The organism is Streptomyces kryoterrae, assembly GCF_054072135.1.
Genome location: NZ_CM133358.1, coordinates 5,310,294 through 6,214,610, shown reverse-complemented (window position 1 = coordinate 6,214,610; position 904,317 = coordinate 5,310,294). Strand labels below are relative to the sequence as shown.

Below are 904,317 nucleotides of genomic sequence, written 5' to 3'. Positions count from 1 at the left end.
GGCCGCGGCGATCGAGGGGATCGCGTACTTCACGGTGTCGGAGCTGCTGCAGAACATCAGCAAGCATGCGCGGGCGACGGGGGCGTCGGTGGATGTGTGGCGGGTGGAGAACCGGTTGATGCTGCAGGTGGTGGATGACGGGGTGGGGGGTGCGGATGCCTCCGGCGGGTCCGGGTTGGCGGGGCTGGCGGGGCGGCTCGGTGCGGTGGACGGGATTCTGGTGGTGGATTCGCCGGTGGGTGGGCCCACTCGGGTGACTGCGGAGTTGCCTTGGCGGGGGTGAGGTTGGTGGGAGGGGTGGGGCTGGTGGGGGGCGGGTTTGATTCGCCCCCGCCGCCCCTACCCGTCCCATCCTGTTCCTGGGGGCTGCGCCCCCAGACCCCCCTTCGCGCTGAAGGCGCTCGTCCTCAAACGCCGGACGGGCTGAAGGTGCCGGATGTGCCCGGGTGTGGGAAAACCCGTCGACAACAACCCCTTCCTCGTCCGAATACTGGGATGCTGGAGCCTGGTGTTCGGACAGGGTGGGGAGCCGGGAATCGTGGGAGACAGGGTGCGGGTGGTCATCGCCGAGGATTCAGTGCTGCTGAGAGAGGGCCTGACCCGGTTGTTGACCGACCGTGGGCACGATGTCGTCGCCGGTGTGGGTGACGGGGTCGCGCTGATCAAGACCATTACCGAGCTGGCCGCGCAGGACGAGCTCCCGGACGTGGTCGTCGCGGATGTGCGGATGCCGCCCACCCATACCGACGAAGGGGTCCGGGCCGCCGTACAGCTGCGGAAATCGCATCCGGGACTGGGTGTGCTCGTCCTGTCACAGTACGTCGAGGAGCGGTACGCGACCGAGCTGCTCGCCGGGTCCAGCCGGGGCGTCGGGTATCTGCTGAAGGACCGGGTCGCCGAGGTGCGGGAGTTCGTGGACGCGGTGGTGCGGGTGGCCCAGGGGGGTACCGCGCTCGATCCGGAGGTCGTGGCCCAGTTGCTGGGCCGCAGCCGTAAGCAGGACGTGCTCGCCGGGCTCACTCCCCGGGAGCGCGAGGTGCTGGGACTCATGGCCGAGGGCCGGACGAATTCGGCCATCGCTCGTCAGCTCGTCGTGAGTGACGGTGCCGTCGAAAAACACGTCAGCAACATATTCCTGAAACTGGGACTTTCCCCCAGCGACGGCGATCACCGGCGTGTACTGGCCGTTCTGACCTACCTCAACACCTGAGCACTTGACACCTGACACCCTGCCAGTGCCGCGGGGCGGGAAAACATGACAAGTCCGGGCGCCGCCGCGTCTCAAAATGGCGTCCGTCATGCGATCCGTCCCGGGAAGGCCACCCTTACCGACGTACTGTTGATCCTGGGAGGGTCCGCGGGAGGACCGGTCCCAGGCCGCCGCCTCGAAGGAGGTCCAGTTCAGTGACCAGCCAGGTCAGCAGTCCAGCGGAGAGTTCAGCGGAGAAGGCCGGCTCGGACGTCGGAGCCGTCGTAGGAGAGCAGCGCAATCCGGCAGGCGTGAAAGACGTACGCCGCCTCGATCGGGTGATTATTCGGTTCGCCGGGGACTCCGGGGACGGTATGCAGCTCACGGGGGACCGCTTCACCTCCGAGACCGCGTCCTTCGGGAACGACCTGTCGACTCTGCCGAACTTCCCCGCCGAGATCCGAGCGCCCGCAGGCACCCTGCCGGGCGTTTCCTCGTTCCAGCTGCATTTCGCCGACCACGACATCCTCACGCCCGGGGACGCGCCCAACGTGCTGGTCGCGATGAATCCGGCCGCGCTGAAGGCGAACATCGCCGATGTGCCGCGCGGCGCGGAGATCATCGTCAACACGGACGAGTTCACCAAGCGAGCGATGCAGAAAGTGGGGTACGCGGCCTCGCCGTTGGAGGACGGCTCGCTCGACGGGTACAGCCTGCACCCGGTGCCGCTGACCACACTCACGGTCGAGGCGCTCAAGGAGTTCGCGCTCTCGCGCAAGGAGGCGGAGCGCAGCAAGAACATGTTCGCGCTGGGCCTGTTGAGCTGGATGTACCACCGGCCGACCGAGGGCACCGAGAAGTTCCTGGCCACGAAGTTCGCCAAGAAGCCCGACATCGCTGCCGCCAACCTGGCCGCGTTCAGGGCCGGTTGGAACTTCGGGGAGACCACCGAGGACTTCGCGGTCAGTTACGAGGTCGCGCCGGCCTCCACCGCGTTCCCCACCGGCACCTATCGCAACATCTCCGGGAACCTGGCCCTGTCGTACGGGCTCATCGCAGCCGGTCAACAGGCCGATCTTCCGGTCTACTTGGGCTCGTACCCGATCACGCCGGCCTCGGACATCCTGCACGAGCTGAGCCGGCACAAGAACTTCGGGGTGCGGACCTTCCAGGCCGAGGACGAGATCGCGGGAATCGGGGCCGCGTTGGGCGCCGCCTTCGGCGGGTCGCTGGCCGTCACCACCACCTCGGGTCCGGGTGTGGCCCTGAAGTCCGAGACCATCGGGCTCGCCGTCTCGATGGAACTGCCGCTGCTGGTCATCGACATCCAGCGCGGCGGGCCCTCCACCGGGCTGCCCACCAAGACCGAGCAGGCCGACCTGCTGCAGGCCATGTTCGGCCGCAACGGCGAGGCCCCGGTCCCGATCGTGGCCCCGCGCACGCCCGCCGACTGTTTCGACGCCGCCCTTGAGGCCGCCCGGATCGCCCTGACCTACCGCACCCCGGTCTTCCTGCTGTCCGACGGATACCTCGCCAACGGCTCCGAACCCTGGCGCATCCCCGACGTCGACGAACTCCCCGATCTTCGGGTCCGGTTCGCCCAGGGACCCAACCACACCCTCGACGACGGCACCGAGGTCTTCTGGCCCTACAAACGGGACCCGCAGACCCTGGCCCGCCCCTGGGCCGTCCCCGGCACCCCCGGGCTCGAACACCGCATCGGCGGCATCGAGAAGCAGGACGGCACCGGCAACATCTCCTACGACCCCGCCAACCACGACCTGATGGTCCGCACCCGCCAGGCCAAGATCGACGGCATCGACGTACCGGATCTGGCGGTCGACGAGCCGTCCGGCGCGGCCGACACCCTGGTGCTGGGCTGGGGTTCCACCTACGGGCCGATCACCGCGGCCGTGCGCCGGCTGCGGGCGGCGGGCGAGTCCATCGCGCAGGCCCATCTGCGCCACCTCAACCCCTTCCCGAGGAATCTCGGCGAGGTGCTGCGGCGCTACGACAAGGTCGTGATCCCCGAGATGAACCTCGGGCAGCTCGCCACTTTGATCCGGGCGAAGTACCTGGTGGACGCCCACTCGTACAACCAGGTCAACGGTATGCCGTTCAAGGCCGAACAGCTCGCCACGGCTCTCAAGGAGGCCATCGATGGCTGAGACGTCCACGGAAGGCGCCGGTACCGGCTCGATCGAGGCACTGACTCTGGTGCCCAAGGCCGAGGCCAGGCAGTCCATGAAGGACTTCAAGTCGGACCAGGAGGTGCGCTGGTGCCCCGGCTGCGGGGACTACGCGGTCCTCGCCGCCGTACAGGGCTTCATGCCCGAACTCGGGCTGGCGAGGGAGAACATCGTCTTCGTGTCCGGGATCGGGTGCTCCTCCCGCTTCCCCTACTACATGAACACCTACGGGATGCACTCCATCCACGGCCGCGCCCCCGCCATCGCCACCGGCCTCGCCTCGTCCCGGCGCGACCTGTCCGTCTGGGTGGTCACCGGCGACGGCGACGCACTCTCCATCGGCGGCAACCACCTCATCCACGCCCTGCGCCGCAACGTCAACCTCAAGATCCTGCTGTTCAACAACCGGATCTACGGGCTGACCAAAGGCCAGTACTCGCCGACGAGCGAGGTCGGCAAAATCACCAAGTCGACACCCATGGGATCACTGGACGCGCCCTTCAACCCCGTCTCCCTGGCGATCGGCGCCGAGGCCTCCTTCGTCGCCCGGACTGTCGACTCCGACCGCAAACACCTCACCAGCGTGCTCCGCGAAGCCGCCGCCCACCCCGGCACCGCACTCGTCGAGATCTACCAGAACTGCAACATCTTCAACGACGGCGCCTTCGAGGTCCTCAAGGACCGCCAACAGGCCGAGGAAGCCGTGATCCGCCTGGAACACGGACAGCCGATCCGGTTCGGGACCGACGGCACCAAAGGTGTCGTACGGGACCGGGCCACCGGCGATCTGAAGGTCGTCGCCGTCACCGCCGACAACGAGAGCGACGTGCTCGTCCACGACGCCCACTCCACGTCCCCGACCACCGCGTTCGCACTCTCCCGGCTCGCCGACCCCGACACCCTCCACCACACCCCCATCGGCGTCTTCCGCTCCGTCGACCGGCCCGTCTACGACACCCAGATGGCCGAACAACTCGACACCGCGATCGTCCAGAACGGCAAGGGCGACCTCGGCGCACTCCTCGCCGGCGGCGACACCTGGACCGTCGTCGGATAAACGGGGCAGAAAACCGGTACGAGTGACTACTGGGCCCGGGTCGTTCTTTCGGCCCGGGCCTTGTCGTACGTCCGGCGGGCCTGGTCCACGTCCGGCATGCGCTCCGCCGTCCAGGAGGCCAGGGCCTTGACCTGGGTGGCGGCCTCGCGGCCGAGGTCGGTGAGCGAGTAGTCGACGCGGGGCGGGATGACCGGCTTCGCGTCCCGGTGGACCAGGCCGTCGCGCTCCAGCGTCTGAAGGGTCTGCGTCAGCATCTTCTCGCTGACCCTGCCGATGGCCCGGCGCAGCTCGCTGAAGCGGTACGGGCGCTCCAGCAGCTCCATGAGGACGAGCACCCCCCAGCGACTGGTGACGTGCTCCAGGACCAGGCGGTGCGGACACATGCCCTCGGCGTCGACCGTCTCGTACCTGCCCGCACCCCGCTTGCCCATGACTTCGGTCCCGCTGCTCGCCGCCGTACTCACTGCCGTACTCACTGCCTCACTTACTTCCATGTTCGTACCTTACCTGAAAGTGGGTACTTTCCTGAAGTTAGCGCTTCCCCTAGAGTTAGTGCCAGCCCGCACCCCACAAGGAGATACGCAATGAGCATCATCGTCACCGGCGCCACCGGCCACCTCGGTCGTCACGTAATCGAGCAGCTGCTGGAGAAGGTTCCGGCCGACCAGATCACCGCCGTCGTGCGCGACGCGGAGAAGGCGTCCGGCTTCGCGGCCCGCGGTGTCAAGATCGCGGTCGCCAACTACAACGAGCCCGAGACCTTCGACGGTGTCATAGCCGCCGGTGACAAGGTGCTGCTCATCTCCGGCAACGAGTTCGACAAGGGCCGCATCGGCCAGCACAAGGTCGTCCTCGACGCCGCCAAGGCCGCGGGCGCCGCGCTGCTCGCGTACACCAGCGCCCCGGGTACCCTGACGGCCGCGCTCGCCGACGACCACAAGGGCACCGAGGCGGCGATCCTCGAGTCCGGTGTCCCGTACTCGCTGCTGCGCAACGGCTGGTACAACGAGAACTACACCGAGCAGCTCGCCGTCGCCCTTGAGCACGGCGTCACCCAGGCCGCCGGCGAGGGCCGGGTCGCCTCCGCGGCGCGCGCCGACTACGCCGCCGCCGCTGTCGCGGTGCTGACCGGCGAGGGCCACGAGAACACGACGTACGAGCTGAGCGGCGACACCAACTGGAGCTTCGCCGAGTACGCCGCCGAGGTGTCCAAGCAGTCCGGCAAGGACGTCGCCTACAACGCCGTCTCCGCCGAGGTCCTGACCGGCATTCTGGTCGGCGTCGGCCTGCCCGAGGCCTTCGCCGCGATCCTCGCGGGCGTGGACGTGTCCATCGAGCAGGGCCAGCTGGCCGGCACCCCGGGCGACCTGTCCCGCCTGACCGGCCGACCGACCACGCCGATCGCCGAGTCGATCGCCGCCGCGCTCAAGGCCTGACCCTCATACCCCTCAGGGGCGCGCACTCCCCCGTCACGCCCCTGAGGACGCCCGCCCCCGGCTGTCATGACCGTATGCCGATACGAACATGACAGCCGGGGGCGCTCGGCGTTACCGTCGTGAACGCACGTCCATATGGTCATGTGCTGGTACGAGGGGAGACGCCGGTGGCCGGCAAGCCGACGAGCGAGCAGCGCACAGGCCTGCTGAACGGCTTCGCGGCGTACGGGATGTGGGGCCTCGTCCCGCTCTTCTGGCCGCTGCTGAAGCCGTCCGGGGCGGTCGAGATCCTGGCCCACCGGATGGTGTGGTCCCTCGCCGTCGTCGGCATCGCCCTGCTGGCGCTGCGCCGCTGGGCCTGGGTGGGCGAGTTGCTGCGGCAACCGCGCCGGCTGGCGCTGATCACGGTCGCCGCGGCGTTCATCACGGTCAACTGGGGCGTCTACATCTGGGCCGTGAACACCGGGCACGTGGTCGAGGCCTCGCTCGGCTACTTCATCAACCCGCTCGTCACCATCGCCATGGGCGTGCTCCTGCTGAAGGAACGGCTGCGGCCGGTGCAGTGGACGGCGGTCGGAGTCTGCCTGGCCGCCGTACTCGTCCTGACGATCGGGTACGGCCGGCCGCCCTGGATCTCCCTCTGTCTGGCCTTCTCCTTCGCCACGTACGGCCTGGTGAAGAAGAAGGTCAACCTGGGCGGGGTGGAGTCACTGGCCGCCGAGACCGCGGTCCTGTTCCTGCCCGCGCTGGCGTATCTGCTGTGGCTGGGCGGCCGGGGCGAGGCGACCTTCGGCGCGCACGGCGCCGGGCACGCGGCCCTGCTCGCGGCGACCGGCGCCGTGACCGCGCTCCCGCTGGTCTGCTTCGGCGCGGCGGCGATACGGGTGCCGTTGTCGACGCTGGGCCTGCTCCAGTACCTGGCCCCCGTCTTCCAGTTCCTCCTGGGCATCTTCTACTTCCACGAGGCCATGCCGCCGGAGCGCTGGGCCGGGTTCGCGCTGGTCTGGCTGGCCCTGGTCCTGCTGACGTGGGACGCGCTGCGGGCGGCCCGGCGGGGAGCGCGGGCGCTGAGGACAACGGTGGCCGACCCGGTCCTCGTTACGCCGACGGTGGATGCCGTGCAGGACGTACGTCACTGACAGCCGGCGTGCAGCGGGGCAGTGTCAGTGCGACGCGTTATAAGTGGTCCTCATGACACAGACCCCCGCCCAAGACACTCCGGCTCCCGCCCCCACCCCCGTGCACTGGAAGCTGGTCGTCGACTGCGCGGACCCGCACGCGCAGGCCGGCTTCTGGGCCGCCGCGCTCGCGTACACGGTCGAGGACCACAGCGCGCTGGTCGAACGCCTGCTGGGCCTCGGTGCCGTACCGGCCGAGCTGACCGTCGAGGCGCTCGGGCGCCGCGCCTGGCGGGACCTGGCCGCCGTACGGCATCCCGGTGACCCGTACCAGGAGGAGAGCGGGACCGGGCTCGGGCGGCGGCTGCTCTTCCAGCGCGTACCGGAGCCGAAGACGGGCAAGAACCGGCTCCACCTCGATCTGCACCCGGGCCCGGACCGGCGGGCGGCCGAGGTCGAGCGGCTGACGGGGCTGGGGGCGAGCGTGCTGCGGGAGGTACGGGAGGCGGGCGGTGAGTGGGTGGTGATGACCGATCCGGAGGGGAACGAATATTGCGTGCACTAGTCACCAATCACCAGCCATCAGTCACCGGCCACTGGTCACCAGCCATCAGTCATCAGTCATCAGTCACTGGTCATGTCCATGTTCATCCGGTATGCGAACTCCTTGTCCATATAGCGCTCTTGACGAACCGTTAGCCAGAGCTTCACCATCCAGGCACCTATCCACTGTGGAATCCCTGTGATTCCCAAAGGAATTCGGAGCCCCCCACATGAAGCTCTCGGTTCCCGGACGCGCCGCGGCCACCGCTGTGGCCGTCACCGTGCTCGCCTCCACCGCGCTCCTCACCACGGGCACGGCGGCCGGCGCGACCTCCGCGTCGTCCGTCAAGCTCGCCGCCGCACCCGACCTGCCCCTGGCCAACGTCAAGGCGCATCTGACCCAGTTGCAGTCCATAGCCACCGCCAACGGCGGCAACCGGGCGCACGGCAGAACCGGCTACCGTGCCTCGCTCGACTACGTGAAGGCCAAGCTGGACGCGGCCGGGTTCACCACGACCATCCAGCAGTTCACCGCGTCCAGCCGCACCGGCTACAACCTGATAGCCGACTGGCCAGGCGGCGACACCAACCAGGTGATCATGGCGGGCTCACACCTCGACAGCGTGACCGCCGGCGCCGGCATCAACGACAACGGCAGTGGCTCGGCCGCCGTCCTGGAGATCGCGCTCGCCGTCTCCCGCGCCCAGTACCAGCCCACCAAGCACCTGAGATTCGGCTGGTGGGGAGCGGAGGAACTGGGCATGGTCGGGTCGAAGTACTACGTCAACAACCTCTCCACCGCGAACCGTTCGCGCATCAAGGGCTATCTGAACTTCGACATGATCGGCTCGCCGAACCCGGGCTACTTCGTCTACGACGACGACCCGACCATCGAGCAGACCTTCAAGGACTACTACGCGGGCATCGGCGTACCGACCGAGATCGAGACCGAGGGCGACGGCCGCTCCGACCACGCGCCCTTCAAGAACGTGGGCGTCCCCGTCGGCGGTCTGTTCAGCGGCGCCGACTACATCAAGACGGCGGCGCAGGCGACCAAGTGGGGCGGTACGTCGGGCCAGGCGTTCGACCGCTGCTACCACTCGTCCTGCGACACCTCGGCCAACATCAACGACACCGCCCTCGACCGCAACAGTGACGCGGCCGCGTACGCCGTGTGGAAGCTGTCGGAGTAACCGCGCGCACACCTGACACCAGGGGCGGTCAACCGGTCTGCATGCGGGCCGAGTTGGCCGTCCCCGCCAGCTGCCGCGGTGGGCACGGGAGAATGCGGCATGACGGATCTCCTGGTTTCGGAAATCGCCGCCGCCGTTCGGGCGCGGGAAGTGACCGCCGTCGACGTGGTCACGGCCGCGCTCGCGCGGATCGCCGCCGTGGAGCCGGAGTTGTGCGCGTTCGCGGAGGTGTGGGGCGAGACGGCGGTACGGCGGGCGCGCGAGGTCGACGTACGGGTCGCCGCGGGTGAGCGGTTGCCGCTGGCGGGCGTTCCGGTCGCGGTGAAGGGGCGGTCAGGGGGTCGGGCGGCGGACGCGGTACGGCTGACCGCCGCCGGGTGTGTGCCGCTGGGCGCCACGTCCGTACCCGCGCCGGGGGCCGGAACCCCCTGGCAGACATGGGGACTTGGGGCCGGTGGACGGACGGTCAACCCGTGGCGGGCGGACCGGGTGCCGGGCGGTTCGTCGGCCGGGGCCGCAGCGGCGGTGGCGGCGGGCCTGGTGCCGCTCGCGACCGGCGCGGACGGGGCCGGGTCCATCCGTATCCCGGCCGCCTGGTGCGGGGTGTTCGGCCTCAAGTCGACGAACGGGCGCCTGCCGCATCCCGACCGGACGGGGCTGAGCGCGGCCGGTGCCGTCGCCCGGCGGGCCGCTGACCTGCGGGCGTACTGGCGGTGCGTGGCCGGAACCGACGGGCGCGCGGTGGGCGTGGCGGGCGGCATGACCGACGTCGGCGACCAGGGGTTCGCGCGGCGCCCCCTCACCGCCGTCTGGTCCGATTCCCTCGGTTTCGCCCGCGCCGATCCCGGGCCCGCCCTCGTCGCGCACCGCGCCGCGCTGCGGCTCGACGGTGCCGGGGTCGTACGGCTGCTGCCGCCCGGTGATGCCCCCGTGCACCTCGACGACCCGGGGCCGGCCTGGCTGGCGCTGCGGGCGCCGGACGCGGATCCGGGTGACCGCACAACCGGCGACACGACGGCGGCGTACCGGCCGCGCGCGGTCAACGACCGGCGGCTGGCGGAGTTGTTCAGCCGGGCCGACCTGCTGCTGACCCCCACCACGCCGAACCCGCCGCACGGCCACGAGGGCCCCGGGGACCGGCACTCGACCGCGCTCACCTGGGCGTTCAACCTCAGCGGGCACCCGGCGGCGAGCATCCCCGCGGGGTTCGGCCCGGACGGCTGCCCGGTCGGGCTCCAGGTGGTGACCCGGCACGGCGAGGAGGAGGTGCTGCTCCGGGTCATGGCGGAGGCGGAGGAACGGGCGGGGCTGTGGGCCCCCCGGGCCCGGTAGGGGGCAGCGGGGCTGGTAGCGGGCAGTGGGGCTGGGCAAATATTATTGCATGCGCATATACTGCGTACGCATGCAATCATTGTGCGCGTTCGTTCCCTGCGCGCGCACCCGCCGTACGCCGACCGCACAGGGGGCCGATCATGAGCCGCAGTTTCCTCTTCCTGCTGGGCAGCAGCCGCAGCGACGGCAACACCGAGGCGCTCGCCCGCAGGGCCGCCGAACAACTGCCCGCCGATGTCGAGCAGCGCTGGCTGAGTCTCGCCGAGCACCCGCTGCCCGACTTCGAGGACCTGCGCCACGACGCGGACCACGTCCGGCCCACCGGGGGCAACGCGGCTCTCCTCCTCGACGCCACGCTCGCGGCCACTGACATCGTGATCGCCTCGCCGCTGTACTGGTACTCGGTGTCCGCCTCCGTGAAGCGCTACCTCGACCACTGGTCGGGCTGGCTGCGCACACCCGGCCTGGACTTCAAGGCCACCCTCGCCGGGCGCACCCTGTGGGGTGTCACCGTCCTCGCGGCCCCGGAGCAGACGTTCGCCGACCCGCTGGTCGGCGCACTCAGCAACTCGGCCGCCTACATGGAGATGCGGTTCGGCGGGGTGCTGCTCGGCAACGGGAGCAAGCCCGGTGACGTACTGAACGACACCGACGCGCTCACCCGCGCGAAGACCTTCTTCGACGCGGGTCCCGGACTCAGGCCGTGATGTCCTTCGTCGTGAAGCGCGCCCAGGCCGCCGAGCCGAACACCACCGCGTACAGGGCCTGGATGCCGAGGTTCTTCACCAGGTCGTCCCAGTAGACCGGTTCGCGCATCAGGTCGGCGAAGGACAGCCAGTAGTGGGAGAAGAAGTACGGCTGGAGCGCGTGCAGTTGGGGGATCTGGTCGAGGATCTGGACGGTGATGAGCAGCCCGACCGTCGTGGCCATCGCCGCGATGCCGCTGCTCGTCAGGGTGGAGATGAACAGGCCGAGCGCCGCCACGCCGATCAGTGACGCGGCGACGACCAGCGCGATCAACAGCGCCCGGCCGAGGCCCTCCGTGAAGCTGATGCTCGTACCGGAGATCGTCATCAGGTCGCCGAGCGGGAAGAGGAACGCGCCGACCGTGAGCGCCGATATCGCCACCACCAGCGTCGCCACCAGGCAGAACGTCAGCGTGGTCGCGTACTTGGTGAGGAGCAGGCGGGTGCGGCCGGCCGGGGCGACGAGCAGATAGCGGAGCGTGCCCGCGCTCGACTCGCCGGCGATCGCGTCGCCCGCGATGACGCCGATGGCCATCGGGAGGAAGAAGGGGAGGGTCGCGGCCAGTGCCGTGAACACCAGGAAGAGACCGTTGTTGCTGATCTGCGAGATGAACGCCGGTCCTCCGCCGCCGCCCCCGGGACCTCCCCCGGCAGCCGACGAACCGTCGCTCGTCTCGATCTTCACGGCGATACCGACGACGATCGGAACGGCGGCGAGCACGGCGAGCAGCGCGAGGGTCCGCCAGCGCCGGAAGGTGATGACGAGCTCGCTGCGGAAAAGGCTCAGGCTCCAGAGGGGGTTGGGCCTGGATGGCGCCTTCCGCATCTGGGGAGGCGCCGATTCGGTCTCAGCCTGCGACATCGAAGCCCTCCCCCGTCAGCGCCACGAACGCGTCCTCCAGGGACGCCCGTTCGACGCCGAAGCCCCGGACACGGACGCCCGCGCCGACCAACGCGGCGTTCAGATCGGCCAGTTCACGGTCGCCGTCCGGTACCTCGCCGGTCACCCGGTCCCGGTCCTCGGTCACGACCACGTCGCCGACGCCCTGTTCCTTGAGCACGCGGGCCGCGTCCGCCGCGTCGGGCGTCGTCACGACCAGCCGGCCGCGGGCCCCGGCGGCCAACTCGGCGACCGGGCCCTGGGTGATCAGCCTTCCCTGCGCCATCACGGCGGCGTGCGTACAGACCTGCTCGATCTCGTCGAGGAGGTGGGAGGAGAGGAAGACGGTGGTGCCGTCCAATGCCAACTCCCTTACCAGGGAACGGATTTCGCGCATCCCCTGTGGATCGAGCCCGTTGGTCGGCTCGTCCAGGACGAGCAGCCGGCGTGGCTGGAGCAGCGCCGCCGCGAGGCCGAGCCGCTGTTTCATCCCCAGCGAGTACGCCTTCGCCTTCTTGCCGGCGGCGGCCGTCAGGCCCACCCGGTCCAGCGCCGTCGCGACGCGTGTACGCCGGGTGCGTGGATCGGCGGTCGGGTCGGCGGCGTCGTACCGTGCGAGGTTGTCACGGCCCGAGAGGAAGCCGTACAGCGCGGGGCCCTCGATGAGCGCGCCGACGTGGGGCAGGACGGCGCGGGTGGCGCGGGGCATCGGTCGCCCCAGCACCCGCGCCGTGCCCGACGTCGGCTCGATCAGGCCCATCAGCATGCGGATGGTCGTCGTCTTGCCGGAGCCGTTGGGCCCGAGGAAACCGAAGACGCTGCCCGCCGGGACGGTGAGGTCGAGAGCGTCGACGGCGAGTTGTCCGCCGCGGTAGCGCTTGGTGAGGGCGCGGGTGACGATGACCGCGTCGTCGTCATCCCGGTTCACCTGCAGCGGCTCCGTGGCGGACGGTTCCTCCATGGGCTCCCTCAATCGTCGTACCCGTACGGGGTTTCCCGTACGACGGTTCCCGTACGGGAGTTACCGGGCTGCGTTGGCCGCCTTGACCAGGGCGTCCTTGGTGACGGCGCCGACGTAGAGCTTGCCGTCGTCCGTCATCAGGGCGTTGATCAGACGGGTCTTGAAGACCGTGCCGGAGCCGAAGTCACCGGAGACCTTGTCGCCGAAGGAGTCCAGGAACCCGCCGAACGCACCGGCGTCGGACGGGCTGTCGGACGACGGGACACCGCCCTCGGTCCCCGAGTCGAACGTGGCGATGGAGTTCCAGCCCTCGCCGATGACCTTGACGCCGTCGTCGGCGCTGTCGCCTTCGGCGCCGTTCGCCCACCCGTGACCCTCGGGTCCCTTGAGGTCGCCCTCGAACTCCTTGCCGAAGTCCTCGCCCGGCACCTTGCCGGGCTCCTCCCCGGCCTGGCCCGCGCCCTCCTCGGTGACCTTCGTGCCCTTGGGCGGGGTGAAGTCGAAGGTCGAGGCGGCGGGCTTGCCGAAGTCGACGTCGACGAAGCCGGCGTCCACGACAGCGGCACCGCCGCTCGCCGGGGTGAGTGTGAACTTCAGCGGCGTCCCGGTCTTCGAGTCGACCGCGATACTGATCGCCCCGACCGTGGATCCGGCCGCCTTCGGCTTGATGACCAGCTTGTACGCGTCCCGGCCGGCGACCTGGGCGGTGCCGTCGACGGTCACGGAGGTCGTGTCGTCGACAGCCTTCAGGGCTTCCTCGGCCAGCTGGCCGGGCGTGGCGGCCGTGTCGTCGCCGGGCAGGATCCGGTCCTCGCCCTTGTCCTTGCCGCTCTCGGACGCGGGGGCCGTCGCGTGGTACGCCTCGTTCGAAGCGCTGTCGTACGCCCACACCTCGTCGCCGTTGTGGATCACGCTGTACTCGGCGGCCTTCTCCAGCAACGACAGCTTCTGCTTGTCGGGGCCGTCGGCGGCGACCCGCACCGTGTGCGTGCCGGTGGCCAGCTCCAGGAGCTTGGCGCTCGGATCGGCGGCCGACCCCGAGCCGTCGGAGCCACCGCCGAGTCCGCCGGACAGGAGTCCGCTCTCCAGGCCGCCGAGGTCGGGCAGCCCCAGATCCGTACTGATCTTCACCGTGCCGGACAGTTGCTGTACGTCCGAGGCGGCGATCTTCTCGATGAGTTCCTGTGCGCTGATCTTCGGCAGATCGGGGTCTCCGGAACCGGCGAACGCCGGTACCAGCCCGATCGTCGCGGCCGTCAGACCTATCACCATGGCCGGGGCGGCGTACCGCGCGGCCTTGCGGCGCCGGGACGGTACGTCCTCGGCCTCGATCCGGTCCCCGGCCTTGGCCTCTTCGTACGGTGCCATGTGTGCCTTACCTCCGTCGTCGGCGGCGGCTGTCCGTCCCACACTTGTCCACCCTGAGCCGCCATTCTCACCCGAACCGGTGAGGAGTGGTTGTTTCCATCTCACCAAATCGGCGAGGGGGAATCGTCAGACCTTGGGCTCAACTCCGTGTACTGCTACGGGATGACACGAGGACCCGAAACCTCCCCCGACCCGTAGGGGGTCGGGTCCCTTCAGCCCGTCTGGGGGTCCCCCCTCTGGGGGAGTTTGAGGACGAGGCCCCTTCAGGGCCGAAAGCGGGGGTCCGGGGGCACAGCCCCCAGGGACGGGGCGGGTAAGGGCGGCGGGGGCGAACCCCTCACCCCGCCCGATGCACCACCGCATCGCACATCTCCCGCAACGCGGCCTTCGCATCGCACTCCGCCAACGGCACCAGCGCGGCCCGCGCCTCCTCCGCATACCGCACCGTGTCCCGCCGAGCCTGCTCCAGCGCGGGATGCGCCCTCAGCCGGGCCAACGCCTCCGCGTGCCGGGCGTCGTCGCTCAGGTCGGAGTCCAGCAGCTCGCACAACGCGACATCCTCGGCCAGCCCCAGCCGGGCCACCCGCTCCCGCAGCCGCAGCACGGGCATCGTGGGAATGCCCTCCCGCAGATCCGTCCCCGGCGTCTTCCCCGACTCGTGGGAGTCGGACGCGATGTCCAGCACATCGTCCGCGAGCTGGAAGGCGACCCCGAGCCGCTCCCCGTACTGGGTGAGCACATCCACGACACTGTCGTCGGCCCCGGACATCATCGCCCCGAACCGGCAGGCCACGGCCACCAGCGACCCGGTCTTCCCGCCCAGCACGTCCAGATAGTGCTCGACGGGATCCCGCCCGTCCGACGGCCCCGCCGTCTCCAGGATCTGCCCGGTCACCAGCCGCTCGAACGCCTCCGCCTGCACCCGGACCGCCTCGGGCCCGAGGTCGGCGAGGATGTGCGAGGCGCGCGCGAACAGAAAGTCCCCGGTGAGGACCGCGACGGAGTTCCCCCAGCGCGTGTTGGCGCTGGGCACCCCGCGCCGCACCTCGGCCTCGTCCATGACGTCGTCGTGATACAGCGTCGCGAGGTGGGTCAGCTCCACCACCACCGCGGACGGCACGATCCCCGGCGCGTGCCGGTCCCCGAACTGCGCGGCGAGCATCACGAGCAGTGGCCGGAACCGCTTCCCGCCGGCCCGTACGAGATGCTGCGCGGCCTCCGTGATGAAGGGGACCTCGCTCTTGGTGGCTTCGAGCAACCCTTCCTCGACAGCCGCCAATCCGGCCTGGACATCGGCTTCGAGAGCCTGGTCCCGCACGCTCAGCCCGAACGGCCCGACGACGGTCACGAGGGATCTCCTGTCTGCTGGTGTCTACTGGCGGTCACACGGTGTGTCTATAGATCACTGCCATCACTCAAGTCAGCGTATCCGGTCACGTTTCGATCACCGCTAGCGCCCGCCCGTCCAGGCCAGGCGGTATCGGATCACGACCGGAATGTTTTTGATCAGTCCAAAGCATGGACATTTATAAACATCCCGTACCCGGCCAGTGAGCTCGCACGCACACAGGCCGCCTCGCCCCCGCCCTTCGCCGCGACTCTCACCCGGACAACGTCAAGACAACGTCGCGCAGCACGCGAGAGGTTCCACTCCCGCAACGGACATGTTCACCCAGCGCGCACCAAACGCCCCAAAACCCCCTACTCGCCCCACCTGCACCGCCGCCATCCCCACTCCGTGATTCGGGTCACGCCCGCAAACAACCCCGACCACGCAAACTCCCCATTCACAAAAGGCAAGTTGCCCTCCACTCACTCTTTACCACTTGCCCGTTTTATCCCCAATGGGCATCCCAAATGGGCAAGTCCTGCATTTCTGCCCCTTGTTCCATCCGTGTGCTCTCGCATACGTTTCGCGCCACACCGGGCGGACCGCCGAATCCTGCCACCGCCCGCAGAGCAGACAACCCACCCACCCACACATGACTCACGCAGGCAGGAGCGGGGGACCCAGGTAAGCCGCCGGTCCGGGCATTCACGCCGGAGCGGCTAGGGGTGAAGCCGTGCGCCGACAGCGCGCCCGGCCGGGCATCTCCCGCCCGAACCCGACAGCTCACCTCGCAGGCGCCGGAGAGGACCCACCATGCCCGTACGAGGTCGGCACCCCCGCGCGAAAACCCCGCGCCGCCCGCTCGCACTCATGCGCACGCTCGCCATCACCACGACGGCCGCCGCAGCCCTGGCCATCCCCGTCCTGACCGCGACGACGGCATCGGCCGCACCGTCGGCGACGGCATCGACGACGACGTACTACGCGAACAACCTGGACGGCTGGATCCGCGAATCGCTCGACATCATGGCGCAGAACGGAATCCCCGGAACGTACGACGGCATCTACCGCAACGTCATCCGCGAGTCCTCGGGCAACCCGTACGCCATCAACAACTGGGACTCGAACGCGGCGGCCGGCACCCCCTCCAAGGGCCTCCTCCAGGTCATCGACCCGACCTTCACCGCGTACCACGTCGCCGGCACCTCGTACGACCCCTACGACCCGATCGCGAACATCACCGCGGCCTGCAACTACGCGGCGGCTCGCTACGGATCGATAGACAACGTGTACGGGGCCTACTAGGCGGGCCAGGATCGGCAGGCACCCCGGGCTGCGGTCCGGCCCCGGGTTGCCTACCGTTCTGGCCGGCCCGGGTCTCCTACCGGCCCGGCCAGGCCCCGAACAGCCGTTCCAGCACCACCGCGATCCCGTCGTCCTCGTTCGAGAGGGTGACCTCGTCCGCCACCGCCTTGAGTTCGGGATGGGCGTTGGCCATGGCGACCCCGTGGGCCGCCCAGTCGAACATCGGGATGTCGTTGGGCATGTCGCCGAAGGCGATGGTGGCGGACGCGGTCAGCCCGAGATACTCGGCGGCCAGCGCGAGCCCCGTCGCCTTGGTGATGCCGCATGGCTGGAGTTCGACGGTGCCAGGCCCCGACATGGTGACCGTCGCGAGGGAGCCGACCGCTCCACGCGCCGCCGACGCCAACTCGTCGTCGGTCAGGGACGGGTGGCGCAGCAGCACCTTGCTGATGGGCTCGGTCCACAGATCGTCCCGGTGCGGCACCCGTACGGCGGGCAGCGTCGGGTGCGGCATCAGGTACCCGGGTTCGATGAGCGTGAGCCCGTCGACACCGTCCTGGTCGACAGCGGCGTACACCTGCCCGACCTCGGCCTCGATCTTGCCGAGCGCGGTCTCGGCCAGCTCCTGGTCCAGGGTCACCGACCACAGCAGACGGTCCGCGCCGGCGTCGTACACCTGCGCCCCCTGCCCGCACACCGCGAGCCCCCCGGCGCCGAGGTCATCGAGCAGCGGCCGGACTCTCGGAGCCGGCCGTCCCGTCACGACCAGATGCCGGACGCCCGCGGCGGTGGCACGCGCCAGCGCGGCCCGCGACCGGTCGGAGAGCGTGTCGTCGGCACGCAGGAGCGTTCCGTCCAGGTCCGTGGCGATCAGTGCGTATGCGGTGGGAGCGGCCATGATCCAGAGAATACGGATCGTTCGACCCATCGGTCTCCGTCCGAACCGGACGACGTTCGGTCTCCCGACAGCAACAACCCCCGCGCCTGCGCCCGTTCCTGCCGGCGGCACCGGCACGGGACGACACGAGCAGCCCGACGACGCGGTACGGCGAGCCCCTGGTTCACAAGATCGAGCGCGGCACGCGTTGACCCGCCAGGCGGACCAGCACCCTTCCCCGCCTCTGTCCTGTCCCGCCCGCGCCCTACCCGTGTGCCGCCGCCAGATGCTTCGCCAGCCGCGGTGACGCGAACTCCGTACCGCACACGAACCGCATCACCGGCCCGTACGAAGCGGCCGCCGGCAACCCCGTGAAGTACAACCCGGGTACGGAGGACACATACCCGGAACCGAGCCTCGGCGTCCCCCGGCTCACCGCCAGTTCCGTACGCAGCTCATGCCCGAGGAAGTCCATCGCGGCGATGTCGACCCGGTAGCCGGTCGCGGCTATGACATGGTCGGCCGACAACTCCCGCGTACGGCCGCCGAGTTCCCGCACGGTCAACACCGGCCGCCCGCCGACGAAGCCCACCCCGCTCCCCGAACCGTGCGCCGCCGTCGAGCCGTTGGAGCCCTTCGCCCCCAGCATCCCCTGCGCCTCGGCCGCCTTCGGAGCCGCCATGCCCCCGGTAACGCCCGCAGCCCCCGTAGCCCTCGCCCGGACGATCCGCTCGACCTCACTCAGCTGCACCTTCCCCTCGAACCGGTCGCGCAGCCACCACGCCCCGAGCGGTCCGAGGACCCGGCGGACCAGGTGGTGGCGGGCCTGGGCCGGCAGGTAGCGGTAGGGGTGCGGGTAGTAGGTGAGGGCCCAGAGCGACCACGCGTTGCCGAACGGCGACTCGGGCCGCAGCCTGGGCTGCTGCCACGGGGGCGCACCGAAGGCGACGCGACCGCTCCCCCGCGACATCACCCTTACCCGTGCCCCCGCCTCCGCCGCCAGCGCCGCCGTCTCCAGCGCGGACTGGCCGGCACCTACGACGATCAGCTCTCTGCCCGCGAACCGGCTCAGGTCGTGGTGCTGAGAGCTGTGGGACACCGGTCCCGTCGGCGAGGGCCCGTCCGGTACGGCGTCGGCCAGCTCCGGGGGCAGATGCGCGAGCCCGGACAGCCCCGTCGCCACCACGACCGCCCGCGCGGTGAACAACTCACCCGATTCCAGCTTGAGTTCGAAGCCACCACCGCTGCCGCGTCCACTCGCGCCATGGCTGCCGGTGCCCCTGTGCCGCCGGTCCACGGAGACCACCCGCACCTGCTCCAGCTCGGGCACCAGCCGCTGCTGGAACCACTCGCCGTACGCGATGAAGGTCTCCACCGGGATGATGTCCTCGTCCGTGACCAGCCGGGGCGCCCCCACCGTGTCGCAGTAGTCCGCCAGGGTGTGGCCCGGCTGCGGGGCATCGATGCTGGAGGCCGCCGGCGTCGACTTCAGGAGCATCCCGGCGGGCATGTGGTCCCGCCAGCTCACCATAGGCTCGCCGAACACCCGCACCGGAATTCCCCGGGCCCGCAGATGCGCGGCGGTGGACAGACCGAACGGTCCCGCGCCGATAACCGCTACCGGATGATTCACGAAGTCCCTCCCCAGGACGCTGCTTCGCCACTTCGTGCCGCTCTGTTGTTTCCCTGTCGTCAGCCACCGCCACGACGGCTGGTCCGCCACAGCTGATACAGATGCTTCGCGCCCGGCCGCACCAAGCGGGCGAGCATCGTGAGGAACGGCAGCGGGTCGTCACCCGCGAGCCAGGCCAGTTCCGTCCCGCTCGCCCGGGCCGGCGCGTGCGGCGTCGTACAGCCACTGCGCCGATAGGCGAGGAGGGCGGGCAGGTCGATGTTCTCCACGATGTACCGGTGCCCGGCGCGCTGTTCCCCCTCCGGAACGGTGCGCCCGGTCAGATCGAGATGCATGGCCCGGACGACGTCCACCCCCGACTCGCTCTCGAAGAGCCGGAACTGGGCGCCCATCCGTGGGTTGAAATCGAGGAGCTTGTACTGGCCGTCGCGCCGGTCGAAGCGCAGGTCGAGGTCGATGATTCCGGTGAAGCCGATCTGCTTGATGAAACGCTCGGCGATGTCCGCGAGTTCCGGATTGTCGACGACGTATGCATTTGCCGTCATTCCTGCGTGCGGCGGCCAGGAACGGACCTTCACGCCCGTGAACAACGCGCGCGGGTTCGAGTCCGCGTCGAAGTAGGCGTGCACGATCCAGTCCTCGGCCTCCTCCCGGGGCAGGTACTCCTGAAGGATCACGCCGGGACGCTCACCCCAGCCGCGCGCCAGGGACAGCAGCGCGTCCCGGCTCCCGATGCGGGTAGTGCCGTTGACGGCGGGCCGGGCGCGCCGCACGAACGCCTCCCGGTTCTTGGCCACCACCGGGAACCGTGCCGTCCGCGTGAACCGCTCGATGTCGTCGTACGACTGCGGAAAGGCGGTGGCCGGGGTCGGTATCCCGTGCTCCACGCACAGCTCGTGCAGCCCCTCCTTGCTGGCGAGCCGGCGCGGCAGCCCCGCTTCCACGCGCGGGAAGAGAAACGCGTCGCCGAGTTCCTTCTGCCGCTCTGCGATCAGTACGGCCGCCTCCTCGTCCGTCGGAACGAGGACAGCGGGGCACCCGATCCGTTTCCCGATCCGCAGCAGCCCCTCGACGAGCCGCTCCGGTTCCTCGGTCCCGGTGGTCGGCCAGACGAACGCGCGCAGCAGATAGCGTGACGAGGCCGCGGGCGTGTAAGGGTCCTCGGTGATCGCGTACATCGGAACGCCCAGCCGTCCCAGGCTGCGAATCGCCCCGACGCCTCCGTGGTGCAGCGGATAGTCACCGAACTTCACGATCAGCGCCGGCACGGCATGGTCGGCCGAAAACGGCACACTGCTGTTCCTGGCCACGGGTCCCCCCACGTGTCCCCCCTACGGACCGGCCCCACCCCGTCCATGTCCCCCAAAGGACGCTAAGCCGGAATTAAGACCTCCGGACAAGGCTTATCCGGACATTACGAACTCTTTAGACACAGGGAACACTGCCCTGAGTCCGCGGCTCACCCGTAACCTGTGGCGCGACCACATGGCCACACGAGAGCGAGGCAGCACCCCATGCCCCCCTTCGATGTCCCCGAGGGCGACCCCTTCGGCCCGCACAACCTCCCCTACGGTGTGTTCTCCCCGGCCGGCTCCACGGACCGCCGGGTCGGTGTCCGTCTCGGCGACCACGTCCTGGACGCGGGGGCCGCGGCAGCCGCACTCGGCTCGCCCTACGTCTCCGTACTGGCCCGCCCGACCCTCAACCCCCTTCTCGCCGCGGGCCGCACCACCTGGTCCGACATCCGCCGCGCCCTCACGGCCTGGGTCACCGTCCCGTCCCACCAGGACACCGTCGCCCCGCTCCTGCACCCCCTCTCCTCGGTGACGCTGCACCTTCCCTTCGAGGTCGCGGACTACGTCGACTTCTACGCCTCCGAGAACCACGCCCGGAACGTCGGCCAGATCTTCCGCCCCGACGCGGCGGACTCCCTGACCCCCAACTGGAAGCATCTGCCGATCGGGTACCACGGCCGCTCGGGCACGGTCGTGGTCTCCGGCACGGAGGTCGTACGCCCGTCGGGCCAGCGCAAGGCCCCCACCGACCCGGCCCCGCTCTTCGGCCCGTCGGTCCGGCTGGACATCGAGGCGGAGGTCGGCTTCGTGGTGGGCACGCCGTCGGCCATGGGCAGCCCCGTGGCCCTGTCCTCGTTCCGGGACCACGTCTTCGGCCTCTGCCTCCTGAACGACTGGTCCGCCCGCGACATCCAGGCCTGGGAGTACGTCCCGCTGGGTCCGTTCCTCGGCAAGTCCTTCGCCACGTCCGTCTCGGCGTGGATCACACCGCTGGACGCCCTGGAGGATGCCCGCATCGCCCCGCCGGCCCGCACCCACCCCCTGCTTCCCTACCTCGACGACGCCGAGGAGGAGCCCGGCGGCTACGACCTGCGTATCTCCGTCGCCGTGAACGGCCACACCATCTCCGAGCCCCCCTTCTCCACCATGTACTGGACGGCCGCACAGCAACTCGCCCACATGACCGTCAACGGTGCCTCCCTGCGCACCGGCGACCTCTACGGCTCGGGCACGGTCAGCGGCCCCACCGAGCGAGAACGCGGCTCCCTCCTCGAACTCACCTGGAACGGCACGGCCCCCCTCGACCTCCCCACCGGCAAGCGAACCTTCCTGGAGGACGGCGACGAGGTCACCCTCACCGCCTGGGCCCCGGGTCCGAACGGCACCCGCGTAGGCCTGGGCGAGGTGACGGGCCACATCACTCCGTCGAGCTGAGCGAGGCGCCGCCGGGGATCCGCGGGGAGCAGCGGGCGGGTCAGGTGATCCGGTGCCGGGAGAGGGAAACGGGCGCGCCCTCGGTCCCGCCCCGCGCACTCCCCCGATATCCAGCCCTCCACCCTCTACATCCAGTCCTCCGGCTCGGGCTCCATGTCCATCTCGGGCCAGTCGTCCGGCTCCGTCCGATCCGGCTCCGGCCCGGATTTCGCGCCCGCGCCGTCACTGCCCGTGGAGCCGGGCACGGTCCCCGCCCCGGACACCGGCGTCCCGCCCAGCGCCGCGAGCGCCTTCAGCACGCCCTCCCCGTACGTGGCGAGCTTCTTCTCGCCCACCCCGCTGATTCCGCCCAGCTCAGCGACCGACTCGGGCCAGACGCTGACGATCTCCCTGAGCGTGGCGTCGTGGAAGATGACGTACGCCGGAACCCCCTGCTCACGGGCCTGTTCACCACGCCAGGTCCGCAGTGCCTCGAACGCCGGCTGCAGCTCGGTGGGCAACTCGGCCACCGCTGCCGCCGCCTTCGCTTTCCGCTCGCCCCGGCCGCCGCCACCGGCCGACCGCGCGGTCGCCGCCTTCTTCGGTTCCTTCCGCATCGGCACGTCCCGCTCGCGCCGTAGCACCGACCCGCTCTCCTCGGTCAGCACCAGCGTCCCGTACTCCCCCTCCACCGCAAGGAGCCCCTGCGCCAGCATCTGCCGTACGACCCCGCGCCATTCGCCCTCGGCCAGCTCCTCGCCGATGCCGAACACGGAGAGCTGGTCGTGGTCGAACTGGATCACCTTGGCGGTCCGGCGGCCCAGCAGAATGTCCACGATCTGCACCGCGCCGAACTTCTGCCGCCGCTCACGCTCCAGCCGCCACACCGTCGACAGCACCTTCTGCGCGGCGACCGTGCCGTCCCAGGTGTCCGGCGGCACCAGGCACGTGTCGCAGTTGCCGCAACCGCCCGGCTCCGGGTCCTGGCCGAAGTAGGCGAGCAGCTGACCGCGGCGGCACTGCACCGTCTCGCACAGTGCCAGCATCGCGTCCAGGTGCGCGGCGGACCGGCGCCGGTGCGCCTCGTCGCCGTCCCCGCCCTGGATCAGTTTCCGTTGCTGTATGACGTCGTTCAGTCCGTAGGCCATCCAGGCCGTGGACGGCAGTCCGTCACGGCCCGCGCGGCCCGTCTCCTGGTAGTAGCCCTCGACGGACTTGGGCAGGTCGTAGTGGGCGACGAACCGGACGTCGGGTTTGTCGATGCCCATCCCGAAGGCGATGGTCGCCACGACGACGAGACCGTCCTCCCGCAGGAAGCGCGACTGGTGTGCCGCACGGGTGCGCGCGTCCAGTCCCGCGTGGTACGGCACCGCCCGCACGCCGTTGGCGGACAGGAACTCCGCCGTGCGCTCCACGGAGTTGCGCGAGAGGCAGTAGACGATGCCGGCGTCGCCCGCGTGCTCCTCCTTCAGGAAGGACAGCAGCTGCTTCTTGGGGTCGGCCTTGGGGACGATCCGGTACTGGATGTTGGGCCGGTCGAAGCTCGCCACGAAGTGGCGGGCGTCCGGCATGCCCAGCCGCTGGGTGATCTCCTGGTGCGTCGCGTGCGTGGCCGTCGCCGTGAGCGCGATCCGCGGGACGTCCGGCCAGCGCTCGCCCAGCAGCGACAACGCCAGGTAGTCGGGCCGGAAGTCGTGCCCCCACTGCGAGACACAGTGCGCCTCGTCGATGGCGAAAACAGCGATCTTCCCGCGCGAGAGCAGGTCCAGTGACGACTCCAGCCGCAGCCGCTCCGGAGCCAGGTAGAGGAGGTCGAGCTCACCGGCCAGGAACTCGGCCTCCACCACCCGCCGCTCCTCGAAGTCCTGCGTGGAGTTCATGAACCCGGCCCGCACACCGAGCGCCCGCAGTGCGTCCACCTGGTCCTGCATCAGCGCGATGAGCGGCGAGACGACGATCCCCGTACCCGGTCTGACCAGGGACGGAATCTGGTAGCAGAGCGACTTGCCGCCACCGGTCGGCATGAGGACGACGGCGTCACCGCCCGCCACCACATGCTCGATGACGGCTGCCTGCTCGCCGCGGAAGGAGTCGTACCCGAAGACCCGGTGCAGTGTGGCCAGCGCCTCGCCGCCCTCCGCCCCGACCGCTCCCGGACCCTCGCCGGCTTCCGTCATCACACCCGACCCGCCCATCACGCTCATCGCGCTCATCGTCGTGTCCCCCGTACGTCGCGCCTCGACCACTGCGTCCACCATAGGGGCCCGCACCGACAGCCCCGGAGTTATCCACAGGCTGCCCCGCCACACCTCTGTCCCGTGGCACCGGGTTTCTCTCCGGCCCAGGGTGTTCAGCCCATTGGGCCCCTTCGCGTGGCGCCCCCGAAGACCTCCGGCACATGCTGCTCGGGCGGGACGAGGGAAGGCCCGCCCAACGGACCTGCGCCCCGCGTGCGCCTCTCGGACCGGCGCTCCCCCGCGCGCCTCTCCCGCTCAAGGAGTCCCCACATGCCCCGCCGCCAGCTCAAGGTCACCGCCGCCCTCGCCACGGCCGCCGTCGCGTCCCTCTCCCTGGCCATCGCCCCCGCGTACTCCGCGGCGAGTGATCCCATCGACCCCACGACGGTCTGGCCCGAGCTGGCAAAGACGCTCGAAGCCACCGCGAAGTACCAGTACGCCCCGTTCGCAGTCACCGCCGGCTACGAGCCCACCTTCTGCGGAGTCCACCCGACGGACGGCGGGATGGGCTTCCACTACATCAACAAGAACCTCTACGGCTCACTCGATCCAGCGAAGCCGGCCGCTCTCCTGTACGAGGACCGGACCAACGAGGACTGGATGGACAAGGTGTCCGACGCGAGCTGGGTCGACAACCTCGACGCCCTGGACGGCGACGCCCCCGCTGTCACCGCCCCGAGCGCCACCAGCGAGTCGCGCAGGCTCGTCGCCGCGGAGTGGATCGTGGTCGACAAGGACCAGGACGTGAAGACCGACGACGACCGCCCGAGCCTGTTCGGTATGCCCTTCGACGGTCCGATGCCAGGCCACGTGGAAGGCATGCCGATCCACTACGACCTGCACGTCTGGCTCTGGAAGAAGAACCCCAACGGCATGTTCGCCCGCTGGAACCCCACGGTGACCTGCCCGACGCCGTGAACACACGCCGGGCCCCGGTCCCAAAAGGGGACCGGGGCCCGGCGCAGTGCGTGAAACCCGCTGCTCAGCGCACGAAGACGCCCGCCTGGTTCGCCAGGTCGAGGAAGTACTGCGGCGCCACACCCAGCACCACGGTGACCGCCACCCCCACCCCGATCGCCGTCATGGTCAACGGCGAGGGCACGGCGACGGTGGGTCCGTCGGGCCGGGGCTCGCTGAAGAACATCAGCACGATCACCCGGATGTAGAAGAACGCGGCGATCGCGGACGAGATCACACCGACCACGACCAGCGCCCCCGCGCCACCCTCGGCCGCCGCCTTGAACACGGCGAACTTCCCGGCGAAACCGGAGGTCAGCGGAATGCCGGCGAAGGCCAGAAGGAACACCGCGAACACGGCGGCCACCAGCGGCGAACGGCGTCCCAGCCCCGCCCACTTGGACAAGTGGGTCGCCTCGCCCCCGGCGTCCCGCACCAGGGTGACCACCGCGAACGCCCCGATCGTCACGAACGAGTACGCGCCCAGATAGAACAGGACGGACGAGACCCCGTCGGGTGTCATCGCGATGACACCCGCGAGGATGAACCCGGCGTGCGCGATGGACGAGTACGCCAGCAGTCGCTTGATGTCGGTCTGGGTGATCGCGACGACCGCGCCGCCCAGCATGGTGACGACCGCGACGCCCATCATGACCGGCCGCCAGTCCCAGCGCAGGCCCGGCAGCACGACGTACAGCAGTCGCAGCAGCGCGCCGAACGCCGCCACTTTCGTCGCCGCCGCCATGAAGCCCGTCACCGGGGTGGGCGCGCCCTGGTACACGTCCGGCGTCCACATGTGGAACGGCACGGCGCCGACCTTGAAGAGCAGGCCCATGACGATCATCGCGGCGCCGATGAGCAGCAGCACGTCGTTGCCCATGGTGTCGGCGAGCGCCGGGTCGACGTTCTTGATGGTGCCGTCGACGACCTGGGCGATCGTCCCGTACGACACCGAGCCCGCGTAGCCGTACAGCAGGGCGATGCCGAACAGGGTGAACGCGGAGGCGAAGGCGCCGAGCAGGAAGTACTTGACCGCGGCCTCCTGTGACATGAGCCGCTTGCGGCGGGCCAGGGCGCACAGCAGGTACAGCGGGAGCGAGAAGACTTCCAGGGCCACGAACAGGGTCAGCAGGTCGTTGGCCGAGGGGAAGACCAGCATGCCGCCGATCGCGAACAGCAGCAGCGGGAACACCTCGGTGGTGGTGAACCCGGCCTTCACCGCGGCCTGTTCGCTGTCACTGCCCGGCACGGACGCGGCCTGTGCGGCGAACGAGTCGACGCGGTTGCCGTGGGCCTCGGGGTCGAGGCGCCGTTCGGCGAAGGTGAACAGTCCGACGAGTCCCGCGAGCAGGATCGTGCCCTGCAGGAACAGTGCGGGCCCGTCGACGGCGATCGCGCCCATGGCCGCGATGCCGGCTTTGGTGGTGCCGTACCCGCTTGTCGCGAGCCCCACGACCGCGGCGAACGCGGCGGCGAGGGCGACAACGGACACGAACAGCTGTACGTAGTAGCGGGATTTGCGGGGCACGAACGCCTCGACCAGGATCCCGACGATCGCCGCACCGATGACGATCAGGGTGGGCGACAACTGCCCGTATTCGATCTTCGGCGCGTCGATCTTGGAAATCGGATCGGCCGCCGTTGTCCACAGGCTGTGGACGGCTGCTGCGCTCACTTGGCCGCCTCCACCTCGGGCTGGGGGTCCTTCTTCTGGACGTCGGACATGGTCTGCTTGACCGCCGGGTTGACGATGTCCGTCAAGGGCTTCGGATAGACGCCCAGGAAGATCAGCAGCACGATCAGGGGTGTCACCACCACGAGTTCACGCAGCCTGAGGTCCGGCATCTCGGCGACCTCCGCCTTCACCGGGCCCGTCATCGTCCGCTGGTAGAGGACGAGGGTGTAGAGCGCGGCGAGGACGATGCCGAAGGTGGCGATGATGCCGACCACCGGGTAGCGCGCGAACGTGCCCACCAGGACCAGGAACTCGCTCACGAAGGGCGCGAGGCCCGGGAGCGACAGGGTCGCGAGCCCACCGATCAGGAACGTGCCGGCGAGCACCGGGGCGACCTTCTGGACGCCTCCGTAGTCGGCGATGAGCCGCGAGCCGCGCCGCGAGATCAGGAACCCGGCCACCAGCATCAACGCGGCTGTGGAGATCCCGTGGTTGACCATGTACAGCGTCGCGCCCGACTGGCCCTGGCTGGTCATCGCGAAGATGCCCAGGATGATGAACCCGAAGTGCGAGATCGACGCGTACGCGACCAGCCGCTTGATGTCCCGCTGCCCGACCGCGAGCAGCGCCCCGTAGATGATGCTGATCAGCGCCAGTACGAGGATGACGGGCGTCGCCCACTTCGACGCCTCCGGGAACAGCTGGAGGCAGAAGCGGAGCATCGCGAAGGTGCCCACCTTGTCGACGACCGCCGTGATCAGCACGGCGACCGGCGTGGTGGCCTCCCCCATGGCGTTGGGCAGCCAGGTGTGCAGCGGCCACAGGGGCGCCTTCACCGCGAAGGCGAAGAAGAAGCCCAGGAACAGCCAGCGTTCGGTGTTCGTCGCCATGTGCAGCGAGCCGTTGGCCCGCGCGGCGGCGATCTCCGTGAGCGAGAAGTTCCCGGCCACCACGTAGAGGCCGATCACGGCCGCCAGCATGATCAGGCCGCCGACGAGGTTGTAGAGGAGGAACTTCACTGCCGCGTACGAGCGTTGGGTGGACGCCGTCTCCTCGCCGTGCTCGTGGGCACGGTCCCCGAAGCCGCCGATGAGGAAGTACATCGGGATGAGCATGGCTTCGAAGAAGATGTAGAAGAGGAAGACGTCGGTGGCCTCGAAGGAGATGATCACCATCGCCTCGACGGCCAGGATCAGCGCGAAGAAGCCCTGGGTGGGCCGCCACCGAGTGTTCCCGGTCTCCAGGGGGTCGGCGTCGTGCCAGCCGGCCAGGATCACGAACGGGATCAGCAGTGCGGTCAGCGCGATGAGCGCCACGGCGATGCCGTCCACGCCCAGCTCGTACCGCACCCCGAAGTCCTTGATCCAGGCGCGGGACTCGGTGAGCTGGTAGCGGTCGCCGCCCGGGTCGAAGCGCACCAGGACGACCGCCGCGAGCGCCAGCGTGGCGAGCGAGACGACCAGCGCCAGCCACTTGGCGGCGGTGCGCCGTGCGGCCGGTACGGCCGCCGTGGCGATCGCCCCGAGGGCCGGGAGCGCCGCCGTCGCTGTCAGGAGGGGAAAGGACATCGGTATCAGACCGCCCTCATCAGCAGGGTCGCGGCGATGAGGATCGCCGCACCCCCGAACATCGAGACCGCGTACGAGCGCGCGTAGCCGTTCTGCAGCTTGCGGAGCCGTCCGGAGAGGCCGCCCATGGAGGCCGCCGTACCGTTGACGACCCCGTCGACCAGGGTGTGGTCGACGTACACCAGGGAGCGGGTGAGGTGCTCTCCGCCGCGTACGAGGACGACGTGGTTGAAGTCGTCCTGGAGGAGGTCGCGCCGGGCGGCCCGGGTGAGCAGCGACCCGCGCGGGGCGACCACCGGGACCGGACGGCGCCCGTACTGGGCGTACGCGGTGCCGACGCCGATGACGAGCACGACCATCGTGGACAGCGTGACCGTGAGGGCGCTGACCGGCGGGTTCCCGTGCGCGTGCTCGGTGACGGGCTCCAGCCAGTGCAGGAAGCGGTCACCGATGCCGAAGATCCCGCCCGCGAAGACCGAGCCGAAGGCGAGCACGATCATGGGGATCGTCATGGACTTCGGGGACTCGTGCGGGTGCGGTTCGTTGCCGTTCTCGTCGGGCTGCCAGCGCTTCTCACCGAAGAACGTCAGCAGCATCACGCGCGTCATGTAGTACGCGGTGATGGCCGCGCCGAGCAGGGCCACGCCGCCGAGGATCCAGCCCTCGGTGCCGCCCTTGGCGAACGCGGCCTCGATGATCTTGTCCTTGGAGAAGAAGCCGGACAGACCCGGGAAGCCGATGATGGCGAGGTAGCCGAGGCCGAAGGTCACGAAGGTGACGGGCATGTGCTTGCGGAGGCCGCCGTACTTCCTCATGTCGACCTCGTCGTTCATGCCGTGCATGACCGAGCCGGCGCCGAGGAACAGTCCGGCCTTGAAGAAGCCGTGGGTCACCAGGTGCATGATCGCGAAGACGTAGCCGATGGGGCCGAGGCCGGACGCGAGGATCATGTAGCCGATCTGCGACATGGTCGAGCCGGCCAGCGCCTTCTTGATGTCGTCCTTCGCGCAACCGACGATCGCACCGAAGAGGAGCGTGACGGCGCCGACCACGGTGACCACCAACTGGGCGTCGGGCGCCGCGTTGAAGATCTCTCCGGACCGGACGATCAGGTAGACACCCGCGGTCACCATCGTCGCCGCGTGGATGAGGGCCGAGACCGGGGTCGGGCCCTCCATCGCGTCCCCGAGCCAGGACTGCAGCGGCACCTGGGCGGACTTGCCGCAGGCCGCGAGCAGGAGCATCAGGGCGATGGCGGTGAGTTTGCCCTCACCCGTCTCACCGGTTGCTTCGAGGACCGGCCCGAAGGCGAAGGTCCCGAAGGTGGTGAACATCAGCATGATGGCGATCGACAGGCCCATGTCGCCGACGCGGTTGACCAGGAAGGCCTTCTTCGCGGCGGTCGCGGCACTGGGCTTGTGCTGCCAGAAGCCGATCAGGAGGAACGAGGCGAGGCCGACGCCCTCCCAGCCGACGTACAGCAGCAGGTAGTTGTCGGCGAGGACGAGCAGCAGCATCGCCGCGAGGAACAGGTTCAGGTAGCCGAAGAAGCGGCGGCGGCGCTCGTCGTGCTCCATGTACCCGATCGAGTACACGTGGATCAGCGAGCCGACGCCGGTGATCAGCAGGACGAACGTCATCGACAGCTGGTCGAGCTGGAAGGCGACGTCGGCCTGGAAGCCCTCGACGGGGACCCAGCTGAACAGGTGCTGCATCAGAGCGCGGTGCTCGGCGTCCTTGCCCAGCATGTCGACGAAGAGGACCACGCCGATCACGAAGGAGCAGGCGGCGAGGACCGTGCCGATCCAGTGGCCGACGGCGTCCAGCCGCCGGCCACCGCACAGCAGTACGGCCGCTCCGAGCAGAGGCGCCGCCACCAGCAGCGCAATCAGATTCTCCACGATTCAGCGACCCCTTACAGCTTCATCAGGCTGGCGTCGTCGACCGAGGCCGAGTGGCGGGAACGGAACAGGGACACGATGATCGCGAGCCCGACGACGACCTCCGCGGCGGCGACGACCATCGTGAAGAAGGCGATGACCTGGCCGTCGAGATTGCCGTGCATCCGGGAGAACGTGACGAACGCGAGGTTGCAGGCGTTCAGCATCAGCTCGACGCACATGAAGACGACGATCGCGTTGCGCCTGATCAGGACGCCGGTGGCGCCGATCGTGAACAGGAGGACGGCGAGATAGAGGTAGTTGACCGGGTTCACTTCGACGCCTCCCCACTGTCCGAGCGACCGTTCGAGCCGATGTTGGTGCGCTCCAGACGGTCCTCGGCGCGCTGTTCCAGGGCCCTGAGGTCGTTGATGGCCTCGGCGGACACATCACGGATCTGGCCGCGCTGACGCAGCGTCTGCATGACCGACAACTCCGCCGGGGTGCCGTCGGGCAGCAGGCCCGCGACGTCCACCGCGTTGTGCCTGGCGTACACACCGGGAGCGGGCAGCGGTGGCAGGTGCTTGCCCCGCACGCGCTCTTCCGACATCTCGCGCTGGGTCTTGGCGCGTTCGGTGCGCTCGCGGTGCGTGAGCACCATGGCGCCGACAGCGGCCGTGATCAGCAGGGCGCCGGTGATCTCGAAGGCGAACACGTACTTCGTGAAGATGAGGGCGGCCAGGCCCTCCACGTTGCCGTTCGCGTTGGCCTGGCCGAGGCCGGCGAACTCCTTGAGCGAGGCGTTTCCGATGCCCGCGACCAGGAGGACGCCGAAGCCGAGCCCGCACAGCAGGGCCAGCCAGCGCTGGCCCTTGATGGTCTCCTTGAGGGAGTCCGCGGCGGTGACACCGACGAGCATGACCACGAAGAGGAACAGCATCATGATCGCGCCGGTGTAGACGACGATCTGGACGACGCCCAGGAAGTAGGCGCCGTTGGCCAGGTAGAACACCGCCAGGATGATCATGGTTCCGGCGAGGCAGAGCGCGCTGTGCACGGCCCGCCTCATGAAGACGGTGCACAGGGCGCCGGCCACGGCGACGCTGCCGAGCACCCAGAACTGGAACGCCTCACCCGTGGAGGTGCCGGCGGAAAGAGTGGCTGCGGCGGCGAGCTGCGCGCTCATGCCCCCACCCCCTCTTCCTCGGGCTTCTCGCCCCTGGAGACCGCGACCTGACGCACCGTGCCGGGTGCGGCCTCGGTGACCAGCCCCCGGTAGTAGTCCTGTTCGTCGGTGCCCGGGAAGATCGAGTGGGGCGATTCGACCATGCCCTCGTCGAGTCCGGCGAGGAGTTGTTCCTTGGTGTAGATGAGGTTGGCGCGGCTGGTGTCGGCCAGCTCGAACTCGTTCGTCATCGTCAACGCGCGCGTGGGACACGCCTCGATGCACAGCCCGCACAGAATGCAGCGGGCGTAGTTGATCTGGTAGACCGCGCCGTACCGCTCACCCGGCGAGTAGCGCTCCTCGTCGGTGTTGTCGGCGCCCTCCACATAGATGGCGTCCGCGGGGCAGGCCCAGGCGCACAGTTCGCAGCCGACGCACTTCTCCAGGCCGTCCGGATGGCGGTTGAGCTGGTGCCGTCCGTGGAACCGGGGAGCGGTGGTCTTCTCCTGCTCGGGGTACTGCTCGGTCAGCCGCTTCTTGAACATGGCCTTGAAGGTCACACCGAAGCCGGCCACGGGGTTCTGGAAACCGGGCTTGGTCTGCCCTGTCTCCTTTGGCTCCTCAGCCATCGGACGCCTCCTTTCCATCCAGAGATCCGTCACTGCGAGTATCCGACCCGCCACTGACAATCAACTCGCGCTCCCGGCGCGGGCGCCTGCGTGGCACCGCCGGCGCCTCCTGTCCCGGCAGTGGCGGTACGGGGAATCCGCCCGCCATCGGATCGAAGGCGACGGGCTCGGCGACGGCCGTCTGCTCCGCCCTGCCCCGGTCGCGGAAGATGTCGACGAGGAAGGAGAGCAGCAGCAGGGCGAGGACACCGCCGCCGACGTAGAGGGCGATGTCGGCGAAGTCGTAGTTCTCGTTGCGCAGGGTCCGTACGGTCGCGACGAGCATCAGCCAGACCAGCGAGACCGGGATGAGGACCTTCCAGCCGAGCTTCATCAACTGGTCGTAGCGAACACGCGGGAGCGTGCCGCGCAGCCAGATGAAGAAGAACAGCAGCAGCTGCACCTTGATGACGAACCAGAGCATCGGCCACCAGCCGTGGTTGGCGCCCTCCCAGAAGGTGCTGACGGGGTAGGGGGCCCGCCAGCCGCCCAGGAAGAGCGTCACCGACACGGCCGAGACGGTCACCATGTTGACGTACTCGGCGAGCATGAACAGCGCGAACTTGATCGACGAGTACTCGGTGTTGAAGCCGCCGACCAGGTCGCCCTCGGACTCCGGCATGTCGAAGGGGGCTCGGTTGGTCTCGCCGATCATCGTCACGATGTAGATGAGGAAGGAGACCGGCAGCAGGACGATGTACCAGCGGTCGTGCTGCTGTTCGACGATGGTCGAGGTCGACATCGAGCCGGAGTAGAGGAACACCGAGGCGAAGGCGGCGCCCATGGCGATCTCGTACGAGATCATCTGCGCGCAGGACCGCAGACCGCCCAGCAGGGGGTAGGTGGATCCGGAACTCCAGCCCGCGAGCACGATGCCGTAGATGCCGACCGAGGCGACCGCGAGGACGTAGAGCATCGCGATCGGCAGGTCGGTGAGCTGCATCGTCGTACGGGTGCCGAAGATCGAGACCTCGTTGCCGGCCGGTCCGAACGGGATGACCGCGATCGCCATGAAGGCCGGGATGGCCGCGATGACCGGCGCGAGGATGTAGACCACCTTGTCCGCGCGCTTGACGATCAGGTCTTCCTTGAGCATCAGTTTCACGCCGTCGGCAAGGGACTGGAGCATGCCCCAGGGGCCGTGCCGGTTGGGGCCGATGCGCAGCTGCATCCAGGCGACGACCTTGCGTTCCCACACGATGGAGAACAGCACGGTGATCATCAGGAAGGCGAAGCAGAAGACCGCCTTGACGACGACCAGCCACCACGGGTCGGTGCCGAACATGGAGAGGTCTTCAGCGGCGAGGTACGGGCTCATGCCTCCACCTCCTTGGGAGCGTCGGAGGCGAGGGTCGCCGGACCGATGCGGACGAGTGCGCCGGGCAGCGCCCCGGTGTCGGAGGCGACGCCGCCTCCGGTGGAGTTCAGCGGCAGCCAGACCACGCGGTCGGGCATCTCGGTGACCTTGAGGGGGAGTTCGACCGTCCCGGTGGCACCGGTCACGGCGAGCAGGTCGCCTTCCTTGACGCCGGCTTCGGCGGCCGTGGCGGCCGACACGCGCGCGTGTGCGGCATGCCGCGTCCCGGCGAGTGCGTCGTCGCCCTCCTGGAGACGCCCCTGGTCGAGCAGCAGCCGGTGCCCGGCGAGGACCGCTTCCCCGGCGGCCGGACGCGGCAACTGGGCGCCGATCTCCAGGGGGTTGCTGGCCCGCGTCCCGTCCCAGGACCCGAGTCGGTCCAGTTCCAGCCGGGCGGTCCGCAGATCCGGCAGCCCCAGGTGTACGTCCATGGCGTCGGCCAGCATCTGGAGCACGCGGGCGTCGGACGGCGCGACACGCCGGGTCATCTGGTCGGGCTTGAGCGCGGCCTCGAAGAGGCGGGCCCGGCCCTCCCAGTTGAGGAAGGTGCCCGCCTTCTCGGCGACCGCGGCGACCGGGAGTACGACGTCGGCGTGCTCGGTGACCTCGCTGGGCCGCAGTTCAAGCGACACCAGGAAGCCCACCTCACGAAGGGCTTCACGCGCGCGTGCGGGATCGGGCAGGTCGGCGACCTCGACGCCGGCGACCACCAGGGCCTGCAACTCGCCTCCGGCGGCGGCCTCGACGATCTGGCCGGTGTCACGGCCGAAGCGGTGCGGAAGCTCGGCCACGCCCCAGGCGACGGCGACCTCGTCCCGCGCGCGCGGGTCGGTCGCCGGACGCCCGCCCGGCAGTAGCGACGGCAGCGCGCCGGCCTCGACGGCCCCGCGCTCCCCCGCCCGGCGCGGAATCCACACCAGCTGTGCGCCGGTGGTGGAAGCCGCCCGTACGGCGGCGGTGAGCCCGCCCGCCACGGCGGCCAGCCGCTCTCCCACGACGATCACCGCACCCTCGGTGCGCAGCGCCTCGGCGGCGGTCACCCCGCTCTCCTCCAGCCCGAACCCGCTCCCGAGCGCGTCAAGCCACTCGGTCTCGGTGCCGGGGGCGGCGGGCAGCAGCGTGCCGCCGGCCTTCTCCAGGCCGCGCGTCGCGTGCGTGGCGAGCGAGAAGACCTGTTGCCCGTGTCCCCGCCAGGCCTTGCGCAGCCGCAGGAAGACGCCGGGCGCCTCCTCCTCGGACTCGAACCCGACCAGCAGGACCGCGGGCGCCTTCTCCAGGGAGGTGTACGTGACACCCGTACCGTCGAGGTCACGTCCGCGTCCGCCGACCCGGGCGGCCAGGAAGTCGGCCTCCTCGGCGCTGTGCACGCGCGCGCGGAAGTCGATGTCGTTGGTGTCGAGGGCCACGCGCGCGAACTTGCTGTAGGCGTAGGCGTCCTCGACGGTGAGCCGGCCGCCGGTGAGAACACCTGTACGACTGCGGGCCGCGAGGAGTCCCTGTGCCGCCGCTTCCAGTGCCTCGGGCCAGGAGGCGGGCTCCAGGACGCCGTCGGCGTTGCGGACGAGGGGTGTCTGGAGCCGGTCGGGCTTCTGCGCGTACCGGAAGCCGAAGCGCCCCTTGTCGCAGATCCAGTCCTCGTTGACCTCGGCGTCGGGTGCGGCCAGGCGCCGCATGACCTTGCCGCGCCGGTGGTCGGTGCGGGTGGCGCAGCCACCGGAGCAGTGCTCGCACACCGAGGGCGAGGAGACGAGGTCGAAGGGGCGGGAGCGGAAGCGATACGCCGCCGAGGTCAGCGCGCCGACCGGGCAGATCTGGATCGTGTTCCCGGAGAAGTACGACTCGAAGGGGTCGCCCTCACCCGTGCCGACCTGCTGGAGCGCGCCGCGCTCGATCAGCTCGATCATCGGGTCGCCCGCGATCTGGTTGGAGAAGCGGGTGCAGCGCGCGCACAGCACGCACCGCTCGCGGTCGAGCAGCACCTGCGTGGAGATCGGCACGGGCTTCTCGTAGGTACGCTTCTTGCCCTCGAAGCGGGATTCCGCCTGGCCGTGCGACATGGCCTGGTTCTGCAGGGGGCACTCGCCGCCCTTGTCACAGACCGGGCAGTCGAGCGGGTGGTTGATGAGCAGCAGCTCCATCACACCGTGCTGGGCCTTTTCGGCCACCGGCGAGGTGAGATGAGTCCTGACGACCATCCCGTCCGTACAGGTGATCGTGCAGGACGCCATGGGCTTGCGCTGGCCCTCGACCTCGACGATGCACTGGCGACAGGCGCCGGCCGGGTCGAGGAGGGGGTGGTCGCAGAAGCGCGGGATCTCGATGCCGAGCTGTTCGGCGGCGCGGATCACCAGGGTGCCCTTGGGCACGCTGATGTCGATGCCGTCGATCTTCAGCGAGACGAGATCTTCCGGCGGGACCGCCGCGTCGCCCCCTCCGGAGGGAGCGCTCGTGGTCACCGTCATGCGTTCACCTCCGTGCGGTCGGCCCAGGCCGTGGACTTGGCCGGGTCGAAGGGGCAGCCCCGGCCCGTGATGTGGTCCTCGTACTCCTCGCGGAAGTACTTGAGGGAGGAGAAGATCGGCGAGGCGGCGCCGTCCCCGAGGGCGCAGAAGGACTTGCCGTTGATGTTGTCGGCGATGTCGTTCAGCTTGTCGAGGTCGGACATGACGCCCTTGCCGGCCTCGATGTCGCGCAGCAACTGCACGAGCCAGTAGGTCCCTTCACGGCAGGGCGTGCACTTGCCGCAGGACTCGTGGGCGTAGAACTCGGTCCAGCGGGTGACCGCACGGACGACGCAGGTGGTCTCGTCGAAGCACTGGAGTGCTTTTGTGCCGAGCATGGAACCCGCGGCGCCCACTCCTTCGTAGTCAAGAGGGACGTCGAGGTGTTCGTCGGTGAACATCGGTGTCGAGGAGCCGCCCGGTGTCCAGAACTTCAGCCGGTGGCCGGAGCGCATCCCGCCGCTCATGTCGAGGAGTTGGCGGAGCGTGATGCCGAGCGGGGCCTCGTACTGGCCCGGACTGGTGACATGGCCACTGAGCGAGTAGAGCGTGAAGCCCGGGGACTTCTCGCTTCCCATCGACCGGAACCATTCTTTTCCCTTTTGCAGAATCGCGGGAACCGACGCGATCGACTCGACGTTATTCACAACAGTTGGGCACGCATAGAGCCCTGCGACAGCAGGAAAGGGGGGACGGAGCCGCGGTTGACCCCGGCGGCCTTCGAGCGAGTCGAGCAGTGCGGTCTCTTCACCACAGATGTACGCGCCCGCGCCCGCGTGCACGGTGAGTTCGAGGTCGAGTCCGCTGCCCAGCGCGTCCTTGCCGAGGTAGCCCGCCGCGTAGGCCTCACGTACGGCCTCGTGCAACCGCCGCAGCACTGGCACGACTTCACCGCGCAGATAGATGAACGCATGCGAAGACCTGATGGCATAACACGCGATCACAATGCCCTCGATGAGGCTGTGCGGGTTCGCGAAGAGGAGCGGGATGTCCTTACAGGTTCCCGGCTCCGACTCGTCGGCGTTGACAACTAGATAGTGTGGTTTTCCATCGCCCTGAGGAATGAACTGCCATTTCATTCCCGTGGGGAATCCCGCACCGCCGCGGCCTCGCAGACCGGACTCCTTGACGTACGCGATGAGGTCGTCCGGCGTCATCGCGAGGGCCTTGCGAAGTCCCTCGTACCCTTCGTGTCTCCGGTAGACGTCGAGGGTCCAGGACCGGTCCTCGTCCCAGAAGGCCGACAGCACGGGTGCGAGCAGCTTCTCGGGGCTGGTCTCGTTGATTTCGGGTGCCAATGTCATCACTCCCCCTCCTCGGTGACGGGCCCCGCCGGGTGGGAGGGGTCGGAAGCCGCCGTGTCCTGCGGCGCGTCGTGCGAACTGAGGTGTTCGGCGGGCGACGGGTCGTGCGGCGGCGTGGCCTTGGAGGAGCCGCCCCTGGGGTGCACCACGCGTGCGGGGTTCTCGCCCTTGGCCAGCCGGAGCCCGATCAGTGAGGCGGGTCCGGAGCTGCCGCTCGCCTCGACGGCCCCGTCCCGGGTGTCGGGGAAGCCCGCCAGGATGCGGGCGGTGTCCTTGAACGTGCACAGGGGGGCACCGCGCGTGGGTTCGACCTGCACGCCCGCGCGCAGGTCGTCGACGAGGCGCTTGGCGCTGGCCGGGGTCTGGTTGTCGAAGAACTCCCAGTTGACCATCACGACGGGTGCGAAGTCGCAGGCCGCGTTGCACTCGATGTGCTCCAGGGTGACCTTGCCGTCCTCGGTGGTACCGCCGTTGGCGACGCCGAGGTGCTCCTGGAGGGTCTCGAAGATGGCGTCGCCGCCCAGGACCGCGCACAGGGTGTTGGTACAGACGCCCACCTGGTAGTCGCCGGAGGGGCCCCGGCGGTACATGGAGTAGAAGGTGGCGACCGCGGTGACCTCGGCCGTTGTCAGGCCGAGCACGTCCGCGCAGAACCGCATCCCGGTGCGCGTGACATGGCCCTCCTCCGACTGCACGAGATGCAGCAACGGCAGGAGGGCGGACCGGGAGTCCGGGTAGCGGGCGATGACCTCGCGGGAGTCCGCTTCGAGCCGGGCTCGAACGTCGTCCGGGTAAGCGGGCGCGGGCAGTTGGGGCATGCCCAGGCTGACGCCCTCGGGGGTGGTGGTCACCGGTCGACGCCTCCCATCACGGGGTCGATGGACGCGACCGCGACGATGACGTCGGCGACCTGGCCGCCCTCGCACATCGCCGCCATCGCCTGCAGGTTGGTGAAGGACGGGTCCCGGAAGTGGACCCGGAAGGGGCGGGTGCCTCCGTCGGAAACGGCGTGCACCCCGAGTTCGCCCTTGGGTGACTCGACGGCCGTGTACGCCTGTCCCGGCGGGACGCGGAAACCCTCGGTCACCAGCTTGAAGTGGTGGATCAGGGCCTCCATGGAGGTGCCCATGATCTTCTTGATGTGGTCCAGGGAGTTCCCCAGGCCGTCCGGTCCCAGGGCGAGCTGGGCGGGCCAGGCGATCTTCTTGTCGGTGACCATGACCGGGCCGGGCTGCAGCCGGTCCAGGCACTGCTCGACGATCCTGAGCGACTGGCGCATCTCCTCCAGGCGGATCAGGAAGCGGCCGTAGGAGTCGCACGAGTCGGCGGTGGGGATGTCGAAGTCGAACGTCTCGTAGCCGCAGTACGGCTGGGACTTGCGCAGGTCGTGCGGGAGGCCGGTGGAGCGCAGGACCGGGCCGGTGGCGCCGAGGGCCATGCAGCCGGCCAGGTCGAGGTAACCGACGTCCTGCATACGGGCCTTGAAGATGGGGTTCCCGGTGGCGAGCTTGTCGTACTCGGGAAGGTTCTTCCTCATCTTCTTCACGAACTCGCGGATGTGGTCCACCGCGCCGGGCGGCAGGTCCTGGGCGAGTCCGCCGGGGCGGATGTACGCGTGGTTCATCCGCAGGCCCGTGATGAGCTCGTAGATGTCGAGAATCATTTCACGATCACGGAATCCGTAGATCATGATCGTGGTGGCGCCGAGTTCCATACCGCCGGTGGCGATGCACACGAGGTGCGAGGACAGCCGGTTGAGCTCCATGAGGAGCACGCGGATGAGGGTGGCGCGGTCGGGAATCTGGTCCTCGATGCCGAGGAGCTTCTCGACGGCGAGACAGTAGGCGGTCTCGTTGAAGAAGGACGTCAGGTAGTCCATGCGCGTCACGAAGGTCGTGCCCTGCGTCCACGTGCGGAACTCGAGGTTCTTCTCGATGCCGGTGTGCAGGTAGCCGATGCCGCAGCGGGCCTCGGTGACCGTCTCGCCGTCGATCTCCAGGATGAGGCGGAGCACACCGTGGGTGGACGGATGCTGCGGGCCCATGTTGACGATGATGCGCTCGTCGTCGGCACGGGCCGCGGACTGGACGACCTCGTCCCAGTCGCCGCCGGTGACCGTGTAGACGGTGCCCTCGGTGGTCTCGCGCGGAGTTGCGTGCTGTGTGCTCATGAGTACGACCTCCGCTGGTCCGGAGCCGGGATCTGGGCGCCCTTGTACTCGACGGGGATGCCGCCGAGGGGATAGTCCTTGCGCTGCGGGTGGCCCGGCCAGTCGTCCGGCATCATGATCCGCGTGAGGGCCGGGTGGCCGTCGAAGACGATCCCGAAGAAGTCGTACGTCTCACGTTCGTGCCAGTCGTTCGTCGGATAGACGGAGACCAGGGACGGGACGTGCGGGTCGTTGTCCGGGGCGCTGACTTCGAGGCGGATCAGCCTGTTGTGGGTGATCGAGCGCAGGTGGTAGACGGCGTGCAGCTCGCGGCCCTTGTCGTGCGGGTAGTGGACTCCGCTCACGCCCGTGCAGAGTTCGAAGCGCAGGGCGGGGTCGTCGCGCAGGGTCTGGGCGACGCCGAGCAGGTACGCGCGTTCGACGTGGAACGTCAGCTCGTCGCGGTCGACGACCGTCTTCTCGATCACGTTCTCGGGGACCAGCCCCTGTTCCTCCAGGGCGCCTTCGAGTTCGTCGGCGACCTCGTCGAACCAGCCGCCGTACGGCCGCGCCGAGGCGCCCGGGAGCCGGACGGAGCGGACCAGGCCGCCGTAACCGGAGGTGTCGCCGCCGTTGTCGGCGCCGAACATGCCGCGCTGGACGCGGATCTCCTCGCCGCCGTCGCCGCGCTGGCCGGGGAGGTTGGAGGCGGCGAGGTCCTTCTCGGGGTTGACCCCCTCGGCCGGCCTGTCCGCTCCGGTGCCGTTCGCGTCGCTCATCGCAGCAGCCCCTTCATCTCGATCGTGGGGAGTGCCTTGAGCGCGGCCTCCTCCGCCTCGCGGGCCGCCTCCTCGGCGTTCACGCCGAGCTTGGAGCTCTGGATCTTCTGGTGGAGCTTGAGGATCGCGTCGATCAGCATCTCGGGCCGCGGCGGGCAGCCGGGCAGATAGATGTCGACCGGGACGATGTGGTCGACGCCCTGCACGATGGCGTAGTTGTTGAACATGCCGCCCGAGGAGGCGCAGACCCCCATGGAGATCACCCACTTGGGGTTGGGCATCTGGTCGTAGACCTGCCGCAGCACCGGCGCCATCTTCTGGCTGACCCGGCCCGCCACGATCATCAGGTCCGCCTGGCGGGGTGAGCCGCGGAAGACCTCCATGCCGAAGCGCGCCAGGTCGTAGCGGCCGGCGCCGGTGGTCATCATCTCGATGGCACAGCAGGCGAGTCCGAACGTGGCGGGGAAGACGGACGCCTTGCGCACCCAGCCCGCGGCCTGCTCGACGGTGGTCAGCAGGAATCCGCTCGGCAGTTTTTCTTCGAGTCCCATGTCTTAGAGGCCCCTCAGTCCCATTCCAGGCCGCCGCGCCGCCATACGTACGCGTACGCCACGAAGACGGTGAGCACGAAGAGCAGCATCTCCACGAGCCCGAAAACACCCAGGGCGTCGAAGGTGACGGCCCAGGGGTAGAGGAAGACGATCTCGATGTCGAAGACGATGAAGAGCATCGCCGTCAGGTAGTACTTGATGGGGAATCGCCCACCGCCGGCCGGCGTGGGTGTCGGCTCGATCCCGCATTCATAGGCTTCCAGTTTGGCCCGGTTGTACCGCTTCGGGCCGATGAGCGAAGCCATGATCACGGAGAAGATCGCAAAGCCTGCCCCGAGGGCTCCCAGTACGAGGATGGGCGCATACGCGTTCACCGCTCCTCGCTCCTCTCAGTCGGCACTGACTGCTGGCGATTGCATGGGCCCGCCCCACCCCGTCCGCCCGCCAACCCCGCCCGTCCAGACGAAGATCGCGAACATGTGAAGCAGGTCACAAGCCCAACTGCCCCGCATCCTATGCCCGGCGGTCTGTGATCTGCGACACGGGGTATTGCCGAACCTTTGTGATCTCCACCACCCGACGAAGGATCATGAAGTCGGATGAGCGGTGATCTTCACACTCGAAGCGTCCACGTGATCACCAGAGGTGACATTCTCTCCGGTCGCCGCTGGTCACGGGCGGCCTCTCAATATCAAGAGACTTCCCTTGCATGCAAATTGGAGATGGACAGGGCCGCTTGATAGTGGAGTGCGTTCACACATCAGAGGGAGCCGTGGGCCGGATGTGGACGCCCGCACATACGTGCACCCGTTCACGAGCGGCGGCGATCGACGATTCCCTCGCGGGACGCACCCCGACCGGTGACCGTTCCGTGACCTGCGCCACACCTGTGAAGGCCTATGAAGATCGGGGGTTGGCCACGGACCGCAACCGATGGTAGGCAGCGGGCAATTAGGACGTACCGATGAAAGTGCATGATCACAGGCATGATCACCCGTGTCCGCAATGCCCGTTACGGCGTCAATAAAGAGTGACAGTCCGGGAATTTGGGGGGTCCATTGAACAACTGTGGCGCACCACACGTTTCTTGAAGGTATGGAGGAGTCGCTGGTACCGCTAGTACCCATGTCCCACACCGCTACCGCTCACATACGAAGCCACCGGAAGCCCCGGCGTGCCGGCACCTCGTCGCTGGCGATGCGCGCCGGAGTCGCCGGTGGCGTTCTCAGCACCCTGGCAGTGGCGGGTGCGTCCGGTGCGGCGTACGCCGCCGAGTCCGGGCCGCAGACCATCGAACTGCCCACCCTCACGGCCGACCTGGCCACTCAGATCGCCGAGTCCGCGGACGCCACGCAGCTGGCCGCCGCGAACTACGAGCTCGAGGCCGAGCGTGACGCCGCAGCCGCCAAGGCGGCTCAGGAGGCCAGGAAGGACCTCGCGGAGGCGAAGCAGAAGGCTGCGGCCAAGGAGAAGGCCGAGGCCGCTCGCAAGGCCGCCGCGGAGGCCGCTGTCTCCCGCTCCGCCGAGCGCGCCACGCTCGCCGCCTCCACGTCCACCTCTGCCTCCAGCTCGGAGACGACGCAGGTGGCCGCCCCCGCGAGTGGCAGCGTCGCGACCGTCATCGCCTTCCTCAACGCGCAGTTGGGCGACGCCTACGTCATGGGCGCCACGGGCCCCAACGCGTGGGACTGCTCCTCCCTGGTCCAGGCCGCGTTCAAGCAGGTCGGCGTGGATCTCCCCCGGGTCTCGCAGGACCAGTCGATGCAGGGCACCGAGGTCTCCCTGTCGAACATCCAGGTCGGCGACATCCTGTACTGGGGTGCGAAGGGTTCGGCGTACCACGTGGCGGTGTACGTGGGGAACGGCCAGTACCTGGACGCGGCCAACCCGTCCAAGGGCGTAGTCGTCCAGGACCTCTCCGGGTACCCGGCGTCGGGCGCGGTGCGCGTTCTCTGAGCGAGCTGTAGGGATTCACGTGTGAGGGTCGTTGCCGCTGGTGGGCAGCGACCCTCGGCCCTTCTGCGCCCTTCTCCCCCTGCCCCACCTTTCCGCGCTCTCCGGCCCCTGCGGGGGACGGCTGTGTGAGGCTGAGCCTCGGTGCTTCCTCAGCACTTCTCACGCCCGAGGCGCGGCGCGGGTCCGTGCGGCGGATCACCGAAGTGGGCGAAGAGGTCCGGCACAAGCCGTGCCGGGACGTGACCGGGTTCGGGCCCGAACTGGCCGCACTCATCGACGACATGTTCCTGACGATGTAGGCGGCCGACGGGGCCGGGCTCGCGGCCAACCAGGTCGGTGTCGGTCTGCGGCTGTTCGTGTACGACTGCCCGGACGACGACGGTGTCCGGCATGTCGGGCACATTGTCAACCCGGTGCTGGACCCGCTCGACGCCGGCGACCGGCGCCTCCTCGACGAGGGCGAGGGCTGTCTGTCCGTGCCGGGGGCCGTGAGGGTCGTACCGCGTCCGGATCGTGCCGTGGTGCGCGGGCTCGATCAGGAGGGGAAGCCTCTTGTCATCGGGGGAACGGGGCATTTCGCCCGGTGCCTGGAGCACGGGACAGACCATTCGAACGGGCGCGTGTATCTGGACCGGCTCTCCAGGCGGGAGCGGAAAGGCGCGCTGCGGCAGGTGGCGGACCGTCGCGAGGAAGTGTGCGCGCGACGGGCCGCCAAGCAGGAGGAACTCACCTCCCCAGAGGCCCTCGCCTCCTGGCAGGGCCTCCGCCGATCATGCCTTCGGCGCCACTTTGCTCAGGCCGTTGATGATCCGGTCCATCGCGTCGCCGCCCGTCGGGTCGGTCAGGTTGGCCAGCATCTTCAGGGTGAACTTCATCAACAAGGGGTGGGTCAGACCGCGTTCGGCCGCGATCTTCATGACCTTCGGGTTGCCGATGAGCTTCACGAAGGCGCGGCCCAGCGTGTAGTAGCCGCCGTAGGTGTCCTTGAGCACGCGCGGGTAGCGCTGGAGTGCGATCTCCCGCTGGGCCGGTGTGGCCCGCGCGTGGGCCTGGACGATGACGTCGGCGGCGATCTGGCCGGATTCCATGGCGTAGGCGATGCCCTCGCCGTTGAAGGGGTTCACCATGCCGCCGGCGTCGCCGACGAGCAGCAGGCCCTTCGTGTAGTGGGGCTGCCGGTTGAAGGCCATGGGGAGGGCGGCGCCGCGGATCGGGCCGGTCATGTTGTCGGGGGTGTAGCCCCAGTCCTCCGGCATCGACGCGCACCAGGCCTTGAGCACCTCGCGCCAGTCCAGTTCCTTGAAGGAGTCCGAGGTGTTGAGCACGCCGAGGCCGACGTTGGACGTGCCGTCGCCCATGCCGAAGATCCAGCCGTAGCCGGGGAGCAGGCGGTCCTCGGCCCCTCGCCGGTCCCAGAGTTCCAGCCAGGACTCCAGGTAGTCGTCCTCGTGGCGCGGAGAGGTGAAGTACGTACGGACCGCGACGCCCATCGGGCGGTCCTCGCGGCGGTGCAGGCCCATCGCCAGGGACAGGCGGGTGGAGTTGCCGTCGGCCGCGACCACCAGCGGGGCGTGGAAGGTGACCTCGCGCTTGTCCTCACCGAGTTTCGCGTGCACGCCGGTGATGCGGCCGGTGCGGTCGTCGGTGATCGGGGCGCCGACGTTGCAGCGTTCGTACAGCCGCGCGCCCGCCTTCTGGGCCTGGCGGGCGAGCTGTTCGTCGAAGTCGTCGCGCTTGCGGACGAGGCCGTAGTCGGGGAAGGAGGCGAGTTCCGGCCAGTCGAGCTGGAGGCGGACGCCGCCGCCGATGATGCGGAGGCCCTTGTTCCGCAGCCAGCCGGCCTCCTCGGAGATGTCGATGCCCATCGCGACGAGCTGCTTGGTCGCCCGGGGCGTGAGGCCGTCGCCGCAGACCTTTTCGCGCGGGAAGCTGGTCTTCTCCAGCAGCAGTACGTCGAGTCCGGCCTTCGCCAGGTAGTAGGCGGTGGTGGAACCGGCTGGCCCGGCCCCGACGACGATCACATCGGCGGTGTTTTCGGAGAGGGGCTCGGTCACGACGGGTTCTCCCCAAGACTCTCAAATCTGCGTGCCGACCGGCACTGGACATGGGCAGTCTATTCAGCAGTACTGATCACCCGGCTGAAGGGCTGCCCCGTGAACCGAGCGCTCCCCGCAGTACGCCTCCGTGTTCCCACCGACGAGGACGCCTTCGCCTGGCACCGCGTCTTCGACGACCCCGATGTCATGGAGTTCCACGGGGGCAGGTCGGCGGAACTGTCCGTCTACGAGGAACTCACCGCCCGCCAGCGCCGGCACGATGCCGAGTACGGGTTCTGCCTGTGGACCATGCTCGACGAGTCGGACCAGGTCATCGGCTTCACGGGCGCCCAACCGTGGCCGCAGGACTGGGGTCCCAAGGGGGAGATCGAGATCGGCTGGCGGCTCGGAAGGGCCCACTGGGGACAGGGATACGTCACCGCGGCGGCCGGGCAGACGCTGGGGAGAGTGCGTGCGGCGGGCGTGTCCGGCGTGGTGGCGATGGTCCTCTCCCGCAACGAGCGGTCCATCGCGGTCACCCGGCGGCTGGGCATGCGCCTCACCGACGTCTTCACGACGCCGACGCTGGAGCAGGAGGGGCACTGCTATCGGCTTGATCTGTAGCCGGCTTGGTCTGTAAGCAGGTTGATCCGCGACCACAGTCAGTTACAGACGGTAGCGATTTGGCGCCGAAAAACACTTAGCGCTTCCGGGCGGTACGTGGCCGGGGTTACCCTGCCCGTACCGCTGGGGGTGACGTCTGTGCACAGAACACCCAACACACCCGATGTGCGCGTACCGAAACTCGTCGGCCTGATGGCCATGGACGCGCGCGAGAGGGCCAGAGCGCACGGGGTGCTCCTCGCCGCGCCCGACCGGCCCGAATTCCAGCTCACCGTCGTCGACCACGTCGTACGGCAGTATCCGCCGCCCGGTGTCGCGATACCGCGCGGTGCCGTCGTCACCGTGTGGTTCGACTTCGGGGAGGGAGAAGGCGGCGGGGGCGCGGGGGTGCGCGAGCCGCGGGTGCCGAAGCCACCCATGGGCGGGCTGGAGCGCGAACTGGACCGGCCCGGAGACGCGTTCGAGGTGATCAGGTGACCGGCAGGGAACAGGGGACCAGACGAACAGGCAGAGGACCGGCGACGGCTACGGCTACGGCTGCTTGAAGCCTCGGTGCAGGGCCACGACGCCGCCCGTGAGGTTGCGCCAGGCCGTTTTCGACCAGCCCGCCTCGCGCAGCAGTTCGGCCAGGGCCGGCTGGTCGGGCCAGGCGCGGATGGACTCGGCGAGGTAGACGTACGCGTCGGGGTTCGAGGACACCGCACGGGCGACCGGGGGCAGGGCCCGCATCAGGTACTCCGTGTACACCGTGCGGAAGGGCGCCCAGGTCGGGTGCGAGAACTCGCAGATCACGACCCGTCCGCCGGGGCGCGTGACCCGGTACAGCTCGCGCAGCGCCGCGCCCGTGTCCTGGACGTTGCGCAGCCCGAAGGAGATCGTCACCGCGTCGAAGGTGTCGTCCTTGAAGGGCAGCCTGGTGGCGTCGCCCGCTGTGAAGGGCAGCCAGGGGTGGTTCCGCTTGCCGACCCTGAGCATGCCGAGGGAGAAGTCGCAGGGGACGACGTACGCGCCCGTACGAGCGAAGGGGAGGGAGGACGTGGCCGTACCCGCGGCCAGGTCGAGGATCTTCTGCGCCGGGCGGGCGTCGACCGCTCTCGCGACCTCCTTGCGCCACACGCGGTCCTGGCCGAGCGACAGCACGTCGTTCGTGAGGTCGTACCGTTCCGCCACGTCGTCGAACATCGAGGCGACTTCGTGCGGCTGCTTGTTCAGGGATGCCCGGGTCACGGGCCCATTGTGGCAGTACGTACGTCACGGCCTCCCGGCGGCACGGGCGCGGGCCGGGGCGTACCTGAAGCGCCCGGCCCCTCGCCACACCACTCGGTCGGCCGCCTACGGCAGCAGTTTCGGTTTCTTCTTGGCGGCGACGTCCTCCACCCAGCCGCACAACAGGATGAACACGGCGATCAGGATCCAGCCGACGCCGAACATGAACCACTGGCTCTCCAGCGGCAGGTACTTCTCGAAGGCGGGGACGTTCCAGAACTGGTCGATCAGCGGGACGGCCAGGATCAGCGCGATCTCGTGCCAGAGGTAGAGCGTGACGGCGCGCGCGTTGAAGATCGTCACGATCCGGTCGAGCCGCTTGTAGCGGGTCAGCCCAGCGAAGTCGATCTCGAAGTGCGCCTTCGCGTACATCAGGAGCGTCACGAAGCCCGCCGACCAGAACGCCTGCGCGAGCGGGATGTCGTCGAGGTCGTAGGAGCCCGTCTCGGCCTGGTGGGTGAAGGCGTACCAGCCGCCGAAGCCGATGGCAGCCAGGGAGAGGAGGACCACCGGCGCAGGCTTGAGGCGTTGCAGGACGCCCTCGCGGTGCGCGAAGCCGAGCACCCAGCAGAAGAGGAAGGTGGCCAGGTCGGTGAGGCCGTTGCCGAAGCGGTTGTCCGGGGGCTCCCAGAGGTAGTGGAACGCCACGATCGGGGCCAGGGAGAGGAGCAGTACGGCCACCGGGGCCAGGCGGAACGTCCTCAGGAGGAGCGGGGACAGCAGGACGAACCAGAGGTACGTGCGCAGGTACCAGAGGATCTCCCAGGCCTGCTGGCCCCAGGCGTTGCCCGGCGGGTCGCCGAGCGGCACCACCCAGAAGACGATCTGCCAGCCCGGCATCCAGTCGTGGACCATCATCGCGACGATCACGAAGAAGCCCCAGAACCAGAACGGGGGCAGGAGCCTTCGGACCCGGCTTCTGATCACCTTGAGCGCGGGGCGTTCCAGGGACTTCGCCATCAGCGTGCCGGCCAGGGCGAACATGATCCCCATGGAGGGGAACACCATGCCGGCCCAGGCCCAGCCGAAGGTGTGGTAGGTGACGACTCGGACGAGGGCGACGGCACGGAGGGTGTCGAAGTAGCGGTCGCGGCCCGCCGGTTTCCTCGCCTTCGGCGGGAGCTCGGTCTCCTTGGTGTCGTTGAGGTTGGCGTCGTTCAGATTGGTGTCGGTGGAGGCGGCGTCCGGCTCCACCACGTGCTCGTGCACGTGCTCCACCACGTGCTCCGGTGCGTACTCCTGCTGCTCGTAGGCGACTTGGCCGTACTCGACCTGGCCGTAGCCGGCGTACTGCTGGGGGTACGGCTCCTGCGGGTACGGCTGTTGGGCGGGATACGGCTGTTGCCCGTGCTCGTATCCGTAGCCTTGGTTGTTGCCATAGTTGTTGCCGTAGGCATGGTTCTGGCCGTAGCCCTGCTGATCCGTCCCCCAGCTCATCAGTTCACCCCCGCCGGGGTGCCGACCTCGCCCGTGCGCTTCAGTTTCTGCCAGCGCAGGCGACCGCCGGTGAGGGCGGTGATGCAGGAGTGGATGAGGACGAGGTACATCATCTGGCGGTACGCCAGTTGCTGCAGCGGCATCATCAGCAGGTAGCGGTACTTCTCGCGGTCCAGGCGGAACGCGTAGGCGGCGCAGACGAGTTGGATGCCCAGGACCGCGAGCCAGGCCAGCAGGGCCGCCTGGAAATCGATGAAGATCATCGAGTAGGCGGTGAAGACGTCGATCAGCGGGGCGAAGACCGGCGTGATGATCTGGAAGATGACCACCAGCGGCATGCCCACGCGGCCGAAGCGGCCCGACGGGCCCTTGTCCGTCAGGGACTTGCGGTGCTTCCAGAGGGCCTGCATGGTGCCGTACGACCAGCGGTAGCGCTGCGACCACAGCTGCTTGAGCGAGGCGGGCGCCTCCGTCCAGGCCCTGGCGTGCTCCTGGTAGACGACCCGCCAGCCCGCGCGGTGCATCGCGATGGTGATGTCGGTGTCCTCGGCGAGCGTGTCCTCGCTCATGCCGCCGACCTCGATGACCGCGTCGCGGCGGAACGCGCCGATCGCGCCGGGGATGGTGGGCATGCAGCGCAGCAGGTCGTACATGCGGCGGTCGAGGTTGAAGCCCATCACGTACTCGATGTGCTGCCAGGCGCCGATGATCGTGTTGCGGTTGCCGACCTTGGCGTTGCCCGCGACCGCGCCGACCTCGGGGTCGGCGAAGGGCTGCACGAGTTGGTGCACGGCGTCCGGTTCGAAGACGGTGTCGCCGTCCATCATCACGACGATGTCGTAACTGGCGCTGCGCACACCGTTGTTGAGGGCGGCCGGCTTGCCCGCGTTCTCCTGGCGGATGACCCGGACGTTCGTCATGCCGAAGGAGAGTGCCGCGTCGCGCGCGATCTGGGACGTGTTGTCGTCCGAGCCGTCGTCGACGACGATGATCTCGATCGGGTGGGTGCTCTTCGCCAGCGACTCAAGGGTGTTGGCGATGCACTCCTTCTCGTTGTACGCGGGCACGATCACGGTCACCGGGCGGGTGACCGTCGGTCCCCAGCTGAACTTCCCGCCCTTGCCGCGTTTCCGGTTGCGTTGCCGGTAGTGGCGGCGGGCGAGGATCAGCATCATCCCGAACCGGCCCATGACGGCGAAGCCGACGACCGCGAGTCCGGTCGCCAACCCCGGTACGGCCCATTCGGCGACGGCGACGGCCGCGATGAGGGCCTTGCCCTCGTAGAGGGTCGCGCCGGTGGCGGTGCGGTGGGCGGCCTGGAGGCTCGACGTCCCCGTGCCTCCAGGGCCGTTGCCCGTCTGCCCGTTGCCGAGCTGTCCGTTGCCCGTCTGTCCGTTGCCCTGCTGTCCGTTGCCCTGCTGGCCGGTCGGCGCGCCGCCGGGCTGCTGGCCCTCGGCGGTGCCTGGAGCACCCGTGGCCGCGCCTGTGCCCGCACCCGAGCCCGCGGCGGCCCCCGTACCCGAACCTGCCGCCGTACCCGTACCCGTGGCCGTCTGCTGCGCGCTCGACGCCTGCCGCTGGATCGCGCCGCTGATGGTGGTGAAGGTGTAGCCCGCCGCCTTCATCTTCTTGATGTACGTCGGCAGCGCCTTGATCGTCTGCGAGCGCTCACCGCCGGCGTCGTGGAAGAGCACCGAGGCGCCCTTGCCGTCCTCCGGCGTGGCCCACTTGACGATCTTCGAGACGCCGGGCCGCTTCCAGTCGTCGCTGTCGGTGTCGACGAAGACGCTGGTGTAGCCCTCCTCGCCGAGCTCCTTGTAGACGGGCCAGCTGTAGTTGTCGATGGCGTCCGCCTCCGACGAGTACGGCGCCCTGAACAGCGTCGTCGTGATGCCGGCCGCGCCCGCCAGCGCGAGCTGCGTCTGCTGCATCTCGCGGTTGACGCGGGCGTCGCTCTGGTAGGAGAGGTCGACGTGCGTGAAGGTGTGGATGCCGATCTCGTTGCCCTGTTCGACCGCCGTCTCCACGATGTCCGGGTAGCGCGACACCATCGAGCCGACCACGAAGAACGTGCCGGGGACGTCGTACTCCTCAAGGATCTTGAGGACCTGGGGCGTCCAGGTGGGGTTCGGACCGTCGTCGAAGGTGAGCGCGATGGTCTTCTCCGGCACGGACTGGGTCACCGCCTGTCCGTTGCGGAAGCTGAGGATCGGCCCGCCGTCGATGACCTTGTCGGGTACGTCGTTCGAGCTGGCCCCGGTGCGTACGCGCTGGTCGCCGCCGACCTCCGCGCGCAGATAGCCGTCGAGCAGCATCACGCTGGTCAGCGCGAGCAGGAGCAGCATGGCGAGGATGACTCGCGGTTTCTGCAGCGCCGCGGCCTTGCCGACGGTCCGCTGCACCTTCGAGGGAGCGCGCCTGCGGCCGCGCGAGGTGGTCGTCGTAGTCATGTGGTGGCTGCGTTCCGGTCAGTTGGCGTCTGCGGAGGCGGACGCGGTGGCGGTCGCGGTCGGTGCCGAAGCGGGCGGCCGGCCCGTGGCAACGCCCGTCGGCGGGGTGCCGGTGGGAGCGCCCGACGGGGCCGCTCCGAAGCCGCCCTGCGGCTGCTGGTTGCTGCCCGGCCCCTGGTTGCCGCCGGGGCCGCCGCCTCCGAAGGGCAGCAGCGAGGACGGAGTGAGTGACGTGCCCCAGCCCATGAAGGCCATGCCGAGCACGACGGCATACCCAAGACAAACGACACCGAGGAAGGTGCCGAACCGGCGCAGCAGTCTCGCCCGGCGGCCGGAGTTGTCGACGAACACGGGACCGTCTGCGGACCCGTCGGACCCCTTGCCGCTCTTACGGCGCCGGCCGCGGCCGGCGGCACGGTTTTCGATGTCAGTCTCGGAATGCATTCCCCGGACATTAGGAGGGCTTTATGTGACCGAAACTCTGGTTCTCATGTGAGACGCCCATGAGAAACTCCTTAACCTGTGCATCCTCTGAGAGTTTCCTCGGAAGCCTGCGCAACCCGCCCTCAATGGAAAGGAGCCGATTGTCCTGCTTGCTTGCCCCATTCACACCCTTCACGGTGCGCTGTCCGTGGGCTCGCTGTGTGTTCGCTGTCCTCATGAAGGACAGACTCGTATGAGACCTTTCCACTTCGGATCCACTTCGGAAACACGCTTTGTTTCCATCCTGAGACAGATATCACTCAGACCTGACTGAGACACAGATCACGAGAGCGGGTGCGTGCGCGATGAGGCGTTTCCTTGGGTCGGCCGCCGGATTCACATGTCTGGTGGCACTGACCTGCGCCGGGTGCTCGTCCGGCTCGGACAGCGACACGGGCAGCGGCTCCGACGCCGTGTCCGCGACCCCTTCCGAACAGACCCGGGCGAGCGCCTCGCCCTCGGCGAGCACCGCCTCGACGACCGAGTTCGCCCCGTACGTCAGCGCCACCGACGCGAACGACAACGACAGCGCGGGCTCACCGACGGCGTACAACCTGGCGTTCGTGATCTCGGACGGTACGACCTGTACGCCGAAGTGGAACGGTACGACGGCCATCGGCGACTCGGCCGTCAAGTCCCGCCTCGCGAAGCTCACGGCGACCGGCGGCTCGGTCCGGGTCTCCTTCGGCGGCGCCTCCGGCAAGGAGCTGGCCGAGGTCTGCGACAGTGCGTCCGCGCTGGCCAAGGCCTATGGCGCGGCTCTGGACGCCGCCGGTTCGACCCAGGCCGACTTCGACGTCGAGGGCAGCACGCTGACCGACTCCGCCTCCGTCGAGCTGCGTTCGAAGGCGATCGCCCTGCTGCAGAAGGAGCGCACCGACCTGAGCGTCTCCTTCACCCTGCCCGTCATGCCCACCGGCCTCGACGACGACAGCGTGGCCCTGCTCGACTCGGCCAACAACAACTCCGTTCAGGTGTCCACCGTCAACATCATGACCATGAACTACGGCAGCGACTACAAGGACGACATGGGCCAGTACGCGCTCACGTCGGCCGCGGCGACGCATGACCAGCTCGCCGACATCTTCGGACTGTCGGACAAGGGGGCGTGGCAGGGGATGGCGTTGACGTCGATGATCGGTGTGAACGACGTCGCCAACGAGACGTTCTCCTTGGCGGACGCGGCGGAGGTGCGGGCGTTCGCGGAGGAGAAGGGGGTCGCGTGGGTTTCCATGTGGTCGACGTTCCGGGACCAGGAATGCGAGGAGGGGGTTGCGGCGTCTGATGACGCGGCGACCAATTGCAGTGGGGTTTCTCAGGATGCGGGGGCTTTTGGGGTGGCGTTTTCAGGGTGAGAAAACAAGAAAAGGGGACTACCGGTGGTTTTGTCGCCCCTGAAAGCGACACAACACCTCACCGGCGCCTATGGACCAGGCGTCCTGCGCAAACCGTCGCCAGGCACGCCCCGCCCCCGTCGAATACCGCCAGGTCCGCCCGCTCGCCCTCGACGATCGCCGGAATCCGTGTCCGCGTCAGTACGACGACGTCGTTACGGGCAGCCGCTGATCGGAGGTCTGGCGAGGTGACGTACTCCTCCAGTACCGCCACCGCACCCCCCTTCAGCACGGCGTGCACGCGTTCGCGCGGGGTCGGGGCATCCGGGAGCGGGCCCTCGTGGACGAGTCCGGGGCCCAGGACACCGGGCCAGCGCCGCACCCGCGCCCCCGGGAACCGCTCCGCCACTTCCCCGAGCGGGCCCACGGCGGCGACCCGGTTGCCGTCGACCGCGACGGCGCCGTCCGTCAGGGGTTGCGCGTCCCAGCCGACCCGGAGTTCGTCGGCGGCGTGAATCGTCAGCACAGGAAGGTCGGTTGGCTGTGCGGTCAGTTGCTGGCCAGGAGTTTCAGCTCGGGGTGGGCCGTGCCGCCCTCGATCGCGGTGGACGAAATGTGGGACATGACGCGCTCGTCGACCGGGTCGTTCGCCGGGTCTTCGTGGACGACGATGTGCTCGTACGTCGTCGTCCGCTGGGCGGGGACACGGCCCGCCCTGCGGATCAGGTCGATGATCTCCATACGGTTGGAGCGGTGCTTGGCGCCGGCGGCGGAGACGACGTTCTCCTCCAGCATGATCGAGCCCAGGTCGTCCGCGCCGTAGTGCAGGGACAGTTGCCCGGCTTCCTTGCCCGTGGTGAGCCACGAGCCCTGGATGTGGGCGATGTTGTCCATGAAGAGACGCGCGATGGCGATCATGCGCAGGTACTCGAAGATCGTGGCCTGCGTACGGCCCTTGAGGTGGTTGTTCTCGGGCTGGTAGGTGTACGGGATGAAGGCGCGGAAGCCGCCCGTCCGGTCCTGTACGTCACGGATCATCCGCAGGTGCTCGATGCGCTCGGCGTTGGTCTCGCCGGTGCCCATGAGCATGGTGGACGTCGATTCGACGCCCAGCCCGTGCGCGGTCTCCATGATCTCCAGCCAGCGTTCGCCGGACTCCTTGAGGGGCGCGATGGCCTTGCGGGGGCGCTCGGGAAGCAGTTCCGCGCCGGCGCCGGCGAAGGAGTCGAGGCCGGCCTCGTGGATACGGGTGATCGCCTCCTCGACGGACACCTTCGAGATCCGGGCCATGTGCTCGACCTCGCTCGCCCCCAGGCTGTGGATGACGAGCTGCGGGAACTCGGCCTTGATCGCGGCGAAGTGCTTCTCGTAGTACTCGACGCCGTAGTCCGGGTGGTGGCCGCCCTGGAACATGATCTGCGTGCCGCCGAGTTCGACGGTCTCCGCGCAGCGGCGCAGGATGTCGTCGAGGTCGCGGGTCCAGCCCTTGGCCGTGTCCTTGGGGGCGGCGTAGAAGGCGCAGAACTTGCACGCCGTGACGCACACGTTCGTGTAGTTGATGTTGCGCTCGATGATGTACGTCGCGATGTGCTCCGTACCCGCATAACGGCGGCGGCGTACGGCGTCGGCGGCCGAGCCGAGGGCGTGCAGCGGGGCGTCGCGGTAGAGGTGGAGCGCCTCTTCGGGGGTGATCCGCCCGCCCGCCGCGGCACGTTCGAGGACGGCTGTGACATCAAACGACATATGGTCGGCGTTCTCGGTCACCGGGCGTCCCTTCGGAAGGCGTGGGGCGGACCGTTCCAGCCTACGTCAGCGCCCCGCCACGCCTCACGTCAGGCCGCGTACGCCCCGATCAGCAGCCCGACGAACGCGCCCGCGATCAGGAACGGCCCGAACGGGATCGACGTACGGCGACCGGCGCGCCGCGCGATGACGAGCGCGAGCCCGTACAGCCCGCCGAACAGGAATCCGGCGAAGGTGCCGAGCACGACGGTCCCCCAGCCGTACCAGCCCAGGACGGCCCCCAGCCCGAGGGCCAGTTTCACATCGCCGAAGCCCATGCCGTTGGGGCTGATGAGGAAGAGCACGAAGTACGCGCCCCCGAGCAGCAGGGTGCCCAGCAGAGAGGTGAGCCAGTCTCCCGCGTGCTCCGGCAGCAGTGCGGCCACGCCCAGCAGGACGAGGGCGGCGGCGGCCAGCGGCAGGGTCAGCGGGTCGGGCAGCCGCTGCACCCGGAAGTCCACGACCGCGAGCAGCACCCAGACGGGCGCGAGCAGCAGCCAGGCCCCGAGCTCTGGCCTGATACCGGTCGCGGCGGCGAGCGCGGCGCAGACGAGCGCGGTGGCGAGGGCGAGGAGGGGGGTGCTGGGGCCGTACGACGACTTCGCACTTCCCTTGTACGAGGGGACTGCCGCGCTCGTGGCGAGGTGCCCGGCGTCCCCGGCCGGCGTGCCTGCCGTACCGGCACAGGTCGCGCAGCGCGCCCGGCCCAGCCAGCCGCCCAGGGGGTGGCCCTGGGGGCAGCTGTCCCGCCAGGTCTCCTCGGGCGTGACGGAGAAGCGGTAGGCGGCGCGCGGCACGAGCGTCCCGGCCGCCGCGCCCCAGAGGGCGGAGACGGCCACGATCAACTGGTCGATGCTCATCCCACAGCACTCATCCCACGGCCGCTGTGCCGTCGCGCCACGTCGGCAGCAGTTCGTCGAGGAGCGCCTCGGTGCGGGGTGGCAGGCCGCGTGCGCCGCTGCGGTGGATCAGGTCTGCGGCGACCTGCTTGAGCTTCTCCATGTCGCCGGTGGAGTGCGTGGCGCGCAGGAGTTCGTGCCACAGCCGCTCGTCACCGGGTGCGGAGTTGAGGGCGGCGGTGAGCGCCTCGATGGCTCGCTCGGCGCGGTTCTTCACGAGGTGGAACTCGGCGAGCGCGAGACCGATGTCCGCGACCAGCAGCGGGAGTTGGGCGTCGATGATCTCGTGTGTGAGCCAGCCGTAGCGGCCCTCGGGACGGTCGGCGAGCAGGGGCCCGCGCACCAGCACGAGCGCGTCGGTGAGGAGCCGGCCGCGTACGACCCGGCTGTCGACACCCTTGCCCTGTGTGGCCTCGTGGTAGAGGGAACGCAGCACATCGAGGTCGGACACGACCGACTTGGCGAGCGTGAGCCGCCCGCCCGCGTCGGTGGCGAGACGGGGGGTGCCGTCGGGGTCGGTGCCGAGCCAGACGCGCAGCCGTTCGAGGAGCGCCTCGCGTACGTCTTCGGTGACACCGCGCGGCCAGAGCGCGGAGGCCAGTACCCGCGGGTGCACACCTTCGCGGTGCAGCAACAGCAGTGCGAGCGCCTCGTGTTGGAGCGGGCTGCGTTCCCCGTCGGGGGTGTCGAGGCCGATGATCTCGTACGGGCCCACGAGCCGGGCGTACACCGCCGGCCGCCCCTGCTCGCTGATGTCGACGAGGAAGGGGGGCGTGGTCGCCGGTCCGTCCGGATCGTGCTCGGGGTCGGCGCCGACGAACAGCTCGACGATCGCCCGCTGTTGGGCAACGGGCAGCAGCTGGGCGTCGAGTTCGAGCCCGAGAAGGGGCGCGAGGAGCTTGCCCTCGCCGGTGATCTCCAACTCCCAGGCGGCGCCGGGCAGATCACCGCTGTCGGTGCCGACGAGGTATCCGATGCCCAACCGGCCTGCGTCGGCCGCGAGTTCGGCGAGCTTGACGGCGTCGTCGGCGGAGGGTTCGGCGGCGAGGAGGACGAGGTGCGGTGCCCAACGGGTGTGCTGGGCGGGCCCGGTACGACCGGTGAGGACCGAGTCGTGCCCGGCCGCGCCGAGCGCACCGCGCCGCTGCCTGGTCTCGGCCTCCATCGTCTCGACGAGGGCCTCGATGTCGTCGAGGTGGCGCAGCCGGTTGGGGGCGAGAGCGGTGAGGTCCTGGCCGAATCCGACGAGGGTGATGGTCATGCGGTCCGACCACCCGTTGGTGGCCAACTCGGCGGCGACGGACGCGAATACGGCGGCCCGGTCGGACTCGCTCCCGCTCAGCGAGACGATGCCCGGCACGGACTCCAGGTTGAGCAGCAGGCGTGAGTCGTCCATGGTCCCGAGGCTGACGAGGCCCGGGTAGGGAGCTGCGGTGTCGACATCCTCGTACCGCTCGGCGTCGGTCCGGGACAGCAGCCAGAAGGTCTGGTCCTGCCCGAGCTGCCACGGGGCCGGGGGCTTCCCGGCGGGCTGGGCGAGCTGGAGGTGCAGGTCACCGTTGCTGAGCCAGGCGGCGTAGACGGTGGGGAGCGGGCGGGACTCTCCGGCGAGGGCGGCGGCGAGCCCGCGCAGCGAGCGGTCGAGCAGGCGTACGCCTTCGGGGTCGGCGCCGATGAGGAGCGCGTCCTGGGCGTCGGCGGCGGCACCGGTCGGCGTGGGCGGCTCCATACCGCGCCGCCCGCCGACCGCACCGAGCGCCGACTGCCACAGGGCCTGCCGGCGCCGACGGCCGAGGGCGCCGAGGAGACCGGCGGCCAGGAGGGGAGCGCCGACGAGGGCCTCGGGGAGACCGAAAGAAACGCCGGCACCGGATTCGGCGGAGGTCGCGGTCTCGGTGGCTGCGGGCTGCTCCTGCTGTACGGCGGGGGTGGACCGGGCGCCGGTCGCGGCGCGCCGGTCGGTGAGGCTGATGCGGGTGGTGTTGGTGTCGAGGGAGGCGGTGCCGCCCTGCTGGCCGCCGCCTGCTCGTTCAGCGTGGTCGCCGGTCTGCGCGTACTGGTTAATCTGCTGCGCGACCTGCGGAGTGACGGTGGAACCGGCGGCGGGGGCACTGGTGTCGGTGCCGGGAGCGGCGGTACTGGTGCCGGTGCTGGGCATCTCGACGAGGTCGCCGCCGCGGGCGTCGCCGGGCATCTCCATGATCCAGCCGGGGCGGATCAGGCTGGCCTCGGAGAGCCGCGAACCGTCCGGCTGCACACGGTCCTTGTTGAGCTGGTAGATCTCGCCGTACCGGCGTCCGTCGCCGAGATGGCGCTGCGCTATCTCCCACAGGGAGTCGTGATGACGCCCCTCGGGAGGCTGGATCCGGTAGTACTTCGTGTCACCGGCCTTGACCGACGGTCCCCCGACCTCCGCATGACTCGCGGCATCCGCGGCCTGCCGGCCGAGCGCGGCGGCGGTACTGGCCGCCTGTTCCTGCTGCTGCGCGAACATCCCGGTCAGCGAACCGCCGGGCGTCGCCTGGGCGGAGGCGACGATGCCCTGCTGGTTCCCCTCCATGCTGTGCCCGAGCTGCGAGAGCCCCGGCGTGAGGGAGGCGGCCGTGGCACCCACGAGCAGCAACGCGGCGACCAGCTGCCGCGCGAGCAGCTGACTCGGCCCGGCCCCGGGCACCCGCCCCGGCATCCCGACCCCGGACAGCGCGGCCTTCACCTCGACGAGCACGCACGCGGTGAACTGGGCCCAGGCGATCCACACGATGACGCCGAGGACACCGGTGAACGTGTTGACCGTGATCTCTTCCTGCAGCCAGTCCAGGGACGGCGACCCGTCCGGGAACGGCCAGCCGACGAACACGGCGAGCGCGTAGGGCACCCCGACGAGCAGGCCGGCGAGGGCGACGAACGCGAGAAACGCCTTGACGAAGTCCCCAAAACTGCGCCGCCGCCTCGGCAGGGGCTGCGGTGTCCGGTTCCTGGGCCCCGACGGGTCTCCCGACGAGCTTCCCGTCCGGCTTGAAGTGCTGCGTCGCGGCATGGCGGGTGTCCTGGGTTCGTGTCGTGTGGGGTGGGAGCGAGATATGGGGGTGCACTTGAGCCTATCGGGAACTTATTTCGGGCGTAGGGGGCGGTGGAGGGCCGAGGCGCGGAGGAGATGTCCGGGCGTACTGAACTCGCCCGATACTGCCCACCAGGTCCTCGACGAGATGGACAAAGAGGGCCAATGCCGCTCCACATACGGACCGTTCACAACCGCCACGGCACACTCTTCACGGTCCCCGCACAGTCGCCCGGCGGCAGATCAGTCCGAGACGGCGCAGGACATCACCGTCCAGGAGATCCGGTGGGTCGGCCGCCGGCGCAGGCTGGGTCCCGGCGGCCGGATCGGACCAGTCAGTGCGTGCCGTCGGCGAACAGGTCCTCCGCGTTCGTCGCGTTGACCGCCCGCTGGGCCCAGATCTCGAGCTGGCCCAGGTCGGAACAGGCCTCGACTCGGTCCCGTACGGAGGCCGGAACCGTGATGCCGCGCCACTCGACGATCCGGAGGATCATCGAAGCGCGTTCCTTCTCGATGCCCTCTTCTCGGCCTTCTTCTCGGCCTTCTTCTCGGCCTTCTTCTCGGACCTTCTCGGCGACCTCGTGCCGGAAGAAGTAGTTGACCGGCATCATCAGTTCCTTCCAGATCTGCTTGGCCTGGGCGTCCCCCAGGCATGACTCGACGAACTGCGCGAGCATCCCCGCGCCTTCGGTGTCGGCGGTCTCCAGCGCTGCCGCCAGCGGTTTCAGTATGGCAGCGGCACCCGGGCCCCTACCATGCGTCATCGCGGAGAAGGCCGCGAGGAACACATCCCGTTTCGCCTCGGCCTCGTCCGCGATGAGCGGCACGTTCTCCGGGCTCAGCACGAGCGGCCGTACGGTGAGCGAGTGCCAGCCGGGCAGGCCCAGGCGGATCGGCTGTGCCGCCCAGCGGGCCGTGGCCCTGCTCTGGGTCAGGACGATCAGTACCGGCTCCCAGCGGTACTTCGCGTACAGGTAGCTGAGGTAATAGGCCCAGCTGCCCCGCTTCTCCTCGTCCCGCTTGCCCTGTGACTCGACGACCAAGAGGTACGTACCCTCGTCCGTCTCCGCCCGCAGCAACGTGTCCACGCGTCGCTCGATCGGTTCGATCTCGGTCAGATCCGCGTTCAGCACCGCGAATTCACGCGGCTCGGGGATGGGAATGTGCAGCACACGCTGAAGCGTGCGCGTGAAACCCGCCGGGTCCTTCTGGCAGATCCGGTGCAGGCCCTCATGCGACGAGCCGACCATCCGCTCTCCTTTCCATCTTCTGTTCGGTTCGATCAACGAACTAGGCCGCGACGAGGTCACCCCGTGCGTACTTGCCCTTGATGCCGCTTCTGCTCAGCGGCTGCCAGCCCCACAGGTCGGCGCAGGAACTGACCAGGGCCAGGCCTCGCCCTTCCTCCAGGTGCGTGAGCTGTGTCAACGCCTCTGCTGAGAGTGGTGGTTGGGGTGGCTCGGGGTCGGCGTCCCATGCTCCGACGCGTAGTACGCCGGCCCGCATCCGTAGGCGCAGGGCGACGGGGCCCTTGGTGTGGCGTACGGCGTTGCTGACCAGCTCGGTGGCGAGGAGTTCGGCGATGTCGGTGAGGCGGATCAGGCCGTGCATCGTGAGGACGAGGCGGACGGTGCGGCGGCAGACGGTGACGGCTCGGAGGTCGTGGGGGATGTGGAGGACGTACTCCCAGGGTTCGGTCGCGGTGGGGGCGTGTCCTTCGTTTTCGGGCATGCGTGAACTCCGTTGGCGGGGAGGGGAGTTGATTGGTCGCTGGGAGTACAGGCGGTGGCTGTGCCGCAGCCGTCGTGGCAGGACGGGGCGGTGCGCTTCCGGGGGTCCGGTGATTCCGCAGCGTGTGCGTCGCAACACTGAAGGTAGGGCATTATTTTCTGCCTACGCAACCTTTTGCCGTAGCCTGACACCCGAACGTGGCATTTCTTCACGGCTGTTGAGAATGGGAGAGTGTGTGGCACCAAGGAGCCACCCCACCGCGCGACAGGTGCGTCTGGGGACAGAACTACGCAGGCTGCGTGAGTCCGCGGGATTGAAAGCCCGGGAAGTGGCAGCGTTCCTGAACTCGACTTCGACCCAAATGAGCCAGATGGAGGCGGGCATCGCAGGCGTAAGCGAGGACCGCGTCCGCCGACTGGCGGCTCACTACGGCTGCACAGATACAGCGTTGATCGACGCTTTGGCGGCAATGACCGGCGACCGGACGCGTGGCTGGTGGGACGAGTACCGAGGTGTTCTGCCCCAGGTGAATCTGGACGTCGCCGAGGCCGAGCACAACGCGACCTTCCTGCGCGAAGTCGTCATCACCCACGTTCCCGGGCTCCTCCAGACCCCGGACTACGCCCGCGCCGTCTTCGGATACATGCGCCCTGAGCTGCCCGAGAGTGAATTGGCACCCAGAGTGGAGCACCGCACGAGACGGCGCGCGGTCATCGAGGGCGACGCCCCCACCCCGTACGAGACGATCGTCCACGAGTTCGCCCTACGCATCCGCGTGGCCGACCGCCAGGTCTCCCGTGCTCAACTCCGGCAGATCCTGGACCAGATCGAGCAGGGGCACGTCACCGTACGCGTAATCCCCACCGACCAGGACGGCTTCGGCGGTGCAGGCGCCTCGATGATGTACATGGGCGGTCCGGTGCCCCAACTCGACACCGGGTTCCGGGACGGTGCGGCCGACACCGCATTCATCGACGTGGAACCTCAACTGAGCACGCTTCGAACGCTTTTCCGTAAGCTGGAGGGAGGGACGCTGGACTCCACGGCGTCCCGGGACTTCATCCACCACTTGTCGAAGGATCTGTGAGGCGACCCCATGACCCAGTCCCTGATCTGGCAGAAGTCCAGCTTCTCCGGCGGCGCCGAGGGCAACACCTGCGTGGAGATAGCGGACCTGCACACCCGCATCGGCGTCCGCGACTCCAAGGACCCGGCCCACGGCTCACTCACCTTCCCGCCCCGAGCCTTCACCGCCTTCGTCGAGACGCTCAAGGCGGACACTTCACGCACGGCCACCTGACGCCCGTTCGCTCAGGAGCGGCGTCCGCGCAGAGCCCGCCAGGCGTCCTCGGCCGCGTACGTGGACTCCAGCCGCCAGGTCTCCAGCTTGTCCAGCACCCTTGAGGCGACCTTCCACCACTTGAGCCACAGCGGCAGTTGCCGGAACGGCACGTAGTCGAGGGTGTCGTCGATGGCGTTCACGGCGATGCTCTTGCGGCCGGGGCCCTCCGCACGCAGCGCGGCGTACAGCTCAGGTGTCAACTCGCCGTTGAGTCGCGCCGCGACGCCCGCCGCGGTGAACGCGAACCCTCGCTGGTGACGGTCCGGCAGCCGCATCGCCCTGATGATGCGTGGCGAGGCCTCGGCCAGAGAGCAGTTGAAGGCCAGCCCGATCACTGCGGAGCCCAGTGAGTCCTCACCGCGTTCGCATGCCGCGTCCCACTCTGCGGGGTCGTCGAAACGCAGCATGCTTTCGTCGCCGCCCCAGTCCCACCCGGACACCCTGTTCACCCCCGATGTCAACTACGTCGCCGCAGGACCCGCCAGGCGTCTTCAATCGTTTCTCCGGACCGGATCCACCAGCTCTCCAGCTTGTTGCGCACCCCTGACACGACCTTCCACCACTTGAACCGCGGAGGCAGCTGCCGGAACGGCACGAAGGCCAGGGTGTCCTTGATGGCGTACTCGGCAATGCTCTTGCTGCCTGGGCCCTCCGCCTGCAGCGCGACGTACAGCTCAGAGGTGAGACGACCGTTGATCCGCGCCGCGGCACCGGCTGCCGTGAAAGCGAACCCTCGCTGAGCGAGGTCCGGCAACTGCATCGCCCGGACGATCCGAGGCGACGCCTCCTCCAGCGAGCAATTGAAGGCCAACCCGATCACCGCCGAACCCAGTGGCCACTCACCCCGCTCGAAAGCGGCGTCAACTTCGGCGGGGTCGTCGACATGCGACACGCCCTCGCCGGTTTCCCAGTCCCACTTGGACGCCATAGCCAACGTTCCTTCCATCTGTGATCAGTCGCATGGTGGCGGGAGCACCTTCTGCTTCTTGACGTTATTGATCATGCCCTGCTTCTTCAGCTTGGTCAGGTCCCCTTCTGTGATGCCATCCCCCGGGTACGAGGAACGGACGTGTCCGTGGTAGATCTCCTTGACGATGTTGCCGTTTTTGTCGGTGACGTACTCATGTCGGTCCAGGACCACGATCTCGTTGTTGACGTGGTCCACGCCAAGGCGCCGGAATTTGTTCGGATTGTTCGGGTCACCCAAGGGGATTGACCGGTCCAGCGCGGCCTGACCATTGGAGGGCGCCCGGCTGACCTCGCCCTTGGCCGACGAACCGCTGCCCGAGCCGTGCTTGTCGTACGTCGAGTCGTCGTAGATACGCGTCGGCTCGTCCCCCTCGAGACCGAGCGGGTCGCTCCAGCGCAACGGATTGTCCACGTACCCGTGGTGGTTCGGGGACGGGGCCAGGCCGAGGGGGTCGGGCGAGAGATAGCTCGCCGTGTCCGGGTCGTAGTAGCGGGCCAGGTTGTAGTGCAGGCCCGTCTCCGGGTCGCGGTACTGGCCCGGGAAGGCCAGCGGGCACAGGCCGCCGTCGTCGCCGGCCAGAGGCCTTCCCCACAGGCTGGTGGCGGACCGCCAGGCGATCGCGCCGTCCTCCCCGACGAGTTCGCTGGGGGTGCCGACCAGGTCGGTGACGATCGCGTAGAACTGATGGTCAACCGCGGCTGGGTCGGCGGTGCGCCACCGGCTGCGCATCTGGGCCGCCGCGCGGTGGGTGCCGGGGGCCCAGTCCCAGGTGTCGGCCTCCGCCATACCGTCCCGGAGCGACTGCTGCTCCGCGAGATTGGCGCCGTCCCAGGTGAAGAGGATCTCCTCGGCGACCGAACCATCCTCGTTCAGGCGCGACTTGGCGGTGCGCCGACCGAGCACGTCATAGCGGTAGCGCCACACGCCGTTGTCCGGCGTCTCGGCCTCGGTGAGCCGGTCCTCCGCGTCCCAGGCGTACGTCCAGATCCGGCGAAGTCCGGACAGGGTTCGCCGGATCACACGGACCACGCGCCCCTGCGCGTCGTGCTCGTACGAGCTGCGGCCGACTGAACCGACCTTCGTCCCGGAGTGCCGTGCCGGGCCCTGCGCGTCCTGTCCGCCGGAGGCCGGGTGGCTGGCAGCGGTGAGGTTGCCGAGGCCGTCGTAGGCGTAGGTCTCGGTCCAGGTCCGGGCCGAGACGCGGGTGACGCGGCCCGCGGGGTCGAGGTCGAACGTGCGGGTGCCGGCCAGGCGGTCCGTTATCCCCGTCAGGAATCCGTCCGCGCGGTAGGTGTAGGAGCGGGACTGCCGCACGGCCGTGCTGTCGGCGCCGGTGCCCGCCCGGACGACCTGCTCGACGAGGCGGTGCCCCGCGTCCCAGGACTGCGTCAATGTGGCCGCGGCGCCCAGGCCGCGAGCGGTTTCCCGGCCGGCCGCGTCATACGCGAAGGTCAGCTCGCCGCCCGCGGTGACCAGCGAGGCGGGCAGGCCGGCGGAGTTGTACGACCAGTGTGAGGTGGCGCCGGAGGGCGTGGTCCGCCGTACTCGCCTGCCCAGCGGGTCGTATGCGCTGGTGACGGTCCGGCCGTCGACGGTCTCGGCGACGGTCCGGCCGACCACGTCGTAGGCATAGGCCACGCTGCCGACAGGGCTCGCGGCCTCGAGAAGGCGTCCGGCCAGGTCGTAACGCAGCGAGGTGACCTTGCCGTCGTTGGTGTGCGAGGTCACCACCCGGCCCGCGGCGTCACGGGTCACCCGCACGGTCTGGCCGGTGCCGTTCGTACGCTCGACCTGGCGTCCTGTCTGGTCGCAGAGATAGGTGACCGTGCGGCCGTTGAAGTCCGTCTCGCCGACCAGATTGCCCGCCGCGTCGTAGCGGTAACTCCACTCGTCGCCGCGCGGGTTGGTCACCGCGGTGAGCCGCAGCTCGGCGTCGTGAGTGAAGAGATAGCGGGTGCCGTCCGGGTCGGTCCGGGCACTGGGCAGGTCGAAGGCCCCGTACTCGAACGCGGTGGTGAACCCGCCCGCGTCGCGGTGCTCAGTGAGGTTGCCCTCCGCGTCGTAGGACCAGGAATCCCGCCCGCCGTCGGCGCGCTCCCGCCACAGGAGCATGCCCTCGGGATTCCAGCCCTGGCGGACGGTCCCGCCGACCGGGTCGTCGATCCGCACGACACGGCCGTACGCGTCCCTGTGTACGGTGGCGACACTTCCGCGCGGATCCACGACCCGTACCGGAAGGCCGCTTCCGTCGGTCTCGAAGCGGATGGTGTTGCCGAGCGCGTCGGTCTGCGCGATCCGGTGCCCGTGTTCGTCGTACGTGTACGAACTCACCGCGCCCAGCGGATCGGTGCTGCTGAGCAGGTTGCCCCGGTCGTCGTACGCGCACTCCCAACGCACCCCGTCGGGCTCCGTGATGGCGATGGGCTGGACGTCGGCGTCGTACTCCACGTGGATGGTGGTGCCGTCGGGGCGGTCCATGCGCACCGCGTCTCCGTGCTCGCCGAGCGTGAAGCGGGTCGTATGGCCCAGTTCGTCGGTGCGGGAGAGCATCCGCCCGTAGCGGTCCCACTCGGAGTAGGTGGTGTGGCCGAGCGGGTCGGTCACGGCCGCCAGTTGGTGGAGGTCGTTGTAGCGGTACATCGTCGTGTCGCCGAGTGCGTCGGTGTAGCGCGTCTCGCGGTTCTCGCTGTCGTACTCGACCGCACAGGTGAGGCTGCCGTCGTCGCCCTCGCCGCCGGTGCAGCGGTCCAGGGCGTCGTAGGTGAAGCGGTAGGAGTAGCCGTTGCGGTCGGTCCATGACGTGATGCGCGCGCGGGCGTCGTACGTCAGTTTCCGGGGCAGACCGCTGGAGTTGTGGATCTCGGTGAGGTTGCCTTCGGAGTCGTAGCCGAAGTGCCTGGCGACCGTGCCGTCGGGACCGGCCTCCGGGTTGTGGACCCGGAGCCGGGTGACGCGGCCGTTGTCGGTGTCGACGTACACACAGCGGCCCGCCGAATCCCGTACGGCGACCGGAGTGCCGTCGTCATCACGGTCGAAGTCGATACGGAGGCCGTTACGGTCGGTCATCGCGGTGATGGGGAGGGTGAACGTCTCGTCGACCGCCGTCGGGGTCCGGCAAGCGGCGAAGTGGCGCGTGATGCCGGTATCCGGGTCGGTGATCCTGACGGGGGCACCTGGGCCGCCGTCCCAGTCCAGCGGCCGGCGCGGGCCCTCCAGCGGCAGGACCGAAGTGCCCGGTGTGGGCACCGGGTAGAAGAGGAGCATGCCGTCCTCGGTGGCGTATACGGCGCCCTCGTCGTCCAGTTCCAGGCGTTCGTCCAGGGTGGAGGCCCAGGACGGGCCGAAGAAGCGGCCGTGCGAGTAGGAGGAGAGGTGCGTGCGGCGCAGCACCACCGGGAGCAGTCCCGGCAGGTCGACGTCGGTCTCCTCCATCAGCATGTCGCCTGAGATCATGTCGATGGGGTCGCCGTTCTTGCAGCGGCCCTTGGTGGGCTTGGCGTGCGCCACTGCGTCGTCGGCTTCCTTGCGCAGGCCCTTCTTCCCCAGGCCCTTGGCCATGGCCTTGAGGCCGCCCTTGCCCAGAACCTTCATGCCCTTGGCGAGACCACCGAGGGTGGTCAGCCCCTTCATCCCCGGAATGCAGTCGAGTGCGGCAAATCCCACATCCCATAGAGACGCCTGTCCCTTGGAATACTTGTAGAGCGTGTCCGCGAGCACGATCAGGGCCGCGATCAGCACGATCGCACCGAGAATCGGCCCCCCGATAATCATCGCCACAACCCCGACAACAGCTACGACGATCTTGCAGACCGCGACGATCGTGTCCCAGTTGTCGACGACCCAGTCCCCGACGTCCTCCCACCAACTCCGGTTCTGAATACCGGCGTCCGACGCCTCGTCGATCCTCCGCTTCGCCTCACCCGCCGCGTCCTCACGCATCTTCCGCGCGTCCTCGGCCATCTTCTTCGCCGCGTCCAGGGCGGATTGCGCACCGTCCACGTCCGACTGGGCGCTGCTCTGGGCCGACTTGGCGTGCTGCGCATCCCGGGTGGCCGCCCGCACCTTCGCCTCGTCCGGCTTCTCGGTGGACTTGCTGCCCGTTGGATCGTCCTTGTACTTGTCCGACTCCTTCGTGGCCCGCGTCATCCACGAATCGGCAGAGGACAGACGGGACTTGGCCGACGACAGGTCCGCCTGCGCCGCCCTCCCCTTCACCAGCGCCTTGTCCGCCAGCGCCTGCGCCCGCTCCAACTTCGGCCAGTAATCCACCAGCGCATCGCCGCACAGGTCGTACGACGTCTTCAGCTTCTTCAGGTTCTTCGGCACATCCGAGAACTCGTCCTGGAACACCTCAGCGGTCTTACCCGCCCACTCCAGCGTCTCGTTCTCCGACGCCATCCCCTTGACCAACCGCAACCCGTCCGCGACATCATCCGCGAAGTCATGCAACGTACGAGCCAGTTGACGCACACGATCCGGATCACCAGGCGTCGGGTCCTCGTCCAGGTCCAGCACATGCCAGTCCGCCGGCCGGTACCCCACCATCCCGCAACCCCCGTCACAGACACGCCATCAACAACCGTGTGCACACGTGAACCTACAAGGAACGGTCGTTCGATGTGAAGCAGTTGCTATTCGGTGAACCGGAACGTCGAGGTAACCGCGTCGAAGATGTCGAAGAACGACTCCGCGAGGTCCAGCACCTGGCTGCTGCCCGCCACCAGCGCCACTTTGCCCTCCTGGCCCGGCACCGGGATGAACGTCTGCATCAGCACAGCCCGGATGGTGCGGCCGAGTTCGTCGCCCGGTACGGCGATGTCCTCGACGCCGTACGTACGCGCGGCCGGACCGACACCGGGGATGTCGACGGTGGTGACCTTGCGCCAGGAGTCGCCCTCCTTCGTCGCCTCCTTGACCGCCAACTGGGCCGCGATGACGGCCGGGTCGGTGGAGAGCGGCTCGCCGTCCGTCTTACGGCCGCCGACCATCGAGACCGTTACGGAGCCGGTGATCGGGGTGTCGCCGCCGAAGCTCTCCGCCATGCAACCGCAGTACAACGCGCCCGACTTCCACGCGTCCGCCGCCGCCTTCCGCAGGAACGCGGTGTACGTGTCGCGGTACGGGACCAACTCCGTTCGCTGTCGCACCCGTTCGTCGACCATGCGGCGGATGGAGTCGTCGCGTGACTCGGGGCGTACGTCGAACTCCCACCACGACTCGGGCACCTTGATCCGGAACCCACCTCGCTCGACCGTCTGCGCTTCGCTGTAGCGGGCCATGTCCTGACTCCACCCCGTTCACTCGATCTCCCGTGCCGGCATCGTTCCGTTGTACGGTGCCGGTCAGACGTCGGTCAGACTACGAGGCGCTCCTGGGGGACTCACACATGGGCAAGGGCAAGTCCGACCTCACGCTCCCGCTGAGCGAACTGGAGGACTACGGCAGCCGGCTGCGCTCCATCAAGACCCGGCTGAACCACACCAAGAAGCTCTTCGCGTCCTACAAGGACGACATCGGCGACGGCAGTGTGAACGACGCGCTGGAGGACTTCGAGTCCAACTGGGAGGATGGCCGCGAGGACATCACCCAGCAGCTCGACGCCCTCGCCGACATGTCCGACGCCGTCGTACGCGAGTTCAAGAAGCTGGACGACGAACTCGCCAAGCAGGTCAACGAGAAGATGACGACCAAGGACACCAGGAACGGCGGCAAGGGCGGTAGCGGCGGCGACAGGTGAGCTGGACAAAGAGCTGGACAAGTGAGCTGGGGGACACGCCCTCTCACTCCCCTCACCCCACCTCGTTCTCCGCCACCGCCTCGCCCCGTACCGTCACATCGCCGCCGTAGAACAGCCCTGTGAACACCGGCGAGTACGTCAACTGCACCTCGACCTGCACCTCGTTGGCGTTCGCCGCGACGCAGTGGGACGCGCCAGTGTCCGCGGCGGACATGCCCATCTCCTGGGCGAAGGCCTTCACGCGCGCGTCGCAGTTCTGGAAGTTGATCGGGGCGCCGCCCGCCGCGTTGCCGTAGAGGGCGTCGAGGTCTATGTCCTGGGCGGCGTAACGCGCCGCCTGTTCCGCGATGTCCGCCGCCCGTTCCCGCTTCGAGATGGACATGCCGCCGTCGATCACGAAAGCGGAGAGGGAGAGGAAGAGGAGGGCGAAGATGATCACCGCACCTGCGCCGGAGCCCCGGTCGTCGAGGCGGTCCCGTCGGCGCTCCGACCAGTCGCGTACGGACCAGTCCCACACGGCAGAAGGCACTCTCGGTCTCAGCGTCACACTGTCCTCCGGAACGGGTCCAGCGGTGAACTGAAGGTCGCTGTCAGCGTCGTCGGGATGTCCAGGCCGAGCATCGCCAGGCCCCGCACCTCGCAGCTCACCTCGACCGAGAAGATGGTGTCGGGCTCGAAACCGGCGCTGGTCTGGGTCACCGTGACCGGGCCCGAGCAGACGTCCGTCAGGTCGGCCTCGGCCGCCTTCCTGGCCTCCGCCATCGCCGTCACGTGATCCTTCTGGATCGACCCGGCCCGGGCCGCGTCCCGCGCCGCCCCGTCAAGTGCCCCGCGCCCGTCGACCAGTTGCCCGAAGGCCACCAGCACCAGGATGAACATGATCATCACGGGGGCGAGGATCACCACCTCGATGGTGGACAGGCCACGGTCGCCGTCATCCCGCGCAACGGAAGGCACCCAGGAAGGCGGGTTCATCAGTTCTCCCCCTCCCGCACGAACCGCTCCACCGGCCCCACCGACTGCGCGTGCACGGTCAGATCGAACCCGGGGAACACCGTGGGCACCCGTGCCGTGATCTCCACGCCCACCGTGTTCTGCTCCGGCTGGAGCATCGTCACGTTCGGCGACAGGACCAGGGTCGGGCCCAACTGCTGGATGTAGCTGTCCACCACGTCCTGCGCCTCGCCCCGCCACGCACCTGGCTGGTCGTGCGCCATCGCGCGGGCCTTGCGGGCGCCGGCCTGGGCAGCCGCCTGGGCCACGTGGTCCGCGAAGAAGTACAGCGCGAACTGCACCGTCGCGAAGATCATGAAGAAGAGTACGGGCGTCAGCAGCACGAACTCGATCGCGGTCATACCGGACTCGGACGTGCGGGATCCGGACGGGCGGGAGCCGGGCGTCCCGGAACCCAGCGTCCCGGAGCCGGACGTCCCGGAGTCGCCGCGGGCGGACGCCGGCTTCCGTGCGGCCTCCACCCTGCGGCGTACCCATCTGTCTGCGCCACCCACGAGCAACCCCGTCAACTCGACCCCGTACACCCCGTTTTCGTATGTGCGATCAACAGGTGCCGCTCGCCTTGGCGCCCTTGATGCAGTCGCCGACCTTGTTGGCGCCGTCGCTCAGCGCGGTGTTGATGATCGCGGCGACCACGCCGACGATCGCCACGACGACCGCGGAGATGATGACCCACTCGACCGCGGACGCGCCGCGGTCCAGTTCGCCGGAGCGGGCGCGTTGCACCCGGCCCTGCAGGAAGGTGACCAGGAAGTCCATTGCCGGGATCCCGGTGCTGAAGTTCCGTCCGTTCAGTCCGTTCATGGTGAGTTGTCCTCTCGCGAATCTCAGGAGTTGAAGAAAGTAGTTGTTGACGTGGAACGCCGGACTCAGACCTGGAACACGCGCATCGCCGCCGGATAGATCAGGAACACCAGGAACCCGGCGCACAGCAGCAGTTGCGCCACGAGCATCGACTGCGACTTCTCGCCCGCGCTGCCCTCGATCTCCGCCAGTTCGCGGTGCCGCATGGTCTCCGCGCGGGAGGCGAGCGACTCGCGCACCTTCGCACCGTCGTCCGCGACCAGGGCGAGGGAGGCGGAGAGGTCCTTCAGTTCCTCGACCCCCAGCTCCTCACCCAGTGCACCGAGCGCCTGCCACTGGCTGGTGCCGGTGATACGGGCGTCCGCGAGGGCGTTGCGGATGCGCTGGGTTGCCCAGCCGTCCGACACCTCCGCCGCCGCCATCAGCGCCTCGGGCAGACCCCGGCCGCCGGCCAGGCTCATCGACACCAGGTCGAGATACGCCCCGATCACGCGCCGCAGGTCGCGCCGCTTGTCGGCGGCGTCCCGCCGTACCTCCAGGTCGGGCAGGAAGAAGAAGACGAGCGCGAAGAGCAGCGCCATCCAGACCGGGATGGCCGGACTCCTGCCGAGGCCCAGCGTCAGGACGATGACGAAGAGGAACGGGCCGAAGAACAGACCGGCCGCACCCAGCAGCACCTTCGTCGCGAGGAAGTTCTCCCAACTCCGGTCCAGGACAGCCAGGTCGGCCCGCAGCGAGCGTTGCTCCCAGCCCTGCTGGAAGTAGAAGTCCGAGACACGGACGCCCACTTGGGCCCTGAACGAGCCGATCCGGCCGGCGTCCTGGGTGCGATGGGCCGACTCGTACGCCGTTCCCCGCGCCCGCATCGCGTCGACGCGCGCGACCTGCGAGACCGCGCTCCGCTTCGACGGCATCAACGCCCGTACGAGGACGTAGATGCCGAGGCCCAGGACGGCGCCGACCAGTACGGGCATGGTCAGATCGTTCATCGGCGTACCCCCTCTTCAGCACCAGGACCAGAACCAGGGCCAGGGCCCGCCCCGTAGGGCGGCTGTCCTTGCGCGCCGTGCGCGCCTTGAGCCGACGTGCCGGGTGGCCGCACGAACCGCACGGACATGTCGTCCCGTACCAGGAAGCGTTCGGGTGTCTCGATGGTCGACAGCTTGCGCAGCCACCAGAAGCCGAGCGCGAACAGGCCGCAGACGCACGCGAGTACGAGCTGTCCGATCGGCGTGCCGTACGGCTCGACGAACTCGCGGTTGAAGATGGCGAGTCCGAGGACGAAGCCGACCGACACCACGACAACGATCTGTACAGACCGACGAGTTGACGACCGCTGCGCCATCACGCGCTGCCGCATGTCGACCTCCTCGCGCGCCGACTTCGCGAGCGCGCCCAGGACTTGGCGCAGACCCGGGCCGCGCAGCCGCGAGTTGAGGATGAGCGCGGCGACGATGATGTCGGCGGACGCGTCGTTGATCTCGTCCGCGAGCTGCTGGAGCGCGTCGGGGAGCGGGGTGCGGGAGCGGAGCCGGTCGACCATCGCGTCCAGGTGCGGACGCAGTACCGGTGCCGCCGCGCGCGCCGACGCCGGGATCGCCTGCTCCAGACCGACCGCGCCCGCGATGGTGTCGCGCAGCGACTCCGTCCAGGAGGCGAGGGCCTCCACGCGCCGCATGCCGGCCCGTTCCTCCGCCGCGCCGCCGAAGAGACGGTCCCAGAAGAAGACCAGAACACCGGCCGCGATACCGGCCACCGCCCACCGGGTGAGCACCAGCACGGCGAGTCCGACGAGGGCGGCGAGGGAACCGCGCTGCCCCGCGAACCGGATGAGTTCGTTGGCCCGCTCGCTGGCCTTCTGCTTCTCGTGCTCCGGCTTGACCGGCAGCCCGCGGATCGCGACCGCGAGCAGCGCGAGCCCGCCGCCGACGGCCACACCGGCGCCGAGCGAGTACAGGACCTCGATGGAGAACAGTCCGCCCATGGAACCGAGCGAGCCGACGGCCGCCGAGTAGGTGTCCCCGTACGCCGATGAATTGCCGCTATTTGTCGTCATGATCATGGTCACTCACCCCCAGTTCCCGCCGGGCAACCGGTACCCGTGCGCGACCAGATCGTCGAGGCAGGAGAGGGGCGCGTGCGGCACGACGCGGCCGTCCGGGGTCTCGGCGAAGACCTCGCTGGACAGCACGCGCCCGTCCACGCCGTTGACCTCGCGGACCGACGTCACCATGCGCTGGAGCCGCCCGCCCGTCTGGTAGTTGTTGCGCCGCTGGATGAAGACGACGAAGTTCACCGCGCCCGCGACCAGCATCTGGCTGGCCTCGATGGGCAGCCGCTCCTTCGCCTGGAGCGCGTACGTGGAAATACGGTTGAAGACCTCGTGCGAGCTGTTCGCGTGGATCGTGGAGAGCGAGCCGTCGTTGCCCTGCGACATCGCGTTGAGCATCGTCACGATCTCGTCGCCGAGCACCTCACCGACGATGACGCGCGAGGGGTTCATACGCAGTGACCGTCGTACCAGCTCGGCCATCGAAATCATGCCCTGGCCCTCGGAGTTGGGCAGCCGCTCCTCGAACGCCACGACGTTGGGGTGGAGTTCGGGAAACTGGTCGAGTCCCAGCTCCAGCGCACGTTCGACGGTGATGAGCCGCTCGTGCGGCGGGATCTCGTTGGCGAGGGCCCGAAGCAGCGTCGTCTTACCGGCGTTGGTGGCGCCCGCGATCATGATGTTCTTCCGGGCGCGCACCGCACAGGCCATGAAGTGTGCGACCTCCGGAGCCACGGTCCCGTTCCCGACCAGGTCGGAGATGAAGACCTTGCCCATGCGCGCACGACGGATGGAGAGCGCGGGACGCCGGGTCACATCCATCACGGCGGACAGACGCGACCCGTCCGGCAGCCGCAGGTCGAGCTGCGGATTGGCGGAGTCGAAGGGCCGGGAGGAGAGCCCGGAGTAGGCGCCGAGCACCTGGATCAGCTCGATGAGCTCCTCGTCGGACTCGGCCACCGGGTCGCCGGCGATCTCGCGCCCGTCCGAGTACCCGACGAAGACCTGGTCGTACCCGTTGATGTCGATGTTCTCGACATCGGGGTTGTCGAGCAGCGGCTGTAGCCGCCCGACGCCGAACAGCGCGGCGTGCACAGCAGCCGCGTACTGCTCCTCGGTTTCGGCATCCAGCGGCGTACGCCCGGCGTTGATCTCCGTACGGGCGTGGTCCTCGAGGATCTGGGCGATGACGGCCCGCGCGTACTGCCGCTCGTCCTCACCGGACATCGGCGTGACGTTGGAGGCCTGGTCGAGCCGACGCTGCTCGGAGATCCGGTCACCGGCTTCCTGCCGGAACCGCTTGACCAACGAGTGGTCGACAGCGGTCATCGGCCGGCTCCGGCATGGCCGGGATGACCACCGGCGTGACCGGGCTGCTGACCGGGCATCGGCGCCTGGTAACTCTGGCCCTGCACCTGGCTGGGTACGGTCCATGCGGCGCCGTACTGCTGATACAGGTCCGAAGTCACCTTGCGGGCCGACCGGATGAGCATCGACTTGTCGAGCCGCCCGCGCTTGCGCCCGGCCAACTGCTCGGCCCCGGCCGGGTCTTCGGCGAGCGTGCCGACGACCCGTGCACCCGTCTGCGCGTGTACGAGCATGTCGTTGACCTGGTTGACCAGCTTGCCCGAGTTGTTCGGATCGGCGATGAGGACGACCCCGATGAGGGGCGTGGCGAGACTGGCGGCGCCGCGCGGACCACCGTGCAGCTTGGCGGAGAGAGCGGCGGCACGGTCGCGCACGCGGGCGATGGCCTCGGGCTCGGTACGCGAGATGAGCAGCACCAGGGCGGCATGCGGGAACAGCTCGACGACAGGCGTGTCCCCACTGATGCGTCCGCAGTCGGCGATGACGTCGGCGGGCGCGTTCGGGGAGTCACCGAGCTGCGCGAAGGCGCTGCCGAGGGTGGGCCAGAGCCCGGCGAGCCCGGCGGCCTGCTCGGCGATACCGAGCCCGACGAGCACTTCGAGCCCGCCGCTCAACGGCTGTACGTGATCCCAGAGTTGGTCGGGAACAAGGCCGCGCCGGGCGGTCGCCGCAATCGACAGCATGCCGGTGTTGGGGTTGAGCATCCCGCCGTGCGCGGCGGCACTGCGGTAGACGAGGTCACCGCCGGCCGGGTCGGTCTCGGCGAGCAGCGCCCGCCGAGGCCAGACCGCCGCGAGCGCGACGGCCGCGGTGGTCACGCCGGGGGAACCCTTGTCGGCGGCGAGAACGATGAGCGCCATGGTTCTTGGAGCCGCCTTCAGCTACTGGGGATGAGCACGAGAGCAACCTGGCCGGCGGCGGCTGCCTGAGCGAGATCGGCGGCCTTGGTGGCGTCGACGGTGAGGGTGACGGGCAGGTTGGTGCTGCTTATGACGTCACCACCGCTTGCCTGCGGCTTTACGTAACTGACCTTCGCCTTGTCCACGATCAGACTGGTACTGGCGCCGGACGAGGAGGAGTCGCTGGAACCGGTACTGGAGCCGGTACCTGTGGTGCTACCGACACGGTAGGCAGCAACGAAGTCCCCCTGCTTGAGGCTGTTCGGGTACTGCCCCTCCTTGAGGGAGAGCCCGACGGTGGCCTGCCCGGCGCCGAGGCCGGTCTCACCGGTGAACATCTGCCCAACGGGGACGACTCCCGCAGGGATCGCGCTGACGGCCTTCAGCTTCATCAGACCGTTCAACTGCTCCCACGGGATGTAGTCGATGCTGTCGTCGGCAGCGACCAGGACGGACGCGGTGTTCGCCTTGGTGACGGACCCCCCGGCCGGAATATCGTCGATCACCTTGACGACCTCGATCCGGTCCCCCGCCCGCAGCACGAGCATCGTCGCGCCCAGCGCCCCGACCAGAATCAGCAGCACCGCAAGAGCGGCAAGAGCCGGTTTGCGCTCGCGGGGCGGCGTCGGGAGCCGCTCACCGGACATCGGCTGAGCGGGCACCGAGGAACGGCCGCCGCCCGCACCCGTACGCTCTTGGATCTTCACGCAACAGCTCCCCGTACACCCAAGAAAAATTCTGCCAATTTACGTGCCACATTGGACACTTCACCCGCGACATACGCGATCCATGCGATACGCCCTTGCTGGACGAACCGCCCGATCCGGCCAATCAGCCAGCGCTGGGGTGAGTGTCAAGCCATGGCACCGTATCAGCCGCACATAAGCCTCTCAAGGCGCGTTCTGGATCGTGAACAGCCCGGGGCACAACGTTATTCACGTGCAACTTCGGCCGTACGGTTCCCCGTTGGACGAAGCGATGCGGATACGACATCTGCTGTGCACGCGCGAATCCGTTGCCGACCCGACACCCGCAGGCCAGACAACCCGCGCCACCGCCCCACCCCTCACCACGGGTCTGCCATGAGGCCTGCACGATTCGCTCACGCGATGAGGGACGGACGGGGACGGATCGATTACGTCGTACGAGGGACGTCCGTCACTGACGTGCTCCCTCCCACAGCGCTCCCTCGAAGAGCTCCAGGACCTCGTCCAGGCTCATCTCACGCCGCCCCTGCACTGCCGGCCGCACACTCGACCGTTCTCCCGACACGAACCAGCTGCCGTCCCACTCCACTCGCCAGACCTTGCCCAAGCGGTTCTCGAACTCCACGAATCCGCCCGAGGAGTCGGCCAGCTCGGGAATCTCCTGACGGACGATCCGCGGGTACGTCAATGCGCGCCCGGGGTTGTTGCTTCCGCCACCGGTACGGGGATTGTCGAAGCTCATCCTCACGAACGGCACCGACTCGCGCCCGGTTTCGGCGGGATGGAGCATTTTCGTGTACCTGGCCTCCGCTTCGGCGAGGGTCTCGCCCCCGGAGAACTCGCAGGCATACGCGGGAAAGACGATGTACGTCACCGCCGTGAGGTCGGGGTTCTGCGCCTTGTGGCATCCGTGGACCTCAGGGACGGCTGCCGCGACGGCATCGAACTCGAATCCGGGCACCCGCAGGCCCTCCACGAAGCAGAGGAAACGCCCCACCTCCGTCAGTTCCCGCTCGTGGGCGCGGGCGAAAGACAGCACTTCACGGGCGAGGCCGTCATCGTGCTTGCCGCGCTGGTTGGTCTGGAGGAGCCGCTTTCCGTCGGCGGTGAGAGCTCCCGCGAAGTGCATTACCGGGTTGAGACTCCACCGCCATGCCCCGTCCAGGCCATCGAGGGGGGCGACATTGCGGAAACCGGCGATGGCGGCCTGTAGATCCATGGTTCCTTCCAGGTGTGCTTCGAGACTCCGGGATCAAGGGCGAACCGAAGTGAAGCAGTCGGGTACCGGTCCATGTACGGTTCCCTCGCTCGCCCCTCCTCCGAGCCGGAAACCGGAGCACACCGCGCATGGACTGGTACCCCGACCGCGACGAGGATCTCCTGCTGCGCACCGCGGCCACGTTCGCGACGGGCATGGCGTCCCCGGTCTCGGGGCTGCGCTGGTTCCGGGACCCGGAACGGAACGACATCCAGGGCGAGTTGCCAGGCTGGCCCCCGGCCCCGGTTCACGTCCCGCGCCCGAAAGGTGACCGCGCGGCCAGGGGCGTCGGCCGCGCCTTCCTGGTCGGGATCCCCTTGATCGGCAACATCGTCGCGAACCTCGGCGGCGCCTCCGGCTCACCCTTCGGCGACGTTCCCGTACGCGGCGGGGCGAAGAACCCGGAGGAACCGCAGAACGAGGTCCACGACTTCCCTGTCATGTGGGCCGCCGCGGACACACTCGCCCGTACCGTCCCCTGGCAACTGGACCGGACCCGCCGCCCGAAGGGTTACGTCACCGACCTCGCCCTCACCGACCGCCGACTGCTCTTCCTGAGCACCCGGCACGGCACGGGCTCGCTGGAAAAGGCGGACGTACTGGCCGAGTTCGCACGGAAGACCATTGCCCGAGCCCGCCGTATGCCGTACTGCGAGACCGGCGCGGACGTACGCCTGACCTTCACCGACGAGTCCTGGGTACGCCTTTCCATCGGCCACCAGAACAACGCCGAACGCTTCTGCGCCCTCCTGCCCCTCCCCTCCGAGAACAACAACTCCTGACGCTGCAGGGCCGGTTGACAGTCGATCCACCCCGCGCGACCGTGAGACCTTCGCCGTGCCCGGAGTACCCGAAGTGCCAGGAGCACCCGGAGGTTCGCCCATGGCTCAGCCCGCAACCTCGCACCCTGCCGACGCAGCCAAAACTGCCGCCGGCCTCGTAGACCGCGTACGGGCCTTACAACCACTCATCCGCGAGCACGCGCCGCGCACCGAGCAGGAGCGGCGGGTGACGCCCGAGGTGGTCGCGGCCCTGACGGACGCAGGCCTCTACCGCATGAACGTCCCTCGCCGGTACGGCGGTTACCAATCCCCCCTGCACACCCAGGTCGACGCCCTGTCCCAGATCGCCGCCGCCTGCGGCTCGACCGGCTTCATGGCCCTGATCCAGGCCGGCTGCGCCTACATCGCGGCGCTCTTCCCGGACGAGGCCCAGGACGAGATCTTCGCCTCCCCCGACGTACGGGCCGGCGGCACCCTCATCCCCGACGCGACGGCCGTCGCGCGACCCGACGGCAGCTACGTCGTCAACGGCACCTCGGCCTTCGCCACCGGCTGCCGGAACGCCGACTGGCACCTGCTGACGGTCCGCGTCGAGCCCGATTCCGACACATCCGACAACCCGCCCGGACCTCCCGGACCTCCCGAACTCCTCTGGGCCGCCGTCCCGTTGACCGACCTGGAGATCCTCGACGACTGGTACGTGTCGGGGCTGGCCGGCAGCGGCAGCAACAGCGTGGTCGCCCGGGACGTCGTGGTCCCCGCCCACCGCGTCCTACCGGTGGGCCCCCTGCTCGACGGCACGATCGCGTCGAAGACCAACGCCGCCGACCCCTTCTACGGCATGCCGGTCCTGCTCCTCTTCTGCGCCTGGACGTCCCCGAACGCCCTCGGCCTGGCCCGCTCGGCGCTGACGGAGTTCAGGGAGCGCATCCATCACCGGGGCATCACGTACACCTTCCACGAACGCCAGAACGAGGCGACGGTCACCCACCTCCAGGCGGCCGAGGCAGCGATGAAGATCACCTGCGCCGAGCTGCTGACCAGCGACTTCGTCACGACGATCGAGTCAAGGGCGGCGACCGGCACCCCGTACACCCCGGAGGAGCGAGCCAGGATCAGGGCCCAGAGCGGCTACACGACCCGCCTCTGCAAGGAGGCCATAGACCTGCTCGCCTCCGCCTCCGGCGCATCCTCCCTGCACCGCGAGGTCCCGATCCAGCGAACGGTCCGAGACATCCACGCCCTGAGCCTCCACTCGTTCGTCAACCCGACGACCAACCTGGAGCTGTACGGACGGGTGCTGTCGGGGCTGGAGGCGGGGACGCCGTTCCTTTAGCGAATACCAAGTCCTACCAGCCTTACCGAGGACGGTCGCTCCGACCGACGCTGAGGACATCGATGGTCACCGTCTTGTCCCGCACTTCGTACATGACCCGGTAGAAACCGAGCAGCAGCCGGTGGATGTCGCTGGTGCCGAGGCGGGAGGAGTTGGTGGGGTGTGGGTTGTCCGCCAGGTCATACACCGCAGCCGTGATGAGCATCGCCGCGTCCTGATGCCTCTCATTGAGAGCGGAAAGTTGGTCGATGGCAGCATCCGACCAGACGATCTCGTAGGTCACCGCTTGCGCGTCCCGTCAGCGTTCAGGCCGAAGCGCGCGGCCACATCCGCGTGGGACACCCAGCGTGTGGCGCCGGCCTTGCTCTCCTCCGCGGCAGCAAGATCACGCTGGTCTTCGAGCTGCTGGAAGTAGTCGAGCAGCTCTATCGGGATCACCGCCGCCACGGGCGTGCCGTGATCCGTGATCTCCACAGTCCTACCGCCGTGCCGTACTTCATTGACGACCTTGCCCAGGTTGTTCCGTGCGTCCGTGAGCGTGTAAGAGGCGTCCATGGAGCAAATCCTACACTTTGTAGATTACCTGGAAGGCAAACAGAGCCATGAGTGTCATGAGCGATCTCATCGAGCGAGGCGGTATCCCCGAGGGGTACAAGGCCGAGGTCTTCGACGGGCGGGTGATCATGACGCCGCGGAGCCCGGAGCAGGACTGGACCGCTTCTGACGTCAAGGACGCGGTCAAAGCCGCGGGCATCGCACGCAACCACGCACCTCGGTGACGCCATTCACCCCGGCGACCGCTTCGAATCGGCGGTCGCCTCCTGATGAGGACGGACAACCCTGTGGACTGGCACCCCGAATCCGGTGAGACGGAACTGGCGCGCTACCCGGTCTCGTTCGCGACCGGCACCGCCGCGTCCGTGGAGGGCAGACGCTCCTTCCGCGACCGCCGGCGCAACGACATCGAGGCCGAGCTGCCGGGCTGGCCGGCCGGGCCCGCCTTCTCGGTCCGCGGGCTCCCTGGGAAGGCCGGAGTGCACGTGGGCACCGGCGTCTCAGGCGTCTTCGCCGTGGTCGGGGGCATCCTCTCCGACCTGTTGGGCGGCAGCACGGTCGATCCCGAGCCGGGACGCGGGAAGCTGGAGGAACGGGAGAACGAGGTCGACGACTTCCCGGTCATGTGGGCGGACGCCGACGACACCGCCCGTACGCTGCCCTGGCAGCTCGACCCCTCCCGGCGTCCTTCGGGGTACGTCACGGAGATCGTGTTGACCACGCGACGCCTCATCGTCACGGGCTCGGGCACTGCGTTGTGGGAGACACCTCGAGAGAACGTCGCCGAAGCGACACCCCGCCGATTCAGCATCGGCCAGTCGGACTTCCGGCTCCTCTTCAAGGACGGGTCCTGGGTACGGCTGACCACACGCGTCTCCGACCACACGACGGAGTTGCTCGGCCTGCTCACCGGAAGCCATCGCAGACTGTCCGAATCCGAGCTCTCGGCGGAGCAGCAGGCGCGGATCTCCCGCTTCACGGCGACCCTGCCCGCAGGGGCAGCACCGCCCGTCCTCACTCAGCTGCCCAGCGGACTCGTCAGGGTCCAATCAACGGTGACGGGCAACAAACCGGGGGTGGTCTCCGAGTCACGGGGGTTCGTGATGGACGAGGCCGGTCGGGACGCGTCGCCGCACTCCGGAGACATAGGACAGGGCAAGGCCTGAACGTGAGCACCAGCAACGCAGGTTCATCCGGCACACCGACAGTCATCGGCGATCCGGCTGTCCCACCCATGTCGTTCGTAGCACCGGACGGCTTCCACGCCCTGCCCGTCGACGCGGACCCGGACGACAGGGCAGCTGCCGCCAACGAGTTCGCACGCGAGCTGTTCCCCGAAGGCGACGCCAACCTCTGGGAGTCCGCGGCGCCCTTCTATACCGGCCTCACCGAAGTCTTCGCGGACGTGGGCATCGCGTACTCAGCCATGTGTGTGTTCAGCGACGACAACGGCGGTGTCGTGCACTGCTCGTTCACCGTGGGGGCCGTCGAGTCCTCGCACACCAGGCCCGAGGACGCCGCCGATGTGATCGCGCAGGGCTTCGCCCGCGATCCGCTCACCGACAGCCGCCGCATGACCCTGCCCTGCGGCCCGGCCGTATCGAACATCACGCTCCGCGAAGTCGTCATCGGCCCGGAGCTCACCTCCACAGGCGAGGAGGGCAGACTCCTCACCGGCCAGATCCAGGTCTTCGTCCCCTTCCCGGAAGCCCCCTTCGTGGCGGTCTTCACGCTGGACACCGCAGCCATGGACCACTGGGGAGAGCTCTGCGACATGACTGCGGCCATCCTCCAGACGGTGTCGTTCGTAGACCCTGTTGAGGAGTCGTCCCGAACCGCATTGCACTGAGTCAGTAGGGAGAACGGTGAAATCCGGCGCAATGAACTGGCCGAGGTTCTCGTGGAGTGGTTCGACGCCGTGATGGCGAACTTCCGCTGGAGGCAGGGATGAGCGAGTTCTGGCCGATCATCGACATCGAATACGTCGACGAGTGCAAGTGGGTCGTCGTTCCGCCCCGCGCGGGCCCCTCCGCCCCGTTCGAGGAGTGGGACGACATCCAGGCATGGGGTCGTGACTACGCGAAGGACCTTTGGGAGGACCGTGGATTCGATCCGGGTCCGAACGGCGTGGACTTCGTCGCTGCCACCCTCAGTCGCTGCGCCGAAGCCTTCTGCCCAACCGGCTCACAGCACTGGCTCTTCCTCCACCTCGATCACCCCACCGACCTTCCGATCCCCGTCTGCGTTGCCATCGGGCCGGCGCAGCGACCCCGCGAGGAGACTCTTCGGGCCCTAACCCTGGCGGACGACCCGGACGCCGTCGAGCCGCCGGTCGTCAAGACCTTCAAGGCAGAACGGCTGGGGGAAGGCCTGACAACCTTCCGATACGTCCCCCAGGACGACTCACCGCACCTGCTCGCCTGCGTGCGTTACGCCTGGCAGGTCGAGGAGCATGGAGCCGACGTGGTGATGTGGACCGCTATCGATGACCTTCCGCGTCTCATCAGCGCCTCCGAGGACCTGGAGAACCTCGCGCACTCGCTGGCGATCTGGATTCCCTGAGCTGAGGGGGCGCGGAAGCGGAGGTCAACCAGTCTTGCCTCCGCTGGCCCTGAGTACCTCGATGAACGCCGTGAAGGCTCCGCGCCGGAAGGTAAGTGTGGTGTCGGCCGGGGCTTTTGAGTCGCGTATGGCCACCTGGGTGAGCAAGGGGGCTATCTCCACGCAGTTGTTACCATCAGCGCCGCCGGAGTAGGACGACTTCTGCCAGTTGTCGGGGGTGGTCACTCCACGCCTCACAGTTCCTTCGCCAGCCTGTGGATGAAGTCACGCGAACGGGTGGGTTCGAGTGACACCGCTTCCACCTTACGGAAGAGCGTTCGAAAGGCGCCGAGTTGGGCTTCGGAGTCGATGAATGCCGTGCCGTGGGCTGTGTCGCGGAGTGCCGTATCCAATTTCGGCACGACGCCACCCGCGTAGGTCATGGTGCTCCAGGCTCCGCCGAAGTCGTCGAGGTCAAAGGGCACGACGCGCACGGTGACCTGGTCCGCTTCCGAAAGTTCCAGGATGCTGGTGAGTTGGGCTCGCGAGGCGGAGCGGTCGCTGACCCTGATGCGTAGAGCAGCCTCATGGATCACCGCTTCGTACGGGATGGGAGTGGCACCCGTGATGATCGCCTTGCGCTCCATGCGGTGGCTGACGCGCAACGCCAGGTCGTTGTCGGGGAGTTCGGGGACGCGGTACGAGAAGACGCCGCGAGCGTAGTCCTCCGTCTGGAAGAGGCCTGGGACGTGCAGGAACTCGATGTCGAAACGGTACGTGGCGTGGTGTTCCAGCTCAGCGATGTCCAGGAAGGAAACCGGCAGCAGGCCGTGGTACTTCTCCCACCAACCGCGTGTCCGGTCGGTCGCCATCGCCACCAGCGCCTCCGTCAACTCCTTGTCCGTGCAGACATAGTTGGCGGCAAGGCGGCGAACAGTGTCCTCGCTCATGCCCACGACCCCGGACTCGATCTGGCTCAAGCGCGCCGAGTCCGTCCCCAGGGCTGCGGCGGCCTCTCGCCCCTTGAGCCCTGCGGCCTCACGCAGTTTCTGCAGCTCAGCGCCGAGACGCATCTGACGCGCGGTGGGTTGCCGCCTCCTTGCCATGGAGTCTCTCCTCGTTTCAACGGCCCTGGACGGTGACCTCGTTCGAGGGCAGATTACGACAACGAGTTGCGTGAGACCAATTTTGGTCTCTACTGTCAGTGACGCGACGCACACACCGCGGAACCCGGGACCTCCGGAAGCGCACCGCTCCGTCCTGCCACGACGGCTGCGGCATGCCACCACCCGACAACCGCCACCTTCTCCCCAACTCCCCTCCCCACCAACGGAGTTCACGCATGCCCGAAAACGAAGGAAAAGCCCCCACCAAGCCCGAACCCTGGGAGTACGTCCTCCACATCCCCCACGACCTCCGCGCCGTCACCGTCTGCCGCCGCACCGTCCGACTCATCCTCACGATGCACGGCCTGATCCGCCTCACCGACACCGCCGAACTCCTCGCCACCGAGCTGGTCAGCAACGCCGTACGCCACACCAAGGGCCCCGTCGCCCTACGCCTGCGTATGCGGGCCGGCATCCTGCGCGTCGGAGCATGGGACGCCGACCCCGAACCACCCCAACCACCGCCCTCAGCTGAAGCGTTGACCCAGCTCACGCACACGGAGGAGGGGCGAGGCCTGGCCCTGGTCAGCTCCTGCGCCGACCTCTGGGGCTGGCAGCCGCTGACCAGGCATGGCAGGCGAGGCAAATACGTATGGGGTGACCTCGTCGCCGCCTAGCTCGTTGATCGCGGACGCGTCAGCCCCGCTCCCCGATGGCCTCGTACTCCCGGTCCCATCGGCTCTGCCGAACGCCGCCCCACGTACCCATCGCCACGGCCGCCACCATGAGATACGCGAGCAGCTCTCCGTACGGAGTCGGGTCCACGACGTCAACGGGTCGGGCTATGCCTTCGGGGTCGTACCGGACGCGCAGGGTGTCCCCTTCCGACACCCACTCCCTGCAGCCGTCCTCCTCCGAGAGCGAAGGCCAGATCTCACGGCCGCCGGATGTCCGCACCAGGCACTTGGCGGTCTTGCCCACTTCCTTGTGCACGACCACTGCCTCGGTCCACCGGCCGCGATCCGCGAGACCGACCTGGTCGCCCGCCTGTTTGCCGAGTACGCCCAGTGCCACCCCCGCGACCACGGGCACGATGAACTGCCACGCGACCTTTCGCTGCTTGAGCGGAACCCGGCGCAGCCACAGCAGGGGTACCAGTACGGTCGCGAACGGCAGCACGATCCAGGCCAGCAGCAGGGCCGCGCCGCCGAAAGGGTTCCGCAGAGGTGCCGCGGGGACAAGCCAGCCCAGTCCTGCGGAGCCGCCGGCGCACGCGAGGGCGCAGAGCGACCAGCGGATCATCGCGGTCCGCCGCCAGGAACCCTCATCCGCAGGGCCTGGCTGTATCTCGGTCCGGGACATGTTCGCCGCCATGTTCTCCTCTGCAGTTGGAGCAGACTTGTCGACGGTTGTTCAGAACGCCACGGTCAGCGTCTTCACGATGTCGGCCGCGGCCTGCTCCATCTCGTCGGCGATTCCCGGCACGGTCCAGGACATGAGGAAGACCAGCGCGCTCTCGGCACCGGTCGGCAGCACCCCGTACATGAGCGTCTCCAGCAGAACGCCTGGGCCGCCGGACGAGGCGGCGGCCGTGGCGAAGTTCTGGCGGATGCGTACGGCGGGCCCGATGGGGACTTCGGTACGCGTGATCAGTGGCGGGCCGAAGTCGTGGGCGCTGAAGGTCTCGGCGAGCCAGTCCAGAGTGATCCGGGGTACGGCCGCGTCGGGATGGATGAGGTCGATTTCCAGGGTGGCCAACGCGTTGTCGAAGCCGTCGGGGTAGAGAGCGAAGGCGTAGAAGGGGTCGCGTCGTCGGCTGTCGTCGGCCTGCCTTCGGAGATCCTTCTCCAGCACCTTCGCGTCGATGTCGTAGCCCGCCGCCCGGCTCCGTTCCCGAAGGTCGGCAGCCGTGCTCCTGGCCCAGCGCTTGACGTTGTCGGTCGGCTCGATCGCGAGCTCCACCCAGTCCGTCGGGCAGACGATCCCGCATTCCCGAAGGTCAGTCATGCCGCGTCCGTCCAACTGAGAGATCCGGCGACCGCGTCGAAGAGGTCGACCATGGCATCGGCGATCTGGACCAGTGGAGTGGAAAAGGTGAGGAGCAGGATCGCCTCGGCCCTCGGTACCTGCACCTGGTAGTCCAGCGTTACGGAGGGCAGCGCCAACTCCGCTTCCTTCTCCGTCGGTACGGGCGGGTGGTCGCGAGCCGGATCGTATTCGTCGCGGACCCGCAGGGCCGGCCCTGCGGCAAGTTCGACGACCGACACCTCTCGGCTGGCCTTCCCCTCGGCAGCCAGTCGGCCGGCGATGTCGTCCAGGGCTGGGAGACGCCCTCCCTGGGGAGGAAAACCCAGGGCGACCAGCAGCGATGCCGGGACGGTGAGCGGGCCCGCCTGCTGGAGGCTCAGATAGAGCTCGATGCCCCCTTCCTCGAAGGCTTTCGCCGCCTGCGCCAGCATTTCCTGTCTGGCCTGCGCCTTGATCTGGGGCGCGTTGTCGATGCCCTTGAACTGTCTCTCCACGAGGGCGTCCACGGACTGCTCGCGTCGCTCCGGGGTGATGTTCACCCGGAACCAGCCTTCTGGCAACAGTAGTTGATAGTCCGCGGGCGGCATGGGATCACTCTGGGGCGTCAAGGTCATGACGTCTCCGAGACCTGGGACGAGACATGGGGACGGTCCTGGGTGAAGCGGCTAGCAAGCTGGTGCGCGATGGCCGGGCCCCACACGGCGATCACCGTCAGGGCGGAAAGGGCTCCCGCAGCCTGGGCAGGCGCTCTGTCGGAGAAAAGGCCGGCCATGAAGAGCGAGCTGAAGATCGGGATCAAGATGACCTCGCCTCCACCGATCACCGATTCGTTCCAACTGGTCGCCCTGCGCGCGGCCTTGCCTTCCATCGGCGACATCTTCCTAGCGTCGCCCGCGAGTTCATGTGCTTTAGCCCAGAGGTCCGGACCGTCCGCGCCCCGCATCTTTGAGGCAGGCTTGAACTTCTCTTCGGTCACGGGGAGTTCGAGAGCCGCCACAAGCTCCGACCAGCGTCGTTCACCGTCCGGACCCGCGAACCACCACCGCCACGGCAACAGCACGCGGGCCTGACCGTCGCCATCCCGCAGTTCGACACCCAAGCGGGCACCAGTTTTCGGGTTCGTCAGCCGCACCAGCCTCGCGATGCCATGGGCCCCACGCCGCGCGTACCACCGCTCCTCTCCCACGGTGTTAGTCAGGACGACATCGCTGGGCAGCACCCGCACAGCCGCCGTTTCGAGGAACCGGCGAGTGGCATCGGCGTCCGCTTCCGGAGAGGGCTTGATGACAACGGCATCGACGAGCCGCGTATCACCGCGCTTTCGCCACCAGGCGAGAGCACGCACGACGACATCGCTGCCGGGCACCAGGAAGAGTGAGCCCGCCGCGACGATGAATCCCCAACTGCCCGTGCCCAGCGAGATGGAGAGGACCAGAGCGATGAACCAGCCGGCCATTCCAATACCTCGGGCCCAGCCGTGCCAGACCGGCAGATCGGATTCGCCCGCCGAGTCGCAGTCACCGCCTCCCGGGCTTTCCATCACTTCTCGATCCCAGGGCTTCGAGCTCTCCGACAGGGGAATACCGAGACGATCGGACAGTTGTTGAAGTCCGGTACGGCTCAGGCAGTTTCGGGGACTCAGATCGGCCGTCCCCGTGGCAGTCGCCTCGGGAAGCCACTGGGCGAGCGGAACCCGGAGCACGTAGCGTCCTTCGACATCCTGGAAGACAACGACACCCCACCGTGCCGTGGGACGTTTCATGGTGGTTTCCCAGACGTCGGCTGGCGGGAAGAAGGTGGCTTGCCGGACTCCACCGTTCCCTACGAGATACCGGCGCTCACGTCCACGCCGATTCCGTACGACCAGACTGTTTCCGTCGGCGAAGATACGCGCGTTGCGTACGACGTCGAGGCCGGGGCCCCGCATGCTCTTCGGCCGCACCGCCGGCTCTCGGGGGGCCGTAGCGTTCTTCGACTTCTCAGCCATCACTTGTGGTCCACGCATCCTTGATCCCAGTCGCCGACCAAAGACCGTCATCCAGTCCGTCGACGCCGATACGGTCACCGATCCATCCAGTAATTGCACCCTTGTCCATGGCATCCGTAAACGAGGCTATACCAGTCGAACCCTTCCAAATACGCGTCTGCGCCTTAAAGACGTCGGATAGATTCGAAACCGCTTCACCGGACCGCACGGCCTCGCCGATACCGTCAACCCCTCTACTCAGGGAGTTAAGTCCTGCATCGCCGAACCTGGGACGCATGCCATTCCTCCAGGCATCGGACCAGGTATTCCCCTTGAAGAGATCTCCAGCATCCTTGAACGCCTTGAGATCCTTGAAGCTGTCGATCATTTCTTTACCGATGGCCTTGGGGCTGAACGCTTCGGCCAGACGCCCCGCGCCCGGGAACCATCCCTTGGGGGCATTGGCGATCGCTTCCGCACCCGCTTTGCCGCGCAATGCGCCACCGCTGAGCCGGTTCGCTTCTTTCCATGCTGCTGCAACCGCCTTGTTATACGCGGCAGTCCCCTTCTTCGCGGTCACTCGCGCCATGGCGTTGCGGAAAGCGGCCGAGCGAGCGACACCCTTCGCCCCGGCTGCGGCTCCTCGCGCCCCGGCGATGGCGCCCCGGCCGATACCGAAGGTGGCCAGACCCACGACATCCAGCGCGACGTCGAACCAGCTCCCCTCCCCCGCGAGGGCCAGCACAATGTGGCCGACGAGGGAGATAACCGTGGCGATCAGCGCGATCGTGCCGAGAACTGCAGCAAGCGCCTGCCCGACAATAGGAATCCACCCGACCAACAGGGACAGAGTCCCGCAGATAGTCGCAACCCAGCCGAGAATGTCCACCAACTGCTTTATCCAGCCGGCATTGTCGTGCACCCAGTCCTTGAACTTGTCCCAGGTGCCGTCCTTCAGGCCATCGTTGTCGATCGCGGTCCGGATGGCCGCACGCGCACGCTTGACCGCGGCGTCGCGGACGTCCTTGGCCGCTTCGAGGTCCCTCTTCGCCCGCTCCATCGCCGAAGTCGCCGCCTCCTGGCGCTTCTCCAGCTTCTTGCGGTCTGGATCGTCGTCCGCCGTGTCCTTGGGCAGCCCGTCGATCGCGCCGGTACTCGTCTTCTGGTCCGCGTCCGCATCCTGGGCGTCGCGAAGCGCCTTGTCAGCCATGGTCTGGGCGCGGTGCAGCTCCGAGGCGTACTCCTTCGAGGAGCCGCCTTCGAATACCTTTTCACCGAGGGCGCCCGCCGCGGCGTCGTAGCGCTTGAAAGCCTTTCGCAGCTTCCCTTCGGCCCCTTCGGCCTGCGTGCGGAACTCTTCGGCCGTCTTGCTCTTCCAGGCCTCGACGGACGAGAGCGCCTTGATCTCGTCGGCCTGCTTTTTGATGGATTCCGCGGTCTTACGGAAATCGCGACCGAGCCCCGCAACCTGCTCCGGATCGCCGGGGATCGGGTCCGACGATTCCCCGATCACCGCCCACTCGTCAGCCCGAGGGCGCGTCACTTCGCACCCCCTTTACCGCTCGTACCCTGTTTGTCCGTACCACGGAGGGCCTCGGCGAGCTGGTGATCGATGTCCTCATAGGCCTGGGCCGCAGCGGAGAGAATCTTCGAGAGCTTCTCGATCTCGTCCGTGAGCCGCTCTCGATGGATCTTCCAGTTGTCGCCGAAGTCATCGAAGGTGTCGACCAGACTCCGGTCGCCGAGCACCTCGACACCGAGGCCGTCGGCCGGATTCGCGTTCCGGGTAAACTCCCGGTGGATCTTGGAGAGTGATCGTGCGCTCTCTTTGATGCGCGTGACATCGGCAGTCTGGTCCGACATGGTCCCCCCTGTTGAAAAGCCTCATTGAGAAGCCTCGCGGAGCGCGACCGGAGTCGGCTTCCCGCGTCCTCCATGGTTGCGCTGTGCGCGTCTCTCAGCCATCCACATGAGCAAGGATCTTACGGGTGGGGCTGTTGGTTCCCAGGCCCACGCGGCAACAGGATCGTGGCGGCGCGCGATCCCGCCCGCATCGGCAAGGAGAGTCCCGACGTGACATCCCGAGGCAAGCAGCGCCTGATAACGGACCGCCTCGGCATCCACGCCGAAGCCGCCGAGTGGTGCTGGATCGGCAAGATCCCGCAGCCCCCGGCGGACGTGCTCCAAGCCGCCGGCAACCCGCGGCTCCGTCCTGCCAGGGTGCCCCCGCTGGGCATGGTCGGCGCGGTGCTCGGGGCGCCGTTCATGCCGCTCGTCATGCTGTTGAGCCTTATGTCCGATGCCGAGGAAGCCGTCGAGCGCTCCCTGGGTTCGAAGGAAGAAAAGGAGCGCTGGCAAGCCAAGAAGGAAGATGGCAAGCGCCGGGACGCCACCATCGCCGAACAAGGCCTCGACAAGGTCTTCGACGGGAACTGGGGCGCCAACGCCGGGCAGTTCCTGTTGCGTTGGTACGGCCACTCCACCCACCACCAGCGACCGCTGCTCGCCACCGAGGACGGGATCGTCCTGGCGGCTCCGCCGAAGCGGGTCAGCGTGGGGCGGGAGAAGCACATGCGGATCGTCGCCCGCATCCCCGCCACCGAGGCGACCCTCGTCGACCCGTTCTCCGGGGAGTTCGAGACGAGGGTGCTGCTGATCCGGTTCCGTGACGGATCCTGGCTGCGAGTCGAGACGGAAGAGCTCCGCAGCGAGCTCCACATGTACGCGCTCCGGCATCCCCTCCCTGGCGGATCCCTCCCCGACAGCTGACGGGGCCGGGACCGGGACCGGGACGAAGACCTGGCGCCGCCCGGTGCGTTCACGGCATGCGCTGTCGCACCGGGCGGGCGGCTCGCAGAGCCTGACCTGCCGACTGCCTCTCGGCTACTTCTTCGCCGACTTGGCCAGTTCCTCGTCGATCTGCTCGAACTTGTCCGCGGCCATGGTCAGGTAGTCACCCATGCCGTCCAGACCGTCCAGCGTGTCCTTCGCGCCGCGGGTGAACTCCTCGAAGTTCTCGTCGAAGGCCTTCGACGAGCTCTTCGTGACGTAGCCGGACTCGACCAGGTTCGCGATGTACTTGCGCAGGCCGTCCAGCTTCTCCTGGAGCTTCTCCTTCTCCTTCACGACATGCTTGGCAGCATCCCGCATGTCCTGGTATGTGACATCAAGGTCCTTGGCCATGAAGCTGCTCCCTCGTCAAAGTGCCGCAGGGCCAACCCCCGTGGCTTCCCTGTTCCGACTCGCTGTTCCAACTCGCTGTTCCAACTCGCTGAGGCAGCAGCTTACGGGTGTGGCGCGAGTGGAGACATCTCGGTTCTGGAACAAGACTGTTCAACACCGTTCCGTCACCAATTCACCATAGGGAAGAGTCCGTCGTACAGGCGATCCCACCCGTTGCCCTTCTGTCAGAGGGAGCGGATATCGTCGCTCTGTACGGTGGCCGGCGTTGTGGAAGCGGCCACGGGGGCCGTTGGGGAGGACAACCGTGCGCCTGACTCTGACCGTGGTCGATCCGTTCGGCGGGAGCAGCGCCGACGTCGTGCTCGACGCGGATCCCGAGTCCACCGTCGGGGACATCGCCCAGGAACTGGCGAAACAGGTCGGTCACAGCGGTGCCCAGATCATCCCGCTCGGGCATCACGGGCAGGTGCCCCCCAACAACTCCCCCCTTGTCTATGTGGACGGTTACGCCGTCGACCCGAGCGCGAACGTCAGCGGATCGCCCTTGCGCGAAGGGGCCGTTGTCAGCCTTCAGGATCCGGCCGGATGTCTGCCCGGGGAGCCGACCGGGCTCGTCGAGCTGCGGGTCGTGGGCGGGCCCGTCGCCGGGTTCGTGCACCGGCTCGGGGTCGGGCGGTACGACATCGGCAGCGGGCCCGCCTCGTACATCCGGATCGACGATCCCGAAGTCGACGCCCGCGCCCTCACGTTGTCAGTTGCAACCGATGGCACCTGCCAGTTCGCCGTACACGGGAAGAAGGGCGACGAGAAGGGCGACGAGAAAGACAGGGACAAGGACGGGGACACGGACGGAGACACCGGAAGCGTCACTCTCGACGGCAAGGACATCGCCGACGTCGAGGGAAACGAGTGGCCCCTCGGCGGCCAGATCGCCATCGGCAACTCCCTTGTAGAGCTCGCCCGTTACACCCTGCCCAACGCCGCCCTCAAGTGGTCCGAGGACGGTGTCGGCCTCGACTACAACCGGCCGCCCCGGCTGCGCGCCCCCGACCGGCAGACCAAGTTCCGGCTGCCGTCGCCGCCCCGGGACTTCGAGGCCCGGCCGCTGCCCTGGCTGATGGCACTGACGCCCCTGGTGGGCGCGATCGTGGCCGTGGCGATCTTCGGGCGCTGGTACTACCTGATCATGGCCGGCCTCAGTCCGATCATGCTGTTCGCCAACTACTCCATGGACAAGAAGCACGGGCGCAAGTCCCATGCCAAGCAGGTCAAGGAGTACAAGGAGCAGAAGGCGCGCATCGAGAAGGACGCGCAGGACGCCCTGCTCGCCGAGCGGCAGGACCGGCGGCACGCCATTCCCGACCCCGCCACCGTCCTCTCCCTCGGCACCGGGCCTCGTACGCGGCTGTGGGAGCGGCGGCGTACCGACCGTGATCATCTGCTGCTGCGGGTCGGCACCGGGCAGTTGCCGTCCGAGGTCGTGCTCGACGACCCGGAGCAGGACGAGCACCGGCGTCAGGTGACCTGGAAGATCGAGGACGCGCCCGTCGCGCTGTCGCTGCGGTCGCTCGGTGTCATCGGTATGGCCGGTCCCGGGGATTCGGCTCGGGCGCTCGGGCGGTGGGCCGTCGCCCAGACCGCCGCGCTGCAGAGCCCCATGGACGTCCAGTTCTACGTGCTCAGCGAGAGCACCGCGCAGGAGAGCTGGGACTGGGTCCGCTGGCTGCCGCACACCAGGCCGTCCGGCGGGCAGGACGTCAACGTCCTCATCGGCACCGACGCGGAGACCGTCGGCGCGCGGATCGGCGAGCTGACGCAGATCCTCGACGCGCGCAAGAAGGCGGCCGAGCAGAACAAGGGGCAGCGGGCGTCGTTCAGCGACCCGGACATTGTCGTCGTGTGGGACGGGTCTCGGCGGCTGCGGTCGCTGCCGGGCGTCGTCAAGCTGCTGCGCGAGGGTCCGGCCGTGGCGATGTACGCCCTCTGCCTCGACGCCGAGGAGCGGTTCCTGCCGGGTGAGTGCCAGGCCTTCGTCGTCGCCGAACCCAAGGCCGAGGAGCACGCCGACCCGGCCTACGCAGCCAACCAGGGTCAGCCTCAACCGCAGGTCGCGGGCGGGTTCCCGTCCTTCCCCTCCTTCCACGCCTGGCATGCCGCCGACAGCGAACCCGACCGGCGCGCCCAGGCCGACAAGCTGCGGCTGCGCGTCGAGGAGGAGAGCGCGGAGCGCGTGCGTGACGTACGGCCCGACTTCGTGTCCGCCGCCTGGTGTCTGCGCCTGGCCCGGTCCCTCTCCCCCCTCCGTGACATCAGCGGCGAGACCGAGGACTCGGCGCTGCCCGGCTCGAGCCGGCTGCTCGACGTGCTTCAGCTGGAGCCCCCGACGCCCGCCGCGATCACCGCGCGCTGGCGCATGGGCGGGCAGTCGACGATGGCCGTCATCGGTGAGTCCTACGACGGCGCGTTCGGCATCGACATCCGCAAGGACGGGCCGCACGGGCTCATCGCCGGTACGACAGGTTCGGGTAAGTCGGAGCTGCTGCAGACCATCGTGGCCGCGCTCGCCGTCGCCAACACCCCCGAGAACATGACGTTCGTGCTCGTCGACTACAAGGGTGGCGCCGCCTTCAAGGACTGTGTGCATCTCCCGCACACCGTGGGCATGGTGACCGACCTCGACGCCCACCTCGTCGAGCGCGCCCTGGAGTCGCTCGGCGCGGAGCTGCATCGCCGGGAACACATCCTGGCCGCCGCCGACGCCAAGGACATCGAGGACTACCAGGACCTCGTGCGCAGGGATCCCTCGCATCCTCCCGTCCCCCGACTCCTCATCGTCATCGACGAGTTCGCCTCGATGGTGCGCGACCTGCCCGACTTCGTCACCGGGCTCGTCAACATCGCCCAGCGAGGCCGTTCCCTCGGTATCCATCTGCTGCTGGCCACGCAGCGGCCGTCGGGTGTCGTGTCCCCGGAGATCCGCGCCAACACCAACCTCCGTATCGCGCTGCGCGTGACGGACGGCGGTGAGTCGTCCGACGTCATCGACTCGCCGGAGGCCGGGCACATCTCCAAGAACACCCCGGGTCGCGCGTATGTACGGCTCGGCCACGCCTCCCTCGTCCCCTTCCAGTCCGGACGTGTCGGTGGACGTCGGCCCGGGGCGGCGGACCCCGCGGTCCTCATGCCCTGGTCGGGGCCGCTGGCCTGGGAGGACCTGGGCCGGGCCGCGCTGAAGAAGCCCAGGGTCGAGGCGCGGGAGGACGAGGAGATCACCGACCTCAAGGTGCTCGTCGACGCCGTGCGCGACGCCAACCGGTCGCTCGGTATCCCGCCCCAGCACAGCCCCTGGCTGCCCGCCCTCTCCGAGACGCTGCTGCTCGACGAGATCGAGGTCCCGGCCTTCGCCGACCACGGCACGGGCAAGCTGGCGCCCGTCCCGTACGGCGTCGAGGACCTGCCGGCCGCCCAGGCGCGTCGCCCGGTCGTCGTCGACTTCGCCACCTTCGGGCATCTGATGATCGGCGGCGCCCCGCGCAGCGGCCGTTCACAGATCCTGCGTACGATCGCCGCCTCGCTGGCCCGCACCCACTCCACCGCCGACGTCCACCTGTACGGCATCGACTGCGGCAACGGCGCGCTCAACGCGCTGAGCCGGCTGCCGCACTGCGGGGCTGTCGTCAGCCGTAACCAGACCGAGCGGGTCATTCGGCTGGTCAACCGGCTGAAGGGTGAGATGTCGCGCCGCCAGGACCTGTTGGCGGAGAAGGGGTTCGCGGACATCGGTGAGCAGCGGGCCGCGTCCGAGGCGGACGAGCGGCTGCCCCACATCGTCGTACTGCTGGACCGCTGGGAGGGCTGGGTGCCCACCCTCGGCGAGATCGACCACGGCTCGCTGACCGACGAGTTGACCACGATGATGCGTGAGGGCGCGAGCGTCGGCATCCACCTCGTCCTGACCGGTGACCGCACCCTGCTGGTCGGCCGGATCGCGGCGCTCACCGAGGAGAAGTACGGGCTGCGGCTCGCCGACCGCGGCGACTTCTCGATGCTCGGTATCCCGCACCGCAAGGTTCCGGAGGAGATCCCGCCGGGGCGTGGCTACAAGAACGAGTCCGGTATCGAGACCCAGTTCGCGCTGCTGTCACAGGACACGACCGGTCAGGGTCAGGCTGCCGCGATCACCGCGATCGGGGAGGCCGCTGCGGCCCGGGACGCCCAAGTGCCGCGCTCTCGGCGGCCGTTCAGGGTCGACAGCCTGCCGTCGCGGATCTCGTTCGCGGACGCGTGGGGCATGCGCGACCCGGAGACCTCCGGCTCGCGGCTGTGGGGGCTCGTGGGCATCGGCGGTGACGACATCACGGGGTTCGGCCCCGATCTCGCCACCGGGGTGCCGACGTTCGTCATCGCCGGGCCGGCCAAGTCGGGCCGTTCGACGGTGCTGATGAACTTCGCGCAGTCGTATCTGTCGCAGGGTGTACGTCTGGTCATCGCGGCGCCGCGTCAGTCGCCGCTGCGGCAACTGGACGGTGCGGACGGGGTGTTGAAGGTGTACACCGGGGACGACATCGACGAGGACGACTTCGAGGAGATCATCGACCAGGCGTCGGTCGAGGAGCCGATCGTGGTCCTCGTCGACGACGGGGAGATCCTGGAGGACTGCGACGCCGCGAGCCAGATGAAGAAGATCGTCTCGCGGGGTGCGGAGCGGGGGCTCGGGCTGGTCATCGCCGGCGACGAGGAGGATGTCTGCAGTGGGTTCAGTGGGTGGCAGGTCGATGCGAAGAAGGGGCGGCGGGGGATTCTGCTGTCTCCGCAGGAGTCCTCGAGTGGGGATCTGATCGGGGTGCGCATCAACCGGAGCATGGTGGGTGGGCAGGTGGTGCCGGGCAAGGGGATGTTGCACTTGGGGGATGGGGAGTTGCGTACGGTCGTCATCCCGGGGTGAGTTGGGGTGGTACGGCGGGTTGTTTCGCCCCCGCCGCCCCTACCCGTCCCATCCCGTTCCTGGGGGCTGCGCCCCCAGACGGGCTGGAGGTGCGGGCCGGCATCAAGAGGTTCGAGGGCGCCTGGCAAACGGGCTGGAAACGGGCAGGTGGGTGGGAAGACACCCCCAATTCCCCTACCCCACCCGCGACATCCGAGCCACCGGATCCCCCGCCTCCGGGTTGTCCGTCTCGTACGTCAGCTCGTCACCCACGGGAGTGAGCAGCACCCTGTGCGACCCCGTGGTGCACACGTTCCTGTTCGACTTGTCGGCGATCGACGTGACGACGAGCCGGGTCTTCGTGACCTCCTTCAGGAACAGATCGTCGTCGCAGATTCCGCCGATCTGGTCGGTCTGCCGGAAGGTGCCCAACTTCTCGCCCACGGCGGCCTGTTGGACCGTCACCCGGAACGTCCCCATCGGCAACGCACCGTCGAGAGCGACGGCCGGCCCCTCCCAGGTGCCGACGTAGGACGCGGGGACCGTCCCCGCGCCGCCCACCGTCCCCGCCGCCGTGCTCGGTGCGGGGCTCTCGGCAGCCCGGCTGGTGTCACTGCCGGCCGCCGAGTCGTTGTCCCCGCCCCCTCCCCCGCCCGGCAGCAGGTCGAACACGTACACCGAACCCACCGTCACCGCGGCCATCGCACCCGCGACCGCGAGGGCCACCGTGCAGCTCAGCTTCCGGCCGCGCCCGCCGGCGACGGGTGCCGAGGTCGCCGCCAGGCTCACGGAGACCTTCCCGGGCGTACGGTCGGACGGCTCAGGCTCCGGCTCCGCGTCCCGAGGTCCCGGTAGTCCCGGCATCACCGGCGGCGGCCCGAACTCCCCCACCGGCCCGGACAGCGCACCCTCCTGAGCCCCCGCCTCCGCCCCCGCGACCTCCAGGTTCAGCAACGCCACCGCCCCTCTGCTGACCCGCTCCACCACCGCCCCCGGCAGCCACCCGCCCGCCACCAGCCGCGCCGCCCCCTCCGGAGCGAGCCGTCGGGCCACCGCGCCGGGGGCCGGTCGCGCTGCCGGGTCCTTCGCCAGGCACCCCTCGACCACCTCCCGCAACTCACCGGCCAGCCCGTCGAGTTCGGGCTCCTCGTGGACGACCTTGTAGAGCAGGGCCGCCGAGGAGTCACCGGGGAAAGGGGACCGACCCGTCGCCGCGTACGCCAGTACCGCGCCCAGGGAGAAGACGTCCGCCGCTCCCGTGACCGGTTTGCCGAGGATCTGTTCCGGTGACATGTAGCCGGGCGAGCCGACCGAGACGCCCGTCGACGTCAGGGACGCCGTGCCGTCCGTGGCCCGTGCGATGCCGAAGTCGATGAGGAGGGGGCCGTCGAGGGTGAGGAGGACGTTCGAGGGCTTCACGTCCCGGTGGACGAGGTTCAGGGCGTGGACGGCGGTCAGCGCCTCGGCGAGGCCGGCCCCCAGTGCCCGTACGGAATCCAGGGGCAGGGGACCGTCGTCCGTGATCGCCGCCGTCAGGGAGGGTCCGGCCGCGTACGCCGTGGCCACCCATGGCACCGGGGCGTCGGGGTCCGCGTCCAGGACGGGGGCCGTCCAGGCGCCGCCGACCCGCCGGGCGGCCTCGACCTCGCGCCGGAACCGGGCCCGGAACTCCTCGTCGAGCGCGAAGTGCGGGTGCACGATCTTGACCGCGACGGTACGGCCGCCGGCGCTGCGCCCCAGGTAGACCCGGCCCATCCCGCCCGCGCCGAGCCGCCCGAGCAGCCGGTAGGGCCCCACGACGGCCGACTCACCGACGTCCAGCGGCTGCATGACCCCCACCTCTCCCCCGTACACACACCTCATACGCCCGCATGCGCCCGTATCGCGCGCGCCGGTGCCGTGCGCGAGCAGCAGCCTACGGCTCCAGGAGGTCGACCTCCACGTCCGCGGGGAAGCCCGTCGTGGGGCCCACCCGGCGGGCGAACTCCCGCACGGCCGCCAGCTGCGGTCCGCCGAAGCGGAAGTCGAGGGTCGTGAAGTAGCGCTCCAGGACCTTCGCGTCGAACTCCTCCCAGCGGGCCGCCTGTTCGGCCACCTTGGCGACTTCCTCCAGGGAGACGTCTCGGGAGGCGAGGAACGCCTCGTGGACCTTCCGGGTCAGGACCGGCTCGCGGGCCAGGTAGTCCTTCCGGGCCGCCCACACCGCGAAGACGAACGGCAGACCCGTCCATTCCTTCCACAGCGTGCCCAGGTCGTGCACCTCAAGGCCGTAGCGCGGACCGTCCAGAAGGTTGGCGCGCAGGGCGGCGTCCCCGATCAGCACCGCCGCGTCCGCCTCCCGCATCATCAGGCTGAGATCGGGCGGGCACGTGTAGTAGTCGGGCTGTACGCCGTAACGCTCGGCCAGGAGCAGTTGCGCCAGTCGTACGGAGGTACGGGAGGTCGAGCCGAGCGCCACCCGTGCGCCGTCGAGGCGGTCCAACGGGACCTGGGAGACGAGCACGCACGACATCACCGGGCCGTCGCAGCCGACGGCGATGTCCGGGAAGGCGACCAGGTCTTCGGCGTTGCGGAGGAACTCGACGAGCGTGATGGGCCCGATGTCGAGGTCGCCGCGCACCAGCTTCTCACTGAGCTTCTCAGGGGTGTCCTTGGTCAGCTCGAAGTCGAGGAGCGTACCTGTTCTCGCGAGCCCCCAGTACAGGGGCAGGCAGTTCAGGAACTGGATGTGGCCGACGCGCGGCCGGGTGCGAGAATTGTCCACATCGCGAGGCTAACGGGCGTTCGGTACGGTGCGCCCTCCCGGGGGCTGTCAAGGCCGCGTGCCGCCTCTCAAACGTCCGAGTGACGTGATCTTGACCTCTATTGCTTTCAGGTACCTGCATGCTAGGCTCGCCGCAAGTTGCAGTTTGGTTTCCCTTGCAGTACAGAGCCTGCGGAGCATCTGACCGCGGGCTCTCGTCGTATTCAGAAGAATGCAGTTGTTTACAAGTTTTTGTTTACACCTTGCAGGTTCTGGAGCAGGGCAACCCTTTGGGCCCAGGGAGGGCTTATGGCTACCGGAACCGTGAAGTGGTTCAACGCCGAAAAGGGCTTTGGTTTCATCGCCCAAGAAGGCGGCGGCCCGGACGTCTTCGTCCACTACTCCGCGATCAACGCGAGCGGATTCCGCTCTCTCGAGGAGAACCAGGCGGTTTCCTTCGACGTCACGCAGGGTCCGAAGGGCCCGCAGGCGGAGAACGTCAGCCCGATCTAAGTCTTCGGCTCAGCTGAGCCGAACGCTCTGATCCGGAACGTGTGCAGTACCCCAAGGAGCTCCGAGCCGTCACGACGGCATCGGAGCTCCTGCCTTTTGCTCCTGCCCTCTCCGGACGCGTCGCGTTGTCAGTGGGCCCGGCTAGGGTCCCCGCCATGACCGACACCGACTTCGTCGCCGCCACCCGCGTCTTCTACGACGCCATCGCCGAGGACTACTTCGACCGCTTCCGCTCCGGGCTCGCCGCCCAGCCGCTGGAGCGGGCCGTGCTCACCGCGTACGCCGAGTTCGTACGGGGTTCAGGGGGCGGCAGCGGCCAGGTCGCCGATCTCGGGTGCGGGCCGGGGTGGGTCACCGCGTTCCTCGACTCGCTCGGGCTGTCGGTGTTCGGGCTGGACGTGTCGGCGTCGATGCTCGCGGTGGCCCGGCGGGAGCATCCGGGGCTGCGCTTCGAGCGGGGCTCGATGCTGGAGCTGGACCTCGCCGACGGCACCCTTGCCGGTGTCGTGTCCTGGTACTCGACCATCCACACCCCGGCCGACCAACTACCCGCCCTCTTCGCCGAGTTCTGTCGTGTACTGGCGCCGGGCGGGCATCTTCTGCTCGGCTTCCAGGCGGGCGAGGTGCACAAGCACCACGACCAGCCCTTCGGACGCCCCGTGTCCATGACCTTCCAGCGGCGCCGGCCCGAGCGGATCGCCGAACTGCTGACGGCGGCCGGGTTCACGCTCGCGTCACAGACCGTACGGGCGGCGGACGAGGAGGCCGGGGAGTCGTCCGAGCAGGCGTTCCTGATGGCCCGCAAGCCGTGAGGGCTTGCGGGTTTCCGGGGCCGGCTCAGTATCCGTAGTCCTCGGGGTCAGGAAGTGGCTTGTAGTCCTTGTACTGCTGCCACTCTCCCGGGTTGTCCTGGATCAGCTGCAACAGCTTCCCGAAGGCGGTCGGGTCGTACAACGCCCCGCTTATCTCGTCAGGGACACGGACGTCGTCGATCACGGCGGTCGGTGTTCCCGGGCCCTTTCCGGGCTCCGTGCCGACAGCCTCGTAGGCGTGCTCGGCGGCGGTCACGAAGGAGCGGTACTTCATCGTCCTCACCGCCGATTCGAACGCGGGGGTGCGCAACCCGTCGATCTTCCCGGCCAGTTCGAGGAGGCGGGCGTCGGTGAAGCCGTCGACCTCCTCCTCGGGCTGGTTGGCGTAGAGCACCTCGTGGTACTCGGCGAACCGGTCGGCGTCCAGCGCGGCCCTGAGCGCGTTGGCCGCCTTCTTCGAGCCGCTGCCGCCGAGCCTGTCGTCAAGGAAGGAGGCCAGGGTGTACTCGGCCTTCACCTCGCGCCGCAGCACGGCGTTCTGGAGTTCCGGGCCGCCGCCGGACGTCTCGAACTCCTCGCAGACCGGGCAGCGCATGTCCTCGTACAGGTGCACGGTCACCTCGGCGGTCGGGTCGCCGACCGTGACGGTCGTGCCGTTCACCGCGATTTTCTCCGGCACCTGCGCCAGAGTGTCGTACGGCTCCGGATCCCCGTACCGCTGCCCGCATCCCGCGACGAGCGACATGCCCAGTACGGCCATGCCGACCACCGCGACCGCCGTCCTTCTTGACGCGGCGAACCGCCCCCCCGTGTCCCACACGCACTTGTTGCCTCCCCAGCAATCAGCGTGACACTAGGGCATGTTCATGCGGAACGCACAGGCATATCCCAGCTGAGGGCCCCCAATGGTCTCCCGGCGGTCAGAGCACCCCCGCCGCCGCCAGTGCCGCCACGTATCCGAACGTCATCGCCGGGCCGATCGTCGAGCCCGCGCCCGCGTAGCTGTGGCCCATGACGGCGGCGCTGGCGTTGCCGGCGGCATACAGGCCGGGGATCGCCGTGCCGTCGGCCCGTAGTACCCGCGCCTTGGCGTCGGTCCGTAGGCCACCCTTGGTGCCGAGGTCGCCGGGGACGATCCGGAAGGCGTAGTACGGGGGCAGCCACAGCGGGGCCAGGCAGGAGTTCGGGAGGACGGCCGGGTCGGTGTAGTAGTGGTCGTACGCGCTGTCGCCGCGCCCGAAGTCGGTGTCGTCGCCGTTCAGGGCAAGGGAGTTGAAGCGGCTGACCGTGGTGCGGAGGGCGGCGGGCGGGACGCCGATCGCGGTCGCCAGGGCATCGATCGTCCACGCCTTGTACGCGGCACCGGAGTTGTACCAGTCGGCCGGGAGCACGAAGGTCGGCGTGACGTCCTTGAAGAGGTAGCGGTTGCGGTAGTTCTGGTCGACGATCAGCCAGGCCGGGATGTCCGGGTCGGTGGCGTCGCGCTCGTACATGGTGTGGACGACGTCGCTGTAGGGACCGGCCTCGTTGACGAAGCGGGAGCCTGCCGCGTTGACCAACAGGCCGCCGGGGAGGGTGCGTTCGGCGAGGCAGAAGTACGGCTCGCCGGGCAGCGGGATCGCCGGGCCCCACCAGGCGTCCTCCATCAGGGCCAGGGAACCGCCGGCGCGCTCGCCCGCGCGGATTCCGTCCCCGGTGTTCTCCTTCGCGCCGACCGTCCACTCCGTACCGATGGGCTGCTGCTGGTACTGGGCGCGCATCGCCGCGTTGTGCTCGAAGCCGCCCGAGCCGACGATCACGCCGCGTCGGGCGCGCAGGAGACCGGCGGCTCCGTTGCGGGTGACGACGGCGCCGGTGACCGCTCCGGACTCCGAGTAGAGGTCGGTGAGAGGGGTGTTGAGCCAGACCGGCACTCCCGCCGACGCCAGGCCCGCGCGCAGTCCGCCCGCGAGCGCCTGGCCCATGGTGAGCGGGGTCTGCCCCTTGAGGGCGGCCTTCGTGCCGCGCGCCAGGCACTCGACGGCGACAGCGGCGCCCTTCGCGTTCACGGCGGCGAGGGCCAGCCACTTGTAGTCGGCGCTGAAGACGACCATGCCGGACGGGACGGCGAGGTAGGGCGGGTTGAGGTGGGCGAGTTCGGCGCCCAGGACGTTCCCGTCGAGCTGATCGGGCTCTATGGAACGGCCATTGGGGAGACCGCCGGGCAACTCCGGGTAGTAGTCGCTGTATCCCTCCATCCAGCGGAAGCGGAGGGGGCTGTTCGCCATGACGAAGGAGAGCATGGCGGGTCCGTGGGCGAGGAAGGCCTGTTGACGGGCGGCGGGGACGTCCGGGCCGACGACCGCCGCGAGGTAGCCGGCGGCCTTGGCCGGGGTGTCCGGCACCCCGGCCGCCAGGATCACGGGGTTGTTCGGGATCCAGATCCCGGCGCCGGAACGGGCGGCGGAGCCACCAAAGGTGGGCGCCTTCTCGACGACGACGCAGGTCAGCCCCTGCTTGGCGGCGGTCAGTGCGGCGGTCATCCCGGCCGCGCCCGCTCCGACCACGACGACGTCGTACGTCCCGAGGAGGGGCGGGGCCGCGGCATGGGCCGTCCCCTGCCCCGCCGCGACACCCACCCCGACCGCGACACCCGCCGCGGCGGCGCCGGCCAACACGCCTCGTCTGGAAGGGAGTTCGGCGCGTCCGGAAGGTTCGGTACGGTCGGTACGTCTCGCGGGGTCCACTTCTGGGTTCATGGGGCGGGAATGTCGTACTTGGGTCTTGCGAAGTCAAGCACTATGCCCAAGCGAAACTTGGTACGCCTTCGGCCATGGAGTTCCTCTGCTACCACCGCGACCGGCCCGACTCCCTGGCCCTGCGCCTCGAACTACTGGAAGAGCACTGGTCGTACATGGACCGGTATGCCAAGGAGATGATCGCCCGCGGCCCGACCCTCGCCGCCGACGGCGACACCCCCACCGGCAGCCTGCACATCCTCGACCTGCCCGACCCGGGAGCCGCCCGCGCGTTCGCCTTCGACGAACCGGGCTACCAGGCCGGCGTCTACCGCGACGTACTGCTGCGCCGCTGGCGCAACACCCTGCGCCGCACCATGTGGGCCTTCCCCGGCGGTCCGACCGACGGCACCCGGTACCTGGTCCTCGGCCTCGGCACGGGCGAGCCCGCCGACCTCGCCCTACCGCCCGACCGGGGCGCCGACCTGATCGCCTACGGCCCACTGCTGTCCGACGACGGCACCACCTGGCTGGGTACAGCGGCCCTGCTCCGGGCACCGGACCCGGCCACGGCCCGCACCGTCCTCCTCACCCCGGACCGGTACGCCGACATCGAGGTGCACGACTGGCGGTTCGGCGGACGGCAGTAGGGCGTCCGGGCGGTGGCGTCTCCTGTTGCCCGTGCGCGGGAAAACGGCGGCCAGGACCACGCTGGCGCTGTGACCGCATCGGCGCCGGGCCGGTGGTCGTGGCGGTCGGATGTGCGGTGACGTCCGATCCGACCGCTGGAGGCTCGGTGGCCGAGCCTGTCCGTGTGCGCGGTCGACTGCCTGGGGGCGGCCGTATCGACGGTTCTCCGATCGGCGGGATGGAATCGACGGCACTGACACCCCAGGGCCGGCGCCGCCCTGGGCGGGCCGGGTGTCAGACCGGCTCGCCGAGGTCCTGCACGATCCAGCCCGGTGCGTCGAGGCGCACCGGCTGAGCGCCAACCAGGTCCGCCAGGTGCGTCTCCAGGCTCGCGAGCTCGCTGGAACCGATCCGCTGTTCCCATTGATCGCGCAACTCGTCGAAGATCGATTCGCCCTGTCGCAGCACTTCGCAGCCGAGTGGGGTGACGTGCAGGCGCTTGCGGCGGGCGTCGAGGGGGTCCGTGTCTCGTGCCACGTATCCACGTTCCTGCAGCACCGTGATGGTTTTCGCTGCCGCCTGCTTGGAGACCGACAGGCGCCGTCCGAGCTCTGAGGCGTTGTCCGCGCCGGCGGCGATGGCTCGCATGGCGAAGTCATGGACCGGACGCACGTCCTCGTAGCCGCGGCGGGCCAGCTCGGCGGTCGCGGCGTCCACCAGCGAGCGAAAACCTCCGAGCAGGAGCAGTGCGAGATCAGCGCCAGATCGTGACATGGAAGAAGACTACGGCGACCGCGGACTGGACATCGACAACCCTGTTGTCTATTGTTTTGGACAACAAGGTTGTCGAATTGAGGAGACTGATGGACGCCACACTTCCCACACTTCCGGGTCCTGCGCTTGCGGGTCCTGCGCTTGCGGGTATCTCCCACCATTTCGCAGAGGTCAACGGAACCCGGTTGCACTACGCAGCGGCGGGAGCCGGTGGATCACCGGTCCTTCTGGTCCACGGCTTTCCCGAGAGCTGGTGGACTTTTCACAAGATCATCCCGCTCCTCGCGGAGAGCCACCGGGTCTTCGCCGTCGACCTGCGCGGCTTCGGGGACTCCGACAACGGGCCGGGCGAGTACGACAGCAGGACCTCGGCAGAGGACCTGCACCTTCTCATCGAACAGCTCGACGTCGGCCCGGTCCACCTGACCGGGCAGGACATCAGCGGAGCGACCGTCTTCCGCCTGGCGGCCACCCACCCGCAGGACGTACGCAGTCTCACCGCGATCGAGATGGGCCTGCCCGGATTCGGCCTCGAAAGCCTGGCCGACATCACCCACGGCGGTGCCTGGCACATCGGTGTCCTCGCCGCACCCGGCATCCCCGAGATGCTCCTCGCCGGCCGCGAGCGGGAATTCCTGGGACAGTTCGCGTTCCCCGCCCTGACCGCGACTCCAGGAGCCATTACCGACACCGACATCGAGGAGTTCGCCCGCACCTATTCCCGACCCGACGGCTGGCGCGGAGCGATCGGCCTCTACCAGTCGATGCTCAGGGAGGGGCCCGAGATCAGAGCTCTTGCCGACACGCACGGCCTGACCGTGCCTGTACTCGCGGTCGGCGCGGGCGGAGGCCCCTTCACGGTCGGCACCATGTCCCAGGCCGCAGCGACCGAAGTGAGCTCGGTATCACTCGACGGTGTGGGTCACTATGCCGCGATGGAGGCCCCCGCGGAGTTGGCGAAGGCCATTCTCGAATTCATCGGGAACATCGACGCCCTCTAACGTTCTGACCGACGAACAGGCCGCCGCTGTACGGGCTCTGGCCCACCTCGGGCGCACACCGCTCACCGACGGACGCGGACCCGCCTCTACGCTCCGGCCGCCGGCTCCGCCTTCCGGTGGTCCATGTCAGCGCCCCGGGCACCGGTCATCGCGGAATCACGGTCACATCAAACCGAAGCGGGCAACTCACGTTTCCTTGAGCGGGAGTTCCACCCACACCGTCTTGCCGATGTCCCACTCCGCCACGCCCCAGGTCCGGGCGAGGACCGACACGATGATCAGGCCCCGGCCCGCCTCGTCGATCTCCCATCGGGGCACCATACGCAGCCGCCGGTCGCCCCGCGTATCGCTCACCTCGATACGCAGGGCGTCCGGCGCGAGCAGCAGGAGGCGGAGTTCGAAGTCGCGTCCCGGTACGCGGCCGTGCGTGACGGCGTTCGCGGCGAGTTCGGCGACGACGTGCTGCGCGGTGTCGTCAACCCGGCGACCAGGCAACGGACTTGAACCCGCGCGACAGGCCCCCCGAGGGCCTCCAGGCAGGGCGCGTGAGGCGCGGGAGCAGCTACAGGAGATGACTGGAGGGACGAACACGGCACCTTCGTGGATCTTGAAGCGTAGAGAACTCCATGATCCCCAGGTGCCGTGTTCACCTGCTTCCGGGGCCCACTGCTGCGATCAACCACTCCACGCCAGGGCGAGCCGGGCACACGCCGGGGCCCTGGAGGCTGGCCCCGGTGATCGCGGGGATCGGGGCGCGGTACGGGGTCAGGTGATCAGACGACTTCCACTCCGTACCAGGCCAGCGCCTCGTTCACCGGCTGATAGTAGCTGTAGCACGCGCTGTTGTTCGCACCCGAAAGAATGCCGAGCGCGGCGTCGAGAGCAAAGAGGGGTCCACCGCTGTCGCCGGAGGCGCGGCAGATGTTCACCATGTCCATGCCGGTGACCTGGTGACCGCTGGTGTAGGTGATGGTCTGATTCTTGAGTCCCACGATGCCGCAGCCGTACTTGCTGTTGTATCCGGAGGCGCAAACGGTTTCATAGATCGCGCTGTCGCGCGAGTAGGTGATGTCCTGGGCTTCCCCGTTCTGCGCCTCGACGTTCCCGTAGTAGGTCACGTCGCTGGTGTTGTAGGCGCGGATCAGGCCGAAATCGTTCCCGTCCGAGTAGTAGTGTCCCGTCGTGTAGCCAATGTAGGTACCATCCGACTTGAACCAGTCATTTCCTCCGTCAATGGTGCAATGTCCTGCGGTGAGAATCGATTTGTACTCGGGGTTGGTCTTGCTGCGCACGGTGAACCCGTACGAGCACGATACGGTGTCGTTTCTGATGTAATCACCCCCATTGATAGGGGATGACGTCTCCGTGGTTTCTCCCGCGATGCGCACAATGCGCGCGGCGTCGCCGTACGGTGCGATGAATTCACCCAGTTTGGTGAAGTCCGCGTCGCTGACGGTGCTGTCTGCGTGGATGGTCACCTGGTTGGCCGGGACGTCTACACCCCACATCGTTCCGGGTGTCTTGAAGGTGTCGTCGAGCTTCCGCTTGATCGAGTCCAGGTATGCGGTGTCGTACGTGACCTGCTCCGGGATTGCGCCGGCGTCCTTGACCGCTTCCGCGGCCTTGCTGTCGGTGACATTGACGACGAATCTTTGTCTGTCGCGGTCGAGATATATTCCAGCCGTGCGGGAGTCTCCCAGGCTGTTGGCGATTTTCTGCGTCGCCCCACCGCTCGGTCCCGCTGCCACTGGAACGTCATGGGAAGGGTGATCGGCCTGCGTTTGGGCGTTCACGTTCGGTGTGAATGCCATGAGGCCGGCGACGAGTGAGGTGAGCGCCAGAGTCCTCACCGCGAAAGCAAGAGTTTTTCCGGACATGTCTTTTGTCCTCCGGTTGCTGTCAAATCATCTGCCGAGCGAGACCGCAGTTGATCAGCCGGAGGTTAATCTCCAATAACGGAATGATGAATGCCGTTACCCGTTGATTTCCCTTACTGGAGGGCTTGGATTCGGATTCGCCACAAAGAAGCGATTTTCAGGTAATGCATGTAATTCGCCTTCTTTGCACACATTGCGACTTGTCTGGCAGGGCCCCGGCGTGTGCCCGGCTCGCCCTGGCGTGGAGTGACTGATCGCAGCAGTGAGCCCCGGAAGCAGGTGAACACGGCACCTGGGGATCATGGAGTCCTACCTTTCTAGATGTGGGGCGGGTATCCCCACTCGGCGAGTTGCTGGGCGGTGAGGCGTCTGGCCAGGCGGGCGCCGCGTGGGGTGCAGCTGACGCGCTGGGTCAGTTCGTCGGGGTGGGTGGAGATTTGTGAGTTCACGTCACCGAGCGTGGCCGCCCCGACCTGACCTGACCAGGGGCGACGGGTGGACTCCGGGTATCCGTACGGGTGCGGTGGGTTACGGGTACGGGTTGTCGGCCGTGACCATGGTGTCCACGATGAGGTGAGGGTGGTGGCGTACGTGACCGAGGACGCGGAGCGGAAGCCGGAGACTCCGGCGGAGGAAGACGGTACGACGGGCCTGTTTACCGCGCTGGGCAAGATGCTCAAGCGGTTGCGGGAACGGGCGGGGCTGACTCAGAAGCAGTTCGGGGAGTTGGTGGGGTACGGGCCTGATGCCATCTCCGCCATGGAGCGCGGGGTACGGATCACGAGGCCCGAGCTGCTGGAGAAGGCGGACGACATCCTCAACGCCGGTGGGCTGTTGAAGGACGCGATCCCCGAGGTCGAGGAGGCGATGAAGAGGGCGCGGACTCGGCACCCCGAGTGGTATCGGGGCTATGCCGCTCTGGAGGCCACAGCGGTCGAGCTGCATTTCTACGCCAACCAGGGTGTGCCCGGGATACTGCAGATCGAGGACTATGCACGAGCCGTGTTCTCCCGTCGACGACCCCTGCTCGACGAGAAGACCATCGAGAAACGTGTGGCCGACCGCCTGGCACGTCAGCAGGTACTTGACCGGTGGCCGCCTCCGATGTGCGGCTTCGTACTCGAAGAGGCGGTGTTGCAACGGCCGATCGGCGGACCCGACGTCCATAGGGACCAGTTGCAGCAGACGCTCCGGATCAGCCGCATGCGCAATGTCGAGATTCAGGTGATGCCGACCAGCCAGACGCAACACCCAAACATGGACGGCGCGTTCAACTTGCTGACACCCAAGAGGCATCCACCAGTTGCGTACACCGAGGTCCAGGGTCACCCTCGGCTGATCACCGATGGCGACGAGGTAAGGAAGATCACCGACCGCTATGGGATCACGCGCGCGATGGCACTCACTCCCATGGAGTCCCAGGCCCTGATCGAGAAGATGTTGGGGGAGCAATGAACACCGACGCATTCACCTGGTTCAAGTCCAGCCACAGTGGCGGCGAAGGCGGCGAGTGCCTCGAAGCCGCCTACTCCTGGCGCAAATCCAGCCACAGCAGTGGCGAAGGCGGCGACTGCGTAGAGGTCGCCACCTGCACCCACGCCGTCCACCTCCGGGACTCCAAGAACCCCACCGGCCCCCACCTCACCCTCTCCCCCACCACCTGGTCCCTCTTCCTCCGCCAGGCGTCTGTGTAACAGCTGTGCTGCGTACGCGGCCGAGGTGGACTTACCGGCACCCGGCGCGGTGATGATCAGGGCATGACCATGACCACCCGCGCCGCCACAGCGGCAGCGATCTGCGCGGCGGTGCTGCTGACCGGCACCGCCTGTACCAGCGGCGACGACGGTCCGAAAACCTCGGCCAAGAAGTCGGCCCCGGCCACACCCACCGCCTCCGCCGAGCCCGCCGCCGCCGTTCAGCACGTCGACGGCGAGTCCGTCACCAAGGCTCCGGGGATCGGGAGCAAGACCATCGCCTCGTTCGCCAACGGGCGGTTCGGTCGTGTCATCCCCTTCAAGGGCGGGCTCCACAAGGGGAGACTCGGGATCGCCCTGAACTGCGAGGGCAAGGGCACCGTGAAGGTCGAGGTCCCCGCGCTCGGCATGACCTCCGTCGAGGAATGTGCGGACGGCAAGGTCGCCACCACCTACAACGAGACCGAGGTCAGCACCGCGGCCCCGGACGCGTACGTCCACGTCACCGGCACCTCCGAGGTGCGTTGGTCGATCTCTGCCGGGCAGTGACGTACCCGCACAAGGGGGTTCCGCGTACGTGTGTCCGGCTGCGGGCCCGGCCGTAATTCGCTTGTCCTGGCTACGGGTTGACGCTGCAATGTGGCCGGACATGATGAGTCGTGGTGCCGGTATCCCGAGGAGGCAGCGGTAACTATGGAGATCCGTTCCACGACCGATGAGGATCTCGACGTCTTCGTCGACACAGTCCATGCCGCGTTCGGGCTCTTCCCCGAACCCCCGGTCGAGGGCGGCGGGCTCTGGTGGTCGGCACTCGAAATGGACCGCTGCCTACTCGCCCTGACGGCGGACGGGCGGCCCATCGGCACCGCCGCCACGTACCCCTTCGAGCTCACCCTGCCCGGTGAGACCCTCGTCCCGGCCCCCGGGGTGACCGCCGTCGGCGTCCTGCCCTCGCACCGGCGCCAGGGCGTGCTCAGCGCGATGATGCGGCATCAGCTCACCGAGCTGCGGGCGCGCGGGGACTTCCTTTCCGTGCTGCTGGCCTCCGAGGCCCTGATCTACGGCAGGTTCGGCTACGGACCGGCGGCCTACACGGCGCGGCTGACGGTGCCGCGCCACCGGGCCGCCCTCGCCGTTCCCCGAGCGCGGGGAGTGGCCGACGCGCCGGCGACCGGCTCGGACAACGGATCGGTCGAGGTACTGCGTCGGGCCGAATGCGGTGAGATCCTCGAAGAGGTCTACGACCGGTACCGCCGCGCCCAGCCCGGCGCACTGTCCCGGCCGCACCGCTGGTGGGTCTTGCGCGCGGGGCAGCCCCCGATATCGCCCGCGCCGCGTTACGTCGCCGTCCACCGGGACTCCGACGGCGTCCCGGACGGGTACGCCAGCTACTCGGTCGAGTCCGGCACCCTGACAGTCGACGAGATCATCGTCACCGACGACGCCGTCTTCACGGCGCTGGCCCGGTTCGTACTCGAACACGACCTGGTCTCCAAGGTCGTGTTCAAGCACGTTCCGCCCGAGCACCCGCTGCGCTGGCAGTTCGCGGACTTCCGCGCCGGCGAGGTGAGCGGCGACATGGACTGGCTCTGGGTGCGACTGCTGGACGTCCCGCGTGCACTGACCGCGCGCGGCTGGTTCACGGACGGCGAGCTCGTCCTTGATGTCGACGACCCGTTCCTCGGCGAACACGGCCGCTACCTGCTGACCGTCCGGGACGGCAAGGCCGACTGCGTCCCCACGGACCGGAAGCCCGACCTGTCCCTCGACGTGCGCGACCTGGGCTCCGTATACCTCGGTGGCACCGCCCCGAGCACGCTCGTGCGTGCCGGACACATCCAAGCCCACCGCCCGGGCGCGGCCACCCTCGCTGACGCGCTCTTCCGCGCCGACCGCCCCCCGCACTGCCTGCACTGGTTCTGACCGCGGCTCGCCGACCCCGCACAAGTCTCGTCAGCCCACTGAGCTCAGCGAAGGCGCATGAGGGTAGTCGGCCGACCGCTGCTGGAAGCTGAGGATCTTCGGGTTCTGGACGACGCCGTCGCGGATCTCGATGGCCTTGCTCACCGTGACGTCGGCGTCCCATGCCACCGGGCCGGTCATGACCTTGCGCAGGTAGGGCAGCAGCGCCTCGCTGATTTCCCAGGTGGCGGAGTTCCACAGGTGCGACGGGCTGTGATCGACCGCGTAGTAGTGGCAGCCCGGTCCCACCGTGTGCATGGGCTCGCCGAAGGTGGTCGGGCGGGCCCACTCGAAGCCCATGCCCTCGTCGCAGGAGACGTCGACGAAGAAGGTCCCCGGCCGGAACAGGGCGAGTTCCTCGTCGTTGACGAACGTGAGCGGGGCGTCGGTGTCCTGCAGGATGCAGTTGACGATGATGTCGAACCCGGCCAGGTACTCCGCCAGCGGTACGGGGCCGGTCGGGGTGGCTGCCTGCAGCCGCGACGGATCGTCCTCCCGCTCCTCGAAGTGGGCCATCACGACCGAGGGCATCGGCGAGGCCACCGCCGCGGCGGCGCGCTGGGTGAGCACCGTGACGTCGGTGACCCCCATGGCGCCCAGGCCCGTGACCGCGCCGCGCGCCGTGGCGCCGAAGCTGATGACCACCGCGCGCAGGCGGCGGCCGTAGTGGCCGGTCAGCCCGCCGAGCTGGAGGGCGTGCAGCACCGAGCAGTAGCCGGCCAGCTCGTTGTTCTTGTGGAACACATGGACGCTGAAGGCGCCCGCGGCGGTCCAGTGGTTCATGGCTTCCCAGGCGATCAGGGTCAGCCGTCGGTCGATGGCGAGCTGGGTCATCTTCTCGTCCTGCACACAGTGCGGCCACCCCCACAGGACCTGGCCCTCGCGCAGCTCGGCGACGTCGTCGTGCGTCGGCTTGGGCAGCAGCATGACGTCGCACTCGGCGAGGAGCTCCTCGCGGGAGCGCAGGCCCGCCACGAGTGGGCGCAGCGCGTCGTCGGCGACGCCGAAGCGCCGGCCGTAGCCCTGTTCAAGGAAGATCTTGTCGCGCAGGTCAGGTGCGATTCGGTCGAGGTGACGGGGGTGCAGCGGCAGGCGGAACTCGTTCTCCTTGTGCGAGGAGGCGAGTACTCCGAGAGTCAACAGGCTCATGTGGGGCGGCTCATTTCCGACCGGACGCGATGCGTCCCGGCATTGCCGTTCCCCGAGGGCGACGCCGAAATGGATGACGGCGTGCGAAGTGCGCTCGGTACCGCCACCGTACTCCGGTCCAGGTCCACGGACCGCCCACCGCTCGTTTGAGCTCGAACGGCCGGCGTCGGCGATTCAGCGACGTCAGCGGCCCAGCGTCGCTCCCACGTCCTCCCACGCCCGTGCGCTCAGCAGCGGCCGGAAGCCGGTGAAGAGGGCGAGCAGGTCCGGGCCCCACTGTTCGCGGAACACCGGGTTCACTCGGGCGAGGTCCAGCTCGTTCGCGGCCGTCAGCTCGGCGAGGTCCTCGCACCGGCTCCGGTTCGTCGTTCGCGCGGCGCCGGTGAAGCGGTCGTGGAACGGCGCGTCCGGGGTGGCCAGGCCCGGGTGGGTGGCCTTGCGGTCCATGGCGGCGTAGGCGTGGACGATCTCCTCCGCCTCCGGGCCGATCACCCTCGCCAGCTCGGCGCGACGATCGAGGGAGAGCAGGGCGGTGGGGAAGCCGTCGGCGCCGTAGGCGGCGTGGCAGAGGCCCGCCAGGCGGAGGGCCGGCCGGGCCTCCCAGGCGGCGAGCAGACGGTAGACCCGGCAGAGGTGGGCGAGCAGGGTGCCGCCGGGGTGCCCTATCTGTTCGGCGCCCAACTGCCTCAGGAATCCCACGGCCTGGGCGGCAGCGGAGGTGGCGAGGGCGGGGGTGGAGGGAGAGAGCGGGGGAGGAAAGGGGGGAGACGGAGAGGGTGGGGAAGCGGACATGGGGTGGCGTCCTCTCGGTGCGCGAAAGGTCGGCACCCGTCCACTCCCCGCCCTGTGGTCCGGACCCCGGCGGGGGCGCGGGACGGGTTGCCGCCTGGGCCCTGTGCTGATCGTGACGTACTCGCCCGAAACCAGTCAATCCTAAGGTTCTGTCACCAACTCCAAGTGTTAGCTTGGGTGTTGTGACTCTGGATGACCTGCGCGTCTTCGTCGCCGTGTGCCGGGCGGGCAGCCTGAGCGCGGTGGCCCGTGACCTCGCGTGTACGCAGTCGGCCGTGAGCCAGCATGTGAAAAGGCTGGAGCGGGAGACGGGCGTCGCGCTGCTGGAGCGGCACGCGCGAGGCGTCGTACCGACCGAGGCCGGACGCGTGTTGCAGACCGCCGCCTCGGAAGGCATCGCCGGGCTGGATCTCGCGCTGCGCCAGCTCAAGGATCTCGTCGACGGGGAGAGCGGTTCGGTACGGGTCGCCACCGGCGCCACGACCGTACGGCACTTCATGGCGGAGGCGGTTGTCACCTTCCGGCGTCAACACCCCAAGGTGAGCCTGGAGTTCCGTACGGAGAACTCGAGCCGGGGGTGTTTCGCCGCGCTGGCCGACAGTGAGCTGGATCTTGCGTGGATCACCATCGGGGGGCCGGTGCGGGGGATCGAGCAGCGGGTGGTGATGGAGTTGCCGTGGGTGCTCGCTGTGGGGGCGGGTGAGGCTCTTGCGGGGCGGGATCATGCCGAGGTCGGTGATCTGCGCGACCTGCGGTTGATCCGGTTGCCGCCCAACTCCACGTCCGCGGCGCGTCTGGACGCGGCGTTCGCGGAGGTGGGGGTACGGCCGGTGTTCGACACGAGTGTCGCCGACTGGGACACGGCTCTGCTGTTGGCCGAGTTGGGGTTGGGGTGCGCGATTGTTCCGGCCGTGCCCGATCTGGCCGTGCCGGGCATGGAGGGGCCGGTCCGGCTGATCCCGCTGCCCGCGCTTCGGCCGTTGGCGGTGGGGTGGGCTGTCCGGCGGTGGGACGCGCTCAGCCCGATCGCACGGGTGTTCGCGGACACCGTCGCCGAGAGTTGCCGAGGGTAGGTCGACCGTACGCCGGTCGTACGCCGGTCGTACGCCGGTCGTACGTCGACTGCGAGACAGCGAGGGGGGCTTGTCGCACCCCGCCCCGCCGCGCCTCGCCCCGGGCTACTTCTCGTACAACCCCTCCGCCTCGTCCGCGAAGTCCCGCATGATCTCGAACCGTCGCAGCTTCATCGACGGTGTCAGATGACCGGCCTCCTCCGTGAAGTCGACGGGAAGGATGGTGAACCGGCGGATCGACTCCGGGCGGGAGACGAGTTTGTTGGCCTCCTCCACCGCCCGCTCGATGACCGCCCTCAAGTCGGCGTCGTCCATGAGGAGTTCGACCGGCACCGGATGCTTGCCCTGCATCTGGCGCCAGTGGGTGAGGCCCGGGGGGTCGAGGGTGATCAGGGCCGAGATGTAGGGGCGGCCGTCGCCGAGGATCATCACCTGGGAGATCAGGGGGTGGGCCCGCAGCCAGTTCTCCATGGGCGCCGGGGCCACGCTCTTGCCGCCCGCCGTGATCAGGATCTCCTTCTTGCGGCCGGTGATCGTCAGATAGCCCTCTTCGTCGAGGGAGCCGATGTCACCGGTCGCCAGCCAGCCGTCCGGCGCCGCCGGGACGACACCGCCGGCGCCCGGGTCCCAGTAGCCGCGCAGGATCTGTTCGCCCGCGAGCAGCACCTCGCCGTCGGCGGCGATCCGCACCCGGGTGCCGGGGAGGGGCCAACCCACCGTGCCCACACGGGGTTTGAGCGGTGGCGTGATGGTGGCCGCGCCAGTCGACTCGGTCAGGCCGTAGCCCTCGTAGATCTCGATGCCCGCACCGGCGAAGAATCCGGCCAGGGGGCGGGCGAGGGGTGAGCCGCCGCAGATCATGTAACGGACCCTGCCGCCCATGGCGTTGCGGATACGGCGGTAGACGAGGGGGTCGTAGAAGGCGCGCGCGGTGCGCAGCGCGCGGCCGGGGCCGTGGCCGACGCCGTGCCGCTGCTCCTCCACCGCCTCGCTGTAGCGGCGGGCCACGCCCACCGCGCGGTCGAAGGAGGCGACCCGCTTGGCCGTCTCGGCTCTCGCGCGGGCGGTGTTGAAGACCTTCTCCAGCATGTAGGGGATGGCGAGCAGGCAGGTGGGCTTGAAGGCGGCCAAGTCCCCCAGCAGGTCTTCCGACTTCAGGCTCGGGGCATGGCCCAGCCGCACCCCCGCCCGGATGCACGCGATGGCCACCATCCGGCCGAAGACGTGGGACATCGGCAGGAAGAGCAGCACCGACGCCTCCTCCTTCGTCCGTTCCCGGAAGACGGGGTAGAGGAGTTCGATGGCGTTGTCGACCTCGGCGAAGAAGTTGCCGTGTGTGAGCGCGCAGCCCTTCGGGCGGCCGGTCGTGCCCGAGGTGTAGATGAGCGTGGCGAGGGTGTCGGGGCCCAACACCCCACGGCGTACGGCGACTTCCTGGTCCGGTACGTCCTTGCCGAGCTCCGCGAGCCGCTCCACGTGCCCCTTCTCGAAGACCCACATGTGCTTGAGGTCGGGGATGCGGTCGCGCTCCGGGCCGAGGGCGGCGGCCTGGGTGAGGGTCTCGGCGGCGAGGGCCACCGCGCCGGAGTCCTGGAGGATCCAGCGGGTCTGGAAGGCGGAGGACGTCGGATAGACGGGTACGGTCACCAGGCCCGCCGCCCACGCGGCGAAGTCCATGAGCGTCCACTCGTATGTCGTCCGCGCCATGATGGCCAGCCGGTCGCCCGGCATCAGCCCCTCGGCTATCAGCCCCTTGGCCACCGCGAGGACCTGCTCGGCGAACTCGGCCGCCGTGACATCCGTCCAGGTCCCGTCCGGCGCACGGCGGCTGAGGACCGTCGTCCCGGGCTCCTCGTTCGCGTTGTCGAAGGGGATGTCCGCGAGCGAGCCGTAGGTCGCGGGTGCGACGAACGCCGGTACGGCCACCTCACGCACGGCCCCGTCCAGCCGCCGGATCTCGGGCTCGACCAGGAGCGGCTCGCCGTCGTAGCCCACGGCGGTCACGATCTGTTGCGAGGCCGGGGAGGACGGAGAGGACGGGAACGACGACGACACGAGCGGCTCCTGTGGCGTGCAGCGGCCTTCCGGTGGGCGTGCACCTCCGGTGGGTTCACCACAGATGTACGGATTCGGCAGCGCCGCTGTTCAGAAACCGGATCGTACGGCTCGCACGTGTGGGGGTCGTGCGGGTTCGGGGGTGGTGGAGCGGCGGGGGTGTGCAAGCTCGGACATCACACAGGTTACCGATGGGTCACCTTTTGGCCCGTCATGAGCATTTCACGTTAGCACCGGCCACAGGGGCCTTCCTAGGCTTTCCCGGGCCTTCTTCACACCTCTCCACGCAGGACGGGTCGTGTCCGTCAGGGGGGAATTGGGGCTTACCTCCGGTAACCTTACTTCAGAGTAAGTAAGCCGTGGAGCCATATCGCCAGACTCGTATCGAGCCGGGAGTTGCGTAGCCGTATGCCTGCCCACACCCTCGACCGGACGCCCTCCCTCGCTCTCCTGTTCGCCTGGGGCGCCCTCCTGTCCCCCTTCAAGAAGGCCGCCCTCAACAAACCCCGCGCTGACGCCGGCCTCTTGGACACCCGCCTCGTCCTGCCCGGCGTACGCATCGACCTCGCCCGGCTCGCCTCCTACGAGCGGGTCTGCGGCTTCCCCGTCGGTGACGACAGCCTCCCCATCACCTATCCGCACGTCCTCGGCTTCCCCCTGGCCATGCGCCTGATGACCGACCGGCACTTCCCGCTCCCGCTCCTCGGACTGGTCCACACCTCGGTGGAGATCATCCGCTGGCGCCCGCTGGCGGCCACCGGCATCTACGAACTCTCCGTGTACGTCGAGGAGTTGACGCCCCACCGACGCGGCACCGAAGCCTCGGTGCAGACGGAGGTACGGGAGGGCGAGGAACTGGTGTGGGAGTCGCGGAGCACCTATCTGGCCCGGCACCGGAGTGGGGTGCCGGCCACCGGTGTGCCTGCCGCCGGTGCGCCGGACACCGGTGCGCCTGACACCGGTGCGCCTGGCTCCGGTGCGCCGCCCGCCGGTGACGAACGCGAGGCGCTGCCCCTGGTCGCCGAGTGGCGGCTCGGCGAGGACGTCGGCCGGCGGTACGCCGCCGCCTCCGGCGACCGCAACCCCATCCACCTGCACGCCCTCACCGCCCGCCTCTTCGGCTTCCGGAGCGCGATAGCCCACGGCATGTGGACCGCCGCCCGCTGCCTCGCCGCCCACGGCACCCCCCGGTCGGCCCTGGTCCGGACCGACTTCAGGGCGCCGGTGCTGCTGCCGGGCGCGGTGGAGTACGGGGCGGACGGCTTCGGGAGCTTCGAACTGCGGGGCGGGGGGCGCGTACATCTGCGGGGGGAGGTGCGAGGGGTGTGAGGGTGCGCTCCGCCGGCCCCGCGCCCTTGGCGCCTGTAGCCCCTTGGGACGCCGCTCGCTCAGCCCTCGATACCGGCGACCTCGGAGGTCTCCGCCGGGGGTGACCAGGGGTTGCCCGCCATCAGGCTGTCCAGGCCCGCCCAGGCGAAGTTCATCAGGGTTGTCGCCGCCTGTCTCGCGGTGACGCCCGGGGTGGCGTTGGCCCAGGCGGCGAGGGACTCGGCGGCGCCGACGAGGGCCACGGCGAGGCCGGCGACCTCCCGTTCCGGCAGCGAGGGGTCGCGGTGGGCCTCGCGGGCGGCGACCACGATCAACTGGGTGACGAACGCGACGAGTTCCTCGCGCATCACGGCGACCTCGGACGCGAACGGCTCGCCGTGCGTACGGGCCTGGAGGTGCAGTACCGACCAGCCGTCCGGGTTCTGCGCGGTGTGCGTGAAGAACGCGCGCAGGCCGTCCCAGAGCTGGCGGTCGGCCGGCAGGGCCGGTCCGACTCCGGCGCGGACCGCCTCGGTGAGCGTCCTTGCCTCGCGCCGGATACAGGCGGTGAAGAGGTCTTCCTTCGAGTTCAGGTACAGATAGACCAACGGCTTGGAGACACCGGCGAGTTCGGCGATCTCGTCCATCGACGCGGCCATGTAGCCGCGCTGGCCGAAGGTCTGTACGGCGGCGTCCAGCATCTGCTGCTCACGGACGGCACGCGGCATCCGCTTGTTCTTCACAGCACCCATGGAGGCAAGGGTAGTTGTGCTCCCGGGTCAGGAAGGCTGACCCTGCGCGCGGGCCGCCTCGTCGACGGCCTCGTCCTCCTGGCTGCGGTTCGCGTCCAGGTTGGCCTTGACGCGGTCCACCCTCTCGACGATCTGCAACGACGCCCGGTCCCGCTCCTTGCGGAGCACCACGAAGCTGATCGGGGCGGAGATCACGAGGGAGAGCAGGATGATCCACATGCCGTTGGAGTCGCCGAGGCCACGCGGGGCGACACCGGAGACGACGAGGCCCCAGACGACCAGCAGGCAGGCCACCAAGATCCCGAGGCGCATCAGCGTGTAGCGGAGCATCTCAATCCACTCTTCCGGTTCCAAAAAGGGGCACCGTCCAGTGAAGCACGGCGAGGTTCAGATCTTGCAGGGGGGTGTACGGGGACGCACGGACTCATGACAGGGGCAGCAGCATGATGACGTCGTCGCGGTCGTCGCCGGGTGCGACCCGTATCGCACCGGGTACGCGGCCGACCTCCCGGTAGCCGCAGGAGCCGTAGAAACGCTCCAGGCCGAGGCCGCCGCGGCAGGTGAGGCGGATCGCCTCCGTGCCCTCGAAGGTGCGGGCCGCGTCGGCCGCCGCCGACAGCAGGTCGCGGCCGTGGCCCCTGCCCTGGTGGCGGGGATGGACCATCACCGCGTACAGCCACACCCAGTGGGTCATCAGGCGGTGGGTGTTGAAGGTGAGGAAGGCGGTCGCGGCGACCCGCCCGTCCTCGTCGTGCGCGACCAGGAGCCGGGTGCCGCCGCCCGCCATCCCGGCGAAGTACTTCACCAGCTCGGACCGGATCGTCCCCCTCTCCACGGGGGCGACGAAGCCGACGGCGCCGCCCGCGTTGGAGACGTCCGTCCACAGGTCGAGGAGCCCGTCACGGAGGTCGGGGGTGACGGCGGGATCGAGGGTGAAGGTAAGTGTCACCGGTAATAGGTACCCATTACCATTACCTCGCTCACACCCGCATCGGCTGCGGCGAGTCCCGGCGCGCCGGGTCCGGGCCGTCGTACTCGCGGATGATCTCGTACCGCGTGTTGCGCTCCACCGGACGGAAGCCGGCGTCCCTGATCAGGTCGAGCAGGTCCTCGCGGGTGAGCTTGTTGGGGGTGCCGTAGTTGTCGGCGTCGTGGGTGATCTTGTACTCGACGACCGAGCCGTCCATGTCGTCGGCGCCGTGCTGCAGGGCGAGCTGGGCGGTCTGGACGCCGTGCATGACCCAGAAGACCTTGACGTGCGGGACGTTGTCGAACAGCAGCCTCGACACCGCGAAGGTCTTCAGGGCCTCCGCGCCGGTGGCCATCTGGGTACGGGCCTGGAGCCTGTTCCGTACCTTGCCGTCCTTCATGTCGACGAAGTCGTGCTGGTAGCGCAGCGGGATGAAGACCTGGAAGCCGCCGGTCTCGTCCTGGAGTTCACGCAGGCGCAGGACGTGGTCCACCCGGTGCCGGGGCTCCTCGATGTGGCCGTAGAGCATCGTGCTCGGGGTCTTGAGACCCTTCTCGTGCGCGAGGCGGTGGATGCGCGACCAGTCCTCCCAGTGCGTCCGGTGGTCGACGATGTGCTCGCGGACCTCCCAGTCGAAGATCTCGGCGCCGCCGCCGGTCAGCGACTCCAGACCCGCGTCGATCAGCTCGTCGAGGATCTCCGACGCCGACAGGCCGCTGATCGTCTCGAAGTGGTGGATCTCCGTCGCCGTGAACGCCTTGAGGGAGACGCTCGGGAGGGCCGCCTTCAACTCCCGCAGGGAGCGCGGGTAGTACCGCCACGGGAGGCTCGGGTGCAGGCCGTTGACGATGTGCAGCTCGGTGAGGTTCTCGCCCTCCATCGCCTTGGCGAGCTTGACCGCCTCCTCGATGCGCATCGTGTACGCGTCCTTCTCACCCGGCTTGCGCTGGAACGAGCAGTAGGCGCAGGAGGCGGTGCACACGTTGGTCATGTTGAGGTGCCGGTTGACGTTGAAGTGGACGACGTCACCGTTCTTACGGGTGCGCACCTCGTGCGCCAGCCCGCCGAGCCAGGCCAGGTCGTCCGACTCGTAGAGCGCGATGCCGTCCTCGCGGGTCAGCCGCTCACCGGCCCTGACCTTTTCCTCCAGCTCGCGCTTGAGCCCGACATCCATGCTCATACCTCTCCTACACCTAGACGGACCTCGTCAACCGTACGCCCATTCCCCTACTGCTCTTCCGGCAGCTCACCCACCCTGTTCTCCCACTTCGTGGAGAGCACGATGGTCGTACGGGTCCTGGAGACGCCCGCGGTCCCGCTGAGCCGCCGGATGGTCTTCTCCAGCCCGTCGACGTCACTCGCCCGCACCTTGAGCATGAACGAGTCGTCGCCGGCGATGAACCAGCAGTCCTCGATCTCGCTGAGGTCCCGCATACGGCGCGCCACGTCCTCGTGGTCGGCCGCGTCGGAGAGCGAGATGCCGATGAGGGCGATGACGCCGAGGCCGAGCGAGGCGGAGTCGACGGTGGCGCGGTACCCGGTGATGACACCGGCCGCCTCCAGCCGGTTGATGCGGTCGGTGACACTGGGTCCCGACAGACCGACGAGGCGCCCCAGCTCGGCGTAGGAGGCCCGGCCGTTCTCTCTCAGGGCCTGGATGAGCTGCCTGTCCACGGCGTCCATGCGATCGAGCCTTCCGATGAAGAATCCTGAAGAATGCTGAACATTTCTGAAGACTGCTGAAGGTGAAGACTGGTGAGGTGCTGAGCTGCTGAGGTGCTGCAGTGCTGAAGTACAGAGGGTCCTGAAGGTGATGAGTGGTACTGCCAGTTGCTGATACGTACGCCGGCTCAGTCGTTATCAGCACGGGACGTGGGGGACGGCCCGGTCCCGCCGCCGAGTTCGCCCCTCCAGCGGCGGTACAGCCCGTGCGGGACGCCCGCCGCGTCGAGCACGCGCCCGGCGACGAAGTCCACGAGGTCCTGGATGTGGGTGGCGCCGGCGTAGAAGGCGGGCGAGGCCGGTACGACGCTCGCGCCGGCGTCGTCCAGGGTCACCAGGTGACGGAGGGTCTGCCCGTTCAACGGGGACTCCCGTACGGCGACGACGAGTGCGCGCCGTTCCTTGAGGGTGACACTGGCCGCCCGCTGCAACAGGTCCTTCGACAGCCCGAGCGCGACCCCGGCCACACAGGCCGTGGAGGCGGGCACGATCAGCATCCCCTTGGTGGCGTACGACCCGGAGGAGGGCCCGGCCGCCAGATCGCCGGCGCTCCAGTGCCGTACGCCGCTGATGTCCACGGCGAAGGTGCCGGGCTTGCCGTCCGCGCCCCGGGACAGCCATTCCCGCAGGTCGTCCTGCCAGTGGGCGTCCCGGAAGGAGATCCCGGTCTCGTCGAGCAGGGTGAGCCGGGAGGCCCGGCTGACGACCAGATCGACGGCCTCCCCCGCCGCGAGCAGCGCGCGCAGCACAGCAGCCGCATACGGCGTCCCTGAAGCGCCGGACACCCCCACGATCCAAGGCGCGCGCTGCGTTTCTCCTGCGTTCACACCCTGAGCCTACCGGCGGTCACCCCTACCGGAATTCAGACCGTGAGTCCACGGACGACCAGATCGAGCAGCGCACACCCGAAAAGAGCGATGCCGATGAACCCGTTGACCGAGAAGAACGCCCGGTTCAGCCGTGACAGATCATGCGGGCGCACGATCCTGTGCTCGTACACGAACGCGCCCGCCACGATCAGCAGTCCCAGCCAGAAGAACGCCCCCGCGTCCGTGACCAGCGCGTACCAGACGAACAGGCCCGTCGTCAGCGCGTGACAGACCCGGGCGCTCCACACCGCCGCCGGGATGCCGAAGCGGGCCGGTACCGACAGCACGCCGGTCTCGCGATCGGTGTCGACGTCCTGGCAGGCGTAGATCAGGTCGAAGCCGCCGATCCAGATGCCGACCGCCAGGCCCAGGATCACCGCGTCCCAGGACCACTCCCCCGTGATCGCCAGCCAGCCGCCGACCGGGCCCATGGCCTGGGCGAGGCCCAGGATGGCCTGGGGGAAGTTCGTGAACCGTTTGCCGTACGGGTAGACCACCATCGGGATCACCGCGACGGGGGCGAGGGCCAGGCACAGGGGGTTCAGGAGGGCCGCCGAACCGAGGAAGACGACGACGGCGATCAGGGCGCCGGTCCAGGCGTGCTTCACCGACATCGCGCCCGTGACCAGTTCACGGTGGGCCGTGCGCGGGTTACGGGCGTCGATCTCGCGGTCGATGATCCGGTTGACCGCCATCGCGAAGGTGCGCAGGCCGACCATGCAGACGGTGACCAGGAGCAGCCGGCCCCAGTGGATGTTCCGGTCCGTCTGGAACATCGCCGTCAGCGCCGCGATGTAGGCGAAGGGCAGTGCGAAGATCGAGTGTTCGATCATCACCAGGCGCAGGAACGCCTTCGTGCGCCCCGGCTGGGGCAGTGCGGCGGATGCGGATGCGGAGCTCACAGGCCGTATTCCTTCCAGCGTCTGTCGACCTTCGCCGCCGTGTCCGGGTCCGACACGACCATCTCCGGCCAGCCACCGTCCCGCGTGTACCCCTCCTCGGGCCACTTACGGGTCGCGTCGATACCCGCCTTGCCGCCCCAGAACTGCTGGTAGGAGGCGTGGTCGAGGTGGTCGACGGGGCCTTCTACGACGGTCAGGTCACGGGCGTAGTCCGTGTTGCCGAGGGCGCGCCAGGCGACTTCGTGCAGGTCGTGGACGTCGCAGTCCGAGTCGACGACGATGATCAACTTGGTCAGGGACATCATGTGGGCGCCCCAGACCGCGTGCATCACCTTCTGTGCGTGTTTGGGGTACTTCTTGTCGATCGCGACGATCGCGCAGTTGTGGAAGCCGCCGGCCTCGGGGAGGTGGTAGTCCACGATGTCCGGAATGATGATCTTCAACAGGGGCAAAAAGAACCGCTCGGTCGCCCGGCCCAGCGGGCCGTCCTCCGTCGGCGGCCTGCCCACGACGATCGACTGGAGCAGCGGGCGCCGCCGCATCGTCACGCAGTCGATCGTGAGCGCCGGGAAGGGCTCCTGCGGGGTGTAGAAGCCCGTGTGGTCACCGAAGGGCCCCTCGGGCAGCATCTCGCCCGGTTCCAGCCAGCCCTCCAGCACCACCTCCGCCTGCGCCGGCACCTGCAACGGCACCGTCTGGCAGTCGACCATCTCGATCCGCTTGCCCGCGATGAACCCGGCGAACAGGTACTCGTCGATGTCACCGGGCAGAGGTGCCGTGGACGCGTAGGTGACGGCGGGCGGGCAGCCGAACGCGATGGCGACCGGCAGCCGCTCGCCCTTGCGCGCCGCCACCTGGTAGTGGTTGCGGCTGTCCTTGTGGATCTGCCAGTGCATGCCGATCGTGCGCTTGTCGTGCCGCTGAAGGCGATAGAGACCCAGGTTGCGTACGCCGGACTCCGGGTCCTTGGTGTGCGTCAGCCCCAGGTTGAAGAAGGAGCCGCCGTCCTCCGGCCAGGTGAAGAGCGCCGGGAGACGGTCGAGGTCCACCTCGTCACCCTTGAGGACGACCTCCTGCACCGGCGCGCCCGCCGACTTCACCTTCTTGGGCGGTACGTGCGTCATCGCGCCGAGCTTGCCGAAGGCCTCCCGCACACCGACGAAGCCCTGCGGCAGCTCGGGCTTCAGCAGCCCGCCGATCCGGTCGCTGATGTCCGCGTACGACTTCAGCCCCAGCGACTTGAGCAGCCGCCGGTCGGTGCCGAACACGTTCATCGCCAGCGGCATCGCCGACCCGCGCACGTTCTCGAAGAGCAGCGCGGGCCCGCCTGCCTTCTGCACCCGGTCGACGATCTCCCCGACCTCCAGGTACGGGTCCACCTCGGCCTTGATGCGCTTGAGGTCGCCCTCGCGCTCCAGCGCCCTGAGCAGGGAGCGAAGATCGTCGTAAGCCATGCGTTCCAGTATCCGTTACGCACTACCCTGGACCTGTCAGCGGGGGCCGGACGCGACCGTCAGCGCGCCCGGACAGCAACTCAAGGGGACCGAATACATGCTGCGGGTGCTGTTGATCCTGGTGCCTCTCGCGCTGAGCATCTACGCGTTCATCGACTGCGTCACCACGCAGGAGAAGGACGTCCGCTTCATGCCCAAGCCCGTGTGGGCCATCCTCATCCTGCTGTTCCCGCTGGTCGGCTCCGTCTCCTGGCTGATCATCGGCCGCGACCGCGCCACCGCCCAGCGCCTGGGCGCCTCGGGCGGCCAGTGGATCGCCCCGGACGACAACCCGGAGTTCCTGAAGTCCCTCAACGACGAGAAGGCCGAGAAGACCGAGAAGGGCACGGCCGGGGAGCCGGTGCAGGACGACGACGCCCACCTGCGGGACTGGGAGGCCGACCTGCGCCGCCGCGAGGAGGAGCTGAAGCGCCGGGAGAGCGGCGAGGATTCCAAGGAGTAGTACAAGCTGTACGCCGCCGAGCCTCCCGAAGCGGACAGTGCGCCTCTGGGCCGGGCCTGCTGCGGCCCCGACACTTACCTCGCATGACGACTGCTCCGGCGAGTACGCCCGTGACCCCGGCCCCCGAGTACGGCGACAAGGTCATCGCCGTCGAGACGGCGGGCTCGGAACCCATTCCGGACGCCGAACGGCACGGCGGCCCGCTCCAGTTGCTGTGGACCTGGGCCTCCCCGAACATCGAGTTCGCGACCGTCTACATCGGCGTGATCTCGGTCCTCTTCTTCGGCCTGGACTTCTGGCAGGCGTCCGCGGCCCTGCTGCTGGGCACCGCGCTCGGTTCGCTGACGCACGGGATCCTCTCCCTCGACGGGCCCCGGTTCGGCGTACCGCAGATGGCGATCGGGCGGCTCTCCTTCGGGCACAAGGGAAATCTGCTGCCCGCCGGTGTGAACGCCCTTGTCTCGGGCGTCGGTTGGTTCGCCGTCAACAGTGTGAGCGCCGCTTTCGCGCTCAACACACTGACCGATCTGCGTCCACTCCCCTCCCTGCTGCTCGTGGTGGCGGCGGAGATCGTGATCGGCTTCATCGGCCACAACTTCGTACACGCCTTCGAGAAGTACGCGTTCCCGGCGCTGGCGGTCGTGTTCCTGCTGGCCGGTGTCTGGACGTTCAAGGAGGCGGACCTGGGCGCGCCCGGCTCCGGCGGTGGCATCGGCGGGTTCCTGCTCGCCTTCAGCGCGGCCTGGGGGTACACGGCCGGCTGGAACCCGGCCGCCTCCGACTACTCCCGCTACCTTCCCCGTACGGCCGACCGCCTCCGCACCGCGCTCTACCCGGCCGTCGGCCTGTTCGTGTCCGTCGCCGTCGTGGCGCTGATCGGCGCGGCCTCGGCGACGATCGTCGCTCCCGAGGGCGCGACCCCGACGGCGGCCTTCACCGGCCATCTCCCGGTCTGGCTCAGCGACTTGGTGCTGCTGGCGATCATCCTGGGCGCGGTCTCGGCGAACGCCCTGAACGTGTACTCCTCCGCGATGTCGGTCACGTCCCTCGGCTTCCGGCTGCCCGGGTGGCTGGGGCGCGGCGCGATCGTGGTGCTGTGCGGGCTCGCGGGTACGGCGGCGGCCTGGTCGTCGCTGTCGGACGCGGGGGCGGCGTACGAGGCGTTTCTGCTGGTGATCGCCTACTGGGTGGGTCCGTGGCTGGGGGTGGTGCTGGTGGAGCGGTGGCTTCGGGCACGGACGCCGGTGGAGGCGCTGAGCGCGCGGCTGTCCGACCGGGGCTTCACCAACTGGCCTGGTGTCGCCGCCCTGTTGGCGGGCATCGTGGTGTCGGTGCCGCTCTTCTCGAACCAGGAGAAGTACGTGGGCTGGGTGCCGGAACAGTGGCCGTCCTTCGGCGACATCACGTGCCTGGTGGGGTTCGCGGTGAGCGCGGGGTTGTACCGGGTGCTGCGGCGGGCCACCTGACCGGACCGAACGGACCGAACAGAGTGAGCGGCTCGCCGATCGGCCGGGCGTACATCCCCCACACGCCCGGCACACATCGGTAACGCACATCGTCAATAGGTCATGGGCACGTCATTTTTAGGCCGGCAGTCGCCCGTCGCGGCTCAGGAACAGACGGGTTCGGCGGGTCGGACAGGTCAGGCGTCGGTCAGCATCGGCAGTGCCGACAGGTGCTCCTCCGGGAGGTCGAAGGCCTGGGTCAGGGTGCTGAGATGCGGGGCGAGCCGGGTCGTGAGGGTGTGCAGGGCCTCCGGGAGGGCGCGTACCTGGTCGGCGGTGAGTGCCTGTTCGGCGAGGAGCAGGCCACTGCGGGCATCGACCTGACGGAGGAGGAACAGCGCGCTCAGGTCCTCCAGGACGGCGTGCGTGATCGGGTCGGACACCCGGGCGCAGGCGGCGAGTAAAGCGTCGGCGGCCTGGCCCACCGTGTACGCCTCCACGAGGTTGAGGGCGGCGTCGGACGCGTTGTTCCAGCGGCCGAGGGCGTCGCCGCCGCCGTTGTCGCGCCGCAGGTCGCGACGGGCGGCGAGGTGCCAGTAGCGCTCGGCGGCGGTGAGGGCGCGGCGCAGCAGTCCAAGGTCGGTCAACGGCTCGTCGCCGGTGGGCCGGGCGGGCTCCGCCGCCAGTTCGTGCCCGAAGATCATCTCGGCGCCCGCCTTGCAGCAGATCGCCAGGTTGTCGCCCTCGGCGGTGATGCCGCCGTCGATGTTGGCGGCCATGTCGGCGAGCCCGTTCACGGGAAACAGCCCCCGGGCACCGCACCGCTCCCGGCTCTGGGTCGCGATGTCGCGGGCCTGCCAGGTGATCCAGGCCTTGGTGACGGCGACCGTCCGCTCGGCGTCCTCGCGTTCCTCGGGTCTGTGGGTCGCCCAGCGTTCGGTGGCCGCCCGGTGCAGGAAGGTCATCGCGTAGGCGGTGGCGGTGTGGTCGAGGAGACGGCTGTGGTGGCTGCGGTGCGCGGCGAGCGGGACGCGCTGCCCGGCCACCGGCCCGGATATGTGCCGGGTGTACGCGTACCGGACGGCGATGGCGAGCGCCGCACGGGCCACTCCGAGGCCGGCGGCGCTCATGCACAGCTTCCCGACGGTGACCCGGCTGATGGCGTGCAGGAACCGCTTGCGCGGACTGCCGACGGCGCTGACCAGTGTTCCGTCGGACAGGAGTTGCCCGTGGGCGCCCTGGAGGAGGGCGGTACGGGGCAGCCGTACGTGGTCGAAGCTCGTGACGCAGTGGTCCACCGGACTGCCGGTGCGCTCAGGCAGCAGGGTGACGGTGATACCGGGCAGGGTGCCGTACTCGTCGCTCAGCGGGGTGAGGAAGAGGAAGGCGCCCTGGTCCTTGTCGTCGACGATGAGCCGGGCGGCGACCACGGCGGTTTTGGGCCCGCCCGCGGAACTGGTGTTGGGCATGTACTTCTGCGCCCCCGGATGCGGGGTGTGCAGGACGAACTCGTCGCGCTCGCGGTCGTAGCGGGCGACCGTCTCCAGCGCCGCCGCGTCGTTCCCGTGCGCGCGCTCGGTGCACAGGAAGGTCCCCATCCGGGCCATGGTGGTGAAGTCCGTCAACTCGCGCGGCGGGGACACCTGGTCGTCGACGACGCTGCCGAGGAACAGGTTGTAGTGAATGCCGGCCACCGTGATCGTGGCCACGTCCATGGGGGCGGCCCACTCGTGCAGCGCCGCGATTCCACGGGGGTCGTCGGCGAACCGTTCGGGCGACGGAACCTCACTGTTGAGGGCTCTCAGCCGCTCGTACGCGAGTTTCCGTCGCTGCCGGGTGCTCAGTTCGGGTCGATACCGGAACAGTTCGTTCGAGACCGCTCTCCGCCACCGGTCATGGAGGCCTTTTCCTTCCGGTCCGTCCTGGAAGAGGAGGCTGGCGACGGCAGCTTGATCAAGGACTGGATGGGGCGTGCGCGTCTCGGTGGTCATGGTGATCGGAATGCCCATTGTCATGAGGGGATCAACCAATAGTGACCAGGAGCACTTAAGAAATCGGCCAATATGAGGCATTAATAGACAGGAATCGGCCGAAGTGCGACAGCGGCGATTCGAGTGACTTCGAACACTCAATCGACTCCGGCGGAGCGCACGGAACCTGCCAACCGGAATCCGGATCGGGCCGTCTTCCTCGTAACGCTTTTCGTGTCTCGGCCCAAGAACGGGTGAAGGGCGAGTGACGCTACGAACAGGACGCGAAGGAGACGCCAGTGGACGGTGCGGAGCCGGAGAGGTTACGGGGTGGACCCGCCGAGGCCGTGCGGGACCCGGCGCTCTTCGAGGCGTTCTACCGGCGTCATGTCGACGCGGTGATGCGCTTCGTGGCCCGGCGGGTCGACGACCCCCACACGGCGGCCGACCTGACGGCCGAGATCTTCCTCGCCGTTCTCGACTCGGCCCACACCTACCGGCCGCGCCTGGGCAGCGAGACGGCCTGGCTGTACGGCATCGCGCGCAACGTCGTGTCGTCGGAGCGCCGCCGGGTCGCCCGGGAGGCCAAGCGGGACCGGCGCTTCACCGGGAGGCGCCTGCTGGAGCCCGACGACATAGTCCGCATCGAGGACAAGCTCGACGCGGAGAGTCCCGGCCGGCGCGCCCTGGCCGCTCTCGAACGGCTGCCCGAGGGCGAGCGGGCCGTCCTGGAGCTGATCGTGGTCGACCAGCTCACGATCCCGGAGGCGGCAGCCGCGCTGGGCATCCGCCAGGTCACGGCCCGGGTCCGACTCCACCGGGCCCGGAAGTCGCTGCGCGGGGAAGCGGGCTCAGGGGCGGCTTCCGCGGCGACTCCCAGGCCTGTGGAGACAACACCGGACACATCACTTCTGTACGTCAGGAGGGGCGAGGCATGAGCACGAGGACGACATCGTTCGAGGACCGGCTCCTGAAGGAGCTGAAGCGGGAGATCGGGCTGCGCGAGCTCGACACGGGCAGGCGCGGGACGACCACTTCCGTACGACGTCTACTCACTCCCCGCCGGATCTCCCTCGCCGCAGCGGCCTGCGCGGTGGCCGGACTCGCCGCGGTGGTCCTACCGGGTACGCCGGCCGACTCGGTGGCGTACGCGATGGAGAGCCACGGTGACGGCAGTGTCACGCTCACCATCAAGGACCAGCTGATCGGTATGGAGGCCCAGTACGAACTCGCGGAGAAGCTGAGCCCGAAGGGCATCCAGGTGATGGTGAACGAACTCGCCCCCGGCTATGTCTGCGACCGCGACGTCGTCCTCTGGGCGACCGACAAGCAGGGCAACCGTGTACCCATCGTCGCCGTCCAGTTGAACCGGGCGATCACCCTGGGCCCGGGCAACGTACTGGTGTTCGAGAACCTCAGCGGCCACACCCAGCCGCACAGAGTCAACGCCTACACGGGCAAGGGTGAGATCGAGCCCTGCGTACCCGTGAAGGCCGGCCCATGACCGGCGGGCCGCCGAGCGTCTCGGCGGAGAGCACAGGCCGACTGGGCTGGTTGGACGCCCTGCGCGGAATCGCGGCGCTCGTCGTCGTGTTCGACCACTCCTCGTACTCCTTCCTCCCCGGGTTCCGGCGGGAGTTGATGCCGGAGTTCAACACCAGCCGGTTCGGCATCATGGTGTTCTTCCTGGTGAGCGGGTACATCATCCCGGCGTCGCTGGAACGCCGGGGCTGTGTACGGACGTTCTGGATCGGGCGGGTGTTCCGCATCTACCCCCTGTGCGTGGCTGCCGTCGCCGCACTCCTCGCCCTCAACCTGCTGGGCGTCGCGGAGTTGCGCACCGACCTCGGCAGCGCCACCACCGCCGTCGCCCATCTCACCCTGTTCCAGGAGCTGTTGGGCACCCCCAGCATCCTCCTCGTCCTGTGGACGCTCTCCTACGAGATGGCGTTCTACCTCCTGGTCGTCGCCCTGTTCACGATCCGCCGACACGAGCGGTCGGCGCCGGTCGCCGTCACCCTGGCCGTGCTCGGCGCCGTGAGCGTGGCGGCCGGGATCACGCTCCCGCCCTCCGCCCTCTCCGACGCGGTCGGCACCGGCCGGCTGGTCGCGCTCACCGCGGTCGCCCTGGTGATCGCCGTCTGCTGCACGAGCGCGGGATCACCCCGCCTCCGTGTGTTCGGGGGCGTGGTGGCCGGGGCTCTGGCACTCGTGCTGGTCCTCTTCAACGGCACGGTCCCGATGTGGGAGGGCCTGGTGATCCTCGCCGTGATGTTCCTCGGCACGGTCGTCCATCGGGCCGAGCACGGCCGGAGCAGTTGGCGGTACGCCGCCTGCACAGCCCTCGTGGTCGTCACCTGCGCCGTGGGAAGCGCGTACGGGTACGGCGACGGTGCCCACTTCACGCGGCGTGCCTGGATCACGGCGTTCCTGCTGGCCGTACTCACCTTCGGCGCCGGACTGACACTGCGCGACCGCCGCGTACCGCGGGTCCTCATCGCCCTGGGCACGATCAGCTACTCGGTCTATCTGCTGCATCCGGTACTGCTGGCGGTCACCGACAGCACGGTCGGCCGGTGGCGGCAGGACACCCCCGTACTCGAAGTGGCTTTCTTCGCGGTGCTGTTGCCGCTGTGCGCGCTGACCTATCTCTGCGTCGAGGCGCCGGGGCAGGCGTGGGGGCGGAGGCTGGCCCGGCGGCGCCCGCACAGACCTGGTGCGAGCAGTCCTGGTGCCGATGCCGACCGAATACGTTGGCGCGCGGCGGCGACGACGCGTCAACGTCCAGGACGCATCGACGCTCGCGCGGGCCTGTCAACTTCCTTATAACGACCGGTAGTTCCACTTCGGGAAGTACTGGCCCCACTCGGCCCGAGTGATCGTCGGGAAGGCCGGGGCGCAGATCCGGTGGCTCGACGGACATGACGCCGTCGGCGTGGCCGGTGAGGAATTCCTGGGCGGGTCGCGGCGCGGAGGCGCCGATCCGCCCAGGCCTCGACCGGTGGTTCACCGGGGGCGCGAGGCGGTCTCCAGGACCTCGTGGACGGTCTTGGCGGGGTGCCCGATGGTGGCTTCCAGTGTCGGGTCGGTGGCGTTGAACTCGCCGTTTCGCGATGCCGCGAACATCGTCAAGGAGAACTCCGCGGCCGGTCGCGGCATCCCGCCGGCGACTGCTGCGGAAGTCCACTCGTCGTCGTCCATGACGACTCGGGTGACGGTCCGGCCGGTGATGCGGCTGAGGATGTCGGCAACGTCGGCGAAGTCGAGCGCGTGCGGGGCTGTCAGCGGCGGCGTGACCCCTTCGAGCGCCCCGTCCTCGGCGAGGGCGAAGGCCGCGGCTTCCGCCACGTCCTCGTGGGCCGTCCAGGACACCGGACCGTCCTGCGGCACGGCGAGCGTCCCGGTCTCCAGCGCGGCGCCGATGTAGTAGCCCAGGGCGGAGGCGTAGAACCCGTTGCGAAGAGCGGTGTAGGGGACTCCTTGCCGCTTGAGGTGCTCCTCGGTAGCCGCATGGACCTTCTGCGGCGGGAAGAGCGACACCGGAGAAGCCGCCTGGTGGCTGGTGTAGAGGATGTGCTGGGCGCCCGCTTCCCGCGCCGCGTCGATGGCGGCGCTGTTGGCGGTCAACGCGCCATCGCCTCGAATGGCCGCGGAGACGACCAGCACGCGCTCGGCACCTTCGAAGGCGTGCTTCAGGCTGTCCGGTTCGGTGAAGTCTCCCGCGCGGACTCGGACGCCTCGCTCGGCGAGGTCGGCGGCCTTGCTCACATCGCGCACGCTGACGCCGATCCTGTCGGCCGGTACCCGCTCCAGCAGACGGTTGACGATCAGCGACCCGAGGTGGCCGGTGGCTCCTGTGACGATCAGCATCGGTGGCTCCAGGATGTTGTTTCCAATGGAACGAAAATAACGGTACCATCGATACTTCCATTGGAAGCAACCGTATGAGTCCACCTGGAGATCGGCCGACAATCCCAGCACATTCGGGCAGTACGGCAGCGGACGGCCGCCGATATCAGCGGTAACAGATCCTGTCAGTCACGGGCGATAACATCGTCCCCATGGCACCGACCACACAGCGGCGAGACATCACCCGGGACCGCATCGTGAAGGCTGCGGCCGACCTGTTGCGCGACCAGGGGCCGGCCGCGGTGACCACACGCCGCGTGGCCCACAAGGCCGGGTTGCAGCCTCCTGCTCTCTACCGTCTCTTCCAGGACAAGGACGAGCTGCTGAACGCCGCCGCGGAGCGCGTCTTCGCCGAACATGTGGCCGGCAAGCAGACCAGCGCGCCCTCGGACGACCCGGTGGCGGACCTCCGCGCCGGATGGAACACGCAGATCAGCTTCGGCCTGGCCAACCCGTACGTCTACGCCCTGCTGCTCGACCCGGTCCGCGCACGTGACGCCCCGGCACAGGTCAAGGGCGTACTGATCCTCGCCGAGCGTGTGCACAGGATCGCCGCGGCCGGGCGGCTTCGGGTGAGCGAGGAACGCGCGGTCAACCTCATCCGCTCGGCGGGGATCGGAACCGTCCACACCCTGCTGACCCAGCTACCGGAGCAGAGCGACCCGCACCTGGCCGACGCCGCTTTCGACGCGATCACTCGCGCCATCCTCACGGATGAGCCCGCTGTCCCGGCCCAGGACGCGGCGGCCGTCGTCGCGGCCTTCCGCACCCTCCTCCCCGAACTGCCCACGCTCAGCAAAGCCGAGGCCGCGCTTCTCGACGAGTGGCTGCAACGCTGATCCAGTCCGACTTCCGCCTCCGACGGCGCGAGAGTGTCCTGTACGAGTCCCTGGTGCGACGAGTTGGCGTCCAGCCTCGTGAACTACCCTCGCCGGAAAGGATGTTGACCGGCGGGAGTGCAGAGTGACGCAGGACCAGGTCCGTATCGAGGGCATCGACACCAGTAGGCCGCACCCTGCCCGGATCTACGACTACCTGCTGGGCGGCAAGGACAACTACGAGGTCGACCAGCAGGCCGGTGACGCGCTCGCCGCCGCGGCGCCCGAGGTGCGGATCGGTCTGCGGGCCAACCGCGCCTTCATGCGGCGTGCGGTGCGGCACGTGGTCGGCAGCGGCGTACGGCAGATACTCGACATCGGCACCGGGCTGCCCACCTCGCCCAATGTGCACGAGGTCGCCCAGGAGCTGGTGCCGGAGGTACGGGTCGCGTACGTCGACAACGACCCGATCGTGAAGGCGCACGCCGACGCACTGCTGAGCCGGACCGGCGGCGGCACCAGCACCGTGCTCGCCGATCTGCGCGACCCGCGTACCGTCCTGGATCACCCCGACGTCCGCCGGGTCATCGACTTCGACGAGCCGGTCGCCCTGCTCCTTGTCGCCGTCGTCCACTTCCTGGCCGACGCGGAGAAGCCCGGGGAGATCGTCGCCACCCTGCGCGACGCGCTGCCGACCGGCAGCTTCCTGGTCCTCTCGCACGCCACGGGCGACTTCGCGGACCGCACCGACGCCCAGGCCGAGTACAGCAGGAAGGCCACCGCCACCCTGAACCTGCGCGCCCGCGCCGAGGTGGAGCGCTTCTTCGACGGCTTCGAACTGCTCGAACCGGGCCTGACCCAGGTCCCGTTCTGGCACCCGGACGGCCCGGCGCCGGAGCGGTCCGAGGAGATCGGTATCTACGGGGGTGTGGCTCGCAGGACGAGTTGAACGTCCGCCCCGCGTGGACGGAGGCATCAGCAGGCTGAGGTCCGGAACCGCTCGACCTCCTGCTGGAGCGAGGTCGGCAGGTCCTCGACCAGCTCCGAGACGATCACCCGGAGCTCGTACCGGAGTTCGGCGGAACCGACCCAGGCTGCCGGGCTCCTGGTGATCACTGCGGACAGCAGTTCACCGGCATACGAATCGCCCTCTGCCATCGGGTTGTCCCGCAGCACCTCCAGTGCCATGGGCAGGAGATACGGCAGTCCCACGTCCTGTCGGATCAACAGGCGCATGTCCTCGACGGTCAGCTCTCCGATCGGCCGACGCCGAAGAGCGTGCGCGGTTACGACAAGACGGGTCGCGCCGGCCGGAGGATCTGGCCAGTGGTCGCGTTCGAGCTGCTCAAGGGAACTCTCACGGTTCGGCGGCCGGTGACTACGCACTCCGACGAGACGCGCCCGCGACAAACCCCGCCCAGGCGACGCGAGTTACGACCATCACCGGACCGCCGGGACCCACCTTGCTGTCACGGACCGGGACGACGCCGGGGAATCCGGGGGCCACCTCGATGCAGTTGCCGCCGTCGTTGCCGCTGTAGCTGCTCTTGATCCAGGTCACCGTGTCGAGTTCGTGCCTGTGCATGATGCTCGTAACCCTCCATCACGTCGCTGATCAGAGCGGCGGATTCGCGGGCCGACGGAATGTCCGCCCTGAGCACATCATAGGTCTGGCTATGGCGTACGTAGTCTGCTGGATCATTGTTGAAGTGGCCCTGGCTCAGCGACTCCGAGTACACCCATCGCTCGTCGGCGAGATCGATCAGGGACATGGAACTCTTGGGCGGGACAAGCCCGAAAAGGCCCGTCGGGACCACCTGGATACGGATGTTGGGGCGCTGACCGACGTCGAGCAGATGCGCGCACTGGTCCCGCATGACCCCCGGGCTGCCGACGGCGTTGCGCAGACAACTCTCGTCCAGGACAGCGACGTACAACGGCCCGTCGTCCGCCAGGAAACGCGGCTGGCGGCTCAACCGGGCCCGGACACGTTCCTCCACCTCGTTGCCGGTCGAAATCTGGGAGAACAGTGCGTGCGCGTAGCCCGGCGCCTGCAGCAAGCCGGGGATGACCTGTTCCTGGTACTCCCGCAGCGCCACCGCATCCGCATCCATCCGCGCCCGACGCGCGAACCAGTCCGGATGCTGCACCTCCGGATACCAGTCCACCTTCTTCCACAGCCGCAGCAACACCCCACCCGTACCCAGGATTTCGTCGCAGGCCTTCGCGAACGTGTCCTGCGGGACGCTCACGCCCGCCTCCACCTTGGCCACGTGGGACCGGTCGCACGGAATCTGCTGGGCCAGCGCCGTCTGCGTGAGGAGCGCGGCCTCGCGGAAGTGCTTCAACACCTCGCCGAACAGGGCGGCGTTGCTGACTCCCGTCCCGGAGCCGTCGTCGCCGTTCCGTCGCACCACGTGTCCCCCTCATGTGCCAATGCCCCATTCACACGCCCCAGGCGTTGATACGGACCGTTCCCCTCGGCCACGCTCGATACACCCAGAGTAATGACGCGCGATGGAGTGAGCGGGCATGACGGAAGAACAGCGAGAAGTGCCGCGAGTCGAATGGCCGGCGACCAGGGACGAGCGGCTGAGCGCGAGCGTGCGGGAGGTCAACCGGCGTTCAGCCACTGACCTGTTGACGTCGACGAGCTACCCGACCCCGCCCACCCCCGTACCCGGCTGCGCCACCTGCGACGAGCTGGCCGTACTCCGGCACCTGGCCCGTTTCGAGGGCGACGGCAGCCGGGAGACCGACGCCGACGTACTGCTCCGCCGCCACCAACGGCAGACGCACCCCGGGTACGGGAACAACCCGCCACCTCGGCGCCGGATCTTCCGGTACTTGCCGTATTCCATCGTCCAGGACGGCTCCGCCGAGCCCGAGTACGAGGCACGCTGCGTCTCGGGCGACGAGGACGACTGCGGGGCGGTGTCAGGACGGCATCCGGACCCGGCCGAGGTCGAGGAGTGGCAGCGACGGCACACCCAGGAGACCCGCCACACCCGATACCGCCGCTCCTTCGCCGACTACTCCGTACTGGAGCCGACGGCGTGAGCCGAACGTGACCTCGGTCAGCGACCGTCGCCGTCGCCCTCGGGCTCCGGGCGCGGGAGTTCGTCGAGGTCGAGGGTGAAGGTCCGGCCGTCGGCCAGGGGGATGGGGAGAGGCGGATCCTCTGCGGGAGCTACGCCTCAAGGCCATCGCGCCGATCCGCCCACGCCGGCCGTCATGCGCTCACGGCAGCGACCCGTACCCACCGGCCGACCGACGCTGTCTTCACGTAACTCCAGTCCCTCGGGGCGAGCAGCCCGCTTGTTGACTGCGACTAGATACTGAGTGTAGACACTGAGGTATGACTGTCCCTCTGGCACTCCTCGGACTCCTCGAACGGGAGTCGAGCCACGGCTACGACCTCAAGCGCGACTACGACACCTACTTCGGCCGGGGCAAGCCCCTGCCCGCCGGGCAGGTCTACTCGACCCTGAGCCGCCTGGCCCGTGACGGAAAGGTCGAGGCCGGCGAGGCCGAGCCCGGGGCGGGGCCGGACCGCAAGCGTTACGTGATCACCGAGCTGGGGGTCACGCAGGTCGAGACCTGGCTGACCGAGCCGGTCGCGGGCGAACCGCACCTGCAGACGGTGCTGTTCACCAAGGTCGTGCTGGCGCTGCTGCTGGAGCGCGACCCCCGCGCGTACCTCGATATCCAGCGCGCCGCCCACATGGAGCGGATGCGGGAACTGACCGAACTGCGCCGCACCGGCAGCACGATCGACTCGCTGCTCGCCGACCACGGCGTGTTCCACCTGGAGGCCGATCTGCGGTGGATGGAGCAGACCGTGGCGCGGCTCGCGGCCCTCGCGGCGGAGGTGCGCTCATGAGTTCGGAGGACGGCTTTCTCGTGGAAGCGCGCGACGCCGTCCTGTCGTTCGGGCAGACGCCCGCGCTGCAGGGTGCGAACCTCTGCGCCCGCGCCGGCGAGATCCTCGCCGTCACCGGGCCGAGCGGCTCCGGCAAGTCCACGCTGCTGCACTGCCTGGCCGGAATCCTCGTACCCGACTCCGGCGAGATCTGGTTCGACGGCCGCCGCGTCGACAGCCTGCGCGAGCCCGAGCGCAGCACGTTACGGCGGGACCACTTCGGCTTCGTCTTCCAGTTCGGTCAGCTCGTCCCCGAGCTGACCGCCGAGGAGAACGTCGCCCTGCCGCTGCTGCTGGCGAAATCCCGCAGGGCGAGCGCGCTGGCCGAGGCCCGGCCGTGGTTCGCACGGCTCGGCCTGGACGGCCTCGAAGGACGCCGCTCCGGCGAACTCTCCGGCGGGCAGGCACAGCGTGTCGCGCTGGCCCGCGCCCTGGTCTCCCGGCCCACAGTGCTGTTCGCCGACGAGCCGACCGGATCGCTCGACTCCCTCACCGGCGAGCACGTGATGGATCTGCTGGTCGCCTCCGTACGCGAGGAGGGCACCACCGTCATCCTCGTCACCCACGAACCGCGGGTGGCCGCCTTCGCGAACCGCGAGGTCATCGTGCGCGACGGCAGGGCGACGCCGTTGTACGTCGAACGGCTCACCTCGTGATCCGTCTCGGTCTGCGCCTCACCCTCGGCGGCGGCAGGGAGGCAGGCGCCCGCCTCGCCGTCATCGCGGCAGCCGTCGCCCTCGGTGTCGGCCTGCTGCTGAGCATCCTGGCGGCCATCAACGCCACCGCCACCCAGAACAGCCGCAACGCCTGGCTCAACACCGGCTCCGGCACGAGCGCGTCGAGCCCGTCGGAAGCGAAGGCGGACACGGACCCGCTGTGGTGGCTGCTCAGGGCGGACCGCTTCGACGGCAGGATCATCGGCCGCGTCGACATCGCCGCCACCGGCCCCAACTCCCCGGTCCCACCAGGCCTTTCACGGCTTCCGGGGCCGGGCGAGTTCTACGCCTCACCGGCCCTCAGCAAGCTCCTCCGCACCACCCCGGCCGCCGAACTCGCCGACCGCTACCCAGGCCACGAGGTCGGTACGGTCGGCAAGGCGGCGCTCCCGGGCCCCGACTCCCTGATCATCGTCGTCGGCCACAGCCCCGACCAGCTCGCGAAGCAGCACGACGCCACCCAGGTCACCTCGATCACCACCGTCACCCCCAGCAGCTGCAACGGCACGAACTGCACGGTCAGGACCGGCATCGACAACAGCGGCATCAAGCTCATCCTGTCCGTCGCGGGTACCGCCCTGATCTTCCCGGTGCTCATCCTCATCGGCACGGCCACCAGACTGGCCGCCGCCCGCCGTGAGCAGCGCTTCGCCGCGATGCGCCTGGTGGGCGCCACGCCGGGGCAGATCTCGATGCTCTCGGCCGTCGAATCGACGGTCGCCGCGGTCATCGGCACGACCGTCGGCTTCGGCCTCTTCGCCCTGTTCCGTACGCAGCTGGCGGCGGTCAACCTCACGCGTACGACGTACTTCGCCGACGACCTCACGCTCCGGACCGGTGACATCCTGCTCGTCGCCGTCGCCGTCCCGGTGGGGTCCGCGATCGCGGCCCGGATCGCCCTGCGCCGCGTGCAGGTCTCCCCGCTCGGGGTCACCCGGCGCGTCACACCGCGCCCACCGCGGGTCTACCGGGTGATCCCGATGGCCGCCGGTATCGCCGAACTGTCGTACGCCATAGGCCGGGTGCCCAGGAGCACCGACGGCCAGGTCTGGGTCTTCGTCCCGGGAATCCTGCTGGTCCTGACCGGACTCGTCATCGCCGGACCCTGGCTGACCATGGCCGGCGCCCGCGTCCTGGCCCGGCGCACCAGCCGGCCCGCGCTGCTCGTCGCGGGTCGGCGGCTCGCGGACGACCCGAAGGCCGGCTTCCGCGCGGTCAGCGGGCTGGTGCTCGCCCTGTGCGTCACCAGCGCCGCCGTCGGGATCATCGGCTCGTTGAACGCCGAGCGCGGCATCCCGAAGGGCAGCCCGGCGGTCGCCGGAGCCCTGGTCGCCGACTACGTCCGGGGGTTCGACGACTCTTCAGGTGCGTTGACCGGAAGCGTGCCACCGCTCTCGCAGGCCTCGCTGGACGACCTGAATTCCGTACCGGGCGTCAAAGGCGTGCTGATGATCCACACGAACCCGCTCGGCACCAGGGACCCGGCCTGGAGCAGTTCCCAGGATTCCGGGACACCGCCGCCGGCCGGCCTGGCCTCGTGTGCCGAGCTCGCGAGGATGCCGGCCTACAGTGCCTGTGCCGCCGGAGCCGAAGCGGCATCGGTCAGCCAGGGCTACAGCACTTTCGGCACGTACGGCTGGGCACGCTGGCCCACCGCATGGCCCGCCGCCGCCATCTCCGCAGAGCGCCTCGCCGGCCTGCCGGTCCAGGAGATCGTCGTGGCCACCAACGGGTCGACGTCAGCGATCGAGCGCGCGCGTACCATCCTCGCGAACACGTATCCCGACCAGGAGAGCCCGCGGACCGTCCGCGAGGACCATGCCGAGCGGGGCGCGGAACTCGCCGGATACCAGCAACTGGCCAACGTGGTCATCCTGGTCAGCTTCCCCATCGCCGGCTGCAGCCTGGCGGTGAGCGTGGCCGGGGGCCTGCGCGACCGCAAGCGCCCCTTCAGCCTGCTGCGGCTGACCGGGACACAGCTCGGGGTGCTGCGGCGGGTGGTACTGCTGGAGAGCGCGGTCCCGCTCCTGGTGGTCGCGGTACTGGCCATCGGGATGGGCTTCCTGGCCGCCCAGCTGTTCCTGCAGGCGCAGTTCAGGTACTCGATCCGGGCACCGGGGAACCAGTACTACGCGATCGTGCTCGCCGGTCTCGTCGCCTCGCTGGGGGTTGTCGCATCCACGATGCCGCTGCTCAGGCGCATCACGGGACCCGAAACAGCCCGCAACGAGTAGCAGGTACGACGGGTGGCTCGGACCGGCTGCGGTCAGCCGGTCCGAGCCACCCGTCGTCAGCTCATCACCCGTACGCCCTCCCGCAGAAACCCGCCCGTCCACGAACGGGCCCCGGCAGCCGCCCCCGCCGCTTCCGCGACCTGCTCAGGTGTCCCCTCCGCCACCACGAGTCCTCCCCCGGCGCCGCCCTCCGGGCCGAGGTCGATGAGCCAGTCGGAGGCGCGCATGACGTCGAGGCTGTGCTCGATCGTCACGACCGAGTGGCCCGCGTCGACGAGGCGTTGGAGTACGTCGAGCAGGCGCGCGGTGTCGGCGGCGTGCAGGCCTGTGGTCGGCTCGTCGAGGAGGTAGAGGGTGCGGCCGGTCGCGCGGCGGCCCAACTCCTTGGCCAACTTGAGGCGTTGGGCCTCGCCGCCGGAGATGGTGGTGGCGGGCTGGCCCAGGGGGAGGTAGCCGAGGCCCACGTCCGAGAGCCGTCGCAGGCGGGCGGCGATCTGCCGTACGCCCCGGAAGACGGTGAGCGCCTCGTCCACCGTGGCGGCCAGCACCTCGGCGATGTCGTGCCCGCCGTAGCGCACCGCGAGCACCTCGCTCCGGAACCGGCGGCCCCGGCAGCCCGGGCACCGCACCTCCACCGCGGGCAGGAAGTGCATGTGCACGGCGAGCACACCGGCGCCCTCGCACCGTTCACAGCGTCCGCCGGGCACGTTGAAGGAGAAGGCGGCCGGAGTCAGCCCCCTCGACCTCGCCGTCTCCTGCGCGGCGAAGAGTTCCCTGACCGGGGTGAAGACGTCCGCGTACGTCGCCGCGTTCGAGCGCGGGAGGCGGCTGATCGGCTCCTGGTCGATCGTCACGACCCTGTCGAGGTGCTCCCACCCGTCGATACCGTCGTGCTCCCCCGGTGCCACCGGCAACGCCCTTGTCGGGTCAAGGCGTTGATGTGCCGCCCTGCCCAACACGTCGAGTATCAGCGTCGACTTGCCGGAGCCGGACGGCCCGGTGACCGTCACCAGCCGCCCGAGCGGAATCCGTACGGTGGCGTTTTTGAGGTTGTGGGCGCGGGCCCCGCGAATCACCAACTCCGTTCCTGTATAAGGGCGTTGCTTGCGCGCGGGGTGCTGGAGCCGGCCCGACAGATACGCCCCGGTGACGGACCCCTCCGTCGCCGCCACCTCCTCCGGGGTTCCCTCGGCGACGACCCGGCCCCCGTCCCGGCCCGCACCCGGACCGATGTCGACGACATGGTCGGCGGCCCAGAGCACGTCCAGGTCGTGTTCGATGACGAGGACCGTGTTGCCCAGGTCCCGCAGGCGGCGCAGTACGTCGATGAGGCGGGCCGTGTCGGCGGGGTGCAGTCCGATGGTCGGCTCGTCGAGGACGTACAGCATGCCGGTGAGGCCCGAGCCGAGCAGCGCGGCCAGGCGCAGCCGCTGGGACTCGCCGGCGGAGAGGCTGGTGCTCGACTGGTCGAGGGTGAGGTAGCCGACCCCGGTGTCGACGAGCCGGCGTACCCGTTCCTCCAGGTCGGCGACGACCGGTTCGGCGAAACGCCACTCGTCCCCGGTGGAGAACGCTCTCAACTCCGCTGTCCAGTCCGCGAGTTCGTCGAGGGGCAGCCGGGACGCCTCCGTGATGCCGAGCCCGTGCACGGTGACGGCCCGGCTCTCGGCGCGCAGCCGTGTTCCCGCGCACGCCCCGCAGGTCTCCTTCGCCATCGAGCGCTCGGCCTTCTGCCGGTAGGCGGTGTCGTCGACGCGGTCGGCGTAGCGCCGCATGAACGCGGTGACGACGCCCTCGAAGCGGCCCGCCGAAACGGTGGCCGGGGGCTCGATGCCGAGGGCGGGGAGGTGACTGCGGAACTCCGGCGACTCGACCCCGTACAGGAGCAAGTCCCTTGACGGCGCGTCCAGTTCGGTCACCGGGGCGTCGGTGTCGAAGGTGAGGCCGTAGTGGCGGGCCGCGGCTCGCAGCAGGGGCAGGTTCCGCTCGACGAGCTGCCTGGGCCAGCCGCGCACCGCACCGGCGGCGACGCTCGACTCCTCGTCGACCAGGGTCCGCACGTCCACCCGGATCACCTCACCGAGCCCCGTGCAGGACGGGCAGGCACCGGCGGGCTTGTTGAAGGAGAAGGAGCCCATGACGAGTTCGGGCACGGGGGCGAAGCAGTACGGGCAGGTGGCATGCCCGCCACCCTCGGCTCCCGCCTCCGCCTCCTCGTCGCCCTCCGGGTCGTGGGCGTACGACGGCGGGATCTCCGTCCCACAGCCGGGGCACGGGCGTACGCCGATCCGGGACCACAGCAGCCGCAGATAGGTGAAGACCTCGGTCGCGGTGCCGACCGTCGAACGCGGGCCGCGCCCCGCCGGACGCTGGTCGACGCTGACCGACGGGGACAGGCCGCTGATCGAGTCGACGGAGGGCCGGCTGACACCGGCGGTCGCCACGCCCCACGCCTCCATGTACTGGCGGTGGCTCTCCCGGTGGATGGTGTCGAGGACGAGCGTGGACTTGCCGGAGCCGGAGAGACCGGTCACGACGACCAGCTTCTGCTTCGGGATCGCGAGCGAAATGTTCTTGAGGTTGTGGAGACGAGCACCTTTGATGTGCATCACGGGGGTTCGGCGGTCAGCCGTGCCTTCAACCATGCCTTCGTCCAAGCGTTCATCCATGCCTTCAAGTTTTTCATTGAAGCTCCAGTTGAGGCTTTGAGCCGTAAACGTGGGCTCACACTGCCTCTAAGCTTCAAATCCGTGAAGAACCATGAGGTACGGCTGCGGCCCGTCGACCTGGCCCGGTTGTCGGGCCTGTCGACGCAGCAGATCCGCAACTACGAGGACGCGGGCGTGCTGCCCCCGGCGGCGCGGACGGAGTCGGGGTACCGCGTCTTCGGGGACGTACACCGTCGCGCACTGCTGACGTACCGGGCCCTGCAGCCCGGGTACGGGCCACTGGCGGCGACCGCCGTCATGCGCACCCTGCACGACGGGGACCTGGCGGGTGCCCTCGCGCTCGTCGACGCGGCGCACGCCGGGCTGCACGAGCAGCGGACGGCCCTGCGGGCGACGCGCGAGGCCCTGGAGGCGCTGGCCGACAGGCGGGCCCCGCAGGCGACGGCCCCCGCGACCGGCCTGCGGATCGGCGAGGTGGCCGCGCTGCTCGGCGTACGGACGTCCGCGCTGCGGGTGTGGGAGGCGGCGGGCCTGCTCACCCCGGCCCGCGAACGCGGCACGCACTACCGGCAGTTCGGCCCCGACGACGTCCGCGACGCCCGCCTGATCCAGACCCTCCGCCGCAGCCACTACCTCCTGGACCAGATCCGTCCGGTACTGGAGGAACTGCGCCGGGAGGGCGGCACGGAGGCCCTGCGAGCGGCGGTCGCGGCACGCGGGGAGGCACTGGCGGGCCGGACGCGGGCGATGCTGGCGGGGGCGGGGCGGCTGGCGGAGTACATGGAGTACGTCGAGCGGGCCGCGAACAGCTGAGGCACCAGATCCCGCATCACCGCGCTCGGCAGCGACGGATTGCCTGCCGCCGCTTCCGCCACCTCACCGTCCTCGTCGGCGAGCAACTCCACGGGCCTCGCCCTGGTGGCGCTGGAGGCGAGGCCCATGTCCGCCGAAGGCATCCTTGGCCGGTGGTTACGCTTCCTGGAGTTTGGCCACGATCCACTGGCCGAGTTCCGGGGTCATGACGGTGTGGCCTTCGTTGGTGGTGGCACAGAGGAAGTCGTGGAGGTCGCTGCTCTCGCGGTCGACCTTGGAGTAGAGGGCGGTGTGGTCGTCGATTTCGGCCGACGCCACGGCGCTGATGGTGGGGACGAAGGTGGAGGTGTTGTGGGTGAGTTCCGCCGGCTGCTCGTTGACCATCGCGGCCAGCACGGCGGCCATGCCGAAGTTGGCGGCGTCGTCCAGGAGCGGGGCTTTGGGGAAGAGGCCGCCGGGAGCGCCGTCGAGTTCGGGGAAGCCGGTGGTGTTGATCGAGACGGCGGCCTGGCGCGCCTTCGCCATCTGGGCGACGGTCTGCTTTCCCTGGCCCTGGGTGCGCAGGTGGGCGTTCACCTTCGGTCCGACGGCGGACATCGCGATGTCGTCGGCGGGGATGCTGTTCCCGACGCCGGTGCCCGTTCCGTTGGCGACACCGAGCAGGCGGGGGCGCTGGGGCCAGTCGCCCATCCGCTGGAGTGCTTCCAGGAAGTCGGTCCGTTCCCGGTCCTGGCCGGCGGTGACATCGAGGGTGACCTCGGTGCCGGTTTCGACGTGCCAGCGCAGCATCTGGCGTGCGGCCGGGCTGTTGACCAGGTCGGAGTAGAGGCCGAGGAACGGGTTGGTCTCACCCCAGTGTTTCTTCACGAAGTGGGCGAATGCCTGGACTCCGAGAGGCAGCCACGCCCCGCAGTGCGGGGTGTCGTAGGAGAGGTAGGTGGAGGTCTGGTGGTCCTCCTTCTGCCTTTCCATCTTGGCCAGGGCGTAGCGGGTGACCATTCCTCCCATGCTGAAGCCGCCCACCGTCAGCATGGCGTCGCCTTCGCGGTCGGCGACCGTCCTCCTGATGCACTCGATCGCGACGTCGGCGTTGTCGATGATGGACGCGGACCGGTCGTTGAAGCCCAGGAGGATGACGTCGAAGCCGTTCTCACGCAGCGTGGAGATGAACGGGTAGTCCCCGTTCTCCAGGCCGTCGTACAGCACATGGCCGTTGCTCCCGCCCATGGCGAAGCCGTCGGCGAGGATCACCGGCCGCTTGACGGCCGTCCGGTCGGATGAGCTGTAGAAAACCCAGGCGGTTCCGTTGCGGAGCTCCCACTCGGTGTCCCAGGGGGCCACTTCCGCGGCTGCGGGCTGAGCCCCCGGAGGGGTGCCCCAGATACTGACAACAGGCTTGGACATGCTTCGACGACTCCTTGGTCTAGCGGCCGGTCACACCGAACGCAGCCATCGTCTCGACGCGAGCATCCGCACCTACCTCAAATCCACCAATATCATCCCTTCGTGGACGAAATGCCTCTTATTGGTCCTGCCCTCGCGCCTCGCGTACGCGGGCGCACCTTGCCCGGTGCCTACGCGGGCAGGAATGGCGCAGCGTTGGATATACCGTCTCTTCGCCCGTCCTCCACCCGCCGCAGGACGGGCCGTTGAACGGCGAGTGGTTCGTGGCCGGCAACGTGCGGCTCGACCTCGCCGCGCTGAACAAGGCGGAGACCCTGCTGTGGGACGTCTGTGGGACATCTGGGGGACGGAGGCCGAGGAGGACGGGCAGACCCTGAGCGGACCCGTCCGTGAGCTGTACGACCGGGTGTCACTGGTCGTCGCCCCCGACGCTCCCAAGGACGTTCCGTCCGAGTACAACCCACCGCGTCACGTCACCCTCCGCCCCTTCTGATCACTCGTACTCCTACGGCTCTCCTGCCTAGGCCACCGTCCGCAGACCCCCCGTACCCACCCCCGCACCCGCGGTGCCGCGCACCACCCGCCACGCGCAGGCCGCCGTGAGCAGGTCGCCCAGCAGGTCCGGGTCGTCGATCTCCAGGCCGAGGAGGGACTCGATGCGTTCCAGGCGTTGGTAGAGGGACTGGCGGCCGATATGGAGGAGGGTCGCCGTGCGGGTGGGTGAGCAGCCGTTGCGGAGGTGGACCTCCAGGGTGCGGACCAGGTCGCTGGGGTGGGCCGCCTCCCAGGCCAGCAGGGGGCCCAGGGTGTGCTGGACCAGGCGGCTCAGGCGGTCCTGGTTGGCGTCCACGCCCCCTCGGGTCAGTTCGCGTTCGAGGGCGAGGGCCCGGGACGACGTCACCAGGGGGCCCTGCGGGGCGTTCGGCTCCGGTGGCGGCACCGTCAGTGCCAGTTCCAGGGTCGTACGGGCCGCGCGCAGCGTCTCGCTCCAGCGCAGCCAGCCGTTGCCGGCGTCGACGGCGTGGCCCACGGCGACGGTGAGGCCGGGGGCGGCGGCCGTGCGGAAGGCGTCCTGCACCGCCCGTACCGGGTCCCGTCCCGTCTTCACCCCCGGCGCCGGCCGGACCGCGACAAGCGCGAGCACGTCCCCCGGGAAGGCGGCCCGCAGCACCGCCCCGCCCAGGGTGCGCGCCGCCCGGTCGACTGTGGAGACGTCCCGGGTGCCGTGCACGGAGACGCCGATCAGGCGGGCGCCGGGCCCCGGGTGGAAGCCGGCGAGGGCCGCGCGGGCCTCGACCTCGGGCTGGTTGAGGGCCTGTCCGTCGGCGAGGTCGGCGAGCAGGGCGGCGGTGTGGTCGTCGCCCCAGGGGCGGACCACCGTACGGCCGGACAGGCCCCGGGCGACGATCGCGCGGTTGGCGGCCTCCGTGATGCGTACGAAGGGGACGACGCGGCGCAGGGCGAGAAGCGGCAGGCCGAGGCGGCGGGCCTCGTCCGTCACCTCGGGCGGCATCGCGGGCAGCGAGCGGCCGATCTCCACGGCCAGGCCCGCCGCGCCCCGGGCGGTCAGCTCGCGGACGTAACGGCGCCGTACCTCCTCATCCGTGTCGGTGAGGCCGAAACCGTTGGTGAGCAGCAGTTCGCCGCCGTCGAGGAAGTTCGCGCCCTCGTACACCTCGCTGGAGTGCACCCAGCGCACGGGCCGGTCCAACGCGGCCTCGCCGGTGAGGAGTTCGGGCTCGGCGGCGCGGACCAGGTCGAGGGCCATGACTTCACGGAGGGTGAGTGCGGGCACGGGTGCCTCCCAAGGCGCTGACACTTCGTCCTGCTGCGGGATGCCCGGAGAGTACTTTCCGCACGTTGCCCCGGTGTTTCCGCCGAAGGAGAGTGAACCCATGGATCAGGGAGACCAGGTGGATCAGCTGGATCAGTTCGATCGGGCACTGGCACGCTCGTGGCTCGCCGTCGCCGTCGAGGAAGCCCGCGCCGGGCTCGCCGAGGGCGGTATCCCGATCGGCGCCGCGCTCTACGGCGCCGACGGCACGCTCCTCGGGCGCGGGCACAACCGGCGCGTCCAGGACGGCGACCCCTCGACGCACGGCGAGACCGCCGCGTTCCGGAATGCGGGACGGCAGCGCTCGTACCGTGGGACGACCATGGTCACCACGCTCTCCCCGTGCTGGTACTGCTCCGGTCTGGTGAGGCAGTTCGGTATCTCCCGGGTGGTCGTGGGAGAGGCCGTCACCTTTCACGGCGGCCACGACTGGCTCGCCGAGCACGGCGTCGAGATCGTGCTGCTCGACGATCCCGAGTGCGTCGAGCTGATGCGCGACTTCATCACGAACAATCCCGCACTGTGGAATGAGGACATCGGTGAGTAGCACCACGTCGGCACAGACCCCCGCCGCGCCCCGTATCCCCACCGTCGACCTGCGGCCCTGGCTGTCCGGCGACACGGAGGCCCGGGCCGCCATCGCCCGTACCGTCGACTCCGCGCTCCAGACCGCCGGTTTCCTGCTGGTCACCGGGCACGGCGTCGACCCCGCCCTGCGGGCCGGTATCCGGGAGGCGGCCCGCGCCTTCTTCGCGCTGCCCGCCGAGGTGAAGGAGCGGTACACGGCGAAGGTCGGCGGGAGGGGGTGGCTGGGGCCGGGGGCCGAGGCCAACGGGTACTCGGAGGGGACCGAGACCCCGCCGGACCTGAAGGAGTCGCTGACCTTCGCGACGCACGACCCCTTCGACGACCCGGCCGTCAACGCCGAGTGGTACGCGCCCAACGTGTGGCCCGCCGAGGCGCCCGAGCTGCGGAGGCTGTGCGAGGAGTATCTCGACCGGATGGCCGAGCTGGAGAAGGAGCTGCTCACCCTCCTCGGGTCCGCTCTCGGGCTCGAACCCGACTTCTTCTCCCGGCACATGGACCATCCGACGTACGGGTTCAACATCAACTGGTATCCGGGAGTCGAGGTCGTCGGCGAGCCGGAGCCCGGGCAGTTCCGGATCGGGCCGCACACCGACTTCGGGACGGTCACCATCCTCGACCGACAGGCCGGGAAGGGCGGGCTGCAGGTCTACACCGACGAGGGCGGGTGGGAGGACGCGCCCTTCGACCCCGAGGCGTTCACCATCAACATCGGTGACCTGATGGCCCGTTGGACCGGCGACCGCTGGCGCTCGGGCCGGCACCGGGTGCTGCCGCCGCCGGCCGACTCCCCCGCCGAGGAGCTGATGTCCCTCGTCTACTTCGGCGAGTGCACCCCGGGCACGATCGTCGAGTCGGTACCCGCGCCGGTGGGCCGGGTCGCCTACGAGGCCTTCGACTCGCACGTCTATCTGCGGGGCCAGCTGGACTCGATCACGGTCGACTGAGGGAACGTGCAGAAGGTGAGCATCGGGACGATAATTTCGTAACACAACGGACATCCGACCATCTGGTCCTATCCAACTCCCTCTTCCTACACTGGTGTTGCAGTACTGCACAGCAGACTGGACCGCGCAGGACCCCAGGGGGAGGGATGCGGTGCTCAGACGGCTGCACGGACGCGGGGCGCTCTTCGACACCGAACCGCCGGGGCTCGCGCCCCGGCTCGTCGGACTGCGACCGCACCATCACATCGCCGCTCCCCTGGAGCATCCGCGTGAGCTGCCGTTCGTGGTGCTCACCGCGGGGCGCGGGCTCGGCAAGAGCGTGGTCCTCGGTGAGCTGCGCGCCGCCTACCAGCGGCACACCCCGGTCGCGCTGATCGACTGCGAGGACCCGCAGTTCGTCCGGGGGCCCGAGACGCGTCCGGCGGAGGCCTGGTCGCCGCTCTCGCAGGCGCTGCTGGTGATCGCCGAGCAGCTCGCCGAACCGGTCACCGGCGCCCGGCGGATCGCCTTCCCGCGGCTGATGTCGGGCCTGATCGCGGTGGCCGCCGGCGGCTGGGGCAACGCCGACACCGAGCGCATCCGCTGGGAGGTCCAGCGGATGCTGCTGCTCAACGAGAGCGGCTCGTGGTTCACCGGGTTCGCCGCGCGCTGGGCGGGCCGGGTGGCCTCGAAGGCGGTCGCGGCGGCGATCAGCGACGACCCGCTGGTCTCGGCGGTCATCGAGGCCACGCTGGAGGCGATGACGGAACGTTCCGCGAGCGCGCGCCAGCGCAGGGCGTCCACCTGGTACCGGACGTACCCGAACGCGGGTGACCGCGCCGAGCTCGGACTCCGCCTGCTCTCCGACCACTTCAGGGCCGGCGGCACCTCCCGCGAGCACGCCGAGCGCTACCTCGTCCGCGCCCTGCTCGCCGACCTCACCGACGCCTACGCCGGGATGCGGGCGCATCTGCAGCGCCTGGGCCGCCCGCTCGTCCTGGTCGACAACGCGCAGGGTTCGCCGGGGCGTGAGCTGATCGAGCAGGTGCTGCGCGACCGCGTCGAGGGCATCGCCGACCAGGTCGCGTTCATCGCCGCCGTGCGCGGCAGCGGCGGCCAGTCCTCGCTGCGCAACGCGGTACGCCGGGACCTGCGCGAGACCGTCCAGCGCACCCGCTGGACTCCGGGCGACACGCTCTCCTCCCGGGCCCTGCTGGTGTCGCTGCCGCCACTGTCCTCCGACGACACACTGCACATCGTCGACGCGGTGTGCACGGGTACGGCGGTGCCCGTACCGGCCGAACTCCCGCCTGCCACCCACCGGTTGACGTGCGGGAACCCGTTGGGCATCGCGCTGGTCGCCGAGTCGGCCCGGCAGAACCTGGGCCAACTGCCGCCCACCGCGCCCTTCGGTGCCCTGCTGACCGCCGAACTCGCCCTGCACGAGGACCGCGAGGGACAGCCCGCCTACCGCGAACTCCTCGACCGGCTCGTCCCCGCCGACCGGCTCGACGAGCTGACCGTGCTGGCCGCCGCCCACGACCACGACTCGGCCTGCGCCCTCTCCGCCTCCCAACTCCCGGACGACTTCGGCCCGTCGAGCGTCCGCGCACTGGAGACGCGACTCGTGACGGAGGGACTGCCCGCCGTTCCCGGCCAGTTCGTCGGCGACGCCTTCGTCCGCACCCTGCTCCTGCTGCGCCTGCACCACCGGCACGCCGACCACGGCAAGTGGCGGGACGTCCACGAGACCCTCATCCAGCACTACGAGGGGCCCGAGCCGTCGAAGGCCCGCTACCGCCTCCACCACGAACTCGCCCTGGGCGACACCGGATCGGCGGTCGCGTATCTGCGCGACACCTTCCACACCCTCGACACCCGCACCTGGCTCGACACGCTCCTGTTCATCGCCTCGGCGCCCTACTTCCACGCCCACGACGCCGAGGGCCACGACTTCGTCGGCGGCGACCACCAGCGCGCCCGGATCGCCTTCGGCCACACCGACGCCGAGCAACGGCCGCCGGACGACGTGGACGCCGTACTGCATCTGCGGGTACGCCGACTCCTGCACGCCGTGTGGCAGTTGACCGATCCGCTGGTGCTGCCCGACCGGAAGCTGTGCGACCGGCTGCGCTACGAGCTGGAGCAGCTGTCCAACGACCCGCGCGCGAGCAACGCACTGCTGTGGCAGGCCTCGCAGGAGTGGCCCGAGGCGGCACTGGCCGGCCGGCCGCTGCGTACCCCGGGCGACGACGAGGACACCGCCTCCGACAACCGGGACCGGAACCGCAACGACGGAGGCGCGTGATGGCTCGCAGCGGTTTCAGAGGTGCCGGGGCGTGGCTGCGCGAGGGGGTGTGGGCGATCCCGCTGCGCCGCTATCTGGCACTGCTGGTCACGGCGGCGCTGGTGGCCGGAACCGGGTTCGCGGTCAGGTCGCTCACACACGACGACCGGTCCTGCGCGCCGGGGGTCGTACGGCCTGCGGGCAGCGACGAGTGCGTGGGTGTGTCGACGACCGACTACTCCTTCGGCCGGGAGCAACTCACCGACACGATCAGGGCGATCGACCGCGAGAACGACTCCCTCACGGACAACGGAGACGGTGAGAACGGCAAGGACGGCAAGGACGGTTATGTCACCGTCGCTCTGTTCGAGCCGTTCACCGCGACCGACCAGGACAACCTCGGGGATGTGCTGCACGAGCTCCAGGGCGCCTACCTCGCCCAGTGGAAGGTGAACCACGACGCGAACGGTGAGGGTCCGCCGATCCGGCTGGTGCTGGCCAACCCGGGCCGTACCGGCGCCCATTGGGAGCACACCGTCGACCAGCTGGAGCGGATGACGACGACCTCGGACCGGCTGCGCGCGGTCACCGGGATAGGGCTGAGCACGGAGGAGAACACCCGGGCGGTGAAGGAGCTGACGAGGCGCGGTATCCCCGTCGTCGGCACGTCCATCACGGCCGACAGTCTCGCCAACGGCCAACAGGGCAGCCCCGGGGGCCTGAAGCCCTTCCCGGGACTGGCCCGCACCGCCCCCACCAACACCGACGAGGCCCGCGCGCTCGCTTCCTTCGCCAAGGTGGCGGCCGACAAGGCGGTGCTGGTGTACGACGATCCGGGCGACCCGTACACGCTCACGCTCCAGGCGTCGTTCGAGAAGCTGCTGACGGGCTCGCGCTACCAGCCGTGGCCCTTCACCCCGCTCACCGACCGCACCGAGGAGGGGACCACCGCCAACGACTTCCGGCAGATCAGGGAGCTGGTGTGCGACACCGCGCCCGGCGTGAACACCGTCCTGTTCGCCGGACGCCACACCCAGCTGCGCCAGTTCATCAACGCGCTCGGCGAACGAGGCTGCCAGCAACGGGAGTTCACCATCCTCACCGGGGACGACGCCTCGTACCTCACCGGTGACAGGAAGCTCGACCCCGAAGCCCTCAAGCACGGCATCTCGGTGCGCTACAGCGCCCTCGCCCATCCGGACGCCTGGCTCAGGAACCCTCCGAAGACCGGGGGTTCGGCGACGGACGCCCAGGACCTCAACGAACTGCTCGGCGCCGCCCAGGCCAACAAGGAGGCCAAGAGCGACAGGCCCTCACCGATCGGCGCCATCGACCTGGAGGACGGTCAGCTCATCATCGCGTACGACGCGATGCGGCTCACCGTCGAGGGCATCCGCGAGGCCACGCCCCGCGGACAGAGCGCGCCCACCCTCGCCGACGTGGGCGACGAGTGGACGCTCATCAAGGGCTCGTCGGGGCGGGTGAACGGCGCGAGCGGCTGGATCTGCCTGGACAACTACGGCAACCCGTACGACAAGGCCGTGCCGATCGTGCAACTGACCTCTGACCGGCACGCCCGCTTCGTCGAGATCGCCTGGCCGACGGGCAGGCCCCCGAAGGAGGACTGCCTGCCGCCGTCGTAACCGCGTCGGGCCTGTTCAGACTCCCGCGTACGAGTGCTTGCCGCTGACGAAGATGTTGACGCCGTAGTAGTTGAAGAGGAAGCACGCGAACGCGATCAGGGCGATGTACGCGGCCTTGCGGCCCTTCCAGCCGGCCGTGGCGCGGGCGTGCAGGTAGGTGGCGTAGGCAACCCAGGTGATGAACGCCCAGGTCTCCTTGGGGTCCCAGCCCCAGTAGCGGCCCCACGCGTCGCCCGCCCAGATCGCGCCCGCGATGATCGTGAACGTCCACAGCGGGAAGACGGCCGCGTTGACGCGGTACGAGAACTTGTCGAGGGACGCCGAGGCGGGCAGCCGCTCCATGACGGAGGTCGCGAAGGTGCCGGGCCTGCCGCCGGACGCGAGCTTGTTCTCGTACGAGTCCTTGAAGAGGTACAGGATCGTGGCGACCGCGCCCACGTAGAAGACGGCGCCGCAGAGGATCGCCGTGGAGACGTGGATGTACAGCCAGTACGAGTGGAGGGCCGGCACCAGCTGGTCGCTTGCCGTGTACAGGACGGTGACCGCGAGACCCAGGTCGAGGAGGACGGTCGTGACCAGGGGCAGGCCCAGCCAGCGGATGTCCTTCTTCAGCGCGAGGAAGACGAGGTACACGCCCACGGCGGTGGTGGAGAAGGTGAGGTTGAACTCGTACATGTTGCCCCACGGCGCCCGCTGCACGGACAGCGCGCGGGCCAGCACCCCGGCGAACTCCACGAGGAACGCGACCACGGTGAGGGACACGGCGATACGGCCGTACAGGTCGCCCTGCTCGTCCCCGCCATGGGCGCCGGGCCCGTCCGGCACGTCCCGGGCCCCCGCGGCGGCCCGCACGACGACCTTCGGCCGCTCCAGTACGGCGGTCCCGCCGGCGTTCTTGACGGTCACCTCCGGCGCCTTCGCCCCGGCCGCTCCGCCCGGCTTCGCGGTGAGCGCGGCGGCCGTCCGGCTGACCTTGCTGCGGCTACCGAAGATCCACTCGGCGATGTAGGTGAAGAAGGCCAGGGTGTAGACGGCCATCGCGGAGTAGATCAGCGTGTTGCTGATGTTCGCGAGGTGCTCGTTGGTCGCGGTGGCGAGAGTCGTCACGTGGGTGAGGTCGGTCGCGGTGGCGAGAGCAGACATTTACTTCTCAGCCCCTTCATCAGGTACGGCAGAAGTATCGGGGTCGGGGTCGGAATCGGGGGTTTCGGGATCAGGGGCGCCGGGCGCCTGGTCGTACAGGATCCCGGCGAGGTCGCCGAGTTCCTCGGGCAGCTTGGCGGACTCGCTGCGGCCGAGGCCGCCCATCTCGACGACGGTGACACCGTCGGGGCCCTTCACCGCCCGCACCCACACGCGTCGGCGCTGGATGAACAGGGAGCCGGCGAGGCCGAAGATGGCGACGATCGCGCCGCCGAGCGCCCAGCCGGCGGCGGGCTGCCGGGTGACCTGGAAGTTGGCCCACTCCTGGGTGCCCCGGTAGGTGACCGAGCCGGCGCCGCCCGGGAGTCGCATGGTCTCGCCGGGCTTCAGGTTCACCCGCACTTGCTTGCCCTTGGCGTCCTTGTAGGCCTTCATGTGGGTCTTGTCGAGCTGGTACACGCTCTGCGGGAGACCCGCGTTGACCCCGAGGTCGCCGTGGTAGGGCGCCAGGTTCAGCACCGGGTTCTCCAGCGCGGGGAACTGCGAGGCGACCTCGTTGCCCGGCACGTAGGTGGGCAGGAAGAAAGCCTGGATACCGAGCTGTTCCTCGACGCCCTTGGCGTTGCGGTAGCCGTCCATGACCTTGATCGCACCGGAGGAGGTGACGTTGGAGTCGAGGGGAAGGAGGGCCACGGCCTGGTCGAAGACGATGTCACCCTTGCCGTCGCGGACGGTGATGACGGGCGCGTAGCCGTGGGCGGTGAGGTAGACCTTGGAGTCGCCGATCACCAGCGGCTCGTTGACCTTGATGGTGCGCTTCTCGTCCTTGCCGTACGCGCCCACGCTGTAGTCGACGTCGGCCTCGTAGGTGCGCGGGGTGCCGCGGTTGGGGCCTGACACCTCGTATGTGCCCTTGAAGTCCTTCAGGGTGAAGCTGAAGGGGTCGAGGTCGTCGGTGTCGAAGAGGGTGCCGGACTTGAAGTCGTCGTACTGGGTGAGCGTGTTGGAGAAGCCGTCGCCTTCGAGGATCAGCTTGTTGCCCTCGGACTTGTACAGCTGGCCCCAGGCGAAGGAGGTCAGCATCACGATCAGCGCGATGTGGAAGGCGAGGTTGCCGACCTCGCGCAGATAGCCCTTCTCGGCGGCGACCGCGTCCCCGGCGATGGGGGTACCTCCCGCGTCCTTGAGACCGTGGGGGAGGGCGCGGAAGCGGCGCTTCCTGAGCAGTACGAGGGCTGCCTCGCGGACCTGCTCGGGCTCGGCCTCCGTACGCCATGTCGTGTAGGCGGGCAGCCGGTTCAGGCGGCGGGGCGCGCCCGGCGGGCGGCTGCGCAGCTGGCCCACGAACTGCCAGGTGCGGGGCACGATGCAGCCGATGAGGGAGATGAACAGCAGGATGTAGATCGCCGAGAACCACACCGAGCTGTAGACGTGGAACAGCCCGAGCTTGTCGTAGAGCGGCCCGAGGAAGCTGTGCCGTTGCGTGAAGTCGGCGACCTTGGTCTCGTCCGTCCCGGACTGCGGGATCAGCGAGCCGGGGATCGCCCCGAGCGACAGCAGGAACAGCAGCAGCAGCGCGACCCGCATCGAGGTGAGCTGCCGCCAGAACCAGCGGGCCCAGCCGATGACGCCCATGGAGGGCGGGCCCGGCGCGTCCTCCCGGGGGGCGGTGGACAGCTGGGAGGCGGCGGCGCCGAGGTCCTGGTCGTCGTTGTTCCCGGGCACGGGGGCAGGGGTGCCGCCGGTGGTGGTGCTGTTGCTCATCGGTCAGATCCCCACAGTGAAGCCGTTGGACCAGGTCTGCATCTCCTGCACCAGACGGTCCCACGCGCCGGTAAGGAGCAGCACACCGGTAAGGATCATCATCGTGCCGCCGATGCGCATGACCCAGACATAGTGGCGCTTGACCCAGCCGAACGCACCGAGCGCCTTGCGGAAGGCGACCGCGGCGAGCACGAACGGCACGCCGAGGCCGATGCAGTAGGCGACCGTCAGTACGGCCCCGCGCCCGGCGCTGGCCTGGTCGAAGGCGAGGCTGTTGACGGAGGCGAGGGTCGGGCCGATGCAGGGCGTCCAGCCGATGCCGAACAGCGCGCCGAGGAGGGGGGCGCCGACCAGTCCGGCGGCGGGCTTCTTGTGGAAGCGGAACTCGCGCTGGGTGAGCCAGGGCATCATGCCCATGTAGAAGACGCCCATGAGGATCATGAGGACGCCGAGCACCTTGGACAGGGTGCTTTGGTGCTCCTGCAGCGTCTGCCCGAAGTACCCGAACAGAGCCCCGGTCGACACGAACACCGCCGTGAACCCGAGGACGAAGAGCGAGGCCCCGGCGACCATCCGCCCCCTGCGGGCCTCGCCGAGATCGGTGCCGGTGACGCCGGTGACGTACGACAGATAACCGGGTACGAGGGGCAGCACGCAGGGCGAGAAGAAGGAGACGAGGCCGCCGAGCAGGGCGATCGGCAGGGCCAGTATCAGGGCCCCGCTCAGCACGGTCTTGTTGGCCTCGGGAACGGAGGCGGCGAGCGTGAGCACGCCGGTCACGTCCGTGATCGCTCCGCTCACGTCACTTCTCCGCGAGGACGGGCTTGAGCATCTCGCGGAGGTTGTCCTCGCTGAGCGCCAGGAGCGCGCGGGCGGCGATCTTCCCCTCCCGGTCGAGGACGATCGTGGAGGGGATCGCCTTCGGGTTGAGCGTGCCCTTCTTGAAGCGGAGCATCAGCTTGCCCGTGGGGTCGTACAGACTCGGGTACGTGACGCCGTACTGCTTCTCGAAGGCGACCGCCGGACGGGTCTCGGTGTCGCGGGTGTTGATGCCGACGAACTGGACGCCCTGGTCCTTGAGGTCGGCGGAGACCGCGACGAAGTTCTTCGCCTCCAGGCGGCAGGGTCCGCACCACGAACCCCAGATGTTGATGACGACGATCTTGCCCTTGTAGTCGGCGACGTCGAGCTGCTTGCCGTCGATGGTCGGCCCGGAGAGGTCGGGGGCGGCGATCCGCTTGGCCTGGGCCACCGTGGCGATGCCGCCGTCGCCGGTGACGAAGTTGGTGTCGCCGGAGCCCCCGGACGTACCGCCGGAGGTGCACGCGGTCAGGGCCAGCGCGGAGGCGGCGACCGCGGCGGTGAACAGGGCGGCCCGGCGGCTACGGACACGACCACGGGGACGGTTCGGGGAGAGGGAGACGCGGCTGGCGGCACTCATGTGAAAAGTTTCGCATGTCCGTTCCGAGGATCTTGCGCACCCCCCTTGCGGGTACAAAACCGCATTTCAGGCGGCCTTTGCGGTCCCTCAGGCGCCGGTAGCGGAAGTGCCGGACGTGGTCCCGGGCGCGGTCCCCGTCGAGGTTCCGGAAGGGGTCTTCGGCGGGGCGGCCAGGAAGCCCTTCCAGCCGCCCACCGGCTGCTGCCCGACGTCGAGGGTCCGCAGCTTCTCCAGCACCTCGGGCTTCTGTACGTCCAGCCAGTCGACGAACTGCCGGAAGGAGACGAGCCGGACGTCCTCGCCCTTCTCCTTCTCCCGCGCGATGTGCTTGAGGGCGTCCTCGACGGCGTCCATGTAGATGCCGCCGTTCCAGTGCTCGAAGTGGTTGCCGACGAAGAAGGGGGCGCGGTTCGTCTCGTACGCCCGCCGGAAACCGGCGATGTAGGAGCCGGCGGCCTGCTCGCGCCAGGCGGGGTAGTTGTGGGCGGGCGCGTTGGTCGAGTTGATCGACTGGTTGGCGAGGATGTTGTAGTCCATCGACAGGACCTCGAACTGGTGGCCGGGGAAAGGTATCGCCTGGAGGGGGAGGTCCCAGACGCCGCCGTTCTTCGTGGGCCACACCTGCCGGCCGCCGGGCGAGGAGGCGTCGTAGCGCCAGCCGAGGGCGCGGGCGGTGGGCAGCAGGTTGTTCTGGCCGAGGAGACAGGGCGTACGGCCGCCGATGAGCTCCTTGTCGTAGTCGAAGGGGAGCGCGGGCAGGTCGGTCCACCCGGTGTTGGTGCGCCACTCCTTCACGAAGCCCTTGGCCTGCTGTATCTCGCTGCGCCACTGCTGGGGCGTCCAGTTGGCGACCGTGCCGTGGCCGGAGCAGAAGTGGCCGTTGAAGTGGGTGCCTATCTCGTGCCCGTCGAGCCAGGCCTGCCGGACGTTGGTGAGGGTCGCCCTGACGTGGTCGTCGGTGAGGTAGCCGATGTCGGAGGCGCCGGGGGCGTTGTTCGGCGGGAGGTACTTGCGCTTCTGCGACTCGGGGAGGAGGTAGAGCCCGGAGAGGAAGAAGGTCATGTGCGCGCCGTGCGTCTTCGCGAGGTCCAGGAAGCGCGGGAAGAGTCCGTTGCCGACCTCCCCCGCGCCGTCCCAGGAGAAGATCACGAACTGCGGCGGGGTCTGGCCCGCCTCCAACGGCACGGGCCTGCCGGGCTGGTGGGGCTGCTTGCCGGTGAACGAGGTGGAGCCGTCACCGATGGGCCTGGCGGTGGGGGCGGTGTGGCCATGGGGGGACGGCCTGCCGGAAGGCCGGTCGCCGGTGGAACCTCCGGTGCCGCTCGACCCCTCTCCCAGTACGGTTCCGCAGCCGGCCGTGCCGAGAGCGGCGGCGGCACCGAGGCCGAGGCCGAGCGCACCCCGTCGGCCGAGTCCACCGACGCCGTCACCGTTCTTGCCGTGCATGGGATCCCCATTCGTCGTACTCACTGCTGGCTCACCCAGTCAGAGGGCACGACGAACGGGGAGGTTCCCCGTATTGTCACCCGCTTCGGAACAATTGCAACAAACGTGTCACTAATCACTCAAAGCGCGAAGGTTTACGAAGTGTTGGTTGATCAGGCCCCGAAGGCCTTGTCCTTCCCCTTCACCGGCTTGGCGCCGGCGAGGAGATGGGCCGGGACCAGGTCACGGGCGGGCTCGGTGTAACCGACCGACACGATCTTGTCGCCGCGGTAGGTGAAGGTGGTGAGGGAGGCGAGCGTGCACTGCCGCTTGCGCGGGTCGTGCCAGAGCCGGCGCCGCTCCACATAGCTGCGCACGATCCAGATCGGCAGCTGATGACTGACGAGCACGGCCTCGTGCCCACGGGCGGCGTCCTTCGCGGCGTCCAGCGCCCCCATCATCCGTACGACCTGATCGACGTACGGCTCCCCCCAGGACGGCTTGAACGGGTTGACCAGGTGCTTCCAGTTCTCCGGCCGCTTCAGGGCCCCGTCCCCGACGCCGAAGGTCTTCCCCTGGAAGACGTTCTCGGCCTCCAGGAGCCGTACGTCGGAGGCCAGATCGAGCCCGTGCGCCTTGGCGATGGGGGTCGCGGTCTCCTGCGCCCGCTCCAGCGGGGAGGCGCAGACATACGTCACGTCACGCGGGGCGAGGTGCTCGGCGACCCGGTCGGCCATCCGCCGGCCCAGCTCGGAGAGGTGGTAGCCCTCCAGCCGCCCGTACAACACCCCTTCGGGGTTGGCGACTTCACCGTGCCGCATGAGGTGGACGACGGTGAAGTCGCTGTTCGTCCCGTTGCTGACGTCGTTGCTGATCTCGCTCATGCTGCCGTGGCCTCCGCCGCCGCACGGGCCGCCGCCGGAAGGGCGTCGGCGATTCTCTGGATGGCCCGCTCGTCGTGCGCCGTGGAGACGAACCAGGACTCGAAGGACGAGGGCGGGAGATAGACGCCGTTCGCCAGCATGGACTGGAAGAACGCGGTGAAGCGGAACGACTCCTGCGTCTTGGCGTCCTCGTAGTCACGTACCGGCCGGTCCGTGAAGAAGACGGAGAACATGTTGGAGGCGTTCTGCACGGTGTGCGCCACGCCCTCCTTGCTCAGCGCCTCGCCGACGAGCCCCTGGAGCTGCGCGGAGACCGCGTCGACGGTGACGTACGCGGCCTCGTCGAGCAGCCGCAGCTGGGCGAGCCCGGCGGCGGTGGCAATGGGGTTACCGGAGAGGGTGCCGGCCTGGTAGACGGGCCCGGCGGGAGCGAGGTGGGCCATGACGTCGGCGCGTCCCCCGAAGGCGGCGGCGGGGAACCCACCGCCCATGACCTTCCCGAAGGTCATGAGATCGGGCCGCACGCCGTCGATCCCGTACCAACCGCTGCGGCTGGTCCGGAACCCGGTCATGACCTCGTCGGACACGTACAGCGCGCCATTGGCCGCACACGCGTCCTTGAGCCCCTGGTTGAAGCCGGGCAGCGGCGGTACGACGCCCATGTTGCCCGGGGAGGCCTCGGTGATCAGGCACGCGATCTCGCCGGGGTGCGCGGCGAAGGCGGCGTGCACGGCGTCGAGGTCGTTGTAGGGGAGGACGATCGTGTCGCCGGCCTGGGCGCCGGTGACGCCGGGGGTGTCGGGCAGCGCGAACGTGGCGACACCGGACCCGGCGGCGGCGAGGAGCGAGTCGACGTGACCGTGGTAACACCCGGCGAACTTGATCACCTTGGCGCGCCGGGTGAACCCACGGGCCAGCCGGATCGCGGACATGGTGGCCTCGGTCCCGCTGGACACGAGCCGCACCTGTTCGAGGGGGTCGATACGGGCGACCATCTCCTCGGCGAGAGCGACCTCGCCCTCCCCCGGCGTACCGAAGGAGGTACCGCGCGAGACGGCGTCCTGCACGGCGGCGATGACCTCCGGGCGGGAATGCCCGAGGATCATCGGGCCCCAGGAGCAGACCAGGTCGACGTACTCGCGCCCGTCGGCGTCGGTGAGATACGGGCCACGCCCCGACACCATGAACCGGGGTGTACCGCCCACGGCGCGGAAGGCGCGCACCGGCGAGTTGACGCCGCCGGGTGTGACGGCCGTCGCACGGTCGAAGAGGCCCTGCGAGACGGGCGCTTCGTATGAATAGGGCAACCCACTCGCCATTCCGCTGGCTGCCCCGCTAGACGTTTCGCTCATGACCTGCGACTTCTCCGACTTCTCGGACTCCGGTTGCCAGTGACCCCCTCAGAGTAGGCGGCCGGACAGGGGGCGTCGGCTCCGCCCGTCTGCGAAACTGGGACCGGACACACACACGGACACAGAGACACGCAGCTCATCGGCCCGTACATATGGACGATGGGCAGACGATGGTGTTCAGAGGCTGCGAAGATCCTGCGGACAGGTGTTTCAACGCACGTTTCGGCGGGCGGACGTGGGGGAGGTCACTGACACGATGATCGGGTTGCGCGACGGGGCTCGCGCGTCCTAGAACAGCAGTCGGGTGGAGATATGCATCGCGGTGGCGGACTGGGCGAGGGGACTGACGACCTGGGTCCTCGACGTGCCCGGCGGGGAAGGCACCGACGCGACTTGGAGGAAGCGGCAGCGGCAGAAGCGGCACGGCAGGCACAGGCCCAGGGAATGGGGCCCGGTCAGGGGACGGGTGCGGGACAGGGCATGGTTCCTGGCCAGAGCACGGTTCCCGGGCTGGGCACGGGATCGAACGGTGTGCCCGAGAGCATCGACCGGAGGGTCGACCGACTCCGGGCGGCGAGCGGGAACGGCGGTCGGAATGGTGGTCGGGTGGGGGTGACGTACAAATACTTCGGCGCGCCGGACGGCGCCACGGCAGCCCGCGTCCCGATCTCGATGCGCCCCGAGGAACTCGGCGGCGACGAACTCGGCATGAACGGCATGTTCACCAAGATCAAGCCGGAGACGATGGCCGCGATGGTCCTCACGGGCATCGAGGGAGTCCCCCTCAACAAGGTGCCCCCGCTGGAACTCGTCGTCCTGCACCCCGACTACGCGGTCGTGAAACTCCCGATGACGGTCGTCGACCCCCTGCGGGGCATAGGCGAGGAGGCGGTGGGCGCGGCGGCGTTCATCTGGTCCACGGTGCCGGATCGCGGGGGACCGCGAGACGCGTACAACGTGTACCAACTGCTGCACGAGTGGCAGGACTTCAGCCACAGGTTGCATGAGGCAGGGCATCAGCCGTACTGCCTTGTCTGGCCCTGAGCCGGGGCTTCGGGGTGTTGTGGGCGGGGCTTTCGGGCTCCGCCCTTGTCATGCGCCGGTGAAGGCCGGAGGACAGTCAGGGCACACTGAGGGCACGCCGGTTTCGGCGGGAACCTGATGATGCCGTCGTCGGAGTGGATGGTGTCCGCGCCCATCCGGTTTCCGGGTCCAGGAACGTCTGCTTCGTCCCGGTGGGGACGGCATGGGGCCGGGTCGGGCCTCGACGGACCCTCGGCTGTCCGCTTGCCAGAATCGGCCAGCCGCATACCAACGACTGGCCCAGTTACCTTCCTGCGCAAGCCAAGTGGAACTCCGCGGGACTCCCGGTAGGCCGACGGTCAGGAGAACCCATCACCCATTGGGGCATTTTCCTGTCGAAACCAGTTTGCATCGAGGCCTGCCGTGCTACCGTCCTGGCCCTTATTGATACTGAACGGGATGAGCACAACAGCGGTCGGTGAGGCTCGGGGGGAATGAAAGTATGAGCAGGCAACGTACGCCTGAACGGCTGCTCCACGACGCCGTGGTGGTCGTGCCCGGCATCATGGGCAGCGCGCTGAGAGACGTAGAGAACGACACGCCGCTGTGGGGGGTAGGACGTCTCTTTCAATACTCGGCCCGCGCCCATGCCCGGCGCTTACGTGATCTCACCGTCACAGACGCCGAGCGTGCCGGACAGACCGGCCGTGTCGAGGCGACTGGTGTCCTCAACTTCGCAGACTGGATGCCAGGACTCGGCGTCGCCCAGCCGTACAACACCCTGATCTCCCGGCTGAAGCACGCCGCCCTGAACCGGGCGGCGGTCCTCGCTTTCCCTTACGACTGGCGGTTGTCCGTCGAGCACAACGGTGCCCTGCTCGCACGCGAGGCTCGTCGTCACCTCGCCTTCTGGCGCAACCATGACGCCCACCGCCGTCACCTCTCCGAACACCCCGAAGCCGGTCCGGCGCAGCTGGTGTTCGTCGCCCACTCGATGGGAGGACTACTCGCCCGCGAGGTTCTGTACCGCGGCGATCTGCGCGGCGACGTCCGCACGGTGATGACTGTCGGCACTCCCTTCGGGGGTTCGGTAAAGGCCTCCGTGATGCTCAACTCGGGCAGGGGCGCCCCGCTCCTATTGCCGCCCGACGTGCTGCGCGAGGTGACCCCCAGCATGCCGGGACTCTACGACTTGCTGCCCGGCTATCGCGCCTGCTCGGAAGGCGCCGACATGCGGGTTCCGAATGTCGACGACATCGTGGCGCTGGGCGGTCGGCGCGATCTGGCGCAAGCCACCGTGGACTGGCGGTCGAGTCGGCGCGACACTCCCCTGCTCGACCACGTCATGGTCGTCGGCATGGGACAGAGGACCTGGCAGAGCTACCGCCTGGACGCCGGTGCGGCCTTCGCGCAGCGGTACATGTTCCAGCGTCATGAGGGACGGGTGCTCCTGGACGCCGCGGGAAGACCCCGGCACGAGGACCGCAAGGGCGACGGCACCGTCTACCAGTTTGCCGCGCACCTGCCGGGCTCCGCCGCCCGGCCCGTCCACGTCTACCAGGAACACAGCGCCCTCGTCCGCAGCGAGAGCGTCATCGACCTGGCCTGCGGCCTGCTGCGCGGACTCCGTCACAGCGACGAACTGGGCGACATGCTCGGAGCAGGAGAGTTCGGACTGAACACGCCCGAATGGGCCGACCCCCACGTGCCGTTCGACATCGAGGTGGAAGGCGTCGAGCCTGGCGCCGACCTTCAGTGCGTGGTCCGCGAGGTCAGCGGGCTCGACGTGGTCCACCACCTTGCGCTGAAAGAGGTGCCCGACACACCGGGCACTTGGACCACGACCTGCCCTGCCAACCGGGCCGGGCTCTACGAGGTTGAAGTACTGGGCGGGGCCGAACCGATACGACGGCTCGTGCCCGTCCTGGCGGCCGAGCAGCACGGCTGACGCGATGGTGGCGGAGCTGATACCACCGTCGCAAGGGGCTGTAGCCACGTACCACCGGTCCGTGGGCACCCCGGACGGCCAGGCGTACGACGCCAGTCCGAACACCGCGGCGCCGTACGACGAATCAGAGATCGCGGACGCGTTCGACGTGTACGTCGTCCCTGTGGGACCCGTTGTCGGTTACGACGAGACGGTGGACACCGCGGCCGAGGCGCACCTGACCACAGCCGTGCTCGAGCAGTTCGGCGGGCAGGCCGCCGCGCCGCTCTTCGCTTACAGGGACCCCTCCGAGGAGAAGGACGACAGTCCAGGGACTCTGAAGTCCCTGAAGGAAGTCGACGAGCAACTGGCGCGCTGGGCCGGAGAACACGACGACCGTGCCGACCGCCCCTCGGCCCTTCTCTGGTTCGGCCATGGCACTCCCGGCGCCGCGGGGCCCTCGCTGCTCGTGCCCGGCTCGAAAAAGCGGAGGGACAACGCGCGGGTGACACCCGACATGCTCGCGCACTACATCCTCGCCGAACAGCGGTTCCGCGCCACCGACGAGGGTCATTGGGCGATCGTCCTGATCGAGGCCTGTAACGGGACTGAGTTCGCCAGCAAGTTGTACGTGAAGCTCACCGACACACAGCCCAAAGCGTGTTCCCTGTTGCTGGTCTCCACGGGCAAAGGGGGGGCCCAGGCGTATCTGGGGGCATTCCGCGCCCACTTGGAGAAGTACGTCCGCAAACAGACCTCCCTCGACGAGGTGTTCACCCTTCGCGACCTCCAGGTCCACCTCAAGGGCCCCGGCTGCTATGCGGAACTCGTCGGTGACGAGACATCACTCGAACTGAAGCTGAGGCTGCACGACCGCGTGCCCCTCTCCGGGGCCGTCACGGTCGCCGAACAGATGCGGCTCCAGCACGAGTTCGAAGAGACGGCCCCGCCGTGCGCGCCACCACCGGCCGCGACGTCAAGCGGATTCCTCGAACTCGTCCCGGAGTTCACCGGCAGATCCGGGGACCTCGACGCCGTCGCCGACTGGTGCTCCACCGTGGACACACCGCCCGTGCTCGTGGTCACGGGGCCGCCCGGCACCGGGAAGTCCGCACTGCTCGGCGAGGCTCTGCGCAGGTTGCGCATTGGGGCGGGCCACGGCCCCGGAGAGGCGCGGATCGGCGCGGTGCTGCGCCTCACCGGCAGCACCCCGACCGATGTCGTACACCAACTCGCCGAGTCCCTTGGCACATTGCAGCCGACGACTTCTGGACCGCCGAACGACGAGACCGACCCGACCGAGCACCCGTTGGACCTTCTGCGCCGTCGCCTCACTGCTCTCGCTGCTGCTGCGTCGGCCCGGACGCTGATCATCGCCGACGCCCTCGACGAGGCCCAGGATCCGGTCCAGGTCGCCTGTCTGTTACGGGACCTGACCGACATACCCGGTGTCGGTCTGCTCATCGGCACGCGAAGTTCACCGTACGGCCGCAGCGGAGGGTCCGGTGCCCACGGCGAGCTGCCGGCCGTCCTGGGCTCCACCACCGGGCGCGCCCGGGTACGGGACCTCGCGCCCGATCCGGACGCCGCCGCCCGGTACGCGGAAAGGCACGTACGGCGCGTCCTGCGGGAGCACCCGGCGGGCGCCCCCCCGTGGCAGGAGACCGTCGTCCTCATCGTGCGGGGCGCCGTCGACGACCACGTGCGGGACGGCTCCTGGCAGTTCCTGCAGACCGCCCTGATGGTCCGGGAGATCGAGCAGCGCCCCGACGTACTGAAGCCCGACACCGAGTCCCGCACCGCCCTGGAGAACCTGCTCGCCCGTGACCGGACAGGACTCTTCGGCTCGGCTGTAGCACGCATCACCGAGGAATTGCCGACGGCCGAGTTGTTCCTGCGGGCCCTCGCTTTCGCCCAGGGCCGTGGCCTGCCCCGTGCTGACGGCATCTGGGCCCACGCGGCGGCCGGCATCACCAGCTCCGACGTACCCCTGGGCGACCAGAAGATGTCCCTGTTCCTCAGCCGGGCGGCGGCATACGTCCTGCTCGACGGTGAGGACCGGCGCAGCGTGTACCGGCTGGCCCACCGCACCTACGCCGAACAGCTCCAGGCCTCCAGCACCCTCGAACAGCGGCTGGGCATGCTCACCGCCCTGCTGCAGCTGGCGGAGGACCAGGCAGCCGCCGGACAGCGGCTCAGCCCCCATCTCCGGTCCCGGCTCGCCCAGTACGCGGCCGACTGCGGCGCCCGGGGCTGGACGGAACTGGCCGGGCGACCCGCCGTTCTGGACCAGCTGCCACCGACCTCGCTGTCCACTCTGGCTCTCGCACCCGGCCGCCGGGAGGGCGGGGTGACACCCGGCGACCTGCCAATCGAAGTGCTGGGCACCGTCACCTCCGCGCACCTGATCAAAGAGTCCTCGCCCGGCGATCGGCCTGGGCTGCGTCAGCTCGGCGCACTACGCGCCACAGGGCAGTGGCACCCCGCAGGCCCCGGGGCCGCCTGGGAGGTGTGCTGGGGACGGCTGCGCACGGCGCCACCGCATCTGCAGCTCGGCGGCGCCGACGGGGCCGTCTCCGCGCTAGCTGCGCACCCGTCGGCGCAATGGCTTGTGTCGGGCGCGATCGACGGGACGGTGCTGGTGTGGGAACCGTGGCGCTCCCACCGTCCTGCCCTGCTACTGCGTGGCTGCGAGCTTCCGGTGAGCGCCCTGGCCTCCCTCGGCTCGGCGGCCGGCTGCGACGGGCCCGGCCTGCTGGCCGCCGCCCACGACGACCGTACGGTCCAGCTGTGGGACACGGACAGCGAGCGTCCTGCGCCGGTGACCACAGCATTCCCCCAGGTCGTCCGGCACATGGTGGCTCTGCCCGACGGCACCGGAAGGTTAGCCCTCGCCGGGGAGGCCGGTCACCTGTCGCTCCTCAATGCGGACGATCGGCTGCCAAGGATCGCAACCGCCCTGACATCCGGTGACGTGGTGGGTCTGGCACCGGTCACCGGCACCGGTGAAAGGCAGTGGCTGGCGGCGGCGTACCAGACTGGTGAACTGGCGCTATGGGACGTCTCCGACGACGCTCCGTCACTGTTGACCCAGGTGCCCACCCGGCAGGTGCTGACCTCGCTCACCGCCATCACGGACACCGAAGGGGTCATCCGGCTGGTCACCGCCGCCGAGGAGGGCCCCGTACGGTTCTGGTGCCCGACCCCACGGGAGGGTGCGGAGGTCCGGATCCTACTGGTCGGCGAAGCGCAGTCCGGCGCGGAGGACGGCCGTGATCCGGTACTCACCGCTCTGCCGGTCCCCGACGGCGGCGAGGTCGCGGTGCTCGGCGACAGCGCCGGCACCCTACGGGTCCTCGACCCGCACGACAGTCCCGGGAGGACGTTGTGCACCGGAGGGCCGACCCGCACCAGGGCACTCGTGGTCCTCGGCGGACCGAAGGGTGGCCATGCCGTCGTGTCCGCGGCCGTACGTGACCCGCGCATGCACTTCTGGGCCGCCGCGCCCAAGGCGGCCGGCGCCCCCGCACATGCGACGCGGTTGGCCGGACCCGACACCGTGCGGCGACAGGTCCTGCCGGACGGCCGGGAGGTCCTGGTACTCAGCGGCCCCGCCGGCACCGACGAACGGGTTCTGGGGGCGAAGGACGGCGAGGAACTCACGCACGAGGCGCTCGCCGGCCTCCTCTCCCCAGGGGGAGAGGCCGGAGACGACACCACGGACGCTCCGGCGCCACAGGCCGTCAAGGGCGCCCACCTACGCCGCGTGCAGGGCTGGACCCGCTTGCTGGGGGACGCGTACGAGGGGCTGTGGGCGAGCGTCGACCTTGACGGCGAAGTCGCGCTGTGGCGGCCGGGGGCGCCCGGATCCTGGCAGGTGACGCACCGGATCCGCCTCGGCCTGCGGTGCCGTGGGCTGGTGGCGCTGGACGGCGGACGGTTGGCGGTCGCCACCCATGACGGAGTCGTCGTACTCGGAATCGGATCTGTTGGGGCTGGGGCCGGCGGCGGCCGGACGGAGGAAGCGGATGGATGACGAGTTGAGCCCGGAGGAAGTCGAGGACCTGGTGGAGGCGCTGTTCATCCGCGAACACGCCCCATACGCTCCCGACAGCGCCCCGTACAAGCTCATTGGCAAGGTCGAACACACGATCAGCGGGCGACTGGTGCGGTTCGTCCTGAGCCACGACCTGCTCGGCGACCGCGAAGTCTCGCTCTTCCTCTCCGTCAACGACGTGGTGGGCGAGCTGTGGGAGCACGAGGTGCGCAACCTGCTGCGCCTGCGGATGCTCGGGCATCCGGCGCTGCCGCAGATCGAGGACGGCAGGTTCGACAAGTCGCATCGGGTGGCGTTCATCATGACCGCCAAGATCGGCACTCCGCTGGCGGAGGAGGGCTGGCCGACGGTAAGGGAGTGGGCCACCACCTACCCCGTGGTCGCGTTCGAGCAGTTCAGCCTCCTGGTGGACGCCCTCAGCCAACTGCACGGCACCCGGATCGTGCACCGCAACCTCACCCTGAGCGCTATCCGCCTCACCAAGGTGGAGAAGAAACCGACCCAGGCGACCCTCTCCCTGGCGCGCTTCGAACTGAGCGCCATGCTGAACAATCTGCTGCACTCGGTCAACGGCCCAGACGCCAGGCGGAAGCACGAGGAGGCCATGCGGGCGCTATACCACTCCCCGCCCCCCGGGATCAGCCGGGCACAACACCTGGCGTATCTCGCACCGGAGACCTACGCCTCGGTCCTGGGCGGCGCCCAACTGCGCCGTCTCGACCACGGCAGCACCGATGTGTTCGGACTGGGCGTGCTGGGCTGGGAACTGTTCATGGACTCACTGACCGAGCGGCTGCCCGAAGAGTGTGCGACGGTCGACGAGGCCGGACCCGGCGAACTGCCCGAGGCGCTGGCCAGCCTGCACACCGCGATGCGCCGCGAGCTGAACGTCGACACGCGAGTGCCCCGTCGGCTGCGCGACACCCTGCTCGCCATGCTCGACCCGTCCCCGACGGGCCGCTGTTCCGCCTTCGAGGCGGCGTCGGACATGCAACGCAGCTGGACGGCCATCTCCGGCGCCCTGGAGCCCGAGGCCGAGGTCACCACGCCCCGACTGTTGGCCTTCATGCCCGAAAAATCCGTCTCCACCATCCACGACAGCCGGGGCTGGACCGACCACCCTCCCGACACCCCGGAGGGCCAGGAGGAGCTCCGAGCCTTCCTCGCGGACGAGCTCGGCACGGCCGAACTGATCCACTGCCCACGTGGCGCCAAGGGATTCGTCGAAGGAGACGCCAAGTCGCTCGCCGAGGCGAAGTGGGCGCTCATCGGCGCCCAGGCCGTCTGGTTCTGCGCCTACCTCTACGACGAGGACCTCATGGGCCGACGCCGGGGCACCCACACGGACACCCTGGTCATCAAGTACCTCGTGGACAAGCGGTTCGCCTCCGACCTACTGGCGGTGTGGCCCCGGCGGCGCATCGGCAGGTTCGACCTGGTGCCGTTCCGCAAGGGCCAGTCACTGGCCGAGGAACGCAAGGGCCGGCCGTCGTGGACCGATCTGGCCGAGGCCGTGACCGTCGAACGGTCCGTGACGAACGGGGACGACGAGGTCCAGGACATGCTGCTGGCCTTCGCGTTCTTCCTGGAGTACCAGGGCGTCGCCCTCAGGGCCCGCCAATACCCGTACGTCAAGGAGGAGGGCGACGGCGGCGCGATCGTCCTCGTCCACGACAAGGAGCGCGACCGCCCCTGGCTGCACGGCGACCCGTTGCTGACGGCCTACGCCGACCCCCGGTACCGCCGCAGAGCCCACCTCGGCGACTTCGCTCAGCAGCTCCTGGCCGAGAACCGGTGGGCCAAGCTGTCCGTCGTGGAGGACCGGAACGCCGGGAGGGACAGCGGCAGCCGTCCGGCGGACCCGTACTTCAGCGCGCGCAACACACTCACGGTCCGGATCGACCGGCGCCTGGACGCCGATTCCGTCGTTGTCCAGGATCCGTCCGGCCTGCGGGATCTGCCGGAACGGGGCTGGCTGCGACCGGACTCGGACCGCGGCACCGAGGTCCAACTCCGCCGTGAGGCCCGTGGCCTGGATTCCCTCGGCCGCAAACGCGGCCTCGCCCGCATCCTGCGCAAACCCTCGTCCATCGCGCTGCGCGGCGTCGCGACCCCGGCCGAGTCCGACTCGTACGAACTGCGCGGCAGAGCACCCGAGATCATCGCCGACATGCTGCGGCTGCACCCCTTCTACGCGCTCCAGGGGCCGCCGGGCACCGGCAAGAGCACGGTGATCTCCCGAGCCCTCCGGGACTTCCTGGCCGCCGAGCAGGGGGCACGAGTGCTGGTCAGCGCCCAGTCGAACGACGCCCTCGACGAACTCGCCCAGAAGATCGTCGAGGAACTGGGGCCGAAGATCGAGAAACGCTCGATCCTGGTGCTCAGGGAACTGTCCCGGAGCAAGGAGCGGTCCGACCTGCCGGCCGACCTGCAACGGCTGACCGCCGACCCCATCGCGGAGGACCTGGTCAAACACGTCGAGACGCAGGTCGCCCAGGGGTGTGCGGAGGCGCGCGACGACGACGAGCGGGACCTCATGACGCGGTGGTCCCAGGTCGCACAGGCCGACATGGTGGAGCTGGCCGAACGCATCAAGTCCGGTGCCGACATCGTGCTGGCTACGTGCTCGATCGCGGGCACACTCACCGACGAGGTCCGCGACCCCTCCGACATGTTCGACTGGGTGATCATCGAAGAGGCCGCCAAGGCGTGGCCCACCGAGGTCGTCATGCCCCTCATCCTCGGGGTGCGCTGGACCCTGGTCGGCGACTACCTGCAACTCGGGCCGCATCGGGCCCGGGACATCGAAACGTTCCTGGACAGCCTCGCCTCGCACCAGCACGAGCGGATCAAACTCCACTACGGCAACCGGGACCTCTACCTGAACTTCGTGCAGATGTTCCGCCGCTTCTTCGAGGGACACGTCCCCGGCCAACCCGCCACCGCCGCACTCCCCGTCAACGTTCTTGACACCCAGTTCCGCATGCACCCCACCATCGCACTGCCGTTCGCGACGGCGTTCTATCCAGCCGCGCCGACCGAGAACTCCGAAGGCCACGTGGGGCTGCCGACGGACCCGCATACCGCGACCTTCCTTCAGCCCGATCCGGAGATCGACCAGGTCCACGGCGTGACGAAGCCGGCGTACCTGAAGCACGCCCCCTTGGTGTGGCTCGACACCTCCCGCAGCACCGGCTGCGGCGATCGCGGCTTCTGGTGGAACCCCGGCGAGGTGAAACTGGTCAGGGACTTGGTGTGCGAACTGGGCCTGGAGCACGGGACGGATCCCAAGGAGCTGAGCGTTCTGACGCCGTACCGCCACCAGAAGGAGAAGCTGAACAAGGACTTCCTCGAGGGCCGGGTGCGCACCGTTCACTCGTCCCAGGGCAGCCAGGCCAAAACAGTCATCGTCTCCCTCGTCCGCAGTGGCGATCGCGGCACCGAATCCCGGCACAACATCGGGCACACCTCCGAGCCCGAGCTGATGAACGTGATGCTGTCCCGGGCCCGGCGACTGCTCGTCGTCGTCGGGAACCTGACCCATTACGAGCGGCACGGCGGACCGGACTGGCAGACGGTCATCCGGGTCTTCCGCGACGAGGGACGGATCGTCGATGCGGAGACCGGGGAGATCACGAACGGCAGGGCCGAACCGTGGGAGACCGGGCCGGCCGACCTGGCGGCGGCGGAGAGTGAGCTGGGGGAGGTCCTGTGACCGAGACGACGCTGATCGCCCTGCCCTGCCGCGTGATCACCCTCCGGGTGGAGCTCGGCGCGGAGTCCGGGGCCTCGACCCTGGAGGAACTCGTGCTGGCGGCCGTGGCCGGCGGTCGCAACACGGTCGGGGAGCTGGGCGATCTGTTCTCGCTGCCGCACCGGTTGGTGCTGGATGTGGTGCACGGTCTGTGGGGCCGGGGCTTCCTCGCCGTCGACTTCTCCACCAACGTGCTGGAGAGGACCCAGGCGGCCGAAGCGGTCCTCGGCGAGGAGGCCGGTTCCCGGACGCTGGCCGCCACCGTTCAACAGCGCAAGTTCCTCTTCGACCCGGTGACCGCGACGATCCTGCCGTACGAAAAGGGAGCCAAACGGATACCCCACGGGGCTCTCGACATGCCGCTCGCCAGGGGCTTCTCGGAGGACGACCTGCCACAGGCGGAGCTGCTTCGCGCGGTGCGGCAGGCCGTCGACCAGGACCGCCGCACACGTGGTGTCCGCCGGCGAGTACAGAAGGTGTCCTTCGCCAACCCCGTGCTCAGCCCCCCGGAGGCGGTGCGCTGGACCACGGTGGAGACCGTGGTGAAACGGGATCCCGGCACCGGCACGGTCGCCGCGGTCCCCATCGAACTCCCGGTCGGCTGGGGCAGACGGGCCCTCGAACTCTTCCAGTCCCGCATCACGCATCTGGTGCACACCCGGCCGGACAGCAGGTTCGTCCGCCAGTTGACGACACGTCAGGCGCCGGAGGTGATCCGATTCGACAGCCTGCGCTCCCTGATGCTGGAACTGGAGGAGCTGGCCGAAGGACTGGCCACCGTCCCCGACGATCAGGTGCCGTCCCGGCACGATGCGTTGCGCACCCGGGCCAACCAGGTGCTGGAGGAGCTCGCGGAGGCCCGCCGGGCCCGCTGCTCGGCCCGCAGCGTGTCCGCCAAGGCAGATGTGGATTGGTTGGTGTCGGACCTGATCGAGCGGGCCGAGCACCAGCTGGTCCTGGCACTGCCGCACATCAGGTACGACGCCCTGCACCGGGTTTTGCCGGACCTGGAACTCGCCGTGAAACGGGGCGTCAACCTGGTCTTCCTCTGGGGTGACCACCAGTCGGCGAAGCTGGAACCGCGCGTCGCCACCGCCCTGTTGGACCTCCACTCGCGCTTCCCGGAGAACGTCCTGGTGGAGACGCGCAGCAGCAGCTGTGCGGCCTCCCTGGTCATCTGCGACGACCGGTCCGCGTACGTCGGATCGCGCAGCGTCCTGTCCGGTGACAGCGGCTGCGGTGTGCTCGTCGAGCCCGCCGCCGGCACGGACACCCCGCCCGAGTGTGTGGCGGACCTGCTGAGCTGGACCCGTCGCGTCTACCCGTACTGGGAGACGGCCCGGCGCATCGCCTTGGCTCCCGCCGACTTCGGGCGGCGCGAGCATTCCGTGGACGCCATCGGTCCGGATGTCTGGCGGCGCAGGTTCGACCCGCCGGAACTGGCCGAGGACTGGAACGACGACGCCGTCGCCCACCACACCCGGTGGGCGGCGGGCTGGGGCCGACTGCTGCAGGGCCTCGGGGCCGCCGTCAACGAGGTCTACACGGGTGATCCGGTGGTACGGACCGTCTGGGACGGCAGGTACGTCGACCTGGTGCAGCACCTGATCATCGGCGCCGTCGACCGGCTCGCCCTCACCGACGACAGGGCCGAGCCCGAAGCCTGCGGGGAGCAGCTCGCCCGGCAGCTCACCGAGCTGCGGGACAGGGGGGCCGTGGTGCATCTCCAGCATCCGCCCCTCGCCGACGCCCGGCGCACGGACCGGACGTACGCCGCGCTCCTCCAACGGCTTGGCGGCGAACGTACGCTGCGCACCAGCGAGGCGCGGGCGCGGGCGGTGCTCAGCGATCACGAGGCGGTAGTGGGCAGCCACCGCCCACTGGGCAACAGGGCCATGAACCCGGTACGCGGCCCCGCCCCCGCCGAACTGGGCCTGCACATCGTCGGCACCGTGTTCGTCGCGAGCTTCGCCGGCGCGCTGGGCATTCCGGACTGGTACGGCAGCGCCAGGGAACTGCCGGCTTACCTGCCCCCGCTGCCCACCGTCGCGTCGGCCCCCATACGCGACGACCCATGGATGGTGCTCGCTGGCCGGCGGGACTCCGGCGATTCCGCCGATGTGCTCCGCCGCGAGTCCGCCGCCCTGTTGCTCGGCACCACGGACGGGGTCGCCGATCAACAGGAGTGGGAACGCTGGCTCCTGAACGACGCCTGGGAACGCGGCGCTTTCATGGAGGCGTACGTTCTGGCTCCGCTGCTCAGCAGTGCCGGAAGAGCGACCAGGGACCTAGCCGCCGTTGCCGTGCCGCTGGAGCTCGGCCCGCTCGGCTACCCGCTCTACGCCAGCGCGATCGAACTAAGCGAAGCTCCGCCAGAACACCGTACGGTCGCGCTGGCCGGAGCCGTCGCCGAGATGCTGCTGCACGGTGGGAGCGTCGGCAGGGACGTGTGCGAGGCGCTGGCCGAGCCTGACGGACTCGGCCGCGGACTGCCTGCGGCTTGGCTGCGTCTCGCCAGCGCCGCGAGCACCTGTTTCGCCGGCCTCCAGGCTCCACTGCCGCTGCAGGACGTCATCGAGTGGGCCGCGCACCACGAACGGTCGGCGGAATTCCGCGAACGGTGGCTCCGGCTGACCACCGACCTGGACGAATTCGAACTGGCCAAGCACCGGTTCAACTTCCAGGACGGCGAGAAGCTGCACCGGGCGCTCTTCCAGCCGGAAGGGATGCTGGCCGAGGTCCGGGAGATGGCACTCCATGACGCGGCCGCCGGCCCGCGCGCCAACAACGTGGCCGCCCTGCCGCGCAACGAGCAGGAAGTCCGCACCCAGATGGACAAGATGGCAGGGAAACTCAAGCTGCGGAAGATCGAATGGCGCCACCACATGGTGTACGCACGCAAGGTCGCCGATCTGCTCACCGAGGCCCGCACGCTCGCAGCACAGGACGGCGGCGGCACGAACGTCCCTGCCCTGCTTCCCGTGCTCAACCCGTTCCAGCGGGAGTTCGCCCACCACCTGGACCGTGACTGGCACCACCTCCTCGCCGAGGCGGAGGCACTGGGCGAGCCGGCTCGCCGTCCGGCCAAGGCACTGCTGGAGGCGTTGTCCGCGCTCCCGAAAGCAGGGAGGGAAGACGCATGAGCGAGGTGGGCGCCGAGCCCGGCGTGAGCCGGTATGTGGACGGGATCGCGCGCGAACTGCTGGAGAGCTGGCCGGGCCGGTTCCGGTTCCCGGACGTCCTGGTCGCACTGGTGCGTCAGCCGAGCTCGGACGACGCCGGAGGGGGCGGCACCACGCTCGCCCGTGCCGTACTCGCCTGCGTCGGCGGCAGGCCGCCGCGGGCGGTCTGCGAGGAACTGCTGGAGCGGGGCGAGTTCGACCCCGTCGAGTACGCGCTCTCGGACTGCCCGGATCTGAGCGACCATGAGACGAATTCCCTGACCCGGAAGTTGGAGGCCGCCAGGATCGCTGCCGGGGAGGCGGTGCGGCAACGGGTGACGAAACTGGAACAACGCGCCGAGGCCGCCGGAGTGGGCTTCGCCCCACCGGACGACGGCGTGGTGAGCGCCCTGGCCCGGTCCCGGACCTCCGTGGCAGGGGCCGCTCTGGACGCCGCGAGCGCAGAGCTGGACGCACGGATTGCACCCATCATCCAGGACCTGGAGAGACGCCTGGATCAGCAGGCCACCACCGCGCGTGGCGGCGACCACACCGTCCAGCGGGTCAGGGCCCTGCTCACCGCCGGTGAACTCGTCGCCGCCCGATCCCTGTTGAACCGTGAGCCGATCGGCGCGCCGATCCCGGAGAGCATCCCCCCGCTGCCGCGGTGGAACGAGGAGTGGTCAGCACAGCAGATCCTCGGCTACCACCTGGACCCGTCGAAGCCGCGCCCGCCCGAGTTCGCCGCCTGGGAGGCGGCCGACCACCAGGGCATCACGTTGCTGACCGCCTACGACCGGCTGTCCAAGGACCCCTCCGCGGGGGCGGCCGAGGCGTTCGCAGACGCCCTCAGTCATTTCCTCGGCGCACCCAGTGGTGTGGCGGTGGCCCAGAAGGTCGAGAACAGCCCGTTCCATCTGGCCTTCTTCGACGGGCTGTTCCGCGACGAGGCGCTGTCCCCGCTGCACCCCACAGGTCGGATCGATCTGTACGTCGGCGGGCCCGACACAACCATCGTTCCCGAACTGACTGACGGACAGGCACCGCACGTCGCCGTCAGCCCGAGTCTGGAGCCCGCTGCCTACACCGACCGCCGAGCCACCGCCGTGCTGTCGCTGCGCGATCTGCTCCAGCTCGTCGTGCTGCCCGACGACCGTGGGGCAGCCGTCCTCCGCATCCTCGGCCGGCAGTGGCCGGTCACGGCGCTGGCCGGGGACAGCGCCGCGGCTCTGGCTGGCGTCCTCGGCACCGAACCGGCCACTGCCTGGCGCACCCTGCGCTGGATCACACACCTCTCGCTGGGCGGCGGCCTCGCAACCGTGCAGGCCATGGAGAACTGCACCGGCATGGATCCGGCGCTGCTGCGGGTGATGCTGGAGTACGCCGAAAACAGTTCGGCGGCCGCGCCCGCCGAACTGTGGGATGTGGCGACCGGCGGTTGGCAGGGGGACGAGGCACTCGTACGCGCGCTGCGCGAGGAACTGGTGGCGCGCTGCGACGGACCCACCCTGGAGGCCGCCTGGTGGGCAGCTCTGTCGGTCTGCGACCTCGTCGACGGTCACGTCAGCCGGGAGGACGTCGGTGACCAGGCCGAAGCCTGCTCGGGCCACCACAGCGCCAGGGAGGCAGTCCTAGCGGGCCTCGACGCTCTGGTGTCGCGCGAACTGCTCGTGTCGGCCACGGACGGCACGAAGGACTTGGCCCTGCCGCTGAACGGAGTCATGCGCACGCTGCGTCCGGGCGCCGAACAACAGCTGACAGTTCTGCTGGAACGACGCGAATACAAGCATGGCGAGCTTCGAACCGACCCGGTCGACGCCGGTGAGGTACACACCGCCTGGCTGTGGACGCCTTGGCACCGCAATCGCTTCGCCACCGTGCCCGCTCACGGCCACTATGCCGACGCCGAGACCCACGGCGCGGACAGCGGCGAGCTGGCCGTACTTGCCGCCGCCGCCGAGAGCGAGCTGGATACCCAGAATCCCGAGGCCCTGGCAGGCGTGGGCCCCGGGTCGGGCACGGAGGTGGCGCCATTGCTGCGCACGTTAGAGAAGCAGTGCGAGGACCAGTACTCGGAGATCAGATTGGACGTACGCTGCCCGCCGAACCTGCGTGTGGACATGCCCGAGGCGGTGCTTCGGGCCGTGTTGTACGAGGTTCTGGACAATGCCGCCGAGGCACTGACGGTCGGGGGCGGCATGATCCAGGTCTCGGCGAAATTGGTGAGCCCGGAGGTGCTGGTCGAGGTGCAGGACAGTGGACCAGGTCTGCCTGCCGCAGCCCAAGGAGGCCGGCGGATCTTCCTGCCCGGCTGGACGACTCGGGGGGAGGGCCGTGGCGAGGGCCTACATCGAGCCCGACGGTTTCTACGGGCCTTTGCGACACCGTCCGTCGAAACGGAAGTGGTGGTTTTCCAATCCGAGCACCCCACTCTCAAGGGCGCCGCCCTGCGTCTTGTCCTGCCCGAGCACCTCACTTGAAATGGACGATTGGCGAACATCCTCCCTGACGTGATTCCCCACATCAGCGCAACACCGCTCCCATTCCCATGAATGCCGCACGAGTGGCAGGACTTCAGCCATCGGCTGCATGAGGCAGGGCATCAGCCGTACTGCCTTGTCTGGCCCTGAGCCGGGGCTTCGGGGTGTTGTGGGCGGGGCTTTCGGGCTCCGCCCTTTTCGTGTTCCCGGAGGGGTCGTCGGGCCGCCGGAGCATCCCCGCCTTCCGCCTCGGGCTGTGTGAAGGCGTCGTCGGGCGGCTGGACTTGGGGAGTTTTCGCCGGCTGTCTGCAAGGTGTGCTTCGACGGGCCGAACAGGAGCACACTGGGCGGTACGAGGCAGGCGGTCCGACGGCGCAGGGGACTGTCTCCCCGAGCTCCCCGAGCTCCTCAACGGCCCGGCGCCCGACCTGATTTAACGGATGCCCCCGAGAGGTACGAGGGCGGCGCGGACTCCCCCTCACGTCGCCGCCTCGCACTGACCGTCCTCACCACCCGTCCCGGGGTGCGCGGGAGTTCATCCCGGGCTCGAACACGGGCTGGGGAGGACGAACGGCTGGAGCCGCGTTGTCGGCGATGCGGCTCCAGCCGCTCACCGTGGTCGGCGGCGGGGCGAGGACCCGGCTCGCAGCGTAGACCGGGGTTGGACGAGACCAACACCATGGGATTCCGGACGCCCGTGGCCGGATGAGACCTGACGGGGCCGTGGCAGCTGTCGGAGACACCTGCGGCCAGGAGGCCACAGGGGGCCAGCGGCCAACGACTGGCCGCGCATGGGCGGTTCGCATGCGTCGGCAGGTGCCGGGAACCTCCCGGATCGTGCCCGGGCGAGCGCTTGTTCGTCCCAACCCGGCCGCCTACGGCCTGTCCAGCGACCGACGGGAGGGCTAAGCTGCTATAGACGTCCCAGACCCCGGCGGCATGCTGTTTCCTGAACACAGATGTCTGTGGGGTGCGGACTCTTCGTCTGTCATCCGGCGCATCCCAGGAGGGAACCGGGTGGATCCTCTGTCCTGCCGCGCAGGCTGTCGGACCGGCCGTTGTTCTGCCTCCGCCGAAAACGCACCCCGCCGGGAGCGCGCCCAGGAAGCCGGAACTCCGGCACCAGCGCACCCGCTGCCGGAGGGGCTCCGAACCGAGGCGTCATGCCCCAGCCCCAGCTCACCGTCCACCGCCATGACCGAAGGACACGAGCGCTGATCACCCTGGTCGGTGAGATCGACTTCGCATCCGCGTCGTTGCTGCAGGTGTCCCTGGAACAGTGCCTGCGAGACGGCATCCGCGCCATCGACATCGACCTCAACCTTGTCACCTTCTGCGACTGCAGCGGACTCAACGTGTTCCTCCTCGCCGCACAGCAGGCCACCGCCGTCGGCGGGACCCTGCGACTGCATCATCCGCAGCCGATACTGACCCGCATGCTCGACATCACCGGCACCTCGGCCGTACTCATGGCGGTTCCGCCGCGCGGCTCCGTCCAGCCGGTCCCCGTCCTCTCGGGCGACGGGCGATGACGGCCGGCGCCCGGCGGGCGCGGTCACGGAAGCCGGAGATCTCACGACTCCGGAACTGCTCGACGCCCTGCCGCGGAGCCGGACCAGGACGTCTGTGAGGAAAACCGACATATGGCGGCCGACCAGCGAACGTGCCGCTCCTTCCCGCCCGTTCGGGCCGGGACCAGCCTCCATCGAGGGTGCCCACCGTGGATCAACAGCTCCTGGCCAAGACCTTCGTCGAGCTGGCCGACAACCTGGTCGCCGACTTCGACCTCATCGACTTCCTACGCCTGCTGACCGACCGCTGCGTCGGCATGCTCGACGCGAGCGCCGCCGGGGTGCTGCTCGCCGACCAGGACGGCAAACTCCGCGTCATGGCCGCCTCCGACGAACAGGTGCGCCTGCTGGAGCTCTTCCAGCTCCAGAACGACGAGGGCCCCTGCCTCGAGTGCTACCGCACCGGAGCACCCGTGATCGTCCACGACCTGACCCGGGAGGTCCACCGCTGGCCGCGCTTCGTCACGGCGGCCCACCGCAGCGGATTCGGGGCCGTCCAGGCCCTGCCCATGCGCCTGCGGGACAACACCGTGGGCGCCCTGAACCTCTTCCGCGCCGCCCCCGGCCCCTTCGACCCGCCCGCGACACTCATCGCCCAGGCCCTGGCCGACGTCGCCACCATCAGCCTCCTGCAACACCGCACCGCCCACCGCAGCACGATGCTCAACGAACAGTTGCAGACGGCGTTGGACAGCCGGGTACTGATCGAACAGGCCAAGGGGAAACTCGCCGAACGCCAGGGCGTCGACATGGAGCAGGCGTTCAGCGCGCTGCGCGGTTACGCCCGCTCCCACAACCTGCGCCTGGCCGACGTGGCCCGCGCCTTCATCGACGACTCCGAATCCCTTGCCGGTCTGAGTGTCTGACCCACGCTCCGGCGGGCACCCGCTGCTTCAGGACATGCCCGCGGCCCGTGCGACGCCGGGCCGCACGGTGGCGGACCGACGCGCGTACTGTACGGCGGAGGCCGGGCCGCGCCCTACCCTGAAGTGCCATGGACACGGGACGGAGACCGGTGATCAGCGACAGCATGGCCGAGGTCCTGCGGTCGCTGCGCCAGGGCGAGGTGATCGATCCGGCCCGGGCGTGTGCGGGGGCGCTGGGCGCCGAGGGTGTCGTGCTCTCCCTGCTGGTCGGCAAGGCCCCGACGGCCGAGCCGGTCTGGTGTCATCCCGAGCTGAGCGCGCGGTTCGACGAGCTCCAGTTCACGCTGGGTGAGGGGCCGGGGCCGGACGCGGTCCGCACGGGTTCGCCCGTCGTGGAACCGGACCTGGGCCGGGTACGCCCCGAGCGCTGGCCCGCGCTGCTGCCGGCCGCGCACGACCTGGGCGTACACGGTGTGTGCTGCTTCCCGCTGGGCATCGGAGCCATCCGGCTCGGGGTACTGACCGTGCTGTGCGACGGAGACCGGCGGCTGAGCGAGCAGCAGTACACGGACGCCACCGCCCTCACCGCCGCGCTGACCGGCGCTTTCCTGAACGGAGGCCCTGGTGGCGGAAACGGCAACGGGCGCGGGTTCGACATGTCCCTGGCCCCACCGGCGGGGCTGCGCCGCGCGGTCGTGCACCAGGCGACGGGAATGATCAGCGTCCAACTGGGCGTGGCCATGGAGGAGGCGCTCCTGCGCCTGCGTGCCCACGCGTACGGCAGTGAGCGCCCCCTCGGCGAGATCGCGGCGGATGTGGTCGCCCGCAGGCTCCGATTCGAAGACGATGTGAGCGGGCCACAATCGCCCGACGGTGGAAAGGGATGATCGGCATGGCCCGTGAACGACGTCTGGCCGAGATCTTCGTGGAGATCGCGGACTCCCTCGTCGAGGACTTCGACGTCATCGACCTGCTGCACCGGCTGTGCGCGCGCTGCGTCGAACTGCTCGACGTGTCGGCGGCCGGGATCCTCCTCGCGGACGCGCAGGGTGAACTGCAGGTCATCGCCGCCTCCGACGAGCACACCCGGCTGCTGGAACTCTTCACGCTCCAGCACGACCAGGGGCCCTGCGTCGAGTGCTACCGCACCGGCCTGGCCCGCACGAACATCGACCTGACCCAGCCGGAGGCCATCGTCGGCTGGCCGCGCTTCGCACCACAGGCCCGCGAGACGGGATACGTGGCCACCCACGCCATCCCACTGCGCCTGCGCAGCCGGGTCGTGGGCGCCCTCAACCTCTTCCAGACCACGGCGCACCACCTCGGCGACGACGACATCGCGCTCGCCCAGGCACTCGCCGACGTGGCCACCATCACGATCCTCCAGCAGCGCACGCTGGAGCGGTCCCACGTGGAGAACAGCCAGCTGGAGTCCGCGCTGACCAGCCGTGTCCTGGTCGAGCAGGTCAAGGGCGTGCTGGCGGAACGCTGGGACACCTCCGTCGACAACGCGTTCGCCGCGTTCCGGTCGTACGCCCGCGCCCGTCATCTGCGCCTGACGGACCTCGCCGTACAGATCATCGCGGGCGACTTCGACACCTCGGCCATCCCCGCTCCGGTGCCGGAGCGGACCGCGGACCAGCACGAGTGACCGGCCTCGCGCCCCCGCTTCGGGGAGTAGCGTGAGGCCATCGGGAGCACCTCGCGCACCGGCCCCGTTAGCCGGTGTCGTTCCTGGTGAGCAACGACACCGGACACCCGACCGCAGACGCCTTCAGACGGAACGGATACGATCCCCGATGATGTACGACCAGACACGCGCCCAGCAGCCCGCGAGCCAGCCTCGGGGTTCCGCCGAGCGCCGCAGGCCGGGCCCGGAGCCGCTGCTCCCGCAGGACGAACAGGACAGGGTCCTCCAGCGTCTGCAGCACGCCCTCAACACCTTCGCCGACACCCCGATCGAGGCGCTGGAAGAGGCCGAGAGCGCCTACGACGAAGCCACCGCCCAGCTGGTGAACGCCCTCGCGGAACACCGGAGTCTGCTTCGCGCCGGCTGGCAGGACCAGGACCCCGAAACACAGTCCGACGAACTCCGGCTGGCACTGCGCCAGTACCGCGAGATCACGCAGCGCATGCTCCGCCTCTAGGCATCATGTCGGCGACGTTCCTGAAGGCCGAGCGGTGCCACCGCCGTCATCACTGTGAGCCCTGCCGCCAGGCCAGGTCTCATGCTCGGCCGAACGTCCCGACGCCCCGAACGCCTTGAACGGTGTCGGGCGTTCTGGTTGCCCGCGTTCGCTCCGCGTCCGGGCGGCGATCACTCCCGCACGGCTGGGTACTCCGAGGCCAGCAGACCGAAGAGGACGTCGTCGGTCCACTCCCCCTTGATCCAGGTGCTCCGGACGAGGTGACCCTCGCGGCGGAATCCGACCCGCTCCAACAGCTTCGCCGAGCGGACGTTGCGTCCGTCGCAGGCGGCCGAGATCCGGTGCAGGCCCTCCTCCACCAGCAGGAACCGCACCAGCCGCGCGACGGCCTCGGTGGCGTACCCGTGCCCCTGGAACTCCGGGGCGAACGTGAAGCCCAGCTCGGCCTGGCGTCCGTCCTCGCTGCGGCACACCCCGACGTCGCCGATCAGCCCCGGCACGTCCCGTCGCTCGACGGCGTACTGGAACCACCCCGGAGCGCGGGGGTCCCCGGCCGAGAACGTGGCCGCCAGCCGCTCGGCCTCCGCCAACGGCACCGGCGATTCCCAGGACTGGTACCGGCTCACCTCGGGGTCCGACCGGTACGCCGCCAGGGTCGGCGCGTCCGCCGAGGTGAAACTTCGGATCCGTAGCCTCGCCGTCTCCATGTCTCCGTCTCCCTTCCCTTCAGCGGTAGTTGAGCCAGAGGTAGTTGAGTCAGCGGTAGTCGAGCTCCGCCGGCTCGGTCGCGAGCTTCCTCGGCATGGCCGTGCGGCCCAGCAGGGGAAGCGCGATGTTACGCGCGCCGCGCACCACGGGGTTGCGGGTGGTGGCCATACGGGTCATCCGGGTGGTGGTGAAAACAGTGGTGAGTTGTCCGATCAGCGCGTCGCGCCGGCGCCCCCGCTCACCCCTTCCTCGTACCGCCCCCGCATCTCGGAGAGCACACCGAACGCCGCCGCCGTCAGTGGGACGGCGAGGAGCATGCCGAGGATGCCGGCGAGGGAGGCGCCGGCGGTGAGGGCGAGGAGGATGACCGCCGGGTGCATCTGGAGCGTACGGCTCTGGATCATCGGCTGGAACACGTTCCCCTCCAGGAGCTGGACGAGGGTGACCACGCCGAGGACCCACAGCGCGGTGGTGAGCCCGCCGTCCGCGAACGAGACGAGGACCGCGACCGCGCCCGACAGGAAGGCGCCCAGGTACGGGATGTACGCGCCGATGAAGACCAGCGCCCCGAGCCCGACGGCGCCCGGCACCTGAAGGATCAGCAGGCCGACGGTGATGCAGACGGCGTCGATGAACGCGACGATCGTCGTACCCAGCATGAAGCCCTCGATCGCCTGGAAGGCGCGGCGGGCCATGACCTCCAGGGTCGCGCCGGAGCCGCGGGGCGCCAGCGAGTGCAGTGAGGCGACGGCCCGGTCGGAGTCGCGGAGGAAGAAGAAGAGGAGCAGGATCGCGAGCGTTCCGGTGGCGATCATCTCGGTGAGCAGGCTGACGCCGCTCAGCACACCGGAGACCGCGGTACCGCCGAACTTGGACAGCAGGCCCTGGGCGTTCGTGGCGAGGTCGTCCAGGGCGGTGCCGACCACGTCGAACCGCTCGCTGAGGTCCTTCGCCGCGTCCCGCAGCGAGTCGATGATCTGGTCACCGGTGTCGAGCAGCGCGTTCACCACGATGTACGCGGCCCCGCCCATGATGAGGATCACGGCGGCGCAGGTCAGCCCGGCGGCGAGGGACTTGTTGAACCTCATCCTGACCAGCCGCCGGTAGAACGGGCCGAGCAGGGCGGAGAGGAGCAGCGCGAGCAGCACCGGTGTGACGGCGGTCTGGAACGTGATGCAGAACCACACACCCACGGTGATCACGCCACTCACCAGAAGCAGCAGCACGCTTCCGGCGGCGATGCGCCGGGCGGGCCCCGACAGCAGGGGCGCGCTGCGGCTGTCGGCACGAAGCGATGGCGTGTTCCTGGGCACACCGGTGATGCGTACGGTCGTACGCGTCCGGTGTGTCCGCGGGCCGCGTTGCCCCGGCTGCCTGTTCCGGCTCGTGCCGACTCGCCGAGGGGTTCCCGTACGGCTGTTCATCCTGTTTTCGTCTCCGCTCACCCGCATGACCGCTGGCCACGGCGCTTCGAAGATCGTGCTGTGCCGCGGCGAATGGGTAGACCGGTGCGGGCCCCGCAGGGTTGAGAGGACGGAGGGGGAAGCCGGCGGGGACGGTGGAGGCGCGGCGTCCGGAAAGCGGCGCCGAAGCTGTGGGGACCGTAAGTACGGGTGTGGCTCCGCCGAGGCGGGGCAGGCGCGGACCTTATGAGTACCCCCACCGACCGGAGCACGGTAGCTGTCACTGACGCGGCCACGGAGCGGAGCCCGCAGAGCGCGCAGACCCTGCGCGGGCCGGTGGCGGGATCCCGGCGCAGATCCGGTGGCGGTCGGGGTTTTCCGTCGGCGCTGCGTGGTGGCGGGCGGGTGGCGGGGCTGGACGGGCTGCGGACGGTCGCGGTCGTACTGGTGATCGTGTACCACGTGAAGCCGGGTCTGGTACCCGGCGGCTCGGTGGGCGTGGACGTCTTCTTCACGCTCAGCGGCTTCGTCATCACCCGGCTGCTGATCGCCGAGTACGCCCGTACCGGCGGCATCGGCCTGCGGTCGTTCTACAAGCGGCGGTGGCTGCGGCTGGGCCCGGCCATGCTGACGATGTGCGCGGTCATCACGCTCCTCTCCCTGGCGCTTCCGCTGCCGCTGTTCGACGGGGCGTGGAAGGCGGCGGCGCTGGCGGCGGTGTCGGTGGTCAACCTCGTACGGGCGGGTGAGTCCGGCCCGTACTCCGACCTCACCGCACCCCTCAGCCACACCTGGTCCCTGGGGGTGGAGGAGCAGTTCTACCTGGCCTGGCCGATCCTGCTCCTGCTGCTCCTACGGCACACCACGGCACGGAGGGCACTGGCGTGGGTGGCGGCCCTGTGCGTCCTGCCGCTGCTGTGGCGCCTCGCCCTCTGGGACCCCACGGCGGCCCACCGCATCTACAACGGCCCCGACACCCGCGCCGACCAACTCCTGATCGGCGCGCTGCTGGCCGTGGTCCTGGCCCGCCTGCGCGCCGACGACCCCCGCCTGGCGCGGCTGCGCCGCTGGGCGGGACGCCTGTGCTGGCCCGCGCTCGGGTTGCTGGCCCTGGTCGCCTGGCAGATCCCGATCACCGAGGCGAGCGTGTGGAACCCCGTCTGGTACACGACCGGTTTCATGGTCGCCGCCGTCCTGACGGCCACGGTGGTGGCAACCCTGGACCTGCTCCCGGGGTCGTGGCCGTCCCGCCTCCTCTCGATCGGGGCCCTGGCCTGGGCAGGCCGCAACCTCAGCTACGGGATGTACCTGTGGCACTACCCCGTCCTCCGCCTCCTGTCCGACCTGGGCGTACCCGACGACCAGTTGCTGCCGATGGGCATGGTGGCGACGGTCGCGGCGGCCCTCGCGTCGTACGCGCTGGTGGAACGGCCGTTGCTGCGACGGGGGTGAGGGGCCTCCGGGGGGCCTCGGGGAGTGCGTCCCCGGTGTGGACCAGCGGATCGGAGGATCGGGGGATCGCGGGTCACCAGGGAACGGAACGCGATGTCAGTGGGCCGCCCTAGACTCCGGCGCACGATGACCGACTTCCACACTTACGGCACCAGCGCCCACACCCCCGACGAACTGGTCCGACTCGTCAGCGACCGCCTGGGGTTGGACTTCACCGAGCGCGACAGCTACTTCCGGGGTGTGTACCACCTCGCGGAAAGCCCCGGCCGTAGGATCGAGATCCAGCCCAACTCGATACCCGGCGACGACGAGGACGAGGACGACCTGTACGCCTCCGAACACGCGTCCTTCCAGGTGCTTCTGCTGGCCACCACTCCGGCCACCGATCCTGCCCTGCGGGCCGCCCTGGCCTCTGTCGAAGGGCTCGTTCACCTGGCCCTTGAATCAGAGGCGTGAAGGAACGTGAAGGAACGCGAAGTGTCCCAGTCGCCGATTGCCGACCAGTCCAACACCCTCGCGCCCGCCTTCGGCTCCATGACCGTGCTGGTGGCGGCCGTCATCGTTCACGACCGGGCGGCGGGCCGTGTCGTCCTTCTCCAGCGCGGCCCGCGTGCCAAGTTCGGGCAGGGCATGTGGGATCTGCCCCTCGGCAAGAGCGAACCCGGCGAGCCGATCACCGGCACGGCGGTGCGCGAGTTGTACGAGGAGACCGGGCTGACGGTGAAGCCGGAGACCCTGAAGGTCGCGCACATCGTCCACGGTTCCCAGGGCGTCCAAGCCCCGAACGGCTACCTCACCGTCGTCTTCGTCACCCACGACTGGACCGGCGAGCCCGAGAACCGCGAACCCGACAAACACGCCGAGGTCCGCTGGGTCGAAGTCGACGCGCTGCCGGAGGAGTTCGTGCGCTCAAGCGCGGGCGCCCTGCGTCACCATCTCGGCGGGGGGCCCTTACTCTCGCTGGCCGGTTGGTCGCCGTGACTGCGTCGACCGGGTTCCGGGTGGGCACGGTGATGCGGTCGCACCGGGTCCCTGTGCGCCGGGATCCGGGCGGCCACGGCTCTCCTCCTAAAGGACTTTGAGAAAAGAACCAACAACCCTCCCCCTCCCGCCCGTTCACACCTGTTCGCCCCCGTGCGCCCCCGTTCACTCTCAGGAGTGACGCGGTTGCGGCGAGTGGGTGCGGAGAGTTACGTTCCCGGAAACAACCTCACAAAGACGACGGCCCCCGCCAGGACGGCAATCCTGGACGAGGGCCTGACCGCTCAGGAAGTAGTCCCTTCCCAATGGCTGAAACGCAGTCTAACGCGCCCTCGTGCGCCAACTCCGGTGCGACGAACGCACCGAACTCACCTTCACCGAACACACCCACCTACGGTGTGATTCACGTGCGCACCCGCCTCACCGCCAACTTCACGGTGATCTCCAACGCCCTCGCCCAGCGGCGCGGCAGCGCGGTCACGATCGGCGTCGCGGCCTACATCCTCTCCCTCCCCGACGGCGCCCGCATCAGCATCGCCGCCCTCTGCGCCCACTTCGACGAGGGCGAGATCCTGATCTCGCGTGCGCTACGGGAGTTGGAGGCGGCGGGCCATCTGGAACGGCGCCGGGTGAGGGAGCCGAACGGCAAGGTACGTACACAGACCTTCTTCTACGACGTACCGCGCGGCGCCACTGACCGGGTGGCCCCTGCTCCGCAGCCGCCGACCCGACTGGCGGAGCCCGAGCCCAAGTCCGAGCCCAAGTCCGAGCCCGCCGAGGACAACACTTCGGCGGCAACTTCCCTGAGCCTCCCGCCCGTTGCTCCTCCGCCCCCTCCCCCGCTCGGCCTCGACGATGCCGACCCGCAGGCCGTCGTCATCCTCGCCTCGCTCCGTATCGTCGACCGCAGGCTGATCCTGTCCCGCAGCGAGGTCGCCGAGTTGGCTCCGGCGGTCAGCGAGTGGCTCGCGCAGGGCCTTGGCCCCGAGGAGATCACCGAGGCGCTCACCACCAACCTGCCCGCCCCCTTCCGCGCCCGCCCGGCACGCGTACTGGCGTACCGCCTGCGCGAGGCCCCGCTCCCGGCGCCCCCGAGCGCGCTACCGGCCGTCACCCCCTTGCCCCGCTCCCTCCCCTGGCAGACCTGCGACGGCTGCGAACGGGCGTTCCGGGCGGCGGGGCCCTCCGCGTGCCGCGACTGCAGGACAGCCGAGGCGGCTTGATGGTTCGGGAAGAGGACCGCTGGAAGGCCCGTGAGAGCGTCGGGGACGTCGGCTACGAGTACGACATGACGCCCGAGCAGGTGGATTCGCTCTGCCAGGCGGTGAAGCCGCTCGGCGACCTCGCCCCGCTCAGGCAGGACGGGGACCGGCTGCGGGAACTGGTCGACTGGCTGGAGAAGGAGCACGGGCCGGTCACCGAGCGCGAGAGCGCCGCAACGCTGGAGGAGTTGCGCGAACTCGACGCGGAGCACGCCCGGCGTCGTACCGCCGCAAGGAATCATGAAGGTACGGCCGAGTGACGAGCCGAACGTGCGCAGTCGACGAGGTGAGCCGTGTCCTGCGGGGTGCCCAGGCGGGCCAGCGGGGTGTGGCGGATGGCGTTCTCCCGGTCCTCCTCGGACATCCAACCGGTGTCCACCGGACCGGGGTTGATGACATTGGCGGTGACCCCGAGGTGGGAGAGTTCGCGGGCCGCCGCCAAAGTGATGCGGTCCAGCGCTCCCTTGCTCGCTCCGTACGGCAGGTTGCCCACCGTATGGTCGCTGGTGAGGCCGATGATCCGGCCGGTTCCCGGGCTCGCCGTGAAGCGGCGGCCGAACTCCCGGATCAGCAGCCAGGACGCACGTGCGTTGACGGCGAAATGACGGTCGAAACTCTCCAGGGTCGTGTCGAGCAGGCCCGAGTCGACCGACTCGCAGTGGCACATCACCAGCGCGGTGACACCGGCACCGGCGTCTGCACCGCCCATCCGCCGCTCGACCTCGTCGAAGACGTGCGCCGGTGTGTCCGGGTCGGCGAGGTCCGCCTCTATCGCCGTGCTCGCGGCGCCCTGCTCGGCCAGGAACCGGGTGATCTCTTCGGTGGCACCCGGTTCGACGCCCCAGGACATGCGTGTGTCGTAGGAGGTCCAGTAGGTGAAGGCGATGTCCCAGCCCGACACCGCCAGTCGGCGGGCGATCCCGGCACCGATCCCGACGGTGCGGCCCACGCCGGTGACCAGAGCGAGCGGGCGGGTGGTGGGAGGGTGCGGGGTCGAGGTGCGGTGGTCGGGTCGGGGCTCGTCTGCACGCGTCGTCACGGTCCGGGATCGTCCATGACCGGCGCCGGCTCAGCAACTGCTTTTCCTGTGGCCGATGTCGAAATCGAAGTCGAGGGGAGAAGCGGAACCATGAGACCCCGCCTCGTCTCGTCTCGCTCCGCTCAAACATGCCCTCTACGGGGCTACCGCCCGCACGCTCAACGTCCCGATGTAGCCGGGCTTCGGTGCGTCGAGGACTACCGCCACCGCTTCCGTGAAGCCTGCCGACACGAGAAGGCTCCGCCACGAGGCAGGCGTGTAGCTGTAACGGTAGGTGTACCTGGCCGGGCCCGCGAAGCCTCCCTTGTACATGCCCTGCGGTCCGTACGCTCCCGGGATGGCCGGCGGTTGGGAGAACGCGAACACGCCCCCGGGGTTCAGCCGTTCGCGGACCAGGGGGAAGAGCTTCCGGGGGTCGCAGAACCAGGCAGCGCCGAAGACCGAGTACACGGCGTCGTAGGTCTGGGTGTCGCGCTTCAGGAAGTCGAGTACTTCGGCGCACACGAACTCGGCGCCGAGAGGCCCCCACCGCTGCGTGGTGTTGGCCACCATGACCGGCGACATGTCCACCCCGCGCGCCTTCACACCCTGCCGTGCGAGGAACGCGAGCGCGCGACCCGTACCGCAGCCGATCTCCAGCACGCTCTCCGGCTCGCCAAGCACCTCGGGACCGGGCCCGTGACCCGCGTACTGGGTCCACCGGAACACCGGCTCGGACTCGAAGACGTCCTTCCGCGTCGACTCGGCGTAGGTGTCCCACACCGCGCGTTCATCGTCGAAGTTGTGTACGGCAGCCAACGGGCTTCCTTCGGTGAGCAGTGAGCGGAGGGGCGAGTACGGGTGCCCCGCTCCCCCGAGGAGAGTGGAAGCGGGGCACCCTATCGGGCTGTTCAGTGGCTGTCGGGCACCTTGTCGTCGCACGGCCCGCATTCCGACGCGTCGACCTCCCACAGCTCGTCGTCAACCTCGAAGCCGTGTTCGCGGATCACGTCGGCCGTGCGCATGACGGTCCCGTCGCGGCGCCGCTCGACGAGCGGGGCGTGATGCTTGTACGCGCCGCCGTTGTACACCTCGCAGAACGCGAAGTAGACGGGCGTGTCCAGGATGATCTGGTGAATGCCGATGTCGACGGTGTAGCCCGGTCCGATGTCGACGCCGGGGTTCTCCATCGCCGTGATCAGGTAGGCGACGGCTTGGCCGAGGACGCGTTCCGCGAGGCTGCGCACGGCGACCGAGTCGCGCAGCAACAGCCGTACCTCACGCTCCCACAGGTCGATGCCCTCGGCGCCGGGGGCATCGAAGATGTTGTACGTCTTCTCGGTGACATACGGGCGTACCGCGTTCAGCAACTCCCGAGGGTCGCGGTACATCGTGCTGCTCCGGGGTTGGAGTGCGACGGTCATACTGGTTGTGCCCCTTCCTTGTGAGTGGGGTGGAACCCGCCCCGGCAGGTGACCTGTCCAAGGGTTCTCGAACCTGTCGGGGCGGGGGCTCAGAGGTTGCCGGTCTCGGCGCGGCGGAATCTCACCATCGGATGGGTTCCGCGTCTCCTTCCGCGCACGACGGGCACGGAACCTTGCAGTTGTAGGCGCACTGAGCACAGCCCGCGAAGCCGCAGCATCCCGGACACCAGATCTGGCACCACCCCGCGCACGTCCCGCACAGCCTGCCCAGGGGCAGGTGTACGTCGTCGGTGGAGGCGACCACGCCTGTCGGCGCCGGAGAGGCATCCTTCGCAATCTGGACGGTGAGGGCGGTCATCGTGCCGCTCTCTTCGTCCCCTTGTTGTGCGGATGGTTCGCAAGCTCGTCATTGCAGTCGTTCACTCTCGCCGTGTACGAGACCCTGCGATAGCCCTCACGCTGTTCGACCAGGGCCGCACAAACACCGCAGCCCTCGACGGCGACGGGCTCAAGTTCCGGCAAGTGCACGGCGGGAGCCGACGACGCAGGCACTCCGGCGCTCATACGCTCAGGAGCCTCTGAAGGCCCTGCTTGACTCTCTGGACGACGGTGTGGTCCAGGGGCGGGAAGTGTCTCGGCCACCAAGCGGGTGCGTGCTCGTCGAAGCCGCGCCACTCGCCCGCCCGCACCGTGACGACGCAAGGCCCCTCATAGCCCAACCTCCACCCAACGAACCTCTGTTGCATCGCTACACCCCTCACTGACGTTGTCGCTCTACGCAACCAATCAGACGCGCACAGCGGTACCGTTGGAGCGGCAGCAGAACGTGAACGACTTGAACGTCGGAGTTCGCGGGGAGTGGTGAACGTGCCAAAGGGCCAGCCGAACGAGAACCTGGCGCGGTTGTTGGACGAAGGCGCATGGATGCATCGGCAGTTCGCCTCGTCCGTCAACCGGGTAGGTACCGAACGGGGTCTGAAGCTCCGCTACGACGAATCCTCCGTGGCACATTGGCTGGACGGGGTGGTCCCGCAGAAGGCGGCGCGACCGATCGTGATCGAGGCCTTGTCCCGACGACTTGGGCGTCCAATCACCTACGAGGAAGCGGGACTTGGCGCACTTCCGAACCTGTCCGGAATGAACGTTGCGCCCGCCCACGCCCTGAACACCATTGAGGGTCTGGTTGACACGGGAAGGGCAGACATGGATCCCTCACGCCGTACGGTCCTCACCACCGCGCTCTACTCCGCAACGCTCGCCGTACCGAACTTCACGGAAGCCGACGAGACCCTGGACCGGCTTGAGCACCAGGCCGCAGGCCGCACGGTCAGAATCGGCCCCGGCGATGTAGCCGTGGTCCGCAGCATGACGGACAAGATCGCCGACATCCTCGACGAACTCGGGGGCGCCCACGCACGGCCGATGGCCGCCGCCTTCATCGTGAACTCGGTCGCTTCCTACCTCCGCGCGGACGGAACCGAAGCCGTCAAGAACGACATGCGCGCCGCCGCATCCGATCTCGTGTACCTCACGGGATGGATGGCCATGTACGAGAAGGCTCACGGACTCGGCCAGCGGTACTACCGTCAAGCCCTCGGTCTGGCAAAAGCCGGCGGTGACGAGGTGACCTACTGCCGCACACTGCGCGGAATGGCCCTTCAGGCTGCCAATCTCAACCACGCGAACAAGGCCCTCGACCTCGCCGACTCGGCGGCGGAAGCCGCACCGAAGGCCGGCCCACGGCTGCAGGCCTTCCTTCGAGGGCAGCAGGCACACGGGGCTGCTCTGGTCGGCGACAAGGGACTTGCCTTCACCCGCCTGTCCGAGACAGAAACGGCTCTGTCGAAGGCGGACAACAGGCGCGATGCCGTGGGGGGCTACGACCAGGCGGCCTACCAGTTCCACGTGTCGAGCGTGCTGTACGCCCTCGGGGACGTCCCCGGCTCGATCGAGGCCATGAAGGCGTCGAACCGCGCGCGGCCCTCGATGGAGAAGCAGGGCAACGCACACGCGAACGGCCTGCTCGCGCAGAGGCAACTCGAAGTCGGACACCTCGAAGTCGCGTGCGCGACCTGGCACGAGTTCCTCGACGACTACGCCTCCCTGTCCTCCGCCCGCGCCGACGAGCACTTCGGCATCATGCGCCGACGCATTCACCCGCACCTCGGCAATCCGAGGGCACGGGAGCTGAACGAGCGGGCGCGGGAGCTTTCTCGGCAGAAGGCTGCGGCCTAGTAGGGCTTGGTCAGGTTCGTTTGTCGGTGGCGTGTCTGGTTGAGGGGCTGTGTCGTTGGCCGGGTTGTGACACCTGGGGAGTTGGATGAAGTCCGGTGCCGTCTGGAGGACTTCGCGGCGGATGTGTTCGAGCCGTTCGCGCGGGCGGATCAGCGTCGGTGGGGCGGGGTGTATCTGCGGGGCTTGCTGCTGGACGGGCAGCGGAAATCGGTGGAGCCGATGGCCGCCCGCCTCGGCGAGGACGGCAACCGCCAGGCCCTGGCCCACTTCATCACCACCAGCCCGTGGGATCCCGCGCACGTGCGGGCCCGCCTCGCAGGGAAGATGACCGCGGCGATCAAACCAACCGCGCTGATCATCGATGACACAGGCTTCCTCAAGGACGGCGACGCGTCGGCCTGTGTGTCGCGGCAGTACACCGGCACCGCGGGCAAGGTGACCAACTGCCAGGCGGGCGTGTCCTTGCATCTGGCCTCGGACACCGCCTCGGCGGCGATCGACTGGCGCTTGTTCCTCCCCAAGAGCTGGGATCCGGCCTCGTCGCAGGCCGATCCGGCCAAGGTGGCCCGCCGCGAGCGGTGCGGCATCCCGCCGGACGTGGGCCATGTCGAGAAGTGGCAACTGGCCCTGGACATGATCGACGAGACCCGGTCCTGGGGTGTCGATGTCCCCCTCGCCGTGGCGGACGGCGGCTATGGAGACACCGCAGCCTTCCGGCTCGGTCTGGAAGAGCGCGGGCTGCGCTATGTGGTGGGCAGCTCGACCACCCTCACGGCACACCCGCACGACGCACGGCCGCACACCCCGCCCCACAGCGGCCGCGGGCGCCCGCCCCAGCCTGCCTACCCCGAGCCGCCGAAGAGTGTGAAAGAACTGGTCATCGCTGCGGGGAAGCAGGCGGCCCGGCCCGTGCAGTGGCGGGAGGGATCCCGCAAAGGCACCGGCCGCAGCGGCTTCAAGCGCATGTACTCACGGAGAGGGAGGACCGGAGTGTTCCTCGAGATCGTCTTCGTGGGGCTGCCGATCGATCGTGACGATGTCGAGGAGGCTCTGGAGACGGCGTTCGAGCTCGACGGCGAGGTCACCGGCGGGCAGCGGCATGGGTCGTTGCCATCTTGACCTTGAAATCGCCGAGAGCCGGACACGACCGCGGCCCTGGAGCGGCTCCGGGCGGTGCTGTCCGAACTGGAGTCGCGGACTGCGCGACGTATGAACGTCAGCGAATGATCAAGCCGCCGTCGACCTCAGAGCCGCCGATCTGCGGGGCGCCAACCTCCGCGGCGCCTACCTCATCGGCGCCGACCTCAAGGGCGCCGACCTGAGAACGGCCGACCTGAGCGGCGCCGACCTACGAGACGCCGACCTGAGCGGCGCGGACCTCACCGGCAGCGTCTTCCTCACCCAGGCCCAGCTCAACGCTGCCAAGGGCGACATCAGCACGAAGCTGCCGCCGGCCCTCAGTCGTCCCACACACTGGTTAGTTTCACGGATCTCTTGATCAATGTCGGTGAGATACGGACGTCACTCAGTGAGCGCCCACTTCATGCCCTCGGGCGGCCGCTCCCGGCCGGGCCACGCGCGCTCCTCCGTATGTCTCGAGATCGGCGCATACTGCAAGCATGGACACTGACCCGCCGGACGGTCCGTCCACTACGAGTGACGCCCCACCGCCCCCGGACAAGCGCGGGCCGGAGGCCGACCAGCAACAGGTGGCCGACGAGCGGGGGCGCGCCGCCGACGTCCGTGAGGCCACCGCCGATGAGCGGGAAGCCACCGCCGACAGACGGGAAGCCACCGCCGATGAGCGGGAAACCGCTGTGGACGCATGGCAGGACCAGCTCGCCACTCAGGAGAGTCGCCTGGACATACGGCGTCGTGCGGCGGGAGCTCCGGCTCCCAGCGTGCGCAGGCGCTCGTACGAGCAGGTCGACCGGACCCAGGGCCGGCTGACAGCCGGCCAGGAGCGCCTGGACCGCAGTGCGGCGGCCCTGCGCCGGACGGATGCGACGGACCTGCGGGAGCAGGAGACCATCGACCGGGAGACAGACGTTTCCACCACGCGGATGGCTGCGCGGGACCCCGTGCCGCTCAGCGTCCTGCAGGCCACCGCCGATCGGCTGCGCGAGCAGGTCGCAGCGGCGGCCGAGGCACTGGCCGAAGCCGAGGACGCCCTGGTCGACGAGCACGAACAGCATCACCGAGCCCAGCAGGCCACCGAACACCGACACCACGCCGCACAGGCCCGCACCGCGGCCGACACCCTGCGCACCATCAACGTCACCGAACCGCCAGAGGGCGAGGACGGCGCCCCCTCAAGACCTCACATCTCGTAGACCGTCGAGCGGTGTCCGACGTGAACGACCCACACGACCAGTTCGCCGTTGTCGATGGTGTAGTTGACGCGGTAGTCGCCGATCCGGAGGCGACGGCGATCGGGTTGGGACACCAGCGCCGTGGTGCTGAATCCGAGCGGGTCGCTCTCCAGTTCCGTCAGCTTGGCCAGGATGCGCAGCGCCATGTCGCGGGGGACTTTCCGAAGCTCGGCCTGCGCCTCGGGCCGGAAGACGGTGCGGTACTCATTCACGCTGTGCTCAGTCACGCTGTGCTCAGTCACGCTGTGCTCAGTCACTGCGTGCCAGCGTCTCCTTCATGATGTCCTCGATGGGGACGCCGGCCGAGCGGTTCGCCATCCGCTCGTCGATGATGCGGTTGATCTCGCGCTCTTCCCACTGCTGGTACTTGCGCAGGACGTCGATCGAGACGACGGCGGCGACTTCTTTTCCTCGTCGCGTGATCACGGTGGGCTGGTCATCGCGCTCGGCCCGCTCGACGACTTCGGCAAGGTGTGCGCGGACGTCACGGATGGACTCTATGGGCATCTGCGTCATGTACTCAAGGTACCGGGTGTGCCATGTGTACACAACGGCAGATGCCGGTCGCGTACGTCCGCTCAGCTCGCAGGCCGTCGAATCCGACCCCCGTAGTGCCGCTCCAGCCCCAGGTTCCCCTCGAACCCCCCGGGCACGTTCGCCGACACGTACACCGGCGGGCGTTCCCCCGCCTCGATCAGTGCCGCCGCCGTTTCCGCGACCGTCATCTGCACCAGCATCACGCCGGTCAGGGTGGACAGCGCGCACACCGCGCCGCCGCCCGGGAGTTCGAGGAGCGCGTCGCCCGTGGGGGCCGCGTTGTCGAGGACCACGTCCGCGATGTCGGCCAGCTTCCTGCCGCTGGTGTGGCCCGCCGGGACCGTGCGGGTGTGGGTGAGGGACGTGATCGCGAGGATCTTGTGGCCGCGTTCCTTCGCCCGGAGGGCCATCTCGACGATGACGTTGTTGACGCCCGAGTTGGAGATGATCACGAACAGGTCGGCCGGGTGCGGCGCCGCGAGTTCGTACAGGCGCTCGGCGATGCCCGGTTTGCGTTCCAGGAGCGGGTCGTCGAGGGCGCTGGGGTCGTCGCCGCCATAGAGGACGAGGTCGGCCATGCTCAGGCGGTTGGTGGGGACGAGGCCGCCGGCCCTGCCCGCCAGTTCCAGGACGAGGGCCTGGGAGTGGCCCGTACCGAAGGCCTGGATGACGCCGTCCGCGCGGATGCAGTCCGCGATCAGCCCGGCGGCACGGGTCACCGACTCCTGGACCGCCTCCGACCCGGTGACGCGGTCGAGAACGGCCCGGCTCTCACGCACGAACCCCTGCGCGCTGACGGACTCGACGGACACTCGGCACTCCCCACCGGTGGATTGAACCACCCGCTCTATCGCTATCAGTGAATCACTGAATCACAGTGTACGGGCTGCGAGCAACGCCCCGCATGTCTCTCCTGGCCTCTCCCGCACCTCTCCCGCGCCTCCCCTGGTCTCTCCTGGTCCTGGAATTCAAACTGCCCTACAGACGGTGGCTGATACATTCGTCCCTGCCATCCGCACTACCGCCAGTACAGCGCCGAGGAGATCGGTAACCCCATGGAACGGACCGGCTCCGGCAACGGGATGCCCCCGACCGACGTCACCACCCTCATCCGTACGGAGCTGCCGCGCCTCGCCGGCTCCCTGCGGAAGGTGGGTGAGCTGATCCTCGAGGATCCCGCCGCCGTCACCCACTGCTCGGCCGCCGAGCTGGGCCGGCGTACCGGCACCTCCCAGGCCACGGTCACCCGGTTCTGCCGTGCCATCGGCCTCGACTCCTACCAGCATCTCCTCATCGAGCTGGCCCAGGAGCGCGGTCGCGGCGAGGTCTCCGACTGGGGCACCGCCGAGATCGGGCCCGACATCTCGCCCGACGACAGCCTGGAGCGGGTCGTCCAGGTCGTCGGCAGCGCCGATCTCCGTGCCATCCAGCAGACCATCGACCGTATCGACCTCGACTCGATCGAGCGCGCCGGCCAGGCCGCCGCCCGCGCCCGCCGCATCGACGTGTACGGCGTCGGCGGCAGCGGCGCCGTCGCCCAGGAGACCGAGACGCGGCTCTTCCGCATCGGGTGCGCGGTGCGCGGCTGGACCGAGGTGCACGCGGCCCTCACCTCCGCCGCCCTCCTCACCCCCGCCGACGTCGCCATCGGCATCTCGCACTCCGGCTCCACCCGCGAGACCATCGAGCCCTTCGAACTGGCCAAGCAGCGTGGCGCCACCACCGTCGCCATCACCGCCGATCCGAAGTCACCGCTGGCCCGCGCCGCCGACGTACGGCTCATCTCGTCCTCCTCGGAGACCAGTTTCCGTACCGAGAGCATCGGCGCCCGCCACTCCGTACTCGTCCTCATCGACCTGCTGTACGTCCGGGTCGCCCAGCTCTCCTACCAACGCGCCAGCGCCTCCCTCGCCCTCACCGACCACATCGCCAGGGAGCATGCGGTGAAGTCCCGCCGTACGCGCTGAGCAGTCGCACAGAACGGCACAGAAGCCGCCTCGGGTGATGTCACCCCGAGGCGGCTTTTGCATGGATGAACCACCAAGGAAACTTGAGGATGGTTGTTTGAACCATCCGGACGGTGCCACGATAGGCGCCCCCCGTTTCTCCCGTAGGCCTCGTAGGAGACCCATGCGTGTCACCTCAGTCGAGTCGACCGAGCTGTTCGTCGGCGGCGCCGAGCACCCGCGGCAGGTGGTGACCGCCGGGATCGGCCACACCGCCGGCCGTACGGTCCGTCTCACCGCCGAAGGCCCCGGCGTCCGCGCCGACGGGGAGACGCTCGCGACCGTCGGTGACGACGGCACCCTCCACGTCGAGATACCCGTGGTCTGCGACCTGCCCCCCGGCGAGCGCACCCACATCACCGTCACCGCCGAGGACACCGACGACCCCGACCGGCGGGCCTCCCTCACCGGCTGCCTCCTCGTCGCCGAGCCCGGCTGGACCATGTTCATGGTCAACCACTTCCACTACGACCCCGTCTGGTGGAACACCCAGGCCGCCTACACCGAGACCTGGGACGACGTCGACGACCCGGCCGCCTCCGGGCTGCCCGCGCGCACCTACGACTGGCGCGGTCAGTCGGGCATCAGCCTCGTCCGCGCGCACATCGACCTCGCGCGCCGCGACCCCGCGTACACCTTCGTGCTCGCCGAGGTCGACTACCTGAAGCCGTACTGGGACGCCTTCCCCGAGGAGCGCGCGTTTCTGCGGCAACTGCTGCGCACCGGGCGCGTCGAGATCATGGGCGGCACCTACAACGAGCCCAACACCAACCTCACCGGCGCCGAGGCGACCGTACGCAACGCCCTCTACGGCGACGGCTTCCAGCGCGGGATCCTCGGCGCCGACCCGCACACCGCCTGGCAGTTGGACGCCTTCGGGCACGACCCCCAGTTCCCGGGGCTGATGGCCGACGCGGGGCTCTCCTCAAGTTCCTGGGCCCGTGGGCCCTTCCACCAGTGGGGGCCCACCATGTCGGTCTTCGGGGACGAACCCCGTGACCCCCAACGGATGCAGTTCCAGGCCGAGTTCGACTGGATCGCCCCTTCCGGACGCGGTCTCCTCACCGCGTACATGGTCAACCACTACGCCGCCGGCTGGGCCATCGACAACGCGCCCACGCTCCCGGCGGCGGAGGCCGCGGCCCTCAAGCTGTTCACCGGGCTGAAGAAGGTCGCACTCACCCGCAACATCCTTCTGCCCGTCGGTGGCGACTACGCGCCGCCCTGCCGCTGGGTCATGGCCATCCACCGCGACTGGAACGAGCGGTACGTCTGGCCGCGCTTCGTCTCGGCGATCCCCCGCGACTTCTTCGCCGCCGTACGCGCCGAACTCGACGCCGAGGGGCGCAGGGCCTCGCCGCAGACACGGGACATGAACCCGGTCTACACCGGCAAGGACGTCTCGTACATCGACACCAAGCAGGCCCAGCGGTACGGCGAGACACTCCTCGCCGACGCCGAGGCCTGGGCGACACTCGCCTCCCTCGTCACCGGGCGCGCCTATCCCGACGCCGCCCTCGACAAGGCCTGGCGGCAGCTGATCTACGGCGCCCACCACGACGCGGTCACCGGCTCCGAGTCCGACCAGGTCTACATCGACCTGATGACCGGCTGGCGCGAACTGTACGACCTCGCCGAGTCCGTGCACGCCGACGCCACCCAGGCCCTCGCCGACCGGGTGACCCCGCTGCCCGGCGGCGGCCCCGACCTCGTCGTCCTCAACTCCGCGACCTGGCAACGCCGGGACGTCCTGGCCGTCGACCTGCCCGACGGCCTCGTCCCCCTCGACAACACAACTGGGCTGCCCCTGCCGGCTGTTCGGGAGGCGGATGGTGAACTCCGGGTCGTGGTGCCCGACGTACCCGGCCTCGGGCTCAAGGCGCTGCCGCTCGGGGAGGGTTCGGTGCCCGGCTGGACTCCGGGCGACGGCCTGACCATCCGCAACGAGTTCTACGAGGTGACGGTCGACCCCGGTCACGGCGGCGGCGTCAGCAGCCTGCGCCAACTCGCCGGGAATGGGCGGGAGTTGCTGCGCGCCGGTGACATCGGCAACGAGCTGGTCGTGCAGGAGGAGTATCCGACGCACCCGAAGTTCGGCGAGGGGCCCTGGCATCTCACCCCGACCGGGACGACGGCCGCCCGCAGCGGAAGCGTGACGGCTTCGGTGAAGGTGGCACACTCCGCGGCGGGGTCCCGGATCACCGTCACCGGCACCCTCGACCAACTCTTGACCTACACGCAGCAGTTGACCCTGTGGAAGGGCATCGACCGGCTCGACGTGTCGACGACCATCGACGGGTACGACGGTTCCGACCGGCTCATCCGGGTCCGCTGGCCCTCAAACGTCCAGGGCGGGCTGCCCGTGCACGAGGTGGCCGACGCGGTCATCGGGCGCGGGTTCGGGTTCGTGGAGGTGGACAGCGAGCGGTTCCCGTGGACGCTCGACAACCCGGCCAACAACTGGTTCGGCCTGGGGAGCACCGCCCGGGTGGCCGTGCACGACGACTCGGGCACACTCCTCGGCGAACGGGCCATCGGTGTCGCCGAGTTGGTCTACCCGTCCTGGAGCGAGGCCGGCGACCTCGGTGCCGAACTCGCCGCCGCCCTCGTCCGGGTGGGGGTGACGGCCACCTCGACGATCGCCGACGGCCAGCGCTACGGCGACCTGGAGATCGACTCCAACCTCCCCGACATCCGGATCGCCGTGGGCACCCCCGACCGCAACTCCGTCGTCGCCGAGGCCCTTGGCATGGACCCGGCCGCCGGTCGTGAACTCCGGCGCCAGGTCGCCGAGTCGGGCGTGGCCGCCGTATGGGTCGCGCCGCGTTCCGGGCTGCGCGAGGAGTGGGTGCCGGGGGCCGACCTGCGCGACCTGGAGCGGCTGCCGCTGCTCGTGGTGGCGGGCAGTGGTCCGCAGGGCGACGCCGAGGCGGTGGGCGCGCTGATCGCCGACCTCGGCGACGCCGTCGTCCATGTCACGTCGGCCGGTGGCGGCGAGGCGCTGCCACCGGGTGACACCTGGGACGGCACCGGCTTCGCCGTCCTCAACCGGGGTACACCCGGCTGCGTGGTCACGCCCTCCGGCGACCTCTACATGTCCCTGATGCGCTCCTGCACCGGCTGGCCGTCGGGCTTCTGGGTCGACCCGCCCCGCCGCACGGCCCCCGACGGCTCCGCGTTCCAGCTCCAACACTGGTCGCACACCTTCGAGTACGCCGTGCTGGGCGGCACGGGCGACTGGCGCGAGCTGCGGCTGCCGCAGGCGGGGCACGCGTACAACCACCCGTTGCGGGCGCGCGTTCGGGGCCACTCCACGGACACCACAGACACTGCGGCCACTGCCGAACTCCCGCGCACCACAACCCTGTTGAGCCTCGAACCCGCCGGTGAGGTGCTCCTCGACGCCCTCAAGCCCGCCGGTTCGCCGCTCGCCCGGGGGAGCGTGGCGCCCGCCGATCCGGGGCGCGGTGTCGTCGTACGGATGCACGAGGTGAACGGCCGGCCGACGTCGGCGCGGGTGCGCGGGCCGGTTGCCTGGACGGACGGCGCCCGTGCCGACGTCCTGGAGACACCCGGTGAGCCGCTGCCCCCGGACGCGGACGGCGTTCTCGGGGCCGACCTGACGGGCTTCGAGGTCGCCACCGTGCTGATAACTCCCGCCAGCACAGCGACCGTTGAGGGCATGGGAGTTGAAGGCATGGGCATCGAGACGATCGAAGCGATCGACGCGTACGAGCCCGCCCAGCCCGTCCACACCCGCTACTGGCTCCACAACTCCGGCCCGGCCCCGCGCGGCAACCTGCCCGTCGCCGTCTACCTCTCCCCCACCGCCCTCACCGCCTCCGGGCCGGTGACGGCGACCATCCGCATCAGCTCCGAGCTGACCGACTCCCCCGTCTCCGGCACGCTGGCGCTCGGCGTCCCGCCGGGCTGGTCCGCCGAACCGGCCGAGCTGCCGTACGCCCTCGGCCCCGCCGGCTTCACCCTCACCGAGGTCACGGTGACCCCACCGAAGGACGCCCCACCCGGCCGCCACTGGCTCACCGCCCGCCTGCCGTACGGGGGTCAGGTGTACGAGGATGTCGTGGCCCTGGACGTGCCGGGCACCGTGCCGGAGGAGCGCGCGCCGGACGGGCGTACCGGCCCGACTCTGGTGACACGGCTGGGGGTTGACCGGGTCGTCGTGCGGCGAGGAGAGCGCCTACGAGTTCCGGTGAGCCTGCGCAACACCACCCTCGGGGAGATCAACGGCACGTTGTGGGCCGTGTCCTCGTGGGGGACGTGGGCGGGGGTCGGGCCCGGGGTGCGGGGGTTCGCCGTACCGGCCGGGGAGTCGGTGGAGTGCGGGATCGAGGTGGACGGCGGGGCGCTGGCGCCGGGGTCGTACTGGCTGATGGCGAAGGTCGGCTGGCACGGGTGCGTGGCGTACACGGAGGCCGTGGTTCTGGAGGTGACGCCATGAACGAGCAACATGAGCGTGGGTATCCGCACGCGCGTCCACACACGCATCCACCTGTGCGTCCGCCCGAGGGCGCCTGCGCTCTCGTACGCGGTGAACCCGTCGCCCGGGAGCGGGTCGACGCGGTTCTGGCGGCCGTACCGGCGCGCGATGGCGACAGGACACGGCCCGAGGCGCTCGCGCGAGCGGAGCGGCAGCGGCGGCGCTGGGCAACCCAGGTGGTCGTGGCGGACGTTCTCGCGCGGCGGGCGTGTGCCGAGCGAGGGCTGAAGCCTCCGGAACCGCCCCACGCAGGTCTACTGACCGCCGTGCCGGAGGCGAACGTCGCCGGACTCGGGAGCATCGTCGCGGTCGTGCTGGCCTACTCGGCCGCCGCGCGGGCACTGCTGGGGCACCTCGAAGGGCACCAGGCGATTCCCGAGGCGGCCCTGTGGGAGTACTACGAACGCAACCGGGACCGGTTCCTCACGCAGGCCGCGATGCGGCGCGGAGTCGACCCCTTCGGCGGGCCCTTCGGTGAGCCGAGGGATGCCGACTTCCTGCCGTACGAGCAGGTAAAGGCCGGTATCGAGGGCGAGTTGAGGCAGGCGGCGGGCCGGCGCGCCTTCTTCTCGTGGCTCGACCTGGCGCGGGTCGACGTGGTGTACGCGCCCGGGCACGAGCACCCCGGGGACCCGTCCCACTTGGACCACGAGCACCGCCACTGAAGCGGTCGTCGTCAGATTGTCGTCAGGTTCCGGAACCTAAAAGCAACACGGCACCCCATTGACCTCCGATGAATTCTGGTCCACATTTTCATCATTCGGAGTCGAAGTTGGTGAATCAAACCAGCATCCTGGAGGGCAGCAGCAATGCGCGCAAGAAGACTGACCGGATCCCTGTCCTGTCTCGTCGTACTGACGTTGACGGCCGCCGGATGCGGCCTCTCCGGAGGCTCCGACGACAGCGGCGACGCCACCGCCGGCGGCTGCTCGGTCGACAAGGGCAACGTCGGCTCCGGGAAGCTCACCGGTGATGTCAAGGGCACGATCACCTTCCAGACCACCAACCTGAAGAAAGACTTCGGCGACTTCTTCAACGGCGTGATCGCCGACTTCCAGAAGGCCCACCCCGGCACCAAGGTCAAGTGGATCGACGACCCCGGCGACAACACCTTCACCAACCGGACCGTCGCCGACGCCCAGGCCTGCACGATGGCCGACGTCATCAACGTCAACGCGCCGACGGCGACCGCCCTCACCAAGGCCGGCTACCTGCTGGACATCGGCACCAAGGACCCGGACTCGTCCAAGCCCTTCGTCCCGTCGTTCTGGAAGACCGCCACCTTCGCGGACGCCTCCGGCAAGTCGATCCACACCACGCTGCCCTGGTACACCGGCGGCGTCCTGCTGACGTACAACAAGGACCTGCTGGGGAAGGCCGGCATCGACCCGGCCAAGCCTCCGACGAGCATCTTCGGGCTCTTCGCCGACTACGAGAAGATCGCCAAGGCCTCCGACGGCAAGTACTTCGCGACGATGGCCAACCCGATCTGGCGCATCCCGGCCGACTTCGACCAGATGGGCATCAAGGTCCTCTCCACCGACGGCAAGTCCGCCGTCTTCGGCGACGACCCGCGCACCGCCCAGTGGGTGGAGTGGATGGCGAAGCTGTACAAGGAGGGCGCGATGCCGAAGGACTCGCTGTCCTCCAGCAACGACCCGTCCACGCTCTACAGCCAGGGCAAGGTGGCCTACGGTTCGACGAACCCGAGCTTCGTGCGGTTCGTCAAGCAGAACAGCCCGTCGGTCTACGCCAAGACGGTCGTCGGCCAGCAGCCCTACGACGCCCTCGGCGTCGCCTCTGCCGGCGCCCCGCAGTACATCTCGGTCGCCGCGACCAGCAAGCACGCCCCGGTGGCGCTCGCGTTCGCGGAGTTCCTCACCAACGCCGAGAACCAGACGGCCTGGTGCAAGGACCCGGCCGTGGTGATCTTCCCGACCACCACCGAGTCGCTGAACGACCCGTTCTTCCAGAACGTCACCGGCACCGACCCGTTCTCCCAGGCCCGCAAGCTCGTCGCCGACCAGCTCAAGACGGCCTCCACCAACCAGACCAACCTCTCCCCTGCCGTGCAGAACGCCATCGTGTCCCAGGTGCAGCTGGCCATGCAGGGCAAGAAGAGCGCGGCGGACGCCGTGAAGGACGCCCAGGAGAAGTCGAACGAGCTGCTGAAGCAGGGCAGCTGACGGTGACGGCACAGATCACGAACCCGGTGTCCGGCGTGGAGCCCCTGACCTCCACGCCGGGCCCGGCCCCGTCCCGCCTCCGCCGACTCGCCGGGGCCGCGCTGCCCGGTCCCGCTCCCGGGGCCAACGGAGCGGCCATGTACCGCCGTTGGTGGCTGCCGTGGCTGTGGACCGCCCCCGCGATCGTGTGCGCGGTGGTCTTCGGGGTGTTCCCGTTCCTCAACACGGTCCTGCTGTCGTTCACCAACGCCAAGCCGCTGGGCGGCGCCGCGAGTTTCGTCGGACTCGACAACTACACGCGGATGCTCCAGGACGACGACTTCTGGCTCGCGACCCGCAACAGCATCCTGTACGCGGTGATCGTCGTGCCCCTGATGGTGCTGCTGCCGCTGATGCTCGCCGTCCTGGTGGAGAAGAACCTGCCCGGCATCGGCTTCTTCCGCTCCGCCTTCTACACGCCGGTGCTCGCCTCCAGCGTGGTCGTGGGCCTGAGCTGGCAGTGGCTGCTCGCGGACGACGGCCTGGTCAACACCTGGCTGGAGAAAGCCCACTTGATCAGGTCGGCGATCCCCTTCCTCTCCGACTCGTGGCTGATCCTGCTCTCCGCGATGGGCCTGACCCTGTGGAAGGGCCTTGGCTGGTACATGGTCTTCTACCTGGCCGCCCTCGGGAACGTGCCCAAGGAACTGCACGAGGCCGCCCAGATGGACGGCGCCGGCGCGGTCCGCCGCTTCTGGAACATCACGATCCCCGGCGTCCGGACGGCCATGATGCTCGTCGGCACCCTCACCGGCATCGGCTCCCTGCGGGTCTTCACCGAGATCTACATGCTCGGCAGCTCCACCGGCGGCCCCGGCGGCGCCGACCGCACCCTGCCGTTCTACATCCGGGACGTCGGCCTGGACCCGATCACCGGCAACGCCGGCTACGGCTCGGCCGTCAGCGTCGCCCTGTTCGCACTCACCCTGGGCCTGACCCTGCTGGCGCAGCGCCTGACCAAGGAGGACGAGTCATGACGACGACCGTCGTCGAGGCCAAGGGCCGTCGCCTGCTGCCGCGTTGGCGTGACTACGGCCGCCCGCGCGAGCTGGTCGTCCGCTATCTGCTCCTCCTCCTGGTCCTCGGCCTCACCGTGGGCCCGCTCCTGTGGCAGCTGCTGGCCTCCCTGAAGGGCACGAGCGAGGACGTCTTCGGCGCGAACGCCACCCTGCTGCCGCACGACCCGACCCTGCGCGCGTACCGGACGGTCTTCGACCAGGTGCCGGTGTGGTCGTACATCAAGAACAGCCTGATCGTGGTCGCCCTGTCGGTCACCAGCCAGCTGGTCTTCTCCACCACGGCCGGCTACATGCTCTCCAAGCCCTCCTGGAAGGGCCGCAGGGCGGTCTGGGTGGTGCTGATCGCCTCGATGATGTTCCCCTTCGAGTCGATCATGGTCTCGTTGTTCATCAGCATCCGCGACCTGGGCCTGGTCGACAGCCTGGCCGGCGTATGGCTGCCGGGCTTCGTCGGCGCCATCAACGTCATGCTGATGCGCGGCGCGTTCCTCGCGGTCCCGCGCGAGATCGAGGACTCGGCGATGCTGGACGGCGCGAACGAGTGGCAGCGCTTCAAGTACCTGTATCTGCCGTCCGCGTGGGGCGCGATCATGGTGGTCGTCATCAACACGTTCATCAGCGCCTGGGACGACTTCCTGTGGCCGCTGATCGTGCTGCGCTCCGAGAGCAACATGACGCTCACACTGGGGCTTTCACGCCTGCAGAGCTCGTCGTTCGGGTACGACCAGCGGATGGTGATGGCGGGGTCGGTGATCTCCGTGGTGCCTGTGCTGGTGCTGTTCGTCATCACGCAGCGGTGGTTCTACCGGGGGGTGGCTTCGGGGGCGGTGAAGCTGTGAGGGGGGAGGGGGTTCCTCGGTGGCGGAGCCCCTCTCCTTATGTGGACCTACTTTGAAATGGCTTCCCCGGAGTAACCCGAGGAACGTGTGCTAATCCACACGAGTTTTCCGCCCGCCGTCGCGGCAGCAGATTTCCTCATTCAACATTTCGTGTTGGATTTTCAGCAGGTTCCTGTCTTCGCAGCTCAGAGGCACTTTCGATTTCGTGGTCACATTTCAGCCACTCAACCAGGCAGGTCGATGCAGTCGATGCAGTCAATGCATAAGAAAACCTTAAATCGACCTTAAAGGTTTATGTGCGCGTCCGAGTTGGTGCGTTTGCCCAATGTGCGATCGCTAGCGTGAGCGACTGTCACTCATTCGATCGCATTCGAAGGGCGAACAATTCATGAGGGTTATTCCTGACAGGCGTCTGTCGCGGCGGACGACCGGGCTGGTGTTCGGGTCGGCGTTGCTCGCGGCGGCAGCCGTGTCTCTTGGCACCGCACACGCAGGCGGCACCGCGGATGCCGGGCTGCCGACGGCGAGGGCCGTGGCGGGGGTCGGGCTGGACGACGCCCGGAAGAAGGAGATCGCGATGGAGCTGGTCTCCAGCGCGGAGAACTCCTCGCTGGACTGGAAGGCCCAGTACCAGTACATCGAGGACATCGGTGACGGGCGCGGCTACACGGCCGGGATCGTCGGCTTCTGTTCCGGTACCGGGGACATGCTGGACCTCGTCCAGGCGTACACGCAGGTGAAGCCGGGCAACGTGCTGGCCAAGTACCTGCCGGCGCTCAAGCGGGTGAACGGGTCCGATTCGCACAGTGGGCTCGGCGACGCGTTCGTGGCGGACTGGCGTACGGCGGCCAAGGACAAGGTCTTCCAGCAGGCCCAGGACTCGGAGCGGGACCGGGTGTACTTCGACCCGGCGGTCAAGCAGGCCAAGAGCGACGGGCTGAGGACGCTGGGGCAGTTCATCTACTACGACGCGATCGTGATGCACGGCCCCGGTGACGACCCGGTCAGCTTCGGCGGCATACGCAAGACAGCCATCAAGAAGGTCAGGACGCCTGCCCAGGGTGGTGACGAAACGGCCTACCTGAACGCCTTCCTCGACGCCCGCAAGGCGGCGATGAAGACCGAGGAAGCGCACAGTGACACCAGCCGCGTCGACACCGAGCAGCGCGTCTTCCTGCGTGCGGGCAACCTCGACCTGAACCCGCCGCTGCGGTGGAAGGTCTACGGAGACCCCTACACCATCGACAACTGACCGCCCGTAGACGGAGGTACGGCCATGGGGTCGCACGCACATACCCGCCGCAAGAAGACCGTCATGGCCGTGACCGCCGCCACGGCCGCGCTGTGCGCGCATCTGCAGAACACCTATCGAACACCTATCTGCTCGTCAAGGACCTGAAGGCGTACCAGAAGACCTGACCGTCAGGTCGCGACAGGGGTGTCGGTGTCAGTCCCCTCCCCTAAAGTCCCCCGCGTGACCCACGACCCCTCCCCCACCCACCTCACCGCGATCCGCGACTCGTACGACACCGTCGCCGCCGACTACGTCCAACTCGTCAAGAACCCGGCGGAGTTGGACCCGTTGTCGCGCGCGATGCTGGCCGCTTTCGCCGAAGCCCTGCGCGTGGCCGACGCCGGCCCGGTCGCGGACCTGGGATGCGGACCCGGCAAGGTGACCGCGCACCTGGCAGCCCTGGGCGTGCCCGCGTTCGGCGTCGACCTGTCCCCGAAGATGATCGAGCTGGCCCGCCGGGCCCACCCTCACCTGAGCTTCACCGTGGGCTCGATGACCGCCCTCGCGCAGCGGGACGGCGAACTCGGCGGCATCCTCGCCTACTACTCCACCCACCACACCCCACCCGAGCAACTACCCGTCGTGTACGCCGAGTTCCACCGCACCCTCGCACCCGGCGGCCTCCTGATGCTGGCCGGCTACGTGGGAGACGTCGAGTATCTGCGTCTGCGTCCGACCCAGGCGTACGGCGGCCATCCGGTGTCCTACGAGGCCCATCTGCTGCCGGTGGAGCGGATCGCCGAACTGCTGAGCCGGGCCGGACTCGTGATCACGGCGCGACTGGTGCAGGCGCCCGACGAAAACGTGCGGAGGACGGTCGCCACCTTCCTGGCCCGGAAACCCGAACGCCCCCTCGCGCCATAGTGGTTGTCACGTTGTCACGTTCCCGAGTTCGGCGGTGTCTTCATGTCCAGCAGGCCGACAGGCCGCTGGAACCGACAAGGAGAACACCGTGACACTGCGCATTCCGAAGGCAACGCTCCCCGCTGAGATAAGCGAGAACCTGGTCAAGCAGTTCGGTGCCGTGCCCGAGCCCTTCGAGGTGACCGCGCACAATCCCAGGGTCGCCCGGGACTCCACGGAGATCGGGGGGAAGCTGAGCGAGTGGGACATGGCCGACGAGGGGCTCAAGACGTTCGCGCACATGGCGGTCGCCGCACAGGTCGGGTGCAGTTGGTGCCTGGACATCAACTACTTCCAGGCGCTGCACAAGGACCTGGACCTGACCAAGGCGAGCCAGGTGCCCCGCTGGCGCGTGTCGGACGTGTTCACCCCGCTGGAACGGGACGTACTGGAGTACGCCGAGGCCATGACGAACACGCCGACGACCGTCACCGACGAGCTGTACGCGGGGCTCCTCGGCCGGCTCGGTCCGGCGGCGATGGTCGAACTCACCGCGGCCATCGGGTTCGCCAACATGGCTACCCGGAACAACTCGGCGCACGGGATCACCTCGCAGGGCTTCTCCGACGCGTGCGGGATACCGCTGGCCGCGCGCTCCCAGGAGTCCGGAACCGAGAAGTCCGGTGCTGAGGAGTCCGGTGCTGAGAATTCCGGCGCGGTGTCGGCGGCGATATGACCGAGGATCCCTTCGTCACCCACCGCAGCCTGCTCTTCACGGTCGCCTACGAGATGCTCGGCTCGGCGGCCGACGCGGAGGACGTACTGCAGGAGTCCTGGCTGCGGTGGGCCGACGTCGACAGGTCGCAGGTACGTGAACCGCGGGCGTACCTGGTCCGCACCGTCACCCGGCAGGCGCTCAACCGGCTGCGCACGCTGTCCCGCAGCCGTGAGGAGTACGTGGGCGAGTGGTTGCCGGAGCCCCTGTTGACCAGCCCCGATGTCGCCGAGGACGTCGAACTCGCGGAGAGCGTCTCGATCGCGATGCTGACCGTCCTCGAAACCCTCGGGCCCACCGAGCGCGCGGTGTTCGTGCTGCGCGAGGTCTTCGAGATGCCGTACGGCGAGATCGGGGAGGCCATCGGGAAGTCCGCGGCGACGGTACGGCAGGTCGCGCGGCGGGCGCGTGAGCATGTGGCCGCCCGGCAGCCGCGGGTGCGGGTGAGCCGGGCCGAGCAACGGACCGTCGTGGACCGTTTCCTTCTCGCCCTGCGCACCGGGCAGTTGCAGGACCTGCTGGAGGTCATGGCGCCGGACGTCGTCCTGATCGCCGACGGGGGCGGGGTCGTGGCCGCCGTGCTGGCGCCGCTCCACGGGGCCGAGCCGGTGGCGAAGCTGCTCACGCGCGCGAACCAGGTCGCGGTCCCGTTCGAGATGACGCCCGTGTGGCTCAACGGCGCACCCGCGGGACGGATCGAGATGAACGGCGAGCCGAGCGCCGTGAGCCTCGTGGTGGAGAACGGGCGGGTCACCCGGATCTACATCGTGCGGAACCCGCGGAAGCTGACGCGGCTCGACGAACCGGCCGAACTCGCCAGGTGAACCCGCCGCACCGCACCAGGGACGGCCCGCTCCGGCCGGAACTCGTTTCGTTCCCCGCAGCGGGCGCCCTAGTGTGACGCGATGGCGATTCCGGTTCAGGCTCAGGCTCAGGCTCAGATTCAGATGGTCGTTCTCAACGGTGGTTCCAGCTCGGGGAAGTCCGAGATCGTACGGTGTCTGCAGGCCGAACTGCCGGACCCGTGGCTGGCGTTCGGGTGTGACTCGTTCGTCGACGCCCTGCCCGCGAAGATGCGGGAGTCGGACGCGGGGATCGCGATCGCGGCGGACGGCGAGGTGAGCGTCGGGGCGGACTTCCTCGCGCTGGAGACGGCCTGGCGGGAAGGCGTCGCGGCGATGGTCCGGGCCGGCGCCCGGGTCGTCATCGACGACGTCTTCCTCGGCGGAGCGGCTTCCCAGCAGCGGTGGCGCGAGGCTCTCGGAGATCTGCCCGTGCTGTGGGTCGGCGTCCGGTGCGAGAGCGCCGTCGCCGCACGCCGCGAGGTCGCCCGGGGAGACCGGGCCCTGGGCATGGCCGCCGGCCAGGCGGACGTGGTTCACGAGGGCGTCGTCTACGACCTGGAGGTCGACACGACGCACACCGGGTCCCTGGTGTGCGCGCGAACCATCGCCGCCCGCGTCCACGGGGGTGAGGACCGGGTCGGCTGATCCGGCGCCCTCACCATCTCCCTCAGGCCGTCGCCTTCGCGACCGTGTCCAGCAGTGATCGAGGGCATGACGATCGGCCCTTGATGTCGAGGACGACCGGTACGGCGTCCAACGCCCCGCGCGCCGACTCCGCCACCCTGATCTCCACGCTCCCGGGCAGTACCGCTGTCTCCAAGTCAGGTCCGACCTGCGCGAGTTGGTCGCCCCCGAGGGCGAACGCGACCGTACGGCACTCCCCCGGAGCCAGTTCGACGCATCGGAAGGCGCGGAGTTCCAGGGTCCGCGGCCACACCGTCGTACGCAGCGGGCGGACATAGAGCTGGACCACCGAACGCCCCGACCGTTCACCGGTGTTGGTGACCGTGACCTCGATCTCGGCCCCGCAACCGGCGGCATCCCGACTGATGTCAGGGACGCCGTACTCGAACGTCGTGTACGTCATACCGTGCCCGAAGGAGTACAGCGGCTCGGCGTCCTCGTCCACGTACGACCCGTACTCCGTGTCCTTGTGGTTGTAGTAGACGGGGAGTTGGGCCGCCGAGCGCGGGACCGAGACGGGGAGGCGGCCGGTCGGGACGCTGTGCCCGAGGAGGATCTCGGCGATCGCCTCGCCGCCCCAGGGCCCCGGATACCAGGCCGTGAGCAGCGCGGCGGCGTGTTCCGCCGCCTCCGGGACCGCGTGCGGGCGGCCCTGGACCAGGACGACCACCGTGGGCGTGCCCGTCGCCGTCACCGCGTCGAGCAGCGCGTGCTGGGCCGGGCCGAGGCGCAGGTCGGCCAGGTCGGCACCCTCGCCGCAGGTCATCTCCGACACCGCCGTGCGTGCCGCGCCGTTGGCGTCGAACTCCGTGTCCGGGGTACGGGCGCTGCTGCCGCCCAGGACCAGTACGGCCAGGTCGGAGGCCGCCGCTGCCGCCACCGCTGCCGGGATGCCGGAGAGGTCGTCGCCGGTCAGGGCGCAGCCCCGGGCGTGGCGGATCTCCGTTCCCGGGAGGGTGAGGTCGCGGAGGGCGGCCAGGACGCTGGTTCCTGTGCCGGGGCGTTGGGGGGCGGTGTAGTCGCCGAGTTGGTGGGCCGTGGTGGCGGAGTGCGGGCCGAGGACGGCTATGCGGGAGACCCTCGCCGGGTCGACGGGCAGGACGCCCGCGTTGTCGTGGAGGAGGGTGACGGCCGAGCGCGCGAGGGCTGTGCTCAGGGAACGGCCGGCCTCGGCGGACGGCAACTCCGGTGTCGTGTAAGGGTGTTCGAAGAGGCCCAGGCGGAATTTCAGGGTCAGGACCCGGGATACGGCCGCGTCGAGCACCGACTCCTTCACCAGGCCTCGTTCCACCGCCTCCGCGAGGTGCGTGAAGCCCTCGTCCCAAAGGCTCAGGTCGATACCGGAGTTGAGGGCGAGAGCGCCTGCGGAGACCTTGTCGCCGGTGATGCGGGCCAGTCGGTCCACCGCCAGGCCGTCCGCCATGACCAGACCCTCGAAGCCCCAGCCACGATCCCCGCTCCCGCGCAACAACCCGTTCAGCAAAGGGCCGTTGGCCGAACACGGGATGCCGTCCACCTCGTTGTACGCGGCCATGACCGCCGCGGTACCGGCCCGCACACCGGCCCTGGCTGCCGGGAGGTGGATCTCGTGGAGTTCACGGGGACCCAGCTCCGACTCGGCCGAGTTCCGGCCGCCGACCGTCGCGCCCTGCCCGGCGAAGTGCTTCAGGACCACCGGGGCCTTGTCCGACGAGAATCTCCCCTGCTCGTCCATGTCCCCCTGCGCGCCTCTCACCAGCGCCTCCGTCAGACGAGCGGCGAGATACGGGTCCTCGCCGAAGCACTCCTCCGTACGGCCCCAGCGGGGGTCGCGGGCGATGTCCAGCGCCGAGACCAGGGCCAGGTGGCCGCCCCGGGCGCGGAGTTCGGCGGCGGCGTGGGATGCCGCCCGCTCGTACAGGTCCGGGTCCCAGGTGGCGCCCACCGCCAGGTTGACGGGGAGGACCGTGCCGTCGAGGGCCATGAGGCCGTGCGGTACCTCCTCGACGAAGAGAGCGGGGATGCCCAGGCGGCTGCGTTCGAGTACGTGGCGCTGGACCAGGTGGGCCAGTGCCGGGCCCGTCCGCGCGTCGGCGCCGGTCGAGTGGTCGACGCCGGACCAGGCGTCGGCGCGCAGCAGTCCGTACAGGGCGCCGAGGCCCTCGAAGCGGTCGGTCTCCTCGTGGAGGGCCTCGGTCAGCTCGAACTCGCCGTCCGGGCGGCGGCGGTAGGCGTCCCAGCCGTACATCCGCTGGTTGAGCTGGCCGACCTTCTCGCGCAGGGTCATCCGGGCCAGGAGGTCGGCGACGCGGGCGCCGACGGGGGCGGCGGGGTCGCGGTAGAGGGGGGACACGGTCACGGTCACTGTTTCTTCTCCTGGTGCGGGGCAGGCCCCTGTGCGAGTCGGGCCAGGGCCACCGCGCCCCGGCTGCCGTCGGGGACCCAGTGCGCCACCAGGCCGAGGGCGCTCAGCTGCCGGTCCAGGGGGGCGGTCAGCGGGCCTTCGGGGCCGAGCAGGCCGCCCGTCGCGACCACCGTCTCGCCCGGCGTCGGCTCCAACGCCCGTACGCAGTCGGCGAGATGACCGGCGGCTTCGTCAAGGATCGCCCGCGCGAGGGCGTCCCCCGCCCGGGCCGCCTCGGCGACCAGCGGGGCGAACCGGGCCAGCCGGACCGGCGGTTCGGCCATGACGGCGGGGAGGACGTACCGGCGATAGGCCTCGCGGGCGGAACGGGACCAGGGCTGCTGAGCGGCGCCCTCACCTCCGTACGCCGATACCTCACCTTCGTACGCGGATACCGCACCTCCGTACGGGAGAACCGTCTCCGGCACCCCCAACTCCCGTCCCACCAGCCCCGCCAGAGCCGTGTCGCCGCCCCGCCGGTCCGCCATGCGCAGCGCGACCCGGACCGCTTCCCGGCCGATCCAGAAGCCGCCGCCGTCGTCGCCGAGGAGCCAGCCGTCGCCGCCGACGGTCTTCTCGCAGTGGCGGGCGGTGATACGCATCGCGACGGCGCCCGTGCCGGCGACGAGGGCCAGCCCGTCGGCCGGGGTGTCCGGGGCGGCGGCGAAGGCGGCCTCGATGTCGCTGCTGATCCGGATCTCGCGCGCGGGGACGCGGATGCCGAGTCGGCGCAGGGCTTCCGTCAGCGCGGTGAGGGCGTTGACTCGGCCGGGTTCGTCGGCGGTGCCGGCGGCGCCCGCGAAGCCGCCCGCGACGGCGACGACCCGGGGGCGGTCCGGCTCCGGCACCGCACGGGCGAGGGCCTCGACGAGGTGCTCGGTGAGCTGCGGTACGGGGACGGTGAGGGCGTTGCCCGGCCCGGCGACGCCCTCACCGAGCGGGTGCCCGTCGGAGGCGGACGCCAGCACGGCGTGCGTACGGGTGCCACCGGCGTCGACCCCGACGACAAGGGCGCCGCGCCCCGGAACACCGTGTTCGCCCCGGCCGGAATCCCGGCCCGTATCCCGATCCGAATCTTGGTTCAATTCATTGCTCATCGCGCACTATGGTGGTTCATACATTCGCCGAGGACAAGACCCGACTCGCGGCCCGGCGCAGTCACGCACGTCCGTGGAGGACCCGTGAGCACACCCCCCGCCCCCCGTTCCGCCCCTCGTTTCGGCGTCAACTACACGCCGCGCCGGGGCTGGTTCCACTCCTGGTACGACTTCGACCCGGCCCTCGCCCGCGAGGATCTCGACCAGATCGCCGGGCTGGGCCTGGACCACGTACGGATCTTCCCGCTCTGGCCGCTGCTCCAGCCGAACCGCACGCTGATCCGCGCGTCGGCCGTCGACCAGGTGGCGCAGCTCGTGGACGTGGCGGCGGAGGCGGGCCTCGACGTCATGGTGGACGGTGTGCAGGGCCACCTCTCCAGCTTCGACTTCTACCCGGAGTGGACCCGCAGCTGGCACCACCGCAACGTCTTCACGGACCCGGAGGCGATCGAGGCGCAGGCCAACCTCCTGCGCACCCTCGGCAGCGCGCTGGCCGGCCGCCCGAACCTCCTCGGCCTCCAGCTCGGCAACGAGCTCAACAACCTGGTCGAACACAACCCGGTGACGGTGGCCGACATCGACCACTACCTGGACACCCTGCTGGCCGCCGCACGCACAGGCCTGGGATCGACCCCGGGCCTGGTCACGCACTCCGCGTACGACGCCGCCTGGTACAGCGACGACCACCCCTTCACCCCGGAGGCCTCGGCCCGCAAGGGCGACCTGACGACGGTCCACCCCTGGGTGTTCTCGGCCGACTGCGCCCGCCGCTACGGCCCCCGCTCCCCGCAGGTCCAGCATCTCGCGGAGTACGGCGTGGAACTGGCCACCGCGTACGCCGAGGACCCCGCCCGGCCCGTCTGGGTCCAGGAAACGGGCGCCCCCGAACCGCACATCCCGGCGGCCGACGCCCCCGGTTTCGCCCGTGCGACCGTACGCAACGCCGTCGAGTGCGCCAACCTGTACGGGGTCACCTGGTGGTGCTCCCACGACGTCGACCGCTCCCTGGCCGACTTCCCCGAACTGGAGTACACCCTCGGCCTGTTCGACTCCACGGGCCGCCCGAAACCCATCGCCGAGGCCCTCGCGGAGACGGTCGCCGACCTGCGCACCAGCCCCCGCCCGGCCGAGCCCCGCACGACCGCCCTGATCCTGGACTGCACCCTGGGGACCCGTTCGATTTCGGGCCCTGGAGGCGCGTACTTCGAGGCGTGGACGCGACTACGGGCGGAGGGCACGCGCCCGGCGGTGGTACTGGCGGAGCGAGCCGAGGACGAGAACTACCTGACAGCACGGGGAATCAAGGAGACCGTCCGGGACCTCTGAGAGGCCCGCGCTGAGGCTGTCGTTGTTCCTTTCGGTACCGGCGCCGGTACCGAAAGGAACAACGACAGCCTCAGCCGGTGCGCCCCACCAACACCTCTGCCAGCGCCCGCAGGTTGACCCGCCCCCGCCCGTACGAACACAACGCGCCCTCGCTGTCCGGCAACCCGGTCTCCACCACCACCGCGTCCCCCCGCCCGGCCACCAGCGCGTCCCGCACCCTCCTCTGCCACGGATACAACCCCGCATCCGACGTGGCGACCACCAGCGGCACCCCCACCGACCACCACAGAATCCCCTCCACCAGAGCCGCAGGGTCCACCGAAGCCTCGTTCAGCGCCATGCCCGAAGCCGTGGGATCCAGCGCCCGCACCGCGCTCAGCAGATCCTCTCCACCCCAGTTCAGCGCGGGATGCGGCGGCGGGAACAGGTCGACGACATACGCACCCCGCCCCACGGGCACCGCACCGGGACCACCCCCGAAACCGGCGGAGCCGCCCCGCACGGCCCGCCGAGCCGCGTCGAGCCCCGCACCCGCGTCCCACGGCGCGACCGCGTCCTCCCCCACCGCGCCCGCGTACCGCTCCGCCAGCTTCCGCACCCGCCCGGCGGCCTCCCGTACCCGCTCCTCCGCGAGCATGCCGTCCCGCAACGCCTCGATCACCGCGTCCCGGCAGGCCAGGGTGGTCGCCAGGTCCGGTACCGCCACGATTACCTGGTCGGCGCCCGCGGCGAGGGCGAGCCGGGCGCCGGCCGCCTCGCCGTACCGGTCGGCTATCGCCTTCATCTCCAGGGCGTCGCTGACCAGGACCCCGTCGAAGCCGAGGTCGTGGCGGAGCAGATCGCCCAGGATGCGCCGGCTGAGGGTCGCGGGCCGCTCCGGATCCAGCGCCTGGTACACCACGTGCGCGCTCATCAGCATCGGCACACCCGCCGCCACGGCCGCCCGGAACGGCTCGACATCGGCGCGGATCTCGTCGTACGACCGCGGGTCGACCGCCAGCTCGTGGTGGCTGTCGGTCACCGTGCCGCCGTGGCCGGGGAAGTGCTTGGCGCAGGAGGCGACACCGCGTGCCTCGGTGGCGGTGATCCAGGCGCGCAGGTGCCGGGCGGCGAGTTCCGGATCGGCGCCGAAGGAGCGGGTACGGACGATCGGGTTGTCGGGGTGGTGCTGGAGGTCGGCCACGGGGGCGTACGAGACGGTGATGCCCAGCGAGGCGAGGTGACCGGCGAGGGCGTCGGCGCAGCGGGCGGTGAGGGCCGGGTCGTCGACGACGCCGAGGGCGTACGAGCCTGGCACCTCTGGCGCGCCCGCGGCGACGAGGTGGCCGATCCCGCCGCCCTCGTTGTCGATGGCGACGAGGAGATCGGGGCGCAGGGCGCGCAGCTCGTCGGTGAGGCGGCGGACCTGGTCCGCGTCGCGCACGTTCCGGGTGAAGAGGATCACTCCGCCGAGGCCGCGCTCGATGAGCCGCTTGAGGGTGTCCGGGACGCCGGTGGTGCCGTCGAAACCGGCGACGAGGCACCGATGGACGGCTTCGTCGAGGTCGACAGGCAGGTCGAGGGGCAGGGAGTGCTGGGGCTGCTGCATCGACTTCATCGACTTCATCGGAGGGCCTCTGGGTTCGCGGGCAGATACCTGGATGATAGAAGCCACCAAAACTGCTGCACAAGATGAATCAATCAACCAGACATCAACCAAAACCTCACAGCGCACATGCCCCATACGCCCCGCATGCGCCATTCCACGGCCACCCCGGGTTCATCCGCGCCACCGACGATGCGCCCATGAACCGCACCACCCTCGCCCTCGCCGCACCCCTGTGCGCCCTGCTGGCCACCGCACTCCCCGCCCACGCGGCGGACCGTTCCACCTCCTCCTCCGCCGCCGACAGCTACGGCACCAAGGCCTCGTACGCCCCGCAGCAGAGCCTGCGGAGCTACCAGCAGCCCCCGAAGGGCTTCGCCCCGGTGTTCACGGAGAACGTCTCCCGGCACGGCTCCCGGGCCGCGACCGACAGCTCGGACGGCGATCTGATCCTCAAGCTGTGGGACCAGGCCGAGAGCGAGGGCCAACTCTCCGCGCGCGGTGAGGAGTTCGGGCCGAAGGTGCGGGCCCTGCTCGCCGCCATGGCCGAGGTCGGCTACGGCAACCTCAGCGGACGCGGCAGGAGCGAGATCGCGGGCACCGCCGTACGGATGGAGAAGCGGCTGCCGGGCCTCTTCGCCGGCATCGCGAGGAACGGCGAGAAGATCGACGTCGTCAGCTCCGGACAGGGCCGCGCCGTCGACAGCGGGCAGCTCTTCGCGGACACCCTCGCGGCCACCGACCCGGCACTGGGGCCCCTCATCGGAGCGGGCCGCACCGACAAGGACCTGCTCTACTTCCACAAGGCCGCCGGGGGCGCCGCCTACCTCGACTACATCGCGAACGACCAGCGTCTCGCCGCCACCCTCACGTCGATCACCGACCAGCCGGCCACCCACCGCGCCGCCTCGGACGTACTCCGGAAGATCTTCAAGCGGGCGTTCGTGCAGCGGATCGTCGACGGCGAGTTCCCCGCCGTCGGCAGCGCGGTGGACGCGGCCGAGGCGGTCTACAACCTGTACGGCATCGCCCCGGCCATGAGCGACGAGAGCCCTGGGGGCAAGGGCTGGCACATGGACCGGTACATCTCGCAGCGCGATGCCGCCTGGTTCGGGTACCTGAGCGACGCGGAGGACTTCTACGAGAAGGGCCCCGGCTTCGCCGACAGCGACATCACGTACAGGATGGCGAACGTCCTGCTCGACGACTTCTTCAAGAAGACCGAGACCGCGCAGAACAGCACCCCCGGTTCCGGCACCCTCGGCGCCGAACTGCGCTTCACGCACGCCGAGGAGATCATCCCGCTGGCCGCGCTGATGGGCCTGCCGGGCAGTACGCGGGGAGTGAGTGCCGAGCGGCCCTACACGTACGCCGACAACTCGTGGCGGGGCGCGGCGGTGGCGCCGATGGCCTCGAACATCCAATGGGACGTGTTCCGCAAGGGCGACACCACCCTCGTACGGATGCTCTACAACGAGAAGGAGACCGCCTTCGGGGCCGACTGCCGACCGATGTCCAAGGGCAGCAAGTTCTACGACCTCGATGAGCTGGAGCGCTGCTTCGGCCGTACTTCCTGAGGTACGACCTTCCAGACGTACAACCTTCCTGACGTACGACGCGCGGCGCGAATATAGGGGTACCCCGTATCCGTATACGTCCGTCGGGCTAACATGGCCGTGTGACAGCCCGCGCACAGCCACAGCAGCGCACGCACCCACCGTCCTGGTGGACGCGTGCGTTCGTCGTGCTCGGGCTGCTGGCCGGCGTCCTCGCGATGCACGGCCTGGGGCCGGGTGGCATGTCCGCCGGGATGGCGGACGCCGCCCACCATGGCCACCAGGCTCAGCCGATGAGCATGCGGGCAGGGCCTACCGACGAGTCCGTCTGCCACGGCATGGACTCGCACGGCGGCCACACCCAGCACGCCGACGCGACCTGCGCGTCCGGTGCCGTCCCGGCGGGGCACACGTTCGCCGCCCTCACGCCCGATCCGGTCGGCGCCTCGGTCCTGGCCGCCCGTGCCGACCGCTCGCTGCCCCGGTCCCCCGAGGGCGCCCGCGCGCCACCGTCCCTCGCCGAACTCCAACTCCTGCGGATCTAGAGGCGACCCCCACCTCGCCTCAATTCCCTTCCCCACAGCAGGAGTTCCAGCATGCGCAAAACCCGTAGGACCCTCGTCGTCATGGCCGCCACAGCCGCGCTCGCCATCACGCTCACCGCGTGCGGCAGCGACGACGGCACCAGCGACACCAGCACCAGCACCAGCACCGCCGGCAGTGGCGCCAAGGCCGAGGACCACAACGCCCAGGACGTCACCTTCGCGCAGGGCATGATCCCCCACCACAAGGGCGCCCTGGTGATGGCGGAGGAGGCGGCCGACAAGGCCTCGTCGGCCGAGGTCAAGTCCCTCGCCGCCCGCATCGAGAAGGCGCAGACCCCGGAGATCGCGACCATGTCCGGGTGGCTGAAGACCTGGGGCAAGGACGTCCCGACGTCGACGCAGTCGATGCCCGGCATGGAGTCCATGGAAGGGACGGAAGGGATGGAATCGATGCCCGGCATGGACCACGCCGCCTCCGGCAAGGAGTTCGACACGAACTTCCTGACCATGATGATCGAACACCACAAGGGCGCCGTCCGGATGGCCACCACCGAGAAGGCCAAGGGTGAGTACGGCCCCGCCACCTCCATGGCCGACGACGTCATCCGCACCCAGAACGCCGAGATCACCGAGATGACCAAGCTCCTCGGCAAGAACTGACACCGCCGGGTGAGCCGGCCGACCGCCTACCGGGCCGGCCGGCTCACCCCTGCCCACCCACCGTGAACCCGATGACCGCCCCGCCCCCGTCCCGGCGGTTCGCGAAGGGGGCACCGCCGTGCGCGATGGCCACCTCGCGGACGATCGACAGCCCCAGGCCCGAACCGGGGAGGCTACGGGCGTCGGCGGCACGGTAGAACCGGTCGAACAGGCGCAGCAGATCGCCCTCGGCGACTCCGGGACCCCGGTCGAGCACCTCGACCCGGATCGCGCCCTGCCGCCCGCCGCCCTGCCGTGCCCGTTCCGGACCGGTGACCGCGATCTCGATCGGCGTCGTGCCGCCCCGGTCGAACTTCGAGGCGTTCTCGACGAGGTTGGAGATCGCGCGCTGGAGCGCGGCGGGGCGGGCGTCGGCGGCCGTCTCGCCGCTCACCCGGACGAGGACGTCCCGCCCCGTACGCCGCCGGGCCACCACCGCGACCTCGTCCGCGATGTCGGCGATGTCGATCCGCTGCTTCGGCTCGGTGTCCGACTGCCCGGCCGCCAGGTCCACCAACTCGTTGACCAGATCGGTGAGTTCACGCGCCTCGATGGCGAGGTCGTCGACCAGGTCCTCCCGGGTCGCGGGCGGCAGTTCGTCGATGCGGCGCAGCAGCGAGATGTTCGTACGCAGGGAGGTGAGCGGGGTGCGCAGCTCGTGCCCGGCGTCCTGGACCAGTCGGCGCTGGTCCTCCTCCGACTGGGCGAGCCGGCCGAGCATACGGTCGAAGGACCGGCCCAGGCGGCCCACCTCGTCGGACCCGGTCACCGGCACCTGGATGCCGAGCCGGCGGGTGCGGGCGACGTCCTCGGCGGCCGAGGCGAGGATGCGCAGCCGGTGCGTGATCCGCCGGGCCAGCCACCATCCGAACAACCCGGCCGCGACGACGACCGCGGCGACCATGAGGATCGTCCGCTGCTGGAGCTCCCGGAGCAGGTCCTCCGTGTCGCTGAACTCCTGCGCGACCTGCACCGCGCCCCGCCCCTCGCTCCGCGCCCCGCCCAGCGAGACGGTCGCGATGCGGTAGACGTCCTGGCCGACGGCGACATCCCGGTGCTGCACGGCCAGCCCGGCGACCGGGGAGACGGCGATCCGGCGGTCGGCGGCGGTGACGGGCAGCGCCGGACTCCCGCTGTCGACCACCTCCCCCGCCGGCCCGAGCACCTGCACGTCGGTACGGCTGGGCCGGACGATGTCGTGCCCCGGCTCGGACGAGGAGAAGTCCTGCGGCGTCATCGTGTTGTGCCGCACCTCGTCCTGGAGGTCCTGCACGATCTCGGCGAAGGCGGACTGCTGGTCCACCCGGACCAGCCGCGCGGCGGCGTCGTACGACAGAAACCCGACCAGTACGGTCACCCCGGCCGCGACCGCGGCGAACGACACGGCGAAGGTGGTCCGCAGCGAGGCCAGCCCGCCCCTCCGCAGGGCCACTCAGTCCTCCCGGAGGACGTAACCCACGCCGCGCACCGTGTGGATCAACTGCGAGGCGCCCGGCTCGTCGAGCTTGCGGCGCAGATAACCGACGTACACGGCGAGGTTCTTCGAGCCCGGGCCGAAGTCGTAGCCCCAGATACGGTCGTAGATCGTCGAGTGGTCGAGGACGATCCCCGCGTTGCGCACCAGCAGTTCCAGCAGCTCGAACTCGGTGCGGGTCAGCTCCAGTTCCCGCGCCCCTCGCCACACCCGCCGCGCCTGGAGATCCATCCGCAGCCCGGCGGCGGTGAGATGCCGCTCAGGAACAGCGGGTTCCTTCGGTACGAGGGAAGCGGGTACGCCGACAGGGGCGACGCCCCGGAGACCGGGGCGCTGCTCGCCGGGGCCGGTGCGCCGCAGCAGCGCCCTGAGCCGGGCGAAGACCTCCTCGACGTCGAACGGCTTGACGACGTAGTCATCGGCGCCCGCGTCCAGGCCGGCGATCCGGTCGGCGGTCTCCACCAGCGCGGTGAGCATCAGGATCGGCGTACGGTCCCCCTCGGCGCGCAGCACCCGGCACACCTGGAGCCCGTCGATGCCGGGCATCATCACGTCCAGCAGGAGTACGTCCGGCGGCGTGCGATGCGCCTGGGCGAGCGCCTCGACGCCGTCGGCGACCGCGGTGACCCGGTAGCCCTCCAGGGTCAGGGCCCGCTCCAGGGCATGGCGGATGGCACGGTCGTCCTCGGCGAGCAGCACGGTTTGGGGCACCCGCCCAGTGTGCCAAGGGGGGCTCTTACTCGCCTCTCACTCTCACCCTCGTCTCACCGCCGGAGCGCGTCCAGCCGCTGAGCGAAGGGGACCACCTCGAACTCGTCCGACACGGGCTTCGGTACCGGCCGCCGCGCCGACAGCCCAGACATCAGAGCCGTCAACTCCCCCGCCGCCCGCTCGACGCGCTCCGCGAGCCCCTCCGCACCCCAGTCCTCCGAGGCCGCGTACACGGCCGTCGGCACCACCACGGCCCGCAGATACGCGAACAACGGCCGCATCGCGTGTTCCAGCACCAGCGAATGCCGGGCCGAGCCACCGGTCGCCGCGACCAGCACCGGCTTCCCCGCCAGCGCGTCCTTCTCCAGCACATCGAAGAACGACTTGAACAGCCCGCTGTACGAGGCCGAGAACACCGGCGTGACGACGATCAGGCCGTCCGCCCGCGTCACCGCGTCCAGCGCGTCCGCCAGCTTCCGCCCCGGGAACCCGTTGGTGAAGTTGTGCGCGATCTCCACAGCGAGCTCCCGCAGCTCCACCACCTGGAGGTCGACGTCCGCCTTCCGGTCCACCGCGGCGGCCAGCCGGTCGGCCAGCAACCGGGTGGACGACGGAACACTCAGCCCCGCCGAGACGACGACGAGCTTCATACCGCGGCCTCTTCCTTCTGGTCCTGCTGGTCCTTCTGGTCCTTCTGGTCCTGCTGCGCGGCGGCCAGCAGGGACGCGTGCGTGGGCGCGTCCGGTACGTCCGCCGACCGCCCCTTGGCGAACTCCGCCCGCAGCACCGGCACGACCTCCTCGCCGAGCATGTCGAGCTGCTCCAGCACCGTCTTCAGCGGCAGCCCCGCGTGGTCGACCAGGAACAGCTGACGCTGGTAGTCACCGGCGTACTCCCGGAAGGCCAGCGTCTTCTCGATGACCTCCTGCGGCGACCCGACGGTCAGCGGGGTCTGGTCGGTGAAGTCCTCCAGGGAGGGACCGTGCCCATAGACCGGCGCCTCGTTGAAGTACGGCCGGAACTCGCGTACCGCGTCCTGCGAGTTCTTCCGCATGAACACATGGCCGCCCAGCCCCACGATGGCCTGCTCGGCGGTGCCGTGCCCGTAGTGGGCGTACCGGGCCCGGTACAGGTCGATCATCCGCTTGGTGTGGTCGGCCGGCCAGAAGATGTTGTTGTGGAAGAAGCCGTCGCCGTAGTAGGCCGCCTGCTCGGCGATCTCGGGCGACCGGATGGACCCGTGCCAGACGAACGGCGGTACGTCGTCCAGGGGCCGGGGTGTCGACGTGAACCCCTGCAACGGCGTCCGGAACTTCCCCTCCCAGTTCACGACGTCCTCGCGCCACAGCCGGCGCAACAGGGCGTAGTTCTCGACGGCGAGGTTGATGCCCTCCCGGATGTCCTGCCCGAACCACGGGTACACCGGGCCGGTGTTCCCGCGCCCCATCATCAGGTCCACGCGTCCGTCGGCCAGGTGCTGGAGCATCGCGAAGTCCTCCGCGATCTTCACCGGGTCGTTGGTGGTGATGAGGGTGGTGGAGGTGGAGAGGATCAGCTTCTCGGTCCGCGCGGCTATGTAGCCGAGCATCGTGGTCGGGGACGACGGCACGAACGGCGGGTTGTGGTGCTCACCCGTGGCGAACACATCAAGCCCGACCTCCTCGGCCTTGAGCGCGATGGTGACCATGGCCTTGATGCGCTCGCGTTCGGTCGGCGTCCGTCCCGTGGTCGGGTCCGGTGTGACGTCGCCGACGCTGAAGATCCCGAACTGCATGGTCGCTCACTCTCCAGGTTGTTAACTCTTCAACTATAGCGTCCGAGTGCGACAACCGCGCGCCTTCCAGAGGTATTCCATACAGGTCCGACGCAGTGATCTTGCCCAGCGGAATGCCGGACTTGACGATGCCCTGGGGCTGGTTGAGCGTGCCCGACATGCAGTGGGTGCCCGACGTCAGCTTGCTGGCGTCGATGGCGATCGTCTGCGCTTCGTGGACACCATCCAGCGAAGCCGGCCACGTCCGGTCGTCGGTGACCGTCGTGGTGGTGGTGAGGATCTGGCAGTCGCTCACGATGTCTCCCTCATGGGTGTGGATCGGATTTCTCCCGCACCCGGCGCGAGCGGCAAGGGGCGGTGTCCACGAGACGACGACGGCCGAGCCACGCCAGGGCGTGATCCCTGATCAAGCCCGACCGGCTTCCGAAGAGCCCACCTTCATGTTCATGCCGAAAGTGAAGGGCGTCGTGAGCTACACGTACTCCTTCAACGGCGACCCGGAGGTCTCGGTCGCCGCGGGCGCCCACCACACCGCGAGCATCGGCTGGGCCCCGGCCTCGGACGGCTTCTACGACCTCCAGGTCCACGCGAGGACCCGCACCGACATCCGACCGGCGGCCTACGACAATTTTTTCGCCGTGAACGGAAACCGCGCATCGGCCGCGCCCAAGCCACCGGAGCCGCCGGTGGGTGAGAGCGCGATGTCGATTCTCGTCACCCGCTCCAGGGCAAAGGCCCGGGTCGGCGGTCTCTAGGGGCCTTTGCCCTGGCCGCCTCGGAGGCCGGGCCCGGAACGGCCCGTCCGAGCCCTGTCGGCGTGGCCTTGATCCGGCCGATGACCCGGCCTCACGAGAGCAAGCCGATGGCTCGGAATCGAGCACGGACACGACCGGCAGGGTGAACAACGCACCCCCCTTACCCCTATCGGCCTCTTATCTATATGTACTTTATGAGACTAATTGCTAGGTTTTTATCGCCGGGTGATGGCTCATCACCCCACCCGCAGGTGCTCGCCCTGCGGACTTCGGTTTGCGGCTGATTCCGCAGAACCTCGACACGACACGCGGCTTCCGTCCTGACCGGAACTACGGGAGTTCGGAATTCCCTTGCCGGGGGACTGAGCTCAACGGCGACAAGAAAGGTCACCCCCATGGCAGTTGTTGCCAATTCGTCCCGTTCGCCGATCAGATTCCGCATCCGACATCGGCTCAAGACACGTCTCGCACTCCTGCCCGGAGTAGTGCTGCTGGCCACGGCCACGGTCGCGCTGACTTCGGGCGTCGCGCAGGCCGCAGAAGCCCCCGTTGATCTGGGGACCGCCAAGAGCTACGCGGTCCTGGCCGGTTCAACGGTCACCAACACCGGCCCCACCGTCATCAACGGCGACGTGGGACTCAGTCCAGGCTCTTCGGTGACCGGCTTCCCTCCCGGACAGATCTTCGGCGACCTGCACATCGCCGATGCCGAAGCTCTTCAGGCGAAGACAGATCTGACCACGGCCTACAACGACGCGGCCGGCCGGGGACCCGGAGCGGCCATTACAGCCGATCTCGGCGGACAGGTCCTGGTGCCCGGTGTCTACACGGCCTCGTCGTCGATGGGACTTACCGGAACCCTCACTCTCAACGCCAAGGGTGACCCCAACGCAGTCTTCATCTTCCAGGCCGGATCGACGCTGACCACCGCTTCGAACAGCAGCGTCAAACTCGTCAACGGTGCACAGCCCTGCAACGTGTTCTGGCAGGTGGGCAGTTCCGCCACCCTCGGGACCAACACCGATTTCGTGGGCACCATCATGGCCGACCAGTCCATCTCGCTGTTGACGGGCACCGAGATCCAAGGCCGTGCCCTTGCGATGAACGCCGCGGTGACGATGGACACCAACGTCATCACGACGCAGTTCTGCGCGACTGGCCCCACCGGTCCCACCGGACCCGCCGGACCCGCCGGATCTACCGGACCTGCCGGACCTGCCGGACCTGCTGGCCCGGCCGGATCTACCGGACCCGCTGGCCCGGCCGGATCTACCGGACCTGCCGGACCTGCCGGACCTGCTGGCCCGGCCGGATCTACCGGACCTGCTGGCCCGGCCGGATCTACCGGACCCGCTGGCCCGGCCGGATCTACCGGACCCGCTGGCCCGGCCGGGCTCATCGGACCTGCCGGACCTGCCGGACCTCAAGGGCCCAAGGGAGACACCGGCCTCATCGGACCGGAGGGACCCAAGGGCGACACCGGACCTACCGGACCTACCGGACCTGCCGGACCCAAGGGCGACACCGGACCTGCCGGATCTACCGGACCTGCCGGACCCAAGGGCGATACCGGACCTGCCGGACCCAAGGGACCCAAGGGCGACACCGGACCTGCCGGACCTGCCGGACCCAAGGGCGACACCGGACCTGCCGGGCCCAAGGGACCCAAGGGCGACACCGGCCCCAAGGGACCTGAGGGACCTCAAGGTCCCAAGGGGCCCCAGGGTCCTGCGGGACATGGCGGTGGAGGGGACCACAACACCTACGGTGAACACAGCGACTACTAGCCCGACTGCCAGGAGCGCGAGGGCAGCGCGTGGCGCTGAAGTCCCGGGCAGTGTGCGGGAATAAGCGAAACGCCGCCGGTATCTCCCTGAGGAGAAAACCAAGATGAATGAGGGGCGCCTCCCAGAGAGGCGCCCCTTGGAGGACGTTCGAAGCTCGTCGAGGCGTACCGCGTCGAACACCCCTCCGTCGGCTTCACCCGGTTCGTGGTCAGGGACTGCGGCGGCGACGACTCCCGCACCGAGTTCAACAACGGCTGGGACATGACGTACGCCGCCGAGGTCGTACCCGTCTGGCGGCAACGCGGCTACCTGACCGGCGACCTGCTCGGCGTCTCCGAGTTCCTCCGCACCCTGGACGCCGTACTGCGCTGCGGAGGCACCATCCCGGAGGTGACGGCGACCCCACGCGCGAGCCGGAGATAGCCGTCGGCCGTCAGAAGTAGTACGCGTCCCCGGTGTCGAGCACGAGCACGCGCTGCCGGTCGTTGCCCCGGTTGCGGTCCACGACCCCGCCGCTCCAGACCGTACCGATCTCCAGCGTCACCTCGGCAGGCACACCCTGAAGCCGCATCCGCAGCCCGATCTGCTCGCCCACACCATCGGCGGCCAGCGCCCCCGTACGGCACACGACCACACGCGCCCCGAGCCGCGCGCACCCGTCCGGCAACTGCTGCCGGGCGGCGAGCGGGGCCGACCAGGTCAGCCGCACGGTCGCGTCGGCGACGGCGGACGGCCCGTGGTTGCGCGGGGTCACCCACAGGTCGATCCGCCCACGGTCCAGCGAGACGGCCCCGTGATACGCGAGATCGGCCTCGGGCCCCCCGCTGTCGGCCCCGGCGAACCCCCCGATCCCGACCAGCCCGATCGCCATCGCACCCGCCACCAGCCCACGCACCCAAACCGTCGTACCCACGTCACCCACTCCTCGGCCGTTCCCGGAAGACCATCACCGTCGTCGAACCGATGTATCCCACCTGACGCGCACGGCAGGCGCCCTCCAACAGGTGACAGTGAGCGGCCGTGCGAAGCTGCCCGCATGTCGGTCCTGCGCTCCGTAGCCCTGTTCCTGGTTGCCGCCCTGTTCGAGATCGGCGGCGCGTGGCTGATCTGGCAGGGCGTACGGGAACACCGCGGCTGGGTGTGGATCGGCGCGGGCGTGCTGGCCCTGGGCGCGTACGGGTTCGTCGCCACCCTCCAGCCCGACGCGGAGTTCGGCCGCATCCTGGCCGCGTACGGCGGGGTCTTCGTCGCCGGTTCACTGGCCTGGGGCGTGGCGGCGGACGGCTACCGCCCGGACCGCTGGGACGTGACGGGCGCGCTGATCTGCCTCGCGGGCATGGCCATGATCATGTACGCCCCCCGAGGCAACTGACGGGACCCGACGAAGGCGGCGCCCCCGCCCGGCCCACCCTCCGGACACCCCACCACCCACTCACCGCGCCTGCCTATCCTGGGCAGCGCAACCCCACGCCCAGTACCCCGAGGAGCAGTCCCATGGCCACCGCCGCCCCGTCCGCCGCCTCCCGCATCGCCGTGATCACCGGCGCGAGCAGCGGAATCGGCGCCGCGACGGCCCGCCGGCTCGCCGCCGCCGGCTACCGGGTCGTACTGACGGCCCGCCGCAAGGACCGTATCGAGGCGCTGGCCGAGGAGATCAACGCGACGGGCGGCCAGGCCACGGCGTACCCCCTGGACGTCACCGACCGCACGGCGGTGGACGAGTTCGCGACCGCCTTCAAGACGATCGGCGTCCTCGTCAACAACGCGGGCGGCGCACTCGGCGCCGACCCGGTGGCCACCGGTGACCCGGCCGACTGGCGCCAGATGTACGAGACGAACGTCATCGGCACCCTCAACCTCACCCAGGCCCTCCTCCCCGCCCTGACGGCGAGCGGCGACGGCACGATCGTGATCGTCTCCTCCACCGCCGGGCACGGCACGTACGAGGGCGGCGGTGGCTACGTCGCCGCCAAGCACGGCACCCACGTCCTCGCCGAGACCCTGCGCCTGGAGATCGTCGGCACCCCGGTCCGGGTGATCGAGATCGCGCCGGGCATGGTGAAGACGGACGAGTTCGCCCTGACCCGCTTCTCCGGCGACACGGAGAAGGCGGCGAAGGTCTACCAGGGCGTGGCCGAGCCCCTCACGGCCGACGACGTGGCCGAAACGATCACCTGGACGGTAACCCGCCCCAGCCACGTCAACGTAGACCTCCTGGTCCTGCGCCCCCGCGCCCAGGCGTCGAACACGAAGGTGCACCGGGACGCGTGACCACCCTCCGCCTCTGGGGGAAGAGGTCCACGGGTCTCGTTGCCGAGTAGCGGCCGGCCGACTCACCAGGCGGGGCGGATCGGCCCCCGTGGCATGAACCGAGAAAGATCGGCGACAAGTTCACCGAAGCGTGCCTCTCCCAGCGCCTCTCGCCATGGCGCGACGGCATCCCGGGCCGCCTGGTCGGCGGCGCGAGTGGCGGCCCAACCGGCCTCGGTCAGCTCCAGGAGCCGGGCACGGGCATCGTGGGGGTGCGGATGCCGCTCCACGTACCCCTTGCGGACCAGCTCCTCGACCAGTTGGGCGGCGGCCTGCTTGGTCACTCCCAGGTGCTCCGCCAACGCGGCCGTGGTGGCGCCTCCCCCGGAGATGCGGACAAAGGCGAAGCCGTGTGCGGGCCGCAAATCCTCGAATCCCTGCTGGGACACGCGAGCGTGGATCTCCTGCACCAACTGTCCGGAGAGCGCCAGCACAAGCGCGGAGAAAGCCAGAGCGTCGTCCATGTCTTGACTATAACTCGACAAGCTGCTTGTCTTCATGGACAAGTAGCTTGTCCATCAGGAAGGGATTGGAGCTGACATGCCTTTCATCCGCAGCACCGAGGCCGTCGCGCACGAGATCCACGGTGGCCGCTTCGTTTCCTACATCCGTCCGGACACGGGAAGCCGGGATCTCGCCGCCTGGCGCACCGAGATCCCGCCCGGAATGGTCGGCCCGGCCCACACGATCAGTCACGAGGAAACGTTCTACCTCCTGTCCGGTCGCCTCCGGCTCACCATCGGCGGCGAGAGCGCCGAACTCGGCGTCGGCGACGCGGCGGTGGCTCCGGCGGGCTCCGAACTGGCGGTTGCCAACACCACCGACCAGCCGGCCCACATGTGGGTCACCACACGCGTCGGGCTCAGCGCCGAACTGGCCGACGGCAGCACCATCACACCGCCATGGACTCATTAGGCCCACAGAGGGATCAGCACAGGCTTCCCATCCGGGAGGACTGACTGTGAACGAGGTCCCCGGCCTCAAGCCGGGGACCTCACGCGTCAGCCCTTCACACAAACAACCTGCTTCAGCTTCGCCACAACCTCCACCAGGTCCCGCTGCTGGTCGATGACCTGCTCGATCGGCTTGTACGCGGCAGGAATCTCGTCCACGACACCGGAGTCCTTACGGCACTCCACACCCCGTGTCTGCTCCTCCAGGTCCTTGGTCGAGAAGCGCCGCTTCGCCGCGTTGCGGCTCATGCGCCGACCGGCCCCGTGCGAAGCCGAGTTGAAGGCCTTCTCGTTCCCGAGGCCCTTCACGATGTACGAACCCGTGCCCATGGAACCCGGGATGATCCCGTACTCCCCGGCCCGGGCGCTGATCGCACCCTTGCGCGTGACGAGCAGGTCCATGCCCTCGTAGCGCTCGCGGCTCACGTAGTTGTGATGGCAGCTCACCTCGGGCTCGAAGGTCACCCCGGCCTTCTTGAACTCCTTGCGGAGCACGTCCTTGAAGAGGGCCATCATGATCGACCGGTTGTACCTGGCGTACTCCTGAGCCCAGTAGAGGTCGTTCTGGTAGGCCGCCATCTGCGGGGTGTCCGCAATGAAGACAGCGAGGTCTCGGTCGATCAGCCCCTGGTTGTGGGAAAGCTTCTGGGCCACGCCGATGTGATGGTCGGCCAGCTCCTTGCCGATGTTCCGGGAACCGGAGTGGAGCATGAGCCAGACCGAACCCTGATCATCTATGCAAACTTCTGCAAAGTGATTTCCGGATCCGAGCGTCCCCATCTGTTTTCCGGCTCGATCATGACGGAATTTGACCGCTTCAGCGATTCCATCAAACCGCCCCCAGAAGTCCTCCCATCCCCCGGTGGCGAACCCGTGCAGCCGCCCCGGATCGACGGGACTGTCATGCATCCCCCGCCCCACCGGAATCGCCTCCTCGACCTTCGACCGCAGCCGGGACAGGTCGCCCGGCAGGTCGTTCGCCGTGAGTGACGTCCTGACGGCGGACATCCCGCAGCCGATGTCGACCCCCACCGCCGCCGGGCACACCGCGCCCTGCATCGCGATGACCGAGCCGACCGTCGCCCCCTTGCCGAAGTGGACGTCCGGCATGACGGCCAGGCCCTTGATCCACGGCAGCGTCGAGACGTTCCGCAGCTGCTGCATCGCGACGTCCTCGACCGACGCCGGGTCGGCCCACATACGGATGGGAACCTTCGCGCCCGGCACTTCCACGTACGACATATCGTCCTCATTCCCCCGAAAAACCAACAGAAGTGCGTAAACGCAAAACCGACGCCAAGGTCAACGAAAGGGATGCCGGACCGGCGTGCACGGTGGTGCGTGCGATAGACATTGTCTGCCGGTGACGCCCCCGTGCGGCAAGTGAATAACCAGCGGGGACACTGGAGCGAGCACCGTCCACAAAGATCGTCGAGAAAGACCGTCGAGAGGAACCTGACCGTGCAGCGGAAGGCCTACGTACCCGGCGTCGCCGCCCTCCTCGCGGCGCTGCTGGCCGGCTGCACCGGCGGCTCGGGCAGCGACGACCCCGCCGAGGACGCCAAACCCGGCGACAGCGGCACCACGACCGCGGCGGCCCAGCCCGGCCGCTACCTCACCCTCCCCGAGCCCTGCGGCGCGGTCGGTCACGGCACCCTCGACTCGCTGCTGCCCGGCATCAGGCAGATCACGGACGAGGACCAGCGCGAAGAGGCGTACGACGGCGAGCCGACCCTCACGTACAACACGGACCGCAAGGTCGGCTGCCGCTGGAAGGTGGAGTCCACGGACGCCACCGACCATCTCCTCGTCGACTTCGAGCGGGTCGTGTCGTACGACAACTCCGTGAGCGACGACAGCCAGGCGACGGACCTCTTCGCGACCAAGGTGGTGGCCGCCGACCTCCCGGAGCCCGTCGCCACCACCACCGCCTCCCCCACTCCCACTGGCTCCGCGTCGGCGTCCGGCTCCCCCTCCCCCTCCTCGGCCACTCCCACCGACGCGGCCTCCGCCTCCGTCTCCCCGGACACCGACACGGACAGCACCGCCGACGCCGAGTCGGCCGCCGCTCTCCAGCCCCGCCTCCTCGACGGTCTCGGCGACGAGGCGTTCCTCGACGACCAGCTGACCCCCGCCGGTTCAACGGCCCAGCAGCGCACGGTCACTGTGGCGTTCCGCACGTCCAACGTGATCGTGACCATCGAGTACGTCGAGCAGCCGACGGCACTCGGCACCGTGCCCGACAGCAAGGAAATGCAGGACAGGGCGCAGAAACTGGCCTCGCAGCTCGCCGGCGCGTTCGACTAGGACACGGCTGGTGTCCCCTCGTACCGGCCGTCCGCAAAGGGTGTGAAGCAGAACCCCGCGCCCCCCTCACCGCGTACCGTGGCCCCTCGGACCCGATCCGACCGCAGGAACCGAGAGCCGCAGGAACCACAGCGCGATGAGTGAAGGAACCATGCACCGACCCGCACAGCGAGACCAGCGCAGCCGGAACAGCAGGCGGAACACCGGAGTGACGACGAGGCGGCAGCACCGCGCCCTCGCCACCCTGGCCGCCGGCACCGTCGTCCCAGTCCTTCTCCTGGCCGTCGGCTGCTCGTCCGACTCGGGATCCGACTCCGGGTCGGGATCCGGTTCCGCCGACAACGCGGCGAAGACGACGGAGCCCGGCGCGGGCGAGACGGTGAGCGCGTCGCCGACCGTGCAGGCGGCGGCGTACCAGAAGCTTCCGGAGCCGTGCGCGGTGCTGTCCACGAAGACGCTGAAGGACCTCGTCCCGAAGGGTGTGAAGTCGGGCAAGGAGGGGTCGTCCAACGACACCTCGACGCGCGGCAGTTGCTCCTGGACGAGCCTCGTCAACAACGGTGTGAAGGGCTCCCAGTTCCGCTGGCTGAACGTGTCGCTGCTGCGCTTCGAGTCGACCGCTTCGCGCGGCTCCGGCGACGAACTGGCGCAGGCGTACTACGAGAGCCAGGTACAGGACGCCGAGTCGACGACGGGTGCGAAGAACACCAGGTCGGCGCCGGTGGCCGGAGCGGGCGACGACGCGACGTCGGTGCGCTACGACCTGAAGAAGAAGGAAGGGGCCTTCCGGCAGCAGACGGTGGTGGTCCGGGTCGAGAACGTCGTCGTGACCCTCGACTACAACGGTGCCGGGCTCGCGGGCGAGAAGACGCCGAGCGCGGACAGTCTGGCGAAGTCCGCGGTGAAGGCCGTCAAGGAGGCCGTCGCGAAGGTGTCGTCGGAGAACGGCGAGGGTGGCGCGGGCACTCCGGCCCCCACCAACTCTCCTACGGCGTCGGCGAGTTCATCGGCGAAGCCGAGCGCGTCCCCGTCGAAGTCGGCGGCCAGGGCGGCGTCCAAGGCGCCGGCCTCGTCCGCGTCCCCCTCAGCGTCGAAGAAGAGCTGACCTTGTCTCGGCAACACGTACGCCGCACACATGTGCCACCCTGTTGCGCGCAACAACACGCACTGGGAGGGGAGTACGGGTGGCCGCGCCACTGCAACTGACACGGATGCACCGGGTTCTCATCGGCGTGGTCGTCGCCGGTGCGGTGGTCATCGCCGGGATCGGCTTCGCGGGTTCGTACGCCGCCGTCCGTGAACTGGCCCTCAAGAAGGGCTTCGGGAACTTCAGCTACGTCTTCCCGATCGGCATCGACGCGGGTATCTGCGTCCTGCTCGCCCTGGACCTTCTCCTCACCTGGATCCGGATCCCGTTCCCGCTGCTGCGCCAGACGGCGTGGCTGCTGACGATGGCGACGATCGCGTTCAACGGCGCGGCGGCCTGGCCGGACCCGCTGGGCGTGGGCATGCACGCCGTCATCCCGATCCTGTTCGTGGTCTCCGTGGAGGCGGCCCGGCACGCCATCGGCCGGATGGCGGACATCACCGCCGACAAGCACATGGAAGGCGTCCGCCTCACCCGCTGGCTCCTCTCCCCCATGCCGACGTTCCTTCTCTGGCGCCGGATGAAACTGTGGGAGCTGCGCTCCTACGAGCAGGTCATCAAGCTGGAGCAGGAACGTCTCGTCTACCAGGCGCGTCTGCACGCCCGCTTCGGCCGGGCCTGGCGGCGCAAGGCCCCGGTGGAGTCCCTGATGCCGCTGCGCCTGGCCCGCTACGGCGTCCCCCTCGCGGAGACGGCCCCCTCGGGCCTCGCGGCGGCCGGCATCGAACCGGCCCTGCTGCCCCCGGCCCCGCAGCCCGCCCTGGAGACGGCCGACGCGGGCGCGATCAGCCGTGCCACGGAGCCCGCGGCGGCGGGCTCTCAGCCCCAGCCCGTCGAGCAGCGCCCCGCACCGCAGGGCGGCGAATCCGCCGGGCAGCCGGACAACGCCGAGCCCCAGAATCCGTGGCTCCAGGCGCGTGACCCCCGGGCCATCGCGTACCAGGGCGGCTACGACCCGACCTACGACCCCGGACCCGCGGACGCCCAGTGGTACGCGGAGCAGCAGCAGGCCGAGCAGTACGACGCCCGGCAGCAGGTGGAGAACCGGCAGCAGTTCGAGAGCCGGCAGCGGTACGAGGCTCAGCAGCAGTTCGAGGAGCAACAGCGCTTCGAGCAGCAGCGCTTCGAGCAGCAGCGGTTCGAGCAACGGATGTTCCCGCAGCAGCAGTACGCGGAGCCGTCGGCCCCCGCCCCGGACCCGGAGCCCTTGCCCGAGCCCTCTCCGGAGGACACCGGCACCTTCCCGATCCCGGCCGGCCCGGGCCGCACCCGTGAAATGGGTGCGGGCGGCGGTACGGAGCCGACGGAGGAGGACTACTACCTGGTCTTCAAGAAGTCGATAGACGGCAGCTACCCCACCTCGGGCCAGTTCCGAGGCGATGTGGAAGCGACGTACGGCACGAAGCTCCCGCAGCGCGAAGCCGACCGCATGGTCAACCGCTTCACCAACCGCCACACGGCGGAACTCCAGGACGACCACATCGCGTAGTCCCCGATATCTGATTTTTCCTGGCCGTACGAAGGACGGGGCGCCCGGAGTTCACCGGGCGCCCCGTCCTTCGTATCAGGGGATGTCAGGGGAACGCGCCCCCTACTCCCCCAGCAGGGCCCGCACCCGCTCCTGCCCCACCGCGAGCAGCAGGGTGGGCAGACGCGGGCCGGTGTCCCGCCCGACGAGCAGGTGGTACAGCAACGCGAAGAACGTGCGCTGGGCGACCTTGATCTCGGCCGGGAGTTCCTTCGGGGTGGCGTCGGCGGGGAAGCCGGCCTGGACCTTGGGGACGCCGTAGACGAGATGGCTGAGACCGTCGAGGGACCAGTTGTCGGCGAGGCCGTCGACGAGGAGCCGCAGCGACTGCCGACCCTGCTCGTCGAGGGACCTGATCAGCTCGGTGTCGGGTTCCTGACGGACGATGGTCCGCTGGTCCGCCGGCACCTGCGTGTTGATCCAGGCCTCGGCCTTGTCGAGCCGGGGCCGCACCTCGTCGAGGGAGACCAGCGGGTCGGCGGGGTCGAGCTCGCCCAGGATCCGCAGTGTCTGGTCCTCGGCACCGGCGGTGATGTCGGCGACGGAGGCCAGCGTCCGGTACGGCAACGCCCGCGCCGTACGGGGCAGTTCGCCCCCGGCGGTACGCACCGCGCGGGAGTGCGCGGCGACGTCCGCCGGCAGCGCGGAGCCGTCGGCGACCTTGGCGTCGAGCTTGTCCCACTCGTCGTAGAGCCGCTGGATCTCCTGGTCGAAGGCGATCTTGAAGGACTGGTTGGGCCGGCGGCGGGCGTACAGCCAGCGCAGGATCTGCGGCTCCATGATCTTCAGCGCGTCGCCGGGCGTGGGCACACCACCCTTGCTGCTGGACATCTTCGCCATGCCACTGATACCCACGAAGGCGTACATGGGCCCGATCGGCTGCTTGCCGCCGAAGACGCTGTCGACGATCTGCCCGCCGACCTGGAACGAGGACCCCGGAGACGAGTGGTCGACACCGCTCGGCTCGAAGACGACCCCCTCGTAGGCCCAGCGCATCGGCCAGTCGACCTTCCAGACCAGCTTGCCGCGGTTGAACTCGCTCAGCAGGACGGTCTCGGAGAACCCGCAGGCGGTGCAGGTGTACGTCAGCTCGGTGGTGTCGTCGTCGTAGGCGGTGACGGTGGTGAGGTCCTTGCCGCACCCGCCGCAGAAGGGCTTGTACGGGAAGTACCCGGCGGACCCGGAACTCCCGTCGTCCTCCGCGGCGGCCCCGGACCCCTCGGCGGCCTCGACCTCGGCCGCGTCGACGGCCTTCTGGGACTGCTGAGGCTTCTTGCCGGGATTACCGGAATTGGCGGGATCGCCGGGGGCCTTCTTGGTCCGGTACTGGTCGAGGATCGCGTCGATGTCGCGCCGGTGCTTCATGGCGTGCAGGATCTGCTCGCGGTAGACACCGGAGGTGTACTGCGCGGTCTGGCTGATCCCGTCGAACTCGACACCGAGCTCGGCGAGCGCGTCGACCATCGCGGCCTTGAAGTGCTCGGCCCAGCTGGGGTGGGGGGACCCCTTGGGTGCCGGTACGGCGGTCAGCGGCCGTCCGATGTGCTCGGCCCAGGAGGCATCCACACCGTCGACGCCGTTCGGCACCTTGCGGTAGCGGTCGTAGTCGTCCCAGGAGATCAGATGCCGGACCTCGTACCCCCGCCGCCGGATCTCGTCGGCGACCAGATGCGGAGTCATCACTTCCCGGAGATTCCCCAGGTGAATGGGCCCGGAGGGAGACAGCCCGGACGCGACGACAACAGGTTTGCCCGGGGCTCGACGCTCCGACTCCTCGATGACCTCATCCGCGAAACGGGAGACCCAGTCGGTGGTCTCGGTGCTCTGAGCCACGATCGGCACGTCCTCTTTGTCTGAGAGTTCCTCAAGGCCAGCCGGTACGGTCCGACGGCTGACCGCCCCATTCTCCCAGGTGGCCCCAGAACCACGAAAACGAGTTACCGGCGAGCCGCCTGCGTGGCCCCTGCCCGGAACCTCTCAGCACCGGCCAGCACCCTCCAGCCCGTCCGGCGTTTGAGGACGAGCGCCTTCAGCGCGAACTTCTGTCCTCTTCAGCGCCGCCCGCACCCCCAGCCCGTCCGGCGCTTGAGGACAAGGCCCGTTCAGGGCCGTGGCGGGGGTCTGGGGGCGCAGCCCCCAGAACGGGATGGGACGGGTAGGGGCGGCGGGGGCGAAACAACAACCCACCCACCACCCCCGCGCCCAGGAAAACCCCTTTACCCCCCATGGGATACTGACCCCATCCACACGTACCCACCAGGAGAACGGCACCCACTCCTATGGCCCCGGTCAAGTCCCTCACCGCCACCGTCCACCAGCGCCTCGCGGACGCCCTCACGGCAACCCTGCCGGAGGCACCCCCCGCGGACCCGCTGCTGCGACGCAGCGACCGTGCGGACTACCAGGCGAACGGCATCCTCGCCCTCGCCAAGAAGGCCAAGGCCAACCCCCGCGAGCTGGCGACCCAGGTCGTCGGGAACGTCGTGTCCGGTGACGTGATCAAGGACATCGAGGTCTCCGGCCCCGGCTTCCTGAACATCACGCTCACCGACAAGGCGATCGTCGAGAACCTCGCGGCCAGGGCCGCCGACCCCGACGCCCGTCTCGGCGTACCGCTCGCCGCCCGCCCCGGCACGACGGTCATCGACTACGCCCAGCCGAACGTGGCGAAGGAGATGCACGTAGGCCACCTCCGCTCCGCGGTGATCGGCGACGCGGTGGCCCAACTCCTGGAGTTCACGGGCGAGAACGTGATCCGCAGGCACCACATCGGCGACTGGGGAACCCAGTTCGGCATGCTCATCCAGTACCTGGACGAGCACCCGCACGAGCTGGACCACAAGCCGGCCGACTCGGACCGGGCGAACGCCGAAGCGAGCGGCGAGGAGGCGATGTCGAACCTCGACCGCCTCTACAAGACGGCCCGCAAACTCTTCGACTCCGACGAGGAGTTCAAGACGAGGGCGCGGCTGCGCGTCGTCGACCTCCAGGCCGGCGACCCCGCCACCCTCGCCATCTGGCAGAGGTTCGTGGACGAGTCGAAGATCTACTTCTTCTCGGTCTTCGAGAAGCTGGACATGGAGATCCGGGACGCGGACATCGTCGGCGAGTCGGGCTACAACGACATGCTGGACGAGACGTGCCGCCTCCTGGAGGAGTCCGGCGTGGCGGTCCGCAGCGAGGGCGCCCTGTGCGTCTTCTTCGACGACATCAAGGGCCCGGAGGGCAACCCGGTCCCGCTGATCGTCCGCAAGTCCGACGGGGGCTACGGCTACGCGGCCACCGACCTCTCGGCGATCCGCGACCGCGTGTTCGGCCTCAAGGCGAACAACCTGGTCTACGTGGTCGACGCCCGCCAGTCCCTCCACTTCAAGATGGTCTTCGAGACGGCGCGCAGGGCGGGCTGGCTCAACGACGAGGACGTCAAGGCGTACCAGCTGGCGTTCGGCACGGTCCTCGGCAAGGACGGCAAGCCCTTCAAGACGCGTGAGGGTGAGACCGTACGGCTGGTTGACCTGCTGGACGAGGCGGTCGACCGCGCGACGACGGTCGTACGGGAGAAGGACTCCCTGGGCCAGCTGTCGGACGGCGAAGTCGCCGAGCGGGGCGCCCAGGTGGGCATCGGCGCGGTGAAGTACGCGGACCTGTCGACGTCGGCGAACCGGGACTACAAGTTCGACCTGGACCAGATGGTCTCGCTGAACGGCGACACGAGCGTGTACCTCCAGTACGCGTACGCCCGTATCCAGTCGATCCTGCGCAAGGCCGGCGAGGTACGCCCGCAGCCGCACCCGGAACTCGAACTGGCCGAGGCGGAGCGGGCGTTGGCCCTGCACGTGGACGCGTTCGCGGAGACGGTGGCGGACTCGGCGACGGAGTACGCCCCGCACAAGCTGGCGGCGTACCTGTACCAACTGGCGTCACTGTTCACGACGTTCTACGACAAGTGCCCGGTGATCAAGCCGGCCCCGCCGAAGAACATCGCCGAGAACCGCCTGTTCCTGTCCGACATGACGGCGAAGACGCTCCACCAGGGCATGGCCCTGCTCGGCATCAGGACGCCCGAGCGCCTCTGACACAGCGGCGGCAACAGCCGGCCGTACGGAAGCCGGGTACCCCGAGACGGACGGGTACCCGGCTTTCCGGCGCAGGCCGTCAGTCGGAGGCCTGCACCCTGAGTACCGGCCACGTCTGTCGATCGTCTGCTGAAGGCGTTGTACAGATTTCCACGATTGCCTGGACCCGAACAACGCGAAGGCCGCCCGGACGGATCCGGGCGGCCAGGGCACGGGGACGATGCCCTCGGTGCGAACGTCAGGCGTACGAGGGTGCGAGCTTGGGGTTGGGGCCGTACTTGTTCTCGCCCGCGTCACCTTCGAGGCAGGCGAAGACGAGCAGCGTGATCGAGCCGACGAGCGGGACGATCCCGAAGAGGATCCACCAGCCCGAGCGGCCCGTGTCGTGCAGTCGACGCACGCCGACGCCCAAGCCGGGCAGCAGGATGGCCAGGCTGAACAGAAGGGTGAGGATCTGGCTGCCGATGGCGGCGTCGATGATCGCCAGCACGATGCTGATGATCGCGACGAACAGCGCGAACATCCAGTATTCCTTGCGGCGCGCACGCCCGCTGAACACCGCGTACTTCTTGAGTACGTCAAGGAAATAGTTCATTGGATCCCCCAGGGAACGATGTGGGCCCTACCGAGCGGATCAGGCCAAGGGGAGAAGTTACGTAGATTGGCGGGAACTCGTCAATAGGGTTTGACGTTGCAGGTTACGGGCACCAACTTGCCCAGTACACGGAGCCGATGGCGACCCGGAGGCATCGTTTTCCGGACAGATCGGTGCAAGATCATCGCCGATGATGCTCCGAACACTGGGCGTTCACGGCACCGAGCCCTTCCCGCTGCCGAACCATCGCCGAACCATTGCGAGTTCTACGCCAGTCCGACGCACATTCGAGGCCGTGCCGACACCGTACCGATCTCGAACCGTTGCCCGCCCGCCCTCCCCCAGCCCCCACCAGGCCTCCCAGGGCCCGTTGTCAGTGGCAGGCCCTACAGTCACCGGCATGGCGACACTTCCCAACCCGCTGCCCCACCTCACGGCCGACCCGACCGGCAGCGCACTCGGCCTCGACCTCCCCTCCGGGAGGCTGATCGACGCGACGGACGAGGGCCCGTGGCACGAGCCCCTCCTCTGGCACGCCGACACCCCCTCCGCCCCCGGCGCCTGGACCACGCACCACGACGCGGGCCGGCCCGCAGGGCTCCTCCCGGTGGTCATAGAGGTGGGCGGCGGTCAAGGCGGGCCCGAGGAGTGGGAGTTGATGCCCGCCGACACCTCCTACCCCGGTGACCACGACCCCGAGGAGGTCCTCACCGGGTTCTGGGAGGAGTACGCGGCACAGGACGAGGCCTGGCCCGGCCTGGCCCCCGCCACCGTGGGCGCCGACGCCGAGCAGGCCGACGCCGACGCACTGGCCGCCCACCTGGCCGACGCGCTCCTCGCCCCCGGCTCCTCCTTCAAGGAACCGCGCCTCGCCCTCGTCCCCGCCCGCCGCTCCGCCGACATCCCCGCCGCCATCGGCTGGTCGGGCCCCGCGAACTACGAGAGCGACACGGCCCGCCTCTGCGCGGTACTCCGCTCCTGGGAGGACCGCTTCGGCATACGGGTCCTGGCGCTCACCTTCAACCAGCTGGTGCTGTCCGTGGCGGCCCCGCCGGCCACCCTCGCCGAGGCCGAAGCGACAGCCGCCGAGCACTTCGCGTTCTGCCCGGACAACATCACGCAGGGCGCCCACACCACCCTGCGCGCGTACGCCGAACACGAACTGCTGACCAAGCAGACCTGGTCCTTCTGGTGGGACTGACCACGCTCCGAGTTCAGCGAGTTCTTGCGAGGATTCCCGGGCGTTCACGCCCCTCATCCCGAACATCCGGGCGTGAGGCCGGACGCAAACGACGCACCACCGCCAGTGGTGCCCGTTGTGCAAGCCCGGGACTTTAGTCCCGGGTAGTTGACCCCTTACGGCCACTCGCCGCGTACACGTTGATGTCGGCGTCAGTGACGTCGTTGATGTCGCGGTAGCGGACCTTCTCGATGTCGTCCAGCGAGTCGAGGTACGCGGCCTCGACCTGCTCCGGGACCGGCGCGCCGCCGTCGGGACGCCAGTGGTGGGCGGGCACGACGCCCGGCTCGTCGAGGGTGAGCCCGTTCTCCCCGAAGAAGCGTTCCACCTCGGCCCTGGACCGCAGCACGAAGGTGAACCCGCGCTCGGTGTACGTCCGTTGGACCGCGCGGATCTTCTCGGGGTTCAGGTCCTCGGTGAGGTGGCTGAGGACGAGCCGGCTGCCGGACGGCAGCGCGTCGACCAGCTCGCGCACGATGTCGTACGCCTCCGGCTCCGCCACGAAGTGCAGGACCGCCGCGAGGACGAGCGCGATCGGCTGGTCGAAGTCGAGGGTCTTGCGGGCGTGTTCGAGGATCTGGGCCGGGTTGGCCAGGTCGGCGTCGATGTAGTCGGTACGGCCCTCGGGCCCGCTGGTGAGCAGGGCGCGCGCATGGGCGAGCACGATCGGGTCGTTGTCGACGTACACGACCCGGGTGTCCGGGGCGATGCGCTGGGCGATCTGGTGGACGTTGTCCTGCGTGGGCAGGCCGGTACCGATGTCGAGGAACTGCCGGATGCCCTCGTCCGTCGCCATGGCGGTCACGGCGCGGCGCATGAAGTCACGGTTGTGCCGGACGTCCAGGTAGCCACGCGGATTGGCGGCGAGCGCCGCGGCCGCCGCGTTGCGGTCGGCCGGGTAGTTGTCCTTGCCGCCGAGGAAGACGTCGTAGACCCGGGCCGGGTGGGCCTTGGTGGTGTCGATCCTCCTTCTCAGCTCGGCGGGGTCCTTGCTGAGAGCATCGCCGCTCATGTGGCCTCATCCTGGGGAGCCTGGTGTCCAAACCTCTTCAACGGACAACAACCTAGCTGCCGACCGCAGTTGATATTCGAAAATCGAAAATCGACCCTCGGGCGGTCCCGCGACCCGCTCCCGCCGTCCCGGACCGTCCCGGCACGGGACACCATCCCCGCAGGTCAGCGCACTGGTCCAGCAACAGGCGTCCCAGATCCGCCGCGAAACATGGTGCTGGGACGGATCACGGCACAAGCTGTTGCCAGCCGAACGGCACCGTCACCCTCCCCTTCCCCCCAGAAAGGGCACGCCCATGTCCGTACGCACCTCCCGTACGCGCCTGTTCGCCGCCACGGCGGTCGCGCTCGTCGCGCTCACCACCCTCACGGCGTGCGAGGACGGCCAGGGCGTACGGGACGAGGGCCCGTCGTCGACGTCGGCGAAAGACCCCCGCACGCAACCGAACACACAGGCTCACAACATACGGGCGGCCTCGGTGGCCCAGTAGGTGAGGATGTTCTGCGCGCCGGCGCGCTTGATGCCGGTCAGGGTCTCCAGGATGGCCCGCTCCCGGTCGACCCAGCCCTTCTCCGCCGCGGCCTCGATCATCGAGTACTCGCCGGAGATCTGATAGGCGGCGACAGGCACGTCCACGGCGTCGGCGACGCGGGCGAGGATGTCGAGATAGGGCCCGGCAGGCTTCACCATGACGATGTCGGCGCCCTCCTCCAGGTCGAGCGCCAGCTCCCGCAGGGACTCCCGGACGTTGGCGGGGTCCTGCTGGTACGTCTTGCGGTCCCCCTTCAGTGAGGAACCGACGGCTTCCCGGAAGGGCCCGTAGAAGGCGGACGAGTACTTGGCGGTGTAGGCGAGGATGGCGACGTCCTCGCGCCCGATCTGGTCGAGGGCGTCCCGGACGACCCCGATCTGCCCGTCCATCATCCCGCTGGGGCCCACCACATGAGCCCCCGCGTCAGCCTGCACCTGGGCCATCTCGGCGTACCGCTCCAGGGTGGCGTCGTTGTCGACGCGCCCTTCCGCGTCCAGCACCCCGCAGTGCCCGTGATCGGTGGTCTCGTCGAGACAGAGATCGGACATGACGAGCAGCTCGTCGCCCACCTCGGCCCGCACATCACGGATGGCGACCTGGAGAATCCCGTCCGGATCGGTACCGGGGGTCCCGAGGGCGTCCTTCTTCCCCTCCTCGGGCACCCCGAAGAGCATGATCCCGGAGACCCCGGCCGCCACGGCGTCCACGGCAGCCTTCTTGAGACTGTCCCGGGTGTGCTGAACCACGCCCGGCATCGCGGAGATCGGAACGGGTTCACTCACCCCTTCCCGCACGAAGGCGGGGAGGATGAAGTCGGCGGGGTGCAGCCGGGTCTCGGCGACCATGCGCCGCATGACAGGCGAGGTACGCAGCCGCCGAGGACGCGCACCGGGAAAGGATCCGTACTTCGACATACCGACACGCTACGCCCGCCCCGCCCACCCCTTTACCGACGCGGCGTCGGGCACTTTCAGCACTGCCCAGCACCACCCAGCCCGTCCGGCGTTTGAGGACGAGCGCGTTCAGCGCGAAAGGGGGGTTCGGGGGCACAGCCCCCGAGGACGGGACGGGAAGGGGCGGCGGGGGCGAAACAAACCCACCGCCACCCCACCGCACCCCGGACTAAGTCGTCCGCCTCCGCCGAGCCCCCGGCCTCCGCTCACTCGGCCGAGTAACGGGATCCCCCGACTCCACAGCGGAAGCCCTCCGCCGCAGCCCGAAGTCCGCCAACGCCTCGGCCAACTTGTGCACGGACGGCTCCGGAGCCATCACATCGACCCGCAGCCCATGCTCCTCGGCGGTCTTCGCCGTGGCCGGCCCGATACACGCGATCACCGTCACGTTGTGGGGCTTGCCCGCGATCCCCACCAGGTTCCGCACAGTGGACGACGACGTGAAGAGAACGGCGTCGAAGCCACCCCCCTTGATCGCCTCCCGGGTCTCCTGCGGCGGCGGCGACGCCCGCACGGTCCGATAGGCCGTGACGTCGTCGACCTCCCAGCCCAACTCGATGAGCCCGGCCACCAGCGTCTCCGTGGCGATGTCGGCCCGAGGCAGGAAAACACGGTCGATCGGATCGAAGACCGGGTCATAGGGAGGCCAGTCGTCGAGCAAACCGGCCGCGGACTGCTCCCCACTGGGCACCAGATCGGGCTTCACACCGAACGCGACCAGCGCCTTGGCGGTCTGGTCACCCACCGCGGCGACCTTGATCCCGGCGAAGGCGCGGGCATCGAGCCCGTACTCCTCGAACTTCTCACGAACCGCCTTCACCGCGTTCACCGAGGTGAAAGCGATCCACTCATAGCGGCCCGTGACCAGCCCCTTGACCGCCCGCTCCATCTGCTGCGGAGTCCTCGGCGGCTCGACGGCGATCGTCGGCACCTCGTGCGGCACGGCCCCGTAGGACCGCAACTGGTCGGAGAGCGACGCCGACTGCTCCTTGGTACGCGGCACCAGCACCCGCCACCCGAACAGCGGCTTGTTCTCGAACCACGACAGCTGCTCGCGCTGGGCGGCGGCGAACCGCTCGCCGACCACGGCTATCACGGGCCGGCCGCCGTCGGGCGACGGCAGTACCTTGCCCTGCTTGAACATCTGGGCGATGGTCCCCAGCGTGGCCGACCAGGTCCGCTGACGCGTCGTGGTCCCGGCGATCGTCACGGTCAACGGGGTGTCGGGCTTGCGCCCGGCCGCGACCAGCTCACCCGCGGCGGCGGACACCGAGTCGAGGGTCGTCGAGATGACGACCGTCCCGTCCGAAGCCCCGACCTCGGTCCAGCAGCGGTCCGACGCCGTACGGGCGTCCACGAACCGGACGTCCGCGCCCTGCGCGTCCCGCAGCGGCACACCCGCGTACGCGGGCACGCCCACGGCGGCGGCGACACCCGGGACCACCTCGAACGGGACACCGGCGCGCACGCACGCCAGCATCTCCTCGGCGGCGTACGCGTCGAGCCCGGGATCCCCGGACACCGCACGCACGACCCGCCTGCCGCCCCGCGCGGCCTCCATGACAAGATGTGCGGCATCCCGCACAGCGGGTACACCAGCGGTCGTTGACGCGCCGTCAACAACCGTTAGTTGAGGCGTGCCTGTGCCTGGATACGTGCTGCCAATAGGCGTGTCCAATTCGGTGTTGAACTCGGCAACGCCTTGTCTGGCGTGTGGGCGTACGACGTCGAGCACCTCGTGCTCGGCGACCAGTACGTCCGCGACCGCCAGCGCCTCGACGGCGCGCAGAGTCAGTAGTCCCGGATCCCCGGGTCCGGCACCGAGAAAGGTGACGTGCCCATGGTCCGGACCGGCGGGAAGGGTGGTGGGGCTCACTGTGCTCGCTCCCCCATCAGACCGGCCGCGCCCTTGGCAAGCATCTCGGCTGCGAGTACACGGCCGAGCGCCATTGCTTGGTCGTACGTCTCGGGCACGGGACCGGTGGTGGACAGCTGCACCAGCGTCGAGCCGTCGGTCGTGCCGACGACGCCGCGCAGGCGCATCTCCTTGACAATCTGCCCGTCGGCCAGAAGGTCGGCCAGCGCGCCCACAGGGGCGCTGCAACCGGCCTCCAGGGCGGCGAGCAGTGACCGTTCGGCGGTCACGGCGGCCCGGGTGTCCGGGTCGTCGAGCTCGCCGAGTGCCGCGATCAGGTCAGAGTCGTGGGAGGTGTTCCCCGCTCTGCACTCGATCGCCAGGGCCCCTTGGCCAGGGGCAGGCAGAACCATGTCGACCGACAGGAAGTCGGTCACTTCGTCGGCGCGCCCGATGCGGTTGAGGCCGGCCGCGGCCAGCACCACCGCGTCCAGCTCACCACTGCGCACGAACCCGATCCGGGTGTCGACGTTCCCCCGGACCGGTACGACCTCGATGTCCAGGTCGTGGGCACGCGCGTACGAGTTCAGCTGGGCCGTGCGCCGCGTCGAGCCCGTCCCGACCCGCGCGCCGCGCGGCAGGTCGGTGAACTTCAGCTCGTCGCGCGCCACCAGCACGTCACGCGGATCCTCGCGCTCCGGCACGGCGGCCAGCACCAGGTCGTCGGGCTGCGCGGTCGGCAGGTCCTTCAGCGAGTGCACCGCGAAGTCGACCTCCCCGCGCAGCAACGCCTCCCGCAGGGCGGTCACGAAGACCCCCGTGCCGCCGATCTGGGCGAGGTCCTCGCGGGACACGTCGCCGTACGTCGTGATCTCGACGAGCTCGACGGGCCGGCCGGTCAGCCGGTGCACGGCGTCGGCGACCTTCCCGGACTGGGCCAGGGCGAGTTGACTTCGCCTGGTCCCAAGTCTCAGCGCCCCTTGTACTGGCTCACTCATGCTCGCCCTCGGTTTCCGGCGTTCGTCCATGCGTTCTGGTCTGCGTCCTCGTCGTCCCGGTCCGCCCGGGAGACGGAGGCGACCGTCTCCTGGTCGAGGTCGAACAGGGTGCGCAGCGCGTCCGCGTACCCGGCGCCGCCGGGCTCGGCCGCGAGCTGCTTGACCCGTACGGTCGGCGCGTGCAGCAGTTTGTCGACCACGCGCCGCACGGTCTGCGTGATCTCGGCGCGGTGCTTCTCGTCGAGCCCGGGCAGCCGTCCGTCGAGCCGGGCGATCTCACCGGCGACGACATCGGCGGCCATGGCGCGCAGCGCGACGACGGTGGGGGTGATGTGCGCGGCCCGCAGGGCGGCCCCGAAGGCCGCGACCTCGTCGGCGACGATCCGCCGGACCTGGTCCACGTCTGCCGCCATCGGAACGTCCGCCGAGGCCTCGGCCAGCGACTCGATGTCCACCAGGCGCACCCCGGCCAGCCGGTGCGCGGCGGCGTCGACGTCCCGGGGCATCGCGAGGTCGAGCAGCGAGAGCACGGCCGGGGGACGCGGCACACCGGCCGGCATCTCGGGGCGCCGCTGCTCGGGAATGCGCCCGAGGGTGGCCGCGGTCAGGGCGAGCGCGGCGATCAGCTCACGGTCGTCGTCCGGCGTACGACGGGCTGCGTCCCGCCGGTCGACGGTCCCGTTGTCGACCCAGGCCGCGTGCTGCTCCAGCGTCGCCGCGTCCATCCCGGCGACGGCGGCCTCGCCCATCACCGAGAACCCGGCCGACTCCTGCACGGCCTGCCCGGCCTGCACGGCGGACAGATCCAGCGGACACCCGTCGTCGGTACCGATGCTGGTGGGCGGCAGAACCCCTCGTACGTCCCGTACGTCACCCTGCGCGGTCGTACGAGGGGACAGCCCGGCCTCCTCGTCCGCCGGCACCCGGCCCTCGACGGCCGCCGCGACGATCTCGGCGGTGAGGACCAGCCCGGTCGCGCCCGTACAGGAAACGGCTATATCGGCACGTGTCAGCTCGAAGGGCACCGATTCGATCGGCACCGCGCGGGCGGACACGGACGCCGTACCGTCCGCAGGCCCCTCGTACTGGCTGTTCTCACTGTTCTCGTTGATGATCTGCGCGAGCCGCTCGGCACGGTCCGGGGTGCGGTTGGCGACGACGATCTCGGCGACGCCGAGCCGCGCGAGCGTGGCGGCGGCCAGGGAGGACATGGACCCGGCACCGATGACCAGGGCTTTCTTGCCCGCGGCCCAGGTTTCCACCGACCCCCCGGCAACCCCGGCTCCCCTCCCCCCGGCCAGCTGCTGGAGCCCGAAGGTGACCAGGGACTGTCCGGCCCGGTCGATGCCGGTCTCGGAGTGGGCACGCTTGCCGACCCGCAGCGCCTGCTGGAACAGGTCGTTGAGCAGTCGGCCGGCGGAGTGCAGGTCCTGCGCGAGAGCGAGCGAGTCCTTGATCTGCCCGAGGACCTGCCCCTCGCCGACGACCATGGAGTCGAGCCCACAGGCGACGGAGAACAGGTGGTGGACGGCCCGGTCCTCGTAGTGCACGTACAGGTACGGGGTGAGTTCGTCCAGCCCCACCCCGCTGTGCTGGGCGAGCAGGGTGGACAGCTCGGCGACGCCCGCGTGGAACTTGTCCACGTCCGCGTACAGCTCGATGCGGTTGCAGGTGGCGAGCAGCGCGGCCTCGGCGGCCGGCTCGGCGACGACGGTGTCCTGGAGCAACTTGATCTGCGCGTCCTGGGACAGCGCGGCGCGTTCGAGGAGGCTGACGGGAGCGCTGCGGTGGCTCAGCCCGACGACGAGGAGACTCATGCCGGCATCACGGCGGGAACATCCCCGTCAGGCCCTTTGCCACGACCACCACTGCCGCCCCGCACCTTGGCCGCGACCACCGGGGCGGGTTCGGCCGCCACAGCCTCGGCGGCGGCAGCGGCCGCATCGGCCTCCTCGCCCGCCTTGCGCTGCTCGTGGAAGGCGAGGATCTGCAGCTCGATGCTGAGATCGACCTTGCGTACGTCGACACCGTCCGGGACGGTCAGCACGGTGGGCGCGAAGTTGAGAATGGAGGTCACACCGGCGGCGACGAGCCGGTCGCACACGGGCTGAGCGGCACCGGCGGGCGTGGCGATAACGCCAATGGACACACCGTTGTCCGCGATGATCCTTTCCAGGTCGTCCGAGTGCTGCACCGGAATACCCGCGACGGGCTTTCCCGCCATCGCGGGATCGGCGTCGATGAGGGCGGCCACCCGGAATCCGCGGGAGGCGAAACCGCCGTAGTTCGCGAGGGCGGCGCCGAGATTCCCGATGCCGACGATCACTACCGGCCAGTCCTGGGTCAGCCCCAGTTCGCGCGAGATCTGATAGACGAGATACTCGACGTCGTACCCCACGCCACGCGTCCCATAGGAGCCCAGGTAGGAGAAGTCCTTGCGCAGCTTCGCGGAGTTGACGCCCGCGGCGGCTGCCAGTTCCTCGGAGGAGACCGTGGGTACCGAGCGCTCCGACAGTCCGGTCAGCGCACGGAGGTACAGCGGAAGCCTGGCGACGGTGGCCTCGGGAATCCCTCGGCTGCGGGTCGCCGTTCGGTGAGTTCGGCCAGTTGCCACGGTGCTCCTGCGGGTAGCGCGGGGCTGCAGGCGGTCACACGTTCCTGGACCGCCCCGTCGAATGCAGGCTATGTCTTTGTGAACGCGTGCACAAAGATGGTGTCCGATTTGCCCACCCAACGTGACCGGGGTCACGCACCCCCGTCGCACGCGTATGGAACCGGCACACAAGCACCGTTGTCCCTCGCCGTCACAGACACCGTTCGGGGGCAAAACCTCACACACTCCTCATGAATCCCGCCCCCGAGATCTGAACCGCACTCGATCCTAAGCGACTTTCCGGACCACTTGGACTGCTCGGTCAGCACTTGGTCAGAACTCGACCACTCGGTAATCCATCGGGAATCTATGTGAGGGCTTTGCGAAGACGTTCTTCGCTGACGCGCCAGAACGTGTGCTGGGCGCCGTCGATGAGCACGACGGGGATCTGTTCCCAGTACTCACGGTTGAGTTCTTCGTCCTGAGTGATGTCCTTCTGTTCCCATGGCACCCCAAGATCGGCACACACCTTCTCGACAACTCCCTGTGCGTCATCACACAAATGACAACCGGGCTTCCGGATGAGAGTGACGAGCCGGGACTGTGGCGTACGACGCTCGACGCGCCGAAAGAGGGGACCCATACACCCATTGTCCCGCGCCCTCCGAGGAGCTGTCCGACGCCCAGGGCACGGCACCCGGACCAGTTCTTTAACTGTGCGGTCGCGGAGAGTTCACAACCTCCAAACCTCTCGACTCCGGAAGCACCGAACAAACTGGCTATGCTCACGCCATGGCCGCTCTCGGATGGCTCACTCCCCGTAGGCGCTCCGCCACGGCGCGGAGCGTGTTGGCAGGCGAGGCCTCTGCTGAGGCAGCGCGCAAGTCCTCCCAGGAGCTGGAGGAACTGACGCCTGCGCCGGATCTGTCGGGCGAGGCGGAGGAACCGGCGTTCCCCGTCCTCGGGGACGTCAGGGCCGCCGCCTTCTTCGACCTCGACAACACCGTGATGCAGGGCGCCGCGATCTTCCACTTCGGCCGGGGTCTGTACAAACGGAAGTTCTTCGAGTCCCGCGATCTCTACCGGTTCGCCTGGCAGCAGGCGTGGTTCAGGCTGGCCGGTATCGAGGACCCCGAGCACATGCAGGACGCCCGGGACTCCGCCCTCTCCATCGTCAAGGGCCACCGTGTCGCCGAGCTGATGTCGATCGGCGAGGAGATCTACGACGAGTACATGGCCGAACGCATCTGGCCGGGCACCCGCGCACTGGCCCAGGCGCACCTGGACGCCGGCCAGAAGGTGTGGCTGGTGACGGCGGCCCCGGTCGAGATCGCCACGGTCATCGCCCGCCGCCTCGGCCTGACCGGCGCCCTGGGCACGGTCGCGGAGTCGGTGGACGGCGTGTACACGGGCAAGCTGGTGGGCGAACCCCTGCACGGCCCGGCCAAGGCGGAGGCGGTACGCGCCCTGGCGACGGCGGAGGACCTGGACCTCACGCGTTGCGCGGCGTACAGCGACTCGCACAACGACATCCCCATGCTCTCCCTGGTGGGCCACCCCTACGCGATCAACCCGGACGCCAAGCTCCGCAAGCACGCCCGCCACCTGGACTGGCGCCTACGGGACTACCGCACCGCCCGCAAGGCGGCGAAGGTCGGCATCCCGGCGGCGGCCGGCGTGGGAGCGGTGGCCGGCGGCACAGCGGCAGCCATCGCCCTGCACCGCCGCCGCCGCTGACCCGCGAGGCTCCTTCAGGGCCGAGAAACAATCATTCGCCCCGGATTACCCCCGTAACCCCTCCACCAGTCGCGTTGGCCGTACACAGCCACAACGCGCCCTGAGCAGAGCTCAACTCGACCTGAATCGATCAACAACCTGTCACACTGCGGCACTTGAACGGGCGCCAATAGGTAACAGAAGCGACGTAATCGATGATTTGAGCAACCGGGTGTAGCAGCGCCTGTACGAAGCGTTATTCTCCTCAGACGCAAACCGGTACCCCTCCGTCGCTACGACGGGTGAACGGTCCCGCACTGCACGTGATGGAAGCTCTGCCTCTGGGAGTCCCGTGTACCCACACGTCGGGGTTGACGCCTCGGGCCTGGCTACGCTGCGCGCAACGGTCCTAGACCTGTTGCGCGGCTTCGTCCCCACCGCGTACGCCGTACCCGTATTCGCCACCGCCGCACCACTCGGCCCGTGCTACGCGCTGGCCGACGGCACCGCCGCGGTCGGCCGACGAGGGCGCGCGGCCGGCGCCGCCCCCCCTCGCCGCCCCGCCGCGGACAGCGACAGCGCCCGCATGATGGACCTTGTCGAGCGTGCCCAGGCCGGTGAGGCCGACGCCTTCGGCCGCCTTTACGACCAGTACAGCGACACTGTGTACCGGTACATCTACTACCGGGTGGGCGGAAAGGCCACCGCGGAGGACCTGACGAGCGAGACGTTCCTGCGCGCCCTGCGCCGCATCGGAACCTTCACCTGGCAGGGCCGCGACTTCGGCGCCTGGCTGGTCACCATCGCCCGCAACCTCGTCGCCGACCACTTCAAGTCCAGCCGTTTCCGGCTCGAGGTGACCACGGGCGAGATGCTGGACGCCAACGAGGTCGCGCGTTCACCGGAGGACTCCGTCCTGGAGTCCCTCTCGAACGCCGCACTCCTCGACGCCGTACGACGCCTCAACCCCCAGCAGCAGGAGTGCGTGACCCTGCGCTTCCTCCAGGGGCTGTCCGTCGCCGAGACCGCGCGCGTGATGGGCAAGAACGAGGGTGCCATCAAGACCCTCCAGTACCGCGCCGTCCGTACACTCGCCCGGCTCCTCCCGGAAGACGCGCGCTGAGCACCGTAAGAGGTACTCCGCGCACGCCACACCGCACCACGCGCCACACCGCGGACCGGCCCCGCTTCCGCCTGCCCGGGGACCGCACACTCAGCGACCATCAACTCACCTTCCGTGAAAGTGCGTTGAGTTCGCGGTCCGATCATCCGCCGTCCGTAACCCAAGTGCCGCGCCACTCGTTGTGCGGGATACAGGCTCCCTGTGGTCACTCCCTGGCCCTCTCCGATCACCCGATCGAGTGGATGTGGTCAGGGACGTGCAACCCTCAGGACCCCCTGGGGAGCCGACCGTCATGACGAGAGGAGGTGCCGCCAGTGATCGCGAACGTTTCGGCGCACCGGCGGGCGAACGCCTTCGCCCAGGCCCTGGAGGAGCTGTCCGACCGGGACTCGGCGGCCGAACAGCCCGAAGGACCGGCACCGGACACCGCACCGGAACCGGCCCCGGCTGCCGCGGAACGGGCGGACCACCAGACGGACCACCGGGCGGAACGGACCGAACCGAGCCGACTGGTGGCCCTCGCGACCGGTCTCGGCGAGCTGCCCAAGCCGGTGCTCGACCCCGCGGTCAAGGTCGTCCACCGGGCCCAGTTGGTGGCCGCGATGGAGGCCATGCTGCGGGACGGCACGGTGCCGGGAGGCGAAACGGCGAACCCTTTGGTGCCCGAGCAGCGCTCCCGGGCCAAGGGCGCACACCGGGCGAGCGGGCTGGGAAAGTTGCGACCCCGTACACGGCTGACGAAGGGTCTCGCCGCCGGCGGGCTCAGCGTGGGTGTGGCCGCGGGAGCCTTCGGCGGCGTCGCCGCTGCCAGTTCCGACGCCCTGCCCGGTGACTCGCTCTACGGCCTCAAGCGCGGCATCGAGGACGTCAAGCTCAACTACCTGGCCGACGGCGACAGCGAACGCGGTCAGGTCTACCTCGACCAGGCCTCGACCCGGCTCAACGAGGCCCGTCGGCTGATGGAGCGCGACCGCGCCGGTCAGCTCGACCACGAGTCGCTCGGCGAGATCCGCCGCGCCCTCTCGGGTATGCGGCACGACGTCTCGGAGGGCCACCGCCTGCTGCACGAGGCGTATCAGCGCGACCCGGACTCCCTGGGCCCCATCCAGGCCCTGGACGCCTTCTCCCGCTCCCACCGCGAGGCCTGGGGCGCCCTGCGCGACCGCCTCCCCGTGCAACTCGGGGACGTGAGCCAGGAGGTGTCGTCGGTCTTCGACGCCATAGACCAAGAGGTCGCCCCGCTGCAGTCCCTGCTCCCGAAGCCTCCCGCCCGAAGCGGCGGCGATGCGGGTGGCGGCGGGGGTCAACGGCAGGGCTCCGCACCGGGGTCGAGCACGAGTTCGTCCGGTGCCGACCGGCCGGCCGCGCCCAGCGACACCGGCGGCGAATCCTCCGACGGGCGCGACCCCAGCAGCGGCAACCCCAAGCCGTCCGCCTCCGGCGGCACCGACGACGGCCTGCTCGGCGGCAACACCGGGGGCCTCCTCGACCCGCCGCAGAACAGCGGCACGGCGTCCCCGTCGACGACCACCCCGTCCACCACCGAGCCGGACGTCACGCTCCCACCGCTCCTCCCGGGCCTGCTGCCCGGCCTGGGCATCGACAGCGAGGACGCCGGCTAGCACGGTCGACCGTACGTCGGTGGGGGCGCCCTTCCTGTGAAGGGCGCCCCCACCGACGTACAGGCATCTGCCGAAAACGAACCGGCGTCAGAAAAAGACCGACCGCCGCTGCACCAGCAGCTTGTAGAGGGTGTGCTGGATCTGTTCCCTGACCTGGTCGGTCAGGTTGAACATCAGCATCGGGTCCTCGGCCGCCTCCGGCGGATAGCCGTCCGTGCGGATCGGCTCGCCGAACTGGATGGTCCACTTCGTGGGCAGCGGAATCGCACCCAGCGGACCCAGCAACGGAAACGTCGGAGTGATCGGGAAGTACGGGAAGCCGAGCACCCGGGCCAGCGTCTTCGCGTTGCCGATCATCGGGTAGATCTCCTCGGCCCCGACGATCGAGCACGGGATGATCGGCGCGCCCTGCCGCAGTGCCGTCGACACGAAGCCGCCACGCCCGAAGCGCTGCAGCTTGTACCGCTCGCTGAACGGCTTGCCGATGCCCTTGAAGCCCTCCGGCATCACACCGACCAGTTCGCCGCGCTCCAGGAGCCGTTCCGCGTCCTCGGCACAGGCCAGGGTGTGACCGGCCTTGCGGGCCAGTTCGTTGATCACCGGGAGCATGAAGACCAGGTCCGCCGCGAGAAGCCGGAGATGGCGGCCCGCCGGATGGTTGTCGTGCACGGCGACCTGCATCATCACGCCGTCCAGCGGCAGCGTCCCGGAGTGGTTGGCGACGATCAGCGCGCCGCCCTCGGCCGGGATGTTCTCGATGCCCTTGACCTCGACCCGGAAGTACTTCTCGTACAGCGGGCGCACCAGCGACATCAGGACCTGGTCGGTGAGCTCGGCGTCGTAGCCGAAGTCGTCGACCTCGTAGTCCCCGGTGAGCCGGCGCCGCAGGAAGGACAGGCCGCCCGCGATACGCCGCTCCAGGCCGCCGACGCCACCGCCGTCCGGGGCGGACGACGGGGACTGATGCCCAGGCTGGTCCTGGGACTCCTGCGACTCCTGGGGCGGCTGTTGCTCTTGTGTCACCTGAACATCATCCTGCGGGCGGGCCCGTCCCGGCAGGGGCTGGACCTCGCGAATCACCGCCGATTCGCCCTTGCGCCGGCCGCTCCCCGCGCTCCGGCGACGCGAAGGCCGCGGGGCGGCGCCCGTGCGGGACCTGTCGTCGTCGAACGGAATGACCTTGGCATCCGCCATCGTTGATGCGCTCCTCGGTTGGCGCTCTGCGTCGGTGGGCTGTCGCCGTCAGGTCGCTTCGGCAGCTGTCGTGACCGTTGGGGTGGCCGTGTCGCGGGCGCCGCCCCTGCCCTTGAAGGGTGCGAAGGGCAGTGCGGCGATCCGGTCGACGGCCCGCGCGAGGGCCGCCGGCGGCAGCAGACCGGGACCTCGGACGCGCGCGAAGTCCTCGAACGTCTCGGCGGTCGTGAACTTCGGCTGGTATCCCAGAGTCTCGCGCATCTGGTTCGTCGCCACGACCCGGCCGTGTGTGAGCAGCCGGATCTGTTCGGGCGAGAAGTCCGTCACGCCCAGCGTACGCACAAGCGAGCCGGCCCAGGTGACCGCGGGCAGCAGCAGCGGCACGGTGGGGCGACCGAGCCGCCGGGAGCACTGCGAGAGCAGCAGGACGCCGTCCCCGGCGATGTTGAACGTGCCGCTGTTGAGCGTTCCGCGCTCCGGTTCGTGCGAGGCGATGCGCAGGACCTCGATCACGTCGTCCTCGTGCACGAACTGGAGCCGGGGGTCGTAGCCGAACACCGTCGGCAGGACCGGCATCGCGAAGTACTGGGCCAGCGGTGAATCCGCGGTCGGCCCCAGGATGTTGGCGAAGCGCAGCACCGCCACGGCGACGTCGGGCCGGCGCCGCGCGAACCCGCGTACGTACCCCTCGACCTCCACCGCGTCCTTGGCGAAGCCGCCGCTGGGCAGCGACTTGGGCGACGTGGTCTCGGTGAACACCGCCGGATCCCGGGGCGCGGAGCCGTACACGTTCGTACTGGACTTCACGACGAGCCGCTTCACGGCGGGCGACTTCTGACAGGCACCCAGCAACTGCATGGTGCCGATGACGTTGGTCTCCTTGACCGTGACCCGGCTGCCGCTGCCCAGCGCGATGCCCGTCACGTCCAGGTGCACGACCGTGTCGGCGTTCGTCTCGGCGAGCACCCGCGCGATGGTGGGCTGCCGGATGTCGGCCTGGATGAAGTCGGCGCCACCCAGATGGTGCTCGGGGGCGACCGCGTCCACGGCGATGACCCGGTCGACCTGGGGGTCACGCTGGATCCGTCGTACGAACCGGCCCCCCAGCTGACGGGCCACTCCGGTCACGAGCACGACCTTGCCCAAGATCAGCGCCTTCCTTCCAGCCGTGTTTCCCGTGTGCAGCCCAACCTAGCGGGTTGTTGTTGCGCTGTGATGACTGCCCGATGCATGAAGTCACGAGGACCCTGAATGTACGACTGTGGCCCCCCACCGGAATCCGGTGGGGGGCCACAGCCTTCACACTCACACTCACGCTCACGCTTTCGCAGCGTCGCGGAGAGGCAGCGGTTCCGATCTCGCGATCGGACCGACTACTTCTTGTTGCGACGCTGGACGCGCGTGCGCTTCAGCAGCTTGCGGTGCTTCTTCTTGGCCATCCGCTTGCGCCGCTTCTTGATAACAGAGCCCACGACTACCCTCGCTCACTTCTCATCACTCGGCGTTGGGCGCCATGGGCCCATACGACCTACAAGGGGCCAGCCTACCCGTCCGAGCGCTGAGGTCGTAATCGAGGGGAATCAACGAGATCAAGGGGGACCCGGTAAAGCCCTGAGGGTCCCCATCCGCCCCCCTCGACCGCCGTCAGGCTGTCTCCACCCCCACATAGCTCTCGCGGAGGTACTCGTGAACCGCTTGCTCGGGGACGCGGAAGGACCGCCCCACCCGAATCGCGGGCAGATGACCGCTGTGCACCAACCGGTACACGGTCATCTTCGACACTCGCATCACCGAGGCGACTTCCGCCACGGTCAGGAACTGAACCTCGTTCAGAGGCCTCTCGCCAGCTGCAGCCATGACACACCTGAACCTTCCGCACTCGACTGGCCACCGGCTTCCCCTTCCGGTGACTCTTCGTCGTTGCGTGCTCACTCCCCAATGTAGGGGCGGGTGATGCGAGTGGGGAAGAGGTGCACCCATCGGCGGCCTACTGTGACAGACACGCCCGATTGAGTACGTAGCGGGTAAGCGGCCGGTAGTAATCGGACCGCACGGCGTCATCAAGTGGAACGACGACGGACACGCGCCCCTCGGCCTCTCCGACGAAGAGCGCGGGATCGTCCGTATCGGCCAGCCCCATGGCCTCGAACCCCAGTTGACCTGCACCGCAGACCCATCCGTGGTCCCCGATCACCAGCTCCGGGAGCATCCCGCCGGCCTCTGCGGCGGCCGTCAGAGCCGTCCGAACCGGGAGGGGAGAGTGCGTGTGTGCGCCCGGCTCACGCCCGGCGGCCCCAGCACCCGGTTCCCGTACGAGCGCGACTCCTCGTACGTAGTCAAGGTTGTACGTGCGTAGACCGAACCGGGTCGTTATGTCGACAGAGCTACCCTGCGCTGGGGTGAGAACAGCACATCCCGCCGCCGACAGAGCGTCCGCCAACGCGGCGTAGAAACCGAGCAGTCGGTGCGGGTGACCGGTGCCCAGGAGTACGGGAGCCCGGCGCCGGGCGGCTGCGGAGAGTCGCTCGGCGAATGCGTCGAGGGCCACCAGCGTCCGCTCCGGGTCGATCACATCACATCCGGAAGTGCACCGCGGATCGGCCGAAACCCCACATCTGTCGGCCATCAGACCGAGCAGATCCCGTTGCCGCCATGTCCGTTCGGGATCGAGTCCGATCAGCACCCGGGGATCACGGGCGGCGAAAAGCCGATAACTCCGCAGACTCTCCTCCCGCGAGGTGGCCACGGGCCCGGCGAGCCGGGCGGCCAGGAGATGGGCACGCAACGCCCCGGCACTCAACACGGGAGTGATGGTGGCGGACGGCGGCACCGGGCACGACGGGAATGCCGAAAACACCGCACAGTTGGCGTAACGCCGCGAACCTCCCCCCGGGCGGGCTGTTACACCGGTGACGGAACAGTGACGGAAACGACCACAACTGTCGTACGGGTTCCCGGGTCTCACCTCATGTGCACGGCGGCAGCCGGCCGACCACCGGCAGCCACGGACCGCACACCGACCATCACTACAGGGGGAACACCATGAAGCTGTCCCGTCGTACGGCCACCGCCACCGCGGCACTCGCCGCTCTCGCCGCACTCGGCGGCACGGTCGCCACCGCGGCACCGGCGTCCGCCGCCACGCCCACCGCCTACAACGGCGCCTGTGGCAAGGGCTACGACGTCTTGCAGGCCACGCCGATCCGCTCGTCCCAGTCCACCATCCTCGCCACCACGTTCGTGACCTACAACAGCATCGCCGGCAAGGTGTGCGCGGTCACCGTGCGCACCAGCCCGGGCGCCCGCGTCTTCATGGAGGTCACGCTCGACACCTGGCCGTACAGCAGTGGTGAGGCCAGGGACTCGGGCTCCTACACCAGCTACGCGGGCCCGGTGTACAAGTACGCCCCGGACCCCGGTCAGTGCCTGACCTGGAGCGGCTCGATCGACATCTACTACAACTCGGAGCACGGTCTCTGCAGCTGATCCGACGGTTGCCGGCGTGGTCGACCCCCTGGTCGGCTACGCCAGCAGCCCACGCAGCGGGAACACGGCCCGCCGGGCCGCCACGACCGCCTGGTCGAGGCGGTCGGCGGGGTCGTAGCCCGACTCCCAGTCGGCGTAGGCCACCGGCCACCGCCCGTCCGTCATCCGCGCCGGCGCCAACTGCCGCGTACGCGCGAACACTTCCTGCCGCCACCCCTCCGGGATCACGGCCGTGGGTTCGACGGCCCGCCCCGCCGCGATCGCCACCAGGTGTGTCCAGGACCGAGGTACGACCTCCACCACCGCGTATCCGCCCCCGCCCAGGGCGATCCACTTCCCGTCGGCGTACTCGTGCGCCAGGTCGTGACAGGCGACCTGCACCGCCCGCTGCGCGTCCAACGACACGGCGAGATGCGCGAGCGGATCCTCGAAGTGGGTGTCGGCCCCGTGCTGAGTGACCAGCACCTGCGGCCGGAAGTCGGCGATCAGCTCGGGCACGACCGCGTGAAAGGCCCGCAGCCACCCGGCGTCCCCGGTCCCGGCGGGCAGCGCCACGTTGGCGGCACTCCCCTCCGCCGGGCCCTCCGCCCCTGTCTCCTCGGGCCACCCGGTCTGCGGGAACAGCGTGCGCGGATGCTCGTGCAGCGAGATCGTCAGAACCCGCGGGTCCTCCCAGAACGCGGCCTGGACCCCGTCCCCGTGATGCACGTCCACATCCACGTACGCGACCCGCTCGGCCCCCAGCTCCAGCAGCCGGGCGATGGCCAGCGAGGCGTCGTTGTAGATGCAGAACCCGGACGCGCCCCCGGGCATCGCATGGTGCAGGCCACCCGCGAAGTTGACGGCGTGCAGCGCTTCCCCGCGCCACACGGCCTCGGCGGCGCCCACCGACTGCCCCGCGATCAACGCGGACACCTCGTGCATCCCGGCGAAGGCGGGATCGTCGACGGTCCCGAGCCCGTACGCCGGGTCGGCCGCCCCCGGATCGGCGGAGGCCGCCTTGACCGCCTCGATGTAGTCCTCACGGTGCACAAGCCGCAGGGTCGACTCCCCGGCGGGCTTCGCCGAGACCACGTCCATTTCCCGGTCGAGCCCGAAGGCGTCGACGAGTCGCCGGGTCAGGGCGAGCCGGACCGGATCCATCGGGTGGTCCGGACCGAAGTCATACCCCGTTACTGCCTCGTCCCACATCAGCTGTGCGCGGCCGCTCATGCTTGTCACCGTATCGGGCAGGTCCAGGATCGAACGACCTCGCGTACCTCAACGTCACCAGGACAAGCACCATCGGAACGAGCATCGCCCCCCGGTAGCTCCACAGATCACCCAAAGCCCCCACCAGGGGCGAACCGACCAAGAAACCCACATAGTTGAAGATGTTGAGCCGCGCGACGGCGGCATCCGAAGCCCCGGGGAACAAGCGTCCGGCAGCGGCGAAGGTCTGCGGCACGATCACACACAACCCGAGCCCCAGCAACGTGAACCCGAGCATCCCGACCCACGCTCCCGGCGCCACGGCCACCACACCGAACCCGAGCGCGGCCACCAGCGCACCGGCCCGTACGACGGCCACAGCCCCGAACTTCCGTACGCCGACGTCGCCGATGGTCCGCCCGATGAGCGTGGTGACCATGTACACGTTGTACGGAACGGTCGCGAGCTGCTCCGAACTCCCGAGCACGTCCTGCAGATACTTCGCACTCCAGTTGGAGACGGTCGAGTCCCCGATGTACGCGAAGGTCATCACCAGGCACAGCGGCAGCAGCATCCTGAACACGAGAGCACCGGAGTCGGCCCCCTCAGGCACCGCGTCGGCCGGCCCCGAACCGGACTTCGCCTCCGCCCCTCCCCCGTCCCTCGCGTCGACGTACCACCGGCTACCGATCAGCGCGGCCGGCAACATCACGGCCACCACCGGCAGATAGGACACGAAGAGGGCGAGATGCCAGTGCGCGCCCACCCAGGCCAGCGAGGCCCCGATGATCCCGCCCAGGCTGAACGCCGCGTGGAACCCGAGCATGATGCTGCGCCCGTACGCCCGCTGCAGACTCACCCCGAGCATGTTCATCGAGGCGTCGAGCCCACCGACGGCCAGCCCGAACGCCCCCAGGGCCACAGCGACCTCGGCCACATGGTCCCCGGCGCCGACTCCGAGCAGCGCGAGGAGTACGACGGGCTGCGACCACCTCAGTACGAGGCTGGGGGGCACCCGCTTGACCAACTGCTCGGCGCACACACTGCCGACCCCGGCCAGCACCGGCACAGCGGCGAGGAAGAGGGGCAGCAACGCGTCGGAAATGCCGTACCGGTCCTGGATGGCCGGGATCCGCGTCACGAGCAGCGCGAAGGCAGCGCCCTGGGCAAAAAAGCTGAACGCAAGCGAGGCCCTGCCGCGCCGCAGCACATCTGTCATGGCGGCGAGCGTAGGGCCCCGGCTTACTCGTGGGTAGATGATTCCGAAGATGAATTCCGCTCACCTTTGATCTCACCCATGAACAACGCCCCACTATGCACTCTGAGCGACGACACCGGCACAACCGGTACCGATACCGGCGCCAATTCCAGCCACGATGACATCGCTGCCGCGATCGCGATACCGGGCGACCTCATCTCGGAGCATCCCCTTCATGGGATCCACGGCAAGCGCACCGCCGACGAGAACGGCGACCACCATCGCCCCGACCATCACGAGGGTGCCGAGCCAGACCATGGTGTCGACGGGGAGGACATAAACCCCCACGATCCGCGCGACGCACTCCCCCAGCAGGGCCACACCCCACACCACCGAGAAGGTCCGCTCGGCCCGCCGAAACCGCATGGACCGGGAGACCAACCGCTCCCAGGCGGCAGCACGCTCGGCATCTCCCCTGACGAGGAACGGCTTCATCCCCTCGGTCATCATCGGCCGCCCCAGCCGGACCGACACCAGCACCCCGATCCCGATGACGCTGCTGACCCCGCTGTCCTTCAGGAGCATCAGCCGCGCATCCCCGGCGACGAAACTGAGCAGCACCCCCACCACATTGACCACGAGGATGAGCACGGCCATCGCGTTGACCGCCCGCCCCCGCACCACACTCCACCCGGTCCGCACCGCGGGAACGGCACTGCTCCACCCGAGCGCGGCGACGGCACTCATCCCGAACCCGTTCCTGAACACGTAGTACGACCCGACGGGAACCGCCACGTCGAGGACCAGGGGCAGAAGGCTCCGGCGAAGGGAGGCCGAGTTCGTCTTCACTGTTGTCATGCCTCAAGCCTGGCGGTCACCCCCACCCCGCCACCAGAAACGATCGTCCAGACCCAGGGATGACAATTGTCAGCCGCCGCCCGTGCCCAGCCTCAAACCACCAGGTCAGCCAACTCGCCCATGCTGCCGAAGAGTTGAGTGGCCCCGACCAGCCGATCGGCCGGAGTCATGGCAGTGAACCCGAACACGTCCATCCCGGCCGCAACAGCTGCCCGCACCCCCAACGGACTGTCCTCCACCACGACACACCGCTCAGCCGCCACGCCCATGCGCTCCGCCGCATACAGAAACAGATCGGGCGCCGGCTTACCCCGCCCCACATCCTCCGCACTGAAAACCCGCCCACCGTCGAACCACCGCTCGAGCCCGGTAGTCCGATGCCCCACCCGAATCCGCTCATGACTCCCGGAGGAAGCCACGCAGTACGGCACTCCGTCAGCCCGCAACTTCTCCAGCACGTCGACGACGCCGGCCACCGGCTGCAGCTCCCGCTCGAAGGCAGCGAACACCCGACCGTGAAAGACGTCATCGAAGTCGTCCGGCAACCGCCGCCCACTCCGCTCCTCCACCAGATCGTGTACGCGGTGCATGGCGGACCCCATGTAGTCGCGCAGGGAGTCCTCGTACGAGGTCGGATGTCCGAGTTCGGTGAGATAGGCGGCCAGGAGCGTGTTGGAGATCGACTCACTGTCGACGAGAACACCGTCGTTGTCGAAGATGACAAGGTCATAGCGCATAACCGGACCTTAAATGACAGATGACCGGAAACGCAGAAAAGCCCTGTACCGGTGAACCCGGTACAGGGCTTTTCGTAATATTTGTTCGGCGGTGTCCTACTCTCCCACAGGGTCCCCCCTGCAGTACCATCGGCGCTGTGAGGCTTAGCTTCCGGGTTCGGAATGTAACCGGGCGTTTCCCTCACGCTATGACCACCGAAACACGGTGAAACACATATCAACCGCACCACCCCCGTGACCAGACAAAGGGGTGGGGTTGTTCGTGGTTTCAGAACCAACACAGTGGACGCGAGCAACTGAGGACAAGCCCTCGGCCTATTAGTACCAGTCACCTCCACCCGTTACCGGGCTTCCAGATCTGGCCTATCAACCCAGTCGTCTACTGGGAGCCTTACCCCATCTAGTGGGTGGGAACACTCATCTCGAAGCAGGCTTCCCGCTTAGATGCTTTCAGCGGTTATCCCTCCCGAACGTAGCCAACCAGCCATGCCCTTGGCAGGACAACTGGCACACCAGAGGTTCGTCCGTCCCGGTCCTCTCGTACTAGGGACAGCCCTTCTCAATGTTCCTGCGCGCGCAGCGGATAGGGACCGAACTGTCTCACGACGTTCTAAACCCAGCTCGCGTACCGCTTTAATGGGCGAACAGCCCAACCCTTGGGACCGACTCCAGCCCCAGGATGCGACGAGCCGACATCGAGGTGCCAAACCATCCCGTCGATATGGACTCTTGGGGAAGATCAGCCTGTTATCCCCGGGGTACCTTTTATCCGTTGAGCGACGGCGCTTCCACAAGCCACCGCCGGATCACTAGTCCCGACTTTCGTCCCTGCTCGACCCGTCGGTCTCACAGTCAAGCTCCCTTGTGCACTTACACTCAACACCTGATTGCCAACCAGGCTGAGGGAACCTTTGGGCGCCTCCGTTACTCTTTAGGAGGCAACCGCCCCAGTTAAACTACCCATCAGACACTGTCCCTGATCCGGATCACGGACCCAGGTTAGACATCCAGCACGACCAGACTGGTATTTCAACGACGACTCCACAAACACTGGCGTGCCCGCTTCAAAGTCTCCCAGCTATCCTACACAAGCCGAACCGAACACCAATATCAAACTATAGTAAAGGTCCCGGGGTCTTTCCGTCCTGCTGCGCGAAACGAGCATCTTTACTCGTAGTGCAATTTCACCGGGCCTATGGTTGAGACAGTCGAGAAGTCGTTACGCCATTCGTGCAGGTCGGAACTTACCCGACAAGGAATTTCGCTACCTTAGGATGGTTATAGTTACCACCGCCGTTTACTGGCGCTTAAGTTCTCAGCCTCGCACACCCGAAGGTGCACTAACCGGTCCCCTTAACGTTCCAGCACCGGGCAGGCGTCAGTCCGTATACATCGCCTTACGGCTTCGCACGGACCTGTGTTTTTAGTAAACAGTCGCTTCTCGCTGGTCTCTGCGGCCACCCCCAGCTCGAGGAGTAAATCCTCTCACCAGTGATGGCCCCCCTTCTCCCGAAGTTACGGGGGCATTTTGCCGAGTTCCTTAACCATAGTTCACCCGAACGCCTCGGTATTCTCTACCTGACCACCTGAGTCGGTTTAGGGTACGGGCCGCCATGAAACTCGCTAGAGGCTTTTCTCGACAGCATAGGATCATCCACTTCACCACAATCGGCTCGGCATCAGGTCTCAGCCTTGATGTGCGACGGATTTACCTGTCACACGGCCTACACCCTTACCCCGGGACTACCACCGCCCGGGATGGACTACCTTCCTGCGTCACCCCATCACTCACCTACTGCAGATCTGGTCCGTCGGCTCCACCACTCCCCCTTGCCCGAAGGCTCCGGGGCGGCTTCACGGACTTAGCATCGCCTGGTTCAATGTTTGACGCTTCACAGCGGGTACCGGAATATCAACCGGTTATCCATCGACTACGCCTGTCGGCCTCGCCTTAGGTCCCGACTTACCCTGGGCAGATCAGCTTGACCCAGGAACCCTTAGTCAATCGGCGCACACGTTTCCCACGTGTGTATCGCTACTCATGCCTGCATTCTCACTCGTGAACCGTCCACCACTAGCTTCCGCTGCGGCTTCACCCGGCACACGACGCTCCCCTACCCATCCCAGCCGCCGTTGGGCGTATATGCTGAAATGACACGACTTCGGCGGTACGCTTGAGCCCCGCTACATTGTCGGCGCGGAATCACTAGACCAGTGAGCTATTACGCACTCTTTCAAGGGTGGCTGCTTCTAAGCCAACCTCCTGGTTGTCTGTGCGACTCCACATCCTTTCCCACTTAGCGTACGCTTAGGGGCCTTAGTCGATGCTCTGGGCTGTTTCCCTCTCGACCATGGAGCTTATCCCCCACAGTCTCACTGCCGTGCTCTCACTTACCGGCATTCGGAGTTTGGCTAAGGTCAGTAACCCGGTAGGGCCCATCGCCTATCCAGTGCTCTACCTCCGGCAAGAAACACACGACGCTGCACCTAAATGCATTTCGGGGAGAACCAGCTATCACGGAGTTTGATTGGCCTTTCACCCCTAACCACAGGTCATCCCCCAGGTTTTCAACCCTGGTGGGTTCGGTCCTCCACGAAGTCTTACCTCCGCTTCAACCTGCCCATGGCTAGATCACTCCGCTTCGGGTCTTGAGCGCGCTACTAAAACGCCCTATTCGGACTCGCTTTCGCTACGGCTTCCCCACACGGGTTAACCTCGCAACACACCGCAAACTCGCAGGCTCATTCTTCAAAAGGCACGCAGTCACGACCCACCAAGTAAACTTGATGAGCGACGCTCCCACGGCTTGTAGGCACACGGTTTCAGGTACTATTTCACTCCGCTCCCGCGGTACTTTTCACCATTCCCTCACGGTACTATCCGCTATCGGTCACCAGGGAATATTTAGGCTTAACGGGTGGTCCCGCCAGATTCACACGGGATTTCTCGGGCCCCGTGCTACTTGGGTGTCTCTCAAACGAGCCGTTGATGTTTCGACTACGGGGGTCTTACCCTCTACGCCGGACCTTTCGCATGTCCTTCGCCTACATCAACGGTTTCTGACTCGTCTCACGGCCGGCAGACCATGAAAGAGAGATCCCACAACCCCGTATACGCAACCCCTGCCGGGTCTCACACGCATACGGTTTGGCCTCATCCGGTTTCGCTCGCCACTACTCCCGGAATCACGGTTGTTTTCTCTTCCTGCGGGTACTGAGATGTTTCACTTCCCCGCGTTCCCTCCACACACCCTATGTGTTCAGATGTGGGTGACAGCCCATGACGACTGCCGGGTTTCCCCATTCGGAAACCCCCGGATCAAAGCCTGGTTGACGACTCCCCGGGGACTATCGTGGCCTCCCACGTCCTTCATCGGTTCCTGGTGCCAAGGCATCCACCGTGCGCCCTTAAAAACTTGGCCACAGATGCTCGCGTCCACTGTGCAGTTCTCAAACAACGACCAACCACCCACCACCCCACCCTTACAGGCGAGTTCACTGGGGCCGGCACTGAAGGCGACCAGACAAGCCGGCCGTACCCTCAGACACCCAACAGCGTGCCCGGCCCTCCCACCACTCAGATCAGCTTTCCACGCCCCGAAGGACAGTACTCACAGCCTGAGATGACTGAAGATGCCGAATAATCAACGTTCCACCCATGAGCAACCACCGTCGGACAGATGCCGACGTAATGGCCCTGGACCACCAAGCGAGCTTGGCGGCCTAGATGCTCCTTAGAAAGGAGGTGATCCAGCCGCACCTTCCGGTACGGCTACCTTGTTACGACTTCGTCCCAATCGCCAGTCCCACCTTCGACAGCTCCCTCCCCGTGAGGGGTTGGGCCACCGGCTTCGGGTGTTACCGACTTTCGTGACGTGACGGGCGGTGTGTACAAGGCCCGGGAACGTATTCACCGCAGCAATGCTGATCTGCGATTACTAGCAACTCCGACTTCATGGGGTCGAGTTGCAGACCCCAATCCGAACTGAGACCGGCTTTTTGAGATTCGCTCCGCCTCACGGCATCGCAGCTCATTGTACCGGCCATTGTAGCACGTGTGCAGCCCAAGACATAAGGGGCATGATGACTTGACGTCGTCCCCACCTTCCTCCGAGTTGACCCCGGCAGTCTCCTGTGAGTCCCCATCACCCCGAAGGGCATGCTGGCAACACAGAACAAGGGTTGCGCTCGTTGCGGGACTTAACCCAACATCTCACGACACGAGCTGACGACAGCCATGCACCACCTGTACACCGACCACAAGGGGGGCACCATCTCTGATGCTTTCCGGCGTATGTCAAGCCTTGGTAAGGTTCTTCGCGTTGCGTCGAATTAAGCCACATGCTCCGCTGCTTGTGCGGGCCCCCGTCAATTCCTTTGAGTTTTAGCCTTGCGGCCGTACTCCCCAGGCGGGGAACTTAATGCGTTAGCTGCGGCACCGACGACGTGGAATGTCGCCAACACCTAGTTCCCACCGTTTACGGCGTGGACTACCAGGGTATCTAATCCTGTTCGCTCCCCACGCTTTCGCTCCTCAGCGTCAGTAATGGCCCAGAGATCCGCCTTCGCCACCGGTGTTCCTCCTGATATCTGCGCATTTCACCGCTACACCAGGAATTCCGATCTCCCCTACCACACTCTAGTCTGCCCGTATCGAATGCAGACCCGGGGTTAAGCCCCGGGCTTTCACATCCGACGCGACAGACCGCCTACGAGCTCTTTACGCCCAATAATTCCGGACAACGCTTGCGCCCTACGTATTACCGCGGCTGCTGGCACGTAGTTAGCCGGCGCTTCTTCTGCAGGTACCGTCACTTTCGCTTCTTCCCTGCTGAAAGAGGTTTACAACCCGAAGGCCGTCATCCCTCACGCGGCGTCGCTGCATCAGGCTTTCGCCCATTGTGCAATATTCCCCACTGCTGCCTCCCGTAGGAGTCTGGGCCGTGTCTCAGTCCCAGTGTGGCCGGTCGCCCTCTCAGGCCGGCTACCCGTCGTCGCCTTGGTGAGCCACTACCTCACCAACAAGCTGATAGGCCGCGGGCTCATCCTTCACCGCCGGAGCTTTTAACCCCCACAGATGCCTGCAGGAGTATTATCCGGTATTAGACCCCGTTTCCAGGGCTTGTCCCAGAGTGAAGGGCAGATTGCCCACGTGTTACTCACCCGTTCGCCACTAATCCCCCACCGAAGCGGGTTCATCGTTCGACTTGCATGTGTTAAGCACGCCGCCAGCGTTCGTCCTGAGCCAGGATCAAACTCTCCGTGAATGTCAACCCGGCTGCGTCTAATTAAAGACTGCGGGCCACACCACGAGAGCGGAACAGTCAAGCGGAATAAGCCCGACCGTTCACAGCGTCCTCGCTGTGTTTACTACTTCAAAGGAACCTCAACCCACAGAACATTCTGTGAGCCGGGGTATCAACAAACTTGGCGTTGATTTTTGGCACGCTGTTGAGTTCTCAAGGAACGGACGCTTCCTTCGTACTCACCCTCTCGGGCTTTCCTCCGGGCAGTTTCCCTTCGGTCTTGCGTTTCCGACTCTACCAGACCGTTTCCGTATCCGATTTCCTCGGCGCTTTCCAGGTTTCCGCTTTCGCGTTTCCCTTTCCGGCGACTCCGACTCTACCAGACCGTTTCGGGCCTGATTCCCAGTCAGCGGGGCTTGTCTTCCCGGCTGTTGGGCCGTTCCGACGAGTGAGACTTTAGCGGATTCCCTGCCTCCCGAGCTAATCGGGGGGTGCGCCCTTTCGAACGCGGATTCCTCATTTCACAAATACGCATGCCGAATGACATGCCACCGGCGCGACGACAGGTCGTCGACCGTTGCTTGGTACCTGCGGAATGGCTGTCCGGGGACCGACCGGGGTCGGCGCTCACGTCGAACAACTCGGAGAACACTACGTACGGGCCTGGGGCGTGTCAACTCGGTGTCGGAGGGGGCCCGGGCTGCGTAGTCTTGTGGGTGTGACTACGCGTACGTGCACCCAGCAGTGGTGGGCCGCCTGACGGCGGCCGTACACACGTATGTACTCAACGGCCGCCGCCTCGGCGGCCGTTCTTGTTTCTCCCTCCTGAGGGGGTCGGCCGGCCGGATGCGGTGGTCTCGACCAGGAGGTGGAGAAGAGATGACACGGGTCTTCAGTGGGATCAAGCCGACCGGGCATCTGACCCTGGGGAACTACCTGGGGGCCATGCGGCGGTGGGCCGCGGTGGACCAGCACCGGGCGGACTCCCTGTTCTGCATCGTCGATCTGCACGCGCTGACCGTGGACCACGATCCCGCGCGCGTACGCCGGCTCAGTCGGCAGGCGGCCACCCTGCTGCTGGCCTCGGGGCTCGATCCGGAGCTGTGCACCGTCTTCGTGCAGAGTCATGTGGACGAGCACACGCGGCTGTCGTACGTGCTGGAGTGCGTCGCCTCCGACGGGGAGATGCGCCGGATGATCCAGTACAGGGAGAAGGCGGCACGGGAGCGGGCGCGGGGTGGGAGTGTGCGGCTGTCGTTGCTGACGTATCCCGTGCTGATGGCGGCGGACATCCTGGCGTACGGGGCCGACGAGGTGCCCGTCGGGGACGATCAGACGCAGCATGTCGAGCTGACCCGGGATCTGGCGGTGCGGTTCAACCAGCGGTACGGGCACACGTTCGTGGTGCCGCGGGCCACACGGCCGGCGGTGGGTGCTCGGGTCATGAATCTTCAGGAGCCGACGTCGAAGATGGGGAAGAGCGAGGACGTCGGGCCGGGGATCGTCTATCTGCTCGATGAGCCCGACGTGGTGCGGAAGAAGGTCATGCGGGCCGTGACCGACAGCGGGCGTGACGTCGAGTACGACCCGGAGGCGCGGCCGGGGGTCGCGAATCTGCTGGAGATTCTGGCGGCCTGCACTGGTGGGGACCCGGCGGAGCTGGGTGCTGTGTATCAGTCGTACGGGGAGGTGAAAAAGGACGTCGCGGAGGCCGTGGTCGAGGTTCTCAGGCCCCTGCGGGACCGGCACAGGGAGTTGTGCGCGGATCCCGCCTTTGTGGAGGGGGTGCTGCGGGACGGGGCGGAGAGAGCGCGGGCGATCGCGCGGCCGACCGTTGATGCCGCTTACCGTGCGATCGGGCTGCTGCCTGCGCAGCCCGAGGTCGCGGTCGAGGTCGAGGTGGCCATGGGCCGGTAGGCGCGGTGGTGGCCGGCTTCAGTTGGTGTTGCCGGCGGCCAGGGCTCGGCTGCGGTCGCGGGCGGCTTCGAGGGCGGCGATGAGGGCGGCTCGTACGCCGTGGTTCTCGAGTTCGCGGATGGCGCTGATGGTGGTGCCCGCGGGAGACGTGACGTTCTCGCGGAGCTTCACCGGGTGTTCGCCGCTGTCGCGGAGCATCACTGCGGCGCCGATCGCGGACTGGACGATCAGGTCGTGGGCCTTGTCACGAGGCAGGCCGAGCAGGATGCCGGCGTCCGTCATGGCCTCGACCAGGTAGAAGAAGTACGCCGGGCCGGAGCCGGAGAGTGCGGTGCACGCGTCCTGCTGGGACTCGGGGACGCGGAGTGTCTTGCCGACGGCGCCGAAGATCTCCTCGGCGTGGGCCAGGTGTTCGGCGGTGGCGTGGCTGCCGGCGGAGATGACGGACATGGCCTCGTCGACGAGCGCCGGGGTGTTCGTCATGACGCGGACGACCGGGGTGCCGGTGGTGAGGCGGGTCTCGATGGAGGTCGTGGTGATGCCTGCGGCTCCGCTGATGACCAGGCGGTCGGCGGGGACGTGGGGGGCGAGTTCGTCGAGGAGGGTGCCCATGTCCTGCGGTTTGACCGTGAGGATCAGGGTGTCGGCGGTCTTCGCTGCCTCGGGATTGGTGACCGGGATCACTCCGTAGCGGGTGCGGAGTTCTTCGGCTCGTTCCGGGCGGCGGGCGGTGACCAGGAGGTCGGCCGGGGCCCAGCCTGCTCGGATCATTCCGCTGAGCAGGGCTTCGCCGATTTTGCCGGTGCCGAGGACTGCGACTTTCTGGGTCATGGTTGCGGTGCCCTCCGGGGGTTGCGTCGTCCGGGGTCATCCTCGCATCGGGGGCGGGTGGGTGGGGTGGGTGTCCGGTGGGCGGGATGTTTCTTCGCCCCCGCCGTCCCTACCCGTCCCATCCTGTTCCTGGGGGCTGCGCCCCCAGACCCCCGCTTCGGCCCTGAAGGGGCCTCGTCCTCAAACTCCCCCAGAGGGGGGACCCCCAGACCGGCTGGAGGTGCCTGGACCTGGGCTGAAGAGGTGTCGTCACTGGGTTCGGCGGCGGAGGGTTGCCGCGCCGAGGGTCAGGACCAGTAGGGCGCAGGTCGCGACGATCAGGATGTCTCGTACGAAGGTGGCTGTGACGTCCGTGTGGGTGAGGACCTCGTTCATGCCGTCCACCGCGTAGGACATGGGGAGGACGTCGGAGATCGCTTCCAGGACCGGGTGCATGTTCGAGCGGGGGGTGAAGAGGCCGCAGAGGAGGAGTTGGGGGAAGATCACCGCCGGCATGAACTGGACCGCCTGGAACTCCGACGACGCGAAGGCCGACACGAAGAGGCCCAGGGCGGTGCCCAGCAGGGCGTCCAGCAGGGCCACCAGGAGGAGCAGCCAGGGGGAGCCCGTCACGTCCAGGCCCAGGAACCAGACCGCCAGGCCGGTGGCCAGGGCCGACTGGATGATCGCGAGGATCCCGAAGGCCAGGGCGTAGCCGGCGATGAGGTCGCCTTTGCCGAGGGGCAGGGCGAGGAGGCGTTCGAGGGTGCCCGAGGTGCGTTCGCGCAGGGTGGCGATCGAGGTCACCAGGAACATCGTGATGAGGGGGAAGATCCCGAGGAGCGATGCGCCGATGCCGTCGAACGTGCGCGCGCTGCCGTCGAAGACGTAGCGGAGCAGGAACAGGAGCAGGCTCGGGAGCACGATCAGCATCGCGATGGTGCGTGGGTCGTGCCGGAGTTGCGCCAGGACCCGGATCGCGGTGGCCGTGGTTCGGGAGGCGTTCAGGGCCGAGGTGGAGGTCGGGGTAGGGGCCGAGGTGATGGGCGCGGTGGTCACTGGGTCTGTTCCTTCTTTGTCGTCGGCTTCTTCGCTTCGTCCACCAGGCGCAGGAACGCCGCTTCCACCGTCTCCGTCGCCGTGCGGGTGCGGAGGGCGTCCGGGGTGTCGTCGGCGAGGAGTTCGCCGTCGCGCATGAGGAGGAGGCGGTGGCAGCGTTCGGCCTCGTCCATGACGTGGGAGGAGATGAGGAGCGTCGCTCCCCGGGTGGCCGCGATGGTGTGGAAGAGGGCCCACAGGTCGCGGCGGAGGACGGGGTCCAGGCCCACCGTCGGCTCGTCCAGGACCAGGAGTTCAGGGGTGCCGAGGAGGGCCACCGCCAGGGAGACGCGGCTGCGTTGGCCACCGGAGAGGTTGCCCGCGAGGGCGTCGGCACGGGTGGTGAGGTCCACGTCGGAGATGGCGCGGCTGACGTTCTCGTGGCGGCGGTCGGCGGCTGCGCGGCCGGGGTCGAGGATCGCGGCGAAGTAGGCCAGGTTCTGGCGGACCGTCAGGTCGTCGTAGACCGAGGGGGCCTGGGTCACGTAGCCGATGCGGGTACGGAGGGTGGCGTGGCCGGCGGGGTGGCCGAGGACGTCCAGGGTGCCGGTGACCTTGGCCTGGGTGCCGACGATCGCCCGCATGAGGGTCGACTTTCCGCAGCCCGAGGGGCCGAGCAGGCCGGTGATCTGGCCGCGCGGGACGGTGAAGTCGAGGCCGCGCAGGACTTTGCGGGTGCCTCGTTCGACGGTGAGGGCTTCGGCTTGTACGGCTTGCCCGTCCTGTGCGGACCTGTCCTGTACGGATTGGGTGGATTGGGTGGACTGGACGGCTCCTCCCGGGGGAGGATCGCTGTAATTCATCATGTGATGAATAATGCTCTCGGTCCGGGGGTGCGTCAAGTGCGTTGAGCGGGCCGGCGGCGGGCTCAACGTGCTCGCGGACGAGGCCGTACGGGCGTACGAGCTGGAAGTGCTCGGTGTGCGGCCGGCCGCCGGGCAGGTGTGCGTCATGGGTGACGTGAACACGCCCGCGAGTGCGCTCGGGCGTACGACGTTCTTGCGGTTGCCCGAGTTGCTGGATGCCCCGGAGACCCTGGACGTGGTGGGTATGCGGGTCATGCGTGTGCGGCGGCCCAGGAGGGGTGGGCCGCCGCACGGGGGCATGCGGTGAGTGGTGGGGGTGGAGGTGGCTCAGGTTTTGGCTACCAGCAGGTCTACCTCGTAGGTCTCCTCGAGCGTTTCGGCCGGGAAGAGCTTGAGGAGGAGGTTGCGTTCCTCGGCCAGGAAGGCTGTGGCGTCCTCCTTGTCGTGGACCAGGAAGGCCGAGTGGCTGCCGATGTTGGCCAGGTGGGTGTCGATCGGGACGTGGCGGCTCCAGCGGAGCCGGCGGCGGGCGAAGTCCAGGCGGCCGGAGGGGTCCGCGGCGCGGCCGGAGGCGTTGTTCTGCTCCACTGCCACATCGACGCCGAAGAAGTACTTGACGCGGTTCGCCTGGGCCGCGATCCAGGGGACGTCCAGGGCGTACGTGTTCCACCACAGGGCGAGTGCGCCGCCTGGGCGCAGGACGCGGAGGGCCTCCGGGACGGCGTGGTCCGGGTCGGTCCAGTGCCAGGACTGGGCGTAGGTGAGGAAGTCGACGGAGGAGTCGGCCAGGGGGAGGGCGTTGCCGTTGCCTCGGACGATCGGGACGTCGGGGAGGGTGCGGCGGAACTGGGCTGCCATGCCGTCGCCGGGTTCCACGGCGATCACCTGGGCGCCGCGGGCGTGGAGGAGGGCGGTCGATATGCCCGTGCCGGCGCCGATGTCTGCGACGCGGGAGCCGGGGAGGGGGTGGGCGGCCAGGTGTTCTATGGCGTCGAGGAGGGCGGGGGGATAGGAAGGGCGGTTCTGGGCGTATTGGGCTGCGGCGGTGTTGAAGGAGGTGGCTCGGGAGGGGGTGGGGGGTTGGATGGGGGGTTGGGGCGAGGCCGTCATGTGGACATGGTGGTGGGGGGTGTTCGTGGGGGGAGTGGGTTTGGCGAAGAGTTGGGGGGAGTGGAGGGGGCTGGGGTGGGGTTGTTTCGCCCCCGCCGCCCCTACCCGTCCCATCCCGTTCCTGGGGGCTGCGCCCCCAGACCCCCCGGCCCTGAAGGGCCTCGTCCTCAAACGCCGGACAGGCTGAAATAGTCCGCCCCTGTGGTGAAGGTTCCCCAGGTGTGTCCGGGCGTCGCCTGTCGTACCTGGCTTACCTGCCCTGCCCCTCGTTCCGGTCTTGCCGTCGCTCACCGTTCGACTATCGCCGGCCGGGCACCGGCACCGAATGCCGGTGCCCGGCTGGGCGCCTGGCTCAGGAGCAGTGCGCCGCTACGTAGCCGTCGCTGCCCGTCAGGACGTACGCGTCCGAGACGTACTCGCCGTTGTCGATGTTGTCCCAGATGTTCGACGTGCCGTACGGACCGGCTATGGCCTCGCCGGGGCGCTGGCAGTAGATCGGGATCTTGGCGCCCTCGGCCAGTACGCGGATGATCGTGTAGCCGGTGCCGGGGCCGCTGCGGACGTTGAGGCGGTAGCCCGGGGCGACCGAGTAGTAGCGGACGGACGTGGTCGCCGCCGCGGTCGCGGCTGCCGCTGTGGTGAGCGTCAGCTCCGTGGCCTCGCCGGCCGTTCTCGCCCCGATGTTGTCTGTGGACATGAAAAAACCTCCCCCGTTGGACCCCCATGACTGCCATGGGGTCCGGGTGATACCCCTAAAACACGCCACGAAACACATGTACGGAACTCGTACACCGACGTCAGCACGCCGCCTCTGTCCCGTATCCCTCATCGACTAGGCTCCGTGCGTCGAGCGCGCGGTCGAACAGCACGGGGTGAGTCCATGACGCCACAGCGGAACTCCGGAACCGGCGCGGAAGCGGAATATCCGGAGTACGCCGGTCAGTACCGTCTGGAGTCACGGCTGGGTTCCGGCGGCATGGGCGTGGTGCACCTGGCCCGGAGTACCTCCGGGATGAAGCTCGCCGTCAAGGTCGTACACGGCGAGTTCGCCGAGGACCCCGAGTTCAGGGGACGGTTCCGGCAGGAGATCGCCGCCGCCCGGCGCGTCAGCGGTGCCTTCACCGCGCCCGTCGTCGATGCCGACCCCGACGCCGAACGGCCTTGGATGGCCACCCTGTTCATCCCCGGGCCGACCCTTGCCGAAGAGGTGAAGCGGAACGGGTCGATGAACGCCGGGCAGTTGCGGCGGCTGATGGCCGGACTCGCCGAGGCACTGCGGGACATCCACCGGGTGGGGGTCGTCCACCGGGATCTGAAACCGAGCAACGTACTGCTCGCCGAGGACGGTCCGAAGGTCATCGACTTCGGCATTTCTCGGCCGAAGGACAGCGAACTGCACACCGAGACAGGCAAGTTGATCGGCACTCCGCCGTTCATGGCGCCGGAGCAGTTCCGGCGGCCTCGCGAGGTGGGGCCCGCCGCCGACATCTTCGCCCTGGGGTCGGTGATGGTGCACGCGTCGACCGGGCGCGGGCCGTTCGACTCCGACAGTCCGTATGTCGTCGCCTACCAAGTCGTGCACGACGAACCCGACTTGACCGGCGTACCGGAGAACCTCGCCCCGCTGGTGCTGGGTTGCCTCGCCAAGGAGCCCGAGGACCGGCCGACCCCGGACGAGCTGATGCGGGAGCTCCGGTCGGTCGCCGCCTCGTACGACACCCAGTCGTTCGTGCCTGAGGAGGGGCGCGACAGCCCATCCCAGGCTTCCTCCGCTCCCGCTCCCCCTGACCCCAACTCCCTTTCGTCCGACGAGCGTTCGGACCGGCGGCGGCTGCGCAGGCGCGTCCTCCTCGCCGCGGGCGCCCTCGTCCTCGCCGCCGGGTGCGTCTTCGCCTCGGTGCAGGCGTTCGGCGGTGATCCGACAGCCGCCCGGCCCACGGACCGTTCCTCCGGGACCGGTACCGGTACGACGGCCGCCGCTGCCGGTTTCCGGGCCTGGGCGGTGCGGCCGGGCACCGGTGGCACCGCCGGTATGCCCCAATGCTCGTACGGTGGCGGGAAGTTGTTCTGCGCCCAGAAGGGCCTCGTCTCCGCCATCGACCCCGCCGACGGCAGCATCCTGTGGCGGCACACGATCGACGCCACCCTCATTCCGAGCCGGCCACCGGTCCTGTCGGGCGGGCTCGTGCACCCCCCGCTGGACGAGGGCACCCGCTTGGAGGCGCTCGATCCGAAAACGGGCCACACCCGCTGGCACGAGACCGTGTCCGGCCGCGTCGGCCTCGGATACGCCGGCGGCATGACCCTCCTCACCGGCGCCGACGGCAAGGTCACCGGCGTCGACAGCGCGTCCGGCGACAGCAAGTGGAACCGGCGGATCGCCGATCTGAGCGGCCCCCAGCTGTTCTCCTTCGCCGGCGACCAGCTCGCGTACGCCACGAGCACGGCCGAGGACGGATCGAGTACCCGGGTCGCCGCGCTGGACCCGGGCACCGGTGACGTGCGCTGGCGGGAGAAGCTGAACGGGCAGCTGAAGCCCATCGGCACCACCGCCGCGGGCGCCTCCGTCTTCTTCGCCGCCCTCGACACCGTGTACGGGGACACGGTCGCCGTCGTCGACTACGACCCGGCGACCGGGGCCTCGCGCAAGGTCGAGGTGAGCGTTCCACTCCAGCGGGCCCATGGGGTCGTGCGCGGGAACACCGTCTATCTGCTGGCCGCCGGGGGCGCGCTGATCGCCGTGGACCTGAAGGCGGGCAAGCAGCTGTGGCGGCTGGAGACGTCCGTGAGTCTCGGCTCGGCGCCGACCGTGGACGGGCGGTACGTGTACTTCACCGCCGCCGACGGACGGCTGCTCGCGGTGGACGCCCGTACGGGGACGCTCGCGGGGCAGACGTCGCCGCGGCTCGACCCGGCCTCGGACACCATCGCAGCCTCGCTGCCCGCCCCCGTGGCCGCCGCCGGGCGGGTCTACGCGAGCGCTCCCGACGGTTCCGTCTTCGCCGTGGACGCGGCCGACCCGGCCGGCTGGTGACCCGGGCCGGCTGGGACGCGTAGTACGGCACCTGAAGCCCGTACGGGAAGATCATGACGAAAGGGCCGCTCCTGATCGTGAGGAGCGGCCCTTTCATGCGGATACAGATGCAGACGCAGATGTACGAAGGGGGTCAGCCCAGCTTCGACACGTCCCGCACCGCGCCCTTGTCGGCGCTCGTCGCCATCGCCGCGTACGCGCGCAGGGCCTGCGAGACCTTGCGTTCGCGGGAGACGGGGGCGTAGACGCCGTTCAGGGACTCGCGGCGGGCCGCCAACTCCTCGTCCTGGACCAGGAGTTCGATCGTGCGGTTCGGGATGTCGATGCGGATGCGGTCGCCGTCCTTGACGAGGGCGATGGTGCCGCCGGCCGCGGCCTCCGGGGAGGCGTGGCCGATCGAGAGGCCCGAGGTGCCGCCGGAGAAGCGGCCGTCGGTGACCAGGGCGCAGGCCTTGCCGAGGCCGCGGCCCTTCAGGTACGAGGTCGGGTAGAGCATCTCCTGCATACCGGGGCCGCCCTTGGGACCCTCGTAGCGGATGACGACGACGTCGCCCTCCTTGACCTGCTGGGTGAGGATCTTCTGGACGGCTTCTTCCTGCGACTCGCAGACGACCGCGGGGCCCTCGAAGGTCCAGATCGACTCGTCGACACCGGCCGTCTTCACGACGCAGCCGTCGACGGCGAGGTTGCCCTTGAGGACCGCGAGACCGCCGTCCTTCGAGTACGCGTGCTCGGCGCTGCGGATGCAGCCGCCGGCGGCGTCCACGTCCAGGGCCTCCCAGCGCTCGGACTGGGAGAAGGCCTCGGCGGAACGGACACAGCCGGGTGCCGCGTGCCACAGCTCCAGGGCCTCCGGCGAGGGGGAGCCGCCGCGCACGTCCCACGTCTTCAGCCAGTCGGCGAGGGACGAGCTGTGAACCGAGTTCACGTCCTCGTTGAGCAGGCCCGCGCGGTGCAGTTCGCCGAGGAGGGCGGGGATGCCGCCGGCCCGGTGCACGTCCTCCATGTAGTACGTGCGGTCCTTGGCGACGTTCGGCGCGACCTTCGCCAGGCACGGCACCCGGCGCGAGACCTCGTTGATGTCGTCCAGGTCGAACTTGACGCCCGCTTCCTGGGCGGCGGCCAGCAGGTGCAGGATCGTGTTGGTCGAGCCGCCCATCGCGATGTCGAGGGCCATGGCGTTCTGGAAGGCCGCGAAGGTGGCGACGTTGCGGGGCAGGACCGTCTCGTCGTCCTGCTCGTAGTAGCGGCGGGTGATGTCCATCACCGTGCGGCCCGCGTTCTCGTACAGCGCGCGGCGGGCCGTGTGCGTGGCCAGGACCGAGCCGTTGCCGGGGAGGGCGAGTCCGATGGCCTCCGCGAGGCAGTTCATCGAGTTGGCCGTGAACATGCCGGAACAGGAACCGCAGGTCGGACAGGCGTTCTCCTCGATACGGAGGATGTCCTCGTCCGAGATCTTCTCGTTCACCGCGTCGGAGATCGCGTCGACCAGGTCGAGCGTGCGGACCGTGCCGTCGACCAGCGTGGCCCGGCCGGACTCCATCGGGCCGCCGGAGACGAAGACCGTGGGGATGTTCAGCCGCAGGGCGGCGTTCAGCATGCCCGGGGTGATCTTGTCGCAGTTGGAGATGCAGATCAGGGCGTCGGCGCAGTGGGCCTCGACCATGTACTCCACGCTGTCCGCGATCAGGTCGCGGGAGGGGAGGCTGTAGAGCATGCCTCCGTGGCCCATCGCGATGCCGTCGTCGACGGCGATCGTGTTGAACTCGCGCGGGATGCCTCCGGCGGCGGTGATGGCCGCGCTGACGATGCGGCCGACCGGCTGGAGGTGGGTGTGGCCGGGCACGAACTCGGTGAAGCTGTTCGCGACCGCGATGATCGGCTTCCGCCCGATGTCGGCACCCGGTACACCGGAGGCGCGCATAAGGGCGCGGGCGCCCGCCATGTTGCGGCCGTGGGTGACGGTACGGGACCTCAGCTCGGGCATCGTCGCTCGCCTCGCTCCTTCAGAGAGTGGTGACTCCGTCGAGCCTACGCCGGTCATCCACGGATCGGACATTGAGTCCGGAATGCGGGATGGTTGTCTCGGTTTCAGGTGCGGGTGCGGGTCCGGTGTGGGCCGGTCGGGCCCGGGCTCACGGCGCTGTCAGGTGGGACTGGATCACCGGGGCCACCCTTGCGATGATCTCGTCCGGGTCGGCCGAGGCCAGCGGCTCCACCTTGATGACGTAGCGGAGCATCGCGATGCCCACGAGTTGGGCGGCGGCCAGTTCGGCGCGCAGTTCCGCGTCCGGAAGGTCCAGCTGGACGGCGAGGCGGCGCAGCAGCTGGGTGGAGATCAGGCGGCGGAAGACTCCGGCCGCGGCCTCGTTGTTCATGGCCGAGCGGACGATCGCGAGCAGTGCCTTGCGCGTCGCCGGGGTCTCCCAGATACCGAAGAAGAAGCGGGCGAGCCGCTCACCGACGCCGTCGAGCGGGCCCTCGACGATCGAGCCGGGCGCCTCCAGGATGGGCCCGAGGGCGACCGAGATGGACGCCTCGAAGACCTGCTCCTTGGTACCGAAGTAGTGGTGCACCAGCGCCGGGTCCACCTCCGCGGCCTTGGCGATGCCGCGTACGGAGGTCTTGTCGTAGCCCCGTACGGCGAACTCCTCGCGGGCCGCCACCAGGATGCGGTCGCGGGCGGCGGGGGCGGCGGCGGAGTCCGTACGGGAGGGACGTCCCCGGCGGCGCGGGGCGGCGCCGGTCATGGGCGCGGGACCCGTACGGACGAGGCCAGGTGGAGACGCGTGAACGCGAGCGCCTCGGCGAGGTCGGCCTCCCGCTCGACGCTGGACATCGCGCGGCGCGTGTTCACCTCGATGACGACATGGCCGTCGAAACCGGTGGCCGCGAGCCGTTCGAGCAGCTCGGCGCAGGGCTGCGTGCCGCGGCCCGGGACCAGGTGCTCGTCCTTGTTGGAGCCGTTGCCGTCGGCGAGATGGACGTGGCCGAGGCGGTCGCCCATGAGGCCGACCATCTCCATGGCGTCGCTGCGGGCCGTCGCGGTGTGGCTGAGGTCGATCGTGAAGTGCCGGTAGTCGTCCTTCGTGACGTCCCAGTCGGGGGCGTACGCGAGCATCTCGCGGTCGCGGTAGCGCCAGGGGTACATGTTCTCGACGCCGAACCGGACGTCCGTCTCGTCGGCCATGCGCCAGATGCCGGTGACGAAGTCACGCGCGTACTGGCGCTGCCAGCGGAAGGGCGGGTGTACGACGACGGTCGTCGCGCCGAGCTTCTCGGCGGCGGCCTGGGCGCGCTGGAGCTTGGTCCAGGGGTCCGTGGACCAGACGCGCTGGGTGATGAGGAGACAGGGGGCGTGGACGGCGAGGATCGGGATCCGGTGGTAGTCGCTCAGTCTGCGCAGGGCTTCGATGTCCTGGCTGACGGGGTCTGTCCAGACCATGACCTCGACGCCGTCGTAGCCGAGCCGCGCGGCGATCTCGAAGGCCGTCGCCGTCGACTCCGGGTACACGGAGGCTGTGGACAGCGCGACCTTCGCATCCGGGATGCGTACGACTGGTTCTGCCACGGGGGACAGCGTACGGGGTGCGTATGCGGGGGCGGGCCGGGGGCGGCCGGTCGCCATGGGGGTTCGGTGACATGGGGGTTCGGTCGCGTGGGCGGCTACCGGTTGTGTGCGGCTGCCCACGCCCACGCGGCGGAGCCGCACAATGACACAGCCCCGCGCCCCTGTTGGTCTACTGGATCTCCTCCGTGCCCATGTGGGTGCCCATGTGGTCCAGGCGGCGGAGGATCACGCCCTCGCGGAGGGCCCAGGGGCAGACCTCCAGGGTTTTCACGGCGAAGAGGTCCATCGCCGCCTCGGCCACCAGGGCGCCCGCGACCAGCTGGTTGGCCCGGCCTTCCGAGACTCCGGGGAGGGCCGCACGTTCCGCCGTCGTCATGGAGGCGAGTTCGGGGACCAGCGTCTGCAGGGACTCGCGCTTCAGCTCGCGCTGGACGTAGAGACCGTCCGTGGAGCGGGCCGCCCCGGCCAGGCGGGCGAGCTGCTTGAACGTCTTCGAGGTGGCGACGACGTGGTCGGGGGCACCGAAGCGGCTGAACTCGCCCACCGTACGGGCGATCTGGGCGCGTACATGGCGGCGCAGGGACCTGATGTCGTCGGGGTCGGGCGGGTCGCCGGGGAGCCAGCCCGCGGTCAGGCGGCCGGCGCCGAGCGGGAGGGAGACGGCGGTGTCGGGCTGCTCGTCGATGCCGTAGGCGATCTCCAGGGAGCCGCCGCCGATGTCGAGGACGAGGAGCTTGCCGGCCGACCAGCCGAACCAGCGGCGGGCGGCGAGAAAGGTGAGCCGGGCCTCCTCGGAGCCGGTCAGGACCTGGAGCTCGACGCCCGTTTCGGCCTGCACGCGCGCGAGGACGTCGTCGGCGTTGCTGGCCTCGCGCACGGCGGAGGTGGCGAACGGCAGCAGGTCCACGACGCCCTTGTCCTCGGCGGCCTGGAGCGCGTCCTGGATCACGGCGACGAGTTTGTCGACCCCCTCGGGGCCGATGGCTCCGGCCTCGTCGAGGAGTTGGGCGAGCCGCAGCTCGACCTTGTGCGAATGCGCGGGCAGGGGGCGCGCACCGGGGTGCGCATCCACCACCAGCAGATGCACCGTGTTCGATCCCACGTCGAGGACACCGAGTCTCATGGACGGAACGCTACTGCCAGCCGCGCCCGCATCCGTCCCCGGAGCGGTGCCGGAAGGCGCTCCGGGCGACTTACCCTGGACGCGTGCCCAAGACGAAAAAGGCAAAGGCCGACAAGTCGGCAGCGGAAGCCCTCCCCGCGAAGACCGTGAAGTCCCCGAGATCCGCGAAACCTCCGAAGACGGTGGTGGTGAGCGACGAGAAGGGGCTCGACTTCGCGCGCGCGTGGGTGGAGTTCCCCGATCCGGCGGACGACGAGCAGGTCTTCCGCTGTGATCTGACCTGGCTGACCTCTCGCTGGAACTGCGTCTTCGGCAGCGGCTGCCAGGGCATCCAGGCCGGCCGCGCGGACGACGGCTGCTGCACGCTGGGTGCCCATTTCTCCGACAAGGACGACGAGAAGCGCGTCGCCGGACATGTGGCGCGGCTCACGCCCGACATCTGGCAGCACCACGCCATCGGCACCGAGTCCGGCTGGACCTCCCAGGACGAGGAGGGGTCGCGGCAGACCCGGCCGTACCAGGGGTCCTGCATCTTCCAGAACCGGCCCGGGTTCGCGGGCGGCGCGGGCTGCTCGCTGCACATCCTGGCGCTGCGGGAGGGCCTGGAGCCGCTGGAGACCAAGCCGGACGTGTGCTGGCAGCTTCCGGTGCGGCGGACGTACGACTGGATCGACCGGCCCGACGACACGCGTGTGCTCCAGGTGTCGATCGGTGAGTACGACCGGCGCGGCTGGGGTCCGGGCGGCCACGACCTGCACTGGTGGTGCACGTCGGCGACCTCGGCGCACGGCGCGGGCGACCCGGTGTACGTCTCGTACCGGCCGGAGCTGGTCGAGCTGATGGGCAAGGCGGGGTACGACCGGCTGGTCGAGCTGTGCGAGGAGCGGCTGGCCTCGCAGTTGCCGCTGCTGGCCCCGCACCCGGCGGATCCCGTCAGCTGATTTCTTCGCGCTGACGTGAGCGGCTCAGGGCGTTGTCACAGGGCTCGGGGAGCCGCTGTCGGCGGGCGGTGACGAGCCTCCGGGGTCTGCGGGGGTCGAGGTCACCGAGGCCGTCGGGGTGGGGGTCGGCGTGGGCTCCGGGTCCGGTGACGAGGACGGTGGCGGGTCGCTGGGGGGCGGGGTCGCGGGCGCGGAGGTCGTCGGGTCCGGGGGCGGGGCGCTCGGGCGGGGCGGGCCGGGGGCCGGTGGGTTCACCGGGGTCGGGTCCGGGGGTGTGGGCGCGGTGCCGTACCCCTCGATGGAGACGGCGGCGGACGCCGGTGCGATCGACACCCGCGCGCTCCAGTGACCGGCCGGCTCGCGCAGCGGGTCGACGTACACCTTGATCGTGAACGACTCGCCGGGCCGCAGCGTGCCCGAGGACCGGCTCGGATACAGCCAGGACGCCCCGGTGGACGCCGTCCAGCGCACCGGGGTGTGCCCGGACGCGGTGAGGGTGATCAGCGTGGTGTCGCCGTCACTGGACGCCTCCACGGTGAGCAGGCCCGGGCTCTCCTTCGCGCCGGGGACCGCGCTGACGACCTCCACGGAGACGTCCGGTGAGCCGTGGTCCTTCCTGACGAGACCCCTGTCGGCGCCGGTGCCCGCGTTGCCCGCGTTCTCGTAGCCGCCGCCCGCGGCCTCGCCGTCGAGGATGTCGTGGCGCTGCGCCTCGCTCGCGGTGGCCGAACGGTCCCCTGGGCCGCCCTCGCCGGTCGCAGGCGCGCGGTAGGCCGCCCACAGGGCGAGTACGGGGGCGGCGACCACGGTGGCGACGACCGTGGTCGTGACGGCACGCGCGCGTAGCCGGTCCCTTCGGGCGGCGCGGTCCTTGGGATCCATCGGGAAGCCGCGCCGGTCGAAGCGCGGAGCGGCGGCGCCCCGCGCGCGCGGGAGGTGTGCCATGGCGACGTGCAGGGCCGCGCGGGGCGCCTCCAGGACGGGCAGTTCGGCGGGCGTGACGCTGGTGCCGGGCCAGGAGCCGGGGACGGCCCGCTCGGCGGTACGGCGGCACCGCGGGCAGTCGTCGACATGCCGGACCAGTTCGCGGCGCAGTGCCGTGCTGAGCACCAGCTGGTGGTCGCCGGTGAGGCGGGAGACGCTCGGACAGGCGCCGGTCTCGACGACGGCGAGGGCCGCGCGGGTGCGCTCGACCTCGCAGGCGGCGGAGGCGAGCAGGTCGGCGGCGGCGGCGGCGTCCAGGCCCAGTACGGCGGCGACCTCGTGGGCGTCGAGCTTGTGGCGCACGGCGAGTTCGAGTGCCTCGCGCTGCTCGGGGGTGGTGCCGGCGGCCTCCGGCCAGGCGAGCTGGGCCAGTTCACGGCGGTGCGCCTCCTGGGCCTCCTCGGAGACGAGGCCCGTTGAGGAGGCAGCGGCGGAGTCCGGGGCGGCCTGGGGCGCGGAGGCGGCGGACGCCTGCCGCTTGCCGCGCCGGCCCGCCGCGTGGGTGCTCTGACGTTTCTGCTTGGCCTCGGCCAGCTTGCGCAGACAGGCCCAGCGGGCCAGCGCGTAGAGCCAGGCCCTGCGGGCACCGGCGGCCTCCGGGCCGCGCGGGCTGCGGCGCTCGGCGAGCGCGAGGACGTCGCCGAGGGCGGCGGTGGCCGTGTCGTGGTCGCACAGGACGGACAGGCAGTAGGTGAACAGGCCGTCCAGATACGGCTCGTAGCGCGCGGGCGGTCGCTGGACCAGCGTGCGTCCCGCCGCCCGGTCGCGCGCCTCACGGTGCGCCCGGTGTGTGCCGGTGCTGTGGGTCGGGGTGTCCGGACTACTGCTCATCACCCGTGCGACCGTAGGCGCCTTACGACGGCCCCCTCTCCCACCTTGAGCACTTTTAATCCGTACGGGTGAAACGATCCCTCAATAGGGGACAGCAACCCCGGATTACGTGGCCTGTTCCCGCCCTGACGTGGCCGATTAGTGCCGGGAGCGCGGCTTCCGGCACCCGTCGGCGACGGTGGTGTCAGTGCTCCCGGTTACGGTTCGTCCCATGGCTGTTCGTACGAAGACCGCTAAGGACCGTCCGTCCTACCGCTGCACCGAGTGCGGCTGGCAGACGGCCAAGTGGCTCGGCCGCTGCTCCGAGTGCCAGGCGTGGGGCACGGTCGAGGAGTACGGCGCGCCCGCGGTCCGTACGACGGCACCGGGCCGGGTCACCACCTCCGCGGTCCCCATCGGCCAGGTCGACGTCCGCCAGGCCACCGCCCGCAGCACCGGCGTACCCGAACTGGACCGCGTACTCGGCGGCGGGCTGGTCCCCGGTGCCGTGGTTCTCGTGGCCGGTGAGCCGGGCGTGGGCAAGTCGACGCTCCTCCTGGACGTCGCGGCGAAGTCGGCGAGCGACGAGCACCGCACGCTCTACATCACGGGTGAGGAGTCCGCGAGCCAGGTCCGGCTGCGCGCCGACCGCATCAGGGCGATCGACGACCACCTGTATCTGGCCGCGGAGACCGACCTCTCGGCCGTCCTGGGCCATCTGGAGGCCGTGAAACCGTCCCTGCTGATCCTCGACTCCGTCCAGACGGTGGCCTCGCCGGAGATCGACGGCGCGGCGGGCGGCATGGCACAGGTCCGCGAGGTCGCCGGGGCGCTGATCCGCGCGTCCAAGGAGCGCGGCATGTCGACGCTTCTCGTGGGCCATGTCACCAAGGACGGCGCGATCGCCGGCCCACGCCTCCTGGAACACCTGGTGGACGTGGTCCTGTCCTTCGAGGGCGACCGCCACGCCCGCCTCCGGCTCGTCCGGGGCGTCAAGAACCGTTACGGCACGACGGACGAGGTCGGCTGCTTCGAACTGCACGACGAGGGCATCACTGGCCTCGCCGACCCGAGCGGCCTGTTCCTGACCCGGCGCGCCGAGCCGGTGCCGGGCACCTGCCTGACGGTCACCCTGGAGGGCCGCCGCCCGCTCGTCGTCGAGGTCCAGGCGCTCACCGTCGACTCGCAGATCCCCTCCCCCAGGCGGACGACATCGGGTCTTGAGACGTCCCGGGTCTCGATGATGCTCGCGGTTCTCGAACAACGGGGCAGGATCAGCGCACTCGGAAAGCGGGACATCTATTCGGCGACGGTCGGCGGGGTGAAGCTCTCCGAGCCGGCCGCGGACCTCGCGATCGCCCTCGCACTGGCCTCCGCCGCGAGCGACACCCCGCTGCCCAAGAACCTGGTCGCGATCGGCGAAGTCGGCCTTGCGGGCGAGGTCAGACGGGTGACAGGGGTCCAGCGCCGACTGTCCGAAGCGCACCGTCTGGGCTTCACCCACGCCCTCGTTCCCTCGGACCCCGGCAAGATCCCCGCGGGTATGAAGGTCATCGAAGTCGCCGACATGGGGGACGCGCTCCGGGTGCTTCCGAGGTCGCGTAGGCGAGAGGCCCCACGGGACGACGAGGACCGCCGGTAGACTTTGCCCAGGTCTCGCCCGTCCGTACGAACAACGTGTGCGAAACGGGAGCGGCCCAGTACCTGCGACCGGAGGAGTGCAGTGGCAGCCAACGACCGGGCAGCAGCTCCCGGAAAGTACGGTGGGAGCTCCGGTGCCGATGGCCTGATGCGCGCCTCACTGAGCGCCGTGGCACCCGGCACGGCGCTGCGCGACGGGCTTGAGCGGATTCTCCGCGGCAACACCGGCGGACTCATCGTGCTCGGCTCCGACAAGACCGTCGAGGCGATGTGCACGGGCGGTTTCGTCCTGGACGTCGAGTTCTCGGCGACGCGGCTGCGCGAGCTGTGCAAGCTCGACGGCGGCATCGTGGTCTCGTCGGACCTGTCCAAGATCCTGCGGGCCGGCGTCCAGCTGGTCCCCGACCCGAACATCCCCACCGAGGAGACGGGCACCCGGCACCGCACCGCCGACCGGGTGTCGAAGCAGGTGGGTTACTCCGTCATCTCGGTCTCCCAGTCCATGCGACTCATCGCGCTGTACGTGGACGGCCAGCGCCGGGTCCTGGAGGACTCGGCCGCGATCCTGTCCCGCGCGAACCAGGCCCTGGCGACCCTGGAGCGCTACAAGCTCCGCCTCGACGAGGTCGCGGGCACGCTGTCCGCGCTGGAGATCGAGGACCTGGTGACGGTCCGGGACGTCTCCGCGGTGGTACAGCGCCTGGAGATGGTCCGCCTCATCGCGACGGAGATCGCCGGGTACGTGCTCGAGTTGGGCACCGACGGACGGCTTCTGGCCCTCCAGCTGGAGGAGTTGATCGCGGGCGTGGAGCCGGAGCGCGAGCTGGTGGTCCGGGACTACGTCCCCGAGCCGACCGCCAAACGCTCCCGCACGGTCGACGAGGCGCTCGGCGAACTCGACGCACTCAGTCACGCCGAGCTGCTCGAACTCTCCACGGTGGCCAAGGCCCTGGGCTACACGGGCTCACCCGAGGCCCTCGACTCGGCGGTCTCCCCCCGCGGCTTCCGCCTCCTGGCGAAGGTGCCGCGCCTGCCCGGCGCGATCATCGACCGCCTGGTGGAACACTTCGGCGGCCTGCAGAAGCTGCTGGCGGCGAGCGTCGACGACCTCCAGACGGTGGACGGGGTCGGCGAGGCGAGGGCGCGCAGTGTCCGGGAGGGGCTGTCGCGGCTGGCGGAGTCGTCGATCCTGGAGCGGTACGTGTAGCGCCCGCTCAGTCCTCGTAACTCCCGCTCAGTCCTTGTCCAGTACGAATGATGTCTGGGCCTTCGGGAAGCCCTGGGCCTGTGCCTCCACGAGGTAGGTGTCGGCGGTTGCCGACCCCGCCTTCGGGGTGGCGCACTCGGGGGCGCTCGCCTTGCGGTCCCACTCGAAGGTGTACGTGATGCTGCCGCCGGCCGAGACACGGAACAGCAGGCCGGCCGTGTCCTTGGGGCAGTCGTCCGAGGCCCAGATGTCGTCGTCGCTGCTCGTCTGCGTGATCGTCACGACCGCCGCCTTCGGGCCGAGGTCGATCTTGCAGTCGTTGGCGGAGGAGTTCCTGGCGACCAGCTGGAAGGTGGGCGTCTCGTCGGGCGCGTAGGTGTTCTGGACACTGCGCAGGCTCAACCGGACGACGCCGGCGGTGCAGTTGGGCAGAGCGGAACCGGCCGGGAGCGTATCGCCGCTGCCCACGCTGCCGTTAACGCCGTCGTCGGTGCCGACGCCGCCACCACCCGTCCCGGCGGAACCGCTGTCGCCGCCGGAGCCGCCCGAACCGCCCGAACCGCCGGAGTCCCCTGAGCCCCCGGAACCCCCGGCGCCCGCCGAGCCGGAACCGGAGTCCGAGCCGCCGGTGTCCGAGCTGCCCGACTCGTCGCGTCCGCCCGGGGCTTGACTGATCGCGGGCCCCGAACCGGAGGGTCCCGGGGTGATCGTCTGCTCGGGATCCTTGCCGTTGGCACCGTCCGTGCCCTTGTCGCCGCCTCCGCCGCCGGAAGCGACGATCCAGATGCCCAGCAGCGCCAACAGGGCGAGCAAAGACAGCAGAACGGCCCTCCGACGCCAGTAGATGGAGGAGGGAAGCGGCCCGACCGGATTGCGCATAGATCCCACGGCGCAAACTGTACGAGAGATCGGACAGTTCACTCGCCCCACCCGCCGCCGGAGCACCAACTTTTCCGGATCATCATCCCGGCGAAGGGTGTTGGTGACGTGGCCTAACTCCTCCCGGAGGGGGAGCACTTCACACCGAGTGGCGTGTTGCCCCATCCGCCCGTCGTTTCGCCCCCGCCGCCCTTACCCGTCCCGTCCCGTTCCTGGGGGCTGCCGCCCCCAGACCCCCGCTTCGGCCCTGAAGGGGCCTCGTCCTCAATCGCCGGACGGGCTGGAAGATCAAGCCCCGGCCGGCATCTCCAGCCCCTTGGGGGTCCCCCCTCTGGGGGAGTTTGAGGAGCGGGGTCTGGGGCGGAGCCCCAGAAGGACGGGACGGGTAGGGGCGGCGGGGGCGAAGAAACAACCCGGGCCCACCGCACCGCATCACCCACCCCCGCACCCCCACATGGCAGGATCGGAACCGCCATGACTGCGCCCACGAAACCCCCGCACCGCGACACCGACCCCACACCCCTCTCCGTCCCGCACCCCAGCCCCACCACCGACGGCACCCCCCTCCACTCCCCCGTCATCGGCTGGTTCGACGACCACGCCCGCGACCTCCCCTGGCGGCGCCCGGACGCCGGCCCCTGGGGCGTGTTGGTCAGCGAGTTCATGCTGCAGCAGACGCCCGTCAGCCGCGTACTGCCCGTCTACGAGCAGTGGCTCGCCCGCTGGCCCCGCCCCGCCGACCTCGCCGCCGCCCCCTCAGGCGAAGCCGTCCGCGCCTGGGGCCGCCTCGGCTACCCGCGCCGCGCCCTGCGCCTGCACGGCGCCGCCGTCGCCATAACGGAGCGCCACGGTGGTGACGTACCCGCCGAGCACGCCCAGCTGCTCGCCCTGCCCGGCATCGGCGAGTACACGGCCGCGGCCGTCGCCTCCTTCGCCTACGGCCAGCGGCACGCCGTACTGGACACGAACGTCCGCCGGGTCTTCGCCCGCGCCGTCACCGGCGTCCAGTACCCGCCGAACGCCACCACCGCCGCCGAACGCAAGCTCGCCCGCGCCCTGTTGCCGGACGACGAGCCCACGGCCGCCCGCTGGGCCGCGGCCTCCATGGAGCTCGGCGCGCTCGTCTGCACGGCCCGGAACGAGACCTGCCACCGCTGTCCGATCGCCGCCCAGTGCGCCTGGCGGCTCGCCGGGAAGCCCGAGCACGAGGGTCCGGCGCGCCGCGGCCAGACGTACGCGGGTACAGATCGTCAGGTACGCGGCAAGCTGCTCGCCGTACTCCGCGAAGCCCACACCCCCGTACCGCAGGCCGCGCTCGACAGCGTGTGGCACGAGCCGGTCCAGCGGGCCCGGGCCCTCGACGGCCTCGTCTCCGACGGTCTGGTCGAGCCCCTGCCGGGCGGGCTGTACCGCCTGCCGCACAGCTGAGACGGACGGCCGGGGACGCACACAGCCAAAACACCTGCCCGGCCTCCCGTAACGCCCCGACGCGCTTCCGCAACACACTCACCCCGCCCCCAAATCACCACATAACACCACCAATTAACCCACCGGCTTACCCCTTCCCTGTTTCCGTTACACAACCGACGGACAGCCGAGCGCTCCCCGAAGGCTGGCTCGGACAACCCCGTGACAACAGCTCCGTAGCTTCATCCCTGTAAGGACCACAAGGCAGTGAAGGCCGACCGGAAGACAGGTCGGAAACGGGGAGCGGGAGGCGGTCGACATGGCGCAGCAGGGCGAGGTGCTCGAGTTCGAGGAGTACGTCCGCACACGGCAGGACGCGCTGTTGCGCAGCGCCCGTCGACTGGTCCCGGACCCCGTCGACGCGCAGGACCTCCTGCAGACGGCGCTCGTGCGGACGTACGGCCGCTGGGACGGCATAGCGGACAAGCGGCTCGCGGACGCCTACCTCCGCCGGGTGATGATCAACACCCGGACGGAGTGGTGGCGGGCCCGCAAGCTCGAAGAGGTGCCCACCGAGCAGCTCCCGGACGCGTGCGTCGACGACTCCACCGAGCAGCACGCGGACCGCGCGCTGCTGATGGACGTCATGAAGGTTCTCGCACCCAAGCAGCGGAGTGTCGTCGTGCTGCGACACTGGGAGCAGATGTCCACGGAGGAGACGGCCACCGCCCTCGGCATGTCGGCCGGCACGGTCAAGAGCACGCTGCACCGGGCGCTCGCCCGGCTCCGGGAGGAGCTGGAGTCCCGCGATCTGGACGCACGCGCGCTGGAGCATGAGGAGCGGGAGCGTTGCGCGGCCTAGGCACAGGGGCGACCGATCCCGGGGTCCCTCGGACAGGAACAGGGACAGGAACAGGGACGACGGATTCGGACGCGGCCTCACCCCCGGGCCAAGGTCCTGGTCCTGGTCCTGGTCCGGTTCCTGGTCCTGGTGCGGCATCACGAGGGTGGCCGGGGCATGGTCCGGGGCTGCTCATGGGGCCGGCTCTGTCCGGCCCTGCCCGGCGGGCCTTTCAGGCGGTGATCACGGCGACGGCCGTGCTCGCCGCCCTCGCCCTTTTCGTCTCCGCCTGCGCCACCGGCGGCACCGGCGCCCGTGACGAGGGCCCGGCCGGCGCCGACGCCGTCGCGGGCAAGCTGAGCTCCACCCCCGCGCCCTCCGCGTACGCCACTCCGGACGACGTGGACGCGGTCAAGCTCGTCAAGGACGATCCAGGGGTCGCGGCCTCGGTCAAGCGCGCGCTGAAGCCATGTGTCGGGGACGAGTACCCGGTCGACGTGTCATACGGGGATCTGACCGACGGAGCCGCCGACGACGTCGTCGTCAACGTCATGACGTGCAGCGATGCCGTGGGCGTCGGTTCCTATGTGTACCGCGAGGCGGGGGACGGGTACCGGAACGTCTTCCGGGCCGAGGAGTCCCCGGTGTACGCGGAGATAGACCGCGGCGACCTGGTGGTCACCAAGCAGGTCTACAAGAAGGACGACCCGGTGACGAGCCCGTCCGGCGAGAATGTGATCACCTACCGCTGGACGGCCGGCCGCTTCGCTCTCAAGTACCGCACGCACAACGAGTACAGCGGCGCGGTCGACGGCGACGCACCGACACCGGCCCCGAACTGACCCGTACACCAGTACCAGTACCAGAATCACTACCGCGGCCACACACGAGACGAGAACTGCGAGCACCCGGGATGGCAGACCAGACCCACGTCCTCTTCGTCGAGGACGACGACGTCATCCGCGAGGCCACCCAACTCGCCCTGGAGCGGGACGGCTTCGCGGTCACCGCCATGCCCGACGGACTGTCGGGCCTGGAGGCGTTCCGCGCCGACCGCCCCGACATCGCCCTCCTGGACGTCATGGTCCCGGGCCTCGACGGGGTCAGCCTGTGCCGCCGCATCCGCGACGAGTCCACCGTCCCGGTGATCATGCTGTCGGCGCGCGCCGACTCGATCGACGTGGTCCTGGGCCTGGAGGCGGGCGCCGACGACTACGTCACGAAGCCGTTCGACGGTGCCGTCCTGGTCGCCCGGATCCGCGCGGTCCTGCGCCGCTTCGGTCACGCGAGCGGCCCGGGCGCGGTGGCCTCCGAGGACAGCGGGCCCGTGACCGGCGGGGTGCTGGTCTTCGGGGACCTGGAGATCGACACCGAGGGGATGGAAGTCCGCAAGGAAGGCCGGACGGTGGCCCTGACACCCACCGAGATGCGGCTGCTGCTGGAGTTCTCGTCCGCACCGGGCACGGTCCTCTCCCGCGACAAACTTCTCGAACGAGTGTGGGACTACGGCTGGGGCGGCGACACCCGCGTCGTCGACGTCCATGTGCAGCGGCTGCGCACGAAGATTGGCCAGGACCGGATCGAGACGGTCCGCGGCTTCGGCTACAAGTTGAAGGCCTGAGCAGGCCACCCATGCGCTCCAGAGAAACGCGAGTCATACGGCTCATGCCGTTCAGCCGGTTCACGGGCATCCACACCGGGCTCAGGTGGAAGCTGAGCGCCGCCATCGCGCTGGTCGGTGCGCTCGTGGCGCTCACGCTCAGCCTGGTCGTGCACAACGCGGCCCGGGTCTCGATGCTGGACAGCGCGCGTGACCTCGCGGACGAACGCGTCCTGATCGGGCAGAGCAACTACAACCTGTCGGGGCGCCCCAACTTCCCCGGCATCAAGGTCGACGACCCGAACCTGCCGGAGGAACTGCGGGAGAAGGCCGCGCAGGGCCGCCGGGCCACCTATGTGGCCGACCGGCCGGACGGGGTGCCGGACATCTGGGCGGCCGTACCGCTCAAGGACGGGCACATCATGTCGCTGCACACCGGGATCACCGACCGCAGTACGGACATCATGGCCGACCTCGACCAGGCGCTGATCATCGGCTCGATCGCCGTCGTCCTCGGCGGCAGCGCGCTCGGTGTGCTCATCGGCGCCCAGTTGTCGCGCCGGCTGCGCAAGGCGGCGGCTGCCGCCAACCAGGTCGCCAGGGGCGAGACGGACGTACGGGTGCGGGACGCCATCGGCGGTGTCGTACGGGACGAGACCGACGACCTCGCCCGGGCGGTGGACGCGATGGCGGACACGCTGCAGCAGCGGCTGGAGGCGGAACGACGGGTCACCGCCGACATCGCGCACGAGCTGCGGACGCCGGTGACGGGTCTGCTGACGGCCGCCGAACTCCTGCCGCCGGGGCGGCCGACGGAGTTGGTCCTGGACCGGGCGCAGGCCATGCGCACACTGGTCGAGGACGTCCTGGAGGTGGCCCGTCTCGACGGGGCGTCGGAGCGGGCCGAGCTGCAGGACATCATGCTGGGCGAGTTCGTGGCCCGGCGGGTCCTCGCGAAGGACCCGGAGATCGCCGTACAGGTGGTGCACGAGTCGGAGGTCACGACCGATCCGCGGCGGCTTGAGCGTGTCCTGTTCAATCTGCTGGCCAACGCGGCACGGCACGGCAAGGCGCCCATAGAGGTGTCGGTCGAGGGCCGGGTCATCCGCGTACGCGACCACGGCACCGGCTTCCCCGAGGACCTGCTGGCGGACGGACCGAGCCGCTTCCGTACGGGGAGCAGTGACCGTTCGGGACACGGTCACGGTCTTGGTCTCACCATCGCCGCAGGCCAGGCCAGGGTCCTGGGCGCCCGCCTCACGTTCCGCAACATACGCCCACCGGGCGCCCCGGAACACGTCCCCGCGGAGGGCGCGGTAGCGGTCCTGTGGCTCCCGGAACACGCCCCGACGAACACGGGCAGCTACCCGATGCTTCCGCGCAAGAGCGGTTGAGAGAGAGGGCGGAGTTTCCTGCTCCGGCATCTGAGGAGCGAGACCGGTACGCCGCAGGCCGTGTTTCCCACCCGCCCACCTGTTTGCCGCATCCATCCAGCCCAGGCACCATCCAGCCCGTCCGGCACCATCCAGCCCGTTGGGGTCCCCCCTCTGGGGGAGTTTGAGGACGAGCGCGTTCAGCGCGAAAGGGGGGTCTGGGGGCGCAGCCCCAGGAAGGGGATGGGACGGGTAGGGGCGGCGGGGGCGAGAAAACACAGCCGAAGACCCCCGGGGCAGACACCACCCGAGGGCCTTCACCTCCTCACCGTCCCCCGACCCCCACGTCACACCACCTCGGCCACAGCTCCCTTGACCGAAGCCTCACCACTCGCCGGCTCCGACTCCGGCGTCGCCGCCGGTTCCCCACCCTTCTCCGGCTCCGCCCCCTTCAGCGGAACCTCCTTCACGAACACCGCCGCCACCAGCACCACGACCGCCACCACGGCCCCCAGCAGAAACGCCGAGTGCGTCCCCGAAGCCACCGCGTACTGGTAGGCCTCCCGCGCCGCCGCCGGCAGCTTCGCCAGACTCGCCGCATCCAGCTGAGCCGACTGCTCGGTCACCTTGGACCCCAGCGCCCCGGCCCGCTCGCTCATCACGTCCTGCACCCGGTTGTTGAACAGCGCCCCCATGATCGCGACCCCGAACGAGGACCCGAGCGTACGGAACAGGGTGCTCGTGGAGGACGCGACGCCCATGTCCTTCATCTCGACGCTGTTCTGCGCGACCAGCATGGTGATCTGCATCAGACAGCCGAGGCCCGCCCCGACCACCGCCATGTACAGACCGGACGTCAGCCGCGAGGTCTCCGTGTCCATCTGCGCGAACAGGTACAGCCCGACGCTCAGCAGCACACCACCGACCAGCGGGAACACCTTGTACTTGCCGCTGCCCGTCGTCACCCGCCCCGCGACCATGGACACGACCAACATCGACGCGAGCATCGGAAGCAGCAGCAGACCGGAGTTGGTCGCGGACGCGCCCTGCACAGCCTGCTGGTACAGCGGCAGGAACAGCACCGCGCCGAACATCACGAACCCGGTGATGAAGCCGATGATCGACATCAGCGTGAAGTTGCGGCTGCGGAAGATGTGCAGCGGAAGGATCGGCTCGGCGGCCTTCGTCTGCCAGAACACGAACCCGACGAGCGAGGCGACACCGATCCCGATGAGCTCCATGATCATGGCGGAGCCCCACGCGTACTCCGAACCGCCCCAGGTCGTGACGAGCACGATCGAGGTGATACCGACGGTCAGCAGCGCGACGCCCGGGTAGTCGATCCGCGTTTTCGCCCGCTTCTTCGGCAGGTGCAGCACAGCACTGACGGCGGCGAGCGCCACGACACCCAGCGGCAGGTTGATGTAGAACGACCAGCGCCAGCCCAGGTGGTCCGTCAACGCCCCGCCGACCAGCGGTCCGCCGATCATGGCGAGCGCCATCACGCCGGCCATCATTCCCTGGTACTTGCCGCGCTCACGCGGCGGAATCAGGTCCCCGATGATCGCCATGACCCCGACCATCAGGCCACCGGCACCGAGTCCCTGTACGGCCCGGAAGCCGATCAGCTGTCCCATGTCCTGGGCCATACCGCTGAGCGCCGACCCGATCAGGAAGAGCACGATCGAGCTCATGAAGACGCCCTTGCGCCCGTACATGTCGCCGAGCTTGCCCCAGATCGGGGTGGAGGCGGCGGTGGCGAGGGTGTAGGCCGTCACGACCCACGCCAGGTGTTCGAGTCCGCCCAGTTCACCGACGATCGTCGGCATCGCCGTACCGATGATCATGTTGTCCAGCATCGCGAGCATCATCGCGATCATGAGCGCGAGCAGCACCACCCGCACACTCCGCGGTTGCCTGCCCTCCGCGCCCTGCTCAATCCGCTCTTCCTGCTCGCCCTGCTCGTCCACCACTGCCCGCGTGTCCGCCATCGTCTCCGCCCCACTCCCCCACGTACGCCTTCTTACTTGCCGCCCGGCAAGTTGACTACACTGGGGAAGCTAGACCCCGAACTAGCCGGTCGTCAAGTAAGTTTACCCCTGAGGGCACTCCCGAGGGTTCAGCAGCGGAAGCAGGAGTACGGGCATGGACCGCACCAAGCAGCGCCGACGCGGGGACACCCGTCAGCGCATCCAGGACGTGGCGCTCGAACTCTTCGCCGAACAGGGCTACGAGAAGACCTCGCTGCGGGAGATCGCCGAGCACCTCGACGTCACGAAGGCGGCGCTCTACTACCACTTCAAGACCAAGGAAGAGATCGTCGTCAGTCTGTTCGAGGACCTGACGAAACCGATCGAGGACCTGATCGAGTGGGGCCGGCAGCAGCCGCACACCCTCGCCATGAAGCAGGAGATCGTACGCCGCTACAGCGAGGCGCTCACCGAAGCCGCCCCCCTCTTCCGCTTCATGCAGGAGAACCAGGCGACGGTACGGGACCTGAGCATCGGCGACATGTTCAAGACCCGCATGCTCGGTATGCGGGAGATCATCATCGACCCGGACGCCCCCCTGGTCGACCAGGTCCGCTGCGTCAGCGCGATGTTCACGCTGCACGCCGGGATGTTCGTGCTCCAGGACCTCGCGGGCGACGCGGACGAGAAGCGCCAGGCGGTCCTGGAGGTCGCGATCGGCCTGGTGACACAGGCACACGAGGGCACGGAACGGCCCTCGTAACCGCGGCGCCCCCGACCGGCCGGTCACACACCGCCCGGACAGGCCGGGCGGGTCAGACGGGTCAGACCTTCACGCCCTTGGCCCGCAGAAAGGCCACGGGGTCGACGGCGGACCCGTAGTTCGCGGTCGTACGTATCTCGAAGTGCAGGTGCGGCCCGCTGGAGTTGCCCGTGTTGCCGGACAGGGCGATGCGCTGACCGGTGGCCACGACCTGGCCGACCTTCACGTCGATCCGCGACAGATGGGCGTACTGCGAGTACGTCCCGTTGCCGTGCTTGATGACGACGGCATTGCCGTACGCCGGCCCGTCACCGGCGCCGTTGCCGCCTGCCTTGACGACGGTACCGCCGTGCGCGGCGACGACCTTCGTACCGCTCGGCACGGCGAAGTCCTGGCCGGAGTGGGTGGACGACCACATGTTGCCGGCCTGGTTGAAGCTGGCACTGAGCGTGTACTTCTTGACCGGGTCCACCCAGGAGGCGGCCTTCTTGGCGGCGGCCTGAACCTGTACGGCACCCGCCGCACCGCTCTCGGCCGCAGCCGCGACCCCGGTCACCCCCAGGACGAGTGACGCCCCGAGCCCGGCGGCCAGGACTGAGAGGCGGGAGACACGGGCCGTACGGGACTCACGGGCTTCACGGGACGGGGCGGTGGCGCGCTGGAACATCGAGACCTCATGGGGACGGGGACAGAAAAGCCACCCGGCACGAGCGTTCCCGCCGGATGGGCAACCCCTTGGTAACCCCGGGCCCCGGCCATCCCCAAACTTCCGATCTACGACACAAGTTCGTAGACGACCACAAATCAACCCACTTCTTGACAAAGCGACCTGAGCAACCACCCTCCACAAACCGCGCCCCACCCCCACTCTCACCCACTAATCACCCTAGTAACGGACATTTCGCCTGTGCATCATGTCACCGGCCCCAAGATCCACCGTCGTGCGACTGTGACGCGCGCAACGCACCGCCAGCAGGCGAATAAACCCGCTCCGACTACTGGCACCTCGCCGCTACCCGTGAGTAATGTGCCCTTCCCATCAGCGCCACTCACTTCCGCAAGCATGTCCCTGACATCTGCATGCTGTGGCACCGCACGGCCCTACGTGAGAGGACCCCCAACCCCGATGACAAAAGGCTCAAGAGGCTCCTGGACGCCCTGGACCCGCCGTATCGGCCTGACCGCGGCCGCCGCGGTCGCCACGGTGACACTGACCGGCCCCGGCACCGCCCAGGCCGCGACCACCACGGCCACCACGTCCGTGTCGGCAGCCGCCGCCGAGGACGTCAGCTACGCCACCTGGCAGCAGGACTGCCAGACCGTGATGGACCAGGCCCTGCCCTATCTGAAGCAGCGCATCGCCGCCGCCTCGAAGGGCGAGAAGCCGGCGATCGTCTTCGACATCGACAACACCACGCTGGAGACCGACTTCGGCTTCAGCTACCCGTCACCGGCCAACGCACCCGTGCTGAAGGTCGCCCAGTACGCCCAGGACCACGGCGTCGCCCTCTTCTTCGTCACCGCGCGCCCGGACATCATCAAGCCCGTGACGCAGTACAACCTCACGCACGTCGGCTACGACGTGACCGGGCTGTACGCCCGCAATCTGATCGACCTCTTCAAGAACGTGGCCGACTACAAGACCGCGCAGCGCGTCGACGTCGAGTCGAAGGGCTACACGATCATCGCCAACATCGGCAACAGCGCCACCGACCTGTCGGGCGGTCACGCGGAGAAGACGTACAAGCTGCCGGACTACGACGGCCAGCTGTCGTAAGTCGTCATCAGGGCATGCGAGAGGGGCCGGTGCTGAAAGCACCGGCCCCTCTCGGACATCTGACGCAGCCCTGAGGCTTACGCCTCCTTGCTCAGGTTCGGTCCGGCACCGCCGGCCGCCTGCTCGATCGGCGGGACGTCGGGCAGTGCCGACTTCTCCTCACCCCGGAAGGTGAAGGCCGCGGTCTCGCCCTCGCCCTCCGTGTCGACGACCACGATGTGACCGGGGCGCAGCTCACCGAAGAGGATCTTCTCGGAGAGCGTGTCCTCGATCTCACGCTGGATCGTGCGACGCAGCGGGCGGGCGCCCAGGACGGGGTCGTAACCCTTCTTGGACAGCAGCTCCTTGGCGGCCTGGGAGAGCTCGAGGCCCATGTCCCGGTCCTTGAGGCGCTCGTCCACCTTGCCGATCATCAGGTCGACGATCTGGAGGATGTCGGCCTGCGTGAGCTGCGGGAAGACGACCACGTCGTCGACGCGGTTGAGGAACTCGGGGCGGAAGTGCTGCTTGAGCTCGTCCGAGACCTTGTTCTTCATGCGCTCGTAGTTGGACTTCTTGTCACCGGAGGCCGCGAAGCCCAGGTTGAAGCCCTTCGAGATGTCCCGCGTGCCGAGGTTGGTCGTCATGATGATGACCGTGTTCTTGAAGTCCACGACCCGGCCCTGGGAGTCGGTCAGGCGACCGTCCTCCAGGATCTGCAGCAGCGAGTTGAAGATGTCCGGGTGGGCCTTCTCGACCTCGTCGAAGAGGACGACGGAGAACGGCTTGCGGCGGACCTTCTCGGTCAGCTGGCCGCCCTCTTCGTAACCCACGTATCCGGGCGGGGAACCGAAGAGACGCGACACCGTGTGCTTCTCGCTGAACTCCGACATGTCGAGGGAGATCAGCGCGTCCTCGTCACCGAAGAGGAACTCGGCCAGGGCCTTGCTCAGCTCGGTCTTACCGACACCGGACGGGCCGGCGAAGATGAACGAACCACCGGGACGCTTCGGGTCCTTCAGACCGGCACGCGTACGACGGATCGCCTTCGAGAGCGCCTTGACGGCGTCCTTCTGGCCGATGACCCGCTTGTGGAGCTCGTCCTCCATGCGCAGCAGGCGGCTCGACTCCTCCTCGGTCAGCTTGAAGACCGGGATGCCGGTGGCGGTCGCCAGGACCTCGGCGATCAGCTCGCCGTCGACCTCGGCGACGACGTCCATGTCGCCGGCCTTCCACTCCTTCTCCCGCTTGGCCTTCGCGGCGAGGAGCTGCTTCTCCTTGTCACGGAGGGAGGCGGCCTTCTCGAAGTCCTGCGAGTCGATCGCGGACTCCTTGTCCCGGCGCACGCCGGCGATCTTCTCGTCGAACTCGCGCAGGTCCGGCGGAGCGGTCATCCGGCGGATGCGCATCCGGGAACCGGCCTCGTCGATGAGGTCGATCGCCTTGTCGGGCAGGAACCGGTCGGAGATGTACCGGTCGGCGAGCGTCGCCGCCTGCACCAGGGCCTCGTCGGTGATCGAGACGCGGTGGTGCGCCTCGTACCGGTCGCGCAGGCCCTTGAGGATCTCGATCGTGTGGGGGAGGGAAGGCTCCGCCACCTGGATCGGCTGGAAGCGGCGCTCGAGGGCCGCGTCCTTCTCGAGGTGCTTGCGGTACTCGTCGAGCGTGGTCGCACCGATGGTCTGGAGCTCACCACGGGCCAGCATCGGCTTGAGGATGGAGGCCGCGTCGATGGCGCCCTCGGCGGCACCCGCGCCGACGAGCGTGTGCAGCTCGTCGATGAACAGGATGATGTCGCCGCGGGTGCGGATCTCCTTGAGGACCTTCTTCAGGCGCTCCTCGAAGTCACCGCGGTAGCGGGAGCCGGCGACCAGCGCACCGAGGTCCAGGGTGTAGAGGTGCTTGTCCTTGAGGGTCTCGGGCACCTCGCCCTTGACGATGGCCTGGGCGAGACCCTCGACGACGGCGGTCTTGCCGACGCCGGGCTCACCGATGAGGACCGGGTTGTTCTTCGTACGGCGGGACAGCACCTGCATGACCCGCTCGATCTCCTTCTCGCGCCCGATGACCGGGTCGAGCTTGGACTCACGAGCGGCCTGGGTGAGGTTCCGGCCGAACTGGTCGAGGACCAGGGACGTCGAGGGCGTGCCCTCGGCGGGGCCGCCACTGGCGCCGGCGGTCTCCTTGCCCTGGTAGCCGGAGAGCAGCTGGATGACCTGCTGCCGCACCCGGTTGAGATCTGCGCCCAGCTTGACGAGGACCTGGGCGGCGACGCCCTCGCCCTCGCGGATCAGGCCGAGCAGGATGTGCTCCGTGCCGATGTAGTTGTGGCCCAGCTGAAGGGCCTCGCGGAGCGACAGCTCCAGGACCTTCTTGGCACGGGGGGTGAAGGGGATGTGCCCGGACGGGGCCTGCTGACCCTGTCCGATGATCTCCTCCACCTGCTGGCGGACCGCCTCGAGCGAAATCCCGAGGCTCTCCAGGGCCTTAGCGGCGACACCCTCACCCTCGTGGATCAGGCCCAGGAGGATGTGCTCGGTGCCGATGTAGTTGTGGTTGAGCATCCGGGCTTCTTCCTGAGCCAGGACGACAACCCGCCGCGCGCGGTCGGTGAACCTCTCGAACATCGTTAATCGCTCCTCAGAGCGGTCAGGCAGTAAGGGGACGCTCCCCTCCCTGTCCTTCCGCAGCTTAGTCCCGCAAGCGGGGACCGCTCATTCCAACTGCCGACACCGGACCGAGAACCAACACAGCCTCCTGACCCCGTACGCCGACATATGCTCCAACCCGATCGTGCGAGACGATGTTCCCGCAGGCCAGGGAGATACCCTCACTATCAGTACGCCGATGGCGAACGTGAGACGCCCTTTTCTGCGTGTCGCCCCCTCCCACTAGGGATGTCTTACCCGTACGGACCGACACTCCATGCCGGATGCACGGGTTCCCTCCGCTACGGGCGAACAACCTTGCGCCGCCGAACTGCTCTGCGCACCCCCGGATTCGGCACTCTGTGCGCCCGCAAGGGGACCCAGCGTAACTCGCGGCCTCTTCCGGCGGTTGGCTTTGGCATGGTCCCCACGGTCCCCCTTCCTCGTCGCCCTCTTGATACGGGCGACACCTCCAGCGGTCTCATCAGCGACGCCATCAGCGATGTCACCGGTGACGTCCGGCGTTGGTACGAGAACGAACTGGGGTGGGCGACAGTGCCCGGTCCCGGTTTCCCGGACCTTCCGCGACTGGCCGTGGGCCTGTGCTTCGACGTGCTGGAGGTGCCGGCGGAGGCGGGCTTCGCGGCGCTGCGCCACCGGGAGCGGGCGGGAGCGCCGGGTTCTCCGGTGGCCCTGTGCGGGGACCGGATGCTGCTGCTGGTGGCCGCGGGGAGCGCGGACGAGCTGCCGGGGCTGCTGGACTGGCTGGAGTGGGGCGGGCTCACACCGGAGCTGAGGGCGATCGGCGCGGGCGGCCACATCGAGGCGCCCCTGCCGCCCGGGCTTCCCGCGCTGCCCGGAATTCCCGGCGGCGACTTGCCGGGCCGTACAAATCCGCAGGGGGCCGCTGTCTGGCTGCGGCCCCCTGAACCAGGGTGCGGGACGGTGATCCCGCTGCCGACGATGTCGGCCCTGGGGGGCGTCGGACGCGCCCCCGATCTCGTACGGCTGGTGGACACGCTGGCGACGCAATGCCATCGCGTCCGCCTGCGGAGCGCGTGCGCTCAGCCGTTGGCCTTCTCGTAATCCTCACGAATGGTCGCGGGAACACGGCCACGGTCATTGACCTCGTAACCGTTCTCCTTCGCCCAGGCACGGATCTGCGCGGTGTCCTGGCTGCCGCCGGAGGCGACGCGCGCCTTTCCACGCCCACCCGAAGCACGGCCTCCAGTACGGCGGCCGCCCTTGACGTAGGCGTCGAGGAGACCGCGAAGCTTGTCGGCATTGGCAGTCGTGAGGTCGATCTCGTACGTCTTGCCGTCCAACGCGAACGTCACGGTCTCGTCGGCCTCGCCGCCGTCGAGGTCGTCGACAAGAAGGACCTGAACCTTCTGTGCCACCGGATTTCCTTTCATCGATAACTTGGGAGCCGAGGCCGCGGCGTACGCCGCCGATTCGCGTCCCCTGTTATATGCAGTACTGCAGTACATCGGAAAGCAAACCGCTTTTGCCGGAAAAACACAAACCCCCGGGAGAGACCGACCTCCCTTCCATGGGCCGGAAACGTGCGCGTTTCGGACATAGGGAACCTGGGCAGGGCGGCTCAGCGGAATTGCCCGATGCCCGATCACAGATGCAGAAGCATCCGGCTGTTGCCCAAGGTGTTCGGTTTCACTCGTTCGAGACCGAGGAACTCCGCGACGCCCTCGTCATAGGAACGCAGCAGCTCGGCGTAGACATCGGTGTCGACCGGTGTCTCGCCGATCTCCACGAAGCCGTGCTTCCCGAAGAAGTCCACTTCAAAGGTCAGGCAGAAAACGCGACGAACGCCGAGCCAGCGGGCGGTCTGCAGCAACTTCTCCAGCAACTGATGCCCGACACCGGAACCTCTGAGGTCGGGGTTCACGGCAAGAGTGCGGACTTCGGCGAGGTCTTCCCACATCACGTGGAGTGCGCCGCACCCCACGACCTCGGCGTTGTCGTCGCGTTCCGCGACCCAGAACTCCTGGATGTCCTCGTAAAGCGTCACCGTCGCTTTGTCGAGCAGGATACGGCCACGGACGAACGAGTCAAGGAGTCCGCGTACGGCCTGGACATCGCTGGTCCTGGCCCGCCGGACGGTGATGGCTTTCGCTGTGGCTTCTGGACGGATCGCTGACATGAGCGGACGCTATCGCCCGGTGCGGTCCTGGACCGAGGCGGGGTTCTCGTAGGCGGTATGTTCGGCGGCTTCCGCCTGTTCGGCCTGTTCGGCCTGTTCGCTCCGCCGGGGCCGTTCGACCTGTTCCGGCCCTTCGACGATGTGAACGGCATCCCTGAGGGAGAGGCGCTGTTCTTCGCTCATCATGCCGAAGAAGGCGACGAGAGCGGCGGCGGGGTTGTCACTCTGCGACCACGCGTCGTTCATCAGCGCGGCCGAGTAGGCGGCACGGGTGGAGACCGCCTCATATCGATAGGCCCGGCCTTCCGCCTCACGACGGACCCAGCCCTTCTGATGGAGATTGTCCAGAACGGTCATCACCGTGGTGTACGCGATGGACCGTTCCTGCCGAAGGTCTTCCAGGACTTCTCGAACGGTGACCGGGCGGTTCCACTTCCACACCCGCGTCATGACCGCGTCTTCGAGTTCTCCCAATGGGCGAGGCACAAATCAGCACACTAGTGGGAGAAACGGCGAATAACGTGAAGGACGTGCGCGTCAAACGCCGAACACCTACGAAACGGGGCGGTCCTGTCCGGCCTGCGAGGTCCGCTCGGCGCGGGCGATGGCGGCGTCGGCGGCGGCGTCCTCCTTGCCCTTGTTGGCACCGCCCTGACTCTTCACCATCGTCACGATCACAGCGATGAAGAGCGCGGCCATCACTACGGGGGGCACGAGCGCGGAGACGTAGTCCATGGGGTCCAGAGTAGCCAGGCCCGAAGAAAGGCCCGGGCGGGGGCCCGGGCCTTGGCGGTTCCAGCTCTGTCAGCTCTCTCAGGTCTGTCGGGTCCGTCAGGTCTGTCTGTTCAGCCCGCGGCGAGCTGTTGTGGGGGATTCGCGGGCGGGGTCGGCTTGCGGCGCGGGAAGACCTCGCCCGGGGTGGGGACGGGGCGTGCGGGCCTGGGGGCGTCGGGTGCGGGCCGGGGTGCGGGTGCGGGCCGCTCGTGAGGCTGCTTCTCCGCGGGCTTTCCGCCGGGCTTCCCACCCGGCTCCTCGGTGGCGAGACCCCCGGGCAGGGCCAGAAGGCGCGTACGGGAGGCGGGCACCGTGGGTGCGGCCGGCGTGCGGCCGGCCACCCTGGCGCCCAGCCGGGCCCGTACGTCCCGCTCGGCGTGACGCAGGCAGCGGTCCAGGAGGGCGGCGGCGACCGGGTTCCCCCGCAGGGCCCGGAGGGCGGCGAGGTCGTCCGGGCTCGGGCGGTACCCGGCGCCCAGCGCCTCCTCCAGGAGCGTGAGGAAGCCGGCGGCGGTGCCGGGCAGGGCGGCGCGGTAGCGGGCGAGGTCGGCCACGAGGAAGGCCCGCAGCCTGACCCCCTCGTGCGCCGCCTCGTCGACGGACTCGGCGAGCCGGAGACAGTCCTGGACGTCCTCTGCGGAGGCGGGACCGGGGTGGAGGGCGAGGGCGAGAGCGCGACGGAGCACACGCAGCTCCTCCGCACCGAACGCCATGCCGCCGCGAGATCCGAATGGCGTGGGCATGCGGCGACGATACGCGCTAATCAGACAAATTCGACATTACGGAGAGGCGTGGCGCGTGTTTTCAGCCCGTCCGGCGTTTGAGGGGGCTCACATACGGGACACGTTCCGCTCGTACACCAGTCGCAGCCCGATCAGCGTCAGCCACGGCTCGTGCTCGTCGATCACCGACGCCTCGCCCAGCACCATCGGCGCCAGCCCACCCGTCGCGATCACCGTCACCTCGTCCGGATCCGCCGCCAGCTCCTTCGCCATCCGCGTCACCACACCGTCCACCTGACCGGCGAACCCGTAGATGATGCCCGCCTGCATCGCCTCGACCGTGTTCTTGCCGATCACCGCCCGGGGCCGCGCCACCTCGATCTTCCGGAGCTGCGCCCCCTTGACGCCCAGCGCCTCGACCGAGATCTCGATCCCGGGCGCGATCACCCCGCCGACGTACTCCCCGCGCGCGGACACCGCGTCGAACGTGGTCGCCGTACCGAAGTCGACGACGATCGCGGGACCCCCGTAGAGCTCGACGGCGGCGACCGCGTTGATGATGCGGTCCGCGCCGACCTCCTTCGGGTTGTCGGTGAGGATCGGTACGCCCGTCTTCACGCCGGGTTCGACCAGCACCGCCGGCACATCGCCGTAGTACCGCCGCGTCACCTCGCGCAGCTCGTGCAGCACCGACGGCACGGTCGCGCAGATGGCGATGCCGTCGATGCCGTCGCCCAGCTCGTCACCGAGGAGCGGGTGCATGCCCATGAGGCCCTGGAGGAGGACCGCGAGCTCGTCGGCGGTGCGGCGCGCGTCCGTGGAGATGCGCCAGTGCTCGACGATCTCGTCGCCGTCGAAGAGCCCGAGGACGGTGTGCGTGTTTCCCACGTCGATGGTCAGCAGCATGGCCGTGTACCTACTCCGCCGCTCGCAGGTCGAGACCGATGTCGAGGATCGGCGAGGAGTGGGTGAGGGCGCCGACCGCCAGGTAGTCGACGCCGGTGTCGGCGTATTCCTTGGCGTTCTTCAGGATGAGCCGGCCCGAGACCTCCAGCACGGCGCGGCCGTCGACGACCGCGACGGCCTCGTCGCACTCGCCGGGGGTGAAGTTGTCCAGGAGGATCAGGTCGGCGCCCGCGTCGACGACCTCGCGCAGCTGGTGCAGCGTGTCGACCTCGACCTCGATCGGTACGTCCGGGAAGGCGTCCCGGACGGCCTTGAAGGCCTGGGCGACGCCGCCGGCGGCCACCACGTGGTTGTCCTTGACGAGCGCCGCGTCCGACAGGGACATGCGGTGGTTGACGCCGCCGCCGCAGCGGACCGCGTACTTCTCCAGGGAGCGCAGGCCGGGAGTCGTCTTGCGGGTGTCACGCACGCGTGCCTTGGTGCCCTCCAGGACGTCCGCCCACGCGCGCGTGGCGGTCGCGATGCCGGACAGGCGGCACAGGAGGTTGAGGGCGCTGCGCTCGGCCGTCAGGAGGTCACGGGTGCGGGTCGTGACACTGAGCAGCTTCTGGCCGGCCTCGACGCGGTCGCCGTCCTCGACGTGCCGCTCGACCTCGAACTCGTCGGTGCAGACCACGGAGACGACCGCCTCGGCGATCCGCAGGCCGGCGACGACGCCGCCCTCACGGGCGGTGAAGTCGGCGGTGGCGCGGGCCTCCTCGGAGATGGTCGCGACGGTCGTCACGTCCACGCCGTGGTCCAGGTCCTCCTGGATGGCGACGTTGGCGATGTCCTCGACCTCCAGGGGGTCGAGGCCTGCGTCGGCGAGGAGAGCGGCGAGCGCGGGGTCGAGGCCGCACTCCATGTACACCTCGTCCGCCGTGTCGGAGGCAGCGCCACAGGCGCAGCCGTCGCCGCAGCCGCCGCTCTGGGCGAGGGAAAGGTCGGGGGTGCTCACTTCTGTCACTGCTCCTGGGGAGGGTGCTCCGGCTGATGATGCCGGGTCGGGGGGAAGTCTGCGGTGTCGGTGGTGTGTACGGCCAGCGTCCGGTCGGGATTCAGCCGTACGACGATGTGGCGGTGCCAGGTCGTGTCGTCGCGCTCGGCGTGGTCCTCGCGCCAGTGGCAGCCGCGGGTCTCCTCGCGCATACGGGCGGCGGCGACCAGGACGCGGGCCACGCACAGGAGGTTGGTGGTCTCCCAGGTGTCGACGCCGGGCTCGGCGGTCTTGCCGTTCTCGTCGAGGGCGTCACGGGCCTCGGTGTGCAGCTTCTGGATGGCCGCGGCGGCGGTGTCCAGGGAGGCGGCGGAGCGCAGCACTCCCGCGCCCTCGGTCATGACGCGCTGGATCGCGAAGCGGGCCTCGGGGGCGAGCAGCGGGTGCGCGGGCTTCTCGGGGTGCGGCACGGGTACGGGCACGCGTGCGTGGAGGCCGTTTCCGGTGTGGGCCGCGGTGATGTCGGCGACGATGCGCTCGGCGTAGACCAGGCCCTCCAGGAGGGAGTTGGAGGCGAGCCGGTTGGCGCCGTGGACGCCGGTGCAGGCGACCTCTCCGCACGCGTACAGGCCGGGGACGGTCGTGCGGCCCCGGGAGTCGGTGCGGACTCCGCCGGAGGCGTAGTGGGCGGCCGGGGCGACCGGGACGGGCTCGGTGACCGGGTCGATGCCGTGGGCGCGGCAGGCGGCGAGGATCGTCGGGAAGCGGTGCTCCCACATGTGGGCGCCGAAGTGCCGGGCGTCCAGGAACATGTGTTCGGCGCCCTGTTCCTGCATGCGGCGCATGATGCCCTTGGCGACGATGTCCCGGGGCGCGAGTTCGCCGAGTTCGTGCTGGCCGGTCATGAAGCGCACGCCGCCGGCGTCGACGAGGTGGGCGCCCTCACCGCGTACCGCCTCGGAGACGAGCGGCTGCTGGCCCTCGGCGTCGGCCCCCAGGAAGAGCACCGTGGGGTGGAACTGGACGAACTCCAGGTCGCTGACCTCGGCTCCCGCGCGCAGGGCGAGGGCTACGCCGTCGCCGGTCGACACGGACGGGTTGGTGGTCGCGGAGAAGACCTGGCCCATGCCGCCGGTGGCGAGGACGACCGCGGGCGCGTGGACGGCGCCCACGCCGTCGTGCTGGCCCTCTCCCATGACGTGCAGGGTCACGCCCGCCGTACGGCCGTCGGCGTCCGTCAGGAGGTCCAGGACGAGCGCGTTCTCGACCGTACGCAGTCCCCGCGCGCGGACGGCCTCGACGAGCGCGCGGGAGATCTCCGCGCCGGTCGCGTCGCCGCCCGCGTGCGCTATCCGGCGGCGGTGGTGGCCGCCCTCGCGGGTCAGTTCCAGCCCGCCTTCGGAGGACTCGTCGAAGTGGGCACCGGTCTCGATGAGCCGCCGTACGGCGTCCGGTCCCTCCGTGACGAGGATCCGTACGGCCCCCTCGTCACACAGGCCCGCGCCTGCCACCAGGGTGTCGTCCAGGTGTTGTTCGGGGGTGTCGCCCTCCCCCAGGGCCGCCGCGATGCCGCCCTGGGCCCAGCGGGTGGAGCCGTCGTCGAGGCGGGCCTTGGTGACGACGACCGTCCTCAGCCCGGCCGCGTCGCAGCGCAGGGCCGCGGTGAGCCCGGCGACACCGGAGCCGACGACCACGACGTCCGCGGTCAGGGCCCAGCCGGGGGCGGGGGCGTGCAGCCGTATACCGGTGGAGGTGCCGGCGCGCCGGCCGACGGTGGGGCCTGTGGTGCTCACAAGGCGGCTCCGGGGGTTCCGAAAATGAGAGGGATGTTGTCGATCAGCCGGGTCGTCCCGACCTTGGCTGCGACGGCGAGGACGGCTTCGCCCGTGAAGTCGTCCGGGATCTCGGTGAAGTCGGCGGGGTCGACCAGGGCGAGGTAGTCGAGGACCAGCGGGGGCCGGAGGCGGGCCGCGTCGTCCAGGAGGAGGCGGGCGGCGGCCCGGACGGCGGCGGGAGCACCTCCCGGGACCTTCGCGACGGCGTGCGCGTCGGCGGCGGCGCGGGATTCGCCGAGCGCGCTGAGGGCCTGGGCACGCGCGTGCGTGGCGGGCACCTCGCGGGCCCGCGCGCGCAGCGCCTCCTGGGCGGCGTGCCGGTCGCCGCCGGCGAACAGTGCCTGGGAGAGGGCCAGCGCCGTACGCCGTTCCTCCGGGGACAGGTAGCGGTTGCGGCTGGACAGGGCCAGGCCGTCGGCTTCGCGCACGGTCGGGACGCCGACGATCTCCACGCCGAAGTTCAGGTCGCGGACCATCCGGCGGATCATCGCGAGCTGCTGGGCGTCCTTCTGCCCGAAGAAGGCCACGTCGGGCCGGGTGAGGTGGAGCAGCTTCGCGACGACGGTGAGCACGCCGTCGAAGTGCCCGGGCCGCGTGGCCCCTTCCAGCCGCTCCCCCATGGGACCCGCGCTGATCCGCACCTGGGGTTCGCCGCCCGGGTAGACCTCGTCCACGGAGGGGGCGAACACGGCGTCCGCGCCCGCCTGTTCGGCGAGTCGGACGTCGGCGTCGAGAGTGCGCGGGTAGCGGTCGAGGTCCTCGCCCTTGCCGAACTGGAGGGGGTTCACGAAGACGGTGACGGTCACGAAGCCCTTGGGGCCCACGTGTTCGCGGGCGGCCCGGATCAGGGTGGCGTGGCCCTCGTGGAGGGCGCCCATGGTCATCACGACGGCGTTGTGTCCCGGCACACCGATGTGCGCGTGGGCGTCCGCCAGATCGTCGGTGTCGAACAGAAGTCCCCAGAATCGGCTGCTCATCGCTCTCCCCCGTCACTGTTCGGGCTTTCGGGGCTCGCGGGCGGGTTCGTGCCCTCCGCGAGCACCCCGAGGAGGTCCTCGGCCAGCTCCGGCTTCAGCAGGCCGTGCGCGAGCGCGCGGTCGGCGGTCGCGCGGGCCATCGCCAGATAGCCGGCGACGCTCTGCGGGGAGTGTCTGCGCAGCTCCGCGACATGGGCGGCGACGGTGCCCGCGTCCCCGCGCGCGACGGGCCCGGTGAGGGCCGCGTCCCCGGAGCGCAGCGCGTTGTCCAGGGCGGCGCCCAGCAGCGGGCCGAGCATCCGGTGGGGGGATTCGACGCCGGCCGCGCGCAGCAGGTCCATGGACTCGGCGACCAGGGTCACCAGGTGGTTGGCGCCCAGGGCGAGGGCCGCGTGGTAGAGCGGGCGGCTCTCCTCGGCGATCCACTCGGGCTCGCCGCCCATCTCGATGACGAGGGCTTCGGCGGCCAGCCGCAGCTCGGGGCGCGCGGTGACCCCGAAGGAGCACCCGGCGAGCCGCTGGACGTCCACAGGGGTGCCGGTGAACGTCATGGCGGGGTGCAGGGCCAGCGGCAGCGCGCCGGCCCGCAGGGCGGGGTCCAGGACCTTCACGCCGTACCGCCCTGAGGTGTGCACGAGCAGCTGTCCCGGGCGTACCGCGCCGGTCTCGGCGAGGCCCTCCACGAGGCCGGGCAGGGCGTCGTCCGGGACGGTCAGCAGGACCAGGTCGGCGCGCTCCATGACCTGGGCGGGCGACACGACGGGCACGTCCGGGAGCAGCTGCGCGGCTCTGCGGACGGAGGCGTCGGAAACCGCGGAGACGGCCACCGGGCGGTGCCCGGCGAGTCGCAGGGACGCGGCCAGCGCGGGGCCCACCCGTCCGGCACCGACCACGCCCACGGTGAGCCGCGCGGGGCGGTCCCTGGGGTCTGGCTGTTGGAATGTACTCACTCGACGACGGCCTTCCCGTTCCAGTCCGCTCGGGGTACCGGACGATGTACCGGACGATTTCTCGTCATGTTAACGCGATCGGTCCGGGAGGCGTCCGGTTGTCCACAGGCTGTGGGCGACGGCACGCTCTTCGTGCACGGCCGACGGAAATCCGCGTGACCGCCCGATCCCGCGCGCGAGATGATCCCGGGCATGAGCGATACGGCGAATGACGACGGGCGACCGGGCGCGGAACCCGGCCCGGAACAGGGCGCGGAGCAGGGCGGGAAGGAACGGCGGCTGCGGCGCCGGGCCGCGCTCCGGGGCGCCGAACGGGTGCTGGCGCGCCCGGGGTTCCTGGGGACGATCGGAGAGCGGCTGGCGCTGCTCGACGAGGCGCGGGAGTCGTACGACCTGGACGAACCGTCCGACATCTACGGCGGCGGGATCGTCGAGACCCTGGAGGAGCGGGTCGCCGGACTGCTCGGCAAGGAGGCCGCCGCCTTCTTCCCGACCGGCACGATGGCCCAGCAGGTGGCCCTGCGCTGCTGGGCGGGCCGCACCGGCAACCCGGCCGTCGCCCTGCACGCGCTCGCCCACCCCGAGGTGCACGAACGGAACGCGTTCAGCACGCTCGGCGGACTGCGCCCGCTGCGGGTGACGGGCGAGCCCCGGCTGCCGACGGCCGACGAGGTGCGCGACTTCGACGAGCCCTTCGGGACGCTGATGCTGGAACTGCCCCTCAGGGACGCCGGTTTCGTGCTGCCCACCTGGGAGGAACTGTCCGAGGTGGTGGCGGCGGCGCGGGAACGCGACGCGGTGGTGCACTTCGACGGGGCCCGCCTGTGGGAGTCCACCACCCATTTCGGCCGCTCCCTGGACGAGATCGCGGGCCTCGCGGACAGCGTCTACGTGTCGCTCTACAAATCCCTCGACGGTTACGGCGGTGCCGTCCTGGCCGGCCCGCGGACCCTCGTCGAGGAGTCGAAGGCCTGGCGGCACCGCTACGGCGGCGCGGTCTTCCAGCAGTTCCCGACCGTTCTGTCGGCCCTCGTCGGCCTGGACCGCGAGCTGCCCCGCCTCGCGGAGTACGTGGCCCACGCGCGCGTGGTCGCCGCCGCGCTGCGCGAGGGCTTCGCGGCGGCCGGGGTGCCGTGGATGCGCGTCCACCCGGAGGTGCCGCACACCAACGAGTTCCAGGTCTGGCTGCCGTACGACCACGAGGCCGCCGCGGAGGCCGCGGTCCGGCAGGGCGAGGAGACGAAGGCCCTCCTGTTCGCCGACGCGTGGGAACGCGGCGGCCCGGGCCTCGCGTTCACCGAGGTGTCCGTCCGTGCGGCCGGCCTGGAGTGGACGGCGGAGGACGTGAAGGCGGCGGTGACGGAGTTCGTGGGGCGGCTGTAGCCCGGCCGGGCAGCGACTTCCCGGAGGGCGTCCTCAGGTGACCGGCGGACCGGCCGGTGACGAACGGTCGCCCGACGCCGAACAGGCGGTCAGCCGGCCCCGCCGGCCCGCACGAGCCCCGTCTCGTACGCGAGGACGACCACCTGCACCCGGTCCCGCAGCCCCAGCTTGGTCAGGATGCGGCCCACGTGGGTCTTCACGGTCGCCTCCGACAGCACCAGCCGGGCCGCGATCTCGCCGTTCGACAGTCCCTGGGCGACGAGGATCATGACCTCGCGCTCACGGCCGGTGAGCCGCTCCAGTTCCTTGTGCTGGGGCTGATTGCCGGTGGACGGCAGCATGGGCGCGAAGCGGTCGAGGAGCCGCCGGGTCGTCGAGGGTGCCACGACCGCGTCGCCGCTGTGCACGGAGCGGATCGCGGTGAGGAGTTCGCCGGGCGGCACGTCCTTCAGCATGAAGCCGGAGGCGCCCGCCTTCAGCCCGGAGAAGGCGTACTCGTCGAGGTCGAAGGTGGTCAGGATCAGCACCTTGGGCGGGTCCTCGCCCTGGCAGATGCGCCGGGTGGTCTCGACCCCGTCGAGCTTCGGCATGCGTACGTCCATCAGCACCACGTCGACCTCGGTCTCCCGGAGCACCTGGAGAGCCTCGACGCCGTCGCCCGCCTCCGCCACGACGTCCATGTCCGGCTGGGCGTCGAGCACCATCCGGAACCCGGTGCGCAGCAGCACCTGGTCGTCGACGAGCATCACACGGATGTGCATGGCGGGGTCCTCCGGTCGGTACGTGTCGAACATCAATGCGTTGATCGAACGTGCACGTGTCAGTGGGCGGGTTTGAGCGGCAGCAGGGCGCTGATGCGGAAGCCGCCGCCCGGGCGTGGGCCCGCGTCCAGGGTGCCGCCCACCATGCCGACACGCTCGCGCATGCCGATCAGGCCGTGGCCCTGTCCGTCGGCGCCGCCGTCCTCGTAGTGCTCGTGCGGGGCGCCCTTGCCGTCGTCCTCGACGAGCAGGCCGAGACCGTCGTCGAAGTAGACCAGACGCACGCTCGCTCCGGTGTTCGGGCCGCCGTGCTTGCGGGTGTTGGTGAGCGCCTCCTGCACGATGCGGTACGCCGTCAGCTCCACGCCGCTGGGCAGCGGGCGCGGGGTGCCCTCGATCTTGTAGTCGACGGGCAGGCCCGAGGTACGGCACTGCTCGATCAGCTCGTCGAGCTGCTCGACGTCGGGCTGCGGAACGTACTCGCAGCCCTCCTGGTGCTCGCCGGTGCGCAGGACGCCGAGCAGGCGGCGCATCTCGGCGAGGGCCTGGCGGCCGGTGCCGGAGATGGTCTCCAGGGCCTTCTTCGCCTGTTCGGGGGCGGTGTCGAGGACGTAGGCGGCGCCGTCGGCCTGGACCACCATCACGGAGACGTTGTGCGCGACGACGTCGTGCAGCTCGCGGGCGATCCTGGCGCGCTCGGCGGCGACCGCGACCTTGGCCTGTGCCTCGCGCTCCCGCTCCAGGCGGGCGGCGCGCTCCTCCAGCTGGGCGAAGTAGGCGCGGCGGGTGCGCAACGAGTCACCGAGCACCCAGGCGAGGGCGAACGGCACCGCCAGGAAGACCATCAGGGCGAGATTGCCCGCGGTGCTCGACTCCTTCTCCGGCCAGCGCAGCTGCGCGAGCGGGGACGCGCACAGACCGCCGATCAGCGCGAAGCGCGAGGCCCAGGGGGGCCCGCTCACCGCCACCGTGTAGACGATCACCAGCATGGCGAAGTTCGCCGGCATCGGCTCGACGTCCAGAGCCAGCTGCGCCAGCCCGACCGCGGCGGCCAGCACGAGCATCCGCTCGGGCATGCGCCGGCGCAGCGCGATCACCAGACACAGCAGAAGCGTCAGGACGGCGACCACCGCCGGCGGCCTGGCACCCGGATTCTCGTTCTGGACGGCTCCACTCAGCATGGAGATCCCGAACAGGAAGACGGCCCAGAAGCCGTCCACCCATGCCGGGTGTCTGCGGAGGAAGTCATAGACGCGTTGCACGTAACCCAGCGTAGGGATGCGTTGTGCGTGCCGGGGTCAACCGGAGGGTCGATCCGCAACGGCCCGGCGTACTCCGCAAGGTGGAGACCCGCTCCCCTGGGCGGCGGGGGTCCAGGCCCTAGCCTGACCCCGTGGCAGGAGAGACAGCGGGCACGCCGGCGGGCCGGACAGCGGGCGAGTGGCGTGGCTGGCGTGCGGCGACCCAGGAGGCGCTGTACGGCGAACAGGGGTTCTACCGCCGCCCCGAGGGACCCGCCGGGCACTTCCGTACGTCCGTCCACGCTTCGCCGCTCTTCGCCGGTGCTGTGGCGCGGCTGCTGTGCCGGGTCGACGAGGCGCTGGGCCGCCCCGCGTCGCTCGGCTTCGTCGACATGGGCGCCGGCCGGGGCGAACTCGTCACCGGTGTCCTCGCGGCCCTGCCCCCGGAGGTGGCCGCACGCGCGCGTGGGTACGCCGTCGAGCTGGCCGACCGCCCCGCGGACCTCGATCACCGCGTCGAGTGGCTGACCGAGCCCCCCGGCGGCCTCACCGGCCTGCTGTTCGCCAACGAGTGGCTGGACAACGTCCCCGTGGAGGTGGCGGAGGTCGACCCGGCGGGCGTGCCGCGCCTGGTTCTCGTACGGCCGGACGGGACCGAGCGGCTCGGGGAGCCGGTCACCGGCGCGGACGCGCAGTGGCTGGCGCGGTGGTGGCCACTGCCGCCGGAGCCGGGGCTGCGGGCCGAGATCGGGCTCCCCAGGGACACCGCCTGGGCCGCCGCCAGAGCCACTGTCGACCGGGGGCTGGCCGTCGCCGTCGACTACGCGCACCCGGCCGGCGCCCGGCCGCCCTTCGGGACGCTCACCGGTTTCCGGGCCGGCCGCGAGGCAGCGCCCGTGCCGGACGGCTCGTGCGACCTCACCGCCCACGTGGCACTGGACGCCTGCGCGGGGCCGGGAGCACGCCTGCTGACCCAGCGGGAGGCCCTGCACGCCCTCGGGGTGGCCGGCGGGCGCCCTGCGCTGTCCCTGGCGTCCACGGACCCCGCCGCGTACGTACGGGCCCTGGCGGGCGCCGGAGAGGCCGCCGAGCTGACGGCGACGGGCGGCCTCGGGGACTTCGGGTGGCTGGTGGAGCCGACGGGAATTCCCGGCCCGCTCCTGTGACCTGCTTGTTCTACTTGTTCTACTTGTTCTACTTGTTCTACTTGTCGATGTCTCCGACCACGAAGAACAGCGACCCCAGGATCGCCACCATGTCCGCGACCAGTGTCCCGGGCAGCAGCACCGCCAGCGCCTGGATGTTGTTGTAGGAGGCCGAGCGCAGCTTCAGCCGGTACGGGGTCTTCTCGCCCTTGCTGACGAGGTAGTAGCCGTTGATGCCGAGGGGGTTCTCGGTCCACGCGTACGTGTGCCCCTCGGGCGCCTTGAGGACCTTCGGCAGGCGCTGGTTGATCGGGCCGGGCGGCAGTTCCACGAGGCGGTCGAGACAGGCGTCGGCCAGGTCGAGCGCGTTGTGGGTCTGCTCCAGGAGGCACTCGAAGCGGGCGAGACAGTCACCCTCCTGCCGGGTGACCACCTTCAGGGTGTCCTGGAGCTCGCCGTACGCCAGATACGGCTCGTCCCGGCGCAGGTCGAAGTCGACGCCCGAGGCGCGCGCGATCGGCCCGCTCACTCCGTACGCGTGCACGGCCTCCGGCGGCAGGACGCCCACGCCGCGCGTGCGCCCCCGGAAGATGTCGTTGCCGAGCACCAGGTCGTCGAACCGGTCCATACGGGAGCGCAGTGACGAGACGACGGCACGCGCGCGTGTGGTCCACCCCGCCGGGAGGTCCTCCTTGAGGCCCCCCACGCGGTTGAACATGTAGTGCATGCGCCCGCCGGAGAGCTCCTCCATGACGTGCTGGAGTTCCTCGCGCTCGGTGAAGGCGTAGAAGATCGGTGTGATCCCGCCCAGCTCCAGCGGATACGAGCCCAGGAACATCAGGTGGTTCAGTACCCGGTTCAGCTCCGCGAGCAGCGTGCGCGTCCACACCGCGCGCGTGGGGACCTCCATACCGAGCATCCGCTCCACGGCGAGGACCACGCCCAGCTCGTTGGAGAACGCCGATAGCCAGTCGTGACGGTTGGCCAGCATGATGATCTGACGGTAGTCACGCGCCTCGAAGAGCTTCTCCGCACCACGGTGCATATAGCCGATCACCGGCTCCGCGTGCTGGATCCGCTCACCGTCGAGCACCAGCCGCAGCCGCAGCACGCCGTGCGTGGACGGGTGCTGGGGCCCGATGTTGAGCACCATGTCGGTGCTCTCCGCGGCGCCGCCGATACCGACGACGGTCTCCGTGGGCTCGGTTCGATGCGTCGCGGGGCTCATGGACACAGTCTGTCGTACGTACGCTTGCGGTATGGAGACGGGGAGCCCGGAAACCGCGGGCGAAACGCGAGGCGAAGGGCACGACGAGGGACACGGCGAACCGGTGTGGACCGGGCTGCCGCGGGACCTGCTGCGGATGCGCCGGCTGCTGCTGGTGGTCTGGCTGGTGCCGCTGACCCTCGGTGCGGGGCTGCTGCCCGGCCTGCTCGCCGGGCCCGCCTGGGCGGCCCTCGCACTGCTGCCGCTGGTCCTGCTGCCGTGGGGCTGGCGGATGCTGGGCCGCAACTGGGCCTCCTGGCGGTACGCCGAGCGCGCCGACGACCTGCTGATCAGCAGGGGTGTGCTGTGGCGCGAGGAGACGATCGTGCCGTACGGGCGGATGCAGCTGGTCGAGGTGACATCGGGGCCTGTGGCACGGCACTTCGGGCTGGCGAGCGTGCAGTTGCACACGGCCGCCGCCGCGACCGACGCGCTCATCCCGGGCCTCGAACCGGCGGAGGCGGAACGGCTGCGGGACCGGCTCACCGAGCTCGGCCAGGCCCGATCGGCGGGGCTGTGACGACCCCCGGCACCGAGACGGACATACCCGCCCAGGACGGCAGACAGCCGGTCGTCGAGCAGCGGCTGCATCCCGTCACACCGCTCAGGCGCGCGTGGGCACCGGTCGCCGTACTCATCGGGTGGGCCGTGCACGACCCCAACCAGGCGCAGCGGCAACTGACCCGGCTGACGACCACGACCCTGCTGCTCGGCCTGGCCGTGTGCCTCGTCGGAGGCGCCCTGTACGGCTTTCTGACCTGGTGGTTCACCCACTTCGCGGTGACCGACAACGAACTGCGCATCCGTACCGGCCTGTTGTTCCGGCGCACCGCGCACATCCGGCTCGAACGCATCCAGGCCGTCGACATCACCCAGCCGCTGCTGGCCCGGGTCGCGGGCGTCGCCAAGCTCAAGCTCGACGTCGTGGGGACGGACAAGAAGGACGAGCTGGCCTACCTGGGCGAGGGGCACGCGCGTGCCCTGCGGGCCGAACTCCTCGCCCGCGCAGCCGGGTTCGCGCCCGAGACCGCGCACGAGGTGGGCGAGGCGCCGGCCCGGCAGCTGTTGCACATCCCCGCGCGCGTGCTCGCCGTCTCCCTGGTGCTGACCGGGGCGACCTGGGGAGCGCTGGCCGCCGCACTGGTCGTACCGCCGATCCTCTGGTTCGCCACCCACAGCCTGTGGACAGTGCTCGCGACGGGCGTCCCGCTGCTCGGCGCGGCGGGCGCGAGCAGCGTGGGCCGGTTCGTCGCCGAGTACGACTGGACGGTCGGCGAGTCCCCGGACGGGCTGCGCATCGACCACGGCCTCCTGGACCGCACCCACGAGACGGTGCCGCCGGGGCGCGTGCAGACCGTCCGGATCGTGGAGCCGCTGCTGTGGCGGCGGCGCGGGTGGGTCCGGGTGGAGCTGGACGTGGCGGGCTCGTCGAACTCGGTGCTGGTGCCGGTGGCTCCGCGTGAGATCGCGGAGGCGGTGATAGGGCAGGTGCTGCCCGGGGTGACGGTGCCCGCGTCGCTGTCGCGTCCGCCGCGCCGGGCGGGCTGGTGCCTGCCGTTCTGGTGGCGGGGCTACGGCATCGCCGTCACCGACAGCGTCTTCGTCTCCCGGCACGGACTGCTGCGCCGCAGCCTGGCCCTGGTCCCGCACGCCAAGGTCCAGAGCGTACGGCTGGAGCAGGGGCCCTGGGCGCGCTTCAAGGGCCTCGCGGACGTCCATGTGGACACGGGGGCCAACAAGACGGTCACAGCCGGTCTACGGGACGCCCAGGAGGCCGCGGAGCTGCTGCGGGGGCAGGCGGAGCGCTCCCGGACGGGTCGTCGGGACGCGCGACCGGACCGGTGGATGGCGTAGGCGATGTCGTAGTCGATGGCGCAACAGGCACGGCAGGGGGCGCCAGAGAGGTGCCCGAACGTCAGGAAACCGCGCTCCGCAGCCCCTGCAGGTCGATCTGCTCGGTCTCGTCGTGCGCCGTCAGGTCGATCACCTGACCGATGCCGACGCCGCGCGACTCCTCGTCCGCGGGCTTGAACTGCGCCTCGGCCTCCGCCTTGTGCAGCGCGAGCGCCTCCTGCCCGACGACGTCGGCGAGGTCCTCGTTCTGCACGGCGTCCAGCGCGGCCGAAGCCGTCTCCTTCTGGGTGCCGAAGAAGTCGAACCCGCCGGGGACAGCCGGCCTGCGCACGGGCGCGGTCGCCGGTACGACGGCCACCGCGGTCGGCACGGTGTAGTGCCCGAAACCGCGCACGGGCTTGGCGGGCTTCGCCTCGGCGGGGGTGGAGGAGGCGGCGCGCGTATGCCCGCGGGCCGCCTCGGGCTTCCCCATGGCCTCGTCCTCCAGCACGGCCTCCGCCTTGTCGGCGGCGGGGCCGTCGGTGACCTCGGGGATCTCCGGGGCCTCGGCGGTCATCTCCGCGATGCCCGGGGCCGGTTCGGCCTTCGCCGGAACCTCGTCGTCGAACCTGGCCAGTGCCGCCCGCGCCCGCAGGAACAGCGAGGAACCCTCCGGGGAGAAGATCGCCGATGCCGCCGGGCTCTCCTCCGGCTCCGCGCCGTCCACGTCGGCGGCGTCGTCGGCGGCGTCCGGGGTCTGCGCACCGACCGCGCCGAGCGCCGCCGACACCCCGGCCGCCGCCGCGTCCAGCGCCGCCGCGTCGGAGTCGACCTCGTCCGCCTCGCCCGCCTTGTTCGTCTTGTCCGCCGAATCCGTGGCCGCAGCCGACTTCACGTCGACGTCCGTATCCGTAGCCGCGTCCACGTCAACGTCCACATCCGCGTCCACGTCCGCGTCCTGAGCCGAGGTCTCCAGCTCCAGCAGTCGCCTGCCCTCCAGCGCGCTGGCCCGCTCGGTCTCCGCCGTGGCGTACCGCCGCAGCAGCGCCGCGTGCTCGTTGCGCAGCCCCTGGAGCTCGGCCCGCTTCGCGCGCAGCTTCTGCTCCAGTTTGACCCGCAGCTCGCGGGACTCCTCCAGGTCGGTCTCCAGCTCGGCGGCACGCTCCTCGTGGCGCCAGTCGTCACCGGCACGCGCGCGTGTGAGGTCGGCGACCTGCTTGCCCGCCTCGCCGTCCCAGCGGCGCATGACGGCCGCGCCCACGACCGTGATCGCCGCGGCGAACGCGGCAACCACCCGAAGGACGCCCGTATCCGTGAACACCCATGGTCCCAGGGCGCAGACGAGCGAGACGCCCGCGATCGCCGCAGGAGGCAGCAGCCGGTGCAGAGGTGGTGAATGGCGGTGACGTCCACGTGGCATGGCCAGAAACTTACCGCGCGTAGGCGAATCTTGGTGCCCCGCCCGGTAAAAACACAGCACCGCCGGACCCTTAACAGGCCTTGTCCCAGGCCTTGGGGTGTCAGCGCTCCGTCAGCCGCCCGCTCAGCCACTCCAGCGAGCCGGGGATCTCCCGCCGCCAGGTGTTGAAGTTGTGGCCGCCGCTCTCCAGGACGATCGTCGAGATCCTGGTCGGGGCCTTCGTCCTGACCAGGTCCACGAACCGCATCGTCGGGCCGTAGTTGGCCTCTCCGTGCTTGCTGGTGGTGACCAGCAGGGAGACGTCCGGCGGCGGCGTGTGCTTGATGTACCACTCCAGGTCCGCGTGACGCCTCAGCTTCCTGTCACCCTGGAAGAGGTCTCCCGTGGTGCCGTCGATCGGCGCCTTGTAGGACGGCGACAGGCCCACCGCCGCCGTGTACACGCCCGGGTGGTGCATCGCGAGCTTCAGCGCGCAGTAGCCGCCCGTCGAGTCGCCGATGATGCCCCAGCCGCCGGGCCTCGGCCCCACCCGGTAGTGGCCGGCGACGGCCGTCGGCAGGTCCCGGGCGAAGAACGTCTCCGTCTGCGGCCCGCCCGGCACGTCCACGCACTCGGTGTCCCGGGGCGGCGCCACGGTCGGCCGCAGCATCACCAGGATCATCGGCTGCGCCCTGCCCTCCGCCGCCAACTCGTGCGCGGTGTGCGGGAATTCGAGCTTGGTGACGAGAGCCTTGGCGGTCCCCGGATAGCCGGTCAGTACGACGACCACCGGGAAGGTGCGCTTCGCGTACTGCGGCTGGAAGTACTCCGGTGGCAGATAGACGTACGCCGGAGAGGTGATCCCCGTCTTCTTGCCGACGATGCCTATCTTCTGGATCTGGCCACCGACCCTGGGCAGATGACCGCCCGGCACGCTCACCGACTGGGTGGACAGCACCTGGAAGCCGCCGTGTGCCCCGGTGCTCTGCTCGACGACCACTCCCTGGTCGGTCTCCTTGCCCAGGAGGTCGTCCCAGGAGGCGTAAAAACCGAAACTCTGGTTGACGCCGAGACCGACCGACGCGAACACCGCGACCTGGGTGGCCAGCAGCAGCACCGTACGGCCGCCGACGGCCCGCCAGTTGCGGCGCGCCAGCCGGGGCCAGAACACGATCGTGCCGATGAACAGCAGTGCGGCGGCCAGGATCGCCAGCGCCAGCACTGTCTTGCTCGTGAGACCCATGACTGCAGTCGCCCACTCTCTTCGCCGGCGACGCGCGCGCTTCCTTCACTGCGGCTTGCCCCGGGCTTTGGATGTCCTTTGATACGGCTTTCCACGGGGGAGTGAACCTGTTCCCCTGAGACACCGTCCTAGAGGGCGCAATGTCGCCGGATGCCGGATTGGCTCCGGATTCCAGGTCTCTCGCAGAACTACGGGATGCGATGTCTGTCAGGATAGATGGGGAAATGTCGGGCGAGGTTCCGGGACGATCAAGCCGAGTACGGCGCATACTGCGCGGCCCGCGTCCCGAGGCCGTCCCCGCCGTCGTCGCCCGGGCCTGTGCGCTCGTGGGTCTGGTCGACATCGCCGCGGGAGTCTTCCCGCGCTTCAGGCACAGCCGGATGCACACGATCGCGGAGGTGCTGCCCGGCGCGCTCGGCCCGTTCGCCGCCGCGCTCTCGCTGAGCACCGGCGTCCTGCTGCTGCTCCTCGCGCACGGCCTCCGGCGCCGCAAGCGCCGCGCCTGGCGAGCCGCCGTGGCCCTGCTGCCGGCCGGCGCGGTGGCCCAGTTCACCTACCGGCACTCGCTCGTCGGGCTCGTCATCTCCGTACTCCTGCTGGTGGTGCTCCTGCGCCACCGCACCGAGTTCGAGGCGCTGCCCGACCCGCGCAGCCGCTGGCGCGCGCTCACCAACTTCGTGCTGATGAGCGCCGGTTCACTCGCGCTCGGGCTGGTCATAGTCAGCGCGCACGGCGACCGCATGTACGGCGACCCGAGCCTCGCCGACCGCATCACCCACGTGTTGTACGGCCTGTTCGGCTTCGAGGGCCCCGTCGACTACGACGGGCCCACCTCCTGGACCGTCGGCTACTCGCTCGGCGCCCTGGGCCTGCTCACCGCCATCACCACGATCTACCTCGCCTTGCGTCCCGAACACCCGGCCGCACACCTGACCGAGGAGGACGAGAACCGGCTGCGCGTCCTGCTCGACAAGCACGGCCGCCGCGACTCCCTCGGCCACTTCGCCCTGCGCCGCGACAAGGCGGTCGTCTTCTCCCCCAGCGGCAAGGCCGCCGTCACCTACCGGGTGGTGTCCGGCGTGATGCTCGCCAGCGGCGACCCGATCGGCGACGTCGAGGCCTGGCCCGGCGCCATCGAACGCTTCATGGACGAGGCCAAGGCCCACTCCTGGACCCCCGCCGTCATGGGCTGCTCCGAGACCGGCGGCGAGGTCTGGACCCGCGAGACCGGCCTCGACGCCCTCGAGCTGGGCGACGAGGCGGTGGTGGACGTCGCGGATTTCTCCCTCTCCGGGCGCGCGATGCGCAACGTGCGCCAGATGGTCAAGCGCATCGAACGCGCGGGCTACGAAACCCGGGTACGGCGCATCCGTGACCTCGGCGAGAACGAGCTGGAGCGCATCCGGCTCGCCGCCGAGGCCTGGCGGGGCACCGACACCGAACGCGGCTTCTCCATGGCCCTGGGCCGCATCGGCGACCCGGACGACGGCGACTGCCTGATCGCCACCGCACACAAGGCGGACGACCAGCCCGGCCCCTACGGCGACCTGAAGGCGATCCTGCACTTCGTGCCCTGGGGCACCGACGGCGTCTCCCTCGACCTCATGCGCCGCGACCGGGCAGCCGACCCCGGCATGAACGAACTGCTCATCGTGGCCGCCCTGGAGGCCGCTCCCCGCCTCGGCGTCGCGCGCGTCTCGCTCAACTTCGCCATGTTCCGCTCCGCGCTCGCCCGCGGCGAGAAGATCGGCGCCGGACCGGTCCTGCGTGCCTGGCGCGGCCTGCTCGTCTTCCTCTCCCGCTGGTTCCAGATCGAATCCCTGTACAAGTTCAACGCCAAGTTCCGCCCCCGCTGGGAACCCCGCTTCGTCGTCTACCGCACCTCCAGCGACCTCCCCCGCATCGGCCTCGCCGCCATGCAGGCGGAGGGCTTCGTCACCCTGGCCCTCCCCCGCGTCCTCCGCCGCCGCACCTCGACCCCACGCCCGTGCGCCCACGCGGTGAAGGACACAGGAAGAGTGCGCGCGGTGTGAGGCGGTGACGTGGAGGGCCCGCACATGTCTTTTTTTGTCGTTCAACCGAGCCGATCGACGGACCGAGACGGGTGGGTGGGAAACAAAAGGCCCGAGTCACAACGCACCCGCACTCACAGAACCCGCCCGACCGCCGGGGGCCTACGCTGAACGCATGAACAACCACAGCGGACGCGGCCGCGTCAGCGGCCTCCCGGCCTGGGACCGCTGCGCGGTCATGGGCGTCGTGAACGTGACCCCGGACTCCTTCTCCGACGGGGGCCGCTGGTTCGACACGACCAAAGCCGTCAAGCACGGCCTCGACCTGGTCACCGAGGGCGCCGACCTGGTGGACGTCGGCGGCGAGTCCACCCGCCCCGGTGCCACCCGCGTCGACGAGGCCGAGGAACTCAAGCGCGTCGTCCCCGTGGTCCGCGGCCTCGCCGCCGAGGGCGTCACCGTCTCCGTCGACACCATGCGCGCCTCGGTCGCCGAACAGGCGCTCGCGGCGGGCGCCGCACTCGTCAACGACGTCAGCGGCGGCCTCGCGGACCCCGCGATGATCCCGGTCGTCGCGAACGCGGGCGCCCCCTTCGTCGTCATGCACTGGCGCGGCTTCCTGGCGGGCGGCAACGTCAAGGGCGTGTACGAGGACGTCGTCTCCGAGGTCGTCGACGAACTCCACGCGCGCGTGGACGCCGTACTGGCAGGCGGTGTCGCCCCCGACCGGATCGTCGTCGACCCGGGTCTCGGCTTCTCCAAGGGGGCCGATCACGACCTCGCCCTCCTGGCCCACCTCGACCGCCTCCACGGCCTGGGTCACCCCCTCCTGGTCGCCGCCTCCCGGAAGCGGTTCCTGGGCCGCGTACTGGCCGGCCCCGAGGGCGCCCCGCCGCCCGCGCGGGAGCGCGACGCCGCCACCGCCGCCGTCTCCGCGCTCGCCGCCCAGCAGGGCGCCTGGGCGGTCCGCGTGCACGAGGTCCGCGCCACCGCCGACGCCGTACGGGTCGCCCGCGCGGTCGAGGAAGCCCGCGGCGCGGCAGCGGTCCGCAGCACCGAGGGAGCCCGGTGAGCGCGCCCCACACCGATGTCGAGCAGGTCGAACTCGCCAACACCGCCTTCTACGAGGCGCTGGAACAGGGCGACTTCGACGAGTTGTCCGCGCTCTGGCTCACCCCCGCCGACCTGGGCGTGGACGAGGAGTACCACGACCCTGCGGAGACCGGTGTGGTCTCCTGCGTGCACCCGGGCTGGCCGGTGCTGACCGGTCGTGGCGAGGTGCTCCGCTCGTACGCGCTGATCATGGCGAACACCGAGTACATCCAGTTCTTCCTGACCGATGTGCACGTCTCCGTCACCGGCGACACCGCCCTGGTGAGCTGCACCGAGAACATCCTCAGCGGCGGCCCGGCCCCCGAGGACAGCGACGAGCTGGGGCCGCTGGTCGGCCAGCTGGTCGTCGCCACCAACGTGTTCCGCCGCACCCCCGCCGGCTGGAAACTCTGGGCGCACCACGCCTCCCCGGTCCTCGCCGAGAGCGACGAGGACGACGAGAACGACGCGGGGGCCGACGACACACCCTCCTGACAGCGCCCTCCTGGGCCGAACGCGGCTGAACGCGGCCGAACGTGGTTGGAATCACGAACACCGGGTAAGTGCGGCTACCAACCCGTGAGCAGCCGTGTTCCCACGGGGAAACACTCGATGAACCCTCCTGGTCATCCCTTGGACCGGCCCCTCGCGGGGCGGGCACTGTCAGTGCTCACGGGTAGATTCGGAAGTGGCTGCCCGGGTCGACCGCACCCGGTCCGAAGCGGCCGCCAACGACGATTGCAGGAGTGATTCGCGTGGATCGTGTCGCGCTGCGCGGCCTGAGGGCCCGGGGACACCACGGTGTGTTCCCGCAGGAGCGGGAAGAGGGCCAGACCTTCGTCGTGGACCTCTCTCTCGGCCTGGACACCCGTCCGGCCGCCGCCGACGACGACCTGGCGAAAACCGTGCACTACGGCATCGTGGCGGAGGAGGTCGTGGCCGTCGTCGAGGGCGAGCCCGTCGACCTCATAGAGACGCTCGCCGAGCGCATCGCGCAGGTCTGTCTGAAGCACCAGGGGGTCCAGGAGGTCGAGGTGTGCGTCCACAAACCGGGCGCGCCGATCACGGTCCCCTTCGACGACGTGACCATCACCATCACCCGGAGCCGAGCATGACCACCTCGTTCACCGAGAGTCACAGCGACCCGACCGTCCAGCCGGTGCCCGCCTCCGTGGTGCGGCAGGTGGACGCCGCCGACACCACGCTGCACAACCCGCAACGCGCCGTCATCTCCCTCGGCTCGAACCTGGGCAACCGCCTGGAGACCCTCCAGGGGGCCATCGACGCCCTGGAGGACACCCCGGGCGTCCGCGTCAAGGCGGTCTCCCCCGTCTACGAGACAGCGCCGTGGGGCGTCCCGGCGGGCAGCCAGCCCTCGTACTTCAACGCGGTGGTCGTCCTGAAGACGACACTGCCCCCGTCCTCGCTCCTGGAGCGCGCCCACGCGGTCGAGGACGCCTTCCACCGCGTCCGCGAGGAGCGCTGGGGCGCGCGCACGATCGACGTCGACATCGTCGCGTATGCCGACGAGGTCTCCGACGACCCCGCTCTCACGCTCCCCCACCCGCGCGCCCACGAGCGGGCCTTCGTCCTCGCCCCCTGGCACGACGTGGACCCCCAGGCCCAGCTGCCCGGCCGCGGCCCGGTGGCCACGCTCCTGGAGGCCGTCGCCCTGGAAGGTGTCGCGCCCCGCGCCGACCTGGAACTCCAGCTGCCGGAATAGCCGTTAAGGTCATGACGACCGCAGGTCGGCGGTCCGGTCCGGGGAGCTGAAGGGGCACCGTGAGAGAGCTGCGCGTCAAGATGCTGGCCGGCGTGTTCGTCGTCGCCGGAGTGCTCTCCTGGGCGGGAGCCCGGCTGTGGAACACGGTGGGGACGCTTCCCAGCGTCCCGCTGGCCGCCCCCGTCGTCCTCGCCCTGATCGCCGTGGTCCTGCTGGCCACGGCCCTCTCCCTCCGCGCCCGTCTCAAGGCCCAGCGCGACCGGCGTCCCGGCGCCAAGGGCGTCGACCCCCTGATGGCCGCCCGCGCCGTCGTCTTCGGCCAGGCCAGCGCCCTGGTCGCCGCCCTGGTCGCCGGGATGTACGGCGGCACGGGCGCCTTCCTCCTGGAGTCCCTGGACATCCCGGCCCGCCGCGACCAGGCCATCTACGCCGGCTTCTCGGTCCTGGCGGGCATCGCCGTCATAGCGGCGGCCTTCTTCCTTGAACGGGTCTGCAAACTCCCGGAGGACGAGGACAACAACGCGGGCACGGCCCCGGCGGCGTAAGCGCTCCGCCGGATACACGGTTGTCGGCTGCGGGCCGACGGGGGCCGGTCACAGCCCCGCGCCCCCTACAGGCGTCGGTCCCGCCCGGCACGCGTCGACGAACCCGGAACCTCAGCGAGCCATTATCAGGCTCATCGCCTCAGCCCGGGTCGTGGCATCCCGAAGCTGCCCGCGCACCGCCGACGTCGTGGTCTTGGCACCGGGCTTTCGAATTCCGCGTACCGACATGCACATGTGCTCGGCCTCGATGACGACGATCGCGCCCCGTGCCTCCAGGATGCGCATGAGGGAGTCCGCGATCTGCGTGGTGAGACGTTCCTGCACCTGGGGGCGACGGGCGAACACCTCGACGAGGCGCGCCAGCTTCGAGAGGCCCGTGATCTTGCCCGTCTCGGCCGGGATGTAACCGACGTGCGCCACGCCGTGGAACGGCAGCAGATGATGTTCGCACAGGGACACGATTTCGATGTCCTTCACCAGGACCATCTCATCGTGCCCCAGATCGAACGTCGTCGTCAGAACGTCCTCGGGCTTCTGCCAGAGCCCCGCGAAGAGCTCCCGGTACGCCCGCGCCACCCGCCCCGGCGTCTCCTTCAACCCCTCGCGGTCCGGGTCCTCGCCGACTGCGATCAGGAGTTCGCGTACGGCGTTCTCGGCCCGCTTCTCGTCGAAGTCGCCGATCGTGCCCTCGCCGTCCAGCGTCACGGGGTCGGTCATCTGGTGCCTCGTTCCTGTCCCTGTCACGCGTGTGGACCACGCGTCGCACGTGCGGACATACCGAAATGCCGAAATGCCGCGTCCCCCAGGCTAGATCCTGGGGGACGCGGCATCCATTCCGGGCCCACTGACCGGGAGGGGCGGGAGAGCCGGGATCAGCTCTCGGCGCTGTCCTCCGGCACCGACTCCGTCGCGGGGACGGACTCGGTGGCTCCAGCCTTGGCGGTGATCGCCGGCGCCGAGCCGTTGGTCCCGTTCGTCAGCGACAGCTCCTTGGGGGAGAGCACCGGCGGGCGGGTGGACGGCGTACGGCGGGAGGAGCCGGTCCACGCGGGGCGGGCCGGGCGCTTGATGATGGGAGCGAAGACCTCGGCGATCTGCTCCTTGCTCAGCGTCTCCTTCTCCAGCAGTTCGAGCACCAGGGCGTCGAGGACGTCGCGGTTCTCGACCAGGATCTCCCAGGCCTCGTTGTGCGCGTTCTCGATGAGCTTCTTGACCTCTTCGTCGACGAGCGCGGCGACCTCTTCCGAGTAGTCGCGCGGATGCGACATCTCCCGGCCCAGGAAGGGCTCGGTGTTGTCGCCGCCGAACTTGATCGCGCCGAGGCGCTCGGTCATGCCGTACTGCGTGACCATCGCGCGGGCCGTTGCCGTGGCCTTCTCGATGTCGTTCGCAGCGCCCGTCGTCGGGTCGTGGAAGACCAGCTCCTCCGCCGCCCGGCCGCCCAGCATGTAGGCGAGCTGGTCGAGCATCTCGTTGCGGGTGGTGGAGTACTTGTCCTCGTCCGGGAGCACCATCGTGTAACCGAGGGCCCGGCCGCGCGACAAGATCGTGATCTTGTGGACCGGGTCGGAGTTCGGGGAAGCCGCCGCGACCAGGGCGTGGCCGCCCTCGTGGTACGCGGTGATCTTCTTTTCCTTCTCCGACATGATCCGGGTCCGCTTCTGCGGGCCCGCCACGACGCGGTCGATGGCCTCGTCGAGCGACGCGTTGTCGACCAGCTTCTTGTCACTGCGGGCGGTGAGCAGCGCGGCCTCGTTGAGGACGTTGCTCAGGTCCGCGCCGGTGAAGCCCGGCGTGCGACGGGCGACCGCCGACAGATCGACGTCCGGAGCGACCGGCTTGCCCTTCTGGTGAACCTTGAGGATCTCCAGACGGCCCAGCATGTCCGGACGGTCGACCGCGATCTGGCGGTCGAAACGGCCGGGACGCAGCAGCGCCGGGTCGAGGATGTCGGGACGGTTCGTGGCGGCGATGAGAATCACACCGCCCTTGACGTCGAAGCCGTCCATCTCGACGAGCAGCTGGTTGAGCGTCTGCTCGCGCTCGTCGTGACCGCCGCCGAGGCCGGCGCCGCGATGGCGGCCGACCGCGTCGATCTCGTCGACGAAGACGATCGCCGGGGCGTTCGCCTTGGCCTGCTCGAAGAGGTCACGGACCCGGGAGGCACCGACACCGACGAACATCTCGACGAAGTCGGAACCCGAGATCGAGTAGAACGGAACGCCCGCCTCGCCCGCGACAGCACGTGCGAGCAGCGTCTTGCCCGTACCGGGAGGCCCGTAGAGGAGCACACCCTTGGGGATCTTCGCGCCGACGGCCTGGAACTTGGCCGGCTCCTGCAGGAACTCCTTGATCTCGTGGAGTTCCTCGACCGCCTCGTCCGCGCCCGCCACGTCGGCGAACGTCGTCTTCGGGGTGTCCTTGGTGATGAGCTTGGCCTTGGACTTCCCGAACTGCATGACCCGGGAGCCGCCGCCCTGCATCTGGTTCATCAGGAACAGGAACACGACGACGATGAGAACGAAGGGGAGCAGCGACAGCAGAATGCCGACGAAAGCGTTCTGCTTGGTCGGAGCGACCGTGTAGCCGTCCGGAATCTGCTTGTTCTGGTATTTGTCCTGGAGAGTGTTCGCCAGGTTGACGCCCTGATCGCCGATGTAGCTCGCCTGGATCTTCGAGCTGCCCTCGACCTTCTGGCCGTCCTTGAGCTGGACCTTGATGACCTGCTCGTCACCGGTGGTGATCTTGGCCTGCTCGACCTTGTTGTCGTTGATCGCCTGGACGACCTGGCCTGTGTCCACCGTCTTGTAGCCGCCGGACGAGCCGACGACCTGCATCAACACGACCACGGCAAGGACGGCCAGCACGATCCACATGACCGGCCCACGGAAGTATCGCTTCACGTCCATCCATACGGAGCGGTGCCGCCCCGTCCCTCCTGCCATAGTGAGTTTGACAAAGACTGTTCTAAAGACTGCTCTTCGGACGGTACCCCAGCATTGTCACCCGAAGGCGCACGGGCTGGCTGGCAACACCGTCCACGCATGCTCCAACGGCGGGAAGGCCGCCCGGGTTCCCGAACGTCCCACAGGACTCGCCCTTTGGCTCAGCGGCCTCGGGACTCAGCCGCCGTAGACGTGGGGCGCGAGCGTACCGACGAACGGAAGGTTGCGGTACTTCTCCGCGTAGTCGAGGCCGTAGCCGATCACGAACTCGTTGGGGATGTCGAAGCCGACCCACTCCACGTCGATGGCGACCTTCGCGGCCTCCGGCTTGCGCAGCAGGGTGCAGATCTTCAGCGACTCGGGCTCGCGGGAGCCGAGGTTGGAGATCAGCCAGGACAGGGTCAGCCCCGAGTCGATGATGTCCTCGACGATGAGGACGTGCTTGCCCTTGATGTCGGTGTCGAGGTCCTTGAGGATCCGCACCACACCGGAGGACTGGGTGCCCGCGCCGTACGACGACACGGCCATCCAGTCCATGGTGAGAGGGGTGGACAACGCCCGGGCCAGGTCGGCCATGACCATCACGGCGCCCTTGAGGACACCGACGATCAGCAGGTCCTTGCCCGCGTACTCCGCGTCGATCTTCGCGGCCAGCTCGACCAGCTTCGCGTCGATCTCTTCCTTGGTGATGAGTACCGACTTGAGGTCGGCACCCATGTCTTTCGCGTCCACCCGCATCACTTTCGGTTGCCCGTCGCCATTCGCCCGGCTCGCCGACCCCTGCCGCGCCCCGAAGGGGGGTGAGATTCAGCCTTGCCGAATCACCAGTCTGCCACCCTGCCGCTGGGCGACGACCCGGCCGGGGAGATTGATGGCTCCCTGGCCTCGCCAGCCGGTGATCAGCCGGTCGACTTCCTCGATGTGGCGGGCGAACAGCGAACCGGCCGGAGCGCCCGCCTCGATGGCGGCGCTGCGCAGGATGCGGCGGCGTACGGCGGGCGGCAGGGCGTACAGCTTGGCGCACTCCAGGAGGCCCGCGGTGTCCCGTACGGAGGCCTCGGCCTGGCGGGCCCAGGTGTCGAGGGCGTCGGCGTCGTCGCGGGAGAGCTGGGCCGTGCGGGCGAGGGCCTCGACGACGCCCTTGCCGAGGGCCTTCTCCAGGGCGGGCAGTCCCTCGTGGCGCAGCCGGGACCGGGTGTAGGCCGGGTCGGCGTTGTGCGGGTCGTCCCAGACCGGGAGGGACTGGACCATGCACGCCTTGCGGGCGGTCTGCCGGTCGAGCTGGAGGAAGGGCCGGCGGTAACGGTCGGGAGCCCCCGGCCGCCCGGAGACGGCCGCCATCCCGGACAGGGAGCGGATGCCGGAGCCGCGGGCGAGGCCCAGCAGCACCGTCTCGGCCTGGTCGTCGCGGGTGTGGCCGAGGAGGACCGCGGTGGCGCCGTGGCGCTCGGCGGCGGCGTCCAGGGCGCCGTACCGGGCGTCGCGCGCGGCGGCCTCGGGGCCGCCCTCACGGCCGACAGCGACGGCGATCGACTCGACCGGGGCGAGGCCGAGTTCGGTCAGGCGCAGGACGACCTCGTCGGCGCGGAGGTCGGAGCCGGGCTGCAGACGGTGGTCGACGGTGACGCCACCGGCGCGCAGACCGAGTTTGGGCGCTTCGAACGCGAGAGCGGAGGCGAGCGCCATGGAGTCGGCGCCGCCGGAGCACGCCACGAGGACGAGCGGGGCGGACTCGCCGGGGGGGGTGGGGCCGGGGAGGAGGCTGTTGGGCGGGTTGTTGGCGGTCAGGATGTCGTGGAGAGCGCGGCGAACCGCCAGGCGTATCGCCGCGACCGCAGGATGGGGACCCATGTCCGGTTCCCTTCATGAAGTTTTCGGGGGGTGAGCCGACTTCGGTCACTCAGAGTGTGTAGATGGTGACAGAAACGGGGCGTTCCCCGAGCATTGCACGCCTACCCATGCTCCACGGTCCCTCGGACGGGTGATTGAAGGGGCGTTCACCTGCCGTCGGCCGGATTCGTTCACCACGTACCCGAAGGGCTCACTGGTCCGCCTTGCGGTGCACCCGCGCGACCCAGTCCGCCGGTTTGGCGATCTCCGCCTTCGTAGGAAGGGTGTTCGGAGAGGTCCACACCCGGTTGAAGCCGTCCATACCGACCTGGTCGACGACGGCCCTGACGAACCGTTCGCCGTCCCGGTACTGCCTGAGTTTGGCGTCCAGACCGAGCAGCTTGCGCAGCGCGAGGTCCAGCCGTGAGGCACCCTTGGCCCGCCGCTGCTGGAATTTCTCCCGGATCTCGGCGACGGAGGGCACCACCGCGGGACCCACTCCGTCCATCACGAAGTCGGCGTGCCCCTCCAGGAGGGACATGACCGCGGTGAGCCGGCCGAGGATCTCCCGCTGGGCCGGCGTCTGGACCAACTCCACCAGGGAACGCCCGCCGTCGTCCTCCTCGCCCTCCGGCCGGCCGCCCGCGAGGGACTGCGCGGCCTCCCTGATGCGCTCCAGGAACGTCATGGGGTCGACCTCCGTCTCCCCCAAGAACGACTGGATTTCGCCCTCCAGGTGGTCCCGCAGCCAGGGCACTCCCGTGAACTGGGTCCGGTGCGTCTCCTCGTGCAGACACACCCAGAGCCTGAAGTCGTGGGGCTGTACGTCGAGTTCGCGCTCCACGTGGACGATGTTCGGCGCGACGAGGAGCAGCCGGCCGCCGCCGTTCGCGCCCGCCGGGAGTTCGCGGGTGGCCGGGGCGAAGGTCTCGTACTGGCCGAGGACGCGGGACGACAGGAACGACAGCAGCATCCCCAGTTCGACGCCGGTGACCTTGCCGCCGACCGCGCCGAGGACGGCTCCGCCCGGTGAACTCCCGCGCCGCTCCCCCATCTTGTCCAGCAGGGGTTTGAGCACCTCACGGAACCCGGCGACGTTCGCCCGTACCCAGCCGGGGCGGTCGACGACGAGTACGGGGGTGTCGTGGGCGGCGTCGCCTCCCATCCGGGTGAAGCCCCGGACGTGCTCCTCCGAGGCCTTCGCGTGCCGGCGCAGCTCCGCGACGATGGCCCGGGCCTCGTCACGGCTCACTTCGGGTCCCGGCCGTACCAGCCGGGTCGCGGTCGCCACCGCGAGATTCCAGTCGACCATCCCAGCAGATGCGGCACCACCGATGCTCGTCATGCGTCAACGGTACGTGAGGGGTCCCTCCGGGGGCAGGGCAGTGAGGTTGGCAGGGGTGAGGTCTGTTGGGTCGGCACCCGGCGTTGCAGGCTGTGCCCACCCTCCCCCAGTCTCGGCTTCGCTCGACCGGGGGGACCCCCATCGCCCCAGCGGAACGACTGCCCACAGCACCTATCCGCAGCCGCAGGATGCCAATGCCGTCGCCGTGCGGTCCAGGGCCGCCTGGGCCTCCGCCTTGCTGGTGGTGTCGGAGGCCAGGAAGGCGAAGGCCAGGAGGCGGCCGTCGCGGTCGACGACCGTGCCCGCCAGGGCGTTCACCCCGGTCAGGGTGCCTGTCTTGGCCCGTACGACACCCGCCGCGCCGTCCGTGTAGCGGGCGCTCAGGGTGCCCGTGAAGCCTGCCACCGGGAGGCCGGTGAGGGCCGCCCGGAGTTCGGGGTGGACCGGGTCGGCGGCCTTGGCCAGGAGGGCCGTGAGGAGGTTCGGGGTGAGGAGGTCGGCGCGGTTCAGGCCGCTGCCGTCGGCGAAGCGGGCGCCGGACATGGGCAGGCCCAGCTTCTTCAGTTGGGCGTGGATCGCCTTGGCACCGCCCGCGAAGTCGGGCCGGACGCCCGTGGCGAGCGCGGTCTGACGGGCGAGGGCCTCCGCGAGGTCGTTGTCGCTGTTGGTCAGCATGCGCTCGACGAGGGCGGAGAGCGGCGGCGAGGAGACCTTCGCGAGGGTGGTCGCACGGCCCGTGGCCTTGGACGGGCCGGGGGAGGTCGTCCTGATGCCGTGCTTCGCCAGCAGGGTCGCGAAGGTGCGGGCCGCGTCCGCCGCCGGCACGGTGCTGCGGTCGGCCGTTCCACTGGTCGAGTCGTTCGTGCGGGCCTCGTCGGCCATCAGGGCGGTGACCGGGGCGAGGTTGCCGCCGTTGTCGGCCCCGATCGGGTGGAGTTCCGGGCCCGCGTAGAGCGTGGTGTCGTACGACAGCGTCACCTGGCGTACGCCGCGCTTCGCGAGGGCGGCGGCCGTCGAGTCCGCCAGGGTGCGCAGGCTCGCCCAGCCCTCCGGGTCCTTACGTGCCGTCAGGGTGGGGTCGCCGCCGCCGACCAGGATGAGTTCGTCGGTGTCGGGCTCCAGGGCGGCCCGGGTGGTGAGTCGGTGGTCGGCGCCCATCGCGGAGAGCGCGGCGACGGCCGTGGCGATCTTCGTGGTCGAGGCGGGGACGAGCGCCTCGCCGGCCCCCAGGCCGTACAGGCGCTTCCCGGTGGCCACGTCGACGACGGCGGCCGTCCGGCGGGTGCCGAGCGCGGGGTTCTTCAGCAGCGGGTCCAGCACGGCCGCGAGGGTCCTTCCGGCGGGCGCCGCCCGCACGGTGCCGGTGGCACTGCCGAGGCCCGTCAGCACGGAGGGGGCGCTCGGGGCGGGTGCGGGCGCCCCGGCCGACGTACCCGAGGTGGCGGACGTGTCGGACGTACCGGAATTACGACCGTGATCTGTGCCACCGGATCGCTCCTGGACCGCCGCCCAGTCCCGCTCGGCCGTACGCTGACCGGAGGAGTCCCAGGGGCCGGCGACGGTCACCACGCCGGCGGTCAACGCCAGTCCGGCGGTGGCGGCGCCCGCGGTGTACTGCCAGGTCCGCAGGGGCTTCGGCAGCGACAGCGAGAGAGCCGTCGGGGTCTTCGGCCTCGGGAGAGCGGCGAGCCCGGGGCCGACGGCCTGTGTGATCCGCGCGACCCGCGGTTTCACGGCGGCTGTGGCCCGTCCGGCTCTTTCGAGGTGTGGCCTGACTGTCGCCGCCGCTCGTTCGAGTTGCGGTTTCACGGCCGCTTTTGCCCGTCCGAGCTGGGGTTTCACCGTTGCCGTGGCCCGGGTGAGACGGGGTCCCACGGTTCGCGCGAGCCGCGCCACCCGCGGCCTCGCGGCCCGCCAAGGCCTCAGCTCCGGCACGACCACCAGCCCCTTTCGCGATCACACACCTGCGTGAGGGACACTTAACCACCAGAACTATGTGTTGATCATGGAGGAGTCACCGGTGGAGTTCGACGTCACGATCGAGATTCCGAAGGGTTCACGGAACAAGTACGAGGTGGACCACGAGACCGGTCGGATCCGTCTGGACCGTCGCCTCTTCACCTCGACCAGCTACCCGGCCGACTACGGCTTCGTCGAGAACACCCTCGGCGAGGACGGCGACCCGCTGGACGCGCTGGTCATCCTGGACGAGCCGACCTTCCCCGGCTGCCTCATCCAGTGCCGCACGATCGGCATGTTCCGGATGACGGACGAGGCCGGCGGCGACGACAAGCTGCTGTGCGTGCCCGCGCACGACCCGCGCGTGGAGCACCTGCGGGACATCCACCACGTGTCGGAGTTCGACCGTCTGGAGATCCAGCACTTCTTCGAGGTCTACAAGGACCTGGAGCCCGGCAAGTCCGTCGAGGGCGCCAACTGGGTGGGCCGCGCGGACGCCGAGGCGGAGATCGAGCGGTCGTACAAGCGCCTCAAGGAGCAGGGTGGCCACTGAGGTCCCCGGACCCTGTCACGCCGAGCGGGCCGCACGCGTGCGCGTGCGGCCCGTTCGTGTGTCTGTGCGCATACTGAGGGGCGTACAAGAGGGGCACGTGCAGGGAGCGATACGGAGTGACGGACGAGGCTCGCAAGCCGGCATCGGACGAGGCCAGGAGTGTCTACGCGGTTCCCCTCGTAGGCGGGGCTTCCGGCGGTGGTGACGGGGAGTCGTCCACCACCTCCGAGTTCGCGCTCCCCGAGGGGATGGCCCCGCCCAGGTCCACCGTCGGTGAGGCCGAGACCACCTCCGAGTTCGCCCTGCCGGACGGGCTCGACGTGCCGCAGCCGCCCGGCGGTGACGCCGGTGGACCGGCCTCGGCCTTCGACACTCCGCGTACGTACCGGGCGCCCGCGTTCACTCCGCCCCTGGGCATCCCGGTGGTGAGTCTCGCCGAGGACGTGCCCTGGCAGGACCGGATGCGCACGATGCTGCGGATGCCGGTGGCCGAGCGGCCCGCGCCGGAACGGCCGCAGAAGGCGGCCGAGGAGGACGGACCGGCCGTCCCGCGCGTGCTCGACCTGACGCTGCGCATCGGTGAGCTGCTGCTCGCGGGCGGCGAGGGTGCCGAGGACGTGGAGGCGGCCATGTTCGCCGTCTGCCGGTCCTACGGCCTCGACCGCTGCGAGCCGACCGTCACCTTCACCCTGCTGTCGATCTCGTACCAGCCCTCGCTCGTCGAGGATCCGGTGACGGCGTCACGGACGGTCCGGCGCCGGGGCACCGACTACACGCGCCTGGCGGCCGTCTACCGGCTTGTGGACGACCTGAGCGACCCGGAGACCGCCACGTCTCTGGAAGAGGCTTACAGGCGCCTCGCGGAGATCCGGCGGAACCGGCACCCGTATCCCGGCTGGGGGCTCACCGTGGCCGCCGGGCTGCTCGCGGGCGCGGCCTCCGTGCTCGTCGGCGGTGACCTGGTCGTGTTCGTGGCGGCGGCGCTCGGCGCGATGCTGGGCGACCGGCTGGCGTGGCTGTGCGCGGGGCGCGGGCTGCCGGAGTTCTACCAGTTCACGGTGGCCGCGATGCCGCCGGCCGCGATCGGGGTCGCGCTGACGGCCGCGCACGTGGACGTGAAGGCGTCCGCCGTGATCACCGGCGGGCTGTTCGCGCTGCTGCCCGGACGGGCGCTGGTGGCCGGGGTGCAGGACGGGCTGACCGGGTTCTACATCACCGCGTCCGCCCGTCTGCTGGAGGTCATGTACTTCTTCGTCGGCATCGTCGTCGGGGTGCTGCTGATCCTGTACTTCGGCGTGAAACTGGGCGCCGAGCTCAATCCGGACGTGGCTCTCGGGAGTACGCCACGGCCCCTGTGGCAGATCGGCGCGTCCATGCTGCTGTCGCTGACCTTCGCGGTCATGCTCCAGCAGGAACGTTCCACCGTGCTCATCGTGACGCTCAACGGCGGTGTGGCGTGGAGCGTGTACGGCGCGATGCGCTACACCGGGGACTTCTCGCCGGTGGCCTCGACGGCCGTCGCGGCGGGGCTGGTGGGGCTGTTCGGGCAGCTGCTGTCGCGGTACCGGTACGCGTCGGCCCTGCCGTACACGACGGCCGCGATCGGGCCCCTGCTGCCCGGGTCGGCCACGTATTTCGGGCTGTTGTCGATCGCGCAGAACGACATGGACGCGGGGTTGGTGTCTCTGGCGAAGGCCGCGGCGCTGGCGATGGCGATCGCCATCGGGGTGAATCTGGGGTCGGAGATCTCGCGGCTGTTCCTGAGGGTGCCGAGCGGCTCCACCAGGGGCAGGCGGGCCGCCAAGCGGACGCGGGGGTTTTAGCTCCGGGTGCGTTCGCCTGGCGTTGGGCGCCGGGGAGCCCGCGCCCCTGGATGTCTGGCCAGGCCGTCGGTTCCGCGCCGTCAGTTCTGCGGGTAACCGTTGTTGTTCTGGTTGCTGTACGGGTACTGCTGCTGGTCCTGCTGGTAGCCCTGGGGGTACTGCTGGGCGTAGGGCTGCTGGCCGTAGTACTGGTCGTGGCCCTGGTGCTGGTCGTAGCCCTGGTTCTGGTCGTACTGCTGCTGGGGGTACTCGTCCTGCTGCTGGGCCGGGGGGATACGGCGGAGCTGGGTTGTCGCGTCGTCCATCGGGGCCGGCGGGTACTGCTGCTGGGCCGGGGGCTCGGGCTGCTGGGGCGGGTTCTTCCTGGCCTTGCCGCGGGCCCGGGCGAACTCGATGATGATCGGGACGACCGAGACGAGGACGATCAGCAGCAGGATCGGTTCGATGTTCTTCTTGACGAAGGCGATGTTGCCGAGCCAGGAGCCGAGCAGGGTGACGCCCGCGCCCCAGAGGACGCCGCCGATGACGTTGAAGGTCAGGAACGAGCGGTACTTCATGCCGCTGACGCCGGCGATGATCGGCGTGAACGTGCGCACGATGGGCACGAAGCGGGCCAGGATCAGGGACTTCGGGCCGTACTTCTCGAAGAACTCGTGCGCCTTGACGACGTTCTCCTGCTTGAAGAGGCGGGAGTCCGGTCGGTTGAAGAGCGACGGGCCGACCTTCTTGCCGAACATGTAGCCCGCCTGGTCGCCGAGGACCGCGGCGAGGCAGATGAGGGCGACCGCTCCCCACAGGGGGAAGTCCAGCGTGCCCGCGGTGATCAGCAGGCCCGCCGTGAACAGCAGCGAGTCGCCCGGCAGGAAGAAGCCGATGAGCAGACCGGACTCGGCGAACACGATCAGGAGCAGGCCCCAGATGCCGAACTGGTCCAACAGGTAGTCCGGATCCAGCCAGCTCGGTCCGAGGGCAAGCGTCGTCACTGTTCCGGGCTCCTGAGGCTTGGCAGAGATGAGTGCGGAAGATGGGTGCAGAAGTCGAGTGGGGCCAAAGCTATCAACGCAAGGTGACCCCTCCAGGTTCCCTCAGCTTCCATGCGCCACTCCGGGGTGCGCTGTGCGGGAACTGGGACCACCCTGTGAGGTTATGGGCATCGAAGAGTACGGCGGCGGCCAGGGACCTCAGTCCGACGTCCTGGTCGTGACGACGAACGACATCCCCGGCTACCGGGTCGAGCAGGTCATCGGTGAGGTCTTCGGGCTGACCGTGCGGTCGCGGCATCTCGGCAGCCAGATCGGGGCCGGGCTGAAGTCGATGATCGGCGGTGAGCTGAAGGGGCTGACGAAGACTCTCGTCGAGACCCGCAACCAGGCCATGGACCGTCTGATCGAGCAGGCACGCACGCGTGGCGCCAACGGTGTGCTGGCCTTCCGGTTCGACGTGACCGAGGCCGCGGACGTGGGCACGGAGGTGTGCGCGTACGGGACCGCGGTGGTCCTGGCCCGGGAGTGACCCACCATCCACACCCGGGCCAGGGGGCTATGCGTCGTGCCGGGCCGCGTTCGCCGTGACCGCCTCCCGGAGGTGTTCGGCGAGGCCCGGGCGCATGGAGTCGTAGAACTCCTTGAAGCGCTCGTCGGAGACGTACATGTCGGCGAGGCCCCGGTGGATCTCGTACGTGCATTCGTAGAACCACTTGGTGATGTGCTGCCGGTGTTCCTCGGCCATGGTCATGGCCGCCTCACCGGCCGGGGGCTCGCCGGCGGCCATCAGGGCGTCGTAGCGCTCGCCCCAGGAGGCCACCTCCGCCTGCATGCGCTGCCAGTCGTCCTTCGTGTACGTGGCCGCGCGGCGCTGCGACTCCGCGTACGTCTCCGTGCCGCCCCAGCGGCGCTCGGCCTCCTCGGCGTGTGCCTCCGGGTCCTTGTCGCCGAAGACCTCGAACTTCTCCTCGGGCGTGAGGTTGATGCCCATTCTGCGTGCCTCCATGGCGTGCTCCACGGCCGCCGCCATCTGCTGGAGCCGTTCGATCCGGGCGGTCAGCAGCTCGTGCTGACGGCGCAGCCGCGCGCGCGGATCCGCCTTCGGGTCGTCCAGCAGGGCGGCGACCTCTTCGAGGGGGAAGCCGAGCTCCCGGTAGAACAGGATCTGCTGCAGCCGGTCGAGATCGGCGTCGTCGTAGCGCCGGTGGCCCGCGTGGCTGCGTCCGCCCGGCACGAGGAGGCCGATCTCGTCGTAGTGGTGCAGGGTGCGCACCGTGACGCCGGCGAAACCGGCGACCTGTCCCACGCTGTAGCTCACTTCCGCTCCCTTGTCGGTTCGCGCTCCACACTGCTTCCTCACGCGGCGTGAGGTGCAAGCCTTGCGGCCCCGGCCTACCGTCGTACGCATGCCACTGCACCGCGGGGACAGCGAAACACCTGACGACAAGGGCGACGGGCGCAGGCTCGCCGTCAACCCCTTCTACGGGGAGGCCAATCCGGTCGGCGGTATGACCGAGGCCCCGCCCACGCACCGGCTCGGGCAGGCCCCGCTGCCGCCGTCGACGGCGTACCAGCTCGTGCACGACGAACTGATGCTCGACGGCAACTCGCGGCTCAACCTGGCCACCTTCGTCACCACCTGGATGGAGCCGCAGGCCGGCGTCCTGATGGGCGAGTGCCGGGACAAGAACATGATCGACAAGGACGAGTACCCGCGCACGGCCGAGCTGGAGCGGCGCTGCGTGGCGATGCTCGCCGACCTGTGGAACGCGCCCGATCCGGCCGCCGCCGTGGGCTGTTCGACCACCGGTTCGAGCGAGGCGTGCATGCTCGCCGGGATGGCGCTGAAGCGGCGGTGGGCCGCGCGCAACGCCGACCGGTATCCGGGGCGGGACGTGCGGCCGAACCTCGTCATGGGCGTCAACGTGCAGGTCTGCTGGGACAAGTTCTGCAACTTCTGGGAGGTGGAGGCGCGCCAGGTGCCCATGGAGGGCGACCGGTTCCATCTCGATCCGCAGGCGGCTGCCGACCTGTGCGACGAGAACACCATCGGGGTCGTCGGGATCCTCGGGTCCACCTTCGACGGGTCCTACGAGCCGGTCGCGGAGCTGTGCGCGGCCCTGGACGCCCTCCAGGGGCGCACCGGGCTCGACATCCCCGTGCACGTCGACGGGGCGTCGGGGGCCATGGTGGCGCCGTTCCTGGACGAGGACCTGGTGTGGGACTTCCGGCTGCCGCGCGTGGCCTCCATCAACACCTCCGGGCACAAGTACGGGCTGGTCTATCCGGGCGTCGGCTGGGCGCTGTGGCGGGACAAGGAGGCCCTCCCCGAGGAGCTCGTCTTCAGCGTCAACTACCTGGGCGGCGACATGCCGACGTTCGCCCTCAACTTCTCGCGCCCCGGGGCCCAGGTGGTCGCGCAGTACTACACGTTCCTGCGGCTGGGCCGGGACGGCTACCGGGCGGTGCAGCAGTCCACGCGGGACGTGGCGCGTTCCCTCGCCGGGCGGATCGAGGAGCTGGGCGACTTCCGGCTCCTCACCCGGGGCGACGAGCTGCCCGTGTTCGCCTTCACGACAGGGGCGGACGTGACCGCGTACGACGTCTTCGACGTCTCGCGGCGGCTGCGTGAGCGCGGCTGGCTGGTGCCCGCGTACACCTTCCCGGAGAACCGGCAGGACCTGTCCGTACTGCGGGTCGTGTGCCGCAACGGCTTCTCCGCGGACCTCGCGGAGCTGTTCCTGGAGGACCTGGAGCGGCTGCTGCCCGAACTGCGCCGGCAGTCGCGCCCGTCGACCCACGACAAGGACGCGGCCACCGGTTTCCATCACTGACGGCCCGCCCGTCGGCGGTGCGGAGTCAGCGGCTCGGCCGCCCGCACCGCCGTGCCGTCAGCTCGCGCCCCCGGATGCGACACACCCGTCGCGTACGGGTTCCCCTCGCCCTCGGCCAGGACACCGACGAACGGTTCGCCCTACCTCGCGAAGGTGTACGCGCCGCCCTCGATCCGTCGTCCGTCTTCTGGTCGTACGAGGTCAGGGCCTCGCGCGGCAGGCGCAGGAACTCGTGGGTGCTCTGGTTGGTGCGAGCCGGGCTTGGGGTTGGACCACTCGTGCGCGCCCCAGTACTCCAGGTCGCCCCGCACCTGGTGGCCGTGGGCCCGCCCGGGCCGGCGGACCGCACCGAGCCCGAGGAGACGGATCGCCGGCACACGGTCCGCGGTGGGCCCCGGGGGTCAGGAGGCCTGCTCCCGGGCGACCAGCTCGAAGGCCGTGGCGCCGTCCAGGGACTCACGGATGATGTCGGCGTGACCGGCGTGCCGGGCGGTCTCGCGGATCAGGTGCAGCGCCAGCCAGCGCATCGAGACACTGGCCTGGGGCGGGAACCAGGGGTCCGGCGGGAGGTCGAAGGTGTCGTCGAGGCTCGGTACGGAACGCAGGAACGCCTCGGTCTCGGCGGCGACCTTCTCCCAGTACGCGAGCTGCGAGGCGACGGTCTCCCCCTCGACGAGGACGAAACACTCGTGCCAGTTCGACTCGTCCCGCTTGACGGCCGGCGCCTCCCCCTTGGCCCGCGCGATCCAGCCCTGCTCGACCTCGGCGACATGCTTGAGCAGCCCGGAGAGGGACAGCTCACTGGCACTGGGTCGTGAGGCCGCCTGCTCCTCTGTCAGTCCCAGCAACGCCCGCCTGATACCGCCGCGCTGCTCCTCGATGAAGGAGAGAAGCGCTCCGAGCTCGTCGCCGGGTGCTTCGGAGGAGACGTGAGTGACCATGGTGGCCGCCTTTCATCGGGTCGTGCGGGCGTTTCTGCCTGACACCGATGAAGTTACGGGGGCTTGCGGTCAGGTTCTGTCCGCAAGCCCCCGGGGTCACCCAAGAGGTTCTACGAGGTTGAGCGGGTGGTCTAGAACGGGAAGAGGCTCCGCCCGTGCTGGACCGAGATCCACTTCTGGGTCGTGAACGCCTCCACCGTCGCCTCGCCGTTCAGGCGGCCGATGCCCGAGGACTTCTCGCCGCCGAAGGCGACCAGGGGCTCGTCGTGGACCGTGCCGTCGTTGACGTGGAACATGCCCGTGTCGATCTGCTTGGCGAAGGCGATGCCCCGCTCGACGTCGGCCGTGTGGACGGCGCCGCTGAGGCCGTACGGCGTGTTGTTGACGAGGCGGACCGCCTCCCCCTCGCCGTCGAAGGGGACGAGGAGGGCCACCGGGCCGAAGATCTCCTGCTGGAGGAGGGGCGAGTCGGCGGGGAGGTCGGTCAGGATCGAGGGCTCGACCAGGTTGTCCGTCGTCGTGCCGTGGAGCAGAGCTGTCGCGCCCTCCTCCAGTGCCCGACGCACCACGCCCGAAATCGCCTCCGCCTGGGAGGAGTTGATCACCGGGCCGATGACCGTCTCGGGGTCGTTCGGGTCGCCGACCTTCAGGGACCTCACCTTGGTCACGAACTTCTCGGTGAACTCGGCGGCGATCGAACGGTCCACCAGGACACGGTTCGCGGCCATGCAGACCTGGCCCTGATGGACGTACCGGCTGAAGACCGCGGCATCGACCGCGTAGTCGATGTCCGCGTCGTCCAGGACCACCAGGGCGCTGTTGCCGCCGAGTTCGAGGACCACGTTCTTGAAGAGGGGGGCGCAGACGGCGGCGACGTGGCGGCCGACGGCGTCCGAGCCGGTGAAGGAGATGACCTTCGGGACCGGGTGCTCGATGAACGCGTCGCCGATCTCCGCTATGTCCGTGATGACGACGTTCAGGAGGCCGGGCGGCAGGCCCGCGTCCTCGAAGATCTTCGCGACCAGGGAGCCGCCGACGACCGGGGTGTCCTGGTGCGGCTTGAGGACGACGCCGTTGCCGAGCGCCAGCGCCGGGGCGACCGACTTCAGCGAGAGGAGGAAGGGGAAGTTGAAGGGGCTGATCACGCCCACCACGCCCACCGGGACGCGGTAGACACGATTCTCCTTGCCGTCGACCGGCGACGGGATGATCCGGCCCTCGGGGGTCAGTGCCAGGCGGATCGACTCGCGCAGGAACTCCTTGGCGAGGTGCAGTTCGAAGCCGGCCTTGAGGTGCGTGCCGCCGAGTTCGGCGATGATCGCCGCGGCGATCTCCGGCTCCCGGTCCTCGATGACGCGCAGGGCCTTCTCGAAGACCGCGCGACGGGCGTACGGGTTGGTCGCGGCCCATTCCTTCTGGGCCGCGGCGGCGGCGCGGTACGCCTCGTCGACCTCGTCCACCGTGGCGATCGTGATCGAGGCGAGCTTCTCGCCGTTGTACGGGTTGAAGTCGATGATGTCCCAGGAGCCGGTGCCCGGGCGCCACTCACCGCCGATGTACTGCTGCGCGAGGTCGGTGAAGTAGTACTCAAGCGATGGCATGCGATCCCTCAATCCCTCAATCCCGTATCACGGTCTGATCACACGTCATCGTACGTGCGTCCGAAGGGAGTTGGGAGATGATCAGGGACCCTGGTTACGAGAGTTGCAGCAGGCCCCTCAGCAGGTCCCGGCTCTCGTCAGGACCGGGGCTGTCCTGCTGCAACTCCTTCATCGCCTTCTCGTACTGGGTGACGTCCTCGGCCTTGTCCAGGTACAGCGCGCTGGTGAGCTGCTCCAGGAAGATCACGTCGGACAGGTCGGACTCCGGGAAGCTCAGGATCGTGAACGCGCCGCTCTCGCCCGAGTGTCCGCCGAAGCCGAACGGCATGATCTGCAGCCGTACGTTGGGCCGCTCGGAGATCTCGATCAGGTGCTGGAGCTGGCCGCGCATCACCTCGCGGTCGCCGTACGGGCGGCGCAGCGCGGCCTCGTCCAGGACGACGTGGAACTCCGGGCCGCCGGTGGTCAGGAGGTACTTCTGCCGCTCCATGCGCAGGGCGACGCGGCGCTCGATGTCGGCGGGGCTCGCGCCCTTCATGCCGCGTTCGACGACCGCACGCGCGTACGCCGCGGTCTGCAGCAGACCGTGCACGAACTGCACCTCGTAGGCGCGGATCAGCGATGCCGCGCCCTCCAGACCCACGTAGGTGGGGAACCAGTTGGGCAGGACGTCCGAGTAACTGTGCCACCAGCCCGCGACGTTGGCCTCCCTGGCGAGGGAGAGGAGCGCGTTGCGCTCGGCCTCCTCGTTGACGCCGTACAGCGTCAGCAGGTCCTCGACGTCACGTGTCTTGAAGCTCACCCGGCCCAGCTCCATACGACTGATCTTCGATTCGGACGCGCGGATCGAGTAACCCGCCGCCTCTCGCGTGATGCCCCGCGCCTCACGCAGTCGCCTCAGGTGTGATCCGAGCAACATGCGCCGCACCACCGATCCCGGCTCTCCCGCGCTCACGTTCGTCACCCTCCCCAACCTCTCCAGGGGCCGCAGTCTGCCACTAAAACACTCCGAGCAGTACTCGTTCGGTTACTCAAATGGGAAGACGTCAGAGCGTACGCACAGGCAGGGGCAAGGGGAAGACCGGCCAGAGGTGGAAAGTTGGCGGAAAAAATGACCAAGAAGCGGTACGGGTACGTCCAATTCCGGCGCGTGCACGTGCATCTGCCCTTGCATCCGCCGTACGCATCGGAAACCATGGTCTCGCGCCACCGCTGCATCGCAAGGACTGCATCGCAACGACCGCGATCTCCCGGGAGTGCCTCGCATGGGGATGAATGGATCGACCATGCTCGAGCCGTTAAGGCAGGGGCTTCCGCCACTGGATCCCTCGACCGTGGCCAACGCGGCGTCGTGTGCGCTGCCCGCCCGCTACGAAGCGGTGCGCGAGGCACGGCAGTTCAGCCGCAGAACACTCACCCAGTGGGACATCGGCGACCGTCTGGACGATGTCTGCCTGGTCGTCTCCGAGCTGGTCACCAACGCTCTTCGGCACGCGCTGCCCACGGACCCCCCGCACTCGTCGGCCCACGAGCCCCTCGTACGGCTGCACCTGATGCGCTGGACCGAGCGGCTGGTGTGCGCGGTGCGCGACCCGAGCCGGGAGAGCCCGGTGACGTACGACGCCGAGGAGTTCTCGGAGGACTTCTCGGCCGAGTCGGGGCGCGGTCTGTTCCTCGTCGACTCGTTCAGCGACAGCTGGGGCTGGCACCCGCTGTCGGGCACGCTGGGCGGCAAGGTCGTCTGGGCGCTGTTCGGGCTGCACTCCGCCGAGTGAGGCACGGCGGCGTTTCCTCGGGCCACGTTTCTACGCGCGTCACAGCGTGTGGCACAACCGTTACGCCCTGCTTGTCCCGACTCCGGAAGCTCCGGAGCGCGGACGGCCGCAGGGCGGTCAGCTCGCGGTCAGGTGGTCGAACTCGCCGTCCTTGATGCCCAGGAGCATCGCCTCGATCTCGGCGCGCGTGTAGACGAGCGCCGGACCGTCGGGGAAGCGCGAGTTGCGTACCGCCACCTCGCCACCGGGCAGCCGCGCGAACTCGACGCAGGAGCCCTGCGAGTTGCTGTGTCTGCTCTTCTGCCAGGCGGCGACCCCGTCCAGCCGCGCGGCGGCCATGCCGTTGTACACGCCGGACTCATCGGCTGCGCCAACGCCGTACACGTCGTGGTCCACAGGTCGCTCCCTGGTGGTGCACTGGCTGGTGAGGCCATTGGTGCGGTGGTCAACTCTGCCGGATCATAACTCTGTTCACGTGCAGACGCGTGGACGGATGCACAGGCGTATGCAAGGGCATACGCACGGTCAGATGCACGTGCACGCCAGGTACTCGCTCCACTACTCACCTTGACGCACGCGCGCCGCCGCACGTTCCCCGCACGCCCGTACCCCCGTCTCCCGGGGCGAACGGAGACGGGGGTACGGGTGGGTCGCGGCGGCTACCGGGACACGTACGGCAGCAGTGCCATCTCCCTGGCGTTCTTGATCGCGCGGGCGAGCAGCCGCTGCTGCTGGGCCGAGACGCGGGTGACCCGGCGGCTGCGGATCTTGCCGCGGTCGGAGACGAACTTCCGCAGCAGGTCCGTGTCCTTGTAGTCGATGTACGTGATCCTGGCCGCGTCCAGCGGGTTGGGGCGGGCCTTGAGGGGCTTGCGTTCGATCTTGCGGGCCATGGCGGGGTCAGACCTCCAGGAGGGTGTCGAAGGCGGGCGGCAGGCGTTTCCAGGCGGTGCGTCCGCCCGCGTACTCGGCGTCGGTGAGCAGGCAGGACTCCAGGAGTCGCGCGAGTCCGTCGCGGTCGAGGCCGGGGGACGTGAACACCAGGTGCTGGCAGCAGTCGCCGTGTTCGGGGTGCCAGTCGAGGGCGGCGGCGGCCCGGCGCACGGGCTCGACCATGTCCCAGGCCGCGTCCGGGAGGGAGGCGAGCCAGGGGCCCGCGCTCTCCACGCAGAGCGCGCCGCCCGCCGCGTCCCAGTGGAGCAGCGTGTCGGGGTGGTCGGCGAGCCAGAACCGGCCCCGGCTGCGCGCCGCGGCGCAGGTCAGGTCCTCCAGCGCCTCGTACAGCCGCTCCGGGTGGAAGGGGCGGCGCCGGTGCCACACGAGGGTGGACACGCCGTGCGCGTCGGCCTCCGCCGGCAGCAGCGCGCACGCCGGGTGCTGAGCGGCGGCGGCGGCCTCGACGTCGAATCCGGCGAGGGCGGCGGCAGCGAGGGCCGAGAGCGGCGCCGCCTGCCCCCCGGACGCGTCGGCCGAGTCCGCCACGCCCGCCAAGTCCCCTGGGTGGCCGCCCGTGACGGGGACTTGGCGGGCTGTCGGGTGGAGCTGCGCGAGCAGCTCGCGGTCCTCGTCGTCGGCGTCCGGGGAGTCGACGAGGGCGAGGACGGTGGCGTACTCCAGCTGGCGGGCGAAGGTGTCCGCGACCGTGCGCCGGTCGGTGGCCGCGGCGGCGAGGCCGCGTTCGGCCAGGTCGTCGCCGTTGCCGAGGTACGGCAGCAGCAGCGCCGGGTCGACGGCGGTGATGACGCCGGTGACCGTGAGGCCGCCGGCCGTCACCACCTCGGCCATCGCCTTGGGCTCGACGGAGTCCCACAGCTCGACGATCGCCAGCCGGGTCCGCCCGGCGTCCGCGAGCCGCAGCAGCTCCGGGACGAGGTCGTCGCGCAGGGCACAGCACGCACAGTCGTTGACCAGGGGCGCCTCGCCCGCGGAGAGGATGCCGGTGGTGTCGCTGACGGTCCATACGACCGTGCCGGCCACGGCCGTGGCGAGGTCGTGGTGGAGTACGACGCTGCCGGGCACGTCGGCGAGCAGCCGCGCGACGGTGGCCCTGCGGGCGTCGGCGTGCAGTCCGCCGACGATCGCCACGGAGAGTTCGTGAGCCCCCAAGGGCCCGCGCTCATGCACCTGCACGTGTGTTTCCTCAGTCCTTCTTGCCGTACCGGCGCTCGAAGCGCTCCACGCGGCCGGCCGTGTCCAGGACGCGGGCCGTGCCGGTGTAGAAGGGGTGGCTGATGTTCGAGATCTCGACGTCGACGACGGGGTAGGTGTTGCCGTCCTCCCAGTCGACCGTCTTCTCGCTGGTCATCGTGGACCGGGTGAGGAAGGCGTGGTTCGCGGCCCGGTCCCGGAAGACGACGGGCCCGTACGCCGGGTGGATTCCCTTACTCATGGCGGCTGATCAGCGCTCCTCTCGGAAGTCGACGTGACGGCCGGCGACCGGGTCGTACTTGCGCAGGGTCATACGGTCCGGGTCGTTGCGGCGGTTCTTGCGGGTGACGTAGGTGAAACCGGTCCCGGCCGTGGACCGGAGCTTGATGACCGGCCGGAGTTCGTTGCGAGCCATGCTGGTATCTTACTGAAAATGACTTCCATTTGCATTACCTGACCGAGAGAGGTGCGTCACCTTGTCCGCCCACTGCATGCTGTCCGGCGCCCAGCCGGGCTTCGGCAACAACATCAGCCACTCCCACCGGCGTACGTCCCGTCGCTTCAACCCCAACATCCAGTCCAAGCGGTACTGGCTGCCGAGCGAGGGCAGGCATGTGCGGCTGCGGCTGAGCACCAAGGGGATCAAGACCGTCGACACGATCGGCGTCGAGGCGGCGGTGGCCCGGATCCGGGCCCGTGGGGTCAGGGTCTGACAGGCCGGAAGCAACAAACCGGAAGCAACAAAGGGGACAGAGGTAGCAGCGGCATGGCGAAGAAGAGCAAGATCGCGAAGAACGGGAAGCGGCAGGAGATCGTCGCCCGGTACGCCCAGCGGCGGGCCGAGCTGAAGGAGATCGTCCGGCTGCCGTCCTCGACGGACGCGGAACGGGCGACGGCACGGCGGGAGCTGGAACGGCAGCCGCGTGACGCGAGCGCCACGCGCGTGCGCAACCGGGACCAGGTGGACGGGCGGCCCCGCGGGTACTTCCGGGCGTTCGGACTGTCCCGGGTCGGTCTGCGGGAGCAGGCCCACGCGGGGTTCCTCCCGGGGGTGCGCAAGTCCTCCTGGTAGCTTGCTGCGGTCGTGTCGTGCGGTCGTTTCGTGCGGTCGTACGACTATCGCTGGCGACTGACTGTTGGGAGCTTCCCGGTGACTTCGGTGACGTACGCGCGCGTGCTGGCGCGCAGGGCGGGTGTGGCCTCGGCGGCCGGGGTGGCCGCCGTCCTCCTGCTTGCCGGGTGCAGTGGTGACGGGGGGTCCGACGGCGGGTCGGCGAGTGGCGGTACGGGCTCGTCGGCCCCGTCCTCCTCGCCGTCACCCTCCGAGGCGGGCAGCGGTGAGGGCGGCAGCGGTTCGACCACCGCGGACAGCGCGTTGGTGGGCAGCTGGCTGACCACCAGCAAGGGCAGTGCCGTGGCGCTGGTGATCACCGGGACGAAGGCCGGGCTGTTCGCCACCGGGGGGACCGTGTGCAGCGGTACCGCGGGCAAGGAGGCGGGCATGCAGATGTTCCGCCTGACGTGCTCGGACGGGACCAAGGACCGGGCCGAGGGGATGGTCGACTCCGTCGACAGGACGTCGATGAAGATCACCTGGGAGAGCGGCCTCGGCACGGAGACGTACACGAAGGCGCAGGGCGGGCAGCTTCCGTCGGGGTTGCCCACGGCGGGGCTGGGGTCCTGAGGCGAGTCGCGGCGCGCGCGTTCGTACGGGGTACCGCTAGGCGTCCGGGAGACGAGGGTGGGCATGCAGTGTCGCCCGGTCCGCCGCCGCCGTGCCCTCTGTCCAGCCCGCCTCGTCGGTCACGCCTCGTAGGCGGGTTGTCGTGGTCGTGGGGAACATCTGGTCCAGGTGGGCGGTGACCGCCAGGTCCCGGGTGGCCAGGACCGGGAGCAGGGGGCCCGCGGTGCGGGTCGCTGCCGCGTCCGCGGTTTCCGCCGCCGCCGCGGCTGCCAGGCGGGTGCCCGTCTTGTGGGCGTAGGCGGCCAGGAAGGACTGGCGGAAGGTCTTCGTCCGGTTGCGGCCCCTCGCCCGCTGCGCGGCCTCCGCTTTCGTCATCGCCGTCGTGGCCTGCACCAGCAGGGACGCGTAGAGGAGTTCCACCGCCTCCAGGTCGGGCTCGAAGCCCACCACCGTGGAGAAGCCCAGGGCCTCGTTCCACACCGCTCGACAGCGGTTCGCGTCGGCCACGGCATGCAGGAGAACCGCCTTGGCCTCCTCGTACGGGGCGTCCACACCCAGGCGCCGCGCGCGCGGGGCGTCGCCCGCCGGGGCGCCGGCCGCGAGCAGGGCCTCGTCGATGCTGTGCCGGGCCATCAGTTCCTGGGCCTTCGCGCTCAGCGCCTCGGCCTCCTCGGGGAACCCGGTCGCCTCCGCCTTCGCCAGCAGCGCGCGGACACGGGTGAGCATGCGGGACTCCGGACGCTCCGGACGGGAGCCCTCCCCCGCCACCGCCTGCCGCTCGTCCAGGGACTCCAGGGTGGGCAGGCCGAGCAGCAGGCGGTACAGCTCCAGGACGGTCGTCGCGTGCGTGAAGCGGTCCGTGCGGGGTGGGGCGGGGGCTGCGGCGAGGTCGGTCAGCTGGTCAGTCCAGCGGCGGCCCCGGGCCCGGTCGTTCGGCGCCTGGGCGGTGATCAGGGCCGACACCAGGCGTACGTGTACGTCGTCCAGCTCGCGCCGGACGAGGCGTACGACGTCGGCCGGCTGCCAGCCCCGTCGCCATGCGGATGCCACGAACTCCTCGCCGCGCCGGGCGAGTTCGGCGTCCGCGGCCGGGTCGGCGGCGAGCAGGGACGCGCCCGTGTCGAGGGAGGTGTCCGTGTCGGCGTACAGGGCGGCCTGGAAGGCGCGTTCGACCGTACCGGGCGGGAGGGGCGTGCTGGTCACCCGTCGATCGTGCCATGCCACCGCCACCCGGCCAGACTGTCAACTTCGGGTTGACAGTCGCTGACTGACAACCTACGGTTGACACATGACAGCCAACCAGCCCGTCCGGGCCTCCGTACGCCTCGACGACCTCATCGAGGCCATCAAGAAAGTGCACACCGACGCCCTCGAACAGCTCCAGGACGCGGTGATCGCCGCTGATCACCTCGGCGAGGTGGCGGATCATCTGATCGGGCACTTCGTGGACCAGGCACGGCGTTCCGGTGCCTCCTGGACCGACATCGGCAGGAGCATGGGCGTCACCCGGCAGGCCGCGCAGAAGCGGTTCGTGCCCAAGGAGTCCGTCGACCTCGACCCCAGCCAGGGCTTCCAGCGGTTCACCCCGCGTGCCCGCAACACCGTGGCGGCAGCCCACAACGAGGCCATCGCCGCCCGCAACCCCGAAGGCCGGCCCGAGCATCTGGTCCTCGGTCTGCTCGCCGAGCCGGAGGGCCTGGCCGCCAAGGCGATCACCGCGCAGGGCGTCCTCCTCGACACCGTGCGCCAGGCCGCCACCGCCGCGCTGCCGCCCGCCGCCGAGGAGGTGCCGGAACTCGTCCCGTACGGCTCCGACGCCAAGAAGACCCTGGAGCTCACCTTCCGCGAGGCCCTGCGCCTGGGCCACAACTACGTCGGCACGGAGCACATCCTGCTCGCCCTGCTGGAGTTCGAGAACGGCGACGGAGTCCTGTCCGGCCTCGGTATCACCAAGGCGGCGACGGAGGAGAACATCACCGCCGCCCTCGCCACGATCAAGGTGGAGTTCGGCGAGCAGAACTGACCGCGCCGGAAGCACTTGAACCGCTGAAAGTGCTGAAGGTGCTGGTCGGGGGCGTTGTCAGACCCGCCTGCCACACTCACGGACATGGCAGGCGTGGCGGAGACGGCCGAGCGGTGGGCGCTCGCTCCGGCCGAGGACGGTGGCGTGGAGATCGCCCCCCTCGGTCCGGACGGGCTGCCCGCCGGGCCGGTGCGGCGGGAGGCGGATCTCGGCGCGGCCGTCCGTGACCGGCCGGATGTCACGCGGTGGGTGTGGCGGTCCACCCCCGAGGTCTATCCGCGACTGCTCGGCGCGAGGGTGCGAGTCGAGCGGTGCTACGACATCGAGGACGCCGAGACGCTCCTGCTCGGCCACGAGGGGCGGCTCGGTGAGCCCCGGTCCGCGGCGGCGGCCCTCGCCCGGCTGCGCGGCGGTCCCGTACCGCCGGATCCACCGCAGCGGTCCGCCGAGCCCGGCGCGCAGTCGCCGCTCTTCGAACCGGGTCCGGTGCACGTGCCGCTGGCGGATCTGCTGGAGGTGTACGCCGACCAGCAGCGGCGCCACGACGCGACCGCGCACCCGGACCGGATGCGGCTGCTGACGGCCGCCGAGTCGGCGGGGATGCTGGTGGCCGCCGAGATGAACGCGGCGGGGCTGCCGTGGCGCGCGGACGTCCATCGCGAGCTGCTCCACGAACTGCTGGGCGAGCGGTACGCGGGCGGGGGTGAGCCCCGGCGGCTCGCCGAGCTGGCGGACGAGGTGTCGGCGGCGTTCGGGCGCCGGGTGCGGCCCGATCTGCCCACCGATGTCGTCAAGGCCTTCGCGCAGGCCGGGATCAAGGTGCGGTCCACGCGGAGATGGGAGATCGAGAGCATCGACCATCCGGCGGTGAAGCCCCTTGTCGAGTACAAGAAGCTGTACCGGATCTGGGTCGCGCACGGCTGGTCCTGGCTCCAGGACTGGGTGCGGGACGGGCGGTTCAGGCCCGAGTTCCTCGCGGGCGGGACGGTCACCGGGCGCTGGGTCACCAACGGCGGGGGCGGGCTGCAGATCCCCAAGGTGATCCGGCGCGCCGTGGTCGCCGACCCGGGGTGGCGGCTCGTCGTCGCCGACGCCGACCAGATGGAGCCGCGGGTCCTCGCCGCGATCTCGCGCGACCCCGGGCTGATGGAGGTCGCGGGGCGGGAGAGCGACCTCTACCAGTCCGTCTCCGACCGCGCGTTCTCCGGCGACCGGGCGCAGGCCAAGCTCGCCGTGCTGGGCGCGGTGTACGGGCAGACCTCCGGGGACGGCCTCAAGAACCTCGCCGCGCTCAGACGCCGGTTCCCGAAGGCGGTGGCGTATGTGGACGAGGCGGCGCGCGCGGGAGAGGAGGGGCGGCTCGTGCGGACGTGGCTGGGGCGTACGTGTCCCCCGGCCGTGCGGGCCAACGACGACTCGGTGGAGGAGGCCGGCATCCCGCTCTCGGAGGACGAGGGCGCCGATCCCGGCGGGGGTGCGGGAGGCGCGGGGGCACAGGAGTGGGTGCCGGGGTACGCCTCGTCCAACTCCCGTGCCCGGGGCCGCTTCGCGCGCAACTTCGTCGTCCAGGGCAGCGCCGCCGACTGGACGCTGCTGCTGCTCGCCGCGCTGCGCCGGGCCTGTGCGGGGATGGCGGCCGAGCTGGTCTTCTTCCAGCACGACGAGGTGATCGTGCACTGTCCGGAGGCGGAGGCCCAGACGGTGGTGGCGGCGATCCGGGAGGCGGCGGAACTGGCGGGGCGGCTGACGTTCGGCGAGACGCCGGTGCGGTTTCCGTTCAGTACGGCGGTGGTGGAGTGCTACGCCGAGGCCAAGTGACGCGCGTCAACCCTGGCCGGCCGGCTGGTCGCCGTTCGGTTTCTCGAGCGCGGCCAGTTCACGGGCGTAGTCCCTGACCAGGTCGTGGGGTGCGTAGCGGCCGTACGCGGTCTCCTCCAGGAGGGCTACGTCGACGAGGCGGTCCAGGGCTGCCCCGGCGCGGCGTTCGTCGGTCGCGGTGAGGCGGGCGAGGAGCGGGGCGTCGTACGTGGGGAGGTCCAGGGCGCCGATGCGGCGCAGGGCGAGGGCCGCGTCGCGGTCGGTCTCGCGGGCGGAGGTGTGCAGCGTGTCGTGGGCGCCGGCGAGGGAGCGGCGGACGCTCAGGTCGTCGTACTCCAGATGGGGCAACCTGCTGTCGGCAGCGGCCAGTTGAGCGGCGAGCGCGTCCGGCGTGAGGGCCCGGCGGGCGGCGAGTCTGGCGGCGACCACGCGCAGGGCGAGGGGGAGGCGGCCGGTGAGTCCGACGAGGGGGTGGGTCTCGTCGAGGCCGTCCCGTCCGGACGCGGCGCGCAGCAGCTCGGCGCTCTCCCCGTCGGTCAGGGGGGTGAGGGGGAAGCGGCGGACGCCGTCGAGGGCGGTCAGCGGGGACCGGCTGGTGACGATCACGGCGCAGCCGGGGCCCGCCGGGAGCAACGGCCGTATCCGCGCGGCGCCTTCGGCGTCGTCCAGGACCATCAGGGTGCGGGTCGGCGCGAGCAGGGAACGCAGTAACGCGGCTGCCCCGTCCGGGTGTTCGGGGATACGGAGCGGGTCGGCGCCGAGGTCGCCCAGCAGGGCAGTGAGGGCGCGGGCGGGGGTGAGCGCGGACCTGCCGGGGTTGCTGCCGTGCAGGTCGACGTACAGCTGACCGTCCGGGAAGCGGTCCCGGAGGGCGTGGGCGACGTGCAGCGCCAGGGCACTCTTGCCCACACCGGGCATGCCGTGGATCACGGCGACAGGGGCGACGGGAGCGCCGACGGTGACATCGGGCTGAGGGTGCGGCTCTGGGGCCAGGGCCCGGCACAGGTCGTCGACGACGGCGTGGCGCCCGGTGAAGTGGGGCGGGGGCGGGGGGAGTTGGGCGGGGCGGGGCACGTGGAGCGGTGCGGATGCCGGTGCGGGGCGCGGTGATGCGGAGCGCGGTGCCGCCGGGGCAGGACGCGGCGCGGGATGCGTTGACGCCGGGGCAGGGCGCGGCGCGGGAGCGGAACGTGGCGTTGGCGCGGGGGCAGGGTGTGGCGCAGAGCGTGGTGTAGGGGCGGGGCGCGCTGATACCGACGCGGAGCGCCGCGTTGGCGCGGAGCGCGGTGTGGGGGCCGAACCCGGTGATACCGACGCGGCTCGTGGTGTGGGGGCGGGAGCCGGTGATACCGACACCGCTGGTGATGTGGCGGCGGGAGCCGGTCGCGGGGCTGAACCCGACGTCGGCTGTGCGGGGACGTAAGGAACCGCCAGGCAGGTGGGTGTCGCAAGCTGGGCGGGCATCGCGAAGCCGCCCGGAACATCCGGATCACCCGGAACATCCGGAACATCCAGGCCCCTTGGGCTTCCCGACCCCTCTGGGTCTGCTGCACCTGTATCTGCCGGGGTCCCCGGTCCTGCCGGGCCCTCCGGGTCTCCCGGACCTGTCCGGCCCTCCGGACCTCCCGAACCTGTCCGGCCCTCCGGACCTCCCGAACCTGCCTGGCCCGCCGGACCTCCCGAACCTGCCTGGCCCGCCGGACCTACCGGAGTCACCGGGTCCGCCGGACTCACCGAACCCACCGGAGTTACCGGCCCTGCCGGAGTCACCGGACCCGCCGGACCCGCCGGACCCACCGGACCCGCCGGACCCGCCGGACCCGCCGGACCCGCCGGACCCGCCGGACCCGCCGGACCCGCCGGACCCGCCGGACCCGCCGGCAGTCTCAGTACCTCGACATGGGCCGCTCGTACTGCCGGGCCCGGTTCCACGCCCAGTTCTTCCAGTAGGCGGTTGCGCAGGTCGCGGTGGACCGCGAGGGATTCGGCTCGGCGGCCGGTGCGGTGGAGGGTGAGCATCAGTTGGCGGTGGTAGGACTCGCGCAGTGGGTGTTCGGCCGTCAGGGCCGTCAACTCCGGGATCAGGGAGGGGAGTCGGGGGCCGCCGACGTCCAGCTCGGCGTCGTAACGCCACTCCAGCAGGAGCAGGCGGGCCTCCGTCAGGCGCTGGGTGAACGCGTATCCGACCGCTTCGGGCGGGAGGCCGGTCAGCGGGGCGCCGCGCCACAGGGCGAGGGCGGACGCGCTCTCGGCCAGGACGCGCTGCCAGTCCTGGTTGGCGTGGGCGGCCCGCGCCCGTTCGACGTGGGCCTGGAAGACGTGCACGTCCAACTCGCCCGGGCCGACCCGGAGCAGATAGCCGGGCGGCACGGCTCGCAGCCGTCCCGGATCGTCCAGGAGCCGGCGCAGCCGGGCCACGTGGTTGTGCAGCGAGGCCTGCGCGGACGCCGGCGGCGCCCCGCCCCACAGCGCGTCCTTGAGCACCCCGACCGGGACGACTCGGCCCGGTTCGAGGAGCAGGGCGGCGAGCAGCGTCCGCACCTTGATGCTGCGGATCGGCTGGATTCCGTCCCCGGTGAGGCCGTTGGGAACGTCACCTGCGTACAGAACAGGCGCGCCCAGCAGTCCGAACCGCAGACCGCACCGCATGTTCTCGCCCCACTGCCATCTCGTTCGCCGCCGGAAGTACATGTTAGCGATCTGTTGGCGTGGCCTGATGTGATCACTTCAACGGAGCCGGCCCGAGGGTGCGCGCGTGTGACGCGCAGCTCGGGGGAGTGTCGCCGTCGCGGCCGGGTCCGGGTACGCGAGAGGGCCCGGGTCGTTGGAGATGACGACCGGGGCCCTCGTATCGCGTGCGGGCTGTCACAGGCGCGTTTCCTGAGGTCACAGCACGGGTGGGCGGCCCAGCCTGGTCAGTGTCCACACCGTTCGCCAGCGCATCGGGCGGCGCTCGCCGGCCGGTTCGCGCAGGCCCTCCACGAAGCCGCCGAACCAGGCCCGCAGCGTGCGCGTGGAGCCGCCGCGCAGGACCGTGATCGCCATCCAGACGCCCAGGTGCACCGGGATCAGCGGCAGCGGGAGCCGGCGACGGACCAGCCAGACCCGGTTGCGGGCGGTGACCCGGTGGTAGATGGCGTGCCGGGCCGGCGAGGTGCTGGGATGGCGCAGCAGGAGACGCGGTTCGTAGAGGATCTTCCAGCCTGCGTCGACGGCCCGCCAGGCGAGGTCGGTCTCCTCGTGGGCGAAGAAGAAGGCGGCGGGCCAGTCGCCGGTCTCGTCGAGCATCGACATGCGCAGGGCGTGACCGCCGCCGAGGAACTGGGTGACGTATCCGCCGAGCATCGGGTCGCCCGCGCCGGGCCGGGGGACGTGCCGCCGCTGGGTCACGCCGTTCTCGTCGGCGATCCGGAAGCCGACGATGCCGAGCCGGGGGTCGGCGGCGTACAAGTCCCGTACGCGGGTGAGTACATCGGGGTCGATGAGCAGGCCGTCGTCGTCGAGGTCGACCACGACGTCGATGTCACCGAACTCGCGCAGCCGGGCCAGTGCCACGTTGCGGCCGCCCGGACAGCCGAGGTTCTCGTCGACCTCGATGGTCGTCACCTCGCCGGAGAGGCCGGGGAGTTCGGGCAGTGGACAGCCGTTGCCGACGAGCACGATGCGGTCGGGGGCGAGATCCTGCTTGGCGATCGACTCCAGCAGCGCGTTCAGCGCGACGGGCCGGTTTCCCATGGTCACCACGGCCACCGCGATACGCGGCTCCACCGCCATGCCACCCACCAGACCCACCTCGTTCCGGCCGCCGACGTACACCATCGCGGTCGGATGCTATCTGTTTACAGTAAGGATGTATTAAGTACGCATTGAGTACGTCTCTTCTGCATAACACCCTACGGCTTTCCGTCAGCGCCGAGCCCCAGCCAGATTCGCAGCGCCCACCACCAGTGCAGGGTGCCGAGCGGCCCGAAGGCGCTCCCCGGCAGGTCGTCCGTGAGGGACCCGCCGGTGAGCTGCTGGAGGCGGGCCAGGCGATAGCGGACGGTGTTGGGGTGGGTGAACAGGGTGGCCGCCGTCCGGTCGAGGCGGCGGCCGTGGTCGAGGAACGTCAGTGCGGTGACCGCGATCTGACGGTGGAAGTCGTCCCGGGGATCGAGGTTCGCGAGGAGGCGGGCGCTGAGCCAGGCACCCAGGAGCGGCTGGTCGGCGAGGGCGATCTCGGCGGCCAGTTCGGTGAGTTCGTACACGCCGTGGCCCCCGTGCTGCGGTCCCGGTGACGCTGTGGCCCCTCCGTCGAGGTCCAGGGCGCGGACGCAGAGGGCGTAGGTGGCCCGGAGGTCGTCCAGGGGTACGGGCGGTGAGACCACGACGAGCGCGCCGTCACCCCTTTCCTCCTCCCCCTCCCCTTCTCCCTCCCCGCCATCGATCGTCTCGCCCGCCGGCAGTCGTGGGTACAGGCCCACCAGCCGGCCGTCGAGCATGCCGAAGAGGCAGCCGCGCAGGGCGGCGAGGCGGTGGGCCAGGCGCCGGGTGCGGAGGGGGTCGCCGCCCGGGGTGGCGACCAGGAGATGGCGTACGGCGTTGTGGCGCAGCCCGGCACGGGCCAACTCCTCGGCGGCGGGCGCCGGTTCGCCCTCGACGAGGAGCCGGTGCAGCAGCCGCGCCCGGGTCTCGCCCAGTGCGCGCGGGGTGTCCCACTCGGCGGTGCGGTACCCGTGGACGACGTGCCGTTGCAGGGCGTCGCCGTACTCCTTGAGCCGAAGCACGGCGGAGAGCAGCGCGCCGTCGGGGACCCCGGCCGAGCGGCAGCGGTCGACGGTGATCTCGACGGCGCGGGTGTGGGCGGCCTGCACTCCGCGCAGTACGGCGGTCATCGGCACGCCCTGGCCTGCCCGGTCGGCGCCGAGCAGCAGGGCGGCGGCGAAGTCCTGGGCCTCGACACCCAGTTCGTCTGCGTCCCCGGTACCGGGCGGCCCGGGATCACACCCACCGGGGTCTCCCAGCCAGGCGCCGGCCGCGTTGATCATGGCGGTGACGTGCCAGTGGGTCTCCGCCTCGGCGAGCCGGCCCACCTCGGGAGAGTGCTTCCGGGCCGCGCGCACGAGTTCGCCCTGGACGTCCACGTCGGCGGCCATGGCGCGCAGTACCTCGGCGACGGTCTCACGGTCGGGCCGCTCAGGCAGCTCGGTGGAGTCGCTGAGGTCGGTGAGGACCGTCATGGGCCTCCCCCTTCCGCGTCGGTGCGGTGTCGCCGGGACACAACGGAGGGGCGGAGGCGTTGGCTCCCGGCTACTACCGCGCTGTTGTACCGACCTGATTCCCTGGGCGCTACCGACGGTAACCCCAGGCTCGCCACAAACACACCCTTCGCACGGACGCCCCACGCGCCCGTGCACGCGCATCTGATCCCTCATCTGCACTGTCACCCGCACCCGCACCCGCCGTACTACTTTCCCGGAAGGCACCTCCATGGAGCACTTGACTGACCCGGTCAGCCGCCGCCGGGCGCTGACGCTGGCCGGCGGCGCGGTCGCCGCGACCGCCCTCACCCAGACGGGCACGGCGTTCGCGGCCTCGGCGGCGGCCACGTCGGCCGACGCGATCGTCGTGGGCCACGGGCTGGCCGGGCTGGTCGCCACGGTCGAACTCGCGGCGGCGGGCCGCAAGGTGCTGCTGCTCGACCAGGAACCGGAGTCCAACCTCGGCGGGCAGGCGTTCTGGTCCTTCGGCGGGCTGTTCTTCGTCGACTCCGCCGAGCAGCGGCTGATGGGCGTCAAGGACTCGAAGGACCTGGCCTGGCAGGACTGGCAGGGCGCCGCCGGCTTCGACCGGGACATCGACAACCCGCTCGGCCAGGACCACTGGGGCTACAAGTGGGCCCAGGCGTACGTCGACTTCGCGTCCGGCGAGAAGCGGGCCTGGCTGGCCGACCTGGGTATGCAGTGGTTCCCGTTCGTCGGCTGGGCGGAGCGCGGCGGCGGCCTCGCCGACGGCCACGGCAACTCCGTACCGCGCTTCCACGTCACCTGGGGCACGGGTCCCGCCGTAGTGGAACCGTTCGAGAAGAAGGTCCGGGCGGCGGTGGCGGCCGGGCTTGTCACGTTCAAGCACCGCCATCGCGTGGACGAGGTGATACGGACGAACGGCACCGTCACCGGCGTACGCGGCGCGGTTCTCGAAGCGAGCACCGCCGCGCGGGGCAAGGCCAGTTCGCGGACGGTGGTCGGCAGCTTCGAACTGAGCGCCGAGGTGGTGATCGTGACGTCCGGCGGCATCGGCGCCAACCACGATCTCGTACGGCAGAACTGGCCGGCCCGGATGGGCACCGCGCCCAAGTCGATGATCACGGGTGTGCCCGCGCACGTGGACGGGCGGATGCTCGCGATCACCGAGAAGGCGGGCGGCCGGATCGTCAACCCCGACCGGATGTGGCACTACACGGAGGGTCTGAAGAACTACGACCCGATCTGGGCCAACCACGGCATCCGCATCCTGCCCGGCCCGTCCTCCATGTGGTTCGACGCGACGGGCAAGCGGTTCTCCGCACCCGACATGCCGGGGTACGACACCCTCCACACCCTCAAGTCGATCACCGGCACCGGCTACGACTACTCCTGGTTCGTGACGACCCAGAAGATCCTGGCGAAGGAGTTCGCGCTCTCCGGGTCCGAACAGAACCCTGATCTGACCAACAAGGACATCTGGATGCTGCTGTCGCGCGCCTGGCAGACCCCGGAGCCACTTGAGCGGTTCAAGAAGTACGGCGAGGACTTCATCGTGTCCACGACGCTCCCCGAGCTGGTCCGGGGCATGAACAAGCTGACCGGCACGAGCCTGATCGACCTGGCCACGCTCCAGCGCCAGATCGAGGCCCGGGACCGGGAGATCGACAACGCGTACAGCAAGGACGCCCAGGTCATGGGCATCCGCAACGCCCTCTCCTACCCCGGCGACGTCCTCAGCCGGACGGCGTCGGCCCACAAGATCCTGGACTCCTCCGCCGGACCGCTGATCGCCGTACGGCTGAACATCCTCACCCGCAAGACGCTCGGCGGCCTCCAGACCGACCTGTCGGGCCGCGTCCTCGACGCCACCGGCACCCCGGTTCCCGGTCTGTACGCGGCCGGTGAGGTCGCGGGCTTCGGGGGCGGCGGCGTCCATGGGTACCGGTCGCTGGAGGGCACGTTCCTCGGCGGGTGCCTGTTCTCGGGCCGCCAGGCGGGGAGGGCGGCGGCTGCGGCGACCGCCTGACGGCGTTGCGGCGTTGCGATCCGGCGATCCGGCGATCCGGGCGCAACTCCCCTGTGTGCTGGGCGCGTTCATGCACCTGTTCCGCATGAACGCGCATGGTCGTCGGACCGGTACCCGTACCGCCTACCGCGTCAGGCCCGGAGGGGATTCGAGCGGGCCGCTGCCAGCAGGTACCAGGCGGTCGCGCCCGTGTGGCGGTACGGGTAGTAGCCGAAGCCGAATCCGGTGTCGAGGGGGCTGGTCGCCGAGACGACCCCGGCGCGCTCGGGCAGGGCCAGGCTGCCGACGGTCTGGCCGGTGCCGAGGAGTTCCTGGGCCCGCTCGACGGAGGCGATCAGCCGGTGGGCGCGTGCCTCGTCGCCGTGTCCCGCACGGTCGCGGAGAGCGAGGGCGAGGTGCGCGGTCCCCTCGAACCAGACGCCGTTGCGGTCGGGCCTGGGCTGGAACTCGGCGATGGGCGCGTCCTCGTCGGCCAGCAGGCTCGCGGAGCTGAAGGTGACTCCTTCGTACGACTGTCCAGCGGGCACCGTGCTGTTGACGCGGTCCGCCCGGTCCAAAACGGCCAGTTCGGTGGCGGCCCAGTCCAACGAGCCCGCGTACCGGCGGGAGTCGAGGGCGAGGTGGGTCCAGGTCTGGGTGTCCTCGGGGACCGGGGACTTGTTGACGGTCACGCCGTCGTTGGTGCCCGTGTAGAAGAAGCCCCCGGGCACCCCGCCCGAGGTTCCGGTCGGTTCCCACATCTTCTCGACGAACGCCCGCGCTCTCGCCCGGCGTTGGCGCCAGACCGGGTCCCCGGTGAGCAGGGCGAGTTGTCCGAAGAGGCCGACCAGGTCGGTGTTGTGCTCGGTGGAGCTGAACGGCAGTTTCGCGTTCGCGCCGTCGACCCCGAACTTGTAGCCGCCGAGGGGCTGTTGGGTACTGGCGTTCACCTCGATCCAAGTGCCGATCCGTACGGCACCGTCGAGGAAGCGGCGCTTTCCGGTCCGGCGGGCCAGCGCGGCGAGCGCGATTCCGGCCCAGGCCATGTCGCCCACGGCGGTACCGGTGAACCCGAACTGGGTGCCGACGTTGGCGGTGCCGTCGGCCCGCACGAACCCGTCGGGCTGGGCGACCCCGTCGTAGAAGACGTACGGCCCGACGTTATAGGCCTGCCGGAGCCTGCCGTCGTCGTACACCGGGTCGTGCGCCTGCGCGTACAGCAGGGCGTCCCCGAGGGCGACGGCCCGGCGCGGGCCCGACTCGGTGCGTGCGGCGAGGTGGGCGAGGATCGCGAGGGCGTTGTCGTAGGTGAACGCCGTGCTGAACAGGCCCGCCTGGTCGGTGTAGCTCTGGGTGAGCCGGATGTCGCCGTGGTCGGGGTAGGCGTCCATGGCGGCGGCGAGGAAGGAGTGGGCGCGGCGCTGGGCGGAAGTCCCGTAGCCGGTCGCGGAGTTGGCGGCGCCTGCGACGCCCGAGCCCGCGGCGGTGAGCGCCGCGGCACCGAGACCGGCGGCCCCGATGAGGGTGCGGCGGCTGAGCGCGGGACCCGGTGCGCCTGATACGCCTGGTGCGCCTTCTCTGTCGGACCTGCCGTTCATGGGTCTCCTCTGCTGAATTGAGAGCGCTCTCACCAACGCGCGGGAGCTCATTCTGCTGGCGCACCCGGAGCGGGTCAACGCCCCTGATATGCATGCAGGTTGAACAGGTCGAACTGTCCGGCGGCGGAAGGAAACCCCGAGCCAGGAGGGTGGCCCGGGGTTTCGACAGAGGGGCGTCGGCCGCCGGTCAGGACGTGGACGAGGCGTTGCGCAGCCGCGCGAACGACGTGTCCAGGCCGCGCTTCAGCAGCCGCGCCAGGGGCGCTTCCACGAACTTGTGCACCAGCCAGCTCAGTACGAGGAAGCCGGCGATCACGGACACGACCAGGAGCCGGGCGTCCATGGTGTCGCGCAGGCGGTTGATGACCGTCGTACCGACGAGGTAGTGCATCAGATAGAACGGATACGTCAACGCACCCGCCGTGACCAGCCACTTCCAGCGGATACGGTCGGTGCAGCCGAGCGAGATGGCGACCATGACCAGCAGGAACACGGTGAAGATCAGCACACTGCCGCGCCAGCTGGAGACCCGTTCGACCGTGTCGATGCGATGCCCGAGTTCGAGCTGTCCCATGAGCCAGGCCATGCCGAGGATGCCCCAGAGCAACAGGTCCTGGCCGAAGCGGTACATGAGGTAGAGGGCGAGACCGGCGATGAAGTACCAGGCGCCCTGGGGGTTGATGATCAGCGTCGCCGGACGGAAACCGGCGGCCGGGGCGATCATCGCGGCGGCGCCCCAGAGGCAGCAGAACACCACGACCTTGCGATACGTCAGCCCGGTCACCACGACGGCCATGAAGAGCAGATAGAAGCGCAGCTCCGACCAGAGGGTCCAGTACACGCCGTCGACGTTCGAGACGCGTGAACCGGACTGCAGCATCGTGAAGTTGAGCAGGACCTCGCGCGCCCGGTGCTGTTCCCACACTCCCGGCAGCGTGACCAGGACGGCCGAGGTGAAGATGATGGCGAACCAGTAGGCCGGGTAGAGCCGGATCACGCGGGAGGTGAAGAACTGGCGCGGGGTGCGCCCCCAGCACGACATGCAGATCACGAACCCGCTGATCACGAAGAAGACTTCGACGCCGATCCAGCCGTACGCGGACAACCGGAACCAGGTCGGCATGATGTCGGAGACCGGCCGCCCCCAGATCGCGTTGTCCGGCTGGTTGACCCTCCAGGTCCCGGCGTAGTGGTGGAAGGCCACGACGAGGGCGGCAAGCAGGCGGAGCCCGTCGATGGCGTAGAGGCGACGGTCGCCGCGCCCCGGGACAGCGGCATGCTTCGCCGCGGTCCGGGTGGGTCTGTCCGTCGCCCCCGTGGGCCCGCGCGACTGCTCGGCCGTGGCGAGCGGGAGAGGCTGCCGCGGGGACGGGATCACCTTCCGTATCCCGCCCATGACCCGCCCGCGCATCGGCGGCCCACTGTCCGCGCCTTGCATCGACACCTGATTCCCCCATCGGAAAGCCCGCCCACGCACGACCGCTTGCGCCCCTGGAACGGCGGCGGCGGTCGGCAGCGGAACGGCGGACGTTTGCCAGCGGTAGTCCCGGCAAACCCGCGAACACCGTAGAACCTCACGGTTCACGCACAGAGACTTCTGGGTCAGTTCAAGGGTTGTAGAGCGGAAGAGGTCTGATTTCGCCGGGATGTGGAAGGTTTTGTTCCTATTGATCTTGGGTGGGGTTTCGGCGCCCTTCGATTCACCGAAGGGTGCGTCACTGCGGCGGTACCGGGATTGAATGTGCTGAATGTGCAGAAGGAAATTCGCGATGAACCCTGACGGGGCATCCAGGTGAGGGCACGGACGGTGTGTTCGCACACGTCGTAGAGCTGCTCGCGCCCCTCGGACTCGACGAGCGCGAGCGCCTCGGCGAACCAGGGCGCGATGTCCGCGAACGCCGGCTGCGGCACGGAAGGGTCCCCTCGGTCAGGTCGCTGTTTCTCGCCCAGGGGCGGTTTCCGGGAGCGGGAAGGTGGCCCAGGAGCACTTGCTTCGACCATGTCCAGCAGCCGCCGCCGGGAGGCGCCGGTTCCGTCCCACCAGCGCAGGTTCGGGTCAGCCGATGGAGGAGATGCCGCCCTCGCGGGCGTCGAGGAGCTCGTCCCAGTGCTCGGCCGCCCATTGGCACGCGGCGGCCAGCGGCTCCAGCGTGCTGCGGCCCAGCGGTGTCAGCGCGTACTCCACCCGCAGTTTCGGGTCGGCGTGCACGGTGCGTGACACGAACCCGTTTTGCTCCAGGCTGCGGAGCGACTGGGTGAGCGCCTTCGGGGTGACGCGCCTCAGTGGTACGCGGAGTTCGGAGTATCTGCGCGGGCCGTCGTCCAGACAGCGGAGGACCATGGATGCCCATTTGTCACCGAAGCGGAAGGGCAGCAGCGGGGACGGGCACAGCTCGTCGAACAAGTCGGTTGGCAGCGGCGGCCGTTGCGCCATTGAGGGTCTCCTGTCCCAGCTCTTGGTATCCAGTTGGCTACCGACCTTCTGGATATCTTCCGGAGCATCGACTCGACGGGAGGTATTCCGACGATGGGCAGGATCGTGGTTGTCGGGGCGGGTGACTGCCCGACCGCTCGACAACCTCACCGATCCGCACCCCTCCTCCTCCGGCCGGAAGGCAGTCGGCTTGCCGCACCTCAAGCCAACGTCGGATCTGCAGTAACGAGCATCGAATGAACACCACTATGTCGACCCATAAAGGCAAGGCAGGACATTATGCGCGCAGCCCGCTTCCATGAATACGGCGGAGCGGAGAGCCTGGTGATCGAGCAGGCCCCCGACCCCCACCCCGGACCTGGTGAGATCCGTGTCCGCGTCGCGGCGGCCGGCGTCAATCCCATCGACTGGAAACTGCGCGCCGGCACCCTGCACCAGCTGATTCCCCTGGAGCTACCCGCCATCCCCGGGCGCGACGCCGCCGGCGTGGTCGACGAGATCGGTGACGGAGTGCAGGGGGTGAGCATCGGCGACCGCGTCTTCGGGCTGGGCGGTGTCACCGGCGCAACCGCGGAGCTGGTCATCCTCTCAGCCTGGGCCCACACCCCCGACACGTGGAACGATGAGCAGGCCGCGGGCGCCGGCCTCGCATCCGTGACCGCGATGCGTGGCCTGAACGCGCTCGGCTCCCTGGCGGGGCGCACCCTTCTCGTCGAGGGCGCCGCCGGAGGCGTGGGCGGCGCGGCAGTCGAGATCGCTGTGGCACAAGGTGCCACCGTGATCGGGACGGCCAGCGAACGCAACCACGAGTTCCTCACCTCTCTCGGCGCCGTTCCCACCACCTACGGCCCCGGCCTCGCGCAGCGCCTCTCCGCTCTCGCTCCGCACGGCGTCGACATCGCGCTCGACACCGCGGCCTCCGGATCCCTGGACGACCTCGTCGCGATCACGGGCGACCCGACACGCGTCGCGACGGTCGCCGACCATGCGGGCGGGCAGCGCCTGGGCACGCATGTGGTCAACGCGGAGAACGACTCCGCCCTGCTGTCCGCGGCCGCGGAACTGGGCCGGCAAGGCCGCTACACACCCCGTATCGAACAGACCTACCCCCTGGAGCGGATCGCCGACGCCCATGCGCACGCCGAGCGCGGACGCACACGCGGAAAGATCGTGATCCGCATCTGAAGCGGGGGCACGGCGCAGATCATCCCGTGGCGGGTTTCTGGCGTATCCGGGAACCGGCGCGTATCGCATCAGATGCGAACTGGTTTCACTCTGCGCCGTGTTGGCCATTCGGGCCTCGGGAAGCTGCTGATCAGCAGGTAGGAGGCTCCGGCGTGCCTGTTGGGACGGTAGCTGACGGGCCGGGCCCGTGTCGTTCCGCTTCACTCGATCGGATGGCTGGCCTGCCGTTCCATCCCGGACTTCGCATCTGATGCGAGATTCTCGCGGCGGATGCGATCTACGGAGTGTGACGAAATGATGGGCAATGACAGGGCCGCGCCGGGGGCCGCGCGGCTGCACCTGGCCGACGGGGTGCCGCTGCTGCGGCCGGACGAGCAGGTCTTCGAGGCGATGCTGAACGGCTGGCGCAACCAGCAGCTGGCCCGGAACCTCGCGCTGTCGACGATCAACAGCCGTGAGCGGAAGGTGCGGGCGTTCGCCGCGCACGCCGACGCCTTCCCCTGGAACTGGTCTTCGCCGCTGGCGGACGAGTGGTTCGGCGACCTGCGGGCGGTCCGTGGCTGCGTACGCTCGACGCTGCGCGGCTACCAGGAGGCCGTGCGGCTGTTCTGCGACTACACCACCGACCCGGCCTACGAGTGGGCGGCCGAGTGTGAGCGGCGGTTCGGTACCCATCCGATCCAGGTGTGTCATGAGTGGAATACCGCTGTGCACATGCAGGAGTGCGAGGCCGAGTCCCCTAAACGGGCTTTCACCCGGGACGAGTTGCAGGCGTTCTTCGACCACGCCGACGATCAGGTGAGCCGGGTCCGCGGACACGGCCGCAAGGGCTGGCTGCCGGCCTTCCGCGACGCGATGCTGCTCAAGACCGCGTACGCCTACGGGCTGCGACGCAACGAGACGAGGATGCTGGACACCGCCGACTTCGGCCGCAACCCCGAAGGCCCGGAGTTCGGTGAGTACGGCGTCCTCTACGTCCGCCACGGCAAGGCGAAGAAGGGCTCGCCGCCCAAACGCCGCAGCGTGCTGACGGTATTTGAGTGGTCGGCCGAGATCCTCGACCAGTGGACGAGCGAGGTCCGGCCCGCCATGCGCCACGCGGACGGGCCCGCTCTGTGGCCATCCGAGCGCGGACGGCGGGTCGGTCTCCAGCGACTGGACTCCCGCTTCGCCGCCTACCGCGACGACCTCGGCCTGGACCCGGTCCTGGACTTCCACTCGCTGCGAAGGTCCTACGTCACCCACCTGATCGAAGACGGCTGGGACGCGTTCTTCGTGCAGTCCCAGGCCGGCCACGACCATGCCAGCACGACCTCGATCTACACCTGTGTCTCTTCCGACTTCCGCACCCGCACCCTGCGGCGGGTCCTGGACGCCACGGTCGAGGCCGCACTCAAACCCGCCAGGAGGGCCTGATGAAACGCCAGGTCAGCTACCAATGGCGCCTGCGCGAGCTCATGGCCGCTGCCGGGATGTTCACCACCAGCGAGCTCGCCCCACCACTCGCCGAACGCGGCATCGCGTTGTCGCTCTCCCAGGTCCATCGGCTGGTCACCGGCACCCCCGAACGGCTCTCGCTGCCGGTGCTGGCCGCGCTCTGCGACATCTTCGAGTGCACCCCTGCCGACCTGATCGCCACCAAGGCCGAGAACGCCACCATCCGCAAGGTCGCCACCGGCGACGCGGTCGTCGACCTGTCGGCGATCCGCCCCAAGCGCGCCCGCATCCGGCCCGAAGGATGAGCCGCACCCGTATCCGCGCCGAGGACCTGTTCTGCACCCGCTGCGGCCGGGCACTGCGGCCGGGAGCGAACCACTGGCCCGAGGGCTACATCTGCCAATGCTGCATGACCAGGGCCCTGGAGATCTACGGGACCTGCATGGACTGCGGTGTCGAGCGGCTCACCCCCGGCCTCGCACCGGACGGGGGCAAGCTCTGCACCGACTGCGCCGGCGGACTCGGAGACTTCTTCTGCGAGCAATGCGGCAAGGAGGCAAGGCGCTACCGGCGCGGCATCTGCGGCCGGTGCGTCCTGACCGAGCGCCTGCGCGAGCTCCTCGACGACGGCACCGGATCCGTCCGGGCCGAACTCCTCCCCCTGTTCGACGCCCTGCGGCAGATGCAACGCCCATGGGGCGGGATGACCTGGACCGGCCACCCCCACGTCCAGCGCAACCTGCGGGCCCTGGCCCACGGCGAAGTCCCGCTCACCCACGACGGACTGAGCCGGCTCACCCCCTGGCGCTCGGTCGCCTACCTGCGCGACCTGCTCATGCAGACCGGCGTCCTGCCCCCGGCCGACCGGCAGCTGCTGCTCTTCCAGCGATGGCTCACGGAGACACTTCCCGCCGTCGGCGACACCGACCACCGGCGGTTGCTGGGGCTGTTCGCCGCCTGGCACATCCAGCGCCGCCTGCGCACTCTGGCCGGCCGCGGCCCGCTGACCAGCGACCAGATCCGGCAGGCCCGCGACGAGATCCGCCTCGCGACCTCCTTCCTCAACCACCTCGCCCAACGCGGACGCGGCCTCGCCGCCTGCACCCAGGCCGACGTCGACACCTGGTACGCAGGCGGCTACACCGCCCGGCGCCTCACCCACGCCTTCCTGCGATGGGCGATGCGCTCCAAACACGCACCCGCCCTCGTCGTCCCGCACCGTTCCACCAGCAACCCCGCCCCGATCCCACAGCACCAGCGCCTCACGCTGCTGCGACAGACCGTGAACCGTGAGGACGTCCCGAGCCGGGACCGGGTCGCCGCCGTGCTCGTCCTCCTCTACGCACAACCCCTCACCCGCATCGTCCGGCTCACCACCGACGACATCCTTCACGAAGACGGCGAGGTCCTCGTCCGCCTCGGAGACCCGCCGTCCCCCGTTCCCGAGCCCTTCGCCGGACTGATGCTGGCCTACCTCAACGAACGGCCGAACACCATGACCGCCACCAACCCCGCAGCCCGCTGGCTGTTCCCCGGCCGCCGGGCCGGGCAGCCCATGACCTCGAAAACCCTCGAACTCCGGCTCCGCCGCCTGGGCTTCCCCACACAGCGCGGACGCACGGCGGCAATCCGCCACCTGGTCCTCCAGGCCCCCGCCCCCGTGATCGCCCGCATGCTCGGCTACCACGACGAAACCACCGCACAGCTGGCCGCCGAGGCAGGAGGAACCTGGCGCCACTACGCACCCGGCGACCACACACGGTGACCCCAGCACCTCAACCACCAAGGAATGGGCGTCAGTCGATTACGCGAGGTCGCCAGTTTCGTGCCCCTGTCAGGCGCGGTCATGGAGGGTGATCTGGTAGCCGTCGGGGTCGGCGAAGGTGAATGTCCGGCCGAAGGGGCCGTCGACCGGCGCGGAGACGACAGTGTGACCGTCGGCGACGAGAGCATCGTGAATGGCCTGGACGTCTGTGGCGTGGAGCCAGATCGCGGCACCGATGCCGGGCTGAGCGACGGATGCGAGATCGGTGCCGGGAACGACGTCGCGGAGTGCGAACGCGATCGGCTTCGTCTCGAAGACGACGGCGTGCGGAGGCCCGGCCGACGAGCGGACGAGGCCGAGGTACTGCTCGTAGAACGCCTGCGAAGCGTCGAGGTCGCGCGCTTGGAGCGAGATGAAGTCGGGGCCGGTGGCGGGCACGATAATGCTCCTTCATTCGTGTCAGTTTTCTGACACAGGTCAAGCTATGTCAGAATCCTGACATGAGTCAAAACGGTGTCGGCGTCGACCTGGAGACGTCACTGGGCTACCTGCTGAAAGAGGCGTCGAGCGCGCTCCGCGCGGCCATGGAGGCGGTGCTGCGGCCGCTCGGGATGAGCGTGACGCACTACTCCTGCCTCGAACTGCTGGCCCAACGGCCGGGCTTGTCGAACTCCGAGCTCGCGCGGGGCGCGTTCGTGACCCGGCAGTCGATGAACGTGCTGCTCCAGACCCTGGAGCGAGACGGCTACGTGACCAGGCCCGCGGAGGCACCCGTCGGGAAGGCCCTTCCCACGCGGCTCACGCCTCGCGGCCGACAGAGCCTGGAGAAGGCGACCGTCGCGGTCCGGTCCGTCGAGGTCAGAATGCTGGCCGGCATGACCGAGACCGAGCAGTCAGCCGCGCTCCGGATCCTGCGGAGCATGATCCATTCCCTGCGCGACGGCGAGGCCGGTGCATAGCTCGTCCCCCGGCGCACGTCTCGTCGCGCCCCGCCAGGAGTGCGGCCACGCGTGAGAATCCGTGCAGGCGACCTCGAAAACCGACAGACCCCGGCTACACCCTCTTCTGCGACGAGCCCTGAACTCCGCTTCACGACACATCAGCCGGACCACCGCTGACTGCTACTGAAGGAAGAACCGGCGGGCACGCTTCCGCGGCTCCTGGGGCCGCCCTGGGCCTGCTCCGCTTCACCGCGACATCGGCCGCCACAATAACAAAACTCTTGTTAAAGTGACCCCATGGGTACGTCCCCCGCCACATCCCCCGCCCCCGGCGAAGGCCCCGTCCGCCCGGTCTCCGTCTCTCTCCACGAGGGCACCATCGCCGCTCTCAAGGAGCGGACCGGCAAACGAGGCATGTCCGCGTACGTCGAAGCCCTCATCCAGCGCCAGTTGGAACGGGACCGGCTGCGCGAACTCATCGAGGACGCCGAAGCCGAACACGGCCCCGTCGATCAGGCCGCCGTAGAGGCCAAGCGGGCGCTGCTGCGCGGAGCCACGGCCGGGTCGGCGGACGCCGCGTGACGGGCACGCTCGTCCTGGACTGCGAGGGCCTGTCCAAACTCGTACGACGCACCCCCGAACTCACCGAGTGGCTCGCCGCTGCCGAAGCCGAGGACATTCGTGTCGTCACCAGCGCCGTCACCCTCGTCGAGGCCCGCGACCCCAGGACCAACCAGGCCCGTTTCGACCACGCCGTCTCCCGCGTCAACATCGTCCCGCCCACCGAGGCCATCGCCCGGCACGCGAGCAGGCTCCTCGCCGCAGCGGGACTGCACGGCCACAAGTACGCCCTCGACGCGATCGTCGCCGCCACGGCACTCGCCTCACCTGCCCCGGTGACCGTCCTGACCTCGGACCCCGAGGACCTCGACGTGCTGTGCGGCACGGGTGCTCATGTGGTCAAGGTCTGACTCCCGGCCGTCCTCCTACGTGTCCTCGAACGGTTCATCACTCCAGCGAAACCATGCCTGGCCGCCCTGAATGTGCAGCAGGAACTCCACGACGGGGCCCGACGGGGACACGAGGGTGAGGGTGCGGGCGATCAGGTCGTAGGCGTCCTCGAAACGGTCGTACTGCTCCGCCTCGATAAACGCGAGCGTCTCGACGAACCACGGCTCGACCTCCGCGAACGCCGGCTCGGGGACGAAACGGCCGCTCAGCCAGGGGAAGTCGGCGTCGTCGACCAGGATCTCGCCGAGTACGCTGCCGTCTCGCTCCAGCCGCCAGACCTCACCCACAAATCCCATCTCGGCCGTCCTCCCCGTCCTCATCGTCCTCATCGTCCTCCGCAGCTCGAGGAAAGCCGAGCCGGTCCAGGAGCACGGTGAACAGCTCTTCCACGAGACCTCCTGGGAGCGCAGCGCCTCCTCGACCGTGCTCACCTCGTCGGCCCGGCCGTATCCGGCCGACCGGGCCCAGGCCAGGGCGGCCCGCGCAGAGCCCGGCACCTCCGCGTCAAGCTCCGCGCGCGTACGGTCGGCCGCCTCCGCGAACTCGGGGCTGTTCGCCCACACGCTCGTGTCGTCGACGTCGTGCGGTGCCCGGTCCAACGTTCGGGGCGGAAACCCGGTAGCCGCCGAGTTCACCTCGCCGGTAGCGTCCGGTCTCGCGATCGGCCGTAGCAGCGGCCCCCGGGTTCAGAAAGCGATTCGCATGACCAGCCTGCAAGCAACGACGACCCTGTGGCGCCCTACCGGTCCCAAGGAGCTGGACCTGGTCCGCGATCTGAACTGGCGTGCCTGGCCACCCCGGCTCCCCGAACAGCCGATCTTCTACCCGGTCCTCAACGAGGACTACGCGATCAAGATCGCCCGGGACTGGAACGTGAAACACGACGGTGCCGGCTTCGTCACCCGGTTCGAGGTCGACTCGGAGTTCCTGAGCCGGTATCCCGTCCAGCAGGCCGGCGGGCGGACGATTCTCGAGCTCTGGATCCCGGCCGAGGAACTGGACGACTTCAACGACCACATCGTCGGCGCGATCCAGGTCGTTCACGAGTTCCGCTGAAGCAAGGAGCCGTACCGCATGTCGTCCGAACCCGGGAGTCCGCAGGGCCCCGAGTGGGAGACCGTCTGCCGTGTGTGTGGGTACGACGACGGGGTGGAGCCCTTCTGGGAACAGGGCTGGCCCAACGAGGGTGCCATCTGCCCGTGCTGCAGCAACGAGCCCGATGTCAGCGACGCCAGTGTCATGGGGATCCGCGGCTACTGGCTCGGCCAGGGTGCCCCTTGGAGTTCACCGAGTTGCCGTCCGAAGGGCTGGGACCTGCTGGAGCAGGTGGCCCACATTCCGGCCGAGTGGCGCTGACTGCCGTTGGAGGACCGGCGGGCCCGCGTGACCCCACGCGGGCCCGCTTCCGTGTTCAGTGAGCCTCGCCCCCCGGGCCCCTGCCGGATGCTCTCCCGTCGAACCAATTTCCCAAATAAATTCTGCAAAAATACTTTTGGAAAGTCTCTGGGCGTTCTAGCCTCCCGTCATGGCAAGCGAAGAACAGAGACGTGTGCTCGATCCTGAGCAGGACGCGGCAGCCTTGAAGGCCCTTACGCACCCGTTGCGGATCCGGCTGCTCGGGCTGCTGCGGCAGGACGGCCCGGCCACCGCGAGTGAGCTCGCGGTGGCGACCGGGGAGTCGTCCGCTTCCACCAGCTATCACCTGCGAGTCCTGGCGAAGTACGTGTTCGTCACCGAGGCCGAGCACCGTGACGGGCGGGAGCGTCGCTGGCAGGCAGTGCACTCAGTGACCTCCTGGAACAACAAGGCAATGGAGGCCTCGCAAAGCAGCCGCACCTGGCTCAGCTTGTCGCGCAGGGTGCAGATCGAGCACCTGGAGGCTTCGCTCGTCCGTCACGAGGCCGATATCGCCGACGGACGGCTGGGACAGGAATGGGTGGAGCCTTCGGGGATCAGCGACCTGATGCCCCACCTGACCCCCGAGTCGCTCACGGAACTCAGGGAGGTGATCGACCGGAAACTGGAGGAACTGACCACCCGCGACGCAGGGGATCCACGCGCCGCGCAGGTCGTACTCCTCACCGCCGGGCTGCCCCTGGCCCCGCGCCCCGCAGGGGCGAAGCCGGACCCCTCCGCCCTTGCGGAGACAGATGCCGAGAACGCGTCATGACCAGACCGCTGGACATACCCACCGCCCGCCGCCGCTACGTCACGGTCTGCGCCCTCTTCTGGCTGCCTCTCGGGCTGACCATCGCCCCTGGCATCCTGCTGTTCACCGAGCGCGGCATGACCATGGCGGCCATCGCGGGCTTCTTCGCCGCGCACTCCCTCACCGCCGCAGCGCTGGAACTGCCCACCGGAGGACTGTCCGACGTACTGGGACGCCGCACTGTCCTGGCCGCCGCCGGCCTGCTGAACCTGGTCGCCTTGACTCTTCTGGGTCTGGGCACCACTCCCTGGCTGCTCGGCCTGGGCATGGCGCTGATGGGCACGGGCCGCGCCCTGTCCAGCGGACCGGCCGAAGCCTGGTACGTCGACACCGTCCACGCCCATTCCGGCCCCGGCGCCGAACTGCGCACCGGCCTGGCACGCGGCTCCGCCGCGACATCCGCCGCGCTCGCCGCGGGCACCCTGCTCGGCGGCGCCCTGCCCTGGCTGCTCGGCCTGGGCCCTGACCTCGGCGCCCGGCTGAGCCACGCCACCTCCGGGCTGGTGCTGCCCCTTTCCGTCCCGCTGCTGCTGGGTGCGGTGGTCGAGGTCGCCTTCGTGCTGTACGTCCTGACAGCTCTGCCCGAACCGCCCCGGCCGGTGGCCACCCTGCGCGACGTCCTGCGCGGGATCCCGGTCACCGTCGCGGGCGGGCTGCGCCTGGGTGGCCGCGATGCGCTGGTCCGCCGGGTGTTCCTCAGCGCAGGCGCTGCCGGCAGCGCCCTGGCCGCGATCGAACTGCTCACGCCGGGCCGTGCCGCAGCCCTTGCGGGCGCGTCGGAGTCGGGGGCGGTGCTCTTCGCCGGACTCGCGTGCGCCGGATTCATCTGCGGGGGTCTCGGCAGCCACCTCGCACCGCTGATCGCCCGGCTCGCGGGCAGCGGCGAACGCGCGGTCATGGTGAGCCTCGGCGCCGGCGCGAGCGGCCTGCTCCTGCTCGGCGCCACCGCGGTATCCGCAGGAGTGGGCTCCCTGATCCTCGCGGCCACCGGCTACGGTCTGGTCTACCTCGGACTGGGCGCGGCGGGCCCCAGCGAGAACGACATCCTGCACCGCCGTGTCGACAGCGCGGGGCGGGCCACCGCGCTGTCCGTCCAGTCCCTCGCCCTGCAACTGGTAGGAGCCCTTACCGGTCTGGTCGTCGGCGTCCTTCCATCAGGGCCGCTTCCCTGGCTGCTGGGAGGCACCGCGCTCCTGGCAGGAACACTCCTGTGGGCCCACCGCAGCGAGCCCACACCCCTCACCCCGCCGACAACACCTCAGCCGCGCGCCGTGCCCTCTCCCCCGAGCGCCGTCGGCTCCGCCCCGCATCATTCGAATGCCGGTAGTTGACTTGCTCCGCGAGCTGAAGCCCGAGGAGCAAGTCAATGGCACGGCGCCTACCACCGACTGAGGCAGGACGGCCGGACCCTGGGGATCGTCGCCATCGTGCTGGAGGTCTCGGCCGCCCGGCAGGAGCCGCGGGAGCTGGAGCGGGCCCGCGAGCGCCTCGCCCTGCTCGACGAGGCCGCCACCCGTGTCGGTACCACCCTGGACATGGACACCACCTGCCAGGAACTGGCCGGGTTCCTGGTGGCGAAGCTCGCCGACGCCGCCACCGTGAAGGTCCTCCCCGAGCACGGCACCAGCCGGGCGCCCCGTGACGGATCCCTGCGGCTGCGGCCGACGGCGCTGGCCGCGGTGCCCGAGCTGGAGGTGGTGATGCGGCCCCTGGGGCGGCCCGGCGAGTACGTCGACCATCAGCCCGGCTCGTCCGTCGTCCGGTGTCTCGCGGAGGGACGTCCGGTGATCGACAACCTGATGGACGAGCAGGACATCGGCCGCGCCGCCGCCCACACCGGCAACGTCGCCGCCTACCTGGCCGCCGGCATCCACTCCGCCCTGATCGTGCCGCTGACGGCACGCGGCCACGACGTGGGCACCGTCACCATGGTCCGGGCGGGCGACTCCCCCCCTGTTCGACGAGACCGACGCCGTGATCGCCCAGAACCTGGCCGGCCGGGCCGCCATCAGCCGCGACAACGCGCGCCGCTCGCCGACCGTCCCGCGACCTGCGTGATCGCCATCGCCGACCCGCGCCGGGGCAGCTGCACCTACGCCAGCGCCGGACACCTTCCCCCCGTCGTCGTCCGCCCCGACGGCCGGGCCACGCTCCTCCCCGTCCCGCCCGGACCGCCCCTGGGCACCGGCCACAGCCGCTACGTGTCCTTCACGGCGCCCTGCGAGCCGGGCCACACCCTCCTCCTCTACACCGACGGCCTGATCGAACGCCGTCACGAGGACATCGACGCCTCCCTGCGCCGCCTCACCCGCGTCCGCGGCTGCCCGGTCCCCGAGGACCTCCTCGACCAGGTCGCCCCCGCCGACCCCGAGGACGACATCGCCCTGGTCGCCGCCAGGTACGACCGGGCCGAAAGCTAGAATTCCGGCCGGTCGACGAGAGGGAGCAGGGAAATCATGGCAGCGGAGCGGGCGGAGCAAGCAGAGCAGGCAGAACGCGCGGAGAAGGTGGAGCGGTTCGAGGTGAGCCGTGCCATCGCCGCACCGGCGACCCGGATATTCGGCCTGCTGTGCGATCCCGACGGGCATGTCGCGATCGACAGTTCGGGCATGCTCCAGGCCGCCGACGGCGAACCCGTGCGCGCGGCCGGGGACTCGTTCGTCGTGCACATGGACCGCGAGGCACTGAACGACCGGCCGCTGGGCCGCTACGACGTCACCGTGGAGATCACCCGGTTCGAGCAGGACACGCTCATCGAGTGGACCCCGACCCACCCCGCCTTCCAGCCCTCCATCAACCACCACTTCGGCTACCGGCTCCGCCCCACGGCGGACGGCACCGAGGTGACCTCGTACTACGACTGGAGCCGCATCCACGAGCGGTACCGGGCCGCCGGGATCTTCCCCATCCTCCAGGAGTCGGCGCTGCGCGCCACGCTGGGAATCCTCGCCCGGACCGTCGAACGGGACGCCTGACCCCCACGGAACTCGATACAGTCCAGGATGGGGATGAGAATCCCCCTCTCGGACAGGAGAACCTGATGACCATACGGAGGGCGTCGTGAAGGTGGGGTTCATCGGGCTCGGCAGTATGGGGCTGCCGATGGCGCGGCGCATCCGGGCCGAGGGGCACGGCCTCATGCTCTACGCCCGTCGGCAGGCCTCCCTCGAACCCTTCGCCGGTGCGGACGGCGTCACGTTCGCGGCGACCCCGGCCGAACTGGGCGCCGCGGTCGACGCCGTCGGCATCTGCGTCTTCGACGCGGCGGGCGTGGAGGAGGTCCTGTTCGGGGCGGACGGGCTGGCCGGCGCCCTCAAAGCGGGGAGCGTGGTGCTCGTACACAGCACGCTGTCGCCCGGGCAGATCCGGGGGATCGCGGAGCGGGCGGCGCCGTACGGACTCCGGGTCCTCGACGCGCCGGTCAGCGGAGGCGCCGAGCGGGCCCTCGCCGGTGAGCTGACGATCATGGTGGGCGGTGACGCGGAGGCGCTGGCCGATGTCTCCGGTCTGCTGTCGGCACTCTCGCGGCATGTGGTGCATCTGGGCGGGGTCGGGGCCGGGTCGTACGCGAAGCTCGTCAACAACACCCTGTTCGCCGCGCAGATCGCCCTCGCGGACGACGCGATGCGGGCCGGCGAGGCACTGGGAGTCGACCCGGCCGGCCTCGCCGACATCCTGACGACGAGCAGTTCGGCCTGTGTCGCCTCGGGAGTCCGGCTGCGGGCCGGTTCCCTGTCCGGGATCGCCGGTACGCCCGCCGGCGCGGCCCTCACCAAGGACGTCACGCTGACGGCGGACCTGCTCGGCGACGCTCCCGGCAGCGAACTCGTCGACGTGGCACGGCGGTTCGTCACCGGGGTTACCGGGAAGCGCGCCGGCGACCGAACCTGACCCCACAGTGGGTCACCTGGTCACCTGGTCACCCGGTCACTTGGACTCGACCTGTCCCAGTGGGTCGGGGCCGGCCGTCAGCTCCTCGCGCGCCGTCTGCCAGGCCGGGTCCCCGGGGTGGAGCTCGGTGCGGAGGTAGGCCGCGGTGAGCCGTTGGACCACGGACACCCGCGCGGGATTCTCGTCCGTGGTCTCGGCGACGTCGTATCCGGAGATGCCGCCGAGGCCGTGCTCCGCGTCGAACAGGGTGAGCAGGGACTTGGGGCCCGGGGCGAGGGCGTAGGGATCGGTGTGCCAGTCCGGACCCATGACCGTCAGATGGGCGGAGGCGTCCTTGTCGCCGGCGACGACCAGCGTGGGTGTCGTCATGCGGGAGAAGTCCATGGTCGAGAAGAAGGGCCAGTTCTCGGTCACGTGCGGGGTGAGGGCGTCGCCTCCTCGGCCCGGCGCGGCCAGCAGGACGCCCGCCTTGATCCGGGGCTCGGTGAGGTCCACCAGCGTCCCGTCGTGCGGGTCGGTGAGCCGGGCGCCCAGCAGCAGGCTCGCGGTGTGACCGCCCATCGAGTGCCCCGCCACGGCGACCCTCCCCCGGTCCAGGCGCCCGGCGAGCTGCGGGACGGCGGCCTCGATCTCGTCGAGCCGGTCGAGGACGCGCGTCATGTCCTCGGCGCGCGACCGCCAGTACAGGGGCGCCCCGGGGGTGTCGGAGGGCAGGCTCAGCGTCGTCGAGCTGAGATGCGTGGGCTGGATGACGACGAAGCCGTGCGCCGCCCAGTAGGTGACGAGGGGCGCGTAGCCGTTGAGCGAGGAGAGGTTGTTCGAGTGGCCCTGGCCGTGCGAGAGGAGGATGACGGGCAGTTCGTTCCCGGTGACGGGCGCGGAGATCCGTATCGCCAGGTCCACGGCTCGGTCGGCGGTCGGCAGTACTACCGGAGCGACCGAGAGGACAGGGGTTTCCCTCATGATGCGTACGTCCCTTAGACTGGAAAATGAAAGCGGAACAACGTTCCGTTTAATATACGGAGCGCTGTTCCGCTTTGTCAAAGGGCAGAGGAAGGTCACAGCGAAGGGGGACGGCGAAGGGTGGAGCGGGGATGGATGAGGACAGCGTGGTGAAGCCTGCGGGCACGTCCGGGGAGATGCCGGCCCGAAGCAAGCGGGCCGACGCGCAGCGCAACCAGCAGACGCTGCTCACCGCCGCCGCCGCGGTGTTCGTCACCTCCGGCGTCGACGCGCCGATCCGTGAGATCGCGGCCAGGGCGGGCGTCGGGATGGGGACGATCTACCGCCACTTCCCGACCCGGGCCGACCTCGTCGTCGCCGTCTACCGGCACCAGGTCGAGGCCTGCGCCGAGGCCGGCCCGACCCTGCTGGCCGACGCCGGCTCACCGCTCGTGGCACTCCGTCAGTGGGCCGACCTGTTCGTCGACTTCCTGGTCACCAAGCACGGACTCGCCAACGCGATGCAGTCGGACGCCGGCGGCTTCGACGCGCTGCACGCCTACTTCCTCGACCGCCTGGTACCGGTCTGCGGCCAGTTGCTGGACGCGGCGGTCGAGGCCTGCGAGATCAGGCCCGGTACGCAGGCGTACGAGCTGATGCGGGGCATCGGCAACCTCTGCATCGGGCATGACAGCGACCCGCGCTACGACCCGCGGCGCCTGGTCGAGCTGCTCCTCCAAGGGCTACAGCGACCCCGGTCGTCCTGATGTGATTCGTCACCGTGTACGAGTTCGCCCACCCAGGGAGCACCCTGGCCTTTCGGTCCGCGGTGACCTGCCCGGGGCCCCTCGGGAACTCTGTGCAACGACTGTGTACCGGGAATGCGGCGGAACAGTCGCAAACCCTGTCACAGCAGATCCCGCTGCTACCTTCGCCCGACGATCATCGAGCGGAACGGCCCCCACAGCCGCTCCTGGCAGCGGAGGACCCATGGCCGACGAACGAACGACGAGCCGTCCCAGACCGAGGCATCGCACGATCCGGGCCGCGGTGCTCCTCACCGCGCTCGGCACGGCCACGCTGACTGGTTGCGGGGGCTCGGGCAAGGACACCGCGGCGCAGGACAAACCGGCCACCACCGCCGCTCCCGCCATCGGCCACGGCACAGCGGCGACCGCCCCGCCGTCGACGCCACCGACAGCGGCGGTGGCGAAGGGAGCCGCCACGAAACCGGCCGCGCCCGCACCCGTATCGGCGCCTGCACCGGCGCCCGTATCAGCATCCGTGTCGACGCCCGCCGCGGATCCCGGCCCGACACCGGGCTGCGACCACAAGATGCCGATCTCGCCGGACGAGGTCGCGGTGTACGGATACACCCCCGAAGGCGGCAGCCTCAGCCTGATCGTCAAAGCCGGCGCCTGGGGCTGCCCCGACCCCGACACCGACGGCCCGCCGTTCGTGACGACCGGCAAGGAGTACGCCCTGCCGCTGGACCAGGCCGCCTATGTCACCGCCACCAACCCCATCACCGAGAGCAGCGAGAACCAGCACATCGGCGTGCAGGAACTCCTCGACTGGCTGGACGCCCACCCCGACTCCGGCCTGGTCTTCAAGTACCACGCCGGAGCGGACGGAACAGTTGACGTTCTCGAGCAGGAGTTCACCCCGTAGCTCCATGCCCCGTGGTTCCACGCCCGTCGGCGTCGGCAGCCCAACTCGCCCACCACGGACGGAACATCACGCGCATGGCCGCATCCAGAGCCGGCCGACGGCCCAGAACCGCCGGCGTCGTGACGGACTCCGCGTCGCTCTTCAGCAGCCCTTTTCTCCCCGCCGGCGAGGGCCGTGCTCGGCTACGAGCCAGTCGACGAATTCACCGAGACGGCCGACCTGGTCCTGCCGGATCAGTGCGGTGGTGACGTAGGCGGAAATCTCCCGGTCCGGTCCACGTCGCAAGCGATCCATGCCGCGCGTCCCGCACGGGATCTGCCAGAGGGCCGCGTCGTGGGGACACTGACACCCGAGGCGTACGAGGACGCGGGCGTGATCGCGCTCCACCCCGAGGCCTGACGCTCAGCCCGAACGGGTCCCGCGGGGGCTTTTGTCGGTCTCGGTCCGGCCGCACGCCGGTGTGGTCGGACCGAGACGCGGATCCGCCACCGGAACCACCTGGTCCGGTTCGGTGGTCCATTCCGGACCGCCGCCGGCCGGACGGAGGAGGACGAGGCGGCGAGCCGGACGGGCATCGGGTCCCGGCAGCACGTCGATGGGCCGATCCAGGAGTACGCCCCTCACCGAGCCGCACCGGCAGCGGCAGCTGGTCCGGATGTCGCTGGACCGCCTGTCGGACGTGGTCAACTACAGCAAGACGCATCTGCACGGGGTGGAGCCTCGGCCCATTCGGCCTGTTCCCTGAGCCGCCAAGGAACAACGCCGCCGTGTCCATGAACCGCCCTGCCCAACCTCGCCCAGCCGCGCCGTGCTCCAACACCGCCCGATCCAACAGCTCCAGAGCCCTGTCTTCCGTCCGGTCCGCCTCATCCCGCTTCCGGTAGGCGCCAGGAGGAGCGGGCCCGGACCCGAACGTCCCGGACGGGCCCGCAACGGCCGGCGGCGGAGGGTGGCCCCCCTATCCCGCGGCGGCGGGCTCGGGCACCGGGGACGTGGTGGCCGACGGGTGGGTGAGGTCGTAGGCGCTCTCCGCGTGCAGGTGGACGTCGACGCCCTCCTGTTCGACCTCGGGGCGGACGCGCAGGCCCATCGTCCTGTCCAGGGCCTTGGCGATCAGCCAGGTCACGGTGAAGGAGTACGCCAGGACGGCGAACGCGCCGACCGCCTGCTTGCCGAGGAGGGAGAAGCCGCCGCCGTAGAGGAGGCCGTCGATGCCGTTCGGGGCGTCCGACGTGGCGAGGACGCCGACCAGCAGGGTGCCGGTGAGGCCGCCGACGAGGTGGATGCCGACGACGTCGAGGGAGTCGTCGTAGCCGAATTTGTACTTCAGGCCGACCGCGAGAGCGCACACCGCGCCGCCGACGGCACCCAGGGCGAGCGCGCCGACCGGGGAGACCGCGCCGCAGGACGGGGTGATCGCCACCAGGCCGGCGATGGCGCCGGAGGCGGCGCCGAGCGTCGTGGAGTGGCCGTCGCGGACCTTCTCGACGAGGAGCCAGCCGAGCATCGCCGAGCAGGTGGCGGTGAAGGTGTTCAGTACGACGACGGAGGCGGCGTTGCCCGAGCTCAGCGCGGAGCCGCCGTTGAAGCCGAACCAGCCGAACCACAGCAGGCCGGCGCCGAGCATCACCAGGGGGAGGTTGTGCGGACGTTCCTGGCCGCCCGCCTTCTGCCAGCCGATGCGTCTGCCGAGGACGAGGATCACGGCCAGCGCCGCCGCGCCGGAGTTGATGTGGACGGCCGTACCGCCCGCGTAGTCGATGGCGCCGAGCTTGTTCACGATCCAGCCGCCCACCACGCCCTTGCCGTCGAAGGCGAACACCCAGTGGGCGACCGGCAGATAGACCAGCGTGACCCAGATGCCGGTGAAGGCCATCCAGGCGCCGAACTTGATGCGGTCCGAGATGGCGCCGCAGATCAGGGCTGCGGTGAGAGCCGCGAACAGGGCCTGGAAGGCGGCGAAGACGGAGAGCGGGATGACCGCCTTCGGGTCGTCCGCGATGACGCCGCTCATGCCGAAGAACTCGGAGACGTCACCGAGCAGGCCGGCGCCGCCGATCGAGTCGCCGAAGGCCGCCGAGAAGCCGTAGACGACCCAGATGCAGCCGACCAGGGCGACGGACCCGAAGGTCATCATGATCATGTTCAGGACACTCTTGGCGGCGACCATGCCGCCGTAGAAGAGGGCCAGGCCCGGCACCATCAGACAGACGAGTGCCGTGCTCGCGAGCATCCAAGCGGTACTTCCGGTGTCCATGCGCACACTCCACGGAGAGGTCCAGCCGAAGGAAACGTTGTTTCACCGCAGTAGACCGGTAGTGCGTTACAGGACAACTCCGTGGCCGATTAAGGCCGGGTTTCCGTAGCCGTGGCTGGGTTTCAGTGTTGCGGGCTGTCCCCGAACGCGGTCACCGTCAGGAAGCGGATGGGGAGTTCGACCAGCCGCTCGGGGCCGTGCGGGGCCTCGCCGTCGAACTGCAGGGCGTCGCCGGGGCGCAGGGTGTAACTGGACTTGCCGTGGCCGTAGACCATGACGCCCTCCAGCATGTACAGGAGCTCGGTGCCGGCGTGCTGGAAGAGCGGGAAGACCTCGCTCTGTTCGGTCAGCGTGACCAGCAGGGCGTCCATGCGCTTGTGGGCGCCCCTGAGCGAGCCGAGCTGGGCGTACTCGTGGCCGACCCTCGTGCCGCGCCGCACGATCCGGGCGCCGTGGTCGGCCGGGACGAAGACGGCCTCGCGTTCGTCGTCCATACCGCGGAACAGGGCGGTGACCGGGACGTCGAGACCGCGCGCGAGCCGGGAGAGCGTGGTGAGGCTGCACGCGGTCTGGGCGTTCTCGATCTTCGACAGCATCGCCTTGGAGATACCGACCCGTATCGCCATCTCGCCGACCGACAGCCCCGCCGCCTGCCGGTACTCACGGGCCCGGACCGCGATGACGCGCTCCAGCGCCTTGTCGTCGGAGGCCTGCGCTGCGTCTCCGGCTGTGTCGTCCTGATCGGTCACCGGCGCATTTTACTCAGGCTCGCCGCGCGATATCCGCGCCGGTCATCCCTGCCCACCTGCTTTTCTGCTGGGGGTCCGGGGGTTATCCCCCGGGAAGATGCAGCAACCAGCGCGTTCCAGGCGGAAACGGGGCTGGGGTTCGGCGCGGCCGGTGGCGAGGTCCGCGGCCATCGCGCCGATGAGCGGAGCGAACTTGGCGCCGTGGCCGGAGCACGGGGAGACGACGACGAACGGGCCGTGGCGGTCGAGGACGAAGTCCTCGTCGGGGGTGGTGGTGTAGAGGCAGGTCGCCTCGGCGACCGGGTCGGGTTCGAGGCCCGGGAGCCGGTCGCGGACGAAGCCGCTCACCCGGGTGCGCGACGACGGGTCGACGACCCCGCTGCGGGTACGGGCGGTGGTGGGCGTGCCGCGGTCGTGCTCGGCGACCTTCATCGCGGGCAGCGGGCCGCCGTCGCTTCCCGAAGGCAGGCCGTAGAGGTGCAGGCCCCCGTCCCAGATCAGGGTCGGCCACCTGACAGACGCGTCCCGCTGCCGGAAGTGGAAGACCTGCTGCTGGGTCACCGCCAACGGCGGCAGAGGGACGGGCAGTTGGAGCTCGGGCAGCCAGGCGCCGGCCGCGACCACCACCGTGTCGGCGACGATCTCGCCGCCGTCGTCGGTGCGCAGGAGCACCTCGCCGCTCCCCCGGACCTCGATGCCGGTGACCCGGTTGCCGATGACCGCCCGCGCCCCGTGCTCGATCGCCCGCCGTACGCAGGCGGCGACGGTCTCGTCGGCGTCGACCGTGCCCGCGTCCGGGTGGTACAGCACCGGCCCGGTGATACGGATGTACGGCCAGCGCTCCGACGCGGCTTCCGGGCCGAGGAGTTCATGGGGCACCCCGGCCGCGCCGAGGAGACCGGCGATCGCCCCGGGGTCGCGGTCCTCGCCCATGTCGAGCCCACCGGTCCTGCGGAGCAGGGGAGTTGAGCTGTCGTCCTCCAACTCCCGCCACTGCTCGTACGCCTGCCCGGTCAGCCGTACGTAGAAGGGGTCGGCGTACGCCCGCCGGAAGATCCGCGAGCTGCCGTGCGAGCTGCCGTGCCGGTGACCGATGTCGTACGCCTCGATCAGGGTGACCTCGTGTCCCCGCCGGGCCAGTTGCCAGGCGGTGGCCGCGCCCATCAGTCCGGCGCCGACGACGGCGATCACAGTCCCTCCCCGGGGATCCAGTTCGTCCCCGCGAGCGGGACACGGGCCATGGCGGCGGACTCTATCGTCAGGGCCACCAGGTCCTCGGGTTCCAGGTGGAGGAGGTGGGCCTTGCCGCAGGCGCGGGCGAGGGTCTGGGCCTCCATGGTCATCACGCGGAGGAAGTTGGCGAGCCGGCGGCCGGCGTCCACCGGGTCGAGGCGGGCGGCGAGTTCCTCGTCCTGGGTGGAGATGCCGGCGGGGTCGCGGCCGTCCTGGTAGTCGTCGAAGTAGCCTGCGGCCGAGCCCAGTTGACGGTACTCGGCGTCGTACTTCGGATGGTTGTCGCCGAGCGCGATGAGCGCGGCGGTGCCGATGGCGACCGCGTCCGCGCCGAGCGCGAGGGCCTTGGCCATGTCGGCGCCGCCCCGGATCCCGCCGGAGACGATCAGCTGGACCTCGCGGTGGACGCCCAACTCCTGCAGGGCGCGCACCGCTTGGGGCAGGGCGGCCAGGGTGGGGATGCCGACGTGCTCGATGAAGACGTCCTGGGTGGCCGCCGTACCGCCCTGCATGCCGTCGACGACCACGACATCGGCGCCCGCGTGGACGGCGAGCTTCACGTCGTAGTACGTCCGGGTCGCGCCGACCTTCACATAGATCGGCTTCTCCCAGTCGGTGATCTCCCGGAGCTCCAGGATCTTGATGGCGAGGTCGTCGGGGCCGGTCCAGTCCGGGTGGCGGCACGCGCTGCGCTGGTCGATGCCGACGGGCAACGTCCGCATACCGGCGACCCGTTCGGTGATCTTCTGCCCGAGCAGCATGCCCCCGCCGCCGGGCTTGGCACCCTGCCCGAGGACGATCTCGATGGCGTCGGCGGCCCGCAGGTCGTCGGGGTTCATGCCGTAGCGGGACGGCAGGTACTGATAGACGAGGTGCTTGGAGTGGCCTCGCTCCTCGGGGGTCATCCCGCCGTCCCCGGTGGTGGTGGAGGTACCGGCCTCGCTGGCGCCTCGCCCGAGGGCCTCCTTGGCCTGGGCGGAGAGGGCCCCGAAGCTCATACCGGCGATGGTGACGGGGGTGGCGAGGCGAAGGGGGTGCTTGGCGTGCCGGGCGCCGAGGACGATGTCGGTGTCACAGCGCTCCCGGTAACCCTCCAGCGGATAGCGGGACATGGAGGCACCGAGCAGCAACAGGTCGTCGAAGTGCGGCAGTCGACGCTTGGCACCCCACCCCCGGATGTCGTAGATACCGGTCTCGGCGGCGCGCTGGATGGCGTGGATGGTGGCACGGTCGAAAGTCGCCGACTCGCGCAGGCCGTGGGATGGGGCTTCCAAGGTCAACTCCTTCATCAGGGCTGAGGTGGAGCGCCCCCTTTAGGGGCGCGGGGCTGTGTCGATTTGCGGCTCCGCCGCGCGGGCGCGACCAGCCACAACGGACCCGCAGCCAAGAAACTTCGCTAGTACGCCGCCGAGTTGTCGACCTTGAAGTGATAGAGCGTCCTGGCGGAGCCGTACCGCCGGAAATCCGCAGGGTCTTCGTCCCGCTCGGCCGCCTTCAACAACTCGGCCAACTCCGCGAGGTGTTCGGCCCGCATCTCCTTCTCGACACAGTCCGCACCGAGCGACTTGACCGTGCCCCTCACGTAAATCCGGGCCTCGTACAGGGAGTCCCCCAGCGCATCCCCCGCATCCCCGCACACCACCAACCGCCCCGCCTGCCCCATGAACGCACTCATGTGCCCGACATCGCCCCCCACGACGATGTCCACCCCCTTCATGGAGATCCCGCACCGCGCGGACGCGTCCCCGTCGATCACCAGAAGTCCACTATGGCCGGTGGCCCCCGCCGACTGGGACGCGTTCCCCCGCACCCGGACCGTCCCGGACATCATGTTCTCGGCGACACCCGTACCCGCGTTGCCGTGGACGGTGACCGTGGCGCGCTGGTTCATGCCGGCGCAGTAGTAGCCGACGTGGCCCTCTATGTCGACGGCGAGATCGTCCCGGATTCCGCAGGCCACGGCGTGCGCGCCGCGCGGGTTGAGGATGCGCCAGACATCCGTGCCGCCGGGCGCGTGCAGGGCCTGGTTGAGCTCCCGTACCGGGGAGTTCGCCAGGTCGATCAGCGTCGCCATATGTACACCTCTTCCGGCTCGGGTTCGAAGATGCGGGCGTTCTCGATGCCCGGCAGGACGTCCAGCGCCCGGTACTCGGAGGCCATCGCCACCCATGCGTCGGTCTCGGCGACGAGGGCCGGCTTGCAGGCGATGGCGTCACGGACGACGGCGAAGGAGTCACCGGTCGACACCAGCAGCGTGTAGAAGCCGTCGAACCGCTCGCACAGCAGCCGCAGCGCCTTCTCCAGGTCGGCGCCCTGTGCCAGTTGGCGGGCGACGAAGCGCGCGCCGACCTCGGAGTCGTTCTCGCTGTCGAACTCGACGCCTTGGGCGCGCAGTTCACGCCGGATGGTGGCGTGGTTGGCGAAGGAGCCGTTGTGCACCAGGCACTGTCCGGGGCCGACGGAGAAGGGGTGGGCGCCCTCCGGGGTGACGGCGGACTCCGTGGCCATGCGGGTGTGGCCGACGCCCTGCCAGCCGGTGACGGCGGCGAGCCCGAAGGCGTCCGCCAACTCCACGGGGTTTCCGGTGCCCTTGAGTACGGCCATGTCGGTGCCGGAGCCGATGACGATGGCATGGGGCAGCGCGTCCGCGACGGCGGCGAGCAGGTCGGCGACGGGAAGATCCGCGTGGACGACGGTGGTCGCGTCGGCGGCGACGGCCACGGCGCCGGGCAGCGCGGCCTCGGCCTCGGCCGGGGTGACCCCGAGCAGCGAGACGACGGCGCGCCCCGGCGGGGACAGGCGGGGATCGCCGTAGACCGCGACGCCCGCCGAATCGGGGCCGCGCTCGACGACCTGGCCCAGCATCGCGGTCAGCAGCTCGCCGAGCCGGGGTTCGAGTGAGGGCTCCCGCAGATGGAGCCCGACGATTCCGCACATGCCAACTCCTCTCAGAATGCGGTCGGAATGCGGTCGAGAGGCGATCAGAAAGCGGTGAGATAGCGGTCCAGCTCCCAGGGGCCGACCGTCGCGTGCCAGTCGAAGAACTCCTCGCGTTTGAGGTCGGCGAAGTACCGGCTCACCCCGGCCCCGGCGGCGTCCAGCGCGCCGCTGATCACCTCGTTCGCCTGGAGCGCCTCCACGGCGTGCAGCAGGGTCGGTGGAAGTTCCGGGCCCTTGCCTGCCGCACCGGGCTCGCCCGGGTCGAGGCCACGTTCGATGCCGTCGAGGCCGGCGGCGAGGGCGGCGGCCGCGGCGAGGTAGGGGTTGGAGGCGCCGTCTCCGCCGCGCAGCTCGATACGGTTGCCGTCGGGGACGCGGACGAAGTGGGTGCGGTCGTTGCCGCCGTACCCCGCGACGCGCGGTGTCCAGGTGGCGCCCGAGCGGGTGCTCACCGCACCGGTGCGCTTGTAGGAGTTGACCGTCGGCGCGATGACGGCCTGGAGGGCCTGCGCGTGTTCGATGATGCCGGCGACGAACGAGTAGGCGAGCGGGGAGAGTCCGAGCCCGCGTCCGTCGGTGGCGTCGGGGAAGGCGGGTTCGTCGCCCCGCCACAGCGACATGTGCAGGTGCATGCCGGTGCCGGTGCGGTCGGTGAACGGCTTCGGCATGAAGGTGGCGGTCATGCCCCGCTGTTCGGCCAGCATCGACACCAGGTACCGCATGGTGATGACCCGGTCGGCGGTGGTGAGAGCGTCGGCGTGCTTGAAGTTCTGCTCGAACTGGCCGTTGCCGTCCTCGTGGTCATTGGCGTAGTTGCCCCAGCCGAGGGAGTTCATGGCGCGGGACACGGCGGTGAGGTGGTCGTACATCCGGGTCAACCCGCGTGCGTCGTAACAGGGTTGGGCGGCGGTGTCCCTGGCGTCGGCGACTCTCAGCACACCGTGCTCGTCCCGGTTGACGAGGAAGTACTCGACCTCGGCGCCCACGGACATCGACAGCCCCTGGGCGGCGGCCCGTTCGAGCACTCTGCGCAGGATGACGCGCGGCGCGTAGGGCCAGGGTTCGCCCTCCACGTACGGGTCGCAGTGGACGAGGGCGAGGCCGGGCTTGACGAAGGGGACGGGGGTGTAGGAGGAGGCGTCGGGGCGGGCGACCACATCGGGGTCGCTGGGCTGCTGGCCGAGCGCGCCGGCCGCGTAACCGGCGAACCCGACACCCTCGTCGCGGAGTTCCTCGACGGCCTGGGCCGGGACGAGCTTGGCGCACGGCTTGCCGGTCAGGTCGACGAAGACGGCGAGCACGAACTCGATACCGTCGGCGCGGACCAGTTCGGCGAGATCGGGGGAAGCCGGCGGATCCGGGAGAGCGGGGAGATCGGGGATGGCGGTCGCCATGGGCCCTCCTTGGGTGTCCACTGTGGTGAATCTTTGTTGCATATGAGTAGACGCGTTGGGCGTTACGGGCAGATTTCCGCCGTGGAAGGTCCCCGTAAGCCGCCGTGCACCGTGCGAGGTCCCGGTAAGCCGAAAGCCGGGCCCCGCCCCTGAAGAGGCGGAACCCGGCCGGTACGAAGTCCTTACAGCTCAGGAACCCGACGCGCCGAGCCCCTCGTTCGAGCCGCCGATGGGCAGCCCCGCCGGCAGCGCACGCCGGCCGACCCTGACGTGCTCGCCCTTCGCCCTTCGCGTGATCAGTGGACGGTTGCCCTGCTCTGCACGACGTACGCCGGGCCCGAGGCGGCCTTGACGGTGGTGGAGTTCGTACGGACCGTGGCGTTGCGGACGGTCAGGCCGGTCTTGGCACTGATGGTGACCGAGGTCAGGGTGAGCCCGGTGACCGGCCGCTCGGGGACGCCGACGATCTGGCCTGCCTCCCTGGCGCCGGTCGCGGTGATGTTGGCGATGGTGATGTCGTGGTAGTTGGGGGTGGTGCTGGTGACCGCCTGGGCGGCGTCGCCGTCCGCGGGGACCTTCGGGTAGTAGCCGACGATCTGGATGGGCGTCGTCACGTTGGTCATCGTGAGGTTCTTGTACGTGATGCCGTGGACCTCGCCGCCCCGGTCGCGTGCGGTCTTGATCCGGACGCCGGCGGTGGTGCCCTTGAGGGTGTTGTCGTGGATGTTGATGTTGTAGACGCCGCCGGCGGTGAAGCTGCCGATGGACAGTCCATGGCCGTGCAGGATCGTGCAGCCGCTCAGCGAGATGTCGTGGGCGGGCCCGCCGGCCGTCGAGGAGTCGATGGCGATGTTGTCGTCACCGACGTCGATCGTGCTGCCCGTCACCGCTACGCCCGAGGACGACCAGACGTCGATCCCGTCGGTGTTGGGTGCGTCCGCGGGCGCCGAGATCGTCAGCTTGTCGAGGACGGCCGTGGTCACCTTCTTGAGGGTGATGTGCACGTTCGGGGCGTTCCTGAGGGTGATCCCGGTGATCCTCAGGTTCGAGGCGTCGTTGACCGTTATCAGGCAGGGCCGGGACGACAGGGTCTGCCCCGCCGCCTTCTCCTTCTTCGTCCTGGCCCACCACGGGGCGCCCTGGCCGTCGATGGTGCCCGCACCGGTGATCGTGAGGTTCTTCCCGGACCCGGCCAGCAGCGGGGCGAGCTTCGATCCCGAGGAGGCGTAGTCCGCCGCGGCCTGCGAGGCGAGCAGGGTCGCTCCGGAGTCGATCCGGAAGGTGAGGTCGCCGGGCAGGGTCAGGGCGCCCGACAGGTACTTGCCGCTGGTCAGTTCGACCGTGCCCTTGCCCGCGCAGGCGTTGATCGCCTTCTGCAGGGCGGCGGTGTCCTTGGTGGTGCCGTCGGCCTTCGCCCCGTAGGCGGTGGGCTTGCAGACCGTGCCGGTCGCCGCCGTGGTCGTCCCCGTGGTCGTTCCCGTCGAGGTGCCGGCGGTCGCGATCGGGTTCCAGCCGTCCGAGCCGGCCAGGTACTTGGCCGGGGTGTGGTTCGCCGCCTGGGCGTCGCTCAGCTGCGGCCGGTTGGCGTTGACGGCCGCCCCGGCGCCGGTGTTCCTGTACTCCGTGAAGCGCGCCTTCGTCCAGACCGAGCCGGACATGTCGCTCCACGGCCGGCTGGTGTTGACGAACGACCCGAGGGTGGACTCGCGGTAGAGGACCTGCGCGTCCTGACGCCACGGGCGGCCCAGGCTGCCGGTCTTCGTGGCGGCGGGCCCGGTGATGTTCGACCTGTAGAAGAGGTAGCCGTAGGCGCGTGCCGCCGGTGTGCTGGCCGCGGTGATGTAACCGCCGCTGCCCACCTGGTGGATCTCGTTCTGGTCGAAGACCGCGATCCCGCCGCCGAAGATGAAGTCGACGGTGCCCTCGACGTAGGACTTCAGGAAGTAGGCCCGTGCGGAGTTGTTGAGCAGCAGGGTGTCCTGGTGGCCGAGGATCCGCACGTTCGTGAGAACCGCGCGGTCGGCGGACAGGCTCAGGGCGACCGCCTGGCCGGTGCTGTTGGTCCCGGTGTCGTAGTCGTTGGAGATGGTCAGGTTCGAGGCCGAGAAGTCGTGGCCGTCGACGAACGCGGTCGCGCTGCCGGAGGTTCCGTACGTCGTCCCGTCCGCCTTCTTGGTGCCGGCGCCGTGGTTCTGGACCAGCACGACGTCGGAGGCGGCGGCCCCGAGGCCCTTCAGCGTCACGAAGGGCTTGTTGCCCGGGACGGTGAAGACGCCCCGGTAGGTGCCCTTCCTGATGGCGACGGTCACCGGCTTGGTGTTGTTGACCGGGACCTTGTCGATCGCCGCCTGGACGGTGGTCACGTCGCCGCTGCCGTCGGCCGCCACGGTGACGGTCGTACCCGTGACGGTCTTGCCCGAAGTGGCGGGCGGCTGCGCGGTGCTCGACGCGGTGGCGCCGACCGCGGTCAGCGACCAGCGCTTGTTGCTGTTGGTGGAGCAGGTCTCCTGGATGACGGCGGCGCCGGACGCGGTGCTCGCCCCCGCGTCACTGACGCACAGGCCGTTGCCGACGTTGACGATCTGGTACGTATTGTCCCGCGCCGGCTTCAGCTTCCACAGCTGGTTGGCCTGGTCGTTCCCGCAGCCCCACTGCTGGAGACGGGTCCCGGACGCGGTGGAGCCGCCGGTGACGTCGAGGCACAGTCCGCTCGCCACGGACTTGACGGCGAACCGGCCCGATCCGCGGTCCACCAGGGTCCACTGCTGGTTGCCCTGCCCCGGAGCGCAGCCCCACTGCTGGACCTGCGTGCCGGGGGACGATCCGCCCCCGACGAGATCCAGGCACAGGCCGCTCTTCGCGACCGCCAGGGTGTACGTGCCCGCCTTGACGTCGGACGCCTGGTCGCCGGAGCCCCCGACGACGTTGGCCGCCGTCGCGACACCGCCCACCACGACGAGGGCCGCCAGCCCCGCGGGCACCGCGATGCGCCATCGGGGTCGCCTGCTTCGGGCCCGCTTGCCGCGTCTGAGGTACATGTTTCCTCGGTTTCCTTTCTCCGCTGTCACTACGGAGACGGCCCACCACGACGACCCATAACAAGAACCCACACACGAATTTCACGTCTGTGCCAGCCGGGGACTGCATCTTGACCTGGCGGCAACGCGTGCCATCATGACCGCCTCCGCCGAGGAACGACTCTGTGAGGAAAACGTGTACGAGGCTGCCGCGCCGCTGACAGCGGCGGACACAGCGGTGCGGTGGTCGGGGACCGAGCTGGTCGAGGCCGCCCGATCCGGTGACACCGACGCCCGGTCCGCCCTGTTCCGGGAGTATCTTCCCCTGGTCTACAACGTGGTCGGGCGGGGACTGCACGGGCACCCGGACGTGGACGACGTCGTGCAGGAGACCATGCTGCGCGCACTGCGGGCGCTCCCCGGGCTGCGGGAACCCGAGCGGTTCCGGTCCTGGATCCTGGCCATCGCGATCCGGCAGATGTACGACCACGGACGCCGGCGCAAGGCCTCCACGGTCCATCAGACACCCCTGCCCGACACCGGTGACATACCGGATGCCTCCGCCGAATTCGCCGAACTCACCGTCGACCGGCGCACGTTGGCCCGCGCGGGCAGTGATCTGCTGGAAGCCGGCCGCTGGCTCAGTGACGAAGAACGCCGGACGATGGCACTGTGGTGGCAGGAGACCGCCGGCCAGTTGAGCCGCGCCGAGGTCGCCACCGCGCTGAACCTCACCGTCCCGCACACCGCGGTGCGCATCCAGCGGATGAAGGCCAAACTCGAACTGGCCGTCGACGTGCTGGCCGCGTGGCGGGCACGGCCCAGGTGTGCCGATCTCTCAGCACTGACGGACGGCGGCCCGGCCGCAGCCGGCGCACGGGTCCTGACCAGGCTCAGCCGGCATGTGCGGGACTGCCCGCAGTGCCAGGCGACGGTCAGTGCCCGGAGCTCGATCGACGACGTGCCGATCCGGCTCAGCGGGCTGGCGGTCCCGGCAGCGCTGGTGGCGGGAATCCCCGGCCTCGTCGGCCAACACGGCCTGGCACCCGGCGCGTTGGCCTCGCTGTGGCGCGCCGTCCGGCACATCCTGGGCCGGATGTCGGCCAAGTCCGCCGTGGCCGTCGGCGCCACCGCGACGCTGGTCGCGGTGACCGGCCTCGGGATCCACCAGTACCTGCCGGACGCCACTCCGGCGCCGCGAGCCCCGGCCCCGACCCCGGGCGCGAGCGCCGCACACCGTCCCGGCCCGGCGGCCTCCGCTTCTGTCTCCGCCTCCGCCTCTGCCTCACCGACTGCTTCGGCCACCGCCCCGGCCGCCGGCGCCCGCGCCTACTCCGGCGTCGCGACCGCCGACTACTACGTCGCCCCCGACGGGGACGACACGAACCCCGGAACCCTTGCCCGCCCGTTCGCCACGGTGACCCGGGCCGTCTCCGGGACCAGGCCCGGCCAGACGGTCGCCGTGCGCGGAGGGACGTACCAACCGGCCGGGACGATCGCCCTCAGGACCTCCGGTACGGCCGACCGTCGGATCACGGTGAGCAACTACCGCGACGAACATCCCGTGTTCGACGGCGCCCGGTTCTCGGCCGGCACCCCGTTCGTCGTCCAGAGCGGCGCGTACCTCACGGTGCGGGGGCTGGAGATCGTCAACGCCCCCGCCATCGCGTACGCCTGCGAGTCCTGCCACGACGACGTCCTCACCCGCCTCAGCGTCCACCGCAACGGCCGGATCGGACTTCTCCTCCACGGCGCCGGAACGAACAACAACCTCGTGCTCGACAGCGACTTCTTCGACAACCACGAGTCCGGGTCCACCGGCGGGTACGCCGACGGCCTGGCGTTCCGGGACGGTTCGGGTGCGGGCAACCGGATCCAGGGCTGCCGGACGTACGACAACTCCGGCGACGGCGCGGACGTCAGCGGCTTCGCCGGTGCCGTGGCCGTCGAGCGCACCTGGTCGTTCGGCAACGGCGTCAACCGCTGGGCCATCGCGGACTTCTCCGGCGGAGGCAGCGGCTTCAAACTCGGCGGCGGTAGGAGCGACCGGACCGCCCAGAGCGCCACCGACAGCGCGGCCTGGGACAACGCCGGCTTCGGATTCACCGAGGTCGGCGACACGGGAGCCCCTCGGCTGACCCGCAACACGGCCTACCGCAACGGGGCGGCGGGCTTCGCCTTCGTCCACTCGGCGGCGACGCTCCAGCACAACCTCGCCCTGGCCAACCATCCTGACGCGTGGCTGGGCAGCGGGGCACGGCACACCGGCGACTCCTGGGACCAGCCGGGCTGGACGGCATCCGTACTGCGCCTCACCGGCTCCGCGGCGACGACCGCCCCACGCGGGCCGGACGGAAGCCTGCCCTCCACACGGTTCCTCAGCAACACGCGCGACGCCGCGACAGGCGCCGCGATGTCCTGACCGGCGGCCTTCCGAACGAGGACGACGGTACGACGGTGGGACGGAGACCTTGAACAGGTCTCCGTCCCACCGTCGTACCGTCGTCCAGCCAGGCAGCGCGGACTAGCGCCGTCCGCCGCGCCGGTCCGCGAGCCGGTGGACCGCCGCGACCAGCGTGTCCACCTCCTCGTGCGTGTTGTAGAACGCGAACGACGGCCGGACGGTGGCCTCCACGCCGTACCGGCGCAGGATCGGCTGCGCGCAGTGGTGACCCGAACGCACCGCGATTCCGTCCTCGTTGAGCGCCGTGCCCACCTCGGCGGGCTCGTAGCCGTCCAGTACGAACGACACGATGCTCGCCTTGTGTGGAGCCGTGCCGATCAGCCGGAGCCCGGGCACCCCGCGCAGGCCTTCGGTGGCGTGCTCGACCAACGTGTGTTCGTAGGCGCCGATGTTGGGCAGGCCGACGCGCTCGACGTAGTCGATGGCCGCGGCCAGCCCCACCGCGTCGGCGATGTTGCCGGTGCCCGCCTCGAAGCGGTTCGGCGGCGGCTGATAGACGGCCCGCTCGAAGGTGACGTCGGCGATCATGTTGCCGCCGCCCTCCCACGGAGGCATGTCCTCCAGGATCTCCCGCTTGGCGTAGAGCACCCCGATCCCGGTCGGCCCGAACAGCTTGTGCCCGGAGAAGACCAGGAAGTCCGCGTCCAGCGCCCTGACATCGATCGGCAGGTGCGGGACCGACTGCGCCGCGTCGACCAGGACGCGTGCCCCGGCCCGGTGCCCGAGTTCGATGATCTGCTCGACCGGTACGACGGTGCCGAGCGCGTTGGACATCTGGGTGACCGCGACCAGCTTGGTGCGGTCGGACAGCAGGTCGGCGTACTCGTCGAGCAGCAACTGCCCGGAGTCGTCGACCGGGATCACCTTGATCACCGCGCCGGTCTGCTGCGCCAGCATCTGCCAGGGCACGATGTTGGCGTGGTGCTCCAGATAGGAGATGACGATCTCGTCACCCGCGCGGAGGTGCCGGGGTCCCCAGGCCTTGGCGACCAGGTTGATCGCCTCGGTGGTGCCCCGGACGAACACGATCTCCTCGGCGGAGCCCGCCCCGATGAACCGGGCGACGGTCTTCCTGGCACCCTCGTAGGCGTCCGTCGCCCGGGCGGCCAGTTCGTGCGCGGCCCGGTGGATGTTGGAGTTCTCCCGCGAGTAGAACTCGACCAGCCGGTCGAGCACGGCCTGCGGCTTCTGTGTGGTCGCGGCGTTGTCCAGCCAGATCAGCGGACGGCCGTTGACCAGCTCGGACAGGATCGGGAAGTCCCGGCGGACCGCCCGCACGTCGAACGCCGGATGCTGCTCGAGCGGCAGCCCCACCGGTGCGCCGGGGGCGCCGGGTGCGCCGCCCTCCTGGACGAAGTAGTACGGCGTGGTCGTCGCCGTCGGTGCCGCGGGATCGGGCAGGGGCGGCAGCCCCAGGTGCCCGAAGCCGGGAAGCTCAGGCGCCTCGGCGGGGAACCCGGGTGCCTCGTTGAGGAAGTAGAACTGTCCGGGGGCCGGGAACTGGGCCGGTGCGGACATCGGTGCGGCGGACGGCGACCCGGGCGCCACCGGTGTCACCGGCAGGGCCGGCAGCTCCGGGGTGTATCCGGCAACGCCGGGCGCACTCGCCGCGTAGGTGGCCGGGGCACTGGTCGGTGGCGGCCCGGACGGTGGGCTCATGCCGGCCTTCGGCGCCGGAGGAGGCGGGTCACCGGCCGGCAGGCCGGCCGGTACCGGCCACGCCGACGAACCGCCGTGGGCCGGAGCCTGAGTACTCATCGAGGAACCGTCACGCACCGGAGCCTGAGTGGCCGCCGACGAACCGTCGTGGGCCGGAGCCCGAGTGCCTGCCGACGGGCCGTCGTGGGCCGGAGCCGCAGTGCCCTCCGACGGGACCTCGGGAACCGAAGACCGCATGCCCGCCGACGAGCCGTCGGGGACCGAGGCCTCCGTGTCCGCCGGCTGCCCGGGAAGTGCTCGGAAGAACTCCCCGGCCAGCCGGTTCAGCATCGCCTCGTCCGGCAGCCACGCCGGAGCGGCTTCGTTACCGGTAGTTGGGGGCGTAGTCATGGAACTTGTCCACCTCGACATCGTCGAGCACGGCGAGCGCGTCCTCGGTGAGTACCGCGAGCGAGCAGTACAGGGAGACCAGGTAGGAGGCGATGGCACTGCGGTCGATCTGCATGAAGCGCACCGACAGCCCCATCCCCTGCTCCCCGGCGAGCCCCGGCTGGAACAGTCCGACCACGCCCTGACGGGACTCGCCGGTACGAAGCAGCAGGAACTTGGTCTTCCCGTTCTCCAGGGGGACCTTGTCCGACGGGATGATCGGCAGCCCGCGCCAGGTCAGGAACTGCGAGCCGAACATGCTGACCGTCGCCGGCGGAACACCGCGCCGGGTGCACTCCCTGCCGAAGGCGGCGATCCCTTCCGGGTGGGTGAGGAAGAAGGCCGGCTGCTTCCACACCTTCGTGATGAGGGCGTCCAGGTCGTCCGGCGTCGGCGGCCCCGCCAGCGTGGAGATCCGCTGCGTGGGCGCCGCGCTGCTCAGCATCCCGTACTCCGGGCTGTTGATCAGCTCGCCCTCCTGGTGCTCCTTCACCGCCTCGATGGTCAGCCGCAGCTGCTGTGCGGTCTGGTCGTGCGGGCTGGAGTACAGGTCGGCGATCCGGGTGTGCAGGTCAAGGACCGTCTGCACGGCCTTGAGCCGGTACTCCCGGGGCTCCGGCTCGTAGTCGACGAAGGTGTCGGGCAGCGGCGCCTCGTCGTAGTTGTCGCACTCGATACGTACCGACTCGGGGTGCACGACCCTGTTCACGCGGTAGATACCGGCCTCGACGGGCACCCAGGACATCAGGTGCACCAGCCAGCGAGGCGTGATGGAGGCCATCTGGGGAACGGTCTTGGTGGCGTTCGCCAGAGTCCGTGCCGCGCGGTCGCCCACCGACACGGATCGCGACGGTGGATTCGCAGCCTTACCAGCCATACGACATCTCCTTTCCGCGCCCAGGGGGCGGACGCGCGTAAGGCGTAAAAGGGGGCAAAAGCTTTCGCACGAACTTTCCCACCCACCCTCCCAGTACCACCGGTATCGGACCAATGCGTGTTTTCGAGGCTGTCATCGAAGCTGGCTATGATTCGCGAATGATCGACCTGAGCCGGCTGCGTGTGCTGGTGGCCGTCGCCCGTGAAGGTTCGATCACGGCTGCCGCCGAGGCGCTGCACTACGCCCAGCCGTCGGTCAGCCATCAGCTCGCCAAGCTCGAGGCCGAGGTGGGCGTACCGCTGTTGCAGCGGATGGGGCGCGGTATCCGGCTCACCGACGCCGGCCGGCTGCTGGTGGACCGCGCCGAGTCGATCCTCGCGCAGGTCGAGTCGGTGCACGCCGAACTGGACGAGCTGGCCGGGCTGCGCACCGGCCGGGTCCGCCTGGCCGCCTTTCCCTCGGCGCTGGCCACCCTGGTGCCGCTCGCCGCCGCCCGTGTCACCGCCGAGCATCCCGGCATCGAGCTCATCCTGCGCGAGGCCGAACCGCCGGACGCGCTCAGCGCCCTGCGCAACAACGACGTCGACGTGGCGCTGGTCTTCGAGCACGGCGACCCGCCCCAGCGCGATCGCCGCGACACCACCATGATCCCGCTTCTCGACGAACCGCTGTACATGGTCACACCGGCGGACCGCGCTTGGGACGGCCCCCGGGCGGAGCTGACGACGTACGCCGGCACGCGCTGGATCGCCGGGTGCGAGCGCTGCCGCGAGCATCTCGTCGCGGCCTGCGGGCGGGCCGGGTTCTCGCCGGTCGTCGAGTTCGAGACCGACGACTACGTCGCCGTACAGGCACTCGTCGCGGCCGGTCTCGGCGTGAGCCTGCTACCCGGGCTCACCCTCCTCGCCAACCGGCACCCCGGGGTCAGGCTCGACCGGATTCCCGGCATGCGCAGACAGGTCGTGGCCGCCGTGTACGGCAAGCCACCCGCGTCCCAGCCCGCCCAGGTACTCCTCGACGCGCTCGACGCGACCCTGTCCGAACCGGAATGGCCGTCCTGACCACGCGGACCGGCCGACTCGGGGTGATGTCGGTCTAGGAGGGTGCCCGGAGGGCGTCCACCGGTTCCATCCGGGCGGCGCGCAGCGACGGGTAGAGACCGGCGAGCAGGCCGACGAGGGCTCCGGCGAGCGGGGCGCCGAGGGCGAGGTTCAGGTCCAGGACCGGGGTCCACTCCTTGAAGACGGCGACACCCACCACGACGGCGATACCCAGGGCCGCGCCGACGATGCCGCCGAGCAGGCCGATCGTCGTCGACTCCAGCAGGAACTGGCCCGCTACCTGCCGTCGCGAGGCACCCAGCGCGCGTCGCAGGCCGATCTCCCCGACCCTTTCCATCACCGTCACCAGGGTCACGTTGGCGATGCCGATCGCGCCGACCACCAGCGAGACCAGGCCGAGGACGAGGAAGAGACCGTTGACGTCGTTCTGGACTCCGTCACGCGCCTTGGACAGGTCGGGGGGCGCCACGACGGTGAGGGATCTCCCCTGCCCGGGTGCCAGGGCGATCGGTGCCTGGCGTGCCACCTGCCGGGCCGCGCCGAGCGCGGTGTTGATCAGCACCCGGGTGACGTCCGTCAGGCCGAGGCGGTCCGCGGCGGTGGTGGGCGGGAGCATCACGGCGGTGGACAGCCGCTGCTCGCGCTGGACACCGCCGAGGACACCGATGACGGTGTACGACTGGCCCTGGAAGAAGATCGCCGGGGAGTCCTGCACCCGGCTGATGCCGAGCAGCCGTGCCGCCTGGTCGCCGAGGACCGCCACCTGGGCGTGCCGGGCGATGTCACCGGCGTCGTAGAACCGTCCCGAGGTCATCGCACCGCGTACCCCGGCGGGCAGGCCGGCCGAGGCGGCCACCACGGCCAGGGTCTGGCCGGAGACGTCGCCGGGCGCCTTCACGTCGTTGGACCGCACCTGGACGCTGTTGGTCAGCGGGGAGTCGGCGAGGGCCGCGGCCGAGTCCACGCCCGCCAGTCGCCGGACCGCGTCGGTCCCCGACCAGTCCACCAGGGGCTTGTCGTCGGAGCCGGCTGGCGCGGACGGCACCGTGACGGTCACCGAGGTCGCGGTGAGCGCGTCGAACCGGCCGACGATCTGGTTGCCGGCGGTGGAGGCCACCCCGATGGTGATGACCAGCGTGGTGATGCCGAGCACGGTGCCGAGTGTGGTCAGGGCGGATCGTACGGGGCGGGCCATGACGCCCGCGAGAGCTTCCGTCCACAGGTCCCGGGGGTCCATCCAGGGGCGTTCGACACGTGCCCCGGCCCCGGCCCCGGCCGATACACGTTTCACTAGGTCTCCAGGGTGAGGCGGCCGTCGGTGATGCGGACCCGCTGGCCGGCGCGGCGGCTGACCGTCTCGTCGTGGGTGATGAGCACCAGGGTCATGCCCTGGGCGCACAGGTCGTCGAAGAGTTCCAGTACGGACAGGGTGTTCTCGCTGTCCAGGTTTCCGGTGGGCTCGTCGCAGAGCAGCAGCGCGGGATCGCTGATCAACGCCCGTGCGATGGCGACGCGTTGGCGTTCGCCGCCGGAGAGCCGGTCGGGCCTGAAGCCCGACCGGTGCCCGAGTCCGACCCGGTCCATCGCCTCCCGGGCTCGGGCGAGGCGGGTACCGCGCCCGAGCCCGGGGCGCGGCCTGCGGTACGTCTCGGCCAGCATGACGTTCTCGTCGACGGTGCGGTACGGGAGGAGGTGGAAGGACTGGAACACGAACCCGATGCGGCTGCCGCGCAGCGCGGTGCGTTCGAGGTCGCCGAGCCCGGTGGTCTCGACGCCGTCGAGCCGGTACGTGCCGGCGGTGGGCCGGTCGAGCAGGCCGAGCGTGTTGAGCAGCGTCGACTTCCCGGAGCCGGAGGGGCCGACGATGGAGAGGTGCTCGCCGCGCCGGACGGTCAGGTTCACACCGCGCAGTGCGTGCACCGGGGGCTCGGAGGCGAAGGTCCGTTCCACACCGGTGAGTTCGATGACGGCATCGTCGCCGGCATCGGCATCGGAAGGGCTGGGGACAGCGACGGGGGCGAGGCCGGGTTCGGGGGTCACTCGCCGACCACCACCTTGTCGCCCTGCTCCAGCGTGCCGCTGGTCGGCTTCACCTCGACGAGACCGGCCGCGGAGAGCCCGACGGTGACGGGGACGTCGCTCAGCCTGCCGCCGCGTTCGACCTGCACCCGCACCTTTCCGTCGGACGAGGTGCGGATCGCGGCGAGCGGCACGACCAGCACCTTGCCGTCCGAGGCACCGATCTTGATGGTCACCTTCACGGCGGCCTCGGCCTCGTCGCCCAGCGCACCGGAGTCGGATACGGAGATCCGCAGCTGGACCGGGGCCGAGGCGTTGCCGGCGGAGGTGCCGGCGACCTCGGCCCCGGTGCCCTCCGCCTCCGTCCCGGCGGATCCCTCGCCCTCCTCGCCCGAGCCCGACGCACCTGTCGTCGAGGACGCGGCGTCGGCGCCGAGCGCGGACACCGTGCCCGCCGCCTTCCTGCCGTCCGTCGTCGTCAGCTCGACGGCCATGCCCTTTCTCAGCAGTTCGGCGTCCGCGCCGGGGACGACCGCCTGCACCTCCAGGTCGGAGCTGGTCACGGTGCCGATCGGGCCGGCCGCGGTGTCCCCCGTCTTCACCGTCACCTTGTTCAGCCGTACGGGCAGCTTCGGGAAGAAGACGACCTCGCCGGCCGGGACCTTCGTCCCGTAGGAGGCCTGGAAGGTGCTGAGCGCGGTGTTCGCCATGTCCAGCGACTTCCTCGCGGAATCGAGCTGCAGTTGGTGGATCTGCGCGTCGGCGCCGGACTGCGGGTTCGGCGAGCTCGTACCGCCGTTCGCGCCCGCCTCCGCCCCCGTCTCTGTGCCGGTGCCGCCGCCGCTCGCGCCCGTGCTGGTGGTCGTGAGCAGTGTCTGCTGGGCGGAGGACACCGCCTGCTGCAACTGGCCCAGTTGCTGCTGGTCGTCCGCGCTGGGCTTCTGGGCCTCGTACCCCTTGCTCGTGTACCAGCTGGTGACCGCCGTCGCGGTGCCCTGGCGGTAGGTGCCGCTGATCGACCCGGGGTCGAAGCCGAGCCGCCGCAACGCTCGCTGGAGCTGCTTCACATCGTCGCCGGAGGCACCCGGGCCCAATGCGCGGTACATCGGTACGGATCCGCTCAGCGCGAGCACCGGACGGCCGTTGACCGTCATCAGTACGTCGCCCTCCTTGACCTCGGTACCGGCGACCGGCGCCTTGGTGATCCGCTGCTCCGCACCCTCGCCGCCCGCGACCGCGGACACCCCGGTGCCGACGGAACCGGCCAGCGCGAGCGGACGCGGCGAGGCGAACTCGACGGAACCGGACGCCACCACGGTCGCGGTGAGGGACTGCCGCCCGACCGCCACCGTCACCGGGCCGGCCTTCGGCGCGGTGTGCGCGGCGGCGGCGTCGGCGGGAGAGCGCACCTGCGTGCCGGCGATCCAGCCGCCCGCACCGACCAGGACCACCGCGCCGACCAGCGCGCCCAGTTGCTTGCGGCCACTGAGTCGGCTCATGCGTTGTCACCCCAGTACGGGTGCGCCTTCAGCTTGGGGAAGTACGCGGCCCGGAACTTCCTGCCGCACTCCAGGTCCTTCAGGGAGATGTCGATCTCCTTGGTGAGCAGCGGCAGCGCCTCCTCCTTGGTCATGCTGAAGTGGTTCTCCGGGACCTCCTGGTCGAGGCGCACCATGTCGGACATGCCGGTCGGCTGGGTGGTGCTCACCGGGATGCCCTGCGCCTTCAGGCAGGCGGCGAACTCCTGGGCGAGCTGCACCAGTTGGGTGTCACCGTTGAGCTCAAGACCGTTCGCGCGGTTCGTCTCCACCTTGGCGTTCCACGCCTTCTTCTCCGCGGCGGCGCTCAACGCCGGTCCGTTCGCCGCTTCCGACGCCTTGAGTTCGCAGCCCCCGAGTTTCTCCTCCGCCTTGGTCGCGGCCGGGGGGCCCGCGAGCGCCTCCGAGTACGCCTTCTGCTCGGCGGGGGTGAGCCCCTTCTCGTCGTCGTCGGCGGGGGTGAGCATCTTTCCGCCCTGCCTTCCGCCGGCGTTGGAGAAGGGGGCGTCGGGGTCGTTGGGGTAGACGGCGGTCGCGTAGTTGCCGAACCCGTACTTCGCCCGGGACTTCTTCGCCGCCGCGTAGTCCTCCGTGTTCTGCCCGGCGAGGTTGTCGTCGCCGCCCGACGTCTGCACGTGCGGCGTGTAGACGAAGCCCTGCTTCTTCATGCAGGCCGCGAGGGTGTTCTCGGTGATGTACTGCTTCTTGGTGTCGTCGTCCGCGTCGTCCGGGACGGTGAGCTGCACCGCCCCGTCGGCGTTCGTCGTACTGCCGTTCGCCGCGTTCGCTCCGCTGCCGGCCGCGGAGCCTCCTTCGGTCTTGTCGCCGGAACCGCCGCAGGCGGCGAGGAGCGGCAGCAGGCCGACGGCCAGGACGGTGGCCACGGAAACGCGGAGCCTCTTGGGCATGCTCATGTGTTCGGTCATGGTGGTTGAGGCTGGCCCCGCGGTGTGATGGGAACTGGCCCGGAGTGTGACCGAACGGCAACAGCCGGCGGCGGCGGGTGAGTATGTGATCGTCCCGTAACAGCACCGGCCTGGCCTGGAGTTGTACGGATACTGAGCACATGCCACGTGTCCTGCTCATCGAAGACGACCGCGCTGTCCGTGAGGGCGTCCAGCTCGCGCTGCGCCGCCAGGGGCACGACGTCGCCGCCGCCGGGACGGGCGAGGAAGGGCTGGAACAGCTGCGGTCGTTCCGGCCGGACGTCGTGGTCCTCGACCTGATGCTGCCCGGCGTGTCCGGGCTCGACGTGTGCCGCCGCATCCGCGGGGCCGACGACCAGGTCCCGATCATCATGGCGACCGCCCGGGGCGACGACGTGGACATCGTGGTCGGACTCGAGGCGGGAGCCGACGACTACGTCGTCAAGCCGGTCCAGGCCCGCGTGCTCGAAGCCCGTATCCGTGCCGTCCTGCGACGGGTCGGCGGCACACCCGCCGACGGAGCCGCGCCGAGGATCGAGACCCACGGGGAACTGGCCATCGACCGGGCCGCGCTGACCGTCACCCACGAGGGCGCGCCGGTCGCGCTCGCCCCCTCCGAACTACGGCTCCTGCTGACCCTCTCCGCCTCGCCGGGCCAGGTGTTCAGCAGGCAGCAGCTCCTGGAAGCCGTCTGGGAACACAGCTACCACGGCGACTCACGGCTGGTGGACGCCTGCGTCAAACGGCTGCGCACCAAGATGGGCGAGCCCCCGGGACAGCCGCGCTACATACAGACCGTGCGCGGCTTCGGCTACCAGTTCAGGGCCCGGTGAAGACCCGGGTGAAGGCGCCCCCGCTGCTGCGCGGACTGCGCGGCCGGCTGCTGGTGGCCTTCCTGCTGGTCGCCGGCGTCGCCACCCTGACCACCGGCGCCCTGACGTTCCGGGAGGCGCGCACGGGGGTGCTCCAGCAGAGCCAGGACAGTGTGATCGCGCAGTTCCGCGACCATGTCAACACCCTCGCCGCCGACCTCGCCTTTCCCCCGAAGCAGACCCAACTGAACCTGTTCGCCCGCCAGTTGGCGTACTCCGAACCGTCGAAGAACTGGCGTGTGCTGGCCACCTACGGCGCTCTGAGCGCCACCTCCGCACCGGAGGACCCGTTCGAGGAGCTGACGTCCGACCTGCGTACGGCCGTGGCCTCCGACGGGAGCACCGTCTTCCAGCGGGTGACGACCGACGGCCGCCCCGCACTCGTCGTCGGCCTGCCCGTCACCTTCGGCACCGCCGAGCGGCCCACGTCCGACCCGTCCGGGCTCGGCGTCTTCCTGACGGTGCCGCAGACCACCGAACAGGCCTACGTCCAGGCCCTGGTCCCCGCCGTCGAGCGGGCCACGGTTCCCGCGCTGGTCCTCGCCGTCCTGCTCGCGCTGCTGGCCGCCCGTGGCGTGCTGCGGCCGGTGCGCGAGCTGCGCCGGGCCACCCGCAGCATCGCCGAGGGCCACCTCGACACCCGGCTCGCCGTCAACGGCTCCGACGAACTCGCCGATCTCTCCCACACCTTCAACGAGACCGCCGCCGCCCTGGAGGAGTCGGTCGCCGAACTCCGCCGCATGGAGGCACGCGCCCGCCGCTTCGCCGCCGACGTCTCGCACGAACTGCGCACCCCGCTGGCCGCCATGTCGGCGGTCACCGACATCCTCGACGAGGACGCGGCCCACCTCGACCCCGACACCGCCACCGCCGTACGGCTCATCAGCGAGGAGACCGTCAAGCTGGCCCGCCTGGTGGAGGACCTGATGGAGATCTCCCGCTTCGACGCGGGCGCGGCCGGTCTGCACCTGGACGAGATCGACCTCGCGGACTGCGTCCGGCGCACCCTCGCCTCCCGCGCCTGGCTGGAGACGGTCGACATCCGGCTCCCGCCGCCCGGCACACTCCGCGGCAGCCTCGACCCGCGCCGCCTCGACGTGATCGTCGCGAACCTGGTCGGCAACGCACTCCGCCACGGCGGACGCCCCGTACGTCTGAACCTCTACGGCTGGGAGCACCCGGACGACGGCCGGCGGGCGGTCATCGAGGTGCTGGACAGCGGACCGGGCATCCCCGAGAGCGTCCTGCCCCATGTCTTCGACCGCTTCTACAAATCGGACACGGCTCGCACCAGGACCGAGGGCAGCGGCCTCGGACTCGCCATCACCGCGGAGAACGTCCACCTGCACGGCGGCACCATCCAGGCGGCGAACGGTCCACACGGCGGCGCCGTGTTCACCGTAGAACTCCCCCTGCGCCAGGGACAGGGACAGGGCGAGCCACCACCAGAACCGACCGAAACATCCGAAACGTCTGAAACGTCCGAGGGGAGCCACCCATGAGCCCCGCCCACCGGGCCGTCCGGCCCGCGCTGCTTGTCGCGTCGGCGCTCCTGCTCGGCGCCTGCGGTATCCCCACGACCGGTGTGGTGGGGTCGGGGGAGCCCGCCACCGGTATCCGGTCGACCATGACGCTCTACTTCCCGGGCAAGGGCGGCCTGATCGCGGTCACCCGCAGGACTCCTCAGCGGCCCGGCGTCGTAGCGGCCGTGCGGTTGTTGTTCCAGGGCCCGACCAGCTCCGAACAGCGCGCGGGCATGGCCACCCTGCTGCCGAAACCGAAGGAGGATCCGACGGTCCGGGCCGATGGCGCCAAGGTGTCGATCGAACTGGGCTTCACCGACCGAGTGGATTTCGCGAACGCCGCGAAGACCCTGCCCGGGGACGCCCTCGCGCAGCTGGCCTGTACGGTCGTCAGCGCCCGTCACGCCGAAGACCCGGACGTCGAATCGGTGGAGGTGTTCGTCAAGGCCACCATGAAGGCCACCGAGGACCAGTGGAACGTCGAAGGGCACAGCGCGACCTGCGCCGCGTCGTCCCGCAGGGCTGCCGCCGCCGCCCGCCTCGAATGACACGCTCAGTCAGGCTCTGCCCGGCCCGTCGCGGACGCCCACGGTGGTCGGCCGCGCGGGACTCACCAGCCACTCACCAGCCACTCACCGGGTCCCCGCCGCGTCACCGAACGCGTGCCGCACGAGTTCCCCGTCCTTCTTCGGCACCGCGAGGTCGTACGTCCCCGCGCCCGTGACGAGTTCGTACCGCTCGAACTTCGGCGCCAGCCGGACCTTCCCGCCCGCCGGCTTCAGCCCAAACGGCGCCTGAAGGGTCGCGCTCCGGCCGCCCCGCGCGTCACTCCAGACCGGCGCCTCACCGACGGCGAGCCGGAGATACCCCTGCCTCAGCCGCGCGATCTGCTTGCCCTTGCCGACCGAGACCTCGACCGTCCCGCCGATGCTCTGCGTGAACCCGACGACCCGCAGCGGCTGCCCTGCGTCGAAGTCGGCGATGTCCTGCGCCGACGTGCGGCGCCGGATCCATGTCCAGCGCAGCAGCACGTCCACCAGGGTCTCGGTGCCGGCGGAACGGCGTTCCGCACGTGAGCCTGTCACTTTCCTGTCCCCATTCTCAGTACCACGTCGACGAATTCCCGCGACGACTGATATCCGTGGTCCGCCACGTACGGCACGACCAGCGCCGGGGCAGCGTACACACGGCCTTCGCCGCCCCGTACATGGACCTCGCACCGGCCCTCGACGCGGGGATGATCCTGCCCGGTTCACACGAGGAGTGGGCCTCCGTCCTGATAGCCGCCGACGCGCTGGTGACCGACCACGGATCTGCCGCCCTGTACTACTGCGCCACTCAGGACCGCCCCGTGGTGAGCGTCCACCCAGGCGGTGGCGAACTGATCCCCGACAGCCCGATGGACGTACTCCTCGACCGGATACCGCGGTTGGGACGCGCCGAGGACATCATCGACGCGCTGCGGGCGTACCGGCGGCGGCTGCGCTGGCGCCCGCCGTGCCAGGTAGCGCGGCGTGGCCGTGACCGGTCCGCAGTTCCGGCGCGCGTCATCCGCGGGAGGGCTCTCTTCGACATCCCTGGCCAAAACCGGGCATGGAATCCGTAAGTAACAAACGCGGAATGACTGGGCAATCTGTGTGCGGCACTCTCGGCTTGGTCGTCCGGCGACAGACAGTCGGCACTGAGCACGGAGGGAAGCGCGATGAGCCTTGTCAGCGAGTGCGGCATGGACCTCCGGTGCCGTGTCCACCAGTCGGCCTGGACACGCGGACGCGTGGCGCACGGTTCACATCCGGCGTCCGAGGGCTCTCACGACTGACCTCGTACCGATGACCGCGGCCGGTGCCCTGCCCGGTCTGCGGTTCCGCGGTGTCGCACCCCCTGGACCAGCTTGTCGACGCACGCTTTTCCCTCGCATCTCTCCTCCTACGCCGTCGTCCTGACGTGTGCGCCTTACGGGTGCCTGCCAGGCCGTGCCGGCCGCGCTACGCAGAAGGGCCTTCGCATGACCACTGCTCCACCCCGGCCCTCCCTGCCCCGGGACCGCACGTGCGGCGCCGACGACCGGGCGATCCTCGCCCGGCACTGGTACCCGGTCGCCCGAGCGAGCGAGATCGGCGACGCCCCCACCGCCGTACGCCTGCTCGACGAGACCCTGGTCGCCCACCGGGCGGGCGGCAGCGTGGTCGTGGCCCACGACGGCTGCCCGCACCGGGGCGTCCCGCTCAGCCTCGGCGCGGGCGACGGCACCTTCGACACCGGCCAACCCGTCCAGGCCGTATACGACTTCGACCGCACGGTCTTCGAGGAGGACCGGGCCGTCGTCGAGGTCCGGAAACCCGAGAACCTCCCCCTGGGCCCCCGGCTCGAAGTGCGCATCCCGGCCGACCGGAGCTCCATCGCCCACCCCCGCGGACGCCGCGATCCGGGCCTGAGCCACTTCCTCACCGCGTAGAGGCCCGCCGTGAAGACCCTCGACGTCATCGTCCACGCGATCTCCCTCGCCTCCGCCGCCAGCCGCAGCAACGAGCTTCGGGCGGCGGCCGGCGGAGCCCTGCCCCCGTCCTGGCCGGCGAACCCGGCCACCTCGACGAGGTCCAGACCCCGGACGAGCGCGCGGCAGCCGACCGGATCACCATCTGCTGTTCCCGCGCCCGCCCCCGAACTCCTCCTCGGCCGCTGCCCCGGGGTCTTCGGCCCCAGGTCGCCGCCCGACCGGAGACCGGCCCGGCGATGTCCGGGCCTCGCCCCATCCATGTTCTTCATGTCCGCCATGAGCCGGCGCCCGCCCGGCCAGTGAAAGGAACCCGCACCATGACCAGAAGTACCAGCCGTGACGACAGAGCGTTCGCCGCCGCCGACCGCCGGCTCTTCCTCAGGCGAGGGCTGCAGCTGGGCGGTGCCGTGCTGCTCGGCGGCCCGTTGCTCGCCGCATGCGGTGACTCCGACTCGTCGTCCTCGGCCTCCTCGACCTCCTCGTCGTCCTCCGGTTCCAAGAGTTTCGGTGAGCTGACGCTGCGGCTGTCCTGGATCAAGAACGTCGAGTTCGCGGGCAGCTACATCGCGGACAGCAAGGGCTACTACACGGCCGAGGGCTTCTCGAAGGTCACACTGATCGGCGGTGGCCCGTCCGCGACGCCGATGGAGACGGACGTCGTCACCAAGAAGGCGCTCGTCGCGATCAGCGCCCCCGACATCACGGGCGCCGCTGTCTCCAAGGGCGCGCCGCTGAAGATCATCGGCGCGCAGTTCCAGCGGAACCCGTTCTGCATCATGTCGATGACCAAGGACGCGATCGCCAAGCCGGAGGACATGTACGGCAAGAAGATCGGTGTCCAGGCGGGCAACGAGTCCGTGTGGGCGGCGTACGTCAAGGCCACCGGGCTGGACGAGTCGAAGATCACGAAGGTGCCGGTGCAGTTCGACCCGCTGCCCCTGACCCAGGGCACTGTGGACGGCTGGTTCTCCTTCGTGACGAACGAGCCGAACACGCTGCGCCTGAAGGGCTTCAAGGTCTCGACGATGCTGCTCGCCGACACCGGCTACCCGCTGGTCTCGGAGACGTACTGCGTCCGCCAGGAAACCATCGACAACCAGCGCGACCTGCTCAAGGCGTTCCTGCGCGCGGAGATCAAGGGCTGGAAGGCGAACATCGCCGACCCGGCGCTCGGCGCGAAGCTCGCGGCCGAGACGTACGGCAAGGGGCTCGGGCTGACGACCGAGGAGCAGACCCTCGAGTCCGCGGACGAGAGCAAGCTGATGGTGAGCGCCGACACCAAGAAGAACGGCCTGTTCACGGTCACGCCGGAGCTGATCGAGGAGAACCTCAAGACGCTGAAGTTCGGCGGCCTCGACATCACCGCCGACAAGCTCTTCGACCTCTCGATCCTCGAAGAGGTCTACAAGGAGGACCCCAGCCTCATCTGAGGCTCCGGCGGTACCGGTGCGGCCCCGTCGGCCCGCCGGTGCCGGCTTCCCGTACCCGCACCGCACACCGAGGTCGCCAACTGATGAGTACCGCAGCCGCTGTTCCCGAAGCATCCGACGACTCCGCACCGTCCGGTGCCGGCACCGGGCTGTCCCTGCGCGGGCTGAGCAAGGAGTTCAAGCTCGGCCGGCAACGCGTCCCGGCTCTGGCCGGCGTCGACCTCGACACGACCGAGGGCCAGTTCCTGGCGCTGCTCGGGCCTTCCGGGTGCGGGAAGTCGACCGTTCTGCGGATCCTCGCCGGGCTCGACAGCCCGACCTCCGGTACGGCGCTCGTGCACGGCGAGGACCCGGAGGAGGCCCGCAAACGGCACCACCTGGGCATCGCCTTCCAGGACGCCGCGCTGCTGCCCTGGCGCTCGGTCACCGCCAACATACGGCTGCCGCTGGAGATCAGCGGCATCAAGGCCGACCCGGCGGCGGTCTCCGACCTCATCAAGCTGGTCGGCCTCGAAGGCTTCGAGAAGGCCCGCCCCGCCCAGCTCTCCGGCGGCATGCGGCAGCGCGTCGCGATCGCCCGCTCGCTGGTCGTCGACCCCAAGGTGCTGCTGCTGGACGAGCCGTTCGGCGCCCTGGACGACATGACCCGCCAGCGGCTCAACCTCGAACTCCAGCGCATCTGGCAGGCCCGCGCGGTGACCACGCTGCTGGTCACCCACTCCATCAACGAGGCCGTGCTGCTCAGCGACACCGTCGCCGTCATGTCCCCCCGGCCCGGCCGGATCGTGGAGGTCGTCACCATCGATCTGCCCCGGCCGCGTACCCCGGAGATGATGCGCTCGGCCGAGTTCCACGCGTACGCCGACCAGTTGTCGGAGCTCCTGTTCGGCCGGGCCGACGCCCCCGCCGACGACGCCGAGCCCGCGGCGGAGGCGTCATGAGTACGCGGCGTTCCACCTGGACCGGCGGGGCCGTCGGCATCGCGGCTCTGATCGGGGCGTGGTCGCTGCTGTCCACCACGCTCTTCGGCCCGGGGGACGGCGTACCCACCCCCTGGGCGGTGGTGGCGAGCGTGTTCGACGACGGCTGGACCTTCTACAGCCCGCATGTCGATCAGACCGTGGGCGAGGCCCTGACCGGGTATCTGATCGGCAACGCGCTGGCGCTGGGCCTGGCGGTGCTCGTGCTGCTGGTGCCCGTACTGGAGCGGGTGGTCACGCAGATCGCGGTGGCCTCCTACTGCCTGCCCATCGTGGCGATCGGCCCGATCCTGTCCCTCGTCCTGGACGGAGACAAGCCGATGTCGGCGATGGCCGGGCTGTCGGTCTTCTTCACCACCCTCATCGGCGCACTGCTCGGGCTGCGCTCGGCCGACCCCGCCTCGCTGGACCTGGTACGCGCCTACGGCGGCGGACGCTGGCAGCAGATGCTGCGGGTCCGCCTGATGGCCGCGCTGCCCAGCACGCTGTCCGCGCTCAAGATCGCCGGGCCGGCGGCGCTGCTCGGCGCGATCATCGGCGAGTACCTCGGCCGCGTCGACAGCGGCCTCGGGATCGCCATGACCATCGCCCAGCAGCAGCTCGACGTGCCCCGCACCTGGGGCATCGCCCTGGTCTCGGGCGCGGTGGCAGGCGTCGCGTACGGCGTGGTCGGGCTCGTCGCCCGCTACGCCCTGCCGTGGTCGCGCACGACGACAGTGGAAGGCGGAGGCGCATGAGCACCGTGACCGAGACACGAACGGCCCCCGCGTTGCGCTTCGCGGCGGGCGTGCTGCGCCCGCTGCTGAACGTGGTCGTGACGATGGCGGCCGTCATCGTCCTGTGGATCGTCTTTTTGGAGGTCTACGACCTGGACCCGCTGGTGGCCAAGTCGCCGGTCGACATCTTCCACTACCTGTTCACGGGCGCGGACTCGGGCGCCCACCGCTCCCTGGTCTCCTCCGGTCTGGGCCGTACGCTGCTCGACGCCGGGTTCGGCTTCGTCGCCGGGCTGGTGGCGGCGGTGGGGGTGGCGGTCGTCTTCGTCCTGGTGCGCAGCGTCGAGCAGGCGCTGCTGCCGATGGCGGTCGTCGTGCGGTCCGTGCCTCTGGTGGCGATGACCCCGCTCATCACTCTCATCTTCGGCCGCGGCCTGATGGCCACCACCGTCATCAGCGGCCTGATCGTCTTCTTCCCCGCCCTGGTCACCATGACCTTCGGCCTGCGCTCCGCCTCCCGCCAGGCGGCCGACCTGTGCCGCGCGTACGGCGCCGGGAGCTGGACCATCGCCCGCAAGGTCATGCTGCCCAGCGCGGTCCCCGCGTTCTTCGCCAGCGCCCGCGTCGGCGTCCCCGGAGCCCTGATCGGCGCGATGCTCGCCGAATGGCTCTCCACCGGACAGGGTCTCGGCTACGCCATGCTCAAGGACTCCTCCCTCTTCGACTACGACCACCTCTGGGCCTCGGTCGCGGTCCTCACCGCGGCGTCCGCACTCGCGTACAACATCATCGCGGCCATCGAGACCGTCGCCCTGGCCCGCTTCGCACCCAACATCCGCCCGGGCACATGACCCCGACCGGCAGGGCGGCCTGTTCCCCTCCCCACAGGCCTGCCCTCCCCGGCGACCTGTGACCTGTGACCTGTGACCTCGTCCTGCCTACAACCGGAGACCTGCTCGATGGATACTTCCGCCCTCGCCACCGCGTTCGGCGCCCGACTCCCCGCATGGGTGCTGTCCGAACTGGCCGATGTGCCCGAGACGCTGCCCACCGACGAGGACCGGGTCCGGCTCACCAACCGGCTCGCCGAACGCAACCACCGCGAGGACACCGGGGGGCCGTTCGCCGCCCTGGTCGTGGAGACGGCGACCGGACGGCTCGTCTCGGCCGGAGTCAACCTCGTCCTGTCCTCAGGGCTCTCCTCCACCCACGCCGAGGTCGTCGCCCTCTCCCTGGCACAGACCCGCTCGGGCACATGGGACCTCGGCACCATGAACGGCCCTGATCTTGAGCTGGTGGTCAACTGGCGCCCCTGCGCCATGTGCTACGGCGCCGCGATGTGGTCCGGGATCCGGCGTCTGGTCATCCCCGGCGAAGGTTCCGAACTGGAACAGCTCACCGGCTTCGACGAAGGCCCCATGCGCGATGACTGGGCCGAGCAGTTCGAGCAGCGCGGCATCCAGATCGTCTCCGGCGTGCTGCGTGACGAGGCGGTCGCGGTCTTCCGGGCCTACGGCGAACGCGAGGATGCCGTCGTCTACAACGCGCGCGGGGCCGTGACCGTCACCTCGTAGCGGGCCCTGGCCGACAGCACCCCGCAGCCCCGAAACCGGCCAGGACGATCAATGACGAGCTCGCGGCCAAGGCCAAGGAGCGGAGAGACGACCGGAGGTCACTGTCGGACCTCTACAAGACGTCGGACCTCTACAAGGCATCCGCCCGTGGATTCCTCAAAGTGCTTCCCCGGTAGCGCCTCAGCCTCGTCCTACCTGCCCGGTCCTACGCTGATGTGTTCCGCCGTTACCGCTGTCGGGGTGCCAGGTGATCCGGCCCAGGCCACCGAGGCCGAGTCGGTGGCGGGCGTGGGTGACGGCGCCGTGGGCGAGCCGGGCTTCGGCGGCGTCGGTGACCGACCCTGGTGATGAGTTTTCGCGCCCGCGTCCGTCGCACCTACCGACGGGACACGACGAGGCGGACCTCCCCCGGTAGCCCCGGCGCCGCCCTCTGCGGCGACCTCGAACCTCTGGTCCGTGCCGTGTCCCACCCGCTCTGACGGCGCGCCCGCGCCCGGACAGCAAGATCGACCTCGGCGCCGGCCACGGGTCCATGACCCCGGGGGCGAACTCAGGGGCGGCCCGCGTCGATATACCGGAGAGGCTGGCCGTGTCCTTCGGGTCGTCGTCTGCGTTGGTGGTGCGACGCGTGCACCGGCTTGGGCCCCCACGGCGGGCCGGTGCAGTCCGCGGCCCGCGATTCCGCGCTCTGGCGTCGGGGCCGCGTCAGCTTCCCCCGAGTCATACGAAAGCCCTGGCCCGCCCCCGAGCGGCCAGGGCTTTCGTGCTGTGACGCATGTTCCATACGGACCGGCCGCGTGGTGGATTGGTGAGGCTGCCGTCCCGCCAGGGAGACAGCGAACTCCAGCACGGCGACCTCGCTGCCGGAGGCCCGCCGCGACCACCCGGGAGTACGCATCAGCCGAGCGAGCGCGGCCCGAAACGCCATCGCCCCCCTGAACGACAATCAGCTCAGAGTGTTCCGCCGGGCACTGACAGTCGACCCCGACCAAATCGGTCAGACTCGCGAATCTGGGCCGGGAGTTCGGCAAGCGGAGTACCGGGACCAAAGGTTCGACGCGGCGCTACTCGGGGGCCGAGTAGGAACGGACCAGGGAACCGGTGTTGCTGTCAGAAGTTTTGACAGGCCGCCGTGATTGGCAGTCCGCCCCGGCCGAATCGACCAAGATCCCCGAACCCGGGCCAGAAGTTCGACGGGCGGACCGCCGGGTCATGGGTTCAACGCGGCGTTACTCTCACGAACGAGCCATTCAGGCAGAAGAAGCGGGGAAGGAAGCACGGCGGCAAGACCGGAGTGCGCCCCGGCGGCTCTGTCCGGCTCCCGTCGGCGCGCCCCCTTCGCCACACCCACGTGCGCTTCTCGATGCACAGGTCGAAACGATTTTCCGTCCTTGCACGCATCCCGCTCGCCTGATGTTTCATTTTTGACAAACCTCGTGAGCCGCAGTGCAGCTCTCTGGCTGTTTTAGAGCTTTACGCATAATCCCATTTTCTCTAGCGCCCTTGCTGCGGCATCCACCTATGCACGTAACTATTGCGTACACCCGCTTCCTTGTTCCGGCTCCCGATGAGCCTGGGCAGGACGGCAGTGAACCGGCCTGCGGTTCCCGGCCGGCCAGGAGGGGCGGTCGTGAAACCTGTACGTGAGGAGAAGTCATGAAGAAGGCTTACGAGGCGCCGACGCTGGTCCGGCTCGGGACGTTCCGGAAGAAGACCGGGCTCTTGCAGAGCTCCGGCAACGACCGTCTCATCCTGAGCAAGAACTGACGAGCGCGGTTCCTGACCCGACGTCATGACTGAACTGCACGAGAGTGCGGGGACGGGCCCCGGCGACGCGCACTTCACGGTCTTCACCGACCGGGAGGACGCGGCCGCCGTGGCCCGCTCCTTCGCCCGCCCAGGAACGCGAATCCTGCAGCACGCTTCGGGCCGGCCCTGGCTGGTGGGGCAGTGGCACGACCAGGAGATCGTCACCGCGCGCGCCGGCGACACGGTCCTCGCCGTCATCGGCTGCTGTCCGATCGACGCCGTAGAGCTCGAGCGCCGAGCCGGGCGGCTACGTGATCTCGCGGAACTCGACGCGCTGGCCCGCTCCCTTCCAGGGAGCTTCCATCTCGTCGCCGCGCTCGGCGGGCGGCTCAGGGTGCAGGGCACCGCCTCCGGGCTCCGGCTGGTCTTCCATGCCCCCGTTGACGGAACACAGGTGGCTGCCACCCGCGCCGACGTACTCGCCGCCGTGCTCGGCACCGACCCGGACGAGGAGCAACTGGCCGTCCGGCTGCTGTGGCCGGTTCCCCATCCACTCGCCGAGACACCCATGTGGCGAGGCATCACCGCCGTGTCCCCCCAGGACGCGCTGATCGTCTCGCCGGACGGCCGGACCGCACGCCACTCGCGCTGGTGGACACCGCCGGCACCGGTACGCACGATCGCCGACGGCGCCCCTCTCGTCCGCGAAGCCCTGGCCGCGGCGGTCGACGCCCGTACCCGGCAGGGTGGCGTGGTCAGCTGCGACCTGTCAGGCGGCCTGGATTCCACCTCCATCTGTTTCCTGGCGGACCGCTCACCGGCCCGGGTGGTGGCCAGCACCTGGCCGGGTCGCGACCCCGCCGACACCGATCTGTACTGGGCAGAACAGGCCGCCCGGTCGATGCCGGACATCGACCATGTGGTCTGGGACGCCGATACCTCGCCGCTCGTCTACACCGGCCTGCTCGGCATCGACGACCTGCTGGACGAACCGACCATCGGCGTCATGGACCGATCAAGGGTCCTGCACCACCTGCCCGGCCTGGCGGAGCGGGGCAGCCGACTGCACCTGACCGGCATCGGCGGCGATCACGTGGCCTGGTGCTCCGAGGCGTACTACCACCGACTGCTCCGCACCCGCCCGCTGTTCGCGCTGCGCCAGCTGCGCGGCTTCAGGGCCCTGTGGCAGTGGCCACTTGGCGGCACAGCACGCGCGCTGGCCGACTCGCGGCCGTACGGGAAGTGGCTGGCCGACTCCAGCGGCCGCCTGCGAGACCCGTTACCCGCCACCGTCAGCACCAGCCTCGGCTGGGGCATGCCCCCTCGCCTTTTCGACTGGGTCACCCCCGACGCCGAACGGATGGCCCAACGGGCGCTGCGCGAGGCCGCCATGACCGCCGTACCGCTGCACCCGGACCGCGGCCTGCACACCGACCTCGAACAGATCCTTTCCTGCACCCGCATCATCCGCCAGTGGGACCGGATGGCCGCCCGGGCCGGCGTACCGATGGCATCGCCGTTCCTCGACGACCGCGTCATCGAGGCATGCCTCGCCATCCGCCCGAGCGAGCGCGTCACGCCCTGGCGGTACAAACCCCTCCTGACCGCCGCCATGAACGGGATCGTGCCCGATGCGTGCCTGCGGCGCACCAACAAGGCCGCCGCTTCCATGGACGCATCCAACGGACTGCGCGAACACCGCGGCGATCTGCTGGTGCTCTGGGCGGACTCCCGGCTGGAACAGCTCGGTCTGGTCGACGGCGCAGCCCTGCGCCGGCTCGCCCAGCGGCCGGCCACACCCGAACTTCGCGACGCGATCCTCTACTCGACCATCGCCGCCGAAGTGTGGCTGCGCGGCCTCCATCGAACTACCGAGCCCAAGGCTCCCGCCTCCTCATGACCACCGTTCCCCAGCAGAAAGGCACACGCATGGCATTGAAGTTCGGCGCCAATGTCTCCACTGCCAAGACGGACTACGGCACGGTTCTCCTGGACGAACGCGCCGGGGACTACTGGGAGTTGAATCCCACCGGCACCCTGGTGGTCAACACGCTGATGGCGGGCGGTGACGAAGCCGCCGCGGTCGCCGCGCTCGCCGACGAGTTCGACATCGACCTCGTCCAGGCGAAGCAGGACGTCGACGCCCTGGTACAGCAACTGCGGGCCTCGGGGCTGGCCGAATGACGACCCCCAGCGCCCTGGAGCGGCCCACCGGTGTGCCCTTCGGTCGGCGCCTGGCAGCCCGACTCGTCCTGCCCCCCGCCCTCGCGCTCTCGCTCCTGCCGCCCCGCCGGATCCGCGCCGTGCTCCACCTCGCATGTCGCGGAGCCACGCCGGCCACCGCCGCACAGGCAAAGAACGCACGGGACGCGATGTGCGCGGTGAGCCTGCGCTGCGCAGGCCCGAAAGGCTGCCTGCCCCGGTCTCTGGGAGCCGCGCTGCTGTGCCGCCTGGGAGGGAGCTGGCCGACCTGGTGCACCGGGGTGCGCGTGGTGCCGCCGTTCACGGCGCACGCCTGGATCGAGGCGGACGGCCGCCCTGTGGACGAGGGTGTACCCGACGACTACTTCACCCGGCTCATCACGGTCGCCGTCGCGAGCCGATCAGGCCGATGACCGACACCCTCGTGGAGCAGGCACAGCCGGCGGCCGAGGGCGACCGCTCCACCCGGGCCGCGGTCGCCACCATGTACCGGCTCACCACCGGCCACCGGGCCTCCATCACCGTCGCTACCGTACTCACCCTCGTCGGCTCCGCGCTCGGGCTTGCCCAGCCGCTCGCTGCCAAGCAGATCGTGGACGCGAGCGGGCGCGGACAGGTGTTGTGGCCACTGTTGCTGCTCCTGGCCGGACTGTTCGTCGCCGAAGCGGCGACCGGCGCGGTAGGCCGCTTCGTTCTGGAGCGCATGGGCGAAAGCATCGTACGAGGGCTGCGCCACAGCCTGGTTGGGCGGCTGCTCCGGCTGGAGATGCGGGAGTACGACCGGCACCGCAGCGGCGACCTGATCTCCCGGGTCACCGCCGACACCACCCTGCTCAGAGAAGTCGTCTCCCAGGCACTGGTCGATCTGGTGACGGGTGCCCTCGTCGCGGCGGGGGCGATCGTCCTCATGGTGTGGATCGACCCGCTGCTGCTGCTCCTGGTCGCGGCGACCGTAGCTACAGCCGCCGTGATCGTCGCCTCGCTTCTCAAGGGCATCCGGGCTGCCTCCGAACGCATGCAGACCTCCGTCGGCGCGATCGCCGCCGACCTCGAACGCGCGCTCGGTGCCCTGCCGATGGTCCGGGTTCACCGAGCCGAGGACCGTGAAGCGGGCCGCATCGGAGAAAGTGTCGAATCGGCGTACATCGCCGGCGTACGGACCGCGAAACTCGCCTCCGTGATGAGCCCCGCGGTCGAACTCGCGGTACAGGGCTCCTTCCTGATCGTCCTGGTCATCGGCGGGCTGCGGGTCAACGGCCACGCCAACTCCCTCGGCGACCTGGTCGCCTTCCTGCTGTACGCCTCCTACCTGGTCCTTCCGCTGTCCTCGGTCTTCCGGGCGGTCGGCCTGATCCAGCGCGGCATGGGTGCCTACCAGCGCATCGAACAGGCGCTGTCCCTGCCGGCGGAGCCCTCCCCGGAGACGCCGGCTGTCCGGGCGCGTACACGCGAGGCGGCCCGGCAGACCGTCTCGTACGAGAATCCCGCCCTCGCCCTGCGGAACCTCAGCTTCGGCTACGACCCGAGCCGGCCGGTGCTGCGCGGCATCTCTTTCACCGCCCCTCACCGGCGCCAGACAGCCCTGGTCGGCCTGTCGGGTGCCGGAAAGAGCACGATCTTCGCCCTCATCGCCAGATTCTACGAACCGGACTCCGGGGCCCTGCTGTTCGACGGTCGGCCCGCCACCGAACTGAGCCGCGGGGAGTGCCGGTCACGCATCGCGGTCGTCGACCAGAACACCCACGTCGTCCATGGCTCTCTGTGGGACAACATCACCTATGCCGTACCCGACGCCTCACAGGCCGAGGTCCGGCGCGTGGTCGAACTCGCCCAGCTCGCAGGCGTCGTCGAGCGGCTGCCCGGTGGCCTGTCGGGCATGCTCGGCGAACGCGGCGGCACGCTCTCCGGGGGCGAACGACAGCGGGTCGCCCTGGCCCGCGCCCTGCTCGCCCGCCCCTCGATGCTCCTGCTCGACGAACCCACCTCCCATCTGGACGCCGTCAACGAAGCCGCGCTCACCGCCGCGATGCGGGACGTGGCCCGAGAATGCGCCGTCCTGGTGATCGCGCACCGGCTGTCCACGGTCCAGCACGCGGACCGGATCATCGTGCTGGACGAGGGCAGAGCCGTCGCCTGCGGACGTCACGAGGAACTACTCACCAGCAGCCCCACCTACCGCGAGCTGGCGGCCGGCCAAATACTTCGGCCGGCCGCCACCCCGCCCTCCCCCGTGAGGGGTATCGCCGAGGTGAGCCCAAAAGGGGCCATGGAATGATCTCGAAGACGTGCGCGACTTGGCAGGCCGAGCCTTCGGTTCACGGCGGTCGTTGAGCAGTGCATGGGACGGCTGCCGTGATCGGCAGTCCACCCCGGTCGAATCCCCCAGATCCCCGAACCCGGGGCGGAGGTTCGACGAGCGGACCGCCGGGATCACGGGTTCAACACGGCGTTACTCTCACAAACGGCCTTTTCCTGGAGCAAGATCGGAAACGGTCGGCGACAGCGGTCCGGATCGAGGATTCACTGTCACAACTCGTTCTCACTCAAAAGTGAAACCAGGCATGTTCTGGGAAATGTTTGTGACGGCATTCGGAGTCATGACGGACCTTCACACCGCGCCCGTATCCGAAGCGGACGACGTTGAGCGCCACCCCTGCCCACGCTGTCACGCATCGCCAGGTTCACCCTGCCGCTCGCGCTCCGGAGCGGTCGCCGGGACGTACCGCACCGGCCGCTTCACGAAGGTGCCCCGGCTCGCGAAACTCCTGCGCGTGCCCACCCCCGCCGACCGCGGCCCCGGCCAGCCGTGGCGGCCCGGCACCCCGGCGCCCGCGCCCATCGACCCGGTCACTCCGACCGCAGACATCCGCATCGGGTACGCGAGGTGCTCCAGCCTCACCCAGGAACTCCAGTCGCAGCTCGACGCACTCGCCGGACACGGCATCCCGCGGGACAAGATCTTCGCCGAGAAGATCAGCACCCGGGTGCGGGTCCGCCCGCAGTTCGAGGCCGCACTCGCCGCCGCCAGGGAGAGACAAGGCGCACGCCCCGCACTGCCGGGTGATCTTCACCGTGAACGAGATGAAGAGGCTGGGACGCGACGCCGCGGAGCTGACCGCCCTGGCCGACCACCACACCGCCCACGGCCTGGTGCTGGAGATACTCGCCGGTCCCCTTCAGGGGATGTACGACCCCAGCGGGCCGGGACGCCTGCTGTTCGGGTTCTTCGCCGCGATGGCCGAGACGGAGCGCGAGAACATCCGGGAGTCCACCCTCGAAGGACTGGACGCCGCAGCACGCAAGGGCAACCACGGCGGCCGGCCCCCGGTCATCACCGACGACATGCTGCACACCGTGCTCCGACGCCGCGCGAACGGGGAGACGGTCGAGGACATCCAGCCTGACCTCCTCATCCCCACCGGCCGCCGCAAGGGACACAGCCCCAGCCTCTCCAGCATCTACCGGGCCCTGGCCGAGCACGAGAAGACCCAGGCGTACCCCGAGGCCGTCGAAACGGCACACGCCGACTTCGCCGCTCTCCAGCAGCGCGACCGCAGCCCCGTGTAGTCACTCAGCGTTACTCGCCACCTGGCGGCAGCTCATACGAGAACAGGGCCAAGGATGCGGTCACGGGCCGGATGGGCATCGCTGTCCCCGCCGCCGCGATCGGCGAGGCGGTCCAGTACGCCGTCACCCAGCCCTCCGACGTGGACGTCAACTCCGCATGTGGAGCAAAGAGATCTGACCCACAGCACAGCCCCGCCCGCCGCAGCCGGTACAACACTCCCCTCGTGCACACCTCGCGCCCTCCGACAGGCGGAAGACCATTGCCTCATCGCGGGCCTGGCGTGACAGCGTCTGCCCCGAGCGGCGGGCGGTGACCTGCCGCCGACGTCCAGCTGTGCCATCGACTTCAGTCGGCCTGTGGGCGGGGGCATGATCGACGCGAGCTTGTGCGGGACGCCCGTCGTGGCTCGCGTCTCGGGGCGTGCGGGGCATAGCCCGTGGTTGTGGGGTGGTCGGATCCGCACCGTCCACGCTGACGGCTCTCCGGTCACCGGATGAGGAGAACGGCTGCCCACAGAACGTAGAGCACCGCCAGCATCGGGCCGAGCGGGAGTCCGTGGTCGCGCGCCGGGCTCTCCTCGGTGGGGCGGAGCTCCGGGTGGGCGTGCATGGCGGAGATCTCCTCCATGGCTCTCACGTACGACGGGCGCAGGCGCAGGCGGTACTCCATCCAGGGCCAGCCCAGGGACAGCGCCCAGGTCTTCCCGTCGGCGTGGCGTATCTCCAGGACACCGCCGGTGTAGCCGACCGCGCGCAGCTCTTCCCAGGTCACGTGGCGGACCTTGTACGCCCCGGCCAGCCGCAGCCCCGAACGGTCGGCGGTGACACGCCAGTTGAAAAGGGTCGCGAGCACTCCAGGCATGAACGCCAGCCCCAGCAGGGGCAGGACATGGCATCCCAGGGTGCCTGCCTTCACGTCGTCCAGGCCGAACTTGATCACAGCCGCGACGAATACCGCGCCGCCCACCGCCGCGCACCGGGTCAACCAGCCCGGCCCCCAGCGCACCGGACCGGCGACCGGCCTCATCGACGTCGCGGCCCGCTCCACGAGTGCCGGATCCCGCTGTTCGAGGACGTCCTCCACCGGCCCTTCGAGCTCCGGCCCCTGACCGTCCTTCGGCAACCGCACCGGACCGGCTGTGAGCAGGACCACTCGGTCCCCGTCCCAGTTGGCGGTGACGATCACCAACTCCCCGGCGTCGTAGGGCGGGCCGTACAGCACTGCTTCCCGCAGCCGGGTGTCGACACTGGGCTGATCCTCGTCCTCGTCCTCGTCCTCCTTCTCCTTCTCCTTCTCCTTCTCCTTCTCCTTCTCCTTCTCCTTCTCCTTCTCCTTCTCCTTCTCCTTCTCGTCGTCAGGGGGGCCGTCCTCACCGGCCTCGTCGTCGATGACCGGGTAGGCCAGGCAGCGCAGCAGCGGAGTACGACCGTCGGTGTCGTCGGCGGCGTAGATCCAGGTGTCGACGTTGTGGTCCACACGTTGTAGTACCCGCAGTACGGGGACCGGCGCACGGCGCAGCGCGACGACCCGGCGACGGGCCAGGAAACCGACAGCCAGGAGGGTCAGCCCAGGCAACCCGGCGGCCAGGGTGAGCAGTTGCCAGCCGAAGGCGTCGTACGGCTCGGCGGCCAGGCGGTTCCAGTCGCCGTCGGACAGGAGGATCACGACACTGTCGGTGTCGTAGTCCTCGGGGAAGGCGGCGTCGACAGTGCGCTTCGAGCCGTCCGAGACGCGGACTCGCAGCGTGTCCTCGCCATGACCGATGACGACGGCCGACACCGATTCCGCCTTCGCGGCCCGCTGCTCGTCCTCATGAACGCCCCGCAGGCCCAGGCCGACCGCCAGGCCGGCCACGGCGCACAGCACGAGCCCGGCAGCGACGGGGATGAGTCCTCGCCGCAACGGACCGATGTCGTCGGGGAGCGGCTGCCGTACCCCTGCGGCGGCCTGTTCAGCAAAATGCCGCTGCCGCCGCCGAAGAGCGAGCCGCTGCCATGATGCGGCCCATCCGAAGGCGAGTGCCGCGATCACCGCGGCGTTGGCGGCCTCGGCAGTGCCGGGCAGGGGGAACTCCTCCACCGCCACGAGGACCGCCAGCACCGGTCCCGAGACGAGTGTGAGTTCCGGCAGCCGGAAGTACCACGGCAACTGCACCACCGCGAGGCCCATCTGGATCATGCCCAGCCAGTCCGGCCCGCACGGAGCCGCCACCGAGCAAGGCGGATCCGGCTCCAGGATGATCGCCGCGATCACGGTCAACAGCAGCGCCAGTACCGGCCACCGGGGCTCTGCCCAGCGCGGCAACCGGGGATCCGACCAGCGGAGGGCGTCGTGGGACAGCCAGGCAGGAGCACTCGCAGGTGCAGCTCCGGGCGGCAGGGGAACGGGCAGTTCGCTCACCCGAGCGATTATGCGGCCCGGGAACCTGCTGCCCATGGGCGGAACGGTTGCCGGGTTCCAGCACCGTGTCCCGTGCTCCTGTCCCGTCGGAGTGCTAGCGAAGGAGAGCTGTGGGATCGAGGCGTCGGGTGAGCTCCCGTAGCTTGGCGCGGCTGCTGTGCTCGACGAGGAGCGGCACGTAGTTGGCGATTCGAGCGTTGGTGAGCGGCTGGTAGCAGTCCTGGACCACATCCCGCACGACTGCGGCCGTCAGCAGGTTGACGTAGGAGACCGTCAGCCGGTCTGTCAGCGCCTGAATCGCGTCAGGTAACGCGGCCTCGGCCGTGTTCACGCCCATGGCGGGCTCCTCGCTTCGGAGATGGCCGACCGCGGCAGCCGATCAGCATCCGCATGCTCGGTGTCGGCCTGTCTCCTTCCCACACTTGCACGGATCGCGTCCGTGGAACGGCTCACCAGATCTGTTCATGAGCTCGACATGTCGGTTCGGCCGGCCTTCGGGCAGGGCGGCCGAGGGACTTCGCGATGTCAGCACTCCCGGTTGACTCATTCACAGCATCAGCGGGGTCGGGCGACCGGTTGACGCTGTCGACTCCGCGCAGGATGGTGCACGACTGATCGGCGCCATCCGAGCGCTCGCGCGCGTCCTCGCCGCGGCATGGCTTCTTGGTGCACCCGGTCCTCGTCGGTCTCTCCTCGCTCAGCAGCTCGGCACCGATCACCGCGCCCACGGTGATCAGCGGAAAGAGCGCGACGGAACTGGTGAAGGTGACGGCCGCGGCGAGCCGGGCCCAGTGGACGGCATCCAGCCTCGAACGCCCCGCCAAGCGGGCTTACGCATCACCTTTTCGATCGATCACAGGCAGCCTTCTCAGCCGTTCCATGAGGAACATCCGCTCTCTGCGTCCCACCGTCGCCCTGCCCGGCAGTCGCCCGAGGTGTGTGCCTGAGCCGGCCGATCATGACCGCAGCGGCATCTGGGCCGCCCGGTGCGGCGAGGCCGTCTGCGGGATCGTCAGCGCGGAGCGGCCCGGTGGTGGAACCAGTGCTGCTTGTGGCGGGGGCGTTCGACCGGTCCGGCGAGGTCTGCGTCGCTCTCCTCCGCCTGCGCCGTCTGCGCACGGGCGGTGTCGCGTTCGTTGATCAGGCCACCGCGTGACTGTTCGGCTGCGGCTGGCTCGCGCCGGGACGGTTTGAGCCCGCGACGTGCGGTGCGGCCGCGGCGGGCGGTACGGCGGGCGCCGGTCAGGAGCAGGCTCAGCCCGAGCAGAGCCGCCGCCCCGACGACGATGCCGCAGAGGAAGAGCGTGCCGGTGGAGCCGGTGACGTCGAAACCGAAGACCGAAAATCCGCCGGTGAACTCATGGGCGCTGCCGCCATTGGAAAGAACGCCGGCGACACCTATGGCTACCGCGGCGACGAGAATGACGAGTCCGAGGATGATCATGGCGTGCTCCTGGGATCTGCTTTCTCTCCCCACGGTAGAGCCGTTCCGCCTGGCAGGCCACTGCCAGAGGTTGCGTCCACCCCGGAATTGAGGTGGGCGCGAGACCGGAGGACCCGGCACTACTGGCGGACGGGGCGCCCTCGGTGCAGAAGAGGGCGGCGGCGGGGACGACGGGGCCGGTGGCGAGCTGGCCGGAGAACAGGAACGACCGCCTGTCACGGACCGCCTATGGCTGAGCCAGGGAGATCACGATCTGGCCGTCGTCCTCCCATGCCGGATAGACGCGAACCCGGTAGTCGGCCGTCGCACAGGAGCCGTCCGCGAAGCTGAACGCGTTGCCATGCAGCGGGCACACCACCTTTTCACCGTCGGTCTGCCCGTCCGCGAGCGGGCCGTCCCGGTGCGGGCAGACCGCCTGCATCGCCCGCAGTTCGCCGCTGCCGCGCAGGTGGAACACGACGATCTGCTCCCCTTCGACAGCGTAGGCACGTCCTTCACCGGGGGGTATCTCCGCGACCCGGCCCAGGGTCACCTCACGCCGGCCCAGCGCCACCTCCCGAGCGCTCATCGGACGGGTACCTGCGGCAGGGCGACAAGCGGCAGCGCGTCGCGGAACTGGCCTTCGGTGACGGGCTCCCCGCCGTCCAGCCACGGTTCCCGGAAGGTGTCGACGGATTCCTGAATGCGGGCGTCGAGCTCGGCGACGATGCCGTCGCGGTCGTCGACCAGGATGGCCTTGAGCTCCTCCAGCCCCACCCGCGGCACGAAGTCGTAGGTCCGTTCGAGCCAGTTGGCGCTCTCGCGGTAGTACTGCATGAAGGTGCCGCACAACCGTAGTGCCTCGGCCTGTGAGTCGACGACGGCCAGCACGTCGCCCTTGCGGATGGTCGCACCCGCCGCACCACCGACGTAGATCTCCCATCTGCCGTCGCCGACGGCGACCACTCCGACGTCCTTGACCATGGCTTCGGAACAGTTACGGGGGCAGCCCGCGACCGCGAGCTTCATTTTCCCGGGGCTTTCCAGCCCCTTGTATCGCTCTTCCAGCGCAATGCCGAGCGCGGTCGAGTCGCCCAGCCCGTACCGGCAGAAATCGGTGCCCACGCAGGTCTTCACGGTGCGGAAGCTCTTGCCGTAGGCGAACCCGGACGGCATGCCCAGATCCGCCCACACCGCGGGCAGGTCCTCCTTGCGCACGCCGAGCAGGTCGATCCGCTGGCCGCCGGTGATCTTGATCATCGGGATCCGGTACTTGTCGGCCACGTCGGCGATCCGGCGCAGCTGCGCGGCGTTGGTGACGCCGCCGGAGATGCGGGGGACCACGGAGAACGTGCCGTCCCGCTGGATGTTGGCGTGCACCCGGTCGTTGATGAACCGGGCGTCACGCTCGTCGACGTACTCCGGTCCCCAGACCATCTTCAGCAGCGACGCCAGCGGCATCTTGCTCTTGGCGTCCTCCTGCCCGTCCCGGGAGAGTTCGGCGAAGACGGCGGACACCGATTTCAGTCCGCGCGCCCTGATCTCGGCGAGCAGTTCCGGCTTCTCCATCGGAACGGCGGGCACGTACCACCTGCTGGTCTCGTCCTGTTCCAGGCCTCCGGCGGCGGCCAGCTCGACGATGTCTCCGATCAGGCCCTTGCAGGCGCCGCACCCTTTGCCGGCCCTCGTCGCGTCCATCACTCCGCGGACGCTCTTCGTGCCGCCGAGGACGCAGGCGACCAGGTCTCCCTTACTGACCCCGTTGCAGTTGCACACCTGGACGCTGTCGTCCATCTCGGCGGCCCCTTCCTCCTGGGAGGGACCGGCCAGCTGGAAGAGCAGCTCCACCCGCTTCTCGGGCAGTGGCAGCCCGCGATCGTATGCCTGGGTCAGGAACGCGACCTTGCTGCTGTCGCCGAGCAGGGTGGCTCCGACGAGCCTGCCGTCACGGATCACCACGCTCTTGTAGACGCCGCGTTTGGGCTCGGCGAACCGGACGAACTCGTCGTCGTCGCGGGCGGGATGCTTCAGGCCCATCTGCGCCACGTCCACCCCCGCCACCTTGAGCTTGGTCGCCAGCCGCGAGCCGTGGTATGCCGCCCGGGGATCGGCCCCGGTGAGGTGGTCGGCGAGCACCGCGCACTGCTCCCAGAGGGGCGCCACCAGGCCGTAGACCTCACCGCGGTGCTGCACGCACTCGCCGACGGCGTAGATGTGCTCGTCGTCCACCGAGCGCAGCTGGTCGTCCACCACGATGGCCCGCTGCACGGTGAGCCCGGAGACGATGCCGAGGCCGACGTTCGGCCGGATCCCCGCGGTGACCACGACCATGTCGCAGTCGATCGTCTCCCCATCGGCGAGCTCGACCCCGGAAACGCTGCCGTCCGTGCCCCGGCTGATCGCCGAGCTGCGCGCCCCCGTCCGCACCGTGATGCCGAGGCGTTCGACCGCACGCCGCAGGATCAGGCCCGCCTCGTCATCCAGTTGCTGGTTCATCAGCACCGGGGAGGACTGGACGACGTGCACCTCCAGCCCGTGCTTGCGCAGCCCGTAGGCGGCTTCCAGGCCGAGCAGGCCGCCACCGATCACGACCGCGCGCCGGTGCCGCCGCGCGTAGTCGCTCATGGCGATGGTGTCGTCGAGGGTACGGAACCCGAACACACCCGGGGTGAGCGTGCGGTCGTCCGCCCACATGCCTTCGGTCCGCGGGAAGAACGTCCGGCTCCCGGTCGCGAGGATGAGCGTCTCGTAGGAGGTGATGGAACCGTCGTCGCCGTAGACCTGCTTCGCGAACCGGTCCACCCGTACCACTCGCACCCCGTGGCGCAGCGTCACGTCGTTGTCCGCGTACCACTGCACCGGGTTGATGAAGATGTCCTCGTCGCCGTCGTCGCCGGTCTCCTGCGTCGCGGCGAGGAGGTGCGACAGCATGATCCGGTTGTAGTTGCCGTACGGTTCGTCGCCGAAGACGGTGACCGCGAACCGGTCCCGGCCGCCGCGGTCGAGGATCTCCTCGACGACGCGCGCGCCGGCCATCCCGTTGCCCACCACGACCAGCCGCTGCCGCGTACTCATCAGACCTCCACCAGGCCGAGGTCGACCACGACGGTGCCGGTGAGGCCCTCCGGAGCGGCCAGGAACAGCTCGATCGTGGTGTCGTCCTCCAAGTCCTCCACCACACGAAGCGCGACGTGGATGTGGCCCTTCGCTCCGATCGGGAAGTAGCGCATGGGCACGCCGGCCCGCATCAGCACGACGGTCACCAGCTCGTCCGTGCTGTTTCCGCCGCGGAAATACAGCGGCTGGGTGATCCCTCCGACCGGCACCTTGTAGGAGAGGTCGGGATGGATCGGCACCGGCTTGTCCATGCCCTGGCCCTCGAACGAGTAGATCCCCTGGAGGAAGCGGGGCGTGCTCTGCATGCGGACCTCCTGCTGGTTCTTCTATTGGCTGTTCTCTTCGTGGTTCTTGTGGTCGTGGTTCTTGTGGTCGTGGTTCTTGTGGTCGTGGTTCTTGTGGTCGTGGTTCTTGTGGTCGTGGTTCTTGTGGTCGCTCTGGTTCTTGTGGTCGCTCTGGTCCTTGGGATTGCTGACCGCGACCGCGCATGCCTTGAACGCCGGCATCCGCGAGTGGGGATCCAGCGTCGCGATGGTCAGCCCGTTGGCGGAGCTCGGGCCGCCCCAGTGGAACGGCACGAACACGGTGTCCGCCCGGAGGGCCTCGGTGACCCGGGCGCGGAGCACCGCGGTGCCCCGGCGGGTGGTCAGCCGGACGTCCTCGCCGTCCAAAACGCCCACCAGGCGGGCGAGTTCGGGGTGCAGCTCGGCGTAGGCCGCGGGCTCGGCGGCCAGCAGCGTCGGGCTGCGGCGGGTCTGTGTGCCGGACTGGTAGTGCTTCATCGTGCGTCCGGTGGTGAGCACGTACGGGAAATCCTGGTCGGGCTGCTCCTCGGCCGGCCGGTACCGGACGGGAAGGAACCGCGCGCGGCCGTCGGGGGTCGGGAAGGAGTCGGTGAACAGCCGGGGAGTGCTCGGGTGTCCCGGCGACGGGCACGGCCAGAACAACTCCTCGCCGGCGGCCAGCCGTTCGGGGCTGATGCCCGAGTAGTCCGCCGTGCCGCCTTCACTGGCCCTGCGCAGTTCGGCATAGACCTCGGCGGCGCCGGGAGCGAAGTGCGCGCCGCGGCCCAGCCGGTCGGCCAGCAGCCAGAGGATCTCCAGATCCGTGCGTACCCCTGGCGGCGGCTCGGTCGCCTTGTGACGGAGCAGTACCCGACCCTCGAGATTGGTCATGGTGCCCTCCTCCTCCGCCCATTGCGTCGTGGGCAGCACCACGTCGGCGCGTTCGGCCGTCTCGGACAGGAAGAAGTCCGACACGACGAGGAAGTCCAGCGCGTCCAGGCGGTCGATGACCCGGTTGCGGTCGGGAGCGGACACGGCGAGGTTGGAGGCCATCACGAGCAGGACCCGCACGCCGCCCTCGGTGCCCATCCGGTCCAGCATCTCGTAGGCCGACAGCCCGGGTTGCGGCAGTTCGTCGGGCCGCACCCCCCAGACAGCCGCGACATGCGCCCGCGCGGCGGGGTCGGTGAGCTTGCGGTACCCGGGCAACTGGTCGGCCTTCTGCCCGTGTTCCCGGCCGCCCTGGCCGTTGCCCTGGCCGGTGATGGTGCCGTACCCGCTGCCGACGCGGCCGGGCAGCCCGAGGGCGAGCGCCAGGTTGATGAAGGCCTGCGCGGTGTCGGTCCCGTTGCTGTGCTGTTCGGCGCCACGGGCCGTGAGCACCATCGCCGCACGGGCCGTCGCGAGCGTGTGCACCGCTTCCGTCAGCGCGGCCTCGGGCACGCTGGTGATCCGCTCCACGCGATCCGGCCAGTACGCGCGCACCGCTCGCCGCACCGCGTCGAACCCCGTGGTGCGGGCCGCGATGTACTCGTGGTCGACCAGACCGTCCCTGATCGCGATGTGCAGCAGGCCGTTGGCCAGGGCGAGATCGGTGCCGGGTACCGGCCGCAGATGCGCCGTGGCGGCCATCGCGGTCGCGGTCGCCCTCGGATCGGCGACGATGAGCTGGGCGCCGCGGGCGCGGCCGGCTTCGAACCACTGCATCGCGGGCGGCATGGTCTCGGCGGGGTTGGCACCGACCAGGAGTATCGCGTCGGCGTCGGCGACATCGGAGAGCGGGAACGGCAGCCCCCGGTCGATACCGAAGGCCCGCTGCCCGGCGGCGGCGGCCGAGGACATGCAGAACCGGCCGTTGTAGTCGATGGCCGAGCTGCGCAGTGCCACCCGGGCGAACTTGCCGAGCTGGTAGCTCTTCTCGTTCGTCAGCCCGCCTCCGCCGAAGCAGCCGACGCTGTCCCGGCCGTGTTCGCGCTGGGACCGCCGGATCGCCGCCTCGATACGGTCCAGCGCGTCCGCCCAGGACGACGGTCGCAGCGGGGCACCCCGGTGGTCGCGTACCAGCGGCTCGGTGATCCGCTCAGGGTGGTCCAGCGTTTCCGCGGCGGTCAGCCCCTTGAGACACAACCCGCCCCGGTTGACCGGGAAATCCTCCCTGCCCGTGAGGTCCCATCTGCCGTCACGCCGGGCCAGCGTGATACCGCACTGCAGAGCGCAGTACGGGCAGTGCGTCGCGATCGGCCGGGGTGTGCTCACATCCACCAGCATCTGAGCCCGACGTTTCAGCACCATTACGCCCACGCCACGGCACCACGCACGATAACGCCGATTCACAGTTACGTTTATTGCCATGCGGTTCGGCTACGACGACGCCGGCCGGATCACCTCCTGGTCCGACCGGAACGGCACCGACTACCGCTACGCGTACGACGAACAGGGACGTGTCGTCCGTAACGAAGGCAGCAACGGATTCCTCTCCGGCACCCTCACCTACGACGAGACCACGCGCACCACCACCGCCACCAACTCCCTGGGGCACACCGACCAGTACGAGTACAACGAGGCATACCGCGTCGTCCGGCACACGGATCCGCTCGGCGCGAGCACCTGGCAGGAGTGGGACGGCGACCACCAGCTGACGGCCGTCGTCAACCCGCTCGGTCACGCGACGCGCTACCGATACGACGACAACGGCCAGGTCGTCGCGGTCGTCCGCCCGGACGGCCGGGAGCTCACCTCCGAGTACGACGCACTCGGCCTGCCCACGACCATCACGGGGCCTGACGGCGCGGTCCGGCACCAGGAGTACGACGAGCACGGCGACCGCATCGCCGTGACCGACCCGGCAGGCGCCACCACCCGCTTCACCTACAACAGGGCGGGGCACCTGACGTCCGCCACCGACGCACTGGGCCACACCACGCGCGTCCGCTGCGACCGGGCCGGACTCCCCGTCGAGATCACCGACCCACTGGGAGCGGCCACCCGCTACGCCCGCGACATCTTCGGACGTCCCGGAACGATCACCGACGCCCTCGGGAACGTGACCCGTCCGGAGTGGTCGGCGGAAGGCAGGCCCACCCGTCGCATCGCGGCCGACGGCACGAACGAGTCATGGGAGTACGACGCCGAGGGCAACCGCGTCACGCACATCGACGCCCTGGGCGCTGTCACCGGCTTCGAGTACACCCACTTCGACCTGCTCACGGCTCGCCACGGCAAGCACCCCCGACACGACGCTCCTGCTCGAACATGACATCGCCGGCCGCCTGCTGTCCGAAACGGTCAACGACCGCACCACCGCGTACGGGTACGACCTGCTCGGGCGCCGCACGCGGCGCACCACCCCCACCGGCGCGACCAGCCGCTGGTCCTGTAGAGCCAGTAGTCGCCGGGCCGGATTGTGGATGGATCGATGCCCGTGTGCCATTGAGGTGGAGCGACGCATGCCGAACGGGACCGTGCGCACGACCCGGATCAAGGAGTCTGGCAAGTGAGCGACAACAGGTTCAAGGCCAGGCAGATCATCTACGACGGGAGTGCGCTGGGGCGTGAGCGGCTGAGAGTCGTCCGCTACACCGCACACGGGCTCATCGAGGTGAAGGACTCGGCCGGACGCAAGGGTTGGATCAATCCGCACGACGCTCGGGCGTGGTCGGCGTGAATACCTGGCACAACGGGATGGCGCTCAAGGCCGCCAACCGTCCCCAGTCCCACACCCTGTTCACCACACCGGCCGGAACGGTCACTCACCCTCATGCCGCACACTCACGTGGCGGCGCGCCGGTGTTGTCCTCACACGCCGGACGGGCCGAATCGGCCGGTACCGCGGCGGCTACAGCGAGCGGGGGTCGACCGGGGACGCGTCCGAGCCGCCGTCCAGGCCTGCGCGGCTCTGCGCGGCGATCTCCTGGACCCGCCGCTCGATCTCCTCCGGGTCGAGGCCGAGCGCCTTGCCGATGTGCACCGCCCAGACCTCCGAGCGCAGGTTCGTCTCGAAGTCCAGGTCGGCCCTTACGTTCTCCCGCGCGGCCTGCCGGTTCTGACTCACCATCACAAAGGTCGACAGGAAGATCGCCTCCAGGCTGACGATCATGGTGAGCAGCCCGAACGGATACGGGTCGAAGACCCCTACCGAGCCCAGCAGGCCCTCGTTGAGCGCGATCCAGACGGCGAACCACGCGGCATGGATGTAGACGAAGAGCATGGTCCCGGCGAACTCGGTGATCGCGTCCGCGACCCGGTCCTGCGTGGTGCGCATCCGCGCGAAGACATCCCCCTCGTGCGCGACGCGGGCGGTCCTGCGCGCGCGGGAGGGGCTTTCATCGGAATCGGAATCCGGGCTCATGCGCTCATAGTGCCGGACGGTGCCACCGGCCCCGACACCAGCCGGTCCGCCGCGGTCACCGGATGGGGCGCCGGGCGGTCCGCCGGGACCAGCGCACGACGGCGAAGGCCACATCCGCCACCAGGAGCACGCAGCCGATGGCAAGGAGGTAGCCCTGCCCGTCGACGACCGCGCCGACGATTCCCAGTACGACGGCCACAATGACGAGAAGCAGGAAAAGCACCATTGCGCGAACACCTCCTTCGACCTGAAGCCCTGAGCCCGTACCCGGGCGATCAGCGGCGTGCGAGCTGTCGTTCGCCCCCCGCACCCGCCTGGTATTTCTTCCCGTAGTGCAGGAAGATCGCTTCCTCGTCCCCGGCCGGGAGTACGTCGTCCGTGCCGATCGACGGAGCCTTCCGCACCTCCGCCCTGGCGTACCGGACCTTGAGGTAGCCCGGACCGACGATCGCGTCGTCGAGGGGGACGAAGACCAGCCGGCGCCGGGTGGGCAGCCCCGTCCTGACCGTGGCCATGGACGGCTCATCGGTGGCGGTGTCCACGTACACGGCTTCCAATACACCTATCCGCTGCCCGCCGTCATCAACGACATCGTGATTACGCCACTCTCGGACGTCCGCTGCCTGGATCATGAGGTCTCCTCCACTCCCTGCTTCCTGCGCCGTGTGATGGTCGGTGAACGCCGCTCAGCGGCGACGGCTGCGGCCCCTGCCGGACCAACCGGTCCCGACACCGGCCACATGCAGGGCGAGCAGCGTGAGGCCGAGGTACAGCAGGCTCGTCGAACTGAAGATCACGTCGGTCGACGTTTCGGTGGCGTGGATGACGAAGGCGATGCCCAAGAGCACAGCCGCCGCGAAAGCCAACATCAGTTTTGTTCCATCGGTCGTGGGCGGCCCACGCCCGATCGCGGTGGCTACGCCGTTGCCGGGCGCCTTCCCTGTCGGCAACCGACTATTCGTACGGAGGCCCGGGGCCGGCTGCCCGGCCGGTTTCAGACAGGCCCTTGTCAGCAACCTGACAGGATCCTCATATCGTTCGGCCACAGTGGCCGCCATGACGAACCCCTCTCATGGCAGCTGGCCGGTTCCCGGCCGCTCCGCGCGGGCATCCCTGCTCACCGCCATCGGCGCAACGGGCCTAGTCGTCCTCACCGCGTGCGGTGGCGGCGGCTCGGGCAGCGGGAGTGACAGAAGCAGTGCCGGCGACAGCGATGTCGCCTCGATCGCGAGCCCGGGCAAGGCAGTTGGGACACCGACGCGGACAACGGACCCCGACGCCGGCCGCCCCGTCATCCGGCTGGACAGCTCCGCCGAGGAGAACGAACGGATGTGGGACAGCTGGCACGCCTGTCTGAAGGCGAAGGGCGGGCCGCTGAAGGCGGCACCGACCACCCCGGCCGAGAAGGCCGGTGCCAAGGCTTGTGCGTCGAAGGAGCCGATAACGCCGCCGGAGCTGGACCCGGCCACGAATCCGGACTACTCCGACGACCTGCGGGTCTATGTGAAGTGCCTCAACGCCCACGGCATCAGGGCCACCGTGGTCGGCAGCTCCGACTACTCCTTTGACCCGAGCCAGCCGAATCCTCCGCACTTCGAGGAGATCGACACCGCCTGCCAGGTGAAGGCCTTCCAGAAGTAGGCGTGTACGCAAGGGCGCTGGGCCGTCCAACGGCCCAACGCCCTTCGTCCACGTCATCCATGTCGTTCATGTCGTCCATGTCGTCCATGTCGTTCATGCTGACGCGAGGGCCTCGGTAGGGGTGAGGCGGGCGGCCCTGATGGACGGGTAGACACCGGCGATCATGCCGACGAGTACGGCGCCGCCGAACCCTTCCGCCACCGAGGTGAGCGGGACGACCGGCGGCCAGTGCTGGTAGGTGGCGTAGCCGACGGTGGCCAGGACGCCGAGGACCGTACCGGCCACGCCGCCGAGCGCGGACAGTACGACGGACTCGGTGAGGAACTGGCCTCGGATCTGGCCCCGGTTGGCGCCCAGCGCGCGGCGCAGGCCGATCTCACGGCGGCGTTCGAGGACCGAGATGACCATGGTGTTGGCCACTCCGATACCGCCGACCAGCAGCGCGACTCCGGCGAGTCCCAGGAAGAGGGCGGAGAAGGTGGTCTGGGTGGCGCGCTTCGCGGCCAGCGCGTCGGACGGGCGGCTGATCTGGACCATGCCGGGCAGTTGCGGGTAGACCGTGGCGGGCAGCACGCCCCGGACCGCTTCCATGGCGGATTCCCTGGCCTTGATGTAGATCACCGTGGGGTGTCCGTCGAACTTCAACTGGGCGCGGGCGGCGTCCCATCCGACGAGTACCGAGCGGTCGATGTCGGGGGAGAGCGGGGTCCGGGCAAGGATGCCGATGACCGTGAACCAGCGGTCGTTGATGTAGATCTGCGGGGCGGGTCCCCGGTCGTTCAGCTTCGCGAAGCCGAGCCGGGTGGCGGCGACCGAACCGAGCACCGCGGTGGGGAACCTCTCGGTGGCGGCGTTGAGGAAGCGGCCCGACCGCACCTCGGCGTTGATGGCCGGGAGCAGGTTGACCTCGCTGGCCAGGATGGTGAGTCCGGCGTAGTCGCTGGGGTCGACATGGTCCGAACGGTGCACGGTGGCATGGGTGTTGGCGACGGCACTGACCATGGTGACCGGACCGATACGGCGGACCATGTCCACCGATTCCGGCGGGAGCAGCACCGGTGAGTTCGGATTGGGGACCGGCTGCGCCTGGAGCATGTTGGTGCCCATCGCCGTGAGCTCGTTCAGCAGCGCCTTCTGGCTGGAGGCCGGGATCCCGGTGACGACGATCATGGTGGCGATGCCGATCGAGATGCCAAGGGCCGACAGCGCGGCCCGCATCTTCCGGGTACGGATGCCGAGCAGACCCAGCCCCAGAAGATCCAGCGGGGCCAGCCGTACCGGCCTGCTGTTCGCCTCGGTGACGGTGGTGTTCATGACCCCTCATACGTGTCGGCGACGAGGCGCCCGTCGAGGATCTCCACCCGGCGGGGCAGCCGCTCGGCGATGTCCCGGTCGTGGGTGATGATCGCGATGGTGGTGCCCTCGTCGTTCAGCTCGGTCAGCAGTTCAAGGACGGCCCGTCCGTTGGCGGTGTCCAGCGCGCCGGTGGGCTCGTCGGCGAGCACCAGCGCGGGGTTGTTGACCAGGGCCCGGGCGATGGCGACACGCTGGCGTTCACCGCCGGAGAGCTGGTGCGAGAGGTGTCCGGCCCGGTGTCCCAGGCCGACCCGGGCCAGCGCCTCCAGCGCCAGTGGACGGCGCCGGCCGCGCGGCACACCCGCGTAGAGCAGACCGGTGGCGACGTTCTCGGCTGCGGTCAGCCCCTCGGTGAGATGGAACTGCTGGAAGACGAAGCCGAGCCAGCGGCCACGCAGCGCGGACAACCGCCGGTCCGAGAGCGAGGAAACGTCCCGGCCGCCGATCTCCACGGTGCCGCTCGTCGGCCGGTCCAGGGTGCCCATGATGTTCAGCAGAGTGGACTTGCCGGACCCGGAAGGTCCGACGATGGCCAACAGTTCACCGGTCCCGATGGCCAGCGAGACATCGTCCAGCGCGTTGACCCCGCCGGGATACGCCATGCTCGCGTTGCGGACGGTGAGTACCGGAGGTGTGCGGTCGGTCATGAGGCCGTTGCCACCTTGGTGCCCGCGGTGATGCCGGTGCCGCTCACTTCCACCAGTCCCTTGGCGAACATCCCCGTCTCGACGGCCAGCAGACGGCCGCCGGGGAGCTGGAGCGCGTAACCGCCGCCGCTCAGCGCGAGCAGCGCGCCGACCGGCACGGCCAGTACGCCCTTCTTGGTCTGCCCGGTGAACTGCACTTGTACGGGTGCGGAGTTGAGGCGGCGCAGCGCCGCCGTGCTGTCCAGCGAGACGGTCACCACCAGCTGCGGTGTGCCGCCGGAGTCACCGCCTGCCTGGTCGGAGGCCTGGGCATCGGTGCTGATGGCAGAGACGGCGCCATGGGCCTCGGAGTTGTCGGGCAGCGTCACGGTCGCCTTGTCACCCTGCTGGATCGAGTCGACGTCGGTCGCGTCCAGCGACACCGACACCGACTTGGCGGTACCGGTGACCGACATCAGCGTTCCGGTGGCCGGGTCGCCGGGCTGCGCCTGTACGGCACCGACCCGCACCTCGCCCGGCAGCACCGCCACGTCGCCGGCGCCGAGGACCCCGGTGGAGGGCATACCGACCTGGGTCTGCCACCGCCCGACCGCCGCGATCAGGGAGGCGGTGAGCACCCCCTCGCCGGGCTTGACCCGTACGTAGGACGGGGACGGGGACGGGGACGGCGAGGGCGACGGCGAGAGGGACGGCGACGGCGAGGTGCTCGCGGCGCCGGTCGGCTCCGACCCTTGCGCGACCCAACTGCCCAACGCCGGCTGGGCGCCGATGTCGTAGCCGAGCGCCCTGAGGTTGTCCGCGACCACCTTGACGTCCCTGCCCATGAGACCCCTGGTGTCGAGGGGGCGGAACAGCGGTGTGGTCCCGTAGAACACCGGCACCGGACGATCGTCCACCCGGTACAGGGACCTGCCCCTGGACACCTTGGCCCCCACCGCCGGCAGCTGGGTGACCAGGCCGTCCTTGCCGCCCTTCACCGATACGGTCCTGCCGTAGCCCAGGGTTCCGTTCAGCGAAAGGGTGCTGGACAGGTCGGTCCTGACCACCGCGACGGTGCTCACCCGGGGCGCACCGCTCGCCGCGGCGCCCGACGGGTTCCCACCACTCCTCACCCCGGCCAGGCTGACCCCCACCACGCCTGCCGTGAGCAGTGCGGCCACCGCGATGACGACCCGTTTCCGCGCTTTCCCCGGCGCCGCGCTGCCGGGCGGCTCGTCGGCCTGAGCGTGCTCACTTCTTCGCACTGAATGCCTCCAGCCGGCAACTGCTCTCGATTTCATCCGAATTGGCCGGCTGGGTGTTGGAGGCGTAGTTCCAGCCCGCGTTGTCGGGCAGCCCGACAACCTTGAGCCCCTTGGAGTTCATGCACCTGATCCATTCGCGGAAGTCATCCGCGTAATGCGGGTTCTTCTTCGGGTCCGTCTCCACAGGCTGAAGTGGTTGCTTCAAGGCGCAGACCTTCGCCGATGCGGGAAAGTCCGAAGCGTTCACGCCCGGGAAGATCCATTCGGCGCCCGCCGAGCCTTTCGTGTACGTCTTCACGCCGTGGTCCTGAAGGCAGGACACCCAGGCGTTGTTGAGCTTCCGGTGTTCCTCCTCGCTGCCGTCCAGGCGCAGTTGGGGGCGGCCGGAGTCGGGGTCGGCGCTCGGCCCGGCCGATCCGGCGCTCGCGGCCGGGCCGGCGATCGAGGCCACGTCGGTGTCACCGGCCTTGCCCGCACCGGAGGATCCGCCACCGCACGCGGTGAGCGCGGAAATCGCCACCACCCCGAGGGCGGCCAACGCGACGGATCGGGACCTGGTGCTGTGGCCGCATTGGTTCACCGGGTTGCGCAGCCTTCGGCCGCGCTGTGTCCTCAATCGCCGGACGGGCTGATTGCAGCCCGTCCGGCGGCGATTGAGGACAAGGCACAGGGGCCGTCCGGCGGCGATTGAGGACGAACCGGCTACCGGACGGACCCGGGACCCGTCTGCGGCCACAGCACCAATGCCTGGCCGGTCATTGAGGTTCGGCATGGCGGCCACCATGGCCGAGCGATATGAGGATCCTGTCAGGCTGCCATCAAAAACCTGTCTGAATCGCAGCGCCCCGCCCTATGGTCGGCAGCATGTGCGCACATGTCCTGGTGGCCGAGGACGACGTCAGACAGGCCACGGTGATCCGGCGCTATCTGGAACGCGAGGGCCACACCGCCCTTGTGGTGCACGACGGACGTGCCGCGATCGACGAGGCCCGCCGCCGACCGCCCGATCTGCTCGTCCTCGACGTGATGATGCCGGTGGTCGACGGCCTGGACGTCTGCCGCATCCTGCGGAGGGAGTCCGACCTCCCGGTGCTGATGCTGACCGCCCGCACCACCGAGGAGGACCTGCTGCTCGGCCTCGACCTCGGCGCCGACGACTACATGACCAAGCCCTACAGCCCCCGTGAGCTGATGGCCCGTATCCGCACCCTGCTGAGGCGCAGCCGGCATACCGGCGGCGGCGCCGCCGTCCCGGACGACCGCCGGCCGACCGACCCGGTCCTGCGGGCCGGCGCCCTCTCGGTAGATCCGGTCCGGCACACCGTCCACCTCGGCGGGCGGCAGGTGGAATGCACCCCCGGGGAGTTCGAGGTCCTGGCGGTCATGGCCGCCGAGCCCGAACGGGTCTTCACCCGGCGGCAGTTGCTGACCCGCACCCGCGGGTCCGACCGCTTCATCACCGAGCGCACCATCGACGTGCACATCCTGAACCTGCGCAAGAAGCTCGAAGCCGACCCGAAGCAGCCGGTCCTCCTGCTGACCGTCTTCGGGGTCGGCTACAAGATGGCTGACGGCCCCGAGGGCCACCGTGCGCACTGAGCCCGCGGTGCACGCCGAGACCCCCGAGACCAGGGTGCCGCTGCGCAGGAGTCTGCTGGTCAGGCTGCTGGCTTCCTCGCTTCTCGTCGCCCTCTGCGCGATCACCGCCACCGCCTGGCTCGCGGTACGGACCACCACCAGCGCGATCCGCCAGGAGCAGGGGCAGGTCCTCTCCGACGACACGGACATCTACAAGATGCTCACCGACTACGCCGCCGTCCACCCGAGTTGGGACGGAGTCGCACGGACGATCAGCCAGCTCGCCGACCGGACCGACCGGCGTATCACCCTCACCGCCCAGGACCACGGCCGCCGGACGATCGCGGACTCCGCGCCCGGCACCTCGCCGCTGCCGAACCAGGCGTTCGCGGTCATCGACCCGCTGCAGGTCGACCCCGCGCTGTTCCCCGACGCCGGCGCCGACCGTATCGCCCCCCGTGCTCTCGGCCCGTTCCGGCTTTCCGCCGCACAGCGCCAGGACCTCCTCAGGAGCGCGAACACGCTCAGGGACTGTATCCGCAAGCTCGGCTACCCCGCCAAGGTCTCCGTCTCGCTCAGCGGTCACCCCAGCATCGAGACCGGCGACGCCAAGGGGGCCTACGCCCTCGGCAAGTGCGAATCCGCGCTCCAGCTCGCACTCGCGACACCGGGCGAGTTGAAGGCTCTCGACAGCCTCAACAAGCTGATCAGGACCTGTCTGGCACATCAGGGCCTGCCTGCCGTGGTGCTCGACCTCACGCTCTCCCGCAAGCCGAGTGACGCCGACACCCCGGCCGCGCAGAACTGCGTCAGCTCCAGCCGCCGCGAACAACTCGCCGCCTACGTCGCCCCGGCGGCGCAGCTGTTCGTCAGTGAACCGGCCGGATCGGCGGTTCCGGGCTTCGACCTGTCGCAGGCCAACACCATCCGCATCGTCGGCGTCATCGCCCTCGTCCTCGTCCTCACCATGACCGTGACCGTGGTGATCGGCGTCCGCCTGGTGAGACCGCTGCGCGCGCTCACCAGCGCCGTACGCAACCCGGGCCGGCCGCAGCTCCGTGTCCCGGTGACCACCGGCGACGAGATCGGCCGTCTCACCGCCGCCTTCAACGACCTCTCCGAGCACCGGGAACGCACCGAGGCGCAGCGCAAGGCCATGGTCAGCGACATCGCCCACGAACTGCGGACACCGCTCAGCACCATCCGCAGCTGGCTGGAAGCCACCCAGGACGGTGTGCTCACCCCGGACGACGACGTGACCTCGGTGCTGCTGGAGGAGACCCTGCTGCTCCAGCACATCATCGACGACCTCCGGGACCTGGCGGCGGCCGAGGCCGGCACGCTCCAGCTGCACCGTGAGCTCCTGGACGCGGGCGACCTCCTGCACCACGTCGCCACCGCCCACGGCGGCCAGGCCCAGAGCGCGCGCATCACCCTGGACGTCCGCACCGACGGTGACACCGAGCTGTACGCGGACCCCATGCGGCTGCGCCAGGCCGTCGGCAACCTGGTGTCCAACGCCGTACGCCACACTCCCCCCGGCGGCAGCGTCACCGTACGGTCCCGGCGCACCGGGGGCACGGTCCTGATCCAGGTCAGCGACACCGGTTCCGGCATCGGCCCGGAGGACCTGCCGCATGTCTTCGACCGGTTCTGGCGCGCCGAGAAGTCCCGCAACCGGCACACCGGCGGCAGCGGCCTCGGCCTCTCCATCGCCCGCCGGTTCACCGAGGCCCACGGCGGCAGCCTCAGCGTCACCAGCTCCCCCGGAACCGAGACGGTCTTCACTCTCCAACTACCCGGCTGACCACGGCGGTTCAGGGTGTCAGTACGGTGCGTACGCCCGGTACCTCGGGCTCGGTCCACGCGGTCCCGACGTCGGCCAGGGGCATCGTCCTGGCGGTGACCGCGATGCCGCCGCCGTCGATCTCCTCGATGAGGGACGGCAGTTCGGCCAGACACGCCCCGGTGGACACGGCGCCCTGGCCGTTGCCCCGCAACCGGAAGTTCGCCGAACGCAGTGCCACGGAGGGCAGTTCGATGGTCGGGCCGGCCATGGAGCCGATCTGGATCCAGTTCAGCACGCGGCTGCGGTCGGCGCGGGCCCGCAGCAGCGCCGTGACCGCGTCACCGGCGGGCCTGCCCCAGAGGTAGTCCACGACCAGGTCGACCTCGGCGGCCGTCTCGGCCAGCGCCGCCGCGGTGGCCTCGGCGGCGTCGGTCGTCGCGCACTGTGCGGCACCCCACGTAGAACGTCTCGCGGCCCTCGCCCTCGTCGACATCGGCCCTCATGAAGACGAGGGACTTGCCTCCGATGTCGAGCGACGCCAGCTCCCGCTCCCAGGTCCGCCGGGCATTGATGGAGTCCTTGCCGCTGGCTGCGACGTCAAGGCCGATCAGCTCCGACGCCTCCTGCCGGGCCCGCTCCAGACGGGCATACGCGTGGTCGACCACGCGCTGTTCAGCAGCGAGCACGGTTGCGCGTCGAGTGCCCTTCGGCATCCTCGCTCTTCCCCCTCCTTCCGCATGCAACGCAACAGGGCGGCGAGCATGACGGATGTTCCTACGGTAAGTGCGTGTTGATCGAGGCTCCGGACTGTTGCAGGAGGATTCGCCCTCCGACTGACTCCCCACGACAGCGTGCTTCACAGCGCCGTCGTGGTCGGCTTGAAGCACAAGGAACCTGCCGGCCTCCTGGGCGGGCGGAACCTTGGCGAGGTGGGCATGTCGCGCCCATGCCCTTGAGTGGCTGGACGCTCTCCTCCTGAACGTCAAGGGTGAAGTCCCCGACGCCGACACCGAAGCGCAAATCGTTCACGACCGGTTCCTCCGCGATGATGCGGCTCTTCGCGGCTGAGGGTGCGGTCGGGCTGTGCACGTGGCCGGCGGTCGGCGCTCACTCAGCCTTTCTCGTCGGGTTCCTCCACGTCCCCGCGCCGACGGCGCGCTCGCTCGGCGATCCCGCGGGAGAGCTTGCCCTTTACCGAGCCGGCCCGGTCGAGGGTCTCGCTGCCGAGGCTTCTGGCGGCACCGACTCCCTTCGCTCCTGTCTCAAGCGCCTGGTCCCTCACCTCCGCCGCCGCAACCGCCCATCGCCTCGTCTCCGACGGCTGGCGACCGGACGCGATCCCGAGCCGCCCGTGAAAGTCATCGACGCCGGTCACGACATGGTTGCTCGACTGGACCACAGCCGGGGACTTGGTCGGGTGCCGCAGTACCTTCGCGTTGGCCGCTCCAGCAGCCGCATTCATCCGGGTCACCAGACGCTCGGTGCTCCGCGAGATGAGGTCCAGCCGATTCTGCCGGGCAATCCGAATCCCGAGGCGGTGCCGGTCCAGTTCCTCCGGAGCCGCGTCCAGGACCCGGTCGAGTTCGAGCACGGCGATCGCGTCCTGCAGCTGGAAGCAACGAGCCAGAACAGCGAGCCACTCCTGAGCCTTGGCCTCGGCTTCCTTGGCCGCCTCGGCGAGATCGCCGATCTTGGCCTTGCGCTCCATCTTCTCCGCGAGTGCGTCGAGTCGACGCAACGCGTACACCTGGGTCGTCGCAATCGTCCCCGGCGTGGCCTGCACCTTCGACCACGTGATCTCGGAAACCCGGCCCACCTGCTCCCGGATGGTCATGGCCTCTTCGATCACGAGCTCCGCTCCGATCATGCCTGCCACCGCAGCGTCCTTCTGGGCGCGGAGCACGTCGTCGACCTTCTCGTCGATCGTGGCGAGATAGTCGGTGATCTCGTCCATGGTCTGCTGCATCGCGAGCTGCGCCATGATCCCCGCAGCATGAGCGAGAAGCGCCGGGTTACCCAGAAGCGATCGGGGCCCGCTCGCGAATTCGACGAAACCCCTGATCTGGCCCTTGGGCCCCTTCACCACACCTGTACTGAGACCCGTCTTCGAGCTTTCCCTCAGCCCGTACTTCTTGACGACCTGTGCCGACTCCCGGGTCAGCTTCACCCAACAGGCGGATTCGGCGGCAATGTCCGAACCTGCCTTCGCGACCACAGCCCCGGTACCGGCGACGGACTTGAGCTGTCGCAATCCGACGTCCTTCGACGACAGCCCCTCCGAGACGAGGAAACGTTCGACATCCGTCTCACTCCCGATGACCGTCAGTCCGTCACCGTCGCTGATCAGCTGAATCTCGTTGTCCATCCGGCTGATTCTTCATCAGTCGCCGTCTCGGCCCGCCCGATTTATGGAAACCCCCCGACAGCGTCGCTGTCGACAGCCCGAGAGACACAGACCCGCAGCCCCTTCGCCTCCGGCGGGACAGGCCAGTTCTCGTGAGCGCACTCGCCCACCGCTCTGCACGCCCACTGCACGCGTGTCCACCGGTTGTCCACCGGCGGCCCTCAGCGAGGGTTCTCGGACTGGGCCGTCAGCGCCGCGCAAGGTAATGGAAAAGCAAAAGCCCCAGGTCACGGCGAGTGAGAATCCTGAGGCTTCTACAGAGCCGCCTTCGGGATTCGAACCCGAGACCTACGCATTACGAGTGCGTTGCTCTGGCCATCTGAGCTAAGGCGGCGCGCTGTCCACACCATGGTGCGATCAGCAACGTCGGCAAGTCTACACAGTTTCCGGGGGTGCTCCGCACACCCCCGGAGGCCTCCGCACCGGCGCCCGCTCCGCCGCTACGAGCACCGCTTCCCCTCCGCCGGAGGGGTCCCCCGGAGCAGATACCTGTCGATCGCCTCGTCGATGCAGTCACTGCCCCGCCCGTACGCCGTGTGGCCGTCACCCTCGTACGTCAGGAGGCGGGCCGAGGAGAGTTGGCGGGAGAGGGACCGGGCCCAGCGGTACGGGGTCGCCGGGTCGCGGGTCGTGCCGACGACCACGATCGGGGCCGCGCCCTTCGCCTCGATGCGGTGCGGCTCGCCGGTCGGCCGGACCGGCCAGTACGCGCAGCTCAGGGAGGCCCAGGCCATGACCTCACCGAAGACGGGGGACGCCTTCTCGAAGGACGGCAGCGCATCGCGCACCTGGTCGGGGGTGGCGTACGCCGCCGGGAGGTCGAGGCAGTTCACGGCAGCGTTGGCGAACATCAGGTTCGAATAGCGGCCGTCCGCGTCGCGCTCGTAGTAGCTGTCGGAGAGGAGCAGCAGGCCCGCGCCGTCCTTGTCCCGCATCGCCGAGGTCAGCGACTCGCGCAGTTGCGGCCAGGTGCTCTCGTCGTACATCGCGGCGATCACGCCGGTCGTGGCGAGGGCCTCGCCCAGCTCGCGGCCGTCCGCGTCACCCGCCGGGATGGGCGACGTGTCGAGGCGGTCGAAGAACGCCTTCAGGTTCGCGCCGACCTTCCCCTCCTCCGTACCCAGCGGGCAGTCCCGCTGTCGTACGCAGTCCTTCGCGAACGCGTCGAACGCCGTCTCGAAGCCCGCCGTCTGGTCGAGGCTCAGGCGGCTCGCGGAGAGGGAGGGGTCCATCGCGCCGTCCAGGACCAGCCGGCCCACGCGGCCGGGGAAGAGGCCTGCGTACGTCGCCCCGAGGAACGTTCCGTACGACGCCCCGACGTACGTCAGCCGCCGGTCGCCCAGCACGGCCCGCAGGATGTCCATGTCCCGGGCCGCCTCCACGGTGGACACGTGCCGCAGCAGGTCGGCCGAACCGCTGCCGCAGCCCTCGGCGAACTCCTTGTACGCGCCGACCAGTTCGTCCGTCTCCCGTTCGTTGTCGGGAGTCGTGTCCGTCTGCGTGTACGCGTCCATCCCGCGGCCGTCGAGGCACTCGACCGGCTCGCTGCGCGCCACCCCGCGCGGGTCCACCGCGACCATGTCGTAGCGCGCGCGGACCTCGGCCGGGTAACCGATCCCGGCGTACGCCTGCAGGTACCCGACCGCCGAGCCGCCCGGCCCGCCCGGGTTCACCAGCAGCGAGCCGAGCGGCTTGCCCGCACCCGTGGCCCTCTTGCGGGAGACGGCGAGTTTGACGTCGCCCCCGGCCGGAGCCGCGTAGTCGAGGGGTGCCTTCATCGTGGCGCACTGGAAACCGGGCACACCGCACGACCGCCAGTTCAGCTTCTGCGCGTAGTACGACGCGAGGCCGGTCGGCGTCACCGACGAACTCGCCGCACTCGTCGAACTCCCCGTGGAACAGGCGGAGACGAGCAGCGCGGCGACCGCGAGCAATGTCCAGGTCTGACGAGGTGTGCGCCTCATATGCATTCAACGAGCGTAACCGTGTGAAACCATCCGAATACCCTCCGTCCGCAACATGACTCGTACGAGTTATGAGCTGCAAGTCAGGAGTGACGAGTCAGGAGTCACACGTGCCAAGCCACCACTTCCAGTCACCCCAGCCATCAGGCATCCGTTGGTGCGCGTCACGCGTCACGCGTCACGCGTCACGCGTCGCCCGTCGCCCGTCGCCCGTCGCCCGTCGCCCGTGCGCCGACGTCAGCCCGCTAGCCCGCTCTCAGCGCCAGCGTCATCGCCTCCACCGCCAGCAGCGGTGCCACGTTGCGGTCCAGGGCCTCGCGGCACGCGGCGATCGCGTCGATGCGGCGGAGTGTCGACTCGGGTGAGCCTGCGCGGGCCAGGCGTTCCAGGGTGTCCTCGGCCTCCGCGTTGGCAATCGCCAGGCGGGAGCCGAACTGGAGGGCGAGGACGTCGCGGTAGAAGCCGGTGAGGTCGATCAGGGCCAGGTCGAGGGTGTCGCGCTGCGTACGCGTTCTCCGGCGCTTCTGGCGGTCCTCCAGCTCCTTCATCACGCCGGCCGTGCCGCGCGGCATGCGGCCACCCTGGACCGCGCCCATCGCCTGCTTCAGCTCCTCCGTCTCCTTCACATCGACCTCCTCGGCGAGCTGCCTGGCGTCCTCCGACGCCGAATCGATCAGCTCCTGGGCCGCCTTGAGGCAGCCGCCGACGTCCTCGACGCGGAGCGGCAGCCTGAGGACGGCGGCCCGGCGCTCCCGGGCCCGCGCGTCCGTGGCGAGCCGACGGGCGCGGCCGATGTGACCCTGGGTGGCCCTGGCCACGGTGTGCGCGACGTTCGGCTCGATACCGTCCCGGCGGATGAGGATGTCGGCCACCGCCTCCACCGGCGGGGTACGCAGGGTGAGGAGACGGCAGCGGGAGCGGATCGTGGGCAGCAGGTCCTCGATGGACGGGGCGCACAGCAGCCACACTGTGCGCGGCGCGGGCTCCTCGATGGCCTTGAGCAGAACGTTGCCCGCGCCCTCCGTGAGGCGGTCCGCGTCCTCCAGGACGATGACCTGCCAGCGTCCTACAGCCGGTGACAGCTGGGCGCGCCGGACCAGGGCGCGGGTCTCCTTGACACCGATGGAGAGCAGGTCGGTGCGGACGACGTCCACGTCGGCGTGCGTGCCCGTCAGGCTCGTGTGGCAGCCGTCGCAGAAACCGCAGCCGGGAATTCCGCCGAGGGCACGGTCGGGACTCACGCACTGCAGGGCGGCGGCGAAGGCGCGGGCCGCTGTGGACCGGCCGGAGCCGGGCGGGCCGGTGAAGAGCCAGGCGTGCGTCATCTTCGACGCCTCGGGCTGGGGCTCGCCCGCGGTGACGGCGGTGACCAGGGCGTCGGCATCCCGCGCGGCGGCCTCCAGCTGCGCGCTCACCTTCTCCTGGCCCACCAGGTCGTCCCACACCGGCATGGGAGCACCGCCCTTCCGTCACACCTCGTCGTCATGCCACTTCGTCATGCCGTTTCGTCATGGCTTGCCACGCGAAGTCCATTGTGCGGGTCCCCACTGACAACGGGTCCCCATCGACAACGGGCTCCCACCGGCGACTGGCTCACCGGCGACAGCCCCGCCTCAGCGGCGCCGCCCGCCCCGTCCCGGCCCCTCGTCCCGGTCGTCGTCCGCGTGTGCCCCGAACAGTTCGTCGGCCAGCGTCGGCAGGTCGTCCAGCGGAGTCTCCTCCGCCCAGTCGGAACGCGGGCGCCGACGCGGAGTGCCGTCGGCGTCGAACTGGGGCAGTTCCCGCGTACGGTCCTCGCCGGCCCCGGACTGCCCGTCCGCACGCTCGTCCCGGAAGAACCCCGGCGGCACACGATCCACGGGCGCGCCGTCCCGCCGACCCGCGCTGTCCTCCCGTACGGCAGGCAGCACCGCGGTCTCGTCCGCCGCACCCGGCACCACGGGCGGCAGCACAGCCGTCTCGTCGGCGGCCCCCGGAGGAACCGACGGCAACACCGCGGTCTCGTCCGCCGCACCCGGAGGCACAGGACGCAGCACAGCCGTCTCGTCCGCCGCCGCCGGAGGAACCGGCGGCTTCTGCAGCTTGGCCGTCACCTCGGAATCGGAACCGCCGGACCGACCGCCCCCCGCCACACCGGACCCCGCAGCCCCGGCCCGAGCCGCGCCGACACCCGAACCCGAAGCCGCTTCCCCCGCATCAACCGCGGAAGCAGCCGCCGCGGAAGCCACCGCCGCCGAAGCAGCAGCCGAAGCCGCGGCAGCCGTCGCGGCGGCCGCAGCCGCCGCCTCCGCGAGCCGCCGCCGCTCCGCCTCCGCGCGGACAAGCGCCTCCTCGGCCTTGCGCTGCTTCTCCAGCCGTCGTTCCTCCGCCTCCGCGTGCAGCCGCGCCTCCTCCTCGGCGTGCCTGCGCCGGCGGTCCTCGTCGGCCTTGCGGCGGGCCTCGGCCTCGGCGCGGGCCTTCTCCTCCGCGAGCAGCCGTACCCGCTCCTCCTCGGCGCGACGGCGCGCGTCCTCGGCCCGCTGCCGGGCCTCCTCCGCCTGGCGTTCGGCCTCGCGGCGCTGCGCCTCCTCCAGCTCGCGGCGCTTACGCTCCTCCTCCTCGGCGCGCAGCCGGGCCAGCGTCTCCTGGCGCTCGCGCTCAAGGCGCTCCTCCTCGGCCTTGCGCGCGGCCTCTGCCTCCGCCTTGCGCCTGGCCTCCTCCTCGGCCGCCTTGCGGGCCTCCTCCTGGGCCTTCACCTCGGCCTCGGAGAGGGGCAGCATCAGGTCGAGCCGGTGGCGGACGACCGTCGTGACGGCCTCGGGCTCCTGGGCCGCGTCCACGACCAGATAGCGGCCCGCGTCGGCGGCGGCCAGCGTGAGGAAACCGGACTGCACGCGCTCGTGGAACTCGGCCGGCTCCGACTCCAGCCGGTCCGGCGCCTCCGTGAACCGCTCGCGCGCGGCCTCCGGCGAGACGTCCAGCAGGACGGTCAGGTGCGGCACCAGGCCGTCGGTCGCCCAGCGCGAGATGCGCGCGATCTCCGTCGGAGAGAGGTCCCGGCCGGCGCCCTGATAGGCCACCGACGAGTCGATGTACCGGTCGGAGATGACGATCGCGCCACGCTCCAACGCAGGCCGTACGACCGTGTCGACATGCTCCGCGCGGTCCGCCGCGTACAGCAGCGCCTCCGCGCGGTGCGACAGGCCGGCGCTCGACACGTCCAGCAGGATCGACCGCAGCCGCTTGCCCACCGAGGTGGCCCCCGGCTCGCGCGTGAGCACGACCTCGTGGCCCTTGGCCCTTATCCACTCGGCGAGCGCCTTCGCCTGCGTGGACTTGCCCGCCCCGTCGCCGCCCTCCAGGGCGATGAAGAAGCCGGTCGGAGCGAGTGCCTGGACAGGGTCGTCGCCGCCGCGCAGCGCGTCCCGCAGGTCGTGCCGCAGGGGTACGCCGGAGCGGTCGTCGACCTTGGCGAGGACCAGCGCGGCCACCGGCAGCAGCAGCGCGCCCACCAGCATCAGTGTGAACGCCGCGCCGCCGTGCGCGAACACGAACTTGCCGCTCTCCAGACGGTGCGGGCCGATGAGGGCCGCCACCAGGGGGGCGATCAGCGCGGCCAGCGCCACGGACACCCGTACGACCGCGTGGAGATGCTCGGTCAGGCGGGTCCGCCGCTGGTCCTCGGTCTCCTGGTCGAGCAGCGTGTGCCCGGTGTTGGCGGCGACGCCCGCGCCGATGCCCGCGAGCCCGATGATCAGCAGCACCGTCGTCACGTCCGGGACCAGCCCGGCGGCGAGCAGCGCGACCCCGGTGAAGGCGACGGCCAGCGCGAGCAGCCGGCGCCGTGACAGCGCCACCAGCACCTTCGGTGCCGTACGGATTCCGATGACCGTGCCACCGGTCAGCACGAGGACCAGCAGCCCGAACGTCACCGGGCCGCCGCCCAGGTCCTTGGCGTGCAGGACGGCCACGGAGACGGCCGCCGCGACCGCGCCGGAGACGGCCGCGCAGGCCAGGACGAGCAGCGGGATCGCGCCCGTACGGCCCGTGTCGGTGGCCGTGCCGTACTTGGGGCGGCGCAGGCCTTCGAGCGGTGACCGCGCGCGCGGGGTGCGTGCGTCGGGCAGTTCCAGGGCGGTGAGCACGGACAGCGAGGCGGCGAACAGCCCGGCCGCGACATACGACCCGAAGGCCGCCTGGTGCCGGCCGAACCAGTCGATCCCGGTACCCAGCAGGTTGTTGACCAGCGCGGCGACGACGAGCGCGGCGCCCGCGAGCGGCAGCGCGACGAAGGTCGTACGCAGGGAGAGGCGCCGCAGGGCGTCCATGTGGTCCGGCAGCGGGCGGACCGTGGCCCCCTCCGGGGGAGGCGTGGGCAGCAGCGCGGGCGCCGCGCTCTCCCGGCACACCGTCCAGAAGCGTTCGGCGACTCCGGTCACGAAGGCGGTGACCAGAAGGACGGCGAGGGCGTTCTCCGGCGTCCAGTCGATCCACAGGGGCGCGATGATCATGAGTATGGTGCGCAGCCCGTCGGCGCCGACCATGGTCCAGCGGCGGTCGAGCGGGCCCTCGCGCGAGGTGAGCGACGTGAGCGGGCCGAGCAGGACGGCACCGAAGAGCAGCGTGGCCAGAACGCGTGCCCCGAAGACCGCCGTCACGGCGAGCGCCACACCCCGGTAGCCGCCGCCGAACGAGCCCTCGGCGACGGCCGCCTGCAGGACGAGCACCACCAGGACCAGCAGCGCGAGGGCGTCACCGACACCGCCCACCAGCTGCGCGCTCCACAGCCGCTTCAGCTGGGGCCGGCGCAGCAGGGCGCGGACGGCGCGTTCGCGGGAGTCCGCGACCAACGCGTCGTCGGGGGCCTGGGGGATGGCCGTTGGCTGCTCTGCTGGCGTCATGCTTTCAGCCTATCGGCAGCCACCGACAGCTCGAAGTGGCCGTCCGGACGTACGACCGCCCCGACACCTGATGGTGTCGGGGCGGTCGTTTCACGAAGCCCGCGTGACGGCGAAGTGAAGATCGGTCACCGCAGTCGGTCGCGACCACTCACCGGTGTCGTCTCGACCGAAGGGCTCACTCCTCGCCGATGGCCCTCGCGGCCGTCGCCTTCTTGGCCGGAGCCTTCTTGGCGGCCGTCGTCTTCGCCGTGGTCGTCTTAGCGGCCGTCGTCTTCTTGGCTGCCGTCGTCTTCTTGACAGCGGCGGTCTTCGTCGCAGCCGCCTTCTTGGCGGGGGCCTTCTTCGCCGGAGCCTTCTTCGCCGTCTTCTTGACCGGCGACTTGGCGCGCTTCTCGGCGAGCAGCTCGTAGCCGCGCTCCGGGGTGATCTCCTCGACGCTGTCGCCGGAGCGCAGGGTCGCGTTGCTCTCGCCGTCGGTGACGTACGGCCCGAAGCGGCCGTCCTTGACGACCACCGGCTGTCCGCTGACCGGGTCCGTGCCCAGCTCCTTCAGCGGCGGCTTGGCGGCGGCCCGGCCACGCAGCTTGGGCTGGGAGTAGATCTCCAGCGACTCTTCGAGGGTGATCGTGAAGAGCTGGTCCTCGGTCTGCAGGGACCGCGAGTCCGTGCCCTTCTTGAGGTAGGGCCCGTAGCGTCCGTTCTGCGCGGTGATCTCCACGCCCTCCGCGTCCTTGCCGACGACCCTGGGCAAGGACATCAGCTTGAGCGCGTCCGCCAGCGTCACCGTGTCCAGGGACATCGACTTGAACAGCGAGGCCGTGCGCGGCTTGACGGCGTTCTTGCCGGTCTTCGGGGTGCCCTCGGGGAGCACCTCGGTGACGTACGGGCCGTAGCGGCCGTCCCTGGCGATGATCTGGTGGCCGGACTCGGGGTCGGCGCCCAGCTCGAAGTCGCCGCTCGGCTTGGCGAGCAGTTCCTCCGCCAGTTCGACGGACAGCTCGTCGGGAGCGAGGTCCTCCTGCACATCCGCGCGCTGGTGGTTCTCGGAGTCCTTCTCGCCGCGCTCGATGTACGGGCCGTAGCGTCCGACGCGCAGCACGATGTCGTTGCCCACCGGGAACGACGACACCTCACGCGCGTCGATCGCGCCCAGGTCGGTCACCAGCTCCTTGAGACCGCCGAGGTGGTCCCCGTCGCCGTTGCCCGCCTCGGCCGCGCCGCCGACGGCGGGAGCGCCGTCGGTACCCACGCCGAAGTAGAAGCGCCTCAGCCACGGCACGGACTGGGCCTCGCCGCGCGCGATGCGGTCGAGGTCGTCCTCCATGCGGGCGGTGAAGTCGTAGTCGACGAGCCGCCCGAAGTGCTTCTCCAGGAGGTTGACGACGGCGAAGGACAGGAAGGACGGCACCAGGGCCGTGCCCTTCTTGAAGACGTAGCCGCGGTCGAGGATGGTCCCGATGATCGACGCGTACGTCGACGGGCGGCCGATCTCGCGCTCTTCGAGCTCCTTGACCAGCGACGCCTCGGTGTAGCGCGCCGGGGGCTTGGTGGCGTGCCCGTCGACCGTGATCTCCTCGGCGGACAGGGCGTCGCCCTCGTTCACCTGGGGCAGCCGGCTCTCGCGGTCGTCCAGCTCGGCGTTCGGGTCGTCGGCGCCCTCGACGTACGCCTTCAGGAAGCCGTGGAAGGTGATCGTCTTGCCGGAGGCGCTGAACTCGGCGTCACGGCCGTCGGCGGACGTACCCGCGATCTTCACGGTGACCGAGTTGCCGACCGCGTCCTTCATCTGGGAGGCGACCGTGCGCTTCCAGATCAGCTCGTAGAGCCGGAACTGGTCGCCGGTCAGGCCCGTCTCGGCGGGGGTGCGGAAACGATCACCCGACGGGCGGATCGCCTCGTGCGCCTCCTGCGCGTTCTTGACCTTCCCGGCGTACGTCCGCGGGGACGAGGGCAGGTAGTCGGCGCCGTAGAGCTGGGTGACCTGGGCACGGGCGGCATTGACCGCCGTCTCCGACAGGGTCGTGGAGTCCGTACGCATATAGGTGATGAAGCCGTTCTCGTACAGCTTCTGCGCCACCTGCATGGTCGCCTTCGCACCGAAGCCGAGCTTGCGGCTGGCCTCCTGCTGGAGCGTCGTCGTACGGAACGGGGCGTACGGCGAGCGGCGGTACGGCTTCGACTCGACCGAGCGGACGGCGAAGCTGGTGTCCGCCAGGGCGGCGGCCAGGGCGCGGGCGTTCGCCTCGTCCAGGTGGAGGGTGTTCGCGCTCTTCAGTTGTCCCAGGGAGTCGAAGTCGCGGCCCTGCGCGACGCGCCTGCCGTCGACGGCAGCGAGGCGGGCGACCAGCGACGACGGGTCCGACGAGTCCCCCGCGCGGCCGGTCGCGAAGGTCCCCGTCAGGTCCCAGTACTCAGCAGAACGGAAAGCGATGCGCTCGCGTTCCCGCTCCACCACGAGCCGGGTCGCGACCGACTGGACACGGCCGGCCGACAGCTTCGGCATGACCTTCTTCCAGAGGACCGGCGAGACCTCGTAGCCGTAGAGACGGTCGAGGATGCGGCGGGTCTCCTGGGCGTCGACCAGCTTCTGGTTCAGCTCGCGCGGGTTGGCGACGGCGGCCTGGATCGCGGCCTTGGTGATCTCGTGGAAGACCATCCGCTTGACCGGGACCTTGGGCTTCAGGACTTCCTGGAGGTGCCACGCGATGGCCTCGCCCTCGCGGTCCTCATCGGTGGCGAGGAAGAGTTCGTCGGAGTCCTTCAGCAGGTCCTTGAGCTTCTTGACCTGGGCCTTCTTGTCCGCGTTGACCACGTAGATCGGCTGGAAGTCGTTTTCGACGTCCACCCCGAGGCGGCGCACCTCACCGGTGTACTGCTCGGGTACCTCGGCGGCGCCGTTGGGGAGGTCGCGGATGTGCCCGACGCTCGCCTCGACGACGTATCCGGGGCCGAGATAGCCCTTGATCGTCTTCGCCTTGGCAGGGGACTCGACGATAACGAGTCGGCGGCCGCCCTGTGCGGTCTCGCTGGTCGGGGACAACTTCGCTCTTCTCTCCGGTCGACACTCGGGGTCTCCCCCGGCCTTGTTCCCGGGGTCGGGTCATGCTGACGCTGCGGAGTGTGACGGTACATCCCGCCCCCGTGTCAAACGGGAAAAGCCCGCAACGGCCACTCGAACGGTAACCCGACTACCGCCATTCCTGCCGCCCGGAGTGTCGACCTGCCCCTTCGAGCTTATTCGGAGGGTGACCTACCAGTTACCTCCACGACCACGCCGAACGCGCCACTCATACGCCTCCCGCCCATCTCACACACGGGTCAGGCACCCTGCGCCGACCCCGAGGGCGACCAGCGCGACGGCGCTCGCGAGGGCCGCCGATGCGACGGGGTTCACACCGTGGGCGACGGGCGCCCGGTGCCGTACCCGGGCCGCGGTCCACACCCGCAGCCCGCTTCCGAACAGGGCGAACACCACTCCCACGAAGCTCGCCGTTCCGCTCTCCATACCCCTGTGCACCCCTCTCCCGCCGCCCGGGAGTCCCCGGACACGGGAGGCCGGCACGTCCGGGAAGCGTCCACGCGAACCCGAGGTGAACGTCGGGCGGAAAGCGGACACGCGTCCTGGTGAGCACCCGCCGGCCGGCCTCGAAGCCCTCGTACGAACGGGCCGGCCGACCACGTTCCGTCGCGGGCACCCCCGTGAATCTCACATCCGACGGCGCACGGCCGGCCCCGGACCGGCCGCCCCAACTCGGCGTGAATATGCCGCCCGAACCTCGCCACCCGCACACTTCCCCACGCCCCGCGCGCCGCCCCTGTACCTCCCACTGCCGTACGGCGGAGGAGTACGCGACCTGCCGTACCCGTATCGGCCGCGGAGGCCCCCTCCACCGTGGACGTCACGGCGTAGACAACAGCCTCACCGAGGCGGAACCGGCAGTACAGGGCCCCACGGCACCACGCCCCGGCCCGCGCTCACCGGCCCGACGGCTCCAGGAAGCCCTGCTCCACCAGCAACCGGATCTGCGCGGGCGTGCGGTCCCGCAGCGACACCGGGTCCTCGCCGACCAGTTGGGCGATGGCGTCCAGAATCCGCCCGGCGCTCAGTGTGCCGTCGCACACGCCTGCGAAGCCCGCGCCGACCGTGTCCACCTTGGTGGCGCGGCGCATCCCGCGGTGCTGGCGCAGCACCACGTGTTCCGGGTCCTCGGCACCGGGCAGCCCGACCTGCTCCTGCACGACCTCGCCCGCCAGTCTGAAGTGCCCGGCGAGCAGGGCGGCGTCGTCGTGCTCGCGCAGGTAGTCCAGGCGCTCGAAGTGCGCGCGAACCGTGTCCCCGAGCGGCTGTTCGACGGGATGCGGCCACTCCTCCACGGTGATCGAGGGCGCGGTCGCCCCCGTTTTCCGCAGCGTGATCCAGCCGAACCCGACCGACTTCACCTTGCGTGCCTCGAACTCGTCCAGCCAGGCGTCGTACCGCGCCCGGTACTCCGCCGGGTCGGAGCGGTGGTCGCCGGCGTCGCGCAGCCACAGCTCGGCGTACTGCGTGACGTCCTGCACCTCGCGCTGCACGATCCAGGCATCGCACCCGCGCGGTACCCAGGACCTGAGCCTGTCCTGCCAGTCCTCCCCTTCCACGTGCTGCCAGTTGGCGAGGAACTGCGCGAACCCGCCCTCACGCAACCGCTCCCCCGCCTCCTGAACGAGCGTGCGGCACAGATCGTCCCCGCCCATCCCGCCGTCCCGGTACGTGAGCCGCGCACCCGGCGAGATCACGAACGGCGGGTTGGAGACGATCAGGTCGTACTTCTCGTCATCCCGGACCGGCTCGAAGAGCGAGCCCTCGCGCAGATCTGCCGCCGGGGCGCCGGACAGTGCGAGCGTCAGAGCGGTGATGTGCAGGGCACGGGGGTTGAGGTCGGTCGCCGTCACGCGCGTGGCGTGCTGTGCGGCGTGCAGTGCCTGGATCCCGGAGCCGGTGCCGAGGTCGAGCGCGGAGCCGACCGGCGTACGGACGGTGATGCCGGCGAGGGTCGTGGAAGCCCCGCCCACCCCCAGCACGACACCCTCGTGATGACTGCCGATGCCACCGGCTCCGCCGACCGCGCACCCCAGGTCGGACACGATGAACCAGTCCTCGCCGCCCGGCCCGCCGTACGGCCGTACGTCGACGGCGGCGGCCACCTGACCGCCGTCCCCGGACAGCAGCCACCCGCTCGCCACACAGTCGTCGACGGGCAGCACGCCCGCCACGCGCGCGTGGGGCACGGGTTGCTGCAACAGGAACAGCCGTACGAGCAGTTCAAGCGGCGTGTCGCCACGGGTCGCCCGGAGGGCGGGCACGGTCTCGCTGCGCGCCAGGGCGGCGTACGCGGGCGCGCCGAGCAGGTCGAGCAGCCCGTCGGCGGTGAAGTCGGCGGCCAAGAGGGCGGCCCGGAGGCGCGCGGCGGCATCGGGGCGGTCGGCGGAGGGCAGGGCGTGCAGGCTGGCGTTACTCACGCCCCCCATTGTGTCCGCCCTGCCGCTCCGCCGCGCCCGCCTGTGGACAGACGCGCGCGGACACCCCGTACACCTGTGGAAAACTCCCGTGCGGTCCGGCAGGGCCTGCCGGAGAGATCAGCCGGCCGTCGTGGAGGCCGCGGGGGACGCCGGCGTCGACTTGCAGCTCTCCTGCTTGGCCATCGACTTGCCCACGTCGCCCTCCTCCAGGGCCTTCAGGGCGTCGTTCCCGCTCTGGCTGAGCTTGTCCAGCTGCGTGGCGACACCCTTGAGACCGTCGGCGAACTTCGCCTGGTTCTTGATGTCGAGTCCGTCCACCTGCTTCTTCAGGCTCGCGTAGGAGGCCGCGATGTCGTTGAGCTCCTTGACGGCGTTCGTCTTCTTCGTCTCGCCGTCGTCGACGTTCGGCGCACCCGCGGTGTTCACGGCCGTACCGATCGCCTTGTAGGCGTCCGCCATGTCCTGGAAGGCCTGGGCGTCGGTCTTCTGGACGGCCTCCGGTGTGCTGTTGTCGGAGGTCTCCTTCTGGATAGCGGAGTTGGCGGCCTCGATCTTCTGCGCCTGCGGTTTCACCGCGTCGCACACCTGCTTGGCCCAGGCATCCAGCTTCTCGTTGCCGTCGTCGCTGCTGCATCCCGACAGCGCCAGTACCAGTACCGCACCGCCGGACAGTGCGACCGCGAGCTTCTTGTTCACCGGATTGGTCCCTTCCATGGCTCTCGGCCCCGGAACATACACGCCAACTGGGCGACATCAACGTGACGGACATCCGGTTGATGTGTTATTGCAGCCATTTGCACCAAGAGAGAGTCAAGAGAGAGAAGGCTCACGGAAAAGGCGTGCAACCCACGTCAAGCGGGCGGACGACGCGTCACAACGCGCCGCCCGCCCGCTCGTTGGCCGGTTCCTGACCAGCCGTAAGACACCGTCGGAGACGAAAACGTGCTCCGCGGACCCTGTTCGGGTTACGAAACCACCGCGGGATCAGCCGACTTGGCCTCCCGTTCCGCCTCCTCCGCCTCGTCCTCCCCGGCGACCCCGCGCCGCTTGGACACGTACACCGCGCCCACGATCACCGCGATCGACACGATGGCGATGACGATGCGCAGGGCGAGGTTCTCGTCGTCGCCGTAGCTGAACTTGATGATCGCGGGCGCGATGAGCAGCGCGACCAGGTTCATCACCTTCAGCAGCGGGTTGATGGCCGGGCCCGCGGTGTCCTTGAACGGGTCACCGACGGTGTCCCCGATGACGGTCGCCGCGTGGGCCTCGCTGCCCTTGCCGCCGTGGTGGCCGTCCTCCACCAGCTTCTTCGCGTTGTCCCACGCGCCACCGGAGTTGGCGAGGAACACCGCCATCAGCGTGCCGGTGCCGATCGCGCCCGCGAGGAACGAGCCGAGCGCGCCGACGCCGAGCGTGAACCCGATGGCGATGGGTGCCAGAACAGCGAGCAGCCCGGGCGTGGCGAGTTCCCGGAGCGCGTCCTTCGTACAGATGTCGACGACGCGCCCGTACTCCGGTTTCTCGGTGTAGTTCATGATCCCGGGGTGCTCGCGGAACTGCCGCCGCACCTCGTAGACGACCGAACCCGCCGACCGCGAGACCGCGCTGATCGCCAGCCCGGAGAACAGGAAGACGACCGCCGCGCCGGCGATCAGACCGACCAGGTTGTTGGGCTGCGAGATGTCCATCACCAGGTTCATCGGCCCGCCCTCGCCGACCTTCTCGCCCACGTCGCGCGCGGCGGTCGTGATCGCGTCGCGGTACGACCCGAAGAGCGCCGACGCGGCCAGGACCGCGGTGGCGATGGCGATGCCCTTGGTGATGGCCTTGGTGGTGTTGCCGACGGCGTCCAGGTCGGTGAGCACCTGCGCGCCCGCGCCCTGGACGTCGCCGGACATCTCGGCGATGCCCTGCGCGTTGTCGGAGACGGGCCCGAAGGTGTCCATCGCGACGATGACACCGACCGTGGTGAGCAGGCCGGTGCCGGCCAGTGCCACCGCGAAGAGCGCCAGCATGATGGACGTACCGCCGAGCAGGAACGCCCCGTACACGCCGAGGCCGATCAACAGGGCGGTGTAGACGGCCGATTCGAGCCCGATGGAGATACCGGCGAGGACGACGGTGGCCGCGCCGGTGAGGGAGCTCTTGCCGATGTCCCGTACGGGTCGGCGGGTGGTCTCGGTGAAGTAGCCGGTGAGTTGCTGGATCAGGGCCGCCAGCACGATGCCGATGGCCACCGCGAGGAGCGCGAGGATCCGCGGATCGCCGCCCTTGCCGGCGATCGCCGCGTCGGTGACTCCGTCCAGGTCGGCGTACGACGACGGCAGATAGACGAAGACCGCGAGCGCGACGAGTGCGAGCGAGATCACAGCGGAGATGAAGAAGCCGCGGTTGATCGCGCTCATGCCGCTGCGGTCGGAGCGCTTCGGCGCGACCGCGAAGATGCCGATCATCGCCGTGAGCACGCCGATCGCGGGCACCAGGAGCGGGAAGGTGAGCCCGGCGTCGCCGAAGGCGGCCTTGCCGAGGATCAGCGCGGCGACGAGCGTCACGGCGTACGACTCGAAGAGGTCGGCCGCCATGCCGGCGCAGTCGCCGACGTTGTCGCCCACGTTGTCGGCGATGGTCGCGGCGTTGCGCGGATCGTCCTCGGGGATGCCCTGCTCGACCTTGCCGACCAGGTCGGCGCCGACGTCCGCGGCCTTGGTGAAGATGCCGCCGCCGACACGCATGAACATGGCGATGAGGGCGGCCCCGAGGCCGAAGCCTTCGAGCACCTTCGGCGCGTCGGCCGCATACACCAGTACGACGCAGGAGGCGCCCAGCAGGCCGAGGCCCACGGTGAACATGCCGACGACGCCGCCCGTACGGAAAGCGATCTTCATCGCTTTGTGCGAGACGTCGGTGAGATCCTTTTCCGGCTCACCTTCCGCCGGTGTCGCCTCCCGTGCCGCGGCGGCGACACGCACATTGCTGCGGACGGCGAGCCACATGCCGATATAACCGGTGGCCGCCGAGAACGCGGCGCCGATCAAGAAGAACAGCGACCGTCCGGCGCGCTGATTCCAGTCGTCCGCGGGCAGCAGCATCAGCAGGAAGAAAACGATCACGGCGAATACGCCGAGCGTCCGCAACTGCCGTGCCAGATAGGCGTTCGCGCCTTCCTGGATCGCCTTCGCGATCTCCTTCATGCTGTCGGTGCCCTCGCCCGCCGCGAGCACCTGGCGCACCAGCACCCCGGCGACCACGAGCGCCGCCAGGGCCACGACGCCGATGACCATCACGATCAGTCGGTTGTCGTCGGTCAGTACTGCGGCTGCGAAGGTTGTGGGTTGGTCGAACCGATGAGGGGTAGAAAGCCCCGCCATTCGTCCTCCTTGACGCTTGGACTGAGCTCAAGATGTGGACGGATTGTAGGTACCGGAAACTGATCAAAACAGTACGCGGAAACGGAATAGATCGCCCCATGCTATTCAGCAAATGATCGGGAGAAGATCCATGGAGGATCCCCGGGTGATCCATTGACCCGTTTGGCGTAATGCCGCAGACGCATTGACACTTGATCGAATTATCGCGAAACCGCTCGTGAATACCTTCACGAAGGGATCGTGAATACCTTCACTAATTCCTGCGGCCCGCCACAAAAACACCAAGGGCCCTGCTCAGCAGGGCCCTTGAGGGTTGTACGGGGGTGATTCGGGGTCGGGTGTCAGGGGAGGAGCGTGGCCGGCGGCGTGGTTGGCCAGCTCATGCGGATCGATCCGCCGTTCTCCCCCGAGGTGACCTCGACGTCGTCGACGAGGCCGCTGATGACCGCGAGGCCCATCTCGTCCTCCTCGGCATCCACGTCCACGCCACCGTCGGCACCCGAAGCGTTGTCACCGGGAACCGAGCGGGGTGCTTCGTCGCCGACCTCGATGGAGAACAGCTTCTCCTCCTCGATCAGCGTCACCCACACCGGCTCCGAGATGCCGCTGCTCTGGTGCAGTCCGACGGCACGGGAGCAGGCCTCGCCCACGGCGAGTCGCACCTCGTCGAGTACGGCCTCGTCCACTCCGGCCCTGCGCGCCACCGCTGCCGCCACCAGTCGGGCGGTCCTGACGTGCTCGGGCAGCGCGCTGAAGCGGAGTTCAACGGTGGCCATGCATCCCCCTCGGAATACGGGCGTGCGGTCAGGGGGTCGGGTCGCCGAGACCCGGACCCCCCTCGTTAACTTCTTCCGTCACCGGACGTACCTACGGGTGACCGCACGCGCGTCCGGTAAACGGCCGTCAGTCGGTGGCCGCCACCGCTTCGTCGACCGAGGTGTGGATCGGGAACACCTTGGTCAGACCGGTGATGCGGAAGATCTTCAGAATGCGCTCCTGGTTGCAGACCAGGCGCAGCGAGCCCTCGTGGGCACGCACACGCTTCAGGCCACCGACCAGCACGCCGAGCCCGGTGGAGTCGAGGAAGTCGACGCCCTCCATGTCGACGACGAGGTGAAAACTCCCGTCGTTGACCAGCTCGACCAGCTGCTCACGCAGCTTGGGCGCGGTATAAACGTCAATTTCGCCACCGACCTCGACGACCGTACGATCGCCGACGGTACGGGTCGACAGGGACAGGTCCACGGATCCTCCAGCACCTTGCTATCGAGCGGTCATCCCGAGGGACACCTCGGCAGAGTCCCCAGGTTGGTTCGCCAGCCGCGATGGCATTCAATCACTTACCGCAGGGCGTGCACGACGCCTTGGGCCCATTGTCCGTCACGCCAGTGACACACTCGATGCCGATGGCCAAGAATCACCGATCCGAACGACCCTCGGCTTTCGCCGCGTCGCGACCCGATCCGGAGACGATCCTGAACCGGCTCGCCTCGGGGCCGAGCCGGGCTTCGCGCATCACTCATACGGAGCACTTGCCCCCACGTGCGGGCCGCCATGCCGTCTGGCCCGACCGGATTCGCGCGGAGGTCGTCGCGGCCGTCCAGGCCGCCGGTATCGAACACCCCTGGGCCCACCAGGCACTGGCCGCCGAGCACGCGCTGGACGGCGACAACGTGATCGTTGCCACAGGCACCGCCTCGGGCAAGTCGCTCGCGTACCTCCTGCCGGTCCTCTCCCGGCTCCTGGACGGCTCCGAGGCGCCCAACGGCCGCGGGGCGACCGCCCTGTACCTGGCACCCACCAAAGCCCTCGCAGCCGACCAGCGGCGTTCCGTGAAGAAACTTTCACAACCATTGGGAAACGCGGTACGCCCTGCCGTGTACGACGGCGACACTCCCGTCGAGGAACGCGAGTGGGTCCGCCAGTACGCGAACTACGTCCTGACCAACCCGGACATGCTCCACCGGGGGATACTCCCGTCCCACCCCCGCTGGGCCTCCTTCCTGAAGTCGCTGAAGTACGTCGTCATCGACGAGTGCCACACCTACCGCGGTGTCTTCGGCTCCCACGTCGCCCAGGTGCTGCGCCGCCTGCGCCGCCTGTGCGCCCGCTACGGCGCCTCCCCCGTCTTCCTGCTCGCCTCCGCCACGGCAGCCGAGCCGTCCGTCTCGGCGGGCCGTCTGACGGGCCTCCCGGTGGTCGAGGTCGCGGACGACGCCTCACCACGCGGTGAACTGGTGTTCGCCCTCTGGGAACCGCCGCTCACCGAACTGCACGGCGAGAAGGGCGCGCCCGTCCGCCGTACGGCCACCGCGGAGACCGCCGACCTGCTGACCGACCTCACCCTCCAGGGCGTGCGCTCGGTGGCCTTCGTACGCTCCCGGCGCGGCGCCGAGCTGATCGCGGTGATCGCCCAGGAACGGCTGTCCGAGGTCGACCGCTCGCTGGCCCGGCGCGTGGCCGCCTACCGCGGCGGCTACCTCCCCGAGGAGCGCAGAGCCCTCGAACAGGCACTCCACTCCGGCGAGCTCCTCGGCCTCGCGGCCACCACCGCCCTCGAACTCGGCATCGACGTCTCGGGGTTGGACGCCGTCGTCATCGCCGGCTACCCGGGCACCCGCGCCTCCCTGTGGCAGCAGGCGGGCCGCGCCGGACGCGCCGGACAGGGCGCGCTGGCGATCCTGGTCGCCCGCGACGACCCGCTGGACACGTTTCTCGTCCACCACCCGGAGGCCCTGTTCGACCAGCCGGTCGAGTCGACGGTCCTCGACCCGGACAACCCGTACGTCCTGGCCCCCCACCTGTGCGCGGCGGCGGCCGAATCACCCCTGGTCGAGGACGACCTGGAACTGTTCGGCCCGCAAACGGCGGCCCTGCTCCCGCAGTTGGAGGCCGCGAAGCTGCTCCGCCGCCGCACCAACGCCTGGCACTGGACACGCCGTGAACGGGCCGCCGACCTGGCCGACATCCGGGGCGGTGGCGGCAACCCGGTCCAGATCGTCGAAGAGGGCACGGGACGGCTGCTCGGCACGGTCGACGCGGGCGCCTCGCACACGACCGTGCACGAGGGCGCGGTCCACCTCCACCAGGGCCGCACCTATCTCGTCCGTTCCCTCGACCTGGCGGACTCGGTCGCCCTGGTCGAGGAGGCGAACCCGCCGTATTCGACGGTCGCCCGCGACACGACGTCCATCGCCGTCCTGGAGACGGACACCGAGATCCCCTGGGGCGACGGCCGCCTCTGCTACGGCTCCGTCGAGGTCACCAACCAGGTCGTCTCCTTCCTGCGCCGACGCGTCATCACCGGTGAGGTCCTGGGCGAGACGAAACTCGACCTCCCTCCACGTACGCTGCGCACCCGTGCCGTGTGGTGGACCGTCACCGAGGACCAGCTCGACGCCGCCCGCGTCAACCCGGAGATCCTCGGCGGCGCCCTGCACGCCGCCGAACACGCGTCGATCGGCATGCTGCCCCTCTTCGCGACCTGCGACCGCTGGGACATCGGCGGCGTCTCCGTCCCGCTCCACCCGGACACCCTCCTCCCGACGGTCTTCGTGTACGACGGCCACCCGGGCGGGGCCGGCTTCGCGGAGCGCGCCTTCCACACGGCCCGCTCCTGGCTGACGGCCACCCGCCAGGCCATCGCCTCCTGCGAGTGCGACGCCGGCTGCCCGTCCTGCATCCAGTCCCCCAAGTGCGGCAACGGCAACGAGCCCCTGCACAAACGGGGAGCGGTGCGGTTGCTGACGGTCCTGCTGCAGGGAGCGCCGGAGGAGAAGCCTCCGGACGAGAAGGGCTAGCGCCCGCCCGTGCGGGTTTGCGGGTCCCTGCGGGTGTACGGGTTCGGCTCAGGTCGGTCTCAGCGGGCCAGGGGGCCCCGGTGGACCCGCTCTCGACCTGACCTCCGCCCCGAACAGGCCCCGTCCGGACATCACCGTCAGGTCCGACGTCTCGCCCACCATCGCGCACCGGACGAGCCGGGTGCCCTGGGCCGCCGCCACCCGGTCCGCCCGCGCACAGGCCGCCGAGGCGCCCTCCGTCCAGTGGTCCGCCGCAGCGAGCGCCGCCAGGTCCGCACCCGCGGCGGCCCGATGCCGGGCCGCCGCGGCCTGCCCCATGCCGAGCACCGCGCCGAACACCACGCACAGGACGGCGATGGCACCCACGCTCCAGACCGTCGCGGAGCCACGGTCGGAGTGGATCGAGCGCACGGAAACAGCTCTGGCGAGCCCGGCGCGCCACCCGCCTCCCCAACGCTTCACGCGCCCACCCCCACCGTCTCCTCCGCCAGCGCCACCGCTTCGTGCGCCACATCGACGGTGAGGCCACCGATCCCCGGCGGCTGCGCCACCACCCGCACTCGCACCAGGTCGCCCTCCCTGGCGACGGTGACCTCCGCCCCGCGCGGGGCCGCGCCCCGGGTCACCGCGACGACCGCGTCGGGCGGGTCCTGCCGGGCGGCGGCCCGGGCACCGGCCCGGGCCGCGTCCACACACTGGATCTGTGCGGCGGCGACGAGCAGCGCCCAGACCAGCGCCATCGAGAACAACACCAGCGCGGGCAGCACCACGGCGGCCTCGGCGGTCACGAACCCCCGGTCCCGGCCCAGGCGTTCACATTTTCGCATCGAGGGCCTTCTTCACGATGGCCTGCAACTCCGAGCTGACCTGCCCGCTCGTCACCACCTTGTAGAGCACCGCGGCGAACGCCACCGCCGCGATGATGCCGACGGCGTATTCGGAGGTGACCATTCCGGCATCCCGTCGGGCCACCAGCACCGCACGCGTCCGGCACACCAGGGCCCACATCTGTTCCCGCACCACTACGAACATCTCAACTCCCTTGATTTTCAACTCTGTTGATGGCCTGCTCCGGAAATCACGTACCGCTCGCGTCATCCACCACCCCCGCCCAGCAACCCGTCCGCCAGCCCGATCACCACAGGCAGCACGCCGATCGCGATGAACGCGGGGAGAAAGCACAGCCCCACCGGCGCGGTGACCATGACGGCCGCCCGCCGGGCCCGTTCCGTCGCCGTGCGGCCCCAGTGGGCGCGGGTGTCCGCGGCGAGGCGAGCGACGGGCCCGGCAGCCGGTACGCCCGACTCGTCGGCCCGCTCCAGCAGCCTCGCCAGGGGGCCGGCGCCCGGTATCGACGCCAACCTCCGCCAGGCTTCGGCCGGTTCACCGCCGAGCCGCACCTCCGCCGCACCCCGCGCCAGGGCCTCCCCGACCGGTCCCGCCAACGCCTCGCCCACCGCCTGGGCGGCGACCACCGGCCCGGCGCCGGCCGCGATGCACGCGGCCAGCAGATCGGCGGCGAGCGGGAGTTGCCGGGCCGCCTCGGCGGTGTCGACGTCCGGCGCCGCACCACCGGCCGGCCGCCGCAGTCGCCACCGCCACAGCCCCACCCCGGCGACCAGTCCCACCACGACGCCGGCCACGCCGCCGACCAGCACCCATCCGCCGCTCACCGCACCCGCCACGGGCAACCACCGCCGTACGGCACCCCGCGCCCCGAACCACCGTCCTGCCGGGCCGCGTTCCCGCTCCACCTCCAGCGCGAGCAGCCGGGCCAGCCTCCGGCGCACCCTCCGTTCACGCCGTACCGTCTCGATCCACCGCAGCAGCCACCCCAGGGCCAGCGCGATCCCCAGCACCACCCCCAGCCTGTGGAAAACTTCCGTGCTCACACCAACTCCCTTCTCCGGCCACCCTCGGCTGCCGTACCGAAACAGCCCCTGTCATCCGCTCCCCCGGCCCTCATGCCGCCTCCGCTCCCCGCACGATCCGCAGCGCCCACCACAGGCCCACGCCCTCCAGCACCCCGCCGACCAGCAGGCAACCCAGGCCTGCGCCGGTGTGCAGCAGCACGCGCAGGGGGTCGGCGCCCAGTGCCGTGCCCAGGACAAGGCCCAGCACCGGCAGGCCCGCGAGCATCACCGCGGTCGACCGAGCGCCCGCCAACTGGGCGCGCAGATCGGCGCGTTGGTCCCGGTCGGCGCGCAGGGCCCCTTCGAGGCGGTCCAGTCCGGCCGCGAGTCCGGCGCCCTGGTCCACGGCCACCCGCCAGCACGCCGCGAGGCCCAACAGCCCCTCCGCGCCCGGTTGTCGGGCTGCCGTGGCGAGCGCCCCGGGGACATCACCGCCGAACCGTGCAGCCGCCAGCACCGACGCCTGTGCCTCACCGAGGCCGCCGGAGTCGCGTGCCGCCCGCAGCAGCGCCTCCCCCGGCTGCCGCCCGGCGCGCACCTCACCGGCCAGCGCCCCGCACAGCGCGATCACCTCGTCGCCCCGCCGCTCCCGCGCCCGCCGCACCTCACCGGCCAGCCTGACCCGGCGCAGCAGCGGCACCCCGGCCGCGCCCACCAGCGCCGGCCCGACGGAGGCACCCAGCAGCGCCACCAGCAACCCGACGGCCACCGACCACCACTCGGCCCGTAACCGTCCGCGCAGCCGCCGCAGTTCACCGGCCGCCCGCTCCCACGGAGGCGGCCCGGTACCCACGGCTCCGCCTCCTGCGAGCAGCAACTCCGCCCGCCGCGCCCCCGGATACCGCCCGCCCAGCAGCCAGCAGACCGCCCCGACACACATCCCGGCCGCGCCCACCGCCAGCTCTACCGTCCCCGTCACGCGCCTTCACTCCCCGGCCCCTTGTCGCCGCCGGCGCGGAGCAGCCCCCGCAGCCGCTCCCACCCCCGCTCGTACGCGAACGCCTCCTCGCCCCACCGCAGCGCCGGCACCGTCACCACCAGCCCCGAGGGGTCCCGCTCCAGCACATGCACCTCGGCGATCCGGCGCCGCCCGGCCCGGTCGCGGACGAGATGCAGGACCACCGACAGCGCCGCCGCCAACTGGCTGTGCAGTGCGGCCCGGTCGAGCCCCGCGGCCGTACCCAGCGCCTCCAGCCGCGCCGGTACGTCCGCCGCGGCGTTCGCGTGGACCGTCCCACAGCCCCCTTCATGACCCGTGTTGAGGGCAGCCAGCAGGTCGAGCGCCTCGGCGCCCCGGACCTCCCCGACGACCAGCCGGTCCGGTCGCATCCGCAGCGCCTGCCGCACCAGGTCCTGGAGCGTGACCAGGCCCGCGCCCTCCTGGTTGGCGGGTCTGGTCTCCAGCCGTACGACGTGCGGATGGTCGGGCCGCAGCTCCGCCGAGTCCTCCGCGAGCACGATCCGCTCACCCGGGCCGACCAGACCCAACAACGCGCTCAAAAGCGTTGTCTTGCCGCACCCCGTGCCGCCGCTGATCAGGAAGGACAGCCGTGCGTCGAGCAGCGCCCGCAGCACCCGGTCACCGCCCGGCGGCATCATCCCCGCGGCCATCAGCTCGTCCAGGGTGAACGCGCGCGGCCGTACCACCCGCAGCGACAGACAGGTGCAGCCGACGGCCACCGGGGGCAGTACCGCGTGCAGACGGGTCCCGTCGGGCAGCCTGGCGTCGACCCACGGCCGGGCGTCGTCGAGCCGCCGTCCGGCCACCGCGGCGAGACGCTGCGCGAGCCGTCGTACGGCGCCCGCGTCCGGGAAGGAGACGTCGGTCAGTTCCAGTCCGCCGCCCCGGTCCACCCACACCCGGTCCGGGGCCGCCACCAGCACGTCGGTGACCGACGGATCGGTGAGCAGCGGCTCCAGCGGGCCGGTGCCGACCAGCTCCGACCTCAACCGCGCGGCGGCGCCCAGCACTTCGGCGTCCCCGAGCACCCGCCCCTGATCCCGCAGAGCCTGTGCCACGCGCGCGGGTGTCGCCTCGGCCCCGCTCTCGGCCAGCCACTGCCGTACGCCGTCCAGCAGCCCGGCGGACGCCCCTGGCCCCTCGTCCCAGCGCACGCCGTTCATACGCTGCCCGCCTCGGCCAGTGCCCGCTCCCAGAACACCGTGCAGAACCGGGCCAGCGGTCCGCGTGCGGCCGCTCCCGGTGGCGCCTTGCCCTCGTGCGGGCGTGACAGGGCCGATTCGACGGGGACCTCACCTGCCAGGGGCAGGTTGAGCAGCCGGGCCACCTCGTGGTCGTCCAGTCCCGGGGTGTACGGCCCCCGTACCGCCACGCGCAGGTCGCGCAGGACCATGCCGACGGCGGACGCCACCCGGCCGGCCGCCGCGACGGCGCGCAGTTCGCCGGGGACCACCAGGATCCCGACGTCCAGTTGGGCGAGGACTTCCGCGACGCCGTCGTCGATGCGCCGTGGGAGGTCGACGACGACCGCGCCGCCGCGCCGTCTGGCCGCGGCGAGCACCGCCCGTACGGCCTGGGGCGGGACGGCCACACAGTCTCCGCGGTCCCAGCTCAGCACCCTCAGGGAGTGCAGTTTCGGCAGCGACTCCTCCAGGGCTCCGCCGCCGACCCGGCCGCGTGAGGCGGCGAAGGCCGGCCAGCGAAGTCCGTCGGCCGTTTCGCCGCCGAGGAGCACGTCGAGTCCGCCGCCCAGCGGATCCGCGTCCACGAGCAGGGTGCGCAGTCCCTCGCGTGCGGAGGTGACGGCGAGCGCGCAGGCCAGCGTGGACGCGCCGGCCCCGCCCCGGCCGCCGATGACGCCGACGGTGAGCGCGGGCCTGCCGACGCCCTCGGCGACGTCGGCGATCCGGTCGACGAGCCACTGCTCGCCGTCGGGCAGCATCAGGACGTGGTCGGCGCCGATCTCGACGGCCCGCCGCCAGACCCCGGAGTCGTCCTGGTCCCGCCCGACCAGCACCACTCCCCGGCGGCGCGCGGCCCCGCGTACCCGCCGCACGGCGTCGTCACCGACGAGGACGAGCGGTGCGGCGTCCCAGCCACCGCCTCGCTCGGGCACCCCGTGGTGCACTTCGGGTGTGGCACCGGCCGCCGCGCACAGGCGCAGCAGGTCGTCCAGCAGGTCGGCGTCCTCGGTGACGATCAGCGGTCCGTTCTGCCGTCCCCCGGCCGCGGGCTGATCGTTGTCGTGTGTGATGGCTCCCGCCATGTTTTCCGGCCCCCTTCGCTATATGAACGGCCGACAGAAACCGGCCAAACGCGTCCGGCAAACGGAACCGGCCACGAACTGGCCGCCGACGGGACGCGCTGGAATCACGGTGCAGCGAACCCGGAAATCATGTGGATCTTGGTCGAAATCTGTGGACAACTCGATGCTTGTGGATATCGCTCTCACCCAAACAGGTGACCGCTGTACGACTTTCCACAGAGCAGCGATTCGGTTACCCACAGTGACAGCGTGCGGGCATGCGAAAGAGGCGGCCGGAGCCGCCTCGGACGGCACCACGGCCGCGAAGGGTGTGTTTGGGGAGAAAAAAACCCGCCCGGACATGCGACGACCCCCGCCGGGGGGGAGAGCGGGGGTCGTCCCCACGGTTCGACTCGGGGGGGGGAGGAGCCGGACCGGGTTAGCACGGTCGCGAACGATCCGTGACTTCCATGGTGTACCCGAGAGCCCTCTCAGGCAAACCCACGCGCGGTACCTTACGCCGAATGGTGGGCGCCTATGCTCAGCCTCGTGGAAAACCACTCCTTGCCCCGCACAGCCGCCTTCTTCGACCTGGACAAGACGGTCATTGCGAAGTCGAGCACGCTCACCTTCAGCAAGTCGTTCTACCAAGGCGGCCTGATCAACCGCAGGGCCGTCCTGCGTACCGCATACGCCCAGTTCGTGTTCCTGGCGGGCGGTGCCGACCACGACCAGATGGAGCGCATGCGCCAGTACCTGTCCGCGCTGTGCCGCGGCTGGAACGTCCAGCAGGTCAAGGAGATCGTCGCCGAGACGCTGCACGACCTGATCGACCCGATCATCTACGACGAGGCGGCCTCCCTCATCGAGGAGCACCACACCGCCGGCCGTGACGTGGTGATCGTGTCCACGTCGGGCGCGGAGGTCGTCGAGCCGATCGGCGAACTGCTCGGTGCGGACCGGGTGGTGGCCACCCGCATGGTCGTCGGCGACGACGGCTGCTTCACGGGCGAGGTGGAGTACTACGCGTACGGGCCCACCAAGGCCGAGGCGATCAAGGAGCTGGCCAGGTCCGAGGGGTACGACCTCGCGCGCTGCTACGCGTACAGCGACAGCATCACCGATGTCCCCATGCTGGCGTCCGTCGGCCATCCGTACGCCGTGAACCCGGACCGCGCGCTGCGCCGGGAAGCGATCGCCCGTGGGTGGACGATCCTGGACTTCCACCGCCCGGTCAGGCTGAAGCAGCGTCTGCCCGCGCTCTCCGTACCGCCGCGTCCGGCCCTGGTGGCCGCCGCCGCGATAGGCGCGGCAGCGGCTACGGCGGGTCTCGTCTGGTACGCGAACAGGCGCCGCCCGACGGCCGTCTGAGCCGCCCCTCCCGCCCCGTCCAGGCCCATCCGGCACACCGGCGCCCGATTCATTCCTGTTTGAGGACAAAAGTAAAGAAGCGCAGTAAGGGGTTCCGCTTGCCCGGGTCCAGGAGTAGAAAGGACTCAACGGCCCGCGAGACCAAGGACATCCGAAAGGATCACCTTAATAACGCATTTGGCCCCACGGACCTAGCATGAACACTGGGTACCCACGCGACGTCGACCCGTCGATTACGGGCCAGCCGCACCAGGTGACGGGCCTAGTTCCCGCCCTGATGGGCAATATTCCGAGGACGCTTGGTAACCCGGGTGGACATGCTGGCGGCGGTACGAATCCTCGTACCGCCGCAACCCGTTGAGGCCCTCCGCGGAGGGCCTTTTCGCTTCTCTCCGCCGTCTTCTCCTACGCCGCCCCGCGTTGCAGTGCCTCGCACACGGCCACCGATTCACGCGCGCCGAGTTCGATCGCCCGGCCGCAGTGGGTGATCCACGCCCCCATGCCCTCCGGGGTTCCGGAGACATAGCCGTCGAGTGCCGCCAGATAGGCCGCGCGGCCCGGTTCGGCGTGACCGACCTCGGCCGGGCACACGGACTTCGGGTCGAGGCCGCTGCCGACCAGGACGATCCGCTCGGCCGCGCGCGCGACGAGGCCGTTGTGGGAGCCGAAGGGGCGCAGCGCGAGGAGTTCGCCGTGCACGACGGCGGCCGTGACCAGGGCGGGGGCCGAGCCTCCAGCGATGATCAGTTCCGCGAGCCCCTCCAGCCGTCCGGACACCTCCGCCGCGCTCGGCAGCGGCAGTTCGACCAGCGGCTCGTCGACCGGCTCACCGTCCTGCCGCGGACGCCCCACCTCGTCGGCCGTGCCCGCGGCGGCTACCAGATGCAGCCGGGCCAGCACACGCAGCGGCGACTGGCGCCAGATGGACAGGAGTTGACCCGCCTCCGCGGTCAGCCGGAGGGCCGCGCCGACGACCCGGGCCTCGTCGTCACCGCTGAAGTCGGTACGCCGGCGTACCTCTTCGAGGGCCCAGTCGGCACCGGAGAGAGCCGCGGAGCCGCGCGCACCGCGCAGTGCCGCCTCGCCGGTGATCTCGCTGCTGCGCCGCCGCATGATGCGATGCCCGTAGACCCGGTCCACGGCCTTGCGCACGGACTCCACCGAGTCGGCCACCCCGGGCAGCGATCCCAGGGCCGCGAGCGGGTCGGCGGTCGCGCCTGTCGTACTCATGAGTACGACCCTACGCACTCGGAGGAGCCGACCCACGAAGGAGTGGAGCCACGAAGGAGTGGACTTCCTCACGCACCCTGGACACCCAAGGCGGTCACTCCACTACCGTTAGTGAACATGAAAATTGCTTTCGTCGGGAAGGGCGGCAGCGGCAAGACCACGCTGTCCTCCCTGTTCGTCCGCCACCTCGCCGCCGCCGGGGCGCCGGTCCTCGCCATCGATGCCGACATCAACCAGCACCTGGGCCCCGCACTCGGCCTCCACGACGCCGAAGCCGCCGCGATGCCCGCGATGGGCGAGCGGATGCAGCTGATCAAGGAGTACCTCCGCGGCACGAACCCGCGCATCGCCTGCGCCGACGCGATGATCAAGACGACGCCGCCCGGCGCGGGCTCGCGGCTGCTGCGGATCCAGGACACCAATCCGGTGTACGACGCCTGCGCGCGGCCGGTGGAACTCGACGGCGGCGCCGTCCGTTTGATGGTCACCGGCCCGTTCACCGAAGCCGATCTCGGAGTGGCCTGCTACCACTCCAAGACGGGCGCGGTGGAGCTGTGCCTGAACCATCTCGTCGACGGCCCGGGCGAGTATGTCGTCGTCGACATGACCGCGGGCTCCGACTCCTTCGCGTCCGGTCTGTTCACCCGCTTCGACATCACGTTCCTCGTCGCCGAACCGACCCGGAAGGGGGTCTCCGTCTATCGCCAGTACAAGGAGTACGCCCAGGACTTCGGGGTCGCCCTGAAGGTCGTCGGCAACAAGGTGCAGGGGCAGGACGACCTCGACTTCCTCCGCGCCGAGGTCGGGGACGACCTCCTGGAAACGGTCGGGCACTCGGACTGGGTGCGCGCCCTGGAGAAGGGCCGGTCCTCCCGGTTCGAGTTCCTGGAGGCCACCAACCGCCGTTCCCTGCGCCGGTTGCACACGGCCGTCGACGCCACGTACGAGCTGCGCGACTGGGAGCGCTACACACACCAGATGGTCCACTTCCACCTGAAGAACGCCCACTCCTGGGCCAACGCCCGCACCGGGGTCGACCTGGCAGCCCAGATCGACCCCCACTTCGTATTGGACGAGCGGATGACGGCGACCGTCGTCTGAGGGCGGCGGTCATGAAGGGGTGCCGGCGAAAGCGGGGCGCCCCGCGCCTCCGGCAGGGGCGCGGGGCTCTATCCGATCTGCGGCTCCGCCGCGTGGGCACGACCAGCCCCCGCCGACCCGCACCCGACGAACCTCCCCGAGCGCCTCGCCCCGAATGACCCGCACCCAGCGGAGCGCTACCGCTTGGCCGCCGGGGCTCCGGGTACTCCCTTCGGCGCAGGCGCCGGGTGGCCTGCCAGGAAGGCCGCCCAGCCCTCCTTCGGAGCCTCACCGACCCCGAGCGTGCGCATCTTCGCCAGCGTCTGCGGGTCCTGCGCGTCCAGCCAGTCGGCCAGCTGCCGGAAGGAGACGCACCGGACGTCGGCCTTCGTGCAGACGCGTTCGATGACCTCCTCGACGGCGCGCATGTAGACACCGCCGTTCCAGGACTCGAAGTGGTTGCCGATGAGCAGGGGCGCGCGGTTGCCGTCATGGGCGCGCTCGAAGCCCTTGAGGAGGCCGTCGCGGAACTGGTCGCCCCAGTACTCGTGCCGGCCCTCGTCACCCGTACGCGCACCGGACTGGTTCATGTAGAAGTTGTAGTCCATGGTCAGCGTCTCGAAGCTGCGGCCGGGGACCGGGACGAGCTGCATGGACAGGTCCCACAGGCCCTTCTTCTTCGCGGGCCAGAGCTGCTCGTTGACACCGCTCGTGTCATAGCGGAAGCCCAGTTCGCGGGCCGCGCTCATGAAGTTCTTCTGCCCTTCCAGGCAGGGTGTGCGGCCGCCGACGAGTTCCTTCTCGTAGTCGAAGGGCAGCGGGGACGCCTTCTTCATGCCCGTGGTGGTCTTCCAGGACTTCACGAAACGTTTCGCCTGGGCGATCTCGTCCTTCCAGTCCTCCACCGACCACTCGCCGACCCCACCCCCGCTGCCGCAGAAGTGGCCGTTGAAGTGGGTGCCGATCTCGCTGCCCTCCAGCCAGGCGAGCCGCAGCTGCTTCACGGTGTCGGCGATGCCCTGCTCGTCGTTGAAGCCGATGTCGGAGTGGCCCGGCGAGTGCTGAGGCGGGTCGTAGAGGTCGCGCTTGTCCTCCGGGAGCATGTACACGCCGCTCAGGAAGTACGTCATCGTCGCCTTGTTGGCCTTGGCCACCTTGCGGAAGCGGGAGAACAGCCGCTGGCTGTCCTCCCCCGCGCCGTCCCAGGAGAAGACGACGAACTGCGGCGGCTTCTGGCCGGGCTTGAGACGCTCGGGCCTGGGCTGGTAGGGCTGGGCTCCGGTGTACGCGGTGGAGCCGTCGCCGATCAGCCGGACCGCGCTCCTGGGTGCCGGGGCAGGCGCCGCCTTCTTCGCGCCGTGCGTGCCTTCCTTCACACCGGAGGAGCCGGGGGTTCCCGCTCCGCAGCCGGCGAGTGACGCGGCACAGGCCGCGACGGCCACGACGCCCGCGGCGATCCTCTTGGTGACGGCCATGTCCGCCCACCTCTTCCTTCGTTTTCCTTCGTTCGGGCCGGCGCTTTCGGGCGCGGCGCAGTCAAGGTCACATGGAGACCAAGAAGGAATTAGTACGACAAGCCGATCAAAAGTTCAGTTCACTCACCAGAGTGATTTATTGACCCATTTGACCCGAAAATACATACACGCACTTTACTGTGCATTACGATCCATTTACCGAGCGTTGAAAATCCCGCCGCTTGCACGCCGTGACCCACGGCCGCGACCCGACCCCCCGCCATCGACGGGGGGACCACCTGTTCCGCGACCGCGCTGCCCCGGAGGAGACGGGAAACATGTCTGCCTGCGTCCCCACTCGCGCCCCCGACCCGACTCGGACTGAGCGCATGCACCCACCCCACAGCCCCCCACCGCCGCCGGCCCCGCCTCGCCGCTTCCGCATCGCGGGCGCGGACGTGTCGGCCTCCATCGCGGTCTTCCTGATCGCCCTGCCCCTCTCTCTGGGCATCGCCCTCGCCACCGGCGCCCCACTCCAGGCCGGCCTGGTCGCCGCCGCCGTCGGCGGCCTGGTCGCCGGACGGCTCGGCGGCTCCCCGCTCCAGGTGAGCGGCCCGGCCGCCGGGCTCACCGTCGTCACCGCCGAACTCATCCAGCGGTACGGATGGCGTACGACCTGCGCCATCACCGTTCTCGCCGGGCTCGCCCAACTCGGCCTCGGCTGCCTGCGCGTGGCCCGCACGGCGCTCGCCGTCAGCCCCGCCGTCGTCCACGGCATGCTCGCCGGGATCGGCGTGACCATCGCCGTCGCCCAGGTGCACATCGTCCTCGGGGGTACGCCGGAGAGCTCGGTCCTCGACAACGTCCGCGCGCTGCCCGCCCAGTTGGCCGGCCTGCAGCCCGCCGCCGTGTCGATGAGCGTGCTGACCCTGACCCTGCTGCTGGCCTGGCCACGGCTTCCCGGCCGGGTGGGGCGCGTACTGCGCAAGGTGCCGGCCGCGCTCGTCGCCGTCAGCGGCGCCACACTCACCGCCGCGCTCGCCGGGCTGACCCTGCCCAAGGTCGACCTGCCGTCCTGGCGCAGCCACGCGCTGGCCGGGCTGCCCGAAGGACCCGTGCTCGGCATCGTCGCCGCCGTGCTCACCACCACGCTGGTGTGCAGCGTGCAGTCACTGCTCGGCGCGGTCGCCGTGGACAAACTGGCGGCATCCCGGCCCGAGCTGCTGGCCAATGGAGCCGGGCGGCCGGGAGCCTCGGCCCGCGTCGGCCGCTCCGACCTGAACCGTGAACTGCTCGGCCAGGGTGCAGCCAACGTCGTGTCCGGGGTGCTCGGCGGGCTGCCGGTCGCGGGTGTGGCCGTGCGGAGTTCGGCGAATGTGCAAGCCGGTGCCGTGAGCCGGAACTCCACGATGCTGCACGGCGTTTTCGTAGTAGTCGCCGCAATGCTGCTGGTTCCGATTCTGGAGCTGATCCCGCTCGCCTCACTGGCCGCCCTGGTGATGGCCGTCGGCATCCAGATGGTGTCCCCGGGCCACATTCGCACGGTGACCCGCCACCGCGAGGTCCTGGTGTACGCGGTGACGACCCTGGGCGTCGTCGTCTTCGGCGTCCTCGAAGGAGTACTGCTGGGCGTCGCGGTCGCCGTCGGCGTCGCCCTGAACCGCCTCGCCCGCACCCGGATCACCTACGAAGTGAGAGACGACGAGAGAGGGGGAACCCATTACGTACACGTCCGAGGGCAGTTGACGTTCCTCGCGGTGCCCCGGCTCAGCCGGACCCTGCACCTCGTACCCCAGGGGGCCCATGCCGTCGTGGAGTTGGACGGCTCGTTCATGGACCACGCGGCGTACGAATCCCTGCACCACTGGCAGAACACGCACACCGCGCAGGGCGGCACCGTCGAGGTGACCGGCCGGTCGGGGACACGTATCGCCGAGCCCGCCGACGCCTCCGACTGCCGCTGCCGGCCCTGGACACCCTGGCGCAACCACCAGTGCGAGGGCCCGGAGTCCGGACCGGGGCGCGGGGAGACTGCGGACAGGGCCGGCGGGGAGAGCGGTTGGACCGGTTCCTCCGGCTCGCCCGACCCGGCCGACTCCGCGGGATCGTTCGGTGCCGTCGAGCCGAGCGGGCATCAACTGGCGCGCGGTATCAGCGCGTTCCAGCGGAACACCGCGCCGCTGGTGCGCGGCGAGCTGGCCAGGCTGGCGCGTGAGGGACAGCAGCCCTCACAGCTGTTCCTGACGTGTGCCGACTCGCGCCTCGTCACGTCGATAATCACCTCCAGTGGTCCCGGCGACCTGTTCGTCGTACGGAACGTCGGCAACCTGGTGCCGCAACCCGGCGAGGAGAGCGGGGACGACTCGGTGGCGGCCGCGATCGAGTACGCGGTGGACGTGCTGAAGGTGCGGTCCATCACGGTGTGCGGGCACTCCGGGTGCGGGGCCATGCAGGCACTGCTGAACATGGAGCCCGACGGGATGCCGACGCCGCTCAGGCGCTGGCTGCGGCACGGCCTGCCGAGTCTGGAGCGGATGGCCGCGACGGACCGGCCCTGGACGCGGCTCGCCGGACGGGCGCCCGCCGACACGGTCGAGCAGCTCTGCCTGACCAACGTGGTCCAGCAGTTGGAGCACCTCCAGGCGCACGAGTCGGTGGCTCGGGCGCTGCGGGAGGGCGCACTCGATCTGCACGGGATGTATTTCCATGTGGGTGAGGCGCAGGCGTATCTGCTCACCGGGGCGGTGGGCGGGGACGAGGTGTTCGATCATGTGCGGGCGGCCGGCCTGTCCGCCTGACGGGAGGGGTGAACCGGGCGACCATGACGTACGTGACCTTGGTTGTGCCCCTCATGGAGGGGCGCACCGACGGAGGAGACCCGAGGAAGAACTAAAGGTCTAAACCAATTTTCCGTCGGCCCTTGTCAGCAGGCCCCCCGGTCTGATGAGCTGTGGCCTGGGACACAACGGACACCCTGGGAAAGGGAGATGTCGTGAGCAACGAAAGCCTGGCCAACCTGCTCAAAGAAAAGCGCAGGTTCGCGCCACCCGCCGAGCTGGCCGCAGCTGCCAACGTCACGGCGGAGGCGTACGAACAGGCCAAGGCTGACCGGCTCGGCTTCTGGGCCGCGCAGGCCCGCCGGCTGACCTGGGCCACCGAGCCGACCGAGACGCTGGACTGGTCGAACCCGCCGTTCGCCAAGTGGTTCAAGGACGGCAGCCTCAACGTCGCGTACAACTGCGTCGACCGGCACGTCGAGGCCGGGAACGGCGACCGGGTCGCCATCCACTTCGAGGGGGAGCCCGGCGACAGCCGGGCGATCACCTACGCCGAGCTCAAGGACGAGGTCTCCAAGGCCGCCAACGCCCTGCTGGAGCTGGGAGTCGAGAAGGGCGACCGGGTCGCCGTCTACATGCCGATGATCCCGGAGACGGCGATCGCGATGCTCGCCTGCGCCCGGATCGGCGCCGCGCACAGTGTCGTCTTCGGCGGGTTCTCCGCGGACGCGCTCGCGACCCGCATCCAGGACGCCGACGCCAAGATCGTCATCACCACCGACGGCGGCTACCGGCGCGGCAAGCCGTCCGCGCTCAAGCCCGCCGTCGACGCGGCCGTCGAGCGCGTCGACAACGTGGAGCATGTCCTCGTCGTCCGCCGTACCGGGCAGGACGTCGAGTGGCACGAAGGCCGGGACGTGTGGTGGCACGAGGTCGTCGAGCGGCAGAGCGCCGAGCACACGCCCGAGGCGTTCGAGGCAGAGCAGCCGCTGTTCATCCTCTACACCTCCGGTACGACGGGTAAGCCCAAGGGCATCCTGCACACCTCCGGCGGCTACCTCACCCAGGCCGCCTACACCCACCACGCCGTCTTCGACCTCAAGCCGGAGACCGACGTCTACTGGTGCACGGCCGACGTCGGCTGGGTCACCGGGCACTCCTACATCGTGTACGGACCGCTGGCCAACGGCGCTACCCAGGTGATGTACGAGGGGACGCCGGACACCCCGCACCAGGGGCGCTTCTGGGAGATCATCCAGAAGTACGGGGTGACGATCCTCTACACGGCGCCGACCGCGATTCGTACGTTCATGAAGTGGGGCGACGACATCCCCGCCAAGTTCGACCTCTCCTCCCTCCGGGTACTGGGGTCCGTCGGCGAGCCGATCAACCCCGAGGCGTGGATCTGGTACCGCAAGCACATCGGCGGCGACGTGACGCCCATCGTCGACACCTGGTGGCAGACCGAGACCGGCGCCATGATGATCTCCCCGCTGCCCGGCGTGACCGAGACCAAGCCGGGGTCCGCGCAGCGGGCACTGCCCGGCATCTGCGCGACCGTCGTCGACGACGAGGCGCGCGAGGTGCCCAACGGGGGCGGCGGCTACCTCGTGCTGACCGAGCCGTGGCCGTCCATGCTGCGCACCATCTGGGGCGACGACCAACGCTTCCTCGACACGTACTGGTCCCGGTTCGAGGGCAAGTACTTCGCGGGTGACGGCGCGAAGAAGGACGACGACGGCGACATCTGGCTGCTCGGGCGCGTGGACGACGTCATGCTCGTCTCCGGGCACAACATCTCGACGACGGAGGTCGAGTCCGCGCTGGTGTCCCACCCGTCGGTCGCCGAGGCCGCCGTCGTGGGTGCCGCCGACGAGACCACCGGGCAGGCCATCGTCGCCTTCGTCATCCTGCGCGGCACCGCCTCCGAGACCGACGGGCTCGTCGCCGAGCTGCGCAAGCACGTCGGTGACGTCCTCGGTCCGATCGCCAAGCCCAAGCGCATCCTGCCGGTCGCGGAGCTCCCCAAGACGCGCTCCGGAAAGATCATGCGCCGTCTGCTGCGTGACGTCGCCGAGAACCGGGAACTGGGTGACGTGACGACCCTGACCGACTCCACCGTCATGGACCTCATCCAGACGAAGCTGCCCGCGGCGGGCAGCGAGGACTAGAACAGGACCAGAACCGGACCAGAGACCGGCGAGAGACCGACAAGAGACCGGCGAGAGGGTTCCTCCGGGCGGTACATCCCGCGCACCTTGGGTAGGCTGAAGATCGCGTCAACAACGCGACAAGATCCGCGAGGATCGCCAAGGTGCGCCGGGAAGTCTGGTCGGCATGCGTTCCATGCTGCCCACCGACCGGAGGACTCCCCGTGGCCGCCCCCCGCAACGCAAGCCGCAAGCTCCTCGGACGGCTCTCGCTGCCCGAGCGGACATACGTCGCGGACGCCCTGCGGACCGAGACCGTCGGCGGGGTGCTGCTGCTCGTCGCCGCGATCGCCGCGCTGATCTGGGCGAACACCCCGGCCAAGGACACGTACGAGGCCGTCCTCGACTTCCACGTCGGGCCCGCCGCCCTCGGGCTCGACCTCTCCCTCCAGCACTGGGCCGCCGACGGGCTGCTCGCGGTCTTCTTCTTCGTCGCCGGCATCGAACTCAAGCGCGAGCTCGTCGCCGGGGATCTGCGCGACCCGAGGGCCGCCGCGCTGCCCGTCGTCGCCGCCCTGTGCGGAATGGCCGTACCGGCGCTCGTCTACACCCTCACCAACGTCACCGGCGGCGGTTCGCTCGCCGGGTGGGCCGTGCCCACGGCCACCGACATCGCCTTCGCGCTCGCCGTGCTCGCCGTCATCGGTACGTCCCTGCCGAACGCCCTGCGCGCGTTCCTGCTCACGCTCGCCGTCGTCGACGACCTCTTCGCCATCCTGATCATCGCGGTCTTCTTCACCGACGACCTGAACTTCGCCGCGCTCGGCGGCGCGCTCGTCGGCCTCGCCGTCTTCTGGCTGCTGCTGCGCAAGGGCGTACGCGGGTGGTACGTGTATGTCCCGCTCGCGCTCGTCATCTGGGGGCTGATGTACAACAGCGGCATCCACGCCACCGTCGCCGGTGTCTCGATGGGCCTGATGCTGCGGTGCACGACCCGGACCGAGGACGGGGAGACGTGCTCGCCCGGCGAGCACGTCGAGCATCTGGTGCGGCCCCTGTCGGCCGGGCTCGCCGTGCCGTTGTTCGCCCTGTTCAGCGCGGGGGTCTCGGTGTCCGGCGGGGTGCTGGGAGACGTGTTCACGCAGCCCGAGACGCTCGGGGTCGTGCTCGGGCTCGTCATCGGCAAGACACTCGGGATCTTCTGCGGGACCTGGCTGACGGCACGTTTCACCCGCGCCTCGCTCAGCGACGACCTCGCCTGGGCCGACGTCTTCGCCGTCGCCTCCCTCGCCGGGATCGGGTTCACCGTCTCGCTGCTGATCGGTGAACTCGCTTTCGACGGCGACCCCGCACTCACCGACGGGGTCAAGGCCGCCGTCCTGTCCGGCTCGCTCATCGCCGCGCTCGCCGCGACCGTACTGCTGAAGATACGGAACGCCAGGTACCGCAAGCTCTGGGAGGCAGAGGAGCGCGACGACGACCTCGACGGCATCCCCGACATCTACGAGGAGCACGATCCGGCGTACCACCTGCGCATGGCCGACATCCACGAGGGGAAGGCGGCAGAGCACCGACGCATCGCCGGGCTCAAGGCCGCCGAGCTGGAGGCCGCCGAGCGGGACCGGCTTGCCGAAGTGGTGGGCGGGGCGGGCGACGAGGGTGACGGTCCGGCATGATCTGACACGTAGACGTCAGACATGCGGTCAGACACTCGGTCAGGCGCGTACGCCCGGCGCGTACGTTCAGACATCCGAGCAGGACGACCAAGACAACGACAACCAAGACAACAGGGAGATCTCGATGAGCGCACCCGACGGCAGCCCGGTCGGCGCCGAACGCAGCATCGGCCAGTTGTTCGCCTCGGCGACGACCGAGATGTCCGCGCTGGTGCACGACGAGATCGCGCTGGCGAAAGCCCAGCTCAAGCAGGACGTGAAGCGCGGCGTGACCAGCGGCGGCGCGTTCACGGTGGCCGCCGCCGTACTGGTGTTCTCCCTGCCGATGCTCAACTTCGCACTGGCGTACGCCATTCGGACCTGGAGCGACTGGAACCTCGCGGTCTGCTTCCTGCTGTCGTTCGCCGCGAACGTCCTCCTCGCCGTCCTCCTGGTGCTGGTCGGCGTCGTCTTCGCGAAGAAGGCCAAGAAGGGCAAGGGCCCGCAGAAGGTCGCCGCGTCCATGAAGGAGACTGCGGGCGTCCTCCAGAACGCCAAGCCCCACCCCCGGCCCGCCCCGGTGAGTGACGCGGTCGAGGTTGTGGCACGCTCGTCCTCATGACGGACCCCGCCACACCCTCGGCGCAACCCGCGTCCGCCCAGCCCTCATCGGCGCAACCCGCCTCGGCCGTACGGCTCGACCTGCCCGGCGGACGCGAGGTGATCCACCGGGACGTCGCCGCGAACGGCGCCCGGTTCCACATCGCCGAGGTGGGTGATGGGCCGCTGGTCATGCTCGTGCACGGGTTCCCGCAGTTCTGGTGGACGTGGCGGCACCAGCTGACCGCCCTCGCCGACGCCGGTTTCCGGGCCGTCGCCATGGACCTGCGGGGCGTGGGCGGCAGCGACCGTACGCCCCGGGGTTACGACCCCGCGAACCTCGCCCTCGACATCACGGGCGTCGTCCGGTCCCTGGGCGAGCCAGACGCCGCGCTGGTCGGCCACGACCTGGGCGGATACCTGGCGTGGACGGCCGCGGTGATGCGCCCCAAGCTGGTACGACGGCTCGTGGTCGCCTCGATGCCCCACCCCCGGCGCTGGCGCTCGGCGATGCTCTCCGACGTCAGGCAGACGGCCGCCGGGTCCTACATCTGGGGGTTCCAGCGGCCCTGGCTCCCCGAGCGGCAGCTCATCGCGGACGACGGGGCGCTCGTCGGGCGGCTGATCCGGGACTGGTCGGGGCCGCGGCTGCCGGACGACGAGGCGGTGGAGACGTACCGCAGGGCCATGTGCATCCCGTCCACCGCGCACTGTGCGATCGAGCCGTACCGCTGGATGGTCCGCTCGATGGCCCGTCCGGACGGCATCCAGTTCAACCGGCGCATGAAGCGGCCGGTGCGGGTGCCGACGCTCCATCTGCACGGCTCACTCGATCCGGTACTGCGCACACGCAGCGCGGCCGGCTCCGGGGAGTACGTCGAAGCGCCGTACCGTTGGCGCCTGTTCGACGGACTGGGCCACTTCCCGCACGAGGAGGACCCGGTCGCGTTCTCCACGGAGCTGGTCAACTGGCTGAAGGACCCCGAACCGGACAGGTGAACCGGACACCAGACCGGACAGGTGACCGGACAGGGGGAGGGTGTCAGCCCGCCCGCATCCGAGAACTGGAACAGCTGTACTACGAACAGCCAATTGCCCGGCGCATAGGCCGATTGGGGGCCCATGGGGCGGTTATCGACCTTGGGGCAGGGGCAGACGTCGGGGTATGGGCTGGACGCACGACTACAGTGACGCCGCACGCAATCGCCGCTCGGGCCACGGTCTGAGCTCCCACCAAGGAGGTTCCCCGCACATCGCGGGGACCGATCTGAAGGTGGGAATCCCGCGCATCCTGCGCCGTCGGGCCCGCTGGGTCTCGATGCGCCTGCGCCACCCCCGCCCCTGAGCCCTATGAGGGCCCTATAGGGCTCCCCATAGGGTCCTTACAGGGCTTCAGAGCGCGCAGCTGTCGCTGTCCACCTGTTGGTTGGCGGTGCGCCCCTGCGCGATGTCCTCCTGGATCTCGTCCGCCGTGAGCGCGTAACCGGTGTCCGGGTCGTCGAGGGACTTCGCGAAGACCACGCCGTACACCTTGCCGTCGGGCGTGAGCAGCGGGCCACCGGAGTTGCCCTGACGGACGGTCGCGAACAGGGAGTAGACATCGCGGCGGACCGTGCCGCGGTGGTAGATGTCCGGGCCGGTGGCCGTGATGCGACCACGCACGCGCGCGGGACGGACGTCGTACGACCCGTTCTCCGGGAAGCCGGCGACGATCGCGCTCTTCCCGCTGCTCGCGTCCCCGGTCGAGAACCGCAGCACGGGCGCGCGCAGATCGGGTACGTCGAGTACGGCGATGTCGCGCTCCCAGTCGTAGAGGACGACCGTCGCGTCGTACTTCCTGCCCTCGCCGCCTATCTGGACGGTGGGCTCGTCGACGCCGCCGACCACGTGCGCGTTGGTCATCACGCGCCGCTCGCCGAAGACGAAGCCGGTGCCCTCCAGGACCTTGCCGCAGCTCTGGGCGGTGCCCATGACCTTGACGATGGAACGCTGGGCGTTGACGGCGACCGGGCTGTTGGCGAGTGCGGGGTCGGGCGGATCGACGTCCTTGATGGGCTCGTTGGCGAACGGGCTGAAGACCTGCGGGAAGCCGTTCTGCGCGAGGACCGAGGTGAAGTCCTTGAACCAGCTGTCGGCATCGGAGGGCAGCACCTCCGACACCCCTGCCAGCACCTTGGAGCCGCGGACCTCCTTGCCCACCGTGGGCATCGTGGTCTGCGCGAGGGCGGCGCCGATCAGCCAGGCGACCAGGAGCATCGCGACGACGTTGACGAGGGCCCCGCCCGTCGCGTCGAGGGCGCGGGCGGGCGACCAGGTGATGAATCGGCGCAGCTTGTTGCCGAGGTGGGTGGTCAGGGCCTGGCCGACGGAGGCGCAGACGATCACGATGACGACCGCGACGACCGCGGCGGTCGTGCTCACCTCGGCCTCGTCGGTCACGCCGTCCCAGACGACGGGCAGCAGATAGACGGCGACGAGACCACCGCCCAGGAAGCCGATCACCGACAGGATGCCGACGACGAACCCCTGGCGGTAGCCCACGATCGCGAACCACACGGCGGCGACCAGCAACAAGATGTCCAGCACGTTCACAAGGGCCACCCTGTCACGCGCGCCAGTCGAGCGGGACCTGCTTGTTTCGGTCCCAGGGGCGCTCCCAGCCCGAGTAGTGCATGAGGCGGTCGATGATCCCGGCCGTGAAGCCCCACACGAGGGCCGATTCGACCATAAATGCCGGACCCTTGTGGCCACTTGGGTGCACGGCGGTCGCACGGTTGGCCGGATCCGTGAGATCCGCCACGGGAACCGTGAAGACCCGGGCCGTCTCGTTCGGGTCGACGACCCCGACCGGCGTCGGCTCGCGCCACCAGCCCAGCACGGGCGTGACGACGAAGCCGCTCACCGGGATGTAGAGCTTGGGCAGTACGCCGAAGAGCTGGACGCCGGCCGGATCGAGCCCCGTCTCCTCCTCGGCCTCACGCAACGCGGCCCGCAGCGGACCGTCGCCCTGCGGATCGCCGTCCTCGGGGTCGAGGGCGCCGCCGGGGAAGGAGGGCTGACCGGCGTGGGAGCGCAGCGAACTGGCCCGCTCCATGAGCAGCAGCTCGGGCCCGCCGCCGCCATCACCGTCACCGTCGTCACGGCCGTTTCCGGTCTTCCCCTCGCCCTCTCCGAAGAGGATCAGTACGGCCGACTGGCGGCCGGCGCCGTCCTCGGGCGGCAGGAAGCGGCTCAGCTGGAGCGGCTCGACCGTCTCGACGGCGTGCACCATCGGATCGAGCCAGCCGGGCAGTCCGTCCTTGCTGAGCGTTGCCTCGCCGCCCTGTGTGTTGCTCGCGCGCGTCACCGCCACCCCCGTTCCACTGCTTCCAACGCCTGCGGCCGCCCTGTTGGTTCCGTAGCTGCCGGATGGCTCCCGGGCACCACCCCGGGCCTCATCCGGCCACCAGCGGCGGCGCCGGGATGCCGCCCGCGTCGAGGTACGCCTGCGGCGGGTTCAGCCGCTGGCCGGGGAAGCCGCCTTTCTCGTACTTCAGGAGCTTGTGAGCCTTCTCCGGGTCCGTCTCACCCTCCCCGTACGCCGGGCAGAGCGGGGCGAGCGGGCAGGCGCCGCAGGCGGGCTTGCGGGCGTGGCAGATACGGCGGCCGTGGAAGATCACGTGGTGCGAGAGCATCGTCCAGTCGCTCTTGGGGAAGAGCGTGCCCACGGCGGCCTCGATCTTGTCCGGGTCCTTCTCCGCCGTCCACTGCCAACGGTGCACGAGCCGCTGGAAGTGCGTGTCCACGGTGATGCCGGGGCGCCCGAAGGCGTTGCCGAGCACGACGAAGGCCGTCTTGCGGCCCACCCCGGGGAGTTTGACGAGGTCTTCGAGGCGGCCGGGCACCTCGCCGCCGAACTCCTCCGACAGGGCCTTGGACAGCCCTATGACGGACCTGGTCTTGGCCCGGAAGAAGCCGGTCGGACGCAGGATCTCCTCGACCTCCCCGGGGTTGGCGGCGGCCAGGTCCTCGGGGGTGGGGTACTTGGCGAAGAGGGCGGGCGTCGTCTGGTTGACCCTCAGGTCGGTGGTCTGGGCGGACAGGACCGTGGCGACGAGCAGTTGGAAGGAGTTCTCGAAGTCCAGCTCGGGGTGGGCGTACGGATAGACCTCGGCGAGCTCCCGGTCGATCCGGCGAGCACGCCGGACGAGCGCGGTGCGCGACTCGTCGCGGGGCGGCTTCGGGGCGGCTGCCTGGGAAGCGGGCTTCGGGGCAGCGGTCTTGGCGACGCCGGCCTTTGACGCGGCCGTCCTGGAGACTGCTGCCCTGGCAACGCCGGCCTTGGAGGCGGCTGCCTTGGAGGCGCCCGTCCTGGAGGCGGCTGTCCTGGAAGCAGCGGCTTTGGAGACGGGCTTGGCGGCGGCCGACTTCGCGGGGGCGGCCTTCGTCGGGGCGGTCTTCTTGGTCGCGGTCTTCTTCGTCGCGGCTGGCTCCGTCGCGGTCTTCTTCGTCTTCGTCGCGGCTGCTTGCGTCGCGGTCTTCTTCGTCGCGATGGGCTCCGTCGCGGCCGAGTTCCTTGCTGCCGGCTTCTTCGCCGCCGCGGAGGCCGCCCTCTTCGCCGGTGCGGCCTTCTTCACCGTCCCGGCCGACCGCGCGGCCTGGTCCTCCGGGGTGCACTTCACGTCCGTCCCACCCGCCTCGGCCGTCACGGTCACCTTCTTGGCGGCTTTCTCCACCGACATCACCTCTGCCGCTTTCTCCGCATTCCGACCCCCACCCGCATCCTGTTCGCCCACAGCGGAATCAAGCCCTGCGACCACCCGCTCAGCCCCCTTGGCCTGTGCTCCCACCGGCGATTTGGACACCCGGCCAGCCTAGAGCCCGGCACTGACATCCGCCCCGGACCCTGGAGATCGGCGCCCAATTGGCCCCCTGCCACACTGCTCGGGACACCCGTACGGCATCCTTGTGACAGATCACACTGTTTGGACCGTCCGGCAAGATGGGGAACCGGTCCCCGTTACCGGGGAGCAAGATCCCCTGAGCAGGTCGACAAGGAGAGAACTCGTGGACGACGTTCTGCGGCGCGCCCCGCTCTTCGCGGCGCTGGATGACGAGCAGGCCGCGGAGCTCCGCGCCTCCATGAGTGAGGTGACCCTCGCGCGCGGTGACGCCCTGTTCCACGAGGGCGACCCGGGTGACCGGCTCTACGTGGTCACCGAGGGCAAGGTCAAGCTCCACCGCACGTCCCCGGACGGGCGCGAGAACATGCTGGCCGTCCTCGGCCCCGGCGAGCTGATCGGCGAGCTGTCGCTGTTCGACCCGGGCCCGCGCACCGCCACGGCCACCGCGCTGACCGAGGTCAAGCTGCTCGGCCTCGGCCACGGCGACCTCCAGCCCTGGCTGAACGCCCGCCCGGAGGTGGCCGCCGCGCTCCTGCGCGCTGTCGCCCGGCGGCTGCGCAAGACCAACGACCAGATGTCCGACCTGGTCTTCTCCGACGTGCCGGGCCGCGTCGCGCGTGCCCTGCTCGACCTCTCGCGCCGCTTCGGCGTGCAGTCGGAGGAGGGCATCCACGTGGTGCACGACCTGACCCAGGAGGAGCTGGCACAGCTCGTCGGCGCCTCCCGCGAGACGGTCAACAAGGCGCTCGCCGACTTCGCGGGCCGCGGCTGGCTGCGCCTGGAGGCGCGGGCCGTGATCCTGCTGGACGTGGAACGCCTCGCGAAGCGTTCGCGCTGACCGGGAGCCGTCCGTACGCGTGAGAGGGGCCCCGCCGCACGGCGGGGCCCCTCCCGCATTTCAACGGGTTCACCGGGGCGGGGGCCGTGCGGTGACGCGAACGTGCTGAACGGAATCAAGGGGTGGGTGGGATGCACCAGGACAAAGCGCCCGAGTCGGCCTGGGTGGCGGAGCCGGAGCCCGCGAAACGCCGGTTGCGCCTCTTCCGCCGGGATCCGGAGGCACCGACGCTGTGGCAGTCCGAGTTCGAGCAGCGGGACCTGGGCGAGCCGCTCGGCCTGTGGGCGACGGACGAGGCGGTCGCCCTGGCGCGCTTCGACCGCGTGACGGCGTACGCGCCCGCGACCGGTGAGCCCCTCTGGACCTGGCAGCCGCCGGGCCAGGAGGTGATCGTCGGGGTGGCGGAGGACACCCAGGAGGGCCTGGGGCTCGTCCTGCACCACGACGACGGCGACCAGCGCGCCCCGCACGTCCGCCTCACCGCGCTCGACCTGGGCTCCGGAGCCGTGGCCTGGTCGCGCGAGCTGCCGAAGGACCAGCTGGGACACGTCGGCGCCGGCCACGCGCGCGAGGTGGCCATCGGCGGCGGCCGGATGGTGACCCTCCCCAGCGGGACGGCGGACGCGCCGCCGGTCGTCCGGTGTCTCGACGCGCGCACCGGCGCCCTCCAATGGGAGCGGTCGCTTCCGGACCGGTGGGGCGACCGGTTCTCCGTCCTGGCGACGGACCCGCCGGTCCTGTCCGTCCGCAACGACGGCAAGCGCTCCCGCCCCCGGCTGTACGTGGTCCGCGAGAACGGGCAGTGGCACGCCGTACTTCCCGACGGGTACAAGGACTTCGGGCCCGTCGTCGCCGTCGTCGGCGACACGCTCGCCGTCGGACTGGAACCGGACGACCCCGCCGGCGACGACGAGAAGAGCGCCGACACGGTCCTGCGCGCCTACTCGGTCCCCACCGGCGAGCAGCTCTGGGAGTGGCGCGTCGATCACGGCCGTACGCTCCATCCGCTGGCCCACCGCGGGTACTTCATGGTGGGCAACGGCTACGGCAGCCGGGTGACCGTCCTCGACCCCGCCGACGGCCGGGTCGTCGCGGAGCGCAGACTCCCCGGCTTCAGCTACCGGGCACGGTACGCGGCCTGGGACGACCGCCTGGCCGTCGTGTGCCACGCGGTGAGCGAGACCCGCCGCGTGCGCGTGTTCCGCTGGAAGTGACGTGACGTACGGCGTGTCAGCGCGCCCGGGACTGGACGAGCGGGGCTTCATCGCGCGTGAGGGCTCCCTCGCACGCGTGCCGCCCGCTTTCCGGCCCGTCGTCGATGCGGCCCGGGACCAGGTCGTCGACGTCTTCGGGGCGCGGCTGCACAGCGCGTACGTCTACGGGTCCATCCCGCGCGGCACCGCGCGCGTGGGCCGCAGCGACCTGGACCTTCTGCTCGCGCTGCGTGAGGAGCCCACGGAGGCGGACCGGGCGGCGGCCCGCTCTCTGGACGCCGCCCTCGACAACGAGTTCGAGCAGATCGACGGCTCCGGCACGCTGCTGGTCTCGCGGGCGCGGACGCTGAGCGACCTGGAGAGGCACGACCTGGGCTGGTTCGTGGCCTGCCTCTGCACGCCCCTCCTCGGCGAGGACCTCGCCGGGCACCTGCCCCGCTACCGCCCCGACTCCCTCCTCGCCCGCGAGACCAACGGCGCCCTGGCCCTGTGCCTCCCGCGCTGGCGACGTCTGATCGCCGAGGCGACCGCCCCGGGGGCTCCTCCAGGGGCGGTACGCGCACGCGTGCGGGGCATTTCCCGCCGTCTGGTGCGTACGGGCTTCACGCTGGTCATGCCTCGTTGGGACGGCTGGACGAGTGACCTGCACGAGATGGCCGAGGCGTTCGCCGCGTACTACCCGGAGTGGGGCCCACGCATGAGGAAGGCGGCGTCACTGGGCCACGGGCCGACGGACGACCCGGCCGTCCTGCGGTCGTTCCTGCGCTCGCACGTGGAGGAGCTGGGCTCGTGGCTCGCCGGGGAGTACACGCGCGTGCACGGCGTCAAGGCGCCCAGGCCCGAATAGGGGTCCGGGCCGGAGCTAGATGAGGCCGTGGTCGCGGAGGTACTCCAGCTGGGCGCGGACGGACAGTTCGGCGGCCGGCCACAGGGAGCGGTCCACGTCCGCGTACACGTGGGCGACGACCTCCGCGGGGCCCGTGTAGCCGTTCTCGACCGCCGTCTCGATCTGGGCGAGCCGGTGGGCGCGGTGGGCCAGGTAGAACTCGACGGCGCCCTGGGCGTCGTCCAGGACGGGACCGTGGCCCGGCAGGACGGTGTGCACGCCGTCGTCCACCGTCAGGGACCTGAGCCGCCGCAGGGAGTCCAGATAGTCCCCCAGGCGGCCGTCAGGATGGGCCACCAAGGTCGTTCCGCGCCCCAGGACGGTGTCTCCCGTCAGGACGGCCCGATCGGCCGGGAGATGGAAGCACAGCGAGTCCGCGGTGTGCCCCGGCGTCGGTACGACCCTCAGCTCCAGCCCGCCGACGGTCACGACGTCCCCGTGCCCGAGGCCCTCGTCCCCCAGCCGCAGCGCCGGATCGAGCGCCCGCACCCGCGTCCCCGTCAGCTCGGCGAACCGTCCGGCGCCCTCCGCGTGGTCCGGATGCCCGTGCGTGAGCAGCGTCAGCGCGATCCGCTTGCCGGCCTTCCGCGCGGTGTCGACGACATGCCTGAGGTGTACGTCGTCCAGGGGCCCCGGGTCGACGACGACGGCCAGTTCGGAGTCCGGCTCGGAGACGATCCAGGTGTTCGTGCCGTCGAGGGTCATCGCGGAGGCGTTGGGCGCGAGGACGTTGACCGCGCGCGCGGTGGCGGGTCCCGAGACGACCCCGCCGCGCGGCTGGCCGGGGAGAGCGGCGGCTTCGGTCATGCGGGGGCACCTGCCGGGACGAGGGTGGCTGCCGGGGGGCGGGGCGCGGGCGTGGTCATGCGGGGGCGCCGCCGATCCGGATGTGCTTGGTGAACTCGTCGTGCCCCGGCCAGGCGAGCACGATCTCGCCGTCCTCCAGGCTGGCCCTGGCCAGGACCGGGGCCAGGTCGCGCTCCAGGGCCCCGGCGAGGGCCCCGGAGGCGCTGTCGTACGGTGCCAGCGCGCGCAGGGTCGCGATCGTGGGCGGCAGCATCAGCAGCTCGCCCCTGTCGTACCCGGCTGCCGCGTCGGCCGGTTCGATCCACACCGTGCGGTCCGCCTCCGTGGAGGCGTTGCGGGTGCGCTGACCCTGCGGGAGCGCGGCGACGAAGAACCAGGTGTCGTAGCGGCGGGACTCGAACTCCGGGGTGATCCAGCGGGCCCACGCCCCGAGGAGGTCCGAGCGGAGCACCAGCCCTCGGCGGTCCAGGAACTCGGCGAAGGACAGCTCCCGCGCGACCAGGGCGGCGCGGTCCGCCTCCCAGTCGTCGCCCGTGGTGTCGCCGACCACGGAATCGGCGGCCGGGCCCGCGAGCAGGACGCCGGCCTCCTCGTACGTCTCCCGTACGGCGGCGCAGACGACCGCCTGGGCGGAGGTCTCGTCGGTACCCAGGCCCAGCCGGGACGCCCACCACGCGCGCGTGGGGCCCGCCCAGCGGATCAGGTGGTCGCTGTCGCGCGGGTCGACTCCGCCGCCCGGATACGCGTACGCGCCCCCGGCGAAGGCCATGGAGGCGCGTCTGCGCAGCATGTGGACGACGGGGCCGGCGTCGGTGTCCTTCAGGAGCATGACGGTGGCCGCGCGCTTGGGGGTGACCGGGGTGAGGGTGCCTTCGGCGAGCCCGCGGATGAGGTCCGGCCACTCCGGTGGGTACCACTGCCCGTTTGCCATGGGCGGAGGCTATCCGGTGGTGGGCGCATGTTCGAGGCCGCGAGGTTCTTTCGCCCCCCGCCGCCCCTACCCGTCCCGTCCCTGGGGGCGCCGCCCCCAGACCCCCGCTTTCGGCCCTGAAGGGGCCTCGTCCTCAAACGCCGGACGGGCTAGAAATCGCTCAGCTCCACCTGGACCTCTACCTCGACCGGCGCGTCGAGAGGCAGTACAGCCACACCGACCGCGCTGCGGGCGTGGACGCCCTTGTCGCCGAGTACCTCGCCGAGGAGTTCGCTCGCGCCGTTGACGACCCCGGGCTGGCCCGTGAAGTCGGGGGCCGAGGCGACGAAGCCGACGACCTTCACGACGCGCGCGATCCGGTCGAGGTCACCGGCGACCGACTTGACCGCCGCGAGCGCGTTCAGCGCACACGTGCGGGCCAGTTGTTTGGCCTCCTCGGGCGTGACCTCCGCGCCCACCTTGCCGGTGAGCGGGAGTTTCCCGTCCACCATGGGCAGCTGGCCCGAGGTGTACACGTACACCCCGGACCGCACGGCAGGCTGGTACGCGGCCAGCGGCGGCACGACCGCCGGCAGCGTCAGGCCGAGCTCGGCGAGGCGTGCCTCGACCGCGCTCACGACTTCTCCCGCTTCAGGTACGCCACGAGCTGCTCGGGGTTGTTCGGCCCGGGCACGACCTGGACGAGCTCCCAGCCGTCCTCGCCCCAGGTGTCCAGAATCTGCTTCGTGGCGTGGACGAGCAGCGGCACGGTCGAGTATTCCCACTTGGTCATGGAGGCGACTTTATCCGCTGGCGCCGGGCAGTCCGCGCCCACGTTGTCCACAGCCCCCGGCGTAGCTTTGGGCCGGACTGGTTAACCTCGAATACGTGAGCAGGTTCCAGGTCGTCAGCGGTAAGGGCGGGACCGGAAAGACCACGGTCGCCGCAGCGCTCTCGCTTGCCCTCGCCACCGAGGGGAAGCGCACGCTTCTCGTCGAGGTCGAGGGCCGGCAGGGCATCGCGCAGCTCTTCGAGACAGAAGTGCTGCCTTATGAGGAGCGGAAGATCGCCGTCGCTCCCGGGGGCGGGGAGGTGTTCGCCCTCGCCATCGACCCCGAGCAGGCGTTGCTGGACTACCTCCAGATGTTCTACAAGCTCGGGAGCGCAGGCCGTGCCCTGAAGAAACTCGGCGCGATCGACTTCGCCACCACCGTCGCCCCCGGGATCAGGGACGTACTCCTGACCGGCAAGGCGTGCGAGGCGGTCCGCCGGAAGGACAAGAGCGGGCGGTTCGCCTACGACCACGTCGTGATGGACGCCCCGCCGACCGGCCGCATCACCCGTTTCCTGAACGTCAACGACGAGGTGGCCGGCCTCGCGAAGATCGGTCCGATACACAACCAGGCGCAGGCCGTGATGCGCGTACTCAAGTCGCCCGAGACGGCGGTGCACCTGGTGACACTGCTGGAGGAGATGCCCGTCCAGGAGACCGCGGACGGTATCGCCGAACTGCGGGCGGCGAAGCTGCCGGTGGGGCGGATCATCGTCAACATGGTGCGGCCCGAGGTCTTGGACGAGGCCGAGCTGGAACTCGTACGAGCGGCTCCTCGCGGCGCGCTCGCGCGGTCGCTGTCGGCCGCCGGGCTCGGCGGGGCGCGGCGCGGCGGGAACGCCGAGAAACTGGTGGACCCGCTGCTGACCCAGGCCGAGGAATACGCCGAGCGGTATGCGCTGGAGCACGAACAGCGTTCCGTGCTGGGTGAGTTGCGGTTGCCGTTGCACGAACTGCCGCTGTTCACCGAGGGCATGGACCTGGCAGGCCTGTATCAACTGGCCCACGAGCTGCGGAAGCAGAGGATGTCATGAGCCCGGATCCGCACGACACCCCTTCCCGCCATGGCCTGTCCCCCGCGCGCGTGCTCGAGGTGGATCCGCTGATCGACGATCCGAACACGCGGATCGTGGTGTGCTGCGGAGCCGGCGGGGTCGGGAAGACGACCACCGCGGCGGCGCTCGGGCTGCGCGCCGCCGAGCGGGGGCGGAAGGTGGTCGTACTCACCATCGACCCGGCCCGCAGGCTCGCCCAGTCCATGGGCATCGACTCGCTCGACAACGTGCCGCGGCGGGTCAAGGGCGTCGACGGCGGCGGCGAACTGCACGCCATGATGCTGGACATGAAGCGGACGTTCGACGAGATCGTCGAGGCGCACGCCGACGGTGAGCGGGCCGCCGCGATCCTCGCCAACCCCTTCTACCAGTCGCTCTCGGCGGGCTTCGCGGGCACGCAGGAGTACATGGCGATGGAGAAGCTGGGGCAGCTGCGGTCGCGCGACGAGTGGGACCTCATCGTCGTCGACACACCTCCGTCCCGGTCCGCGCTGGACTTCCTGGACGCCCCGAAGCGGCTCGGTTCGTTTCTCGACGGCCGGCTGATCCGGCTGCTGACGGCGCCGGCGAAGCTCGGCGGGCGCGCGGGGATGAAGTTCCTGAACGTCGGGATGTCGATGATGACCGGCACCCTGGGCAAGCTCCTGGGCGGTCAACTCCTCAAGGACGTCCAGACGTTCGTGGCCGCGATGGACACCACCTTCGGTGGTTTCCGTACCCGCGCCGACGCCACGTACCAGCTGCTTCAGGCGCCAGGCACGGCGTTCCTCGTGGTGGCGGCGCCGGAGCGGGACGCGCTGCGTGAGGCCGCGTACTTCGTGGAACGGCTGGCCGCGGAGGACATGCCGCTCGCCGGACTGGTGCTCAACCGGGTCCACGGCAGCGGCGCCGCCCAGCTGTCGGCCGAGCGTGCGCTCGCCGCCGCGGAAAATCTTGAAGAGCCCCGCATTGTCGATCAGGAGGACGGGAAAGCTGGACTTCGTAACTCTCCCGACACGTACGGCAGTTCAGACCAGCCAGACCATCCGGATCACTTGGATCACTCGGACGTCGAAGAACACGTCGAAGGCTCCCCCACCGCCACCGACAGTGACCCGACCGCCGACCCGAGTGAACCCAGCGTCGAACCCACCGTCCAGCAACTCACCGCGGGTTTGCTCCGGTTGCACGCCGACCGTATGCAACTGCTCTCCCGCGAGCAGCGCACACGCGACCGCTTCACCGCGCGCCACCCGGAGGTGGCGGTGACCGAGGTCGCCGCACTGCCCGGCGATGTACATGACCTCGCGGGCCTGCGGAACATCGGCAACCGGCTCGCGACCGAACGGCCGGAGCTGCCTGCGCTTCCGGAGCTGTCGAAGCCTTCCGGAGACGAGTGACCGACGACGAGTGACCGACCAGGACGGCGGTGACCGACCGAGACGGCTCAGCTCACCGCCAAGTAGTTCTCGTACACCTCTTCCTCGTCGAGGGGCAGGATTCCCGCCCCCCGCTCGTACTCCGTACGCGCTGTTTCGAGCAGCCGACGCCACGAGGTGACGGTGGGACGCCTGCGCAGCAGTGCGCGGCGCTCCCGCTCCGTCATTCCTCCCCACACGCCGAACTCGACGCGGTTGTCGAGCGCGTCAGCCAGGCATTCCGTGCGTACCGGACATCCGGTGCACACCGCCTTGGCCCTGTTCTGCGCTGCTCCTTGAACAAACAGTTCATCCGGATCGGTAGTGCGGCAGGCCGCCTGCGCACTCCAGTCGGTAACCCAGCCCATACCGGCGCCGTCCTCTCCCGAATCGAGGCTCCCCCACGGCGGCAGCGGCATATTCACCGCCGCCAGTTGAGGACGTTACGGAAGGAGGGCACAGCGCAACACCCCCTTCGGGCCCAATCTTGAATGGCCCGAACGGACTATGGGTAAGCGGCAGATCACCCGGGGGAGTGAGCGACCGACATGCGCGACTATTCAGACGAAGCGGGAGGTTTCGGTTGAGTCACAACGGACACCACGTGACACACAAGGCGAATCCGGGCACGTAGTCCACAAAAAAATTCACAAAAAAAGTTGGGCTACATCCGAACCGTTCCGGGTCTCGGGGACGTATTGATACGTGACCTCACTGCTGTGACAGTTGTGAAGAGCTTAGGCCAAGGCCTGTACGTGTGTCCGGCGAATCAGAACGTAGGCTGCCCTCATGCCAAACAAGCGCTCGGGCGGTGGCCTGTCGGTAGTCCAGCAGGTCTCCAAGTTCCTCGGTGTCAGCGTGCTCGCGGGAGCTGTCATGGCGGGTATCGCCCTGCCGGCCGCCGGCGCGCTCGGCCTCGCGGCCAAGGGTTCGGTCGAGGGATTCGACGAGATCCCGGCCAACCTGAAGCGCCCGCCGCTCAGCCAGCGCACCACGATCCTGGACGCCAAGGGCGGCCAGCTGGCGACGGTCTACTCACGCGACCGCACGGTCGTCGAGCTCAAGGACATCTCGCCGTACATGCAGAAGGCGATCGTCGCGATCGAGGACTCCCGGTTCTACGAGCACGGCGCGGTCGACCTCAAGGGCGTCCTGCGGGCGCTCAACAAGAACGCGCAGAGCGGCGGCGTCGCGGAGGGCGCCTCCACGCTCACGCAGCAGTACGTGAAGAACGTCTTCGTGGAGGAGGCCGGCGACGACCCGACGAAGGTCGCGCAGGCCCAGCAGCAGACGATCGGCCGCAAGATCAAGGAGCTGAAGTTCGCGATCCAGGTCGAGGAGGAGCTGGGCAAGAAGAAGATCCTCGAGAACTACCTGAACATCACGTTCTTCGGCCAGCAGGCGTACGGCGTCGAGGCCGGCGCCCGCCGCTACTTCTCCAAGTCCGCGAAGAACCTGACCCTCGCCCAGTCGGCCCTTCTGGCCGGCATCGTCCAGTCGCCGACCCGGTACGACCCGGTGAACGACCCGGCGGAGGCCACCAAGCGCCGCAACACCGTGCTCCAGCGGATGGCGGAGATCGGTGACATCTCCCCGCAGGAGGCCGCCGCCGCCAAGGAGAAGCCGCTCGGCCTGAAGGTCAGCCAGCCCAAGAACGGCTGCATCGCCGCGGTCAAGGGCGCGGGCTTCTTCTGCAAGTACGTCGAGCAGGAGTTCCTCGCCAACCCGGTCTTCGGCAAGACCCGCGAGGCCCGGACGAAGATCTGGAACCAGGGCGGCCTGACCATCCGCACGACGCTGGACCCGCAGTCCCAGGCGTCCGTGCAGGCGTCGATCAAGGAGCACGTGTACAAGTCGGACAAGGTGGCGACTGCGGTCACGCTGGTCGAGCCGGGCACCGGCAAGATCCTCGGCATGGGCCAGTCGAAGCCGTACGGCTACGGCAAGAACGAGACCGAGATCAACTACTCGGTCGGCAGTGACCGGGGCGGCTCCAACTTCGGCTTCCCGACCGGTTCGACGTTCAAGCCGTTCGTGGCGGCGGCAGCCCTGGAGGAGGGCCGCCCGGCGATCCAGGAGTACTCGGCGCCGTACGAGATGGAGTACCCGAGCCCGGTCCAGACGTGCAGCGGCAATCAGTGGATCAACCAGGAGAAGGCGAAGGTCGAGAACGAGAGCGAGTCGGAGAAGGGTCCGTACCGCCTTCGTAAGGCGATGGAGCTGTCGGTCAACACCTACTTCGTGCAGATGATCTCCGACATCGGCCTGTGCCCGGTGGTCAAGATGACCGACGCGCTGCACGTGACACAGGGCAACGGCGACAAGCTGCCCGAAGTACCCGCCATCGCGCTCGGCTCCAAGGGCATCTCCCCGCTGACGATGGCGAGCGCGTACGCGGCCTTCGCCTCCCGGGGCACGTACTGCACGCCGGTCGCCATCGAGTCGATCACGCAGAAGGCCAACGGCGGGCAGAAGTCGCTGGCGGTCCCGAAGTCGACGTGCACGCGCGCGATGTCGGAGACCACCGCGGACACGATCAACACCCTGCTCCAGGGCGTCGTCGACTCCGGCACCGGTCAGTCGGCCGGCCTCACCGACGGCCGCGACAACGCGGGTAAGACGGGTACGACGGACGAGCGCAAGAACGCCTGGTTCGTCGGCTACACACCGACCCTGTCCGGCGCCGTCTGGGTCGGCAGTGCCATGCAGAACGTGAAGATGCGCAACATCACGATCGGCGGCGTCTGGAACGAACTCGTCTTCGGCGGCAAGGTCCCGGGCCCCATCTGGAAGGACGCCATGACCGGCGCCCTCGCGGGCAAGGACTCCGGGAACTTCAACTTCGTCCCCATCATCGAACCGACCGTCCCGAAGCCGGACGACAACGGCGACAACGGCGGTGACACCGGGGGCGACAACAACGGCAACAACAACGGCGGCACGACGGACGGCGGCAACGACAACGGCGGCAACACGACGTTCCCGACCCCGTCCTTCTCCATCCCGGAGAACCTCTTCCAGGGCCAGAGCAACGGAAACGGCAACGGGGGCGGCCGGGGCTGACGCCCGGACGAACTCCGGGCGTCATCACGCCAGTTGGGCAACGGGGGCACCCGCTGGGCAAGTTCCAGAATTCCCAGGTCCGACTCTGGAAGCTCCGGGCGGGAATCCAGGCCGACATGACACCTGAGCAACGAGGCAGGACCGCACCCTGGGCGAAGGCCCTCGGTGCGGTCCTGCTCACGCTGGTGGTGACGCCCGCGGTTTCACCGACGCCCGCGTCGCCACGGGCAACGGGCAACGGGCAACGGGCAACGGGCAACGGGCAACGGGCAACGGGCAACGGGCAACGGGCACGGCAACGGCCTGCTGTACAAGCTGAGTTCCATGGACGGCCGGACGCAGGTCATCGTGCTGTTCGCACGCGTCTACCAGCGCTCGGTGTCCGTCTTCGGCCCGGCCGAGTCCATGGCCGAACGCTGCTTCACCGTCGGCCTGCCCACGTCGGCGGCCACCCGGGAAAGCGTCCGCATCGTCGCGCACGGTGCGGACGAGTCCTGTACGGAGGTGGCGGCGACGGCCGGCTGACGTACTTCACCCCTGTGGGGCGAATGGGCGCTCAGCCGGCGAGGAGCCTCTTCACAGTGGCGGCGACCCGGCCACCCTCGGCGAGGCCCGCGACCTTCGGGTTCACGATCTTCATGACCTGGCCCATGGCGCGCGGCCCCTCGGCACCGGCCGCCTTCGCCTCCTCGACGGCCTGGGCGACGATCCGGTTCAGCTCCTCGTCGTCGAGCTGCTTGGGCAGGTAGGCGGCGAGGAGCACGCCCTCCGCCTTCTCGCGCTCGGCCTGCTCGGGGCGGTTGCCCTGCGCGAAGGCCTCGGCGGCCTCGCGGCGCTTCTTCGCCTCGCGGGTGATCACCTTGGTGACCTCCTCGTCGGAGAGTTCGCGCTTCTCCTTGCCGGAGACCTCTTCCTGCGTGATCGCGGTGAGGGTGAGCCGGAGCGTCGAGGAGCGGAGCTCGTCGCGCTCCTTGATGGCGGCGTTGAGGTCTTCCCTGAGCTTCGACTTGAGCGTGGTCATGGGAACGATTGTCGCAGGTGCGGGAAGGACACCGCCCGTGGATTTCCACCGTCCCCCCGCGCCTGACACCATGGGAGCATGCGCGCGCTATACGCAGTACCCCTGGGAATCACGGCCGTTGCCGCCGCCGGCCTCGCCTACTCGGCGGGTTTCGAGACCCGCTCCTTCCGCCTCCGACGGGTGACCGTGCCGGTGCTGCCCGCGGGTATGCGCCCCCTGCGCGTGCTCCAGGTCTCCGACATCCACATGGTCGGCGGGCAGTACAAGAAGCAGCGCTGGCTCCGTTCCCTGGCCGGCCTGCGCCCCGACTTCGTGATCAACACGGGCGACAACCTGTCCGACCCGGAGGGCGTGCCCGAGGTGCTCGACGCGCTCGGCCCGCTGATGGAGCTCCCGGGCGCGTACGTCTTCGGCTCCAACGACTACTACGGCCCCAAACCCCGTAACCCCGCCCGGTACCTGCTCGAGAAGACCCAGGGCAAACACGGTCTCAACGGCAACCCGCCCGCGGTCGACGTGGTCCACAACCCGTGGGAGAACCTGCGCGACGGCTTCGACGGCGCGGGCTGGCTGAACCTGACGAACACCCGCGGCACGCTGAAGATCGACGGCATGTCAGTGGAGCTGACGGGCCTGGACGACCCGCACATCAAGCGGGACCGGTACGCGCAGGTGGCCGGCGGCCCCTCGGAGACGGCGGACTTCTCGATGGCCGTCGTCCACGCCCCCTACCTCCGGGTCCTGGACGCGTTCACCGCGGACGCGTACCCGCTGACCCTGGCCGGCCACACGCACGGCGGCCAGCTGTGCATCCCCTTCTACGGCGCTCTGGTCACCAACTGCGACCTGGACACCGACCGGGTGAAGGGCCTGTCGACGCACACGGCGGAGGGCCGGACGTCGTACCTCCACGTCTCGGCGGGCTGCGGCGCCAACCGCTACACGCCGGTACGGTTCGCCTGCCCGCCGGAGGCGACCCTGCTGACACTGACGGCGCGGGCGTAACCCACACAGCCCGCCCGGATCGCCCTATTTGCCCACCCGCTCTAGCGTGAGGGCATGACCGCCCCGATACCCAGGGCCATCCCGGACCTCCCCGCGCTCCCGGGCGGACCGGCCCTCCTCGCCTCCCCCGTCCCCGCCGCGGCGGTGGTGACGCCAATACGCCGCCCCGTGACGGCGGCCTTCCGCCTCCTCACCGCCGCCGCAGCGGCCACGGCAGTGACAGCCGAGCTGCTCCTCGGCAGCCCGCTCCACGTCCTGAGCCAGTTCACGATCCAGAGCGGCATCCTGCTGACCCTGGTCATGACCGTCTCGGCCCGCCGCGCCTGGACAGCCCGCCGCCCCCTGCCCGCGGCCCTGACGGGCGCGACACTCCTGTACGTCGTGATCGGGGCCCTGGTGCACCACCTGCTGGTGTCCAACCCGTCGAGCCCGTTCGCCACACCGTCTCCGCCGACGGGCTGGCACGTCATCACCGACCAGATCCTGCATACGGCGATCCCGATCGCGGCACTCGTGAACCTGCTGCTCCTGACCGCCTCCGGCCAGCTGCACCTGCGCCAGGCGGCACCGTGGCTCCTTTACCCCCTGGCGTACCTGGCCTTCTCCCTGGCCCGAGGCGAACTGCTCCTCCCGGGCACACCGAACCGCTACCTGTACGGCTTCCTCGACGTGGACGAGCACGGCTACAAGAGCGTCCTGGGCAACGCCCTCCTCCTCGGCCTCGCCTTCTACGCCCTTGCCGTTCTCCTCGTAACCCTCGACCACATCCGCCCGAACCCGGTCCACCACCGCGCCAAAACCGGATTTCGCCTGGGGCCACCCGTGGGCTAAAGTAAACGACGTCGCCGCGACAAGCAGGACAAGCAGCGACATCGGGGTGTAGCGCAGCTTGGCAGCGCGCTTCGTTCGGGACGAAGAGGTCGTGGGTTCAAATCCCGCCACCCCGACAGTAAAACGCCAGGTCAGGCCCGGTGCTGAGAAATCAGCGCCGGGCCTGCCTCGTTCTCCAGGGGCTCTCTGGAGAAATCCTGGAGAAAATCTTGCAATCGTCTCCAGACCGGCGCCCTACCCACGAGCCTTCAGCAACGCGTCCAGAGCAGCCACGGGCGAGCCGGGACTCATCTCCCGACGCGCGCTCAACGCTTCCTCCCACATCCCGGTGAGCGCGTTCATCAGCTTCTGCCGCATGCCGGCCGTGATGTGGTCGTAGCGCGACTGAACGGAACCGTCCTCATGGCCCAAGCGTTCGTCCATGAGCTTCGGCGGGGTCCCCACTTCCCTCATCAGGGTCTTGTGAGTGTGGCGCAACCCGTGCGGGGTCAGCCCCGGAGCAATCGGCACCCAGCACGCCTCAGCCCGCTTGGAGGCGCCTCGTCCGCGCGCAGGGATGCCAGGCCACGGCTCGGCGACCACGGGAACCGGGTGCTCTTCCTGAGTGCCGCGCCCGGGATACCACCCTGTGACGGCCGGTTGAAAGAGCCACGTGGCGAAGCCAGAGCGTCGCCAGTGGGCGGCCAACTCCCCTGATCTCGCGTTGCGGACGTACCCGAGATCGGTGATGGCCTCCAGCACCTTCATCCGAGTCGGCTCCGCCACAGCGTCCGGACGGTTGAGGACGTTGGAAACGGTGCCGGTCGAGACGCCGGCACGGCGAGCCACGTCGGCCAGCTTCGCCCCCGGGCGACTCGCAGACCCGTTGGCTGTTCCGTGGCCACGGAAGACGTAGGTCAGCCCGTGGCACTCGCAAGGCTTCGGTCTCGTCCGGGCGATGTGGCCGGCAAGCAACGAGGCGAGGAAGTCCGGAGCGTCGACGTCGCGGTAGGAGTCGTCCTTGGGCGGGCAACGGTGCAGTTCGCCAGTGTCCAGTTCGTAGAGCTGCCACTCAACCCGAATGCTCTTCGGCCGGACGAACTCCGTCTCAAGGCCAACGACTTCGCCCCATCGCATGCCGGTGTAGCCCATGATGATGCCGCCAACAAACTCGTCGTCGCGGCCGGACAACAGCGCCATCCGCTCGGAGAGCAGCAGAATGCCGAGCGCCGTCGTGACCGCCTTCTCCGGGCCACGGTTGCGTGAGCGTCCAGCGCGCTTGCCCCGTCCACGGCGCCTGGTTGCCGGGTTGGAGTCGCGCAGCCCCTCGTCAACGGCGTCGGCGAGGATCAGATGCAGTGTCGCCCGCCATGTCTTGACGCTGGTTGCCGCGTAAGGCACGGCGCGTTCGTGCTTCTCCCAAGCGGCGATGTCGGTGCTCAGGATGTCTGCGACGGCGAAATCCTCGAACGCGGGGAGCAAGTGTTCTTCGATGTGCCGCCGGTAGTTCTGCATAGTGGAGGCCGCCAAGTCCTGCGCGGCATACCAGCGGTTCGCGTAGGCGCCGAAAGTGATCCGCTCAGGAGGCGCCTTCTTCGTTCCGGCCAACAGCTTCGCTTCTTCAGCGTCCGCAGCCTTCTTTGCCGCCGGCTTGGTCCGGAAGCGGATGGCCTCACCATCGGCATCTCGGACAGTGGCGTACTTGCCCGGCGCGAGCTTGTACCGGCCGCGCCAGTACGTGCCGAGGTTCTCGGCGTAACCCAACTTGCTCTCCTATGAACGGGCGTGCCGCCCGGCTGAAGGGCCGAGCGGCACACGAAATCAGGCTGCGCTGGACTGTGGTTGGCCACCTCGCGCCCTGCGTGGCGTCCTTGCCTTCAGGGAGGTGACGGACGCCGCCGTTGTGGTCGCCCTGCGCCGCGATGCTTGTTCTGCTGGCGCAGGAGCGTCATGCCTTTCGGCGGGACGGCTCTCGAAGATGCGCATGATCTCGGCGAAGTGCTCGGCCGTGAACCGGTAGCTCCCTGCGGGCTTGGTGAAGGGGATGCGTCCCCGGCGAGCTTGCTCCTTCACCCACCACTCCGAGCAGTGGAGGGCCTTGGCGATGTCGCTCGGGAGGTAGACAGGGGGAAGTGCCGGGGGTTCCAGACGCGGAGCGGTGCTCATGTGGCTATGCCTCCTCGGCAGGCGGCGGCTTAAGACCCTTCTGGGGGATCCGCAACATCCGCCACGCCGCAACATTGCTGGTCAGCGGCTTGAATCTGTGGCGGATGCCGTTTGTGTTGCGGATAGGTCCCGCCACGCGGCGGCGCGGCGGGACCCTTGGGTGCGGGCTGGTCAACCGGCGATGCGGAGTTGGAGTGTGTCGGATTCCATGGACATGTGGCGGGTCTCGGAAGGGGTATCCGCCACAGATTCACTGCCGTTGACCTGCGGTGTTGCGGCTGTTGCGGCTGTTGCGGATTTCTGGGGGTCCGGGGGGCAGTAGCGGTTCCACGCGTCGGTGAGGTCTTCCGCGTAGTAGCCCTTGGGGGTGGAGCTGCCGACCCTGATGCCCTTGGGCTTGATCGGGGTGTCGTCGGGCTTCATGTACTGGCTCAGGAGCGTCGCCAACCGTCGGGAGTTGAGGGGCTTGGCGTTCTGTCCGTCCTCGCTCATGTCGTCCCAGGGCGACTCGTCGAGGGAGAGGAGGACTTCGAGGATGGCGGCGGTGGGCATCCGGTCGGCGCCGCAGAACACGCGGTCGCGGAGATCGGTGAGGAGCCGCACTCCCAGGGAAGCCTTGTCGTCGACGCTGGCGGCTTTGATGAGCGCGAGGCAGGCTGCGCGGGCCCGGGCCGGCCATTGCCCGCCGGCCGCGTCCGCGACCGCGAGGAGCGGCTCCCACACGTCGGCGGGCCGGTCGACGACGCCCTCAGGCATCTCGGGCCAGGCTTCGGCGACTTGGTCGTGCAGGGTGGCGGTCCAGTCCGCGAGCCGGTCGCGGAGGACGTGGCCCTGCTTCTCGTGGATGCGGCGCCGGTAGGGCTCGCACTTCTCGTTTGGTGCTTTCTTGCGCATGCGGATGATGACGGACCGGGTCAGGATCGTGGTGGGGAGGGAGCCGAGTCCGGCCATGGCCACCGCGCAGAACGACGGGAAGAAACCTGCCTTCTGGTCGGAGCCATCGCCGACGCAGCGCAGGGACTTGGCGCCGCGCCGGTATCCGGAGTTGAGGAACCCACGGACTTCCTCGTTGCCGCCGGCTTTGGGCCCGAACACGGTGTCGATCTCGTCGAACAGGAGGGTGGGGGTGCCCTCATCTGCGGAGACGAGCCGGAACAGGGCGTTCGCGGAGGCGTTGACGGTGGTCGCGGCGCGCGGGGTGAGCGTCTCGATGATCTCCAGCGCACGCGACTTTCCGGAGCCGGGTTCGGGGCTGAGGAACGCGATGCGGGCGGTGCCGTCGAGGGCGTCCATCAGGTGTGCGTGCGCGTCCCACAACGCGACGGCTACGTAGGCGTGTTCGGTGGGGAAGACGTTGAAGCGGCGGTGGAAGGCTTCCACCTCGTCCAGCAGCGCGGCCCCGTCGATGGTGGGCGGGGTGGGGGTCGACTTGGTCATGCGGCGGCCCTTCCTTCCGGATTGGTGCGGAGCGGGCAGGAGTCGCGGTGGGCGGTGTGGTCGTCGATCAGGGCGTGCACGCGGGTGTGGCCTACGGCGCTGCGGTCACGGCCGCACGCGCATTTCGAGGTGGCGGTCGGGACCGCGCCGCGGGGCGCAGTGATGTGGAGCCACGCGATGGGCCGGCGCCCGTCGTCGTACTGCGACTCGGGGCGAAGAGCTGAAGGGACGCCCTTGCGGGCGGCGCCATTCGGCTCGCCCACGGCCGGCGTGTCCACAGGCTGTGGAGCGGCCGACGCCGGGTGGTGGCCGGTGAGGCTCTTAGTGGGCGGGGGGTTGCTCATGCCGCCCTCCCACCAGGCGTGTTGTGGGCGACGGACCAGTCCAGACCGCGCGTGATGACGTCGTCGTAGTAGCGCTGGGACTGTGTCGCATTGCCCGATGCCGCCCTACTAAGAGCCTCCTGGACCTCCCCCCGGTCGAGGTCGCCGGATGCGATCAGCCGACCCAGGGCCCGCGCGGCCCGCAGCAGCACCGCGTTGCGGGTGCCGTCCGCGGCCGTGGCCACGTTGTCGACCTCGCCCCGCAGCGCAGCCGCGGCGTATCCGCTGCTGTTCTTCATGGAGTCCGGCATGGCGTACCGGGGCCGTGGGGCGGGCTTGAGGGCGTCGTGCAGCCATTGAGGCAGCGGGGCGGGGGCCCGGTCGTCGAGGACGTCGTAGGTGCCGTTGGGGGTGGTGCTGCCGGCGGCGACGACGTATCCGCCCCACCCTCGGGTGTCGATCTTCTTGGCGAGGCGTCCGGCAGTGGAGTGCAGCCGGATACCGGGGGGTTGGGTGAAGTACAGGTGCTCTCCACCGCGGGCGGTCCGCACCCGGTAGGTATCGGGCAGGGCCTGTCCGGCGCGCTCGCAGAGCGCTTGAAAGGACGTTGCGCCGTCAGGCGTTCCTTTCGGTTCTTCGGGCTTGAGTGTGTCCAGGTCGACGACCAGCAGCCCGGACGGGCCGGTGGCGATGCCGACGTTGTAGGGCGCCTGGGCCCAGGCGGCGATGAGCCGCTCAAGGTCGGTGGTGGCGCGTTGCTCGGGTGTCTTGTGGCCATCGGTGCAGCGGCCGGTAGCGGGGCAGTACTTCTCCGCGTGGCCGGCGGGACGCTTGTCACGAGGGCGTAGCGGGATGACGTGCCAGCCGCGCTGTGCGGTCTGTGTCGCCCACGCCAGCAGCTCCGACCGAACCGGGTTCGGCAGCGGACTCATGCCGCGGCCCCCAAGCGGAGCAGGGGCGCCGCGGCGAGGAACGCGCGGCCGATCCACTCCGTGTAGGCGGGTGGGAGGGCTTCGCGCAGACGGAGGTGGTCGGTGGACCAGTCGATGCCCTTGGCCGCGCGAATCTCCTCCACAGTGGCCTTGCCACCGCCCTCGCCGTACGCGGCGACGTAGGGGCCCTCGCGGTATTCGCCGTGCCGCCAACCGCGCACGTAGCCCCGGTGCTTGGGGTGGACGGGCTGCGCGGTGCTCCAGCCTCCTAGTTCGAAGTAGCGGTGCATGAGCACCCCCAGCCCGAACTGTTCCCCGCACAGGCGGACGTCCTTGCGGACCTCGGAACCGGGAACATTCTCGATCACGTACGGGCGGCCCGTCGCCTCCAGTGCGGCGCGGGTGGGGGCGATGAGCCGGGGGTAGGTCCGGCCGATCGCCGCGTTGCGCGCGGCGTTGGTGCCCTTGGTCGGTGCCCCCTCGCCCTGGCACGGCGGGGAGGCATGGATGAAGTCGTACTCGTGGCCGTGCGCACGGATGTAGTCGATCGCATCCGCCTGGTGGAAGGCGTCACCGCAGTAGTCCGGCTGCGCCTGGATATCGACGCCGGTGATGTGGCAGTTGCCGAACGCACGCCGGTAGCCCTTGGCGGCGCCGCCGATGCAGGAGAACGCGTCCAGCACGCGGACGGGTTCGAGCAGGGCGAGCAGTCGCCCGATGTCGGGACGATGGGTCATCCTGGAAGACCTCCAGTAGCTCTGTTGCTGGCAGGTGGACAAGGGCGGCCCCGCTTCTTTGGCGAGAGTGGGGGGCCGCCCTTGGCACAGCTAGGTGTTCTTGGAGCGGGCCAGACGCAGGGTGATTCCGCCCAGTCCGATGGGTCCGGCGGCGCCGGCGATGACGGTGAAGGTGTGGGCGGCGGCGTCGAGGAGGAAGCAGATGGCAGCGACCAGTCCCCAGCCGCCGGCGACGACCGCGCCGGCGATCGCGAACGGAACGACGATGCGCTGCCACGGGATGCCCGGCGGGGGGCCGTGGACGACGAACACGACGGGCTGTCCGGTCGCCTGTGCGTGCTGGTAGAGGTCGGCGGGTATGTGCGGGGCCATCTGGCCGGGCGGGGTGTGCTGGCTCATTTCAGGCTCCTTCGGGGTGTGCCGCGGGCCCGCGCCGACAGGTGGCGCGGGCCCGTGCGGATGGATGCCGGCTTGTCGCGTTGCTTGTCGTCTGTCTTGTCGTGCGGCTTGTCGCTTGTCTTGTCTTGTCGCTTGTCGCCTCCCAGGTCACAAGCCGTTTCCGGGACTCCAGACCCCCGGTGGGCGGCATGTGGTGCAGTGGGGGTGACAAGCGACAAGCGGTCAGTCGTCGGACGTGTGGGAGCGGTGGACGTAGCGGGCTTTGGTGCCCTCACCGATACGGACGGCGGTGCCGTCCTGCATCCATGTTTTGAGCCAGCCGACGACCGTCTGACGAGTCGTGCCGTACGCGTCCGCCAGCGTGCGGGCGATCGCGGATGCGCCGGTCCCTTCGCGTCCGGCGGCGAGCAGTACGGCGAGCGCGGCTTGTTGCGCGGGGCTGTCCTGCTCACCTCGCAGCGCGGACAGATTCAGCCCGGCCGGCCGGTCCGGCACCTCGTCCTCGTCGGTGGTGCGCGGGTCGGACGCGGTACCGAACTGGGCGTCGATCTCTGCACGGAACCGGCGCGCCAACTCCTCCTCCGCAGACTCCGGAGACTTCGGTTGGGTACTGCTCAGCGCGGACAGGCGCAGCCCTCCCGCAGTGTCCGGCGGGCCGTCGCCGGCAGCGGGGTCCGTTGCGGTCTGGTCGCGCATCCATGCGGTGCGGTCGGTGTCCCAGCGCCTCGCGTAGGCGGGCCCGGCGGCTTTGGCGGACACGTCGTCGAGCATCGGGTGCCGGTCGGAGGTGGCGGCGGTGATCTCCCGGATCTGGTTGGGGAGGATCCGCCACGCCTTGAACAATGCTGCCGATGATTCCGGGGTGCCCATGAACCCGGCACCCTTGTGCGGTGCCTGATCCACGCGCAATCCGCGGGCGCCGGGGAACATCTTGCTCAGGTCCATGCCCTCGGTCTCGCCCCCGGTGAGGGCGACACGCACCTTGGCTTCCCGGCGGATCATCAGGTTGCTGAGCACGCTGCCGGTCGCACCGAGCGCGGTGAGGACGGTGCGTACGCCCATGGCGCGGGCGATCCGGATGACTTCCAGGATCTTTTCCGCGAGCTTGCGGATCTCCCGGTCGCTGCTGGCCAGAATCTCCGCACCCTCATCGATCACCAGCATGATCTGAGGAATCCGCGAACTGATCGGCAGCAGGTCGGTGTTGGCCTTGGACAGCACGTCCTGGTAGCCCATCTTGCGCTGCTTGGCCACCCGCACGGCCGTATCCAGCATGGTCATGGCTTCGTCGAAGGTTCCGGCGAGCCAGTCGATACCGGGCCGTACGGGCTTGCCGTCCTCACGCACGATCTCGCCGTTGAGTGCGGGCAGCACCCACGGCAGACCGGCCGATCCGGCGTTGAGGTCGATTACCCAGGTGAGGACGTCGTCGGCGCGGGCGAACCCGGCGAGGATCGCGTGCACCATGTTCGTCTTGCCCGACCCGGTCGGACCGACGATCAGGGCGCACTGCTCGCGCAGGTAGGCGAGGATGTGTGAGGCGTTGGTGCGATATCCCCACGGAATCCCGGTGAGGACCGACAGCGTGCTGTAGTCGGCGGGGTAGGTGCGTTCCTCTTCCAGGACGTTGACGGTGGTCACGTCGATGATGACGCGGCCCTGGTCGATGCCGGGCGAGGCGGTGGCGGTGCAGCCGTGCGGAAGCCGGGCATCCGCGGACAGCCGCGGCGACTCGGCTGCGATCCGGTTCCAGGTCGCGCCGCCGGCGGGGAGTTCGGCGTCGATGGAGAACCCGGCCCCGGTGTCCCACATCTCGACACCCAGCACCCGCACGGTGATCGAGCACACGCGCTGGATCCGGTCGACCCATTCGGCGGCGATCGCCCGGCGTTCCGCGGACAACTCCGCGGCGACCAGCCGCTGTTCGACCGCGATCGCCTCCTCGTCCCGCGCCTCTTCGAACAGGGCTGCGGAGCGTGCGGCGGCGCCGATGCCCACGCCGATGGTGGCCAGCGAGCCGAGCGCAGCCCACGTGAGGGGGCCGTTGGTCATGGCCCAGGTGGTCCAGCCGGCTCCCACGAGCCAGGAGGCGGCGCGGGTGGCCAGGGTGCGGCCGGCGTTGCGGACGCGTAGGCCGACGACGGTGTGTCCCAGGGCGCCCGCGGCGCCGACCGCGATGGCCCAGCCGGGCGGCATCGCGGTGGCGGCTCCGGCGGTGGCGACGGCGAAGGCTCCGGTGGTCGCGGACAGGGCGCCGGTCGCAGGTCCGTGACCGGCAGCCCAGTCCAGCACCGGGCCACTGCCCTGCTGCTGTTTGGCGGTGGCAGTGCTCATGGTTAGACGTTCCAGCCCTTCTCTGCTTCGGGTCCGTTGCGGGGGTCTTCGTGGCGGGCGATGTCCTGCTCGTGGACCTGCCGGAACAGCGGGCCCATGTCTTCGGCGACGGCGACCGCGCTCATGACGGCGCCGAAGATGTCGTTGAAGCCGTCCGCGACTTCCTTCTCCAGCGGAAACTCACTGTCGGAGCGTTCGGCGAGGATCTTCATGACGTTCGCCACGCTGGTCAGCGCGGCGGGCAGGCCTTCGACCATGGCCAAAATCTCCATGGCGTTGTCGGGGTCGTACTGGTTGGCGGCCTGCTCCATCTCGGAAGCGGCCTCTTCGAACCGGAATCCGGACACGTGCTCTCCCTCATTGACCTCGGGGACCGTGCTGGTGGGAACCTTCACCGCAGGGCGCTCGACACCGTCCGCGATGCCCTGCGTGCCGTCCTGCGTCGCCTCCGCGTCGGCGGCGGCCTCCTGCTCGCGCAACGCCTCACGCGCTGCTTCGTCCCGGTCCGCGCGCTGCTCGCCGGCGGTCTGCACCATGCGGCGCAGCAGGCGCCGGCCGGGGTGGATGAGCCAGGACAGGTTGAACTTCCGGCCGATCGGGCTGGTCAGAAACCCGAGCAGACCGACCGGCAGCGCCAGCAGCGCAGCGAGCAGGCGACGACCGTGGAAGCGGGCCGCGGAACGACGCAGAGCCTGCCGTGCCGCCCGGCGGGCCGGACCCTTACGGACCTGCCCACGCTGCGCCGCGATCGTCCCGCCCGTCCTGGCATCACGGCGGGCACGCTGCTTGGCGACCGCACGGTCGCGGACGGCACGCGCCTTACGAACCGCACCGCCCATCACGCGGCCTGCCAGACCAGGGCGCTTACCCAACCGGGACCGGGATGTGCCGGCGGCGGCTTTGGCGTTGCGCCGGGCATCGGCGACCGCACGGCGCGCGCTGGTGGTCTGCACCCGCTGACCACCACGCGAGCCGGCCGCAGCCCGCTGAGCGGCCCGCAGCGCCTTGACCTGCCCGATCCGCCCCGCAGCCTTACCGCCCGCGAGCTTGGACGGGCTGTGACCGCCCTTGCTCTGAGCCTTCTTGCTGGTTACCGCGCTGCCGTGCCCAGTGGCCGGGCCGGTGTTACGGCGGTGCTGTCCGGGCACCTTGCCCGACCGGCCACCGGAACGGCCGGCGCGAGACCCGGCCGAGCGGCTCCCGGAGCCGGCGCGGGTGCCCGAACCGGAGCTCCGCAGCCCCGCCGTGCGAGCAGCGGAGCGGCTGGCGGAGCGGCCGGCGGCGCGGGCCGCGGACCGGCGAGTCTCACGGCGGGAGTTGGGCTTGCGGTTGCTGTTTCGGTTGCGGGTGGCGGCGACCGTGCCGAGGACGACCATGCCGGTAGCGGCCACGACCGCGGCGATCGGCCCGCCCACCAGGGACGCGGCGGCGAGCGCACCCACGGTGCTGTTCGCCCCGGACAGAGCGAGCGGGACCACGGGCCACCCACCCGGCGTGTGATCCACCTCCTTCTCACCCTTGACCGGGGTGGGCGGGGTGTCCGGGGGCGGGGGTGGTGGGGTCGGGGCCGGTACGACTACTACCGGCTCTGTGCTGAGTTCCGTCATGCTGTGAGCACTCCTTCAGGGGAGTAGGGCCCGGCCGGTTGCTGTGGAGGCTGGTGGCCGGGCCTGCCGAATCAAGGGGAAAGTCCGCAGCTCAGCGGCTGCGGTGCGGGTGGTGGGCGGCGATCTCCTGCCAGCGCCGGTTCTCCGCACGGTCCGTGTGGGTGAGGCGGACGTGGAAGTCGCAGCCGGCGACCGTGCAGCGGTGTGTGGTCGTCGACCAGGCACCGATCACGCGGAACAGCAGGCTGGAGAACGTGGCCACGCAGGACAGGCAGGCCAGCAGCAGCGAGAGCGGCACGCCGTAACCGGACAGCCGCACACCGATCACGATGGCCAGCGCCGCACTGACAGCAGCGGCGCCCGCGGTGAGCGCGCGGTGACGTGTGATGTTCACTCGAACTCCCATGCTTGGGTGGGGTGTTCAGGCAGCGCACTGTTCGTCGTCGGGGTAGGCGCAGGTCACGCAGACTCCGAGCGAGGTGGGGATGACGTATCCGGCGTCCGTGCGGCACTGCGGGCACGTCCGGCGGGCGCGGTTGGCGCACTCCAGGGCCCGCCACTTCGCCGGCGTCATCGGCCGAACGGGCTTGGCCTGGTCGAGGCGGTAGAAGTAGGCGACCAGCGGGCCGCGCCGGAAGCGCGGGCGCAGCGCCTGAGCGGCCACCTGCTGACCACCCGGACGCAGACCACGCGCCCTCAACTGCCGGTAGGTGGCGTAGCCGTCCGGGACGCACCGCCACGGAAACGTAGGGACGCCGTAGCGGGCGCCGGTCGGATCGAAACACTTCGCGTAACCGAGGGACACGACCGTCCCCCGCTCAACCGGCGATCGCGGTCGGGAAGTCCGTCAGATACGTCTCACGCGCCTTGACCCGGCCGCGTGCAGTGCGGGCCGTCGACTCCGACGCACCCAGCCCCGCTACCGTCATCGCCTGCGTCATCCGCGCGGTACTCGGCTGCGTGAAGTCGGTGCCGTACAGCGCCCGCACCAACTGATCGACCCGGTTCGCGTAGACGACCGGCGTGCACAGATCGACGGCCGTCGACACCGCGTCGACGGGCGCCGCCTCCACCGTGACGGGCGTCGGCGGTGCTTCTGTCTGCGGTGCGGGCGCCGGGAGTTCGGGCACCGATGCGGTCCCGGCCACGATCTCCGCAGGGGATATGGCCGGCGGGCGGTCGACGCTCACTGTGACGGGCGTCGAAGGTGCTTCGACGCCCGGCGGCGGCGGGTTGACGCCCGTCACCGCGCGGCTTGCCAGGTAGGCGTGGACCTGCCGCATCAACGCGCCGAACGCGAGCAGCGCAGCCACCGGAGGGACAGCGGCGACGACGTAGTTGAGGGCGTTGGCATCCTGCCCAACCCCGGCCACGTTCAATGCGATGGAAGCACCGTCGCCTGCCGTGACCAGGCCGATTGCCCACCAGTCGACCCGGTGGGCGAGCGAGGCACGCAGGATCAGCAACTCCCCGATCACGATGAACAGATCCACCGTCGCGGGCCACGCCCAGGAGCGGGCGACGGCTTCCGCCATGCCGTGCGCGGCGGCGACTTCCTGCAAGTGCTCGTACGACAGCCAGAACGCCACCGCCGTCAGCAGCACCGTCAACACACTCGCCAGCGCGGTGATCGCACGCTCCACACCGACCGGCGTCACCATGGGTTCGACGCCCGTCAATCGAGCGTCGACGCGGGCCGGGGTACTCATGCCGCACCCGCTTCCGCCACCGCCGGAACGAGCACGTCGCCGTAGCCGATCAACTCCAACTCGGCACCCGCGAAGTCAGCGGTCGTCTTCAGCACACGCGTCCGGCCGGCGCTCTGCTCGCGGTAGACCACCGTGGCCGGGTCGACCCCCAGCGCGGACCGCCACGCCTCGAACGCGGACAGGTCGTCGTGGAACCGCAGCTGCAGCCGGTCCGGGAAGACCGTGGACACTTCCACGCACGGAGCGGGCAGGTACCCGAAGTCCACCGCCAGCACACGCAGCGCACGCAGCGGGACAGCCATGCCGTCCAGGGTCAGGTTCTCGCTCATGCGGCCACCGCCGTGCGGCTGGAGTGGCTGCGCACCGACCGGCGCACCGACGTCCGGCGGGCAGCGGCCCGCGCGTCCTTCAAGGGGCTCGTACGCAGCAGTGTCTCCGCGTACGCAGCAGCCTCCACATCCGACTCCCGCAGCTCCGCGAGCACCTCGCGCGCCACGTCCAGCCGTGCCCTGCGCTCCTTCACGGACTCAACAGCCGGACCGGTGAACAACTCCCGGTCGATACCGAACGCCAGCTCCGCGAACTCCGACGCGGTAACAGCTTCATGACCAGCAACGATGAACTTCATGGGTCGTGACTCCTCAGCGGGTGGAACGGCCCGAACAGCGGCGCCCGGGGTGCAACCCGGGCGCCGCGCGCCGTTGATGTGGTGGGTTGATCAGCTCGTGCGGCCGTAGGCCTCGTTCAGCTCCGCGATCACGTCCGTGCACTCGCCGGACGCGATGCGGTCGTAGACCTCCTGGCCGATCTGCACGGCTTCCGGGGAGGTCAGGTCGGTGGTGGACTCCTGCGACTTGATGCCAAACACATGCACTCCAGAGGTGTCGTAGGTGGTGGACCAGGCCGGATGTACCGGCCCCGGCTCCCCGCGCTCCCACCCGTACGACCTCGGCGAACCGAGGCACGGACGGGTGAGAGAGGCAGCCGGCCCGCAGCACGCTCGCGCTGCGGAACAGGGATGGACCGGGGATGTACGGCGCCGCCGGCCGGTCCATCGCGGCGGCGCCTGGGGGTGTCGTCGGTTCACACCGACCTCCCTCAAGCGGCCATCACCCGGGCCGTTGCGGGGACGGGGACTCTCACCCCGTCGAATCGACACACTGTTCAGTTCTCAAGGAACGAGCACTCCCCGACGGGTGCGGTAACCCCTGGTCAGAGGGGCTCCCGTCTTCACGGGACCCGTCGGGCGTTCATTGCGCACTAGTGCGCCCTGGTGTGCTTCACTGTGACACCGAGCCGATGGCCGGTCAAGCCCTCCGACTAATGCGCCCTAGTGCGGCATGTGTGATCTTGGTACGGTGGTCGGGTGCCGATCAGCAGAGATGACCCCAGCCCGCTGCACCTTCAAATCTCGGAAGACCTGCGGCAGCGAATTCGAGCTGGCGAATTTGAGCAAAAGAGTTTCCCTTCGCTCCGATCCCTGGCTAAGCACTACGAGACCGCGCAAGTTACAGTGCACGATGCCGTTAAAGCGCTACAGCAGGAAAAGCTGATCATTTCCGTAAGCGGCAAAGGGACCTTCGTCCTGCCTAGGGAGGAGAACGCTACGGTCGGAGCGAATGAGCCCGAAGACCTGGCGGAACAGGTTGCTTCGTTGCGCACAGAGCTCGAAGCCGTAAAGGAGCGCCTTAGCTCTCTCGAAAGCGGTGAGAGTCACCGTAAAGGTCCCTGAACTTTGACTGGTGGGGCTTCCGCTTCTTCATGGGAAGAGTCAATCGCACGGCTCGGTAAACCAACATGAAGCGAGAGTGCAGTCAGAGTGCAGCCGGAGTGCAGACCACTGACAGCAGGGGGATCAGTTGGACGTCGTTGACATCTGGACCGGCCAGAATGCAAGCGCGCTGAAAGCGGCTTTTCGCGAAACGAACGAAGGGTTCGCCGGCCGTCTCGGGGCATCCGTAAGGACTGTCGCCGCATGGAGTGCTAACCCACAGTTGGTCCCAACCGCCGAGATTCAGCGTGCCTTGGATACGCTGCTTTTTCAGGCCGCGGCTGACGTGAAGGTGCGTTTCACCTTGCTGGTCGGGAGTCGTCAAAAAGACGGAAGTGAGCAACTTGCCGCACGTCGCCAGACCCCTGCGCATCAGCGTTTGGCGAAGGACCCTCACATCGCGGCTGCCCTGTCCTGGCTCGAATCGGGTTTCACTTGGGCACCCAGTAGCGCACGGGAGCGAGTCGCGGAAGAGCTTGACGCGTTGGATCCTCTCGCCACGGAAGCACAGGATCGGCGACTTGCGCAGGTGACTCGGGAGCAGGCCGCTGCGGCGGCCCGACGCTATTACGGAGCAGGGTTCGGCCAATGGCGCCCATACATGGCGCAGGTAGCTGGGCAGGTGCTTGCGACAACCATCCTGACGCAGGACGAATGGTTGGACCTGGCGCAACCGGTGGGCAGCGGGCAGGACAACTTCCGCTTTCAGCCCGACGCGCGGCACGGAACGAAGCTCAGTCGCAGTGTGGCGGAAGAAGCTGCGCGGAGTTTGGCTGAATCCATGGAAAAGGGCAGCCAGATCGTCAACTCTGAGATCTATACCCTCACTTCTTTGGATGTCCGGCCCGGGGTTATCTCTGGCAGTGTGGGCGTAATCGACTTTGTGGAATTCGCACTCACGCTCAACCTCTTGGAGGGTGAGCTTATGCGATCGATCGCCACTGGAGAATCAGACCGATCGCCAGTCATGCCGATACGAGACGAACTCCTACCGGATGTGGCGACAGTATTGGACTTCGCCGGACGTGTCTGCGCAGGCGGAGCGCTGGCCCTAACTGCAATCGCGCGGCCACGTGGACGCGGCCACGACGCTGATTACCTACTCCTAATTCAGGAGCGGTCCGGCAGCGTACTCAATGCGAATCGACGTTTGGCAGTCATCCCCAAAGCATTCCATGGGCCGATGGCTGACTATGGCGAAGATGCTCGCTTCTCAGCAACAATCGAGCGAGAGATGGAAGAAGAACTCTTCGGACGGACCGATGTGGACTCCACCGCAGGCGAGCAGCTCCACGCTGATCCGATGCACCCCAGTCTCCTGTCTGACCCGATGCGCTGGCTCATGGACCGGCAGGGGAGCGACGCGTGGCGGATGGAGTCCACGGCTGTAGGGATCAACCTCGTGAGCGGCAACTATGAGTTCGCGAGTCTGATCGTTATCGATGACGAAGAGTGGTGGGTCAAGTACGGGGGACAAGTCCGAGCGAACTGGGAATCGAGCGGGCTGCACCGATACTCCAGCCTAGATACTGCGCGGCTGGAGTCGCTGGCGCTCGATCCGCGCTGGAGTAACGAAGGATTCTTCGCATTTACACAAGGGTGCCGACGGCTTGCCGCGATTGGCGGGCAACGTGTTCGGATTCCGTCCATCGAATTGGAGTCGTAGGGAATGGCTGACAACTGGTATAAGGGCAATGCGAACGCAGATGCCGACCAGCATCGCGGCTGGCTTCTCGGGCATTTCATCGACCCCACGCATAGTGTGGTGCGCCAGACTGGAGCGCTGGAAGTGAAGTGGGGTATCCACCCTGCCGGCGAGCAGCGGCCGGAGTGGGTAGCCGATGATCAACGAACCACCATGCTCCTCCTCGTCAGCGGCAAGTTCCGGCTAGACCTCGGCGGGGGCGCGGGTAGCGTCACGTTGGAGAAGCAAGGCGACTACGTGGTTTGGGGGCCCGGCATCGATCACTCGTGGCAGGCGGAGGAAGACTCTGTAGTCGTCACAGTGCGCTGGCCGTCTACCGTCTGACACGGTTGTTCGCGTTCTGCCCCTGAGGGCCAGGGCGGACGCAGCCTCTCGATCTAGAGCTGGGGATGGCTGAGGACTGCACTTTTCCCAGCCATCCCCAGGAGTGGCAAGTTCAGGTGACTTCGCACGTCGCAGGTGGGGGTGGGCGGCAGCCCTGCGCCTACCAACAGCATGATGCGCCCTACGCTAGGTGTCAGCTTGGCTGTGAAGTTTCGAGTTAGATTCGGTCCATAATAATGACCTTGCTTTCAATCTCCCGCAGGTGAGAAATGAAGTCGGCCGCACTTTGTTGAAACTCTTCCTTTGCTCGACCTGTGTCCTCTTCGATCCAGGCCAGCACCTCGTGCAGCAGTTGCCGCTTCGCTTCCCTCTTCTTTCTCTTATCTTCCATGGCTAGCACTTCAACCGCTTTCTCCTGGAACACCGAAGGATAGTACAGCTCTAGGCTATGTTCCGCGAGATTGCGAAAATTCCCCTCATTCCAAGCGGTGAATTTCGATCTAAGCTCGGATACAATCTGCTTGCCGCTCGGGTCGCCGTCTACCAAGACCCAGGCTCGATTTCTGTACACACTTTCCAAGTGAGCGAATAGAAAGATCTCACGAAAGTCTTCCATGATGGGACCGACTCTACTGGTACCAGCTGCTGCAAGGGTTCGAAGTCTCGTCAGGCCGGGGGCGAACCAAGGAATTAGCCACTCGCGAGCGATTCTTTCAGCACTTGACTCCTCGAAGATAAGCCAGCCCTCACCAAGGTCAAAATCTGCCAGCTCGTAGCCCAAGTGGCGAAGAATTTCTAGCCGCTCACTGGGGCCTTGAGCAACGTGATAGCTGGTCGTTGGTAGGCCGTCGGGTGCAGTCATTTCCGCCTTGCAAATCACAGCCCCCGACAAAGATCCCAGACGTCCAAGCACGATGCTGCTGTGTGTGGTAATGATGAATTGGTTTACTTTAGATGCGGCTTCTATTGCGTCGAGGAGGGATTTCAAGGCAAGAGGATGCAGGTCGTTTTCTGGTTCCTCGATCAGAAAGATTTTTCCTTCTGCTCCACTCAAGCTGACCAGTAGATTGAGTGCGCTTGTGATTCCGGTCCCCATGGACTCTAGGGTGATTTCACTAAATCTATCAAGCGTCGTCCCTAGCTTCTGGCCGTTTTCTCCGATAATTACGCTGAGCTTTACCCCCAGTACGTTTTCGCAAAGTTCCCTGAATTTTGCCGCTTCTGGAACTTGCGACGAAGCCAGCGCTGCTACTCGTGCGACGATATTTGAATCATCTGGGATGACGGAGAAGGCTTGGTCGCGGCGAACCTGCTGCTCATACGAGGACTGGTGCCGACCTGAGAAAATTGGGTAAATAAGGTTGTACGGCTCCCTGGATGGCCAAACGGTGACATCGTAAACATTCCCCTCGAAGAGGGCCGTCAACTTTGTCGTTCCGTCATAAGTCGCAGTGATAACTCCCTCCTCTAGGTCTAGCTTTGTGTTGGACGTAGAGCGTCGCCGTTTGCGAGTTAGCTCGCTCGGAGCACGCAGGTCAACGCGCGCGATTCGGGATCCAACTCTAACGTCTTGTTTCTGGGCTCTATGTCCCTGCTGGAGAAGATACAAGGCTCGGAGAAGTGAGGACTTTCCCGAATTGTTGCGTCCTACTACCAGTGAAATTGACCCGAGGGGTAGCCAGCCGGAGTCCTCAATAGACCTAAAGTCGCGAATTCTGACAGATTCAAACACGTTAGTTCCTTGTGTGCTGCGACGGCGAACGAGTTGCCATTGTGGCAGCGCAGTGTCCGCCGTGTCCGCAAATTTGCCGATCTTGACGCGCCGCAGAGCGGTCCCGTGACTCGGGCGACGCATCAGCGCCTCCTTGGGGTCTCAGAAGCGGCGGACGTCTGCCCTACCGTCGATGCTGAGGGGCGAGGTAGGGGTGGGTGACAGGGTGCCTAGCGTCACCTCTCTCCTCCGTCGTGGGCGATGCGTGGGCTAGCTCTGCCCCGAACCGGCCGCGTCTGGTCTGAAGCGCAGGTCAGAGGAGGCGACTGCGGTGAGACCATGACGCTCTTGAAAGCCGTCACAGCCCTGGTCGGTCAGGCATTCCCTACGCCATCATGGCCCGCACGGCGCAGGCGCGCCCTGCCTCTGCGGCGGCTGCGGGCCTGAAGGACGAAGTGGTCACTTCGTACGGTGCTCCGCACGACCGACAAAGCATGTCCGAGTTGCAGGCAGCTCGTGCAGTCCGCTGGCCATCGTCCTCCCGCTGGGGGAGGACGATGGCCAGCGGACATGCCAACGGCACAGATGGGTGCCGCACAGAAACCCGGCTTCCCAATCTCGGGGCTCTGCAAGGCCGAGCCGCTGTCAGTGCTGGCTACTACTGTCTATGAAGATCGTCAGACCAGTTCTGTTGTGGGGGTGCCCGTGGGTGGTCATTTGCGTGTTGGCCAGGTGTTTCGCTACGCGACCGGCAAGGATCCGAAGCCACCAGTACTCGATGGATACGCCAACTTCCACCACGTGACTCACTCGCCGGAGCTTGCCCGAGCCTTGCTGGAGGCCGGGATCAACGGCATGGCGAAGGTCCGAACTCCCGTTGGTGAGCGCCGGCCGGTGATTCTCATCCGGTCGAGCCCCTGGAAGGCAGGCACCGAGCAGACGCCTTGGCACGATGTGTTCGACATGGACAACGGGCACGTCCGCTACTTCGGTGACCACAAGGCCACCACCACCGTTGCGCCCGGCAAGACGAACGGCAATGCGGCCCTGCTGGATGCCTTCACCGGACACCAGGGGCACACGCCTGAGGAGCGGGCAACTGCCGTTCCGCTGCTGCTGTTCCGCGCGGTCTCGCGCAGCGGAAAGGTGAAGGGGCACGTCGAGTTCTGCGGACTTGGCGTCATCGAACGGGCTGAGCGTCTGGTGCAGTGGGGCGGCAGCGATCACACGACGTTCACGAACTACGTCTACGACGTCGCCCTCATCGACCTCACGGCCGAGGACGACAAGGTCGCCTGGGCCTGGATCGACTCCCGCAGAGACAAGACTGTGGCCGACGCGGAGACGCTCGAACTCGCCCCGAGCGCTTGGCGCGAATGGGTCAAGCACGGAAACTCAGCTCTACCCAGGCTGCGCCGACGAGTCGCCCGGGCCAAGGTGACCAAGGTGCCCGAGCAGCGACCCAAACCGGGGACCGTTGAAGCCAAGGACCTGGAGCTGATCTACAAGCACTTCGACGGGCGTAAGCACGACTTCGAGGCCGTCGCCTCCGCGGTCGCAGCGCGTGTGCTGCGTGGAGCCGGGAACAGTTACGTCGAGGGCTGGCTGACTCGTCGATCCGGCGACGGAGGGGCCGACTTCGTAGGCCGGCTCGACATCGGCAGCGGACTGGCCGGCACAAGTCTCGTCGTCCTCGGGCAGGCCAAGTGCGTGAAACTCGACAACCTGGTCACCGCCGAGCAGATCGCTCGCGTCGTGGCACGACTCCGCCGCGGCTGGATCGGCGTGTACGTCACGACTGGCGCGTACTCCGTGCCAGCACAGACAGAAATGGTCGAGGACCAGTACCCGATCGTCTTGATCAACGGGGCAAACCTGGCTCGGGAGCTCAGGAGCATGGCCCGGGATGATCATGGAGGGGACCTCGAAGCCTGCATCGAGCACGTCCTGACTCAGCGGGAGACCTCAGTCACGAACCGGCGCCCGGAAGAGATTCTGCTTGAGTAGCCCCCCGCCCGCGGCCCGATGGTGTCGGCAGAGTGGAGCTTCTCCCTTCGGTCTTCGGGGCTAGCTCAGCAGCAACAAATCTTGGGCGTCGCCGTGTCAGCTGGTCACGCATCTGTCGTGCTTGGTCGCGGGACGAGGCCGGTAGCGGTGTGAAGGATCTCGTCCCATGTCCATGCCGGAGCTGGATCTCCGGAGGAATTCAATCCGTAACGAGCGAGCCGAGACGCGTCGGCGTGGCAGCCCTGCGTCTCAAGGACATTGAGTAATTCACGGAAAGCGTTGAAGGAGTTGAGCCGAACCTGATTCCATGCCCAGTCTCGTACCTCGTCGGTGAGCCCCGCGTCTTGGAGGTCGCGCCAGGGAATGGACCCCTTCATGTGGCTGATACGGGGGGCGACTAGGCGCAAAGTGTCCGCGCAGCGGGGTTCGTTCGCGATGTGACGCAGTACCGCCTTGTGCTCATCCAGGGCGAGGCTCAGGAGCAGGTCTTTGTCTTCGCTCGTGTATTGGCTTAGAGCGACGAGCCATGTTTGTACGGCGGTACCAAACCCTTGCTCGGCGCTGCGCCGGAGCCATTTCAGAGCATCCTGTGTGTGGCCCGCTTGGTTCAGAACCGCAAAGAGTCTGTACTGTGCTTCGGCTGTGCCGCTCTCAGCCTCGGTACTCCAAACGGCGATTGCCTCCTCGATGAGGCCGAGGTCGGCGTACATGTCGGACAGCCTGTTTCGGGCATGCGGGTACCCGTCGCGGTTCAACTCCTCGTATATCGCGGCAGCCTCGGAGTGGCGCCCTATACGGACAAGGGTCTCAGCCAATGCGAAGCGAGCACTCACCACGCGATAGGGATGGATCGATTGATTGCCAATGAGGTCAGTCAGAATGTTGGCAAATTTTTCGAGACACTCATGTCGCTCTGATATCACCTTCAGCCTCTGTAGCGCTTTGCCGTAGTTGAGCCGCACCGCTTGGACAAGGACGTCGTAGGCCTCGTCAATGCGTCCGTTGTGTTCAAGCAGTTCTGCGAGTTCCCGGTACGCCCCACTGCCGTGCCTTTGGAAGCTATGAAACAGCACCTCGATGGCATCTTCATTTCGATCATCTTCAGCCAGCAACCTCGCGTAATAGGTTGATATGTGCCACTCTCCGCTAGTTGCCAGCGCTTGAAGTAGCCGCATCGCCTCGTCGTTCTCGCCAGCATCCTCAAGTAGATAGGCGAGCATAGTGCCGATTTCTGCGTTGCCTTCGGCGTGAGGGGTCAACAACTGAATGGCATCGCACCTTCGGTCTGCCGACTGCAAGAGAAAAGAAAGGGATCCTAGCGCATCCGTGTCACCGTGCTCTGCGCCAGGCGTCAGCCATTCGATGGCTGCGTCGACCAGCCCCATTCCGTGAAGCATTGGTGCCAGGTCGGTCATGGCGTTGCGGTTGGAGGATTCCACTAGTCGTCTGCATGCCGAGAGCCGCTGCTCTGAATTTCCGTGCTTTGCGAGAGTCCACCAAACCTCTCTCGATGCCGTCTCTGCTGCTCGCCGTAGGTAGGGCTCAGCGAGGTCGTACCTTTCAATATCGTTGATTAGGGTTCGGATTAATCTGCCGACAGCTTCGCCGTCTTCGCCCTCGGCGGCCCTCAGCAATGCGATGGCTGAGTGCCGCAACATGCCTCGGTCGCGTGTTTCCTTTTCGATCTCTAGTAGATCTTTTGGATCTCGGGTGTGGGTGACCAGAGCATCCCAAAGCTCGGGGGGTTCACATCGCTTGGGCTGATCACTTTCTTGTGCGTACTGGAGTAGGTAGTCGGCTAACCGATAGAGAGGGCCGTCCGCGGTACGGGGGCGGCCGGGATGGTGACGAACCCGCCGTAGGGCAGCCGTGCCACCGTGCACAGGGCGAGCCGCGTAGGCCAGCGCTTGTTCGAGCCAGTCATCCCCGAGGGCGTAGAACTCGTCCTCATCCAGATAGCCCGGTGCAGCGGCCTCGATCAGCCCCATCGGCACATGGACGCCACAGCCGCGTCGCAGTGCATCGATCGCTGCGTCCAATACGGCTCGCGCGGGGGCCGGAGCGTTCTCGTAGCGCTTCACGAGCTTGGGCGCGCCGGCCAGGAATTGTGTGATACGGCCGTCGGTGGCCTGGTCGAGGGCGAGCGAAAGCCGTTCGTCGGTGTTGATGGCGGCCCGAGCCGCCATCAACTGAGCTTCGGTGAAGGATTCCGCAACTCGCAGATCACATCTTGCGAGGAGTTCACGTGCCTGGGCGTGCGGGTCTTCAGCGCCTTCGTCAGGCAGCGCGGTCAGTTCGTCCCAGTACCGCGGCCACAGTGTGCCCAGCAGAAGGATGGGGCCGCGGGCAGGATCGGACAGCAGCGCACGCACCTCGGCCGCGACTCGCTCCCCTATGTGGGCGGGAGCCAGGTAATGGTGGGTTTCGTTCAACCAGACCACGGTGTGAGGCGCAACATGGCGCAGTCCCTCCAGGGCCGCCTCAGCGAGCCCCGGATTGTACGGGTGCCAAAGGCGCCACTCCGGTTGGGCAGCCAACGGCCGCACAGCTTCCCAGCAGGCGCGCGTCTTACCTGTCGAAGACCCGCCGACGAGTACCGCCATGCGGCTGTGACCGGCAAGCACCTCCTCGACCAACGTCTGCAACCGCAGATCGTGCGGTCGGGGCACGTAGACGGGCAGCACCGAACTTGAGGTCGTGCCCGTTTCGATCGCGTGGTGAACCTCTAGGTCCAGTGGATGACATTCAGCGATCGGTCGGCCTGGCACCACCGGCGCAGTCGCTCCAGCCATCAACTCCGCAGGCTGAGGGGTGACGCGGATCTGATTGTTGTTGCCCCGAACCACGAACCCTATGTCGCGACCGGCGGCGATCGCGTCGTCGGAGGCGTTCACCTTCTCGCCGAATGGACTCACGTCGTGTTGTCGTCTCCGTCAATGACCTCGCCGATGCTGCCCCCTGCCGCCACGCTACCGAGCCCGTCTGCCTTGCTACTCGTGCCCGAGCCGGGCGCGCTTGGTGGCGTTGGCAATGCCCCGGTGAGCCGGTTGCTGTTACCGCTCACGACACGACCGACGTTGCCGCCAGCTGCCACTGCCCCATTGCTGGCCTCAACAGCCGCACGCTCCGATCTCAGTAGCGCCCACACGCTCACCACGAAACCCGCGAGGCCCACCAACGCGCCCACGATGGAGGCAACTTGATTCGCCGTCTCCAGATCTGCCATCAAGGCGACGGCGGTCAATCCGATGGCTGCCGCCACGCACACAACGGCGACGGAAACGACTGCGACCCTCTTCCATCCCTGCATGGTTCTATGCCATACCTGCTCCGGCCGACAAATAGCAATACTCTCGGCACGAACACTCCGGTCGTTGGCGGTTGCACGTTTGGAAGAGCCAGGCGTGCCCCGCACCGCTGCCGTCGCCGCCGAACGACGGACAAGGTTCAAGCGCCCCGACGCCAGGCCGCCCCGAGACTGGGAGGGCGCCCACACGGGGTCGGCTGTGCGAAGGTCTGGACTGGCTGGTGTAGGCGCTCGGCACGGTCTCAGTTGTGGTCTCGATTGCTTGCTGATCCGTGCTGATCCATCGATGTCCGCCCGTATCTGGTCACTTCTCTGACCCGGGCAATGACTGTCTCCGAGGCTCACCGTGGACAACCATGGACCAAGATCGGACAACTCGCAAATGCGTACGTCTCGGTCTTGGTCGCCCGCTGGCCAGCCGTCAGCCACGGCGCAGGGCGGTGCGCGGGTGACAGACGCAGAGAACCCACAACGCAGCCTGGCTGTGCCTCCATGGAGAAATCCTGGAGACGATCTTGAGATCGCGACCCCGGAGTACCACCGGATACCGACACCCACCGATACTCTGACCTGCATCTTTGACATGATCCGCCGGTCGGCGATCTTCCAGGGCCTAATTCGGGACGAAGAGGTCGTGGGTTCAAATCCCGCCACCCCGACGCTGGTCAGAGGGCCAATCGCATGATCGCGATTGGCCCTCTTTCATGCCCTGGGGGCCAAACAGGGGGCCAAACGCTTCCGATCGTGATCCGAGTCGGTCCATGATCGGCTAGAGCTGAGAACAGATACGTTCGTCGGGTTGGCGTCTGCGGGCCCGCGCTCGGTTGGATGTCCAGCATGAATGTTTCCGCGACAGCAACGAGCGTATTGCTGGTGATAGTGGGTGCCGCCGTAAGTCTCATCCCGACGTACGTGATGGAGAGAAGAAAAGAGCGGCATGCCCTGGCAGTGCGTTGGGACGCGCCGCTCTACGACCTATGCAAGGAGTGCGCCGCCTCGGCGCGGCAGTTCGTTCATCTGGTCCGTCGCATAGACCGAGTCACGGACCGGGACAAGCAGCGCAGCAAGATCGACGACGAACATGCCCGGCTCCGGTCCGTGGTGCAGCAGCTGCGCATCCTAGGAACAGTGGAACTCCAACAGGCGGCCAGGGAGGTTGAGCACCACGCCTGGTGGGTGCGCGCCGTGCACGAGGGCCGTCCAGACGAACTCTGCGAGCATTATGGTGGCCGTGCGGTGGAGGAGAGACTGAGAGATGCAATGCGTAGCTTGTTCGTAGCCGCGCGTCGCCAGCTCGGTGTCCAGGACCCCGACACCGTGGTCTCGGACGATCCGATCGATCCCAGACGCCCAGCTCCCTGACTGCGTCGTGGGCGAGCAGTAGGGGGGACCACTCGCACGTGTCTGATCCCCCCAACGCCTAGCCCCGGACTCAGCCGCCAGGCCTTTCGTGTCCGTCATCCCGGTTGGCGAAGATCACATCCATGGCTTCGGCACCCTGCGTGATCACCGGACGGAGCTGTTTGCGGTACACCGCTTCCGTGGTCGCCTGACTGCTGTGACCGACCAACAGCGCGATGCGCTCCAACGGGATGCCATGGTCCGAGAGCAGTGACACGAAGCTGTGCCGCAGCTCTCGCGGTGTCCACTCCGGCTTCAGCCCCGCCTTCTTCACGATGGCCTTGAAGTCGCGCCGGACGTTGGCCGCATCAAGCGGCTCGCCGGTCCGGGTCGTGAAGACACGGCCGGTCGGGTCCCACTCCTTCCCCTTCGACGTGCGTTCCTTCTTCTGCAACCTCAGGTGCTCTTCGAGCACGTCAACCACCTGCTTCGGAAGCGCGATGGTCCGCCGACTCTTCCTGGTCTTGGTCTCACCGTGCTTGCGCACCGAGCGCCACACCGCGACGTGCGGCGGAAGGTCGCCCTTCGTCTCCAGGAACACGTGATCCCAGGTGAGAGGCCGCGCCTCTTCCGTACGAACGCCGCTGAGCAGCGAGAGCACGAGGTACGCGTACAGCCGTGACGGCCGTGCGGCAATGAGCACGGCTTTCGCCTCTTCCAAATTCAGTGCCTTGCTCGGTCGACCGGGGCGCCCCTCCGGCACGGTGACGAGAAGGGCGACGTTCCGCGCTGCCTTGTCCCGGCGCTGAGCGTGCGCTGTGGACCGGCGCAGGATGGCGAGCAGGTCCCGCAGGCTTCGCGTCGCGAGGAACTCGGCCCTGTCGTCCAACCAGTCGTCGACGTCGTCCGCGCTGAGTTCTTTCAGCTTGGCCTTGCCGATGAACGGGATCAGGTGCTTGTTCGCCATCGAGCGGTTCTTGCCGATGGTGCCTTTCTCGTCTCGCCCCTTGAGACCGCGCTCCAACCAGTCGTTCACCGCGTCCGCCACGGTGTAGTTGGCCGGCGCCTTGACGCCGGTCTGTACCTCCTTTTTCAAGTCCCGGATCTTGTTGCGGACTTCGGTCTTTGTCTTGCCGTACACCTTCGGTCGACGGCGCTTGCCGTTCGGGGCGTGCCCCAAAGAAACGGCGCCCACAAAACTCTTCTTCGCGGGGTCCCAATAGATCGTGTCCGCACCGTGTCCCGCCTTGGTGGCGCGTTTCGGGGTCTCGGTCATGCTGCGTTGTGCCTCCATAGGACAGGGCCGCGCCCCGGAAGGACGCGGCCCTGTTGCGGTGGGTGGTTGGGAGTTCAGGCGGTGGCTCTTGCCTCGCGCTTGAGAAGTTCGACGTACTCCGCGATGTAGTCAGGCGGCACGAGTCGACGACGACCAATACGAACGGTCTGAAGTCGTCCGAGCCGTATCTCCTCGTAGACCATCGAGCGGCCGATCCTGAGAACGATGGCCGCCTCTTCGGGCCTGTAGAGGATTTGTTCAGCAGGTGCAACGGCGGTGCTCATGCTGCGGTGCCTCCTCGGCAGGGAGTCGGGGGCGGTGGCCCCCTTCCTGTCAGGTCCGCTACTTCCGCTACCTCCGCTACCTCCCTGGTCAGGGGCGTGATCGTGGTAGCGGATCTGGGTAGCGGTAGCGGATGGAGCCGCTACCGGCCCCGGGATCGTGGCCACGGGGCGGGTAGCGGACGGGCGGCGCGGTAGCGGATGCGGAGTGCCGATCCGCTACCGGTTTTAGGGCTCTGACCTGCCCGGTAGCGGAGGTAGCGGAAGTAGCGCACTTTCCGCAGGGGGAGGGCAGTAGCGTTGCCACGCGTCGTGAAGATCGGACGCGTAGTAGCCCTTCATGACGCTTCCGCCGGCCTTGATGTTGCGGGCCGCAATCGGCGTGTTGTCCGCGGTCATGTACTCGCGCAGCATCCGTGAGAGACCGCGGGCATCAAGCGGCTTACCGCTCATGTCCGCCCACGGCGCCTCTTCGAGGCTGTGCAGCCTGTCGAGGATGGCGACGGTGGGCAGACGGTCGATGCCGTTGAACACGTAGTCGCGCAGGTCGATCAACAGGCGAATCCCGACGCTGCCCTTGTCGCTGGTCTTGGCCGCGTTCACCAACTCGATGCACGCAGCGCGGGCCCGCTCCGGCCACGTGCCGCCCGCAGCATCGGCCACGGCGAGCAGGGGCTCCCATACGTCTGCGGGCCGGTCGCTGATGCCGTCCGGAAGCTCCGGGAACACTCCGTCGACCAGGTGGCGGATGGACTGCGCCCAATTGGCGAGCCGGTCGCGGAGTTCGTGTCCTTCCTTCTCGTGGATGCGCTGACGGAACGGTTCGACCTGCTCGTTCGGTGCGCGGCGCCGCATCCGAACAATGACCGAGCGAGTCAGGATCGTGTCGGGCAGCGAGCCGAGTCCGGCGACCGCGACTCCGCAGAACGACGGGAACTCCTGTACCTGCTGATTGGAGCCGTCGCCCACGCAGCGCCACATGACGCCGGAGCGTCGGTGGCCTGCGTTCAGAAAGCCCCGGAGCTGTTCGTTCTCTCCGGCTTTGGGCCCGAAGACCGTATCGATTTCGTCGAACAGGATCGTCGGTCGTCCTTCCATCCCGGACACCGCGCGGAACAGTGCGGACGCAGATGCGTTGACCGCGACCATCGGTTGCGGCACGAGGGTTTCCACGATCTCCAGAGCACGGGACTTGCCCGACCCCGGCTCCGGTGACAGGAACGCGAGTCGCGGTGTGGAGTCGAAGCAGTCGAGCAGGTGCGCGTGCGCGTCCCACAGCGTCACGGCGACGTACGCGGCTTCGAGCGGGAAGATGTTGAAGCGTCGGTGGAAGGCTTCTACTTCATCGAGCAGTGCGGAGCCGTCCATGACGGGTGCCGGCGAGTTGGCGCTCATGCCGCCTGCCTCCCTTCCTGGTTGGTGCGGAGCGGGCATACGTCGCGGTGCGCGCTGTGGTCGTCGATCAGGGCGAGCACCTTCGTATGACCGACGGCGCTGCGGTCCCTGCCGCACAGGCACTTCGAGGTGGCGGTCGGTACGGCACGGCCCGGTGCGGAGATGCGCAGCCATGCGACCGGGTACCGTCCGTCTCCGTGCTGCGAGTCAGGGCCAACAGCAGAGCGGACGCCCTTGCGGGCGGCGCCTGTCGGCTCGCACACGGCCGGACCGAGCGCGGCTTGTGCGGCGGCGCGCGGGCCGGAGTGGGGAGCGGGAAGGCTCTTCAGGAGGGGGCGAGTAGGGGCGCTCATGCCACCCTCCGGTGCTGGTTTCGAGCAATCGACCAGTTCAGACCGCTGCGAATGGTCGCCTCACACGACCGCGGCGAGAGACCGGCCTGCTCCCCCGCCCACTGAAGAGCCTCTTCCACCTGCTCCCTGGGAAGGTCGCCCGACGCGATAAACCGCCCCAAGGCTCGCGCCGCCCGGAGCAACGTGGCGTTGCGCTCGCCCTCCGGTGCCGTGCGAACGCTCGCGGTTTCCGCGTTCAAGCCCGCTGCCGCGTAGCGAGAGGCTCGTACGGCCGACGGTGCAGCCGTCAGTGCCCGCGAAGACTGGCGGATCGTCAGGGGGGCGCACAGCCAATCCGGCAGGGGCGCGGGCGGCGCGTCGTTGACGATCGCGTACGCGCCCGCACTGGTGATGCTGCCGGGCGCAACGACGTAGCCGCCCCATCCCCGGGTGTCGATCCGCTTACCGAGCCGTCCAGCCGTGTTGCCGAGCCGGGCACCGGGCGGCGCCGCGAAGTACAGGTGGACCCCGCCGCCTGCGGTCCGCACCGTACGCGTGGTGGGGACCGCATGGCCGGCGCGCTCGCAGAGCGCCGTGAAGGTCGTCACGCCGTTAGGCGTGTCCGTACTGCACTTGCGCTTGGGCATGTCGAGGTCGACAACGAGCAGCCCGGACGGGCCGGTCGCAATGCCGACGTTGAACGGGAGGTCGCCCCATGCCCGGCGGATGCGGTCCGGGTCGATCGTGGCGCGCTCTTCCCACTTGCGATGACCGCCGGCGCAATCCCCGATGCCGGGGCAGACGTCTTCACCGTGGAGGGCGGGGCGCTTGTCACCGGGGCGCAGAGGGAGGACGGCCCATCCTCGCTCGGCAGCGTCCAGGGCGGCGTACAGGAGGTGGCGATTCATGCGGCCACCGCCAATCCGCTCGATGGGGTGGCAAGGGCCGGACGGCTCTCGCCGAATGCCGGTCGTTGGGTCATGCTTGAGGTCTCCTTGTTCTGTTGGAGGGACAGGAGAACCGGGGCGGGCGCAGGCTTGTGGTGAGACGGCGCCCGCCTCGGACATCTGTGTGTGCGGTAAAGGGAGGGGTGCTGCATGGACGCAGGGCTTGCCGCTGTTTTAGGCGCCTTGGTTGCCGGGCTCTTCGGCCTAGGAGGTGCCGTCGTTGGCGCTGTTCTCACAGCGAGATCGATGCGAGAACAGGCTCACAGTCAAGCCTCGATTGAGCATGGTCGATGGATGCAAGAGCGCCGAGTTGAGTTGTACGCGGCAGCCCTGCTCGCGTACGACCAGCTCTTCGAGAGCTTGCATTCCATCCCAACTGCCGCGGACGACGAGGAGCGCAAACGTATTTGGAGCCAGGTGCTAGCAGCCTTGGACGAGTTGAAGCGAACTTCGAATAAGGTCCGCATGGCAGGCCCACCCGAAGTGACGGAGCTTGTACAGACACTCGCCCGTCTGACGTCACGCACGGTCCTGGCTGCGGCTTCCCCTGAGGAGTCGTTCAGCCCGGAGCAGCTCGACGAGATCCGGCTTCAAAGGGATGAGACCTACACACGGTTCATCGCCGAGGCCAACCGCATCTTCGGCCGGCCTGTCCCACCAGGTGGTGAGGCCAGCACCGGACCCTAAGCGCGACGCCAAGGTCAGTACTCGGCTTCGGCCTTGGATGCTGCCAGTTCGGGCAGGCCCGCGACTTCCAGTGCCTTGGGGTCGAAGCCGGGAAGTGCAGCGCGGGCAACGAGCGCTTGCGCGAGCTGCTCTGCATAGGCAGCACCCGTGCGGGCCACCTCGACTTGCGTCACGGCCCGCAGGCTCTCCACACGCTCGATGTGGGCGCGTTCCTCGCGCCGCTCGTTCACGTGCCGCTCGTAGGCAACGGTGTCCCGGCGGTCGCGTCGCCAGTAGCGGGCGGCGAGTCCGTACGCGCCCGCGGTGGCCACCGACCACAGCAGCAGCGGCAGGGGCAGACCGTCGGCGTATCCGGCGACCCCGGCAAACGCGAGCGCCCCGGAAGCGGCGAACGCGGTACCGGCAACGGTGCTGTCTCCGGAGCGGCCGACGCTCGCGCAGGCGCCGGCAGCCGCGGCAGCGAGGGACAGCGCGGTCATCAACACCGCGTTGCCAACGGAGTGTTCGGCACCGTTGGCGTTCCAGATTCGGGCGAGTGCGAGCACGGTGGTGGTCGCGAGCGCGGGCGCCGCCTTGGGCGTCGCGATGGCGAGCCAATTGTCGGCGGCGGTTGAATCCTGACCCGGTGTGGGCGGTCGAGTTCTGACCCACCGGGTCTGGTTGCTGGTGTTCAGTCGGTGTCGTGTGTGGCGGTGGGGACGCGTCCGAGTTGGCGTCCGCGCATGCGGTAGGAGTCGCCTTTGAGGGAGTGGACCTCGGCGTGGTGGACGAGGCGGTCGATCATGGCGGCGGCCACGGTCTCGTCGCCGAAGACCTCGCCCCAGCGTCCGAAGGGTTTGTTGCTCGTGACGATCACGGACGCGCGTTCGTATCTGTTCGAGATGAGCTGGAAGAACAGGTTCGCGGCCTCGGATTCGAAGGGGATGTAGCCGACCTCGTCGATCACGATCAGCGGATAGCGGGACAGTTTGGTGAGCTCGGCCTGGAGGTGTCCGGCGTGGTGGGCGGCGGCCAGGCGGTCGACCCATTCGGCGGCGGTGGCGAACGCGACCCGGTGGCCGGCCTGGCAGGCGCGGACCGCGAGTCCGATCGCCAGGTGTGTCTTCCCGGTTCCCGGCGGTCCCAGAAAAACGGCGTTCTCCTTGCCGGTGATGAAGTCCAACGTGCCCAGATGTGCGAGCTGTTGGCGCGTTATGCCGCGCAGATGGGTGATGTCGAGTTCCTCGATCGTCTTGATCGCGGGGAAGCGGGCGGTGCGGATGCGGGCCTCGCCGCCGTGGGACTCACGGGCGGAGACCTCCCGCTGGAGGCAGGCGACGAGGAACTCGGTGTGCGTCCAGGTCTCCTTCAGGGCGCGTTCGGCCAGGCGTTCAGCGGCGTCCAGCAGGGCCGGGGCCTTCATCGCCCGGGCCAGGAAGGACAGGTCGGCTGCGGTCTGACGGCCGGTCCGGGACGCCGCCGCGGCGGGGGTCTTGGTGGTGGCGGGCATCAGGAGACCTCCGGATCATCGGCCTGGCCGCCGCCCTCGATGAGGGTGAACATGCGGTCATAGGAGTCGAGCTGGCGTTGTTCGACCTCGACGACATCGGCTGCGGTGGCGGCGTTGTGCCGGCGGGCGGCCTGGGCCCGGGAGGCGTGGTGGTGGCGGTAGTCGCCGCGCAGAACGGCGGCGGCGCGGGCATGGACCGGGTCGGTGATGGTCTGCTGCTTGGCCCAGCACCGTGGATGGCGGGCGACCTCAGCCCCGCCGGGGGCGAGGGTCACGACGACCTCGTCGGTGTCGGTGCGGACCTGGACTTTCTTGCCGATGGCCAGGGGGTGCACGGAGTAGTCGCAGGTGTCGACGCGGATGTAGTGGTCGCGGCCGATGCGGGTGGCGAAACGCCACCAGCGCGGTGGGTCGACCGGCGGCAGGGTGAGCATCTGGGCCCGGTCGGCTTCCCACCGGTCGACGGGGCGGGCGCCCAGGGTGCGGTGCTGGCGCCGGTTGGCGATGGCCAGCCAGGTGGTCAGCTGGGTGGTGAAGTCGTCGGGGCCGGTGAAGGTGCGGCCGGGCAGGAAGCTGGTCTCCAGGTATCCGTTGGCCCTCTCCACGAGCCCTTTCGCTTCTGGATCGCGGGGTCTGCAGAGGTGGATCCGGGTGGCGAGCAGGCCCGCGAAGGCGGCGAAGTCGCCGGTCACCTTGCCGCGGCCGATGCCGGCCTCGTTGTCCCAGACCAGCATCCGCGGGACAGCGTTCCAGCCGGTCAGCAGCTTCCAGTGCCCGTCGATCAGGTCTCCGGTGGTGCGGGTGGGCAGCATCCGCGCGGCGATGATCCGCGAGTAGCCGGACACCATCACCAGCACCGGAGGACGGCCGGACTGCCCGTAACCGAGCGGGACGTCGACGGGTGGGAACCACAGGTCGCACTGGGCCAGCTCGCCGGGCTGATAGGTGGTGCGTGAGACCGGGTCGACGGGCAGATAGGCGGGCCGCAGCTCGCGTACGCGTTCCTTGAAGACGGTCATCCCGCGGTCCCAGCCGATCCGCTCGGCGATCACGGTCGCGGGCATCGTCGGGGTCTGCTTCAACAGCTCCCGGATCTGTGGCTCGACCGTGTCGACCGCCGAGCCCTTCGCCGGCCGGGAGTAGACCGGCGGCCGGTCGGTGGCCAGGGCCCGCTTCACAGTGTTCTTCGAGATGCCCAGCTGCCGGGCGATCGCCCTGATCGGCATCTGCTCGGCCCGGTGCAGCCTGCGGATCTCTGCCCAGTCCTCCACGGAAATCACCCTCTTCTCCTGACCTTCGATCAAGATCAGGTTGGTCAGAAGACCACGAAGTGGGTCAGTTTTGATCCGCCGTCAGAGGGTCACGATTCACCCGTCGCCGACACCAATGGCGGGCGACGATGGGTTCGTTCATGGCAGCTCTCCCCGTCAGTTGGCGAGTGAGGACAGGAACCGGGCGAAGGACACGACTAGGTCGTGAATCGGCTCGTAGGCGCCGGTCCCGGCGGCGAAGAATCCGAAGAGGAACAGCAGCACCGCAGCGCCACCTCCGGTCGACTTGGTCTTGATGGCGAAGACAGAGGCGATGCCGAACAGGAGCACAGCCGAGACCGTGAACGTCATCGCGACACCTCCGAGCGCGGCTCGTCGGTGCCGGCGCGGTAGACGCGGGCCCACCGGTTGTAGAGCCAGCGGCCGACGCGTATGCGCTTGCCGGTCGCCTTGCAGCGGCGGCAGTCCTTCCCGCGCTTCATGCGGCCCTTGCGGTCGGTCTTCATCCGGAAGCCCCATCCGCTGCACTTGCGGCAGTTGCCGAACGGGGAGGAGGCACACACAGCGACGTAACACAGTGTCACGCCAAGCATGAGAGTGATAGCGAGCAGGGCAGAGGTCATCACGGGCCCTTCCAGGCGGGTTTCAGGGGTTTCCGCAGGTGGGCCGCTATCCGCTAGCGGCCTGATCAGAGCAGGTTTGGGGCGCTAGCGGAGCCGCTAACGTTAGCGGTGTGTGCCGCTAGCGCTAGCGGCTCCGGACGGTCATCCCGCGTCGCGGTTTCCGTCACGCTCCGCAATCGAAGCCACGATGTGGGAGCGTTCGACGCCGCGCCGGTTGACGACCTTGCCGTCCACGCGACGGCCCACCTGGACAGTGGAGACGCCGTGGGGCTTCAGGGCTGAGGCCAGTGCCTCCGGCGTCCATCCGTCGTAGACGTCGGTCCGCAGTTCGGCGAGCCGGGACACGACGGTCTCGGACCACACCTTGGGTTCATCGGCAGGGATGACCGCGAGGATGTCGGCGAGCAGGTCGTACGACGTGCTCGCGTCCGTCTCCGGCTCTTCCCCGAGTGCGTGCCCGGACAAGGTGCCGGCGGCTTCGCGCAGCTTGCGGGCCCGCGCGGCGATGCTCTCCGCGTTGGGCGCGTCCACGTACACCGAGCCGACGATCCGGGCATCCGAGCCTTCGCCCACGAAGTAGTGAATGCCCTTGTCGCCCCAAGAGAACATGGTGGCGCGCACGCCCCGCTTGTACGCGGACGTGCCCAGCACCATGTCGTTCTCCAACTGCCCCATGACCTTGAGGCAGAACCGAGCCGACGCGTTCGCGGAAATGCCCGTGGGCAGTGCCTTCGCGTCCGGCCGCTGCGTGGCGAGCAGCAGCACGATCCCGGTAGCGGGACCGCGTTTGACCAGGTCAGTGCAGATCTCTTCGAGTTCCTTGCCGTACTTCTCGTGCTCGAACCAGACCTGGCACTCATCCACCCCGACCACGATCGGGTGCAGCCCCAACGACTTCTTGTTGGCCAGTTCGGACGTGACCTTGGACTCGGGGCAGATGTCCCGCGGCAGCGAGCGGATCACCTTTGCCCTGCGCCGCAGTTCGTCGCGCAGCGCGCGCAGGTCGCGCAACGCGTACTCGATGTCCGCCTCCTCGTCGCCGGCGCGGTGGCGGTGCGCGACACGCTCGCCAACCGGGTCCAGGTCACCGGTGCCCTTGAGGTCGTACGTGTGCAGTTCCGCCCGCGGGTCCAACGCGGCGATGAGCAGCAGCAGACGGAGCAGGAAGGTCTTGCCCATGCGCGGAATCGCGCCGATGACGGCCGCGATGTACATGAGGGTGATCTCGACCCAGCGTCCGCGCTGGTCAGTGCCGAACGCGACCGGCTTGAACAGGTCCGTGCTGCCCGACTTCAGCAGCGGCCACACAGGCTTCTTGGCCTTGGACATGTCCTGATCCCCGACCCACAGGACCAGGTGCCCGGTGTGCTGGTCGGGCACTGCCTCCGGCCACACGCAGCCCAGCGGGCGGCGCAGACCAGAAGCGAGCCGCTCGCGCCGCTCGATGATGTCCGTGACCGTGACGCCGTACGGGAGATTGCCCTCCGCACGCCATCCCGGACCGTCGCGCGTGATCGGGGCGGTGAACTCGAACCCGTCGCGACCCTTGCCCTGCGCCTGGTTGATGGCGGGGATGCCGAGCGAGCCGAGTGACCGCAGCACGATGTCTGAGGTGAGCTTGACCGCCTTGGGCAGTTCCACCGCACGGTGGATGACCGGGGCGTCCGCCTTGCGGCCGGCGACCCCGAGCGCCATGACGACCGCGCCCACCGACACCGCCTGAAGCCAGTCAGGGGCGAGCACGTACAGGGCGAGCGCGGCACCGAGCCCGGTGAACATGGCGAGCACGGTCACGAGGGCGCGCAGTCGGACCCGTCCGTCACGCTGCCGCGACAGCTTCAGGTACTCGGCCGCATCCTCACGCCGGACCGCGGCGAGTCGAACCGGCTCGCCCTCACGGTCGGCCGCCCACCGCATCGTGCCGCCGACGAACTTCGCGGCGCCGGAGGGGGCTTGGAGGGTGAGGCGCGCGGCGTAGACCGGGGAGCGAAGCGCGTGGTAGCCGACCGAGTGGGCATAGTGCCGGGCCACCCACGCCGCGGCGGTCTTCAGTTCCGCCACGGACTTCAGCCACAGCGGAACGACCGGCCGGCGCTGTGCGGCGAGCAGCCGACCGAGGTAGCCCGGACCGGCCGCCTTGGCGGTCGGCAGGTCGACCATCACGCGTGCGGTCGGGTCGGCCGACTCGGCACCCGACCGACTCGGATCGGAGTCGGCCGACGGGTCGGCATCGGGTCGGGCAGTCGGGTCGGCCGACCCGATGCGGGCCGACCGTGCCTTGTCGAGGTCGACTACTTCTCCCCCGGGGTCGGGGCTCATCTCCGCTTCGAGTCGGTTGAACAGTTCGTTGTCGTCGTCGTGATTCACTCAGAGTTCCTTCCAGAGGGCATGGAGGGATGCGGGCCCGGCGCTGCTTTGGTCGGTCGTGACCGGGCCCGTCAACCGTCGGGGCGTTTTCGGAAAAAGCCGGAACAAAATGTTCCAACTCGTTTTCAGGCAGTGCGCTGTTCCTCGGGATAGGCGCAGGGCACGCACGTGCCGAGCGACGTCGGGATGACGTATCCCGCGTCCTGTCGACAGGCCGGACACGTTCGGCGGGCGCACATCGCCTTGGCGAGCGCGGCTCGTTTGCCCGGCGTCATCGGCCGGACAGGCTTGGCGCGGTCGACGCGGTAGAGGTAGGCGACCAGCGGGCCGCGCCGGTAGCGCGGGCGCATGATCTGTGCCGCGATCGACTGCCCGCCGGGCCGTAAGCCGCGGGCCCGTAACTGCCGTTTGGTGGCGAGTCCGTCGGGGGCGTAGCGCCACGGGTAGGTGGGCAGTCCGTACGTCGCGCCGGTCGGGTCGAAGCACTTGCCGTACATCACGCAGCCTCAGCCGCTGTGCCGTCGCCCTCCGAGTCGTCCACGGAGTGCAGCGGACGGCCGGCGGCACGCTCGGTCTGCAACTGGTCGCGCAGCTTACGGGCGTTGGCCTGCGAGACGTGCACGGCAGTACGGATGCGATCCGCAGTCAGTTCCGAGTCGGCCCACTCTGCGGTGGCCGTACGCGCTTCGGTGAGTAGTTCCTCGAAGGTGCGTTGCGGCTTGGCCTTGGCCTTGGCCTTGGAGTTCGTCTGCCGGCGCGGGCGCGGCTTGGGGTCGGCCGGAGGTACCGGCGGGGGCACGGCGGGCGTCTCCTGCTCGGTGGCCGGGGCCAGTTCGCCCATGCGCAGCATCACGCGCTCGCGCCGCGGGGTCTTCGATCGCCACTTGCGGCCGTAGCGCTCGCGCAGGTCCGCACGGGCCAACTGCCGTTCCTTCTCCCGCGTCAGTGCCTCCGAGTAGGAGGTGACCTCCCACAGGGTCATGCGGCGCCACAGGGCGAACGTCGACGGGAACGCGAGCAGCCACCGAGAGAACCGGATCTTTTCCATGCGCCGCCCGGTTGCCGCGCCGATTCGTGCGGCGTAGATGTGCGCGCCGATCTCGGAGAAGACCACCCACAGCAGCGGCATGGTGCCGTGCGCGACCTTGGCCCACATGCCCTGTCCGGCCGCAACGTTCAGCCCGCACGTGATGAGCGTGAGCATCCAAGGCACGAACCGGACCCACGCAAGCGCCATGTCCATCCGGATCAACAGCAGGTTGGCCACGGTGAAAACCGGAATGGCCACGTCGATACCGACCGGCAGCATCCACGGCTCGCCGAATCCCCAGCGGGCCGCAGCAGCCGAAACGGCGTCGAAGGAGGAGATGAGACCGAGCGCACCGACTCCGGCCGCGGCAAGCGCGGCGATTCCGGCGAGACCCATCTCCGGCCTGGTCAGCGGCGGCACCCCGGACGGGGGCGCCGCAAGGGCGGTGGTTGTGGCAGTCATGCCGCTTCACCACCCTGGGAGGCTCGGAGCTGTGCGTTCATCAGCTCTGCCTGAACGTCGGCCACCTGTCCGGCGATGATCTGCTCGTAGACGGCCTGGCCCTCCAGGAACATGCGGTCGTCGAAGTTCAGGTCGTCGCTCATGCCGCCGCTCCCTTCCGTACGGAGCGGCGGCGGCCGGCGAACCGAACCAGGGGGATGACGTCGAACAACTCGGGGTGCGCCTCGACAACCTCGGCCGCGATGCGGACCAGGTCGTCGGGCATCTCGGGGTGCTCAGCTAGGATGTCGCGCGCCGCGTCCAGACGGGCCGCGCGCTCTTCGTCGCTCTCGCCCTCGACCCCGAGCCACAGCTCAATCGGGGTACCGAGCGCGAGCTCCACGAAGTCCTCAGCGGATACGGCCTGTTGACGGCCGATGTACGTGCGCATGGAAGGCTCCTGAAGTGGGAGGGACATAGAGCCGGAGCAGCCGCAGGCGTTTGGTGAGACGGCGGCTTTTCCGGAAGAACCCGAGCCGCAGCGCGGCAGGGGAAAGCGCCCCCGGACCGAGTCGAACGGTCCGTGCGACCATCGGGGCGGTAGATCGATCAGCGGTTGCGGACGCGGCCGGAGACGCTGTCGGCGGACACGTTCAGGTGGCGGGCGCCGGATACCTCGACATCGCCGGAGATGCTGTGGGCGCTGACGTGCCCGGCGGCGCCGCTGGTGGCCTGTACCTCGACATCCCCAGAGGTGGTGTTCAGGGCGGCGCTGCGACCGTCGTACAGCCGCACCTTGATGTCGCCGGACACCGAGTGCGCGTTGATCTGCTCGGTGGCCCGACCGACGCGGATATCCCCTGAGGTGGTGTTGGCTCGCAGCTCACGGACGCCATCGACTCCGAGGTCACCGGAGACGGAGCGGAACTCCATACGGTCGACGTAGCCATAGACCTTGGTGTCCGCAGACTGCGAGACGACCGCAAGGGAGGACTGCGCGGGCAGGTTGACCGTCACTTCGATCGGGCTGACGGTCGGCATGTCGGCCATGCCGCCGGAGACCACGCGACCGTTGATCCGGACCGTGCCGCCGACGATGCTCATGCTGCCGACACTCTGAATGACGCTGCCGCGGCTCCCCTGTACGACCACGCCGTTCGGCATCTCCGGTACCTCGATGCCGAACGCCTGCCCATTCTGCTGACTGCGAGCACGGTTGATCGCGTCGGCCGCGGGCCCCGTGTTGTCGTCGGTGCGCAGCACCACGCGGGCGGTGAGCAGGTTCTCGATCACCTGGACACGGACGCTGCCGACCGGCAGCGACAGTCCCAGCACGATCGGACCGGAGGTCTCGGAGTCGAAAATGCGCTCGGTCATGGGTAAGCCCCCAAAGGCTTGTTGGAGTGGGACACGACGTGCGCGAACAGGCGAAACGGCCGCGGCAGTGAAGTGGTGAGACGCGGCCGTTCCGCAGAGCCCCTCACGCTGCAAAGCAGCGGAGCGGCGGAAGTTGAGGTGGTGCGTGTCTCCTTCATCGCGACCGCGCTCCCGTGTCAGGTAGAGCTGTCCGGCCTCGAAGTAGGCGTATGGAGACGTGACCTTTCGGTCTAAGCCCTCCGGTGAATGCCAAGGCGCCGGGTCGCCTCCCCCCGTCCGATGCGGGGCTCCTGGTCATGCGGTCTTGCAGGTCAAGCGCTTACGGGTACAGCCGGCTGAGCCCTTCCGGGCTTGCCGTACTAACTTGTAACAGCATGTACTAGCACGCACCATGGCGCAAGAGGTCGCCGCAGATTCGTGCTAGGTCGTACTAGGGGTGGGTACGCTCGATGGCGTGATGAGCGCTGAAATCTCGAAAGACGACCCAAGGCCAGAGTCCGAGCAGGCGGCCGACATCCTGCGGCAAGAGATCCTGCGTGGCGACATCAAGCCCGGTGGGCATGTGGGCTCCGTGCGAGACTTGACCGAACGGTTCAAGATCTCGGGAATGACAGTGCAGCGAGCCCTTGCGATCCTCCGTGAGGATGGGCTCATCATGACGACGTCGCGGGGCAGCTATGCCCGCGACCCGGAGCAGGCCGGCGAAGGCAGCGGAACCGACGCGGTTGTCGACGTTCCCGAAGTGCTGCGCCGGCTCGAACATCTCACCTCCCAAGTCTCGGAACTTCGCGGCAGGGTCGAAGCGCTCGAAAGTCGCTCCGAACCGGGTGGTGCGTGATCTGCAACCAGCATGCGTGGAACGGGAGTTGTGAGGTAAGTGACAGCCCGGGGACGGCAGAGCAGGGGAGGGGACATGCCCGGTGACACCCCGCTGTCACCTTCCCTGTCCCCCCGGCTCGCGCGCGAGACTCGGAGCAGGTACTCGGAGGAGGGCGCATGACCGACGACAGGCCCGCATGGGCGCGACGGATCGCGGCTGAGCGCGCGGCGCGACTGGTCGCAGCGCGACGCAGTCAGGGCTCTACGGGCGCATGCTCCGACGGAGCTGCCGGCGGAAGACAGCATGATCCGCCAGTGGAAGCGCTGGGAGTCAGGCCAGACACCGAACGACTTCTATCAACCGATCATCGCGGCCGTGTTCGGCACCGTGACCCATGCGCTCTTCCCGGCGCCATCGCGGCGAGACGGAGACAGGGAGATCTTGGCGGCGAGCGGCATGGAGACGTTGGAGATCGTGAGCCGGCTGAACCGGTCCGATGTCGACAGCGCGACGCTCGATGCTCTGCGGATCACCACCGATCGGCTGTGCTCGGAGTACCCGTACATGCCGAGCGGGCAGCTCATCATTGAGGGGCGCCAGTGGCTGCGCCGCGTCGTCGAACTCCACACGAAGAGCCTCACGCTCGCCCAGCACCGCGAGGTGCTCGCCCTGTCCGGCTGGCTCGCCCTCCTGGTCGGCTGTGTCGAGTACGACATGGGAGACCGGCACGCTGCCGAGTCGACACGGCGCGCGGCCCTCTCACTCGCTACGGAAGCCGACCATCCAGAGGTCGCCGGGTGGGCACACGAGATGCGCGCCTGGTTCGCGCTCACGACCGGCGACTACCGCGGCGTGATCTCGGCAGCACAGGCCGGAGGTGAGGTGGCGCCGCACCACAGCGTGGCGGTACAGCTCGCAGGCCAGGAAGCCAAGGCGTGGGCGCGGCTCGGAGACCGCCGGCAAGTCGAGGTAGCCCTCGACAAGGGGCGGCGCCTGCTCGAAGGGATGCCTCACCCCGACAACCTCGACAACCACTTCGTGGTGGACCCCGCCAAGTTCGACTTCTACTCGATGGACTGCTATCGCCTGGTCGGTGAGGACAAGCTCGCGCGTACGCTCGCAGAGGAAGTCCTCCGGGCCGGAACAGACTTCGACGGACGCGAGCGCTCGCCGATGCGCAACGCGGAGGCCCGCGTCACGCTGGGAGTGACAGCAGCACGTGAGGGCGACTTGGAACAAGCGCTCATGATGGGGGCCCTCGCTCTCGAAGGCGACCGTCAATCGGTGCCATCGCTCATCATGACCAGTCGCGAACTCGCTGCCGAGATGAAGCGCCGGTACAGCTCGGAGCCAGGGGCACAGGACTACCTGGCACGGCTCAACGCTCTCGGACAAGAGAAGCCTGGATTCCTGCCGCAGTGAACGTGGCAACGGCTGCATTCTGGTACAGCATCACGACGAGGAATCATGAATTTAGCGGCCTCAGGAGCTTACGTTCCGGAGGAATCGAGAACATGTGATGACGCTGGCCCCGAAGCATGCTTTGCAACTCTCGCTCCTCTTCACTGGTCGCAAAAATAATCTGCGCTCCACTCTCTCCAGCTTTCACGGCTCGTTCGAGAAGCGCAGCAAAACTCAGGCGCTTGGTCTCTTGCTGTCTCGGCTCATCGAAAATCAGGAGCCGCGCATGATTAGTATCAAATCGGATACTGGTCTCAAGGAAGGCGAACAAATAGGCCCAGATGACACGAATCATATCGCTGGCCGATAGATCGAATCCGAGATCGAATCCTTCATGCGTGGGTCGATACGTATCTTCACTGATTTTGATTTCACTCGGCTCTAGAGAGACAAAGTGGTAACTCGCGAGTTGTGCCACCAGGGCCGCTTCGAGGTACTCAATTTTCTGTCGATCCAAAGGCGACTGCCGCCTTTTAGCCAATTCCTTCAATGCCACCCTATTGGCTTGCCATGTCTGTGCACGCGCCCGCAGCTCCTCAACGGTGTGGAAGATCTCATCCTGGGTGGCCGCTAGGGAAGTAATCCTATCCTGGATGCGAATCTTCTCCGCAACGTCTGCCACCGAAGGCATCGAAGACGGAGACGTCAACGTATCCTTAATTGTTCGAATACTGCGACGCAAATCTGAGCTTTCACTTCGAAGCCTATCTAGCTTAGCCTCCTGTATCAAAATGAGCCGTTCCAGATCAGCCTTCATGGCTCGGAAGGTACGAACTTCCTGCTCGATATAGAGCACGCTCTCGTCCGGCGTCATCGGGGTTTCTGTGATCTCGAAACCATCCGGTAGCGCTTGTTGGCATGTAGGACAGAACGAATCACCACTTATAACTGCTGCATGACGTGCGCCAAGCCGACGCAGGAGGGCTGCATCCTTGTGACGTTGCAGATCCTCTTCTAGTGCCTCGACACGCGACTCCAAGCCACCCCGGCGAGAAAGCGAATCCTCCAGCTCAGCCAAGGCAGAGGCAGCGAGAGAGTTGGCAATGGCCAATTTTTCTTGCTGACTCTTCAGTTCGTCATCTAGCTGAGAGGAACTTTCTTCAATGCTGGGGACATCAAATTGCTCAAGTTCCGCAACTCGCCCCTGCAGTCTCTCCAATTCATCGTCTAACGAAATCCAGCCGTCAGCCGATGCAATCAACGAGCTCGCGGAGACAGCCTGCATGTCGACTACGGGACGCTGCGGGAGGCCACGAAGGACGACCGACTGCGATTTTACTGCCCCCGCCACGCGATCGACAGTCTGCCTCCATTCTGAATCCATAATGGAAGCCGCGCTCTCTAGTCGCTGCTTCTTCAAAACCGCTTGGTACTCATCAAGTTCCAGAATGAACTCGGCAACGCGCCTACTCACGTCGCGAATCATGAAGTGGGTTGGAATTCTGGCCTGCACGCCAGACCATCCATGCTTCTGCTCTACGAAGAAGTAAGGGAAGAGGCATTCCAGATACAAAGGCCCTTCGCTGCCATCCATGCGTGTGACCTGTGGGAGGCTCCAACCAAGGAATCGAGCTAGGAAGTGGTGGAATCCTCGCTCACGAACGGCAGCACCGCCGCGGCGAACAAAGAAGTCTTCACCTACCGTCATTTCAAGATTCTGCGACAGCCTAGCGCCCTCGAATTCCTCGATCAATGTTGTGTCTTTGAGGGAACTCTTCACAGAGCGACGCACTGTGATTACCTGTCCGGAAGCGTTTTCCAGCTCAAGGGCGACCCATGACTCAATGACATCCCACTCTCGGCCCTCTACTTCGATCGAGTCCGTCATCGCATGCGGCAATGGGATATCTCGGCGGGCACTGAACATCCCCTCAAGCCCAAGGGCGTAGATGATCGCCTGCATACAGGTCGATTTCCCGCTGGAGTTATCCGCGCGGATAACATTCAACCCGCCCTTGAATGGGATATCCGCTCCACAAACCGGCCCATCGGTGATGACACGCATCTGTAGTTCGCGCAGCCGAATCATTGATACCTCCCCGCCAAGAGTTCACGTATCGATTTCTGACTGATTTTTTTTGGCAAACGGTTCAGGAACTCTTTCTCGCGCTGCAACACCGCCACGTCACTCCAGATACTTCTAGCCAACGCAACACCATTCGACGATAATGAAATCGATTGATTCTCTTTCCTGACCGCCAAACCGCATGCCACAGCGATAGCAACGGTACGAGCGAGCGAGGGATCGTATCTCACCACGAAGTCATCGGGAAGGCGACGGTCTTCAAACCAGCGCGAAAGGGTGTTGCGCGCCGCATTGGAGCGCAGGGATGACGCGAGAACGTGAATTTGTTCCACACTTGCAGTGTTGGCCCAGCATCGATACAGAACGAGCACAAGTGAGGCGAGGCGCCAACCATGTCGTAGGTCGCCCGGAATAGCATCGGGTCGGCGCGTAAAGGCGACAGGTGATTCGGTTCCGGCGAAGAACTCTGCAAGTTCGTCTGTAGTAAGCATCAGCAAGCCACCGATGGAAAGCTCAGCGGGCAGCGCATAATCCAGTCTGCAATCGCAGCCCATGACAAAGCCGACCTAAGGGGGGCATCCAGTGCTGGGACATCACGCGCCAACTCGGATTCAATCTCCTTGGCGATATGTGCGAGACTGCCAAACTCAAGGGAATCTGAAGGGTATTGAAGGATAAGGAGTTGTTCCTTGTTGTTCTTGTAGCGCGTCGTCAATTCCCAGTTGTCAGGATACTTTCGGCGCATGACATCCAGAGCATTCTCCCCCTTGATGTATTGCATGATCAAACTTTCGAGAACGCTCACTCTTTGCGGATCATTGGCAATGAGAGATCTCAGTTTCCCGTCAGCCGTCCTCACAGCTTGCTCGTTGGCTGCGATCCATGTTTTAACATCGTCATTGGTCTTATCTTCTACCTCGACTAGGGCGCGGGGGCGTTGCAATATTTCCTCCCTCACATCCGCATAAGCGTCCTCGTCGACAACGACGATGCGAAACGTCTCGTGCAAGTGAGGAAGGTTTTTATCTCTATACTCCTGCGCTTTATCAGAGGCATGCTGAACAAGCTCGTATGAGTCGAAGAAGGGAACCATGAACAAATATCGATCAATGCGCACGTTCCCTAGGAGGCGCAGGAATTTCTCTTGGCGGTACTCAAGCTTCGCCAAGTCGCGAGTCAGCTTGTCTCTTTGCTTTTTGTAGCGCTCAAGTACCGAAATTGGCTCTTGCGCGGCGTAACACTGGAATGCACAACCGTCATGCGTGAAAGCTTCAATTCCTAGGTCTCCGCGGTGCCGCGCTGGGACAACCTGAACCTGATCGGCTCCGTGCCTGCGACGGATAAGCATCAGGCACCACTCTTCCCAGTCCTCCCCAAGCCAGCTGGCTACCGTCCTCACTGACACCTCCCCTACGACAGCTTCGATGGCTCCAACTCAAGCGTAGCGATCTAGCTACAGCTTGTGACCCCTCTTGTGAGTCTTGATCGCGGCTGGCACTCACCCACACCCCTGGCGACGCGCTACGTGCGAGACCCTCCGAGGTCAGTGCACGCCCCACTGCGGCAGAACCGGCACGAGAGTTGCGGCATGTGGACATCTCCCTGCCGGACCTCCTCCCAGTTCCGTGACACGGCGCCGCGACCGGGGCCGCGGCCGACGCTGATCTGTGGACAGCTGCCGACACCCCGCCGTTCCGCTCATGCCGCAGGCTCTTGGCTGAGTAACGAAAATCCGGGGGCCAAACAGGGGGCCAAACGGTGCAGCCGCACGGGGACCGTCCTGGACAGTGGTGGACAGTCCCGGAGCCGAACGACCAGCCCTGATAGCTTGGTTGCCACGTCACGAAGGCCCTTGACCGCGTTCGGGACGAAGAGGTCGTGGGTTCAAATCCCGCCACCCCGACAGCTAGAACACCAGGTCAGGGGCCTGATCCGCGTTGCGGGTCGGGTCCCTGAGTCGTTGTGGGGGTCGTATTGGGGGAGCCGACTTCGGTCTCCTCCTCCCGGAGAGGGCGGAGTCTTGTTGCCCGCCGGCGATCTGTCCGCTCAGAACAGGTGTCGGCGGTACGTCCCCTTGGGCAAGGTGCGGACGGAGTGCTGGATTCCCACGCGGTCCGGGTCCATCAGTCCGCCGTTGCCTCGCCTTGGTCGATCATGGTCAACCACCCGGAGATCTCTTCCTCGGCCTGGCGTTCGTCAGCAGCGCTTTGTTCCTTGTCCTCCTCCCAGGTCACGCTCTTGAAGATCTGCTCCGCTTCCCACTCATCAAGCAGCTCGTGAGGTCTGTGATCCCAGTCCCCGCCCACAAACGCGTTCGTGAACTCGGCGCAGAAACCGAAGGGCCCATTCGGGGTGAGCCTGGCACGCTCCCGTGCCGCACTGGCCGCTGCCACGGGAATCGCTCCGGGTCGGCACACGTCCGTGGCGTTTTCGGCCACCCACCAGCGACGCCCGGACGCGCCACGTAACCTCACGGGCATGGGGGCATCCGCATCCGGCGCAGCTCAGGGCGCCGACGAGGAGGCGCGTCGGCGGCTGGACGCGTACACGTACCTCAGCGCGCGCGAGCGGCTGGAGCACGTCGCGATCATGCGGGTCTTCTGCGGAACGCTGCTGGCGGATCTTGCCGTCCCGGACATCATGGCGAAGCTGCGTCAGAACAGTGGTTCCGCCGCGGGGCTCGACACCGACACCCTCACGGTTCGGCTGGAACAGTTGGTGCAGTGGGGAAACCTGCTGCGCAGCAGCCACACGGTGAAGGCGTCCAGCATCAGCGAGTACCAGCGTTCCCGCTCGCGCTACCAGCTGTCGAAACTGGGCGAACGCATCCAGCGGGACGCCGACGGGGTCCTGGCCGAGGCCGACGCCGCTCGTGAGGTGAGCAACGAGTTGCTGGCACTGGTCGAGCGCGGACTGCGGGAGCTGGCCGACCTCGTGACCGCGCCGGGCGGCATCGAACCGCAGGACGGGCTGGAGCGGATCAGCACACTGTTCGTACAGTTCACCGAGTTCGCGGACTCCATACGCGACTTCTACGCCTACCTCGGTCAGGTGCTGTCCCGCTACGACCTGGACAGCGCCGAGTACCAGGGCTTCAAGGAACTGCTCCTGGACTACGTCGAGGCGATCACGGAGGACGTGGCGTTCCGCGGGCCCCGTATTTCGGGGGCACTGGACACCCTGTGGCCGCACATCCCGGCCCTCCTGGACCGACTGGACATCCACGCCCAGGGACTTGCCGGGCTGTCTCAGCAGGGCGAGAACCGCATGGGGATCCGGGTCCAGCGCAGCCGGGGCCGCGAACTCACGGACTGGGAGGGCCTGCGCGGCTGGTTCAGCGACACCGACGGCCAGGGCAGCCAGGTCGACCAGCTGCGGGACGCCACCCTGCGCGCGTTGCAGTCGCTCCTCGCCAACGCCAAGCGGATGCTGCGGTCGGCCACCGGGGAGATGTCCCGGCGCAAGGATCTGCTGCGGCTGGCCCGCTGGTTCGACGAAGCGGCGCCGCAGGACGCACACGACATCGCCGTCGCCGCCTTCGGACTCTACGGCGCCCGCCATCTGGGCATACCTCCGGCCACCGACGAGGTGGTGCCCGCCTACACGAGCTGGTGGACCGGTCCGGTGGTCGAGGTACCGGTGGCCCTGCGGGAAAGGGGCAGCCGCGCCCAGCGGGGCCGGGCCTCCGCGGTGGAGGACCACTCCGCGCAGAAGGAGCGGCTGCGGGAGGCCGCCCGGCAGCGGGCGACGGCCAGAGCAGCGGCGGCGGACGAACTGCGCAGCGCGTCCGGCCGGTTCGCCGAGGTACGCCTCACCTCGGCAGCACTCGGCCTGCTTCTGGAGCTGTTGGCCACGGCACTCGGAAACGCGCAGCTCAGCAGGCACGTCAGCGCGGACGGGGAGAGGACAGCGGGGTTCGACCTCGTCTCGGCCGGCAGCGAAGACGCCGAACTGCGTATCCGGCTCACCGTGCGCCGGACGGCGGGTACGCGGACGGTGCTGCACTCGTCCGACGGCGACCTGCTGCTGGACGACCTGGAGCTGGACATCGGTCGCACCTCCGCCGCGGTCGACGGTGAAGCGGAGGCGAGCGTGTCATGACCCTTCCCTCGACTCACGACGTGGCCCTGGCCACCGAGCGCCGCACCGCCGCCCGGTTGCTGTTCGCCCACCCCCTGGTGTCGTCGGACGGCCCCCATGCCGACCTCTTCCCGCTGATCCGCAGGCACGCCGACTGGCTGGGCAAACGGTTCCAGCAGGTGTTCGGCTACCGCCTGTTGGTCGACAGCTCCTTCGCCCGGCTGTTCAAGGCGGGGCTGGGGGCCGGCTCGGGACACCGGCTGGAGCGCTCCACCGGCACTCCCTTCACCCCGCACACGTACGCCTGCCTCGCGCTGGCCCTGTCCGTGCTGGTGACCGCGCCCGAGCAGATGCTGCTGTCGCAGCTGGTCGCCGACATCCGGGCCGCCGCGGCCGACGCGGGGATCGAGCTGGCGGAGACGGGCCGGGTGGCCGGGAAACGGACCCTGGTCGCGGCTCTGCGCCAGTTGGTCGATTGGGGCGTGCTCATCGAGACCGAGGGCAATGTGGCGGCGATCGCGCAGGACGCGAGCGGTGAAGCCCTGATCACGGTGGACCGGGAGCTGGCACGCGTGGTCGTCGCCGGCCCGCTCACACAGGCCCGGGACGGCGCCGACCTGGTCCGGCGGGCAGCGGACCCGGGCTTCGGCGGACCGCGTACCTATGTGCGCCGGATGCTCGTCGAGACGCCCGTCGTCCACCTCGACGAGCTGACCGACGCCGAGCGCGACTGGCTGCGCACCCGGCAGCGCCGGGAAGCCCAGGCTTTCTCCGAACTCCTGGGCCTGGAGATGGAGATCCGTGCCGAGGGCGTGGCGCTGGTGGACCCCGAGGAGGAGCTGACGGATCTGCACCTGCCGGGCACCGGGACCGTCGCACAGGCCGCGCTGCTGCTGGCGGAACGGCTCGTGGAACGGCTTCGGCCGCAGGAGCCGGGACATCCGGCGACCGGCGGGACGCTCGTCATCGGGGTGGCTGTCCCGGACGGTTTGGTGGACGAGGTGCTGGCCGGGCTGATCGCCGAGTACGGGCAGCGCAGCAACTGGCAACGCGGCTACCTGGAGGACCTTCCCTCCCTGCGGGAGGCCGTACTGGACCTGCTGGTCCGCATGCGGCTGATGGCCCGTGCCGGGCGGCTGCGCGCCGAGGGAGAAGGGCTGCTGGAGGGATACGTCGAAGAGGCGCCGGAAGGGCGCACGGTGACCGATGTCCATGGCGCACGGCCCGGCGGCGACGGCTGGGTGCTGCTGGCCGCGGCGGCCCGCTACGCCACCCACGTCACCGTGCGCCCGGCCGGTGCTACCGGCAAAGGCACAGATGTTCAAGAGGAGTTGCCGCTATGACCACCGACGCGCGTGGCCTCGTCCCGCTGCCGCGTTCCGGCCCCGCGACGACCACCGGCACCCGTTTCCGGCTGCACCGGGCGGGCATCCAGAACGTCTGGCAGTACGACGAGCAGGAGTTCTCCTTCGGCGAGGGACGGCTGCTGCTGCGCGGCAAGAACGGCGCGGGCAAGTCCAAGGCGCTGGAGATGCTGCTCCCGTATCTTCTGGACGGCGACTCCCGGGCACTGGACGCGACGGGCACCGGCCGCACCACGCTCCCCTGGCTGATGCTGGACGGGTTCGAGCAGACCAACCGGCTCGGGTACCTGTGGGTGGAGTTCCGGGGCACGGCCGACGACGGCGGTCACCGCCACCTGACGCTCGGTGCCGCCATCCGTGCCTCGAAGTCGACGCAGAAGGCGCTGCCGACGTTCTTCGTCACCCCGCTGCGAATCGGTGAGGACCTGCGCCTGGTGGAGGCCGGTAAGCCGCTGCCGGTCGACCGGCTCAAGGAGATCGTCGGCTCCGACAACGCGACCGACCGTGCGGTCCTGCACCGCGCCCGGGTGGCCCGGGAACTGTTCGGCATCACCGACGCGACGCGCTACCGCAACCTCACCCAGCTCCTCCACCGGCTGCGGCGCCCGACGGTCGGGGACCGCATCGAACACGGAGGCCTGGCCTCCCTGCTCAGCGAGACCCTGCCGGGGCTCGACGAGGACGTGGTCGAGAAGGTGGCGCGCAATCTCCACGACCTCGACGCCGTACGGGACGAACTCGGCCGCCTGGAACGGACCGACGCGGCCTTGCGCACGTTCCTCACCGGTTACCGCGGCTATCTGGCCGGAGTACTGCGCGCCTCCGCGCAGCGGGTGAGCCACGAGCTGGGCGTCCTCGCGCAGCGGCGCCGGGCGGCCGGAGACGCCGCACAGCGGACGAGCGAGCTGAGGACGCAGGAGGAGGAGTCGGAGGGCCGGCTGGACACCCTCCGCGAGGAGGAACAGGCCGCCCGGACCGATTTGGCCGCCCTGCACGCCAGTCACGCCTACCGCAGCCTGCGCGAACTGTCGGAGCGCCGCGGCACGGTGGAGGCGCTGCGCACCGCCGCCGTCGCCGCGTTCACCACCCTGCGGAACGCACACGACGCGGAGGAGAGCTCGGCGGAGCGGCTGGCCGAAGGTGTCGAACACCTCGGAAGCCGGCTGGCCGAGCTGGGCACCGAACACCGGGAGCTGCTGACGCAGGCGGAGAAGGCCGGGCTTCCCACCGGCCATCTCGGCGAGGCGGTGGCCCTGCCGCGCACCGATCTCACCCAGGCAACCGAGACCGGGCTGACGACTCCGGACGGGGAGACGCGCACCGTACGGCACCGGCCGGTGGCCCGTGTGGACACGGTCACGACGCAGGAGGGGCTGCGGTCCTGGCAGAACCAGTTGGAGGACGCCGAGGCGGTCGCGAGGAACCGGGCCCGGATGGTTCAGGAGGTGACCCGCCTCATCTCACGGGCGGACGAGGCCCGGGCCGGGGCAGCTCAGGCCGATACCGAGCGGGAACGGCTGGAGGGCGAGGCGGAAGAGGCCGCCGGCCGTCTCGACGGCAGCCGTCAGAAGGTCGCCGAGGAGAGCGGCGCCTACGCCCGCCATGTCGCCGACTGGGCGGCGCACACGCGGACCGCGTTGGGTCCCGACTGCCCGCCACTGGACGCCGTCGACGCCTCGGTCGGCTGCGAGACCTCCGCCGACGCACCGTTCGCGGACCGCACGCTGCCGCCCGACATCGACAGCCAGGCGTGGCAGGCCGCCCAGACCGCCCTGGAGCCGTACGGCGAGGAACTCACCGCGCGCCGGGACGCCCGGGCACTCGACGTCAGCCGGCTCGGCGAGGAACTCGGCCGCCTGGCGGACCGGAAGCGGGACTGGGAGCAACGTACCGACCCCGAGCCGCCGGCCCCGCACCATCGCGTCGCCGCGAGAACGCCGGGCAGTGGAGCACCTTTCTACCGGCTTGTGGACTTCGCGGACGACCTGGCTCCGGCCGACCGGGCCGGTTTGGAGGGGGCCTTGGAGGCAAGCGGAATCCTGGACGCGTGGGTGGGCGCGGACGGCGTCCTTCATGATCCCCGCACCCGGGACACCGTCCTTGGGCCCGGTCCCGTACTGCCGGACGGACCGACTCTCGCCTCGGCCCTGCGCGTGGCTCCCGAACCGGGTTGCGGCGTCACGTCCGAGCAGGTGGGGCGTCTGCTCGCCGCCGTCGCACTCGTACCGGCACAGGAGACCTACACCCACAACTCGGTTTTCTACGACGGCAGTTGGCGTCTGGGTGTGCTCAGTGGCCGTCACGACAAGGGCGGCGCCGAGTACGTGGGGGCCGCCGTACGCGCCGAGACCCGGCGGCGCATCCTCGCCGAGCTGGAGGAGCGGATCGCGCAGACGGAACAGCGGCTGACCGACGTCCGCGAGGAGCTCGCCGTAGCCGATGCCATGCGTCGGGCTCTCACCCTCGCGGAACGGCACTTCCCCAGGGCCCGGAGTCTCGCGGACGCGTGGAGCAGGACCGAATCGGCGGAGAGGACTCTGCGTGACCTGACCGCGAAGGCGACCCGGGCGGCACGGCTGGCCGAGGAAGCCCGCGCTCTCGCGGTATCGGCGCGTGCCGAGGCGGATGCCACCGCGACCGCTCACGACCTGCCCGGCGATCCCGCCGTCCTGGACCGTGTACGCACCGCACTGGCCGCCCTGCTCAGCGGTGTCGGGCATCTGCGCAGGGCCGTCGGAGGCACGGGCGAGCGACTCGGCGCGAACCAGGCCGATGCCGACCGGTACGGACGCGCCCAGAAGGACCGCCTGGCCGCAGACGAGAGCTACCGGCTCCACCTCACCGGCCTGCGCACCGCCGAGCGGGACCTGCGCACCCGCGAGGAGGCCATCGGGTCGTCCGAGGAGGAGATCCTCACCCGCGAGCAGGAGGCGAAGCAGCGCATCGCGAACGCCGTCCACGCCCTCCCCGCGGCACAACGGGCCCGTGACGGTTTCCACGATCTGCGCGTGCGCGCGGAAGAGGACGAGAAGCGTCTGCGCGGGACCCTGGCGGACCAGGAGACGGCGGTCATCGACACCGGCAGCGCTCTTCGCGGTGCTCTCGGCAGACCGGAAGTGGTGCTCGGCGCCGGCCTCGACCGGTCCTCGCTGCCCGAGTACGTGTCGGACGATCCCGGCGCGGACGTCCGCAGCCGGCTGCGGGCACTGCGGGCACTTGCCGACGCCGTGGAACAGGCTCTCGGCCGCCCGAAGGGCGAGGTGTCGGACAGCACCCTGCTCAACCGGCACACCGAGCTGCGCGACCAACTGGCCGGCGGGTTCGACGCGCAGCTGGAGGAACGCGACGGGATCAAGGTGTGCCGACTGGTCGACGACCACGGGTCCCATGACGTCGCGGCCGTGGGCGAGCGGATCGCGGTCCAGGCCGCGGAGGCCCGGGGGCGGCTCACCGAGCGCGAGCGTGAGGTGTTCCAGCGGTTTCTGACCGGTGAACTCGGCGACCACCTCTCGGTACAGGTCATCACCGCGGCGAACCTGGTCGCGGCTCTCAACGGCACCCTGCGGACCGTACGCACCTCCCACGGTCTCGGTGTGGAGCTGTTGTGGAAGCTGGACGAGGACGCAGACGCGGACGTGCGCGCGGCCGTCGAACTGCTGCGCAGTCCGTCGAGTCTCCGGACGCGCGAGCAGACCGAGCAGCTGCGCGAGGTACTGCAACGCCGGATCGAGGACGCCCGCCGCGCTGACCCCTCAGCCGGTTACGCCGCCCATCTGCGGACCGCGCTGGACTACCGCGACTGGTTCCGTTTCCACACCTTCGTGGTCGAGGACGCGGCTCCGGGCCGCCGTCGGAAACTGACCGGCCGGACCGGTCTCAGCCAGGGCGAACAGCGGGTCCTCTCCTACCTCGTGCTCTTCGCCGCGGCTGCCGCCAACTTCACCGGCCTCGCCGAGTCGGCACCGCACGCGCCGCGGCTGATCCTCCTGGACGACGCCTTCGCCAAGGTCGACGAACCCACCCATGGCCGGCTGGGCCGTATCCTCGTCGACCTCGATCTCGACTTCGTCCTCACCAGTGAGCGGCTCATGGGCAACTGGCCCGAGGTGCCGTCCCTGCACATCTACGAGTGCCTCCGTGATCCCCATGTCCGAGGCGTGGCCACCCTGCACTACACCTGGAACGGCCGCCACCGGCGTCTGGTGTCCGTGTGAGCGCACTGCCCACCGCGACGCGCGAATGGCTGACGGGCCCCGGGCTCACCCGGCTCTGGCAGAGCGTACGCAAACGCCTGGAGAGCAACGGCGTACAGGCCACCGGCTCCCTCCGGCTCACCGCGATGAACCCCCAGGAACGGGGCGACCTGTCCCTCCTGCTGGGCAAACCCCTCACCGGTGCCGCCGTGACGGTACGGCTCGACGTGCTCGACGCACGGCTGCGCGCCTCGGCCACCGGACTCGGGCTCAGACAGATGCTGGAGGAACTCGGCCCGCCCCTCACCGACCGCCGTGCCGCCCGCGCGGACGTGGTGGCACGGCGGGAGCAGGTGTGGTCGTCTCTCGCTTCGGCACTGGACGCCTCCCCGCTTGCCGACCAGGAATGGCCCCGGCAGTGGTACGACCTGTTGCGCCGTGCCGGCGTTCCGCGAGGAGTGACGCCCGAAGCGGCGGTGTGGACACTCCAGCAGGCGGTCCAGGTGCTCACCACCCTCCTCGGACCCGAGCGGGGCGGTGCACGCGGCCGAGGTGAACTCGCCGCCATGGCGACCGGCTCCGCGCACGGCCTGGACGACGGCACCTGGCTCGCACGCCTCGTCCAACGCGGCGTCGCCCTCGCCCGTGGCACCGAGTTCCCCGACGACGCGGCCGGTCGACGCGCTCTGTGGCGGCTGGTGTCCGTCACGCCGGACGAGGTCTCCAGCACGGTGCTGACGTACGGGCTGCGACCCGACGGCGAGGGCTGGCGGGAGAGAGCGCTACGGGAGCGGGCCGAGCATCATGCCGAAGCCCACCTCACACCGCGCGACCTGGACGCCCTGCGGCTGCGACTCCCCACCGGAACGCTCATCCACATCTGTGAGAATCCGCGTGTGGTGGAAGCCGCGGCGGACGCGGCCTGCGTCCAGCCCCTCGTGTGCACGTCCGGCAGCGCCGCCACGGTGGTCCTCACACTTCTCGACGCCCTGGCCGCCACGGGCTGCCGCTTCGCCTACCACGGCGACTTCGACTGGCCGGGGATCGCCCTGGCCAACCGGGTCATCCGCCGCTACGAAGCCCTGCCATGGCGCATGGGCACCGCGGATTACGAGCACCTGGCCGCTCGCAGTCAGGCTGAGGGCATTCCTCAACTGGCACTCGACGGCCAGCCGGTCGGCGCGGACTGGGACCCTGACCTCGCCCCTGCCATGACCGCCCTCGGCGTCGCGCTCCATGAGGAGGCGACCCTCGAACTTCTGGTGGACGACCTGTCACACCGGACGTAGGGACACCTCACCCCAGGGACGTCAGGAGGAGGGGCGGCCGTCGCCCTGCGTTGGCGACGGCCGCCGGCGCGCGGGTCTGCCTCCCTGTGACGGGATCCGCGCGCGGATCGTCCTCGCGGTCACCGGGGCGACCGGGGAGTGTGCCCCGATTCGAACGGACCGGGAGGACGCGGGCCGGAATCCGGTCACGTCCGGTGCAGGGACGCGGGTTCCGGCCACTGGAAGCATGTGTCTCTCCCGACCCGGGGGCACGGGGTCGGAAACTGCCCACTGCACAGGCCAGTGGTCCAGTGGTCAGTAGTCCAGTGGTGCTGGCTCCTTGAGGAGCGAGTCTCTTGCCCGCAGCCTAGGCCGAGTTGAGTGGAAGGCAACAGTCCGCGAACCGGATCGTTCGACAGGAGAACCCGGCCTCAGCTCACCGGCGTGTGGCCGCCGAGCGCCTCTTCCACGGTGGGCGTCATCGTGAAGACCCGGTCGAGTTCCACGATCCGGAGCATCCTGCGGATGCGGGGATGGGGGCAGACCAGCGTCAGGTGTCCGCCCCGTTCCTCGGCTCGTCGCTTCGCGCGGCAGAGCAGACCCAGCCCTGAGCAGTCCAGGAACTCGACGGGGCCGAGATCGACCACCACGTGGGTGTTCGGCCGGCTTGTGACCGTGTCCATCTCGGCGGTGACTCGGAGGACGACGGCTACGTCGATCTCGCCGATCAGCTGGACGACGACTCGCCCGTCCGTCTCGTGGACGTGGATCACCTGGGCAGAGAAAGCGGGCTCCCGGGGCATCGCGGCATCTCCATGGTTTCGCGAGATGCCCGCCTCGACGGCGAAGCGGGCTGCATTGGATATCCACAGCCACCGGGAGCACGGGCGACGACATGGTCGACTTTAGGTCGACCCTTCGAGCAGAAAGGCTTCGACCTGGAGTGGGCTCCACCATTCGGGTGTAATTTTGTAGATATTCTTGATTAGGAGCCCGAAGAGTGCACTCACATCAGGAAGTCGCTCCGGAAGACTCCGGCCGCAAATCCGGACGCGAATCAGGGCAACCATCGGCCGCTTCGGCTCCCCGCCGGCCGGTTCCGTTCCGCTACGCTCGCGGCGTGAGGCGTGACCAGCCGCCCGCGGATCACTACGGCGTCGTCGCCGTCGCCTCGTCCGCGGGAGGCATCCAGGCACTGACCGCGCTGCTCGGGGCGCTCGGCCCCGAGCTGCCGGTACCGGTACTCCTGGTCCAGCACCTCTACCCGCGGCACCGGACGGTGCTCGCCGAGGTCCTCGGACGCCGGACCAGGCTTGCCGTCAAGCTCGCCGAGGCGGACGAACGCGTGCGGCCCGGCACCGTCTACGTCGCCCCTCCCGACCGGCACCTCCTTGTCGACTCCGGCGGCGTCCTGAGCCTGTCCGACGCCGAGCTGGTCCACTTCGTACGCCCCTCCGCCGACCTTCTCTTCGAATCGGTCGCCGGTGCCTACGGGGCGGAGGCGATCGCCTGTGTGCTCACTGGGACCGGCCGGGACGGAGCCACGGGAGTCGAAGCGGTCAAGTCCCGCGGCGGTACGGTGATCGTCCAGGATCCGGAGACCGCGGACTTCCCGGGGATGCCGCAGTCGGCGGTGGACACGGGAGCGGTGGACTTCCTGCTACCCCTTGAGGAGATCGCCGCGGTCGTGCGGGGACTTGTCGGGGCCGAGAGGCAGTGATGGGCGAACCGCAGGACGACGACGAGGACAACGAGGCGCTGGAGGAACTGCTCGTATTCATCCGGGAAGCCCGCGGTTTCGACTTCACGGGCTACAAGCGCTCGACGCTGGCCCGGCGCATCCACAAGCGGATGACGGACGTCGGTATTCGCTCGTACCCGGACTACCAGGATCTCCTGGAGACCGACACCGAGGAATTCGGTGTCCTCTTCAACACCATCCTGATCAATGTCACCTCCTTCTTCCGCGACCCGGAGGCCTGGACCCTCCTCCAGCACGAGGTCGTACCCGAGCTGCTCACGACCCTCGATCCGGAGCAGGAGATCAGGGTGTGGAGCGCGGGCTGCTCCAGCGGCGAGGAGGCGTACTCGATGGCCATGATGTTCTCGGAGGCGCTCGGCATCGAGGAGTGCCTGCGCCGCGTGAAGATCTACGCCACGGACGTCGACGAGGAAGCACTGCGCGAAGCCCGTTCGGGGCTGTACACGCCGAAGGCGCTGGAACCGCTCTCCCCGGAGACAAGGGAGAAGTACTTCGAGCAGAACAGCGCGCAGTTCAGCTTCCGCCCCGACCTGCGACGCCGGGTGATCTTCGGGCGGCACGACATCACCCGTGACGCCCCGATCTCCCGGCTCGACCTGCTCGTGTGCCGGAACACGCTGATGTACTTCAACGTCGAGGCCCAGACGCAGATCGTCGACCGTTTCCATTTCGCCCTGCGCCCCAGCGGCTTCCTCTTCCTCGGCAAGGCCGAGATGCTGCTGAACGACAGCGAGCGGTTCGAAGTGGTGAACATGCGTCAGCGTGTCTTCCGGCGCCGGACGGGCAGCAACGGACTGACCTACCATCCGGCCCCCCTGAAGATCAGGACGGGCTCAGGCAACGAGGTGCACTCGGTGGCGCGCGCCCGCCAGTTGCGCGACCTGGTGCTCGACGCCGGACCCACCCCGCTGATCGCCCTCGACAGCGACGGAACCGTCGTGACGGTCAACAACCAGGCGAGGATCCAGCTCGGTCTGACCACCGGCGACATCGGCCGTCCCTTCCAGGACCTGGAGGTCTCCTACCGGCCGGTCGAACTCCGTTCCCTGATCGACCAGTCCATGCACGAGCGCCGGACCCTCCGGGTCAACCGGGTCGAGCGCCGCACGGGCGAGGACGTCCAGTACTACGACATCCTCATCCAGCCGCTCTCCGGCCCCGGCGGGCTGCACATCGCCACCGTGATCTCGTTCACCGACGTGACGGTCGCCACGCATCTGAAGGCCGAGGTCAAGAGGGTCCGGGAGGAACTGGAGACGGCGTACGAGGAACTCCAGTCCACCAACGAAGAGTTGGAGACCACCAACGAAGAACTCCAGTCCAGCATCGAGGAACTGGAGACGACGAACGAGGAACTCCAGTCCACCAACGAAGAGTTGGAGACCACCAACGAAGAACTCCAGTCCGGCAACGAGGAACTGGAGACGATGAACGAGGAGATGCGCATCCGCACGGACGAACTGGACGAGGCCAGGGCGTTCCTGGAGGCGGTTCTGAAGAGCATCGCGGCGGGTGTGGTGGTGCTGGGCAAGGACCTGAAGGTCAAGAGCTGGAACCGGGGCGCCGTCGACCTGTGGGGGCTGCGCGTGGACGAGGTGATCGGCGAGCCCTTCTTCGAACTGGACTTCGGGCTGCCCACGAAGGAGTTGCGGCCCGTCGTGGAGCGGTGCCTGGAGACCCGCAGCCGCTCCGGCCCGATCGGCGTCGAGGCCCTGAGCCGTATCGGCCGGCCCATCAGCTGCGACGTGTTCTTCTCCCCGTTCGGCGGGAACCACGGCGGCGTCGTCCTGATGATGGAGGAGAGCCGAAGCGATGTCGTCGACTGACCCGGCGGCGTAGCCTGGGCTCATGGACCCGCAGGGGCGCATGGAGGACCTCGGTCTGGCAGTGGTGGCACGGCAACGTGCCGCGCTGGCCCATGAGCGCGCGGACCGGGCGGAGGCCGCCGCCGAGCGGCACGAACTGCTGGCGGCGAAACCCGGCGGGGAGTTCCACAGCCAGATCGCGCGTACGCATCGCAGAACCGCCGAGTGCCATCGCGCCTCGGCCCGCCTCCAGGACAGCTTCGCCCGCCGCGCGACGGCGTGGGCCGGCGGGCGGGGCACCCGGCCGCGGTTCATGACGGTGGTCGCGGAGGCGTGCGGGACCGACAGCGCGGCGATGGCGCTGCTCGACACCGAGCAGAACCATCTCGCGGTCGCCGTCTCCGACCAGCTCTCCCGCGCTGCCCAGGACCTGGAGTACGTACTCGGCGAGGGTCCGGGCCAGGACGCGGCGGCGGAACACCGTCCGGTGCATGCGTCCGGGCCCGAGATCGAGGCGCGCTGGCCGGGGTACGGCCCTTCCCTGGTCTCGCTGGGGATCGCCTCGGTGGCCGCCGTACCGCTGCGGATACAGGGCAGCTGTATCGGGGCACTGACGGTGTTCGACCCGCGGCCCGCGGACGCGCGGCCCGCCCGCCTCGCCGAGGTCGCCGAGGCCCTCACCCGCATCGTGCTGCTCGACCCCGACGCCGACCCGGACCTCTACGGCGGGACCGACATGCGAGCCACCGTGCACCAGGCGGCCGGCATGGTGTCCGTACGGATCGGCTGCTCCGTCATGGACGCGCTGGCGCTCATCAAGGCCGTGGCGTTCGCCGAGGAGGTGTCCTCCGACGCCCTCGCCCGGCAGATCGTGCACGGGGACCGGAAACTCATCTGAGGGCGAGATGGCATGACGCCCGAACAGCGGCCGGCCAGCGGCTTGGCTACGCTTGGCCTCAAGTTCGTATACATACCCATACATCCATGTCTGGGTAGATTTTCTCTTGCGCCCTGAAATCGTGCAAATGTTCTAAGGAACCGAACATGGGTCTCGGTGCCGGCCTTCCAGCCCTGAAGCGCAGGTTCCTCGCGGTCTCGGTTGCCGTCGGTCTGGGCCTCCTAGGAGCCTGCGGCGGCGGGGACGGGAGCGGTGGTACCGGCGGTGACAGTCCCACCGTGGGTGTTCTCCTGCCCGGAGGTGGTGCTTCGCGGTTCGGGCAGTTCGACAAGCCCCTCATCGTGAAGAAGCTGAAGCAGTTGTGCCCGGACTGTCCTGCCGCGACCGTCGCCGCGACGGCCGACCCGGCGGTTCAGCAGCAGCAGTTCGAGGCGATGATCACCCGTGGTGTGGACGTGCTCATCCTCGCCGCCGTCGACCCCCAGCTGATGCGCCCCTCGGTCGAGGCCGCGCACCGGGCCGGTGTTCCCGTGGTCGCCTACGACCGGCTCGCGCAGGGGCCGATCTCCGGGTACGTCACCTTCGACGGGGCGGAGGTCGGGCGCCTTCAGGGTGAGGGACTGCTGAAGGCCATGGGCGGCAAGGCCGACGGTGGGCGGATCGTCATGATGAACGGGGCCACCACCGATCCCAACGCCGGGTGGTACAAGGAGGGCGCGCTCGCCGTGCTCAAGGGCAGGGTGACGATCGGCAAGTCGTACGACACCGTCGGATGGCGGCCCGAGAACGCCTACGTCAACATGACAGGCGCCATCGCCGCCCTCGGGGCCGACAACATCGACGGCGTTCTGTCCGCCAACGACGCCATGGCCGGTGCCGTCGTCTCCGCCTTCCACGCCGCCAAGGTCAGGCCGCTGCCCCCGATCACCGGGCAGGACGCCGACCTCATGGCCGTACGGCGGATCGTCAGGGGCGAGCAGTACATGACCGTCTACAAGCCCTTCAGGCGCGCGACCGACGCGACCGTCGAGATGGCCGTCGCCCTCGGTCGCGGCGAGAAGGTCGAGGCCATCGCCACCGGGTCCGTCGACAGTCCCACCACCAAGAACGTGCCGGCGGTCCTGCTGCCGTCCGTCTCGGTGACTGTCGGCAATATCGGGGAGACGCTGGTGAAGGACGGTATGTACACCGTCGACCAGATCTGTACGCCTGCTCTCCGGTCCGCCTGCGACCGGGCCGGGCTCATATGACGAGTTCGATGAGTTCCAAGGAGGTGGCAGCGTGCCCGGTCAGCCCCTGCTGGCGTTGCGCGGTGTCTCCAAGCGGTTCGCCGCCGTACAGGCACTGGTCGACATCGAGCTGGAGGTCAGGGCCGGGGAGGTGGTCGCCCTGGTCGGTGACAACGCCGCCGGGAAGTCCACCCTGGTCAAGGTGATCTCGGGGGCCGGCCCCCCGGACAAGGGCGTTGTCGAGTGGGAGGGCAGCGCCGTGCAGATCCGGCGGCCCCAGGACGCCAGCCTGCTCGGGATCGCGACCGTCTACCAGGACCTCGCGATGTGCGAGAACCTCGATGTCGTCGCCAACCTCTTCCTCGGCCGGGAGATCCACCGCTTCGGCGTCCTCGACGAGGTCGAGATGGAACGTCGTACCCGCGAGCTGCTGCACACGCTCTCCATCCGGATTCCCGATGTGCGGGTGCCGCTCGCCGGTCTCTCCGGCGGCCAGCGTCAGGTCGTCGCGATCACCCGTTCGTTTCTGGCCTCGCCCCGGCTGCTGCTGCTCGACGAGCCCACCGCCTCCCTCGGTATCCAGCAGACCAACCAGCTTCTCGATCTGATCGAGGAGCTGCGCGACAAAGGCCTCGGGGTGCTCCTCATCAGCCACAACATGAGCGACATCAAGGCCGTCGCCGACCGGGTCGCCGTTCTGCGGCTGGGCCGCAACAACGGCCTCTTCGACGTCAACACCACCTCACAGGAACAGATCATCTCCTCCATCACCGGCGCGGCCGACCACGCCGTCGCCCATCGGCCGCACCCGGACGAGGTGTGGCCGTGAACCTCGACCCGCGGCTTGTGGCGTGCGCCGGTGCCGTGCGCCGCAAGGTGCGCGAGGGCGGGCTCGGGCCTGCCCCGGTGCTCCTCGCGCTCGTCGTGACCTGGGTCGTCTTCCAGTGCCTCAACGACCATTTCCTGTCGCCGCGCAACCTGTCCGTCCTCAGCGTGGACATCGTCGGGACCGGCATGGTCGCCGTCGGCATCGTCTTCGTCCTGCTGATCGGCGAGATCGATCTGTCGGTGGGGTCACTCGCCGGTCTGGCGGGGGCCGTGTTCGCCGCGCTGAACGTGAACCTCGGTATGACGGAATGGCTCGCCGTCGTCATCGCGGTGATCTGCGGTACGGCCATCGGGGCCGTCCACGGGTTCCTCTTCGCCCGGTTCCGCGTACCCGCCTTCGTCGTCACCCTCGCCGGGCTGCTGGCCTGGAGCGGTCTGATGCTCTACCTGCTCGGCCCGGACAGCTCCATCCACTTCAACGAGAACGGGTTGGTCGCCTCACTGACCAGCCGCTACTTCAGCACCCCCGTCCTCACCTACGGCCTGGCCACGCTCTGCACGGCCGCCTATCTGCTGGTCTCCCTGCGTGACCGCGGCCGTCGCGCCGGCGCCGGGATGCCGTGCCGGCCGGTGGCCGAGATCTGGGCGCGTGCGGCCCTGCTCGCCGTCATCGCGTTCACCACGGTCTCTGTTCTGGGCCGCTTCGAGGGGCTGCCGCTGGCGCTGCTGATCTTCCTCGGGGTCATCGTCACCTCGGACCTGCTGCTGCGCCGCACGCCCTACGGACGGCAGGTGCTCGCCCTGGGCGGCGGGGTGGAGGCGGCGAGGCGGGCCGGCGTCGACGTGACGCGCGTACGGATCTCGGTGTTCATGGTGTCGGGGACACTGGCGGCGGTCGGCGGGCTGTTCGTCGCGTCGCGGTTCACCTCGGCGAGCCAGGTCTCGGGCTCCGGCATGCTGCTGATCAACGCCGTCGCCGCCGCCGTCATCGGCGGCACCAGCCTGTTCGGCGGACGAGGCTCGACCTGGTCGGCGCTGCTGGGGGTGCTCATCATCCAGTCGATCGCCTCCGGCATGGCGCTGCTGGGTGTCGAGACCGCCGTCCAGTCCATGATCACCGGCGGGGTGCTGATCACCGCGGTGATCTTCGACTCGCTGGCGCGCCGCGCCCCCGAGTCGCGTGGCCGGGCCTGAGAGACGGCCACTCGGCCCTTCGGTCACCCCTCCCCCGGTACGTCGTCCCGCCAGGCCGTCGCGTGCGGGCCGAACCTGTTCTCGTGGCCGTACGCCACCATCCGGGCGTTGCGGGCCTCGGCCTCCGGCCCGTCCGGCAGGTGGTAGGCGTCGCCCGCGCTCGCCGAACCGGCCTGCACCCGTGTCGCGGTGGCGAGCCGTCGGCGTACGTACCGGGTGAGCGCGTCCGGGATCTCCGCCGGTGCCGCGTCCGCGAGGGAGTCGCCCAGGACCGCCGCGTCCATGATCGCCTGGGCGGCGCCCTGGGCCTGGAACGGCACCATCGCGTGGGCGCTGTCACCGAGCAGGGTCACCCTGCCGATGTTCCAACGGGCCAGCGGGGTACGGGTGTTGATGCCGTACCGGAACACCTGGCCGGCGCGTTCGAGGGCGGTGAGCACCCGGCGGTCCCAGCCGGCGAACTCACGGAGCTGTTCTCCCGGTTCCGCCCGGGCGGTCCATGACTCGTGCGCCGCCTCCGCCTCGGTCGTGAACACGGCGACCAGGTTGAGGAGTTGACCGCCTCGCACCCAGTAGTGGACGACGTGCCGGCCCGGCCCCAGCCAGCCCGCGTACTCCGGCAGGTCCAGGTCGGCCACCTCGGCGGCCGGGAGCAGCGCCCGGTAGGCGGCGGTGCCCGAGAAGACGGCCTCGTCGGCGCCGAAGAGCCACTGGCGGGCCGCGGACCGCACCCCGTCGGCGGCCACGACCAGGTCCGCGCCGAGGCGTTCACCGGCGGCCGTCGTGACGTAGGCGGCCGTGTCGTCCTGGTCGATGCCCACGACCTGGGTGTTCAGCCGCACCGAGCGGGGCGGAACCCGCGCGGCCAGGGCCTGGTGCAGGTCGGCCCGGTGGACCTGTAGGTAGGGTGCCCCGAACTCGTCCTCGGCCTCGGGGCCAAGGACGTAACCGCAGATCTCGGTGCCGTCCGACCAGGTGCGGAAGCTCAGCCGGGAAGGGCGGGCGGCCCGGGCGGCGACCGTGTCGAGCAGGTCGAGCCGGCGCAGTACGCGGGTGGCGTTGGGCGCGAGCTGGATGCCGGCGCCGATCTCGGTGAAGCGCCGCGTCTGTTCGACCAGGGTGACCTCGTGGCCGGCCGCGCGCAGGCTCAGTGTCGCGGCCAGGCCGCCGATACCCGCTCCCACGACGATCGCCCGCATACCCCCGCCTCCCCGAACGGCGTCGTACGGATCGATCCTCGCCCCACGAGGCGGTGTCGTCGAGAGCCTTTGCCGCCGCCTTCGCCCTCGCCGACCGTCCTCGTCGACCAGAATCCGGGCGCTCGGCGATTCACCCCGACAACCCTCACGCCACACACACCCCACACAACCCCGACAAGGCCCTGCGGGTACCGGCACCGTACTGCGCCCGCAACGCCGTTCGGCACCGGTCCCTCCCCACGTGGGGACCGGTGCCGAACGATGGACGGCGACCCGGGAGATGTCCGGACTGTGCCGGTTCCGCGGATCTCAGGCCCGCGTGGCGCGACCGTCGCACCCGGCTGGCGACTCCGACGGAAACTGGCCGAGAACATTCGGTTCCCGAGCTGCCCTGGGGATCGCTGCGCTGGTGGTCCGGGTGGACGCCACGTGGCTGGTTCTTTGTTGCGTCATGATCCTGCCATCCAGGGGCCGAAGTGAGGAGGTTCCGGTACCAGGCGGACGGCTTAACCGCAGGTCAGCCATATAGAATGGGTTTTCCGGTCCGGACGGAACCGGATGACGTACGCGGGGGAAGTAAGGGGTGGAGACCTTGAGTTCCGACTCAGGGGCACGCACGGCCTTCGCGGAGCGGCTCGCGCTGTTGTACAAAGAGGCCGGTAATCCTCCCCTCAAACGGGTGGCCGAGGCCGTGGCCCAGTTGCAGCGGATCGACGAACGCGGGCGCCCCGTACGGGTCTCCGTCCAGCGGATCAGCGACTGGCGGCGGGCGAGGAACGTGCCCGCCCAGTTCGCCGCCCTCGCCGCCGTACTGAGCGTCCTCGTCCCGTTGGCCCGGCGCGACCGGCCCGTGGCCGTCTCCCCCGGGTTGTACGACATGGTCCAGTGGCAGCACCTGTGGGAGCGTGCCGTCGCCGATCCGGTCGGCGACCGGGTCACCGAGTCCCTGGACGAGGAGGAACCGCCCGCCGTCGAGGTCGCGGCCGTGCCGGGCGGGGTGTGCCCCTACCTGGGCCTCGCCTCGTACCGTCTGGAGGACACCCGGTGGTTCTTCGGCCGGGAGCGGAGCACCGACGCCCTCGTCGCACAGCTCCGCGCGGCGGAGGCAGCGGAGACCCCTGCGGCCACGGCCACCGGCGGTCTGGTCATGCTCGTGGGCGCCTCCGGGGCCGGCAAGTCCTCCCTGCTGAGCGCCGGGCTGGTGCCCGCGTTGCGGGAGGGGGCGCTGGGCGGACCGGGGCAGCCGGCCCGGGAGGTCGTTCAGCTCGTCCCGGGCAGTGATCCCCTCGCCGAGCTGACCCGTCGTATACCCGGACTCTCGGAGATCCTGTCCCCCGCCGGGAAGGCGGCGGCCGAGCCCGGCACGCCCGAATTCGCCCGTGCGGTACGGGAGACGGTCACCGCCTGGGCTCGCCGTGACGCCCCCGACTCCTCGACCGTCGCTCCGGCCCGCCCTGTCGTCATCGTCGACCAGTTCGAGGAAACGTTCACTCTCTGTCCCGACGAGACGGTCCGCAACACCTTCATCCAACTCCTGCACGCCGCTTCCACTCCCCCCGGGCGTGGTGAGCGGCCCGGTCCCGGCGAGCAGGCCGGTTCCGGTGAGGGGGCGCCCGCGCTCGTCGTCCTCGGTGTCCGCGCCGACTTCTACGACCAGTGCCTGCGCCATCCCGAACTCGCCGACGCGCTCCAGCACCGGCACATGGTCCTCGGGCCGCTGACCGGCACCGAGCTGCGGGAGGCGGTGACCGGGCCGGCCAAGGCCGTCGGCCTGGAGCTCGAACCGGGGCTCGCGGAGCTGATCGTGCGGGAGGTGAGCGCCGACGGACCGCGCGGAACGCACGACGCGGGCGTGCTGCCGCTCCTCTCGCACGCCCTGCTCGCCACCTGGCAACGCCGGAAGGGGGGCCGTCTGACGCTGTCCGGCTACCGCGCGGCCGGCGGCATCCAGGGCGCGGTGGCGGCGACCGCCGAGCGTGCCTGGACCGGTCTCGACCCGGCGGCACGGACCGCCGCGAGGCTGCTGCTGCTGCGGCTGGTGCGCCTCGGCGAGGACACCCAGGCCACCCGCAGGCGCGGTACGCGACGGCAGTTGGCGGCCGAGTCGGCGGACCCGGACAAGACGGAGGAGTCCCTCGAAGCCCTCGTACGCGCCCGGCTGGTGACGCTCGACGCGGAGAGCGTGGAGATCACCCACGAGGCCCTGCTGCACGCCTGGCCGCGCCTGCGCGACTGGATCGACGAGGACCGGGGCGGCAACCTGCTGCGCCAGCGCCTGGAGGAGGACAGCCGGTCCTGGGAGGAGTCGAAGCGCGACACCTCACTCCTCTACCGGGGCTCCCGGCTGGAGCAGGCGCACATCTGGGCGAAGTCGGCCGGTGACACCTTCCTGACCCGCAGCGCGGTGCAGTTCCTGGCCGCCTCGGTCAGGCTGCGCCGGCGCACCGTCCTGATCAGCCGCGCCGCCGTCGCCGTGGTGGTCGTGCTGGCCCTGCTGGCCGGGGGTGCGGCGCTGATCGCCCGGCAGCAGCGCGACGACGCGGTGTTCGAGAACGTGCTCGCCGAGGCCGACCGCGTCCAGTCCACCGACCCGTCGCTGTCGGCGCAGCTCAGCCTGGTCGCCCACAGTCTCCGCCCGGACGACACGAGCACCCGCAGCCGGCTGATCTCGATCGTGAACACACCGCTGTCCACCCCGCTGATCGGCCACACCGGCGCCGTCTACCTCACCACGTTCAGCCCGGACGGGCGGCTCCTGGCCACCGCCAGCTACGACAGGACCGTACGCCTGTGGAACGTGGCGGACCCGTCGAACCCCAGGCCACTCGGCAAACCCCTTGCCGCGAACGCGAGTTGGGTGAGCAGCGCGGTCTTCAGCCCGGACGGCCGCACCCTCGTCAGCGCGGGCGACGACGGCACGATCCGCCGGTGGGACCTGTCCGACCCCGCGCGTCCGCGCTCCCTCGGCGCACCTCTGACCGGCCACGACGGCACGATCTATCTGATCGCCTTCAGCCCGGACGGCCGCACCCTCGCCTCGGCGAGCGAGGACCGCACGGTCCGCCTGTGGAACATGGCCGACCCGGCCCGCGCCGAGCCGATCGGCACCCTCACCGGCGCGGGCGCCGCCGTGCGCGCCATCGCGTTCAGCCGCGACGGCCGGAAACTGGCGGCGGGCGGCGACGACAACGCGATCCGGCTGTACGACGTGTCGAAGCCGCGCGACCCGAAGCCGTACGGCACGAAGCTGACCGGGCACACCGACCTGGTGCACTCGGTGGCCTTCAGCCCCGACGGCCGTACCCTCGCCAGCGGCGCCGCCGACGACACGATCCGGCTGTGGGACGTGTCCGACCCCTCGCACGCCGCCCAGCTCGGCGCGCCGCTCACCGGCCACACCGACGCGATCTGGTCGGTGGCCTTCAGCCCCGACGGGACCACCCTGGCCGCCGCCAGCGCGGACAGCACCGCGAGCCTGTGGAACGTCAGCGATCCGCAGTACCCCTCGCAGGTCGGCGAACCCCTCGCGGGCAGCAGCGGCGAGATGTACGCGCTGGGCTTCAGCCCCGACGGCCGTACGCTCGCCACGGGGAGCGGCGACAGCAGGGTCCGGCTGTGGTCGCTGCCGACGTCGGACATGATCGGCCGCCTCGGGGTGTTCCGCCCGGACGGCAAGCTGCTCGCCACCGGTTCGCGCGACGGACGGGTCCGGCTGTGGAACGTGGAGCGGCCCGACCACCCCGTGGCACAGGGGGAACCGTTCACGCCCGGGGAGGGCGAGGTACGGACGCCGGTGTTCTCCCCGGACGGCCGCACTCTCGCGATGGTGGCCGGAAACAGCACGGTGCAGCTGTGGAACGTCAGCGATCCGAAGCACCCCGTCACCTGGGCGGCCCCCGTCAAGGTGAGGACGCGGTTCGCCGCCTCGGTGGCGTTCAGCCCGGACGGACGCACGCTGGCCACGGCCTACGAGGACTTCACCGTCCAGTTGTGGGACGCGAGCGACCCGGCCCAGCTGCGTCCGCTGGGCTCCCAGCTCACGGGATACAAGGGCTACGTCAGCTCCCTCGTCTTCAGCCGGGACGGCCGTACGCTGGCCGGCGCGAGCTCGGACGGCACGATCCGGCTCTGGAACGTCACCGACCCGGCCAGGGCCACCCGTCTCGGCAAGGTGCTCAAGGGACATCGTGGTCCTGTCAACGAGCTCGCCTACAGTCCGGACGGCCGTACGCTCGCCAGCGGGAGCGACGACGGCACGGTCCGCCTCTGGGACGTCACCGACCCGGCCGGGACGCACAGCCTGGGCTCACCGCTCACCGGGCACACCGAGGCGGTCGAGGCGTTGTCGTTCAGCCCGGACGGAAGGGTGCTGGCCAGCGGCGGCAACGACAACGGGGTCCGGCTCTGGGAGGTCAGCGATCCGGCGAGGGCCACGTCCATCGGGCAGTCGATGAGTCCCAACGCCAAGACGGGCAACTTCCTGGCGTTCAGCCCTCGCGGCGGCATCGTCGGGGTGTCGAGCGGCGCGGACACGGTCCGGCTGTGGAATCTCGACGTCGACGCGGCGGTCACCCACATCTGCTCGACGACCCGGCGCGTCCTGACGGCGGAGAAGTGGCACGAGTATCTGCCACGGCTGTCCTACGAGCCGCCGTGCGACGAGTAGGGGCCGGGCGGGGCCGGGTCACTTCCGAGGGTCCACGCAAACGGTTGTACTGAAACAGGAGTGAATAAGAGTGATCCCAGTCACAACTGGTCGCCATAGGGGAGCAGTCGACTCCCGCTGAGCATGCAGTCTTGTTACCCTTGGCCAGAGCCCGATCGCTGGTGCATCCCCCGTCGCCAGCGGTCGGGTTCTTTTGTGCCCGAAGGGACGGAACGGACATCTCCCTGTCGCGCTGAAGGCCGCCGGGCGACATCACTCCGTCGACCGCAGAATGCGCTCGAGTGTCCGACGCCCCATCCCGCTCATCGTCGGGTTGCTCTCGACGTAGTACCAGACGAGGCCCATCGCCTGTTCGAACGCCCACGCCTTCCCGCGTTCCCACTCGAGATCGTCGCAGCCCAGTGTCCGCCGGAGCACTTCCCGCGGGCCCCGTCGCAGCAGGTGCCACGCGCTGACCAGATCCAGCGCGGGGTCGGCCGGGCCGAAGCCGCCGGCGTCGAGTACACCGCTGAGCCGGTCGCCCGCGACCAGCACGTTGCCGGGGATCAGGTCACTGTGGCTCATCACGTCGGCACCCTCGCGCGGCAGCTCCCGCAGGTGGCTCCACATCTGACGCAGCCGGGGCACGTCGAGCAGCCCCTCGCTCTCCGCGAAGCACTCCTCCATCCATTCATCGTGGTCGGTGAGTACGCCGCCACGACCCGCGCCGCTGAAGCGCCGTCCAGCCGTCCCTGCCTTCCGGAGGGCGGCTATGAAGGTCGCCAGGTCCTGCGCGAAAGCATCCGACCCACTCGGGTCGGCCTCCGAGGCGACCGTCCCCGGCAGCCACGTCTGGACCGACCACGGCATGGGGTAGCCCGCTCCGGGCTCCCCCAGAGCCACGGGTTCCGGGACAGGGAAGGAAGACACCCGCACCAGCTCCGCGCTCGCCTGCGCCTCCAGCTCCAGGGCCGCCCGCGTCTCGACGGCATCCGCCCGTCGCAGTGGGAAGCGTGCGGAAAGGTCGTCCCCGATACGGAAGATGGCGTTGACCGTGCCGGTCGACCGCAGGAACCGGATCTCCTTGCCGCTCCACCGGGGAAACTGGTCCTGGATCAACGCAGCGACCGTCTCGGGGGTCACGTCCACTTGGTCTTCGTGCATGGTCATCCCCGTGATGCTGCCTGACAGGCACCTTGCACGCAGCCCGTTTTCCAGCGTCGGCCGCGTACGGAGGTCGAGGTCGCTCCGGAACCCGATTTCCCGTGCTCCGGTGCGACCAGCGCTCCTTTTAAAGGCACTTGGGAGAAAAGAAACCAACCAAACCCCACCCCTCCCGTCCGCCTGAGACAGCGGCCACGGTCGCTTGCGCGCGAACTCACTCGCCCGAGTGAACATCGGCAACTCAGCTGGATTTGTGCCCGGTTGCCTGCCTTACGCTCAGCGCAGCACGACCACCACTGACAACCGCGGACAGCGGACAGACGACGGCCCTCGCCGGGACTGGCATCCCAATGCGAGGGCCTGACCACCAAGGAAGCACTACCTTCCCGATGGACACGAAAAACCCTAGCGCGCCCCCGCGCGCCCAGTCCCGCCCGCCGGGCAAAAATCACCCCCACCGGCGCACCAATTCCGGCATCTCCGGCGTCATCCACGACAACGCCCGCCACACCACCCGCTTCACGGTGATCGGCAACCACCTCGCCCAGCACCCCGAGCTGTCACTGCTCGCCATCGGCCTGGGCACCCACATCCAGTCGCTGCCCGCAGGTGCCCCCGTCGACATCAAGACCCTCGCCAAGAGATTCCCCGAGGGCCCGGCCCGTATCGCCGCCGCCCTGCGCGAACTGGAAACCCACGGCTACCTCAGCCGAACCCGCGAACGCACCCCCAGCGGCAACATCGTCACCCGCACGGTGTCCTGCAACCGCCCCGGCCACCACACCGAGCGCCCTGCCAATGCCAATGCCGCTGCTCATACCGACGCCAGGGCCGACACCGGGGCTGGCATCGGGACAGACGCCGGGGTCGTGGCCGACCGTCCGACACGCCCCGCGAACCCCACCACCGCCCCCGGCCCGCCCAAGAAGCAGGCCCCACGCAAGCCCCTCCCCGCCGTACCGCAGCCCTCATACAAGGGACCAGGCCTCCTCCAGGCCGCCACCGACCTCCTCGCCGGCCTCCGCCGCCTGGGCCCCGACCTGCTCCTGTCGGCCTGCGACACGGCCCACCTCGCACCCGGAGTCGCCGCCTGGCTGGAGCGCGACGTCAGCCCCACCGCCGTACGGCACGCCCTGATCAGCAACCTCCCACCCGAGGGCATGCGCCGCCCGGCCGCCTTCATGGCCCACCGCCTCACCGCCCTGTTGCCACCTCCGGCGCCTGTCGGGGGACCTGTCCCGCAGACGGCGACCATCGGCGTCCGACACCCACTCCGGAACTGCGACGGCTGCGACCGCGCCTTCCGGGGGCCGCAACCGGGTCGCTGCCGCGACTGCCGGGCGGCCGTCCCCATGGCCGCATGACGCACGCCCGCGCACGTCAGCGGCTCAACCGCACGAAGGACTCAGGTTCCCACCATGGTCAGCTCGTCCCCCTTGGACAGATTCTCAGCCGACGCGTTTCCCGGCTCCTCACGAGGCTCGCTCGGCCGCCGCCCCGGCTCGATACCCTGGCGACGGCATCCTCAGGAGGACACGATGAGCACCCAGTCTGACCACGGACACGAGCTGATCCCCCGTCCCGAGCACACCCCTGACGCCCTGCGCGCGGCCCTCGCCGTCGTCGATCCGGGACGTCTGGAGGAGATGCAGGCCCAGAAGGACGAGGCATTCGCCCTGGCGGTCGAGTGGCAGTCCCTCAGCCCCGTGCAGAGCTGGGTACTGGCCTGGGCCAGGAACATCGAAATCGCGCGTCGCCCCGATCTGTCCGTCCGTTACACCCATGCACAGAACCATTTGGAGCACGAAGATCCGGTCACCGCTTGGGAAGCTTTGCGGGAACTGAATTCTGTACTGGCCGAGGCCATGAAGGCAGTCCGCGAGTGAGCTGGAAGTGGGAGTACGCGTTCGGTGCGGAGGAAACTGCTCGAACCGCTCCGGTTTCCTTTCTCGCCGCGGTGGCCAGAAAGGCGGACGAACTGGTCAGGGCGGCCGAAGCCCTCCACATCCACGGCCGAGCCCACGAAGGACTGGACCCGAAGGGCGGCGACATCCTCGTCCCCGGCGGCATGTTCACGTACCAGGTCGTCGTGCGGAGCGAGCGCGTGTACGTCGTCCAGATCACGTACCTGGGTTTCTGAACCGTCGAAGCGGGTGAAGGCCTGGAGGCGCCACTGTGACCGGCGTCCCCCTACCTCCCCGCCGCAGCCGCCGCCACCGCAGCCCTGGCCCGTGTCCTGAACGCCTCCAACTTGTCGACCGGCTCGGTCAGTTGGCGGCTCCGGGGGCGGATGCTGACGTCGTGGCCCTCGGCCGCCGCGCGCAGTGCGCCGACCGTCGCCCGGTTCTTCGGGATGTGGGAGAAGGGGTCGAAGGAGTACCAGCGCATCGCGTTCTCGTGGGTCATCCTGACCGTGTCCTCGTCCGGGACCGAGTGCTTCTCCAGGACGCCGTGGATCTGTTCCGGCGCGTCCGGCCACATGGAGTCGCTGTGCGGGTAGTCGCCCTCCCAGGCGATGTTGTCGATGCCGATCTCGTGCCGGAGCTTCACGCCCAGGTCGTCGCTGATGAAGCAGGTCAGGAAGTGGTCGCGGAACACCTCGGAGGGCAGCTTGCCGCCGAAGTCCTGGAGCGTCCACGTCGCGTGCATCTCGAAGGTGCGGTCGACGCGCTCCAGGAAGTACGGGATCCAGCCCGTGCCGCCCTCCGACAGCGCGATCCTCAGGTCCGGGTACTCCTTGACGGGCCTGGACCAGAGGAGGTCCGCCGCGGCCGAGACCAGGTTGATCGGCTGGAGCGTGATCATCACGTCCGGCGGTGAGTCGACCGCCGGGATGGCCAGCCTGCCCGAGGAACCGATGTGCACCGACATGACCGTGTTCGTGTCGGACAGCGCCTGCCACAGCGGGTTCCAGTACTCGTCGTGGAAGCTCGGGTAGCCGAGCGCCGCCGGGTTCTCCGGGAAGGTCAGGCTGTGGCAGCCCTTCTCCGCCACCCGGCGGACCTCGGCCGCGCACAACTCCGCCGACCAGATCGCCGGGAGCGCCATCGGGATGAAGCGGCCGGGATAGGCACCGCACCACTCGTCGATGTGCCAGTCGTTGTACGCCCGCACCAGCGCCAGCGAGAAGTCGGCGTCCTCCGTGGCGAACAGGCGTGCCGCGAAGCCGGGGAACGACGGGAAGTTCATCTGGGCCAGGACCCCGCCGGCGTTCATGTCCTTGACGCGCTCGTGCACGTCGTAGCAGCCGGGCCTGATCTCGTCCATGCCCTGGGGGTCGAGGCCGTACTCCTCCTTGGGGCGCCCGGCGACCGCGTTCAGCGCGGCGTTGCCGACGGTGCTGTCGCGGAACTGCCACACGTCACTGCCGTCCGCGCGGTGGACCAGCTTCGGAGCGTCGTCCAGATACCGCTTCGGCAGGTGGTTCACGAAGATGTCCGGCGGCTCGATGATGTGGTCGTCCACGCTGATCAGGATCAGGTCGTCCCGTTCCATGACGTTCCTCCGCAGTGATGGCGCGTTGGTGGCGCAGTGACTCCGCAGTGATTTCGACCTTCTCTGTCAACGTAAATTAGCTTCTCACTTTCAGAGAATCAACCATTCGGGCACACCGTAGAATCACGGGGCCCGCAGTACGGACGCCGATGGATGAGTGAGAGCACAGTGTTCGAAAACGTGTTCGAGTACGAGAAGGACGGCGCCGCGATCTACCGCCAGTCCTTCGCCACCATCCGCGCCGAGGCCGACCTCGCCGGGCTGCCCGCCGACGTCGCCCAGGTCGCCGTACGGATGATCCACGCCTGCGGGATGGTCGACCTCGCCGGCGACCTCGGCTACACACCCGGCGTCGTCACCCGCGCCCGCGAGGCCCTGCGCGCGGGCGCCCCCGTCCTCTGCGACGTCTCGATGGTGGCCAGCGGCATCACCCGCGGGCGGCTGCCCGCCGGCAACGAGGTCATCTGCACGCTCACCGACCCGGCGGTACCTGACCTGGCGGCGAAACTCGGCACCACGCGCAGCGCCGCCGCGCTGGAGCTGTGGCGCGACCGGCTGGAGGGTGCCGTGGTGGCCGTGGGCAACGCGCCCACCGCGCTCTTCCGGCTGCTGGAGCTGATCGAGGAGGGCGCACCCCGCCCGGCCGCCGTGATCGGCGTTCCGGTGGGCTTCGTCGGCGCGGTCGAGTCGAAGGACGCGCTGGCCGGGCACCCGTCCCGGCTGGAGCATCTGGTCGTACGGGGGCGGCGGGGCGGGAGCGCCATCGCGGCGGCTGCCGTCAACGCCATCGCCAGCGAGGTGGAGTAGTGGGTGGAGCGCGTGGGCCGCTTACGCCTCCGCCTCCGCGGGCTCCCGCTGCGGCCCCGCCAGTCCCGACGTCCATCTCTCCTCGATCCGGCCGACCTTCCACACCACCAGGGCCACGGCCCAGGTCCCGAAGAACAGCCCGACGATGACGTATCCGACGATGTTGAGGTCGAGGCCGGAGACCCGGTCCCAGAACGGGCCGTGGAGGTCCGCCTGGCCGGCGATCAGGCCCAGCAGTTCGACCGTACCGATGATGAACGCGACGGCCACCGACAGCCCGGTGATCGTGAGGTTGTAGTAGACCTTGCGGACCGGCTTGGAGAAGGCCCAGCCGTACGCGAAGTTCATGAACGAGCCGTCGATCGTGTCCAGCAGCGACATCCCGGCCGCGAAGAGGACGGGCAGGCACAGGATCGCGTACCAGGGCAGCCCCGAGGCCGCGCCCGAACCGGCCAGCACGAGGAGCGCGACCTCGGTGGCCGTGTCGAAGCCCAGGCCGAAGAGCAGGCCCAGCGGATACATCTGCCAGGACTTGGTGATCGACCTCGTGAAGCGGCCCAGGAGACGGTTCATGAAGCCCCGGCTGTTGAGCTGCTCCTCGAGGGCGTCCTCGTCGAAGTGGCCGGTCCGCATCCGCCGGAACACCTTCCAGATGCCGGCCAGGATGACGAGGTTGATGCCGGCGATGAGGTAGAGGAACGTCCCGGAGACGGTCGTACCGATGAGGCCGGTGACGTCGTGGAGGTGGGAGTCGCCGTCCTGGACCGGGCCGGCGAGGGCCCGGACCCCCAGCGACAGCAGAAGGGCGAGGACGAAGACGACGCTGGAGTGGCCGAGCGAGAACCAGAACCCGACGGACAGCGGGCGCTGCCCCTCGCCCATCAGTTTCCGGGTCGTGTTGTCGATGGCGGCGATGTGGTCGGCGTCGAAGGCGTGCCGCATACCGAGGGTGTAGGCGGTCACCCCGATGCCGATACCGAAGGCCTTCCCGCCCACGCTGTAGTGCTCGGGCGCGACGATCGCCACCAGCGTGAACCAGCCGATGACATGCAGCGCCACGATGAAGGCGGCCATGCCACCGACCCTGATCCACTCCTCACGACTCACCATCGCTCCAGCTTTCTGCCATTAGGCATTACCTGCAATCAATGTGCAGTAAAGGTCGCGGCAGATTTGCGTCAGGAGTGTCGGGACACCGGCCGGTGCAGGAGCCAGTGCAGGGCCCGCTCCGGGTCGTCGGCCACCCGTACGCCCTCCGGCACCGCCGGGCGGCGTACGACCACCACCGGCAGCCCCGCCTCCCTCGCCGCCGTCAGCTTCGGGGCGGTCGCCGGGCCGCCGCTGTCCTTCGTGACGAGGACGTCGATGCGGTGGCGGCGCAGCAGCTCGCGTTCGCCGTCGAGGGTGAAGGGGCCGCGGTCGAGCAGTACCTCCATGCGGGCCGGGTGGTGCGTGATGGTGACCTCGGGCGCGTCCACGGAGCGGACGAGGAACCACAGCTCCTCCAGTGCGGTGCCGGCGAAGGCGGCCAGGCCCAGGCGTCCGGTGGTGAGGAACACCCGTCGGCCGAGCGCGGGCAGCAGCGCGGCGGCCTCCGCCAGGGAGCCGGCCCCGTGCCAGTCGTCGCCCTCGACCGGCACCCAGCCGGGGCGCCGGAGCGCGAGCAGGGGAACATGGGCTGCGGCAGCGGCCCGCGCCGCGTGGAAACTGATCGTCTCGGCGAAGGGGTGGGTGGCATCGATGAGCACGTCCACCCGGTGCGCGCGCAGCCACTCGGCGAGCCCCTCGGCCCCGCCGAAACCGCCGACGCGTACCTCGCCGGGTGGCAGCCGGGGCGTGGAGACGCGTCCGGCCAGGGAGTTCGTCACCCGGAGCGCGGGCAACCGGGTATCAGCCGCGAGGAGCTCGGCGAGGCTGCGGGCCTCGGCGGTTCCGCCCAGGATCAGTACGTGCGGCACGAGAACCGGGTTCCCTTCATGAGCGGCGAGTGGCGATGAGCGGCAGCGGCGGGGCTGAGGCCAAGGGCGGGCGCGGCGCCCAACTCAAGCACACCGGTCTGCGCCCCGGCTGGACCACCGGCGCCTGTGCGACCGCCGCCACGACAGCGGCGTACACCGCCCTGCTGACCGGGGACTTCCCCGACCCGGTGACGATCACGCTGCCCAGGGGCCAGACACCGGCGTTCGCGCTGGCCACCGAGGAGCTGACCGGCTCGTACGCCATGGCGGGCATCGTGAAGGACGCGGGCGACGACCCGGACGTCACCCACGGCGCGCTCGTCCGGGCGACCGTACGCCTGCTGCCCGCCGGGTCGGGCGTCGTCTTCCGGGCCGGTCCGGGCGTCGGCACGGTCACCCGCCCGGGGCTGCCGCTGCCGGTCGGCGAACCGGCGGTCAACCCGGTCCCCCGGCAGCTGATGCGCGACCACGTGGCACGCGTAGCGGCCGAACACGGGAACAGGAGCGGGAACGGGGGCGGGGACGGGGACGGGGACGGGGGTGATGTCGAGATCACCCTCTCCATCGACCACGGTGAGGAGATCGCCCGCTCCACCTGGAACCCGCGGCTGGGCATCCTCGGCGGGCTGTCCGTCCTCGGCACCACCGGGATCGTGGTCCCCTACTCCTGCTCGGCGTGGATCGACTCGATCCGGCGGGGCGTGGACGTGGCCCGGGCCGCCGGGCACACCCATGTCGCCGGGTGCACCGGTTCGACCTCGGAGAAGACGGTCGTGGCCGCGTACGGGCTGCCCGAGGAAGCCCTGCTCGACATGGGCGACTTCGCGGGGGCGGTACTGAAGTACGTACGGCGTCATCCCGTCGACCGGCTCACGGTCTGCGGCGGGTTCGCGAAACTGTCGAAGCTGGCGGCCGGTCATCTGGACCTGCACTCCGCCCGTTCCCAGGTCGACAAGGGTCTCCTCGCCGAACTGGCCCGGCGCGGCGGTGCGAGCGAGGCGCTGGCCGCCGAGGTCGCGGACGCCAACACCGGCCTCGCGGCACTCCAGTTGTGCGCGGCGGCCGGTGTCCCGCTCGGCGACCTGGTGGCGGTGGCCGCACGCGACGAGGCCCTCGCGGTACTGCGCGGCGCGCCCGTCGCGGTCGACGTGATCTGTATCGACCGGGCGGGGCGGATCGTGGGGCGCAGCGGTGTGGCCTGAGAATCTGATCATCCGACAGGCCCCGGACTGCAACCACCCGTCCCGGTGAGGCAGTCTTCTTCCTCGTGGCGATCCCGGGGAACCTTCCGAGTCAGAGTGGGCCGAACCGTCCGCGTACGGGTGATCCCGCCGCGCACATGATCGTGTGCGGCGACGACGGGCTCGCGCACCGGCTGGCCCACGAACTCCGCAACGTGTACGGCGAGCAGGTCACGCTCGTCGTCCCGCCCTCGGAGCGCAACGTACGGCCGCCGGTGGTCGTCCGGGCCGCCGGAACCGCGTCGACGCTGCTCGACCGGATGTCCGCGGCCGTCAACCGGGCAGCGGGCAACGGCAGTGGGGGCGGGGGTGGGAACAGTGAACCCGGGCCGCACGAAGGGGTGTTGGAGGCCGACGAGCTGACCGAGGCCGTGCTCGCCGAGGCCGGCGCGGAGCGGGCCGCGGCCCTGGCGCTCGTGTACGACGACGACGAGACCAACATCCGCGCCGCGCTCACCGCCCGCCGCCTCAATCCACGACTGCAGCTCGTACTCCGGCTCTACAACCGGCGGTTGGGCCAGCACATCGGGGAACTCCTCGACCAGGCCTCGGCGTTGGCGGCAGCGGCCGACAACACCGGCGACGGCGACGGGGACGGGGACGGCAGCAGCGGCTATCCGGACAACCGCTCCGACGCGTCCACCACCGTCCTGTCCGACGCCGACACGGCCGCCCCGGCGCTCGCCGCCACAGCGATCACCGGTACCAGCAAGGTCGTTCAGACCGCCGGGCTGCTGCTGCGCGCGGTGGAACGGCTGCCGCCCGCGCCGGGCGAGGTCGCCGACCCGGGCCTTTACACCCTCGCCCTGCTCTCCGCCACGAGCAGTGACCCGGCCGGCGCGGACGGCTCGGAGGGCAGCGGCGCCCAGGGGCCCCAACTGCTCCCCGACGAGGCGGCGGTGGCGGCGGCTACCGGGCGCGGGACGGTCGTGCTCCAGCAGGTGGCGTACGCGTACTCCGGCACGTCGATGTCGGGCGGGCGGGGCTGGGCCGTGGTGCCTCCGTTCGCCTCGCTCTTCTCGCGGCGGCTGCGGTGGTCGCTGGCCGGGATGCTCGCGTGCGTGATCGCCCTCGCGATCGCGCTGACGATCGCGACGGGCGACCATCCCGTCCACGCGACGTACCTGACCCTGCTCGACCTCTTCGCGATCAACGACCCGGCGATCGGGGCATCGATGCCCCGCCAGATCCTCCAACTCCTGTCCGGGCTGGTCGGGTTGCTGCTGCTGCCGGTGCTGCTGGCCGCCGTACTGGAGGCGCTCGGTACGTTCCGCAGCGGATCCGCGGTACGGAAGCCGCCGCGTGGGCTGAGCGGGCATGTGGTGCTGCTCGGGCTCGGCAAGATCGGTACGCGGGTGCTGACCCGGCTGCGCGAGCTGAACATCCCGGTGGTGTGCGTCGAGGCGGATCCCGACGCGCGCGGGCTCGCCACGGCGCGGCGGCTGCGGGTGCCCGTGGTACTGGGTGATGTGACCCAGGAGGGCGTCCTGGAGGCCGCGAAGATCAACCGCGCGCAGGCCCTCCTCGCCCTCACCAGCGCCGACACGACGAACCTGGAGGCGGTGCTGTACGGGCGTTCCGTGCGGCCCGACCTGCGTGTCGTCCTGCGTCTGTACGACGACGACTTCGCCACCGCCGTGTACCGCACCCTGCGGGCGGCGCACCCCGGCGCGACCACCCGCAGCCGGAGCGTGTCGCATCTGTCGGCGCCCGCCTTCGCCGGGGCGATGATGGGGCGCCGGACGCAGATCCTGGGCACGATTCCCGTCGAGCGGCGGGTGCTGCTGTTCGCGGCGATGCGGGTGGGCGGGCACGCGCAGTTGGAGGGGCGGACGGTCGGGGAGGCGTTTCGGGCGGGGGCCTGGCGGGTGCTGGCGCTGGACACGGGGGTGGGGGCCGTCGGCGCGGACGGACGGCCGTCGGGGCTGGTGTGGGACTTGCCGGCGACGTATGTACTGCGGGCGGAGGACCGGGTGGTGCTGGCCGCCACCCGGCGGGGGTTGGCGGAGCTGTTGGGGAGGCGGCGGGGGGAGCGGGCGGGGGTGTAGTTTCCTCGCCCCCGCCGCCCCTACCCGTCCCGTCCTTCTGGGGCTCCGCCCCAGACCCCGCTCCTCAAACGCCGGAGGGGCTGGCAGGCAGATGCCTCTCCACGAACTCCAGTTCCAGCCGGACCTGCTTGATCCGTTCGTCCACCACCAGTGAGCCGTGGCCCGCGTCGTAGCGGTACACCTCGTGGACCGCGCCCCTCGCCTCCAGCCGCTTCACGTAGTTGTCGATCTGGCGGATCGGACAGCGCGGGTCGTTCACTCCGGCCGAGATGTACACCGGCGCCTTCACCGCGTCGACGTACGTCAACGGCGACGACGCCTCGAACCGTTCCGGGACCTCCTCCGGTGTGCCGCCCAGCAGCGTGCGGTCCATCGCCTTCAGCGCTTCCATCTCGTCGTGGTACGCCGTGACGTAGTCCGCGACCGGCACCGCCGCGAGGCCCAGGGCCCACGCGTCGGGCTGGACGCCGAGGCCGAGCAGCGTGAGGTAGCCGCCCCAGGAACCGCCGGTCAGGATCAGCCGGTCCGGGTCCGCGAGGCCCGAGCTCACCGCCCATTCCCGGACCGCCGCGATGTCCTCCAGCTCGATCAGACCGACCCGGTGCTTGAGGGCGTCCGTCCACTCACGCCCGTACCCGGTGGACCCGCGATAGTTGACCCGCACCACCGCGTACCCGTGGTCGACCCAGGCCGCCGGGCCCGCCGCGAACGAGTCGCTGTCGTGCCAGGTGGGTCCACCGTGGATGTCGAAGACCGTCGGCAGGGGTCCCGGGGTCCCCGCCGGTTTCTGCACCAGGGCGTGGATGCGGCCCCCCGGACCCTCCACCCACACGTCCTCCACCGGCACCGAGCCCGGCGACTTCAGCCCGGGCGGGTCCAGGACCACCGCTCCCGTCGTCGAGCGCACCGACGACGGCTGCGCCGACGACGACCACAGGTACTCCACGCTGCCGTCGGGCCGGGCCGTCGCCCCGGAGACCGAACCGGGGGGCGTGGGCACCTTCACCAGCTCGCGCGAGCCCAGGTCGTAGCGGAACAGCTCGCTGCGGGCCTCGAAGCCGTGGGCGATCAGGAGTCCCGAGCCGTCCGGATACCACTCCGCGCTGACATCACCCGGCAGGTCGAGGCCGAGGTCCGTCTCCTCCCCGCTCACCACGTCCCACACCAGCGGCTCCCAGCGACCCCGGCGCTGATGTCCGACGAGCAGCCGCGTGTCCCCCTCGACGGGCGCGAAGCCCAGCACCTCCAGGCCGAGTTCCTGCGCGCCGCCCTTGGTGTCGTCGAGTTCGGCGACCGTCGTACCGTCCGGGCGCAGGACGCGCAGCGCCGAGTGCATCGCGTCGCCGTGCTCCGTGTGCTCGATCGCGATCAGCGAACCGTCGTGCGAGAGGTCGCCGACGCCCGCCGACTCGCGGTGCCGGTAGATCACCACCGGGGGCTCGCCGGCCACCGCGAGGTGGATCGTCGTACCCTCCTCGTCCGTCGAGCGCCCCACGACCGCCGTACGCCCGTCCCGGCCCAGCGCCAGTCCCGCCGGGTAGGAGGCCTCCAGGCCGGGAGTCGCGAACTCGTCCTCGGCCCCGTCCGTGCCGCCCGCGAACGGCTGCCGGCGCCACACGCCGAACTCGTCGCCGTCCTTGTCGTCGAACCACCAGATCCACTCGCCGTCGGGCGACAGCACACCGTCCGTCGTGCCGTTCGGCCGGTTCGTCACCTGGCGCTGCTCGCCCGTGGCGCGGTCCCAGGCGTACAGCTCGTACGTCCCCGTCGCGTTGGACACGAACAGGGACCGGTCGGGGGCGTCTTCCGCCCAGTCGGGGAGGGAGACGCGCGGGGCTCGGAACCGCTTCTCCCAGTCCGGCGTGACCGTGTCCCGCGTGGCCGTGTCGGGCGTATTCGTGTTCGGCGTGGACCCGTTGCTCTCAGTCATGACCCCATACTGCCCGCCCGCCACGACAATGCGGCGCCGAGGTCCCCAGCCTGTGGAAAACTTCGCGGCGGATCAGACATATCCACAGGTCACAGCCGATTGTCAGTGGCCGGGTGCAGACTCTGCCCCATGACCGACACCACCGATCTGCGCGAGACCGTCGAGAGGTTCTGGGCGACCGCCGAGGCCAGGGACTGGGACGCGTTCGCCGACACCCTCGCCGACGACGTCGTCTACACCCTGCCCCAGACCCGGGAGCGGATCAGCGGCAAGGAGCGCTTCGTCCGGTTCAACCGGGAGTACCCGGACGGCTGGCACCTGCGAACAGAGCGCCTGGTCGCCGAGCCGGGGCAGGTCGTCACCTGGCTGCGCTTCACCATGGGGCCGGAGGAGACGCACGCCGTCTCGTTCTTCACCGGGGACGAGAACGGGAACATAGCCACCATCACCGACTTCTGGCCCGAGCCCTACGAGCCCCCGGCGAGCCGCGACCACCTGAAGGAGCTGACGGAACGGTACTGACCGGGCCGGCCGACCCCGCGAACCCGGCACCGACGGCCGCACCGTACCGTTGAAGGCGTGTACCGGTTTCTGCTGACGCCCCGTTGGTGGGGGATCAACGTCTTCGTGCTGCTCGCCATCCCCTTCTGCGTGTTCATGGGGTCGTGGCAGCTGAGCCGGTTCGAGGACCGGGTGCAGGACCACCGGACCGCCACCGAGGAGGTCTCCGCCGAGAAGGGGGAGGCCGCCCGGCCGCTCGCCGAGCTGCTGCCCGTCGACAAGAAGACCTCCGGGGACCGCGTCACCGTCACCGGGCGGTACGGCAAGCAGCTGCTCGTCCCGGACAGGCGGCTCGACGACCGGAACGGCTACTTCGTACTGACGCTGCTGCGGACGGACGGGGACAAGGCACTTCCCGTCGTACGCGGCTGGCTGCCCGGTACCGCCGACCCCGCCAAGGCCCCCGCCCCGCCCGCCGGCGAGGTCACCGTCACCGGTGCGCTCCAGGCGTCCGAGACACCGGGGTCCAACGGTGTGAGCGCGGCGGGCGGTCTCCCGGCCGGGCAGACCGGCGCGATCAGCGCGGCCTCACTGGTCAACCTCGTGCCGTACGACCTGTACGACGCCTGGGTCACCCTCGACAAGGGCGACTCGGGGATGAAGGCCGTACCGGCGACCGCGCCCGCGGACACCGGGCTCGACCTGAAGGCGTTCCAGAACCTCGGCTACACCGGCGAGTGGTTCGTCTTCGCGGGCTTCGTCGTCTTCATGTGGTTCCGGCTGGTGCGCCGCGAGGCGGAGTTCGCGCGGGACGCGGAGCTGGGGCTCACGCCTCCCGACGAAACGACGGCGGCCGAACCCACAGACGAACCCGCGGCGGAACCTGCGGCGGAAGCCTCCCGGGAAGGCGCCACCGCCTGACCACCCGGCCGGCCAAGTGCCGCCGGTACTACGCGGTCGCCGACATGACCCCGGTCCTGTACACCGTTCCCGCGCACGCGTTCGACACCGCCACCGACACCGTGGGCGAGCCGGCCTCCGCCGTGTAGGACACCGCCACGCTGCCGTCGGCCACGGTGCCGTCCTCCGTGAACAGCTGGGCCGAGGTGCCGGTGTCGCCGCTGCTGGTGCCGGTCGTGGACGAGTCGGTGCTCTCGCTCGGTGTGGGCGTCGGCGACGCCGAGGGATCGCCCGAGGCGCCGCCGTCGTCGGTGCCGCCGGTCGTGGGACACGTCTCCGAGGGCACCCAGGCGAACTGCACCGTGTACGCCGCACCCGGCGCCAGCACCAGTCCGCTGACCGAGGCTGACGGGTCGGGCAGGCCACCGGCCGCGTCCCCCGCCGTATGGTCGGCGACGCCCAGCTTCGACTGGTCCGCCGCGCCCTGCGCGAGCGACGACACGGTGCCGCTGCCGCCGACCGTACAGCTGGCACTGGAGACGTTGACGACCCGGAACGTGCCGTAGACCGCGCCGCTGCCGTCGGGGTCGCCGACCGAACCGGTGGCCGAGCCCAACTGGGTCGCGTCGCAGGCGGGCGTCGTCGCGGAGCTGGTCTTCGGATTGGCGCCGCCGGTCGTGCCGCCGCTGCCGCTGCCCTTGTCCGGGTTGGTCCCGCCGGCGGAGGCACTGCTCGTCGGCTTGTCCTTGACCGTGCCGGAGCCGCCCCCGGAGGTGCTCTCGCCGCCGTCCGGGCCCTTGCCGTTGTCCTTGCCCCCCTCGGTCTGCGCGCCGTGGCCCGCGATGAGGGAGGGGTCGGACGCGGTTCCGGTGACGTTCGAGACGTGCAGCAGGGCCGGGATGGCCGTGCCGATGAAGAGCGCGGCGGCGGCCATACCGATGGCGGCGTGCCGCTTGCGGGCCCGTCGGGCGGGCACCGCGCGCCGGAGATGGTCCAGCACCGCGTCGGTCGGCTGGATTCCGCCCACCGCCTGGTGCAGCATCGTGCGCAGTGCCAGCTCTTCCGAGCCGAGCCCGTCCAGGCTCTGGTCGTCGGGGCCGTGATTCACAGTTCCGTTCCCTGCGTGCGATTGCTTGTGCTCTTGCTGATGGCGGCCCGGTCCGTGGACCACGACCGGCCAACTCCCCTTGGATCGTGCCCCGTTCACGGGAATTCTACCGGCCCGGAACTCCGGGGTCCGGAAACCGCCGCTCCCTGAGGCGGCATCCCCGCGCCCTTCGCGCCCGGCATCGGCCGAGCCCGACTCCTCGTGTCCCGCCCCCTCGGTCCCCTGCCCCTCGGGCCCCCCCACCTGGTCCCGCTCCCGGTCGTGGCCCTGATCGGCGCTCATACCGGTTCCTCCATGGCGATGCGCAGCGCGGCGATCCCCCGCGAGCCGTACGCCTTCACCGAGCCGAGCGATATGCCCAGCGTCTCGGCGACCTGCGCCTCCGTCATGTCCGAGAAGTAGCGCAGGACGAGGACCTCGCGCTGGCGGCGCTGCAGGCCCTTCATCGCCCTGATGAGGGAGTCGCGCTCCAGCAGGTCGTACGCCCCCTCCTCCGCGCTCGCCATGTCCGGCATCGGCTTGGAGAGAAGCTTCAGGCCGAGGATGCGGCGGCGCAGCGCGGAGCGGGAGAGGTTCACCACCGTCTGGCGCAGATAGGCGAGCGTCTTCTCCGGGTCACGGACGCGCTTGCGCGCCGAGTGCACCCGTATGAACGCCTCCTGGACGACGTCCTCGCAGGACGCGGTGTCGTCGAGGAGGAGTGCGGCGAGGCCGAGGAGTGAGCGGTAGTGCGCGCGGTACGTCTCGGTCAGGTGATCGACCGTCGTCCCCGCCGCCGCGCTCTCGTCGACGCCGTCGCGCTGGTTGGGTATGCGGGCCGGCCGCGCCGCGGGCATCGGCGCGATCACCGGCATGCCGCCGGGCGCACCGGGCACGCGGGGTCTACGGGGCGGACGCAGGGCTGTGCCGCGCGTCGCCGCTCTGAAATCCAGTACCTCTGCCACGCATGTTGGACACGCTTACCCCCGTCAAGGTTGTACGCATCCGGTATCACTTTTGCGTCATCCGACACAGCCACCCTCATGCGTCCCGCTCTTCCCCTAAATCCATGGTCACCGCGCGTCCCCCGCATGGTCACGACGTCCCACGCCCCGGAAGGGCGACCGCAAAGACGCTCCCCGCCGTCCGCGCGGTTGCGGAGGGCGGGGAGCAAAATCTTGTCTTCTTGCCGATCTCGCCGAACTCACCTGGATCCTACAAACGTTTTCTGCCGTGATCAGAGTGATTTCCGACAAGATCAACAGACCGCGACGAAGCAGAACAGACGGTTACCCGCAGGTCAGGGCATGTCAGGGAATGGTCAGGTCGACGTCAGGGTGCCGTCAGGCCCGCTCGGCCGCCACCAGCTCGGCGATCTGTGCCGTGTTGAGCGCGGCACCCTTGCGCAGGTTGTCCCCGCACACGAACAGTTCCAGCGCGGTCGGGTCGTCCAGCGCCTGCCGGATCCTGCCGACCCAGGTCGGGTCGGTACCGACCACGTCCACCGGGGTCGGGAACTCGCCCGCCTCCGGGTTGTCGAACAGCACGACGCCGGGCGCGGTGGCGATGATCTCCCGGGCCCCGGCGACGGTGACCTCGCCCTGGAAGCGGGCGTGGACGGTCAGCGCGTGCGTGGTGACGACCGGCACGCGTACGCAGGTCACGGCCACGGGGAGCTTGGCCAGCCCGAGGATCTTGCGGGTCTCGTCCCGCAGCTGCATCTCGTCCGACGACCAGCCGTCCGCCCGGACCGAACCGGCCCACGGTACGACGTTCAGCGCGACCGGCTCCGGGAACGGCCCCGTCCCCTCGCCCACGGCCCGCCGTACGTCTCCGGGGCTGGTCCCCAGCTCCGTACCGGCGACCAGGGACAGCTGCCTGCGCAGGGTGTCCACGCCGGCCCGGCCGGCCCCGCTCACCGCCTGGTAGGTGGAGACCACCAGCTCGCGCAGGCCGTACTCGGCGTGCAGCGCGCCCAGGCCGACGATCATCGACAGCGTCGTGCAGTGCGGGTTGGCGATGATCCCTCGCGGGCGCTGCCGCAGCGCGTGCGGATTGACCTCGGGGACGACGAGGGGCACGTCCGGGTGCATCCGGAAGGCGCCCGAGTTGTCGATCACGACGACGCCCTTGGCGGCGGCGACCGGCGCCCACCGCTCGGCGACGTCGTCGGGTACGTCGAACATCGCGACGTCGACGCCGTCGAAGGCCTCCTCCGACAACGCCACCACCTCGACCTCCTCCCCGCGCACGGCCAGCTTGCGGCCGGCCGACCGCGGGGAGGCGACGAGACGGATCTCGCCCCAGATGTCCGCACGCTGGGACAGAATCCGCAGCATGACGGCACCCACGGCACCGGTCGCTCCCACGACGGCGAGCGTGGGCCGCGCGGCGGACCGGGACGTGGCCGATCGTGACATGGCCACCCGAGGACCGCCGGATCCGCTCGCGGCGGCCCACCGGGGCACGGCAGCCGGTCCGGACCCGGCCGACCGGGGCACAGCCGACCTGGACGCGACCGACCGAGGACCGGCCGATCCGCTCACGGCGGCCCCCCGAGACACGACGGTCGACCCGGCCGCGGCCGGGTGCGGCACAGCCGACCCGGACTCGGCCACCCGAGAGCCACCCGATCCGCCGACTGCGGCCCACCGAGGCACGGCAGCCGGTCCGGGTGCGGTCGACCGGGACGCGGCCGACCCGGACACGACCGACCGAGGACCGGCCGATCCGCTCACGGCGGCCCCCCGAGACACGACGGTCGACCCGGCCGCGGCCGGGTGCGGCACAGCCGACCCGGACTCGGCCACCCGAGAGCCACCCGATCCGCCGACTGCGGCCCACCGAGGCACGGCAGCCGGTCCAGACCCGGCCGACCGGGACACGGCCGACCCGGACACGACCGACCGAGGACCGGCCGATCCGCTCACGGCGGCCCCCCGAGACACGACGGTCGACCCGGCCGCGGCCGGGTGCGGCACAGCCGACCCGGACTCGGCCACCCGAGAGCCACCCGATCCGCCGACTGCGGCCCACCGAGGCACGGCAGCCGGTCCAGACCCGGCCGACCGGGACACGGCCGACCCGGACTCGGCCGACCGAGGACCGGCCGATCCGCTCACGGCGGCCCCCCGAGACACGACGGTCGACCCGGCCGCGGCCGGGCGCGGCACAGCCGACCCGGACTCGGCCACCCGAGAGCCACCCGATCCGCCGACTGCGGCCCACCGAGGCACGGCAGCCGGTCCGGGTGCGGTCGACCGGGACGCGGCCGACCCGGACGCGACCGACCGAGGACCGGCCGATCCGCTCACGGCGGCCGACTGGGGCGCGGCGGCCGATCCGGCCGCGGTCGATCGGGGTGCGGCCATCAGCGGCCGGTGCCTCCGTAGACGACCGCTTCGTCGCTGTCGGAGTCGAGGCCGAAGGCCGAGTGCACGGCTCGGACGGCCCCCGGGACGTCGTCCTCGCGGGTGACGACCGAGATGCGGATCTCGGAGGTCGAGATGAGCTCGATGTTCACGCCCGCGTCGGACAGCGCCTGGAAGAAGGACGCGGTGACGCCCGGGTTGGTCTTCATACCCGCGCCGACCAGCGAGATCTTGCCGATCTGGTCGTCGTAGCGCAGCGAGTCGAAGCCGATGCCGCCCTTCGCCTTCTCCAGGGCGTCGATGGCCTTGCGGCCCTCGGACTTGGGGAGGGTGAAGGAGATGTCCGTGAGACCGGTCGACGCGGCCGACACGTTCTGCACGATCATGTCGATGTTGATCTCCGCGTCCGCGATCGCGCGGAAGATCACCGCGGCCTCGCCCGGCTTGTCCGGGACGCCGACGACCGTGATCTTGGCTTCGGAGACGTCGTGGGCGACTCCGGAGATGATGGCGTGCTCCACCTGCTGGTCCCCTTGCCACTCGGGCTTCTCGTTGCTGACCCAGGTGCCCGGCAGTCCGGAGAAGGACGAGCGCACGTGGATCGGGATGTCGTAACGGCGGGCGTACTCCACACACCGGTGGAGCAGCACCTTGGAGCCGGACGCGGCCAGCTCCAGCATGTCCTCGGAGGAGATCCAGTCGATCTTCCGGGCCTTCTTCACCACGCGCGGGTCGGCGGTGAACACCCCGTCGACGTCGGTGTAGATCTCGCACACCTCGGCGTGGAGGGCGGCGGCCAGCGCGACGGCGGTGGTGTCCGACCCGCCGCGCCCCAGCGTGGTGATGTCCTTCTTGTCCTGGCTGACGCCCTGGAACCCGGCGACGATGGCGATGTTGCCCTCGTCCAGCGCGGTCCGGATGCGCCCCGGCGTGACGTCGATGATCCGGGCTTTGTTGTGGACCGAGTCGGTGATGACACCTGCCTGGCTGCCGGTGAACGACTGGGCCTCGTGGCCCAGGTTCTTGATCGCCATGGCCAGCAGCGCCATGGAGATCCGCTCTCCTGCGGTCAGCAGCATGTCGAACTCACGCCCGGCAGGCATCGGAGACACCTGTTCGGCGAGATCGATCAGCTCGTCCGTCGTGTCGCCCATCGCGGAAACGACGACGACCACTTGATGGCCGTTCTTCTTCGCTTCCACGATTCGCTTGGCGACACGCTTGATGCCCTCGGCATCGGCTACGGATGAGCCTCCGTACTTCTGCACGACCAGGCCCACGTGCGCTCCTCGCTCAGTCCGTCTGCGGTCGCCTCAGTCTAACGAGCGGCCGAATTCCCCCTTCGGGGTATCGCATGGTGAGATGTCCCGCTCACCAAAGCGATCTTCGGCCGCTCCGGACGGCACATGCCCACCTCGCCATGGAATACGCGTCATACACCTCGCGACTGTGAATGAAGTTTCAAGGACTGCGGGCTAAGGTTCGGCTGTGCGCGTACTCCTGGTGGAAGACGATGAACCGGTGGCCCAGTCACTCCGTCGCGGCCTGCTGCGCTACGGCTTCGAGGTGGCGTGGGTGTCCACGGGCGGCGCGGCGCTCAGCCACACCGAGCCGTACGACGTCGTCCTGCTCGACCTCGGCCTGCCCGACACCGACGGCCTGGACGTCTGCAGGGCGCTGCGCGCCCGCGGTGACGTCCCGATCATCGTCATCAGCGCGCGCAGCGACGAGACGGACCGGGTGGTCGGCCTGGAACTCGGCGCCGACGACTACGTCTCCAAGCCCTTCGGCGTACGGGAGGTCATCGCGCGCATAAGAGCGGTGATGAGGCGCGTCCAGCCGCGCGACCGGGCCGCCGAGGCCGGCCCCGACCGGTACGGCACCCGCCTGACGATCGACCGCAAGGCCGCCCGCGTCCGTCTGGACGGCGACGAGGTCGCCCTCGCCCCCAAGGAGTACGACCTGCTGGCCTTCCTCACCGAGGAGCCGGGCGCGCTGATGTCGCGCGAGCAGATCATGGAGGCGGTCTGGGACGCGAACTGGTTCGGGCCGACGAAGACGCTCGACGTCCACGTGGCGGCGCTGCGGCGGAAGTTGACGGGCGCGATCGCGATCGAGGCGGTACGCGGGGTCGGCTTCCGGCTGGAGATCGTCAAGGACGAGAAGAACGAGAAGAACGAGAAGGCCGAAACGAACGAGACGAACGAGACGAACGAGACGAACGAGATCGTCAAGGACGCTGAGCCCTCGTGAACCGTCAGCTCATCCGGAGTTACATCCTGCTCGTCGCGGTGGCCATCTTCCTGTTCACGGTGCCGGTCGCCTTCACGCTCACCAAGCAGCTGCGCGACGACACGAAGGTGTCCGTCCAGCGCGAGGCCCAGACCATGGCGCTGCTCCTCGGCAACGGCGACAGGATCTCGTGCGAGGCCCTGGAGAAGGTGGCCAAGGCGTACGACCGCGAGACGCTCGGCAGGGTTCAGGTGGCCACCGGCAGCTGCGCCGCGAAACTGCCGAGGCCCGAGGCGGACGCCGCCCTGACCCGGGCCGTGCGGGACAACGAAGGCACTACCGACTGGGGTTCCGACTTCATCTGGGGCAAGCATCTGACGGTCACCGTCCCCGCGCAGGGCGAGTCGGCCGTACGGATCGTCTACTCGACGTCGGACATGACCAAGCGGCTGTGGAGCATCTGGGGTTTCCGGGCGGGACTGGCCGTGCTCGTGCTGGGCGCCGCCGCCGCGATCGGCGCGTACGCGGCCCGCCGCATCACCGCGCCCCTGCGTGAACTCAACGGCATGGCAAGCAAGTTCAGCGACGGCGACCTGACCGCACGCTCGCCGGTGACAGGCCCGCCGGAGACCCAGACCCTGGCCCGCACCCTCAACCAGGGCGCGGAGCGTCTGGACACGCTGGTCGCCTCGCAGCGCATCTTCGTCGCGGACGCCTCGCACCAACTCCGTACCCCGCTCACGGCGTTGCGCCTGTCGCTGGACAACATCGCGGACGGCACCGACGACGAGTTCGTACGGGAGGACGTGGAACAGGCGACCGCGGAGGTGGTCCGGATGAGCCGTCTGGTCAACGGGCTGCTGGTGCTGGCCCGGGCCGAGGCGAAGGTCACGGCGGCGGAGCCGCTGTCCCTCAGGGACATCGTGGACGAACGCCTGTCGGTGTGGAGGCCGGCCGCCGACGAGCGCGGAGTCACCATCGCGCTCAGGGGGAGTGCCGACGGCCGGCTGCTTGTGCTGGCCAGCCCCGGTCACCTGGACCAGGTACTGGACAACGTGCTGTCGAACGCCCTGGAGGTCTCACCGGACGGCGGGACGATCACCGTACGGGCACAACCCCGGGGCGACGAGATGGAGTTGACAGTGGCGGACGAGGGTCCGGGCATGTCGGACGCGGAGAAGTCCCGCGCCTTCGACCGCTTCTGGCGCGGCCAGGGCCTCACCGGGCGCTCCGGCTCGGGCCTCGGCCTCGCCGTCGTCAAGCAACTGGTGACGGACGACGGCGGCACGGTTGCCCTGGCGGACGCGCCCGGGGGCGGGTTGAGCGTGGTGATCAGCCTGCGGGCGGCAACTCAGAAGAGCACCGGCTGACTTGACCGACTTGGTCGACTTGGTCGACCGGGCTGATCAGCCCTCGGGCATCACCGAGGAGTGGTGGTTGACGATCAGCCACTTGCCGCCCCGCTTCTCGTACTCGTACGTGTAGCGGGCGTCGACCCGCCTCTTCTCGCCGGTCTTCGGGTCGGTGAGGATGAAGTAGTAGGAGCCGGCGTCGATCGCCGAGTTGTCGTCCAGGATGTTGATGTACGACTTGATCTTCTTGCCGACCGGCTTGTTCAGCAGGAAGTGGTCGAAGTAGTCCTCGATCTCGGCGTGGTTGGTCCGGATCTTGTTGGAGACGGTCGGCAGCAGCACCGCGTCCTTCGCGTACCGGTCGGTGACCTTCTCCGGGTCGCCGGTCTGCAGGGACTTGTTCCAGCCGTCGAAGAGTGCGGCGATCTGCTTCTTGGTGGGCTTCTTCGCCTGCTCGCCACCCGCCACGCTGACCCCGGCCGTCACCGTGGCTGCGGTGACAAGGGCGGTGGCGGTGACGAGGGCGGCGCGTATGCGGGTCTTGCGGGTCATCGCACTCCTGTACGGGTGAGGGGGGTTCGCCTCCTCCGCAACTCCTGCGGTGGAAGTGACTCCAGCCTCTCTTTTCGCTGGTTAGCGCCCGTGCAAGGGACGTACAAGGGGCGGGAAGGAAGATTCCAACTCACGTAAGGCGACGGCTCGATCACGCTCCGAGGTGAAGAGTTGCCCGGAGCCCTGGAGCCCCGGGGTCTCTGGAGTCCTAGGGTTCCTCCATGGGTGATGTGCGGGTGGCGCTGATCGGGGGCACGTCGAACGTCGGGAAGTCGGCCGTCGCCCACGTCGTGGCGGAACGGCTGGGGTTCGCGTGCCGGTCGACCGACGGGCTGGCGCGGCATCCGGGACGGCCGTGGCGTACGCCGGGGTGGGAGGTGCCGGGGCATGTCGCCGAGCACTATCGCTCGCTCACCGTCGAGGAGTTGGTCTCCTCGGTCCTGGATCACTACGAACGTCTGTGGCCGCGGATCGAGGAGCTGATCGCCGAGCACGCGGCCGGGCCGGGCGGCCTGGTCCTTGACGGGTCGGCCCTCTGGCCCACCCGTGTCGCGGCGCTCACCGTCCCCCGCACGGCCGCCGTGTGGCTCACAGCCGAGGACACCGTCGTACGATCACGAGTGCACCGGGCCGGCCGCCACGCGCAGGCGACGGCCGGGGAACGGCACCTGATGGACAAGTTCCTTGCCCGCAGCGCCCGTTACCAGTCCCTCATGCGGGCCGAGCTGGCCGCGCTGGGCCTGGACCCGGCCCGCGTCGTGGACTCGGGTGACGGACGGCCGGTGGAGGCGGTGGCCGACGCGGTCCTGCGCGCCGTGGACGCGCGGGACGAGGGCCGGAGGGTCAGTCCACGAACTCCTTGAGGGGCTCGGTGTCGAGGGAGATGTTCACGGGGTCGGAAAGCTCGACGGTGGCACCGAACGGCAGCTTCTCCTCGTGGCGGTAACGGCCGTTCTCAGGCTGGTTGAACACGACGACCGAGCCGTCGTCCCGGTCGATGAGGAGGTAGACAGGGATACCGGCGGCGGCATAGCCGTCGGGCTTCTCGACTCGGTCACGCTGATGGGTGTCGGAGTCGTACGACGTGACCTCCACCGCCATCAGCGCACCGTCGGCTTCGGACCACTCGCCCTGCCCCTTGAGGCCGCCCACCGGGACGAGTACTCCATCGGCACGCGCACGCCCTTTGCGGTAACGCTCCGTCTTCAGGCCGCTCTCCGCATGCAGCCACAGGTCAGGGCGATGCTGCATGCACATTCGTTGCAGCCAGGCGATGATCTCGCGATGGTTGCCGTCCGCCATGGGCTTGACCATGACCTTCCCGTTGATGAACTCCAGCCGCACCGTCTCTGGGGCATGACGTTCCAGCTCCTCGAAGTCCTCGACGGACATCTGCGGCCGGTGCTCGGTGATCCTGGGGGTCATGGCGTCGCCTCCTCGACTCCATGGTGCCCTGACCGGTACGTCCTGCACACTCACCGCAGCCCCGCCGCGCGGCGCAGTGCGTCGACGCGGTCGGTGACGTCCACGACCTCGTCGGCACCCGGCAGGCCGCCGATGCGCTGAGCGGGGAGGAACGTCTCGGGGACCGGGGTGTATACCGGCCCGTCCAGCTCGCACAGCGCAAGGCATTCACGGCACAGCCCGCTGACGATCTCCCCCGTGCGCTCGTCCGCGTCGCACAGACCACAGACCCTGATCACGCGGGTCACACGGGCGCGGCGGGCGGCCTGCTGTCCCGGCTTCGACTTCTTCGGCGGCATCTTGCTCTCCAATCGCTTGCGGGCGAATCCGCCCGGGTTGGTGACGTCGGACGGGAGCCCGTCGGTCAGGGCTCGGGTGATGTCGTCGGTGCTCGCACCACGGGACAGCCACTCCATGGCGAGAGATTCGAGGGAACGGCAGTCGCCGTCGGACAGGGGCATACGTGTGTCGGCGGCGCGGAGTTCGGCGAGCGCCTGGTAGGCCGCGCTGGGCTGCTCGGCGGGCTGTTCGTCCGACTTGCCGTCCGACTCGTCGCCCGACTTGCTGTCCGACCTGTCGTCCGCTTCCGGCCGCACGACTTCCGGGGCCCGCGCCTCGGTTCCTTCGGACTCCTTGGACTCCTCTGTCTCCTCGACACGGGCCAGACCCGGCTGGTAGTTCTCGGTCACGTCCCTGCCGTGGCGCTCCCGTACGAACTCCGCCCACCACTGGGCCGACCTGCGGGTACGCGACCAGTACGTGCGCGTCACCCACCGCATCGAGTTGTCCTCGGCGGTGATGTGCTCCTTGATCCAGCGCAGGTGCCCGGCGAGGGTGATGCGGCCCATCGAGACACGTACGGCCTGCTGGCCGTATCGGGGGTGCTCGGCGGCGATCGCCTTGTAGCCCATGGCGTGACCGTCTTCGAGGTGGTCGACGAAGACGGCGATCTCACGGTCGCGAGGGCGCAGATGTGCGAAGTCCGGGTCGGCGTGCGGTTCTTCGTCACCCGTGGCGCGCTTTCCGTAGCCCGTATTGGCCATGGGGTGGGACGGGGACGGCAGGGCAGGGCTAGGCTGGGCGTAAGCCACGATCGAGGTTCCTTCGATCCGTAGGTCTAGGCCCTGGCACTGGTGCTCCAACACCGGCCGGGGCCGATCTATTTGCTTGTTTGCCGTGAACCTAGGGTGGCTTTACGTTCCGGCGCAAGCTGATCACGGAACGTCACCCGTTCGAGTTACGCCGCCTCAACTCACGTACAGAATTGGTTGGTTGGGTAGGTTTTCAACCATCCCAAAGCCCAAAACCCAGGGGAAGAGCTCGAAGCCCGAGACTCAAGCTCCGGGCTGAGCTGCGGAGATGAACGCCGTCCAGGCGGGGGTGGCGATGTGCAGTTCGGGACCGGAGGGGACCTTCGAGTCGCGAATGTGGACGCGTGCGGAGAACGCGACTTCGACGCAGTTGCCACCCTCGTCGTCGCTGTAGCTGGCCTTGAACCAGTCGAGCGCGACCTCGACGCAGTCGCCGCCCTCGTCGTCGCTGTAGCTCGACTTGAACCACTTCAGCTGGTCACTCACGGCTGTCCACCATCCGCTCGATGAAACGGGCCGACTCGTCGGGTCCGAGAGCCTGCGTCCGGATCATGCTAAGTCGCTCGGTGACCCTGCTGACAACCCCCGGATCGGCCGACAGTTCGCTGGCGAACTGCCCCTCCATGAAGGCGAACCGCTCGTGGTCATGGGTCTCCAGCAGCACCATGGGACCCATGAGTGCGGCGGGGATGACCCGCTCGAAGGGGAGCACCTGCACCACGACGTTCCGCAGCCGCCCCACCTCCAGCAGGTGACGCAGTTGTTCGGCATCCACCTGCGGGGCGCACAGCACGGCCTCGTAGAGGACGAAGCTCAGACCCACCGGCGGTTTCCGTTCGGTGAGGATGGACTGCCGATCCATACGGCCCGCGATGCGCTGCTCCACCGTCTCCTCGTCCAGGGGCGGGATGCGGCTGTCGATGAGGGCGCGGGCGTACCCCTTGGTCTGCAACAGCCCCGGCACGAGCGAGACATCGTACGACCAGCGGCTGATCGCCTCCTTCTCCCGGTCCACGAGGTCCTGCGCCCGCGGCGAGTACCGTTCCCGGTCCAGGAACTCCTTGGCCGCGCTCAACATGCCCTCCGCACCGCACAGTTCGTCCGCCACGTCGAGGACTCGCGGCGTCGGCCTGCGTACGCCGCGTTCCATGGACGCGATGGTGTCGGGGGAGTAGTTGGCGGCCGAGGCGAGTTTCTCTCGGCTGACGTCCGCCTTCGTGCGCCAGCGTTTCATCTGGTCGCCGCTGTAGCGCCAGGCCACGGGCGACTGGGAGTTGGCGTTGGAGTTGAAGTTGTACGGGCTCGGCACAGCGCCACCTCCGACAGGCACACCCCGGCGTGTATCACCTCGTCGCTACCGAGCGTAGCCTGACGGACGGCACCGTGTGACCGTGACGAACGCAATTGCCCGCTACCGGCCTGGGCAGGTTCCCCTGGCTGGTCACCAACTCTTCGTATCCGGCGTCTATTTCGGCGCGGTCCGTATCCAAGGGGTCCGGAACTGGATCTCCTGCCCCGCTCCGTCCCGGGCCGCCTGCTGAAGCTCCGCCCGGATCGCCCCGATCGCCTCGGCCAGCCCCACCCACGCCTCGTCCGCCACCGGCGCCCCCTTCATCCCCGTACGCCCCGTACACGCGTTGTGGGGCGCAGCGTACTCGCCGCGCCCCACTCCGTACGTCCCAATCCGTGATCCCGCCGCCGGTCAGGCCGCGCCGACCACCCGGTCCCCGTACTCGATCGTCACAGTGACTCTCGCCCCGAGCGCCTCCGCATACGTACGCATCGTCTCCAGGTTGTGGATCTCTCCCCGCTCGATCTGGGAGACCCTGGCCTGGGAAATGCCTACCAACCCTGCCACCTGATTCTGCGTCAGCCCCTGCTCCTCGCGGATCTCCCGCAGATGGTGACCCAGCACGTGTGCCTCGGTCGCCGTACGCGCCGCCTGTTTGCGGGACTCCCATTCAGCGTCGGACACCTCAGGTTGGTTCTCCCGCATCCGGGGCTTGACCTCTGCCCAACTGCTGTACTGGTTCATCGGGCCTTCCCGTCCTCTTCTGCCCGGACTGCGGCAGTCAGATACTCCTCAAAGCGGGCCTCGGCGAGGGGGACCGCCCCGAGCTGCCTGGCCGCAGTTGCTTGAGGTGTGGGTACGGCAGCCGGAAAGCCTGTCGACGAGCGGACGCCCGGCGCACAACAGCAGAAGGGAATTCTTATACCTTTAGCTCAACGGGTGAATGCCAACACGATTCAATTGACGTGGACGCTACTTCGCTGTCCGCAGCCCCAGCGGCTCCGCGATCTCCTCGACCATGACCTTGCCGGCCTCCTCCGCCAGGGTCTCGTCGCCGAGTTCCTGGTCGGTGTCCAGGCCGTCCAGTTCCGCCAGGGGCTGGTTCAGACGGACATGGGCGACCAGGGACTGCAGCGCGCGCAGGGTCGCGGACGCCGTCGAGCCCCAGTTGGAGAAGTAGGAGAACTGCCACCACCACATGGCCTCCGTGGTGCGGCCCGCGCGGTAGTGGGCCATGCCGTGGCGGAGGTCGGCGATGACGTCGGCCAGATCGTCGGAGATACGGGCCGGGACCGGGGCCTTGCGGGGCTCGTAGGGGTCGAAGACCTCCGAGTAGACGTCCACCGGGTCCAGCATCAGCGCCAGGCGTTCGCGGATGTCGTCCACGTCCGGTTCCGGGCCCATGTCGGGCTCGTAGCGCTCGTCCGGGAGGATGTCCTCGTGCGCGCCGAGGCGACCGCCCGCCAGCAGGAGCTGGGAGACCTCCAGGAGGAGGAAGGGCACCGCCGAGTCCGGCTCGTCGCCCCTCGCCACCTCCGTGACGGCCACCAGGAAGCTCTCCACCTGGTCGGCGATCTGGACCGCGAAGTCGTCGGGGTCCTGCGTCGAGTCGTGCAGCGTGGCGTCAGACATCTAGAAGTCGTCTCCCCTCGAAGGCGCGGCCAAGGGTGACCTCGTCCGCGTATTCCAGGTCGCCACCCACAGGGAGGCCGCTGGCCAGGCGGGTGACCTTGAGGCCCATGGGCTTGATCATGCGGGCGAGGTACGTCGCTGTGGCCTCGCCCTCCAGGTTCGGGTCCGTGGCCAGGATCAGTTCCGTGATCGCGCCGTCCGCGAGGCGGGTCAGCAGTTCCCTGATACGGAGGTCGTCCGGGCCCACCCCCTCGATCGGGCTGATCGCGCCGCCCAGGACGTGGTACTTGCCCCGGAACTCACGCGTCCGCTCGACCGCCACGACGTCCTTGGGCTCCTCGACGACACAGATGACCGTCGTGTCCCGGCGCGGGTCGCGGCAGATGTTGCACAGCTCCTCCTGCGCCACGTTCCCGCAGGTCGCGCAGAAGCGGACCTTCGCCTTCACTTCGAGGAGAGCGTGCGCGAGGCGCCGTACGTCCGTCGGCTCCGCCTGGAGGATGTGGAAGGCGATCCGCTGCGCGCTCTTGGGACCGACGCCGGGGAGCCGCCCCAGTTCGTCGATGAGGTCCTGGACCACGCCTTCGTACAACGGACTGCCTTTCCTGGATGCTTCGGTGCTTCGGTGCTTCCTTACACGGTTCCGTCTTTCCTGCTGTACGTACCGTAGTTGGCCGCCGCCCACCTGAGGAAGGCGGGACGGGGGGCGCGCGGCGCGAACGTCAGAACGGCAGGCCCGGGATGCCGCTGCCGCCACCGCCCAGACCCTGGGCCAGCGGGCCCAGCTTCTGCTGCTGAAGCTGCTGCGCGTTCTCGTTCGCCGCCTGTACGGCCGCCACCACCAGGTCGGCGAGGGTCTCGGTGTCCTCCGGGTCGACCGCCTTCGGGTCGATCTTGAGGGCCCGCAGTTCGCCGGCGCCCGTCACGGTCGCCTTCACCAGACCACCGCCCGCCTGCCCGTCGACCTCGGTCCGCGCCAGCTCCTCCTGCGCGTTCGCCAGGTCCTGCTGCATCTTCTGGGCCTGCTGGAGCAGCTGCTGCATGTTGGGCTGGCCACCACCGGGGATCACGATCAGCTCCTCGTTGTCCGTACCAAAATCTGCGTTCAGCACGAGCCTACGTGGTCGGCCCTGCCATCGCTCCAGCACTCTTTCGAGTGAGCCTGACCTCTGGCCTATACCTGATCAAGGGATTCTTCCGAGCGGAAAAGAAACGAAAGCCCGGTCACCGCCACCCATTGGGCGGTAGGAAGGGGGCGGCGCGACAGCTTTACACCAGCATCGGACGTCACGCGGGCGCCTTACGGTGTCACGCACGGTGATGTGGTCAGTCTGCTCAGCTAAGGGAGTGCCGGGTGAGCCAGCCGGAGATGCAGCCCGAGGGGCCGCCGCAGAGACCGCCCCACGACGGGCGGAGCGAAGGTCCCCCCGAGCTGGGCTTCCCCGGGCTGCGGCCCGGGGACCTGACCGGCCGGCCCTTCCCCCTCGGCGACTGGGGCGAGCCCGCGCCGCGCCTCGACGAGCTGTACCGGTGGGTGGAGCAGGGCGCTCTGGAGACGGCGGCCTGGTACCTCGCCGACCGCGTCTGGAAACGGCGCGGGGCCCGGGCACTGCGTATGGGCGCCGCGCTCGGGGCGGTCGCCGGGGCCGCGCTGCCGCTGCTGGATCTCACCGGGGTGATGGGCGGGGTCGCGCCCTGGGGGTATCTGGCGATGCTGGTCGCGGTGGCGTGCGTGGCCGCCGACCGGTTCTTCGGCGTCACCTCGGGGTGGATAAGGGACGTCGCCACCGCGCAGGCCGTGCAGCGGCGGCTTCAGGTGCTGCAGTTCGACTGGGCGTCGGAGAGCGTGCGGGAGGTCCTGGGCCCGACGGAGGGAACGGCGGGCGAGGCCGCCGACCGGTGCCTCGGGGTGCTGCGGAGGTTCTCGGAGGACGTGACGGAGCTGATCCGGGCGGAGACGGCGGACTGGATGGTGGAGTTCCGGACGGGGTCCGCGCCGCTGGGGATCCAGTCGGCGGGGATGGGGATGCCCCGGCAGGACGCGACGGTGCATCAGGGCCGGTTCGGGGTCGCCGCACCGGGGGCCCGCCCGAACATGCCTCGGCAACGGCCGCCGGAGGCGCGGTGAGGGGCTCACCGCCCTTCCTCGCACAGCCGCTCCCCCGCGCTCGCCGTGCACGGGATGTGGCCGTTGTTGCGGATCGCGGCCTGGCCATGGTTGCGCACGTAGTTGAGGAAGCTGCCGGCGAGTGAGCCGGCCGGCAGGTCGGCGTAGGTGTAGGCGTACTCCACGCCCCGGTACGGGTACGGGCTGTCGTCGTACTCGATGGCGTCGACGTCGGCGTTGGCGCCGTCGAGGGCCACCCGGTTGACCGTCCGTCGGCGGATCGCCTGGCCGAGTTCGCTGTAGCCGATCGCGCCCCGTGTCGCGGCGACCTTCTTCAGCACGTCCTCCGTGGAGTCGAGTTCGCAGCGCACGGGGGCGGATCGGTCCTCCTGGAGATCGCAGCCCAGCGAGGTGCTGGGCACGCCCTCCCACTTCCCGTCGAGCACCCGGTCCTGGAAGACCTGCCGGGTGCCGGAGTCGGCGTCCCTGCTGACCAGGACGACACGCCAGTGCGGCAGCGCCGGGTCGAGCTGGTCCCAGTACTCGACCGCCCCGGAGTAGACGCGCCGCACCTGCGCCAGGGTCAGGCCCCGCTGGAGGTCGAGCCCCTTGTCGGCGACCAGGGTGAAGACCGACAGGGCGACGGGTTCGGCCCGCAGTGCGGAGCCCGCGCCCTTGTTGCGGCCGTCGGAGAACGCGACCACCGAGGCCCGCGTGCTCCTCGACTCGCCCTGCATGGCGGCGAGTTCACCCACCCCGGCGGTACTGCCACGCGCCTCGACCTTGATGTCGGAGCCCTCGCAGTCCTTCTCGTACTCCTTGGCAAGCCCCTCCGCCACGAGCGCGAAGGCGGTCGAGCCGACGACCGTCAAGGTGCCCTTCTCGCAGCCGAGCGGCGGCGGATCGTCGTCGCGCACGATGACGATGCTCGCGAGGGTGAGGACAGAGGCCGTGAGGATGACGGTGATCAGCCGGGCCGCCCGGCTGAACAGGGGCGGCTTGTCGTCCGGCGTCGCACTGCGGTTGGGGTGCACCTGGCCGTCCCGGATACCGCCGACGAGCCGGATGGCGCAGCCCACGTCACCGCCCGACAGCAGCACGAGCATCTTGAAGTGCTCGCCCCGGTTGAGCGGCACACGCGGGATGCGCAGGGTGTTGCCGCCGATGTCGTAGCCGAAGCCCGCGTGCGGCGTGAAGTGGCTCATGAGGTGTTCGATGCCGGGCGGCTGGGTGACCGACACGCCGTGGATCACGCGGTCGGTGAACTCCACGGTGAGGCCGTGCAGTTCACGGCTCGTGTAGTCCTCGTGGCCGATGCCCTGCGAGCCGTCGTTCTCGATGCGCAGCAGCACGAGGGTGGCCCGGTGCATGCCGGGCGCCTCGTCGAACAGCCCGAGCCGGACGTTCGCCTGGCCCGACTGGGCGCCGTCGCCTATCGGGTTGTCCATCTGTACGCGGTACCCGACCCGTTTGCGGCGCGGTACCCGGCGCTCGTACCAGACCATGACCGCCGACGCGACGATACCGACACCCGCGGTCGCCACGGCCACGACGTTCTCTGCGCTCAGCCACTCCATGTGGGTGCCCCCGCAAGCCCCGGAGCCGGATCCGCAGCCGGAGCCGGACAGTGCGGTCACCCTACGATCACCGGCAGCCCAAGTCCCTTATGCGGTAAGGAAGTTCGCTGAACGTTCAGCTCTCCTTCCCGTACGTCAGTTTCCCGCCGCTCCCCTCCGTCGCCCGCTCCAGCGTGCCGTCCTTGCGCAGGGTGAGGGTCGAGGCGGCGCCCGGGGTGCAGGCGGAGGCCGGTTCGCCGACCGTGACCCGGGACGGGCCAATCCTCAACAGGGCCTCGCTGGTGGACCGTTCCGTCAGGGCGGCGACGAACACGCAGTGGTAGGCGGGGCCGTCGGCGACCAGGGTCAGCACCCGGCCTCCCACCTCGCCCTGTCTGATGGTCAGTCGACGCGCGTTGTGGCCCGTGGCGTTGTCGATCGAGGCGGTCCAGGTGCCGAGGAAGCCGGACGGTACGACACCGGCCGGCGGCGAGGTCGGCGTGGGGCTCGGGGGCGTGGCCGGGGTGCCGTCGTCACCGTTCAGCAGGGCGACGATGGACGCGCCGGCCCCGAGGGCGACGACCAGCGCGGCGACGCCGAGCGCCAGCGACAGGCGGGACCTCCTGCCCCGCGCCTGCGCGTGTCCCACTCCGTAGGGCGGAGGCGGGCCGGAGGGTGTCGTGCTCCACGCGGCCGGAACGGCGGGCTCCTCGAGCACCGGGTCCCCGGGCCAGGCGGGGAGCCGTTGGCTGTCCCCAGGGGTGGCGGCGAAGGGCTGCGGGTGGTGCCGGGGGTGGCCGTGGGCGGAATGGGCGGGTGGGCCGGCGGGCGGCGCGTGCTCGGGCAGAGCGTCCAGCTCTTCCGGGTCCGGCGCTTCCGGGTCCGACTCCTCCACGGGGCCCGCCACCCCTGTCTCCACCTCCGCATCGAGCAACTCCACCGCGTGCCGCCTCAGTTGGGCGATCAGCGCGCCCGGCAGCCAGGTGTCCCGCTCGTATCCGCCGGTCCCGGCCGCGACGGGGTCCGCCGACACCCCCGTACGCTCCAGGATCTGTTCCGGTGTGGGCCGCTGGGCCGGGTTCTTGTGGAGGCAGTCGCGGACCAGGCCGACCAGGCCCTCCGGGACCCCTGTCAGGTCGGGTTCCTCCTGGGCGATGCGGAACATCATGGCGTGGGCCCCGCTGCCGACCGCGCCGAACGGCAGGGCGCCCGTGACCGCGTACGCGAGGACGGAACCAAGGCAGAAGACGTCGGCCGCGGCGGTGACGCGGTCGCCCCGCACCTGCTCGGGTGCCATGAACCCGGGTGAGCCGACGAGCGCGCCCGCGTGCGTGAGGCCGCTCTCCGTGACGGTCTCCAGGGCGCGGGCGATACCGAAGTCGATGACGCGGGGCCCGTCGATGGTGACCAGGACGTTGGACGGCTTGAGGTCGCGGTGGACGATCCCGGCGGCGTGGATGTCGTGGAGGGCGTGCGCGAGCCCGGCGGCGAGGACGCGCACCGAGTACTCGGACAGCGGCCCGTGATCGTGCCCGACGACCTGCTTCAGGCTCGGCCCGGCGACGTATCCGGTGGCGAGCCAGGGGACAGTGGCCTCGGTGTCGGCGTCGAGGACGGGCGCCGTCCAGCGCCCCCCGACGCGCCGCGCGGCGGCGACCTCCCGCCGGAACCGGTCCCGGAACTCGTCCTGCTCGGCCAGCTCCCGCCGGACCAGCTTGACGGCGACCGTACGCCCCCGCTCGGACCGCGCGGCGTACACCTGGCCCATCCCGCCCGCACCGAGCCGCCCGACCAGCCGGTACGCCCCGATCCGCACCGGATCCCCGTCCCGGAGCTTGTCCATGCCCGCGCCGCCTCCCCCTTCTCTTCTCCCCCGCACACCCCTACTTTTCCATCAGGACACGCGACAACCTGTCGTGTAAAGCGCCGGACCGCAGACAGGACGCCGATATCCCGCCGGCGCCCGGGGCACCTACGCTCCCCGCATGACCTCTCAGCCCAACCCCCAGGCCGGTGCGGCCGTGAAGGCCGCCGATCGCGCGCACGTGTTCCACTCCTGGTCCGCGCAGGAGCTCATCGACCCGCTGGCCGTCGCCGGTGCCGAAGGGGCGTACTTCTGGGACTACGACGGCAGGCGGTACCTGGACTTCACCAGTGGGCTGGTCTTCACGAACATCGGGTACCAGCACCCGAAGGTCGTCGCGGCGATCCAGGAGCAGGCCGGGCGGATGACGACGTTCGCGCCCGCGTTCGCCGTCGAGGCGCGGTCGGAGGCGGCCCGGCTCATCGCCGAGCGGACCCCGGGCGACCTCGACAAGATCTTCTTCACCAACGGTGGCGCCGACGCCGTCGAGCACGCCGTGCGCATGGCCCGGCTGCACACCGGGCGGGCCAAGGTGCTGTCCGCCTACCGCTCGTACCACGGCGGCACCCAGCAGGCCGTGAACATCACCGGGGACCCCCGCCGCTGGCCCTCCGACAACGGCACCGCCGGTGTCGTGCACTTCTGGGCGCCGTTCCTCTACCGGTCCAGGTTCTACGCCGAGACCGAGGAGCAGGAGTGCGCGCGGGCGCTTCAGCACCTTGAGGACACCATCGTCTTCGAGGGCCCTGCCACCATCGCCGCGATCGTCCTGGAGACCATTCCCGGCACCGCCGGCATCATGATCCCGCCGCCCGGCTATCTCGCCGGGGTGCGCGCGCTGTGCGACCAGTACGGGATCGTCTTCGTCCTGGACGAGGTCATGGCCGGGTTCGGGCGCACCGGCGAGTGGTTCGCCGCCGACCTGTTCGACGTCGTGCCCGACCTGATGACCTTCGCCAAGGGCGTCAACTCCGGCTATGTGCCCCTGGGCGGCGTGGCGATCTCCGCCGCCATCGCCGAGACCTTCGCCACCCGCCCCTACCCCGGCGGCCTGACCTACTCCGGGCACCCCCTCGCCTGCGCCGCGGCCGTCGCCACGCTCACCGTGATGGCGGAGGAGGACATCGTCGGCCAGGCCGCCCGCACCGGCGAGAACATCATCGGACCGGCGCTCGCGGAGCTGGCCGCACGGCATCCGAGCGTCGGCGAAGTCCGCGGCACCGGTGTCTTCTGGGCCCTGGACCTCGTACGGAACAAGGAGACCCGGGAGCCGCTGGTCCCGTACAACGCCTCCGGTGAGGCCAACGCCCCGATGGCCGCGTTCGGCGCCGCCGCGAAGGCGAACGGGCTGTGGCCGTTCGTCAACATGAACCGCACCCATGTCGTCCCGCCCTGCAACGTCACGGAGGCCGAGGCCAAGGAAGGACTCGCCGCCCTGGACGCGGCGCTGACGGTCGCCGACGAGTACACCGAGTAGGAGCCGGCACGAGTCGGCAGGAGCCGACAGGAGCTGACACACGGTGAATGTGGGTAAGCGCACGGGAAAGTTCGCCGGGAACCCGAACGCGTAAGGTGACGTGCTCGTAGTCATATGCGAGCAGAGTCATCCACACGCGCGAAGGGGGAGGGCCCCGACCATGCCCGCCAGCAGCGGCAACGGCGCCGTGACCCGCAGCACCCTGCGTCAGCAGATCGCGTCCGCGCTCCGCGACGAGGTGCTGGCCGGCCGTCTCCAGCCGGGTCAGGAGTTCACGGTCAAGGAGATCGCCGAGCAGTACGGCGTCTCCGCGACGCCCGTCCGCGAGGCCCTGGTCGATCTGTCGGCCCAGGGCCTGCTGGAGGCGGACCAGCACCGCGGCTTCCGCGTGCACGAGTACTCGCCGGCCGACTTCCGGGGCATGATCGAGGCCCGCGGCCTGGTCACCGACGGCATGTTCCACGGTCTGGCGAAGGGCCTGGCGACCGGTGCGGCGGGGCGTCCGGCAGACGGTCGGGTGAGCGGCTTCGCCGTTGACAGCCCGGGTCCGCGCGGCTTCTTCGTCCGCGTCGGCGATCCCCGGGCCGCCGCCGCCCTCGCCGGTGTCCGCCGCCGGGGCGAGGAGGCGCGGCGTGCCGCCGTCGCCGGTGAGCTGAACGTCCTCATCGGCTACGACCTGCGCTTCTGGCGCGAGCTCGGCGCCCTGTTCGGCAACCAGTACCTCACCGACTTCCTGCACCGGCTACGCGTCCAGTCCTGGGTGTGCGCGGTGCAGCACCTGCGCCGCCTGAGCGACCTGCGCGGTCACCTGTGGTCCCGGTACACCGAGGTCGTCGACGCGCTGACCCTCCGCGACCTCGCCGAGGCGCATCGGATGGTCGACGACTACGACCTGCACTCCCTCGCCCTCATAGAGGGCCTCGCCAACGACCACGCCGCCCACTCCACTCCCTCCGCCGCCTCCGTCCTCGCTTCCGACGGAGGCGAGGACAACGAGAAGGAGGAGAAGGACGACAAGGAGAGGGACGACCAGGAGAAGGACGGCGGCCTCACGGCACCGGCGGGGAACGGGGGCACCCTCGGATGAGCGCGCCCACCCGCACCACCGGCACCCTCGACCTGACCGTCGTCGTCCCCGCCTACAACGAGGAACAGCGGCTCGGCCCCACGCTCGCCGCCATCACCGGCCACCTCCGGGAGAACGAGGGCCGCTGGGGCGACTGGGAGGTGGTGGTCGTCGACGACGGTTCCACCGACGGCACCCGCGACATCGTCACCGGCCTCGCCGACCCCCGCGTCCAGCTCGTCACCAGCCCGCGCAACCGGGGCAAGGGCAACGCCCTGCGCCTCGGGGTCGCCGCCTCGCGCGGCGCCCGCGTCCTGGTCACCGACGCCGATCTGGCGGCGCCGATAGAGGAGCTGGAGCTGCTGGACAGGGCGCTCACCGAGGGGCACGCGGCGGCGATCGGCTCCCGTTCCGTCCCCGGCGCGACCATCGAGCACCACCAGCACCGGGTGCGGGAACTCCTCGGCCGGGCCGGCAACCTCCTGATACGCCGGGTCGCGGTCCCCGGCATACGGGACACCCAGTGCGGCTTCAAACTGTTCGACGGCGACCGTGCCCGTACGGCGTTCGCCGCGTCCCGGCTGAACGGCTGGGGCATCGACGTCGAGGTCCTCCAGCACTTCCGCCGCGCGGACTGGCCGGTCGCCGAGATACCGGTCCGCTGGGCCCACCAGTCCGGCTCGAAGGTACGCCCGCTGGACTACGCCCGCGTCCTCGCCGAACTGACGGCCCTCAAGGCGCGCGCGGTCCGCCCCGCCGACCTCCTCGCGGTCACCCTGTTCCTCCTCATGGCGGTCGCCCTGTACGCGGGCCGCTGGCTCGACCCGGCGGGCCGCTACCTCCCCGACTCCCTCCAGGACCAGAACCAGTGGGAGTGGTTCTTCGCGGTCACTGCCGACAACGTCAGCCACTTCCGCAACCCGCTCTTCACCGACCTCCAGGGCTTCCCCGACGGCGTGAACCTCATGGCCAACACGGTCATGCTCGGCCTCTCCGTCCCCTTCGCACCGATCACGCTCCTCGCCGGCCCGGCGGTCTCCCTCGCCCTGGTGATGACCCTGGGCCTCGCCGTGACCGCCGCGGCCTGGTACTGGCTGATCGTGAAAAGGGTCGTACGGCAACGGGGTGCGGCCTTCGCCGGCGCGGTCCTGGCGACCTTCGCGCCCCCGATGGTCAGCCATGCCAACGCGCACCCGAACTTCGTCATCCTCTTCATGATGCCGCTGATCATCGACCGCGCCCTGCGGCTGTGCGAGGGCGAACGGGTCCGCCGCAACGGCGTGGTCCTGGGCCTGATGGCGGCGTACCAGATCTTCCTCGGCGAGGAGCCCCTCCTCCTGGCGGCGATGGGGATGGTGCTGTTCTCCCTCGCCTACGCGCTCATCCGCCGGGACCTGGCGAAGGCCGCCTGGCGTCCGCTGCTGCGCGGCCTGCTGATCGGGGGCGCGGTCTGCCTCCCGATCGTCGCCTTCCCGCTCTACTGGCAGTTCGCCGGGCCGCAGAGCTACAAGAGCGTCCTGCACGGCGACAACGCGGGCAACAGCCCGCTCGCGCTGCTCTCCTTCGCCGAGCGCTCCCTCGTCGCGGGCAACGCGGACAGGGCGAACGCCCTCTCCCTCAACCCGACCGAACAGAACGCCTTCTACGGCTGGCCGCTGGTCCTGCTGGCCTTCGCGATCGTCGTACGACTCTGGGAGCGCACGGCCGTGAAGGCGCTGGCCTTCACCGCGGTCGCCGCGGCCTTCCTGTCCCTGGGCCCCGAGTTCCGTGTCCCGCTGACCGACACCGTCCTGCCGGGGCCCTGGGCGCTGCTCGCCAAGAAACCACTGTTCGAGTCGGTGATCGAGGGCCGGGTCGCGATGATCTGCGCGCCCGCACTGGGCATGCTCCTGGCCATCGCGCTGGAACGGCTGGCGGCCACCCGCAACCTGACCTCGCAGTACTTCGGCACGCTGGCCGTCCTCCTCGCCGTGCTCCCGATCGTCCCGGCCCCGCTGAAGACGGTGGAACGCACACCCGTGCCCGCCTTCATCGCGGACGGCACGTGGAAGTCGTACGTCGGGAAGGGCGAGTCGCTCGTCCCGGTGCCGTTGCCCGATCCCGGCAACGCGGAGGCACTGCACTGGCAGACGGCGGCCGGTCTCGACTTCAAGCTGCCGGGCGGATACTTCAACGGGCCTTACGGCGACGAGCGCGTCGGCATCTACGGCGCCGCGCCCCGCTTCACCTCCAACATGCTGCGGGACGTCCGCTACACCGGCGTCGCACCGACGATCGGCGTCAACTGGCGGACGCAGGCGAAGAAGGACTTCGCGTACTGGAAGGCGGGCGTGCTGGTGCTGACCCCGCAGGGCAACGACGGGGTGCTGCGGAAGACTCTGGAAGAGCTGACGGGCGAGAAGGGTAAGTGGACGGGCGGGGTGTGGGTATGGGACCTGCACGACGGGTCGTGAACCTCCGGGACCTCCGGGACCCCGGGGACGAACGGTCGGTCGTGATCAGCCCCTGACCGCTCCCGACCCTGTCCCGACCTGTTCCCGCCGCCGCTCCCGACCCTGTTCCTGACCTGTTCCTTTCGGTGTCTGGCCCGTCACACGGGGGTCCGACCCACCGGTCACCCACTACGCTTCCCTGACTGCTCTGCCCACGGTGCCTGACCACCGCCTGCGACGATGCGAGGAGTTCTCCTTTGGCCTGTGACCTGTGGCTGGTCCCACTCGTCGACGTGCTCTGTCACACCCCCGACAACCCCTTCGCCGACGAACTCGCGCTCTACGACAAGGTGCTGGGCGAGGCGGGACTGCCTCCGGTGCCGGTGTACGCGTACATGCCGGGACTGTCCGGCGACGTGGCCCCGATCGCGGGCTTCGACTACGACGCGCTGCACTTCCTGCGCCGCGCGTATCTCCTCCAGGTGTGCGGTCTCCCGGTGACGCCGGTCGACGAACTGGGCGGTGACTACGAGCAGTTGCTGGAGATGTTCGAGGCGACCGCCCAGCAGTCCCACCTGGTCTGGCACTACGACCACGCGGGCGCCTACGTCCCGGTGGACTTCCCGCACCCTCTCTCGAGCGACGAACTCCTCGCGGGGGGCGGGCCGTTGGGCTCGTCCCAGACCCTGCTGAGGGAGCTGGAGTTCGTGGCCCCCTCGATCGGCATCGACCCGTCGAACCCGCCGCTGGCCCCGGCCCCACCGCTGACCCCCACCTCACTGGAGGAACCGGCGGCACCCGCCCCACACGACGCGAGCCCGTTCGCCCGGGAACGGCACGTGTGGCTGGGGCTGAACGCGGCGGCGACGCGGAGCCTGGCCCAGGGGTCGATGATCGTCTTCAGCTGAGCGCGGGCACGGGCGCACGCGGCGGCACGCTCACCGGATCTGGGAGAGACCCTTCTGCAGATCGTCGGCGTTCATGACGGGGGTGAACGAGATCTTGGCGTTGAAGTGGGTGAAGAACGGCTCTGCGATGGGCGGGATCTGGGAGGAGTCCTCCAGGTCGATGACCATCCAGCAGGTCCGGCAGCCATCCTCGGGACCGAAGTACGCCGCTTCCGGCTTGAGGTGGTCCAGGGTCTCCTTCAACAGCTCCGGCAGCTTGCCGCTGCGTATGCCCTCGTTGCCCTTCTCCGTGTCGAACTGCGCCTTGAGCAGAACGCGCATGGCACTCACCTTCTCCTGATCGACGCGCGCGGGGCACGCACTCGCACGCACTCACGCACACTCATACCAAATCAGGATATGCCCGGCATCGGCGCTTGGCGTGCGCGCGTTCGGCCCACTCGACGAACGTGGGCTGCCCGCCCCGGCCCATCGGCGGTGCAGGGCCCGCGCCCCTTCTGGGACGCGGGCCCCTTCCCCTGCCGGGAGCTACCGCTGACGCGGCAGCCTGAGCGTCCGTACGAGGGGCATGTCCGCGTACAGATCGGGGTCGACGGTCAGTACGCGCCGGCCGTCCGGCCAGTCCGCCGTCGGGCGGGACAGGTGGACCGCGTGGCCGAGCCGCCACTCCACCCCGTCGCGCAGGAGCGCGCCCACGGTGGACGCGCCCGCGAAGTCCAGCTCGACGATCTCGACGGCTGGCAGGGCGCCGATGTGCTCGGCCAGCCCCTTCCGCATGCCGTCGGCAGCGGCGAGGCAGAGCGCGGGCACGTACACGTGCCGGGTGGGCCCGTGCTCTGTGTTGGACACGAACTGCGAGGCGAGCGAGTTGCCCGACCCGAGCGCCAGCAGCGCCGACTCGTCGAAGACGACCCCGGTCGATCCGCCGGGTCCGGAGGATCCAGACCTTCCGCCTCCCCCGACGCCTCCCTTCTCGGCGCTCACAGGCTCTCCACCTCCTGTCCGGCCTCCAGGTCCTGCCACACCTTCTCGACCCTGTCGTGGTCCTCGTCGGTGAGGGTGACGCCGAAATGCGTCTCGCAGTACGCCTTGGTCTCCTCGTACCGCTTCCGCAGCTCCTCCTGGGTGGGCGTGGCCCCCGCCAGCTCGGCGATCAGATCGCGCATGGTCATCCCGCGCTCGCGGGCGAGCACCATGAGGCGGTCACGGACCAGGGGGTCGACCTTGACGGTGGTGTCAGCCATGACGACAGTATACCTGCGGTATACCGTCTCAGGCCGCTCAAGCAATGCGGTCATCCTGTTTCCTTCCGGGTGGGCGACCCGGCCGCACGGACGTGCGGCCGGGAGTCCGTGCGCGCCTACGCGGGCGCGGGCCGCCCCTGCATCAGGGCGCGGGCCAGGGCGCCACCGCGTCGCGCGGCCTCGCGATAGCCGCCGGTGGCGCCGGGCTTGCGGATCTCAACGGTCGTGACGGGTACGGCCGTTGGCTTGGCCGAAGCCTGCCCGGCCGACTCCACGACAGCAGGGACCGGCACAACTGGAGCGGCTGGAGCGGCCGGGCGCTTGCGGCGCAGGCGGTCCTCGACGATGGCGCGGGGCGAGTACAGCGGCGTGGGCAGCCCCTGCGTCAGAGCCGCGCGCACCTCCGTGCTGCTCGCCCCCGCCGCCCACCACTCCTCGACCAGCGGCGCCAGCCGCAACGCCTCGGCGGCACCGAGGGCAAGCCGGGGATCGGTACGGCTGAGCGAGCCGAGCAACCGCGCGGCGAGCGCGGTGCGTTCACCGGGCGGAGCCTCGGGCTCGCCCGACGGCACCTCGGCCCCAGCCGCCGCCTCGGCCGCTGGCGCGTCGGCCGACGGCGGGGAGGGAGGTTCTTTTTCCCTGGTCTTTTCTCCCGAAGGGAGACCGCCCGAAGCCCCGGAATCCGACTCACCGGAGGCCCGATTCTGGACTTCTTCGGATTCACCCGCAGGGGGCTCGTCGTCGTACGGAGTGTCGAACACCTCGTACACGGTGGAGAATTGGCCGGACTCCTCGTCCTTGCGCACCACCCGCCGCAGATACCGGGATTTCTCCAGCTCATGGAGGGCGGCAGCGATCCGCGCCCGCCCTTCCTTGCGCTGCTCGGCAAGGGTTCGGATGGTGGCGCGGGCGCCGTTCGGCAGGCTGAGGAGGTACGTCAGTACGCCTACCGCGCACCAGGAGAGACTCCGGTCGCGGAGAAGGGCGTTGGAGAAGACTGAAAAGGCGCGCGTGGGCGTCGTACGATGAATACGCATGAGGAGCATCAGCTTTTTCTCTTGGTGGAGCTGGCGCTCCTCGTGCCAAGCCCCCGGGTGTTGGCGCACCGCGGGGGCGTTCTTGTTGCCGTGACTCTAAGGGCACGCAGAGCGACGAATGCAAGCTGAACGGGCTTTTCCGGGGCGGAAGTTCGCGTTCTTCACTCTTCGGAGTGAAGCGCCGCCTTCAGAAGCAACGCGTGTACGAGGCGATCTCTCCCCGTCGGCCGATAACGCCAAGTCAACGGCCATGTCTGGCCGTTGAGCGCCGGGACGGGGACGAAGGCGATACGGCACGGACCGGACGAGAGACAGGTGACGCCCGGCGGCCAGAACCGGCGAGTCGCCGCACCCACGGGCACGAGGAAGTAGACGGCGCGACTCCCGTTCGCCTCCTCAACCACAGGCCCCGGCGCGCCGCCGGTCATCCGCGCCAGCCGGTCCGCCGCCGCCCTGCCCTCGTCGCCGTCGACCCGTACCGCGTCGAACTGGACGCCCGCCTTGCGGAGTTGGATGCCGGTGGGCGGAACCCAGTCAGGGATGTCGGGGATCTCAGGGGTGAGTGGGGGTTCGGCGAGGTTTGTCTCGTCACTTTCTGTATTCATAAGGACAGTTTCGGCAGGCGGGACTAGCCTCTTCCATAACTCTGCGTCGACGGTTGATAGCTGTCGGAATTCGGCGCGGGTCGGTGGTGACCAGTTGAGTTCGGTTGAGTTCGGGAGTGACCGGATGGCGAGTTCGGAGAACAGGACGGAAGCGGGCGGTACGGCACGTATGGTCGCCGCGCTCGCCAAGGCCCTGCGCGAGCAAGCAGGCCTCACACAGGAGGAGTTGGGCAAGCTGATCGGCTATACGGCGTCGGCGGTCAGCGCGATGGAGACGTGCGCGCAGCCCGCGAGCGACAAGATGCTCGTCAAGCTGGAGGAGGTACTGGGGAACGGGCTGGGCGTCTTCGAAAAGGCCCGGAAGTGGATGCTGCTGGAGAAGTACCCGGCTCGGTTCCGGGGGGTTGCGGGGCTGGAGCGGGGCGCGGTCACGGTCTCCTCATACGAGAGCTTCCTTATCGACGGGATCTTCCAGACCGAGCGGTACGCGCATGCACTGATCCGGGGTGGCTATCCGTCGGTCTCCGATCAGAAGCGGGAGGAACTCGTCGAGGCGCGGCTCGCCCGCCGTGCCCTCTTCGACCGCGACCCGGTCCCGATGATCGAGCTGATCCTCGAAGAGGGCGTACTGCGGCGGCCGTTCGGCACCTGGGAGATCATGCGCGAGCAGATGCGCTCGCTCGCCGAGGACGCGCAGCGGGAGAACGTGTGCCTGCAAGTACTCCCGCTGGATCGCGGGTTGCGTGGATCGCACGCCGGTGACCGCGGCTCCATGAAACTCCTCGTCACCGAGGACCACGACCACGTCGTCTTCATGGAGATCGAGGACCAGGGCATCCTCATCAGCGATCCACCCGAGGTAGCCCAACTCGCGCACCGCTATGCGAAGATCCGATCACAGGCTCTGAGTCCCGACGACTCACTCAGCCTCATCGAGCAGTTGGCAGGATCGGCGGGAGAGGAACCATGAGCGACACCGGTGCACTGCGGTGGATCAAGTCCAGCTACAGCGACAGCGGTGGCGGCAACTGCGTCGAAGTCGCCTACGCCTGGCGCAAGTCGACGTACAGCGACGACGGCGGCGGGAACTGCGTGGAGATCGCCCCCTGCCCCCACACGCCCACCGCCGCCATCCACATCCGCGACTCCAAGAACCCGACCGGCCCCAACCTCACGGTCACCGGTGAAGCCTGGTCCGCGTTCGTCGCCCGTACCGTCTGAACTACGTTGGTGTTGCTGGGCGTTGGCCTCAGCAGTGGCAAAGCACGTCGATGACAACGGCCTCGGCGTCGAGGTCGTCGAGATAGCGGTTGGCCTGTTCCAGGTGGTCGGCTGTGTCCACGAACGTCCATGAGCCGTCAAGGGCGATCAGGGCGAAGCCGGGTACCGCTCTCTGGACCGCCAGCAGCCGGGCTTCCTCATGGTCCTGCGCGAAGTATTCGACCGGGTCGTTGAGAAGCAACGACGTGCTGAAGTGCGGGTCTCCCGCGACGGCTCGCTGGGCCACCTCCTGCACCAGCGGCTGAGCCAGATGATCCCTCCTGGCGTCTGCCTGGGAGTACTTTTCAGGATCGGCTTCGTGGCGGGCGAGGAAGTCGGTGCGCGGGGCGGCCGGCGGGTGTATCGCGGTCAGCTCGGTCCAAGCGGCGAGCCGGTCGTCGTACGCGCGCGCCGCCCGGTTCCGCATACCTTCGAAGTCGAGCAGACCGCGAGGCCCGCCGTAGCATTCCAGCGGCCCGAGGGCACCGAGGTTGGCCTTTCTGCGCGGCACGGTCGATGCCGTGACGAGCCTGCGGTCGCCGTCGTGCGGAGGCAGCACGAGGTAGGCGTTGCCCGCGGTGGAGTGGATGGCCCACCAGTCCCAGTGGCCGACCGGATTCTGTCCCTCGGCGAGGCCCATGTTGTAGGGCGCCAGGGCGGCAGCCACCGCCCGTGGAACCTTCCGAGGCGCGGTCGGCGGCAGGCACACAGTGGCGTGGAACTTGGTCATGCCCAGGAGCGTAAACCCTGGGATTCATCCGTCTGTACGACTGTCAGTCACCTCGTGACGCCACGTCACGCCACGCCAGGTCCGGCGGGAGGAGGGAAGCTCATCGACGCCCGGGCCGTGTTCGCATCAGGATTTTGGCGCGTCGTTGGTGTGGTAGATCTTGCTGACAATGGTCCACGCGCCATCGACTTTCAGAAGATTGAAGTAGTCGGTGAAGCACAGGCCGGAGACATCGTTGGTATCGACACGTGCGTTGGCCGCAGTGCCGGTGACGTTGATGTAGGCGATCACGGCGCGGCCTTCCGGTGAGGGTCGGAAATCCCTGTCGATCCCCTCGTAGAGGCCCGTGATCGCACCGCCGGAGAGCTTGCCGTTCTCGACGCCGAAAATCGTCGCCTCTTCGGCGAACGCGGGCTTCATGATGGCGCTGTCGGCCTTGGCGACGCCCTGATTGTACTTTTCCAGCACTTCGGTGATGGCGATGTGGTCAGCGACATAGGTCGGTTTCGACATGTTGTGTCTCCGGTCTGAGGTTGGGGCGCGCTCTTGCGCCGGGTTGGTCGAGACGTGGGTCAGGCCGCGTCGGCGGCCACTTGGCCAAGACCCGAACCGGGCTTGTTCCGGTTGTTGAGCCACCAGCCCATGAATAGCTGGGGTACCTGCCGATTCACCGCCGGGGTGCGCCGCAGGGTCCCGGCGTGGTCACGTGGCGAACACTTGGGAGTCGTCGGCGAACGCCTTGAACTCCAGGGCGTTGCCGGCCGGGTCGAGCAGGAACATCGTCCACTGCTCGCCGGCTTCGCCTGCGAAACGCACGTAGGGCTCGATGATGAATTCGGTGTCCGCGGCGCGTAGTTGGTCGGCGAGCCGGTGGAAGGCGTCGATGGTCAGGATCAGCCCGAAGTGCGGTACGGGGACGTCGTGGCCGTCGACCGGGTTGTGTATCTGTTCGGTACGGGCCGGGGCGAGGTGGGTGACGAACTGGTGGCCGTGCAGGTTCCAGTCCACCCAGGTGTCGGCGCTGCGGCCCTGCTCCAGGCCGAGCGTCTCGCCGTAGAAGCGGCGGGCGGCGTCCAGGTCGTCGACCGGGACAGCGAGGTGGAAGCGGGGAATGGGGGAAGCGAGACGGGACATGGGCCTGGGTTTCCTTCCGTGCGGCGTGGAGTGCCTGGCGCCTACCGGTTCTGGCGGGCGGGGGAGATGCAGCGACGCGGTTGCGGAGTTGTCAGCGCTTACGGCGCTCGACGACATAGGCGTACTGGTCGGGCCAGGTCGGCTCGGCGTCGAGCGCGAGGGCGGCGTGCTGTGGCCAGTAGGGGTTGCGCAGGAGTTCACGGCCGAGGAGGACCGCGTCGGCCTGCCCGCTGGTGAGGATGTCCTCGGCCTGCTGCGGCTCGGTGATGATGCCGACGGCGCCGGTGGGGATGCCGGTGGCCTGGCGTGCCTGGGCGGCGAAGGGCACCTGGTAGTTGGGTCCGGCGACGATCCTGGCGTCGGGGACCATGCCGCCGGTGGACACGTCGAGCAGGTCGACGCCGTGGGCGTGCAGCTCCTTGGCCAGGCGGACGGTGTCGTCCCCGGTCCAGCCCTCACGCTCGTCCTCGGGATTCTCGGTCAGCCAGTCGGTGGCCGAGGTGCGGAAGAACACCGGCAGATCCTCGGGCCACACCGCTCGGACGGCGTCGACGACCTCCAGGGCGAAGCGGAGCCGGTTCTCGAAGCTGCCGCCGTAGGCGTCGGTGCGGTGGTTGGACGCCGGGGAGAGGAAGGAGTTGATCAGGAAGCCGTGGGCGCCGTGCACCTCGACGACCTGGAAGCCGGCGGCCAGTGCGCGCCGCGCGGAGTCCGCGAAGTCCCGGACAAGCTGCTGGATCTCCTCCACGGTCAGTTCATGAGGAACAGCCAGTCCACCGAACGCGATGGCGCTGGGGGCGACGGGCTGCCAGCCGCCCTCGGCCTCGGGCACGTACCGGTCGGACAGCCAGGGCTTGTCCATCGACGTCTTGCGGCCGGCGTGGGCGAGCTGGATGGCCGGGACGGCGCCGTGCGCCTTGATGGCCTCGACGATGCGGGTGAACGCCTCCTGCTGGCGGTCGTTCCACAGACCCAGGTCCCAGGGGGTGATGCGTCCGTCGGGGCGTACGGCGGTGGCCTCGGCCATGACCAGGCCCGCGCCGCCGACGGCGCGGGCGGCCAGGTGGGTGAGGTGGAAGTCGGTCGGCACACCGGTGTCCGGGCCTTCGGAGGCGGCGGAGTACATGCACATCGGGGACATCCACACCCGGTTGGGTATCTGGAGGGATCGCAGGGTGAGGGGCGTGAACAGGGAACTCATGCGGGTGGTGCTTCTTTCGTGGTCGGTGATAGATGGTCGATGCCATCGGCGGGGGTCGGCTGCCGTCCGGTGTCAGGCGATGATCGTGTGGAGGGCTGCGAAGGCTTCATGGGCTGCGCGGGCCGGGGCGTACGCGGCTTCGCGGACTCGCCCGTGACGCCGTGACTTGCAGGAATCGATCGCAGTCACGATGGTTGCCCTTCTCCGGCGGGGATGCGGGGGGGTGCGCAGGAGCGCCGGGTTCAGGCGAGGCGGGCGACGGCATCCGCGACGGGGGTGTCGCCTGAGGTCAGCTCGACGATGACGCGGTTGAGGGCGGGCTCGTGCAGGGCGGCGTCGATGAACGCGGCGACATCGTCGCGGTGTACGTCGCCGTACTCGACGGCGGGCCCGGCGGTGACCCGCCCGGTACCCGGTCCGTCCAGCAGCGTGCCGGGGCGGACGATCAGCCAGTCGAGGCTGGTGCGGGTGAGATGGACGTCGGCACTCTTCTTGACCTTGACGTAGTGCTCGAAGCCTTCGGACGCTCCGTCGCCGCGCAGGGCGTCGGGGAAAACAGAGACGAGGACGAAGCGCTGGACTCCGGCGGTCTCGGCCGCAGCGGCTGCCTTCTCCAGGCCTTTGCCGTCGATGAGCGTGGTCTTGTCCGTGCCGGTTCCGTGGGCGCCGGCCGAGAACACCACCGCGTCGTGCCCGGCGAGCTTGCCTGCGAGCTCTTCGACAGAGTCGGCGATCAGGTCGCCGGTCACCGGCGTCGCACCGGTCGCGCGGATCGTGTCGGCCTGGGCCGGGCCGCGGTGCATGCCGGTCACCTCGTCTCCGCGCTCGGACAGCAGGGCGGCGAGCCTCCTGCCGACACCTCCGGCGGCACCGATCTGGAACACCTTCACGGGATCGTCTCCTTCCTGGCCGGATGACCGGTCACGCCACTTGTCTCAATGTTGACATTGAGACAACGAGGGAATGTTAACATCAGGACATGGAGAAGAGTCAACCCACAGGAGATCGATCGGTGGCCCCCGCCCGCCGCCGCGGACTGGCCGACGAGGTCGCCGACCGGATCCGGGAGGCGATCTTCAGCGGTGCGTACGCCCCTGGGGCACCGCTGCGAGAGGTCGAACTCTCCGGCGTACTGGAGGTCAGCAGAGGGCCGGTGCGTGAGGCTCTGCGCGTGCTGGAGCACGAGGGGCTCGTGCACTGCGCCTGGCACCGCGGCACCGTGGTCACGACGCTGTCCGCCGAGGATGTCGCCGAGCTCGACAGCCTGCGCGGCGCGCTTGAGGACCTCGCCGTCCAGCAGGTCATCGCGTACGCCTCGGAGGAGGACCTCGCGGCCATCGAGAAGGCAGCCGGCGTGATGGATCGCACGACGGACCCGCACGCCATGGTCCGCCTGGACATCGCCTTCCACGACGCCGTGTTCGCCGCCACCGGCCACCAACGTCTCGCCGCGGCCTGGGAGACCATCCGCTGCCAGGTCCACCTGTTCCTGCTGACCCGCATCGGCCTCAGCACCGAGGGCTACCTCGGCTGCATCCCCCAGGAGCACCACGCACTGGCCGCCGCACTGCGCGCCCGCGACCCCCAGGCCGCCCTCCCCCTCTTCGCCGCCCACCGCCGCCACGCGGTGGACGTCGTCACCGGCACGCCGAGCCACCAGGCCTGACCACCAGCCCGCCACCAGCCCGCCACCAACTGGGCACCGTCCAGCGCTGATTGAGCGTCTCTGGAACCCGGGCCCTGACCCCTGATCCGGTCACACCGCGATCGTCCGGGCGCGTACCGTCCACCCAACTGCCCGTGCCCGGGTTCCGGCACCACATGGTGTCCGCCTGAAGGGGTGCCGGCCGAATCTCTGGCGTTCAGGACGGTCGGCGGGCCCCGTTGGCGGGTGACGTGCGGGCGAACCAGGTCCGCGACTCGTCCGCGGGCAGGACGCGGGTCACCTCGGCCGTGCCCGGAAGGTGCGGGAAGAAGCGGTCGGCGTTCCAACTGCGTTCATATATCGGCTCGTCGAGCACAAGCAGGCGGCATCCCTCCACGACGGGGATGTCGTCGGGCAGCCCTTCGTTCCAGATTCGTTCGCCGTCCGGGGCGAGACGTTCGAAGGTCCCGGTCGCGACGGTCTGGGTGCGTCCCTGCGCGGGCTCGGGGTCCGTGGCCAGGCGGACGCTCTCCGAGGAAGGGGTGGAGCCGGGCACGTGGCCGCCGCCGACGAGGACGTGGGCGAGCAGCGTGTGCAACTGGAAGTTGTCCCCGATGCCGCCGATGCGCACCTCGAACCCGGTCCCGGTGGGCCTGTGCAGCACGATGAGGGGCTCGTCGTCCAGGACCGCCAGCGCGTGGGCCAGGCATTTCAGGTCGTGCCGCTCCAGAGCCGCCACGTCGCGGCAGGCGGGGAGGAGCGCGGATGCGTACCGGCTGCGCACCTCGGCGCTGCGGCACAGCACGGCCAGCGCGGGCGGCTGCCACTCCTCGACCGAGCACCAGGCCAGCGCCAGTCGTGTGGCCTCGTGCCTGTCGGTGCCGAGGCGGGCCAGCAGTCCGTCGTCGATGTTCTTCTGGTCCGGCTCGGGCAGTTCGTCCTCGGCCGCGCCGGTGGCTGTCCAGCGGCGGGCGAACTCCAGGGCGTCCAGCAGGTCCTGGTGGACGCCGCCGAGGATCGGCTCGGCGCAGGCCGCAGGATCGGCCCCGCGCTCGACGCAGAAACCGGCCGCCATCGCCAGCATCGGCCGCGGGCCGGTGGGCGGGAAGGCGGGAAGCAGCGCCGCCAACCGGGGTCCTGCCGGGACACGTTCAGTGTCCGACGCCGACTGCACACACTTCATCATGGCGGTGAACGCCTGCCCGGTACGGTCCCCATCGCGAGCGGCGACCGCCTCCTCCAACTCGGACACGACGGCGGCGAGGCCCGAAGACCCACGCTTCCACTTGAAGATCACGGGCACACCTTAGGCCCGAGGTTTTCCCGCTGTCATCGGACCAAGACCGTTCGAACCCCGTGCAGTTAGGCATCCACGGCGCGGCCGACACAGATCAGGACCGGGGGCGATCGTGAACCAACCACTGCTGTTCCTCGACGTGGCCGCTCAACCCCTATGCGGCCCAGCCGGAGAGGCGCCCCGCCGGGTACACCACACTCAGGGTGCCCCGGGACAGCGGAACCTCGGACGAGCACAGGGCACTCTCGGCCCGGCGGCGACCCCTGCGGGTCTGGCTCAACCCGGAGCACGGGCGCCATCTGCTCCAGCTCGGCTACGAGTTGTGCTGGGCCACCACCTGGATGGACAAGGCCAACCAGTGGATCGCCCCAGTGCTGGGCCTTCCCGAACTCCCCTTCGTCGACTTCGGCGACGCCTTGTTCCAGGAACGCCCCGACGGGGTCCACTGGAAGACCGCTCCCCTGGTGGACTACGCCGACGGCCGTCCCTTCGCCTGGGTGGACGACGAACAGAGCGATCCGGACCAGGCCTACGTGACCGCCCACCACCGCGGTCCTGGGCTGCTGCACCACGTCAACCCGCGAATCGGACTGCGCGAGAACGACTTCCACGCACTCGCCGACTTCGCCCGATCCGTGGAAACCCCGCGAGCCACGGGCTGAGCACCTCGCCGGCCCGTCAGGCAACTCCGTGCTTCGATCCACTGGATCCACTGGATCCACGATCATCGTGGGACGGCCCTGAGGTGCGATCCTGCGTGCATGAACCGTCTCAACGACGAGTATCTGCGCACCTGGACGCTGCGATTCGCGTCCCTGCTCGCAGCCGACCTCCAGGATCAGCTTGCCTGGATGGGCGAGCGTGAGCTGGAGACGGAGTCCGTCGTCGAAGAGCTGGAGCTCCTCTGCCGCATCTCCGAAGGACTCGCGGAGCGCGGAGTCTTCGAACCCAGGGATCTGCCCGATCTTCAGGCCATCGGCCGTCGCCTCGGCGAAATCAACGCCACCAGTCGCGCCGGCTTCTGGGCCAACGCCCTGGCCACAGATCCGGCGTGGGACGAAATACGTCGTCTCGCCCGCCAGTTCCTCCTCACAGCACTGGGCGACTGGCGTCAGCCACTGCCACGCCCCGGGCACGCGCACACGAGCGGCCACTGAGCACGTCCAGGCTCACGGGACGGCCGATGGTCAACTGCGGGCTCCCACACACCCATAGCCACCGATCACGCCTGTCAGTGCCTCGTGCTTCCATGCGCACAAGACACTCAGACACCCTACGAGGATTCCGTGGACGAGCCCTACTGACCTTTTCGGATTGGCTTCGGGTGGTCTGAAGCGAGGGTCAGTCCGGTTTCGGTGAGGCAGCCGTCGATGAGTTCGGGATGGCGCTGGATGTGGGCGAGTCCTCGGCGGAGGGTGCGGGTGAGGTGGTCGGGGTCGGTGAACGCGGTGTTGGCCATCGGCCCGCGCCGCAGCAGAGACCAGATGCCCTCCACAGGATTCAAGTCCGGGCTGTAGGAGGGGAGTTGGACGAGGGTGAGCCATTCGTGGTCGGCCGCATACTTCCTCATCCCGGCGGCACGATGGGTGTTCAAGTTGTCCCAGACGACAACGATCGGGGCGCCGAGTTGCAGGTGCGCGCGGACCAGGAGGTCTCGGTAGTCCTGCCAGGCGAAACTCTTGCGTGCGCCTTTGAGCAGCAGGTGGAAGCGGGGCCGGTAGATCAGCCGGGACCTTTCCCCGGGCCGGTAGCAGCACATCGCGGCGATCGAGATCCGTCGCCGGGACCGTCCCCGCACTCTCACCACGGGAGTCTGCCCGCGTCGGCCCCACGTGCGGGCTCGTGGCGGCGTCATCGCGAACCCGGCCTCGTCCTCGAAGACGATCCAGGCATCGAGCGCCGCCGCGGTCCTTCCACCTGCGGCCACACGTCCTTCTTCCAGAGCTCGACCGCGTGTTCGTCGCGTTCCAGTGCGCGACGGGCGGGGCTCTGCCAGGACCAGCCGTGGCGGTGCAGGAGCCGCCACACTCCCGCGATCGAGCAACTGACCCTGAACTGGCGGCCGATCAGCGTTCTGACGCGTTCCAGGGTCCACCGCTGGTCTTCCCAGCCGTGCGCGGCCGGCCCTTTGGCCAGCTCCTTCTCCAGCAGGGCGAACCGTTCGTCCGACAGCTTCGGCAGTTTCGCAGGTCCCTTCGACTTCAGACCCTCCATGCCGCCCTCACGCCAGGCCCGGCGCCATTGCTCCACCGAACGCTCGCTCACCCGAAGGTCCTTGGCGATGCCCGAAGTCCTGTCACCTCGTGCGAACCTCTGCCCGGCCTCCAGCCGGATCCCTTCACGCACGGCCCGGCGCTCAGCAGTCAGGCCCCCACCATCCGCGTACCGCATAACACCGGCATACCGCAGGGATCACCCAACGTCACCACCCGAAGGCAACCCGAAAAGGTCAGTAACCACCCAAGTGCAGAGGCCCGTTGATGTCCCGGGCCTGGACGACCGGGCCCTGGAACGTGCCCCCGGAGATCTCGTTGTGCACGTCACCGGCACCGGTTCGGGTGCCGCCGAGTGCCTCGGCCTCCCTGCGCCAGGTGTCCAGTGCCTGGGCGAAGGCCGGGTCCTGCTGGGCGCGCAGTGCGAGTACGTCGGCCAGTTGCCTGGCCCGAGCCGGGCTGTCGGCGGCCTCGTCGAGGGACGTCAACTCGCCCTCGCCGCGCGGCTCTCCGGCAGTCGGACGGCGCCTGACCAGGTCACGCAGCGATGCCCAGATCTGCTGCCCGGCGGCACCCGCCGTTCCCCCGGCGAGGGCCATGAGTAATTCAGGTGCGATGGGCTCCACGGACACCCTCCCCCGTACTCCCGTACTCCTGCTGGTGCACGTCGTGAATCGAGGGTAGGACACCACCGGTCCGTCCGAATCGGCAAACGGGCGATCGACCCGTTCCGCCCGTTCAGAGGCTCCGCGCGCTGATGTTGCCGTGGCCGGTGGTCGCGTGGATGGCGAGTTGGGCGGTGGCGCCGTCGGTGTTCTTGAGGGCGTTGTCGATACGGCCGTACGGGGTGGCCGCGTCCAGGGTCGCGGAGGCTGCGCGGGTGGCGCCGACCGTGATGTCGCCGGCCTCGGTGCGCAGGGTGATCGTGCCGCGTACGGCCTCGGTGATGTGGAGGTCGCCCTTCTGGGTGCGCAGTTCGCCGGATCCGCCCAGGCGGCCGACGGTGATGTCGCCGGCCTGGAGGGTGAGGCGGGCGCTGTCGGTCTCGTCGAGCTTGACCGTGCCCTGCGCGCTCTCGTAGGTGACGTCGCCGAGCCATCCCACGCCCCGGAGTTCGGCGCTGGCCGTCTTCGCCTCGACGCGGGAGCCGGCGGGCAGTTGGACGGTCACCTCGACGGATCCGGAGGCGCCCAGGATGCGGTTCTTGGCCGGACCGGCCTCGATGCGCAGGATGCCGTCGTCGTAGGCGACCGTGGTCTGCTCCGCCGCCTTCACGTCGCGGCTCTTCGACGCGTCCGCGGGCAGAACCTCGACGGTGGTGTCGGTGCGGTCGGCGGCGATCAACCGGATGCGTCCCGCGGGGATGTCGAGGACGGTCAGGATTGGGGCGGGAGTGTCGAACTTCTGCATCGTGCTCTCCTTGGACTTATTTCGTTCTCTTGTTTCTGACAATGGAAAAGCTACGTTGCGTTCATAGATTCGGCAACATACGCGTTGCACTCGCTCAGCATTTCCGCAGCTGAACGCAGACATTTCGTTGCAACGATTCCCGATTTAACGCAACACCGAACACTCGGCGCGTTGCAATGTAATGGAAGTGAACGCTATGGTTGAGGCGTTACGGAACCGCAGGAACCGCGAAGGAGACCGCGATGCCGGGAGGCAGGCTCACCCAGCCCGAACGTCAGCAGATCGCGCTCGGGCTGGCCGACGGCCTCGCCTACGCGGAGATCGCCCGGCGCCTGGAGCGGCCGACCTCCACCGTCACGCGTGAGGTGATGCGCAACGGCGGCCCCACCGCCTACCGCGCCGAGGCGGCTCACCGCGCCACCGAACGCCGCGCCCACCGGCGCAGAACCACCACACCCCGGGGGCCGCAGGCGCCGCCTCCCGCCTACGGACGTGACGCCGAGGCCGTACGCGAGTACGAGGAGGTGTTCACCGCCGTCCTCACCGCTTCGGGCATGCCCACCATGATGTCCCGGGTGATGGCCTGCCTCACCCTCACCGACGCCGGCAGCCTCACCGCGGGCGAACTCGTCCAGCGCCTCGACGTCAGCCCGGCCTCCGTGTCCAAGGCGATCACGTTCCTGGAGAGCCAGGGCATGGTCCGCCGGGAACCGGGCGAACGTCGCCGCGAGCGCTATGTCGTCGACGACGACATCTGGTACGAGTCGATGATGGCCAGCGCCCGCTCCACCGCCCAAATCGTCGGCATCGCACGGCAGGGCGTCGGCGTCCTCGGCTCCGGCACCCCGGCCGCCGCCCGCCTGGAGAACATCGCCCGCTTCCTCGACTTCGTCTCCGAGAGCATCGCGCGCGCGGCGGAACAGGCCCGCGAGATCCTGCACACCAAGCCCGCGACGCCCTCGGGCGATTCGGGCGATGCCGCCACCGAACCACCGCGAGAAGATCGGTGACAAGTCCCCCTCAGACGCTCAACCGGCCTGCCCCGCCTACTGGGTGACGAGTCGTCAGCCACCCGTTCGCGCCGGACCCGAGGTGGACCTCGTTCGGGCCGCGGAACCCGAGGGACCTCAACTGGTCCCCATGGCGGGGGGACATCGTGATCGCGACGGCGGTCGCGTTCGCGTCGTCGTCGACGGCTCGCAGGCCCGGTGCCAGCAGGTCGGCGGCCACGGTGTGGTCCCAGGCGCTCGTGTCGTGCAGTTCGCCGACGATGAACACCTTCCAGTGCGGCAGGTCGGGCCCTACGTCCTTCAGCCACATCGGCAGCACCGGGCAGTCGTCCGGACCGGTGGCGAGTTCACGGGCGAGCAGGCTGCTGAAGCGGGTGTCGGGGGGCTCGGACCCGACGCCGGGCGGCAGCCAGACGGCAGCCGCGAGGAGCCCCCCGTCCGGCCTCTCGGCCACCCATATCCGGCCCTCTTCGAGGGCGTAGTGGGCCAGCACCAGCCGCATGGCACTCCTCGTCCGCTCCCAGTCCGGCAGGGAGCCCTCCGGAAGCGTTGACGCGGATGCGGATGCGGATGCGGATGCGGATGCGGATGCGGATGCGGGCGACGCGATCATGCGTACCACCGCGGGCACGTCAACCAGTTCCGCCGCGCGTACGGCCGCCAGAGGGCGCAGTTGAGGCATCGTCATCATCGGCGTCATCATCGGCGTCGTCATCGTGCTCTCCATTTCAGGCCGCCCGGCTCGTGCCGGTGAGAATCCGGGTGGGTCGCAGGTCCGGCACAGATACGGGTACGGGTACGGGTACAGGTGCGGCGTTCGGGCTTGTCCGGCTAGGTACGCGCGGCTGGCCGTAGCCCCCGTCGAGACGGGCGGGGTGTACTTGCTGGGGCTGGGGCCGGCTGAGCAGGACCACGCCGTGGGCGGCCGTCGCCGCGCCGGCCAGGGCGAGGAGGGTGCCGGTCGCGCCGTACTGGAAGCCCTCGCCGAGCAGGGTGACGCCGATGGCGGACGCGGCGACCGGGTTGACGAGGGTGAGCAGCGCGAGGGGGCCGCCGAGACCGCTGCCGTACGCCTTCTGGGCGAGCAGCAGCCCGCTTGCGGCGAATCCGACGGTGAGGACCGCGACCAGCGCCGTGCTCCACGACATCCCCGCCCCGACCGCGAGCTTCTGGGCCAGCGTGGAGCCGACTCCGGAAGCGATGCCGGAGGCCGCCGCGAAGGCGAGGCCGCCCATGGCCGAGCGGCCCGAGGCCAGGCGTACGAGCACCACGATGACAGTGACGGCGGCGAGCGCGACCAGCAGGATCTCGGTGGTGCTCAGGGCGCCGACCGGCCCGCTGCCCGAGGCGGCGACGGTCAGCAGTGCCGTCAGCCCCAGGAGCGTGAGGGCCATACCGCGCCACTGGCCGCCCGAGGTCCGGCGGCGGGCGGCCAGCGAGCCCAGGGGCACCGCCACCACGAGGGTCAGTACACCGAGCGGCTGCACCAGGCTCAGCGGCCCGTACCGCAGAGCGACCACGTGCAGCAGCGCGCCGCCGGCGTTGAGGAGGACCGCTCCCCACCACGAGCCCCGGGCGAGCACCCCGCGCAGATTGGCCGTTCCGGCGGCGGTACGCTCCTGGATCACGGCGGCCGTGGCGTAGCAGAGCGCGGAAACAAGGGAGAGAGCGACGGCCAGGAGTACTGGAGAGCTCGTCATCGCACATTCCCATCGATACGAAACGGTTTCGTACCGACAAGCTACGGTGACCCCGATCGAAACGCAAGCGTTTCTCTAGCTAAGATCGGATGCGGGCGCCCGCGCCACTCGACATCGCCCCAGGTCACGGAGTGATTGAGTCCGGATAAAAACCCCAATTCTCCGGCAACCATCCGGCCCCGGCGGCGTCTTACAGCCGCAGGGGCTCACTCCGGACCAGGACGTACGGGTCAGGCACATCGGTGCCGCGTCGCGTATCGCTCGCGTATCTCGCGCCGCACCGCGGCGCGGCGCGCTGAACCACCGCACTGCCTCGCACCACACCTTTGGCGAATCCGGGGGGATTCATGTTCCGCACCATCCGTATCGGTCGCCCACTCGCCATGGGGGCGGCCGGTGCGCTGATGTCTCTGGGCTCGGTGGCTGTCGCCGCGCCCGCCGTGTGGGCCGCGCCGGGGGAGCCGACTCCGTCGGCCGGGCCTTCGCAGACCTGCTGTCACACCGAGCTGGCCGTGGACGGGCCCGGCACGCTGGGGCAGGCCGGACAGCCGGTCGACTTCACCGAGAAGCTCACCAACACCTCCGCGACCGAGCCGGAGGACGTCCTCCTCGGCCTGGTCGCGGACGCCGGGACCGGCATGCCGGAGAACGGCCTGGCCATCTGGTACCGCACCGACAACGGGGCCTGGGAGAAGGTGCCGCTGGAGTACCGCAGCGGTTCGTTCCAGGGGACGCTGCCGCCCACCATCACGCTCGGCCCCGGCGAGAGCCGCGTCCTGCACCTGCGCCTCGGGCTGCCGATGGGCGAGCCGCACAACGGCGACAGCGACGGCGGCACCCGGTCCGTCAAGCTGACCTCCTCCGTGGGGGCCGCCGACGGTTCCTCGGCCCTCCAGGCCCGTGACGTGCGCACCATCCCCGTCGAGGGCCTGACCGCCACCCTCACCGGCGTACCCGCCACGGCCGTGTCCGGCGGCGCCCCCGTCGAGTTCGAGGCCACCGTGGCCAACACGACGGCGTCCGACTACGTCGACGTCAGCAGCGTCCTGTTCACCGACCGCCACACCACCGTGCAGGTGTACCGCGAGGGCGAGTGGGCCGCGCTGACCCCGGTGCTCGCGGCCTCCGAACCCGACACCGCGGGCTTCTACCTGCGCGGCCACGACTACGCGGCCCCGGCGGGCGACACCGGCACCGTACGGGTACGCGTCTCCTGGAAGGCGAACGCGCCGCTCGGCCGGACCCGCCTCGCCCAGAGCGTCATCGTCGACGAAAGCGGCTCCGTCCCGTTCCGGGGTACATACGTGGGCTCCGCATCCGCCCAGGTCACGCTGACCGCCGACCAGTCGGCATCCCCGAGCCTGAGCCCGAGCCCAACCACGTCGGCATCACCATCACCAACGGCATCGGCATCGGCATCCGCATCGACCGGCGCCACACCCACACCAACATCCACATCCACGCCCACGCCCACGCCCACCGCATCCACCGCGCCCGCCACCACTCCGGCCGGCACCGGCACCCAACTCGCCAGCACCGGCGGCGACAACGGCGGCACGCTCGTCCTGGCCCTCGGCGGCACCGCACTGATGCTCGGCGGAGGCTCCCTGGCCGCCTACACACGGCTGCAGCGCCGCGCGTAAGGGAGTTCGAGACCGCTGACGCCCCACCCTCGCCGGGGCGGGTACGTCAGCGGCTCCTTCGGAGCGAGTACGTCAGGCGGGGAACACCGCCGTACCGCCCTGCGTCAGCTTCCAGTTGGTGACCGCGAAGTCGGCGGGGTCCAGGGTCCCCTTCGTCGTCACGTAGTCGATCATCAGCTGGCGGATCTCGTTCGTCGAGCTGTACGCGATGTCGGCGGCGGCGATGTGCGGGTACCCGGAACCCCCGTTGGCGCGGTAGTTGTTCACCGCCACGACGAAGACCTGGTCGGCCGTGACCGAAGTGCCCTTGTAGGAAAGGTTCTTGATCCTGGAACCCTCCGGCTGCGCGATGTCGATCTCGTAGTCGACGCCGGCGGCCGTGTCGTACATGTAGTCCCAGAAGCTGTTGGCGTTCGTCACCGTCGCGGTGTCGACGGCCGTGCCCACCGGCACCTGGTGGTAGTACTTCGCCGCGAACTCCAGGTAGTCCTTGAGCTGGGCGCCGGTCAGCTTCTTGCCGTACAGGGTGTTGTCGTAGATGTAGAGACCGGCGACATCGCGGATGGTGACGTCACCCTTGGGAATGTCCGCGGTGCGGCTGAAGGGCGCGGCGACCGAGATCAGCGGGAGGGCGGCGTCCGCGCTCGACAGGCCGGTGGCCACGGTGGCCATCTGGACCTGGTGGATGAAGTCCATGACGGGTACGTCCTTCCAGCACGCCTCCGCCGCCGACAGGTCCGCCGTACACGTGCCGACAGCCGTGTTGACGTACTTCACGACGAGATCGTGGTCGGCCTTGAGCAGCTTGGTGATCTGCTCGTCCTCGTCGACCCCGTTGCTGTTGAGGGTCTTCGCCTTCGTGCTGGTCACCTTCCACTGACCGCGCTCGAGTTCGAGCTCGAAGTCGAAGACGGTCAGGCGCATGCCGTAGCAGTACGGCTCGGAGAGGATCACGTCCTTGCCGGTCGTCTTGTTGGTCACCGTGTAGGACGACACCTCGGTGTGCGTGTGCCCGACGAGGATCGCGTCGATCCCGGGCACCTGCTCCGCCACCAGGTTCGACGCGTTCTCGACGTACGGCAGCTCGGTCCCGTACGACGAACTGCCGTCCAGGCCCGAGTGATCCGTGAGGAAGACGACGTCACAGCCGAGGGCGCGCATCCTCGGGACGTACTTCTTCGCCTGCTCGACGAGCCCGGTGAACGTCATCTTCCCGGCGACGTTGTCCTTGTCCCACAGGGCGATTCCGGGGTTGGTGAGGCCGAGGATGCCGACCTTGATGTCCGGTGCGCCGGGGACCCGGATGCGCTTGACGGTGTACGGCTGGAAGGCCGGCCGAAGCGTCTTCGCGTCGAGGGCGTTCGCGCCGAGGAGCGGGAAACGGCACTGGCTCTCGAACTTGCGGAGGGTGTCGATGCCGTAGTTGAACTCGTGGTTGCCGAGGGCGGCGGCGTCGTAGCGCATGGCGTTCATGGCGATGGCCATGGGGTGCTCGGGGGCGCGCTTGCCCTTGCCGGTGCCCAGGATGGGGTCCACGCGCGCGTAGTAGTACGCCAGTGACGTGCCCTGGATGATGTCGCCCGCGTCGACGAGCAGGACGTGGTCCTCGCCCTTCTCCGCGCGCTGCTGCTTGATGAGGGTGGCCACGCGGGCGACGCCGACCGAGTTGCCGGCCTTGTCCTTGTAGGCGGCGTCCGTGTAGTAGTCCCAGTCGAAGACGTGGCTGTGCAGGTCGGTGGTGCCCAGGATGGAGAAGGACCAGGTGCGGGGCGGCTTGCAGTGCGCGCTGTCGGGGCGGTCGGCGGCCTGCGCGGGGGCTGCCGCGACGGTTCCGGCGGCGGCCATGACGGCACCGGTGACGGCCGACTTGTGCATGAACTGACGGCGGTTCATGGGCGGGATGGGCATGAGGGGGACTCCTGGGCAGCGGGGACGGCTGGGCGACAGAGAGGTGGCTACACGCGTAGATCGTGACCCCGGACCGGTCACCCAGGAACCAAGAACAAGCCATGACAGGCCATGTCCCGGTCAATTCCAGCGAAAGGCGGGGCTCCCACCCGTCCCGTTAACCCCCTGTGAACCTTCTGTCAGTGGTGTGACCTAATCTCTTCTCCACTGGCTCACTCAGGGCCAAGGGCCCTATTTCTGGGGCGCTTTCGTACCGGGGGGTTCGAAATCATCGTGCACAGACGCACTCTGTCGACCGCGCTTGCGGTCGCACTCACTTTCGGTTCCGTCGCACTCACGACCGGCGTCGCGAGCACCGCCATGGCGGACGACCAGCGGGACCTGGGCATCGTCTCGTTCGGGGACATCGTCGTGGACGGCGTCCACCAGCGGGTCTTCGTCAGCGACCCGGTCAGCGACCGGATCGTCGCCACCGACTACCGGGGCAACTTCGTCGCAGAGGTCTCCAACCTGCGCGGCGTCAAGGGCCTGGAGCTGTCCGCCGACTCCAAGACGCTGTACGCGGCGGTGCCCGACGACCTGAGCGACAAAGCCGACGCGATCGTAGCCATCGACCCGGCCACGGTCACGGTGTCGGCGCAGTACCCGACGGGGGACGTGAACCCCCAGTCCGTGGCCCTCGCGGGCGGCAAGCTGTGGTTCGGATACGGCGTCCCGGGCACCGGCAACATCGGCTCGGTCGACCTGACCGACCCGGAGCACAAGGTCACCCTGGACGCCGACGCGGCCAAGCCCTGGAGCGCCGCTCCCCTGCTGGACGCCGCGCCGGGCTCAAACAGCCTGGTCGCGGGCCTGCCCGGCCTGGCCTGGACCGAGTTGGGCGTGTACGACGTTTCGTCGGGCACCGCGACCTCCACCGCGCGCAAGACCGTCGCGGGCAGCGAACTGCGCGACCTCTCGGTCACGCCGGACGGCGGGCGGGTCATCGTGGCCGCCCAGGACCCGTACAACCACGTGACGTACAAGACCTCCGACCTCACGTCGGACGGCAAGTACTCCAACACCCAGGGGTCCGCCAACGCGGTGGCCGTCGCCCCCGAGGGCACAGTCGCCGCGGGCAACGACACGTCCTTCGGCCAGGGCCTGAACGTCTACAAGCCGGGCCGCGCGGCCTCGGTCCGGGACTACGACCTCGTCGACGGAGGCAGCACCGGCAGACTCGCCACGGCGGGCCTCGGCTGGGCACCGGACAGGTCCCGGCTGTTCGCGGTGACGGACGCCGGGGACAACAGGTACGACCTGCGCGTCCTGAACAACCCGACCAAGGCGGTCACCACCGTCTCCGTCACCGCCCCCGCCAAGTCCGACCGGGCGAAGAAGCTCACGGTCAAGGGCAAGCTCACCAGCAAGGTGGCCGTCCCGGCGGGCACCAAGCTGACGATCACCCGCAAGGACCTGGACAGCCCGAGCGGCCGGAAGATCGGCACGGCGACGGTCGCGGCGAACGGCACGTTCTCCTTCACCAACAGCCCGCCGGCCGGCGGCAAGGTGACGTACGCGCTGTCGTACGCGGGTGACGCCGACCACCTGGCGTCCTCCGGCTCGGACACGGTCGACGTCTCGCGCGCGGCGACCTCGGTCCGGCTCTCCAACAACAAGAAGACGTACGACTACGCGAAGAGCGTCACGTTCACGGCGCACCTCGGCAAGACGTACAAGAACCGCAAGGTCGAGATCTGGGCCGACCCGTACGGCTCCGACCGGCCCAACAAGCTGGTCAAGGCCGGCACGGTCAACCGCAACGGCGACTTCTCGGCCACGTACAAGCTCACCCGCGACACCCGTCTGACGGCACGCTTCACGGGCGACGCGCGTTACGCGCCCAAGACGGTGGCCAGCACGGTCTACACCAAGGTCAAGGTGTCGACGACGATCAGCCGCCAGTACAAGAACAAGAACGTGTACGGCCAGACGTACGCCTACTTCCACCAGGCCACGGTCCCGCTGTTCACCACGTCGATGACGGCGTACCCGTACCGCGAGCAGCGCCTCCAGATCGAGTACTTCTACGAGGGCTCGTGGTACGACGGCGGCTCCCAGTACTTCGCCCTGGACTCGTCCGGCATCTCCCGCGTGGAACTGGGCGGCACGCACGACATCGGCTACCGCTTCCGCATCCGCTCGTCGTACCTCGACGGCGCGTCGGGCGACAACGTGAACACGACCACGCACGGCGCGTGGAAGTACTTCATCTTCACGAGCTGACACACGAAGTGAAGTGAAGTGACATGACATGACATGACGTGACGTGACGTGACGTGACGTGACGTGACATGAGGGGCACCCCGTTGACGGGGTGCCCCTCATCCGTTCTTCCTGCTCGTCCTGCCCGTCCGCGCTAGATGAACGAGTTGATCTCGATCGTCTCCGTGCGGCCCGGGCCGACGCCGATCGCCGAGATCGGTGCGCCGGACATCTCCTCCAGGGCCTTCACGTACGCCTGGGCGTTCTTCGGGAGGTCCGCGAAGGACTTGGCCTTCGTGATGTCCTCCGACCAGCCGGGGAGGGTCTCGTAGATCGGCTTCGCGTGGTGGAAGTCGGTCTGGGAGTAAGGGAGTTCCTCGACGCGCTTGCCGTCGATCTCGTACGCCACGCAGACCGGGATCTCCTCCCACCCGGTGAGGACGTCGAGCTTGGTGAGGAAGAAGTCGGTCAGGCCGTTGACGCGGGTCGCGTAGCGGGCGATGACCGCGTCGAACCAGCCGCAGCGCCGGTCACGGCCGGTGGTGACGCCCCGCTCGTGGCCGATGCGGCGCAGCGCGGCGCCGTCCTCGTCGAAGAGCTCGGTGGGGAAGGGGCCGGCGCCGACGCGGGTCGTGTACGCCTTGAGGATGCCGATGACCCGGCTGATCTTCGTCGGGCCGACGCCCGAGCCCGTGCAGGCCCCGCCCGCGGTCGGGTTGGACGAGGTGACGAAGGGGTACGTGCCGTGGTCGATGTCCAGGAGCGTGCCCTGGCCGCCCTCGAAGAGGACCACCTTGTCGTCGTCGAGCGCCTGGTTGAGGACCAGGACGGTGTCGGCGACGTACGGCTTGAGCCGGTCCGCGTAGGTGAGGAGTTCCTCGACGACCTGGGCGGCCTCGATCGCCCGGCGGTTGAAGACCTTGGTGAGGAGCTGGTTCTTGCCGTCCAGCGCCGCCTCGACCTTCTGCGTCAGGATCGACTCGTCGTACAGGTCCTGGACGCGGATGCCGACCCGGTTGATCTTGTCGGCGTAGGTCGGGCCGATACCACGACCGGTCGTGCCGATCTTCCGCTTCCCGAGGAAGCGTTCCGTCACCTTGTCGACGGTCACGTTGTACGGCGTGATGATGTGAGCGTTACCGCTGATCAGGAGCTTGGACGTGTCGACGCCTCGCTCGTTCAGCCCGTTCAGCTCGGAGAACAGGACCGACGGGTCGACGACGACGCCGTTGCCGATGACGGGTGTGCATTCAGGTGTGAGGATTCCGGAAGGGAGGAGGTGCAGGGCGTACTTCTGATCGCCCACGACTACCGTGTGGCCGGCGTTGTTGCCGCCCTGGTAGCGCACCACATAGTCCACGGACCCGCCAAGCAGGTCCGTAGCCTTCCCCTTACCTTCGTCACCCCACTGAGCACCGAGCAGCACAAGTGCGGGCACGCGCGTACACCCCTTCCGGGCGGGGCATGTCCAAGGCCAGGGGCGTACGCGTCTGAGCTCACGGCTCATGCCTCGTACACCAGCGACCGTCATCGGCCGCAACCCGTCGGACCCGGATGCCCCGGAATAGACCAAGCCCCTGGCGCAATAGCGCAAGGGGCTCTTGCACAAAGATGCTACCCGAGGAAGCGAGGCATGACCGAGGTGGCGACTTCCGACCAGCTCTTCGTGGTCATCGACCCGGTCGCCCGGCGGACGGACGGCGAGTCTGTACGAATTGCGAAAGACGTGCTCAGCGCGGGTGCGAGAACAAAGGTGTGCCTCCCGGACAGTCCCGAGGAATTCGCTCGGGCACTGGCCAGGAGGGGCTCCCGGAGGCCGGTGGTGATCGGCGACGACCGGGCCCTGCTGCGGACGGTGGCCCTGCTGCACCGGCAGCGGGAACTGGCCGGATGTGCACTGTCGATCGTCCCGGTGGGCGCGATCGGAGGGCTCGCCCTCGCCCACTCCCTCGGCGTCCCGACCGACGCGGTGGCCGCGGCGCGGGCCGTCCTGGAGGGCGCCGAACGCCGACTGGACCTTCTCGTCGACGACAGCGACGGGGTGGTGGTGGGCGCGGTGCGCATTCCGGCGCTACGGCAATCGGCCGACATCGACGGCTCCGGCGAGGCGGAGCTGGGCACGGGGGCCGCCGCTCATCCCTGGCTGCGGAGCTACCAGTCCCTGGTACGGACACTGGCGGCGCGGCCGGTCCGGGGGGCGCGGGGAGCACGGGTGGCCCCGCTGCCGGGCGGCCCCGGGCCCTCACGGCTGCGCGTCGAGGTGGACGGGGTGACCCTCGTGGACCTGGACCAGCCGGTGGAGGCGGTGACCCTGACACCCGGGGTGTCCGGGGGCGCCCGGGTGGAGGTCCGTCCGGTGTCGGTGGGGGCGGAGGCGTCTCCGCTGGGGGCGGTGGGGGCGCGGGTGACGGTGTCGGGGGCGGATTTCCGGTACCGGGCGGATGCGGGGGTGGTGAGTGGGCCTGTGCGGCGGCGGACGTGGGTGGTGCGGGAGGGTGCGTGGGGGCTGACGCTGCCAACCTGAAGGGTTTCCGCCCCCGCCGCCCCTACCCGTCCCGTCCCTGGGGGCTGCGCCCCCAGACCCCCCTACGGCCCTGAACGGGCCTTGTCCTCAATCGCCGGACGGGCTGAAAGGCCCGACTCGTCCTTCAGCGCCACCCCCGTCAGACCCAGCTCCCGCGCCCTCCCCATCAGCGCCGCCAGCTTCGCCGCCGCCGTCTCATAGGTGAGGCCCAGCGGCGGCCTGATGTTGGACAGGCAGTTGCGGTCCGCGTCCGTGGTCGTACCCGGCCGCGGGGCGTACGTCAGATACGCGCCCAGCGAGTCCGCCGCCGACATCCCGGGCCGTTCGCCGATCAGGACGACCACCATCGCGGCGCCCATCGCATGGGCCACGTCATCGCCGAGGGCGACCCGCGCCTGCTCGGCCAGGATCACCGGAGCCACCCGCAGACCCGGGTCCAGCAGTGCCGTCGTCGCCCGCACCATCGGCGCCGCGTGCTCGTGCACCGCCCGGCTGGACAGCCCGTCGGCCACGACGAACACCAGATCCCAGTCACCGCCGGGGAGATGGGCACGGTCGATGTCGTCGAGGCGGCGCCCCAGGTCGGGGCGCTGGAGGTAGGTCAGCCGGTCACCGGCGGCGCTGCGTACCCGTACCGTCGGTTCGCCTGTCAGGCCGGCCGCGACGATCTCCGGTTCGAAGGGAGAGTGCACCGCGTCCCGGGCGGCGGCATGCGCGGCCTGCAGCTCCAGACGGTGGCGGGTGGGGAGGGCCGAGCCCGCGCGGCCGAGGCCGATCCTGGCCTGCGTGTGCCGCCGTAGCGCAGCCCACATGGTCAAGTCATCGGCCACAGGGGTCAATTGACGATCCGTCATGCCGCCAGTTCCTTTCCGATGGCCGTCAGCGGATGTGCCGTACCGGAGACGTCCCGGATCGCTCCCCGCTCGTCCAGCAGGCCGATGCCGTCGAGCCACGCCTCGAACTCCGGTGCCGGGCGCAGCCCGAGGACCTCGCGGAGGTACAACGCGTCGTGGTACGAGGCGGATTGGTAGTTGAGCATGATGTCGTCGCCGCCCGGTGTGCAGATCACGAAGGACGCGCCCGCGACCCCGAGCATGGTGAGCATCGTCGCCACGTCGTCGTCATCGGCGTCGGCGTGGTTCGTGTAGCAGATGTCCAGGCCCATGGGCAGGCCGAGCAGCTTGCCGCAGAAGTGGTCCTCCAGGGCGGCGCGGAGAATCTGGCGGCCGTCGTAGAGGTACTCGGGGCCGATGAAGCCGACCACCGTGTTCACCAGCAGGGGGTCGTAGCGCCTGGCCACCGCGTAGGCCCGCGCCTCCACCGTCTGCTGGTCGACGCCGTGATGCGCGTCGGCGGACAGCGCGCTGCCCTGCCCGGTCTCGAAGTACAGGGCGTTGCGCCCGACCGTCCCCCGGTTCAGCTCCCCCGCCGCCGCGTACGCCTCGTCCAGCAGCCCCAGGGTCACCCCGAACGAGGCGTTCGCGGCCTGCGTACCCGCGATGGACTGGAAGACGAGGTCGACCGGCGCCCCCCGCTCCATCAGGTCCACACTCGTCGTGACGTGACACAGAACGCACGACTGCGTGGGGATCTGGTACCGCTGGATGACCCCGTCCAGCAGTTCCAGCAGGTCGCGGACCGCCCTCGGGCTGTCGGTCGCCGGGTTGATGCCGATCACCGCGTCGCCCGAGCCGAGCAGCAGACCGTCCAGCAGGGCCGCCGCGACGCCGGCCGGGTCGTCGGTCGGGTGGTTGGGCTGGAGGCGGGTGGCCAGCCGCCCCGGCAGCCCGATGGTCGACCGGAAGGCGGTCACCACCCGCACCTTCCTCGCCACCGCGACCAGGTCGGCGTTCCCCATCAGCTTGGACACCGCCGCCACCATCTCGGGCGTGAGCCCCGGCGACACGGCGGCCAGCGCCTGCGCGTCCGCCGCCTCCGACAGCAGCCACTCCCGGAACCCGCCCACGGTCAGCCTTGCCACCGGTGCGAAGGCGGCCAGGTCGTGCGTGTCCACGATCAGCCGGGTCACGTCGTCGTCCTCGTACGGAATCACCGGCTCGGCGAGGAACTGAGCCAGCGGCACCTCCGCCAACGCCCAGCGTGCCGCGACCCGTTGCTGCGCGGAGTCCGCGGCGAGGCCGGCCAGCCGGTCACCGGAGCGCTCGGGGCTCGCGGCGGCGAGCAGGCGCGCGAGGGAGTCGAAGCGGTAGCGGTGACCGCCGAGGGTGGAGGTGTACGTGCTCATGGCGATGACCGTACGAGCCACGTGTTGCCGCCAGATTTCTAAAGGTCTGGTTGACAAACATTTAACGCGCCGACACCCTTGACCGACTCATTCGGACTACAGAGTTCCACTCCATCGACAGCACAACCAGGAAGGGGCCACCCGATGGCAGTGGACGAGGGCGTAGCCCCGGCGGACGATACGAGAACAGGGCCGGGTGCCGACGACGGCGGCACGGTCCACCGGCTGAAGCCGAACGCGATCGGCCTGCTGGGCGTGGTCTTCATGGCCGTCGCCACGGCCGCGCCGATCACCGCGATGACGGGCAACGTGCCCTTCATGGTGTCGTCGGGCAACGGCATCGGCGCCCCGGCGAGCTACTTGGTCGCAATGGTCGTCCTGGCAATCTTTGCCGTCGGCTTCACGTCGATGGCGAAGCACATCACGTCAACCGGCGCCTTCTACGGCTTCATCTCCTACGGCCTCGGCCGCACGGTCGGCCTCGCCTCCGGGCTGCTCGCCACCTTCGCGTACGTCGTCTTCGAGCCCGCCCTGATCGGCATCTTCTCGACCTTCGCCACCGACACCATCAAGGACCAGACGGGCGCCCACGTCCCCTGGTGGCTGTTCGCGATCGTCATGCTCGCGATCAACGCCACGGGCACGTGGTTCGGGGTGTCGGTGGCCGAGAAGCTGCTGATCGTCCTCCTCGGCACCGAGGTGACGATCCTCGCCGCGATGGCGATCTCGGTCGCCCTGCACGGCGGCGGCCCGAACGGCTTCACCTTCGCCCCGGTCAACCCGGTCAACGCCTTCCAGGGCACCAGCGCCGGCCTCGGCCTCTTCTTCGCCTTCTGGTCGTGGGTCGGCTTCGAGTCGACGGCGATGTACGGCGAGGAGTCCCGCGACCCGAAGAAGATCATCCCCAAGGCGACGATGATCAGCGTCCTGGGCGTCGGCGTCTTCTACGTCTTCGTGTCCTGGATGGCCATCACGGGCAACGGCGAGAAGGAAGCCGTCGCGGCGGCCTCGTCCTCGAACCCCCTCGCCCTGTTCTTCGACCCCACCGAGCACTACGTCGGCCACTGGGCGGTCGTCGTCATGCAGTGGCTGATGATCACCGGCTCGCTGGCCTGCGGCATGGCCTTCCACAACTGCGCCGCCCGCTACATGTACGCCCTGGGGCGCGAGGGCGTACTCCCCTCCCTCAAGCGGACCATCGGCCGCACCCACGCCGACCACGGCTCCCCGCACATCGCGGGCCTCGTCCAGACGATCATCAGCGCCCTCCTGCTGCTCGCCTTCTGGGCCGCGCACAAGGACCCGTACACGGGTACGTACGTCCTGCTGGCCATCCTCGGCACGATGGCGATCCTCGTCGTCCAGGCCGTCTGCTCCTTCGCGGTCCTGGCCTACTTCCGCAAGAACCACCCGGAGAGCCGCCACTGGTTCCGGACGTTCACGGCCCCGCTCGTCGGCGGCGTGGCGATGCTCGCGGTGGTGGTGCTCCTGGTGTCCAACATGGGCGCCGCGGCGGGCACGGAGTCCGGCTCACTGATCCTCAAGGCGACGCCATGGCTGGTCGCACTGGTCGCGGCGGCCGGCATCGGCTACGCCACCTACCTCAAACACCGCGCCCCCGAACGGTACGCACTGCTGGGGCGGACGGTACTGGAGGAGACCAAGGAGCGCTAGCGGTAAGGGAGTTGAGGACGCGGATCGAGCACCCCCTCGGACGGGGCCGACGCAGGGTACCTGCGTCGGCCCTGGCGCCGGGCTCGCGGTGCGGGTGAAGGTGGGGCTGGGGGCAGGGGGTCTGACAGTGATGCTGATACTCAGGTTCCGGCGGCCGTGGCTCGGGGTCTGACTGACGCCCTGCTGGGCTGTCCTTGTGGTGTACTGTCCGGCCGCCGGAGTCTGTTCTCATGGCTCCGGCCGGGCGGAACATGACCTGATAGGAGCTTGGCCACAAGCCCCTTCACTGTCCTGTCTGCGCCACCCGGCCGGTGCCCACCTCCGGTTGGGAAGGCACCATCAGCATGACATCAGAGGTCGTGAAAGACACCGCGGACCAGGACGTGTTCGGCGGTGTCGACTCCCACGCCGACACCATTCACGTCGCGGTCATCAGCGACAACGGTGGCCACCTCGCCGACGCCGAGTTCGCCACCACCGCTGCCGGATACGCTGCGGCCCTGGCCTTTCTGAACGCCCACGGCCGTGTGAGCGCGATCGGCGTGGAAGGCACCTCCTCCTACGGCGCCGGCTTCACCCGCGCCGCCCGCTCGCACGGGCACCCGGTCATCGAGGTCAACCGGCCCGACCGGGCCGAACGCCGCCGCAGCGGCAAGTCCGACCCCATCGACGCCTACGCCGCCGCCCGCGCCGCCCTGTCCGGGCGGGCCTCCGGCGCTCCCAAGGACGACACCGTCGCCGGCATACGCGCCCTGCACAACGCCGCCCGCTCCGCAGTCAAGGCCCGCACCGCCGCCCTGAACCAGATCACCAACCTCCTCGTCACCGCGCCCGAAGCCATCCGCGCCAGATACGCGCAGCTCAAAGGGACAGACCGCACGGATGCCCTGGCCCGGCTGCGACCGACCGGGGACGCGGTGCACAACGCGGTCCTCACCGCGCTGAAGAGCCTCGCCCGACGCGTCAAGGAACTGACCGCCGAACACGAAGCCCTGACACGGGCCATGGACAGCGAGGTCAGCGCGCACAACCCCGGCCTGCGAGCCGCCTACGGCGTCGGCCCCGACACCGCGGCGCAGCTGCTGGTCACCGCCGGAGGAAATCCCGAACGCATGCGGACCGAGGCATCCTTCGCCGCCCTGTGCGGCGTCGCCCCGGTCCCCGCCTCCAGCGGCAGAACGAACCGGCACCGCCTGTCCCGGGGCGGAGACCGGGATGCCAACGCCGCTCTCTACCGCATCGCCCTCGTCCGCATGTCCAGCGACGCCAGAACCCGCACATACACGGCACGGCAGACCACAGCCGGCCGGACGAAGAAGGAGATCATCCGGCTCCTGAAACGAGCCATTGCCAGGGAGGTCTTCCGCTGCCTCACCACCACCGTCACCGTCCCCGGCATCGCCGACCTGCGGCCCCTACGGCAAGCCCGGAACATCACCCTCACAGCAGTGGCCCAGCACTTCGGGGTCTGGCCCACCACCATCTCGAGACTTGAACGAGGCCTCAGCCGAGACGACGACCTCGCTCATGCCTACCGCGACTGGATCCAGACCGCTTGACAGCAATAGGAGCTTCACCTGGATCGAACGCCCGGCGCGGCTGAAGACGCGACTGGTGGCACTGCGCGCGACCCGCAACAATCACCAGCATGGACGCCCTTCACCCGGCAGGCTACCCACCTGCTATCCAGCCAGATCCACTGCTCTATCCGGAAGTGGCCACAGCCAACGGCAACTGGGTGGCAGCCCTTCGCAATGCCGCCGCCGACATGCATGTCGATCTCGGCACCGTCAGCGGCACCGAGTCTGCGACAGACAGCTGGCGACTCATCGTCGCGAGCGTGGACGCGTCCCGCGGCTCGGTTGTCGTGACACTCGGCGAGCAGGAGCGAGTCTTCGGCATCCGAATATGGTGGACCGGGGTTGGAGAAGCGGCCAGCGGCCGAACCGCCGAACTGCAGACCGTCGTCAACATCGCGCACGCATGGCAGGCAGGGGCCTCAGTCCGCGAACTGGGCGACAAGTGGCCGTTCCTCGAGATCGACGAGCTCACCTTGGCTCACGAGCGAGGTGAGGCTGTTGCCTTCAAATGGCAGATAGTACGAAACACCCCGGATCGGCTGATCGACCACGATATCGTCGAAGCGGCGTACGCGAACCCGCTGTTGCGGAGCCTCTTTCCGTTGATCAGCCACGGGAGTCTGCAGTTCAGCCGCTGCACCCACGCCCCGTGGTCCTACGACGTCCCCAGCCTCTTTCCCCAGTTCGGAGGCGGCTGGAGGGCACAACGCGCCCCAAGGGTCGAGACATTCCGTATCGCTCCCCTCAGACCCCCGAGGAGGCCGTCGCGTCTGTGGTCGAAGGTCTGCCCGACGGCTGTGGCCCAGCAGTGGAAGGCCCTGCGGATCTGCTTCTCGAATAGAGAAACGGGCCACTGTCCAGACCTAAGATCCCTGCTCCCCACGGCGCAACATCCCTGAAGTGAAACCACCGGCCGGGAGACGATCACCCAGAGAAGGAAATCCCTCAGAGGCATCCGCTTGGATGAGCCCGTGACTGTCTATGACGTAGCTCGCCGACTTCCCGCCATCGCCGACCTTCGGGACCTGTGCCGCTCGCTCGCGATGCTCGACGCGATCCTGAGCCCGGACTGGGAGAGCCGGTACCACTCCTTCAACGCCGCTTGGGCCAAAGGCGAGGAGATGGCCTCGATGCGCAACGGGTCGGGAGACGAGTACTCCATCGTGTTCTCGGCCGCAGGGGGCTATGTCCGCGGCTTCGACCACGAATCACCGATGAGCCCGTACGGCCATGATGGCGAGCCCTGGCCGGTAGTGATTGACGATGTTCCCGACGTCTTCAAGCCCTTCGTCCAGGAACCGGCGTTCACCGATGAGGACGACGTGCCCGTCGTGACGGCCTGCTTGTGGCGGGAGGTGACGGATGATCAGTGGCACCACGGCACGATCGACTTCCCCCCGAACCGTGCCGACCCTGATGGGGCCACGGGCCTGTTCCGGCTACTGGTCGACCGTTCACCCGAAGCGTTCCAGCGCTTCGCCGAGGACTATTACGAGGTCTCTGTGGATCTGGAAACGGTGAGTGACGTGTATGCCTTGCGGCCGCTGGACCAGGAACTCGTGTCGTCGTTGAACATCGAGGTCACCCTCGCGGACCTGGCCCAGGACATCTCCGAGATCGGCTATCCGCAGGCCCGCTGAGAGCCGACCTGTCGGATCCACCGCGATGGCGTTGAGGAACGCGCCCACCGGCCGTCCCCGCTGAGCGTCGAACCACGCAGCGCACGCGAGCACCGCGGGTTGGACGCGGTCACGGGCCCCGCTGACACGAGATTCAGCCTCGCACGCAGCGGCCGAATTCCCCGGGCTTGGCCCCGACACCGACCAGGAACGCCTGCCAGCCGCCGGGGGGGGAAGGTGAGCATCGGGCCGCCGGCCTGGTCCTTGCTGTCGCGTACGGCTCGGCCGCCGACGGCCGTGAGGGCCACCTCAGTGCAGTTGCCCTGCGCTCCGGAATACGACGACTTCCAGAACGGGCCTACGATCCTGGCCACGATGTGTCTTCCTCGCTGCTCCGCAGTGCCTGCCGGATGAGTCTGGCGCTGGCGCCCGCTGCCAGTGGGTGGTTCGTTAGTCTTTGAGTTGATCTGCTGTCGCCTGATGGTGTGGCGGCGGGGCGGAATCCGCGGGATCGCGGTGCGGGGTCTGCTGGGGTTGGCGGGGTGAGTGAACGCAAGCCGTATCCGAGTGACTTGTCGGACGAGCAGTGGTCGTTGGATCGAGCCGGTGGTCACCGCATGGAAGGACCGGCGCCGCTCGGTCAGCGGCCACCAGGGCACCTACGACATGCGGGACATCGTGAACATGATCCTCTGCCAGGGGCGGGCCGGCTGCCAGTGGGCCTATCTCCCGCACGACCTGCCGCAGAAGAGCGCGACCCACTACTACTTCGCCGCCTGGCGGGACGACGGAACCGACCAGGTCATCAATGAACTCCTGCGCTGCCAGGTCCGTGAACGCGCCCGCCGATTAGAGGACCCGACCCTGGTGGTCCTGGACACCCAGATTGTCCATGTGGCCGCCGAGGTCCCCGCCGCCACGAGCGGCCACGATCCGGCCAAGCGGGTGCCCGGCCGCAAACGGGGCCTTGCCGTGGACGTCCTCGGGCCTGGTCATCGCAGTCGTCGTCCTCCCCGCGAACACCCACGACAACGACCGGGCCGCTACGGGCAAAGGACGTCTGCGAAGCCCTTGGCCACGAACTGCTGCCGAAGAACGTCGAAGGCACCCGCGCCAAGCTGAAACGCCTGGTCAAACTCGGGATCCTCACCGAGGCCGACACCGGCAACTTCGCCAGGAAGCCCCGCCCGTGAGTCCGTGGCAGCTCTTCTCGCACTGGGTCAGACGCGCTCGGCGATCACATAGACGGAGTTGACCCCGCCCGCCCGAGCGACAGCGACGGAAGCGGTGACAGTTCCCTCGACTGGTCCCTGCGCTCCGCGCCAGGAACTCCCCAGGAAGCTCCAGCCAAAACGCTGCCCTTCCCCGCTGGCGTCCCAGTCCGCAGGTAGGCCCGGCGTGAGCGACCCCACGTCGAGGGTCTGAAGGAGGGACGTCAAGCCGGCGTCGGAAACCCTGAAGTGAAGGAAGAGGGTCCCTTCGGAACCGATCAGCGATTCTTCGTCATGGAAGCGCACGTCCGTCGCCTGGTCGGGCAGGCTCACGCCGTAGTGCGCAAGCACGGTTGCCAGCGACCCGTCGCCATAAACCACGTCGTCCGGCTCCCGGAGATAGTCGTGCGGGTCTGCTTCACCAGGAAGCAGTAGCCAGGCGGCGGCACCCGCCAAGATCGCGACAACGACTACGCTCCACGCGCCATACCACCAACGGGCCGAGCCCCGCTTCCCCTCCGACATGCGCCTATCCAAGCGCGCAATGATCCGCAACGCCACCTAGAGCACCGCTCTGGCCGACAAGTAGACCGGCGTGGTCAGCTGATACTCGCGCAGACGAGCAACCGCGCCCGCCACCAGCCAACCTCACTTAAGCCGCGAGATCCTCGAGACTCTCAAGGACCGACATGCCCCTCAGGTCCTCCAGTGTCACCGCTTCGACCGATGGCTCCGAGGCGGAGCTGAAAGAGGAGAAGGCAGAGGCGGAACCAAGCGGTACGCGCTGCTCGAGCGGACGGTGCTGGAGAAGACCAAGGAGCCCTAGCCGTAGGCGAGTTGAGCACACTCCTCCTCGGTCGGGGCTGACGCACCGTACCCGCGTCAGCCCCGGTGCCAGGCTCGTGGTGTGAGTGAAGGCGGGGCCAGGGGGGGGCCAGTTCGGACGAGGGCCCGACTGCTCATCCCTGATGACCCGAGCAACGGACCGCGCGCACCAGGAGTGTTCCGGTTCTGCGGCTTCCCTCGGGGGCCGGAATCACCCCTGCGGTCACGTCGGTGAACCCGTTTGCCCTCAGGCGCTCGACCCACGTCTCCGGGGTGTAGTCCCAGCGCTTGACGACCAGCGGTTCGGGGTCGTCGAGCCGGTTGATGTACGACGCCTGGCAGCCGTAACAACCCTCGATCGCGGGCCGCTGGGAGAACGTGAGAATCCCGCCCGGGGAGAGCCGGTCCCGAACCGCCGGCAACAGGACGTCGGGGTCGGTGAACCACACCGCGCCGAAGACCGAGTACACCGCGCCGAACCGCTCGCCGCAGTCGGCCAGGTAGTCGACGGCATCACGCTGGTGAAGCTCCAGGCCGTCCCACCGCTCGCGGGCCGCGTCGAGCTGGACGGCCGAGAGATCCACGCCGACAGCCCGTGCGCCGAGCGCGGCCACATGCGCCAGGTTCCCGCCCTTGCCGCACCCCAGCTCCAGGACCGAGGCACCCGGTCCCGCGCCGATCACTTCGGCGCCCGGACCATGGTCGGGGTACTGCGTCCAGTTGAACCACGTCGTCTCGCCCGCCGCGTTCGTCCCGCGCCGGGCCGGCTTCTTCTGCGAGTAGGTGTCCCAGGCCAACGTGTCGGTCATCTGCCGTGCTCCTCGCGGTGGGGCGGTAGGGGCCGTACGCCCGGTCACCGGGGAAGGGCGCCGGGCATACGTGGGTTCAACGAGCGGTCCGAAGGTCAGACCGACTTGGGGCTGTCGTGGCAACCAGCGTGGCACTGATTGCAGTCGGCGATGTCGAGCTCCGGCCAGAAGTCGAGGTCGACGGCGAAGCCCGCCGCCACGATGGCGTCGATCGTGCGCTGCCGGACGGCCTTCGCGCCGCCGTGTTCGGAGCGCTCCAACAGTTCGGGCCGGTGGTGGATCATGCGCCCGGCGACCCGCTGGGAGAACTCGCAGTACGCCTCGGTCCGAAGGATGAACGCGTGCCAGAACGTGTCCACCAGCTCGGACGGGCTCAGCGGCAGGTGGGTTCGGCTGCCTGCCGCGAGGAAGGCCGCCATCTGACCGACGCCCCGGGCCGCGATGTCGGCGGTGATGGTGGGGTCGGCTTTACGGGCATCGACTGCGAGCAGGTTCCTCAGCTCGGGGGTGAGCAGGGTTCCCGCATCGGTCACGGGGCGTTCCTGAACGACCGTCACGGCTGTACCTCCTGTGGTGGGTGGGTCTCGGTGACGTGCTGACAGGGAGTGAACCGCGTGGATCGCGTGGTGATGCGCAGTGGAGCTGCGAGGTCACAGCGCCACTGCGGGTGGGTCTAGACCTGCTCGCGCAGGGTGAGGCCGAGGAATTCCTCAACCTGCTGGATCGTGTCGGCCGGGGTGGCGGCGAGGACGGTGGTGATGCCGAGTGCTTCCGCAGGCGGGAGGTTGCGGGCGGTGTCGTCAACGAACACGCAGTCCTCGGCCGACAGCCCCATCAGACCGAGCATGATCGAGTAGATCTCCGGGTCCGGCTTGCGCATCCCGTAGTGCTCGGAGATCAGCACCGCGTCGTACAACTCGTCGAACTGGTAGCCCGCGTACGGGTCGTAGGGGTTGCTGCCGAGGCTGTTGGAGAAGATCCCCACCCTCACCCCGGCACGCCGGGCGGCCTGGGCCGCGTCGATCATCATGGGCTCGGGGTGCAGGCCGGCCAGCACCCGGCCCAGCAGGTTGAGGGGGTTGGTGCCGAGGATGGCGGCGGTCCCCTCGTTCCACTGGGTCTGTGTGATGGCCCCGCGCTCCAGATCCGCGTACAGCTCCCGCCCGACCGGATCCACCGCGATGGCGTTGAGGAACGTGCCCACCGCCCATCCCTGCTGAGCGTCGAACCACGCGGCGCAAGCGGGCACCGAGGTCGTGAGCACCCCGCCGAAGTCGAGAATCAGACCGTGCCGGATCATGCCGGGCTCCTTGTCGTCAAGGTGGATCGGGCGTGGATGAGGTGCTCGGCCAGGGACCGGCTGGCAGGAGTGCGCGAGGTGCGCAGGGTCTGGTGAAGGGTGGTGATGCGCCGCAGAGTCTCCGTGTGGTGGACCTCTTCCAGCAAGGTCAACGAGGCATGGGCGTCAGCGACGGCAGCCTCGTGGTGTCCGGCGGCGGCATGAGCGTCGGCCCGATCGGCGTGGGCTGTGGCCCGGTGCCGGCGCATGCTCAGCTCTAGCTGCTCCAAGGCGGCATCCAGGATCGGCAGAGCCAGCTCGTGGCGGCCGAGCCGGGACGAGGTCACCGCCTTCGTAGGCGTCGACCTTTCCCAGATCGAACCAGCCGATCCCGCCCCACCGCTCATCGTCCAGCGGCCCGTCCAGCCAGTACCTGGCGGTCTCGATGGCGTTCCGGCAGGCGACTTCGTCGCCCGTCGAGGCGTGCATTTCTGAGGCGACCGCATACACCCACGCGCACATCCGCCGTGACGCGCCGGCCTCTGCGTGGTCGATGGCCGCCAGCGCGCAGTCCAGACCGCCCTCGGGGTCGCCCGCGTAGGACGTATGGAAGGCGCGTCCGGCCAACAACAGCGCGGACAGCTCCGGATCGCTGACGGTCCGTGCGACCTGATCGGCCAGGGCCAGGTACATGTCGCCGTCCAGGCGGTTGCCCAGGTCCAGATAGGACACCACGGCGGCCAGCGCCGTCATCTGCCCCAGCTGTACCAACAGGGCTCGTCTCAACGGCGCCCGTTGCCTGCCGGGCTGGAGGGACAGGAGAAGATTGATCTGCGCGTGCGCGACCGGCAGGAGCGAGGTCGCCGGCACCTGCCGGTACGAATTGCGGTGCGCAACGGCAACCGTCCGAAGCTGCTCGACCGTTGCCGCGTCCACCGAGCCGGTTCGCACCGCGTGCTCGGTCCGCTCAGTATCCGGGATCAGCGCACCGAACGCCCCGGCCAAGCCTGAGGCCAACGACCCTACGAATACCCGCCGTTCCACCCGCGCTGCGCCCTCCGTCCCGGTCTTCCCCGGCAGCCGCGCCGGAGGCTCCTCGGCGGGTGCGGCCGGATAGCGCACGTCGAACGCGAGGATGTGGCCCACGCCCAGGCCGAGCGCCCGTGCGACGGCCTCGGCGGTGTCCACACTGTCCAGCGCGAGGACGCCACGCTCCACCTGCGAGACCCACGACTCCGACCGCCCCACGGCTAACGAAAGGTCGCGCTGCGTCCAGCCCCGGCGACGACGGCCCTTCGCGATCCGCGCGCCCACCGCGTCATCAATTCCGCCCATGCCATGCCCGCCTGCCGCGTTGGTGGAGTGTGCCCGGCATCGTGGACCCCGTCCGTTCAGACTCGCTTCCAGAACGGTACTCACACCAACCCGGTACCGAAGGCGAACGGGCGCCACGCTTGTCCGTGAGGTGTCGCGGTGGTCGGCTTCCCGACAGCGGGCCCGCAACCATCCGATTCTGGATCTTCGACAACAACGCCGACGCCCTGGAAACACCCACCGCAGTAATCAAGGTGACCAGGCCACAGGAAACCGCGCAATACGCGGCGATGTCTGACCAGTTGCAAGAACAGGCGGTCTACGGCCACGACGCGCGCCGACTGATCGCAAGGACCCCGCTGACCAGTGAGCGCGGCTGCCCCGCAGGTTGGGCGCGGTCACGGGTCCCGCTTACGCGAGGTTCAGCCTCGCGCGGAGTGGCCGGACTCCCCGGGCTTGACCCCAGCGATGAAGCTAACCCTCACCAAGCGCGCTGGCGACGTTGACACCGACGCAACAGCCCGACCGACCCGCTCTTCCCTCGTACCCCGAGCGGTACGCCCTGCTGGGCCGGACGGTGCTGGAGGAGACCAAGGAGCGTTGAACTGCTCCCCCAGCTTTTCTGGCGAGCTCTAAGCGACCGTGAGCACGATCTTGCCCTGGATATGGCCCCGGGCGGCGCGTTCGTGCGCCGCCCGGGCCTCCACGAGCGGAAACGTGCTGTCGATCGCGACGCGGACCGTCCCCTCGTCCAACAGGCGTCCCAGTTCAGCGAGTTGGGCGCTGTTCGAGCGGACCTGTGCGGTCGAGACCGTGACGCCCAGCTCGGCGGTCTCGGCCTCGTCGAACTCGCCGGGGAGCACCGGGAAGAGGGCGCCGCCGCGCTTGAGCGTGCGCAGGAAGCGGCTGCTGTCGGGGCCGCCCACGGTGTCGACGACGAGGTCCATGTCTTTCAGGAGTTCCTCGGGGCGATTCCTGGTGTAGTCGATGAAATCGTCGGCGCCGAGCCCACGCAGGAACGATTCATGCGCACCCGACGCCACCGCGACGACCTGCGCGCCCTTCCATTTCGCCAGCTGCAGCGCGAGGTGCCCCACGCCGCCCGCGGCACCGTTGACGAGCACCGTCGTGCCGGCGCCGAGTGCGACCGGGCGGTGTCGCGCCGCCTGGAAGGGCGAGGGGTGATCGTGCCCCACCTCGATCAGGAACTGCCACGCCGTCAGCCCTGCCATGGGCGCCGCGGCGGCGTGCACGTGGTCGATGCCGGCCGGCTTGCGTGCGAGGTCCGAGGCGCGCGCGGCCACGTACTCGGCGTACGCCCTGCCGTCGAAGCCGGGGAAACGAAGGAGACCGAAGACCTCGTCACCGACGGAGAGTCCCTCCACATCGGAGGCGACGGCCTCGACGACACCCGACACGTCCGTCCCCGGAATCACCGGCAGGCGAACCGTCGACTCCGTCTCCCCGGGCATGGTGGTGTAGCCGCCGCGCAGGTACCAGTCCGGAGGGTTGACGCCGACCGCGTGCACGCGGACGAGCACCTCACCCGGCCCCGGCTCGGGAATCGGCACCTCGTCATGACGCAGGACCTCAGGGCCACCGTGCTCATGGAGCCGGACCGCCCTCATCATGTGTGTCGGCATGCCTGTAGGCATGTCTGTAGGCATCGAGTTCTCCTTCTCGCGCTGCGGGATAGACTTATCCGGATCAGTGGTCCGAATATATGGACCACTGATCCGGATAGTCAAACAGTGACGGGAGAGAGATGCGCGCCGACGCCCAGAAGAACCGCGACCACCTGCTCGCGGCAGCGGGTACCGCCATCACCGAGCAGGGCGTCGACGTATCGCTGCGCGACATCGCACGCAGGGCCGATGTCGGACTCGCGACGCTGTTGCGCCACTTCCCGACGCGCGAGGCGCTGCTGGACGCCCTGCTCCGCACGAGCTTCGACGAACTGACGGCAAAGGCGGGCGAGTTCGAGACGTCACACTCACCCAAGGACGCTCTCGTGTCCTGGCTGCGCGACTGCGTCGCGTGGACCACCGAGTACCGGGGCGTGACAGAGCTGATGGCAGCCGCCATCGACGACACCGGATCCGCGCTCCACGCTTCGTGCGTCACCCTGCGCGCGGCCGGCGCGCGGCTCCTCACCCGTGCCCAGGACGCGGGCGTGGCACGGACCGACCTCGACGGCACCGATCTGTTCGCGCTGATCGCGGCGCTCGCATGGCTCAGCGACCAACCCACGCTCGCGCCACGGGCCGATCACCTCATCGACGTGGTCGCGAGCGCGATCCTGACGAATCCGACGCGGTCTTGAGCCGACGCGAACTTGAGCCGACGCAGCCTTGAGCCGACGCAGCCTTGAGCCGACGCAGTCTTGAGCCGATGCGGACTTGAGCCGACGCGGACTTGAGCCGACACAGCCCTGACCCCGTCGCGTCAGCCCTGGCCGAAGGTCCTGGCGCGCTCCTCGCGCCAACGGTCCATCAGCTGAATGAGCTCGCCCTCCAGGAACTCGAAGAAGGCGAGCGTCTCGGCGATCCGCCGGCCCCCGGGACTCTCGACGCCGAGACTGTCGACGCCCACCCGCAGGGTCTGCTCCCAGCGCTTCAGGACGGCGTCGCGGTTGGTCACCGCCTCGTACCACTGGTCACTGTGCACCCGGTACCGCTCGCGCCGCGAGCCGGGCTCGCGCTCGCGCGAGACCATGTGCACCTGGGACAGATAACGCACCGCGCCGGACACGGCGGCCGGGCTGACCCGGAGCTGTTCGCCGAGTTCGGCCGAGGTCAGCGCGCCGGCGTCGGACGCGAGCAGCGCCGCGAAGACCCGGGCCGCCATGCGCTGCATCCCGGCCTCGACGAGCTGCGCGGCGAAGCCCTCGACGAACCTGGACACCGCCTCGGGATCCCGCCCGCTCTCCGCCGCGCCCGGCTTCGGTTCCGTCGTCATGTGTCAGAGTGTAACTGTCATTCATACACTTCCTTAACTTCACAAATTTCTGAAGCAAGCGTACGTTCGGAAACATGACGAAGGCCAGCCCCGCTGTCGAGGTATCCGGACTGCACAAGTCGTTCGGCAGGACGCACGCCCTGGACGGTCTCGACCTGACCGTGGAGACCGGCGAAGTGCACGGCTTCCTCGGCCCCAACGGCTCCGGCAAGTCCACGACCATCCGCGTCCTGCTCGGTCTGCTGCGCGCCGACTCGGGCACCGCGCGGATCCTGGGCCGGGATCCGTGGGCCGACGCGGTGGAGGCGCACCGCCGCATCGCGTACGTCCCCGGCGACGTCACCCTGTGGCGCAACCTCTCCGGCGGCGAGGTCATCGACCTGTACGGCCGGCTGCGCGGCGGCCTCGACCCGGCGCGCCGCGCCACCCTGATCGAACGGTTCGAGCTGGACCCGACCAGGAAGGGCCGCACGTACTCGAAGGGCAACCGCCAGAAGGTGGCCCTGGTGGCGGCGTTCGCCTCGGACGTGGACCTGCTGATCCTCGACGAACCGACCTCAGGGCTCGACCCGTTGATGGAGGAGGTCTTCCAGACCTGCGTGGAGGAGGAGCGCGACAGGGGCCGTACGGTGCTGCTCTCCTCCCACATCCTCAGCGAGGTCGAGGAGTTGTGCGACCGCGTCAGCATCATCCGCAAGGGCCGCACCGTCGAGAGCGGCTCACTGGCCGACCTGCGCCATCTCACCCGGACGAGCATCACGGCGGAACTGGCGGGCGCACCGAACGGGTTGGCGCGGCTGCCCGGCGTGCACGACCTGGACGTTCAGGGCACACGGATCCAACTCCAGGTCGACACCGACAAGTTGGACGCGGTGCTGCGCTCCCTCACGGACGCGGGTGTGCGGTCGCTGAGGTCGACTCCGCCGACGCTGGAGGAGTTGTTCCTGCGCCACTACCAGGGCGAGCCGACCGGGGAGGTGCTGCCCCGATGAGCGCGACAACGACCACCTCCCCCTTGCCGCGTTCGGGAGGCGCGCGCCAACTGGCGGGTACCTGGACGCTGTTGAGGTTCAACCTGCGGCGCGACCGGGTGATGATCCCGCTGTGGGTGGCGGTGACGGCCCTCATGGTCCTGTCCCTCCCGGCCTCCCTGGAGAGCGTGTACTCCACCCCCGCCGAACGTGCCGGCATCGCCCGCCAGTTGTTCACCAACAGCTCACTGCGAGCCACGTACGGCCCGGTCTTCAGCGACTCGATCGGCGGCCTGACCGCCTGGCGCATCGGCGGTTACGCGGCGGTCCTCGCATGCATCATGAGCCTGCTCGTCGTCGTACGGCACACCCGCGACGAGGAGGAGAGCGGCCGTCAGGAACTGGTCTCGTCGGCGATGGTGGGCCGCCGGGCCCCGCTGACGGCGGCCCTGCTCACCGCCCTGGTCGCCAACACCGTGCTGGCGCTGCTGATCGCGGGCGGGCTGGCCGGCCAGGGCGCGTCGGGGGCGCTGGCCCTGGGCCTGGGCATCGGAGGCGTGGGAACGGCGTTCGCCACCCTCACGGCGATCGTCGCGCAGTTCACGGAGAGCGCGCGGCTGGCGAAGGGTCTGACGGGCGGCCTGCTCGGCGCGGCGTTCGTGCTGCGCGCGGCGGGCGACTCCGCGACGAACGGAGGTTCCGCACCGCTGACCTGGATCTCGCCGCTCGGCTGGCTGGAGAACGTCCGGCCGTTCGCGGACGAACGCTGGTGGGTGCTGGGACTGTTCGTGACGGCAACGGCTCTACAGGGCCGGCTGGCCTACGAGTTGGCGGGCCGCCGGGACGTCGGTATGAGTTTCCTCCCGACCCGGCCGGGACCGGCGACCGGCCGTCTGGGCACGGCGGGCGCGCTGGCCTGGCGACTGCAACGGGGCGCCGTCCTCGGCTGGAGCACCGGGTTCCTCGCGGCCGGGGTCGCCTTCGGCGGGCTGACGAAGGGCGCGGCGGACCTGGTCGGCGACAATGCCAAAACCCGGGAGATCATCGAGCGGATGGGCGGGCAGTCGGGCATCGAGGACGCGTTCCTGGCCACGATGGCCGGCATGTTCGGCATGGTGGCGGCGCTGTACGTCGTCGCGTCGGTGCTCCGGCTGCACGCCGAGGAGACCTCCCAGCGGGCCGAGCCCATCCTCGCCAACGCGGTGGGCCGGCTGCGCTGGGCCGGCGGCCACCTGGCGATCGCCTTCGGCGGCGCGGTGTGGATCCTGCTGCTGAGCGGCCTGGGCCTGGCTCTCGGGTACGGGCAGGAGCTGGGCCCGGTACTGGCGGCGAGCCTGGTGCAGGTCCCGGCGGTGTGGGTGCTCGGCGGACTGGCGGTTCTGCTGTACGGAGTGTCGCCCCAACTGGCGGTCGGGGCCTGGGGCGTTGCGGGGTTCGCGCTGCTGCTGGGGTGGATCGGCCCGGCGCTGGACGTACCGCAGGGGGTGCTGGATCTCTCGCCGTTCGGGCATCTGCCGAAGTTGCCGGGCGGGGGGATGGAGTGGGCTCCGGTGCTGGTGCTTACGGGAGTTGCGGCGGGACTGGTGGCCGCAGGGCTCGCGGGGATACGGCGGCGGGATGTGACGGTGTGAAACTGCCTCTCGTACTCCTCATGCTCGGGTCGATGCAATCCTCGGAGTCAGGCAAGCACATCTGGCTCAGGGCCCAGGGCCTGTCCGGCGGATCATGTCGCAGACGCGGTGTCTGGCACGCCGATCTGCGGCGTTGTCTTCCTGCGACGTGATCCGAACGACAGGCCCCAGGTCTGTCTCACTCGTGGGCCGGTCTGATTCCGTCTCATGATCTTGGCGCCTGAGCTGAGAAGCCGTTGTCAGCCGTGCTGCCGTGGCGCCCCCCGCGCGGCACGGCAGCGATCGTCCGACATCAGCCATTCCTCCGCGTCCCGCCGGATCCGCGCCGCGTCGAAGCTCTCGTACTCCCGGATCACCGACCTGGTCGTGCCTCGCTCGCGGTACTCGTCCATGATCGCGACATGCTCCGGCAGGCGTACGAACTCCGCCAGGGCCTGCCGCCCGGTCCACACCGAGACGGATCCGCAGCGCCGGGCCAAGGGCATGACCCACAACCACATGCCGACCGCTCCGTCGAGATGCGGCCAGCGGCGCCGCAGCACGAGGCCGCGACGTGCGATGCCGGGCAGGTCCCGGTACGCGTCGCTGGTGAAGTCGGTGACGCTGACGATCAGCGGTCCGCTCCGGCCACCGCGCGTGCCGCTGTCGACGCCGTTCGCCGCGGCGCGGTCACCAAGGGAGTCCCCGGCCGGCCCCTGGCACCATCCGCTCCTCAGCACGGCCCCGGCGTCCAGGACGGGTCGCGGCCGAGCAGGGCGAGCAACCGGTCGCCCTGCGGGGCGTCGTCGGGGACGGCAATCCGTCCGCAGAACGCGGCACCGGCTCCACGGCCCTCGTCCGGGACCAGAGCGGCGACGCGTAGCGCGGCCGTGGTGAGTTCGGCAGCCGGTTCCCACGGGGCGCCGATCGTCACCGCGATGTCCCAGGCGTGCGCCACGTAGTCGAGCAGGTGGAAGCCGATCGCTGTCCGTCCGGGGACGGTGAAGCCCTCGCCCACCTCCGGCAGCGCGAACCGCCGCTCCAGCACCGCGTCTTCCACGAACGCCGCGGTGACCTCGCCCGCCGACGCCTCGTACGCTCCGGCCGGGTCGTCACCGAGGTCGCCGTCGCGCCATACGGCCCACGGCTCACCCGCACCGCGGGCGGAGGCGGCGAACCCCTCGTTCTGGCTGACCAGATGGCGGAGCAGCCCGTACAGGGTCCAGTCCGCGCACGGCGTCGCCAACCTCAAGTGATCGGTCTTCACCCGGGAGACCAGCTCCCCGGTCAGCAACAGTGCCTGGCGGTCCAGTTGTCGTATGTCCATGGCCGGAGCGTAGAACCGCCCAGTGGTTCGGCTCCAGAGCCAATAAGCTGCCAACTGACTGAGCCAATTCCCGGGCCGATACCGATAACGGCCGAGCCGAGAGCGGAAAGCCGATATGGACGTGCACGTCAGGCTCGACGGGCAGCGCGACCTGTCCGGCCAGATCTACCGTCAGCTGCGCACCGCGATCCACGACGGGCTGCTGCGGCCCGGCGATCCGCTGCCCCCGACCCGGGAGTTGGGCCGCCGCCTCGCGGTGGCCCGCAACACCGTCGGCGTCGCCTACGAACGGCTCGTCGCCGAGGGCTACGCGGACAGCAGGGTCGGCTCCGGGACCTATGTGTGTACGACGGGCCTGCCCACGCGCGAGGCCGCGACCGTCACCGGCTCCACCGGCCCGGGACTGCGCCCGCGGGCCCTGTGGGCGGGCTTGTCGCCGTGGCCGGCCCCGGAGACCGCGGGCCCGACCACGGCGACCCACGACTTCCGGGTCGGCCTGCCGGACGCCCGGCTCTTCCCGTACGACGCCTGGCGTCCCCTGATCTCCCGGGAACTGCGCCTCTCGGCGGCCGGGGCGGCCGGATACGGCGATCCGGCCGGCCACGCCGGGCTGCGGGCCGCGCTCGCCCGGCACATCGGAGTCTCCCGCGGCGTACGGACCGGCCCGGACGACGTACTGGTGACCACCGGCACGCAACAGGCCCTGGACCTCGTTGGGCGGGTGCTGCTCGAACCGGGCGACCGGGTGGCCGTCGAAGAGCCCGGCTATCCACCAGCCCGGCTGCCGTTCCTGGCGCAGGGCGCCGAGGTCACGGGCGTACCGGTGGACGCCGAGGGCCTGCTGGTGGACGCCATTCCGCCGGACACGCGTGCCGTGTACGTCACCCCCGCCCACCAGTTCCCGCTCGGCATGCCGATGTCGCTGCGACGCCGGACGGCGCTCCTGCGGTGGGCGCGGCAGCACGGCGCGGCGGTGATCGAGGACGACTACGACAGCGAGTTCCGGTTCGGCGGGCGGCCGGTCGAGACGCTGCGGAGTCTGGACCGGGACGGACACGTCATCTATGTGGGGTCGTTCTCCAAGGTGATGCTGCCCTCCCTGCGCGTCGGCTTCCTGGTGGCGCCCGCCCCGCTGCGCACAGCACTGCGCACCGCCAAGTACACCGCCGACTGGCACACGGCGGTCCCCACGCAGGCGGCGCTCGCCCGGTTCGTCGACGACGGACTGCTCGCCCGGCACATCAGCCGGATGCGGCACACGTACGCGACCCGGCACCAAGCCGTCACCCGCGCGCTCACCGACCGCTTCACGGACCTGGCCGAGCTGGTGCCGTCTGCCGCGGGCCTGCACGTGACCACTTTCACCCGAGGCCGGCTCGCCGACCCCGACGCCCTCGCGGACCGGGCCGGCCGGGCCAGATCATCCGGCGTGGCCGTCCACACCCTGGCGGAGGTCGCCGCGAACCGCTCCGCACGCCCGGGCTTCGTCTTCGGTTACGGCTCGATCAGCGCCCCGGACATCGAGCCGGGCCTGCACCGCGTACTCGGGGCGTAGGGCCCGCACCCACAAGGATGTTGGTGACCGGAACCCCTGGCACCGCAGGTGCGTCCCTCGTAGGCATGGGACAACGTGCACAGGCCGCCGCGGGATGTCTGACCATCCTCCTCGGCGTGGGCGTCGGGCTGACGGTGTGGGTCGGCAGGGCCCAGGGCCGGGTCCGCCGATTCGAGCAGGGACCCGACTGGAGTGTCTTCTACGCCGAGCTGCCCCTGCTGACCCTCGCCGGAACCGCCGGCGGCCTGGGTGTCTGGGCGGTCCTGCGGGGCGTCGGATCCCGCCTCAGCTCCCGACGCTCACGCTCAGCCCCTCCAGCCCTCTGATCACGAAGTTGGGCTTCCGGGCAGGTTCCGCCACCAGGCCCAGTGTCGGCGCACCCGCCAGCAGCGCCTTCATCGAGGCCGCCAGCTCGATCCGCGCCAGCGGAGCACCGATGCAGTAGTGGATGCCCGCGCTGAACGAGATGTGCGGGTTCTCCGTCCGCGTCAGGTCCAGCGCCCCGGGGTCGGCGAAGACCTCCGGGTCGTGGTTGGCCGCGCCGAACAGGAGCGCCACCTCACTGCCCCTCGGGATCACCGTGCCGTCGATCTCTATGTCGTCCAGTACCCAGCGCTCGAAGAGCTGGAGCGGGGTGTCGTAGCGCATCAGCTCCTCCACTGCGGAGGGGATCAGGGAGTGGTCCGCCCTCAGCGCCGACAACTGGCCCGGGTTGCGGAACAGGGCCCACCAGCCGTTCACCGTCGCGTTGACCGTCGCCTCGTGGCCCGCGTTGAGCAGGAGCACGCACGTCGAGATCATCTCCTGTTCCGTCAGACGGTCGCCCTCGTCGTACGCGGCGATCAGGCCCGAGATCAGGTCCTCGCCGGGCTCCTCGCGGCGGGCCGCGATCAGCTCCCGCAGGTACTCCGTGAACTCCTCCGACGCGCGTACCGCCTTCGCCGCCGTGTCCTCGGACGGGCTCAGCTCGTACATGCCGCAGATGTCCGCCGACCAGGGGCGGAGCGGCGCCCGGTCGGCCTCCGGGATGCCCAGCATCTCCGCGATCACCGCCACCGGCAGCGGCTCCGCCACGTCCGTCAGCAGATCGCCGCCGCCCGCCTTCACCAGGTCGGCCACCAGCTTCGCCGCCAGCTGCTCCACGTACGGCTTCAGTCCCTCCACCGTGCGCGGCGTGAACGCCTTCGACACCAGGCGGCGGATCCGCGTGTGATCCGGCGGCTCCAGGTCCAGCATGCCGTGGTCGTTGAGGGTGTGGAACGGCTCGTGCTCCGGCGGGGGTGCCGTGCGGCCGAAGTCCTCGTGGGTGAAGCGGTGCTGGTAGGTGCGGCCCAGGCGGCGGTCGCGCAGCAGCGCCGAGACGTCCGCGTGGTGCGGGACCAGCCACTGGTTCGTGGGTTCGTAGTACACGACCCGGCCCCGGGCGCGCAGTTGTGCGTACGCGGGGTACGGGTCGGCGACGAACGCCGGGTCCCACGGGTCGAAAGCCAGGTCGAGAGCAGCTGCCATGCAGGGACGCTAGCCCGAGCCACCCCCATCTGACCAGGGACGTCTCACCGTACGGCGGCGCAGACCGACGGCAGGCCGCGGGTGGAGTTCGGGTGCCGGTCACCGCCCCTTCGTCTGTCCTGCCCGTCCGGTACACCGGGCCCGACTGGGATACGGAGAAGCCGTGCGCTCTTGACCCGTCCGGTGATCCCCGGCTTAGGGTGGCCGCCCCCGAACAGGAGTACCCCACCCATGACCAGCCTGTACGTGCGGGAGATCACTCGCGAGGAGCATCTGGCCCATCTGCGGCGGTCTCCCGACGCGAGCCATCTCCAGATCCCCGAGTGGGGCGGCGTGAAGCCCGACTGGCTGCCGGAGAGCATCGGCTGGTTCGAGGGCGAGGCGGCGAATCAGGCGGTGGGCGACGCGATGGTCGCGGCGGCGCTCGTCCTGTACCGGCCGCTGCCCGGGACGCGGCGCTACCTCGCGTATCTTCCCGACGGGCCCGCGATCGACTGGCGGACGCCTCGGCTGGAACGCTGGCTGGACCCGCTCGTCGCCCATCTGGAGCGGATCGGGGCGTTCTCGGTGCGGATCGGGCCGCCCCTGGTCGTACGCCACTGGGACGCGGCCACCGTGACGGCGGGCCTCGCCGACCCCGGCGTACGGCATCTGCGCGAGCTGCCCACCGCCGACATCGACGGCTACGCGCTCGACGCCGCGGAGCGGCTACGGCGGCTCGGGTGGCGGCCGTGCGAGGAGGACGACGGCAACGGTTTCGGCCTCGGCCAGCCCCGCTACGGCTGCCAGATCCCATTGGCGGGCCGTTCGGAGGACGACCTTCGCGCCGCCCTCGCCCCGCACTGGGAACAGGCGTTGCGCACATCCGAGTTGGCAGACGTCAGGGTCTCCTGGGTGTCGGACGCCGACCTGCCCGAGTTCCACCGTCTGTACACCGCGACCGCCGCCCACGACGGCTTCAAGGCACGCCCGCTGGACTACTTCCGGCGCATGTGGCAGGCCCTGAACGCCGAGGACGACGACCGGCTCCGCCTCTACGTCGCCGAGTACGAGGGCGAGGTGCTCTCCGGGGCCCTCATGATCAACGTCGGCTCCCGGGTCTGGCACTCGTACCCCGCGTCCGGCCGCCAGGGGCGCCAACTCCGGCCCAGCAGCGCGCTGTTGTGGCGCATGCTGTGCGACGCGCGGTCGTCGGGCGCCGAGACGTACGACCTGCGCTCCATCACCCCCGTCCTCACCGAGGACCGCCTCCTCGGCCGGCTGCACTTCAAGACGGGGGCCGGCGGCCAGGCCGTGGAGTACCTCGGGGAGTGGGAACTGCCGGTGGGCAGCCAGGGCAGGATGCTGCAACGGGCGTTGCGGGTCTACCTCGGCCGCAGATGACCCCGACCGGGAGCCCGCCGCCCCCTCACCCCACCGTCACCGAACGCCCCTCACCCCGGCGTCACCAGCCGTGCCTCGTACGCGAACACCGCCGCCTGGGTGCGGTCCCGCAGGCCCAGTTTCACCAGGATGCGGCTGACGTGCGTCTTGATCGTCGACTCGGCGACCACCAGCCGCCCCGCGATCTCCACGTTCGACAGGCCCTCCGCGATGAGTACCAGCACCTCGGTCTCCCGGTCGGTCAGCTCGCCGTACGCCGACCGCGCGCCCGCCATGACACGCGGCACCTCGGAGAGTTTCGAGAACTCCGTGATCAGGCGCCGGGTGACCGAGGGGGCGAGCAGCGCCTCCCCGGCCGCCACCACCCGTACTCCCTCGGCCAGTTGGCGTGCCGACGCGTCCTTCAGCAGGAAGCCCGACGCGCCCGCCCGCAGCGCCTGGTACACGTACTCGTCGAGGTCGAACGTCGTCAGCACCAGCACCTTCGCCGAGTCGTCCGCCGCGACGATCTCCCGGGTCGCCTCGATACCGTTCAGTTCGGGCATCCGGATGTCCATCAGGACGACGTCCGGGGCGAGTTCACGCACCCGCTCCACCGCGTCGCGGCCGTTCACCGCCTCGCCGGCGACCTCGATGCCCGGCATCGCGTTCAACAGCACGGAGAAGCCCTCGCGGACCATCACCTGGTCGTCCACGATCAGTACGCGGATCGCAGGGGCGCTCATGCCTCGCCCGCTCCGTCCTCGTCCGTGACGCGCGCGACCGGGAGGAAGACCGTGACCTCGTAGCCGCCGTCGGCCGCCGGGGCCGTCGTCATCTCGCCGCCGAGCATGGAGACCCGCTCGCGCATCCCCGTGAGACCGTGCCCCGCGCCCTGGGTCGGCGTCTGCTTCACGAACGACGACATGACTCCCGCAGGGCCGTTGACTATCCGCAGGCCCAACCCGCCCAGCACGTACCCGATTTCGACGCGCGCGCTCGCACCCGGCGCGTGCCGCAGCGTGTTGCTCAGCGCCTCCTGCACGATCCGGTACGCCGACAGCTCGACGCCCTGCGGGAGTTCACGCACCGCGCCCGTCACCACCTTGTCGACGGCGAGGCCCGCCTCGCGCACGTTCGCGAGCAGCCCGTCGAGGTCGGACAGGGTGGGCTGCGGGGAGTCGGGAGCCTCGTAGTCCTCCGCGCGTACGACGCCCAGGACCCGGCGCAGTTCGGTGAGCGCGGCCACCGCGTTCTCACGGATCGTCGAGAAGGCCTTCGCCAGCTCCTCGGGCGGGTTCTCCACCCGGTAGGGCGCCGCCTCCGCCTGGATGGCGACGACCATCATGTGGTGCGCGACCACGTCGTGCAGCTCACGCGCGATGGTCGTGCGCTCCTCCAGCACGGTGCGCTTGGAACGCTCGTGCGCGGTCACCGTCTGCTGGGCGGTCACCTCCTCCTCGGCGGCCCGGCGCACCAGCGCCACGGTCACCACGAGCAGCGCCAGCGCGGAGACGGAGAGGAAGGGCATGGCGTTGCTGCCGAAGTAGCGGTCACCGTAGAGGCCCTCGGCGCCTATGCCGTAAGCCGCCGTCAGCACCCACATCCAGGCGGCCGTACGCGGCCGGGTCCGGGCGGCCACGACCGTCAGCACCACCAGGTGGGCGACGAAACTCGCGGGCAGCCAGGGAAAGTCGCTGTTCCCGTCCTGGACCCAGGCGACGACCGGGATCGAGACCAGGGAGAACCAGAAGGCCCCGACCGGCCGGACCAGCGTCAGCAGGATCGGCCCCAGAGAGAAGAAGGTCATCGCCAGCGCCGCCTGCAACTCCCCCTCGCTGTCGTCGAAGGAGACACGCACGGCGAGCAACCCGGCGACGACCACCAGGACGTGCCGCGTCCAGACCTCCAACGGGCGCAGCGGCCCGGGCAGCACCCGGGCGAGCCGGCCGGGCTTGTCCTTCGGGGGCAGCGGGCGGTAGGTGAAGAAGTCGTCGAACAGGTCGGCGCGCAGCCCCTTCAGCGCATCCATGGCCAGCCGGAACTCGGGGCTGCGCGACGGCCCGTCGACCGCCGTCCTCGGCTCAGTGTTCATCCGCGTGTACGTCATCTCAGTCACATAGAGCACGCTAGGCGGCGGGCGGGCCACGGTCGTCCGCAGTGAGAGGGGTTCTCCGCCGTCCACCTCAGGTACTACGGCACCCGCCACGAGGACGAGTGCGAGGACGAGGACGGCGACAGGCAGTACTCACCACGCCAGTTGTGCGATCTCCTCCGCCACCACCGCGCACGCGTCCGCCACCGGGTCGATCAGCGGGAAGTGACCGACGTCCGCGAGGAGCGTCACACCGACCACCTCACCGGCCTTCGCCGCAGCGTCCGCGTACGACTCGGCGACCATCTCCGGTACGACCGTGTCGGCGCGCCCCTGTACGAGGGTGGTCGCGATGCCGGTGGGGAGCAGCAGCGCCGGGTCGGCGTAGGGCTGACGCTCGGCGAACTGCCCTTCCCCGCCAAGGAGTTGGTGGACGGCGCCGGAGCAGACGTCCAGTTTCCCGGCGACGCCGAAGTCCGCGATCGGAGCGAGGGCGACCACACCGCGCAGCGGGGCCGGACGGGCCAGGAACCAGGGCGCGTCGGCGGGGAGGAGGTGCCGGCCGGAGGCCCACAGGGCCAGGTGCCCGCCCGCCGAGTGCCCGGTGACGACCATGCGGCGCGGGTCGGCCTGCGGGAGGTGGGTCGCGGCGAGCGCGGGCAGGGCGTCCAGTGCCGCCGCGACGTCGTCGAAGGTGTCGGGCCAGCGCCCGGCGACAGTGGGGTCGTCCCCGCCCCGCCGGTACTCCACGTTGGCCACGGCGAACCCGCGCCGGGCCAGGAACGCGGCGAACGGCGTGACGTGCCGGCGGTCGTACGGCGCCCGCCAGGCACCCCCGTGCAGCACGACGACCAGCGGCACGCTCGCGTCGTCCGGCAACGGCGCGGGGCCACGCGGGGCGTAGAAGTCGATCACCTGGTCGGGATGGTCGCCGTACGCGGCGGTGGCGTCGGGGTCGACGGGCGGGTGCGAGAAGGCGGACCGCTCCTCTTCCGCCGCGCGCGCGGCAGCCTCCGCAGCGCCGTGCTCCCGTGCTACGGCATCGTCCGGCATGCTCCAACCTCTCAGCGACGTAAAGGATTTGGCGGACCTGGAGAGAATTCGGCCGTTGCCGGGACGCTATCAGGCCCCGTGACGTGCGCTGACACACGGAAGTGACGCTCGGCGCACATGTACACATTCCCGGCGACGGCCGACGCATCTGTCACGCCGACCGCCACCGAATCACGTCCGCCCCTGCGCCCGATCCCAACCGCAAGTCCGGGCCCGATCCCAAGTCCGAGCCCAATCCGAATCCCGGCCCAATCCGAATCCCGGCCCAATCCGAATCCCGGCCCGAGCCGCGAGTCCCGGCCCGAGCACAAGTCCGACCGCGAGTCCCGGCCGCGAGTCCCAGCCCGAGCCGCGATTCCCAGCCCTAGCCCGAGTCCGACCGCGAGTCCCGACCCGAGCCCAAGTCCGCGCCCGACCGCGAGTCCCGACCCGAGCCCAAGTCCGCGCCCGACCGCGAGCCGGCCCGAGCCCGAGTCCCGGCCGCGATTCCCAGCCCGAGCCGCGAGTCCCAGCCCGAGCCCGAATGGGACTCAGCCCGCCACGACCTCGCCCAGTACCCGGGCCGCCCGCTCCACGTCCGCGAACCCGACGTACAGCGGCGTGAACCCGAACCGCAGTACGTCCGGCCGTCGGAAGTCGCCGACGACGCCCCGCTCGATGAGCCGCGCCATCACCTCCCCCGCGTCGGAGCACCGCAGCGCGATCTGGCTCCCGCGCTCGGCATGCGCGACCGGTGTCACGCACTCGACGCGCCCTTCCGGGACGTACTCGTCGACGCACTCCAGGAAGAAGTCGGTCAGGGCGAGGGACTTGGCCCGTACGGCGTCGATGCCGACCCCGTCCCAGACCTCGAGGGCCGACTCCAGGGCGAGCATCGAGAGGATGTCCGGCGTACCGACCCGCCCGCGCGTCGCACCCGGGGCGGGGGCGTACTCGGGCCGCATACCGAAGGGGTCGGCGTGCGAGGTCCAGCCGGGCAGGGGCGAGTCGAACCGCTCCTGGTGTGCCTGGTTCACGTACAGATAGGCGGGCGAACCGGGCCCGCCGTTCAGGTACTTGTAGGTGCACCCCACGGCGAGATCGACCCCGTGCTCGTCGAGCCCGACCGGCAGGGCGCCCGCGCTGTGGCACAGGTCCCATACGGCCAGCGCGCCGGACGCGTGGATCGCGGCCGTGAGGGCGGGCAGGTCGTGCAGCCGGCCGGTGCGGTAGTCGACGTGGTTGAGCAGCACGGCGGCGGTACGGTCGCTCAACTCCCCCGGTACGGCGCCCGGTTCGACAGCACGCAACGTGCAGCCGGTCATCCGGGCGGCGGACTCGGCGATGTAACCGTCGGTGGGAAAGGTGGCGGCGTCGACAAGGATCTCGTCCCGACCACTGCCCTTCCTGTTCCCCTCGCCACCCCCCGCCAGCCGCACCGCACCCACAAGTGCCTTGAAAACATTGACACTTGTCGAGTCGCCGACGACGACCTGTCCGGCCGCCGCGCCCACCAGCGGAGCGATACGGTCACCGATCCGCTCGGGCGCGGTCCACCATCCGCTCTCGTCCCAGGACCGGATGCGCAGCTCGCCCCACTCCCGGCGCACGACGTCGTCGAGCCGGCCGGGGACGGACGCGGGCAGCGCGCCGAGCGAGTTCCCGTCCAGGTAGGTGACACCGAAGTCGAGCACGAACTGCGCGCGCAGCTCGGCGAGTTCGTCGCGCGAATCCAGTTCCCGGGCCAGATCGTCCTTGGCAGGCAGCAGCTTGGGGGCGGGCAGCTCAGACATGGGACCTCGCCGTCCACAGCTCGGGGAACACGTTCTTCTGCGCCCGCTTCTCCAGCCAGGCCACGCCGGCGGAGCCACCGGTACCGGCCTTGGCGCCCATGGCCCGCCGGGTGGCGACGAGATGGTCGTTGCGCCAACGCCACACCAGCTCGGCGACGTCCGTCAACACCTCGCCGAGACGGGCGAGTTCGGCCTCCGGGTCACCGGAGTAGAGGGTGGTCCAGGCGGCCTCGACCTCGGCCGAGGGCTCGTACTTCTGGGACACGTCCCGGGACAGGACAGCGTCCGGAACGGCGTACCCGCGCCGCGCGAGCAGCCCCAACACCTCGTCGTACAGGCTCGGTTCGTGCAGCGCCTTCTCCAGCTCGGCGTGCACACGGGGGGCGGCGCGGTGCGGTACGAGCATCGACGCGGACTTGTCGCCGAGCAGGAACTCCATCCGCCGGTACATCGCGGACTGGAACCCGGACCCCTCACCGAGGGCGGCGCGGTACGAGTTGAACTGGGCCGGGGTGAGCTGGGCGAGGGGACGCCACGAGGCGTTGAGCGCGTCCAGCTCACGCACGGAACGCTTGAGCGCGGCGACGGCGGTCGGGACATCATCCCCGCGCAACGCCTTCGCGGCGGTCTCCCACTCGTGCACGATGACCGTGAACCACAGCTCCATGACCTGGGTGGTCACCAGGAAGACCATCTCTCCGGGGTCGTCGGAGAGGGTGTGCTGGAGGTGGGTGAGGACGTCGGCCTGGACGTAGTCCTCGTACGGGGTGGTACCGGCGAAGTCGAGATGCGGGGTCTCGGGCTCCGAAGCCTCGGGGGGCTGGGCCTGGAGGGACATCGCTGTCTCCTGTTGTACTCAGGGTAGCGGTCCGCCCCTGCCGAATTCCGACACGGGGGCCCCGGTCCCCGGGGCATTCAACACAATCGTGCCCCGCCTCCGCAAGGCCCGCCTGTTCACGGGCGGGCCTCGCGCACGGACCGAGGACTACCGAGGACTACTGACCAAGCGTCTGGGCCGCGGTCGGGGAGGAGTCCTTCAGGAACTGGGTGCAGCGCTCGTACTCCTCCTGCTCGCCGATCGAACCGGCGGCACGGGCGAGGGCGTGCAGGGCCCGCAGGAAGCCACGGTTCGGCTCGTGCTCCCACGGCACGGGCCCATGCCCCTTCCAGCCGGCGCGGCGCAGGGAGTCGAGGCCGCGGTGGTACCCGGTACGGGCGTAGGCGTACGACTCCACGACGCTGCCGCGCTCGAACGCGTCGTCGGCGAGCTGGGCCCAGGCGAGGGAGGAGGTGGGGTACTTCGCGGCGACGTCGGCGGGAGCGGTCCCGTTCGCGAGAAGCTCGCGGGGCTCGGGGTAGTCGGGAAGATGGGTGGGGGCGGGACCGCCAAGCAGGTTTTCGTGAAGGCTCATGGGTTCCAGTCTGCTGCATCACGCCGACCGACATTTTCAGCCCGTCCGGCATTTCCAGCCTGTCCGGCGATTGAGGACGAGCGCGTTCAGCGCGAAGGGGGGTCTGGGGGCACAGCCCCCAGGGGCCGGTCACCCTCCCCCGTGCCCACCCCCTCCAGCGGCGGAGCCGTGACGCAGCCATGCGTCCGGCACTCCGGCGTCGCACACCCCACCTCCGGCCTCCGCACCCTCAGGAACGCCAGCACCGACCCCACCACCAAAACCCCCGCACACACCACCATCGCCCGCCGGAACGCCTCGTCGAACACCGCCCCCGACCGGTACGCCTCCGCCCCCATCCCCGTCACCAGCGGCAACGCCGCCACCGCCACCAGCCCCGCCGCCCGCGCCGCCGCGTTGTTGACGCCGCTCGCCAGCCCCGCCCGCTCCGTCCCCACCGACGCCAGCACGCTCGCCGTGAGCGGCGCGACCAGCGTCACCATGCCCAGCCCGAGCACCAGCACGGCGGGCAGCACATCGGCGACGTACGACGCCCCGGCGCCCACCCGCAGCATCAGCAGCATGCCCGCCGCACACAGCAGCGGCCCGACCGTCAGCGGCACGCGCGGCCCGATCCGCTCCGCCAGTTCGCCCGAGCGCGCCGACAGCACCAGCATCAGGGCGGTGGTCGGCAGCAGGGCCGTACCGGCACCCAGGGCCGAGTAGCCGGCCACCACCTGGAGCTGGAGCGCGGCGAGGAAGAAGAAGCCTCCGAAGGCCGCGTACACGCACAGGGTGACCAGGTTGACGGCCGTGAACTGGCGCGAGGCGAAGATGTCGAGCGGCATCATCGCGTCCTCGGCGCGCCGCCGCTCGACGTACACGAAGGCCACCCCCGCCGCGAGGCCGACGACCGCCGTGAGTACGACAACCACGGACCCTGACCTGGCCTCGATCAGTGCGTACGTCACCATCGCGAGGGCGAAAGCCCCCAGGCCCGCGCCCAGGACGTCGAAGCGCCCGTGCCGCGTACGGCCGTCGCCGGACTCGGGGACATGGCGTACGGCGACGGGGGCGCAGAACAGCGCCACCGGGACGTTCAGCAGGAACACCCACCGCCAGCCCGGACCGTCCACCAGCCAGCCGCCCAGGAAGGGGCCCACGGCCGCGCCGATGCCCCCGAAGCCGGACCACAGCCCGACCGCCCGCCCCCGGTCGTCGGGGTGGAAGGAGGCCTGGATGATGGCCAGGGAGCCGGGGGTGAGGAGCGCGCCGCCGATGCCCTGCAGGGCGCGGGCGGCGACGAGGACGCCGGCGTTCGGGGCGAGGCCGCAGAGCAGCGAGGCGACGGCGAACCACACCACCCCGACCACGAAGACCTTGCGGCGGCCGTACCGGTCGCCGAGCGAACCGCCCAGCAGGATCAGCCCGGCCAGCGTCAGCATGTACGCGTTGACCGTCCACTGGAGGGCGGCCAGATCGGCGTCGAGGTCGCGGCCGATGCGTGGCAGCGCGACGTTCACGACCGTCGAGTCCAGCAGGGCCATGCTGGAGCCGAGGACGGTGGCCAGCAGGATCCACCGGCCCTGGGGCGAGGCGAGACGTACGTCCGACATGCCCCAGGTATACAGCGAGCCCGGCGCGGTAGACAGCCGCCGGGCTCGCGGAAAAGCGTACGGACTACTTGATCTTCGTACCGGCCGAGCGCAGGTTCTGCGTGGCCTCGACGACACGCGCGGCCATGCCCGCCTCGGCCAGCTTGCCCCACGTACGCGGGTCGTAGGTCGACTTGGAGCCGACCTCGCCGTCGACCTTCAGGACGCCGTCGTAGTTGCGGAACATGTGGTCGGCGACGGGACGCGTGAAGGCGTACTGGGTGTCGGTGTCGAGGTTCATCTTCACGACGCCGTTCTCCAGCGCGGTGGCGATCTCCTCCGCCGAGGAGCCGGAGCCGCCGTGGAAGACGAAGTCGAACGGCTGGGAGCCGGCCGGCTGCCCGTACTTCGCGGCGACGCCCTCGTTCAGCTCCTTGAGGAGGTCGGGGCGCAGGACGACGTTGCCCGGCTTGTACACGCCGTGGACGTTGCCGAAGGACGCGGCGAGCAGGTAGCGGCCCTTCTCGCCGAGCCCGAGGGCCTCGACCGTACGCAGCGCGTCGTCGACGGTGGTGTAGAGGGAGTCGTTGATCTCGTGCGAGACACCGTCCTCCTCCCCACCCGTCGGCGTGATCTCGACCTCAAGGATGATCTTCGCGGCGGCGGCGCGGGCCAGCAGCTCCTGCGCGATGGAGAGGTTGTCCGCGAGGGTCTCGGCGGAACCGTCCCACATGTGGGACTGGAACAGCGGGTTGCGGCCGGCCTTCACGCGCTCCTCGGAGACCGCGAGCAGCGGACGTACGTACCCGTCGAGCTTGTCCTTCGGGCAGTGGTCCGTGTGCAGGGCGACCGTGACCGGGTACTTCTCGGCGACGATGTGCGCGAACTCGGCCAGGGCGACGGAACCGGTGACCATTTCCTTGCTGTACTGGCCGCCGAGGAACTCCGCACCACCCGTCGAGATCTGGATGATGCCGTCGCTCTCCGCCTCCGCGAAGCCGCGCAGGGCAGCGTGCAGGGTCTGGGTCGAGGTCACGTTGATGGCCGGGTAGGCGAACGTGCCTGCCTTTGCCCGGTCAAGCATTTCGCTGTAGACCTCAGGGGTTGCGATGGGCATGTGTCCGCTCCTCGTGATGTGCGGGTTGGCGATCTGTAGATCTGGCGTACTGCGTTACCTGCGGCCCTGACCTAGACCCGGTTGCGAGACCTGGGAAGCGACGTCATCGTCGACCCCATCTTTCCAGACGTTTCCGTCCAGATGCCCGGCCCGGTACTCGGAGCGGTGACCCGGTACTCAGTCCAGGCCCAGGTCGCTCTTCGAGTACGCGAAGAGGTACGGCACCCCGGCGCCCTGCTCGATCTTCTCGGCGGCGCCCGTCGCCCGGTCGACGATGGTCGCCACGCCCACCACCTCGGCGCCGGCCTCGCGCACGGCCGCCACGGCGGTGAGCGGCGAGTCGCCGGTCGTGGACGTGTCCTCGACGACCAGCACCCGCCGCCCCACGATGCTGGGCCCCTCGACGCGCTTCTGCATCCCGTGTGCCTTGGCCGCCTTGCGCACGACGAACGCGTCGAGGCGCTGTCCGCGAGCCGCGGCGGCGTGCATCATCGCCGTGCCGACGGGGTCGGCGCCCATCGTCAGCCCGCCCACGGCGTCGAACTCGAGCCCGGCCTCGGCCGCCAGGTCGAGCAGCACCTGTCCGACCAGCGGCGCGGCCTGGCCGTCGAGGGTGACGAGGCGGAGGTCGATGTAGTAGTCGGCCTCAAGACCCGACGACAGGGTCACCCTGCCGTGCACGACGGCCTTGTCCTTGATCTGCCGCAGCAGCGCGCCGCGTACGTCCACGTCGTTGTCGCTTTCCATGCCTGCACTCATGCCCGCCAGCCTAGACGGGGTCGTCAGAGGGCTCGCCAGCTCCACGTCATCGTGGCTTCGAGGGGCTCGATGGGCGTGACGAGACGCGGCAGGGTGTTGAGCCCGTTGGGCGGGCCGGTCTGCGGCTCCACACACACGGCGGCGTCCTGCTCGTCGTACACGACGACCCACTTCTCGGGGCTGGTCACCCTCAGCTCCAGACGCTGCGGCCAGGTGAGGGTGACGTCGACGCCGTCGGGCATGCCGAAGCAGTCGTCCCAGGGACCGGGCTTCGGGTCGATCCGCTCCCCGGTGGGCAGGTGGTCGTCGCCGCGCTCCTCCTGCCAGGCGGGCGTGAAGGCGACCTGCACCTCCGCCGGTGCGTCCGCCCCGCCGAGGTTCCGGTTGAACCAGGGGTGCCAGCCGATCTGCGCCGGGAAGGAATCGGCGTACGCCTCCACGGACATGGTGAGCGTGAGGGAGTCCGGGGTCAGCGCGACGAGTTGGGTGACGCGCCCGGCGTAGGGCCACGGCTCCACGAGGTCGTACGTGATCACGGCCTCGTCGGCGGTGGTGCGGGCGACGCGCCAGGCGCCGTCGCGGACGGTGCCGTGGATGGCGTGCGGCGGGGAGTTGAGGGGGAGTTGGCGTACGGTGCCGCCGTCGAGGAACCGGCCGTCGCGGGTACGCCCGCACCAGGGAACCATCGGGAAGCACCCGAACCGCTCCCCTTGCCGCAGCAGTTCGACTCCGTCGACGCGCAGCCCTCCGACCCGGCCGCCGTTCCCCGGCTGCACGGTCACCTCCGCGTCACCCGCGGCCAGCGTGATCTCATCGTCACTCACACACCGACCCTACCGGGCAGGCACGTCTGCCCGGCCCGACGTTCACAGCCCGGGCCTTGTTTCCCACCCACCCACCCGTTCACCGCACGAACTCAGCGCGGACCCGGCCATCCCCCCAGCCCGTTGGGGGTCCCCCCTCTGGGGGAGTTTGAGGACGAGGCCCGTTCAGGACCGACAAGCGGGGGTCTGGGGGCGCCGCCCCCAGGGACGGGACGGGTAGCGGCGGCGGGGGCGAAACAACCCCCCACCACCTCAGCGCCGCTTCCTCAGCACCCGCCCCACCACAATCACCGACGCCACCACCAACGCCGCAGCCGGCGCGGCCCACCGCAACGTCACGTTCCCCGCCACCTGCTCCGGAGGCGGCACCGGCGCATACCGCCCCCGAGGCGGCGCATGGTCCACTTCCTCCGCACTGCGCCCGATCATCGTCCGACGCGCATGCGCGGCCTCGGCAGGCGGCCCACCGGCATCCGCGAACCCCTCGGAGACCTGCTCCCCCTCGTCGAGATCCTCGTCAGCGAGCGCACCAGGATCATCGGGAACGTCGACGTCGGGAACCTGGATCTCCACAACCGCCGGAGACTCCCCGAACGCCCCGGACGGCTCAACCTCCTCCGAGCCCTCCGCCCCCTCCGGATCCTCGGAGACCGCCGGCTGCTCCCCCGCGACCTCCCCCAGGCCCTCCCCGAACCGCCGCAACAACCGCACCCCCGCCGCAGCGACGGCCTCCGCGGGAAGGTCGGCCACTCGCCCGTCCGCCGTAACCGTGCCCTCGAACGCCAACAAGGACCCGCCCCCACCCTGGACCCCCCGCACCCGCAACGTCAGGGCCACCTTCACCGCCCCGCCACCACGCACCTCGACGGCGTCACCCTCCACGACGTACACGTACTCCCCGTCGTCCCGCCCGTCCGCGACAGCGACCCGCAGGGCCCCGCGATACGTGATCGTGTGCCCCCCGATACGCACCTTCAGCCGCCCGGCGACCCCCGCGACGGCGGGCTCGGTGCCCGCGTCCTGCTGGAGTCCGGGGACCGCCCGGGCGATGCGCGCGGGGTCGGCGAGCACGTCCCTCAGCCGCTCCGCCAAAACCGGAACGAACACCTCATGGTCCATGAAACCCGAGGGTACCCAGCACGACCCGCACCGCACCCGCGCATCCCGGGATTCCCACGGGATCCCCCAGGATCCACACCCGCGCGGCCCCACCCGCGGCGCTCTCCCGGCACCCCGCCCCTCAGTAACGCGGATGCACCAGGGTCGAAGCCCGCACCCCCACCACCCGCATCCGTGCCGCGGCCCGCGCGTCCGCCGCCAGCCCCGCCTGGGTGAGTGTCCGCAGCCGGGGCGCGGTGGCCCCGTCCACCCGCAGCCGGGGCGTGGGCCCCTCGGCCGTCGCCAGCACGAACCCCCAGTCCCGCGGGGCCCGTACCACCCCCGGCCCCGTACGGTCGGGGCCGGCCACGCGATACGGCACCGTCCAGAGCCCGGCGGCCCGCATGGTCGTCTCGACGGTCCAGAAGGCGCGTGGCCGGACCGAGACCGGGCCACCGTGCACGACCAGCCGGCCGCCGTCGGTCAGCACCTGCCGCGCCAGCCCGTAGAACTCCTGGGAGTACAGCTTCGTACTCGCGGTGATGCCCGGATCCGGCAGATCCGAGACGACGACGTCGTACGCGGCCCGCGCACCGCGCAGCAGCCGGAAGGCGTCCGCCGTCGTGACATGGACGCGCGGGTCGTCGAACGCGTGCGCGTTCAGCGCGGCGAGGGCCGGGTCCCGGCGCGCCAGCCGCACCACGCCCGCGTCGAGCTCGACGACGTCCACCCGCCGTACGCCCGGATGGCGCAGCACCTCCCGCACGGCGAGCCCGTCGCCGCCGCCGAGGACGAGCACGCGCGCGTGCGGGCCGTCCATCGCGGGGTGGACGAGCGCCTCGTGGTAGCGCCGCTCGTCGCGCCCGCCGACCCGCAGCCGGCCGTCCAGGAACAGGTTCAGCGGCCGGCCGTCCGAGCCGCCGGTGAGAACGACCTCCTGTACGCCGGTCCGCAGCGCCACGCGTACGTCGTCGCCGTACATCGCGTGCCGGGCGGCGCGTTCGAAGTCGTCGACGAGTACGGCCGCTGCGGCCAGGACCCCGATCACGGTCACGTTGGCCACCACCAGCAGCCAGCGTCCGCGCCGGGTGAGGTCCCGCCGGAACAGGCCGAGGACGAGGGCGCCGCCGACCAGCGCGTTGACCGTGCCGGTGAGCAGGGTGCCGGTGAGCTGGCCGAGCCAGGGCAGCAGGAGGAAGGGGAAGGCGAGGCCGCCCACCAGCGCGCCCACGTAGTCGGCGGCGAACAGGTCGGCGACCGCGCCGCCCGCGTCCTGGCGGCGGATGCGCTGGATGAGCTCCATGAGCAGCGGTACCTCGGTGCCGATGAGCAGACCGATGACGAGGGAGAAGGTGACGAGCAGGACGCGGGGGCCGTTCGCCCACAGGCCGCCCCAGCCGCCGGTCCACGCGAACACCGCGTACAGGGCCATCGCGCTGGATCCGCCGACCAGCGCGAGCGCCGCCTCGACCGCGGCGAAGCCGGCCGCGGCACGGCAGCGCAGACGTTTCGCGGCCAGCGAGCCGATGCCCATCGCGAACACCATCACGGAGAGCACGACGGACGCCTGGGTGACCGAGTCGCCGATGAGGTACGAGGCGAGCGCGACGAGTTCCAGTTCGTACACCAGTCCGCAGGCCGCACAGACGAAGGCGCCGGCGAGGACCAGGAACCGGCCTGCGCCGGGCCGGACGGGCAGCCGCGCGGGGCTGCCCCAGGACGGGGGCCTGCCCGGCGGGGCCGACACGTGCGGTTCAATCACGCTGGGAACGCTACGTCACACTCTCGGTACGCTTCGTCACCCACACGTGTGGTCTTTGTTTACGCGCACGGAGCCGGCGCGAAGGCCCGGATCAGCCGCCGCCCGCCGCCCGGACGCCCCGCGGACGCCCACAGACCACCGCCTGGACGCCCCACCGACGCCCGTGAGCCGCCGCGCGGACAGCCACCAGCGCCCGGGGACCGTCACTCAAAGGGCCACGAGCGCCCGCAGGCCGTCACCCGGACAGCCCGCCGACGCCCGTGGGCCGCCGCCCGGACGGCCGCCAGCACCCGGGGACCGACACTCAGACGGCCGGCCACCGGCGCCCGTGGGCCGCGCCCCGACAACCGCCACCGCCCGTGGGCCTCGCTCAGAGGGCTGCCGCCACCCGCACCCCCACCCGTGTCCTGGTCGCCACCAGTTGTCCGTCCTGTGGATAGGCGTGCCAGGTCCGCCAGTGCACCTGCCCCTCGTGGCGCTGGGCCAGCATCGCGGTGAAGGCGTGCGGGCTGCCGGGGAAGACGCCCGCCAGGCCGTGGGGATGGTCGGCGACCAGGGCCAGCAGCTCCTGGGCGCGCCCGGCGAACGATCCCGGTGACAGGACCTCGACTCTCGCCGCGAACTCGTATTCCCAGTCGTCGACCCGTTTGGCCACGCCGAGAGGAAGGGGGGTACTGGAACCCGGGATGCACGCGACCGTCTCCGAACAGATGCCCTGCCGCTCCTCCAGAAGGACCTGGTGGGAGGCGCCGAGGAGTCTCAACTGGAGTTTCGCGTCCGCCAGTTCGAGGTCGAGGGTGGCGAGGGCGGGCAACGGCTCCCGGCCCAGGGCCCAGGCGAGGTCGGCCGCGCGCGTGTCGGTGTAGGTGGTGTTCAGGGTCGTGAGCATGGATCGGCTCCGCTGGCACGCAAAGGGAGGGGAGATGTGGGTGAGCAAGGTAGGACGAGCGAGGTGGGGGTCGGGCGCGCTACCGGTCGACACGGGTCGACACCGGGAGATCGGCCCGGTCAGCCCAGTCATGAGGAACATCCGGGGGCAGGGGACGTCCGAGGGGCTGTGTTGGTGGTTTAGAGGGAATCATGAACAGTGGCGCCGTCACAGCGTTTTTACCCAACTTCGTGGGGTTTCCATCCCTCAGAGGGCTTCACAGCTCAACTGTTCAACCGCGGCGTACGCCCGAGCGTGCGAAGGACGCCCGCAAGCGGTCGTACGAACGCCCGCCGGGACGACGTGTTCGCACGTCCTCCCGGCGGGCGTTCACCCCGCGGTCCGGATACGGTTCCCCCTTCCGGAGCTCAGCTGCCCCGTGTCAGCTGCCTCCACCGCATCCGCCCCCGCCTCCCCCGCAGGACGATCCGCCGCCACAGGACGAGCCGCCTCCGCAGGAGGAACTCGAACCGCACGACGAGCTGCTCCCGGAGTCACCGGCACTGCTGGATCCCGCCGCTCCCCCGGCCCACCAGCTGTCACTTCCCCGGTTCCGCCGCCCGCGCCGGTAGTGCGCCGCCTGGACGCGCTGCCGGCTCCCCCGGGAAGCCCGGACCGCCGTGCTCACCACGGTCACCACGATGAACAGACCCGCCAGGATGACAAGGGCGATGATGGCCACAACCATGACGTCACCCTCCTTTCGTTCCCCCGAGGCGGCCCCCCGTGGGCGCCTCTCCGTCTTGCGTGACGGGGGGATGCCCGCTTGTCTCACCCGCCAAAGCAGAGTTGAGGAAGTCCAGAGCTTCGGCGCAGGATGACGACCATGACCAGCAGCGCACGCCCCTTCCTCAATCGCCGGCTCGCCGAGTTCGGGACGACGATCTTCGCCGAGATGTCGGCGCTCGCCGTCGCCACCGGCTCGATCAACCTCGGCCAGGGTTTCCCGGACACCGACGGACCCGAGGAGATCCGCGAGGCGGCCGTACGGGCGCTGCGCGACGGCCGCGGCAACCAGTACCCGCCGGGTCCGGGCGTCCCCGAGCTGCGTACGGCGATCGCGGCGCACCAGGAGCGCCGGTACGGGCTGTCGTACGACCCCGACCGCGAGGTCCTGGTGACGGCGGGCGCGACGGAGGCCATCGCGGCGACCCTGCTGGCCCTGGTGGAGCCCGGCGACGAGGTGATCGCCCTGGAGCCCTACTACGACTCCTACGCGGCGTGCATCGCGATGGCGGGCGGCACCCGCGTGCCGGTCACACTGCGCCCCCACGAGGGCTCGTTCCGCCTGGACCTGGACGAGCTGCGGGCAGCCGTGACGCCCCGCACCCGTCTGCTCCTGGTCAACACCCCGCACAATCCGACGGGCACCGTCCTGACCCATGACGAACTGACCGCCATCGCACAGCTCGCCGTGGAGCGCGACCTGCTGGTGGTCACCGACGAGGTGTACGAACACCTGGTCTTCGACGACGCCGTCCATCTGCCGCTGGCCTCCTTCCCCGGGATGCGCGAACGAACGGTCTCTATCGGGAGCGCCGGGAAGACGTTTTCGTTCACCGGATGGAAAGTGGGCTGGGTCACATCCACCCCGGACCTGGTCACGGCCGTGCGTTCGGCGAAGCAGTTCCTGACGTACGTGGCGTCGGGCCCGTTCCAGTACGCGGTGGCGGAGGCGCTGGCCCTCCCGGACACGTACTTCGAGGCGTTCCGCGAGGACATGAGGGTCAAGCGGGACCTCCTGTCGGCGGGGCTCACAGCGGCGGGCTTCAAGGTGTTCCGACCCTCGGGCACGTACTTCATCACCACCGACATCCGCCCCTTGGGCGAGACGGACGGCTTCGCCTTCTGCCGCGCCCTCCCGGAACGGGCCGGCGTGGTCGCGATCCCGAACGCGGTCTTCTACGACCACCGCGAGGAGGGCGCACCGTTCGTACGGTTCGCGTTCTGCAAGCGGACATCTGTGCTGGAGGAGGCGGCGGCCCGGCTGAAGGCACTCGGGAACTAGCGGACGGTCGCCCGGAAACGGCGAGAGCCCGGCCTTCCCGGCCGGGCTCCTTCATGCGGACACGCACAGGCGTAGAAGCAGAACTACTGTGCGTCGTCCTCGGGCTTCTCCTCGTCCTCGGCGTCCGGCTCCAGGCCGAGCTGCTCGACGAGCCACTTGTCGAACTCGATCGCGGCCCGCACCCAGCTCACCGTCGACGACACGAAGTGCTCCAGGCTGACGCCCGTCCCGATCAGCATCTGCGCCTCGCCGATCAGGCGAACGGTGCCGTCGTCGTGCGTGTGGCTGTACACCTTGGGCCACAGGGTCCGCCGGTTCCAGTCGTCGATCGACTCGAGCAGCGCGGGCTTCCCCTCGATCGGGTGGGGCCGGTCGTAGAACGTCCGCACCGAGAAGACCTGCTGGTCACCCTCACCACGGAACATGAAGTACGTACGGAACTGCTCCCACGGCGCGGCGAGGTCACCCTCGTCGTCGATGACGTACTTCAGCTCCATCTGTTCCAGGAGCTGCTTCACAAGGTCCTGATCCGGGACTACGGGGCCTGCCGGTCCTTGCTGCGGCTCGGGCTGGCCCCCGAAGTTAGGGATCGAGGACGGGTCGATGGTCATACGTGAACACTCCTGCAGTCGTCTGGCTCGTCCGGCCATCGCTGAGACCAGACGTACGCTCCCCACCCTCTCTTGCTTCGCCCCCGACCGGCAACAGCCGTCCTGCCGCACCGGCCGTGAGCGTCCGAAAACAGCGTGCCGCAGCCACCGGCTACAGCGTCTTGCCCGTGGCCGGCCCCGCCGCCGGTCCAGGCGTCGGCTCCGCAGCCGGCCCCACGATCAGACCGTCCCCGAACGCGTCCACCCGTACCGTGTCGCCGTCCTTGACCTCGCCCGCCAGGATCTCCTTGGCGAGGCGGTCGCCGATCGCCGTCTGGATGAGGCGACGGAGGGGACGGGCGCCGTAGGCCGGGTCGTTGCCCTCGTCGGCGAGCCAGGCCAGGGCGGCCGGGGTGACGTCCAGCGTCAGACGGCGTTCGGCCAGGCGCTTGGCGAGGCGGTCGATCTGGAGGCCCGCGATGCGCTCCAGTTCCCGCCCGTTCAGGGCGGAGAAGACGACCATGTCGTCCAGGCGGTTCAGGAACTCCGGCTTGAAGGAGGCCCGGACCACCTCCAGCACCTGCTGCTTCTTCTCCTCCGCCGAGGTCAGCGGCTCCACCAGGTACTGGCTGCCGAGGTTCGACGTCAGGATCAGGATCGCGTTGCGGAAGTCGACGGTCCGGCCCTGACCGTCCGTGAGGCGGCCGTCGTCCAGGACCTGGAGCAGGACGTCGAAGACCTCCGGGTGGGCCTTCTCGACCTCGTCCAGGAGCACCACGCTGTACGGGCGGCGCCGCACCGCTTCCGTCAGCTGGCCGCCCTCCTCGTAGCCGATGTAGCCGGGCGGGGCGCCGACGAGGCGGGCGACGCTGTGCTTCTCGCCGTACTCCGACATGTCGATGCGGACCATCGCCCGCTCGTCGTCGAAGAGGAAGTCGGCCAGCGCCTTCGCCAGCTCCGTCTTGCCGACGCCTGTCGGGCCCAGGAAGAGGAAGGAGCCGGTCGGGCGGTCGGGGTCGGCGATGCCCGCGCGGGTCCGCCGTACGGCGTCCGAGACCGCCTGGACGGCCTCCGACTGGCCGATCAGACGGCGGCCCAACTCCTCCTCCATGCGCAGGAGTTTCTGGGTCTCGCCCTCCAGGAGACGGCCGGCGGGGATACCGGTCCAGGCGCCGACCACGTCCGCGATGTCGTCGGGGCCGACCTCCTCCTTGACCATGGTGTCCCTGGAGGCCTCCACCTCGGCCTCGGAGGCTTCCTCCAAGTCCCTTTCCAGGGTGGGGATCTCGCCGTAGAGGAGCTTGGAGGCGGAGTCGAAGTCGCCGTCTCGCTGGGCCCGTTCGGCCTGGCCGCGCAGTTCGTCGAGCTTCTCCTTCAGCTCACCGACCCGGTTGAGGGACTGCTTCTCCTTCTCCCAACGGGCCGTCAGACCGCGCAACTCCTCCTCCTTGTCGGCGAGATCGCGGCGCAGCCGTTCCAGTCGCTCGCGCGAGGCGGGGTCGGTCTCCCTCTCCAGCGCGAGTTCCTCCATCTTCAACCGGTCCACGGCGCGCTGGAGTTCGTCGATTTCGAGGGGCGAGCTGTCGATTTCCATCCGAAGCCTCGACGCCGCCTCGTCGACCAGGTCGATCGCCTTGTCGGGGAGGAAGCGGGAGGTGATGTAGCGGTCGGACAGGGTCGCCGCCGCGACCAGCGCGCTGTCGGCGATGACGACCTTGTGGTGGGCCTCGTACCGGCCCTTGAGGCCGCGCAGGATCGCGATCGTGTCCTCGACGGAGGGTTCCGCGACCAGGACCTGCTGGAAGCGGCGCTCCAGGGCGGGGTCCTTCTCGATCCGCTCGCGGTACTCGTCGAGGGTCGTCGCGCCGACCATGCGCAGTTCACCACGCGCCAGCATCGGCTTCAGCATGTTGCCGGCGTCCATCGAGGAGTCGCCGCCGGCGCCCGCGCCGACGACCGTGTGGAGCTCGTCGATGAAGGTGATGATCTGGCCGTCGGAGCCCTTGATCTCCGCCAGGACCGTCTTCAGGCGCTCCTCGAACTCACCCCGGTACTTCGCCCCGGCGACCATCGCACCGAGGTCCAGGGAGACGAGGCGCTTGTTCTTCAGGGACTCCGGTACGTCGCCCTTCACGATGCGCTGGGCGAGGCCCTCGACGACGGCAGTCTTGCCCACGCCCGGTTCGCCGATGAGGACCGGGTTGTTCTTCGTACGGCGGGACAGGACCTGGACGACCCGGCGGATCTCCTGGTCACGGCCGATGACCGGGTCGAGCTTGCCCTCCCGGGCGGCGGCCGTGAAATCCGTACCGAACTTCTCCAGGGCCTTGTACTGGCCCTCGGGGTCGGCTGTGGTCACGCGACGCCCTCCCCTGCTCTTCTGGAACGCGTCCAGCAGCTTCTTCGCGCCGGCGCCCTGCTGGGAGAGTACGTCCCCGGCGGGGCCGCCCTTCGCGGCGATACCGATGAGGAGATGCTCGGTGGAGAGGTACTCGTCACCGAGCTCCTTCGCCCGTTCGGCCGCATCGGCGATGACCGAAAGAAGTTCCCTGCTGGGCTGCGGGGGCGCGACGGTCGAGCCGGCCACGCTGGGCAGGTTCGCGAGGACGCGCTCGGCGCCCGTGCGTACGGCCGCCTGGTCGGCCTCGGCCGCGACCAGCAGGTCGATGATGTTCTCGTTGTCCTCCCCCGCGAGCAACGCCAGCAGCAGGTGCGCGGGGGTCAGGTCCGCGTGCCCCCCGGACACGGCCCTGCTGGTGGCCGCGTTGATCGCGTCCCGGCTCCTGTTGGTCAGCTCGGCGTCCACGGTCGCTGTCTCCCTTCCCTGTCCAGGTCGTGACTGACACGGCCAACGTACACAAAGTTGAGTCTATTCCACTCAAGGTGGGAACGGGACGGCCGGGCAGACCAAAAACCGCCCATCCTCAATGACGGATGGGCGGCGAAGGGGGAGGCCACGAGCGGCTACTTTCAGCCAAGCGGCCAGGTGCGGTACTCGTGACGGACGGGACGGGGGATGCACCCGAACCCTGATATTTCACCGGAAACAGCAGCGGCGTCACCGTGTTCAGGTCACGGTGACGCCGCTACTGGGGGGAAGCGCCTGAGCGATCTACTGCGACGGGGGAATCGCGTCAGGCACTGCGGGGGGTGGCTGAGATGGTCTGTACGTCCTGGAAATCGGGGATATCCGGGATGTCGGGGTGGTCCAGCCGGTGGTCGCGCTGATCCAGGTTCACAAAGATCATTCCGTACCGAATCGCACACCGTACGGGCTGCGGCGCCCCCCGAGGCCGCCGCAGACACCGGTATGCCCTTACGTCCTCTTCGTCGTCCCGCGTCACGACGACCGGCTCTCCGAACACGGTCACCATCAGCGAGTCACCGCTGTGGGGGATGGCGGTGACCAGGTCGATGAAGTGCCAGCCGGAGCGGTAGGCGGTGGCCATTTCGCGACGGAAGGAACGGTCGTCGGGTGGAGTCGTCATGTCATTCCCAAACGCTGTCAAACAGACCGTCGGAGGACTTCGCAAAACTGTCGCTCGCAACTACGGAATGCGCGCTCAGCGGCGGCCAGGTACTGTCCGCCATGCTGTCACCGTGCGTGCCGGACAGGCCACTCACTGCCCCGAAGGTCGCGACGGCGGAGAAGGCTGCGACAAGCGCCCAGCGAAGCATTTTCTTACGCATAATCGGCTTCGTCCTCACTTGAAGGTCCCTCTTTCCCCCGTCGAGTAAGACGATGGCTCATTCGGGCACGTCATGGCCACACAATCGATGCATCATGTTCCTGCACGTTCAGGACCCTGGGGGGTGGAGATTTGGTGATGAATGGGACTAAAGCGACACATCCCCATGCGGTGACCGAGTTGTGCGAGGACGGCAGCCGTCTTTATGCAGCCGCCCTGCGTACCGGGCGCATCGCCCGTTCGGACGTTTCGACCACTCCGTGTCTGATGGAGTTCGCCCTCCTCCACCCCGATCCCGACGACCCGACCTGGCTGCGACCAGTACCCCCGTCGGTGGCACTCACCCAGCGGCTTGACCCCATAGAGCGCGAGATCAGCGAGCGCAGAAGGCACTCGATCGAACTGGTCGACTCGTTCGAGCCGTTCATGGCCCTCACCGCCCAGCCGGCGGCCGGCACACACGCGATCACCGTGCTGGAGGGCAACGACCGGATCAACGCCGCTCTGAACCTCGCTACGGCCCAGTGCCAGACAGAGATGCTCACCGTCCAGCCCAGCCAGGGCGGCGCCCGCCCCGAGCGCAGCCTTCTCCAGGGACTGGAGCGCGACCGCCCGCTGATCGAACGTGGTGTGAAGCTGCGCACGCTGTATCAGCACACGGCCCGCTACAACCCCGAGCGCCTCGCGTACGTGGACCAGTTCGCCGACGGCAAGGTGGAGTACCGCACGATCGACGAGCTGGTCGAGCGCCTCATCATCTGCGACGAGACGGTTGCCTTCATCCCCGTGCGTGACGACCGGCAGGTCGCCCTGGAGCTGCGGCACACGGGTCTGGTCCGCTATCTCATCAAGGTGTTCGAATTCATGTGGAACCGCGCGGTCCCGCTGAGCGCCGGCGCCCCCTACGAGACCGCGCCCGACGGCATCACCGACATCCAGCACTCCATCGCCAAGCTCCTCATCGAGGGCCACGTCGACGAGGCCATCGCCCGCCGCCTCGGGATGAACGTACGCACCTGTCGCGCCCACATCGCCAAGCTGGCCACCGCCCTGGGCAGCGGCAGCCGCGCCCAGCTCGGGTTCCTGATCGCGCAGTCGGGAATCCTCGACCAGGAACACTGAGCACAAGGGAGTCACTGGTGGCCGAAGGGCACCCGCACGGGGCTGAGGAACTGTGCGAGGAAGGCATGAGCCTGTACGTACGAGCGCTGCGCGAGGGGCGGGTCCCGGCGGACGAGGCCGGGACCACCCCCTGTCTGATCGACTTCGGGCTGCTCCAGCCGGACCTTGAGGATCCGCAGCAACTGCGCCCACTGGCTCCCACTGTGGCCCTTACCCGGTTACTGCGCGAGAGCGCGGAGGACACGGCCAGGAGGCGGCAGCAGGAAGCGCTGCTGGCCGAGGCGTTCGAGCCGCTGATACACGTCGACAGCCCGGACGCGGCGGCTGACACACCCCTGATCAGCGTCCTCAACGGTTTCGACCGGATCAACCTGGCCATCTCCCGGGCGATGACCGACGCCACGGGTGAACTCCTCGCCATCCAGCCTCACACGGGCCATCCCACCACGACCCTGACCACCCTGGCCCGCGATCAGGCCCTCCTCGACCGGGGTGCCCGTCTTCGTACCCTCTACCAGCACACGGTCCGCCACTCCCCCGCCGTTCGCGCCCGCTACGAACAGCTGAGGGGCGATGCCGAGGCCCGATCCCTGGACGAGGTCACCGACAGGCTCATCGTCATCGACCGGACCGTCGCCTTCATCCCCGCCAGCCAGGACCGTTCCCTCGCGCTGGAGATCCGCCACCCGGTTCTCGTGCACTACTTCGTCACGACCTTCGAGCGCCTGTGGCGCCTGGCCACCCCCATGTACCCACTGGCCGTCCAACCCCCGTCCGTCAACGGCGTCACCCCCCGCCAGCAAGCCATCGCCGCCCTCCTCGTCGAGGGACACACCGACGCCGTCATCGCGACCCGCCTCGGCATGAACGTCCGTACCGCCCGTGTCCACATCGCCAAGCTCGCCGCCACCCTCGGCAGCGACAGCCGCGCCCAACTCGGTTACCTCATCGGGCAGTCGGGGATTCTGGAGCAGGCGTCGGGGCCGGAGTCGGCGCCGGAAGGCTGAGTGCCGCGCCGCCGTGCGGCGCGGTGACGGCCGGTGGGCCGTCCAGGCCCGCCTGTGCGATCCGCACCCCCAGCTGCGTCCTGCTCGCCGCGCCCAGCGTCTCCGAGAGCCGGGCGATGTGCGCCCTGCAGGTACGGACGCTGATGCCCAGGCGTTCCGCGACCACCGCGTCCTGGTGGCCCTCCGCGAGCAGCGCGGCGATGGACCGCTCCCGGTGCGAGATGCCCACGATGCCCGTGTCGGGGAGCGTGGCCGTCAGCGGGACGGCCAGGCGCCACAGACGGTCGAAGGCGGTGGCGAGGTAGCGCACCAGCGCCGGGTGGCGGATCTCCAGCGCGACCGTCCGCTCCGCGTTCGCCGGGATGAAGGCCACCGTGCGGTCGAAGAGGATCAGCCGCTCGACCACCTCGTCGAGAGTGCGCGCCTCGGCGGCCCCACCCACCAGTTCGAGATAGTTGAGCAGTCCCTGACCGTGCCGGGCCACATGGTTGTACAGGCCGCGCATCCGCACGCCGCGTCCGCGCAGTTCGAGCGCCCGGTGCAGGCCCTCGGAGAGTTCGTACTCGCGACGGATACCGCCGGGCTGGACCGTGAGCACCTCGGTCGTGCACGCCTGGGTCGCCTCGTCCATCGCGGTCTGGATACGGGCGAGACCGTCCAGGACGCGCAGGGCCGTGCCCTCGCCGGAGCCGAACCCGAAACCGGAGCCACTGCCGGACCTGGTACCCGTACCAGTACCCGAACGGGAGCCGGCGTACTGGCTCTCCTCACCGAGGGCGGTGTACCGCTCGAAGGCCGCGACCGCCGAGCCCACCCGGCCCTGGCTCGCGCTGACCTCGTCGTAGACACCGCGCAGCAGCCGGGTCATGACCTCCTGCGGGGAGGTCGGCACCAGCCAGGCCATGTCGTCGGGGTCGGGGTGCAACAGGGCGAGTTCGAGCAGACACGGCGCCGCCTCGGCGTCCCGGCGCGGCACACGGCCCCGCCGTACGGCCCGGGAATACACGCGATCCCCGGCCTCGCACAGTCGGTCAGCACCGTGTGGATGCTCGTCCGTCCCGTGCCCGGCCATCGCCCCATCCCACTACTGGTTCCAGCACTTTGCAGCGCAACTATGCGCGGCCCGGACGTGGTCCGCAACACTGCCGGGTCCGTCACGCGCCCCCAATCCCCTTACTATGTCCGACTTTCACCCCTCCTCCGCCCGTGTCCCTGCAACAAGCTGACGGTGGTGGCGCGTTGCCCGTGGGGGCAGAGTGGAAGGCGCTTCCCAAGGGCGTAACGGGGCCGCCGCGAGGCGGGAACGGGGGAACGCCCGAAGCGGCCCCGGCAGGACGTCCACCGTCCGGCCGGGGCCTTCGGCCTGCCCGGCGCCGGGTGGAGCAACCGGAGTGAAAGCGCGTACCGCGGCTTTCGCGTGAGCTGGCGGAAACCGCTCGGAGATCGTCCCGTTACGTCCCACCCCTACCTTCAGGCCATGGCGGACATATTTGACGCGTACGCGTTGGCCGACGCGTGGGACGAGATGTTTGTGCGGCCGGGTGAGGTCAGGACCGCCTATGAGCCGGTACTGGCGGCACTCCAGCCCATTGAGCCGACCGAGCTGCGCTTCCGGGCCGACCAGATGGCCCGGGCGTTCACCGACCGCGGGGTGACCTACGCCTTCGCGGGTGAGGAACGGCCCTGGCCGCTGGACCTCGTACCGAGGATCCTCGACGCGCTGGAGTGGGATCTCATCCAGCGCGGGGTCGCCCAGCGGGTGCGGGCCCTGGAGGCCTATCTCGCGGACGCCTACGGGCCCTGCCGGGCCTTCGAGGACGGCGTCGTGCCGTGGCGGCTGCTGCTCAGCTCGCCGCACTTCCACCGGGCCGCCCAGGGCATCGAGCCGCCGGGCGGGGTACGCATCCATGTCGCCGGCATCGACCTCGTCCGGGACGAGGCCGGGGACTTCCGGGTGCTGGAGGACAACGTCCGGGTGCCGTCCGGGGTGTCCTACGTCATCGAGAACCGGCGGGCGATGACCCGCGTCTTCCCGTCCCTCTTCGCCGAGCAGCACGTCGTCCCCGTCGACGGCTACGCGCAGCGCCTGCTGGCCGCGCTGCGCGCCGCCGCGCCCGACGGGGTCACCGATCCGCGGGTGGTGGTCCTGACCCCGGGGCCGAGCAACGCCGCCTACTTCGAACACGCCCTGCTGGCCCGGCTGATGGGCGTGCAGCTGGTCGTGGGGCACGATCTGGTGTGCCGTAAGAACCGGGTGTGGATGCGGACCACGCGCGGTGAGGTGCCCGTCCATGTCGTATACCGACGGATGGACGACGACTTCCTCGACCCGCTCCAGTTCCGGCCCGACTCGCTGATCGGCTGCCCGGGCATCCTGAGCGCCGCCCAGTCGGGCACCGTCACCCTCGCGAACGCGGTCGGCAACGGCGTCGCGGACGACAAGCTGCTCTACACCTACGTACCCGATCTGATCCAGTACTACCTCTCCGAAGAACCGATTCTTCCGAACGTGGAGTCGTTCCGCCCGGACGAGCCGGGCCAGCTGGAAGCCATTCTCGACCAGATCGACCAGCTGGTCATCAAGCCCGTCGACGGCGCCGGCGGCCAGGGCATCGTCATCGGGCCCAAGGCCGACCGGAAGACCCTGCAGGAGTGCCGGGCGGCGGTGGCCGCCGATCCCCGGGGCTGGATCGCGCAGCGCCCCGTCGCACTCTCCACCTCCCCGACCCTGGCCGGCGAGCGGATGGCGCCGCGCCACATCGACCTGCGGCCGTTCGCCGTGAACGACGGCAACGAGGTCTGGGTCCTGCCGGGCGGGCTGACCCGCGTCGCGCTCCAGGAGGGCAACCTCATCGTCAACTCCAGCCAGGGCGGCGGCTCCAAGGACACCTGGGTGCTCGCCGAGGGTCCCGCCGACACCCCGAGCCCCGTACCGCCGGCCGGCGGTACGCCCGAGGTCGCCCCACGCCAGCACGGACCCGACGGCAACCTCACCCTCGTACAGGAAGGGGCGCAGCAGTGAACGACGTGATCCTCTCCCGGATAGCCGAGGCCCTGACGTGGACGGGCCGTTACGTGGAGCGGGCCGACGCCACGAGCCGCATCCTGGACGCCTATCTGCACCGTCTGCTGGAGGACCCCTGGCGCGACGAGGACGCGGCCTGCCGCTCCCTCTACGCGATCCTCGGCGTCGACGCGGGCGGCCAGCCCGTGGACATGCAGCAGGTGTTGGACCAGCTCGCCTTCGACGCCCTCTCGACGTGCGCGATCGAGGGCGCGCTCGGAGCGGCCCGGCTCAACGCCAGAAGCGCCCGGGAAGCCGTCTCCTCGGAGATGTGGGAGTGCCTCAACTCCACCTGGCACGCCCTCGCCGACCAGCGGCTCGCGGCCAGACGCACCGGCCCGTACGCCTACCTGGAACTGGTACGACGCAGATCCGCCCTCTTCTTCGGACTCGCCGACTCGACCATGAGCCGCGACGACAGCTGGCGTTTCGTGGTGCTGGGGCGCAGCCTGGAGCGGGTGGACATGACCGTACGGCTGTTGTCGGTACGGGTGTTGGACGCCGCCCACGCCCCGGACTGGCCGACGCTGCTGAGCGCGAGCGGTGCGGACGAGGCGTACGCGCGTATCTACAGCGGTTTCGGGGACACTCCAAGAGTGGCCGAATTTCTGCTCCTGGACCGGGACTTCCCGCGCTCGGCGCTGCACGCGCTGACCACGGCGGAGGAGTGCCTCGCGGCCCTCGGCCGCCCGCGCCAGGACCCGGCCCGGCGCCCGATCGGCCGGCTGCGCACCCGCCTGGAGTATCTGGACTCGCAGGCCATGGAGGACCAGCTCCCGGTGCTGCTGCAGGACTTGCAGACCGCCTGTATGGCCTCGGCGGAGGCGGTCGCGGAGAAGTTCTTCCCGTACCAGGGGCCCGTGGAGTGGGCTCAGGAAGGAGCACGAGCAGTATGAACGGCAACGGGACGGACAGCATGACGAGCGGTGGGACAAGCGGCGGTACGAGCATCATGTCGACGAACGCGCCGATGACCCGCCGGCTCCGTATCCGGCACGTCACCCATGTCGCGTACGCGCAGGCCGTGATCTCCTCGCACAACGAGGTCCGGATGACCCCGCTGACGCTCCCCGGCCAGACGACGCTGGACGCCCGGGTCACCGTGAACCCGGCGACGTCGACCTGGTCGTACTGGGACTACTGGGGTACGCAGGTCACGGGTTTCGACCTGATGGATCCGCACGCCGACCTCACGATCACCGCCCAGAGCCTGGTGGAGACGGCCCCGCCGGGCCCCCTGGACCCCGCGCCGAGCTGGGCCGAGGTGGCCGACCGGACGGCCAACTCCCGGCTGCTGGAGTACGCGACGACGACGGGACGGACGACGGTGCCGCCCGAACTGGTGGCGCGGGCGCGGGAGGTGGCGGTGGGTCTCGACCCGCACGAGACGGCGACGGCGGTGTCGTCGCTGGTCGCGGACCGGGTGTCCTACCTGCCCGGTACGACGGGCGTGAACACGTCGGCGGCGGAGGCGTGGGAGCAGGGCGCGGGCGTCTGCCAGGACATCGCCCATGTGACGATCGCGCTGCTGCGGGGCCTCGGCCTGCCCACCCGCTATGTCTCCGGCTACCTCCACCCCGAGCGGGAGGCGGAGCTGCACCGCCCGGTGGAGGGCCAGTCCCACGCCTGGGTGGAGTACTGGGCGGGCGACTGGTGCGGCTACGACCCGACGAACCGGACGCGCGCCGACGAGTCCCATGTGGTGGTCGGCCGGGGACGCGACTACGACGACGTGACACCGCACAAGGGCGTGTACCGGGGGGTGGCCGGGGGGCCGCCGGAGGTGACGGTGGAGTTCACGCGGGTGGCCTGAAATGACCCGTCCGCAGGCGTGGCGCGCACCTCGGGGTGCGCGCCACGCCTGCGGACGGTGTGCGGCTACTTCAGCCCGAGGGCCTCGCAGTCGGCCTCGAACTTCGCGGTGCAGATGTCGGACACCTTGTAGATGCCGTCCTCGATGACCGTGCTCCTGATGTTGGCCTTCGTCAGGGCGACGACGCTCACCAGCTGGGAGGGGACGTTCTTGGTCGTGGGGCTGTCGACCTTGTCCCGGGTGAGGGCGTCGAACTGGATGTCGCGGCCCTGGATGCGGGCGACGGCCATCTCGGCCGCCGTCTGGGCCTCCTGCGGGTACGACTTGTAGACGCTCATGTACTGCTCGCCGGCGATGATCCGCTGCACGGCGGCCAGTTCGGCGTCCTGCCCGGTGATCGGCGGCAGCTTGGTGACACCCGCGGCCTCCAGGGCGTCGATGATGCCGCCCGCCATGCCGTCGTTGGCGGAGTAGACGCCGGCGATGTCGTCCGCGCCGATCGCGGCGATCGCCTTCGTCATGTTCGCCTCGGCGTTCTCCGGCTTCCAGTCCTTGGTGTCGAAGGACTCCGCGATCGTCACCTTGCCGTTCAGCTCGGAGAGGGCGCCCTCCTTGAACTGCGCGGCGTTCGGGTCGGTCACCGACCCGTTCATCATGACGATCTTCTGCGAGACGTTGTCCCCACCGCCGAGGGCCTCCAGGAGGGAACGTCCCTGCACCTCGCCGACGAGTTCGTTGTCGAAGGAGATGTACGCGTCGATGGGGCCTTCGGCCAGCCTGTCGTACGCGATGACCGGGATCCCGGCGTCCTTGGCCTTCTTGACCTCGCCGGCGATGGCGTGCGCGTCCACGGCGTCGAGGAGCAGGACGTCGACCTTGTCGTCGATCATCTGCTGCAACTGCCTGGCCTGCTTGGCGGAGTCCGCCCCGGCGTTGGCGTAGTCGACCTTGCCCTGGCCGCTGGTGAGCGACTCGACCTTGCTCTTGATGATCGGGTAGTCGAACTTCTCGTACCGGGTGTTCGCCGTCTCCGGAAGCAGCAGGCCCACCGTGATGTCGTTGCCCTTGGTGGGGGTCGCCTCAGCGGCCTGACCACTGGCGTCGAGTGCGCCGCAGCCCGCGGCAAGGGAGACCGTGACCACGGAGGCGGCCACGGCCGTGGCGGAACGACGCAAACGAGCCACGCGACTCATGTGAATCGGACGAGCCGGACGAGTCAGACGAAACATTCGGGTGCTCACTTCAGGTGCTTTTAGGACGTGGATGCAACAGTGCGGCCCATGTGTCTGAAAAGACAACGCGGGCGAGCCCGCACGCGTCAAGCGGAACTACTCATCCGGAGGGCAACATCACACTCCGTCGCCTACGTGAAGAAGTGGCGGAAGTCCGCACAAACAGCCTTCGCACACCCTCCCCAAGTGCCCGGACCGAGTGCGCGAAGACCTGTCCGGGACCCGTCCAGGCACCGTCCGAGATCGGTACAACCAAGCGCGTTGCTCACGAATCCTGATCATCGACGGCTGGATTTCGCCGTTCCCGAACGGACGCGATGGATGCGAAGGATGCGAAGGACCGAATGATCTCAGCCAGACGTACGAGGGTCACCGGGGCCGCGAGGAGCACCGCCGCGACCGCTGCCGTGCTCGCCACCGCCGGCGGACTGCTCACCGCGGTCGCCGCCGCCGCGACCGCCTCGGCGGCCACGGTCACGTGCGCCTCCCCCGCCTGCAAGCGCCAGTTCTTCGCGAACACCACCTTCTCCGGCACCCCGAAGAAGACGGACTGTGACACCACCATCGCCGAGAACTGGGGCGCGAAAGCCCCCGCCACCGGGCTCCCGAAGGACAACTTCGGCGTGCGGTGGACGGTGACGCGGGACTTCGGATCGGGCGGGCCGTTCGCCTTCACCGCCGCCCCGCAGGACGGCATCCGGGTGTACCTGGACGGCAAGGTCAAGGTAGACCTCACGATTCCGTCCGGCAAGCACACCCTGCGCGTCGACTACGCCGCCTGGACGGGCAACGCGAACGTCAACTTCGCCTACACACCCCGCACTTCGGCGAGCGTCGACAAGGTCAAGCCCCTCGCCCCGACGGGCCCCTCCGTCACGTACGACAAGGCGACGGGCAAGGCCAAGCTCACCTGGGCGAAGAACAAGGAGCTGGACCTCGCGGGCTATCGGATCTACCGCACCCTGAGCGGGAGTTCGTTCGGCCCCAAGCCCCTCGCGACGACCACCGCGACCGCCGCCACCACGTACACGGACTCCGTACTCCCGAAGACCGGTGGGGCGTACGCCTACGAGATACGCGCGTACGACAAGGCCGGCAACCAGTCGGCAGCCAGCGCAGACGTCACCGCGACGACCGTCGACGCCCGGACCCAGGCCACACATTCGGCGCTATGGCGCTGTGGCTCAACAAGCCCGCACACACGCGAAGGGGCTGGGAGGTTGCTCACCTCCCAGCCCCTTCGGCATGCCACGTGTCACGCGCCGCGTGTGCGCCTCAGTCCGACTGCTGCCGCTTCGGGCGCCAGACCACCAACGCACTGGTCTGCTGGACCTCCTGGTAAGGCACCAGATCCCGCCGGTACGAGGCGTGAACCGCCGCCTCCCGTTGCTGCATGGCAGCCGCCGCCCCGTCCAGCGCGGACTCCATCTCCGCCACCCGCGACTGCAGAGCAGCCACCTGGTTCTCCAGTTCGATGATCCGCTTGATGCCGGCCAGGTTGATGCCCTCGTCCTGCGACAGTGCCTGCACCGTACGGAGCAGGTCGATGTCGCGGGCCGAGTAGCGGCGGCCCCGGCCGGCGGTGCGGTCGGGGGAGACCAGGCCCAGGCGGTCGTACTGGCGCAGGGTCTGCGGGTGCAGGCCCGAGAGCTGGGCCGCCACCGAGATGACGTAGACCGGTGTCTCGTGGGTCAGTTCATACGGATTGCGTCGACGACCGTCCATCTCGGTCAAGCTCCCTTCGCTGCCTCGAACAGCTCCGCCCGCGGATCCTCGTCCGCGGTCGCCTCGCGATACGCCTCCAGTGCGTCACGAGCCTTCCCCGTCAGCTCCGTCGGGACACTCACCTCGACGGTGACCAGCAGATCGCCCCGGGTGCCGTCCTTGCGGACCGCGCCCTTGCCCCGCGCGCGCATCGTGCGCCCGTTGGGCGTGCCCGGGGGCAGCTTCAGGGTGACCGGCGGGCCGCTCAGGGTCGGGACCCTGACCTCGCCGCCGAGTGCCGCCTCGACGAACGTCACCGGCACCGTCACCGTGAGGTTGTCCTCCCTGCGGCCGAAGACCGGGTGGGCGTCGACATGGACGGTGACGTACAGGTCGCCCGCCGGGCCGCCGCGCTCGCCCGGCGCTCCCTTGCCGCGCAGGCGGATGCGCTGGTTGTCCGCCACGCCCGCCGGGATACGCACCTGCATCGTCCGGGAGGACTTGGCGCGCCCGGAGCCGCTGCACACCAGGCAGGCGTGCTCCGCGATCAGACCCCGGCCCTTGCAGTCCGGGCAGGGGTCGGTCAGGGAGAAACCGCCGCCCGAACCGCGCGCCACCTGGCCGGTCCCGACACACGTCGGGCACACGCGCGGCGTGCCGTTCTTGTCGCCGGTGCCCGAGCACGCCTTGCACGGTGACTGGGACGTCATGCGCAACGGGACCGTCGCGCCGTCCACCGCCTCCGTGAAGCTCAGCGTGACCTCGGTGTCGATGTCCTGGCCGCGCCTGGGCTGCGTACGAGTGGTGCCGCCGCTCCGGTTGAACAGGCCGCCGAAGACATCTCCGATGCCGCCGCCGAAGCCGCCCGCACCGGAGCCGGACCCGGCCCCGCCCGGGGCGCCACCGCCGAAGAGGTCACCCAGGTCGAAGTTGAAGGAGCCGCCGCCCGCGCCCGGGCCCGGGCGGAAGCCGCCGTTGCCGAAGAGGGCGCGGGCCTCGTCGTATTCCTTGCGCTTCTTGGGGTCGCCGAGGATGTCGTTCGCCTCGGAGATCTCCTTGAAGCGCTCCTCGGCCTTGGCGTTGCCCTTGTTGGCGTCCGGGTGGAACTCGCGGGCGAGTTTCCGGTACGCCTTCTTGATCTCGGCCTCGGTGGCGTCCTTGGGGACGCCGAGGACCTTGTAGAAGTCCTTCTCGATGAAGTCCTTGGTGCTCATCCCCGACGTCCCTCCCTTCCTGCGTCAATGCTCACGTCAGCCCTCTTCCGGGCCACCGCTCTCCTTGCCGTCCGCCGTGTCGCCCGACTCCGTGCCGGCCTGCGCCCCGGGCTGGGGCTCGGCCACCGCGACCCTCGCGGGACGCAGGTTGCGCTCGCCGAACTTGTAGCCCGGCTGCAGGATCGCCACGCAGGTCGTCTCGGTGACGTCCGGCGCGTACGAGTGCATCAGGGCCTCGTGGATCATCGGGTCGAAGGGCTCGCCCTCCTTGCCGAACTGCTGCAGGCCCATCTTCGCGGCGACGGTCTCCAGCGACTCGGCGACGGACTTGAACCCGCCGACCAGTTCGCCGTGTTCCCTCGCGCGACCGATGTCGTCGAGCACGGGCAGGAGTTCGGTCAGGAGGCTCGCGATGGCGATCTCCTTGACCACGACCCGGTCCCGGTCGACCCGGCGGCGGTAGTTCTGATACTCGGCCTGGAGCCGCTGGAGATCCGCCGTGCGCTCTCCGAGCGCCGTACGTACCTGGTCCAGCTGGGCCGTCAGGCCGGCGACCTGTGCTGCTGCTGCGTCCCCGGCCGGGGCCGCCCCCTCCGAAGAGGGGGCGGCCTTCGGCTCGGCGTCGTCGGGGGTGGCGCCGGAAGGGACGTCGGGCTTCTCGTCGAAGCCCGGAGTCTCCTCCGTCACGCGACACCGTCCTTGCGCTCGTCGTCGACGATCTCGGCATCCACCACGTCGTCGTCGGCCTTCGGGGCCTCGGCGCCGGGCACGTCGTCACCGGCGGCCTGCGCCGCGGCGGCGTCGGCGTACATCGCCTGGCCGAGCTTCTGCGAGACGGCCGCGACCTTCTCGGTCGCCGTACGGATCTCCGCCGTCTCCTCGCCCTTGAGCGCGGCCTTCAGCTCCTCGATCGAGGCCTCGACCTCGATCTTGATGTCGCCGGGGACCTTGTCCTCGTTGTCCTTGAGGAACTTCTCCGTCTGGTAGACGAGCTGCTCGCCCTGGTTGCGGCTCTCGGCGGCCTCGCGGCGACGGTGGTCCTCGTCCGCGTACTGCTCGGCCTCCTGGCGCATGCGGTCGACCTCGTCCTTCGGCAGCGAGGAGCCACCGGTGACGGTCATCTTCTGTTCCTTGCCCGTGCCGAGGTCCTTGGCCGTGACGTGCATGATGCCGTTGGCGTCGATGTCGAAGGCGACCTCGATCTGCGGCACGCCGCGCGGCGCCGGCGGCAGGCCGGTCAGCTCGAACATCCCGAGCTTCTTGTTGTACGCCGCGATCTCGCGCTCGCCCTGGTAGACCTGGATCTGGACGGACGGCTGGTTGTCCTCGGCCGTCGTGAAGATCTCGGAACGCTTGGTCGGGATCGTGGTGTTGCGCTCGATGAGCTTCGTCATGATCCCTCCCTTGGTCTCGATACCGAGGGACAGCGGCGTCACGTCGAGGAGCAGGACGTCCTTGACCTCGCCCTTGAGGACACCGGCCTGGAGCGCGGCGCCGATGGCGACGACCTCGTCCGGGTTCACGCCCTTGTTGGCGTCCTGACCGCCGGTCAGCTCCTTGACGAGCTCGGCGACGGCGGGCATACGGGTGGAGCCACCGACGAGAACGACGTGGTCGATCTCGGAGAGGTTGATCCCCGCGTCCTTGATGACGTTGTGGAACGGCGTCTTGCAGCGCTCCAGCAGGTCGGCCGTCAGCTGCTGGAACTGGGCGCGCGTGAGCTTCTCGTCCAGGTGCAGCGGGCCCTCGGCGGACGCCGTGATGTAGGGCAGGTTGATCGAGGTCTCGGTGGACGAGGACAGCTCGATCTTGGCCTTCTCGGCGGCCTCGCGCAGACGCTGGAGGGCCATCTTGTCCTTGCCCAGGTCCACGCCGTGCCCGGCGCGGAACTGCTGGACCAGGTAGTCCATGACGCGCTGGTCCCAGTCGTCACCACCGAGGTGGTTGTCACCGTTGGTGGCCTTCACCTCGACGACGCCGTCACCGATCTCCAGGAGGGACACGTCGAAGGTGCCGCCACCGAGGTCGAAGACGAGGATCGTCTGGTCGTCCTTGTCGAGGCCGTACGCCAGAGCGGCGGCCGTCGGCTCGTTCACGATGCGCAGGACGTTCAGGCCCGCGATCTCGCCGGCCTCCTTCGTCGCCTGACGCTCGGAGTCGTTGAAGTAGGCCGGGACGGTGATGACCGCGTCCGCGACCTTCTCGCCCAGGTAGGCCTCGGCGTCGCGCTTCAGCTTCTGCAGGATGAAGGCGCTCATCTGCTGCGGGTTGAAGCTCTTCCCGTCGAGTTCGATCTTCCAGTCGGTGCCCATGTGGCGCTTGACCGACCGGATGGTCCTGTCGACGTTCGTGACCGCCTGGCGCTTGGCGACCTCGCCGACCAGCACCTCACCGTTCTTCGCGAAGGCGACGACGGACGGCGTGGTCCTGGCACCCTCGGCGTTGGTGATGACGGTGGGCTCGCCGCCCTCCAGAACGCTGACGACGGAGTTAGTCGTGCCCAGGTCGATGCCGACCGCACGTGCCATGTCAATTCCTCCAACAGCAATGACTTGAGTGGAACAGGCTCAAGTGTGCATCACTCCCGTCGCGCGGTCAACAGAGCTGAGTCGACCACACTCAACTCTTATCCGTTCCTTACGCGCAATGCCGCCCTGACCTGCGCCGACTGTGCGGCCGGAGGCCGCCGGAGCCCGTACACGGGAACTCTCAGCAGCCCCAGTACGACCATCCCGGCCACCCCCGCCACCCACCACAGCCCCGATTCCCCGGCCCACCCGCCGTGCGCGAGCACCCCCACCAGGACCGCCCCGAAGGCACCCGCGCCGAGCAGGACGGCCGCCCCGCGCGCGGTGAGCCCCAGCCGCCGCAGCCGGTGCGCGAGATGGTCGGGCCCGCCGCGGGACAGCGGCCGTCCGGCCATCCGGCGCGACACGACCACCAGCACCACATCCGCTCCGGCCACGGCGGTGAGCGCGAACAGCACCCCCGCACTGGACGCCAGTTCGTGCCCGGTCCGTACGACCACCGCCGCCGAGGCCAGCACGAACCCCGTGAACAGGGATCCGCACGCACCGAGGGCGATCCGCGCGGGATGCCAGTTGTGCATGAGGAACCCGGTGAGCGCGGCGGCCAGCACGCTCAGCAGCACGGCGAGCCCGTCGAGCACCTCGACGGCCGAGCACGCGGCCACCCCGAAGGCGGTCAGCACCCCGACGGTCCCCACCAGCCCGTCGGCGTGGTCCAGGGCCCGGAAGGCGACGGCCACGAACACGATCCAGACAAGGGCGAGCAGCCCGACCCCGAACCCCAGCTCCCCGTACGGCACCACGAACGCGGCGGCCACGGCCGTACCGACGACAAGGAACCGCACCTTCACCCGCCGCACGTCGGCCACCAGCCCGAGTGCGCCGACGCCCGCACCGGCGACGAGCAGTTCACCGACCCCGTCCCCCAGGGGGGCGTACCCGGTCCACTCCCCCGCTCCCGCGACCAGCCCCGTCGCGAGCACGACGGCGAGCCCGCCGAGCAGTGGCAGGGGGCGCGCCCGGCGCCGGTCGAGCACGCCGAGGCGCAGGGCGAGTGTCCGCAGGAGGGCGGCTAGGACGGCGGCGAGGAGAAGGGCGGCGATGGCGGCGAGGATCCCGTAGAGCACGGGCTCACGGTAGGCGGAAACGTAACAATTCTGTACGAATAACACGACTTAACATCGTCTGATCCGATCGGCTTCGATCTACGACTCAGGTAAGCCTGAGCGATCCAGATCACTCCGCCCCTGACTACAGTGCGGGCCAAGATGTTGGGTAGTCTCTGACAGACTGCCTAAGTTACCGCTTAGTAATACTCCCCCACTCGCCGTCAGTCATTACGCGCGCAGGCTTGAGGAGCCCGACATGCAACTCGCCGCGATCATCGTGTCGCTCGTCCTGACCGTGATCGGCGTCGCGCTGCTCGCACGCGCCATCGGTCAGTTCGTCCGGTACTTCAAACTCGGCCAGCCGGTCCCGGCCGGTCTGCGGACGGACAACCCGTACCAGCGCAGTGTGACGCTGGTGAAGGAGTTCCTCGGCCACACGCGCATGAACCGGTGGGGCATCGTCGGCTTCGCCCACTGGTTCGTGGCGGTCGGCTTCCTGACGCTGCCGCCGACCCTCGCCCAGGCCTTCGGCCAGCTCTTCTCGGCCGACTGGACACTGCCGGTCATCGGCGGCTTCCTGCCGTTCGAGATGTACATCGAGTTCATCGGCGTGATGACGGTCCTCGGCATCGCCGTGCTGATCGTGATCCGCCTGCTGAACCTGCCCTCGCGCCCCGGCCGCAAGTCCCGCTTCGCGGGCTCCAAGGCGGGCCAGGCGTACTTCGTCGAGTACGTCATCCTCACCATCGGCCTCGCCATCTACGTACTGCGCGGCCTCGAGGGCGCGATCCACCACGTCGAGCACTACGAGGCCGGGTACTTCGCCTCGTACCCGCTGGTCCTGGCCTTCAAGGGCCTGAGCACGGCGACGCTCCAGAACCTGGTCTACCTCACCGCGACGGTGAAGATCGGCACCTCGTTCGTCTGGATGATCGTCGTCTCGCTGAACACCAACATGGGCGTCGCCTGGCACCGCTTCCTCGCCTTCCCGAACATCTGGTTCAAGCGCGAGTCGACCGGCGCCACCGCCCTGGGCGCCCTCCAGCCGATGACGTCCGGCGGCGAGCCGATCGACTTCACCGACCCCGGCGAGGACGACGTCTTCGGCGTCAGCCAGGTCGAACAGTTCTCCTGGAAGGGCCTGCTCGACTTCTCCACGTGTACGGAGTGCGGTCGCTGCCAGTCGCAGTGCCCGGCCTGGAACACCGGCAAGCCCCTCTCCCCCAAGCTGCTGATCATGTCCCTGCGGGACCACGCCCACGCCAAGGCCCCCTACCTGCTGGCGGGCGGCGGCAAGACGGCGGAGGGCGAGGAGAAGGCGAGCGCGGAGCAGCTGGCGGGCGTTCCGGCCGCCGCCCTCGCCGAGGCCGAACGACCCCTCATCGGCACCGCCGAGGAGAACGGCGTCATCGACCCGGACGTCCTGTGGTCCTGCACGACCTGCGGCGCCTGCGTGGAGCAGTGCCCGGTGGACATCGAGCACGTCGACCACATCGTCGACATGCGCCGCTACCAGGTGATGATCGAGAGCGCCTTCCCCTCCGAGGCGGGCACGATGCTCAAGAACCTGGAGAAGAAGGGCAACCCCTGGGGCCTGGCGAAGAAGCAGCGCCTGGAGTGGCTCAAGGAGCTCGACTTCGAGGTGCCGGTCGTCGGCCAGGACATCGAGGACCTCACCGAGGTCGAGTACCTGTACTGGGTCGGCTGCGCGGGCGCACTGGAAGACCGCGCCAAGAAGACGACGAAGGCGTTCGCCGAGCTCCTCCACATCGCGGGCGTCAAGTTCGCGATCATGGGCGGCGACGAGAAGTGCACCGGCGACTCAGCCCGCCGTCTCGGCAACGAGCCCCTGTTCCAGGAGCTCGGCATGGAGAACGTCATGGCGCTGAACATGGCGTTCGGCGAGGAACTGGACGACGACGGCAAGGTCGTGGCGGAGTCCGCGAAGCCGAAGTCGGCCAAGAAGATCGTCGCGACCTGCCCGCACTGCCTGAACACCATCGGCAACGAGTACCCGCAGCTCGGCGGCGACTACGAGGTCGTCCACCACACCCAGCTGCTCCAGCACCTCATCGACGACGGCAAGCTGCTCCCGGTCACCCCCGTCGAAGGCCTCATCACCTACCACGACCCCTGCTACCTGGGCCGCCACAACAAGATCTACACGCCCCCGCGCGAGATCATGTCGGCCGTCCCGGGCCTGCGCCAGCAGGAGATGCACCGCCACAAGGAACGCGGCTTCTGCTGCGGCGCGGGCGGCGCGCGGATGTGGATGGAGGAGCGGATCGGCAAGCGCATCAACAACGAGCGCGTCGACGAGGCCCTGTCCCTGAACCCGGACATCGTGTCGACGGCCTGCCCGTTCTGCCTCGTCATGCTGACCGACTCGGTCAACGGCAAGAAGAACGACGGCAAGGCGAAGGAGTCCATCACGGTGGTGGACGTCGCCCAGCTGCTCCTGGAGTCCGTGAAGACCCCGGCCGACGACGAGCCCCCGACGGGCGAGCCGGAGCCGGAGAACGCGCCGGAGCCGCAGCCGGTGAAGTAAAACCACAGGCCTGGAACAGGTCCGAACGGGGTCGGCGCCCATGGCGTCGGCCCCGTTTTCGGTTCGCCGAACTCCCGTACAACCATTGCCACTTGTCGCGTGTCTCCTGATCGCCCGCCTTCCTGGTGATTGCCGCGTCCTTGGAGACCCCATTGCTTCCCAGAACCTCCGCCCGCGCCACCCTCCTGGCCACCGCCGTCCTCGCCGCCACCGTGAGTCCCGTGGCCCTCGGCGCCCCGGCGTCGGCCGCTGCGGCGAAGCACGTGGACGACTTCAACGGTGACGGTTACCGCGATCTGCTCCTCGGGGACCGGACCGCCACCGTGGCCGGGAAGAAGAACGCGGGCGCCGTCGTCGTCATCTGGGGCTCGGCGGCCGGGCTGAACCCCGCCAAACGCTCGGTGATCACACAGAACAGCCCCGGCATCGACGGCGTGGCCGAGACGAACGACGGCTTCGGCGCGAAGGTCACCTCGGCCGACCTCAACAAGGACGGCTACGCGGACATCGTCGCCACCTCCCCCGGTGAGCTGTACGCCGACCGACACGGCACGTTCACCGTCCTGTGGGGCTCCAGGTCGGGCCTGACCAAGGGCAGTACGTACGCGTCCCCGGGCAGCAAGAAGGAGATCTTCGGCCTGGACGTCGCCATCGGCGACTTCAACGCCGACGGCCACCTGGACATCGTGTCCGTGGACGGCGAGTTCGTCTGGTTCCTGCGCGGCCCGTTCACCAAGACCGGCGGACGCGGCCAGGCCACCAACCTCGACCCGCAGGACGGCGAGGACATCAAGGCGGAGATGGTGGTGGCCGGCAAGGTCACCAAGGACGGCACCGCCGACTTCGCACTCATCGGGTACGACGTGGACACCAACAGCAACCGCGTCTGGTTCTACAAGGGCGACAGGAACGGCCCCGCCAAGCCCTGGAAGAGGAGCCTGCCCGCCTCCTCCGACCTCACCGGATCGAGCGCCGTGATCGCCGACTTCGACCGCAACGGCTACGGCGACCTCGCGATCGGCGTCTCCCGCTCCGGCCGGGGCGGCGCGGTCCGCATCCTGCCCGGGACGGCCACCGGCCCCGCCGGCCGGCTCACCACCCTGACCCAGAACACCGCGGGTGTCCCCGGCAGCGTGGAGGACAACGACTTCTTCGGTTACGACGTCTCGGCCGCCGACACCAACGGCGACGGCTACCCCGACCTGGCCGTCGGCGCCCCCTACGAGGCGATCGGCGCCAGCGGCTGGGCCGACGGCTCCATCACCGTCCTGCGCGGTGGCTCCACCGGTCTCACCGGCAGGAACGCCCGCCAGTACGACCGCACCACCCCCGGCCTGCCCAACGTATCCCCGGAGAACGCCTGGCTCGGCGCCTCTCTCCTCCTGCGCGACTACAACGGCGACGGCCGCGCCGAGCTGATCGCCACGGCCGACGAGGGGGGCCGCCTCCACATGTTCCCCGGCACCTCGTCCGGCCCGACGGGCACGGGCTCTCTGACACTCACCGTCCCGCAACTGGGTCTGGGGGCACGGGCGTTCATGGGGGCGACGCTGGCGGACTGAGGACGCCCTCCGTCACCTACCACCAGGCACCCCCGTGGTGTGGTGTTCCGCACCGCCACCGGGGTGCCCTCGCATCTCGAACACGTGCATCATTACTGAGCTGAGTCGTTGTCAATGGGGCCAATGATCCGGACGAGGTGCGGGGTGCGGGTGCGGTTGCGCGTACGAAGAGGTGGTCGGGGTACGGCGGCCACCAGCGGGTTGGCGGCCCTCGGCGCCCTGGTGGCACTCACCGCCTGCGGCCCGCTGTCCGGCAACGACCGGGCAGCCGCCGGCCAGACCCCCGTCCAGGTCGCCAAGGCCCCCGCCCAACGCCCGATCCCGCAGGGCGACGGCAGCAAGGTCGCCGACGACTTCAACGGCGACGGTCACCGTGACCTGGTCCTCAACGACCTCGTCAAGGACCAGCTCCACACGGACGACGCCGGTATCGGCATCGTCTACGGCTCACCGGGCGGACTCGTCCCGGGCGCCCGGCAGTTGCTGAGCCCGACGCGTCAAGCAGCCCGTACGGAGGGCCAGTTGCCGGCGGTCTTCGACGCGGAGGCGAGCTGCGACCTCGACGGGGACGGCTTCACCGACCTGGTCGTCTCGACGGACCCGCCCTACGACGGCCAGGGCCGGCCCCCGGTGCCGCTCCAGCTCCTCTTCGGCTCCCCGGACGGCCTCACCGGCCGCGCGGTCGCCCTCACGATCCCCGCCCAGTCCCGCGCCGGCAACGACTGGCCCGACCAGCCGGTGTGCGGCGACTTCGACGGCGACGGCGCCCAGGACCTGGTCGTCCACGCCTCGGACGTCCAACTCAGCTATCTGCGGGGCCCGTTCACCCGCAAGGGCACCCCGAGCAGGGCCGGTGCGCCGATCGCCGCCCCCGGCAACGTCCCCACGGGCCCGGCGGCCGACGTGAACCATGACGGATACGACGACCTCGTCGTCCGTACGGCGGACGGCACCGCGAAGTCGGCGGTCGTCCTCGGCGGCCCGGACGGCCCCACGCGCACCGGGACGGTGCTGCCCGAGGGCATCGACGTCGCCCTCGGCCGCTTCGGCAAGGGGCGCAACCTGGACGCGGCGGTGGGCGGTGGGAGTCCTCCCGCGCGAGCGAAGTCGAGCGTGGGGGAGGGCGAAACGTCACTGCGCTACGACCTCCCCGACGCCACCGACGGCACCCTCGCCTCCCCCGGCTCGATGCTCGACACCGGCGACTTCGACGGCGACGGCCGCGACGAACTCGTCTCCAGCGGCTCGCGGTTGAGGATCTTCCGGGCACCGACAGCGGCGGCCGGGCTCTCGACGACGGGCCTGGTGACCGTCGCGCCACCCACCCGGGGCACGACCCGGGTCCTCACGGTCGGGGACTTCGACGGCGACGGCCGGGCGGACCTGGCGGTACGGACGTACCGGGGCGAGACCTGGGACGAGGTGGCCGTCTATCCCGGGGTGAAGAAGGGCCTGACGGCGGCGAAGCCGTCGGTGACGTTCTCCAGCTCGGAGTTCCTGTAACGGCCGACGGGCGCCTGCACGACGGCAAACCGCGACGACGCAGGGCCGGCCTGTACGTCCGCAGTCTCCGGGGCTCGCCGCGCCTGCTCGGCTCGGCGTCAGAAGCGGGATGCTTCCCCGATGCCCCCTAGGGGGAAGCCCGCAGGCCCCCTTAGTGGATGTAACAGCTGGGCAGCAAAGCCCGGCCCAAAAGCCCAGGCCCCACGCGTCACTCTCCGGGACCAGGTACGTTCGATGACGTGGCTGGATTCAGGATCGGACGCGGCGGCCGGGACAACCGGGCCCCGCAAGCGCGACCGCAACAACAACCGCGGCAGCAGCCGTACGGCCAGCAGCCCCCGCAGGGCGGCCCGTCGTACGGCTACCCGTCCGCGCCGCAGCAGCAGCCTTACGGCGGCTCGAACGGCGCCGGACGACCGTGGCCCCCACAGGCGACCGCCGGCGGCGGTTACGGCGCACACGGCTCGCCCGGCGGGCACGGTGAGCCGGAGTACTTCGGCGACGACAGACAGGGACACGGGCCCGGACACCCGAACGCCCCCGTGGACCCGTACGCGGCCAACAACCCTGGTCACACCCAGGCGTTCACGGTCGACGACGACCCGTACAACCAGGGCGGCACCTACCGCGCCGGCTCCGCCGCGGCCCCGCCGTCCGGTCCTCGGCTGCGCTGGAAGGACCTGCTGCGGGGCATCGTGACCTCCCCCGACCGCACGTTCCTCCAGATGCGCGACTACCAGGTCTGGGCGCCGGCCCTCGTCGTCACCTTCCTGTACGGCCTGATCGCCGTCTTCGGGTTCGACGACACCCGCGAGACCACGATCAACGCGACGCTCAGCAACGCGATCCCGATCGTGCTGACGACGGGCGTGGCGATGGTCCTGAGCGCCTTCGTGCTGGGCGTGGTCACCCACACCCTCGCCCGCCAGCTCGGCGGCGACGGCGCCTGGCAGCCGACGGTCGGCCTCTCCATGCTGATCATGTCCATCACGGACGCCCCCCGTCTCCTCGTCGCGATGTTCGTGGGCGGCGACGCCCCCTTCGTGCAGATCCTGGGCTGGGTGACCTGGGTCGCGGCAGGCGTCCTGCTGACCGTCATGGTCCGCCGCTCCCACGACCTCCCGTGGCCGAAGGCCCTGGGCGCGTCGGCGATCCAGCTGATCGCCCTGCTGTCGATCGTGAAGCTGGGGACGTTCTAGGGACGACCTGGACGCTCATGAGGGGAGGGCTCCCGGCCGCGCGCCGGGGGCCCCTCTCCTTTCATCGGCCCCTGCGCCCTCTTTGGTCAAATTAGCCCCAAGAGGTCTAGTCCACCCCGTACCTACCAGTGTTCACTGCGCCGCATGACGATTCCCCACAGCGTTCGGAGAGCGGGACGGACGATCACCCTCGTCTCCGCCGCCCTCGGCCTCGCCCTCGCGGCCGCCACCACGGCCGACGGGGCCGCCCCCACCGTCCCGCCGGAGTTCGGCACCGACTACCACGACCCGGTGACGGCCGCTCCGCCCCTCTCCACTCCCCACACCCGGTCCTGCGAAGTGACCGTCGCCCAGGCGAAGTTCAAGGACTTCACGCCCTACACCGGCACCTACACCCCGCCCACCGCCTGCGGCACGCCGGGCCGCTGGTCGAAGGTGGTCCTCCGCCTCGACGGCAGCGTCGCCGGCCGTCAGTACGACCGCCTCGGCTACCTCGACATCGGCGGCGTCCAGATGCTCCGCACCTCGACCCCCGAGCCGTCGCAGGACGGCATCGACTGGTCGGTGCAGAAGGACGTCACCCGGTACGAGAAGACGCTGAGCAACGCCCAGTCCGTGGACATGCTCATCGGCAACGTCGTCAACGACACCTACACCGGCGTCCTGGACGTCAAGGTCACCCTGACGTTCTACGCCCCCGAGCCCGCAACCCGGCCTGCCAAGGCCGGTGGCTCCGTCCCCGACCAGGTCATCCCGCTGAGCGACGGCAACAGCGTCACCACGGGCGCGAAGCTCACCACCCCGCGCAACTCCGAGCGCATCCTGGCCGAGGTGTACGCGACCGGCTCGGGCGGCGGCTGCGAGGAGTTCTGGTACTCGGCGGTCACCCCGTCGGCGTCGTACTCCTGCCAGGGCGCCGACGACGGCCCGTACCGCGAGGTCCAGGTCACGATCGACGGAAAGCTCGCCGGAATCGCCTCCCCCTACCCCAACATCTGGACGGGCGGCTGGTCCCCGTACCTGTGGAGCGTGATCCCCTCCCCCACCGCCTTCGACGTACGCCCCCTGGAGTTCGACCTCACCCCCTTCGCCGGCCTCCTGAACAACGGCAGGGCACACACGGTCGACGTGACCGTGGCAGGCGTCCCGGCGGGCCAGACCGGCTGGAGCGCGCCCACCAACATCCTGGTCTGGCAGGACGCCCACACATCGGTGGTGACAGGCGCCCTGACCTCGTACAAGGCGTCCGACCCGGCCGTCACGAACACGTACACGGACGGCTCCACACGCACCCTGGACACCACCGGCGGGCGCCGTTTCGAGGCCACCGGCTACCTGAACACCTCGCACGGCCGCGTGACGACGACGGTCGACCGGCGCCTGACCACGGCCATCACCCACACCTGGACCCCGGACGAGACCACCGACAACCAGCAGGGCCGCTGGACGGACGACCAGACGGTCCGCACGACCGGCGGCCGGCGCCCGGCGACGTCCCACACCAACCGGACGTACACCCTGGACGGCCGCTCCACCATCGACGCGGACAACCGCCTCCGCGTGATCATGTCCTTCGGCGACCACGCCCGCATCGACGGCGTCCGCCTGGACGACACGTACGACGGCGACGCGACCTTCACCCTCGGCGTGGCCCGCGACCAGCGCCACGCGATCGCGACGACCACCGAGCACTACCGCCTGCGCGGCCCGGGCCTGTGCTACGACCACACGCTGGGCACGGAGCAGGGGGTGCTGACGAAGGACGGTCGGGGCTGCTAGCGAGCCACGAGAGACATAGGGAGGCCCTCGTACTCGTCGTACGAGGGCCTCCCTATGTCTCACCCAGCTCTCAGTGGACGTTAAGTCCGTTTCTGGTAGCGGCCTCGTCCGGGTTGGGTGAGGAAGCCTTGTCGGGTGAGGCGTCCGAGGCGGCTGCGGGTGATGTTGACGGATGCCTCGTCGGCGGGCATGCCGAGGTGTTCGTGCAGCTCACGGGCTCGGAACTCCCGGTCGGGATGCTGGTTGAAGGTGTTCACGATGGCCTGGTAGGCGGTGTTCGTCTCGGGCGGTGCGGGTTGGCCTGAAGCTGGTGCGAGTTCGGCGATGACCTTCCGGGTGGTGACCAGGTTCGCGAGTCGCGCTTCGGTCTCGGTCAGGGCGGCGGTCAAGTGCTGGATCTGGTCACGCAGTTCGTCGGCACGGGCTGCGGTCTTGTCGTGCTGGGACTGGAGGTCGGCCAGGAGCTCGATGACGTTCACGCGGCCAGTCCGAGGATGTCGCGCCAGGCCGGACTCGGTGTGGTGAGGCGGCGGGTCATGTTCGCGATCGAGGCCCAGTAGACGCGCGAGGCGGACGTGTCAGGCCGATGATCGTACTCGCGGGCCAGTCTGCGGTGCAGCATCAACGTGCCGTTGACCTGCTCCACGATCCACCTCTTCGGTTGCGGGACGAAGCCTTTGCCCTGGTCGGCCGGGTTGCGGCGGACGACTTCGACGGTGATGTCCAACAGTGCGCCGTGGATGAGGACTTCGTCCTTGAAGCCCTGGTCCACCAGAGCCTTCTCCAGGCGCATCCCGCACCGCTCGGCGGCCTGGTCGAGCAGGGCGGTGCCGGCCGTGTTGTCGTGGGCGGATGCGGCCAGCACGACGACGCCGATGATCAGCCCCAGAACGTCGACGGCCAGTCCCCGCTTGCGGCCCGACACCTTCTTGTTGGCGTCCAGTCCCGTCGTGGTCTTCGGGACACCCGCGGCCGCCCGCACGGACTGGGTGTCGAGGATCATGAGGGACGGGTCCTCTAATCGCCGGGCTTTCTCCCGTACCTGGCAGCGCAGGAGTTCCTGGATTCGCTGGTCAAGGCCGTCCTGGCGCCAGAGGCCGAAGTAGTAGAACACCGCCGACCAGGAAGGCAGATCATGCGGCAGGTAGCGCCACTGGCAGCCCGTCCGGTTCTGGTAGAAGATCGCGTTCACGACCTCCCGCAGATCGCAGGATCCGGGATCTCCGGTCGCTGACCGTGCCACCCGGTCCTGTTTCCAGGCCGTGATCATCGGCTCGATCAACGCCCACTGCTCGTCCGTTAAGTCGCTGGGGTACGGCTCTCGCTCCATGCCCGCATCTCAGCATGCACATGACCAACAGATGGCCTGCCCGACGATCAATACCTCGATCGAGCGATCACGAACCGAGAAAGATCGGACTTAACGTCCACTCAGAGCGCGTCCTTCGACGGAGTGATCAGCTCGCCGGCCTTGCGTACCGGCGGCAGGACGCTCCACGGGAAGTTGATCCAGTCATCGGTCCGCTTCCACACGTATTCGCACTTCACGAGGGACTGCGTCTTCTCATAGATCACCGCGGAACGCACCTCGGCGACGGCTCCCAGGCAGAAGTCCCGCACCAGTTTGAGCGTCTTGCCGGTGTCGGCGACGTCGTCGGTGATGAGGACCTTCTTGGCGGAGAAGTCGATGGCGTTGGGGACGGGCGCGAGCATGACGGGCATGGGAAGCGTGGTCCCGACGCCGGTGTAGAACTCGACGTTGACAAGATGGATGTTCTTGCAGTCGAGGGCGTACGCGAGCCCGCCGGCCACGAACACACCCCCGCGCGCGATGCTGAGGACGACGTCGGGCTCGTACCCGTCGTCGACGATGGTCTGCGCGAGTTCGCGGACGGCGACGCCGAACTGCTCGTAGGAGAGTTCCTCCCGCTCCTCCCGTACGACCGTCATACCTGCGTCCGGTGGAAGTTGAGGAAGGACCGGGAGGCGGTGGGCCCGCGCTGCCCCTGGTAGCGGGAGCCGTACCGCTCGCTGCCGTACGGGAACTCGGCCGACGAGCTCAGCTGGAACAGACAGAGCTGGCCGATTTTCATACCGGGCCAGAGCTTGATGGGCAGCGTCGCGAGGTTGGAGAGTTCGAGCGTCACGTGCCCGGAGAACCCGGGGTCGATGAACCCGGCGGTGGAGTGGGTGACGAGCCCGAGCCGCCCGAGCGAGCTCTTGCCTTCGAGGCGGGAGGCGAGGTCGTCGGGGAGGCTGATGACCTCGTAGGTCGAGGCGAGAACGAACTCCCCGGGGTGCAGGATGAACGGCTCGTCGCCCTCGGGCTCGACCAGGCGCGTGAGGTCGGCCTGCTCGATCGAGGGGTCGATGTGGGGGTAGCGGTGGTTCTCGAACACCCGGAAGAAGCGGTCGAGGCGCACGTCGACGCTCGACGGCTGCACCATGGATTCGTCGTAGGGATCGATCCGTACGCGCCCGGAGTCGATCTCGGCCCGGATGTCCTTGTCTGAGAGAAGCACGCCCCGAGGATACGCAAGACGCGCGAACCCGACACCACCGGCCGGTTCCGCGCGCCCGCCACTGCTTCTGCTACCTGTACTTCACACTTCACAGGTTTGCTTCTACTTACTGCTGGTGCTCCGCTGCTGCTGCTCCAACGTCACTGGCACCACACTGCGGAGCCGCGCGCAGCGCGGACACCGGACCAGCCGGCCGGGGCCGAGCCGCTCGGCCTGCTGCATCGGGAACGAAGCGGTGCTGAACACGTGCCCTTCGGCACAACGGACGACGGTGCGCTCGATCAAGTCCTCAGAGTCCCTTCCCCAAGAGCCGTCGCCGGTCACTGTCGAGACCAACGAGGAAAGCCACATTACGGGACGAAAAGGTCGACCCCCCAGGCGGCACTCCGATACCGCCCAGCCCCTCTTCCGCGCCCCACCGTACGCCCCAACTCCGGCCCCTCACAGCCGGGTCGCACCGCGAAAACGCGTCCGATCCGCGTCCCGTTCATGTCCGGTCCACACCCGGAACACCCCTGGAATCCCCCGGAAACGGGGACAGGCCCCACGGCTTCGATGCCGGGGGCCTGGCGTGCGGTAGAGTGACTGAGCGTTCGGACACCGGCCATACCGGCGTCTTACGCGGGTGTAGTTTAGTGGTAGAACATCAGCTTCCCAAGCTGAGAGTGCGAGTTCGATTCTCGTCACCCGCTCCATGATGAAACCCCAGGTCAATGGCCTGGGGTTTGTTTATTGTCTAGTCCAATTCGGGGGTTCCGCGCCCTCCGCGTGCCCTAAGTCGAGGTCGAACACGCACCCAGGGCCCCCTTGAGGGTGAATTGAGGCACCCCGCCACGAGATCGTCTCAAATAGTGAGACCCGTTTCGAGTGACCTGCATCACTCTCTGTGCAAATGGCGTTCAAGTCGCCTACGCAAAGGGTGGGTTCGCGCCAGGCACGGAATAGGTCAGTCGAAACGGTGCTCGACGGACCAAATGGACCAGGGTCTGTCCGGTCAGCGGGGATGACACCGGACAGACCCTGGCGTATTCGGGCGCGACTGGGCGCGGCGAGGTCGGCTGAGCGCGCGGGGGAGATCGGCTTGGGTGATTCCGTCGCCGTCCGTCGGTCAGTCCAGCAGCAGGACCGTGGTGTCGGGCGGCAGCATGCCAGCCTTGTTCAGCGGTCCTGAGGTGAGGAGAGGGCTCCAGGCGTCGGGGAGTGGCATCGGACGGTCGGACAGGTTGACTGCGCACAGCAGGCCGTTGCCGCGTTCGAAGAGGAGTGTGCCGGCCGGACTGTCCAGCCAGCGGAACGCCTCGCCTCGCAGGTTGGGGTTGGTGCGGCGCAGGCGCAGGGCGGAGCGGTAGAGCTGGAGCATGGAGGTGCGGTCGGCCTGGTTGGCTTCGGCGGTGTACGACTTCCAGTCCTGCGGCTGGGGAAGCCAGGGGGCGGCAAACCCGACTGTGCTGAAGCCGAAGGGTGGGGTGTCGCCGGTCCAGGGGAGGGGGACTCGGCAGCCGTCGCGGCCTCGGACGGTGTGGCCCGAGCGTTCCCAGGTGGGGTCCTGGAGGAGCTCTTCCGGGATGTCTTCGACCTCGTACAGGCCGAGTTCCTCGCCCTGGTAGATGTACGCGCCGCCGGGCAGGGCCAGCATCAGCAGGGCCGCCGCCCGTGCTCGGCGGGTGCCGAGGGCGAGGTCGGTGGGGTGGCCCTGGTCGTGCGTCGGGGTGGTGACGCCGGTGTGGGCGCGGCCGTATCGGGTGACGTGGCGGGCTTCGTCGTGGTTGGAGAGGACCCAGGTGGCGGGGGCGCCGACCGTCGCCAGATCGGTGATCGTGCGGTCGATGACCTCCCTCAACTGGTCTGCTTCCAGGGCGCACTTGAGGAAGTCGAAGTTGAAGGCGGTGTGGAGTTCGTCCGCGCGGAGGTAGTCGGGCATGCGGCCGGGGCGGACGTGGGCCTCGGCGACGAAGACGCGGGGGTCGGGGTAGCTGTCGGCGATGGCGCGCCAACTGCGGAAGATGTCGTGGACGCCGTCGCGGTCCCAGTGCGGGTGGTTGTCCTCGTGGGCGATGACGGAGAACTCTGGCAGACCGAGGTCCGGCAGGGCCGGGTCCTTGACCATGCCGTGGGCGACATCGATGCGGAAGCCGTCGACGCCCAGGTCGAACCAGAAGCGCAGGATCGACTCGAACTCGGCCCGGACCTCGTCGTTGTCCCAGTTGAGGTCGGGCTGTTCGGGGGCGAAGAGGTGGAGGTACCACTGGCCGTCCGGCGTGCGGGTCCAGGTGGGGCCGCCGAAGGCCGCGTGCCAGTCGTTCGGGGGCTCGCTGCCGTTCTCCCCTCTTCCCTCGCGGAAGATGAACCGCTCCCTCTCCGGGGAGTCGGGCGCCGCCGCCAACGCCTTCTGGAACCAGGCGTGTTGGTCGGAGACGTGGTTCGGGACGATGTCGAGGATCACCCGCAGGTCCAGCTCGTGGGCCTCGGTGATCAGCTTCCGGGCCTCGTCGAGGGTGCCGTAGACGGGGTGGATGTCTCGGAAGTCGGAGACGTCGTAGCCGCCGTCGGCCAGCGGGGACGGGTACCAGGGGTTGATCCAGATCGCGTCGACACCGAGGTCGGCCAGGTATCGGAGGCGGGAGCGGAGGCCGGCGATGTCGCCGGTTCCATCGCCGTCGCCGTCGGCGAAGCTGCGTATGTACACCTGGTAGATGACCGCGGAGCGCAACCAGGCGCTGTTCACGGCGTCCTTCGTCACGTCGTTCGCGGGGGTCGGGTTGTTCATGTGGCTCGGTCCTGTCGGAGTGGGGGTGCGTACCGCATCGGGATTCCCGCCCGGTTATCCCTTGGTCGCGCCCGCCGTGCCGCCGCGTACGAAGTGCCGCTGGAAGGCGAAGAACACCAGCGCTACGGGGATGGTCATGAGCAGAGTGGCCGCGAGCTTGATCGGGAACTGGTTGCCGTCGCCGAGCTGACCGGAGACGAGGGAGGCGACCCCGGAGGTGAGGGTGTTCAGTTCCGGGCTCTGGCGGGACACGATGAAGTGCGGCAGTTCGTTCCAGGATCCCTGGAACGACAGGATGGTCAGGGTGATGAGGGCCGGCTTGGCCATCGGCAATACGACGGACCAGAAGATCCGGAAGGTGCTCGCGCCGTCGATCCGGGCGGCTTCCTCGACGCTGACGGGGATCGACTCGAAGAACTGCTTCATGATGAACACCCCCGCGGCGTCGGCGAGCAGCGGAATGATCATGCCCGAGTAGGAGTCGTACATCCCCAGTTGGTTGAGGACGAGGAACTTCGGGATGAGCAGGACGACGCCGGGCACGGCCATGACCGCGATGACGGCGCCGAACAGCGCGCTGCGGCCGCGGAAGTGCAGCCGGGCCAGTGCGTAGCCGGCGAGGGAGTCGAAGAACACGCGGCCCGCGGTGACGAGGAGCGAGACGACGACGGAGTTCGTGAACCAGCGGGCGTAGTCCGCTTCGGCGAGCCGGCTGAAGGCTGCTGTCGTGAAGTGGGCCGGCCACAGGGACAAGGGGTGGCTGGTTGCGTCCGCGTCGGTCTTGAAGCTCGTCGCGAGCTGAATGAGGAAGGGGTAGATGTAGAGGAGCGCGATGGCGACGAGGGCGGTGTAGCCGAGTACGCGGGTGAGGCGGTCGCGGCGGCTGCGTTTGTCCGCGTGGCGGGGCGCGTGCCTGTCGTCTGCGTTCGCTGCGGTGTCTGCGTCGGCGAGCTGGTGCTGTGGGCTCATCGCGTGCCTCTGTTGTGGACGTCGGCTGTGGCCGCAGGGGCGACGGCTGCGGTGGTTTTGCTGCGGGTGGGGTGGGCCGGTGCGGCGGTGTGGGGCATCAGATCGTCCCCGTGGTCGGGCCGGATCCGGAGCGGGCCGCCTTCGCCGCGCGCCTGGTGGCGGCCTTGGCGCGGGCCTCGTCCTTGTCGCGCAGGACGAACCGTTGCAGGAGCGTCATCGCGACGATGATCGCGAAGAGGATGAAGGCGATGGCGCTGCCCTGTCCCCACTCGTTGTCGATGAACGAGGACTGGTACGACAGGAACGCGGGGGTCATCGTCGTCTTTCCCGGTCCGCCCTTGGTCATGACGTAGATCTGGTCGAAGACCTGCCAGGTGCCGATGAGTCCGAGGGTCAGGACGAGGAAGAGGGTGGGCTTGAGCATGGGCAGCGTGACGTGGCGGAACCGCTGCCAGCGCCCGGTGCCGTCGATCTCGGCGGCCTCCTCGACTTCGAGGGGGATGTCCTGCAGCGCGGCGAGGAACATGAGCATGAACGTGCCCGCCGTCGTCCACACGACCAGGGTGATGATCGCGGTCATGGCGACGCTGGGGCCGGAGATCCAGTCCCAGAGGGACAGGCCGCCGATGGTGGTGTCGGCGAGTGCGGCGGGTGGCGCGTCGTTGTTGACGCCGAAGGCGCCGAGGGCGAGGTGGATGATGCCGCGCGGATCGGCGAACCAGGCCGGGCCGTCGACTCCGATCTTCGCCAGCAGGGAGTTGACGACGCCGCTGGAGGAGAAGAGGAACAGGAAGACGACCGAGATGGCGACCGAGCTCGTCACGGCCGGGAAGTAGTACGCGGTGCGGAAGAAGCCCTTGCCCTTCAGCCGTCTCCCGTTGACCAGGAGCGCCAGGCCCAGCGCGAGCACCGTCTGCAGCGGGACGACGAAGAACACGTAATAGGCGTTATTGCGCAGGCTCATCATGAAGTCGCTCTGCGTCAGACCGGGCTTGGTGACCAGTGGCGCGTAGTTCTCGCCGCCGACGAAGTGAACGCCCGAGGAGAGGGGGCTGCCCTGGCCGTTCCAGTCGGACACGCTCACCCAGAGCGCCATGAGGATCGGCACGACCAGGAAGAGTCCGAGCACGACGAGGACGGGTGAGACGAACAGCCAGCCGGCGAGACCTTCCCGGCCTCGGATGCCGCTGCGGGGGGCTCGGTAACGGCGGCCCCGGCCTCCGACGGTCTTGGCGGTGTCCGCCGTTCGGGCCACTGCCGGGCCGCTGCCCGGGCCCTGTGCGGGCCCGGGATTCGGTTCACTCATCGCAGGTTCACTCTCGTTCCGTTCGGGTCCGGACTGTCCGGGTAGTCCGGGGGCCGGACTGTCCGTGTTACTGGCCTACGACCGCCTGCGCGTTCTTCTGGAGTCGCGCGAGGATCTGCTTCGGGTCGCCGCCGGGCAGTGACTGGAGGCCGGTGTCGAAGTCGGCGAGCACCTGGTCGATCTTCGCGACGTTCACCGGGGCCTGGGCATAGGCGGCACCGTCGATGAACGCCTTGTCCTGCGGGAACTGGGCGACGTACTCGGCCTGCGCGGACTGCCGCGACGGCATCACACCGATCGCCTTGGCGAAGGTCAGCTCAGCGTTCTTCTCTGTCATCGCCTTGACGAAGTCGATGGCAGCGGCCTTGTTCTTGCTCTTGGCCGCGATACCCCAGCACTGGGTGAAAGCGAGCGTGCCCTTCGTGCCCGTAGGACCGGCCGGCAGCGGAACCGTCTTGTACTTGACGCCCGGGTAGTCGCTCTTCATGGCGCCGGCGATCCAGTTGCCCTCGATCGTCATGGCGGACTTCTGCTTGCCGAATGCCTCGCCCGACCAGCCGGAGTCGAGTTGCTTGGGGTACTTCGCCGAGCCGTCGGCGAGCAGCGACTTCACGAACGTCAGGGCCTTGAGGTTCTCGGGAGAGTCCGCGGTGACCTTGGTGGCGTCCTTGTTCGTCACCCATCCGCCGGCCTGGACCATGAAGGCGCCGATCCGGTCACGGGTATCGCCGAGTGCGAGGCCGACCTGCTTGCCCGTCGTCAGCTTCTTCGCCACGGTCGCCAGCTGTTCCCAGGTGGTGGGGATGTCGGCGTCGGTCAGGCCGGCCTTCGACCACGCGGTGGTGTTGATCTGGAGGCCGAGTGTGGAGAAGTCCTTGGGGATGCAGTAAAGCTTGCTGTCGTAGGTGAACGCCTGGCGCAGCGCGGGGTAGAAGTCGTCCTTCCCCGCGAAGCTGTCGCCGTACGGCTCGAGACTGCCCGCGCTCGCGTACGTCGCGAACCGGCCGGCGTCGACGTAGAAGACGTCCGGCGGGTTGTTCGAGGCGAAGCCCTGGCCGAGCTGCTGGTCGATGTCCGTGGCCTGGTTGACGGTCGCCTTGTTGCCGGACTTCGTACCCCACGCGTTGGCGGCGTCCGTGACGGCGTTCTTCTCGGCGTCGCCGCTGGCGGCGATGAGGACCTTGATCGAGGCGGGGCCGGACGACGCCTGGCTGTCCGCCTGGTCGGTGTCGTCGTTGAACCCGCTGCCGCCACAGGCCGACAGGCTCAGCGACAGCAGTGCGGCGCCGCCAACAACCCAGCGTGTACGCGGATTTCTCATGATAAATCTCCTTGTGCAGACCGGCTTGACGAGCCGGTGGTATATGGGGGACCGCATCCTGTCGCCGCACGGGCCGTGGGCGGGATCGCGGATGTTCGACGAACGGGCTACGAAGCCGTTCGACAGGGGGAAATACGGGTACGGCGGAGCGGCTCAGCCGCTCCCGCGGACCACCAGCCGAGGCGGCAGCAGGACCGGGGTGGGTGGGACGGCCGGCGGTTCGGGCGCCGCCAGAAGTTCCTGAAGCATCCGCAGACAGGCGGCGGCGGCTTCCTCGTACGGCTGCGCCACGCTGCTCAGGCCGACGACCGCTGCGGTCGGGGAGTCGTCGAAGCCGACCACCGCGACATCGACGCCTGGGCGCAGTCCGCGCGCGGTGATCTCGGTCCAGGCCCCGAGGGCCAGCGAGTCGCTCGCGCAGACGATTGCGGTCGGCGGGACGGGCAGGTCGAGCATCGCCGCAGCGGCCTTGCGGCCGGTGTCGAGCCCGTCGGGGACGCCCATGTCGTATCCGGCCGGGACGTCGACTCCGGACACGGCGAGGAGGTCGGACCAGCCCCTGCGCCGGTCGTCACCGACCTCTAAACCTTCCGGCCAGCCGAGGAAGGCGATGCGTCCGTGACCGGCCTCGACAAGGTGCCGGGTCGCGGCAAGGGTCCCTTGCGCGCCGTCGACATCGACCCAGCCGTGCGGCTCGGGGGCCTCGGGTTCAGCTCCCCAGGGCCGGCCGAAGGTCACGAACGGCACCCGGCGCTCGGTCAGCCAAGCCGTCCGGCGGTCACCGGCGTGGGTGGCGTGCAGGACGAACGCGTCGAGATCGTGATCGTCGAGAAGCTGTTCGTACAGGGAGCACTCGTGGTCGTCGTCGGTGGCCGTGAACACCACGATCCGGTAGCCGGCCTCCTGGGTACGGGCGGTCAGCGACTGGAGGAAATGGGCGAGCACGGCACCGTTCACGCCGTCGCGCGGCGGCTCTATACGGGCGCCGATCAGCTGTGAACGCCGGGTCCGCAGCGTCCGGGAAGCCTGGTTCGGACGGTACTTGAGTTCCTTGATGGCGGCCTGCACGCGGGCCAGGGTCTCCGGCCGCACCCGATGCGGAGCGTTGATGACGTTGGACACGGTCTGTGTCGACACGGAGGCATGCCGCGCCACGCTCTCGAGTGTTACTCGCGCCATCGCGAAGCCACCTCCACAAAGTTCACTGCGTCGCAGCGTATCGCCGTCGCGGTGCCGCATGGTCACGGTATCCCGACTGGATTTGAACGTTAAATTTAGCGTTCCAATCGGTTACTGTGGCGATCGGCGCCCGGACTGTCAAGAGTCGGCGCAGTCACGAATCGTCATCACAAACCGCCCACACGACACGAGGGCACCGGACGGAGCTCCCATGACCTCACCCCAGCGCCAGCCGCTCCTGCACGACCTCGCGGTCACCCTCTCCGCCCCAACCGTCGTGCTGTCCGAGCCGGACGGCAACCTCGACGCCACCGTTCCCGGGGCCGAAGTGCAGGGGGTCTTCCATGCCGACGTACGCGCGGTGAGCCTGCTGCGCGTGACGGTGCGCCCTGGCGCCGCAGCGGTGGACGGCGTCGTCGGAGACGATGGCCTCGCAGCGGCGGCCCGTGACGGTGGCTGGCTGCCGGTCGTCGCGGTGATGAACGCGGCGGACGGCCCCGGCCGCAGCCGTTTCGTCGGCCTGGCCCAGGCGCTCGGCGACGCCGTCCCCGACCCGACCGTCCGGGTCGACCGCCGGCGCATCCTCAACCCCGGCCTGCTCACCGAACAGCTGACCGTCCGCTCCACCGCGACGACGCCGGTGCACCTCTCCGTCCGGGTCGAGATCGCCGGGGACCTCGCGCCGCTGGAGCACGCGAAAGCGGGCCTGGCAGCCCGGGCTCCTCATGTGGCGGTAGGTCAACTGTCGTCCGGCACCGGTGTGTTGAGCTGGGGCGACGGCACGGTCGCCGTCGCTGTCAGCGCCCCCGGCGCGACCCCCGACGCCGAGCACTCCACGCTGACCTGGACCCTCACGGTCGCGCCCGGCGAAAGTGTCGACCTGCACCTGGCCGTCGAGATCACGGAACCCGACGCGGTTGTCACGGCCGCAGACCCCCGGCTCACCTGGCGGCGCCCGGACGTCACCGCCGACGACCGCCGGCTGCCCGCCCTCGTCGCGCAGAGCTTGGACGACCTCCACTCGCTGCGGATGGCCATGGCCGCGTCGCCCGGTGACACCTTCCTCGCCGCAGGGGTGCCCTGGTTCTTCACGCTCTTCGGCCGGGACAGCCTGTGGGCCGCACGGATGCTCCTGCCGCTGGGCACCGACCTCGCGCTGGGCACCCTGCGCACCCTGGCCGCCCAGCAGGGCACGCGTACCGATCCGGCGGCGGAGGAGGAGCCGGGCAAGATCCTCCACGAGGTGCGGCGCGGGGTCTTCGACGACGGCATGGGCCTTGTCCTGCCGCCGGTCTACTACGGCACGGTCGACGCGACGCCCCTGTGGATCTGCCTGCTCCACGACGCGTGGCGCTGGGGCCTGCCCGCCGCCGACATCGAGCCGCTGCTGCCCGCGCTCAAGGCGGCTCTCGGCTGGATCGACGCCGCAGCCCGGGCCGGAGACGGGTTCCTCTCCTACATCGACAACAGCGGCACCGGGCTGGCCAACCAGGGCTGGAAGGACTCCGCGGACGCCGCCCGGTTCGCCGACGGCCGGCTCGCCGAAGCGCCCCTGGCTCTCGCCGAGGTGCAGGGTTACGCCTACGAGGCCGCCCGCGCCGGAGCGGCACTCCTCGACGCCTTCGGACTGCCGGACGGCGACCGCTGGCGAACCTTCGCGGCGGACCTCGCCGACCGGTTCCGCTCCCGGTTCTGGGTCTCCGACCAGCAAGGCCCCTACCCCGCCATGGCACTTGACGGCTCCGGCCGCCCCGTCGACTCCGTCACGAGCAACATGGGCCACCTCCTGGCCACCGGCATCCTCAACCCCGACGAGACCGCCACCGTCGCCGCACGACTCGCCGCCCCCGACATGTCCGACGCCTACGGCCTGCGCACCATGTCATCCAACTCCGGCGGCTACGGCCCGCTGCGCTACCACTGCGGCACCGTCTGGCCCCACGACACCGCCATCGCCGTCACCGGCCTCGCCCGCACCGGCCATCCCGAAGCCGCCGCACGGCTCATCGAGGGCATCCTCGACGCCGCACCGGCCTTCGACTACCGCCTGCCCGAACTCTGGGGCGGCGACGCCCGCGCGGACACCCCCGCGCCGGTCCCCTACCCGGCCGCCTGCCGGCCGCAAGCCTGGTCGGCGGCAGCAGCCATCGCCCTCATGACGGCACTGACCGGACTGGATCCCGACGTACCCGCGGGCCGTCTCCGTCTCCTGCCGACAGGTGCGCTGCCCGTCGGAGCGCTCACCGTCGCGGGGCTCACCGTGGCGGGAGAACGGCTCGATGTCACGATCGGCTCCGACGGCCGGGTCGAGTCGGTCGCGGCGCCTGCGGGACTGGTCGTCGAGGGGCACGCGGCCTTGCGGTCCTGAGGATCACCCCGGCTGACCGGTGCTACGACCACCGATGCTGTCGCCAGACCAATGCCCTTGTGGGGCCACCGGGGCATATGAGCCTGGAACACGACGCCGATGTACGGACCCCGGCCGGAGATCTGAGCGACCAGGTTCCGCATGACCACCGCGCTGTCATGCTCCTTCGGCCGGCGTTGCCTCCGCAGTTGCCTCGCGTAGTTGCTGCCGGACCTCTGTGTCGATGCCCCGGGCCAGCCTGCGCTGATGCTTCGCCGTCGAGTGCTGGTAGATCAGCTGGGCCCGCTCAGAGGACTGGCCGGCGCGGACCATGAGGTCTTTCAGCTTGGCGCCGGTGTCGGCGGCGAGGGTGTTGCCGGTGTGGCGGAGGTCGTAGAAACGGAAGTTCTTCGGCACGCCGACCTTGGTACGCGCCTTACGCCACTTCCGACCGAAGGTCGAGCGGCGGAAGGGGGCGCCCTTCTCGCCGACGAAGAGGAGGCCATCCGACTCCTTCTCCGCGAACCACTGCAAGTGGCGGCGCAGCTCCGGGAGCATGAAGTCGGGCAGGTAGACCGTGCGCTTGCCCGCCCGGGTCTTGGGGTCGCCGGTGACGCGCCTACCGTTGGTCAGCTCCGGGGAAGCCTGCGTGACGCGCAGGGAGCATTCGTCGATATCGACACTGTGACGGCGCAGTTCGGCCAGCTCCTCCGGGCGGAGCGAGGCGAAGGCGCCGAGCAGGACCATCAGGCGCCAGCGCGGGCCCATGGCATCGGCGAGGTCGAAGACCTGCTCGATGGTGGCGGTGGGGCGTTCGTCGGCCTCCTCCTTGCCGGCGCCCTTGATACGACACGGGTTGCTGGCCAGGAGGTCGTCGTCGACCGCCGTCTGCAGGATGGCCTTGAGCAGGCGGTACGACTTGGCGACCGTGGTGGCGCCCGTCGCCTTCAGCCGCTCGGCTCGCCACGTGCGGACGGAGGACGGCGCGATCTCGTCCAGATTCTTGCCGCCGAAGGCCGGCAGGATGTGCAAGCGCAGCAGGCCGTCGTAGCGGTCGAGCGTGGTCGGGGCCAAGCCGCGCTCCTCCGCCCAACGGAGTGCGTACTTCTTGAAGTTGACCGCACCGGCGTCCGGGTCTCGCCAGTGGTTGCGCTCGATGTCGGCGCGAACCAGGTTGAGCCAGTCCTGGGCGTCGCTCCGGGTTTCGAACGTCTCCGGTGCGGTGTGCCGCTGTCCGTCCGGGCCGAGGTAGCGGGCCTGCCACCGGCCGGAGGCGAGCTTGCGCACCGTGCCGAACTCGCGCCGCCTCTGCGGCTTGCGTCCCGCCATCAGGCGGCCCTCCCAAAGCGGGTGCGGATGCGGCGGACCGGCTCGACGGTGTGCGCATCGACGTACTCGGCGACCGCGCTCTCGGGGATGCGGACGGGGTGGCCGATCTTGACGTAGCGGATACGGCGCTCGGCGATCAGACGTCGTATGAAGCGCTCGATCCTGTCCGACGAGGATTGGGCGGCCATCGCCCGCCGCATGGTCGCTGCCACCGGCATCGCCCCCGACGGCGACGAAGCAGCCTGCCGGTGGGCAGCCGTCCGCCACGCCGACGACCACATCCACATCATCGCCACCCTCGTCCGCGACGACGGCCGCCGACCCCGCCGCCACAACGAGGCCCGCCGCGCCCAGGCCGAATGCCGCCGCATCGAAGCCGACTACGGGCTGCGCCGTGTCCCGCCCGGGGACGGCACCGCTGCCAAGCCCCCCACCAGCGCCGAACGCCACAAGGCCGAACGCGAAGGCAGAGAGCAGGCGGCACGCGAGGAGCTGCGGGAGACCGTACGGCGGGCTGTGGCGGGAGTCATGAGCGAGAAGGAGTTCTTCGACCGGCTGGCCGCCGCTGGCCTACTGATCCGCAAGCGCGTCGCACCCTCCGGCGACCTGCTCGGCTACAAGGTCGCCCTCCCGGACAACCGCAACGGCGAGAAGGAGCCCGTGTTCTACGCCGGTTCCACCCTTTCCCCCGACCTATCCCTGCCCCGCATCCGGAAACGCTTCTCCGGCGGCAGCGAAGCCTCCAGAGGAAGCGAAAGCGCGCCCTCCCCTCGATCGCCCGGTGCGGCCTCCGCACGCCGAAGTACGGCCACAGCCGGGTGGCAAGCACTGCTGATCATCGACAACGGCGACGACGGCCAGGTGGCCGCGCAGATCGCGGCGGCCGGGGAGGTCCTGGACGCGCTCGCCAAAACCTCTGCCGCCCATACCCGCGCCGAACTGCGCGACGCAGCCTTCGTGTTCGAGCGGGCAACCCGCTCCCACATCCAGGCCGAGCGCGGACACGACCGTGCCCTGCGCCAAGCCGCCCGCGACCTCGTCTACAGCGGGCCGGCACTCGGCCGCGGGGAAGACGGCGCAACCACCGCGATGGCCATCGACATGCTGTTCTTCCTCGTCACCGCCGCCGCCCACTGGCATGCGAAGAAGGAGCACGCCCAGCAGGCAGCCGCCGCCCGCGAGGCTGCCGAACACCTGCGCACCGCCTACCAAGCCGCCGCCGACGTCCCGTTGAGCGTGCTGTACCAGCGGGGTCGGCGTCTGTCCCAGCCCCTGCGCCAGAAGCAGGCCGCCCATCTGCGGGCGGCCGTGCCGGAGCTGGCCGAGCAGATCCTGGCCGAGCCGGGTTGGCACGCCCTGGCGGCCACCCTCGCCGATACCGAGAGCGCCGGCCACGACCCGGCCGCCCTGCTGACGGAGGCTGCCGGACGGCGGGAGCTGAGCAGCGCCGACTCGATTAGCGACGTGCTGGTGTGGTGGCTACGCGGTCTGGCCGACCTGCCCGCCGACGCCACCACGATGCCCAACCTCACCCCCACTGCGGCCAAGGGCAGCGGGCGCGTAGCCTCGCCCACCCCGAGCCGAGACGGCCGGCCCCGCAAGACGCGGTGATGCAGCACATACGCCGGTGCCTCTCTGCCAAGGACAGGCAGAGGGGCACCGGTGAGTAAGGGAGGTGGGTGAGCGACCTGATCCCTGTCCAGCGGTATCAAGCCTGCGGTGCCGTCAGGGCGCGGGTCGTCAGCTGCGGCGGACGACGGTGAGCCGGCCCTCGGCGTTCTTGGGCACGGTGCGGCGGGGCACCGGGACCGGTGAGGCAAGCGATGACGCGAACACAGCCACCAAGTCGTTCGGAACGCTTGCGCTGAAGCTGGCGCACCACAGATACGAGGCGCCGATCACGGGTTCAGCCCACGCCTGCCAGCCCACCAGGTCAGGGCGCGGGTCGGCGTCCTCGATGAGCGGCGGCAACGTCTCCAGGGAGGCGGTGGAGGACAACCCGGGGTCCGTGGCGGTGGTGCGGGGGCGGTCCACGTCGCGGATCCAGCCCCAGGCACTGAGCGCGTTGATGACCGTCTCAGGCCCGTCGAAGCCCGTGTCGGGTGCCTCACGGGCGTCGATCGCCAGGAGGAGATCGGCGAGCGCCTCGTACGGAATGCCGGTGGTGAAGTACGCGTTCCACTCCGTCATCACGGACGTGGCATGCGGGCGGGCACTCAGTTGCCAGGCGACGGGCAGTCTGCCCAGCTCGAACGGGTGGGCCGCGAGGATCCACTCGGCGCCACGCAGCCCGTCCGGGCTCACGTACAGCAGGGTGTGGCGGGCCGTGGGCCACATACGCCAGCCGAGGCCGGCCAGGGTGTCGCCGATCCGCTCGGCGAGAACGCCGTCGTCACCGGCGAGGTGACGCGGGGTGACCCAGTACACGGGGTCCGGCAGGTCGGGACGGGAAGGATCGCTGGAGTGGTGCGGTTGCAGGGGCGCCTCCGTGCGCTCGGGATGGGTTACTGACGGTCGTTGACCTGGGGTTTCGGAAGATCGTCCACGTTGACATGCCCGTCCGCAGAGCACCAGTGGTTTCCGGATCTTCCCTGTCTGCCGTCGGCGAACCGGTGAATCGTCAAGGGGGCCCGCGCCCACTTGCATCGACCAAGGTTTCCCAGCGAAGAGGGGCGGACAGCAATCGAATCCGGCCATCCCAGGAGTCCCCCAACTGGCCTGCGGCTCGTCGCTCTACCCCCGGCCGCGTAAGGTCAACTCCCGTACTCCTGGCAAGTTTCGGCAAGTTCCTCGTTTCACGGCACCGTCGCGGGCAAGCTCTGGCACAGAGATCGTTACCGGCATCCGAGGAGGACATCATGGCCCTGCGTAAGCTCGGTAAGGACCCGGAGAGTCCCAGTGGCGGCTCCCCCACCATCTACCTCGACGAGGAGAAGGACAGCTACCTCGTGCAGGGGCTGAAGGTGGAGGACATCGAGCGCCTCGGGCAGATGGACATCCCCGGCCACGAGTCGGTGGTGGAGATCCCCCGGCGCATGGTGCAGTTCTTCCTGGAGGTGAAGAAGGCCGATGAGGACCCCGACGTTTGAGGAACTGTTCCGCGACTGCCAGCGGACGGCCATCCATCTGGAGATGCGCGACGCCTACATGAAGTCGGACCCGGCCTTCATCGACTGGAAAGCCGGCGCGACGCTCGACCCGGCCGAGCGCTGGTCCGACTGGCACAACATCGTCACCGAAGCGACCTCAAGAGGCGTCGAGGTCCGCCGGGCCCGCGTCGTGTCAACTCCCGTCAGCGAGTACATCCGCTTCGAGTACGACGTGACGGACGGCCTGAACATCGCCGCCGGCGAAGACGTGCGCTGGCTCTCCCGGCGCAACGCAACGGGCCTCGCGCTTCCGGGCAACGACTTCTGGCTTTTCGACTCCAGCCTCGTCCTCGTCAACCACTTCGACGGCGACGGCGAGAACATGGAGATAGAACTCACGGAAGACGCGGAAGTCGCAAAGTTCTGCGAGTCGGCCTTCGAAGCCGTGTGGACGCGGGCAACACCCCACGCAGAGTTCCAGCCGGCCTGACAGCTCGAACGGCACCTTGCAGCGACATGACATCACCATCTTCGAGCGTTCAGGAAGCCCGCAGGGCCCTGGGTAGACGCCTGAGCGAAATCCGGCTCGAAGCCGGGCTCACCAAGCGAGCGTTGGCCACCAGTCTCGGCTGGCACGAGTCGAAGTGTTCGCGCTTCGAGAGCGGCACTCGCCCGCCCTCGGAGCGTGACCTTCGTGCGTGGGCTACGGCTTGCGGTGCACAGAGCGCGGCCGAGGATCTCGTCTCGACGGCCCGTGGCATCGAGGGCATGTACGTCGAGTGGCGCCGGATGGAGCGCACCGGCCTGAAGCAGGCCCAGGAGTCCGTCCTCCCCCTGTGGGAACGCACTCAGCGCTTCCGCATCTACTCGCCGTGGCTGATTCCCGGCCCGGTGCAGACGGGCTCGTACATCACCGCGCTACTCACCTCCATTCGCGACCGTCGCGGCCTCATCGATGACGTGCCAGCGGCTGTCAGGGTGCGCGTGGAGAAGCAGCAGATCGTGTACGGCAACCACACGTTCGCGGTCCTCCTGGAAGAGGGGGCACTCCGAAAGCGCATAGGCGGAACGGAGGTGATGGCTGGCCAACTCGGTTACCTGCTCAGCGTTATGGCGCTGCCCTCGGTGAGCCTCGGCATCATCCCCGAGGACGCCGACCGTTCCAGCCTCTGGCCTGTCGAGGGCTTCTTCCTCTACGACGACCACACAGTCCACGTCGAACTCGTCTCGGCCCACCTCGCCGTCACGCAGAAGCACGAACTTGCCATGTATGCCCAGACCTTCACGGATCTGGCCGAACTTGCCGTCTACGGCCCGGCTGCACGCGAAATCATCACGGCAGCCATCGAATCCCTGGGGTGAATGCCGGGCAAGTTCCGGCACACTCGTAGAGCCTCACCCACCGCCCTTCTTAGCGTTACCGGCACGGCTGGAACACGTGCGCTGAAGGGGCGAAGCGGTGATCACTGTGGCAAGTAGTGGCAAGGCATCGAGAGCAACCGACAGCGCTGGGACCGAAGTTCTCCCGGTCGGCGTCGAGACGATCTCCGAAAGCACCGATGCAGTGCTCGCCATGCAGATGGCCACCTCGACCCGCAAGGACATGGACAGGTCCCTGCCGGAGATCATCGGGCAGCTCAACCTTCTCCTCGGTGAAGATCTGGGGGCAGACGAGGACGAGGACGTGCGGGAACTGTTCCGCACGGGGTACCGGCTCCTCGACCTGCAGAACCGTCCGACCGCAGAGACCCCGTCGTTCGGCGCCTTCATCTACCTCCGGGACGCCGCCGACATCACGCGAAGGCTCCTGTGGATCTACACCCAGCGCCACGGACTCGGTGCCCCGTGAGCGTCAGGGAGGACCAGATCATCCGGGAGCTGTCCCACTACATCCACGAGCACCCTGCCGAGAAGACGGCGCTGATGCCGGTGTACGACGCCGCCCACGACCACGCACAGCGCGGGACCTGCACCCACAGCCAACGCTGCCCGCTCGTGACAACGGGCGCGGTCGTCGTCGACGAACGCAATCGCGTCCTGTCCCTCCGGCACGAAGGAGCCTTCACCCTTGCCGAAGCGGAGCCGGAGGCACAGGACGACTCGCTCAGCGGGGCTGCCCTGCGTCTGCTGGCCGAGGCGGTCGGCATTCGCGAGGTATGGACGGAGCCCGACAGCGAGGGCCCCTTCCTGATCGACGTGACCCGAGCCGGGCAACACGGGTATGGCCCCCGCCTCCGGATCGGCTTCCGATACCTCTTCCGGGCCCACTCTGGCGCCATCGCTCCGATGGTGATCGAAGCCGGCGCGGCGGCCTGGATGCCCCTTGGAGAGATCGGTATCCCGTCAGTCCGCGACCGCCTTCACGGCCACCTGGTCGGTGTTCCGTGAGCCCCCGGAATCAGCAACTCGCCTACGTGGCAGGTCTCTTGGCGCTCGGCGGCTCGATCCTCCTGGCCATCTGGAGAGGCTGAATGCACGAGCGCCGCACCACCGACCCGACTCCTGCACCCCTTCCTCCCCTCGGCACCATCGCCGGTCAGAGGCAGCCCAGTGATGTCCGCATAGGCGACTTCGTGTGCGTCGACGGGCTGTACCTGCCGGTCCGCGACATGCGGTCCGCCGGCACTGCGGGGCACCGGGTGCTGATCTTCGACGGGCACGCCCCATGGGTCATGAACAAGCCGACGACCACGTATCGGCCCATCGAACTCCTTTGACCCCGGGCCTTATTGGGCCATCACGAGAACTGTCACCTCAGCCCAGCGAGGAGCTTTGCCATGCGCTTCCGCAAGATTCACGGAGCGGGGAACGACTTCGTCCTGTTAACCGACTCCACGCCGGACGGCGAGAAAGACTGGCCGAAGGAGGCCGAGCGCCTCTGTGCCAGACGAACCGGCGTAGGCGCGGACGGCCTTGTCATCAGCAGCCTGATCAGCATCAGCCCGGTCGTCCTCGATGTCGGTTGCTTCAACGCTGACGGCTCGGTCGCGACGATGTGCGGGAACGCTCTGCGGTGCACCGCCTGGGCCGCGCACCACGACCACGGCTTCCGCGAGATGAGTCTCCGCATGGCGGGAGTAATGCACGAGGCGATCGTGAGCGACGACTCCGTGTGGGTCACGGCCGAAGTTGGCGCGGTCCATCCCCGACGCGTCCAGACCGTCATCAACGGCAAGCCGACATGGTTCGACAGCGCCCACACCGGTACTGAACACGTCGTCGCCATCGTGGACGACGTGGACGCCATCGACGCGGTACTCGTCGGACGCCTCATCCGCCACCACACAGACCTTGCCCCGCTGGGGACGAACGTCAACTTCGTACAGGCCGCCGGCAGCCAGACGCTGAAGATCCGCACCTACGAGCGCGGCGTCGAGGCGGAAACCCTGTCATGCGGGAGCGGAGCCGTCGCGGCCGTCGTCGTCGCCACCATGCGCGGACTCGTGTCGCCGCGTGCCGTCACCGTCCACAACCGCGCCGGGGAGCCGCTGACGGTCCGGCCGCATCCCGACCGGCCGAAGCGGACTCACTGGGTCGGCGGGCCGGTCACCAACACCTTCGAAGGGGTCCTCGCATGACTCAGTTCCTCGGCTCCGGCTCTCACCTCGCGGTACGAGAGGCCGCCCAGAACCTTCGCGACTGGCAGCGCGACCGCGAGGGGCTCGGTGTCGCCCTCGTCTACGGGCCAGTGTCGGCAGAGGACCGGCTCTACCACTCGAAGTGCCCCGTGGACCAGCGCTCCGTGACCGCCCTGTCCGCAGCCCTGGACGACATCGGAGCCCGCTGGAAAGTGCTGAACCCGTGCGAGCCGGACTTCATCATGGAGCTGGCCGGGTACGACGTGGCCCTCTCGAACCTTCACGGGCCGTACGGGGAGGACGGGAGGCTACAGGGACTGCTCGACTACCTGCGCGTGCCGTACTGCGGCAGCGGGGTCGCAGCATCTGCGGTGGCCGCCGACAAGATCCTCTGCAAGCGGGTGATGCTGAGCCTCGGCGTCCCGACGCCCGGATGGTGGGTGTGGTCCGGCGGCCCGATGGACTGGAACGGACGGGCCGCGATGGTCAAACCGCCCTTCGGCGGATCCAGTGTCGGCATGAGCCTGGTACGCGAACAGGCGGACCTCCCCATGGCACTGGCGGCCGCTGCCGGCGAAGAAGGCGAAGCCGTACTCGTCGAGGACTACCTGACCGGCGTACCCCTGACCGTGGGGCTCCTGGAACTGCCCGGAGGCGCTGTCATCGCACTTCCCCCGTTGGCCACCGAAGCCACCGAAGCGGAGTTCTACGACGCCGACACGAAGCTCGACATGGATTCCCGGGGCACTGTGACTGTACGGGCTGCCGAGCTGCCGCCCGAGGTGCTGGCCAAGGTCACCGAACACGCCGCAACGCTGTGGGACGGGCTCGGACTGCGTGGCTCGGCGCGCGTCGACTTCATCCTCACCGAGGACGAGCAGCCGTACGTGCTGGAGGTCAACACCACGCCGGGCATGTCCCGCGACAGCAACTTCGTGGTGGGCGCCGCGATGGTCGGACTCACACACACGGACGTCGTAGTGGCCATGCTGCACGAGGCGTTGACCCGCCCGCCCTACGATATCCCCCTGCCCACTCCCGCGTTCGCCGGCACCACACCGACTCGGGAGGCTGCCGTCTCACCGTAGGAGCCCGCCCGCTGTGTCGCGCGTCCACGACGTCCCCATGTGCCGACAGCTCATCGCCCCCGCCGAATGGGATCTGCACGGAGGATGGGCACTCGGGGATCGGACCGAATGGTCCAACCGGGCGTGCGGCCTGGCGTCACTGAGAATGATCCTGCTCGCCTACGGGCGCACGGCACCCACGGTGACGGAACTGCTGAAACTCGCGGTCAAGAACGAGGTTCTGACCCCGCGTGGCGCACTCCACGCGGGGATCGCGAGCCTGGCCACCGACCTCGGCATCCCTGCGACCGCAGAACCCGTTCCGGTCGAAGACCTACTCGCCCGCCTCGATGACGCACCCATCATCGTGTCCGTCACCGAGCAGTTCCCCGACGACGGCCGTTCCGGAGGCCACCTCGTCATCCTTCGCGGCTACGAGGACGGTCCCGACCCCGCCATCTTCATCCGGGACCCATCGGCCTGGGGGCAGGTGCACGATCGAATCCCCTTGAGCTGCCTGTCCCCTTCCTACGCCGGCCGCGCGATCACCTTCGCGCCCCTGAACAACGGAGAGTCCTGATGCCCGAGACAGACGGCGACACGACCGAGGCCGCAGGCGGTCGGAGGATCGCCGTACTCGGAGAGATGCTGGAGCTGGGCGACGAAGCCGTGGAAGCTCACCGAGAAGTCGGGCGCATGGCAGCCGAGAACGGCGTCGATCTCATCGTGGCGGTCGGCGACACACTCGCCAAGCAACTCGCCCTCGCGGCCGGCGCGGCAGGCGTACCGGACATCGCGATGGTCGGCGACAACGGCACCGCCGCCGCCTACCTGGCCTCGATCCTGCGCCCCGGCGATGTCGTGCTCGTGAAGGCGTCCCGCGGCGGACAGCTCTGGCAGGTCGCCCAAGCACTAACCGGGCAGCCCGTCACGGGCCTGTGAGCGGGTCGTCGGCTTCGCTGGGCACACCAGGACAGGGCCGGTCGAGAAACCCGATTCGATCCCGGCCCCGTAGAACCGTCCGAGCACTCGTAGATACTGGCCGACATGGCAGAAGCCTCCGATCCGCAGCAGGACGTCACCTACCGAGCGCCGGTCGGCTCCGTCGACCTCAAGGCGTTCGACGACGACGGCAACTCGTACGAGATCCATGCCTGCCACGACTGTCTGCCGTGGCACGCGGAAGTCGTGGTCGTTGCCGGGGAAGTCCTCGTCAGGGAGTGGCATGCCGTCGGGTGTCCACAGTTCCAGGAACTCATCCGAGACTGAGACGGGAATTCATCACTCAAGGCCGGGACACATCCCCGATGGGTGATGATGTTGCGGTGAGTCTGGACCTGAGTAACTACGAACTCCTCTGGCCCGCACCGCTGTTCGTGTCCGAGGGGGAGCGCGTGCTCCGGTCCACGGGCTCCTGGCAGGCCCGAGCGACATTGCTCATGACGGAGGCCCTGGCCGGCACAACCGCAGTGGCCGACTTCGAGGACCTGCCCGACCACACCGCGCCGACAGCCGATCCATGGGCAACCACCGCCACCGGCTGGGGCGCCAAACGGGCCGTGATGGATCAGCACGACTGGTTCACGGAGCTCATCAACCGGGCGACCGAGCTCAGGTACGCGGCCACGCCCCGGCCGTACTGGCCGCAGCGCCGCGGCAGCGGGCTCGCCCACGACGGGAGTACGGCGCGGGACACTCGGCATGACTTCGCGCGGCTCATCGGCGAGTTGGCCGACAAGGGCTACCTGGTTGAGGTGTTCGGCGAGGAATGCGTCGACGATCACAGCGAGTTGCCCGACGCTTCCGAGGCGATCGAAAGGCGCCTGGGCATCCCGGATCTATGGCCTCTGGCGCCGGAGACGTGGGACGAAGATGCCTTCTACGGACTGATCGAGGTGTTCCACGACCTCGTAAGCCGGCCTCGCATACGGCACTACCACTCCTACAGCGGTTGCGGATGGCACCACTCGGAGTTCCACAACGGCCCGGCACGCGTCCTGTACCGGTGGAAGGTCAACCAGCTGCTGCGCGAGGCTGGCATCGAGTACGAACTCGCCGCGGAAGGCGAGGACCTCGGGCGTCTGGTCGCCGTCACTGACGATGCTCGCAGCGAACTGGTACACCGCGCTCTCAACGACAGCCCACCCGACACAACCGCCGGCGTTCGCCACGCCATCGCGCTCTTCCGAGGGCGTGATACGTCGGCTGAGAGCAAGAGATCAGCGATCTTCAACCTCGCCCGCATCCTTGAGGAACGTCGTGCCCTGATCAAAGAGCACCTCCACAAAAAGGACGAAGGCGCCCTGTTCCAGATCGCCAACAGCTTCGACCTGCGACACAGCAATGCCAGTCAGCAACGCGAGTACGACGAAGCGTTCCTCGACTGGATCTTCTGGTGGTACCTGTCCACGGTGGAGCTGACCAACCGACTCATCGCCTCCCGCAGCCTGGGGGTAGAAACTGACCGCCCCTTCTAAGAGGGCACATTCAGGTCACATGACCGTCATTCACTTCGTCGTATGCCCAGGGCCCGACCGGACGGGGGCGCCTCCCGGCCCCCGTGCTCGTACGCCGACCGCAGACGGTTCTTCGCGGGAGGCACCGCGTCGGCGGCGGGTAACACCGGGCGCAGGGCCGGAGCCACGGCACCGACCTCGTTCGCCTGGTCACCCGTGTAGGACCGGCGAGAACCTCCGCCCGTAATCCCCGGTTCACCTCGCCAGTGGCAACGATCATGGATACGGTTAACGTCCTACGATCAGATCCTCGGGTGCCGATTCCTGTGGGGGGATGTTATGGGGAAGCGTCGCGGCTTTTTTGCGGAGCTGAACTACCAGGCACAGCAAGCGGAGAAGCGTCGGCGCCAGCAAGAGGTCGCTGGCCATCGTGCTCATCTTGCGGCGCAGCGCCAAGCAGAGCGAGCCACGAAGGCGTACGAGCGCGCGCAATTGGCGGCGGCACGATCCTCTGCCGCGGAGAGGAAAGCCGCAGAGCGTGAAGCCGCGCGGCTCCACGTGGAGTCCAGGCTCGCTGAGGTCGAGTCGATGAACGCCAGCCTGGCCGGCGATCTCGCCGACATCGACGGTCTGCTCACATGGACCCTGGACATGGACGACTACGTCGATCTCGCATCCCTGAAGATCTCGGCGGTCGAGCATCCTCCATTCACGCCCGGTCGCATGGCTGTCCCGGCGCCCAGTGTTCCGGAGCCGACCTACGAGCCCGAGCCCGTGTACGAGGAGCCGGCCGCACCCGGCGGCCTTTCTGCCATGCTCGGCGGCAAGAAGCGGCACCAACAGGCTATCGAGGGGGCTCGGACCGCCTTTGCGGACGCGCATCGCCACTGGGAGCGCGCCAAGGACGCCGCTCACAGCAGCTACGTCAAGAAGGCAGCCCAGCGCGAAAAGTCGGAAGCCAAGCGCGTGGCGGAACTGTCGGCCGCTGAGGAGAAGTACAAGCAGGAATGTGAGAAGCGCGAGGCTGACGCATCAGCTCACAATGCGGAGGTCGCCAAGCTCATCAACGACCTTGCCTTCGATGTCGAGTCCGCCATCCAGGAGTACGTCGGCATCGTCCTGTCCAACTCGGTCTACCCCGAGGTCTTCCCGGTCGAGCACGACCATGTATTCAATCTCGCGTCCCGCGAACTCTCGCTCAAGGTCAGCGTTCCGGAGCCTTCATCCATACCCGCGGTGAAGGCGTACCGGTACGTGAAGGCGAAGGATGAGATCGCTTCGACAAACCTGCCCGTTCGCGAAAAGAAGGAGCGGTACGCGAACGCGGTCTGGCAGGTCGCGGTTCGCAGTCTGCATGAAGTCTTCGAAGCCGACCGCGCCGGAAAAGTGCACTCGATCGCGCTGGCGGTCGGCGTCGACACGGTCGACCCCGCCACGGGTCGGCCTGCCACTGTTCCTCTGGTCATCGTGGCGGCGGACCGCGAGACCTTCAACAGCTTCGATCTGGCCAAAGTGGTCCCCCAGGCCACCTTGCAGCACCTCGGTGCTGCGATGTCGAAGTCGCCATTCGACCTGGTCCCGGCGGACACAAGCCGCGGCGTCCGCGTTCGGGGAGAGTGATCATGCGGTTCAACCCACCCCCAGGGTGGCCCACACCGCCCGAAGGCTGGACGCCCCCGCCAGGATGGAACCCTGACCCGGCCTGGCCGGCCCCACCACCTGGCTGGCACCTCTTCGTGCCCGACGACGAGTCCGAACCGGACGCCGACGCCGACAAGTCCGTGACCGGGCAGACCACCGGGATCCCTCCCACGGACCCGGCGCAGCAGGCATCGGGAAGGCGGCAGGACCCCGCCTCAGCCGTTCCACCGACTCCGCCACCGCACCGAGGAGTCGACCCCGCGTCACTGCTGGCCCGCATCGCCGACCTCGAAGCGGCGCTCGCCACCGCACAGGGTGGCGCCGACCTGATCGATCTCAGCGATCAGCGTGCCCTGCAGGATGTGGGCATCTATCGCTACCACCATCCCTTGGAGAACGCGGCGGCCTACAAGGACCGATTGCGTAGTCTCGAAGACAAGATCGGCGAAACCGTCAAGAGCAGTCGCGCGATCCTCGCAGCCGACATGTTCACCTTCGACGGTTCTCTGGCCCGGGGACGGAAGCTGGTCGGCGATCTGTCCAAGCTGATGCTGCGGGCCTACAACGCCGAGGCCGACAACTGCGTTCGCTCGCTGCGGTCGGGGAACGTGCGCACTGCGCTGAAACGGCTGGAGTCGGCGGTCACCGCGATCGAGAGGCTCGGGGCGATCATGGAGATGCGGATCAACCCCGAATATCACGCGCTGCGTGTCACCGAGATCGAGCTGACCGCCGACTTCCAGATAAAAATGCAGGAAGAGCGCGAACACGCCCGCCACGAGCGCCAGGTTCTCCGCGAACAGCGCCAGGCCGAGAAGGAGTTGGCCGCCGAGAAGGAACGGCTTGAGAAGGAACGAGCGCACTACGTCAGCGCCCTGGCATCACTCCGCGCCAAGGGCGACGACGCCGCCGTCACGGAACTCTCCAGCCGCCTCGCCGACATCGAGAAGGCCATCGCAGCCAACGACTACCGCATCGCGAACATCCGTGCCGGTTACGTGTACGTCATCTCCAACATCGGTGCGTTCGGTCCGAACATTGTCAAGATCGGTATGACCCGCCGCCTCGATCCGATGGACCGCGTCCGGGAACTCGGCGACGCTTCCGTGCCGTTCCGGTACGACGTCCACGCCTTGTTCTTCTCCGAGGACGCCGTGACTCTGGAGTCCCAACTCCACAAGGCGTTCGCCGGCAGACGCGTCAACTTCGTCAATCAGCGGCGCGAGTTCTTCTTCGCCACACCGTCCGAAGTCCGGGCACTACTGGCGGACAAAGTGGGCGGCCTACTCGAGTTCACGGAGGAACCCACGGCTCTTGAGTATTTCCAGAGTCGCAACCGCTGGCCGCAGAAGAGCTGAACGCGGGTCCCGCAGAACAGCCCCTGTCCGCGTGGTTCGTTAACCTTTTGGAAGGGCTCTGCGCGATGTCGTCGAGGACTCCGTCGACACGGCCGCAGAGATTCAACGGGCTGTCGCTGATCCCACCTCGCAGAGGGGCGGCCAGAAGGGAAGGTTCGTCACCGACCCTTCAGAGCTGATCGCCGAGTTCCGCAGCGCCTTCAGCCGAATGGTGGCCTCCGTCGCCAGTCCGGCCAAGTCGCAACCCTTCCCACAGCGTCGGGGCTGTAGCTGGCGTAGAACTGCGAGCCCGTGTGAGGGAACGATCTGGCTACCGTCGCCCGGTCAGCGAACGGACGTTCTCCAGCAAGGCGTGGAGCAAGAACGGTGGCTCCGTAGCGGCCGTTCGAGTCGTTTCCAGATATGTCGCCGCGTTCTTCCCGTCGATGCCCTCGCCGGCACGAACGAGTTCCTGCCTGCGCTCCTCCCAGGTCGGCCAGTGCTGGTCGAGGTGGGTCTCCAGGGTGTCCTCGAACACGGTGTAGCGGCCGGTCGAGTCGTCGGCGGGCTGGGGATTGGGCATCGCACCCAGGTACCGGAGAAGATTCGCGTTCTTGGTCTGGTTGTTCCGTGCCTGGCGCTCGAACTCCTGCTCCTTGTCCTGCCGTTGCTGGGGGATGAGGTGTTGCACCGACGCCCGCTTACGCTCCTCCATGCCGGCGTCGCCGTCGAACACGACGTAGCAGGGCACGCCCAGGGCGCTGAAGAGTGCGTCAGAGATCATGAGGTTGTCCTTGCCGTGGACCTCAATGACGCTGATGCCCTCCGCGCCCAGGTTGATCCCTGACCGGTCCGCGCAACCGGTGATCACTCCTTCGTCCCCGCGCCCCTCGACAAGCACCACGGCATGGGCGAAGAAGCCCTCCGCCAGCGAGCCGCTCAGCGTGCCCTCGGTCCTGCTCCTGATCACCTTCTTGTCGACGAGCCCGTCCAAGGCCCCGCACAGGTCCTCCTCCGTGGCCTGCCACACTTCGGTGACGGGGTGCCCCTCGCCGGCAGCGCGGCCCAGGCGCCGAATCTGGTGATACCCCTTCGGGTCGATGAAGACCGGGTTGTGGGTGGCGTACATGACCTGAGTACGCGCCTGCGGCGAGGTGGCCACCAGTTCGCGGAGCACCTTCGCGAAGGTCCGCGCCTGAGGCGGGTGCTGGAAAAGCTCGGGCTCCTCGATGGCCAGGCACAGCGTCCGCATGCCGTCGGCCGAACGCCTGCGGTCGGCGAGGTACTTCAGCGCCGCGATGATCAGGGCGCGCTGGAAGCCGTGTCCTTGCCGGTGCACCGAGGTATGGGCAGCACCGTCCCGGATGCTCACCTGGAAGGTGGTTCGGGCGGGCCTCGGAGCCTGCACCGTGGGGGTCACGACCACCTCGCGTCCGGTGGTGAACTTGGCGACCTCCGTCGAGAGCGCGGCCGACACCTCGTCCAGCACGGGGCCGTACACCTTGCTGTGCACTTCCTGCCGGGCCAGATGGGCGTTCTCCTCGATCTCGCCGAGCTGCTCGTTGGCCTGTGAGCGGTCCACAGCGTGGTCGAGGATGCGGCCGAGCGCGGTCGCCTTCTGATCGTCGGCCTCCTCGTACGCCCGCAGATCAGCGGAGACGAACACGAAGTCGATCAGCTGGGCGAGCCTGCTCTGCCCGGCGAAGCCGAAGAAGTGCGTGTCCTCGACCTCGGCCTCGGTGAGACGGTCGCGATTGGCCAACTCCCACGTGCGCATCGCCTCCAGGACCTTGTCCTTGGTCCCGGCGGCCGACAGCTCCAGGCTCGTGTCGTTCTCCCTCAACTGGTCATAGGAACGCCGCAGTTCCATGGCCTTCTCGTTCTTGCGCACCTCCTCGAACGGCCCGTACGCGAGCGCCTTGCCCGTGATCTTGTCCTCGCCGTTCTGCCAGGTACGCCAGATGCTCACGCTCGCGACGCCGTCGGGCGCGTACCGCCCGAGAGTCTGGCGATCGTGATCGGTGAGTGCATCGAACTCCACCTCCACGGAGATACGGCCGCCCCCGGCCGCCGAGTGGATGTCATCGTCGCTCAGGGCGACACCCTTCTCGCCGTTGAAGAACCAGTCGAGCGCACGCAGCACGGTGGACTTGCCGACCCCGGTCGGCCCGATGAAGGAGGTGATGTCCTCGAAGGGCACGTCCACCTTGTGCAGACAGCAGAAGTTCTCGATGCGAACGCGTTTGATCTTCACGGTCGTCCTGTGCGCTTGAGGCGGGAGGGGCATATGAGTGCCCACGTGACGATCGTGACGCTAGCAGCGCGCCTGACAGTCCATCAGTTGTTTTCCCCTGATAGGTGATTCATCAGAATCGAGCGCCGTTCCTGCCATGAAGTCCCGCGACGATCACCGATATCCATAAGGAGTACACCGGCATAGCCTCCTCCCCTGCCTCGCCCTCGGCCCAGGCTCCAACGACACTCGATCGGGACTCCGACCCACTCGACTCAAAACCTCACTACGATCACCGGCCATGGACTGGCTCGGGCGGATCGCGAAGCTCAGGCAGTGGACCAGGAGCGGGACGCGCGCCCCGCACAAGCCGCTGTTGCTCCTGCACGCCCTCGGCCGGTTCCAGCAGGACGCCGACAGCGAACTCCGCTACAGCACGGTGGAGAAGGACCTGCAGAGTCTGCTGACCGAGTACGGCCCGCCCAACAGGACAACGCCCGCCTACCCCTTCCACCACCTCGTCAGCGACGGCGTGTGGGAAGTGCGTACCGACCTCGGGCCCGGCAGCCCCGGGACCGGGGTACGAGTTCTCCGGGAGACGGGCGCCACCGGCCGCCTCGCACCGGAACTCCGAACCGCCCTGCGCGGCGAACCCGAACTGCTGGGGCGGATGGCGCGGTTACTGCTCGACCTGCACTTCCCGCCCTCGCTTCACAGCGAGTTGTGCGAAGCCGTCGGCCTGGAACTGGAGCCGGCGGAGACCGGGCACCTCGTGCCCGCGCGCAGACAGCGGGACCGGCGCATGCGCGAACTGGTCCTCACCGCCTACGAGTACCGGTGCGCCTTCTGCGGCTACGACGGCAGGATCGGCACGGTCCCGGTCGGGCTGGAAGCCGCACACGTACGCTGGTGGGCCTTCGGCGGCCCGGACGACGTCGACAACGGGCTGTGCCTCTGCTCGCTGCACCACAAGCTCTTCGACAAGGGCGTCCTCGGAGTCGACGACGGCCACCGCATACTCGTCTCCCAGCACTTCGTCGGCCACAGCCCCGCCGCCCGCGAACACGTCGTCGCCCTCGCGGGCCGTCCGCTCATCGGCCCGCAGCAAGGCGTACGCCCTGTCGCAGCCGACCACCGCGCCTGGCACACCAGCCAGGTCTTCCACGCCACGCCCCGCCACTGCGGCCTGACCGGATGACCGACACCTCCTCTCGATCCCCCTCCCTGAAGTCCGCCCGCTCTTCCGCCTCGGCGGTGTCCACCCCGAGCAGGCCCGCATCGCTGGAGCCTCTCCGACCCCTCTCCGGCGGGCCTTGCGTGAAACGTGCCTGAATACTCTGAGTGACTATTCGCCCCGGTCTGGCAAGGCTGACGCCTCAGCCTCGTTCATGATCGGCCGGGTTTGCGGTCACCGTTGCTGGTCTCGGTGCCTGTGTCGGCGTAGGTGGGGTCTTCTTGGCAGCGGGCGGCGCTGGTGGCGTTCTGGGTGAGGAGGAGGTGAGTCAGGATGCGAAGCGACAACGCGCCCACTCATGACACCGCTGGCACCGGCCAAACCGTCACTATCCGTGACGCTTGGATCGCGGCAGAAGAGTGCACGGCTTTGTCGCCGGTTTTCTGTTTGCGGGTCAGTTCATTCAGCCGTAGGACGAGCTGGGCTCGTCGATGAACCGGCCGTCGGTCGCCGGCGCGACCGAGCCGTCCCCCGCGTGCACCAAAGCCTGGTAGGGCAGATGCAGCCCTGCGCCGCTGTGATCCCAGCCGAACACCGTGCCCGAGCGGAGGAGTCGCCGTTATCGTCGACCGGTGATCGGCAACCTTGAGACGTTCCAGGATGAGCTGGCCGCCAGCGGGTTTCCGCCGCTGGTCAACAAGCTGGCCGGGGCCGGCTTCCGGGGCCGGGTCGCCACCTGCGACCTCGGGCCGCTGCGGCTGGTCTCCCTCGACACGCCCGAGAGCGCCTGTATCGGGCGGGAGCGCGACGCCGCCGACAGCGAGAACCTGGCGGTCAAGGTAATGACCCGGGGCCGGACGCGGATCGAGCAGGGACGCGGCGACGCCGAACTCGGGCCGGCCGACCTGGTGCTGCTCGATCCCACGCGTACGCTCCGGTTCGAAAGCACCGCCGCGGCGCACGTCACTATCCTGGTTCCGCGCCGGGAGCTTCGGATCCGGCCCGCGCAGATCGACCGGCTCGTCGGCGTACGCATCGACGGCAGGCACGGTCCGGGCGCTCTCGTCTCCGTGCTGGCCCGGGAGTTGGCGCGGTCGGCGACCGAGTTCCGCGAGGCGGAGGCGCTGCGGTCGGCGGCGGCCGTCGTCGAGCTGATCGCCGTCGCCCTGGAGGCCCGGCTCGGCGACGAGCAACCGGTCCCGGACGAGTGGCTGCGGAACCGGATCGCCGGCTACATCGAGGCCCGGCTGGCCGATCCCGATCTTTCCCCGCCCGGCATCGCCGCCGCCCACCACGTCTCCGTACGCCGGCTGCACAAGCTGTTCGAGGACCAGCCGCTCACCGTCGCGGCCCTGATCCGGCGTCGCCGCCTGGAACGCTGCCGGGCCGAGCTGACCGGAAGCGGACGTACGGTCACCGCCGTGGCCGCCCGGTGGGGGTTCTCCGATCCCACCCATTTCAGCAAGCTCTTCAAGGCGACGTACGGCTACAACGCCCGTGCACTGGTTACCAGCAACCGTGCGCAGACGACCAAGACGCGCACGGCCGGCCCGGAACAGGATGGTGGTGACCAAGGCAGGCAATAGCAATGGGAGAAGTCGTGGCGAAGGTAAACATCGTCCGCCCCGGTGAGGGCGAGATCCTCGGCAGCGGGGCGCAGCAGATCCGCATCCTGGAGAACGGCGAGCACACCGACCACCGGCTGGGGTTCGCCGAGGTCACCATTCCGCCGGGCACCCCGAGCCCGTTGCAGCATCGCCACGCCCAGCATGACGAGGGCTTCTACGTGCTGGCGGGAACGTTCCGGTTCACCGTCGGCGAGGACCGATACGACGCCGGGCCGGGCACCTGGGTCATCGTGCCGACCGGGGCGCCGCACACGTTCGCCAACGTCGGCGACGAGAACGCGGTCATGCTTAACACGTTCACGCCGGACCTGTATGTGCAGTACTTCCGCGACTTCAAGGCCATGATCGATTCCGGGCAGCCGGTCAACGCCGAGACCATGCAACCGCTCTGGAAGAACTACGCCACCGAGATCTCGAACGAATACGCCTCGTGAAGCGCCTTCAGTACGACCGCTACGGCGGCCCGGAGGTGATGCGGCTCGCTGAGTTCGAGCCACCACGCCCGGGTCCGGATGAGGTTCTCGTCCGCGTCCGGGCGGCGGCTTCCAATGCGCTGGACTGGAAGATGCGCAACGGCGAGATGAAGCTGTTGACCGGTTGCCCTTTTCCCCGGGCGATGGGGCACGACGTCGCCGGAGTTGTCGAGGTGGTCGGCGCCGGCGTTACCCGCCTGAAGGCCGGCGACGCGGTACTCGGCGGGGCTCGGTTCCGGCAGGCGGGGGCGTTCGCCGAGATGGTGACGGTCCCGGAGAAGGCGGTCGTGCTCGAACCGGTGGACCTTTCGTACGAGCAGGCCGCCGCGCTGCCGACTGTGGGCGTGACCGCCTACCAGGCCACGGCGGAGGTCCGGCCCGGGCCGGCGGTCTTCGTCAACGGGTGCCTGGGCGGGGTGGGCCGGGCCGCCGTCCAGTTCGCCCGGGCGCGGGGAGCCTCGGTCGCCGGCAGCTGCCGCGACACCGCGACCGACGAGGTCCGCGAGCTCGGCGTCGACACGACCACCTGATCAGCCTGCAGCTGGGCGGGGACCCAAACGACTACCGCAACTTGTGGGTGGAGCCGGCCGACCCCGGTCACAAGAAGGGCTCCGGGGTCAACAGCGCGAAGGATCCGGTGGAGACGAAACTTCACACCGCAATCTGTAAGAGCCAGGTCACCCTCGCCGCCGCACAGCAGGCCATCGTCACCGACTGGACCACGGCCCTGAGCAGCCTTCACCTCGGCTGAACAGGCAGGCCGCGGTCACCGCGTGCCGGATCTTTCGAAGGCCGAAGGGGGTGCCCCTCCCACCGACGCACGCCAGTCGCTTCGTGTCGGTGACTGGGTCGGCCCGGCTCAGGGTCCGGCGCCGGGCAGCCTCCAGCGCGGTGCGGTTTGCGGCCGACGGCGTCTGGGGCGTACGCAGAGGCGTCTCGGAGTCTGCCGGGGCAGCGGATGCGTCGGGGACTGGTGTGGCGGTGGGGGCGGCGGCGGACCCCTTTCGGGCCGCACTGGAGGTGGGGGCGTTCGTCATGGCATGCCTTGCGGGGGTCAGGTCCGGCGGAGCGCGTCCAGATGGTCATGGGCGGGGCAACGGCCGCGCTCTGTGTAGCGCTCGGCGAAATCGGTCAGGACATGCCGCAGGACCGCCGGGGTGCCGGGAACGGCGAGGGCGCTGTCGGCCGCGGCAAAGCAGGCGCGGGCGGCCTTGGCGAGGTCCTGGTCGTCGAGGCCGGTGCGGGCCGCCCGCAGCCAGACGTCGTGGGAGGGGACGGGCCGCTGCGGGTCCGGGCAGAGTGGCTCGGTTGCCGCGTAGGCGGCATCGGCCACCACCGGGTCGTTCAGGAGCGTCGCGGCCAGCACAGTCGGCACGACCCAGTCGTCGCCGTTCTGCGCGTCGGTCATCCGCAACTCCAGCCAGCCGCGCGGTCTGACCGGCGGGAACAGAGTGCTGAGGTGGTAGTCCAGGTCGGCCAGGGTCGGCGGCCGCAGCCCGGGTACGCCCCGCAGCCAGGCGCGGAAGGTCAAGCCGGAGGGCGCGGACCAGTCCCCGTTGAGGTCGCCCGGTATGCACATCACCTGCGCGTCGAGCGCGTAGCGGGTCCAGGCCACACGTGGGTCGGAGTGGTATCGGGGCGGGCGGGTACGACCGGCATCCATCCGGGACCAGACGTCCTGCCGGCTGGACAGCCACCCGGTGGGCCACCCGTCCTGTATCGGGGAGTTGGCGAAGGCGGCGACGAGCACGGGACCGATACGGTGGGCGAGTTCCCAGCGGGAGCGGTAGCCGCCGACGCCGCGGGAGTCCTCGCCGGAGTCCAGGTTGATCTGTATGGATGCGGTGCGGCGCATCATGTCGCGGCCCCAGGGGCCCTCGCGGTCGAAGAAGCTCTCCATGGCCCGGTAGCGGGGGTGGTCGAGCACGCGAGGTGGTTCGCGATAGGGGTCGAGGCCCCGGCCGACGAGTGTCAGATCGGCCTGCTCGACTGCCGTGCGCAGTACGGCGAGATCCGCGGTCATCATCTCGGCGCACGCGCCGAGCGTGAGGGCCGGCGGGGAACTCAGCTCCAGTTGGCCGCCCGGCTCACGGGTGAGCCTGCTGCCGCCGGGCAGGGCGCCTGCCACCTCGATCGACGCGAGGGCGGCGTTCAGCCGGTCGACGGATATCGGCAGCCGAGGGTTGTGGCGGTCCTGGACCAGCCACTCCGTCTCCACCCCGATCCGCTCAGGGGGGCCGGTCTTGAAACACACGCCGAGCACATACGCCTCCGCCTCTTCCAGGGTCAGTTCGGTCATTTCTGTCCTCCTCTCACACAATCTGGTGCGGGTCAGGTGGGTGTCGGTCCGGGCGCAGGGGTGGAGTGGCGTGTCGAGGGGGAAACCGCTCCACCCCCGCGCGGGGCCGTCAGTTGGAGACGGCCCCGGAGGTGATCTCAACGTGCTCGGGGTAGAAGGCGACGCGGCCGGTGATCGCCCCCCGGCCTCGAACGGCTCCTCGTGGAACCACACCGCGTCCGCGGTCTTCTTCTCGGGGGTGGCGAGGCTGTAGTAGGACGCCTCGCCCTTGTACGGGCGGTAGGTGTGGGAGTCTGTCCGCTCCAGAAGTGCCTGGTCGGCATCGGCCAGGGGGATGTAATGAACGGCCGGACAGCCGGCCTCGGTCAGCGTGACGGCAGAGGTCGTCTCGGCGACGACCTTCCTGCCGTCCCGAGTGACCACCCGGATCAGACTGGAGTTCTCGACGACCTCAATGTGGTGGTCCGGCCCAGGGATCCTTCGTGGTGGCGGTGGTCGCCGCGTCGTTCAGACGGCGAGGCGACCACCGTCGGCCACGATCACCTGGCCGGTGACAAAGCTCGCGCGCTCGCTCGCCACGAACGCGATGACCTCGGCGAGTTCCTCGGGCGTGGCGTTGCGCTTGAGCGGGTTGACCTCGGACCAGGTCGTGAACTGGTCGGCGCCGATGAAGTCCACCACGTTGTCGCTGTTCACGTTCCCAGGGGCCACCGCGTTGACGCGTATGCCGTACCGGCCCCACTCCGCGGCCCAACTGCGGGTGAAGGATTCGACGGCCGCCTTCTGCGCTCCATACGTCGCCATGTGCGGCATGGCGATCGCGGCGGCGATACTGCTGATGTTGATGATGTTGCCGCCGCCCCGCTCGATCATCCCCCGGACGAGTCGTGTGCTGAGGACGAAGGTGGCGCGCACGTTGGTGTCCCATGACTCCGCGTTGGCTTCGCTGTCCTGGTCGAGGGTCGGCTTGATGCTGGCCCTGTAGCTTGCCGCGTTGTTGACCAGCACGTCGATTTCACCCGCCTCCTCGGCCAACCGCTCGACGTCGGCGAGATCGCTCAGATCGGCGAGGACGAACCGGGCCTTTCCTCCGCCGGCGGTGATGTCGTCCACCACCTCGGCCCCGCGCTCAGCGTTGCGGCCGGTGATCACCACCGACGCCCCGTCGCGTGCGAACACGTGCGCCGTCGCGGCGCCGATACCTCCTCGCGACCCCGCACCCGTGATCAGCACGCTCTTGCCCTCGAAATCCATGGTGTGCTCCTCAAAAAGAAAAAATGTCTGACGGCGCGCGCCGAGATCGGGCGGCAGCTTCCCTCCTGCCCTGGTGGCCGCGCCGTGCGTGCACCACGGTAGGACCGGCCTGACATAGAGGCAAATAGTGGCAACGTATACTCTGCATTGACATCTCCTATGTCATGTCGAAGGTTGGATTTCGAATGAACCTGCGCCAGTACGAATACGCCCTGGCCGTCGCCGACGAGGGCTCCATGACAGCGGCAGCGGAACGTCTGCAGGTCACTCAGCCCTCTCTGTCGCAGCAGATCGGCACCTTGGAGAAGCACCTCGGGGTGCAGCTGTTCACCCGCACCCCGAGCGGGGTGACGGTGACGGTGGCAGGGCGGGCCTTCCTCGCGGAGGCGGAAATCGCGACGACCGCATCCCGGCGCGCCGTCATGGCCGCACGCGCCGCCGACGGGGAACTGGCGGGCGAACTCATCATGGCTGTCCACATGGGCCTGGGAGCACGCCAGTTGCCCCAGGTGTTGGGGCAACTGCGCAACCGCCACCCGAAGCTGCAGGTGACTCTCCACGAGGAGCCCGATCCCACGGACATGGAACGACTGGTCCGCCAGGGAACCCTCGACATGATCCTCGTGCACCGCTTCCCCGCCGGGTGCACCTTCGACATCCACCCTTTGGGCGAGGAAGCCTACGTCGCCGTCCTGCCCAAGGGGCACCCGCTTCTCTCCGACGGCGCCGCCCTGCGCCTGGAAGACCTGGCGTCAGAGGGATGGATCCGGTTCCGGCGCGCCAGCCTGCTCGACGACTACCTCGCCCGCCTGCTCGCCGACGCCGGCCTCAGCCCGCACACGGTGGCCCGAGCGTCACAGATCTCCACCGCGGTGCGGCTCGTGGCGCAGGGCCTGGGCGTCACCGTGGTCCCGGCCTCGGCCGTCCCCGAAGGCTTCGAAGAACTGGCCTGCCCCCTACTGCCCTCCCTGACCGAGCCCGTCCTCGTCGGTGTACGGCGCAATCCGGGTGCGGCAGAGGCGGCCATGCTCGACCATCTCCACCAGCAGAACTGGTGCGGCGCAGGGCTTCTCTGCCAGTAGGACTCCGTTAGGGGGACCGGGACTGAGGTGGCGATCCTTGACAGGGTATCGGGGCGGGGTGGTGGGCTGACGCCTCAGCCTCGTTCATGATCGGCCGGGTTTGCGGTCACCGTTGCTGGTCTCGGTGCCTGCGTCGGCATAGGTGGGGTCTTCTTGGCAGCGGGCGGCGCTGGTGGCGTTCTGGACGAGGAGGAAGCCGAGGACGACGAGGCTCTGTGCTTCGGCACCGGAGTGGTGCCAATGATTTGCCCGCGGTGGTTCGTGCCGAACATGAGTTTCGATGGGCCGATCACCGTCGCCCTTCAAGGTGACTTCGCCAAGGCGAGGCTGGAAGGATCCGCCCCAGGAATCAGCCGAGCAGCGCGGTTGCTTCGACCTCGACGAGCACATCCGGCTCGAAGAGGGAGTCGACACCGATGAGGGAGGCGGGCGGCATGGGAAGCCGGAGCCCGATCTCTTTGGCGACGGCCTCCACGCCGGCCATGAAGTCGCCGATCTTCTCCGGGCCCCACCGGGTCACGTAGAACGTCAGGCGCAGCACATCCGCGAACGACGCGCCCGCGCCCGCCAGCCCGACGGAGGTGTTGCGCAGCGCCTGGGCGACCTGCCCGGCCAGATCGCCGGGCGCGACCGGAGTCCCGTCGGCCCGGCGCGCGATCTGGCCGCTGACGTGGACATGCTTCGTTCCGGTGCCCACAGCGACGTGGTGGTACGGGACCGGCTGCAGCATGCCTTCGGGCGTGAAGTGCTGAACAGTCATGGCTATGTCTCCTTTGAACTAGGTATTCCTAAGCTACCTAGTAGAAGAAGGACACTTCAACGAGACCAGGTTTCGCCATGGATACCGACGACGACCTCCGCATCGACTCCTCGCACCGCGAACTGCTCGACCAGATCCTCGACAAGTGGTCGCTCAGCGTCCTCAACGAGCTCTGCGAACGGCCGTGCCGCTTCAACGAACTGCGCCGAGCCGTCCCCCAGGTCACACAGAAGTCACTGACCGCGACACTTCGACGACTCGAACGGAACGGCGTGATCGAGCGCGAGGTCGTCTCCACCCGCCCGGTGGCGGTCAGATATCGAATCACACCACTGGGCAAGACCCTTCGATCTCCCGTCGACGCACTGCTGGCGTGGACCTCGGAGAACATGCCCGCCATCACACGAGCACGCGACACCTACGACACGCGGGGAGAAGAAGCAGGCCCCTGATCTCCCTCCCCAGCCTCGGCCGGGCGCCGGGGCGGGGGACAGGGCTCGGCGTCGTCGCATGACGTCCGTTTGGTGATCACGTGAGTCCGAGGAGCGCGAGCGGTCGGCGTGGATCGCGGGCAATGCGGCGGGGGCTGGCTGCGGTGTTGGTGCCGCCGGCCAGTCTCGATGGCCACGTTGCGCCAAGTGGCCATGGCGCGCGGCGCGTTGCCGGTTCGCAGCTGGGAGGCGATTTCCACGAAGGTGGTGTCGCGGACGTGGTGCAGGGCCTCTACTTTCCAGTATTCGCGGATCAGCGTGGTGATCTGGGCGGATGTGGCCTGTTCGGCAGCCAGGCTGGTGACGGCGTAGACGGGTCGTGATGGTGGTCTTGCGGTCCGTGCGGCGGCGCTTGACCTGGATGGCCTGGCGGGTGCCGGGGAAGAACAGGTTGTTCACGGTGGCGACCGGCGGCGTTCGGTGTCGGCGTGATCCGGACGGGGCGGGTTCGACGAGGACGATGATGCCGGCGATCAGGAGCAGCGGCGGACCGGTGGTGCTGGTGGGAGGGCAGCGAGCGTGAACACGGCGGGAAAGGAGGCGCTACCGCTCCGCAGTCCAGTCCAACAGGTAACTCAGCTGACCTGCAACGACGCCCTATGCGTTCCGAAAAACCGGGAGAGGCGTTCCCGGGCCCAGGTGAGGCGATCCTCTGACCTGCGGCCAAGCAATTTTCCGCAAGGCCCCTCTCCGGCCCGAGTTGTTCGGCCGCCGCCGCTGAACCCTCCTCCGTGCGCTCCTGCAATGGCGCCCTTCCGGCCGGCGCTCACTTCCAGGGCTCGGCAACTCCTCAGCCACCAAGAGGGGCTCCCGGCAACTCCGATCGGACGGCGTGCCCATAGCGTGCCCGTAAGACCGGTCAACCACGGTCAACAGCGGTGCGATCCTGCACCTTCGGGCGCCACGCCCGGCTACATATGCCCAGGTCAGAAGCTATCCGGCTACCCAAGCGCCGTAGCTTCCCAAGCTGAGAGTGCGAGTTCGATTCTCGTCACCCGCTCCATATCGAACCCCTAGGTCATAGACCCGGGGGTTCTTTGTTGTCTAGACCGGTGGGCTGGCGCCCACACCACAACCGCACCCTTAGCTTTCGGCGGCCTCCTCTTCTCGGAGAACTGGCCCGCGCGAACCGTCGCCTCCTTGAGGGTGGCGCCACCACGGGTACAGGGTGTGACCGGTGTGACCGGTGTGACGAAGATCGTAGAAGCGGAAGGCGGCCCCTTTCGGTGGCTCACTGAGGCCGACGAGCGCGATCGACAACTCAAGCGCACCATGAACCCAGGCAGCACAGAGGAGGGCGCGACATGGGCAGACAACACCGCGCTCAAGAACCGCAGTCATGGGGTCCACGCAACTCACAGGAGTCCGCGCCAGCGCCGAACGCCTGGCCGGCACCGCCGCAGGGCTCCCCGCCGCACAGTCCCTATCCGGGCGAAACGACGCCCCGGCCGAAGAAGCGACGCCGCGTCTTCCTGTGGCTCTTCCTAACCGTCCAGATCCTGTTTCTGATCTGGGTGATCGCGGGCGCCGCGAGCGGCAGCGGCACACCGGAAGAGTGCCGAGGCCTGACGGGTGACGCCTTGAAGCTGTGCGACGACGCGAATGACGTCGGAACCACAATCGGGGTGGGACTCATCATCGGCCTGTGGGCGGCCGTCGATGTCATCCTTGGCTTCACATACGTGGTCTACCGACTCGCCGGACGACGCACCTGAGACGAGGTCTCCCGATCTGCGGGAAGCAGCACATCAGCGACTTGCAGGGCTTGACCGGACACGTCGTACGCGTCAACCAGGACAAGATATTCCCCTCGTTACGACGGCCAGGCATCGGCGACCACGAAGGAGACCACCGTTCCGCCGAAGCGACTGGGCCCGGAGTGCCACGACTCCGCGATCGAGTCGACGAGAAGCAACCCGCGCCCGTGCGCGTCGTTGGCGTCGGGGCGCCGGAGCCGTACGTTGGCAGGGAAGCCCGGGTTGTGCACCTCGACCCGCAGCGAGGCCTCCTCCCGGAACCACTCCACCCGCACGACCCAGGGGTCATCAGCTTGTCCGTAGCAGATTGCGTTGGTGACCAGTTCCGAGATCATCAGCTCGCAGTCCTCGACCGAGCAGGCAGGGCTGTACGGAGCGATGAACTTCCGGAACCAGCGTCGGGCTCGGGGGACGGACTCCGGGGTCGGATTCAGGGTCATCGCTCCGAGCCTCGGTGAGTCCTCAGAGGGGTAGCGGTCGATCCTGTAAGCCATCCGCACTCACTCCTTGCCGCTGCCGTCATAGTCGAGGCAGCGCCGCTTCGATGTGGCACGGGTGCGGTCGGCGGCGCGGCAAGCGCCAAGGACGTACGCGAACCGACACGCTCCCAGTCGCGCCCCCGGCAACTCCGACAAGGTAGATGCGCTCCTTGGTCCGGCCGCTGACTCGTCACTCCGTGCCTTCTTCCGATCAAGTGGCCTTAGCCACTTACTGGATAGTGGCATTAGCCACTTGTGGCGCGCAAGCAGATCGCCGAGAAGACCAACCATCAGGTGAGCGGGTACCCCTGTTCGAACGCCCAGCGGTGCGGCGGGTAGGTCGCCTCGGCGAACTCCAACGGCCGGTCCTGAAGGTCGAAGACGACGTGATGCACGATCAAGACAGCCGCGCCCGACTCAAGCTGGAGGTCCGCCACCTCCTCGTCGGTCGCCTGCCGGGCACACATGCGGTCTTCGGCGTAACTCCCCTGTCGTCCCGTCATGTTCTCGACGTACATCAGGGTGCCCTCCTGGATCCGTTCCGGTTCCAGGAGCTTGGGCGCCCTCTGCCCGACGTCCGGCGCGAACCACGACGTCGACAGCGTGATCGGCCCGTCCTGGTCGTTGGTCACACGACGCCGATGCACGGCCCGACGGTCCTTGACCAGGCCCAACGCCTCGGCAACGTGATCCGGGGCATCCAGCCACCCGGCCGACGTGATCACCGCGTACTCACCGGGCGTGTAGATCTTCCCGGTCTGCCGGGCCCGCCAATACAACTCCCGTGCCCGCCGGTTCACTTCCAGACTGCGGACGTACGTGCCTGACCCCTGCCGCTTCTCGACGAGCCCCTGATGACTCAGCGCCTCCAACGACCGCGCCGCCGTCGGCCGGGAAACCTTCCAAACCGCCGCCAACTGTCGCTCCGAGGGAACCTCGTCCCCCGGCCGAAGGTCGCCCCGAAGGATCTGATCACGGATGAAGTGCGCGATCTGCAGGTACTTCGGCTGCGCCTCCTCAATCTGAGGCATGTCTCCTCCTCGCCCAAGTGGCTATAGCCTCTAGCCACTATAGGGTGATCGGTCAACGAGCCGCCCCGTACCCTTGGACCCATGACGCGGTTGATCGTCGCAGCAGGCGGCGGGGGCGACGCAGTCGCCGCCGCAATGCTTGACGCCGCCCTGTACGGCGACAGCGAGCCAGCCATGATCCTCACGTACGCGTGGGACCGCCTGCTGATCGACCCCGTACCCGGCCCGCGAGGACCTGACGACTTCACCGGCCTCGAACCGCTCACCCCGGCCGTCTGGACAGTGCCGGCAAAAGCCCGCCCGATCGCACCGGCAGGTTCCACGCTCCCTCGACTAGCGGCAGAACTCCCCCACACATTCGCCCTGATCGACCCGGGGCAGGGCGTCGAGGGCGTCACTCGCCAACTCGAAGAGCTGGTCACCCTCTTGCAGCCGACCTCCATCGATCTCCTGGACGTCGGTGGCGACGTGTTGGCCCGAGGCGACGAACCGACGCTGAAGAGCCCACTCGCCGACTCCCTGACACTGGCAGCATGCGGCCAAGTGAACGCCCCCATACGCCTGTTGGTCGCGGGCCCCGGCCTCGACGGCGAACTGTCACACGAAGACCTGCAAGGCATGCTCGGCCCACGCGTCCACACCTTCACTGCTGAGGACGCCGAGCCGATCAGCCCGGTCCTGGAATGGCACCCCTCAGAGGCAACAGGCATGCTCGCGGCAACAGCCCGAGGCGTACGCGGCACGTGCGAGGTCCGAGACGCCGGACTTCCCATCCCGCTCACCGACGGCAGTCCGACCGTCCACGAGGTCGACCTGGACAAGGCGTTGAACCGCAACGAGTTGGCCCGCGCCATCATGTCGACCACCACCCTGGACCAGGTGGAAGCACTGAGCCGCGAGGTCTGCGGCTTCTCGGAGATCGACTACGAACGCAACAAGGCCCTCTGGCTCAAGGATCAACGACCAGCGAACCTCGACGCCGAAACGGTGCTGATCCAGCTCGCCCAGTTCGAGGCGGAAGCCCAAAACCGCGGAATCACTCACACGACGTTCCGCCACCTCACCGAGGTCCTGAACCTCAACGGATTACAGCGCAATGACCTGCGCCGACTACTCATCAACAACCGACCGGAGCAGTACACCGCGCCCCTTTGGAGCATGGCCTCTCTCGATTCCGGCGCCCGGACAGTCACTTGAGCGCGTTCTCCAGCGACTTCGGGCTCGACACCGTCCGAGACGCGGCAGGTACCGGGACCGAAGTTGACGTTGCCGTGCACCTACTCGACGGCACTGTCAGGCTATCGATCCTCTGGACACAGGAAGTCCTGCTGTCCGCCGATGACGCCGAGCAGGTAGCCCAGGCCCTTCAGCGCGCCGCGGAACAGGCTCGCAACATCACCGCCGACAACAGGCCCGGCAGCACGACGAGTCAGCCCTGCACCACTGAGGGTTCAGAGTGGCCCCCGGACGGGTGACGGCGGGACCGTAAGCAACGGACAGGGTCCCCGTGCCGTTGAGAGAGGTGTCTAGGTCTCAACTCTCCAGCTCAGGAACCCTGTTGGTCCCGTATCCTGCCGCACTCGACCTGCCACACGCACTCGTGGAGTGGGTGACGATGCTGATCGTCACCCGTGAGGGTGACCGGCGCTGCAAACTCCGGCCGTCCGAGCGTGCGGTGATCGCTCTGGCATACCTGCGCCGGCACGACCCCCTGGCTCAGCTCGCCGCAGGCTTCCGTATCTCCGTCGGCACCGCCCACGCGTACGTCACCACCGTCGTCGAGCACCTGGCCGACATGGCGCCGGGCCTGCTGAAGGTCCTGCGCGAGACAGACCCCGACTACGTTCTCGTGGACGGCACGCTCGCCGAGTGCGACGCGTCGGCGACGGGCGCGCAGACTATTCGACGAAGCACAAGCGGCACGGTGTGAACGTGCAGGTCATCACGGACCCGGCCGGTCGCACACTGTGGCTCTCACCCGCCCTGCCCGGCCGCACACACGACCTGACCGCCGCCCGCACCCACAAGATCATCAGGATCTGCGAGCGCCAAGGCGTCCCCATTCTCGCCGACATGGCCTACATCGGCGCGGGCGAGTGGGGCACCACCCCCAAACGCCGACCGCCCCAAGGCGAACTCACCACGACCGAGCGGACGGTCAACCGGGCGCTGTCCGCCGCTCGCGTACCCGTCGAACGAGGAATCGCCCGCCTCAAATCCTGGCGAATCTTCCGCAGAGCCCGATGCAGCCCAAACCGCATGACGTCAATCGCCAAGGCCGTCCTCACCCTGGAGCGGCACCGCTGAAAACCCTCATTCAGCGCCGTTCGCTGCCGTTCAGGTGAGACCTCACATAATGCCCGCGCCACCATCCAACTGCCCGTGAACGCGGGTGAACGCCCGGACACTCACCCCGCCACCCCACCACCACAGTTGGAAAGCGTGCGTCTCCGATCTCCGTGGGGAGCGCTCGTCGTCAGAGCGTGGTGAGATCGCGGCGTCGGCAACCCCGAGCGGAACGCGGCTGCCTATGCTTGCTCTCCGGCAGCGAGAGGAGCCTCTATGGAGCTGGCACCATCGAGATGGGGGCGTATAGCCAACAGCAGCTTGGGCGTGATCCCAGCCGCCATGAGCATCATCTACGAGGCTCAGGCCACCGCCGTGTACCCGCGGCTGACGGCCTGCTTGGTCCTGTTCGTCTCTGTGATCATCGCTGTCCGGGGATACCGGCTCAGTGTCTCGTGCAAAGACACGGAGCTGACAGTTCGAGGCTATCTGCGGACGCGAACCACCCCTCGAAGCAGCATCACAGAGATCACCGATTTCCCAGCTGTCCGCTGGACCGATTCGGGCGGGCGCGGGCGCTGGTCACCCCTGTGGGTCTTCCACATCGGCCCTCATGAAACCGCCCGGATGACGGCAGCCAAGCACCGGAACCTCGCGGCGCTGCGCCGGTGGCTACGGCCTCGCAAGCGGCGGTGACCAACCTGCCGGTAGACCGTCTCGAAGAATGCCCCCGCAGCGACCGATGTCTGTAGAGCTACGGATCAGAAGGCCGTCCGGCTGCACACCCACAAGTACAGACGGGCCAGCTACCTTTGGCCCGTGACAGACAGAGGCAGATGGATCGGCGCGGCAGCCTGGTTTGCCGTGTGGTGGGGCCTGGCAACGGCCGTGTTTCGCCTCTTCGGCCTGGTCATCGGCGACCTCAAGAGCTGGACTACGTGTGCCGGAATGGCCGCCGCTTCCGTCGTGACCGGAGATCTGTCGGAGCGCTGGCACCGACGCCGGCGAAGGACGAAGTCCCAGACGTTTCCCAGCACCGCGCCAGAGGCAGGCTGCACCACAAGCGCACCAGATCCGGCGGGGAACAGCGGGGAATCACGGTGAAAGCAGCCGTGTCCGACGATGCTGCCCCTCAACCGTTCGCGCAGGTCAGACCCTGAACCAACCGCAAATACCCGCAGCTTCCCAAGCTGAGAGTGCGAGTTCGATTCTCGTCACCCGCTCCAGAGAGAAACCCCAGGTCAGCGGCCTGAAGTTTGTTTGTTGTCTAGTCCAATTCGGGGGGTGCATGCCCTCTGCGTGCCCCAAGTCGAGGTAAGGCGACCGCATCGGCGCATTTTGGTTGCCACTCCGGACACCTCGCCCCCCAGGCGCCTCGAATGGCGAGACGCATTTCGTGTGACCTGTAACACTATTGCGAGTGGAGCTTGCGAAGTCACTTACGCAAAGCACCAGTTCACGGCGCATGCTCTGGCGGCCTGCGGGGTACTGTGCGCTCTTCGTGTTCGTCGTGTGTGTTCGTGGCGTGCCAGCGCTGCCGCTCTCGTGTCCGTGGCGTGCACGAGTGCCGCGTCGGGTGACTCAGCGGTGGGCGGCGCGGTTCATCTCGACGACGTCGTCGACGGTGGGGTTGGCCGGGAGGGCGGCGAAGCGTGCCGGGAGGCTGTCGCGGATGGCCGCGTCCTTGACGCGGTCGGCCGCGGCCAGGGCCGCCGGCAGTTCGTCGAGGGTCAGCTCGGTGCAGTAGGCGGGGCTGTTCGGCTGCTGGCGCCAGGAGTCGGCCAGCGTGCCGGTGTCGTAGGGGTCGAAGCCGGTGTCGTCCACCAGGCTCATGGCCACCTTCCGTGCCTCCTCGGAGTCGCCGGCGACGGGGATGGCGAGGCGGCCGGGCGTTCCGGCCGGGACGCCCTTGGTCCACTGGGTCTCGGCCAGCGCGGCGTTCCACGCCTTGACCACGGGGCGGCCGAGCAGCTCGGCGGTGTACACGCTCTCCACCTGGCCGTTGTCCACCGCCTCGATCGGCTCGCTGAGCATGCCGGGGTAGTAGTTCGCGGTGTCGATGACCACCGTCTCGTCGGGCACCGAGGCGAACAGGTCCGCCAGCTGGCCCGCCACCCCGAACGGTATCGACAGGACGATGACGTCCCGGCCCTGGACGGCGGCGTCGGAGAGGTCCACCGCGCGGGCCCCGGACTCCAGCACCTCCGCCCGGACGGCCTCGGGGCCGCGCGCGTCGGCCACCTGGACGTCGTGACCGGCCGTGCTGAGCTTGGCAGCGAGGTTCCCGCCGATGGCGCCGGCGCCTATGACAGTAATTTTCATGATTTGTTCCTCAGGAGGTTGTGCCGCCCCTGGGGGCAGCACGATGTGGCGGATGGGTGGTAGTGCCCCGTGGCGTTGCGGGGGGCCGAGCGGGGTGCCTGGCGATCTACGCCGAGGTGTCCCGCTCGCGGTAGCCGCTCGCGATGAGCGTGCGGAGCCGGTCGAGCGACTCCTCCTCGGTACCGGTGCCCTTGATCCAGGCAACGGAACAGGCCGCGAGGAACAGGTCGTGCCCCCGCACCGACGCGCGCACGCGCCCCACGAGCTGCGCGGCTCGCACGTACTGATCGGTGGTGGCGATGAGGGTGTCGCAGGGAATGGTGAGCGGGTTGTCCGGCTCCTGCGCCCGGGCTGCGGCCATGAGCGGGTCGGGCAGACCGCTGTAGGCGCTGAGGTACTCCTCGATCGCCCGCAGCCACTGCTCCAGCGCCTCGGCCGGGTCGCCGAGTTGCTCGATGTCCGCCTGGCGGGCCACGAGTTCCTCGGAGCGGGTCTGCAGCACGGCCGCCAGCAGTGCCTCCCGGGTGGGGAAGTGCCGGTACAGGGTGCCGGGCCCGACGCCCGCCTCCTTGGCCACCGCCTCCAGGGAGGTGCCGACTCCGTGCTGCAGGAAGTGACGCTGCGCGGTCTCCAGAAGGGCCGCGCGGTTGCGCTGAACGTCAGCGCGGGGCTTGCGTCCCCGCTGTTCACCGGCGCTCATGCGCCCTCCTGCCTGCCGTGATCCTGCGACCGCATCAAAACGGATGCTGCCTCCGCACTTGCTTCAAGAGTAAAACGGAGGCAGCGTCCGGTCAAATCGGCGGCCTGAGCGCGGAGCCCCGACATCGCAGGGGGTCGACATATTCGGCCGTAGATCGCGTGGCGAAAGCCGTGCGGGCTGCACCATTCCAGGGTGCCCATGTCCGGCCCCTCCCGCGCCGAGCCCGGCCCGGTCCCCGGTCCAGGACGTCAGGGGGTGAGCTGTTGGTGTCCGATGACGGAGAGCAGTTCGAGTTTGGTGTGGCTCTCCGTGCCGGGGCGGGTGGTCAGCACCACCAGGGTCTGGGCGCGGTTCTCGGTGAACAGGAGCTGGGCGTCGACCTCGATGCGACCGAGTTCGGGATGGAGAATGGTCTTGCAGTCGTCGTAGCTTTGCGCGACTTCCTGGAGTTCCCAGTAGCGGACGAACTCGGGGCTGTGTTCCTGGAGTTCGGCGAGGATCCGGGCGGCTCGGGGGGTGTCGCTGCCGGCTGTCAGCGCGGCCCGCAGGCGTGCCGCATGGGCGCGGCCGTGGTGTTCGTGGACCTCCTCCGGATACACCAGACGCTCGGCCGGGTCCATGAACCAGCGGTAGTAGCCGCTACTGGCCAGACCGGTGTGCCTGGTCTGGTCGCCGAGCAGCGCGACGGCCAGCGGGTTCATCGCGAGGGTGTCGAGCAGGTCGGTCTGCACCAGGGCCGGGGAGTCGTCCAGGCGGTCCAGGACCCGCATCAGGGTCGGGCTGACATGCTCGGAGCGATGGAAGCGGGCCGGGGCGTTGTGGCCGATGAGGACGAAGAGATGGTCGCGTTCGTCCAGCGTCAGTCGCAGAGCCCGGGCGAGAGCCGTGGTGATCTGGACGGACGGCTGCGGGGCACGCTGCTGTTCCAGCCGGGCGTAGTAGTCGGTGGACATGCCGGCGAGCTGCGCGACCTCCTCGCGGCGCAGCCCCTGCGTACGCCTGCGCGCCCCCTCGGCCAGCCCGACGTCGCGGGGCCGCAGCGCCTCACGCCGATGGCGCAGGAATTCCGCCAGTTCCTTCTTGTCCATGCCGTCCATCCTCGCCGGATCCCGCCCGGCTATCCAGAGACCGCCGATCCATGGCTAAGCCCTCCCGCGCGAAGCCGCTCACACGGCCGACGCGAGGGCGCGCGCAGCGAGACGACCCAGCCGGTCACCTGCCCCCGCGTGACCCGCTGGGAGATTCACCGGCTGTCGGCGGTACGCCGCAGGCCGTCGGCATGGAAGGCGGCCCGTCGCGACGGTCTCCGTCGAGAACGCCTGACGCTTTGGACGGGACCCGGGACCCCGGGCCTCGTCGCCCGGCCCGGCCGATACGACGAGGTTCGTCGTGTGACGGCGCTCGCGTGCTGTTGTCTCCCGTCGGAAACAACAGGTCGGTCAGCTGCCGCTGAGCATGGCGAGGACGTCGTCGTAGGAGCCGTTGGCCTGCGCGTCGCGGAGGAAACTGGCGCGCTCCACGACCAGCTCCTTCGCGTCGGGCTTCTCCCGCAGCAGGCCGAGAACCTCGGTGAGGAAGTCGTCCAGCGGCATGGCGTGTTCGCTGTCCTGCTGGCCCAGCAGGGTCGTGCGCACGCCCGGCGGGACCATCTCGATCACCTGGACGCCGGCGTCGGCGCCGGCGAGCTGGATGCGCAGGCTCTCGGAGAAGGAGTGCAGCGCGGCCTTGGTCGCGCTGTAGGTCGGGGTGCTCTGATACGGGACGAACGCCAGCGCGGAGGTGACGTTCATGACGACCGCGTCGTCCTTGCCCATCAGCAGCGGCAGGAAGGCGTACGTCATCCGGATCGTGCCGAGCAGGTTGACGGTGACGTGGTCCTCGGCGACCGGGAGTCCGGCCGGGTCGAGGAGGTTCTCCCGCAGCATGATGCCGGCGTTGTTGACGAGGACGTTCAGCTCGGGGTGGCTCGCCGCCACGGTCTCGCGGGCCCGGGCGATCGAGTCGGGGTCGGCGACGTCGAGGACGAGCGCGTCGATGCCCGGGTGCTCGGCCGTGATCTCGTCGAGGAGTTCCTTGCGCCGGCCGGCGACGATCACCTTGTTGCCGGCCTCGTGCAGACGCACGGCCAGACCGAGGCCGATGCCCGAGGTTCCGCCGGTGATCAGGATCGTGTTGCCGGTCATCTTCATGGGGGTCCTGCTCCTTCGGTACGGCGGGCCGGTGAGCGCCTACGGCCTTGACCGTAGGGGCGCCCGCGCAGGGGCGGGAGAGGACGGCTTATCCATGGATCGGCGGTCTCCGCCTGGTGGAGTGGTCCCACCGAGCGGATCCGGTGCCGCTTCGGCGTCGCGGCCTCCGAGGCCGGCCCTGGACGCGCCCACACTGGCTTCCCCTTGCCTGCTCACGTGACATCGCGGGGGGGCTTCGCACCATGTCTGACCAGCGGGCGCCTTCGGGGGATGTGGGGGGGTGCCTGGTCAGAGACGACCCGCGAGGCGCGCCCCTTCCCCGCGGGTCACGTATACGCCGTCGAGGGACGACTGCCCTCGACGACGGACCCGGCTACTTGTCGGCGCCCACATTGGCGGTGTCCGACTCGGCCTGCGGCGCCGTGGTGGTGCGGGAGTGCAGGACCTTGCGGGCCTGTTCGGTGTCGAAGTCGTTCTCCGACTTGCCGATCACGATCGCGGCGACGGCGTTGCCGAGGACGGCGGCCAGGACGACCTGGAACCACAGCTCCCGTATGAGACGGCTCAGCCGTGACCGCTGCGGGCGGCCGGCCACGGTGGTGGTGCTTGTCATCATTGGTGCTCCTTTGCCCGACGATCGTGTGTAGCCCTGTCCCGTGGGGGTGCGGGGGACGCGACACGGCTCGGGCGCCCCCGCTCTCGTGTGCGCCGCCCGCCACAGGGCGGGCGCGTCCGCGGTGGGGTGGCGGTCAGCTGTGCAGGGCGCGCAGCACCTTGTGGAAGGCGGCCTTGCTCTCGAAGCCGATGCCGAGGGTGTCGGTCAGGCCGACGCGGCTCTTCTCGACGACGGCGTCGTCGGCGAAGCCGCCGGTGGGCTGGAACTCGCCCGGGTAGGACTCGTTGCCGCCGAGCTTGAGGGCGGCGGCGATGTGCAGGGAGAACTGGTGCCCGCCATGCGGGATGCAGCGGCGCGATGACCAGCCGTGCTGACGGAGCATGTCCTGGATGCGCAGGTACTCCACCAGACCGTAGGAGAGCGCGGGGTCGACCTGGATGGTGTCGCGGTCGGGGCGCAGGCCGCCGTAGCGGATCAGGTTGCGGGCGTCCTGGAGGGAGAAGAGGTTCTCGCCGGTGGCGATGGAGCCGGTGTAGTGCTCGGCGACGGTGGCGTTGAGGTGGTAGTCGAGCGGGTCGCCGATCTCCTCGTACCAGAACAGCCCGTAGGGCTCGATGGCCCGCCCGTACTCCAGGGCCGTGTTGAGGTCGAAGCGGCCGTTGACGTCGACGGCCAGCCGGGAGCCGTCGACGTCCAGGACGTCGATGACGGCCTCGATACGACGCAGGTCCTCCGCCAGGTCGGCGCCGCCGATCTTCATCTTGACGACGTCGTAGCCCAGGTCGAGGAAACCGCGCATCTCGTCCTGAAGGTCGGTGAGGGTCTTGCCCGGGGCGTAGTAGCCGCCGGCGGCGTAGACGAAGACGGAGTCGTCGGGCCGCCCGTCGCCGTAGCGCTCGGACAGATACCGGTACAGCGGCTTGCCCTCGATGTCCGGGCTGGTCGTGGTGCGGGCGGCGGCGTCGCGGAGCCTGCTGCCGCCGTCTCGCGGGCGAGGAAGGAGCCGAGTTCGCCGATGGTGCTCATGAGGGGGCGGAGAAGACGACGGTGGTGTTCTTGTCCACGTCGATCTCCACCAGGCTCTGGAGGTTGCGGAGTTGGAGGGCCAGGGGATGGTCCATCATGATGTCCGACGCGTCTCCGAGGGCCGCTGCGGCCAGCGACTTACCCGCGGCGTTGATGATCTTCGCTCGCTTCTCGCGCTCGGCCTCGGCCTGGCGGGCCATCGCCCGCTTCATGCTGTCGAGGGGACGCGACGCCCGACACGTCCGTGGCCTCACCTCTCGCAGAGGGGCGTACGGCAGAACAGGCAGGGTGAGCTGCGGCATCAGCACTCGCCCCCGCCCGCCTCGAACCGATCCTGGTCCTGCCCTGCTCTTTCGCTGTCGCTGTCGCTGTTCGAGGGGGATTACCTCGCTGTCGAACGCGCGAAAATCTATGTCGACCGGAGTAGACATTCGGTGGTGGGTCTGGTTATGGTTTCTCTCGTAGCCCAGAGAGACAGCAGGGCCCGACAGACACGAACTGCCGGGCAGCAGTACATGCAGTTGCAGTACACGCAGTTCATGCGGTTGTAGTTCGCTGGACGGTGCGGTGGTGGAGTTTCGAAGCCAGGGTTGTTGCAGGACGGCGACGGGGCTGACGACCGGACCGGGTGGCCCGCAGTGATCAGGGGCCGCCGTGAGCAGTACACGTAAGTGCGGTTCGCGGTACTCAGCAGTGAAGTCGGTGAGTGGTACCTCGGTGAAGGCGTCGGCTGCGGGCGCGCGCACCGGGAGGTTCGGCAGTGGGGTTCCAAGCCAGAGCAGACGCAGGACGGGCGACGGGGCTGGCTGCCGAAAGCAGTACGCGGTACCAGCAGTTCGCATCACCAGCAGTACGCAGTACCCGCTCAGTAGGCAAGTGACTGATCCCAGAGGGGAAACGGAGGAGCCGAGCGCCATCAGGATCGCCCGGGCGGAAGTCCTGAGCCCGGGTACCGCAGGACATCGATAGTGAGGTGGTCTCCGGTCGAGCAACCGCGATCCCGGCAGCCCCGACAGCATCCAGGTCGGGTCGGCGGAAACAAAAGGCCGGCGCAGTACCAGGGCCGGCAGATGGTGTAGCAGTTCCTTCGGGGCCCTGGTGCCAATGGCACCAGGGCCCCTCCACGCGTTCCACAGAGAGGTGAGATGACCGCAGACGACTCCTACGGCCGACTCGACGACGACGACTACCCCGCCTACACCATGGGCCGGGCTGCCGAACTGCTCGGCACCACCCAAAGCTTCCTGCGCGCCATCGGCGAAGCCCGCCTCATCACCCCGCTGCGCTCCGCCGGCGGACACCGCCGCTACTCCCGCTACCAGCTGCGCATCGCCGCCCGCGCCCGCGAACTCGTCGACCACGGGACCCCCATCGAGGCCGCCTGCCGCATCGTCATCCTCGAAGACCAGCTCGAAGAAGCCCAGCGCATCAACACCGAATCCCGCCGCGCAGCCGGCACACCGGAACTGACGACCACAGCCTGAGACGGCTGAGCCCGGCGCGCTCAGACCCGGCCGTCGGCGCCGTACGGGGCGTACAGGTCGAGCAGCCGGGTCCGGGCCGAGCGGAGGCGGTGGGCGAGCACGTCACCTACCCACTGGGCGATGGTGCTGCCGATGGAGGGGTCTTCCTGGCACATCAGCCGGACTGCCGTGGCGTCGAACTCGTACGCCCGCACCGGAGTCGTCGCTTCGGCGCCCAGGTGCCAGGCGTGCGGGCTGAACAGCCAGGACACACCGACGAGTTCGTTGTGCCGGAGGGTCTCGATGACGGCCGCGCGGCGGCCCGGCACATGCATGTCGAGCTGGACCGTGCCCGTGCGGATGATCCAGAACCGGTCGGCCCGGCCGCCCTCCTCGAACAGCCGCGTCCCTTGCGGGAACGAGACCTCGTGGGCGAAGCGCATGAGCCGCAGCCGATGCTCGGCAGGCAGCGCGCGCGGCAAGCTGGGTGTGGGGGCGGTGGTCATGGCGTGCCTCCCGACGGGACGTGGGAACTGTCAGGACCAGCGTGTGCCCGGCGCCCGGCGGCAGCCCATGGGCCACCCGGTCCATCGGCCGGGCCACTCGGCTCCGAGCACGGGACTTCCGGCATGCTGTGGCGTCGGCACCTTGGCTGTTCCATGAGTACGTGAGACGACCCACTCGATGGAGGGGCGAGCTGTGAGTACCTGCCTCGCTGCCTCCCGCCCTCTGAAGGTCGTCGGCGGATCGGGCTGCACCCCCGCCGACCTGCGCCGGGGGACTTCCCCGAGGAGTTGACGGGTCCCAAGGCCGAGGCCGCCGCCCGGTTCGTCGAACGGACCGGGGCACCGGCCGCGATCGGTGCCCTGGACGCGGCGTACGAGATCGTCCACGGCAGGTCGGGCACGCTCGTCCGCCCGGACCCGCCCGCCGTGCGACGGCCGCCGGCCGAAGGGCCGTTTGGGCGCCGCCAAGTACGAGGCCCTCGGCGTTCCGTTCTCGCTGCGCGACACCCCCGTCCCCACTCCCGAGCTGGTCGAACGGGTGCGTGAACAGTTCCGGGCGCACGGCCTGAGGGCCTACTGAGCGCGGCACCAGGTACGGCGAGCACAGCGGTTCATCGACTGCCACCTCATCCACGCCGTCGCCCTGATCGCGCCGGCCTCCGTCTCCGCCGGCGACTCCCTCGGCCTCGGCAGGCTCGGGGTGAAGCTCCCGCCGGGCCGCCGCATCCGTCGGCCGCGGTGATCGTGGGAGAGGCCGCGGGCTCGTCGGTGGGCCCGCCGCGCCGGACACGTGCCAGGGCCGTTCGGTCCCCGTCAGGGACCTGCGGCCCCTGCCGGGCGACTCGGCCGAGGACGAGGCTCTGATCAGGACCCCCGATCCGAGAGGTGGGCATCATGCCCCGCACCGTCACCGTCGGCCTCGACGGTTCAGCCGAGAGCCGCGCGGCGGCCGAGTGGGCCGCCCGCGAGGCGCAGCTGCTCGGCCTGCCACTGAAGCTGGTCCAGGTCTGGGAGCCGGTGCCGCCGCCCATGGCGCAGGCACCGCTGCTCGGCGCCGAGACGCAGCAGTACTGGGCCGAGAGGATTCCGCGCGAGACGAGCGAAGGGATCCGGCTGCGCCATCCCGGCCTCGACGTGACCAGCGAACAGTTGTCCGGTCGGCCCGCCGACGTACTGGTGGGCGCCACGAAGGACGCGGAGCTGCTCGTTCTCGGCTCCCGCGCGCTGGGCGGGATCGGCGGGTTCCTGGTCGGCTCGGTCGGGCTGTCCGTCGTGGCGCATGCCGACCAGCCGGTGGTGCTCGTCCGCGCCGGGGAACAGGCCGCCGACGAACACGAGACGGATCCGGTCGGCATTCCGTCCGCGGCATCCGCGTTCCGGCCCGTCGTCCTCGGTCTCGACATCGAGAGCCCCGACGACGGACTGATCGCCTTCGCGTTCGCCGCCGCCGCCCGCCGCGGCACCTCCCTGCGCGTCGTGCACGGCTGGAACCCGCCCACCTACTACGCCTACGGCCCGTCCGCCGACCTCGAACTGCACGGAGCCCTGGCGCTGCGCGAATCCACCGCCCTCACCGAGGTGCTGCGCCCGTGGACCGAGAAGTTCCCGGCGACCGAGGTCACCGAGGAGTGCCACTACGGCAGCCCCGGCAACCACCTCGTCGACGCCTCCCACAAGGCCTCCCTGGTCGTCGTCGGCCGTCGCCGCCGCCGCGGCCCGCTCGGCGCCCACATCGGCTCCGTCACCCACGCCGTCCTGCACCACTCCACCGCCCCCGTCGCCGTCGTCTCCCACGGCTGACCCATCACCCATCAGCCATCACCCATCCCACAAGGAGCAGCAATCATGAAGGCAGCGGTTGTCCGAGCCTTCGGCGAACCCCTGGTCATCGAGGAACGCCCCGACCCCGAGCCCGGCCCCGGCCAGGTCCGCGTGCGCGTCGAGGCGTCCGGGCTGTGCCACACCGACATCCACGCCGCCCACGGCGACTGGCCGCTCAAGCCGACCCCGCCCTTCGTCCCCGGCCACGAGGGCGTCGGACTCGTCGAGAAGCTCGGCGACGGCGTCACCCACCTGTCCGTCGGGCAGCGGGTGGCCGTGCCATGGCTCGGCTGGGCCTGCGGCCGGTGCGAGCACTGCCTGACCGGCTGGGAGACGCTGTGCGAGCAGCAGATCAACACCGGCTACGGCTGCGACGGCGGGCACGCCGAGAAGATGCTGGCCTGGGCGGACTTCGCCCAGCCGGTGCCCGACGGTGTGAACGCCGTGGACGCCGCCCCGCTGGCCTGCGCCGGGGTGACCACGTACAAGGCGCTCAAGGTCGCCGGTGTGCGGCCCGCGCAGCTCGTCGCGATCTCCGGGATCGGCGGGCTCGGCCACCTGGCGGTGCAGTACGCGAAGATCGCCGGGGCGACCGTCGCCGCGATCGACGTCACCGACGAGAAACTCGAACTGGCCACCGAACTCGGCGCGGACCTCGTCATCGACGCCCGTAAGGACGACGTCGGCCAGGTCCTCAGGCAGCACGGCGGAGCGCATGCCGCGATCGCGCTGGCCGTGAACGAGGTCGCGTTCGCGGCCGTCAACTCGGGCCTGCGGCGCGGCGGGAAGCTCGTCATGGTGGCGCTGCCCGCGCACGGCACGATCCAGGTCCCGATCTTCGACACCGTACTGAACGGCACCTCGGTGATCGGCTCGATCGTCGGCACCCGGCAGGACCTCGCCGAGGTCCTCCAACTGCACGCGGCCGGACAGACCAAGGTCATCTGCGAGACCCGGCCGCTGGCCGCCGTCAACGAGTCCATCGACGAGGTGCTGCGCGGCGAGGTCAAGGCCCGGATCGTCTTCGACCTCGGTACGGGACGGTGAGGACGATGGACCTCCCGATCGTCGTCGGAGTCGACGGCTCCGAGCCCAGCCTGCGGGCCGTCGACTGGGCGGCCGACGAGGCCGTACTGCACGGGCTGCCGCTGCGGGTGGTGTACGCGTCGCTGTGGGAACGGTACGAGGGCACCTCGCTCGCCCAGGGCGTCGGCAAGCCGTCCGAGCAGGTGCTGGCCGAGGACATCGTGGCGACCGCCGCCCTGCGCGCCCGCCGGCGTCGGCCCGACCTGAAGGTCTCCACCGACGTGCTGCCCGAGGAACCCGAGTACGCGCTGGTGCGGGAGAGCCGCGGCGCCACGCTGCTGGTGACGGGCAGCCGTGGCCGCAGCGGCCTCGCCGAGGCGCTGCTGGGCTCCGTGAGCCTCACCGCGGCCGGGCACGCGCAGTGCCCGATGATCGTGATCCGCGGCAACCACGACAACCAGGCCCGGACCGCGACGCACGGCCGCGTCGTCGTGGGCGTCGGAGAGAAACCGGCGGGCTCGGCGGCCGTGCGCTTCGCCTTCGAGGAGGCGCGGCGACGCGGGGTGCCGCTGGACGCCGTACGGGCCTGGCGGTGGCCCGCGCACGAGAGCACCGACCATCCCCTGCTCACCGGAGAACCCGCCCGGCTGCACGAGCAGCAGGCGGTGGAGACCCTGGAAACAGCGCTCCAGGACGCCCCCACCGACGTCGAGTCACACCGCCGCACGGCCGAAGGCCACACCCGGACCGTGCTCGTGGACGCCTCACGGGACGCCGACCTCCTGGTCATCGGAGCCAGGCGCCGCCCCGGGCACCACGGGCTCCAGCTGGGCCGGGTGACCCACGGAGTACTGCACCACTCCGCCTGCCCGGTCGTCATCGTGCCCGAGCGGGGATGAGCCGGCCGAGCGCCGGGGCACGGCGGCTTCTCGCAGCGGGACCCCGGCTTCGTCGCCCCGGTTCCCGACAAGAGCTCCGAGGTCGTGCGCGTCCGCTCGCCGGATGTGCGGTGCGAACCCGGCGCGACCGGGACTCCTGACGCGTACCGGCAGCCGAGATCCCGCCCCCCTCCCTCCCCGTCCCCTTCCCCGCGTCGCAAGCCGAACGGCCCTGTCCCAAAGGGCCGTTCGGCTTTCTGACGGGTCCTCATGGCTCCTGCCCCTCGGGCCGGCGGACGACGAGCATCGTCGGTGGAGGCACTCCGGCCCGGATCGTCGGGCGGCGCCCCGGTCCGCGGCGGACCTGTTCTCGGCGCCTCCTGCCTCAGGCACACACGCCCTGGGCACACCTTGAGCGTGCGGAAGGGAAGCAGGCCCATGACTCTCCCACACGTGGTCGTCGGAGTGGACGGCTCACTGGTCTCCGTAAGGGCGTTGGACCAGGCCGCGGAGGAAGCGGCACGGCGCGGCATCGCGCTGCGCGTGGTGTACGCCGTGCCCGGCCGCCACGATCGACGGTGAGCCGTGAACTCACCACTCTGCCCGCCACGGCGCGGCACGGTCACGAGGACGACTAGAGTCAGCATGCCTGTCCCCTACCCAGCGGCGTGCCGGGGTTCGGCTGGGGCTGCGGGGTGGGAGAAGCTCCTGTGAGTGATCAGGACCGGGGTAGCCGGAAGATGCTGGCCGGTCTGCTGGCGTCGAGCCAGCTGATACCCCTTGAGTGGCTGCCGGCGAAGACGGCCGAGCACGCGGCGTCCGCGGGTTTCACCCAGGCACTGATCTATCTGGCGGACCTGCAGCGCGAGGTGCTGCAACTGCTGACCGGCCACGGGCTGGACGCCGCGGGTGACGCCGGCGCCGAGGAGAGCGGGATCAGGATCGAGGGCACGCTGCCGGGCCGGGCATACCAGTACGGGCAGATACTGCGCGGTGGCCGCTCGGATCCCGGAGAACAGCAGTGGTGGGTGCCGTTGCTCAACGGCACCGAGCGCCTGGGCGTACTGCGTCTCTCCACGCGAGCCGATGACGCCCGCACGCGGGAGGACATGGAACTGCTCGCCTCCCTGATCGCGCTGATCATCGTCAGCAAACGGCAGAGCAGTGACTCCTACGCCCGGCTGATGCGCACCGGACCGCTGAACATCGCCGCCGAGATGCAGTGGCATCTGATGCCGCCTCCCACCTACTCCGACAGCCGCGTGGCGATCTCCGCCGCGATGGAGCCGGCGCACCACATCAGTGGCGACGCCTACGACTACGCCACCGCCGGCCCGGTGGTGCACGTATCGATCTTCGACGCGATGGGGCACGACACCGCCGCCGGCCTGACCGCGGCCCTGGCGATGGGTACCTGCCGCAACACACGCCGCCAGGGCGGGAGCCTGCTGGACATCGGCGAAGCGATCGAGGACGCGCTGATCAAGCAGTACCACCACACGCGATACGTCACCGGCATCCTGGCCGATCTCGACACGGACACCGGAGTCCTGACATGGGTCAACCGGGGCCACATGCCGCCGGTGCTCATTCGAGCGGGCCGTTCGAGCAGCCAGTTGAGCTGCAAACCCGCACACCCGATGGGCACCGACCTGGGGCTGGAAGCCACGATGTGCCGGGAACAGCTGGAACCCGGTGACCGCATCGTGTTCTACACCGACGGCATCACCGAAGCCCGTGGCAGCGGCGACACCGAACTCGGTGTGGAACGCTTCACCGACTTCCTGATCCGCCACCATGCCGACGGACTCCCCGTCCCCGAAACGCTGCGCCGTCTCATCCACGCACTCCGCGACTACCACGACGGCCAACTTCAGGACGATGCCACCATCCTGATCTGCGAATGGCTCGGCCCCACCGACACCCCCACGGCACCCGGGACGGGCAGCACCTGAAACGGCCCGGTCGCACCGTGTACGACGCCGCCCGCGACCACCCGGCCTCCGCCGAGGCCGCTCAGGGCCCGTCGCACGGCATCCTCCGCATGTCGACGGCGCTCATCGTCTCCCGCGACGTCATGGCGACCCGGCGTTCCGCGTCTTCGACCCGGCCCTGACCCGGGCGAACGGAACCCTGGTCAAGGTCTTCGGCCGGTACGACAACGCGTGGGGCCGCACCAACCTGCTCCTCGACCTCACAGCGCCGGCCCGAACCGCAGGCCGACGTCACCCGCCCGGGTGGGACCAGGCATTAGGGCCGACCGGCCCCCCACGCACCCCCGGACAGCCCATGGGATCTCTGCCCGATCCGCTGGAGGCTCGAAGTGGTGAAAAGCCTGGAGGAGACCCACGATGACGGAAGACACGCTCAGCCGACCCACGGTCCATGCCCTGCTCTCGGACGGCACCACGGTGTGCATACGTCCTGTGCGACCAGGCGATCACGAGCAGCTGCGGGGGCTCTACGAGGACATGTCCGCGGAGAATCTGCGGCTGCGGTTCTTCGCGGCGAGCCGGCGTTCCGCCGCGTCGGCCGCCGACCGGGCCTGTGCGCCACCGCGCCCCGGATCCGGCTACCGGGCGCTGCTGGCAGAGTCGCGGGGGCAGGTGATCGGCCTGGCCGAGTACGGGGCCGGCGAGGACGCGGCCTCGGCCGAGATGTCCATCGCCGTGGCCGACACCCTGCACCACCACGGCGTCGGCACGCTCCTCGTCGAGCATCTGGTCTCCGCCGCCCGCGCTGACGGCATCACCACGTTCACAGCGGACGCGCTCTCGGAGAACCACGAGGTGCTTCGGCTCTTCGCCGACCTGGGCCTGCGGACCGCACGCCGTTTCGACGGTCCGGAGGTGCGCTGCGTCATCGAACTGAACGAGGACGACGGCTATCTCGCCGCCGTCGAGGCCCGCGGCCGGGCCGCCGACGTGGCCAGTCTGGAGCCGCTGCTGCGGCCGAAAGCGGTCGCCGTGGTGGGCGCCGGGCGCCGGCCCGGATCGGTGGGACGGGCCCTCCTCCACCATCTGCACGAGGGCGGCTTCACCCGGCGGCTCTTCGCGGTGAACCCCTGTGCCACCTCGATCCTGGGCGTGCCGTCCCACCCCTCGGTCAGCGCGCTGCCCAAGGTCCCGGATCTCGCGGTCCTCGCGGTGCCCGCGGCAGCCCTCCCCGACACCGCCGAGGAGTGCGGCAAGGCCGGAGTACGGGCACTGCTCGTCGTCTCGGCCGGCCTCGACAGCCGGCAGGCGGAAGCCCTGATGGCCACGTGCCGCACGTACGGCATGCGGCTCGTCGGACCCAACTCCCTCGGCATCACGAACACCGACCCGGCGCTCTCCCTCGACGCCACCTTCGCGGCGGATCATCCGCGCCGCGGCACGGCAGGCGTCGCCGTCCAGTCCGGCGGCGTCGGCATCGCCCTGCTCGACGGACTGTCCCGCCTGGGCATCGGCGTGTCGTCCTTCGCCTCGCTCGGCGACAAGTACGACGTCAGCGGCAACGACATGCTCCAGTGGTGGGAGAGCGACGGCCGCACCGACCTCGCCCTGCTGCACCTGGAGTCCTTCGGCAATCCGCGGGCCTTCTCCCGTACCGCACGGCGTGTGACCCGCCGTATGCCCGTACTGACGGTCGACGCGGGCCGTACCGACGCCGGCCGCCGCGCCGCCGCCTCGCACACCACGGCCGCCGCCACCCCGACGATGACCCGACAGGCCCTGTTCACCCAGGCGGGGATCACCGCGACCCGCTCGGTGGGCGAACTCCTCGAAACCGCCGCCCTGTTGCACTCCCAGCCGCTCCCGAAGGGCAGCCGCGTGGCCATCGTCACCAACGCGGGCGGCGCGGGAGTCCTGGCCGCGGACGCCTGTGCGGAAGCGGGGTTGTCGCTACCGTCGCTCGCGCCCTCGGTGGTCGAAGCCTTGTCCGCCGTACTGCCCGACGGTTCCACCGTCGGCAACCTCGTGGACGCCACCGCGGCCGTCACGGAGGAGCAGCTCGGAGACTGTGTGGACGTGATCATGCGGTACCCGGGTATCGACGCCGTCCTGCTGGTCCTGGTCCCCACGGCCGTCGCCGCCGCGACCGGCGACGACCTGGTAAGGGCCCTCACCAACGGCCCCGCACGCCGCGCCCTTCCGGTCGCCGTCGTACGCCTGGAGCAGGACCTGCCGGTCAGGCTGCTGCCGGCGCGGGACGGCGGCACCATCCCGTCGTACGCCGAACCGGGCTCGGCGGCGCGGGCGTTGGCGCACGCCTCCCGCCGCGCTGCCTGGCTGAGCCGGCCCGCGGGCACCGTGCCGGAACTCCCCGAGGTCGCGGAGGCCGACACGGCCCGCGCCCGCACGGTCGCCGACACCTACCTCGCCGCCCACCCGGACGGCGGCTGGCTCGATCCGCGCACCTGCGCCGAACTCCTCACCTGCTACGGCATTCCCCAGCTCCCGTGGTCCTGGGCGGAGACGGAAAACGACGCCGTCATCGCGGCCGAGCGGCTGCGGGGCCCCGACGGGCGGGTGGTCATGAAGGCCCACTGGCCCGGCCAGCTGCACAAGAGCGAGCAGCATGCCGTACACCTCGATCTCGAAGGTGACTCCCAAGTGCGTTCCGCCTTCAGGGACTTCGAGACACGGTTCGCCGGCCTGATGACCGGGGTGGTCGTCCAGCCGCTGGCCGCACGCGGCACCGAACTGTTCGCGGGAGTCGTGCAGGACGAGGTCTTCGGCCCGCTCGTGCTGTTCGGACTCGGCGGCACCGCGACCGAGGTCCTGGCCGACCGGGCCGCCCGCCTCGCCCCGCTGACCGACCACGACGTCCATGACCTGATCACCGCGCCGCGCTGCGCGCCGCTCCTGTTCGGTGCGCACGGCAGCGGGCCCGTCGACCTCCAGGGCCTGGAACAGCTGCTGTTGCGCCTGTCCCGCATCGCGGTCGACCTGCCGCAACTCGCCGAGGCCGATTTCAATCCCGTCCTCACGACGCCTGAAGCGGTCACGGTGCTCGACGCACGAGTCCGCCTCCTGCCACGCACGGCTCAGGACCCCTATCTGCGCCGACTGCGCTGAGGAGGAGAGGAGGCAGAACAGACATGAGGCACGACAAGGTTGTGAGAGGAAGGCGCACCGTCATGCTGACCAAAGTGCTGGTTGCCTACGGAACGACGAACGGTTCGACCGCGCGGATCGCCGAGACCATCGCCGAAGTCCTGCGCAAGGAGGGAGTGTCGGCCGAGGCCGTTCCCGCCCGGTCCGTGACGAACGTGGAGTCGTACGACGCGGTGGTGGTGGGCGGCGGGCTGTACGCGGGGCGCTGGCACAAGGACGCCCGCCGCTTCGTCCGCCGTCACGGCCGCACGCTGGCCGGGCGCCCGCTGTGGTTCTTCAGCAGTGGCCCGCTCGACGCCTCGGCCTCGGAGCGGGACATCCCGCCCGTACCCGGAGTGAAGCGGGCCATGGTCCGGCTCGACGCGAGGGAACACGTCACCTTCGGGGGCTGCCTCGAAGAGGGAGCGAAGGGATTCGTCGCGCGGAAGATCGTCTCCTCCGGGAAGGGCGGCGACTTCCGCGACTTCGACCAGGTCGAGGCGTGGGCCGCACGGATCGGCGCCGGGTTCGCGGCGGAGCCGCAAAGGATCTGAACCAGGCGGCCTCCCCCGTCCCCGTCCCCGTCCTCGTACGCCGCGCCCTTGTCCTCGGACGAGGGCGCGGCGGCTGCGGTCGTCCGCCTCGACTCACACGGGCCCGTCGGCGCGCCACCCCTGAAACGCGGCGAGCCGGCGTCGACTGCCGTGACGGCAGGAGGGACGGCAGCCACGGCGGTCGCGGTCCGCGCGGCGGTCGCGGGGGTCACGGTCCGCGCGACGGGCGCGGAGGTCACGGCGGTCGCGGTCCGCGCGGCGGTCGCGGGGGTCACGGTCCGCGCGACGGGCGCGGAGGTCACGGCGGGCGCGGTCCAAGCGACGGGCGCGGGGGTCACGGTCCGCGCGGCGGGCGCGGAGGTCACGGCGGGCGCGACGGGCGCGGAGGTCACGGCGGGCGCGGTCCAAGCGACGGGCGCGGGGGTCACGGTCCGCGCGGCGGGCGCGGCGGGCGCGACGGGCGCGACGGGCGCGACGGGCGCGACGGGCGCAGGGGACGGGGCCGTGCTGGAAACGGCGTTGTGCTTGAAGGAACGGTCCGCGCCGCCGAGATGCCGGCCTTCGGCCCGTCCGGGGGCCATGTGCAGGGCCCCCGGACAGTACGGTGAAGACAGGGGAACCGGTTCGAGCCTCCCTGTCTGCTGTGCCGGTCGGAGGAAGTCATGAGCGAGGATCGACGCGGCGGTACCGAGGAGCATGTGCCCAAGCTGCGGCTCGACGAGCTGCTGGGCGAGCTGCAGGTGCGCATCGACGCGGTGCGCGGGACCCGGGACCGGCTGCACAGCCTGCTGGAGGCCGTCCTCTCGGTAGGCCGGGAGCTAGACCTGCCACAGGTGCTGCGCAGTATCGTCGAGGCCGCGGTGGTGCTGGTGGACGCCGAGTACGGGGCGCTGGGCGTGATCGGCGATGACCAGAAGCTGTCCGAGTTCCTGACCGTCGGTATCGGCGAGGAGCGGCGGTCGGAGATCGGGGCGCTGCCCAGCGGGCACGGGCTCCTCGGAGAGCTGATCCGGCACCCGTCGCCACTGCGGCTGCCGGAGCTGTCGGAGCATCCGGCGTCGTACGGCTTCCCGGCGCACCACCCGCCGATGCACTCCTTCCTCGGCGTACCGATCCGGGTGCGCGACGAGGTCTTCGGGAACCTCTACCTCACCGAGAAGCGCAGCGCCCGGGAATTCGACATGGAGGACGAGTCCGTCCTGTCGACGCTGGCGGTGGCCGCCGGAGTGGCCATCGAGAACGCCCGGCTGTACGAGGAGACCATGCTGCGCGAACGCTGGCAGCGGGCCAGCGGCAAGGTCACCAGCATGCTCCTGACCGGTGCGCCGAGCGCGGACGTGCTGGAGCTGATCGTCGACGAGGCCCGGAAGATCGTCTCCGCCGACATGGGGCTGATCGCGGAGCACGTACCGGGCGAGGAGACACTGCGGCCGGCCCTGGCGGTCGGCCTGGGCCGGGAGGAGCGCAGCGGTCTGGTGCTGTCCGCGCGGGACGGTTTCGTCGGAGCGGCGCTCGGCGCGGCGGCGCCGGTGGTCAGCGCCGACATCGAGCGCGACGCGCGCACGGGCGAGGACGAAGCCCAGTGGGCCGGGCTCGGACCCGTGGTCGCGGTGCCCCTCGGCGCCGGCGGCAAGACGCGGGGCGTGCTGCTGCTGGGGCGCGTGCCGGCCGGTAAGCCGTTCGGTGACGTGGACACCGGGCCGCTGCTCGGGTTCGCCGACCAGGCGGCGCTCGCCCTGGAGCTGGCCGAACGGCGGCGGGACGTGGAACAGCTCACGCTGCTCCAGGACCGTGACCGCATCGCCCGCGACCTCCATGACCTCGCCATCCAGCGGCTCTTCGCGGCCGGCATGACCCTGCAGAGCACCCAGCGCTTCATGGAGCACCCCGAGGGCATGGAGCGGCTGACCCGGACCGTCGACGACCTCGACGACACCATCAAGATCATTCGGTCCACGATCTTCGGACTGCGTACCCACCGCGGGGTCGGGCGGGAGAGCGACGGCCTGCGCGGCCGGGTGGCCGAGGCGGTGAGAGCCTCGGCCACGTCACTCGGATTCCCGCCCGCGCTGCGCATCGAGGGGCTCGTCGAGACCGATGTCCCCGGCGACATCGCCGACCACGCGGTCGCGGTGCTCGGCGAGGCCCTCAGCAACGCGGCCCGGCACTCCGGAGCACAGGCGGTGGACGTCCGGCTGCAGTGCTCCGGGGGCGAGTTGACGATCACGGTGACGGACGACGGCTGCGGGGTGCCGGACGACGTCGGACGCAGCGGGCTGAAGAACATCAAGGAGCGGGCCGTCGCCCTCGGCGGAACCCTGACACTCGGCGAACGGCCGGAGGGCGGCGGCACCCGGCTGGTGTGGCGGGTTCCCGTGAGTGCGGACGGTGTCACGGCCGGAGCCTGACCGCGAACGGAGCCTGGCCGCGGAAGGCCGCCACCCCACCGGCCCGGACGACAAGACCGGGCCGGACGACAAGACCGGGCCGGGCGGACTCAGCGCGCCGGACGGTCGGTGGAGGCGGGCTGTTCGAGATGGCTGGCCAGGACCGCCGCCTGGACGCGGCGCTGGACGCCGAGCTTGGCCAGCAGCCGGGAGATGTGGTTCTTCACCGTCTTCTCGGACAGGTAGAGCTTCTTGCCGATCTCACGGTTGGTGAGCCCGTCCCCGATGAGCGCGAGGATGTCCCGCTCGCGGGGTGACAGGCCGGCGAGCTCGGGTGCGGGTGCCGGCTGCTCGGTGGGGTCCGCCCGCAGGGAGCGCATCAGGCGGGCGGTCGTCGCCGGATCCAGCATCGACTGGCCGGACGCGACCGTACGGACCGCGGCGACCAGGTCGGACCCCCTGATCTGTTTGAGCACATAGCCCGCCGCCCCGGCCATGATCGCGTCGAGCAGCGCTTCCTCCTCGTCGAAGGACGTCAGCATCAGACAGGCCAGCTCCGGCATCCGGCTGCGCAGCTCACGGCAGACACTGATCCCGTCACCGTCCGGCAGGCGTACGTCGAGCACGGCCACGTCCGGGCGCAGCGCCGGCCCGCGCACCAGCGCGTGCTCGACGCTGTCCGCGTCACCGACCACCGAGATGTCCGGCTCGGAGTCCAGCAGGTCGGTGAGGCCGCGTCGGACGACCTCGTGGTCGTCCAGCAGGAAGACCCGGATCGGGTTCTGCTCCGTGAAGGTACGTGCCTCGGCCATGACGACCCCTCGTTCGCTGGTGGACCACAGGCCACGGGCCACGGACCGTGGGCCCACCGACCACATGCCGACTGTCATGACGATCGTCACCCGTCCGAACCGCACGCACCAGGGCCGACCGGGCCAACCCGAGCCTCCCGCGCCCGGGCGCGGGCGCGGCGGCATCAGGGCCGAAAGGCCCCACGGAAGGGCCCGCCCGGCCTCTGTCCCTGGTGCTCGCCCCGGTACCAGGCTCGGTGGCAGAAGAGCGACCCATGGGCAGCAACGCTGGAGGTACGCCTCATGCTTCGACACGTCACCGCGGGGATCGACGTTTCTCCCGAAAGCCTGGCAGCCGCGCACTGGGCGGCCCGGGAAGCCACGCGCCGGGGCGCCGCGCTGTGCCTGGTGCATGCCTGGGAGTGGCATCCGCGTCCGGCCCCGACCGTGCCCGCGGACATGTCCGAACGGGCCGTGGCCGAGGACCTGCCGGAGCGGGCGGCGGACAGCATGCGCGCCGCACACCCAGGTCTGCGGGTCATCGGCCAGGCGCTCGCGGACTCGCCGGTCTCAGCCCTCCTCAAGGCGGCCGAGCAGGCCGAGCTGCTGGTCCTCGGCTCCCGTGGACTCGGCGGCGTCGCGGGGTTCCTGATGGGGTCGGTGTCGCAGCGGGTCGTCGCCAGGGCACCGGGTCCCGTGGTGCTGGTGAGGGTGGGCGGGAGCACCGCCGACGAACACTTCTCGGCACCGGACGGCATCTCCCCGGACGAGATTCCCGGGATCCCGTACCGCGATCTCGTACTCGGCCTCGACACGGACCGGCCCTGCGACGAGCTGATCGAGTTCGCCTTTGACGCCGCCGACCGCCGGGGATCCACGTTGCGCGTGATCAACACCTTCAGCCGTCCGCCGGACTTCGCGGCGGCGGACAGGATCGTCCCGGTGAGCGGCCCGGAGCTGCGGGCGGAGCAGGAGCGCGCCGTGGCCGCCGTGCTGCGCCCCTGGTGCGGGAAGTTCCCCGAGGTCACCGTCACCGAGAGCGTCACCGAAGGACGTGCGGCCGACGAGCTGATCAGCGCCTCGGCCGGCGCGGCCCTCCTCGTGGTGGGACGCCGGACCCGCGAATCCCGTCTCGGCACCCACCTCGGCCCCGTCGCACACGCGGCATTGCATCACGCTCCCTGCCCCGTCGCCGTCGTCCCGCACGCCTGAACACGCCCGGAGGGTGCGAGAGTTGACCCGGCGCGGAACCCGAGGAGCTGCCGGGGCCCAGTGGCCCCTCCTGACGCATGTCCCCTCCCCGGACACTGAACCGCGTCCCCTCAAGGAGGGCTCCACATGCTCCGCAACGTCACCGTCGGTCTGGACGGCTCACCGGAGAGCCTCGCCGCCGCCGACTGGGCCGCCCGCGAGGCGCGGCTCCGCGACACGCCCCTGCGCCTCGTGCACGCCCGGCACTGGCAGCCCCCCACGTACGCGTCGCTGACAGGCACCCTGATGTCGTCACCCGCGAAAGGACCGCACCGCGGCTGGGCCGACCGCCTGCCGCGCGAGACCTCGGCCCGGCTCTCCGAACGCCATCCCGGTCTGCGTGTCAGCGCCGAACAGAGCACGGAGCGGCCCGTCACGGCCCTGCTGGCCGCCTCCCGGGACGCCGATCTCCTGGTGCTCGGATCCCGGGGCCTGAGCGGGGTGACCGGGTTTCTGACCGGCTCCGTCGCGCTCTCCGTCGTGGCGCGGACCGAGCGGCCGGTCGTCCTCGTCCGAGCCGGTGAAGGCGCCGGGAGCGACCACCTGACGGGCGATGTCGTGCTCGGGCTCGACCTGGATGACTCCGACGGCCCCGTGATCCGGTTCGCGTTCCAGGCGGCTTCCCGCCGTGCGGCGAACCTGCGCGTCGTCCACGGCTGGAAGCCACCGCACTCCTCCGGCTACGGCGCCGCCTTCGACGTCGAGCCCAACGCGGAACTGGGCACGCAGGTGCGGCGCGAGCTGGCCGACATACTCCGGCCGTGGCGGACGGAGTTCCCCGGCGTCGAGGTGAACGAGCAGGCCCTGATCGGCACAGCGGGCTCCCACCTGGTGAACGCCGCCCGGAACTCCGCACTTGTCGTCGTCGGCCGGCGCAACCGTCGTAGCCGGGCCGGGAATCACATCGGACCCGTGACGCACGCGGTCCTGCACCACGCCACCGCCCCGGTCGCGGTGATCCCGCACGATTGAAGACGCCCTCGTTCGAACCGGTCCGCCCTCGACGCCCCTCTCATGGCACGGTCGGCCCGAACAGGCCCGTCCGGCAAGGAGCATCACCGCCTGGGTCTACGAGCAGGCGTTGACGAAGCCGCCGAAGTCCCCGAAGGCGTCCCTGGCGTGCACGGACGGGCCGACGAGCCGATCCGCCGTGTGTCCGGCATCGCACGGCCCCGTCCCCTGCCCCGGGCGGCGAGTCCGTCCGGTCCGCTGCGGAACAAGGACGTTCGGCCCCTGCGGCGGTACCTGTCGGCCCCTGACGGTCCGACAGCTCCGGGCGGGACATTGAACGCAGGACGACGACGGCACGCGGACAGACATCGCGCCACGCCTACCAGCCCCCAGACAGGGATGAGCATCATGGCGGTTCACGAAACTCCCGGCCCGAACGCGGGTTTCCACCTCCCCTCGCGGCACCGGGCCGGGACGACCCCCAGGTCCGGCGAGACCACGACCGACACGGCTGACACGACCGATACGGCGGCCTCGGCGACCCGCGCCCGGGTCTTCGCGGGGCTGCGGATCGTCACCGGGTTCGTCTTCCTGTGGGCCTTCCTCGACAAGACCTTCGGCTGGGGCTACGCCACCGCCTCCGGCAAGGCATGGATCGACGGCGGCTCGCCCACCAAGGGCTTCCTCAGCGGCGTCGCCGCCGGGCCCATGGAGTCCACCTTCCACTCCTGGGCCGGAGCGGGCTGGGCGAACTGGCTGTTCATGCTCGGCCTGCTCGGCGTCGGCCTCGCCCTGGTCGGCGGCATCGCACTGCGGCTCGCCGCGGTCGCCGGCACCGCCCTGATGGCGTTCATGTGGATCGCCGAGTGGCCGCCCGCCAAGGCGCTGTCCGACGGCACCCCGAGCATGTCCACCAACCCGATCGTCGACTACCACGTCCTGTACGCCGCCGTCCTGATCGCCCTCGCCGTCGCCTCCGCGGGCACCACCTGGGGACTCGGCAGGACCTGGGCCCGCCTCCCCGCCGTCCGCGACCACGCCTGGCTCCGCTGACACACCGCCCGCACACCCGGGACCCCGCCCCCGACGGCAGACAGAGGCACCGCCATGACCGTACGCGCAGGCATTGACGACTTCGGCCGCACGGGCCGCGACACCCGCCTCCTCAACCTCACCGACCTCCTCGGTATCACCGAACACCTCGCCACCCGCCGGTGACCGCCACCGCCGGACAGACGCTGGTACCGCGCCTGCGGGCGGTCCGGGCCGTGGTGTTCGACACCGACGGGGTGATCACCGACTCGGCCCGGCTGCACGCCGCCGCCTGGCAGTCGGCCTTCGACGCCTGCCTGGAGGCGGCGGGTCGGCAGCGCCCGTTCGACCCGGTGGAGGACTACCGCCGCTACGTCGACGGCAAAGCCCGGCTGGACGGCGCCGCCGCCTTCCTCACCGCGCGCGGGCTGCGGCTGCCGCCCGGCACCCCCGACGACCCGCCCGGCACCCGGACCGTGCGGGCCGTCGCCGCCCGCAAGGAGCAACTGTTCGCACGACGGCTGGCAGTGGGTTCCGTCCCCGCCTGGCCCGGCACCGTACGGCTGCTGCACGCGCTGCGCGCCGAGGGTGTGCCGTGCGCCGCGATCTCGGCTTCCCGGCACGCGCCGGAACTGCTGACGGGCGCGGGGGTACGGGACCTGTTCGAGGCCGTGGTGGACGGCAACGAGGCGGCCCGCCTCGCGCTGCCCGGCAAGCCCGACCCGGCGATCTTCCTGGAGGCGGCCCGGCGACTGGGCGTACCGGCCGGGGAGGCCGCCGTCGTCGAGGACGCGCTGGCCGGTGTCGAGGCCGGCCGGCGCGGCGGCTTCGGTCTGGTGGTCGGGGTGGACCGGACCGCCGGGCCGACCAGCGCCGACGACCTGAGCGAGCACGGGGCCGACCTGGTGGTCGCTGACCTCGCCGAGTTGCTGACCGCCACGGAGGCACGATGATGCCGGACGACCGGACCCTGAGCTACGAGGGCTACGACCCGGCGGACGAGCGGCTGCGCGAGGCGCTGTGCACGCTGGGCAACGGCTACTTCGCCACCCGGGGCGCCGCCCCGGAGACGGCGGCGGGCCCGTCCCACTACCCCGGCACCTACGCCGCGGGCTGCTACAACCGGCTGACCTCGACCGTCGCCGGACGACAGGTCGACAACGAGGACATCGTCAACCTCCCTAACTGGCTGCCGCTGCGCTTCCGTACCCGGAGCACCGGCGGCGACCGGCCAGGACCCTGGTTCTCGCCGGACGACGGCTCGCTGCTCGGGTACCGGCAGACCCTCGACCTGCGTCGCGGCACCCTCACCCGGCGGATGCGGCTGCGGGACACCCGAGACCGCCTGCTGACGGTCGACCAGGTCCGTCTGGTGCACATGGGCGATCCCCATCTGGCGGCGCTCCGAACGGAGTTCACCGCCGAGGGCTGGACGGGTGAGCTGGAGGTGGAGTCCGCGATCGACGGCGACGTCACCAATGCGGGAGTGGACCGCTACCGCGACCTGAACGGCCGCCACCTCACCGAGTGGCACACCGGGTCCGCCGAGCCCGACACCGTATGGCTGGACTGCCGCACCTCCGAATCCGGCATCCGTGTCGCGATGGCCGCCCGCAGCCGGACCGTGTCCGGCACCCCGGGGGCGGTGAAGTTCCTCCCGGGGGAGCGCGGCGTCGCACACCTGCTGACACTGCCGATCGGGCCAGGCCGGCCCGTCGCCGTGGAGAAGACGGTGGCCCTGCACACCTCGCGCGACCCGGCGTCAGGCGATCCCCTGCACGCCGCGATCGGCCGGGTGCGGGGAGCCGCCGACTTCGCCGGGCTGCTGGCCTCCCACCGCGCCGCGTGGGAACACCTGTGGCAGCGAACGGAGTTGGACGTCCCGGGCGAGGCCGGCAGCATCCTGCGACTGCATCTCTTCCATGTGCTGCAGACCCTGTCGCCGCACACCGCCGGGCTCGACGCGGGCGTACCGGCGCGCGGGCTGCACGGCGAGGCGTACCGGGGACATGTCTTCTGGGACGAGCTGTTCGTCCTGCCCTTTCTGAACCTGCACCTCCCGGAGGTCTCCCGGGCCCTGCTGATGTACCGCCACCGCCGGCTGGGCGAGGCGGTCGGCGCGGCTGCCGCCGTCGGCCGTACCGGCGCCATGTATCCCTGGCAGAGCGGCAGCGACGGCCGCGAGGAGACCCAGACCCTCCACCTCAACCCCCGCTCGGGCCGCTGGCTGCCCGACCACTCCCGGCTCCAGCACCACGTGGGCTCCGCTGTCGCCTACAACATCTGGCAGTACTCCCAGGCCAGCGGCGACACCGAGTTCCTGCACGGGCCGGGCGCGGAGACGCTGCTCCAGATCGCCCGCTTCTGGGCGAGCAGCGCCGTCTGGGACCCGGCCCACGCGCGCTACCGGATCCATGGCGTGGTCGGCCCCGACGAGTACCACGACGCGTACCGGGGCGCCGCCGTGCCGGGCCTCGACGACAACGCGTACACCAACGTCACCGCCGCCTGGGTGCTGTGCCGCGCCCTGGAGCTCGCCGCCGCGCTCCCCGCCCAGCGCCGCCAGGAACTGTTCGGGCGCATCGGACTCGACCCGGCGGAACTCGAACTCTGGGAGGACGTCTCGCGCCGGCTGCGGGTGCCCTTCCACCGGGGCGTCATCAGCCAGTTCGAGGGTTACGGCGACCTCGCCGAACTGGACTGGGACGGCTACCGCGAGCGCTACGGCGACATCCGCCGCCTCGACCGGATCCTGGAGGCCGAGGGCGACAGCGTCAACCGCTACCAGGCGTCCAAACAGGCCGACGTACTGATGCTCGGCTACCTCTTCTCACCCGCCGAACTCTCCGGACTTCTCGCCCGCCTCGGCCACACCCTCGACGACGACACCTGGCGCACGACGGTGGACCACTACCTGGCCCGCACCAGCCACGGCTCCACTCTCAGCGGCCTGGTCCACGGCTGGGTACTGGCCCGCACCCGGCCCGCCGGGGCCTGGAAGTACGTCCAGGAAGCCCTCACCGGCGACATCGCCGACCTCCAGGGTGGCACCACCGCCGAAGGCATCCACCTCGGCGCCATGGCCGGCACCCTCGACCTCGTCCAACGCGGCCTCACCGGCCTGGAGACCCGCGACGACACCCTGTGGTTCGATCCGGCGCCCCTCCCGGAACTGGCCGAGTACGAGTTCTCCGTCCGCTACCGGGGCCACCGGGGCGTCGGCCTGAGCATGCGCGCCGGACACCTGCGCATCCGCGTCCCGTCCTCCGACCGGGCGCCCGTCCACATCTCCCTCGACGGCCGCGACATCACGGTCGCACCCGGTACGACCCGGCAGCTCGACCTCCCCGGCTGCTGACCGCGCGGCCGGAAGCAGACCCCTCTCCCTCTCCCACTCCAGAAGGAAGTCGGCATCATGAACCGCGTCATCACCGCAGGACTGGACGGCTCACCCGAAAGCCTGGCCGCGGCGGACTGGGCGGCCCGCGAGGCACTGCTCCGCGACCTGCCCCTGCGCCTCGTCCTCGCGTGGGAACCGCAGTCGTACGACTACCCCACCGCCTCCCCGCCGCCGGCCGGCCCCGACCTGCGGCGCGACTGGGCGCAGCGGGTGTCGCGCGAGGCGGAGGAGGATCTGCGGCGCCGCCACCCCGGGCTCCGGGTCAGTGCCGACGAGGTCGACGGGCAGCCGGTTCCGGTGCTGCTCGGCTGAAACACCGCGTCGTGATTCGCGGCGCTCGCGGATGATGATCTTTTTCAGATCACGCGCTGTCTGCGGGTGGCGCTGCGTACCCGGTGTAGCCGCGGTGGTCGCCGCCGCAGAAGGCCGACACCGTCATCGCGGGACCGGCGTTGCCCCGGGTTCGCACGTGCTGGAGGATTTCGTCGATCACCTGTCGGTGATCGCGCCACCGAGCGCGACGCCGGGGTCGCACGCCGGCCGTACCGGGAGGCCACGGTCCCGGCTCAGCTGTCGGCCGCTGTCGGTCACTGGGAGGACCGGTCGCGCTCGCCGGTATTCGTTGTCGGTCGAGTCACCCCTGCCTGTACCCGTACCCGTACCCGTAGGGCGACGTATCGGGGTCCTGGCGGCGTGAACCGGTGGTCCGGGGTTCAGGATCCGGTGCGATAGCGGGTGAGCATGAGGGCCACGGCTTCGTCCACGATCGTGGTGTCGGTGGGGTCGGCCGGGACGAAGTCGGTCCGTACGAGTTGAGGCCACAGGAGCTGGCCGCAGATCATGCCGAGGAACTGTTCGGCCACCGCGGATGCCGGCTGTGTCTGTCCGTCGGCCGAACGGAAGTCGAGTGTGCCGGCCCGCGCTTCGGCGTCCAGGTAGTCGCGGAGCCGGTCGAAGAAGGGTCCGCGGTCGATGGCGAAGCCGGTGCCGACGATGTCGGCGAGTTCCGGCATCTGGGGGAGTTCGGTGATGATGAGGCGGCACAGCGCCGCCGTGCCGGGCCGCGAGACCAGGCAGGCGTAGTCGCGGCCGATGTGGTCCAGACCGTACCGGGGATCACCGGGCGGGGGCGGTTCGGCGTACTGCACATCCAGCTGCCACTGCTCGGAGGTGACGGCCGCGAACAGCGCGGCCTTGGAGGGGTACCGCTTGAACAGGGTGCCCGTGGAGACGCTCGCCTCCCGGGCGATCTGGGCCAGGGAGGTCTTGTCGTATCCCCGGGCGAGGAAGAGGTCGCGGGCGGCGCGGATGATGCGCGCGCGGTTCTCCGCCTTGATCTGCGCGTGATATCCGGCCTGGCACGTATCGCCACCGGTTTCCGTTCGGTCACGGTCCGCCACCGACATACCCACGCCCCTCGCCCGTCTCCCAGCCGCATCCTCGCCGTCAGAGAACGGTCTGGCCACCGTCCAGGATAAGGTCCAGGCCCACAGCGAAGGCCGCGGCGTCGGAGGCCAGGTAGACGACGGCTTCCGCGACCTCCTCGGGCAGACCCATGCGCCCCAGCGGGATGCCGGAGCTGATCTCCTTCAGAACCGCCTCCTGCTGCGCGGAATCCTCGATCCCGAGCTTGGAGTACAGCGGGGTGTCCACCGGGCCGGGGCTGACCGCGTTGAACCGGATGCCGTGCGACGCGAGCAGGTCCGCGTTCCACGACCGCATCAGGGAACCGACAGCCGCCTTCGTCGCGGCGTAGGCGTTCGAGTGGCCGTAGCCGCCGTGCGCGCTGTTGGACGCGTTGAGGATGACCGAGGACGGGTTGGCCAGCACGGGCACCAGGGCCTGGGTGAGGAAGAAGACACTCTTGACGTTGATGTCGAAGAGCCGGTCGAAGCTGTCCTCCGTGTGGTCCCCGAACGGCCGCCAGTCCGAGACGCCGGCGTTCAGGAACGCCACGTCCAGCTCCCCGAAGTGCTCACGCACCCGCTCCGCCAGGCCGCGCTGCGCATCGAGGTCACGCGCATCGGCCTGCACCACCGGCACCTTGTCCCCGAGGATCTGCCGCGCCTTGTCGATGCTGGCCGGGGTGACCCCCGTGACCAGCACGTCGGCCCCTTCCGCGACGAAACGCTTCGCGGTCTCCAGGCCGATCCCGCTCGTGCCGCCGGTGATGAGGGCGCGCTTGCCCGCAAGACGATTCATGGTGATTGTTCCTTGCCGAGTCGTAAGGTAAGTCGATGGACTCACACGTGAAGGTAACTCCACATCACCCTTAAGGCAAGTCGATCCACTTACCATCGGTGGTCTGGAGCGGTTTCGGCCGGTCGCTTCGCGGCAGCCGCGCGGCGACCAGGTCGTAGGAATCCTCGACCGCGCCGGTGACCAGCCGCTCGGTGATGCCGGGTCCCGGCCCGAGCGAGATCCAGTGGCGTTTGTCGAGATAGCGGCCCGGTGTGATCGAGGCGTGGCCGCGTACGTGAGCGCGGGCGTGTTCGGGTTCGCACTTGACCGTGATGATCTGATCGTCCGGGTCGTCGGTGACGATCAGGAACACCTTGCCCGCGACCTTGTACACGTCGAGTCCCGGGGTGAAGGGGTAGCCGTGGCTGACGCCGGGCAGGGCCGAGGCCGTCTGACGGGCGGCGTCCTGGAGCCGGTCACCGGCCGCGCTCACCGGGCCGCCCGCGTGCCGGTGCCGTAGGTGTGCGGGTCGACGGGCCGCTCGGCCCTGGGCAGATGGGCGACGACGAGCCGGTAGGAGTCGGTGACGAGCTCCCTGACCAGCTCCTTGTCGACGCCTTCTCCGCTCTCCAGGGTGATCCAGTGCTTCTTGTTCATGTGGTAGCCGGGGGTGATGTGGCTGTACTGCGCCCGCAGGGCATGAGCCTCGCCGGGGTCGGCCTTGAGGATCACGACGGGACGCCCCGGGACTTCGGTCATCAGCATGAACACCTTGCCGCGCACCTTGAAGACCTCCCAGTCGGGGCCGAAGGGGTGCTCCAGCCGGGCTCCGGGGAGTTCCTCCGCGCAGTCGGCGGCGGTCTTGTGCAGGGCCGATCCGTTCATGGGTGGTGAGCCCTCTCAGGGGGTGACGGACTGTGGCATCGAAGGAGGCGGAGGGCGCGCCGCGCGGGCGCGGCGGCACATCCCATCCTTCCGGCGAAGCCGACGGGAAGGGCGGTAGGCTGCGGACACGTGATGGTCGACAAGCGACACTCCGGGCCGAGCGGGCAGGCCGGACCGGCTGCGGTCCCGCTGTACGGTTTCCAGCCCCCGGTCGGTACTCCGTACGGCCTCGAGGTGAGTACCGTCGAGGATTTCTTCGCCCGGCACGACGACTGGCCGTGGAACCCGCCCCGTCCGGGCCGTGCCACCTTCCACTACCTGATCCTGGTCACCGACGGTGAGTTGCGGCACGACGTCGACCACGTCACGCGGACCGTCGCCCCCGGCCAGTGGCTGTGGGTGCGTCCCGGGCACGCGCAGTGCTGGCATCCGCCCGGCGCGGCCCGCGGCCCGTTCATCCTGTTCGAACCGGACGTGCTGCGGCCCGACCTCGCCCGTCTCCTGGCCCCGCTCACCGCGCACGAGGCCCCTGCCGTGCTCAGCCCGCACCCCGACGACACCGCCTGGCTCCAGCAGACGGCACTCCAGCTCCTGGACGAACACCGCGCACTGGGGCGCCGCCCCCTCGACATCCACCACGCCCTGCGGCGCAGCCTGCTCGAATCGCTGCTGCTGCGCCTGGCCAACTCCCCGGACATCGCCCCCATCGGCACGGCCACGGCCACGACCGGTGCCGGCCGTGGCCGCGCCGACAGGTACGGGCACTTCCTGGACGCCTTGGAGCTGCACTTCCGCGAACTGCACCACGCCGCGGACTACGCCGAGTTGCTCGGCTGTTCGGTCCGCACCCTGAGCCGTGCCGCCCGGGACGCCACCGGCAAGGGGGTGCGTGAGGTCATCGACGGGCGGCGGCTCCTGGAAGCCCGGCGCCTGCTGGGAGGTGCCCGGTGGGACGCCCGGGCTGTGGCCGTCCACCTCGGCTTCACCGACCCCGCGAACTTCGGCCGCTTCTTCCGCGACCGCACCGGTCTCACCCCGGCCGCCTACGCGGCCATCGAGGCCACGACCGTCCCCCCTCCTCTCCCTGGTTGACGATCCCGGTGGTTTCCGGCCGGGTCTCAGTCGACGGCCTCGATGGTGACGTCGACCGTGCCGTCGTACTTCTTCAAGGCATCGGCCCCCGAGTCGATTTCGCCGAGGACGATGATGCCGGGGTCGGGGATGGACTGGCCGTCGTGGTCATAGAAGACGGCGATGTCGGGACCGGGTGACCAGTAGACGATGTCGCCGATCTCGTAGCTGGACCGCGGCTCGCCTCCTGCGGTGAGAGACCGGGGCAGGTGACCGTACTTCTCGCGCTTGAACAGGTCGTTCATCTGCAGCGTCAGCGGAAGCAGCGAGGCGAAGTCGCGTGCCGTCGCGTTGTCGTCGAGGGTTGCGTTGAGGACGGTTTCTCCGGCGGTCAGTCGGATTCTCATAGGGGTTCTGCCCTCTGGGGTGTTGTTGGAGTGATCGTCGGCGGCCGACCCGTACGCCATGTTCACTGGGTACGAACTTCAGTTCGGCGCGGACCCCGTGAACGTAACTTCCACATCACCCTGATGGCAAGTCAATCCACTTACCATCGGGGATGGTTGGTTGTCGTTTCTCGGTTGCCCAGGTCTCAGTCGTCCAGGTCTCAGTCCTCCAGGACGACGACGTGCTTGCCCGGCGTGGTGCCGGACTCGACGTCGGCCTGGGCGTCACGGACCTGCTCCAGGCCGTGGTGGACCTTCGCGACCGGGACTTCGAGGCGCCCTGCGGCGATGGCCTGGAGCCGGCGGGCGAAGACGTCGGCAGGGAGGTCGGCGGCCTGACCGCCGTAGGACGTCAGCCGCACCCCGTTGGGGATCATGAACGGAGTGAAATCGGGGATCGTCCACTGGCCCGCCAGGGCTCCGGTGAAGCAGACCGTGCCGTGCCGGCGGACGGTGCGGAGGGTGTCGGCGAGGACCGAGCAGCCCACCAGCTCCAGTACCGCGTCGACACCCTCCGGCATCAGCTCGCGCACCTGGTCGGCGAGGGTGCCGTTGTCGACGAGGGGATGGTCGACGCCCACGGCCCTCAGTTCCCCTGCCCTGTCCGGGCTGCGGGTGGTGGACAGCACGGTGGCTCCGAGGTCCCTCGCGATCGTGGCCGCGCTCAGCCCGACCGTGGAGGTGCCGCCGCGGATCAGCAGCGTCTGCCCGGCCTTGAGGTCCAGGCCGGTGGTCAGCGATCCGTAGGCGGTCTGGAACATCTCCGGCAGCGCACCGACGACCTCCCACGGCAGACCGGTCTCGAACGGGATGACCTGCGCCTCCGGGACGGTCACGTACTGGGCGTACGCGCCGTCGTACGAGCGGCCCATGCCGCCCATCATCGTGGCCACCTGCTGTCCCGGCCGCAGCCCGCTGTCCTCGTCGGCCTCGTCGACCACGCCGACACCCTCGATGCCGGGCACACGCGGGTAGGTGACCACCGCGTCCGACTCACCCTTGCGGGTGGTGACCTCGGACTCGTTGACGCCGAACGCCTTCACCCTGATCCGCACCCAGCCGGGCTTGCGTACCGGCACCGGCACATCCCTGATCTCCAGTGCGTCGAGGCCGCCGGGCCGGGTGACGACGACGGCCCGCATCGTCGCCGGTGCGGCGTCGCCGGCTGCTGTCGGTTGGCTCATGTCGAGTTCCTCACTCTGTTCGCCCCCTGGTGCGGTGTTCCGGATCGCCCGGTGACCGTCAGGGGCGGGCGATGTTCCCGAGCAGCCCGAGGGTGGAGTAGGCGCCGGCGCTGTGACCGAAGACGGTGACGTCGTCGGGGTCGCCACCGAAGTGGGCGATGTTCTGCTTGACCCAGGCAAGCGCGGCGATGACGTCCTGCAGACCCAGGTTGCTCGCCTCGGCGAGCCGCCCGCCGTACTGCGAGAGCGAGAGCGCGCCCAGTGCGCCGAGCCGGTAGTTGATCGACACACCCACCACACGCCCCGACGCGGCGAGACCGGCGGCGTTCGAGGTGATCTGCGTGTTCGCGCCGAACTCGAATCCGCCGCCATGGATGTACACGGCCACCGGCAGCGTCTTCCCGGCCGGCTGCTCGCGGGCGGGGGCCCACACGTTCAGGTTCAGGCAGTCCTCGCCCGTCCCGCTGTCCGCTTCGAGCCAGTCGCCGCTGTCGGGCTGGACGGGGGCGACGCCCTTGCGGTCATAGGGACGGTCCGGATCGAAGTCCGCGACCAGGGGCCGACGGTACCGCTCGGCGGTGGCGTACGGGATTCCCCACCAGGACCTCACCCCTGGTCCAGTCGGAGCCTTGGGCGCGGTCGCGGTCATGGCGTGGGATTCCTTCCGGTGGGGTCGGGGTATTTCGCGCGGTGTGCCGGCTACTGGTTGGTCGCGGTGACGCTCCCCCATCATTTCCCGTGACCCCAGGAATCACCTGCCAGACAGCGGCCACCTGATGGTCACCAGGCGACACTGGTCTGCTCCTCCCGGCACCGGCAACCGGCTTCACCTGCGTGGCCGACGATCGCCGTGTGGACTTCAGCTGGACCGCGAGCCCGTCCAATGCCGTGGACCACTACGAGCTCCACGGCGGCGTCTGACACCGGCCACCTCAGCGGCCGGCCCGTCAGACGACGTCGTGGACGTTGTGCTCGGTCAGGTCGGATGCGTGCCGGGCGACAGTGCCGTAGTCGGCGTCGTCGTGGAGGACGGCCACGCCGTGGTGGGCGGCATGAGCGGCAATGACGAGGCGCCCTGTGCCCCCGGCAGAGCGCCGACCCGGGAACTCGCGGGGGCAGCCGGGCAGGCGATCACCAGCAGGACCGTGGCGATCGCACCCGATGCCTATGCGCCGCATGAGGGCGCGGTGCGCGTGCCGTCGCGGTTCTACGCGGAAGGGGATGCGGGGCCTGCGCATCCAAAACCGTTCGGGATACGTGTGCACTGCCAGGACCTGGGCCCAAGACCCACTCCTGCCCACTGAGCCCGTTTCATCCTGAAGTGGCTGGTCAAGTGGCTGGTGTGGTGACAACCGGGTCTACTCGTGCCGGCAGAGCAGCATGATCGCCCTACGCCGCATTCCACGCCAATTTCTACTTGGCCGGAATTCTGGGCACCCATCATATTTTTCCGTTGCGGCTCTGGCGATCAACCGCACCCTGCTCCATGTTCATGGCATCAGCTGACCGTGCCTGAATATCCGGGCTCGGCGGCTCGAACCATGGGGGAACATCATGGGACTCAGAACCAGGCTCGCCTCGGCGTCCGCCGTCGGCCTCCTCGCACTGGCGGGAACGCTGGGTACGGCGGGTGCGGCGTCGGCCGTCTCCCCGCAGGCACCGTCGCCCGCCCGCGCCGGGTCCGGTGGCGTGGGGACGCAGACGGCGGGCACGTACTACGCGACAACATGGGCCTCGACCAACAACCGCACCTGCGCGTACACCAGTTGCGGCATCCGGTCCGTGCTGTCCGCGAACGTCACCTACGTCGTGAACTGCTGGGTCTATGGGCAGACCATCACGGCCGAGGGATACACCAACAACATCTGGCTGCAGGTCCGGTACACCGACAACAGTGTCGGATACAGCAGCGCGATCTACTTCAAGGGCGATAACCGCGGCAACCTGCCGGCCAACGCGAATTGCTGACAGTGAGGTTTTCCAACCCGCTTGGCGAGCTGGGAAGTTGGCCTGAAAAGCAAGTGAAGCCCCTGATAATGCCCACTACCGTCGGTCGGCGGTGATCCGGTAGATCGGGCAGGAATGTGCCGTCGAGCATCACCAATGCCTTTCGCGCCGCTGTCCGGGTGGCGGCGGGTAGGCCGTGGCAATGCCGACTGTCAAAACCAGCTGCAAGCCGGGCGTACGTGTGGCCACGGCCTCACGTACGCCCGGCAAAACCGTCAGGAGCCGGAGGTGAGCCCTCAGCCCAGCTGTTCCTGGGCGGTCGCGGACACCCGTCCTGCACGTGCTTCGTCGTGGGCAGTGCGCAAACCCCTTCCGGGAACGGGCACTTGGCCGCCGAGAGGCCTGCGTCAGAGCGGGAGGTCGTCGGGGAGTACCCGGAACGCCTTGTGGTGGCCCAACGGGCGTACTGCCCGGAAGTCTCGTCGGTCGAGGGTGAGAATCGCGTCCGTGTCGTAGTCGGCGGCGAGCGCCACGTTCACCGCGTCGGCGAGGTCGAGGTCCAGCACGCGGTAGCGGATACGGACGGACTGGGCGGCGCCCAGGTGGTCCTCCGTGATCTCCGGCATGACGACACGGCCCCGGCTCATCCAGCGACGCAGGTCGTCGATCGCACCGAGGGCAGCTTCTCTGCCGAGCTCACGCGTCGCCACGTGATCCAGTTCGGCCAGCAGGAGGGGGGACATGACCAGCAGGCCCGCCGCCATGATGGCCTCGTTCGCCGCCCGGTGTTCCGGATGAGCCGAGTCCAGGGCTGCCAGCAGGCCGGACGTATCGGCGATGACGATGATCACGCGGCTGATCCGGGACCCGAGCCGGTCTCACGCCGGACGGCCTCGGTGACCGTGTCGCGGACCTCCGACCTGGACTGCGTACGCCCTGACCCCTCGAAGGTGCGTGAGAACAGCGGCTCGTCCCAGACCCGGTTCGCCATGGCGGCGAGGTGGATGCCCTGGCGGATGATCTCGGCCTCGCTTATGCCTCGGCGCTTGGCGGCTTCCTTGATAATGGCCAGGTCCTCGGGGTCGGCGTAGACGTTGGTGCGTTTCATGGACATGTACCAAGATTAGGTCATGTACCAGATTGATGTATCTGCCGCACCTCCCTGTGTCGCCTATGTTCCCCATGTCCCGTTGCCGTGGACCAGCCGAGCCGACCGCGCACCCGCCACGGGCAGGGTGCCGCCCGGCGTCCGCTGTGACACGTCCGGCGGGATCACCCCGCACCGGAGCGCCGGAGCACCGGAGCACCCGATCCCCGAGGTGATCCGGAAAAGTTTTCGGCTCAAGGCAACCCTGTGCGGTGTCTGTGACCACAAGGAGTCGGATCCGGTCGTTCAGTGCCCGGATCCGCCTTTTGTCTGGTGAACGGCATGCAAGGAGAGCACCTCCCCATGAAGAACCCCACGACCGGCGGACGCCGCGGGCGTCACCGTCGGCGCTGGACCGCGACCGGTCTACTGCTCGGCGCGCCCGCTCTCGTCGTGCCGTATCTCCTGTTCGCGCAGGAGGACTCGCAGGCCGCGACGGTCAACGGTGACGCCTACTACCGGCTGGTCTCCGTGCGCAGCGGCAAGGTGCTGGACGTCAACTCCTTCTCCACCGCCGACGGCACCCGTATCCAGCAGTGGACCGACCAGAACACCGCCAACCAGCAGTGGAGGCTGAAGCCCGCCGGGGACGGCTACTACGAGCTGGTGAACCGCAACAGCGGCAAAGTGCTCGGTATAGCGGGCGACTCGACCGCCGCGAAGGCCGTCGCCGAGCAGCAGACCGACAGCTCCGCCAAGTCCCAGGAGTGGCGGATCCATGATGTGAGCGGTTCCGACGCCGTCACCTTCACCTCCCGCAGGAGCGGTCTGGTGCTGGACGTCTCCGGCGGCTCCACCGCCCAGGGCGCGACGGTCATACAGTATGCCGACCGGGGCAGCACCAACCAGCAGTGGAAGCTGGTGAAATCGGCCGGGAGCGGCACGGCGCAGACCGCGGGCGCGGCCGGACCGTATGTGTGGAACAACGCCCAGGTGGTGGGCGGCGGTTACGTCACCGGGCTGGTGTTCAACCCGCGCGAGAAGGGTCTGCTGTACGCGCGTACCGACATGGGCGGCGCCTACCGCTGGGACGCCGCGGCCGAGCAGTGGATCCCGCTCACCGACTGGGTCGACGAGAAGGACTGGAACCTGCTGGGCATCGACTCGCTGGCCACCGACCCCGTCGACCCCGACCGGTTCTACGCCGCGGCGGGCACCTACACCAACGGCTGGGCGGGCAACGCCGAGTTGCTGCGCTCCACGGACCGGGGCCGCACCTTCAAGCGCACCGCTCTGCCTTTCAAGCTGGGCGCCAACGAACTCGGCCGCGGGGCGGGCGAGCGGCTGGTGGTCAACCCCGCGGACAACGGCACCCTGCTGCTGGGCACCCGTAAGAACGGCCTGTGGCGCAGCACCGACCACGGTGTGACATGGAGTCAGGTCTCCTCGTTCCCCGTCAAGGACGGGGCGAGCAGCGGCGCGGGCATCGCCTTCGTGACGTACGGCGCGGCCGGCAGCGGGACGGTCTATGTCGGCGTCGCCGACAGGTCGGCCAACCTGTACCGCTCCACCGACGGCGGCAGCACCTGGCAGGCCGTCTCCGGTCAGCCCACCGGCGAGATGCCGCAGCACGGCGTGGTGTCGGGTGACGGCTCGCTGTATCTGACGTACGCCAACTCCATCGGTGACGCGACGGCGGGTTCGGTGTGGAAGTACACGCCGGCCGGCGGGGCGTGGAAGGACATCTCCCCGTCCCAGGGCAGCTACGGCTTCTCCGGTCTGGCCGTCGACCCGCGGAAGCCGTCCACGGTGATGGTCACCACCCTCCACCGCTGGTGGCCCCAGGACGAGCTGTACCGGACGACCGACGGCGGCAGGACCTGGCAGGCGCAGGCCGCGAAGTCGGAGCGGGACGCCTCGGGCGCTCCTTACGTCGGTACCGGCATCGGGCACTGGATGTCCGCCATGGCCATCGACCCCTTCGACTCCGGACACGTGCTGTACGGCACCGGCAGCGGCATCTGGCGCAGCAAGGACGCCAATGCCACCGACAACGGCGGCACCAGCCACTGGATCGTGGGGTCCCGGGGGCTGGAGGAGACCTCGCTGATGGACGCGGTCGCCCCGCCCGGCGGCGCCACCGTCCTCTCCGCCATGGGTGACCTGGGCGGTTTCCGCTACGACTCCCTGACGAAGGTGCCCGCCGGGCGCCTGGACAACCCGATGATGATCACCAGCACCGACATCGACTTCGCCCAGTCCAGCCCCTCCACGATGGTCCGCGTCGGCCGTGGCGGCAAGCAGGACGGCGCCTACTCCACCGACGGCGGCAACAGTTGGACCGGGTTCGGGTCGGAGCCGGTGGCCAGTGCCGACAGCGGTCAGGTCGCGCTCTCGGCGGACGGCTCCGCCATCGTCTGGACCGAGGCCGGTGAGGCCCCGTACCGCTCGACCGACCGGGGGGCGAGCTGGTCGAAGGCCGGCGGCCTGGGCACCGGCGCCGTGGTCGTCGCCGACCGCTCCTCGGCCAGGACCTTCTACTCGCTGGCCGACGGCACGCTCTACGCCAGCACCGACGGCGGCGCGACCTTCACCGCCCGCGCCACCAGCCTGCCCGCGGGCCGGCTCGCCGCCGTCCCCGGCATCGCCGGAGACCTGTGGATCTCCGGCGGCGGCAAGGGGCTGCTGCACTCCACGGACGGCGGCCGGACCTTCGGCGCGCTCACCACGGTGAAGTCCGCCTCCGCCCTCGGCTTCGGGAAGGCCGCGCCGGGCGCCGCCTACCAGGCCCTGTATCTGATCGGCACCGTCAAGGACGTCACCGGAGTCTTCCGCTCCACCGACAAGGGCGCCACCTGGCTCCGCGTCAACGACGACGCCCACCAGTGGGGCGGTATCGGCAGCGTCGGCGTCATCACCGGCGACCCCGACACCTTCGGGCGCGTCTACGTCGGCACGAACGGACGCGGTCTCCAGTACGGCGACCCGTCCTGACCCCAGCGCCCGAGCGGGGCCGCGGCCACCACGGCCTGCGGCCCCGCCATGGCTGACCCGTGCCTCGCCCGCTCCGCGACTCCGTGCCCTTGGCGTGCCCCGGTCGAGGCGAAGAGCGGGAAAGCGTGTCGAGGGCGCGGCAAGGGCCGGTCGGCCCCTGACGGGGACCTGTGGCCCCTCCCCCACGAGCTCGATCGGCACGAGGCTGCTGGAACCGGGTCACGCGATCCCGGTCCGGGAGGTGGAGAGCAGGTGGAGACCAGCTCCGGCGCCGTCCTCCCCGTATTCGGCGGCTCGGCCGAGAACCGTACCGCTGCCGCCGGACGGGCTGTCGTGGAGACCAAATGGTGCGGCCTGCCGCTGAAGCGCCACACGTGGGTACACGTGCTCCGAGACGCGTTCGAACGCGGGGCCCTTCGAACACCACGACGAGCGGGCGCCCTCGGTTCGCGCCCCTTCCCGGAGCCCGACTCGCCTCGACGACCTACGGAGTCACCGTGCCCAAGACCGTGCCCAAGACCAAACGCCAGGCCAGCACCAGCACCGTACTGACCGACGAGGAACTGCGCACCCTGGACGCCCACTGGCGGGCCGCCAACTACCTGGCCGTGGGCCAGATCTACCTGCTGGCCAACCCGCTGCTCACCGAGCCCCTGACGCCCGCGCACATCAAGCCGCGGCTGCTCGGCCACTGGGGCACCTCGCCCGGCCTCAACCTCGTGTACACGCACCTCAACCGCGTGATCAAGGCTCGCGGTCTCGACGCGCTGTGCGTGTGGGGGCCGGGTCACGGCGGGCCGGCCGTGCTCGCGGGCTCCTGGCTGGAGGGCAGCTACAGCGAGACCTACCCGGACGTCTCGCGCGACGCGACGGGCATGGACCGGCTCTTCCGGCAGTTCTCGTTTCCCGGCGGCGTGCCCAGCCATGTCGCGCCGGAGACACCCGGCTCGATCCACGAGGGCGGCGAGCTCGGCTACTCGCTCGCGCACGCGTACGGCGCCGCCTTCGACAACCCGGACCTGCTGGTCGCCTGTGTGATCGGCGACGGAGAGGCGGAGACCGGGCCGCTCGCCGCGTCCTGGCACTCCAACAAGTTCCTCGACCCGGCGCACGACGGCGCGGTCCTGCCGATCCTGCACCTCAACGGCTACAAGATCGCCAACCCGACCGTGCTCTCCCGCCTCCCGGAGTCCGAACTCGACGAGCTGCTGCGCGGCTACGGCCACGAGCCGATCCACGTCACCAGTGACGACCCGCACGAGGTCCACCGCGCCATGGCCGACGCCTTCGACCAGGCCCTGGACCGCATCGCGCGGGCGCAGCGCACGGCCCGCGAGGGCGGCACGGCCGAGCGCGTGCACTGGCCCATGATCGTGCTGCGTACGCCGAAGGGCTGGACGGGCCCCGCCGAGGTCGACGGACTCCCGGTCGAGGGCACCTGGCGCGCGCACCAGGTCCCGCTGTCCGGCGTACGCGAAAACCCCGACCACCTGCGGCAGTTGGAGACCTGGCTGCGCTCGTACCGGCCCGAGGAGCTCTTCGACGCCGAGGGGCGGCCCAGCGCCGACGTCCTCGCCTGCATCCCCGACGGGACCCGCCGGCTGGGCGCCACGCCGCACGCCAACGGCGGCCTGCTCGTACGTGACCTGCCGATGCCCTCCCTCGACCGCTTCGCCGTCCCCGTGGACAAGCCGGGCGCCACCGTGCACGAGCCCACGCGGATCCTCGGCGACCTCCTGGAACAGATCATGCGGGACACGTCGCAGCGGCGCGACTTCCGGCTGGTGGGCCCGGACGAGACCGCGTCCAACCGGCTCGACGCCGTCTTCAACGCCAGCGGCAAGGCCTGGCAGGCCCAGACCCTCCAGGTGGACGAACACCTCGACCGGCACGGCCGGGTCATGGAGATCCTCTCCGAACACCTCTGCCAGGGCTGGCTGGAGGGCTACCTCCTCACCGGCCGCCACGGGCTGTTCTCCTGCTACGAGGCGTTCGTCCACATCGTCGACTCGATGGTCAACCAGCACATCAAGTGGCTGAAGACATCGAGGGAGTTGGCGTGGCGGTCCCCCATCGCCTCCCTCAACTACCTGCTGACGTCACATGTCTGGCGTCAGGACCACAACGGCTTCTCGCACCAGGACCCCGGGTTCATCGACCACGTCCTCAGCAAGAGCCCCGAGGTCGTACGGGTCTATCTGCCGCCGGACGCCAACACCCTGCTGTCCGTGGCGGACCACGTCCTGCGCAGCCGTGACTACGTCAACGTGATCGTGGCGGGCAAGCAGCCCTGTTTCGACTGGCTGTCGATGGACGAGGCCCGCGCCCACTGCGCCCGTGGTGCCGGGATCTGGGACTGGGCCGGCAGCGAGAACGGGGGCGAGCCCGACGTGGTGCTGGCCTGCGCGGGAGACGTACCGACGCTGGAGATCCTGGCCGCGTCCGATCTGCTGCGCCGGCATCTGCCGGAACTCTCCGTCCGCGTCGTCAACGTCGTCGACCTGGCCCGGCTGCTGCCGCGTGAGGAACACCCGCACGGAATGGGCGAGTTCGAGTACGACGGCCTGTTCACCACCGACAAGCCGGTGATCTTCGCCTACCACGGCTACCCCTGGCTGATCCACCGCCTCTCCTACCGCCGCACGGGCCACGCCCACCTGCATGTGCGCGGCTACAAGGAGATGGGCACCACGACCACCCCGTTCGACATGGTCGTCCGCAACGACATGGACCGCTACCGGCTCGTCATGGACGTCATCGACCGCGTCCCCGGCCTCGCCGTGCGCGCCGCCGCCGTACGCCAGCAGATGGCCGACGCCCGCACCCGCCACCACGCCTGGATCCGCGAGCACGGCATCGACCTGCCCGAGGTCACCGACTGGACCTGGACCTGACCTGGGCGAACGGAGGTACGGTCAAGGTCTTCGGCCGGTACGAACCGGCCGCGCGGCAGGCGGGTGGGCCGACGGGCGCGCTGCTGTCGTGACGGTGACGCACCATGCCGCGTCCGCCCCCGTCGCGGTCGCCCCGTACGACCGGCCGGGGCGGCCCGGGGTCCGTACGCCCGTCCTCGGAGCGGGTCAGCGGGCGGTGATCCGGCGTCCGGTGATCCGCTCCGGGGTGATACGTACCCACTGTTCGCGGTCGCCGCCCGCCCACGGCGCCGAGTGGGCCGCGCCGACGAGGTGCCGGATGGCGGCGGGGTCGGTGACCCATTCGGCGCGGCCGACGACGAGGACGCTCCAGCCCTCGCTCAGCGCCTCGTCGATGTGGTCCACCTCGAAGGCGGCCTCGGCGCCGGCGGCCAGGCCGGGCGTGGTGCCGCGCGCGGTTCTGAAGGTGACCGTGCCGTCCACGACCGTGTAGTTGACCGGGACGATGGCCGGGCCGTCGGGCGTGGACACCGAGACGCGTCCGACGCCGTGGGTGGACAGCCTGGCCCGGCACTCCCCGGGATCCAGCACCGTCAGCTCGGGATGGTAGGCCGCCTGCCCGATGCCGGGGGGCAGGTCGGCGTCGCTGCCGCGCAGTCGGGCCACGGTGGTCTCCAGCGCGCCGGCCAGCCGGATCAGGAAGCCCGTGCCCGGGGAGGCGGTCGGCCGCTCCTCCACGTACCGAAGGTAGTCCGCGGCCGTGCCCGCCCGCTCGGCCACCTGCTCCCTGGTCAGCCCCAACTCCTCGCGCCGCGCTGCCACCCGTCGTCCGATGTCTCCGGCGTTCCTCGTCGGTTCCGGCACAGCCGATCACTTCCCTTCGCCTTGTCACTCGTCGGTCATGGAGTGGGGACCGGTCATGTGGTGGGGGGACCGGTCGTGGTCAGGGTCCCGTCCGGGCGCCCGACGGTCCGGGCGGACCGGCTCTCCGCACGGGCGGTGCCCGAAGCCGGCCGGCTTCGCGGCGAGAGCCGCTGTCCGACCTGGCCAGGACGGCGGCGAGGTCTCCAGGACGGCCCGCGGGAACGGCCCGTACCGCGCGGCGGCTCCCAGCCCCACCGCGGCCGGCACCACCCAGGGCGGGAAAGGGGTTCTCACGGGTGGGCGACCGCGTCCGCAGCCCCAGTACAACGCCGAGCCGGGCGGCCGGCAACGCGAACCGCGCCGAGCCGAGCCGCGACCGCGGCGGTATCCGGCGCCGCGCGCCCAGCTCGCCGGGCCGGCGTTCCACCGGGTGCGCGATGCCGGGGCGGGCCGACTGGGCTGTCATCCGGTTCTCTCCGGGTCGATGCGGTGGCCGCCGGTGATGCGCGGCCTCGGGGGCGTGCACCAGCATTCACGGGATACCTGGAGTGCTGGTCCTGGCACGCGATCCGCCGTTGTCCGCCGTCACGGCGGTGGAATCGTCGGCCCTTCCGGCCCGGGGCCCGGCGCGTTGTCAGGCCTGCTTCCGCTCCACCGGGGACCGGTGAGGACCCAGGCCCGCTCCCACTGCCTCGCACGGTGCCGGTCCAGCACCGTCCGTACGGCCTTGCGACCGGCCAGCAGCAACAGGGCGACACCGCCCGCCGCCAGCGTCCCGGCGAAGGCGGACAGTGCGACGGCCTGCCCCGCGGTGAGCGGCGCGCTGACGAGCCGGTCCTGCCGGTCCGTCCAGATCACGGTCCTGGTGCCCGCCCCGCTGCCCGCCGCGACCCGCACCCCCGCCGTACGGACGGTGTCGTCGGACGCCGTCCACCGCACAACCGCCCAGGTGCGGGCATAGGTGCCGGGCCCCGGATCGCCGGCGTCCTCGGTCAGCACGGCGGAGGTACGGTGCCGCTCCTCGCGCGTCTGGAGCAATACGCTTCCGACCCGCACCGAGCCCAGGGCTCCGGCCAGGGGCATGCCCACCGCCATCACCACGGCCGTCACCAGGACGACCCATGCCTCGACGGCGTCCGAGCGGCGTCTGAGCGGATTGCGCCGCCACCGCCACCACCTCACGTTCGTGCCCATGGCCGACCCCGCTTTCCGAACCCGGCGGCACGGGTGCCCCTCAGCGGCGTTCGCACACACACCGCACACCGGAGCAGGGCTCGTCGGCCCGTACAAGGGGCCGACGGACCCCCGTCCGACCGCGCGCGGCTCAAGGTGGCGTCGGCCAACTGGCATCCACAGCCGACGAGTTGCTGTGTCACAGCCGTGCCACAGTGGCGTCCTGAAGGGAGGACGGGCGTGACCTGCGGGCTCCGGGCGACCTCATAGTGATCACAGAGCGGGAAACGGTGAGAACGCCGCCGGCTCCCTGCTGATCCCGCCCCCGGAAGGAACCCCGTGAAGAACCGCCACCTGCGCAAGGCCGTCCTCGCCACCGCCGCGATCACCGCCGGACTGCTGATGACGGCATGCCAGAACGGCACCGCCGACAGCTCGTCCGACAAGAGCCCGGCGGCCACGGCGAGCCCGGTGGCGACCGCGGAGAAGGCGTCGGACTCCAAGAGCTCCAAGGGCTCCGCGAACTCCAAGGATTCCAAGGGCGTCAGCGGCTCGTTCAAGAACGGCAAGGTCATCTATCTCGCCCCGGGCAAGTACATCGTGTCCGTGTCGGGCAGGGACGACCAGCAGTTCTGGGTCGGCGACGGCACCGAGGTCTACGGCGTCGGCACGATATGCGGCATGGCGAACTCCAAGGTGGACGCGCCGTGCACACTCGACCAGCTGGAGTCGGCCCTCAAGAAGGGTGCCGTGAACGCCGACGTGGAGATGAAGGACGGCGTCGCGACCCTGGTGATCGAGCGCCGCACCGCCCAGCAGGACTCCGGGTCCGACTCCGACAGTGGTTCCGACTCCCGTGAGACCGTCGTCGAGGGCATCGACGAGGGCAAGGGCGTCAACGGAACCTGGCTCGGCAACGTTGTGTACGTGGCGCCGGGCAAGTACACCGTCACCGACATGAAGGACTCCGAGCAGCAGTTCCTCGTCGCGGACGACACCAAGATCGTGGGCTACGACGACATCTGCGACGCCGTGAACACCGGCCCGGGCGGCGAGGGTGGCGTCGAGTGCACCGAGGCCCAGCTGGAGAAGGCCGCCAAGAAGGGCTTCTCCGCCGTGGTCGTGGTCAGCAACGGCATCGCGACCACCATCACCGAGGACCACTGAGCCGGGGGCCGGCCGAGTCGCGCCTGGCGACGTGATCGGGTCCGGCCGGCCGGAGCGGTGACATGACCGGGACGACTGTCCCTGAGCGGCTGCGGCCGGTCAGGGACAGTCGTATGTGAGGTGGCTGATGACCGTGCGGTCGACGGGGGAAAGGATGCGCAGTCGGGCCTGGGCCGCGTAGTGGCCCTTGCCCTGGAAGGTCCACAGCAGGTGCAGACGGGCCTGTCTCTGGCCCCGGACCACCACTTCCCGCAGGACGCCCGAGGCGGTGCCGTCGCTCCGGGTCCAGCGGTACGAGAGTGTGCCCGGGCGGCCGTTCGTGGCGACGAGGCCGACGATGTCCGCGGTGCCGTCGCATCCCAGAACCGCCGGCCGGGCCGAGGCCTCCACCGTGCGTACCGCGACGGACGGCCCGAGGCGCTGCCAGGCGAGGAACGCGATGACGCAGACCAACACCAGTGCGGGCAGGGCATGTCTGCGCAGCCGCCGGCGCGAGGGCGCGGAAGGCTGTGTCAGGGCGGGCAGCGTCCTGTGGCTACGGTGCGCGACGGCGGCGGTCACCCCCGGGCCGAAACGCAGCACGGTGCCTTCGACGCGATCAGGCAGCGTCTGCGGTGTCGGCCGTGTGGGCGTCGGTGTCGGTGTCGGCAGGACCTGTGTGGAGGGCGGCTCGACGAGGGTGTCGTCCGACTCCGGCCGCTGGATCCAGTGACTGGCCAGCACGGTGGCGCTGTACTCGGCATCGGCGGAGCCGGGTTCGTCGCGCGGGGCGTACGGGTCGGCGTGGCCGAGCACCCGGGTGGACTCGCGGTCCTCGGCGGAAGCGGAGGCGGAAGCCGGGACGGTGCGGTCGTCGTGAGCGGTCATCGGACATCACACTGCCTGGTCAGAAGCTGCTGCGAGCCGCCGCCGTCGGCGGAGGCCGGAGTCGTCGTGGCTTCCACCGCCCAGTAGCAGCCCTTGTTCTGGAAGGTGTGGTCGACGGTGAGGGTGTACTGGGTGGCACCGCTGCGCTCGAAGGTCTGGGACGCGCCGTCCGGGGTGCCGAGCCCTGCCGTGGCGTCGCTCGTGAACCACGAGACGGTGAGGGAGAACGGCCCGGTGCCGTCCGTGGTGATGTCGATGGTCGCCGTGGCGGTCGTGGAACCCGTCTGCCGGAAACCCGTCACCGCGACGTCCTTGACGGCGGGAGCGGCCGGGGCGGTGGAGGGAGCCGTCGTCGGCGTCGCCTCGGTGGTGGTCGCCCCGCCGGGCGTCGTCGTGACCTCGGCCGGAGTCGTGCTGGTGGACGCCGAGGGCTCGCCGGTACCGGCGGTCGCCGCGCCCGAGGCCGAGGGCGACAGGCCGGGTGAGGGTGAGACGGACGTCGGGAGCGCGGAGGAGGAGGGCGACTCGGACGGGGAGGAGGAGGGCGAGGCCGGCAGAAGGCTGGGCTCTCCCGGCGCCACGGCGGGTTGGGCACTGCTGGTGGCCAGGGCCTGCGCCGCCTCCTGCGGAGCCGCTCCCGGGGCTTGCTGGATGCCGTAGGACAGGAGGACGCCCAGGAGCACGGCCGCACCGGACACGAGCATCCCCGGCCGGCCGGGGAGCCACGACCGCGCCCCACCGTGGGCCGCCGCCGGGCTCAGGACCGTGCGTGCGATGTCCGTGGTGGTCCGCGGGGCGCTGCGGGCCGAGGGCAGCAGCAGCGGCAGCAGTGCCACCAGCGCGGCCAGCCGGCCCCGGCCGCGTTCCTCCCAGTCGGGCCCGTAGGCGGCGCCAGCGGCCTCCTCCAGTTCCGCGACGAACGCCTCGGCGTGTGTGGGGCGCTGTGCCGGGTCCTTGGCGAGACCGCGCCGCACCAGCTCCCGTACCGCCTCGGGGACCTCGTCGGCGGGGATGGGCGCGTCGACGTGCTGCAGGGCGAGTTCGGCGAGGTTGTCACCCGAGTACGGCCGGTGGCTCGTCAGGCACTCGAAGAACGTGGCCGTGGCCGCGTACACGTCGGCGGCGGGAGAGGCGGGGGCGCCGGTCCACTGCTCCGGGGCCATGTAGGACGGGGTCCCCGCCGCGCCTGCGCTGGTGCCGGCGTCCACCGCGATCCCGAAGTCGACGAGCCTGGACGATCCGTCCGGCACGACCAGGACGTTCGCCGGCTTGTAGTCGCGATGGACCACGCCGACACGGTGCGCGTCGGCCAGACCGAGCAGCGATCCCTTGAGGACCACGAGCGCGGCCTCGGGGTCGAGCGGGCCCTGACCGGTCAGCAGGGTCCGCAGCGTGACACCGTCCACCAGCTCCATCACGATCGCGGCGCCGTCGGGGCTCTCGACGTACTCGTACAGCTCGGCGACGTACGGGCTCTCCAGTCCGCCGAGCAGCCGCGCCTCCGCCCTGAAATCGTGCACGAAGCCCGGCCTGGTGAGCAGGGACTCGCTGAGGTACTTGACCGCGACCGGCACGCCGGTCTCCTCGTGCACGGCCAGGACGACCCGCCCGCTCGCCCCGGCCCCGAGTTCCAGTGACTCGTTGTATCCGGGCACTGCCCAGGTGTTCATTCCCATCCCCCATCCCCCATCCCCCCTCCAAGGCGGCCGTGCGGGCGGATTCCGCCCCTCCGGAGCATCGGGCCACGCGTGGGGAGACACATTTTCGGCCACGGCGGTTGCGGTGCGACAGCCCCGGTTCCCCGTTCCAGAAGATGACCATGAACAGGTCAGCGATGTCGGCGGGTTCCCGCGAGGTGGGTCGAGGTCAGTCGGTACGGGCCGATTCCGCCGCCGCCGCGATGTTGCGGGCCATGCCGCCGAAGACCGCTGCGTGGAAGGGGGCCACGCCCCGCCAGTAGGCGTGGCCGGCCAGGCCGTGCGGATGGAACAGGGCCCGCTGGTGGTACACCGTGCGGCCCTGGGGATCCCGGTCGACGGTCATCTCCAGCCAGGCCAGGCCAGGCAGCCGCATCTCCGCGCGCAGCCGCAGCAGCCGGCCCGGCTCGATCTCCTCCACCCGCCAGAAGTCCAGGCTGTCACCGACCCGCAGCCGGGTCGCGTCCCGGCGGCCCCGGCGTAGGCCGACCCCGCCCACCAGGGTGTCCAGCCAGCCACGCAGGGACCAGGCCAGCGGCGAGGAGTACCAGCCGTTCTCACCGCCGATCGACTCCACCACACGCCACAGGGCCTGCGGCGACGCCGCGACCGTACGCTCGCGGTGATCCGTGTAGAGGCTCCCGCCCGCCCAGTCGGGGTCGGTCGGCAGCGGGTCGCTGGGGGCGTGGGGAGTCGAGGCCGAGGACCATCTGGTGGCCACGTCCGCGTCCCGCACCCGCCGCAGCGCCAGCCGGATCGCCCGGTCGAGGGTGAGCGGTCCCTCCGGCGGGTCCGGCACATAGCGGACGATGTCCCGCTCGGCGCAGACCACCTCGTGCTTCAGCGACTCGACCAGCGGACGCGCGAGAGCGCCCGGCACCGGGGTGACCAGACCGACCCAGAGGCTGGACAGCCGGGGCGTGAGCAGCGGAACAGGGACGATGACGCGCTTCCGCAGTCCGGCGACGGCGGCGTACCGCCGCATCATCCCCTGATACGTGACGACGTCCGGTCCGCCGATGTCGAAAGTGCGGTTCACGTCGGCCGGCAGCCGCGCGCACCCCACGAGGAGGCGGAGCACGTCCCGGACGGCGATCGGCTGGATACGGGTGCGCACCCAGCTCGGGGTCACCATCGCGGGGAGCCGCTCGGTCAGATGGCGCAGCATCTCGAACGAGGCCGAACCCGACCCGATGATCACCGCGGCCCGCAGTACGGCGGTCGGTACGCCCGAGGCCAGGAGGATGCGGCCCACTTCGGCGCGGGACCGCAGGTGGGGTGACAGCTCGCGCTCCGGTACTCCGGCGGGGGTCAGGCCGCCGAGGTAGACGATCCGCCGGATTCCGGCGGCACGCGCCTGCTCACCGAAGATCCTGGCCGCGCGCCGGTCGGTCTCCTCGAAACCCCGGCCGGTGCCCAGCGCGTGCACCAGGTAGTACGCGACGTCCATTCCCTCCATGGCCGCGCGTACGGACTCCTCGTCCGTCACGTCCCCTCGCACCGTCTCCGCCTGCCCGGCCCACGGATGGTCCCGCAGCTTGCCGGGCGAGCGGGCCAGGCAGCGCACCGGGTATCCGGCCGCCAGCAACTCCGGCACCAGCCTGCCGCCCAGGTAACCGGTGGCGCCGGTGACCAGACAGCGCGGTGGCCGGTCGTCCGCGTGAAACGTCATGGCTCTCATGCCTTCCCGCGTCTTCCCGGGACGTGCCCTCCGAGGGCGCTGCCGCTGTTCCCCGTTCCCTGTTCCCCTGAGGCCATGCTTGGGGCCGGGGGCGGGCACCGCAACCGCGCACCCGCGCCGACGCGGGCCGGGTCACTGGGCGCGGATGGCGTCGGCGGGCGGGGTGCGCAGGGCCTGGCGGGTGGGGAGTTCGACGGTGAGGAAGGCCGTGGTGGTGACCGTCAGGGCGAGCGCGGGCAGCAGCCACACCGGGCCCGTCGGCCAGGGGTGGCCGAGGAAGCCCTGGCCCAGGAGGGCGAGGGGTACGGCGGACAGCAGCAGGGCCGCGGTGAGCGCGGTGGCGGCGGTCACCGCCGCCTCGCGCCGCATCATCGCGCGGATCTGCCGGGGTGTGGTGCCGATGAGCCGGAGAGCCGCCAGTTCCAGCCGGCGCTGCGCGGTGGCGGCGACGAGCTTGTTGGCGATGCTCAGGAGCAGGTAGCCGAGCAGGACGACGATCATCGCCAGGTTGATCCACACCTCCGGTGGTGCGTCCCGCAGGCCGTCGGTGGTCGTGGGGGCCGTGTCCGTGAGGGCCAGGCCCGGGTGGGACGCGGCGAGCGATGTCAGGGCCTGCCGGGCGGTCGCCGTGCCGTCCGTGCGGATCAGGATGCCCTGGTCGAGGCCCGTCGTGGTGTGTCCGGCCGCCAGGTCGTGGGACAGGACCACCGTGCCGAAGCCGAGGCCCCGGGCGTAGACGGCGACCACCTCGGCGTCGACCCTCGCGCCGTCACCGAGGACGAGACCCACCCGCCGGCCCACCGACGCGGAGCGCGAGCGTACGACATCGCTGCTGACGGCGATGGTGGCGCCGGTGAGGTGCTCCAGGCTGCCGTCCCGTACGTCGAGGTCGAGGACGTCCGACGCGCCGGGGGTGAGGATCATCGCGGAGGCGGACTCGGTCACCGTGTCGTCGAACATCTTGTACGGCCACACCACGGTGGTTGTGCTCACCGGCGCCGCCGCCCGTACGCCGGCCGTGCCCCGTACGTCGGCGAGCGTGCCGTCGGGCAGTCCGCCCAGGCCCGGCGCGTCGAGGCGCTGCTGGGCGAGGGTGCCGATGCGGGTGTCGTCGGCGGTGGCGGCCAGCACGGTGGTCTGGGTGAGGGTGTACGTCAGGACGAACACGACCGCCATGGCCAGGGTGCTGACGATCCCGGCGTTGCGCAGGGCGTAGGCGCGGACGTTGGCCATGGCCAGCCAGGTCGGCGCGGAGACGCCGGTGCGGGTGCGCCGGGCCGCCGCGTTCCCGATGCCCCGGACGAGGGACGGACCGGCCAGGGCCAGCCCGATCGCCCCGAGGATGCCCGCGATGGACGTGGCCGCCGCGCCGAGGACCGTCGGGGAGAAGAGCGGTACGGCCGACATGGTGGTCGCGCCGACGATGACGAGGAGGCCGATGCGCGTCCGGGTGCGCGACGGTTCGCGCGGCTCGCTGCGCGATTCGGCGACCGCCTCGGTGGCGGGCATCCGCGAGGTGCGCCACGCCGAGCTGCGGGCCGAGATCCGCACGGTCAGGGCCATCAGGAGCGTCGCCGCGAGGGCGGGCAACGGGCTGATGGTCAGCGGGAGTGCGGACGGGACGAGACCCTGGTCGGCCAGCAGTCCGCGGAACCGCCCGGCCAGCAGGTAGCCGAGTGCCACACCGGGTACGAGGGCCACGGCCGCGACGACGGTCGACTGGGCGGCGGCAAGTCGCCTGATCTGCCGGGGAGTCGCGCCGACGGCCCGCATCAGCGCCAGGTCCCGGCGCTGCCCGGCGATCGACACGGTCAGCGCGCTCGCCGTCACGAACCCGGTGATCAGCAGGATGATCCCGGCGAGCGAACCGGCGAGGAGAACCAGAAGGGAGCGGGACGCGCCGGCTCCGGGTGACACCAGGTCGCCGCGGTCCACGCCGGTGACCGTCTCAAGTCCCGTCCCCTTCAGCCTCGTTCGGACTTCGGCGGCGACCTGTTCCTCGGCGCCGGGTGCGGTGCGGAGGCCGATCAGGTCGACGGTTCCGGCGCGCGGGCCACCGGCGCCCTTCTCCCTTCCCGACAGCCGTACGGCCGTCGGGTCCGCGAAGAGGACACCGGCGCCCGGCGCGTCGACGACCGCCGAGACGCGGTACCCGGCGGCGGGCCGGGCGTTGGCGACGACCATGACCCGGTCACCCACCGTCAACCCCGCAGCGGCGGCGGTGGCGCTGTCCACGGCGATCTCGCCGGAGCCGGCCGGCCCCCTGCCGTCGACCCGCGCCCGCTCCAGCAGCTTCACCGAGGACCAGCCGTGTCCCGACGACTGGGGACCGGCGGCGGCCGGTACGACCCGGCCCTGCGCGTCGATGAGGGCGGCGGGGAATCCGAGGTCGCCGACCGCCCCGGTGACACCCGGCAACTGGGCCAGTTCGGCGACCAGTTGGGCCGGGACCGTACGACGTTCCGGGAGGGCGATCGGCATGTCGCCGCTCGGGTGGAGTTCCTGGTCGGCCGCGACGACGACGTCCGCGCCGCCGAGACGGCCGACAGGCAGGTGGGAACGCAGGCCGGACTCGGCGAGGACGCCGGTACCGGTGATCAGGGCCGCGCCGCCGAGAACCGCGCAGGCCACGGCGATCAGCGCGGTGATCCGGTGTCCGACCATCTGCAGGGCGAGACGGAACATGTCGAATTTGGTGAACTTGGTGAACTTGGTGAACATGGCTCAGACCCCCGCCAACGCTACGAGCCGGGCGGCCAGTTCGGGTGCGGTCGGCGCTTCGAGGGACTCGACCACCCGGCCGTCGGCCATCACCGCCACATGGTGTGCGCGGGCGGCGGCGGCCGGGTCGTGGGTGACCATCACCACCGTCTGGCGCAGGTCGTCGACGAGGTCGCGCAGCAGGTCCAGGACCTCGTGGGCGCTGCGCAGGTCCAGCGCGCCGGTCGGCTCGTCGGCGAACACGACGGCGGGCTTGGCCGCCAACGCCCTTACGACGGCGGCCCGTTGCTGCTGGCCGCCAGAGAGTTCGGCCGGGCGGTGGCTGAGCCGGTCGGCGAGACCGACCCGCGCCGTCAGCGTCCGCAGCCAGTCGTGGTCCGGGGTGCGTCCCGCCAGCCGCAGCGGCAGCGTGATGTTGTCCTGGATGCTGAGCGAGGGGATCAGGTTGTACGCCTGGAACACGAACCCGACGCGCTCCCGGCGCAGTTCGGTACGGCGGGTCTCGTTCAGGCCGGCGATCTCGTGGCCGTCGATGCGGACACTGCCCGAGGTCGGGGAGTCCAGCCCGGCGGCGCAGTGCATCAGCGTGCTCTTGCCGGAGCCCGAGGGGCCCATCACCGCGAGGAACGTGCCGCGTTCGACGGTCAGCGACACCTCGTCGAGGGCGCGGATGCCTCCCGCGTACTCCTTGACGACCCGGTCCAGGACGATGGCGGGCGTCGACGCGTCGGGCGCGGTGGCCGCAGAGTCGCGGGTCCACGCCAGGGCGGCGTTCATCGACGGCCCCGCAGGTGGCGCGCGCCGAGGATGCCCGCGCCGAGGACGGTGACCATGCCACAGGCCAGGTGCACCCAGGTGTCCGCGTCGGCGTAGGTGGCCGCCGAGTTGGCGACCGCGCTGACCACGACCACGATCCAGAGCAGCGTACGGACGACCTCCCCGCCGGTGACCGCGGGCGACGACGCCTCGTGCGTGCCGTCACCGTCGGCTGGGGTGGTGAGGCGGTAGGGGTCGGCGGTAGCCATGGGGCGTCTCCTGGGGTGCTGAGCGGTCGGTCCGGGGGGTCCGGCCGACGTCATCGACGCTACGGATCGGCACCCCTCCCGGCCGATCCCGCAGCCCGCCCTCTCCGGGGTACAGCAGGCTGTACCCCGGCCCTCGGCCTGCGGTGAACTGATGCGCGTCATAAGGTCGTTCGCAACCAGTCGTTCGCAACCAGGGGAGGGGAGAGCGGATGGCGGTCCAGCAGGACACGACGGCAGCCGGTGACCGGCGGGTGGGCCTCAGGGACACCGTCGTACGGACCACGAGAGCGGCCGGCGCCGCGATCGCCCAGCTCGCCTCCGGGCTCGGTACGGCCTTCCGTGCGCTGCTCCTGCTGCTCTGGCTGGCCGTCACCGCCGTGACGAGCCTGGTCGGGGTGGGACTGCTCATGGCGCCCGCGGTCTTCGGCGCGCTGCACGGCCTGGCCGGCCGGGAACGCGACCGGCTCGGCCGCCGGGGTCCCGAGGTCATCGCCCCAGAACCGCCGCCGACGCGGCTACGGCTCGCCCTCGTCGACCCCACCACCCGACGCGAACTGCGCTGGCTGGCCCGGCACGCCACCCTGGGCCTCCTCCTGGGGCTGCTCGGCGTCCTCCTGCCGCTCGTCGCCGTGCGCGACAGCCTCTTTCCCCTGTACTGGAAGCTCCTGCCCGAGGACACGACCGCCACGTCCATGGGGGTCGGCAACGCGCACTCCTGGCCGGACGCGCTCGCCGTGGCCATGCTGGGCGTGGGCTGGATCGCCATCATCCTGGGGCTCGGCCCCGGCATGGCCCGTGCCCAGGCCCGGCCCGGACGTCTGCTCCTCGCGGCCGGACCGGAGGCGGATCTGTCGCTCCGCGTCGCCGAACTCACCGCCACCCGCGCCGCCGCCCTGGACGCCCACGCCACCGAACTGCGCCGCATCGAGCGCGCCCTGCACGACGGCACGCAGAACCGGATCGTCTCCGTCACCGTCCTGGTCGGCGCCGCCCGCCGCATGGTGGCCCGCGACCCGGCGGGCGCCGACGAGCTCCTCGAACGCGCCCAGTCCGCCGCCGAGCAGGCCCTCGCGGAGCTGCGCACGGTCTCCCGGAGCATCCTGCCCCCGGTGCTGGACGACCGCGGGCTGGCCGGCGCGCTCTCGGGGCTGGCGGCGGAGTGCGCGGTGCCGTGCCGGATCGACGTCGACGTACCCGAACGCTGTGCCGCCTCCGTCGAGGCGACCGCCTACTTCGTCATCGCCGAGGCCCTGACCAACATCGCCAAGCACAGCGGCGCCGTATCCGCCTCCGTCACCGCGCGCAGCTGCGGCGGCCGTCTCCTGCTCCACGTCGAGGACGACGGCCGGGGCGGGGCGGACGAAGACGGCGGCTCCGGTCTCACCGGCATCCGCCGCCGGATCGCCGCGCACGACGGCACCCTCTCCCTGGCCAGCCCGCCCGGCGGCCCGACAACCCTGAAGGTGGAACTCCCCTGTGGAGCGTGACATGCGGATCGTGATCGCCGAGGACGACCCTCTGCTGCGGGAGGGCCTCGCCCTGCTGCTGCGCGCCGAGGGCCTCGACGTGGTGGCCACCGCGGGCACCCCCGACGAGGCGCTGGCCGCCATCGACGAACACAAGCCGGACGTCGCCATCCTCGACGTACGGATGCCGCCGACCCACACCGACGAGGGGATCGTCGCGGCGGTCGAGGCCCGGCGCCGGCGGCCCGACCTGGCCGTCCTCGTGCTGTCCGCGTACGTCGAGCAGTCCTTCGCCACCGAGCTGCTCACCGGCGGGGTGAACGGCCTCGGCTATCTGCTGAAGGAACGCGTCGGCCGGGTCGAGGAGTTCCTGGACGCCCTGCACCGGGTGGCGGACGGCGGCACCGCCATCGACCCCGAGGTCGTCGCCCAGCTCTTCACCCGCTCCCACCAGGACACCCGCCTCGACCGGCTCAGCCCCCGCGAGCGGGACGTGCTCGCCCTGATGGCCGAAGGCCTCGGCAACACCGCCGTCGCCGAACGGCTCGTCGTCACCGAGGGCGCCGTCCACAAGCACATCCGCAGCATCTTCGCCAAGCTCGACCTGTCCCCGACGGACCGGGTCGACCGGCGGGTCGCGGCGGTCCTGCGGTATCTGGAGGACCTGCGGCGTCCGGGCTGAGCACAGCGGTAGAACGACAGAGCGGCCAACTACCGTGCGGGGCACGGCAGAAGGGCCCCGTTCCGCCCGCCGCTCGCCCGGTTGTCCGGGAACCACACCGGAATTGTCCTTGATCGGTAACGGACGCATCCTGCGGCCTCTTTTCCTCGTCATGCAGGTTGGTCGCAAGGTGACCGAGGATCGGCGAGGAACTGCGGGAAAGCGGTGGGGACATGGCGCGGCACAGTGGCGGGCGCGGCTGGTACGGCAAGGTGCTCGGCGCGGCGCTCGGGGTGACGTTGCTCGCCACCGGCGCCTCGATGTGGACCGCGCAGGCCGGTGCCGTGGACGGCTCGACGCCGAAGACGACCGCTTCCGCCAAGCCGGGCGGTGCCGTCAAGCCGGTCGCGGTGACCATCGTGCACGCCTCTGACAAGGGGGCGCGCGGCGTCAACATCACCATCGACGACGGCCCCGACCCCGCATGGACCCCCCAAGTGCTCGACGTACTGCGGGAGTACGGGGTGAAGGCCACGTTCTGCATGGTGGGGACGCAGGCGCAGGCCCACCCCGACCTCGTGAAGCAGGTGGTCGCGGCCGGGCACCGGTTGTGCGACCACTCGGTGTCGCACCACACCACCATGGACAAGAAGTCCGAGGCCTACCAGTCGCAGGAGATCCTCGACGCCGAACGCATGATCACCGAGGCGTCCGGGGGCGTACGCCCGATGTACTACCGGGCGCCCGGCGGGGCGTTCACCCCGTACAGCCGCAAGCTCGCCGCCTCCCGGGGCATGCGCCCGCTGGGCTGGAACGTGGACACCAAGGACTTCGAACGGCCGGGCACGGACGCCATCGTCGCCACCGTCGAGCGGGAACTGCCGAACGGGCCGACGCTCCTCTTCCACGACGCGGGAGGCGACCGCTCCCAGACCGTCGAGGCCCTGCGCCGGATCCTCCCCGAACTCAAGCAGCAGGGCTACTCGTTCGGGTTCCCGGTGCGCTGAGCGCCGACGCGGGTCGCCTGACGGTGGAAACCCGACAGGCTCAGGTCAGACGAAGTCGTTGACGTCGTGCTCGATCAGATCGGATGCGTGCCGGGCGACAGCGCGGTAGTCGGCGTCGTCGTGGAGGACGGCCAGGCCGCGGTGGCGGCGATGACCAGGTCCACCGCCGAGGCACTGCGATGCTCCCCGGTCTGGGCCATACGGTGCTGCACCGCGCTGATCCGGCGCCCCGCGTTCTTCGGCACCGAGGTATCCGGGTAGAGGTCGGCGAACATTTCCGCGATCTCGTCGTACTCACGGCCGTTCCGGGCGCTGTACCGGAACTCGGCGCTGCACGGAGCAGGATGCGACGGCCCCGGCATCGACCGCGTCGTACCAGGCCGACTGCAGTTTCGGCTCGCGGAGCAGCCGGACCAGGCCGGACGTGTCGGGCAGGTAGATCACCGGCTGTCCTTCTCCGCCCGGTGCAGGCGCTCGGCATCCTCGACGGCACCCCACTCACGCGCACGCTCGAAGTGACGGCTGATGCGCGCCGCACGCTCCTGCTGCTCGGCATAGAAGTGCAGAGCGAGATTGACCGCCTCTTTCCTGGTCCTGACCTTGGACAGAGCCATGACGCGTTCCAGGGCGTCGTCGTCGATGTCGATCTGGGTCGCTGACATGCGGCACCTCCTGCACGATGGTGGTGATATCCGTAGAAGAACATGTCACCGACATTCTCGGGTCCAGCCTGCTGGTGGCACGCGCCGTCCGGTCCCCGCCGTCCCACGCCACCTGCGATTTCACCCTCACTGCAACCAATCCGGGGTCTCGACAGGAACGGATTACGACCGGACATGTCCCGACCGTGGAGGCCCTCGGTGAAAGAAGTAGTACATATCAGCAGAAATCCGTCGGCCGGTCCCGTCCTGGAGGAGTTGCTGGGCCGGGTGGCGCTCGGGGACGAGGACGCGTTCGCCGGTGTCTACGACGCCGTGGCGGGACCGGTGCTGGGTGTCGTGCGGGCCGTACTGCGCGATCAGGCGCAGTCGGAGGAGGTGACGCAGGAGGTGCTGGTGGAGGTGTGGCGGACCGCTCCCCGCTACCGGGCCGACCGGGGGACGGCGATCAACTGGATCCTCACGCTGGCGCACCGCCGGGCGGTGGACCGGGTGCGCTCGGTGGACGCCGCCGCTGCCCGCGACCACAAGGCCGCGCTGCTGGACCGGCTGCCCGAGTACGACGAGGTGGTCGAGCACGTGGAGGCACGGCTGGAGCGGGAACAGGTACGGCGCTGTGTGCGCACGCTGACCGAGCTCCAGCGGCAGGCCGTCACCCTGGCGTACTACCGGGGGCTGACCTACCGCGAGGTGGCGGAGGCGCTGGCGCTGCCGCTGGGGACCGTCAAGACCCGACTGCGCGACGGGCTCATCCGGCTGCGCGACTGCCTGGGGGTGACCGCGTGACGACCACCGATCTGCACCGGCTGACGGGCGCCTACGCCCTGCACGCCCTGTCCGACGCGGAGAACACCGCGTTCGAGCGGCACCTGACGGGCTGCGAGGCGTGCGCGCAGGAGGCCGCCGAACTGTCCGCGACCGCCGCCCGCATGGGTCTCGCCGTCGCCACGACACCCCCGGCCGGGCTGCGCGAACAGGTGCTGCGCCGGATCACCACGGTCCGCCAGGAGACCCCCGGCGGGCCGGCCCAGGCCCTCGCCGTACGGTCCGGCCCCCGGGCCCGGACGCTGTCCCGGTGGGCGCTGGCCGCCTGCCTCGCGGCGGCCACGACGCTCGGCGGAACGACCCTGTGGCAGCACCAGCAGGCCGAGGACGCACGCGACCGGGCACGCCAGGCCGCCCAGGCCACGGACGAGATCGCCGCCGTACTGGCCGCACCGGACGCCAGAACCCGGGCCGCCGGGCTGACCGGCGGCGCCACGGGTACCGTCGTCGTCTCCCGGGGCCGGGACAGGGCGGTGTTCTTCGTCTCGGGGATGGCCTCTCCGCCCGGCGGGAAGGTCTACCAGCTGTGGTTCGACGAGGGCGGAGCCATGCGGCCGGCCGGCCTGATGGACCCCGCCCGCGGCGACCAGGCCGTCCTGCTCCGGGGCGGCGTCGACGGGGCCTCGGGCATGGGCATCACCGTCGAACCCGACGGCGGCTCGAAAGAGCCCACGTCCGCCCCGGTCGCCGTGCTGACCTTCCCGAGCTGAACGGGGTCGACGGAGGTCAGACGAGGCCCGTGACCGTCACGGTGACCCTCGGGGCGGGCTGCGAGGGCTGGGCGTACTCCAGGGCGCCCAGGCGCCGCTCGACGGTGTCCCGGACGACGCGGGCCACGTCCAGGGTCCTGGCCCGCCGCCGCGCTACGACGTGGATCTCGACGTGCCAGGAACCGTCGCCGTCCTGGCGGGTCATGCGCACTCCGGCGGACGGTGCCCCGGCGGTGCCCGCCGGAGGCCGCGACAGCGCGGAGCGCAGCCGGTCGGTCAGGCCCGGCCGGAGGAAGGCCACCCCGGGCACGCCCTCCGCGGCCGTGGCGAGTTCCGCGACGAGTGCCGCGTGCGCGGTGTTCTCGTGCTGCACGGTCATGGCGTACGGCCTTCTTCCTGGTCGTCGTCGGCCGGGGTGTGGAGCAGATCGGTGACATGGATGTCCACAGCCGCCACGACCATGCCCAGTTCGCGGTCGGCCGCCTCCCGCACCCGCTCACGCACCCGGGCGGCGAGCTCCGGCAGGGAGACCCCGGCCGGGGCGTGGATGCCGAGGCGGACTCCGACGGCGCCGTCGGCGGGGGCTGCGGAGTGGGCGTCGGCCGGAGCGTCGAAAAGCCGGCAGGAGCCTGCCCGGACGCCCGCGACCGTCTCGGCCGCCGCGCGCAGCGCGCGGGCCGCGACCGCCTCCATGATCCACAGGTCCTCGGCGGGTTCACCGAGGGGCAGGGGGCGGCCCGGACGCAGTTCGAGGCGTACGACGTCCATGACCCGCCGGGTCAGCGGCCCGGCGTCGTAGGCGGAGGTGTCCGTCTCCTCCTGCAGGCCGCGCACCACCGACTCCAGCCGATCGAGTCCGCTCACGGCCTGCCTGCAGTACGGGCAGAACCGCAAGTGGGCGTCGGCGTCACCGATGTCGTCGGGGTCGCCGGTGTCGTCGGTGTCGTTGGAGCGCTGTTCCCAGTCGTTCCAGGTCTGCGACAACAGCCTTCCGCACGGCAGGAGTTCGTCGTCGTCAGCGTGGGTGGACGCGTTGTTCGGCGGATCGGTGCGGTCGGTCATCGCCAGGCCCCCAGTGCTTGGGTGAGACAACGGCGGGCGCGGAAGACCCGGGCGCGGACGGCCTCCTGGCTGATGCCGACCGTGTCCGCGATGAACTCGTAGGAGCGGCCGTCCAGTTCGCGCAGCACCCAGCAGGCCCGCTGTTCGGCCGAGAGCAGGTCGAGGGCCTCCCGCAACTCGCGGACGGCTTCGTGGGCCTCCGTGATGCGGGCCGGGGAGGTGGTGTGCTCGGCCGCGGCCACGTCACCCGCCGCCTCCAGCGAGGCCACGGGTTTGCGGGCCCGCAGCACGTTCAGGCAGCGGTTGGTGACGATCCGGTATGTCCAGGTGCCGAAGGAGGAGCGCCCCTGGAACTCCGGCAGTCTCCGCCAGGCGCTGAGGAAGGCGTCCTGCACGGCGTCCTCCGCCTCGGTACGGGTCCCGAGCAGGCCCGTCGCGAGCCGGATCAGGGCCGGCGCGTGCCGCTGCACGAGCACGGCGAAGGCGTCCTCGTCGCCTTCCCCGGCACGGACCGTCAGCAGGGCGTCGTCCGGGTCGGCCCGGGTGTCCGGTGGTGCGCTCCGGGTGCGGTCACCCGCCACTGGGCGACTCCTCTCGTCCGGTCGGCCGGTCTTCCGAAGGTTGGACACCGCAGCGCGGTCCCCGTTACGGAGAACCCGAGGAACACGTGGCACTTCGGGAGACGGGCACCGTACGGATGCCGCGTGGGGGCACTTTCACTCCTCTTTTTCCGTAACGGAAGCGAGCGCGGATTGGCCGGAAAGGGAAAATCATCCGATCGTGGGGGCGACCAATCCGCCCGGCTTTCGGGGCCGGATTCCCCACGTGACCGAGAACGAGAAGAAAGCACCGCCGCCGCTGGGCGCGCTCAGCGGCGTCCTGGCGGGATTCGCCGCGCTCACGGTCGCCGAGGCGGTGGCGGGAGGCGTGCGTCCGCAGGCCGGTCCTGTCGTCGCAGTGGGCGGCGCGGCGATCGACAGGACTCCCGCCACCGTCAAGGACTGGGCGATCCGGAATTTCGGTTCCGACGACAAGCTGGTTCTTCAGCTCGGAATTCTCGCTGTACTGGCCCTTTTCGCACTGGCGCTCGGAATTCTCGCCCTGCGCTTCAGGCGCACCGGGGCGGCCGGTGTGCTGTTGTTCGGAGTCGTCGGCGCCATCGCGGCGACGAGCAGGCCCGACTCGACCGGTGTCACGGACGCGCTGCCCTCCGTGGCGGGCGCCGCCGCCGGAGCGGTTCTCCTGTACGTCCTCGCGGGCCGACTCACGCCCCGGACTCCCGCGCCCGGAACGTCGGCGCCCGGCCGGTCACCGTCCGGCACATCGGAGTCCGGCTTGTCGGCGCCCGATGCGTCGGAGTCCCGCACATCGACGTCCGGGACTTCGGAGTCCGACACATCCGCGCCCGGCCTGTCGGCGCCCGGCACATCGGAGTCCGGCGAGGGCCGGGAGCCCAGCGAGGGCACGGGGGCCGCCGGAAGCAAGGAGCCCGTGGAAGGCGGCGAGCCCGGGAAGGACAGCGAGGACGTACAGGACAGCGGGCCCGCCGAGGGCAAGGCGTCCGGCGCGGGCTGGGACCGGCGTGGCTTCGTGATCGTGGCGGGCGCGGCGGCCGTGGCATCGGCGGGAGCCGGTCTGCTCGGCCGCTCGCTGAGCGCTTCCGGCGGGCGGGACGCGGTCGCCTCCCGCAGGAACGTGGTCCTGCCCGCACCCGGTTCCCCGGCCCGGGCCGTGCCCAGGGGCGCCCGGCTGCGGGTCCCGGGGGTGAGCCCCTTCGTCACACCCAACGGCGACTTCTACCGCGTCGACACCGCCCTGGTGGTGCCCAGGGTCGACGCCACCGAATGGCGGCTGCGCATCCACGGCGCCGGCGTCTCCCGGCCGGTCACCCTCACCTTCGACGACCTGCTGCGGCGCGAACTGGTCGAGCGGGACATCACGCTCACCTGTGTGTCGAACGAGGTCGGCGGCCCGTACGTCGGCAACGCCCGCTGGATCGGCGTACGACTGGCCGGTCTGCTGGCCGAGTGCGGGGTGAGGCCGCCCTCGAAGGGCGGGCCGGCCGACCAGCTGGTGGCCCGTTCCGTGGACGGGATGACGATCGGCAGCCCGGTCGAGGACGTGATGGACGGCCGTGACGCCCTCCTCGCGCTGGGCATGAACGGCGAACCGCTGCCCTTCGAGCACGGCTTCCCGGTCCGCATGGTGGTGCCCGGCCTCTACGGCTACGTCTCGGCCTGCAAGTGGATCAAGGACATCGAGCTGACCACGTTCGCCGCCTACGACCCCTACTGGGTCAGGCGCGGCTGGGCCCGCCGGGCGCCGGTCAAGACGCAGTGCCGGATCGACACCCCCAGGCCCTTCGCCCGCCCCGGCACCGGCGCGGTCATGGTCGCCGGGGTCGCGTGGGCCCAGCACCGCGGCATCGACAGGGTCGAGGTCCGGGTCGACGACGGTCCCTGGCAGGAGGCCCGGCTCGCCGCCGAGGACACCCGCGACACCTGGCGCCAGTGGTCCTTCCCCTGGCAGGCCACCAAGGGCGGCCACACCCTCACCGCCCGCGCCACCGACCGCACCGGCGCGGTGCAGACCGAGAAGCGCGCCCGCACCATCCCCGACGGCGCCAGCGGCCGGCACTCCGTGGTCGTGACCGTCGACTGATCCCGGCCTCTCTGTCCCCTGCCCTCTGGCCCCTGGCCCCTGACCCCTCAAGCCACCTTCCCGACCCCCGTACGAACGCGGCTCAGGCCGCACCGACCCACAGGAGAAGCCCCATGAACACCCGCATCAGCCGTACCCGCCGTATCGCTGTGACCGTCGCCGCGGCTGCCGTCCTGCCGCTGGCTCTGAGCGCCTGCTCCGACGACAGCGGCAGCGACTCCGCCAAGTCCGACTCCTCGACGAAGGCTTCCGCGTCGGCCGCCACGTCGGACGACGGCATGACCGGTTCCGGCAGCGCCACCACGGCGGACCAGCCGTTCGGCTCCGCCTGTTCGGCGGTGCCCGCGAGCGGTGCCGGCTCGTTCGACGGCATGGCCCAGGACCCGGTGGCCACCGCCGCGTCCAACAACCCCGCCCTGTCCACGCTGGTGGCGGCGGTGAAGAAGGCCGGCCTGGTCGACACCCTCAACAACGCCCAGAACATCACCGTGTTCGCGCCGACCAACGACGCCTTCGCCAAGATCCCGAAGGCGACCCTCGACAAGGTCCTGAACGACAAGGCCCAGCTGACGAAGATCCTCACCTACCACGTGGTGGGCCAGAAGCTGGCCCCCAAGGACCTGGAGAAGGGCTCCTTCGACACCCTGGAGACGTCGAAGGTGACCACCTCGGGCTCCGGTGAGTCGTACACCGTCAACGACTCCGCCAAGGTCGTCTGCGGCAACGTGAAGACCGCCAACGCCAACGTCTACATCATCGACACCGTCCTGATGCCCACCAGCTGACGGACTGTCATATTCGGGGCGTCACTTCGGTGGCGCCCCGAGGTTTTTCCGGGTACCCGCGTCACAGACCCGGCCGGGCCGGGTCTGACGGAGTGAAGGCACATCAGCGGAGCACATCAGCGACGAGACGAAGAGATGGGCATGCCATGACCACGCAGACCGCACCAGTCGCCAACGCGAACACCGACAAGGACCTGGACCTGGGCTCCCCGCAGCCGGCCAGGTCGCCGCAGAGCACGACGGCCGTGTCCGGCGGCGCTACGGGAGCCGACCAGCCGGCCGCGAACCGTGGCCGGACGTCGATCGCCGACGTCGTCGTGGTGAAGGTGGCGGGCATCGCCGCCCGGGAGATCCCCGGCGTGCACGACATGGGCGGCGGACTCTCGCGCAGCTTCGGCGCCGTACGCGAGCGCGTGCCCGGCGGCCGGCCCAACGTGGGCCGCGGCGTGAAGGTCGAGGTGGGCGAGCGGCAGACGGCCATCGACCTGGACCTGGTCGTCGAGTACGGGGTGTCCGTCATGGACGTCGCCCTGGACGTCCGGGAGAACGTCGTCTCCGCCGTGGAGCGCGTCACCGGGCTGGAGGTCGTCGAGGTGAACATCACGGTCAACGACGTCCACCTGCCCGACGACGAGGAGTCCCCGAGCACGATCGAGGCCCGCGTGGAGTAACACGTCCGGTCACGGGCAGAAGGGGATCCGGGGAGAGGTGGATGGGCATGAGCACACCGTTCGTAGGGATGATCGCGGGTATGGCCCTGGCGTTCGCCGGCTGGTTCGGCGGGTTCGGCGCCTTCCTGCTCGTGGCCGCTCTCGGCGCCCTGGGCTGGGTACTGGGCCGGTGGGCCGAGGGCGGCGGCAGCGTCCGGGACGTACGGGACGCGTTCGAACGGAGCCGTCGATGACCGCCGCCGCGCAGCGGGGCACCACCACCGTCTCGGAGCGGGCGGTACGCAGGATCGCCGAGCGGGCGACCGGCGAGGCGCTGTCCGCCCGGGTCGGCGCCCGGACGGCCCGGGCCGAGGCGTCCGTGCGCGGCAGGCGGGCGGACGTGTCCCTCGCGGTGACGCTGCCCTATCCGGCTCCACTGGCCGACACCGTGCGGGACGTCCAGCGGCACGTCGTGGAACGCACCCGGGAGCTGACGGGCCTCGACGTGCCGCCCGCGCGCGTCAGTGTCACCTCGCTCGCCCCGCAGACGTCCTCCCAGCCCCTGATGTTCCCGGCCCTGGAGGCCGACCCGGCCGCCCCGGACGGCGGTGAGAGCCCTACGCCCCGGCGCTGGTGGTCCCGGCGCCGGATTCCGGTCGCCGTGCTGTCCGCGGTGGCCGCCCTGGGGTGCGGTGCGCTCGCCTTCGACCTGGTCCGGGTGCACACCGCGCACCGGACGGCCGCCGCCTGGCGGACCTCCGCCGTCGACTGGGCGGCCGGGCACGGGCCCGGCGACCCGGCTGTCGTCGCCCTGGGCGGGCTGACGGCCCTGTTGGGCGTCTGGATGATCGTTCTCGCTCTCACCCCCGGTCGGCGTTACCTGTTCACCGTCCGCACCTCGGCGGCCCATGTCGACGCCGCGGTGGACCGCTCGGCGGTGGAGGCCCTGGTCCGCGACGCGGTGGGAGACGTGGACGGCGTCGGAGCGGTGCGGGTACGCGTGCGGCGCCGACGGGTCGGCGTGCGGGCCGGGCTCGCCTTCGGCGACCGGGCACACGCGCACACCGCCGTCACGGCCGCCGCCCGGGACACCCTGGCCGGCTGCCTCCTGGGCGGCGGTCCCCGGCTGCGGGTCACCGTCACACCGGAGTCGGTGTGGCAGCGCCCCGCCCCGACAGCCGGCACTCCGGGACACGATGACGACGGCTCCGCACCCGCCCCCGCCACCACCTTCCCCACCACCGCCGCCGCCGCCGTCCCGGGAGCAGACCAGTGAGGGGCCGCGCCGGTACCGCCGTCAACCGCGCCGTCCTCGGCGGCGTCGGACTCACGCTCCTCCTCACGGGCTCCTGGCTCGCGGCCACCGACAGCCACCTCGCGGACCGGCTGCCGTCCTGGTGGCCCACCCCCGGCACGGGCACCGTCCTGCTCGACGGCGACGGGCTGGCGCGCCTGCGCGGCGAGGGCTGGTGGACGCCCGCCGTCATGGCCGCGGCGATCGGCCTGACCGTGCTGTTCGCGCTCTTCTCCGTCGCGCGGTTCAGCCAGGGCCCGACCCGGCACCTCGCCCTGCCCTCCCCCCGCTGCACGGTGCGCCCCCAGGCCCTGGCCGAGGCACTGACCGCGCGCGCGGCGGCCCTCCCGGGCATCGCCCGCAGCCACGCCCGGGTACTGCCCCGGCGCGGCCGGCGGCTGGAGCTGGATCTACGGGTCTGGCTGGAACCGGACACATCACCGGACGCCGTACTGCCCGCCCTGCGCGCGGTGACGGCGGAGGCCGGGACGACGGCGGCACCGTACACGGCGCACACCCGGGTCCGGCTGAGTGCCGCCTCGCACCGTATGCCCCGTGTCCACTGAGCCGTACACCGACGTGTCCGGCGACATCCGCCGGGCACGTCGGCTCCCGTGGCCGTCGCCGTGCCAGTTCGTGGCCTGGCGGTCCGCGCTGCTGCGCACGCCGGTGTCCCTGTGGAACGACGACATCACGGACTACGCGGCGGCGCTGACGTACTACGCGATCCTCGCGGTGCTCCCCGCCATGCTGGCGACGGTCCTGGCGTTCGGGCTGATCAGCCCGGAGACGGCCGAGGGCTTCATCACCCATGTCACCGCCTACGCCCCGGCCGAGTCCGGTGCCGAACTGCACACCGTCCTGACCCATGCGATGGACGCGGACCGGACGGTCTGGCCGCTCCTGGTGACCGGTGCGGGCAGCGCGCTGTGGTCGGCCACCAGCTATCTCGCCGTCTTCCGCCGTGCCCTGCACCGTATGCACCGCGTCGAGGACCGGCGCTCGCCCTGGCGCAAGGCGCACCGCATCGTGCTCACCGCGCTCGTCCTGCTCACACTGCTCCTCGTCGGCTCGCTCACCCTGCTGCTCACCGGCCCGCTCGCGGAGGCCATCGGCCGGACCCTGGACATGGACGCCACCGTGACCTGGACCTGGCGGCTGCTGCGCTGGCCGTTGCTGCTGTGCCTCGTCGCCCTGCTGGTCGTGATCGTCTTCCACACCGGCCCCGAGATCGCGCGCCGGCGCGGGCACAGCCTGTCCGGTGGCGCGCTGGCCGCCGCGCTGTGGCTGACCGTCTCCGCGGGCTTCTCGTCGTACGCCTCGACACTCGGCGCCTACAGCAGGCTGTACGGCTCGCTCTCCGGCATCGTCGTCTTCCTCGTCTGGCTGTGGCTGTCGAACCTGGCGCTGCTCACCGGCGCGCAGTTCGCCGCGGAACTCTCCAAGGCGCCGCCCGGTCAGAGCACCGGGAAGCCGTCGGTCCCGTAGCACTCCCCGGGCAGGGGGTCCGGGGTGCCGTCGGGGTCGAGGAGGTGGGCCACGAGGCTCGCGGTGGTGCGGTGCCAGAAGCTGTGACGGCGCAGCATGGCGTGGTCGCCGCCGGCGATGACGGCCATCCCGGCCCGGGCCGCCGTACCCCGCGCCCGGCGCACACAGTCCGCCGAGTCGACGGGCGAGGTGACGCGGTCCCGCTCGCCGTGCAGGGCGACGACATGCCGGCCCGCCGTCTGCTCCACCGGCTCACCCGGCGGCCACCAGGGGGCCAGGGCCACGACGCCGCACACCTGCGGGTGACCGGCGGCGCGCAGGGCGGCCCGGCCGCCCATGGAGTGGCCGAGCAGCACGGTGGGCACGGGGCCCGCCAGTGCGGCGAGGTCGCGCAGCGCCTCATCGGTGTCCCGTACGGGGTCGGCGCGTCCGCCGTTCCAGCCGCGGAGGCGGTAACGGACCTGGGCGACCAGGACGTCCGGGTGCGGGAGTTCGGCGGTCACGGCCCGCACGACGGGGTCCATCCGCAGCGCGGCGAGCTGCCAGGGCCGCGAGCGGCGCTCGCTCGTCGCCTGCCCGCCGTGCAGCACCAGCACGGCCGCGCGTGGGAGGGCCGGACGGCGTCGGAGCAGCAGCGTGTTCCCGGGCGCCGGAAGGAATCCGGTCTCATCCTGCTCGTCCTGTTGCACCACGGCACGCCCCCCGCTCCGGCTTCTCCGGCTGTTCCGGCCTTCGCGTCCCGCGTCACGCGGGCCACGGAGGCGATCCTCTCCCGACCCCGGCCGGTCCGTCACGTGGTCCCCGGGCCGCTCCGTCGCGGCGGGCGGGGGAAGAACCCGCTCGTACGGGCCGTGTACTCGGCGTACCCGGGCCTGTCGGCCATATGCCGTTCCAGCAGCCGCTTTCCGCTTCCCCGGGTCAGCAGCAGGCTCATCACCACCGGGGACACGACGGACACGGCAGCCCCCGCCGGGGAGTCGCAGACGAGCAGGAACAGGCCCCACCAGACACAGAAGTCCCCGAAGTAGTTGGGGTGCCGGGTCCACGCCCACAGCCCGCGGTCCATGATCTTTCCCCGGTTGGCGGGATCGGCCCGGAACCGGGCCAGCTGGGCGTCCCCGACCGCCTCGAAGCCGATCCCGACGGCCCACAGCGCGGTGCCGGCCCAGGCGAGGGCCGAGGGCGGGCCGGGTACGTACTGCGCGGCCTGCACGGGCAGGGACACCAGCCAGACGAGCGCGCCCTGGAGGAGATAGACCATGCGCAGCGCGTACGCGTTCCGGCTGCCCGGCGCCTTGGCCAGCATCTCCTCGTAGCGCGGGTCCTCGCCGTGGCCCCGGCCGCGGCGGGCGATGTGCACCGCGAGCCGCAGCCCCCAGATCGCCGTCAGCGAGGTCACCAGCAGCCGTCGTACGAGGTCGCCCTCACCGGTGGAGGCGGCGAGGGTCGTGACGGCCACCGCCGCGAAGCCGGTCCCCCAGGCGACGTCGACGATCCGGTGCACGCCCACGCGCACCGCGACGGCGAAGGTGACCAGCATGACCGCGAGGGCCGCGACGGCGGCCCAGGCCAGGTTGAGCGCGAACGCGTGCCACGGGAAGCCGCTCACGGTGGTGTTCACGGTGGCGTTCATCGGCCGGGATTCTCCTTGGTGAACAGGTACTGCTGTACGTCGAGGTAGCCGGCCCGGAAGCCGGCCTCGGAGTAGGCCAGGTAGAAGGTCCACAGCCGGTGGAAGACGTCGTCGAAGCCGAGCGCCGCGACGTCGTCGGCGCGCTCGGTGAACCGCTCGCGCCACAGCCGCAGCGTCTCGGCGTAGTGGGCGCCGAGGGCGTCCCGGCGGGCGAGGCGCAGTGCGGTGTGGTCGCGGGCGGTCTCCTCGATCGCCCGCGTGGACGGGATCTGGCCGCCGGGGAACACGTACTTGTGGATCCAGGTGAAGGTGTCGCGGCTCGCGAGCATCCGGTCGTGCGGCATGGTGATGGCCTGCAGCGCCACCCGGCCGCCCGGGGCCAGCCGCGTGTCCAGGGCGCGGAAGTACACCGGCCAGAACTCCGCGCCGACCGCCTCGACCATCTCCACGCTGACGACGGCGTCGTACTCGCCGGTCGCCTCGCGGTAGTCGCACAGCTCGATGGAGACCCGGTCGTCGAGACCGGCCGCGCTCACCCGCTCCCGGGCCAGGGCCCGCTGTTCCCGGGAGAGGGTGAGCGAGGTGACGCGGGCGCCGCGAGCCGCCGCCCGCAGGGCGAGTTCGCCCCAGCCGGTGCCGATCTCCAGCAGCCGGGTGCCCTCGCCGACGTCGGCCAGGTCGAGCAGCCGGTCGATCTTGCGGTGCTGGGCCGTGGCGAGCCGGTCCCAGCTCGCCGGGAACCCCCGGAAGAGGGCGGCGGAGTAGCTGAGGGTGTCGTCGAGGAAGAGGGCGAACAGGTCGTTGGACAGGTCGTAGTGGCGGCTGATGTTGGCGCGGGAGCCGTCGGGCGTGTTGCGCTCGTCGTGCGGGTGGCGCGGCGCCCACAGTCCGCGCAGCCGTTGCAGCGGGCCCGGAATCAGCTCGGCCGCGTTCCCGGCGAGCACGGTGAGGACGGCCACCAGGTCGGGGGCGTCCCACTCGCCGGCCATGTAGGACTCCCCGAACCCGACCAGCCCGTGGGTCCCGACCCGGGCGTGGAAGGCGGCGGGGTCACGCACCTTGATCAGCGGCCCGCCGACCCCCACATCCGCGGCACCGACGAACCGTGCCCGCAGCGGCAACCGCCCGAGGGCCCGCCGAACCAGGGCCGCAGTTACGGCGACACGGGCCCGGGAGGCGGCCGGTACGGCGACGACGTCGGGCCAGGGGGTGGGGTCGGCGGGGGTGGTGGCGTGGTCACGGGCGGGGTCGGAATCAGCGGGAGTGGCGCGCACGCGGTGGGGATCCACCGGGGCGCCGTGCCTGTCGGCGGGATCTGCCCGAGTGCCGGGGCCACGGGTGGGATCCGTGGTGGCGTCGTGCACGCGGGTAGCGGCGTGCACGCGGGTAGCGGCGGGATCGGTGTGGTCGTCAGGCGCGATGTGACCATCCGGGGCGGTGTGACCGTCCGGCGCGAGGTAGCCGTCCGGGGCGAGGTGACCGTCCGGGGTGTTGGGGTCTGCTGCCCTCATGTCGCTTTCTCCGGGGTGCGGTGGCCGGGGCGGGGCTGGACCGGCAGGCCCCGCAGGTACAGGCGGATGCCGTGGGCCCGGATCGCGGCCGACACGGTGAGGGTGGACCAGGGGTGCCGCAGGGCCAGCCGCAGCAGGGACGCCGTGCTCACCGCACGCCGGGTGCCGTGCACCGTCGCGGTGAAGGCCCGGCCGCCCTCGCGGTCCAGGTGCACGGTGACGTCGAGACGCGGTCCGGGCGGCGGCACCCGCATGCGGTAGGCGCCGTCGACGGGGAAGAACGGCGAGACGTAGAACGTCTTCTCGGCGCGCGCCGAGAAGGACGCGTCCGGGCGCAGCAGGTAGGCGTGCCGCCCGCCGTACGTGTTGTGCACCTCCGCGACCACGCAGCGCGGTTCCCCGTCGGGGCCGTGACACCAGTACAGGGTGAGCGGGTTGAACACGTACCCGAGCACCCGCGCGTGGGTGAGCATCACCACCCGGCCGCCGTCCAGGTGTACGCCGTGACCGGCGAGGAAGTCGTCGAGGCCGGCCCGGATCGACGGGCGGTCGCCGGTGAAGTGGTCGCGTGGGTCGAAACGGGCCAACGGGCTTAGCAGGAGGGGGAGTTGGGGTGGGTCGTCGGGGTCGACCAGCCACATGTACGTGCGGTGGCGCAGCGTGTAGCGGCGGGGTGTGGTCCGGACATGGCTGATCGTGCAGGCGTAGAGGGAAGGTATGGCGTTCACCAGCGCACCCCCAGCGCCGCGGCGGCCTCGACGCCGGAGCGACAGCCGTCCTCGTGGAACCCCCAGCCGTGATAGGCGCCCGCGAACACGCAGACGTCACTGGCCAGTTCGGGCAGGCGCTGCTGCGCGGCCACCGACTCCGGCGTGTAGACGGGGTGTTCGTAGACCATGCGGGCCAGCACCCGGCCGGGGTCGACGCGGTCCTCGCCGCCCAGGGTGACCACGAACGTCTCGGTGGCGTCGAGTCGTTGCAGCCGGTTCATGTCGTAGCTGACCCGCACCTGGCCGCCGTCGGCCGCGCACGAGGGCATCAGGTAGTTCCAGGCGGCGCGGGCACCGGACGCGCGCGGCAGCAGCCGGGTGTCGGTGTGCAGGAGGGTGGTGTTGCGGGAGTAGCGGAACGCGCCCAGCACCTCCCGCTCCCGCTCGCTCGCGTCGGCCAGCAGCCGCAGCGCCTGGTCCGGGTGGACCGCGATCACCACCGCGTCGTACGACTCGGTGGTGCCGTCCCCGGCCGTCACGTCGGCGCCGTCCGCGTGGCGTCGTACGGCCCGTACGGGCGCGCCGGTGCGGACGTCACCGATCTGCTTGGCGATTCGGTCGACGTACGTGCCCGAGCCGCCGCCGACCGTGCGCCACACCGGTGAGCCGCTCACCGACAGCAGCCCGTGGTGCTCCAGGAAGCGGAACAGGTAGGCGGCCGGGTAGCGCTGGGCGGTGACGGCGTCGCAGGACCACACGGCCGACACGACGGGTGTCATGAAGTGGCTGCGGAAATAGGCGGAGTAGCCCTCCCGGTCGAGGAACTCGCCGAGTGTGAGCGCCTGTTCGCCCTGTGCACGCCCTCCCTGTTCGCCCCCTGCCCGATCGCTCTCCTGGGCCAGCAGCCGCCTGGCCGCGCGGTGGAAGGCGGGCACCTCGGTCAGCAGGCGCAGATACGGGCCGCGCAGAAGGTTCCGGCGCTGTGCGAACACGCCGGCCGGGCCGCGGGCACCCGCGTACTCCAGGCCGCACCCCTCGCACCGCACCGACATGCTCATCTCCGACTCCTGCGTGGGCACGCCGAGTTCGTCGAAGAGCCGCAGCAGATGCGGGTAGGTGCGCCGGTTGTGCACGATGAACCCGGAGTCGACGCGGTGCACCCGCCCGTCGTGCGGTGAGGTCAGCTCGTGGGTGTGCGCGTGTCCGCCGAGGCGGTCGTCGGCCTCGTACAGGGTGACGGCACCGGCACCGCCCAGGATGTACGCGGCGGTCAGTCCCGCCACCCCGCCACCCACCACGGCCGTACGCCGCCCCTCCCGAGCCGTCCGTTCCGGGCCGCGCGGGCCATCCGTCGGCGTGCGTTCCATCGCGTCTCCTCCCGCCCTGCCATCAGGGGTCTCCGCGTAATCCGGATCAGGTCGGGCGGTGGATTGGCCGAGTCGCGAATCCGCCGACGGAGTCACGAGTCACCCGTGACGCAGGGCAACGCAGGACGCCGCCGCTCGCGCCGGTGATGGACCGGCGCGAGCGGCGGAGACAGGTCGGTGGAGGGGACGGGTCAGCAGGTGCCCTGCACCCAGCGGTTGGCCTCACCCTGGTCGTTCGCCACCTTGTCCCAGGTGTTGCCCCAGCCCTTGTCCAGGCAGAAGGAGTTCCCGCCGTAGCCGTTGTCCGCGTAGATCTCCACGGAGGACCACGAGTCGCCGGTGCCGTTGTTGAACCAGGACGAGTCCTCGTGAGCGATGTACCGGTTGTCGGTGTTCGACCAGATGGGGTTGTCGAACTGGAACTTGGCGATGCCGACGTCGGCCGAGTCGTAGTTGATCCCCTTGTAGACGCACAGGAACCCCGACTGGCAGTTACCAGGGTTTTTCGAGCTCCAGGTGGGGGTCGTGCCGCCGGCCTGGGCGGTGGTGACGCCGATCGGAAGCAGGGCGGCGGCCAGGGCCAGGCCCAGCAGGGCGCGCTTGGTGGTGCGCATGGTGTTCTCCTCTTGGTGGGGTTCTTGGTTGGTTCGGTGGTTGGTTCGGTGGTTGGTTCGGTGCGGTCTCAGCCGGAGGCGACGGCTGAGGCGAGGACGGAGCGGGCTCGGCCGAGGGCGGTGGTGACCGCCTGGGTGTAGTAGCCGGTCTGGCGTGCGTACTCGTGACGCGCGGCCTCCTGCACGTGCTCCTGTTGCAGGCGGGTGCCGGTCCTGGCCAGTCCCGCCGCGCGGTTGCACTCGGCGTCGGCCACGGCGACGGTCACCTCGTGCTTGCGCGCCTCCTCGGCGGTGCGGGACCGGTTCTCCTTCGCGACGGCACCGATGGCGTCCGAAGAGCTCGGGTAGGCCGGCCCCCGCGCCTTCATGCAGGCGCGCCAGTCCGCCAGCGCCTTGGTGTACGAGGGTTCCGCCACCACGTCGTCGAAGGTGAGGTACGCCAGGTTCACCACGGCCGCCTTTGCCTCGGTCCACTTGCGCAGATCGCCGTAGAGCCGCCCACGGGCGTCGGCCTGGCAGCCGTCGGCGCTGGTGAAGATCCGGCCGCGGCCGGGCGCCGGGACGACGATCGCGGCACGGTCGGTGCCGTTCAGGGCACGGTCGAACCCGGCCTGGCGCTGCGGCGGGAGGGAGGCGAGATAGCGGGCCTGCGGGCTGTTCCCGGCCGCGGCCTTCCCGCCACGGTCGCCGGTCCGGGCCGCGTCGGCCAGACCGTATCCGTGCTCGCGGGCCCAGGTGACGTCGTCCAGGCCGAAGCGGCGTTCGGGTGCCTCGCTGTGCGGCCCGCCCGGGTCGAGCCGGTACTGGAAACCCTGGTCCCGCATGCAGCTGGTGATCAGCCGCTGCTCGGCATGGCCCAGGAGCACCCGCTCCGCGTCGGTCAGCCCGGTGCGCAGCGGGCCGCCGGTGTTCTCGGCCGGCCGGTCGGCGGCGGAGCAGGCCGTGACAAGCAGAAGGCCCGTGACGGCGAGCGTCCGGAGCAGATCCCTGCCGCTCATCGGAACTCCTCGTGTCGTCGATGGTGGTCCGCCGCCGGGGAGACGGTCCCCGGCCGACGGTGTGCGGCTCGGCCGGACGCTGCGGAACGTATCCGGGGCACGGCCGGGCACGTCACCCGGAAGTTCCCGGAATGACGCCCTGGGGCCGGTGGGGTAGATCGCGTCCGCGAAGTCCCGTCACCCCGGTCACCCTGTCCGCCCGGAGGGCGGGGCCCGAGGCGTCTTGGGGCGCCGCCGCTCGATCACCGGGCGGGTGGGAAGCGTGCCCTCGGCGTGCCGGGCGTGGCCCCTCGTGCTCGTGTTCTGGACGTACCCGGGACAGGCGGGGACCTCGCGGCCACGCCATGGGGCCGGACGGCCCGGGCGCGGGGGGCTCCGTGACCGAAGCGGGAGGGCGGCACCCCGTCAACTTCCGGATACCGCCGGTCCGGTGGCCGCCATAGCTTGCTTCCGCCACCTGCGGCCCGTACGCGGACACGGCCCCGGAGGACAGGTGTCCCTGCACACCCGGAGGGCCGTCGACGCCGAGGTGGCCCGAGTGAAATGGGGAACCCACGTGAACAGTCCGACCACCCACCCCGGCGGATCCGCCGCCGGACGACCGCCGAACCGGCGCGGGACCCGCGTGCGCCGGCTCCGTGCCGTCGCCGCCGGCCTCGCCCTGGCCGCGAGTGTGCTGGGCCTGACCGGGGCGTCACCGGCCACCGCCGCGCCGGCCCGTGTCACGCAGGCCGAGGTACCGGCGGGTGTGACCGCCGGCGTGGCGGTCTTCGACCGCACGACCGGGACCTTCACCGAACGGCTCAACGAGACCATGCGGTTCCGCTCGGCCTCGGTGGTGAAACTCCTCATCACCCTCGACTACCTGCGCACCCGCGACCCCCGCACCCTGTCCACCGCCGACCGCACCCGGCTCGACTCGATGCTGCGCAGCAGCGACGACAACGCGGCGAGCTACTACTGGAGCCTCGGCGGGCGGACGGCGATCATCGACCGTACGGTGACGCAGCTCGGCCTCGCCGACACCGTCAACCCGCCGGAGGGGTACGAGGACTACTGGGGGTACGTGGCCCTGTCGGCCGCCGACACGGTCCGGATCTACCGGTACATCCTGGACACCGCCTCCGTGCCGGTGCGCGACTACGTGATGGGCGACCTGCGACAGTCGACGCGCTGCGGCACCGACGGGTTCGACCAGCAGTTCGGCATCGCGGGCTCCTTCGAGCGGCCGTGGGCGGTCAAGCAGGGCTGGTCCGGTTTCGGCAGCTCCGGCGGCTGCACCCCCAAGCCCCCGACGACCGTCCCCACCACCGTCACCGCGGCGACGCGGCAGTCCGCACAGCGGTCCGCGCCGCGTGCCGCCGCCGGGGTCGACCTGACGCGGGAGGCGCTGCACACCACCGGCACGGTCGGGGCCGGTGACCGCACCATCGTGGCCGTGTTCACCCTGCACCCCGACGGCACCCCGTACGGCACGGCGTACACGGACCTGGGCCGGCTGACCCGCTCCCTCGACGTGCCGGGCGGCGTCCACCCGTCGGGCACCTGGTTCGGTACCTGGGGCTCGGGCGTGAACGTACGCCTGCGGCCCACCACCGCCGACTCCGCTCCGCAGACGACGCTGCCGGCCGACGTGGAGGTCCTGGTGAGCTGCCAGAGACTCGGCCAGGAGGTCAGCATTCCGCCATACACGAACTCCTGGTGGGCCTATCTCCCCCAGTACGGCGGCTACATCACCAACATCTACGTCAGCTCGCCGGGGAACCAGCTCCCGGGTGTGCCCGTCTGTTCCTCGTAGAAAGCGCTGGACGAACGGCGTAGGGCCTCAGGTGGAGCGGAGTTCACGGGGCCCTCCGCCGCCTTCCCCGTGCGCCGACCACCGGGCGGACGGCCGCCCTCGGCCACCGGCGGAATCCAGCCAACGCACGCCGGATCGAGCCCGCACGGGGTACCCCCCGGGGCTACTATGCCCGGCGGCTTGACCGGCCGAAAAACGGGGGAAGGAAAAATCTGCCGATGAGCGGCATTCTGATCCATTTGCCGTCAGCGCACCCCACGGAACCGGCGACGACCCGGCGCCTGGGACCAGGGGAGGCGGCGCGCTTCGGCCGGGGCACGAAGGCGCATCCGGTCGAACTGCTGCTGCCCGACCCGGCCGTCTCCCGGCTCGCCGGGGAGATCCGGGTGACGGAGGACCACTGGCAGCTCAGCAACTTCTCCACCACCCACAGCTATCTGGTCGAGAACCCGGAGGGCGCCGGGGAGTACCTGCGGATCCCGCCGCGCCGGTCGGGGGCCCCGATCCCGTTCGAGTTCGCCCGGGTCGTGCTGCCCACCCGGGGCTCCACGGTGAGCTTCCAGGTGTTCGCGCCCGACCACGTCTACCTCGACGCCGACGATCCCGGCGGCGCCTGGGGCACCCGTACCCTCAACGCCTACTCCCTGGACGAGACCGCCACGTACTTCCTCGTCCTGGTGGCGCTCTGCGAACCGCGGCTGCGCGACGAGTCGGCCGTCTCCGTGCCGACCACCCCACAGGTCGTGGAACGCGTCAGCGCCCACCCGGCCCTGACGCGGCTGACCGCGCGGGCGGTCAGCGCCCACATCGACTACCTGGCGGAGCAGAAGCTGCGGGTGCGCGGGCCGCAGGACGTCACCGACACGGGCGGCGGTGCGCGGCGTACGGGCAAGCGCGAGGCCGTGGTCGGCGTCGCGCTGCGTTTCGGCCTGGTCCGTGAGGAGCACCTGGCGCTGCTGCCGTCCCGCGCCCCGGGCCCCGCGCTCCCGGACCCGGACCCGGCACGGTCCGGGGGCCACCGGTGACCAGCGCGGAGGGGAAGTACGACGAGACGGTCGACGGGAGAACAGGCGGGAGTACGGGCGGGACGGTAGACGGGGGTCCCGGCGAATCGGGTCACGGCGGGTCCGACGGGACGGCCGGCCTGGTACCCCGGGGTTTCCGCGTGGGCCGCTGGGAGGTCACCGAGCCGATCGCCGACGGCGGCTGGGGACGCGTCTACGAGGGCCGCGAGACGCCGGGAGACGCTGCGGAGGCCGCGGAGGCGAGCTCCGGGGCGGAGCCGGAGTACCGGGTCGCGCTGAAGTTCCTGCCGACCTCGGGGCTGGCCCCCCGGCAGGCCGAACGGCTGGCGGAGACCGCGCGGCGCGAGATCGACTTCGGCAGCCGGGCCCACCATCCGCGGCTGATGCGGCTGCTGGACTCCGTGGTGCTCGGCGACACCGGGGTGCCCGGACTGGACGGCGCCGTCGTGCTGGTCATGGAGCGGGCCGAGAGCAGCCTGCAGGACCTGCTGGACGCCTCCGGCGGCAGCCCCCTGCCGGAGGCCGAGCGGCTGCTGACCGAGGTCTGCGAGGGGCTGGCCCATCTGCACCGGCTCGGCTGGGTGCACGGTGACCTGAAACCGGACAACGTGCTGATCATGGCGGACGGTTCGGTGCGGCTCTCCGACTTCGGTCTCACCGTCGAGCTGGAGGGGACGCGCGGCACCCACGGCTACATCCCGCCCCTCGGCTCGCCCGACTACCTGCCGCCCGAGCGCTGGCGGGCCCCGCTGGACGAACGCGGGGTGCAGGTGCGGCCCTCCGCCGACGTGTGGGCCCTGGGCGTGATGATCCACCAGGTGTTCACCGGGGGCGTCTCACCCTTCCCCGGGGCCACCTTCGCCGCCCGGGTCTCGGCGGTCCAGGAGTACGCCGAGGGCAGGGCGCCGCTCAGACCGCACGTGGTGGTGCCGGAGTTCTGGCGCGCCCTGGCCGCCGACTGTCTCCTGCCCGCCCACGCCGAGCGCGCGGCGCACACGTCGCAGAGCCTGCTGGACCGCGTCCGGGCCGCCGCGCACGCGGACGGCCGCCCCACCGCCCGGCGACGCACCGGCAGGCGGACCGCCGCGCTGGCCACCGGCGCCGCCCTGGCCCTGCTGGGCGCGGGCAGCGCCGCCTGGTGGCAGTGGGGAGGCTCCGGCAACGACCCCCGTACGTCGCCGGAAGCTCGGCTGAGCGTGTACAACGCAGACGCCAAGTGCCGCGCCCGCACCGACCGGCATCCGCTGTGCAGCCTGGGCCTCGCCATCGATCCCACCACGGCGTACGTCCTGGACAACGTGGTGGCGACCAGGGTGTGGCACGGCGACGTCCTCACCGTCGAGTGCGGTCTGGAGCGCGGCATCCCCGTCACCGACGAGGCGGGCGTCCGGTCGTCGCGGTGGTACCGGGTGCGGCTGCCCGCGACGGACACGGACACGGACACGGGGACCGTGCGGGCCACCGCCTGGCTGCCCGACGTACGGACCAGGAGCAAGCCCGTCGTCCCGGCCTGCGCGACCGGCTGAGCCACGGGCCGCGACCCGCTGCTCGGCCCGCGCTCGTCAGCACTGCGTGGTGACACCGCCGGTCTCGTCGCCCTTGAGGTAGATACCGCTGACATAGCCGAACCCGCCCGCGTTCAGCGGCAGCCGGACCCACTTGTCGTTGGTGACGCCCTCGTCGGTGATGCTCTGACCGACCACCCAGCACTCCGCCGGGTACGACTCACCCGCGCGCACCGTGCTGCGGACCTCGCACGAAGTCCACGCACAGGACCGCACATTCGCCTGCGTCCACGCCGTCACCGACGTCCCTCCGCCGCCACCGCCGGGCGTGCACGGCAGCCCGACCCCGCGGTCGCGCAGGTACGGGACCGGGTCGATGCCCCGGATCGAGGTGGAGGTGCCGACCCGCACCCGCAGATGCAGGTGGACGCCGGTGGAGTCGCCCTCGGTGCCCATCAGGGCGATGCGCTGACCGGCCGACACCTGCTGGCCGACCGAGACGTCCCGGTAGTACATGTGGCCGTACTCGGTCACGGTGCCGTCCGAGTGCAGGATGCGGATCCACTGGCCGTAGCCCTGGGCCGGGCCGGAGGCGATGACCTCGCCGGCGCCGACCGCGTAGATCGGGGTGCCGAGCGAACTCGCGATGTCGACACCGTCGTGGTCGCTGCTGTAGCCCTGGGTGACCACGCCGGCGGCCGGACAGGAGCCGGCGTAGGCGGTGGCGGCGTTCGTCGCCGCGTGGCCGGGCGTGGCCATCGCGAGGGTCAGCAGCAGGGCCGCCGCGGCCAGCAGGCCGGCCCGTAGGTTCATGCCGTGGTTCGTTCCTCGGTTCATGCCGCGCAGAGCGAGACGCACGTGGGTTCTCCCATGGGGTAGCGGCTTCTGACGAGCCGTGGGGTGCGGTGGTCCGGCCCACACCCGCTGTGGGGCGGGGGCCGGTCCACGGACCCTAGACGCGCGGCGGCCTCGCGGGGCATCCGGAAGTTTGCGGAGAGACGGCGCCCGGGGCGGGGCGGTAGTCCTTGACCCTCGTCCGCATCCACCGAGGGGGAACCCGTGCCTGTCGTATCCATGCCTGCCAAGTGGCGTACGCCGCTGTGGGGAACGCAGATCCTGTGTCTGCTGCTCGTCCTGATGGGCCTGTCGGCGCCGCCCACCGCCGCGCAGGCTCCGAAACTCCAGGACAGCTGGCGCATCGACCTGACGGGACCGGAGGCCGACCGGGGCAACGTCGCCCGGCGTCCGGACGGGATCACCGTCAAGAACAGCAGAGGCCGGACCCGGTCGATACCGGGCACCTCCGCCGTCTACACGTCGCCCGGCAGAAGCCTGGGGCGCCAGCTCACGGCGTTCACCGTACGGACCAGGGCGAAGGTCCCCGCCGGCACCAGGGTGCGGACCGAGGTCCGGGGCAGCAACCACCCGGGCACCTGGACGCAGTGGCGGGCCACCGGCAACGCCGGCGCGGTCCGGCTGCCGCAGGCGGTCTCGCTCGTCCAGGTCCGGCTCACCCTGCTCGGCGTCCCCGGCGGAGTGTCACCCACCGTCCACGCCGTCACCGTCGCCGCGGCGGCCGTGCAGCCCGCGCCGCAGCAGACCCCGGGGAACAGCAGGGCAGCCGCGTCCGGTGCCACCTACCGGCTGTTCGCCACCCGGGAGGGCCTCGTCGGCGGGACCACCGCCAACGGCCATGTCATCCAGCCCCGCGACCACTTCGTGGCCCTGCCCTCGCGGCGGATGCTGGCGGTCAACGGCGGCCAGGAGTACCAGGTCCGCCTCTGCTACAAGGGGCGTTGCGAGACCGCGCCCGTGTGGGACGTCGGCCCGTGGAACACCCGCGACGACTACTGGAACCCGCCCGCGCAGCGGGAGATGTGGCGTGACCTGCCGCAGGGCACCCCCGAGGCCCAGGCCGCGTACCTCAACGGCTACAACGGCGGGCTCGACGAGTTCGGCCGACGAGCGGCGAACCCGGCCGGCATCGACGTCGCGGACGGCACCTTCTGGGACGGCCTCGGCATGACCGACAACGACTACGTGGACGTCACCTTCATGCCGAGCGGCGGCAACGGTTCGACGTCGGTGACGGCGTGGACGCAGGCGAATGTGCGGTCCTGTGCGTGGACTTCGTGCGAGGTCCGCAGCACGGTGCGCGCGGGTGAGTCGTACCCGGCGGAGTGCTGGGTGGTCGGTCAGAGCATCACCGACGAGGGCGTCACCAACGACAAGTGGGTCCGGCTGCCGCTGAACGCGGGCGGGTTCGGCTATGTCAGCGGTATCTACCTCAAGGGCGACGAGACCGGCGGTGTCACCACGCAGTGCTGACGAAGGCGGCGGCCGTTTTTTCCCACCGCGTCGCCCCATCAGCCGAATGGACAGCGGCACCATTCGGCCCATTAATCACTTGTACAGATATCACAGGGAATTCTTCCATTTCAGCTACATCGCAAGGAGAAACAGCGATCGGATCACTTTCCTGCGTAATATTCCAGCCGCAGAATCAGGCGATTCTGCGCGGCCGAGAACCGCCAAGATAATCCCCTCAAAGGAGTTGGCCCCTCGATGACGCTGGATATCCATGAAGCGCCCGCACGGCGCACGATGTCGGTGTGGATCGCGGCGGTGACGGCCGTGGTGGTCGCCGCTGCCGTCCTCGCCCTGATGCCTACACGCGCGCACGCCATCGCCAGCCCCGTGCCGCTGGGCACGGCGGCCGATTACGGAGTACTCGCCGGCGCGACCGTCACCAACACCGGTCCCACGGTGGTCACCGGTCTCAACGTCGGTGTGAGCCCCGGGACGGCCGTCACCGGCTTCTCCCTGTCCGACGGAGGGCCCGGCGACGTGACCCCGCCCGGGACCCTGCACTCCGCCGATGCCGCCGCGGGTCAGGCCAAGGTCGACCTGACCACGGCGTACAACCAGGCCGCCGGACAGACCCTGACGGACGCGGTGTACAACGACGATCCCCACGAGTTCGGTGGCCAGACGCTGACGGCGGGCCTCTACCGGGCGAACAGCCGCGCGCAGATCACCGGCACACTCACCCTGGACGCCCAGGGCGACTCCAGCGCCGTCTGGGTGTTCCAGATCGGTTCGACGCTGACGACGGCGGCCGAGAACAGCTCGGTGAGCCTCGTCAACGGTGCCTCCCCGTGCAACGTGTACTGGCAGGTCGGCAGCTCGGCCACGCTCGGTACCAACACCTCGTTCGTGGGCACCATCCTGGCCGACACCTCGATCACCGCCACCACGGGAGCGACCATCAACGGCCGGCTGCTGGCCGACGCCGGCGCACGCGGTGACGGCGCCGTGACGCTGGACAGCAACAGGATCTTCCTGGGGCCGTGCGCCACCGGTGGGACCACGGGCGGGCTGGTCAGCGGCGGTGTGATCGCCGGGGCCACGACCGGTGGCACGACCACGGGCACGACCACGGGCACGACGGGCAGCACGGGCACCACGGGCAGCACCACCGTAGGCGCCATCGCCGGTGTACCGACGGGCGGCGGAACCGGTGGCGCCCTGGGCGGTCTCCTCGGCGGCGTCCTGACGACGGGCGGCACCACGGGCGGAGCGCTCGGCGGCCTTGTCGCCGGCACCACGACAAGCGGGACCACGGGCACCACGACAAGCGGGACCACCGGCGCCACGACAAGCGGGACCACCGGCGCCACCACAGGCGGGACCACCGGCGCCACCACAGGCGGCGCCAACGGCGGCGCGATCGGTGGACCCGGACACGACCATGGCTGGCAGCCGGGCAAGCCGGGTGGCCACCACCACGGAGAGAAGCCCGAAGAGCACGGCGGCTACGACCACGGAGACAAGCCCGAAGAGCACGGCGGCTACGGCGGGCACGGCGGCAAGCCCGGCAAGGACGACGGCTACGCGCGCGTTCGTCACTGAGTCCCACACACGTCCCCGAGGGGACGGGTGGCGCCCGGCGCGCGGCGGATCATTGTCGGTTCCGCCGCGCGCCGCCGCCGAGAACTCGGGAGAAGCAGTGACAGAAGCCGGGAACGAAAGGCCGGGTGGGGCCGTGTTGGACGGTACCGCGCCGATGGACGCGGACGTACGTGTGGACCTGTCCACGGACGAATTCACACAGGAATTTGCGCAACAACCGACGGAAGGACCCGAGAAAAGATCCGCGGAAAGGCCCGCGGAAAGACCCACGGAACAATCGGAGCCTCCGCCGGTTCTCCTGCAAGCGGCAACGAGTGCGGCCGTGTTCCTCTGCCTGACGACGGCCCTGGTCCATGTGCTCCTGGTGTTTCTGCACGTGGCGCCCCCGAATCCGCTTTCCCAGCAGTACAGCCGCCAGGTCAACGCGTGGGTATTCCCGCTGTTCGAGCAGAACTGGCGACTCTTCGCCCCGGATCCGGAATCCGTCAACCGCCAGATCTCGGCGAGGACCATGCGCACCGCGCCGGACGGCACCGCGCAGGTGAGCGACTGGTTCGATCTGACCGCCGTGGACAACTCCGCGGTGAAGCACAACGTCTTCCCGAGTCATACGGCGCAGAACATGCTTCGCCGGGCCTGGAGTTCCTACCTCGAGAACCACGGCAGCGACGACCAGCCGCGCTCACAGCGGGCGCTGATGACTCAGCAGTACCTGACCAACATCGCGTCGGATCGCGTCGCCGCCCACCGCGGCGGGAGCTTCGAGGCCATCCAGCTACGGGTGGTCACCGTGCCCATCGCCGCGGCCGCCCCGGCGGGTGGCGCAGGCGGGGCCACGGTCGCGCCGAGAACGGCCGATACGCGGTATCTGCCCTGGTGGAAGGTGAAGGGGGACCTCCATGGAAACTGAGCTGGTACCGGCACCGCACCCGCGTACCGCCCGGACGGCGGGGGCGGGCCCTGCGCACCCCCTGCCCGACCGTGTCCGTGCGACTCTCGGTGTCCTGACCGAGCGGCCGGTCTCCCTGTACGCCGCGGCGGTCCTGCGTATCGGATACGGCCTTGCCTACCTCGTCTTCCTGCTGCGCGAGTTTCCGCATCGCCACGAGATCTGGGGTCCGGAATCACCGTGGACGCCGGAGTTGGCCAGGCAACTGTTCGACCAGACGGGCTGGGTCAGCATCCTCACCCTGTCCGACAGCCGGGCCTACTTCGAGTGCTGTTACGCGCTGGCCGTCGGCGCGTCGGCGCTGTTCGCCCTCGGCTGGCGGACCAGAGCGGTGTCCGTGCTGTTCGCGGTCGTGGTCGCGTCGTTCCACGGCAGGGCGATCTTCATGACCGACGGAGGAGACAACCTCATCCTCCTCATGGCCGTCTACCTCGTCCTCACCGCATGCGGCCGTCGCTGGTCCCTGGACGCTCGCAGGACCCGGCTTCGAAGACGCGCGGGTGCCGAGGAGCACACGCAGGCGGACCGGATCGCGGGCGGGCTCCGCCGGCACCTCCGTGCGTCCCGGCGGACCCTGACCGCCGTACTGCACAACTGCGGGATGTTCGTCATCGCGGCCCAGGTCTGTTTCCTCTACGGGTCCGCGGGTCTGTACAAGGTGCAGGGCGGATCCTGGGGCAACGGCACCGCCCTCCACTATGTCCTGAACCTCGACCTGTTCCGGCCCTGGCCCGGGCTCTCCCGCATGGCGGACGAGCACGACGTACTGATCGCCATCGCCTGCTATCTGACGGTGCTGTTGCAGGTCGCCTTCCCGTTCGTCCTGTTCGGGCGACTCAAGTACCCGGTCCTGACCATGCTGTTGGGCATGCACCTGGGGATCGCGGTACTCATGGGACTGCCTCTCTTCTCCGGCGCGATGATCATCGCCGACGCCGTCTTCCTGCCGGACCGCTTCTACCGGGCTCTGGGACGGCTGTGGCAGCGCACGGCTCAGGGGGCGGGTCCCGGAAAGACGGCGGATACGGCCCGGCGGCCCCTCAGCGACGGGAAGGTGGCCGTGCGCGACCGCGGCCTGCCGGCGCCGCGCAGGCGCACCCCCGGTACTCAGGAGTGGATCGCCGCGTCGATGTACGTCTTGGTGACGTCGGTGATGAAGTCGCGGCTGCTGTCCGGGGTGAGTGCCCGGGTCCGGAGGTGGTCGTAGATCACGCTGTAGTGCTGTACGTCGGACGGCTTCTCCAGGCAGAGATCGCTGGTGAACCGTTCCAGGTACACCACCCCCGCCTCGGGACCGTCGGCGAACCGCAGGATGGAGAACTGTCCTGACAGACCCGGGTGAGCGCCCGCCGTGTGGGGAAGGACCTGCACGGTGACGTGGGGCTCCGCGCCGAGTGCCTTCAGGTGCTCCAGTTGTTCACGCATGACGTCCGGGCCGCCGACCACGCAGCGCAGCGCCGATTCGTTGAGGACGACCCACAGGCGCAGCGGGCAGGCCGGGTCGTAGATCCGGTGCTGTCGGCGTAGCCGCACCTTGAGGTGCGTGGCGGCCTGTTCGGCAGTGAGCCGAGGGATCGTTTCCGCAAGGACGGCGTGTGCGTAGGCCGGGGTCTGCAGCAGATCGGGCACCACCATGGGCGCGTGAGTGTGCAGGGAAACGGCGTCTGTCTCCAGGCCGATGTAGACACTGTCGGAGAGGTCACCATAGGGGTGCCACCAGCCCCGCTGACCGGATTCCCTGGCCATCTCCATCAGGGAGTCGATGACCTGCTGGTCCGTCACTTCGTAGATCGCGCACAGGTCGCGCACATCGCGGGGGCTGATGGCACGGTTGCCGTTCTCCAGATGACTGATCTTGGGCTGGGAGACCATGAGCCGCTCAGCCACTTCTGTGCTCTTGAGCCCGCTGGCAACGCGGAGCCGGCGCAGCTCGGCTCCGAGACGGCGTCTCCTGACAGTGGGGTTGGTCTTCGACGCCACGGGCGGTGTGCCTCCGGATCCACATAGCTGTACCGGCACGCAGGTTGCCATGCCGCGAGGGGTGTCGATCACGCGCAATGCCGCCGGATCGCCGGCAGCTGAAACGGATTCTTACGATGGCAATTGCCGCATGACGAATCCGCGGAGGTCAGAAAGGGACGAGGGTGGTCGCCGCCCTGGCCATGGGCTCGGCCCGGGGCGGCGCGACCACGTCCGATCGCCCGTCACCCATACCCGTCACCCGTCACCCGTCACCCGCGGGGAGCCGGACGGTGAACGTGGTTGATCCCGGGCCGCTTTCGAGGGTGACGCCGCCGCCGTGGGCCTCCGCCACCGCTGCCACGATCGACAGCCCGAGGCCGGTGCCGGTGCCGTGGTCCGCGCCCTCGGTGCGGCGGCGGTCCGCGTGGGTGAAGCGTTCGAAGACCTTGGGCCGGAGGTCCGCGGCGACGCCCGGCCCGTCGTCGTGGACCTTCAGCAGCACCATCGCCTTGTCCTCGCTCTCCAGGCTCTCCTCGCTCTCCAGCGAGATGGTCACCGTGGTGCCGACGGGGGTGTGCAGGCGCGCGTTGGCCAGGAGGTTGGCCAGCACCTGGTGGAGCCGGTGGGCGTCACCCGTCACGGTCACCGGCTCCTCGGACAGCTCCAGGGTCCAGCGGTGTCCGGGGCCCGCGGCCTGCGCGTCCGTCACCGCGTCCAGGACCAGCCGGGTCAGGTCGACGGGCAGCCGTTCCAGGGGGCGGCCCGCGTCGAGGCGGGCGAGGAGCAACAGGTCGTCGACCATCTCGCCCATGCGGGCCGCCTCGGCCTCGATGCGCTCCAGGGCCCGCACCACCTTCGGCGGCACCGGGCCGGGGTGCAGCAGCGCCAGTTCGGCGTGACCCCGGACCGAGGCCACCGGCGTACGCAGCTCGTGGCTGGCGTCGGCGGCGAAACTGCGCAGCCGTTCCTCGCTCGCGTGCCGTTTGGTCAGCGCGTCCTCGACGTGACCGAGCATCAGGTTGAAGGCGCTGCCGACGCGTCCCACCTCACTGCGCGGGTCGGCCTCGGGCGCGCGCGGCCACAGCCCCACCTCGCCGCTGGAGAGCGGCAGTTCGCTGACCCGGGTGGCGGTCGCGGCCACCCTGCTGAGCGGCCGCAGCGACCAGCGCACCCACAGTGCTCCGGCGACGCCGGCGACGGCGAGGGCCGCGCCCAGGACGACGGCGGCGACCAGTTCCAGCCGGTGGACGGCGGCCTCCACGGACTCCGTGGGCAGCCCGGTGATCAGGACGTCCCCGTCCCTTCCCTCGGTCGCCATCATGCGGTAGTCGTCCAGTGCCGAGAGGCCGACCGTGTGTCCCTCGCCGTCGGCGGGCAGCCCGGCGAGCCTTCTCCGGTCCCGCGCGCTCAGCGCGACGGTCACCGTGCCCGTGCCTCTGCCGGACGCCACCACCGCCGCGTTGGTGACCGTGCCGTCGACCAGCCGGGCGCCGAACGTTCCGGCGGCCTGACGACGGGTGTCGCCGTCGCCGCCCTCGTCGCCGTCCCCGTCGGACGGCAGCGGGGCGCCGTGTTCCAGGCTGGCCGGGAACCGTACGCCCGCCTCGCGCAGCTGCTGGTCGAGCCGGCCGGTGAGGAAGCCGTTCAGCTCCACCACCGCCGCCACCCCGACGGCCGCGCAACTCACCGCGAGCAGCACGACGAGACCGGCGGTGAGCCGCGCCCGCAGCGTGTGCGGGCGGGGCAGCCGCCCGCGGGGCCTCACCGGGCCACCGGCTTGAGTACGTATCCGGCGCCCCGCACCGTGTGGATCATCGGCGGGCGGCCCGCGTCCACCTTCTTGCGCAGGTAGGAGATGTACAGCTCGACGACATGGGCCTGGCCGCCGAAGTCGTAGGACCAGACGCGGTCGAGGATCTGCGCCTTGCTGAGCACCCGGCGCGGGTTGCGCATCAGGAAGCGGAGCAGTTCGAACTCCGTCGGGGACAGCTCGACGAGTTCACCGCCCCGGGTGACCTCGCGGGCCTCCTCGTCCATGACGAGGTCGCCGACGGTCAGCCGCGGCCCGTCCTCCGTCTGCCGGGCCATGCCGGCCCGGCGCACCAGCCCGCGCAGCCGGGCGACGACCTCCTCCAGGCTGAACGGTTTCGTCACGTAGTCGTCGCCGCCCGCCGTGATGCCGGCGATACGGTCCTCGACGGCGTCCCGCGCGGTCAGGAAGAGCACGCACACGTCGGGGCGTACGGCGTGCAGCGAGCGCAGCACGGCGAAGCCGTCGGTGTCCGGGAGCATGACGTCGAGGACGACGGCGTCGGGCAGCAGTTCGCGTGCCTCGGTGACGGCCGAGACGCCGTCGCCCGCCGTGCGGACCTCCCAGCCCTCGTACCGCAGGGCGCCGGAGAGGACCTCCGCGAGGTCGGGGTCGTCGTCGACGACGAGGACCCGGAGCGGCGTGCCGTCGGTCCGGGTCAGCGTGGGGCGGCCGAAGCCGCGGGGGCGGGGAGTGTTCATCTCGGTTACCAGGATGCGGCCCCGCCGCCTCCCCGGCCGCTTTCCCGACCTCTGAGTTCCCTCTGAGTCCGCTCTGCGTCCGCCATGGCCCCGACCATCCGGCCGCCCGTCCCACCTGCGGGTTCGGCCCCGCCACCGGCCAGGCGCTGAGAGCGGGCTCAGAGGTTGCGTCGGCACAGTGTCGTTCCGGACGCCCACAGGGACGTACCACCGTACCGACGTACCGACAGCCGAAGGGACACGCGGATGACGACGGCGTACGCGCAACGAAGGGTCGCCCCCGCGCCCCCCGCGCCACGGCGTTCCCCCGCCGGGCCGGTGCTCGCCGTCCTGTGGGGCGGCGCCGCCGCCGTGCTCGCCCTGTGGTGGTACGACACGGGCTCGGTCGTCGGTACGGCGGGCTGGCTGACGGGAGCCGGACGGATCGCGGGACTGCTGTGCGGGTACGCCTGTGCCGTCCTCGTCGGTCTGATGGCCCGGGTCCCGCTGCTGGAGCGCCGGATCGGCGCGGACCGGGTGACGCGCTGGCACGCCAGGGCGGGCCGCTACACGGTCTGTCTGCTGGTGGCGCACATCGTGCTGATCCTGCTCGGGTACGCCGCCCAGGACGGCTCCTCGTTCCTGGACGAGGCGTTCACCGTGGTCCTGGACTACCCGGAGATGCTCAAGGCCACCGCCGGCACCGTCATCCTGTTCGCCGTCGGGATCGTCTCCGCCCGCGCGGTGCGCCGCCGGGTCGCCCACGAGTTCTGGTACTACCTGCACCTGCTCACGTACGCCGCGATCTTCCTCGCCTTCGGCCACCAGCTCGCCCTGGGCTCCGACTTCACCGGCGACGGGGCGGCCCAGGCCGCCTGGTACGCGCTGTACCTGGGCGTCGCCGCCCTGGTGGTGTGGTTCCGCGTCCTCACCCCGGTACGGCTCAACCTGCGCCACCGGCTGCGCGTCGACTCCGTGCACCGGGAGGCGCCGGGCGTGTACTCCGTCGTCGTCGCCGGCCGGCGACTGGACGAGATGGGCGTACTGCCGGGGCAGTTCCTGCGCTGGCGGTTCCTCACCGACGGCATGCGCTGGACCTCCACGCCGTACTCCCTGTCGGCGCCGCCGCGCCCCGGCCTGCTGCGCATCACCGTCAAGGCGCTCGGCGACCACAGCGCCGCCGTGTCCCTGCTGCGGCCGGGCACCCGGGTGTGGGCGGAGGGCCCCTACGGGGCGCTGACCGCCGACCGGCAGACCTCGCACAGGTCCCTGCTGATCGCGGGCGGCGCCGGCATCACCCCGCTGCGGGCCCTGTTCGAGACACTGCCCGGCGACGTCACCCTCCTCTACCGGGCCCGGACGAACGAGGACCTCGCCCTGGGCGGGGAACTGGACGCGATCGCCCGGTGGCGCGGGGCGAGGGTGCTCCACGCGCTCAACGGCCCGGACGGCCGGCGCCCCGACCTCTCGGCCCACTCCCTGCGGGCGGCCGTGCCCGACCTGGACGCCCACGACGTGTACCTGTGCGGCCCGCACGGATTCGCGCGGGACCTGTACGAGGCGCTGCGCGCCGCCGGGGTCCCCGACCGCCGCATCCACCACGAGTCCTTCGAGCTGTGAGGCCCTCTTGCACACGTTGAGGAAGAACCGTCCACTGCGCCGCACAGCGCTGGCGAGCGCCGCGACCGTCTCCGCCATGGTGCTGCTGCTGTCGCTCAAGCCGCACACGACACCGGCCGCCGTCACCGCCGGGTCGGCGAGCTCTTCCGCGCCGTCCACCGGTTCGAGCGGCTCGGCCACCGGCACCCGGACCCTCACCGGCGACTCGGTCCAGACCCGCTACGGCCCCGTCCAGGTACGCGTCACCCTGACGAACGGGAAGCTCACCGACGTCACCGCGGTCACCTACCCGCAGGAGAACCCGAGGGACCAGCAGATCAACTCGTACGCCGTCCCGCAGCTGACCCGAGAGGCGCTCACCGCCCAGAGCGCCGACATCGACACGGTCTCCGGAGCCACCTACACCAGCGACGGCTACCGCCAGTCACTCCAGTCGGCACTGGACTCCGCGGGCAGCTGACACCGGCCCCGGGAGTTGCGCCCCGGGACACATTCGCGCGCCGAACGCTGCATGAAGTGCTCGATGCCGGGGACTTGTTTCGGTCATACGATGACAAGTGGGTCGGCGTGGTCAGGTGCTCGAGCCCAGGCCAGGGCCGTCGCACCGTACGCCGGAGCGCGCAGACAGGGAGCAGGGCATGATCCGTTCAGCCGACATCCGCGAGTGGCGCAACCACGAGGTGGTCGACGAGAAACAACGCAGGATCGGCATGCTCGAATCGGTCTACGTGGACACGACCACCGACGAACCGGCCATGGCCACCATCCGGACCGGGCTGCCCACCCGCCACCGGCTGGTCTTCGTCCCCCTCGACGACGTGGTCCTCGGACCGGGCTACGTCAAGGTCTCCTACTCCAAGACACAGGTGCGCAATGCTCCGTCGATCGGGACCGACGACGTACTCCCCGCCGAGCAGGAGGCGGAGATCTTCAAGCACTACGGCCTGGCGTACCAGCCGGGAGCAGGGGGCGAACGTCAGCTCGCCCGCCGCTGAACACATGTGCACTTCGCTCACTCCGCGTCATTCGCACACGGCACAGAGGAGATGGTCCGGATGATGGCGCTCTTCCTTCTACTGGTCCTGGTGGCCGTCATCCTGGGAATCATCGGTGTGGCGGCCCATGGTCTGGGATATCTGCTGGCCATCGGCATCGTCGTCTTCGCCGCCGACCTGATCTTCTTCGGGGCGCGGCTGACCCGGCGGGTCAGGCGGCGGCCCGTGCGCTGACCGTGAAGCCGTACGGTGGGGGCGAACCCGGGACGTGGACGGACGGATTCGTCGTGCCGGCCATGCGGCCGGGTTCCTGTCGGGGGCCATCGGACACCGGTCCGGGGTTTCCCCCCGACGCGCCCACGGGCTTCGGTGCGAGGCCGCCCTGACTCGAGGGCGGCGTGGTGGAGGATGCGGTGCCCGGTGCGGGTGACGAGTCGGGGGCACGGCCGGCGGCCGGGCCGAAGTTCTGGAGACAGGTCGTCGAACGGCTGAGCACAGCACTGATGGTGGTCGATCCGGCCGGCCGGATCGACGCCGTCAACCCGGCCGCCGAGCGGCTGCTGGGCCGTACCGCCACCGCGGTACGCGGGCAGGACGTCCACGACCTGCTGCACCGGGACGCGGCCGGCGGCACCCTCCCACGGGAGCGGTGCCCGCTGCTCCGGGCGCTGGCCGGGAAGGGTGCCGCACGCGGTGACGGCGACAGCTGTCTGCGCGGCGACGGCCGCCTGGTCACGGTCTCCTGGTCCGCCTCTCCCCTGGTGGACGACGGTTCCTTCAAGGGCATGGCCGTGCTGCTCACCGACCGCACGGACAGCGCCGACGGCAGCGGCGACCCGGGCGCGCGTCGCGAAGGCGCGGCCTACACGAGCGCCCTGGAGGACCTCAACGAGCGGCTGACCCTGGTCGCGGAGATCACCGACGTACTGGGCCAGACCCTGGAGACCGACGAGGCTCTCGCCCGGCTGGGCCGACTGCTGGTCCCTCGTCTCGCCGACTGGGCGGCGGTGGACCTCCGGACCGGTTCCGGGCGGATCCACCGGGTGGCGGTCACCGGGCCCGCGGGCCGGGACGCCGCGCTGGAGGGCGGACGCGAGCGCCTGCCCGAGGCCGGGGAGGGGGAGGGGGAGCGTGACTGGTCGCCCCTCGTCCAGGTGCTGAACGGCGGTGATCCCGTACGGCAGGGCGTGCCGGAGATGGCCGCCGCCGCACCGCCCGGCTCCGGCCTGGCCGCCGTGCACAGCGACTTCCTGCGAACGGTGCGCGCGACGTCCGCCATCACGGTGCCCCTGGGCTCCGGCCCCGAACGGCAGATCACCGGCGCCCTGACCGTGGTGCGCACCGATCCGGCGCACCCCTTCGACGACGCCGACCTCGGGGTGGTGAGCGACATCGGGCGGCGGGTCGGCCTGGTCATCGACAACGCCCGGCGGTTCGGCCGCCAGCGGGCCGTCGCCGAGGCCATGCAGCGCAACCTGCTCGCCCCGCTGCCCCAGCCCGGCCGCCTGCGGCTGGCCGCCCGCTACCAGCCCGCCCCCGTCGGCTCCCAGGTCGGCGGCGACTGGTACGACGCGTTCGAGCTGAAGGACGGCACGCTCGCGCTGGTCATCGGCGACGTCGTGGGCCACGATCTGACGGCGGCGGCCGGAATGGCCCAACTGCACGGCATCCTGCGCTCGTTGGCCTGGGACCGCTCCGGGCCGCCGGGCACGGTCGTCGACCGCCTCGACGACGCCATGCCCGCCATCACCACCGTCCCCATGGCCACCCTCGTCCTCGCCCGGGTGGAGGGCCACCCGGACACGGGCCCGTGGACCCTGCGGTGGACCAGCGCCGGCCACCCGCCGCCGCTCCTGCTGACCCCCGGCGGACACGCGCGGTACCTCGAAGCCGGCCAGGGCCTCCTCCTCGGCGCCCGTCACAACGGCGGCGGCGAGAGCCGGCCGACCGCCACCCAGGCCCTGCCGCCGGGCTCCACCCTGCTCCTCTACACCGACGGCCTGATCGAGATCCCCGGCAGCGACCTCGACACCGGCCTGCGCCGCCTGCGCAGCCACGCCCTGGACCTCGCCCACGCCCCGCTGGACACCCTGTGCGACCAGCTCCTGGCCCGTATGCCACCCGGCAGCACGGACGACGTGGCGCTCCTCGCGCTGCGGCTGCCGGAACTGTGACGGGGGGGCGGGGTGTCAGTTCGAAGAGATCAACGATCTCCGGTCGTTCACGACCGGGTAGTTGACACCAGTTCGAGTCGCCGTCCCGGTTGCCGCGCCGGTGTGTGCTCCGGTTCCCATCTCCTGGTGGTCCGTACGTACCCGTCGATCACCGAGAGCATCGCCAGAATGATCAGTGGTCCGAACACCCACGGATGTTCGGCCATCTCCATCGGCAGACAGCGGTACGACACCAGGAGCGCGGCGAAGACCGTCGCGCCGTGAGCGACCAGCCAGGTCGCCGACCGGTCCCAGCCACGCGCGAGCGAGCGCAGAGCGGCCTCGACCGTCAGCGCGAACACCACGCCGGCCACGAGGTCCGCACCGTAGTGGTAGCCGAAGCCCAGCGTCGCGGTGAGCGTGGCGACCAGCCAGAAGGTGCCCGCGAACCGCAGGAACCGTGGGCCCTTGCGGGAGTGGACGAAGATCGCGGTGGCCCACGCTGTGTGCAGGCTGGGCATGCAGTTGCGGGGCGTGATCCCGTCGTACGGCATCGGGTGCGGGGTGGTGATCGGCAGTGGCGTGTTCGGCCACAGGTCGGCCACCGCCCAGTGCCCGCCGCCGGTGCCGAAGGCGCCGGGGCCGTACGCGAAGACCGGTCCGACGACCGGGAAGATCATGTAGATGGCCGGTCCGAGGAGGCCGATCGCCAGAAAGGTGCGCACCACGTGGTGGCTCGGGAAACGGCCTTCGGCGGCCACGTTGCGCAGCTGGTACAGCGCGACGCAGACCGCGGCCACCGCGAGCTGGATGTAGACCCAGTCGAGAAGATGGGTGCCGATCGGGCCCGTGGCCCTGACCATCCGGCCCACCAGCCACGACGGATCGCCCAGCGCGTGATCGGCGGTCGCCACGTACTGGTCGAGCACCGTCGGGCGGGTCTTCGACGTGATCAGCAGCCAGGTGTCGCCCGCCTTGCGGCCCGCCACCAGCAGCAGGCCCAGCCCGACGCCCTTCAGCAGCAGGAGCCGTTCCCGGCCGGTGCGGCGCGTGACGGCGATGACCGCGCAGCCCAGCATCACCCACAGAGCGCCGTTGCCGAAGAAGTGGCCGCCGCCCACCCTGGCGCCGGCCGCCACCCGCACCAGCAGCACGACGACGTCGATGCCGATCGCGGCCCCCGCCGCGATGAACCGCTCCCGCCAGGTGAGGACCACCATCATCAACGCCATGCTCGCGTACAGCAGGGGCCCCGACTTGGGGGCACATATCACCTCGCGCACCTGGTTGGTGATCGGTCCCGGCAGGCCGTAGTGACGCGCGGCGACCTCCAGCGCGACGAGGAACCCGAGGGCCACCACACCCGCCACGGCCCAGAGCCTCGCCGACGGTTGCCGCCACATCGAGAACATGGTTCTGCGATGTATTCGCTCAGACGCTCGCGGCGGCATATATGAGTTCCCATTCGATTTGCCGGACTTCTGTCAATCAGCCACTGATCACGTTTTTGGGCAGCTTCCTCCCCCGTGAAGTCAACCTGTGTGAGACCTGTCAGCGGCTCCCGACAGTTGAAGATGGCTGGATCACGGTCCGGGTTCCGGACTCACCAAGCTCCGGGTCCGGCGGCGGATCGCGGCAGTGCCCGGAAGCGGTCGCGCCCGAAGAGGACCGCGAGGACGATACTCCAGGCGCCGGACGAGGTGAAGTCCCGGACAACACCAGCTGGACGGCGGACCACGGGGTGAGCGGTACGGCGGTCGGGGCGGTCGGGGCCGGCACCACATCACCTCAGGAGGTGAGTTGACTCCCGGGAGGGGGATGAACACACTTTTCGACCGTTACGTCTGCTGCCAGGGGGTACTCGTGGTGCGCCGTCGGCTCGTGTCCGTGCGGTGAACCGTCTGTCCCCTACGTCGGAGCGATCGTGCGAGCACCTGTCGACAAGCGCACTCTCAAGCAACCCCCCGAGCCCGCCCGCGCCGAGGCGCTGACCGAGGGCCCCGGCTCCGCACCGGGCTCGGACTGAGGGGCTCCCATGACAGTCGAGGTCGAAACCCTCACCACCGCCCCCCGGCTCCGCTGCTGGGTGCCCCGGGGCGTGTACGCACCCCAGACCGACACCCGGCTCCTGAGGCAGGCGATCCGCCGCGAGGGCGTCTCGGAGGGGACGGACGTACTGGACCTGGGCACCGGAAGCGGCATGCTCGCGGTCGAGGCGGCCCGGCTCGGCGGCCGGGTCACGGCCGTCGACATCTCCTGGCGGGCACTCGCCACCGCCCGGCTGAACGCCCTGCTGAACGGACAGTCCCTGCGCGTGCGCCACGGCGACCTGGCGTCGGCGGTGCCCGGCCGCCGCTTCGACCTGGTCATCAGCAACCCGCCCTACGTGCCCGCCCCCGACACCGCGCCGCCCCGGGGCCTCGCCAGGGCCTGGGACGCCGGCCAGGACGGCCGTCTGCTGATCGACCGTATCTGCGACACCGCGCCGACGGTCCTCCGGCCGAAGGGGACCCTCCTGATCGTGCACTCCCACCTGTGCGGCGTCGACGGGACGCTGGCCCGCCTGGACGCGGCCGGGCTGCGGGCGAGGGTTGTCGACCGGGCCCTGCTGCCCTACGGCCGGGTGCTGCGTTCCCGGCTCACCTGGCTGCGGGAGCAGGGGCTGACGACCACCGCCGAGGGCACGACGGAGGAGCTGGTGGTGATCCGTGCCGAACACGCCTGAACGTCCCCGCCGGGTCCGCGTCCAGCGCGACGGGCCCCTGCTCATCGAGGGCCCGGTCGAGGTGGTGGGCGAGGACGGCGAGGTGTCCGTCTCGAACCGCTTCACCGTGGCGGTCTGCACCTGCCGCCGCAGCCGCGCATTCCCCTGGTGCGACACCAGCCACCGCCGCCGCAGCCACAAACCGTCCGACAAGGAAGGCAAGGAAGGCAAGGCCTCATGACCGGCTCCCCCACCCCCTCCCCCGCCCTCGCCCGGCAGCAGTTCCGGCTCCGTCCCCCGTCGCTGCCCGAGCCGCGTGGCCCGCTCTCCGCCGCGGTGACGGCCCGGCTGCGGGGAACGGCCCCCGGAGGTACGCCGCTTCCCGTCCCGAATCCCGAGAGCTGCTCCCCGTACGGCGACGACCTGCAACTCGCCCTCTACGTCCTCTACGAGCTGCACTACCAGGGCTTCCAGGACGTCCCCGACAGCCTTGAGTGGGACAGCGCTCTGCTGGCCTGCCGCGGTGCGATGGAGGAGGTTTTTCTGGGCGCACTGCGCAGGGACGTGCCGATCGACACCACGGAGACGGCCGAACAGGCGCTGGACGAACTCCAGCTCGAACCGGTCGGCGACGACGGCACCGGCGTCTCGTACTTCCTTCGGGACGAAGGCACCCTCGAACACGTGCGCGCATACGCGGCGGCGCGCTCCCTCTACCACCTCAAGGAAGCCGACCCGCACGCCTGGGTCCTCCCCCGGCTCCACGGCCGGGCCAAGGCGGCCATGGTCGCCGTGGAGTTCGACGAGTTCGGCGGGGGCCGCGCCGAGGAGATCCACGCGCAGCTGTTCGCCGACCTCATGGCGGACCTGCGGCTGGACACCACGTACGGCCACTACGTCGACGCGGCGCCTGCCGAGGTGCTCGCCACCGTCAACCTGATGTCCCTGTTCGGTCTGCACCGCGCGCTGCGCGCGGCGCTCGTCGGCCACTTCGCGGCCGTCGAGGTGACCTCGTCCCCGGGCTCCCGCCGCCTCGCCGAGGCGATGCGCCGCGTGGGCGCCGGCCCGGCCGCCGTGCGGTTCTACACCGAGCACGTGACGGCGGACGCGGTGCACGAACAGGTCGTACGGCACGACGTCGTGGGCGGACTCCTGGAGGGCGAGCCGCACCTGGACGCCGACGTGGTGTTCGGTATCCACGCGACCGCCTACCTCGAGAACCGCCTCGCGGACAGGCTGCTCGGCGCCTGGCGCGAGGGCGCCACCGGACTGCGCGGGGACTGGCCGGCAGCGGCCGGGAGCCGGCCCTCGGCCTAACATCCCGCGAAGGAGAACAACCGGAGCAGAACAAACCGATGGGCGCCGCGTACGGCGCCCATCGGGGTGGAGGGGTGAGGACTCAGGCCTCGGAACGCGGGCCTGAGAACTCAGGCCTCAGCGCGGTCAGATCCGCGGACCGGGGGTGCCGGGAGTACCCGGCGTGCCACGGGTACCGGAGGTACCAGGGGTGTGGGGAGCGCCGGGGACACCGGACGTTCCAGGGGCCCCAGCGGTGCCGGGGGTCCCGGGAGTGTGGGGAGCACTGGGCATGGGGGTCGTTCCGGTGGTCCCAGGCATCCCGGTGGTCCCGGGCGTCCCGGGCGTCCCGGGCGTCTCGGTGGCACCCGGGTCTCCGGGGCGGATGCGTCCGCGCCAGGCGCCCGTCTCGCCGCCGTGCTCCTCGATGAAGTCCTTGAAGCGGTGCAGATCGCCCTTGACACGGCGGTCGATGAAGCCGAGCGCGTCCGCGCCCTTCTCGACCATGCCGGTGGGCTCGACCTCCATCGTGAGCTCCACACGGGTGTGCGTGTCGTCGAGACGCTCGAAGCGGACCGAACCGCGCTGCTGGGTGTCGCCGCCGACAGAACGCCAGGTGATCCGGTCGTCCTGGAGCTGGTCGACGATCTCGGTGTCGAACTCGCGCTTCACCCCACCGATCTTGGTGGTCCAGTGGTTGTGACGCTCGTCCAGCTGCTTGACCTCCTCGACGCCCTCCATGAACTGGGGGAACTCTTCGAACTGAGTCCACTGGTTGTAGGCGGTGTGGACGGGAACGTCCACTTCCACTACTTCCTTGACCGTGCTCATGCTTTCCTCCTTATATGAGGTGTTGGCGGCATTGGCGGTCTTCCGCACGACCTCGGGTACCCAGGCTCACGGATTGAAGACATCCCGGTCCTGGCGTATCCCTCACCGCGATGGGCACTCGGCCGCCATGAACCCCGAAAACGGAATCCAGAGCTCCTACTGGCTGGACACCGCGCGGGCCGCCGCCCCCGCTCCCCCGCCGTCCGGTGACCTCACCGTGGACGTCGCCGTGATCGGTGGCGGCATCGCCGGACTCAGCACCGCGTACGAGCTGGTCCGGCAGGGACGCGAGGTGGCGGTGCTGGAGGCGGACCGCGTCGCCGCCGGGGTCACCGGCCGCACGACGGCCAAGCTCACCGCCCTGCACACCCTGGTCTACGACCACCTGCGCCGCACCCGCGGCGCCGAGGGCGCCCGCCTGTACGCCCGCTCCCAGACCGAGGCGATCCGGTACGCCGCCGGGCTCGTCGACGAACTCGGCATCGACTGCGAGTGGGAGGAGGCGGCGGCCCACACCTACGCCGAGGACCCGAAGCACGTCGGGACGTTGCGGGCGGAAGCGGAAGCCGCACGCGAGGCGGGCCTGCCGGCCGACTTCGTGACCGAGACCGACCTGCCCTTCCCGGTCGCCGGCGCGGTCCGGGTGAGCGGACAGGCCCAGTTCCACCCCCGCAAGTACCTGCTGGCGCTCACCGAGGACCTGCGCGGGCGCGGCGGCACGGTGTACGAGGGCACACGCGTCGTCGGTCTCACCGAGGGCGAACCCTGCGTCCTGCGCACCGACGCCGGGATCTCGGTCCGCGCGAAGGAAGTCGTGATCGCCACGCACTACCCCGTCTTCGACCGCGCCCTCCTCTTCACCCGGCTCAGCCCGCGCCGGGAACTCGTCGTCGCCGGGACCATCGACGAGGACCGCGCCCCGCGCGACATGTACATCACCCAGGAACAGAACACACGCTCGGTGCGCAGCGCCCCGTACCGCGACGGCAAGCGCCTCCTGATCGTCACCGGCGAGCACTTCACCCCCGGCGCCGCCGGCACCGAGGAGAGGTTCGACCGGCTGTCCGCCTGGGCCGACGACCGCTTCACCGGCCTCACGTTCACCCACCGCTGGGCCACCCAGGACAACGACTCCACCGACTCCGTACCGCTGGTCGGCCCCCTCCACCGCGGCAGCCGGCACACCTACGTGGCCACCGGTTTCGGCGGCTGGGGTCTGAGCGGCGGCATCATGGCGGGCCGGCTCCTCAGCGATCAGATCAACGGCCGTACGGTGGAGTGGAGCGGCCTCTACGACCCGCGCCGGCTGACGCCCGTGATCCGCGAGGGAGTGTCGTTCCTGAAGCACCAGGCCCAGGTGGCCCGGCACTTCGTCGGCGACCGGCTGCCGACCATGACGGCCCCCGAGCCGGGCGACATCCCGCCGGGCCACGGCGCGGTGCTGCGCCTGGGCGGACAGCAGTGCGCGGTCCACCGGGACGAGAGCGGCACCCTCCAGGCCGTCTCGGCCCGCTGCACCCACCTCGGCTGCATCGTGGCCTTCAACGACGCGGAACAGGCATGGGAATGCCCCTGCCACGGCTCCCGCTTCGCCCCGGACGGACGAATCCTCCAGGGGCCCGCGGTACACCCGCTGGAGAAGCGCGACATCCCGCGGTCGGACAAGCCCTAAGTCCCGGGGGCAGCCTGCCGGCCGGTTCACTGTCGACCGACTCCAGCCTCGGCCCGCGCTTCTGCGCGGACCCCGGCACGAACCAGCAGATCCGGGAAGGCGTCGTACGCGTCGACGACAAGGGCAACCCGTTCCGGGCCAGCGGGAACGTGGGGCGGTCCGCGTACAACTATCCCCCCACCGGTGAGTTCTGGGCTGAACCTCTCCAGCTGAGCTGGCGGCGCGACGTCAAGAAGGTTGCTTGACTTAAGTAACTCTTTTATGTTTGCCTGAGTCAAGCAATATTACCTACCGTACAGGAACCGCTCCCCCATGATCAGCAGCCCGCAGCGGCAGCTGCGCAGCCATCCGAGCCCCGTAGGGCATCCCGAGCCCGTGGAGCATCCCGGCCCCGTCGACGCCGCTGTCGCCGCGGCCGTCTTCGCCTGTTCCTTTCCCGGCAGCCTCTTCACGCTGCCCGGCGGTCCTGCGCTCCCGTGGTGGCCCGGCGCGCTGCTGACGGGCGTCTCCTGCGTGGCGTTGCTGTGGCACCGCTGCCGTCCCCGCGCCACCGTGACGGTGACCGCCCTCTGCGCCACCGCCATGGCCGGCATGGGCCACGTTCTCTCGATCCTGCTGCTCGGACCGCTCATGGTCGCGCTCCACTCACTGGCCCTGCGTACGGACCGGAAGACCGCCAACTCCTTCACCTGCGGCGGCATCGTCCTGCTGGTCAGCACGGCGCTGATCGTCGGCCCTGCCGGTGAACCGCTGGTCCTCAAGCTGGTCGGCCCCGCCGCCTGGCTGCTGCTGCCCACCTCACTGGGCACCGCGAACCGACTGCGCGGGGCCTATCTGGAGGCGGTCCGGGCCCGCGCCGAGCACGCGGAGCGCACCCGGGAGGAGGAGGCCCGCCGCCGGGTCGCCGAGGAGCGGATGCGCATCGCCCGTGACCTGCACGACGTCGTCGCCCACCACCTGGTGCTGGCCAACCTCCAGGCCGGCGCAGTCGCCCGTCAGCTGCCCGCCCGGCCCGACGAGGCGGCGCGGATCGTCGCCGAACTGACCGGCACCACATCCTCGGCCCTGCGTGAACTCAAGGCCACCGTCGGCCTGTTGAGGAACTCCGACGACCGGGACCCACCCATGGAACCCCCTCCCGGACTCGCCCGACTGCCGGAGCTCGCCGCCTCCTTCCAGCACGCCGGGCTGAGGGTCGCCGTCAGAGTCGAAGGGGAACCGCGGCCACTGTCGGCCGGCGTGGACCTCACGGCGTACCGGATAGCGCAGGAGGCCCTGACCAACGTCACCAAACACGCCGCCGCCCGTTCGGCCGAGGTGCGGCTCACCTACTCCGCAGCCGGCGTCGTCCTGGCCGTCACCGACGACGGCCCGGGGAAGAAACCCGTCTCCCCCGACTCCCTCGAATCTTCCGACTCTCCCGACTTCCTCGAATCTTCCGAATCTCTCGACCTCCTCGAATCACCCAACCCCCTTTGCCCGAGCGGTGGTTACGGCCTCATCGGCATGCGCGAGCGGGCCCATTCCGTCGGCGGGACCTTCCGTGCGGAGCACCGCGGCCAGGAGGACGGGGGCGGCTTCGGGGTCGTCGCCGAGCTGCCCCTCCAGGCCGAGCAGGCCCCACTGTGACGCAGACCACCACACCCCCCTCCCATTGAACTTGCGTAAGTCAAGCAATTCTCTTTATGCTTGCGTAAGTCAAGCAATTTGATGTGCGGCTCGATTCGGCACCCGACTCGACGCTCGATTCCACGACTCGCCCCACGGAGGACCGACGCCATGTCCAACGCCCTTACCCGTCCCGCCGGAGCGGGAACACCCTCCCCCGCTGCCCGAAAGGCGCGGGAGGTGCCCCCACCGCCGAGGCCGAACGCCGTGGTGGCGGTACTGGCCCTGGCCGGGATCGTCGTCTCGCTGATGCAGACCCTGGTCATCCCGATCGTTCCCGAGCTGCCGAAGCTGCTGAACGCCCCGGCGTCCGACACCGCCTGGGCCGTCACCGCCACCCTGCTCGCGGCCTCCGTCGCCACCCCGGTGGCGGGCAGGCTCGGCGACATGTTCGGCAAGCGCCGGATGCTGCTGGTCAGCATCGTGCTGCTGGTGTCCGGTTCGGTGGTCTGCGCGCTGGCCGACTCCCTCGTCCCGATGATCATCGGGCGCGCCCTGCAGGGCCTCGCGGCAGCGGTCGTACCGCTCGGCATCAGCATCATGCGTGACGCACTGCCCGCCGACCGGCTGGCCGGATCCACCGCGCTGATGAGTGCCTCCCTCGGTGTCGGCGGTGCGCTGGGACTGCCCAGCGCCGCGTTCATCGCCGACAACTGGGACTGGCACATCCTCTTCTGGGTCTCCGCGGCCCTGGGTGTCGTCGCCCTCGTCCTGGTCCTGCTGATCGTGCCGGAGTCGAAGGTGCGCGCCGGCGGCCGGTTCGACCTGGTCGGCTCGCTCGGCCTCGCGGCCGGTCTGATGTCCCTGCTGCTGGCCGTGTCCAAGGGCGGCGACTGGGGCTGGACCAGCGGTACCACCCTCGGCCTGGGCGTCGCCGCCGTCGTGATCCTGGTGACCTGGGGCTGGTGGGAGCTGCGCAGCCCGCAGCCGCTGGTCGACCTGCGCACCACCGTCCGCCCGCAGGTGCTGTTCACCAACCTCGCCTCGATCGCGCTCGGCTTCTCGATGTTCGCGATGTCCCTGGTCCTGCCGCAGCTGCTCCAGCTGCCCGAGACGACCGGCTACGGCCTGGGCAGGTCCATGCTGACCGTCGGTCTGGTGCTGGCCCCGCAGGGCCTGGTCATGATGGTCATGTCCGCCGTGTCCGCCAAGGTCACCAAGGCCAAGGGGCCGAAGGTCACCCTGATGATCGGTGCGCTGATCGTGGCCGGCGGCTACGGCCTGAACCTCCTCCTGATGTCCGAGGTCTGGCACCTGATCCTGGTGTCCTGTGTCATCGGCGCCGGCATCGGCTTCACCTACGGTGCGCTGCCCGCCCTGATCATGGGCGCCGTGGACCCCACCCAGACGGGTGCCGCCAACAGCCTCAACACCCTGATGCGGTCCCTGGGCACCTCCTTCGCCAGCGCCCTCGCCGGCGTGATCCTGGCCCAGATGACCACCGACTTCGGTGGCGTGGCACTGCCCTCGGAGAACGGCTTCAAGGTCGTCATGGCCATCGGCGCCGGAGCCGCCCTGCTGGCCTTCCTCCTCGCCTCCTTCATCCCGCGCCGACGCGAGGACACTAAGGGGACCGCGTCCGACAGCCCGGTCGAGGCACCGGAGGGCGTGGAGGGTGCGGAGGTCGCCGCGACCAAGGCGTAGGCATACGTCCCTTCAGCCGCCACACACACGCAGAAGCCGCCGCCCGCACCTGCGGGCGGCGGCTTCTGCACGTCCGCGTCCGCCGTCCCCGCACGCCCACTCCCCGTCTCCCGCCCTCCGCCTCCCGTCCCCCTCCTGGGCGAGCCGCGGCCGGCGGGCCGTGATCTCCGCGACATCCGACCCGAGACTACTTGCGTAACTCAAGCAATTCGATATGCTTGAGTAAGTCAAGCAAGTTCACGTCGCGGGCATCGAGACCGCGCGTACGGAGCGGATGGAGACCCGCCATGGACGAAGCGTCCCGGACCCCGGCGGCCCCGACCGCTCCCGGCCCGTTCGCCTCCTTCGCCCGGTTCGTGGTGTGCGGCGGCGGTGTCGGCGTTCTCTCCAGCTTCGCCGTGACACTGCTGGCCCTGTCGATGCCCTGGGGGCTGGCGAACGCGGTGATCACCGTCGCCTCCACCCTCCTCTGCACCGAGCTGCACGCCCGCTTCACCTTCGGGGCGGGTCGCCGCGCCGGCCGACGCGAACACTGGCAGTCGGCGGGCTCCGCGGCGGTGGCGTACGTGGTGACCTGCGCGGCGATGCTCCTGCTGCACCTGGTCCAGTCGTCACCCTCGGCGCTCACCGAGCAGATCGTCTACCTCAGCGCCTCAGGCCTCGCCGGCCTCGGCCGCTTCCTGGTCCTGCGGCTGTTCGTCTTCGCCACCGGTCGCGGTACCGGTGCCAGTGCCAGTGCCAGTGCCGACCGTGCCGCGGAGCCGGTCCTGGAGTGCGTCCCGGCCGGTGACGCCACCGGCGGAGCGACGACGGTCACGGCACGACCGGCGGTCGGCGGCCCCGTCCGGCACGGGCGCGCTCACGGCCACGGGCTCCGGACGGCACATCCTTCCCGGCGGGAAACGCCCCGCGGACCCCGCTGCCGGCCGATGCCGAACCACCTCCGGCGTCCGACGGGTCCGACAGGGACCCGCCCACAGCGGCAGCGCGGCAGGTCGTCGGGCAGTGCCCGGAACGCCTGGTGCCGGCTCAAGGGGCGTACGACAGGGAAGTCGCGCCGGTCGGGGGTGAGGGTCGCGGCGGTGTCGTAGTCGGAGGCCGGTGCCGCGTTCACGGCGTCGGCGAGGTCCGGGCGCAGGCGCAGGTGCAGGTCCGGGTGCAGGCGCAGGCGCAGGTCCGGGCGCAGGTCCGGGCGCAGGTGCAGGTCCGGGCGCAGGTCCGGGCGCAGGTCCGGGTGCAGGTGCAGGTCCGGGCGCAGGTCCGGGCGCAGGTCCGGGTGCAGGTGCAGCGCGTTGGGTGGACGTGGACCGACCGGGCTGCCGCCCGGTGGTCCTCCGGCGACGGATGTCGTCGGCCGCGCTTTCTCGCTCGCCGCGGTCCGGATCCCGGGCCGCGGCGGCGGTCGCCCGAGCGCCGACCCCTGGAGACCATCGGGTCGGCGCTCGGGCGTCAGACGCCCAGGGCCCCCCGTACCGTCTGCGCGAGTTCCCCGACCGCGAGCACGAGCGGGGTCACCGGCTGGACGAACTCGGTCAGGCGGTCCAGGGCGCGTCGCAGGACCGTCGGCTCCGGCTCCTCCTCGTCGAGTTCCTCCCGCAGGCGCCGCAGCTCCCGGGTGGTGGCCTCGGGGTCGGCCAGCGCCTCGCGGTGCTGGGCGAGCAACTGCTCGACCTGGACGAGGAGTTCGGACATCCGGGCGGCGGCCTGCTCGGCGCCCTGCGGCTGGAATCCGACCGAACCGGAGAACGCCTGGGCGCGGTGGCCGATCGCCTGGTTGCCCACGTAGTGCGTACCGCCGTTGATCACCAGGCCGTTGTTGACGGGCGGTTCCGGACGGACGGGCGGGTCCGGACGGCCGACCTCACTGCTACCGCTACTGCTGCTCATCGCGAAATCCCTGTCTTCCGGGCTACTTCTCGGCACCGGCGGTGGCGGCCGGGCCGGTCTTCTGCGTGACGTTCTGGGTGGCGCTGGACCCCGGGCCGATCGCCTGGTTGCCGATGATGCTCGTCCCGCCCTGCTGGATGAGGCCCTGGTTGAGGATGGTCTGCTGCTGGCTGCGGAAGTCGGTGATGTCGTAACCGCGCGCGTCGAGGAACTCCCGGATCGCGGCGAGGGTGTGGCGTTCCACCGCCGACGTGATCCGCCCGGCGTCCACCACCTGGAAGTAGTTGTGGTAGCTGGGGCTCAGCGCCAACTCCCGTACGCTCAGCCGGGCGCCGTAGTCGAAGACCGGGTCCTGCTCCAGGGCGGTCAGTTCGTCCACCATCCGCCGGGTGCGCCTGGCCTCGAAACGGGCCTGACGCAGCGCGCGGGAGGGCGCCCCGAAGAACGCCGGGCCGGTACGGGGGAGCGCCTCCGCCAGCAGCCCGCGCTGCCGCTCGGGGGTGAGCGGGTCACGCAGCCGGTCCACCACGTGGTAGGCGGCGGCCACCGGACCGAGCACATGGTTGCCGCACTGCAGATGCAGGGTCCTGCCCTCGGTCGAGAAGTGCAGGAACACGCTCGGCACCACGTCACCGCCCCAGAGCGGCACATGGACCGCCAGATGGTGACGGACCGTGCCCGTCGGATGGAGCACGATCTCCTGGATCTCCTCGGCCGACAGCCGCGCGGCCGGTGACAGGCCGGTGGTCGACATGAACCGGGGGTCGTCGCCGATGGTCGTGCCGTCCACGAAGACCCGGTCCTCGACGGTGAGGGAGCGGAGGTCCTCCGAGGTGGCGTCCGCCGTCCCGTTGACACCGCCGCGCGCGGCGACCGCGCGAAGCTGTTGGCGTACGTGGTCGACGAGTTCGACGACGGTGAACGCCTCCGGCTCGGCGGGCCGCGATCTCTTGCCGGGGGTGTCCTCGGCGGGCAGGAGCGGCACCGCGAGCGACCAGTTGGAGGCGGCCATGGCGTAGCCGACGAACGGTGAGAACCCGCTGTACACGGTGACGTTGCCGTCGCGTGCCTCCTTGACGACCGCCAGCCGCCGGGCGATCCACACCCGCCGGGGCACGGACGGCGGGGGCTGCCGGGTGAACGTCTCGCGGGTCATGGTGGTGCGCAGCAGCTTGTCGACGGCGAGGTCGTGCCGCACGACCGTCGTGTAGGCGAAGAGCGTCGCGCCGACGGACGCGAGCACGGCCGGTACCCCCGCCAGGTAGGCACCGAGCAGCCAGCTCGCGAACCCGGAGACGGGCAGTGCCGCGATGCCGATGGCGAAGGGGAAGGCGAAGAGCACCACCCCTGCGGCGGTGACCGCCGTGGCCGGCAGAACCCTGCGGCCGGGCTGGCGCAGACCACGGGTGGCACGGCTGGGTCGCGGGCGGCTCATCGCCGTGGCGACGGACAGGAGCAGCGCGGGGAACACCAGCCACAGCGGTGCGAACAGTGCCACGACCGCGAACGCCCCCGTCAGCCGCAGGTCGCGGGCACGGCGGAGGTCCTGTGCCGCCAGGCAGTGGCGGGCCACCGCCACCAGGTCGACATCGGGCGAGGGTGCCACGGCGCCGGCCTCGTCGGCGAGCACGCCCTCCACCACCCGGTCGGCGAACCCCTCGTCGACGTAGGCCGCGGCGCACAGATACCGGGTGACATCACCCGGCGTGCTTCCGACCGGCATGTGCGCCTGCGGGGTCGTCATGGCGGCATCTCCCTTTCCCTGAAGGAACTTTCCCTGAAGGAACGACGGCTTCTTGCCGGCACGGACGGAACCGGCGACTCGCGCACCTTTCCGGCCCATGGTCAGCAGGCCGAGAAGGACTCCGGTCACCAGGCCGAACGCGAGTGGGGCGTGCAGGAGCTCTTCCTTCAGGCCGGCGGACGACAGGTCCAGTCCGTCGACGAAGGTGTCGAGCATCCACCAGCGCAGCAGGGCCACGAATTCCGACACCAGCAGTGCCCCGACGAGGCAGCGGCTCCAGCCGGTCGCCCGGCGCATGACGCGGGCGAGCGCCACGAGCAGCAGTACGACGCTGAGGTCCTGCACGACCAGCATGGACGAGCCGAAGTAGTCGATCCGCGGGTCGGCGGAGAGGGCCCACCTCGGGACGAAACCCCCCTGGATCAGCCAGCGTGCGGTCTCGCCGTCGTAGTACTCCGCGTAGAGGTCCTCGACGCGCCGCTGCCCCCAGGGGCTGCCCACGAGGAGAAGGAAAAGGCACAGCAGCGTGATGCGGCCGCGCAAAGGTGATCTGGCCCGAGACACACTCCATCGAGACATGGACATGTGGCGTTCCCCCCGTCGCCGTTCCCCCGCGACCTGTGGCCGCACCCTATGGCTATCCCCGTTCACGGCGGGCGGGAACCCGTGAACTTCCGTGACTCGCGCGGCTGTTGTGGACAGTCAAGGGAGCAATGAGGGGAACAGTGAACAGTCATGAGGGGAGCAGTGAACAGTCCTGCCGGGGGCGGTGTGGACACCGACCCCGGCAGGACTCGACGTACGTCTACTTGGTGGTGAGGTAGGCGCGTTCGATCGTCTGGACCAGGGTGTTGCCGGCCCGGTCGGTCAGTTTCGCCCGCAGGGAGACGGAGCCCGCGGTGGCCGGGTGGGTCAGCTCCAGGTGCGTACCGCCGACGGCCTTGGCGTGCTGCCAGGTGGCGCCCTCGTCGTACGAGACCTCGAAGGCGAGCTTGGCGGGCCTCTGTCCGGCCGCCGCGCCCTCGACGGTGAAGGGCACCGAGAACCGCTTGCCCGCCTTCGCCGTGCTGGACAGGCTCAGGTCGGGTGAGAAGCGGATCACCGACAGCGGGAGGGCGGTGTTCGCGTCCTCGGGGGTGGTGGCGGAGCGGAAGGTCCACTCCGTCCGGACACGGGTGCTGACCGGGTACACCGCGGGATCACGCTTGGCGTCCACCGTCAGTCTGTACGCGCTGTCCTGCGCGGGAACGGTGTACTCGGTGAGGTCGATCGGCGAGATGCCGTAGTCGTCGGGGATCTCCTTGCCGTCGGCCTGGAGCGAGCTCGTCACCGAGGTGTATTCGCTGAGGCCCCAGTGTCCGGCGCCGTCGCCGAACTGCGGCGTAAAGGCCCTGATGACGTTCCCGTACCGCACGACCCCGGGCAGTCCCCGCTCCGGTCCGAGGTCACCCGCGGCGGGCAGGACCGGGCCGAAGACGCCGACGTTGAACCGTTCGGTGTAGCTGTGACCGGCCTGCCAGGTCCTCGGCATCCGCATCAGGAAGCTCTCGGAGTGCGCCTCGTGGTCCTCGCCGAACATCTGCCACGAGCGGAAGGCCCACTTGACGCCGTTGTCGAGGATGTAGTCGGTGGTCCGCAGCGGCAGGCCGGCGCGCAGGTCGTTCGCGCCGTAGATCAGGTCCCCGTCGGGGGTGGACGCCGACACCTCGACCTGGACGCGCCTGCCCTCGACGGGCACGCCGACCTGCAGGTCGACCTTGGCGAGCTGGTTGTGCCGGACCTTGGCGGCGAAGCCGTCGAGACCACCGGGGCGGTTCCAGCCCAGGTGGTAGGTGACCGGGCGGCCCTCGGCGTCCTCGCGGGTCCAGTCGCCGGCGAACACGGCGGACGCCTGGCCGGCGGCCGGCTCGGGTCCGAGCTGTCCGAAGGTCGTGCCCTTGAACGTGGGCAGGAGGAACTCCACGCTGCCCGGGCGCAGACCCTCGCCGCGGGCGTAGCTGAAGTAGGCCGTGCCCTCGGTGTTCTCCGCCGCCGCGTCGGGCACGGTGATCTCGACCGGCCGCGTCTGCCGGGCGTCGACCGTGAAGGTGGTGTCCCGGTCCAGGGTCAGCTTCGGCTGCACCACGATGGCGTGGGTGGCGGATTCGTAGGACGGGTGGATCACCCCGCTGAGGGCGTAGTCGCCCTTCGGCAGCCGCACCGTGAGCTCGCCGTCCTGCTCGTCGGCGTAGTCGGCGTAGAAGTCGCTGTCGAGGTCCGAGACGGAGGTGGAGGCGTCGCCGGTCGGCGCGCCGTTCTCGTCGAGATGCTTGAGCGTCAGGCTGTACGACTCCACCTCGCGCTCCACGCCCACAGCGGTACGCACCTGGACCTTGCCGTCGGCGGAGGTGGCCTGCACCGAGCCGCCGAAGGAGCCGTCGGCACTGCCGGCGCGGGTGTCGGCGGTGACGGAGGCACTCGCCTCACCGCCCGCCGGGACGGTGACCCGCCGCGGTGACACGGCGAACATGCCTTCGGCGGCGGGCTTGCCGTCCGTCGAGAGGGCGTCCACGGACAGGTCGAGGGTGACCGGCTGCGTACCGAGGTTGCGGTACGTCACCTGCTTGGTCGCCGGGGTGTCGTCGCCGTGCGGCCACTGCTGGAGACCGAAGTCGAGCGGCTGCTGCTCGGTGATGACGCTCTGGTCCAGCGCCCGGACCAGGTCGGTGCGGCCGGTGCCCTGCTGGAAGGAGCTGTACGCGCCCGGCTCGGCCGAGCCCGTGAGGACCGCCTTGATGCGCTCGCCGGCCCAGTCGGGATGCTGCTGGGCGAGGATCGCGGCGGCGCCCGCCACATGCGGGGACGCCATGGAGGTGCCGTCGAGGGTGAGGTAGCCGGGTATGTCGGAGGGGTACCACTCCTCCAGAACGCTGCCCGAGGCCCCGGCCGCCGTGATGGCGACACCGGGCGCGGTCAGGTCCGGCTTGACCCCGCCGTCGCCCACGCGCGGGCCCCGGCTGGAGAAGTCGGCGAGCTGGTCGGACTTGTCGACCGCGCCGACGGTGAGCGCGGCGTCCGCGCTGCCGGGCGAACCGACCGTGCTCTCACCGTCCTCGCCCGAGTTGCCGGCCGAGATGACGAAGAGGGTGTCGGACTCGGCGGAGAGCCGGTTGACCGTCTCCTCCATCGGGTCGATGCCGGGCATGTCCTCGCCACCGAGGCTCAGGTTGACGACCGCGGCGCCCTGCGCCACCGCCCACTCCATGCCCGCGATGATCCCGGAGTCGCTGCCGAAGCCGTTGTCGTCGAGAACCTTGCCGTTCAGGATCTTCGCGCCCGGAGCGACGCCCTTGTACTTGCCCCCGCTCTTGGCGCCCGTACCGGCCACGGTGGACGCCACGTGCGTGCCGTGGCCGAACTTGTCGCTGGTGCCCGAGGCGGAACCGCTGAAGTCCTGCTCGGCGATCACCTGGCTCGCCAGGTCGGGGTGGGTGGTGTCGATGCCGGTGTCGAGCACGGCGACCTTGACGCCGGTGCCGTCGTAACCGGCGGCCCAGGCGGTCGGTGCGCCGATCTGCGGCACGCTCTTGTCGAGACTGGCCTTGCGCCGGCCGTCCAGCCACAGCTTCTCGACCGCCGTCGAGGCGGTGAACTCCGTTGCCCTGTCGGCCTGTTGGCCGGTGCCGGTCACGGCGTTCCAGAAGTCGGCGCCGCGCTTCTTCACCGGCCGCATCGCCTTGCCGTTGACCACCGGCAACGCCCGGCCGACCTTCGCCCCCGCCCCGGTGAACGGGGTCATCGAGGGCGCCTTCTTCCCCTTGAAGGTGACGATCAGCGGTACGTCACCGCGGCCCGCGTCGTCGTAGCCGTCCGCCACCAGCTGGGTCACGTCGAACAGCCGGGCGTCCAGCCTGCCCCGCGCCAGCAGCAACTCCGCGTCGCCGGGCACCACATGGGTGTGTCCGGCGATCTCCCGGACGGAGAACGGCACCTTCTCCCGGCCCTCGGCCCGGACCAGCCCGGTGACCTTTCCGGCGCCGTCCATCATGACCCGGTCACCGGTCACGAGGGTCACCGTCTTCGCTGCATTGGCCGTACCGAACGCCTCGGACGCCTTGGACGGCTTGGACATCTCGGCCGTCCTGACCGTACCGGCGCCGCTCGTGTCCTGGGCTTCCGCACCTGGGACACCGGCCAGCAGAAGGGCCGTGGAGGCCACCCCGGCCGCCACGACCGCACGTGTTGGTCTCGCGCGTAACTCCACCTGAACTCCTGACACCTCGACATCGGACAGGAGCCGTCGCACGTACTCCCGACGGCTCGCGCCTAGAGACGGACGAGGGTGGCGTCGGGTTGGAAAAACATTCGACGTGTTTCCGGCGAGAGACCAGCGTGCTCCCCTCCGCGCGACCCCCGCCTCCACCGTTCGGCCAGTACAGGGGCGGTTCCGGTCTGTGGTTTCCGGCCGTTCGGCCGAGGCGGTGCTGCCCTCCGGGGCAACAGAGTTGACTACCGGGCCCCGCGAAGGTGCGCGGGGCGACACGGACGGAGGGAGAGTCGGACATGGCGAAGGCACCGCTGCGCGCAGCGCGGACGAACGGGCACCTGGCATGGATCACGACACTGGCGGTGGCCGCGCTGGCCGCCACCCAGTGGCTCACCTCGGCTTGCGGATCTCACCGCCCACTGACAGGAACGGGGACAGGGACAGGGACGGGGACGTGGATGTTGGATGCGGGATGTGGGATGTACTCAAGTAGGCACGATCACCGACGCACCTGCCGGGCCGCCTCAGGAAAGGCGTCGGCGGCCCGGTCACCTCACACCGGCGTCAACACCGGCATCAGCCGAATACCTGCACCCAGGAACCGTCGGCGTAGTTGGGGTCGATGTTCCCCGCGTCGTATCCCATACCGGTCCTGGTGTAGCCGCAATTGAGGATGTTCGCGCGATGGCCGGGACTGCTCATCCACCCGTAGGTCGCGTTGTTGACCACGCCGTTCGGATCGCCCTCGAAGCCCATCGCGATGTTCTCGCCCACGCCGCCCCGGGTGTATCCGGCGTCCTTGGCCCGGTCGGTGGGGCTCTTTCCGCTCGCCGAAGTATGCGAGAAGTAGTGGGTCCGCACCATCTCGGCCGCATAGTCGTGGGCGGCCTTCTGCAAGCTCGCGTCGACCACCAGGGCCGCGCAGCCGTTGGCGGTCCGTTGCGCGTTGACGTTGTCGAACGCCTGCTTCTCCAGCGACGTCATCCCGGACGTGTCGGCAGGCGTGCCGGGGGTGATTCCGCTCCACTGCTGGTTTCCGCCACCGTTGCAGGACCACAGCTGCACCGGGGTCCCGTTGGCGGTGCCCAGCTCGGCCGCGTCCAGGCAGAGGCCCAGGCCGGCGTTCTTGACGGTTCCCCCGGACACGACGTCCCACTGCTGGGTGGCGCCGCCCGTACAGTCCCGTATCACCACGGACACACCGTTGACCGCGCTGCTCGTCTCGCTGTCCAGGCATTTGTTTCCGTAAACGCCCAGCGCTTTGGTCGCGGTGTCGTACGACCACTGCTGGTTGCTGCCCCCGTTGCAGTCCCACAGTGTGAGTTTGGTGCCGTTCTCAGTCTTTCCGCCGGGGATATCCAGGCATCGCCCGGAATCAGCACCCCGAAGGGCGGCGGTCGAGACGGCGGCCGATGCCGCCGGGGCGGATATCGCAGCCCCGGCGGTCATCAGCCCCAACGACGCCATTACCAACCCGTATCGCACGGACCGGGATTTATAACGGTGCGTAGCCAATCGAGAACTCCTAGCCTGAGATCGACTCCGTGAGCATTTCGCGCCTCACGTCGGCTCAGACTAGAGCACGGATCGAAACACCGCGTCCGCGGCCAGGATTCACCGGGAGGGGGTTTTGTTCCCAGTAATATATTTTATTGCGTGGGGCAATATCCATTGACGACGCGCTTTCCGTCAGACGGAAGTCGACGCGTCAGTCGTCGAACTCGTGGTCCCGGGTCTCCGGCAGTGCCAGCAGGCACAGGAGGCTCACCAGACAGAGGCCGCCGGTGTAGAAGCCGAGGACCAGCGGGGATTCCCAGTGGCTGTTCAGCCAGGTGGCGATGGACGGGGCGAAACCGCCGCCGAGGGTGTTGGCGAGGATGAAGGCGGCGGAGGCACCGGTGTAGCGCAGTCTGGCCGGGAACAGCTCCGGCAGGAAGGCCGCCACCGGGGAGAACATCAGCGCGAGGAACATCAGGCCGACCGTGTAGGCGCCGGTGATCACCAGTCCGTTGCGTGAGCTGAGCGAGGCGTATATCGGCACCGCCCACACCACGCAGCCGGCGGCTCCGGCCAGCATCAGCGGACGGCGGCCGATCCGGTCGGACAGCCTGGCGACCGGCAGGGTGATGGCGATTCCGGCCGCCGCGCCGATACTCGCGGCGGTCAGCATCGTGTTCCGGGGGATGCCGAGTTCCTGCGGACCGTACGAGAGGCTGTAGACGATCGTCAGGTAGTAGACGGCCGAGCCGCCGATCGCCGCGCCGGTGCCGAGCAGCAGCCTGCGGGGGTACTGCCTGAGGATCGTGCCCAGCGGGAACGGCGGCGCCGGGTCGGCCTGCGGCCGGCCGGCCGCCGAGGTGAAGACCGGGGACTCGGAGACCGTCGTACGCACCCACAGGCCGACCACGACGAGGACGGTGCTGAGCAGGAACGGGATACGCCAGGCCCAGTCGGTGAAGCCCTCCATGCCCACGATGTTCATGGTGGGCAGGATGACCGCGGTGGAGAGCAGGAAGCCGAGCGAGGGGCCGATGTTCGGGATGGACGCGTACAGCGCACGGCGGCCGGGGGGCGCGTGTTCGGCGGCGAGCAGCACCGCCCCGCCCCACTCGCCGCCCATGCTGACGCCCTGGAGCAGCCGGAGTGTCACCAGGAGCACGGGGGCGAGGAGCCCGGCGGTCTCGTACGTGGGCAGCAGGCCGACGCCGACCGTGGCCACGCCCATCAGCAGCAGGGAGACGACCAGGGCCCGTCTTCGGCCCAGCCGGTCGCCGATCGTGCCGAACAGGACGACGCCGAGGGGGCGGGAGAGGAAGGCCGCGGCGAAGGTGAGGAACGCGGCCAGGGAGGAGAGGGCCGCGTTGCCGGAGGGGAAGAAGGCGGGGCCGAGGACCAGCGCGGAGGCGGTGCCGTACACGGCGAAGTCGTAGTACTCGATCGTCGTGCCGACCAGGCTCGCGACGGCGACCTTCGGGGCCTCGGTCTTCGCTGTCCGCGGTGGGGACGCGTTCAGTGTCGGTAATTCGGGCATGGGGGATCACTTCCGAATCCTGAGCGGAAAAGCAGGAAGGGGAGTCACCCTAATCATCGAAATTCAATTTCGACAAGAAGCCATTGACAGGGAGGGGCAGAACGCCCCAACGCGCATAGAGTGCGCGAACAGTACGCCCGGGCGCAGTCAACCCCGCGTAACCTGTCAATCCGCTGTCAATAATCATGCTTCGTGTCGTATAAAAATTTACCGACGGTTACACCTTGCCAACGGGCAGCGACGCGAGAATGCTCATGACCGCTTAACTTGAAAGTTCTACAACCATCGATTTTCGGACACGGAGAATCACAATTCCCATGCTGAAAACGGGCAAGCAATTACGCTTGAGAAGACTTTCGCTCGCGGGTGACGACCGGCATCTGCTCATCCCGCTCGACCACAGCGTCTCGGACGGTCCGATCGTCCCCGCCGACAAGTGGGACGACCTGCTGCGGGCGCTGGTGGCCGGCGGGGCTGACGGGATCATCGTCCACAAGGGGCGCGCCCGCGCCTTCGCGCCGGACATCCTGAAGAGCTGCGCGCTGGTGGTGCACCTGAGCGCCAGTACCTCCTGCTCCGCCGACGTCCACGCCAAGGTGCTGGTCGCCGATGTCGAGGAGGCGCTGACGCTCGGCGCGGACGCGGTCAGCGTCCATGTGAACATCGGCTCGGACACCGAGGCGCGGCAACTGGCCGATCTGGGGGCGGTGGCCCGTTCCTGCGACGCGTGGGGCATGCCCCTGATCGCGATGGTCTATCCGCGCGGCCCCCGGATCGAGGACCCACGCGATCCGGCCCTCCTCTCGCACCTGGCCAACGTCGCCGCGGACCTGGGCGCGGACATGGTGAAGACCTCCGTCGCCCTGCCGATCGAGCGCATGGCCGAGGTGGTGGCGAACAGCCCCATCCCCGTCCTCGCGGCCGGCGGTCCACCGGACGGCTCCGACCTCGTCGAATACGGCACGGCGGTGATGGCGGCCGGCTGCCGGGGCCTGGCCGTCGGCCGCCGGGTCTTCTCCTCGCCGTCGCCCGCCGCACTGGTGTCCCGGCTCTCGGCGGTCGTGCACGGCGGGAACACCGGCATCGGCAACGGCGACATCAGCGATGACATGCACATGGCTAACTACTCGACGTTCGTGGCAGGAGTGGCATGAGGTTCGCATGGATCGACCTGCGTGAAGTCCCCCGTCCGCAGCTCCAGGCGGTGGTGGACGCGGCAGTCCACGCCCGGATGGCGGGTGTGGTGGCCGCCGACGCCGAGCTGCTCGGAACCCTGCCGCCGACCGTCACCCGGGTACTGGTCTCCGGGGGCGGCGCTCCGATTCCGGCACCGGCACCGACGCCGCTTCAGGCCACCGTGAAGAAGTCCGGGGACAAGGAGGCGAAGGCCGCGGACAAGGAGTCCAAGTCCCCGGCCGGCACCGGCACTTCTCCCTCCGACACTTCTTCCTTCGGCACCGGGATCGACGTACTCCTGCGGAGGTTCGGCACGCAGGACGAGCTGGACGCCCTCGCCGCCGACCACCGCGCCGGCACCCGCGCCGGGGGCGCCGGTGGCACACCGGTCTCCGGGTTCATCGACGTACGGGACGACCGAACCCTCCAGCTGTCGTGCGCGGGCGCCATGGTGCTGCCGTACACGGTCATCCACTTCGCCGACCCGACCAAGATCCCGCTGGAGATCGTGCTCGCCGCGGCCGAGTCCGCCGAGGGCAAGCTCGTGACGGTCGTCGACGGCCTGGAAGAGGCGGCCATCGTCTTCGACGTGCTGGAACGCGGATCGGACGGCATCCTCTTCACACCCCACAACGCCGACGAAGTGTTCGCGCTGGCACGGCTGTTGGAGGCGACGACGCCCCAACTGGAGCTGTCCACCCTGACCGTGGAGAGCATCCGGCACGTCGGGCTCGGCGACCGGGTCTGCGTGGACACCTGCTCGCACTTCGAGGAGGACGAGGGCATCCTCGTCGGCTCCTACTCCTCCGGGTTCGTGCTCTGCTGCAGCGAGACCCACCCCCTGCCCTACATGCCGACCCGGCCGTTCCGGGTCAACGCGGGCGCCCTGCACTCGTACACGCTCGGCCCCGACAACCGCACCAGCTACCTCAGCGAGGTCGGCTCGGGCAGCGCGCTGCTCGCGGTCGGTGCCGACGGGCGTACCCGGCGGGTCGTCGTCGGGCGGGCGAAGCTCGAATCCCGGCCGCTGCTGGAGATCCGTACCCACGCCGAGGACGGCCGGCTGGTCAGCCTGACCGTGCAGGACGACTGGCACGTACGGGTGCTCGGACCGGGCGGGAAGGTCCTCAACGTCACCGAGTTGCGGACGGGCGACGAGTTGCTCGGCTATCTGGCCGCCGACAAACGCCATGTGGGCCTGCCCATCGGCGAGTTCTGCAAGGAGGTCTGAGGTCCGATGGCCGAACTCGACGACCCGGAGTCGGATCTCGCCGACCTGGTCCAGAAGTCGTTCGACGCGCGCGACGACCGGCTGCCGTATCTGACACACCAGCAGGAGACGGTCACCCGAGGCGAGTTGCGCGAGCGGGTGGGCAAGCAGGCCGCAGTCTTCGCCGGGTACGGCATCGGGCCGGGCAGCACCGTGGGGTTGCGGACCCCGCCCAGTTTCACGCAGATCGAGGTACTGCTCGCCCTGTGGCGGCTCGGTGCGCAGGTGCTGCTCTTCGACTTCCGGCTCAAACCGCCCGAGGTGGCGGCGCTCTGCGCGTCCTGCCGGCCTCAGTTCATGGTCAGCGCCGGTTCCAACGTCCGGGCCACGTTCGGTTTCCGGTCTGAGTACGAGGTCGTCACCGAGCGGCGCCGAAGCGGCCTCGCGGTCACCACCGGGCACCGTCTCGTCCAGTTCAGCTCGGGCTCCACCGGACGGCCGAAAGTCATCGGCAGGACCGCCCGGTCGCTCGCCACCGAGGTGGACCGCTTCGCCGGGGTCCCGGGTATGCCGGTCGAGGGCGACCGGCTGCTGCTGCTCAGTTCGACGGCGCACAGCTTCGGTCTGATCGGCGGCCTGCTGTACTCCCTCGCCGCCGGCGTCTCCGTCGTCTTCGCACCGCGTGTCTCCGCCCGCGACCTGCTGCGGACCGCATCGGAGCACCGGATCACCGCCCTGTTCGGCATACCGACGCACTTCGAACTGCTCGCCGCCGCCACCGATCCCCCCGCGCTGCCCGACCTGCGGATCGCGGTGTCGGGCGGCGAGATCATGCCCCCGCAGGTCGCGGCCCGGTTCACGCGGCAGTACGGCGTCCGGGTCGGCGAGGCGTACGGGACCACGGAGACCGGCATCGTCGCCATCGACGTCGGCGGCACGCTGCGCCCCTCGGTCGGCCGGGCGGCGCCTGGCGTGTCCGTCCGGGTCGCGCGGGGTGAACTGGACGTCGCCCTCGACGAGTCGCCGTACCTCTTCGACTCGGGCGGCACCCAGTACGCCGACGGCTGGCTGCACACCCGGGACCTGGCCACGCTGGACACCACCGGCGCCGTACTGGTGCGGGGGCGCGCCGACTCCGTCGTCGTCATCGGCGGCCTCAAGGTGGACCTCACCGAGGTGGAGAACGTACTCCGCGAGCACCCGGCCGTCGAACAGGCGGTCCTGGTCCACGAGGACGTGACCGAGGCGTACGTCGCGGTGACGGCCGGCGCCGAACGGCCGTCCGCCGAGGAGCTGTTGCGGTGGTGCCGGGAGCGGCTGGCCGACTACAAGGTGCCGCGGATCGTCCGGCTGCTGGACGCGTTGCCGCGCACGTCCAACGGAAAGCTGGTGCGGCAGGCCGCGACGCTGCGCTCCGCCGGATAGGGCGAGCCACCGGCGGTTGTTGTCCGCAGGCAGGTTCGTGGCTTGCCCGCGCCCACGCGGCAAAGCCGCACATGTCACAGCCCGGCGCCCCTGCAGGGCGCTCAACCCCCCACCTGGAGACAGTGATCATGACTACGTCGACCCTGGAAGACGAGATCCGCGAGTTCGTCCTGACCGCCGTCATCGACGACATGAACATCCTGCTGAGCCGCGACGGCATCACGGACGACAGCCCGGTGACCGTCGGCGGCCTGGACGTCGACTCCCTGAGCCTGATCGAACTCACGCTGCGGCTGGAGTCGCGGTTCGGCGTCGAGATCCCCGACACCGACATCGAACCCCTGGCCACCCTGACCCTCGGCGGGCTCGTCGCCGAGGTCGTCCGCCGCGGTGCGAAGGCATGAGTACGAGCACGGGGGCCACCGGCACCGACATCACCACCGACTCCGTACGGGAGCTCCTGTCGGACCGCAAGGTCTTCCCGGGACTGCCCGACGACCTCGCCGAGGACGCCGAACTCGTCCTGGACTCGCTCGGGTTGGTGTGGCTGCTCCATGTGGTGGAGGAGCGGCACGGCCTGGTCGTCGAGCCCACCGACGAGGACATCGCCGGGCTGACCTCGCTCCGGCGGCTCACCGCGTACCTGCGTACCGCCCAGAAGGGGGGCGCCCGGGATGACGCGTGAGGTGACGGTGACCGGATACGGCGTACGGACCGCGTTCGGCGAGGGCGCGGAGGCTTTGCGGCGCGGGGTGTTCGCGGGGGTGCCGGCGTTCCGGCCCACGACGCGGTTCGACACGGGGCCGTACCGGACGGGGGTCGCCGCTGCCGCTCCCGACGGACCCGAGGCGGTCGAGGGGTGGGCGCTTCGGCACGCACTCCGGCGGTGCGGGGGCGATGCGCTGGGCATGGCGGGGTTGGGGGTGGGTGCGGAGGCGGCCGTGATTCTGGGGGTTGCCGGGGATCACCGGAGCGTCACCCGGTATTGGCGGGGCGCCGGGGACTCCGTACCCCGCGACCCTGAAGGGGCGCTGCCAACAACCGAGTTGGAAGGACTCGCCGATGCCGTGCCCGCCCGGCTCGCCGAGTTGCTTGCCGACGGCCTGGGGCTGACCGGGCCGCGGCTCGCCTTCACCAATGCCTGTGTCGCGTCCTCCGCCGCGATCATTCACGCCTGTCGGCTGATCTCCTCCGGGCGGATCGACACCGCCGTCTGCGCAGGTGGGTATCTGGTCGAGGAGGAGACCTTCGGGAAGTTCGACTCCGGGCGGGCGTTGTCGCGGGACGGCATGGTGCGGCCGTTCAGTGCCGATCGCAGCGGGCTGTTGCTCGGCGACGGGGTCGCCGCCGTCGTACTGGAGTCGGCCGAGCACGCCAGGCGGCGCGGGGCCCGGCCGCTCGTGTCCGTCGTCGGATGGGGCGCCGCCACCGACGCCCACCACATCGCCCAGCCGCACCCGGAAGGCGCCGGTCTCGCCCGAGCCGCACGGCAGGCGATGCGGCAGGCCGGGGACCCGGACGGGGTGTCCCTCGACTACGTCAACGCCCATGGCACCGGCACCAGGTACAACGACGGCGCCGAGACCCGGGGCCTGCGCGCCGCCTTCCCGAAGCGGGCCGAGTCGATACCGGTCAGCTCGACCAAGAGCACCACCGGCCACCTCCTGGAAGCCGCGGGCGTCGTGGAGTTCGTGATCACGATGCTGGCCCTGCTGGACGGCGTACTCCCGCCGACCGCCGGATACGGCGGCCCCGACCCGGAGTGCGACCTCGACTACGTACCGAACGAGCCGCGCCCCGCCGATCCGCACCGGGCCCTCACCATCAACGCCGCCTTCGGGGGCGCCAACACCGCACTCGTCCTGGAGCGGCCATGACCACGACCCATGAGACCGCGACCCACGAGACCGCGCTCCGTTCCTCCCTCTCGGTCCTCGCCACCGCCACCGCGACCCACGACACCGGCCGGGACGACGACATCGCGCTGCCGAAGCTGCCCGGCTTCGTGGAGTCGGCGTTCAGTCCGCTGGCGTACGAGGTGAGCAGTAGGTGTCTGACCGCGCGCCCCGGGGACAACGCCCGCACCGCCGTGGCGCTGGCCAGCCTGACGGGTGACACCACCACCGCGGATCTGGCGAGCCGGCGCATGGTGTCCGGGCGGGTCCACAACCCGCTGCTGTTCATGCAGGCCACCGCCAACTCGGTCCTGGGGCACATGAGTCGGGAGTTCGGGATCACCGGCCAGATGTTCAGCCTCTCCGCCCTCGGCGACCCGTTGACCGAACTCCTGGCCATGGCCGACCTGTTGCTGGAGGACCCCGAGCTGGACCGGGTCCTGGTGCTGGCCGTGGAGCTGGGCGGCGGCGAACGCGTGGCCGCCGTGCACCGCGAACTGGCCGCAGCCCACAGCGGGCACCCGATTCCGGCCCTCCCCGAGTCCGCCGGCCTGGCGGCGGCGATGCTGCTCGGCCGTCCGAACCGCGTCGACGCCGTCGCCGGGGCACAGGTGCCGATCAGGTCCGCGGGATCCAGCGGCGCGGCCAGGCAACTCGGCAACATCCAGGGCCTGTTCGAGCTGGCTATCCTCCACGCCGAACCACGTACCGAGACGGAGACCTCTACCCATGCTCATCAGTAGGCAGGAGCGGGCCCGGATCTGCTCCGACACCGAACTGGGCGCCGGCAACATCCTGGCCCGTCTGACGGCGTACGACCGTCCACGCGACGAGGTCGTACTCCGCATGGACGGCAACTGGCAGGCGCCCAACGGCAGTTGTCCCACCCGCCTCACCCTCGGGGAGTTGCGGGAGGTCGTCGAGACCTACGCGGGCTGGTACGCCGCCCAGGGTGTGCGCCCCCGCGACCCCGTCGCCCTGCACTCCTACTCCAGCGCCGAGTTCGCGGTGAACTTCCTGGCGCTGACGTCCCTGGGTGCGATCCCGTCGTTCGTCAACGGCAACCTGCCGCCGGACATCGCGCGGGAGTACGTACGACGGCAGGGCGCCGTCGGTGCCTTCACGGACCGCGAGCACCGCGAGGTGTTGTCGACGGAGGCATCCGACCTGGGCTTCCGCGCGACCGCCGCCGACATCCGCCCCGGACACCGCGCCTCGCTCCCGCCCTCCTACCCGTACCGGCACGACCCCACAGACCCGGTGCTCATCTCGCACTCGTCGGGAACCACCGGTATGCCCAAGGGAGTTCCGCACACCCACCGGACGCTGATGTACGCGCAGCTGCACCGCCTGCGCTACTCCACCGGCACCGACATGGAACGCACCCTGGTCGGGCTGCCCGGCGCGCACAACGCGATGGTGGCCACGCTGCTGTACTGCCTGCTCCTGCGCACCGACATCAAGCTCCTCTCCAGCCAGCGCGGCACCGAAGTACTGGACGCCATCGAGGAGTTCAGGCCCACCACCGTGCTGGCCTTCGCCGGGACCTTCGGCGAGATGGCCGCCGAGGACCTGACGAACCGGGATCTGTCCAGCGTGCAGGTGTGGTTCAACACCGGGGACGCGGCCCACGAGGCGCATATCCGGGCCCTCGTGCGGCACGGCAGCCACCAGACGATCGGCAGGGACCTGCGGCGCGTACGGCTCGACGGCTCCGTCTTCGTCGACGGGCTCGGCTCCTCCGAGGCCGGCTACTCCGTCTTCCACAACCGGCACACCAAGGACACCTCGGCCTACTCGCGCTGCGTCGGCAGGCCGATCAGCTTCGCCGAGGCCGCCGTACTCGCCGAGGACGGCACCCCGCTGCCGCCCGGCGAGATCGGCCGCCTCGGCCTCAAGTCCCCGACCCTGACACCTGGTTACTGGAACGACTCGCTGACCTGGAACCGTATGCGCCTCGGCGGCTACTGGCTCACCGGCGACCTCGCCCACCAGGACGAGGACGGCAACTTCTACCACCTCGACCGCGCCCCGGACGCCATCCGCACCTCCGCCGGTGTCGTCTTCAGCACCCGCACCGAGGAACTCCTGCTCCGCGAACTGCCCGAGCTGGCCGACTGCACGGTCGTCGGGGTCGCCGACGACGGCGTACGGGCGGACTGGGACGGCGACGGAGTGGCGCACGCCTACGCACTGCTCCAACTGGCCGATGAAGAGGGCGGCGATGACGGTGAGTTGACCGTCCGGGTCAACTCAGCCCTTGAGGCCGCCGGATTCCCCCCGGTCACCCGGGCCCTGCGTATGAAGCCCGACGATGTCGCGAAGGGCGCGACCGGGAAAGTCCTCAAACGGGTGATGCGCGACCGTTTCGCCGCTTCCTCGGCCAAGGAGCAGCGATGAGCACGGGTACCGGCACCGAGGACGTCAACTACCGTGCCCGGGCCGGGGAGGCGTACCGGTTGTGGTGGCAGCACGACGCGAACTGGTACCAGGGGGTGGCGAGCCGGTTCGGGCAGGAGGCCGCGAACGAGCTCAACGCCGAGGCGCTGCGCAAGGTCGCGACGCACGTCGGGCAGCGCGTCGGCCGCCTCGCCGGCCCGCTCCCCGCCACCGGCGACACCCGCAAGGACCTGGAGGAACTGCGTCGCCGGTACGACGACTGCGGGGATCGGATGTTCCCGCCGGAACTGCGCAACGCCTCCACGGAGGTCGAGGACACGACCGATGACGACGGCCTGATCGTCCTCACCCTGCGCCGCAGCTTCGCCGTCACCATGGTGCGGATGGCCGGTTCACTGGACGGCTACCAATGCCCCTGCACCGACATCCACGCGGGCTGGTCCGAGGGCCTCGGCGTCACCCTGACCGAGAACCGCGCCGAGACATGCCTGCGCGACGACGACAGAGCGTGCCGCCTGCTGATGCGCGTACGCACCCCCCTCACCGACGGTACGGAGGACTGAACGCCGTGCGGATACTTGTCGCCGGAGCCACCGGAGTGGTCGGACATCCGCTGGTGGGCGCGCTGCGGGCGCGGGGTCACCAAGTGAGCGCGCTGGTACGGGAGGAGTCCCGCGCCCGCGCTCCGGAAGCGGACGCGATCGTGGTCGCCGACGCCCTCGACCGGGAAGCGCTGCTGGCCGCCGTGACGGACGTACGCCCTGACGTGGTCGTCCATCAGCTGTCGGCGCTGCGACTGCTGCGCGACGACCCGCCGGAGGCCTTCGCGCAGACCGCACGACTGCGCACCGAGGGCACCGCCAACCTGCTCGCGGCGGCCCGAGCGGCCGGTGCGCGGCGACTGGTCGCGCAGTCCATCGCCTTCGCCGCCGCGCCGACCGGCAACCCGGTCGTCGACGAGGACGCGCCGCTGTACGTGGACGCCCCGGACCCCGGCTGGGCGGCAACCGTACGGGCCGTGACCGAGTTGGAGACCCAAGTGGTGGCCGTGTCTGCCGAGTTGAGCGGGCTGGTGCTGCGCTACGGGACGCTGTACGGCCCCGGCACCGCGTACGCCCGTACCGGCGGGACCGGACAACGGGTGCTGGCCGGGAAGTTGCCGCTGCCGGAGGGTGGGGCCGGGATCACCTCGTTCCTGCATGTGGAAGACGCTGTCGGGGCGGCGGTGGCGGCCGTGGAGTCGGAGGGCACCGGCGCCTTCCACATCACGGACGACGAACCGGCCCCGGCCGCCCAGTGGTTGCCCCACTTCGCCCGCGCACTCGACGCCCCGCCGCCGCGCACGGTTCCGGCGACGATGGCACCTCGGCTGCTCGGCTGGTTCATGGCCCACCAGCTCACCTCGGCGGCCGGCGCGTCCAACGCCCGGGCGCGTACGGAACTGGGCTGGAAGCCGCTGCGGCCGAGCTGGCGCGACGGGCTGGGCCAGGAATGACCGGACCCGGACCAAGCTCCTCGGGTGACGCCCGCGATGCCGTCGTCGTGTGCGTGATCGGCGCCGGTCCGCGCGGCCTCTCGGTGCTGGAGCGGCTCTGCGCCAACGCGGGCCAGGCCGGCCGCCCGGTCGTGGTGCACCTCGTCGACCCGTACCCGCCCGGCCCGGGCGCGGTGTGGCGCACCGACCAGCCGCCCGAGCTGCTGATGAACACGGTCGCCTCCCAGGTGACCCTGTTCACCGACGACAGCGTGCCGTGCGCGGGCCCGTCGATTCCGGGCCCGAGCCTGTACGAGTGGGCGCGCACCCTGCGACCCGAGGGATACCCGGCCCGGATCCTGGCGGAGGCACGGAGCCTCGGCCCGGACACCTATCCGACCCGCGCCTTCCACGGCCACTACCTGGAGTGGGTCCTCCGACACCTCTTACGCACCGCACCGCCCGAGGTCACGGTCCACACCCATCGGACGACCGCGACCGCGCTGGCCGACACTCCCGCGGACGGATGCCAGAGTGTCACCCTGGCGGACGGCGAACGGCTCACCGGCCTGGACGCGGTCGTACTGGCCCTGGGCCACGGGCAGTTGATCCCGAGCCCGGAGGAACAGGGCCTGCGCTCCTTCGCCGCCCGCCACTCACCGGCCGGTTCTGCTTCCGGTTCCGGCGTGGCCTACGTGGGCCCCGCCAACCCGGCCGACGCCGACCTGAGCGCCCTCCTGCCCGGCACCCCGGTCGCCCTGCGCGGGCTCGGTCTGAACTTCTTCGACCACCTCGCCCTGCTCACCGAGGGCCGCGGCGGCACGTTCAAACAGGGCGACGACCAGGACGGCCGGGGTGCCGGGCTCGTGTACATCCCGAGCGGCAACGAGCCGGTGCTGTACGCCGGTTCGCGGCGCGGAGTGCCGTACCACGCACGCGGCGAGAACGAGAAGGGCGCCCTCGGCCGGCACCACCCCCGCTTCCTGACCCCGGAGGTCATCGCCGGCCTACGGCGAGGCCCCGTCGGCTTCCGTACGGACATCTGGCCCCTGATCGACCGCGAGGTCCGGACCGTCTACTACGAGGCGTGGATCCGGGCCGCCCAAGGCCCCTGGGCGGCAGCGGAGTTCGTACGGTCCTGCTTCACGGGCCGCGAGCCCGAGTCGGTCCTCCTCGACCGGTACGACGTACCACCGGACGAGCGCTGGGACTGGCGGCGCGTAGAACGACCCTACGGGGACCGGCACTTCACCGGCCGCGCCGACTTCCGGGACTGGCTGCTGGGGTATCTGCGACAGGACGTCGCCGCCGCCCGCCTCGGCAATGTGAACGGCCCGCTGAAGGCAGCGCTGGACGCGCTGCGTGACCTGCGCAACGAGGTCCGGCTGGTGGTCGATCACGGCGGGGTCGTCGGCGAGTCGTACCGGGCCGAACTGGACGGCTGGTACACGCCGTTGAACGCGTTCACGTCGATCGGGCCGCCCGCGTTCCGGATCGAGCAGTTGATCGCGTTGATCGAGGCCGAGGTAGTGCACGTGGTCGGACCGGGGATGCGGGTGCGTCCGACGGGGGACGCGGACGGCCCGGGTGAGGCCGGTTTCCTCGTGGACGCGGAGGGGGTGTCGGAGGCGCCGGTGCTGGTGAGGGCGCTGGTCGAGGCGCGGCTGCCCGACATCGACCTGCGGCGCAGCGCCAGTCCGCTGCTGCGGGGGCTGCTGGCGGAGGGCGGGTGTGTCCCGTACCGGCCGGGTGGCCACGAGTCGCACGAGACGGGTGGGATGGCGGTGACCGACGGCGCGCCCCGGCTGCTGGACGCGTCCGGGCGGCCACACCCGCGCCGGTTCGCCTTCGGGGTGCCGACGGAGGGGGTGCGCTGGGTGACGGCGGTCGGCATCAGACCGGGCGTGGGCTCGGTGACGCTGGAGGACTCGGACGCGATCGCACGGGCGGTACTGGAGCTGGGACCGGGACTGGAGGGGTCGGAATTGCCGTCGCAGGAACCTGAGTTGGCTGTCCCTCATATCTCCGGCGCAGGGGGTCGACGCTCATGAACGGGAGGATGGCCGCTGCCTCCGTGGGTACCGACGCGGGGCTGCTCGCGCCCACCTGGGCGGGTACGCCCGCTGCGGCCGAGGTGACCGACGAGGCGTGGCTCCAGGCCATGCTGGACGTGGAAGTGGCGCTGACACATGCCCAGTTCGAGGTCGGACTGACACCCGCCGAGGCACTGGCGACGATCGCCTCGGAGGCCCACGCGGACCGCCTCGACCTGGTCGCCCTGGCATACGCGGCCCGAGCCGCCGCCAACCCGGTCGTCGCGCTCGTCACGGCCCTCACCGGGGCGGTCGCGGCCAAGGACCCGGCCGCCGCCGAATACGTACACCGGGGTTCGACCAGCCAGGACATCCTCGACTCGGCGGCCATGCTGATCGCCCGCCGCGTACTCAACCTGATCGCCACCGACCTCGAACGCACCGCCACCGCACTGGCCGCACTCGCCGACACCCACCGCCACACCGTCCTGGCGGGCCGCACCCTGACCCAGCACGCGGTACCCACCACCCTCGGTCTGAAGGCGGCGGGCTGGCTCCAGCTGGTCACGGACGCCCGCAACCGGGTACGGGCGGTGGTGTCCGCGTTGCCCGCACAACTGGGCGGTGCGGCGGGCACGTTGGCCGCGTATCGCGAGTACGCCACCTTGGACGGCGGGGCGGGGGCATCCAGGGGTGAGGGCGGAGTCGAATTGCTGGCCCCGTTCGCGAAGGCCCTCGGGCTGGCGGAGCCGACGCTGCCGTGGCACACCGTACGCACGCCGATCGCCGAGCTGGGCGCGGCACTTCAACTGGTCACCGGGGCGCTCGGCAAGTTCGCGCTGGACGTCCAGACGCTGTCCCGTACGGAGATCGGCGAGGTCTCCGAACCGGCGGCGGAGGGACGCGGCGCCTCGTCCGCGATGCCGCAGAAACGCAATCCCGCCCTCGCCACCCTCATCGTGTCGGCGGCCCGCCAAGTCCCCGCGTACGCGCTGGTGTTGGCTCAGTGTCTGCTGGCGGAGGACGAACGCCCGGCCGGGGCGTGGCACGCCGAGTGGCAGCCGTTGCGCGAGGCACTGCGGCTGACGGGCGGCGCGGCGCACACGGCGGTGGAGCTGGCGGAGGGTCTGACCGTCCACCCTGACCGCATGCTGGCCAACCTCGAACTGACCGGCGGAGCCGTGGTCACCGAGCGACTGGCGGTCGTACTCGCCCCGGTGCTCGGCAAGGCGAGGGCGAAGAAGCTCCTGTCGACGGCCTCGACCGAGTCGGCCACGACTGGCCGCCCACTCACCGAACTCCTCCTCACGCACCCGGAGTTGTCGTCACGACTCACCCCCACCCACCTGTCGGACCTGCTCGACCCGACCCGCTACACGGGCGCGGCGGACGCACTGATCGACCGTGCACTGCGCGCGTATGAAGACGAGAACGAGAACGAGAGCAAGGACAAGGACAAGGACAACGGAGGCGTCGTCCGATGAGCGAAGTGAGAGCGAGCAAGGTGAGCGAAGCGGAAGCTGGAGGGATGGCCACCCGGCGGCCGTCGTGGCCCGTGCTCCTGGTCGTGGTCTGCGCGCAGATGCTGATCTGGCTGGACACCTCCGTCCTCAACGTCGCCGTCGCCACCCTGGCCGACCCGGCCGACGGACTGGGTGCGACCCCGGCCGAGTTGGAGTGGGTGGCGAGCGCCTACACCCTCGTCTTCGCCGGCGCCCTCTTCGCGGGCGGCGCGCTGGCGGACCGCTTCGGCCCCCGGACGACGCTCCTCGCGGGCCTGGCGCTGTTCGGCGCGGCCTCGGGAGCCGGCGCCTTCGTCTCGTCGCCCGGCTGGCTGATCGTGGCGCGGGCCGTGATGGGTGCGGGCAGCGCACTGCTGATGCCGGCGACGCTGTCGGTGATCGTGCAGAGCACCCCGGAGGAGAAACGCACCCGGGCCATCGCGATCTGGAGCTCGTCCAGCGGCCTGGGGGTGGCCGTGGGCCCGGTGGTCGGCGGGGCGCTGCTCAGCAACTTCTGGTGGGGCTCGGTGTTCCTCGTCAACGTACCGATCGTGGCGCTGTGCATGGCCGGAGTGGCAGCCGTCGTACCGGAGTTGAAGGGCCCGGGGCGCAGACAGCTGGACCTCCCCGGCATGACCCTGTCGGTCCTGGGCCTCGGCGGAGTGGTCTACGGCATCATCGAACTGGGCAACGGCCGGACCTGGTTCGGCCCTCACGTCCTCCTCCCCCTCCTGCTGGGCGGCGCGCTGCTGGTCGCGTTCGTCGCCGCTCAGCGCAGGTCACCCGCCCCCAGCCTGGACGTACGACTGTTCCGGCAGCCGGGGTTCGCGGCCGGGAGCGTGGTCCTGCTGATCGCGTTCATGGCACTGGCCGGTCATCTCTTCTACGCGGCCTTCTACCTCCAGGGCCCGCGCGGCCTGTCCCCCTCCGACGCCGGACTGATGATGATCGCCGCCGCGATCGGCATCGTCCTGGGCAGCCAGGCGTCCCCCGCGATGAGCCGCCGCCTGACGGCCCGTTGGACGGTGGCGGCGGGGATCCTGGCCACGGCGGTCACCTACATCGCGTACGCCTGGCTGGACGGCGGAACCCCCCTCTGGCGCATCGCCGCACTGCTGTGGATCCAGGGCTTCGGAATGGGCCTGGTCGGTACGCCGGTCACGGCCGTGATGATGAGCGGGGTGCCGCCGCAGTTGGCGGGCGCCGGCTCGGCGATCAACAGCGTCACCCGTCAGGTCGGCGGCACGCTGGGGGTGGCGATGGCGGGTTCGATCCTCTCCGGGGTGTACCGGTCACGCATGTCGGACACCGCCGAACTACCGCACTCCGTAAGGCAGTTGCCTCCGGCGACCGCGGAACAGGCCCGCACCTCGGCCGAGGCGGCCCGCTCGCTGGCCGAATCCCTCCGCCTGCCGGAACTGACGACGACGGCCGACCGGGCCTTCCTCGACGCGATGTACGCCGCCACCCTCTCCATCGCCGCCCTGGCACTCGTCGCCTTCGCGGTGTCGGTGATGGGCCTGCGCACACGGACGAGGAAATGACGACGGCGAAGACGAAGACGATGGCGATGGCGATGGGTGGAGGAGGAGAGGGTGGAGGAGGAGAGGGACATGGAGAGGGAAGCCATGATGGCGCAGGCGACGCCCCGTTCGGTCTTCGTCACCGGCGGAAACAGGGGAATCGGACTGGCCATAGCCCGACGTTTCGCGACGGCGGGCGACCGGGTCGCGGTGACGTATCGGAGTGAGCCGCCGCCCGAGTCGGAAGGACTCCTGGCCGTACGCTGCGATGTGACGGACAGTCAGCAGATTGACCGCGCCTTCAAGGAGGCCGAGGCGGCACACGGCCCGGTGACGACCCTGATCGCCAACGCGGGCGCCTCGAACGACCGCCTGCTGGTACGGATGACGGAGGCAGACTTCACCTCGGTCATCGACACCAACCTCACCGGGGCCTTCCGCGTCACCCAGCGCGCGGTACGCGGCATGCTCCGCGAAGGCCACGGCCGTATCGTCCTCATCTCCTCCACGGCGGCCCTGCACGGCTCCGCCGGCCAGACCAACTACGCGGCGGCCAAAGCGGGGTTGATCGGTTTCGCGCGCTCCCTCACCCGTGAGCTGGGTCCCCGGGACATCACCTGCAACGTGGTGGCCCCCGGCCTCACGGAAACGGACATGAGCAGCGCCCTCACCCCCGACCAGCGCCGCGACCTCCTCCGCCAGACCCCGGCCGGCCGCCTCGCCCGCCCGGACGAGGTCGCGGACGCGGTGGCCTTCCTGGCGGGGGCGGGGTATGTGCGGGGGGCGGTGATTCCGGTGGACGGGGGTGCAGGGCTGGGGCACTGAGGCGGTGCGAGGTTCCGCTCTGCCTCGCGGTCCAGCCCCCCACACAGCAGAATAGAGAAGTACACTTTATGAAAACGTACTTCTACATACTGGAGAGTCGGTGGACAAGCCCGCCGAGATGTTCGACCGGGACTACGAGTGGTCGGCGCTAAGTCGGTTCATCGCCGACCCGCAGCCCGGCGCAACCCTCGGCGTGGTCTCCGGACGCCGCCGTCAAGGCAAGACCTTCCTGCTGGATGCCGCCTGCCGGGCCACCGGAGGGTTCTACTTCGGGGCGACCGAGGCAACCGACGCCGAGTCCCTACGCCGGATCGGCACCGCACTGACCGCACACGTACGCCCGGCCAGCCCCTTCCACTTCGCCGACTGGTCGGAGGCCGTCGACGCGCTGCTCGCGCTCGGCTCCGAGCGGCCGGTCCCCGTGGTGATCGACGAGTTTCCCTACCTCGCCAGGGCCAACCCCGAACTGCCGTCGATCATCCAGGAGGCGCTGCGGACCCTACGTGACCAGCGCACCGCCTCCCGCACCCGACTCCTCCTGTGCGGTTCGGCCCTGTCCTTCATGGGCCGACTGCTGTCGGGCAACGCGCCCCTGCGCGGGCGCGCCGGCCTGGAACTGATCGTCCGCCCCCTCGACCACCGCCTCGCCGCGGAATTCTGGGGCATCACCGATCCCCACCTGGCGATGAAGGTGAACGCGATCGTCGGCGGTACCCCGGCCTACCGGCGCGAGTTCGCGCGCGGCGACACCCCCGAGGGGCCGGAGGACTTCGACGACTGGGTGATCCGCACAGTCCTCAACCCCGAAACCCCGCTCTTCCGCGAGGCCCGCTACCTGCTCGCCGAGGAAGCCGACCTCCGCGACACCGCCCTGTACCTGTCCGTCCTGGCCGCCGTCGCCGACGGCAACTCCACCCGCGGCGGCATGGCAGGCTACCTGGAACGCAAGGCCGTCGACCTCACGCACCCCATCAACGTCCTGGAAGACGCCGGGCTGCTGCACCGGGACGCCGACGCCTTCCGCGAGAACCGGCCCACCTACCGCATCGCCGAACCGCTGATCGCCTTCCACCATGCGATCATGCGCCCGGTCTGGGATCAGCTTGAACGCCCCGGCAGTGCGGCACGGGTCTGGGCAGCCAGCCGCCGTCGCTTCGTCAGCAACGTACTCGGACCCCACTTCGAACAGGTATGCCGCGAATGGGCCCTGCACCATGCCGACCCCGAACTTCTGGGCGGACTGCCCGCGCGCATCGGCCACGGCATAGTCCACGACCCGAAAACCCGCACCAGCCACGAGATCGACGTGGCGGTCATCGGCATCGCCAACGGTCATGCCAAGCCACCGCTCCTGGCCATCGGCGAGGCCAAATGGAACGACACCATGGGCATCGCCCACATCGACCGCCTCCGGCACATCCGCGACCTCATCACCTTGGCGGGCCGCTACGACACGAGCGGCACCCGGCTGCTCTGCTTCAGCGGAGCAGACTTCAACAACAAGGCGCACGCGTCGTCGGAAGCAGATCCCGACGTCCAGTTGATCGACCTCGCGGCCCTCTACAGCCCCACCTGAAACACGCCTAGCATCACCACATGCGCTTATGGCGGAGTCATGACACGGTCGCATCCCTCCCCCGCGACCCCCGAGCCGACGAGTATCCGATGCCGTTCGTGCCGTACGGCTGGTACGCCGTGCTCCGCAGCACCGAGCTGCGGCCGGGCAAGGTCGTCAGCCTCCACTACTTCGGGCGGGCGCTCATCGCCTTCCGGGGAACCGACGGACGGGCGACCGTCCGGGACGCGCACTGCCCCCACTACGGCGCGCACCTGGGCGCCGGCGGCAAGGTCGTGGACGGCACGGTGGTGTGCCCGTTCCACGGCTGGCGGTTCGGCGCGGACGGCAGGTGCGTCGAGGCACCGTTCGCCACCCACACCCCCAAGGTGTCCCTCGGCGGATTCCCGGTCCGCGAACACAGCGGACTCGTCCTCGTCCACACCGGCCCGGGCGAGCCGTCGTGGGAGGTACCGGAGATCCCCGAGACGGAGTCCAAGGACTACGCCGCCCCGATCGACGACACCTGCCGGGCGCGCGTCCACGTCCAGGAGATGCGCGAGAACATCGTCGACGAGTCCCACTTCCACTTCATCCACGGCCAGAGCGAACCCCCCGTCCAGGACTGGCGCCAGGACGGCCCGTACGCCGAGGCCCGCGGCCGGATCTCCCGACGCGTCCTCGCCTGGGACATCAACAACACCTTCGACGCGTTCATGTACGGCCCGGGTGTCATGGTGGTCCGCGTCCACGGCCCCGTCCTGTCGGTGACCGCGGTCGCCCTCACCACCCCGGTCGACGACCGCACGAGCGAACTCCGGATGCTGTACTACCTGCGCAAACCGTCCCGACTCCCCTTCCTGACGCCTCTCCTCAAGCTCGTGTTCCGCGCGGAGGCCCTGGGCGAGGTACGGGAGGAGGTCGAGATCTGGGACCACAAGATCCACCAGGCCCGCCCGGTGCTACTCCCGCACGAGAAGGGGATCAGGGCCCTGCGGCGGTGGTACGGGCAGTTCTATCCGTCGTCGGACGTGGCGATTCCGGGGGTGCGCCGGGCGGGCCTGCCGGACGGGGCAGAGAGCGGGACGAGCGGCCGGACGGGGAGTGACGAGCCGGTCCCGACGGGGACACAAGGAGGTGGGGCTTGATCGCCCCTGGCTTCTATCCGGTGGGAGAACCCCCGAGCAGTCGGCCTCCGTTGCCGACCATCAACAACTCCCTTCGCCCTGGCCATGATTGGCCAATGCCCGGGTTCAGTTGGCCGGTCCACTCCCAACTGCCGTCCCCTGACGCCGTCCAACGGAACTGGCCGGCAACCGTCTCCACGCTGCCTCTTGGAACTCGCATCAGCGGTCGGGTCGTCGGCCGACAGCGATTCGGTGTCTTCCTCCTGTTGGATGGCGCACCGAACGCGGTCGGCCTCGCCGAGATCAGCGCCATGCCTCACCACATGGAACTTCCCGCATTGGGCACCACCGTCGCCGGTGAGGTGATCTCACACGCCGATCACAACTGCCAGGTGAGGATCAGACTCGACGAGTGGAACGCACCCGGCTGAGCGATTCCTGGGCGCCACAGACCCCGGGGGGACGAAACGGTGAGACGTGCTGACGCGCGCCTACTCCTCGGCCCGGGGCGCGTCCGCGACGAACGAGCCCTGTCCCAGCACGGTGCGCAGCCGTCCCTCCGCACGCAGGGCGGCCACCGCTTTCTGAATCGTTGACGCCGCGACGTCGAACTCTCCGGCGAGATCCACTACGGCAGGGAAACGCGCACCGGGAACGTAGGCACCGGCATCGATCCTGCGCCGCAGCTCATCGGCGATTTGGGTCCATACAGGCTTGCCCCGATCGAGATCCATGACTCGAACGTATGCGTCTTCGCGAAACCGAGCGACCGCGAATGCGCGAATACGCGTATCCTCGGTAGATGATGACCCCCGCGACGCGGCGAACGTCCGGGGGCGCGGCCATCAACCGTAGGAGTTGACGACATGCGCGAGCGTAGCGCGGCTGTACTGATCGGGGTGCTACTCCCCCTGTTGTGCTGGGCGCTTCCAGCTACCGGCAGGAGGCGCAAGGCGGCTCCAGAACCGATCCGGAACGTTGTATCCAGCAAGAACGTCGGAGGCATTGCCCACTTGTCGACGGTGTGGATGCCTGCTGTGCGCCGGTCGCCGTACAGCGCCGACCGGGCGCCCCTGGACGGTTCGGCGTCCCGGCTGTCCCGGCCGTATCTGCCCTCGCTCGTGGACGCGGTTCCGGGGGCGGAGACAATCGCGGCACCCCGTACAGCCCATGTACGTCCCAACCGGTCAGCACGCGAACGGGCCGTACGGCTGCGCCGCCGGGCGATCACCGTGCTGGCCGTGGACTTCGGCATCGACGTCGACACCCGGAACATCCACGCCGAGCTGAGCGCGGTGCGGGCCCGATGACCGGCCAGAGGGGTACGAGGGTCCAAGTCGCCGTACGACAGGCCGAGTTGCCGATGCTGGGCGCCTACAGGTTGCGGTTCGAGCACGCCCGCAAGTGCGACGGCTGCAAGCGCGTCCGCAAGGCGCAGGACGGCTGCGAGTACGGGCAAGGGCTGTGGGACGCGTACCGCCAGGCGTACGACAGAGGTGCCCGATGACCACTCAACCCACCGATGCGTGCGACACGGTCCGCGCCTCGATGTTCTACCGCGCACCGATCCTCAGCGAGAGCGGCGCGTGCATTCTGCCGAAGGGGCACAAGGGTGACCACCGTGACGCCAAGGGCGCTAGCTGGTACCTCATCCCCCTCGTCGGCGGAGCCGACCTCGACGGAGGAAAGGGGCCGACGACGATGTCCCACCCCCGCGAGTCGGCCTGGACACCGGAACCCCCGTTCCGCTCCCCCCGCTGCGTCCTGAGCCAGCACCCCCACTGCCAGGACTCCGAACCCCGCGACACAGGCGTACCCGGAGTCCACTACCTCGTATGCACCTGCGCCTGCCACCACCCGGCCCCGACGAAGGAGGACCGGTCGTGAACTCCGCTGACACCAGATCGAGTTGGGGCCCGGTACGGGAAGGGGTCGACTCATGATGTCTCACCGTGCCCGCAGGAATCGTCTGGAGTCATGGGTGTGGACACTCGCCCTCATGACCATGTCCGGGGTGGCGGTCCTCCTCGCCCTCGACGTCTTGGAGACCATCCGCTGACCCAAAGCCAGTCCGACGGTTCGAGCCGGCGCCTCCATGACACCTCGCGGAGGTGCCGACTACCGCACAGGGCATGCCAGTTCAGGCCGTGCGCGGTTCGGGGAACACGTCACCACAGCGAGCGACAGGTACGAGGGACGCTCCAGGTAGACGCCGAGTGAGACGTCAGCCCCCGCGTCCAATCGCTCGACAGCGGAGCCGACGAGCACACCAAGACAAGAGGAGTCGTGGTCTCTCTCGAAGGCGAACCGGGACGCGTGCTCGGCCAGCCGCTCCCCGAGCCACACCGCCGCGTCCTTCGCCTCGTCCCACGTACCGCGCACCAGGGAACGTGGCTTGATCAGCCAGTACGCCGTCTCCAGCGGCGGCAGATCCACCACCGGGAATTCCGTGGCCACCTCGCGGTACCGCTGGATCAGCTCCGGTCTGCTGCCTGCCGGAGGCGGGGCGGGATGTGGTGGCCGCCGTAGCGCCTCCTGGTCGAAGCGCTCTTTCGGGCCTGTCCACAGATAGCCGTGATGGTGCACCAGCCGTACCTGTTCTCGGTGTTGGGGCAGGAAGAACCGGCCGGACCCGGCCCCGTGAGCGGGAACCGGGACCGGCCGGCCTTGGGTGGGGCGGGGTCAGACCAGCAGGCCGAACCGCGCCGGGTCGATGCCCGCCGCGTCCAGTTCCTCCGTGGTGAACCGCAACGGCACCGCGTCCGGCCGCTTGCTGTCACTCAGGGCCAGGCGTCGTCGCCGATCCGGGCCAGCGTCACGCACCCCTCCGTACAGGGGCCACCGCACGCCTTCACGAACGACGCCCCGTTGATGTCGAGCGCATACAGGTCGGATCCGTCCAGCATCACTGCACCTTCCTGCTCAGCTGATCGCGGCCATGACTGACCGCCGCCGCCCGTGCCGGGCGGGAGTCTGGAGCCCCGGATGGCCTTGCGGCCGTGTCACGGGGTGGGAGTTCGGGGAGGAGCTGAACCTGCTCCGGCGGGACCAACCACTCTCTGCCACCACCCTCAGGCCAGAGGAAAGCGACGGGACACTTCCGGCGTTCGCCCGGCGGCTCCGCGGGGTCTTCGTAGTCCGGGATCACGTCCCGGAGGACTCCGACTCTTCCCGCTGCGTCGTGGACCTGCTTACCGATGTCCTCGGCCGTGACGCTCACGGCTGGTCCTCTGAGTGCTCGCCCCCATGGTGTTGACGCAACTCCACGTTCGCGTCCGAGACCTCGCTGTACTCGCCTCTGGAGCGAGCGTTCTCACGACGCACACTGAAGGCCAGGCATTCCATACAGCCTGGAACTGTCTTCGGTTCCGGAGGCAGTTCTGTAAGCCCGTATCCCTGAGACTTCTGCGTACCCGCCATAAATCCTCCCCGGCTTCATGATTCATCCATGATCTACCGGTTAGCGGGTTAAACCGAGCATTATTTCCGTCCTGGATTAAAGATCAACGGACAGCGTCCGCCCACCTCCGAAGCAGCACCCTGGCTTCATCACCGAAATGGCTCTGCCGTTCGAAAACAGAGAACACGCCCAGATGTTCAGAGATATCTCGAGCGTCTCGAAACACCATGCGCCCGGTAAAGTTCTCGACCGTCGCCAGCCGGTTGTCATAAACAGTGAATGTGTTCATCGGCCCGCGGAGCACGGCAGCGCCAATCGGCATAACACCTATGCGAATGTTCGGCAGATGAGAGAGCGACACCAGACGATCAATCTGAACAGCCATGGCGGAGGGTGGCAGAATCGCCCATCTCACAGCCTGTTCTGTCAAGATGAATGTAAAAGTCTTGGATATTTCATAGAGAACAGCTTGACGCTCCAGCTTGCGCGCCACAGTTCTTGACGAGTCACCGGGAGCATTACCCAGACTGGCGCGCACATACTCCGGCGTGGCCAACAAGCCTGTAATCATGGCGGGAAGGAAGTACCTTAGCTCGGTCGCCTCAGATTCCAGCGCGGCCAGCTCCTCCTGCCGTTTCTCCATACCACGACGCCAGGATGAGCGCTTATCCTGCCATTCGGTGTTGGCGATTCGAGCAAGGGACGTGATCTCGACCACCAGCTCAGGGGGAGCGTCGAGAGCACGAAGAATAAGCTCAACATCCATGAGCTTCGGTGTCTTCTTGCCCGTCTCGAACTTACTGATCTGAGACTGAGACATGTTGCAGCGCCGAGCGAGCCGGTCTCCTGTCAGGCCGGCTCGCTTGCGCAACTCACGGAGTTTTTCCGCCAGGTCGGTCCGTGACTGACCCAACTGCTCGGGCTCAAACGTCACTCAAGCTCTTTCACATACTCCGCGAACGGAACGGAATGAGCCAGAGCGATTCGCTTCCACTCCAGGTAGGGACTGATGTCCCCAGCGAACAACTCTCGGTTAATCTGCGTTCCGTCTGCTCGAAAATTGAGGCGTACCAGCAATGCCTCGTCGAATATCCACCAGTCGGTCTCGGAGAGTGGAAGACCGTAGTCGTCCTGGCTGACGTCCAGAACACGGATTTCCTCCCCCGCCGCAATATTTCCGGGGATGCCCCAGGCGAATTGGTACCGTTGATAGTCCGTCAACGGATGCCGTACAACTCGTACCCGTCCAATCGTGCGCCCCGACGCCACGAAGCCACGAACTCGCTCATGCCACCGTGAATTGTGGTCGGCGGGCTTGGAGTCACCTCGGAGGAAACCTGCGACGTTTTCCGTTTCTCTGGGCATGGTGTACACGGGTTGGGCTTCGAACCGCCATGCGTCACGCTCATATGTGTCGAACGTCCTCCGCCACTCGTCACCATCCAAGAGCACGAAAAGCCTCCCTGAGTACGGCTTCCGGAATCTCCACCAGCGCCTCGCCTTCCGGCGGAGCGAAGGCGGAAGACACGTCGCCCTGGACGACGATAGAGCCCGTTGCCGAGCGGTAGACGTTCGGGCAATCGTCGTCATCACAGTTGGGGCCGTCGAACTTGCCGGTGAGCCGGGTCAGTTCCTCGCGCGCCATGATGTCCCCTCGTCTCGGACCCCGCCTGGAGTCCCTCATAGCGAGAGTAGGTAGGCCATCATCCGGGGTCCATGCCGACTCTGAACTATTCCCGATCCGGAATAAACGATCTTGAGCATGTCATAGGCGCCATGCACGACCAACGAAGCCCCATGCATCCGGGCGAGCTGCCACCCCTCCGAAGTACGCTCAACCCATGTTCATTCCGACCGTTTCGTTCTCCGACCTGTCGAAGAACCCCCAGCGGGTCGCCGAAACCGTCGAGTGTGCCCACCGTGTCCACGTAACGCGCCGCGACGGCGAGGACCTGTACCTCACCACCTCACCACCGAGCGCCATGAGCGTCAGCGCGAGGAGCCGGCCGACGTCCTCGCCCAGCTATTCGCGGCCCTCATCAGCAGCAACGAAGGCACCCGCGCGATTCTGCTCGCCCTGCCGGAGGTCTTCCCGTAGACCCTGCGCCTGTCGGCCGAAGAAGTAAGCGAGTTCGCAATCGACCTCCTCAACACGACCCGCGACGCCGCAGAACTGGACGTGCACACGAACCTGCACCGAGTCATCGTCGATTGGCGTGCCACCGCCAGAATCCTCGCCAACCCCGACCTGACGGCACAGCTGACCACCCAGCTCCCGGACGAGGACCACGGCGGCCACCCCAGCTACTGACGATACGGCTCCCGGTACAGGTCGGCGTGGACCTCCGCGTGCACCTCGCTGCGGATCTTGCGAAGCACGGAGCCCCCGATGTAGCGCTGGGTTCGGGCGTGACCGACGGACTCGACGAGGTCCAGGCGGCGCAGGGTGCGGAGGTCGGCCAGGGCCTGGTCGCGGGTGAGGGCTTCCTCGGCCTGGTAGGTGGTGCGCCGCAGGTGCCCCTCGGCAGCGGCGTACAGGGCGGAGACAGTGCGCTCGCCGAGGCGGTGCTGCCCGGCAAGGCGCTCCAGGCGGAACCAGAGCCGGGCCGCCGCTTCGAAACGGCGCTGGACTTCCTGGGCCTGGAGGTGGTGGGCGGTGAGGCAGAACCTGAGCCAGGAGGCGGCATCGCGTTCCGGCTGCCAGGAGCCGTGCTGGACATCGCGCAGGGCGCCGTAGTACTCACGGGTGTTGTACTCGTCCGCGCCGAGCCACTCCTCAATGCTGGAGAACTCGGGGGCGAGGATGCCCTCGCGCGCCAGAACGAGGGTATGGACGGCGCGGGACATCCGGCCGTTTCCGTCACGCCAGGGGTGGATGGAGACGAGGTTGAAGTGGGCCATGGAAGCCCTTACGAGGGCCGGGGTGTCCAGGTCTCCTTCGGCGAGCCAGTGGACGAGCTCGTCCATCAGCTCGGGCACCTGCTCGGGGTCCGGGGCGGTGTACACCGGCGGTCGGCGCGGGCCGCCGGAGACCCAAAGGCCACTGGTGCGGTACTCGCCGGGACGCACCTCCCGGTCGACGCCCCTGGCCACCATGAAGTGCAGGGCCGAGAACAGGGTGTGGTCCCAGGAGAAGATCCGGAAGTCCGCGGCGTGCTGGATGTAGGTGAGGGCGTCGCGATAGCCGATGACGGCGTTGAGAGTGGCCCCGTCGGTCTCGGGGGAGATGTCCCCGCCGGCGATCAGGGTCTCGGCGTCTTCGGCGCTGATCGTGTAACCCTCGATGTGGGTCGATCCCCGAACAGCGGCTGCGGTGAGCGAGCGGCGGAGCTGTCCCTCCCAGCGGCGGGGCTGGGCAAGCCGGTGGCGGAACTCGGTGCGGAGCGTCTCGATCTCGTCGATGACGCGGCGGTCGTCCGGGGTCAGCGAAGGCGTCGCGAAGAGCACTCCTCGACACTACAACACACGTAGGGTCGCAGTATTTGGCCAGCCGGGTCAGGTACGGATGCTCTGTCCATACGGCAACACGGTCGCGCAGGTCGTGGAGAGCTGGGGTGTCGCGGCGGGACCCGGGGCACCGTGCCCGTAGGAAACGCCTGGAGATAGGTGTGGACACTTGCCCTCATGACCTCGTCCGGGGCGGCGGCCCTCCTCATCCTCGACGTCCTGGAGACCATCCGCTGCCCCGCGACCGAACCAATTGTTCGGTCCGGCACCGCTTCCGAAGCGTTCTCAGTGTCTCGGCCAGGTCCGCTTTCGATTGACCCAGCTGCTGAGGATCAAGTGTCAAGACCCTTCACGTACTCCTCGAAGGGCACCGATTCTGCGATAGCGATGCGCTGGTACTCCAAGAACGGCTCAGGGTCGTCCTCGTGCACTTCCCGGCTGATCTGGGTGCCGTCCGACTCGTAGTGCATCAGCACGACCTGGGATCGGTCGAACATCCAGAAGTCCTGTACGCCCTCAAGGGAGTTCGGGCGATCGGTCACATCGAGAATGCGGATGGCTTCCCCGGCTTCGACGTTGTGCTGGTAGTACTCGAACTCGAAACGGAGGTAGTCCGAGAGCGGTTGAGTGACGATGTGAACTCGTCCCACCTTGCGCTCGTCGGCCACATACCCCTGGACTCGGTCGAACCAGGGCTGTGTCGCTTCGCGCGTGACCGGCTCACCGGCCAGGAATCTGCGGACCAGCTCTTTCTCCTGTGGCACGCGGTAGACAGGCAAGGTTTCCAGTCGCCATGCCTCCTGTTGCATGGCATCGAACGTCCTCCGCCAGTCCTCACCAGCCAAGAGCACGAACAGCCTCCCTCAGTACCGCCTCCGGGATCTCCACGAGCGCTTCCCCCAACGGCGGGACGAAGGCGTTCGACGTATCACCTTGGAACACGAACGACCCCGAGGCTGTGCGGTACACGTTGGGGCAGTCGTCGCCCCCACATTCCCCGTTCCCGTTCCCGTTGCCGGTGAGTCGGGTCAGTTCCTCACGCGCCATCGTGCCCCCTCTGTATCGGGCCGGTCAGGTGCCCGCCTTGGCGAAAACGCTAGAGCGATCGACCACGGCCCGTCCATGACGCCTCAAGAATATTCCAGTAGTGGGGTACTTGATCTTGTGGATCCGCCTGTCTCTGCGATGTTGCCGCAGGTCGCCCTGCAGAATCACAGCTGCCGGCTCGACCACGGAAGGCGTCACTCAGCCTTCGCTTGACTTCGGAAAGCCTTCCGAAGCACGCTCCCCCTATGTCCATTCCGACCGTTTCGTTCTCCGACTTGTCGAAGAACCCCCGGCGGGTCGCCGAAACCGTCGAACGTGCCCAGCGTGTCCACGTAACGCGCCGCGACGGTGAGGATCTGTGCCTCACCACCGAGCGGCATGAGCGTCAGCGCAAAGAGTCCGCCGACATCACCGCCCGGCTGCTCGCGGCCCTCATCAGCAGCGCTGAAGGCACCCGCACGATTCTGCTCGCCCTCCCCGAGGTCTTCCCGTGGACCCAGCACCTGTCGACAGAGGAGGTGCGCGAGTTCGTCGCTGACCTCGTGAACGCGACCCGGGATGCCGCGGAACTGGACGTGCACACCACTCTGCACCGAGTCATCGTCGAATGGCGTGCCACAGCCAGAATCCTCGCGGCCCCCGGCCGGACAACCGCCGGATCCCCCTGAGCTCGCCCGGACTTGCTCCCGCAAGGGAACCGCCGACGGCTCACCTCGCTCTCCACAGCCGGGAACAGTCCCGCTCCGGTCCACGCGGGCTGCGAGGATGCGCGTACCGGAACGGAAAGAGGGAGATGAGCGTGCTGCTGTTTCTACTGATAGGTGTTCTTGTGCTCGCCGTCGGCGGATGCGTCTGTGTCGTATGGGCCGCGCGGGGCGGACCGCCCTGGGTGCGCGCGGTGTCCACCGCGACCCTGCTGGCGGCCCGGGTGGTGAGCAAGATGGGGACCAAGAGCAACCACGGCAGCAGCAACCAGGGTTCCGACGGGGACGACTAGCTAGGTGTGAGGGGGCACCGGAACGCACCGCTGACCCCCGAGGGACGTCTGCGGTTGTGCCTGCGGATCGACGCTGGCCGGCCGATCGCGCACGTCGCTGCCGAGGCCGGGCTATCGAAGATCTCGTGGAGCCAACCTCATGAGACAGCACAACTAGGACAGGCCCGTCCCGTTCGGCTTCTCGGTGGGCACCATCGTGTCCACCGAGGTGAGGTGACTGTGCGTAAGTTTCACCGATCAGGGTTATTCGGCGCCGGTTTCCGCCGTGTTGAGCATCTGTGCCAGCAGCAGAGCGCCTCCGGCCGCCACCCCTACCCCCACCGCTCCCGCGGCCAGGAATCCGCCGGAGGAGCGCCAGGACAGCACCGACCACCGCGACTGGGCGGAGAACAACGACCCTGTACTCAGCCACGACCCGGTCGAGATCAGCGACAGGGCTGACCCGATCGAGCCGACCGACAGGGCACTTCCGATCGAGCCCACGGACAGGGCCGAACCGACGGACCCCACGGACAGTACGGACCCCACGGAGCCGATCGACAGCACGGAGTCCTGTGACCACAAAGACAGCACCGAACCAGTGGAGGCGCGACCGGTCGACCGTTCGGACATTTTTGTCATGAGTCCATAGTCCATCCTGCCCGACGGTCGCGCTCCCCTTCCTCCCCTCTCCTCCTCCCCTCGGGCCACTCTCGGTTCCCGTTCACGACAAGACCGCCCGGCTCGGCCGAAGCCGACCCGGGCGGTCTGTCAACGTGCTTGTGCAGTCGCCTACTTGACGGTCCGATAGGCCCGATGGATCGTCTGCTTCAGGGTGTTGCCGGCCGCGTCCGTGAGCGTCACGCGCAGGGAGACCGTGCCCGCCTTCGCCGGGTGGCGCAGGTCGAGGCGCTTGCCCGCGACCGTCTTGGCCGCCTGCCAGGTGCGGCCGTCGTCGTACGAGACGGAGAAGGCCAGCTTGCGGGCGGTGCGCGCGCTGGCCGCGCCCTCGATCGTGAACGGCACCGAGAAGCGCGTTCCGGCCTTGGCCGTGCTCGCCGTGCTCAGCTTGGGCGAGAAGCGGACCGCCGACAGCGGCAGTCGCTGGCCGACACCGGTGACGTGCGCGGAGGTGAAGGTCCACTCGGCGGCGACGCGGGTGGAGACGGACGAGAGGGAGGTCGGGCGGGAGACGTCCGTGGTGAGTCGGTACGTGCGCTTGGCGGCGGGGAGTTCGTACGAGACACCGGCCAGGTCCGAGTTCACGTCGAAGACCTTCGTGCCGCCCGCGTACAGAGTGCTCCTCGCCTTGCTGTACCGGGAGTCACCGACGTGGCCGGCTCCGTCGGAGAACAGCGGAAGGTAGGCCAGGAAGGTGTCGCCGACGCGCACCGCGCCGGGCCGGTCCTCGCTGTCCGGCAGCGGGCCCGTGAGGTGCGGGCCGAAGACGCCGGTGTTGAAACGCTCGGTGTACTGCTTGCCCGCGCTGTACGAACGGTACTTCGCGGTCCACTGACCGGCGTCCCACACCGGGTCGCCGTACTCGTCCGTGCCGCTGTTCTGCGTGATGGCGTACCGCCACTTCACGCCCGGCAGGACGTATTCGGTGAGGTTGGCCGGCAGCGAGATGTCGGTCGGGGAGAGGTCGAACCAGGAGCCGTCCGGTGTTATCGGCGCGGCGACGAGCCCACCCGTCTTGCCCTTGACGGGCGATCCGGCGGCGAGCGTGATCCTGGCGAACTGCGCGTGCTTCAGGTTCGCGGTGAAGCCCGACAGATCGCCGGTACGGTTCCAGACCGGCCGGTAGTTCGTACTGCCGTGCGTCCAGGTGCCGTTGTACTGCGCGAACGCCTCGTTCGCGGGCAGCCGGGCGCCGAACTGCCCGACGCGCAGCTTGCCGAAGCTGCCCATGTACGTGCTGATGCTCTGGTACCCGTCGATGTCGAACCCGTAGTTGAAGGTGCCGTCGGTCTGCTTGGCCTTGCGGTCCGGCACGGTGATCCGGATCGGCTTGGCCTTGCGGGCGTCCATGACGAGGCTGGTGTCACGGGTGAGCGAGAACTTCGGGTTCAGGAGGAGGGCCAGGTCACCGGTCCCGGGGGTCGCGCCCGTGTCGATACGGCCTTCGAGGCTGTAACGGCCCTTGGGCAGCCGTACGGTGAACTCGCCGTCCGTGTCGTCCGCGTAGTCGCTCCAGATCCCGCCGTCCAGAGCCTGCACCCCGGTCTCCGAACGGGCGGCGGGCTTGCCCCGCAGGTCCAGGTGCTTGACGGTCAGGTTGTACGACTCGACCTCGCGCTGTACGCCGATACCGGTCCGTACGGTGGTGCCGGCGCCGTCCGTCGCGGCGACCGAGCCGCCGAAGACGCCGTCGGCCGTGCCCGCGCTGGTGTCGGCGGTGACCTGGGCGGTCGCGGTGGCGCCCGCCGGGACGGTGAGCTGCTTCGGCGAGACCTCGAACATGCCCTCGGCGGCGGGCTTTCCGTCCTCGCCGTACGCCTCGGTGGTCAGGTCGAGGGTGAGGGGGCGGTCGCCGTCGTTGCGGTAGGTGACGGTCTTGGCGATCGGCTGGTCGTCGGTGTGCGGCCACTGCTGGGCGGCGAAGCCGATGGTGGCGGGCGTGGTGGTGAGCCGCTGGTCGAGGGCGCGGACGATGTCCGTACGGCCCGTGCCCTGCGCGAACGCCGACACGCCTGCCGTCGGCTTGGCGGAGCCCATGAGCGCGGCCTTGATGCGCTCACCGGTCCAGTCGGGGTGACGCTGGGCGAGGATCGCGGCGGCGCCCGCGACATGCGGGGTCGCCATCGACGTACCGCTCATCGACACGTAGCCGTCGGCGGCCGGGTCGCCCTCCGTGCCCTCGGCGGCCTTCGCGGCGACGATGTCGACGCCGGGGGCGGTGAGGTCGGGCTTGAGGGCACCGTCCGCCGTCGGGCCGCGGCTGGAGAAATCGGCCATGGCGTCGGTGCGGTCCACCGCGCCGACGGTGAGCGCGGCGGCGGCGCTGCCCGGCGATCCGACCGTGCCGGCGGCGGGGCCCTCGTTGCCGGCCGCGATCACGAAGAGGGCGCCGGAGGAGGCGGACAGGTCGTTCACCGCCTGTTCGACCGGGTCGTCACCGGGGCTGTCGGGGCCGCCCAGGCTGAGGTTGATCACCTTGGCGCCCTGCGCGACGGCCCACTGCGCGCCGGCGATGACCCCGGACTCCTCGCCGTAGCCGCTGTCGTCGAGCACCTTGCCGCTGATCAGCCGGGCGCCCGGCGCGACTCCCTTGTACTTCCCCCCGGAGTGCGCGCCCGAGCCCGCGACCGTCGACGCCACATGCGTGCCGTGGCCCACCCGGTCGACGGTGTCCGCCGCCTCGGAGAAGTTCTTCGCCGCGTCGATACGGTCCCGCAGATCCGGGTGTGTGGCGTCGACCCCGGTGTCCAGCACGGCGACCTTGACGCCCTTGCCGTCATACCCGGCCGCCCACGCCTCGGGGGCGCCGATCTGGGCGGTGCTCCGGTCGAGGGCCGCCTCGACCCTGCCGTCCAGCCAGATCTTCTCGACCCGGTCGGCGGCGGCCGACCTCGCCCGCGCCGTCCCCCCGCTGCCGGTGAGCGTCTCCCACAGTGCGGCGCCCTCGGACTTACGGGCCTTCAGCGCGTCCCCGTTGACGCTGGGCAGGTCCCGGCTCACCCGGGCGCCGGCGGCGGACAGCGCGCTCGGCGCGAGGGCGCGGCCCTTGGCGTACGTCACGATCAGCGGGAGGTCGGGGCGGGCCGCGTCGTCGTACCCCCACTTGACCAGCTGCGACACGTCGAACAGCCGCCGGTCGGCGGTGCCGTTCGCGAGGAGCCGCTCGGCGTCACGCGGGACGACGTAGGTGCGGTCGGCGTTCCGCGATATTCGGAAGGTGGTGCCTTCCCTGCCCTTGCCGGGCCGCACACCGGTGACCTGCCCGGTGGCGTCCAGGGTGACCCGGTCGCCGGTGACGAGGGTGACGGTCCTGGCCTTGGCGAGGGTGCGAGCCATCCCCGCCGTACCGTCGGCGGACTGTGCGGCCCCGGATTCCGGGGCGCTGAGCAGGGCTGCGGTAAGAGCGGCGGCGGTGAGCAGGGTGAGTGCCGAAGCCTCACGCGCTCGCCTCTTACGGTGATTCAAGGCATGCCTTTCTCTCCGGACTTCCGGGCACGGCAAAGCAGCCCGTCCGACGGGACAAGGAATCAAAGGGTGGGAAGAGGCGCCCCTCCGAAAGGGGCGCGGGGGACGGGACTCAGACGAGCCGCTTGCGACCCCAGGGGCGCGGGGGACGGGACTCAGACGAGCCGCTTGCGACCCCAGAAGAAGAGGAACGCCACGACACCGGCGGTCAGGGCGAACAGAATCGACGCGCCGAACCACTGCATACCGTTCATCTGCGACATCGGGAGGTAGTCCACCGACCAGCCCACGACACCGGCCTTGTCCAGGCACGCCTGCCGTGCCGCGTCCGTCCCCGACCCCGAACAGGTGCTCCACCCCAGGAGATCCCCGCCGCTGGTGAGATACGACTCGTCGATCTGGTACGCGCTCTTGGGTATTGACGGAAGCGCGTTCTCGCCCATAACACCCTTGTTCGTCGTGACCGTGATCACGTTGCCGAGCGACAGCAGGAAGTAGCCCCAGACGAGCTGGAGGAAGACGGTGAAGCAGAAGGTGACCACCATGGCCATCAGCGTGCGCCGCAGCACCACACCGACCGCCACCCCGCCGAAGACGGAGAAGAGGGCGAGGGCGACAGGCACCGGGCCCGTGGTGTTGAAGGCCTCGCCGGAGGTCCAGTCCATGACCGTGACCTCGGACTTGACGGGGTTCCACCACCAGTCGAACACCGCCGACAGCACGCCCGTGCTCACCACGACCACCAGTCCGGCCAGCGCCAGCTTCGTGGCGAGCCAGCGGGTCCGGCTCATGGACTGGGCGGCGACCAGCTTGGCCGTGCCGTTCTCCAGGTCGCCCGCGATGAGCGGGGCACCGAGGAAGACACCGAGCAGGATGGGTATCGCCTGGAGACCCATGGAGACGAAGGTGAACGCGTCGTAGTACTGCTGGAAACTGCCGCCCGCCTCGTCGAGGCTCTTGCCGGGATAGCCGTAGCCGTCGAGGAAGTCGACCAACTGGCCGCGCTGGTAGACGATCCAGGCCACGGAGAGCGCGGTGGCGGCGAGGATGGTCCAGAACGCGGCCCGGTGCTGGCGCCAGACCAGCCAGGTCATACCGCTGAGGCGGGGGCGTCGGGTGGCCTCCGCGGTGGTCGCGTTCAAGGTCCCGTCGGTGGTCCCGCTCATGTTCCCGTTCATGGTCCCGTTCTTACCGTCGCTCGTGGAGCCGGTCGAGGTGCGGGTGAAGGTGCTCATGCCGCCACCGTCCCGGTGCCGAACGCCTGGCCCTGACCCTGGATCTGGCCCTGAACCTGCGCGGTGGGGGTGATCAGCGGTGGTGCGTCGGGTGAGCGGAGATAGGCGAGCAGGAGTTCCTCCATGTTCGGGGCGTTCACGTCCCAGGGGCCGGTCACCGGGCCCTCGGGGCGGATCAGCGCGGTGAACTGCCGGCCGCTGGTCCGGTTCTCGACGAGGGTGTGGTGCCCGAGGGCGGCGGGCATGCCGTCGCCCTCCCTGGCCCCGGTGACCATGGTGTGCACGGACATCAGCTCGTCCACGTCACCGGCGAGGCGCACTCCGCCGCCGGAGACGACGACGAGGTAGTCGCACACGTTCTCCAGTTCGGCGAGGACGTGGGTGGACATCAGCACGGTGGTGCCGCGCTCGGCGGCCTCGGCGAGGAGGGTGCCCATGATCTCGTGGCGCACGACCGGGTCGAGGTCCGACATCGGCTCGTCGAGCATCAGCAGGTCGGGGCGCTTGCCGAAGGCGAGGGCGATGGCGACGCGGGTGCGCTGACCACCGGAGAGGGTGCTGATCTTCGCCTCGAAGGGCACGTTGCCCGCGCGGATGATGTCCTCGGCGGCGCGCTGGTCCCAACCGGGGTTCAGCTCCCGGCCCAGACGCAGGGTCTCCGCCACGGTGAAGCGGCGGAACAGGGGCTTCTCCTGGGCGAGGAACGCGGTGCGCCGGCCGGACTCCACCGAGCCCGGCGCCTCACCGAACAGGCTGATCGAACCGTGCGTCGGCTGCAGGACATGGGCCGCGATGCTCAGCAGCGTGGTCTTACCAGCACCGTTGGGTCCGACCAGCCCGCAGATCCGTCCCGTCGGGAGCCGGAAGGAGCAGTCCCGCAGCGCCCAGCCCCGCCGGTAGCGCATCCCCAGCCCGTACGCCTCAAGCGCCGACTCCCCCGCGTACATGTCGTCACTCACTTGTGCTCCTAGTTGTCGTGGCCCCCGTGGGCCCCGTTGTCGTGGCCCTCGTCGCCGCCGTGGTCCCGGCGGTGTACTGCTTCTCCAACGCCGACGCGACCAGCGCGGCCACGTCCTCCTGCTCCAGACCGGCCCCGGCGGCCTTCGACATCCACGTCACCAGCTCCGCGTACAGCGGCGAGTCGGTGCCCGTCTCGGGGCGGCCCAGCGTGCGGCGTACGAAGGTGCCCTGGCCCGGCCGCGGTTCGACCAGGCCCTCGCGCTCCAGCTCGCGGTACGCCTTGAGGGTGGTGTTCGGGTTGACCGTGCTGGTCGCGGCGACCTCCTTGGCGGTGGGCAGCCGGTCACCCGGCACCAGTACGCCCAGCCGCAGGGCCTGCTTGGTCTGCTGCACGATCTGCTGGAAGGCGGGGACCCCGCTCCGCCTGTCGATGCGGTACTCCACGATCACCACCACCATTCCACTACTTGATTAGTGGAATGATGATGGAGGGATGCGAGGGCGGTTGTCAACGCCGACCGGGGAGCGAGGAGGGCGGGGACCGGGTGGTCCGGAGTGACGGAAGGGGCTCGCTGGACGACGTTTCGGTGGTCAGCGGGGGTACAGGCCTCGCGACTGGGGCCCGGCAGTCCGTGACGACGGGCTGCCGGACTGCCGGACTGGCGGGCCGCTGTGCGCCTCATCGCCGTGATCGCCCCGCTTGTCGGGTGATCAGTTACGCTGACCGCCCTTTTGAGACTTTGAGACAGAGAACGGGCGGGGAAAGAGACATGTTCAGCAAGAGACGTCTAACACTGGCCGGCTTCACGGTGATCCTCATGGCCGGGCTCGGCGCGTGCGGGAGCGGCGTCGGGCCACAGGACGACGGCACCACCAGCAGCCAGTACGACGATGACGGCGGCGCGGGCGTCCAGGAGACGGCGCCGGTGAAGCCCACCGTCCACGGGCTCCGCGACGCCGTCCGTCACGTCACCGCCAAGACGGCCAAGGCCACCCGCCCGCACCTGGTCAAGAAGTGCGCGCCGGCGACCAGGCAGGTCAAGCACACGCAACGTACGGGCACGGGCACCGCGAAGAGAACGCGCACCTGGTACACCACCGAGCACTACCAGAAGTGCGCGAACACCCGGAGCGGCACCGAGACGTATACACGCGTCGTCCGCCAGGAACGCTGGTGCGTGAGCCTGGACGACGTGAATGGCGACGCCAAACGGGACGCCGTCTGGTACCAGGTCACCAGGGTGACCTACGACAAGGCCGTCGCCGCCGACCGGCTCGCTCCCCTGAAGTTCACGCCGGAGGCCACTGGTTGTCACCAGTGACGGCCCGTTTCCCCAATTAGACAGTGAGTCAAGTTACTCAACCGTAATCTTCCGACTGCTACCCGAAGTAACCGACCAGTAGGTACGGTCCTGGCGAACTACCCGGTAAGGAGAGGCGGCCACTCGGCTTCTCGGCCTCTCCCGGGTTCCTCATCGCTTCCTTCCTGCCCCACGCTTCAGGAGGTTCGCCATGCCCGCACGCAGACGGCTCCTGGCCGCAGCAGTCACCGCTGCGACTTGTCTGGGCGCCCAGGCGCTCTCGTACGCAACAGCCTCGGCCTCGACCTCGGCCTCGGACGCCTCCTCGGCGGAGACGGTCGTGTCCCGAGGCGTGGAGATCCCCACGTTCTACACGCCACCAACCACCCTCCCCACCCCCAACGGCGCGGTGATCCGCACCGAACCCCTCCCCCTCGCCATCTCCCTCCCCACCCTCGACGGTCCCCTCCCGGGCCGGGCGACCCGCCTGATGTACAAGTCCACGGACTCGAACGGCTCCCCGGTCGCGGTCACCGGCGCGTACATCGAACCGACGGCGACCTGGAAGGGAGACGGCCCGCGCCCGTTGGTCGCGGTGGCCCCGGGCACGATGGGCCAGGGCGACCAGTGCGCGGCGTCCCTGGGCCTGGAGAACCCCCTCTCCCTCAACGGCCGTACGGTGTCGGTCGGTTACGAGGACGTGGCGATCTACCGTCTCCTGGCAACGGGCGCCGCGGTGGTCGTCACGGACTACGCCGGCCTGGGAGCGACGGACCGCCTCCACACGTACGTCAACCGCCTCGACGAGGCACACGCGGTACTGGACGCGGTACGCGCCGCCCGCTCCCTCCCCGGCACCTCGGTCACCTCGGCCTCCCGGGTAGGCCTGTTCGGCTACAGCCAGGGCGGCGGAGCCACCGCGGCGGCAGCCGAACTCCAGCCGTCCTACGCCCCCGACATCACCCTCGCCGGCACCTACTCGGGCGCCCCACCGGCCGACCTGGCCGCGGTCACGGAGGCGATCGACGGAAGCGAACTGGCGGGCGCGCTGGCCTGGTCGCTGAACGGCTTCCTCCAGTCGGACCCGACGCTCAGGCCGCTGGCGGAGGCCCATCTGAACGCGACGGGGAAAGCGGCCCTGACCGACCTGTCGACGATGTGCGTAGGGGACGCGCTGCTCGGCTACGGCTACACGAAGAGCACGAAGTGGACGACGGACGGCAAGTCCATCTCCGACATCATCGCGTCCACCCCGGCCCTCCAGACCTTCCTGAACAGCCAGCGCATCGGCACCCTCACCCCGTCAAGCCCGATCCGCATAGCGACGGGGACCAGCGACAACCTGGTCCCGCACGCCCAGGCCCGCCGCCTCGCCGCGGACTGGTGCGCGAAGGGCGCGAACATCACGTACAGACCGGTGATCCTGCCGAACGTGATCAGCCCCCTGCTGAACCACTTCACCCCACTCCTCACGGACCAGGGCAACGCGGTGAACTGGCTGACGGACCGCTTGTCGGGCAAGCCGGCGTCGTCGAACTGCGGGGTGCTGCCGATCCTGCCCTGAGCGGAACAAGGCCGAGTGAGGCCGAGTGAGGCTGATCGGGGGCTACGGCCGCCGGTCAGCCTCGTCCTGGCCCGGGACGAGGCGCTGTAGAAACCCGCGCCGAACCAGCACCAGTTCCGTCTGGCCGAACCAACACCAAGTCCGTCTGGTGGACAGCAGACACGCCGGATGCGGTGAGAAGGCAGAGCCGGCCGGATTTGAACCGGCGTCCTCGCGATTTTGGAGACCGCGCGCGACGACCTCTGCGCTACAGCTCCGCCCCGTCCGCCATCCTAAGGACCGCGCGACGACGTCAGCGATCTGCCCCACGACTTCGCATGCCCGTAGGCGGTACACGTGGCCGTCCCGGTTCGGCAGCTGAGCAAGGTCGATGAGATCCGCCGAGTGGCGCCATCTCTCAGGCGCCCCAATTGCCTGCGTGCTCCCATAGGTAGTCGGCGAGTTCGGGCGGATGGATTTCGAGCGCTCTCACGGCTGACGCGTTCAACGCGACGCGCACCGGCGCGAAGTCGCCTATGTCGGGATCATCGAGTTCAGGGCCGCTACGGCGATCCGGGTCCAGGTCCAGCACGTCGGCACGAAAGTAGTGCTGCACAACGGTGACCTTTTCGCCCGGTTCGGTCAAGGTCAGGAACTCGGTCGCAGGGCCGATCGTGGCACCGATCTCTTCCCTCACTTCGCGGCGTAGAGCCGTTTCGAGGTCGGCGTCGTCAGCTTCGACGCCGCCGCCGACGGTTGTGTAGTAGCCGGCGCCGCCTGGCCATCCTCGGCGCAGGAACACCAGCTGACCGCCGTAGAGCAGAACCGCTCGGACGTTGTGGCGGACCTTCATATTCGCGACGATAGTTCGCCCACCCCGCCCAGGAGGCACGAACCGAGCAGACCGGATATCTCAGGTTCGTTCGGGTGACTTGATCGCGACGAGTTCGACTTCGAAGCCGTCGTCGTTCTCCAGGTAGGCGGCGTAGTGCTGTGCGCCGCCGGCGTACGGATGCCGCTCGGGGAACATGAGGTGCCAGCCGTGGCGAGCGGCGCCGGCAGCCAACTCCTCGACGGTGGCGGCGTCTTCGACGTGGAACGCCAGGTGGTTCAGTCCTGGGCGGCAGCGGTCGTACTGTTCGGCGGTGAGGGCCGGAGACTGTTCGATGACCAGGTAGGTCGGCCCGAGCCGCCAACTGCGGCCGCTGTCCCAGCTCTGGAAGAGGGTGTGACCCAGCGCTTCCAGCAGCCAGCCGAGCGAGACGAGCGCGCGGTCAAGGTCCGGCACCCACAACTCGACGTGATGCAGCGTGCCGTGCGCCGGTCGGCTCATGCGGCCACCACCTCGGCACGCTCGACGAGATGGCCGCATTCGAAGCGGGCTCCAGCGCGGACAAGCGCGACGAGGTGGGGTGCGTTGACCGCCAGCCGGCCGGCCTGGGCGGACTCGACGAGCTTGAAGACCATGGCAAGCGCGGCGCCCGTACTGCCGACGCCCTTGGTGACCTTGGTGACCTTGGTCCGCAGCCGTATCGTCGCGAAGGTCGATTCGATGGGATTCGTCGTGTTCAAATGGCTCCCATACTGGGCCAGGAAGTCGTAGAACGCCAGCTGTTCATCGACATCATCGGTGATCTTCTTGACGGCCTTGGGCCACTCCGCGCCGTACGTCGTGCCGAACGCGGCGACAGCCCTGACTGCGTGCTCCCGGTCCTCGGCGAGGTGTCTGCCACTGGCGGAAACTCAGGCGGCCTCGGCGCACGATCTGGGTAGAGTCGGGCGATGCCCGAGCTGAAGCCGCTGCATGCCTGCCACGCCCCGGCGGTCCTGGCCTTCGAGCTGGCGAACCGCACCTACTTCGCCGCCTCGGTCTCCGACCGCGGCGACGACTTCTTCGACCAGTTCACCGACCGGTACAACGCCTTGCTGACCGAGCAGGAGGCCGGCATCTGCGCCTTCTACGTGCTCGTCGCCGAGGACGGCTCGGTACTCGGCAGGTTCAACCTGTACGACTTGGAGGACGGCACCGCCACACTCGGCTACCGGGTCGCGGAGCGGGTCGCCGGCCGCGGCGTGGCGACCGCGACCGTCCGGGAGCTGTGCCGGATGGCGGCAGCGACGCACGGCCTGCTCACACTGCGGGCGGCCACCTCCCACGACAACGCCGCGTCCCAGAAAGTATTGGTCAAGGCCGGGTTCGTCCCGGTCGGCCCTGCCACCCCGGACGAGCTCGGCGGCAGGTCAGGCACCTGGTACCAGCGCGACCTCCAGCCATAGACCTTGATCTTGCTCGTGCGTCGGCTGCCGGAAGGCTGCGGCCACCGCTCGCGGACCTTCCCGGAGGCACGATCCTCGTCCGGGTCCACCGCCACTGCTGACATGACCCATCGGGCTGGCTTTTCGCCCGGGAGCCCTCGCGGATGTTGGCGGCCACCTCGGTGCCCTTGCCAACGTCTACCTGGACCAGCCGACAGCGGTCCCAGTACGGATGATCACCTGCCGCACTGGGACCGTGCGTGTCGCGGCAGGGCGGCAGCGCGGCACCCAGCGAGAGGAACCGAACGCAAGATGCCACGGTGGACAGTGCTGGTCATACCTGTCGGCGGTGTGGCAGAAGCGGACGGCGACGCGCGTACCGTCGCGGAGCTCGAAGGCAGCTCCGAAGAAGCGGAGACGGCCCTGCTGGAGGCGGCGAAAACCTACGGGCACAGCCGCCGGAAAGTGCGCCGCCGCGAGATCTTCAAGCCCTCCAGCCGGTCCTACTTCATCCGTATCCAGGGCCGTACGGCGACCCACAGCCTCCTCGTTCAGCTTGCCGAGCTGGTCCACGACTCCGACTCCGACGCGGAGTCCGCGGACGAGCCCCACGGCTGACGACCAGTCTCCACACAGTCCGGACCGCGCCGGTTCTCCTGCGAAGGCTGCGCGTCCAACACTTTCTGGAGCACCGCGACCAGCCCTGTCTCAGCTGACCGCGGACCCTCGCGGCCACGCCTGTCGGGGCTGGTCAGTCGAAGGCATGGCTGCGGCCGGTCTGCAGGATCTCGTCGGAGAGTTCGGGCTCGACGTCGCGTACGGCTCGGGCGAGCATCAGCGCGCCGACCATTTCACTGAGCAGGCGGACGGCCCTGTGGCGGGCCTCGCCCGGGTCGGGTTCGTGGCCCTTCTCCTCGGCTTCGCGCAGGAACTCGGCGGTGAAGCCGGTGAGGTACCCCTCGACACCTTCGGCGTACGCGCTCTGCACGGCTTCACTGTGCCGTGCGGCGTCGGTGACCAGGGAGGCGGAAGGGCAGCCGCCGTCCGGGGCGTCACGGTGCGCGGTGGACAGGTATCCAGCCACGACCCGCTCCAGCGGAGAGCCGCTCTGGTCCGGACCGTCATCGACGGTGCGGGCCAGGCTGCCGAGCGAGGCGGCGAAGGAAGCCCCGAACACCTCCAGGACCAGGTCGTCCTTGGAGGCGAAGTGGTTGTAGAAGCCGCCGTGAGTGAGTCCGGCTTCCTTCATCAGCTCGGCGATGCCGACCGCGTCGATGCCCTGCGAGCGAAACATGCGGCCCGCCGCTCCGAGGATGTTCTGCCGGTTGCGGGCCTTGTCCTCCTTGGTGATCCGCGGCATTTCCGTCCTCTCGCGTCACTCTCGATTTGACCATTTCAATGATGCCTCTCATCATAACAAGAGTTCCAATGATACCCATCATCAATAACTCGTCGAAGGGGAGCGCCGCCGAGCCGGACCCTCCCCCGTTCCCCGCCCTCCTCCTCATCCGCCCCTCGGCACAAGGAAGTCACCCATGACCACCCAGCCCCTGCTGCAGCCCGTCCGCCTCGGCGCGCTGGAACTCCCCAACCGCGTCGTCATGGCCCCCATGACCCGCGCCCGCGCCCACAACACCGAGCTGACCCCCACCGACCTGCACGCGACCTACTACACCCAGCGAGCCGGCGCCGGGCTGATCGTCACCGAGGGAACCTGGGTCAGCCCCGACGCGATCGGCTTCGTCAACGTCCCCGGCATCTACACCGACGCGCAGACCGCCGGCTGGGCGAAGGTCACCGAAGCCGTCCACGAGGCGGGCGGGCGGATCGTCTCCCAGCTCGGCCATGTCGGAGCGGCCTCCCACCCCGACCACCTCGGCGGCCGCCTGCCCGCCGGACCCTCGGCCATCAACCCCGGCGAGAAGTCCTTCACCCCCTCCGGCCCGAAGGACACCCTCACCCCGCGCGCCTACACCGCCGCCGAGATCGCCGACACCATCGCCGGCTACCGCCATGCGGCCGAGAACGCCCGCCGCGCCGGTTTCGACGGCGTGGAACTCCACGCCCAGGTGTCCCACCTGATCCCGCAGTTCCTCAACCCCCGTCTCAACCAACGCACCGACGCCTACGGAGGCAGCAGCGAGAAGCGGGCCACGTTCCTCCTCGACATCCTCGACGCCGTCACCGACGTGTGGGGCGGCGACCGCATCGGCGTGAAAATGTCCCCGGGCTGGACCAGCGGAACCGCGTTCACCGCGGACGAGGAGACACTCGCCGACTACGACCAGCTGCTCAAGAAGCTCAACGACAGCAACCTGGCCTACCTGCACCTCATGGGCACCCCCGGCACCATCGAGGAGCGCATCTCCCTCTTCTCCCGCTACCGCGCCCACTACCAGGGCAACATCGTCGCCAACCTCGGCTTCACCCAGGCCCTCGGCAACGAGATCCTCGACCACGGCATCGTCGACGCGGTCTCCTTCGGCGCCCCCTTCATCGCCAACCCCGACCTGGTCGAGCGCTTCGCGCAGGGCCACCCGCTGGCCGACGACGACCAGGAAACCCACTACGCCGGCCACACCGAGGGCTACACCGACTACCCCGCCTTCACCGCCGACCGAGCAAGGAACGGATGAAAGCGCCCGCAACACGCCGGACGCGTGCAGAGCTCCGGCACGTCCCGGCGGCGGACGCGCAGGGTGCGCCCGCCCCGTGACGCCCGGCCGGTGATTGTCAGACGTGCCGGGACGGCGGGCCGAACCACGTCCGCGGCGCCGCGGTGAGTTCGGCGGGTTCGGTGCCTGCCCACGCCACGTACCCGTCCGGGCGGACCAGGACCATCTCGCGTGGCGGGGCCCCAGGTGCGGCGGTGACGGTCAGCAGGTCCACCCGGTCGACCAGGGTGAGGCCGTGTCCGCCAGCGTGTCCGCCTCTGGCGGGCACAGCGGCATCGGCCTGCCGTGGCGCGCCTGCTCCGCCAGCCGCACGGAGCCCCCCCTCGGCGTTCACCCGGAGGTCGGCGACCCACCTGCCCGTCGACGGGTGCCCGCCTGTCGCGGCGGACGGGTGGACGACGTCGGAGCCCGACATCATCGCGGCGATCCGGCGGGTCGCCGAGGGGGCCGCCAGCAGGTCACCGAGCACTTCGCGCAGCGCGGTGACGTCGGCCCCAGGGGCCTCCCTGGCTTTCGCCAGCACCGGCGGCGCGTCCTCGCCCTCCGTACCGCCGTCCGCGGGTCCGGCGAACTTCAGCAGCACGGCGAAGCCCGGTCGCGTCCCCCCCACGCTTGCCGGACACGAGCGCCCGCTCGTCCTTCAACAGCGTCCAGTGCTCGACGAGTTCGTCCAGGTCCAACGGAGTACGGGCCACGATCGCCGATCGTCCTCGCAGAGCTTCACCCACCCCAGCCAGACGGCCCAGCACCCACCCACACGGGTGACGCAGTCACCAGATCATCGCCGTTCGCGGCTGGTGACACGGTTCTTACCGGCACGACGGCCGTGAGTTCAGCGTGACTGAGGGACTTTCACCGGGAACTCACGACGTCTTCTGCCGGCGGGCTCGAAAGTCCGGTGGGTTCGTCGTTATCGCACGCGTGGAACACCTCCAGCTCAATTCACCACCGCAAGCCCGGGTACGGCACGTACCGGCACTTCGGCAACCGTGCCGGCTCCGGCGGCATGTCGATCACCTGGTGCGACCTGGGTGCCACCGTCGTCTTTGCCGGGGGCACACTCTCCGGCCGCCGTACCCCTGGGGCGCCCCCTGGCTTGGCCAGGAGCCGAGGGAGGCGGCGCTGCGTCGGGTTTTCCGCGAGGTGCACGTCGATGTCCCTGGCGAGGTTCAGCGCGTCCTGGGGGCGTCGGCCCCCCACAGCGTGCCCGGCTGCCAGTCCTGCCGGATACCGCCCGCATGGGCGCGAGGGGCCGTGTCTCAGGCCGGGGTGTCGAAGCCGAGCGAGCTGAGCGCGGCTTCCGCTGCCTGCTGGTCCTGCTCGTAGCTGCCGCCGGAGATACCGATACCGCCGATGACCATGCCGTCCTCGATCACTGGGTAGCCGCCGCCGACGGCCATCAGCCGGGGGTGGTGGGTGAGTGGGGCGACCTGGGGGTTGGCCACGTAGGAGTTCCAGACATGGGTGGCGATGCGGTAGGACACCGCCGTCCACGCCTTGTCCACGGCGACCTCGGCGGCCAGGAACGGTGCGTCGTCGGCACGTTCGAACGCTTTCAGGTGGCCGCCGGCGTCGGTGACAGCGACAGCCGCCGCGAATCCGATGTCCTCGGCCGCCGCGCGCACCGCTTCGATGAGCGCTGAGGCGGCGGAGCGGCTGATCGAGAGTGCGGGCACGGACTTCGCTTGTACTGCGGTGTTCATCAAAACCTTCTCTTGCTGATGAGTGACGCGTCTCGGCTCGAGTGCCGTCAGCGGAGCGCGGACCACGGTGTGGGGACGGCGCGGGTGATCACGGAGTTCTCCGGGATCAGCAGGTTGTGGACGACCGGACCGATCTCGTCCCGCCGGCGGTCGCTCCCGTAGACGGCGGCGTACAACTCCTCGCGCTGCGTCTCGTCCTGGAACCGGCGGATCCATATGTAACCGTCCGGGTCTTCCTCATCGACGAAGGACGCGGTGACCGACATCCCCTTCGATGCCTGGAACGGCATGACAACTTCCTCCATGTAGCGGACCCACTGATCCCGGCGCCCGGGCCGGGTCTGGTAGCGCCGAAGCTCGTAGAACATGGCGAACTTCCTTTCGTGTACGTGGCTGGGCGGGGGTCAGGAGGTGACGCGAAGGACGAGCTTGCCGCGGGTGCGGTCGCTCTCGCCGCGGATGTGGGCCTGGGTGGCCTGCTCCAGCGGGAAGACCTCCTCGACCTCCACGCTCACCTCGCCGGCGTCGATGAGTCCGGCGATGCGGGTCAGGGCCGGGCCGTCGGGCTCGACCAGGAAGGCGCTGGTCCGCAGCCCCCGGGACTCGGCCGCCTGGAGGAGTTCGGGCGAGACGCCGGCGGGGATCGCGACGATCAGTCCGCCGGGGCGCAGCACGTCGAGGGAGCGGGTGCTGGTGTTGTCGTGCGCGTCGCCGACGAGGTCGATGACGACGTCGATGTCCTTGGCGGCCTCCTCGAAGCGGCTGGTGGTGTAGTCGATGAGTTCGTCGGCGCCGAGTGCGGTGAGCCAGTCGTGGCGGGGGCTGCTGGCGGTGCCGGTGACGTGGGCGCCCAGGTGCTTGGCGAACTGGACGGCGAAGTGGCCGACGCCTCCGGCGGCGGCGTGGATCAGCACGCGCTGGCCGGGGCGGATGTCGGCGGTGTCCACCAGTGCCTGCCAGGCGGTGAGAGCTGCCAGCGGTACGGCGGCGGCCTGCTCGTGGCTGATGCTCGCCGGCTTGCGGGCGAATTGGCGCGCGGGGGCGGTGACGTACTCGGCGTAGCCACCGGCCGCGCGGGGGAACCACGGCATCCCGTAAACCTCGTCGCCGGCCTTGAGGGTGGTCACACCGAAGCCGGTCTCCTCCACGACGCCGGAGACGTCCCAGCCCAAGGTGAACGGCGGCTCGCCGAGCACCCCGGCCATGCCGCCGCTGCCCCGGGTCTTCCAGTCGACCGGGTTGATCCCGGCGGCGTGCACCCGCACCAGGACCTCGGTCGGCAGCGGCACGGGCCGGGGGACCTCCTCCACCCGCAGGACGTCGGGGCCGCCGAAGGTGTGCTGCACCACCGCGCGCATCGAGGACATGTGTCGTCTCCCTTGAACCAAACATGCCGAAAGGCCGCTTATCGGCCCCCGGTCCAGTGGGCTCGACCGTAACCTCAGGGAGGTAGTTACCATCAAGGGAACCTACTTCCCAATGGGAAGCATGCTGCTGAGGAGTGTTCCCGTGACCACCGACTGCCAGACCGGGCAGCACGCCCACCACGACGTCTACGCGGCCCAATGCCCCTGCCGCGCCATGCTGGACCTGCTCGCGAACAAGTGGTCAGCCCTAGCCATCGGAGCCCTGGAAGACGGCCCACAGCGTTTCGGCGCCCTGCAGCGACTCCTGCAGGGTGTCAGCCCCAAGGTGCTCACCCAGACGCTGCGACGCCTGGAGGACACAGGGCTCGTCGACCGCACCATCTATCCTGCGGTGCCCCTGCACGTCGAGTACGCCCTGACTGGCCTCGGCCAGAGCGCAGCCGTTCCGCTGCATCTGCTGCGGTCCTGGGTCGAGGAGAACATCGACAACGTCAGGAGCGCGGCGCCCTCGAAGTGACCGCGACGGACAGAGCCGACGTACACGCCGACGGCCTTCACGCCGCACCCCGACAGCACTGATCGTTCATCTCGTCCAGCGGGCACTCGACCACACGGCCGGTGAGGTTGTGCAGTTCGACCTTGTGCCGCAGCTCAAGGAACTGGAAGAACACCGCCAGCGCCCCCGCCCGGCCGGTCCGGGTCGAGGGCTTGGCGTCGCGGAGCACCTTGTCGAAGTACACGTCCGCGTCGGCCGGCTCCATGTCCCACAGCGGGCGGCCGAACCAGTCCCGAATCAGGTCCAGGTGGTTGGTGTCGTTGCGGATCGTGCTGTCGACCAGCCCGGCCGACGCCCGTGCGAGTACGAACCCCGCCAGTACATCGGTCTCGAACTGGGCGAGTTCCTCCTCGCCCGCCGGGGCCCGGTACTCGCGCAGGTCGCGTACGACGGCCAGAGCCAACCCACGCCTCCTCGACTTCACCCAGACTGAAGGAATCCCGTCAGCAATGAGGCTTGCGTACTCGGGGCGAGGTTGGGTCAGAACCGGCTCCCGTCACCCGGACGAGGTAACAGGTCCTGGTACAGGCACTCTCAAGAACGCCGGTCGGTCGTGGACGGGGCCGGGAACTCACCGACTATTGCTCACCCAATTTCCGTCCTGTTCAGCGTCGTTCACGCCGTTGAGGCGAGGGTTGGCGGTCACCGCTCCGACGCCGAGGCGGCACCGGATGCCACGTCGGCCGAGACGACTGCGAGTTGTCTGCCTGGCCCGTATGGTTTCCGCCATGTTCCAGACGATCCGTTGGCGCTGTCACGTACACGCGAACGACCGCCGCGCTGCCGAGCGGGTGGTCGGGCGTCTTGCGGCTCGGTTGGATCGTCCCGTGGAGATCGAGAGCTATGAGCGGTACTGCAAGTTCCCCGAGCTCGCCGTGGTACGGCTGGTCTCCCCGCTCGGGTGCCCCACTCCCGAGCAGGCGCTGATGGCCGTTCTCAAGAGTGCGTGGAACGTCGCGACGCCATGGAGCCTCGGCAGCCAAGGATCAGGCGCCCACCACGAGTTCGAGGGCATCGCGGCTGTCAACATCGGTGCGCGCTTCAGCGTCCCGGGCATCGAGTGGATGGAGTTCTCCGTCACCGATCGGCCGTGAGCGCCCAACCAACATCGAGGTTACTAACATTGATGTTAGTAACCTCGATGTTGGTAATGTCGACGTTCACCCGGACACCCCCAGGTCAGCGACCTGGGGGTGTCCGGAGGTATGGCGAATCCACACATCCGCGCCGATGGCCTCGTACGAGAGACGGCGAGAGGCGGCCCCCCTTACCCCCCGAACGTCACCACCAGACGCCCGTCCGAAGCGAACGACCAGTGCAGGGCGCCCGTGTACGACGAGCAGCGGGAGCCGTTCGTGCCCGACCAGAACTGGTTCGACGTGTCGGAGTTGCCGATGATCCGGTCGTTCGTGCCGCTGGTGCTGCGGCATGACGTGTTCGTGCGGAACACCGACGTGCCGCCGTCGAAGTTGAAGTTGCGCTCCGTGTTGTCGATGCTGACGTTGTCCGACACCGTCAGTGTGCCGGGGTTGCTGTTCCAGGTGAAGCCGTGTTTGCCGTTGTTGTAGGCGATGCTGCGGCGGACGATGTGGTTGACGGCGATGTCGTCGCCGCCGAGCTTGTAGCCGTTGCGGTCGCCGTTGCCGGCCTGGGAGCCGTCCGTGAGGGTGCCGTTCCTGTAGGACAGGGAGTCCTCGATCGTCACCGGGCCGATGGGGCCGGTGTCCGTCTTGGTGTAGAGATCCCAGCCGTCGTCGATGTTGTTGTGCGAGACCGCGTAGCGGAAGACGTTGCCGGAGCCGGTGGTGAGCTTGGCCGCGAAACCGTCGGCGTCCTCGCCGTCCGAGTCGGCGTTGTCGTGCGATTCGGCGCTCAGGATCAGGTTGTTGGCCGGCCAGTCGGCGGCCGGGGTGGTGGAGGCGATACGGCCGAGCTGGAGGCCCGTGTCACGGTTGAAGCGGGTCACCGTGCGCTCGATGACGTTGTTGCTGCCGCCCACGTAGATGCCGTTGTCACCGGCCCGTTCGACGACCAGGCCCTTGATGTACCAGTAGTTGGCGTTCAGTTGGAGACCGCGGTTCGTCGAACTCTCGGTCTGCGCCGAGAAGTTGAGGACCGGGGTCTCGCCCGGGTAGGCGGACAGCGTGGTGCGGGCGGAGGCCGTGCCGTTGTTGCCGACCGGGATCGTGATCGTGGAGGGCTGGTTGTACGTGCCTCCGCGGACGTAGATCGTTCCGCCCGCGGTGATGCGGCTGATCGCCGAGGTGAGGGTGGTCGGCGCCGATGACGTGCCCGCCGCGCTGTCGGTGCCGGACGGGGACACATACAGGGCGGAGGCCGTCGGCGGCGGGGTGGTGCCGCCGTCCGGGACGTTCGCGTCGACGTAGTCGATGTTGGGGAGGCCCGCGGCGGCCGTCGGGTTGAGGCGGACCGTGTTGCTGCCCGCGACCACCGGCACGGTCAGGGTCTTTGTCGTCCACCCCGTCCAGGTGCTGGTGCCCTCGAAGGTCGCCGTCGTGACCGTCGTACCGTTCACGATGACACTCACCGCACGGGCGGTGGTGGTGCCGTTGGCGAAGCGGACGCCCAGTGTCGCCGTGCCCGATGCGGGTGCGGATACGGTGAACTGGGCATACGAGCCAGCCGAGTTGGTGCCGTTGCAGAATCCGCTGCCGGAGTAGCCGGTCCAGTCGGAGTCGATGGTGCCGGTGCAGACTGCCGGTGAGGTCTCGGCCTCGTACCTCGTGGTCGCGGCCTGTGCCGTGGTGCCGGAGAGTGCGACGAGTGTGCCTGCCAGCAGGGTGACGCATGCCATGACGGGTCTCAGTTGCATCGTGGTTCTCCATCTCCAGGGCGGTTGGATCAGGTGGAACAGCTGCCGGACCGGAATTGGAAAGCGCTTTCTCTCGGAAGTTAGAGGGGTGGCCCTGGACGCGTCAATAGTCGCGTACTTGATCATTGTTCACATGGGTGGACGACTGGAGGGGACTTGGGTCGCTCCACCTGCCCGAATGCTTGGCCGTCGGCTTGGGTGACTCTCTACAACCCGGGGCGCACTTCGGTCGTCTCACATGGCGTCACCGAGTTCTGAACAAATCCGGAACCGCCTCAAGTGCCCATGTGACCCTGGAGGTTACGCGCATGCCCTCTTCCCCCACCGGCCGTCGTACGACACGCTTCGCATCGGCACTGACTCTCACGCTCGCCCTCGGCGCCGGACTGGCGGCCGTTCCGCTCGCCCTGGCCGGTACGGCTGGTGCCGCGACGCCGTCCGCCAAGGCCGAAGTCGACTCCAGCGACCGGGAGTTCACCTACACGGCCGCCGCCGGCCAGACCAACAAGGCGACCGTCACCGAGTCCAAGGCCAACGCCACGGACATCACCTTCGTGGTCGACGACGTCGTTCCGATCAGTGCCGGACACGGGTGCGTCTACCCTAGCGCGGCCGACCACACGAAGGTCGCGTGCACCGTCGTCACCGAGGAGACCCAGAGCCCGTACCAGATCATGCGGATGTACCTCGGCGACGGCAATGACGTGGTCGACTTCACCAACAAGAGCAACGAGACCTACTTCACCACCGCGTTCATCCTCGGCGCGGGCAAGGACAAGCTGACCGGCCGGGGCAACATCGCCGGCAACTTCGTGGACGGTGGGGCAGGCGACGACACCATCAGCGCGGGTAACTCGTTGCTCGCGGCCGGCGGCGACGGCAACGACACCCTCACCTCCTCCAACGGGACCGCGCAGGGCGGCAAGGGCAACGACGTGATCCGCGGCACCGCGGGGGCCGAGGACCTGCGCGGTGACGACGGCAACGACACGATCTACGGCGGCGCCGGCAACGACCACATTTCCGGCGACAAGGGCAACGACGTCCTGTACGGCAACGCCGGCGTCGACTACATCTGGGGCAACAGCGGCAACGACAAGCTGTACGGCGGCGCCGGCAGGGACGTCCTCTCGGGTGGCCCGGGCACGAACGTCGTACGTCAGGACTGATCGTCAGGACTGATCGTCAGGAGTGACGGTCGTAGCACGTCACAGGGCTGAGCCTGCCTGGGGACCACACACCGGAGGCCCCGGATTTCTCCGGGGCCTCCGGTGTGTGTGGTCATCGGTTCCTCGTCTGCCAGTGCCATGGTCAAGTGGCACGGACTGGACACAGCCCACGACCGGCCGACCTGTGTACGGACACACCCCAACGCGTCCAGGCCGAACCTGTGAGCAACCTGTGAGACAGGGGAAGTCATGTCCAGGTTGCTCGGCGAGGAAAAATACAACCGAAAGCGGTCTGTTCGCCCGATCAGCAGCCGCCGGGGTCGGGAACCGGGGTCTCCTCAACAGGGTCGGGGTCAACGGGAGTTGGCGTGACCGCGTCCGGTGCCGGATCCGGCACCGGGACGACGGCAGGGGAGGGGTCGGGGTCCACGGGAGTTGGGGCGACCGGGTACGGATCCGGGACGGGGACAGGGACAGGGACAGGGACGGGATCCACGGGAGGCTCGGAAACCGGTGGCTCTGGCGCCTCCACCACCGGGGGCTCGACCGCCGGGGGTTCCACCACAGGGGGTTCCACCACCGGGGGTTCCACCACAGGGGGTTCCACCACCGGCGGCTCGACCACAGGCGGCTCCACAACCGGGGGTTCCACCACAGGGGGTTCCACAACCGGAGGCTCCACCACAGGCGGCTCCACAACCGGAGGCTCCACCACAGGGGGTTCCACCACAGGGGGTTCCACCACAGGGGGTTCCACCACAGGGGGTTCCACCACAGGCGGCTCCACAACCGGAGGTACCGGACCCCCAGGCACGACAGGCACGACAGGCACCACAGGCGCAGGCACCTCAGGTGTCTCGCTCACCGGCGGCACCGGCTCCTCGACCGGAGGTGCCGGCACCGAGGACCCAGGCTCGACCGGCGCACCGGGAGCAGCCACAGGCACCACAGCCGTACCCCCACCCGTGCCCGTGCCCGTGCCCGCACCGATACCGCCCCCACGAGTCACCGTAACCACCGAAGCGACCCGCACCTCAGCCGGCACCCGCTCGGGCACACTCACCGGACTCGTCTTCACCGGCACAGGCGCCGCCGTCGGCACGTCCGCCACCGGCGCCGGTGCCACTGGCTTGCCCGCCAGCGGGATCCGGGACCGTTCCTGCAGCTGCACCTGCGGAGAGGTGAGCGCGATGGTGATCGCGACGGCCGCTGCCGCCGCCCCCGTGCTCAGCGCGAGCGCCTTGGGCATTTTCGAGCCACTGACCACGGCATGACGCACCGCATGTACCGCCTGCAGCACGCCCCCACCGTGCCCGGCCGCAGCGGAAGACGTCACGGTCGACGCACCGACGGACGACGCCGCGAACGACAGCAGGTACTTCCCCGTGCCACCCACCAGAAGCACCAGCAGGGCCGGACCGACGAGCGCGGGCAGGCGGTCGTTCGTGCGCATCAGCAAAGCGAGTCGGTGGCGGCAGTCGTCGCAGGTGTCCGTGTGGGTGAGGATCTGGTCGGACTGACGGCGGGTCGCGGTGCCGCGTACGTACGCGGGCATGCGGACCCAGTACGGCTCGCACGCCGTGTTGTCCGGGACGCCGGGCTGCTCGCGCAGGAAGGCCTGGCGCATGCCCTCCCGGGCGCGGTGGAGGAGTACCGCGGTGGCGCCCTCCTTGGTGCCGGTGCCGATCTGGGGGCCGATCACCGCCAGGGGCTGGTCCTCCGCCTCCGCCAGCCACAGCGCCTTGACCCAGCGGTCGGGGAGTTGGCCCAGTACCCGTACCAACAGGTCGACCGAGGAGACCTGTTCGGCGGGATCGTCCACGTGACGGCTCTGGGAGACGACCCGTTCCCCGCGTTCCGGGCTGTCCTGCGGATCCTGGGGGGTCTCGCGGGCCGAGCTGCTGCCCGCGGAGGCCGCCAGGTGCCGGACGGTCGTCATCAGGTACGCGGGCACGTTGTCGATCTCGTGCCCCGCCGACAGGCGTCGCCACACACGGAAGTGCGCCTCGGCGACCAGGTCCTCCGCGGCCCAACTGCTCTTGGTGAGCGAACGCGCATACGCGACGAGACGCGGTTGCTGCTCCTCGTAGATGCGGGCGTACGCGTCGGTCGCGGTGGCGGTGTTGTCAATCATGGGCAGGAACGCTCCAGTTACCTGCGGATGGGACATTGGGGACGAGTTTGTAAGGCTAGATGACAAAAAACTCAAGTAATTACCGAAGGTGACGCACGTCACATGGGGTAACTTCCGTATCCGCGTAATGCCCGGGCACTACCGGAGGTCGAGAAGGCAGCTCGGCACAACTGGCCCAACGCCCCACCCGGACGGGAAGACGATCATGCACAGAACCCTGGAGCAGTCCGCACGCGCCCGCCTGATAACCCCCGGTTACCAGGAGCTCCCGCTCGCCGTCACCCTGCGCTACGAGTCTGTCGACCCGCTCGCCGTCCACATCGACTTCCCCGTCGAGGTCTCGGTCGACGGGGAAGGGGTGAGCTGGACCTTCTCCCGGACGCTCCTGGAAGAGGGGCTGGAGAACCCGGCGGGGATCGGCGAGGTGCACCTGTGGCCGTGCGGACCGGCGCGCACGGTCGTGGAACTCCACTCGCCGTACGGGCTTGCCGTGGTCCGGTTCCGTACGGCGCAGCTCCAGCGGTTCCTCCACCGCTCGTACGGCGTTGTCGCGCCGGGCACGGAGGATCTGGGGCCGATGGTCGAACAAGGGCTCGCCCTGCTGCTCGGCGGGGTCTGAACCGCCCGCACCCGATACAGACCACCGCCCGGTTCACACACGGCGGCCCAACAGGCCCTCTCGGGCCGGCGGCGGGCACGGACCACGACTGGCGGCTGCCGCCGAGGCTCGACGGCCCGTCCATGCCGACGACCTGATCGGCGTACGGAGCGAACCGGGCCGTACGGAGTTCGTACGGAGTTCACGGTGACGCTGCCGACTGCCGAGAGTCCTTCCTCCATCAGGCCGGACAACGCTGAGCAGCTCCGCGGAAAGCCGGTTCAGACGCTGTGCCTACGAGGTTCAGCGCGCCCGTTCCCACCCCGCGCGGCCGGACGCCGGGACGCGGCCACGACTCGGGGAACCAGCGCGATGACAGCACCAGCCGGTCGAAGCACGCACGAGACCGGGGAAATGGCATGGCGAGGGCCGCACCCCTGAGTACGGGTGCGGCCCTCGTGATTCCGTGGTGCCGGGCGGAACGTCAGCTCAGGCCGGCCGACTTCAGCCAGGCCTTGGCGACGTCCAGCGGGTCCTTGCTCTCCAGCTGCACCTGGGAGTCCATGTCGAGCAGGGACTTCGTGTCGAGCTTGGCGGAGACGGCGTTGAGCGCGGCGATGCCCTCCTGGGAGAGCCCGCTCTTGAAGACCAGCGGGGTCACGTTCGCGAATCCGAAGAGGTTCTTCGGGTCCTGGAGGACGACGAACTTCTCCTTGGTGATGGTCGGGTCCGTGGTGAAGATGTCCGCGGCCTGCACGGTGTTCTTCTTCAGCGCGGCCTGGGTCAGCGGGCCGCCCGCGTCGAGAGCCTTGAAGGACTTGAACTTCAGCCCGTACACCGACTCCAGGCCGACCATGCCCTGCTGGCGGGTCTGGAACTCGGGCGAACCGCCGAGGACCAGGTCCGGCGCGGCGGCCTTGAGGTCGGCGAGCGTGGAGGTCGCGGTGAGGTTGTACTGCTTCGCGGTCGCCGCGTTGACCGTGACGGAGTCCTTGTCCTCGGCCGGCGACGACTCCAGCAGCGTGAGCTTGGAGTCGAGCTTGGCCTTCGCGGAGGCGTTCACGGTCGCGAGCGACGTCTGCGCGGCCTTCGCGTCCAGGTAGGCCAGCAGCGAGCCGTTGTACTCCGGCAGAACGGTGATGGAACCGTTCTTGAGCAGGCCGTACGTGGTCTCGCGGCTGCCGATGTTGGGCTTGTAGGTCACCTTGATGCCCTTGGCCTTCAGGGCTTCGCCGTAGATGTCGGCGATCAGGATGCTTTCGGCGAAGTTGTTGGAGCCTACGACCACGGTGTCACCGGCCGCCTTGTCGCCGGCGAGCGGGTCGGAGGTGTCGTCGGACGAGGAGGAGCATCCCGCCAGCAGGAATGTCACCGCCGCGAGGGCGACGGCCGCCGCACCTGGGTGGTTCCTGAGGGACCTGCTGCTGTGGGCGTTGATAGTCACGGTTCCCGTTCCGGGCTGGGGGAGTTGATGAGAGCTCAGACGCTTTGGTCTGATCCAATCCAGCCGCTTCTTGATCAGTCAAGAGAAACCGGGTTACCGATTGACGTCTATCGGTGATCACTCGCGCATGGATCGGGAGATCACCTGTGTACTCCCCGGAAGGCCCCCAAGTGGGCCTCGTACGCCGCTTCGTAATGGATTCTTGACTTAGGGCCACGCGCTGGCCCGTTCGAAGACGGGATAGTCTCGCCGGAGTTGGCGTCCGCCACAGCATTCGGCGGGGGCCGCAGCGGTGTGCGGGGGCCGCTTCCTTGTCGTTCATAATCGTTCGTATTCGGACACGTGCGTGCAGAAAGTCGGCACGCATGCGCCCCCCTTGCACGCCTGCGACACCTTCTTGAAGGAGGCCCGGTGTCCACGAAAGAGGTGGACGCGTCCCCCCGGTCGGCACCCTCGGCACAGACGTCCACGCGCCGGGGCCTGCGGGGGTTCGCCGACCGATGGCCCTTCCAGCGCAAACTGAACGTACTCGTCGGTATCCCGCTGACGGTGATCGCGCTGCTGCTGTCGTACCTCATCGTCGACCTGGTGCAGGAGTCCAACCGCGCGGAGGACGCCGCCCAACTGGTGCGCGCCAGCGCCCAGGTGGCCCAACTGGTCGCCGAGCTGCAGGCCGAACACCAGCAGGCGATCCTGCTCTCGGTGCGATACGAAGCGGCGTTCGACGCCGGCACCCCCTCCACCGCCAACTACCGGCAGGCGCAGGCGGCCGTGGACGCCCAGGTGCGGAAGGCCGTCGACGCCTTCGGCGACCGGCTGCCGGACACCGAGGTGCAGGCCCTCAAGGACGTCCAGGCCCTGTCCGGCCTGCGGTCCACCATCGAGCAGGGCTACCTGCCCGCCACCAACATCGACCCGGCGTACTCGGGTGCGGCCGACGGCCTCATCGACGGCCTGGGCCTGGACCGCAACGCCGACCTCGCGACCACCTTCACCGGTAACCTCCTCGACTCGCTGCTGCGCGCCGACACCGCCCACGGCGCCTACGAGACCGGCGTCTTCTCCGCGGGGACCCGCGACAGCAACGCGCTCATCGAGTTCACCGGAGCCGTTGGCTCCTACGAGGTGTTCACCTACCAGGCCGAGCGGTTCGCCCGGTTCGCCGACGAGGCGCAGACCGACGAGTTCGGCGGCATCGAGCACAACTCCTGGCAGGCCGCCATCGGCCGGCAGTACGCCGAACTGGCCGTGGACCCCAGCGCGTTGCAGGCCGAGTCCAAGAGCGCGATCCGGGCGGCGCTGCGAACGGCCATCGTCTCCTACCCCAACTACCGCGCGCAGTCCGGGACCCGGCTGGACATCACCGCCTCACTCATCGACCAGATCGCCGACCGGGCCGACGACAGCGCCACCAGCGCCAAGGTGCGCGCGGGCCTGCTGCTGACCCTGGCGCTGCTCTGCTTCGCCCTGTGGATCGCCTTCTCCATCCTGGTCCGCCGCTCCGTGGTCCGCCCGGTGCTGGCGCTGACGGGAGCCGCCCAGGAGGTCGCCGACGTGGCGGGCCGCGAGCTCGCCCGCGTCGCCGACGACGACGCCGAGGAGTCCGGCTCCCCGCGACTGCGCCGGCTGCCGGTCACCGCGGACGACGAGATCGGTCAACTCGCCAAGGCGTTCAACAACGTGCAGACCACCGCCGCCGCGCTGCTGGAGCGCCAGGTGCTCAGCCGGCGCAACGTCGCCGAGATGTTCGGCAACGTCGGTCGCCGCGTCAGCAACCTGACGACCCGTCAGCTCGCGCTGATCGACGCGGTGGAGCGCGGCGAGACCGACCCGGCGCTGCTCGAACGCCTCTACTCCATCGACCACATCGCGGTCCGCCTGCGCCGCAACGCCGACAGCCTGATGCTGTTGGCCGGCATCCGCGAGACCGTGCTGGAGTCCGGGCCGATCGCGCTCACCAACGTCGTACGTGCCGCGCTGGGCCAGATCGAGGGCTTCCAGCGGGTACGGCTGCGGGCCGCGACCGAGGCCATGGTGGAGCCCGACATCATCGGTGACCTGACCCTGATGATCGCCGAACTCCTTGAGAACGCCGTGTCGTTCTCGCCCGCGGACAGCCCCGTCGAGGTGGTGGTCGGCTCCGACCACGACAGCGCGTCGATCACCGTCTCGGACCACGGTCTGGGCATGAGCGCCGAGCGCCTCGCCGAGGAGAACTCCCGCCTCGTGCGCCGTGAACGCCTCGACGTCATCCCGACGAAGGTGCTCGGCCTGTTCGTGGTCGGTGCGCTGGCGCGCCGCTGGGACGTGGACGTCACGCTGTCCCGTACCCCGGGCGGCGGAGTGACCGCCGAGGTGCTGATCCCGTCGACGCTGCTCCTGACGGCGAGTGAGCTGGAGTCGGCGGGCCGGCTCGGCTCCCCGGACGTGCCTCCCCCGCCCGCCGCGCTCGCCGCTCCGTCGGCCCCCGCGGCCGGCCCCTCCCCGTCGTCCTCGATCCCGCCCTCCATCCCGTCCACGGTCCCGTCCTGGGCCAAGCACGAGGAGGAGGCGACCGTACTCCCCCGCCGAGTCCCCCGCCGTGACGCGTCCCCCGCCGAAGAGGGGACCGGGGCCCCGCTGCCTTCGGCGGCCGGCGCCGGGATCCCCCTGCCCTCCACGTCCGCCGCCGAGGACCCGACGGAGTCGGCGCGCGACACCGTCACGGCCACGGCAGGTGCCTCCACCGGCACCGACGCGGCCGGCCTCGCCGTCCGGACGGGCGATACCGGTTCCGGCAGCCGTACGGCTGCGACCGGCTTCTCCGGCCACCCGGCCGAAGCCGGTCTCCCCTCCCGTACGGCGAGGTCCGCGTCCCCCGCTCTCCCCACGCGGTCCGGGACTCCGGCCGCCACGGGCGGTGCCGAGCCGGGGAGTTCAGCTTCCCTGTCTGCTGCCACGGCCCATGCCGGCCTGCCCGAGCCCGCCGCCTCCGGCGTTCACCCCGACGGGGCCGGAATCCCGGCACCCCGGGCCGCCGAGCCGACGCTCCACACCCGCGCGGACGCCGAACCCGGCGCCTCCCGCACAGCGGACCGCACCACTACCGCCGCTACGACGGCCCCGGCGCCGCACGCCCACCCGGCCGGCCCCGAGAGCGGTCTCGCCCGCGCGGACGACCAACCCGGCACCTACTCCCGCACGGCGGAGCGCACCACTCCCACCGCTACGACGGACCCGGCGCCATACGCCCACCCGACCGGGTCCCAGCCCGCCGCCCGTGCGACGGAGCAGTCGCCGCACGCCCACCCCGCCGGCCCCGCGAGCGGTCTCGTCCCTGCGGCGGGGGGCCCCGGTGACTCCGTCCGCGGGCCGGAGCAGGGGGCCGGACCAGCCCCGCTCGGCCGTCCCGCCGGTCCGCTCTCCGCACAGGCCGGGGCCGACCCGTTCGCCGTCGGTCCCGACGGCTCCCGTCCGCTCAGGCGACGGGTGCGCGGAGCGACACTGCGGACGCCCGCCGACGCCGGCGCCCAGCAGGCCGCGCGGCAGGCCGCCCGCCCCGCCGACGCGGACGCCGTACGCGATTCGCTGGAGGAGTTCGAGGCGGCCGTGGCCCGCGCGCACCGCGACACCGGCGAACACCCCCGCCCCACCGGACACCGGGCCGCTCGTCACGACGACGGCCGGCCCGACCACCGTCCCGATGTTTCGCCCGACCGGACAGAGCCGTCCGACCCGTCCACCGACCAGATCACCGTCGGGGACACCCCGCACCACCAGAACCACCTTCCGGAAGGAGCCGAGCAGTGAACACGCCGACAGGTGGAACTCCCGCCGGAGACGCCAGGCCGAGCGATCTGCGGGCCGCCGCAGACGACTTCACCTGGCTGCTAAACCGTTTCGCCACCGAGACCGCAGGGGTCGTGGACGCCATCGCGGTGTCCTCCGACGGGCTGCTGATCGCCGTGTCGGCGCTGCGCGAGCACGCCGACTCCGAACGGCTGGCCGCGATCGTCTCGGGCATCACCAGCCTGGCCGCGGGCGCCTCCGGCAACTACGGTCTGGGCGGCCTGAACAAGGTCATCATCGACCTGGAGGGCGGCCATGTCCTGGTCTCCGCGATCGGCAGCGGCGCCGTACTCGGCGTGGTCACCGGCAAGGAGGCCAAGCTGGGCAACATCGCCTACGAGATGACGGTGTTCGCCAACCGCGCGGGCACCGCGCTCAGCCCGCAGCTCGTCCTGGAACTGAAGAACACCGTCGGCGCCACACGTCTGCACTGAGCGCGTGCCTCCGTAGCAAGCCGTGGAAAGCCGTACAGAGACCGCAGAGTGACCGCAGAGAGACGTAGAGAGAGCGAACACCGATGGCGGACGGCCGCACACCGCGCGGGGCCGGCGAGGACGGCGTCGCTCCCGTCGGTCCCGCCCCCGCCGTGCGGCCCTTCCTGGTCACCGCCGGCCGGGTCGCGGGCGCCGCGGGCGAGGCGTCGTCCGGCCGGACGATGCCCGTGGAGACCCAGCTGGTGGCCACCACCGGCGGGCTCGCCGCGCTCCACCGGCTCTCCTTCGAACAGCACGACATCGTCGCCGCCTGCCGCGTTCCGCAGTCCATCGCGGAGATCGCGGCCAGGCTGCGGCTGCACCTGAACGTGGTGCGGGTCCTCGCCGAGGACCTCCGGACGGCGGGCCAACTGTCGGTGCACGTGCCCGACTCCGGCGTCACCCACGACTCGTCCGTTCTGCGCAGGGTTATCGATGGCCTGCGGGCCATCCCCGACTCCCGGAGGGTCCTCCGTGACACCGACTGAACCGCTGGTCCGCACCTCGGCCGGACAGGCCGCCGTACGGCCGCCGTTGCCGGTGAAACTGGTGATCGCGGGCGGCTTCGGCGTGGGCAAGACCACCGCTGTCGGCTCGATCTCCGAGATCGAGCCGCTGACCACCGAGGCGGCGATCACCGAGGTCGCGGCGGGCGTCGACGACCTCAGCCACACCCCGACCAAGACCACCACCACGGTCGCGATGGACTTCGGCTGCATCACCATCGACCCGACGCTGAAGCTGTACCTGTTCGGCACGCCCGGGCAGGAGCGGTTCGGGTTCATGTGGGACGACATCGTGGAGGGCGCGATCGGCGGGCTGGTCATCGTGGACACCCGCCGGCTCGACGACTGTTACGCCGCCGTCGACTACTTCGAGCACAAGCAGATCCCGTTCGCCGTCGCCGTGAACGCCTTCGACGGCCAGACCGCGCACACACTGGACGAGGTCCGCTGGGCCCTCGACGTGTCCGAAGGCGTGCCGCTGCTCATCTTCGACGCCCGCGAGCGCGGCTCGGTACGCGACGCCCTGCTGGTCGTACTGGAACAGGCCCTGGCCCGCTCCGAAGGCTGACGGACGGGCGGGACCCGGATGCGGTCACG

The 904,317-nt window shown here is 69.7% G+C and carries 829 protein-coding genes, 4 tRNA genes, 3 rRNA genes and 23 pseudogenes (1 of these 859 cut by a window edge); 392 read left to right on the top strand and 467 right to left on the bottom strand.

Going from position 1 to position 904,317, the window contains the following annotated elements:
* From ACW4TU_RS27485 to ACW4TU_RS27470, 4 genes are all read left to right on the top strand, one after another.
* Positions 1-283 carry the final stretch of a sensor histidine kinase gene (locus tag ACW4TU_RS27485; protein WP_457417441.1) on the top strand. It extends 1,088 nt beyond the left edge of the window, so only the last 283 of its 1,371 coding nucleotides appear in the window; its start codon lies off the left edge, out of view; its stop codon occupies positions 281-283.
* Positions 284-550: 267 nt separating this feature from the next.
* Complete coding sequence (locus ACW4TU_RS27480) at positions 551-1,210, top strand: LuxR C-terminal-related transcriptional regulator (RefSeq protein ID WP_308437437.1); 660 nt, start codon at positions 551-553, stop codon at positions 1,208-1,210.
* Between the two features lie 194 nt (positions 1,211-1,404).
* Positions 1,405-3,357: a 2-oxoacid:acceptor oxidoreductase subunit alpha gene (locus ACW4TU_RS27475; RefSeq protein WP_457417440.1), complete on the top strand. Its 1,953-nt coding sequence runs from the start codon at positions 1,405-1,407 to the stop codon at positions 3,355-3,357.
* Positions 3,350-4,435: a 2-oxoacid:ferredoxin oxidoreductase subunit beta gene (locus ACW4TU_RS27470; protein ID WP_457417439.1), complete on the top strand. Its 1,086-nt coding sequence runs from the start codon at positions 3,350-3,352 to the stop codon at positions 4,433-4,435. The genes ACW4TU_RS27475 and ACW4TU_RS27470 overlap by 8 nt, the downstream gene beginning before the upstream one ends.
* A 26-nt stretch (positions 4,436-4,461) precedes the next feature.
* On the opposite strand, the gene ACW4TU_RS27465 is transcribed toward ACW4TU_RS27470, so the two are convergent.
* The gene (locus tag ACW4TU_RS27465) at positions 4,462-4,866 is read right to left on the bottom strand and encodes a winged helix-turn-helix transcriptional regulator (protein ID WP_457430333.1); all 405 of its coding nucleotides are present in this window, start codon (positions 4,864-4,866) and stop codon (positions 4,462-4,464) included.
* Between the two features lie 153 nt (positions 4,867-5,019).
* Between ACW4TU_RS27465 and ACW4TU_RS27460 the strand changes: the two genes are divergently transcribed.
* The 6 genes from ACW4TU_RS27460 (at position 5,020) to ACW4TU_RS27435 (ending at position 10,764) form a co-directional block, all read left to right on the top strand.
* Positions 5,020-5,871 (top strand): NAD(P)H-binding protein, encoded by an 852-nt coding sequence (locus ACW4TU_RS27460; protein WP_457417438.1) that lies wholly within the window; start codon positions 5,020-5,022, stop codon positions 5,869-5,871.
* A gap of 167 nt (positions 5,872-6,038) precedes the next feature.
* The gene (rarD, locus tag ACW4TU_RS27455; protein ID WP_457417437.1) at positions 6,039-7,010 is read left to right on the top strand and encodes an EamA family transporter RarD; all 972 of its coding nucleotides are present in this window, start codon (positions 6,039-6,041) and stop codon (positions 7,008-7,010) included.
* Between the two features lie 52 nt (positions 7,011-7,062).
* On the top strand, positions 7,063-7,554 hold the full coding sequence (locus tag ACW4TU_RS27450; RefSeq protein WP_457417436.1) for a VOC family protein: 492 nt from the start codon (positions 7,063-7,065) through the stop codon (positions 7,552-7,554).
* A 208-nt stretch (positions 7,555-7,762) separates the two neighbouring features.
* On the top strand, positions 7,763-8,725 hold the full coding sequence (locus ACW4TU_RS27445; RefSeq protein WP_457417435.1) for a M28 family metallopeptidase: 963 nt from the start codon (positions 7,763-7,765) through the stop codon (positions 8,723-8,725).
* Between the two features lie 99 nt (positions 8,726-8,824).
* Positions 8,825-10,057 (top strand): amidase, encoded by a 1,233-nt coding sequence (locus tag ACW4TU_RS27440; protein ID WP_457417434.1) that lies wholly within the window; start codon positions 8,825-8,827, stop codon positions 10,055-10,057.
* 140 nt (positions 10,058-10,197) lie between these two features.
* Positions 10,198-10,764, top strand: a complete 567-nt coding sequence (locus ACW4TU_RS27435) for a flavodoxin family protein (protein WP_457417433.1) — start codon at positions 10,198-10,200, stop codon at positions 10,762-10,764.
* Here ACW4TU_RS27435 and ACW4TU_RS27430 read toward each other — a convergent pair.
* The 4 genes from ACW4TU_RS27430 to ACW4TU_RS27415 form a co-directional block, all read right to left on the bottom strand.
* On the bottom strand, positions 10,754-11,665 hold the full coding sequence (locus ACW4TU_RS27430) for an ABC transporter permease (RefSeq protein ID WP_457417432.1): 912 nt from the start codon (positions 11,663-11,665) through the stop codon (positions 10,754-10,756). The genes ACW4TU_RS27435 and ACW4TU_RS27430 overlap by 11 nt on opposite strands.
* Positions 11,652-12,644, bottom strand: coding sequence for an ABC transporter ATP-binding protein (locus ACW4TU_RS27425; RefSeq protein ID WP_457417431.1), 993 nt, complete (start codon positions 12,642-12,644; stop codon positions 11,652-11,654). The genes ACW4TU_RS27430 and ACW4TU_RS27425 overlap by 14 nt, the downstream gene beginning before the upstream one ends.
* A 60-nt stretch (positions 12,645-12,704) precedes the next feature.
* On the bottom strand, positions 12,705-14,012 hold the full coding sequence (locus ACW4TU_RS27420; RefSeq protein ID WP_457417430.1) for a LolA family protein: 1,308 nt from the start codon (positions 14,010-14,012) through the stop codon (positions 12,705-12,707).
* Between the two features lie 337 nt (positions 14,013-14,349).
* Entirely contained in the window at positions 14,350-15,360 is a 1,011-nt protein-coding gene (locus tag ACW4TU_RS27415) for a polyprenyl synthetase family protein (RefSeq protein ID WP_457417429.1), read from the bottom strand.
* Between the two features lie 795 nt (positions 15,361-16,155).
* Here ACW4TU_RS27415 and ACW4TU_RS27410 point away from each other — a divergent pair.
* On the top strand, positions 16,156-16,647 hold the full coding sequence (locus ACW4TU_RS27410; RefSeq protein ID WP_457417428.1) for a transglycosylase SLT domain-containing protein: 492 nt from the start codon (positions 16,156-16,158) through the stop codon (positions 16,645-16,647).
* 76 nt (positions 16,648-16,723) lie between these two features.
* Here the strand turns inward: ACW4TU_RS27410 and ACW4TU_RS27405 are convergent, their stop codons facing one another.
* From ACW4TU_RS27405 to ACW4TU_RS27395, 3 genes are all read right to left on the bottom strand, one after another.
* Complete coding sequence (locus tag ACW4TU_RS27405; protein WP_457417427.1) at positions 16,724-17,545, bottom strand: HAD family hydrolase; 822 nt, start codon at positions 17,543-17,545, stop codon at positions 16,724-16,726.
* 244 nt (positions 17,546-17,789) lie between these two features.
* Positions 17,790-19,157 (bottom strand): FAD-dependent oxidoreductase, encoded by a 1,368-nt coding sequence (locus ACW4TU_RS27400; RefSeq protein WP_457417426.1) that lies wholly within the window; start codon positions 19,155-19,157, stop codon positions 17,790-17,792.
* 59 nt (positions 19,158-19,216) lie between these two features.
* Positions 19,217-20,449, bottom strand: a complete 1,233-nt coding sequence (locus ACW4TU_RS27395) for a carboxylate--amine ligase (protein ID WP_457417425.1) — start codon at positions 20,447-20,449, stop codon at positions 19,217-19,219.
* Between the two features lie 222 nt (positions 20,450-20,671).
* Here ACW4TU_RS27395 and fahA point away from each other — a divergent pair, with 222 nt between their 5' ends.
* Complete coding sequence (gene fahA, locus ACW4TU_RS27390; RefSeq protein ID WP_457417424.1) at positions 20,672-21,886, top strand: fumarylacetoacetase; 1,215 nt, start codon at positions 20,672-20,674, stop codon at positions 21,884-21,886.
* A 125-nt stretch (positions 21,887-22,011) separates the two neighbouring features.
* Here fahA and recQ read toward each other — a convergent pair whose 3' ends face one another.
* Positions 22,012-24,060, bottom strand: a complete 2,049-nt coding sequence (recQ, locus tag ACW4TU_RS27385) for a DNA helicase RecQ (protein ID WP_457430331.1) — start codon at positions 24,058-24,060, stop codon at positions 22,012-22,014.
* 312 nt (positions 24,061-24,372) lie between these two features.
* On the opposite strand from recQ, the gene ACW4TU_RS27380 reads away from it, so the two are divergent.
* Positions 24,373-25,020, top strand: coding sequence for a hypothetical protein (locus ACW4TU_RS27380; RefSeq protein ID WP_457417423.1), 648 nt, complete (start codon positions 24,373-24,375; stop codon positions 25,018-25,020).
* 64 nt (positions 25,021-25,084) lie between these two features.
* On the opposite strand, the gene nuoN is transcribed toward ACW4TU_RS27380, so the two are convergent.
* The 14 genes from nuoN to ACW4TU_RS27310 are packed head-to-tail and all read right to left on the bottom strand — an operon-like array spanning position 25,085 to position 41,030.
* On the bottom strand, positions 25,085-26,734 hold the full coding sequence (gene nuoN, locus ACW4TU_RS27375) for an NADH-quinone oxidoreductase subunit NuoN (RefSeq protein ID WP_457417422.1): 1,650 nt from the start codon (positions 26,732-26,734) through the stop codon (positions 25,085-25,087).
* Complete coding sequence (locus ACW4TU_RS27370) at positions 26,731-28,302, bottom strand: NADH-quinone oxidoreductase subunit M (protein ID WP_457417421.1); 1,572 nt, start codon at positions 28,300-28,302, stop codon at positions 26,731-26,733. Before ACW4TU_RS27370 ends, nuoN begins: the two co-directional genes overlap by 4 nt.
* A gap of 5 nt (positions 28,303-28,307) precedes the next feature.
* On the bottom strand, positions 28,308-30,203 hold the full coding sequence (gene nuoL, locus ACW4TU_RS27365) for an NADH-quinone oxidoreductase subunit L (protein WP_457417420.1): 1,896 nt from the start codon (positions 30,201-30,203) through the stop codon (positions 28,308-28,310).
* Positions 30,204-30,217: 14 nt separating this feature from the next.
* Entirely contained in the window at positions 30,218-30,517 is a 300-nt protein-coding gene (gene nuoK, locus ACW4TU_RS27360) for an NADH-quinone oxidoreductase subunit NuoK (protein WP_319289730.1), read from the bottom strand.
* Entirely contained in the window at positions 30,514-31,368 is an 855-nt protein-coding gene (locus ACW4TU_RS27355) for an NADH-quinone oxidoreductase subunit J (RefSeq protein WP_457417419.1), read from the bottom strand. Before ACW4TU_RS27355 ends, nuoK begins: the two co-directional genes overlap by 4 nt.
* The gene (nuoI, locus tag ACW4TU_RS27350; RefSeq protein ID WP_457417418.1) at positions 31,365-31,976 is read right to left on the bottom strand and encodes an NADH-quinone oxidoreductase subunit NuoI; all 612 of its coding nucleotides are present in this window, start codon (positions 31,974-31,976) and stop codon (positions 31,365-31,367) included. Before nuoI ends, ACW4TU_RS27355 begins: the two co-directional genes overlap by 4 nt.
* Positions 31,969-33,333, bottom strand: a complete 1,365-nt coding sequence (gene nuoH / locus ACW4TU_RS27345) for an NADH-quinone oxidoreductase subunit NuoH (protein ID WP_457417417.1) — start codon at positions 33,331-33,333, stop codon at positions 31,969-31,971. The genes nuoI and nuoH overlap by 8 nt, the downstream gene beginning before the upstream one ends.
* A complete protein-coding gene (locus tag ACW4TU_RS27340) occupies positions 33,330-35,834 on the bottom strand; it encodes an NADH-quinone oxidoreductase subunit G (protein WP_457417416.1) in 2,505 nt (834 codons plus the stop codon). The genes nuoH and ACW4TU_RS27340 overlap by 4 nt, the downstream gene beginning before the upstream one ends.
* Positions 35,831-37,180, bottom strand: a complete 1,350-nt coding sequence (nuoF, locus tag ACW4TU_RS27335) for an NADH-quinone oxidoreductase subunit NuoF (protein WP_457417415.1) — start codon at positions 37,178-37,180, stop codon at positions 35,831-35,833. Before nuoF ends, ACW4TU_RS27340 begins: the two co-directional genes overlap by 4 nt.
* Positions 37,177-37,995 carry an NADH-quinone oxidoreductase subunit NuoE gene (gene nuoE / locus ACW4TU_RS27330; RefSeq protein ID WP_457430329.1) on the bottom strand — a complete coding sequence of 273 codons (819 nt, stop codon included), beginning with the start codon at positions 37,993-37,995 and terminating at the stop codon, positions 37,177-37,179. The genes nuoF and nuoE overlap by 4 nt, the downstream gene beginning before the upstream one ends.
* A gap of 29 nt (positions 37,996-38,024) precedes the next feature.
* Complete coding sequence (locus ACW4TU_RS27325) at positions 38,025-39,347, bottom strand: NADH-quinone oxidoreductase subunit D (RefSeq protein WP_457417414.1); 1,323 nt, start codon at positions 39,345-39,347, stop codon at positions 38,025-38,027.
* Positions 39,344-40,105, bottom strand: a complete 762-nt coding sequence (locus ACW4TU_RS27320; protein WP_457417413.1) for an NADH-quinone oxidoreductase subunit C — start codon at positions 40,103-40,105, stop codon at positions 39,344-39,346. The genes ACW4TU_RS27325 and ACW4TU_RS27320 overlap by 4 nt, the downstream gene beginning before the upstream one ends.
* Positions 40,102-40,656 carry a NuoB/complex I 20 kDa subunit family protein gene (locus tag ACW4TU_RS27315; protein ID WP_006382209.1) on the bottom strand — a complete coding sequence of 185 codons (555 nt, stop codon included), beginning with the start codon at positions 40,654-40,656 and terminating at the stop codon, positions 40,102-40,104. The genes ACW4TU_RS27320 and ACW4TU_RS27315 overlap by 4 nt, the downstream gene beginning before the upstream one ends.
* A gap of 14 nt (positions 40,657-40,670) precedes the next feature.
* Positions 40,671-41,030, bottom strand: coding sequence for an NADH-quinone oxidoreductase subunit A (locus ACW4TU_RS27310; RefSeq protein ID WP_005476348.1), 360 nt, complete (start codon positions 41,028-41,030; stop codon positions 40,671-40,673).
* Between the two features lie 721 nt (positions 41,031-41,751).
* On the opposite strand from ACW4TU_RS27310, the gene ACW4TU_RS27305 reads away from it, so the two are divergent.
* On the top strand, positions 41,752-42,612 hold the full coding sequence (locus tag ACW4TU_RS27305) for a C40 family peptidase (RefSeq protein WP_457417412.1): 861 nt from the start codon (positions 41,752-41,754) through the stop codon (positions 42,610-42,612).
* Between the two features lie 125 nt (positions 42,613-42,737).
* A pseudogene (gene def, locus ACW4TU_RS27300) lies at positions 42,738-43,343 on the top strand (peptide deformylase); the annotation flags it as partial.
* 39 nt (positions 43,344-43,382) lie between these two features.
* Here the strand turns inward: def and ACW4TU_RS27295 are convergent.
* Positions 43,383-44,666 (bottom strand): geranylgeranyl reductase family protein, encoded by a 1,284-nt coding sequence (locus ACW4TU_RS27295; RefSeq protein ID WP_457417411.1) that lies wholly within the window; start codon positions 44,664-44,666, stop codon positions 43,383-43,385.
* Positions 44,667-44,765: 99 nt separating this feature from the next.
* Between ACW4TU_RS27295 and ACW4TU_RS27290 the strand changes: the two genes are divergently transcribed.
* Together ACW4TU_RS27290 and ACW4TU_RS27285 are read left to right on the top strand one after the other, a co-directional pair.
* A complete protein-coding gene (locus ACW4TU_RS27290) occupies positions 44,766-45,272 on the top strand; it encodes a GNAT family N-acetyltransferase (RefSeq protein WP_457430327.1) in 507 nt (168 codons plus the stop codon).
* 138 nt (positions 45,273-45,410) lie between these two features.
* Entirely contained in the window at positions 45,411-45,749 is a 339-nt protein-coding gene (locus ACW4TU_RS27285; protein ID WP_457417410.1) for a PASTA domain-containing protein, read from the top strand.
* Between the two features lie 54 nt (positions 45,750-45,803).
* On the opposite strand, the gene ACW4TU_RS27280 is transcribed toward ACW4TU_RS27285, so the two are convergent.
* From ACW4TU_RS27280 to ACW4TU_RS27265, 4 genes are all read right to left on the bottom strand, one after another.
* Complete coding sequence (locus ACW4TU_RS27280; RefSeq protein WP_457417409.1) at positions 45,804-46,499, bottom strand: demethylmenaquinone methyltransferase; 696 nt, start codon at positions 46,497-46,499, stop codon at positions 45,804-45,806.
* Between the two features lie 105 nt (positions 46,500-46,604).
* Positions 46,605-47,975: an acyltransferase family protein gene (locus tag ACW4TU_RS27275; RefSeq protein ID WP_457417408.1), complete on the bottom strand. Its 1,371-nt coding sequence runs from the start codon at positions 47,973-47,975 to the stop codon at positions 46,605-46,607.
* On the bottom strand, positions 47,975-50,425 hold the full coding sequence (locus ACW4TU_RS27270) for a bifunctional polysaccharide deacetylase/glycosyltransferase family 2 protein (protein WP_457417407.1): 2,451 nt from the start codon (positions 50,423-50,425) through the stop codon (positions 47,975-47,977). Before ACW4TU_RS27270 ends, ACW4TU_RS27275 begins: the two co-directional genes overlap by 1 nt.
* 18 nt (positions 50,426-50,443) lie before the next feature.
* Positions 50,444-50,869, bottom strand: coding sequence for a hypothetical protein (locus tag ACW4TU_RS27265; protein WP_457417406.1), 426 nt, complete (start codon positions 50,867-50,869; stop codon positions 50,444-50,446).
* Between the two features lie 344 nt (positions 50,870-51,213).
* On the opposite strand from ACW4TU_RS27265, the gene ACW4TU_RS27260 reads away from it, so the two are divergent.
* Positions 51,214-52,263, top strand: coding sequence for a chitinase (locus ACW4TU_RS27260; protein ID WP_457417405.1), 1,050 nt, complete (start codon positions 51,214-51,216; stop codon positions 52,261-52,263).
* Positions 52,264-52,321: 58 nt separating this feature from the next.
* On the opposite strand, the gene ACW4TU_RS27255 is transcribed toward ACW4TU_RS27260, so the two are convergent.
* The 6 genes from ACW4TU_RS27255 to ACW4TU_RS27230 all read right to left on the bottom strand — a co-directional run bounded on the left by ACW4TU_RS27255 (position 52,322) and on the right by ACW4TU_RS27230 (position 59,712).
* The gene (locus ACW4TU_RS27255) at positions 52,322-52,768 is read right to left on the bottom strand and encodes an imidazolonepropionase-like domain-containing protein (RefSeq protein WP_457417404.1); all 447 of its coding nucleotides are present in this window, start codon (positions 52,766-52,768) and stop codon (positions 52,322-52,324) included.
* 23 nt (positions 52,769-52,791) lie between these two features.
* Positions 52,792-53,985, bottom strand: a complete 1,194-nt coding sequence (gene mqnC, locus ACW4TU_RS27250) for a cyclic dehypoxanthinyl futalosine synthase (protein ID WP_457430325.1) — start codon at positions 53,983-53,985, stop codon at positions 52,792-52,794.
* A gap of 89 nt (positions 53,986-54,074) precedes the next feature.
* Positions 54,075-54,884, bottom strand: coding sequence for a prepilin peptidase (locus tag ACW4TU_RS27245; RefSeq protein WP_457417403.1), 810 nt, complete (start codon positions 54,882-54,884; stop codon positions 54,075-54,077).
* Positions 54,885-54,894: 10 nt separating this feature from the next.
* The gene (locus ACW4TU_RS27240) at positions 54,895-57,960 is read right to left on the bottom strand and encodes a BTAD domain-containing putative transcriptional regulator (protein WP_457417402.1); all 3,066 of its coding nucleotides are present in this window, start codon (positions 57,958-57,960) and stop codon (positions 54,895-54,897) included.
* A 356-nt stretch (positions 57,961-58,316) separates the two neighbouring features.
* The gene (locus ACW4TU_RS27235) at positions 58,317-59,231 is read right to left on the bottom strand and encodes a hypothetical protein (RefSeq protein WP_457417401.1); all 915 of its coding nucleotides are present in this window, start codon (positions 59,229-59,231) and stop codon (positions 58,317-58,319) included.
* A gap of 40 nt (positions 59,232-59,271) precedes the next feature.
* A complete protein-coding gene (locus ACW4TU_RS27230; protein ID WP_457417400.1) occupies positions 59,272-59,712 on the bottom strand; it encodes an ATP-binding protein in 441 nt (146 codons plus the stop codon).
* Positions 59,713-59,947: 235 nt separating this feature from the next.
* Here ACW4TU_RS27230 and ACW4TU_RS27225 point away from each other — a divergent pair, with 235 nt between their 5' ends.
* A complete protein-coding gene (locus tag ACW4TU_RS27225) occupies positions 59,948-60,799 on the top strand; it encodes a helix-turn-helix domain-containing protein (RefSeq protein ID WP_457417399.1) in 852 nt (283 codons plus the stop codon).
* Positions 60,800-60,808: 9 nt separating this feature from the next.
* Positions 60,809-61,012, top strand: a complete 204-nt coding sequence (locus ACW4TU_RS27220) for a DUF397 domain-containing protein (RefSeq protein WP_457417398.1) — start codon at positions 60,809-60,811, stop codon at positions 61,010-61,012.
* Positions 61,013-61,023: 11 nt separating this feature from the next.
* Here ACW4TU_RS27220 and ACW4TU_RS27215 read toward each other — a convergent pair whose 3' ends face one another.
* The 4 genes from ACW4TU_RS27215 to ACW4TU_RS27200 form a co-directional block, all read right to left on the bottom strand.
* Positions 61,024-61,494, bottom strand: coding sequence for a hypothetical protein (locus ACW4TU_RS27215; RefSeq protein WP_457417397.1), 471 nt, complete (start codon positions 61,492-61,494; stop codon positions 61,024-61,026).
* 17 nt (positions 61,495-61,511) lie between these two features.
* On the bottom strand, positions 61,512-61,982 hold the full coding sequence (locus ACW4TU_RS27210) for a hypothetical protein (RefSeq protein WP_457417396.1): 471 nt from the start codon (positions 61,980-61,982) through the stop codon (positions 61,512-61,514).
* A 24-nt stretch (positions 61,983-62,006) separates the two neighbouring features.
* Positions 62,007-66,569, bottom strand: a complete 4,563-nt coding sequence (locus tag ACW4TU_RS27205) for a DUF6531 domain-containing protein (RefSeq protein ID WP_457417395.1) — start codon at positions 66,567-66,569, stop codon at positions 62,007-62,009.
* Between the two features lie 86 nt (positions 66,570-66,655).
* Positions 66,656-67,303, bottom strand: a complete 648-nt coding sequence (locus tag ACW4TU_RS27200; protein ID WP_457417394.1) for a hypothetical protein — start codon at positions 67,301-67,303, stop codon at positions 66,656-66,658.
* 107 nt (positions 67,304-67,410) lie between these two features.
* On the opposite strand from ACW4TU_RS27200, the gene ACW4TU_RS27195 reads away from it, so the two are divergent.
* Entirely contained in the window at positions 67,411-67,761 is a 351-nt protein-coding gene (locus ACW4TU_RS27195) for a hypothetical protein (protein ID WP_457417393.1), read from the top strand.
* Between the two features lie 52 nt (positions 67,762-67,813).
* On the opposite strand, the gene ACW4TU_RS27190 is transcribed toward ACW4TU_RS27195, so the two are convergent.
* The 10 genes from ACW4TU_RS27190 to ACW4TU_RS27145 form a co-directional block, all read right to left on the bottom strand.
* Complete coding sequence (locus ACW4TU_RS27190) at positions 67,814-68,290, bottom strand: pilus assembly protein TadG-related protein (RefSeq protein ID WP_457417392.1); 477 nt, start codon at positions 68,288-68,290, stop codon at positions 67,814-67,816.
* Positions 68,291-68,304: 14 nt separating this feature from the next.
* Complete coding sequence (locus ACW4TU_RS27185) at positions 68,305-68,736, bottom strand: TadE/TadG family type IV pilus assembly protein (protein WP_457417391.1); 432 nt, start codon at positions 68,734-68,736, stop codon at positions 68,305-68,307.
* The gene (locus tag ACW4TU_RS27180; protein ID WP_457417390.1) at positions 68,736-69,269 is read right to left on the bottom strand and encodes a TadE family protein; all 534 of its coding nucleotides are present in this window, start codon (positions 69,267-69,269) and stop codon (positions 68,736-68,738) included. Before ACW4TU_RS27180 ends, ACW4TU_RS27185 begins: the two co-directional genes overlap by 1 nt.
* 49 nt (positions 69,270-69,318) lie before the next feature.
* A complete protein-coding gene (locus ACW4TU_RS27175; RefSeq protein WP_329283191.1) occupies positions 69,319-69,570 on the bottom strand; it encodes a hypothetical protein in 252 nt (83 codons plus the stop codon).
* Positions 69,571-69,644: 74 nt separating this feature from the next.
* Positions 69,645-70,568: a type II secretion system F family protein gene (locus ACW4TU_RS27170; protein ID WP_457417389.1), complete on the bottom strand. Its 924-nt coding sequence runs from the start codon at positions 70,566-70,568 to the stop codon at positions 69,645-69,647.
* The gene (locus ACW4TU_RS27165; RefSeq protein ID WP_457430323.1) at positions 70,565-71,563 is read right to left on the bottom strand and encodes a type II secretion system F family protein; all 999 of its coding nucleotides are present in this window, start codon (positions 71,561-71,563) and stop codon (positions 70,565-70,567) included. The genes ACW4TU_RS27170 and ACW4TU_RS27165 overlap by 4 nt, the downstream gene beginning before the upstream one ends.
* An 84-nt stretch (positions 71,564-71,647) precedes the next feature.
* Positions 71,648-72,958 carry a TadA family conjugal transfer-associated ATPase gene (locus ACW4TU_RS27160; RefSeq protein WP_457417388.1) on the bottom strand — a complete coding sequence of 437 codons (1,311 nt, stop codon included), beginning with the start codon at positions 72,956-72,958 and terminating at the stop codon, positions 71,648-71,650.
* A complete protein-coding gene (locus ACW4TU_RS27155; RefSeq protein WP_457417387.1) occupies positions 72,955-73,857 on the bottom strand; it encodes a hypothetical protein in 903 nt (300 codons plus the stop codon). The genes ACW4TU_RS27160 and ACW4TU_RS27155 overlap by 4 nt, the downstream gene beginning before the upstream one ends.
* A 17-nt stretch (positions 73,858-73,874) precedes the next feature.
* The gene (locus ACW4TU_RS27150) at positions 73,875-74,603 is read right to left on the bottom strand and encodes a hypothetical protein (RefSeq protein WP_457417386.1); all 729 of its coding nucleotides are present in this window, start codon (positions 74,601-74,603) and stop codon (positions 73,875-73,877) included.
* A gap of 451 nt (positions 74,604-75,054) precedes the next feature.
* The gene (locus tag ACW4TU_RS27145; protein ID WP_457417385.1) at positions 75,055-75,822 is read right to left on the bottom strand and encodes a hypothetical protein; all 768 of its coding nucleotides are present in this window, start codon (positions 75,820-75,822) and stop codon (positions 75,055-75,057) included.
* A gap of 128 nt (positions 75,823-75,950) precedes the next feature.
* Here ACW4TU_RS27145 and ACW4TU_RS27140 point away from each other — a divergent pair, with 128 nt between their 5' ends.
* Positions 75,951-76,643, top strand: a complete 693-nt coding sequence (locus tag ACW4TU_RS27140) for a hypothetical protein (RefSeq protein ID WP_457417384.1) — start codon at positions 75,951-75,953, stop codon at positions 76,641-76,643.
* A 100-nt stretch (positions 76,644-76,743) separates the two neighbouring features.
* Positions 76,744-77,979: an acyl-CoA dehydrogenase family protein gene (locus ACW4TU_RS27135; RefSeq protein ID WP_457417383.1), complete on the top strand. Its 1,236-nt coding sequence runs from the start codon at positions 76,744-76,746 to the stop codon at positions 77,977-77,979.
* A gap of 22 nt (positions 77,980-78,001) precedes the next feature.
* Here the strand turns inward: ACW4TU_RS27135 and ACW4TU_RS27130 are convergent, their stop codons facing one another.
* Positions 78,002-78,262 carry a type II toxin-antitoxin system RelE family toxin gene (locus ACW4TU_RS27130; RefSeq protein ID WP_457417382.1) on the bottom strand — a complete coding sequence of 87 codons (261 nt, stop codon included), beginning with the start codon at positions 78,260-78,262 and terminating at the stop codon, positions 78,002-78,004.
* On the bottom strand, positions 78,259-78,534 hold the full coding sequence (locus ACW4TU_RS27125) for a type II toxin-antitoxin system Phd/YefM family antitoxin (RefSeq protein WP_164313594.1): 276 nt from the start codon (positions 78,532-78,534) through the stop codon (positions 78,259-78,261). Before ACW4TU_RS27125 ends, ACW4TU_RS27130 begins: the two co-directional genes overlap by 4 nt.
* A 56-nt stretch (positions 78,535-78,590) precedes the next feature.
* On the opposite strand from ACW4TU_RS27125, the gene ACW4TU_RS27120 reads away from it, so the two are divergent.
* From ACW4TU_RS27120 to ACW4TU_RS27105, 4 genes are all read left to right on the top strand, one after another.
* Positions 78,591-78,758, top strand: coding sequence for a hypothetical protein (locus ACW4TU_RS27120; RefSeq protein ID WP_457417381.1), 168 nt, complete (start codon positions 78,591-78,593; stop codon positions 78,756-78,758).
* A 63-nt stretch (positions 78,759-78,821) separates the two neighbouring features.
* Positions 78,822-79,700 carry a hypothetical protein gene (locus ACW4TU_RS27115; protein ID WP_457417380.1) on the top strand — a complete coding sequence of 293 codons (879 nt, stop codon included), beginning with the start codon at positions 78,822-78,824 and terminating at the stop codon, positions 79,698-79,700.
* Positions 79,701-79,768: 68 nt separating this feature from the next.
* Positions 79,769-80,383 carry a hypothetical protein gene (locus ACW4TU_RS27110; protein ID WP_457417379.1) on the top strand — a complete coding sequence of 205 codons (615 nt, stop codon included), beginning with the start codon at positions 79,769-79,771 and terminating at the stop codon, positions 80,381-80,383.
* Between the two features lie 98 nt (positions 80,384-80,481).
* Entirely contained in the window at positions 80,482-81,096 is a 615-nt protein-coding gene (locus tag ACW4TU_RS27105) for a hypothetical protein (RefSeq protein WP_457417378.1), read from the top strand.
* A gap of 24 nt (positions 81,097-81,120) precedes the next feature.
* On the opposite strand, the gene ACW4TU_RS27100 is transcribed toward ACW4TU_RS27105, so the two are convergent.
* Entirely contained in the window at positions 81,121-81,321 is a 201-nt protein-coding gene (locus ACW4TU_RS27100) for a DUF397 domain-containing protein (RefSeq protein ID WP_457417377.1), read from the bottom strand.
* 8 nt (positions 81,322-81,329) lie between these two features.
* Positions 81,330-82,181, bottom strand: a complete 852-nt coding sequence (locus ACW4TU_RS27095; RefSeq protein WP_457417376.1) for a helix-turn-helix domain-containing protein — start codon at positions 82,179-82,181, stop codon at positions 81,330-81,332.
* Between the two features lie 236 nt (positions 82,182-82,417).
* On the opposite strand from ACW4TU_RS27095, the gene ACW4TU_RS27090 reads away from it, so the two are divergent.
* Positions 82,418-82,858, top strand: a complete 441-nt coding sequence (locus ACW4TU_RS27090) for an ATP-binding protein (protein ID WP_457417375.1) — start codon at positions 82,418-82,420, stop codon at positions 82,856-82,858.
* A 19-nt stretch (positions 82,859-82,877) separates the two neighbouring features.
* Here the strand turns inward: ACW4TU_RS27090 and ACW4TU_RS27085 are convergent, their stop codons facing one another.
* The 6 genes from ACW4TU_RS27085 to ACW4TU_RS27060 form a co-directional block, all read right to left on the bottom strand.
* Complete coding sequence (locus tag ACW4TU_RS27085) at positions 82,878-83,555, bottom strand: hypothetical protein (RefSeq protein WP_457417374.1); 678 nt, start codon at positions 83,553-83,555, stop codon at positions 82,878-82,880.
* A gap of 39 nt (positions 83,556-83,594) precedes the next feature.
* A complete protein-coding gene (locus tag ACW4TU_RS27080; protein ID WP_457417373.1) occupies positions 83,595-84,188 on the bottom strand; it encodes a hypothetical protein in 594 nt (197 codons plus the stop codon).
* Positions 84,185-84,823 carry a hypothetical protein gene (locus ACW4TU_RS27075; RefSeq protein ID WP_457417372.1) on the bottom strand — a complete coding sequence of 213 codons (639 nt, stop codon included), beginning with the start codon at positions 84,821-84,823 and terminating at the stop codon, positions 84,185-84,187. Before ACW4TU_RS27075 ends, ACW4TU_RS27080 begins: the two co-directional genes overlap by 4 nt.
* Entirely contained in the window at positions 84,820-85,971 is a 1,152-nt protein-coding gene (locus tag ACW4TU_RS27070; RefSeq protein ID WP_457417371.1) for a hypothetical protein, read from the bottom strand. The genes ACW4TU_RS27075 and ACW4TU_RS27070 overlap by 4 nt, the downstream gene beginning before the upstream one ends.
* 217 nt (positions 85,972-86,188) lie before the next feature.
* Positions 86,189-87,688, bottom strand: a complete 1,500-nt coding sequence (locus ACW4TU_RS27065; protein WP_457417370.1) for a putative T7SS-secreted protein — start codon at positions 87,686-87,688, stop codon at positions 86,189-86,191.
* Positions 87,689-87,714: 26 nt separating this feature from the next.
* The gene (locus ACW4TU_RS27060) at positions 87,715-88,038 is read right to left on the bottom strand and encodes a hypothetical protein (RefSeq protein ID WP_457417369.1); all 324 of its coding nucleotides are present in this window, start codon (positions 88,036-88,038) and stop codon (positions 87,715-87,717) included.
* A gap of 210 nt (positions 88,039-88,248) precedes the next feature.
* Between ACW4TU_RS27060 and ACW4TU_RS27055 the strand changes: the two genes are divergently transcribed.
* Positions 88,249-88,944, top strand: a complete 696-nt coding sequence (locus tag ACW4TU_RS27055) for a hypothetical protein (RefSeq protein WP_457417368.1) — start codon at positions 88,249-88,251, stop codon at positions 88,942-88,944.
* Positions 88,945-89,058: 114 nt separating this feature from the next.
* On the opposite strand, the gene ACW4TU_RS27050 is transcribed toward ACW4TU_RS27055, so the two are convergent.
* Positions 89,059-89,358, bottom strand: a complete 300-nt coding sequence (locus ACW4TU_RS27050) for a WXG100 family type VII secretion target (protein ID WP_006380729.1) — start codon at positions 89,356-89,358, stop codon at positions 89,059-89,061.
* A 304-nt stretch (positions 89,359-89,662) separates the two neighbouring features.
* Between ACW4TU_RS27050 and ACW4TU_RS27045 the strand changes: the two genes are divergently transcribed.
* The gene (locus ACW4TU_RS27045; protein WP_457417367.1) at positions 89,663-94,303 is read left to right on the top strand and encodes an FtsK/SpoIIIE domain-containing protein; all 4,641 of its coding nucleotides are present in this window, start codon (positions 89,663-89,665) and stop codon (positions 94,301-94,303) included.
* Positions 94,304-94,477: 174 nt separating this feature from the next.
* Here the strand turns inward: ACW4TU_RS27045 and ACW4TU_RS27040 are convergent, their stop codons facing one another.
* Positions 94,478-96,112 (bottom strand): serine/threonine-protein kinase, encoded by a 1,635-nt coding sequence (locus tag ACW4TU_RS27040; RefSeq protein ID WP_457417366.1) that lies wholly within the window; start codon positions 96,110-96,112, stop codon positions 94,478-94,480.
* 85 nt (positions 96,113-96,197) lie between these two features.
* On the bottom strand, positions 96,198-97,046 hold the full coding sequence (locus ACW4TU_RS27035; protein ID WP_457417365.1) for a menaquinone biosynthetic enzyme MqnA/MqnD family protein: 849 nt from the start codon (positions 97,044-97,046) through the stop codon (positions 96,198-96,200).
* Positions 97,047-97,334: 288 nt separating this feature from the next.
* On the opposite strand from ACW4TU_RS27035, the gene ACW4TU_RS27030 reads away from it, so the two are divergent.
* Both ACW4TU_RS27030 and ACW4TU_RS27025 read left to right on the top strand, forming a co-directional pair.
* Entirely contained in the window at positions 97,335-97,538 is a 204-nt protein-coding gene (locus ACW4TU_RS27030; RefSeq protein WP_006380707.1) for a cold-shock protein, read from the top strand.
* A gap of 155 nt (positions 97,539-97,693) precedes the next feature.
* On the top strand, positions 97,694-98,350 hold the full coding sequence (locus tag ACW4TU_RS27025; RefSeq protein WP_457417364.1) for a class I SAM-dependent methyltransferase: 657 nt from the start codon (positions 97,694-97,696) through the stop codon (positions 98,348-98,350).
* A 25-nt stretch (positions 98,351-98,375) separates the two neighbouring features.
* Here the strand turns inward: ACW4TU_RS27025 and ACW4TU_RS27020 are convergent, their stop codons facing one another.
* Together ACW4TU_RS27020 and kstD are read right to left on the bottom strand one after the other, a co-directional pair.
* Positions 98,376-99,170, bottom strand: a complete 795-nt coding sequence (locus tag ACW4TU_RS27020) for a thioredoxin domain-containing protein (RefSeq protein ID WP_457417363.1) — start codon at positions 99,168-99,170, stop codon at positions 98,376-98,378.
* A gap of 100 nt (positions 99,171-99,270) precedes the next feature.
* Positions 99,271-101,088: a 3-oxosteroid 1-dehydrogenase gene (gene kstD, locus ACW4TU_RS27015; protein WP_457417362.1), complete on the bottom strand. Its 1,818-nt coding sequence runs from the start codon at positions 101,086-101,088 to the stop codon at positions 99,271-99,273.
* A gap of 74 nt (positions 101,089-101,162) precedes the next feature.
* On the opposite strand from kstD, the gene ACW4TU_RS27010 reads away from it, so the two are divergent.
* On the top strand, positions 101,163-101,717 hold the full coding sequence (locus ACW4TU_RS27010; protein WP_457417361.1) for a YciI family protein: 555 nt from the start codon (positions 101,163-101,165) through the stop codon (positions 101,715-101,717).
* A 274-nt stretch (positions 101,718-101,991) separates the two neighbouring features.
* Here ACW4TU_RS27010 and ACW4TU_RS27005 read toward each other — a convergent pair whose 3' ends face one another.
* Positions 101,992-102,414 (bottom strand): MarR family winged helix-turn-helix transcriptional regulator, encoded by a 423-nt coding sequence (locus ACW4TU_RS27005; protein ID WP_457417360.1) that lies wholly within the window; start codon positions 102,412-102,414, stop codon positions 101,992-101,994.
* 242 nt (positions 102,415-102,656) lie between these two features.
* Here ACW4TU_RS27005 and ACW4TU_RS27000 point away from each other — a divergent pair, with 242 nt between their 5' ends.
* The gene (locus ACW4TU_RS27000; protein WP_457417359.1) at positions 102,657-103,472 is read left to right on the top strand and encodes an alpha/beta fold hydrolase; all 816 of its coding nucleotides are present in this window, start codon (positions 102,657-102,659) and stop codon (positions 103,470-103,472) included.
* Positions 103,473-103,658: 186 nt separating this feature from the next.
* Here the strand turns inward: ACW4TU_RS27000 and ACW4TU_RS26995 are convergent, their stop codons facing one another.
* The 3 genes from ACW4TU_RS26995 to ACW4TU_RS26985 form a co-directional block, all read right to left on the bottom strand.
* Positions 103,659-104,012, bottom strand: a complete 354-nt coding sequence (locus ACW4TU_RS26995; protein ID WP_457430321.1) for an ATP-binding protein — start codon at positions 104,010-104,012, stop codon at positions 103,659-103,661.
* A 233-nt stretch (positions 104,013-104,245) separates the two neighbouring features.
* Positions 104,246-105,349: a S1 family peptidase gene (locus ACW4TU_RS26990; protein WP_457417358.1), complete on the bottom strand. Its 1,104-nt coding sequence runs from the start codon at positions 105,347-105,349 to the stop codon at positions 104,246-104,248.
* A gap of 317 nt (positions 105,350-105,666) precedes the next feature.
* Positions 105,667-105,798: a hypothetical protein gene (locus ACW4TU_RS26985; RefSeq protein WP_457417357.1), complete on the bottom strand. Its 132-nt coding sequence runs from the start codon at positions 105,796-105,798 to the stop codon at positions 105,667-105,669.
* A gap of 142 nt (positions 105,799-105,940) precedes the next feature.
* On the opposite strand from ACW4TU_RS26985, the gene ACW4TU_RS26980 reads away from it, so the two are divergent.
* The 4 genes from ACW4TU_RS26980 to ACW4TU_RS26965 all read left to right on the top strand — a co-directional run bounded on the left by ACW4TU_RS26980 (position 105,941) and on the right by ACW4TU_RS26965 (position 108,966).
* Complete coding sequence (locus ACW4TU_RS26980) at positions 105,941-106,804, top strand: helix-turn-helix domain-containing protein (protein WP_457417356.1); 864 nt, start codon at positions 105,941-105,943, stop codon at positions 106,802-106,804.
* A complete protein-coding gene (locus tag ACW4TU_RS26975; RefSeq protein ID WP_457417355.1) occupies positions 106,801-107,043 on the top strand; it encodes a DUF397 domain-containing protein in 243 nt (80 codons plus the stop codon). Before ACW4TU_RS26980 ends, ACW4TU_RS26975 begins: the two co-directional genes overlap by 4 nt.
* Before the next feature lie 63 nt (positions 107,044-107,106).
* The gene (locus tag ACW4TU_RS26970; protein WP_457417354.1) at positions 107,107-107,592 is read left to right on the top strand and encodes a hypothetical protein; all 486 of its coding nucleotides are present in this window, start codon (positions 107,107-107,109) and stop codon (positions 107,590-107,592) included.
* Positions 107,593-107,736: 144 nt separating this feature from the next.
* Positions 107,737-108,966: a GNAT family N-acetyltransferase gene (locus ACW4TU_RS26965; protein ID WP_457417353.1), complete on the top strand. Its 1,230-nt coding sequence runs from the start codon at positions 107,737-107,739 to the stop codon at positions 108,964-108,966.
* Between the two features lie 30 nt (positions 108,967-108,996).
* Here ACW4TU_RS26965 and ACW4TU_RS26960 read toward each other — a convergent pair whose 3' ends face one another.
* Both ACW4TU_RS26960 and ACW4TU_RS26955 read right to left on the bottom strand, forming a co-directional pair.
* Positions 108,997-110,154 (bottom strand): N(5)-(carboxyethyl)ornithine synthase, encoded by a 1,158-nt coding sequence (locus ACW4TU_RS26960; protein ID WP_457417352.1) that lies wholly within the window; start codon positions 110,152-110,154, stop codon positions 108,997-108,999.
* A 183-nt stretch (positions 110,155-110,337) separates the two neighbouring features.
* Positions 110,338-110,946 (bottom strand): DUF6817 domain-containing protein, encoded by a 609-nt coding sequence (locus ACW4TU_RS26955; protein ID WP_457417351.1) that lies wholly within the window; start codon positions 110,944-110,946, stop codon positions 110,338-110,340.
* A gap of 182 nt (positions 110,947-111,128) precedes the next feature.
* Between ACW4TU_RS26955 and ACW4TU_RS26950 the strand changes: the two genes are divergently transcribed.
* Entirely contained in the window at positions 111,129-112,019 is an 891-nt protein-coding gene (locus ACW4TU_RS26950) for a LysR family transcriptional regulator (protein WP_457417350.1), read from the top strand.
* Between the two features lie 105 nt (positions 112,020-112,124).
* Here ACW4TU_RS26950 and ACW4TU_RS26945 read toward each other — a convergent pair whose 3' ends face one another.
* The gene (locus tag ACW4TU_RS26945) at positions 112,125-114,023 is read right to left on the bottom strand and encodes an AMP-dependent synthetase/ligase (RefSeq protein ID WP_457430319.1); all 1,899 of its coding nucleotides are present in this window, start codon (positions 114,021-114,023) and stop codon (positions 112,125-112,127) included.
* A 459-nt stretch (positions 114,024-114,482) separates the two neighbouring features.
* On the opposite strand from ACW4TU_RS26945, the gene ACW4TU_RS26940 reads away from it, so the two are divergent.
* Complete coding sequence (locus ACW4TU_RS26940) at positions 114,483-115,403, top strand: MaoC family dehydratase (RefSeq protein WP_457417349.1); 921 nt, start codon at positions 114,483-114,485, stop codon at positions 115,401-115,403.
* Between the two features lie 59 nt (positions 115,404-115,462).
* Here the strand turns inward: ACW4TU_RS26940 and ACW4TU_RS26935 are convergent, their stop codons facing one another.
* From ACW4TU_RS26935 to ACW4TU_RS26900, 8 genes are all read right to left on the bottom strand, one after another.
* Positions 115,463-116,134, bottom strand: coding sequence for a TetR/AcrR family transcriptional regulator (locus tag ACW4TU_RS26935; RefSeq protein ID WP_457417348.1), 672 nt, complete (start codon positions 116,132-116,134; stop codon positions 115,463-115,465).
* 27 nt (positions 116,135-116,161) lie between these two features.
* The gene (locus ACW4TU_RS26930) at positions 116,162-116,464 is read right to left on the bottom strand and encodes a DUF4229 domain-containing protein (protein WP_457417347.1); all 303 of its coding nucleotides are present in this window, start codon (positions 116,462-116,464) and stop codon (positions 116,162-116,164) included.
* A 94-nt stretch (positions 116,465-116,558) separates the two neighbouring features.
* Positions 116,559-117,083 (bottom strand): GNAT family N-acetyltransferase, encoded by a 525-nt coding sequence (locus ACW4TU_RS26925; protein ID WP_457417346.1) that lies wholly within the window; start codon positions 117,081-117,083, stop codon positions 116,559-116,561.
* A 31-nt stretch (positions 117,084-117,114) separates the two neighbouring features.
* On the bottom strand, positions 117,115-118,278 hold the full coding sequence (mqnE, locus tag ACW4TU_RS26920; RefSeq protein ID WP_164313757.1) for an aminofutalosine synthase MqnE: 1,164 nt from the start codon (positions 118,276-118,278) through the stop codon (positions 117,115-117,117).
* 53 nt (positions 118,279-118,331) lie between these two features.
* Entirely contained in the window at positions 118,332-118,787 is a 456-nt protein-coding gene (locus ACW4TU_RS26915; RefSeq protein WP_329275752.1) for an Lrp/AsnC family transcriptional regulator, read from the bottom strand.
* A 167-nt stretch (positions 118,788-118,954) separates the two neighbouring features.
* On the bottom strand, positions 118,955-119,653 hold the full coding sequence (locus ACW4TU_RS26910; RefSeq protein WP_457417345.1) for a UbiX family flavin prenyltransferase: 699 nt from the start codon (positions 119,651-119,653) through the stop codon (positions 118,955-118,957).
* Positions 119,654-119,688: 35 nt separating this feature from the next.
* Positions 119,689-120,597 carry a menaquinone biosynthesis prenyltransferase MqnP gene (gene mqnP, locus ACW4TU_RS26905; RefSeq protein WP_457417344.1) on the bottom strand — a complete coding sequence of 303 codons (909 nt, stop codon included), beginning with the start codon at positions 120,595-120,597 and terminating at the stop codon, positions 119,689-119,691.
* Positions 120,594-122,051: a menaquinone biosynthesis decarboxylase gene (locus ACW4TU_RS26900; protein WP_457417343.1), complete on the bottom strand. Its 1,458-nt coding sequence runs from the start codon at positions 122,049-122,051 to the stop codon at positions 120,594-120,596. The genes mqnP and ACW4TU_RS26900 overlap by 4 nt, the downstream gene beginning before the upstream one ends.
* A gap of 97 nt (positions 122,052-122,148) precedes the next feature.
* Between ACW4TU_RS26900 and ACW4TU_RS26895 the strand changes: the two genes are divergently transcribed.
* A complete protein-coding gene (locus tag ACW4TU_RS26895; protein WP_457430317.1) occupies positions 122,149-122,553 on the top strand; it encodes a PLD nuclease N-terminal domain-containing protein in 405 nt (134 codons plus the stop codon).
* Positions 122,554-122,636: 83 nt separating this feature from the next.
* A complete protein-coding gene (locus tag ACW4TU_RS26890; RefSeq protein WP_457417342.1) occupies positions 122,637-124,019 on the top strand; it encodes a purine-cytosine permease family protein in 1,383 nt (460 codons plus the stop codon).
* 176 nt (positions 124,020-124,195) lie between these two features.
* Here ACW4TU_RS26890 and ACW4TU_RS26885 read toward each other — a convergent pair whose 3' ends face one another.
* Entirely contained in the window at positions 124,196-126,007 is a 1,812-nt protein-coding gene (locus tag ACW4TU_RS26885) for an acyl-CoA dehydrogenase family protein (RefSeq protein WP_457417341.1), read from the bottom strand.
* A gap of 260 nt (positions 126,008-126,267) precedes the next feature.
* Between ACW4TU_RS26885 and ACW4TU_RS26880 the strand changes: the two genes are divergently transcribed.
* From ACW4TU_RS26880 to ACW4TU_RS26870, 3 genes are read left to right on the top strand one after another with little or no spacing between them, the layout of a single operon-like run.
* On the top strand, positions 126,268-126,906 hold the full coding sequence (locus tag ACW4TU_RS26880) for an RNA polymerase sigma factor (RefSeq protein WP_457417340.1): 639 nt from the start codon (positions 126,268-126,270) through the stop codon (positions 126,904-126,906).
* Positions 126,903-127,472 carry a hypothetical protein gene (locus tag ACW4TU_RS26875; RefSeq protein WP_457417339.1) on the top strand — a complete coding sequence of 190 codons (570 nt, stop codon included), beginning with the start codon at positions 126,903-126,905 and terminating at the stop codon, positions 127,470-127,472. The genes ACW4TU_RS26880 and ACW4TU_RS26875 overlap by 4 nt, the downstream gene beginning before the upstream one ends.
* Positions 127,469-128,797: an acyltransferase family protein gene (locus tag ACW4TU_RS26870; protein ID WP_457417338.1), complete on the top strand. Its 1,329-nt coding sequence runs from the start codon at positions 127,469-127,471 to the stop codon at positions 128,795-128,797. Before ACW4TU_RS26875 ends, ACW4TU_RS26870 begins: the two co-directional genes overlap by 4 nt.
* Before the next feature lie 177 nt (positions 128,798-128,974).
* Here ACW4TU_RS26870 and ACW4TU_RS26865 read toward each other — a convergent pair whose 3' ends face one another.
* The gene (locus ACW4TU_RS26865; protein WP_457417337.1) at positions 128,975-129,838 is read right to left on the bottom strand and encodes an NmrA family NAD(P)-binding protein; all 864 of its coding nucleotides are present in this window, start codon (positions 129,836-129,838) and stop codon (positions 128,975-128,977) included.
* Between the two features lie 191 nt (positions 129,839-130,029).
* Between ACW4TU_RS26865 and ACW4TU_RS26860 the strand changes: the two genes are divergently transcribed.
* Together ACW4TU_RS26860 and ACW4TU_RS26855 are read left to right on the top strand one after the other, a co-directional pair.
* Entirely contained in the window at positions 130,030-130,716 is a 687-nt protein-coding gene (locus tag ACW4TU_RS26860) for a TetR/AcrR family transcriptional regulator (RefSeq protein WP_457417336.1), read from the top strand.
* A gap of 124 nt (positions 130,717-130,840) precedes the next feature.
* Entirely contained in the window at positions 130,841-131,644 is an 804-nt protein-coding gene (locus ACW4TU_RS26855) for an SAM-dependent methyltransferase (protein ID WP_457417335.1), read from the top strand.
* Positions 131,645-131,670: 26 nt separating this feature from the next.
* On the opposite strand, the gene ACW4TU_RS26850 is transcribed toward ACW4TU_RS26855, so the two are convergent.
* The 3 genes from ACW4TU_RS26850 to ACW4TU_RS26840 are packed head-to-tail and all read right to left on the bottom strand — an operon-like array spanning position 131,671 to position 133,112.
* The gene (locus ACW4TU_RS26850; RefSeq protein ID WP_457417334.1) at positions 131,671-132,081 is read right to left on the bottom strand and encodes a contact-dependent growth inhibition system immunity protein; all 411 of its coding nucleotides are present in this window, start codon (positions 132,079-132,081) and stop codon (positions 131,671-131,673) included.
* Positions 132,074-132,202 (bottom strand): DUF397 domain-containing protein, encoded by a 129-nt coding sequence (locus tag ACW4TU_RS26845; protein WP_457417333.1) that lies wholly within the window; start codon positions 132,200-132,202, stop codon positions 132,074-132,076. The genes ACW4TU_RS26850 and ACW4TU_RS26845 overlap by 8 nt, the downstream gene beginning before the upstream one ends.
* A complete protein-coding gene (locus ACW4TU_RS26840; protein WP_457417332.1) occupies positions 132,165-133,112 on the bottom strand; it encodes a helix-turn-helix domain-containing protein in 948 nt (315 codons plus the stop codon). Before ACW4TU_RS26840 ends, ACW4TU_RS26845 begins: the two co-directional genes overlap by 38 nt.
* A 115-nt stretch (positions 133,113-133,227) precedes the next feature.
* Here ACW4TU_RS26840 and ACW4TU_RS26835 point away from each other — a divergent pair, with 115 nt between their 5' ends.
* The 4 genes from ACW4TU_RS26835 to ACW4TU_RS26820 all read left to right on the top strand — a co-directional run bounded on the left by ACW4TU_RS26835 (position 133,228) and on the right by ACW4TU_RS26820 (position 137,567).
* Entirely contained in the window at positions 133,228-133,755 is a 528-nt protein-coding gene (locus ACW4TU_RS26835) for a DUF7848 domain-containing protein (protein WP_457417331.1), read from the top strand.
* Positions 133,756-134,053: 298 nt separating this feature from the next.
* The gene (locus tag ACW4TU_RS26830; RefSeq protein WP_457417330.1) at positions 134,054-134,578 is read left to right on the top strand and encodes a PadR family transcriptional regulator; all 525 of its coding nucleotides are present in this window, start codon (positions 134,054-134,056) and stop codon (positions 134,576-134,578) included.
* Complete coding sequence (locus tag ACW4TU_RS26825; protein WP_457417329.1) at positions 134,575-135,273, top strand: ABC transporter ATP-binding protein; 699 nt, start codon at positions 134,575-134,577, stop codon at positions 135,271-135,273. The genes ACW4TU_RS26830 and ACW4TU_RS26825 overlap by 4 nt, the downstream gene beginning before the upstream one ends.
* On the top strand, positions 135,270-137,567 hold the full coding sequence (locus ACW4TU_RS26820; protein ID WP_457417328.1) for an FtsX-like permease family protein: 2,298 nt from the start codon (positions 135,270-135,272) through the stop codon (positions 137,565-137,567). The genes ACW4TU_RS26825 and ACW4TU_RS26820 overlap by 4 nt, the downstream gene beginning before the upstream one ends.
* A 56-nt stretch (positions 137,568-137,623) precedes the next feature.
* Here the strand turns inward: ACW4TU_RS26820 and uvrA are convergent, their stop codons facing one another.
* On the bottom strand, positions 137,624-140,236 hold the full coding sequence (uvrA, locus tag ACW4TU_RS26815; RefSeq protein ID WP_457417327.1) for an excinuclease ABC subunit UvrA: 2,613 nt from the start codon (positions 140,234-140,236) through the stop codon (positions 137,624-137,626).
* Between the two features lie 81 nt (positions 140,237-140,317).
* On the opposite strand from uvrA, the gene ACW4TU_RS26810 reads away from it, so the two are divergent.
* The gene (locus ACW4TU_RS26810) at positions 140,318-141,049 is read left to right on the top strand and encodes a MerR family transcriptional regulator (RefSeq protein WP_457417326.1); all 732 of its coding nucleotides are present in this window, start codon (positions 140,318-140,320) and stop codon (positions 141,047-141,049) included.
* A 156-nt stretch (positions 141,050-141,205) separates the two neighbouring features.
* Here the strand turns inward: ACW4TU_RS26810 and ACW4TU_RS26805 are convergent, their stop codons facing one another.
* Positions 141,206-142,453 carry an esterase/lipase family protein gene (locus ACW4TU_RS26805; RefSeq protein ID WP_457417325.1) on the bottom strand — a complete coding sequence of 416 codons (1,248 nt, stop codon included), beginning with the start codon at positions 142,451-142,453 and terminating at the stop codon, positions 141,206-141,208.
* Positions 142,454-142,772: 319 nt separating this feature from the next.
* On the opposite strand from ACW4TU_RS26805, the gene ACW4TU_RS26800 reads away from it, so the two are divergent.
* The gene (locus ACW4TU_RS26800; protein WP_457417324.1) at positions 142,773-142,946 is read left to right on the top strand and encodes a hypothetical protein; all 174 of its coding nucleotides are present in this window, start codon (positions 142,773-142,775) and stop codon (positions 142,944-142,946) included.
* 27 nt (positions 142,947-142,973) lie between these two features.
* Here ACW4TU_RS26800 and ACW4TU_RS26795 read toward each other — a convergent pair whose 3' ends face one another.
* The gene (locus tag ACW4TU_RS26795) at positions 142,974-144,248 is read right to left on the bottom strand and encodes a PucR family transcriptional regulator (protein ID WP_457417323.1); all 1,275 of its coding nucleotides are present in this window, start codon (positions 144,246-144,248) and stop codon (positions 142,974-142,976) included.
* A gap of 100 nt (positions 144,249-144,348) precedes the next feature.
* Between ACW4TU_RS26795 and ACW4TU_RS26790 the strand changes: the two genes are divergently transcribed.
* The 4 genes from ACW4TU_RS26790 to ACW4TU_RS26775 all read left to right on the top strand — a co-directional run bounded on the left by ACW4TU_RS26790 (position 144,349) and on the right by ACW4TU_RS26775 (position 149,728).
* Positions 144,349-144,834: a nucleoside deaminase gene (locus ACW4TU_RS26790; RefSeq protein WP_457417322.1), complete on the top strand. Its 486-nt coding sequence runs from the start codon at positions 144,349-144,351 to the stop codon at positions 144,832-144,834.
* A complete protein-coding gene (locus ACW4TU_RS26785) occupies positions 144,815-145,819 on the top strand; it encodes an isopenicillin N synthase family dioxygenase (protein ID WP_457417321.1) in 1,005 nt (334 codons plus the stop codon). The genes ACW4TU_RS26790 and ACW4TU_RS26785 overlap by 20 nt, the downstream gene beginning before the upstream one ends.
* A gap of 151 nt (positions 145,820-145,970) precedes the next feature.
* Complete coding sequence (locus tag ACW4TU_RS26780; RefSeq protein ID WP_457417320.1) at positions 145,971-148,106, top strand: hypothetical protein; 2,136 nt, start codon at positions 145,971-145,973, stop codon at positions 148,104-148,106.
* Positions 148,106-149,728: an ABC transporter substrate-binding protein gene (locus tag ACW4TU_RS26775; RefSeq protein ID WP_457417319.1), complete on the top strand. Its 1,623-nt coding sequence runs from the start codon at positions 148,106-148,108 to the stop codon at positions 149,726-149,728. The genes ACW4TU_RS26780 and ACW4TU_RS26775 overlap by 1 nt, the downstream gene beginning before the upstream one ends.
* A gap of 15 nt (positions 149,729-149,743) precedes the next feature.
* Here the strand turns inward: ACW4TU_RS26775 and ccsB are convergent, their stop codons facing one another.
* The 7 genes from ccsB to hemL all read right to left on the bottom strand — a co-directional run bounded on the left by ccsB (position 149,744) and on the right by hemL (position 157,704).
* Positions 149,744-150,871, bottom strand: a complete 1,128-nt coding sequence (ccsB, locus tag ACW4TU_RS26770) for a c-type cytochrome biogenesis protein CcsB (protein ID WP_457417318.1) — start codon at positions 150,869-150,871, stop codon at positions 149,744-149,746.
* Positions 150,872-152,635 carry a cytochrome c biogenesis protein ResB gene (resB, locus tag ACW4TU_RS26765; RefSeq protein ID WP_457417317.1) on the bottom strand — a complete coding sequence of 588 codons (1,764 nt, stop codon included), beginning with the start codon at positions 152,633-152,635 and terminating at the stop codon, positions 150,872-150,874.
* Between the two features lie 3 nt (positions 152,636-152,638).
* Positions 152,639-153,415 carry a cytochrome c biogenesis CcdA family protein gene (locus ACW4TU_RS26760; protein WP_457430315.1) on the bottom strand — a complete coding sequence of 259 codons (777 nt, stop codon included), beginning with the start codon at positions 153,413-153,415 and terminating at the stop codon, positions 152,639-152,641.
* A 22-nt stretch (positions 153,416-153,437) separates the two neighbouring features.
* Positions 153,438-154,076, bottom strand: a complete 639-nt coding sequence (locus ACW4TU_RS26755) for a TlpA family protein disulfide reductase (RefSeq protein ID WP_457417316.1) — start codon at positions 154,074-154,076, stop codon at positions 153,438-153,440.
* An 87-nt stretch (positions 154,077-154,163) separates the two neighbouring features.
* On the bottom strand, positions 154,164-155,522 hold the full coding sequence (locus ACW4TU_RS26750; RefSeq protein ID WP_457417315.1) for a polysaccharide deacetylase family protein: 1,359 nt from the start codon (positions 155,520-155,522) through the stop codon (positions 154,164-154,166).
* Positions 155,523-155,674: 152 nt separating this feature from the next.
* Positions 155,675-156,385, bottom strand: coding sequence for a histidine phosphatase family protein (locus tag ACW4TU_RS26745; RefSeq protein ID WP_457417314.1), 711 nt, complete (start codon positions 156,383-156,385; stop codon positions 155,675-155,677).
* Positions 156,382-157,704, bottom strand: coding sequence for a glutamate-1-semialdehyde 2,1-aminomutase (hemL, locus tag ACW4TU_RS26740; RefSeq protein ID WP_457430313.1), 1,323 nt, complete (start codon positions 157,702-157,704; stop codon positions 156,382-156,384). The genes ACW4TU_RS26745 and hemL overlap by 4 nt, the downstream gene beginning before the upstream one ends.
* 639 nt (positions 157,705-158,343) lie before the next feature.
* Between hemL and ACW4TU_RS26735 the strand changes: the two genes are divergently transcribed.
* The 11 genes from ACW4TU_RS26735 to ACW4TU_RS26685 all read left to right on the top strand — a co-directional run bounded on the left by ACW4TU_RS26735 (position 158,344) and on the right by ACW4TU_RS26685 (position 178,723).
* Positions 158,344-158,781, top strand: coding sequence for a hypothetical protein (locus ACW4TU_RS26735; protein WP_006381067.1), 438 nt, complete (start codon positions 158,344-158,346; stop codon positions 158,779-158,781).
* Positions 158,782-159,262: 481 nt separating this feature from the next.
* A complete protein-coding gene (locus ACW4TU_RS26730) occupies positions 159,263-160,708 on the top strand; it encodes a lipase family alpha/beta hydrolase (protein ID WP_457417313.1) in 1,446 nt (481 codons plus the stop codon).
* Positions 160,709-160,769: 61 nt separating this feature from the next.
* Positions 160,770-164,723, top strand: a complete 3,954-nt coding sequence (locus tag ACW4TU_RS26725; protein WP_457417312.1) for an NACHT and WD repeat domain-containing protein — start codon at positions 160,770-160,772, stop codon at positions 164,721-164,723.
* Positions 164,716-168,459: an AAA domain-containing protein gene (locus tag ACW4TU_RS26720; RefSeq protein WP_457417311.1), complete on the top strand. Its 3,744-nt coding sequence runs from the start codon at positions 164,716-164,718 to the stop codon at positions 168,457-168,459. Before ACW4TU_RS26725 ends, ACW4TU_RS26720 begins: the two co-directional genes overlap by 8 nt.
* On the top strand, positions 168,456-171,641 hold the full coding sequence (locus ACW4TU_RS26715; protein WP_457417310.1) for a hypothetical protein: 3,186 nt from the start codon (positions 168,456-168,458) through the stop codon (positions 171,639-171,641). The genes ACW4TU_RS26720 and ACW4TU_RS26715 overlap by 4 nt, the downstream gene beginning before the upstream one ends.
* Positions 171,638-174,139 (top strand): ATP-binding protein, encoded by a 2,502-nt coding sequence (locus ACW4TU_RS26710; RefSeq protein WP_457417309.1) that lies wholly within the window; start codon positions 171,638-171,640, stop codon positions 174,137-174,139. Before ACW4TU_RS26715 ends, ACW4TU_RS26710 begins: the two co-directional genes overlap by 4 nt.
* Positions 174,140-175,302: 1,163 nt before the next feature.
* Positions 175,303-175,671 (top strand): STAS domain-containing protein, encoded by a 369-nt coding sequence (locus ACW4TU_RS26705; RefSeq protein WP_457417308.1) that lies wholly within the window; start codon positions 175,303-175,305, stop codon positions 175,669-175,671.
* 188 nt (positions 175,672-175,859) lie between these two features.
* A complete protein-coding gene (locus ACW4TU_RS26700; RefSeq protein ID WP_457417307.1) occupies positions 175,860-176,576 on the top strand; it encodes an ANTAR domain-containing protein in 717 nt (238 codons plus the stop codon).
* 128 nt (positions 176,577-176,704) lie between these two features.
* Positions 176,705-177,463, top strand: a complete 759-nt coding sequence (locus tag ACW4TU_RS26695; RefSeq protein WP_457417306.1) for an ANTAR domain-containing protein — start codon at positions 176,705-176,707, stop codon at positions 177,461-177,463.
* On the top strand, positions 177,460-178,227 hold the full coding sequence (locus tag ACW4TU_RS26690) for a GAF domain-containing protein (RefSeq protein ID WP_457417305.1): 768 nt from the start codon (positions 177,460-177,462) through the stop codon (positions 178,225-178,227). The genes ACW4TU_RS26695 and ACW4TU_RS26690 overlap by 4 nt, the downstream gene beginning before the upstream one ends.
* Before the next feature lie 148 nt (positions 178,228-178,375).
* Positions 178,376-178,723: a hypothetical protein gene (locus ACW4TU_RS26685; RefSeq protein WP_457417304.1), complete on the top strand. Its 348-nt coding sequence runs from the start codon at positions 178,376-178,378 to the stop codon at positions 178,721-178,723.
* 170 nt (positions 178,724-178,893) lie between these two features.
* Here the strand turns inward: ACW4TU_RS26685 and ACW4TU_RS26680 are convergent, their stop codons facing one another.
* From ACW4TU_RS26680 to ACW4TU_RS26670, 3 genes are read right to left on the bottom strand one after another with little or no spacing between them, the layout of a single operon-like run.
* Complete coding sequence (locus ACW4TU_RS26680) at positions 178,894-179,430, bottom strand: GNAT family N-acetyltransferase (RefSeq protein ID WP_457417303.1); 537 nt, start codon at positions 179,428-179,430, stop codon at positions 178,894-178,896.
* A 49-nt stretch (positions 179,431-179,479) separates the two neighbouring features.
* Positions 179,480-179,608: a hypothetical protein gene (locus tag ACW4TU_RS26675; RefSeq protein WP_457417302.1), complete on the bottom strand. Its 129-nt coding sequence runs from the start codon at positions 179,606-179,608 to the stop codon at positions 179,480-179,482.
* A 35-nt stretch (positions 179,609-179,643) separates the two neighbouring features.
* Complete coding sequence (locus ACW4TU_RS26670; RefSeq protein ID WP_457417301.1) at positions 179,644-180,855, bottom strand: AI-2E family transporter; 1,212 nt, start codon at positions 180,853-180,855, stop codon at positions 179,644-179,646.
* A 225-nt stretch (positions 180,856-181,080) separates the two neighbouring features.
* On the opposite strand from ACW4TU_RS26670, the gene ACW4TU_RS26665 reads away from it, so the two are divergent.
* The 5 genes from ACW4TU_RS26665 to ACW4TU_RS26645 all read left to right on the top strand — a co-directional run bounded on the left by ACW4TU_RS26665 (position 181,081) and on the right by ACW4TU_RS26645 (position 184,789).
* Positions 181,081-182,286: an acyltransferase family protein gene (locus ACW4TU_RS26665; RefSeq protein WP_457417300.1), complete on the top strand. Its 1,206-nt coding sequence runs from the start codon at positions 181,081-181,083 to the stop codon at positions 182,284-182,286.
* A gap of 126 nt (positions 182,287-182,412) precedes the next feature.
* Positions 182,413-182,742, top strand: a complete 330-nt coding sequence (locus ACW4TU_RS26660; protein WP_457417299.1) for a hypothetical protein — start codon at positions 182,413-182,415, stop codon at positions 182,740-182,742.
* Between the two features lie 78 nt (positions 182,743-182,820).
* The gene (locus ACW4TU_RS26655; protein WP_457430311.1) at positions 182,821-183,267 is read left to right on the top strand and encodes an NUDIX domain-containing protein; all 447 of its coding nucleotides are present in this window, start codon (positions 182,821-182,823) and stop codon (positions 183,265-183,267) included.
* A 305-nt stretch (positions 183,268-183,572) separates the two neighbouring features.
* Complete coding sequence (locus ACW4TU_RS26650; protein ID WP_457417298.1) at positions 183,573-184,490, top strand: hypothetical protein; 918 nt, start codon at positions 183,573-183,575, stop codon at positions 184,488-184,490.
* The gene (locus ACW4TU_RS26645; protein ID WP_457417297.1) at positions 184,490-184,789 is read left to right on the top strand and encodes a hypothetical protein; all 300 of its coding nucleotides are present in this window, start codon (positions 184,490-184,492) and stop codon (positions 184,787-184,789) included. Before ACW4TU_RS26650 ends, ACW4TU_RS26645 begins: the two co-directional genes overlap by 1 nt.
* Here the strand turns inward: ACW4TU_RS26645 and ACW4TU_RS26640 are convergent.
* The 3 genes from ACW4TU_RS26640 to ACW4TU_RS26630 all read right to left on the bottom strand — a co-directional run bounded on the left by ACW4TU_RS26640 (position 184,768) and on the right by ACW4TU_RS26630 (position 186,971).
* Entirely contained in the window at positions 184,768-185,568 is an 801-nt protein-coding gene (locus tag ACW4TU_RS26640; protein ID WP_457417296.1) for an SDR family oxidoreductase, read from the bottom strand. The two genes, ACW4TU_RS26645 and ACW4TU_RS26640, sit on opposite strands and share 22 nt — an antisense overlap.
* A 135-nt stretch (positions 185,569-185,703) precedes the next feature.
* A complete protein-coding gene (locus ACW4TU_RS26635; protein ID WP_457417295.1) occupies positions 185,704-186,366 on the bottom strand; it encodes a class I SAM-dependent DNA methyltransferase in 663 nt (220 codons plus the stop codon).
* 92 nt (positions 186,367-186,458) lie between these two features.
* Entirely contained in the window at positions 186,459-186,971 is a 513-nt protein-coding gene (locus ACW4TU_RS26630) for a hypothetical protein (RefSeq protein ID WP_457417294.1), read from the bottom strand.
* A 1,203-nt stretch (positions 186,972-188,174) separates the two neighbouring features.
* Between ACW4TU_RS26630 and ACW4TU_RS26625 the strand changes: the two genes are divergently transcribed.
* The 4 genes and pseudogenes from ACW4TU_RS26625 (at position 188,175) to ACW4TU_RS26610 (ending at position 191,539) form a co-directional block, all read left to right on the top strand.
* Complete coding sequence (locus tag ACW4TU_RS26625) at positions 188,175-189,206, top strand: NsdA family TPR-like regulatory protein (RefSeq protein ID WP_457417293.1); 1,032 nt, start codon at positions 188,175-188,177, stop codon at positions 189,204-189,206.
* 66 nt (positions 189,207-189,272) lie between these two features.
* Positions 189,273-190,181: pseudogene (locus tag ACW4TU_RS26620) on the top strand (IS701 family transposase); the annotation flags it as partial.
* A 268-nt stretch (positions 190,182-190,449) separates the two neighbouring features.
* A pseudogene (locus ACW4TU_RS26615) lies at positions 190,450-190,704 on the top strand (pentapeptide repeat-containing protein); the annotation flags it as partial.
* Positions 190,705-190,825: 121 nt separating this feature from the next.
* Positions 190,826-191,539 carry a hypothetical protein gene (locus ACW4TU_RS26610; protein WP_457417292.1) on the top strand — a complete coding sequence of 238 codons (714 nt, stop codon included), beginning with the start codon at positions 190,826-190,828 and terminating at the stop codon, positions 191,537-191,539.
* Here the strand turns inward: ACW4TU_RS26610 and ACW4TU_RS26605 are convergent.
* The 3 genes from ACW4TU_RS26605 to ACW4TU_RS26595 all read right to left on the bottom strand — a co-directional run bounded on the left by ACW4TU_RS26605 (position 191,527) and on the right by ACW4TU_RS26595 (position 192,927).
* Positions 191,527-191,790, bottom strand: coding sequence for a type II toxin-antitoxin system RelE family toxin (locus ACW4TU_RS26605; protein ID WP_457430310.1), 264 nt, complete (start codon positions 191,788-191,790; stop codon positions 191,527-191,529). The genes ACW4TU_RS26610 and ACW4TU_RS26605 overlap by 13 nt on opposite strands.
* A gap of 37 nt (positions 191,791-191,827) precedes the next feature.
* Positions 191,828-192,094: a type II toxin-antitoxin system Phd/YefM family antitoxin gene (locus ACW4TU_RS26600; RefSeq protein WP_457417291.1), complete on the bottom strand. Its 267-nt coding sequence runs from the start codon at positions 192,092-192,094 to the stop codon at positions 191,828-191,830.
* A 62-nt stretch (positions 192,095-192,156) separates the two neighbouring features.
* Positions 192,157-192,927 (bottom strand): sugar isomerase domain-containing protein, encoded by a 771-nt coding sequence (locus tag ACW4TU_RS26595; RefSeq protein WP_457417290.1) that lies wholly within the window; start codon positions 192,925-192,927, stop codon positions 192,157-192,159.
* Positions 192,928-193,197: 270 nt separating this feature from the next.
* On the opposite strand from ACW4TU_RS26595, the gene ACW4TU_RS26590 reads away from it, so the two are divergent.
* The 12 genes from ACW4TU_RS26590 (at position 193,198) to cpt (ending at position 207,107) form a co-directional block, all read left to right on the top strand.
* On the top strand, positions 193,198-194,082 hold the full coding sequence (locus ACW4TU_RS26590) for a MurR/RpiR family transcriptional regulator (protein ID WP_164414090.1): 885 nt from the start codon (positions 193,198-193,200) through the stop codon (positions 194,080-194,082).
* 163 nt (positions 194,083-194,245) lie between these two features.
* Positions 194,246-198,583: a glycoside hydrolase family 38 N-terminal domain-containing protein gene (locus tag ACW4TU_RS26585; protein WP_457417289.1), complete on the top strand. Its 4,338-nt coding sequence runs from the start codon at positions 194,246-194,248 to the stop codon at positions 198,581-198,583.
* Complete coding sequence (locus ACW4TU_RS26580) at positions 198,580-199,287, top strand: peptidyl-prolyl cis-trans isomerase (RefSeq protein WP_457417288.1); 708 nt, start codon at positions 198,580-198,582, stop codon at positions 199,285-199,287. Before ACW4TU_RS26585 ends, ACW4TU_RS26580 begins: the two co-directional genes overlap by 4 nt.
* 144 nt (positions 199,288-199,431) lie before the next feature.
* Positions 199,432-200,808: an extracellular solute-binding protein gene (locus ACW4TU_RS26575; protein WP_457417287.1), complete on the top strand. Its 1,377-nt coding sequence runs from the start codon at positions 199,432-199,434 to the stop codon at positions 200,806-200,808.
* A 2-nt stretch (positions 200,809-200,810) separates the two neighbouring features.
* The gene (locus ACW4TU_RS26570; protein ID WP_457417286.1) at positions 200,811-201,824 is read left to right on the top strand and encodes a carbohydrate ABC transporter permease; all 1,014 of its coding nucleotides are present in this window, start codon (positions 200,811-200,813) and stop codon (positions 201,822-201,824) included.
* Positions 201,821-202,705, top strand: a complete 885-nt coding sequence (locus ACW4TU_RS26565) for a carbohydrate ABC transporter permease (protein WP_457417285.1) — start codon at positions 201,821-201,823, stop codon at positions 202,703-202,705. The genes ACW4TU_RS26570 and ACW4TU_RS26565 overlap by 4 nt, the downstream gene beginning before the upstream one ends.
* A 388-nt stretch (positions 202,706-203,093) precedes the next feature.
* On the top strand, positions 203,094-203,957 hold the full coding sequence (locus ACW4TU_RS26560; RefSeq protein ID WP_457417284.1) for a chitosanase: 864 nt from the start codon (positions 203,094-203,096) through the stop codon (positions 203,955-203,957).
* A gap of 24 nt (positions 203,958-203,981) precedes the next feature.
* A complete protein-coding gene (locus ACW4TU_RS26555) occupies positions 203,982-204,104 on the top strand; it encodes a hypothetical protein (RefSeq protein ID WP_457417283.1) in 123 nt (40 codons plus the stop codon).
* A 75-nt stretch (positions 204,105-204,179) separates the two neighbouring features.
* On the top strand, positions 204,180-204,863 hold the full coding sequence (locus ACW4TU_RS26550) for a class I SAM-dependent methyltransferase (RefSeq protein WP_457417282.1): 684 nt from the start codon (positions 204,180-204,182) through the stop codon (positions 204,861-204,863).
* Between the two features lie 88 nt (positions 204,864-204,951).
* Complete coding sequence (locus ACW4TU_RS26545) at positions 204,952-205,578, top strand: carboxymuconolactone decarboxylase family protein (protein ID WP_457417281.1); 627 nt, start codon at positions 204,952-204,954, stop codon at positions 205,576-205,578.
* The gene (locus ACW4TU_RS26540) at positions 205,575-206,441 is read left to right on the top strand and encodes an RNA polymerase sigma-70 factor (protein WP_457417280.1); all 867 of its coding nucleotides are present in this window, start codon (positions 205,575-205,577) and stop codon (positions 206,439-206,441) included. The genes ACW4TU_RS26545 and ACW4TU_RS26540 overlap by 4 nt, the downstream gene beginning before the upstream one ends.
* A 123-nt stretch (positions 206,442-206,564) precedes the next feature.
* Positions 206,565-207,107, top strand: coding sequence for a chloramphenicol phosphotransferase CPT (gene cpt, locus ACW4TU_RS26535; RefSeq protein WP_457417279.1), 543 nt, complete (start codon positions 206,565-206,567; stop codon positions 207,105-207,107).
* A gap of 22 nt (positions 207,108-207,129) precedes the next feature.
* On the opposite strand, the gene ACW4TU_RS26530 is transcribed toward cpt, so the two are convergent.
* Both ACW4TU_RS26530 and ACW4TU_RS26525 read right to left on the bottom strand, forming a co-directional pair.
* Entirely contained in the window at positions 207,130-209,412 is a 2,283-nt protein-coding gene (locus ACW4TU_RS26530; protein WP_457430308.1) for a glycoside hydrolase family 3 N-terminal domain-containing protein, read from the bottom strand.
* Between the two features lie 74 nt (positions 209,413-209,486).
* Positions 209,487-210,626 (bottom strand): N-acetylglucosamine kinase, encoded by a 1,140-nt coding sequence (locus ACW4TU_RS26525; protein WP_457417278.1) that lies wholly within the window; start codon positions 210,624-210,626, stop codon positions 209,487-209,489.
* A gap of 84 nt (positions 210,627-210,710) precedes the next feature.
* On the opposite strand from ACW4TU_RS26525, the gene ACW4TU_RS26520 reads away from it, so the two are divergent.
* A complete protein-coding gene (locus ACW4TU_RS26520) occupies positions 210,711-211,952 on the top strand; it encodes a glycoside hydrolase 5 family protein (protein ID WP_457417277.1) in 1,242 nt (413 codons plus the stop codon).
* A gap of 70 nt (positions 211,953-212,022) precedes the next feature.
* Here ACW4TU_RS26520 and nagZ read toward each other — a convergent pair whose 3' ends face one another.
* Positions 212,023-213,549 carry a beta-N-acetylhexosaminidase gene (nagZ, locus tag ACW4TU_RS26515; protein WP_457417276.1) on the bottom strand — a complete coding sequence of 509 codons (1,527 nt, stop codon included), beginning with the start codon at positions 213,547-213,549 and terminating at the stop codon, positions 212,023-212,025.
* 188 nt (positions 213,550-213,737) lie between these two features.
* Between nagZ and ACW4TU_RS26510 the strand changes: the two genes are divergently transcribed.
* The 3 genes from ACW4TU_RS26510 to ACW4TU_RS26500 all read left to right on the top strand — a co-directional run bounded on the left by ACW4TU_RS26510 (position 213,738) and on the right by ACW4TU_RS26500 (position 216,298).
* Complete coding sequence (locus ACW4TU_RS26510) at positions 213,738-215,114, top strand: histidine-type phosphatase (RefSeq protein WP_457417275.1); 1,377 nt, start codon at positions 213,738-213,740, stop codon at positions 215,112-215,114.
* A gap of 101 nt (positions 215,115-215,215) precedes the next feature.
* On the top strand, positions 215,216-215,638 hold the full coding sequence (locus ACW4TU_RS26505; RefSeq protein ID WP_457417274.1) for a DUF6153 family protein: 423 nt from the start codon (positions 215,216-215,218) through the stop codon (positions 215,636-215,638).
* Between the two features lie 51 nt (positions 215,639-215,689).
* Positions 215,690-216,298: a DUF305 domain-containing protein gene (locus tag ACW4TU_RS26500; protein ID WP_457417273.1), complete on the top strand. Its 609-nt coding sequence runs from the start codon at positions 215,690-215,692 to the stop codon at positions 216,296-216,298.
* 43 nt (positions 216,299-216,341) lie between these two features.
* On the opposite strand, the gene ACW4TU_RS26495 is transcribed toward ACW4TU_RS26500, so the two are convergent.
* From ACW4TU_RS26495 to ACW4TU_RS26480, 4 genes are all read right to left on the bottom strand, one after another.
* Positions 216,342-217,769 carry a sensor histidine kinase gene (locus tag ACW4TU_RS26495; RefSeq protein WP_457417272.1) on the bottom strand — a complete coding sequence of 476 codons (1,428 nt, stop codon included), beginning with the start codon at positions 217,767-217,769 and terminating at the stop codon, positions 216,342-216,344.
* The gene (locus ACW4TU_RS26490; protein WP_457430306.1) at positions 217,770-218,510 is read right to left on the bottom strand and encodes a response regulator transcription factor; all 741 of its coding nucleotides are present in this window, start codon (positions 218,508-218,510) and stop codon (positions 217,770-217,772) included. It lies immediately after the preceding gene.
* A gap of 65 nt (positions 218,511-218,575) precedes the next feature.
* Positions 218,576-219,172, bottom strand: coding sequence for an FMN reductase (locus tag ACW4TU_RS26485; protein WP_457417271.1), 597 nt, complete (start codon positions 219,170-219,172; stop codon positions 218,576-218,578).
* Positions 219,169-220,296, bottom strand: a complete 1,128-nt coding sequence (locus ACW4TU_RS26480) for an LLM class flavin-dependent oxidoreductase (RefSeq protein ID WP_457417270.1) — start codon at positions 220,294-220,296, stop codon at positions 219,169-219,171. Before ACW4TU_RS26480 ends, ACW4TU_RS26485 begins: the two co-directional genes overlap by 4 nt.
* Before the next feature lie 446 nt (positions 220,297-220,742).
* Here ACW4TU_RS26480 and ACW4TU_RS26475 point away from each other — a divergent pair, with 446 nt between their 5' ends.
* The 3 genes from ACW4TU_RS26475 (at position 220,743) to ACW4TU_RS26465 (ending at position 223,261) form a co-directional block, all read left to right on the top strand.
* Positions 220,743-221,051 carry a hypothetical protein gene (locus ACW4TU_RS26475; protein WP_457417269.1) on the top strand — a complete coding sequence of 103 codons (309 nt, stop codon included), beginning with the start codon at positions 220,743-220,745 and terminating at the stop codon, positions 221,049-221,051.
* Between the two features lie 395 nt (positions 221,052-221,446).
* Positions 221,447-222,838 (top strand): ice-binding family protein, encoded by a 1,392-nt coding sequence (locus ACW4TU_RS26470; RefSeq protein ID WP_457417268.1) that lies wholly within the window; start codon positions 221,447-221,449, stop codon positions 222,836-222,838.
* 204 nt (positions 222,839-223,042) lie between these two features.
* A complete protein-coding gene (locus ACW4TU_RS26465; RefSeq protein ID WP_457417267.1) occupies positions 223,043-223,261 on the top strand; it encodes a hypothetical protein in 219 nt (72 codons plus the stop codon).
* A 10-nt stretch (positions 223,262-223,271) separates the two neighbouring features.
* On the opposite strand, the gene ACW4TU_RS26460 is transcribed toward ACW4TU_RS26465, so the two are convergent.
* Complete coding sequence (locus ACW4TU_RS26460) at positions 223,272-223,709, bottom strand: hypothetical protein (RefSeq protein WP_457430304.1); 438 nt, start codon at positions 223,707-223,709, stop codon at positions 223,272-223,274.
* A gap of 165 nt (positions 223,710-223,874) precedes the next feature.
* On the opposite strand from ACW4TU_RS26460, the gene ACW4TU_RS26455 reads away from it, so the two are divergent.
* Together ACW4TU_RS26455 and ACW4TU_RS26450 are read left to right on the top strand one after the other, a co-directional pair.
* Complete coding sequence (locus tag ACW4TU_RS26455; protein ID WP_457417266.1) at positions 223,875-224,210, top strand: YnfA family protein; 336 nt, start codon at positions 223,875-223,877, stop codon at positions 224,208-224,210.
* Between the two features lie 122 nt (positions 224,211-224,332).
* Entirely contained in the window at positions 224,333-225,109 is a 777-nt protein-coding gene (locus ACW4TU_RS26450; RefSeq protein WP_457417265.1) for an SDR family NAD(P)-dependent oxidoreductase, read from the top strand.
* A 62-nt stretch (positions 225,110-225,171) separates the two neighbouring features.
* On the opposite strand, the gene ACW4TU_RS26445 is transcribed toward ACW4TU_RS26450, so the two are convergent.
* Positions 225,172-225,612, bottom strand: a complete 441-nt coding sequence (locus ACW4TU_RS26445) for a MarR family winged helix-turn-helix transcriptional regulator (RefSeq protein ID WP_457417264.1) — start codon at positions 225,610-225,612, stop codon at positions 225,172-225,174.
* A 76-nt stretch (positions 225,613-225,688) separates the two neighbouring features.
* Here ACW4TU_RS26445 and ACW4TU_RS26440 point away from each other — a divergent pair, with 76 nt between their 5' ends.
* Positions 225,689-226,063 (top strand): cupin domain-containing protein, encoded by a 375-nt coding sequence (locus ACW4TU_RS26440; RefSeq protein WP_457417263.1) that lies wholly within the window; start codon positions 225,689-225,691, stop codon positions 226,061-226,063.
* Between the two features lie 86 nt (positions 226,064-226,149).
* On the opposite strand, the gene ACW4TU_RS26435 is transcribed toward ACW4TU_RS26440, so the two are convergent.
* The gene (locus tag ACW4TU_RS26435) at positions 226,150-227,343 is read right to left on the bottom strand and encodes an RtcB family protein (RefSeq protein WP_457417262.1); all 1,194 of its coding nucleotides are present in this window, start codon (positions 227,341-227,343) and stop codon (positions 226,150-226,152) included.
* 219 nt (positions 227,344-227,562) lie between these two features.
* Here ACW4TU_RS26435 and ACW4TU_RS26430 point away from each other — a divergent pair, with 219 nt between their 5' ends.
* The 3 genes from ACW4TU_RS26430 to ACW4TU_RS26420 all read left to right on the top strand — a co-directional run bounded on the left by ACW4TU_RS26430 (position 227,563) and on the right by ACW4TU_RS26420 (position 231,044).
* A complete protein-coding gene (locus tag ACW4TU_RS26430) occupies positions 227,563-228,408 on the top strand; it encodes a DUF3558 domain-containing protein (protein WP_457417261.1) in 846 nt (281 codons plus the stop codon).
* 136 nt (positions 228,409-228,544) lie between these two features.
* Entirely contained in the window at positions 228,545-229,513 is a 969-nt protein-coding gene (locus tag ACW4TU_RS26425; RefSeq protein WP_457417260.1) for a DUF3558 domain-containing protein, read from the top strand.
* A gap of 79 nt (positions 229,514-229,592) precedes the next feature.
* The gene (locus ACW4TU_RS26420; protein ID WP_457417259.1) at positions 229,593-231,044 is read left to right on the top strand and encodes a DUF2637 domain-containing protein; all 1,452 of its coding nucleotides are present in this window, start codon (positions 229,593-229,595) and stop codon (positions 231,042-231,044) included.
* Between the two features lie 102 nt (positions 231,045-231,146).
* On the opposite strand, the gene lysS is transcribed toward ACW4TU_RS26420, so the two are convergent.
* Positions 231,147-232,925, bottom strand: coding sequence for a lysine--tRNA ligase (gene lysS, locus ACW4TU_RS26415; RefSeq protein WP_457417258.1), 1,779 nt, complete (start codon positions 232,923-232,925; stop codon positions 231,147-231,149).
* A gap of 437 nt (positions 232,926-233,362) precedes the next feature.
* On the opposite strand from lysS, the gene argS reads away from it, so the two are divergent.
* Positions 233,363-235,159 (top strand): arginine--tRNA ligase, encoded by a 1,797-nt coding sequence (gene argS, locus ACW4TU_RS26410; protein WP_457417257.1) that lies wholly within the window; start codon positions 233,363-233,365, stop codon positions 235,157-235,159.
* A 238-nt stretch (positions 235,160-235,397) separates the two neighbouring features.
* Here the strand turns inward: argS and ACW4TU_RS26405 are convergent, their stop codons facing one another.
* The gene (locus tag ACW4TU_RS26405) at positions 235,398-235,754 is read right to left on the bottom strand and encodes a DUF805 domain-containing protein (RefSeq protein WP_457417256.1); all 357 of its coding nucleotides are present in this window, start codon (positions 235,752-235,754) and stop codon (positions 235,398-235,400) included.
* Between the two features lie 400 nt (positions 235,755-236,154).
* On the opposite strand from ACW4TU_RS26405, the gene ACW4TU_RS26400 reads away from it, so the two are divergent.
* A complete protein-coding gene (locus tag ACW4TU_RS26400) occupies positions 236,155-236,955 on the top strand; it encodes a DUF4253 domain-containing protein (protein ID WP_457417255.1) in 801 nt (266 codons plus the stop codon).
* 133 nt (positions 236,956-237,088) lie between these two features.
* Here ACW4TU_RS26400 and ACW4TU_RS26395 read toward each other — a convergent pair whose 3' ends face one another.
* Positions 237,089-238,006 (bottom strand): SAM-dependent methyltransferase, encoded by a 918-nt coding sequence (locus ACW4TU_RS26395; RefSeq protein WP_457417254.1) that lies wholly within the window; start codon positions 238,004-238,006, stop codon positions 237,089-237,091.
* Positions 238,007-238,301: 295 nt separating this feature from the next.
* On the opposite strand from ACW4TU_RS26395, the gene ACW4TU_RS26390 reads away from it, so the two are divergent.
* Positions 238,302-238,496, top strand: a complete 195-nt coding sequence (locus tag ACW4TU_RS26390) for a hypothetical protein (RefSeq protein WP_457417253.1) — start codon at positions 238,302-238,304, stop codon at positions 238,494-238,496.
* On the opposite strand, the gene hemB is transcribed toward ACW4TU_RS26390, so the two are convergent.
* The 6 genes from hemB to ACW4TU_RS26360 form a co-directional block, all read right to left on the bottom strand.
* A complete protein-coding gene (gene hemB, locus ACW4TU_RS26385) occupies positions 238,463-239,452 on the bottom strand; it encodes a porphobilinogen synthase (RefSeq protein WP_327695512.1) in 990 nt (329 codons plus the stop codon). The genes ACW4TU_RS26390 and hemB overlap by 34 nt on opposite strands.
* Positions 239,453-239,660: 208 nt before the next feature.
* Positions 239,661-241,367 (bottom strand): bifunctional uroporphyrinogen-III C-methyltransferase/uroporphyrinogen-III synthase, encoded by a 1,707-nt coding sequence (locus tag ACW4TU_RS26380; RefSeq protein ID WP_457417252.1) that lies wholly within the window; start codon positions 241,365-241,367, stop codon positions 239,661-239,663.
* Positions 241,364-242,344, bottom strand: coding sequence for a hydroxymethylbilane synthase (gene hemC, locus ACW4TU_RS26375; protein WP_457417251.1), 981 nt, complete (start codon positions 242,342-242,344; stop codon positions 241,364-241,366). The genes ACW4TU_RS26380 and hemC overlap by 4 nt, the downstream gene beginning before the upstream one ends.
* Positions 242,341-244,161: a glutamyl-tRNA reductase gene (locus ACW4TU_RS26370; protein ID WP_457417250.1), complete on the bottom strand. Its 1,821-nt coding sequence runs from the start codon at positions 244,159-244,161 to the stop codon at positions 242,341-242,343. The genes hemC and ACW4TU_RS26370 overlap by 4 nt, the downstream gene beginning before the upstream one ends.
* Positions 244,158-244,958: a redox-sensing transcriptional repressor Rex gene (locus ACW4TU_RS26365; protein WP_457417249.1), complete on the bottom strand. Its 801-nt coding sequence runs from the start codon at positions 244,956-244,958 to the stop codon at positions 244,158-244,160. Before ACW4TU_RS26365 ends, ACW4TU_RS26370 begins: the two co-directional genes overlap by 4 nt.
* Positions 244,959-245,304: 346 nt before the next feature.
* Positions 245,305-245,580 carry a glutaredoxin family protein gene (locus ACW4TU_RS26360; protein WP_164414037.1) on the bottom strand — a complete coding sequence of 92 codons (276 nt, stop codon included), beginning with the start codon at positions 245,578-245,580 and terminating at the stop codon, positions 245,305-245,307.
* A gap of 149 nt (positions 245,581-245,729) precedes the next feature.
* Between ACW4TU_RS26360 and ACW4TU_RS26355 the strand changes: the two genes are divergently transcribed.
* The 3 genes from ACW4TU_RS26355 to ACW4TU_RS26345 all read left to right on the top strand — a co-directional run bounded on the left by ACW4TU_RS26355 (position 245,730) and on the right by ACW4TU_RS26345 (position 249,398).
* On the top strand, positions 245,730-246,674 hold the full coding sequence (locus ACW4TU_RS26355) for an HAD family hydrolase (RefSeq protein WP_457417248.1): 945 nt from the start codon (positions 245,730-245,732) through the stop codon (positions 246,672-246,674).
* Between the two features lie 331 nt (positions 246,675-247,005).
* Positions 247,006-247,776, top strand: coding sequence for an ECF subfamily RNA polymerase sigma factor, BldN family (locus ACW4TU_RS26350; RefSeq protein WP_457417247.1), 771 nt, complete (start codon positions 247,006-247,008; stop codon positions 247,774-247,776).
* 314 nt (positions 247,777-248,090) lie between these two features.
* The gene (locus tag ACW4TU_RS26345; RefSeq protein WP_457417246.1) at positions 248,091-249,398 is read left to right on the top strand and encodes a DUF5667 domain-containing protein; all 1,308 of its coding nucleotides are present in this window, start codon (positions 248,091-248,093) and stop codon (positions 249,396-249,398) included.
* 87 nt (positions 249,399-249,485) lie between these two features.
* Here ACW4TU_RS26345 and ACW4TU_RS26340 read toward each other — a convergent pair whose 3' ends face one another.
* From ACW4TU_RS26340 to ACW4TU_RS26320, 5 genes are all read right to left on the bottom strand, one after another.
* Positions 249,486-250,592 carry a lysophospholipid acyltransferase family protein gene (locus ACW4TU_RS26340; protein ID WP_457417245.1) on the bottom strand — a complete coding sequence of 369 codons (1,107 nt, stop codon included), beginning with the start codon at positions 250,590-250,592 and terminating at the stop codon, positions 249,486-249,488.
* Positions 250,593-250,640: 48 nt separating this feature from the next.
* A complete protein-coding gene (locus ACW4TU_RS26335; protein WP_457417244.1) occupies positions 250,641-251,738 on the bottom strand; it encodes an NAD-dependent epimerase/dehydratase family protein in 1,098 nt (365 codons plus the stop codon).
* Positions 251,739-251,965: 227 nt separating this feature from the next.
* A complete protein-coding gene (locus tag ACW4TU_RS26330) occupies positions 251,966-252,064 on the bottom strand; it encodes a 30S ribosomal protein bS22 (RefSeq protein WP_003948845.1) in 99 nt (32 codons plus the stop codon).
* Between the two features lie 172 nt (positions 252,065-252,236).
* The gene (locus ACW4TU_RS26325) at positions 252,237-252,449 is read right to left on the bottom strand and encodes a helix-turn-helix domain-containing protein (RefSeq protein WP_004984898.1); all 213 of its coding nucleotides are present in this window, start codon (positions 252,447-252,449) and stop codon (positions 252,237-252,239) included.
* A 130-nt stretch (positions 252,450-252,579) separates the two neighbouring features.
* Entirely contained in the window at positions 252,580-253,395 is an 816-nt protein-coding gene (locus tag ACW4TU_RS26320) for a phosphatase (RefSeq protein WP_457417243.1), read from the bottom strand.
* 239 nt (positions 253,396-253,634) lie between these two features.
* On the opposite strand from ACW4TU_RS26320, the gene ACW4TU_RS26315 reads away from it, so the two are divergent.
* Positions 253,635-254,078 carry a hypothetical protein gene (locus tag ACW4TU_RS26315; protein WP_457417242.1) on the top strand — a complete coding sequence of 148 codons (444 nt, stop codon included), beginning with the start codon at positions 253,635-253,637 and terminating at the stop codon, positions 254,076-254,078.
* A 36-nt stretch (positions 254,079-254,114) separates the two neighbouring features.
* Here the strand turns inward: ACW4TU_RS26315 and ACW4TU_RS26310 are convergent, their stop codons facing one another.
* From ACW4TU_RS26310 to ACW4TU_RS26280, 7 genes are all read right to left on the bottom strand, one after another.
* The gene (locus tag ACW4TU_RS26310) at positions 254,115-255,290 is read right to left on the bottom strand and encodes an acetoin utilization protein AcuC (protein ID WP_457417241.1); all 1,176 of its coding nucleotides are present in this window, start codon (positions 255,288-255,290) and stop codon (positions 254,115-254,117) included.
* Positions 255,241-256,488 carry an MFS transporter gene (locus tag ACW4TU_RS26305; RefSeq protein WP_457417240.1) on the bottom strand — a complete coding sequence of 416 codons (1,248 nt, stop codon included), beginning with the start codon at positions 256,486-256,488 and terminating at the stop codon, positions 255,241-255,243. Before ACW4TU_RS26305 ends, ACW4TU_RS26310 begins: the two co-directional genes overlap by 50 nt.
* Before the next feature lie 93 nt (positions 256,489-256,581).
* A complete protein-coding gene (locus tag ACW4TU_RS26300; RefSeq protein WP_457417239.1) occupies positions 256,582-257,325 on the bottom strand; it encodes a VC0807 family protein in 744 nt (247 codons plus the stop codon).
* 92 nt (positions 257,326-257,417) lie between these two features.
* On the bottom strand, positions 257,418-258,062 hold the full coding sequence (locus ACW4TU_RS26295) for an HAD family hydrolase (RefSeq protein WP_457417238.1): 645 nt from the start codon (positions 258,060-258,062) through the stop codon (positions 257,418-257,420).
* An 83-nt stretch (positions 258,063-258,145) separates the two neighbouring features.
* Positions 258,146-258,262, bottom strand: a 5S ribosomal RNA gene (rrf, locus tag ACW4TU_RS26290).
* A gap of 98 nt (positions 258,263-258,360) precedes the next feature.
* Positions 258,361-261,484, bottom strand: a 23S ribosomal RNA gene (locus tag ACW4TU_RS26285).
* Between the two features lie 316 nt (positions 261,485-261,800).
* A 16S ribosomal RNA gene (locus tag ACW4TU_RS26280) occupies positions 261,801-263,329 on the bottom strand.
* Together the 16S, 23S and 5S rRNA genes form the textbook arrangement of a ribosomal RNA operon.
* A gap of 858 nt (positions 263,330-264,187) precedes the next feature.
* On the opposite strand from ACW4TU_RS26280, the gene trpS reads away from it, so the two are divergent.
* The gene (gene trpS / locus ACW4TU_RS26275) at positions 264,188-265,225 is read left to right on the top strand and encodes a tryptophan--tRNA ligase (protein ID WP_457417237.1); all 1,038 of its coding nucleotides are present in this window, start codon (positions 264,188-264,190) and stop codon (positions 265,223-265,225) included.
* An 18-nt stretch (positions 265,226-265,243) separates the two neighbouring features.
* Here trpS and proC read toward each other — a convergent pair whose 3' ends face one another.
* The 3 genes from proC to ACW4TU_RS26260 form a co-directional block, all read right to left on the bottom strand.
* Positions 265,244-266,056 carry a pyrroline-5-carboxylate reductase gene (gene proC / locus ACW4TU_RS26270; RefSeq protein WP_457417236.1) on the bottom strand — a complete coding sequence of 271 codons (813 nt, stop codon included), beginning with the start codon at positions 266,054-266,056 and terminating at the stop codon, positions 265,244-265,246.
* 249 nt (positions 266,057-266,305) lie between these two features.
* Positions 266,306-267,094 carry an ABC transporter permease gene (locus ACW4TU_RS26265; RefSeq protein ID WP_457417235.1) on the bottom strand — a complete coding sequence of 263 codons (789 nt, stop codon included), beginning with the start codon at positions 267,092-267,094 and terminating at the stop codon, positions 266,306-266,308.
* The gene (locus ACW4TU_RS26260; RefSeq protein WP_457417234.1) at positions 267,091-267,939 is read right to left on the bottom strand and encodes an ABC transporter ATP-binding protein; all 849 of its coding nucleotides are present in this window, start codon (positions 267,937-267,939) and stop codon (positions 267,091-267,093) included. Before ACW4TU_RS26260 ends, ACW4TU_RS26265 begins: the two co-directional genes overlap by 4 nt.
* A gap of 10 nt (positions 267,940-267,949) precedes the next feature.
* On the opposite strand from ACW4TU_RS26260, the gene ACW4TU_RS26255 reads away from it, so the two are divergent.
* Positions 267,950-268,246, top strand: a complete 297-nt coding sequence (locus ACW4TU_RS26255) for a hypothetical protein (RefSeq protein ID WP_457417233.1) — start codon at positions 267,950-267,952, stop codon at positions 268,244-268,246.
* A gap of 20 nt (positions 268,247-268,266) precedes the next feature.
* Here ACW4TU_RS26255 and ACW4TU_RS26250 read toward each other — a convergent pair whose 3' ends face one another.
* The gene (locus ACW4TU_RS26250) at positions 268,267-269,049 is read right to left on the bottom strand and encodes a class I SAM-dependent methyltransferase (RefSeq protein WP_457417232.1); all 783 of its coding nucleotides are present in this window, start codon (positions 269,047-269,049) and stop codon (positions 268,267-268,269) included.
* A gap of 352 nt (positions 269,050-269,401) precedes the next feature.
* Positions 269,402-269,746 (bottom strand): SH3 domain-containing protein, encoded by a 345-nt coding sequence (locus tag ACW4TU_RS26245; protein ID WP_457417231.1) that lies wholly within the window; start codon positions 269,744-269,746, stop codon positions 269,402-269,404.
* Between the two features lie 183 nt (positions 269,747-269,929).
* Between ACW4TU_RS26245 and ACW4TU_RS26240 the strand changes: the two genes are divergently transcribed.
* Positions 269,930-272,083 (top strand): outer membrane protein assembly factor BamB family protein, encoded by a 2,154-nt coding sequence (locus ACW4TU_RS26240; protein WP_457417230.1) that lies wholly within the window; start codon positions 269,930-269,932, stop codon positions 272,081-272,083.
* A gap of 133 nt (positions 272,084-272,216) precedes the next feature.
* Here ACW4TU_RS26240 and ilvD read toward each other — a convergent pair whose 3' ends face one another.
* The 4 genes from ilvD to ACW4TU_RS26220 all read right to left on the bottom strand — a co-directional run bounded on the left by ilvD (position 272,217) and on the right by ACW4TU_RS26220 (position 276,777).
* Positions 272,217-274,070, bottom strand: a complete 1,854-nt coding sequence (gene ilvD, locus ACW4TU_RS26235) for a dihydroxy-acid dehydratase (RefSeq protein WP_457417229.1) — start codon at positions 274,068-274,070, stop codon at positions 272,217-272,219.
* 148 nt (positions 274,071-274,218) lie between these two features.
* A complete protein-coding gene (locus ACW4TU_RS26230; RefSeq protein ID WP_457417228.1) occupies positions 274,219-274,833 on the bottom strand; it encodes a TetR/AcrR family transcriptional regulator in 615 nt (204 codons plus the stop codon).
* Positions 274,830-275,654, bottom strand: coding sequence for a sugar phosphate isomerase/epimerase family protein (locus tag ACW4TU_RS26225; RefSeq protein WP_457417227.1), 825 nt, complete (start codon positions 275,652-275,654; stop codon positions 274,830-274,832). The genes ACW4TU_RS26230 and ACW4TU_RS26225 overlap by 4 nt, the downstream gene beginning before the upstream one ends.
* A 169-nt stretch (positions 275,655-275,823) precedes the next feature.
* Positions 275,824-276,777 carry a Ppx/GppA family phosphatase gene (locus ACW4TU_RS26220; protein WP_457417226.1) on the bottom strand — a complete coding sequence of 318 codons (954 nt, stop codon included), beginning with the start codon at positions 276,775-276,777 and terminating at the stop codon, positions 275,824-275,826.
* 83 nt (positions 276,778-276,860) lie between these two features.
* On the opposite strand from ACW4TU_RS26220, the gene ACW4TU_RS26215 reads away from it, so the two are divergent.
* Positions 276,861-277,718 carry a DUF3109 family protein gene (locus tag ACW4TU_RS26215; protein WP_457417225.1) on the top strand — a complete coding sequence of 286 codons (858 nt, stop codon included), beginning with the start codon at positions 276,861-276,863 and terminating at the stop codon, positions 277,716-277,718.
* A gap of 24 nt (positions 277,719-277,742) precedes the next feature.
* Here the strand turns inward: ACW4TU_RS26215 and ACW4TU_RS26210 are convergent, their stop codons facing one another.
* Entirely contained in the window at positions 277,743-279,536 is a 1,794-nt protein-coding gene (locus ACW4TU_RS26210; protein WP_457417224.1) for a BACON domain-containing protein, read from the bottom strand.
* Between the two features lie 208 nt (positions 279,537-279,744).
* Here ACW4TU_RS26210 and radA point away from each other — a divergent pair, with 208 nt between their 5' ends.
* Both radA and disA read left to right on the top strand, forming a co-directional pair.
* Positions 279,745-281,154, top strand: coding sequence for a DNA repair protein RadA (radA, locus tag ACW4TU_RS26205; protein WP_457417223.1), 1,410 nt, complete (start codon positions 279,745-279,747; stop codon positions 281,152-281,154).
* Positions 281,155-281,235: 81 nt separating this feature from the next.
* Positions 281,236-282,360, top strand: coding sequence for a DNA integrity scanning diadenylate cyclase DisA (gene disA / locus ACW4TU_RS26200; RefSeq protein ID WP_457417222.1), 1,125 nt, complete (start codon positions 281,236-281,238; stop codon positions 282,358-282,360).
* A 27-nt stretch (positions 282,361-282,387) separates the two neighbouring features.
* Here disA and ACW4TU_RS26195 read toward each other — a convergent pair whose 3' ends face one another.
* On the bottom strand, positions 282,388-283,248 hold the full coding sequence (locus tag ACW4TU_RS26195) for a hypothetical protein (RefSeq protein WP_457417221.1): 861 nt from the start codon (positions 283,246-283,248) through the stop codon (positions 282,388-282,390).
* 465 nt (positions 283,249-283,713) lie between these two features.
* Between ACW4TU_RS26195 and ACW4TU_RS26190 the strand changes: the two genes are divergently transcribed.
* The 5 genes from ACW4TU_RS26190 to cseC all read left to right on the top strand — a co-directional run bounded on the left by ACW4TU_RS26190 (position 283,714) and on the right by cseC (position 288,481).
* The gene (locus ACW4TU_RS26190) at positions 283,714-284,667 is read left to right on the top strand and encodes an HhH-GPD family protein (RefSeq protein WP_457417220.1); all 954 of its coding nucleotides are present in this window, start codon (positions 283,714-283,716) and stop codon (positions 284,665-284,667) included.
* Positions 284,668-284,965: 298 nt separating this feature from the next.
* Positions 284,966-285,508 carry a SigE family RNA polymerase sigma factor gene (locus ACW4TU_RS26185; RefSeq protein WP_457417219.1) on the top strand — a complete coding sequence of 181 codons (543 nt, stop codon included), beginning with the start codon at positions 284,966-284,968 and terminating at the stop codon, positions 285,506-285,508.
* 173 nt (positions 285,509-285,681) lie between these two features.
* Positions 285,682-286,329 (top strand): hypothetical protein, encoded by a 648-nt coding sequence (locus ACW4TU_RS26180; protein ID WP_457417218.1) that lies wholly within the window; start codon positions 285,682-285,684, stop codon positions 286,327-286,329.
* 71 nt (positions 286,330-286,400) lie between these two features.
* Positions 286,401-287,108: a two-component system response regulator CseB gene (gene cseB, locus ACW4TU_RS26175; protein WP_371660591.1), complete on the top strand. Its 708-nt coding sequence runs from the start codon at positions 286,401-286,403 to the stop codon at positions 287,106-287,108.
* A gap of 44 nt (positions 287,109-287,152) precedes the next feature.
* On the top strand, positions 287,153-288,481 hold the full coding sequence (cseC, locus tag ACW4TU_RS26170) for a two-component system sensor histidine kinase CseC (RefSeq protein ID WP_457417217.1): 1,329 nt from the start codon (positions 287,153-287,155) through the stop codon (positions 288,479-288,481).
* A gap of 326 nt (positions 288,482-288,807) precedes the next feature.
* On the opposite strand, the gene ACW4TU_RS26165 is transcribed toward cseC, so the two are convergent.
* On the bottom strand, positions 288,808-290,451 hold the full coding sequence (locus ACW4TU_RS26165) for an MDR family MFS transporter (RefSeq protein ID WP_457417216.1): 1,644 nt from the start codon (positions 290,449-290,451) through the stop codon (positions 288,808-288,810).
* A gap of 154 nt (positions 290,452-290,605) precedes the next feature.
* Between ACW4TU_RS26165 and ACW4TU_RS26160 the strand changes: the two genes are divergently transcribed.
* Positions 290,606-291,193, top strand: a complete 588-nt coding sequence (locus ACW4TU_RS26160; protein ID WP_457417215.1) for a TetR/AcrR family transcriptional regulator — start codon at positions 290,606-290,608, stop codon at positions 291,191-291,193.
* Positions 291,194-291,254: 61 nt separating this feature from the next.
* On the opposite strand, the gene ACW4TU_RS26155 is transcribed toward ACW4TU_RS26160, so the two are convergent.
* Positions 291,255-291,860, bottom strand: a complete 606-nt coding sequence (locus ACW4TU_RS26155; RefSeq protein WP_457417214.1) for a M23 family metallopeptidase — start codon at positions 291,858-291,860, stop codon at positions 291,255-291,257.
* Between the two features lie 459 nt (positions 291,861-292,319).
* Between ACW4TU_RS26155 and ACW4TU_RS26150 the strand changes: the two genes are divergently transcribed.
* Complete coding sequence (locus ACW4TU_RS26150; protein WP_457417213.1) at positions 292,320-292,970, top strand: HAD family acid phosphatase; 651 nt, start codon at positions 292,320-292,322, stop codon at positions 292,968-292,970.
* A gap of 77 nt (positions 292,971-293,047) precedes the next feature.
* Here the strand turns inward: ACW4TU_RS26150 and ACW4TU_RS26145 are convergent, their stop codons facing one another.
* The gene (locus tag ACW4TU_RS26145) at positions 293,048-295,576 is read right to left on the bottom strand and encodes an ATP-dependent Clp protease ATP-binding subunit (RefSeq protein WP_457417212.1); all 2,529 of its coding nucleotides are present in this window, start codon (positions 295,574-295,576) and stop codon (positions 293,048-293,050) included.
* 441 nt (positions 295,577-296,017) lie between these two features.
* Between ACW4TU_RS26145 and ACW4TU_RS26140 the strand changes: the two genes are divergently transcribed.
* On the top strand, positions 296,018-296,683 hold the full coding sequence (locus tag ACW4TU_RS26140; RefSeq protein WP_457417211.1) for an SCO3374 family protein: 666 nt from the start codon (positions 296,018-296,020) through the stop codon (positions 296,681-296,683).
* On the opposite strand, the gene ACW4TU_RS26135 is transcribed toward ACW4TU_RS26140, so the two are convergent.
* The 10 genes from ACW4TU_RS26135 to ACW4TU_RS26090 form a co-directional block, all read right to left on the bottom strand.
* Positions 296,662-296,997: a histone-like nucleoid-structuring protein Lsr2 gene (locus tag ACW4TU_RS26135; protein ID WP_457417210.1), complete on the bottom strand. Its 336-nt coding sequence runs from the start codon at positions 296,995-296,997 to the stop codon at positions 296,662-296,664. The genes ACW4TU_RS26140 and ACW4TU_RS26135 overlap by 22 nt on opposite strands.
* Before the next feature lie 227 nt (positions 296,998-297,224).
* Positions 297,225-297,758 (bottom strand): amino-acid N-acetyltransferase, encoded by a 534-nt coding sequence (locus ACW4TU_RS26130; protein WP_164321957.1) that lies wholly within the window; start codon positions 297,756-297,758, stop codon positions 297,225-297,227.
* Between the two features lie 9 nt (positions 297,759-297,767).
* The gene (locus ACW4TU_RS26125) at positions 297,768-298,208 is read right to left on the bottom strand and encodes a BlaI/MecI/CopY family transcriptional regulator (RefSeq protein WP_457417209.1); all 441 of its coding nucleotides are present in this window, start codon (positions 298,206-298,208) and stop codon (positions 297,768-297,770) included.
* Between the two features lie 102 nt (positions 298,209-298,310).
* The gene (locus ACW4TU_RS26120; RefSeq protein ID WP_457417208.1) at positions 298,311-298,493 is read right to left on the bottom strand and encodes a hypothetical protein; all 183 of its coding nucleotides are present in this window, start codon (positions 298,491-298,493) and stop codon (positions 298,311-298,313) included.
* A gap of 110 nt (positions 298,494-298,603) precedes the next feature.
* Positions 298,604-299,245 carry a hypothetical protein gene (locus ACW4TU_RS26115; protein WP_457430303.1) on the bottom strand — a complete coding sequence of 214 codons (642 nt, stop codon included), beginning with the start codon at positions 299,243-299,245 and terminating at the stop codon, positions 298,604-298,606.
* A gap of 117 nt (positions 299,246-299,362) precedes the next feature.
* Positions 299,363-300,160, bottom strand: a complete 798-nt coding sequence (locus tag ACW4TU_RS26110; RefSeq protein WP_329275403.1) for a type III pantothenate kinase — start codon at positions 300,158-300,160, stop codon at positions 299,363-299,365.
* A gap of 10 nt (positions 300,161-300,170) precedes the next feature.
* Entirely contained in the window at positions 300,171-301,157 is a 987-nt protein-coding gene (gene nadC, locus ACW4TU_RS26105) for a carboxylating nicotinate-nucleotide diphosphorylase (protein WP_457417207.1), read from the bottom strand.
* Positions 301,158-301,162: 5 nt separating this feature from the next.
* On the bottom strand, positions 301,163-302,929 hold the full coding sequence (locus ACW4TU_RS26100) for an L-aspartate oxidase (RefSeq protein WP_457417206.1): 1,767 nt from the start codon (positions 302,927-302,929) through the stop codon (positions 301,163-301,165).
* Positions 302,926-303,948 carry a pantoate--beta-alanine ligase gene (gene panC / locus ACW4TU_RS26095; RefSeq protein ID WP_457417205.1) on the bottom strand — a complete coding sequence of 341 codons (1,023 nt, stop codon included), beginning with the start codon at positions 303,946-303,948 and terminating at the stop codon, positions 302,926-302,928. Before panC ends, ACW4TU_RS26100 begins: the two co-directional genes overlap by 4 nt.
* On the bottom strand, positions 303,945-304,898 hold the full coding sequence (locus ACW4TU_RS26090; RefSeq protein WP_457417204.1) for a Rossmann-like and DUF2520 domain-containing protein: 954 nt from the start codon (positions 304,896-304,898) through the stop codon (positions 303,945-303,947). Before ACW4TU_RS26090 ends, panC begins: the two co-directional genes overlap by 4 nt.
* Before the next feature lie 192 nt (positions 304,899-305,090).
* Between ACW4TU_RS26090 and ACW4TU_RS26085 the strand changes: the two genes are divergently transcribed.
* Complete coding sequence (locus ACW4TU_RS26085) at positions 305,091-306,281, top strand: threonine aldolase family protein (protein ID WP_457417203.1); 1,191 nt, start codon at positions 305,091-305,093, stop codon at positions 306,279-306,281.
* An 89-nt stretch (positions 306,282-306,370) separates the two neighbouring features.
* Here ACW4TU_RS26085 and ACW4TU_RS26080 read toward each other — a convergent pair whose 3' ends face one another.
* The gene (locus tag ACW4TU_RS26080; RefSeq protein WP_457417202.1) at positions 306,371-307,042 is read right to left on the bottom strand and encodes a response regulator transcription factor; all 672 of its coding nucleotides are present in this window, start codon (positions 307,040-307,042) and stop codon (positions 306,371-306,373) included.
* 59 nt (positions 307,043-307,101) lie between these two features.
* Positions 307,102-308,304 (bottom strand): sensor histidine kinase, encoded by a 1,203-nt coding sequence (locus tag ACW4TU_RS26075; protein ID WP_457417201.1) that lies wholly within the window; start codon positions 308,302-308,304, stop codon positions 307,102-307,104.
* 131 nt (positions 308,305-308,435) lie between these two features.
* Here ACW4TU_RS26075 and ACW4TU_RS26070 point away from each other — a divergent pair, with 131 nt between their 5' ends.
* Positions 308,436-309,449, top strand: coding sequence for an SAM-dependent methyltransferase (locus tag ACW4TU_RS26070; RefSeq protein ID WP_457417200.1), 1,014 nt, complete (start codon positions 308,436-308,438; stop codon positions 309,447-309,449).
* A 37-nt stretch (positions 309,450-309,486) separates the two neighbouring features.
* On the opposite strand, the gene ACW4TU_RS26065 is transcribed toward ACW4TU_RS26070, so the two are convergent.
* Positions 309,487-310,656, bottom strand: coding sequence for an NADH-quinone oxidoreductase subunit D (locus ACW4TU_RS26065; RefSeq protein ID WP_457417199.1), 1,170 nt, complete (start codon positions 310,654-310,656; stop codon positions 309,487-309,489).
* Between the two features lie 31 nt (positions 310,657-310,687).
* Between ACW4TU_RS26065 and ACW4TU_RS26060 the strand changes: the two genes are divergently transcribed.
* The gene (locus ACW4TU_RS26060; RefSeq protein WP_457417198.1) at positions 310,688-311,215 is read left to right on the top strand and encodes a PH domain-containing protein; all 528 of its coding nucleotides are present in this window, start codon (positions 310,688-310,690) and stop codon (positions 311,213-311,215) included.
* On the top strand, positions 311,212-312,549 hold the full coding sequence (locus ACW4TU_RS26055) for a PH domain-containing protein (RefSeq protein ID WP_457417197.1): 1,338 nt from the start codon (positions 311,212-311,214) through the stop codon (positions 312,547-312,549). Before ACW4TU_RS26060 ends, ACW4TU_RS26055 begins: the two co-directional genes overlap by 4 nt.
* 61 nt (positions 312,550-312,610) lie before the next feature.
* On the opposite strand, the gene ACW4TU_RS26050 is transcribed toward ACW4TU_RS26055, so the two are convergent.
* Positions 312,611-313,948: a hypothetical protein gene (locus ACW4TU_RS26050; protein WP_457417196.1), complete on the bottom strand. Its 1,338-nt coding sequence runs from the start codon at positions 313,946-313,948 to the stop codon at positions 312,611-312,613.
* Between the two features lie 100 nt (positions 313,949-314,048).
* Positions 314,049-315,170 (bottom strand): alpha/beta hydrolase, encoded by a 1,122-nt coding sequence (locus ACW4TU_RS26045; RefSeq protein WP_457417195.1) that lies wholly within the window; start codon positions 315,168-315,170, stop codon positions 314,049-314,051.
* Positions 315,171-315,394: 224 nt separating this feature from the next.
* Here ACW4TU_RS26045 and ACW4TU_RS26040 point away from each other — a divergent pair, with 224 nt between their 5' ends.
* The 6 genes from ACW4TU_RS26040 (at position 315,395) to ACW4TU_RS26015 (ending at position 320,542) form a co-directional block, all read left to right on the top strand.
* On the top strand, positions 315,395-317,203 hold the full coding sequence (locus ACW4TU_RS26040; RefSeq protein ID WP_457417194.1) for a phosphatidylglycerol lysyltransferase domain-containing protein: 1,809 nt from the start codon (positions 315,395-315,397) through the stop codon (positions 317,201-317,203).
* A 154-nt stretch (positions 317,204-317,357) separates the two neighbouring features.
* The gene (gene folP, locus ACW4TU_RS26035) at positions 317,358-318,254 is read left to right on the top strand and encodes a dihydropteroate synthase (protein ID WP_457417193.1); all 897 of its coding nucleotides are present in this window, start codon (positions 317,358-317,360) and stop codon (positions 318,252-318,254) included.
* A complete protein-coding gene (locus tag ACW4TU_RS26030; protein WP_457417192.1) occupies positions 318,251-318,769 on the top strand; it encodes a nuclear transport factor 2 family protein in 519 nt (172 codons plus the stop codon). Before folP ends, ACW4TU_RS26030 begins: the two co-directional genes overlap by 4 nt.
* Before the next feature lie 260 nt (positions 318,770-319,029).
* On the top strand, positions 319,030-319,389 hold the full coding sequence (folB, locus tag ACW4TU_RS26025; RefSeq protein WP_164321915.1) for a dihydroneopterin aldolase: 360 nt from the start codon (positions 319,030-319,032) through the stop codon (positions 319,387-319,389).
* Positions 319,386-319,997, top strand: coding sequence for a 2-amino-4-hydroxy-6-hydroxymethyldihydropteridine diphosphokinase (gene folK / locus ACW4TU_RS26020; RefSeq protein WP_457417191.1), 612 nt, complete (start codon positions 319,386-319,388; stop codon positions 319,995-319,997). Before folB ends, folK begins: the two co-directional genes overlap by 4 nt.
* Positions 319,998-320,056: 59 nt before the next feature.
* On the top strand, positions 320,057-320,542 hold the full coding sequence (locus tag ACW4TU_RS26015; RefSeq protein WP_457417190.1) for a DUF3180 domain-containing protein: 486 nt from the start codon (positions 320,057-320,059) through the stop codon (positions 320,540-320,542).
* Between the two features lie 111 nt (positions 320,543-320,653).
* On the opposite strand, the gene folE is transcribed toward ACW4TU_RS26015, so the two are convergent.
* From folE to dacB, 6 genes are all read right to left on the bottom strand, one after another.
* Entirely contained in the window at positions 320,654-321,259 is a 606-nt protein-coding gene (folE, locus tag ACW4TU_RS26010; RefSeq protein WP_457417189.1) for a GTP cyclohydrolase I FolE, read from the bottom strand.
* 155 nt (positions 321,260-321,414) lie between these two features.
* Positions 321,415-323,451 (bottom strand): ATP-dependent zinc metalloprotease FtsH, encoded by a 2,037-nt coding sequence (gene ftsH, locus ACW4TU_RS26005; protein WP_457417188.1) that lies wholly within the window; start codon positions 323,449-323,451, stop codon positions 321,415-321,417.
* A 213-nt stretch (positions 323,452-323,664) separates the two neighbouring features.
* The gene (gene hpt, locus ACW4TU_RS26000; RefSeq protein WP_044471976.1) at positions 323,665-324,225 is read right to left on the bottom strand and encodes a hypoxanthine phosphoribosyltransferase; all 561 of its coding nucleotides are present in this window, start codon (positions 324,223-324,225) and stop codon (positions 323,665-323,667) included.
* A gap of 69 nt (positions 324,226-324,294) precedes the next feature.
* Positions 324,295-325,338 carry a tRNA lysidine(34) synthetase TilS gene (tilS, locus tag ACW4TU_RS25995; RefSeq protein ID WP_457417187.1) on the bottom strand — a complete coding sequence of 348 codons (1,044 nt, stop codon included), beginning with the start codon at positions 325,336-325,338 and terminating at the stop codon, positions 324,295-324,297.
* Positions 325,339-325,528: 190 nt separating this feature from the next.
* Positions 325,529-326,662, bottom strand: coding sequence for a zinc-dependent metalloprotease (locus ACW4TU_RS25990; protein ID WP_457417186.1), 1,134 nt, complete (start codon positions 326,660-326,662; stop codon positions 325,529-325,531).
* A 171-nt stretch (positions 326,663-326,833) separates the two neighbouring features.
* Positions 326,834-328,603, bottom strand: coding sequence for a D-alanyl-D-alanine carboxypeptidase/D-alanyl-D-alanine endopeptidase (gene dacB / locus ACW4TU_RS25985; protein WP_457417185.1), 1,770 nt, complete (start codon positions 328,601-328,603; stop codon positions 326,834-326,836).
* A 79-nt stretch (positions 328,604-328,682) separates the two neighbouring features.
* On the opposite strand from dacB, the gene ACW4TU_RS25980 reads away from it, so the two are divergent.
* On the top strand, positions 328,683-329,174 hold the full coding sequence (locus tag ACW4TU_RS25980; protein ID WP_164412192.1) for an inorganic diphosphatase: 492 nt from the start codon (positions 328,683-328,685) through the stop codon (positions 329,172-329,174).
* 116 nt (positions 329,175-329,290) lie between these two features.
* Positions 329,291-330,997, top strand: a complete 1,707-nt coding sequence (locus ACW4TU_RS25975; protein WP_457417184.1) for a threonine/serine exporter family protein — start codon at positions 329,291-329,293, stop codon at positions 330,995-330,997.
* 80 nt (positions 330,998-331,077) lie between these two features.
* Here the strand turns inward: ACW4TU_RS25975 and ACW4TU_RS25970 are convergent, their stop codons facing one another.
* Positions 331,078-331,980, bottom strand: coding sequence for a DedA family protein (locus ACW4TU_RS25970; protein WP_457417183.1), 903 nt, complete (start codon positions 331,978-331,980; stop codon positions 331,078-331,080).
* A 163-nt stretch (positions 331,981-332,143) separates the two neighbouring features.
* Here ACW4TU_RS25970 and ACW4TU_RS25965 point away from each other — a divergent pair, with 163 nt between their 5' ends.
* Positions 332,144-332,509 carry a YbjQ family protein gene (locus tag ACW4TU_RS25965; RefSeq protein ID WP_457417182.1) on the top strand — a complete coding sequence of 122 codons (366 nt, stop codon included), beginning with the start codon at positions 332,144-332,146 and terminating at the stop codon, positions 332,507-332,509.
* Positions 332,510-332,536: 27 nt separating this feature from the next.
* Here ACW4TU_RS25965 and ACW4TU_RS25960 read toward each other — a convergent pair whose 3' ends face one another.
* Positions 332,537-333,298 (bottom strand): MerR family transcriptional regulator, encoded by a 762-nt coding sequence (locus tag ACW4TU_RS25960; protein ID WP_457417181.1) that lies wholly within the window; start codon positions 333,296-333,298, stop codon positions 332,537-332,539.
* An 88-nt stretch (positions 333,299-333,386) separates the two neighbouring features.
* Between ACW4TU_RS25960 and gad the strand changes: the two genes are divergently transcribed.
* Positions 333,387-334,814 (top strand): glutamate decarboxylase, encoded by a 1,428-nt coding sequence (gad, locus tag ACW4TU_RS25955; RefSeq protein ID WP_457417180.1) that lies wholly within the window; start codon positions 333,387-333,389, stop codon positions 334,812-334,814.
* Between the two features lie 68 nt (positions 334,815-334,882).
* Here the strand turns inward: gad and ACW4TU_RS25950 are convergent.
* The 4 genes and pseudogenes from ACW4TU_RS25950 to ACW4TU_RS25935 form a co-directional block, all read right to left on the bottom strand.
* Positions 334,883-335,191 (bottom strand): annotated as a pseudogene (locus ACW4TU_RS25950) (hypothetical protein); the annotation flags it as partial.
* A gap of 24 nt (positions 335,192-335,215) precedes the next feature.
* Positions 335,216-335,755, bottom strand: a complete 540-nt coding sequence (locus ACW4TU_RS25945; protein ID WP_457417179.1) for a DinB family protein — start codon at positions 335,753-335,755, stop codon at positions 335,216-335,218.
* Between the two features lie 131 nt (positions 335,756-335,886).
* Positions 335,887-337,356 carry an aldehyde dehydrogenase family protein gene (locus tag ACW4TU_RS25940; RefSeq protein WP_457417178.1) on the bottom strand — a complete coding sequence of 490 codons (1,470 nt, stop codon included), beginning with the start codon at positions 337,354-337,356 and terminating at the stop codon, positions 335,887-335,889.
* A gap of 94 nt (positions 337,357-337,450) precedes the next feature.
* On the bottom strand, positions 337,451-338,275 hold the full coding sequence (locus ACW4TU_RS25935; RefSeq protein ID WP_457417177.1) for a helix-turn-helix domain-containing protein: 825 nt from the start codon (positions 338,273-338,275) through the stop codon (positions 337,451-337,453).
* Positions 338,276-338,642: 367 nt separating this feature from the next.
* Between ACW4TU_RS25935 and ACW4TU_RS25930 the strand changes: the two genes are divergently transcribed.
* Positions 338,643-339,131, top strand: a complete 489-nt coding sequence (locus tag ACW4TU_RS25930; RefSeq protein ID WP_457417176.1) for an ATP-binding protein — start codon at positions 338,643-338,645, stop codon at positions 339,129-339,131.
* A 117-nt stretch (positions 339,132-339,248) separates the two neighbouring features.
* Here the strand turns inward: ACW4TU_RS25930 and ACW4TU_RS25925 are convergent, their stop codons facing one another.
* The 5 genes from ACW4TU_RS25925 to rpmG all read right to left on the bottom strand — a co-directional run bounded on the left by ACW4TU_RS25925 (position 339,249) and on the right by rpmG (position 341,694).
* Positions 339,249-339,527: a DUF397 domain-containing protein gene (locus ACW4TU_RS25925; protein WP_327695600.1), complete on the bottom strand. Its 279-nt coding sequence runs from the start codon at positions 339,525-339,527 to the stop codon at positions 339,249-339,251.
* 263 nt (positions 339,528-339,790) lie between these two features.
* On the bottom strand, positions 339,791-340,024 hold the full coding sequence (rpsR, locus tag ACW4TU_RS25920; RefSeq protein WP_457417175.1) for a 30S ribosomal protein S18: 234 nt from the start codon (positions 340,022-340,024) through the stop codon (positions 339,791-339,793).
* A 7-nt stretch (positions 340,025-340,031) separates the two neighbouring features.
* The gene (locus ACW4TU_RS25915) at positions 340,032-341,255 is read right to left on the bottom strand and encodes a CobW family GTP-binding protein (protein WP_457430301.1); all 1,224 of its coding nucleotides are present in this window, start codon (positions 341,253-341,255) and stop codon (positions 340,032-340,034) included.
* Between the two features lie 16 nt (positions 341,256-341,271).
* Positions 341,272-341,520: a type B 50S ribosomal protein L31 gene (locus tag ACW4TU_RS25910; RefSeq protein WP_457417174.1), complete on the bottom strand. Its 249-nt coding sequence runs from the start codon at positions 341,518-341,520 to the stop codon at positions 341,272-341,274.
* 9 nt (positions 341,521-341,529) lie between these two features.
* A complete protein-coding gene (rpmG, locus tag ACW4TU_RS25905) occupies positions 341,530-341,694 on the bottom strand; it encodes a 50S ribosomal protein L33 (RefSeq protein WP_015658813.1) in 165 nt (54 codons plus the stop codon).
* A 61-nt stretch (positions 341,695-341,755) separates the two neighbouring features.
* Here rpmG and rpmB point away from each other — a divergent pair, with 61 nt between their 5' ends.
* From rpmB to ACW4TU_RS25890, 3 genes are all read left to right on the top strand, one after another.
* Complete coding sequence (rpmB, locus tag ACW4TU_RS25900; RefSeq protein WP_105970890.1) at positions 341,756-341,992, top strand: 50S ribosomal protein L28; 237 nt, start codon at positions 341,756-341,758, stop codon at positions 341,990-341,992.
* Positions 341,993-342,045: 53 nt separating this feature from the next.
* Positions 342,046-342,351 carry a 30S ribosomal protein S14 gene (gene rpsN / locus ACW4TU_RS25895; protein WP_457417173.1) on the top strand — a complete coding sequence of 102 codons (306 nt, stop codon included), beginning with the start codon at positions 342,046-342,048 and terminating at the stop codon, positions 342,349-342,351.
* Between the two features lie 78 nt (positions 342,352-342,429).
* Positions 342,430-342,963, top strand: coding sequence for a hypothetical protein (locus ACW4TU_RS25890; RefSeq protein WP_457417172.1), 534 nt, complete (start codon positions 342,430-342,432; stop codon positions 342,961-342,963).
* Between the two features lie 36 nt (positions 342,964-342,999).
* Here ACW4TU_RS25890 and ACW4TU_RS25885 read toward each other — a convergent pair whose 3' ends face one another.
* Complete coding sequence (locus tag ACW4TU_RS25885) at positions 343,000-344,166, bottom strand: DUF2786 domain-containing protein (RefSeq protein WP_457417171.1); 1,167 nt, start codon at positions 344,164-344,166, stop codon at positions 343,000-343,002.
* 85 nt (positions 344,167-344,251) lie between these two features.
* Here ACW4TU_RS25885 and ACW4TU_RS25880 point away from each other — a divergent pair, with 85 nt between their 5' ends.
* Together ACW4TU_RS25880 and ACW4TU_RS25875 are read left to right on the top strand one after the other, a co-directional pair.
* Positions 344,252-344,986, top strand: a complete 735-nt coding sequence (locus tag ACW4TU_RS25880) for a Clp protease N-terminal domain-containing protein (RefSeq protein WP_457417170.1) — start codon at positions 344,252-344,254, stop codon at positions 344,984-344,986.
* An 84-nt stretch (positions 344,987-345,070) separates the two neighbouring features.
* Entirely contained in the window at positions 345,071-346,804 is a 1,734-nt protein-coding gene (locus tag ACW4TU_RS25875; RefSeq protein WP_457417169.1) for a bifunctional 3'-5' exonuclease/DNA polymerase, read from the top strand.
* Positions 346,805-346,810: 6 nt separating this feature from the next.
* On the opposite strand, the gene ACW4TU_RS25870 is transcribed toward ACW4TU_RS25875, so the two are convergent.
* The 3 genes from ACW4TU_RS25870 to ACW4TU_RS25860 form a co-directional block, all read right to left on the bottom strand.
* A complete protein-coding gene (locus ACW4TU_RS25870) occupies positions 346,811-349,453 on the bottom strand; it encodes a BTAD domain-containing putative transcriptional regulator (RefSeq protein WP_457417168.1) in 2,643 nt (880 codons plus the stop codon).
* Positions 349,454-349,690: 237 nt separating this feature from the next.
* The gene (locus tag ACW4TU_RS25865; RefSeq protein WP_457417167.1) at positions 349,691-350,623 is read right to left on the bottom strand and encodes a glycosyltransferase family 2 protein; all 933 of its coding nucleotides are present in this window, start codon (positions 350,621-350,623) and stop codon (positions 349,691-349,693) included.
* 74 nt (positions 350,624-350,697) lie between these two features.
* Entirely contained in the window at positions 350,698-352,023 is a 1,326-nt protein-coding gene (locus ACW4TU_RS25860; protein ID WP_457417166.1) for a helix-turn-helix domain-containing protein, read from the bottom strand.
* A 250-nt stretch (positions 352,024-352,273) separates the two neighbouring features.
* On the opposite strand from ACW4TU_RS25860, the gene ACW4TU_RS25855 reads away from it, so the two are divergent.
* Positions 352,274-354,055: an FAD-binding dehydrogenase gene (locus ACW4TU_RS25855; RefSeq protein ID WP_457417165.1), complete on the top strand. Its 1,782-nt coding sequence runs from the start codon at positions 352,274-352,276 to the stop codon at positions 354,053-354,055.
* 131 nt (positions 354,056-354,186) lie between these two features.
* Here ACW4TU_RS25855 and ACW4TU_RS25850 read toward each other — a convergent pair whose 3' ends face one another.
* The 3 genes from ACW4TU_RS25850 to ACW4TU_RS25840 all read right to left on the bottom strand — a co-directional run bounded on the left by ACW4TU_RS25850 (position 354,187) and on the right by ACW4TU_RS25840 (position 358,066).
* A complete protein-coding gene (locus ACW4TU_RS25850; RefSeq protein ID WP_457417164.1) occupies positions 354,187-355,632 on the bottom strand; it encodes a Tat pathway signal sequence domain protein in 1,446 nt (481 codons plus the stop codon).
* 187 nt (positions 355,633-355,819) lie between these two features.
* On the bottom strand, positions 355,820-357,076 hold the full coding sequence (locus tag ACW4TU_RS25845) for an acyltransferase family protein (protein ID WP_457417163.1): 1,257 nt from the start codon (positions 357,074-357,076) through the stop codon (positions 355,820-355,822).
* A 612-nt stretch (positions 357,077-357,688) separates the two neighbouring features.
* Entirely contained in the window at positions 357,689-358,066 is a 378-nt protein-coding gene (locus tag ACW4TU_RS25840; RefSeq protein WP_457417162.1) for a winged helix-turn-helix transcriptional regulator, read from the bottom strand.
* A gap of 279 nt (positions 358,067-358,345) precedes the next feature.
* On the opposite strand from ACW4TU_RS25840, the gene ACW4TU_RS25835 reads away from it, so the two are divergent.
* The 4 genes from ACW4TU_RS25835 (at position 358,346) to ACW4TU_RS25820 (ending at position 362,453) form a co-directional block, all read left to right on the top strand.
* Positions 358,346-359,251: an NADP-dependent oxidoreductase gene (locus ACW4TU_RS25835; protein WP_457417161.1), complete on the top strand. Its 906-nt coding sequence runs from the start codon at positions 358,346-358,348 to the stop codon at positions 359,249-359,251.
* Positions 359,252-359,545: 294 nt separating this feature from the next.
* Positions 359,546-360,667: a tyrosine-type recombinase/integrase gene (locus tag ACW4TU_RS25830; protein ID WP_457417160.1), complete on the top strand. Its 1,122-nt coding sequence runs from the start codon at positions 359,546-359,548 to the stop codon at positions 360,665-360,667.
* A complete protein-coding gene (locus ACW4TU_RS25825) occupies positions 360,667-360,993 on the top strand; it encodes a helix-turn-helix domain-containing protein (RefSeq protein WP_457417159.1) in 327 nt (108 codons plus the stop codon). Before ACW4TU_RS25830 ends, ACW4TU_RS25825 begins: the two co-directional genes overlap by 1 nt.
* Positions 360,990-362,453, top strand: a complete 1,464-nt coding sequence (locus ACW4TU_RS25820; protein ID WP_457417158.1) for a hypothetical protein — start codon at positions 360,990-360,992, stop codon at positions 362,451-362,453. The genes ACW4TU_RS25825 and ACW4TU_RS25820 overlap by 4 nt, the downstream gene beginning before the upstream one ends.
* A 69-nt stretch (positions 362,454-362,522) precedes the next feature.
* Here ACW4TU_RS25820 and ACW4TU_RS25815 read toward each other — a convergent pair whose 3' ends face one another.
* Positions 362,523-362,891: a VOC family protein gene (locus tag ACW4TU_RS25815; protein ID WP_457417157.1), complete on the bottom strand. Its 369-nt coding sequence runs from the start codon at positions 362,889-362,891 to the stop codon at positions 362,523-362,525.
* A gap of 62 nt (positions 362,892-362,953) precedes the next feature.
* Between ACW4TU_RS25815 and ACW4TU_RS25810 the strand changes: the two genes are divergently transcribed.
* The 3 genes from ACW4TU_RS25810 (at position 362,954) to ACW4TU_RS25800 (ending at position 364,365) form a co-directional block, all read left to right on the top strand.
* The gene (locus ACW4TU_RS25810) at positions 362,954-363,412 is read left to right on the top strand and encodes a MarR family winged helix-turn-helix transcriptional regulator (protein WP_457417156.1); all 459 of its coding nucleotides are present in this window, start codon (positions 362,954-362,956) and stop codon (positions 363,410-363,412) included.
* A 279-nt stretch (positions 363,413-363,691) separates the two neighbouring features.
* Positions 363,692-363,976, top strand: a complete 285-nt coding sequence (locus ACW4TU_RS25805) for a hypothetical protein (protein ID WP_457417155.1) — start codon at positions 363,692-363,694, stop codon at positions 363,974-363,976.
* Positions 363,973-364,365: a type II toxin-antitoxin system VapC family toxin gene (locus tag ACW4TU_RS25800; RefSeq protein ID WP_457417154.1), complete on the top strand. Its 393-nt coding sequence runs from the start codon at positions 363,973-363,975 to the stop codon at positions 364,363-364,365. The genes ACW4TU_RS25805 and ACW4TU_RS25800 overlap by 4 nt, the downstream gene beginning before the upstream one ends.
* 15 nt (positions 364,366-364,380) lie before the next feature.
* Here ACW4TU_RS25800 and ACW4TU_RS25795 read toward each other — a convergent pair whose 3' ends face one another.
* Positions 364,381-365,004, bottom strand: coding sequence for a hypothetical protein (locus ACW4TU_RS25795; protein ID WP_457417153.1), 624 nt, complete (start codon positions 365,002-365,004; stop codon positions 364,381-364,383).
* A 103-nt stretch (positions 365,005-365,107) separates the two neighbouring features.
* Between ACW4TU_RS25795 and ACW4TU_RS25790 the strand changes: the two genes are divergently transcribed.
* From ACW4TU_RS25790 to ACW4TU_RS25760, 7 genes are all read left to right on the top strand, one after another.
* On the top strand, positions 365,108-365,461 hold the full coding sequence (locus ACW4TU_RS25790; RefSeq protein WP_457417152.1) for a hypothetical protein: 354 nt from the start codon (positions 365,108-365,110) through the stop codon (positions 365,459-365,461).
* A gap of 18 nt (positions 365,462-365,479) precedes the next feature.
* Positions 365,480-365,761, top strand: a complete 282-nt coding sequence (locus ACW4TU_RS25785; RefSeq protein WP_457417151.1) for a hypothetical protein — start codon at positions 365,480-365,482, stop codon at positions 365,759-365,761.
* 169 nt (positions 365,762-365,930) lie between these two features.
* The gene (locus ACW4TU_RS25780; RefSeq protein WP_457417150.1) at positions 365,931-366,575 is read left to right on the top strand and encodes a helix-turn-helix domain-containing protein; all 645 of its coding nucleotides are present in this window, start codon (positions 365,931-365,933) and stop codon (positions 366,573-366,575) included.
* Positions 366,572-367,945: an MFS transporter gene (locus ACW4TU_RS25775; protein WP_457417149.1), complete on the top strand. Its 1,374-nt coding sequence runs from the start codon at positions 366,572-366,574 to the stop codon at positions 367,943-367,945. The genes ACW4TU_RS25780 and ACW4TU_RS25775 overlap by 4 nt, the downstream gene beginning before the upstream one ends.
* 96 nt (positions 367,946-368,041) lie before the next feature.
* A complete protein-coding gene (locus ACW4TU_RS25770; RefSeq protein WP_457417148.1) occupies positions 368,042-369,034 on the top strand; it encodes a PP2C family protein-serine/threonine phosphatase in 993 nt (330 codons plus the stop codon).
* Between the two features lie 36 nt (positions 369,035-369,070).
* Complete coding sequence (locus tag ACW4TU_RS25765) at positions 369,071-369,589, top strand: SRPBCC family protein (RefSeq protein ID WP_457417147.1); 519 nt, start codon at positions 369,071-369,073, stop codon at positions 369,587-369,589.
* Positions 369,590-369,674: 85 nt separating this feature from the next.
* Positions 369,675-370,505, top strand: coding sequence for an NAD(P)-dependent oxidoreductase (locus ACW4TU_RS25760; protein ID WP_457417146.1), 831 nt, complete (start codon positions 369,675-369,677; stop codon positions 370,503-370,505).
* 36 nt (positions 370,506-370,541) lie between these two features.
* Here the strand turns inward: ACW4TU_RS25760 and ACW4TU_RS25755 are convergent, their stop codons facing one another.
* Complete coding sequence (locus ACW4TU_RS25755; RefSeq protein WP_457417145.1) at positions 370,542-371,468, bottom strand: alpha/beta hydrolase family protein; 927 nt, start codon at positions 371,466-371,468, stop codon at positions 370,542-370,544.
* A 131-nt stretch (positions 371,469-371,599) separates the two neighbouring features.
* Here ACW4TU_RS25755 and ACW4TU_RS25750 point away from each other — a divergent pair, with 131 nt between their 5' ends.
* Both ACW4TU_RS25750 and ACW4TU_RS25745 read left to right on the top strand, forming a co-directional pair.
* Positions 371,600-372,214, top strand: coding sequence for a TetR/AcrR family transcriptional regulator (locus ACW4TU_RS25750; protein ID WP_457417144.1), 615 nt, complete (start codon positions 371,600-371,602; stop codon positions 372,212-372,214).
* Positions 372,215-372,437: 223 nt separating this feature from the next.
* Entirely contained in the window at positions 372,438-373,118 is a 681-nt protein-coding gene (locus ACW4TU_RS25745; RefSeq protein ID WP_457417143.1) for a hypothetical protein, read from the top strand.
* Between the two features lie 141 nt (positions 373,119-373,259).
* Here the strand turns inward: ACW4TU_RS25745 and ACW4TU_RS25740 are convergent, their stop codons facing one another.
* The 9 genes from ACW4TU_RS25740 to ACW4TU_RS25700 all read right to left on the bottom strand — a co-directional run bounded on the left by ACW4TU_RS25740 (position 373,260) and on the right by ACW4TU_RS25700 (position 384,729).
* Complete coding sequence (locus ACW4TU_RS25740) at positions 373,260-373,412, bottom strand: hypothetical protein (RefSeq protein ID WP_457417142.1); 153 nt, start codon at positions 373,410-373,412, stop codon at positions 373,260-373,262.
* A 664-nt stretch (positions 373,413-374,076) separates the two neighbouring features.
* On the bottom strand, positions 374,077-375,375 hold the full coding sequence (locus ACW4TU_RS25735; protein WP_457417141.1) for an ammonium transporter: 1,299 nt from the start codon (positions 375,373-375,375) through the stop codon (positions 374,077-374,079).
* A gap of 122 nt (positions 375,376-375,497) precedes the next feature.
* Complete coding sequence (locus tag ACW4TU_RS25730; RefSeq protein ID WP_457417140.1) at positions 375,498-376,124, bottom strand: helix-turn-helix domain-containing protein; 627 nt, start codon at positions 376,122-376,124, stop codon at positions 375,498-375,500.
* 42 nt (positions 376,125-376,166) lie between these two features.
* Positions 376,167-377,315: an FAD-dependent oxidoreductase gene (locus ACW4TU_RS25725; RefSeq protein WP_457417139.1), complete on the bottom strand. Its 1,149-nt coding sequence runs from the start codon at positions 377,313-377,315 to the stop codon at positions 376,167-376,169.
* Complete coding sequence (locus tag ACW4TU_RS25720) at positions 377,312-378,631, bottom strand: FMN-binding glutamate synthase family protein (RefSeq protein WP_457417138.1); 1,320 nt, start codon at positions 378,629-378,631, stop codon at positions 377,312-377,314. Before ACW4TU_RS25720 ends, ACW4TU_RS25725 begins: the two co-directional genes overlap by 4 nt.
* Before the next feature lie 122 nt (positions 378,632-378,753).
* Positions 378,754-379,431: a GltB/FmdC/FwdC-like GXGXG domain-containing protein gene (locus ACW4TU_RS25715; protein WP_457417137.1), complete on the bottom strand. Its 678-nt coding sequence runs from the start codon at positions 379,429-379,431 to the stop codon at positions 378,754-378,756.
* Positions 379,419-380,294: a class II glutamine amidotransferase gene (locus ACW4TU_RS25710; RefSeq protein ID WP_457417136.1), complete on the bottom strand. Its 876-nt coding sequence runs from the start codon at positions 380,292-380,294 to the stop codon at positions 379,419-379,421. The genes ACW4TU_RS25715 and ACW4TU_RS25710 overlap by 13 nt, the downstream gene beginning before the upstream one ends.
* Before the next feature lie 44 nt (positions 380,295-380,338).
* Positions 380,339-381,691 (bottom strand): type III glutamate--ammonia ligase, encoded by a 1,353-nt coding sequence (gene glnT, locus ACW4TU_RS25705; protein WP_457417135.1) that lies wholly within the window; start codon positions 381,689-381,691, stop codon positions 380,339-380,341.
* A gap of 296 nt (positions 381,692-381,987) precedes the next feature.
* Positions 381,988-384,729, bottom strand: a complete 2,742-nt coding sequence (locus tag ACW4TU_RS25700; RefSeq protein WP_457417134.1) for a pectinesterase family protein — start codon at positions 384,727-384,729, stop codon at positions 381,988-381,990.
* Positions 384,730-384,865: 136 nt separating this feature from the next.
* Here ACW4TU_RS25700 and ACW4TU_RS25695 point away from each other — a divergent pair, with 136 nt between their 5' ends.
* Positions 384,866-387,130 carry a sigma-70 family RNA polymerase sigma factor gene (locus tag ACW4TU_RS25695; RefSeq protein WP_457417133.1) on the top strand — a complete coding sequence of 755 codons (2,265 nt, stop codon included), beginning with the start codon at positions 384,866-384,868 and terminating at the stop codon, positions 387,128-387,130.
* A gap of 102 nt (positions 387,131-387,232) precedes the next feature.
* On the opposite strand, the gene ACW4TU_RS25690 is transcribed toward ACW4TU_RS25695, so the two are convergent.
* Both ACW4TU_RS25690 and ACW4TU_RS25685 read right to left on the bottom strand, forming a co-directional pair.
* On the bottom strand, positions 387,233-389,221 hold the full coding sequence (locus ACW4TU_RS25690) for a family 2A encapsulin nanocompartment cargo protein cysteine desulfurase (protein WP_457417132.1): 1,989 nt from the start codon (positions 389,219-389,221) through the stop codon (positions 387,233-387,235).
* Positions 389,196-390,137: a family 2A encapsulin nanocompartment shell protein gene (locus ACW4TU_RS25685; RefSeq protein ID WP_457417131.1), complete on the bottom strand. Its 942-nt coding sequence runs from the start codon at positions 390,135-390,137 to the stop codon at positions 389,196-389,198. Before ACW4TU_RS25685 ends, ACW4TU_RS25690 begins: the two co-directional genes overlap by 26 nt.
* Before the next feature lie 158 nt (positions 390,138-390,295).
* Here ACW4TU_RS25685 and ACW4TU_RS25680 point away from each other — a divergent pair, with 158 nt between their 5' ends.
* A complete protein-coding gene (locus ACW4TU_RS25680) occupies positions 390,296-391,198 on the top strand; it encodes a LysR family transcriptional regulator (RefSeq protein WP_457417130.1) in 903 nt (300 codons plus the stop codon).
* Between the two features lie 34 nt (positions 391,199-391,232).
* On the opposite strand, the gene ACW4TU_RS25675 is transcribed toward ACW4TU_RS25680, so the two are convergent.
* From ACW4TU_RS25675 to ACW4TU_RS25660, 4 genes are read right to left on the bottom strand one after another with little or no spacing between them, the layout of a single operon-like run.
* The gene (locus ACW4TU_RS25675; protein WP_457417129.1) at positions 391,233-392,489 is read right to left on the bottom strand and encodes an ABC transporter permease; all 1,257 of its coding nucleotides are present in this window, start codon (positions 392,487-392,489) and stop codon (positions 391,233-391,235) included.
* On the bottom strand, positions 392,489-393,238 hold the full coding sequence (locus ACW4TU_RS25670; RefSeq protein ID WP_457417128.1) for an ABC transporter ATP-binding protein: 750 nt from the start codon (positions 393,236-393,238) through the stop codon (positions 392,489-392,491). The genes ACW4TU_RS25675 and ACW4TU_RS25670 overlap by 1 nt, the downstream gene beginning before the upstream one ends.
* On the bottom strand, positions 393,235-394,716 hold the full coding sequence (locus ACW4TU_RS25665; RefSeq protein ID WP_457417127.1) for a peptidoglycan-binding protein: 1,482 nt from the start codon (positions 394,714-394,716) through the stop codon (positions 393,235-393,237). Before ACW4TU_RS25665 ends, ACW4TU_RS25670 begins: the two co-directional genes overlap by 4 nt.
* Entirely contained in the window at positions 394,713-395,669 is a 957-nt protein-coding gene (locus ACW4TU_RS25660; protein WP_457417126.1) for a hypothetical protein, read from the bottom strand. Before ACW4TU_RS25660 ends, ACW4TU_RS25665 begins: the two co-directional genes overlap by 4 nt.
* 152 nt (positions 395,670-395,821) lie before the next feature.
* On the opposite strand from ACW4TU_RS25660, the gene ACW4TU_RS25655 reads away from it, so the two are divergent.
* The 3 genes from ACW4TU_RS25655 to ACW4TU_RS25645 are packed head-to-tail and all read left to right on the top strand — an operon-like array spanning position 395,822 to position 398,624.
* Positions 395,822-396,514: a response regulator gene (locus ACW4TU_RS25655; RefSeq protein WP_457417125.1), complete on the top strand. Its 693-nt coding sequence runs from the start codon at positions 395,822-395,824 to the stop codon at positions 396,512-396,514.
* 8 nt (positions 396,515-396,522) lie between these two features.
* Positions 396,523-398,055 (top strand): ATP-binding protein, encoded by a 1,533-nt coding sequence (locus tag ACW4TU_RS25650; RefSeq protein ID WP_457417124.1) that lies wholly within the window; start codon positions 396,523-396,525, stop codon positions 398,053-398,055.
* On the top strand, positions 398,052-398,624 hold the full coding sequence (locus ACW4TU_RS25645) for a hypothetical protein (RefSeq protein WP_457417123.1): 573 nt from the start codon (positions 398,052-398,054) through the stop codon (positions 398,622-398,624). Before ACW4TU_RS25650 ends, ACW4TU_RS25645 begins: the two co-directional genes overlap by 4 nt.
* Before the next feature lie 84 nt (positions 398,625-398,708).
* Here ACW4TU_RS25645 and ACW4TU_RS25640 read toward each other — a convergent pair whose 3' ends face one another.
* Both ACW4TU_RS25640 and ACW4TU_RS25635 read right to left on the bottom strand, forming a co-directional pair.
* On the bottom strand, positions 398,709-399,161 hold the full coding sequence (locus ACW4TU_RS25640; protein WP_457417122.1) for a hypothetical protein: 453 nt from the start codon (positions 399,159-399,161) through the stop codon (positions 398,709-398,711).
* Complete coding sequence (locus ACW4TU_RS25635) at positions 399,158-399,262, bottom strand: DUF7919 family protein (RefSeq protein WP_457417121.1); 105 nt, start codon at positions 399,260-399,262, stop codon at positions 399,158-399,160. The genes ACW4TU_RS25640 and ACW4TU_RS25635 overlap by 4 nt, the downstream gene beginning before the upstream one ends.
* On the opposite strand from ACW4TU_RS25635, the gene ACW4TU_RS25630 reads away from it, so the two are divergent.
* The 15 genes and pseudogenes from ACW4TU_RS25630 (at position 399,218) to ACW4TU_RS25560 (ending at position 412,791) form a co-directional block, all read left to right on the top strand.
* Complete coding sequence (locus ACW4TU_RS25630) at positions 399,218-399,682, top strand: hypothetical protein (protein WP_457430734.1); 465 nt, start codon at positions 399,218-399,220, stop codon at positions 399,680-399,682. The genes ACW4TU_RS25635 and ACW4TU_RS25630 overlap by 45 nt on opposite strands.
* A 399-nt stretch (positions 399,683-400,081) precedes the next feature.
* On the top strand, positions 400,082-400,531 hold the full coding sequence (locus tag ACW4TU_RS25625; protein ID WP_457417120.1) for a Rieske 2Fe-2S domain-containing protein: 450 nt from the start codon (positions 400,082-400,084) through the stop codon (positions 400,529-400,531).
* A 9-nt stretch (positions 400,532-400,540) separates the two neighbouring features.
* Complete coding sequence (locus tag ACW4TU_RS25620; RefSeq protein WP_457417119.1) at positions 400,541-400,876, top strand: hypothetical protein; 336 nt, start codon at positions 400,541-400,543, stop codon at positions 400,874-400,876.
* Between the two features lie 14 nt (positions 400,877-400,890).
* Complete coding sequence (locus tag ACW4TU_RS25615; RefSeq protein WP_457417118.1) at positions 400,891-402,003, top strand: ABC transporter substrate-binding protein; 1,113 nt, start codon at positions 400,891-400,893, stop codon at positions 402,001-402,003.
* 83 nt (positions 402,004-402,086) lie between these two features.
* On the top strand, positions 402,087-402,944 hold the full coding sequence (locus ACW4TU_RS25610; RefSeq protein ID WP_457417117.1) for an ABC transporter ATP-binding protein: 858 nt from the start codon (positions 402,087-402,089) through the stop codon (positions 402,942-402,944).
* Positions 402,941-403,720, top strand: a complete 780-nt coding sequence (locus ACW4TU_RS25605; protein WP_457417116.1) for an ABC transporter permease — start codon at positions 402,941-402,943, stop codon at positions 403,718-403,720. The genes ACW4TU_RS25610 and ACW4TU_RS25605 overlap by 4 nt, the downstream gene beginning before the upstream one ends.
* Positions 403,717-404,550: an ABC transporter permease gene (locus ACW4TU_RS25600; protein WP_457417115.1), complete on the top strand. Its 834-nt coding sequence runs from the start codon at positions 403,717-403,719 to the stop codon at positions 404,548-404,550. The genes ACW4TU_RS25605 and ACW4TU_RS25600 overlap by 4 nt, the downstream gene beginning before the upstream one ends.
* A 108-nt stretch (positions 404,551-404,658) precedes the next feature.
* A complete protein-coding gene (locus tag ACW4TU_RS25595; protein WP_457417114.1) occupies positions 404,659-405,273 on the top strand; it encodes a nucleoside deaminase in 615 nt (204 codons plus the stop codon).
* 1,656 nt (positions 405,274-406,929) lie between these two features.
* On the top strand, positions 406,930-407,040 hold the full coding sequence (locus ACW4TU_RS25590; protein ID WP_107050258.1) for a keywimysin-related RiPP: 111 nt from the start codon (positions 406,930-406,932) through the stop codon (positions 407,038-407,040).
* A gap of 25 nt (positions 407,041-407,065) precedes the next feature.
* Positions 407,066-408,922 (top strand): lasso peptide isopeptide bond-forming cyclase, encoded by a 1,857-nt coding sequence (locus ACW4TU_RS25585; RefSeq protein WP_457417113.1) that lies wholly within the window; start codon positions 407,066-407,068, stop codon positions 408,920-408,922.
* A 29-nt stretch (positions 408,923-408,951) separates the two neighbouring features.
* A complete protein-coding gene (locus ACW4TU_RS25580) occupies positions 408,952-409,206 on the top strand; it encodes a lasso peptide biosynthesis PqqD family chaperone (protein WP_457417112.1) in 255 nt (84 codons plus the stop codon).
* Positions 409,203-409,637: a lasso peptide biosynthesis B2 protein gene (locus ACW4TU_RS25575; RefSeq protein WP_457417111.1), complete on the top strand. Its 435-nt coding sequence runs from the start codon at positions 409,203-409,205 to the stop codon at positions 409,635-409,637. The genes ACW4TU_RS25580 and ACW4TU_RS25575 overlap by 4 nt, the downstream gene beginning before the upstream one ends.
* Positions 409,634-411,499, top strand: coding sequence for an ABC transporter ATP-binding protein (locus ACW4TU_RS25570; protein WP_457417110.1), 1,866 nt, complete (start codon positions 409,634-409,636; stop codon positions 411,497-411,499). The genes ACW4TU_RS25575 and ACW4TU_RS25570 overlap by 4 nt, the downstream gene beginning before the upstream one ends.
* A gap of 286 nt (positions 411,500-411,785) precedes the next feature.
* A pseudogene (locus ACW4TU_RS25565) lies at positions 411,786-412,205 on the top strand (zinc finger domain-containing protein); the annotation flags it as partial.
* Positions 412,206-412,305: 100 nt separating this feature from the next.
* Positions 412,306-412,791: a recombinase family protein gene (locus ACW4TU_RS25560; protein ID WP_457417109.1), complete on the top strand. Its 486-nt coding sequence runs from the start codon at positions 412,306-412,308 to the stop codon at positions 412,789-412,791.
* Positions 412,792-413,278: 487 nt separating this feature from the next.
* Here the strand turns inward: ACW4TU_RS25560 and ACW4TU_RS25555 are convergent, their stop codons facing one another.
* The 8 genes and pseudogenes from ACW4TU_RS25555 to ACW4TU_RS25520 all read right to left on the bottom strand — a co-directional run bounded on the left by ACW4TU_RS25555 (position 413,279) and on the right by ACW4TU_RS25520 (position 422,284).
* A complete protein-coding gene (locus ACW4TU_RS25555) occupies positions 413,279-415,192 on the bottom strand; it encodes a hypothetical protein (RefSeq protein ID WP_457417108.1) in 1,914 nt (637 codons plus the stop codon).
* A gap of 94 nt (positions 415,193-415,286) precedes the next feature.
* Positions 415,287-415,529 carry a three-helix bundle dimerization domain-containing protein gene (locus tag ACW4TU_RS25550; protein ID WP_457417107.1) on the bottom strand — a complete coding sequence of 81 codons (243 nt, stop codon included), beginning with the start codon at positions 415,527-415,529 and terminating at the stop codon, positions 415,287-415,289.
* A 349-nt stretch (positions 415,530-415,878) separates the two neighbouring features.
* A pseudogene (locus ACW4TU_RS25545) lies at positions 415,879-416,030 on the bottom strand (YihY/virulence factor BrkB family protein); the annotation flags it as partial.
* A 174-nt stretch (positions 416,031-416,204) separates the two neighbouring features.
* Positions 416,205-416,636, bottom strand: coding sequence for a hypothetical protein (locus ACW4TU_RS25540; protein WP_457417106.1), 432 nt, complete (start codon positions 416,634-416,636; stop codon positions 416,205-416,207).
* Positions 416,637-416,862: 226 nt separating this feature from the next.
* Positions 416,863-417,204 carry a Rieske (2Fe-2S) protein gene (locus tag ACW4TU_RS25535; protein ID WP_457417105.1) on the bottom strand — a complete coding sequence of 114 codons (342 nt, stop codon included), beginning with the start codon at positions 417,202-417,204 and terminating at the stop codon, positions 416,863-416,865.
* Entirely contained in the window at positions 417,201-419,690 is a 2,490-nt protein-coding gene (gene nirB / locus ACW4TU_RS25530; RefSeq protein ID WP_457417104.1) for a nitrite reductase large subunit NirB, read from the bottom strand. The genes ACW4TU_RS25535 and nirB overlap by 4 nt, the downstream gene beginning before the upstream one ends.
* Positions 419,690-420,037, bottom strand: coding sequence for a hypothetical protein (locus ACW4TU_RS25525; RefSeq protein ID WP_457417103.1), 348 nt, complete (start codon positions 420,035-420,037; stop codon positions 419,690-419,692). Before ACW4TU_RS25525 ends, nirB begins: the two co-directional genes overlap by 1 nt.
* Positions 420,038-420,058: 21 nt before the next feature.
* A complete protein-coding gene (locus tag ACW4TU_RS25520) occupies positions 420,059-422,284 on the bottom strand; it encodes a molybdopterin oxidoreductase family protein (RefSeq protein ID WP_457430299.1) in 2,226 nt (741 codons plus the stop codon).
* 82 nt (positions 422,285-422,366) lie between these two features.
* On the opposite strand from ACW4TU_RS25520, the gene ACW4TU_RS25515 reads away from it, so the two are divergent.
* Both ACW4TU_RS25515 and ACW4TU_RS25510 read left to right on the top strand, forming a co-directional pair.
* Complete coding sequence (locus ACW4TU_RS25515; RefSeq protein WP_457417102.1) at positions 422,367-423,272, top strand: hypothetical protein; 906 nt, start codon at positions 422,367-422,369, stop codon at positions 423,270-423,272.
* 237 nt (positions 423,273-423,509) lie between these two features.
* The gene (locus ACW4TU_RS25510) at positions 423,510-423,680 is read left to right on the top strand and encodes a hypothetical protein (protein WP_457417101.1); all 171 of its coding nucleotides are present in this window, start codon (positions 423,510-423,512) and stop codon (positions 423,678-423,680) included.
* Positions 423,681-423,851: 171 nt separating this feature from the next.
* On the opposite strand, the gene ACW4TU_RS25505 is transcribed toward ACW4TU_RS25510, so the two are convergent.
* From ACW4TU_RS25505 to ACW4TU_RS25490, 4 genes are read right to left on the bottom strand one after another with little or no spacing between them, the layout of a single operon-like run.
* Positions 423,852-424,364 (bottom strand): DUF1003 domain-containing protein, encoded by a 513-nt coding sequence (locus ACW4TU_RS25505; RefSeq protein WP_457417100.1) that lies wholly within the window; start codon positions 424,362-424,364, stop codon positions 423,852-423,854.
* Between the two features lie 55 nt (positions 424,365-424,419).
* On the bottom strand, positions 424,420-424,590 hold the full coding sequence (locus tag ACW4TU_RS25500) for a hypothetical protein (protein WP_457417099.1): 171 nt from the start codon (positions 424,588-424,590) through the stop codon (positions 424,420-424,422).
* A gap of 49 nt (positions 424,591-424,639) precedes the next feature.
* Positions 424,640-424,996, bottom strand: coding sequence for a PRC-barrel domain-containing protein (locus ACW4TU_RS25495; protein WP_457417098.1), 357 nt, complete (start codon positions 424,994-424,996; stop codon positions 424,640-424,642).
* Positions 424,997-425,050: 54 nt separating this feature from the next.
* Entirely contained in the window at positions 425,051-425,233 is a 183-nt protein-coding gene (locus ACW4TU_RS25490) for a hypothetical protein (protein ID WP_457417097.1), read from the bottom strand.
* Between the two features lie 187 nt (positions 425,234-425,420).
* Here ACW4TU_RS25490 and ACW4TU_RS25485 point away from each other — a divergent pair, with 187 nt between their 5' ends.
* Positions 425,421-426,005 (top strand): hypothetical protein, encoded by a 585-nt coding sequence (locus ACW4TU_RS25485; protein ID WP_457417096.1) that lies wholly within the window; start codon positions 425,421-425,423, stop codon positions 426,003-426,005.
* Between the two features lie 93 nt (positions 426,006-426,098).
* On the opposite strand, the gene ACW4TU_RS25480 is transcribed toward ACW4TU_RS25485, so the two are convergent.
* Genes ACW4TU_RS25480 through ACW4TU_RS25465 form a run of 4 tightly spaced genes read right to left on the bottom strand, consistent with a single transcriptional unit; the run spans position 426,099 to position 430,036 of the window.
* Positions 426,099-427,319, bottom strand: coding sequence for an ABC transporter permease (locus tag ACW4TU_RS25480; RefSeq protein WP_457417095.1), 1,221 nt, complete (start codon positions 427,317-427,319; stop codon positions 426,099-426,101).
* Positions 427,316-428,008: an ABC transporter ATP-binding protein gene (locus ACW4TU_RS25475; RefSeq protein WP_457417094.1), complete on the bottom strand. Its 693-nt coding sequence runs from the start codon at positions 428,006-428,008 to the stop codon at positions 427,316-427,318. Before ACW4TU_RS25475 ends, ACW4TU_RS25480 begins: the two co-directional genes overlap by 4 nt.
* Complete coding sequence (locus ACW4TU_RS25470; protein ID WP_457417093.1) at positions 428,005-429,252, bottom strand: efflux RND transporter periplasmic adaptor subunit; 1,248 nt, start codon at positions 429,250-429,252, stop codon at positions 428,005-428,007. Before ACW4TU_RS25470 ends, ACW4TU_RS25475 begins: the two co-directional genes overlap by 4 nt.
* The gene (locus ACW4TU_RS25465) at positions 429,239-430,036 is read right to left on the bottom strand and encodes a hypothetical protein (protein ID WP_457417092.1); all 798 of its coding nucleotides are present in this window, start codon (positions 430,034-430,036) and stop codon (positions 429,239-429,241) included. Before ACW4TU_RS25465 ends, ACW4TU_RS25470 begins: the two co-directional genes overlap by 14 nt.
* A gap of 80 nt (positions 430,037-430,116) precedes the next feature.
* Here ACW4TU_RS25465 and ACW4TU_RS25460 point away from each other — a divergent pair, with 80 nt between their 5' ends.
* Positions 430,117-430,851 carry a response regulator transcription factor gene (locus ACW4TU_RS25460; protein ID WP_457417091.1) on the top strand — a complete coding sequence of 245 codons (735 nt, stop codon included), beginning with the start codon at positions 430,117-430,119 and terminating at the stop codon, positions 430,849-430,851.
* Positions 430,841-432,637 (top strand): sensor histidine kinase, encoded by a 1,797-nt coding sequence (locus ACW4TU_RS25455; RefSeq protein WP_457417090.1) that lies wholly within the window; start codon positions 430,841-430,843, stop codon positions 432,635-432,637. The genes ACW4TU_RS25460 and ACW4TU_RS25455 overlap by 11 nt, the downstream gene beginning before the upstream one ends.
* 10 nt (positions 432,638-432,647) lie before the next feature.
* Here the strand turns inward: ACW4TU_RS25455 and ACW4TU_RS25450 are convergent, their stop codons facing one another.
* From ACW4TU_RS25450 to bldG, 13 genes are all read right to left on the bottom strand, one after another.
* The gene (locus ACW4TU_RS25450) at positions 432,648-433,112 is read right to left on the bottom strand and encodes a hypothetical protein (RefSeq protein WP_457417089.1); all 465 of its coding nucleotides are present in this window, start codon (positions 433,110-433,112) and stop codon (positions 432,648-432,650) included.
* A gap of 618 nt (positions 433,113-433,730) precedes the next feature.
* Positions 433,731-434,984 (bottom strand): hypothetical protein, encoded by a 1,254-nt coding sequence (locus tag ACW4TU_RS25445; protein ID WP_457417088.1) that lies wholly within the window; start codon positions 434,982-434,984, stop codon positions 433,731-433,733.
* Between the two features lie 299 nt (positions 434,985-435,283).
* Positions 435,284-435,357: transfer RNA gene (locus tag ACW4TU_RS25440), tRNA-Thr, on the bottom strand.
* 106 nt (positions 435,358-435,463) lie between these two features.
* Positions 435,464-436,993 carry an alpha/beta hydrolase gene (locus ACW4TU_RS25435; RefSeq protein WP_457417087.1) on the bottom strand — a complete coding sequence of 510 codons (1,530 nt, stop codon included), beginning with the start codon at positions 436,991-436,993 and terminating at the stop codon, positions 435,464-435,466.
* Between the two features lie 239 nt (positions 436,994-437,232).
* Positions 437,233-438,438: a DNA polymerase III subunit delta' gene (locus tag ACW4TU_RS25430; RefSeq protein WP_457417086.1), complete on the bottom strand. Its 1,206-nt coding sequence runs from the start codon at positions 438,436-438,438 to the stop codon at positions 437,233-437,235.
* Between the two features lie 162 nt (positions 438,439-438,600).
* A complete protein-coding gene (gene tmk / locus ACW4TU_RS25425) occupies positions 438,601-441,867 on the bottom strand; it encodes a dTMP kinase (RefSeq protein WP_457417085.1) in 3,267 nt (1,088 codons plus the stop codon).
* 175 nt (positions 441,868-442,042) lie between these two features.
* Complete coding sequence (gene topA, locus ACW4TU_RS25420) at positions 442,043-444,907, bottom strand: type I DNA topoisomerase (protein ID WP_457417084.1); 2,865 nt, start codon at positions 444,905-444,907, stop codon at positions 442,043-442,045.
* A 267-nt stretch (positions 444,908-445,174) separates the two neighbouring features.
* Positions 445,175-445,372 (bottom strand): hypothetical protein, encoded by a 198-nt coding sequence (locus ACW4TU_RS25415; protein ID WP_457417083.1) that lies wholly within the window; start codon positions 445,370-445,372, stop codon positions 445,175-445,177.
* 470 nt (positions 445,373-445,842) lie between these two features.
* On the bottom strand, positions 445,843-447,375 hold the full coding sequence (locus tag ACW4TU_RS25410) for a DUF7059 domain-containing protein (protein ID WP_457417082.1): 1,533 nt from the start codon (positions 447,373-447,375) through the stop codon (positions 445,843-445,845).
* Between the two features lie 108 nt (positions 447,376-447,483).
* On the bottom strand, positions 447,484-448,080 hold the full coding sequence (locus ACW4TU_RS25405) for a small secreted protein (protein ID WP_457417081.1): 597 nt from the start codon (positions 448,078-448,080) through the stop codon (positions 447,484-447,486).
* A 251-nt stretch (positions 448,081-448,331) separates the two neighbouring features.
* Positions 448,332-450,737, bottom strand: coding sequence for a sodium-translocating pyrophosphatase (locus tag ACW4TU_RS25400; protein ID WP_457417080.1), 2,406 nt, complete (start codon positions 450,735-450,737; stop codon positions 448,332-448,334).
* A 341-nt stretch (positions 450,738-451,078) separates the two neighbouring features.
* Entirely contained in the window at positions 451,079-451,513 is a 435-nt protein-coding gene (locus ACW4TU_RS25395; protein WP_457417079.1) for an ATP-binding protein, read from the bottom strand.
* Positions 451,514-451,640: 127 nt separating this feature from the next.
* Positions 451,641-451,982: an anti-sigma factor antagonist BldG gene (bldG, locus tag ACW4TU_RS25390; protein ID WP_005475923.1), complete on the bottom strand. Its 342-nt coding sequence runs from the start codon at positions 451,980-451,982 to the stop codon at positions 451,641-451,643.
* 80 nt (positions 451,983-452,062) lie between these two features.
* Here bldG and ACW4TU_RS25385 point away from each other — a divergent pair, with 80 nt between their 5' ends.
* The gene (locus ACW4TU_RS25385; protein WP_457417078.1) at positions 452,063-454,537 is read left to right on the top strand and encodes a DEAD/DEAH box helicase; all 2,475 of its coding nucleotides are present in this window, start codon (positions 452,063-452,065) and stop codon (positions 454,535-454,537) included.
* 48 nt (positions 454,538-454,585) lie between these two features.
* On the opposite strand, the gene ACW4TU_RS25380 is transcribed toward ACW4TU_RS25385, so the two are convergent.
* The 7 genes from ACW4TU_RS25380 to ssd all read right to left on the bottom strand — a co-directional run bounded on the left by ACW4TU_RS25380 (position 454,586) and on the right by ssd (position 459,677).
* Positions 454,586-454,948: an Rv3654c family TadE-like protein gene (locus ACW4TU_RS25380; protein WP_457430297.1), complete on the bottom strand. Its 363-nt coding sequence runs from the start codon at positions 454,946-454,948 to the stop codon at positions 454,586-454,588.
* Positions 454,949-454,995: 47 nt separating this feature from the next.
* The gene (locus ACW4TU_RS25375) at positions 454,996-455,364 is read right to left on the bottom strand and encodes a TadE family type IV pilus minor pilin (protein WP_457417077.1); all 369 of its coding nucleotides are present in this window, start codon (positions 455,362-455,364) and stop codon (positions 454,996-454,998) included.
* Complete coding sequence (locus ACW4TU_RS25370; RefSeq protein ID WP_457417076.1) at positions 455,351-455,569, bottom strand: DUF4244 domain-containing protein; 219 nt, start codon at positions 455,567-455,569, stop codon at positions 455,351-455,353. The genes ACW4TU_RS25375 and ACW4TU_RS25370 overlap by 14 nt, the downstream gene beginning before the upstream one ends.
* A 62-nt stretch (positions 455,570-455,631) precedes the next feature.
* Positions 455,632-456,429 (bottom strand): type II secretion system F family protein, encoded by a 798-nt coding sequence (locus ACW4TU_RS25365; protein ID WP_457417075.1) that lies wholly within the window; start codon positions 456,427-456,429, stop codon positions 455,632-455,634.
* Between the two features lie 70 nt (positions 456,430-456,499).
* Entirely contained in the window at positions 456,500-457,330 is an 831-nt protein-coding gene (locus ACW4TU_RS25360; RefSeq protein WP_457430295.1) for a type II secretion system F family protein, read from the bottom strand.
* 35 nt (positions 457,331-457,365) lie between these two features.
* The gene (locus ACW4TU_RS25355) at positions 457,366-458,574 is read right to left on the bottom strand and encodes a TadA family conjugal transfer-associated ATPase (protein WP_457417074.1); all 1,209 of its coding nucleotides are present in this window, start codon (positions 458,572-458,574) and stop codon (positions 457,366-457,368) included.
* Entirely contained in the window at positions 458,571-459,677 is a 1,107-nt protein-coding gene (ssd, locus tag ACW4TU_RS25350) for a septum site-determining protein Ssd (RefSeq protein WP_457417073.1), read from the bottom strand. The genes ACW4TU_RS25355 and ssd overlap by 4 nt, the downstream gene beginning before the upstream one ends.
* Before the next feature lie 516 nt (positions 459,678-460,193).
* Between ssd and ACW4TU_RS25345 the strand changes: the two genes are divergently transcribed.
* Positions 460,194-461,027, top strand: a complete 834-nt coding sequence (locus tag ACW4TU_RS25345) for an HAD family hydrolase (RefSeq protein WP_457417072.1) — start codon at positions 460,194-460,196, stop codon at positions 461,025-461,027.
* Between the two features lie 405 nt (positions 461,028-461,432).
* Here ACW4TU_RS25345 and ACW4TU_RS25340 read toward each other — a convergent pair whose 3' ends face one another.
* Positions 461,433-462,257, bottom strand: coding sequence for a Fic family protein (locus ACW4TU_RS25340; protein WP_457417071.1), 825 nt, complete (start codon positions 462,255-462,257; stop codon positions 461,433-461,435).
* Positions 462,258-462,374: 117 nt separating this feature from the next.
* On the opposite strand from ACW4TU_RS25340, the gene ACW4TU_RS25335 reads away from it, so the two are divergent.
* Entirely contained in the window at positions 462,375-463,358 is a 984-nt protein-coding gene (locus ACW4TU_RS25335) for an ATP-binding protein (RefSeq protein WP_457417070.1), read from the top strand.
* Between the two features lie 176 nt (positions 463,359-463,534).
* On the opposite strand, the gene ACW4TU_RS25330 is transcribed toward ACW4TU_RS25335, so the two are convergent.
* Positions 463,535-464,812: a polysaccharide deacetylase family protein gene (locus ACW4TU_RS25330; RefSeq protein ID WP_457417069.1), complete on the bottom strand. Its 1,278-nt coding sequence runs from the start codon at positions 464,810-464,812 to the stop codon at positions 463,535-463,537.
* A gap of 317 nt (positions 464,813-465,129) precedes the next feature.
* On the opposite strand from ACW4TU_RS25330, the gene ACW4TU_RS25325 reads away from it, so the two are divergent.
* The 6 genes from ACW4TU_RS25325 to ACW4TU_RS25300 all read left to right on the top strand — a co-directional run bounded on the left by ACW4TU_RS25325 (position 465,130) and on the right by ACW4TU_RS25300 (position 473,318).
* Positions 465,130-467,589 (top strand): SulP family inorganic anion transporter, encoded by a 2,460-nt coding sequence (locus tag ACW4TU_RS25325; protein ID WP_457417068.1) that lies wholly within the window; start codon positions 465,130-465,132, stop codon positions 467,587-467,589.
* A 152-nt stretch (positions 467,590-467,741) separates the two neighbouring features.
* Positions 467,742-469,739 carry an acetate--CoA ligase gene (gene acs, locus ACW4TU_RS25320; protein ID WP_457417067.1) on the top strand — a complete coding sequence of 666 codons (1,998 nt, stop codon included), beginning with the start codon at positions 467,742-467,744 and terminating at the stop codon, positions 469,737-469,739.
* Positions 469,740-469,942: 203 nt separating this feature from the next.
* On the top strand, positions 469,943-471,394 hold the full coding sequence (nhaA, locus tag ACW4TU_RS25315) for a Na+/H+ antiporter NhaA (protein ID WP_457417066.1): 1,452 nt from the start codon (positions 469,943-469,945) through the stop codon (positions 471,392-471,394).
* Between the two features lie 124 nt (positions 471,395-471,518).
* Positions 471,519-471,995, top strand: coding sequence for a phage holin family protein (locus ACW4TU_RS25310; protein WP_457417065.1), 477 nt, complete (start codon positions 471,519-471,521; stop codon positions 471,993-471,995).
* On the top strand, positions 471,992-472,972 hold the full coding sequence (locus tag ACW4TU_RS25305) for an alpha/beta fold hydrolase (protein ID WP_457417064.1): 981 nt from the start codon (positions 471,992-471,994) through the stop codon (positions 472,970-472,972). Before ACW4TU_RS25310 ends, ACW4TU_RS25305 begins: the two co-directional genes overlap by 4 nt.
* Positions 472,973-473,138: 166 nt before the next feature.
* Positions 473,139-473,318 (top strand): hypothetical protein, encoded by a 180-nt coding sequence (locus tag ACW4TU_RS25300; protein WP_164409929.1) that lies wholly within the window; start codon positions 473,139-473,141, stop codon positions 473,316-473,318.
* Between the two features lie 47 nt (positions 473,319-473,365).
* Here the strand turns inward: ACW4TU_RS25300 and ACW4TU_RS25295 are convergent, their stop codons facing one another.
* The 3 genes from ACW4TU_RS25295 to nth all read right to left on the bottom strand — a co-directional run bounded on the left by ACW4TU_RS25295 (position 473,366) and on the right by nth (position 476,505).
* Complete coding sequence (locus ACW4TU_RS25295; protein WP_457417063.1) at positions 473,366-474,565, bottom strand: MarP family serine protease; 1,200 nt, start codon at positions 474,563-474,565, stop codon at positions 473,366-473,368.
* 13 nt (positions 474,566-474,578) lie between these two features.
* A complete protein-coding gene (locus tag ACW4TU_RS25290; protein ID WP_457430293.1) occupies positions 474,579-475,319 on the bottom strand; it encodes an NUDIX hydrolase in 741 nt (246 codons plus the stop codon).
* 88 nt (positions 475,320-475,407) lie between these two features.
* Positions 475,408-476,505, bottom strand: a complete 1,098-nt coding sequence (gene nth, locus ACW4TU_RS25285) for an endonuclease III (RefSeq protein ID WP_457430291.1) — start codon at positions 476,503-476,505, stop codon at positions 475,408-475,410.
* A 514-nt stretch (positions 476,506-477,019) separates the two neighbouring features.
* Between nth and ACW4TU_RS25280 the strand changes: the two genes are divergently transcribed.
* The 3 genes from ACW4TU_RS25280 (at position 477,020) to ACW4TU_RS25270 (ending at position 479,755) form a co-directional block, all read left to right on the top strand.
* Complete coding sequence (locus tag ACW4TU_RS25280; RefSeq protein WP_006382668.1) at positions 477,020-477,694, top strand: Crp/Fnr family transcriptional regulator; 675 nt, start codon at positions 477,020-477,022, stop codon at positions 477,692-477,694.
* A gap of 131 nt (positions 477,695-477,825) precedes the next feature.
* On the top strand, positions 477,826-478,908 hold the full coding sequence (locus ACW4TU_RS25275; protein WP_457417062.1) for an outer membrane protein assembly factor BamB family protein: 1,083 nt from the start codon (positions 477,826-477,828) through the stop codon (positions 478,906-478,908).
* A gap of 13 nt (positions 478,909-478,921) precedes the next feature.
* The gene (locus ACW4TU_RS25270) at positions 478,922-479,755 is read left to right on the top strand and encodes a nucleotidyltransferase (RefSeq protein WP_457417061.1); all 834 of its coding nucleotides are present in this window, start codon (positions 478,922-478,924) and stop codon (positions 479,753-479,755) included.
* Positions 479,756-479,770: 15 nt separating this feature from the next.
* Here ACW4TU_RS25270 and ACW4TU_RS25265 read toward each other — a convergent pair whose 3' ends face one another.
* From ACW4TU_RS25265 to ACW4TU_RS25250, 4 genes are all read right to left on the bottom strand, one after another.
* Complete coding sequence (locus ACW4TU_RS25265) at positions 479,771-480,601, bottom strand: MBL fold metallo-hydrolase (protein ID WP_457417060.1); 831 nt, start codon at positions 480,599-480,601, stop codon at positions 479,771-479,773.
* A gap of 55 nt (positions 480,602-480,656) precedes the next feature.
* Positions 480,657-481,532 carry an NUDIX hydrolase gene (locus ACW4TU_RS25260; RefSeq protein WP_457417059.1) on the bottom strand — a complete coding sequence of 292 codons (876 nt, stop codon included), beginning with the start codon at positions 481,530-481,532 and terminating at the stop codon, positions 480,657-480,659.
* A 149-nt stretch (positions 481,533-481,681) separates the two neighbouring features.
* A complete protein-coding gene (locus ACW4TU_RS25255) occupies positions 481,682-482,149 on the bottom strand; it encodes a RidA family protein (RefSeq protein ID WP_457417058.1) in 468 nt (155 codons plus the stop codon).
* Entirely contained in the window at positions 482,146-482,304 is a 159-nt protein-coding gene (locus tag ACW4TU_RS25250; RefSeq protein WP_164409936.1) for a Sp36 family protein, read from the bottom strand. The genes ACW4TU_RS25255 and ACW4TU_RS25250 overlap by 4 nt, the downstream gene beginning before the upstream one ends.
* 95 nt (positions 482,305-482,399) lie before the next feature.
* On the opposite strand from ACW4TU_RS25250, the gene bagA reads away from it, so the two are divergent.
* Complete coding sequence (gene bagA / locus ACW4TU_RS25245; RefSeq protein WP_457417057.1) at positions 482,400-483,377, top strand: ATPase BagA; 978 nt, start codon at positions 482,400-482,402, stop codon at positions 483,375-483,377.
* Positions 483,374-484,777 (top strand): ATPase BagB, encoded by a 1,404-nt coding sequence (gene bagB, locus ACW4TU_RS25240; RefSeq protein ID WP_457417056.1) that lies wholly within the window; start codon positions 483,374-483,376, stop codon positions 484,775-484,777. Before bagA ends, bagB begins: the two co-directional genes overlap by 4 nt.
* A gap of 47 nt (positions 484,778-484,824) precedes the next feature.
* Here the strand turns inward: bagB and wblA are convergent, their stop codons facing one another.
* Positions 484,825-485,163 carry a transcriptional regulator WblA gene (wblA, locus tag ACW4TU_RS25235; RefSeq protein WP_055532849.1) on the bottom strand — a complete coding sequence of 113 codons (339 nt, stop codon included), beginning with the start codon at positions 485,161-485,163 and terminating at the stop codon, positions 484,825-484,827.
* Positions 485,164-485,584: 421 nt separating this feature from the next.
* Between wblA and ACW4TU_RS25230 the strand changes: the two genes are divergently transcribed.
* Both ACW4TU_RS25230 and ACW4TU_RS25225 read left to right on the top strand, forming a co-directional pair.
* A complete protein-coding gene (locus ACW4TU_RS25230; RefSeq protein WP_457417055.1) occupies positions 485,585-487,858 on the top strand; it encodes a transglycosylase domain-containing protein in 2,274 nt (757 codons plus the stop codon).
* Between the two features lie 324 nt (positions 487,859-488,182).
* The gene (locus ACW4TU_RS25225) at positions 488,183-488,383 is read left to right on the top strand and encodes a hypothetical protein (protein WP_457417054.1); all 201 of its coding nucleotides are present in this window, start codon (positions 488,183-488,185) and stop codon (positions 488,381-488,383) included.
* Between the two features lie 31 nt (positions 488,384-488,414).
* Here ACW4TU_RS25225 and ACW4TU_RS25220 read toward each other — a convergent pair whose 3' ends face one another.
* On the bottom strand, positions 488,415-488,879 hold the full coding sequence (locus ACW4TU_RS25220) for a GatB/YqeY domain-containing protein (protein ID WP_457417053.1): 465 nt from the start codon (positions 488,877-488,879) through the stop codon (positions 488,415-488,417).
* A gap of 78 nt (positions 488,880-488,957) precedes the next feature.
* Between ACW4TU_RS25220 and ACW4TU_RS25215 the strand changes: the two genes are divergently transcribed.
* The 3 genes from ACW4TU_RS25215 to ACW4TU_RS25205 all read left to right on the top strand — a co-directional run bounded on the left by ACW4TU_RS25215 (position 488,958) and on the right by ACW4TU_RS25205 (position 490,831).
* Complete coding sequence (locus ACW4TU_RS25215; RefSeq protein ID WP_457417052.1) at positions 488,958-489,884, top strand: metallophosphoesterase; 927 nt, start codon at positions 488,958-488,960, stop codon at positions 489,882-489,884.
* Between the two features lie 54 nt (positions 489,885-489,938).
* Positions 489,939-490,715 (top strand): Pr6Pr family membrane protein, encoded by a 777-nt coding sequence (locus ACW4TU_RS25210; RefSeq protein WP_457417051.1) that lies wholly within the window; start codon positions 489,939-489,941, stop codon positions 490,713-490,715.
* A 42-nt stretch (positions 490,716-490,757) separates the two neighbouring features.
* Positions 490,758-490,831 (top strand) — tRNA-Pro (locus ACW4TU_RS25205).
* Between the two features lie 118 nt (positions 490,832-490,949).
* On the opposite strand, the gene ACW4TU_RS25200 is transcribed toward ACW4TU_RS25205, so the two are convergent.
* The 14 genes from ACW4TU_RS25200 to ACW4TU_RS25135 form a co-directional block, all read right to left on the bottom strand.
* Entirely contained in the window at positions 490,950-492,458 is a 1,509-nt protein-coding gene (locus ACW4TU_RS25200) for a tyrosine-type recombinase/integrase (RefSeq protein ID WP_457417050.1), read from the bottom strand.
* Between the two features lie 573 nt (positions 492,459-493,031).
* A complete protein-coding gene (locus ACW4TU_RS25195; protein ID WP_457417049.1) occupies positions 493,032-494,297 on the bottom strand; it encodes a DUF3631 domain-containing protein in 1,266 nt (421 codons plus the stop codon).
* Complete coding sequence (locus ACW4TU_RS25190; protein WP_457417048.1) at positions 494,294-494,641, bottom strand: hypothetical protein; 348 nt, start codon at positions 494,639-494,641, stop codon at positions 494,294-494,296. The genes ACW4TU_RS25195 and ACW4TU_RS25190 overlap by 4 nt, the downstream gene beginning before the upstream one ends.
* A complete protein-coding gene (locus tag ACW4TU_RS25185) occupies positions 494,638-495,552 on the bottom strand; it encodes a bifunctional DNA primase/polymerase (protein ID WP_457417047.1) in 915 nt (304 codons plus the stop codon). The genes ACW4TU_RS25190 and ACW4TU_RS25185 overlap by 4 nt, the downstream gene beginning before the upstream one ends.
* The gene (locus ACW4TU_RS25180; protein WP_457417046.1) at positions 495,549-496,289 is read right to left on the bottom strand and encodes a class I SAM-dependent methyltransferase; all 741 of its coding nucleotides are present in this window, start codon (positions 496,287-496,289) and stop codon (positions 495,549-495,551) included. Before ACW4TU_RS25180 ends, ACW4TU_RS25185 begins: the two co-directional genes overlap by 4 nt.
* 90 nt (positions 496,290-496,379) lie before the next feature.
* Positions 496,380-496,688 carry a hypothetical protein gene (locus tag ACW4TU_RS25175; protein WP_457417045.1) on the bottom strand — a complete coding sequence of 103 codons (309 nt, stop codon included), beginning with the start codon at positions 496,686-496,688 and terminating at the stop codon, positions 496,380-496,382.
* A gap of 222 nt (positions 496,689-496,910) precedes the next feature.
* Positions 496,911-499,022, bottom strand: a complete 2,112-nt coding sequence (locus ACW4TU_RS25170) for a hypothetical protein (protein ID WP_457417044.1) — start codon at positions 499,020-499,022, stop codon at positions 496,911-496,913.
* Between the two features lie 2 nt (positions 499,023-499,024).
* Entirely contained in the window at positions 499,025-500,629 is a 1,605-nt protein-coding gene (locus ACW4TU_RS25165; protein WP_457417043.1) for a hypothetical protein, read from the bottom strand.
* A gap of 91 nt (positions 500,630-500,720) precedes the next feature.
* On the bottom strand, positions 500,721-501,023 hold the full coding sequence (locus ACW4TU_RS25160; RefSeq protein WP_457417042.1) for a hypothetical protein: 303 nt from the start codon (positions 501,021-501,023) through the stop codon (positions 500,721-500,723).
* Between the two features lie 27 nt (positions 501,024-501,050).
* The gene (locus ACW4TU_RS25155; protein WP_457417041.1) at positions 501,051-501,434 is read right to left on the bottom strand and encodes an RRQRL motif-containing zinc-binding protein; all 384 of its coding nucleotides are present in this window, start codon (positions 501,432-501,434) and stop codon (positions 501,051-501,053) included.
* A 13-nt stretch (positions 501,435-501,447) separates the two neighbouring features.
* Entirely contained in the window at positions 501,448-502,338 is an 891-nt protein-coding gene (locus tag ACW4TU_RS25150; protein WP_457417040.1) for a DUF2637 domain-containing protein, read from the bottom strand.
* A complete protein-coding gene (locus tag ACW4TU_RS25145) occupies positions 502,335-502,667 on the bottom strand; it encodes a hypothetical protein (RefSeq protein WP_457417039.1) in 333 nt (110 codons plus the stop codon). The genes ACW4TU_RS25150 and ACW4TU_RS25145 overlap by 4 nt, the downstream gene beginning before the upstream one ends.
* Positions 502,664-502,966 (bottom strand): hypothetical protein, encoded by a 303-nt coding sequence (locus tag ACW4TU_RS25140; RefSeq protein ID WP_457417038.1) that lies wholly within the window; start codon positions 502,964-502,966, stop codon positions 502,664-502,666. Before ACW4TU_RS25140 ends, ACW4TU_RS25145 begins: the two co-directional genes overlap by 4 nt.
* A 90-nt stretch (positions 502,967-503,056) precedes the next feature.
* Positions 503,057-503,206: a hypothetical protein gene (locus ACW4TU_RS25135; RefSeq protein ID WP_457417037.1), complete on the bottom strand. Its 150-nt coding sequence runs from the start codon at positions 503,204-503,206 to the stop codon at positions 503,057-503,059.
* Positions 503,207-503,704: 498 nt separating this feature from the next.
* Between ACW4TU_RS25135 and ACW4TU_RS25130 the strand changes: the two genes are divergently transcribed.
* The 3 genes from ACW4TU_RS25130 to ACW4TU_RS25120 all read left to right on the top strand — a co-directional run bounded on the left by ACW4TU_RS25130 (position 503,705) and on the right by ACW4TU_RS25120 (position 506,138).
* Entirely contained in the window at positions 503,705-504,070 is a 366-nt protein-coding gene (locus tag ACW4TU_RS25130; RefSeq protein ID WP_457417036.1) for a GntR family transcriptional regulator, read from the top strand.
* A gap of 127 nt (positions 504,071-504,197) precedes the next feature.
* Positions 504,198-505,775 (top strand): hypothetical protein, encoded by a 1,578-nt coding sequence (locus ACW4TU_RS25125; protein ID WP_457417035.1) that lies wholly within the window; start codon positions 504,198-504,200, stop codon positions 505,773-505,775.
* Between the two features lie 3 nt (positions 505,776-505,778).
* On the top strand, positions 505,779-506,138 hold the full coding sequence (locus tag ACW4TU_RS25120) for a signal peptidase I (RefSeq protein WP_457417034.1): 360 nt from the start codon (positions 505,779-505,781) through the stop codon (positions 506,136-506,138).
* Between the two features lie 217 nt (positions 506,139-506,355).
* Here the strand turns inward: ACW4TU_RS25120 and ACW4TU_RS25115 are convergent, their stop codons facing one another.
* Together ACW4TU_RS25115 and ACW4TU_RS25110 are read right to left on the bottom strand one after the other, a co-directional pair.
* Positions 506,356-507,564, bottom strand: coding sequence for an ATP-dependent nuclease (locus ACW4TU_RS25115; protein ID WP_457430290.1), 1,209 nt, complete (start codon positions 507,562-507,564; stop codon positions 506,356-506,358).
* A 177-nt stretch (positions 507,565-507,741) separates the two neighbouring features.
* A pseudogene (locus ACW4TU_RS25110) lies at positions 507,742-507,993 on the bottom strand (AAA family ATPase); the annotation flags it as partial.
* A 426-nt stretch (positions 507,994-508,419) separates the two neighbouring features.
* Here ACW4TU_RS25110 and ACW4TU_RS25105 point away from each other — a divergent pair.
* Positions 508,420-509,856: a restriction endonuclease gene (locus tag ACW4TU_RS25105; RefSeq protein ID WP_457417033.1), complete on the top strand. Its 1,437-nt coding sequence runs from the start codon at positions 508,420-508,422 to the stop codon at positions 509,854-509,856.
* A gap of 104 nt (positions 509,857-509,960) precedes the next feature.
* Here the strand turns inward: ACW4TU_RS25105 and ACW4TU_RS25100 are convergent, their stop codons facing one another.
* Positions 509,961-512,771 carry a tetratricopeptide repeat protein gene (locus ACW4TU_RS25100; protein ID WP_457417032.1) on the bottom strand — a complete coding sequence of 937 codons (2,811 nt, stop codon included), beginning with the start codon at positions 512,769-512,771 and terminating at the stop codon, positions 509,961-509,963.
* Complete coding sequence (locus tag ACW4TU_RS25095) at positions 512,768-513,118, bottom strand: hypothetical protein (RefSeq protein WP_457417031.1); 351 nt, start codon at positions 513,116-513,118, stop codon at positions 512,768-512,770. The genes ACW4TU_RS25100 and ACW4TU_RS25095 overlap by 4 nt, the downstream gene beginning before the upstream one ends.
* A gap of 873 nt (positions 513,119-513,991) precedes the next feature.
* Here ACW4TU_RS25095 and ACW4TU_RS25090 point away from each other — a divergent pair.
* Positions 513,992-514,525 carry a hypothetical protein gene (locus tag ACW4TU_RS25090; protein ID WP_457417030.1) on the top strand — a complete coding sequence of 178 codons (534 nt, stop codon included), beginning with the start codon at positions 513,992-513,994 and terminating at the stop codon, positions 514,523-514,525.
* A gap of 70 nt (positions 514,526-514,595) precedes the next feature.
* On the opposite strand, the gene ACW4TU_RS25085 is transcribed toward ACW4TU_RS25090, so the two are convergent.
* From ACW4TU_RS25085 to ACW4TU_RS25065, 5 genes are all read right to left on the bottom strand, one after another.
* Complete coding sequence (locus ACW4TU_RS25085) at positions 514,596-515,780, bottom strand: site-specific integrase (protein ID WP_457417029.1); 1,185 nt, start codon at positions 515,778-515,780, stop codon at positions 514,596-514,598.
* A gap of 74 nt (positions 515,781-515,854) precedes the next feature.
* Positions 515,855-516,064, bottom strand: a complete 210-nt coding sequence (locus tag ACW4TU_RS25080) for a helix-turn-helix domain-containing protein (RefSeq protein ID WP_385561171.1) — start codon at positions 516,062-516,064, stop codon at positions 515,855-515,857.
* A 225-nt stretch (positions 516,065-516,289) separates the two neighbouring features.
* Entirely contained in the window at positions 516,290-517,456 is a 1,167-nt protein-coding gene (locus ACW4TU_RS25075) for a DUF3631 domain-containing protein (RefSeq protein WP_457417028.1), read from the bottom strand.
* On the bottom strand, positions 517,453-517,809 hold the full coding sequence (locus tag ACW4TU_RS25070; RefSeq protein ID WP_457417027.1) for a hypothetical protein: 357 nt from the start codon (positions 517,807-517,809) through the stop codon (positions 517,453-517,455). The genes ACW4TU_RS25075 and ACW4TU_RS25070 overlap by 4 nt, the downstream gene beginning before the upstream one ends.
* A complete protein-coding gene (locus ACW4TU_RS25065) occupies positions 517,806-518,696 on the bottom strand; it encodes a bifunctional DNA primase/polymerase (protein WP_457417026.1) in 891 nt (296 codons plus the stop codon). Before ACW4TU_RS25065 ends, ACW4TU_RS25070 begins: the two co-directional genes overlap by 4 nt.
* 189 nt (positions 518,697-518,885) lie before the next feature.
* On the opposite strand from ACW4TU_RS25065, the gene ACW4TU_RS25060 reads away from it, so the two are divergent.
* A complete protein-coding gene (locus ACW4TU_RS25060) occupies positions 518,886-519,422 on the top strand; it encodes a hypothetical protein (RefSeq protein ID WP_457417025.1) in 537 nt (178 codons plus the stop codon).
* A gap of 14 nt (positions 519,423-519,436) precedes the next feature.
* Here the strand turns inward: ACW4TU_RS25060 and ACW4TU_RS25055 are convergent, their stop codons facing one another.
* The 11 genes from ACW4TU_RS25055 to ACW4TU_RS25005 form a co-directional block, all read right to left on the bottom strand.
* Positions 519,437-519,967 (bottom strand): hypothetical protein, encoded by a 531-nt coding sequence (locus ACW4TU_RS25055; protein WP_457417024.1) that lies wholly within the window; start codon positions 519,965-519,967, stop codon positions 519,437-519,439.
* A gap of 125 nt (positions 519,968-520,092) precedes the next feature.
* Positions 520,093-520,911 carry an IS21-like element helper ATPase IstB gene (gene istB, locus ACW4TU_RS25050; protein ID WP_457417023.1) on the bottom strand — a complete coding sequence of 273 codons (819 nt, stop codon included), beginning with the start codon at positions 520,909-520,911 and terminating at the stop codon, positions 520,093-520,095.
* Complete coding sequence (istA, locus tag ACW4TU_RS25045; RefSeq protein WP_457417022.1) at positions 520,911-522,191, bottom strand: IS21 family transposase; 1,281 nt, start codon at positions 522,189-522,191, stop codon at positions 520,911-520,913. Before istA ends, istB begins: the two co-directional genes overlap by 1 nt.
* Positions 522,192-522,338: 147 nt before the next feature.
* A complete protein-coding gene (locus tag ACW4TU_RS25040) occupies positions 522,339-522,533 on the bottom strand; it encodes a hypothetical protein (RefSeq protein WP_457417021.1) in 195 nt (64 codons plus the stop codon).
* Positions 522,530-522,805, bottom strand: coding sequence for a hypothetical protein (locus ACW4TU_RS25035; RefSeq protein WP_457430288.1), 276 nt, complete (start codon positions 522,803-522,805; stop codon positions 522,530-522,532). Before ACW4TU_RS25035 ends, ACW4TU_RS25040 begins: the two co-directional genes overlap by 4 nt.
* 141 nt (positions 522,806-522,946) lie before the next feature.
* Positions 522,947-525,172: a cell division protein FtsK gene (locus ACW4TU_RS25030; RefSeq protein WP_457417020.1), complete on the bottom strand. Its 2,226-nt coding sequence runs from the start codon at positions 525,170-525,172 to the stop codon at positions 522,947-522,949.
* 125 nt (positions 525,173-525,297) lie between these two features.
* Positions 525,298-525,669 carry an RRQRL motif-containing zinc-binding protein gene (locus tag ACW4TU_RS25025; protein WP_457430286.1) on the bottom strand — a complete coding sequence of 124 codons (372 nt, stop codon included), beginning with the start codon at positions 525,667-525,669 and terminating at the stop codon, positions 525,298-525,300.
* Positions 525,669-526,664 carry a DUF2637 domain-containing protein gene (locus ACW4TU_RS25020; RefSeq protein ID WP_457417019.1) on the bottom strand — a complete coding sequence of 332 codons (996 nt, stop codon included), beginning with the start codon at positions 526,662-526,664 and terminating at the stop codon, positions 525,669-525,671. Before ACW4TU_RS25020 ends, ACW4TU_RS25025 begins: the two co-directional genes overlap by 1 nt.
* Entirely contained in the window at positions 526,661-526,807 is a 147-nt protein-coding gene (locus ACW4TU_RS25015) for a hypothetical protein (protein WP_457417018.1), read from the bottom strand. Before ACW4TU_RS25015 ends, ACW4TU_RS25020 begins: the two co-directional genes overlap by 4 nt.
* Entirely contained in the window at positions 526,804-527,094 is a 291-nt protein-coding gene (locus ACW4TU_RS25010) for a hypothetical protein (RefSeq protein WP_457417017.1), read from the bottom strand. The genes ACW4TU_RS25015 and ACW4TU_RS25010 overlap by 4 nt, the downstream gene beginning before the upstream one ends.
* 158 nt (positions 527,095-527,252) lie before the next feature.
* Positions 527,253-528,020, bottom strand: a complete 768-nt coding sequence (locus tag ACW4TU_RS25005) for a DUF4097 family beta strand repeat-containing protein (RefSeq protein WP_457417016.1) — start codon at positions 528,018-528,020, stop codon at positions 527,253-527,255.
* A 457-nt stretch (positions 528,021-528,477) separates the two neighbouring features.
* Between ACW4TU_RS25005 and ACW4TU_RS25000 the strand changes: the two genes are divergently transcribed.
* Entirely contained in the window at positions 528,478-528,858 is a 381-nt protein-coding gene (locus ACW4TU_RS25000) for a GntR family transcriptional regulator (RefSeq protein ID WP_143677191.1), read from the top strand.
* A gap of 285 nt (positions 528,859-529,143) precedes the next feature.
* Positions 529,144-530,262 (top strand): NsdA family TPR-like regulatory protein, encoded by a 1,119-nt coding sequence (locus ACW4TU_RS24995; protein WP_457417015.1) that lies wholly within the window; start codon positions 529,144-529,146, stop codon positions 530,260-530,262.
* Positions 530,263-530,305: 43 nt separating this feature from the next.
* On the opposite strand, the gene ACW4TU_RS24990 is transcribed toward ACW4TU_RS24995, so the two are convergent.
* The 4 genes from ACW4TU_RS24990 to ACW4TU_RS24975 all read right to left on the bottom strand — a co-directional run bounded on the left by ACW4TU_RS24990 (position 530,306) and on the right by ACW4TU_RS24975 (position 534,720).
* Positions 530,306-532,330 carry an AAA family ATPase gene (locus ACW4TU_RS24990; protein WP_457417014.1) on the bottom strand — a complete coding sequence of 675 codons (2,025 nt, stop codon included), beginning with the start codon at positions 532,328-532,330 and terminating at the stop codon, positions 530,306-530,308.
* The gene (locus tag ACW4TU_RS24985; RefSeq protein ID WP_457417013.1) at positions 532,327-532,824 is read right to left on the bottom strand and encodes a hypothetical protein; all 498 of its coding nucleotides are present in this window, start codon (positions 532,822-532,824) and stop codon (positions 532,327-532,329) included. Before ACW4TU_RS24985 ends, ACW4TU_RS24990 begins: the two co-directional genes overlap by 4 nt.
* Positions 532,818-533,726, bottom strand: coding sequence for a hypothetical protein (locus tag ACW4TU_RS24980; protein WP_457417012.1), 909 nt, complete (start codon positions 533,724-533,726; stop codon positions 532,818-532,820). The genes ACW4TU_RS24985 and ACW4TU_RS24980 overlap by 7 nt, the downstream gene beginning before the upstream one ends.
* A gap of 724 nt (positions 533,727-534,450) precedes the next feature.
* Entirely contained in the window at positions 534,451-534,720 is a 270-nt protein-coding gene (locus ACW4TU_RS24975) for a hypothetical protein (RefSeq protein ID WP_457417011.1), read from the bottom strand.
* Positions 534,721-534,805: 85 nt separating this feature from the next.
* Between ACW4TU_RS24975 and ACW4TU_RS24970 the strand changes: the two genes are divergently transcribed.
* Genes ACW4TU_RS24970 through ACW4TU_RS24955 form a run of 4 tightly spaced genes read left to right on the top strand, consistent with a single transcriptional unit; the run spans position 534,806 to position 543,253 of the window.
* Positions 534,806-536,428 carry a TIGR02677 family protein gene (locus tag ACW4TU_RS24970; protein WP_457417010.1) on the top strand — a complete coding sequence of 541 codons (1,623 nt, stop codon included), beginning with the start codon at positions 534,806-534,808 and terminating at the stop codon, positions 536,426-536,428.
* Complete coding sequence (locus tag ACW4TU_RS24965; RefSeq protein WP_457417009.1) at positions 536,425-537,750, top strand: TIGR02678 family protein; 1,326 nt, start codon at positions 536,425-536,427, stop codon at positions 537,748-537,750. The genes ACW4TU_RS24970 and ACW4TU_RS24965 overlap by 4 nt, the downstream gene beginning before the upstream one ends.
* Positions 537,747-541,985: a TIGR02680 family protein gene (locus ACW4TU_RS24960; RefSeq protein ID WP_457417008.1), complete on the top strand. Its 4,239-nt coding sequence runs from the start codon at positions 537,747-537,749 to the stop codon at positions 541,983-541,985. Before ACW4TU_RS24965 ends, ACW4TU_RS24960 begins: the two co-directional genes overlap by 4 nt.
* Positions 541,982-543,253 (top strand): TIGR02679 family protein, encoded by a 1,272-nt coding sequence (locus ACW4TU_RS24955; protein ID WP_457417007.1) that lies wholly within the window; start codon positions 541,982-541,984, stop codon positions 543,251-543,253. The genes ACW4TU_RS24960 and ACW4TU_RS24955 overlap by 4 nt, the downstream gene beginning before the upstream one ends.
* 410 nt (positions 543,254-543,663) lie before the next feature.
* Here the strand turns inward: ACW4TU_RS24955 and ACW4TU_RS24950 are convergent, their stop codons facing one another.
* A complete protein-coding gene (locus ACW4TU_RS24950) occupies positions 543,664-544,035 on the bottom strand; it encodes an STAS domain-containing protein (protein WP_457417006.1) in 372 nt (123 codons plus the stop codon).
* A 317-nt stretch (positions 544,036-544,352) separates the two neighbouring features.
* On the opposite strand from ACW4TU_RS24950, the gene ACW4TU_RS24945 reads away from it, so the two are divergent.
* The 6 genes from ACW4TU_RS24945 (at position 544,353) to ACW4TU_RS24920 (ending at position 550,948) form a co-directional block, all read left to right on the top strand.
* Positions 544,353-544,952, top strand: a complete 600-nt coding sequence (locus ACW4TU_RS24945) for a chemotaxis protein CheB (RefSeq protein WP_457417005.1) — start codon at positions 544,353-544,355, stop codon at positions 544,950-544,952.
* Positions 544,952-546,820, top strand: a complete 1,869-nt coding sequence (locus tag ACW4TU_RS24940; protein WP_457417004.1) for a CheR family methyltransferase — start codon at positions 544,952-544,954, stop codon at positions 546,818-546,820. The genes ACW4TU_RS24945 and ACW4TU_RS24940 overlap by 1 nt, the downstream gene beginning before the upstream one ends.
* Before the next feature lie 22 nt (positions 546,821-546,842).
* Positions 546,843-547,697: a GAF domain-containing protein gene (locus ACW4TU_RS24935; protein ID WP_457417003.1), complete on the top strand. Its 855-nt coding sequence runs from the start codon at positions 546,843-546,845 to the stop codon at positions 547,695-547,697.
* 146 nt (positions 547,698-547,843) lie between these two features.
* Positions 547,844-548,947 (top strand): sugar ABC transporter substrate-binding protein, encoded by a 1,104-nt coding sequence (locus tag ACW4TU_RS24930; protein WP_457417002.1) that lies wholly within the window; start codon positions 547,844-547,846, stop codon positions 548,945-548,947.
* Between the two features lie 31 nt (positions 548,948-548,978).
* Positions 548,979-549,755 (top strand): ATP-binding cassette domain-containing protein, encoded by a 777-nt coding sequence (locus ACW4TU_RS24925; protein ID WP_457417001.1) that lies wholly within the window; start codon positions 548,979-548,981, stop codon positions 549,753-549,755.
* Positions 549,752-550,948, top strand: coding sequence for a sugar ABC transporter permease (locus ACW4TU_RS24920; protein ID WP_457417000.1), 1,197 nt, complete (start codon positions 549,752-549,754; stop codon positions 550,946-550,948). The genes ACW4TU_RS24925 and ACW4TU_RS24920 overlap by 4 nt, the downstream gene beginning before the upstream one ends.
* Before the next feature lie 23 nt (positions 550,949-550,971).
* Here the strand turns inward: ACW4TU_RS24920 and ACW4TU_RS24915 are convergent, their stop codons facing one another.
* Positions 550,972-552,147 carry an FAD-dependent monooxygenase gene (locus tag ACW4TU_RS24915; protein WP_457416999.1) on the bottom strand — a complete coding sequence of 392 codons (1,176 nt, stop codon included), beginning with the start codon at positions 552,145-552,147 and terminating at the stop codon, positions 550,972-550,974.
* Between the two features lie 583 nt (positions 552,148-552,730).
* Here ACW4TU_RS24915 and ACW4TU_RS24910 point away from each other — a divergent pair.
* Positions 552,731-556,813: an nSTAND1 domain-containing NTPase gene (locus ACW4TU_RS24910; RefSeq protein ID WP_457416998.1), complete on the top strand. Its 4,083-nt coding sequence runs from the start codon at positions 552,731-552,733 to the stop codon at positions 556,811-556,813.
* A gap of 252 nt (positions 556,814-557,065) precedes the next feature.
* Here the strand turns inward: ACW4TU_RS24910 and ACW4TU_RS24905 are convergent, their stop codons facing one another.
* Positions 557,066-557,962 (bottom strand): aminoglycoside phosphotransferase family protein, encoded by an 897-nt coding sequence (locus ACW4TU_RS24905; RefSeq protein WP_457416997.1) that lies wholly within the window; start codon positions 557,960-557,962, stop codon positions 557,066-557,068.
* Between the two features lie 383 nt (positions 557,963-558,345).
* Here ACW4TU_RS24905 and ACW4TU_RS24900 point away from each other — a divergent pair, with 383 nt between their 5' ends.
* The 3 genes from ACW4TU_RS24900 (at position 558,346) to ACW4TU_RS24890 (ending at position 560,096) form a co-directional block, all read left to right on the top strand.
* The gene (locus ACW4TU_RS24900) at positions 558,346-559,320 is read left to right on the top strand and encodes a helix-turn-helix domain-containing protein (protein WP_457416996.1); all 975 of its coding nucleotides are present in this window, start codon (positions 558,346-558,348) and stop codon (positions 559,318-559,320) included.
* A gap of 174 nt (positions 559,321-559,494) precedes the next feature.
* On the top strand, positions 559,495-559,842 hold the full coding sequence (locus ACW4TU_RS24895) for a hypothetical protein (protein WP_457416995.1): 348 nt from the start codon (positions 559,495-559,497) through the stop codon (positions 559,840-559,842).
* A gap of 71 nt (positions 559,843-559,913) precedes the next feature.
* The gene (locus ACW4TU_RS24890) at positions 559,914-560,096 is read left to right on the top strand and encodes a hypothetical protein (protein WP_457416994.1); all 183 of its coding nucleotides are present in this window, start codon (positions 559,914-559,916) and stop codon (positions 560,094-560,096) included.
* 50 nt (positions 560,097-560,146) lie between these two features.
* Here ACW4TU_RS24890 and ACW4TU_RS24885 read toward each other — a convergent pair whose 3' ends face one another.
* On the bottom strand, positions 560,147-561,451 hold the full coding sequence (locus ACW4TU_RS24885; protein WP_457416993.1) for an amidohydrolase family protein: 1,305 nt from the start codon (positions 561,449-561,451) through the stop codon (positions 560,147-560,149).
* 153 nt (positions 561,452-561,604) lie between these two features.
* Between ACW4TU_RS24885 and ACW4TU_RS24880 the strand changes: the two genes are divergently transcribed.
* Entirely contained in the window at positions 561,605-562,258 is a 654-nt protein-coding gene (locus ACW4TU_RS24880) for a precorrin-8X methylmutase (RefSeq protein ID WP_457416992.1), read from the top strand.
* A 21-nt stretch (positions 562,259-562,279) separates the two neighbouring features.
* Here the strand turns inward: ACW4TU_RS24880 and nicT are convergent, their stop codons facing one another.
* Complete coding sequence (nicT, locus tag ACW4TU_RS24875; protein ID WP_457416991.1) at positions 562,280-563,368, bottom strand: Nickel transporter NicT; 1,089 nt, start codon at positions 563,366-563,368, stop codon at positions 562,280-562,282.
* Positions 563,369-563,436: 68 nt separating this feature from the next.
* On the bottom strand, positions 563,437-564,216 hold the full coding sequence (locus ACW4TU_RS24870) for a cobalt-precorrin-6A reductase (RefSeq protein ID WP_457416990.1): 780 nt from the start codon (positions 564,214-564,216) through the stop codon (positions 563,437-563,439).
* Between the two features lie 35 nt (positions 564,217-564,251).
* On the opposite strand from ACW4TU_RS24870, the gene ACW4TU_RS24865 reads away from it, so the two are divergent.
* Positions 564,252-565,418: a cobalt-precorrin-5B (C(1))-methyltransferase gene (locus tag ACW4TU_RS24865; RefSeq protein WP_457416989.1), complete on the top strand. Its 1,167-nt coding sequence runs from the start codon at positions 564,252-564,254 to the stop codon at positions 565,416-565,418.
* 137 nt (positions 565,419-565,555) lie between these two features.
* Entirely contained in the window at positions 565,556-567,505 is a 1,950-nt protein-coding gene (locus ACW4TU_RS24860; protein ID WP_457416988.1) for a potassium channel family protein, read from the top strand.
* Positions 567,506-567,569: 64 nt separating this feature from the next.
* Here the strand turns inward: ACW4TU_RS24860 and ACW4TU_RS24855 are convergent, their stop codons facing one another.
* Entirely contained in the window at positions 567,570-569,435 is a 1,866-nt protein-coding gene (locus ACW4TU_RS24855) for a S9 family peptidase (RefSeq protein WP_457416987.1), read from the bottom strand.
* Positions 569,436-569,564: 129 nt separating this feature from the next.
* On the opposite strand from ACW4TU_RS24855, the gene ACW4TU_RS24850 reads away from it, so the two are divergent.
* Together ACW4TU_RS24850 and ACW4TU_RS24845 are read left to right on the top strand one after the other, a co-directional pair.
* Positions 569,565-569,957, top strand: a complete 393-nt coding sequence (locus ACW4TU_RS24850; protein WP_457416986.1) for a nuclear transport factor 2 family protein — start codon at positions 569,565-569,567, stop codon at positions 569,955-569,957.
* A 57-nt stretch (positions 569,958-570,014) separates the two neighbouring features.
* Entirely contained in the window at positions 570,015-570,857 is an 843-nt protein-coding gene (locus ACW4TU_RS24845) for an SURF1 family protein (protein ID WP_457416985.1), read from the top strand.
* A 28-nt stretch (positions 570,858-570,885) separates the two neighbouring features.
* Here ACW4TU_RS24845 and ACW4TU_RS24840 read toward each other — a convergent pair whose 3' ends face one another.
* The 4 genes from ACW4TU_RS24840 to ACW4TU_RS24825 form a co-directional block, all read right to left on the bottom strand.
* The gene (locus ACW4TU_RS24840; RefSeq protein WP_457416984.1) at positions 570,886-571,944 is read right to left on the bottom strand and encodes a hypothetical protein; all 1,059 of its coding nucleotides are present in this window, start codon (positions 571,942-571,944) and stop codon (positions 570,886-570,888) included.
* 278 nt (positions 571,945-572,222) lie between these two features.
* On the bottom strand, positions 572,223-572,888 hold the full coding sequence (locus tag ACW4TU_RS24835) for a SigE family RNA polymerase sigma factor (RefSeq protein WP_457416983.1): 666 nt from the start codon (positions 572,886-572,888) through the stop codon (positions 572,223-572,225).
* A 378-nt stretch (positions 572,889-573,266) separates the two neighbouring features.
* Entirely contained in the window at positions 573,267-574,343 is a 1,077-nt protein-coding gene (locus tag ACW4TU_RS24830) for an aspartate-semialdehyde dehydrogenase (protein WP_457416982.1), read from the bottom strand.
* Positions 574,344-575,293: 950 nt separating this feature from the next.
* Complete coding sequence (locus tag ACW4TU_RS24825; protein WP_457416981.1) at positions 575,294-576,574, bottom strand: aspartate kinase; 1,281 nt, start codon at positions 576,572-576,574, stop codon at positions 575,294-575,296.
* 208 nt (positions 576,575-576,782) lie between these two features.
* On the opposite strand from ACW4TU_RS24825, the gene ACW4TU_RS24820 reads away from it, so the two are divergent.
* Positions 576,783-577,547 carry a response regulator transcription factor gene (locus ACW4TU_RS24820; RefSeq protein WP_457416980.1) on the top strand — a complete coding sequence of 255 codons (765 nt, stop codon included), beginning with the start codon at positions 576,783-576,785 and terminating at the stop codon, positions 577,545-577,547.
* The gene (locus tag ACW4TU_RS24815) at positions 577,544-578,896 is read left to right on the top strand and encodes a sensor histidine kinase (protein ID WP_457416979.1); all 1,353 of its coding nucleotides are present in this window, start codon (positions 577,544-577,546) and stop codon (positions 578,894-578,896) included. The genes ACW4TU_RS24820 and ACW4TU_RS24815 overlap by 4 nt, the downstream gene beginning before the upstream one ends.
* A 36-nt stretch (positions 578,897-578,932) precedes the next feature.
* Here ACW4TU_RS24815 and ACW4TU_RS24810 read toward each other — a convergent pair whose 3' ends face one another.
* Positions 578,933-579,430: an SgcJ/EcaC family oxidoreductase gene (locus ACW4TU_RS24810; protein ID WP_457416978.1), complete on the bottom strand. Its 498-nt coding sequence runs from the start codon at positions 579,428-579,430 to the stop codon at positions 578,933-578,935.
* Between the two features lie 221 nt (positions 579,431-579,651).
* Between ACW4TU_RS24810 and ACW4TU_RS24805 the strand changes: the two genes are divergently transcribed.
* Complete coding sequence (locus ACW4TU_RS24805) at positions 579,652-580,293, top strand: hypothetical protein (RefSeq protein ID WP_457416977.1); 642 nt, start codon at positions 579,652-579,654, stop codon at positions 580,291-580,293.
* On the opposite strand, the gene ACW4TU_RS24800 is transcribed toward ACW4TU_RS24805, so the two are convergent.
* The 9 genes from ACW4TU_RS24800 to ACW4TU_RS24760 form a co-directional block, all read right to left on the bottom strand.
* Entirely contained in the window at positions 580,274-580,855 is a 582-nt protein-coding gene (locus tag ACW4TU_RS24800; RefSeq protein ID WP_457416976.1) for a Uma2 family endonuclease, read from the bottom strand. The genes ACW4TU_RS24805 and ACW4TU_RS24800 overlap by 20 nt on opposite strands.
* A 50-nt stretch (positions 580,856-580,905) precedes the next feature.
* Positions 580,906-581,937 (bottom strand): hypothetical protein, encoded by a 1,032-nt coding sequence (locus tag ACW4TU_RS24795; protein ID WP_457416975.1) that lies wholly within the window; start codon positions 581,935-581,937, stop codon positions 580,906-580,908.
* A gap of 291 nt (positions 581,938-582,228) precedes the next feature.
* A complete protein-coding gene (locus tag ACW4TU_RS24790) occupies positions 582,229-582,471 on the bottom strand; it encodes a DUF397 domain-containing protein (RefSeq protein ID WP_457416974.1) in 243 nt (80 codons plus the stop codon).
* A complete protein-coding gene (locus tag ACW4TU_RS24785) occupies positions 582,464-583,294 on the bottom strand; it encodes a helix-turn-helix domain-containing protein (RefSeq protein ID WP_457416973.1) in 831 nt (276 codons plus the stop codon). Before ACW4TU_RS24785 ends, ACW4TU_RS24790 begins: the two co-directional genes overlap by 8 nt.
* Positions 583,295-583,450: 156 nt before the next feature.
* Entirely contained in the window at positions 583,451-583,585 is a 135-nt protein-coding gene (locus ACW4TU_RS24780) for a trypco2 family protein (protein ID WP_457416972.1), read from the bottom strand.
* A gap of 102 nt (positions 583,586-583,687) precedes the next feature.
* Positions 583,688-584,020 carry a helix-turn-helix domain-containing protein gene (locus ACW4TU_RS24775; RefSeq protein WP_457416971.1) on the bottom strand — a complete coding sequence of 111 codons (333 nt, stop codon included), beginning with the start codon at positions 584,018-584,020 and terminating at the stop codon, positions 583,688-583,690.
* Positions 584,021-584,248: 228 nt separating this feature from the next.
* On the bottom strand, positions 584,249-584,908 hold the full coding sequence (locus tag ACW4TU_RS24770; protein WP_457416970.1) for a DUF5063 domain-containing protein: 660 nt from the start codon (positions 584,906-584,908) through the stop codon (positions 584,249-584,251).
* The gene (gene recR, locus ACW4TU_RS24765; RefSeq protein ID WP_457416969.1) at positions 584,901-585,500 is read right to left on the bottom strand and encodes a recombination mediator RecR; all 600 of its coding nucleotides are present in this window, start codon (positions 585,498-585,500) and stop codon (positions 584,901-584,903) included. Before recR ends, ACW4TU_RS24770 begins: the two co-directional genes overlap by 8 nt.
* Positions 585,501-585,630: 130 nt before the next feature.
* Positions 585,631-585,978 carry a YbaB/EbfC family nucleoid-associated protein gene (locus ACW4TU_RS24760; protein ID WP_006373444.1) on the bottom strand — a complete coding sequence of 116 codons (348 nt, stop codon included), beginning with the start codon at positions 585,976-585,978 and terminating at the stop codon, positions 585,631-585,633.
* A 284-nt stretch (positions 585,979-586,262) separates the two neighbouring features.
* Between ACW4TU_RS24760 and ACW4TU_RS24755 the strand changes: the two genes are divergently transcribed.
* Positions 586,263-587,036, top strand: a complete 774-nt coding sequence (locus ACW4TU_RS24755; protein WP_457416968.1) for an SLATT domain-containing protein — start codon at positions 586,263-586,265, stop codon at positions 587,034-587,036.
* A gap of 5 nt (positions 587,037-587,041) precedes the next feature.
* Here ACW4TU_RS24755 and ACW4TU_RS24750 read toward each other — a convergent pair whose 3' ends face one another.
* Together ACW4TU_RS24750 and ACW4TU_RS24745 are read right to left on the bottom strand one after the other, a co-directional pair.
* Positions 587,042-588,592, bottom strand: a complete 1,551-nt coding sequence (locus ACW4TU_RS24750) for a PstS family phosphate ABC transporter substrate-binding protein (protein ID WP_457430284.1) — start codon at positions 588,590-588,592, stop codon at positions 587,042-587,044.
* 115 nt (positions 588,593-588,707) lie between these two features.
* A complete protein-coding gene (locus ACW4TU_RS24745) occupies positions 588,708-590,414 on the bottom strand; it encodes a serine/threonine-protein kinase (protein WP_457416967.1) in 1,707 nt (568 codons plus the stop codon).
* 142 nt (positions 590,415-590,556) lie between these two features.
* Between ACW4TU_RS24745 and ACW4TU_RS24740 the strand changes: the two genes are divergently transcribed.
* The 4 genes from ACW4TU_RS24740 (at position 590,557) to ACW4TU_RS24725 (ending at position 596,318) form a co-directional block, all read left to right on the top strand.
* Positions 590,557-591,912 (top strand): aspartate aminotransferase family protein, encoded by a 1,356-nt coding sequence (locus ACW4TU_RS24740; protein WP_457416966.1) that lies wholly within the window; start codon positions 590,557-590,559, stop codon positions 591,910-591,912.
* Between the two features lie 160 nt (positions 591,913-592,072).
* Entirely contained in the window at positions 592,073-592,999 is a 927-nt protein-coding gene (locus ACW4TU_RS24735) for a GntR family transcriptional regulator (protein WP_457416965.1), read from the top strand.
* Complete coding sequence (locus tag ACW4TU_RS24730; RefSeq protein ID WP_457416964.1) at positions 592,996-595,431, top strand: dolichyl-phosphate beta-glucosyltransferase; 2,436 nt, start codon at positions 592,996-592,998, stop codon at positions 595,429-595,431. Before ACW4TU_RS24735 ends, ACW4TU_RS24730 begins: the two co-directional genes overlap by 4 nt.
* Before the next feature lie 236 nt (positions 595,432-595,667).
* Entirely contained in the window at positions 595,668-596,318 is a 651-nt protein-coding gene (locus ACW4TU_RS24725) for a hypothetical protein (RefSeq protein ID WP_457416963.1), read from the top strand.
* Positions 596,319-596,348: 30 nt separating this feature from the next.
* Here the strand turns inward: ACW4TU_RS24725 and ACW4TU_RS24720 are convergent, their stop codons facing one another.
* The 5 genes from ACW4TU_RS24720 to ACW4TU_RS24700 all read right to left on the bottom strand — a co-directional run bounded on the left by ACW4TU_RS24720 (position 596,349) and on the right by ACW4TU_RS24700 (position 599,204).
* Entirely contained in the window at positions 596,349-596,639 is a 291-nt protein-coding gene (locus tag ACW4TU_RS24720) for a hypothetical protein (RefSeq protein WP_457416962.1), read from the bottom strand.
* A gap of 207 nt (positions 596,640-596,846) precedes the next feature.
* Positions 596,847-597,302 (bottom strand): PIN domain-containing protein, encoded by a 456-nt coding sequence (locus ACW4TU_RS24715; RefSeq protein WP_457416961.1) that lies wholly within the window; start codon positions 597,300-597,302, stop codon positions 596,847-596,849.
* Positions 597,299-597,562 carry a hypothetical protein gene (locus ACW4TU_RS24710; protein ID WP_239148886.1) on the bottom strand — a complete coding sequence of 88 codons (264 nt, stop codon included), beginning with the start codon at positions 597,560-597,562 and terminating at the stop codon, positions 597,299-597,301. The genes ACW4TU_RS24715 and ACW4TU_RS24710 overlap by 4 nt, the downstream gene beginning before the upstream one ends.
* 116 nt (positions 597,563-597,678) lie before the next feature.
* Positions 597,679-598,599, bottom strand: a complete 921-nt coding sequence (locus ACW4TU_RS24705; RefSeq protein ID WP_457416960.1) for a hypothetical protein — start codon at positions 598,597-598,599, stop codon at positions 597,679-597,681.
* Positions 598,600-598,760: 161 nt separating this feature from the next.
* A complete protein-coding gene (locus tag ACW4TU_RS24700; protein ID WP_457416959.1) occupies positions 598,761-599,204 on the bottom strand; it encodes a bifunctional DNA primase/polymerase in 444 nt (147 codons plus the stop codon).
* 124 nt (positions 599,205-599,328) lie between these two features.
* Between ACW4TU_RS24700 and ACW4TU_RS24695 the strand changes: the two genes are divergently transcribed.
* Both ACW4TU_RS24695 and ACW4TU_RS24690 read left to right on the top strand, forming a co-directional pair.
* Complete coding sequence (locus ACW4TU_RS24695; RefSeq protein ID WP_457416958.1) at positions 599,329-600,174, top strand: helix-turn-helix domain-containing protein; 846 nt, start codon at positions 599,329-599,331, stop codon at positions 600,172-600,174.
* A complete protein-coding gene (locus ACW4TU_RS24690) occupies positions 600,171-600,425 on the top strand; it encodes a DUF397 domain-containing protein (RefSeq protein WP_457416957.1) in 255 nt (84 codons plus the stop codon). The genes ACW4TU_RS24695 and ACW4TU_RS24690 overlap by 4 nt, the downstream gene beginning before the upstream one ends.
* Positions 600,426-600,453: 28 nt before the next feature.
* Here the strand turns inward: ACW4TU_RS24690 and ACW4TU_RS24685 are convergent, their stop codons facing one another.
* The 5 genes from ACW4TU_RS24685 to ACW4TU_RS24665 all read right to left on the bottom strand — a co-directional run bounded on the left by ACW4TU_RS24685 (position 600,454) and on the right by ACW4TU_RS24665 (position 604,419).
* Positions 600,454-601,194, bottom strand: coding sequence for a hypothetical protein (locus tag ACW4TU_RS24685; RefSeq protein WP_457416956.1), 741 nt, complete (start codon positions 601,192-601,194; stop codon positions 600,454-600,456).
* Between the two features lie 126 nt (positions 601,195-601,320).
* Positions 601,321-601,707 carry a nuclear transport factor 2 family protein gene (locus tag ACW4TU_RS24680; protein WP_457416955.1) on the bottom strand — a complete coding sequence of 129 codons (387 nt, stop codon included), beginning with the start codon at positions 601,705-601,707 and terminating at the stop codon, positions 601,321-601,323.
* Between the two features lie 189 nt (positions 601,708-601,896).
* Positions 601,897-602,328, bottom strand: a complete 432-nt coding sequence (locus ACW4TU_RS24675) for a VOC family protein (protein WP_457416954.1) — start codon at positions 602,326-602,328, stop codon at positions 601,897-601,899.
* A 91-nt stretch (positions 602,329-602,419) separates the two neighbouring features.
* Positions 602,420-603,529, bottom strand: a complete 1,110-nt coding sequence (locus ACW4TU_RS24670; RefSeq protein ID WP_457416953.1) for an NADH:flavin oxidoreductase/NADH oxidase — start codon at positions 603,527-603,529, stop codon at positions 602,420-602,422.
* A 242-nt stretch (positions 603,530-603,771) separates the two neighbouring features.
* Entirely contained in the window at positions 603,772-604,419 is a 648-nt protein-coding gene (locus ACW4TU_RS24665) for an NAD(P)H-binding protein (protein ID WP_457416952.1), read from the bottom strand.
* Between the two features lie 89 nt (positions 604,420-604,508).
* Here ACW4TU_RS24665 and ACW4TU_RS24660 point away from each other — a divergent pair, with 89 nt between their 5' ends.
* Positions 604,509-605,195, top strand: coding sequence for a GntR family transcriptional regulator (locus ACW4TU_RS24660; protein WP_457416951.1), 687 nt, complete (start codon positions 604,509-604,511; stop codon positions 605,193-605,195).
* Between the two features lie 196 nt (positions 605,196-605,391).
* On the opposite strand, the gene ACW4TU_RS24655 is transcribed toward ACW4TU_RS24660, so the two are convergent.
* Positions 605,392-606,471, bottom strand: a complete 1,080-nt coding sequence (locus tag ACW4TU_RS24655) for a hypothetical protein (RefSeq protein WP_457416950.1) — start codon at positions 606,469-606,471, stop codon at positions 605,392-605,394.
* Positions 606,472-606,583: 112 nt separating this feature from the next.
* Here ACW4TU_RS24655 and ACW4TU_RS24650 point away from each other — a divergent pair.
* Together ACW4TU_RS24650 and ACW4TU_RS24645 are read left to right on the top strand one after the other, a co-directional pair.
* A pseudogene (locus ACW4TU_RS24650) lies at positions 606,584-607,133 on the top strand (hypothetical protein).
* A gap of 99 nt (positions 607,134-607,232) precedes the next feature.
* Complete coding sequence (locus ACW4TU_RS24645; RefSeq protein ID WP_457416949.1) at positions 607,233-607,628, top strand: hypothetical protein; 396 nt, start codon at positions 607,233-607,235, stop codon at positions 607,626-607,628.
* A 140-nt stretch (positions 607,629-607,768) separates the two neighbouring features.
* Here the strand turns inward: ACW4TU_RS24645 and ACW4TU_RS24640 are convergent.
* The 3 genes from ACW4TU_RS24640 to ACW4TU_RS24630 all read right to left on the bottom strand — a co-directional run bounded on the left by ACW4TU_RS24640 (position 607,769) and on the right by ACW4TU_RS24630 (position 610,094).
* Positions 607,769-608,862, bottom strand: a protein-coding gene (locus tag ACW4TU_RS24640) for an IS630 family transposase (RefSeq protein WP_457416948.1) whose coding sequence is annotated in 2 segments (ribosomal slippage) — positions 607,769-608,398 and positions 608,401-608,862 — 1,092 coding nt in all. Because the reading frame shifts where the segments join, the coding sequence is not laid out codon by codon here.
* Between the two features lie 58 nt (positions 608,863-608,920).
* The gene (locus ACW4TU_RS24635) at positions 608,921-609,310 is read right to left on the bottom strand and encodes a hypothetical protein (protein ID WP_457416947.1); all 390 of its coding nucleotides are present in this window, start codon (positions 609,308-609,310) and stop codon (positions 608,921-608,923) included.
* 112 nt (positions 609,311-609,422) lie between these two features.
* Positions 609,423-610,094, bottom strand: a complete 672-nt coding sequence (locus tag ACW4TU_RS24630; protein WP_457416946.1) for a DUF4097 family beta strand repeat-containing protein — start codon at positions 610,092-610,094, stop codon at positions 609,423-609,425.
* 242 nt (positions 610,095-610,336) lie between these two features.
* Between ACW4TU_RS24630 and ACW4TU_RS24625 the strand changes: the two genes are divergently transcribed.
* Positions 610,337-611,104 carry a GbsR/MarR family transcriptional regulator gene (locus ACW4TU_RS24625; protein WP_457416945.1) on the top strand — a complete coding sequence of 256 codons (768 nt, stop codon included), beginning with the start codon at positions 610,337-610,339 and terminating at the stop codon, positions 611,102-611,104.
* A gap of 10 nt (positions 611,105-611,114) precedes the next feature.
* On the opposite strand, the gene ACW4TU_RS24620 is transcribed toward ACW4TU_RS24625, so the two are convergent.
* The gene (locus tag ACW4TU_RS24620; protein WP_457416944.1) at positions 611,115-611,819 is read right to left on the bottom strand and encodes a hypothetical protein; all 705 of its coding nucleotides are present in this window, start codon (positions 611,817-611,819) and stop codon (positions 611,115-611,117) included.
* 13 nt (positions 611,820-611,832) lie between these two features.
* A complete protein-coding gene (locus ACW4TU_RS24615) occupies positions 611,833-612,804 on the bottom strand; it encodes a DMT family protein (protein ID WP_457416943.1) in 972 nt (323 codons plus the stop codon).
* A gap of 347 nt (positions 612,805-613,151) precedes the next feature.
* Here ACW4TU_RS24615 and ACW4TU_RS24610 point away from each other — a divergent pair, with 347 nt between their 5' ends.
* Positions 613,152-614,447 (top strand): hypothetical protein, encoded by a 1,296-nt coding sequence (locus ACW4TU_RS24610; RefSeq protein ID WP_457416942.1) that lies wholly within the window; start codon positions 613,152-613,154, stop codon positions 614,445-614,447.
* 72 nt (positions 614,448-614,519) lie between these two features.
* On the opposite strand, the gene ACW4TU_RS24605 is transcribed toward ACW4TU_RS24610, so the two are convergent.
* The gene (locus ACW4TU_RS24605) at positions 614,520-616,355 is read right to left on the bottom strand and encodes a bifunctional metallophosphatase/5'-nucleotidase (RefSeq protein ID WP_457416941.1); all 1,836 of its coding nucleotides are present in this window, start codon (positions 616,353-616,355) and stop codon (positions 614,520-614,522) included.
* A 273-nt stretch (positions 616,356-616,628) separates the two neighbouring features.
* On the opposite strand from ACW4TU_RS24605, the gene ACW4TU_RS24600 reads away from it, so the two are divergent.
* Positions 616,629-618,620, top strand: coding sequence for a YncE family protein (locus ACW4TU_RS24600; RefSeq protein WP_457416940.1), 1,992 nt, complete (start codon positions 616,629-616,631; stop codon positions 618,618-618,620).
* Between the two features lie 133 nt (positions 618,621-618,753).
* Here ACW4TU_RS24600 and ACW4TU_RS24595 read toward each other — a convergent pair whose 3' ends face one another.
* A complete protein-coding gene (locus ACW4TU_RS24595; RefSeq protein WP_457416939.1) occupies positions 618,754-620,037 on the bottom strand; it encodes an adenylosuccinate synthase in 1,284 nt (427 codons plus the stop codon).
* Positions 620,038-620,232: 195 nt separating this feature from the next.
* Here ACW4TU_RS24595 and ACW4TU_RS24590 point away from each other — a divergent pair, with 195 nt between their 5' ends.
* Positions 620,233-621,123: a diacylglycerol kinase gene (locus ACW4TU_RS24590; RefSeq protein WP_457416938.1), complete on the top strand. Its 891-nt coding sequence runs from the start codon at positions 620,233-620,235 to the stop codon at positions 621,121-621,123.
* A 62-nt stretch (positions 621,124-621,185) separates the two neighbouring features.
* Here the strand turns inward: ACW4TU_RS24590 and eutC are convergent, their stop codons facing one another.
* Positions 621,186-621,977 (bottom strand): ethanolamine ammonia-lyase subunit EutC, encoded by a 792-nt coding sequence (eutC, locus tag ACW4TU_RS24585; protein WP_457416937.1) that lies wholly within the window; start codon positions 621,975-621,977, stop codon positions 621,186-621,188.
* Positions 621,974-623,368, bottom strand: coding sequence for an ethanolamine ammonia-lyase subunit EutB (locus ACW4TU_RS24580; RefSeq protein WP_457416936.1), 1,395 nt, complete (start codon positions 623,366-623,368; stop codon positions 621,974-621,976). Before ACW4TU_RS24580 ends, eutC begins: the two co-directional genes overlap by 4 nt.
* A gap of 144 nt (positions 623,369-623,512) precedes the next feature.
* Between ACW4TU_RS24580 and ACW4TU_RS24575 the strand changes: the two genes are divergently transcribed.
* From ACW4TU_RS24575 to ACW4TU_RS24560, 4 genes are all read left to right on the top strand, one after another.
* Positions 623,513-625,042 (top strand): APC family permease, encoded by a 1,530-nt coding sequence (locus tag ACW4TU_RS24575; protein WP_457416935.1) that lies wholly within the window; start codon positions 623,513-623,515, stop codon positions 625,040-625,042.
* A 344-nt stretch (positions 625,043-625,386) separates the two neighbouring features.
* A complete protein-coding gene (locus tag ACW4TU_RS24570; RefSeq protein WP_457416934.1) occupies positions 625,387-626,601 on the top strand; it encodes an IS110 family RNA-guided transposase in 1,215 nt (404 codons plus the stop codon).
* Between the two features lie 89 nt (positions 626,602-626,690).
* Complete coding sequence (locus tag ACW4TU_RS24565) at positions 626,691-627,521, top strand: DUF6193 family natural product biosynthesis protein (protein ID WP_457416933.1); 831 nt, start codon at positions 626,691-626,693, stop codon at positions 627,519-627,521.
* 72 nt (positions 627,522-627,593) lie between these two features.
* A complete protein-coding gene (locus tag ACW4TU_RS24560) occupies positions 627,594-628,262 on the top strand; it encodes a hypothetical protein (RefSeq protein ID WP_457416932.1) in 669 nt (222 codons plus the stop codon).
* Here ACW4TU_RS24560 and ACW4TU_RS24555 read toward each other — a convergent pair.
* Complete coding sequence (locus tag ACW4TU_RS24555) at positions 628,244-628,549, bottom strand: hypothetical protein (RefSeq protein ID WP_457430283.1); 306 nt, start codon at positions 628,547-628,549, stop codon at positions 628,244-628,246. The two genes, ACW4TU_RS24560 and ACW4TU_RS24555, sit on opposite strands and share 19 nt — an antisense overlap.
* A 234-nt stretch (positions 628,550-628,783) precedes the next feature.
* Here ACW4TU_RS24555 and ACW4TU_RS24550 point away from each other — a divergent pair.
* Positions 628,784-629,274: pseudogene (locus ACW4TU_RS24550) on the top strand (transposase); the annotation flags it as partial.
* Positions 629,275-629,461: 187 nt separating this feature from the next.
* Here the strand turns inward: ACW4TU_RS24550 and ACW4TU_RS24545 are convergent.
* The 6 genes from ACW4TU_RS24545 to ACW4TU_RS24520 all read right to left on the bottom strand — a co-directional run bounded on the left by ACW4TU_RS24545 (position 629,462) and on the right by ACW4TU_RS24520 (position 635,322).
* A complete protein-coding gene (locus tag ACW4TU_RS24545) occupies positions 629,462-629,977 on the bottom strand; it encodes a hypothetical protein (RefSeq protein WP_457416931.1) in 516 nt (171 codons plus the stop codon).
* Positions 629,978-630,411: 434 nt separating this feature from the next.
* A complete protein-coding gene (locus ACW4TU_RS24540) occupies positions 630,412-631,086 on the bottom strand; it encodes a class I SAM-dependent DNA methyltransferase (protein WP_457416930.1) in 675 nt (224 codons plus the stop codon).
* Between the two features lie 95 nt (positions 631,087-631,181).
* Entirely contained in the window at positions 631,182-631,619 is a 438-nt protein-coding gene (locus ACW4TU_RS24535) for a glycine-rich domain-containing protein (protein ID WP_457416929.1), read from the bottom strand.
* 140 nt (positions 631,620-631,759) lie between these two features.
* Positions 631,760-632,386: an HAD family hydrolase gene (locus tag ACW4TU_RS24530; protein ID WP_457416928.1), complete on the bottom strand. Its 627-nt coding sequence runs from the start codon at positions 632,384-632,386 to the stop codon at positions 631,760-631,762.
* 165 nt (positions 632,387-632,551) lie between these two features.
* On the bottom strand, positions 632,552-633,700 hold the full coding sequence (locus tag ACW4TU_RS24525; RefSeq protein ID WP_457416927.1) for a helix-turn-helix domain-containing protein: 1,149 nt from the start codon (positions 633,698-633,700) through the stop codon (positions 632,552-632,554).
* Positions 633,701-634,311: 611 nt separating this feature from the next.
* Positions 634,312-635,322: an NADP-dependent oxidoreductase gene (locus ACW4TU_RS24520; protein WP_457430282.1), complete on the bottom strand. Its 1,011-nt coding sequence runs from the start codon at positions 635,320-635,322 to the stop codon at positions 634,312-634,314.
* A gap of 122 nt (positions 635,323-635,444) precedes the next feature.
* Between ACW4TU_RS24520 and ACW4TU_RS24515 the strand changes: the two genes are divergently transcribed.
* Positions 635,445-636,002, top strand: coding sequence for a TetR/AcrR family transcriptional regulator (locus tag ACW4TU_RS24515; RefSeq protein WP_457416926.1), 558 nt, complete (start codon positions 635,445-635,447; stop codon positions 636,000-636,002).
* Between the two features lie 122 nt (positions 636,003-636,124).
* Here the strand turns inward: ACW4TU_RS24515 and ACW4TU_RS24510 are convergent, their stop codons facing one another.
* Entirely contained in the window at positions 636,125-636,637 is a 513-nt protein-coding gene (locus ACW4TU_RS24510; RefSeq protein ID WP_457416925.1) for a GbsR/MarR family transcriptional regulator, read from the bottom strand.
* 74 nt (positions 636,638-636,711) lie between these two features.
* Between ACW4TU_RS24510 and ACW4TU_RS24505 the strand changes: the two genes are divergently transcribed.
* Positions 636,712-637,629, top strand: coding sequence for an ABC transporter ATP-binding protein (locus ACW4TU_RS24505; protein ID WP_457416924.1), 918 nt, complete (start codon positions 636,712-636,714; stop codon positions 637,627-637,629).
* Positions 637,626-639,239, top strand: coding sequence for an ABC transporter permease (locus ACW4TU_RS24500; protein ID WP_457416923.1), 1,614 nt, complete (start codon positions 637,626-637,628; stop codon positions 639,237-639,239). The genes ACW4TU_RS24505 and ACW4TU_RS24500 overlap by 4 nt, the downstream gene beginning before the upstream one ends.
* A 239-nt stretch (positions 639,240-639,478) precedes the next feature.
* Here the strand turns inward: ACW4TU_RS24500 and ACW4TU_RS24495 are convergent, their stop codons facing one another.
* Entirely contained in the window at positions 639,479-639,958 is a 480-nt protein-coding gene (locus ACW4TU_RS24495; protein ID WP_457416922.1) for a hypothetical protein, read from the bottom strand.
* A complete protein-coding gene (locus ACW4TU_RS24490) occupies positions 639,952-640,545 on the bottom strand; it encodes a TIGR03086 family metal-binding protein (protein WP_457416921.1) in 594 nt (197 codons plus the stop codon). The genes ACW4TU_RS24495 and ACW4TU_RS24490 overlap by 7 nt, the downstream gene beginning before the upstream one ends.
* 115 nt (positions 640,546-640,660) lie before the next feature.
* On the opposite strand from ACW4TU_RS24490, the gene pdxR reads away from it, so the two are divergent.
* The gene (gene pdxR / locus ACW4TU_RS24485; RefSeq protein ID WP_457416920.1) at positions 640,661-642,100 is read left to right on the top strand and encodes a MocR-like pyridoxine biosynthesis transcription factor PdxR; all 1,440 of its coding nucleotides are present in this window, start codon (positions 640,661-640,663) and stop codon (positions 642,098-642,100) included.
* 65 nt (positions 642,101-642,165) lie between these two features.
* The gene (locus ACW4TU_RS24480) at positions 642,166-642,426 is read left to right on the top strand and encodes a hypothetical protein (protein ID WP_457416919.1); all 261 of its coding nucleotides are present in this window, start codon (positions 642,166-642,168) and stop codon (positions 642,424-642,426) included.
* On the opposite strand, the gene ACW4TU_RS24475 is transcribed toward ACW4TU_RS24480, so the two are convergent.
* Positions 642,386-643,609 carry a cytochrome P450 gene (locus tag ACW4TU_RS24475; RefSeq protein ID WP_457416918.1) on the bottom strand — a complete coding sequence of 408 codons (1,224 nt, stop codon included), beginning with the start codon at positions 643,607-643,609 and terminating at the stop codon, positions 642,386-642,388. The two genes, ACW4TU_RS24480 and ACW4TU_RS24475, sit on opposite strands and share 41 nt — an antisense overlap.
* Before the next feature lie 231 nt (positions 643,610-643,840).
* Here ACW4TU_RS24475 and ACW4TU_RS24470 point away from each other — a divergent pair, with 231 nt between their 5' ends.
* Positions 643,841-644,992, top strand: coding sequence for a lipid II:glycine glycyltransferase FemX (locus ACW4TU_RS24470; protein ID WP_457416917.1), 1,152 nt, complete (start codon positions 643,841-643,843; stop codon positions 644,990-644,992).
* Between the two features lie 50 nt (positions 644,993-645,042).
* Here ACW4TU_RS24470 and ACW4TU_RS24465 read toward each other — a convergent pair whose 3' ends face one another.
* The 13 genes from ACW4TU_RS24465 to ACW4TU_RS24405 form a co-directional block, all read right to left on the bottom strand.
* On the bottom strand, positions 645,043-645,717 hold the full coding sequence (locus tag ACW4TU_RS24465) for a response regulator (protein ID WP_457416916.1): 675 nt from the start codon (positions 645,715-645,717) through the stop codon (positions 645,043-645,045).
* Positions 645,714-647,081 (bottom strand): sensor histidine kinase, encoded by a 1,368-nt coding sequence (locus ACW4TU_RS24460; protein WP_457430280.1) that lies wholly within the window; start codon positions 647,079-647,081, stop codon positions 645,714-645,716. The genes ACW4TU_RS24465 and ACW4TU_RS24460 overlap by 4 nt, the downstream gene beginning before the upstream one ends.
* Before the next feature lie 138 nt (positions 647,082-647,219).
* Complete coding sequence (locus ACW4TU_RS24455; RefSeq protein WP_457416915.1) at positions 647,220-648,119, bottom strand: alpha/beta hydrolase; 900 nt, start codon at positions 648,117-648,119, stop codon at positions 647,220-647,222.
* A 530-nt stretch (positions 648,120-648,649) separates the two neighbouring features.
* Positions 648,650-649,891: a kynureninase gene (gene kynU / locus ACW4TU_RS24450; protein ID WP_457416914.1), complete on the bottom strand. Its 1,242-nt coding sequence runs from the start codon at positions 649,889-649,891 to the stop codon at positions 648,650-648,652.
* Positions 649,884-650,729, bottom strand: a complete 846-nt coding sequence (locus ACW4TU_RS24445) for a tryptophan 2,3-dioxygenase family protein (RefSeq protein ID WP_457416913.1) — start codon at positions 650,727-650,729, stop codon at positions 649,884-649,886. The genes kynU and ACW4TU_RS24445 overlap by 8 nt, the downstream gene beginning before the upstream one ends.
* Positions 650,730-650,886: 157 nt before the next feature.
* Positions 650,887-651,303 (bottom strand): DUF3151 domain-containing protein, encoded by a 417-nt coding sequence (locus tag ACW4TU_RS24440; protein WP_164410051.1) that lies wholly within the window; start codon positions 651,301-651,303, stop codon positions 650,887-650,889.
* Between the two features lie 86 nt (positions 651,304-651,389).
* A complete protein-coding gene (locus tag ACW4TU_RS24435; RefSeq protein WP_457416912.1) occupies positions 651,390-652,898 on the bottom strand; it encodes an MFS transporter in 1,509 nt (502 codons plus the stop codon).
* Positions 652,899-652,962: 64 nt separating this feature from the next.
* Positions 652,963-653,994 (bottom strand): class II fructose-bisphosphate aldolase, encoded by a 1,032-nt coding sequence (fbaA, locus tag ACW4TU_RS24430; protein WP_457416911.1) that lies wholly within the window; start codon positions 653,992-653,994, stop codon positions 652,963-652,965.
* Positions 653,995-654,171: 177 nt separating this feature from the next.
* Positions 654,172-654,753 carry an orotate phosphoribosyltransferase gene (pyrE, locus tag ACW4TU_RS24425; RefSeq protein WP_457416910.1) on the bottom strand — a complete coding sequence of 194 codons (582 nt, stop codon included), beginning with the start codon at positions 654,751-654,753 and terminating at the stop codon, positions 654,172-654,174.
* Positions 654,754-654,776: 23 nt separating this feature from the next.
* Positions 654,777-655,577, bottom strand: coding sequence for an aldose epimerase family protein (locus ACW4TU_RS24420; protein ID WP_457416909.1), 801 nt, complete (start codon positions 655,575-655,577; stop codon positions 654,777-654,779).
* A 252-nt stretch (positions 655,578-655,829) separates the two neighbouring features.
* Positions 655,830-656,696 carry an SRPBCC domain-containing protein gene (locus ACW4TU_RS24415; RefSeq protein WP_457416908.1) on the bottom strand — a complete coding sequence of 289 codons (867 nt, stop codon included), beginning with the start codon at positions 656,694-656,696 and terminating at the stop codon, positions 655,830-655,832.
* A 121-nt stretch (positions 656,697-656,817) separates the two neighbouring features.
* Entirely contained in the window at positions 656,818-658,437 is a 1,620-nt protein-coding gene (locus ACW4TU_RS24410) for a polyamine aminopropyltransferase (protein WP_457416907.1), read from the bottom strand.
* Between the two features lie 370 nt (positions 658,438-658,807).
* Positions 658,808-659,326, bottom strand: coding sequence for a DUF2617 family protein (locus ACW4TU_RS24405; protein WP_457416906.1), 519 nt, complete (start codon positions 659,324-659,326; stop codon positions 658,808-658,810).
* An 856-nt stretch (positions 659,327-660,182) separates the two neighbouring features.
* Here ACW4TU_RS24405 and ACW4TU_RS24400 point away from each other — a divergent pair.
* A complete protein-coding gene (locus ACW4TU_RS24400; RefSeq protein WP_457416905.1) occupies positions 660,183-661,373 on the top strand; it encodes a pyridoxal phosphate-dependent aminotransferase in 1,191 nt (396 codons plus the stop codon).
* A gap of 83 nt (positions 661,374-661,456) precedes the next feature.
* Here ACW4TU_RS24400 and ACW4TU_RS24395 read toward each other — a convergent pair whose 3' ends face one another.
* From ACW4TU_RS24395 to ACW4TU_RS24385, 3 genes are all read right to left on the bottom strand, one after another.
* Complete coding sequence (locus ACW4TU_RS24395; RefSeq protein WP_457416904.1) at positions 661,457-661,984, bottom strand: YbjN domain-containing protein; 528 nt, start codon at positions 661,982-661,984, stop codon at positions 661,457-661,459.
* A 151-nt stretch (positions 661,985-662,135) separates the two neighbouring features.
* The gene (clpB, locus tag ACW4TU_RS24390) at positions 662,136-664,769 is read right to left on the bottom strand and encodes an ATP-dependent chaperone ClpB (protein ID WP_457416903.1); all 2,634 of its coding nucleotides are present in this window, start codon (positions 664,767-664,769) and stop codon (positions 662,136-662,138) included.
* A gap of 328 nt (positions 664,770-665,097) precedes the next feature.
* A complete protein-coding gene (locus ACW4TU_RS24385; protein ID WP_457416902.1) occupies positions 665,098-665,451 on the bottom strand; it encodes a hypothetical protein in 354 nt (117 codons plus the stop codon).
* 339 nt (positions 665,452-665,790) lie between these two features.
* Here ACW4TU_RS24385 and ACW4TU_RS24380 point away from each other — a divergent pair, with 339 nt between their 5' ends.
* Together ACW4TU_RS24380 and ACW4TU_RS24375 are read left to right on the top strand one after the other, a co-directional pair.
* The gene (locus ACW4TU_RS24380; protein WP_457430279.1) at positions 665,791-666,774 is read left to right on the top strand and encodes a helix-turn-helix transcriptional regulator; all 984 of its coding nucleotides are present in this window, start codon (positions 665,791-665,793) and stop codon (positions 666,772-666,774) included.
* Between the two features lie 17 nt (positions 666,775-666,791).
* Positions 666,792-667,781 carry a helix-turn-helix transcriptional regulator gene (locus ACW4TU_RS24375; RefSeq protein ID WP_457416901.1) on the top strand — a complete coding sequence of 330 codons (990 nt, stop codon included), beginning with the start codon at positions 666,792-666,794 and terminating at the stop codon, positions 667,779-667,781.
* Here ACW4TU_RS24375 and ACW4TU_RS24370 read toward each other — a convergent pair.
* Positions 667,720-668,853: a helix-turn-helix transcriptional regulator gene (locus ACW4TU_RS24370; protein ID WP_457416900.1), complete on the bottom strand. Its 1,134-nt coding sequence runs from the start codon at positions 668,851-668,853 to the stop codon at positions 667,720-667,722. The two genes, ACW4TU_RS24375 and ACW4TU_RS24370, sit on opposite strands and share 62 nt — an antisense overlap.
* Positions 668,854-669,258: 405 nt before the next feature.
* Here ACW4TU_RS24370 and ACW4TU_RS24365 point away from each other — a divergent pair, with 405 nt between their 5' ends.
* From ACW4TU_RS24365 to ACW4TU_RS24355, 3 genes are all read left to right on the top strand, one after another.
* Positions 669,259-670,803 carry a circularly permuted type 2 ATP-grasp protein gene (locus ACW4TU_RS24365; protein ID WP_457416899.1) on the top strand — a complete coding sequence of 515 codons (1,545 nt, stop codon included), beginning with the start codon at positions 669,259-669,261 and terminating at the stop codon, positions 670,801-670,803.
* A complete protein-coding gene (locus tag ACW4TU_RS24360) occupies positions 670,800-671,741 on the top strand; it encodes an alpha-E domain-containing protein (RefSeq protein WP_457416898.1) in 942 nt (313 codons plus the stop codon). Before ACW4TU_RS24365 ends, ACW4TU_RS24360 begins: the two co-directional genes overlap by 4 nt.
* Positions 671,742-671,815: 74 nt before the next feature.
* A complete protein-coding gene (locus tag ACW4TU_RS24355; protein ID WP_457430278.1) occupies positions 671,816-672,658 on the top strand; it encodes a transglutaminase family protein in 843 nt (280 codons plus the stop codon).
* Positions 672,659-672,723: 65 nt separating this feature from the next.
* Here ACW4TU_RS24355 and ACW4TU_RS24350 read toward each other — a convergent pair whose 3' ends face one another.
* Positions 672,724-673,851, bottom strand: coding sequence for a sugar ABC transporter substrate-binding protein (locus ACW4TU_RS24350; RefSeq protein WP_457416897.1), 1,128 nt, complete (start codon positions 673,849-673,851; stop codon positions 672,724-672,726).
* A 383-nt stretch (positions 673,852-674,234) separates the two neighbouring features.
* On the opposite strand from ACW4TU_RS24350, the pseudogene ACW4TU_RS24345 reads away from it, so the two are divergent.
* Positions 674,235-675,047: pseudogene (locus ACW4TU_RS24345) on the top strand (PA14 domain-containing protein); the annotation flags it as partial.
* A gap of 118 nt (positions 675,048-675,165) precedes the next feature.
* Here the strand turns inward: ACW4TU_RS24345 and ACW4TU_RS24340 are convergent.
* From ACW4TU_RS24340 to ACW4TU_RS24320, 5 genes are all read right to left on the bottom strand, one after another.
* A complete protein-coding gene (locus tag ACW4TU_RS24340; RefSeq protein WP_457416896.1) occupies positions 675,166-675,615 on the bottom strand; it encodes a heat shock protein transcriptional repressor HspR in 450 nt (149 codons plus the stop codon).
* Positions 675,616-675,620: 5 nt separating this feature from the next.
* On the bottom strand, positions 675,621-676,808 hold the full coding sequence (dnaJ, locus tag ACW4TU_RS24335) for a molecular chaperone DnaJ (RefSeq protein WP_457416895.1): 1,188 nt from the start codon (positions 676,806-676,808) through the stop codon (positions 675,621-675,623).
* A 36-nt stretch (positions 676,809-676,844) separates the two neighbouring features.
* Positions 676,845-677,495: a nucleotide exchange factor GrpE gene (grpE, locus tag ACW4TU_RS24330; RefSeq protein ID WP_457416894.1), complete on the bottom strand. Its 651-nt coding sequence runs from the start codon at positions 677,493-677,495 to the stop codon at positions 676,845-676,847.
* On the bottom strand, positions 677,492-679,336 hold the full coding sequence (gene dnaK, locus ACW4TU_RS24325) for a molecular chaperone DnaK (RefSeq protein WP_457416893.1): 1,845 nt from the start codon (positions 679,334-679,336) through the stop codon (positions 677,492-677,494). Before dnaK ends, grpE begins: the two co-directional genes overlap by 4 nt.
* Before the next feature lie 98 nt (positions 679,337-679,434).
* Positions 679,435-680,463 (bottom strand): MraY family glycosyltransferase, encoded by a 1,029-nt coding sequence (locus ACW4TU_RS24320; protein WP_457416892.1) that lies wholly within the window; start codon positions 680,461-680,463, stop codon positions 679,435-679,437.
* A 238-nt stretch (positions 680,464-680,701) separates the two neighbouring features.
* Here ACW4TU_RS24320 and ACW4TU_RS24315 point away from each other — a divergent pair, with 238 nt between their 5' ends.
* The 5 genes from ACW4TU_RS24315 (at position 680,702) to ACW4TU_RS24295 (ending at position 689,036) form a co-directional block, all read left to right on the top strand.
* Positions 680,702-682,993, top strand: a complete 2,292-nt coding sequence (locus ACW4TU_RS24315) for a heterodisulfide reductase-related iron-sulfur binding cluster (protein ID WP_457416891.1) — start codon at positions 680,702-680,704, stop codon at positions 682,991-682,993.
* 152 nt (positions 682,994-683,145) lie between these two features.
* A complete protein-coding gene (locus ACW4TU_RS24310; protein ID WP_457416890.1) occupies positions 683,146-684,555 on the top strand; it encodes an FG-GAP and VCBS repeat-containing protein in 1,410 nt (469 codons plus the stop codon).
* Positions 684,556-684,678: 123 nt separating this feature from the next.
* Positions 684,679-686,058 (top strand): FG-GAP repeat domain-containing protein, encoded by a 1,380-nt coding sequence (locus ACW4TU_RS24305; protein WP_457416889.1) that lies wholly within the window; start codon positions 684,679-684,681, stop codon positions 686,056-686,058.
* 239 nt (positions 686,059-686,297) lie between these two features.
* Positions 686,298-687,257 (top strand): Yip1 family protein, encoded by a 960-nt coding sequence (locus ACW4TU_RS24300; protein WP_457416888.1) that lies wholly within the window; start codon positions 686,298-686,300, stop codon positions 687,255-687,257.
* 144 nt (positions 687,258-687,401) lie between these two features.
* On the top strand, positions 687,402-689,036 hold the full coding sequence (locus tag ACW4TU_RS24295; protein ID WP_457416886.1) for a peptide-N4-asparagine amidase: 1,635 nt from the start codon (positions 687,402-687,404) through the stop codon (positions 689,034-689,036).
* Positions 689,037-689,116: 80 nt separating this feature from the next.
* Here ACW4TU_RS24295 and ACW4TU_RS24290 read toward each other — a convergent pair whose 3' ends face one another.
* From ACW4TU_RS24290 to ACW4TU_RS24270, 5 genes are all read right to left on the bottom strand, one after another.
* Positions 689,117-689,515 carry a hypothetical protein gene (locus ACW4TU_RS24290; RefSeq protein ID WP_457416884.1) on the bottom strand — a complete coding sequence of 133 codons (399 nt, stop codon included), beginning with the start codon at positions 689,513-689,515 and terminating at the stop codon, positions 689,117-689,119.
* Entirely contained in the window at positions 689,512-690,366 is an 855-nt protein-coding gene (locus ACW4TU_RS24285; protein ID WP_457416882.1) for an IS5 family transposase, read from the bottom strand. The genes ACW4TU_RS24290 and ACW4TU_RS24285 overlap by 4 nt, the downstream gene beginning before the upstream one ends.
* Positions 690,367-690,467: 101 nt before the next feature.
* Positions 690,468-690,986, bottom strand: coding sequence for a phosphoribosyltransferase (locus ACW4TU_RS24280; RefSeq protein ID WP_457416880.1), 519 nt, complete (start codon positions 690,984-690,986; stop codon positions 690,468-690,470).
* Entirely contained in the window at positions 690,983-691,558 is a 576-nt protein-coding gene (dcd, locus tag ACW4TU_RS24275; protein WP_164312339.1) for a dCTP deaminase, read from the bottom strand. Before dcd ends, ACW4TU_RS24280 begins: the two co-directional genes overlap by 4 nt.
* Positions 691,559-691,660: 102 nt before the next feature.
* Positions 691,661-691,840, bottom strand: a complete 180-nt coding sequence (locus ACW4TU_RS24270) for a hypothetical protein (protein ID WP_329283113.1) — start codon at positions 691,838-691,840, stop codon at positions 691,661-691,663.
* A gap of 339 nt (positions 691,841-692,179) precedes the next feature.
* Here ACW4TU_RS24270 and ACW4TU_RS24265 point away from each other — a divergent pair.
* Positions 692,180-692,253: transfer RNA gene (locus ACW4TU_RS24265), tRNA-Gly, on the top strand.
* 413 nt (positions 692,254-692,666) lie between these two features.
* Here ACW4TU_RS24265 and ACW4TU_RS24260 read toward each other — a convergent pair.
* The 5 genes from ACW4TU_RS24260 to ACW4TU_RS24240 all read right to left on the bottom strand — a co-directional run bounded on the left by ACW4TU_RS24260 (position 692,667) and on the right by ACW4TU_RS24240 (position 699,100).
* A complete protein-coding gene (locus tag ACW4TU_RS24260) occupies positions 692,667-694,325 on the bottom strand; it encodes a glycoside hydrolase family 13 protein (protein ID WP_457416878.1) in 1,659 nt (552 codons plus the stop codon).
* 54 nt (positions 694,326-694,379) lie between these two features.
* Positions 694,380-695,294: a carbohydrate ABC transporter permease gene (locus ACW4TU_RS24255; protein WP_457416876.1), complete on the bottom strand. Its 915-nt coding sequence runs from the start codon at positions 695,292-695,294 to the stop codon at positions 694,380-694,382.
* A 97-nt stretch (positions 695,295-695,391) separates the two neighbouring features.
* Positions 695,392-696,600, bottom strand: coding sequence for a carbohydrate ABC transporter permease (locus ACW4TU_RS24250; protein ID WP_457416874.1), 1,209 nt, complete (start codon positions 696,598-696,600; stop codon positions 695,392-695,394).
* Positions 696,601-696,667: 67 nt separating this feature from the next.
* Entirely contained in the window at positions 696,668-697,921 is a 1,254-nt protein-coding gene (locus ACW4TU_RS24245; RefSeq protein ID WP_457416872.1) for an extracellular solute-binding protein, read from the bottom strand.
* A gap of 153 nt (positions 697,922-698,074) precedes the next feature.
* Positions 698,075-699,100, bottom strand: a complete 1,026-nt coding sequence (locus ACW4TU_RS24240) for a LacI family DNA-binding transcriptional regulator (RefSeq protein ID WP_457416870.1) — start codon at positions 699,098-699,100, stop codon at positions 698,075-698,077.
* Positions 699,101-699,311: 211 nt separating this feature from the next.
* On the opposite strand from ACW4TU_RS24240, the gene ACW4TU_RS24235 reads away from it, so the two are divergent.
* Positions 699,312-701,468, top strand: coding sequence for a glycogen debranching N-terminal domain-containing protein (locus tag ACW4TU_RS24235; protein WP_457416868.1), 2,157 nt, complete (start codon positions 699,312-699,314; stop codon positions 701,466-701,468).
* Positions 701,469-701,624: 156 nt separating this feature from the next.
* Here ACW4TU_RS24235 and ACW4TU_RS24230 read toward each other — a convergent pair whose 3' ends face one another.
* Positions 701,625-702,776, bottom strand: a complete 1,152-nt coding sequence (locus ACW4TU_RS24230) for a tyrosine-type recombinase/integrase (RefSeq protein WP_457416866.1) — start codon at positions 702,774-702,776, stop codon at positions 701,625-701,627.
* The gene (locus ACW4TU_RS24225; protein WP_457416864.1) at positions 702,776-702,964 is read right to left on the bottom strand and encodes an excisionase family DNA-binding protein; all 189 of its coding nucleotides are present in this window, start codon (positions 702,962-702,964) and stop codon (positions 702,776-702,778) included. Before ACW4TU_RS24225 ends, ACW4TU_RS24230 begins: the two co-directional genes overlap by 1 nt.
* Between ACW4TU_RS24225 and ACW4TU_RS24220 the strand changes: the two are divergent.
* A pseudogene (locus ACW4TU_RS24220) lies at positions 702,933-704,387 on the top strand (relaxase/mobilization nuclease domain-containing protein); the annotation flags it as partial. The gene ACW4TU_RS24225 and the pseudogene ACW4TU_RS24220 overlap by 32 nt on opposite strands.
* A gap of 129 nt (positions 704,388-704,516) precedes the next feature.
* Here the strand turns inward: ACW4TU_RS24220 and ACW4TU_RS24215 are convergent.
* Positions 704,517-705,203: an SPDY domain-containing protein gene (locus tag ACW4TU_RS24215; protein ID WP_457416862.1), complete on the bottom strand. Its 687-nt coding sequence runs from the start codon at positions 705,201-705,203 to the stop codon at positions 704,517-704,519.
* A gap of 431 nt (positions 705,204-705,634) precedes the next feature.
* On the opposite strand from ACW4TU_RS24215, the gene ACW4TU_RS24210 reads away from it, so the two are divergent.
* The 14 genes from ACW4TU_RS24210 to ACW4TU_RS24145 all read left to right on the top strand — a co-directional run bounded on the left by ACW4TU_RS24210 (position 705,635) and on the right by ACW4TU_RS24145 (position 715,965).
* Positions 705,635-705,865 (top strand): hypothetical protein, encoded by a 231-nt coding sequence (locus tag ACW4TU_RS24210; protein ID WP_053744568.1) that lies wholly within the window; start codon positions 705,635-705,637, stop codon positions 705,863-705,865.
* Positions 705,846-706,355, top strand: coding sequence for a DUF6879 family protein (locus tag ACW4TU_RS24205; RefSeq protein WP_457416860.1), 510 nt, complete (start codon positions 705,846-705,848; stop codon positions 706,353-706,355). The genes ACW4TU_RS24210 and ACW4TU_RS24205 overlap by 20 nt, the downstream gene beginning before the upstream one ends.
* Before the next feature lie 26 nt (positions 706,356-706,381).
* Positions 706,382-707,227 (top strand): helix-turn-helix domain-containing protein, encoded by an 846-nt coding sequence (locus tag ACW4TU_RS24200; RefSeq protein ID WP_457416858.1) that lies wholly within the window; start codon positions 706,382-706,384, stop codon positions 707,225-707,227.
* A 211-nt stretch (positions 707,228-707,438) separates the two neighbouring features.
* Complete coding sequence (locus tag ACW4TU_RS24195; RefSeq protein ID WP_457416856.1) at positions 707,439-707,714, top strand: hypothetical protein; 276 nt, start codon at positions 707,439-707,441, stop codon at positions 707,712-707,714.
* Positions 707,711-708,253: an NUDIX hydrolase gene (locus tag ACW4TU_RS24190; protein ID WP_457416854.1), complete on the top strand. Its 543-nt coding sequence runs from the start codon at positions 707,711-707,713 to the stop codon at positions 708,251-708,253. Before ACW4TU_RS24195 ends, ACW4TU_RS24190 begins: the two co-directional genes overlap by 4 nt.
* An 83-nt stretch (positions 708,254-708,336) precedes the next feature.
* Positions 708,337-708,582: a hypothetical protein gene (locus ACW4TU_RS24185; RefSeq protein ID WP_457416852.1), complete on the top strand. Its 246-nt coding sequence runs from the start codon at positions 708,337-708,339 to the stop codon at positions 708,580-708,582.
* A gap of 60 nt (positions 708,583-708,642) precedes the next feature.
* A complete protein-coding gene (gene dapF, locus ACW4TU_RS24180) occupies positions 708,643-709,443 on the top strand; it encodes a diaminopimelate epimerase (protein ID WP_457416850.1) in 801 nt (266 codons plus the stop codon).
* Positions 709,440-710,531, top strand: a complete 1,092-nt coding sequence (locus tag ACW4TU_RS24175) for a D-alanine--D-alanine ligase family protein (RefSeq protein ID WP_457416848.1) — start codon at positions 709,440-709,442, stop codon at positions 710,529-710,531. The genes dapF and ACW4TU_RS24175 overlap by 4 nt, the downstream gene beginning before the upstream one ends.
* 37 nt (positions 710,532-710,568) lie before the next feature.
* The gene (locus tag ACW4TU_RS24170) at positions 710,569-711,090 is read left to right on the top strand and encodes a C39 family peptidase (protein ID WP_457416846.1); all 522 of its coding nucleotides are present in this window, start codon (positions 710,569-710,571) and stop codon (positions 711,088-711,090) included.
* Positions 711,090-711,452 carry a glutamate ligase domain-containing protein gene (locus ACW4TU_RS24165; RefSeq protein WP_457416844.1) on the top strand — a complete coding sequence of 121 codons (363 nt, stop codon included), beginning with the start codon at positions 711,090-711,092 and terminating at the stop codon, positions 711,450-711,452. The genes ACW4TU_RS24170 and ACW4TU_RS24165 overlap by 1 nt, the downstream gene beginning before the upstream one ends.
* A gap of 105 nt (positions 711,453-711,557) precedes the next feature.
* On the top strand, positions 711,558-711,779 hold the full coding sequence (locus ACW4TU_RS24160; RefSeq protein ID WP_360080770.1) for a hypothetical protein: 222 nt from the start codon (positions 711,558-711,560) through the stop codon (positions 711,777-711,779).
* Positions 711,780-711,817: 38 nt separating this feature from the next.
* Positions 711,818-712,987 (top strand): hypothetical protein, encoded by a 1,170-nt coding sequence (locus tag ACW4TU_RS24155; RefSeq protein WP_457416841.1) that lies wholly within the window; start codon positions 711,818-711,820, stop codon positions 712,985-712,987.
* 318 nt (positions 712,988-713,305) lie between these two features.
* A complete protein-coding gene (locus ACW4TU_RS24150) occupies positions 713,306-714,586 on the top strand; it encodes a hypothetical protein (RefSeq protein WP_457416839.1) in 1,281 nt (426 codons plus the stop codon).
* A 116-nt stretch (positions 714,587-714,702) separates the two neighbouring features.
* Positions 714,703-715,965, top strand: a complete 1,263-nt coding sequence (locus ACW4TU_RS24145; RefSeq protein WP_457416837.1) for an SNIPE associated domain-containing protein — start codon at positions 714,703-714,705, stop codon at positions 715,963-715,965.
* Positions 715,966-716,275: 310 nt separating this feature from the next.
* Here ACW4TU_RS24145 and ACW4TU_RS24140 read toward each other — a convergent pair whose 3' ends face one another.
* Positions 716,276-718,198, bottom strand: a complete 1,923-nt coding sequence (locus tag ACW4TU_RS24140) for an AAA family ATPase (RefSeq protein ID WP_457416835.1) — start codon at positions 718,196-718,198, stop codon at positions 716,276-716,278.
* 280 nt (positions 718,199-718,478) lie between these two features.
* Between ACW4TU_RS24140 and ACW4TU_RS24135 the strand changes: the two genes are divergently transcribed.
* Complete coding sequence (locus ACW4TU_RS24135) at positions 718,479-719,375, top strand: phosphorothioated DNA-binding restriction endonuclease (RefSeq protein ID WP_457416833.1); 897 nt, start codon at positions 718,479-718,481, stop codon at positions 719,373-719,375.
* Positions 719,376-719,814: 439 nt separating this feature from the next.
* Here the strand turns inward: ACW4TU_RS24135 and ACW4TU_RS24130 are convergent, their stop codons facing one another.
* On the bottom strand, positions 719,815-719,946 hold the full coding sequence (locus ACW4TU_RS24130) for a hypothetical protein (protein ID WP_457416831.1): 132 nt from the start codon (positions 719,944-719,946) through the stop codon (positions 719,815-719,817).
* A gap of 37 nt (positions 719,947-719,983) precedes the next feature.
* On the opposite strand from ACW4TU_RS24130, the gene ACW4TU_RS24125 reads away from it, so the two are divergent.
* The 4 genes and pseudogenes from ACW4TU_RS24125 to ACW4TU_RS24110 form a co-directional block, all read left to right on the top strand.
* Complete coding sequence (locus ACW4TU_RS24125) at positions 719,984-720,937, top strand: AraC-like ligand-binding domain-containing protein (protein WP_457416829.1); 954 nt, start codon at positions 719,984-719,986, stop codon at positions 720,935-720,937.
* Between the two features lie 14 nt (positions 720,938-720,951).
* Complete coding sequence (locus ACW4TU_RS24120) at positions 720,952-721,413, top strand: cupin domain-containing protein (protein WP_457416827.1); 462 nt, start codon at positions 720,952-720,954, stop codon at positions 721,411-721,413.
* Between the two features lie 38 nt (positions 721,414-721,451).
* Entirely contained in the window at positions 721,452-721,982 is a 531-nt protein-coding gene (locus tag ACW4TU_RS24115) for an NAD(P)-dependent alcohol dehydrogenase (protein WP_457430276.1), read from the top strand.
* Positions 721,970-722,203, top strand: a pseudogene (locus ACW4TU_RS24110) (hypothetical protein); the annotation flags it as partial. The gene ACW4TU_RS24115 and the pseudogene ACW4TU_RS24110, both read left to right, overlap by 13 nt.
* Before the next feature lie 303 nt (positions 722,204-722,506).
* Here ACW4TU_RS24110 and egtA read toward each other — a convergent pair.
* From egtA to ACW4TU_RS24095, 3 genes and pseudogenes are all read right to left on the bottom strand, one after another.
* The gene (gene egtA, locus ACW4TU_RS24105; RefSeq protein ID WP_457430274.1) at positions 722,507-723,751 is read right to left on the bottom strand and encodes an ergothioneine biosynthesis glutamate--cysteine ligase EgtA; all 1,245 of its coding nucleotides are present in this window, start codon (positions 723,749-723,751) and stop codon (positions 722,507-722,509) included.
* 243 nt (positions 723,752-723,994) lie between these two features.
* Positions 723,995-724,174, bottom strand: a pseudogene (locus tag ACW4TU_RS24100) (DUF427 domain-containing protein); the annotation flags it as partial.
* Between the two features lie 84 nt (positions 724,175-724,258).
* The gene (locus ACW4TU_RS24095; RefSeq protein ID WP_457416825.1) at positions 724,259-725,005 is read right to left on the bottom strand and encodes an SDR family NAD(P)-dependent oxidoreductase; all 747 of its coding nucleotides are present in this window, start codon (positions 725,003-725,005) and stop codon (positions 724,259-724,261) included.
* 185 nt (positions 725,006-725,190) lie between these two features.
* Here ACW4TU_RS24095 and ACW4TU_RS24090 point away from each other — a divergent pair, with 185 nt between their 5' ends.
* Positions 725,191-726,087: a LysR family transcriptional regulator gene (locus ACW4TU_RS24090; protein WP_457416823.1), complete on the top strand. Its 897-nt coding sequence runs from the start codon at positions 725,191-725,193 to the stop codon at positions 726,085-726,087.
* 349 nt (positions 726,088-726,436) lie between these two features.
* Here the strand turns inward: ACW4TU_RS24090 and ACW4TU_RS24085 are convergent, their stop codons facing one another.
* The gene (locus ACW4TU_RS24085; RefSeq protein WP_457416821.1) at positions 726,437-726,847 is read right to left on the bottom strand and encodes a RidA family protein; all 411 of its coding nucleotides are present in this window, start codon (positions 726,845-726,847) and stop codon (positions 726,437-726,439) included.
* Positions 726,848-726,924: 77 nt separating this feature from the next.
* On the opposite strand from ACW4TU_RS24085, the gene ACW4TU_RS24080 reads away from it, so the two are divergent.
* Positions 726,925-727,299: a winged helix-turn-helix transcriptional regulator gene (locus ACW4TU_RS24080; protein WP_457416819.1), complete on the top strand. Its 375-nt coding sequence runs from the start codon at positions 726,925-726,927 to the stop codon at positions 727,297-727,299.
* Between the two features lie 1,343 nt (positions 727,300-728,642).
* Positions 728,643-729,053 (top strand): hypothetical protein, encoded by a 411-nt coding sequence (locus ACW4TU_RS24075; protein ID WP_457416817.1) that lies wholly within the window; start codon positions 728,643-728,645, stop codon positions 729,051-729,053.
* Between the two features lie 98 nt (positions 729,054-729,151).
* On the opposite strand, the gene ACW4TU_RS24070 is transcribed toward ACW4TU_RS24075, so the two are convergent.
* Together ACW4TU_RS24070 and ACW4TU_RS24065 are read right to left on the bottom strand one after the other, a co-directional pair.
* Complete coding sequence (locus ACW4TU_RS24070) at positions 729,152-729,589, bottom strand: ATP-binding protein (RefSeq protein ID WP_457416815.1); 438 nt, start codon at positions 729,587-729,589, stop codon at positions 729,152-729,154.
* 275 nt (positions 729,590-729,864) lie between these two features.
* On the bottom strand, positions 729,865-730,605 hold the full coding sequence (locus ACW4TU_RS24065) for a GntR family transcriptional regulator (RefSeq protein ID WP_457416813.1): 741 nt from the start codon (positions 730,603-730,605) through the stop codon (positions 729,865-729,867).
* 81 nt (positions 730,606-730,686) lie between these two features.
* Here ACW4TU_RS24065 and ACW4TU_RS24060 point away from each other — a divergent pair, with 81 nt between their 5' ends.
* From ACW4TU_RS24060 to ACW4TU_RS24045, 4 genes and pseudogenes are all read left to right on the top strand, one after another.
* Complete coding sequence (locus tag ACW4TU_RS24060; protein ID WP_457416811.1) at positions 730,687-731,802, top strand: DUF1152 domain-containing protein; 1,116 nt, start codon at positions 730,687-730,689, stop codon at positions 731,800-731,802.
* Entirely contained in the window at positions 731,799-732,080 is a 282-nt protein-coding gene (locus tag ACW4TU_RS24055; protein ID WP_457416809.1) for a hypothetical protein, read from the top strand. The genes ACW4TU_RS24060 and ACW4TU_RS24055 overlap by 4 nt, the downstream gene beginning before the upstream one ends.
* An 83-nt stretch (positions 732,081-732,163) precedes the next feature.
* Positions 732,164-732,912 (top strand): annotated as a pseudogene (locus ACW4TU_RS24050) (transposase).
* Positions 732,913-733,233: 321 nt separating this feature from the next.
* Positions 733,234-733,587, top strand: a complete 354-nt coding sequence (locus tag ACW4TU_RS24045; protein WP_457416807.1) for a hypothetical protein — start codon at positions 733,234-733,236, stop codon at positions 733,585-733,587.
* 885 nt (positions 733,588-734,472) lie between these two features.
* On the opposite strand, the gene ACW4TU_RS24040 is transcribed toward ACW4TU_RS24045, so the two are convergent.
* From ACW4TU_RS24040 to ACW4TU_RS24010, 7 genes are all read right to left on the bottom strand, one after another.
* Positions 734,473-735,213, bottom strand: coding sequence for an NADPH-dependent F420 reductase (locus ACW4TU_RS24040; protein WP_457416805.1), 741 nt, complete (start codon positions 735,211-735,213; stop codon positions 734,473-734,475).
* Between the two features lie 106 nt (positions 735,214-735,319).
* Positions 735,320-735,913 (bottom strand): TetR/AcrR family transcriptional regulator, encoded by a 594-nt coding sequence (locus ACW4TU_RS24035; protein ID WP_457416803.1) that lies wholly within the window; start codon positions 735,911-735,913, stop codon positions 735,320-735,322.
* 248 nt (positions 735,914-736,161) lie between these two features.
* The gene (locus ACW4TU_RS24030) at positions 736,162-737,001 is read right to left on the bottom strand and encodes a helix-turn-helix transcriptional regulator (protein ID WP_457416801.1); all 840 of its coding nucleotides are present in this window, start codon (positions 736,999-737,001) and stop codon (positions 736,162-736,164) included.
* 351 nt (positions 737,002-737,352) lie between these two features.
* Complete coding sequence (locus ACW4TU_RS24025) at positions 737,353-738,102, bottom strand: SDR family oxidoreductase (RefSeq protein WP_457416799.1); 750 nt, start codon at positions 738,100-738,102, stop codon at positions 737,353-737,355.
* Between the two features lie 373 nt (positions 738,103-738,475).
* Entirely contained in the window at positions 738,476-738,718 is a 243-nt protein-coding gene (locus ACW4TU_RS24020; protein ID WP_457416797.1) for a hypothetical protein, read from the bottom strand.
* Positions 738,719-738,851: 133 nt separating this feature from the next.
* A complete protein-coding gene (locus tag ACW4TU_RS24015) occupies positions 738,852-739,517 on the bottom strand; it encodes an enolase C-terminal domain-like protein (RefSeq protein WP_457416795.1) in 666 nt (221 codons plus the stop codon).
* Between the two features lie 223 nt (positions 739,518-739,740).
* Positions 739,741-739,956: an SPFH domain-containing protein gene (locus ACW4TU_RS24010; protein WP_457416793.1), complete on the bottom strand. Its 216-nt coding sequence runs from the start codon at positions 739,954-739,956 to the stop codon at positions 739,741-739,743.
* Between the two features lie 933 nt (positions 739,957-740,889).
* On the opposite strand from ACW4TU_RS24010, the gene ACW4TU_RS24005 reads away from it, so the two are divergent.
* Positions 740,890-741,228, top strand: a complete 339-nt coding sequence (locus ACW4TU_RS24005) for a helix-turn-helix domain-containing protein (RefSeq protein ID WP_457416791.1) — start codon at positions 740,890-740,892, stop codon at positions 741,226-741,228.
* A gap of 20 nt (positions 741,229-741,248) precedes the next feature.
* On the opposite strand, the gene ACW4TU_RS24000 is transcribed toward ACW4TU_RS24005, so the two are convergent.
* Entirely contained in the window at positions 741,249-741,713 is a 465-nt protein-coding gene (locus ACW4TU_RS24000) for a Crp/Fnr family transcriptional regulator (protein ID WP_457416789.1), read from the bottom strand.
* A 250-nt stretch (positions 741,714-741,963) separates the two neighbouring features.
* Here ACW4TU_RS24000 and ACW4TU_RS23995 point away from each other — a divergent pair.
* The 12 genes and pseudogenes from ACW4TU_RS23995 to ACW4TU_RS23940 form a co-directional block, all read left to right on the top strand.
* A pseudogene (locus tag ACW4TU_RS23995) lies at positions 741,964-742,130 on the top strand (carbamate kinase); the annotation flags it as partial.
* Positions 742,131-742,155: 25 nt separating this feature from the next.
* A pseudogene (locus ACW4TU_RS23990) lies at positions 742,156-742,293 on the top strand (pyruvate formate-lyase-activating protein); the annotation flags it as partial.
* A 314-nt stretch (positions 742,294-742,607) separates the two neighbouring features.
* The gene (locus ACW4TU_RS23985; RefSeq protein WP_457416787.1) at positions 742,608-743,513 is read left to right on the top strand and encodes a universal stress protein; all 906 of its coding nucleotides are present in this window, start codon (positions 742,608-742,610) and stop codon (positions 743,511-743,513) included.
* A 45-nt stretch (positions 743,514-743,558) separates the two neighbouring features.
* A complete protein-coding gene (locus ACW4TU_RS23980; RefSeq protein WP_457416785.1) occupies positions 743,559-744,581 on the top strand; it encodes a zinc-dependent alcohol dehydrogenase in 1,023 nt (340 codons plus the stop codon).
* Between the two features lie 5 nt (positions 744,582-744,586).
* Complete coding sequence (locus tag ACW4TU_RS23975; RefSeq protein WP_457416783.1) at positions 744,587-745,459, top strand: universal stress protein; 873 nt, start codon at positions 744,587-744,589, stop codon at positions 745,457-745,459.
* A 417-nt stretch (positions 745,460-745,876) separates the two neighbouring features.
* Positions 745,877-746,011: pseudogene (locus ACW4TU_RS23970) on the top strand (universal stress protein); the annotation flags it as partial.
* A gap of 167 nt (positions 746,012-746,178) precedes the next feature.
* Positions 746,179-747,393 carry a PP2C family protein-serine/threonine phosphatase gene (locus ACW4TU_RS23965; protein ID WP_457430272.1) on the top strand — a complete coding sequence of 405 codons (1,215 nt, stop codon included), beginning with the start codon at positions 746,179-746,181 and terminating at the stop codon, positions 747,391-747,393.
* A 17-nt stretch (positions 747,394-747,410) separates the two neighbouring features.
* A complete protein-coding gene (locus ACW4TU_RS23960) occupies positions 747,411-747,554 on the top strand; it encodes a hypothetical protein (RefSeq protein WP_457416782.1) in 144 nt (47 codons plus the stop codon).
* A gap of 235 nt (positions 747,555-747,789) precedes the next feature.
* Positions 747,790-750,498 carry a bifunctional acetate--CoA ligase family protein/GNAT family N-acetyltransferase gene (locus tag ACW4TU_RS23955; protein WP_457416780.1) on the top strand — a complete coding sequence of 903 codons (2,709 nt, stop codon included), beginning with the start codon at positions 747,790-747,792 and terminating at the stop codon, positions 750,496-750,498.
* A 62-nt stretch (positions 750,499-750,560) separates the two neighbouring features.
* Complete coding sequence (locus ACW4TU_RS23950) at positions 750,561-751,070, top strand: flavodoxin domain-containing protein (protein WP_457416778.1); 510 nt, start codon at positions 750,561-750,563, stop codon at positions 751,068-751,070.
* 48 nt (positions 751,071-751,118) lie between these two features.
* A complete protein-coding gene (locus ACW4TU_RS23945; protein WP_457416776.1) occupies positions 751,119-751,736 on the top strand; it encodes a hypothetical protein in 618 nt (205 codons plus the stop codon).
* On the top strand, positions 751,733-753,478 hold the full coding sequence (locus ACW4TU_RS23940) for a sensor histidine kinase (protein ID WP_457416774.1): 1,746 nt from the start codon (positions 751,733-751,735) through the stop codon (positions 753,476-753,478). Before ACW4TU_RS23945 ends, ACW4TU_RS23940 begins: the two co-directional genes overlap by 4 nt.
* 89 nt (positions 753,479-753,567) lie before the next feature.
* Here the strand turns inward: ACW4TU_RS23940 and ACW4TU_RS23935 are convergent, their stop codons facing one another.
* Complete coding sequence (locus tag ACW4TU_RS23935) at positions 753,568-754,269, bottom strand: response regulator (RefSeq protein ID WP_457416772.1); 702 nt, start codon at positions 754,267-754,269, stop codon at positions 753,568-753,570.
* Positions 754,270-754,551: 282 nt separating this feature from the next.
* Between ACW4TU_RS23935 and ACW4TU_RS23930 the strand changes: the two genes are divergently transcribed.
* From ACW4TU_RS23930 to ACW4TU_RS23905, 6 genes are all read left to right on the top strand, one after another.
* Positions 754,552-755,460: a universal stress protein gene (locus ACW4TU_RS23930; protein WP_457416770.1), complete on the top strand. Its 909-nt coding sequence runs from the start codon at positions 754,552-754,554 to the stop codon at positions 755,458-755,460.
* 126 nt (positions 755,461-755,586) lie between these two features.
* Positions 755,587-756,471, top strand: a complete 885-nt coding sequence (locus ACW4TU_RS23925) for a universal stress protein (RefSeq protein WP_457416768.1) — start codon at positions 755,587-755,589, stop codon at positions 756,469-756,471.
* Positions 756,472-756,858: 387 nt separating this feature from the next.
* On the top strand, positions 756,859-757,503 hold the full coding sequence (locus ACW4TU_RS23920) for a hypothetical protein (protein WP_457416766.1): 645 nt from the start codon (positions 756,859-756,861) through the stop codon (positions 757,501-757,503).
* 161 nt (positions 757,504-757,664) lie between these two features.
* A complete protein-coding gene (locus ACW4TU_RS23915; RefSeq protein WP_457416764.1) occupies positions 757,665-758,435 on the top strand; it encodes an HAD family hydrolase in 771 nt (256 codons plus the stop codon).
* On the top strand, positions 758,432-760,840 hold the full coding sequence (locus ACW4TU_RS23910) for a glycoside hydrolase family 65 protein (RefSeq protein ID WP_457416762.1): 2,409 nt from the start codon (positions 758,432-758,434) through the stop codon (positions 760,838-760,840). Before ACW4TU_RS23915 ends, ACW4TU_RS23910 begins: the two co-directional genes overlap by 4 nt.
* Before the next feature lie 57 nt (positions 760,841-760,897).
* Positions 760,898-761,194 carry a universal stress protein gene (locus ACW4TU_RS23905; protein ID WP_457416760.1) on the top strand — a complete coding sequence of 99 codons (297 nt, stop codon included), beginning with the start codon at positions 760,898-760,900 and terminating at the stop codon, positions 761,192-761,194.
* Positions 761,195-761,243: 49 nt separating this feature from the next.
* On the opposite strand, the gene ACW4TU_RS23900 is transcribed toward ACW4TU_RS23905, so the two are convergent.
* The 5 genes from ACW4TU_RS23900 to ACW4TU_RS23880 all read right to left on the bottom strand — a co-directional run bounded on the left by ACW4TU_RS23900 (position 761,244) and on the right by ACW4TU_RS23880 (position 763,948).
* Positions 761,244-761,375, bottom strand: a complete 132-nt coding sequence (locus ACW4TU_RS23900) for a hypothetical protein (protein ID WP_457416758.1) — start codon at positions 761,373-761,375, stop codon at positions 761,244-761,246.
* Positions 761,376-761,595: 220 nt separating this feature from the next.
* The gene (locus ACW4TU_RS23895; protein ID WP_457416756.1) at positions 761,596-762,288 is read right to left on the bottom strand and encodes a TetR/AcrR family transcriptional regulator; all 693 of its coding nucleotides are present in this window, start codon (positions 762,286-762,288) and stop codon (positions 761,596-761,598) included.
* Between the two features lie 40 nt (positions 762,289-762,328).
* Positions 762,329-763,084, bottom strand: coding sequence for an SDR family oxidoreductase (locus tag ACW4TU_RS23890; RefSeq protein WP_457416754.1), 756 nt, complete (start codon positions 763,082-763,084; stop codon positions 762,329-762,331).
* Between the two features lie 70 nt (positions 763,085-763,154).
* A complete protein-coding gene (locus tag ACW4TU_RS23885; protein WP_457416752.1) occupies positions 763,155-763,556 on the bottom strand; it encodes an MmcQ/YjbR family DNA-binding protein in 402 nt (133 codons plus the stop codon).
* Positions 763,553-763,948 (bottom strand): MmcQ/YjbR family DNA-binding protein, encoded by a 396-nt coding sequence (locus tag ACW4TU_RS23880; protein WP_457416750.1) that lies wholly within the window; start codon positions 763,946-763,948, stop codon positions 763,553-763,555. The genes ACW4TU_RS23885 and ACW4TU_RS23880 overlap by 4 nt, the downstream gene beginning before the upstream one ends.
* Positions 763,949-764,077: 129 nt before the next feature.
* Here ACW4TU_RS23880 and ACW4TU_RS23875 point away from each other — a divergent pair, with 129 nt between their 5' ends.
* Positions 764,078-765,040: a helix-turn-helix domain-containing protein gene (locus tag ACW4TU_RS23875; protein WP_457416748.1), complete on the top strand. Its 963-nt coding sequence runs from the start codon at positions 764,078-764,080 to the stop codon at positions 765,038-765,040.
* Positions 765,041-765,066: 26 nt separating this feature from the next.
* On the opposite strand, the gene ACW4TU_RS23870 is transcribed toward ACW4TU_RS23875, so the two are convergent.
* The 3 genes from ACW4TU_RS23870 to ACW4TU_RS23860 all read right to left on the bottom strand — a co-directional run bounded on the left by ACW4TU_RS23870 (position 765,067) and on the right by ACW4TU_RS23860 (position 767,298).
* Positions 765,067-765,426, bottom strand: coding sequence for a cyclophilin-like fold protein (locus ACW4TU_RS23870; RefSeq protein ID WP_457416746.1), 360 nt, complete (start codon positions 765,424-765,426; stop codon positions 765,067-765,069).
* A gap of 200 nt (positions 765,427-765,626) precedes the next feature.
* Complete coding sequence (locus tag ACW4TU_RS23865; protein WP_457416744.1) at positions 765,627-766,649, bottom strand: alcohol dehydrogenase catalytic domain-containing protein; 1,023 nt, start codon at positions 766,647-766,649, stop codon at positions 765,627-765,629.
* A gap of 58 nt (positions 766,650-766,707) precedes the next feature.
* Positions 766,708-767,298, bottom strand: a complete 591-nt coding sequence (locus ACW4TU_RS23860) for a carboxylesterase family protein (protein WP_457416742.1) — start codon at positions 767,296-767,298, stop codon at positions 766,708-766,710.
* 905 nt (positions 767,299-768,203) lie between these two features.
* On the opposite strand from ACW4TU_RS23860, the gene ACW4TU_RS23855 reads away from it, so the two are divergent.
* A complete protein-coding gene (locus tag ACW4TU_RS23855) occupies positions 768,204-768,617 on the top strand; it encodes a hypothetical protein (protein ID WP_457416740.1) in 414 nt (137 codons plus the stop codon).
* A 386-nt stretch (positions 768,618-769,003) separates the two neighbouring features.
* Here the strand turns inward: ACW4TU_RS23855 and ACW4TU_RS23850 are convergent, their stop codons facing one another.
* Together ACW4TU_RS23850 and ACW4TU_RS23845 are read right to left on the bottom strand one after the other, a co-directional pair.
* Positions 769,004-769,447 carry a PIN domain-containing protein gene (locus ACW4TU_RS23850; RefSeq protein ID WP_457416738.1) on the bottom strand — a complete coding sequence of 148 codons (444 nt, stop codon included), beginning with the start codon at positions 769,445-769,447 and terminating at the stop codon, positions 769,004-769,006.
* Complete coding sequence (locus ACW4TU_RS23845) at positions 769,444-769,710, bottom strand: ribbon-helix-helix domain-containing protein (protein ID WP_457416736.1); 267 nt, start codon at positions 769,708-769,710, stop codon at positions 769,444-769,446. The genes ACW4TU_RS23850 and ACW4TU_RS23845 overlap by 4 nt, the downstream gene beginning before the upstream one ends.
* Positions 769,711-770,046: 336 nt before the next feature.
* Between ACW4TU_RS23845 and ACW4TU_RS23840 the strand changes: the two genes are divergently transcribed.
* Positions 770,047-772,677 carry an RICIN domain-containing protein gene (locus ACW4TU_RS23840; protein WP_457416734.1) on the top strand — a complete coding sequence of 877 codons (2,631 nt, stop codon included), beginning with the start codon at positions 770,047-770,049 and terminating at the stop codon, positions 772,675-772,677.
* Positions 772,678-773,174: 497 nt separating this feature from the next.
* The gene (locus tag ACW4TU_RS23835) at positions 773,175-775,571 is read left to right on the top strand and encodes a phosphoketolase family protein (RefSeq protein ID WP_457416732.1); all 2,397 of its coding nucleotides are present in this window, start codon (positions 773,175-773,177) and stop codon (positions 775,569-775,571) included.
* Between the two features lie 186 nt (positions 775,572-775,757).
* Here the strand turns inward: ACW4TU_RS23835 and ACW4TU_RS23830 are convergent, their stop codons facing one another.
* Both ACW4TU_RS23830 and ACW4TU_RS23825 read right to left on the bottom strand, forming a co-directional pair.
* Complete coding sequence (locus ACW4TU_RS23830; protein ID WP_457416730.1) at positions 775,758-776,414, bottom strand: helix-turn-helix domain-containing protein; 657 nt, start codon at positions 776,412-776,414, stop codon at positions 775,758-775,760.
* 585 nt (positions 776,415-776,999) lie between these two features.
* On the bottom strand, positions 777,000-777,608 hold the full coding sequence (locus ACW4TU_RS23825; RefSeq protein ID WP_457416728.1) for an Rv1733c family protein: 609 nt from the start codon (positions 777,606-777,608) through the stop codon (positions 777,000-777,002).
* A gap of 318 nt (positions 777,609-777,926) precedes the next feature.
* On the opposite strand from ACW4TU_RS23825, the gene ACW4TU_RS23820 reads away from it, so the two are divergent.
* The gene (locus tag ACW4TU_RS23820; protein WP_457416726.1) at positions 777,927-778,754 is read left to right on the top strand and encodes a hypothetical protein; all 828 of its coding nucleotides are present in this window, start codon (positions 777,927-777,929) and stop codon (positions 778,752-778,754) included.
* A 99-nt stretch (positions 778,755-778,853) separates the two neighbouring features.
* Here the strand turns inward: ACW4TU_RS23820 and ACW4TU_RS23815 are convergent, their stop codons facing one another.
* The 6 genes from ACW4TU_RS23815 to ACW4TU_RS23790 form a co-directional block, all read right to left on the bottom strand.
* Complete coding sequence (locus tag ACW4TU_RS23815) at positions 778,854-779,621, bottom strand: hypothetical protein (protein ID WP_457416724.1); 768 nt, start codon at positions 779,619-779,621, stop codon at positions 778,854-778,856.
* Entirely contained in the window at positions 779,618-781,291 is a 1,674-nt protein-coding gene (locus ACW4TU_RS23810) for a serine/threonine-protein kinase (protein ID WP_457416722.1), read from the bottom strand. Before ACW4TU_RS23810 ends, ACW4TU_RS23815 begins: the two co-directional genes overlap by 4 nt.
* A 196-nt stretch (positions 781,292-781,487) precedes the next feature.
* The gene (locus ACW4TU_RS23805) at positions 781,488-782,990 is read right to left on the bottom strand and encodes an SDR family oxidoreductase (protein WP_457416720.1); all 1,503 of its coding nucleotides are present in this window, start codon (positions 782,988-782,990) and stop codon (positions 781,488-781,490) included.
* Positions 782,991-783,131: 141 nt separating this feature from the next.
* Positions 783,132-785,684: an ABC transporter permease gene (locus tag ACW4TU_RS23800; RefSeq protein WP_457430270.1), complete on the bottom strand. Its 2,553-nt coding sequence runs from the start codon at positions 785,682-785,684 to the stop codon at positions 783,132-783,134.
* Between the two features lie 39 nt (positions 785,685-785,723).
* Positions 785,724-786,497, bottom strand: a complete 774-nt coding sequence (locus tag ACW4TU_RS23795; RefSeq protein ID WP_457416718.1) for an ABC transporter ATP-binding protein — start codon at positions 786,495-786,497, stop codon at positions 785,724-785,726.
* Positions 786,494-786,745 (bottom strand): hypothetical protein, encoded by a 252-nt coding sequence (locus ACW4TU_RS23790; RefSeq protein ID WP_457416716.1) that lies wholly within the window; start codon positions 786,743-786,745, stop codon positions 786,494-786,496. The genes ACW4TU_RS23795 and ACW4TU_RS23790 overlap by 4 nt, the downstream gene beginning before the upstream one ends.
* A 209-nt stretch (positions 786,746-786,954) precedes the next feature.
* On the opposite strand from ACW4TU_RS23790, the gene ACW4TU_RS23785 reads away from it, so the two are divergent.
* The 3 genes from ACW4TU_RS23785 to ACW4TU_RS23775 all read left to right on the top strand — a co-directional run bounded on the left by ACW4TU_RS23785 (position 786,955) and on the right by ACW4TU_RS23775 (position 789,879).
* Positions 786,955-788,232: a sensor histidine kinase gene (locus ACW4TU_RS23785; RefSeq protein ID WP_457416714.1), complete on the top strand. Its 1,278-nt coding sequence runs from the start codon at positions 786,955-786,957 to the stop codon at positions 788,230-788,232.
* 1 nt (position 788,233) lies between these two features.
* Positions 788,234-788,893 (top strand): response regulator transcription factor, encoded by a 660-nt coding sequence (locus ACW4TU_RS23780; protein WP_457416712.1) that lies wholly within the window; start codon positions 788,234-788,236, stop codon positions 788,891-788,893.
* Between the two features lie 212 nt (positions 788,894-789,105).
* On the top strand, positions 789,106-789,879 hold the full coding sequence (locus ACW4TU_RS23775) for a polysaccharide deacetylase family protein (RefSeq protein ID WP_457416710.1): 774 nt from the start codon (positions 789,106-789,108) through the stop codon (positions 789,877-789,879).
* A gap of 45 nt (positions 789,880-789,924) precedes the next feature.
* On the opposite strand, the pseudogene ACW4TU_RS23770 reads toward ACW4TU_RS23775, so the two are convergent.
* Positions 789,925-790,323, bottom strand: a pseudogene (locus tag ACW4TU_RS23770) (PIN domain-containing protein).
* The gene (locus ACW4TU_RS23765; protein WP_457416708.1) at positions 790,320-790,541 is read right to left on the bottom strand and encodes a type II toxin-antitoxin system VapB family antitoxin; all 222 of its coding nucleotides are present in this window, start codon (positions 790,539-790,541) and stop codon (positions 790,320-790,322) included. Before ACW4TU_RS23765 ends, ACW4TU_RS23770 begins: the two are co-directional and overlap by 4 nt.
* 198 nt (positions 790,542-790,739) lie before the next feature.
* On the opposite strand from ACW4TU_RS23765, the gene ACW4TU_RS23760 reads away from it, so the two are divergent.
* The gene (locus ACW4TU_RS23760) at positions 790,740-791,324 is read left to right on the top strand and encodes a sigma-70 family RNA polymerase sigma factor (RefSeq protein WP_457416706.1); all 585 of its coding nucleotides are present in this window, start codon (positions 790,740-790,742) and stop codon (positions 791,322-791,324) included.
* The gene (locus ACW4TU_RS23755; protein WP_457416704.1) at positions 791,321-792,073 is read left to right on the top strand and encodes an anti-sigma factor; all 753 of its coding nucleotides are present in this window, start codon (positions 791,321-791,323) and stop codon (positions 792,071-792,073) included. The genes ACW4TU_RS23760 and ACW4TU_RS23755 overlap by 4 nt, the downstream gene beginning before the upstream one ends.
* Positions 792,074-792,089: 16 nt before the next feature.
* Here the strand turns inward: ACW4TU_RS23755 and ACW4TU_RS23750 are convergent, their stop codons facing one another.
* Genes ACW4TU_RS23750 through ACW4TU_RS23740 form a run of 3 tightly spaced genes read right to left on the bottom strand, consistent with a single transcriptional unit; the run spans position 792,090 to position 793,716 of the window.
* Positions 792,090-792,452 (bottom strand): Asp23/Gls24 family envelope stress response protein, encoded by a 363-nt coding sequence (locus tag ACW4TU_RS23750; RefSeq protein ID WP_457416702.1) that lies wholly within the window; start codon positions 792,450-792,452, stop codon positions 792,090-792,092.
* Positions 792,449-793,135 carry an Asp23/Gls24 family envelope stress response protein gene (locus ACW4TU_RS23745; protein WP_457416700.1) on the bottom strand — a complete coding sequence of 229 codons (687 nt, stop codon included), beginning with the start codon at positions 793,133-793,135 and terminating at the stop codon, positions 792,449-792,451. The genes ACW4TU_RS23750 and ACW4TU_RS23745 overlap by 4 nt, the downstream gene beginning before the upstream one ends.
* Positions 793,132-793,716, bottom strand: coding sequence for an RNA polymerase sigma factor (locus ACW4TU_RS23740; protein WP_457416698.1), 585 nt, complete (start codon positions 793,714-793,716; stop codon positions 793,132-793,134). The genes ACW4TU_RS23745 and ACW4TU_RS23740 overlap by 4 nt, the downstream gene beginning before the upstream one ends.
* 244 nt (positions 793,717-793,960) lie before the next feature.
* Between ACW4TU_RS23740 and ACW4TU_RS23735 the strand changes: the two genes are divergently transcribed.
* The 7 genes from ACW4TU_RS23735 (at position 793,961) to ACW4TU_RS23705 (ending at position 800,013) form a co-directional block, all read left to right on the top strand.
* Positions 793,961-795,796 (top strand): sulfite oxidase, encoded by a 1,836-nt coding sequence (locus tag ACW4TU_RS23735; protein WP_457416696.1) that lies wholly within the window; start codon positions 793,961-793,963, stop codon positions 795,794-795,796.
* 113 nt (positions 795,797-795,909) lie between these two features.
* Positions 795,910-796,581, top strand: a complete 672-nt coding sequence (locus ACW4TU_RS23730) for a fasciclin domain-containing protein (RefSeq protein ID WP_457416694.1) — start codon at positions 795,910-795,912, stop codon at positions 796,579-796,581.
* Between the two features lie 146 nt (positions 796,582-796,727).
* The gene (locus ACW4TU_RS23725) at positions 796,728-797,252 is read left to right on the top strand and encodes an Asp23/Gls24 family envelope stress response protein (RefSeq protein WP_457416692.1); all 525 of its coding nucleotides are present in this window, start codon (positions 796,728-796,730) and stop codon (positions 797,250-797,252) included.
* A 47-nt stretch (positions 797,253-797,299) separates the two neighbouring features.
* Positions 797,300-797,485, top strand: coding sequence for a hypothetical protein (locus ACW4TU_RS23720; protein WP_457416690.1), 186 nt, complete (start codon positions 797,300-797,302; stop codon positions 797,483-797,485).
* Positions 797,482-798,507, top strand: a complete 1,026-nt coding sequence (locus tag ACW4TU_RS23715; protein WP_457416688.1) for a DUF6286 domain-containing Asp23/Gls24 family envelope stress response protein — start codon at positions 797,482-797,484, stop codon at positions 798,505-798,507. The genes ACW4TU_RS23720 and ACW4TU_RS23715 overlap by 4 nt, the downstream gene beginning before the upstream one ends.
* The gene (locus ACW4TU_RS23710; RefSeq protein WP_457416686.1) at positions 798,504-799,091 is read left to right on the top strand and encodes a hypothetical protein; all 588 of its coding nucleotides are present in this window, start codon (positions 798,504-798,506) and stop codon (positions 799,089-799,091) included. The genes ACW4TU_RS23715 and ACW4TU_RS23710 overlap by 4 nt, the downstream gene beginning before the upstream one ends.
* Positions 799,081-800,013, top strand: a complete 933-nt coding sequence (locus ACW4TU_RS23705) for a YihY/virulence factor BrkB family protein (RefSeq protein ID WP_457416684.1) — start codon at positions 799,081-799,083, stop codon at positions 800,011-800,013. Before ACW4TU_RS23710 ends, ACW4TU_RS23705 begins: the two co-directional genes overlap by 11 nt.
* Here ACW4TU_RS23705 and ACW4TU_RS23700 read toward each other — a convergent pair.
* The 7 genes from ACW4TU_RS23700 to ACW4TU_RS23670 form a co-directional block, all read right to left on the bottom strand.
* Entirely contained in the window at positions 799,983-800,705 is a 723-nt protein-coding gene (locus tag ACW4TU_RS23700; protein WP_457416682.1) for an alpha/beta fold hydrolase, read from the bottom strand. The two genes, ACW4TU_RS23705 and ACW4TU_RS23700, sit on opposite strands and share 31 nt — an antisense overlap.
* Positions 800,706-800,803: 98 nt before the next feature.
* On the bottom strand, positions 800,804-801,622 hold the full coding sequence (locus ACW4TU_RS23695; protein WP_457430268.1) for a DUF1295 domain-containing protein: 819 nt from the start codon (positions 801,620-801,622) through the stop codon (positions 800,804-800,806).
* Between the two features lie 20 nt (positions 801,623-801,642).
* Positions 801,643-803,157 (bottom strand): class I SAM-dependent methyltransferase, encoded by a 1,515-nt coding sequence (locus ACW4TU_RS23690; protein ID WP_457416680.1) that lies wholly within the window; start codon positions 803,155-803,157, stop codon positions 801,643-801,645.
* On the bottom strand, positions 803,154-803,885 hold the full coding sequence (locus ACW4TU_RS23685) for a DUF1365 domain-containing protein (protein ID WP_457416678.1): 732 nt from the start codon (positions 803,883-803,885) through the stop codon (positions 803,154-803,156). The genes ACW4TU_RS23690 and ACW4TU_RS23685 overlap by 4 nt, the downstream gene beginning before the upstream one ends.
* Positions 803,882-805,234, bottom strand: a complete 1,353-nt coding sequence (locus tag ACW4TU_RS23680) for an NAD(P)/FAD-dependent oxidoreductase (RefSeq protein WP_457416676.1) — start codon at positions 805,232-805,234, stop codon at positions 803,882-803,884. Before ACW4TU_RS23680 ends, ACW4TU_RS23685 begins: the two co-directional genes overlap by 4 nt.
* Positions 805,235-805,425: 191 nt before the next feature.
* The gene (locus ACW4TU_RS23675) at positions 805,426-805,848 is read right to left on the bottom strand and encodes a peptidase inhibitor family I36 protein (protein WP_457416674.1); all 423 of its coding nucleotides are present in this window, start codon (positions 805,846-805,848) and stop codon (positions 805,426-805,428) included.
* Positions 805,849-805,916: 68 nt separating this feature from the next.
* Positions 805,917-806,846, bottom strand: a complete 930-nt coding sequence (locus ACW4TU_RS23670; protein WP_457416672.1) for a hypothetical protein — start codon at positions 806,844-806,846, stop codon at positions 805,917-805,919.
* A 625-nt stretch (positions 806,847-807,471) separates the two neighbouring features.
* Between ACW4TU_RS23670 and ACW4TU_RS23665 the strand changes: the two genes are divergently transcribed.
* The 3 genes from ACW4TU_RS23665 to ACW4TU_RS23655 all read left to right on the top strand — a co-directional run bounded on the left by ACW4TU_RS23665 (position 807,472) and on the right by ACW4TU_RS23655 (position 811,195).
* Entirely contained in the window at positions 807,472-808,644 is a 1,173-nt protein-coding gene (locus tag ACW4TU_RS23665) for a serine hydrolase (RefSeq protein ID WP_457430266.1), read from the top strand.
* 218 nt (positions 808,645-808,862) lie between these two features.
* A complete protein-coding gene (locus tag ACW4TU_RS23660; protein ID WP_457416670.1) occupies positions 808,863-809,669 on the top strand; it encodes a serine/threonine protein kinase in 807 nt (268 codons plus the stop codon).
* Positions 809,670-809,809: 140 nt separating this feature from the next.
* The gene (locus ACW4TU_RS23655) at positions 809,810-811,195 is read left to right on the top strand and encodes a serine/threonine-protein kinase (RefSeq protein WP_457416669.1); all 1,386 of its coding nucleotides are present in this window, start codon (positions 809,810-809,812) and stop codon (positions 811,193-811,195) included.
* A gap of 36 nt (positions 811,196-811,231) precedes the next feature.
* Here ACW4TU_RS23655 and ACW4TU_RS23650 read toward each other — a convergent pair whose 3' ends face one another.
* The gene (locus ACW4TU_RS23650) at positions 811,232-811,987 is read right to left on the bottom strand and encodes a M23 family metallopeptidase (protein WP_457416667.1); all 756 of its coding nucleotides are present in this window, start codon (positions 811,985-811,987) and stop codon (positions 811,232-811,234) included.
* Between the two features lie 246 nt (positions 811,988-812,233).
* On the opposite strand from ACW4TU_RS23650, the gene ACW4TU_RS23645 reads away from it, so the two are divergent.
* The 4 genes from ACW4TU_RS23645 (at position 812,234) to ACW4TU_RS23630 (ending at position 817,242) form a co-directional block, all read left to right on the top strand.
* Positions 812,234-813,502 (top strand): SH3 domain-containing protein, encoded by a 1,269-nt coding sequence (locus ACW4TU_RS23645; protein WP_457416665.1) that lies wholly within the window; start codon positions 812,234-812,236, stop codon positions 813,500-813,502.
* Between the two features lie 237 nt (positions 813,503-813,739).
* Entirely contained in the window at positions 813,740-815,086 is a 1,347-nt protein-coding gene (locus tag ACW4TU_RS23640) for an ice-binding family protein (protein ID WP_457416663.1), read from the top strand.
* A 154-nt stretch (positions 815,087-815,240) separates the two neighbouring features.
* Positions 815,241-815,996, top strand: coding sequence for a DUF5819 family protein (locus ACW4TU_RS23635; RefSeq protein ID WP_457416661.1), 756 nt, complete (start codon positions 815,241-815,243; stop codon positions 815,994-815,996).
* The gene (locus ACW4TU_RS23630; protein ID WP_457416659.1) at positions 815,986-817,242 is read left to right on the top strand and encodes an HTTM domain-containing protein; all 1,257 of its coding nucleotides are present in this window, start codon (positions 815,986-815,988) and stop codon (positions 817,240-817,242) included. The genes ACW4TU_RS23635 and ACW4TU_RS23630 overlap by 11 nt, the downstream gene beginning before the upstream one ends.
* On the opposite strand, the gene ACW4TU_RS23625 is transcribed toward ACW4TU_RS23630, so the two are convergent.
* The 3 genes from ACW4TU_RS23625 to ACW4TU_RS23615 all read right to left on the bottom strand — a co-directional run bounded on the left by ACW4TU_RS23625 (position 817,143) and on the right by ACW4TU_RS23615 (position 820,508).
* Positions 817,143-818,015 (bottom strand): helix-turn-helix domain-containing protein, encoded by an 873-nt coding sequence (locus ACW4TU_RS23625; RefSeq protein ID WP_457416657.1) that lies wholly within the window; start codon positions 818,013-818,015, stop codon positions 817,143-817,145. The genes ACW4TU_RS23630 and ACW4TU_RS23625 overlap by 100 nt on opposite strands.
* 244 nt (positions 818,016-818,259) lie before the next feature.
* Positions 818,260-819,762 (bottom strand): sensor histidine kinase, encoded by a 1,503-nt coding sequence (locus ACW4TU_RS23620; RefSeq protein WP_457416655.1) that lies wholly within the window; start codon positions 819,760-819,762, stop codon positions 818,260-818,262.
* A complete protein-coding gene (locus tag ACW4TU_RS23615) occupies positions 819,759-820,508 on the bottom strand; it encodes a response regulator transcription factor (RefSeq protein WP_164312262.1) in 750 nt (249 codons plus the stop codon). Before ACW4TU_RS23615 ends, ACW4TU_RS23620 begins: the two co-directional genes overlap by 4 nt.
* 246 nt (positions 820,509-820,754) lie before the next feature.
* Here ACW4TU_RS23615 and ACW4TU_RS23610 point away from each other — a divergent pair, with 246 nt between their 5' ends.
* The 5 genes from ACW4TU_RS23610 to ACW4TU_RS23590 all read left to right on the top strand — a co-directional run bounded on the left by ACW4TU_RS23610 (position 820,755) and on the right by ACW4TU_RS23590 (position 825,276).
* A complete protein-coding gene (locus ACW4TU_RS23610; RefSeq protein ID WP_457416653.1) occupies positions 820,755-822,107 on the top strand; it encodes a ferredoxin reductase family protein in 1,353 nt (450 codons plus the stop codon).
* A 7-nt stretch (positions 822,108-822,114) separates the two neighbouring features.
* The gene (locus ACW4TU_RS23605) at positions 822,115-822,567 is read left to right on the top strand and encodes an FMN-binding protein (RefSeq protein ID WP_457416651.1); all 453 of its coding nucleotides are present in this window, start codon (positions 822,115-822,117) and stop codon (positions 822,565-822,567) included.
* Between the two features lie 178 nt (positions 822,568-822,745).
* A complete protein-coding gene (locus ACW4TU_RS23600) occupies positions 822,746-823,102 on the top strand; it encodes a PRC-barrel domain-containing protein (protein ID WP_457416649.1) in 357 nt (118 codons plus the stop codon).
* Positions 823,103-823,162: 60 nt separating this feature from the next.
* On the top strand, positions 823,163-823,336 hold the full coding sequence (locus tag ACW4TU_RS23595; protein ID WP_457430732.1) for a hypothetical protein: 174 nt from the start codon (positions 823,163-823,165) through the stop codon (positions 823,334-823,336).
* A gap of 179 nt (positions 823,337-823,515) precedes the next feature.
* Complete coding sequence (locus ACW4TU_RS23590; protein ID WP_457416647.1) at positions 823,516-825,276, top strand: PP2C family protein-serine/threonine phosphatase; 1,761 nt, start codon at positions 823,516-823,518, stop codon at positions 825,274-825,276.
* 47 nt (positions 825,277-825,323) lie between these two features.
* Here ACW4TU_RS23590 and ACW4TU_RS23585 read toward each other — a convergent pair whose 3' ends face one another.
* Positions 825,324-826,658: a phosphatase PAP2 family protein gene (locus ACW4TU_RS23585; RefSeq protein ID WP_457416645.1), complete on the bottom strand. Its 1,335-nt coding sequence runs from the start codon at positions 826,656-826,658 to the stop codon at positions 825,324-825,326.
* 632 nt (positions 826,659-827,290) lie between these two features.
* On the opposite strand from ACW4TU_RS23585, the gene ACW4TU_RS23580 reads away from it, so the two are divergent.
* From ACW4TU_RS23580 to ACW4TU_RS23570, 3 genes are read left to right on the top strand one after another with little or no spacing between them, the layout of a single operon-like run.
* Positions 827,291-827,980 carry a HemK2/MTQ2 family protein methyltransferase gene (locus ACW4TU_RS23580; RefSeq protein ID WP_457416643.1) on the top strand — a complete coding sequence of 230 codons (690 nt, stop codon included), beginning with the start codon at positions 827,291-827,293 and terminating at the stop codon, positions 827,978-827,980.
* Positions 827,964-828,200 (top strand): CDGSH iron-sulfur domain-containing protein, encoded by a 237-nt coding sequence (locus ACW4TU_RS23575; protein WP_457416641.1) that lies wholly within the window; start codon positions 827,964-827,966, stop codon positions 828,198-828,200. The genes ACW4TU_RS23580 and ACW4TU_RS23575 overlap by 17 nt, the downstream gene beginning before the upstream one ends.
* Positions 828,197-829,276 (top strand): iron-containing redox enzyme family protein, encoded by a 1,080-nt coding sequence (locus ACW4TU_RS23570; RefSeq protein ID WP_457416639.1) that lies wholly within the window; start codon positions 828,197-828,199, stop codon positions 829,274-829,276. The genes ACW4TU_RS23575 and ACW4TU_RS23570 overlap by 4 nt, the downstream gene beginning before the upstream one ends.
* Before the next feature lie 345 nt (positions 829,277-829,621).
* Here the strand turns inward: ACW4TU_RS23570 and ACW4TU_RS23565 are convergent.
* Positions 829,622-830,086: pseudogene (locus ACW4TU_RS23565) on the bottom strand (SRPBCC family protein); the annotation flags it as partial.
* Positions 830,087-830,213: 127 nt separating this feature from the next.
* Between ACW4TU_RS23565 and ACW4TU_RS23560 the strand changes: the two are divergent.
* From ACW4TU_RS23560 to ACW4TU_RS23545, 4 genes and pseudogenes are all read left to right on the top strand, one after another.
* On the top strand, positions 830,214-831,758 hold the full coding sequence (locus ACW4TU_RS23560) for an FAD-dependent oxidoreductase (protein ID WP_457416637.1): 1,545 nt from the start codon (positions 830,214-830,216) through the stop codon (positions 831,756-831,758).
* Positions 831,759-832,070: 312 nt separating this feature from the next.
* On the top strand, positions 832,071-833,387 hold the full coding sequence (locus ACW4TU_RS23555) for a sensor histidine kinase (protein ID WP_457416635.1): 1,317 nt from the start codon (positions 832,071-832,073) through the stop codon (positions 833,385-833,387).
* Between the two features lie 150 nt (positions 833,388-833,537).
* The gene (locus ACW4TU_RS23550) at positions 833,538-835,070 is read left to right on the top strand and encodes an MFS transporter (RefSeq protein ID WP_457416633.1); all 1,533 of its coding nucleotides are present in this window, start codon (positions 833,538-833,540) and stop codon (positions 835,068-835,070) included.
* A 287-nt stretch (positions 835,071-835,357) separates the two neighbouring features.
* Positions 835,358-835,834: pseudogene (locus ACW4TU_RS23545) on the top strand (GtrA family protein); the annotation flags it as partial.
* A 685-nt stretch (positions 835,835-836,519) separates the two neighbouring features.
* On the opposite strand, the gene ACW4TU_RS23540 reads toward ACW4TU_RS23545, so the two are convergent.
* The 5 genes from ACW4TU_RS23540 to ACW4TU_RS23520 form a co-directional block, all read right to left on the bottom strand.
* Positions 836,520-836,957 (bottom strand): DUF5955 family protein, encoded by a 438-nt coding sequence (locus ACW4TU_RS23540; RefSeq protein WP_457416631.1) that lies wholly within the window; start codon positions 836,955-836,957, stop codon positions 836,520-836,522.
* A 22-nt stretch (positions 836,958-836,979) separates the two neighbouring features.
* Complete coding sequence (locus tag ACW4TU_RS23535) at positions 836,980-839,202, bottom strand: hypothetical protein (RefSeq protein ID WP_457416629.1); 2,223 nt, start codon at positions 839,200-839,202, stop codon at positions 836,980-836,982.
* 304 nt (positions 839,203-839,506) lie between these two features.
* Positions 839,507-842,944 (bottom strand): S8 family peptidase, encoded by a 3,438-nt coding sequence (locus tag ACW4TU_RS23530; RefSeq protein ID WP_457416627.1) that lies wholly within the window; start codon positions 842,942-842,944, stop codon positions 839,507-839,509.
* A gap of 579 nt (positions 842,945-843,523) precedes the next feature.
* Positions 843,524-844,396: a ricin-type beta-trefoil lectin domain protein gene (locus ACW4TU_RS23525; protein ID WP_457416625.1), complete on the bottom strand. Its 873-nt coding sequence runs from the start codon at positions 844,394-844,396 to the stop codon at positions 843,524-843,526.
* 259 nt (positions 844,397-844,655) lie between these two features.
* The gene (locus ACW4TU_RS23520) at positions 844,656-845,978 is read right to left on the bottom strand and encodes an MFS transporter (protein ID WP_457416623.1); all 1,323 of its coding nucleotides are present in this window, start codon (positions 845,976-845,978) and stop codon (positions 844,656-844,658) included.
* Positions 845,979-846,295: 317 nt separating this feature from the next.
* Here ACW4TU_RS23520 and ACW4TU_RS23515 point away from each other — a divergent pair, with 317 nt between their 5' ends.
* From ACW4TU_RS23515 to ACW4TU_RS23435, 17 genes are all read left to right on the top strand, one after another.
* Positions 846,296-847,132, top strand: coding sequence for a 2-amino-3,7-dideoxy-D-threo-hept-6-ulosonate synthase (locus ACW4TU_RS23515; RefSeq protein WP_457416621.1), 837 nt, complete (start codon positions 846,296-846,298; stop codon positions 847,130-847,132).
* Positions 847,129-848,385: a 3-dehydroquinate synthase II family protein gene (locus ACW4TU_RS23510; protein WP_457416619.1), complete on the top strand. Its 1,257-nt coding sequence runs from the start codon at positions 847,129-847,131 to the stop codon at positions 848,383-848,385. Before ACW4TU_RS23515 ends, ACW4TU_RS23510 begins: the two co-directional genes overlap by 4 nt.
* A 6-nt stretch (positions 848,386-848,391) precedes the next feature.
* A complete protein-coding gene (locus ACW4TU_RS23505) occupies positions 848,392-849,789 on the top strand; it encodes a class I adenylate-forming enzyme family protein (RefSeq protein ID WP_457416618.1) in 1,398 nt (465 codons plus the stop codon).
* A gap of 128 nt (positions 849,790-849,917) precedes the next feature.
* Positions 849,918-850,193, top strand: coding sequence for an acyl carrier protein (locus tag ACW4TU_RS23500; RefSeq protein WP_457416616.1), 276 nt, complete (start codon positions 849,918-849,920; stop codon positions 850,191-850,193).
* Entirely contained in the window at positions 850,190-850,474 is a 285-nt protein-coding gene (locus ACW4TU_RS23495) for an acyl carrier protein (RefSeq protein ID WP_457416614.1), read from the top strand. Before ACW4TU_RS23500 ends, ACW4TU_RS23495 begins: the two co-directional genes overlap by 4 nt.
* On the top strand, positions 850,464-851,666 hold the full coding sequence (locus ACW4TU_RS23490) for a beta-ketoacyl-[acyl-carrier-protein] synthase family protein (protein WP_457416612.1): 1,203 nt from the start codon (positions 850,464-850,466) through the stop codon (positions 851,664-851,666). The genes ACW4TU_RS23495 and ACW4TU_RS23490 overlap by 11 nt, the downstream gene beginning before the upstream one ends.
* Positions 851,663-852,427, top strand: coding sequence for a hypothetical protein (locus ACW4TU_RS23485; protein WP_457416610.1), 765 nt, complete (start codon positions 851,663-851,665; stop codon positions 852,425-852,427). The genes ACW4TU_RS23490 and ACW4TU_RS23485 overlap by 4 nt, the downstream gene beginning before the upstream one ends.
* On the top strand, positions 852,414-854,084 hold the full coding sequence (locus tag ACW4TU_RS23480; protein WP_457416608.1) for a class I adenylate-forming enzyme family protein: 1,671 nt from the start codon (positions 852,414-852,416) through the stop codon (positions 854,082-854,084). The genes ACW4TU_RS23485 and ACW4TU_RS23480 overlap by 14 nt, the downstream gene beginning before the upstream one ends.
* Positions 854,081-854,647: a hypothetical protein gene (locus tag ACW4TU_RS23475; protein ID WP_457416606.1), complete on the top strand. Its 567-nt coding sequence runs from the start codon at positions 854,081-854,083 to the stop codon at positions 854,645-854,647. Before ACW4TU_RS23480 ends, ACW4TU_RS23475 begins: the two co-directional genes overlap by 4 nt.
* A 5-nt stretch (positions 854,648-854,652) precedes the next feature.
* A complete protein-coding gene (locus ACW4TU_RS23470; RefSeq protein WP_457416604.1) occupies positions 854,653-855,579 on the top strand; it encodes an NAD-dependent epimerase/dehydratase family protein in 927 nt (308 codons plus the stop codon).
* Positions 855,576-857,609, top strand: coding sequence for an FAD/NAD(P)-binding protein (locus ACW4TU_RS23465; RefSeq protein ID WP_457416602.1), 2,034 nt, complete (start codon positions 855,576-855,578; stop codon positions 857,607-857,609). Before ACW4TU_RS23470 ends, ACW4TU_RS23465 begins: the two co-directional genes overlap by 4 nt.
* Before the next feature lie 8 nt (positions 857,610-857,617).
* A complete protein-coding gene (locus ACW4TU_RS23460; protein WP_457416600.1) occupies positions 857,618-859,075 on the top strand; it encodes a nitrosuccinate lyase in 1,458 nt (485 codons plus the stop codon).
* Positions 859,072-860,637, top strand: a complete 1,566-nt coding sequence (locus ACW4TU_RS23455; RefSeq protein ID WP_457416598.1) for an MFS transporter — start codon at positions 859,072-859,074, stop codon at positions 860,635-860,637. Before ACW4TU_RS23460 ends, ACW4TU_RS23455 begins: the two co-directional genes overlap by 4 nt.
* 87 nt (positions 860,638-860,724) lie before the next feature.
* Positions 860,725-861,441, top strand: coding sequence for a 3-oxoacyl-ACP reductase FabG (gene fabG, locus ACW4TU_RS23450; protein WP_457430264.1), 717 nt, complete (start codon positions 860,725-860,727; stop codon positions 861,439-861,441).
* A 100-nt stretch (positions 861,442-861,541) separates the two neighbouring features.
* Entirely contained in the window at positions 861,542-863,017 is a 1,476-nt protein-coding gene (locus ACW4TU_RS23445) for an AAA family ATPase (protein ID WP_457416596.1), read from the top strand.
* 20 nt (positions 863,018-863,037) lie between these two features.
* Complete coding sequence (locus ACW4TU_RS23440) at positions 863,038-864,144, top strand: Rieske 2Fe-2S domain-containing protein (protein WP_457416594.1); 1,107 nt, start codon at positions 863,038-863,040, stop codon at positions 864,142-864,144.
* A gap of 245 nt (positions 864,145-864,389) precedes the next feature.
* Positions 864,390-864,554, top strand: coding sequence for a hypothetical protein (locus ACW4TU_RS23435; RefSeq protein WP_457416592.1), 165 nt, complete (start codon positions 864,390-864,392; stop codon positions 864,552-864,554).
* A gap of 60 nt (positions 864,555-864,614) precedes the next feature.
* Here the strand turns inward: ACW4TU_RS23435 and ACW4TU_RS23430 are convergent, their stop codons facing one another.
* Complete coding sequence (locus tag ACW4TU_RS23430) at positions 864,615-864,857, bottom strand: GntR family transcriptional regulator (RefSeq protein ID WP_457416590.1); 243 nt, start codon at positions 864,855-864,857, stop codon at positions 864,615-864,617.
* Between the two features lie 294 nt (positions 864,858-865,151).
* Here ACW4TU_RS23430 and ACW4TU_RS23425 point away from each other — a divergent pair, with 294 nt between their 5' ends.
* Genes ACW4TU_RS23425 through ACW4TU_RS23415 form a run of 3 tightly spaced genes read left to right on the top strand, consistent with a single transcriptional unit; the run spans position 865,152 to position 866,010 of the window.
* Positions 865,152-865,433, top strand: coding sequence for a hypothetical protein (locus ACW4TU_RS23425; protein WP_457416588.1), 282 nt, complete (start codon positions 865,152-865,154; stop codon positions 865,431-865,433).
* The gene (locus tag ACW4TU_RS23420; RefSeq protein ID WP_457416586.1) at positions 865,430-865,630 is read left to right on the top strand and encodes a hypothetical protein; all 201 of its coding nucleotides are present in this window, start codon (positions 865,430-865,432) and stop codon (positions 865,628-865,630) included. The genes ACW4TU_RS23425 and ACW4TU_RS23420 overlap by 4 nt, the downstream gene beginning before the upstream one ends.
* The gene (locus ACW4TU_RS23415; RefSeq protein WP_457416584.1) at positions 865,627-866,010 is read left to right on the top strand and encodes a hypothetical protein; all 384 of its coding nucleotides are present in this window, start codon (positions 865,627-865,629) and stop codon (positions 866,008-866,010) included. The genes ACW4TU_RS23420 and ACW4TU_RS23415 overlap by 4 nt, the downstream gene beginning before the upstream one ends.
* A gap of 231 nt (positions 866,011-866,241) precedes the next feature.
* On the opposite strand, the gene ACW4TU_RS23410 is transcribed toward ACW4TU_RS23415, so the two are convergent.
* The 6 genes and pseudogenes from ACW4TU_RS23410 to ACW4TU_RS23385 form a co-directional block, all read right to left on the bottom strand.
* On the bottom strand, positions 866,242-866,709 hold the full coding sequence (locus ACW4TU_RS23410; protein ID WP_457416582.1) for a hypothetical protein: 468 nt from the start codon (positions 866,707-866,709) through the stop codon (positions 866,242-866,244).
* Between the two features lie 96 nt (positions 866,710-866,805).
* Positions 866,806-867,029 (bottom strand): annotated as a pseudogene (locus ACW4TU_RS23405) (DUF397 domain-containing protein).
* Positions 867,029-867,343, bottom strand: a complete 315-nt coding sequence (locus ACW4TU_RS23400) for a hypothetical protein (protein ID WP_457416580.1) — start codon at positions 867,341-867,343, stop codon at positions 867,029-867,031. Before ACW4TU_RS23400 ends, ACW4TU_RS23405 begins: the two are co-directional and overlap by 1 nt.
* Positions 867,344-867,626: 283 nt before the next feature.
* Complete coding sequence (locus tag ACW4TU_RS23395) at positions 867,627-868,457, bottom strand: helix-turn-helix domain-containing protein (protein ID WP_457416578.1); 831 nt, start codon at positions 868,455-868,457, stop codon at positions 867,627-867,629.
* On the bottom strand, positions 868,454-868,975 hold the full coding sequence (locus ACW4TU_RS23390) for a DUF6879 family protein (RefSeq protein WP_457416576.1): 522 nt from the start codon (positions 868,973-868,975) through the stop codon (positions 868,454-868,456). The genes ACW4TU_RS23395 and ACW4TU_RS23390 overlap by 4 nt, the downstream gene beginning before the upstream one ends.
* Positions 868,959-869,168 carry a hypothetical protein gene (locus ACW4TU_RS23385; RefSeq protein ID WP_457416574.1) on the bottom strand — a complete coding sequence of 70 codons (210 nt, stop codon included), beginning with the start codon at positions 869,166-869,168 and terminating at the stop codon, positions 868,959-868,961. The genes ACW4TU_RS23390 and ACW4TU_RS23385 overlap by 17 nt, the downstream gene beginning before the upstream one ends.
* Before the next feature lie 534 nt (positions 869,169-869,702).
* On the opposite strand from ACW4TU_RS23385, the gene ACW4TU_RS23380 reads away from it, so the two are divergent.
* A complete protein-coding gene (locus ACW4TU_RS23380) occupies positions 869,703-869,834 on the top strand; it encodes a hypothetical protein (RefSeq protein WP_457416572.1) in 132 nt (43 codons plus the stop codon).
* On the opposite strand, the gene ACW4TU_RS23375 is transcribed toward ACW4TU_RS23380, so the two are convergent.
* The 3 genes from ACW4TU_RS23375 to ACW4TU_RS23365 all read right to left on the bottom strand — a co-directional run bounded on the left by ACW4TU_RS23375 (position 869,828) and on the right by ACW4TU_RS23365 (position 872,017).
* The gene (locus ACW4TU_RS23375; RefSeq protein WP_457416570.1) at positions 869,828-870,970 is read right to left on the bottom strand and encodes a Fic family protein; all 1,143 of its coding nucleotides are present in this window, start codon (positions 870,968-870,970) and stop codon (positions 869,828-869,830) included. The two genes, ACW4TU_RS23380 and ACW4TU_RS23375, sit on opposite strands and share 7 nt — an antisense overlap.
* Positions 870,971-871,302: 332 nt before the next feature.
* Positions 871,303-871,821, bottom strand: a complete 519-nt coding sequence (locus ACW4TU_RS23370) for a DUF6879 family protein (RefSeq protein WP_457416568.1) — start codon at positions 871,819-871,821, stop codon at positions 871,303-871,305.
* Positions 871,805-872,017 carry a hypothetical protein gene (locus ACW4TU_RS23365; RefSeq protein WP_457416566.1) on the bottom strand — a complete coding sequence of 71 codons (213 nt, stop codon included), beginning with the start codon at positions 872,015-872,017 and terminating at the stop codon, positions 871,805-871,807. The genes ACW4TU_RS23370 and ACW4TU_RS23365 overlap by 17 nt, the downstream gene beginning before the upstream one ends.
* Before the next feature lie 245 nt (positions 872,018-872,262).
* Here ACW4TU_RS23365 and ACW4TU_RS23360 point away from each other — a divergent pair, with 245 nt between their 5' ends.
* From ACW4TU_RS23360 to ACW4TU_RS23350, 3 genes and pseudogenes are all read left to right on the top strand, one after another.
* Entirely contained in the window at positions 872,263-872,685 is a 423-nt protein-coding gene (locus ACW4TU_RS23360; RefSeq protein WP_457416564.1) for a prevent-host-death family protein, read from the top strand.
* Positions 872,686-872,810: 125 nt separating this feature from the next.
* Positions 872,811-873,014: a hypothetical protein gene (locus ACW4TU_RS23355; RefSeq protein WP_457416562.1), complete on the top strand. Its 204-nt coding sequence runs from the start codon at positions 872,811-872,813 to the stop codon at positions 873,012-873,014.
* A 6-nt stretch (positions 873,015-873,020) separates the two neighbouring features.
* Positions 873,021-873,126, top strand: a pseudogene (locus ACW4TU_RS23350) (IS481 family transposase); the annotation flags it as partial.
* Positions 873,127-873,257: 131 nt separating this feature from the next.
* On the opposite strand, the gene ACW4TU_RS23345 reads toward ACW4TU_RS23350, so the two are convergent.
* The 5 genes from ACW4TU_RS23345 to ACW4TU_RS23325 all read right to left on the bottom strand — a co-directional run bounded on the left by ACW4TU_RS23345 (position 873,258) and on the right by ACW4TU_RS23325 (position 879,793).
* Entirely contained in the window at positions 873,258-873,635 is a 378-nt protein-coding gene (locus ACW4TU_RS23345; RefSeq protein WP_457416560.1) for a hypothetical protein, read from the bottom strand.
* Positions 873,636-873,785: 150 nt separating this feature from the next.
* On the bottom strand, positions 873,786-877,139 hold the full coding sequence (locus ACW4TU_RS23340) for a S8 family peptidase (RefSeq protein WP_457416558.1): 3,354 nt from the start codon (positions 877,137-877,139) through the stop codon (positions 873,786-873,788).
* A 155-nt stretch (positions 877,140-877,294) separates the two neighbouring features.
* The gene (locus ACW4TU_RS23335) at positions 877,295-878,374 is read right to left on the bottom strand and encodes an ABC transporter permease subunit (RefSeq protein WP_457416556.1); all 1,080 of its coding nucleotides are present in this window, start codon (positions 878,372-878,374) and stop codon (positions 877,295-877,297) included.
* On the bottom strand, positions 878,371-879,321 hold the full coding sequence (locus ACW4TU_RS23330) for an ABC transporter ATP-binding protein (RefSeq protein WP_457430262.1): 951 nt from the start codon (positions 879,319-879,321) through the stop codon (positions 878,371-878,373). The genes ACW4TU_RS23335 and ACW4TU_RS23330 overlap by 4 nt, the downstream gene beginning before the upstream one ends.
* 4 nt (positions 879,322-879,325) lie before the next feature.
* Complete coding sequence (locus ACW4TU_RS23325; RefSeq protein ID WP_457416554.1) at positions 879,326-879,793, bottom strand: GntR family transcriptional regulator; 468 nt, start codon at positions 879,791-879,793, stop codon at positions 879,326-879,328.
* A 311-nt stretch (positions 879,794-880,104) separates the two neighbouring features.
* Between ACW4TU_RS23325 and ACW4TU_RS23320 the strand changes: the two genes are divergently transcribed.
* Entirely contained in the window at positions 880,105-880,656 is a 552-nt protein-coding gene (locus ACW4TU_RS23320; protein WP_457416552.1) for a hypothetical protein, read from the top strand.
* 190 nt (positions 880,657-880,846) lie between these two features.
* Positions 880,847-882,199 (top strand): alpha/beta fold hydrolase, encoded by a 1,353-nt coding sequence (locus ACW4TU_RS23315; RefSeq protein WP_457416550.1) that lies wholly within the window; start codon positions 880,847-880,849, stop codon positions 882,197-882,199.
* Positions 882,200-882,381: 182 nt separating this feature from the next.
* Here the strand turns inward: ACW4TU_RS23315 and ACW4TU_RS23310 are convergent.
* From ACW4TU_RS23310 to ACW4TU_RS23295, 4 genes and pseudogenes are all read right to left on the bottom strand, one after another.
* Positions 882,382-882,456 (bottom strand) — tRNA-Trp (locus tag ACW4TU_RS23310).
* Positions 882,457-882,596: 140 nt separating this feature from the next.
* Complete coding sequence (locus tag ACW4TU_RS23305; protein WP_457416548.1) at positions 882,597-883,031, bottom strand: NUDIX domain-containing protein; 435 nt, start codon at positions 883,029-883,031, stop codon at positions 882,597-882,599.
* 60 nt (positions 883,032-883,091) lie between these two features.
* Positions 883,092-883,511, bottom strand: coding sequence for a VOC family protein (locus tag ACW4TU_RS23300; protein WP_457416546.1), 420 nt, complete (start codon positions 883,509-883,511; stop codon positions 883,092-883,094).
* A pseudogene (locus tag ACW4TU_RS23295) lies at positions 883,508-883,897 on the bottom strand (transposase); the annotation flags it as partial. The gene ACW4TU_RS23300 and the pseudogene ACW4TU_RS23295, both read right to left, overlap by 4 nt.
* Positions 883,898-883,960: 63 nt before the next feature.
* Here ACW4TU_RS23295 and ACW4TU_RS23290 point away from each other — a divergent pair.
* On the top strand, positions 883,961-884,455 hold the full coding sequence (locus ACW4TU_RS23290) for a GNAT family N-acetyltransferase (protein WP_457416544.1): 495 nt from the start codon (positions 883,961-883,963) through the stop codon (positions 884,453-884,455).
* A gap of 291 nt (positions 884,456-884,746) precedes the next feature.
* Positions 884,747-885,052: a hypothetical protein gene (locus ACW4TU_RS23285; protein ID WP_457416542.1), complete on the top strand. Its 306-nt coding sequence runs from the start codon at positions 884,747-884,749 to the stop codon at positions 885,050-885,052.
* Positions 885,053-885,185: 133 nt separating this feature from the next.
* Here ACW4TU_RS23285 and ACW4TU_RS23280 read toward each other — a convergent pair whose 3' ends face one another.
* Entirely contained in the window at positions 885,186-885,794 is a 609-nt protein-coding gene (locus tag ACW4TU_RS23280; RefSeq protein ID WP_457416540.1) for a TetR/AcrR family transcriptional regulator, read from the bottom strand.
* 175 nt (positions 885,795-885,969) lie between these two features.
* Here ACW4TU_RS23280 and ACW4TU_RS23275 point away from each other — a divergent pair, with 175 nt between their 5' ends.
* Positions 885,970-887,070, top strand: coding sequence for an alkene reductase (locus ACW4TU_RS23275; protein ID WP_457416538.1), 1,101 nt, complete (start codon positions 885,970-885,972; stop codon positions 887,068-887,070).
* Positions 887,071-887,167: 97 nt separating this feature from the next.
* Here the strand turns inward: ACW4TU_RS23275 and ACW4TU_RS23270 are convergent, their stop codons facing one another.
* The 4 genes from ACW4TU_RS23270 to ACW4TU_RS23255 form a co-directional block, all read right to left on the bottom strand.
* Positions 887,168-887,719 carry an aromatic-ring hydroxylase C-terminal domain-containing protein gene (locus ACW4TU_RS23270; RefSeq protein ID WP_457416536.1) on the bottom strand — a complete coding sequence of 184 codons (552 nt, stop codon included), beginning with the start codon at positions 887,717-887,719 and terminating at the stop codon, positions 887,168-887,170.
* 649 nt (positions 887,720-888,368) lie between these two features.
* The gene (locus ACW4TU_RS23265; RefSeq protein WP_457416534.1) at positions 888,369-888,812 is read right to left on the bottom strand and encodes a GlcG/HbpS family heme-binding protein; all 444 of its coding nucleotides are present in this window, start codon (positions 888,810-888,812) and stop codon (positions 888,369-888,371) included.
* Positions 888,813-888,859: 47 nt separating this feature from the next.
* The gene (locus ACW4TU_RS23260) at positions 888,860-889,180 is read right to left on the bottom strand and encodes an NIPSNAP family protein (RefSeq protein WP_457416532.1); all 321 of its coding nucleotides are present in this window, start codon (positions 889,178-889,180) and stop codon (positions 888,860-888,862) included.
* A 36-nt stretch (positions 889,181-889,216) separates the two neighbouring features.
* Positions 889,217-890,179 carry an NADP-dependent oxidoreductase gene (locus ACW4TU_RS23255; RefSeq protein ID WP_385279224.1) on the bottom strand — a complete coding sequence of 321 codons (963 nt, stop codon included), beginning with the start codon at positions 890,177-890,179 and terminating at the stop codon, positions 889,217-889,219.
* 142 nt (positions 890,180-890,321) lie between these two features.
* Here ACW4TU_RS23255 and ACW4TU_RS23250 point away from each other — a divergent pair, with 142 nt between their 5' ends.
* Entirely contained in the window at positions 890,322-890,696 is a 375-nt protein-coding gene (locus ACW4TU_RS23250; protein WP_385279226.1) for a winged helix-turn-helix transcriptional regulator, read from the top strand.
* A gap of 37 nt (positions 890,697-890,733) precedes the next feature.
* Here the strand turns inward: ACW4TU_RS23250 and ACW4TU_RS23245 are convergent, their stop codons facing one another.
* Positions 890,734-891,138, bottom strand: a complete 405-nt coding sequence (locus tag ACW4TU_RS23245) for a hypothetical protein (protein ID WP_457416529.1) — start codon at positions 891,136-891,138, stop codon at positions 890,734-890,736.
* Between the two features lie 325 nt (positions 891,139-891,463).
* On the opposite strand from ACW4TU_RS23245, the gene ACW4TU_RS23240 reads away from it, so the two are divergent.
* Positions 891,464-891,829, top strand: a complete 366-nt coding sequence (locus ACW4TU_RS23240) for a hypothetical protein (protein ID WP_457416527.1) — start codon at positions 891,464-891,466, stop codon at positions 891,827-891,829.
* Between the two features lie 173 nt (positions 891,830-892,002).
* On the opposite strand, the gene ACW4TU_RS23235 is transcribed toward ACW4TU_RS23240, so the two are convergent.
* The gene (locus ACW4TU_RS23235; protein WP_457416525.1) at positions 892,003-893,568 is read right to left on the bottom strand and encodes a carbohydrate-binding protein; all 1,566 of its coding nucleotides are present in this window, start codon (positions 893,566-893,568) and stop codon (positions 892,003-892,005) included.
* Positions 893,569-893,876: 308 nt separating this feature from the next.
* Between ACW4TU_RS23235 and ACW4TU_RS23230 the strand changes: the two genes are divergently transcribed.
* Positions 893,877-894,737, top strand: a complete 861-nt coding sequence (locus tag ACW4TU_RS23230; protein ID WP_457416523.1) for a calcium-binding protein — start codon at positions 893,877-893,879, stop codon at positions 894,735-894,737.
* 304 nt (positions 894,738-895,041) lie between these two features.
* Here ACW4TU_RS23230 and ACW4TU_RS23225 read toward each other — a convergent pair whose 3' ends face one another.
* Complete coding sequence (locus ACW4TU_RS23225) at positions 895,042-896,871, bottom strand: sigma factor (RefSeq protein ID WP_457416521.1); 1,830 nt, start codon at positions 896,869-896,871, stop codon at positions 895,042-895,044.
* A 205-nt stretch (positions 896,872-897,076) separates the two neighbouring features.
* On the opposite strand from ACW4TU_RS23225, the gene ACW4TU_RS23220 reads away from it, so the two are divergent.
* Positions 897,077-897,490 carry an SsgA family sporulation/cell division regulator gene (locus tag ACW4TU_RS23220; protein ID WP_457416519.1) on the top strand — a complete coding sequence of 138 codons (414 nt, stop codon included), beginning with the start codon at positions 897,077-897,079 and terminating at the stop codon, positions 897,488-897,490.
* A 463-nt stretch (positions 897,491-897,953) separates the two neighbouring features.
* Here ACW4TU_RS23220 and ACW4TU_RS23215 read toward each other — a convergent pair whose 3' ends face one another.
* A complete protein-coding gene (locus tag ACW4TU_RS23215) occupies positions 897,954-898,913 on the bottom strand; it encodes an ABC transporter substrate-binding protein (protein WP_457416517.1) in 960 nt (319 codons plus the stop codon).
* A 411-nt stretch (positions 898,914-899,324) separates the two neighbouring features.
* Between ACW4TU_RS23215 and ACW4TU_RS23210 the strand changes: the two genes are divergently transcribed.
* The 4 genes from ACW4TU_RS23210 (at position 899,325) to ACW4TU_RS23195 (ending at position 904,288) form a co-directional block, all read left to right on the top strand.
* Positions 899,325-902,702: a sensor histidine kinase gene (locus tag ACW4TU_RS23210; RefSeq protein ID WP_457416515.1), complete on the top strand. Its 3,378-nt coding sequence runs from the start codon at positions 899,325-899,327 to the stop codon at positions 902,700-902,702.
* Positions 902,699-903,175 carry a roadblock/LC7 domain-containing protein gene (locus ACW4TU_RS23205; protein ID WP_457416513.1) on the top strand — a complete coding sequence of 159 codons (477 nt, stop codon included), beginning with the start codon at positions 902,699-902,701 and terminating at the stop codon, positions 903,173-903,175. The genes ACW4TU_RS23210 and ACW4TU_RS23205 overlap by 4 nt, the downstream gene beginning before the upstream one ends.
* A gap of 83 nt (positions 903,176-903,258) precedes the next feature.
* The gene (locus ACW4TU_RS23200) at positions 903,259-903,702 is read left to right on the top strand and encodes a DUF742 domain-containing protein (protein ID WP_457416511.1); all 444 of its coding nucleotides are present in this window, start codon (positions 903,259-903,261) and stop codon (positions 903,700-903,702) included.
* Positions 903,689-904,288, top strand: coding sequence for a GTP-binding protein (locus tag ACW4TU_RS23195; protein ID WP_457416509.1), 600 nt, complete (start codon positions 903,689-903,691; stop codon positions 904,286-904,288). Before ACW4TU_RS23200 ends, ACW4TU_RS23195 begins: the two co-directional genes overlap by 14 nt.
* The last annotated feature ends 29 nt before the right edge of the window (positions 904,289-904,317 follow it).

What these genes read in the sequence shown, in the direction of transcription:
- ACW4TU_RS25215 (WP_457417052.1), top strand. Translation starts at nt 488,958, where the DNA reads ATGCGCGCGCTATACGCAGTACCCCTGGGAATCACGGCCGTTGCCGCC.
- ACW4TU_RS23480 (WP_457416608.1), top strand. Translation starts at nt 852,414, where the DNA reads ATGCTCATCAGTAGGCAGGAGCGGGCCCGGATCTGCTCCGACACCGAA.
- egtA (WP_457430274.1), bottom strand. Translation starts at nt 723,751, where the DNA reads ATGACCGAACTGACCCTGGAAGAGGCGGAGGCGTATGTGCTCGGCGTG.
- ACW4TU_RS25035 (WP_457430288.1), bottom strand. Translation starts at nt 522,805, where the DNA reads ATGACCTCTGCCCTGCTCGCTATCACTCTCATGCTTGGCGTGACACTG.
- ACW4TU_RS26470 (WP_457417268.1), top strand. Translation starts at nt 221,447, where the DNA reads ATGGCAGTTGTTGCCAATTCGTCCCGTTCGCCGATCAGATTCCGCATC.
- ACW4TU_RS23265 (WP_457416534.1), bottom strand. Translation starts at nt 888,812, where the DNA reads ATGAACACCGCAGTACAAGCGAAGTCCGTGCCCGCACTCTCGATCAGC.
- ACW4TU_RS27325 (WP_457417414.1), bottom strand. Translation starts at nt 39,347, where the DNA reads ATGAGCACACAGCACGCAACTCCGCGCGAGACCACCGAGGGCACCGTC.
- ACW4TU_RS26755 (WP_457417316.1), bottom strand. Translation starts at nt 154,076, where the DNA reads ATGAGTGCCGCCAGCCGCGTCTCCCTCTCCCCGAACCGTCCCCGTGGT.
- folP (WP_457417193.1), top strand. Translation starts at nt 317,358, where the DNA reads ATGAACAACCACAGCGGACGCGGCCGCGTCAGCGGCCTCCCGGCCTGG.
- ACW4TU_RS26955 (WP_457417351.1), bottom strand. Translation starts at nt 110,946, where the DNA reads ATGTCCGCTTCCCCACCCTCTCCGTCTCCCCCCTTTCCTCCCCCGCTC.
- ACW4TU_RS25480 (WP_457417095.1), bottom strand. Translation starts at nt 427,319, where the DNA reads ATGAACACCACCGTCACCGAGGCGAACAGCAGGCCGGTACGGCTGGCC.
- ACW4TU_RS23290 (WP_457416544.1), top strand. Translation starts at nt 883,961, where the DNA reads ATGCCCGAGCTGAAGCCGCTGCATGCCTGCCACGCCCCGGCGGTCCTG.
- hemL (WP_457430313.1), bottom strand. Translation starts at nt 157,704, where the DNA reads ATGGCGAGTGGGTTGCCCTATTCATACGAAGCGCCCGTCTCGCAGGGC.
- ACW4TU_RS24255 (WP_457416876.1), bottom strand. Translation starts at nt 695,294, where the DNA reads ATGAGCCCACAGCACCAGCTCGCCGACGCAGACACCGCAGCGAACGCA.
- ACW4TU_RS24575 (WP_457416935.1), top strand. Translation starts at nt 623,513, where the DNA reads ATGGCAGTGGACGAGGGCGTAGCCCCGGCGGACGATACGAGAACAGGG.
- proC (WP_457417236.1), bottom strand. Translation starts at nt 266,056, where the DNA reads ATGACCCAGAAAGTCGCAGTCCTCGGCACCGGCAAAATCGGCGAAGCC.
- ACW4TU_RS26125 (WP_457417209.1), bottom strand. Translation starts at nt 298,208, where the DNA reads ATGACGCGGGTGTGGAAGTGGAACCGCCCGGTCACCGTTCGAGAAGTC.
- ACW4TU_RS26745 (WP_457417314.1), bottom strand. Translation starts at nt 156,385, where the DNA reads ATGAGCGAGATCAGCAACGACGTCAGCAACGGGACGAACAGCGACTTC.
- ACW4TU_RS24705 (WP_457416960.1), bottom strand. Translation starts at nt 598,599, where the DNA reads ATGCGTATTCATCGTACGACGCCCACGCGCGCCTTTTCAGTCTTCTCC.
- ACW4TU_RS25475 (WP_457417094.1), bottom strand. Translation starts at nt 428,008, where the DNA reads ATGACCGACCGCACACCTCCGGTACTCACCGTCCGCAACGCGAGCATG.
- ACW4TU_RS25335 (WP_457417070.1), top strand. Translation starts at nt 462,375, where the DNA reads ATGAAAATTGCTTTCGTCGGGAAGGGCGGCAGCGGCAAGACCACGCTG.
- ACW4TU_RS23910 (WP_457416762.1), top strand. Translation starts at nt 758,432, where the DNA reads ATGATGCCGGACGACCGGACCCTGAGCTACGAGGGCTACGACCCGGCG.
- ACW4TU_RS26240 (WP_457417230.1), top strand. Translation starts at nt 269,930, where the DNA reads ATGACGCCACAGCGGAACTCCGGAACCGGCGCGGAAGCGGAATATCCG.
- ACW4TU_RS26805 (WP_457417325.1), bottom strand. Translation starts at nt 142,453, where the DNA reads ATGTCCAAGCCTGTTGTCAGTATCTGGGGCACCCCTCCGGGGGCTCAG.
- ACW4TU_RS25085 (WP_457417029.1), bottom strand. Translation starts at nt 515,780, where the DNA reads ATGACCGAGACCCCGAAACGCGCCACCAAGGCGGGACACGGTGCGGAC.
- ACW4TU_RS26295 (WP_457417238.1), bottom strand. Translation starts at nt 258,062, where the DNA reads ATGCGCTATGACCTTGTCATCTTCGACAACGACGGTGTTCTCGTCGAC.
- ACW4TU_RS27165 (WP_457430323.1), bottom strand. Translation starts at nt 71,563, where the DNA reads ATGGGCGGACTGTTCTCCATCGAGGTCCTGTACTCGCTCGGCGCCGGT.
- ACW4TU_RS25600 (WP_457417115.1), top strand. Translation starts at nt 403,717, where the DNA reads ATGAGCACCGTGACCGAGACACGAACGGCCCCCGCGTTGCGCTTCGCG.
- ACW4TU_RS27245 (WP_457417403.1), bottom strand. Translation starts at nt 54,884, where the DNA reads ATGAGCATCGACCAGTTGATCGTGGCCGTCTCCGCCCTCTGGGGCGCG.
- ACW4TU_RS25105 (WP_457417033.1), top strand. Translation starts at nt 508,420, where the DNA reads ATGCCAACGGCACAGATGGGTGCCGCACAGAAACCCGGCTTCCCAATC.
- cseC (WP_457417217.1), top strand. Translation starts at nt 287,153, where the DNA reads ATGCCGTTCAGCCGGTTCACGGGCATCCACACCGGGCTCAGGTGGAAG.
- ACW4TU_RS24245 (WP_457416872.1), bottom strand. Translation starts at nt 697,921, where the DNA reads ATGAGAAATCCGCGTACACGCTGGGTTGTTGGCGGCGCCGCACTGCTG.
- ACW4TU_RS25305 (WP_457417064.1), top strand. Translation starts at nt 471,992, where the DNA reads ATGACGGACCCCGCCACACCCTCGGCGCAACCCGCGTCCGCCCAGCCC.
- ACW4TU_RS26110 (WP_329275403.1), bottom strand. Translation starts at nt 300,160, where the DNA reads ATGCTGCTGACCATCGACGTGGGAAACACGCACACCGTCCTCGGGCTC.
- ACW4TU_RS25460 (WP_457417091.1), top strand. Translation starts at nt 430,117, where the DNA reads ATGTGCGCACATGTCCTGGTGGCCGAGGACGACGTCAGACAGGCCACG.
- ACW4TU_RS23365 (WP_457416566.1), bottom strand. Translation starts at nt 872,017, where the DNA reads ATGGCGCGTGAGGAACTGACCCGACTCACCGGCAACGGGAACGGGAAC.
- ACW4TU_RS24025 (WP_457416799.1), bottom strand. Translation starts at nt 738,102, where the DNA reads ATGAAGATGACCGGCAACACGATCCTGATCACCGGCGGAACCTCGGGC.
- ACW4TU_RS23650 (WP_457416667.1), bottom strand. Translation starts at nt 811,987, where the DNA reads ATGAACCTACGGGCCGGCCTGCTGGCCGCGGCGGCCCTGCTGCTGACC.
- ACW4TU_RS26670 (WP_457417301.1), bottom strand. Translation starts at nt 180,855, where the DNA reads ATGAACAGCCGTACGGGAACCCCTCGGCGAGTCGGCACGAGCCGGAAC.
- ACW4TU_RS25180 (WP_457417046.1), bottom strand. Translation starts at nt 496,289, where the DNA reads ATGACCCATCGTCCCGACATCGGGCGACTGCTCGCCCTGCTCGAACCC.
- ACW4TU_RS25265 (WP_457417060.1), bottom strand. Translation starts at nt 480,601, where the DNA reads ATGACCGAAGCCGCCGCTCTCCCCGGCCAGCCGCGCGGCGGGGTCGTC.
- ACW4TU_RS26480 (WP_457417270.1), bottom strand. Translation starts at nt 220,296, where the DNA reads ATGCAGTTCGGGATCTTCAGCGTCGGCGACGTCACACCGGACCCGACC.
- ACW4TU_RS23805 (WP_457416720.1), bottom strand. Translation starts at nt 782,990, where the DNA reads ATGACGTTTCACGCGGACGACCGGCCACCGCGCTGTCTGGTCACCGGC.
- ACW4TU_RS23610 (WP_457416653.1), top strand. Translation starts at nt 820,755, where the DNA reads ATGACGACGGCGTACGCGCAACGAAGGGTCGCCCCCGCGCCCCCCGCG.
- ACW4TU_RS25715 (WP_457417137.1), bottom strand. Translation starts at nt 379,431, where the DNA reads ATGGCGACGCTGATCGACCTGGCGAACTCCCCGGTACGGGAGCTCAAC.
- ACW4TU_RS24490 (WP_457416921.1), bottom strand. Translation starts at nt 640,545, where the DNA reads ATGGACATACGACAACTGGACCGCCAGGCACTGTTGCTGACCGGGGAG.
- ACW4TU_RS24865 (WP_457416989.1), top strand. Translation starts at nt 564,252, where the DNA reads ATGAGCGGCAGCGGCGGGGCTGAGGCCAAGGGCGGGCGCGGCGCCCAA.
- nicT (WP_457416991.1), bottom strand. Translation starts at nt 563,368, where the DNA reads ATGGTGAGTCGTGAGGAGTGGATCAGGGTCGGTGGCATGGCCGCCTTC.
- ACW4TU_RS23840 (WP_457416734.1), top strand. Translation starts at nt 770,047, where the DNA reads ATGAAGAACCCCACGACCGGCGGACGCCGCGGGCGTCACCGTCGGCGC.
- ACW4TU_RS26245 (WP_457417231.1), bottom strand. Translation starts at nt 269,746, where the DNA reads ATGTCCACAGACAACATCGGGGCGAGAACGGCCGGCGAGGCCACGGAG.
- ACW4TU_RS25685 (WP_457417131.1), bottom strand. Translation starts at nt 390,137, where the DNA reads ATGGCTGGTAAGGCTGCGAATCCACCGTCGCGATCCGTGTCGGTGGGC.
- ACW4TU_RS24855 (WP_457416987.1), bottom strand. Translation starts at nt 569,435, where the DNA reads ATGACTGAGAGCAACGGGTCCACGCCGAACACGAATACGCCCGACACG.
- ACW4TU_RS26960 (WP_457417352.1), bottom strand. Translation starts at nt 110,154, where the DNA reads ATGAGCCTGTTGACTCTCGGAGTACTCGCCTCCTCGCACAAGGAGAAC.
- ACW4TU_RS26565 (WP_457417285.1), top strand. Translation starts at nt 201,821, where the DNA reads ATGACGACGACCGTCGTCGAGGCCAAGGGCCGTCGCCTGCTGCCGCGT.
- ACW4TU_RS23305 (WP_457416548.1), bottom strand. Translation starts at nt 883,031, where the DNA reads ATGAAGGTCCGCCACAACGTCCGAGCGGTTCTGCTCTACGGCGGTCAG.
- ACW4TU_RS23345 (WP_457416560.1), bottom strand. Translation starts at nt 873,635, where the DNA reads ATGACAAAAATGTCCGAACGGTCGACCGGTCGCGCCTCCACTGGTTCG.
- ACW4TU_RS25495 (WP_457417098.1), bottom strand. Translation starts at nt 424,996, where the DNA reads ATGATCCAGGCAGCGGACGTCCGAGAGTGGCGTAATCACGATGTCGTT.
- ACW4TU_RS23785 (WP_457416714.1), top strand. Translation starts at nt 786,955, where the DNA reads ATGGCGGTCCAGCAGGACACGACGGCAGCCGGTGACCGGCGGGTGGGC.
- ACW4TU_RS26220 (WP_457417226.1), bottom strand. Translation starts at nt 276,777, where the DNA reads ATGAGACTCGGTGTCCTCGACGTGGGATCGAACACGGTGCATCTGCTG.
- ACW4TU_RS23320 (WP_457416552.1), top strand. Translation starts at nt 880,105, where the DNA reads ATGTTCAGCAAGAGACGTCTAACACTGGCCGGCTTCACGGTGATCCTC.
- ACW4TU_RS24440 (WP_164410051.1), bottom strand. Translation starts at nt 651,303, where the DNA reads ATGAGCCTTCACGAAAACCTGCTTGGCGGTCCCGCCCCCACCCATCTT.
- ACW4TU_RS27025 (WP_457417364.1), top strand. Translation starts at nt 97,694, where the DNA reads ATGACCGACACCGACTTCGTCGCCGCCACCCGCGTCTTCTACGACGCC.
- ACW4TU_RS24965 (WP_457417009.1), top strand. Translation starts at nt 536,425, where the DNA reads ATGACCCTTCCCTCGACTCACGACGTGGCCCTGGCCACCGAGCGCCGC.
- ACW4TU_RS26525 (WP_457417278.1), bottom strand. Translation starts at nt 210,626, where the DNA reads ATGAGCAATGAATTGAACCAAGATTCGGATCGGGATACGGGCCGGGAT.
- ACW4TU_RS26395 (WP_457417254.1), bottom strand. Translation starts at nt 238,006, where the DNA reads ATGAGCGGCGATGCTCTCAGCAAGGACCCCGCCGAGCTGAGAAGGAGG.
- ACW4TU_RS26730 (WP_457417313.1), top strand. Translation starts at nt 159,263, where the DNA reads ATGAGCAGGCAACGTACGCCTGAACGGCTGCTCCACGACGCCGTGGTG.
- ACW4TU_RS24240 (WP_457416870.1), bottom strand. Translation starts at nt 699,100, where the DNA reads ATGGCGCGAGTAACACTCGAGAGCGTGGCGCGGCATGCCTCCGTGTCG.
- ACW4TU_RS27210 (WP_457417396.1), bottom strand. Translation starts at nt 61,982, where the DNA reads ATGGCGTCCAAGTGGGACTGGGAAACCGGCGAGGGCGTGTCGCATGTC.
- ACW4TU_RS25690 (WP_457417132.1), bottom strand. Translation starts at nt 389,221, where the DNA reads ATGACTACGCCCCCAACTACCGGTAACGAAGCCGCTCCGGCGTGGCTG.
- ACW4TU_RS23490 (WP_457416612.1), top strand. Translation starts at nt 850,464, where the DNA reads ATGACGCGTGAGGTGACGGTGACCGGATACGGCGTACGGACCGCGTTC.
- ACW4TU_RS25585 (WP_457417113.1), top strand. Translation starts at nt 407,066, where the DNA reads ATGACTGAACTGCACGAGAGTGCGGGGACGGGCCCCGGCGACGCGCAC.
- bagB (WP_457417056.1), top strand. Translation starts at nt 483,374, where the DNA reads ATGAGCCCGGATCCGCACGACACCCCTTCCCGCCATGGCCTGTCCCCC.
- ACW4TU_RS26665 (WP_457417300.1), top strand. Translation starts at nt 181,081, where the DNA reads ATGAGTACCCCCACCGACCGGAGCACGGTAGCTGTCACTGACGCGGCC.
- ACW4TU_RS23430 (WP_457416590.1), bottom strand. Translation starts at nt 864,857, where the DNA reads ATGGATCTCGATCGGGGCAAGCCTGTATGGACCCAAATCGCCGATGAG.
- fbaA (WP_457416911.1), bottom strand. Translation starts at nt 653,994, where the DNA reads ATGCCCATCGCAACCCCTGAGGTCTACAGCGAAATGCTTGACCGGGCA.
- ACW4TU_RS25775 (WP_457417149.1), top strand. Translation starts at nt 366,572, where the DNA reads ATGACCAGACCGCTGGACATACCCACCGCCCGCCGCCGCTACGTCACG.
- ACW4TU_RS24995 (WP_457417015.1), top strand. Translation starts at nt 529,144, where the DNA reads ATGATCCGCCAGTGGAAGCGCTGGGAGTCAGGCCAGACACCGAACGAC.
- ACW4TU_RS26660 (WP_457417299.1), top strand. Translation starts at nt 182,413, where the DNA reads ATGACCGACTTCCACACTTACGGCACCAGCGCCCACACCCCCGACGAA.
- ACW4TU_RS24990 (WP_457417014.1), bottom strand. Translation starts at nt 532,330, where the DNA reads ATGATTCGGCTGCGCGAACTACAGATGCGTGTCATCACCGATGGGCCG.
- ACW4TU_RS26230 (WP_457417228.1), bottom strand. Translation starts at nt 274,833, where the DNA reads ATGACCGGCGCCGCCCCGCGCCGCCGGGGACGTCCCTCCCGTACGGAC.
- ACW4TU_RS23780 (WP_457416712.1), top strand. Translation starts at nt 788,234, where the DNA reads ATGCGGATCGTGATCGCCGAGGACGACCCTCTGCTGCGGGAGGGCCTC.
- ACW4TU_RS25855 (WP_457417165.1), top strand. Translation starts at nt 352,274, where the DNA reads ATGGAGCACTTGACTGACCCGGTCAGCCGCCGCCGGGCGCTGACGCTG.
- ACW4TU_RS26485 (WP_457417271.1), bottom strand. Translation starts at nt 219,172, where the DNA reads ATGAAGCTCGTCGTCGTCTCGGCGGGGCTGAGTGTTCCGTCGTCCACC.
- mqnE (WP_164313757.1), bottom strand. Translation starts at nt 118,278, where the DNA reads ATGGATGTCGGGCTCAAGCGCGAGCTGGAGGAAAAGGTCAGGGCCGGT.
- ACW4TU_RS25260 (WP_457417059.1), bottom strand. Translation starts at nt 481,532, where the DNA reads ATGGCAAACGGGCAGTGGTACCCACCGGAGTGGCCGGACCTCATCCGC.
- folE (WP_457417189.1), bottom strand. Translation starts at nt 321,259, where the DNA reads ATGACCGACCCCGTGACGCTGGACGGCGAGGGCACGATCGGCGACTTC.
- ACW4TU_RS26935 (WP_457417348.1), bottom strand. Translation starts at nt 116,134, where the DNA reads ATGGGTGCTGTGAAGAACAAGCGGATGCCGCGTGCCGTCCGTGAGCAG.
- ACW4TU_RS23335 (WP_457416556.1), bottom strand. Translation starts at nt 878,374, where the DNA reads ATGAGCACCTTCACCCGCACCTCGACCGGCTCCACGAGCGACGGTAAG.
- ACW4TU_RS24745 (WP_457416967.1), bottom strand. Translation starts at nt 590,414, where the DNA reads ATGGACAAGCTCCGGGACGGGGATCCGGTGCGGATCGGGGCGTACCGG.
- ACW4TU_RS25465 (WP_457417092.1), bottom strand. Translation starts at nt 430,036, where the DNA reads ATGGTGGCCGCCATGCCGAACCTCAATGACCGGCCAGGCATTGGTGCT.
- ACW4TU_RS25090 (WP_457417030.1), top strand. Translation starts at nt 513,992, where the DNA reads ATGTCCAGCATGAATGTTTCCGCGACAGCAACGAGCGTATTGCTGGTG.
- ACW4TU_RS26690 (WP_457417305.1), top strand. Translation starts at nt 177,460, where the DNA reads ATGATCGGCATGGCCCGTGAACGACGTCTGGCCGAGATCTTCGTGGAG.
- ACW4TU_RS25230 (WP_457417055.1), top strand. Translation starts at nt 485,585, where the DNA reads ATGCCAAACAAGCGCTCGGGCGGTGGCCTGTCGGTAGTCCAGCAGGTC.
- ACW4TU_RS26040 (WP_457417194.1), top strand. Translation starts at nt 315,395, where the DNA reads ATGTCGGGCGAGGTTCCGGGACGATCAAGCCGAGTACGGCGCATACTG.
- ACW4TU_RS24010 (WP_457416793.1), bottom strand. Translation starts at nt 739,956, where the DNA reads ATGAAGCGGGCGATGGCCCGCCAGGCCGAGGCCGAGCGCGAGAAGCGA.
- ACW4TU_RS27140 (WP_457417384.1), top strand. Translation starts at nt 75,951, where the DNA reads ATGGACTGGTACCCCGACCGCGACGAGGATCTCCTGCTGCGCACCGCG.
- ACW4TU_RS25615 (WP_457417118.1), top strand. Translation starts at nt 400,891, where the DNA reads ATGACCAGAAGTACCAGCCGTGACGACAGAGCGTTCGCCGCCGCCGAC.
- ACW4TU_RS26885 (WP_457417341.1), bottom strand. Translation starts at nt 126,007, where the DNA reads ATGGGCATTCCGATCACCATGACCACCGAGACGCGCACGCCCCATCCA.
- ACW4TU_RS23725 (WP_457416692.1), top strand. Translation starts at nt 796,728, where the DNA reads ATGACCACGCAGACCGCACCAGTCGCCAACGCGAACACCGACAAGGAC.
- ACW4TU_RS24165 (WP_457416844.1), top strand. Translation starts at nt 711,090, where the DNA reads ATGCCCGAGACAGACGGCGACACGACCGAGGCCGCAGGCGGTCGGAGG.
- ACW4TU_RS26870 (WP_457417338.1), top strand. Translation starts at nt 127,469, where the DNA reads ATGACCGGCGGGCCGCCGAGCGTCTCGGCGGAGAGCACAGGCCGACTG.
- ACW4TU_RS23845 (WP_457416736.1), bottom strand. Translation starts at nt 769,710, where the DNA reads ATGTCCATGAAACGCACCAACGTCTACGCCGACCCCGAGGACCTGGCC.
- ACW4TU_RS23895 (WP_457416756.1), bottom strand. Translation starts at nt 762,288, where the DNA reads ATGTCGGTGGCGGACCGTGACCGAACGGAAACCGGTGGCGATACGTGC.
- ACW4TU_RS24740 (WP_457416966.1), top strand. Translation starts at nt 590,557, where the DNA reads ATGACCTCTCAGCCCAACCCCCAGGCCGGTGCGGCCGTGAAGGCCGCC.
- ACW4TU_RS25395 (WP_457417079.1), bottom strand. Translation starts at nt 451,513, where the DNA reads ATGGCCACCGTTGAACTCCGCTTCAGCGCGCTGCCCGAGCACGTCAGG.
- ACW4TU_RS23600 (WP_457416649.1), top strand. Translation starts at nt 822,746, where the DNA reads ATGATCCGTTCAGCCGACATCCGCGAGTGGCGCAACCACGAGGTGGTC.
- ACW4TU_RS25935 (WP_457417177.1), bottom strand. Translation starts at nt 338,275, where the DNA reads ATGTTGCTCGGATCACACCTGAGGCGACTGCGTGAGGCGCGGGGCATC.
- wblA (WP_055532849.1), bottom strand. Translation starts at nt 485,163, where the DNA reads ATGGGCTGGGTTACCGACTGGAGTGCGCAGGCGGCCTGCCGCACTACC.
- ACW4TU_RS23520 (WP_457416623.1), bottom strand. Translation starts at nt 845,978, where the DNA reads ATGCCCGAATTACCGACACTGAACGCGTCCCCACCGCGGACAGCGAAG.
- ACW4TU_RS25535 (WP_457417105.1), bottom strand. Translation starts at nt 417,204, where the DNA reads ATGAGCGCTCGGGAGGTGGCGCTGGGCCGGCGTGAGGTGACCCTGGGC.
- ACW4TU_RS23230 (WP_457416523.1), top strand. Translation starts at nt 893,877, where the DNA reads ATGCCCTCTTCCCCCACCGGCCGTCGTACGACACGCTTCGCATCGGCA.
- ACW4TU_RS27235 (WP_457417401.1), bottom strand. Translation starts at nt 59,231, where the DNA reads ATGGTCGGCTCGTCGCATGAGGGCCTGCACCGGATCTGCCAGAAGGAC.
- ACW4TU_RS27160 (WP_457417388.1), bottom strand. Translation starts at nt 72,958, where the DNA reads ATGACCGCTGTCGACCACTCGTTGGTCAAGCGGTTCCGGCAGGAAGCC.
- tmk (WP_457417085.1), bottom strand. Translation starts at nt 441,867, where the DNA reads ATGACGCCAGCAGAGCAGCCAACGGCCATCCCCCAGGCCCCCGACGAC.
- ACW4TU_RS23330 (WP_457430262.1), bottom strand. Translation starts at nt 879,321, where the DNA reads ATGTACGCGGGGGAGTCGGCGCTTGAGGCGTACGGGCTGGGGATGCGC.
- ACW4TU_RS25850 (WP_457417164.1), bottom strand. Translation starts at nt 355,632, where the DNA reads ATGAACGGCAGGTCCGACAGAGAAGGCGCACCAGGCGTATCAGGCGCA.
- ACW4TU_RS25560 (WP_457417109.1), top strand. Translation starts at nt 412,306, where the DNA reads ATGAAGAGGCTGGGACGCGACGCCGCGGAGCTGACCGCCCTGGCCGAC.
- ACW4TU_RS23775 (WP_457416710.1), top strand. Translation starts at nt 789,106, where the DNA reads ATGGCGCGGCACAGTGGCGGGCGCGGCTGGTACGGCAAGGTGCTCGGC.
- ACW4TU_RS25780 (WP_457417150.1), top strand. Translation starts at nt 365,931, where the DNA reads ATGGCAAGCGAAGAACAGAGACGTGTGCTCGATCCTGAGCAGGACGCG.
- ACW4TU_RS26085 (WP_457417203.1), top strand. Translation starts at nt 305,091, where the DNA reads ATGAGCGATACGGCGAATGACGACGGGCGACCGGGCGCGGAACCCGGC.
- ACW4TU_RS23890 (WP_457416754.1), bottom strand. Translation starts at nt 763,084, where the DNA reads ATGAATCGTCTTGCGGGCAAGCGCGCCCTCATCACCGGCGGCACGAGC.
- ACW4TU_RS24170 (WP_457416846.1), top strand. Translation starts at nt 710,569, where the DNA reads ATGTGCCGACAGCTCATCGCCCCCGCCGAATGGGATCTGCACGGAGGA.
- ACW4TU_RS27070 (WP_457417371.1), bottom strand. Translation starts at nt 85,971, where the DNA reads ATGAAACGTCCCACGGCACGGTGGGGTGTCGTTGTCTTCCAGGATGTC.
- ACW4TU_RS25930 (WP_457417176.1), top strand. Translation starts at nt 338,643, where the DNA reads ATGCTCGAGCCGTTAAGGCAGGGGCTTCCGCCACTGGATCCCTCGACC.
- ACW4TU_RS26630 (WP_457417294.1), bottom strand. Translation starts at nt 186,971, where the DNA reads ATGACCGTCGCACTCCAACCCCGGAGCAGCACGATGTACCGCGACCCT.
- ACW4TU_RS24445 (WP_457416913.1), bottom strand. Translation starts at nt 650,729, where the DNA reads ATGTCCCTCCAGGCCCAGCCCCCCGAGGCTTCGGAGCCCGAGACCCCG.
- ACW4TU_RS23720 (WP_457416690.1), top strand. Translation starts at nt 797,300, where the DNA reads ATGAGCACACCGTTCGTAGGGATGATCGCGGGTATGGCCCTGGCGTTC.
- ACW4TU_RS26510 (WP_457417275.1), top strand. Translation starts at nt 213,738, where the DNA reads ATGAACCGCACCACCCTCGCCCTCGCCGCACCCCTGTGCGCCCTGCTG.
- ACW4TU_RS25700 (WP_457417134.1), bottom strand. Translation starts at nt 384,729, where the DNA reads ATGTACCTCAGACGCGGCAAGCGGGCCCGAAGCAGGCGACCCCGATGG.
- ACW4TU_RS24625 (WP_457416945.1), top strand. Translation starts at nt 610,337, where the DNA reads ATGCCGGGAGGCAGGCTCACCCAGCCCGAACGTCAGCAGATCGCGCTC.
- ACW4TU_RS26590 (WP_164414090.1), top strand. Translation starts at nt 193,198, where the DNA reads ATGCCCCCGACCGACGTCACCACCCTCATCCGTACGGAGCTGCCGCGC.
- kynU (WP_457416914.1), bottom strand. Translation starts at nt 649,891, where the DNA reads ATGTCTGAGCTGCCCGCCCCCAAGCTGCTGCCTGCCAAGGACGATCTG.
- nuoI (WP_457417418.1), bottom strand. Translation starts at nt 31,976, where the DNA reads ATGGCTGAGGAGCCAAAGGAGACAGGGCAGACCAAGCCCGGTTTCCAG.
- ACW4TU_RS24735 (WP_457416965.1), top strand. Translation starts at nt 592,073, where the DNA reads ATGCCCGCCAGCAGCGGCAACGGCGCCGTGACCCGCAGCACCCTGCGT.
- ACW4TU_RS27095 (WP_457417376.1), bottom strand. Translation starts at nt 82,181, where the DNA reads ATGGCAAGGAGGCGGCAACCCACCGCGCGTCAGATGCGTCTCGGCGCT.
- ACW4TU_RS24040 (WP_457416805.1), bottom strand. Translation starts at nt 735,213, where the DNA reads ATGAAAATTACTGTCATAGGCGCCGGCGCCATCGGCGGGAACCTCGCT.
- ACW4TU_RS24880 (WP_457416992.1), top strand. Translation starts at nt 561,605, where the DNA reads ATGAGTGAGAGCACAGTGTTCGAAAACGTGTTCGAGTACGAGAAGGAC.
- ACW4TU_RS24230 (WP_457416866.1), bottom strand. Translation starts at nt 702,776, where the DNA reads ATGGCGGGACGCAAGCCGCAGAGGCGGCGCGAGTTCGGCACGGTGCGC.
- ACW4TU_RS25870 (WP_457417168.1), bottom strand. Translation starts at nt 349,453, where the DNA reads ATGCGGTGCGGTCTGCGGTTCGGACTGCTGGGCGCGCCTGTTCTGTAC.
- ACW4TU_RS23440 (WP_457416594.1), top strand. Translation starts at nt 863,038, where the DNA reads ATGCGCTTATGGCGGAGTCATGACACGGTCGCATCCCTCCCCCGCGAC.
- ACW4TU_RS24400 (WP_457416905.1), top strand. Translation starts at nt 660,183, where the DNA reads ATGACGACCATGACCAGCAGCGCACGCCCCTTCCTCAATCGCCGGCTC.
- ACW4TU_RS23950 (WP_457416778.1), top strand. Translation starts at nt 750,561, where the DNA reads ATGCTGACCAAAGTGCTGGTTGCCTACGGAACGACGAACGGTTCGACC.
- ACW4TU_RS23360 (WP_457416564.1), top strand. Translation starts at nt 872,263, where the DNA reads ATGTCCATTCCGACCGTTTCGTTCTCCGACTTGTCGAAGAACCCCCGG.
- ACW4TU_RS23255 (WP_385279224.1), bottom strand. Translation starts at nt 890,179, where the DNA reads ATGTCCTCGATGCGCGCGGTGGTGCAGCACACCTTCGGCGGCCCCGAC.
- ACW4TU_RS24805 (WP_457416977.1), top strand. Translation starts at nt 579,652, where the DNA reads ATGGGTGATGTGCGGGTGGCGCTGATCGGGGGCACGTCGAACGTCGGG.
- ACW4TU_RS24905 (WP_457416997.1), bottom strand. Translation starts at nt 557,962, where the DNA reads ATGACCATGCACGAAGACCAAGTGGACGTGACCCCCGAGACGGTCGCT.
- ACW4TU_RS25435 (WP_457417087.1), bottom strand. Translation starts at nt 436,993, where the DNA reads ATGCATATGAGGCGCACACCTCGTCAGACCTGGACATTGCTCGCGGTC.
- ACW4TU_RS25490 (WP_457417097.1), bottom strand. Translation starts at nt 425,233, where the DNA reads ATGTTGGCTTTCGCGGCGGCTGTGCTCTTGGGCATCGCCTTCGTCATC.
- ACW4TU_RS25075 (WP_457417028.1), bottom strand. Translation starts at nt 517,456, where the DNA reads ATGAGCGCCAACTCGCCGGCACCCGTCATGGACGGCTCCGCACTGCTC.
- ACW4TU_RS24200 (WP_457416858.1), top strand. Translation starts at nt 706,382, where the DNA reads ATGACATCACCATCTTCGAGCGTTCAGGAAGCCCGCAGGGCCCTGGGT.
- ACW4TU_RS27090 (WP_457417375.1), top strand. Translation starts at nt 82,418, where the DNA reads ATGCCCGAAAACGAAGGAAAAGCCCCCACCAAGCCCGAACCCTGGGAG.
- ACW4TU_RS23855 (WP_457416740.1), top strand. Translation starts at nt 768,204, where the DNA reads ATGGGACTCAGAACCAGGCTCGCCTCGGCGTCCGCCGTCGGCCTCCTC.
- ACW4TU_RS26460 (WP_457430304.1), bottom strand. Translation starts at nt 223,709, where the DNA reads ATGGCGATCGGGCTGGTCGGGATCGGGGGGTTCGCCGGGGCCGACAGC.
- ACW4TU_RS27200 (WP_457417394.1), bottom strand. Translation starts at nt 67,303, where the DNA reads ATGGCCCGCTACAGCGAAGCGCAGACGGTCGAGCGAGGTGGGTTCCGG.
- ACW4TU_RS26710 (WP_457417309.1), top strand. Translation starts at nt 171,638, where the DNA reads ATGAGCGAGGTGGGCGCCGAGCCCGGCGTGAGCCGGTATGTGGACGGG.
- ACW4TU_RS23325 (WP_457416554.1), bottom strand. Translation starts at nt 879,793, where the DNA reads ATGGTGGTGGTGATCGTGGAGTACCGCATCGACAGGCGGAGCGGGGTC.
- ACW4TU_RS24690 (WP_457416957.1), top strand. Translation starts at nt 600,171, where the DNA reads ATGAGCGACACCGGTGCACTGCGGTGGATCAAGTCCAGCTACAGCGAC.
- ACW4TU_RS23235 (WP_457416525.1), bottom strand. Translation starts at nt 893,568, where the DNA reads ATGCAACTGAGACCCGTCATGGCATGCGTCACCCTGCTGGCAGGCACA.
- ACW4TU_RS24465 (WP_457416916.1), bottom strand. Translation starts at nt 645,717, where the DNA reads ATGAGCGCCCCTGCGATCCGCGTACTGATCGTGGACGACCAGGTGATG.
- ACW4TU_RS23500 (WP_457416616.1), top strand. Translation starts at nt 849,918, where the DNA reads ATGACTACGTCGACCCTGGAAGACGAGATCCGCGAGTTCGTCCTGACC.
- hemC (WP_457417251.1), bottom strand. Translation starts at nt 242,344, where the DNA reads ATGAGTGAGCCAGTACAAGGGGCGCTGAGACTTGGGACCAGGCGAAGT.
- ACW4TU_RS27220 (WP_457417398.1), top strand. Translation starts at nt 60,809, where the DNA reads ATGACCCAGTCCCTGATCTGGCAGAAGTCCAGCTTCTCCGGCGGCGCC.
- ACW4TU_RS23595 (WP_457430732.1), top strand. Translation starts at nt 823,163, where the DNA reads ATGATGGCGCTCTTCCTTCTACTGGTCCTGGTGGCCGTCATCCTGGGA.
- resB (WP_457417317.1), bottom strand. Translation starts at nt 152,635, where the DNA reads ATGAGCAACAGCACCACCACCGGCGGCACCCCTGCCCCCGTGCCCGGG.
- ACW4TU_RS25540 (WP_457417106.1), bottom strand. Translation starts at nt 416,636, where the DNA reads ATGATCATCCTCGGACTCGTCATTCTCGTCGCCGCGGTAGCCATAGGT.
- ACW4TU_RS23275 (WP_457416538.1), top strand. Translation starts at nt 885,970, where the DNA reads ATGACCACCCAGCCCCTGCTGCAGCCCGTCCGCCTCGGCGCGCTGGAA.
- ACW4TU_RS26355 (WP_457417248.1), top strand. Translation starts at nt 245,730, where the DNA reads ATGGCCGCTCTCGGATGGCTCACTCCCCGTAGGCGCTCCGCCACGGCG.
- ACW4TU_RS23690 (WP_457416680.1), bottom strand. Translation starts at nt 803,157, where the DNA reads ATGAGGGCAGCAGACCCCAACACCCCGGACGGTCACCTCGCCCCGGAC.
- ACW4TU_RS25835 (WP_457417161.1), top strand. Translation starts at nt 358,346, where the DNA reads ATGCGCGCAGCCCGCTTCCATGAATACGGCGGAGCGGAGAGCCTGGTG.
- ACW4TU_RS27110 (WP_457417379.1), top strand. Translation starts at nt 79,769, where the DNA reads ATGTCGTTCGTAGCACCGGACGGCTTCCACGCCCTGCCCGTCGACGCG.
- ACW4TU_RS25860 (WP_457417166.1), bottom strand. Translation starts at nt 352,023, where the DNA reads ATGACGGTCCTCACCGACCTCAGCGACTCCACCGAGCTGCCTGAGCGG.
- ACW4TU_RS23385 (WP_457416574.1), bottom strand. Translation starts at nt 869,168, where the DNA reads ATGGCGCGCGAGGAACTGACCCGGCTCACCGGCAAGTTCGACGGCCCC.
- ACW4TU_RS25785 (WP_457417151.1), top strand. Translation starts at nt 365,480, where the DNA reads ATGTCGTCCGAACCCGGGAGTCCGCAGGGCCCCGAGTGGGAGACCGTC.
- ACW4TU_RS24280 (WP_457416880.1), bottom strand. Translation starts at nt 690,986, where the DNA reads ATGACGGTCGTACGGGAGGAGCGGGAGGAACTCTCCTACGAGCAGTTC.
- ACW4TU_RS27080 (WP_457417373.1), bottom strand. Translation starts at nt 84,188, where the DNA reads ATGACTGACCTTCGGGAATGCGGGATCGTCTGCCCGACGGACTGGGTG.
- ACW4TU_RS26065 (WP_457417199.1), bottom strand. Translation starts at nt 310,656, where the DNA reads ATGAGCCCCGCGACGCATCGAACCGAGCCCACGGAGACCGTCGTCGGT.
- ACW4TU_RS25415 (WP_457417083.1), bottom strand. Translation starts at nt 445,372, where the DNA reads ATGGAGAGCGGAACGGCGAGCTTCGTGGGAGTGGTGTTCGCCCTGTTC.
- ACW4TU_RS26600 (WP_457417291.1), bottom strand. Translation starts at nt 192,094, where the DNA reads ATGACGCAGATGCCCATAGAGTCCATCCGTGACGTCCGCGCACACCTT.
- ACW4TU_RS26705 (WP_457417308.1), top strand. Translation starts at nt 175,303, where the DNA reads ATGCCCCAGCCCCAGCTCACCGTCCACCGCCATGACCGAAGGACACGA.
- ACW4TU_RS24695 (WP_457416958.1), top strand. Translation starts at nt 599,329, where the DNA reads ATGGCGAGTTCGGAGAACAGGACGGAAGCGGGCGGTACGGCACGTATG.
- ACW4TU_RS27085 (WP_457417374.1), bottom strand. Translation starts at nt 83,555, where the DNA reads ATGGCGGCGAACATGTCCCGGACCGAGATACAGCCAGGCCCTGCGGAT.
- nuoH (WP_457417417.1), bottom strand. Translation starts at nt 33,333, where the DNA reads ATGAGCCCGTACCTCGCCGCTGAAGACCTCTCCATGTTCGGCACCGAC.
- ACW4TU_RS23965 (WP_457430272.1), top strand. Translation starts at nt 746,179, where the DNA reads ATGCTGGCCGGTCTGCTGGCGTCGAGCCAGCTGATACCCCTTGAGTGG.
- ACW4TU_RS26440 (WP_457417263.1), top strand. Translation starts at nt 225,689, where the DNA reads ATGCCTTTCATCCGCAGCACCGAGGCCGTCGCGCACGAGATCCACGGT.
- ACW4TU_RS26555 (WP_457417283.1), top strand. Translation starts at nt 203,982, where the DNA reads ATGGGGTCGCACGCACATACCCGCCGCAAGAAGACCGTCATGGCCGTG.
- dnaJ (WP_457416895.1), bottom strand. Translation starts at nt 676,808, where the DNA reads ATGAGCACCAAGGACTTCATCGAGAAGGACTTCTACAAGGTCCTCGGC.
- ACW4TU_RS24235 (WP_457416868.1), top strand. Translation starts at nt 699,312, where the DNA reads ATGACCTCACCCCAGCGCCAGCCGCTCCTGCACGACCTCGCGGTCACC.
- ACW4TU_RS26580 (WP_457417288.1), top strand. Translation starts at nt 198,580, where the DNA reads ATGAACGAGCAACATGAGCGTGGGTATCCGCACGCGCGTCCACACACG.
- ACW4TU_RS24135 (WP_457416833.1), top strand. Translation starts at nt 718,479, where the DNA reads ATGGACTGGCTCGGGCGGATCGCGAAGCTCAGGCAGTGGACCAGGAGC.
- ACW4TU_RS26140 (WP_457417211.1), top strand. Translation starts at nt 296,018, where the DNA reads ATGGTCCCCACGGTCCCCCTTCCTCGTCGCCCTCTTGATACGGGCGAC.
- ccsB (WP_457417318.1), bottom strand. Translation starts at nt 150,871, where the DNA reads ATGTCTGCTCTCGCCACCGCGACCGACCTCACCCACGTGACGACTCTC.
- ACW4TU_RS26930 (WP_457417347.1), bottom strand. Translation starts at nt 116,464, where the DNA reads ATGCTCCGCTACACGCTGATGCGCCTCGGGATCTTGGTGGCCTGCCTG.
- ACW4TU_RS26610 (WP_457417292.1), top strand. Translation starts at nt 190,826, where the DNA reads ATGGACACTGACCCGCCGGACGGTCCGTCCACTACGAGTGACGCCCCA.
- ACW4TU_RS23935 (WP_457416772.1), bottom strand. Translation starts at nt 754,269, where the DNA reads ATGGCCGAGGCACGTACCTTCACGGAGCAGAACCCGATCCGGGTCTTC.
- ACW4TU_RS27105 (WP_457417378.1), top strand. Translation starts at nt 80,482, where the DNA reads ATGAGCGAGTTCTGGCCGATCATCGACATCGAATACGTCGACGAGTGC.
- ACW4TU_RS26750 (WP_457417315.1), bottom strand. Translation starts at nt 155,522, where the DNA reads ATGCACGGCAAGAACGGTGACGGCGTCGGTGGACTCGGCCGACGGGGT.
- radA (WP_457417223.1), top strand. Translation starts at nt 279,745, where the DNA reads ATGGCTGTTCGTACGAAGACCGCTAAGGACCGTCCGTCCTACCGCTGC.
- ACW4TU_RS24030 (WP_457416801.1), bottom strand. Translation starts at nt 737,001, where the DNA reads ATGGACAAGAAGGAACTGGCGGAATTCCTGCGCCATCGGCGTGAGGCG.
- ACW4TU_RS23585 (WP_457416645.1), bottom strand. Translation starts at nt 826,658, where the DNA reads ATGTGGCGGCAACCGTCGGCGAGGCTCTGGGCCGTGGCGGGTGTGGTG.
- ACW4TU_RS25740 (WP_457417142.1), bottom strand. Translation starts at nt 373,412, where the DNA reads ATGGATCGCTTGCGACGTGGACCGGACCGGGAGATTTCCGCCTACGTC.
- ACW4TU_RS25765 (WP_457417147.1), top strand. Translation starts at nt 369,071, where the DNA reads ATGGCAGCGGAGCGGGCGGAGCAAGCAGAGCAGGCAGAACGCGCGGAG.
- ACW4TU_RS24750 (WP_457430284.1), bottom strand. Translation starts at nt 588,592, where the DNA reads ATGGAGTGGCTGAGCGCAGAGAACGTCGTGGCCGTGGCGACCGCGGGT.
- ACW4TU_RS24605 (WP_457416941.1), bottom strand. Translation starts at nt 616,355, where the DNA reads ATGCCCATCCCGCCCATGAACCGCCGTCAGTTCATGCACAAGTCGGCC.
- ACW4TU_RS26790 (WP_457417322.1), top strand. Translation starts at nt 144,349, where the DNA reads ATGGATCAGGGAGACCAGGTGGATCAGCTGGATCAGTTCGATCGGGCA.
- ACW4TU_RS24810 (WP_457416978.1), bottom strand. Translation starts at nt 579,430, where the DNA reads ATGACCCGCAAGACCCGCATACGCGCCGCCCTCGTCACCGCCACCGCC.
- nuoE (WP_457430329.1), bottom strand. Translation starts at nt 37,995, where the DNA reads ATGCCCCAACTGCCCGCGCCCGCTTACCCGGACGACGTTCGAGCCCGG.
- ACW4TU_RS23425 (WP_457416588.1), top strand. Translation starts at nt 865,152, where the DNA reads ATGCCTGCTGTGCGCCGGTCGCCGTACAGCGCCGACCGGGCGCCCCTG.
- ACW4TU_RS26180 (WP_457417218.1), top strand. Translation starts at nt 285,682, where the DNA reads ATGGGGCCGGCTCTGTCCGGCCCTGCCCGGCGGGCCTTTCAGGCGGTG.
- ACW4TU_RS25005 (WP_457417016.1), bottom strand. Translation starts at nt 528,020, where the DNA reads ATGACCGAGCGCATTTTCGACTCCGAGACCTCCGGTCCGATCGTGCTG.
- ACW4TU_RS26890 (WP_457417342.1), top strand. Translation starts at nt 122,637, where the DNA reads ATGACGACTGCTCCGGCGAGTACGCCCGTGACCCCGGCCCCCGAGTAC.
- ACW4TU_RS26120 (WP_457417208.1), bottom strand. Translation starts at nt 298,493, where the DNA reads ATGGACTACGTCTCCGCGCTCGTGCCCCCCGTAGTGATGGCCGCGCTC.
- ACW4TU_RS25185 (WP_457417047.1), bottom strand. Translation starts at nt 495,552, where the DNA reads ATGAGTCCGCTGCCGAACCCGGTTCGGTCGGAGCTGCTGGCGTGGGCG.
- ACW4TU_RS25040 (WP_457417021.1), bottom strand. Translation starts at nt 522,533, where the DNA reads ATGACGTTCACGGTCTCGGCTGTGCTCCTGTTCGGCATCGCCTCTGTC.
- ACW4TU_RS25275 (WP_457417062.1), top strand. Translation starts at nt 477,826, where the DNA reads ATGCACCAGGACAAAGCGCCCGAGTCGGCCTGGGTGGCGGAGCCGGAG.
- ACW4TU_RS26190 (WP_457417220.1), top strand. Translation starts at nt 283,714, where the DNA reads ATGACTGCGCCCACGAAACCCCCGCACCGCGACACCGACCCCACACCC.
- ACW4TU_RS23505 (WP_457416618.1), top strand. Translation starts at nt 848,392, where the DNA reads ATGGCCGAACTCGACGACCCGGAGTCGGATCTCGCCGACCTGGTCCAG.
- ACW4TU_RS26425 (WP_457417260.1), top strand. Translation starts at nt 228,545, where the DNA reads ATGAGTGAAGGAACCATGCACCGACCCGCACAGCGAGACCAGCGCAGC.
- ACW4TU_RS24090 (WP_457416823.1), top strand. Translation starts at nt 725,191, where the DNA reads ATGAACCTGCGCCAGTACGAATACGCCCTGGCCGTCGCCGACGAGGGC.
- ACW4TU_RS24565 (WP_457416933.1), top strand. Translation starts at nt 626,691, where the DNA reads ATGGACGCCCTTCACCCGGCAGGCTACCCACCTGCTATCCAGCCAGAT.
- ACW4TU_RS23715 (WP_457416688.1), top strand. Translation starts at nt 797,482, where the DNA reads ATGACCGCCGCCGCGCAGCGGGGCACCACCACCGTCTCGGAGCGGGCG.
- ACW4TU_RS25310 (WP_457417065.1), top strand. Translation starts at nt 471,519, where the DNA reads ATGAGCGCACCCGACGGCAGCCCGGTCGGCGCCGAACGCAGCATCGGC.
- ACW4TU_RS26560 (WP_457417284.1), top strand. Translation starts at nt 203,094, where the DNA reads ATGAGGGTTATTCCTGACAGGCGTCTGTCGCGGCGGACGACCGGGCTG.
- dnaK (WP_457416893.1), bottom strand. Translation starts at nt 679,336, where the DNA reads ATGGCACGTGCGGTCGGCATCGACCTGGGCACGACTAACTCCGTCGTC.
- ACW4TU_RS25865 (WP_457417167.1), bottom strand. Translation starts at nt 350,623, where the DNA reads ATGGTGTACGTCGGCGGCCGGAACGAGGTGGGTCTGGTGGGTGGCATG.
- ACW4TU_RS23790 (WP_457416716.1), bottom strand. Translation starts at nt 786,745, where the DNA reads ATGGCTACCGCCGACCCCTACCGCCTCACCACCCCAGCCGACGGTGAC.
- ACW4TU_RS23540 (WP_457416631.1), bottom strand. Translation starts at nt 836,957, where the DNA reads ATGAGCAGCAGTAGCGGTAGCAGTGAGGTCGGCCGTCCGGACCCGCCC.
- ACW4TU_RS25445 (WP_457417088.1), bottom strand. Translation starts at nt 434,984, where the DNA reads ATGGACAACGAGATTCAGCTGATCAGCGACGGTGACGGACTGACGGTC.
- ACW4TU_RS23815 (WP_457416724.1), bottom strand. Translation starts at nt 779,621, where the DNA reads ATGACCGCTCACGACGACCGCACCGTCCCGGCTTCCGCCTCCGCTTCC.
- ACW4TU_RS26305 (WP_457417240.1), bottom strand. Translation starts at nt 256,488, where the DNA reads ATGACAGATGTGCTGCGGCGCGGCAGGGCCTCGCTTGCGTTCAGCTTT.
- ACW4TU_RS24685 (WP_457416956.1), bottom strand. Translation starts at nt 601,194, where the DNA reads ATGACCAAGTTCCACGCCACTGTGTGCCTGCCGCCGACCGCGCCTCGG.
- ACW4TU_RS24350 (WP_457416897.1), bottom strand. Translation starts at nt 673,851, where the DNA reads ATGAGTCGCGTGGCTCGTTTGCGTCGTTCCGCCACGGCCGTGGCCGCC.
- ACW4TU_RS27450 (WP_457417436.1), top strand. Translation starts at nt 7,063, where the DNA reads ATGACACAGACCCCCGCCCAAGACACTCCGGCTCCCGCCCCCACCCCC.
- ACW4TU_RS24570 (WP_457416934.1), top strand. Translation starts at nt 625,387, where the DNA reads ATGACATCAGAGGTCGTGAAAGACACCGCGGACCAGGACGTGTTCGGC.
- ACW4TU_RS23415 (WP_457416584.1), top strand. Translation starts at nt 865,627, where the DNA reads ATGACCACTCAACCCACCGATGCGTGCGACACGGTCCGCGCCTCGATG.
- ACW4TU_RS25500 (WP_457417099.1), bottom strand. Translation starts at nt 424,590, where the DNA reads ATGGTGCTTTTCCTGCTTCTCGTCATTGTGGCCGTCGTACTGGGAATC.
- ACW4TU_RS26045 (WP_457417195.1), bottom strand. Translation starts at nt 315,170, where the DNA reads ATGGGTCTCACGAGCAAGACAGTGCTGGCGCTGGCGATCCTGGCCGCC.
- ACW4TU_RS27425 (WP_457417431.1), bottom strand. Translation starts at nt 12,644, where the DNA reads ATGGAGGAACCGTCCGCCACGGAGCCGCTGCAGGTGAACCGGGATGAC.
- hpt (WP_044471976.1), bottom strand. Translation starts at nt 324,225, where the DNA reads ATGCGGGTGGACGCGAAAGACATGGGTGCCGACCTCAAGTCGGTACTC.
- ACW4TU_RS27445 (WP_457417435.1), top strand. Translation starts at nt 7,763, where the DNA reads ATGAAGCTCTCGGTTCCCGGACGCGCCGCGGCCACCGCTGTGGCCGTC.
- ACW4TU_RS24250 (WP_457416874.1), bottom strand. Translation starts at nt 696,600, where the DNA reads ATGAGTGAACCGAATCCCGGGCCCGCACAGGGCCCGGGCAGCGGCCCG.
- ACW4TU_RS25170 (WP_457417044.1), bottom strand. Translation starts at nt 499,022, where the DNA reads ATGAGCACTGCCACCGCCAAACAGCAGCAGGGCAGTGGCCCGGTGCTG.
- ACW4TU_RS26370 (WP_457417250.1), bottom strand. Translation starts at nt 244,161, where the DNA reads ATGAGTCTCCTCGTCGTCGGGCTGAGCCACCGCAGCGCTCCCGTCAGC.
- ACW4TU_RS23220 (WP_457416519.1), top strand. Translation starts at nt 897,077, where the DNA reads ATGCACAGAACCCTGGAGCAGTCCGCACGCGCCCGCCTGATAACCCCC.
- ACW4TU_RS24000 (WP_457416789.1), bottom strand. Translation starts at nt 741,713, where the DNA reads ATGACCACCGCCCCCACACCCAGCTTGCCGCGCGCGCTGCCTGCCGAG.
- ACW4TU_RS23420 (WP_457416586.1), top strand. Translation starts at nt 865,430, where the DNA reads ATGACCGGCCAGAGGGGTACGAGGGTCCAAGTCGCCGTACGACAGGCC.
- ACW4TU_RS24940 (WP_457417004.1), top strand. Translation starts at nt 544,952, where the DNA reads ATGGGCGAACCGCAGGACGACGACGAGGACAACGAGGCGCTGGAGGAA.
- ACW4TU_RS24480 (WP_457416919.1), top strand. Translation starts at nt 642,166, where the DNA reads ATGGGACAACGTGCACAGGCCGCCGCGGGATGTCTGACCATCCTCCTC.
- ACW4TU_RS27380 (WP_457417423.1), top strand. Translation starts at nt 24,373, where the DNA reads ATGCCCCGCCGCCAGCTCAAGGTCACCGCCGCCCTCGCCACGGCCGCC.
- ACW4TU_RS24720 (WP_457416962.1), bottom strand. Translation starts at nt 596,639, where the DNA reads ATGCGCGTTCTGCTCAAGGCGCAGTTCGACACGGAGAAGGGCAACGAG.
- ACW4TU_RS27275 (WP_457417408.1), bottom strand. Translation starts at nt 47,975, where the DNA reads ATGAGCTGGGGGACGGATCAGCAGGGCTACGGCCAGAACCATGCCTAC.
- ACW4TU_RS24175 (WP_457416848.1), top strand. Translation starts at nt 709,440, where the DNA reads ATGACTCAGTTCCTCGGCTCCGGCTCTCACCTCGCGGTACGAGAGGCC.
- ACW4TU_RS24545 (WP_457416931.1), bottom strand. Translation starts at nt 629,977, where the DNA reads ATGTCGGAGGGGAAGCGGGGCTCGGCCCGTTGGTGGTATGGCGCGTGG.
- ACW4TU_RS25400 (WP_457417080.1), bottom strand. Translation starts at nt 450,737, where the DNA reads ATGGCGGGGCTTTCTACCCCTCATCGGTTCGACCAACCCACAACCTTC.
- ACW4TU_RS26900 (WP_457417343.1), bottom strand. Translation starts at nt 122,051, where the DNA reads ATGGCTTACGACGATCTTCGCTCCCTGCTCAGGGCGCTGGAGCGCGAG.
- ACW4TU_RS24895 (WP_457416995.1), top strand. Translation starts at nt 559,495, where the DNA reads ATGAGCACCCAGTCTGACCACGGACACGAGCTGATCCCCCGTCCCGAG.
- ACW4TU_RS26655 (WP_457430311.1), top strand. Translation starts at nt 182,821, where the DNA reads ATGACCGTGCTGGTGGCGGCCGTCATCGTTCACGACCGGGCGGCGGGC.
- ACW4TU_RS26940 (WP_457417349.1), top strand. Translation starts at nt 114,483, where the DNA reads ATGCCTGCCCACACCCTCGACCGGACGCCCTCCCTCGCTCTCCTGTTC.
- ACW4TU_RS25525 (WP_457417103.1), bottom strand. Translation starts at nt 420,037, where the DNA reads ATGCAGAGCACGCCCCGCTTCCTCCAGGGGATCTACTCGTTCGAGGGC.
- ACW4TU_RS24885 (WP_457416993.1), bottom strand. Translation starts at nt 561,451, where the DNA reads ATGGAACGGGACGACCTGATCCTGATCAGCGTGGACGACCACATCATC.
- ACW4TU_RS23280 (WP_457416540.1), bottom strand. Translation starts at nt 885,794, where the DNA reads ATGCCGCGGATCACCAAGGAGGACAAGGCCCGCAACCGGCAGAACATC.
- ACW4TU_RS26450 (WP_457417265.1), top strand. Translation starts at nt 224,333, where the DNA reads ATGGCCACCGCCGCCCCGTCCGCCGCCTCCCGCATCGCCGTGATCACC.
- ACW4TU_RS24775 (WP_457416971.1), bottom strand. Translation starts at nt 584,020, where the DNA reads ATGAACCAGTACAGCAGTTGGGCAGAGGTCAAGCCCCGGATGCGGGAG.
- ACW4TU_RS23980 (WP_457416785.1), top strand. Translation starts at nt 743,559, where the DNA reads ATGAAGGCAGCGGTTGTCCGAGCCTTCGGCGAACCCCTGGTCATCGAG.
- ACW4TU_RS25940 (WP_457417178.1), bottom strand. Translation starts at nt 337,356, where the DNA reads ATGCCATCGCTTGAGTACTACTTCACCGACCTCGCGCAGCAGTACATC.
- ACW4TU_RS25190 (WP_457417048.1), bottom strand. Translation starts at nt 494,641, where the DNA reads ATGAGCAACCCCCCGCCCACTAAGAGCCTCACCGGCCACCACCCGGCG.
- kstD (WP_457417362.1), bottom strand. Translation starts at nt 101,088, where the DNA reads ATGAACCCAGAAGTGGACCCCGCGAGACGTACCGACCGTACCGAACCT.
- ACW4TU_RS27240 (WP_457417402.1), bottom strand. Translation starts at nt 57,960, where the DNA reads ATGCCGCGACGCAGCACTTCAAGCCGGACGGGAAGCTCGTCGGGAGAC.
- ACW4TU_RS25140 (WP_457417038.1), bottom strand. Translation starts at nt 502,966, where the DNA reads ATGAAGTTCATCGTTGCTGGTCATGAAGCTGTTACCGCGTCGGAGTTC.
- rpsN (WP_457417173.1), top strand. Translation starts at nt 342,046, where the DNA reads ATGGCGAAGAAGAGCAAGATCGCGAAGAACGGGAAGCGGCAGGAGATC.
- ACW4TU_RS24405 (WP_457416906.1), bottom strand. Translation starts at nt 659,326, where the DNA reads ATGCTCACGACCCTGAACACCACCTACACCGACACGCGCGCGGCCGAC.
- ACW4TU_RS23315 (WP_457416550.1), top strand. Translation starts at nt 880,847, where the DNA reads ATGCCCGCACGCAGACGGCTCCTGGCCGCAGCAGTCACCGCTGCGACT.
- ACW4TU_RS25790 (WP_457417152.1), top strand. Translation starts at nt 365,108, where the DNA reads ATGACCAGCCTGCAAGCAACGACGACCCTGTGGCGCCCTACCGGTCCC.
- ACW4TU_RS26990 (WP_457417358.1), bottom strand. Translation starts at nt 105,349, where the DNA reads ATGTCCGGAAAAACTCTTGCTTTCGCGGTGAGGACTCTGGCGCTCACC.
- ACW4TU_RS26895 (WP_457430317.1), top strand. Translation starts at nt 122,149, where the DNA reads ATGCTGCGGGTGCTGTTGATCCTGGTGCCTCTCGCGCTGAGCATCTAC.
- ACW4TU_RS26250 (WP_457417232.1), bottom strand. Translation starts at nt 269,049, where the DNA reads ATGACGGCCTCGCCCCAACCCCCCATCCAACCCCCCACCCCCTCCCGA.
- ACW4TU_RS27040 (WP_457417366.1), bottom strand. Translation starts at nt 96,112, where the DNA reads ATGCAGCCGCTGGACGTCGGTGAGTCGGCCGTCGTGGGGCCCTACCGG.
- ACW4TU_RS24060 (WP_457416811.1), top strand. Translation starts at nt 730,687, where the DNA reads ATGACGCGGTTGATCGTCGCAGCAGGCGGCGGGGGCGACGCAGTCGCC.
- ACW4TU_RS24035 (WP_457416803.1), bottom strand. Translation starts at nt 735,913, where the DNA reads ATGAGCGCCGGTGAACAGCGGGGACGCAAGCCCCGCGCTGACGTTCAG.
- ACW4TU_RS23550 (WP_457416633.1), top strand. Translation starts at nt 833,538, where the DNA reads ATGTCCAACGCCCTTACCCGTCCCGCCGGAGCGGGAACACCCTCCCCC.
- ACW4TU_RS23880 (WP_457416750.1), bottom strand. Translation starts at nt 763,948, where the DNA reads ATGAACGGATCGGCCCTGCACAAGACCGCCGCCGACTGCGCGGAGGAA.
- ACW4TU_RS27185 (WP_457417391.1), bottom strand. Translation starts at nt 68,736, where the DNA reads ATGAACCCGCCTTCCTGGGTGCCTTCCGTTGCGCGGGATGACGGCGAC.
- ACW4TU_RS25345 (WP_457417072.1), top strand. Translation starts at nt 460,194, where the DNA reads ATGCTCAGCCTCGTGGAAAACCACTCCTTGCCCCGCACAGCCGCCTTC.
- ACW4TU_RS25830 (WP_457417160.1), top strand. Translation starts at nt 359,546, where the DNA reads ATGATGGGCAATGACAGGGCCGCGCCGGGGGCCGCGCGGCTGCACCTG.
- ACW4TU_RS23810 (WP_457416722.1), bottom strand. Translation starts at nt 781,291, where the DNA reads ATGAACACCTGGGCAGTGCCCGGATACAACGAGTCACTGGAACTCGGG.
- ACW4TU_RS24580 (WP_457416936.1), bottom strand. Translation starts at nt 623,368, where the DNA reads ATGAGCACGTACACCTCCACCCTCGGCGGTCACCGCTACCGCTTCGAC.
- panC (WP_457417205.1), bottom strand. Translation starts at nt 303,948, where the DNA reads ATGAGCAGCCGATTCTGGGGACTTCTGTTCGACACCGACGATCTGGCG.
- ACW4TU_RS26340 (WP_457417245.1), bottom strand. Translation starts at nt 250,592, where the DNA reads ATGGCGGATGCCAAGGTCATTCCGTTCGACGACGACAGGTCCCGCACG.
- ACW4TU_RS24680 (WP_457416955.1), bottom strand. Translation starts at nt 601,707, where the DNA reads ATGTCGAAACCGACCTATGTCGCTGACCACATCGCCATCACCGAAGTG.
- ACW4TU_RS24470 (WP_457416917.1), top strand. Translation starts at nt 643,841, where the DNA reads ATGACCAGCCTGTACGTGCGGGAGATCACTCGCGAGGAGCATCTGGCC.
- ACW4TU_RS26255 (WP_457417233.1), top strand. Translation starts at nt 267,950, where the DNA reads ATGCTCTCGGTCCGGGGGTGCGTCAAGTGCGTTGAGCGGGCCGGCGGC.
- ACW4TU_RS23615 (WP_164312262.1), bottom strand. Translation starts at nt 820,508, where the DNA reads ATGAACACTCCCCGCCCCCGCGGCTTCGGCCGCCCCACGCTGACCCGG.
- ACW4TU_RS26080 (WP_457417202.1), bottom strand. Translation starts at nt 307,042, where the DNA reads ATGCACATCCGTGTGATGCTCGTCGACGACCAGGTGCTGCTGCGCACC.
- ACW4TU_RS26685 (WP_457417304.1), top strand. Translation starts at nt 178,376, where the DNA reads ATGATGTACGACCAGACACGCGCCCAGCAGCCCGCGAGCCAGCCTCGG.
- ACW4TU_RS23225 (WP_457416521.1), bottom strand. Translation starts at nt 896,871, where the DNA reads ATGATTGACAACACCGCCACCGCGACCGACGCGTACGCCCGCATCTAC.
- ACW4TU_RS25375 (WP_457417077.1), bottom strand. Translation starts at nt 455,364, where the DNA reads ATGCGAAAATGTGAACGCCTGGGCCGGGACCGGGGGTTCGTGACCGCC.
- ACW4TU_RS25505 (WP_457417100.1), bottom strand. Translation starts at nt 424,364, where the DNA reads ATGAGCCCGGATTCCGATTCCGATGAAAGCCCCTCCCGCGCGCGCAGG.
- ACW4TU_RS26060 (WP_457417198.1), top strand. Translation starts at nt 310,688, where the DNA reads ATGGAGACGGGGAGCCCGGAAACCGCGGGCGAAACGCGAGGCGAAGGG.
- ACW4TU_RS25880 (WP_457417170.1), top strand. Translation starts at nt 344,252, where the DNA reads ATGACAGCCAACCAGCCCGTCCGGGCCTCCGTACGCCTCGACGACCTC.
- ACW4TU_RS24285 (WP_457416882.1), bottom strand. Translation starts at nt 690,366, where the DNA reads ATGGAGCGAGAGCCGTACCCCAGCGACTTAACGGACGAGCAGTGGGCG.
- ACW4TU_RS26915 (WP_329275752.1), bottom strand. Translation starts at nt 118,787, where the DNA reads ATGGACGCCGTGGACAGGCAGCTCATCCAGGCCCTGAGAGAGAACGGC.
- ACW4TU_RS25385 (WP_457417078.1), top strand. Translation starts at nt 452,063, where the DNA reads ATGGCATTCAATCACTTACCGCAGGGCGTGCACGACGCCTTGGGCCCA.
- ACW4TU_RS27405 (WP_457417427.1), bottom strand. Translation starts at nt 17,545, where the DNA reads ATGGCCGCTCCCACCGCATACGCACTGATCGCCACGGACCTGGACGGA.
- ACW4TU_RS23200 (WP_457416511.1), top strand. Translation starts at nt 903,259, where the DNA reads ATGGCGGACGGCCGCACACCGCGCGGGGCCGGCGAGGACGGCGTCGCT.
- ACW4TU_RS24070 (WP_457416815.1), bottom strand. Translation starts at nt 729,589, where the DNA reads ATGGCTTACAGGATCGACCGCTACCCCTCTGAGGACTCACCGAGGCTC.
- ACW4TU_RS23495 (WP_457416614.1), top strand. Translation starts at nt 850,190, where the DNA reads ATGAGTACGAGCACGGGGGCCACCGGCACCGACATCACCACCGACTCC.
- ACW4TU_RS26965 (WP_457417353.1), top strand. Translation starts at nt 107,737, where the DNA reads ATGGAGATCCGTTCCACGACCGATGAGGATCTCGACGTCTTCGTCGAC.
- ACW4TU_RS24830 (WP_457416982.1), bottom strand. Translation starts at nt 574,343, where the DNA reads ATGTCACGATCGGCCACGTCCCGGTCCGCCGCGCGGCCCACGCTCGCC.
- ACW4TU_RS23640 (WP_457416663.1), top strand. Translation starts at nt 813,740, where the DNA reads ATGACGCTGGATATCCATGAAGCGCCCGCACGGCGCACGATGTCGGTG.
- ACW4TU_RS23355 (WP_457416562.1), top strand. Translation starts at nt 872,811, where the DNA reads ATGAGCGTGCTGCTGTTTCTACTGATAGGTGTTCTTGTGCTCGCCGTC.
- ACW4TU_RS25745 (WP_457417143.1), top strand. Translation starts at nt 372,438, where the DNA reads ATGGCCGACGAACGAACGACGAGCCGTCCCAGACCGAGGCATCGCACG.
- ACW4TU_RS24415 (WP_457416908.1), bottom strand. Translation starts at nt 656,696, where the DNA reads ATGGACCATGAGGTGTTCGTTCCGGTTTTGGCGGAGCGGCTGAGGGAC.
- ACW4TU_RS25820 (WP_457417158.1), top strand. Translation starts at nt 360,990, where the DNA reads ATGAGCCGCACCCGTATCCGCGCCGAGGACCTGTTCTGCACCCGCTGC.
- ACW4TU_RS25300 (WP_164409929.1), top strand. Translation starts at nt 473,139, where the DNA reads ATGGGCTGGACGCACGACTACAGTGACGCCGCACGCAATCGCCGCTCG.
- ACW4TU_RS24095 (WP_457416825.1), bottom strand. Translation starts at nt 725,005, where the DNA reads ATGGATTTCGAGGGCAAGAGCGTGCTGATCACGGGTGCGGGGTCGCGA.
- tilS (WP_457417187.1), bottom strand. Translation starts at nt 325,338, where the DNA reads ATGGGTCCCCATCCTGCGGTCGCGGCGATACGCCTGGCGGTTCGCCGC.
- ACW4TU_RS24075 (WP_457416817.1), top strand. Translation starts at nt 728,643, where the DNA reads ATGGGCAGACAACACCGCGCTCAAGAACCGCAGTCATGGGGTCCACGC.
- ACW4TU_RS25805 (WP_457417155.1), top strand. Translation starts at nt 363,692, where the DNA reads ATGGGTACGTCCCCCGCCACATCCCCCGCCCCCGGCGAAGGCCCCGTC.
- ACW4TU_RS23860 (WP_457416742.1), bottom strand. Translation starts at nt 767,298, where the DNA reads ATGACCGCGACCGCGCCCAAGGCTCCGACTGGACCAGGGGTGAGGTCC.
- ACW4TU_RS25680 (WP_457417130.1), top strand. Translation starts at nt 390,296, where the DNA reads ATGATCGACCTGAGCCGGCTGCGTGTGCTGGTGGCCGTCGCCCGTGAA.
- ACW4TU_RS23460 (WP_457416600.1), top strand. Translation starts at nt 857,618, where the DNA reads ATGGCCGCTGCCTCCGTGGGTACCGACGCGGGGCTGCTCGCGCCCACC.
- ACW4TU_RS26540 (WP_457417280.1), top strand. Translation starts at nt 205,575, where the DNA reads ATGACCGAGGATCCCTTCGTCACCCACCGCAGCCTGCTCTTCACGGTC.
- ACW4TU_RS27440 (WP_457417434.1), top strand. Translation starts at nt 8,825, where the DNA reads ATGACGGATCTCCTGGTTTCGGAAATCGCCGCCGCCGTTCGGGCGCGG.
- ACW4TU_RS26695 (WP_457417306.1), top strand. Translation starts at nt 176,705, where the DNA reads ATGGACACGGGACGGAGACCGGTGATCAGCGACAGCATGGCCGAGGTC.
- ACW4TU_RS25330 (WP_457417069.1), bottom strand. Translation starts at nt 464,812, where the DNA reads ATGGCCGTCACCAAGAGGATCGCCGCGGGCGTCGTGGCCGTCGCGGCC.
- ACW4TU_RS24850 (WP_457416986.1), top strand. Translation starts at nt 569,565, where the DNA reads ATGACCGACACCACCGATCTGCGCGAGACCGTCGAGAGGTTCTGGGCG.
- hemB (WP_327695512.1), bottom strand. Translation starts at nt 239,452, where the DNA reads ATGTCGAAGTACGGATCCTTTCCCGGTGCGCGTCCTCGGCGGCTGCGT.
- ACW4TU_RS23240 (WP_457416527.1), top strand. Translation starts at nt 891,464, where the DNA reads ATGTTCCAGACGATCCGTTGGCGCTGTCACGTACACGCGAACGACCGC.
- ACW4TU_RS23510 (WP_457416619.1), top strand. Translation starts at nt 847,129, where the DNA reads ATGAGGTTCGCATGGATCGACCTGCGTGAAGTCCCCCGTCCGCAGCTC.
- ACW4TU_RS25355 (WP_457417074.1), bottom strand. Translation starts at nt 458,574, where the DNA reads ATGAACGGCGTGCGCTGGGACGAGGGGCCAGGGGCGTCCGCCGGGCTG.
- ACW4TU_RS25965 (WP_457417182.1), top strand. Translation starts at nt 332,144, where the DNA reads ATGGGCATCGAAGAGTACGGCGGCGGCCAGGGACCTCAGTCCGACGTC.
- ACW4TU_RS23745 (WP_457416700.1), bottom strand. Translation starts at nt 793,135, where the DNA reads ATGACCGACCGCACCGATCCGCCGAACAACGCGTCCACCCACGCTGAC.
- ACW4TU_RS24385 (WP_457416902.1), bottom strand. Translation starts at nt 665,451, where the DNA reads ATGACGACTCCACCCGACGACCGTTCCTTCCGTCGCGAAATGGCCACC.
- ACW4TU_RS26975 (WP_457417355.1), top strand. Translation starts at nt 106,801, where the DNA reads ATGAACACCGACGCATTCACCTGGTTCAAGTCCAGCCACAGTGGCGGC.
- ACW4TU_RS27315 (WP_006382209.1), bottom strand. Translation starts at nt 40,656, where the DNA reads ATGGGACTCGAAGAAAAACTGCCGAGCGGATTCCTGCTGACCACCGTC.
- ACW4TU_RS27410 (WP_457417428.1), top strand. Translation starts at nt 16,156, where the DNA reads ATGCCCGTACGAGGTCGGCACCCCCGCGCGAAAACCCCGCGCCGCCCG.
- ACW4TU_RS23675 (WP_457416674.1), bottom strand. Translation starts at nt 805,848, where the DNA reads ATGCGCACCACCAAGCGCGCCCTGCTGGGCCTGGCCCTGGCCGCCGCC.
- glnT (WP_457417135.1), bottom strand. Translation starts at nt 381,691, where the DNA reads ATGGCGACCGCCATCCCCGATCTCCCCGCTCTCCCGGATCCGCCGGCT.
- ACW4TU_RS27060 (WP_457417369.1), bottom strand. Translation starts at nt 88,038, where the DNA reads ATGTCGGACCAGACTGCCGATGTCACGCGCATCAAAGAGAGCGCACGA.
- ACW4TU_RS27030 (WP_006380707.1), top strand. Translation starts at nt 97,335, where the DNA reads ATGGCTACCGGAACCGTGAAGTGGTTCAACGCCGAAAAGGGCTTTGGT.
- ACW4TU_RS23920 (WP_457416766.1), top strand. Translation starts at nt 756,859, where the DNA reads ATGGCGGTTCACGAAACTCCCGGCCCGAACGCGGGTTTCCACCTCCCC.
- ACW4TU_RS26130 (WP_164321957.1), bottom strand. Translation starts at nt 297,758, where the DNA reads ATGTCAGCGATCCGTCCAGAAGCCACAGCGAAAGCCATCACCGTCCGG.
- ACW4TU_RS23905 (WP_457416760.1), top strand. Translation starts at nt 760,898, where the DNA reads ATGAACCGCGTCATCACCGCAGGACTGGACGGCTCACCCGAAAGCCTG.
- ACW4TU_RS25010 (WP_457417017.1), bottom strand. Translation starts at nt 527,094, where the DNA reads ATGCGCACGTACATCGGCCGTCAACAGGCCGTATCCGCTGAGGACTTC.
- ACW4TU_RS26475 (WP_457417269.1), top strand. Translation starts at nt 220,743, where the DNA reads ATGCCGAAAGTGAAGGGCGTCGTGAGCTACACGTACTCCTTCAACGGC.
- ACW4TU_RS24510 (WP_457416925.1), bottom strand. Translation starts at nt 636,637, where the DNA reads ATGACGACGGAACCGAAGCCGGGCGCGGCGGAGAGCGGGCGGGATCCC.
- ACW4TU_RS26165 (WP_457417216.1), bottom strand. Translation starts at nt 290,451, where the DNA reads ATGGCGGACACGCGGGCAGTGGTGGACGAGCAGGGCGAGCAGGAAGAG.
- ACW4TU_RS27075 (WP_457417372.1), bottom strand. Translation starts at nt 84,823, where the DNA reads ATGACCTTGACGCCCCAGAGTGATCCCATGCCGCCCGCGGACTATCAA.
- ACW4TU_RS24590 (WP_457416938.1), top strand. Translation starts at nt 620,233, where the DNA reads ATGACCGAGGTGGCGACTTCCGACCAGCTCTTCGTGGTCATCGACCCG.
- ACW4TU_RS24015 (WP_457416795.1), bottom strand. Translation starts at nt 739,517, where the DNA reads ATGCGCGGTTTCCTCGACCTGGGCTACGACGTCGTCAAGATGAAGATC.
- ACW4TU_RS26825 (WP_457417329.1), top strand. Translation starts at nt 134,575, where the DNA reads ATGAGTTCGGAGGACGGCTTTCTCGTGGAAGCGCGCGACGCCGTCCTG.
- ACW4TU_RS24085 (WP_457416821.1), bottom strand. Translation starts at nt 726,847, where the DNA reads ATGACTGTTCAGCACTTCACGCCCGAAGGCATGCTGCAGCCGGTCCCG.
- cseB (WP_371660591.1), top strand. Translation starts at nt 286,401, where the DNA reads ATGGCAGACCAGACCCACGTCCTCTTCGTCGAGGACGACGACGTCATC.
- ACW4TU_RS26300 (WP_457417239.1), bottom strand. Translation starts at nt 257,325, where the DNA reads ATGACAACAGTGAAGACGAACTCGGCCTCCCTTCGCCGGAGCCTTCTG.
- ACW4TU_RS26830 (WP_457417330.1), top strand. Translation starts at nt 134,054, where the DNA reads ATGACTGTCCCTCTGGCACTCCTCGGACTCCTCGAACGGGAGTCGAGC.
- ACW4TU_RS27125 (WP_164313594.1), bottom strand. Translation starts at nt 78,534, where the DNA reads ATGGACGCCTCTTACACGCTCACGGACGCACGGAACAACCTGGGCAAG.
- ACW4TU_RS24950 (WP_457417006.1), bottom strand. Translation starts at nt 544,035, where the DNA reads ATGCCCCGGGAGCCCGCTTTCTCTGCCCAGGTGATCCACGTCCACGAG.
- ACW4TU_RS26680 (WP_457417303.1), bottom strand. Translation starts at nt 179,430, where the DNA reads ATGGAGACGGCGAGGCTACGGATCCGAAGTTTCACCTCGGCGGACGCG.
- ACW4TU_RS26260 (WP_457417234.1), bottom strand. Translation starts at nt 267,939, where the DNA reads ATGATGAATTACAGCGATCCTCCCCCGGGAGGAGCCGTCCAGTCCACC.
- ACW4TU_RS24525 (WP_457416927.1), bottom strand. Translation starts at nt 633,700, where the DNA reads ATGGGCGGAATTGATGACGCGGTGGGCGCGCGGATCGCGAAGGGCCGT.
- ACW4TU_RS26455 (WP_457417266.1), top strand. Translation starts at nt 223,875, where the DNA reads ATGTCGGTCCTGCGCTCCGTAGCCCTGTTCCTGGTTGCCGCCCTGTTC.
- ACW4TU_RS24065 (WP_457416813.1), bottom strand. Translation starts at nt 730,605, where the DNA reads ATGCCTCAGATTGAGGAGGCGCAGCCGAAGTACCTGCAGATCGCGCAC.
- ACW4TU_RS23955 (WP_457416780.1), top strand. Translation starts at nt 747,790, where the DNA reads ATGACGGAAGACACGCTCAGCCGACCCACGGTCCATGCCCTGCTCTCG.
- rpmG (WP_015658813.1), bottom strand. Translation starts at nt 341,694, where the DNA reads ATGGCTCGCAACGAACTCCGGCCGGTCATCAAGCTCCGGTCCACGGCC.
- ACW4TU_RS24800 (WP_457416976.1), bottom strand. Translation starts at nt 580,855, where the DNA reads ATGACCCCCAGGATCACCGAGCACCGGCCGCAGATGTCCGTCGAGGAC.
- ACW4TU_RS25825 (WP_457417159.1), top strand. Translation starts at nt 360,667, where the DNA reads ATGAAACGCCAGGTCAGCTACCAATGGCGCCTGCGCGAGCTCATGGCC.
- eutC (WP_457416937.1), bottom strand. Translation starts at nt 621,977, where the DNA reads ATGACGGATCGTCAATTGACCCCTGTGGCCGATGACTTGACCATGTGG.
- ACW4TU_RS24670 (WP_457416953.1), bottom strand. Translation starts at nt 603,529, where the DNA reads ATGAGTTCCCTGTTCACGCCCCTCACCCTGCGATCCCTCCAGATACCC.
- ACW4TU_RS23800 (WP_457430270.1), bottom strand. Translation starts at nt 785,684, where the DNA reads ATGTTCCGTCTCGCCCTGCAGATGGTCGGACACCGGATCACCGCGCTG.
- ACW4TU_RS25605 (WP_457417116.1), top strand. Translation starts at nt 402,941, where the DNA reads ATGAGTACGCGGCGTTCCACCTGGACCGGCGGGGCCGTCGGCATCGCG.
- ACW4TU_RS23570 (WP_457416639.1), top strand. Translation starts at nt 828,197, where the DNA reads ATGACCGGCTCCCCCACCCCCTCCCCCGCCCTCGCCCGGCAGCAGTTC.
- pyrE (WP_457416910.1), bottom strand. Translation starts at nt 654,753, where the DNA reads ATGAGTGCAGGCATGGAAAGCGACAACGACGTGGACGTACGCGGCGCG.
- ACW4TU_RS26115 (WP_457430303.1), bottom strand. Translation starts at nt 299,245, where the DNA reads ATGGCGTTCGGTGCGGAGGAGCTGCGTGTGCTCCGTCGCGCTCTCGCC.
- ACW4TU_RS25945 (WP_457417179.1), bottom strand. Translation starts at nt 335,755, where the DNA reads ATGGTCACTCACGTCTCCTCCGAAGCACCCGGCGACGAGCTCGGAGCG.
- ACW4TU_RS27170 (WP_457417389.1), bottom strand. Translation starts at nt 70,568, where the DNA reads ATGAACGATCTGACCATGCCCGTACTGGTCGGCGCCGTCCTGGGCCTC.
- ACW4TU_RS23870 (WP_457416746.1), bottom strand. Translation starts at nt 765,426, where the DNA reads ATGAGAATCCGACTGACCGCCGGAGAAACCGTCCTCAACGCAACCCTC.
- ACW4TU_RS24730 (WP_457416964.1), top strand. Translation starts at nt 592,996, where the DNA reads ATGAGCGCGCCCACCCGCACCACCGGCACCCTCGACCTGACCGTCGTC.
- ssd (WP_457417073.1), bottom strand. Translation starts at nt 459,677, where the DNA reads ATGGCGGGAGCCATCACACACGACAACGATCAGCCCGCGGCCGGGGGA.
- ACW4TU_RS27430 (WP_457417432.1), bottom strand. Translation starts at nt 11,665, where the DNA reads ATGTCGCAGGCTGAGACCGAATCGGCGCCTCCCCAGATGCGGAAGGCG.
- gad (WP_457417180.1), top strand. Translation starts at nt 333,387, where the DNA reads ATGCCACTGCACCGCGGGGACAGCGAAACACCTGACGACAAGGGCGAC.
- ACW4TU_RS24005 (WP_457416791.1), top strand. Translation starts at nt 740,890, where the DNA reads ATGACCGCAGACGACTCCTACGGCCGACTCGACGACGACGACTACCCC.
- ACW4TU_RS23260 (WP_457416532.1), bottom strand. Translation starts at nt 889,180, where the DNA reads ATGTTCTACGAGCTTCGGCGCTACCAGACCCGGCCCGGGCGCCGGGAT.
- uvrA (WP_457417327.1), bottom strand. Translation starts at nt 140,236, where the DNA reads ATGGATGAACGCTTGGACGAAGGCATGGTTGAAGGCACGGCTGACCGC.
- ACW4TU_RS26325 (WP_004984898.1), bottom strand. Translation starts at nt 252,449, where the DNA reads ATGGCTGCAGCTGGCGAGAGGCCTCTGAACGAGGTTCAGTTCCTGACC.
- ACW4TU_RS26405 (WP_457417256.1), bottom strand. Translation starts at nt 235,754, where the DNA reads ATGAACTATTTCCTTGACGTACTCAAGAAGTACGCGGTGTTCAGCGGG.
- ACW4TU_RS23455 (WP_457416598.1), top strand. Translation starts at nt 859,072, where the DNA reads ATGAGCGAAGTGAGAGCGAGCAAGGTGAGCGAAGCGGAAGCTGGAGGG.
- ACW4TU_RS26720 (WP_457417311.1), top strand. Translation starts at nt 164,716, where the DNA reads ATGGATGACGAGTTGAGCCCGGAGGAAGTCGAGGACCTGGTGGAGGCG.
- ftsH (WP_457417188.1), bottom strand. Translation starts at nt 323,451, where the DNA reads ATGGACGTGAAGCGATACTTCCGTGGGCCGGTCATGTGGATCGTGCTG.
- ACW4TU_RS23475 (WP_457416606.1), top strand. Translation starts at nt 854,081, where the DNA reads ATGAGCACGGGTACCGGCACCGAGGACGTCAACTACCGTGCCCGGGCC.
- ACW4TU_RS23975 (WP_457416783.1), top strand. Translation starts at nt 744,587, where the DNA reads ATGGACCTCCCGATCGTCGTCGGAGTCGACGGCTCCGAGCCCAGCCTG.
- ACW4TU_RS25595 (WP_457417114.1), top strand. Translation starts at nt 404,659, where the DNA reads ATGGATACTTCCGCCCTCGCCACCGCGTTCGGCGCCCGACTCCCCGCA.
- ACW4TU_RS25485 (WP_457417096.1), top strand. Translation starts at nt 425,421, where the DNA reads ATGACGAACCCCTCTCATGGCAGCTGGCCGGTTCCCGGCCGCTCCGCG.
- ACW4TU_RS23465 (WP_457416602.1), top strand. Translation starts at nt 855,576, where the DNA reads ATGACCGGACCCGGACCAAGCTCCTCGGGTGACGCCCGCGATGCCGTC.
- ACW4TU_RS27320 (WP_457417413.1), bottom strand. Translation starts at nt 40,105, where the DNA reads ATGAGCGACGCGAACGGCACCGGAGCGGACAGGCCGGCCGAGGGGGTC.
- ACW4TU_RS24520 (WP_457430282.1), bottom strand. Translation starts at nt 635,322, where the DNA reads ATGCCGACACACATGATGAGGGCGGTCCGGCTCCATGAGCACGGTGGC.
- ACW4TU_RS24225 (WP_457416864.1), bottom strand. Translation starts at nt 702,964, where the DNA reads ATGGCCGCCCAATCCTCGTCGGACAGGATCGAGCGCTTCATACGACGT.
- ACW4TU_RS26155 (WP_457417214.1), bottom strand. Translation starts at nt 291,860, where the DNA reads ATGTTCCAGCGCGCCACCGCCCCGTCCCGTGAAGCCCGTGAGTCCCGT.
- ACW4TU_RS23555 (WP_457416635.1), top strand. Translation starts at nt 832,071, where the DNA reads ATGATCAGCAGCCCGCAGCGGCAGCTGCGCAGCCATCCGAGCCCCGTA.
- ACW4TU_RS27120 (WP_457417381.1), top strand. Translation starts at nt 78,591, where the DNA reads ATGAGCGATCTCATCGAGCGAGGCGGTATCCCCGAGGGGTACAAGGCC.
- ACW4TU_RS25515 (WP_457417102.1), top strand. Translation starts at nt 422,367, where the DNA reads ATGCGGTTCGGCTACGACGACGCCGGCCGGATCACCTCCTGGTCCGAC.
- ACW4TU_RS24205 (WP_457416860.1), top strand. Translation starts at nt 705,846, where the DNA reads ATGAGGACCCCGACGTTTGAGGAACTGTTCCGCGACTGCCAGCGGACG.
- ACW4TU_RS27230 (WP_457417400.1), bottom strand. Translation starts at nt 59,712, where the DNA reads ATGCCCGAAAACGAAGGACACGCCCCCACCGCGACCGAACCCTGGGAG.
- ACW4TU_RS26645 (WP_457417297.1), top strand. Translation starts at nt 184,490, where the DNA reads ATGGTTCGGGAAGAGGACCGCTGGAAGGCCCGTGAGAGCGTCGGGGAC.
- ACW4TU_RS25250 (WP_164409936.1), bottom strand. Translation starts at nt 482,304, where the DNA reads ATGACCAAGTGGGAATACTCGACCGTGCCGCTGCTCGTCCACGCCACG.
- ACW4TU_RS23925 (WP_457416768.1), top strand. Translation starts at nt 755,587, where the DNA reads ATGCTCCGCAACGTCACCGTCGGTCTGGACGGCTCACCGGAGAGCCTC.
- ACW4TU_RS25580 (WP_457417112.1), top strand. Translation starts at nt 408,952, where the DNA reads ATGGCATTGAAGTTCGGCGCCAATGTCTCCACTGCCAAGACGGACTAC.
- ACW4TU_RS24700 (WP_457416959.1), bottom strand. Translation starts at nt 599,204, where the DNA reads ATGAATACAGAAAGTGACGAGACAAACCTCGCCGAACCCCCACTCACC.
- ACW4TU_RS26160 (WP_457417215.1), top strand. Translation starts at nt 290,606, where the DNA reads ATGGACCGCACCAAGCAGCGCCGACGCGGGGACACCCGTCAGCGCATC.
- ACW4TU_RS25070 (WP_457417027.1), bottom strand. Translation starts at nt 517,809, where the DNA reads ATGAGCGCCCCTACTCGCCCCCTCCTGAAGAGCCTTCCCGCTCCCCAC.
- ACW4TU_RS26585 (WP_457417289.1), top strand. Translation starts at nt 194,246, where the DNA reads ATGCGTGTCACCTCAGTCGAGTCGACCGAGCTGTTCGTCGGCGGCGCC.
- ACW4TU_RS26970 (WP_457417354.1), top strand. Translation starts at nt 107,107, where the DNA reads ATGACCATGACCACCCGCGCCGCCACAGCGGCAGCGATCTGCGCGGCG.
- ACW4TU_RS24505 (WP_457416924.1), top strand. Translation starts at nt 636,712, where the DNA reads ATGACGAAGGCCAGCCCCGCTGTCGAGGTATCCGGACTGCACAAGTCG.
- ACW4TU_RS27195 (WP_457417393.1), top strand. Translation starts at nt 67,411, where the DNA reads ATGGGCAAGGGCAAGTCCGACCTCACGCTCCCGCTGAGCGAACTGGAG.
- cpt (WP_457417279.1), top strand. Translation starts at nt 206,565, where the DNA reads ATGGTCGTTCTCAACGGTGGTTCCAGCTCGGGGAAGTCCGAGATCGTA.
- ACW4TU_RS26390 (WP_457417253.1), top strand. Translation starts at nt 238,302, where the DNA reads ATGTCCGTACGCACCTCCCGTACGCGCCTGTTCGCCGCCACGGCGGTC.
- ACW4TU_RS24395 (WP_457416904.1), bottom strand. Translation starts at nt 661,984, where the DNA reads ATGACCATCGACCCGTCCTCGATCCCTAACTTCGGGGGCCAGCCCGAG.
- ACW4TU_RS24515 (WP_457416926.1), top strand. Translation starts at nt 635,445, where the DNA reads ATGCGCGCCGACGCCCAGAAGAACCGCGACCACCTGCTCGCGGCAGCG.
- ACW4TU_RS25225 (WP_457417054.1), top strand. Translation starts at nt 488,183, where the DNA reads ATGGACGGCCGGACGCAGGTCATCGTGCTGTTCGCACGCGTCTACCAG.
- ACW4TU_RS23630 (WP_457416659.1), top strand. Translation starts at nt 815,986, where the DNA reads ATGGAAACTGAGCTGGTACCGGCACCGCACCCGCGTACCGCCCGGACG.
- ACW4TU_RS24660 (WP_457416951.1), top strand. Translation starts at nt 604,509, where the DNA reads ATGGAGAAGAGTCAACCCACAGGAGATCGATCGGTGGCCCCCGCCCGC.
- ACW4TU_RS23730 (WP_457416694.1), top strand. Translation starts at nt 795,910, where the DNA reads ATGAACACCCGCATCAGCCGTACCCGCCGTATCGCTGTGACCGTCGCC.
- ACW4TU_RS24150 (WP_457416839.1), top strand. Translation starts at nt 713,306, where the DNA reads ATGGGGAAGCGTCGCGGCTTTTTTGCGGAGCTGAACTACCAGGCACAG.
- ACW4TU_RS24160 (WP_360080770.1), top strand. Translation starts at nt 711,558, where the DNA reads ATGGCAGAAGCCTCCGATCCGCAGCAGGACGTCACCTACCGAGCGCCG.
- ACW4TU_RS27260 (WP_457417405.1), top strand. Translation starts at nt 51,214, where the DNA reads ATGAGGCGTTTCCTTGGGTCGGCCGCCGGATTCACATGTCTGGTGGCA.
- mqnC (WP_457430325.1), bottom strand. Translation starts at nt 53,985, where the DNA reads ATGTCGTTTGATGTCACAGCCGTCCTCGAACGTGCCGCGGCGGGCGGG.
- ACW4TU_RS24710 (WP_239148886.1), bottom strand. Translation starts at nt 597,562, where the DNA reads ATGGCTGACACCACCGTCAAGGTCGACCCCCTGGTCCGTGACCGCCTC.
- ACW4TU_RS25080 (WP_385561171.1), bottom strand. Translation starts at nt 516,064, where the DNA reads ATGAGCACCGCCGTTGCACCTGCTGAACAAATCCTCTACAGGCCCGAA.
- ACW4TU_RS24260 (WP_457416878.1), bottom strand. Translation starts at nt 694,325, where the DNA reads ATGAACAACCCGACCCCCGCGAACGACGTGACGAAGGACGCCGTGAAC.
- ACW4TU_RS25150 (WP_457417040.1), bottom strand. Translation starts at nt 502,338, where the DNA reads ATGAGTACCCCGGCCCGCGTCGACGCTCGATTGACGGGCGTCGAACCC.
- ACW4TU_RS26310 (WP_457417241.1), bottom strand. Translation starts at nt 255,290, where the DNA reads ATGAGCGGCCGCGCACAGCTGATGTGGGACGAGGCAGTAACGGGGTAT.
- ACW4TU_RS25450 (WP_457417089.1), bottom strand. Translation starts at nt 433,112, where the DNA reads ATGTCGACGAGGGCGAGGGCCGCGAGACGTTCTACGTGGGGTGCCGCA.
- ACW4TU_RS24500 (WP_457416923.1), top strand. Translation starts at nt 637,626, where the DNA reads ATGAGCGCGACAACGACCACCTCCCCCTTGCCGCGTTCGGGAGGCGCG.
- nirB (WP_457417104.1), bottom strand. Translation starts at nt 419,690, where the DNA reads ATGAGTACGCGGCAGCGGCTGGTCGTGGTGGGCAACGGGATGGCCGGC.
- ACW4TU_RS24795 (WP_457416975.1), bottom strand. Translation starts at nt 581,937, where the DNA reads ATGGCCAATACGGGCTACGGAAAGCGCGCCACGGGTGACGAAGAACCG.
- ACW4TU_RS23660 (WP_457416670.1), top strand. Translation starts at nt 808,863, where the DNA reads ATGAGCGGCATTCTGATCCATTTGCCGTCAGCGCACCCCACGGAACCG.
- ACW4TU_RS25735 (WP_457417141.1), bottom strand. Translation starts at nt 375,375, where the DNA reads ATGGACACCGGAAGTACCGCTTGGATGCTCGCGAGCACGGCACTCGTC.
- ACW4TU_RS24675 (WP_457416954.1), bottom strand. Translation starts at nt 602,328, where the DNA reads ATGTCCCGTCTCGCTTCCCCCATTCCCCGCTTCCACCTCGCTGTCCCG.
- ACW4TU_RS25410 (WP_457417082.1), bottom strand. Translation starts at nt 447,375, where the DNA reads ATGGGGGGCGTGAGTAACGCCAGCCTGCACGCCCTGCCCTCCGCCGAC.
- ACW4TU_RS24475 (WP_457416918.1), bottom strand. Translation starts at nt 643,609, where the DNA reads ATGGCAGCTGCTCTCGACCTGGCTTTCGACCCGTGGGACCCGGCGTTC.
- ACW4TU_RS25370 (WP_457417076.1), bottom strand. Translation starts at nt 455,569, where the DNA reads ATGTTCGTAGTGGTGCGGGAACAGATGTGGGCCCTGGTGTGCCGGACG.
- ACW4TU_RS26775 (WP_457417319.1), top strand. Translation starts at nt 148,106, where the DNA reads ATGGCTCGCAGCGGTTTCAGAGGTGCCGGGGCGTGGCTGCGCGAGGGG.
- ACW4TU_RS24155 (WP_457416841.1), top strand. Translation starts at nt 711,818, where the DNA reads ATGGGTGATGATGTTGCGGTGAGTCTGGACCTGAGTAACTACGAACTC.
- ACW4TU_RS26315 (WP_457417242.1), top strand. Translation starts at nt 253,635, where the DNA reads ATGAAGCTGTCCCGTCGTACGGCCACCGCCACCGCGGCACTCGCCGCT.
- ACW4TU_RS26785 (WP_457417321.1), top strand. Translation starts at nt 144,815, where the DNA reads ATGAGGACATCGGTGAGTAGCACCACGTCGGCACAGACCCCCGCCGCG.
- ACW4TU_RS24305 (WP_457416889.1), top strand. Translation starts at nt 684,679, where the DNA reads ATGATCCGGACGAGGTGCGGGGTGCGGGTGCGGTTGCGCGTACGAAGA.
- ACW4TU_RS26835 (WP_457417331.1), top strand. Translation starts at nt 133,228, where the DNA reads ATGACGGAAGAACAGCGAGAAGTGCCGCGAGTCGAATGGCCGGCGACC.
- ACW4TU_RS24630 (WP_457416946.1), bottom strand. Translation starts at nt 610,094, where the DNA reads ATGCAGAAGTTCGACACTCCCGCCCCAATCCTGACCGTCCTCGACATC.
- ACW4TU_RS23985 (WP_457416787.1), top strand. Translation starts at nt 742,608, where the DNA reads ATGCCCCGCACCGTCACCGTCGGCCTCGACGGTTCAGCCGAGAGCCGC.
- argS (WP_457417257.1), top strand. Translation starts at nt 233,363, where the DNA reads ATGGCCCCGGTCAAGTCCCTCACCGCCACCGTCCACCAGCGCCTCGCG.
- ACW4TU_RS25015 (WP_457417018.1), bottom strand. Translation starts at nt 526,807, where the DNA reads ATGAGCGACGACCTGAACTTCGACGACCGCATGTTCCTGGAGGGCCAG.
- ACW4TU_RS24315 (WP_457416891.1), top strand. Translation starts at nt 680,702, where the DNA reads ATGCAACTCGCCGCGATCATCGTGTCGCTCGTCCTGACCGTGATCGGC.
- ACW4TU_RS26530 (WP_457430308.1), bottom strand. Translation starts at nt 209,412, where the DNA reads ATGACCCTGCGCGAGAAGGTCGGCCAGCTCAACCAGCGGATGTACGGC.
- ACW4TU_RS25755 (WP_457417145.1), bottom strand. Translation starts at nt 371,468, where the DNA reads ATGAGGGAAACCCCTGTCCTCTCGGTCGCTCCGGTAGTACTGCCGACC.
- ACW4TU_RS27460 (WP_457417438.1), top strand. Translation starts at nt 5,020, where the DNA reads ATGAGCATCATCGTCACCGGCGCCACCGGCCACCTCGGTCGTCACGTA.
- ACW4TU_RS25655 (WP_457417125.1), top strand. Translation starts at nt 395,822, where the DNA reads ATGCCACGTGTCCTGCTCATCGAAGACGACCGCGCTGTCCGTGAGGGC.
- folK (WP_457417191.1), top strand. Translation starts at nt 319,386, where the DNA reads ATGACCACCTCGTTCACCGAGAGTCACAGCGACCCGACCGTCCAGCCG.
- pdxR (WP_457416920.1), top strand. Translation starts at nt 640,661, where the DNA reads ATGGACGTGCACGTCAGGCTCGACGGGCAGCGCGACCTGTCCGGCCAG.
- ACW4TU_RS24380 (WP_457430279.1), top strand. Translation starts at nt 665,791, where the DNA reads ATGAATGGGACTAAAGCGACACATCCCCATGCGGTGACCGAGTTGTGC.
- ACW4TU_RS25840 (WP_457417162.1), bottom strand. Translation starts at nt 358,066, where the DNA reads ATGGCGCAACGGCCGCCGCTGCCAACCGACTTGTTCGACGAGCTGTGC.
- ACW4TU_RS23580 (WP_457416643.1), top strand. Translation starts at nt 827,291, where the DNA reads ATGACAGTCGAGGTCGAAACCCTCACCACCGCCCCCCGGCTCCGCTGC.
- ACW4TU_RS26145 (WP_457417212.1), bottom strand. Translation starts at nt 295,576, where the DNA reads ATGTTCGAGAGGTTCACCGACCGCGCGCGGCGGGTTGTCGTCCTGGCT.
- ACW4TU_RS26435 (WP_457417262.1), bottom strand. Translation starts at nt 227,343, where the DNA reads ATGTCGTACGTGGAAGTGCCGGGCGCGAAGGTTCCCATCCGTATGTGG.
- ACW4TU_RS23865 (WP_457416744.1), bottom strand. Translation starts at nt 766,649, where the DNA reads ATGAGCCAACCGACAGCAGCCGGCGACGCCGCACCGGCGACGATGCGG.
- ACW4TU_RS25750 (WP_457417144.1), top strand. Translation starts at nt 371,600, where the DNA reads ATGGATGAGGACAGCGTGGTGAAGCCTGCGGGCACGTCCGGGGAGATG.
- istB (WP_457417023.1), bottom strand. Translation starts at nt 520,911, where the DNA reads ATGCCCGCCACCACCAAGACCCCCGCCGCGGCGGCGTCCCGGACCGGC.
- ACW4TU_RS27010 (WP_457417361.1), top strand. Translation starts at nt 101,163, where the DNA reads ATGGAGTTCCTCTGCTACCACCGCGACCGGCCCGACTCCCTGGCCCTG.
- nagZ (WP_457417276.1), bottom strand. Translation starts at nt 213,549, where the DNA reads ATGAAGTCGATGCAGCAGCCCCAGCACTCCCTGCCCCTCGACCTGCCT.
- ACW4TU_RS26875 (WP_457417339.1), top strand. Translation starts at nt 126,903, where the DNA reads ATGAGCACGAGGACGACATCGTTCGAGGACCGGCTCCTGAAGGAGCTG.
- ACW4TU_RS25520 (WP_457430299.1), bottom strand. Translation starts at nt 422,284, where the DNA reads ATGCTGGTGGATGTGAGCACACCCCGGCCGATCGCGACGCACTGCCCG.
- ACW4TU_RS24645 (WP_457416949.1), top strand. Translation starts at nt 607,233, where the DNA reads ATGAACCGTCTCAACGACGAGTATCTGCGCACCTGGACGCTGCGATTC.
- ACW4TU_RS23635 (WP_457416661.1), top strand. Translation starts at nt 815,241, where the DNA reads ATGGACGCGGACGTACGTGTGGACCTGTCCACGGACGAATTCACACAG.
- ACW4TU_RS24960 (WP_457417008.1), top strand. Translation starts at nt 537,747, where the DNA reads ATGACCACCGACGCGCGTGGCCTCGTCCCGCTGCCGCGTTCCGGCCCC.
- ACW4TU_RS27355 (WP_457417419.1), bottom strand. Translation starts at nt 31,368, where the DNA reads ATGAGCGCGCAGCTCGCCGCCGCAGCCACTCTTTCCGCCGGCACCTCC.
- ACW4TU_RS25000 (WP_143677191.1), top strand. Translation starts at nt 528,478, where the DNA reads ATGAGCGCTGAAATCTCGAAAGACGACCCAAGGCCAGAGTCCGAGCAG.
- rpsR (WP_457417175.1), bottom strand. Translation starts at nt 340,024, where the DNA reads ATGGCCCGCAAGATCGAACGCAAGCCCCTCAAGGCCCGCCCCAACCCG.
- ACW4TU_RS24045 (WP_457416807.1), top strand. Translation starts at nt 733,234, where the DNA reads ATGAGCATCATCTACGAGGCTCAGGCCACCGCCGTGTACCCGCGGCTG.
- ACW4TU_RS24915 (WP_457416999.1), bottom strand. Translation starts at nt 552,147, where the DNA reads ATGCGGGCGATCGTCGTGGGAGCGGGTATCGGCGGCCTGGCCGCGACA.
- ACW4TU_RS23930 (WP_457416770.1), top strand. Translation starts at nt 754,552, where the DNA reads ATGCTTCGACACGTCACCGCGGGGATCGACGTTTCTCCCGAAAGCCTG.
- ACW4TU_RS25025 (WP_457430286.1), bottom strand. Translation starts at nt 525,669, where the DNA reads ATGTACGGCAAGTGCTTCGACCCGACCGGCGCGACGTACGGACTGCCC.
- ACW4TU_RS25810 (WP_457417156.1), top strand. Translation starts at nt 362,954, where the DNA reads ATGAGTCAAAACGGTGTCGGCGTCGACCTGGAGACGTCACTGGGCTAC.
- ACW4TU_RS24365 (WP_457416899.1), top strand. Translation starts at nt 669,259, where the DNA reads ATGGCGGACATATTTGACGCGTACGCGTTGGCCGACGCGTGGGACGAG.
- ACW4TU_RS23825 (WP_457416728.1), bottom strand. Translation starts at nt 777,608, where the DNA reads ATGGGCACGAACGTGAGGTGGTGGCGGTGGCGGCGCAATCCGCTCAGA.
- ACW4TU_RS27340 (WP_457417416.1), bottom strand. Translation starts at nt 35,834, where the DNA reads ATGACGGTGACCACGAGCGCTCCCTCCGGAGGGGGCGACGCGGCGGTC.
- ACW4TU_RS23515 (WP_457416621.1), top strand. Translation starts at nt 846,296, where the DNA reads ATGCTGAAAACGGGCAAGCAATTACGCTTGAGAAGACTTTCGCTCGCG.
- recQ (WP_457430331.1), bottom strand. Translation starts at nt 24,060, where the DNA reads ATGGGCGGGTCGGGTGTGATGACGGAAGCCGGCGAGGGTCCGGGAGCG.
- ACW4TU_RS25990 (WP_457417186.1), bottom strand. Translation starts at nt 326,662, where the DNA reads ATGACGAGCATCGGTGGTGCCGCATCTGCTGGGATGGTCGACTGGAAT.
- ACW4TU_RS26650 (WP_457417298.1), top strand. Translation starts at nt 183,573, where the DNA reads ATGGCTGAAACGCAGTCTAACGCGCCCTCGTGCGCCAACTCCGGTGCG.
- ACW4TU_RS27370 (WP_457417421.1), bottom strand. Translation starts at nt 28,302, where the DNA reads ATGTCCTTTCCCCTCCTGACAGCGACGGCGGCGCTCCCGGCCCTCGGG.
- ACW4TU_RS24355 (WP_457430278.1), top strand. Translation starts at nt 671,816, where the DNA reads ATGACCCGCCGGCTCCGTATCCGGCACGTCACCCATGTCGCGTACGCG.
- ACW4TU_RS24620 (WP_457416944.1), bottom strand. Translation starts at nt 611,819, where the DNA reads ATGACGACGCCGATGATGACGCCGATGATGACGATGCCTCAACTGCGC.
- dapF (WP_457416850.1), top strand. Translation starts at nt 708,643, where the DNA reads ATGCGCTTCCGCAAGATTCACGGAGCGGGGAACGACTTCGTCCTGTTA.
- ACW4TU_RS23285 (WP_457416542.1), top strand. Translation starts at nt 884,747, where the DNA reads ATGCCACGGTGGACAGTGCTGGTCATACCTGTCGGCGGTGTGGCAGAA.
- ACW4TU_RS23765 (WP_457416708.1), bottom strand. Translation starts at nt 790,541, where the DNA reads ATGTCAGCGACCCAGATCGACATCGACGACGACGCCCTGGAACGCGTC.
- ACW4TU_RS26675 (WP_457417302.1), bottom strand. Translation starts at nt 179,608, where the DNA reads ATGACCCGTATGGCCACCACCCGCAACCCCGTGGTGCGCGGCGCGCGT.
- ACW4TU_RS24115 (WP_457430276.1), top strand. Translation starts at nt 721,452, where the DNA reads ATGCGGCTCGCTGAGTTCGAGCCACCACGCCCGGGTCCGGATGAGGTT.
- ACW4TU_RS23940 (WP_457416774.1), top strand. Translation starts at nt 751,733, where the DNA reads ATGAGCGAGGATCGACGCGGCGGTACCGAGGAGCATGTGCCCAAGCTG.
- ACW4TU_RS27305 (WP_457417412.1), top strand. Translation starts at nt 41,752, where the DNA reads ATGGAGGAGTCGCTGGTACCGCTAGTACCCATGTCCCACACCGCTACC.
- ACW4TU_RS24435 (WP_457416912.1), bottom strand. Translation starts at nt 652,898, where the DNA reads ATGTCGGACGTACGTCTCGCCTCGCCCCAGGGCCGGTGGATCCTGCTG.
- ACW4TU_RS25210 (WP_457417051.1), top strand. Translation starts at nt 489,939, where the DNA reads ATGACCGCCCCGATACCCAGGGCCATCCCGGACCTCCCCGCGCTCCCG.
- ACW4TU_RS25875 (WP_457417169.1), top strand. Translation starts at nt 345,071, where the DNA reads ATGGCAGGCGTGGCGGAGACGGCCGAGCGGTGGGCGCTCGCTCCGGCC.
- ACW4TU_RS24370 (WP_457416900.1), bottom strand. Translation starts at nt 668,853, where the DNA reads ATGGCCGGGCACGGGACGGACGAGCATCCACACGGTGCTGACCGACTG.
- ACW4TU_RS26150 (WP_457417213.1), top strand. Translation starts at nt 292,320, where the DNA reads ATGACAAAAGGCTCAAGAGGCTCCTGGACGCCCTGGACCCGCCGTATC.
- ACW4TU_RS27435 (WP_457417433.1), top strand. Translation starts at nt 10,198, where the DNA reads ATGAGCCGCAGTTTCCTCTTCCTGCTGGGCAGCAGCCGCAGCGACGGC.
- ACW4TU_RS25570 (WP_457417110.1), top strand. Translation starts at nt 409,634, where the DNA reads ATGACCGACACCCTCGTGGAGCAGGCACAGCCGGCGGCCGAGGGCGAC.
- ACW4TU_RS24210 (WP_053744568.1), top strand. Translation starts at nt 705,635, where the DNA reads ATGGCCCTGCGTAAGCTCGGTAAGGACCCGGAGAGTCCCAGTGGCGGC.
- ACW4TU_RS26575 (WP_457417287.1), top strand. Translation starts at nt 199,432, where the DNA reads ATGCGCGCAAGAAGACTGACCGGATCCCTGTCCTGTCTCGTCGTACTG.
- ACW4TU_RS25575 (WP_457417111.1), top strand. Translation starts at nt 409,203, where the DNA reads ATGACGACCCCCAGCGCCCTGGAGCGGCCCACCGGTGTGCCCTTCGGT.
- ACW4TU_RS25175 (WP_457417045.1), bottom strand. Translation starts at nt 496,688, where the DNA reads ATGAGCCAGCACACCCCGCCCGGCCAGATGGCCCCGCACATACCCGCC.
- ACW4TU_RS26360 (WP_164414037.1), bottom strand. Translation starts at nt 245,580, where the DNA reads ATGGGTCCCCTCTTTCGGCGCGTCGAGCGTCGTACGCCACAGTCCCGG.
- ACW4TU_RS24195 (WP_457416856.1), top strand. Translation starts at nt 707,439, where the DNA reads ATGCAGATGGCCACCTCGACCCGCAAGGACATGGACAGGTCCCTGCCG.
- ACW4TU_RS25165 (WP_457417043.1), bottom strand. Translation starts at nt 500,629, where the DNA reads ATGACGGAACTCAGCACAGAGCCGGTAGTAGTCGTACCGGCCCCGACC.
- ACW4TU_RS24860 (WP_457416988.1), top strand. Translation starts at nt 565,556, where the DNA reads ATGATCGTGTGCGGCGACGACGGGCTCGCGCACCGGCTGGCCCACGAA.
- ACW4TU_RS27265 (WP_457417406.1), bottom strand. Translation starts at nt 50,869, where the DNA reads ATGCATTCCGAGACTGACATCGAAAACCGTGCCGCCGGCCGCGGCCGG.
- ACW4TU_RS24610 (WP_457416942.1), top strand. Translation starts at nt 613,152, where the DNA reads ATGTTCCGCACCATCCGTATCGGTCGCCCACTCGCCATGGGGGCGGCC.
- ACW4TU_RS23525 (WP_457416625.1), bottom strand. Translation starts at nt 844,396, where the DNA reads ATGACCGCCGGGGCTGCGATATCCGCCCCGGCGGCATCGGCCGCCGTC.
- ACW4TU_RS27050 (WP_006380729.1), bottom strand. Translation starts at nt 89,358, where the DNA reads ATGGCCAAGGACCTTGATGTCACATACCAGGACATGCGGGATGCTGCC.
- ACW4TU_RS26860 (WP_457417336.1), top strand. Translation starts at nt 130,030, where the DNA reads ATGGCACCGACCACACAGCGGCGAGACATCACCCGGGACCGCATCGTG.
- ACW4TU_RS25610 (WP_457417117.1), top strand. Translation starts at nt 402,087, where the DNA reads ATGAGTACCGCAGCCGCTGTTCCCGAAGCATCCGACGACTCCGCACCG.
- ACW4TU_RS27470 (WP_457417439.1), top strand. Translation starts at nt 3,350, where the DNA reads ATGGCTGAGACGTCCACGGAAGGCGCCGGTACCGGCTCGATCGAGGCA.
- ACW4TU_RS24540 (WP_457416930.1), bottom strand. Translation starts at nt 631,086, where the DNA reads ATGACCGACACGTTGGCCTGGGACACCTACTCGCAGAAGAAGCCGGCC.
- ACW4TU_RS23750 (WP_457416702.1), bottom strand. Translation starts at nt 792,452, where the DNA reads ATGACCGTGCAGCACGAGAACACCGCGCACGCGGCACTCGTCGCGGAA.
- ACW4TU_RS24530 (WP_457416928.1), bottom strand. Translation starts at nt 632,386, where the DNA reads ATGATCCGGCACGGTCTGATTCTCGACTTCGGCGGGGTGCTCACGACC.
- ACW4TU_RS25120 (WP_457417034.1), top strand. Translation starts at nt 505,779, where the DNA reads ATGGCTGACAACTGGTATAAGGGCAATGCGAACGCAGATGCCGACCAG.
- ACW4TU_RS24615 (WP_457416943.1), bottom strand. Translation starts at nt 612,804, where the DNA reads ATGACGAGCTCTCCAGTACTCCTGGCCGTCGCTCTCTCCCTTGTTTCC.
- ACW4TU_RS27155 (WP_457417387.1), bottom strand. Translation starts at nt 73,857, where the DNA reads ATGGCGCTCATCGTTCTCGCCGCCGACAAGGGTTCCCCCGGCGTGACC.
- ACW4TU_RS25325 (WP_457417068.1), top strand. Translation starts at nt 465,130, where the DNA reads ATGTCTGCCTGCGTCCCCACTCGCGCCCCCGACCCGACTCGGACTGAG.
- ACW4TU_RS25910 (WP_457417174.1), bottom strand. Translation starts at nt 341,520, where the DNA reads ATGAGTAAGGGAATCCACCCGGCGTACGGGCCCGTCGTCTTCCGGGAC.
- ACW4TU_RS24460 (WP_457430280.1), bottom strand. Translation starts at nt 647,081, where the DNA reads ATGACGTACACGCGGATGAACACTGAGCCGAGGACGGCGGTCGACGGG.
- ilvD (WP_457417229.1), bottom strand. Translation starts at nt 274,070, where the DNA reads ATGCCCGAGCTGAGGTCCCGTACCGTCACCCACGGCCGCAACATGGCG.
- ACW4TU_RS24185 (WP_457416852.1), top strand. Translation starts at nt 708,337, where the DNA reads ATGCACGAGCGCCGCACCACCGACCCGACTCCTGCACCCCTTCCTCCC.
- ACW4TU_RS25550 (WP_457417107.1), bottom strand. Translation starts at nt 415,529, where the DNA reads ATGGGCGTGAACACGGCCGAGGCCGCGTTACCTGACGCGATTCAGGCG.
- ACW4TU_RS25060 (WP_457417025.1), top strand. Translation starts at nt 518,886, where the DNA reads ATGGACGCAGGGCTTGCCGCTGTTTTAGGCGCCTTGGTTGCCGGGCTC.
- ACW4TU_RS27420 (WP_457417430.1), bottom strand. Translation starts at nt 14,012, where the DNA reads ATGGCACCGTACGAAGAGGCCAAGGCCGGGGACCGGATCGAGGCCGAG.
- ACW4TU_RS26185 (WP_457417219.1), top strand. Translation starts at nt 284,966, where the DNA reads ATGGCGCAGCAGGGCGAGGTGCTCGAGTTCGAGGAGTACGTCCGCACA.
- ACW4TU_RS26865 (WP_457417337.1), bottom strand. Translation starts at nt 129,838, where the DNA reads ATGCTGATCGTCACAGGAGCCACCGGCCACCTCGGGTCGCTGATCGTC.
- ACW4TU_RS24970 (WP_457417010.1), top strand. Translation starts at nt 534,806, where the DNA reads ATGGGGGCATCCGCATCCGGCGCAGCTCAGGGCGCCGACGAGGAGGCG.
- ACW4TU_RS25065 (WP_457417026.1), bottom strand. Translation starts at nt 518,696, where the DNA reads ATGAATCGCCACCTCCTGTACGCCGCCCTGGACGCTGCCGAGCGAGGA.
- ACW4TU_RS23300 (WP_457416546.1), bottom strand. Translation starts at nt 883,511, where the DNA reads ATGAGCCGACCGGCGCACGGCACGCTGCATCACGTCGAGTTGTGGGTG.
- ACW4TU_RS24455 (WP_457416915.1), bottom strand. Translation starts at nt 648,119, where the DNA reads ATGCCGGACGATGCCGTAGCACGGGAGCACGGCGCTGCGGAGGCTGCC.
- ACW4TU_RS25710 (WP_457417136.1), bottom strand. Translation starts at nt 380,294, where the DNA reads ATGTGCGGAATCGTCGGGCTCCATCTGCGGGAGCCCTCACTCGAACCC.
- ACW4TU_RS26445 (WP_457417264.1), bottom strand. Translation starts at nt 225,612, where the DNA reads ATGGACGACGCTCTGGCTTTCTCCGCGCTTGTGCTGGCGCTCTCCGGA.
- ACW4TU_RS25645 (WP_457417123.1), top strand. Translation starts at nt 398,052, where the DNA reads ATGAGCCCCGCCCACCGGGCCGTCCGGCCCGCGCTGCTTGTCGCGTCG.
- ACW4TU_RS27145 (WP_457417385.1), bottom strand. Translation starts at nt 75,822, where the DNA reads ATGGATCTACAGGCCGCCATCGCCGGTTTCCGCAATGTCGCCCCCCTC.
- ACW4TU_RS23670 (WP_457416672.1), bottom strand. Translation starts at nt 806,846, where the DNA reads ATGAGCGGCAGGGATCTGCTCCGGACGCTCGCCGTCACGGGCCTTCTG.
- fahA (WP_457417424.1), top strand. Translation starts at nt 20,672, where the DNA reads ATGCCCCCCTTCGATGTCCCCGAGGGCGACCCCTTCGGCCCGCACAAC.
- ACW4TU_RS25145 (WP_457417039.1), bottom strand. Translation starts at nt 502,667, where the DNA reads ATGAGCGAGAACCTGACCCTGGACGGCATGGCTGTCCCGCTGCGTGCG.
- ACW4TU_RS24900 (WP_457416996.1), top strand. Translation starts at nt 558,346, where the DNA reads ATGGACACGAAAAACCCTAGCGCGCCCCCGCGCGCCCAGTCCCGCCCG.
- ACW4TU_RS25340 (WP_457417071.1), bottom strand. Translation starts at nt 462,257, where the DNA reads ATGAGTACGACAGGCGCGACCGCCGACCCGCTCGCGGCCCTGGGATCG.
- ACW4TU_RS26625 (WP_457417293.1), top strand. Translation starts at nt 188,175, where the DNA reads ATGGATCCCTCACGCCGTACGGTCCTCACCACCGCGCTCTACTCCGCA.
- ACW4TU_RS23485 (WP_457416610.1), top strand. Translation starts at nt 851,663, where the DNA reads ATGACCACGACCCATGAGACCGCGACCCACGAGACCGCGCTCCGTTCC.
- ACW4TU_RS25590 (WP_107050258.1), top strand. Translation starts at nt 406,930, where the DNA reads ATGAAGAAGGCTTACGAGGCGCCGACGCTGGTCCGGCTCGGGACGTTC.
- ACW4TU_RS25695 (WP_457417133.1), top strand. Translation starts at nt 384,866, where the DNA reads ATGACCGCCTCCGCCGAGGAACGACTCTGTGAGGAAAACGTGTACGAG.
- fabG (WP_457430264.1), top strand. Translation starts at nt 860,725, where the DNA reads ATGGCGCAGGCGACGCCCCGTTCGGTCTTCGTCACCGGCGGAAACAGG.
- ACW4TU_RS23680 (WP_457416676.1), bottom strand. Translation starts at nt 805,234, where the DNA reads ATGGAACGCACGCCGACGGATGGCCCGCGCGGCCCGGAACGGACGGCT.
- ACW4TU_RS25625 (WP_457417120.1), top strand. Translation starts at nt 400,082, where the DNA reads ATGACCACTGCTCCACCCCGGCCCTCCCTGCCCCGGGACCGCACGTGC.
- ACW4TU_RS24935 (WP_457417003.1), top strand. Translation starts at nt 546,843, where the DNA reads ATGGACCCGCAGGGGCGCATGGAGGACCTCGGTCTGGCAGTGGTGGCA.
- ACW4TU_RS24080 (WP_457416819.1), top strand. Translation starts at nt 726,925, where the DNA reads ATGGATACCGACGACGACCTCCGCATCGACTCCTCGCACCGCGAACTG.
- ACW4TU_RS23560 (WP_457416637.1), top strand. Translation starts at nt 830,214, where the DNA reads ATGAACCCCGAAAACGGAATCCAGAGCTCCTACTGGCTGGACACCGCG.
- ACW4TU_RS26050 (WP_457417196.1), bottom strand. Translation starts at nt 313,948, where the DNA reads ATGCCACGTGGACGTCACCGCCATTCACCACCTCTGCACCGGCTGCTG.
- ACW4TU_RS24020 (WP_457416797.1), bottom strand. Translation starts at nt 738,718, where the DNA reads ATGATGACAAGCACCACCACCGTGGCCGGCCGCCCGCAGCGGTCACGG.
- ACW4TU_RS25665 (WP_457417127.1), bottom strand. Translation starts at nt 394,716, where the DNA reads ATGAGCCGACTCAGTGGCCGCAAGCAACTGGGCGCGCTGGTCGGCGCG.
- ACW4TU_RS27135 (WP_457417383.1), top strand. Translation starts at nt 76,744, where the DNA reads ATGGCTCAGCCCGCAACCTCGCACCCTGCCGACGCAGCCAAAACTGCC.
- ACW4TU_RS25020 (WP_457417019.1), bottom strand. Translation starts at nt 526,664, where the DNA reads ATGACTGCCACAACCACCGCCCTTGCGGCGCCCCCGTCCGGGGTGCCG.
- ACW4TU_RS24770 (WP_457416970.1), bottom strand. Translation starts at nt 584,908, where the DNA reads ATGTCTGACGCCACGCTGCACGACTCGACGCAGGACCCCGACGACTTC.
- ACW4TU_RS25430 (WP_457417086.1), bottom strand. Translation starts at nt 438,438, where the DNA reads ATGCCGGTGTGGGACGACCTGGTGGGCCAGGAGAAGGTGAGCGCGCAG.
- ACW4TU_RS25360 (WP_457430295.1), bottom strand. Translation starts at nt 457,330, where the DNA reads ATGTGTGTCGGGGCGGTCTGCTGGCTGCTGGGCGGGCGGTATCCGGGG.
- ACW4TU_RS25405 (WP_457417081.1), bottom strand. Translation starts at nt 448,080, where the DNA reads ATGGAAGGGACCAATCCGGTGAACAAGAAGCTCGCGGTCGCACTGTCC.
- ACW4TU_RS24295 (WP_457416886.1), top strand. Translation starts at nt 687,402, where the DNA reads ATGACGATTCCCCACAGCGTTCGGAGAGCGGGACGGACGATCACCCTC.
- ACW4TU_RS26400 (WP_457417255.1), top strand. Translation starts at nt 236,155, where the DNA reads ATGGCGACACTTCCCAACCCGCTGCCCCACCTCACGGCCGACCCGACC.
- trpS (WP_457417237.1), top strand. Translation starts at nt 264,188, where the DNA reads ATGACACGGGTCTTCAGTGGGATCAAGCCGACCGGGCATCTGACCCTG.
- ACW4TU_RS24930 (WP_457417002.1), top strand. Translation starts at nt 547,844, where the DNA reads ATGGGTCTCGGTGCCGGCCTTCCAGCCCTGAAGCGCAGGTTCCTCGCG.
- ACW4TU_RS23795 (WP_457416718.1), bottom strand. Translation starts at nt 786,497, where the DNA reads ATGAACGCCGCCCTGGCGTGGACCCGCGACTCTGCGGCCACCGCGCCC.
- ACW4TU_RS27465 (WP_457430333.1), bottom strand. Translation starts at nt 4,866, where the DNA reads ATGGGCAAGCGGGGTGCGGGCAGGTACGAGACGGTCGACGCCGAGGGC.
- ACW4TU_RS27270 (WP_457417407.1), bottom strand. Translation starts at nt 50,425, where the DNA reads ATGACTACGACGACCACCTCGCGCGGCCGCAGGCGCGCTCCCTCGAAG.
- ACW4TU_RS25220 (WP_457417053.1), bottom strand. Translation starts at nt 488,879, where the DNA reads ATGACCACGCTCAAGTCGAAGCTCAGGGAAGACCTCAACGCCGCCATC.
- ACW4TU_RS25660 (WP_457417126.1), bottom strand. Translation starts at nt 395,669, where the DNA reads ATGAGCATGCCCAAGAGGCTCCGCGTTTCCGTGGCCACCGTCCTGGCC.
- ACW4TU_RS24340 (WP_457416896.1), bottom strand. Translation starts at nt 675,615, where the DNA reads ATGGACGGTCGTCGACGCAATCCGTATGAACTGACCCACGAGACACCG.
- ACW4TU_RS25195 (WP_457417049.1), bottom strand. Translation starts at nt 494,297, where the DNA reads ATGACCAAGTCGACCCCCACCCCGCCCACCATCGACGGGGCCGCGCTG.
- ACW4TU_RS27205 (WP_457417395.1), bottom strand. Translation starts at nt 66,569, where the DNA reads ATGGTGGGGTACCGGCCGGCGGACTGGCATGTGCTGGACCTGGACGAG.
- ACW4TU_RS26500 (WP_457417273.1), top strand. Translation starts at nt 215,690, where the DNA reads ATGCGCAAAACCCGTAGGACCCTCGTCGTCATGGCCGCCACAGCCGCG.